A 904,289-nucleotide genomic window follows, 5' to 3' on the forward strand; every position below is an offset into this window, starting at 1 on the left:
GCCGGGATGGCGAGGCCGCGGACGCAGCGGCGGATCAGGGCGAGCGCCTCGGCGCGGCCCTCGGCGGCGGCGGGCAGCCCCCGGCTGTCGGCCTCGGCGGTGACGGCCGTGAGGACGAGCGGCCAGCCGTAGCGGTGGGTGCCGGGCGGGAAGCCGGCCTCCGCGATGGCGGCGAGCTGCTCGCGTACGTCCGCGAGGCGCCCCTCGGCGGCGGCGATGGCGATCTCGACCTGCGCCGAGGGCAGGGTGTACTGCGGGATCGGGTCGCGGGCGCCGTAGCGCGCGCGGGCCTCGGCGAGGTGCTCGGCGGCCCTGGCCGGCTCGCCGCGGAAGGTGGCGAGGTGGGCGAGCTGCAGCAGGGCGGTGCCGCCCGGCTTGGTGCTGCTCGCCCCGGAGCGGAGCAGCCGCTCGGCCTCCTCCTTGCTCTGGTCCCATTCGCCGAGCGCGAGGAGCGATTCGGCGAGGTTGGCGCGGATCCAGCCCGCGCTGTCGACGAGGCCGCGGGAGCGGGCCATTTCGATACCGGTGGTGGCGGTCTGCACGGCCTCACGGGAGCGGCCGAGCGACTCCATGGCGGAGGAGAGGTTCACATGGGCGCGGGCGGCCTCGTGGAACTGGCCGAGGGCGATGGTCCGTTCGCGGGCCTCGTGCATCGCGGCGAGCCCGCCCTCGGTGTCACCGGCGGACACCATGATGGTGCCGAGGGTGATGCGGGCGTTCAGCTCGATCGGCTCGGCCTTGACGAACCGGGCGTACTCGACGGCGCGTTCGGCGGCGGCGAGTGCCTCGGGGCCGGGGTTGCGGAGCATGCCCCAGCCGGCCGCGCCGACGAGGACGGTGGCGTGGACGGCGGACGGCGGGAGGCCCTTGACGAGTTCCTGGGCGCGGGCGATCTCCGGCCAGCCGTCGCCCTTGCCGAGGTTGGACTGGAGGCGGGCCATCTCCGTCCAGAACCAGGCGGCGCGCAGCGGGTCGTGCTCGTCGCTGTCGAGGAGCCGGAGCGCCATCCGGCAGATCTTCGCGGCGCGTTCCCGCTCGCCGCTCAGCCGGGCGGCGACGGCGGCCTCGGCGAGCAGGTCCAGGTAGCGCAGGGAGGTGGTCTCGGGGTCGCAGCCGCAGGCGGGGTAGGCGTCGGCGTAGTCGATGGGGCGCAGGGAGTCGCGCGTCTCGGCGGGCACCTTGTCCCACAGTTCCATGGCCCGTTCGAGGAGGCTGAGCTGCTCGGCGTAGGCGTGGCGCTTGCGGGTCTCCACGGCGGCCCGGAGGACGGTGGGGAGGGCCTTCTCGGGGTCGTGCGCGTGGTACCAGTACGTGGCGAGCCGGGTGGTCCGCTCGTGGGGGCGGACGAGTCCGGGGTCGGCCTCCAGGGCCTCGGCGTAGCGGCGGTTGAGGCGGGAGCGTTCGCCGGGCAGCAGGTCGTCGCTGACGGCCTCGCGGACGAGGGAGTGGCGGAAGCGGTAGCCGTCGCCGTCGGGGACGGCGAGCAGGATGTTGGCGCCGACGGCGGCCCGCAGCGCCTCGATGAGTTCGTCCTCGGAGAGCCGGGCGACGGCGGCGAGGAGCCCGTACTCGACGGTGGAGCCGCCCTCGGCGACGATCCTGGCGACGCGCTGGGCGCCCTCGGGGAGCGCCTCGACCCGGACCAGCAGGAGGTCGCGCAGGGAGTCGCTGAGCTGGCCGACGGCGCACCCGGCCTCGTGGGAGACGACGAGCTCCTCGACGAAGAAGGCGTTGCCGTCGGAGCGTTCGAAGACCTCTTCGACGAGAGCGGGGTCGGGTTCGGCGGCGAGGATGCCGGTGAGCTGGCGGTGCACCTCGGTACGGGTGAAGCGGGAGAGCTCGATGCGGCGGATGGTGCGGAGCCGGTCGAGTTCGGCGAGGAGGGGGCGCAGCGGGTGGCGGCGGTGGATGTCGTCGGCGCGGTAGCTGGCGACGACCACGATCCTGCCGCGGCGCAGGGTGCGCAGGAGGTAGGTGAGGAGGTGCCGGGTGGAGGCGTCGGCCCAGTGCAGGTCTTCCAGGACGAGCACGATCGTGCGGTCGGCGGCGAGCCGTTCCAGGAGCCGTACGGTCAGTTCGAAGAGGCGGGCGGTGGAGTCCTCGTCGGAGGGCTCGTGGCTGCCGGGGTCGCCCAGTTCGGGCAGCAGGCGGGCGAGTTCGCCCTCGTGGCCGTCGGCGGCGGCGGTGAGTTCGTCGGGGAGGCGGCGGCGGAGTGCGCGCAGGGCGGCGGCGAAGGGTGCGAAGGGCAGGCCGTCGGCGCCGAGTTCGACGCAGCCGCCGAGCGCCACGACGGCGTCGTGGTCGCAGGCCGTGTCGAGGAACTCCTCGATGAGCCGGGTCTTGCCGACTCCGGCCTCACCGCCGATGAGCAGAGCCTGGGGCTCTCCCGCGGTCGCGCGGGAGAGCGCCTCGGTGAGGGCGGTGAGTTCGCCGGCGCGGCCGACGAAGACGGGGCTGACTGACCTGGTCTCCACGGCGCCGAGCATCGCACAGACTTCCTTGCCGTCGCTCATAAGGGGGTCACGCGGCCCGGACGAAGCGACCGCGACCGCCGTCTGTCACCTGCCCCTCCGTGTCATGGCCTCCGATCCGGTGGCCGAAGAGGTGCAGGCCCTTGCGGGTCACCGCGGCCTCCTGGGCGAGGCGGTGGGCGGCGGCCTCGGCGATGAGCTCGGCGTGGTGCATGGTGTGGAGTTCGTACTCGAACATCGGGTGCTCCCTGGTTTCTCGGTTTCGGTATCGCTCTCTTGCGATGCCTCTACTTTCGTTTCCGAGGGGGTGCCGTCACATCGGGCGAGTGCCGCATGTTCGGGGTACGGGGGTCCTTAGGAGGGTCCTAGGGGGGCCTTAGGCGAGGCCCCCGGGGGTCTCAGGAGCCGGCGGTCGGGAGGCTCAGGAACAGATCGAAGTAGGTACCGACCGACAGCAGCAGCCCGAGGCCGCCCAGGACGGCGCCGGCGAGGGCGACCGCGCGGACCCACCCGGGGCGCCGGGGCAGGGTGAGCACGAGGACGGCGACGATCACGGCGAGGAGGGCGAAGACGCCGTTCACCAGGGCGGTGCTGTGCCAGGCGTCGCCGTAGATCTCGCTGATCTGCTGGGCCGGGGTGCCGCTGCCGGAGGTCTTGATCTGCCCGATGAGCGTCTCGCGCTCGGCGACGACCTTGCCGGTCCAGGTGCCGGTGAGGGCGACGGCGGAGAGGGCGGCGGAGACGACGGCCGCGGCGCCGGCGCCGATGCCGGTGGCCTCCGCGGAGGCTGGCTGCTCGGCGTCCTCGTCGTCCTCGTCGTCGGCCCGCTCGTCGAGCCGGTCGGCGTTGTCGTCGTCCGTCTCGTCGAGCAGGTCCGCGGCGTCGTCCACGGCGTCCACGGGAGCTCCACCGGCCTTCTCGGCGGCGGTGTCGAGCTCGGTCTTCTCGGTCTTCTCGGTCTTCTCGGTCGTCTCGGTGTCCATGCGGCGCACGCTAGGGCGCCCACATGAGAGGGGGCTTAAGACGCCTTCGCCGCGCGCCATTCCGGGGCGAGAACGGCCCAGATCTCGGTGTCGGCGCGGTTGCCGCGGTACAGGTAGTTCTCGCGCACGACGCCTTCCTTCGTCATACCAAGGCGGCGGGCGACGGCGATGCTCGGCTCGTTCTTCGTGGAGACGTACCACTCGACGCGGTGGATGCCGCGCTCCTCGATCGCCCAGTCGATGATGACCCGGCAGGCCCGGGTGATCAGGCCCTTGCCGGCGGCGGAGGGCTCCAGCCAGCAGCCCGCCTCGGCGGTCCCGTTCGCGGCGTCGAAGGTCCGGAAGAGGACGCCGCCGACGAGGGTGCCGTCGGACCAGATGCCGTAGATGCGGCCGCTGTCGCTCGCGGCCTTCTCGGCGTACGAGGTGAGGTAGGCGCGGGCGGAGTCGAGGTCGGCGACGACGTCGGGGAGGCCGATGTGCTGCCCGACGAACTCCCGGCCCCGGTCCATGTGGGTGAGGAATTCCTCGGCCTGCCAGGGCTTCAGGGGCCTGAGCTCGGCGCCGTCGTCACCCAGCGATATCGCGAACATCGTCGTTCTCCTCCGCAGTCGGAACCGTCACACGCTGTACCGGGATCTTCGCACGGGCGTCGGCGGCCTCGCGGGACTCGGGGGGCTCGATGCTGATCCGGGGCAGGAGCCGGTCGAGCCACTTCGGCAGCCACCAGTTCGCGCCGCCGAGCAGGTGCATGAGCGCGGGGACGAGGAGGGTGCGCAGGACGAAGGCGTCGAGGGCGACGGCGGCGGCGAGCGCGATGCCGAACATCGCGATGACCCGGTCCCCGCTGAGGACGAAGGCCAGGAAGACGGAGATCATGATGACCGCGGCGGAGTTGATCACACGGCTGGTCTCGGCGAGGCCGACCCGGACCGCCCGCCGGTTGTCGCCGGTCTCCAGCCACTCCTCGTACATCCGGCTGACCAGGAAGACCTGGTAGTCCATGGAGAGCCCGAAGAGGACCGAGACCATGATCACGGGGAGGAAGGGTTCGATCGGTCCGGCGCTGCCGAGGCCGAGGAGCTCGCTCCCCCAGCCCCACTGGAAGATCGCGACGACGATGCCGAAGGCTCCGGCGACGGCGGCGACGTTCATGGCGGCGGCCTTGAGCGGGATGCCGAGGGACCGGAAGGCGAGCAGGAGCAGCAGACAGCCGAGCGCGATGACGACGCCGACGAAGAGCGGCAGCTTGCCGACGATGATCTCGGCGAAGTCGTCGTACGAGGCGGTGACGCCGCCCACGTGCACGTCGAGGGAGGTGCCGGTCTCGGCCTTCGGCAGGACGTCCTGGCGGAGCCGGTCGACGAGGTCGCTGGTCGCCTTGGACTGCGGCGAGGAGTCGGGGACGACGGTGAGGACGGCGGTGTCGCCCGAGCTGTTGTACGTGACCGGGGAGACGGACGCGACGCCCTTGGTGGCGGTGAGCGCGGCCGGCAGCTGGTCGAGGGCGACGCGGTCGTCGGCGCCGTCGAGGCCGGCGACGAGGGTGAGGGGCCCGTTGACGCCCGGCCCGAAGCCGTCGGCGAGCAGGTCGTAGGCCTGGCGCGTGGTCGCGGTGGCCGGCCCGTTGCCTTGGTCGGAGGTGCCGAGGTGGAGCGAGAAGGTCGGCAGCGCCAGGACGCCCATGACGAGGACGGCGACCGCGCCGAGGATCTTGGGGTGCCGCTCGACGAAGGCGGACCAGCGGGCGGCGAAGCCGGTGGGCAGCTCGGGCTGCGGCCCGCGCTCGGCGAGCGTCCGGCGTTCGCGCCGGGACAGCGCCCGCATGCCGATGAAGGAGAGGAGCGCGGGCAGCAGCGTGACGGAGGCGCCGACCGTGAGGAGCACGGTGAGCGAGGCGGCGATGGCGACGCCGTTGAGGAAGCTGAGCTGCAGGATCAGCATGCCGAGGAGCGCGATGCAGACGGTGGCGCCGGCGAAGACGACGGCACGGCCGGTGGTCGCGACGGCGGTCTCGGCTGCCTCGGCGACGGAGAGGCCGCGTTTGAGGCCTCTGCGGTGCCTGGTGACGATGAAGAGGGCGTAGTCGATACCGACGCCGAGACCGACGAGCATGCCCAGCATGGGGGCGAAGTCGGCGACGGTCATCAGATGGCCGAGGAGCACGATCCCGGAGTACGCGATGCCGACGCTGACGAGCGCGGTCGCGATGGGGAGCACGGAGGCGGCGAGCGAGCCGAAGGCGAGGAAGAGGACGACGGCCGCGACGGCGACGCCGACGATCTCGGCGATGTGCCCGCCGGGGGCCTCGGTGAGGGCGACGGCGCTGCCGCCGAGCTCGACCTGGAGGTCGTCCGTGGCGGCGGCCTTGGCGGTGTCGACGAGGGCCTTGGCCTGGGCCTCGGGGATGTCGTCGGACTGCGCGTCGAAGGTGACGGTGGCGTAGGCGGTGTGCCCGTCCTCGCTGACCTGGCCCGGGGTGTCGCCGTACGGAGAGGTGACGGCGGCGATGCCGGGAAGGTCGGCGACCTTGTCGAGCACCGCCGTCATGCGGTCCTCGACGGCGTCGGCGCGGACGCTGCCCCGGTCGCTGTGCCAGACGATGGTGTCGCTGTCGCCGCCGAGGCCGTGGAAGCCCCGGTCGAGGAGGGCGGTGGCCCGGCCGGACTCGGTGCCGGGGACCTCGTAGTCGTTGGAGTACGCGCTGCCGGCGAGGGTCGCGCCGGCGGCGGTCCCGCCCAGGGCGAGGAGCCAGAGGAGAACCGCGACGAGACGGTTCCGGATGCACCACCGTGCGATTGCGGCCAAAGGACGAGCTCCTGACTGGATCTGTACTCGCGCTCCACTGTTACAGCCAAACGTGATCGTTTGCCCGTTTCGTGGCGATCCTCACAGGATGCGTCGAAAGCCGGGGACCAAGGACCCGTCGGACGGGCCCCGAGGTCCCCGGCCCCGGGGGACCTCAGCCGGAGACGCTCGGGCGGCCGTTCTCGATGTGGCCCATGAGCCGGCGGCGGAAGCCGTCGGGTGCGGTCACCTCGATGTCGTACCAGCCGTGGGCGTCGGCGGCGGAGTGGACGACGGTACGGGTCTTCCCGGGCTTCACGGTGACGGTGCGGGTCCAGTCGGCGAGGTCGTGCTCGTCCACGTACCCGAGCGGGCGGACGGTGAAGGCGAGCGGGGCGGAGCCGGTGTTCCGGACGGTGAGGTGCAGGTCACGGTCGTGGTGGTCGACCCGGCTGGCGAGCTCGGCGCCGCCCGCGGCGGGGCCCTCGAACTCGCGCCGGAAGCCGTTGGGGCCGGTGATCGTGAAGCGGTAGTGATCACCCGGAACGGGGACGGTCCACTCCCCCTCCCCCCTGACGTCCCGGTGCTGCGGGACGGCGAACTCGCCCGCATACGGGTAGAGCGCGAAGTGCGTGCTCGCCCCGCCCCGGTTGCTCAGCGCGACCGTGACGGCACCGGCACCGGTCGTGGCGGAGGCGTCCGGCTGGTACGGCAGCGGGCGCGCGGGCCGGACGCCCGGCTCCTGGACGGGCATCTGCTGCACGGCCGGGGGCTGGGGCCGCCAGCGGCCGGTGAAGGGCGGGATCGGTCCGGGCTGCTCGACGGGCGGCTGCCGCCGGGTCCGCCGGAAGTCGAAGGCGGAGGTCAGGTCGCCGGTGACGGCCCGCCGCCACGGCGTGATGTTGGGTTCCTCGATCCCGGTGAGCTGCTCCAGGAAGCGGATCACGGAGGTGTGGTCGAAGGTCTCGGAGCAGACGTAGCCGCCGACCGACCAGGGGGAGACGACGAGCAGCGGGACCCGGACGCCGAGGCCGGTGGGCAGGCCCTTCCACCGCTCGTCCGTGTTGTCGGCGGGCGGGACGGGCGGCGGGACGTGGTCGAAGAAGCCGTCGTTCTCGTCGTAGTTGATCAGGACGACGGTGTGGCGCCAGACGTCCGGGTGCGCGCCGAGGGCGTCGAGGACCTTGTAGACGAGGGTCGCGGAGGCGACCGGCGAGGACGAGCCGGGGTGCTCGGAGTCGATCGCGGAGGGCACGAGGTAGGAGACCTCGGGGAGGCTGCCGGCGGCGACGTCCGCCCGGAAGGCGTCGGCGAGGGTGCCGCTCTCCACACGGCGGAGGCCGCGCTCGAAGAGGGAGCGCTCGGCCGCGGTGAGCGTCGCCACGCCCTCCTCCAGGAGCCCGAGCAGCCTCGCCCGCTCGGCGAGGTCCTCGGTGTCGCGGACGGCGGCGTAGAAGGACTCCATGAAGGTGTGTCCGCCGGTCGGGACGAGGGCCTTGCGGGCGATCTTCTTGAAGGTGGTGAAGAACTCGATGTTGTTGTCGGTGAAGTTCTCCCACTCGGTGTACGTCTTCCAGCTCCGCCCGGCGGCTTCGAGCCGCTCGGCGTAGGTGGGCCAGCCGTAGCCGGGGTGGGTGTCCTCGGCGTAGGCGGCGTTGGTGACGGCCCGGCTGCCGTCGGCCTCGAAGCCGGTCCAGCCGGACCAGAGGTGGTTGCGGTTGGGGCTCGTCGAGGTGTGGATGGACGAGTGGTAGGCGTCGCAGATGGTGAAGGTGTCGGCGAGCTCGTAGTGGAGCGGGATGTCCTGCCGGTCGTAGTACGCCATGGTGGCGGCGGTCTTGGCCGAGACCCAGCCGTCCATCCAGCCGCTGTGCCAGGCCTTGGCGCCGCCGCTCCAGGAGTGGTCGAGGGCGCCGATGTACTGGAGGTCCTTCTGCTGGGTCTCGGCGGCGCCGCGGATCGGGAAGGGCAGCACGGTCCGGCCGAGCGCGGCGGGCTGCTCGAAGACGGGCTTGCCCGAGGGCAGTTCAATGGCATTGCGGTCGCCGAATCCGCGGACGCCGCGGAGGGTGCCGAAGTAGTGGTCGAAGGAGCGGTTCTCCTGCATGAGGATCACCACGTGCCGGATCGCCGCCATCCCCCCGGCCGGGGGCTCCGCGGCCATCGCCTCCTGCAACGACGGCGGCAGCAGCGAGCCTGCCGCGGCGACGCCGAGCGCGCCTCCGCCCAGCGCGAGGAGCCTTCTGCGGGACAGCTCGGGGGACTTCTCGGATGACAAGACCGACCTCCAGTCGACGGCCAATGGTTCGCCTTCGAGCCATTGGGTGGTACGCCGGGGACGGTAGTGAGAGGGGATGACGGCGAGAAGACCCGATGGGGGCGCGGTGGTGAACGTCCAACAGAACTCGACAGAAATCCAAGCGATTTCCAGCCATGAACAGCCACCGCACCCCCTGGTACGACGGTGGGTCAGGTACGGGTCGGAGTGACGCAGTGGCCGGGCCCGCTCGGAAGGACGCGCTTGTCGTCGTACATGTCGACACGCGCCCCCTTGGCCGCCTCCCCGGCCTTCCACCGCCCCTCGGCGAAGAGCGGGTGCAGATAGCCGTCCTTCGGCGCCGGGCAGTCGTGGTTGCCGACCTCGCTCGCGTACGCGCTCAGGACGAGCTTCCCGCCCCTCGACGTGAACGTCATCTGGCGCCGTACCGCGACCCGCGCCACCTCGGGGGCTCCCGGGACCACCTCGTGCCCTTGCCCGGAACTCACCAGCGGATAGACGAAGGTGTAGTCGGCGTGCACCACCAACTCCCCCGCCGCCGAGACCTCGTAGTCCATCGTGCCCCGCGTCCTGATGCCCCTCTCGTGCAGGTACACCTCTTCGGGGTCGAATCGGGTGACCATGTCCTTCCGTACGGCCTCGTCGACCCCGCTCGGATCGAGCAGGGCGAGCGCCGCCACGGGCTCGGTGCCGGCGAGGGTCCGGTCCGAGACGTTGGTCTCGACGAGCAGGGTCTTCACGTCCTCGAACACGGGGGTCATGTCCTTCACGGTGAGCCCACCGGCCGGCACGGCCACCGGGAGGTAGATCCCGTCGGCGCCGTGCGCCCAACCGACCGCGGGCGAGTTCCGGAACGGCATGTCGGCCGAGTACGGCCACTCCAGGGGCCAGATCTCCTCACGGATCGCCCCCGCGCCGAACGGTTCGTACGGCGGCCGCTCCCCCGTCACATCGGCCAGCCAGAACCCGAACCCGCCGAGGAGCAGCACACCGGCCCCGGCCGCGAGCGCGATCTTGCGGCGCCGTACCGCCCTGTCACGCCGCAGCGCCTCCTCGCGTCCGGGATCGCTCGCCTGCGCGCGCAGCCGGGCGACGTAATCCGTGGGTTCCACCGACATTTCCGTTCCCTCCCCTGCTCCATCAGGGCTCGACGGAGCGGAGCGGAGCCTCTCACATACGGCGCGGGCCGTCATCGCGGATTTCCCTTGTTTGGCGGGCGGGGTTCGCGAGCATCCTGAGCGCGACGCACGGCCACGGCGCTGCATGAGGGGAAGTCGTATGGCCAGACGCAAAGTCATCAGGGTCGAGGTCACCAAGCGGGTGCTGTGGATCGGGGCCGAGGCGTACCCCCTGCAGAACATCGCCCGGGCGACGACCGTCAGGTTCAAGCCTCAGCGGGCCCGGGCCGTGGGGCGCTTCGTGAAGTCCCTGCTGGTCACGGCCCTGCTGCTGGTCGCCGCGCTCGCCGTTGCCCAGTCCGGCGAGGTGTCGGGCAGCGACCGGGAGCTGATCACGCAGGGCGCGGAGATCACGGCAGCCGTCCTCGTGGCGGGCTTCCTCGTCCAGCTGGTCGTCGCCCTCTTCGAGAAGACGTACTACGCGCTGGTCATCGAGACCTCCGGCAACCCGCTCACACTGCTGGCCAGCGTGGACCGCGACGAGGTGCACCAGCTCGTGCACGAGATCATGCGGGCCATCGACGATCCCGGCTTCTCCGGCTTCACCAAGCAGATGAACACCTACAACATCGGCAGGATGCGGGACTTCTACAACGCGTCCGGTCCGGGCAGCGTGGGGAGGATGGGCAGTGACCGGTAACGGCGAATTCCACATCAGCAACATGCGCGACTTCTACAACGCGTCCGGAGACGGGGCCGTCGGCCGGATCGAGATCAACCAGCAGGGCGCGCAGGACCCCCAGGCCGTCTACGAGGCCGTGATCCGTGCGATCGAGACCCTCAGGACCCAGGTGTCCGCCGAGGACCGCGAGGTCCTCGACGCGTCCCTGGAGACCATCCGCCAGGGCGACGAGGCGCCGCCCGGCGCCTTCCGCCGGGCCCTCGGCACCGTCTCCGGAGTCGCCGCGCTCGTCGGCGAGGTCGGCGTCCCGGTGGCGGAGGCGGTCCGCCAGATGCTCGCGCTGCTCGCCGGCTAGAGAACACGGGGCGACGCACTCGCACCAGACGATCTTGCCGGGGTTGCGTGGGCCGACGCCCCGGTGGTCCGCGAGGGCGCCGGCGACCAGAAGCCCCCTCTCGGCGGGACCGGCCCCGTCTTCACCGCCTCCCCCGCCGCCTGGGACTCTTCGTCGGCGGGGCCGCCTCCTAAGCGCTCAGGCGGACGCTGCGGCCCTCAAGGAGCGCGAGGCCCAGCTCGGTGACCGTGTGCAGGGTCGCGTTGCGGTGGCGGTGGCGGTGGCTGGAGACCAGCGCCGCCTCCCGCAGGGCCGCGAGGTGACGGCTGGCGTTGGGCGGGGTGGTGCCCGCGCGACGGGCGAGCTCTCCCGTCGCCGCGGCGCCGTCCGCGAGGGCGGCCAGCAGGGCGGCCCGCGTCGGTCCGATCAGCGCCGCGAGCGCCAGTCCGTCCGGCGGGCCCACCTCCGGACCGGCCCAGTGGGTCTCATGCTCGATCGGGTGGACGAGCAGCGGGGGCAGGGCCGGGTCGGCGAACGTCGTCGGGGCGTGACGGCAGAAGAACGACGGTTGAAGCAGCAGGCCACGGCCGCCCAGGTGAAGGTCCTGCTCGACGGGGAAGGCGACCCTGAGCACCGGGTACTCCCAGCGGGCCGACGGATGGAGCGTACTGAGGACCGCGTCCCAGCCTCCCTCCGCGAGCACCGCCGAGCGGCGGGCCCTGTCCCGGCTGACCTGCGCCCAGATCCGCTCCCAGAACGGACCGAGCACGGTGTCGACGTACGCGTGCGCCGCGTCGGCCAGCCTGAGCACCGCCTCGGGCTCCCCCGCCACCAGCTCGCGGTGGCAGGCCGGCAACCGGCGCCTGGGGTTCTGGATGCCGAACTCCCGTAAATCGTTGGTCACCTGACGCAGCGGCGTGGACCGCAGCGCCTCCAGACGGTCGGCGAGTCCCCCGCCGACCGCCGGGGTCAGGAAGTCCGGCGAGTACCCGACGGGCGGCGCGAGCGCCGTCAACGCCCGGGTGGTCGCAGGCACCTTGGGCAGCGACTCGCGCAGCCACGGGCCAAGCAGCACACCCGAGTCCCGTCTTCGCAGCCGGTGCAGGCTCAACAGCATCTCCCACATCGGGTCGGGTCCGGTGGCGATCCTGATCCGCCCGAGGTCCTCGCCCGTGAAGTGAATACGGAGCATCTCAACCCTTCCGACCAGGGCAATTACGTTCCAGCGCACGGACGTTCACGAAATCCCCCCGGAGATCGCAGACTCTGAGCCGTCCGGTTAACGGATCAGCTCACTCACCAACAGAACGGGGGAACGCAAAATGCCCGAGACCCTGGCGAAGCTCGTCCGCGCCGTCGCCGCGGGAGTGGTTCTCGCCGCATGCGCCGCATGTTCGAGTACGAGCACGGGCACGGGTTCGACGGCGGGCCCGACGACAGCGACGGCCCCGGACCCCGCCGAGCTGACCGCGCTGCACCGGCTCCCGCCCGTCACCGGCCTGCTCTTCACCCCGCAGTTGCGGGCCACCGAGGCGCAGCAGAAGATCGCCATCGCCTGCATGGCCGAACGGGGCTACCGGTACGCCCCCGTGCCCCCGCCCAAGACCCCGGGCGCCGACGAGCGCCCGCAGCCCTTCGGCTTCGAGTCCACGGCTCCCCGGCGCGCGGCCACTCCTTCGGTGTCCCCCGAGGCGCCGCCCAAGCCCGGCAGCCCGGAGAGCACCGACGCGTACGCACGGGCGCTCTTCGGTGACGAGGCCAAGCGGGTCAAGGCCATGGGTGCGCAGTTGAGCGTGTCGCGGCCGGGCAACGGCTGCCTCGCCGAGGCGGAGACGCGTCTGCTCGGTGACGGCCGGATGCGCTGGCTCCAGGTGCGCATCCTGCTCTTCGAGGGGCAGGAGCAGGCACGCAAGGACGTGGAGAAGGACCCGGCGTTCCGCACGGCGACCGCGCGCTGGCGGGAGTGCATGGACCGGAACAAGGTCAAGGCCGAGGATCCCGTGAAGGTGCAGCTTTCGCTGCGCTCGGAGGCGGAGCGGCGGAACAGCCCCGTCGCCGCGGCGGACGTGCGCTGCAAGGCGGAGACCGGGTATCTGACCACGGCGTACGGCCGGCTCGCCGCCGTCCAGCGGCGCTGGCTGGACGAGCATCCCGACATCGGCCGGGACTTCACGAAGCTGTCGGCCCGCCAGGACAAGGCGGCCGGAGAGGCGCTGGGCGGCTGAACCCTCCCACCGCCGCCACCACAGTCTTCCGCCCCTGAGCCCAGGAGCGGATGTTCCCCGACATTCCCCGAACCGAAAGAGAGATTGGCATGTTCATGTCCATATCCAAGAAGTTCGCCGCCGTCGCCGGCGCCACCGCGCTCCTCGTGGGCGGCGGCATCGCGACCGCATCGACCGCGGCGGCCGGCCCCAGCTGTCCCTCGGGCTACCACTGCCTCTTCGAGGGCAGCATCGGGTCCTCGGTGCACAACTACTTCAACAGCGACAACGACTTCACCAACGACGTGTTCACCAGCGGGCACGGCGTGAACGACAACTCGTGGTCGGCCAGCAACTCCAGCACCGGCGGCTACGAGAGCCACTACTACTACGACACCGGATACAGGGGTGACCTCGTCTTCTGCGTCAACCCGGGCAGCTACGTGACCCACGACCGGCTGACGGACGACTTCGTGGACGGCAACCACAACGGCCAGCGTGACGAGGCCAGCTCCCTGCAGCTGCTGCCGACGACGTCGGTCTCCTGCTTCTGATCCTCGCGCCCGAACGAAAGCGGCCCCGCACCGGAACTCCGGTGCGGGGCCGCCCCCTTGAGCCGTACGAGAACGGGATCAGCCCTCGCTGACGCCCAGCTTCTCCAGGATCAGGTCCTTGACCTTCGCCGCGTCCGCCTGGCCACGGGTGGCCTTCATGACCGCGCCGACCAGGGCGCCGACCGCCGCGACCTTGCCGCCGCGGATCTTGTCGGCGATGGCCGCGTTGCCCGCGATGGCCTCGTCGACCGCAGTGCCGAGCGCGCTGTCGTCGGAGACGACCTTCAGACCGCGCTTCTCGACGACCTCGTCCGGGGTGCCCTCGCCGGCGAGGACGCCCTCGATGACCTGACGGGCCAGCTTGTCGTTGAGGTCGCCGCCGGCGACCAGCGCCGACACCCGGGCCACGTCCGCCGGCGTGATGGACAGCTCCTCCAGGGAGACGCCCTTCTCGTTGGCGTTGCGGGCCAGCTCGCCCATCCACCACTTGCGGGCCGAGGCCGCGTCAGCGCCCGCCTCGGTCGTGGCGACGATCGCGTCGACCGCGCCGGCGTTGAGGATGGCCTGCATCTCCAGCTCGGAGACGCCCCACTCCTCGCGCAGCCGGTTGCGGCGCACGCGGGGAAGCTCGGGCAGGCCCTTCCGCAGTTCCTCGACCCACTCGCGGGCCGGGGCGACGGGGACGAGGTCGGGCTCCGGGAAGTACCGGTAGTCCTCGGCGTTGTCCTTGATGCGGCCGGAGGTGGTGGAGCCGTCGTCCTCGTGGAAGTGACGGGTCTCCTGCACGATCGTCCCGCCGGAGGCGAGGACGGCCGCGTGCCGCTGGATCTCGAAGCGCGCCGCCCGCTCCACCGAACGGAGCGAGTTGACGTTCTTCGTCTCCGAGCGGGTGCCGAAGGTCTTGGTGCCGTTCGGACGCAGCGACAGGTTCACGTCGCAGCGCATCTGGCCCTTGTCCATGCGCGCCTCGGAGACACCGAGCGCGAGGATGAGCGCGCGCAGCTCGGCGACGTACGCCTTGGCGACCTCGGGGGCCCGCTCGCCCGCGCCCTCGATCGGCTTGGTGACGATCTCGATGAGCGGGATGCCGGCCCGGTTGTAGTCGAGCAGCGAGTGCGAGGCGCCGTGGATGCGGCCGGTCGCGCCACCGATGTGGGTGGACTTGCCGGTGTCCTCCTCCATGTGGGCGCGCTCGATCTCCACGCGGAAGACCTCGCCGTCCTCCAGCTGGACGTCCAGGTAGCCGTTGAAGGCGATCGGCTCGTCGTACTGGGAGGTCTGGAAGTTCTTCGGCATGTCCGGATAGAAGTAGTTCTTCCGGGCGAAGCGGCACCACTCGGCGATCTCGCAGTTCAGCGCGAGACCGATCTTGATCGCGGACTCGATGCCGATCGCGTTGACCACCGGCAGGGAGCCGGGCAGGCCGAGGCAGGTCGGGCAGGTCTGCGAGTTGGGCTCCGCGCCCAGCTCGGTCGAGCAGCCGCAGAACATCTTCGTCCTGGTGCCGAGCTCGACATGGACCTCGAGGCCCATGACGGGGTCGTACTCGGCGAGCGCCGCTTCGTACGACAGCAGTTCAGTGACAGTCACGGTGGAACTTCCCTCTCAGCCCAGCAGGACGTCGTCGTCGCCGAGCCGCTTCAGCTCGCGGTACAGGATGGCGAGGCCGGTGACGATGGCGGCGGCGGACACGACGGCGTCGACGAGCTTGAGCGTGTCGTGCTCGGCGCGGGCCTTCTTGATCTGCTTCGTCACGGCGATGGCGCCGAACGCGGTGGTACCCATCGACAGGTACGTGCCGGTCTTCGACTTCTTGAAGCCCTTGGCCTTCTGCAGTGCACTGGTACTCAAAGCGACGGAGCCTCCTCAAGCAGCGGGTGGCCCCACTTTTCCACGAAGGCGGCCTCGACGGCGGCGCCGACCTTGTACAGCCGGTCGTCCTTCATGGCGGGGGCGATGATCTGCAGGCCGACCGGGAGACCGTCCTCCGGCGCCAGGCCGCAGGGCAGCGACATGGCGGCGTTGCCGGCCAGGTTGGTCGGGATGGTGCACAGGTCCGCGAGGTACATCGCCATCGGGTCGTCGGCGCGCTCGCCGATCGCGAAGGCGGTGGTGGGGGTCGTCGGGGAGACGATGACGTCCACCTCCTCGAAGGCCTTCTCGAACTCGCGGGTGATGAGCGTGCGGACCTTCTGGGCCGAGCCGTAGTACGCGTCGTAGTAGCCGGAGCTCAGCGCGTACGTACCGAGGATGATGCGGCGCTTGACCTCGTCGCCGAAGCCGGCCTCACGGGTGAGGGCGGTGACGTCCTCGGCCGACCGGGTGCCGTCGTCGCCGATCCGCAGGCCGTAGCGCATGGCGTCGAAGCGGGCCAGGTTGGAGGAGCACTCCGACGGCGCGATCAGGTAGTACGCGGAGAGCGCGAGGTCGAAGGTCGGGCAGTCCAGCTCGACGATCTCGGCACCCAGCGACTTCAGCAGCTCGACGGACTCGTCGAAGCGCTGCACGACGCCGGCCTGGTAGCCCTCGCCGCGGAACTGCTTGACGACACCGACGCGCATGCCGGCCACCGAGCCGTTGCGCGCGGCCTCGACGACCGGCGGGACCGGGGCGTCGATGGAGGTCGAGTCGAGCGGGTCGTGCCCGGCGATCGCCTCGTGGAGGAGGGCCGCGTCCAGGACCGTACGGGCACAGGGGCCGCCCTGGTCGAGGGAGGAGGAGAAGGCCACCATGCCGAAGCGGGAGACGCCGCCGTAGGTCGGCTTGACGCCGACGGTGCCGGTGACGGCCGCGGGCTGGCGGATGGAACCGCCGGTGTCCGTGCCGATGGCGAGCGGGGCCTCGTACGCGGCGAGCGCGGCCGAGGAGCCGCCGCCGGAGCCGCCGGGGATCCGGGTCAGGTCCCAGGGGTTGCCGGTCGGGCCGTAGGCGCTGTTCTCCGTGGAGGAGCCCATCGCGAACTCGTCCATGTTGGTCTTGCCGAGGATGACGACGTCGGCGGCCTTCAGGTTCTTGACCAGGGTCGCGTCGTACGGCGGGATCCAGCCCTCGAGGATCTTCGAGCCCACGGTGGTCGGCATGCCGACGGTGGTGAAGATGTCCTTGAGCGCGAGCGGCACACCGGCGAGCGGGCCGAGCTTCTCGCCCCGGGCGCGCTTCTCGTCGACGGCACGGGCCTGGGCGAGGGCGCCCTCGCGGTCGACGTGCAGGAAGGCGTGGACCTTCTCGTCGACGGCCTCGATGCGGGCGAGGTGGGCCTCGGTGACCTCGACGGCGGTCAGCTCGCCGGCGGCGATCTTCCCGGCGATCTCGGCCGCGGTGAGCTTGATGATGGTGTTGTCCGTCATGACTTCTTAGTCCTCCCCCAGGATCTGCGGCACCTTGAAACGCTGCTGCTCCTGGGCCGGGGCGCCGGAGAGCGCCTGCTCGGGGGTGAGCGACGGACGGACCTCGTCCGCGCGCATGACATTGGTCAGCGGCAGCGGGTGGGAGGTCGGCGGAACGTCTTGGTCGGCGACCTCGGAGACGCGGGCGACCGCGCCGATGATGTCGTCGAGCTGGCCGGCGAAGTGATCGAGTTCTTCGCCCTTCAGCTCCAGACGCGCCAGCCGTGCGAGGTGGGCGACCTCCTCGCGCGTGATGCCAGGCATGCGGATCCTCACGGGGTGAGCTTGATGGTGTCCGCCCATCCTATGGCGCCGGTGCCGCTGCCCGTTAAACGGTTTGCCCCAGGAGGGGGTGGGTCACTGCACGACCTGACCCGAAGGGTGGTCCAGGTCGACCTGGGCGGCGATGTCGGCGGGGCGGCGCCAGCCGTGCTCGCCGCGGGCCAGGAGCCAGGCGGTGGCCTCGCCGGGCGGCATCGCGGCGGCGACCAGCCAGCCCTGGACGGCGTCGCAGCCCAGGTCACGCAGGCGCTCCCAGGTCTCGTCGTCCTCGACTCCCTCGGCGACGACGAGGAGGCCGAGCGAGTGGGCGAGGTCGACGGTGCAGCGGACGATCTCGGCGTCCTCGGTGTCGACGGCGAGCCGGGCCACGAACGAGCGGTCGATCTTCAGTTCGCTGACGGGCAGCCGGCGCAGATGGACGAGCGAGGAGTAGCCGGTGCCGAAGTCGTCGAGGGACATCTTGACGCCGTGGCCGGTGAGGCCGTTCAGCGTGTCGGCGGCCCGCTGGGGGTCCTCCAGGAGCACGTGCTCCGTTATCTCCAGCTGGAGCGCGCCGGCGGGGACGCCGTGGCGGGCGAGGCGGGCGGCGACGGCGCCGGCGAAGCCGGGCGTGTGGACGTCGCGCGGGGAGACGTTGACGGCGACCGGGACGTTGAGGCCCTGGGCGCGCCAGCGGGCGACCTGGGCGAGTGCGGTCTCCAGGACGTACTCGGTGAGGTGGGGCATCAGTCCCGAGGACTCGGCGATGGCGATGAACTCGTCCGGCGGGACCTTGCCGCGCTCGGGGTGGACCCAGCGGACGAGCGCCTCCAGGCCGGCGACCTGGCCGTCGAAGCGGACCTTGGGCTGGTAGTGGAGTTCGACCTCGCCGGCGTCGAGGGCGCGCCGGAGGTCGCCGAGGAGGCCGAGCCGGTCGGGGGTGTTGGAGTCGCGCTTGGACTCGTAGACCTCGACGCCGGTGCGGTCGCGCTTGGCCTGGTACATGGCGACGTCGGCGCGGCGCAGCAGGCCCTCGGCGTCGAGGGCGTGGTCGGGGAAGACGGCGACGCCGGCGCTGGCCTCCAGGACGAGGATGAGCCCGTCGAGGTCGAGCGGGGAGGAGAGCTCGGCGACCAGGTGGCGGGCGACCCGCTGGGCGCTGGTGGTGGAGTCGGCGGTGGGCAGCAGGACGGCGAACTCGTCGCCGCCGAGCCGGGCGGCCTCGGCGCCGCGGGGCAGGGCGAGGCGGAGCCGTTCGGCGATCTGGAGGAGCAGCCGGTCGCCGGCGAGGTGCCCGAGGGTGTCGTTGACCGAGCGGAAACGGTCGAGGTCGATCAGGACGAGGGCGGCGCGGGCTCCTTCGCCCTCGGCCTCCTCCAGGGCGGTCCAGGCCCGCTCCAGGAGCCACTGGCGGTTGGGGAGCCCGGTGAGCGGGTCGCGGAGCTGTTCCTCGGCGCGGGCGCGGGCGATCCACAGGGTGGAGTCGAGGGCGATGAGCGGGACGGCGAAGAGCGGCAGGAGGACCGGCCGGGTGGCGGCGACGACGCAGATGAGCGGGGCGATGCCGAGCAGGGCGACGGCGACGAGGCCCTGCCTCAGGAGGGCGGTGCGGGCCATGGTGGGCAGTCCGCGGCCCTGGGGGGCGAGCGTGTACCACAGGAGGAGGCGGGTGACCACGAGGTAGCCGCCGGCGGCGAGGACGATTTCCGGGAGGTCCCCGATCGTCCAGTCGAGGGGCTGCCAGGGATGTTCGACGGTCGGTACGTCTCCGAAGAGGGCGAGGAGGAGGGCGGCGGCGCCGACTCCGAGGATGTCGGCGGCGCCGTGCAGCAGGCTCTGTCGCCAGCGGTGCCGGCGGGCGGCGCCGACGAGGGCGACGACGGTCAGCGAGACGAGTCCGGCGGGCACCCAGCCGTACAGCAGGAGGACGGCGAGGGTGAGGGCGGCGCCGGAGCCGGTCCCGCCCCACCAGCGGTCCCGGCCGAGGGCGACCAGGTGGCCGACGATGAGGCCGGTGAGGACGGCGAGGGACCAGCCGGCGACACCGCCGGGGAAGAGTCCATGGCCGCCGCTCAGGGCTCGCTGGAGCCCGGCGGCGAGCACGACGGCGGCGATGCCCACCACGGCTGCGGGCAGCCGGGAGGAGAAGCCCAGGGGGACCACACGGCCGTGCGGCCGTGGGACCGGGGCGGCGCTCTCGGTCGGTTCCATTCCCGTCCCTCTCACAGGCGGCGGTGCCGTCGGTGTGCGATGGGCCGCGGTGGCCGCGGCCGAACGTCCTCCGGCCCCGTCCGTCGTCCGGCGTGCGGCCGCTGTCGGGCGGCCGTCCCGGTGTCACGGTGCCGTTGTCCTGACGCCATGACCGGCAGAGCCCTCGCGCGGGCGTGCAGGACTGGACGCACGGTCACCACACTAGGCCGCCGAGGGCTCCGACGGGCAGCGCTCTCCCTCTCTTGCCCGAATGCGACCAGCCCACCCCTAACGATCTGGTATGCGCCGAACGGGTGAGCTTCCGCGCCGTGCCGGGAGGCTACTCGGCGACGGGCACCGCGGCCTCCCGAGCTGCGTCGGGTCCTTGTTCGAGCAGGACGGAGAAGCCTTCCTCGTCCAGAACCGGAACCTTCAGCTGCATCGCCTTGTCGTACTTCGAACCAGGGTTTTCACCGACCACCACGAAGCTGGTCTTCTTCGAAACGGAACCGGTCACCTTCGCTCCGAGCGTCTGGAGCGATTCTTTTGCGCCATCCCTGGTGAACTTCTCCAGGGTGCCGGTCACCACGACCGTCAGACCTTCCAGCGGACGCGGTCCCTCGTCCTCTCCGGCGCCCTCGTCCTCCAGGGAAACCCCCGCGGCGCGCCACTTGCGCACGATCTCGCGGTGCCATTCCTCGGAGAACCACTGCTTCACGGCGGCGGCGATGATCCCGCCGACGCCGTCGACGGCCGCGAGCTCCTCCTCGCTCGCCTGCTCGATCCGCTCCAGGGAGCGGAACTCGCGGGCCAGCGCCTCGGCCGCGACCGGCCCCACGTGCCGGATGGAGAGCCCGTTGATGAAGCGGGCGAGCGGGCGGGTCTTGGCCGCCGCGATGTTCTCCAGCATGGCGAGCGCGTTCTTCTTCGGCTCGCCCTTCTGGTTGGCGAAGACCGTGACGATCTTCTCCTCGCCGGTCTTCGGGTCGCGCTTGGGCAGCCCGCTGTCCGAGTCGAGGACGTACGCCTTGATCGGGAGGAGCTGCTCGATGGTGAGGTCGAAGAGGTCGCCCTCGTCCACGAGCGGCGGCTCGGCCGGCTCCAGGGGGCGGGTCAGCGCCGCCGCCGCCACCGCGCCGAAGTTCTCGATGTCGAGGCACTGGCGCCCGGCGAGGAAGAAGAGCCGCTCGCGGAGCTGCGCCGGGCACGTCCGGGCGTTCGGGCAGCGGAGGTCGATGTCGCCCTCCTTCATCGCCTTCAGCGGCGTCCCGCACTCCGGGCACTCGGCGGGCATCACGAACTCCCACTCGGTGCCGTCCCGCAGGTCGGCGACCGGCCCGAGGATCTCCGGGATCACGTCGCCGGCCTTGCGCAGCACGACGGTGTCGCCGATCAGCACGCCCTTGGCCTTCACGACCTCCTGGTTGTGGAGGGTCGCGAACTCGACCTCGGAGCCGGCCACGGTCACCGGCTCGACCTGGGCGTACGGCGTGACGCGCCCGGTGCGGCCGACGCCGACCTTGATGTCGACCAGCTTGGTGTTGACCTCCTCCGGCGCGTACTTCCAGGCGATCGCCCAGCGCGGGGCGCGCGCGGTGGAGCCGAGCCGGCCCTGGAGCGGGATCTCGTCGAGCTTGACGACGACCCCGTCGATCTCGTGCTCGACGGAGTGACGGTTCTCCCCGAAGTACGCGATGAACTCCCGTACGCCGGCGAGCGAGTCGACGACCTTGTTGTGCCGCGCGGTCGGCAGGCCCCACTCGTGAAGGAGTTCGTACGTCTCCGAGAGCCGGGAGATCTCGAAGCCCTCGCGGGCGCCGATGCCGTGCACCACCATGTGCAGCGGGCGGGAGGCGGTGACCTTCGGGTCCTTCTGCCTCAGCGAACCGGCGGCCGCGTTGCGCGGGTTGGCGAAGGGCTTGTCGCCGGCCTCCACCAGGCGGGCGTTGAGCCCCTCGAAGGCCTCCATCGGGAAGTAGACCTCGCCGCGGATCTCCACGAGCTCCGGGATCCGGTCGCCGCGCAGTCGCTCCGGGATGTCGCCGATCGTCCGGACGTTGGGCGTGATGTCCTCGCCGGTGCGGCCGTCGCCGCGGGTGGCGGCGCGGGTCAGCCGCCCGTGCTCGTACGTGAGGTTGACCGCGAGGCCGTCGACCTTCAGCTCGCACAGGTAGTGGTAGTCGGGGGTGCCGACGTCCCGCGCGACGCGCTCGGCCCAGGTGGCCAGCTCCTCCTCGTCGAAGGCGTTGTCCAGGGAGAGCATGCGCTCCCGGTGCTCGACGGAGGTGAACTCGGTCTCGTACTGCCCGGCGACCTTCTGGGTCGGCGAGTCCGGCGTCCGCAGCTCCGGGTACTCCTCCTCCAGCGCCTCGAGCGCGCGCAGGAGCTTGTCGAAGTCGCCGTCGCTGATGACCGGCTGGTCCTTCACGTAGTACCGGAAGCGGTGCTCCTCGACCTGCTCGGCCAGCTCGGCGTGCTTCTCCCGTGCCTCGGCGGGCAGGGCCCCCTGTTCGACTGCCACCGTTTCGTCCTCCCGTTACTCAGGGTTGTCCGCGAGCGACCGTGCCGCTCTGACGCAGTGGGCGAGCGCCGCCCGGGCATAGGCGGGCGAAGCACCCGCGAGTCCGCACGAGGGCGTGACCACGACGGACTCGGCGAGAGTCCCCGGATTCAGCCCCAGCCTGCGCCACAGCGTCCTGACACCCATGACGCTACCGCCCGGGTCCGACAATGCCGTGTCGGTGGACGGCACCACACCGGCGAACAGCTTCGTCCCGGCCTCCACGGCCTCGCCGATCGGCTCCTCGTCACGTTCGGTGAGGAGCGAGAAATCGAACGAGATGCCCGCCGCTCCGGCCCTGCGCAGCAGGGCGAACGGCACGTCGGGCGCGCAGGAGTGGACGACCACCGGCCCGTCGTGGACGGCCATCACGTCCCGCAGGGAGCTCTCCACGACCTGCCGGTCGACGGCCCGGTGGGTGCGGTAGCCGCTGGCGGTACGGATCTGCCCGCGCAGTACGGCGATGAGCGAGGGCTCGTCGAGCTGGAGCACGATCCGCGCTCCCGGGATCCGCTTGGCGACCTCCGCGAGGTGCCCGCGCAGCCCCTCGGCGAGCGAGGCGGCCAGGTCGCGGCAGGCGCCGGCGTCACCGAGGGCGGCCTCGCCGCCGCGCAGCTCCAGGGCCGCGGCGAGCGTCCACGGGCCGACGGCCTGGACCTTGAGCGGGCCCTCGTACTCCTGGGTGAACTCCTCCAGGGCGTCGAGGTCCTCGCCGAGCCAGGATCGGGCCCGCTTGGTGTCGCGGCCCGGCCGGTCGCTGATCCGCCAGCCGCTCGGCTCCACGTGCGCGTACAGGTCGACGAGCATCCCGATCGTCCGGCCGATCATGTCGGCGCCGGGCCCGCGCGCGGGCAGCTCGGCGAGGAACGGGAAGTCCTCGAAGGACCCGGTGGCCGCCTTCGCCGCCTCGCGCGCGTCGCCGCCGGGCAGGGAGCCGACGCCGGTGGCGGGGCCCCAGAGCTTGATCTCGTCCATGCCCTATCGCCCCGGGCGCACGGTCAGGTCGTTGATCTCCGCGTCGCGCGGCAGGTCGATCGCGGTGAGGATCGCCGTCGCGACGGACTCGGGGTCGATCCACTTCGACGGGTCGTACTCCTTGCCCTCCTGCTGGTGGACCTTCGCCTGCATGGGGCTGGCGGTGCGGCCCGGGTAGACCGAGGTCACCCGCACGCCGTTGGCGTGCTCCTCCTGGCGCAGGGAGTCCGCGAGGGCCTTGAGGCCGTGCTTGGAGGCGGCGTACGCGCCCCACTCGGCGTGCGCGTTGAGCCCGGCGCCCGAGTTCACGAAGACGACGTGGCCCTGGGAGACCCGCAGCTGGGGCAGGAAGTGACGGGTCAGCTCGGCCGGGGCGACCAGGTTGACGTTCAGCTGGTGGTGCCAGGTCTTCGGGGTGAGCTCCCCGATCGGGCCGAGGTCGACGACGCCCGCGATGTGCAGCAGGCTGTCCACCCGGTCCGGGAGGCTCTGGTGCGAGAAGGCCCAGGACAGCCGGTCCGGGTCGGCGAGGTCCCCGACGAGCGTCCGCGCGCCGGGGAACTGCGCGGCGAGCTCCTTGGCGCGCCCCGCGTCGCGCGCGTGGAGCACGAGTTCGTCCCCGCGCGCGTGGAGGCGGCGCGCGACGGCCGCGCCGATGCCGGAACCCGCTCCGGTGATCACATGTGTAGCCATGCGCACCATGCTCGCATCAGCGGGCGGCGATCTCCGCCTCCAGGTGGGCGAGGGCCGTCGGGCCGTCGTCCGCGAAGAAGACGAGGTCGGTGAGGGGAAGCGGAAGGAAGCCCTCGGCCTCCATGCGGTGGAACTGGGCCTTGAGGCCGTCGTAGAAGCCCGCCGTGTTGAGCAGGACGACCGGCTTGGAGTGCTTGCCGTGCTTCTTCAGCTCCAGGATCTCGGTGGCCTCGTCGAGGGTGCCCGTGCCGCCGACCATGACCACGATCGCGTCGGACTTGGCGAGGAGCAGCGCCTTGCGCTCGGCCAGGTCCCCGGCGACGACCATCTCGTCGGCGTCCGGGCGGGCCTTGTGGGCGAGGAAGTCGACGGAGACGCCGACGAGCCGGCCGCCCGCGTCCTGGACCCCGTCCGCGACGACCTTCATGAGGCCGGTGTCGGAGCCGCCCCAGACGAGGGTGTGGCCCGCCTTGCCGAGACGGGTGGCGAAGTCGCGTGCGGCGGCCGTGTACCGCTCGTCGAGGTCGGCGGCGGAGAGGAAGACGCAGATGTTCATGGCCCCACGGTAGGGGGTCGCGGAGAAGGTCCGGAGGGCGGCGACAGAAGTCCGGCGGGCGCCGATGAGTTCCGGCGGCGGCCCCGGTCTGCCCTGCCATGGACGAGATGAGCAGGGGCCGGGTCGTGTCGCGGGACGGTACGGAGATCGCGTACGAGCGGTACGGCGACGGGCGCCCCGTCGTGGTGGTGGGCGGGACGCCGGGCGCGCGGCGGTCCACGCGCGCGTGCTCGTGGTCGACGGGGGCGCGAGCCCGGCGCCGACCCGGCACACGGCGCGTGCCCTGACGGCGGCCCTCCCCCGGGCCCGGCACCGCACCCTCACGGGCCAGACGCACGAGGTGGCCCCGCACGTCCTGGCGCCGGTCCTGGAGGAGTTCCTCGACGAGCCGGTCTAGGCGGGGGCCGCTTCGGCCGTGCGGCGGGTCGTCGCGGCGATCGTCGCCGAGCCCACCACGCGCGTGCCGTCGTACAGGACGATCGCCTGGCCGGGGGCCACGCCGCGGACGGGCTCGTCGAAGGCGACCTTCAGCTCGCCGTCCTCCATGACCGCGCCGACCGGGGTCTCGCCGCCGTGGGCGCGGAGCTGGGCGGTGTAGCGGCCGGGCCCTTCGGGGGCGGTGCCGCACCAGCGGGGCTTGATCGCGGTGAGGGCGGTGACGTCGAGGGCCTCGGCGGGGCCGACGGTGACCGTGTTGTTCACGGGCGAGATGTCGAGGACGTAGCGGGGCTTGCCGTCCGCGGCCGGGTGGCCGATCCGCAGGCCCTTGCGCTGGCCGATGGTGAAGCCGTACGCGCCCTCGTGGGTGCCGACCTTCGTACCGGCCTCGTCGACGATGTCGCCCTCCGCCTTGCCCAGGCGGGCGGCGAGGAAGCCCTGGGTGTCGCCGTCGGCGATGAAGCAGATGTCGTGGCTGTCGGGCTTCTTCGCGACCGCGAGCCCGCGCCGCTCGGCCTCCGCCCGGATCTCGTCCTTGGTGGTGAGGGTGTCGCCGAGCGGGAACATCGCGTGCGCGAGCTGCTTCTCGTCGAGCACGCCGAGCACGTACGACTGGTCCTTGGCCATGTCGGAGGCCCGGTGCAGCTCGCGGGTGCCGTCCTCGTTCAGGACGACGGTGGCGTAGTGGCCGGTGCAGACCGCGTCGAAGCCGAGGGCGAGCGCCTTGTCGAGGAGCGCCGCGAACTTGATCTTCTCGTTGCAGCGCAGGCAGGGGTTGGGGGTGCGGCCCGCCTCGTACTCCGCGACGAAGTCGTCGACGACGTCCTCGCGGAACCGCTCGGCGAGGTCCCACACGTAGAAGGGGATGCCGATGACGTCGGCCGCCCGGCGTGCGTCGCGCGAGTCCTCGATCGTGCAACAGCCGCGCGCTCCGGTACGGAAGGACTGCGGGTTCGCGGAGAGGGCCAGGTGCACGCCGGTGACGTCGTGACCGGCTTCGGCGGCGCGGGCGGCGGCGACGGCGGAGTCCACTCCGCCCGACATGGCGGCGAGAACACGGAGAGTCTTAGTCATAGCCCTCCCAGGGTACGGGGCTCCGGGAACCGCGGTCGCGGTGGTGAGCGTTCTCCCCGGCATGGGGAGCAAGTCGAAGGGCACGGGGAGCGGGGCGGACCGGCGGGTGGGGCGGCGGGCCGTCCTGATCGGCGGCGCGGCCGCCGCGGTGGGCACGGTCGCGCTGGCCAGGGACGAGCTGGGGCGCCTGTGGTGGCGACTGCCGGGAATGGAGAAGAAGCGGGTCGAGGGAGAGCTGGACCACAAGGGCGCCGAGTGGACGTCGGCGGCGCGGGCGAACTGGCGGCGGGCCGACCGGCCGGACGACTACACGATCGACCGGGTCGTGATCCATGTCGTCCAGGGCAGCTACGCCTCCGCCCTGAAGGTCTTCAAGGACCCGGCGCACGGGGCCGCCGCGCACTACGTGGTCCGCAAGGACGGCCATGTGGCGCAGATGATCCGGGAGCTCGACGTGGCCTTCCACGCCGGGAACCGCGACATGAACGAGCGGAGCATCGGCATCGAGCACGAGGGCTTCGTCGACCGGCCGCAGGACTTCACGGCGGCGATGTACGAGGGTTCGGCGCGGCTCACGGCCGACATATGCGCCCGGTACGGGATACCCGTGGACCGGGAGCACATCATCGGGCACGTCGAGGTCGAGGGCACCGACCACACCGATCCCGGTCCGCACTGGGACTGGGACCGGTACATGGGCCTGGTGCGGAAGGCCCGCGCGAGGCTCAGCTGAGGCCGGCGGTCCTGGCCCGCTCGACGGCCGGGCCGATCGCCCCGGCGACCGCCGCCACGTCCTCCTTGGTGGAGGTGTGGCCGAGCGAGAAGCGCAGGGTGCCGCGGGCCAGGTCCGGGTCGGTGCCGGTGGCGAGCAGGACGTGGCTGGGCTGGGCGATGCCGGCGGTGCACGCGGAGCCGGTGGAGCAGGCGATGCCGGCCGCGTCGAGCAGCAGGAGCAGGGAGTCGCCCTCGCAGCCGGGGAAGGTGAAGTGCGCGTTGGCGGGGAGCCGGTCGACGGGGTCGCCGCCGAGGATCGCGTCGGGCACGAGCGCCCGGACGGCGGTGACGAGTTCGTCGCGCAGGGCGCCGACCTCGCGGGCGAACTCCTCCTGCCGCTCGGCGGCGAGCCGGGCGGCGACGGCGAAGGCGGCGACGGCCGGCACGTCGAGGGTGCCGGAGCGGACGTGCCGCTCCTGCCCGCCGCCGTGCAGGACGGGTACGGGGGTGTGCTCGCGGCCCAGGAGGAGGGCGCCGATGCCGTAGGGGCCGCCGATCTTGTGGCCGGAGACGGTCATCGCGGCGAGGCCGGAGGCGGCGAAGTCGACCGGGACCTGACCCACGGCCTGGACGGCGTCGGCGTGCAGCGGGACGCCGAACTCGGTCGCGACGTCGGCGAGTTCACGGACCGGCATGATGGTGCCGATCTCGTTGTTCGCCCACATGACGGTGGCCAGGGCGACGGATTCGGGGTCACGGGCGATCGCCTCGCGCAGGGCGTCGGGGTGGACGCGGCCCTGGGCGTCGACGGGGAGGTACTCGACGGTGGCGCCCTCGTGCGTGGCGAGCCAGTCGACGGCGTCGAGGACGGCGTGGTGCTCGACCGGGCTGGCCAGGACGCGGGTGCGGCGGGGGTCGGCGTCGCGGCGGGCCCAGTACAGGCCCTTCACGGCGAGGTTGTCGGCCTCCGTGCCGCCGGAGGTGAAGACGACCTCGCTCGGCCGCGCGCCGAGCGCGGCGGCGAGCGTCTCGCGCCCCTCCTCGACGGTCCGCCGGGCGCGCCGTCCGGCGGCGTGCAGGGAGGAGGCGTTGCCCGTGACGGCGAGCTGGGCGGTCATCGCCTCGATCGCCTCGGGGAGCATGGGCGTGGTCGCGGCGTGGTCGAGGTAAGCCATGGTGGGTCGATTCTACGAGCCCGGGTACGCGGGGTAGGCGCCCGGCCTGTTCCGGCCGGGCGCCTACGACTGTTCTCAGCCGCGGGGAGGTTCAGCCGCGCGGTTCAGTCGGGCGGTTCAGCCGCGCGGTTCAGTCGCGCGGGGCGCGGGCCAGTTGGCGGGACTGGGCCACCAGGCGGTTCGCGCTGTCCCAGACCTCGGCGTCCTCCTCCAGGAAGCCGCCGGCCAGGTTCCGCGTGGTGATCGAGACCCTCAGCGGGCCGGGCGCCGGGCGGCAGCGGACGTGCGTGGTGAGCTCCACGGTCGGGGTCCAGCCCTTGAGGCCCAGCTCGAAGGAGGTCGGCGGCAGGGCGTCGACCGCGAGCAGGAGGGACAGCGCGTCGGGCTCGCGGCCGTCGGCCAGACCGAACCACGCGCGCATCTCACCCCTGCCCGAGGGCGCGCCGACCGCCCAGCCCACGCAGGCCGGGTCGAGGCGGAGGTCGAGGCGGTCCGCGATCGCGGAGGAGCCGGGGATCCTCGGGGCCGGGTTGTCCGCCGCGCTGAAGCAGTTCTCGATCGCCGCCATCGCCGGGGGCGTCGCCGCGGTGCGGACGTCGTCCGGGAGGGCGTCGAGGTCGCCGTAGGAGGCGAGCACCCGGATGCGCTCGACCTCGGTGCCGTCCTCGGCGTACTGGAAGAGCGAGGCCTGACCGGTGGAGAGGGTCCGGCCGGTGCGGACGGCCTCCGTCCGGATCACCGCGGGGCCCGGCACGGACGGCGTGAGGTAGTGCGCCGAGATCGTGAACGGGTCCGGGTGCGGAAGGTGGTCGCCGAGGGCGCGGCCGAGCAGCGCGAGGAGGTAGCCGCCGTTGACGGCGTGGATGATCGTCCAGCCGGCGGAGAGGTCGGCGTCGTAGACGCCGGGTTCCCGGAGGGTGACGGCGGTGTCGCGGTCGAACTCGTACGCCGCGGTGGCCGTCTCGGTGCTCGTGCTCATGGTTCCGACCGTACCGCAGGGTAGCTACTGAGCGGTAGCTTTTTCGGGCTCCTCGGTCGCGGACGAGCGGCGGTTCCAGGCGCGGGGCGCGCGCCAGTGGTAGCGCATGGCCAGCAGCCGGAGCACGAAGGCGGTGAGGGCGGCGGCACCGCTCGTGAACGCGTTGAGCACGTCGAACCGGATGCAGAGCACGACCATCGTCGCGCCCACGATCGCCGGGACGGCGTACAGGTCACGGTCCCAGCGCAGCAGCGACGGCACCTCGTTGGCCAGGACGTCGCGCAGCACACCGCCGCCCACGGCCGTGGCGAGGCCGAGCGCGGCGGAGGAGGTGAGGCCGAGCCCGTAGTCGTACGCCTTGGTCGTACCGGTCACGCAGAAGAGGCCCAGGCCGGCCGCGTCGAAGACGTTCACCGCGGTCTGGGTGCGCTCGACCTCCGGGTGGAGGAAGTAGACGAAGGCCGTCGCGATCAGCGGCATCAGGAAGTAGCCGAGATCGGTGAAGGCGGCGGGCGGTACGGCGCCGATGACCAGGTCGCGGAAGAGACCGCCGCCGAGGGCCGTGACCTCGGCGAGGACGGCGATGCCGAAGACGTCGAAGTTCTTGCGGACGGCGAGGAGGGCGCCGGAGATGGCGAAGACGAAGATGCCGACGAGGTCGAGGGCGTGTTGAACGGAGGGGGTGAACAGTTCGTGGAGCACGGGGCCATTGTCCCGGTTGTCCGCGGGTGCCCGGCGCGCGCCCGCGCCCGTGCGGGCCGCGCCCCGCCGCCCGTGTGGGCGGCGCCCACCGCCGTGTGGACAATCGTCCCGCAGGGCGATGGGGGGTCCCCCCTGCTCGAGCGAAGCCGAGAGCTTGGGGGAGGGTGGGCACACGGGCCGGCGCCTTCAGCGGCGCCTCCGCCTTATGCGCCTGAACCCGCACCACCAGTGCGCTGTGCACGGGGTGCGGGTTCAGGCGCGGAAGCCTCGGGCGCCGGCAGGGGCGCCGTCCGTTGTGCCCACCCGTTCCGCCCCAGCGGAACGACTGCCCACAACGGGAGGGTCACTCCTCGGACGCTGCGTCCTCCGGCTCCGGGGCCTCCGAAGCCGTCGGCTTCTCCGGTTCCGGCTTCTTCGTGATCGTGACGTCCACCGATTCGCGGGCCGCCGGGATCGTCACCGCCTCCGCGTTCTCCGGGTGGTGGCAGGCCACCCGCTGGCCCGGGCGGAGTTCCAGGAGCGGGGGCTCCTGGGTCTTGCACAGGTCCGTGGCCTTCCAGCAGCGGGTGTGGAAGCGGCAGCCCGCCGGCGGGGCGATCGGCGACGGGACGTCGCCCTTCAGCAGGATGCGGTCGCTCTTCGCGCCCTTGCGGCGCGGGTCCGGGACCGGCACCGCGGACATCAGGGCCCGGGTGTACGGGTGCATCGGTGCCTCGTACAGGGACTTGCGGTCCGCGAGCTCGACGATCTTGCCGAGGTACATCACCGCGATGCGGTCCGAGACGTGCCGGACGACCGAGAGGTCGTGCGCGATGAACACGTAGGTGAGGCCGAGCTCGTCCTGGAGGTCGTCCAGGAGGTTGACCACCTGCGCCTGGATGGAGACGTCCAGGGCCGAGACCGGCTCGTCCGCGACGACGAGCTTCGGCTTCAGGGCCAGCGCGCGGGCGATGCCGATGCGCTGGCGCTGGCCGCCGGAGAACTCGTGCGGGTAGCGGTTGTAGTGCTCGGGGTTGAGGCCGACCAGGCCGAGCAGGCGCTGGACCTCCTTCTTCACGCCGCCCTCGGGCTCGACGCCCTGGAGCCGGAAGGGAGCCGAGACGATCGAGCCGACCGTGTGGCGCGGGTTCAGCGAGCCGTACGGGTCCTGGAAGATCATCTGGACGTCCCGGCGCAGCGGACGCATGCCCGACACGCCGAGGTGCGAGATGTCCGTGCCCTGGAACTCGATCTTCCCGCCGGTCGGTTCGAGGAGCCGGGTGATGAGCCGGCCCATCGTGGACTTGCCGCAGCCGGACTCGCCGACGACGCCGAGGGTCTCACCGGGGTAGACCTCGAAGTCGAGGCCGTCGACCGCCTTGACCGCACCGGTCTGGCGCTGGAGCAGGCCCTTCCGGATGGGGAAGTGCTTCTGCAGGCCGGTGACCTTGAGCAGGGGCTCAGTGCTCTTGTTGTCGCTCACAGCTTCGGCGCAATCTCTTCGGTCCAGATGCGGGTGCGCTCCTCCTGCGGCATGTGACAGGCCGAGTAGTGGCGCTCGCCGGCCAGGGCCAGCTCGGGGCGCTGGGTGCGCGTGATGCCGCCCTTGGGGACGTCCGAGTACGGGCAGCGGGGATTGAAGGCGCAGCCGCTCGGGACGTTGATGAGGCTGGGCGGGTTGCCCTTGACCGGGATGAGCCGCTCGGTCTGCTCGCGGTCGATCCGCGGCATCGAGCCGAGCAGGCCCCAGGTGTAGGGGTGCTGCGGCTCGTAGAAGACGGACTCGGCGGGGCCGCGCTCGACGCACCGGCCGCCGTACATCACGAGGATGTCGTCGGCGAGCTCGGCGACGACGCCCAGGTCGTGCGTGATGATGACGACCGCGGAGCCGAACTCCTTCTGGAGGTCCCGCATGAGGTCCAGGATCTGGGCCTGCACGGTGACGTCGAGCGCCGTGGTGGGCTCGTCCGCGATGAGGAGCTCGGGGTTGTTGACGAGCGCCATGGCGATCATCGCGCGCTGGCGCATACCGCCGGAGAACTCGTGCGGGTAGTTGTCGAACCGCTTGGCGGGCTCGGGGATGCCGACCCGGTCGAGGAGTTCGACGGCCCGCTTCTTCGCCGTCTTCTTGTCGACGTCGTTGTGGATGCGGTACGCCTCCACGATCTGGTTGCCGACGGAGTAGTACGGGTGCATCGCGGACAGCGGGTCCTGGAAGATCATCGCCATCTCGCGGCCGCGCATCTTGCGGACCTCTTCGGGGTCCGCGGAGAGCAGCTCGCGCCCGTTCAGCCAGATCTCGCCGGAGATGCGGGCCTTCTGCCGGCCGTACTGGCCGACGGTGTGCAGGCCCATGATGCCGAGCGAGGTGACCGACTTGCCGGAGCCTGACTCGCCCACGATGCCGAGGGTCTTGCCCTTCTCCAGCTGGAAGCTGAGACCGTCGACCGACTTGACCAGACCGTCGTCGGTCGGGAAGTGGATCTTCAGGTCGCGTACGTCGAGGAAGGCCTCGGAGGGGGCGGACTTCCCGGTGTCGACGGGCTCTCCGACCGCCGCGCCCGTCTTCGTCAGCTTGTCCGTCATGCGAGCCTCACTCGGGGGTCGATCACCGCGTACAGAAGGTCCACCACGAGGTTGGCGATGACCACGCAGGTCGCCGTGATGAGCGTGACGGCCAGGATCAGCGGCAGGTCGCGCTCGCTGACTCCCTTGATGGCCATCCAGCCGAGGCCCTGCAGGTTGAACGTGGTCTCGGTCAGGATCGCGCCGCCGACGAGGGCGCCGAGGTCCATGCCGAAGATGGTCAGGATGGGGGTCATGGTGGAGCGCATGGCGTGCTTGCCGAGCACGACCGGCTCGGGCAGGCCCTTGGCCCGGGCGGTGCGGATGTAGTCCTCGCCCAGGACCTCCAGCATGGTGGCGCGGGTGAGCCGCGCGTACATCGCCGCGTACAGGAAGGCCAGCGTCACCCAGGGAAGCAGGAGACCGCCGAACCAGCCGCCGAAGGACTCGGTGATCGGCGTGTACGAGGCGTTGAGCCAGTGCAGCTGCGTGCGGAAGACGAGCAACGACAGCATGCCCGTGAAGAAGATGGGGAGCGAGACACCGGCGAGCGCGGTGATCATCGCGGTGCGGTCGACGACCGTGCCCCGCTTGAGCGCGGAGATGACACCGGTCGAGACGCCCAGGACCAGCCACAGCGCGGCGGCGCCGAGGACCATCGACAGGGTGATGGGGAAGGCGTCGACCAGCATCGTCGACACGTCCTGCTCGGTACGGAACGAGTAGCCGAAGCAGGGCGCGGCGCAGTGGATGGTGTCGCCGCCGCCGGTGTAGTCCCGGCCGACGAAGATGCCGGAGACGAAGTGCCAGAACTGCACCAGGATCGGCTCGTCCAGGCCCAGCTTCTGCCGGATGGCCTCGATGGAAGCCGGATCCGCCTGCTTGCCGACGAACATCGCGGCAGGGTCGCTGCCGGTCATCTTGGGGATGAGGAAGAAGATGCTGAGCGTCACGAGCGTGACGACGAGCAGCATCACGACGACTGCGAAGAGCCGTCGGATTATGTATGCAAGCATGCGGTCGGCCGGTCGGCGGCCGGGGAACCCGATCGGGTTCCCCGGCCGCCGCCCACGGCCATCACCTGCCCTTCGGACCTGGCGGCGGGTGGTGCGCCGGTGAAGCGGGTCGGATTACTTGACGACGCCGAGCGACGCGTAGTCGTAGCGGCCGTTGTAGGCGTCCGCCGTGTAGACGTTGGTCAGCCGGGAGCTGCGCCAGATGATGTTCTTCTCGTGGGTGAAGGGCAGGTAGACCGCGGCCTCCGACACCTTCGTGTTGATCTGCTTGTAGAGCTCGCCGGCCTTGGCCGGGTCGGTCTCCTTCAGCGCCTGGTCGAACAGGCCGTTGATGGCCTTGTCGTTCAGCTCGGAGAAGTTGTTGTTACCGCTCTGCAGGATGAAGCGGCCGTCGACCAGCGGCTGGAGGAAGCCCTGACCGGTCGGGAAGTCGGCGCCCCAGCCCATGATGATGATGCCGTAGCCCTTCTCCTTGACCACCTTCGGCGAACCGATGATGCCGGAGGTCTGGGCGCCGTCGAACTGGTCGATCTGGGCGTCGATGCCGACGGCCTTCAGCGACTGCTGGAGGGACTCGGCGGTCGCGATCTCGATCTTCTTGTTGTTGCGGACCGCGATCGTGGTCTTGAAGCCGTTCGGCTTGCCGCACTTCTTCAGCGCGTCCTTGGCCTTGGCCAGGTCCGCGGTGCCACCGAGCTTGCCGTACGGGTCGGCCTTCGGGTCGGCACCCTTGATCGCCGGCGGCAGCATGTTGGAGGCGATGTCGCCACCGGCCTGCGGGCCACCACGGGCGGTCTGGAGGGACTTGGAGTCGGCCGCGTAGATGATCGCCTTGCGGCACTCGACGTTGTCGATGACCGTCTGCGGGAAGACCGCGTAGCGGATGAAGCCCGTCTGCGGGTTGTCGACGTTCTCCTTGTGCTGCTGGAGCGCCTTCTGGCGGGCGGCGGCACCGATGCCCGTCGCGTTGATGTCGAGGTCGTACTCGCCCTCGATGAGACGGTTGTCCATGTCGTCGGCGTTCGTGGTGAACGTGACGCTGATGCTGTCCGGGAGCGCCTTGCGGATGGTGTCCGTCTTGGCGTCCCAGTTGGTGTTGCGCACCAGCTTCATGGACTTGTTCGGCGTGTACGACTGCCACTTGTACGGGCCGGAGGAGAACACGTTCAGGCCGTACTTGGCCTTGGTGTCCTTGTCCTGGCGGACCGGGGAGGCGGCGGGCATGGCCAGCATCTGCAGGAAGTCACCGTTGGCGACCGGCAGCTTGAAGATGATGGTCTTGTCGTCCGGGGTCTCGATCGCGCTCAGGCCGAGCTTGTCCGCGGTCGTGTCCTTGTACGGGCCCTTGTACGCGCCCTTGGGGTCGAGGACCTGCTGGAGGTAGATCGGGCCGCCGGAGATGACGTCCTGGGCCCAGATGCGCTCGATGCCGTACTTGATGTCCTTGGAGGTGATCGGCTTGCCGTCCTCCCACTTCACGCCGTCCTTCAGCGTGAACGTGTAGGTGAGGCCGTCGGCCGAGACCTTGCCGGAGTCGGTGGCGAGGTCCGGGACCAGCTCGGTGGAGGCGGCGCCCGGCTCGGACTTGAAGGAGACGAGCTGACGCGTGTAGTAGCGCTGGAAGTCCCACACGAAGCCGTAGTAACCGCGCTGCGGGTCCCACGAGTCGGCCTCCTGCGAGCCGATGAACTTCAGCTCGCCGCCCTTCTTGTCGGAGGCGTTGGCGACCTTGTTCACGGCGGCGTTGAAGCCGGCGGCGCCGGCCTTGCCGTTGCCGCCACCGTCGCCGTTGCCGCCGCCACAGGCGGTGGTGACGACCATCGTGGCCGCGGCAAGCAGCGCGCCCGCGGCGATTCTGCGCTGAGAGCTCTTCAGCATGGGTCCAGCAACCTCCGGGATAGTGGCGGCCGTTACGGCGGTCCGCCGATTGGGGATGGGCCTCCTGTCGCCTGCGGCAGGGGCGGGTCTTGCGTGTCGTCGGCGAACGGTCAGCGGGATCCCTTCGGGTCGAGCGCGTCACGCACGCCGTCGCCGAAGAGGTTGAACGCCAGGACGGTGATGAAGATCGCGAGGCCGGGGATCACCATGAACAGGGGGTCCGACTCGTAGGTGGTGATGGCCGTCGACAGCATCTGGCCCCAGGAAGCGGTGGGAGGCTTCACACCCGCGCCGAGGAAGCTGAGCGCCGCTTCGGTGAGGATGTTGGTGGGGATCATGAGGGTCGCGTAGACCATGATCGGGGCGATCAGGTTGGGCAGCAGCTCGCGCCGCAGGATGTAGAAGCGGCCGGCGCCCAGGCTCTGCGCGGCCTCGACGTACTCGCGGTTGCGCAGCGAGAGGGTCTGGCCTCGGACGATGCGGCCGACGTACGGCCAGCCGAAGAAGCCGATCACCAGGACGAGCGCGGCGATGCGCACGCCCGATCCGTCCAGGCCGAGGAACTGGTTGGGCAGCACCGAGACCAGGGCGATCGTGAAGAGCAGCTGCGGGAAGGCGAGCATGACGTCCATGACCCGGCTGAGGGCCGCGTCGATCCAGCCGCCGAAGTAGCCCGCGATGATGCCGAGGACGGTGCCGAGGAAGACCGCGAAGACCGCCGCCAGGAAGGCGACGAGCAGCGAGATCCGGGCGCCGTAGACGATCCGGCTGAAGACGTCGCGGCCGTTGACCGGCTCGACGCCGAACAGGAAGTCCTTGCTCGCGCCGCCCCAGGACCCGATCGGCGTGCCGAACAGCGGGTCGATCTGGTCCTCGTGGAACTCGTCCGGCGGGTGGCCCAGGAGGCCGACGATGACCGGCGCGAAGATCGCGACGAGGATCAGGAAGACGACGACGAAGGCGCCCGCGAGGGCCAGCTTGTCGCGCTTGAGGCGGGTCCAGGCGATCTTCCAGGGCGAGCGCCCCTCGATCGCCTTGCCGGTGGCGCCGGAGTTGTCCGGAGTGCCGGGAGCGTCGGGCGCGCCGTCGACGGTGGCGGTCGCCTCGCCCGCACTCGTCTCGTGCAGTGGTGCCGTCATCGTGGTGAGGACCCCTCTCGGCCGCCGGTAGCCGGCCCTTGCCCGCCGCGGGTAGCGGCTCGGTGGAACAACCTGCTGGACATCGGCTCGAAAGGAGTCGAACGTCCTGTGTTCCGGGGAGTCTTCAATGCGCTTGCGATCACCCGCCAGACCTGAAGGTGAATGTTTGCTCAAACGTGATGCGGTGCTGCAACTTCCGTTATCCGGACGTCGTGATCACGTGAGCGGACCAACCGGGTCCCTCTTGCCCGGAATCGGACATGTCACTCAACTAGTGTCGTGAGCTGTCGAATTGGGGTGAACGAAGGCCTCCGGAGCGGACTCCGGAGGCCTTTGCCGACAAGTGGGACACGAGGGACGTCTCAGTATCCGGACTGCGCCGGCGGCGGGTATCCGTACCCCGGTACGGCGGCGGAGCCGCGTCCGGCATGGGCTTCGCGGTCGTAGAAGGGGCGCGCGTTCGCCCGCAGCCAGAGGGCCACCGGGTCGTACGCGTCGGAGAGGGCGACCGTGGAGACGGGCAGTCCGTCGGGCACGGAGCCGATCGACTGGCGCATCATCGAGCGGACCGTGTCCACGGTCGCCGCGGACGTGTCGTACAGGTCGAGACCGATGGCGAGGTACGGGGAGCCGAGCGCGGGCTGCACCCAGCCGCGGCGCAGCGACCGGACGGCCGGGGTGCGGTGCGCGTTCTGCGTGAGCAGGGCGTAGAACTGCGGGATCTCCAGGGCGGGCTCGGTGACGCGCAGCGGCCCGGCGGGCATCCGGTCGAGACCGGTGGCGATCCGGCGCAGGTCGGCCCAGGGGATGCCGACGCCGCCGCCGGGGGCGTGCGGATTGAGCCAGACGCCCCAGCGGTCGGGGTAGAGGGCGCGGGCGATCTCTCGGCCGGTGACGAGCTCGTGGGCGCGGTTCCAGCCGGAGGCGGCGAGCTCCTGTGGGGAGGTCACGCAGGGCGCGTAGCCGAAGCCGTCGACCTCCATGTTCCCGTACTGGGCGTCGGGCGAGCCGGGGGCGCCCTGCCAGAGCAGCATCCAGAGCTCGCCGTCGGCGAGGGCGTGCAGCAACTGCTCGTACGCGTCGTAGCGTCCGGGTGCCACCTGGCGCAGCATGTGCTCGACCGTCCCGGCCGAAGCGGTGCCTGACGCGCTCACCCTGGGTCCCGCCCCTCTTCCGTCCACCACGTACGTCTGTCCAGCGATCGAGTCAGTTCAGCTTAAACAGGGGGCCGCTCACACGGCGGCGCGCTGGTAGAAGGGGCGAACCCGCTCCAGCATCCAGTCGCCGACCGGGTCCTGCGCCATGTCGAGCAGGATGAGGTTGACCGGCCAGGCGACCTCGACCCGGCCGAGGGCGCGGCCGAGGGCGTCCAGGGGGGCGTTGCGGTCGACGCCGTCCCAGCCGCCCAGCTGGACGCCGATGAAGAGGGCCGGTTCGGTGCCCTCGACGCTCGCGAGGGCGCGGCGGGCGGTGACGACGACTCCGGTGGCCTCGAACTCGGCGGAGGCGGCGGTGAGGAAGTCGACCGGGTCGTCCTGCCAGTCGGGCTCGAAGAGCCGGACGCGGCCGCCGGCGGCGGGGCCGTCCAGCGGGGTGCGGCCGGCGCGGCAGAGCTCGGCGACGGCGGGCGGGGGCAGCGGGACGCCGACGGTGCCGCCCGGGTTCACGGCGATGCCGAGCTGCGGGGGCAGTCCGCGGGCGAAGTCACGGGCGGGGGCGACGGTGAAGGACATGTGGTCGCCGACGCAGGCGAGGAACTGCTGCTCGGAGCTGAAGACGGGCACGAAGGCCGCGCCCTCGATCTCCATGGTGGCGAGGTCGAGGCTCTCGCTCTCGGGGCCGCCGCCGTTGGGCAGGGGCACCCAGACCGGGCTGCGGCCCAGTACCTCGACCAGTCGGGCTCCCGCCTCGGGGTTGCCGAGTGAGGCGGCAAGGACCTCTTCGAGCTCGTTGCCCGGCCACGTCACGTCCACGGTCGCGTTTCCCCTTCTCGCACGGCCTGCCGCACCGGCCGCCCGGCAGCACCCTAACGCCGCCCCGGCACCGCCGTGGCCAAAAGGGAAGGGTACGGGCGTCCCGCCCCGTCCCGGGACGGGGCGGGACGCCTCGGGCCGCCTGCCCCGGTGTGCGGCCTCCGTCAGGCCGCCCGGAAGCCGATCCTGCGGAGGGAGTCGGCGGCGTCCCGGTCGAGGAGGGTCGCCGAGGCGCAGCCGTGCGGGAGGCTGCCGGACTCGGCGGCCCGCAGGAGACGGCCGACGGCCCGCCGGTGCCGCGCGAAGGCGTACGTGGAGACGCCCCGGCCCCGGGCCTCCTGACCGGCCCGCGCGGTGTCCGGGGTGACGTCGAGGAGGACCAGGTGCAGGGCGCGGCCGCGCCGTCTCGCCTCGCGGGCGAGCCAGCCGCGCACCCAGGACTGGGTGCCGCAGTCGTGGACGATCAGGCTCGCGCCGGAGCGCAGGGCGCGGCGCAGTCCGGCGTAGTGCGCGATCCGGACCAGGGGTCGGTAGACGGCGTACGGGAGGAGGCGGGGCATGCGGGCCTCCCAGCGCTCGCGGGCGTCCTGGGAGTCGATGCCGCTGCCCTCGGCGGCGCGCTTCATCAGGGTGGACTTGCCGCTGCCGGGCAGCCCGGAGACGACGACGAGGTCGCCGGCGGCGTAGGTGAGGGCGCGGGGGCCGCGGCCGCCGCGCTCGCGCAGGTCCCGCAGGAGGCGGCCTCGGCCGCGGCTCCGGGCGCGGGCCCGCTGGGACGGTATGCCGGTGCTCGTCGCGTATGCACCGGTGTGCTGGATCCTCATCGCTCTCCCCCTGTCGGGTCTCAGGAGACCTTGGGAGACCCTTGCCCACGAAGTGTAAAGAATCGGTAATACGACACAAGCGATTTGCCCCGCCGAAACCGCGTGCGATGATGTGCGCGCCAGGCGCGCACAGTCGCCGCACAATCGCATACCGGCCGCTCGAATCCGCGCGGGAGAGTTCCGGACCGCCGAGCGCGTCCGGGCGCCGAAGGAGCAAGACCCTCCCTTGAATCTCTCAGGCCCCGTACCGCGTGGATGAGGCAGATCTGAAAAGCGGGACACCATGCGTGTCCCCACCCAAGGTGCAAGCCGATCTCTCGGTGCCGATCCCTCGGTGACGAGATGCCCTCGGTGAACCTCTCAGGTTCCATGACAGATGGGGAGGACGTCCTCGCCCGTCATGTGTTTTCGTCACCGATCACGCCCTTGGGACCCGGGAGCCACCCCATGAGCACTGCCCCCCGTCTGACCGCCCTCGATGCCCTGCATCGTTCGCTGGGCGCGACCATGACCGACTTCGCCGGCTGGGACATGCCGCTGCGGTACGGCAGCGAGCGCGACGAGCACAACGCCGTCCGCACCAAGGCCGGTCTCTTCGACCTCTCCCACATGGGCGAGATCACCGTCACGGGCCCGCAGGCCGTGGAGCTCCTCGACCACGCCCTCGTCGGCAACATCTCGACCGTGGGCAACGGCCGCGCCCGCTACACGATGATCTGCCAGGAGGACGGCGGCATCCTCGACGACCTGATCGTCTACCGCCTCGGCGAGACGGAGTACATGGTCGTCGCCAACGCCTCCAACGCCCAGATCGTCCTGGACGCCCTGGTCGCCCGCGCTGCAGCTCACGGGGGTTTTGACGCCGAGGTGCGCGACGACCGTGACGCGTACGCGCTGATCGCGGTCCAGGGCCCGGAGTCCCCCGGCATCCTGAAGTCGCTCACCGACGCCGACCTGGACGGTCTGAAGTACTACGCCGGCCTGCCCGGCACGGTCGCGGGCGTCCCCGCGCTGATCGCCCGCACCGGCTACACCGGCGAGGACGGCTTCGAGCTGTTCCTGAAGCCCGAGCACGCCGAGGGCGTGTGGAAGGCGCTGACCGAGGCGGGCGAGGGCGTCGGCCTCATCCCCTGCGGCCTGTCCTGCCGTGACACGCTCCGCCTGGAGGCGGGCATGCCGCTGTACGGCCACGAGCTGACGACCGCCCTCACCCCCTTCGACGCCGGCCTCGGCCGGGTCGTGAAGTTCGAGAAGACCACCAACGAGGGCCGCTTCGTCGGCCGCGAGGCGCTGGAGAAGGCCGCCGAGCGCGCCGAGACCGCCCCGCCGCGCAAGCTCGTCGGTCTGGTCGCCGAGGGCCGCCGGGTCCCGCGCGCCGGCTTCGAGGTCGTCAAGGACGGCGTGGTCATCGGCGAGGTCACCTCCGGTGCGCCGTCCCCGACCCTCGGAAAGCCGATCGCGATGGCGTACGTCGACGCGGCCCACGCCACGCCCGGCACGCCGGGCGTCGGTGTGGACATCCGCGGCACCCACGAGCCCTACGAGGTCGTGGCGCTGCCGTTCTACAAGCGCCAGAAGTGACGAAGTCGTCTCACTCTGCGTCTCACCCCGCAAGACCCGCGTACATCAGCACCCCCTCGATCCAGGAGAATCACGTCATGAGCAACCCCCAGCAGCTGAGCTACACCAAGGAGCACGAGTGGCTGTCGGAGGCCGTCGACGGTGTCGCGACGGTCGGCATCACGGAGTTCGCGGCCAACGCGCTCGGTGACGTCGTGTACGCCCAGCTCCCGGCGGTCGGTGACACCGTCACCGAGGGCGAGACCTGTGGCGAACTGGAGTCGACCAAGTCCGTCAGCGACCTGTACTCCCCCGTCACCGGTGAGATCGTCGAGGCCAACCAGGACGTCGTGGACGACCCGTCCCTGGTGAACACCGCTCCGTTCGAGGGTGGCTGGCTGTTCAAGGTCCGGATCACCGAGGAGCCCAAGGCCCTGCTCTCCACCGACCAGTACACCGAGCTCACCGCCGGGAACTGAGACCCCCTAGGGATCGATTCATGTCGCTTCTGAACACTCCCCTCCACGAGCTGGACCCCGACGTCGCCGCCGCCGTCGACGCCGAGCTCCTCCGTCAGCAGTCCACCCTCGAGATGATCGCCTCGGAGAACTTCGCTCCGGTCGCGGTCATGGAGGCCCAGGGCTCCGTCCTCACCAACAAGTACGCCGAGGGCTACCCGGGCCGCCGCTACTACGGCGGCTGCGAGCACGTCGACGTGGCCGAGCAGATCGCGATCGACCGGATCAAGGACCTGTTCGGCGCCGAGTACGCCAACGTCCAGCCGCACTCCGGCGCCTCCGCGAACCAGGCCGCCCTCTTCGCGATCGCCCAGCCCGGCGACACGATCCTGGGTCTGGACCTGGCCCACGGCGGCCACCTCACCCACGGCATGCGCCTGAACTTCTCCGGCAAGCAGTTCAACGTGGTCGCGTACCACGTGGACGAGGCCGGTCTGGTCGACATGGCCGAGGTCGAGCGCCTCGCCAAGGAGCACCGCCCGAAGGTGATCATCGCGGGCTGGTCCGCCTACCCGCGCCAGCTGGACTTCGCCGAGTTCCGCCGGATCGCCGACGAGGTCGAGGCCTACCTGTGGGTCGACATGGCCCACTTCGCGGGCCTGGTCGCCGCCGGTCTGCACCCGAACCCGGTCGAGTACGCGGACGTGGTGACCTCCACCACGCACAAGACGCTCGGCGGCCCGCGCGGCGGCATCATCCTGGCGAAGAAGGAGTTCGCGAAGAAGCTGAACTCCTCGGTCTTCCCCGGTTTCCAGGGCGGCCCGCTGGAGCACGTGATCGCGGCCAAGGCCGTCTCCTTCAAGGTCGCGGCCTCGGAGGAGTTCAAGGAGCGCCAGCAGCGCACGCTGGACGGCGCCCGCGCGCTGGCCGAGCGCCTGGTCCAGGACGACGTCACCGCCCACGGTGTCTCCGTCCTGTCCGGCGGTACGGACGTGCACCTGGTCCTGGTGGACCTGCGCAACTCCGAGCTCGACGGCCAGCAGGCGGAGGACCGTCTCCACGAGGTCGGCATCACGGTCAACCGGAACGCCGTTCCGAACGACCCGCGCCCGCCGATGGTCACCTCCGGTCTGCGCATCGGCACGCCGGCGCTCGCGACCCGCGGCTTCCAGGCCGAGGACTTCGCCGAGGTCGCCGACGTCATCGCGGAGACCCTGAAGCCGGGCTTCGACGCCGACAAGGCCGCCGCCCTCAAGGCCCGGGTGACCGCGCTGGCGGACAAGCACCCGCTGTACCCCGGCCTGAAGTAATTTCGTACCCTTTTGTTAGTACGAAGCTCCGGGGCACCACGCACACTGGACAGTGAGCGTGGTGCCCCGCCCCCTTGCTCAGCCTTTCTGCTCCACCCCGGCAGACAACGGCGTCTAGCCCCCCACAAGGAGTCCTCCCGTGGCCATCTCGGTCTTCGACCTGTTCTCGATCGGCATCGGTCCGTCGAGCTCCCACACGGTGGGCCCCATGAGGGCTGCCCGGATGTTCGCCCGCCGTCTGAAGAACGAGGGCCTGCTCGCCCACACGGCGAAGATACGAGCGGAGCTGTACGGATCCCTCGGCGCCACCGGCCACGGCCACGGCACCCCGAAGGCCGTGCTCCTGGGCCTGGAGGGCAACTCGCCGCGCACGGTGAACGTCGAGACCGCCGACGACGAGTTCGAGCGGATCAAGGCGAGCGGGAAGATCAACCTGCTCGGCGCGCACGAGATCCCCTTCGACTTCGACGCCGACCTGATCCTGCACCGGCGCAAGGCCCTCCCGTACCACGCCAACGGCATGACGGTCTTCGCGTACGACGCCGAGGGCGGGCTCGTCCTGGAGAAGACGTACTACTCCGTCGGCGGCGGCTTCGTCGTGGACGAGGACGCGGTCGCCGGCGAGAACCCGATCATCCCGGACGACACCGTCCTGAAGTACCCCTTCCGCACCGGCGACGAGCTGCTCCGCCTCACCAAGGAGACCGGCCTCTCGATCTCCTCCCTGATGCTGGAGAACGAGAAGGCCTGGCGCACCGAGGAGGAGATCCGCACGGGTCTCCTGGAGATCTGGCGGGTCATGCAGGCCTGCGTCTCGCGCGGCATGTCCCGCGAGGGCATCCTGCCCGGCGGCCTGAAGGTCCGCCGCCGTGCCGCGACCTCGGCCCGCAAGCTGCGCTCCGAGGGCGACCCGGCCGCGCACGCGATGGAGTGGATCACGCTCTACGCGATGGCCGTGAACGAGGAGAACGCGGCGGGCGGCCGGGTGGTCACCGCCCCGACGAACGGCGCAGCGGGCATCATCCCGGCGGTCCTGCACTACTACATGAACTTCGTGCCGGGTGCCGACGACGACGGCATCGTCCGCTTCATGCTCGCCGCGGGCGCGGTCGGCATGCTGTTCAAGGAGAACGCCTCGATCTCCGGCGCCGAGGTCGGCTGCCAGGGCGAGGTCGGCTCGGCCTGCTCGATGGCGGCCGGCGCGCTCGCCGAGGTCCTCGGCGGCTCCCCGGAGCAGGTGGAGAACGCGGCCGAGATCGGCATGGAGCACAACCTGGGCCTGACCTGCGACCCGGTCGGCGGTCTGGTGCAGATCCCGTGCATCGAGCGGAACGGCATGGCGGCGGTCAAGGCCGTCACGGCGGCGAAGATGTCGATGCGCGGCGACGGCAGCCACCTGGTCTCCCTCGACAAGGTCATCAAGACCATGAAGGAGACGGGCGCCGACATGAGCGTCAAGTACAAGGAGACCGCGCGCGGCGGTCTCGCGGTGAACATCATCGAGTGCTGAACCGTTCACGCACACGGCCGGCCGGCCCCGGGATCCCCGGGGCCGGCCGTTCGCGTCAGGCGCGGACCCAGAGGACGATGATGTCCTGGCGGTCGGCGCTGAAGGGCTCGCAGGAGTAGATCGGGCCCCAGATCCGGTAGCCGGCCTTCCCCGCGGCCTGGCAGTCGGCGTACGAGCCGTAGGAGCTGTTCGCGTAGTAGGCGGGGCCAGGGCCGGCCTGCTCGCTCTCGCCGCCGCCGGAGCCGCCCAGCGGGGCCGCACGCCCCTCACGCCGCCGCCGGCAGGTCCGCGGGAAACGCCACCGGGCCCCTGGCGGGCGGCAACACGGGGTTGCTGCGCCCACCGGGGCCCGGTGGATGAGGCCTCGCCTCAGGCCCTGGCTCAGGCCTTGCTGTAGTGCGCCCAGAACTCGTCCCAGGACAGCACGCCGTCGCCGTTGTCGTCGCGCTGCTTGATGAGCGCCTCGGCGACCGACTCGGTGACGTTGAAGTCGCCCAGCTGCGCCATGACGTGCTTGTACTCGACGGCGGTGATGAAGCCGTCGCCGTCCACGTCGAACTTGTTGAATGCCGTGCGTGCCGAGTCGATGTCCGCCACTGCGTCCGCCCCTTCTTGGTGCTTGTCTGACGGGGGCCAGATTAGCTGGCCGCCTCCTGCCGGATGATGGGGGCATGAACGACGAGGTGGCACGGATCCTGGCGGCGGCGGCACACGGGGAGTTCCCGCCCCCGGACGGTTCGACGACGGTGGTGCCGCAGCCGGGCACCCGGGACGCGGGGGTGCTCGCCTTTACGGCGCACTCGGTGGTCTTCACGGACGCCGACCCGGAGTGGGTACGGGCCGCACTGGCGGCCACGCCGGGCGACCCGCTCGCGGCGACCATGAACCCGGCCTTCCTGCTCGCGCTGATGGCCCGCACCGGCCGGCACATGAACACGATCGACCTGCTCACGGTCGCCGATGCGCTGCCGGGCCCGCCGCCCCTCGAACTCCGCGAGATCGACGACCCGACGCACCCCCGGGTGGCGCGGGCGCTGAAGTTCCGCGACGAGGTCCGGGTGTGGGCGGCCGACGGCGGCGTCCTCGTCCTGGGCCGGGGCGTCGCGGGCCGCTGGGAGGCGGCGATCGAGGTGGACGAGGAGGTCCGCCACCGGGGCCTGGGGCGGGCCCTGGCGACGGCGGCCCGCCACCTCACCCCGGGCGAGGTGGTGTGGGCCCAGCAGGCGCCGGGCAACGCCCGTAGCGTCCGCGTCTTCCAGGCGGCGGGCTACCGCCCGGTGGCCTCGGAGGCGCTCCTGATCGCCGGCTGAGCCGCTACCGGAAGATGCCGGTGTGGCCGAGGGAGTAGCGGCCCGGCTGCGGGTAGACCGCGAGTCCGTGCGGGCCGCTGCCGACGGGGATGCGGGCGAGCTGCTTGCCGGTGGTGGTGTCGAGCGCGTAGACCTCGGAGTCGTAGCGTCCGGAGAGCCACAGGACCTTGCCGTCGGCGGAGACGCCGCCCATGTCGGGGGAGCCGCCGTCGGGGAGCTTCCACTTCTTGGTGAGCCTGTTCTGCTCGAAGTCGAAGACGGAGACGGTGCCCTCGCCGCGGTTGGAGACGTACATCTCGCGCGAGTCCCGGCTGATGTAGAGGCCGTGGCAGCCCTTGCCGGTGGGGAGCAGGGTGGGGGTGGTGAACTTCTCGCCGTCCAGGACCCACATGCCGTGGGCCATCATGTCGGCGATGTAGAAGGTCTTGCCGTCGGGTGAGATCTTCACGTCCTGCGGCATGGCGCCGTCGAAGGGCAGTTTCTGCTGGCCGATCACCTCCATCTTCTCGGTGTCGACCTTGAGGAGTTCGCCGGAGAACTCGCAGGAGACGACGAAGTAGCGCCCGTCGGCGGAGAAGTCGGCGTGGTTGACGCCGTAGCAGCTGACCGGGACGGACTTCTTCCGCTCCATGGTGTGCGGGTCGCGGAAGACGAGTTCGCGGTCGAGGGAGGCCATCACGATGGCGTACTTGCCGTTGGGCGTGAAGTAGAGGTTGTACGGGTCGTGGACCTCGACGGGCTTGCCGGCGACGCCGGTTGCGGGGTCGATGGGGGTGAGGGTGTGGCCCCGGTTGTTGTTGACCCAGAGGGTCTTCAGGTCCCAGGAGGGGACGACGTGCTGGGGCTGGATGCCGACCGGGATGGTCTCGACGACCTGGTAGGTGGTGGGGTCGATGACGGAGACGGTGTTGGAGTTGGTGTTGGGGACGTAGACCCGGGAGGGGAAGTTCCGTACCACCGGGGAGAGCCGGTTGGGCCGGTCGGCGGCGTAGACGTCGTGCGCGTCGAGCAGGGGCGGCATGCCGGGGAGTCCGCTGGGGGCGGCGGCCGGCTTGGGTACGGCGGGGGCGGCGGCCTTCTTCACGGGGGCGGCGCCCTCGGGGTGGTTCGCGCTGCCGCAGCCGGCGAGGCCGGCGAGGAGGGCGGCGGCGAGGAGGACCCTGGTCCGTGTCGAGAGGGGTCTCGTCGTGAGGTGTGCCATCAGCTCAGCAGCTCCGTGGTGGTGACCGCGCTCAGGCCGCGGCGGTCGAGGTCGGCGAGGAGGACGGGCAGCGCGGCGGCGGTGTCCGGGTAGCCGAAGTGCAGGCTGACGACGGATCCGGCGCGGACGGCCCCGGTGACGTTGCGGACGACGGCCGCGGCGCCGGGCGAGGTGAAGTCGAGGGAGTCGACCTCGTACGAGAGGACGTGCGGGTATCCGGCGCGCCGGGCGGCGCGCAGGACGGCGGGGGCGGCGTTCCGGGTGCGGGAGGGGCGGAACCAGGTGCCGACGGAGCCGGTGAGCCGGCGCAGCCGTCCGGCGCAGGCCTCGATCTCGGCGAGGGCCTGGGCCTCGGTCATGGCGTTGATGTCGATGTGGCGCTGGGTGTGGTTGCCGAGGTCGTGGCCGCCGTCGAGGATGCGGCGGGCCAGGTCGGGGTGTTCGTCGAGCCAGCTGCCGACGGCGAGGACGGTGACGCGGGCGCCGGCCTGCTCGGCCTGGGTGAGGAGCTGCCGGGCGAGGGCGGGCTCGCCCTGGCCGTGGAAGGTGAGGGCGACGCGGGGGCGGTCGCGGGGGCCGTGGGCGATCTCGTCCGGCTGTCCGGGGAAGCGGCGGGGGGCCGGGGCGGCGACGGGCGCGGGGGCGGGGCGACGCGCGGCAGCGGGGGCGGGGCGGGGTTCCGTGCCGCAGGCGGTGGCGAGGGCTCCCGCGAGGGCGGCGGCCGCGCCTGTCCGGAGGGCTCCTCGGCGGTCGGTCGGCTTCACGCGACCATTCAAGAGGACTTTCGCCCGATTGGTCACGATTAGGCCAATTCAGGACGTTTGCGGAGGCATGCCGAGCGTCCAGCATGCGGACGACCCCGGGAAACAACCAATGAACCGCATAGCCATTCACTGTTTACAAGGTGAGTGCCGCATGTCACCAACGATTCACTATCGAACTGTCCGCTTTTGCCCCCTCTTGCCCCACTAGGGACTTTTGGCGGCAAGGCCCCCCGTCTGCCATAGTCGGAGACACGACCCCCATTGACCCGGGCCAGGTCGACATAGCGGCGCCGTGGATACACCCCCCCGTCCACGGCGCACCACACGGAAGCCCCCACGCACCCCACCACGGCGCACGGGGGCTTCCGTGCGTCCGGGATCGAACCATCGGACCGTCAGGGCCGGTCCGCGACCCTCATCTCGAACCAGGTCGTCTTGCCGCGCGGCGCCAGGTCCACGCCCCAGCGGTCGGCGAGCTTGTCGACGAGGAAGAGCCCACGGCCGCTGATGTCGAGCTCGTGCACCGGCATCAGACACGGCAGTCCGCGCGAGGGATCACGCACCTCGATCCGGATCCAGCCGCGCCGCCGCTGTAACCGCAGCGCGAAGACCCGGGCCCCGGTGTGCCGGACGGCGTTCCCGACGAGCTCCGAGACGAGCAGCACCGCGTGCTCGGCGATCGTCGGACCGAGCGCCCACTGGCGCAGCACGACATGCTGGGTGAGCCTGCGGGCCACCCACGCGGACTCGGGGCGGGACGGCAGCCGGACATCCTCCTCGGCCGGATTGCCGTACAACTCCACTGCCTCGGCGGCCTGTTCGTCGTCCGCGGCCGGTGACCACCGCGGTGCGGCGGCGCTCGCGCGCTGCCACGGTTGTTCCCTACCCTCCAGGCCCGCCATGCCCCCCATCATGGCCGTACGGAGCGCTCCGCGGGGGCCGTTCCGACGGAATCGGCCCCCACCCGTGAAGGATCGTCAGGCGAACTTCGCCTTACCGGGGCCCTCCTCGACGAAGGAGCGCATCCCGGTCTCGCGGTCCTCGGTCGCGAACAGGCCCGCGAACCAGTTCCGCTCGATGGCGAGACCGGTGTCGATGTCGGCCTCCAGACCCTGGTCGATCGCCTCCTTCGCGGCCCGCAGGGCGACGGCCGGGCCCTGCGCCAGCTTCGCGGCCCAGGCGTGCGCCTGCTCGTACACCTCGGCGGCCGGGACGACCCGGTCGACCAGACCGAGCGTCAGGGCCTCGTCGGCCTTCACCATCCGGCCGGTGAAGATGAGGTCCTTGGCCTTGGAGGGGCCGACGAGCCGCGACAGGCGCTGCGTCCCGCCCGCGCCGGGGATCAGGCCGAGCAGGATCTCCGGCTGGCCCAGCTTCGCGTTGTCGGCGGCGATCCGGTAGTCGGCGCAGAGCGCGAGCTCGCAGCCGCCGCCCAGGGCGTAACCGGTGATGGCGGCGACGACCGGCTTGGGGATGCGGGCGACGGCGGTGAAGGAGTCCTGGAGGGCGCGCGACCGCTTGACCATGGCCACGTGGTCCATGACCTGCATCTCCTTGATGTCCGCGCCGGCCGCGAACACCTTCTCGCCGCCGTAGAGGACCACGGACCGCACGTCGTCGCGGTCGGTCGCCTCCTGGGCCAGCTCGCGCAGCCGGTCCTGGGTGGCGATGTCCAGGGCGTTCATCGGGGGGCGGTCGAGGCGGATCGTGCCGACGCCTTCGGCGACTTCGAGGTTCACAGTCATGGGGAAAGGTTAGTGGCCGTTAACGCGAAGGGGCCCGGTGCTGTTGCTCACAGCACCGGGCCCCTGCTCAGTCGCGTACGACTAGGCGATCCACTCCGACCAGTCCATGTTCCAGCCGTTCAGGCCGTTCTCCGGGGTGATCTGCTTGTCCTTGGAGTTCTTCACGATCACGACGTCGCCGATGATCGAGCTGTCGTAGAACCAGGCCGCCGGCATCGAGCTGTCGCCCGCGCCCCGCTGGTCCTGCAGACCGACGCAGCCGTGGCTGACGTTCGACGAGCCGAAGGTGGAGGACGGCGCCCAGTAGTTGCCGTGGACGAAGGTGCCCGAGTTCGACAGACGCATCGCGTGCGGCACGTCCTTGATGTCGTACTCGCCACCGAAGCCGACCGTGGCCCCGTTCATGCGGGTCACCTTGAACTTCTCACTGATGACCATCTGACCGTTGTACGTGGTCGTGGACGGCGCGCCCGCGGTGATCGGCAGCGTCTTGATGATCGCGCCGTCCCGCTCGACCTTCATCGTCTTGGCGCTCGCGTCGACGGTGGAGACCTGACGGCGGCCGATGGTGAAGGAGATCGACTTCTTCTGCTTGCCGTAGACGCCCGGGCGGCCCTCGACGCCGTCCAGGTTCAGCGCGACCGTGACCTTGGTGCCGGCGGCCCAGTAGTCCTTGGGGCGGAAGTCGAGCCGGTCGTTGCCGAACCAGTGGCCCTCGATCTCGACGGCCGGCACGGCCGTCACCTTGATGGCCTTCTCGACGGCCTCGGGGTTGGTGATGCCCCGGGTGAAGTTGATGGAGACCGGCATGCCGACGCCGACGGTCGAACCGTCCTCCGGCGTGTAGTGGCCGATGAAGGTGTTCTTCGGGACCAGGGTGGTGAAGGTGGTGTCCTTCGCCGACTCGCGGCCGTCGGCGTCCTTCGCGATCGCGTGGACCTTGTACTGGGTGGCCGCGGCCAGGTGCGCGGTCGGCGACCAGCTGGAGCCGTCGGTGGCGATCTTGCCCTCGACCTCGGTGCCCTTGGAGTCGGCGACCGTGACCGTGGTCAGCTTGCCCTGCGTCGCGGTGACCTTGAGGGCCCCGCTGGTGGCGACCGAGTCGGCGCCGTCCTTCGGAAGGATCGTCACGACCGCCTGGGAGGCCGCGTTGTCCTGCTTGCCGCCGCCCTGGGCGGCCGGTCCCTGTCCTCCCGCACCGCCGCCGGTGGCGGTCTCACCACCGCCGCAGGCGGTCAGGACCAGGAGCAGCGCCCCCGCCGCCAGGGCCTGGAGCCTGACGCCCCCGCGCCGGCGTCCCCGCGCCCCTACCGATGCCCCCGATATCGGCTGACCGTTCACTGTGGTCGTCTCCCCTCACACGGCCTGGCACTGCCACGGCCCCACCCCCGGTGCGCATCCACTCGCGCACACAGCGCTAGATAATCACACCGCAGGACACGAAAGTTCCTCGCGAATGTCACCGTTCAGTCCCAGTCGGCGTGGTACGGGGGATCGGCGGTCACGACAGCGCCGAACCGGCCTTCCACTCGCCCCACTCCAGGTTCCATCCCCCGAGACCGTTGTCGGGGGCGACCTCCTTGTCCCGCGAGTTCACCACCTCCACCACGTCCCCGATGAGCGTCCGGTCGAAGAACCAGCCCGCGGGCGAGTCCGCGCTGCCGCCCTTCTCGTCCCGGAGGCCGACACAGCCGTGACTGACGTTGGCAGAGCCGAAGGTGGAGGGAGCGGCCCAGTAGTTGCCGTGCAGGAAGGTCCCCGAGTCGGTGAGACGCATGGCGTGCGGCACGTCCTTGATGTCGTACTCGCCGCCGAAGCCGACCGTCCTGCCGTCCATCCGGGTCACGTCGTACAGCTCGGTGACGACCATCTTCCCGTTGTACGTGGTGGTCTTCGGCGCGCCCGCGGTGACCGGCACGGTGGCGAGGACCTCGCCGTTCCGCCGCACCTCCATGGTGTGCTCCGCCGCGTCGACCAGGGAGACCTGGGAGCGGCCCACGGTGAAGCCGACCGTCTTGCGCTGGATGCCGTACACCCCGGGCGCACCCTCGACGTCCCGCAGCCCCAGCTCGACGGTGACCTTCGTCCCCGGCCGCCAGTACGCGGCGGGCCGGAAGTCCAGCCGCTCCTTGCCGAACCAGTGGCCGACGACCTCCACCGGCGGGTCCGAGGTGACCCGGATGGCCCGCTCGACCTCGGCCCGGTTCTCGATCGGCCTGTTGAAGCCGAAGGAGACGATCATGCCGGTGCCGACCGTCGAACGGTTCTCCGGCTTGAAGTAGCCGATGAAACGGGACTCGGGGACCACGGTGGTGAAGGTGGTGTGCCGGGCCGAGCGCCGCCCGTGCCCGTCGAGCGCGACCGCGTCCACGCTGTACTTGGCGGCCAGCGCGAGCCGGGTGTCCGGCCGGGGCCGCCAGCGCAGCCCGTCCGCCGAGATCTCCCCGGCGACCGCGGCCCGCCGGCCGTCCTCGACCTGGACGACCGTCACCCGTTCGAGCCGCCCGCTGTCCACCTTCACCTCCACGGGCCCGTCGGCCGGCACCGCCCGGCTGCCGTCCTCCGGACTCACCCGGATGACATCGCCCGGAGCCCGCGCCTTGCCCGGCAGGCTGATGTCGATGCCGCCCCCGCCGTCCGCTCCGGTGCAGCCCGCAAGCCCCGCCATCAGTCCCGCCACCACGAGGGCGTGCCTCGCCCGCTTCCATACGAATGTCACGCCCGGCCCAACGACGGCCACCCTCCAGGGGAAACGTGCGTGCGGGTCATGTTGGGAGCACGGCCGTGCGGGCAGAACAGGGGGAGAACCACGCGCGGGAGCGGCGGCCGGGACGCCGCCGCTCCCCCGGGTGCGGGCCCGACGAGCCGCGGGAGGCCGGGACGGTGTCGAGCGCAGCCGAGCAGGAGGCGGTGTCCGAGCATGCCCCGGAGCGGGCCGTGCCGCCGGTGTGGCCAGGGGCACCGACCCCCCTGGGAGCCCGCTGCCGGGTCGGCCCCGACGGGGCGACGGGCACCAACTTCGCCCTGTGGGCGGGCGGGGCGGAGGCGGTGGAGCTGTGCCTCTTCGACGCCGACGGGACCGAGACCCGGCTCCCGCTGACCGAGCTGACCCACGAGATCTGGCACGGCTTCGTGCCGGGCGTGGGCCCCGGACAGCGGTACGGCTACCGGGTGCACGGCCGCTGGGACCCGTGGACGGGCGCCCGCTGGAACCCGGCGAAGCTGCTCCTCGACCCGTACGCGCGAGCGGTCGACGGCGACTTCGCGCTCCCCGCCGAGGTGTACGGGCACGTCCGGGACTGGCCGCAGCAGCACGTGGCCGACACCGTCCGCGACGAGCGGGACTCCGCCCCGTACGTCCCGAAGGGCGTCGTCGTCCATGACGACGACGACTGGTCCGACGACCGCAGGCCCAAGACGCCCTGGCAGGACTCGGTCATCTACGAACTGCACGTCAAGGGCTTCACGAAACAGCACCCCGGCATCCCGGAGCACCTGCGGGGCACGTACGCCGGCCTCGCGCACCCGGCCGCGATCGACCACCTGGTCCGCCTGGGCGTGACGGCGGTCGAACTGCTCCCGGTGCACCAGTTCGCCCACGAGGACCACCTCCTGCGGCGCGGCCTGCGCAACTACTGGGGCTACAACTCCGTCGGCTACTTCGCCCCGCACGCCGGCTACTCCTCCTCGGGGACGGCCGGGCAGCAGGTCGGCGAGTTCAAGCGGATGGTGCGGGCGCTGCACGCGGCGGGGATCGAGGTCATCCTCGACGTCGTCTACAACCACACGGCGGAGGCGGGCGAACTGGGCCCCACCCTCTCCCTCAAGGGCATCGACAACCGCGGCTACTACCGGCTCCAGTCCGACGCCCGCAGGTACACCGACTACACGGGCTGCGGCAACACCCTGCACGTCGTCCAGCCGCAGGTCCTGCGCCTCATCACCGACTCCCTGCGCTACTGGGTCACGGAGATGGGCGTCGACGGCTTCCGCTTCGACCTGGCGGCGGCGCTGGCCCGCTCGATGCACGACGTCGACATGCTGTCCCCCTTCCTGGCGGTGATCGCCCAGGACCCGGTCCTGCGCCGGGTCAAGCTCATCGCCGAGCCCTGGGACGTGGGCAACGGCGGCTACCAGGTCGGCGCCTTCCCGCCCCTCTGGACCGAGTGGAACGACCGCTACCGGGACGCCGTACGGGACTTCTGGCGCGGGGCGCTGCCCGACGTACGGGACCTCGGCTACCGGCTCTCCGGCTCCAGCGACCTGTACGCCTGGGGCGGGCGGCGGCCGTACGCGTCGGTCAACTTCGTCACGGCACACGACGGCTTCACGCTGCGCGACCTGGTGACGTACGAACGCAAGCACAACGAGGCGAACGGAGAGGGCAACCGGGACGGCACCCACGACAACCGCTCGTGGAACTGCGGAACAGAAGGGGAGACGGACGACCGCTCGATCAACGCCCTGCGCCTGCGGCAACAACGCAACCTGCTCACCACCCTCCTCCTCTCCACCGGGGTCCCGATGCTGGTCGCCGGCGACGAGATGGGCCGCACCCAGGGCGGCAACAACAACGCGTACTGCCAGGACAACGAGCTCGGCTGGCTGGACTGGACGCTCCCGGAGGACCCGGGCCGGGAGGGCCTCCTCACCCTCACGCGCCGGCTCCTCGCCCTGCGCCACCGTCACCCGGTCCTCCGCCGCCGGGCCTTCTTCTCGGGCCGGCCGCAGGGCGCGGACGGGCTGCGGGACCTGGCCTGGTTCACCGCCGAGGGCACCGAGATGACGGAACGGGACTGGTACGCGCCGACGGCGACGCTCGGGCTCTTCCTGTCGGGCCGCGACATCCCCGGCCGGGACGCGCGGGGCGAGCAGATCACCGACGACAGCTTCCTCGCCGTCCTCCACGCCGGACCCCGCCCCCTGGAGTTCCGGCTGCCGGGCCCGCCGTGGGCGGCGACGTACGAACTGGTCGTGGACACGGCCGCGGAGGACCAGTCGACGGCCCCGGGCACGGTGCACCCGGGCGGCGGGACGATCGACGTCGCCGCCCGCTCGATGATCCTGCTCCGGGTGCGAGGGTGAGGGGGCGGGTCAGCGGAGGGTGACGTAGCAGGCGTAGTCGCCGCTGACGGTGGAGTCGGGACCGGTGTACTGGTAGCTGATGCTCGTACCGCCGTAGACCGTGTACGAGCCCGCGGGCCGGGCTCCCGAGGTCCACGCGGCGGGCGCCGAGCGGAACAGGGCACGGCACTTCTTCCCGGCCGCCGCCTCCCCCGCGCCCTGCGGGTCGCCCTGGACCGTCTTCTCGATCCTTGCGTGCCCGAAGAGGCGCAGGTCCGCGTCCTTGCCGCAGGGGACCGGCAGGACCCGGACCAGGGACCCGAGGCCGGTGTCCGTGGAGGCGCAGGCGCCGGGCTTCAGCTTCTCCAGGGTGGTGGTGGCCTGTTCGGCGTCCTGGGACCGCGCGCCGGCGGGCACGGGCGGCACCGTCGCCTTCCCGTGGTCGGCCAGGACGTACTGCGTGCGCAGCGAGGTGACTCCGACGAGGACGCCCTGGGCGTGCAGGACGCCGAGCGCCGGCCGGAAGTCGACCTCGGCCCGGACCAGGCGGCCGTCCTTGTCCAGGACCACGGTCAGCGGAACCTTGTCGGCGGCGCCGTGGTGCAGGTGGAACCCGATCTCCGGAGGCAGGGCCTCGGCCGCGGTCTCGGCGTAGATCCGCAGCTCGTAGCGGCGGCCGCCGTCGGCGGTCCTCGCGGGGTTCCGCTCCGGGTCCGCGTGGCGTACCACCTCGGCCAGGGTGTGACCCCAGGGGGCGGTCTCGCCCGCGTACTCCAGGAAACCGTCGACGTCGTCGACGAACTCCTTGGAGGCGGAGGCCGAGTAGCGGAGCCAGGTGCCGCGCGAGGTCCGGTAGCTGATGTCGTTCTCGTCGACGGCGTACTGCTCGCGCGCGGTGACGCCCGGGGCGCGGCCGAGGTCCTCGGTCGCCGCCTTCTCCGGGAAGCGGCGCGGGATGTCGACGGTCCGCTCGACACGGGCGGTGTCCTTCGCGTAGTCGAGGACTCCGGTGGTCCGCTCGACGGCGCTGCCCCGGGCCGAGCCGTAGGTGACGGTGGCGGTGAAGCGGGCCGAGCCGCTCGCGGTCGTCGCCCGGGACGCGGCGTTCAGCTGGTCCGTAAGCCGCTCCTCGAAGACGGGCCTGCCGGTCGGCGAGGCGGCCGTGGCGGCCGGTTCCTCCGCCGGGGCGGCCGTCTGGCAGCCGACGGCCGCGAGCAGCAGCGGCAGCGTGACGGCCGCCGTACGGAATCTTCTGGAGTGCCTCATGGTCGTTCTTCCCGCCCCTGGTGGATCTTCGGTGCGGGGATCCTACGGAGGGGTTCCCTCCGGTCAGCGGGCGGGCCGACGCCCCAGCGGGAAAACCGGATGAGACGTGTCAGTGGTGAACCGTATGGTCGGAACTGATGCCCGAGAAACCGAACCCCCCGCACCCCGACCGCTCGACGGTCCGCGTCCTGCTCCGCCTCTGGCCGTACGTGAGGCCCGTGCGGGGCCGGCTGTTCACGGCCGCGTTCGTCGCGATCGTCGCGTCCTGTCTGTCGCTCGTCATCCCGCTCGTCCTCAAGTGGCTGGTGGACGGCCCCATCACCGACCAGGACCCCGGGGGTGTCTGGCTGGGAGCGCTGTACCTGCTCCTCCTGGGCATCACCGAGGCCGTCCTGTTCGGCTTCCGCCGCTGGCTGGTGGCCCGCCCGCTGTCCCACGTCGAGGCACGCATGCGCGCCGACCTCTACGGCAGGCTCCAGCGCCTCCCGATCGCGTTCCACGACCGCTGGCCGTCGGGACAGCTCCTCTCGCGCGGGACGACGGACCTGATGCTGGTCCGGATGTTCCTGGCGTTCCCGCTGACCTTCCTCCTGGTCAACGGCGTGACGATCCTGGCCGGTTACGTGCTCCTCCTCACCCAGGACTGGTCCCTCGGCCTGGTGCTGCTGACGCCCGCACTCCCCCTCGTCCTGGTCTCCCAATTCTTCGAGCGCCGGTACGGAACGGTGGCGCGCAGGGCCCAGGACCAGGTCGGCGACCTGACGACGGTCGTGGAGGAGAGCGTCCTCGGCATCCGGATCGTGAAGGGCTTCGGCCGGCACCGCAGCCAGGCGAGGGCGTTCCGCGAGCTCGCCGAGCACCTCCGCGGCACGGAACTGGCCAAGGCGCGGCTGCTCGCCATGATCTGGGCGGTCATCACCGTCCTGCCGGAACTGGCCATCGGGACGGCGCTCGTCCTGGGCACGGTGCAGGTCGCGGACGACAAGCTCTCCGCCGGCACCCTGGTCGCGTTCCTGTCGACGGCCCTGGCGCTGCGCTGGCCGGTGGAGTCGATCGGCTTCCTGCTCGCGATGAGCAAGGAGGCGGCGACCGCGACGGAACGGTACTTCGAGGTGATGGACGCACCCGAGGAGCCGGAAACGGCCGAAGCCGTCACCACCGAGGGCACGCCGGACGGGGTCCGCTTCGAGAACGTCACCTTCCGCTACCCGGACGCCCCCGACGAGACGCCCCCCGTCCTGGACGGCATCGACCTCCACATCCGCCCGGGCGAGACCATGGCCCTGGTGGGCGGCACGGGCTCCGGCAAGACGACGCTCACCGCCCTCGTACCACGCCTGCACGAGGCGACGACGGGCCGCATCCTCCTCGACGGCGAGGACATCGCCCTCATGGAACGGCGCAGACTCCGCTCCCTCGTCTCGATGGCCTTCGAGGAGCCGACGCTGTTCTCGGCGAGCGTCGGCGAGAACGTCCTGATGGGCGCGGAGGAAGCGGGCGACCCGGAACTGCGCCGCGCGCTGGACATCGCCCAGGCGGACGGTTTCGTCGACCGGCTCCCGGAGGGCACGGCGACCCAGGTCGGCGAGCAGGGCCTCAGCCTGTCGGGCGGCCAGCGGCAACGCCTGGCCCTGGCCCGCGCGGTCGTGGGCAGGCCCCGGTTCCTGGTCCTGGACGACCCGCTGTCGGCGCTCGACGTCCACACGGAGGCCCGGGTCGAGGCGGCCCTGCGGGAGGTCCTCAGGGAGACGACGGCCCTGGTCGTGGCGCACCGCCCGTCGACGGTGATGCTCGCCGACCGGGTCGCACTGCTGTCACGCGGCAGGATCGCGGCCGTGGGCACCCATCAGGAGTTGCTGCGCAGCAGCGCCGAGTACGCCTGGCTGATGTCCGGAGAAGGGACCGAGAACCGATGACGACACCCCCGGACGACCCGTTCGACCAGGACGACCTCCCGGCCCCCGAAAAAGCGACCACGACCCTCCTCCGCTCCCTCCTGACCACCCACCGCGCCCGTCTCGTACTGCTGGCCCTGACCCTCCTCGTCAGGGAGGCGGCACTCCAGGCGGGCCCGCTGATCGTCGCGTACGCCATCGACCGTGGCGTCCCGGCCTTCCGCGCGGGGGACCACGGCCCGGTCATCGCCGTGGCCCTCGGCTACCTGCTCTGCGCGAGCCTCTCGGGCGTCCTCCAGTACACGTTCGTACGGGGCGCGGCGAGGATCAACCAGGACGTCCTGCTCGACCTGCGCGGCCGCATCTTCCGGCACGCACAGCAGCTGAGCGTCGACTTCCACGAGCGGTACACCTCGGGCCGCCTCATCTCCCGCTCGACGACGGACGTCGAATCACTGCGCGAACTCCTCTCGGAGGGCCTCCAGGAACTGATCGGCGTCGTGCTCTCCTTCGTCTCGATCTGCCTGATCCTCCTCTGGCTGGACTGGGGCATCGGAGCGGTGGCGGTGGCCTCCTTCGCACCGCTCTACCTCCTCGTCCGCCTCTACCGGGCGCGCGCGGGCAGGGTGTACGCGGAACGCTCCACGGCCATCGCGGGCGTGATCGTGAAGTTCGCGGAGACGATGAACGGCATCCGCCCGGTCCGCGCGTTCCGCCGCGAACGGGCGAACGACGCCGAGTTCAACACGCTCAACCACCGCCACGAACGCAGCAACGGCGACGCCCTCCTGGAGATGGCCCGCTACGTGGTCGGCTCGCGCCTGGTGGCGAACACGGCGGTGGCGGGCATGTGCCTCTGGGGCGCGTACAGAGTCGCCGCGGGAACACTCGAACTGGGCGTGCTGGCCGCAGCGGTGCTCTACATGCGCCGCCTGTACGACCCGATCGACCGCCTGGGCATGTTCCTGAACTCGTACGAGTCGGCGGCGGCGTCCCTCACCAAGATCGCCGGCCTCCTGGCCCAGGAACCGGGAGTCCCGGAGGCCACGACGCCCAAGGAGCTGCCGGCCGGATCGGGCGGCCGCGAGATCACCTTCGAACAGGTCACGTTCGCCTACCGAACGGGCGGCGAGGTCCTCCCCGCCTTCGACCTGACGATCCAGAAGGGCCAGACGGTGGCGGTGGTAGGCGCGACGGGCGCCGGCAAATCCACCCTCGCGAAACTCCTGGCCCGCTTCTACGACCCGACCGAAGGCCACGTGAGGCTGGACGGCGTGGACCTCCGTGACCTCACCACACCCGACCTGCGCCGCAACGTCGTGATGGTCACCCAGGAGGCCTTCCTCTTCTCGGGAACGGTCGCGGACAACATCGCGATCGGCCGCCCGGAGGCGACCCGCGCCGACATCGAGAACGCAGCGAAGGCCATCGGAGCACACGACTTCATCACCACGCTCCCGGACGGCTACGACACGGACGTCCGCAAGAGAGGCGGCCGTATCTCCGCGGGCCAACGCCAACTGGTGGCCTTCGCGAGAGCCCTCCTGGCGGACCCGGCGGTCCTGATCCTGGACGAGGCCACCAGCTCCCTGGACGTACCGGGCGAACGCGCGGTGCAACGGGCGATGGACACGGTCCTGGCCGGCCGCACAGCCGTAGTCATCGCCCACCGCCTCTCGACGGTCGAGGTGGCGGACCGCGTCCTGGTGATGGAGCAGGGCCGCATCATCGAGGACGGCCACCCATCGACCCTGGTGAAGGGCGACGGCCACTACGCGGGCCTGCACCAGGCATGGCGAGACAGCCTGGTGGGCTGAGGGACAGCGGCCGACGGACAGAGATGGGGGACGGGCAGGGGGTCGTGTCCGGGACGTAAAGCGTGAGGTGTGGCGCCCCCGGCGCCGTACATCACGCAGTCCCGAACACGCCCCCCTGCCCGGCCCCGACGACCGGACTCAGACCCGCCGCCGCAGGAGCACCAGCGACATCACAGCCGCCAGAAGCATCAACACCGAGGCCCCCACAGCGGCACCGGACATGGCCTCGACGAAGGCGCTCCGCGCGGCCTCGACCACACCCGGCGCACCGCCGAGCGCACCCCCGAGCGTCTCCCGGGCGGCGACAGGCGCCGAAGAAGGCATGGCCCCGCTGTACACCGCGGCACCGACCGCTCCCAGCACGGCCATCCCCAGCGCCCCGCCCAACTCGGACCCGGATTCGAGCACGGCGGCAGCGGCACCCGCGCGCTCGGGCGGCGCGGCGCCGAGGGCGAGTTCGTTGGCGAGGGTCATCGCGGAGACGAGCCCGGCGGCGTAGACGGCGCTGCCGACGAGGACGACCCAGAAGGGCGTGGCGCGGTCGACGAAGGCGAGCCACCCGAACCCGGCGGCGGACACGAGGAACCCGCCACCCATGACGTACGCGTGGTCGACCCGCTGAGCGAGCACCGCGGCGACGGGCGCGGCCACCATGACGCCCCCGGTGGGGACGAGGCTCCAGAGGGCCGCCTCCAGCGGGCTCTGCCCGAGAACCGACTGAAGGTACTGGGTGAGGAAGACGGCGAACCCCACCGTCGCGGCCATGGCGAGCAGGTTGACCAGCAGGGATCCGCCGTACGCGGGGGTCCGGACGAGCCGCAGGTCGATCATCGGCTCGGCGAGCCGCGTCTGACGGCGGACGAAGACGAGCCCGAGAAGTACCCCGAAGGTCACCCCGAGCGCGGGCAGGGGCGCCCACCCGTCCTTGGCGAGCTCCTTGATCCCGTAGATGACGGGCAGCAGAGCGGCGAGCGAGAGCCCGGCACTGACGAGGTCGAACCGCGCACCCTTCACCACCACCTTGGACTCGGAGACGAGCAGCGGCGCAAGCACCAACAACAGCGCCATCGCAGGCAGGTTGATGAGGAAGACGGACCCCCACCAGAAGTGTTCGAGGAGCGCGCCGCTGACGACGGGCCCGAGGGAGATGCCGCTGGCCATGACGGTGGTCCAGAGGGTGACGGCCTTGGTGCGCTGGGCCGGGTCCTGGAAGAGGGTGCGGATCAGGGCGAGGGTGGACGGCATGAGGCAGGCGCCGGCGACCCCGAGGAGGGCGCGGGCGCCGATGAGGGCGCCGGGGCTGTGGGCGTAGGCGGCGGCGACGGACGCGGCGCCGAAGAGGCCGGCGCCGAGGAGGAGGAGCTTGCGGCGGCCGACGCGGTCACCGAGGGCGCCCATGGTGACGAGGAGCCCGGCGAGCACGAAGCCGTACATGTCGAGGATCCACAGCTGCTGGGTGGCGCCGGGCCGGAGGTCGGCTGCGATGGAGGGGATGGCGAAGTAGAGGACGGAGACGTCCATGGAGACGAGGAGGAGCGGGAGCATGAGGACGCCGAGGGCGGTCCATTCACGCCGTCCGGCACGGGCGGGTTCTGCGGCCGTGGAGGGCCCTGCGGTGAGTGTCATGGGGGCAGCGAAGCAACACACGGCGTACAGGGCCACGCACGCCCTAGTGCACCTGTGACGTTTCCCGCGAAGCCCGAGGTCAGTCACGCGTACACCGCACAGGCGCACTAGTACAGTCCCCTCCATGACCACGGAACCGCCCTACCTGAGGATCGCCGCCGAGATCCGACGCCGCGTCCGCGCCGGGGAGTTGGCCCCGGGTGACCGGGTCCCGTCGACGCGGGCGATCACGCGCGAGTGGGGCGTGGCGATGGCGACGGCCACGAAGGCGCTGGCGGCGCTGCGTCAGGAGGGCCTGGTGCGGGTGGAGCCGGGAGTGGGCACGGTGGTCGTGGACGCGGCGCGGCGGACGTCGGGCGCGGCGACGCTCACGCGGGAGCGGATCGTCCGGGCGGCGCTCGAACTGGCGGACGCCGAGGGCCTGAACGCGCTGACGATGCGGCGGGTGGCGACCATGCTGAACACCTCGACGATGGCGCTGTACCGGCACGTCCCGGGCAAGGCGGAGCTGGTGCGGCTGATCGCGGACGCGGCCTGCGGCGAGGTGCCGCTGGGCCCGGTGCCGGCGGACTGGCGGACAGGCCTGGAGCGGGCGGCGCGCTGGCTGCGCGGGGTGTACACCCGGCACCGGTGGATGGCGCACGCGATGGCGTCGTTCACGCGGCCGGTGGCGACGCCGAACGCGATGGCGTACTTGGAGTGGGTGCTGCGAGCGCTGCGAGGGACATCGCTGACGCCCGTGGAAAAGCTCCACACGCACCTGGCGATCTTCGCCTACGTCCAGGGGCTGTCGATGGCGGACGATCTGGAGGAGCAGGCCCTCCAGGATTCGGGCATCTCCAACGGCGAGTGGATGGAACAGAACGAGCCACGCTACGACGCGATCCAGGCAGCCGGCTCGTACCCGGAACTGATGTCGCTGACCAGTGACGGGAGCTTCGGTCTGGACCTGGAGTCGCTCTTCGAATTCGGGCTCCGCCGAACGTTGGACGGCATCGCGGCCATGATCGACGAAACGTCCGGTTAACGAACACGGCCGTACGGGCAGCGGACGATTTCCGGCCAACTTCCTGACGCGGTCCTGACAGGTCCCCGTCATTCCTGCCACTCTCTCCCCGGTTGTTCGCACCAAAGTTCACCGCTTCACCCGAACAAGTGAAGCGTCACACGTACCTGCTCCACCCGCTCCACAGCTCTCCTTGCTCCGCCCGGACGGACTCACCCAAGCCCGCCGGTACCCCCCTCGCATAAGGAGTCTGCGTGAGATCCACGCCCAGCCGTCGCGCCACCGCGACCGGCGCTCTGATCGCCGCCGCCGCCATGCTCACCATCGGTGTGCAGGCCGGCACCGCCTCGGCCGGCACCTTCGGTGCCGCCCCCGCGGCGCAGTCCCTCGGCAAGGTCAACCCGGGCAAGCTCCCTGCCGACCTCTCCCCCGCCGAGCGCACCGCGCTCATCAAGGCGGCGGACGCCGACAAGGCCGCCACGGCCAAGTCCCTCGGCCTCGGCGCCCAGGAGAAGCTGGTCGTCAAGGACGTCGTCCAGGACCGCGACGGCACGACGCACACGCGGTACGAGCGCACGTACGCCGGACTCCCGGTCCTCGGCGGTGACCTGATCGTCGCCGAGACGAAGGCCGGCGCCACCACCGGCGTCATCAAGTCGAACCGCGCCGAGCTCAAGAACGTCGACCTCGCCGCCGACGTCGCCCCGGCCGCCGCCGAGAAGCAGGCCCTCGGCCGCGCCGCCGCGGAGGGCTCGAAGAAGGCCGCCGCCGACCGCGCCCCGCGCAAGGTCGTCTGGATGGCCCAGGGCGCGCCCGTCCTCGCGTACGAGACCGTCGTCGGCGGCCTCCAGCACGACGGCACCCCGAACGAGCTGCACGTCGTGACGGACGCGAACACCGGCGCGAAGCTCTACGAGTGGCAGGCCATCGAGACCGGCATCGGCAACACGCAGTACAGCGGCCAGGTGACCCTCGGCACCGCGCCCTCGTACACGCTGACCGACACCGGCCGCGGCAACCACAAGACGTACAACCTCAACGGCGGTACGTCGGGCACCGGGACGCTGTTCTCCAACACCACGGACACGTGGGGCAACGGCCTCCCGTCCAACAAGGAGACCGCGGGCGCGGACGCGCACTACGGTGCCGCCCTCACGTGGGACTACTACAAGAACGTGCACGGCCGCTCGGGCATCCGCGGTGACGGCGTCGGCGCGTACTCCCGCGTCCACTACGGCAACGCCTACGTGAACGCGTTCTGGTCCGACTCCTGCTTCTGCATGACCTACGGCGACGGCTCGGGCAACACCAAGCCGCTCACCTCCATCGACGTGGCCGCGCACGAGATGACGCACGGCGTCACCTCGAACACCGCCGGCCTGGTCTACAGCGGCGAGTCCGGCGGCCTCAACGAGGCCACCTCGGACATCTTCGCGGCGGCGGTCGAGTTCTACGCGAACAACGCCAACGACAAGGGCGACTACCTCGTCGGCGAGAAGATCGACATCCGCGGCGACGGCAGCCCGCTGCGCTACATGGACAAGCCGAGCAAGGACGGCTCGTCCAAGGACGCGTGGTACTCGGGCATCGGTTCGATCGACGTCCACTACTCCTCGGGCCCGGCGAACCACTTCTTCTACCTGCTCTCCGAGGGCAGCGGCGCCAAGACCGTCAACGGCGTGAGCTACAACTCGCCGACCTCCGACGGCCTGCCGGTCACCGGCATAGGCATCGACAAGGCCCGCCTGATCTGGTTCAAGGCGCTCACCACCAAGTTCAGCTCGAACACCAACTACGCCGGGGCCCGCACGGGCGCCGTCGCGGCGGCCACCGAGCTGTACGGCGCGGGCAGCCCCGAGGTCAAGGCCGTCGAGGACTCCTTCGCCGCCATCAACGTGGGTCCGCGCTCCGGCGGCGGCACCCCCGGCGGCACGGTCTTCACCAACGACACCGACGTCGCCATCCCGGACTCCCCCGGTGCCGCGGTCACCTCGACGGTCAACGTCACCGGCGTCACCGGCAACGCGCCGAGCAACCTGGCCGTGGGCGTGGACATCGTCCACACCTACATCGGTGACCTCGTCGTCGACCTCGTCGCCCCCGACGGCTCGGTCTACAACCTGAGCAACCGGGCCGGCGGCAGCGCCGACAACATCCAGCAGACCTACACCGTGAACGCCTCCTCCGAGGTCGCCAACGGTGCCTGGAAGCTCCGCGTCCAGGACAAGGCGGGGATCGACACCGGCTACATCAACAGCTTCAAGCTGACCTTCCCGTAAGCGGGAGGGCCGCACGGCCTGAAGTGACATGACGGACGCCCGGAGGGAACTTCCCTCCGGGCGTCCGCGCGTCCGCGTGCCGTGCATACCCTGGACCGCATGATCAGGGTCCTCCTTGCCGACGACGAGACGATGATCAGGGCCGGGGTGCGGGCCATCCTCACCACCGACCCCGGGATCGAGGTGGTGGCCGAGGCCGGCGACGGGCACGAGGCCGTCGAACTGGCCCGCGAGCACCGCCCCGACGTGATCCTCCTGGACATCCGGATGCCCCGGCTCGACGGGCTCGGCGCGGCGGAGGAGCTGCGTGCGACGGTGCCGGGCGCGGCCGTCGTCATGCTCACCACCTTCTCGGAGGACGCCTACATCGCGCGGGCGCTCGGCAGCGGTGTGAGCGGCTTCCTCCTGAAGTCCGGGGATCCGCGCGAGCTGATCGCCGGGGTCCGGGCCGTGGCCGGGGGCGGCGCCGCGCTCTCCCCCACGGTCGCCCGGCGGGTCATCGACACCCTCGGCGGGGAGCGGTTCACGCGCGCGGCCGAGGCGCGGACCCGCCTGGAGCCGCTCACGGGCCGGGAGCGGGAGGTCGTCGCGCTCCTCGGCGCCGGGCTCTCCAACCAGGAGATCGCGGACCGGATGTACGTGGTCGAGGGCACCGTCAAGGCGCATGTGAGCGCCGTCCTCGGCAGGCTCGGCCTGCGCAACCGGGTGCAGCTCGCGGTCCTGGCGTACGAGGCGGGCCTGGTCCCCGATGCGTGAGCGCCTGTTCGACCTGGGGCTCTGGCTGCTGCTCTGCGTGCCCGTCCTCCTCAGGTCGGACCCGAACGACGGCGGGAGCTGGACCGAGGTGGTCGTCGGCGTGGCGCTCCTCGGCGGCTGTGTGGCGGTCAGCCGGCGGTGGCCGGCGGTGCCGATCGCGGTCGTGGTCGCGGTGAGCCTGTTCTCCTCCCTGGAGCTGTTCACCGCCTCGTACAGCATGGCCCTGATCGCCTTCGGCTATCTCGCCGGGCGGCGGGAGCAGCAGACCCGGGCGGCGCTGTGGCTGTTCGGCGCGATCGCGGCTGCGGGGCTGCTCCTGACGACGGTCACGCACACCTCGCTGGGTCAGTGGTTCACGCTGCTGCTCACGCTCGCCCTGGCGGTCGTGGCGCCCTGGCTGATCGGCCGTTACGTGCGGCAGTACGACCGGCTCGTGCGCAGCGGCTGGGAGCTGGCCGACCGGATGGAGCGGGAGCAGGCGGCCGTCGCCGACCGGGAGCGGCTGCGGGAGCGGTCCAGGATCGCGGGCGACATGCACGACTCCCTGGGCCACGACCTGGCCCTGATCGCGGTCCGGGCGGGCGCCCTGGAGGTCGATCCGGGTCTGGGGGCGGCGCAGCAGCAGGCGGCCGGTGAGCTGCGGCGCGCGGCGGCGGACGCGACGGCCCGGCTGCGGGACATCATCGGGGTGCTGCGGGAGGACGACGCCGGGGCGCCGACGACGCCACCCGGGGAGACGGTGGAGGAGCTCACGGCCCGGGCCCGCGCGTCGGGCCTCGCGGTCACCCTCGCCACGACCCCGGTGCCGACGCTGCCGGGCATGTCGGGCCTCGCCCTGCACCGGGTCGTCCAGGAGGGCCTGACGAACGCGGCGAAGCACGCGCCGGGCGCGGAAGTCTCGGTCGCGGTCACCCCGGACCCGGCGCACGTGACGGTCCGCGTGGTCACCGGCCCCGGTGCGGCGGAGGCGACGCTCCCCTCCGGCGGGACCGGGCTCGTCGGGCTCGGGGAGCGGGTGCGTCTTGCGGGCGGATCGCTCGCGCACCGGGTCACCGGGGACGGCGGGTTCGTCCTGGAGGCCGTCCTGCCGCGGAACCCTCCGGCGCCGCTGCCGGCGGCGCCGACCTCGGCGAGGGAGCTGGACCGGGCCCGCCGCGAGGTCCGCAAGGGCCTCGCGCGGGCGATCTGGATCCCGCTCGCGCTCCTCGTCGCGCTCGGCATGCTGATGGCCGGGGTCGCGGTCTGGACGCAGTCCCAGTCGTACCTGGAGCCGGACGACTACGCCCGGCTGCGGATCGGGCAGTCGCTCACGGAGATCACGGAGCACACCGAGTGGCCCGACCGCCCGCTGGACGGCCCGCCGACGCGTGCCCCGGCGGAGCCGCGCGGCATGGACGAGTGCCGGTACTACCGGTCCACGATGCTGGCCGCGATCCCGGTGTACCGGCTCTGCTTCGTCGACGGGCACCTCGCCGACAAGGCACGGGTCCCGTAGCGCGACCTACCTCAGCAACACCCCCGCCCCCTCCCCCGTCGTCTCCTCCGGCAGGGCCGCGAGGCCGAGTTCGGCCGGGTGGGCGAGCAGCGGGTGGGCGGGCAGGACGCGGACGGTGCAGCCGAAGGAGCCGGTCCGGTCGAGCTCCAGGGTGCCCGCATAGGGCAGCCGTCCCTCCAGGTCGGGGCCGCCCGCCGGTTTGAGGGTGACGGTGCGGGTGGCGGTGAGGGTGTCGTCGGCGTCGACGCGGCCGGTGACGGCCTGCACCTCGACGTCGTCGGCCTCGAGCCCGCCGAGCGCGACCCGGACGCGGACGACGGGCGTCGCGCCGAGTTCGGCGTCCGCCTCGGCGAGGTCGTCGCCGATCTCCACGTGGTCCACGGCCACCGCCGGCCAGGCCTCCCGCACCCGGGCCTTCCAGGCGGCGAGGTCCCGCGCCCGGTCGGGGGTGAGGGCGCGGCGGGCGCCGGCGGCGGGCACGTACAGCTTCTCGACGTACTCGCGGACCATCCGGTCGGCGAGCACCTTCGGGCCGAGGTCGGCGAGGGTGCGCCGGACCATGGCGGTCCAGCCGGCCGGCACCCCGTCGGGGCCGTGGTCGTAGAAGCGGGGGGCGACCCGGCGCTCGATGAGCTCGTAGAGGGCGGCGGCCTCCAGGTCGTCGCGGCGGTCCTCGTCGGCGGCGGCCGCGCCGTCGGCGGTGGGGATGGCCCAGCCGAAGTCGGGCTCGAACCACTCGTCCCACCAGCCGTCGAGGACGGAGAGGTTGAGGCAGCCGTTGAGGGCGGCCTTCATGCCGCTGGTGCCGCAGGCCTCCAGGGGGCGCAGGGGGTTGTTGAGCCAGACGTCGCAGCCGGGGTAGAGGCCGCGGGCCATCTCCATGCCGTAGTCGGGCAGGAAGACGATGCGGTGCCGGACCCGGGGGTCGTCGGCGAACCGGACGAGTTCCTGCACGAGCCGCTTCCCGCCGTCGTCGGCGGGGTGGGCCTTGCCCGCGACGACGAGCTGCACGGGCCGCTCGGGGTGGAGCAGGAGCGACCGGAGCCGGTCCTTGTCACGGAGCATGAGGGTCAGCCGCTTGTACGAGGGGACGCGTCGGGCGAAGCCGATGGTGAGGACGTCGGGGTCGAGGACGGTCTCGGTCCAGCCGAGTTCGGCGTCGGCGGCGCCGCGCTGCCGCCAGGAGGCCCGGAGCCGGTCGCGTACGTCGGCGACGAGCCGTTCGCGGAGGGTGCGGCGCAGCTCCCACAGCTCCCGGTCGCTCGTGTCCGGCCCGAGCCGGGCGGCCTCGGGGGCGACCCAGGTGGGGGCGTGGACGCCGTTGGTGATGGAGGTGATCGGCACTTCGTCGGCGTCGAGGCCCGGCCAGAGTCCGGCGAACATGGAGCGGCTGACGGCGCCGTGGAGGGTGGAGACGCCGTTGGCGCGCTGGGCGAGGCGCAGGCCCATGGCGGCCATGTTGAAGACGCCGGGTTCGCCGCCGAGGGGGATCTCGTCGCCGAGGGCGAGGATCCGGCCGAGGTCGACGCCGGGGAGGGCGCCGTCCTCGCCGAGGTGGCGGGCGACGAGGGCCCGGTCGAAGCGGTCGATGCCGGCCGGGACGGGGGTGTGGGTGGTGAAGACGGTGCCGGCCCGGACGGTCTGCAGGGCGCTGTCGAAGTCGAGGCCCTCGCCCTGGAGTTCGCGGACGCGTTCGAGGCCGAGGAAGCCGGCGTGGCCTTCGTTGGTGTGGAAGACCTCGGGTGCGGGGTGGCCCGTGAGCCGGGTGTACGTGCGGACGGCGCGGACTCCGCCGATGCCGAGGAGCATCTCCTGGAGGAGCCGGTGCTCGCTGCCGCCGCCGTACAGCCGGTCGGTGACGCTCCGTTCGCCGGGGGCGTTCTCCTCGACGTCGGAGTCGAGCATGAGCAGCGGGACGCGGCCGACCTGGGCGATCCACAGGTGGGCGTGGAGGCTGCGGCCGCCGGGCAGGGCGAGGGTGATCCGGGCGGGGGTGCCGTCGGCCTCGCGGAGCAGGGTGACGGGCAGCTCGCCGGGGTCGAGGACGGGGTACTGCTCCTGCTGCCAGCCGTCGCGGCCGAGGGACTGCCGGAAGTAGCCGTGGCGGTAGAGGAGGCCGACGCCGATCAGGGGGACGCCGAGGTCGCTGGCGGACTTGAGGTGGTCGCCGGCGAGGATGCCGAGGCCGCCGGAGTACTGGGGCAGGGCGGCGGCGACGCCGAACTCGGGTGAGAAGTAGGCGACGGCGGCCGGGGCGTCGCCGGGGCGGGCCTGGTACCAGCGGGGGTCGTGCAGATAGCGGTCGAGGTCCTCGGCGGCGGCGCGCAGCCGGGCCAGGAACTCCTGGTCGGCGGCGAGCGCGGTGAGCCGGGGCGCTTCGAGGGCGCCGAGGACCCGGACGGGGTCGGCGCCGGTCAGGCTCTCGGGGGCCAGGGACGCGAAGAGCGCCCGGGTGGGCTCGTGCCAGGACCAGCGCAGGTTGTGCGCGAGGTCGGCGAGCGGTCGAAGGGTGTCGGGGAGGACGGGACGCACGGTGAATCGACGGATTGCCTTCACGTTGTCCACCTTCGCAGGCGAGTACGGAGCGGAGCGGGCGCACCACGCTGTGCGTCCGTCGTGCCGCTCCGACGGTAGGGCGTGTGTTCCCGTCACGCCACGGCGCACGGGGTCAGGGCCTGTCTTGCGGGCGAGCCCGGCCTGACCCGCAAGACGGGCCCTAGGGGGTGGGCACCGCCGGCTCGTACGGGGAGCCCTGGTTGACGGTGGCCGGGTCGAAGGCCCCGGTGGCGGCGTACCGGCCGGCGATGGCGGCGAGTTCCTCGGCCGGGATGACCTGGTGGATGTCGGTGAAGCCGTGCGGGGCGCGCGCGTGGGCGAGGTTGATGACGACCTCGGGGCCGAGTTCCCGGTTGGCGTGCTGGAGCGCGGTCATGGCGGGGCGGCGTTCGCGCTCGTAGGCGGCGAGGCCTTCGGCGGGGTCGGGGTGGAGGGCGAGGGCGTGGGCGAGGGCACGGGCGTCGACGATCGACTGGGTCGCCCCGTTGGAGCCGATGGGGTACATGGCGTGGGCGGCGTCGCCGATGAGGGTGGTGCGGCCGTGGGTCCACCGGTCGAGGGGGTCGCGGTCGACCATCGGGTACGCGTGGGCGGTGTCGGCGGCGCGCAGGACGGCGGGGACGCTGACGCCGTCGAACTCCCAGCCCTCGTAGTACGGGAGGAAGGTGTCGACGGGGGCGGGCCTGTTCCAGTCGCCGCGGAGGCGCTCCTCGCAGGCTTCGCCGGGGGTGTCGGCGGGCCGGGCGAGCGCCCAGTTCACGAGGACCTCCCGGCCGGGTCCGGTCGGCCGGCTCATCGGGTAGACGACGGCTTTCTGCCGGTCGTCGCCGGCGATGAACATGAAGGAGCCGACGGCCCGCGCGGGCATCCGGGACACCCCGCGCCAGACGAGCATCCCGTTCCACGGGGGCCCGCCCTCCGCCGGGTTGAGGGCCGCGCGGACGGCGGATCGGATGCCGTCGGCGCCGATGAGGACGTCCGGTTCGAGGGAGGCCCGGCCCTTGACGGGTCCGTCGCGGTGCTCCAGGCGGAGCCGGGGCCGGCCGCCCGGGAGGAGGTCGACGCCGGTGACCTTGACGCCCGTGACGAGGGCGGCGCTGCCGAGCCGGGCGCGGACGGCGCCGGCGAGGACCTGCTGGAGGTGGCCGCGGTGGACGGACAGCTGGGGCCAGCGGTAGCCGGCGTCGAGGCCGCGGGGTTCGCGGGATATGAGGCCGCCGGAGCGGTGGTAGTAGCGCAGTTCGCGGGTGCGCAGGGCGCCGGCGTCCAGGGCGTCGAGGAGGCCGAGCGCGTCGAGTTCGCGGACGGCGTTCGGCATCAGGTTGAGTCCGGCGCCGACGGGGCGGATGGCCGCCGAGGCCTCGACGACCGTCACCCGCTCGAAGCCGGCGCCGTGCAGGGCGAGGGCAGCGGTGAGTCCGGCGATGCCGCCGCCGGCGATCACGATGTGGGGGCTCTGACCGTACTGGGGCCCGTACGGGGTGTGGGGGGACATCTCGACTGCTCCTTCGCGCCGATGGGGCGTGTCCTACGCGGCCGGCGGGCCGACGGGGGCCCCGGCGGGACGGCGCTGCGCGGTCGCGCGGCGCACCATGGTCTCGTTCTCCCTGGTCAGGTCCAGGATCGAGCGCAGCAGCGCGACGGGGGCCCCGCCGCTGCCCTCCTCGTACAGGCGGAGGTCGTCGCTGTACGCCTTGCGGGCGATGCCGATGTGCCGGGCCCGGAAGGTCTTCAGGATCCGCAGGACGCGGCCGAGGGCCTCCGCGGAGGCGGTGAGCGCGGGCGGCAGCCGGTCGGCGCCCTCCCAGCTGACGGCCGCCGACAGTTTGCTGACGGCGGAGACGCCGCCCCGGTGGCGGGCGTGGAAGGCGCGCCAGGACGGCAGGGCGTACGGCAGGGACTCGGCGAGGAAGGCGTCGTAGGCGGCGTCGGAGCGGTCGCACTGCCACAGCGTCAGGTCGATCAGCCAGAGCGGGACCTGTGCGGCGGCCGGGCCGAGGTAGTCGCGGCCGGCGATCTCGATCTCCTCGAAGTACGGGCGGAGGGTGAGGGCGAAGTACGCGGGCGGGACCTGGGCGACGGTGAGGTCGATGGACTCCACCATGGCGCGTACGAGGTGGGCGATGCGGTCGAGGGCGGCCGGGAATCCGGGGTCGTACGGTTCGAGGCGGGCGAGCCGGGCGCAGTCGTCGAGGGCCGCAACGAGTCCGGGGAAGACCATCCGTACGGCGTCCTGGAGGCGGGCCTCGGTGGGGTCGCCGGTGTAGGTGCGGCGGCGGGCGCCCGTCGGGTTCCAGGTCGTGTAGTGGTGGACGGTGTCCCGGGGGATCATGTCGGTGCGGCGGCCGAGGAGTTCGAGGACGGCCAGCGCCTCGGGCACGGCGGCGAGCGGCTGTACGCCGTGCCGTTTGAGGGAGCCGAGGAGGATGCCGAGGTCCCGCATCGCGGCGAGCGCGCCGCCGGCGCTCCACTGCGCCGCCTCGTCGAGGTCGGGGACCAGAGCGCGGAGGGCGACGGTCAGGGCGGCCGTGTCGGCCCGTGCGTTCATCCCGGGCACCGCGGCGAGCAGGGCGTCGGCGCCCAGCGGGTCGGCGGCGCGTATGTCCTCGGTCGTGTGACGCGGGTCGCCGAGCAAAACGGGCTCCTTCTTCCAGGGGCGGGTCATGGGCGTCATGGGCGTCGCGGCCCGGTCAGTACGGGTCCGGCACCCGGTCCTCCGGTGCCGCGGCCCGCCGCGGGAGGTGGAGGCGTACGGAGAGCAGCGCGGCCAGGGCGGCGAAGGCGGCGCCGGTGAGCAGGGCGGCGCGGAAGCCGGCGGTCTCGGCGGCGGCCCGGGCGGTGTCGGCGGCCCCGGTGCGGGCGGTGTCCCCGGTGCGGCCGGTGTCTCCCGTACGGGTGGTGGCGACGGCGACCAGGACGGCGAGGCCGAGGACGGAGCCGAACTGCTGGCTGGTGTTGACGAGTCCGGAGGCGAGTCCGGTCTCCTCGGGCGTGGCCTCGGCGGTGGCGGCCACGTTGGTGGTGACCATGACGAGCGGCAGGGCGGCGCCGAGGAGGAGGCTGGGGGCGAGGACGGTGCTCGCGAAGGTGCCGTCGGCGGTGAGCGCGAGGGCCAGCCAGAGGGTTCCGGCGCACAGCAGGACGAAGCCGAGGGTCATGGTCCGGTGCAGGCCGAGGCGGAAGATGATCCGGCCGGTCTGCGGGGCGACCGCGACGACGACGAGGGAGAGCGGCAGAAGTCCGAGGCCGCCGCCGAGGGGCGCGTACCCGAGGACGCTCTGGAGGTAGAGGCTGACCAGGAAGAACATCGGGAACAGCGTGGTCTGGGCGAGCGCCGCGAGGACGTTGGCCGGACGGAGCGCGGGCCGGGCGAGGACGGCGGGCGGCACGAGCGGGGCGGCGGCCCGGGTCTCGACGGCGGCGAAGGCGAGCAGCAGCGCCAGGCCGGCTCCTCCGGCGCCGAGGGTGCGGGCGGAGAGCCATCCCGCTTCGGCGCCGCCGACGAGGGCGTAGGCGACGAGGCCGAGTCCGGCGGTGGCGGTGAGCGCCCCGGTGACGTCGAAGCCGCCGCGGAAGGCCGCTCCCGAGCGGGGAGCGAGGATCCGGACGGCGCCCGCGGCGAGTACGGCGGCGAGGAGGACGTTCAGCCAGAACGTGGCGCGCCAGCCGAGCAGATCGGTGAGGACACCGCCGAGGACCGTGCCGAGGACGCCGCCGAGACCGCCCATGGCGGCGAACACGCCGAGGGCCTTGTGCCGGGCGGGCCCGTCGGGGAAGAGCAGGAGCAGCAGGGCGAAGGCGGCGGCCGCGGCGAGGGCGGCGCCGACGCCCTGGGCGGCGCGGGCCGCGACGAGGGCGTCGGCACCGGGGGCGAGACCACCGGCGGCGGAGGCGACGGCGAGCAGGCCGAGGCCGCCGAGGAAGACCCGCCGGTGGCCGAGGAGGTCGGCGACGCGTCCGCCGAGGAGGAGCAGTCCGCCGAAGGTGATGAGGTAGGCGTTGGCGATCCAGGACAGGCCGGTGGAGCCGGAGCCGAGGTCCTCGCCGACGGAGGGCAGCGCGACGTTGACGATCGCGGTGTCCGTGATCAGCAGCAGCTGGGTGGAGGCGAGCAGGACGAGCGCCCCGCGCCGGGGGCCCGGTGGTGGTGCCGTCACCGGGTGGTCCCCAGACCGTAGCCGTCGAGGCAGGCCTGGGCGAGGCTCTCGCACTCCCCCGCCGCGCCGGCCCAGGTCTGCATCGTCAGGTAGACGTGCGGGGCGCCCTGGTAGAAGCGCTCGTACTGCTCGTGGCGGCCGGCGAACTCCGATCCGAGGGCGTCCCAGGCGAGTTTGAGGAGTTTCACGCGGTCCTCGGCGGGGTGGCCGGGCGTCGCGAAGTGGCGGCGGACCAGCGGACCGAGTTCGGGGTGGAGGAGGTCGCGGCCGCTCGCGGGGAGCTGGACGAGGGCGCCGCCGGCGAGGAGCTTGATGTCCTGGACGGCGCGCGGGTAGAGCTCGCCGGCCATGATCCGCTGGGCGAAGGAGATCTCCTGCCCGGGGCGGACGCCGCCGCGCCCGCCGTCGACCTCCTCGTACGAGGCCTCGGCGGCGAGGACGAAGGCCTTGGCCTGGGCGACCATGCCGAGGAGCCGACCGATCGCCTGGGTGACGGGCGGCAGTTTCTCGGTGCCGTTCGAGCGGGTGAGCAGGATCGCGAGGCCGGTGAGGAACTCCAGCTTGGTCCAGAAGCGGGTGGCGGACTGGTGGGCGAAGTTCAGGTAGGCGGGGGTCTGCCACCAGATCGCGCCGGTGGTGGCCGGGTCCCGGTAGGTGAGGACGCGGTCCCAGGGCACGAGGACGTCCTCGCAGACGAGCATCGCGTCGTTCTCGTCGTACCGGGAGGACAGCGGGTGGTCGAAGACGGACCGGGCGCGTTCCTCGTAGGAGGTGCGGGAGATCAGCTTGAGGCCGGGGGTGTCGAGCCGTACGGAGAAGGTGACGGCGTGCTCGGTGTCGTCGGCGGCGAGCGGCTCGATGGTGCCGACGAGGAGCTCGTCGGCGAAGACCGCGCCGGTGCCGATCGTCTTGGCGCCGCGGACGACGATCCCGCCGTCGCGTTCTCCGACGACCCGCAGCGTGAGGTCGTCCGCGCCGGGGCCCGAGGCCGGGTTGGTGAGGGTGAACGCGGTGTGCAGGTCGCCCTCGGCGAGCCGCCGGTGGAAGGCGAGGGCGTGCTCGGCGCCGTCGAAGGTCTCCCCGGTGAAGACGGCGGGTGCGGCGGCGAATCCGGCCGCGCCGGCGGCCATGTGGTCGGGGGTGCGGCCGAGGAAGCCGTAGCTCGCCTCGGCCGTGGTGCGGAAGGCACGGCGGCGGGCGACGAGGTCCTCGTACGAGCGGGGCACGGCGCAGGCGCGGCGGACGCCGCCCTGGACGAGGACGGGGTGGTGCACGGGGTCGTCGGCGAGGTCGTACAGGCCGGCGAAGGAGGCGGCGGTGGACCGGAAGGCGGGGTGGGCGGTGACGTCCTTGACCCGCTCGCCGTCGAGCCAGATCTCGCGCCCGTCGCGCAGTCCCTCCAGATACTCCTGCCCGGACCTCGTCACCGGTGTCTCGCCTCTCCTCGGGTGTCACGGCTCTGCCGGTCCCGAGCCTGTCCGGGGGCGCCCCGGACGGACAATGAACGTCCGTCCAGGGGTCCTTAAGAACCGTCCAGGGGCTCCCGAAGATGTCAGGTCGGAGGTCGCTACGCGGCCCGGTACTCGCCCGGGGTCACCCCGAACCACTTGCGGAAGGCGAGGTGGAAGCCGACGGCGCTGCGGTAGCCGACGCGGGCGGGCAGGGCCGACTGCGGCAGGGAGGTCTCGGTGAGGAGCCGGCCGGCCTCCTGCATCCGGCGGGCGGCGAGGTACCGGGCCGGGGAGTCGCCCACGAGGTCCCGGAAGGCGGCGGTGAACGAGGAGCGGGACATGCCGACCTCGCGGGCGAGGGAGTCGATGGTCCACGGTTCGGCGAACCGGGTCGCCATCGTGACGACGGCCCGGCTGATGCCGGGGTGGCCGAGCAGCGGCAGCGAGGCCGGGTTCCCGGCGAGCTCGCGGAGCAGCGGGCGGAGCGCGAGGACGAGCGCCATCTCGAAGGCGCGCAGGGTGATGAGCCGGTCGCCGGGGCCGACGGGCCGGTCGGGCGCGGCGAGCAGCCGGAGGGTGTCGCGGAGCAGGGGTTCGCGGTCCACCTGGCGGCCGTCGAGGACGAGGGCCCAGGGCAGGGAGGTGTAGAGGCCGGTGGCGGCGCTGGCGTCGTAGTGGAGTCCGGCGCACAGGAGGCGGCTCTCCGGACCGCTGCCCTCGATGACGATCTCGCCGGAGGTGCCCGGCTGCCGTTCCGGCAGGACCGCCTTGAGCGGGACGCCCTGGCGTTCGGGCCGGTCGGAGAGGCGGTGGGCGGCGCCGGTGGGGAAGACGACGAGGTCGCCGGCGTGGAGTTCGACGGGGGTCTCGTCGTCGGCGGTGATCCAGCAGCCGCCCTCGACGACGTAGTGGAGGACGGCGCAGCTGCGTTCGGCGTCGCCCTCGATGGCCCAGGGGGCGCGGACGTGCCAGCGGCTGTCGAAGACCCCGGTGAGCCGGAGGGGTTTGAGGAGTTCGCTCAGCAGGTCCTCGTGCTCGCCCTCACCGGGAGGATCGAGGGGGTCGCGCTGGTCGTGACGGTCGGTTCCCACGGTTTCCATGGACGATCCTTCAACTTCCGCCCCGGTTTGTTAATTGAACGGCCGAAGCCGCCGCGGGGAGCCTGGAGGGACGCCGACACGGCAGCGGTGACAGCCTATCGAAGGGCCTTGGACACACATGGACAGTGAGATTCCGATGCGGGTGGCGGTCGTGGGCGCGACCGGCTTCCAGGGCGGCGCGGTGGCCCGCCTCCTCGCCGAGCGCCACCACCGGGTGCGGACCCTGACCCGGCGCCCCGAGGCGGACCGGCCGCCGCTCCCCGGGGCCTTCTTCCTCTCCGGGGACCTGGGGGTCCCGGGCGATGTGCGGCGGCTCTTCGCGGGGACGACGCACGCGTTCGTGACGATGCCTCTGGTGTACGACGAGACGCGGGTGGAGGCGTACGCGCGGAACATCGCGGAGGCCGCCCTGGCGGCAGGCACGGAACGCCTGGTGTTCAACGCCAACACCCGGCTCCCGCTGGGCCCGACGGACGTCGCCGCCTTCGAGACGCGGCGGCTCGCGGAGCGGGTGCTGCGGGACAGCGGGGTACCGCTCGTGGTGGTCCGGCCGCCGGTGTACCTGGACAACCTGTTCTCGCCGTGGAACGGGCCGGCGCTGGTCGACGAGGGCGTCCTCGCCTACCCCCTGCCGGAGTCGGCGCGGACGGCGTGGCTGTCGCACCGGGGCCTGGCGGAGGCGGCGCTCGCGGCGCTCACCCGGGAGGGCCTGGAGGGCCGGACCTTCGACATCGGCGGCGAGCGCGCCCTGACGGGCCGCGAGCTGGCGGCGGCGTTCGGCCGGGGGCTCGGCCGGGCGGTGCGGTACGAGGAGCTGGATCCGGCCGTGTTCGAGCGGGGCCTGGCGCAGCTGCTCGGCCCGGAGACGGCGGCCGGGGTGGCGGGGATCTACCACTACATGGCGAGCGGCGCGGATCCGCTCCTGATGACGGACGACGACGGGGTGTCGTCGGAGGTCCTCGGTCTTGAACCGGCCCCGGTGGAGGAGTGGGTGGCCCGCCAGCCCTGGCAGGTGTGGGCGACGGACGCGGAGAGCCCGGACACCTCGCCGCGCCTCTGACGCCGGACCACGGATCGAGCCCCGCCCCACAAAGGCGGGGCTTCTTTCTTGTCCGGCTCGTGCGCTTGCCGATATGCCTACGCCCGAGTAGTTAACAAAGCGCCGGATTGCCCACCCGAGAACCGTGGGAAGGCTCCTGCGGTACACCCCCGAACCCGTCTCCTCCGACCCTCCCGTTCATCCCAGTTCATCCCTGTGGACCCGCCATTCGAGTGAACGCGGACAGGAGCCGTCATGCCCGCAACCCGCCGGCCGTCGACGGAGCTAGAAAGAGCGCACCACCACCCGCACCCCCGTAACCCGTCAGGTGATGCTGTGAATCCGCTCATGGGACGCATTCCCGTACTGGACGTCCGCCCGCTGGTCGAATGCGGCCGGCGCCCCGCGAAAGCGGTGGCCGGAGAGTCCTTCGAGGTGACGGCGACCGTCTTCCGCGAGGGCCACGACGCGGTCGCCGCCAATGTCGTGCTGCGCGGCCCTTCGGGCCGCCCCGGCCCCTGGACCCCGATGCGTGAACTGGCCCCGGGCACCGACCGTTGGGGTGCCGAGGTCACCCCGGACGCCGAGGGCCTCTGGACGTACACCGTGGAGGCCTGGAGCGACCCGGTGGCCACCTGGCGCCACACGGCGAGGATCAAGATCCCGGCCGGGATCGACTCCGAACTGGTCCTCGCCGAGGGCGCCGAGCTGCACGAGCGGGCCGCGAAGGGCGTCCCGAAGAAGGGCGGCGGCCGGGAGGCCGTGCTCGCGGCGGCGGACACGCTGCGGGACGGGTCCCGCCCGGCGGCCGTGCGGCTCGCGGCGGCGCTCGCCCCGCAGGTCGTCGACGCCCTGGACCGCCACCCGCTGCGCGAACTGCTCTCCGCCTCGGCCACGTTGCCGCTGCAGGTGGAGCGGGAGCGGGCCCTGTTCGGCTCCTGGTACGAGTTCTTCCCGCGCTCGGAGGGCGTGCGGAAGGTGAAGGGGCGTACGGTCCCGGGGAACTTCCGCACCGCGGCCGAACGGCTCCCGGCGGTCGCCGCGATGGGTTTCGACGTCGTCTACCTGCCGCCGGTGCACCCGATCGGCGAGACCCACCGCAAGGGCCCCAACAACTCCCTGTCGGCGTCGCCGAGCGACGTCGGGGTGCCGTGGGCGATCGGCTCGCCGGAGGGCGGGCACGACGCGCTCCACCCGGACCTCGGCACGTTCGAGGACTTCGACGCGTTCGTGGCGCGGGCCAGGGAGCTGCGTCTGGAGATCGCCCTGGACTTCGCGCTCCAGTGCTCCCCGGACCACCCGTGGGTGGAGAAGCACCCGGAGTGGTTCCACCACCGGCCGGACGGTTCGATCGCGTACGCGGAGAACCCGCCGAAGAAGTACCAGGACATCTATCCGATCGCGTTCGACAAGGACATGGACGGGATCGTCGCGGAGACCGTGCGGGTGCTGCGGTTCTGGATGGACCACGGCATCCGGATCTTCCGCGTCGACAACCCGCACACCAAGCCGGTGGTGTTCTGGGAGCGGGTGATCGGCGAGATCAACCGGGCCGACCCGGACGTGATCTTCCTGGCGGAGGCGTTCACCCGGCCGGCGATGATGCGGACGCTCGGCGCGATCGGCTTCCAGCAGTCGTACACGTACTTCACCTGGCGCAACACCAAGGAGGAGCTGACGGAGTACCTCACCGAGCTGTCCGGGGAGACGGCCGCGCAGATGCGGCCGAACTTCTTCGTGAACACCCCCGACATCCTGCACGCCTACCTCCAGGAGGGCGGCCGGCACGCGTTCGAGGCGCGGGCGGTGCTCGCGGCCACGCTCTCGCCGTCCTGGGGCATGTACGCCGGGTACGAGCTGTGCGAGAACACCCCGCTGCGGGACGGCAGCGAGGAGTACCTCGACTCGGAGAAGTACGAACTCAGGCCGCGGGACTGGGAGTCGGCGGAGCGGGCGGGGACGACGATCACCCCGCTCATCACCGCCCTGAACCGGATCAGGCGCCGCCACCCGGCCCTCCGCCGGCTGCGGAACCTGACCTTCCACGACACCGACAACGCGCAGGTGATCGCGTACTCGAAGCGCTCGGGTTCGAACATCGTTCTGGTGGTCGTCAACCTCGACCCGCACCACACCCAGGAGGCTTCACTCTCGTTGAACATGCCGGAACTCGGCCTCGACTGGCACGAGACCGTGCCGGTGCGCGACGAGCTCACCGGCGAGACCTATCACTGGGGCAGGGCCGCATACGTGCGCTTGGAACCGGGCGTCACGCCCGCGCACGTACTCGCCCTGCGACCGTCCCCGCAGACCGGAGGGTCACCCACATCATGACTGTCAACGAGCCCGTCCCCGACACCTTCGAGGACACCCCCGCCAAGGACCGCGATCCCGACTGGTTCAAGCGGGCGGTGTTCTACGAGGTCCTCGTCCGCTCCTTCCAGGACAGCAACGGCGACGGCGTCGGCGACCTGAAGGGCATCACGTCCAAGCTGGACTACCTCCAGTGGCTGGGCGTCGACTGCCTCTGGCTGCCACCGTTCTTCAAGTCCCCGCTGCGGGACGGGGGCTACGACGTCGCCGACTACACCTCGGTGCTCCCCGAGTTCGGCGACCTCGCCGACTTCGTCGAGTTCGTCGACGCCGCCCACCAGCGCGGCATGCGCGTGGTCATCGACTTCGTCATGAACCACACCAGCGACCAGCACCCGTGGTTCCAGGAGTCGCGGCGCGACCCGGACGGCCCCTACGGGGACTACTACGTCTGGGCGGACGACGACAAGCAGTACGCGGACGCCCGGATCATCTTCGTCGACACCGAGTCCTCGAACTGGACCTTCGACCCGGTCCGCAAGCAGTACTACTGGCACCGCTTCTTCTCGCACCAGCCGGACCTCAACTACGAGAACCCGGCGGTGCAGGAGGAGATCCTCTCCGCGCTGAAGTTCTGGCTGGACCTGGGGATCGACGGCTTCCGCCTCGACGCGGTGCCGTACCTGTACCAGCAGGAGGGCACCAACTGCGAGAACCTCCCCGCCACCCACGGCTTCCTCAAGCAGGTCCGCAAGGAGATCGACGACCACTACCCGGACACGGTGCTCCTCGCCGAGGCCAACCAGTGGCCGGAGGACGTCGTCGACTACTTCGGCGACTTCCGCTCGGGCGGCGACGAGTGCCACATGGCCTTCCACTTCCCGGTCATGCCGCGCATCTTCATGGCCGTGCGGCGCGAGTCCCGCTACCCGGTCTCGGAAATCCTGGCGAAGACCCCGGAGATCCCCTCCGGCTGCCAGTGGGGCATCTTCCTGCGCAACCACGACGAGCTCACCCTCGAGATGGTCACGGACGAAGAGCGCGACTACATGTACGCCGAGTACGCCAAGGACCCGCGCATGCGGGCCAACATCGGCATCCGGCGGCGGCTCGCCCCGCTCCTCGACAACGACCGCAAGCAGATGGAGCTGTTCACCGCCCTGCTCTTCTCGCTGCCCGGTTCGCCGGTGCTCTACTACGGCGACGAGATCGGCATGGGCGACAACATCTGGCTCGGTGACCGGGACGGGGTGCGGACCCCGATGCAGTGGACCCCCGACCGGAACGCCGGCTTCTCCTCCTGCGACCCGGGACGGCTCTACCTGCCGGCCATCATGGACCCGGTCCACGGCTACCAGGTGACCAACGTCGAGGCGGGCATGGCCTCGCCGTCCTCGCTCCTCCACTGGACGAAGCGGATGATCGAGATCCGAAAGCAGAACCGGGCCTTCGGGACGGGGACGTACACGGAACTCCCGGCGTCCAACCCGGCGGTGCTCGCCTTCCTGCGGGAGGACGGCGACGATCTGGTGCTCTGCGTGAACAACTTCTCGCGGCACGCCCAGCCCACCGAGCTCGACCTGCGGCGCTTCGACGGCACGCACCCCGTGGAGCTGATCGGCGGGGTGAAGTTCCCGGCGATCGGACAGCTGCCCTACCTCCTGACCCTTGCGGGACACGGCTTCTACTGGTTCCGTCTCAAGAAGGCCTGAGCAGCGGCCAGTTCCAGGTGGGACGGTTTCCCCCGTCCCACTCTGGGCACTGTGAACGACACACGATCCACGCCACGATTCAGGTCCATCCGGGCCTTCTTGCCGGGCCCATACGGATCTTCCCTTTCCGACACGTCCCGCACATCCGGACAGTCACAGCCGCCATCCGGGACACTCTGCGCATTTGAACGCATACGAAAGCCACTTGCGCGCCCCGGGGAAAGGACGCGATGCCATGCCGGAGACCGCATCCACCACCCGGGCCCCGGACGCCCTCCTTCCGTCCCTCGCGCCCCTGCTCCACGAATGGCTGCCACGGCAGCGCTGGTTCGCGGGCAAGGGCCGCCGGGTCACCGGATTCACGCTGGACGCGGCCACCGAGCTGCTGCCCCTGGACGGCGCGGGACCCGGCCTCCTCCATCTCCTCGTACGGGTCGAACAGCCGGGACGCCCGGCCGGAACACCCGCCGACTGCTACCAACTCCTCCTGGGCGTACGGACCCAGCTCCCGCCCCGCCTCGGCCCCGCCCTGATCGGCCGGATCCGGCAGGGCCCGCTCGCCGGACGGGCGGTGTACGAGGGCCTGCGCGACCCACGCCTGGCGGGGCTCCTGTACGAGCGGCTGCGCACCCCGGGCCGCACCGGCCCGCTGCGCTTCCACGCCACGACGGCCCTGCCCCCGGCCCTGGCCCCCCGCATGCTGGACGCGGAACAGTCCAACTCGTCCCTCGTCTACGGAGATTCGTTCATCCTGAAGATCTTCCGGAGGGTCAGCCCGGGCGCCAACCCGGACCTGGAGCTGCCGCTGGCCCTGAGCCGGGCCGGCTGCGCACGCGTCCCCGCCCCGGTCGCCTGGTTCGAATCGGGAGCCTCCACCCTCGGCGTCCTCCAGCCCTACCTGCGGGACTCCCGGGACGGCTGGCGGCTCGCCCTCGACGCCCTCGCCGACGGGCGGGAGTTCACGACGGAGGCGCGCGCTCTCGGCCGGGCCACGGCGGAGGTGCACCTGGCTCTCGCCGAGGCGCTCCCCACCCGTCGACTCGCCCGCGCGGAGACCGAACAGCTGGCCGCCGCGATGGACCGGCGGCTGCACGCGGCGGCGCAGGCCGTGCCGGCCCTGCTCCCGTACGTACCGGGCCTACGGGCCGTGTTCGCCGCGGCGAGCGGTGGGGCGGCGGTGCAGCGCATCCACGGCGACCTCCACCTCGGGCAGACCCTGCGGGGCTCCGACGGCGGCTGGGCCGTCATCGACTTCGAGGGCGAACCGGCGAAGCCGCTGGACGAACGGCGCAGCCCGCAGCCGGCCGTCCGCGACGTCGCCGGCATGCTCCGCTCCTTCGACTACGCGGCCCGCACGCACCGGCCCTGGAACGCGGACTGGGCGGCGCGGTGCCGGGCGGCGTACTGCACGGGCTACGCGGAGGCGGCGGGGGTGGACCCGCGGGCGGACCCGGCGCTGCTCCGGGCCTACGAGACGGACAAGGCGGTGTACGAGGTCGTGTACGAGGCCCGGCACCGACCGGACTGGCTCCCGGTCCCGATGTCCGCCATCGAACGCCTCGCAACCCCATGAGCCTCCGGCGCGTGCGGCGCCCCCGCCCGCCCCCCGTTGCGGGCCCGCGCCCCGCCGTTGTGGGCAGTCGTTCCGCTGGGGCGGAACGGGTGGGCACAACGGACCCGCGCCCTGCCGGCGCCAGAGGCTTCCGAGCCTGGACCCGCACCCCGTGTGCACCGTCGCTTGTGGTGCGGGTCCAGGCTCGGAACGCGGAGGCGCCCGCAGAAGGCGCCGTCCCGTGTGCCCACCCGTCCCGCCCCAGCGGGACGATTGCCCACACGGGGGTGGGCAGGGGCGCCGCCCACGCGGGCGCGGGCCCCGACCCGTTCGGCGCAGTCGGGGGACGGCCCGCACCGCGTCCCGCCTGCGGCAGCCCGACGCGCCCCGTTCGGCCGAGTGTCCCCCGTCACCGCACCACCGTTCCGTACCCGTACCCCCTTCCCCTGTCCTCAGGAGGCACCCCCGTGACCCCCCGTCCCGCAGGCAAGACGTCCCGCTCCGTGCGGAAGGCGCCGGCGCTCGATCCCGGCGACCGGGCCCGGCTGCTCGCCGGGGAGCACCATGACCCGCACGGCGTGCTCGGTGCGCATCCGGTCAAGGGCGGGGTCGTCATCAGGGCGCTCCGCCCCTGGGCCAAGGAGGTCGCCGTCCTGACGAAGGGCAAGCGGCTCCCGATGGACGACGAGGGAGACGGCCTCTTCTCGGTGTTCGTCCCGCTGCTGCGGAAGGTGCCGGCGTACGAGCTCCGGGTCCGGTACGACGGGGACGAGATGCCCGTCCACGACCCGTACCGCTTCCTCCCGTCCCTCGGCGAGCTCGACCTGCATCTCATCGGCGAGGGCCGGCACGAGGAGCTGTGGACGGCGCTCGGCTCCCACCCGATGACCCACGAGGGTGTCACCGGCACCCGTTTCGCCGTGTGGGCGCCGAACGCGCGCGGGGTGCGGGTCACGGGTGACTTCACGCACTGGGACGGCACGGCGCTGCCGATGCGGTCACTCGGTTCGACGGGCGTGTGGGAGCTGTTCGTGCCGGGGGTCGGCGAGGGCGCCGTCTACAAGTACGACATCACGCGGCCCGACGGTTCGCACACGGTCCGCGCGGACCCGATGGCCCGCCGTACGGAGTGCCCGCCGAACACGGCGTCGATCGTCACGGCCTCGCACTACACGTGGGACGACGCGGAGTGGATGGAGCGGCGCGGGTCCCGCCCGCCGCACGAGGCGCCGATCTCCGTCTACGAGGTGCATCTGCCGTCGTGGCGGCCGGGGCTGACCTACCGGCAGCTGGCCGAGCAGCTGCCCGCCTACGTCCGTGATCTCGGGTTCACGCACGTGGAGTTCATGCCGGTCACCGAGCACCCCTTCGGCGGCTCCTGGGGCTACCAGGTCACCGGGTTCTACGCGCCGACGGCCCGCATGGGCACCCCCGACGACTTCCGGTTCCTCGTCGACGCGCTGCACCGGGCCGGGATCGGCGTGCTGATGGACTGGGTGCCCGCGCACTTCCCGAAGGACGACTGGGCGCTCGCGGAGTTCGACGGGCGTCCGCTGTACGAGCACGAGGACCCGCGCCGTTCGCACCATCCCGACTGGGGAACCCTCGAGTTCGACTACGGCCGCAAGGAGGTGCGGAACTTCCTCGTCGCGAACGCCGTGTACTGGTGCCAGGAGTTCCACATCGACGGGCTGCGGGTCGACGCGGTGGCGTCGATGCTCTACCTGGACTACTCGCGGGAGCACGGCGAGTGGCTGCCGAACGAGTTCGGGGGCCGGGAGAACCTGGACGCGGTCCGCTTCCTGCAGGAGATGAACGCCACCGTCTACCGGCGCTGCCCCGGTGTCGTCACCTTCGCCGAGGAGTCCACCGCCTGGGACGGGGTGACGCGGGCGACGGACCAGGTGGGTCCGGGCGGCTTCGGCGGTCTGGGTTTCGGCATGAAGTGGAACATGGGCTGGATGCACGACTCGCTGGAGTACGTGCAGAAGGAGCCGGTGCACCGCAAGTACCACCACCACGAGATGACGTTCTCGATGGTGTACGCGTACAGCGAGAACTACATCCTGCCGATCTCGCACGACGAGGTGGTGCACGGGAAGCGGTCGCTGGTGTCGAAGATGCCGGGCGACTGGTGGCAGCAGCGGGCGAACCACCGCGCCTATCTGGGCTTCATGTGGGCGCACCCCGGCAAGCAGCTGCTCTACATGGGGCAGGAGTTCGCGCAGGGGGCGGAGTGGTCGGCGGACCACGGCCCGGACTGGTGGCTGCTCGATCCGGCGTACGGGGCGGAGGCGGACCACCGGGGGGTGCGGGATCTCGTCCGGGACCTGAACACGGTGTACACGGGGACGCCCTCGCTCTGGGAGCGGGACACCGCCCCCGAGGGGTTCCAGTGGGTGGTGGGGGACGCGGCCGAGGACAACGTCTTCGCGTTCCTGCGCTTCGACGGCTTCGGTGCGCCGCTGCTCGCGGTCTGCAACTTCTCGCCGGTGGTGCGGCACGACTACCGGCTCGGGGTGCCCGACGCGTTCGCGGCCTGGGCGGAGGTCCTGAACACGGACGCGGCCCGGTACGGGGGTTCGGACGTGGTCGGCACCGACCCGGTGAAGACCGAGTCGGTGCCGTGGCACGGCCGTGAGGCGAGCGTACGGATGACCCTGCCGCCGCTCGCGACGGTCTGGCTCAGGCCGGCCTGATGACGCCCATCCGCTGAGTGGCCCGGGTGAGCGCCACGTACAGGTCGTTGATCCCGTGCGTGGCGCCCTCCCGGATGCCGTCGGGGTCGACGACCAACACCGTGTCGAATTCGAGGCCCTTCGCCTGCCGGGGGTCGAGGAGGACGACCGGGCGGGTGAGGTCGGGCTTCGGGCCGTACGCGGCCTCGGGGAGCGCCGCGATCAGGCCGGGGTGGAACTCGGCCGGGGCGATGACGGCGATCCGGCCCTCCTCGCGGAGTTCGGCGGCGACCGCGTCGGCGGCCTCCTTGACCGGGTCGTCGACGGTCCGGTCCCAGGGTTCGACGCCGGTGGAGCGGACCGAGCGGGGCGGTTCGAAGCCGGGTTCGGCGGCCCGCCGGGTCTCGGCGGCGACGGCCATGATCTCGGCGGGGGTGCGGTAGTTGACGCCGAGGCGGACGTGGTCCCAGCGGTCCTCGACGTACGGGCCGAGGATGCTCTGCCAGGCGCCGACGCCGGCCGGGTCGCCGGTCTGGGCGGGGTCGCCGACGAGCGTCATGGAGCGGCTGGGGCTGCGACGCATGAGGAGCCGCCAGGCCATGGCGGAGAGCTCCTGGGCCTCGTCGACGATGATGTGGCCGAAGGCCCAGGTGCGGTCGGCGGCGGCCCGCTCGGCGGCGGTGCGGTGGTCGGCCTCCTCGTGGCGTTCGGCGAAGCGTTCGGCGTCGATGATGTCGTGGGCGGAGAGGACCTCGGAGGCGTCCTTGTCGAGCTCCTCCTTGTCCTCGAACTCGTAGGTGCGGGAGGCGAAGGAGACGTCGAGGACGCCCTGCGCGTACTGGATCTGCTTCTGGCGTTCGGCCTCCTCGGCGGCGCGGAGGGCGGAGTCGTCCTCGCCGAGGAGTTCGGCGGCCTCGTCGAGCAGCGGTACGTCGGCGGGGGTCCAGGGTCCCCCGTCGCGCCGGATCGCGGCGGCGTCGTCCTCCGTGAGGTGGGTGGGTTCGGCGAGGTAGTCCGCGAGGAAGGCCTGCGGGGTGAGTGCCGGCCAGAGGGTGTCGATCGCGGCGTGGACCTCGGGGTTGGCGGCGACGCCCTTGGCGAGCAGGGCGATGTCGTCGGGGCCGAGGAAGTTGGGGCCGCCGTAGGGGTCGGCGCCGATGCGGTCGGCGAGCTGTTCGGCGAGCGCGTCGAGGATCCGGAAGACGAAGTAGGGCCGGGCGAGGTTGTGCGGGAGGAAGGTCTCGCGGGCCTTGTGGCGGGCTTCGAGGGCCATGTCCCAGTCGATGACCAGGTCGCCGTCCTCGTGCGGGACGATCAGCGGCTCGCCTCGCTCGGGGACCTGCTGCCGGTCCCGTACGGCCGCGGAGAGGGCGTCGGCCATGGTGGCGGCGCCCTTCACGGCGGCGGCGCGCGGGCTGTCGGTGCCGGTGGCGCGGACGCCGGGGAAGAGCTCGGCGGGGGTGGCGAGGAGGACGCCGGTCTCGCCGAGGGAGGGCAGGACGTTGCCGATGTAGCCGAGGAAGGCGGGGTTGGGGCCGACGATGAGGACGGCCCGCTTGGCGAGCTGCTCGCGGTGCGCGTACAGGAGGTAGGCGGCCCGGTGCAGGGCGACGGCGGTCTTGCCGGTGCCGGGGCCGCCCTCGACGACGAGGACCCCGCGGTGCGGGGAGCGGATGATGGCGTCCTGCTCGGCCTGGATGGTCTGCACGATGTCGTGCATGCGGCCGGTGCGGGCGGCGTCGAGCGCGGCGAGCAGCACCTCGTCGGCGTTCCGGCTCTCGTGGCCGGTGCGGGTGGCGTCGGCGAGGTCGAGGACCTCGTCGTGGAGGGAGACGACCTCGCGGCCCTGGGTGGTGATGTGGCGGCGGCGGGAGAGGCCCATCGGCTCGTAGCCGGTGGCGAGGTAGAAGGGGCGGGCGATCTCGGCGCGCCAGTCGACGACGAGCGGCGTGCGGTTCGGGTCGTCCTCGCGGATGCCGAGCCGGCCGATGTGGTGGTCGCGGCCGTCCTTGAAGACGAGCCGGCCGAAGCAGAGCCCGCTCTCCCCGGCGTTGAGCGCGGCGAGCAGCCCCGACTGCTCGGCGACCATCACGTCCCGTTCGAGGCGGCCCTGGCTGCTGCCGACCCCGGGGGTGCGGAGCGCCTGCTCGACGGCGGCTTCGGCCTGGTCCCTGAGGTCGTCGAGTCGTGCGTAGAGATCGGTGATGAATTGCTGCTCATTCCGAAATTCCTCGGTTGACAATTCGACTCCCGGCGCGATACAGTGCGTTTATTGAACTTCTCCGCGTCTTCGGTATGCCTGGACACGGAATCCATCAATATACGCGAGGCAATACCCCGACTGTCAATTCTAGTCGGGGTATTTCTGTATGCCTCGGTATCGGCGGCGGGCCCCCGCTAGGCCAGTACGTCCTCCAGGTCGGCCAGGAGGCGGCGCTTCGGGCGGGCACCGACGATCGACTTCACCGGCTCGCCTCCCCGGAAGACCATGAGGGTCGGGGCCGCGAGGACTCCGTACCTCCGGGCGGTCTCCGGGTTGCGGTCCACGTCGATCTCCACGATCCGCAGCCGCTCCGCCTGCTCCACGGCGATCGCGCCGAGCACCGGCTTCAGCTGCCGGCACGGCCCGCACCACTCCGCCGTGAACTTCACCAGGACCGGCAGCCCTGCGCCCAGCACCTCCGTGCCGAAGTCCGCGTCCGTGACCTCGGCCACGCCCTCCGCGTACGTCGTCATCTCCGTCACCCCTCCGTCTCCGTCTCCGTCAACGCTCCGAGTTCGCACCGGGGCTCCGGGCCGTGCGGCAGCTCCGCCTCGGCCCGCAGCAGCTTGGGCGCCCACCTGGGCGCGTACCGCCTGGAGCTGTTCGATGAGCCCGTCCAGTTCGGCGAGCTTCCGCCGGTAGACGGCGATCGACGCGGGACAGGAGTCCCCCGCCGGATGCCCCGCGCGCAGGCAGTCGACGAACGGCCGCGTCTCCTCCAGCTCGAACCCGAAGTCCTGCAGGGTCCTGATCTGCCGGAGCAGCCGCAGGTCGTCCTCGTCGTACGTGCGGTACCCCTGCTCCGTACGCCCGGCGGTCAGCAGACCGCGGGACTCGTAGTACCGCAGGGTCCGCGTGGTCGTCCCGGCCCGCTCGGCCAGCTCTCCGATGCGCATGTCCCCGACGGTAGGCCTTGACGCCGACGTCAAGGCAAGGAGTCAGGGGGCGGCCGGCGGCAGGAGCGGCTTCCGGACCACCGGGGAGGACAGCACGATCGAGGTCGTGGTCCGGCCGAGGGCCGAGGTCTGCTCCAGGATCTCTTCCAGGTGGATGGTGTCGGTGACGGCGACCTTCAGGATCCAGCAGTCCTCGCCGACCACGTGGTGGACCTCAAGAACCTCGGGGCGCGCGGTCAGCTCCAGGGTGCGGGGGTGCTTCAGGTTGTAGCCGCCGTGCGGGTTCACGCGGATGAAGGCCTGGATGCCGTAGCCGAGCACGGCCGGCGCGACGTGCGCGCCGTAGCCGGTGACCGCCCCGCCCGCCTCCAGACGGCGGACGCGCTCGGTCACGGCCGCGGGGCTGAGCCGGACGCGGCGGCCGAGTTCGCTCAGTTTGATGCGGCCGTCGGTCTGGAGGAGGTCCAGGATCTGCCGGTCGATGGGGTCGAAAGCGGCCGCCGAGGTTTCGTCGGTGGCGGCGCGCGAATGCCGTGGTTCCTTCGGCGGGACGGCCTGCACTCCCATGTTTCCCCCTTCAATCGGCGAGCGCACAACGTAACACTTGTCCTCGAAAGCAAGAGGGAGTCGGGAAGTTGGGGAGTGGGGAGCCATGGACGTTCTGGTCATCGGCGGGAACCGCTATTTCGGAAAGCGGCTGATCGCGCTCCTCCGGGAATCCGGGCACCGGATCACGGTGCTCAACCGGGGTTCTTCCGCCGCCCCGGAGGGAATCGAGCAGCTGGTCGCCGACCGCGACGACGAGAACGCACTCGCATCCGTGCTCGCGGGCCGCTCCTTCGACGTCGTCGTGGACCAGGTCTGCTACACCCCGCGCCAGGCGGAGATCGCCCGGCGCGTGTTCGCGACGCGCACCCGGCGCTATGTCATGACGTCGACGGTGGAGGTGTACGAGTACGAGGACTCGGCCGTACCCGTCGCCGAGTCCGCCCTCGACCCGGCCACGGTGACCGTCGACACGGGCCTGCCCTGGGAGGACCCCGAGTTCCTCGGCGCGCACTACGGGGAGGGCAAGCGGCAGGCCGAGGCGGTCTTCGCGGCGGACGCGCCCTTCGCGTGGACCTCGGTGCGGGTGGGGCACGTCCTGGGCGGCGCGGACGACTTCACGGGTCGGCTCGATCACTACGCGCGGCGGATCCGCGCGGGCGAGCCGATCGCGGTGCCGGTGGTGAACCACCCGGCGACCTATGTGTACGTGGAGGAGATCGCCGCGTTCCTCGCCTGGGCGGTCGGGGCGGAGTTCACCGGACCGGTGAACGCGCACTCCCACGGTCCGCTCACCACGGCCGACATCTGCGCGGAGATCGAGAAGCTGGTGGGCGGCCGGACGGTGTTCCAGGAGGTGGAGGTCGGCGAGGTCTCGCCGTTCTCCTTCGCCCGCTCGTACGGGATGGACAACTCCCGCGCGGTTTCCCTGGGTTACTCGTTCAGGGATTCCGGCGAATGGCTGGCGAAGGCGGTAGCCGAGACGATGGGGGCGGAGCACTGATGCGGTACCGGATGCTGGGGGACGTACGGGTCGGGGCGATCGGGTTCGGCACGATGCCGCTCTCCATCGAGGGCCGGCCGGACGAGGCACGGGCCGTGGCCACCGTGCACGCGGCGCTGGAAGCGGGGGTGACGCTCCTCGACACCGCCGACTCCTACCACCCGCCGGGCGGCACACCGGGCGAGGGCGAACTCCTCGTGGCCCGGGCCCTCGCCTCGTACGGCGGCGGCACGGACGGTGTACTCGTGGCGACGAAGGGCGGCCGGGGGCGGACGGCCGACGGCGACTGGACCGTGGACGGCCGGCCCGAGCACCTGCGGCGGGCGGCGGAGGGCTCGGCGCGGCGGCTCGGCGGCGACGCGATCGGCCTGTACCAGCTGCACAAGCCGGACCCGGCGGTCCCGTACGCCGAATCGCTGGGAGCGGTACGGGAGTTGCTGGACGCGGGCACGGTGAGGCTGGCGGGCGTCTCGAACGTGGACGCCGGGCAGATCCGGCTGGCCCGCGAGATCCTCGGCGACCGTCTGGTCGCCGTGCAGAACCGCTACTCGCCGGCGGTCCGGGACAGCGAGGCGGAGCTGCGGCTCTGCGCGGAGCTGGGGCTCGCCTTCCTGCCGTGGAGCCCGCTGGGCGGGATCTCGCGCAGCTCCCTGGACGGGGCGTCGGCCCTGGAGGAGGACCCGGAGTTCGGCGCCTTCCACCGGGTGGCGCGGGCCCGGGGGGTCAGCCCGCAGCGGGTGGCCCTGGCCTGGCTCCTGACCCGCTCGGACACGGTCCTCCCGATCCCGGGCGCGAGCCGCCCGGAGACGGTCCGGGACTCGGCGGGGGCGGCGGATCTGCGGCTCTCGCGGGAGGAGCTGGCGGAGCTGGGGAACTGAGGGAGCTGGGGGAGCTGAGGGAGCTGGGGGAACTGAGGGAGCTGGGGGAGCTGAGGGAGCTGAGGGAGCTGGGGAACTGAGGGAGCTGGGGAGCGCGCGCCCTGGAGGTGGGCCGCGCCCTACGGGGGCCTGGGAGGTGCAGTCGCGTTCTCCCGGGGGCCTGGGGGCGCGTCACGCCCTAACCGGGCCTTGGGGGGGTTGTCGCGTCCTCCCGGGGCCTTGGGGGCGCGTCACGTCCTCCCGGGGCCTTGGGGGGGGTGAGTCGCGTCCTCCCGGGGCCTTGGGGGGGTGAGTCGCGTCCTCCCGGGGCCTTGGGGGGGGTGGGTCGCGTCCTCCGGGGCCTTGGGGGCGCGTCACGTCCCCCCGGGGCCTTGAGGGGGGTGGGTCGCGTCCTCCCGGGCCCGGATCCGGCTCAAGGCCCGGGAACCGGAAGGACGCGAGTCCCCCCGAGCGGTCAGACGCCCGCTCGGGCCTTTTCGTCGCCTTCCTCCGTGCGCTGGTCCGGGAGCACCGTCTCCGCGTGGTCGTCCACCAGGGTCTTCTCGTCGAACGGGACCCGGCCCGCGAGGACCTCCGCCGCCCGCGCCTTGTCGATCTCCTTCGTCCACGTGCCGACGAGCACCGTCGCCACCGCGTTCCCCGCGAAGTTCGTGAGGGCGCGCGCCTCGCTCATGAAGCGGTCGATGCCGACGATCAGACCCACGCCGTCGACCAGCTCGGGCCGGTGCGACTGGAGGCCGCCCGCGAGGGTGGCGAGGCCGGCGCCGGTGACGCCCGCCGCGCCCTTCGAGGCGATGATCATGAAGACGAGGAGCGAGATCTGCTCGCCGATCGAGAGCGGGTTCCCCATGGCCTCGGCGGTGAACAGCGAGGCCATCGTCAGGTAGATCGCGGTGCCGTCGAGGTTGAAGGAGTACCCGGTCGGCACGGTGATGCCGACGACCGGCTTGCTGACCCCCAGGTGCTCCATCTTCGCGATGAGCCGGGGCAGCGCGGACTCCGAGGAGGAGGTGGAGAGGATCAGCAGGAACTCGCGGCCCAGGTACTTCAGGAGCGACCAGATGTTGATCCCGGCGATCAGGCGGAGCAGCAGGCCGAGGACCACGAAGACGAAGAGTCCGCAGGTGACGTAGAAGCCGATCATGATGACGGCGAGCGACTTGAGCGCGGCGGCACCGGTCGCGCCGACGACGGCCGCGATCGCACCGAACGCGCCGACCGGAGCGGCCCACATGATCATGCCGAGGATGCGGAAGACGAGCTTCTGGATGTGTCCGATGCCCCGCAGGACCGGCTCCCCTGCCGCACCCATCGCCTGGAGCGCGAAGCCCGCGAGCAGCGCGACGAGCAGCGTCTGGAGGACCTCGCCCTCGGTGAAGGCGGAGACCAGCGTCTTCGGGATGATCCCCAGCAGGAAGTCCGGGGTCGACTCGCTCGCGCCCTCGGCCTGCTTGGCGCCCGCCTCGGCGATCTCCTTGGTGAGGTGGAGGCCGGAGCCGGGCTCCAGGAGGTTGCCGACGAGCAGGCCGATCGCGAGTGCGACGGTCGACATCACGAGGAAGTAGCCGAGGGCGAGGCCGCCGACGGCACCGACCTTCGCGGCCTTCCGGACGGATCCGACGCCGAGCACGATCGTGCAGAAGATGATCGGCGAGATCATCATCTTGATCAGGTTGACGAAGCCGGTGCCGAGCGGCTTGAGCTCGACGGCGACGCCCGGCGCCAGGAAACCGACCGCGATGCCGAGCAGTACGGCGCCGATGACGGCCAGATACAGATAGTGGGTGCGGTCCCGTCGTGCGGCCACGGGGTCCTCCTCGTGCTGATGGGTGTCCACGTCCCGGTGGACCTCCGCGACTATCCATCAGCCTGTGACCCGGGTCACGGTTGCGTACGTTTCGTTCACGACCGAAACGACGGACCCCCTCTCGGGAAGGGCACGATTCGGGAACGCCATACCCCCCGCGCACGTTCCCACGTGCACACTTACCCGCATGCGTTTCCCCCTCCCCCGCCCCCGCAGCCTCGCCGGCCAGCTCTTCGCGATGCAGGTCGTCCTCGTGGCCGTCGTCGTGGCGGGGTGTGCGGTCTTCGCGTACCTCACGGACCGGACGCAGGCCGAGGAGACCGCGCGGCGCCAGGCCACGGCGACCGCCGCCGCCGTCGCCGACTCCCCGTCCGTGGCCGCCGCCGCCCGCTCCGCCGACCCGTCGGCCGTCCTCCAGCCGTACGCCGAGTCGCTGCGCCGCCACGCGGGCGTCGCCTTCGTGGTGATCATGGCCCCGGACGGCACCCGCTGGACGCACCCGGAGCCGGCGCAGATCGGCCGCACGTACCTCGGCCACATAGCGGAGGCCCAGCAGGGCCGGTTCTACTCGGAGACGCACCTGGGCGTCCTCGGCCCCTCCGTGCGGACGGTGGCGCCCGTCTTCGACGGCGGCCGGGTCGTCGCCCTGGTCAGCGCGGGCATCACGATCGACAAGATCAGCGAGCAGGTACGGGAGCAGGTGACCGCCCTGCTCGGCATGGCGGGCGCGGCGCTCGCGCTCGGCGGCGCGGGGACGTTCGTCGTGAACGCGCGCCTGCGCCGCCACACGCACGGCATGAACGCCACCGAGCTGAGCCGGATGCACGACTACCACGAGGCCGCGCTGCACGCGGTGCGGGAGGGGCTCGTGATGCTCGACGGGCGACGGAGGATCGCCCTCATCAACGACGGCGCGCGGGAGCTCCTCGGCCTGGACGAGGGGGTCGTCGGCCGGCCGGCCGCGGACCTCGGCCTGCCGGCACCGCTGACCGGAGCGCTGCTCTCCTCGGAGCCGCGCGTCGACGAGACGCACCTGACGGCCGAGCGGGTGCTGGTCGTGAACACCCGCCCGGTGGTGGGCGGGGAGCGGCGCGGCACCGTCGTCACGCTCCGGGACCGCACCGAACTCCAGGCACTTTCCGGAGAGTTGGACTCCGAGCGGGGCTTCACGGAGGCGCTCCGCTCGCAGGCCCACGAGGCGGCGAACCGGCTGCACACGGTCGTGTCGCTCATCGAACTGGGCCGGGTGGCCGAGGCCGTGGAGTTCGCGACGGCGGAACTGGAACTGGCGCAGGCGCTGACGGACCGGGTGGTCGACGCCGTCGGCGAACCGGTCCTCGCGGCGCTGCTGCTCGGCAAGGCGGCGCAGGCCAACGAGCGGGGCGTGGAGCTGGTCCTCACCGAGGACAGCCGCATCGACGACGGCCGGGTACCGGCGGCGCTGCCCTCCCGGGACCTGGTGACGATCCTCGGCAACCTCATCGACAACGCGGTGGAGGCGGCCGGCGGGACCCCGCACGCGCGCGTGACGGTCACCGTCGCGGCCCGCGCGGGCGACGGGGAGCTGCTGCTCCGGGTCGGCGACAGCGGCCCGGGCGTCCGCCCCGCCGACCGGGAGGCGGTCCTCGGGCGCGGCTGGTCCACCCGGGGCCCCGGCCGCGGCCTCGGGCTCGCCCTGGTGGGCCAGGCGGTCACCCGCGCCTCGGGCACGCTGCAGCTGACGGACGCGGTGGAGGGCGGCGCGGAGTTCACCGTACGACTTCCGCTGCCGGCACCCCTGCCGCGGGAGCCCCGACAGCACGAACACGGGCTGGCCCCCACGGAGGGCCGGGGCGCCCACGGACCGGGCGCCACCGAAGGCCCGAACGACCACGGGCCGGGCGCCACCGAAGGCCCGAACGACCACGGGCCGGGCGCCACCGAAGGCCCGAACGACCACGGGCCGAACCACGCTGAAGGCCTGAACGGCCACGGACCGGACCACGCCGAAGGCCCGGGCGTCCCGGCACAAGGTCGCCCGCGCGTCTCCGGCCACGCCGGTGGCCTGGGCGGCCCCGGCGGTCCAGGTGCCGCCGCCGGCACCGGTGACCCCGGCGCTCCCGGCGCTTTCAGCCGTCCCGGCGGCCCCGCTCCGGGCGCACCCGGCGCTCCCGGCGCCTCCGGTCGGCCAGGAGTGCCCCACACCCCCCGTCCCTCCGAGCCGGAGGTGGACGCGTGAGTGCGATGCCCCTCCGCGTTCTCGTCGTCGAGGACGACCCCGTCGCGGCCGATGCCCACGCGCTCTACGCCGGGCGCGTCGAGGGCTTCCAGGTCGTCGGGGTCGCGCACTCGCGGGCCGCCGCCGTGCGGATCCTCGACCGGACGCCGGTCGACCTGATCCTGCTCGACCTCTATCTGCCCGACGGGCACGGCCTCCAGCTCCTCCGCTCCCTGCGGGCCGCCGGGCACTCCGCCGACGTCATCGCCGTGACCTCCGCCCGCGATCTGGCGATCGTCCGCGAGGGCGTGTCCCTCGGCGTCGTCCAGTACGTCCTGAAGCCCTTCGCCTTCGCGACACTCAGGGACCGGCTCGTGCGGTACGCCGAGTTCCGGGCGGCCGCCGGAGAGGCCTCCGGGCAGGACGAGGTGGACCGGGCCCTCGCCACGCTCCGGGCCCCGCACCCCGCCACGCTCCCGAAGGGGCTGAGCGCCCCGACGCTCGAAGCGGTCACCCGTACCCTCCGCGCCACCCCGGCGGGGCTCACGGCCACCGAGGCCGGTGCGGCCGTCGGGATCTCCCGGATCACCGCGCGCCGCTATCTGGAGCACCTGGTCACGGAGGGCCGGGCCGTGCGCGCCCCGCAGTACGGTCAGATCGGGCGGCCCGAGCTCCAGTACCGCTGGCTCGACGGCCGGGTGCGCTGAGCGACCCCGCGGTTACCGACCGGTTCCCATGTTCCTACGACGACGCACGTTGGGGGAACGCACCGTAGCCAGCCGTCACTTTTGGTATCTACCGTGACGGGGTGCACCAACCCTCCCCTCCCTTCGACTCCCGTGCCGCGCGCCGGCTCCGCGAGGCCCTCGGCATGACCCCCGGCCATGTCGCGTACGGCCTGCGGGCGCAGTACGGCCTCCTGGTCGACCCCGACGCCGTGGTCGCCTGGGAGCGCGGCCTGGCGGTCCCGGGCGAGCAGGAGCTCACGGCCCTCGCGGGCGTCCTGTGGTGCTCTCCCGCGGAGCTGATCGCCGCCCCCACCACCCTGCGCGAGCACCGGGTGGCGCGCGGACTCTCGGTCGAGGAGCTGGCCCGGCGGACGGGCGTGGCGCCCGCCGCGTACCAGCGGATGGAGGACGAGGGCCGCTGGCGCGGCAACGAACGCCAGACGGTCGCCCTCGCCGAGGCGCTCGGTCTCGGCCCGCGCTCCCTGATCACCGCGACCGGTGGCGACGAGTCCCTCGCCGAGCTGTTGCGCGACGCGGCGACGACCCGCTGGCAGGCGTATGTGAAGCCGACGGCGAAGCTGGTGCCGCTGCCCAGGCGGATCGTGGAGGCCGCACTCCGGGAGCTCCACACGGAGTACCACGCACGGATGGCGGCGACCAGCAGCTGGGGCGCCTCCGGGGCGACCGGCGACGAGGGGCGTGCCTACCTGGACGAGATCACCGGCCACTTCTGGGCGGCGGTCGGCCCGTAACCGGGGAACCGGCCCTTACATTGGCGCCGTGAGACGACACATATCCTTCGACCGACTCCACAACTTCCGTGATCTGGGCGGCTATCGGACCGCCGACGGCGGGACCGTGCGGTGGGAGACCCTCTACCGCTCCGACTCCCTCGGCAAGCTCGCGGACGCCGGCCCGGCCGACCTGGAGCGCTTCCGCGCGCTGGGCGTGGCCACGGTGATCGACCTGCGCTACCCGTGGGAGATCGCCGGCAAGGGCCGCCTTCCGGAGGCCGAGGAGGTCTCCTGGCACAACCTCTCCATCGAGCACCGCCCCTACGACCAGGAGGCGATCGACCCCGCCCTCGATCCCTGGCGCTATCTCGCCGACCGCTTCGCCGAGGTCGCCGAGGACGGGGCGGCGGAGCTCCGCACGGCCCTGGAGCTGATCGCCGCCGCCGAGGGGCCGCTCGTCTTCCACTGCGCGTCGGGGAAGGACCGTACGGGTCTGCTCGCGGCCGTCGTCCTCGGCCTCCTGGAGGTCCCCGACGAGGCGATCCTCGCGGACTTCGCGCTGACCGAGCTGGCGACGGAGCGGCTGATCGACGACTGGCGGGCGACGCATCCGGGCCGGGAACCGCGCTGGCCGGGCTACGGCCGGGCGCCCGCCGACATCATCCGGCTGTTCCTCGCGGACCTGCGGGAGCGGTACGGCTCGGTGTACGGGTACGTCACCGGCCATGTCGGTCTCGACCCGGCGGCGGTGACGGCGCTCAGGGCCCGTCTGGTGGAGATCCCGTAGCCGCCTCCCCCGGTCGTCGGGGTCAGTAGGATCACGGCGGGCAGAGGGCGCGACGGCGCCGTGGGGGGCTGTGATGGAACCGCTCGACGACTCCGAGCCGACCTCGGTCGGTCCGTACCGGCTGCTCGCCGCGCTCGGCAGCGGCGGCATGGGCCGTGTCCTGCTGGGCGCGGCCCACGACGGCCGGCTCACCGCCGTCAAGCAGGTGCACGGCCGGTTCGCCGCCGACGACGGCTTCCGGGCCCGGTTCCGGCGCGAGGTCGCCGCCTCCCGCAAGGTGTCCGGCGCGTACACGGCGGCCGTGATGGACGCCGACGCGGACGCCGAACTCCCCTGGCTCGCCTCGGTGTTCGTCACCGGGCCCTCGCTGGGGGCGGCGGTGCGGGAGGCCGGTCCGCTGCCCGAGGCGGCCGCGCGCAGGCTCGCGCTCGGCCTGGCGACGGCGCTGGTCGAGATCCATCGGGTGGGGCTGATCCACCGCGACCTCAAACCGGAGAACGTCCTGCTCGCGGAGGACGGGGTCCGCGTCATCGACTTCGGGATCGCGCGGGCGGCGGAGGCCTCGGACGCCGGGGATCCGACGCGGCTCACGCAGACCGGCTGGGTCATCGGCTCCCCTCCGTTCATGTCGCCCGAGCAGGCGGAGAGCCGGGAACTCACGCCCGCGAGCGATGTGTTCTCGCTCGGCACGATCCTGGTCCTCGCGCTGACGGGCGAGTCGCCGTTCGCCGGCGCCTCCACCTTCCGGACGCTCTCCAACGTCGTGCACGGCGTGCCCGATCTGAGCGGGCTGCCGGCGGGGCTGCGCGGGATCGTCGAGGAGTGCCTCGCCAAGGACCCGGCGGACCGGCCCACCCCGGCCCGGCTGATCGAACTCCTCGGCCCGGTCGCACCGGCCGCCCGCGTCTGGCCCCCGGCGGTCCACGCGATGATCGCCGAACAGCGGGCCCGTATCGGCGCGTTACTGGGCGAGGCCCCGGAGCCGACGGCGGTCGTGCCGCCGCGCGAGACGGTACCGGTCCCGGTGCCGGTCCCCGATCCGGCGCCGGACACGATCCCCGCCCCCGCGCCGGACACTGTTCCGGTCACGGCCCCGGCGCCTGCGCCCGTTTCGGGGGAGCCGGTACGCCGACGGGGGCGCGGGAGACTCGTCGCTCTGGTGACGGCGGGGGTGCTGGTCGTGGCGGGGGCGGGGGTCGGCGGGTACATCCTGCTGAGCGGGCCCCCCGCGGACACGTACCGGACGTTGCCCACCTGCGTGGACACGTCCGTCCAGCTTGCCTCGTACACGCGGGAGACCGAGCGGGACTTCTCCCTCACCCACGCCGACGGCCCCGAGACCCGCTGCTTCTGGAAGGGCATCGGCTCGAACGCGACCGCCGAGGTCTGGTGGAACCTCAAGCTCACCACGGCCACGCACGGCAACGCGACGGACCGTCAACGGGCCGAGTTCGCCCAGCAGTCGACCGGCGGCCGAACGGCTGACCTCGACTTCGGCGACGAGGCCTACTGGTCACCCCCGTCCTCCTACGAGAACTGCTCCCTGCGCGTGCGCGACGGGAACCTCGTCCTCCGCGTCGCCGTCGGCGGCGGGACGGACACCGGGAAGGCGTGCGAACCGGAGGCCGTGGACTTCGCCAGGTCCGCGCTCGCCGAGATGCGCTAGGGGGGTGTCCGGAAGGTCCCGTGGGGTGCTGTGCGGGACCTTCCGGACACCCCCTGGGGCCGAACCCGTCAGTCCGCCCGGTCGAAGTCGAAGAGCTGGCCCGCCGCGTCCGGTGCGCACGGCGCCTGGGCGAGCCGGGCCCAGGCCGCCGAGCGGTCGCCGACGACGGTGACGCAGCTGCCGGGGGTCGCCGAGTCCACCGGGACGATCCGGTAGCCCTCGACGGGGGTGCCGTACGCCTCCAGGGTGAAGGACTCGACCCGGGTCGGGTCGCCGCACTCGGAGTCCTCGTACGCAGCGTCGGGTATCCGGCCGCCGGAGGGTATGCCGGAGCATCCGGGGCCGAAGTCGGGGTGGTCCGAAACGATCCTCCAGCGGCCGCCGCCCAGCTCCGTCAGCGAGTAGCCCGGGAGGCCCGCGGCGGCGCACGGCAGCTGGTGGACCTGGCCGGTGCGGGTGCCGCGCCGCTCGCCGAGGCAGAACTCGGTGCCGGTCACCCGGATGCGGACGTCGCCGGCGGCGGGGGCGGTGGGGGTACGGGGCGGGTGCCCGGCGTGGCCGTCCTTCAGGAAGGCGACGACGCTGACGCCGGCGAGCACGAGCCCGGCGAGCGCGACCGCCGCGACGAGGACGCGTCGCATCCGGGACCGGGGCCCCGGCCGGTCCCCGCCCGCGTCGCCGTCGGGGCCCTCGGAGCCTTCGGCGGCGCCGGGCCAGGCGGGCGCGGCCGTTTCCCCGGCGTCGGGGCCCGGCTCGTACACCCCGCGGGCCGCGAGTGCGTTCCGTACCGTCCGCCAGTCCTTCGCCTCGGCCGGCGCGAGCCCGCAGGCGCGGACGAAGGCGGCGAGGAGCTCCTCGCGGGGCAGGGTCGGGCGGGACAACATGTTGGCCACCGTGGAGCGGGGCAGGACGTCGCCGTGTGCCTCCGCGCGCGCCGACAGCTCGCGGTAGGTCAGTCCCGACCAGTCCTTGAGGGCCTGGAGGCGCCCGAGGAACTCGGCGGGGCTCCGTGCCTCCCGTGGATCAGGAGCGTGCTCCCCGGGCGTCATCCGCGTCTCCCCCCCTCGGCCGGACAGGATTGGGACATGTCCGGGACAGGCCCAAGCCTTGTTGATCTCGCGCCGGGGCTCAAGAGTGGAATCCGGCATTTCCGGGGGAGATGCCGAGCACGGCGGAGTGGCCCCGACCGGCCTCGGGGGGACGGTCGGGGCCACTCGGGCCGTGCGGGGTTTGGGGCCGCGGGTCCGGGTCCGGGTCCGGGCGGTCCGGGTCGTTTTCACTAAGAGATGTTCCGTAGTTCAGGCGCAGTCGATCTTGAGGTTGTGGAGTACGGCGACGGCGTGGGGCGGTGGCGTTGGAGTGCTGCCGGCGCCCGCGGTGCCGGCGTAGGACCTGGAAGTCCTTGAGGCGGGCGATGGCGTGTTCGACCCTGGCCCGTCGTTTGGCGAACGCCTTGCTCTTGGTCTTGCTGGTGAGGACGTCGGGGGCGGCACGGTATGCGCCGTCGCCGATGAGGAGGCGGTGTCCGGCGAGCTGGTCGACCGCGACCACCGTGCGTACATCCGTGCGACATGTCGCGAGTATTGGTGAATGTGTGCGTAGTCCGCCTGTGCGTGCGAGGCGTTCCCTAGGTTGATCCGAAGCCGGGGTGCTGCGGAGAGGAGGTGACGGTCATGCGGGCTGCCCAGACGGCACGGAGGTTCCGGGGAAAGAACAAGGCCCCGAAGTGGACCAAGCCCGATGGCGGGACGGCGTCGGTGATGGTGCTGCCCCTCGCCGTCACCGACCCCGGTGGCCTCGCCCGGCTGGACAGGCTGTTCGGCACGATGTGGACCGTCAAGCGGGCCGTCCAGCGGGACGCCCGCGCCAAAGTGGACGCCTACTGGGCCGCGTCCCACGAGCGCGAACGCGGCGGGGCGAAGGCCGTACGGCAGCGCCTCGGCCTCTCCCGTGAGGCGCTGGAGCGCTGCGCGTACAAGCATCTGGAGGGCTCGGGGCACCTCAAGCACCACGCCTCCAAGGCCCTGGCGATGCACATGGCCGACGAGGTGTGGAACGGCGTGCAGCGGCACCTGTTCCCCGACGCCACCGGGAAGTATTTCGGACGGCCGAAGATCGGCCGGTGGCACGACTTCACCCGTATCCCGGGCCGCGCCCGCTCCCACACGACCGAGAAGAAGTGGGAGACCTTCCGCCTGGTCGGCTCCCTGCACGGCCACACCCTGGCCTATACGTCCGGGGGCCGGCAGGGGGTGCGGCAGCCGCGCCGGATGCCGACGCCTGCCGTCCCGGCCGGCACTGTGCCCACGGGGAAGACGACCGGCTCGGGCAAGCCCCTGATACGCAAGGCGACATGGTGGGACCACACCGGCCCGCTCGCCGTGGTGTTCGCGGGCGGCCCCGACAGCGCGGCCGGTGACCTCGTGCTCCCCGTCCGCGTACCGCAGGCGCCGGGGCAGTGGGCACGGGCGGAACACTTCCTTGCCGACCCCGGCCGCTGGCACAAAGTAGACCTTGTCCGCCGCTGCAAGGCGTCCGCTCCGGGCGGCTGGGTGTACGAGGCGCACCTGATGGTCCTCGGCCCCGGCCACACCGCCCCGGCCGTGCAGCGGATGCGGGAAGACGCTGCCGCCCTGAACCGGGTCGGCGGAGTGGACGGGAATGTCTCGAACCTCTCCGTCGTCTCCTTCCCCACCAGCCTGGACCCCGCCGAAGGCGGCCCGGCGTCCACGGAGATCACGCTCACCAGCGCCGAGCGCGCCCTGCTGGAGAAGCAGGCGAAGAAGCGACGGGGCCGGGCGCGGGCGCTGGAACGCTCCCGCCGGGCGACCAACACCGGCCAGTACGGGCTGTCGAAGAAGCAGACCCGCCGCGCCGACCAGCGGGTCTCCAAGGGCCTGCCGGAAAGGGCGGTCGCAGTCCCGGGCGGTGCCCGCGCCGCCCGTACGGACGGGGTGCCCAGGCAGGCGCACCGGCGCGACCGGCTGTCCGAGGGCTACCGGGAGCTGCGCTCCCGCCAGGCCGAAGCCGCCGCCAGCGCAGCCGAGCACCGCAGGTTCCGCGCCCGCCGGATCGCCCGGCAGATCATCGCCGCGCACGGCCCCGTGCTCGTGGTGGAGGACTGCGACATCCGCACCTGGTACCGGCTGTGGGGCAAGCGCCTGTCCCAGACCACGCCAGGCATGTTGATCTCCGCCCTCGATGTCGAGTGCCGGGCAGCGGGCGGCAGGCTCGTCCGGGCCTCCACCTGGTCCACCGCCCTGTCCCAGCACTGCCCGTGCGGCCAGCGCGTCTCCAAGACACTGCGGGACCGCGAGCACACGTGCACCGCCTGCGGCCTCGCCGGCAAGCGCGACCTCGTCACCGCCGCTCTCGCCGCGTTCGTCCGCCTCACCGACGTGGACGACCCCACCACCGCGTACCTGGACACCGCACTGTCCCGGCAGGCGCAGATCGTGTACGGACAAGGGCTGGAAGAAGCCCTGCGTGAGTCAACCACACCGTGCCAGAACACCCCTCGGGGTGCTGGTCGCGTGGCAGTCCCCCGCCAGCGGGAGACCTCTGCTCACCGAACCGCCGCAAGGCGGCCCCGAGCGACCCCGGATGAGACACGCCCCGTGCGTGACCACGCCGGAAAGCCCGGACGCCGCCCCGGCTGCCACCCGCAGCTCACCCTCTGGTGAATCGCGGAACAAGTCTTAGAAGACCGACTCCGCCTCGCGCATGCGGTCCTCCGGGACCGTCTTCAGCTGGGTCACGGCCTCGGCCAGCGGCACCATCTCGACGTTCGTGCCGCGCAGTGCCGTCATCCGGCCGAAGTCGCCGGTGTGCACGGCCTCCACCGCGTGCCAGCCGAAGCGGGTCGCGAGCACCCGGTCGTACGCGGTCGGCGTGCCGCCGCGCTGGACGTGGCCGAGGATGACCGGGCGGGCCTCCTTGCCGAGGCGGCGCTCCAGTTCGTACGCGAGGGCCGTGCCGATGCCCTGGAAGCGCTCGTGGCCGAACTGGTCGATCTCGCCCTTGCCGTAGTCCATCGTGCCCTCGGCGGGGTGCGCCCCCTCGGCGACGCAGATGACGGCGAACTTCTTGCCGCGGGAGAAGCGCTCCTCGACCATCTTGACCAGGTCGGCCGGGTCGAAGGGGCGCTCGGGCAGGCAGATGCCGTGGGCGCCGCCGGCCATGCCGGACTCCAGGGCGATCCAGCCGGCGTGCCGGCCCATCACCTCGACGACCATGACGCGCTGGTGGGACTCGGCGGTGGTCTTGAGCCGGTCCATGGCCTCGGTGGCGACGCCGACGGCGGTGTCGAAGCCGAAGGTGCGGTCGGTGGAGGAGATGTCGTTGTCGATGGTCTTGGGGACGCCGACGACGGGCACGCCGGCCTCGTGGAGCATCCGGGCCGCGGTGAGGGTGCCCTCGCCGCCGATCGGGACGAGCGCGTCGAAGCCGCTCTTCTCGATGAGCTCCTTGGCGTTGTCGCAGGCCGCGCGGAAGCGGTCGCGCTCCAGGCGGGAGGAGCCGAGGATGGTGCCGCCGCGGGCGAGGATGCCGCTGACGGCGTTGAGGTCGAGGGCGCGGTAGCGGCCGTCGAGCAGGCCCGCGTAGCCGTCCTCGAAGCCGATGACCTCGTCGCCGTAGTGGGTGACGGCCCGGTGCACGACCGACCGGATCACTGCGTTCAGGCCGGGGCAGTCGCCGCCTGCGGTGAGAACTCCGATGCGCATCGTGCTGTGTCTCCTGCTCGGTCGCGGTCCGTTATGAGCCACCGCAATTCTCACACGCTCCGCCTGACGGGCGCGCTCGTCGCCCGTCAGCGCGTCCCTGCCGGAGGCCCGGCGGAGGCCCGGCGGAGGCCCGGCGGAGGCCCGGCGGAGGCCCGGCGGAGGCCTTTCGTCCCGGCTCCCGGGGCCCTTCGTCCGGCGGGCGACCTAACCAGTGGCGGGGGTATTGTCAAGGGGGTAATGCCGCCCTATCGGGGCTTTCTGAGCACTGTCGATTGACGCACGGGCCGCGCAAAGGTGCCGCGAGGGCACCGCTCGGCCCCTTCCGCAGGACTGGACAGGAGACCACGGCGTGACGCGCAGCGTGTACGTGACCGGGATCGACCGCGGTGACGGCCGCCAGGTCGTCGAGCTGGGAGTCATGGAGCTCCTCACTCGCCAGGTGGACCGGGTGGGGGTGTTCCGGCCACTCGTGCATCACCGTCCCGACCGGCTCTTCGATCTGCTGCGCGCCCGCTACCGGCTCACCCAGGACCCGTCGACGGTCTACGGCATGGACTATCACGAGGCCTCCGCGCTCCAGGCCGAGCGGGGCACCGACGAGCTGGTGTCCCGGCTCGTCGACCGTTTCCACGCCGTGGCCCGCGACTACGAGGTCGTCCTGGTCCTCGGCACCGACTTCGCCGCCACCCAGCTCCCCGACGAGCTCGCGCTGAACGCGCGCCTCGCCAACGAGTTCGCCGCCTCCGTCATCCCGGTGGTCGGCGGCAAGGGCCAGCCCGCCGAGTCCGTACGGGCCGAAGCGCGCAACGCCTTCCGGGCGTACGACGGGCTCGGCTGCGACGTGCTCGCGATGGTCGTCAACCGGGTGGCCGGCGAGGACCGGGAGGCCATCGCCGAGCGGCTCGCGGCCCGGCTCCCCGTGCCCTGCTACGTCCTGCCCGACGAGCCGGCGCTGGCCGCGCCGACCGTCGCGCAGATCACCCACGCGCTCGGCGCCTCCGTCGTCCTCGGCGACGACGCGGGCCTCGCGCGGGACGCGCTGGACTTCGTCTTCGGCGGCGCGATGCTGCCGAACTTCCTGAACGCGCTGACCCCGGGCTGTCTGGTCGTCACCCCCGGGGACCGGGCCGATCTGGTCGTGGGCGCGCTCGCCGCCCACTCGGCCGGCACCCCGCCGATCGCGGGCGTGCTGCTCACCCTCGACGAGCGTCCGCCCGCGGCGATCCTGACCCTGGCGGCCCGCCTCGCACCGGGCACCCCGGTCATCTCCGTGCCCGGAAACAGCTTCCCGACCGCCGCCGAGCTGTTCGCGCTCGAAGGCAAGCTGAACGCCGCCACCCCGCGCAAGGCCGAGACCGCCCTCGGTCTCTTCGAGCGGCACGTGGACACCGCCGACCTGCTCAAGCGGGTCTCGGTCGCGCGCAGCGGCCGGGTCACCCCGATGATGTTCGAGCACGAGCTGCTCGAACAGGCCCGGGCCGACCGGCGCCGGGTGGTGCTCCCGGAGGGCACCGAGGAGCGGGTGCTGCGCGCCGCCGACGTGCTGATCCGCCGTGACGTCTGCGATCTGACGCTGCTCGGCGACGTCGAGGTCATCCGCAAGAAGGCCGCCGACCTGAGCGTGAACCTGGGCGACACGCAGCTGATCGACCCGCAGACCTCGGAGCTGCGCGACACGTTCGCCGAGCAGTACGCGGCGCTGCGGGCCCACAAGGGCGTCACCGTCGAGCTCGCGTACGACGTCGTCTCGGACGTGAACTACTTCGGCACCCTGATGGTCCAGGAGGGTCTGGCCGACGGCATGGTCTCGGGTTCCGTGCACTCCACGGCGGCGACCATCCGGCCCGCGTTCGAGATCATCAAGACGAAGCCGGACGCGTCGATCGTCTCGTCGGTCTTCTTCATGTGCCTGGCCGACAAGGTCCTCGTGTACGGCGACTGCGCGGTCAACCCGGACCCGAACGCCGAGCAGCTCGCGGACATCGCCGCCCAGTCGGCGGCGACCGCGGCCCGCTTCGGCGTGGAGCCGCGGATCGCGATGCTCTCGTACTCCACGGGCACCTCGGGCTCGGGCGCCGACGTCGACAAGGTGCGGGAGGCGACGAAGCTGGTCCGCGAGGCGCATCCGGAGCTGCGGATCGAGGGCCCGATCCAGTACGACGCGGCGGTCGAGCCCTCCGTCGCGGCGACGAAGCTGCCGGGTTCGGAGGTGGCGGGCCAGGCGACCGTGCTGATCTTCCCGGACCTCAACACCGGCAACAACACCTACAAGGCCGTGCAGCGTTCGGCCGGCGCCGTGGCCGTCGGCCCGGTGCTCCAGGGCCTGCGCAAGCCCGTGAACGACCTCTCGCGCGGCGCGCTCGTCAGCGACATCGTCAACACGGTCGCCATCACGGCGATCCAGTCCCAGGCCCAGGAGCTCCCGGCATGACCCTCCCCACCCGTGTTCTGGTCCTCAACTCCGGTTCCTCCTCGCTGAAGTACCAGCTGCTCGACATGAAGGACGACAGCCGGCTCGCGCAGGGTCTGGTCGAGCGGATCGGCGAGGAGACCTCCCGTGTCGTGCACACCCCGCTGCAGGGCGGGGAGAAGCGCGAGAAGAACGGGCCGATAGCCGACCACGCGGCCGCGTTGAAGGCGGTCGCCGAGGAGCTGGCGTCGGACGGTCTCGGCCTGGACTCCCCCGAACTCGCGGCGATCGGCCACCGGGTGGTGCACGGCGGGCTGCGGTTCACCCAGCCGACGGTCATCGACGAGGAGGTCCTCGCGGAGATCGAGCGGCTCGTGCCGGTGGCGCCGCTGCACAACCCGGCGAACCTCGTCGGCATCCGTACGGCGATGGCGCTGCGCCCCGACCTGCCGCAGGTGGCGGTCTTCGACACCGCCTTCCACACCACGATGCCGGAGTCGGCGGCGCGGTACGCGATCGACGTGGAGACCGCCGACGCGCACCGTATCCGCCGGTACGGCTTCCACGGCACCTCGCACGCCTATGTCTCGCGGGAGACGGCGCGGCTGCTCGGGAAGGAGCCGGAGGAGGTGAACGTGATCGTGCTGCACCTGGGGAACGGCGCCTCGGCCTCCGCGGTGCGGGGCGGCCGGTGCGTGGACACCTCGATGGGTCTGACGCCTCTGGAGGGCCTGGTCATGGGGACCCGCTCGGGCGACATCGACCCGGCGGTGACCTTCCACCTGATGCGGAACGCGGACATGTCGGCGGAGGAGGTCGACGCGCTGCTGAACAAGAAGTCCGGTCTGGTGGGGCTCTGCGGCGACAACGACATGCGGGAGATCCGCCGGCGGATCGACGAGGGCGACGAGCGGGCGGCGCTCGCCTTCGACATCTACGTCCACCGCCTGAAGAAGTACATCGGCGCGTACTACGCGGTGCTCGGCCGGGTGGACGCGGTGGCGTTCACGGCGGGGGTCGGCGAGAACGCGGCGCCGGTGCGGGAGGCTGCGATCGCGGGCCTTGAGGAGCTGGGGCTCGCTGTGGACGCGGACCTCAACGCGGTGCGTTCCGACGAGGCCCGGATCATCTCGCCGGTGTACGCGCGGGTGGCGGTCGCGGTGGTGCCGACGGACGAGGAGCTGGAGATCGCACGGCAGAGTTACGCGCTCGTTCTGGACGGGGCGAGCTCGAACGAGTGAACGCTTGAGCGGGCCCGCGCCCATTTGTACTTTCCGCCAGACGGAATATTCCGCAGTGAAACAAACCGATAGGATCCGCCTCATGCGCCGTTCCAAAATCGTCTGCACGCTGGGCCCCGCCGTCGACTCGTATGAGCAGCTGAAGGCTCTCATCGAGGCCGGTATGAACGTGGCCCGATTCAACTTCAGCCACGGGTCCCAGGCAGAGCACCAGGAGCGGTACGACCGCGTCCGGCAGGTCTCCGCGGACACCGGGCGCGCCGTCGGCGTCCTCGCCGACCTCCAGGGCCCGAAGATCCGTCTGGAGACCTTCGCCGAGGGACCGGTCGAGCTGGTGCGCGGTGACGAGTTCACCATCACCACCGAGGACGTCCCGGGCGACAAGTCGATCTGCGGTACCACGTACAAGGGTCTGCCCGGCGACGTCTCCAAGGGCGACCAGGTCCTGATCAACGACGGCAACGTCGAGCTGCGGGTCGTCGAGGTCGACGGTCCCCGGGTCAAGACCATCGTCGTCGAGGGCGGTGTCATCTCCGACCACAAGGGCATCAACCTGCCCGGCGCGGCGGTCAACGTCCCGGCCCTGTCGGAGAAGGACGTCGACGACCTCCGCTTCGCCCTGCGGATGGGCTGCGACATGGTCGCCCTGTCCTTCGTCCGCGACGCCAACGACGTCAAGGACGTGCACAAGGTGATGGACGAGGAGGGCCGCCGGGTCCCCGTCATCGCCAAGGTCGAGAAGCCGCAGGCCGTGGAGAACATGGCCGATGTCGTCGCCGCCTTCGACGCGGTCATGGTGGCCCGTGGCGACCTCGCCGTGGAGTATCCGCTGGAGAAGGTCCCGATGGTGCAGAAGCGCCTCGTGGAGATGTGCCGCCGCAACGCGAAGCCGGTCATCGTCGCCACCCAGATGATGGAGTCGATGATCACCAACTCGCGGCCGACCCGCGCCGAGGCGAGCGATGTCGCCAACGCGATCCTGGACGGTGCGGACGCGGTCATGCTGTCGGCCGAGTCCTCGGTCGGCGCCTACCCGATCGAGACCGTGAAGACGATGTCGAAGATCGTCGCCGCGGCCGAGGAGGAGCTGCTCTCCAAGGGCCTGCAGCCGCTGGTCCCGGGCAAGAAGCCGCGCACCCAGGGCGGCTCGGTCGCCCGCGCGGCCTGCGAGATCGCGGACTTCCTGGACGGCAAGGCGCTGATCGCCTTCACGCAGTCCGGCGACACGGCCCGCCGTCTCTCCCGCTACCGCACGCAGCAGCCGATCCTCGCCTTCACGACGGACGAGGGCACCCGCAACCAGCTCACCCTGAGCTGGGGCGTGGAGTCCTTCCTCGTCCCGTTCGTGGACAACACCGACGCGATGGTCGACCTCGTGGACGCCGAGCTCCTCAAGCTCCAGCGCTACAACGCGGGCGACACCATGGTGATCACCGCCGGCTCGCCCCCCGGCGTCCCGGGCACGACCAACATGGTCCGCGTCCACCACCTGGGCGGCGCCGAGAGCGCCTGACGCCGCGCCTGACGCCATGACGAGGGCCCCCGTCCGGATCGGACGGGGGCCCTCGTCGTGTGCGGCTCCCGGAGTGGTACGGGGGATCAGCTGGGCTCGATCGTGTTGCGGAGGCCCGGGACCTTGAGGGTGCCGCCGAACTGGCCCGCCTGCTTGAGCTTCACGCTGGTGAAGAAGGCGAACGGGACGTCCAGCGGGGGCGGGGACTCGGGGCCGAAGGTGATCGGGATGAGGCCGAAGAGGTTGCCCTTCAGCTCCTCCGTGTACATCGTCACCGTGCCGTTGCGGATGGTCGAGGTCGAGCCCTTGTCGGAGCGGACGTGGCCGGTGCGGCCCTCGGAGTGCTCCGTCAGCTGGTGCAGGTCCTTGATGTCCACCGAGGACGCGGTGAACTTCAGCACCTTCTTGATCTTGCCGCTGCCGGTCTTCACCTCGACGATGCCGTGGTACTTCAGGCCGTTCAGGGTGAGCAGCGAGCTCTCCAGGCGCCACGGCTCGTCCGGCAGGAGGGGGATGCCGGGCTCCAGCTCGGCGTCGGCGAGCGCCTGCGCGTCGAGTTCGGGGCACGGGAAGCGGGGCTTGGCCCCGTCGGGTATGTCCGTGTCCTTCTTGGCGTCGAGGCCCTTGGCGCTCTCCGGAAGCTCCTCGACCTTCACGCCCGCCTTCTCGGCGGCGGTCTCGATCGCGGTCTTCGTCTTCTGCGTGGCCGCGTCCGCCTGCTGCTTCGGGGCCGTGGTGGTGGTCGTCGAGGGCGCGTCGGTGACCGGCGCCTTGTCGACGGGGGCCTGCGTCTGCGTCGGCGCGGCCGTGGTCGGCGCCGTCGTGGGCGTGGCGCCGGCCGTCGGCTTGTCCGGGCCGTCGAAGAGGTCCTTCAGGGCGTCGCCCAGGCCCAGCGGGTCCAGCGGGTTCTTGGACGCCGTCGGCGTGGGGGTGGCCGTGGGCGCGGGGGCGCTCGTCGCCTGCGTCTGCGGCGCGGCCGTCTGTCCGGTCGCCGTCGCGGTGGGCGTCGGGGTCGCGGACGGCGTCGCGGTGGCGGACGGCGTGGCGGTGGCCGAGGGGGTGTCCGTCGGCCGGACCGTCGCGGTGGCGGTGGGCTTGGTGCTCTCGCCGGTCTTGGGCGTGTCCGTCGCGTCCGCGGCCGGCTCGTCGGAGCGCGTCACGCAGGGGCCGGGGGCGAAGGGGATCTCCTTGTCGTCCGCGAGGGCGAGTCTGGGCGTCAGGCCCATGCCCACGAAGACCGCGGTCGGCATGGCCGCGAGCGCCATCGCCTTCCCGGCGGGGCCCTGGATCCTGTTCAGCAGCGACTTGCGCGGGGCCGCGTGCCGCGGGCCCTCCTTCGCGAGCGCCGACTGATTCTCGTCACCCCGCACTGTTCCTCCCGCCGTTGGCGTCGATCGTCGTTTCGGTCGCCTGGTGCTCCGCCTCGCGCTGCTCCGGGACCGCGGCCGCCGGCACGACCTCCGTCGCGGGCTCCGCACCGGCCTCCTCCGAGGCCTCCGGCCGACCGTCGTGCTGTGCGTCCTCGTTCTCCTCGACCGGGGGCGCGGGCGCCCAGGCGGCGGAGAGGCCGCCTCCGATGAGGGCCAGGAGGAATCCGATGACGAGGCCGCCGAAGTTCGACACCGGGATGGAGACGAGGGCCAGGACGATCGCCGCGACGCCCGCGAAGACCCGGACGACGGGCTGGAACCACATCGTCAGACCGAGCGTGATGAGCAGGACGCCGATGATCAGCGCGCCGGCTCCGGCGGTCGTCTGCATGGCGAGCGTGACGTTGCCGAGCCGCATGTCCCCGTACGGGAGGTAGGCGATCGGTACGCCGCCGATCATGGTGAACAGTCCCGCCCAGAAGGGCCGGGTCTGCCGCCAGACCTTGAACCGGTTCTCCTTTTGGGGGACTTCGCGGGAGGCGGGGATCTCGGCGCTCATGGAACAGCTCCCTGGAAGCGGTGTTGCTGAGAAAGATGAAGAGAAGGAACCTGGCGGGTGGGACCGCACGTGACGGCCCCACCCTCCGGACGGATCGGTCCTCAGGGACCGGCCGGTCCTAGTAGCACTCGGCGTCCGTGCCCCGGCTCAGCGACAGGTGCAGGTCGGGGAGCTTGAAGGTGCCGGCCGTGGTGGCCCAGGCCTTCTGCTGCACGTTGTTCAGCGTGGCCTGCTCGGCGCGCTGACCGAAGCCGTACGGGTTGGCCTTGGTGTTGGGCTGGATGCCCGGCTTGCCCGGCGACTTCGGGAGGGCACCGGCGGCGACGCCGATGTCGATGTTGCTGAACTCGGCGTCGGCCTTGAGCTCGGAGACATCGAGGTAGATGCCCTTCGCGTAGACCTTGTCCTCGTCCTTGCCGGTCTTGACGGCGTCGGTGCCGGCCTCCAGGCGGAGGGTGACGTCACCGATGAACGGCACCTTCGGCGTGACGACCGACTGGCACATGTTGGTGATCCAGGCCTCGGAGAAGCCGGACACGGCCACCGGGGCGGCGAAGTCCTTGCCCTCGAGGTCCTTGCCCGCGTCGACGCTGCCGTACTGGACGAAGTCCGTACCGACGAGGCTGTTGGCCTTAACCTTGAATTCCTGGCCGGAGATGCTGAAGGACGCGGCGAGGGCGCCCTGGGCGAGGCCGACACCGATCGCGGCCGTCGCGGCCACGCTCGGGACCATGACGACGGCGAACCGCTTCCATCTGGTCCCGCCACGAACCTGGGACTTCATGAGAATTCCTCCTTCTCGGACGTACATCTCCGGAGGGACCCCGGGGGGCCACCCTGGGATGGGAGAAGAGCTACGTCCTCGGGAAGGAGAGCGCCGAGGCATCAGGCGGCGCGATGCGCGTCCGAATCACCGGCGATCACCCCCGAGCGACAACCATGGGCCGCACCATCGGGCACGGCCTGATTGGACAGGCCCCGTTCGGTGAGAGCGGGAACCCCCCTGTCCACGACCGGTGCCGGAACACCGGTCCACTCGGTGGGGACCCTCGCCGTGATCCCGGTTGGTTGCCGGGGTCGTGCGGTTCGGACCGAGCGTCGCCGATCGTGGTCCATTCCGGGCCCCCGCACAAGGGGGTTCGTTACTGGCTAGTAACGGGTGGATAACCACGCCATGGCGGGGCGGGACCGAACGGGCACGCTGGGTACGTTCGAGCGACAGGGAATGTCGGGAGATCATCGGATGAATACGGACAGAACGCCGGGTTCGATTTACTGCAAGTAACAGCGGCCGCGATTACCAAGTTTTGGTAAAGCGCGGCCGCGTTTTGTCACCCTGCTGCCAAATCGTCGGACGATCCGGCACACCCGAGGAGCTAGAACAGCACCCGGGCGAGAGCCTGCCGGGCCGCCGTCACACGCGGGTCGTCGGCGCCGATCACCTCGAACAGCTCCAGAAGCCGCAGCCGCGCCGCGTCCCGGTCCTCGCCCGCCGTGCGGCGCACGGTCTCCACGAGACGCCCGAAGGCGTCCTGCACATGACCGCCCACCAGATCGAGGTCGGCGGCGGCGATCTGCGCGGCGACGTCGGCCGGATTGTCCGCCGCGTTCTTACGGACGGCGCCGGGGTCCAGGTCCTGCACCCGCTGGAGGAGATCGGCCTGCGCCAGGCCGAGCTTCGCCTCCGGGTGGGCCGGGTCGTCGGCGAGCACGTTCTTGTACGCCTGGACGGCACCCGCCAGATCACCCGCGTCGAGCGCGGACATGGCCGCTTCGAGGAGGGCGTCGTACGGACCGGCCTGCCGCGCGGCGGGGGCCGAGGCGTCGGCGTCCGCGTCCACGGCGATGCCGGTGAGACCGAAGCGCTCCTCGCCGACCAGGATCAGCTGGTCGAGGGTCTCCCGGATCTGCGCCTCGGGCACCGCACCCTGGAACAGCGGCAGCGCCTGACCGGCGACCACCGCGAAAACGGCCGGAATTCCCTGGATGCCGAACTGCTGCATCAGCATCTGGTTGGCGTCGACGTCGATCTTCGCGAGCAGGAAGCGGCCGTTGTACTCGACGGCCAGCCGCTCCAGGAGGGGGCCGAGCTGCTTGCACGGCTCGCACCACTCGGCCCAGAAGTCGAGGACGACCGGGACCTCGGCCGAGCGCTGGAGCACATCGCGCTCGAAGCCGGCCTCGTCGACGTCGATCACCAGGGCCGAGGGGGGCACGGCGGCGGAACCACCCTGCCGGGCGGCTTCGGCGCGCGTCTGCTCCGCCTTCGCCTTGGCCTCTCCGGCCGCCTTCACCGCGGCGAGGTCGACGACGCCGCTCATGGACATGTTTCGGGGCTGCATGGATACATCCTCCCCCTTCCGCGCGCGTAACCGGTAAGCCATGGCTGAACCGTGCCGTCCACGCATCTCCCGCCGGTGTGCGAGACGCGAGGACGACACGGTTCCTCGTCTTCGTCGGCGCCGGGTCCCCACCCGGTGCCTACTTTCGCGCCGGGTCCCCACCCGGCACTCTGTGGTTGTCGCTCAGGCCGCTCAATGCCTTTCGCTACAGGTCGTAGCGTAACTCCGGGGAAGGATCCCGCGGGAGGGCGCGAGCGGGATCCGCACGGTGAACTGCCTCACATCACCGACCCCTGGCGGTATACCTACCGGCGGGTATGGTCGCTTTCCATGTGTAAGCGCACCAACCCCCGCAACGGCCGTACCGGGCGCCCCCGCTCCACCGAGGCCGACGCGGCCATCCTGGAGGCGACCCGCGCGGCCCTGGTCGAGCTGGGCTGGTCCAAGCTCACGATGGGGGACGTGGCCGGCCGCGCCGGGGTTGCGAAGACGACGCTCTACCGCCGCTGGGCCAACAAGAACGAACTCGTCGTGGACGCCGTCGCCGTCCTCTTCGACGAACTCGAACTGCCCGACCTCGGTTCCCTCCAGGCCGACATCGAGCATGTGGTGCTGCAGTTCGCGGCCCTCCTCGAACGGCCCGAGACGAAGACGGCCCTGATGGCCGTGGTGGCCGAGTCGACCCGGGACGAGCCGCTGCGCGAGCGCATCCGCGCCTCCATAGTCGACCGGCAGAAGCGGCTGGTCCTGGCGGGCCGCGAGCGGGCGCAGCAGCGCGGCGAACTGCCGCACCACCTCGACCCGGTCGCCCTGGACGCCACCGACGACCTGATCTTCGACGTCGTCGCGGGCGCGGTCGTGCACCGGGCCCTTGTCAGCGCCGAGCCGGTCGACGGCCCCTGGGCGGGCCGTCTCTCGGCGCTCCTGATGGGCGGCCTGGGCGCCGCGGCGGCGGCCGGCTGAGCCGGTGACGCGACAGGGGCGGTACGGGAGTTCCCGTACCGCCCCTGTCGTCTGCGGGGTCCTAGAAGCCCGGGGGCTCCGTGTAGACGCCCCACTCGTCGCGCAGGGCGTCGCAGATCTCGCCGAGGGTGGCCTCGGCGCGGACGGCCTCCAGCATCGGGGCGATCATGTTCGAGCCGTCGCGGGCGGCGGCCAGCATCGCGTCGATCGAGGCGCGGACCTTGGCGTCGTCACGGCGTCCCTTGCGCTCGCCGAGGACGCGGACCTGCTCCCACTCGACCTCGTGGCTGACGCGCAGGATCTCCAGGTCGCCGGTGACGGAGCCGTGGTGGACGTTGACGCCGACGACCCGCTTGTCGCCCTTCTCCAGGGACCGCTGGTACTGGAAGGCGGACTCGGCGATCTCGCCGGTGAACCAGCCGTCCTCGATGCCGCGCAGGATGCCCGAGGTGATCGGGCCGATGGGGTGCTGACCGTCCGGGTGGGCGCGGCGGCCGCGCTCCTTGATCTGGTCGAAGATCTTCTCGGCGTCGGCCTCGATGCGGTCGGTGAGCTGCTCGACGTACCAGGAACCGCCCAGCGGGTCCGCGACGTTGGCGACGCCGGTCTCCTCCATCAGCACCTGCTGGGTGCGGAGCGCGATCTCGGCGGCCTGCTCGCTGGGGAGTGCGAGGGTCTCGTCGAGGGCGTTGGTGTGGAGGGAGTTGGTGCCGCCGAGGACGGCGGAGAGGGCCTCGACCGCGGTCCGTACGACGTTGTTGTACGGCTGCTGGGCGGTGAGGGAGACACCGGCGGTCTGGGTGTGGAAGCGGAGCCACTGCGCCTTGTCGGTCTTGGCGCCGTAGACCTCCTTCATCCAGCGGGCCCAGATCCGGCGGGCGGCGCGGAACTTGGCGATCTCCTCGAAGAAGTCGAGGTGCGCGTCGAAGAAGAAGGAGAGGCCGGGGGCGAAGACGTCGACGTCGAGGCCGCGGGAGAGGCCGAGCTCCACGTAGCCGAAGCCGTCGGCGAGGGTGTACGCGAGCTCCTGCGCGGCCGTCGCGCCGGCCTCGCGGATGTGGTAGCCGGAGACGGAGAGCGGCTTGTACGCGGGGATGTTCGCCGCGCAGTGCTCCATCAGGTCGCCGATGAGGCGCAGATGGGGCTCGGGCTCGAAGAGCCACTCCTTCTGCGCGATGTACTCCTTGAAGATGTCGGTCTGGAGCGTGCCGTTGAGGACGCCCGGGTCGACGCCCTGGCGCTCGGCGGCGACCAGGTACATGCAGAAGGCGGGGACGGCGGGCCCCGAGATCGTCATGGAGGTGGTGACGTCGCCGAGCGGGATGTCCTTGAAGAGGACCTCCATGTCGGCGGCGGAGTCGATGGCGACACCGCAGTGGCCGACCTCGCCGAGGGCGCGGGGGTCGTCGGAGTCGCGGCCCATGAGGGTGGGCATGTCGAAGGCGACGGAGAGGCCGCCGCCGCCGGCGGCCAGGATCATCTTGTAGCGCTCGTTGGTCTGCTCGGCGTTGCCGAAGCCGGCGAACTGGCGGATGGTCCAGGTCCGGCCCCGGTAGCCGGTCGGGTGGAGTCCCCGGGTGAAGGGGTACTCGCCGGGCCAGCCGATGCGCTCGAACCCCTCGTAGGTGTCGCCGGGCCGGGGCCCGTAGACCGGCTCGACGGCGTCGCCGGAGAGCGTGGTGAAGTCGGCGTCCCGCTTGCGGGCCTTGTCGTAACGGGCCTGCCAGCGACGGCGGCCTTCCTCGATGGCGTCAGCGTCCATGCTTCAAATTTACTAGGACGTCCTAGTAAATGTCGATGGCAAACCTCCGCACATACGTGCGGAGGGGGGTGCCAGGCCTTGATCAGGCGTTCGCCGGAGCCGTCTGCGCGCCGCTGACCAGCGGAAGCGTCTCGGCGACGACCTTGCGCTCGACGAAGAACGCGGCGGTCGGGATGGTGCCGGAGACCAGCACCCACAGGAGCTTGCCGAACGGCCACTTCGCCTTGGAGCCCAGGTCGAAGGCGAAGATCAGGTAGATGATGTAGAGGACGCCGTGGAGCTGGGAGACCGCGAAGGTCAGGTCCTCGCCGACGCCGAAGCCGTACTTGGCGACCATGCACGCGCACAGGATGAGGAGCATGACCGCGGTCACGTACGCCATGACGCGGTAGCGGGTCAGCACGCTGGATTTCATGCCGTCGAGCGTAACGGCACGTTCCGGGCGATCTTCGCGGGGGGTCAGCCCTCGTCGAAGTCGTGCGCCGCGACCCGGAGGGGGCGGAGGAGCGCGAAGATCTCGGCGCACTCCTCGGCGTCGTACGCCCCGAGCCCGAAGTCCATCTCCATCAGGTCGCGGGTCGCCGCCTCGACGACCTCGCGGCCCTTCTCCGTGATGGAGGCGAGGGTCCCGCGCCCGTCGTTGGGGTTGGGGCGCTTGTCGACGAGGCCGGACTTCACGAGCCGGTCCACCGTGTTCGTCACGGACGTGGGGTGGACCATCAGCCGCTCGCCGATCTTGGACATCGGCAGCTCACCGGCCTTGGAGAAGGTGAGCAGCACCAGCGCCTCGTACCGCGCGAAGGTCAGCCCGTACGGCTTGACCACCGCGTCGACCTCCGCGAGGAGGATCTGGTGGGCGCGCATGATCGAGGTGATCGCGGCCATCGAGGGGACCGGGCCCCAGCGCTTCTGCCAGAGTTCGTCGGCTCGGGCGATGGGGTCGAACGGGAGACTGAGCGGCTTCGGCACGCATTGACCTTACCGACTGGTCATATGCCGGTCAGCCCCGTCTCGCCTTTCGGTCGCCCGCAGCTCGGCGGCGGCGGCGAGGAGGCAGAACGTGCCGAGGACGCCGGTCCCGGCCACGACCGTGTGCACAGGGGCGAACTCGGCCGCGAACCCGGCCCCGGCCATGCCGACGCCCTGGACGGTCATCATGCCCGCGGTCATCAGGGTCATCGCCCTCCCCCGCTGCTCCTCGGGGACGGCGGCGACGAACCAGGCGTCGAGACCGAGGGTGTACGCGCCGGTGGCACCGGCCAGGAAGAGGGCGACGGCCGCGAGGGCGACGCCCGGCCGGGGACCGTACAGGAGGTACGGCAGGACGCCGATGACGGCGAGCGGCAGCACGATCCGGGAGCGGGTCGCGGCGGAGAGGAACGATCCGGCGAAGAGCTCGCCCGCGATCGTGCCGACGGGCAGGGCGCACATGAGGAGGCCGAGGGCGGCGGTGGAGACGCCGATCTCGTCGGCGTAGGGCGCGGCGAGGGCCTCGGGGACGACGGCGAAGAGCGGCGGCACCCAGAACATCAGCATCAGGGCGCGCACGCGCCGGTTCCGCAGCACGGCCCAGGTCCCGGAGAGCCCGCTCGCCCCGCCGCCCGCCCGGGCGGGCCGGCGGACGGTGCCGAGCCGCAGCAGGAGCGCGGAGGCGAGGAAGGTGGCGGTGGTGACGACGAGGGCGCCGCGCGGGGGTACGACGGTGAGGAGGACGCCGCCGGCGGCGAAGCCGGTGAGCAGGGCGCTCTGCGACACGATCCGCAGGAGCGAGCGCCCGAGTACGAAGAGGTCGCCCTCGCCGAGGATGTCGGCGAGGGTCGCCATGCGGGTGCCGTTGAAGACGGGCGAGACGACGGCGATGGCGCAGCGCAGGGCGAGCAGCACGGCGACGGGGGTGGCGGGCGCGGCCATGAGCGCGACGCAGCCGGCGCAGACGAGGTCGCAGACGACGAGGATGCGCCGGGGCGGGAGCCGGTCGGTGAGCCCGGCGAGGAGGGTGCCGCCGAGGAGGTACGGCAGGAAACCGAGCGCGAAGGTGAGGGAGGAGAGCAGCGGCGACCGTGTCATGTCGTACACGAGCACGGTGAGCGCGAGCTCGCTGACGACGACCCCGAGCAGCGAGAACAGATGCGCCACGAACACGAACCGGAACTCCCGCACGGCGAAGACGGCACGGTATCCGGGGGACGCGGGTGCGGCCTCGGTCTCGGTGGTGGTGGGCCGGGCGGGCGGCTCGGGGGCAGGGGCGGGTACGGGCGCCCGGGAGGGCGCCCGGGTGTCGTTCTCGGGCATGGACGCAGCGTGCCCGGCGCGGGTGCCGCGCCCTAGACTTTCGGCTCCAGGCGAATGTTCCGGTCGTTCCAGGGGGCCCCGTGCCGTACCACCTGCATTTCGGCGAGGCCGACCCGCTGCGGATCCGGTTCGCGATCTCGCCGCTCTGGGAGACGCACTCCGCGGTGCGGGTGCTCGCACGGCCCGCCAAGCAGGGCTACCACCTGCCGTGGATGCGGCGGATCGCGGACGCCGCGCGGGAGCTCGACCTCGGGCCGCTGCATCTGCTGATGCCGCTGCGCGGGCACAGTCCGGACTTCCTCTACCCGCCGCCGCTGGGCCCCGCCGCCGCCTTCGAGGACGAGATCGCGGCCGTACGGGAGACGGATCCGGCGCTGGTCCTGGACGACTTCGCGCGGGCGCTCGCGGAGACCCCGGGGGCGGCGGAGACGGCGGAGGGGCGGCGGCTGCTCGCGGACCCCGCCGGTGCGGTGCTGCGGCTCGCGGAGCTGCTCCGGGCGGCGTGGGAGACGCTGATCGCCCCGGACTGGCCCCGGCTGCGCGCACTCCTGGAGGCGGACGTGGCGTACCACTCGCGGCGGCTCGCGGAGGGCGGGCTCGAACGCCTCCTGGACGAGCTGCACCCGGCCTTCTCGTGGGACGCGGGGACCGCGACGCTCACCGTCGCGTACGCCGGCCGGCACGTCCGGCCGCTGGAGGGGCAGGGGCTCGTCCTGATGCCGTCGGTGTTCACCTGGCCCGATGTGGTGAGCGGCTTCGATCCGCCCTGGCAGCCGACGGTGGTCTATCCGGCGCGCGGGATCGGCGGTCTGTGGTCGGAGGCCGGGGACCGCACCCCGGAGGCGCTGGCCCGGCTGCTCGGGCCGGTCCGCGCGGACGTGCTGTGCGCGCTCGACGAGCCGACGGGGACGACGGCGCTCGCGCACCGGCTGGGCAGGGCGGCCTCCTCGGTCTCCGCGCACCTGGCGGTGCTGCGGGACGCCGGGCTCCTGACCTCGCGGCGCTACGGCCATCAGGTGCTGTACGAGCGGACTCCGCTGGGCATCGCGCTGTCGCGGCCCGACGTGGGATGAGCCTCAGGGCTCAAGCCGGCGGCGCAGTGTGTACGTGACGGCCTTCCGTGCCACCGGGTTCAGCTCCTCGACCGCGGCCATCAGGGCGCCGAGCTGTTCGAGCGCGGCGAGCGCGGCCTCCGCGCCCGCCGGGTCGACCCCTTCGTAGAGCTCGAGTCCGACGAAGGAGGCGGCGACGGCGCGGGCGAGCCCGGCGGGGTCGGTGAACTCGGCGAGCGGGGTCCCGGCGAGGACACGGACGAGGACCTGCTCGATCTCGGCGATCCACAGGTCGAGCCCGGCGGCGGTGGCCGGGGCGAGCCGCGGGTGGGTCTGGGCGCCGGCGAGCAGCTGCCCGAGGACGGCGACATGGCCGGCGTCCCGCTCCTCGGTGTGCATCTCGCGCCCGAAGGCGAGCAGGTCGCCGAGGCTGGAGACGGCGCGCAGCCGCTCCCGGTGGCGGGCGACCCGCAGTTCGGCGCCGTGCCGGCAGGCGGCGGACAGCAGCTCGTCGACGGAGCCGAAGTGGTAGAAGACGAGGGCCTGGTTGACCCCGGCGGTGGTCGCGATCGCGCGCGCGGAGGCCTTGGCGATGCCCTGCTCGACGAGGGTGCGCAGGGCGCCGTCGAGCAGCTTCTCGCGGGTCTCCTGGCTCCTCGCGTCCTGCCCCGCGGCCTTCGTGGCCTTCACGCCCTCCGCGGTCCGCCCGCTCATGCCCGTACCTCCTCGCGCACCGGGCGCAGCCCCGCGCGCACCCCTCGGGAGCGTACGTCGGCGTAGGTGGCGGTGAAGGACCCCCGGTAGCCGAAGAGCGGCCCGAAGTGGCGGTTGACGACCCGGACGTCGATGCGGAAACGGCCGGTGCGCTCGTCGAAGGACTCGCACACCTCGGCCCGGCCGCCCACGAGGTCGGGGACGCGGACGTCGAGCGGGCCCTCGCGGAAGCGGTGTTCGCCGGAGGTGATGAGGAGCGAGCCGTCGGGCTGGGCGGTGGGGTGCAGGTCGCTGGCGAGGTGCTGGTGGGTGCCGAGGTAGTCGAGGACGCAGTCGCGCTCGGGGCTGTGGACCATGGTGGCGTCGAAGCGGCGGGGGCCGCCGGGCAGGGCGAAGGTGCGGACGAAGGTGACGGTCTCCCGCCCGTACGAGTCGGCGTAGGGGACGTTCTCGATGGTGAAGGGGATGTCGCGGCCGGTGCGCGGCAGCAGGATGTTCCGCAGCCCGCCGAGCGCGAGGAAGGGCTTCACGAAGGCCCGGCCGTGCCAGATGTGGTCCATGACGCCCCGTCCGACGCACAGCTCGCCGCTCGCGAGCCCGACCGAGAAGCGCCGTTGGAGCTCGGGGTGGAGCCGCTCGAACTGGGCGTCCCCCATGACGGTGCGGAAGATCGAGGTCACGGCTGCTCCAGGGTGGCGAGGAGCCGGGGCTCCCGGTGGCGGGCGGGCGGGGTGCGCAGACAGCGCCGGGCGGCGGGGGCGCGCGACGAGGGCGGTGCGAGGACGGCGACGGCGAGCCCGAGGACGGTGAGCGGGACGGCGGCGAGCGACAGCGGCGCGAGCGGCAGGAAGGCGATGGCCTGGGGCGCGACGACGAGCAGGACCCGGACGGCGGCCTCGATCAGCCACCGGTCGCGGGACCGCTCCGGGGTGATCCCCCGCTCGCACCAGAGGCGCAGCCGGTCGAAGGACCAGGCGGTGGCCCACCCCATGAGGGGCCGGAAGAGGGCCCGGTCGAGGAGGCGCCCGAGGAAGCCCCAGCGCGGCCGGTAGTCGTAGCCGGTGAGGAACCGGACGCCGTCCTCGGTGGGCACGTACCGCCAGTACCCACTGCCCTCGGCGAGCAGCGACAGCGGATGCGCCGAGGCGAACCGCAGCGCGGAGACCCGTTCGCCGCCGGCCCGGTGGCGCTCCCCCGCGGAGACACCGGTGCCGGCGACGGCCAGGAAGGGCAGGACGCGGGTCGCGTAGCGGAAGTGCTGGGGCTCGCCCTCGGCGCGCGGGAGATAGGAGATCTCCGTGAAGCGCAGGTCCCACCGCTGGTGGCGGTCGGGTTCCTGCGTGCGCTCCCAGAGCGTCTCCAGATCCACGCGCACGCGTGTCTCGATGTAGAGGCCCATGGGTGTCCCCCCAGCTCGTCCAGCATTTTGAGCGAGTGCTCAAAAACTGCCTCGGGAGGGAACGTAGCCGATTTTGAGCACTCGCTCAACCGCACAGAAGGCAGAAGCCCCCGGTCCTGGATCAGGACCGGGGGCTTCGTGCGCACGGGGTGTTGGCGTCAGGCGCCGAGGTGGCGCTCCACCGTCTCGACCTTCGCGGTCAGGCCGTCCGTCACGCCCGGACGGATGTCGACCTTCATCACCACGGAGACGCGCGGCGCGCGGGCCTCGACGGCGGCGACGGCGCGCTTGACGACGTCCATGACCTCGTCCCAGCTCTCGCCCTCGACGGAGGTGAACATGGCGTCGGTGCGGTTCGGCAGGCCGGACTCCCGGACGACCCGGACGGCGTCGGCGACGTACTCGCCGACCTCCTCGCCCACACCGAGCGGGGTCACGGAGAAGGCGACGATCATGCCTTCACCGCGCTCTCCGCGCGGGCGCGGGAGGCGATGACCGCGTCCTCGGCCTCGCGCTTCAGCTTCCGCTCGGCGTAGAAGCCGCCGAAGGGCAGCACCGAGAGGACGAAGTAGAGGGCGGCGGTCCCGAAGCTCCACTTGGTGCGGTTCCAGGCGTCCAGCCAGAAGAGGACGTACAGGATGAAGAGGATGCCGTGGATCGCGCCCATGACCGGCACCGCGTTGAAGTCCGTCGTCCGCTTCAGCACCGAGCAGACCAGCAGGAGCAGGAACGAGACGGCCTCCGGCGCGGAGACGAGCCGGAGTCGGTGGAGGGAGGAAGCGGTCTTGATGTCCACGGAGGGGGTCACCTTCGTTCGATCTTGTGAACGGATGCACAAGGGCCCGTCCATTGTGCACGGGGACTTTGCTGTCTCTTTAGCCGGGGGCCCAGTACCTTCCTCGGGTGGCAACGTTCCGACTCCAAGGCAGCAAAGTGCTCGCCGTCTCCATGACCGGCGACGCCGTCAAGGCGAAGAACGGCTCGATGGTCGCCTACGACGGCCAGATGGCGTTCAAGAAGATGAGTGGCGGCGGTGAGGGCCTGCGCGGCATGGTGACCCGCCGGCTCACGGGTGAGCAGATGGAGGTGATGGAGGTCCGCGGCCAGGGGACCTGCTGGTTCGCCGACCGGGCCTCCGAGATCAACCTCGTCTCCCTGCACGGCGACAAGCTCTGGGTGGAGGCGAGCAATCTGCTCTGCACCGACGCGGGGCTGCGCACCGGCACCACGTTCACGGGTCTGCGCGGCGGGGCCACCGGCAACGGTCTCTTCACCACGACCGTCGAGGGCACCGGCCAGGCGGCGATCATGTCGGACGGTCCGGCGGTGGTGCTGCGGGTGACCCCGCAGTACCCGCTCCAGGTCGACCCCGGCGCGTACATCGCCCACCAGGGCAACCTCCAGCAGCACTTTCAGTCCGGGGTGACCTTCCGCACCCTCATGGGCGAGGGCGGCGGCGAGGCCTTCCAGATCCGCTTCGAGGGCGACGGTCTCGTCTACGTGCAGCCGAGCGAGCGCAACACGATCGGGGGCGACGTCTGATGCCGTTCCGCGAGATCAACTCGAAGATGGTCGAGGCGACCGTCGTCCCCGGGCAGCGGATGTTCAGTCAGCGGGGCGCGATGCTCGCGTACCGCGGCGATGTCAGTTTCACGCCGAACATGGCGGGCGGCCAGGGCGGCCTGATGTCGATGATCGGCCGCCGGGTGGCCGGCGAGGCGACCCCGCTGATGACCGTCGAGGGCAACGGCACGGTGATGTTCGGGCACGGCGGCCACCACATCCAGGTGATCGCGCTGACGGGCGACACCCTGTACGTGGAGGCCGACCGGCTGCTCGCCTTCGACGGGACGCTGGAGCAGGGCACCATGTTCATGGGCTCGCAGGGCGGGGTCATGGGCATGGTCCGCGGCCAGGTGACCGGCCAGGGCCTCTTCACCACGACCCTGAAGGGTCACGGCTCGGTGGCCGTCATGGCGCACGGCGGTGTCATCCAGCTGCCGATCACCCCGGGCAACCCGGTCCACGTCGACCCGCAGGCGTACGTGGCGCACCACGGCGACGTGCGGAACAAGCTCTCCACGGCGCTCGGCTGGCGCGACATGGTGGGGCGCGGCTCGGGCGAGGCGTTCCAGCTGGAGCTGAGCGGCAGCGGCGCGGTGTACGTCCAGGCCTCGGAGGAGAAGCTGTGAGCACCCCTGTCATCCACGACCCGCACTCCCTGCCGTCGGACGACAACGTCAATCCGTACACCTTCTGCGTCGAGCTCAAGGGCTCGCAGTGGTTCCTGCAGAAGGGGAAGATGATCGCCTACTACGGGCGGATCGAGTTCAACGGCATCGGGCACGGGCGGCTCGACCGGCTGGTGCGGACGTCCTTCCACTCGCCGCTGCACGCGAGCGACTGGGTGGTGGCCGAGGGCAGCGGGAAGATGCTGCTCGCGGACCGCGCCTTCGACGTGAACTCGTACGACCTGGACGAGGGCAATCTGACGATCCGCTCGGGCAACCTGCTCGCGTACCAGCCGACGCTGGCGCTGAAGCAGTCGATCGTGCCGGGCTTCGTGACGCTGATCGGCACGGGCAAGTTCGTGGCCGCGTCGAACGGTCCGGTGGTCTTCATGGAGCCGCCGATGCGGGTGGACCCGCAGGCGCTCGTCGGCTGGGCGGACTGCCCCTCGCCCTGTCACCATTACGACCACGGTTACATGACGGGCGTGATGGGCGGTGTGCGCGCGCTGACGGGGATCGGCGGCACCTCGGGCGAGGAGCACCAGTTCGAGTTCGTCGGCGCGGGGACGGTACTGCTCCAGTCGACGGAGCTGCTGATGGCGGAGCGGGCGATCGGCGCGCCGCCGGCGCAGGCGGGTGTTCCGGGCGGGGTGCATGGTTCCGGCCAGGGGGCGCTCGGCTCGGTACCGCGCCTTCCCGGCCAGCTCGGTGACCTCCAGCGTCGCTTCGGCCTGTAGCCGGTAGTCTGCGGAGCGTGACGTCCTCGAACGCACGCTCCCAGACTTCGTCAAGTATTCAACTTCTTAGGTAGAATCCATATATGGAGACCGAGACCGCCACTCCGTGGCTCACCGACGGCGAGCAGTGCGCCTGGCGCACGTTCCTGGACGTCCAGAGAATGCTGACGTACCAGCTGGAGCGGGACCTCCAGCCCTTCGGCCTGACGATGAACGACTACGAGATCCTGGTCAACCTCTCGGAGTCGGCGGAGCGGCGGCTGCGCATGAGCGACCTCGCCGCGGCCACCCTCCAGTCGAAGAGCAGGCTCTCCCACCAGATCACCCGCATGGAGAACGCCGGTCTCGTACGCCGCGAGAACTGCGAGTCCGACCGGCGCGGGCTCTACGCCGTCCTGACCGACGACGGCATGGAGACCATGCGCAAGGTCGCCCCGCACCACGTCGAGTCGGTGCGCAAGCACTTCATCGACCAGCTCACCGGCGAGGCTCTCGGCGACCTCCACGAGTCCCTGAAGCCGGTCGCCGAACAGCTCCGCGGCCGTCGCGGCAAGCCGTGACCTGACAGAGAACGGAAGGGCCCCTCCGGCGACCGGAGGGGCCCTTCTCGTACATTCGGGGGATCAGTTTCCGGTCAGGCTCGCGACCAGCTCGTCCGAGGCCGCGTACGGGTCGAGGGCGCCCGCCACGATCCGCTCGGCGAGGGCGTCCAGGCGCCGGTCGCCGTGCAGATCGCCGATGCGCTCGCGCAGGGCGGTGACCGCGATGGTCTCCACCTCGCGCGCGGCACGGGCCCGGCGGCGCTCCGCCAGGACCCCGTGCTCCTCCATCCAGGCGCGGTGCTTCTCCAGCGCCTCCACGACCTCGTCGATGCCCTCGCCGCGCGCCGCGACCGTCTTGACGATCGGCGGCCGCCAGTCGCCCGCGGCCCGCGCCTCGCCCAGACCCAGCATGTGGTTGAGCTCCCGGGCGGTGGCGTCCGCGCCGTCCCGGTCGGCCTTGTTCACCACGTACAGGTCGCCGATCTCCAGGATGCCCGCCTTCGCGGCCTGGATACCGTCGCCCATGCCCGGCGCGAGGAGCACGACCGAGGTGTCGGCCTGGGAGGCGATCTCGACCTCCGACTGCCCGACGCCGACGGTCTCCACGAGGATCACCTCGCAGCCGGCCGCGTCCAGGACGCGGATGGCCTGCGGGGCGGACCAGGCGAGCCCGCCCAGGTGGCCGCGGGTGGCCATGGAACGGATGTAGACGCCCGGGTCGGAGGCGTGCTCCGACATCCGGACCCGGTCACCCAGGAGCGCTCCCCCGCTGAACGGCGAGGACGGGTCGACGGCGAGGACGCCGACCCGCTTGCCCGCCCGGCGGTACGCGGAGACCAGCGCGGACGTCGACGTGGACTTGCCCACGCCCGGCGAGCCGGTCAGGCCCACCACGTACGCGCCGCCGGTGAGCGGCGCGAGCGCCGCCATCACCTCGCGCAGCTGCGGGGACGCCCCCTCCACGAGCGAGATCAGCCGGGCCACGGCCCGCGGCCTGCCCTCCCGTGCCTGGGCGACGAGTTCGGGGACGTCCACCATCTGCGCTGCTCCTTAAAGGACGGGACTACTTGCCGTTGCCGGGAACGCGAACGATCAGCGCGTCGCCCTGACCGCCGCCGCCGCACAGGGCCGCCGCGCCGACGCCGCCGCCGCGCCGCTTGAGCTCCAGGGCCAGGTGCAGCACCAGACGGGCGCCGGACATGCCGATCGGGTGGCCGAGCGCGATGGCGCCACCGTTGACGTTCACCTTTTCGGGGGTGACGCCGAGGTCCTTCATGGACTGGTGCGAGACGGCGGCGAAGGCCTCGTTGATCTCGATCAGGTCGAGGTCGGAGACGTCCAGGCCGTCCTTCTTGAGGGCGTGCAGGATCGCGTTGGACGGCTGCGACTGGAGGGAGTTGTCCGGGCCGGCCACGTTGCCGTGGGCGCCGATCTCGGCGATCCACTCCAGGCCCAGCTCCTCCGCCTTGGCCTTGCTCATCACGACCACGGCGGCGGCGCCGTCGGAGATCTGCGAGGCGGTGCCGGCGGTGATGGTGCCGTCCTTGGCGAAGGCCGGGCGGAGCTTGCCGAGGGACTCGGCGGTGGTCTCCGCGCGGATGCCCTCGTCCTTGGAGAAGACGACCGGCTCGCCCTTGCGCTGCGGGATCTCGACCGGGGTGATCTCGGCCTCGAAGATGCCGTTCTTCTGGGCGGCGGCGGCGCGCTGGTGCGAGAGGGCGGCGAGCTCGTCCTGCACCTCGCGGCCGATGCCGAGGCGGGTGTTGTGCTTCTCCGTGGACTCGCCCATGGCGATGCCCTCGAAGGAGTCGGTGAGACCGTCGTACGCCATGGCGTCGAGCATCTCGATGGCGCCGTACTTGAAGCCCTCGCGGGACTTCGGCAGCAGGTGCGGGGCGTTGGTCATGGACTCCTGGCCACCGGCGACGACGATGTCGAACTCGCCGGCGCGGATCAGCTGGTCGGCGAGCGCGATGGCGTCGAGACCCGACAGACACACCTTGTTGATGGTGAGCGCGGGGACGTTCATCGGGATGCCGCCCTTGACCGCGGCCTGGCGGGCGGGGATCTGCCCGGCGCCCGCCTGGAGCACCTGGCCCATGATCACGTACTGCACCTGGTCGCCGCCGATGCCGGCCCGGTCCAGGGCCGCCTTGATGGCGAAGCCGCCGAGGTCGGCGCCCGAGAAGGACTTGAGCGAGCCGAGCAGGCGACCCATGGGCGTGCGGGCGCCCGCGACGATCACTGAGGTGGTACCGGTCGTTCCAGACATGAGGCACGGCCCCTTGGGATGAGGAGTGAACGAGGGTTTACCGCCAATGTACTGAGCGGTGCGGCGCCGGGTCACCGGCGCGATGGTGTGATCGCGCGCACGTTGCGTAACCACCTTTCCGGCGGTGCACTGGATCCATGCTGACGCGTATCGACCACATCGGGATCGCCTGTTTCGACCTGGACAAGACCGTCGAGTTCTACCGTGCCACGTACGGTTTCGAGGTCTTCCACTCCGAGGTCAACGAGGAGCAGGGCGTCCGCGAGGCCATGCTCAAGATCAACTCGACCGACGACGGCGGAGCCTCCTACCTCCAGCTCCTGGAGCCCACCCGGGAGGACTCGGCGGTGGGCAAGTGGCTCGCCAAGAACGGCGAGGGCGTGCACCACATCGCCTTCGGCACCGCCGACGTCGACGCCGACGCCGAGGCCATCCGCGGCAAGGGCGTCCGTGTCCTCTACGACGAGCCGCGGATCGGCTCCATGGGCTCCCGGATCACCTTCCTCCACCCCAAGGACTGCCACGGCGTCCTCACGGAACTGGTCACCTCGGCCAAGCCGTCCGCTGACCACTCCTCAGCGGAGCACTGACCTCCGGATTCCTGGCCCGGTAGAGTGGGCGACTCCGGGCCGGGGCCGGTCGGGGCCGTTTCGTGCGGCACCGAAGTCGGGATGTCGGGGTCGTCCGATCTGCCACGATTCCCCGGGGGTCCGTCCTCGGCCGTGAGGGCGTGCTCGCAGGAGTTGCGACCAGGGTTGGGGTATCCCCTGCTCGAAGAGCTCGGGGAAGGATGGGACCGCGCAGTGCGGGGCTACGAACGCCAGGAGAGCCACCGAGCTGAAGACGACCATCTCGCCAGGTTCGAAGCCGAGATGGACCGGCTGAAGACCGAACGCGAGAAGGCCGTCCAGCATGCCGAGGACCTCGGCTACCAGGTCGAGGTCTTGCGCGCCAAGCTCCACGAGGCGCGCCGCACCATCGCGTCCCGGCCGGCGTACGACAGCGCCGACATCGGCTACCAGGCCGAGCAGCTGCTGCGGAACGCCCAGGCGCAGGCCGAACAGCTCCGCCAGGACGCCGAGCGCGAGCTGCGCGAGGCCCGCGCCCAGACCCAGCGCATCCTCCAGGAGCACGCCGAGCACCAGGCCCGGCTCCAGGCCGAGCTGCACAACGAGGCCGTCCAGCGCCGCCAGCAGCTCGACCAGGAGCTCAACGAGCGCCGCCAGACCGTCGAGGCGCACGTCAACGAGAACGTCGCCTGGGCGGAACAGCTGCGCGCCCGCACGGAGTCCCAGGCCCGCCGCCTGATGGAGGAGTCCCGCGCGGAGGCCGAGCAGTCCCTCGCCACCGCCCGCGCCGAGGCCACCCGGGTCGCCGAGGAGACCAGCCGCCGCGTCGGCGCCGAGGCCGAGTCCGCCCGTGCCGAGGCCGAAGCCATTCTGCTGCGCGCCCGCAAGGACGCCGAGCGGCTCCTGACCGCCGCCTCCAGCCAGGCGCAGGAGGCCACCAGCCACGCCGAGCAGCTCCGCTCGAACACCGCCGCCGAGACCGACCAGGCCCGCCGCCAGGCCACCGAGCTCTCCCGCGCCGCCGAACAGCGCATGCAGGAGGCCGAGGAGAAGCTCCGGGTCGCCCGCGCCGAGGCCGAGAAGGCGCTCACCGAGGCCAAGGAGAGCGCCGCCAAGCAGCTGGCCTCCGCCGAGTCGGTCAACGAGCAGCGCACCCGCACCGCCAAGACGGAGATCGCCCGGCTCGTCGGCGAGGCCACCAAGGAGGCCGAGGCGCTCAAGGCCGAGGCCGAGGAGAAGCTCCGCGAGGCGACCGCCCAGGCGGAGAAGCTTGTCACCGAGGCCTCCGACAAGGCCGTCACGGCCGCCGCGGAGGACTCCGCCGCCGCCCTCGCCAAGGCCGCCCGCAACGCCGAGGAGATCCTCACCAAGGCCTCCGAGGACGCCCGGGAGACCACCCGCAAGGCCGCCGAGGAGGCCGAGCGGGTCCGCCGCGAGGCCGAGACCGAGGCGGACCGGCTGCGCGCCGAGGCCGGGGAGCAGGCCGACGAACTGCTCGGCTCGGCGAAGGACGACACCAAGGAGTACCGCGCCAAGACGGTCGAGCTCCAGGAGGAGGCCCGACGGCTCCGCGGCGAGGCCGAGCAGCTGCGCGCCGAGGCCGTCGACGAGGGCGAGCGGATCCGCTCCGAGGCCCGGCGCGAGGCCCTCCAGCAGATCGAGGAGGCGGCGAAGACCGCCGAGGAGCTCCTCACCAAGGCCCGCACGGACGCCGAGGAGCAGCGCACCAAGGCCGGTGCCGAGAGCGAGCGGGTCAAGTCGGAGGCGATGGAGCGCGCCCAGACGCTCCGCACCCAGGCCGAGGAGACCCTGGAGCGCACCCGCGCCGAGGCCGAGCGGCTGCGCGCCGAGGCCGAGGAGCAGGCCGATTCGGTGAAGGGCGCGGCCGAGGAGGCCGCCGCCGGGCTGCGCGCGGACGCCGAGCGGGCCGCCGAGGCGCGCCGCGTGGAGGCCGCGGAGGAGCTGACCCGGCTGCACACCGACGCCGAGGCGAAGGTCGCGGCCGCCGGCGAGGAGCTCACGGACGCGCGGGCCGAGGGCGAGCGGATCCGGCGCGAGGCCGCCGAGGAGACGGAGCGGCTGCGGACCGAGGCCGCCGAGCGGATCCGCACGCTCCAGGAGCAGGCGGAGCAGGAGGCCGAGCGGCTGCGCGCCGAGGCCGCGTCGGACGCGTCCACCACGCGTACCGAGGCCGAGTCCGCCTCCGTACGGCTGCGCAACGAGGCGTCCGAGGAGGCCGAGCGGCTGAGGTCGGAGGCCCAGGAGACCGCCGACCGGGTGCGGGCCGAGGCCGCGGCCGCGGCCGAGCGGGTCGCCGCCGAGGCCGCCGAGGCGCTGGCCGCCGCGCAGGAGGAGGCCGTCCGGCGCCGCCGGGAGGCCGAGGAGACCCTGGAGTCGGCCCGCTCCGAGGCCGGCCGGGAGCGCGAGCACGCCCGGGAGCAGTCCGAGGAGCTCCTCGCGGCCGCCCGCAAGCGGGTCGAGGACGCGCAGACCGAGGCGCAGCGCCTGGTCGAGGAGGCGGACGCGCGGGCGACCGAGATGGTCACCGCGGCCGAGCAGACCGCCCAGGAGGTGCGGGACTCGGTGGCGGGTCTGCGCGAGCAGGCCGAGGAGGAGATCACCGGGCTGCGCTCCGCCGCCGAGCACGCGGCCGAGCGGACGCGGACCGAGGCGCAGGAGGAGGCGGACCGGGTCCGCGCCGACGCGTACGAGGAGCGGGAGCGGGCGTCCGAGGACGCCGTCCGCACGCGGGCGCGTGCCCAGGAGGAGTCGGAGGCCGCGAAGGCGCTGGCGGAGCGGACGGTCACGGACGCGCTCGCCGAGGCGGAGAAGCTGCGGGCGGACACCGCCGAGTACGCGCAGCGGGTACGGACCGAGGCGACGGACTCGCTGGCCTCGGCCGAGCAGGACGCGGCCCGCACGCGGGCGGACGCCCGGGAGGACGCGAACCGGATCCGTTCGGAGGCCGCCGAGCGCGCCGAGTCGACGGTCGGCGAGGCCCGTGCCGAGGCGGAGCGGATCGGCGCCCAGGCGGAGCAGGTCCTGGACGAGGCCCGCAAGGCCGCCGACAAGCGCCGTACGGACGCGGCCGAGCAGGCCGACACCCTCATCGGCGAGGCGACCACCGAGGCCGAGCGGATCGGCGCCGAGGCGGCGCGCCTTCGGACCGAGGCCGAGCAGGCCAAGGCCGACGGCGAGGCGCAGGCGGAGGCGCTGCGGGCCGAGGCCCGTGCCGAGGGCGAGCAGGTCCTCGACGAGGCCCGCAAGGCCGCCGACAAGCGCCGCACGGACGCGGCCGAGCAGGCCGACACCCTCATCGGCGAGGCGACCACCGAGGCCGAGCGGCTCACCGCCGAGGCGGTCGAGCTCATGGAGACGACCGAGCAGGACGCCGCGCGCCTCCGGACCGAGGCCGAGCAGGTCAAGGCGGACGGCGAGGCGCAGGCGGAGGCGCTGCGTGCGGAGGCCCGTGCCGAGGGCGAGCAGGTCCTCGACGAGGCCCGCAAGGCCGCCGACAAGCGCCGCACGGACGCCGCCGAGCAGGCCGACACCCTCATCGGCGAGGCGACCACCGAGGCCGAGCGGATCGCGGCCGAGGCCGCCGAGCTGCGCGAGACGACCGAGCAGGACTCCCAGCGGCTGCGCGCGGAGGCCGAGCAGGTCAAGGCCGACGGCGAGGCGCACGCGCAGGCCCTGCGCAACGCCGCGCTCGCCGACGCCGACCAGATCCTGGACGAGGCCCGCAAGGCCGCCGACAAGCGCCGCACGGACGCGGCCGAGCAGGCCGACACCCTCGTCGGCGAGGCGACCGCCGAGGCCGAGCGGATCGTGAACGAGGCGGCCGAGCTGGCCGATTCGGTCGGCGCGGATGCCCGCGCCGAGGCCGGCCGCACCGTCGCCGCGGCCTCGGAGGAGGCCGAGCTGCTGCGGGCCGAGGGCGCCGAGGCGATCGCCGAGGCCCTGCGGGACGCCGAGCGGATCCGTACCGAGTCGGAGCGGGTGAAGGCGGACGCCGCGGCCGCGGCCGAGCAGATGCGCGCGGAGGCCCGCGAGGAGGCGGACCGGACCCTCGACGAGGCCCGCGAGGCCGGGGCCCGGAAGCGTTCGGACGCGGCCGAGCAGGCCGACCAGCTCGTCGCCAAGGCCCAGGAGGAGGCGCTGCGCGCCACCACGGAGGCCGAGTCGCAGGCGGACACGATGGTCGGCGCGGCCCGCAAGGAGGCCGAGCGGATCGTCGCCGAGGCGACCGTCGAGGGCAACTCGCTGGTGGAGAAGGCCCGCACGGACGCGGACGAGCTCCTGGTCGGGGCGCGCAGCGACGCGACGGCCATAAGGGAGCGGGCCGAGGAGCTGCGGGGCCGGGTCGAGGGCGAGATCGAGGAGCTGCACGAGCGGGCGCGGCGCGAGAACGCCGAGCAGATGAGGACGGCCGGCGAGCGCGTCGACAAGCTGGTGAAGGCGGCCGAGGAGCAGCGCGCCGAGGCCGAGGAGAAGGCGAAGGAGATGATCTCCGACGCGAGTTCGGAGGCCAGCAAGGTCCGCATCGCCGCGGTCCGCAAGGCGGACGGGCTCCTCAAGGAGGCCGGGCAGAAGAAGGCCTCGGTCATCGCCGAGGCCGAGGCCCTCAGGGCGGAGGCCGAGCGGATCCGCGACGAGGCCGCGGCCGAGGCGGAGAAGACGGTCCAGGAGGGCCAGCGCGAACTCGAGGTGCTGACGCGGCGTCGCAAGGACATCAATGCCGAGATCTCCCGTGTCCAGGACGTCCTGGAGGCGTTGGAGTCTTTCGAGACGCCGTCCGCCGGAAAGGACGGGGTCAAGGCGGGTGCGTCGGCAGGGTCCACTCGTACGAGTGGCAAGTCCCAGGACGGCTAGCCACTCAAAAGGCTGGACATTCTCCAGATCAAACGGGCATACGCTCGATGACACGCCGCTTCGGCCCCTAGGATTCCCTCTAACACCTCACCGGTCTCATTCGACAGGAAACCCATGAGCGACACATCCTCCCCCTTCGGCTTCGAGCTCGTGCGGCGCGGTTACGACCGCGGTCAGGTGGACGACCGCATTACCAAGCTCGTGTCCGACCGCGACAGTGCCCTGTCCCGTATCACCTCCCTGGAGAAGCGCATCGAGGAGCTCCACCTCGAGACGCAGAACGCCCAGGCGCAGGTCACCGACGCCGAGCCGTCGTACGCGGGGCTCGGCGCCCGGGTCGAGAAGATCCTCCGACTCGCCGAGGAGGAGGCGAAGGACCTGCGTGAGGAGGCCCGTCGCGCCGCCGAGCAGCACCGCGAGCTGGCCGAGTCGGCCGCCCAGCAGGTGCGCAACGACGCGGAGTCCTTCGCGGCCGAGCGCAAGTCCAAGGCCGAGGACGAGGGCGTCCGGATCGTCGAGAAGGCGCAGGGCGAGGCCAACTCGCTGCGTGCCGAGGCGCAGAAGGACGCGCAGTCGAAGCGCGAGGAGGCGGACGCCCTCTTCGAGGAGACCCGCGCCAAGGCCGCCCAGGCCGCCGCGGACTTCGAGACGAACCTGGCGAAGCGCCGCGAGCAGTCGGAGCGGGACCTGGCCTCGCGTCAGGCCAAGGCCGAGAAGCGCCTCGCGGAGATCGAGCACCGCGCCGAGCAGCTCCGCCTGGAGGCCGAGAAGCTGCGGACGGACGCGGAGCGCCGGGCCCGTCAGACGGTGGAGACCGCGCAGCGCCAGGCCGAGGACATCGTGGCCGACGCGAACGCCAAGGCCGACCGGATCCGTTCGGAATCGGAGCGCGAGCTCGCGGCGCTGACGAACCGCCGCGACTCCATCAACGCGCAGCTGACCAACGTCCGCGAGATGCTGGCGACGCTGACCGGTGCCGCGGTGGCGGCGGCCGGCTCCCCGATCGACGACGAGCGCACGGCCGGTGTCCCGGCCCAGCAGTCCCGGTAACAAGTACGACGCTCCCCCCGTCATTCCGGTGGCGGGGGGTTTTGCGTGCCCGTAGGTTGGTGCGCATGATCGAGCTTGAGGGCCTGACGAAGAGGTACGGGACGAAGACCGCGGTCGACCATCTCTCCTTCCAGGTCCGCCCCGGCGTGGTCACCGGCTTCCTCGGGCCGAACGGGGCGGGCAAGTCGACGACGATGCGGATGATGCTCGACCTGGACAACCCGACGAGCGGGACGGTCCGGATCGACGGCAAGCACTACCGGGACCTGGCCGAGCCGCTGAAGTACATCGGGGCGCTGCTCGACGCCAAGGCGATGCACGGCGGCCGCTCCGCGTACAACAACCTGCTGTGTCTGGCGCAGTCGAACCGCATCCCGGCGAGCCGGGTGGGCGAGGTGCTCGACCTGGTGGGTCTGACGCCGGTCGCGAAGAAGAAGTCGAAAGGTTTCTCCCTCGGCATGGGACAGCGCCTCGGGATCGCGTCCGCGCTGCTCGGTGATCCCGAGATCCTGATGTTCGACGAACCCGTCAATGGTCTGGACCCCGAGGGAATTCACTGGATCCGCAATCTGATGAAGGCGTTGGCGGCCGAGGGCCGGACGATCTTCGTTTCCAGCCATCTGATGAGTGAAATGGCGCTGACGGCCGATCATCTGATCGTGATCGGGCAGGGAAAGCTGCTGGCCGACACGTCGATGGCGGATTTCATCCAGCAGAATTCCCGGAGTTATGTGCGGATGCGCTCTCCGCAGCAGGAACGCCTGCGGGACGTGCTGCACGCCAACGGTCTTGTCGCGGTCGAGGCGAGCAACGGGACACTTGAGGTGGACGGGGCGACGACCGAGAAGCTGGGCGAACTGGCGGCGGAGAACGGGCTCGTGCTGCACGAGCTGAGCGCCCAGCGCGCCTCCCTCGAAGAAGCGTTCATGCAGATGACGGCCGGCGCGGTGGAGTACCACGCGCACGGCACCGACGTACACAGCGGCGCCTCGGCGCCCGGCCCCCAGTGGGGCACGACCTCCGAGGGAGCCTGAACGATGGCAGCGGCATCCGCGGTCCTGCAGTCCGAGTGGACCAAGATCCGGACGGTGTCGTCGACCGTCTGGACGCTGGCGAGCGCCTTCCTCGTCACGGTGGCGATGGGCGCGGGGCTGAGCGCCCTGGTGAACTCCACCTTCGACGATCTGAACGAGGCCGAGCGGATCACCTTCGACCCGACTTTGGTGAGCTTCTCCGGGATGGTCCTCGGCCAGTTGGCGATGGTGGTCTTCGGCGTCCTGGTGGTGGGGACCGAGTACTCCTCGGGCATGATCCGCACCTCGCTGGCGGCAGTGCCGCAGCGCGCGACCTTCCTCTTCTCGAAGGTCGCGGTGGCGGGCGGGCTCGCCCTCCTGGTGGGGCTCGCCACGAGCTTCATCACCTTCTTCCTGGCACAGGCACTACTCGGCGATCACCGCGCATCGATCGGTGACGACAACGTGCTGCGCGCCGTGATCGGCGCCGGGCTCTACATGGGTCTGATCGCCCTGTTCTCCATGGGTGTGGCAGCGATGCTGCGCTCGTCGATGCTCTCGCTCGGCATCCTGGTGCCGTTCCTCCTCCTGGTCTCGAACATCCTCTCGGCGGTGCCGAAGGCCAAGGAGGTGGCCCAGTACTTCCCGGACCAGGCCGGCTCGAAGATCATGCGGGTCATCCCCGACGCGATGAACTCGGAGAAGGCGCCGTACGGCCCCTGGGGCGGGCTGGGGATCATGCTGCTCTGGGTGGTGGCCTCGCTGCTCGGCGGCTACCTGGTGATCAAGAAGCGCGACGCCTGACCCCGCAACCTCGTACCGGAGGATCACGGTTCCGCTTCGGCGGAACCGTCAACGGCTGGATAAGCTCCTAGCTCATACGGGGGGCTCCGGCCGACGGCCGCCACGCCCCGACATGGATGCGACCGATCTGTCGATGGGGCTGGAGAATGATCGAGGCAGTCGGCCTGACGAAGCGCTACGGCGCCAAGACGGCCGTGTACAACCTTTCCTTCCAGGTGAGGCCCGGTGTCGTCACCGGGTTCCTGGGGCCCAACGGCTCCGGCAAGTCGACGACGATGCGCATGATCCTGGGCCTCGACCGGCCCACCGCGGGCCATGTCACGATCGGCGGCCACCCCTTCCGGCAGCTGCCGAACGCCCCGCGGCAGGTCGGCGCGCTCCTCGACGCCAAGGCCGTGCACGGCGGCCGGAGCGCGCGCAGCCATCTGCTGTCGCTCGCGCAGCTGGCCGGCATCCCGGCGCAGCGCGTCGACGAGGTCCTCGGCGTGGTCGGCCTCCAGGACGTCGCCAAGCGGCGCTCGAAGGGCTTCTCGCTCGGCATGGGCCAGCGGCTCGGCATCGCGGCGGCCCTCCTCGGCGACCCGCAGGTGCTGCTCTTCGACGAGCCCGTCAACGGCCTGGACCCCGAGGGCATCCTCTGGGTGCGGAACCTGATGAAGAAGCTGGCCGCCGAGGGCCGCACGGTCTTCGTCTCCAGCCACCTCATGAGCGAGATGGCGCTGACGGCCGACCACCTGATCGTGATCGGCCGGGGGCAGCTGCTCGCGGACATGAGCGTCACGGACTTCATCTCGGCGAACTCCGCCGACTTCGCCCGGGTGCGGACCCCGGGCACCGAGCCGGCCCAGCGGGAGAAGCTGAGCTCGGTGCTCATCGAGGCCGGCGGCCAGGTGCTGTCCGAGCCGGACGGCGCGCTGCGTGTCACGGGCCTGCCGCTGCCCCGGATCAGCGACCTGGCGCACGGAGCGGACGTACGGCTCTGGGAGCTGTCCCCGCACCAGGCCTCGCTGGAGGAGGCGTACATGCGGCTGACGCAGGGCGCCGTGGACTACCGCTCCACCGACGACCGTCTCGCCCACCTCCAGGCGCCCGTCCAGCCCGGACAGCCGGGGTACGGGCTGCCGCACCAGCCGCCGGTCCAGGACGTGCCGCAGCAGGGCTGGTACGCCCCGCCGCCGCCCGGACAGAACCCGTACGGCGCGGCCCCGCAGGGCGCCTACGCCCCCGCGCCGGGCCCGTACGCCGGAGCCCCGCAGGCATCCGGTCCGTACGCCGGAGCCCCGCAGGCCCCTGCCCCGCAGGCGCCCGGTCCGTACGCCCCTCCGGCCGCTCCGCAGCCGGGCGCCCCTCAGCCGAACAGTCTGCAGCCGAGCGACACCCCGAAGGACGCCCGATGACCGCCCCCGCCCCCCACCACGCCCCGGCGCCGCACGCCTACGTCTCCCCCATCCCGGTCCGTGCCGCGCACCTCGGTGACGCGCTCGCCTCCGAGTGGACGAAGATCCGCTCGGTGCGTTCGACGTTGTGGACGCTGGGGGTGATGATCCTGCTGATGCTCGCCATCGGTCTGGGCATCGCGGCCATCGCCGCGACCTCCCCCGCCCCGATCGGCGAGGAGTCCGCGCTCACCTTCGGCTTCTTCGGGATGCTGCCGGCGTCGATCTGCGTGATCACGCTCGGCGTCCTCACGATCGCCTCCGAGTACGGCACGGGCATGATCCGTACGACCCTGACGGCCTGCCCGAGCCGGGCCCGGGTACTGACGGCGAAGGCGATCGTCTTCTTCCTGCTGGTCTTCTCGGTCACCACGCTGATCGCGACCCTGGTGGCGGTGGCGCAGGTCGCCCTCGTGGACACGGCGGCGACACCGACGGGTGCCGAGTGGCTGCGGGCGACGGTCGGCGCGGGCGCCTACCTGGCCCTGCTCGGGCTGCTGTCGCTCGCGGTGGGGACGATCATCCGGCACTCGGCGGGCGCGATCACGGTGATGATCGGTCTGCTGCTGCTGCCGCTGGTGGCGGGCATGTTCATGTTCACCGAGGCGCTGCAGCCGGTGCGGGACTTCCTGTTCACCTACGCCATCCCCTCGCAGATGATCGCGCTCTACAGCGACGCCCCGTCGCTCGGCGACTCGGGCCCGGCGGGCTGGGAGGTGCTGCTGATCATGGCGGGGATCGCGGCGGCCGCACTCGGCGGCGCGTACGCCCTGCTGAACAGCCGGGACGTGTGACGGTTCGCTAGTACCTCGGCGCGTTGCGAGACCGCTGCACCCTGCTGGTGCGGCGGTCCTTCGCGTTCCAGCAGGCCTTGTGCCAGTGCCGGCGGTCGTCGACCCCGCCCCACTCCGGCCAGGCCACCACGTGCGGGGCGCCGGACGGGATCTCCTGGTCGCAGCCCGGGCAGCGGTAGCGCTTGCCGGGGGCGCTCGCCCCGGCGACGAGCCGGACGTACCACTCCTCGCCCTGCCAGGTCTCGGTACGCTGCGCACCGCCGTACCGGTCGCCGTGGTCGCCCTGCTGCTCGGGCTTACCGCCGCCTCGGGAGCGGTTGTGACGCGGGGACACGGGCACACCTCACGGGGTCTGGGATCACGGACCGTTCCGTCCAGCCTACGGGCCGCCACCCGGTGCCCCGGGCCCCGCCCGGGACGGCTTAGCCGAAAATCGCAAGAACTTCATGAACGGCCGTTGCCTTTGGCACGTGTCAGACGTTGGTGCCAGTGCGAGGGGAGATACGCGTCGGCCGCAAGGAGGCAGAAGGCGATGCGCGTGGGTACGTTCGTTCTGGCAGCCCAGTTCCCGGGCCAGGGCCAGGGGGAGGCACTGCACCGGGCGGTGCGGACCGCCGAGGTGGCGGAGGAGGCGGGGCTCGACTCCGTCTGGCTCGCCGAGCACCACTTCGTGCCGTACGGGGTCTGCCCCTCGGCCGTGACACTGGCCGCGCTGCTCCTCGGCCGCACCCGGCGGCTCCGGGTCGGCACGGCGGTGAGCGTGCTGCCGGCCGTCCACCCGGTCGCCCTGGGCGAACAGGCGGCGCTGCTGCACCTCACCTCGGGCGGCAGGTTCACCCTCGGGGTGGGCCGGGGCGGGCCCTGGGTCGACCTGGAGGTGTTCGGCGCGGGTCTGGAGGCGTACGAGAAGGGGTTCCCCGAATCGCTCGACCTGCTGCTGCGCTGGCTCAGCGAGCCGCGCGTCGGCGCCGAGGGGGAACGGTTCGCGTTCCGTGAGGTGCCCGTGGTGCCCCGCCCCGACGAACTGATCGGCGGCGCGCCCTCCCCCGAGGTGGTGGTGGCCTGCACCTCGCCGAAGAGCGTGAAGCTCGCGGCGGAGCGCGGGCTGCCGATGCTGCTCGGCATGCACTGCGGCGACGAGGACAAGGCCGAGATGGTCGCGGCCTGGGCGCGGTGCGCGCGGGAGGCCGGGCGGGACCCGGACGAGATCGCGCGGATCGGCGCCGGCCATGTCTCGGCGGGGGTGGCGCAGCTCGCGGACCGGGGGACGGACGCGGCGGAGGCGCTGGTGAAGGCGATGCCGGGCTGGCTGAAGCAGGGGCTCGACGCGCATGTGACGGTGGACGGCCGGCACCGGGCGATGCGGGACCCCGTCGCGTACACGGAGCTGCTGTGCGGGCTGCACCCGGTGGGCACGCCCCGGCACGCGGCGGACCGGCTCGCGGCGACCGCGGAGCGTACGGGCATCACGCGCTTCGCCCTGCTCGCGGAGGGCTCGGGCGACCTCGCGGCGACCGAGGAGAACGTCCGGCGCCTGGGCGCGGAGGTCCTGCCGCTCCTGGTGTGAGCACGGTCACGGGAATCCTGTCCGGGACTGTGCTGCCGCTCCTGCATCTGTCGGCGGCGACGCGCGTCGGCTCGCATCGATCGCCTTCTCCCGCGATGCGGAGCGGCAGCACCATGTCTCAGCAGTCGCGCAGTTCCGGCGACTGGTTCAGCAGCTGTCCCCGTACGGACGTGAAACGGGCGAGCCGCTCGTCCACCGACGGGTCCAGCGGGAAGACCGCCACGCGGTGGCAGTTCTGGAAGGCGAGACGCACCCCGAAATGCCGCTGCAGCGCGCCACGAATGGCATCGCTCGCGAGCGCGCGCAGCAGCTGACCACGTGCCTGCTCATTCGGCGGCGGCGTCTGGTTGTCGGCGAACTCTCCGCCGTCGACCTTCAGCTGTGCCACCAGAGAACTGATCATCTCCCATGCGTAGGGCAGGGAGGTCCGGACGCAGTCGACGAAGTCGGCTTCGTCGACCTCGCCTCGCTCGGCCTGTTCCAACAGCGCCGGTGAGACGTCGAGCGACATGGGTTCTCCTCTCGCGACCCCGCGGACGGGGTCTTGCGGGCAGGGACGAAGGCCGGGCCGTGCGCCACGCAGCGTGCACGGACGACGACCTCCAGCTTCCACGGTAAGCGCGCGGTCCGGGCGACACCAGAAGAATGGGCACACAACCGGCTGATAACCGACGGGTGTTCGGCCAACGACCACCCCCGTCGCCTGTCCGGGCGATGCCCGAATCGCGCGGAAGAGCGCCCGTCTTGTAGCGTTGGCGACCATGCGTCTCGTCATTGCCCGTTGCTCCGTGGACTACGCGGGTCGACTCACGGCCCACCTGCCCTCCGCGCCCCGTCTGATCCTGGTCAAGGCAGACGGCAGCGTCTCCATCCACGCGGACGACCGGGCGTACAAACCGCTCAACTGGATGTCCCCGCCGTGCACCCTGAAGGAGGGTATCGACGGTGAGGCGGGCATCTGGACCGTGATCAACAAAGCGGGCGAGAAACTGATCATCACGATGGAGGAGATCCTCCACGACTCCTCGCACGAGCTGGGTGTGGACCCGGGTCTCATCAAGGACGGCGTCGAGGCGCACCTCCAGGAGCTGCTCGCCGACCGCATCGAGACCCTCGGCGAGGGCTACACGCTGATCCGCCGCGAGTACCCGACCGCGATCGGCCCGGTGGACATCCTGTGCCGGGACGCCGACGGCGCGACGGTGGCGGTGGAGATCAAGCGGCGCGGCGAGATCGACGGCGTCGAGCAGCTGACCCGCTACCTGGAGCTGCTCAACCGCGACCCGCACCTGGCGCCGGTGAGGGGCGTCTTCGCGGCCCAGGAGATCAAGCCGCAGGCGCGGGTCCTCGCGACGGACCGCGGGATCGGCTGCGTGGTCCTCGACTACGACGCGCTGCGCGGCATCGAGGACGACAAGCTGCGGCTGTTCTGACGCCTGTCTTACGGGCGACGGCCCCGGGTGCGCCGAGCGCTCCCGGGGCCGTCGCCGTTCTCGTACGGGGTCAGGCGGGCGACTCCGAGGCGGTGGCGTCACCGGAGGCGGAGGGCGCGGAGAGGGTCGTGGTCTCGCCGGTCGCCGGAGGGGCGGTCGTCGTCGGCGGGGGCGTGGTGGTCGGCGGGGGCGTCGTGGTCGGCGGAGGTGTCGTCGGCGGCTTCGGCGTCGTGGTCGTCGGCCTCGGCGGCGCGGTGGTCGTGGCCGGCGGCCGGGTCGTCGTGGGGTGTCCGGTCGGCGGTGCCGTGGTCGCCGTCGGCGCTCCGGTGGTCGCCGAGGGGCTGTTCGAGGACGAGGGGGAACCGGACGCGGACGGGTCCGTCGAGGCGGACGGCGACGCGGTGCCGGAGCCGGAGGGGCTCGGGGAGTCCGAGTGCGTGGCCTCGCCGGTCTGGGCCGGGTCGGCCTCGCCGTCGGCCGGCTCCTCGCCGTCGAGTCCGTCGGAGCCGCCGCTCTCGTTCGCGGTGCTGTCGGAGGTGACACGGTCGTTTGCGGGGTTGTCGCCGTTGCCGGAGGTGGCGCCGAGGGTGACGACGGTGCCGAGGACGGCGACGAGGAGCGCGCCCGCGCCGACGGCGACGAGGTTGCGGCGGGCGCCGCCGAGGATGCCGGCCTTGAGGCCGGAGCGGCGGTCGCCGCTCTCGGCGGTGTCGGTGCGGGTGACGAGCGTGGGGCCCGCGTCGGCGAAGTCGGGGAACGCGGGGACCTGGGGCGCCGCGGGGGTCCGGACGGCTCCGCCGGGCAGCGGGGCCGTGACCGGCTCCGGTCTCGGGAGGGCGGGGCGGGCGGCCGGGCCGCGCAGGGCGGGGGTGCCGCGCGGCGGGGAGACGGGCTCCTCGGCGCGCGGTGCGGCGGCGTGCTCTCCGGAGAGGTCGGCGACGAGGGCGAGGGCCCGGCGGCCGGCGACGGTGCCGCGCTTGTCGGCGAGCACCCCGCGCATGCCGATGGAGGCCTCCAGCTCGGCGCGGGCGCGCTCCAGGTTTCCGGCGCAGATCGCGAGGACGCCGAGCTCGTGGTGGAAGTAGGCCTCCTCGGCGACCTCGCCGGCGAGCCGGGCGGCTTCCTGTCCGGCGCGCAGGGCGCGCTCCCAGGCGCCCCAGTGCAGTCCGGCGGCGAAGGCGGGCGCGGCGGCGCGGGCGAGGAGGACGGCGGTGGCCCGGTACTCGGCGGCGTCGTCCCCGGTGCCGGGGATCAGGGTGCTGAGCGCGGCGAGCAGGGCGTCCGCCTCGACGGCGGCGCGTTCGGGGGTGACGGAGGGGTGGGCGGCCCACCAGGCGTAGTGCTGGGCGACGGTGTGGGCGCGGTCGGCGGCCTCGTGCTCGTACCCGTGGGCGAGGAGCTGGGTGAGGACTCCGGTGGCGAGCCGGTAGCGGGGGCCGACCGGGGTGAGCAGCCCGCAGGCCATGAGCTCGCCGAGGGCGGCGTCGGCGTGGGTGTCGCCGACGAGGGCCGGGAGGTGGGCCTGATGCGGGACCTCGCCGCCGAGGGCGACGGCGAAGCGCAGGGCGGCCTGGGCGGAGCGGCTGAGACGGGAGGCCAGGAGGGCGGCGGGGGCGGCGCCTTCCCCGAGGCTCGGCAGCGGTATCTCGCGCAGTTCGACGTCGGGGTCGTCGATGCCGTCGAAGGCGGCGGCCGCGACGGTGGCCGCCGCGGCGGGGTCGGCGGGGCCGAAGGCCTCTTCGAGGGCGCCGAAGGCGTCGAACTCGGCGGGGGTGACGCGCAGCCGGTCGCGCTGGCGGAGGAGGGCGCCGGCCTGGACGAAGCGGAGCGGGAGTCCTTCGGACTCGAACCACAGGTCGCCGGCCCAGTTGGCCTCCTCCTCGGTGAGGGTGCGGCCGACGGCGCTCTCCAGGAGCTTCAGGGAGGCGGCGCGGCCGAGGCCGACGAGGAGGACCTCCTCGACGGGGGCGTCGGCGGAGGGGGCGGGGGTGTCGGGCCCGGCGGCGAGGAGGAAGGCGCACTCGGGGGCGGCGGCGAGGAGTTCGTCGAGGGCGGCGCCGCCGAATTCCAGGTCGTCGACGACGACCACGGCGCCGATGTCGCGGAGCCGGTCGAGGAGGCCGGCCCGGTCGGGGCGCTGTCCGGGGGCGTACCGGACGGCGGTGAACAGCTCGCGGAGGAGTTCGGTGGGGGTGCGGTGGTGGCCGGAGAGGCGGACGACGCCGTCGGGGGCGAGGTCGGCGCAGTCGGCGGCGACGGCGTCGAGGAGGGCGGTGCGGCCGGATCCGGGAGCACCGAGGACGCGGGCGCAGCGGCCCTGGCGGAGGATGCCGGTGAGCCGCTCGCGCTCCTCGTGGCGTTCGAGGAGGGGCAGCTCGGGTGCCGCGGGGCCCGGCGGGACGGGCGGGGCGACGGCGCGGGCGGCCTCGGCGCGCTCCTCGGGGGTGCGGGCGCGGGGGGCCTCCGGTTCCTGCCCGGGCGGGCAGGGTTCGATCTCACTGCCGTCGACGGGGTTGACGGTGAGGAGCAGTTCGCCGGAGACGAGCCGGACGACGCGGGCACGCGCGGGCGTCGGCGCGGGCACGCCACGGCCCTGGCGGGCCTCCTCGCCCTCGGTGTCGTGACCGTACTCCTCCGACCCAGGGTTGATCGGGTCCATGGTCCAAGCCCCCAAGAAGCGGTGTCCGGTGCCCGCCGGTGGGTCCGTCCCGTGTGCAGGCGGGTCCGTCATTGTGCGGGCGACCGAACCCTAGACCGTGCTCAGACGCTCGGGAACAGGCGGGGTGCCCCCGAGACCAAGACGTCACGGTCTTGTGAGGATTGGGTGTGACGCCTGTTTCTCACAGCTGCTTCACACGTGACGGGCACCCCCGGGGGTCACACGCGGGGCAGGGACTCCAGGGCGAGGCCGCCCTCGATGGCGAGGATGCGGTGCAGCCGGGTGGCGACGAGGAGCCGCTGCATCTGGGGCGGCACCCCGCGCAGGACGAGGCGCCGGCCGCAGCGGCCGGCCCTGCGGTGGGCGCCCATGATGACGCCGAGTCCTGTCGCGTCCCAGGAGTCGAGGCCGGTCAGGTCGAGCACCAGGTCGCCGACTCCGTCGTCGACGGCCGAGTGCAGGACCGTACGGGCGTCCGCCGCGCTGCGGACGTCGAGGCGGCCCCCGACGACCAGCTCGACATGGTCGCCCCTGATGTGCATATGCGCTCCCCGAGAGTGCTCCGTCTTCGCAACAACTGACTGCCGCACCGGCAGATACGTTGCGCCTTGTCAGCGAACCGATACCGAAATTCACCCCACGGAGTGAGGCGGGGTGGCGGGTGCGGCTCAGTACTTGTAGAAGCCCTGCCCGCTCTTGCGGCCGATGTCACCCGCGTCCACCATCCGGCGCATCAGCTCCGGCGGCGCGAACTTCTCGTCCTGGGACTCGGTGTAGATGTTGTTGGCGGCGTTCACCAGGATGTCGATGCCGGTGAGGTCGGCGGTGGCGAGCGGGCCCATGGCGTGGCCGAAGCCGAGCTTGCAGGCGATGTCGATGTCCTCGGCGGTGGCGACACCCGACTCGTGGAGCTTGGCGGCCTCGACGACGAGGGCCGAGATGAGGCGGGTGGTGACGAAGCCGGCGACGTCGCGGTTGACGACGATGCAGGTCTTGCCGACGGACTCGGCGAACGCGCGGGCGGTGGCGAGGGTCTCGTCGCTGGTCTTGTAGCCGCGGACGAGCTCGACGAGCTGCATCATCGGGACCGGCGAGAAGAAGTGGACGCCGACGACGGCCTCGGGGCGCCCGGTCACCGCGGCGATCTTGGTGATCGGGATCGCGGAGGTGTTGGAGGCGAGGACGGCACCGTCCTTGGCGATCTTGTCGAGCGAGCGGAAGATCTCGTGCTTGACGTCGAGGTTCTCGAAGACGGCCTCGACGACGACGTCCGCGTCGCCGACGGCGTCGAGATCGGTGGTGGCGGCGATCCGGCCGAGGCAGGCCTCGGCGTACTCCGCGGTGAGCCTGCCCTTGGCGACGAACCGGTCGTACGACGCCTTGATGCCGTCGGTGCCGCGGGTCAGGGCGGCGTCGGTGACGTCACGCAGGACGACGTCCCAGCCCGCCTGTGCCGAGACCTGTGCGATGCCGGATCCCATGAGTCCGGCCCCGATGACGGCGAGCTTCCTGGCCACGATCTTCCACCCCTCAACAGCTGTTCACTTCTGCTCTCCGGCGGAGATTAGCGGTCACGGGGCGCCATGTGACCCCGAAGTAATGCGCGTCACGCCCTCTTTGACGGACGTCACACTCACGACACCCCCTGAACGCCCTCCGGCGCCCTCCTACGGTCGCGACATACCCCTAGGGGGTATAGAGTCTTCGGCATCCGTCAGGCGGCCGACGCCCGGAGAGGAGGTGCCGTCATGCGCCCGTACGCCCTGGGAGCCACGCCCGCCCCGCTGCCGCTCCTCACCGGCATGGTCAGCCTGCAGTTCGGATCCGCCTTCGCCAAACGACTGTTCGAGGAGACCGGGCCGACCGGCGCGACCCTGCTCCGCCTGGTCATCGCCGCCGCCCTGCTCTGCCTGCTGTCCCGGCCCGCGCCACGGCTCCTGCGGGTCAGGAGCGCGGGCTGCGGGCGGGCACGGTGAACACGGCCGCCGTCATCGGTCTGGGCGCGGCCGTCGGCGTCCTCGCGGCGGGCCGGGAGGAGGAGTCGGTCCGGCTCGCCGGGCTGCGGGAGCGGTTCCTGGCGACGCTCGCGGAGCTCGTGCCGTACCGGCTGAACAGCGGTACGGGCCCGGGGTTCCTGCCGCACGCGGTGAACCTGTCCTTCGAGGGCACGGACGCCCAGCAGCTGCTCCTGGAGGTCACGGACATCGCCGTGTCGACGGGTTCGGCGTGCAACAGCTCGGCGCAGGAGCCCTCGCACGTCCTGACGGCGGCGGGTCTGGCTCCGGAGCGGATCCGGGGCAGCATCCGGGTGGGCTTCGGCCGCTTCACCACGGAGGAGGACGCCGAGCGCGCGGCCCGCGCGCTCGCGGCCGGGGTGTCGGGCGCGCCGGCCCGCGCGGCCGCCTGACACCCGACTCCTGACGTACGCGGCGCACCGGCGGCGGAGGTCTCAGTCCTCGCGCACCGCGTACGTCAGGACCTTCTCGCTCAGCAGTTCCTCGATCTCGTCGAGGAGGACGAGGGCCTCGCGGGAGACGGTCGTCGCCTTGCGTCCGGCGGTCATCTCACCGGTGATGTAGCCGACGACGGTGGCCTCGATCCAGGCGAGCTGGCCGCCGACGAGCAGCGGCAGCGGGTCGTCGGCGGCCGCGCCGGTCTCCTCGCGCAGGGTGGTCACGACGGCCTCCTGGACCTGGTCCCGCAGTCGGAAGAGGCGGGCCTTGAGGGTGGGCGCGTGCTCGATGACGTGCATGAAGCGGTCGAAGCCGTCCATGAGTCCGTACGCCGGGGAGACGGCCCCGATGTCCTGGCGGAGCTCCCGCAGGACCGCCTGGGCGGCGGACTCGCCGCGGTCGCGGCCGCGGATCATCCGGGCGAGGCGCTGGGTGACGCCGTCCATCCGGTCGAGGAAGAGGTCCTCCTTCGCCGGGAAGTAGTTGTACACGGTGTTGACGGAGACGTCCGCCGCCTCGGCGACGTCCGCGACGGTCACGGTGACGAAGCCGTGCTCCAGGAAGAGCCCGGTCGCGATGTCCGAGATCCGCTGCTTCGTCTCGCGCTTCTTGCGTTCCCTGAGTCCCTCGGCCATGACTCCATCGTAGGCAATCGTAGGCTCCCTGAAATTTCGGCGCCTCTGAATTTTTGGTGGCGTTGCAAAATTTCAGTGACTCTGTTTTTGTGGTCGCCATGCCCATCATCAGCACGTCCGGGCTCGCCCGGACCTTCTCGACCAAGAACGGCCCCGTGGAGGCCGTCCGGGGGATCGACCTCACCGTCCGGCCGGGCGAGATCCTCGGACTCCTCGGCCCCAACGGCGCCGGCAAGACCACCACCCTCCGGATGCTCACGACGCTCCTCCCGCCCACCGGCGGCGCCGCCACCGTCGCGGGCCACGACCTCGTCGGCGACCCCGCCGCCGTACGCCGGCGCATCGGGTACGTCGCCCAGTCCGGCGGCCTCGACCCCCAGGAGACCGTCCGCTCCGAGCTCGTCATGCAGGGCAGGCTCTACGGCCTGGACCGGACGACCGCGGCGGCCCGCGCCGAGGAGCTCGCCGCCGACCTCGGCCTCACCGAGCTCCTCGACCGCAGGACCCCGGCGCTCTCCGGCGGCCAGCGCCGCCGGCTCGACCTCGCGATGGGGCTCACCCACCGCCCGGAGGTCCTCTTCCTCGACGAGCCGACGACCGGCCTCGACCCCGGCAGCCGTGCCGACCTGTGGGCGCTGGTGCGGCGGCTGCGCGACGAGCACGGCACCACCGTCGTCCTCACCACCCACTACCTCGACGAGGCCGACGCGCTCGCCGAGCGGATCGTCGTCGTGGACAAGGGCACGGTCGTCGCCGAGGACAGCCCCGCGGGCCTCAAGGCCGCGCACGGCGCGACCACCCTCCAGGAGGCCTTCCTCGCCGTCACCGGCCGCGGCCCCGCCCCCGTCGACACCACGCCCGTAGCGGTCTAGGAGACCCGTGATGCTGTTCCGCGACACCGCGCTGCTCTTCGGGCGCTACGCCCGCCAGACCCTGCGCTCCCCGTTCCAGATCTTCTTCGGCACCCTGATGCCGCTGCTCTACCTGCTCTTCTTCGGACCGCTGCTCACCGGCCTCCCGCTGGGCCGCGAGGGCGACTCCTGGCAGATCCTCGTCCCCGGCCTGCTGCTCCAGCTCGGCCTCTTCGGCGCCTCGTTCGCCGGCTTCTCGATCATCATGGAGAAGAGCTGGGGCGTGTTCGACCGGATGCGGGTCACCCCGGTGAGCCGCCTCGCCCTGCTGCTCGGCCGGATCCTGCGGGACGCCGCGCTCTTCGTCTTCCAGGCGGTCCTGCTCGTCCTGGTGGCGATCCCCATGGGCCTGAGGGCGCCGCTCGCCGGGATCCTCCTCGGCTTCGGTTTCGTCGCCCTGCTCTCCGCCGCCCTCGCCTCGCTCTCGTACGCACTGGCCCTGAAGCTGCGCACCCCGCAGGAGTTCGGACCCGCGATCAACACGCTCGCGATGCCGGCGATGCTGCTCTCGGGCCTGATGCTGCCGATGGCCCTCGCCCCCGGCTGGCTCGACGTGGTCTCGCACTTCATGCCGTTCCGCTATCTGGTGGACGCGGTGCGGGAGGCGTACATCGGCCACTACACGACGCCGACCATGCTGTACGGGGTGCTCGTCGCCCTCGGACTGACGGCGCTGGCCGTGACGGTCGGCACACGCACCTTCCGGAGCGCCGGTGCGTAACTAGGCTGGACCCATGGTCAATCTGACGCGTATCTACACCCGTACCGGCGACAAGGGCACCACGGCGCTCGGTGACATGAGCCGGACCGCCAAGACGGATCTGCGGATCTCGGCCTACGCCGACGCCAACGAGGCCAACGCCGCCATCGGGACGGCCATCGCCCTCGGGCAGCTCGACGAGGAGCTCGTGAAGGTCCTCGTCCGGATCCAGAACGACCTCTTCGACGTGGGCGCGGACCTCTGCACGCCGGTGGTGGAGAACCCCGAGTACCCGCCGCTGCGCGTGGAGCAGAGCTACGTCGACAAGCTGGAGGCCGACTGCGACCGCTTCCTGGAGCAGCTGGACAAGCTGCGCTCCTTCATCCTGCCGGGCGGCACGCCCGGTGCGGCCCTGCTGCACCAGGCGTGCACGGTGGTCCGGCGGGCGGAGCGCTCCACCTGGGCGGCCCTGGAGGTGCACGGCGAGACGATGAACGCCCTGACCGCCACGTACCTCAACCGGCTATCGGACCTGCTCTTCATCCTTGCCCGGACGGCGAACAAGGAGGTCGGGGACGTGCTCTGGGTCCCGGGCGGGGACCGCTGACCCACCGGCCGGGTCCTTCTTCGGGCGGACGAAGTAGCTGAGCGCGATCAGGCCGTGGATGCCGACGGCCCGCCACGCGGCGAACATCCAGCTCCACAGGCCGTCGGTGTTCCCGTCGTCGCCGACGTACCACACGGCGAGCAGCAGGAGGACGGTGGCGACGGCGCCGCCGACCAGCGAGCCCAGCCAGATCCTGCCCTCGTGGCGGGCGCGTGCCATGCCGTACTTCGGGGGCTTCGGGGGCGGCGGCGCACCGCCGAGGCGGTGGGCGGCGTGGCGGTCGAGCCACGTCACGGTGCGGTGGCCGTGGCCGACGGTGTAGCCGATGTAGAGCGCGGCCAGGCCGTGCTCCCAGCCGGGGTCGGCACCGTTCTTCAGGTCGATCGCGGTGACGACGAGGAGCACGACCTCCAGGACCGGCTCGCACAGCAGCAGCGCCATACCCGTGCGGGGCATCTTCAGGAGGTAGCGGGTGGCGAGGCCGGCGGCCAGCAGGACCCAGAAGCCGACCTCGCAGAGCACGATCAGCGTGACGATCACGGCGGTTCCCCTTTCGGTGCCCCTTCAGCGTCCCGTGGGACCGGGCCCGGTTCGTCGTCGCCGGTGAGGAATCGCGTCTACATCCTTCGGCGGAGGGACGGATCGGCCCGGGCGAGGAGGTCCCGGCCCGGTGCGGCATGTTGGATGAGTACGTGACACTCCCCCGCCCGCACCGCGTCGACCTGCTCATCGCCGCCACCGGCCTCGTCGGCGGCCTGCTCCTCTGGTCGTTCGGTCTGCACACCCAGGTGGACCGGCTGTTCACCCAGCGCTGGGCGACCCTCGTGCCGCTCGTGGTGATGGCCGGGTGCGAGGCGATGCGCCGGACGGCGCCCAGGGCGGCGCTGACGGTCGGCACGCTCGCGATCGTCGCGGACCAGTTCACGTACGGAAGCCTGGCCACCGTCCTGATGTTCACGGACGTCGTCTACGCGGCCGTCGTGTACGGGCCGACCGCCCACGCCCGCCGTGTCCCGTACTCCACCGGTCTCGTCACCATCGGGGTGACGATCGGCTTCCTCGTCTGGTGGCAGAACGCGTACGCGCTGCTCATCGGGGTCATCACCGGCATGATCTCCTTCCTCCCCGCGATCACGGGCGCGATCGTCCGCAACCACCGCGAGGCGGCGGACGCCGCCCGGCTGAGGGCCGAACAGACCGCGCTGCTCGCCGAGATGGACCGGGCGCAGGCGGTGGTGGCCGAGCGGGCCCGGATGGCGCGCGAGCTGCACGACATGGTGGCGAACCACCTCTCGGCGATCGCGATCCACTCCACGGCCGCGCTCTCCCTCGACGAACCGGCCACCACCCGGCAGGCGCTGACGGTGATCCGGGAGAACAGCGTGGCGGGCCTCGCCGAGATGCGGCGGCTCATCGGGCTCCTGCGGGACAGCAGCGGGGACGCGGAACCGGGGGCGGTGCCGAGCCTCGACGCGCTGGACGGTCTGCTCGACCGCGCCCGCACGAACAGCTCGTCCGGCGCCCTGGAGTTCGTCCTCGAGGACACCCGGCCCGCGGACGGCGCCGCCCTGCCGGCGCCGGTGGAGCTGGCCGCGTACCGGATCGTGCAGGAGTCGCTGACCAACGCGGTGAAGCACGCCTCCCCCGGTACGGTCACCGTGCGGGTCGGCCGCGGCGACGGGGTCCTGACCGTGGCCGTCGACTCGCCGTACGGCAGGCGGCCGGGGCCGTCGGCGCCCGGGACGGGTTCGGGTCTGGTGGGGATGCGGGAGCGCGCGGAGCTGCTGGGCGGGGAGTTCCGGGCGGCGGCCGCGGGCGCGATCTGGCAGGTGCGGGCCGTACTGCCCGCGGACGAGAGGGCGGAGAACGCATGACGATCCGGGTGGTCGTGGCCGAGGACCAGTCGGCGGTACGGGCGGGGCTCGTGCTGATCCTGGGCAGCGCGCCCGACATCGAGGTGGTCGGCGAGGCCGCGGACGGCGAGCGGGCGGTGGAGCTGGCGCGCGAACTGCGCCCGGACCTGGTCCTGATGGATGTGCAGATGCCCCGGATGGACGGGGTGACGGCGACCCGTCTGGTCGTGTCGGAGGGTCTCGCCGACGTGCTCGTCCTGACGACCTTCGACCTGGACGAGTACGTCTTCGGGGCGCTGCGGGCCGGGGCCTCGGGCTTCCTGCTGAAGGACACGGACGCGAAGGACCTGATCACGGCGGTGCGGACGGTGGGGCGCGGTGAGGGGCTGATCGCCCCGGCGGTGACGCGGCGGCTGATCGCGGAGTTCGCGGCCCCGCGCCGTCCGGTGGCGGACTCCGCCGTACTGGACGTGCTGACGCCCCGGGAGCGGGAGGTGCTCTCGGCGCTCGGCCTGGGTTTGTCGAACGCGGAGATCGCGATCCGGCTGGACATGGCGGAGGCGACGGCGAAGACGCACGTCAGCAAGGTGCTCGGCAAGCTGGAGCTGCGGAGTCGGGTCCAAGCGGCCGTACTGGCACAGGAGTTGGGGGTTTAGAAGAACTTTGCCGACGCTGGTCTGGACCTCTTGACGATTGGTCCAGACCTTCCTACGCTCGCGGGGCGCGCGCATCTTCACGGACCACCCCCACCTTGTCCGTCCGCAACTTGAGGAGCACCGTTGAGCACTCAAGCACCGACGCGCAGAGCAGGGTTCAGACACCGGACCGCCGCCGGACTGACCGCCCTGATCCTGCCGCTGGCCGCCATGGTCGGCCTCGCCTCCCCCGCCGAAGCCGCCGCCTCGGCCACCGCGACCTACGCCAAGACCCAGGACTGGGGCACCGGCTTCGAGGGCAAATGGACGGTGAAGAACACCGGCACCACGACCCTCTCCTCCTGGACCGTCGAGTGGGACTACCCCTCCGGCACCTCCGTCACCTCCGCCTGGGACGCCACCGTCACCAGCTCCGGCACCCACTGGACCGCCAAGAACGTCGGCTGGAACGGCACCCTCGCCCCCGGCGCCTCCGTCTCCTTCGGCTACAACGGCGCAGGCCCGGGCGCACCCAGCGGCTGTAAGATCAACGGCGCTCCCTGCGACGGCACCACCCAGCCGGGCGACAATCCGCCCTCCGCACCCGGCACCCCGGTCGCCTCGAACATCACCGACACCTCGGCGAAGCTCACCTGGACCGCGGCCACCGACGACAAGGGCGTCAAGAACTACGACGTCCTGCGCGACGGCACCAAGGTGACCACCACCACCGGCCTCACCTTCACGGACAGCGGTCTCACCGCCGGCACCGACTACTCGTACACCGTCGTCGCCCGCGACACGATCGACCAGACCGGCCCCGCCGCCGGCCCGGTCGCCGTCCACACCACCGGCGGAGGCGGCGGCCAGCCCCTCCCGAACGCCGTGAAGATGGGCTACTTCACCAACTGGGGCGTCTACGGCCGCAACTACCACGTGAAGAACATCGTGACCTCGGGCTCCGCGTCCAAGATCACCCACATCAACTACGCCTTCGGCAACGTCACCGGCGGCAAGTGCACCATCGGCGACTCCTACGCCGACTACGACAAGGCCTACACCGCCGACCAGTCCGTGGACGGCGTCGCCGACACCTGGGACCAGCCGCTGCGCGGCAACTTCAACCAGCTCCGCAAGCTGAAGAAGGCCTACCCGAACATCAAGATCCTCTGGTCCTTCGGCGGCTGGACCTGGTCCGGCGGCTTCGGCCAGGCCGTGCAGAACCCGGCCGCCTTCGCCCAGTCCTGCTACGACCTGGTCGAGGACCCGCGCTGGGCCGACGTCTTCGACGGCATCGACCTGGACTGGGAGTACCCCAACGCCTGCGGTCTGTCCTGCGACACCAGCGGCGCGGCCTCCTTCAAGAACATGATGCAGGCCATGCGGGCCAAGTTCGGTGCGAACGCCCTGGTCACCGCGGCCGTCACGGCCGACGCCTCCGCCGGCGGCAAGATCGACGCCGCCGACTACGCGGGCGCGGCGCAGTACATGAACTGGTTCAACGTCATGACGTACGACTTCTTCGGCGCCTGGGCGGCGCAGGGCCCGACGGCCCCGCACTCCCCGCTCACCTCGTACGCCGGCATCCCGCAGGCGGGCTTCAACTCCGCCGAGGCGATCGCCAAGTTCAAGGCGAAGGGCGTCCCCGCCAACAAGCTGCTGCTCGGCATCGGCTTCTACGGACGCGGCTGGACCGGCGTCACCCAGTCCGCCCCGGGCGGCACGGCGACGGGCCCGGCGGCCGGCACGTACGAGCAGGGCATCGAGGACTACAAGGTCCTGAAGAACTCCTGCCCGGCCAACGGCACCGTCGCGGGCACGGCGTACGCCCACTGCGGCACCAACTGGTGGAGCTACGACACCCCCGCCACCGTGAACTCGAAGATGAGCTGGGCCAAGAACCAGGGCCTCGGCGGAGCGTTCTTCTGGGAGTTCAGCGGTGACACCAGCAACGGCGAACTGGTCGGCGCGATCAACACCGGCCTGAACTAGGGCCACAAAAAAGCGGGGACGGCGCAGCACGCCGTCCCCGCTTCCTCATGCCTCAGGCCACGTTCACTCTCTGCCCCGGAGGCGCCGCCTCCAGCCAGGCCATGAAACCCGTCCGGGCGTCCTCGCTCATCGCGAGCTCCAGGCGGACGCCCTCGTACATACAGGGCTGGATCACGGCGTCGGAGAGCAGCGCGAGCTCCTCCTCGCCCTCCGGCATCCGGCGCTCAAGGGCCACGATGGAGGAACGCTCCAGGACCCGGCGCGGGCGGGGCGCGTACGAGAAGACACGGAACCAGGCGATCTCGTCACCGCTGTAGCGGGCGACGCCGTACACCCAGCCCTTGCCGGTCGGATCCGGCTCGTCGGGGATGTTCCAGCGCAGCGAACAGTCGAAGGTGCCGCCGGCGCGCTGGATCAGTCTCCGGCGCAAGCCGAAGACGAAGAGCCCGATCACCACCAGTGCGACGACGATGCCGCACACGAGCAGAGCGAGGAACATCTTCACCGACCTCCTCGCTGCGTCCCGTAGCCGGCACCGCCGGCAGAACCGAATACAACCTGCATCTGCATCGCCTCAGCCGCGACACGGTCCGGAAAATTCCGGATCGTGCCGCGGCTGAGGGCACTCCTGCTCGGCGCGGTCCGCTAGCGGACCGCTACCGCGCGCAGCCGGACCTCGGCGCGCCGCTCGGCGGCGGCGTCGGAGTCCGTCTTCGCACGCTCCAGCGCGCGCTCGGCGCGCTGGGCGTCGATCTCGTCCGCCAGCTCGCAGATCTCCGCGAGCAGAGACAGCTTGTCGTCGGCGAACGAGATGAATCCGCCGTGGACGGCGGCGACGACGGTCGCGCCCTCGCTCGTACGGATGGTCACCGGGCCCGACTCCAGCACACCGAGCAGCGGCTGGTGGCCGGGCATGACGCCGATGTCGCCGGAGGTGGTACGCGCGATGACCAGGGTGGCCTCGCCGGACCAGACACTCCGGTCCGCGGCGACCAGCTCGACGTGCAGCTCAGCAGCCAAGGGTGGCTCCTCGGGTCACCACCCGGCGGTCGTGCCGGGTGTTGGGGTCAATTCTAGGGGGCGTGGAGAGGGGGACGAGACGGATCCCGTCCCCCTCGGGCGAGCACGAGGCTCAGGAGACGCCGAGCTCCTTGGCGTTGTTCTTGAGGTCCTCAAGGCCACCGCACATGAAGAACGCCTGCTCCGGGAAGTGGTCGAACTCACCGTCGCAGATCGCGTTGAACGCGGCGATCGACTCGTCGAGCGGAACGTCCGAACCGTCCACACCGGTGAACTGCTTCGCCGCGTGGGTGTTCTGGGACAGGAAGCGCTCGACACGGCGGGCGCGGTGGACAACGAGCTTGTCCTCCTCGCTCAGCTCGTCGATACCGAGGATCGCGATGATGTCCTGGAGGTCCTTGTACTTCTGCAGGATTCCCTTGACGCGCGTGGCGGCGTCGTAGTGGTCCTGCGCGATGTAGCGCGGGTCCAGGATCCGGGACGTGGAGTCCAGCGGGTCCACGGCCGGGTAGATGCCCTTCTCGGAGATCGGACGGGAGAGAACCGTCGTCGCGTCGAGGTGGGCGAAGGTGGTCGCCGGCGCCGGGTCCGTGAGGTCGTCGGCGGGGACGTAGATCGCCTGCATCGAGGTGATCGAGTGACCACGGGTCGAGGTGATGCGCTCCTGGAGGAGACCCATCTCGTCGGCCAGGTTCGGCTGGTAACCCACCGCGGAGGGCATACGGCCGAGCAGGGTCGAGACCTCGGAACCGGCCTGCGTGAAGCGGAAGATGTTGTCGATGAAGAACAGCACGTCCTGCTTCTGCACATCGCGGAAGTACTCCGCCATGGTCAGACCGGCGAGGGCCACACGGAGACGGGTGCCCGGGGGCTCGTCCATCTGGCCGAAGACAAGGGCGGTCTTGTCGAGGACGCCCGAGTCCTCCATCTCCGCGATGAGGTCGTTGCCCTCACGCGTACGCTCACCGACACCGGCGAACACGGAAACACCCTCGTGCAGCTTCGCCACACGCATGATCATTTCCTGGATCAGAACGGTCTTGCCGACACCGGCACCACCGAACAGACCGATCTTTCCACCCTTGACGTACGGGGTGAGAAGGTCGACGACCTTCAGGCCGGTCTCGAACATCTCGGTCTTCGACTCGAGCTGGTCGAACGCCGGGGCCTTGCGGTGGATGGACCAGCGCTCGCCGACCTCGGACTCGGCCTCGGGCTCGTTCAGGATCTGGCCCAGCGTGTTGAACACGCGACCCTTGGTGACGTCACCGACGGGCACCGTGATGCCGTTGCCGGTGTCGACCACGGGGGCCTGGCGGACCAGACCGTCGGTGGGCTGCATCGAGATGGTACGGACGATGCCGTCACCGAGGTGCTGCGCGACCTCGAGGGTCAGCGTCTTGAGCGCGCCCTCCTCGGCCGGGTCGGCGACCTGCACGTGCAGGGCGTTGTAGATCTCCGGCATCGCGTCGACGGGGAACTCCACGTCGACGACCGGGCCGATGACCCGGGCGACGCGGCCCGTGGCGGCGGCCGTCTCAACAGTGGTCGTCATTACTTGTCACTCCCCGCGGTCGCGTCGGCCAGGGCTGCGGTGCCACCGACGATCTCGCTGATTTCCTGGGTGATTTCGGCCTGGCGGGCCGCGTTGGCAAGTCGGGAGAGGTTGTTGATCAAGTCTCCCGCGTTGTCGGTCGCCGACTTCATCGCGCGGCGCGTGGCGGCGTGCTTGGAAGCAGCCGACTGGAGCAGCGCGTTGTAGATCCGGCTCTCGACGTAGCGCGGCAGAAGGGCGTCGAGGACGTCCTCCACCGACGGCTCGAAGTCGTACAGCGGACGGAGGGTGTCCGGCTCGCCGGCCTCCTTCGCCACCTCGTCGAGGCTGAGGGGCAGCAGCCGGGCCTCGATCGCCGTCTGGGTCATCATCGAGACGAACTCGGTGTAGACGATGTGGAGTTCGTCCACACCACCCTCGGCCGTGTCCTTCTCGATCGCCTCGATCAGCGGTGCCGCGATCTTCTTGGCGTCCGCGTACGTGGGCTCGTCCGTGAAGCCGGTCCACGTGTCGCTCAGCTTCCGCTCACGGAAGTTGAAGTGCGCGACACCGCGGCGGCCGACGACATAGATGTCGACCGCGCGGCCCTCGCCCTCCAGCTGCTTGATGAGCTTCTCCGCCGCCTTGATGGCGTTGGAGTTGAAGGCACCGGCCAGACCACGGTCGCTCGAGAGGAGCAGGACCGCGGCACGGCTCGGGTTCTCCGCCTCGGTGGTCAGCGGGTGCTTGTCGTTCGCACCCGTGGCCACCGCCGTGACCGCGCGCGTGAGCTCGGTCGCGTACGGAGTCGACGCCTGCACCTTGCGCTGCGCCTTGACGACACGCGAGGCGGCGATCATCTCCATCGCCTTGGTGATCTTCTTCGTCGCGGTGACGGATTTGATGCGACGCTTGTAGACCCGGAGCTGCGCTCCCATGAGTCAGGTCCCTTCCGTCGTCACTTCGAGACGTTGACGGCGGCAGGAGCGTCCGCGCCGAGCAGCTTGCCGTCAGAGGTCTCGAACTGCTGCTTGAACTCCGCGATGGCGTCGGCGACGGCCGTCAGGGTGTCGTCCGACATCTTCTTGCCCTCACGGATGGAGGTCATGAGACCGGAGTGGTTCTGGCGGAGGTACGCCAGGAGCTCGGCCTCGAAGCGACGGATGTCGACCACCGGGACGTCGTCCATCTTGCCCGTGGTGCCGGCCCAGACCGAGACGACCTGGTTCTCCGTGGGCATCGGCTGGTACTGAGCCTGCTTGAGCAGCTCGACCATGCGCTGGCCACGCTCCAGCTGCGCCTTCGAGGCCGAGTCCAGGTCGGAACCGAAGGCCGCGAAGGCCTCCAGCTCACGGAACTGGGCCAGGTCCACGCGGAGGCGGCCGGCGATCTGCTTCATGGCCGGGTGCTGGGCGGAGCCACCGACTCGGGAGACCGAGATACCGACGTTCAGGGCCGGACGCTGGCCGGCGTTGAACAGGTCGGACTCCAGGAAGCACTGGCCGTCGGTGATGGAGATGACGTTGGTCGGGATGAACGCGGAGACGTCGTTGGCCTTCGTCTCGACGATCGGCAGACCGGTCATCGAACCCGCGCCGAGCTCGTCCGAGAGCTTCGCGCAGCGCTCGAGGAGACGGGAGTGCAGGTAGAAGACGTCACCCGGGTAGGCCTCACGGCCCGGCGGGCGGCGCAGCAGCAGCGACACGGCGCGGTAGGCGTCGGCCTGCTTCGACAGGTCGTCGAAGACGATCAGGACGTGCTTGCCCTGGTACATCCAGTGCTGACCGATGGCGGAACCGGTGTACGGCGCCAGGTACTTGAAGCCGGCCGGGTCGGACGCCGGGGCGGCGACGATCGTCGTGTACTCGAGCGCGCCGGCCTCTTCCAGGGCGCCGCGAACGGACGCGATGGTCGAGCCCTTCTGGCCGACGGCGACGTAGATGCAGCGGACCTGCTTGTTCACGTCGCCCGAGCGCCAGTTGTCGCGCTGGTTGATGATCGTGTCGATGCACAGCGCGGTCTTGCCGGTCTGACGGTCACCGATGATCAGCTGACGCTGACCACGGCCGACCGGCGTCATGGCGTCGACGGCCTTGTAGCCGGTCTCCATCGGCTCGTGGACCGACTTACGGGCCATAACGCCCGGGGCCTGCAGCTCGAGGGCGCGGCGGCCCTCGGTCGCGATCTCGCCGAGACCGTCGATCGGGTTACCGAGCGGGTCGACGACGCGACCCAGGTAGCCCTCACCGACACCGACAGAGAGGACCTCGCCGGTGCGCTGCACCGACTGACCCTCCTCGATGCCGCTGAACTCGCCGAGGACGATCGCACCGATCTCGCGCTCTTCGAGGTTCAGCGCGAGACCGAGGGTCCCGTCCTCGAACTTCAGCAGCTCGTTCGCCATGGCCGAGGGAAGACCCTCGACCTTGGCAATGCCGTCGCCGGCCAGGCTGACCGTGCCGACCTCCTCGCGCGAGGCCGCGTCCGGCTGGTACGACTGGACGAAGTTCTCCAGTGCGTCCCGGATCTCCTCCGGCCGGATCGTGAGCTCCGCCATCTGGGTTCCCTGCTCTCCTTGTTGGGCCCGAAGTTTCTTAAGGGGTCTGGGGGCCGACCCCCAGGAATCTTCTGCAATCTCTGCACGGCCCAACCGGGCCGCTGGTGTTGCTGTGTTGCTGTGCTGCTGGTGCTGCTGTGGTCGCTGCCGTCAGCCGGCCAGTCGACGGGTCGCCTCGCCGAGGCGCTCCGCGATGGAACCGTCGATGACCTCGTCGCCGACCCGCACCGTGATCCCGCCGAGGACCGCGGGGTCCACGTCCAGGTTCAGGTGCATCTCGCGGCCGTACAGCTTCGCCAGTACGGCACCGAGGCGCTGCTTCTGCCGGTCCGACAGCGGCACCGCCGAGGTGACGACGGCGACCATCCGGTCCCGGCGCGCCGCGGCGAGCTTGGACAGGGACTCGAGTCCCGCTTCCAGGCTACGTCCCCGGGGCTGGGTCACCAGACGGACGACCAGACGCTCGGTGGTCGCGTGGGCCTTGCCGCCGAGCAGGTCACGCAGCAGCGCGCCCTTGGCGGTGGCCGTGGCGGCCTTGTCCGTCAGCGCCGAGCGGAGCTCGGTGCTGGAGGAGACGATCCGGCCGAACCGGAACAGCTCGTCCTCGACGTTGTCCAGCGCGCCCGCCTTCTGCGCCGCGGTGAGGTCGGCGGTGTTCGCCAGCTCCTCGGTCGCGTCGACGAGGTCACGCGAGCGCGACCAGCGGGAGCGGACCATGCCCGAGATCAGGTCGACGGTCTCGCCGCCCACCTGTCCACGCAGGAGTCGCTGCGCGAGCTCGGCCTTGGCCTCACCCGCCTGCGCGGGGTCGGTCAGGACCCGACGCAGCGACACCTCGCGGTCGAGCAGCACGGTGACGGCGGCCAGCTCGTCCGCGAGCTTCGTGGCGTCGACCGGCGTGTTGTCGGTCAGCGCGTCGAGGGACTCACGGGCGGCGGACAGTGCCTCGCGGCTCGCTCCGTTCATCGGACAGCCTCGGCCTTCTCCTCGAGCTCGTCGAGGAAGCGGTCGATGGTGCGGCTCTGGCGGGCGGTGTCCTCGAGGGACTCGCCGACCAGCTTGCCGGCCAGGTCGGTGGCGAGCTTGCCCACGTCCTGACGCAGCGACGCAGAGGCGGCCTTGCGGTCGGCCTCGATCTGCGCGTGGCCGGCCGTGATGATCTCCTCGCGCTGGCGCTGGCCTTCCGCCTTCATCTCCTGGATGATCGCGGTGCCCTGCTCCGTGGCCTCCTGGCGAAGACGCGCGGCCTCGTGGCGAGCCTCGGCGAGCTGGGCCTTGTACTGCTCCAGCACACTCTGAGCCTCGATCTGGGCCGACTCGGCCTTCTCGATGCCACCCTCGATGGCCTCGCGGCGCTCGTCCAGAACCTTGTTGATGTTCGGGAGGAGCTTCTTGGCGAGGAAGCCGAAGACGATGACGAAGGCGATCAGGCCGATGACGAGCTCGTCGAGATGCGGGATGAGAGGCGGCTGCGCCTCTTCACCCTGCGCAAGAAGCAGAGCGTTCACATCAGTGCCTTCCGTAAAAAGAATCGGGCAGTCGGTCCGGCTTACTGGTAGACGAAGCCCATGACGATGCCGATGAGGGCGAGCGCCTCACAGAAGGCGAAGCCCATGATCTGGTTGGTACGGATGAGACCGGCGGCCTCGGGCTGGCGGGCGAGCGCCTGCGTACCGTTACCGAAGATGATGCCGACGCCGACGCCGGGGCCGATCGCGGCGAGGCCGTAACCGATCGACGCGACGTTGCCGACGACGTTGGTCTTGGCGCTGCCACCTTCGGCGGCAAGGTTGATCATGTCGAGAGCAGCGGACATGCCGTTACTTCCTTCTCTGTTCAATGACCCGATGGGGGTTGGCCACCGGACGACTGATGGTTTCGGGGGTGGAGCTACGGGCCGGGGAGGCTCAGTGGTGCTCGGAGAGCGCGCCCTGGACGTAGCTGCAGGCCAGGAGGACGAAGACGTACGCCTGGACGGCCTGGATGAAGAGCTCGAAGGCGGTCATCACGAGGACCATCACGAACGAGGCGCCGGCGTAGACGAAGCCCAGGCCGTTCATGAGGTACCAGGTGGCCAGCGAGAACATCACGATCAGCAGGTGACCGGCGAACATGTTCGCGAACAGTCGCACCGCGTGCGTGAAGGGCCGGATGAGGAGGTTCGAGAAGAACTCGAGGACGACGACCATCGGGAGAATGGCACCGAGGGACTTGTCGTAGCCGACGATGTTCTTCCAGCCGCCCACGAAGCCGTGCTTCTTGAAGGTGAGCGAGATCCACATGAAGTACACGATCAGCGCGAGACCGGCCGGGAAGGCGATCAGCGAGGTGACCGGGAACTGGGCGAGCGGAATGATCGACCAGAGGTTCATGATCCAGACGAAGAAGAACAGCGACACCATGAAGGGGACGTACTTCTCGCCGTCCTTCTTGCCGATGATCTCGTAGACGATGCCGCGGCGCACGAAGTCGTAACCGGCCTCGCCGACCATCTGCATCTTGCCGGGGATCAGCTTGGGCTTGTTGAAGGCGGCCCAGAAGAACCCGACGACCACGATGGAGCCGAGAACGGCGAGCAGCATCGGCTTGGTGATCTCGATGCCGGCCACCGTGGCGATGGGCTCGTACATGAACGTGTGCAGGCCCGGCGCCGGGAAGCCACATCCAGAGAAGATGTGGCAATCCGGGTCGAAGGCAAGCGTCTGGTCAGCACTCACCGCGGGCTCCTTCAGCGTGGCGCATAGGTACGGCAACCTCGTTGTGTCGGCGCGGCGCGCAGCCGCGGGTCGGCACTGGACTGGTCTTACGAATAAGGGGGCGGCGGTTCGGCATCGAGCCTCTCGCTGGGACAGGCGCCGTTTCGGATGCCCGCGTCCGCAGTGCCGCAGTTGGCACCGGACGATAGCAGGAAGCCGAACGCGGCTTTATCCCGGCCCTACCCTTCACGACTTGGACCCCGTGTTTCCGGGGTCGATGTACGTGATCTTGGCCTTCATGTAGGCCCGAGCCTGTGCGGCGACCCACACCACGGTCGTCGCGAGCAGCGTGAAGGCGAAGGCCTTGAAGTCGAACAGCGTCGTGTTCTTCAGCAAGGCCAGGAAGATGAAGAGCACCAGCAGCTGGGCCGTGTAGAGCATGAGCCCCATGGCCTGGAAGAGGTGCGGAAGCGACTTCGCCGTCCGCTGGAGAACCAGTTGCCCGATTCCCATGAAGAGGATGACCACCAGGGTGCCGACGACGGCACCGAGCGCACCCTTGCCACCGGCGACCACCCCGCTGATGACCGTGGCGATGGCGCCGACGGCTGCGGAAGGTACGGCGGTGTGCAGAAGGATGCGTGCGTCGTTCGACGGCATGGCGGTGTCTCCGCTTGCTCTGGGAGGGGGCGATGGTGTCGTCAGGGACGAGCGTAAGCCCGGTCCGAGGTGGGTCTCGGGGCCAACAGACCGTCGCACTACGGTCTTTCGGCACTGTCGCCGGGTCTCGTGAACCGTATCACAAACTATTTGAATAGGTCTTTACCCATAAGGTGTGCCAACAGTCACACATGAGAGTGACCCCGCGCGTGTGTGCACGACAGCGGGGCACCTTGTCTGCTATTGGCCCTGGATGGGGCTTTCGTCAACCACGCGCTCCGGCCTTACTCCGGTCGGTGAAGCGCGAACGGTGACCGATGGCGGTCGCCCCGTTGACCCCGGCGGGCACGGGCTCCCGCTCTTCCTCGACGGTCTCCGCGGCCTCGGCGGCCTCGGCCGGCACGACGGCCGGCCTGCGGCGGCGGTAGCGGGGCGGCACGACGGACTGGGCCCAGCGGGGAGCGCGCGGCGTGAACCGCGGCAGCAGGAGCAGCACCAGGCCGATCGCGCTCAGCGCGACGACCCCGAGGACGATCCACATGGACGTCGAGTGGACCGAGTAGGCCAGCGTGCCGAAGGCGATGAGCGCCGACCAGAAGTACATGATCAGCACCGCGCGGCTGTGCGAGTGCCCGATCTCCAGGAGCCGGTGGTGCAGATGGCCGCGGTCGGCCGCGAACGGCGACTGGCCCTTCCACGTACGGCGCACGATCGCGAGCACCAGGTCGGCCATCGGGATCGCGATGATCGTCAGCGGCAGCACGAGCGGGATGAAGACGGGCAGGGCGGCGTGCGTGGCCTGCCGGGTCGAGCCCTCGAAGATCTTCAGCGCGTCCGGGTCGACCTGGCCGGTGATCGAGATGGCGGAGGCCGCGAGGATCAGGCCGATCAGCATCGAGCCGGAGTCGCCCATGAAGATCCGCGCCGGGTGCATGTTGTGCGGCAGGAAGCCCAGGCACATGCCCATGAGGATCGCGGCGAACAGGGTCGCGGGGGCGGCCGCCTCGATCGTGTAGCCGTACCAGAGGCGGTACGCGTACAGGAAGAAGGCCGCGGCGGCGATGCAGACCATGCCGGCGGCGAGACCGTCGAGGCCGTCGACGAAGTTCACGGCGTTGATGGTGAGGACCACCAGGGCGACCGTCAGGAGCGTGCCCTGCCAGGGGGTGAGGGCGACCGTGCCGACACCGGGGATCGGCAGCCACAGGATCGTCAGACCCTGCGCGACCATCACGCCCGCCGAGATCATCTGCGCGCCCAGCTTGATGAGCGCGTCCAGCTCGAACTTGTCGTCGAGGACACCGATCAGCCAGATCAGCGCGGCGCCGGAGAGCAGCGCGCGGGGCTCGTTGGACTGCTCGAAGACGCTGTTCAGGTTCTGCAGGTGGTCGGCGACGAGCAGTCCCGCGCACAGCCCGAAGAACATGGCGATGCCACCGAGCCGCGGAGTCGGTTCTCGGTGTACGTCGCGGGCGCGGATCTCCGGCATCGCGCCGGTCGCGATGGCGAACTTCCGCACCGGACCGGTGAGCAGATAGGTCACCGCGGCCGTGACACAGAGCGTCAGCAGGTAATCACGCACGGGCTGCCCCACAGGAATCGCTGGCCATCTCAGCCCCACACCCTAGCCGTGCCGTCCATGTGCTTGGAGACACACGTGCCTCCCGAACGGTTGCGCTCGGTCTCCCGTCAGGGCCCATACGGGGGAAATCGGGAGGTCATCTCCCGTACTTCCGCGCGTACCCGAGCCGTTTCCGCGGCGTCGTCGCGCAACGCGACGGTGAACAGTGCGGCAATTCTCGCCATCTCCGGGGCGCCCATGCCCTGCGTGGTGACGGCGGCGGTGCCGAGCCGGATCCCGCGCACCTCCCCGTGAGGCAGGGCACAGGTGTCGAGCACCATGCCGGCGGCGGCGAGCCGGGCGCGGGCGGTGCGGCCGTCGACACCGAGCGGGGCGGGATCGGCGGTGATGAGATGCGTGTCCGTGCCGCCGGTGGTCAGCGCGAAGCCCTCGGCGGCGAGCGCGGCGGCGAGGACCTTGGCGTGTTCGACCACCTGATGGGCGTACGTGGTGAACGCCGGGGTGGACGCCTCGCCGAAGGCCACCGCCTTCGCCGCGATCGTGTGCATCTGGGCGCCGCCCTGGGTGAACGGGAACACCGCCCGGTCGATCCGCCCCGCGAGCTCCTCGCCGCACAGGATCATTCCGCCGCGCGGCCCGCGCAGCACCTTGTGCGTCGTCGCGCAGACCACGTCGGCGTACGGGACGGGGCTGGGGGCCGCTCCCCCGGCGACGAGGCCGATGGGATGGGCGGCGTCGGCGATCAGATACGCCCCGACCTCGTCGGCGATCTCACGGAAGATCGCGTAGTCGAGGTGGCGGGGGTAGGAGATCGAGCCGCAGACGATCGCCTTGGGACGGTGATGGCGGGCGAGGGCGGCGACCTGCTCGTAGTCGACGAGCCCGGTCTCGGCGTCGACGCCGTACGGCACGAAGTCGAACCACCGTCCGGAGAAATTGGCGGGCGACCCGTGCGTGAGGTGCCCGCCGTGCCCAAGACCCATGGCCAGAACCGTGTCACCGGGCCTGAGAAGGGCCGCGTACGCCGCCAGGACGGCCGAGGAGCCGGAGTGGGCCTGTACGTTCGCGTGGTCGGCTCCGAAGAGCGCAGTGGCCCGTTCGACGGCGATCCGCTCGACGGCGTCGGCGTACTCGCAGCCGCCGTGGTGCCGGGCGCCCGGATAGCCCTCGGCGTACTTGTTGGCGAGCGGCGAGCCGAGCGCGGCGAGCACCGCCCGCGAGGTGAAGTTCTCGGCCGCGATCAGCTGCAGACTGTCGGCCTGCCGGCGCACCTCACCGAGCAGCACATCGGCGACCTCGGGGTCCTGCCGGCGCAGGACGTCGAGTTCCTCATCGGGGGGCGCGGTGACCGGCATGCCACCAATGTAGGCGGGCCCCCGCACGCCCGCCCGCTGAAAGAACCCAGCCGGAGACCACCCCACAGCGCCCGTCAGCGTCGAGCGCTCACACCCGTAAGCGCCGTGACCACCGGACCCGATCCCCGACGCGCCCTCGCGCCGCTCGGCCCCGAGGGGCCTCCCAGGCATCGGGACGCTGCGGCGGCCTCCGACCGCCGGGCGGGGGCCCGGGCCGTCAACGGCGGGCCGAGACGCCCGTCAGCGCCGTGACCACCGGGTCCAGGGCCTCGTTGATCTCGTCGCCGATCGAGCGGAAGAAGGTGATCGGTGCGCCGTACGGGTCGTTGACCTCGTCGGCGTCCAGCGAGGGGGCCAGGAGCCACCCGCGTAGAGCCGCTGCCGCGCGGACCAGGGCACGGGCGCGTTCCACCATGCCCTCGTCCCGCGCGTCCGGCAGGGTCGCCGGGTCGATCGCGCGGACCAGGCGGGTGAACTCCTTCAGGGTGAAGGTGCGCAGGCCCGCCGAGTGGCCCATCGAGATGACCTGCGCCCGGTGGTCGCGGGTCGCCGTCAGGACGAGGTCGGCGCGGATGACGTGCTCGTCGAGGAGCTCGCGGCCCACGAAGCCGCTGTAGTCCGCGCCGAAGTCGGCGAGGACCATTTCGGCGTTGGCCTCCATGGGGGCGCCCTCGTGGCCCCAGGTGCCCGCGCTCTCCACGATCAGGCCGCCGCCGAGGGGGTCGCCGAGGCGGACGCTCAGGGCATGGCGGGTCAGCCGCTCGGTGATCGGCGAGCGGCAGACGTTGCCGGTGCTGACGTGGAGGATGCGGAAGGTGCTGCTGTCGTCGAACCCCGCTATGCCACGCCCCTCAGGGGCGGTCAACTGGCCACCTCGAGGTCGGGTACGACCTTCCGGAGCTCCTCCGGGGAGAGCGAGCCCTCGCGCAGCAGCACCGGCACCTTGCCCGTGACGTCGACGATGGACGAGGGGACGATGCCGGGGGTCGGGCCGCCGTCCAGGTAGACGGAGACGGAGTCGCCGAGCATCTGCTGCGCCGCGTCGCAGTCCTCCGGCGCCGGGTGGCCGGTGACGTTGGCCGAGGAGACGGCCATCGGGCCGACCTCGGTGAGCAGTTCGATCGCGACCGGGTGCAGCGGCATCCGGATGGCGACGGTCCCCCGGCTGTCGCCGAGGTCCCACTGGAGGGACGGCTGGTGCTTGGCGACGAGGGTGAGCGCGCCGGGCCAGAAGGCGTCGACGAGCTCCCAGGCCTGCTCGGAGAAGTCGGTGACCAGGCCGTGGAGGGTGTTCGGGGAGCCGATGAGCACGGGCGTGGGCATGTTGCGGCCGCGGCCCTTGGCGGCGAGCAGGTCGCCGACGGCCTCGCTGCTGAAGGCGTCCGCCCCGATCCCGTACACGGTGTCGGTGGGCAGCACGACCAGCTCGCCCCGGCGGACGGCGGACGCGGCCTCGCGCAGACCGGTCACGCGGTCGGTCGCCTCGTTGCAGTCGTATCGCCGTGCCATCAGTTCCCGGCCTCCTCGTACGCGTCGTTCGTCATGGCGGTCATGGCATCGCCTTGCGGGCGGTCGCGAAACGCGGCCGGTTGTTCAGGTCCGGGTGGTCGGCGGCGTCGGCCCAGCCGGCCTCCTCGTTGAAGATCCACGGCACCTGCCCGCCCTGGGTGTCCGCGTGCTCGATGACGACGAGGCCGCCGGGGCGAAGGAGCCGGTGGGCGGTCCGCTCGATGCCGCGGATGGTGTCGAGGCCGTCCTCGCCGGAGAACAGGGCCATCTCCGGGTCGTGGTCGCGGGCCTCGGGCGCCACGTACTCCCACTCGGTGAGCGGGATGTACGGCGGGTTGGAGATGACCAGGTCGACCTGGCCGTCCAGCTCGGGGAGCGCGGTGAGCGCGTCGCCCTCGTGCAGCGCGACGCGGGAGCCCTCGACGTTCTTGCGGGTCCACGCGAGCGCGTCCTCGGACAGCTCCACGGCGTGCACCCGCGAGCGCGGCACCTCCTGGGCGAGCGCGAGGGCGATGGCCCCGGAGCCGGTGCACAGGTCGACGATGAGCGGTTCGACGACGTCCATGGCGCGTACGGCGTCTATGGCCCAGCCCACGACCGACTCGGTCTCCGGGCGGGGCACGAAGACGCCCGGCCCCACCTGGAGCTCCAGGTAGCGGAAGAACGCCCGGCCGGTGATGTGCTGGAGCGGCTCGCGGGCCTCCCGGCGGGCGACGGCCTCCCAGTAGCGGGCGTCGAAGTCCGCGTCCTTGACGTTGTGCAGCTCCCCCCGCTTGACGCCGTGCACGAACGCGGCGAGCTCCTCGGCGTCGAAACGCGGTGAGGGAACGCCGGCGTCGGCCAGCCGCTGGGTGGCCTGGGCCACCTCGGCAAGCAGCAGGTTCACGCTGGTCCTCCGTGGTGCGGGGTGGGGCTTGAGGGGGGCCTTGTGCTGCGGTCTTACGCCGCGGCGAGCTTCGCCGCCGAGTCGGCGTCGACGCAGGCCTGGATCATGGGGTCCAGGTCGCCGTCGAGGACCTGGTCCAGGTTGTACGCCTTGAAGCCGACGCGGTGGTCCGAGATCCGGTTCTCCGGGAAGTTGTACGTACGGATCTTCTCGGACCGGTCGACGGTGCGGACCTGGCTGCGGCGGGCGTCGGCGGCCTCGGCCTCGGCCTTCTCCTGGGCGGCGGCGAGGAGCCGGGACCGCAGGATGCGCATGGCCTGCTCCTTGTTCTGGAGCTGGCTCTTCTCGTTCTGGCAGGAGGCGACGATGCCGGTCGGCAGGTGCGTGATGCGGACGGCGGAGTCGGTGGTGTTGACCGACTGGCCGCCGGGGCCGGACGAGCGGTAGACGTCGATGCGCAGGTCGTTGGCGTGGATCTCGACGTCGACCTCCTCGGCCTCGGGCGTGACGAGCACGCCGGCGGCGGAGGTGTGGATGCGGCCGGCGGACTCGGTGGCGGGCACGCGCTGGACGCGGTGCACCCCGCCCTCGTACTTGAGCCGGGCCCAGACGCCCTGGCCGGGCTCGGTGGCACCGTTGCCGCCCTTGGTCTTCACGGCGACCTGGACGTCCTTGTAGCCGCCGAGCTCGGACTCGGTGGCGTCGATGATCTCGGTCTTCCAGCCGACGCGCTCGGCGTACCGCAGGTACATCCGGAGGAGGTCGCCGGCGAAGAGGGCGGACTCGTCGCCGCCGGCACCCGCCTTGATCTCCAGGATGACGTCCTTGTCGTCGCTCGGGTCGCGCGGGACGAGGAGCAGGCGGAGCTTGTCGGTGAGCTCCTCGCGCTGCTTCTCGAGCTCCTTGACCTCGGCGGCGAAGTCGGGGTCGTCGTGCATCAGCTCGCGCGCCGTCTCGATGTCGTCACCGGTCTGCTTCCAGGAGCGGAAGGTGGCGATGATCGGGGTGAGCTCGGCGTAGCGCTTGTTGAGCTTGCGCGCGTTCGCCTGATCGGCGTGGACCGAAGGGTCCGCGAGCTTCGTCTCAAGGTCGGCGTGCTCGCCGACCAGGTCCTCGACCGCCTCGAACATCGGGGGCTCCTGGGGTTTTCGTCAGTTGCTACGGGGACGGCAAAGCGCCGGTCCCGGCCACCCGCGCGGGGCGACCGTGGACCGGCGCAGGGGCTCGCTACTTGGCGGCGCCGGCCTTGCCGAAGCGGGCCTCGAAGCGGGCGACGCGGCCGCCGGTGTCGAGGATCTTCTGCTTGCCCGTGTAGAACGGGTGGCACTCGGAGCAGACCTCGGCACGGATGGTGCCCTCGGTCAGGGTGCTACGGGTGGTGAACGACGCGCCACAGGTGCAGCTGACCTGGGTCTCGACGTACTCGGGGTGGATCTCGCGCTTCAAGGTGTCTCCTAGTTTCGGGAGGGCTCCGGGTCGCCGACGCGGGTTGCGGACAGCGTGAACCGGGGCCGACGTACCAGTCTGCCAGGACCGGCCGCATCTCCCAAAACGGGGGTCGGTCCCGAGGTATTCCCGGGCTGCTCCCCCGGGCTCCCCCGTGCTACTTCACGACACCGTCGGCCTTGCCGGTGGCGGTGTCCTTCGTGGCCGACGCGGGGATCGGAAGGTCCCTCTTGAGGGCCTTCCAGACCTCTGCGGACTGGGCTTCGAGGGGGACGACGCGGTTGGGGTCCCGGGGGTCGTACTCCACGGGCAGGGTGACCATGTGGACGTTCTGGGCGCCGATGCCGGAGAGCCCCTTGGCGAAGCCCGTCAGTTCCTGGACCGAGTCGAGCTCGGAGTCGGGCGTGATCGCCTTGGTGGCGGCGTCGGCGAGCCCGTACAGCTTGGCCGGGTTCGAGAAGACGCCGACGTCCTTGACCTGGTTCATGAAGGCCTTCATGAAGGCCTGCTGGAGCTGGATGCGGCCGAGGTCGCTGCCGTCGCCGACGCTCTTGCGGGTGCGGACGAGGCCGAGGGACTGCTCGCCGTCGAGGGTGTGCGTGCCCGGGGCGAGGTCGAGGTGACTCTTGGAGTCCTTGATGGCCTGCGTGGTGGTGATCTCGACGCCGCCGAGTTCGTCGATGAGCTTCTTGAAGCCGGTGAAGTCGACCTCGATGTAGTGGTCCATGCGGATGCCGGACATCGACTCGACGGTCTTGACGGCGCAGGCGGGGCCGCCGACCTCGTACGCCGTGTTGAACATGGCCCGCCGCTCGCCGGGGACGGCGGCCCCCTGCGCGTCGGTGCAGGAGGGCCGGTCTATCAGGGTGTCGCGGGGTATGGAGACCACGCTCGCCTTCTTGTGGCCCTCGTAGACGTGCACGACCATCGCGGTGTCCGAGCGGGCGCCGCCCTCGTCCTTGCCGTACGCGCCGTTGTCGCCGGAGCGGGAGTCGGAGCCGAGGACGAGGATGTCGACGGAACCGTTGTCGACGTTCTTCGGGCGCTCGGTGCCGAGCTGGGCGTTGATGTCGACGCCCTTGAGGTTGCCGTCGAGCTTGAGGTAGACGTAGCCGAGTCCGGCGCCGCCGAGGACGAGGACCGCGGCGGCCCCCGATATCAGGATCGGCGCCTTGCGCCGCTTGGCGGGCTGCCTGCGGCGTCGGCCGCTGCCCGCGCCGCGTGCGCGGCCGGTCCTGCTCTGCTCGGTCATCGTCTTCCCTCGGCCTCGAATGCACCTTCTGTGACGCCCTCGGATTTCACCTTCTGTGACGGCGAAGCACCCGAAAGGGTTGCATACAGGCCTGTGAGGTTTGGGTGAGCGCTGCCCGGAAACGGCACTGCGCCCACCGTGCGGGGCACGGTGGGCGCAGTGGTTCACGCAGGTCACGACGGGGTTACGGGCGCGGGGCCCGGCTGTCGTCGTGTGACGCAGCTCTCGCGTCAGTCGTTGCTGCCGCCCGGCGTCGTCTTCTGGATCTGGAGCAGGAACTCGCCGTTCGACTTCGTCTGCTTCATCTTGTCGAGCAGAAGCTCGATCGCCTGCTGCTGGTCGAGCGCGTGGAGCACGCGACGCAGCTTCCAGGTGACGGCGAGCTCGTCGCTGCCGAGGAGGATCTCCTCCTTGCGCGTACCCGAGGCGTCGACGTCGACGGCCGGGAAGATGCGCTTGTCGGCGAGCTTCCGGTCGAGCTTGAGCTCCATGTTGCCGGTGCCCTTGAACTCCTCGAAGATCACCTCGTCCATCCGCGAGCCGGTGTCGACCAGCGCGGTGGCCAGGATGGTCAGCGAGCCGCCGTCCTCGATGTTGCGCGCGGCACCGAAGAAGCGCTTCGGCGGGTAGAGCGCGGTCGAGTCGACACCACCGGACAGGATGCGGCCGGAGGCCGGCGCCGCGAGGTTGTACGCGCGGCCCAGGCGGGTGATGGAGTCGAGCAGGACGACCACGTCGTGACCCAGCTCCACGAGGCGCTTGGCGCGCTCGATGGCCAGCTCGGCGACGGTGGTGTGGTCCTCGGCCGGACGGTCGAAGGTCGAGGAGATGACCTCGCCCTTGACCGACCGCTGCATGTCGGTGACCTCTTCCGGACGCTCGTCGACCAGGACGACCATCAGGTGGCACTCGGGGTTGTTGTGCGTGATCGCGTTGGCGATCGCCTGCATGATCATGGTCTTGCCGGTCTTCGGCGGGGCCACGATCAGACCGCGCTGGCCCTTACCGATGGGCGAGACCAGGTCGATGATGCGGGTGGTGAGCACGCCCGGGTCCGTCTCCAGGCGGAGGCGGTCCTGCGGGTAGAGCGGGGTCAGCTTGTTGAACTCCGGGCGGCCACGGCCGGAGTCGGCGGCCATGCCGTTCGCGGAGTCCAGGCGGACCAGCGCGTTGAACTTCTCGCGGCGCTCGCCCTCCTTCGGCTGACGCACGGCGCCGGTGACGTGGTCACCCTTGCGCAGGCCGTTCTTGCGGACCTGGGCGAGGGAGACGTACACGTCGTTCGGGCCGGGCAGGTAGCCGGAGGTCCGGATGAACGCGTAGTTGTCGAGGATGTCGAGGATGCCCGCGACGGGGATCAGGACGTCGTCGTCGGCGACCTGCGGCTCGCCGGCCTGGAAGTCGTCACGGCCACGACGGCCACGACGGTCGCGGTAGCGCCCGCGACGGCCACGACGGCCGCCCTCGAAGTCGTCGTCGTCCTGCGGACCGGCCTGCTGGCCACCCTGCTGCCCGCCCTGCTGGCCCTGGCCGCCCTGGCCCTGGCCCTGGCCACCCTGGCGCTGACGCTGGCCGCCCTGGCCACCGCCCTGCTGCTCGTCGCCCTTGCGGTCGCGCTGACGGTCACGGCGGTCACGGCGGTCGCCGCGCTCCCCGCGCTCGCCGCGGTCACGACGGCCGCGGCCCTCGGCGGTGTCGACGGCGGTCTCGGCCTTGGCGTCGGCCTGCGGCTCGGCCTTGACCTCGCGGGTCTCGGTACGGGCCTCGGTCTTGACGACCTGGGCGGCCTCCGCCTTGGCCTCGCCCTCCGGGGAACCGGCGGGGGCGGTGGCACGACGACGACGGCGCTCGCCGGCCGGGGCGTCGTCGGCGGCGGGCTGGCCCGGGATGTCGATCTGCTGCTGGGCGACGGCCTTCTCGGCCTTCTCCGCCTTGGGCGCGGCGGCCTCGGCGGACTCGCCCGTGGTGCGGGCCTTGGAGGTGGCGCGGCGCTTCGGCTTGGTCTCGGCGGCGTCGGCGGCCTTGGCGGGGGCGGCGGAGCCTCCGGCCTGCGCCTCCTTGATGACCTCGATCAGCTGGCTCTTGCGCATCCGCGCGGTGCCCCTGATGCCGAGGCCGGACGCGACCTGCTGCAGCTCGGCCAGGACCATGCCCTCGAGGCCGGTGCCGGAGCGGCGGCGCCGTGCGGTGCCGGTGGCACCTGCGGCGGGCGCGGCGGTGTCGACACTGTTGTCGGCAGTCACGCCCATCAGATCGGTGGTGTCGCTCACGAAGGGTCCTTCCCTGGAGCGGACGTCGGCCATCTGGCTCGGCGACCGGTTGTGCTGTCCGGCAGGGTCCTGGTTCGTGGACCGTGTCCGGGGCGGTGGTCCCGCCGGGTGCGGCGGAAGAGGAGAAACGTGCTGTGGGTCCGGCCCGAGCGCCCCCTGCTCGGCCCTCGGCTCGAAAGAAGAGCGAGGGGTGTCGTGCCGGTTCCGGAGCGTGCTCGAAACTGCTCAGGCAGGCTGCTCAGGCAGTTGGGGAGGCTCCCGGAAGAATGGTGGTCCCTGATGGGGACACTCCGCACCGCTCCACAAAGAGGTCGGGTGCAGACTTGAGGTTAACACTACCGGCTCCAACAAACATTCCCCCTCTCCCTCACCGGCAATCCCGTCCTGTCCGAGGCGCTGCCCGGCGCCCCGGCCGCCACACGCCTAGGGCGCCAGCGGCAGGACGCTCGCTCCGGACGCGTCGAGGTCGAGCCGGTTCGCGGCCCAGCCCTCGCCCGCGAGGCGGGCGACCTTGTCGGCCGTCCCGTGTTCGGCCAGCGCGAGGACCGTGGGTCCCGCGCCGGAGATGACCGCGGGGACGCCGTCCGCGCGCAGTCGGTTCACCAGAGCGATGCTCTCCGGCATCGCGGGGGCCCGGTACTCCTGGTGCAGCCGGTCCTCGGTGGCCGCGAGCAGCAGCTCGGGGCGGCGGGTCAGCGCCTCGACGAGGAGGGCGGCGCGGCCGGCGTTGGCGGCGGCGTCCACGTGCGGGACGGTGCGCGGCAGGAGTCCGCGGGCGGTCTCGGTCAGTACGGGCTTTCCGGGGACGAAAACCACCGGAACGATGGAATCCGAGGGATCCATCCTGATCGCCCGCGCGGCACCGGACTCGGTCCAGGCGAGTGTGAATCCGCCGAGCAGACAGGCGGCGACGTTGTCGGGGTGGCCCTCGATCTCGGTGGCCAGCTCCAGGAGGGCGGCCTCGTCGAGCCTGGCGTCCCCGCCTATGGTCACGGCGCGGGCGGCGACGATGCCGGCGCAGATGGCGGCGGAGGAGGAGCCGAGGCCGCGGCCGTGCGGGATGCGGTTGGCGCAGACGACCTCCAGGCCGCGCGGCTGCCCGCCGAGCAGGTCGAAGGCCGTGCGCAGGGAGCGTACGAGCAGGTGGCTCTCGTCGCGCGGGAGCGTCTCGGCTCCCTCGCCGGCGATGTCGACGTGCAGCCCGGAGTCGGCGACCCGGACGACGACGTCGTCGTAGAGCCCCAGCGACAGGCCGAAGGCATCGAAGCCCGGGCCGAGGTTGGCGCTGGTGGCGGGGACGCGCACCCGTACGGCGGCGGCGCGGAACGCTGGACCGGCCATCGCTCGTTGACTCTCCTTGATTGCGAAAACGGTGTTTCAGACAACGGGTAGTGCAAGAGAAGTACTCGGGGACCCGGGCCCGGGGGCCGTTTCGGCCGCGGAGGCGACAACGGCAACGACACCGCGCATATGCGTCGGGGCGGGTTCGGTACAGCCTATCGAAGGAAGGTTCTGTGGCGACATAGGGCGCACAGGAGGCGCACGATGCGTGTCGCGAGCCATCCTGTGCGCCTATGTAGGTTCCTGATCGGGTTTCACCCGATCAGGAACCGGCGGGCCTTGCTTGTTTCAGGCCAGACCGAGGCGCTCGGCCGGGCCCTGGGTGTTTCAGGCCAGGCCGAGGCGCTCGGCGGCGGTCGCGGCGTCGACCGGGACGGTGACGGGCTGCGGCGCGCCGGCGACGGCCCAGTCGGGGTCCTTGAGGCCGTTGCCGGTGACGGTGCAGACGATCGTCTGGCCGGGGTCGACCTTGCCCTGCGCGGCGGCCTTCAGCAGACCGGCGACCGAGGCGGCCGAGGCGGGCTCGACGAAGACGCCCTCCTGGGCGGCCAACAGGCGGTAGGCCTGCAGGATCTCACGGTCCGTCACCTCGTCGATGAGGCCGCCCGACTCGTCGCGCGCGGCGATCGCGTAGTCCCACGAGGCCGGGTTGCCGATGCGGATCGCGGTGGCGATCGTCGACGGGTCCTTGACGACCTCGCCGCGCACGAGCGGCGCGGAGCCGGAGGCCTGGAAGCCCCACATGCGCGGGCGGTGGGTGGCGAGACCGTCGGTGGCGTACTCGCGGTACCCCTTCCAGTACGCCGTGATGTTGCCGGCGTTGCCGACGGGCAGCACGTGGATGTCGGGGGCGTCGCCCAGCATGTCCACGATCTCGAACGCGGCGGTCTTCTGGCCCTCGATGCGGACCGGGTTGACCGAATTGACCAGCGCCACCGGGTAGTTCTCGGAGAGGCTGCGGGCCAGGGTCAGGCAGTCGTCGAAGTTTCCGTCGACCTGGAGGATCTTCGCGCCGTGCACGAGGGCCTGGCCCATCTTGCCGAGCGCGATCTTGCCCTGCGGCACGAGGACGGCGGAGACCATCCCGGCACGGACCGCGTACGCCGCCGCGGAAGCGGAGGTGTTGCCGGTGGACGCGCAGATGACGGCCTGCGCGCCCTCCTCCTTGGCCTTCGTGATGGCCATGGTCATGCCCCGGTCCTTGAAGGAACCGGTGGGGTTGGCGCCCTCGACCTTGAGGTGCACCTCGCAGCCCGTGCGCTCGGAGAGGACCTGAGCGGGGACGAGCGGCGTGCCGCCCTCACGGAGCGTGACGATGGGCGTCGTGTCCGTGACCGGAAGGCGGTCCCGGTACTCCTCGATGATGCCGCGCCACTGGTGGGTGCCCTTGTGGGTCATGGGTCCTTACTCCCCTTCAACACGCATGATGCTGGCGACACCGCGCACGGTGTCGAGCTTGCGCAGCGCCTCGACGGTCCCGGAGAGGGCGGCGTCGGGCGCGCGGTGGGTGACGACGACGAGGGAGGCCTCGCCGTCCTTGCCCTGCTGGCGCACCGTATCGATGGATACGCCGTGCTCGGCGAAGACCGTCGCGACCTGGGCGAGGACGCCCGGCTTGTCGGCCACGTCGAGGCTGATGTGGTACCGCGTGACGACCTCGCCCATGGAGCTCACGGGCAGCTGGGTGTACGCGGACTCGCCGGGGCCCGTCGCCTCGTTGAGACGGTTGCGGCAGACGGCGACGACGTCGCCGAGCACGGCCGAGGCGGTCGGCGAGCCGCCCGCCCCGGGGCCGTAGAACATGAGCTGCCCGGCGGCCTCCGCCTCGACGAAGACCGCGTTGTACGCCTCGCGGACGGAGGCGAGCGGGTGGCTGAGCGGGATCATCGCGGGGTGCACGCGCGCGGTGACGGACTCGCCGTCGGCGGCCCGCTCGCAGATCGCGAGCAGCTTGATGGTGCAGCCCATCTCCTTGGCGGAGGCGAAGTCGGCGGCGGTGACCTCGGTCATGCCCTCGCGGTAGACGTCGTCGAGGCGCACGCGCGTGTGGAAGGCGATCCCGGCGAGGATGGCGGCCTTGGCGGCGGCGTCGAAGGCCTCGACGTCGGCGGTCGGGTCGGCCTCGGCGTACCCGAGGGCGGTGGCCTCGTCCAGGGCCTCCTGGTAGCCGGCGCCGGTGGAGTCCATCTTGTCGAGGATGAAGTTCGTCGTGCCGTTGACGATGCCCATCACACGGTTGATCTTGTCGCCGGCGAGGGACTCGCGCAGCGGCCGGATGAGGGGGATGGCACCCGCGACGGCGGCCTCGTAGTAGAGGTCCTGCCCGTGCTGCTCGGCGGCGGCGTAGAGGCTCGCGCCGTCCTGGGCGAGCAGCGCCTTGTTCGCGGAGACGACGGAGGCGCCGTGCTCGAAGGCGGTGGTGATGAGGGTGCGGGCCGGCTCGATGCCGCCGATGACCTCGACGACGACGTCGATGTCCCCGCGTTTGACGAGGGCGGTCGCATCGGTGGTGATCAGCTCGGCGGGGACTCCCCCGCGGACCTTGTCGGGCCGGCGGACGGCCACGCCGGCGAGCTCGACCGGCGCGCCGATGCGCGCGGCGAGGTCGTCGGCGTGCGTCGTCATGATGCGCGCCACCTCTGAGCCGACCACTCCACAGCCCAGCAGCGCCACCTTCAGCGGACGCGTACGCATCATCCGACCTCGTTTCTCGTACGGCTTCGTATTTCTACGGTGGGAACCAGTCTCACTCACCGGACGAGGGATTCAGCCCCTCGTCCGGATCCTGAGACATCGATTTCGTCACGTGACTATTTCATCAGCCGACGTCGAGACGCAGGAGATCTTCCTCCGTCTCGCGCCGGACGATGACACGCGCCTCGCCGTCGCGGACGGCGACGACGGGCGGCCGGAGGGCGTGGTTGTAGTTGCTGGCCATGGAGCGGCAGTACGCACCGGTGGCCGGCACGGCGATGAGGTCGCCGGGCGCCAGGTCCGAGGGCAGGAAGGCGTCCCGTACGACGATGTCGCCGCTCTCGCAGTGCTTGCCGACGACGCGGGAGAGCATCGGCTCGGCCTCGCTGGTCCGCGAGACGAGGCTGACGCTGTACTCGGCGTCGTAGAGAGCGGTGCGGATGTTGTCCGACATGCCGCCGTCGACGCTCACGTACGTCCGCAGCCCTTCGAGGGGCTTGACGGTGCCGACCCGGTAGAGGGTGAACGCGGTGGGACCGACGATGGCCCGCCCGGGCTCGACGGAGATACGAGGAGTCCGCAGCCCCGCGGACTCGCACTCCCGCGTGACGATCTCGCTCAGCGCCTTGGCGATCTCGTGCGGCTCACGAGGATCGTCCTCGGACGTGTACGCGATACCGAGCCCACCCCCGAGATCGATCTCGGGCAGCTCGACCCCGTGCTCGTCGCGCACCTCGGCGAGCAGCTGGACGACGCGCCGCGCGGACACCTCGAACCCGGCCATGTCGAAGATCTGCGAGCCGATGTGGGAGTGGATGCCGATGAGCTCGAGCCCGTCGAGCTTGAGGGCCCGCCGCACGGCCTCGGCGGCCTGGCCGCCGGCGAGGGCGATGCCGAACTTCTGGTCCTCGTGGGCGGTGGCGATGAACTCGTGGGTGTGCGCCTCGACGCCGACGGTGACGCGGATCTGCACGCGCTGCCGCTTGCCGAGGGACTGGGCGATGTGGGCGACGCGGACGATCTCCTGGAAGGAGTCGAGCACGATCCGCCCGACGCCGACGGACACCGCCTTGTGGATCTCTTCCTCGGACTTGTTGTTCCCGTGGAAGGCGATCCGCTCGGCAGGCATTCCGGCGGACAGCGCAGTGCTCAGCTCCCCGCCGGAGCACACATCGAGATTGAGCCCCTCCTCCTTGAGCCACCGCACGATGGCGCGGGAGAGGAAGGCCTTCCCGGCGTAGAAGACGTCGGCGTCCTTACCGAAGGCCTCGGCCCAGGCGCGGCAGCGGGCGCGGAAGTCGGTCTCGTCGAGGAAGTACGCGGGCGTGCCGAACTCCTCGGCGAGGGCGTCGACGCCGATACCGCCGACGGTGACAACCCCCCGCTCGTCCCGCGTGACGGTCCGGGCCCAGACCTTGGGGTCGAGGTGGTTGAGGTCGGCGGGCGGAGCTGTGTAGTGCCCCTCGGGAAGGACATCGGCGTGGCGGGGCCCGGCGGGGTGGGCGGAACGGCTCATGGTCTGCGTCTTTCAGATCTGGTCGGGTGCGCTGATGCCGAGCAGGGCGAGGCCACCGGCGAGCACCGTCCCGGCGGCTTCGGCGAGCGCGAGCCGGGAACGGTGGGCGGCCGAGGGTTTCTCGTCGCCGAGCGGCAGAACGGTGTGCTGGAACGCGAGCAGCGCGTCGGCGGTGGCTTCGAGATGCCGGGCGACCCGGTCGGGGGCGCGGTGGCGGGCGGCGGCGAGGAGGACGAGGGGGTGGTCGCCGAGGACGCCGAGAAGCGGGGATGCGTGGATGTCGGTCTCGTACGACATCTCGTACGACGTCTCGTCGGGCGTCGTCTCGTATGACGACGTCTCGTACGAGGGGGTGAAGCCGAGCTGCAGCCCATTGACCAGCAGCCGCTGCACGCGCGCGTGGGCGTACCGGACACGGAAGAGGGAGTTGCGCTCGTGCTGGACGAGAAGGGGAGGCCCGTCGAGGGCGCGGTCCGAGGGCGCGGCGCGCAGCAGGGCCCAGCGTGCAGCGTCGACACCGAATTCCTGGGGCAGGTAAGCGGCGGGCCGCACATGGACCCGCTCGTCCCCGCCGAAAGCGGCATCGGCCCCTTGCGCGCACAGCAGCCGAACGACCACTTCGGTAACGACCTGCCCCCGGGACTCGGTCACCTCGGCGAACCGCACGGCGGTCCCGGCGAGGGCGGTGCCGTGCCCGTACCCGGCGCCCGCGTCCCGGATCGCCCGAACGAGGTCACCACCGGCATCGGGACGAAGGGTGAAGTTCAGAAACCCGGGCCCGGTGATGTCGACGGCGAGGATCCCGGGGGCTCCCTGGAGCCGCTCCTTCAGAACCCCGGCGACATCGAGAGGGGTGCGCCCGGCGGGCCGGGCAAGACTGAGCGCGACGCTGCTGGCGTACTCGCCGGTACCCCCGGGGCGGGCCCGTTCGACCTTGACACGCGGGGGAACGTCGACCCGCAGCGCACCGTCGTCGACCGCACGGCGCACGGCGTGCTGCACGGTGAGGGAGAGGTCCGCGGGGGTCACGGGACAAGCCTAGGGGAGGAGGGGGGTCGAAACGCGAACCGGTTTCGGCATGCGGTCACCTTGAGGGCGAACCCCTCAGACGACCCCGCGCGCACTTCCGGCACGACGGGGGTCGTGCGGCGGTCGGGAGTGGATGTCCTGCGGCCGGGAGTCCTGCTCCTGCGATGCGTCGACTGCGGCCGGCTCCTCTCCCCCGTCCGGCCCGTCGGCCCCGGGGGCCTCGGGACGCTCCCGCCGCTCGCGGTGCATCAACTGCCGCACCACGCGCACGAGCTCCGAGGGCTCGAAGGGCTTGGCGAGGAAGGCGTCGACACCGGAGGAGACCCCGCCGACCTCGTGCTCGCCGCAGGCACTGATGATCGCCACCGGCAGATGACTGGTCCGGGGATCGGCCCGGAGCCGCTCGGCGGTCTTGATCCCGTCCAAGCGGGGCATGACGACGTCCAGGGTGACGACATCAGGACAGACCTGATGTACGACATCCAGACACTCGGCACCATCGGCCGCGGTCACCACCTCGAACCCCTCGAGTTCGAGATTGACCCTGATCAACTGCCGGATCACCTTGTTGTCATCCACAACGAGCACCCGACCGGACACGCCTGACACACGAACGAGAGTAGGCCGCCCCTAACGGCTGCGTCCGGGTTTTACCCACTTCTGACCCGTGCGGGGGACCCGGCCCCCGGTGACGCCCCGGAAATACCTGTTCACAGGCACGCCCGGAGAACTGGTAGGGTTCTACCCGTCGCCGCCAAACACGGTGGACGCCCCCGTAGCTCAGGGGATAGAGCAACGGCCTCCGGAGCCGTGTGCGCAGGTTCGAATCCTGCCGGGGGCACTTCGCAGAAGTGCCACACAGACCCCGTGATCAGCGGAAACGCTGAACGCGGGGTCTTGTTGTATGCGCAGGTGTGTGCCGGGGTGAGCGGCCGTATGTCGGGGTCCGTGGACTGTTCGTGGACAGGTTCTCGGGGCATCGGCGCAGGGCAACCCGGGGAACGACGAAGACCCCCGGACAGGTCCAGGGGCCACGAAGCCTAGCGATCGACGCACCCACGATGCGGCCGAGACGGTACGCGGGGGCGGCTCAAGGCGATGCCTCCGGCGGGGGCGCTCAGGCTGCGGGATGGGAGGAGGCCGTACGCGGGTGGCCGGCCGGTGGGGTGTAGCGGTGGGGACTCCCGTCCCGTCTGCCGTCGAACCAGGCAGAGCCGAGCAGTTCAGCCGCGACTCGGACGGGTGAGCCCTTTGCGATGACCTCGCAGAGCCTCCAGAAGCGCTCCCAGAGCAAACGACTGGGCCAAGGCGCTGATGACGACCCCGCCGACCACATACCAGACGGGCGCATCCATGCCCCAAACCGCCTCTATGCCCCCGGCAACCAGCGGGGAGGTGGGGGCGGTGAGAAGGAGCGGCCAGATCCCGACGATTCCGGGATCCCCGAACAGCGCGGCAGCCACCTCGAACACAACGGACGCACCGACGAGTCCCAGATAGACGGCAGAAGCAGCATTGGCGAAGGTCAGACGAAGCAGGGTGCGAGCGTTCATCGATTTCCCCCCGGAGATGTGGTGCTCCCCATGCTCCTGGCGGACCAGAACTCCGGCGTGAGTATCCGTACTCAATCCGACCCGCCTCGACCCCAGGCGGCACTCACGCCACGAGCTCACGACGCGGGATCCGGGGTGGTGGCCGCGCCGTGGTCGTGGCGTCGCTAGTCGGCTGTCACTCCCCAGTAGCCGATCTGTGTGGGTTCGCCGTCGCGGTAGAGGATGGTGCAGTTGCCCTGGGCGCGGTCGGGGAAGTCCAGGCGGCCCGAGTGGAGGGCCTCGTCCCATTCTTCGTGGGTGGGTCGGCCGGTGGGGGACCAGGCGTGGATCTCGGCGGCGGTCAGGGGGCGCATGAACGGGCCGTCGTCCGTGTCCGTGGCCTCGATCATGCGGGGGAAGTCCAGCACGGTGCCCGTGCCTCCGGTGAAGATGTACTCGTGCCAGGCCGGGTCCCGCCACAGCTCCTCGATCGTCCGTCCCCCGAAGCCGTGGTCGTCCTGCGCGAGCGTCTCCGCTCGGGTCTGTCGGAACGCGGCCTCCAGGTCCTGCTGGTACGGGCCCGTCTGCGTCCACGCGTTGCCGCCCATGTTTCTTCGCTCCCCTGTGAGTTGTGCGGGTGAGAGTGGAGCGTAGGGGGCGGTACTGACAGAGACGGGGAAGACCCCGCCCCCCGTGCGAATACGGGAGGCGGGGTCTTCCTTCGGACCTGTGGTGTTACTTCACGTTGATCGCGGTCCACGCGGCCGCGACCGCGTTGTACTGGGTGCTGCCGGTGCCGTACAGGTCCGCGGCGGCCGAGAGGGTGGCCGTGCGGGCGCCCGCGTAGCTGGTGGAGGAGGTCATGTAGGTCGACAGGGCCTTGTACCAGATCTTGTACGCGGCCTGGCGGCCGATGCCCGTGACGGTGGAGCCGTCGTAGGTCGGCGAGTTGTAGGCGACGCCGTTGATGGTCTTCGAGCCGCTGCCCTCGGAGAGCAGGTAGAAGAAGTGGTTGGCCGGGCCCGAGGAGTAGTGGACGTTCAGGCGGCCGACCGACTTCGACCAGTAGTCGGCGGACTTGCCGTCCTTGCTGGGCTTGTCCATGTAACGGAGCGGCGTGCCGTTGCCGTTGATGTCGATCTTCTCGCCGATGAGGTAGTCACCCGCGTCGGCGGAGTTGTTGGCGTACCACTCGACCGAGGTGCCGAGGATGTCGGAGGTGGCCTCGTTCAGGCCGCCGGACTCGCCGCTGTAGCGGAGGTTGGCGGTGGACGCGGTCAGGCCGTGGGACATCTCGTGGCCGGCCACGTCGAGGGACGTGAGCGGGTGGGTGTTGCCGATGCCGTCGCCGTACGTCATGCAGAAGCAGGAGTCGTCCCAGAACGCGTTCACGTACGCGCTGCCGTAGTGGACGCGGGAGTAGGCGGCGACGCCGTCGCCGCGGATGCCCAGGCGGCCCAGCTCGTTCTTGTAGAAGTCCCACGTCACGGCCGCGCCGTAGTGGGCGTCCGCGGCCGCGGTCTCGCGGTTGCTCGCGAGGCCGTTGCCCCAGGTGTCCGTGGAGTTGGTGAAGAGGGTGCCCTGGCCGGAGGTGCCGCCGTTCAGGTCGTACGTCTTGTGGCCGCCGCGCGTGGCGTCGGTGAGGGTGTACGAGCCCGAGGTGCCGAGCGTGACCTGGCCGGCGTACATCGTGTTGCCGACGCCGGTCTCGATCGTCTCGGTGGAGAAGAGCTCCTTGCCGGTGGTGGCGTCGGTGACGACCTGGCGGCGGCTCGGGGTGCCGTCCTTCTGGACGCCGGTGACGTACGTCTCCCAGGCGAGGACCGGCTTGCCGGTGGCGGCCCAGATGACCTTGCGGGCGGAGGAGACGGCCTCGTCCGCGTTCGCGGCGGAGGCGAGGGCGGCCTTGCCGGCGGTGGCCGACGAGACGGCGGGGGTCGTGGTGGCCACGGATATCCGGGCCTCGGTCGCCTTGGTGGTGGAGCGGGCGCCCGACTTCTTCTGGTGGACGACCAGGTCGCCACCGAGGACCGGGAGGCCCTCGTAGGTGCGCTCGTAGCGCGTGTGCACGGTGCCGTCCGCGTCCTTGACGACGTCCCGGACGACCAGCTTCTCCTGGGCGGCCAGGCCGATGCCCTTGGCGGTGGCGGCGGCCTCGCCCTGCGCCTCGTGGATGGCGGCGGCGCGCTGGGTGCCGGTCAGCTGGATCGCCGTGGCACCGGCCTCGCGCTGGGCGTCGGCGTTGGCGGATCCGGTCTGGACGCCGACGACGACCATGGCGGCCGAGGCGATGAGGGCGGCGGCGCGGGCGGTGGTGCGGCGGTGCGAGGACTGCTGGCGGGTCACGCGGGCTCCTTCGCTGAAAAGCGTGGGGATTGTGGGGGTGGGTGTTGCGGGTGTGAGCGTGCCAGCGAAGTCGCCTGTTTGACAGGTCTGCAACAAGGATTTGACCATGTGTTGTCCGAAGGACAGATAACTCTGTTCGTTATGCGGGGAGTTAGGGTCGAGTCGCGACCCTCTCTGCCCAGATTCGGGCAGCAATAAGCCCCCCGGTGGGACCACCGGGGGGCTTGTGACGTTTGGGGCAGTTGGGGTAGTTGGGGTGGTTGGAGTAGTTGGGTGGTTGGGTGGTTGGGGTAGCTGGGTGGTTGGCTGATTCTTGCGGGAGCTGGGGGTCAGGCCGTGCGCTTGTGCGGACTCGCCTTCTTCGCCGGGGTCTTCTTGGCCACCGCCTTCTTGGCCGTCGTCTTCTTCGCCGCCGCCTTCTTCGCCGCCGCCTTCTTCGCCGGAGGCTTCGCTTCCGCCTTCGCCGCGCCCCTCGGCTTGAGTTCCGTCACCACCGCGTCCTCCCCGCGCGCCTCCCTCGCCGCCCGGACACTGTTCTCCAGCGCCGCCATCAGGTCGATGACCCGGCCGCCGCCCTCCTCCTCCCCCGGAGCCGGGGGCGCGACACCCTCGCCGCCCGCCGCCTTCACCGCGATCATCTCCTCGACCGCCGTCCGGTAGTCGTCGTGCAGGGTGCTGACATCGACCTCGCCCAGCGTGGCCATCAGGGCGTCCGCCAAGTCCAGTTCGGCCTCACGGACCGTGACCGCGGTCTCGGGGGCGACACCCTCGGGAGCGCGGATCTCGTCCGGCCAGAGCAGGCCGTGCATGGCGATCACGTCGTCCACGACCCGGAGCATGCCGAGCCGCTCCCGCCCCCGCAGGGCGTACTTCGCGAGCGCCACCTTGTCGCTGCGCTTGAGCGCCTCCCGGAGCAGGGTGTACGGCTTGGCCGCGGGCACGCCGTTCGCCGAGAGGTAGTACGCGGCGTCCATCTGGAGCGGATCGATCTCGCCCGCCGGCACGAAGGCGACGATCTCGATCGTCTTCGCGGTGGGCAGCGGCAGCGCGGCCAGGTCCTCGTCGGTGATCGGGATCATGGTCCCGTCGGCGTCCTCGTACGCCTTGCCGATCTCCGCCTGGGGCACCTCTTCCCCGTCGAGCTCACACACCTTCTTGTAGCGGACCCGGCCGCCGTCCTCGGTGTGGATCTGGCGGAAGGAGACGGACCGGCTCTCGGTGGCGTTCACCAGCTTGATCGGGATGCTGACCAGGCCGAAGGATATGGCTCCGTTCCAGATGGATCGCACGATTCCTACCTTTCGAGCCGCAGCGTTCGATACGTCCTGAAACATGGGATTCTCATCGTATGACGCCGATCACAGAGGTGGAGGGGCGGCGCCTGGCGCTCAGCAACCTGGACAAGGTCCTCCACCCGCTCACCGGCACCACCAAGGGCGAGGTCCTCCACTACTACGCGACCGTCGGGGCCGTGATCCTGCCGCATCTGCGCGACCGCCCGGTGTCCTTCCTGCGCTACCCGGACGGTCCCGACGGACAGCTCTTCTTCACCAAGAATCCGCCGCCCGGCACACCCTCCTGGGTGAGGACCACCCCCGTGCCCCGCTCCGAGGACCCCCGCGCCCGGCAGGTGGTGATCGAGGACCTGGCCTCGCTCATGTGGGCCGCGAACCTCGTCGTGGAGTTCCACACGCCCCAGTGGCGGGCCTCCTCCCCCGCCGTCGCCGACCGGCTCGTGTTCGACCTCGACCCCGGGCCGCCCGCGGGCGTCGCCGACTGCTGCCGGGTCGCCCTCCACCTGCGCGAGCGGCTCGCCGCCGACGGCCTGGAGGCCTACGCCAAGACCTCCGGGTCCAAGGGGCTGCATCTGCTGGTCCCCGTCGTGCCCACGCCGTCCCCGGACGTCTCGGCGTACGCGAAGCGGCTCGCCGTCGAGGCGGAGGCGGAGCTGCCGGGGCTCGTCACACACCGGATGGCGAAGGCCCTGCGGCCCGGGAAGGTCTTCGTCGACCACAGCCAGAACGCCGCCGCCAAGACCACCGCCACCCCCTACACCCTGCGGGCCCGCGCCCGGCCCACCGTCTCGGCACCCGTCACCTGGGAGGAGGTCGAGGACTGCGCCTCCCCCGCCGGAGGCCCTGCGGAGCTTGCCCTTCTCATGGGCGACATCGCGCCACGTCTGGAGCGGTACGGGGACCTCCTGGCACCCCTCTTCGCGCCCGAGCGGGCGGGAGCCGTGCCGTGAGCGGGGCCCGCGGCGGTCCGGAGCCCTGCCGTGAACCGGACCCTCACGGCGGTCCGGAGACTGCAGTGAACCCGCCCCCCGCAGCGGGCGGAAGCCGCGCCGTGAACCCGATCCGCGCAGCGGGCGGGAGCCGCGCGGTGAACCCGGCCCCCGCGGCGGGCCGAAGCCGCGCCCGTGAACCCGATCCCCGCGACCGGCAGGGGCGTGCCGTGAGCCCGGCCCCCGCCACCAACCGGAGCCTGCCGTGAACCCGGCCCCCGCGGCCGGAGCCGCCGTGCTGCTGCCGCCCGTCGACGTCATGCGGCCCCGGGCCGCCGACGAGATCCCCGCGCAGGCGGCGCCGCCCCGGCAGCTCCAGTACTCCCTCAAGCTCGACGGCTTCCGCGCCCTCGCCTTCGTCCTCGACGGCGGCAAGGTCGTCCTGCAGTCCCGCTCCCGCCGGGACCTCGCGCCGGAGTTCCCCGACATCGCCGCGCACCTGCGCGAGCAGCTGCCGCCCGGGATCGTTTTGGACGGCGAGCTGTGCGCCTACCGGGACGGCCGGCTGAGCTTCACCGACCTGCTCCGTACGCACGCCGACCGGGTACGGGCCGGGGTGCCCGTCTCGTACGTCGCCTTCGACCTGCTCGCCGTGCCCGGCCGCGACGTGCGGGCGCTGCCGCTCCGCGACCGGTGGGAGCTGCTCGGCGCGGCCCTGCAGGAGGCCGAGCCGCCGCTCCAGCGGGTCCTGGCCACCTCGGACGAGGCGACCGCGCGGGGCTGGTTCCGTGACCTGCGGGAGGCGGGCGTCGAGGGGGTCGTCGCGAAGCTGCTCGGCTCGCCCTACCGGTCCGGCTCCACCTGGGCCTGGCGCAAGATCCGGCACGCCGACACGAGCGACGCCCTGCTGCTCGGCCTCGTCGGCCCGCCGGAACGGCCCGGGGCCCTGGTCGTACGGCTCCCCGACGGCCGCACCCTGACCACCTCGCCCCGGCTGACCCCGGCCCAGTCGCGCCAGGTCGGCGAGCTGACGGGCGGGCTCGCGGGACCCCTCGCGGAGGACCCGGAGCACGGGCCGGTGCGGTGGGTCGACCCGCCGCTCCCGGTCGAGCTGCATCAGGTCGCGGGGCGGCACGAGACGGCGGCGTTCGTCCGCGTGCGGTCGGAGGGGTAGGGGTGGGACTGGGAGTGGGAGTGGGAGTGGGGGTGGGGGTGGGGACTGGGGTGGTACGGCCCCTGTCGGATTGGAGCCGGGCGAGGCCCGCGACCGCCCCCGTCGCGCCCCTCGGCGTGTCCCCCGTACGGACACCGTGCGCAACTGCCTTGCTCCGTACCGTACATGGCGCAAAGAGACCGCAACCGGCGCTTCGGGCGCGGCAGGTGTCGCCGGTTCGGCTTTGTTGTCCGTCCTGTGGTGCACACTTGCTGCCTGGCACAGCGCTCACGGGGAAGGCGGCCTGGCAATGCTGACGGGGATCGAGGAGGTCGACTGGGCCTCACTGGGGCACGCGTACGGCCCCGCGGACGACGTGCCGGAGCTGCTCCGCGGACTCGCCTCCGCCGACCCCGCCGAGCGGGAGACCGCACTCGACGGCATGTACGGCGCGGTGCACCACCAGGGCGACGTGTACGACTCGACGCTCGCCTGCATCCCCTTCCTCCTCGAACTCGTCGCCGACCCGGACGTCCAGGACCGGGGCTGCATCGTCGAGCTGCTCACCAGCATCGGCGGGATCGAGCTCGATGACGACGACGAGGAACTGGACGAATTCGCCTCCGACGACGAGGAGTTCATCCCCGCCGCCAACTACGCGATGGCCGCCGCCGCCATCGCCGCCGGTGCCGACGTCTTCCTCGGGCTCGTCTCCGATCCCGACCCCGAGGTGCGGCTCGCCGCGCCGTGCGCGCTCGCCTCGCTGCACCCCGAGCCCGCCCGGGTACTGACCCTGCTGCGGGAGCGCCTCACCGTCGAGCGGGACACCGAGGTGCGGCTCGCCCTGGTGGCCGCCGTCGGGCGGATCGCCCTGCGGCACGCGTCGCTGCGCACCGAGACCGTCGACTGGCTCGGCTGGCTCGCCCGCGCCGCCCACGACCCCGGGCTCCGGCTCGCGGCGCTCGCCCAGCGGGCGCGCTGCGCGCCCGCCGACATCCCGGCCGACGTGGTGCCGTGGGTGACGCGGCTCCTGGAGGAGATCAGGACCTCGGCCAACCGGCAGGCCGCCCCCGGCGCGGAGCGGGCCGCGACACCGACCCTCATCGGGCAGGTCCGCGAGCTCCTGGAGGAGCACGCCGCCGGCCGGCCCGCCCCGTGGACCGAGGAGCTGCTGCGGACCCTGCACGCCGCGCTCGATGACCGGGTCGACGACCGGATCGCGCTGATCCTCGCGCAGCTGCGCAGCCCGGACTGGGGGCAGCGTTCGGACGCGATCTGGCTGTGCGGCGGTTTGATACGGGTCTGGCGCGGGCGGTACGAGGAGGTCGTCCGGCTCATCGGCGCGCAGCTCCAGGACCCCGAGCCCCGGCTCCGCGAGGCGGCCACGTCCTTCCTGGAGCGGCTCTTCGAGCTGGGGGCGCCCGCTGCCGACGCGCTCGCGGCCCGTCTCGCCGGGGGGCCGGGCGCCACCCCCTCGAGCTCCGGCCAGGCCTTCGTCGGGCGGTCCGGGCGGGACGGGGCGCTGCTCGCGCTGGCCCGCGCCGGCGACACCCGCGCGGTGCCGCTGCTCGCCCGCGCCCTGGAGGAGGCGGAGGTGCGGCGCGAGCTGCTGTACGCCATGGACGGGCTCGGGCCCTCGGCGGCGATGCTCGCCCCGCTGCTCCGGCGCCGGCTCGCCGAGGTCGAGCTCGACGAGCGGCTGTACGACCGGGCGGCGCCGCTGCTGTACGCCCTGGCGGCCGTGCGGGGCGGTCAGGCCCTGCCGGAGGTGCTGCGGGTGCTGCGGGGCGCGCCGGCGAACCGGCGCGACTGGGTGCGGGAGGCCGCCCTGCGGACCCTGGCGGCCTTCGGGCCAGCCGCCGGGGAGGCCGTGCCGGACATGCGGGAACTCCTGGGCGCCGAGTCGGCCTCGGTGGCCACGGCGGCGGCCCGCGCCCTGTGGGCGGCCGAGGGGGACCGGGGCGACGTGCTCCCGGCCCTGGAGCGGTGGCTTCGGCCGGGCACACCGGGCGGGGACTGGTGCGCCGCCGCGCAGGTCCTCGGCGAGATCGGCCCGGCGGCGGCCGCGGCGGCCACCGCCCTCCGGTCGGGTCTGGTCGCGCGGGATCTGTGGGTGCGGGTCCGCAGCGCCGCGGCGCTGTGGCGGGTGTCCGGCGAGTCGTCGGCGTCGCTCCCGGTGCTGCTCGCGGCCTGGGAGGAGAACCGCCACGCGCGCGTGGACATCGCGGAGTGCCTGGCGGAGATGGGTCCGGCGGCCTCGGGCGCGCAGCTGGTGATCCTCACGGAGCTGACCCGCAGGCGCCGCCACAACGCCCGCGAGGACGGCTCCGGCAGCCATGACATCCATCTCGACGAGAAGCTGCTGACCCTGTGCCGGGCGGCGCTGGCCCGGATGGAGCGGGGGATGTTCTAGGACCTGCCAGCGGGGGATGCTCCAGGACTGTCAGCGAGGGATGTTCCAGGACTGTCAGCGGGGTATGTTGCAGGCCTGTCCGGCGGGCCTGGAGCATCCCCCGAGAGGTCCCGACGAACTGATGATGAGACAAAAAGGACTTCACTCCGCATAAGGTCTACGGAGAGTCGCTCCCTTGCCGGGGAGCCCGACCCCTGCCGACCGAGGAGCCCTGTGAGACCGCGCGGAGTGCGCAGCGCCGCCGTCGCCGCCCTGTGCGCCGCCGGTCTCGCGCTCGTGCTCACCGGCTGTGACGGCCGTGAGGGCGGGCTCAAGAGCGCCGGGCCCACGCCCACCGCCGTGGGGCCCGTCCGGCTCTGGCCCGATCTGCCGCCGGCCACGAACCCGCCGATCGACTACGGCGAGTCCGACACCCAGCGCGTCCCCGGCGTCAAGGTCACCGACAACGACGTCCACTCCCTCGACCCGGTGGCGGTGGTCCACGCCGAGGTGCGCGCCCACCCCGACACCTACACCGGCACGGACGGCGTGTACGCGGAGACCGCCCGCGCGATCGAGTCCTGCGGCACGGCGCCGGCCGCCTGCCCGATCCTGCGGCCGTACTACCGCGACCTCACCGGCAACGGCCGGGACGAGCTGATCGTCGGGATCCGGATGCCGGACCAGCAGGTCGGGGTGCGGGTCTACCTCGCCGAGAACGGCGGTCTGACCCGGATCATGTCCACCGTCGACCAGGTCATCAGCGTGGAGCTGGCGGGCCGGGACCTGATCCTGCGGGTCGGCTCGGCCGGCATCCCCGGGTACGAGTACCGGACCGCGTGGACCTGGGACGAAGAGCAGCGCAGCATGCTGCCCACCCGGGACGAGATCGTCCGGGTGAAGCCGCCCGGCACCGGCCCCTCGACGGTGCCCGCGCCCCACCTGGTGAGCCCGACGCCGACACCGACCGACACCCCCGCGCCCGTACCCCCGGAGGCCACGCCGTGAGGCCCCGTACCCCTCCCCGCGGAGGCCACGCCGTGAGGCCCCCTCGCCCCTCCCCCGGAGGTCACGCCGTGAGGCCCGCACCTCTCCCCTCGGAGGCGACACCGTGAGGGCGCCCCGGCTGCCCGCCTGGACCGCGACCCTCACCTGGAAGGCCGCGGTCTTCATCGCGGTGATGTGCTGCGCCCTCGCCGCACTGCTCGGCGTCCTCGTCCACGTCTCGGTGACGGGCCAGACCGTGAACGACTCCCGGAACAAGGCCCTGACGCGGCTCACCGAGGTCAGGGGGCTCTACGAGGCGGGCGAGCCGCTCCCCCGGTTCGCCGGCGTGGATCCGCCCGGACTGCCGGCCTCGCTGCGGGCGCTCGCCGTGCGCGGGGAGCGCGGCACGGTGGTCGCGGAGTACGAGGGCCGGCCGACGATGTGGGCGGCGGGCCCGGCGGACGGCCGCGCCCTCGCCGTACGCCTCGACTACACCCAGAGCGCCGAGACCATCGACGCGCTCGACCGCTCGATCCTCGGCTCCTCCGTCCTGGCGATCGGCGCGACCATGCTCGTCGGCGCCTTCGCCGTCACCCGGGTCACCCGGCGACTGCACCTGACGGCGCAGGTGGCCCGCCGGATCAGCGCCGGCGACCTCGACGCGCGCGTGGACGATCCCCGTACGAAGGACCCCTCGCGGCCGCAGGACGAGGTGGCCACGGTCTCCGGGGCGCTCGACACTATGGCCTCCTCGCTGCAGCGGAAGCTGCAGACCGAGCAGCGGTTCACCGCCGATGTGGCGCACGAGCTGCGGACCCCGCTGACGGGCCTTTCGGCCGCGGCCGAGCTGCTGCCGGAGGGGCGGCCCTCGGAGCTCGTACGGGACCGGGTACGGGCGATGCGCGGCCTCACCGAGGACCTCCTGGAGATCTCGCGGCTCGACGCCCGCACCGAGACCGTGGACCTGGCGGTGCACGAGCTCGGTCCGCTCGCCGAGCGGGTGGTGCGCGCCTCGGGCACGGACACGGAGGTGCGGATCCTCCGGGACGCCACGGTGGAGACGGACCGGCGGCGCGTGGAGCGGGTGCTCGGCAATCTGGTGACCAACGCGCACAAACACGGGGCGCCGCCGGTGGTGGTGACGGTGGACGGCCCGGTGGTGTCCGTGCGCGACCACGGGCCGGGGTATCCGGCGTACCTCCTGGAATCGGGGCCGCAGCGGTTCCGTACCGAGAGCGGGGGCAAGGGGCACGGTCTCGGGCTGACGATCGCGGTGGGGCAGGCGGAGGTGGTCGGCGCCGAGCTGGTCTTCGGCGCCGCCCCGGACGGGGGCGCCGAGGCCCGGCTGCGGCTGCCGGAGTACGTACGCTTCGCCGCGTCCGATACGGAGGGCTGACGGCACACCGTCACACAAAAGGGACATAGGGCATACCGCTTGCTACGTTGCGGCCATGACCGCACCACGGCGCCCGGACGCACCCCCGCCCGGCATCCGTGTCCCGAAGCGGCGCGGCGTGGAGCTGTCGCTCCTCATCGGCGCGGTCCTGATCTCCGTCCTCGGGTACGCGGAGGTCGGCCTCGCCCGCAGCGGCGCCGTGCCGCCCGACGCCGCCCGCTACGGGGCCGGGCTCGGACTGCTCGCGCTCGTCGCCCACCTCGCGGTCCGCTTCCGCGCCCCGTACGCCGATCCGCTGCTGCTGCCGATCGCGGTCCTGCTCAACGGCCTCGGCCTGGTGCTGATCTACCGCCTCGACCTGGAGACGCCGAAGGACCAGGCGGCGGCGACGCAGCTGGTCTGGTCGACGCTCGGGGTGGCGCTCTTCATCGTGGTCGTGCTGCTGCTCCGCGACCACCGGGCGCTCCAGGGGTACGCGTACGTGTCGGTGGCCGCGGCGCTCGCCCTGATGATCCTGCCGATCTTCTTCCCGGCGGTGAACGGCGCCAAGATCTGGATCAGGATCGGCGGACTTTCCTTCCAGCCCGGCGAGTTCGCCAAGATCCTGCTCGCGGTCTTCTTCGCCGCGTACCTCGCCGCCAACCGCAACGCGCTCGCGTACACCGGCCGCCGGATCTGGAAGTTCCAGTTCCCGACGGGCCGGGTCCTCGGGCCGATCGTGGCGATCTGGCTGCTGAGCGTCGGCGTCCTCGTCCTGGAACGGGACCTGGGCACCTCGCTGCTCTTCTTCGGCCTCTTCGTGATCATGCTGTACGTGGCGACCGGCCGGACCGGCTGGATCGCGGTCGGACTCGTGCTGGCCTCCGCCGGCGCCTTCCTCGTCGGCTCGCTCGAACCGCACGTCCACAGCCGGGTGCAGGACTGGCTCGACCCCTTCGCCTCGATCCGCGCGGGCGAGGGGCCGGGGCAGCTCGCCCAGTCGCTCTTCGCCTTCGCCGCCGGCGGGATGCTCGGCACCGGGCTCGGTCTCGGCCATTCCGTCCTCATCGGCTTCGCCACCAAGTCCGACTTCATCCTGGCGACGGCCGGCGAGGAGCTGGGGCTGGTCGGCCTCACCGCACTCTTCCTGCTGTACGCGCTGCTCGTCGCCCGCGGCTACCGCGCCGGCCTCTCGCTGCGCGACCCCTTCGGGCGGCTGCTCGCGATCGGCCTCGCCTCGATCGTGGCGCTCCAGGTCTTCGTGATCGCGGGCGGGGTGATGGGGCTGATCCCGCTGACCGGCATGGCGATGCCGTTCCTGGCGCAGGGAGGTTCGTCCGTGGTGACCAACTGGGTGATCGTCGCGCTGCTCATCCGGGTCAGCGACTCGGCCCGCGCGCCCCAGCCGGACGGCGCGGAGACCGGGGAGCTCGCGAAGGTGGACACACGATGATCCGGTACATCCGGAGGGCCGCCGCGCTCTGTCTGATCCTGCTCGTCGCGCTGCTCGTCAACGCCGCCCGCGTGATGGTCTTCGAGGCCGAGTCCCTCGACGACAACCCGGCCAACCGGCGGATCGCGATCGACCGGTACGCGCAGCCGCGCGGCGAGATCGTCGTCGACGGGAAGCCGGTGACCGGCTCCCGGGACAGCGGGCAGCAGCTGCGCTGGGAACGGACCTACAAGCAGGGTCCGTTGTACGCGCCGCTGACCGGCTACGCCTCCCAGACGTACGGCACGACGCTCGTCGAGCACGCCGAGGACGACATCCTCGCCGGCACCGACCCGATGCTGGCGCCGCTGCCCCTCTGGAACGACCTCACCCGGGGCCGGCAGCCCGGCGGCGACGTGGTGACCACGATCCGTGCCTCCATGCAGGAGGCGGCCTTCCGGGGGCTCGACGGGAAGCGGGGCGCGGTCGTGGCGGTCGAGCCGTCGAGCGGCCGGATCCTGGCGCTCGTCAGCTCGCCCTCGTACGACCCGGGCGTGCTCTCCGGGACGGGGCAGAAGGTCAAGGACGCCTGGCGGCGCCTGAACACCTCGCCGAACCAGCCGATGCTGAACCGGGCGCTGCGGCAGACGTACCCGCCGGGCTCCACCTTCAAGATCGTGACGGCGGCGGCGGCCCTGGACGCGGGGGTGGTGCGGGACGTGGAGGCGCCGACGGACACCCCGGACCCCTTCGTGCTGCCCGGCACCCGGCAAGTACTGCCGAACGAGGCGACGGGCTGCGGCGACGCCTCCCTCGCGTCCGCGATCCAGTGGTCCTGCAACACCGTGATGGCCGGACTCGGGGTGAAGGTGGGGCTGACGGGGATGGTCGACGCGGCGGAACGGTTCGGCTTCAACGACACGGGGCTGCGGGTGCCGTCCTGGGTGGCCAAGTCCAACTTCGACCGGGAGATGAGCCCGGACCAGCTGGCCCTCTCGTCGATCGGGCAGTTCGACACGACGGCGACCCCGCTGCAGATGGCGATGGTCGCCGCGGCCGTCGCCAACAACGGGGAGATCGCCCACCCGTACCTCGTCGACCGCACCACGACCTCCGGCGGCACGACCGTGGACCGTACGGCCCGCCGCAGCTACCGGCAGGCGATGAACCCCTCGACGGCGATGCAGCTCCAGCGGCTGATGCTGCGGGCCGTGGAGGAGGGCACGGGGACGAACGCGGCGATCCCCGGGGCCCGGGTCGGCGGCAAGACGGGCACCGCCCAGCACGGCTTCGGCAACACGGGCACCCCGTACGCCTGGTTCATCGCCTGGGCCCAGGCCGACGACGCCGCCCAGCCCGCGGTCGCGGTGGCGGTCGTCGTCGAGGACGCGGAGGCCTCCCGCACGGACATCAGCGGGGGCGGCAGCGCGGCGCCGATCGCGAAGGCGGTGATGGAGGAGGCGCTGAGGTTGGAGGCGGAGACGCGGAATCGGTAGCCAGGATGTTGGATCCTGGATCCTGGATCCTGGATCCTGGATCCTGGATCCTGGATCCGAGATGCAACATCCCGCAGCCGGGATCCGGATATTGGATCCCGGATTATGGATCCCCTACCTCCTCACGACGCCGCCCCGCCCTCCGCGATGGCCTGCGCCACCTCCGCGACCCGCTCCGCCTCCTCCGTCGCGAACCGTTCACGGTCCAGCGCCTCCGCGATCTCCTCGTCCTGGCTCATCAGGAGGTCCAGGTTGGAGTCGCCGAGGTCGAAGACGCCCATGTCCAGATAGGCCTTCTGGAGGCGTTCGCCCCACAGGCCGATGTCCTTGACGCAGGGGACGATCCGGCTGAAGAGCAGCTTGCGGAAGAGGTGCAGGAACTCGCTCTGCTCGCTGAGCTCCTCCGCCTCCTTCTTCGGGATCCCGAAGTTCTCCAGGACCTCGACCCCGCGCAGCCGGTCGCGCATCAGGTAGCAGCCCTCGATGACGAACTCCTCGCGCTCGCGGAGCTCCGCGTCCGTGAGCTGCTTGTAGTAGTCGCGCAGCGCCATCCGGCCGAAGGCGACGTGCCGGGCCTCGTCCTGCATCACGTACGCGAGGATCTGCTTGGGCAGCGGCTTGTCGGTGGTGTCGCGGATCATGCCGAAGGCGGCGAGGGCGAGCCCTTCGATGAGGACCTGCATGCCGAGATAGGGCATGTCCCAGCGGGAGTCGCGCAGGGTGTCGTCGAGGAGGCCCTTGAGGTTGTCGTTGACCGGGTAGAGCATCCCGATCTTCTCCTGGAGGAAGCGGCCGTAGATCTCGGCGTGCCGGGCCTCGTCCATCGTCTGGGTGGCCGAGTAGAACTTGGCGTCCAGGTCGGGGACGGACTCGACGATCCGGGCGGCGCAGATCATGGCGCCCTGCTCGCCGTGGAGGAACTGGCTGAACTGCCAGGAGGCGTAGTGCCGGCGCAGATCGCCCTTGTCCTTCTCGGTCATCCTCGCCCAGTGGCGGGTGCCGTGGAGGGTGAGGACCTCGTCGGGGGTGCCGAGGGGGTCGTACGGGTCGACCTCGATGCCCCAGTCGATCCGGGTGGCCCCGTCCCACTGCTTGTCCTTGCCCTTCTGGTAGAGGGCGAGGAGGCGTTCGCGGCCGTCGTCGTAGTCCCAGGAGAAGCGGGCGGCGCCGGTGGCGGGGACCTCCCAGACGGGTCCGGCGGGGGCGTTCACATAGAGGTCGCGCGTCGACACTGACGACTCCTTCCGTCCGTTTCCAGCAGGCTCACACGTTGGTAGACGGATCGTCAACAAGTCGGACGCGAGGGATTGTGGCGGGATCTGATGGCTGGTCATGCCGGTGGGGCCTGCCGCGCCCCGCGCCCCGTGTGGGCAATCGGCCCGCACCCCCACTCACCCGCCGTGTGGGCAATCGTCCCGCTGGGGCGGGACGGGTGGGCACACGGGACGGCGCGCTTGGCCGCGCCCCCGCCTTCCGTGCCTGGACCCGCACCCCAGCGGCGGCGCACAACGCGGTGCGGGTCAGGGCACGGAAGCCTCTGGCACCGGCAAGGGCGCCGTCCGTTGTGCCCACCCGTTCCGCCCCAGCGGAACGATTGCCCACAACGGCGGGGCGCAGGCCCACAACGGGGCGGGTGGGCACCGCCCCGGCGGAACGACTGCTCACAACGGGAGGGGCGCGGCGCCGCACCGTTACGCTGCCGTGCATGACGAGCGCCGCCACCCCCGCGTACCGCAGGCTCAGCGTCGAGGAGCGGCGCGGGCAGCTCCTGGAGACCGCCCAGGGGCTCTTCGCCCACCGGGCGCCCGAGGACGTCTCGCTCGACGACGTCGCCGAGGCGGCAGGCGTCTCGCGGCCCCTCGTCTACCGCTACTTCCCCGGCGGCAAGCAGCAGCTGTACGAGGCGGCCCTGCGCTCCTCCGCCGACGCCCTGGACCGCTGCTTCACCGAGCCCCCGGTCGGGCCGCCCACCGAGCGGCTCGGCCGGGTCCTCGACCGCTACCTGGCCTTCGTCGACGAGCACGACGCCGGGTTCAGCGCACTGCTGCGGGGCGGGAGCGTCGCCGAGACCTCCCGGACCTCCGCGATCGTGGACGAGGTGCGGCGGGCCGCCGCCGAGCAGATCCTCGTCCACCTCGGGGCGGAGCGGCCGGGCCCCCGGCTCGGCATGCTCGTCCGGACGTGGATCGCCGCCGTCGAGGCCGCCTCGCTCATCTGGCTCGACGAGGAGAAGCAGCCGCCGGCGCGGGAGCTGCGGGACTGGCTCGTCGACCATCTCGTCGCCCTGCTCGCGGCGACCACGGCGCGCGACGAGGAGACGGCGGAGGTCGTGAAGCGGCTGCTCGCGCAGGAGACCCCCGAGGGGCCGGTGGCGACACTGGCCCGACGGGTGATCCCGGTGGTGGGCGAGGCGGCCCACCTGCTGTGAGGCGGTGAGCCGGGAGAGACTGTGGGGGTGAGAAGCGAGAACACCCCCTTCCGCGGCGGCCCCCTCGACGGGCGGGCCCTGCCGATCCTGGTCGGCCCGACCGGCCACCCCCCGAAGTGGTACGAGATCCCGGTCCCGGCACACGACGGGCACCCGCCGACCCTGCACACGTACCGGCGCGAGCCCGCGGGCTACACGAAACGGCTCGGGCTCCAGCGCGGCTGGGTGTACGTGTACGCCCCCGAGGGGCGGGAGCGGCGGGAGCTGAAGTGGCCGTGGTCGAAGCCGACACAGAAGCCGGCACAGGAGTCGGCGCAGAAGCCGGCACAGAAGCCTTCACCGGGGCCGAACGAGTGACGCGGCTCGGCACGCCCCGATTCGTACGGTAATCGTATGAAGTGACCCGTCATCATCCCCGTGGAGGTGGTGACGTGTCGCGAAGGCTGCTGCGCACGGTCTGCACGGGGGCGCTCGCCGCGGTGACGGCGCTCACGGGGGCGCTCCCGTCGGCGGGCGCCGCCCCGGCCCCGCCCGCCGACCCGCCCACGGAGGCACCGATCGCCCGGGCGGATCCGGCGGCGGAACCGGTGGGCCCGGTGGACCCGGCGGCGGAGCCGGTGGGCCCGGTGGACCCGGGCGCACCGGCCGCGGATCCCGTCACCCCGGCCGCGACCACTCCCCCGACGAACGGCACCGTCGAGGACGACGACGCCTCCGCCCTCCCACCCCCCGGCGGTGACTCCGTCAGCGGGCTGCTCACCCGGCTGCGGACGCTCTACCGGCAGACCGAGGAGGCGACCGAGCGGTACAACGCCGCCGAGGAGAAGCTGAAGCTCCAGGCCGCCGACACCAGGAAGGTCACCGCCCGGCTCACCGCCGCCCGGACCGCCCTCGCGCAGGGCCGTGCCGCGGCCGGTCGGATCGCCCGGGACCAGTACCAGGGCAGGTCCGAGCTCTCCTCGTTCCCCTCCTATCTGCGGCTGCTCTTCGCCTCGGACCCCCAGTCGGCCCTGGACGAGGGGCATCTGATGGACCGCGCGGCCCGCGACCGGACCACCGCCCTCACCCGGCTCGCGAGCGCCGAGCGGCAGGCGGGCAGCCTCGCGAGCGCCTCCCGCAAGGCCCTGGACCACCAGCAGGGGCTCGCCACCGCGCAGCGCAAGCGGCGTGACGAGGTGCGGGCCAAGCTGGTCGAGGTGGAGAAACTGCTCGCCGGCCTGTCGCCGGACCAGCTGGCCCGGCTGACCGCGCTCGAACACGTCCAGACCGCCGGCGCGCAGCGCGAGCTCCTCGACTCCGGTGTCCTGGACGGCGTCCGCACCCCGTCCCGGGCGGGCGCGGAGGCGCTGCGCTTCGCGGTGGGTCAGATCGGCAAGCCGTACGAGTGGGGGGCGGAGGGCCCGGAGGCGTACGACTGCTCGGGGCTGACGCAGCAGGCCTGGGCGGCGGCTGGCCGGGAGCTGCCGAGGACCAGCCAGGAGCAGTGGGCGACGCTGCCCCGGGTGCCGCTCGCCGAGCTCCGCCCCGGCGACCTGGTGGTCTACTTCCCGGGCGCGACGCATGTGGCCCTCTATCTGGGCGAGGGCCTGGTGGTGCAGGCCCCGCGCCCGGGCGGGAAGGTGAAGGTCTCACCGCTCGCCGCGAACCCGCTGCTCGGGGCCGTACGACCCGATCCGGATGGGGTGGCCCTGAAGGCGTACACCCCGCCGCCGCTCCCGGCGGGCGCGAAGGACGGCGCGGACGAGGGATACGACAAGAGCTGAACTCCCGCCCTCCGCAAGCCTCTTGCTCTTGCGAGTAACATGCAACAAGCTTGACGGGTCCTTACCGATGACCGACGGCCGACGGCCGACGGCCGATCGCCTCCCCGGACACGGAGCCCCGTCATGCTCAGACTGTTGCCGGACACCCGGCCCCAGCGCGCGCTCGCCGCCTCCAACTTCGTCAACGCCGTCGGCAGCGGGCTCTTCCTCACCGCCGGCGTCCTGTACTTCACCCAGGCCGTGCGCCTCCCGGCCGCCACCGTGGGGCTCGGGCTCGGTATCGCCGGGCTCCTCTCGCTGGCCGTGGGGATCGCCGTCGGCCACCTCGCCGACCGGCGCGGGGCGCGCGGGGTCTACGTCACGACCCTGGCGGTACAGGCGCTCGCCACGGCGGGCTTCGTACTCGCCGACAGCTTCTGGCCGTTCGTCCTCGCCGTCTCCACGGCCACCGGCGCGAAGGCGGCCGGTCTCGCCGCCCGGGCCCCGCTCGTCCGGCACCACGGAGGGGACAGGCCGCAGGAGTTCCGCGCCTATCTGCGGGCCGTGACCAATGTCGGCATCTCGCTGGGCGCGCTCCTCGCGGGGTGGGCGGTGCAGGTCGGCACGCTCGGCGCCTACCAGGTCCTCGTCGCCGGGAACGCCTGCGCGTTCGCGGCCTCCGCCGCCGTCCTGTTCCTGCTGCCGCCCGTCGCGCCCGCACCGGCGGCCCGCGGCCCGCGGTGGATCGCGCTGCGGGACCGGCCGTACCTGGCGCTCACCGCGCTCGACGGCGTCATGGCGATCCAGTTCAAGGTGCTCACGGTCGCGATCCCGCTCTGGCTGGTGGGGTCCACCACCGCCCCGCACTGGCTCGTCTCCGGCACGATGCTCGCCAACACCGTTCTCGTCGTCGGCCTCCAGGTGCGGGCGAGCCGCGGCGTCGACTCGCCCCGGGCCGGCGGCCGCGCCTACCGGCGTGCCGGAGCGGCCTTCCTCGTCTCCTGCGCCCTCGTCTCGCTCTCCGCCGGGACGCCTGTCGCGGTGGCGGTCGTGCTGCTCCTGACCGCCGTGGTCGTCCACACGGTCGGCGAACTGTGGCACGCGGCGGGCGGCTTCGAGGTGTCGTACGCGCTCGCACCACACCAAGCCACCGGTCAGTACCTCGGCGTCTTCGGCCTGGGCGCGGGTCTCTCCGAGGCCTTCGGCCCCGGCCTCCTCATCGCCCTCTGCATCGGCTGGGGCCGCCCCGGCTGGTTCGCCGTGGGCGCCCTGTTCGCCCTGACGGGCCTCCTGACCCCGCTCGCGGTCCGGCGCGCGGAGGAGGGCCGTCAGTCGCTGAAGAGGGAGATGACCCCGAGCACCCAGACCCCTCCGAAGACGACCGTCCCCATCACACATCCGGCGCCCGCGACGAACCCGCTCAGCGACCACCCGCCGGTGTCCGGCGTGGGCTCCTCGTCCGCGTCCTCGTCGTAGGAGGCGGGGTCGTCCCAGTCGACCGGCCGCCCCAGCTCCTCGGCGCGGGCCGTCCGCGCCGCCGCCAGCTGCCTCTCGGCGAACGGGGTGGCGGCCAGCGCCTCGGGGCCGCGCCACGCGAGGGCCTTCATGCGCCACCCGGGAGACCCGTACCGCTCCTCGAAGGCCGCGGTCTCCTCCGTACGCCGGTCCTCTTCGAGGTACATCCAGCGCCCCGCCTCCGCCGCGTCCCCGTACAGCCGGTACACCTCGGCGAGGCGGCGGCGGAGGGTCAGGTCGTGCGGGAAGGAGGAGACGAGACCGCGCAGGCGCTGGCGTGCCATCGGCACGCGGCCGGCAGCCAGGTCCGCGTCCACGCGCGCGAGGGTCTGTGACAGGGGCATGCCCCCATGATCAGGCACAGGAACGCGCCACATCGACCGAATTTCGACGGCCGGCACCCGGGCACCGGCCGTCGAAGGCCCCCTAGCCGGCAGAGACCTCGGCCAGGTACGCCGACGTCTTCTCGGGGTCGAAGAAGAAGTTCTCGAAGTCGGCCGGGTCGTTGAAGCCGTTCGCGAAGCGGTCGGCGACGGGCTGGAGCTGGCCCGCCGCGCCGAGCAGGTTCAGGACGTGCTCCGGCGGGGGCGCCAGCATCGCGTTCGTCCACTTGGTGACGGGCTGCGCCGTCTGCCAGTAGCGATCGAAGGCACCCTGCATCCACTCCTCGTCGAAGGGCTTGTCGCCCTGCTCGACGATGGCGGCCAGGTACGCGGCGGCGCACTTGGACGCCGAGTTGGAGCCCTGGCCGGTGATCGGGTCGTTGGCGACGACGACGTCGGCGACGCCGAGGACCAGGCCACCGCCGGGGAGCCGGCCGATGGGGTTGCGGACGGTCGGCGCGTACCGGCCGGCGAGGGTGCCGCCCGCGTCGGTCAGCTCGACCTTCGTCGCCCGCGCGTACTCCCAGGGCAGGAACTTCTCCATGAGCTCCAGCGTCAGGGCGAGGTGCTCGGAGGGGTCCTTGACGCCCTGGAAGGCGTCGACGGGGCCGCCGGGGACGCCCTCCCAGAAGAGGATGTCGGCGCGTCCGCCGGTGGTGAGGGTCGGCATGACGAAGAGCTCGCCGACGCCCGGGACGATGTTGCAGCGGACCGCGTCGAAGTCCGGGTGCTCGGGGCGCGGGCCGAGCCCGTGGACGTACGCGACGGCCAGGGCGCGCTGCGGCTCGCTGTACGGCGAACGGGAGGCGTCCCGGCCGAACATGGAGACCAGCTCGCCCTTGCCGGCCGCGACGAGCACCAGGTCGTAGCTGCGGGAGAAGTAGTCCAGGTCGCCGACGGCCGCGCCGTGTATCACCAGCTGGCCGCCGCGCTGGGCGAAGGTGTCCATCCAGCCGGCCATCTTCACGCGCTGGTCGACGGACTGGGCGTACCCGTCGAGCCGGCCGACCCAGTCGATCAGGCGGGCGGAGTCGGGGCCGGCGACGGAGACGCCGAGGCCCTCGATACGGGGGGCCTGGGACTCCCAGAAGTTGAGCCCGAGGTCCCGCTCGTGCTGGAGGGCGGTGTCGAACATGCACTGGGTGGACATGACCCGGCCGTTGCGGATCTCGTCCGCGGTCCGGTTCGACATGAGGGTGACCTCGTACCCCTGCGACTGGAGGCCGAGGGCGAGCTGCAGGCCGGACTGGCCGGCGCCGACTATGAGTATCTTCCGCATGGGCGGGGCTCCTGGCGTGACGGTCGAACTGTTCGGGGGAGGGCGGGCTATTCGGGCGTGGCTTCGAGGGCGTGCGCGACCATCGCGAGCAGGCTCTCGACGACGCTGTACCGCTTGCGCGCGTCCATGATCACCACGGGTACGTGCGCGGGCACGGTCAGGGCCTCCCTGACGTCGTCCGCCTCGAACAGCTCCGTGCCCTCGAAGTGGTTGACGGCCACGATGTACGGCAGCCCGCAGCTCTCGAAGTAGTCGAGCGCCGGGAAGCAGTCGGTGAGCCGGCGGGTGTCGGCGAGGACGATCGCCCCGATCGCGCCGCGCACCAGGTCGTCCCACATGAACCAGAAGCGCTGCTGCCCCGGCGTGCCGAAGACGTACAGCACCAGGTCGTTGTCGAGGGTGATCCGGCCGAAGTCCATCGCCACCGTGGTGGTGAGCTTGTCCGGGGTGGCCGTGAGGTCGTCGGTGTCCTCGCTCGCCCGGGTCATCAGGGCCTCGGTCTGGAGCGGGGTGATCTCCGAGACGGCGCGGACGAAGGTGGTCTTGCCCACGCCGAAGCCGCCCGCGACGACGATCTTCGTCGCGATCGGGGCGCGGGAGTGGTCGAGCTGCCAGTCCTGCGCGCCCTCTTCGGTGTCGAGCACGGGATCTTTGGGCCCCGGCTGGGCGGGAATGCCGGCGACCGCCGGGGTTTCGGAGACGGCGGTGGCGTCAGAGACGACGGAGTCCACTCAGCACCCTTTCGAGGAGCGCGCGGTCGGGCTGGCCGGTGCCGTGACCGGTCCCGTACACACGGATCTTTCCCTGGTCGGCCAGGTCGCTGAGCAGCACCCGGACGACCCCCAACGGCATCTTCAGAAGCGCCGAGATCTCCGCGACCGTCCGCATCCGGCGGCAGATCTCGACGATGGCCCGCATCTCCGGCATCAGCCCGCGGGCGGCGGGGCCGCCGTCCGTGAGGACCTTGCGGGCGACGGGCGCTTCGAGCGCGGCCACGAAGGTCTCGACGAGCAGGATGTGCCCGAAGCGGGTGCGGCCGCCGGTCAGCGAGTACGGGCGCACGCGCGCGGGGCGGCGCCCCTCTCCCCGTACCGGCAGCTTGAAGGCGTGATGAGCCGACGACATCGACGTCACTGGGTGCTCTCCATCGATTTGCGCAGCTCACTGCGGACTTCGGGAGTGAGTACGTGACCGGCGCGGCCCACGAAGAGCGCCATGTGGTACGCCACGACGCTCATGTCGCAGTCGGGCGTGGCGTGCACGCCGAGCAGCGAGCCGTCGCTGATCGACATGACGAAGACGCTGCCCTCCTCCATGGCCACCATCGTCTGCTTGACCCCGCCGCCGTCCATCAGCCGGGCGGCGCCGACGGTCAGGCTGCCGATGCCGGAGACGATGGTCGCCAGATCGGCGCTGGAGCCGCGCGGCCCGCCGGGACGGCCGGCCTCAGGGGCGCTCGTCGCGGCCTGCTGGGTGGCAGGGTCCGACGAGAGCAGCATCAGGCCGTCGGAGGAGACGACGGCCACCGAGCGGACACCCGGGACCTCCTCCACCAGATTCCCCAGCAGCCATTGCAGGTTGCGGGCTTCCGTGCTCAGTCCGAACGTTCCCGTCGCAGTCAACTGCGTGCCTCCTCGACTGTGTCCCCCGTCATCTCCTCTGTACGTGCAGTCCTCGCGGCTTCTATGCGCGCCGTGTCCAGCTCCGCCTCCACGTCCCGGCGCCCGGCCTTGGCGCCCTGGTGGAAGCCGCCGAGCCGGCGGCGCAGGGCCTCCGCGTCCACGCCGCCCGGACGGGGCGTGGTGGCGGCGGAGGGCTGGCGGACCACCTGCGGGGTCCGCTTGGGCAGGCCCTTGTCGGTGACCCGCTCCCACTGCGCGGGGCGCGGTCCGGGGAGCGTCCCGTCGCCGGCGGGCGCCTCCGCGGGGAGCGTCTCCGCGTCGGCGGCGCGCTCGTGGGTGTCCGGCTCCGGCGGCGGGTCGGGCAGCCGGACCTGGAGCGTGGTCTCGGAGACGGACTCGTACGGGGCTGCTTCGAGCTCGGGCTCGGGCTCGGTCTCATACGGGGCCGCTTCGAGCTCGGGCTCGTACGGGGCCGCTTCGAGTACGGGCTCGGGCTCGGTCTCGTACGGGGCCGCTTCAGGTTCCAGCTCGTACGAAGCCGCTTCGAGCTCCGGCTCCCGCTCGGGGGCCTGCTCCTCCGCCGTTTCCCGCTCCGTCTCCGCCGCCAGGAACGCGGCCTCCGCCGCCTCCACGAGCGGGTCGCGGTGCCGGGACGGCAGGGTGTTGGAGTTGGCCTCGGCTGCCGAGCCGGGCAGCTGGAGCACGGGCGCGGCGCCCGCGACCCGTACGGGCTCCGACACGGCCGTCGGCGGAGTGGTGGGCAGCAGGGGCAGCGGCAGGACCACGACGGCCGCGGTGCCGCCCGGCTTCTGCTCGCGCAGTTCGACGCGGACGCCGTGGCGGGCGGCGAGCAGGGCGACGACCCGCATGCCGAGCCCCTCGCCCTCGAAGGCCTCCGGGTCGGCCTCGGCGAGGCGCGCGTTGAGCTCGGCGAACCGGGCCCGGGTCATGCCGATGCCCGCGTCCTGCACGGAGAGCATCACCTCGCCGCTCTCCAGGAGCCAGCCGGAGAGCTGGACCTCGGCGTCGGGCGGCGAGAAGGAGGTGGCGTTCTCCAGGAGTTCCGCGACCAGGTGGCTCAGGTCGTCCGCGGCGAAGCCGGCGACCTGGGCGTGCGGCGGCAGGGACTGGATGGTGACCCGCTCGTACCGCTCGATCTCGCTGACGGCGGCGCGCAGCACGTCGACGAGCGGGACGGGGCCGGCGTGGCCGTGGACGTGCTCGTGGCCGGCGAGGACGAGGAGGTTCTCGCTGTGGCGGCGCATCACGGTCGCCATGTGGTCGAGCTTGAAGAGGGTCGCGAGGCGGTCCGGGTCCTGCTCGCGCTCCTCCAGCTTCTCGATGACGCCGAGCTGCCGCTCGACGAGCCCGAGGCTGCGCAGCGACAGGTTCACGAAGGTGTGGTGGACGGAGTTCCTGAGCCGTTCGAGGTCGGCGGTCAGGAGGGCGACCCGGCCCTGGAGGTCGGCGCGCTGGGCGGCGAGCTCGGCGCCGACGGCCTCCTTCGCGGCGGCCAGGTCGGCCCGCTCGTCGGTGAGCCGCTCGGTCTGCGCGGCGAGGCCCGCGAGCTTGCCCTGCAGGGCGTTGAGGGAGCGGACGACCTGCGCGAACTCGTCGTTGCGGCCGGTGAAGCGGATCGCTTCCTCGGCGTGCGGCTCGGGCGCGGCGGCGAGCCGGGCGGCGCCGAGGCGGAGCACGGCGAGCGGCCGGGTGAGGGTGCGGGCGACGTAGGTGGAGATGCCGATGGCGACGAGGAGGCAGCCGCCGAGGAAGGCGATGCGCAGTTCGAGGGCTTCGACGTCGTCGTCGCGGAGCGCGGAGAGGCGTTCGACCCGCTCGGTGGCGAGGGCGGACTCGACGCCGCGCATCTGCTCGATACGGGCGGAGAGGGCGGCCTCCAGGCCGGCCGGGTCCGTGCCGCGCTCGGCCTCGGTCAGCTGGGGCTGGTCGGTGAGGGAGGCGAGGGCGAGCTCGGCCGTCTTGACGTCGGGGCCGGTGACGGTGGCCGCGAGGGAGTCGCGGGCGGTGGCGCCGGCGGCCTGGTCGAAGTCGCCGAGGGCGGCGAGCTCACGGACGCGGGCCTGCTGGGCGGCGGCGGTCAGGCCGTCGCGGGCCCGTTCGGCCTCGACGGCACCCTCGGGCTCGTCGGCGACGTAGGTGCCGGTCTGGGCGTCGTAGTGGACGTCCCCGGTGGGCTCGGGCTGCGGCACGGAGAGCGCGGCGAGCAGCAGGCCGCGGGTGGCGGAGGCCTGTTCGACGGCGCGGCCGAGGGCGGCGGGGGCACGGGTGGCCTCGGTCAGGGCGGCGTCGGAGGCGCGGGCCGGGGTCTTGTCGGCGAGTTCGTCGGCGAGGGCCTGGAGCTTGCCGATGATGTCCGAGTACGCCTTGTGGGCCTCCAGGGCCGTGCCCTTGCCGGTCAGGGCGGTGCGGCGGACGGAGGGGACCGTGGCGAGGTCGCGGCGGAGTTCGGTGGGGGCGGCGGGCCGGATCTCGTCGATCTGGCGGTCGACCCGGGTCGAGCGTGTGTCGGTGATCTGGCGCTTGTGCTTGGCGTCGCCGGTCTGCGCGTCGCGGCCCGCGGCGATGTAGGCGACGACTTCGTCGCGCTCGTCGGCGAGGGAGTGGGCGAGGGTGACGGCCTGCCGGTCGAGTTCGGCGAGCGTGACGAGGCGCTGGGACTCGGTGAGCTCGGTCGAGGCGGCGAGGATCGCGGGGGCTCCGGCGGCGAGGACCGTCACGCCCACGAGGGCGACGCCGGCGACCAGCCGGTTGCGGACGCGCTTGGGCCGGCCGGCGGGGGCCTGCGGCTCACCGGGGGTCTGGCTCTGCGTGCCGTTCTTGCTCCGAGGCCGCTTCTTCTGCACCGGTGCTCGCATTCTTGATTCGTCCGCCGATGAAGCAGAGGTGACGGCCGGTCACATGGAGCGCCCCCACCCCTGGTACGGCTTCCGACCATTCCAGCGCTTCCGGCAAGGGGACGGGCATCGGCCGCTCCGCCACCCGAACGAGTGAACAACACTCAGTAGTTGGCGAACAACTTCCGGCGGCGGCCACCGGGGGCCCGTGCGGGGCGCCGGTTGGATCTTCCGGGCGGGCTTTGGCAGGATGCCCGCCCGCAGCTCCCCGGAGGTGGCCGTTCCGCCTCTCGCGCCGCTTCTGCCGGGTTGGTACAGGCCATTTCCGGTCATTTGCAGGTCCAGTGAAGGAGTTCCCCGGGAAATGCGGCCCGACGGGCACACTGGAGGGCATGCGCAGCGAAGTCGCCTCTCTGCCCGGCAGCCCCGAACGCCCCAACGAGGACTGGGCGGCCGCCTCTCTGCCCGCGTCGGGGAGCGGGGGGACGGTCGTACTGCTCGACGGCGTCACACCTCCCGCCGGTGATGACGGTTGTGTGCACACGGTCCCGTGGTTCACCGCGCGACTGGGCGGAGCTTTGACCGAACTGTCCGGTTCCCGCCGGGACATGCCCTTGTCCGAGATCCTGTCGCTGGCAATCCGGCGCACCGCGGACGCCCATCGCGACACCTGTGACCTTTCTCACGTGCGAACGCCTCAGGCGACCGTGGTGCTCGCCCGCTGGGACGAGGAGTCGGCCGAGCATCTCGTCCTCTCCGACTCCGCCCTCCTCCTGGAGGCTCCGGACGGGGCGGTGCGGGCCGTGCTCGACGACCGGCTCGACCGGGTGCCGGCCGAGGTGCGGCGCTCCCTGGCGGCGACGGACCGGCTGCGGAACCGGGAGGGCGGCTTCTTCACGGCGGCGGCGGACCCGGCGGTCGCGGAGCGGGCGGTGACGGGAACGACCCCGCGGGCGGAGGTCCGTGCCCTGGCGGCGCTCACGGACGGGGCGAGCCGCTGGGTGGAGCTGTTCGGCGAGGGCGACTGGGCGGACTGCTTCGGCGTCCTGCGCAAGGAGGGCCCGGCGGGCCTGCTCCGCCGGGTGCGGGCCCTGGAAGCGGCCGACGCACGGGCCGGCGGGGCGCACCGCTGGAAGCTGCACGACGACGCGACGGCGGTGTACGCGCAGCTGTCGGACCGCTGACCCCTCGATGTACGGGGAGCTGTCGGACCGCCGACCCCTCGACGTACGGGGAGCCGTCGGACCGCTGGCCCCTCGACGTACGGGGAGCTGTCGGACCGCTGATCCCGTCGGCCCCCCGTCCGGAGCTCAGCCCTCCGAGCGGACGTTGAAGTGGTTGAGGAGGCGGGCGAGTTCGGCGACCTCGGCGCGGTCCCAGTCGGCGAGTTTGCGGACGTAGCGTTCGCGCCGGGCGTCGCGGACGCTGCGGAAGCGGCTGCGGCCCTCCTCGGTGAGACGGACGAGCGAGGCGCGGCCGTCGGCGGGGTCGGGGTCGCGGGCGACGAGCCCGAGGTCCTCCAGGGCGCGGAGCTGGCGGCTCATGGTGGCCTTGCCGACGCCGAAGTACCCGGCGAGCTCGGTGGCCCGCTGGGGTCCGGCGTCGTCGAGACGTACGAAGAGGCCGTAGGCGGCGGGCTCCAGTTCGGGGTGGACCTCGCGGGCCATCTCGCCGGACTGGGCGCGGGCGCGGCGGAGGAAGACCGCCAGCTCCCTTTCGAGGGCGAGGAATTCCTGGTCCACACCACCTCCGACGGTGGCCCGGCCTTCATGTCCCGTACCGCTTCCGTGCACGTCAGCACCTCCCGCGCGCTTTCCGGTCGCTGAAAGTTTCTTGCCGAGGCGTGCATCGCCGCAGCTCCTTCAGTATTTCGCAGGCGTAGACCAACGGCGGCAACCAGGCCCCCTTCCGCCGGGCGGGTCTACGTGCGTAGCGTCTTTCCCGGCAGCCCTGAATGACATGTCCATTCCAGGACTTGTAGCGATGCCTGCCGCCACCGCTCCCCCACCGAGCCTTTCGGAGGCACGCAATGCGTGTGCACAGATCCGGAACGACCCTCGCCGGCGCCGCCCTCGCGACCCTGGCCCTCCTCCTCCCCCTCGGCCTCTCCGGCACCGCCACGGCCGCCCAGGACCCCGGCGCCCGGCAGGCGGTCCCCGCGCGCGGCTCCGCCTACATGGGCATGGGTGTGATCGCGCACGACGGCCAGGGCGCCAAGCCCGGCGGCGTCTCGACCCTGGCCACGCAGACGGAAGGCGTGGACGTCTCCAGCCACAACGGCAACGTGGCCTGGTCCACGCTGTGGAACAGCGGGGTCAAGTGGGCCTACGTCAAGGCGACGGAAGGCACGTACTACAAGAACACGTACTTCACCCAGCAGTACAACGGCTCCTACAACGTCGGCATGATCCGCGGCACGTACCACTTCGCCACCCCGGACACCACGAGCGGAGCCACCCAGGCCGACTACTTCGTCAACAACGGCGGCGGCTGGTCGGGCGACGGCAGGACGCTGCCGGGCGTGCTGGACATCGAGTGGAACCCGTACGGCGCGACCTGCTACGGCAAGACGGCGTCCGGCATGGTCGCCTGGATCCAGGACTTCGTGAACCGGTACAAGTACCGCACGGGCCGCGACCCGGTGATCTACACGGCCACGAGCTGGTGGAAGCAGTGCACCGGAAACTCCGCGGCCTTCTCCTCCACCAACCCGCTGTGGATCGCGCGGTACGCCTCCGAGGTCGGCGAACTCCCGGCCGGCTGGCCGTACTACACGATCTGGCAGTACACCTCCTCCGGCCCGACGGTCGGCGACCACAACCACTTCAACGGGGACTACTCGCGCGTGCAGGCCCTCGCGAACGGCTGACCCGCGCTCTCTCTCACGGCGGCCTCCCGGGTGTGCGGCACCCCGGGGGGCCGCTTCGGGCTTTTTCCACCCACCCCCTTGCCCATTGGTATGGACCAATGCGACGCTCTACGGCGGTCGCCCGGGATTCAACTGCCGTGCGCCCGAAGCGCGTTGCTCGCCCCGTACTCCCCACGCACGAGAGAGAGCCCCCGCATGCCGTCCTCCCGCCGCACCGCCACCGGCGTCGCAGCCCTGTCCGCCGCCGCTGCCCTGGTCAGCCTCACCCCCGTCACCGCGAGCGCCCACGGAGCCGTCTTCAACCCCGTGAGCCGGGTGGCGGCCTGCTACGCCGAGGGTCCCGAGACGCCCAAGTCGCAGGTGTGCAAGGACCTCGTCGCCGACTCCGGCACCCAGCCGCTCTACGACTGGAACGAGGTCAACATCGCCAACGCCGCCGGGCAGCACCAGGCGCTCATCCCGGACGGCAAGCTCTGCTCGGCCAACCGCGAGAAGTACCGCGCCCTGGACTGGGCGCGCACCGACTGGCCCGCGACGGCCGTCGCCGCCGGCTCCTTCGACTTCAAGTTCCGCGTGACGGCCCCGCACTCGGGCACGATGACCGTCTACATCACCAAGGCGGGCTTCGACCCGACCCAGCCGCTGAAGTGGTCGGACCTGGACCCGACACCCGTCGCGGTCTACAACACCGCCCGCAGCGCGACCGACGGCTACTACAACTTCACGGGCACCTTCCCGGCCCGCACCGGCCGCCACATCGTCTACAAGATCTGGCAGCGCAACGACAGCCCCGAGGCCTTCTACAGCTGCTCGGACGTCACCTTCGGCGGTACGGCGACGGCGGCGACGACCACGCAGACGCAGCCCCAGGCCCCGACCGAGGCGAAGATCGCGGCGGGCACCGAGCTGTCCACCGTGAGCCACGCGGGCCACGGCGGCGACGAGCAGCCCCCGGCCCTCTCCGCCGAGACGGCCGAGGCCCCCTCCTCGCCGCTCCCGATGGCCCTCACGGGCGCGGGCGCCCTCGCCGTCTTCGCGGCGGGCAGCCTGCTGCTGGGCCGCCGCCGCAACTCCTCCGCCTCCTAGGCGTCAGCGCCCGGCCGTCACAGCTCCTCCGCCTCCCGGGCCTCAGCGCCTAGGAGCCGGAGACACCGGGCGGGAAGAGGGCGGTGAGCCGGGGCAGCGCCAACCCCTCCGGCCGAGGCCCCCGGGGCTCCTCGTCCTCTTCCCACTCCCCCGCCGCCTCCGCGGCGTCCTCCGCCTCCTCGACGGCGTCGAGGAACTCCTCGCCGTCGTCGCCCTCCTGGCCCGTCAGCTCGTCCCACACGTCCTGGGCGACGTAGTCGAGCTCCTCCCACTCGGGCCACTCGTCGTCGTCCCACTCGTCGTGGTGCCGGCCCACCAGGGCGCGTACCCCGGGCACGTCGGCCAGCGCGTCCGGGTCGGCGAGGACCGACTCGTACACCTTGCGTCCCTGGCCCACCAGCCAGAGCGTGAAGTAGTGGAAGCCGTCGTCCGTGCAGTCGCCGCCCTCGACGCGGTGGGCCGCCGTCCACACCGCGCGCGTGTCGGCGCGCTCGGTCGCCCTCTCCAGACGCACCTGGAACTCCACGCTCTCGGCCGCCGGACGCCGTATCAGCTCCGTCCGCAGCCATTCCAGTCGCTCGTCCCGGTCACCGGGGCGGCGGCTCAACTCGTCGATGAGAGCCCAGAAGGCGTCGTCGTTCATGCGTACGAGCATGCCAGCCCCGACCGACATCCGGGTAACGAGATCCGTACGCGCCGGAGCGGGGCGCCGACACGGCACCCCGCTCCGGATGGTGGGGAGTTACGCGGCCACGTCCACCGGCACCACCGCCGGGGCGAGGGCGATCTCCAGGACCTGCCGGACGTCCGTCACCGGGTGGACCTCCAGCTTCTCCAGGATCTCGGCCGGGACGTCGTCCAGGTCGGCCTCGTTCCGCTTGGGGATCACGACCGTCGTGATGCCCGCCCGGTGCGCGGCGAGGAGCTTCTGCTTCACGCCGCCGATCGGCAGCACCCGGCCGGTGAGGGAGACCTCGCCGGTCATGGCCACGTCCGTACGGACCAGCCGGCCGCTCAGCAGGGAGGCGAGGGCGGTCGTCATGGTGACGCCCGCGCTCGGCCCGTCCTTGGGCACCGCGCCCGCCGGGAAGTGGATGTGCACGCCGCGGTCCTTGAGGCCGGTGACGGGCAGTTCCAGCTCCGCGCCGTGCGAGCGGAGGAAGGAGAGCGCGATCTGCGCCGACTCCTTCATCACGTCGCCCAGCTGACCGGTGAGGGTCAGACCGGCGGCGCCCGTCTCCGGGTCGGCGAGGGAGGCCTCCACGAAGAGGACGTCACCGCCCGCGCCGGTCACGGCGAGTCCGGTGGCGACACCGGGCACGGCCGTCCGCCGCTCCGCCGGGTCCTGGGCCGACTCCGGCACGTGGTGCGGCCGTCCGATGAGCTCCCGCAGGTCCTCGGGGCCGACGGTGAACGGCAGCTCGCGGTCGCCCAGTTCGTGCTGGGCCGCGACCTTCCGGAGCAGCCGGGCGATCGACCGCTCCAGGTTGCGGACGCCTGCCTCGCGGGTGTACTCGCCGGCCAGCCTGCGCAGCGCCGACTCCTCCAGGACGACCTCGCCCGACTCCAGACCGGCCCGCTCCAGCTGGCGCGGGAGCAGGTGGTCACGGGCGATGACGACCTTCTCGTCCTCCGTGTAGCCGTCGAGACGCACCAGCTCCATGCGGTCGAGGAGCGCCTCCGGGATGGCTTCGAGGACGTTGGCCGTGGCCAGGAAGACGACGTCGGAGAGGTCGAGTTCGACCTCCAGGTAGTGGTCGCGGAAGGTGTGGTTCTGCGCGGGGTCGAGGACTTCGAGGAGGGCCGCCGCGGGGTCGCCGCGGAAGTCGGAGCCGACCTTGTCGATCTCGTCGAGCAGGACCACCGGGTTCATGGACCCGGCCTCCTTGATGGCGCGGACGATCCGGCCGGGCAGGGCGCCGACGTAGGTCCTCCGGTGGCCGCGGATCTCCGCCTCGTCCCGTACGCCGCCGAGGGCGACCCGGACGAACTCGCGGCCCATGGCGTGGGCGACGGACTCGCCGAGGGAGGTCTTGCCGACGCCGGGCGGGCCGACGAGGGCGAGGACGGCGCCGCCGCGGCGCCCGCCGACCACACCGAGGCCGCGGTCGGAGCGCCGCTTGCGCACCGCGAGGTACTCGGTGATCCGTTCCTTCACGTCGTCGAGGCCGGCGTGCTCGGCGTCCAGGACGGCGCGGGCGCCCCGGATGTCGTACCGGTCCTCGGTCCGCTCGTTCCAGGGCAGTTCGAGGATGGTGTCGAGCCAGGTGCGGATCCAGGAGCCCTCCGGGGACTGGTCGCTGGACCGCTCCAGCTTCTCGACCTCCTTGAGGGCGGCCTCCCGCACCTTCTCGGGCAGGTCGGCGGCCTCCACGCGGGCGCGGTAGTCGTCGGACTCGTCGCCCTCGGCCTCGCCGTTGAGGTCGCGGAGCTCCTTGCGGACGGCTTCGAGCTGGCGGCGGAGCAGGAACTCGCGCTGCTGCTTGTCGACGCCCTCCTGGACGTCCTTGGCGATGGTCTCGGCGACGTCCTGCTCGGCGAGGTGCTCGCGGAGCTGGGCGGTGGCGAGCTTGAGGCGGGCGACCGGGTCGGCGGTCTCCAGGAGTTCGACCTTCTGCTCGACGCTGAGGAAGGGCGAGTATCCGGAGTTGTCGGCGAGGGCGCCGACGCCGTCGATCTGCTGGACGCGGTCGACGACCTGCCAGGCGCCGCGCTTCTTGAGCCAGCTGGTGGCCAGCGCCTTGTACTCCTTGACCAGTTCGGTCACGGAGCCGGGCAGCGGTTCGGGCAGGGTCTCCTCGACGGTGCTGCCCTCGACCCACAGGGCGGCGCCGGGGCCGGTGGTGCCGGCGCCGATGCGGACGCGGCCGAGGCCGCGGATGAGCGCGCCGGGGTCGCCGTCGGACAGGCGCCCGACCTGCTCGACGATGCCCAGGACGCCGGTGCCGGCGTAGGTTCCGTCGACCCGCGGCACAAGCAGGACGCGGGGCTTGCCCGTTCCGGTGCGGGCGGCGGCCTGGGCGGCCTCGACGGCGGCCCGTACGTCGTTGTCGGACAGGTCCAGCGGCACCACCATTCCGGGCAGCACGACCTCGTCGTCGAGCGGCAGCACAGGCAGAGTGAGCGGCACGGACGCCATGGACTCAGAAGCCATGATCTCCCCTTCGGCAGTCAAGTTGAGCTATACGCACTCAATGCTTGTGAGCCCAGGGATGTTCCCGGACGTTCGTTCGCTCTGAGCGATCACCCTCGCACGCGCCCGCGTGGAGCCGATGTAATGCCTGCATGGACATAGGAGCTATTACCGATGCCTGGGTGGCGGGCTGGACCGTCTCCCGGGGCACCCCGGCCGCCGTCGTCGAGCCCTGGGGCTACCGGATCGAGGTCGGCCTGCCCCGGCACGTCGTACGGCACGTGCTGCCCGCCCCCGACGCGACCTCCGTCGGCGCGCTCTGCGCCCGGCTGACCGCGCCGTACAGCTGGCTCAAGGTGATGGCGGGCCCCGAGGAGGTGACGCCCTGGATCACCGAGGGATGGACGGTCCCCGACGACCCGGGCTTCATGATGGTCAAGCCGCTGGACCCCGGCGCCCGCCCCGCGCCGCCCGAGGGATACGCCAGGACCACCGAGGTCGAGGACGGTGTCATCCGGGTCCGGATCCTCGCCCCGGACGGCACCCTCGCCGCCCGCGGCCAGATCGCCCCCACCGGCTCCACCGCCGTCGCCGACCAGATCGAGACGGACCCCGCGCACCGGCGCCGGGGCCTCGGCTCCAACGTCATGCGCACCCTGGAGGCCGCCGCCGCCCAGGCGGGCGCCCAGACCGGGGTGCTCGCCGCGACCACGGACGGCCTCGCGCTGTACGACTCCCTGGACTGGCGCTACCGGGGGCCGCTCACCGGGATCGTCCGAACAGAACCCTGATGTTCCCAGCCGGGGCGGAATCCGGGCCGTCCGGCTGCGCGCGGGCCCCCGGACGGGGCATGCTCGATCCATGGCGCGAGGAGTACGGGGAAGGTGGACGTGGTGCGGGGCCCTGCTGCTCGCGGGGGCCCTGGCCGGCGGCGTGAGCGGCTGCGGCCCCGGGGTGCCGACCGCGCCCGGCGGGCCGTCGTCGAGCACGAGTGCTCCGGCCCCGCCGAGCCCCACCACGGCCCCTGGCACCCCGACGAAGAACCCCCAGCCGAGCGAGGTCCTCATCGAGGTGGTCGTCAACGGCGGCCTCGCCGGCGTCCGCAACCAGCTCGTCGTCCACTACGACGGCAGCTGGACCAGCCGCTCCGGCACCAAGCCGCCCCGGACCGGCAAGCAGACCCCCGCCGAGGTGGCCGAACTGCGGGCGGCCCTGGAGGACCCCGCGTTCGCCCTGGTCCCGGAGCGCCCGACGGGCAGCCCGATCCCGGACGGCTTCCAGTACTACGTGACGTACCACCACCGCCTGGTCGTCGCGGGCGACGGCGAGCGCGCGCCCGCCCTCCAGCGCGTCTTCGCCGCCCTCCCCGAGGGCGGGCCGCCGACGAGCCCGTGAACCGAGTGAGCGCCTCCCGGCGATAGAGAGGGCGTGAGACTGTTGCGCCCCGCAGGGGGAGGCCCCTCCGGGGGCGACGAGGACGACGACGCGGCACTGCTGCGCGCGGTCGCCCGGGGGGACACCGAGGCGCTGGCCGTGCTCTACGACCGGCACGCCGGCTGGCTGTACGCCCGGCTGGCCCGGCGCTGCCCGGACGAGGAGACCGTACGGGAGGTCCTCCAGGACACCTTCGTCACGGTCTGGCGCTCGGCCGGCGGCCACCGGGGCCGGGGCGAGGCGGGCGGCTGGCTCTGGGTGATCGCCGCCCGGCGCCTGGTGGACGCACGCCGGGCCGGCGCCCGGGCCGAACGCGCCGCCGCCGCCCGGCCCGCGGAACCGCCCGCCCCCGCGCCCTCCGCCGAGGACCGGGTACTCGCCGGCCTGGAGTACGGGGAGGTCGGCGCCGCCCTCGACCGGATCTCGCCCGAACTCGCCGAGGTCCTGCGGGCCACCGTCGTCGACGGCCTGACCACCCGCGAGACCGCCCGGCTGCTCGGCATACCCGAGGGCACCGTCAAGACCCGCGCCCTGCGCGCCCGCCGCGAACTCCGCGCCGCGCTCGGCCCGCACCCCCTCGGAGGCACCGCATGACGGCCCCCTGGCACGTCTCCGACACCCTGGCCCACCGGTACGCGGCGGGCGAGGCCCCCGAGACGGACGCCTGGTCCCTGGAGAAGCACGTCGAGTCCTGCGGCCCCTGCGCGTCACGCGTCTCGGCGGCCGTCCACGCGACGACGGCGGGCCCGGCCCTGGCGTCCGTACGCGCGGAACTCCTGACGTCCCTGGGCCACACCCCGGAAACGGCCACCACGCGCGTGCGTACGGAGCCGGCCGGGGCGGCCACGACCGGGACGGGCCCCGGCAGGCCCCCCGTCGCGCATCCCCTCGGGCGGTGGGCGCGGATCTGGTGGGCCGCCGGACCCGCGCTGCGGGGATCCTGGGTGGTAGCCGTGATGCTCGTGCTCGGCGGGGCGTTCGCGCTCGCCCACGGGGCCGGGTTCCGGGGCGCCCGGAGCTGGCTGCTTGCCGTCTCCCCCCTCCTGCCGCTCGCCGGGGTGGCCGTCTCGTACGGACGGCACGCCGACCCCCTGTACGAGATCACCGCCGCCTCCCCGGCGGGCGGTCTGCGGCTGCTGCTCACCCGTACCGCCGCCGTCCTCGGCGCCTGCGTACCCCTGCTGACCGCCGGCGGGGCGCTGCTGCCCCCGGTGGCCGGCTTTCCCGGGGCGGCCGCCTGGCTCCTCCCGGGCCTGGCGCTGACCCTGGCCGCGCTCGCGCTCGGCTCGTTCGTCGGCTGCCGGGCGGCGGCCGCGACGCTCGGCGGCGGGTGGCTGCTCGCCGTCGCGGGCCCCCTCCTCGGGCCCTCGGGGGCGGGCGGCATCGCCCGCTACTTCGCCGGCCCCGCCGTGCAGGGCGCCTGGGCGGCCGCCGCCCTCGCCTGCGCCGCCCTCCTCGCGCTGCGGCGCCGTTCCTTCGACCACCTGGAGACCCGGTGAACCCCTCGGCCACCGTCGCGGTGACCGGACTGACCGTCCGGCACCGCCGCACCGTCGCGCTCGACGCGCTCGACCTCTCCCTCGGGCCGGGCGTGCACGGCCTGCTCGGCCCGAACGGGGCCGGGAAGACCTCCCTCATCCGGGTCCTCGCCACCGTCGCCGCGCCCACCGCCGGCCGGGTGGAGCTGCTCGGCGCCGACTCCGCCGGCCACGGCGAGCGCACCGCGATCCGGCGCCGGCTCGGCTATCTGCCGCAGGAGTTCGGCTACTACCCGGCCTTCACGGTGCGGGAGTTCGTCGCGTACGTGGCCTGGCTCAAGGAGCTGCCGGCCGACCGCGTCCCGGCGGCCGTGGAGCGGGCGGTGCGGCGGGTCGGGCTCGGGGACCGGATCGACGCGCGCATGAAGACGCTGTCGGGCGGGATGGTGCGGCGGGCGGGGATCGCGCAGGCGATCGTCAACGAGCCGGAGCTGCTGCTGCTCGACGAGCCGACCGCCGGACTCGATCCGGAGCAGCGCGTCGACTTCCGTGAGCTGCTGCGGGAGCTCGGCACGCGCGCGACGGTGGTGGTCTCGACCCACCTGGTCGAGGACGTGGCGGCGGCCTGCACCGACGTCGCCCTCATCGAGGCGGGACGGCTCGCCTTCCAGGGCACGACGGCGGAACTCGCCGCGCTCGGCGGCGAGTCGGCAGGACCCGGCGACGCCACGACGAGCGCGGTGGAGCGCGGCTACACCGCCGCACTGCGCGCCCACCGGAGCCCTGAGGGCCGGGCGAAGGAGCCGCTGCGATGACCGGCACCCTCACCCCGTCCCGTACGGACGCACCCCCGCGCGTGCGGGCCGTTTCCCCGCTCCGGACCGAGCTGCGGCGCGGGCTCGGGCCCTGGGCCGGTGCCGCCGTGGCGCTCACCGTGCTGGTGGCGATGTACGGCAAGGCCCCCCAGTGGCAGACCCGTTGGACCGACGTGACGGGACTGCTGCACGTGGCCGTCGGACTGCTCGGCGGGCCTCTCGCGCTCGCGGCGGGCGGCTGGCAGGGCGGCCGGGACCGGCGGCGCGGCACGACGGAGCTGTGGGAGTCCGTCCCCCGCTCCCCGCTGCGCCGGCTCCTGGTCTCGATCGCCCCGTCCGCGCTGTGGCCCGTCGCCGGGGTGCTGCTCGCCGACGCCGTGTGCCTGTCGGTGACCTGGCCGTACGTCTCCGCCGGCCGCCCCTTCCTCGAACTGCTCGCCGCCGACGCGGTCGCCGTCGCCTGCCTCGGCGCGCTCGGTCATCTCGCCGGGCGGCTCGTCCCCTGGCGGCTGACGGCCCCGCTCCTGGGGATCGTCGGGTACGTGGGCCTCGCCATCGGTACGTACACGCAGGCGACGGCCCGCTGGCTGGGCCCGGCCGTCGAGTACCGGTCCCCCTGGGCCCGGACGGTCTGGTGGTTCGCACCGGTGTCGGTGGGGTGGACGGCGGGACTCGCCCTCGCCGCGCTCCTCGGGTACGGGGCACACACGGCCCGCCTGCGGGCGCTCGCGCTGATCCCGCTGTCCGTCGCGGTCGCCTCGGCGGGGCTGCTCCTGCGGCTGCCGCCGGACGAGGGCCCGTGGCGCCCCGATCCGGCCCTGACCCGCCCGGTCTGCGACGGCGGCACTCCACGCGTGTGCGTGACGGCCCTCGACCGGAAGCTGCTTCCGGCCGTGTCGGAGGCGCTCGCCCCGGTGAACGCACGCCTCAGGGGGCTGCCGGGTGCGCCGGCCCGCTGGGCCGCCGGCCCTCTCGATCCCCTCCCCGGCGACGTGGAACTGATGGATCCTGCGGCGGACTCGGCGCGGGGGCGGATCGGGCGCGCGGATCTGTACCGGAACTCCGCCGTGATGCAGCTCTTCTCGGACACCTGCCGCCCCGGCGACCTCACGGGCCCGGAGGCCGAGCGGGCGATGACCGTCAACGCCGCGGTCATCGAGTGGCTGGCCCCCACTCCGGACGACTTCGGACCCGACGTCCCCGGGACCCAGCCGAACATCGACCGGCTGAACGCCAAGTCCCCCGCCGCCCAGCGCGACTACCTGACCCGCTACCTGGCGGCGAACCCCTGCCACCCGGACGAGGTGCCGATCCCTTGAGCCCCACGAGTCCTATGAGGCCCGTGAGTCGCCTGAGGCTCATGAGTCCGACGAGTCCGATGAGTTTGTTCAGGCTCTATCTGCGCTCCCGTGCCCTGCCCGGCGCCCTCGCGGTCCTCGTGGGCTCGGCGGTGGCCGGCGGCTGGGCCGCCCGGTGGCTGGAGTCGCTGCCGGGGGCCGATCCCTCGGTCCGGCTGCCGGTCGTGGCCCTCGGCCCCCTGCTCGCGGCGGCCGTGATCGGCACCGGTCTGTACACGCCGAGCGACGAGCTGGACCGTACGGCGGTACGCGCGTGGTGGCCCCGCCGACTGGCCCATCTCCTGGCCGCGACGGCACTCGCCGGCGCCCTGCTCGCCCTCACGGTGCCGGGGCACCCGGAGGAGTTCGGCGCGCCCGCCGCCGTACGCAACACGCTGGGCCTGGTGGGCGTCGCGGCGGGCGGCGCCGCGCTGGTCGGTGCCCGTCTGAGCTGGCTCCCGCCCGCCGTCTACCTGTGCGCGGTCGGTCTGGCGGCCCCTGCCGAGCCGGGCGGTGCGGCCGCCTGGTGGGCGTGGGCCATGCAGCCGGGCCCGGAGCGCGAGGCGTGGACGGTCGCGGCGGCCGCCTTCACGGCCGGCACCGCGCTGTACGCGGTGCGCGGCTCGCGCCGTCCGAGGAACGACGGCTGAGGCCCGTCACTCCCGAGGCGCCGCGATCTCCGCGTACCGGCGCCGGAGGTACGCGCCCACCCGGGCCGGCATGTCCATCGAGGACGGGTCGAGGGCCCACTGGATCTGGAGGCCGTCCATGACGGCGAGGTGTTCCTGGGCGACGGCCGGGCAGTCGATGTCGGGGCGGAGTTCACCGCTCCGCACGGCCTTCTCCAGGAGTTCGACGGTGTGCCGGAGCACGCGCGCGTAGCGCTCCTTGAAGTACTCGTGGGCGGGGTGCCCGACGTTGCCGGACTCGCCCACCAGGACGTTGAACATCCTGACGATGCCGGGGCGCCGGGTGTTCTCCTCGATGAGGGCGACGAGGGTCTCCAGATAGGCGGCGTACGACTCGGGTTCGACGCCGAACAGGCGCTCCACGTCGTGCTGTTCGCTCTGCGCGAGGACGGAGAGGAGCAGGTCCTCCTTGCTGCGGAAGTGGTGGAGCAGGCCGCCCTGGGTGATCCCGCAGTCGTGGGCGATCCGGGCGAGGGAGGAGGCGTGGAAACCCCACTGTCCGAAGTGGTCGACGGCGGTGTCCAGGATCTTCCGGCGGCGCGCGTCACCGACCGCGTAGCTGCCCCTGCCCGCGCTTCCGCGGGTCGCCCGGCCCGTGTTCTCCGCCATGCGGCCACCTTAACCGGGCCGGAAAACACCACCTTCGCCCTGTGATCCAGGACACAAACACGAAACCTAGTGGGTACTCGGTTTTCACGCTTAGCCTGAGGGCGCCAGAGGTCGGCACCGCGGCCGGCCCGTGACCGGCGGAGCCTCCTCACGCCCTTCGGTCGAGTAGCCCCGGAGCCACCCATGCACCCGTACCAGGACCCCGCCCGCCCCGTGGACGAGCGCGTCGAGGACCTCCTCTCCCGCATGACGCTGGAGGAGAAGGCCGGACAGCTCTTCCACACGATGCTGACGATGAACGCCGACGGCACCCCGGTGACCGAGACCGACGGCGACCTCCTGGAGCTCACCACCCCGCAGCTCGTCCAGGACCGGCGGCTGACCCACTTCAACCTGCTCGGCAGCTACGGCGCCCGCGAGATGGCCCTCTGGCACAACGCGATCCAGGAGATGGCCGCGAGCACCCGGCTCGGCATCCCCGTCTCCCTGTCGACCGACCCCCGCCACGCCTTCACCGACAACATCGGCGCCTCCTTCAACGCCGGCGCCTTCTCCGCCTGGCCCGAGGCGCTCGGCCTCGCCGCGATCGGCGACCCGGAACTGGTCTTCGACTTCGCCGACACCGTCCGCCGCGAGTACCTCTCCGTCGGCTTCCGCACCGCGCTCCACCCGCAGATCGACCTCGCGACCGAACCCCGCTGGTCCCGCCAGTCCGGCACCTTCGGCTCCGACGCCCAGCTGACGGGCGAGCTGGTCCAGGCGTACGTGCGCGGGCTCCAGGGCCCCGAGCTCGGCCCGGACTCCGTCGCCGCGATGGTGAAGCACTTCCCCGGCGGCGGCCCGCAGAAGGACGGCGAGGACCCGCACTTCCCGCACGGCAAGGAGCAGATCTACCCGGGCGGGATGCGCGACCACCACCTGGAGCCGTTCAAGGCCGCGATCGCCGCCGGCTGCTCGCAGATGATGCCGTACTACGGCCAGCCGATCGGCACCGACTGGGAGGAGGTCGGCTTCGGCTTCAACAAGGGCGTCATCACGGGCCTGCTCCGCGAGGAACTCGGCTTCACCGGCATCGTCTGCACCGACTGGGGCCTCCTCCAGGACGCCCCGATCTTCGGCGAGATGCACGTGGCCCGCGCCTGGGGCGTCGAGCACCTGAGCGTGGCCGAGCGGGCCGCGAAGGCGCTGGACGCGGGCGCGGACCAGTTCGGCGGCGAGGAGTGCCCCGAGGTGATCGTGGAGCTCGTCACGACGGGCCGGATCCCCGAGGCACGGATCGACGCCTCCGTACGACGGCTGCTGCGGGAGAAGTTCCTCCTGGGGCTCTTCGACGAGCGCCGGTACGTCGACCCCGACGAGGCCGCCGAGACGGTCGGCCGCGCCGACTTCACGGCCGCGGGCGCCGCCGCCCAGCGCCGCTCGCTCACCGTGCTCACCGACGGCCCCCTCCCCCTGGCGGGGCGGCCGAGGCTGTACGTGGAGAACGTCGACCCGGCCGTCGCTGCGGCGTACGGCGAGGTCGTCGCCGACCCGGCCGACGCCGAGCTCGCGGTGCTCCGGCTCCGCACCCCGTACGAGGAGCGGCCGAACAGGTTCGAGTCCTTCTTCCACGCCGGCAGCCTCGCCTTCGGCCAGGAGGAGCTGGACGGGATCCTCGCCCTCCTCCGGGCCGTCCCCACGGTCGTCTGCGTGAACCTGGAGCGGCCGGCCGTCCTGCCGGAGATCGCCGAGCACGCGGCGGCACTGATCGCCGACTACGGCGCGAGCGACGAGGCCCTCCTCGACGTGGCCTTCGGCCGGGCGAAGGCGGAGGGGAAGCTGCCGTTCGAGCTGCCGCGCTCGATGGCGGCGGTGGAGGCCTCCCGGCCGGACGTCCCGAACGACACGGTGGATCCGGTGTTCCCGCACGGGCACGGCCTGGAGATCTGATCCCGGATCCCGAATCCAATATTCGGATCTTGGATCCAACATTCGGATCTTGGATCTCGGATCCAGCATCCCCCTCGCGGATGTCGGATCCGAAATCCACCCACAGACCGCGGGGCATCTGACGACCCCGCGCCCGATCCGGGGCCCGCCCGTGGGGGGCCGGGCCCCGGATCCTCTTCCTGCCCGCATGTCATGCTCATGAAGGGACCGTACGCATGCGCTCGTACCTCGCGCTGTCCGCGGCAGCCGCCGTACTCGCCGCCGCAGGCGCCACCGCCTACGCCACCACTCCCGACACCACCGAGAAGGCCCTCCCCCTCGCCGGGATGCGGATCCTGATCTCCAACGACGACTCGATGCAGGCGGCGAAGGCGAGCAACTCCGACGGTCTCGGCCTGTACGAGCTGCGCCGAGCGATGTGCGCCGCCGGGGCCGACGTCGTCGTCATGGCGCCCTGGCAGGTCCAGTCCGGCAAGGGCACCGCCGTCACCAACGGCGGCGTCCTCACCGCCCAGCACCGCACCGCCCTGCCCGCCGGCTACGAGAACGACTGCGCCCAGGCCCCCTCCCACGGAGCCGTCTACGGCGTCTGTCTCGCCGACGGCCCCTGCACCAAGGACTCCCCGTCCGCCACCCCCGCCGACACCGTCAAGCTCGCCCTCCGCGCCGGCCTCAAGGCCAAGGCCGGCTGGGACACCGCTCCCGACCTGGTCCTCACCGGCATCAACTCCGGCCCCAACGTCTCCGCGAGCGTCAACGACTCCGGCACCGTCGGCGCCGCCGTCGCCGCGATCGACCAGGACGTCCCCGCGATCGCCTTCTCCTCCTCCGGCGACGAGACGAACACGAGCTTCCCCCGGGTCAACTACCGCGCCAACGCCGAGTTCGGCGCCCGCTTCGTCGCCGGGCTCAGGCAACGCGACCTGCTCACCCCCGCGTTCGCCCTCAAGGTCGACTACCCCGACGTCAGCGCCGGACAGCGGGCCGGGGGCCCGGTCTGGACGAGCGTCGGAGACGGCGCCGTCGTCTACCACGCCTTCGAGCAGCGCGGGAGCGGCGACTCCTTCGACATCACCCTCGGCCTCTGCCCCGTGGACGGCACCGGCGAGGGCGAGTGCGCCGAGGGCCGGAAGGACGCCGACTCCACCTGGCTGCTCGACAAGGGCCACGTCACGGTCGCCCCGGTCACCTGGGACCGCACCTACGGCAGCCCGGTCGGCGCACGCCGTGAGCTGAAGGCGATCGAGCGGTACGTGGAGCGCGAAGCCCCGCGCCCGTAAGGCTCGTTATGTGTTTGTCCCGGCCGTCGGCGCCCCGCGAGGATGGCCGGGACGAACCGTACGCACACGAGCCACGGAGTGATCATGACCACCCCCGTCACCCTCGACCGCCGTGAAGGGCCGTACGGAGAAGTTGTCCTCCGCCGCCGTGCCGAGCACTACGAGATCATCGCCAACGGCACCTTCCTGATGGACACCTCCGACGGGCGCTCCGAGCGGCTCCTGATCGACGCGGCGATGGCCGCCCTCCCCGAGCGGATCCGTACCGGCGCCTCCGTCCTCGTCGGCGGCCTCGGCGTCGGCTTCTCGCTCGCCCACGCCGTCGCCGACCCCCGCTGGGGCCGCATCGCGGTCGCGGAGCGTGAGGAGGCGATCATCGACTGGCACCGGAAGGGGCCCCTCTCCGCGATCTCCGGGGCCGCGCTCGCCGATCCGCGGACCGTGATCCTGCACACGGACCTCGTCGCCCACCTCCGTACCACCACGGACACCTACGACGCCCTCTGTCTCGACATCGACAACGGGCCCGACTGGACGGTCACCGAGGACAACGAATCCCTTTACTCGGCCGACGGATTGGCGGCCTGCGCGGCCCGGCTGAACCCCGGCGGGATCCTTGCCGTGTGGTCCGCGCAGCCCTCCGCCGATTTCGAAGAGTCGTTGCGGAATGCCGGATTCAGCGGGGTACGGACGGAAGAGATCCCCGTTGCCCGGGGCGTCCCCGACGTGGTCCACCTCGCCGTCCGTCCCGGATAACTCCTGGATAGCCGGGACGCCGTCGGTACCTCTAGGCTGCTGCACCGACATCGGCGACGCGAGGCGGGGCAATGGAGCAGACACACACCACTCACCACGGTGCGGCGGCCACTCCGGGGGCCCAGCGGCGCGTCCTTGTGGTCGAGGACGACGCCACGATCGTGGAGGCGATCTCCGCGCGGCTGCGCGCCGAGGGCTTCCTCGTCCAGACCGCGACCGACGGTCCCGCGGCCGTGGACGCGGCCGAGGCCTGGCAGCCCGACCTGATGGTCCTGGACGTGATGCTGCCCGGTTTCGACGGCCTGGAGGTGTGCCGCAGGGTCCAGGCCCAGCGCCCCGTCCCGGTCCTCATGCTGACCGCCCGCGACGACGAGACCGACATGCTGGTCGGCCTCGGCGTCGGCGCGGACGACTACATGACCAAGCCGTTCTCGATGCGCGAGCTGGCCGCCCGGGTGCACGTGCTGCTGCGCCGGGTGGAGCGGGCCGCGCTCGCGGCGGTCACCCCGCGCAGCGGGATCCTGCGCCTGGGCGAGCTGGAGATCGACCACGCGCAGCGCCGGGTCCGGGTCCGCGCGGAGGACGTGCACCTGACCCCGACCGAGTTCGACCTGCTCGTCTGCCTGGCGAGCACCCCGCGGGCGGTCCTCTCCCGCGAGCAGCTGCTCGCCGAGGTGTGGGACTGGGCGGACGCCTCGGGCACCCGGACCGTGGACAGCCACATCAAGGCGCTGCGCCGGAAGATCGGGGCCGAGCGGATCCGTACGGTCCACGGCGTCGGTTACGCGCTGGAGACCCCGGCGCCGTGAACCGGCCGGGGCCCGGGAGGCCGCACGTGGGACGGGGACCGCGCGGGCCCCGTCGGATCGTGATCTCGATCAAGACCAAGCTGGGCGCCCTGGTCGTCGGGGCGGTCCTGCTGACCTCCTGCCTGGCCCTGGTCGCGATCCGTACGTCCACGGAGTTCCGCTACATCACGATCTTCGCGATGATCGCGACCCTGCTGATCACCCAGTTCGTGGCGCAGTCGCTGACGGCGCCGCTCGACGAGATGAACACGGTGGCCGGGTCGATCTCGCGCGGGGACTTCAGCCGACGGGTGCGGGGCGCGGACCGGCGGGACGAGCTGGGCGACCTCGCGTCGACGATCAACCGCATGGCGGACGACCTGGAGGCCGTCGACCGGCACCGCAAGGAGCTGGTGGCCAATGTCTCGCACGAGCTGCGCACGCCGATCGCGGCGCTGCGGGCCGTCCTGGAGAACGTCGTGGACGGGGTGTCCGAGGCCGATCCGGAGACGATGCGGTCGGCGCTGAAGCAGACGGAGCGGCTCGGCCGGCTGGTGGAGACCCTGCTCGACCTGTCACGTCTTGACAACGGTGTCGTCACGCTCCGGGCGAGCCGTTTCGAGGTCTGGCCGTATCTGTCGGGGGTGCTGCGGGAGGCGAACCTGGCCGCGTCCCAGCGCGGCCTCTCGTCCACGTCGGGCCTGCACCGGCGTACGGACGTACATCTGCATCTGGACGTGTCGCCGCCGGAGCTGGTCGCGCACGCGGACGCGGAGCGGCTGCACCAGGTGATGGCGAACCTGATCGACAACGCGGTGAAGCACTCCCCGCCGCACGGCCGGGTCACGGTCCGGGCCCGGCGCGGCCCGTATCCGGACTCGCTGGAGCTGGAGGTCGAGGACGAGGGTCCCGGCATCCCGGAGTCGGAGCGGCACAAGGTCTTCGAGCGGTTCAACCGGGGTTCGGCCCCGGACCGGCAGGGGCCGGGCAGCGACGGCGGCACGGGCCTCGGGCTCGCGATCGCCCGCTGGGCGGTGGATCTGCACGGCGGCGGGATCGGAGTGGCCGAATCGTCACGTGGATGCCGCATCAGAGTCACTCTTCCGGGCAGCCTTCCCCCGAGGGATTGACGTAGGGTTCGAACCGGAAGCGCACGTTCTGCGTGTACGTGAACAGGACGTGCGTCTCCATGAGCGGGACGTGATCAGGGGTGCGGCCGAACTGGGCCGTGCTCGTGCTTTTCCGTACCCTCACACATGCGGAACCACGCTTGTTTCCCGCCATTCATGGCATCGAAACACGCTGTCAAGTGTGACTTGCGCAACGTTGGAGTGCCTGGCCTGCACCTCTCGGCCGGACAGGCGTAGCCTTTATTTCCGCTGTCCATCACCTTGCGAAGCGGAAGAGGGCGGTTGCCGCCGTGTCGTCTCAGTCCCCCAGTACCCCGAGCTCCCCGGCCGACCAAGACGGGCAGGGCGTGAGCCCCGCAGCCGCCTTCGGTGCCAATGAGTGGCTCGTCGACGAGATCTACCAGCAGTACCTCCAGGACCCGAATTCGGTCGATCGTGCCTGGTGGGACTTCTTCGCCGACTACAAGCCCGGAGCGTCGGAGACCCCGGCCGCCCCGGCCGCCACCACCACGCAGAGCGCGCCCGTCGCGCCGCAGGCGCGCCCCGCACAGGCCGCGCCTTCGGCTCCGGCGGCCGTTCCGGCCCCCGCGCCCGCCCCGGTCGCGGCCCCGGCTCCCGTGAAGCCGGCCGCGGCCCCCGCGCCGGTCGCCGCGAAGCCCGCCGCCGCTCCGGCGGCCGTCAAGGCCGCCCCGGCCACCGAGGCCCCCGCCGGCCCGGAGCTGATCACGCTGCGCGGCCCCGCCGCCGCGGTCGCGAAGAACATGAACGCCTCCCTCGACGTCCCGACGGCCACGTCCGTCCGCGCCGTCCCGGTGAAGCTGCTCTTCGACAACCGGATCGTGATCAACAACCACCTGAAGCGCGCCCGGGGCGGGAAGATCTCCTTCACGCACCTCATCGGCTACGCGATGGTGCAGGCGATCAAGGCCATGCCGTCGATGAACTACTCCTTCGCGGAGAAGGACGGCAAGCCGACCCTGGTCAAGCCGGAGCACGTGAACTTCGGCCTCGCGATCGACCTGGTGAAGCCCAACGGCGACCGCCAGCTCGTCGTCGCGGGCATCAAGAAGGCCGAGACGCTCAACTTCTTCGAGTTCTGGCAGGCCTACGAGGACATCGTCAAGCGCGCCCGCGTGGGCAAGCTGACGATGGAGGACTTCACCGGCGTCACGGTCTCCCTGACCAACCCCGGCGGCCTCGGCACCGTCCACTCCGTGCCGCGTCTGATGCCCGGACAGTCCGTCATCATGGGCGTCGGCTCGATGGACTACCCGGCCGAGTTCCAGGGCACCTCCCAGGACACCCTGAACAAGCTGGGCATCTCCAAGGTCATGACCCTGACCTCGACGTACGACCACCGCGTCATCCAGGGCGCCGCCTCCGGCGAGTTCCTGCGGATCGTGGCGAACTTCCTCCTCGGCGAGGAGGGCTTCTACGACGAGATCTTCAAGGCCCTGCGCATCCCCTACGAGCCGGTCCGCTGGCTCAAGGACATCGACGCCTCGCACGACGACGACGTCACCAAGGCCGCGCGCGTCTTCGAGCTCATCCACTCCTACCGGGTCCGCGGCCACGTCATGGCCGACACCGACCCGCTGGAGTACAAGCAGCGCAAGCACCCCGACCTGGACATCACCGAGCACGGCCTCACCCTGTGGGACCTGGAGCGCGAGTTCGCGGTCGGCGGCTTCGCCGGCAAGTCGATGATGAAGCTCCGCGACATCCTCGGCGTGCTCCGCGACTCGTACTGCCGCACCACCGGCGTCGAGTTCATGCACATCCAGGACCCGAAGCAGCGCAAGTGGATCCAGGACCGCGTCGAGCGCCCGCACTCCCGCGTGGAGCGCGAGGAGCAGCTGCGGATCCTGCGCCGGCTGAACGCCGCGGAGGCCTTCGAGACCTTCCTGCAGACGAAGTACGTCGGTCAGAAGCGCTTCTCCCTGGAGGGCGGCGAGTCCGTCATCCCGCTGCTCGACGCGGTCATCGACTCGGCCGCCGAGTCGCGCCTCGACGAGGTCGTCATCGGCATGGCCCACCGCGGCCGCCTGAACGTCCTGGCGAACATCGTCGGCAAGTCGTACGCGCAGATCTTCCGCGAGTTCGAGGGCAACCTCGACCCGAAGTCGATGCACGGCTCCGGCGACGTGAAGTACCACCTGGGCGCCGCGGGCACCTTCACCGGCCTGGACGGCGAGCAGATCAAGGTCTCCCTGGCCGCCAACCCCTCGCACCTGGAGGCGGTCGACCCGGTCCTGGAAGGCATCGTCCGCGCCAAGCAGGACGTCATCAACAAGGGCGGCACGGACTTCACCGTCCTGCCCGTCGCCCTCCACGGCGACGCGGCCTTCGCCGGCCAGGGTGTCGTCGCCGAGACGCTGAACATGTCGCAGCTGCGGGGCTACCGCACCGGCGGCACGGTCCACATCGTCATCAACAACCAGGTCGGCTTCACCGCCGCCCCGGAGTCCTCGCGTTCCTCGATGTACGCGACCGACGTGGCCCGCATGATCGAGGCGCCGATCTTCCACGTGAACGGCGACGACCCGGAGGCCGTGGTCCGCGTCGCGCGGCTCGCCTTCGAGTTCCGCCAGACGTTCAACAAGGACGTCGTGATCGACCTCATCTGCTACCGCCGCCGCGGTCACAACGAGGGCGACAACCCGCAGTTCACCAACCCGCAGATGTACAACCTGATCGACAAGAAGCGTTCGGTGCGCAAGCTGTACACCGAGTCGCTCATCGGTCGCGGCGACATCACCCTCGAAGAGGCGGAGCAGGCGCTCCAGGACTTCCAGGGCCAGCTGGAGAAGGTGTTCGCGGAGGTCCGCGAGGCCACCGCCGCCCCGGCGGCGACGACCGTCCCGGACGCCCAGGCCGAGTTCCCGGTCGCCGTCACCACCGCGGTCTCCCAGGAGGTCGTGAAGCGGATCGCCGAGTCGCAGGTCAGCATCCCGGAGCGGGTCACGGTCCACCCGCGTCTGCTGCCGCAGATGCAGCGCCGTGCCGCCTCGATCGACGACGGCACCATCGACTGGGGCTTCGGCGAGACCCTCGCCATCGGCTCCCTGCTGATGGAGGGCACCCCGGTCCGCCTGTCGGGCCAGGACTCCCGCCGCGGCACCTTCGGCCAGCGCCACGCGGTCCTCGTCGACCAGGAGACCGGCGAGGACTACACCCCGCTGCTCTACCTGACCGAGGACCAGGCCCACTACAACGTCTACGACTCGCTGCTCAGCGAGTACGCGGCGATGGGCTTCGAGTACGGCTACTCGCTGGAGCGCCCGGACGCCCTGGTCATCTGGGAGGCCCAGTTCGGTGACTTCGTCAACGGCGCGCAGACCGTCGTCGACGAGTTCATCTCCTCGGCCGAGCAGAAGTGGGGCCAGACCTCCGGCGTCACGCTGCTCCTGCCGCACGGCTACGAGGGCCAGGGCCCGGACCACTCGTCCGCGCGCCCGGAGCGCTTCCTCCAGATGTGTGCCCAGGACAACATGACGGTCGCCATGCCGACGCTGCCGTCGAACTACTTCCACCTCCTGCGCTGGCAGGTGCACAACCCGCACCACAAGCCGCTCATCGTCTTCACCCCGAAGTCGATGCTGCGTCTGAAGGCCGCGGCGTCCAAGGCGGAGGAGTTCACCACCGGCGGCTTCCGCCCGGTGATCGGCGACACCACGGTCGACCCGGCGAACGTCCGCAAGGTCGTCTTCTGCGCCGGCAAGGTCTACTACGACCTGGAGGCCGAGCGTCAGAAGCGCGGTGACACGGAGACCGCGATCATCCGTCTGGAGCGCCTGTACCCGCTGCCGGGTGCCGAGCTGCAGGCCGAGATCGCCAAGTACCCGAACGCCGCGAAGTACATCTGGGCGCAGGAGGAGCCGGCGAACCAGGGTGCCTGGCCGTTCATCGCGCTCAACCTGATCGACCACCTGGACCTGGCGGTCGGCGCGGACATCCCGGCGGGCGAGCGCCTGCGCCGGATCTCGCGTCCGCACTCCTCCTCCCCGGCGGTCGGCTCGGCCAAGCGCCACCAGGCGGAGCAGCAGCAGCTGGTCAACGAGGTCTTCGACGCCTGATCTCGTACCGCGTGAGGAGGCCCGGCACCCCGAAAGGGGTGCCGGGCCTCCGGCGTTTCCGATGCCGTACGGGCTGTCAGCCCAGGTTGGCCTCGAAGTCCCAGTAGGGCCTGTTGCGCTGGCGCGCCGACAGGGTGTGCGGGTGCTGGGCGCCCAGGGTGCGGGTGAGGGTGAGCAGGGCGTCCTCCTCCAGCTTCCCGGCCTCCTCGGTCTCCCTGAGCCCGCGCAGATCGGTGGCGAGGGCCACCTGGCACGACAGGGTGAGCGGGTGCTCGTTGCCGAGGGTGTGCCGGGCCCGGCGCAGGGTGTCCCGGCTGAGCTCGGCGGCGTCCTGCACCCGGCCGTTGAAGTTGCGGGCGGCGCAGGTGTTGAGCGCGCAGCCGAGCACCCAGGGGTGGTCGGAGCCGAGCGAGGAGGTCAGTCCGGCGAGCGCGGCCTCCAGGATGGCCAGGGCGTCCGCGCGTTCGCCGGAGGCCTGGAGGACGAGGGCGGTGTTGGCGAGGACGCCGGTGGCGACGGGGTGTGCGGGGCCGAGGAGGGCGCGGTAGCCGGCCTCGGCCTCGTGGCTGAGTTCGCGGGCGTGGTCGAGGTCGCCGTGTTCGCGGAGGTAGTTGGCGTAGTTGTTGAGGGAGGAGAGCGTCACGTAGTGGGTGCGGCCGTGCACCTGCTCCAGCTGGTCGAGCAGGCTGGCCATGGTGGCTCCGAGGTCCTGCTGGAAGCCGCCCTCGCGGCGCCGGCACAGGGCCAGCTGGGTGCGGGCGTACAGCGTCTGCAGGTGCTGCGGGCCGAGCACCTGCACATGCCGCAGGACGTTGGCCTCCTGGCGGGCGAGGGCTTCGCGGTACTGGCCGAGCAGCCGCAGATCGTGCGCGAGGGCGTTGCTGGAGTTGAGGGTGTGGGAGTGACGTTTGCCGAGGACCCGCTCGCTGAGGGCGAGGGTCTCGGAGTCGGACTCGTACGCCTCCGAGAAGCGGCCGAGCTGGCGCAGGGTGACGCCGAGGTTGTGCCGGGCGACGAGGGTGGAGAACTCGCTGTCGCCGAGGAGGCGTTCGGCGTCGGCGAGGACCTGGCGCTGGAGCCGTTCCGACTCCTTGTACTGGCCGAGGAAGCGCAGGTCGCTGGAGATGGCGCTGCTGGAGAGCAGGGTGCCGAGCTCGTTGGGGGGCTGGGCGGCGGCGAGGCGTTCCCGCTGGGCGAGGTCGAGTTCGTAGGCCTCGCGGAAGCGGCCGAAGGAGCGCAGGATGTTGCTCTGCTGGGTGGTCAGGTCCAGCATGGGCTGGTCCAGCGGGCGCATGAAGGTGGACCAGTTGTCCCGGATCTTCTCGGCGAGCTGGATACCGGCCCTGAACTCGCCGCTGCGGAAGCAGTAGCGCAGACAGTTGAGCACGGCGGTCTGGGTGCGCGGGTTGTGGCTGAGGAGCGCGCCGGAGGGCTCCAGGTGGGGCAGGAGTTCGGCGTAGCGGGGCCAGTGCCGGCTGTCCATGGGGTTGCCGGGGTCGGCCTCGGCGAGCAGGGTGCGGACGGCCTGGCGGTGGGCGGCGCGGTGGTCGCCCTCGGTGAGCCGGGCGACGATGTCGTGGACGAGCCGGTGCATGTGCACGGACTCCTGGTGCGGCCCCACCTCGGCGTTGTTGACGGGGCCGCGGGTCTCGCGGGTGAGCACCGAGTAGTTGACCAGGGTGTCCAGGGCCCGGGACCAGGCGGCGAGGTCGGTGACCATCCACCGCAGGTCCTCGGGGAGGTCCGCCTGCGGGTAGGCGCGGATGAGACCGAGCGGGATGCGGCCGGGGGCGAAGGAGGCGCACAGGCTGAGCACGTCGATGGCCTGCGGCTGGGCGCGTCGGAGCCGGTTGATCAGTATCGACCAGGAGGTCAGGGACGCCTGCGGGAAGCCGTCTCCGGAGGGCTCGACGGCGGAGATCCGTCCTTCGCGGACCATGTGCAGGTATTCGGCGACCTCCATGCGGGACTCGCCGAGCCAGGCCGCGGCCTGGACCAGCGGCAGGGGTACGTCCCCGAACTCGGCGGCGACCTCGTCGGCCTCGGGCGCGGTGACGTGCGGGGCGCGCCGCATCAGATAGCCGGTGGACTCGGCGCGGTCGAAGCCGGGGACTTCGAGGATGTCGGTGTAGTCGCCCCAGCCGCGGTTGCGTGACGTGACGAGGACGTGGCCGGGGCCGTGCGGCAGCATGACGTTCGCGCCGTCCGTGTCGTCCCAGCCGTCGAAGACGATGAGCCAGCGGGAGTGCGGGTCGCCCCGGCGCAGGGCCTCGCGGACGGCGCGGATACGTTCGCCGGGTTCGTTGCCGGTGGCGAGGCCGAGTTCGGTGGCGAGCTCGCCGAAGCGGTCGCGCTGCACGTTGCGGTCGTCGGAGCTGACCCACCACACGACGTCGTAGTCGGAGCTGAAGCGGTGGGCGTATTCGGCGGCGATCTGGGTCTTGCCGATGCCGGACATGCCGAGCAGGGTGCACGCGGCGTTGCCGCGCTCGGCGTCCATGAGCCGTTCCTGGAGCTCGCTGAGCAGCTCGTCCCGGCCGGTGAAGCGCGGGTTGCGGCGCGGGATCTCGCCCCAGATCTCGGGCGGGGTGTCAGGGAAGCGGACGAGTGATCCGGCGGGCAGCCGACGGCCTGTGGCGCGGCGGGGTTCGACGCCGAGCCGGCTGAGCAGCCGGACTTCGGCCTCCTCCTCGCCGATGCCCCAGAGGCTGACGGGTTCGAGGACGGCGGTGGCCGGGAGCAGGGTCCGGTTGGTGAGGTTGACCGCGGCGAAGCGCTCGGCGTGCGCGGCGACGAAGCCGCGCAGGACGTCGTTCCACTCGCCGGCCGCACGCGGGCCGAGCTGGAAGAACCAGTCGTCCAGGACGAGCAGCACCTGGCCGCGGGCGAGCAGCAGGTCACCGAGGGAGTCCTCCAGGGGCACCTCACGCGGCGGGTCCCAGCGCTGAAGGCTCGCGCGCACCCCGTACGCGTCGAGCCGCTGGTTGATCCAGGTCGCCCACGGGCGGTGATAGCCGGGGAAGACCACGAGGACGTGTTCCGGCGCGCTTCTGGCTCCGTGGTCCGCCGCACCACCCGATCGCTGTTCCGCCATCTGTCGTGTCTCCCGTCCCGCTCCCGCGCAACGCGGTGTCATGTGCCGTGGGCACAGTGTTACCAAGTAGCCAGGGGGGCCGTGCCGAGGCTCGCGTGATGCAGCCTCATTTGATGCACGAACTCCCTTCCTTCCACAGTAAGTTCATCGGATTCAAGCAGGATCCGCAGGGCCGCACCCACCTGATCGTGGATGTCGTCGAACTGTTGCCCGGCAGCGTGCCGCCAGGCCGCCGGCGCCCCCTGGGCGGTGACCGCGCGCCACCACAGGTCGGTCAGGGCCATGTGCGCGTAGGCGCCGTGCAGCACACCGGCGATGGGCCGCGGGTCCGGCCGCCAGCCGACCCGGTGCACGGCGTCCCGCCCGGGGCCGTACAACGGCATGAGTTCATGGAGGGTCGCCAGCTTGCTGTGGTGCAGCTCGTGGACCACCGTCTCGACCATCCCCTGGCCGCCGTCGGGCAGCGAGGTCAGTACGGCTCCGGGGGCGGCGCTCAGCGTGGCCCCCAGGTGCCGGGGACCCCGCGGCAGGACGGGGACGACCGCACGGACGCCGCGGGACACCTCGGCGGCCCGGCCGGGGTCCGTGCGGGCCAGGAGGTCCTGGGCGGCGCGCCAGGTGGCGGACCAGGCCGCGTGGTCGGTGTCGCCGGGGTCGGCCGCGACGACCACCGTGCCGCCCGCTCCGGACGGCACGCGGTACGGGTCGAGATCGTCCAGGCGCGCGGCGCTGCCGTGCAGCGGGCGGACCGCGCGCCAGCCGGGTCCACGGCCGGTGAGGACACCGGGACGGCGACCGGTCAGGGTCAGGACGGCGGGTGCGGCCCGGTGGGCGCCGTCCGGATGGAACCGTACGGTCCGCTCGCCGGCGCTGATCCGGACGCGGTCCGCGGCCACGCTCAGCCGGCCCACGCCGGGCAGCGGGAGCAGGCCGTCCGGGGTCTCCACGGTCAGGTCGAGCGCGCCGCCGGCGCGCAGGGCAGCGGTGACCGCGAGGTGGTCGAGGTGGCCGAGCAGCCTGTCGAAGGCCGGCCCGGCGGGCTCGGCGAGCGCGCCGGCCAGCCAGGCCCCGGTCGTCGGGTAGTCGAGGACGTCACGGACCACGGCGGGATGGCGCCGCTCGATCCGTTCGAGCAGATCCCAGGCGCGCTCGAAGCGGGCGAGCGCGCCCGGCTCGACGGCCGCCCGGTGCCGGTGGACGCGCACCAGGAGCGCCTTGAGGAGCAGCAGCCGCCGGGTGTGCAGGGCGGACCGCAGCAGCGTGAGCCCGTCCGGCGCCGGGCTGAGCCGGGCCAGCCGGGCGACGACCGGCGCGGGCAGGGGCGCGACGCTCACTCCCTCCTCCAGGAAACGGCGGCGGGTGGTGTGCATCTGACCGAAAAGGGTCGGTCGGCGCGGCCACTCCACCGGGGGTCAACCGTCGACCTTGTCCCCGCCGCTCTCGACGAACCACGAGGGCTCCAGCTCCTGCGGATCCCAGAGGACCCGCTCGACGGCGGCCGCCAACTCGGGATCGTCCATGAAGCGCAAGGTCCGCAGGTCCACACCGGTGAGGTCGGGCAGGCCCCACGGCCGTTCGCCGCCCCGGTCGACGCCTGCGACCCGCTTCGTGTGCTCCAACACCCTCGGCTCCTCCTCACCGACCCTTGTCCCCCACAGTCGTAGCGGCGGAGCGGTTCTTCCCGACGCCCCAAAGGCAGAAACCCGTTCGACTCAACTGCGCCCATGCGCGCCCCCGTTATCCAGCCGTTCCGCGTCCTCTTCGCGCCACGCCCACCAGGGCGGCGCGATCCGGCGCCGTTCCTCCCGGGAGAGGCCGTCCGGCCGCGGGCGGGGGTCGGCGCCGACCTCGGCGAGCAGGGCCCGGGTCCGCTCCACGTCCGCCCAGTCCACCGTGACCAGCATCCCGTCGAGGCGCCGCCACTGCTCGGCGGCCTCCTCCAGGACGGTCGCGGCGTGGCCCACGCGGTCCATCAGGTAGAGCACCGTGCCCTGGGCGTGGAGCGCCCTCGCCAGGGTGACCGTGCCGGGGGTGTCGCCGCGGGCGGAGCGGCTGTCGTCGGCGGCGCGCCGGAAGGCGGTGAGGGCGTCGACGAGCTGCCCGTCCCTGGCCGCCTCGCTCAGCTGCAGTTGCACCCAGCCCAGTTGGAGCCAGACCTCGGCCCGGGTCGCCGGGTCGCGGGTGGTGCGGACGGCCTCGTCCAGGAGGTGGCGGCTCTCGTACAGGTCCGGCAGGAAGCCCGCGCGGTCGAAGCGGAGGGCGAGCACGCTGCCGATGAGGATCCGGGCACGCTCGCGGGCGGCAGCGCCGGAGGGGAGGCAGGTGAGGGCCTCGCGCAGCACGGACTCGGCGCGGTCGACCGGCCGGGTCCCGGTGCCGGCGGCGGCGCGGCGCAGCAGGGACTCGCCCCAGGTGAGCAGGAGGCGGCCGCGCTGTCCGCTCTCGGCGGGGGCGAGCAGGGTGGCCTCCTCGTACGCCTCGTCCGCCGCCGCGCCGTCGCCGGTGGTCTCGTGCAGGCGGGCCCGCGCGGCGGTGTGACGCAGCCTCAGGGCGCGGCCGTCGCCGAGGAGGGCCTCCGCGCGGTCGAGGACGGGGGCGACGCGGTCCGCTCCGGCCTCGGCGAGGTGCAGGGCGTCGGCGAGGTCGAGCAGGGCGGCGGCGCTCTCCCCGAGGGCGAGGGCGGCGGTGAGCTCCTCGGCGGCCGCGGCGCCGTCGCCGCGCGCGAGGAGCAGCCGTCCCCGGCGCAGGTGCAGGGTGGGCCGGGCGGCCGGGGGCCAGCGGTCCGCGTCCCCTGCGAGCACGGCGAGGGCGGCGTCGAGCTGCCCGGGGTCCTCGGTCTCCTGCCACAGGGCGTGGTGGACGGCGGCCCGTTCGAGGCGGGCCTCGGCCCAGTGGTCGTCTCCGGGCCGGGCCAGCTTCCCGGCGTGGACGAGGGTGTCGGCGGCCCGGGTGAGGAGCTCGCGGCGGCGGCCCGCACGCCGGGCGGCGCCGGTGCCCGCCTCCGCGTACAGGATGCGGCCGAGGAGGATCCGGGCCGCGACGGGCGCGGCGGGGAGTGCCTCCTCGGCCCGTTCGCGGGCGGCGGCGAGGAGGGCGGGGTCGGACTGGGCGCGTCCCTGTTCGAGGAGGCGGCGGGCTTCGGTGAGGGGGTCGGGGGTGACGAGGTCGGGGTGGTAGAAGCGGAGCACGCGCGCGGGGATGCGGGCGAACAGCTCCGCCTCGGCCCCCTCGGGCCCGGTGGGGTCGTCGGTCTCGTCGGGCGGGGTGACGAGACCGGGTCCGCCCTCGCCGTCGGCGCCGTGGCCGGCGAGGCGGGCGGCGGCGAGCGCCGGGAAGTTGCGCATGCCCTGGCCGAAGTTGCGCTCCACGTACTCCGAGCAGTGCTTGAGGACGAGGGCGGCGGCGCCGGGATCGAGCGAGCCGAGGAGGAACTGCTGGATGCCGGGCGGATAGCTGAAGCAGGGGTACGGGGCGGGGCCGGGCAGTCGGCGGAGGAGTCCGCTGAGCAGCACCTCGGCCAGCTCCATGGGCCCGGTGTCGGGCAGCATCGCGCGCTGGACGAGCTGCATGACGGGGAGGGTGAGCGGGGCCGCCGCGAGGTGGACGGCGAGCCGGAGGGCGCCCGGCGAGGCGCCGGCCCGGAAGGTGTGCAGGACCTCCTCGTCGCCGCGCGGTGCCCGGGGCGCCCGGGGCGCCTGCGGCCGCGCCTGCTCGGGGGCGAGCCAGGCGGCCCAGCCGCGGACGGTGTCGCCGCCGTGGCCGGTGTGGAGCCGGGCCCAGGAGGCGAAGGCCTCGGGGGTGGGGGTGAGCACGGGGACGGCGCGCCGCGCGGGGTCGAGGGCCGCCCAGGGTTCGTCGTCGGAGCGGAAGACGGCGGGACCCCTGGGGGCCGCGGAGCGCTGGAAGGTGCCGGGCTCGGCGGGGAGGGCGGTGCGCGGCCAGAGGCGCGGCGGCAGCGGCTGGACGAGGGCGAGCGGTGAGTGGCGGGGCCAGTCGCGCAGGAAGCGCTGGGCGGCGCCGCGCTGCCACAGGGGGCCGACGCAGTCGCTGACGACGAGGGTGAGGCGGCACCCGGTGGGGTCGTGGAGCTGGTCGACGGGGCGGAGCCGCGGTCTGCCGTCGGTTCCGCTGGTCGTGGTGACGAGCGGCGGTCCTTCGCCGGTGTCGTACAGGCGGTGCACCTGGACGTCGCGGAAGGCGCCGGACTGCTGGCAGGCCTGGCGGAGTTCCTCGACCATGCGGTCCCAGACGACCATGGCGGGGCCGGTGTCCATGAGGAGCTGGATGTCGGGGCGGCGGCCGGCGGCGGGGCGCAGGACGGGCGTCAGGATGCCCGCGGCGGCACTGCGCTCGGCGGTGGCCTCCTCGTCGAGGGGGCCCTCGCCGGGGCGCGGCGGGGCGGGCGCGTACCCCCGCAGCGGGCGCAGGGCCTTCTGGAGGCCGAGGAGTCCGGGCAGGGCGTTGGCCCCGGGCGCGCGTACGGGCAGGGCCGCGCCCCGCGTCGTACCCCCGCCCGCGCCGGAGCGCGCTCCGTCCGCCGGGGCGGCTCCGGCGCGCATGTGGAGGGCGACGGACTCGCGGCCTCCGGTCCGCGCGGGTTCACGCGGGGGCGTGGGCGGGGTCGCCTCCTCGTGATTGGCCGGATCTCGCCCTTCGTCGGCGGACCGGGCGGTCTCCGTACTCCCGTCGTCCGCGCGGGACGGCGGCTCCTCCGGATCGGGAGTCTCCGGTTCCGGCAGCCACTGGGACAGCCAGAGCGCGTCCGCGACCGCCTCGGCGGACGGGTCCACCCCGCCCGCCCGCAGTCTGCGGGTCAGCTCCTCCAGAGGCATCCGGCGGGTCCGGTGCATCCGGTCATCACCTCGGCTGATCGAGCGGCTGCATGAGCATGTCCGCGATGCGTTCCCTGGTCACCCGCTCGGCGCGGGAGGCGTGCTGGGTGAGGTAGAGCGCGTTGAGCAGCTGGTCGGTGGCGATGACCTCGCCGGGCTCGCGGTTCAGGAAGCGCTGGACGAGGCCCTGTTCGCCGTCGCCCGCGGCGGCGTCGGTGCCGAGGTGGGCCTCGATCATGGCGCCGAGCTGCTCCTCGCCGGGCGGTTCGAGCTCCAGGCGGATGCAGCGGCGCAACAGGGCGGCGGGGAAGTCCCGTTCGCCGTTGGAGGTGAGCACGATGAAGGGGAAGGTGGTGCAGCGGACCCGGCCGCCCTGCACCGGGACCTTGCGGCCGTCGTCGCTGAGCACCTCGACGACGGGTTCCCGGTCGGCGAGCCGCTCCAGCTCCGGGATGGCGAACTCGCCTTCCTCCAGGGCGTTCAGGAGGTCGTTGGGCAGGTCGAGGTCGCTCTTGTCGAGCTCGTCGATGAGCAGGACGCGGGGCTGCTCGGAGGGGAGCAGGGCGGTGCCGAGCGGTCCGAGCCGGATGTACGAGCCGATGCCGGCCGGGGCCGCGGCGGCGGAGCCGGGCGCACCGGTCTGGGCGCGTTCCAGCTGGACGTCCTGGAGGCGGCCGATGGCGTCGTACCGGTAGAGGCCGTCCTGGAGGGTGGAGCGGCTGACGATCGGCCAGCGCAGCACCCGGCCGAGGCGCAGTTCGTGGGCGACGGCGTGCGCGAGGGTGGACTTGCCGGTGCCGGGGTTGCCGGTGACGAGGAGTGGACGCCGCAGGTACAGCGCGGCGTTGACGGCGTCGGTCTCGGCGGGCCGGGGGTGGTGGTTCTGGACGAGTCTGCGTTTGACGCCGAGGCGCCGGTCGGAGCCGGCCAGGGTGTCGTCGGCGCCGCCCGTCGAGAAGTCGCGCCAGGGCGGCGGGGCGGGCAGGCGCCGTATCTCGTCGTGCGGATGCCCGGCCCCACGGTAGATCCGCCAATCGTTCACGATGGACTCCTCCTGGCTGTGGTGTGCTGGCCGGGCTTCCTGAACGTACCGCCCGGGGGCCGCCCCTGCCGACCCCCAAACCGGTCGTCCCGGACGGGACCGGAAGACACCCGACTCGCGGGCGACAGCGGGCCGGACGGGTCCGGGGGCGGGGCGGACAGGTCCGGGGACGGGGCGGCGCTCGCGGCGCGCGAGACTCGCGAGGCCGAGCCGGTCGGGCCCTGGGGCCGGGCCGGACGCGAGACGCGCGGGGCGCGCGGGGGCGGGCCGGACGGGCTCTGGGTCGGATCCGGGCTCGCGGCGCGCGGGACAGGGCCGGACGGGTCCCGGGTCGGATCCGGACGCGAGGCACGTGAGGCGCCCGAGGCCGGCCCGGACAGGCCCTGGCACCCGGCCCGGCGCGAGGCGCGCGGGGGCGCCGTCACGGGTCCTCCTCGCCGAGCAGCGGCGGAGCCTCCAGGCGGCCGCCGTGCGGCGGGCGGTCGGGCGGGTCGTACAGGACGGCGATGGTCTCGGCCCAGGCGAGGTCGGCCCGCTCCGGCGCCAGGGTGCGCAGCGAGCGGACGGGCTTGCCGAGCCCGTGGGCCGTGCGCGCCTCCGCGAGCAGCCCTTCCGCGCGCGCGTGGAAGTCCGCGCAGTCGGTGTGGTCGTGGGCGCCGGTCCGCCAGAGGGCCAGCGGGTGGCCGGCGGTGAGGGCCGCGTTCATCGCCATGAGCCCGTCGCCGCTGCCCACCGGGCCGCAGTAGACGGGAACGGTGCCGCCCTCGGCCTCGCGGAGCCGGTCGTACGTCTCCGCCCAGATCTCCCGGCGCACGCGCGGGGTGTGGGCGTCCGGGCCCGCGCCGGGCACCTCGGCGCGCAACGGGACGGCACGCAACGGCCCTCGCTCCCCCGCCTCCCAGCGCTCCCGCCACTCGGGCGACGCGTCCTTGCCGTGGCGCCGGGCGTCCCTGATGACCACGATGCGGCGCTGCCCCAGGGTGATGGACCCCCACGCCTCGTCGGGGCCCTGCGGGGGTTCGAGCCGCCAGGTGTCGAGCGGCTCGTCGAAGAGCTCGCGTGGCAGCACGGCCTCCACGGAGGCCAGGTGCGGCCCGTTGTCGCCGAGCCGGAGGGCCTCGGCGAGCGGGCCGCGCAGGGTCTCCTTGAGCTGGGCCCGCTCGACGCCGCGGTCGTCGCCGTGGAGCGGGGTGACCATGTGCCCGTCGCGGAGCAGCTTCACGCGCCACGGGTAACGCCGGCCCCAGCGGGGCGTGTCGATCTCCAGGAGCACGTCCGCGCGTGCCCGGCGCTCGCGGACGGAGGCGTTGGGCGCCGATCGGCCGACGCCGATCAGGTCGTCGATCTCGCGGCGGAGGAACGGGCCCGCGTCGGCGGCCCGGTCGATGATCCAGCCGCGGAAGGCGGCCTCGTCGCCCAGGCCGCCGGGGCGCCCGGAGACCCGCCGGACGACATGGGCCGCGTACAGGAGCACGGCGTCGAGGCCGGGGTCGCCCGGATCGCTGCGGTCGGGCGCGCGCAGCCCGTACAGCAGGGCGGCGCCCTCGCTCCACGTGCGCGGGTCGTCCTCGAACGCGTCCGGTGTCGTGGTGTTCCTGATCCAGGCCTTGACCTGGTCGACCAGGTCCATGATCTCGCCGGCGTTGATCGGCGGGGGTAACGCGGCGAGCTGTCCCCGCAGCCGGGTGCGCAGTCTCGGGCTCAACCGGTGCGGGCCGTCGAGCCGTTCCTGCGCGCGCGTCCAGTCGGATCCGTCGTCCAGCGACTGGAGGTAGTGGTCGAGGTGATGACGGTCGTGCTCACGCAGCGCCTCGGCCCAGAACTCGCCCCCGGGGGCGTCGTGCAGGCGGCGCAGCGCGGTGAGGGGGACGAGGGCGCCCTGGTCGGACCAGCGTCCCTTGTTGAAGCCGATCACGGCGCCCGTGGCGTCGTCGACGACGGGGCCGCCGGAGCAGCCCTCGACGGGCAGCACCCCCTCCGTCACGAGGGCCCGGGCGTCGACGCCGGTCAGCCTGCCGTGGACCTGGCGGATGCCCAGCTCCCCGGTCTCCCGGGACCAGCCGTGCAGGCCGACCTCGGTGGTCCGGGCCGGTGGCAGCTCGGCGAGCTGGACGCAGGAGGCCTTGCCGGTGCCGGGCACGCGCACGAGCGCGACGTCGGGGAAACCCCAGGGTTCGGGGCGCTCGTCGGGGTCCTCGGGCCGGGGCAGGGCGAGCACCACCGTGCCGATGGACCGGCGCGTGGTCCTGCCGTCCTGCCAGGTGATGCCGACGGCCGGCTCTTTCCTCCACACCTCGCCACCCCCCTCGGCCACGACATGGGCGCACGTCAGTACCCAGCCGGGGGCGATGAAGAAGCCGGTGCCCCAGAACTGGTCGCCGTGCGGGTCATACCCGCCGTCGGGAGCGCCGATGCGTACGAGTGCGGGGCGCACGAGAGCGTCGAAGGCGCTCATGCGGTGCCATCGGCCGCCGGGCGCCGCTGCGGGACGATGCCCGGCCGTTGTTCCGCGGCCTCCGGCGCGACGGATCCGGGTTCGGACACCGCTGCGGGCTCGGCGGATCCGGGCGCGGACACCGCCGTGGGCTCGGCGGATCCGGGCGCGGACACGGCCGCGGGCTCGGCGGATCCGGGTGAAGCCTCCGCGGGCGGCTCGGCCGCCGGACCCGGTTCGGTCCAGGTGAGGGAGACGTTCACGGAGGCCTTGCCGGCGCCGTCCGCGAGGACGCCGATCACCTTGCCGGACTGCGCCGACAGTTCGATGCCGAAGCTGACGGCGACCTCCACCGGCCCCTGCGGGTCGAGCCCCGCGCGCAGGGAGCCGACGACCCCGCGCACCACGTCCGTGAGCCCGCCGGCCATCGAGACCACCCGGTCCCTGACCCCGGTGTCCCGGAAGCCGCCGCCCTTGCCGAGCTCCTCCGCGTCGCTGACCCGCGCCCAGACGGGCGTGCCGTCGTCCAGTCGAATCCGAGCGATCCCGTGTGCCACAGCGGCCCCCGCTCCCCGAAGCGATGTTGGATCCAGAAGGCTAATCGGTGGGACTGACGGGCGACAGGGGACGTGAGGGGTACGGCCTATCCTGATCGCATGTACTTCACCGACCGTGGCATCGAGGAACTGGAGAAGCGGCGCGGCGAGGAGGAGGTCACCTTCGAGTGGCTCGCCGAGCAGCTGCGGACCTTCGTCGACCTCAACCCCGACTTCGAGGTGCCCGTCGAGCGCCTCGCGACCTGGCTGGCCCGTCTGGACGACGACGAGGACGACGACGAGTAGGAATCTCCTCCGGCTGCGGGGTCACCGCTCCCGCAGCCGGTCGTAGGCGAGCCCGAGCGCGCCGTGCGCGACGAGCAGCGCCCCGGCCGTCGCCCAGCCGCCACTGCGCCGCCCGACGCCCCAGATCAGCAGCGGCACCCCGGCGAGGAGCTGCGCCCCGCCCAGGACGCGCGCCTTGGGGCCGCGCAGGTACGGGCCGAGGGGGCCGCCCTCCACCACGTCCAGCTCCGCGCGCACGGCGTCCCTCCAGCCCGCCCCTTCGAGCTGCTCGGCGCCCTGGGCGAGGGCCACGGAGCGGAGCCGGTCGACGTTCTCGCCCGGGACGATCCCGGTGGGCAGGGTGAGTCCGGCGCGCGCGAGGACCGCGACGACGCCGAGGAGCCGGGTGTGGGCGTCGGCGTCCGGGTCGGGCTCGGTGAGCGGTTCGAGCGCCTGCACGTCCAGGACCGGATCGAGGGCGAGCCGGGCGGCGAAGGTGCGCATGGCCTCGCCCTCGCCGACGGGGGTGCCGTCCGCGAGCCAGGTGTAGCCGACCGTACGGCGGAAGCCGGCGGCGAGCGTGAGACCGGCCCGGTCGCGGTCCCACCAGAGCGCGACGACGGGCCAGGCGGCGGCCGAGACGGCGAGGGCGGTGGCCCAGCCGGTGACGACCTGTTCGACGGCCTCCCCGCCGTGCAGCCAGGGCTTCCCCTCCGGTACGAGCACGCTCCATTCGGCGCCCGCGGGGGCGAGGAGCAGCTGTTCCCGTAGGAGTTGGGCCGGCGGCCGGACCGCCGGGGGCTCGGCGCGGCAGAGCAGCAGGGCTCCGACGGGATGCGGTCCGGATGTCGCGTTCATGGGCCCTACGCTAGGCCAATTTGTCCGCGTACGAGGCGTATTGCCCCTCCCCTGTCAGGGATGAATCAGGGTTGACTTCACCTGACCGCGATATATCGTGTCTATCGAGATACGCGATATGTTGCGTTGCCGATACGGGAGGTCAGCACCATGACAGAGTGGTCCGTCACCGAGCCGACGAAGCTGGCTCCGGCCGACCCCGTGACGCTTCTGCAGGTCCGCATCGTCAACGGCGCGGTGAACGTGGTGGGGACGGACGAGAGTTCCGCCCGGGTGGAGATCTCCGAGATCGACGGTCCTCCGCTGATCGTGACGCAGGACGGCTCCACGCTGACCGTGACCTACGAGGACCTGCACTGGAAGAGCATCCTCAAGTGGTTCGAGCGCAGGGAGTACCGGCGCCGGGCCGTGGTCTCCGTCGCCGTCCCCGCGGGCGTCGACGTCGAGGTGGGCGTGGTCGGCGCCGAGGCGGTCGTCACGGGGATCAGAGGGCGTACGGAGGTGCGCGGCGTCACGGGCGACACCACCCTCCTCGGGCTCTCCGGCCCGGTGCGCGCCGAGAGCGTCTCGGGCAGTCTGGAGGCCCAGTCGGTCACCGGCGCGCTGCGCGTCAACTCCGTGACCGGCGACGTGACGGTGATCGAGGGCGCGGGCTCCTCCGTGAAGGCCGACACGGTCAGCGGCGACATGGTCATCGACCTCGACCCGGCCCGGCTCGACGGCCCGCCCGCCGACATCCGGCTCACCAGCGTCTCCGGCGAGGTCGCCATCCGGCTCCCGCACCCGGCCGACGCCCGGGTCGAGGCGAGCACCACGAGCGGCGCCGTGTCGAACGCCTTCGAGGACCTGCGGGTGGGAGGCCAGTGGGGCGCCAAGTCCATCACCGGCACGCTCGGTTCGGGCCGGGGCACGCTCAAGGCGACGACCGTCTCCGGCTCCATCGCCCTGCTCCGCCGCCCCGAGCCCCAGGACGACGGCGAAGCCACCCCCTCGTCCGCTCCCTCCTCGACCGGAAAGGTGCTCTGACATGCCGCCCGTCTTCGCCCACGGACGCCTCCGCCTGTACCTCCTCAAGCTGCTCGACGAGGCCCCGCGCCACGGGTACGAGGTGATCAGGCTCCTGGAGGAGCGCTTCCAGGGGCTGTACGCACCCTCGGCGGGCACGGTCTACCCGCGCCTCGCCAAGCTGGAGGCCGAGGGCCTCGTCACCCACGCCAGCGAGGGCGGCCGCAAGGTCTACTCGATCACCGACGCCGGCCGCGCCGAGCTGGCCGGGCGCGACGCCGAACTGGACGACCTGGAGCGGGAGATCCGCGAGTCGGTCTCGGAGCTGGCGGCGGAGATCCGCGACGACGTGCGCGGGGCGGCCGGCCGGGTCCGCAGCGAGATGCGCGCGGCCGCGGGAGAGAGCCGCACGGTGGAGCCTCCCTCGTTCGCCGAGGCCAAGGAGGAGATGCGCCGGTTCAAGCAGGAGTGGAAGCAGCAGGCCCGCGAGGCCCGCGAGGAGGCCAGGTCGGCGCGGCGCCAGGCGAAGGAGTTCCAGCGGATCGCCCAGCAGGTGCAGGAGGAGGTCCAGGACCGGTTCTCGCGGGGCGACTGGCCCAAGGGGGTCTGGGAGGGGATCTCGGGCATCACGGCCCAGCTCGGCGACCTGGTGGCGGGCACGACCCACCCGAAGGCCGCCTCGCAGGAGCCGCCGTTCGCGAAGGCCTCATCTGACGAGACCCCCGCCGAGGAGGCCCCCGCCGAGGAAGCGCCGGAGTGGGCGCGGGACACGGTGGGCACGGGAGACCCGGCCCGCGACCTCGACCGGCTCCTCGACCGCTTCCGCGACGAGATCCGCGACGCGGCCCGCGACCACGGGGTGACCCAGGACCAGCTGAAGGAGACCCGCAGCCACTTGTCGACGGCGGCCCTCCGCATCAAGACCCTGCTGAACCCGGAGAGAAAGCCCTGACGGACGGGGTCCGGGCCGGACTGAGCCGGACCGAGCCGGACCGAGCCGGGCCGAGCCGGGCCGAGCCGGGCCGAGCCGAGCCGAGCCGAGCCAGGCCAGGCCGGGCCCTGACCGAGCCGGCCCGGTCGCGCGTCACCACGTCACCGCGTCACCACGTCACCGCCTCACCGCCTCACCGCCTCACCGCCTCACCGCGTCACCAGTCGAGCGCCCAACCCCACACGGGGCCCGTCAGCCCCGTGTCGCCGTGACCGTCACCCGGGCGTTCGGGGTCGCGAGGATCCAGGCGCGGGTGCGGTCCTTTCGCAGGACCACTGCGCCGCCGCGGGCCGTCACCCGCCAGTCGCCGGGCGGCAGGGAGAGCTCGGTGAGGCGGGAGCCGCGCCGGCCGGCCGCGTCGTACGACAGGCGGTAGACCCCGGCCCCCGGGTCGTACGACGCGGAGCGGACCGTGCCGGCGACCGCCTCCGCGTACGGCTCGGCGGTCAGCTCCTTGTTCGTACGGAAGGCCCCGGCGGCGTCCACCGCGCAGTAGCCGCCGCCGTAGCACCACTCCCAGCCGGTCCAGCCGGAGCTGTAGCGGCCGAGGGAGGCCATGGCATCGCGGTAGAAGCGGTTCATGTTCGGAAGGGAGTTGTTGAGGGGTCCCCACTCCCCCACGACCACGGGCACCTTGTACTCCTTGGGGTACTGCGTGACCGCCGCCTCGTAGTTCTCGATCCAGCCGGTCGCCGGGTCGTAGTCGCCGCCCGCCTCCATGACGCCGTTGTAGAAGTGCGGGGCGTAGACGATCTTCGGGTCGTCGATCCGGCCGAGCCCCGTCGGCACGCCCTCGCCCACGATGGGGGTCGGTTCGACGAAGACCCAGTTGTCGTCGTCGACCGCGCGGATCGCGTCCGCGATCCGGTTGTACATGGGGGTGAGCTGCTCCCGTTCGATGCGGCGGGCCGCCGTCGCCAGGTCCTCGCCCTCGCGGAGCTCGCCCATCGGCTCGTTGATGGGGTCGTAGCCGAACACGGCCGGGTGGTCCTCGAAGCGGTCGGCGAGCACCCGCCACATGCGGGCCTGGGCGCGCTGCAGGTCCTCGTCCTCGTACAGGTGGGTGAAGGCGCGCTGGACGGCGGGCTCGAAGTACTCGGAGAACCAGTCGTCGGGGTGCGGGGTGAAGGGCAGCCCGTCGGTCCTGGTCGCCCACGCCGGGATGCCCCGGCTGCCGAACGCGGGCCCGAACACGTCCTGGTGGGCGTCGAGGAGGACCTTCACGTCGTACTTCCGGGCCCAGTCCAGGACCCGTTCGATCTTGCGGAGGTAGTCCTCGCTGTAATGGCCGGGCGTGGGCTCCAGGTCGTCCCAGAAGACAAGCAGCCGGGCGAAGTTGTAGCCCTTGGCGCGCATGTCGCGGAAGTGCTTCTCGGTGATCGCGGAGAGGGCCTGCTCGCCCCGGTGGGACTTGTCCGCGAGGTTCCAGCCGCGCAGCTGGAGGGTGCGCCCCTTCGCGTCAGTGAGGACCGGTATCGCATCACCCGTCTCGGCGTGGGCGGCGGTCGGGGCGAGGAGTGCGGCGACAACGGCGGTCGCGGCAAGGGTGGTGCGCAACAAGGGAGACCTCCGGCACGACAAGGTGAGAGATATTCATGTTTCGCGTGCCGGAGATCTCATCAGGTCAACCGACCTGGTTCAAGAGGTTGGTCAGGAGGTCTTCAGAACGATCTTTCCGAAGAGCTCGCCGGAGGCCATCTTCTGGAAGCCCTCCCGGGCCCGGTCCAGCGGCAGGACCTCGTCGATCACCGGCCGCAGGCCCGTCGCCGCGCAGAACGACAGCAGGTCCTCCAGCTCGTCCTTGGAGCCCATCGTGGAGCCGACGACCTTCAGCTCCAGGAAGAAGATCCGGGTCAGCTCCGCGTGCGAGGGCCGGTCGCCGCTCGTGGCGCCCGAGATGACGAGCGTGCCGCCGGGCCGCAGCGACTTGACCGAGTGCGACCAGGTGGCGGCGCCGACGGTCTCGATGACGGCGTCCACCCGCTGCGGGAGCCGCGCCCCCGGCTCGTACGCCTCGACGGCGCCGAGCTCGACGGCCCGCTTGCGCTTGGCCTCGTCGCGGCTGGTGGCGAAGACCCGCAGGCCGGCCGCCTTACCGAGGGCGATCGCGGCGGTGGCGACGCCGCCGCCCGCGCCCTGCACGAGTACGGAGTCCCCGGGCCGCACGCCGGCGTTGGTGAAGAGCATGCGGTACGCGGTGAGCCAGGCGGTGGGGAGGCAGGCGGCCTCCTCGAAGGACAGCTCCTTCGGCTTGGGCAGCACGTTCCAGGAGGGGACGCTCACGCGCTCGGCGAAGGTGCCCTGGTAGCGCTCGGTGAGGATGGAGCGGGGCTCGTTCGGCCCCACGCCATGACCCGTCTGGCCGATGACGGAGTGCAGGACGACCTCGTTGCCGTCCTCGTCGATGCCGGCGGCGTCGCAGCCGAGGATCATCGGCAGCTTCTCCTCGGGCAGACCGACCCCGCGCAGCGACCACAGGTCGTGGTGATTGAGCGAGGCGGCCTTGACGGTGACGGTGGTCCAGCCGGGACGCGCCTCGGGCTCGGGGCGTTCGCCCAATTCGAGGCCGTTCAGGGGCTGGTCGCGGTCGATTCGGGCAGCGTAGGCAGCGAACATGGCCCCGACCCTAGGGGCCCGCGGGTGCGTGACGGAACCGCACCTGGCTGTGACGCACACCCCACCCGTACAGCAGATCCGTCCGCCCCACCCGTACGCCCCACCCGTACGCCCCATGCCCCCTTACGCCGAAGGGCCCCGTCCGGTCCTTTCGGACAGGAGCAGGGCCCTTCGGCGTACCTGGAGCGCGTCAGCGGCGCGCGACGCCCTCGGCGCGGGCGGCGGCGGCGACCGCGGCCGCGACGGCCGGGGCGACCCGCTCGTCGAACGGCGACGGGATCACGCAGTCGGCGGCGAGCTGGTCACCGACGACGTCGGCGATGGCGTTGGCCGCGGCGATCTTCATGCCCTCGGTGATCCGGGAGGCCCGGACCTGGAGCGCGCCGGCGAAGATGCCGGGGAACGCGAGGACGTTGTTGATCTGGTTCGGGTAGTCCGAACGACCGGTCGCCACGACGGCCGCGTACTTGTGCGCGACGTCGGGGTGGACCTCGGGGTTCGGGTTGGCCATGGCGAACACGAAGGCGTTCGGGGCCATGGAGGCGACGGCCGCCTCGGGGACCGTACCGCCGGAGACGCCGATGAAGACGTCCGCGCCGGCCAGGGCGCTCTCCAGGGAGCCGCTGAGGCCCGCCTTGTTGGTGAGCTCGGCGATCTCGCGCTTGACGTCCGTGAGGTCCTCGCGGTCGCGGCTGACGATGCCCTTGCGGTCGGCGACGGCGACGTCGCCGAGGCCGGCCTCCAGGAGGAACTTGGCGATGGCCACACCGGCCGCGCCGGCGCCGGAGATGACACCGCGCAGGTCGCCGAGGGTCCGGCCGGTCAGCTTCGCCGCGTTGCGCAGGGCCGCGAGGGTGACGATGGCGGTGCCGTGCTGGTCGTCGTGGAAGACCGGGATGTCGAGGCGCTCCTGGAGCTTGCGCTCGATCTCGAAGCACCGCGGGGCCGAGATGTCCTCCAGGTTCACTCCGCCGAAGGACGGGGCGAGGCGGACGACGGTCTCGACGATCTCGTCGGTGTCGGTGGTGGCGAGGGCGATCGGGACCGCGTCCACGCCGCCGAACTGCTTGAAGAGGATCGCCTTCCCCTCCATGACCGGGAGGGAGGCCTCCGGGCCGATGTCACCGAGGCCGAGCACCGCGGTGCCGTCGGTCACGACGGCCACGACCTGGGACTTCCAGGTGTAGTCGTTGACCAGCTCGGGCTGCTCGGCGATCGCGGTGCACACCTTGGCGACGCCGGGCGTGTACGCGAGGGACAGGTCGTCCTTGTTCCGGACGGGGACGGTGGCCTGCACGGCCATCTTGCCGCCCCGGTGAAGGGCGAAGACAGGATCGAAGGGCTCCTCGGGAGCCCCTTCCGTACCACTGTCATTGCGAGGATTGACGATCTCCGCTGCCATTGGGATGACCCCTTAAGTCTGCTTCATTTGAGGGTTGGCCGCTCCTGGTGTGGAGCGGTGGGCGGGTCCCGCGGCCGCCGTGTCTGGCAGCCGCGCGGGCGCGCCGCACAACGCGCCCTGAGCCCCGGATGAGGGGTGTAAGGATCCTTCTTACCGGACGGACGGCACCGCAGACGAGTCCATATCCGCTCGGTGACGCGACTCATACCGAGCGCGTCCGGACGCGGACGGAGAACGACACGTCACTCAATGTCCCGATAGATGGTTTCCGCACCCGATTGGTGGCCTTCCACTCGTCCGAATGGCGAGATGAACAGCAGATTTTTCGGTGAGAGGGAAGGGATTCCGAAGAAGATCCGGCCTTGATGTACCGGCCTGTCGCGATTTCGGGGTCACCCGTTATCCGATTTTGACATCCGAGGCCGTCGGTTTGTGGCAGTCCGAATGGCAAGATGCCGTAATCACACGAGGTCGCGACACTCGAAGAGACGTACGCGACACCTGGCAGCTCCCTCACACGCCGGAGGAACCCGACCATGACCGCACGCTCCACGCGCTGTACGACCGCCAAGACCCGCACCTCCCGTCTTGCCGCGGTCGCCGCCATCGCGGTCGCCGGCTCGATGCTGCTGACCGCCTGCGGCGACCAGACCGAGAGCGGCGGCTCCACCAAGGAGACCGGCTCCGCGTCCGCGAGCAAGGCCCCGCTCTTCTCGAAGCTCCCGGCCGACATCCAGAAGGCGGGCGTCATCAAGGTCGGCACGGACGCCTCGTACGCCCCGATGGAGTTCACCGACGGCGGCAAGATCGTCGGCGTCGACCCGGACCTCGGGGAGGCCCTCAGCAAGCAGCTCGGCGTCAAGCTCGAGTTCGTCTCGGGCACCTTCGACGGCCTGATCACCTCGATCTACACCGGCCGTCAGCAGCTGATCATGTCCTCGATGACGGACAACAAGAAGCGCCAGGAGGGCCTGGACGACAACGGGAAGAAGATCGGCAAGGGCATCGACTTCGTCGACTACTTCAGCTCCGGCGTCTCCCTGCTGGTCAAGAAGGGCAACCCGCAGGGCGTCAACTCCCTCGACGACCTCTGCGGCAAGACCGTCGCCGTCCAGCGCGGCACGATCTACGAGGACACCTTCAAGGCGCAGGCCACGAAGTGCGGCGACAAGAAGCTGACCATCCAGGCCTTCGACACCGACGCCGAGGCCCAGACCCGCGTAAAGGCGGGCGGCGCGGTCGCCGACCTGAACGACTACCCGGTCGCCGCGTACATCGCGAAGACCTCGGGCGGCGGCAACGACTTCGAGGTCGTCGGCAGCCAGAGCGACGTCGGCCTCTTCGGCATCGGCGTCTCGAAGGACCAGACCCAGCTGCGCGACGCCGTCAAGGAGGCGCTCGACGCGATCATCAAGGACGGCTCCTACGCGGAGGTCCTGAAGAAGTGGGACGTCGAGGGCAGCGCGGTCAAGTCGGCCACGATCAACGCCGGCAAGTGACCTTTCCTCGTACCACTGAAGGGCAGTCGTCATGACTGACAAGATCAGCAAGGAACCGGCCGCCGCTCCGGCCGGTCCCACCCCCTCGGGCGTCCCGTACGAGGCGATCAAGGCCATCCCCGTGCGCCACTACGGCCGCTGGGTCTCCGGCGTCGTGGTCGTGGTCCTTCTCGGGTGGCTCGTCTACGCCTTCTCCCAGGGCGATGTCGTCTGGGACACGGTGTGGGACAAGGTGTTCGACCCCTCCGTCATCGACGGCATGTGGAACACCATCATCATCAGCATCTCGTCGATGGCCCTCGGCCTCGTCCTCGGCATCGTCTTCGCCGTGATGCGGCTCTCCAAGAACCCGGTGACCGGTGCCGTCGCCTGGCTCTACATCTGGTTCTTCCGCGGCACCCCGGTGTACGTGCAGCTGCTGGTGTGGTTCAACCTGTCGCTGATCTTCCACTACATCAACCTCGGGCCGATCTACAAGAACGAGACCGTGGACGTCATGACGCCGTTCATGGTGGCCCTGCTCGGCCTCGGCCTGAACGAGGGCGCCTACATGGCGGAGATCGTCCGCGCGGGCATCCAGTCGGTCGACGAGGGCCAGACCGAGGCGGCGCACGCGCTGGGCATGTCCCAGACGAAGACGATGGGCCGCATCGTGCTCCCGCAGGCCATGCGGGTGATCGTGCCGCCGACGGGCAACGAGTTCATCAACATGCTGAAGACCTCGTCCCTGGTCTCGGCCGTGCAGTACACCGAGCTCCTGCGCGCCTCGTCGAACATCGGCAACACGGCCGGTGCCGTGATGGAGATGCTGTTCGTCGCCTCCATCTGGTACCTGGCGCTGACCAGCGTGTTCAGCGTGGGCCAGTACTACCTGGAGCGGCGTTTCGCCCGCGGTTCGACGCGTAACCTGCCGCCCACGCCGTTCCAGCGGGTCAAGACCAACCTGACCACGTTCAAGCGTTCCCCGGAGGCATCGGCATGACCGGTCAGACCATGGTCAAGGCGGAGGGCGTCCACAAGTCCTACGGCGCGGCCCACATCCTCCGCGGCATCGACCTGGAGGTGCAGAACGGCGAGGTCTTCTGCCTCGTCGGCCCCTCCGGGTCCGGCAAGTCGACCTTCCTGCGGTGCATCAACCACCTGGAGCGCATCGACGGCGGCCGGCTGTCCGTCGACGGCGAGCTGGTGGGCTACAAGCAGAAGGGCGACAAGCTCTACGAGCTGAAGGACAGCGAGGTCGCGGTCCAGCGCCGTGACATCGGCATGGTCTTCCAGCGCTTCAACCTCTTCCCCCACATGACGGCCCTGGCCAACGTCATGGAGGCGCCCATCCAGGTGAAGGGCGAGTCCAAGGCGGTGGCGCGCGAGCGGGCCGAGCGCCTGCTCGACCGGGTCGGCCTCGGGGACAAGATGGGGAACTACCCGTCGCAGCTCTCCGGCGGCCAGCAGCAGCGCGTGGCCATCGCCCGCGCGCTGGCGATGGAGCCGAAGCTGATGCTCTTCGACGAGCCGACCTCGGCGCTCGACCCGGAGCTCGTGGGTGACGTCCTCGACGTCATGCGGGACCTGGCCGAGTCGGGCATGACGATGATCGTCGTCACGCACGAGATGGGCTTCGCCCGTGAGGTCGGCGACTCGCTGGTCTTCATGGACGGCGGCGTCGTGGTCGAGTCGGGCAACCCGCGGGACGTCCTGACGAACCCGCAGCAGGACCGGACGAAGGCGTTCCTTTCGAAGGTGCTGTAAGACGCGTGAAAAGGGGCGGTACGGGTTCTCCGTACCGCCCCTTTCACGCGTCCGGGCTACTTCACGGCGAGGACCAGGCTGTCGGAGGGCGAGCACCAGACCGGCCGGACCTCGGCGAAGCCGGCCCCGCGGAGGGTGTCGGCGTGCCAGCGGGCGGAGGGGGTGTCGCCGTCGGCGTGCTCGCCGTAGATCTCGAAGCGGCGGGCGGTGGGCTCGGCGAGGACGGGGTCCTTGGCGGCGAGGGCCCACCAGTCGGCCCAGTCGAGGACCCCGGCGGACTTCTCGCGGTCCATGCGGGCGTGCCGCTGGGCCCGCTCGGCGGCGTTGATACGGGGCGTGGTCTCGTCGATCATGTGGTCGGCGTTCATGAAGACCCCGCCGTCCCGGACGAGACCGGCGAGCTGCCCGTAGAGGGCCGTCAGGGGCCCGCTGTGGAGCCAGTGGAGGGCGGTGGCGGTGAGGACGGCGTCGTACGTCTCGTGGGGCAGGCTCGCGGCCCACGCGGGGTCCTTGAGGTCGGCGGTCACGAAGGTGACGCGCTCGTCGCCCGCGAAGGAGCCCTCGGCGATGGCGAGGAGGGCCGGGTCGAGGTCGACGCCGGTACTGGTCGCCCCGGGGAACCGCTCGAGGAGCCGGCTCGTGATACTTCCCGTACCGCACGCGAGGTCGAGGACGCGGGGCTCCGGCCCCACCAGCGCCTCGACCATGTCGAGCATCACGCGGAACCGCTCCTCGCGGTCCGGCATGTACCACTCCTGCTGACGGTCCCAGCTCTGCTGCCAGCCCGCCCAGTCGGTTTCGGTCATGGTCGTTCCTCCCCGCGTCGGCCCTACCATTCGTAATACCCTCGAAGGGGAAACAGCCGTTACCCCCTCCGACCGAGACATTAGCCCGCCGAAGTAAGGACTACAAGTGGAACTGGCCCATTACTCGGACTTCGCCGTGCGTCTGGTCAACACCGAGGAGCCGGCGCGCAGCAAGGACGCCCTGACCTCCGTCGAGGTGCTCCGGGACCTCTTCGGCCCCGCCACCCAGATGGCCCGGCGGGTCACCGAGGCGGACCTGCCGCGCTTCCGCGCGGTACGCGCGCGCCTGCGGGCGGTCTTCGCGGCGGCGGACGAGGGCGACCACACAGGGGCGGTCGACCTCCTCAACTCCCTCCTCCTGGAGTTCCCCGTCAGCCCGCAGATCTCCGGGCACGACACCCTCGACGAGGAGGGCCGGCCGCGCTGGCACATGCACCTCGCCGACCACTCCTCGAACGCGACCACGGGCTACGCGGCCATCTCGGCGATGGGCCTCGCCTTCCACCTGACGGAGTTCGGCGCCGACCGGCTCGGCCTCTGCCAGGCACCGCCCTGCCGCAACGCCTACCTCGACACCTCCACCAACCGCTCCCGCCGCTACTGCTCGGACCGCTGCGCGACCCGCGCCAACGTGGCCGCCTACCGGGCCCGCAAGCGCCTGGAGGCCGAACGGTCGGACCACACCGGCCTGACCGCGGACACGAGCCAGGAGAGCACCACGCCCGCCGAACGCTGACGCCCCGGCGTCACCGGCCGGTACCGCGCCCGCACCCGCCCGAGAACCAGCTCGGGCGGTACGGCCCCGAAGACGCGACTGTCCCCCTCGGCGTCCGGATTGTCACCCAGCACCCACCAGCCGCCGTCGCGTCGCTCGATCAGCCGCTTCACGATGAGCAGATCCTGCTGGAGCGGATGCCGCAGCACGGCCACACACCCGGCCCGCAGCCGCGCCCCGTACTGCACGAGCAACTGGTCACCGTGCAGCAGCGTGGGCACCATCGAGATCCCCGTCACCTCGGCGATCCCGAACGGAGCACCGGCCTCCCCCGCCTGCTCGCGCCCCGACCGCGCCATCCGGCACCTCCCGATCCGCTCGTGCGTCCGCTCGTCCACTCGTACACGAGTCCCATGGTGACCCTGGACTTTTGACCTAAGCCCCAGGGGGCGCCCGCGAAAACGCCCTTCTCACCGAGTAATGTCCCACCTGAGAAGACGATCACGAGGAAGGACGGCTCAATGCTCTCCCGCCTGTTTGCCCCCAAGGTGAAGGTCAGCGCCCACTGCGACCTCCCGTGCGGCGTGTACGACCCCGCCCAGGCCCGCATCGAGGCCGAGTCCGTCAAGGCTGTCCAGGAGAAGTACCTGGCCAACGAGGACCCGCACTTCCGTGCCCGCGCCACGGTCATCAAGGAGCAGCGCGCGGAGCTCGCCAAGCACCACGTCTCGGTGCTCTGGAGCGACTACTTCAAGGCCCCGCACTTCGAGAAGTACCCCGAGCTCAACCAGCTGGTCAACGACACCCTGAAGGCCCTCTCGGCCGCCAAGGCGTCGACCGACCCGAAGACGGGCGAGAAGGCGCTGGAGCTCATCGCCGAGATCGACCGCATCTTCTGGGAGACCAAGAAGGCCTGACCTTCACCCGGTCCCCGACCACACCCGGTCCGCCGGTCGCCGAACAACGGCGACCGTGGCGGGCCGGGTGCGGTGTTTTCCGGGGCCGGAGGTGCGCGTAGAGCCGCAGGGTGACGACGGCGGACGCGTACCCGAGGCCGAACTGCACCTGCTTGACGCTCGCCTCAGTAGGGCGGCGGCTGGTCGACCCGACCGCCTCTGTGAGCCGTGGGGATGTGGTCACGAGCACCGCCGGGCAGGGAGGCGACGCACTCCGGCGAGCAGGCGTTGACCAGGAGTGGCAGCACGTCTGTGGCCACGCGCAGGGAGATCCACACCTGCTGGAGCCCGCCTTGCTCGATCGGGCCGTCGCAGACACTGCAGCCTTGGAGGGCTGTGGGACCCCAACGCCCGGGATCCAGACGTTCCGGATCGAGGCCCGCGAGGGAGTCCGGGGACGACGTCAGCTTCGGGAAGGGCGGCCGGAGCCTGAAGTTGCCGAAGAGGGCTCGCGTGCTCACCGTGCTGCGGGCCAGCCGTCGGCAGCGGGTGATCTCGTAGGGGAACCAGTGCAACCGGTAGGAGGTGTACGGGGTGAACTCCTCCAGGCAGCTCATGGCCCCGATCTCGGGCGGGACCCGGACCAGGTTGCTGCCGTAGAGCACGAGGTGCTTGACCGCCGTCAGTTTGGCGATGCTCGGCGGCAGGGTGATGACCTGCCGGCGCTCCTCCGGGCTCAACTCGGTCAGCGGCTTGAACTCCTCGCGCCCGTCGGCCGCGGCCTCCTCGACCAGCTCCAGCAGGCGCCGCCAGCCCGGCGCGGTGGGGTCCTGCCGCTCGGCGTGAAACCCGACGCGGGCCCGCGGACGGGGACGGGACTGGTCGAAGCAGGAGCAGAAGTCCCGGAAGTTTCCACGCCCTCCCGGCACCGGATCCGCCACGTCGCCCCATCGGTTCGCAACGACCTGCGGCTCTCCCCCGTCCGTCATGGCGCCACGGTACCGAGGTCGTCGCAGTCCGTCGCAGCGAATACGCGGTGAGGTATCGGGCTGCCACAACCTCCTGGCCTGTGCGGCCGTACCGCTCACTACGCTGGCGTGCGTGAACACGCCGTCGACCCCACGACTGACCCTGGAAGCCGCACGTGCCCTTCAGGGCATGCTCCGAACCGAGATCGGACCGGGGCTCACCGAACAAGAGCTCGACGCGGTCGAGGCGCGGTTCGGCTTCACCTTCTCGGCGGATCACCGGGTCTTCCTCGCCGCCGGGCTCCCACGGGGCTCGTCGAGCTGGCCCGACTGGCGCGACGGCGACCCCGAGGACCTGGCCGGGCGGCTGGCGTGGCCGGTGGACGGGGTGCTCTTCGACGTGGAGCACAACGTGTTCTGGCATCCCGCCTGGCCGTCGAGGCCGGCGGAGAAATCCGAGGCACTGCGCGTCGCCAGGACCGAACTGGAGAGCGTGCCGCAGCTGGTTCCGGTCTACGGGCACCGCTACCTGCCCGGCACGGCCGGCGAGTACGGACACCCGGTCCTGTCCGTCTACCAGACCGACATCATCCTGTACGGGAACGACCTCACCGACTACATCCACCACGAATTCGTCGGCCGGTCGAGCGGCCTCCTCGCCCACGCGACCGTCGACTTCTGGTCGTACTTCGTGGAGGGCGGACCGGGTATCGACGTCACCGCGCCCACGCCGTTCACGCCGTACGCCATGACCGCGCAGGAAGCCGTCGACTGCATCCGGATGCTGGCCCTGGAACGCCTGATCGGCCGCCGACACCACCCGGAGCAGCTCATCGAAGCCGGCCTCACGGCCCTGGTCCTAGACGTCGAGACGGAGTCCCTTCCCCTCCTCGCCGGCCTGTCACGCTCCGGGCACGAGCAGGCCGACGCCCTTTTCGACCAGGTGCTGAGCGAACTCGGCCTGCTCCAGGACCTTCCGGCCGACACCACCGACCTCCCCTGGGAAGCGGCCCGCTGGGAACTCGTCCGCTGGTGGCTCCGGCTGATCGTGAACGGCAGCCTGGCCCCCGGCGCCGGCGGTGACCTGATCACGTACGAAGGGTGGGGCGCGCTGGCCCACCCGCAGCAGCTCAAGCCACTGGTCGAGAAGACCGACGCCTACAACGACTGGGCGGCGATCCGACAGGGAGACCGGGAACACCTGGCGGAACAGATCGTCGAGGAGGCGGGCCGCCTGCTGGACGGGCCCTGGCCGCCGCTGAACTGATCTCAGCGGCGGCAGACGAGGATCCCTCCAAGGCAGGTGATCTCGTACGCGCCGTAGCGGACGATGTGGTCGGCAACGAGTGTGCGGGCGCGGTCGATGGTCGCGTCGAAGGGCACGTCGTGCTGGTCCGCCCAGGCGCGGTACGAAGCCATGTGAGCGATGACAGGCTCGGGGTCGTGGACCGTGATGGTCCCCGGCAGTTCGAGGACCTCCACCCGGCTGAACTCCTCACCGAGGAACGCCAGGGCCTTCTCCAGGGAAAAGCGGGCACTGAGCGAGATCCGGGCCGGGCCTCGGTCGATGCCGAGGACGTCGCCGGCGGCCCGCTGCCAGAGGTCGTCGAGTTCGGCCTTGTCGCGGTCGCTGTTGGTGGAGGCGACCACCAGCCCGCTGCGGGCAACGACACGGGCCAGTTCCCTGACCGCCTGGGGAATGTCGGGAACGTGGTACAGCATGTGGAGCGCGAGAGCGGCGTCGACGCTGCCCGCCGCCAGCGGAAGCCGCGTGGCGTCCGCCACGGCGACCGGGCCAGGGACGCCGGCAAGGATGCCGGGAGCGATGTCGAGGCCGAGCAGGGACAGGTCCGGGCGGTCCTGGCGGAGCCGCTGGATGAACTTGCCGTTGCCGCAGCCGATGTCGACGACGCGCCCGCGTACGTCGCCCAGCCGCTCGGCCACGAGGCCGGGGAGGTCGTACCGGGGCGTCTGCCACTGGTAGAGCGACTGCCGGGCAGCCAGGTCCCGGTCTCCGTTGTAGGCGCTGCCCGCCAGGCGGACCCGGTCGGTGACGGCAGCGTCGTGGGCAGCGGACAGGTCGGTCACGTCGGCAACTCCGGATGGTGGGCGGCGGGCAGGGACGCACGGACGGCCGTGTGCTGGAGTCGTTCGCGCAGGTGCACCGCCTGCGTGGCTCCACCGTACTGCGGCCCTTCCAGCTCCCGCCCAAGAACGGTGAGCCGGCGCACGATGCTGGCCGACATGCGCTCCGGCGAGGACTGGAGAACGAAGCCAAGCATCTTCTCAGTACCGTCCAGGTCACCCAGGAGCATGTGCCCGCGGGCGAGATCGAGGTGCGCGGCGAACAGGTCACCGACCGACTGGTCATCTCCGTCCGCGCGGCGATAGAGGCGGATCGCCGTCTCTGCGCTGACGATGGCCCGGTGGACGTGTTCCTGCCCGCCCACGGCCAAGAGGGTCGTTCCGGCGTAAGCGAACTGCTTGGCCGCAGGGAAGTCGAAGACTCCCAGCAACTCGTCCCCACCCGAGAGCGCCTCGCGCGATCGTTCGGCATCCGACAGGGCAGCGAGCGCACCTGCCGAATCGCCGACTATCGCCAACGCCCGCGCCTCCAGACTCGCCAGCCGCGCGCCGATGCTGCCGCTCGCCCTGTGCCGCCGGCCGGCCTGCGCCAGCCGGGCCGCCTGCTCGTACCGCCCTGTCCAGTACGCGATCAACGACTCCACGGCCCGTACCCAGGCCAGCATCCCCTCGTGCCCCGCCGCCTCGGCACAGGCCCGTGCGGTGCGGGCGTGGGTGGCGGCGGAATCGTAGGCGCCAAGGTCAAGGCAGACGTGCGCGGACAGGCCACAGAGGCGAGCAGCGGAGAGGTAGAGGTCAGTGGTCTGCCGGGGATGCTGGCGCCCCGCGCAGCAGCTCGAAGGCCCCATCCCGTAACCGCCTGATCTCGACGTACTGCTCCATCAACGGGTGGCTGACGTACGTACGGGCGAGTCGGCCAACGTCTGCCTCCAGCTGCTCCACGACGAACTCGTCGGCGTTACGCTGCGCGATAAAGCGGGCGAAGTCCGCCGACCGCACCGCGTCCTCAGAGAGTGGGTTTCCACGGACGTGGGTGTCTTCGGGCAGCAGCACCGACGGCACAATCTCGACCTTGGCGGCATCGGACCCGTCCCGCTGCCCCTTGCTGACGGCAACAGCTTGGTCGAGCACGGCGACATCGACACTGAAGACCTGCGCCAGGTACTTCCGGGTGTAGGGAACAGGGATTCGGGCTTCACGCTCGTACCGCCCGATCTCCTTGCCGGTCTTCGCGGAACGCCCCTCCAGGGCGTTGTACTCGTCGGCAACCCTCTGCTGGCTCCAGCCGCGCTCGGTACGCAGCCGGACGAGCAAGGCGCCGATCCCGGTGTCGCCCATGCCGTCCCCCAGGAACACGTGACCTCTGGCCCCCATAGTGGCCCCCGTCTTGGCCCCCGTGCTGGCTCCCGACCCAAATGAGTTAAGTCGCTTTGCTGTTGACCATGGCAAGCAGACTCACCAACGAGGCGACCGACGCCGCCCCGGTCTTCCTTCCGGGCACGGGTCGGCACCGCACCATGCTCTTCCCCCGCCGCCGGACCACGCCGCGTACCGCTCGCGACTTCGTCGCCGCCACCCTGACCGAATGGGGTGAGACGAGCCGCCTCGACGACATGCGGCTGTGCACCTCGGAGCTCGTCACCAACGCCGTCCTTCACGGGGTGCCCGTGGGCCGGCTGGTCCTCGTACGCGTCGAGTCCCTCGACGAGGAGCTGCGGATCGAGGTCCACGACAGCGGCGAGAACAGGCCGACGAAGCGCGTTCCCGAGGAGTCTGCCGTCGACGGCCGCGGTCTGCTGATCGTCGCCGCCACCGCCGACAGCTGGGGCGCGAAGGAGCGGACCGGGCCCGGGAAGTGCGTCTGGGCCGCATTCGACCGTGCCAAGAACGGGGCCGCGCCCCTGCCGCCCCACACCACCGGCCCCCAGGGAGGCACCTCGTGACCACCCATCCCGTCTCGCCGAACACCGTTCTCGCCAATGCCCTCCACCACGCCGAGGACGTCCTGACCCCACGCATCCTGGCTTCCCCGCCCGAGCGGATCGTGCTGGTCGTCGGCACCCAGATCAACGGCGCCCCGCACATCGGCACCTCGCTCGTGCAGTCCCTGGCCTTCGCCATGGCCGCCCGACTGCGCGACCGCTTCGGTCTCCCCACCGAGGTGCTCTTCAGCGCCCTCGACAACGCCCCGTACGAGCTGGCCACCGACCCCGTCAGCGGCCACCGCTACCAGCGTGCCTACGCCCAGGCCCTCGGCGAGCAGGCCCTGCTCGACCTCGTCACCGCCCTCTACCAGCCCCTCTTCACCGCCCTGTCCAGGCGCCTGGGCATCCCGCACCGCATCGAGACGTACACCCAGCAGCAGGCCGGCGAGCACTACCGCCACACCTGGCTCCGGCTCCTCCCCCGCATCGACGCAGCCCGCTGGTGGCTCGCCCCCTCCACCGGCACCCCGCACCTCCGCATCCCCTGCCCGCACCCCGGATGCGGCTGGGCGGAGAAGCACGCCGAACGCACCCGGGTCCGCCTCACCGGGCCCGAGTCAGCGGTGGTCTCCGCCGTCTGCCTCCACCACGGCCCGTACGAGGCCACCATCACGCCCACCACCGGCGGCTACCTCGACCTGGCCACGCTCTACCGCAACCTGGTCAAGGAACTCGCCCTGACCAGCCCCCAGGGCACCCTGCGCGTCATGGTCAAGGGCGGCGACTGGGTCTTCGGCTCCCACCTCGTCGACGAGGCCCTCCAGGCCGTGGGCCTCATCCGCGCCCAGCTCCCGGCCCGACTGTTCTGCCCGCAGGTCGTCACCGACACCGGCGCCAAGCTGTCGAAATCCCTCATACGAGAAGGCCGTGCCCCCTTGCCCGACGGCGCCGCCCCTTGGATGCTCGACACCCGGCAGTGGCCCGGCACCGTCACCGAGTACGCCGACCAGCTGCTCGCCATGGCCGAGACCCTGCTCTCCGACCCCCGCCACTTCTTCCGCTCGTACTCGGCCGCCGAGACCGGCCGCCTGATCATCGCACCATCCACCAGGAGCGTTCCCTCCCGATGACCGACCGCACCGCCCGCGTCCGCGAGCTCAACCTCTACCGCCAGTACTTCGAGCTCGTCGCCGCGGGCACCAAGACCATCGAGGTGCGGGTCAAGTACCCGCACCTCGCGGACCTCGCCGCCGGCGACACCATCCGCTTCCGGATCAAGGACACCGACGAGACCTGCGACGTCCACGTTCTCCGCGTCACCGAGTACCCCGACTTCGAGGCCCTCCTCGACGGCGAAGGCCCGTCCAACGTCAACCCGACCGCCACCCGCGACCAGCAACTCGCCAACATCCGCACCATCTACGGGCCCGAGAAGGAAGCCCTCGGAGCCCTCGCCATCGAGATGAAGCGCATGGCCTGACCGATTCCAGCTCTTACAAGATCGGACACTCGCAGCCATCCTCGACCGAAACGGCAAGCCCCATCGAAGCCGCCCCGGCGGCACCACCCAGGAGGGGACGCGGTGACCAGTTCAGTTCCCTGGACGGATCGTCTGTCCACCGGTACAGAGGCGACTCAGGACGACGTGGTGCGCTGGTACCAGAGCACGCGCGAAGGCAAGGCGTACGTGCCCTCGATGATCTGGGGCACGCTCCAGACCGAGGCGTACGCCACCGTGATCCTCGGCCAGGTCGTCGACTTCCTCGGCGTCCCGAACGACGTGCCGACGGGCGTCGCCAAGCGCATGCAGCGACAGCAAGTGCTGTACGACGGCGAGCACCACTACGACGTCGTCCTCGGGGAACAGGCTCTCTACACGAACATCGGTGGACCCGAAGTCATGCGAGAACAGATCGAGCGCCTCCTGCGAGAGCTCGGCCTTGCCTCGCTCACACTCGGGATCCTTCCCTCCACCGCACGGGTGGACCTGTTCCCCGTCCACGCGTTCAACATCTATGGCGATGGCGACCGGGCCCACGTCGAACTCGTCTCCTCCTCCGTGGACATCACGGAACCGAGTGAACTCGACCTCTACAACAAAGCCTTCACCACGCTGAGCAGTGCGGCATCGTACGGCGACGCGGCCGAGGAGCTCCTGAAGAAGGCCCACTCCTTCTGGACCAACACCCCGCTCCGGCAGTAACCCCCCTGGCACTCCAGCGGCCGGAGCGCCGCAACAATCCGTAGCGCACACGATCAAGACCGCCGCGCCACTCACATGCCCGACAACCCGTCCGACGAAGGGAACCCGGTGCCCCAGCAGGCCGACGGCCAACCGAAAACTCTCAAGCCGACGCTCGAATCCATGACACTGCTGGTCGCTGCCGTCATCGTCCACGACAAGGCCACCAACCGTGTCGTCCTCCTCCAGCGCAGCGAGAACGCCAAGTTCGCCCAGGGTCTGTGGGACCTCCCCGTCGGCAAGAGCGAGCCGGGCGAACCCATCACGGAGACCGCCGTCCGCGAGCTCTACGAGGAGACGGGCATGACGGTGAAGCCCGAGTCCCTCAAGGTCGCCCACATCATCCACGGCGCCTGGGGTGTCGAGGCCCCCAACGGCTTCCTCACCGTCGTCTTCGCCGCCCACGAGTGGACCGGCAAACCCGAGAACCGCGAACCCCGCAAGCACTCCCAGGTCCGCTGGGTCGACGCCGACGCCATCCCGGAGGAATTCGTGGAGACCACCGCCAGCGCCCTTGACCGCTATCTCGGAGGCGGGCCGCAGGTCTCCCTCAGCGGCTGGAACTAGGCAACAACACAGCGTCCCGGCACACCCGCGAGGACCGGGACGCGGTCGCGTCCAAACTCGACGCCCGGCCACGCCAACGCTCGGATGGGAACCTCACGCAGACCTGCGGCTCAGTCCTAGCGTTGTCTTTCCGGCGAGAACTACAAGGCCGTTGTCAGTGCTTGCAGGCAGGATCACGGGCATGACGCCGTTGCTTCTTTCCGACATCGAACAAGCCGTCCGCAGCAGCTGGAGTGCCGAGACGTGCACGCCTGAGTTCCGATCGCGCTGGACCGAGGACAACCCGGCTCGGGACCAGTGCGGGGTGACCGCCATGGTGCTCAATGACCTGCTGGGAGGCGAGCTGGTCCGCGGGGAGGTCCACGTCAACGGAGAGCGTGTGGACTACCACTGGTGGAACCGCCTGGGCATGGGCATTGAGGTCGATCTCACCCGCGAGCAGTTCGGTCCGGAGGAGACTGTCACTGGCGGCATCGTCATTCCCCGCCCGCCCGTGACCGAGTGGCGCAGGCTCCGTGAGGAGTATGAGCTTCTCCGCGACCGAGTCATGGAGAAGCTCAATCGACAGCAGGCAGCAGCCTCTGTGGCCGTGCCTCGGCAGCCTTCTGTAGGGCTCGTGGACGAGATGGTCGAGCGTGTTGACGAGCAGGACCAGGTCTTGGCGGTGGTCGGCCGGGCCGAGGCTGTTCGCAATGGCTGGTTGCATCGGATCGCCGTGACGGTGTGCCGGGATCGGGAAGGCCGGATCCTCGTGCAACGTCGTTCCGAGCACCTTGCTCGGTTTCCCGGACACTACGAGGTAGCGTCCGGCGGTGCCGTTGCCGTGGGTGAGTCCTATAAGGAGGCCGCATCGCGCGAACTGGCCGAGGAACTGGGCGTTCGAGCACCGGTCCGCTTCCTCGTGAAGTTCCTGAACCGCAGTGGGCTCAGCCCCCATTGGCTTGCCGTGCACGAGGCTGTCCTGTTCGACAATCCGATTCCTGACCCGGACGAAGTGATGTGGCACGGCTGGCTGTCGGAGTCCGAGCTCCTCCGGTCGATGCGGGAGAACCTGTTCACTCCGGACAGCCATGACACTCTGAGTCACTACTTCGCCGCTGCGGAGCGCCCCGCTGGCCGGCCGTGAACACACCCCACCTCGTCGCCCTCTTCCGCGCCGGAGCCCGCTTCGAGCCCGGCCACGTCGTCGAGCGCCCCGAGGCGGTGGCCGCGTGAACCGGCCGACGCACGGGACGCTGCACCATGTCGAGATCTGGCTGCCCGATCTCGACCGCGCGCTCGCCTCGCTTGGCTGGCTGCTGGTGGAGCTGGGCTACACCATCTCCCAAAGCTGGGACACGGGCCGCAGCTGGGCGCTCGGGCCGACCTACCTCGTCCTCGAACAGTCTCCCGCTCTCACCGCCGACCGACACGACCGCCATCGCCCTGGTCTGAACCACCTCGCGTTCCACGTCGAGGACGCCACTGCCGTAGAGAAGCTGGCCGTCGACGCCGCACAGCACGGCTGGCGCCTGATGTTCCCCGAACTGCACCCTCACGCCGGCGGCTCACAGCACTACGCCGCCTACCTGGAGAACGACGACGGCTTCCAGGTCGAACTCGTCGCGATAAACCCATCCGAACAAACGTAAGACGCCGAGGCCAGCAGCAACGCGCTGCGGACCCCGCTCGCCTCGCCGTCCGGGTCTACAGACCGTGGCCATGGGTTCGGTACGGGACGCCCAGCCGGTCACCGACCTCGGCGAGGACATCCGGGCAGAAGTAGTACCAGCGCAGGCACGTGATCCCGCCGTCGGACGTCTCCGCCCGGAGGACGTCCTCGACCGCCTCGGGACCGTCGCCGTCGGTCGGGGCGGCCCACATCAGGACCAACGGATCGCCGTCCAGCTCCCGAACCTCGGCGCGCCACCGCACGGAGGACTCCAGACGCAGGGTGTGGTGCAGCGAGCCGGCGGCGATCTGGTCCCGCCCGACTTCGTGGGCCATCCCGATGACGTCACTGACCGCGTCCTCGACGAACAGCTTGGTCAGCCCGTCCAGGTCGTAGGCGGTGAACGCCGCCGCGAGGGCGTCGAGGGTGTCCCGGTCGGGGCCCGTGCGCCGGGTGAGCGCGGTGGGCCGATCGGGGTCGGCGAGCCGTCCGCGGCCACGGTGCAGTGCGGCCTTGACCGCACCCTCGGTGGTGCTCAGCATGGCGGCGATCTCCTTCAACGGCAGGTCGAACACGTCCTTGAGCACGACAGCCGCTCGCTCCTGCGGCGCCAGCAGGGTGGCCACCTCCGCGAGCGCGTCCCTCACCTCGGCGGAATCGGCGCCGGCAGGCGCCGCACGCTCGGAGGGCTCGACGAGAAGCGGGGCGGGACGGCGAACCTGGTCGAGGTAGGCGTTCGTCGCGATCCGCACCAGCCACGCCATCGGACGCTCGACCGGCTGGTGGGACTGCGCCGCACGCGTGAGGGCCCGGGCGAGCGTCTCCTGGGCCAGGTCCTCGGCGTCCCACACGCTGCCGGTCAGACGACGGCAGTACCGGAACAGCTCACCCCGCAACGGCTCCAGAGCGACCAGGAACTCACGACGCGCGGCCTGGGCCGCCGCAAGCAGAGGCTGCGGCAGCGCGTCGAGCGCGGAAGACAGGTCGGGGTCAGGCGTCATTTCACAGCTCCTTGGACGGCGAACGGCTGTACACACCAGTACGACGGGACAGCCTTCGAATCCGATACGTAGCCGCGAAAGTGAGCCCGCTCACCCCTCTCATGCTCACCGGCGGAAGGGAGCGCCTGACCAGACGGGTGCTGTTCTGACGAGCAGCGTATTGCGACGATCGCTGGACTCATCTCGGCGATCCCCCGGGCCCGGCTCACGTGGAGCAGTCCGCACACAGTCCGCAGGACACCCGATCAGGACCGTCGTACCCCATCGCCAGCCAACAGCAAAAGGCCAGGTCAGCGCCCCACAGGGAAGATCCCCGCAGGTCACCGACCCGGCCCATTACTAGGAGACCAAGAAGGCCTGATCTCAGCCTTGGCCGTCCGACGAACGCCTCCGGCGGCGGGCACCTGGTGTGGTGCCCGCCGCCGGGAGCCGGTCACGAGGCGAGGATCGTGCGCTTCTGTTGCTCGAACTCGGCCTCGGTGAGCACGCCCTGGTCCTTGAGTTCGCCGAGCTGCTTCAGCTGCTCGATCTTGCTGCTCATGTCCGGGGCGGCCGGGGGCGGGGGCGGGGGCGGTTCGGCCTGGTACGCCTGTTGCTGCGGGGGTGCCTGTTGTGCCGCCCATCGTCCCTGCTGACGGCGCGACACGCGGTTCGACACGGCGGTCGCCGTTCCGGCGACGACAGCGGTGCGCGCGACCCCGCGGAGGAGACCTGGCATGGCTGTGTCCCTTCTGCGCTGGTGAACGAATGTCTAGCGAGCGGCTTCGGTGTCGTCGAGGGCGGCGACGAGGTCGGTCACCGGGATCCGCCCCGAGGCGACCAGCCGGGCTCCGCCACGGCGCAGGGCCGCGGCGAACGGGGCGGCCCACAGGTTCTCGTAGACCAGGATGCCGGCGGAGCTGCCGGGCTCCAGCGCGGTGGCCGCCTCTTCGAGGTCGTCCTGGCCCAGGAGCCCTGACGACGCTCCCTCGAAGACGGCCAGGTCGAGCACGCCGTCGCCGGTGAGGTCGGCGATCTCCATGCCACTCACGGTTCCGTCGTCGTCCTTCTTGACGAACGTCAGGTCCAGGATCCGGATGAGGCCGCGGTCCACGAGATCGACGAGGAGAGGAAATCCCTCGCCGGTCATCCGGTTGCCGGGGAACTCGACGATCAGGTAGTCGATGGGGCCCACTTCGGCCGTTTCCTCGATTGCGTCACTCAAGGCGTCACCTCTGCTGCTCGTGGCTTTCCCCCGCTGACACCCCCACGTGGCACAGTCCCATTGCAGCATCGGGCCCCGCCCGTCGCATCTCGGTACGCCGGTCGACGACACGGTTCACAGGCGGATGATGACCAGGGCGGTGTCGTCGATGTTGCCCGTGGGCGGGAGGAGGTCGGCCAGGAGTGCGTCGGCCAGGCCTTCCGGGTCGGCCCGGCCGTGCCGGACGAGGGAGTCGGCGAGGCGGGCCAGGCCGACGTCGATGTCCTCGTCGCGGCGTTCGATCAGGCCGTCCGAGTAGAGGACCAGGGTGGCGCCCTCGGCGAAGGCCGTACTGGCCTCGGGCCGCGGAACGTGTTCCGGGCGCGCGCCGAGCGGCGGGTCGGTCGCCCGGTCCAGGAACGTCACCGTGCCGTCGGGGTGGAGCAGGGCGGGTGGTGGGTGGCCCGCGCTGCTGTACGTGAGGGTGTGGGTGTCCCAGTCGATGTACGTCTTCACCACCGTGGTCGACTCCGCACCCTGGACATGGCGGGCGTACAGCCCGAGGGCGTCCAGCGCCCGGGCCGGACCGTCGGCGACACGGGCGGCCGCACTCAGCGCGCTGCGCAGCTGGCCCATGACACCCGCGGCTTCCAGGCCGTGGCCGACGACGTCGCCGACGGCGACCGCGATGCGGTCCCCGGGCAGGTCGACGAGGTCGTACCAGTCACCGCACACGTTCAGGGCCCCGACGGCGGGCCGGTAGCGGACGGCTGCCCGGTGGTGCCCGACCGGCGTCGGGGCCGGCAGCATCGCCGCCTGCAGGGCCAGGGCGACCTCGCGCTCGCGCGCATGGGCCCGCCGCAGGCGCTCGTTGACCTGCTGCAGTTCGCGGGAGCGGGTGTAGAGCTCGGCCTCCAGCACCTGGGCCCGGCTGCTGTCGCTGCCCGTGCCGCCCCGGGCACGGATGAGCTCGGTCACCTCCTCCACCCGGTGCACGAGCAGCACCACGTGCCCGTCCGAGTCCAGCACCGGCGCGTTCACCGGGCTCCAGAAGTGCTCGACCCAGCGTCCGGGCCGCTCGACGTCCTCGATGTCGTAACGCAGCAGCGCCATGGTGTCCCGCTCGCCGGTCGCCACCACGCGCAGCATCGATGCCCGGGTCTCCCGCATGCCGGCTGCGGCCGGGTCGTTCGGGTTCTCGGGGAAGACGTCGAAGATGTAGCGGCCCAGCAGTTGCTCGCGCGTGCGCCCGGCCAGCCTGAGGAAGTCCTCGTTGGCATCGGCGTACACCAGCTCGGGGGTGAGCAGCGCCACCATGCCGGGCAGGGCGTGGAAGACCGTGGAGTAGTCGATCTGCGGTTCCCTCACGTGCTGCCCCCCTCGGCACCGACCGTCACTGTGTGGCGGTCCCACGATAGAAGCGGAAACGCCACGTCGCCGGTCCACCACTCCCTGCGAGTCTCCTGCCGCTCGCCCTCGGGGACCGCGGCCACACGTTCAGGGGGCGGAGGTCGGCTCCGTCGGGAGGGTGTAGCGGCGTTTCTCCTTGGAGGTGGCGCCCAGGCGGTCGTAGAAGCGGATCGCGTTCTCGTTCCAGACGGGGGTCTGCCACTGGAGTTCCGGGAGGCCGAGGGTGCGGGCCTCCGTGCGGAGGGCCGCCATCAGGAGGGGGCCCAGGCCGTGGCCGCGGGAGGACTCCGTGAGGTAGAGGCAGTCCATGTGGAGGTACTCCGTGCCGTCCCAGGTGGAGAGCTCCGGGGCGCAGGTGGCGTAGCCCGCGAGCGTGCCGTCGGGGAGCGCGGCGACGAAGCAGCGGAGGCGGGGCCGCTCGGGGCCGAAGAGGAGGCCTGCCAGGCGGTCCGTCAGGCCGGGCGCCGGGGGTGCCGCCTTCTCGTACGCGGCGTGTTCGGTGATCAGTTCGACGACGCGGGGCAGGTCCTCCGGGCGTGCGTGGCGCACCTCTGCCTGGGCGGGGTCTTCGCTCATACGGCCATCATGCACGGTCCCACCGACAGTGTGGCCGTCGTGCCCTGGCGGCGGAGCCACTCGCGGTACGGGGCCGCCCGCAGGGCCACCTCCCGGTAGGCCGCCGCGAGTTCGGCGTACAGGACGTCCAGGGGTGCCCCCGGGCGGGCGTAGAGGAGGAGGCGGACGCCGAGGGGGTCGCCGCGCAGGGGGCGGATGGCCATGTCCTCGCGCGGGACCGAGGTGGGCTGGCAGGGGGCGACGGCCTCGCCGAGGACGATGAGCGAGGCGGCGGTGTGGTAGTCGCCGTGCAGCAGCGGCGGGTCGATGCCGGCGGCGCCGAGGACCCGGCGGAGGCCGTCCCATTCGCCGTCGACGGTCGGGTCGACCATCCAGTGGTCGGCGGCGAGGTCGGCGAGGTCCACGACGGGGCGGGCGGCGGCGGGGTGGTCGCGGGCCATGGAGACGAACTGCGGTTCGCGGGCGACGAGGACGCGGCCCGTGAGGCCCTCGGGGACCCGCAGCGGGCAGCCCTCCACCTCGTGCACGAAGGCCACGTCGAGCTGCCCGGTGGCGACCGTGCGCAGCAGCGCGTTGGCGGAGACGTCCACCCGGAGGCCGACGTCGGTGCCGGGGAGCCGCTGCCGGAGCCGGCGCAGCCAGCCCGGCAGCGCCCGGCTGGCGGTGGAGCCGACGCGGAGTCCGGGGCCGTCGGCGCGGGCGGCCGCGGCCCGGGTCTCGGTGACGAGCGCGGCCATGTCGGCGACGAGGGGGCGGGCCCGGCTGAGCAGGGAGCGGCCGAGCGGGGTGGGGCGGCAGCCGGTGCGGCCGCGGGAGAAGAGCTCGGCGCCGAGGGAGTTCTCGATGCGGCGCAGCTGGGTGGTCAACGAGGGCTGGCTCATGCCCAGTTGCCTCGCAGCCTTGTGCAGGCTGCCCGTGTCCGCGATGGCGCAGAGCGCGCGCAGATGTCTCACCTCCAGCTCCATGCCCCGAGGGTAGGGCGGCTCCCGGAGTCGCACCAGACGCCCGCAACCCTTCAATTGCCTTTCATTCCAAGGGAGTTGACGCATTTCAGCTCGGTGATGCGTTGGGGTTATCGGGGGATGGCATCATCCGCTCGCGGGTCGGCTCCCCCGAGACTCTCTCCGAACCCAACAGGAGGAGCCCCCCATGACTCACCCCAAGGTCCTCACCTCCGTGCTGACCGCCGCTCTCGGCCTCGGTCTCGCCGCCTCTCTCGGTACGGCCCCGGCCGCGGCGGTCGGCACGGACACCACGGTCGCCGCCGGCAACGCCGCCGTGGCGTACGCCGGTTCGGCCGAGGAGGCCAAGGCCAACAAGGCCTTCTTCGACGCCGTCGTGAAGTCGGTGGCGAAGAAGCGGGCCGCGACCCCGGGCGCGACCGCCGTCACCGTCGTCTACAGCGCGGCGAACGCGCCGAGCTTCCGCACCCAGATCGCCCGCTCCGCGCAGATATGGAACAGCTCGGTGGTGAACGTCCGGCTCGTCGAGGGCGGCAACCCGGACTTCGCGTACTACGAGGGCAACGACTCCCGCGGCTCGTACGCCAGCACCGACGGCCACGGCAGCGGCTACATCTTCCTCGACTACCGGCAGAACCAGCAGTACAACTCGACCCGGGTCACCGCCCACGAGACCGGGCACGTCCTCGGGCTCCCGGACCACTACAGCGGCCCGTGCAGCGAGTTGATGTCGGGCGGCGGCCCCGGTACGTCCTGCCAGAACGCCCAGCCGAACGCGCAGGAGCGGTCCCGCGTCGACCAGCTGTGGCGTTACGGTCTCGCCTCCGCGTTCAAGGGCTGAGACCCGGCGGTGGCGCCCCCTCCCCGGGGCGCCACCCGTGCGTTCAGGCCGCCTGGAGGAGCCTGCGGCCGAAGTCCGCGCCGGGCGGCAGCTGGCGCCGTACCCGCTCAAGGGCGCCCTCGAAGTCGCCCCCCGCGACGCACGCCTCGAAGGCGGCGCCGCCGTAGTGCAGCGTCAGGCTGAGGTCGGGGCGCTCACCCAGCGTCAGCAGGCAGGCCAGCGTGGCCTGCTGGGCTGTGCCGTCCACGACGACGGGGAGCGGCAGGTCCCACTCCAGGACGCAGCCCGTGAGGGCCGCCCCGCTCCCCTCGGCGGCGACGAGCGCGGCGAAGCTCTCGCCCGCGTACTCGACGCCCCTGATCCGGGTGGCGACGTGCCGCCCGTCGGCCGTGATGACGATCGCTTCCGCGCCGCTGCGGTCCCGGTACCAACCGGTCCAGACTTCTGTCGACTCCGATGACATGCGCGGACTGTAGCGGTATGACCGGCTCCGCCGCGCGCCCGGTCACCCCGGGGCCGGACTTCTCCCGATCTCGCCGTTCTTGCCGGTCACGTGCGGGGTGGCGGCTTCCGCCCCCTCGTAGAGCGGGCACTCCGGATTGCGGCAGGGCTGCACCTCCCACTCCGGCACCCAGGCCCCGAGGACCTTGTGCCGGGTGGCCAGTACGGCGAGCGGTTCGCCGCAGGCCGGGCAGTGGCGCTCGGCCAGGGGGTCCCGCGTCGTGTGAGGCACCTCGTCACCCATGCATCCAGGGTAGGTCGCCCCGCACCCGAGCGCTTCCCGCCGCCGGGGGCACGTACCCGCTACCGCTTCCTGGTGTACGTGCGGACGAGCACGCCGTTCTCGAAGGCGCGGACGTCGGAGAGGTCGAAGTCCCGGGGCTCGAAGCCGGCGCCGAACATCGGCATGCCGGTGCCGTAGACCTGCGGGTACGTCTTGATGACCAGCTCGTCGATCTCCTCGATGAGCTCGCCCGCGAGGGTGGAGCCGCCGCAGAGCCAGATGCCCAGGGGGCCGTCCTCGGCCTTGAGCTCGCGGACGCGGCCGACGAGGTCGTCGGCGATCAGCTCGACGTTCGGGTGGGGTGCCTCCGCGAGCGAGCGGGTGGCGACGAACTCGCGCAGGTGGTTGTACGGGCTGGTGATGCCGATGTCCAGGGCGAGCTGGTAGGAGCCCAGCCCCTGGATGACGGTGTCGAAGTGCTTGTTCGCGCCGTCGACGCCGAGCATCTCCCGGCCCTGCGTCGGAATGGTCTCCGGGTACTCGGTGCCCATCCAGGCCATGTACGGCCCCTCCGAGTACTTGAACATGGAGGTGGCATCGCCCTCGGGGTCGCCGATGAAGCCGTCGATGGTGCAGGCGATGTAGTAGGTGAGCTTGCGCAAACCGGTCCTCTTCACTCTGGGGAAGCGGCTGCTCTCGCAACCACGACAGTTATAGTGCTTCACGTGTAGTGGTTGCGCAAGACTTTTTCAGAAGGAGTCCGACATGGCGAGAAACCCGGAACGCCGTACGGCACTGCTCGACGCCGCGATCGAGGTCCTGGCGGACGAAGGCGCCCGTGGGCTGACCTTCCGGGCGGTCGACGCCCGGGCGGGGGTCCCCACGGGCACCTCGTCCAACTACTTCAACGACCGGGACCAGCTGCTCTCCCAGGTCGCCGACCGGATCTTCGTACGGCTCACCCCGGAGCCCGGCGCCATCGACACCGCGCTGCTGCCGACGCCCAGCCGCGCGCTGGTCGTCGAGCTGATGCGCTGGCTCGCCCGGCGCATGACCGCCGAGCGCACCTGCTACCTCGGCCTCTTCGAGCTGCGCCTGGAGGCCGCGCGCCGCCCCGAGCTGCAGAAGCGGTTCACCGAGGTGCTCCGGGCCGACCTCGACCTGAACATCCGGCTCCACCTCGACTCCGGCATGCCGGGCGACGCGGACACCGTCCGGGTGCTCTACGTCGCCCTCACCGGACTGCTCCTCGACCACTTCACCGTCCCCGGGCTTCTCGGCGACCGGGACCTGGACGACATGATCGAGACCGTGGTGACCCGGATCGTCCCCGACATGTGAGGACCGGGCCGTCAGCGCGTACGCCGCGTCACGAACTCCGCGAGGGCCAGCAGGTCCTCCGCCGCCGCCAGGTCCGGCACCGCCTGGGCCAGGTGCTCGACGGCGCGGCCCATGCGCTCGGCCGCCTGGGCCTGTGCCCAGTCGCGGCCGCCGGCCCGCTCGACGGCGTCGGCCGCCGCCCGTACCGCCGCCGAGTCGAGGACCGGAAGCGCGTACAGCTCGGCCAGCTCCTCCCCCGCGCGGGTGCCGGAGGTGAGCGCCGCCACCACCGGAAGCGACTTCTTGTGGGCGACGAGATCGGCGCCGGCCGGCTTGCCCGTGCGGTCCGGGTCGCCCCAGATGCCGATGAGGTCGTCGATCAGCTGGAAGGCGAGCCCGGCCTCCCGGCCGAAGGCGTCCATCGCCGCGACCTCCTCCTCCCCCGCGCCCGCGTAGAGCGCGCCGAGGGCGCAGGAACAGCCGAGCAGGGCACCGGTCTTGGCGGTGGCCATCGCCAGGCACTCGTCGAGGGAGACCTCGCGCGGATCGCGCTGCTCGAAGGCGCAGTCGGCCTGCTGGCCGGCGCAGAGCTCGATGACGCAGGCGGCGAGGCGCGAGGCGGCCGCCGCGGAGGCGGGGTGGGGGTCCTCGGCGAGGAGCCGCAGGGCCAGCGCGCTCATCGCGTCCCCGGCCATGAGGGCGTCCGGGATACCGAAGACGGTCCAGGCGGTGGGCCGGTGCCGCCGGGTGGGGTCCTCGTCGACGATGTCGTCGTGGAGCAGGGTGAAGTTGTGCGCGAGCTCCACCGCCGCCGCGGCGTTCACGGCCCGCTCGTCGTCGGCGCCGAGGGCGCGGGCCGCCGCGAGGACCAGGGCGGGCCGGATCGCCTTGCCCGGCTGCCCGGCGTCCGGGCTGCCGTCGGCGCGCTCCCAGCCGAAGTGGTACATCGCCACCCGGCGTATGGAGGCCGGCAGGGAGTCGATGGTCGAGTGCAGTCGGGGATTGACGGCCGTACGCGTCCGGTCCAGGAGCGTCACGGCCCCCTGCCCGTCGGCGACGGCGTCCACGCTGGTCATGGTCACGGTCATTTCCTTCGCATCCTTCGCGGCGGTCCGCTCGGCGATCGGCCGGGAGGGCCCGGGGGCGGGCGGGTTCGGCCCCGCCCCCGGGCGCCGACGGCTCAGCGCCAGCGGCTGACCTCGACGTTCTCCAGGACGCCGAGGGCGTCCGGGACGAGGATCGCCGCCGAGTAGTACGCCGTGACCAGGTAGGAGATGATCGCCTGCTCGTCGATGCCCATGAAGCGGACGGAGAGGCTGGGCTCGATCTCATCGGGCAGGCCGGTCTGGTGCAGACCGATGACGCCCTGGTCGGCCTCGCCGGTACGCATGCAGATGATCGAGGTGGTCCGGGCGTCCGAGACCGGGATCTTGTTGCACGGGTAGATCGGCACACCGCGCCAGGTCGGGATGCGGTTGCCCGCGATCTCGATCGTCTCGGGCACCAGACCGCGCTTGTTGAGCTCGCGGCCGAAGGCGGCGATCGCGCGCGGGTGGGCGAGGAACATCTTGGAGCCCCGGCGGCGGGAGAGCAGCTCGTCCATGTCGTCCGGGCTGGGGGCGCCGTCGTGCGGCTGGAGCCGCTGCCCGTAGTCGCAGTTGGCGAGGAGGCCGAACTCCTTGTTGTTGATGAGCTCGTGCTCCTGGCGCTCGCGGAGCGCCTCGACCGTGAGCCGCAACTGCTGCTCGGTCTGGTTCATCGGCTGGTTGTAGAGGTCGGCGACGCGGCTGTGGACCTTCAGCACGGTCTGGGCGACGCTCAGCTCGTACTCGCGGGGCGAGGCGTCGTAGTCGACGTAGGTGTGCGGGACGACCGCCTCGCCGACGTGGCCGGCGGAGAGGTCGATGGCGGCCTCGCCGTACGTGTTGGTGCTCCGGTCGGGCGTCGCGGCCACGCCCGCGAGGTGGGCGGCGAGCGAGCCGGCCCGGTCCGCGAGGTTCCGTACGTCGTCCCGGGTGAGCTCCAGGACCGTACAGGCGGTGGCCGCCCGGGCGGTCCAGTCCCAGGTGGCGTCCGCGCTCACCAGCGCGACCTCGCCGAGGTAGGCGCCGTCGGCGAGGACGCCGAGCACGGCCTCGTCCCCGTAGGGCCCCTCGCCGATCTGCTCGATGCGCCCGTGCGCGAGGAGGTACACCCGGTCGGTGGGGGCGCCCGCCACGGCGATGATCTCGCCCGCCGCGTACTCCCGCTGGGTGCAGCGGGCCGCGAGCTCGGTCAGCGCGCTCTCGTCCTCGTATCCGCGCAGTGCCGGGAGTTCGCCGAGTTCGGCGGGGATCACCGCGACGCGCTCTCCGGTCTGGACGAAGGTGACGCGGCCGTCACCCACGGAGTAGCTGAGCCTCCGGTTCACCCGGTACGTGCCACCCTGCACCTGGACCCACGGCAGCGTCCGCAGGAGCCACCGGGAGGTGATCTCCTGCATCTGCGGGGCCGACTTGGTGGTCGTGGCGAGGTTCCGCGCGGCGGCGGTGCCGAGACTCTGCTGCGGGGCCTGCTGCTCCGCGCGGACCTCGCCGTCAACCGAACCAACGGACATGGAACTCCCTCTCGTATGACTGATGCCGCGAGAAGCCTTTCAGCACGGAGCGTGTCGCCGCCATTACACATTCGGGTGGGACTGTTCGACGATCTTCGGGGTATGTCATGCGATTTCCATCCGAACAGCGCAGCCCCACCCGTCTCCTGACGATCTGTCCGGATCGGCTCGCACACGGCCCGAACGCATGGCAGCGGAGTGGTGGACTCCGGTACTCCGGAAGCTCACCCCGTCCTCCGGAAGGAGTCGGTCATGGCCACACCCATGTCCGCGAACAGGTTTCTCCGCGTGCTGCGCGACGAGGGCCTCGCGGTCGTCCAGGTCGGCGACTGGTCCACCCACAACCGCAACCACAAGGGCCCCTGGGGCCCCGTGAACGGCGTGATGATCCACCACACCGTGACCCGCGGCACCGCCAACACCGTGCGGATCTGCCGGGACGGCTACGAGGCCCTGCCGGGGCCGCTCTGCCACGGCGTGATCGCCAAGGACGGCACGGTCCACCTCGTCGGCTACGGGCGCGCCAACCACGCGGGGCTCGGCGACGACGAGGTCCTCCGGGCGGTCATCGCCGAGCGGCGCCTGCCGCCGGACGACGAGGCCACCACGGACGGCAACCGGCACTTCTACGGCTTCGAGTGCGTGAACCTCGGCGACGGCGAGGACCCGTGGCCGAAGGTGCAGCTGGAGGCCATCGCGAAGGCGGCGGCCGCCGTCTGCCGGGCGCACGGCTGGACGCACCGTTCGGTCATCGGGCACCTGGAGTGGCAGCCGGGCAAGGTGGACCCGCGCGGGTTCACGATGGCGTCGATGCGGGAGCGGATCGCGGACCTGCTGCGCTGACCCCCGGGGGTGTCCCTCGATCGGGCCTGATCGGGGAGCGGCGAGAATGGCCGGGTGAACGCGTTCGACCTCTCCCGTCTGCGGCCCCGGCTCCCCTCGCCCCTGGAGCCGGTGGAGGACGAGCGCTTCGCCCGGCGCGGGCTGACGCTGCTGCTGAAGCGCGAGGACCTCATCCACCCCGACCTGCCCGGCAACAAGTGGCGCAAGCTCGCGCTCAACCTGCGCGAGGCGGCCGGCCGGCCCGTGCTCACCTTCGGCGGCGCCTACTCCAACCACCTGCGGGCGACGGCCGCCGCCGGCCGGCTGCTCGGCTTCCCGACGGTCGGGGTGGTCCGGGGCGACGAGCTGGCCGGGCGGCCGCTCAACCCCTCGCTCGCCGGGTGCGCGGCGGACGGGATGCGGCTTGAGTTCGTGGACCGGGCCACGTACCGCGCGAAGAACGACCCGGCCACGCGCGCGGCGCTCCTGGAGCGGGCCCCCGCGGGCGCGTACGTGGTCCCGGAGGGCGGCAGCAACGCGCTCGCCGTCCACGGCTGCGTGGAGCTGGGCCGGGAGCTCGCCGGTGCGGCGGACACGGTCGCGGTCGCCTGCGGCACGGGCGGCACCCTGGCGGGGCTCGCGGCCGGGTTCGAGGGCCGGACCCTCGGTGTCCCGGTCCTCAAGGGCGGCTTCCTCGGCGGGGAGGTCCGTGATCTGCAGGAGATGGCCTTCGGCGGACCGCGCGGCGACTGGGCCTTGGACGAGCGTTTCCACTGCGGTGGCTACGCGCGCGTGTCCCCGGCCCTGGAGGCGTTCGCACAGGACTTCGAGGCGCGGCACGGACTCGCCATCGAGCGACTGTATGTCGCCAAAATGCTGTACGGCCTGACGACCCTCGCGGAGGAGGGCGCCTTCCCGCCGGGCACCCGGCTCGCGGCGGTGATCACGGGAGCTCCCCAGGACACCTAGTCCGTCTCCCGGTACGCCGCCGCCTCCTCCAGGTCGAGGCGGCGGAGCAGGGTGCGCATCATCTCGTCGTCGATCCGGCGGGCGTCACGCAGCTGTACGAAGACGGCGCGCTCGGCGTCGATCATCTCGCGCGAGAGCCGCCGGTAGGTGTCGTCCGCGGTCTCCCCGGTGACCTCGTTGACCGCGCCGAGGCGCTCCCACACGGAGTTGCGGCGCCGCTCCATGACCGTGCGGAGCCGGTCGGCGAGAGGCTTCGGCAGGGCGTTGCGCTCGTCGGTGAGGAGCTCTTCGAGGCGTTCCTCGGCGGCCCGCGAGGCCTCGCTCTGGGCCTGCGCCTCGGCGAGGGTCTCGGCGTACCGGTCGCGCCCGGGGAGCTTCAGGAGCCGGATCAGGGGCGGCAGGGTGAGGCCCTGCACCACGAGGGTGCCGATCACGGTGGTGAAGGTGAGGAACAGGACGAGGTTGCGGGCCGGGAACTCCACCCCGTCGGTGACCACGGGGATGGAGAAGGCGATGGCCAGGGAGACCACGCCGCGCATGCCGGCCCAGCCGACGACGAGCGGCGCCCGCCAGTCCACCTCGGGCTCCCGCGCCCGGATGCCGGAGGACATCCAGCGGGGCAGGAAGGTCGCCGGGTAGACCCAGACGAACCGGACGACGACCACGGCGACGAAGACCCCGACCGCGTACCAGGCCGCCTCCCCCATGCCGTACCGGCCGAGTCCCTTGACGACGTACGGCAGCTGGAGGCCGATCAGGGCGAAGACGGCGGACTCCAGGACGAAGGCGACCATCTTCCAGACGGCCTCCTCCTGGAGCCGGGTGGCGAAGTCGACCTTCCAGTTCTTGTGCCCGAGGAAGAGGCCGACCACGACGACGGCGAGGACCCCGGAGGCGCCGACCTCCTCGGCGGCGGCGTACGCGATGAACGGGATGAGCAGGGAGAGGGTGTTCTGCAGCAGGGCCTCGGTCAGATGGGTGCGGAGCCAGTGGATCGGCACCATCAGGACCAGGCCGACGCCGATGCCGCCGACCGCGGCCAGGACGAACTCCCACAGGCCGCCGGCCCAGCTGATGCCCTCGCCGACGGCGGCCGCGAGGGCGACCTTGTACGCGGTGATCGCGGTGGCGTCGTTCACGAGGGACTCGCCCTGGAGGATCGTGGTGATCCGGTTCGGCAGGCCGAGCCTGCGGGCGATGGCGGTGGCGGCGACCGCGTCCGGCGGCGCGATCACGGCGCCGAGCACGAGCGCGGCGGTGAGCGGCAGGTCGGGCACGAGGACGTACGCGAGCCAGCCCACGGCCACGGTGGCGAAGAGGACGTACCCGACGGAGAGCAGCGCGACCGGCCTGATGTTGGCCCGCAGGTCGAGGTACGAGGAGTCGACGGCGGCCGTGTAGAGGAGCGGGGGCAGGATCAGCGGCAGCACGATGTGCGGGTCGAGGGTGTAGTCGGGGACCCCCGGGAGGTACGAGGCGGCGAGGCCGACGGCGACCAGGAGCAGCGGGGCGGGCACCGGGGTCCTGCGGGCGAACCCGGCCACGGCGGCGCTCGCCGCCACCAGTGCCACCAGCTGCAGTGCGTCCATGCTCCCGACCCCGTCCCGTGCCGCAACGTAACCTGGCCATCATGAGTGAGTGCCCGCACGTAGCCGAAATGCCGCGCCCCGAACCGGCGCCGCTGGCCGACACCTGTCCCGAGTGCCTGGCGGACGGCACGCACCCGGTCCAGCTGCGGCTCTGTCTGACCTGCGGGCACGTGGGCTGCTGCGACTCCTCGGCGGGGCGGCACGCGACGGGGCACTTCTCGGCGACCGGGCATCCGGTGATGCGGACCTTCGAGCCGGGCGAGGCCTGGCGCTGGTGCTTCGTCGACGGTTCGATCGTCTGACGGCCGGTCTGCCGCTCCGCGACCGGCGCGGTCACGGACGGTTCGATCGCCCGGACGCTGGGTACGTCACCCCTCCGCGGGTTCTCCGCGGCCGCCGGGGGGCGGGGGGCGAGGGACCACCTGGTCTCCGGGGCTCCCGGCGACACGGCAGGATGGATCGCGATAGCGTCACGGCGGACCGCGCAGGCTCCCTGCGTACCGCCCGGTCCGGGGGCCTCTCCCCCCGGACCCCGAATGAGCTTGTGCCACCTTGGAGGTGAGGGTGTCCCAGATCGCAGGCGAGCCCGGGACCCAGGACTTCGTGGAAGTCCGGCTGCCCGCTGCGGGTGCCTATCTGTCCGTGCTGCGTACGGCCACGGCCGGCCTCGCGGCGCGCTTGGACTTCACCCTCGACGAGATCGAGGACTTGCGGATCGCGGTCGACGAGGCCTGCGCCATCCTGCTCCAGCAGGCCGTGCCGGGGTCCGTCCTCAGCTGTGTCTTCCGGCTGGTCGACGACTCCCTCGACGTGACGGTCTCCGCCCCGACGACGGACGGCAGGGCGCCCGAGCGGGACACCTTCGCGTGGACCGTGCTGTCGGCCCTCGCCGGGAAGGTGGAGTCGTCGGTGGCCGATGACCGTACGGTCTCGATCAGCCTGTACAAACAGCGCGGCGCGGGGCCAGGCCCGGCGTGAGGAGCGGGGACGCGACGGCCGGCATCCCTGAGCAGCAGGCGCGGCCGAACAGGGTCGCTACGGAGCAGGCGGACCAGATGAGCGAGCACGAGCAGCACCACGAGGTTCCCGAGACACCGGGAGTCTCCGAGGCCCCCGCGAGTTCCGAGGGCTCCCCCGAGGCTCCCGAGGCGCTGACCCCCGACGACGCCGAGGCGGCCGAGGCGGCGGAGAAGGCCGACGACGCCGAGGAGGACGACGAGGGTCCCGACGCCCACGCCGTCCCGGACCCGCACGACCGGAGCGGCGCCCGCGCCCTCTTCGTCCAGCTGCGCGAGCTGCCCGAGGGCTCCCCGGAGAAGGCCGAGCTGCGCAACCGGCTGGTGCGCATGCACCTGCCGCTGGTGGAGCACCTGGCCCGGCGCTTCCGGAACCGCGGCGAGCCGCTGGACGACCTGACGCAGGTGGCGACGATCGGCCTGATCAAGTCGGTCGACCGGTTCGACCCGGAGCGCGGGGTGGAGTTCTCCACGTACGCGACGCCGACGGTCGTCGGCGAGATCAAGCGCCACTTCCGTGACAAGGGCTGGGCGGTCCGGGTGCCGCGCCGGCTCCAGGAGCTGCGGCTCTCGCTGACCACGGCGACGGCGGAGCTCTCGCAGCAGCACGGCCGCTCGCCGACGGTGCACGAGCTGGCGGAGCGGCTCGGGATCTCGGAGGAGGAGGTCCTGGAGGGTCTGGAGTCGGCCAACGCCTACTCGACGCTCTCCCTGGACGTCCCGGACACGGACGACGAGTCGCCGGCGGTGGCGGACACGCTGGGCGCGGAGGACGAGGCTCTGGAGGGGGTCGAGTACCGCGAGTCGCTCAAGCCGCTGCTCGAGGACCTGCCGCCCCGGGAGAAGCGGATCCTGCTGCTCCGCTTCTTCGGGAACATGACCCAGTCGCAGATCGCCCAGGAGGTCGGCATCTCCCAGATGCACGTTTCTCGGCTGCTGGCCCGGACGCTCGCCCAGCTGCGGGAGAAGCTCCTCGTCGAGGAGTGATCCCGTCAGGCTTCCTGACCGGGGCGCCGGATGCCGAGCGCCTCGGTCGTGGCCGGGTTCACCAGGAGGACGAGCCCGGTCACGGCGAGGGCGGCGACGGCGATCCCGTACGGGATCACGCCCTCGGTCTGGAGCATCTGCCAGGCGACCGGCAGGGCGAGGATCTGGGTGATCACGGCCGGGCCGCGGCTCCAGGAGCGCAGCCGCCACAGGCCGCGGGCGGCGGCGAGCGGGATCAGGCCGAGCGCGATCACGGTCGCACCGCCGGTCACCCCGCTGGTGAGGTCCCCGCCGCCGGAGCCCCCGTCGAGGAGGGCCCGCACCAGCATGTAGACGCCTCCGGCGAGGAGCCCGAGGGCCTCGACGAGGGCCACGCCCGCGGCGGCGGCCAGGCGGGCGGGGCGGGGGGTCTGCTCCGTACTGCTCATGGAAGGCAGCGTAACGGGGGCGGCCGGAGAGCCGGGTCCGAACCCCCGGCCGGGGGTTCCGGTGGAAGTGTCCGGGACCCCGGCCAGGGGTTCCGGTGGAAGTGTCCGGGACCCCGGCCAGGGGTTCCGGTGGAAGTGTCCGGGAACTGGGCTGGACTGGGCCCGGTACCGCCGGGTAGGTACGCTGGCGCTCATGCGCGCACTTCTCGTGGTCAACCCGGCAGCCACCACCACCAGTGCCCGCACCCGTGACGTGCTCATCCACGCACTGGCCAGCGAGATGAAGCTGGAGGCGGTCACCACCGAGTACCGCGGGCACGCGCGCGACCTGGGCCGGCGGGCCGCCGAGGCAGGGAACATCGACCTGGTCGTGGCCCTCGGCGGGGACGGCACGGTGAACGAGGTCGTCAACGGACTGCTGCACGAGGGGCCCGATCCGGACCGGCTGCCGAGCCTCGCGGTCGTCCCCGGCGGATCGACCAACGTCTTCGCCCGCGCCCTCGGACTGCCGAACGACGCCGTGGAGGCGACCGGCGCCCTGCTCGACGCGCTGCGTGAGCGGCGGACACGGACGGTGAGCCTCGGGCTCGCGTCCGGGACGCCGGGCACCGAGGACGAATCCGTACCCGAACGTTGGTTCACCTTCTGTGCCGGGCTCGGTTTCGACGCGAGCGTCATCGGCCGGGTCGAACAGCAGCGCGAGCGCGGCAAGAGATCGACGCACGCCCTCTATCTGCGCCAGGTGGTGCGCCAGTTCCTGGAGGAGCCGAACCGCCGGCACGGCACGATCACCCTGGAGCGCCCCGGCTCGGAGCCGGTCGAGGACCTGGTCCTCTCCATAATCTGCAACACCTCCCCCTGGACCTACCTGGGCAATCGCCCGGTGTACGCGTCCCCGGAGGCGTCCTTCGAGACCGCGCTCGACGTCCTCGGACTGCGCCGGCTCTCCACCCCGGCGGTGGCCCGTTATGCCACCCAGCTGCTCACCTCGACCCCGGAACGGGGTCCGCGCGGCAAGCATGCCGTAACTCTGCACGACCTGACCGACTTCACCTTGCATTCGAAGGTCCCCCTCCCCCTGCAGATGGACGGAGACCACCTCGGACTGCGCACGAGCGTGACGTTCACAGGCGTTCGCCGTGCACTGCGTGTGATTGTGTGAGTGGAAGGGCCCAAAGTCCTTTCACTCGAACGTTTAGGCGCGCATCCACCCCTACGAAGTACGGCTGTGACCTAGCCGACACCGAGGAATCAAAAAAAACTTTCCGGAAGGGGTTGTATCCGCCCCTGGGGTTTGGGAGTCTCTTCTTGGCGATCGGGACGGCCCGCAAGACCGGCCTCCACTGAGAGCCAGAACCCCTCCTCAGTAACGGACCACACCAGTTCACCTGGCAGTCGGCCCTTCCCTTGCGGGGGGATTCGTGAAAGCGTTCACATTCACAAGCAACTCGCACGTAACACTGAGAGAGGTAGCAGCCATGGACTGGCGTCACAACGCCGTTTGTCGTGAGGAAGACCCCGAGCTGTTCTTCCCCATCGGCAACACCGGTCCTGCGCTGCTGCAGATCGAGGAAGCCAAGGCCGTCTGCCGCCGCTGCCCCGTCATGGAGCAGTGCCTGCAGTGGGCGCTCGAGTCCGGCCAGGACTCCGGCGTCTGGGGTGGCCTCAGCGAGGACGAGCGCCGCGCGATGAAGCGCCGTGCCGCTCGCAACCGGGCGCGTAACGCCAGCGCCTGAGCCACCTGCACAGCCTGAGGCACGCGGCGCGTACACCGCGTACGCAATCACCGCCCCCGAGCCGCAGCGCGCAGCAGTAACCCACAGCATTCGAGCCCCGGACCGATTCCTTCGGTCCGGGGCTCGCTGCTGTGCACCTGCCCGTACGACTACTTCTGCGACCGTACGGGGATGTCGAGGACCACCTTCGTGCCGCGCTCGGCGCCCGGCAGCATGTCGAAGGAACCGCCCAACTCCCCTTCCACCAGGGTCCGTACGATCTGCAGGCCGAGGTTGCCGGCCCGCTGCGGGTCGAAGCCCTCGGGCAGACCGCGGCCGTCGTCCTGAACCGTGATCAGGAGCCGGGTGTCCGCCCGGGTCTCGCCGCGGACGGCGCTGACCTCGACCGTGCCCTGCTCCCCCTGGGCGAAGGCGTGTTCGAGGGCGTTCTGCAGGACCTCGGTGAGGACCATGGAGAGCGGGGTGGCGACCTCGGCGTCGAGGATGCCGAAGCGGCCGTTGCGCCGGCAGGTGACCTTGCCCGGGGAGATCTCGGCGACCATCGCGATGACGCGGTCGGCGATCTCGTCGAACTCCACCCGCTCGTCCAGGTTCTGGGACAGCGTCTCATGGACGATGGCGATCGAACCGACGCGCCGCACGGCCTCGTTGAGGGCTTCGCGGCCGCGGTCGGAGTCCATCCGGCGGGCCTGCAGCCGGAGCAGGGCGGCCACCGTCTGGAGGTTGTTCTTCACCCGGTGGTGGATCTCCCGGATGGTGGCGTCCTTGGTGATCAACTCCCGCTCGCGGCGGCGCAGTTCGGTGACGTCCCGGAGCAGGACGAGCGAACCGATCCTGGTGCCCTTGGGCTTGAGCGGGATCGCCCGCAGCTGGATCACCCCGCCGTTGCCCTCGACCTCGAACTCGCGGGGCGCATAGCCGGAGGCCAGCGTGACCAGGGCCTCGTCCACCGGGCCCCGGGAGGGGGCCAGTTCCGCGGTGATCTGGCCGAGGTGCTGGCCGACCAGGTCGGCGGCGAGGCCGAGCCGGTGGTACGCGGAGAGGGCGTTCGGCGAGGCGTACTGGACGACGCCCTCGGCGTCGAGGCGCACGAGGCCGTCGCCGGCGCGCGGCGAGGAGTCCATGTCGACCTGCTCGCCGGGGAACGGGAACGTTCCGGCAGCGATCATCTGGGCGAGGTCCGAGGCCGACTGGAGGTAGGTGAGCTCCAGGCGGGAGGGGGTGCGGACGGTCAGCAGATTGGTGTTGCGGGCGATGACGCCGAGGACCCGGCCCTCGCGGCGCACGGGGATCGACTCGACCCGCACCGGGACCTCCTCGCGCCACTCCGGGTCGCCCTCGCGGACGATCCGGCCCTCGTCGAGGGCGGCGTCGAGCAGCGGGCGGCGGCCCCGCGGGACCAGATGGCCGACCATGTCGTCCTGGTAGGAGGTCGGGCCGGTGTTGGGCCGCATCTGGGCGACCGAGACGTACCGCGTGCCGTCGAGGGTCGGGACCCAGAGCACGAGGTCGGCGAAGGAGAGGTCGGAGAGCAGCTGCCACTCCGACACCAGCAGATGGAGCCACTCGAGGTCGGAGTCGCTCAGGGCGGTGTGCTGGCGGACGAGGTCGTTCATGGAGGGCACAGTGCGAGCGTACCTGCGGAATTACAGGGGCCGTGAACCTGGATCTCCGGGGCTCCGTGTTGGAGGATGGGCCCGGAAAGACCGCGTTCCTGTGGATGGACAGACAAGAATGGTCTAGTCCACAATGAAAACTACAGAGCCTCCATCCTCCCCGCACAGGAGGATGGAACGAGGTACCCGGCGCTCTCTGCCCTGACTGCGCCGAGACCTCCCACGGCCGCGGGACCGCACACCCCCGGCCGGGCAACTCCGGGCTGCGGTGCCGGGCGGGCTGAGGGTCCCGCCGGGCGCCGCGGCCCGCGGGTGCCCCTCCTTCCCGCCACCCTCGTACCGCTCGGCCCCGAGGGGCCTCACAGGCTTCGGTCGGCCGGCCGGGCTCCGCCCGGCATCACCTCACCGCCGCCGGCCAAGCCCCCATGGCCGCCTCCGCCACCGCTGTCAGCTCCTCCGCCGTCGCCCCGTCGCGGGCCTGCAGGGACATGCCCTGGAGGACGGCGCCGGTCAGGCGGGCCAGAGCGCGCGGGTCGGCGTCCGGCGGAAGCTCGCCCGACTCGATGTCACGGCGGACGAGGTCCTCGAACGCGGTCAGATTGCCGTTCCGCCGGGTCCGCAGGGCCTCTTCGACCTCGGGGGTCGAGCAGTTCACGGCGGCGGAGATCATCAGGCAGCCGTGCGGATGCCCGGGCTCCGTGAAGAGGACGGCGGCCTCGCGCAGCATGCGCCCCAGGGCGGCGCGGGCGGTCGGCTCCTCGGCGAGGGCGCGGCTGCCGTAGGCCCCGTAGCTGAGCGCGTACGCCTCGACGACCTCCTCGAACAGCGTCTTCTTGTCACCGAAGGCCGCGTAGAGGCTGGGGGCGCTGATGCCCATGACACGGGTGAGGTCGGAGACGGAGGTCGTCTCGTAGCCGTGCTCCCAGAAGGCCATCGTCGCCTGCTCCAGGGCCGTGAGCCGGTCGAAGGAGCGGGGCCGGCCGCGCTGTCTCGTCACCATGGAGTGAATTCTATAGCGCTCACTACGGATCGTGGGGTACGGTCTTTTCGTAACGACCGCTACAGAAATAAGGGGGGCGTCGCCATGGGCGTGCTCGACGGAAAGCTGGCCGGGAAGACGGCACTGGTCACGGGCGGCAGCCGGGGCATCGGGCGGGGCATCGCCGAGCGGCTCGGCCGCGAGGGGGCGCGGGTCGCGGTGCACTACGGGAGGAACGAGGGGGCGGCGAAGGAGACGGTCGCCGCGATCGAGGCGGCCGGCGGTTCCGCCTTCGCACTGGGCCAGGAGCTGGGGGTGCCGGGGGACGCGGCGGCGCTGTGGCGGGCGTTCGACGCGCACGCCGACGGCCTGGACGTCCTGGTGAACAACGCGGGGATCGGGGCGTCGCAGCCGTTCGCGTCGATCGGTGACGAGGAGTACGACCGGATCTTCGCGGTCAACACGAAGGCGCCCTTCTTCCTGGCGCAGCTGGGCGCGGAGCGGCTGCGGGACGGCGGCCGGATCATCAACATCTCGACCGGCCTGAGCAGGGCGGCGGCCATGCCGGACCTCATCGCGTACGCGATGTCGAAGGGTGCCCTCGACGTCTTCACCCGCTATCTGTCGAAGGTGCTCGGCTCTCGCGGGATCACGGTCAACGCGGTGGCGCCGGGGATCGTGGACACGGACATCAACGCGGGGTGGCTGCGGGGGAACGAGGAGGCCTGGGCCGGGGCGGCGGCGATGGCGACGCTGGGCGCGGTCGGGACGCCGCCGGAGATAGCGGACGTGGTGGCCTTCCTGGCCTCCGACGACGCGCGCTGGGTGACGGGCGACTGGATCGACGTGACGGGAGGCTCGCTGGCCTGACGCGGGGTACCCCGGGACGGGGGCGGGTGACGCACGGGACGGGGGTCGGGCGCCGTCCGGGGATGGGGTTCGGCGGCGCCTGGGGATGGGGTTCGGCGGCACCCGGGGACGGGGGTTCGGTGGTGTCCGGGGTGGGGTTCGAGTGGCTGGTGGGGCAGGGGCGGCCGACGATGGAAACGGTGCTGTCCGCGGGGCGGAACAGCGCGAGGAGAAGGGCTGCCCTCTGCTAGATTTGGACTTAGATTGGTCTATACCACACGTCCTTTCAGCAGCCCCTCACCAGATCGGCAGGCACAGCGTGGAAGTTGTCATCGTCAAGGACGCCAAGGCCGGCGGCGAGCTCATCGCGGACGGCATCGCCGACCTCCTGCGCCGCAAGCCCGACGCGCTGCTCGGCGTGGCCACCGGCTCGACTCCGATCCCGATCTACGACGCCCTCGTCGCCCAGGTGTCCGTCGGCGCCGTGGACGCCTCCCGCGCTCGGATCGCCCAGCTGGACGAGTACGTGGGCCTGCCCGCGGGGCACCCGGAGTCGTACCGCTCCACCGTCCTGCGCCAGGTCGTCGAGCCGCTCGGGCTCTCCCCCGAGGCCTTCATGGGCCCCGACGGCTCCGCCGAGGACGTCCTGGCGGCCTGCGAGGCGTACGACAGGGCGCTGGCCGAGGCCGGCGGTGTGGACCTGCAGATCCTCGGCATCGGCACCGACGGGCACATCGGCTTCAACGAGCCGTGCTCCTCGCTCGCCTCCCGCACCCGGATCAAGACGCTCACCGAGCAGACCCGCGTGGACAACGCCCGCTTCTTCGACAACGACATCGAGCAGGTGCCGCACCACGTCATCACCCAGGGCATCGGCACCATCCTGGAGGCGCGTCACCTGGTGCTCCTCGCCACCGGCGAGGGCAAGGCCGAGGCCGTGGCGCAGACCGTCGAGGGCCCGGTGGCGGCGCTCGTGCCGGCCTCCGCGCTCCAGCTGCACCCGCACGCCACGGTCGTCGTGGACGAGGCGGCCGCCTCCAAGCTGAAGCTCGCGGACTACTTCCGCCACACCTTCGCGAACAAGCCGTCCTGGCAGGGCATCTAGGACCCTCACACACACGAGGGGCCCGGCACCTGATCCAGGTGCCGGGCCCCTCGTCGTCGCTCTCAGGCGCCGGTGCCGACCACGGCCTCCGCGGCGGCGCGGCCGCAGACCCGGGCCGCGCCGTGCGTGGCGATGTGCAGGGCCCCGCGGGGCTCCGCCTCGTTGAGGCCCATCTCGACCACGACGGTGTCGGGGCGGGCCGCGAGGAGGCCGTCCAGGGCCTCGGTCATCCACGGGTGCCGGTGGGCGTCCCGTACGACCGCCACGATCCGCCGCTCCCCCGCGGCGGCCAGGACGTCGGCCACGGACGACTCGTCGTACGAGCCGGTCTCCGTGCCGGGGAGCAGCCGCTCCAGCTCGGCGGCGATGCCCCAGGGCGTCTCGTCGCCGACCGCGAAGTTCGCGACGGGGGTGAAGGCGGCCACGTAGGGCGCGTCGGCCATCGGCGCGTGGGGGTGCTTCCCCCGGGTCACCTTCAGGGCCCGGCGGGCCGCCACGAGTCCGATGTCGGTGCCGGGCGCGGTCCCCTCCTGCACTGCCGCGCCCGGCACCGATCCAGCCCCCCTGGCCCGGTGCGCCTGGGTCCAGGCCGCCAGGGCGCGCACGCGCGCCGCGGCGTCGGCCAGCCGCTCCTCGGGCAGTTCACCGGTCCGTACCGCGTTGACGAGCGCGTCGCGCAGCCGCAGCACGGTGTCCTCGTCGCACAGCCCGCCGCCGACGCAGATGGCGTCGGCGCCCGCGGCGATCGCGAGGACGGATCCGCGCTCGATGCCGTACGTCGCCGCGACGGCCTGCATCTCCATGCCGTCGGTGACGATCAGCCCCTCGAAGCCCAGCTCCTGACGCAGCAGACCGGTGAGGATCTGCGGGCTCAGGGTGGCCGGACGGTGGGGGTCGAGCGCGGAGAGCAGAATATGCGCGCTCATGACCGCTTTGGTACCCGCGGCGACGGCCGCGCGGAAAGGTACCAGCTCACGGGCGTGCAGTGTGGCGAGGTCCACATCGATCCGGGGCAGCGCGTCGTGGGAATCCACGTTGGTGTCGCCGTGTCCGGGGAAGTGCTTCGTGCAGGCCGCGACCCCGACGCCCTGGAGCCCGTCGACGTACGCCACGGTGTGCCGGGCGACCAGGTCCGGGTCCGGTCCGAAGGAGCGGACGCCGATGACCGGGTTCTCGGCGTTGGAGTTGACGTCCGCCGAGGGCGCCCAGTTCAGGTCGACGCCGCACTGGACGAGCCGGCGGCCGAGCTCGCGGGCGACGGCCCGGGTGAGCTCGACGTCGTCGACGCTGCCGAGCGCGTAGTTGCCGGGGAAGGACGAGCCCTGCTTGACCTCGAGGCGGGTGACGTCCCCGCCCTCCTCGTCGATGGCGACGAGGACGTCGTCCCGCTCGGCGCGCAGCTGCGCGGTGAGCGCGGCGAGCTGCTGGGAGTCGACGATGTTCCGGCCGAAGAGGCCGACCGAGGACAGGCCCTCGCCGATGCGGCGGAGCAGCCAGTCGGGGGCGGTGGTGCCGACGAAGCCGGGCTGGAGGACCGTGAGCGCGTCACGGGTCAGGGTGTCCGAGCCGTGTACGAGTGTGGTCATGGGGGTCCGTTATCCCTTCACCGCGCCGGCGGTCATGCCGCCGACGGCCTTGCGCTGGAGGAAGAGGAAGACGACGAGCACGGGGAGGGCGAAGAGGGTGGAGGCGGCCATGGTGGCGCCCCAGTCGCTGCCGAACGCGGTCTGGAACTGGGTCAGCCAGAGCGTCAGGGTCTGCGACTCCTTCTCCTTGTTCAGCATGAGGATCATGGCGAACTCGTTCCAGGCGGTGATGAAGCCGAAGAGCGAGGTCGACATCAGGCCGGGGGCGAGCAGCGGGAAGATCACCTTGCGGAAGGCCTGGCCCCGGGTGCAGCCGTCGATCTGCGCGGCCTCCTCCAGCTCGACCGGGACGGCGGCGATGAAGCCGCGCAGGGTCCAGATCGTGAAGGGGAGGACCATGACGAAGTAGATCAGCGTGAGCATCGGGATGCTGTTCAGCAGGTCGTTCTCACGGGAGATCATGTACATCGCGATGACCATGACCTCCCAGGGGGCCATCTGCGCCATCATCACGACGAGGACGATGCCCTTGCGTCCCCTGAACCGGAGGCGGGCGATCGCGAAGCTCGCGGCCAGGGCGACGACCAGGGCGAGCAGCACGGCGCCGATGGTGACCGTGAGGCTGTTGGTGACGTACGTCCAGAACAGGTCGACGCCGGTCGCGGTCGTGTAGTTCTCGAAGGTCGGCGTGAAGACGAAGACCGGGTCCTTGGTCATGATCTCGTGCTGCGGCTTCAGCGAGGACGAGAACATCCAGTAGACCGGGAAGATGAACACGACGGCGAGCACGAGGGCGCCGAGGTTCTTGGCGACGGCGGCGACCGTGAGCGGCTTCCTGGTGCGCAGCTTCTGCGGAGTCGGGGTGGTGGTGGCGGCGCTCACAGCTCCTCCTCCTCCTTCAGGATCAGGCGGAAGTAGAAGGACATGACCGCGATGAGCATCACGATCGTCAGGATGGAGATGGCGGCGGCGACACCGTAGTGGAACTGGCCGACGCCCTCGATGTAGGCGAAGACCGGGAGGGTCTCGGAACCGCGGTCGGGGCCACCGAGGTTCATGGCGTAGACCTGGGCGAACGCCTTGAAGATCCAGATGATCTCCAGGAACGTCGTGATCATGAAGAAGGACTTCAGGTTCGGGAAGACCACGGCCCAGAAGGTGCGCCAGCCGCTGGCGCCGTCCATCTTGGCGGCCTCGTACAGCTCGGAGCCGATGGTGGTCAGGCCGGCGTACATGTTGAGGGCGACGAACGGGACGGAGCCCCAGACGAGCAGGATCAGGACGATGACGAGGGTGGAGAAGCCGGTCTCGAACCAGTTGTGCTGGTCGTAGCCGGAGAAGCCCAGCGTGCGCATCAGCCAGTTCACGACGCCGAACTGCTCGTCGAAGAGCCAGCGGAAGACGGTGACGGAGGCGACGATCGGCATGGCCCAGGCGAACATCAGGGCCAGCGAGAGGACCAGTCGCATCTTCTTGCCGAGGCGGTTGAGCAGCAGGCCGATGCCGGTGCCGATCGCCATGATGAGGGCGACGTTGACGGCGGTGAAGACGACGCTTCGGACGACGACGGTCCAGAAGTCCCCGTCGCCGAGGAGCTCGGTGTAGTTGTCGAAGCCGGTCCAGACCGTCTCGCGGGTGATGAACTCCTTCCGGTTGAGCTCCTGGAAGGAGAGGATCACATTGCGGATCAGCGGGTAGAGCAGCAGCACCGCCATGGACAGCAGGGCGGGCGCGACGAGCAGGTACGGCAGCACCCCGCCGGGCAGGGAGCGCCTGCCGCGTGGAGGCTGAAGGACTTCCTTCGGGCCCGAAGAGGGAGGCGGAGTCTGAGACTTCCCTGCCGCCCTTCCGGGCGCGTCCTGGGGACCGGCGGTCGCCGTCCCCTGGGAGTCCACGGTCATGGTCTTATTCCTCGCGGTTCTGGGGCTCCCGCGCCCACCGGGGCACGGCCCGGGGGAGCGGGCCGCTGATCACTGCATCGCTGCAACGCGCCGGTGGTGCGGCCGGTGCGACACCGGCCGCACCACCGGGGCTACGGATTACTGCTGGTTGATGCGCTCGTTGATGACCTTGTCGGCCGCCTCGCCGGCCTTCTTGGCGTCCTCACCCTTCAGGACCTTGGTCATGTAGTCCTTGATCGGGTTCGGGGCGGTCTCGACGTTCGCCCAGCCCGGGGTGACCGGGGTGACCTTGCCGGAGGCGGAGGAGGCCGCCATGGCCTCGGCGAAGGAGCCGGCGGCGGGCTTGAACTGCGCGGAGTCGGTGTTCGGAAGCAGCGCGCCCTCGGTGGCGGCGGCGTACTTCGTCATGAACTCCTTGCCGGCGGCGAGGGCCAGCCACTCCTTCGCGAGGTCCTTGTTCTGGGAGCGCTCGGCGATGGCGAGGTTGGAGCCGCCGAGGAAGACGGAGCCCGGCTTGTCGGCGGTCTTGCCCGGGATCGGGAAGTAGCCGAAGTCGGCGGTCTTGCCGGCCTTCTTCATGGCGTCGATGGCGCCGCCGGCCTCCCAGCCGAGACCGATCCAGGACGACACGCCACCCTTGGGGACGATGTCGGTGGACTGCTGCGGGGTCGCCTCGTCCTTGTCCTTCGGAGCGGTGGAGTAGGACGCCAGCTCCTTGTAGAAGTTCATGGCGCTGGCGGCCTCGGGGGAGGACAGGTTGCCCTTCCACTTGTCGCCGTCCTTGACCGCGAGGTCGCTGCCCTCGTCCCAGATGAGGCCGGCGAGGACGTACCAGGACTGGCCCGGCAGGTAGATCGCCTGCGACTTCGGGTCGGAGGCCTTGAGCTTCTTCAGGCCCTCGATCCACTCGGCGCGGGTCTTCGGCGGGGTGACACCGGCCTTCTTGAAGGCGGCCTTGTCGTAGACGACGACGCGGTTGGCGGCGTACCACGGGGCGGAGTAGAGCTTGCCGTCCAGCTCGTTGGAGGCGACCATGCCCTTGTTCCAGGCGTCGTAGCCGAGCTTGGCCTTGTCGCCCGACAGGTCGGCGAGACCGCCGGTGACCGCGTAGCCGGCGGTCTGGGTGTTGCCGAGCTCCAGGACGTCCGGCGGGGTGTCCTCGGAGAGGGCGGTGGTGACCTTCTCCTGGATGCCGTTCCAGATCTGCTTCTCGACCTTGACCTTGACGCCCGGGTGCTTGGCCTCGAAGGCCTTGTTCACCTCGGCCATCCAGGCGTCCGGCGCGGAACCGTCCATGACCCAGACGGTCAGGGTCTTGTCGCCCCCGGCCGTCGCCTTGTTGCCATCCTTGCCGTTGTCCGTGTCCGAACCACACGCAGCGATGGAGACCATCATGCCCGCGACGCCGATCGCCGCGATGAGCTTGCGCTTCACGCCACCCTCCTCAGGGATGCCTGCAACCCCTGCCCACCGCGCGAAGACATACGTCAGGTAATGCTCGTGGGGCTGGGACCTGGTCTTTAATGGTTTAGACCAGTACCCGGAGCTTGGCCTAGACCTTTAGGGGTGTCAAGGGTGTATAAGAAGGGCAGTCGCGTCCGTTATCGGACCGACACCTGAGGGAGGGCGACGACCCGTGACCGGTCCGTGCCACCATGTGAGCCGCGACAGACGGAGGAGCCGGTGACGGCAGCAGCACAGGAGTCGGGAAGGCAGGCCATGGCCACGGACGCGGGCAGTACGGAGACAGAGAGCGGGACACCCACCCGCACCGCGCGCGTGCCCAAGTACTACCGGCTCAAGCGACACTTGCTCGACATGACGGAGACCCTGCCGCCCGGCACCCCGGTCCCGCCGGAGCGCACGCTCGCCGCGGAGTTCGACACCTCGCGCACCACCGTGCGCCAGGCCCTCCAGGAGCTGGTCGTCGAGGGCCGCCTGGAGCGGATCCAGGGCAAGGGCACGTTCGTGGCCAAGCCCAAGGTCTCCCAGGCCCTCCAGCTCACCTCGTACACGGAGGACATGCGGGCCCAGGGCCTGGAGCCCACCTCGCAGCTCCTCGACATCGGGTACGTCACGGCCGACGACACCCTCGCCGGGCTGCTCGACATCTCGGCCGGCGGCCGGGTGCTCCGCATCGAGCGCCTGCGCCTCGCGAGCGGCGAGCCGATGGCGATCGAGACCACCCACCTGTCGGCGAAGCGCTTCCCCGCGCTGCGCCGCTCGCTCGTGAAGTACACCTCGCTGTACACGGCGCTCGCCGAGGTCTACGACGTGCACCTCGCCGAGGCCGAGGAGACCATCGAGACCTCCCTCGCCACCCCGCGCGAGGCCGGACTGCTCGGCACGGACGTGGGCCTGCCGATGCTGATGCTCTCCCGCCACTCCCTGGACGCCCAGGGCGAGCCGGTGGAGTGGGTACGGTCCGTCTACCGCGGCGACCGGTACAAGTTCGTGGCGCGCCTGAAGCGCCCCAACGGCTGAGCCCTCTCTCGTACGGCAGGAACGGCCGCACCCCGGCGGGGGGTGCGGCCGTTCCGCGTTTCCGGAGGCCGTGCGGCCTCCGTACGGAGTCCGTACGGAGGCCGCACGGCGGCCGCACGGAGTCCGTACGGCGGCCGCACGGAGGCCGCACGGAGGGCTCCCGGAGACGTGACGGGCACCCGGCACCTTCCGCCTGGCAGGAACGTGACGCCTCCCGGAAACCCCCTGGTGGGCGGCGCGCGAAGGTCCGCGGCACGCACTGGCCCCTAACGGCCACGCGGTTGGCGCCAGCCGTTCTCCGGTGACAGGGCACCCCCGGCAGGCCAGTCTTGGACATGTCGAAGCCGCCCGGCAGAGCCCGGGAGCGGCCCCGGGGAACCACCCCCGCGACCCCCACTCCGCACCATCCAGGAAGGCAGCCCCGCCATGCCCAGCAGCGCCCGTTTCGCCACTTTCGCCCGCGTTCAGCTCCGTGCCGTCGTCGCCCTGGCCGTCCCCGCCGCGGCCGCGCTGACGTTGGCCCTGGTGGCCCAGCCGGCGCCCGCCGGGACCCTCACCGCGCAGGACGTGACCGTCACGGCCCCGCAGCCCACCGACGGCAACGACGGCTTCTCCTGGGGCTGATCCCCATCTACCTCATCGGCGTCTCGATGAGGGCACCGGACGACGACCCCGCACCGGACACCGACCTCCCACCGGCCCCGTCCGCCGCACGACTCGTCGAGACGCTGCACCGCGTCGCCCGGCCGCAGGACCGCTTCGAGTCCGCCCGGGCACTGGTCCTCGACCGGACGGTCCGCCTGGCCCTGTACATCCGGGGCCCCGACGAGATCGAGGCCGTCGGCCACGCGCTGCTGCTCTGCCGGCTCCTCCTCGGCCACTCCCCCGAGCTCTCCCGCCACCGCATCGCGGACTTCCGGCTCCTCTGACGCCCCCACCGCGCAGGAGCCCCCCACCTCCGAAGCCCTTCAAGGAACCCCCATGCCCAGGGCCCGTCCCAGCGTGTCCGTCATCATCCCCAACTACAACTACGAGAAGACCCTGCGCGCCTGTCTCACCTCGGTCTTCGCCCAGACCCACGCCCCGCTCGACGTCATCGTCGTGGACGACGCCAGCACCGACCGGTCCCGCGACATCGCCCGCGAGTTCGACGTCGTCCTCATCGCCAACCCCCACAACCGCGGGGTGTCCGCCGCCCGGAACATGGGGGCCGCCGCCGCCCGCGGCGAGGTCCTCTTCTTCCTCGACTCCGACACCGCCCTGCACCCCGAGGCCCTCGCCCACGCCGCCGACCTGCTCCGGGACGACCCCGGCCTCGGCTGTGTCCACGGCGTCCTCGACCCCGAACCGCTCTTCGACGACGGGCCCGTGGAGCGCTACCACGCCCTGCACGCCCACTTCTGGCGCCGGCGCGCCGCCGGCGAGGTCCGCACCGCCTTCTTCGCCCTCGGCGCGATCCGCAAGCAGGTCTTCGAGGAGACCGGCCCCTTCGACGAGAACCTCCGGGACTCCGAGGACGTCGAGTACAGCGGCCGGCTCGTCCGGACGCACCGCATCCTGATGACCGAGGCGATCCGCGGCCGCCACGACGACGTGGACCGGCTTGGGGCGATGCTCTCGGAGCAGTACCGGCGCTCCCAGCTGCTGATCGCGGCGCTCGGGCAGATGCGCGAGGGCGGCCTCACCGCCAACCGGCCGCTCGGCGTCCTCGCCGCCGCGCTGACCCTCCCCACCCTGCCGCTCGGCCTGCTGTCCCCCTGGCTGCTGCTCGTCCCCGCCCTCTGCGCGCTGCTCTTCGCCTGCGCCGATCCGGGCCTGAGCCGCTTCGCGCTGCGGAGCCGGGGAACGGGGTTCCTCCTGTACTTCACCGCCGTCCACTTCGTGCTGCACCAGGCGATCGTCCTCGGCGCGGCCCGTGGCGCGATCCGCTGGCTCACCGAGCCGGACTTCGGCCCGAGCGTGCGCCGCCGGGCCGTCCCCGCCGCCCCCACCACCTCCGTATGACCACCCGTACGACCCTCCCCACAGGAGTCCGTCCATGGCCACGCCCACGCTCACCGGCCGAGAGGCGCCGGCGGTCCGTCCGCCGGCCTCCCGTCCCCCCGGTCGCCTCGCCGACCTCACCGCCCTCGTCCGGCCCGGACAGTGGACGAAGAACCTGGTCGTCGTCCCCCTCGGCCTGCTCGGCGCCCCCCACCTCGACGGCGGCGCGCTCGGCGGCACCCTCGCCGCGATCGCCGTCTTCACCCTCGCGTCCGCACTGATCTACCTGGTCAACGACATCGGCGACCGCGACCGCGACCGGCGCCATCCGGAGAAGCGGCACCGGCCGATCGCCGCCGGCCGGATCGGGGTCGGCACGGCCGTGGCGTTCGCCGCCGCCCTCGCGCTGCTCCTCGCGGCGACGGTCGGACTGACGGTCGCCACCGGCGCCACCGCGCCCGCCGCCTGGTGGCCGGTCGCCGCATACGTCGCGCTGAACGCCGCGTACAGCAGGGGACTCAAGCACGTGCCGCTGCTCGACGTGTTCATCGTCGCGCTCGGGTTCGTGCTGCGGCTCGCCCAGGGCTGTCTGGCCGCCGGGAACCCGGTGCCCAGCTGGCTCGCGCTGGGGGTGTTCACGCTCTGCCTGCTGCTGATCCTCGGGAAGCGGCGGCACGAGATGGCCGTCGGCGGGGTGCTGCACCGGCCCGCGCTGCGCGGCTACACGGTCGGCTTCCTCGACCAGCTGCTCGGCTTCACCGCGGTCCTCGCGGCGGTGAGTTACGTGCTGCACGTGCAGGCCAGTCCGGTCTTCGGCACGCACGGACCGCTCGTCGCCGTGCTCACCGCGCCCTTCGCGCTCTTCGGCCTCGCCCGCTATCTCCAGCTGATCGTGGTCGACTCGGGCGGCGGCAACCCCTCGCGGGCCCTGTTCGCCGACCGGATGACGGTGACCAACGCGCTGCTCTGGTCGGTGCTGCTTGCCGCCGCGTGGCTGCTCGACCGGCTCGGCCGATGACCACGGCCACCGCTCCCCGGCCCGGCGGCGCACGGTTCCCGCGGCTGCTGCGGATCCTGTTCCCGCTCGCCGTCGTCACGGGCATCGGCTTCGCCCTGTACGGCCGGGCCGGCGAGCTCGCCGCGCTCGTCCTGCGGCCCGGCTCCGTCCCGTACCTCCTCCTCGCCGTCGCCGCCAACGCCGTCGCCGTCCTGTTCACCATGGCCACCTGGCGCAGCCTCCTCACCGACCTCGGGCCGCGGCTGCCCGGCCGGACCACCACCCGGATCTACTTCACCTCCTACCTCGGCAAGTACGTGCCGGGCGCGGTCTGGGGCGTGCTCGCCCAGCTGCGGATGGCCGGCGCCGCCGGGGTGCCCGCACCGGTCGTGCTCGCCGTCTTCCTGCTCAACCTGATCGTCGCCGTCCTCACCGGCCTCGCCGTCGGACCGCTCGGCGCGCCCTGGACGCTCGGCGCCGGGGCCTGGTGGCTGGTGCTGCCCGGCGCGGTCACCCTGCTGCTCGTCGTGAGACCGCGACTGCTCAACCGCCTGGCCGCCGGCGCCGCCCGGCTGGCCCGGCGGCCGGCGCCGCAGGCCACGGCCAGCGCCCGGGGCGTGCGCCGGGCGCTCGCCGCCGCCACCGCCTCCTGGGCGGTGTCCGGACTGCATCTGTGGGCGCTCGCCGTGATGCTCGGCGCCCCGCCGTCGACCGCGCTGCCGGTCTGCGTCGGCGGATTCGCCCTCGCCACCGCCGCCGCGAGCCTCGTGGTCGTCCTGCCGGACGGCTGGGGCGCCCGCGAGGCCCTGCTGCTCCTCTCGCTGACCGCCGTGCTGCCCTGGCAGGAGGCCACCGCCGCCGCGGTCGCCAGCCGGGTGGTCTGCACGCTCAGCGAGGTCCTGGTCGGCGGCGCCGCCCTGCTCCTCACCCTGCCCCGCCGCTCCCCCCACGCCCCCCACTCACCCGAAGGAATCCCGTGTCCGGTCAGCTCTACACCGTCGACGACTGCGAGTCGCTGACGGCCAAGCAGGTCCACGGTCTGTACAAGGACCACGTCAACAAGAGCCAGGTCTCCCTGATGACCTCGTTCGGCTTCGGCCAGGAGCTCGTCGAGAGCGCCGAGGGCGTCTGGATCACCCAGCGCGACGGCCGCCGCGTCCTCGACTTCACCGGCGGCGTCGGCGTCCTCAACCACGGCCACAACCACCCCCGGATCCTCGCCGCCCGGCAGCGCTTCCAGGAACGCAGGAGCATGGAGGTCCACAAGACCTACTTCTCGCCGTACATCGCGGCCCTCGGCCACAACCTGGCGGAGCTGCTGCCCGGCGACCTGAACATGTCGTTCTTCCCCAACTCCGGTGCGGAGGCGGTCGAGGGCGCGGTCAAGCTGGCGTACAAGTACCACGGCGGCCGGCGCTCCCGGGTGCTGCGGGCCGACATCTCCTTCCACGGCAAGCTGCTCGGCTCGGGCAGCCTGACCGGCCAGAACGCGTCGACGTTCCAGTTCCCCGGCATCCCCGGCGTGGGGATCTTCCGGTACGGGGACCTGGACTCCGTACGGAAGCTGGTGGCCGAACTGCGCACCGCCAAGGGCGAGTCCGACGTGTACGCGATCCTCATCGAGCCGCTGTCGGCGTCCACGATGAACGAGTGCTCGGAGGAGTTCCTGCGCGGGCTCCGGGAGCTGTGCACGGCCGAGAACATCGTGCTGCTCTTCGACGAGATCTACACCGGCTGGGGCAAGACCGGCACCCTCTTCCACTTCATGCGGTACGAGGGTCTGGTCCCCGACATCCTCACCACCTCGAAGTCCTTCGGCGGCGGCAAGTCCTCCATCTCCGCCTTCGTCGCCCGCGAGCCGGTCTTCCGCAAGGCCTACGACAACCTCACGGACGCCCTCCTCCAGTCGACGTCGACGACCTACTACGGCTTCGGCGAGGAGGCGGTCACCGCCATCGAGGCGGTCAACGTGGCCGTCGAGGACGACTATCCGGCCCGCGCCCGGGCCATCGAGCGGATCCTCGCCCCGGGTCTGGAGCGGATCGCGAAGGAGTACCCGGACGTGGTGGCCGAGGTCCGCGGCCACGGCGCGCTGCACGGCGTCTTCCTGCACAAGGGCCCGAAGATCCTGGAGCTGGTCACGAAGCTGGTGCCGGGCGCGATGACGAAGGACCCGCGCTTCCGCACGAAGCTCATCACCTCGTCGGTGGTCAACGCCCTGTACCGGGACCACGGCATCTACACGTACTACACGCTCAACGGCGACAACCCGCTGATGGTCGCCCCCTCGCTGGTCGCCGAGGAGCACGAGGTCGAGTTCTTCCTGGACTCCCTCGACAAGACCCTGGCCCAGGGTCTGCCCCGTCTGCTCACCCGTTTCGTCAAGGAGAAGGTGTCGTCGCTGTGGTAGAGCGCATCGTGGTCACCGGCGGTGCCGGAATGCTCGGTTCGACCCTGATCGAGCGGCTGCTCGACGAGGGTCGGCAGGTGCACTGCGTGGACCTGCGGGCCCCGCGCACGGAGCACCCGAACCTCACGCACACGGTCTCGGACGTCCGGGACACCGTCGCGATGAAGCGGGTCACGGCGGACGCCGACGTGGTGGTGCACTGCGCCGCCGCCCTGCCCAGCTACCCGGCGGACACCATCCGCTCGGTGATCGTCGGCGGGACGGAGGCCGTCCTGACGGCCGCCGAGGCGAACGCGGTGCCCCGGGTCGTGCACATCTCCTCGACCGCCGTGTACGGACTGCCGAAGGTGGTGCCGACCCCGGAGGAGTACCCGCGCGAGCCGGTCGACACGTACAGCGCCGCGAAGGCGGAGGCCGAGGAGGTCGCGGAGCGCTTCCGGGGCCGGGAGATGTGCGTGCCGATCCTGCGGCCCAAGACCTTCCTCGGGCCCGGCCGGATGGGGCTCTTCGCGATGCTCTTCGAGTGGGCCGCGGAGGGCCGGAACTTCCCCGTCCTCGGCCGGGGCGACGTCCGCATCCAGATGTTCGACGTGGCGGACCTGGTCGACGCGGTCGTCACCGCGATGGAGGCGCCCGCCGAGCGGGCCGACGACACCTTCAACCTCGGCGCCACCGAGTTCGGCACGATACGCGAGGACTTCCAGGCCGTCCTGGACGCGGCCGGGCACGGCAAGCGGGTCCGCTCGCTGCCCGCGAAGCCCGCCCTCGCCGCGCTCAGCCTGCTCCAGCGCTCCGGGCTCTCCCCCGTCTACGGACGCCTGCTGCACAAGCTCCTCGACGACAGCTTCGTCTCCACCGACAAGGCGAGGGACGTCCTCGGCTTCCGGCCGAAGCACTCCAACCAGGACGCGATCCTGCGCACCTTCGCCTGGTGGCGCGAGCAGCAGCGCACCGCCGGCGCCCGCCCCGCGAAGAAGAGCGAGGGCGTCACCAGCGTCGAACCGTGGCGGCAGGGAGCCCTCTCCCTCGCCAAGGTCCTCTTCTAGGAGAACCCGACATGACCCTCCCCCTGGTCTCCGTCATCGTCCCCAACTACAACTACGGCCGCTCCATCGGCCTGTGCGTCGAGGCCGCCCTCGCCCAGACGTACCCGAACATCGAGGTCCTCGTCGTCGACGACTGCTCCACCGACGACTCCGCGGCGATCGCCGCCGCGGCCGGCGCCCGGGTGGTCTCCACCGGCGTCAACAGCGGGGTCGCGGTCGCCCGCAACCTCGGCGCGGAGCTCTCCTCCGGCGAGATCCTCGTCTTCCTCGACTCCGACGTGGCCATGCACCCCGACGCGGTCGCCAAGTCCGTCGAACTCCTCGGCTCCGGCCAGGGGTACGGCGCGATCTGCGGCACCTACGAGCCGGAGCCGCTCATCCGGGACAGCCTGATCGAGGAGTACCGCTCGCTCCAGCAGTACTACCTGCTGCTGAAGTCCGAGGGGGTCATCGACACCGTCCACACCGCGATCCTCGCCATGCCCCGGCGGGTCTTCGACGAGGTCGGGCCGTTCAACCCGATCCTGCGGCACACCGAGGACCAGGACTACGGCCGCCGGATCTCCGAGCGGTACACGGTCCTCAGCTCCCTGGAGGTGCGCGGCCGGCACGACCACGACGACACCGTGCGGATCGTCCTCGACAAGGTCTTCGCCCGCGCCCGGCTCGCCGTGCCCCTCATCCTCGGCCGGCGCCACCTCCAGGGCGGCTTCGTCACCGGCCCGCGCGCGGGCGCCAGCCTCGCCGCACCCCTGACGGTCGCCGCGCTGGCCGCGCCCCTGCTGTGGGGGGCCGCGTGGGCGCTGCTTCCGCTCGCCCTGTTCCTGCTCGGCGTCCGGGGCGACCTGGACATGTACCGGGAGGTGCGGCGGCACCGGGGGCGGCTGTTCCTCGGGTACTTCGTGGCCGTCAACTTCCTGGTGAACCTGACGGTGTTCGCGGCGATCGGGGTCGCGGGCGTGCAGTGGCTGTGCTCGAAGCGGTTCCGGCACCTGTACGACCCGCAGCCGCGGCCGGACCTGACCCGTACGCCGATGGGCGCGGGCCGGTGACGGACACGCTCGCCCCGGCGGAGGCCGTACGGGTCGCCCCGGCCGGGCGCCGCCGGAACGGGCTCGTACTCGGCATCGCCCTGGCCTGGTTGCTGCTGCTCCTCGTGGAGTGGGCCGCGGACGGCCGGATCTGGCTCGGCCACCTCGTCGGCATCGTCCCGCCGGCGGTCTTCGCCCTGGTGCCGCTCGGCCTCGCGGCCCTCGCGCCGCTCGCCCGGGGCGCCGCCCGGTGGCGGACCCTCGCCGCGGCCGCGCTGGCCCTGCTCCTGGGCTTCGGGCAGTCGGGCCTCGACCCGGCGGCGCTGTGGCGGGCGGAGCCCCGGCCCGGCCCGGACGCCGTACGGGTCTTCGCCTGGAACACCAACTCGTGGAACCAGCTCCTCGGCACCCAGGACCACTTCTACGCCTTCCTGAAGGCGAAGGACGCGGACGTCTACCTGCTGCACGAGTACCAGCACGTCACCGCCGACCGGAAGGACCGGCTGCCGATCGACGACCTGGCGCGGCTGCGCCGGGAGTTCCCCGGCTACCAGGTGGCCGTCCGGGGCGAGCTGGTGACGCTCTCCCGCTTCCCGATCCTGCGGCAGCCGGCCGTGGGCCCGGCGCGGGAGGTGCCGCCCGGCGCGGACTGGCCGACGGAGTACCGCGCGAACAAGGTGCTGCGGACGGACGTGCTGGTCAGAGGCCGCGCGGTGTCCTTCTACAACGTGCACATGCCGGTGTGGAACAGCATGCCGGACGGTCTCCTCTCCGCCGCCTTCTACCGCCACATGCGGGAGCGGTTCGCCCCGCGCCGGGCCCAGTACGAGGGCCTGGAGGCCGACCTCGCGGCCAACCGCAACCCGGTGGTGGTGGCCGGCGACTTCAACGCGACGGCCGCGATGTCGGACCTCGACCCGCTCCGGGAGCGCCTCGCCGACGCGGCGGAGGTGAGCACCGACCCGTACCCGACGAGCTGGGAGGAGGGCGGCTGGAAGCCCTTCTGGCGGACCGACTGGGCGTTCACCGGGAACGGGGCGCGGGCCGAGCGGTACGAGTTCGGCACTCCGGAGAAGCTGTCCGACCACGCCGTGCAGGACCTGTGGGTCGCGCTGCCGGGGAGCGGATGACGGCGATGGTCCTGTACTGCGCCCTCGGCTGGGCGGTGTTCCTCGCCCTGCACCTCGCGCTCAACGGCCGCTGGTGGCCGTGGCTCGCGGTCTCGCTCCTTCCGCCGGTCACGCTCGCCCTCGTCCCGCTCGCGCTGCTCGCCGCCGCCGTGGTCACCGGCGGCCGGCTCGCGGCGGCGCTCGCCACGGGCTGCCTGCTCGTGGCCTGGCCGCAGAACGGGATCAACCTGCGGGGACTGCTGTGGGGCGGCCGCGGGGACGAGGGCCTGCGGCTGGTCTCCTGGAACACCCAGCACTGGAACCAGGGCGGCGACCCCGACCGCTTCTACGCCTTCCTGCGCTCGCTCGACGCCGACGTGTACGTCCTCCAGGAGTACCTGAACGGCTTCGAGGGCGGCGAGGTCTGGGACATCGACGACGAGGAGCGGCTGCGGGCCGCGTTCCCGCGCCATCACCTGGCCGTCGACAACAACTCCGTGACGCTGTCCCGGTTCCCGCCCGCCGCGCCGCCCGTGCCGGTCGGCGCCTGCTCGCTCCGGGTGGACCTGCGGGTCGGGCACGACGTCCTGTCGACGTACAACGTGCACATCCCGGTCCAGCTCACGGTGATGAACCCGCTGCGGCCGGCCTTCCTCCGGGACATGCGGCGCCGGGCGGCGGCCCGCGACCGGGAGTACGCGGCGCTCGTCGCCGACCTGCGGTCCAACCCGCACCCGGTCCTGGTGACCGGGGACTTCAACACCAGCGCCGCCATCGGCGACATCCGCCGGATGCCCCGGGCGCTGCGCGACGCGATCGGCGCCTGCCGCTCGGTCCTGCCGGCCAGCTGGAACGCCCGCGCGCGGCTGCGGCTGTGGCGGATCGACTGGGCGTTCACCGGCGGCGGCGCCCGGGTCGGCTCGTACCGCTTCCGCGACGCGGAGGGCCTCTCGGACCACCTGGTCCAGGAACTGACCGTCACCGTTTGAGAGAGAGGGAACAACCCATGGAGTACACGAACCTGGGCGGCCCCGAGGGTCCCCGCGTGTCCACACTGTGCCTGGGCACCCTGCCGTTCGGCACCCGGATCGACGAGGCCGCCGCCTTCGCCGTCCTGGACCGCTTCCACGAGGCCGGCGGCACCTTCGTCGACACCGCGAACACGTACGCCTTCTGGGAGCCGGGCGCGACCGGCGCCGAGTCCGAGCTGCTCATCGGCCGCTGGCTGCGCAGCCGGGGCGTCCGGGACGAGATGGTGCTCGCCACCAAGGTCGGCGCCCTTCCGGACCCGCCGGGCTCGGCCTGGCCGGAGTGCGCGGAGGGTCTGTCGGCGCCGGTGATCCGCCGCCAGGTGGAGGAGAGCCTGCGGAACCTGGGCACGGACCGGATCGACCTGTACTACGCGCACATCGACGACCGGAAGACGCCGGTCGCGGAGACGATGGGCGCCTTCGGCGAGCTGGTGGACGTCGGGAAGATCGGCCGGGCCGGCTGCTCGAACCTCACGGCCTGGCGGATCGAGGAGTCGCGGGGCGCGGCGGCCGCCGCCGATGTGCCGGACTACGCGGCCGTGCAGCAGAGGTACACGTACCTCCGGCCGCGCCCCGGCGCGGAGTTCGGGGTGAACCCGCACGCCTCGGAGGAGCTGCTCGACTACCTGGGGACGCGGCCGGACCTGACGTTCACGGCGTACACGACCCAGCTGACGGGGGCGTACACGGATCCGGGCAAGGAGATCCCGGAGCAGTACCGGCACGCCGGTTCGGAGCGGCGTCTGAAGGTGCTCGCCGAGGTCGCGGCGGAGCTCGGGGTGACCGCGAACCAGGTGGTCCTGGCCTGGGCGCTGGGCGGCGGGCTGCCCGTCCTGCCGGTCATCGGGGCGAGTGCGCCGGAGCAGCTGGACGAGGCGCTCGGCGCGGTGGGGCTGCGTCTGGACGAGGAGCTCAGGAAGCGGCTCGACGATGTGGACTGAGCGCGTACGGACCGCGGTGCTGCGGCACCGGGTGGCGGTCGGAGCGGTGTGGCTGCTCGTGCTGCTGCTCGGCGGGGCGGTGGCGGTGCTGGGCCTCGGGCGGCTCGACCAGTCGTTCACCGCGTCCGGCGGGCGGGGTCACGCGGCGAACCGGGCGATCCAGGAGCGGTACGGGAACGGGGCCGCGGTCGCCCCGCTGGTGGCGGTCGTGACCTGGCCGGCCGAGAGGGACGCACAGGCCTTCGCGGATGCTCTGGAGCGGTCGGCGGGGCCGGGCGCGCGGACGGTCTCGTACGCGGCGACGGGCGACGAGGGGTTCCTCGGCGCGGATGGCCGGACCGAGTACGCGCTGGTGTACCCGGGGGCCGGGAAGCCGGACCTGGCGGGTCTGACGGCCGTCGAGGAGGCGGCGGTGCAGCTCCGCGCGGGGCTGCGCTCCGCACTCCCCGAGGCCCGGGTCGAGGTGACGGGTGTGCTGCCGCTCCAGCACGACAGCGCGCTGGCGGGGCCGGGCCCGGTGGCCCTCGGGGCGAAGGCGGCCTGCTCGCTCGGGCTGCTGCTGGCCCTCGTCCTGGCGTTCCGCTCGCCGCTCGGGGTCCTGGCGCCGCTGCTGCTCGCGGCCGTGACCTCGGTGGGGGCGCTGGTCCTGGTGGAGGCGGTGGCGGGGTTCACGGAGATCGGCTTCGTCGTGGTGTACCTGGTGCCCGTGACAGCGCTCGTGGTCGCGGTGCACCGCTGGGCGCAGCCGCCGGGGCCGGCCGCCGCCCGGTCGGCGGTGACGGGCGGGGTGGCGGGCGCGGCGGCCTGCGCGGTCCTGGCGCTGTTCCCGGCGGCGTTCCTGCGGTCGATCGGGGTGGCGGGGCTCGCGGTCTGCGCGGTGGGCACGGCGGCGGCACTGACGCTGGCGCCGGTACTGCGGTCGGTGGCGGCCGTACCGGTTCCCGTACGGAACACCCGTACGCTGCCGGCTCCCCTCACCGCCGTCGGTCTCGTCCTCCTCGTGCTCCTCACCGGCGCGGCCACACAGCTGCGGGTCGGCAATCCGGAGGCCCGTGCCCTGGTGGCGGGCGGTCCGGCCCGGGACGGTCTGGACCGGCTGACGGCGGCCGGGGTGCCGTCGGGGGTGCTGAACCCGCTGGAGGTCCTGGTCCCCGAGGGCGCGGACGCGACGGCGGTGGCCGCCCGGGCGGCGCGGGTCCCGGGGGTCCTGCTCGCGGCGGCGCCCGCCGCCTGGCACCGCTCCGGGTCCGCCCTGGTGGTGGTCGTCCCGGAGGAGGAGCCGATGACGGCGGCCGGGGCCGGGACGGTGACGGCGCTGCGGTCGGCGCTCGCGGACACGGGCGCCGAGGTGGGCGGTTCGGGTGTGGTGGACCGTGATCTGGTGGACGGGGTGTACGGGTTGCTGCCGTACGCGGTCCCGTCGGCGGCCCTGGCGGCTCTCGTCGTGCTGGCCCGGCGGCTGGGGCCGGGCCCGGCGGCGCGGGCGGTGCTGGGCGGGCTGCTCGCGGCGGGCGCGTCGGCGGGGGCGCTCGTGGTGCTGTGGCAGTGGGGTCCGGCGGGGACCGGCGCGGTGACGGGCTGGGTGCCGCTGGTGGTGGGCGCCTTCGCGTTCTGCGTGTCCCTGGAGCGGTCGGCGGCCTCGGCGGCGGGCGGGCCGGGGTGGGCCGGTCCGGTGGCGGCGGGCGCGGGCGCGCTCGCGGTGCTTGCGGTGGGGATCGGTCCGCAGGTCGAACTCGCGCTGCTGGTGACGGGGTTCGCGGCGGGTGCGGTGGTCGACGCGCTGGCCGGCACGCCTGCGGGATCGCACCCCGGAGTTCACCATGATTGGTCTAGACCTAGACCGCTCCTCCCCTCTAGCATCGTCGACCGCGATCACGAGTTCGACAGGTCGCACCACGGAAGGTGACGAGGGGGAGATACCTGATGCTGGAGGCGCTCGGCATAAAGGAGTCGACGGAGGCCGTCTACCGCCTGCTCCTGGAGCGGCCCGAATACGACGTGACGGACATGGCGGAACATCTGGGCCGCCCCGAGCCGGAGGTCCGCGAGGCGCTCGCCTGTCTCGCGGACCTCAAGCTCGTCCTCATGGACGACTCCTCGGGCGAGGTCGAACCCTTCAGCCCGGACGTCGGCTTCTCGTTCCTGCTGTCCCGCGCCGAGGCCGAACTGAGCAAGCGCAAGCGCCAGGTCGAGCAGGCGGGCCGGGCGGTGGCCGGCATCCTCGCCTCGTACGCGGACTGCCCCGAACCGGGCGTCCGGCACGACCTCGTGGACCGCATCACCGGACTCGACACCGTCCGCGAACGCCTGGAGGACCTCGCCGCGAACGCCCGCACCGAGTGCCTCTCACTGCTGCCCGGCGGCGCCCAGCTCCCCGACACGATGGACGCGAGCCAGCCGCTCGACCAACTCGCCCTGGAGCGCGGGGTGAAGATCCGCTCGATCTACCAGGAGAGCTTCCGCAACGACCCGCCGACCGTCGACTACGTGCGCTGGTACTGCGACCTCGGCGGCGAGGCGCGGACCGTGCCCGTCGTCCCGATGCTCATGGTGATCGTCGACCGCGAGGCCGCGCTCGTCCCCGTCGACCCGGAGGACGGGCGCGCCGGCGCCCTGGAAGTGCGCAGCCCCGGCCTCGTCCACGCGCTCGTGGTGCTCTTCGACCGGCTGTGGGACGCGGGCACGCCCTTCGGCGAGGCCCCGCGCCGCGACGCGCACGACCTCTCGCCGCAGGAACGGGAGTTGCTGATGCTCCTCGGCATCGGCTGCACGGACGACATCGCGGCCCGGCGGCTCGGGGTCTCGCTGCGGACGGTCCGCCGGATGAGCTCGGAGCTGATGAACCGGCTCGGCGCCCGCAGCCGTTTCGAGGCGGGCGTCCGCGCGGCCAAGGAGGGCTGGCTCTGAAGAATCACTTCCGTTATGCGGACAGGGGTTCCCAGCGACGGAGCCGTCCCCTAGATTTCCCCAGCATTACCGAGGTGATCAGTGAGGGGACGGAATTGCCATGCCAGAAGCGTCAGATGTGACACAAGGGAATCAACCGACCATCACCCCCCTGCGGGTGGTGATCGCGCTCTGTCTGTTCGCCCCGTTCGTGGCGATGCTCTGGGTGAGCTCCTACGCGAAGGCCGAACCGCTCTTCGCCGGCATCCCGTTCTTCTACTGGTACCAGATGCTCTGGGTACTGATCTCCACGGCTCTCACCATGATCGCGTACAAGCTGTGGCAGCGGGACCAGCGCGCCCGCAAGGGAGGTGACGCACGATGAAGGACGTGACCGGCGTGAACGGCGTGGCGCTCGGCGTCTTCGTCTTCTTCTTCCTGGCCGTCACGGCCATGGGCTTCCTGGCCGCGCGCTGGCGCAAGGCCGAGAACGAGCACAGCCTCGACGAGTGGGGTCTGGGCGGCCGGTCGTTCGGCACCTGGGTGACCTGGTTCCTGCTCGGCGGCGACCTCTACACGGCGTACACCTTCGTCGCCGTCCCCGCGGCCATCTACGCGGCGGGCGCGGCCGGCTTCTTCGCCGTCCCGTACACGATCCTCGTGTACCCGCTGATCTTCACCTTCCTGCCGCGCCTCTGGTCGGTCTCGCACAAGCACGGATACGTCACCACCTCCGACTTCGTGCGCGGCCGCTTCGGCTCCAAGGGCCTGTCGCTGGCGGTGGCGGTCACCGGCATCCTCGCCACCATGCCGTACATCGCGCTCCAGCTCGTCGGCATCCAGGCCGTCCTGGACGTGATGGGCGTCGGCGGCGGCGAGAACACCAACTGGTTCGTGAAGGACCTGCCGCTGCTCATCGCCTTCGGCGTCCTGGCCGCGTACACCTACTCGTCCGGCCTGCGCGCCCCCGCGCTCATCGCCTTCGTCAAGGACACCCTGATCTACATCGTCATCGCGGTGGCGATCATCTACATCCCGATCAAACTGGGCGGCTTCGACGAGATCTTCGGCAAGGCGGCCGAGGCGTACCAGACGATCAACCCGGCGACCGGCAAGCCGAAGGGCGCGCTCGTCCCCGGCGAGGCCGGCCAGTGGACGTACGCGACGCTCGCGCTCGGCTCGGCCCTCGCGCTCTTCATGTACCCGCACTCCATCACGGCGACCCTGTCGTCCCGGAGCCGGAACGTCATCCGCCGCAACACCACGATCCTGCCGCTGTACTCGCTGATGCTGGGCCTGCTCGCGCTGCTCGGCTTCATGGCGATCGCCGCCGGCATCAAGGTCAAGAACGGCCAGCTCGCCATCCCGCAGCTCTTCGAGACCATGTTCCCGGACTGGTTCGCGGGCGTCGCGTTCGCCGCGATCGGCATCGGCGCGCTCGTCCCGGCCGCGATCATGTCGATCGCCGCGGCCAACCTCTTCACCCGCAACATCTACAAGGACTTCATCAAGCCGGACGCCACCCCGGCCCAGGAGACCAAGGTCTCCAAGCTGGTCTCGCTCCTGGTGAAGGTCGGCGCGCTGGTCTTCGTCCTCACCATGGACAAGACGGTCGCGATCAACTTCCAGCTGCTCGGCGGCATCTGGATCCTGCAGACCTTCCCGGCGCTCGTCGGCGGTCTCTTCACCCGCTGGTTCCACCGCTGGGCGCTGCTCGCCGGCTGGGCCGTCGGCATGGTGTACGGCACGGCCGCCGCGTACGGCGTCGCCAGCCCGACCCAGAAGCACTTCGGCGGTTCGGCCGCCGAGATCCCGGGCATCGGCGAGATCGGCTACATCGGCCTCACCGCCTTCGTGCTCAACGTCGTCGTCACGGTCGTCCTGACCTTCGTCCTCAAGGCCGTCAAGGCCCCCGAGGGCGTCGACGAGACCTCGCCGGAGGACTACACGGCGGACGCGGGCGACGCCGGTGTCCGCGACCTCCCGAAGGTCGGGGCCGAAGCGCACTGACCCACGGACGCGTGACAGAGGGGCCCGGAAAACTCCGGGCCCCTTCGCGTGCGGCGGAGGCAGACTGAGGCACATGGACTTCACGATCAGGGCAGTACGGCCCGAGGAGTACGAGGAGCTCGGTGACCTCACCGGGTTCACCTATCTGAATGACGGGCTGCTGCTGCACGGCGAGGACGACTTCTATCTGGCGGTGCTCCGCGACACGGCCCGGCGGGCGCGCGAGAGCGAGGTCCTGGTCGCCGTCGACGCGGACGGCGGGATCATCGGCGGGGTGACCTTCGCGGAGGGCGGCACCACCTGGGCGGACATCGCCGTCCCCGGCGAGGCCGAATTCCGCATGCTCGTCGTCGCGCCGGCGGCCCGCGGCAGGGGCGTCGGAGAAGCCCTCGTACGCGCCTGCGTGGACCGCGCACGGGCCCTTCCCGGGTGCGCGCGCCTCGTGCTCTCCACGGCCGATCTGATGGTCTCGGCGCACCGGATCTACGAGCGTCTCGGCTTCGTCCGCACCCCCCAGCGGGACTGGGAACCGATCCCGGACCACTTGCTGCGGACGTACGCCCTGGAGCTGTAGCGCCGGGACCGACACAACATGTGGGGGGTGCCGCGAGCGGCGCCCCCCACATGTATGCTCATCCTCGCTGTCGACGCAGGGGAATCCGGCGCGAATCCGGAACTGTCCCGCAACGGTGTGCTTCGTGCGGTTTCGTACGCGGTGAGTCCGAGGACCTGCCGGCAGCGCGCCCGGTCCGTCCGTTCCGGGTGTCACAGACGTCCGGGCCTCGCGGAGTGGGCCGGTGGACGCGGCGCGCCCACGCGTACGGGTGCCCGCCTGCCCGCCTTCCCGCCCGAGGCCCCGAGCCGAGCGAGGGAGAGCCCCCACGTGACCATCGCGCCCGCCGATCCGGCCGCAGCGATCGAGACCGACGGCCCCGGGACCGTACTCCTGCGGACCCTGACCGATCTCACCGCCGACCTCCCGGACACCGACCCCGGCAAGGTCGCCGCCGCCGCCCTCCGCGGCCGCAGCGCCACGTCGGACGAGGCGGAGCTGCGCGAGCTGGCCACCGAGGCGGCCGCCGGCCTGATCGCCGAGGACCCCGCTTACTCCCGGCTCGCCGCCCGGCTCCTCACCATCACCATCGCCGACGAGGCGGCCGGCCAGGGCGCCGTGACCTTCTCGGCCTCCGTCGCCGTCGGTCACCGCGAGGGCCTCATCGCCGACCGCACCGCCGAGTTCGTCGCCCTCCACGCGGACCGCCTCGACGCCACGATCGACCCGGCCGGCGACGACCGCTTCGGCTACTTCGGTCTGCGCACCCTCTACTCGCGCTACCTGCTGCGCCACCCGATCACCCGCAAGGTCGTCGAGACCCCGCAGCACTTCATGCTGCGCGTCGCCGCCGGCCTCGCCGAGGACGCATCGGTCCGCGCCCTCGACGAAGTGACGGCGCTGTACGGCCTGATGAGCCGCCTGGACTACCTCCCGTCCTCCCCCACGCTCTTCAACTCCGGCACCCGCCACCCGCAGATGTCCTCCTGCTACCTCCTGGACTCCCCGCAGGACGAGCTGGACTCCATCTACGACCGCTACCACCAGGTCGCGCGCCTCTCGAAGCACGCGGGCGGCATCGGTCTCTCGTACTCCCGCATCCGCGCCCGCGGTTCGCTGATCCGCGGCACCAACGGGCACTCCAACGGCATCGTGCCGTTCCTGAAGACCCTCGACGCCTCCGTCGCCGCCGTGAACCAGGGCGGCCGCCGCAAGGGCGCCGCCGCGGTCTACCTGGAGACCTGGCACGCGGACATCGAGGAGTTCCTGGAGCTCCGCGACAACACGGGCGAGGACCAGCGCCGTACGCACAACCTGAACCTGGCGCACTGGATCCCGGACGAGTTCATGCGCCGGGTCAACGCCGACGCCGAGTGGTCGCTGTTCTCCCCGGCGGACGTGCCCGAGCTCGTCGACCTGTACGGCGCGGAGTTCGACGCCGCCTACCTCAAGGCCGAGGCGGCGGGCCTGGCCCGCAAGACGATGCCGGCCCGCGACCTGTACGGCCGGATGATGCGGACCCTCGCGCAGACCGGCAACGGCTGGATGACGTTCAAGGACGCCTCCAACCGCACCGCCAACCAGACGGCCGAGCCGGGCACGGTCGTCCACTCCTCCAACCTGTGCACCGAGATCATCGAGGTCACGAACGACGGCGAGACGGCCGTCTGCAACCTGGGCTCGGTCAACCTCGGCGCGTTCGTCGTCGGTTCGGACATCGACTGGGAGCGCCTGGACGAGACCGTCCGCACGGCCGTCACCTTCCTCGACCGGGTCGTCGACATCAACTTCTACCCGACCGAGCAGGCGGGCCGCTCCAACGCCAAGTGGCGCCCGGTCGGCCTGGGCGCGATGGGCCTCCAGGACGTCTTCTTCCAGCTGAAGCTGCCGTTCGACTCGGCCGAGGCGCGCGCCCTGTCGACGAGGATCGCCGAGCGGATCATGCTGGCGGCGTACGAGGCGTCTGCGGACCTCGCCGAGCGCAGCGGCCCGCTCCCCGCCTGGGACAAGACCCGCACCGCCCAGGGCGTCCTGCACCCGGACCACTACGACGTGGAGCTGAACTGGCCGGAGCGCTGGACGGCCCTGCGCGAGCGCATCGCCGCCGTCGGCATGCGCAACAGCCTCCTCCTCGCCATCGCCCCGACCGCGACGATCGCCTCGATCGCCGGCGTCTACGAGTGCATCGAGCCGCAGGTCTCCAACCTGTTCAAGCGCGAGACGCTGTCCGGCGAGTTCCTCCAGGTCAACTCGTACCTCGTCGACGAGCTGAAGAAGCTCGGCGTGTGGGACGCCCAGACCCGCGAGGCGCTGCGCGACTCCAACGGCTCGGTGGCCGGCTTCACCTGGGTCCCGGCCGAGGTCCGCGAGCTGTACCGCACGGCCTGGGAGATCCCGCAGCGCGGCCTGATCGACATGGCGGCGGCGCGGACCCCGTTCCTCGACCAGAGCCAGTCCCTGAACCTGTTCATGGAGACGCCGACGATCGGCAAGCTGTCGTCGATGTACGCGTACGCCTGGAAGCAGGGCCTGAAGACGACGTACTACCTGCGCTCCCGCCCGGCGACCCGGATCGCCCGCGCCGCCCAGGCCGCCGCGCCGATCCCCGTCCAGCAGGCGGCCCCCGACGCGGACGCGATCGCCTGCTCCCTTGAGAACCCCGAGTCCTGCGAGGCCTGCCAGTAATGAGTACCGAGAAGAAGAACCTCCTGGACCCGGGCTTCGAGCTCACGCTCCGCCCCATGCGCTACCCGGACTTCTACGAGCGCTACCGGGACGCGATCAAGAACACCTGGACCGTGGAGGAGGTCGACCTCCACTCGGACGTCGCCGACCTCGCCAAGCTCACCCCCGGTGAGCAGCACATGATCGGCCGTCTGGTCGCGTTCTTCGCGACGGGCGACTCGATCGTGGCGAACAACCTGGTCCTGACGCTGTACAAGCACATCAACTCCCCGGAAGCGCGCCTGTACCTCTCGCGCCAGCTCTTCGAGGAAGCGGTCCACGTCCAGTTCTACCTGACGCTCCTGGACACGTACCTGCCCGACCCGGACGACCGCGCGGCGGCCTTCGACGCGGTGGAGAACATCCCCTCCATCCGCGAGAAGGCGCAGTTCTGCTTCAAGTGGATGGACTCGGTCGAGAAGATCGAGAAGCTGGAGACGGCCGCCGACCGCCGCCGCTTCCTGCTGAACCTGATCTGCTTCGCGGCGTGCATCGAGGGCCTGTTCTTCTACGGCGCCTTCGCCTACGTCTACTGGTTCCGCTCCCGCGGCCTCCTCCACGGCCTGGCGACCGGCACCAACTGGGTGTTCCGGGACGAGAGCTGCCACATGGACGCCGCTTTCGCATTCGTCGACACCGTACGGGAGGAGGAGCCGGAGCTCTTCGACGACGAACTCGGCCGGCAGATCACCGACATGATCAAGGAAGCCGTCGAGGCGGAACTGCAGTTCGGCCGCGACCTGTGCGGCGACGGACTGCCGGGCATGAACACCGAGTCGATGCGCGAGTACCTCCAGTGCGTCGCCGACCAGCGTCTCGTGCGCCTGGGCCTCCCGCCCGTCTACGGCTCCGACAACCCCTTCTCCTTCATGGAGCTCCAGGGCGTCCAGGAACTGACCAACTTCTTCGAGCGCCGCCCGTCCGCCTACCAGGTGGCGGTCGAGGGCTCGGTGGACCTCGACGAGGACTTCTAAGCCGGTACGCGAAAGGGCCCCGCACTCCGAGGAGTGCGGGGCCCTTCTCCGTACCTGCGGGAACGTCACTCGTTCGGGACGACCGGGTAGCGCGGGGTGCCCTCTTCCATCTGGCGGAGGGCGTCCTTGCGGTCGCGCTTCGACAGCTTGTCGATGTAGAGGAAGCCGTACAGGTGGTCCGTCTCGTGCTGGAGGCAGCGGGCGAAGTAGCCGGTGCCGCGGACCTTGATCGGGTTGCCCTTCAGGTCCTGGCCGGTGACCTCGGCGTAGTCCGGGCGGGCCAGCTCGGCGTACGCGGTCGGGACCGACAGGCAGCCCTCGTTCGAGTCGTCGAGGTGTCGCTGGTCGGCCGGCAGGTCGACGAGGACCGGGTTGATCACGTGGCCGACGTGGCGCCTGCCCTCGTCGTCCATGCAGTCGTAGACGAAGACCTTGAGGTCGACGCCGATCTGGTTGGCGGCGAGGCCGACGCCCTCGGCGGTGCGCTGGCTGGCGAACATGTCGTCGATGAGCTGCGCCAGCTCGTCGTCGAACTCGGTGACGTCCTTGCACTCCCGGTGCAGGACGGGGTTGCCCACGACCGTGATGGGGCGGGAGGTGCCGCGCTCGCGGTGGGCGGTCTCGCGCTCCTCGGTGTCCTCGGTGTCGACGATGAAGCCCTCGTCGTCCACGGCGTACACGCCCGTCTGCTCCTGCTCAGTGCCCTGCTGCGACATGTCCGCCGTACGCCTTCTTCCTCGAACCGGTACACCCCGTGGTAGGTGCCGAGTACAGCCTACGGGCAGCGGTCAGCAGACTTCCTCAAGATCTCGCCACTCGCGGGAGTCCGGGCTGTCCGCCACCCAGCCGTCGAGGAGCCCGCGCACCAGGCCCGCCGGGGCCGCGATGCCGCACTCGCGCTCCGGCACCCACAGCTCGCCGGGCGAGCGGTGGCCGAGCGGGCCCGGGTGCCCCGGCTCACTGTGGTCGTGCGGGTCGGAGTGCTCGCCCTCGCCCTCGGCGCTCGGCATGGTCGACTCGGAGCAGGCGCGACAGAGCAGGCGTACGGAGGACGACCAGTCCTCGGCGGCGAATCCGGCCTCGGCGGCGAGCTGCTCCAGGGCGTCCCGGTCGGCCTCGGTGGCGGCCTCCAGGAGGACCACCCAGGTGGGGACGGGCGAGGGTGCCCACAGCTCGATCTCGTCGAAGACGGGGTAGGAGGGGCCGGCGGTGGTGGTCCGCTCGCCGTTCGGCACGCCGTCGTGGAGGACGACCTCGCCCCAGCGGCGGCCGGAGGACGGCAGCGGGATGGAGAGGACCTCGATCCGGGCCGGGTCGAGCCGGCGGCCCCACACGACCTCCGCCTCGCCCTCGGGCGAGAGCCGGACGGCGGCGCTGCCCAGCTCCATGCCGGCGGGCTCGCCGGTGCCGGCGGCGGCGCCGGGGACCTTGAGGCCGTAGGCCTGCCAGGCGCGGCGGGCCAGCGGCCAGTCCTGGAGGGCGGTGGCGGCGATGCCCACGTTCCACCAGTCGGGGGCGCCGGTCTCCTTGTCGAGCAGCGCGACGGCGCGCAGCCCGGCGGCCCGCGCCTGCTCCCAGTCGTGCCGGAACTTGTGCAGCAGCGCCAGGTTGAACCAGGACTCCGAGAGCCAGGGCTCCAGGTCCGCCGCGCGTGTGAGAAGTGCGCCCGCGTCCTCGTACCGGCCGTCGCCGATCAGCGTGAACGCGCGGTCGGTGGCCTGCCGCCACGAGGCGGAGGGCCGATGCCGTACCTTCCCGAAGATCTTCACGATTCCCGCCTGCCGGTCGCTTCACCCTCTTGTTCGCATCCAACCATGCCCGGTCGGACGCGCGCTCATTACCCATGGGTTACCCAAGGACTGCCGAGGTCACCCCAGTGGCTCCGCCCCGTGCCAGGACCCTGGCCAGGCCTTCGACGACATCCGGGTGATAGTCGCGGGCGGTGCCGAGCCTGAGCCGCTCCAGGGCGTCGAGGGCGGCGCCCGCCCCCGCGGCCGCCCCCTCGCCCGCGCCGGCTCCGGTGAGGTCGTCGTAGGCGTTCACGGCGCGGACGATCCGGGCGGCCGGCGGCTGCTCGCGGTACGGGTCGGCCTGCCGTTCCACGACGACGGCGACGGCCTCGGGGACGCCGGTCCTGCGGACGACCTCGCCGCCCAGGAGGGCGATCCTGCGCTGTTCCTCGGCCGGGAGGAGCGCGGTGGCGCCGCCCGCGACCGGGTCGACGAGGGAGAGCTGTCCGATGTCGTGCATGAGCGCCGCGTGCTCCAGGACGGTGAGTTCGGTCCCGGAGAGGCCCAGCTCGCGCCCGACGGCCGTGCTGAGGGCGGCGACCCGGCGGGTGTGCCCGGGCGGGGTGCAGCCGGCGATCTCGGTGGCGCGGGCGAGGGAGGCGATGGTCTGCCGGTTGACGGTCCGCACGGCCGCGTACCGCCGGAAGGAGACCTGGGTGAGGAGGAGGGGGACGGCGAGGACGGGCAGTGCCCAGAGTCCGGCGGCGGCGACGCCGAGCGCCATGACGGTGCCGGTGGCGCAGACGGCGGAGCCGATGCCGAGGAGGGCGCGGAGTTCGTCGCGGAGGAGGGGGCCGTACGGGAATCCGGTGCGGGCGCGCAGGACGAGGGCGGCGAGGACGGCGTCGCACAGGGCGGTCAGGACGAGCAGGAGGCCGAGGAAGAGGGCGTACGCGGGGCCCTGGCCGAGGTGCTCCGTGACGGCGCCCGAGTTGTAGAGGGGCTGGAAGCAGAGCGCGGCGAAGCCGACGGTGAGGACGCGGCGGGCGAGGTGGTCGAGGCCGGGGCCTCTGCCCCGGGCGATGTGGGGGACGATCCCGGCGAGGCCCGCGGCGACGGCGACGGCGACGGTCTGGAGGGCGCCGTGGGTGGTGGCGGTGCCGGCGCTGGTGCCGAGGAGGGCGTACGCGAGGGCTCCGGCGGCGGCGAGCGGCGCGGGTTCCCGTTCGCCGGGCGCGGCGCCCCAGCGGGCGAGCTCGCCGAGGGCGATGAGGGTGCCGAAGGCGAGGGCGTTGCCGGGTTCGTCGAGGCCGTGCCAGAGGGTGGTGCCGAAGGCGGCGAGGCCGAGGAGGAGGGCGGCGCCGTGCACGGTGGCGACGGTGAGCGCCCCGGGCCTCATGCGGGCTCCTTGGCGGGGGCGGCCGGTGCGGGGAGGGTTTCGCGGGGCGGGGGCACCGGGCCGGGCTGCGGTTCCGGCTGTGGGGTGGTCTCGTCCGCGGTGACGGCCGGCTGCCAGCCGTGCCGGTCCAGGGCCTGGGCGAGGGCGGTGACCATGCGGGGGTCGAACTGGGTGCCGGCGCAGCGCTCCAGTTCGGCGAGGGCGGTGGGCACCGGGCGGGCCCGGCTGTAGCAGCGGGTGGAGGTCATCGCGTCGAAGGCGTCGGCGACGGCCACGACCCGGGCGAATTCGGGGATCTGCTCGCCGTGGAGCCCGTACGGGTAGCCGCTGCCGTCCATACGTTCGTGGTGGTGGAGGATCGCGGCCCGTGCCTCGCCGAGGAAGCCGATGCCGCGGACCATCTCGTGGCCGTATTCGGGGTGCAGTTCGATGACCCGCCGTTCCTCGGGGGTGAGGGGGCCGTCCTTGGTGAGCACCCGGGTGGGCACGCCGAGCTTGCCCACGTCGTGCAGGATGCCGGCGAAGCGGACGACGTCGAGGCGGTCCTCGGCCATGCCGAGCTCACGGGCGATCAGGACGGAGGCGTGGCCGACGCGTTCGCTGTGGCCGCGGGTGTACCGGTCCTTGATGTCGACGGCCTGGACGAGGGCGCGGATGGTGGCCTGGTGGGCGGCGCGCTCCCGGTGGTACTGGGCGAAGACCCAGCAGGAGATGTACATGGGGAGGAGGACGAAGAGCGCCGCGACCGGGCCGTACGTGCTGCGCCAGAGGACGGCCATCATCAGTCCGGCGAGTCCGTGGACGGTGTGCGGGGCGAGCGCCCGGCCGAGGAGGCCGCGCCAGGCGGCCCGCAGGGGCAGTCCGTCGGCGGTGGCCCGGATGCCCCCGTCGAGCGCGGTGAGGACCAGGCAGAAGGCGAGGGCGGCGGCGCCGGCGGGCAGCAGCGCGTAGGGCAGGTCGGGGGCGTCGGGGCCGCGGCCGAGGGCGGTGGGGCCGCCGAGGGTGCCTGCGGTCAGGGCGGCGGCCCAGACGGCGAGGGCGGTTGCGGCGGCCCGCCAGGCGCGGCGGGTGGGGGCGGGGGGTTCCTCGACGCGGGCGAGGAGGCTGCCGGGGATCGCGGTGAGCGCGGCGGCGGCGGGCGGCAGGAGCAGCGCGGAGGCGAGGAGCACGGGGAAGAAGGAGCCGGTGCCCATGGGGACGGAGCCGCCGAGGGCGCGGCCGACGAGTCGGCAGCGGGCGGGCAGCTCGCAGAGCGCGTACAGGGCGGCGAGGAGTGCGACCGTGCCCCAGGGGACGGGCGCGCCGGGCCGCAGCGCGGGCAGGGCGCAGGCCCCGGCGCCGAGCAGGGCGCAGCCGATGTACACGCGGGCCGCTCGCGGAATGACGTTCACGCCCATCACGCTTGTCACGCTAGCGAGTTGGGCGGCCTGGGACGGCGCGGTCCGAGTGATTCGCACCATCGGGTGATACAAGCTGAATATATGCGCGAGGCCGCCGCGAGATCGTCGCGGCGGCCGTTCGCTTCCCTGATACGGCTTGTACGGGAGGGGTGCTACTCCTGCGGGGCGGGGGTCGTCGGCGCGGGCGCCGTGATGTCCTGCTCGGGCACCAGGTGTCCGGCGCGGATCAGGTCGATCCGTCCCATGACCTTGGCGCGCAGGTCGGTGGGGACGTCGTCACTGCCGCAGCAGCGCTTGACGAGCTTCTTCACCGCCTGCTCGAGGCCGTACTTCTCCAGGCACGGGGAGCACTCCTCGAAGTGCACCTCGAACTTGGTGCAGTCGCTGTCGGGCATCTCATGGTCGAGGAACTCGTAGAGATGATCCAGGACCTCTGAGCAATCCGTCTCGTGCGGCTCTCCGCAGCTCATGAGCCCGAGCCTTTCAGATCGTTCGACGACTCTCCGGCGCCCGCGGGTACCAGCCCGCGGTCGCGAGCGTAGTCCTCGAGCATGCCGCGCAGCTGGCGGCGGCCCCGGTGCAGTCGGGACATCACCGTACCGATGGGTGTCCCCATGATGTCCGCGATCTCCTTGTACGCAAAGCCCTCGACATCGGCGAGATAGACGGCGATGCGGAACTCCTCGGGAATCGCCTGGAGCGCTTCCTTCACGTCGGAGTCGGGAAGATGGTCGAGCGCCTGCGACTCGGCGGAGCGCAGACCGGTCGACATGTGCGACTCGGCGCGGGCGAGCTGCCAGTCCTCGATCTCCTCGGCGGCGCTGCGCTGGGGCTCACGCTGCTTCTTGCGGTACGAGTTGATGAAGGTGTTCGTGAGGATGCGGTAGAGCCAGGCCTTGAGGTTCGTACCCTCGCGGAACTGGTGGAAGGATCCGTACGCCTTGGCGTAGGTCTCCTGCACCAGGTCCTCCGCGTCCGCGGGGTTCCGCGTCATGCGGAGCGCGGCCGAGTACATCTGGTCGAGGTAGCCGAGGGCGTCCCGCTCGAAGCGCGCGTTGCGCTCCTCGGTCGTCTCCTCGGGGCCGTCGTCGGTCCCTGTGTCGGTCCCAGTGACCGGACCCACCTCCTCCAGCGCGGCGGCGAGCCCGAGGGCGGACCCGCTCGTTTCGGAGGATAGACGAGGAACCGCTCCGCCCGCCGCCCGAATAGGGGCGGCCTTGGGCGCGGGCAGCACTGTCCAGTCGAGGTCAGCGGCCTGCGCACGCTCCGGGCAGATGGTCATACCCATACGACGGACTCCCTCTTCCTTGCTCTCACACCGACCCTCTCCACAACAGTGGCCCTCCGCTCGGCATTCCCGGGAGCGGCGGGGAGATCAGCGGAGTGCGGAGATCCACTCGGCGACCCCGTCGACCAGGAGCCCGAGGGCATCCTCCTGGCCGAGCGGCGCGCGCTTGGGGAGGGCGAAGCCGTGGTCCCCGTACGGGATCTCCACGAGCTCGTACGGGCCTTCCGGGTACTCCTCGGGCCGCCCGAAGGGGTCGTTGCCGCCCTGGACGACGAGGGTGGGCAGGCCGGTGGAGAGGAGCTCCTCGGCGCGGGACCGCTCCGGCCTGCCCGGCGGGTGGAGCGGGAAGCTCAGGGCGAGGACGGCGAGCGCGCCGAGCTCCCGCCCGGTCCGGCAGGCGACGCGGGCGCCGGCGCTGCGGCCGCCCGCGACCACCGGGAGGCCGGGCTTCGCGAGGGCCGGCCAGAGGCCGCGCCAGCCGGTGTCGAGGGTCTTCGGCGCGGGGGCGACCTTCTTGCCGGCGACCCGCCAGGGCTGCTCGACGAGGGCGACGGTCACGCCACGGGCGGGCAGCGCCCCGGCGAGGGCCTGGAGGTCACGGGCCTCGACGCCGCCTCCGGCGCCGTGCCCGAGGGCGAGGACGGCCCACGGCTTCGTGCCGGCGTGCCAGGTGATGCGCGCCTCACCGGCGTCGGTGGAAACGGTCTCGTACTGTGTCACGTCCCCATCCTGCCGTCCGAAGCTCCCCACGGGTCAGAACAGCGTGCCGACTTCCGGTCCGGCGAGCTCGGCCAGGAGTTCGGGGCCGTTGTTGCGGACGTTGCTGACGGCGGTGGCGACCGGGTAGGCCCGCATCAGGCCGCCCGGCGGCGGGGCGAGCAGCCCGCGCAGCTCCTCGGGGTCGGTGCGCGCCGGGTCGAGCCAGGCGTCCCAGCGGTCATCGGTCAGCATCAGCGGCATCCGGGGGTGGATGTCGGCGAGGGAGCGCGGGCCCTCGGCGGGGGCGACGCCGAGCGGGCCGGTCTCGGCCTCGGTGGTGACGACCGAGCAGGTGACCCACCACGCGGCGGGGTGCTCGGGCGGCAGGGTGCCGTCCCGCCAGAACTCGTAGAGCCCGGCCATCGCGAAGACGGAGCCGTCCGCCGGGGTCACGAAGTACGGCTGCTTGCGGGCCCGCTTCTTCTTCCCCTCGACCTCCAGGTCGCGCTCGGCGGCCCCGGTCACCCACTCGTAGTAACCGTCGGCGGGAAGGATGCACCGGCGCGACTGGAAGGCGCGCTTGAAGGAGGGCTTCTCGTCGACGGTCTCCGCGCGCGCGTTGATCATCCGGGCGGCGCCCTCCGGCGACTTCGCCCAGGACGGGACGAGCCCCCATTTCAGTGCGCGCAGCTGGCGAACCGGCCGCCGGGATACGGCGTCTTTCAGAGGACGCTCCAGAACGGCCCAGACCTCCTTGGTGGGGGCCACGTTCCAGTCGGGAGCCAGGGTCTCGTCGGGCTCCCACTTCTCGATCCCGAAGGCGGCGACAAGGTCCTCGGGCCGCCGACTCGATGCATACCGTCCGCACATACGTGCCACACTGCCACGTTCCCGCACACGACCGAGGAGCCGTCCGCGAAATGACCGAGATCCTCGGTACCCAGCCCGCTCCGGACGAGTGGATCGTCTACTTCACCCTCGGCTGCGCGCTGGGCCTGGTCGTGGTCCGGCGCGCCTGGCTCCTCGCCCGCAACGCCATCACCATCGCCCACGAGGGCGGTCACGGACTCGTCGCCGTCGCCACCAACCGCCGCCTTGAGGCGATCCGGCTGCACTCGGACACCAGCGGGCTCACCGTGTCCCGGGGCCGCCCGACCGGCCTCGGCGTCGTCCTCACCCTCGCCGCCGGCTATCCGGCGGCCCCGCTGCTCGGCCTCGGGGGCGCCGCCCTGCTCGGCACCCGCCACATCACCCTGCTGCTGTGGATCGCGACCGCCCTGCTGCTCGCGCTGCTCGTGATGGTCCGCAACGCGTACGGGGTCCTCACCGTCGTCCTGACGGGCGCCTCCTTCCTCCTCGTCTCCCTGCTGGCCGGCTCCGAGGTCCAGTCGACCTTCGCCTGCGCGGCGGTGTGGTTCCTGCTCATCGGCGGTGTCCGGCCGGCCTTCGAGCTCCAGGCGAAACGGCGCCACGGCGGCGCCCCCGACTCGGACGCGGACCAGCTCTCGCGGCTCACCCAGGTGCCCGCCGGCGTGTGGCTCCTCTTCTTCCACACGGTGGCCATATCCGCCCTGATCGGCGGCGGTCGCTGGCTCCTGGGCTTCTGACTCCCCCGTACAGTGAGTCCATGACCGCAGCAGCTTCCGCGCACACCGACCCGCCCACCGACCTCTGGCCCGCCCCGTATGCGAGCGGCGCCGTCGACGCGACCGTCACCGTGCCCGGATCGAAGTCGGTCACCAACCGCGCCCTGGTCCTCGCCGCGCTCGCCGCCGAGCCGGGCTGGCTGCGCCGCCCGCTGCGCTCCCGCGACACCCTCCTGATGGCCGAGGCGCTCCGTACCCTCGGCGTGAAGATCGAGGAAGGGGTGGGCCCCGACGGCTCCGGCGAGGCCTGGCGGATCATCCCCTCCCCGCTGCGCGGCCCCGCGACCGTCGACGTCGGCAACGCGGGCACGGTCATGCGCTTCCTGCCCCCGGTCGCGGCCCTCGCCGACGGCCCGGTGCGCTTCGACGGCGACCCCCGCTCCCACGAGCGCCCGCTGCACGGCGTGATCGACGCGCTGCGCGCGCTCGGCGCCCGGATCGACGACGAGAGCCGGGGCGCGCTCCCGATGACCGTGCACGGCGCCGGGGGCCTGGACGGCGGCACCGTCGAGATCGACGCCTCCTCGTCCTCCCAGTTCGTCAGCGCCCTGCTGCTGTCCGCGCCCCGCTTCAACCAGGGCGTCGAGGTACGGCACGTGGGCAGCCGGCTCCCCTCGCTCCCCCACATCCGGATGACGGTCGACATGCTGCGCGCGGTCGGCGCCCGGGTCGACGAGCCGGAGCACGGCGGCGAGCCCAACGTGTGGCGGGTGGCGCCCTCCGCGCTGCGCGGCCGCGACCTGGTCGTCGAGCCCGATCTGTCGAACGCGCAGCCGTTCCTGGCGGCGGCCCTGGTGACCGGCGGCCGGGTGACGATCCCGGACTGGCCGGAGCGGACCACCCAGCCGGGCGACGAGCTGCGCCGGATCTTCACCGAGATGGGTGGCTCCTGCGAGCTCACCGACGCGGGCCTGACCTTCACCGGAACGGGCCGGATCCACGGCATCGACGTGGACCTGGGCGAGGTCGGCGAGCTGACCCCCGGCATCGCGGCGGTCGCGGCCCTCGCCGACTCCCCCTCGACCCTGCGCGGGGTGGCCCATCTGCGGCTGCACGAGACGGACCGGCTCGCGGCGCTCACCAAGGAGATCAACGAGCTCGGCGGCGACGTGACCGAGACCGAGGACGGTCTCCACATCCGCCCGCGCCCGCTGCACGGCGGCGTCTTCCACACGTACCACGACCACCGCATGGCGACGGCGGGCGCGATCATCGGCCTCGCCGTCGAGGGCGTGGAGATCGAGGACGTGGCGACGACGGCCAAGACCTTGCCGGACTTCCCGACGATGTGGACCGAAATGCTCGGGGTCTGAACCATGCGGCGCTACGGCAAGCACACCGACGAGGACGACATCCGCCAGCGGCCCAACCGCAAGGGCACCCGTCCCCGCACCACCATCCGCCCGAAGCACGAGGACGCCGTCGAGGGCATGGTCCTCACCGTCGACCGCGGCCGGCTGACCTGCCTGGTCGAGGACCGGACCGTGACGGCGATGAAGGCGCGCGAGCTGGGCCGCAAGGCCGCCGTCGTCGGCGACCGGGTCTCCCTCGTCGGCGACCTCTCCGGCGAGAAGGACACGCTGGCCCGGATCGTGCGGATCGGCGAGCGCAGCTCGGTGCTCCGGCGCACGGCCGACGACGACGACCCGTTCGAGCGGGTGGTCGTCGCCAACGCCGACCAGCTGGCGATCGTCACCGCGCTCGCCGACCCGGAGCCGCGCCCCCGGCTGATCGACCGCTGTCTGGTGGCGGCGTACGACGGCGGGCTCGAACCCTTCCTGGTGATGACGAAGTCGGACCTGGCGCCGCCGGAGAAGCTTCTGGAGCTGTACGGGGACCTGGACATCCCGCACGTGGTGGTGAACCGCGAGGAGCTGTACGACGGCGGGGCGGCCGACCGGGTGCGGCAGTATCTGGACGGGCGGGTCACGGCCTTCGTCGGGCACTCCGGCGTCGGGAAGACGACGCTGGTCAACGCCCTGGTGCCGGAGGAGAAGCGGCGGATCACCGGCCGTGTGAACGCGGTGACGGGCCGCGGCCGGCACACCACGACCTCGGCGCTCGCGCTGCCCCTCGACGCGGCCGACGGCTGGGTCATCGACACCCCGGGCGTGCGCTCCTTCGGTCTGCACCACGTCGACCCGTCCCGGGTCATCCACGCCTTCCCCGACCTGGAGCCGGGCACGGAGAACTGCCCGCGCGCCTGCAGCCACGACGAGCCGGACTGCGCGCTCGACGCGTTCGTGGCGGAGGGGCACGCCGATCCGGCGCGGCTGTTCTCGCTGCGGCGGCTGCTCGCGACCCGGGAGCGACGCGAGGGCGACTGAGCCGTCGGCGTTTACGCCTGCTCGCTGCCGGTAAGTGCATAATCGCACCAAGTGAGACGAAGCAGTCACCGACGGCGTGGGAGGCACTGACGATGGCGTGGCTGCTGGTGGTGATCGCGGGGATCCTGGAGACGGGCTTCGCGGTCTGCCTGAAGCTCTCGCACGGTTTCACCCGCCTCTGGCCGACCATCGCCTTCGCGGCGTTCGCCCTGGGCAGCTTCGGTCTCCTCACCCTCGCCCTGCGGAAGCTCGACGTGGGTCCGGCGTACGCGGTGTGGACGGGGATCGGCGCGGCCGGGACGGCGATCTACGGCATGGTCTTCCTCGGTGACGTGGTCTCCACGCTCAAGATCGTCTCCATCAGTCTGGTGATCGTGGGGGTCATCGGACTCCAGCTCTCCGGCTCGGCGCACTGAGGGGTCACCGGCAGCACCGGTGCGACGACGTGGCTCAGGGCGATCCGTACGGCGAGTTCGCAGCCGGCCGCCCATTGCTCCCCCGCCGAGGCCGCGGCCTCCGCCACGAGCTCGCCGGGTGCGGGCGGCCCGGCGTCGGCGCGCCGCTGGGCGGGGACGGGGGCGGGCCGGGCGCCGGGGCGTACGGGCCGGGGCTGGGGCAGCCGCTCGTTCCAGGCGCCGGTGAGCAGGGCCCGCAGTATCGGGCGGACGGCGGCGCGGGCGACGATCCACTCGGCGACGGCGACGAGGTTCCGCTCGGGCGGGGCGGGGGCGGCGAGCAGGTGCCGGACGCCCTGGAGGTAGGCGTCGGCCTCCCTCCGTACGAGGGCACGGGCGAGCCCCTCCTTGGAGCCGAACTCGTTGTAGAGGGTCTGCCGGGAGACCCGGGCGGAGGTGGCGAGGTCGGCCATCCGCACGGCGGACCAGGGGCGGTGCGCGAGCGCGGCGAACGCGGCGTCGAGCAGTGCCTCGCGGGCGTTCGCCATCCTCACCTCCGGGAGGGAACGGTTCTCCGCTCAGCGTCGACAGCAGCCCACACCCTGTCAAGGGGCTCGCAGGGACCGTCCGGGCCGCCGCGATGGACGGTTCCGCGCGGGTCTCCGGCTCGGGGATAGAGTGCCGAGCATGGCCGACTACCACGATGATCTGCGTCTCGCCCACGTCCTCGCGGATGCCGCCGACGCGGCCACCATGGACCGATTCCAGGCGCTCGACCTCAAGGTCGAGACGAAGCCGGACATGACTCCGGTGAGCGAGGCCGACAAGGCGGCGGAGGAGCTGATCCGCGGTCAGCTCCAGCGCGCCAGGCCGCGCGACGCGATCCTCGGCGAGGAGTACGGCGTGGAGGGCACGGGCCCGCGCCGCTGGGTGATCGACCCGATCGACGGCACGAAGAACTATGTGCGCGGGGTGCCGGTCTGGGCGACGCTGATCGCGCTGATGGAGGCCGGGGAGACCGGCTTCCAGCCGGTGGTGGGCGTGGTGTCCGCCCCGGCGCTCGGCCGGCGCTGGTGGGCGGCGAAGGGCCTCGGCGCGTACACGGGCCGCAGCCTGGCCTCGGCGACCCGGCTCGGCGTCTCGAAGGTGGCGTCCCTGTCGGACGCCTCCTTCGCGTACTCCTCGCTGAGCGGCTGGGAGGAGCGGGGCCGCCTCGACGGCTTCCTCGACCTCACGCGCGCGTGCTGGCGGACCCGGGCGTACGGCGACTTCTGGCCGTACATGATGGTCGCGGAGGGTTCCGTGGACATCTGCGCGGAGCCGGAGCTGTCCCTGTGGGACATGGCCGCGGTCGCGATCGTGGTCCAGGAGGCCGGTGGCACGTACACGGGCCTGGACGGCCGGCACGGCCCGCACAGCGGGAACGCGGCGGCGTCGAACGGCCTGCTCCACGGCGAGCTGCTCAGCTACCTGAACCAGGAGAGCTGAGCGCCCCCGGCGCTCCCCGGGGGCGCCTCGCGCGCCCCCTTGTCGACCCCTCGCCCCGGTGCCACTCTGAGAGTCCCCCCGATTGTGAACTTGTGAATTTCTTCTCTTGGAAGAATTCACCGAGGAGGTGGCTCCCTTCATGCTCGTCCGTGACGCCATGAGCACGGTGGTCCTCACCATCGGCCCCGCCCACACCCTCCGGCAGGCAGCCCGACTGATGGCGGCGCGCCGCGTCGGCGCGGCCGTCGTCCTCGACACCGATGCCGGCGGCCTCGGCATCCTCACCGAACGCGACATCCTCAACTCCCTCGCCCGGGACCAGGACCCCGACCGGGAGACCGCCGGCTCCCACACCACCCGTGACGTCGTCTTCGCGGCGCCCGGTTGGACCCTGGCGGAGGCGGCCGAGGCCATGACGCGCGGCGGCTTCCGTCACCTCGTCGTCCTCGACGACCGGGGCCCCGTCGGCATCGTCTCCGTACGCGACATCATCCGCTGCTGGATCCCGGTGCACAGCGTCGCCGGGTGAGCATGCGAGAGCGGGCCGGACTCCGTACGGAAGTCCGGCCCGCTCTCCACCTAAGGCAAGCGCCCTCAGCCGCGCAGGGCCTGGACCGCGGCCTCGAGCCGCTTGCCGAAGTCACCGTCCGCCTGGCGGAAGTTGCCGATCGCCCGCTCGGCGATGTCGTCGCGCGAGACCTTGGCGATGAAGCCGGCCAGGTTCGCGACGAGGCGGCTCTTCTCGTCCTCGGACATCAGGCGGTAGAGGTTGCCCGCCTGCACGAAGTCGTCGTCCTCGGCGTGCGAGGGGGCGGCGTGGTCGCCGGTCACGCCGGTGACCGCGGAGCCGGCCCAGAGCGGCTTGTCCGTCTGGTACGGGCCGCCGAAGCTGTTCGGCTCGTAGTTCTTGGCGCCCTTGTGGCGGCCGTCGTAGAGGAAGCCGTCACGCGCGTGCGTGCGCGCCTCGGTGGCGTGCGGGCGGTTCACCGGCAGGTGGTCGGCGTTGATGCCGACGCGGTAGCGGTGGGCGTCGCCGTACGCGAAGAGGCGGCCCTGGAGCATCTTGTCCGGGGAGGGACCGATGCCCGGCACGAAGTGCGCGGGGCTGAAGATCGACTGCTCGACCTCGGCGAAGATGTTCTCCGGGTTGCGGTTGAGCTCCAGCTTGCCGATCTCGATCGGCGGGTAGTCCTCGTGTGGCCACACCTTGGTGAGGTCGAAGGGGTTGAAGCGGTAGTTCGCCGCGTCGGCGGCGGGCATGATCTGGACCTGCACGGTCCAGCTCGGGAAGTCGCCGCGCTCGATGGCCTCGCGCAGGTCGCGCTGGTGGGAGTCCGGGTCCTCGCCGGCGAGGCGGTTGGCCTCGTCCTGGGTGAGGTTCTTGATGCCCTGGTCGGTCTTGAAGTGGTACTTGACCCAGAAGACCTCGCCGGCCTCGTTGTTCCACTGGAACGTGTGCGAGCCGTAGCCGTTCATGTGGCGGTACGAGGCGGGGATGCCGCGGTCGCCGAAGAGCCAGGTGACCTGGTGCGTCGACTCCGGGGAGAGGCCCCAGAAGTCCCAGACGTTGTCCGCCTCCTGCGAGCCCGTGTACGGGTCGCGCTTCTGGGTGTGGATGAAGTCGGGGAACTTGATGGCGTCCTTGATGAAGAACACCGGGGTGTTGTTGCCGACGAGGTCGTAGTTGCCCTCTTCGGTGTAGAACTTCAGCGCCCAGCCGCGGGGGTCGCGCACCGCGTCCGCCGCGCCGAGGTTGCCCGCGACGGTGGAGAAGCGCAGGAAGGTCTCGGTCTCCTTGCCGATCTCGGAGAGGAACGTGGCGCGCGTCCACCGCGTGACGTCACGGGTCACCGTGAAGGTGCCGTAGGCGCCCGCACCGCGCGCGTGGACCACGCGCTCCGGGATGCGCTCGCGGTTGAAGTGGGCGAGCTTCTCCAGGAGGAGCTGGTCCTGGACGAGGACCGGACCACCGACGCCCGCGGTCTCGCTGTTCTGGTTGTCCGCGACCGGAGCCCCGGCCTCCGTGGTGAGCGGTCCCTGCGTCACGTGCGCCTCCTGTGTGAAGTCCTGCGTGTCCTGTCCCTCGGCCGAGTTCCCGCATGGGATCTTGGCCAGTACCGGTTTCGATCCTACAATGGACAATGTCTAAGTCAAGTAGACATCCAAAGTCACACCCGTTCGGGACCCCGATCCCCCGGCTGTTAGGCTGGCCCTCATGAGTGACCTGTTGGAACGACTGCGCGGACGCGGCTGGCGGATGACCGCGCAGCGGCGTGTCGTGGCCGAGGTCCTCGACGGGGACCATGTGCACCTGACCGCCGACGAGGTCCACGCGCGCGCTGTGACGAGGCTGCCGGAGATCTCGCGCGCGACCGTGTACAACACGCTGGGCGAGATGGTGACGCTCGGCGAGGTCATCGAGGTCGCGACCGACGGACGCGCCAAGCGGTACGACCCCAACGCCCACCGGCCCCACCAGCACCTGGTCTGCGGCCGCTGCGGCGCGATCCGCGACGTGCACCCGGCCGGCGACCCGCTGGCGGACCTCCCGGACGCCGAGCGCTTCGGATTCACGATCTCGAACGTCGAGGTCACGTACCGGGGCATCTGCCCGAGCTGCGCCACGACGGCCTGACGACCTACGGAAAAGCCCCCGCTCCGGCGGGGGCTTCTTCGTACCCCGGAACACGGATACGACGAAGGCCCGGATCCAGTGACTGGATCCGGGCCTTCGTTGCTACTGAGTAGCGGGGACAGGATTTGAACCTGCGACCTCTGGGTTATGAGCCCAGCGAGCTACCGAGCTGCTCCACCCCGCGTCGGTGAACACCACCTTACGGGACCGTCCGGAGCAGGGCAAATTCGTTTACGCCGTGAGCTCCTGGTGCAGCGCCTCGCTCAGCCGGGCCGCCCGCTCGGCGACCTCCGCCGGGCCCAGCTCCACCGCGCGGTCGCACCAGCGACGCCCCTCGGTGAGCTCGCCCCGGCGCGCCGCGAGCAGCGCGAGCCGGAGCGCGGCACGGCCGTGGCCCGCCCGGGCCGCGCGGGTCCACCAGAGGGCGGCCTCCCGCTCGCTGCCCTCGCGGGCGAGGAGCAGCCCGAGGTTGAAGGCACCGTTGCGGCTGCCCGCCTCGGCGGCCTCGCGGTACCAGCGGTCGGCCTCGGCCAGGTCGCCGCGCCCGGCGGCGAGCATCCCGACCCGCACCTGGGCACGGCGGTGGCCCTGCTGGGCGGCCCGCTCGTACCACTCCTCGCACTCGGACTTCTCCTCGCGGGGCGCGCCGAGCACGGCGGGGCCGGGCTCGGGGCGACGCGCGTCGAGCACCGAGGCGAGCCGGAAGGCGGCCTCGGCGCTGCCGCCGCCGGCCGCGCACCGCAGGTGCCGCTCGGCGGTCTGCTCGTCGCCGTCGCGCAGGGCGGCGATGCCGACCTGGAGGGCGGCCTCGGTGTGTCCGGCGGCCGCGGCCCGCTCGTACCAGACGAGGGCCGTGCGGTCGTCGTCGCGGCCGGCGTGCAGGATGCCCAGGTTGAAGGCGGCGTCCACGCTGCCGGCCTCGGCGGCCTTGGAGAACCAGGGCTCCGCGCCGTTGGCGTCGCCGGCCTGGAGGAGCAACACGGCGAGCGCGTTGGCGGCCTCGCGGTGGCCCGCGTAGGCGGCGCGCCGGTACCACTGCTCGGCCTGCGGGATGCGGTCCTGGGCGGCGCAGAGCAGCCCGAGGTTGTAGGCGCCGTTGACGTCGCCGGCGTCCATGGCGGCCCGGTACCAGCGCTCGGCGGTCTGCTGCTCACCGCGGGCGGCGTGCAGGGCTCCGAGCGCGTTGGCGGCGTTGCCGTCGCCGTCCTGGGCGGCCCGCAGCCACCACACGGCGGCGCTCTCCTCGTCGCCCGCGTCGCGGAGCAGGAAGCCGAGTGCGCAGGCGGCCTTCGCCTCGCCCTCCTTGGCGGAGCTGAGGTACCAGCGGCCGGCCTCCTTGAGCTCGCCCCGGTGCTCCAGGATGGCGCCCAGGTGGAGCGCGGCCCGCCGGTGGCCGCGCGCGGCGGCCTGCCGGAACCACTGCTCGGCCTCGGCGGTCTCCCCGGCGCCCTCACCTGCGGGCTGCACGGGCACGGCGATGCCGGTCGCGGCCGTGCCGGACGGCACGATCGCCCTGGTGCCGGGGACCCGGAGGCGGGTGCCGGTCTCGTGCGGTCCGCGCGTGGTCTCGGTGGCGCGGCGCTCCAGGGCGAGCGCGAGGCGGAAGGCGGCCTCGCGGTGGCCCTGCTCCGCGGCGGCGCGCAGCCAGCGCTCGGCGCCGACGTCGCTGCGGTGCTCCAGGAGGTCGGCGAGGGCGTACGCGCCGAGGGCGTGGCCCTGCTCGGCGGCCTGGCGCAGCCAGTACTCGGCGGCCGGCTCGTCGCCGCGCTCGCGGTGGTGGCGGCCGAGGGCGTGGGCGGCGGGGGCGGAGCCGGCGACGGCGGCGACCCGCCACCAGCCGGCGGCCTCCTCGGCGTACCCGCGCTGGTGGAGCAGGACGCCCAGGTTGTTGGCGGCGGCCCGGTCCCCCTCGGCGGTGGCTCCGCGCAGATACGGCTCGGCGCCGTCGAGGTCACCGCGGCGCAGCAGCAGGGCGCCGAGGGCGCTCATCGAGGCGAGGTCGCCCCGCTCGGCGGCCCGCCGGTGCCGGGCCTCGGTCTCGGTCTCGGTCTCGTTCTCGGCGTCGGTCTCGGCGGTGGTGTCGACGGCCGCATCGACGGCCCCTACTGCCTCGATGATCTCGTCTGCGGCGTTTCTGGCGTGCCGCTGCACAAACCGCCCTGTCTCCAACAGAGTTGCCCTGTCCCCCATAAATACCATCGTCGCACCACCCGCAACCCGAGCACACCTGGTATACCGCAGCCAGTGAGGTCACTCAGCGTTTTGTCGACATGCCCACAGAGAGACAAGTCAAACACGACTCACGCCAACTCGCCCCTTCCCTACCGCTCTTCGGCACCCCCGGGCACGCCGACACACGACAAAGGCCCGGATCCTTATGGATCCGGGCCCTTGTCCTCTAGTAGCGGGGACAGGATTTGAACCTGCGACCTCTGGGTTATGAGCCCAGCGAGCTACCGAGCTGCTCCACCCCGCGTCGGTGAAACCACAGTATCACGACGCGGGGACGGAAAAGCTCAGGTCAGCCGCCTGACCCGGGGGTCTTGAGCTTCGCACCGGCGTCAGCGGCCCGCTGGAGCGCCGCCTGGAGGTCCTCCTGGGCCTTGCCGTACGCGGTCCAGTCACCCTTCTGCAGAGCGGCCTGGCCGGCGTCGTACGCCTTCTGGGCGTCGGCGATGGCCTGCTGGAGGGCCGCGTCGTTCGAGGCCGGCGGCTGGGTCGTGCCGGGCGGCTTCGTGGTGCCCGGCGGGGTCGTCGGCGCGGTGGGCGCCTCCACCCCGAAGACCGCGTTGAGCGCCTCGGTGAGGTTGTCCTCGAACACCGTGGTGTCCTTGGTCGTGTCACCGTTCGGCTGGTCCGCGTCCACGTACGACACCGCGACCTTCTTCAGGAGCGGATAGAGCGCGTTGCGCCCCTGGGCGTACACCGGCTCCACGTACAGGAACCCGCCGTCGAGGGGCACGGTCAGCAGGTTGCCGTACTGGATGTCCGAGTCGGCGCCCTTCATGTCCCGGACGAAGGTGGCCACGGAGGGCAGACTGTTGAGCTTGCTCTGCACCTGGGCCGGGCCCGGGACGTCCTCGGTGACCCGCAGCAGTCTCAGCCGGCCGTACTCCTTGCTGGTGGCGTCGGCGTCGACCGCCATGAAGGCGCCCAGGTTGGGCCGCCCGTTCGGCGTGAAGGTCGTCGTCAGCGAGAAGCGCTGCGCCGTGTCCGCGGGCATCTTCATGCTCAGGTAGTACGGCGGGACCGCGTTGCCGTCCTTGTTGGTCGGGTCGTCCGGCACCTGCCAGGCGTCCGAGCCGCTGTAGAACTGCGCGGGGTCGGTGACGTGGTAGCGGGTCAGCAGCTCGCGCTGGACCTTGAACATGTCCTGCGGGTAGCGCAGGTGCGCGAGCAGGTCGCCCTTGATCTCGGACTTCGGCCTGACCGTGTCCGGGAAGGCCTTCATCCAGGTCTTGAGGACCGGGTCCTGGGTGTCCCACTCGTAGAGCTTCACCGTGCCGTCGTAGGCGTCGACGGTGGCCTTGACCGAGTTACGGATGTAGTTGACCTGGTTCTGCTGGGCGACGACCGTGCGCTGCTGGTTGCCGACGGTCAGCGAGTCGGCCGTGGTGTCGCCGAGCGTGGTGCGCGAGGCGTACGGGTAGCCGTTGGTCGTCGTGTAGGCGTCGATGATCCACTGGATGCGGCCGTCGACGACCGCCGGGTAGGCGTCGCCGTCGATGGTCAGCCAGGGCGCGACGGCCTCGACGCGCTCCTTGGGCGTGCGGTTGTAGAGGATCCGCGAGCCGTCGCCGATGGCCCCCGAGTAGAGGATCTGCGGCTCACTGAAGGCCACCGCGTACGCGGCGCGGTTGAAGGTGTTGGAGAGGCTGACGCCGCTCTTCTCCTTGTAGCTGGTGGTCTTCTCGCCGTTCTCCTCGTAGTCCAGCTCCTTCTGCGGGCCGCCCACGATCGAGTACTGGTCGGTCTTCTCGCCGTAGTAGATCCGCTGCTGGTACGTGCCGAGGGAGCCCGTCGTCGGCAGTCCGGACTCGGTGAAGACCGGGGAGCCGTTGGCGTCCGTCTGCGTGCCCGAGGCGAGGATCGCGCCGTAGCCGTGGGTGTAGGTGAAGTGGTCGTTGATCCAGTTCCGCTTCGGGATGCCCCGGATGTTCAGCTCGCGCAGACCGACGACGGTGTCCTTGCCGGCGTAGCGGTCCACGTCCAGGGTGGTCGGGAACTGGTAGTACTTCCGCTTCTGCTCCAGCTGCTGGAACGTCGGCGACACGATGTTCGGGTCGAGGAGCCGGTAGCTGGCCGCCGTGTCGGCGTCCGCCCGCAGCTTGTCCTTGGCCTTGACCGTCGACTTGCCCGAGTAGTTCTCGGCCTTCGTCCCGTCGATCGCGTAGGCCTTGCGGGTCGCGTCGATGTTCTTCTGGATGTACGGCGCTTCCTTGGCCTGCTCGTTCGGCTGGACCTGGAACTTCTGCACGATCGCCGGGTACAGGCCGCCGATCAGGATCGCGGAGAGGACCATCAGACCGAAGCCGATCACCGGCAGCTGCCAGGTGCGGCGCCAGAGCGTCGCGAAGAACAGCAGCGCGCAGATGACGGCGATGCAGAACAGGATGGTCTTCGCCGGCAGGTAGGCGTTGGCGTCCACGTACCGCAGGCCCGTCCAGTTGCCGGTGGCCTTGAAGTCACTGGACTTCACCGCCAGGCCGTACCGGTCGAGCCAGTACGCGACGGCCTTGAGCGCGACGAAGAGGCCGAGCAGCACCGAGAGGTGGCCGGTGGCCGCGGCGGTGGCACGCGCGCCCGGGCTGGTGATCCTGAGCCCGCCGTACAGGTAGTGCGTGAGCGCGGCGGCGATCAGCGACAGGACGGCGGCGGCGAAGCCGAACGCGAGAAGGAAGCGGTACCAGGGCAGATCGAAGGCGTAGAACGACACATCGAGGTCGAACTGCGGGTCCTTCTGGCCGAACTTCACCCCGTTGACCCACATGAGCCAGGTGCGCCACTGGCCGGACGCGGAGGCGCCGGCGATCAGGGCCACCAGGGCGGTGACCGCGAGCAGCACCCACTTCTTGAACGGGGCCAGACCCATCCGGTACCGGTCCAGGCTCTGCTGCTCCAGCGACATGGCGCTGAGCGGCGGCCGCAGCCGGTAGGCCAGCCAGATGTTGAAGCCGACGGCGAGCCCCATCAGCAGGCCGAAGACCGCGAAGAGGCCGATCTTGGTCCACAGGGTGGTGGTGAACACGGACGAGTACTCGACGGAGCGGTACCAGAGCCAGTCCGTCCAGAACCCGGCGAACATCACGAACGCCATGGCGAGGACGGCCAGCACCCCGAGTGTCATGAGCAGGGTGCGGGCCCGCCGGGACGGCCGGCCGACTCTCACCCTCGGCCCGGACGGGCCTTGGCCACGGTCCGGCATCTGGAAAGCCAACGTGCGCCCCTCGATGTTGATGCGTCTGAAAGCAGGCCCAGCGATCGTAGAGCCCACTGATGCAACTTACTGAGGCTTTACCTAGTTCCCGTCTTCCGGGGAAGAGGAGGCAGGATATTGGTCATGTCCAACGTTTCCCCCTCCGGCCCGGCCATGGCCGCGAGCCCCCTCACCCGCGCAGTGCTCGAGATCGACGAGTACGCGTCGGGCCTCGGCTGGGACCAGCCCGCCCGCCTGTTCGCCCTGGTCGACACCGCACGACTGCGCGCCCAGGAGCCCAAGCTCGCCTCCCAGCTCGGCCTGGGCGACGACGCCACCGCCTACACCCCGATCGAGCAGGACAAGCTGCCGCGCGGCAAGGCCCTCGACGAGTTCCTCGGCACGATCGCCTGGCCCGACGGCGTGGCCGGCTGCGCCCTGACCGTCGAGCGGCTCATGCTGCCCCCGTCGGCCGAGGCCCAGGTCCCGCAGGGCCTGAACGAGAAGCAGCTCGCCAAATGGGTCGCCGGGCACCCGGACCGCCAGGAGGTCCGGATGACCGTGGCGGTGCTGCGGGACGGCGCCCGCGAGGCGGCGATCCGGCTGCGCGAGAAGGACTCCGCGACCGAGGTACTGACCGGCCCCGACCTGGTGCCGGGCCTCGCCGAGGCGCTGGCGGCGACCTTCGAGAGCTGAGACCCGGATGCGAGAAAGGGGCTCCCGGCCGGGAGCCCCTTTTCCGTGGGTACGCGCGTGCTCAGCGGGTACGCGCGTGTACTCAGCTCTTCGAGCAGCTCGGCAGGGTCTTCGTGTCGCCCTTGCGGAGCTTCTCCAGCGACTTCGTGGCGTCGTCGATGGTGTTCACCTTGATCAGGGTGAGCCCGTCGGGCGTGTCCGCGGCAGCCGCATCGCAGTTGTCGGCCGGGGTGAGGAAGTACTCGGCGCCCGCGTTGCGCGCACCGACCAGCTTCATCTCGATGCCGCCGATCGGGCCGACCTGGCCCTGGTCGTCGATGGTGCCGGTGCCGGCGATGAACCGGCCCTCGGTGAGGCTCTCCGGGGTGAGCTTGTCGACGATGCCGAGGGCGAACATCAGACCGGCGCTGGGGCCGCCGACGTCGGCCAGGTTGATGTCGATCGTGAACGGGAAGACGTGGTCGGTGCCGGCCTGGATGCCGACGACGGCCCGGTCGCCCTCCTCGGAGGTCGTGGTCCTGATGACCACCTTCCGGGTGACGGTGGGCTCCTTGTGGGCCTTCTCGGCAGCGGCCGCCTCCTTGGCGGGGACGATCGTGAACTCGACGTCCTGGCCGGGCTTCCGCTTCGTCACCTGCTTGGCGACGTCACCCTGCTCCTTGACCGGCACGCCGTCGACGGCCTTGATGACGTCCCCGGCATGCAGCTTGCCCTCCGCCGGGGCGCCCTTGACGACGGTGGCGACGACGACCCGGGCGACCACCGGGATGCCCAGCTCCCCGAGGGCCGCCACCTTGGCGCTCTCCTGGGACTGGCTGAACTCCTCGGCGTTCTCCTGGCTCGACTCCTCCTCGGTCTTGCCGTCCGGGTAGAGGGTGTCGTGCGGCACCACCACGTTGTCGTGGGCGAGCCATCCGTAGACGGCCTCGACGGCGTTCATCTTGTAGTCCGCGCTGGTGACGCGGACGGTCGTCATGTTGAGGTGACCGTCGGTCGGGTAGGTCTTGCGTCCCGAGATCTGGAGGACCGGTTCTCCCCTGGCCTCGCCGAGGGTGTTGACCGTGGGACCGGGGCTCATCTCCGCGTACGGCACCGGGATCAGGACGCCCGCGATGAGCAGACAGATCAGGACCAGGGTGGAGGCGAGCATCGTCGCGGTGCGGCGTGGCATGGAACGACAGTACGGGACTCGTCTGTGGGTGCACCCCTGGGGCGGTCCGTACGAGGCGGCCCGCGTCAGCCGGACGTGGAGGTGGTGACGGCGGAGGCCGTCGCGGCCGGTTCGCGCTCCGGACGAACGGAATCGGCGGTGGCGACGTGGGTCCGCTCCATGGCGTCCCGGAAGCGGGCGTACCCGGCGAGTTCCGCCACGTCACCTATGGTCTTGTTCCTCGAAGCCCAGCTTCCCCATATCGCCGCGCCGACGACTGCGAAAAGCGGAATCAGCAACCAGGCCAGCGCTGCCATCCCGACCTCCCATCCCCAGTGAGTTGATCAGCAGACTGTCTCATCTGTGAGGTCAACGCTGGCGCCTGGGGGGCGGTTACGCAAATCGGGCGTTCGGCTACACCCTGTCGGCGCGTCGCCTTGCCTGCTTCAGCAGGCCCCGACCCACTCCTCTGTGCCGTCCGAGAAGGTCTGGTGCTTCCAGATCGGGACCTCGTGCTTGAGGTCGTCGATGAGCTTGCGGCAGGCCTCGAAGGCCTCGCCGCGGTGCGGGCAGGAGACGGCCACGACCACCGCGAGGTCGCCGACGCGCAGGTCGCCGACGCGGTGCACGGCGGCCAGGGCGCGCACCGGATAGTTCGCCACGACCTTCTCGGCGACGCGGCGCAGCTCCGCCTCCGCGGTCGGATGGCAGGAGTAGCCCAGCGCGTCGACGTCCGCGCCGCCGTCGTGGTTGCGGACGGTGCCGACGAAGAGGGTGGTACCGCCGGCGGCGTCGTCTCCGACGGCCCGGAAGACCTCGTCGACCGAGAGCGGGGTGTCACGGATCGCGAGCAGCTTGATCGGGTCGTCCGCGACCTGCTCGCCGGGGTGGTCGTGCGTCTGCGCCATGCGCCCATGGTGCCGCACGGCTCCGACATCCGGTAAGGGACCTTTCGACCTGTGGACAGGACTTTCCGTAGGAGGGTCCTACAAGCCGCCTCTCCCCAGCCCGTCGCGCCGCCCGCTACAGCCCGCGCCGCTTCCGCATCTGCCGCACCAGGGCAGCCGTGCCGAGCAGCGCCACCGTGGCACCGGCCGCACCGGCCGCCGTGGCGTCCTTGCGGCCCAGGCGGCGGCCGGCGACCGTGTGACGGCCCTCGACCTCCTCCAGGAGCGCGGCGAGGACCTCCTCGTTCGTCCACTGGGGGCGCCAGCCGGCGTCGTGCAGCCGTCCGACGCTCACCACCCATGGGTGCATCGTGTAGGCGAGGTCGCCCGCCGGGGACGGGGTGAGCCCGATCCGGTGGAGGCGGGCCGCCGTGCCGAGGGCGACCGCGGAGGGCAGCTCCATGCGGCGGATGCCGGAGAGCTCCTCGACCTCCTCCTGTTCGAGCCAGCCCTCGCAGCCGACCGCGAACTCCCCGTCGACCTTCTCCAGGGCCGCGTACTCCAGGGCGCTCACCAGGTCCTCGACGTGGCAGAACTGCCAGGTGGGCCGGGATCCGGCGACGACGAGCAGCCGGGGCGACTCGAAGTAGCGGGTCAGCGCCGTGTCCGTACCGCCGACGAGGACGGCGGGGCGGACGACGGTGACGTGGAGGCCGGGGTGGGCGCGGGGGGCGCGGCGGCCGAGCCGCTCGATCTCCAGCATGTCGCCGACGCCGGTGGCCTCCGCAGTCGCCTTGAGCTCGGCGTCCTCGGAGAGCGGGATGTCGTTGTCGGGCAGGGCGCCGTAGACCATGGCGGAGGTGCAGAGCACCACCCGGTGGACCCCGGCCGCGGCGGCGGCGGTGAGGACGGTCTGGGTGCCGCGCACGTTGTAGGCCGTCCGGGCGGCGGGGTCGGTCTCCAGGTCGAGGTCGACGGCGAGGTGCACGACGACGTCCGCGCCGCGGAGCTTCTCGGCGATGGCCGGGTCGCGCACGTCGAGGATGTGCCACTGCGCCTCGGCGACCTCGCCCCGGCGCTCGTCGATGGCGATGACCCGCTTGATCTCCTCGGAGGCGGCGAGGCGCCTGGTCAGCAGGTCACCGACGCCGGAGGCGGCACCGGTGACCGCGACGACGGGGCCGCGCACGGCGGACCGGGTTGAGGGGTTTCGCGCTCCGCGAACCTGTGGATCTGGGGAACTCACCGGGCGTCTCCAGCGGTTGTCTTCAGTACGTACGCGCATGACGCGTACGGACCAGGTGGCGTCCATCCTGCCGCAGGGCACGGCCCGGCGGAGCACCGAGCCCATTTCCGGCCCGGATGTCTACGCTGGTGGTGTGCGGGGCCTGTCGGATCAGGCCCTGGTCGGGCAGTCGCCGTCGGCAGGAGGCCGGCGGCCCTACGAGCCGAGGAAACCTGTGAGTGACACCCCATTCGGATTCGGCCTTCCGCCGGAGGAGCCGGAGAACGGCGACGAGGGCAAGAAGAAGGACCCCGCCGGAGGTGGCCAGGGGTCCGGTGGCAACCCGTTCGGTGCGAACCCGTTCGGCTTCGGCGGGCTGCCCGGCATGGGCGGTCCCGGCGGCGCGGACAATCCGTTCGCCGCGATGTTCGGCTCCCTGAACCCCAACGATCTGGGTGCGGCCTTCCAGCAGCTCGGGCAGATGCTGAGCTACGAGGGCGGTCCCGTGAACTGGGACATGGCCAAGCAGATCGCCCGCCAGGTGGTGGCCCAGGGCACCCCCGACGGCGTCAAGGACGCGAGCGTGGGCCCGGCCGAGAAGTCCGCGGTCGAGGAGGCCGTGCGCCTGGCCGACCTGTGGCTGGACCAGGTCACCTCGCTGCCCTCCGGCGCGAACACCGCCGTGGCGTGGAGCCGCGCGGAGTGGGTCGAGGCGACGCTGCCGGCGTGGCAGCAGCTCGTGGACCCGGTCGCCGAGCGGGTCGGCTCGGCGATGGGCGACGTCCTGCCGCAGGAGATGCAGGCCATGGCCGGCCCGCTGATCGGCATGATGCGCTCCATGGGCGGCGCCATGTTCGGCCAGCAGATCGGGCAGGCCGTGGGCGCGCTCGCCGGCGAGGTCGTCGGATCGACGGACGTCGGTCTGCCGCTGGGCCCGGCCGGGCGTGCCGCGCTGCTGCCGCTGAACATCGAGGCCTTCGGCAAGGACCTGGGCGTGCCCTCGGACGAGGTGCGGCTCTACCTCGCCCTGCGCGAGGCCGCGCACCAGCGTCTCTTCGCGCACGTGCCGTGGCTGCGGGCGCACCTCTTCGGCGCGGTCGAGGGGTACGCGCGCGGGATCAAGGTCGACACCTCGAAGCTGGAGGAGGCGGTCGGTCAGCTCGACCCGACGCACCCGGAGCAGCTGCAGGAGGCCCTCCAGCAGGGCATGTTCCAGCCGCAGGACACCCCGGAGCAGAAGGCGGCCCTGGCCCGTCTGGAGACGGCGCTCGCGCTGGTCGAGGGCTGGGTGGACGCGGTGGTCCACGAGGCCGCCAAGTCGCGGCTGACCTCGGCGGACGCGCTGCGCGAGACGCTGCGCCGGCGCCGGGCCTCGGGCGGTCCCGCCGAGCAGACCTTCGCGACGCTGATCGGTCTGGAGCTGCGTCCGCGGCGGCTGCGGGACGCGGCGCGCCTGTGGGCCTCGCTCACCGACGCGCGCGGCGTCGACGGCCGGGACGGTCTGTGGGAGCACCCGGACATGCTGCCGACGGCGACCGATCTGGACGACCCCGACGGCTTCGTGCACCGCGAGCACCTGGACTTCTCCGAGCTGGACAAGATGCTCGGCGAGGCGGCCAAGGGTGAGAACCCCGAGGACGGGAACGACGAGAAGTGAGCCTGTACGACGACGCGGTCCTCGTCCTGAAGGGGTACGAGGACCAGCCGGAGCTGCGCGATGTCTATCTGGACCATCTCGCCGAGCACCCCGACGGCATGTACAAGCCCTGCGAGGCCGGGCATCTGACCTCCAGCGCGCTGGTGATCGACCCTTCACGCGGGCGCGTGCTGCTGACCCTGCACAAGAAGCTGGGCATGTGGCTGCAGATGGGTGGCCACTGCGAGGCGGGTGACACGACGGTGGAGGCGGCGGCGCTGCGCGAGGCGACCGAGGAGTCCGGCATCGCGGGTCTGACCCTGCTGCCGGGCGGCCCGGTGCGGCTCGACCGGCACCCGATCCCGGCGCCGTGTCACTGGCATCTCGACGTGCAGTACGCGGCGCTCGCCCCGGCGGACGCGGTGGCGGAGATCAGCGAGGAGTCGCTGGACCTGCGCTGGTTCGCGTACGAGGACGTGGCGGGTGTGGCCGACACGTCGGTGGTGGAGCTGCTGAAGGGCACGCTGGCGCGGCTGGCGTGACGGACAGCGGTGAGGGGCCGGTCGCGTCGGCGACCGGCCCCTCACGTGTGCTCAGTTCCAGGCGTTGTTCTGGTTCTGGGCGTGGGAGCCGTGCTGGCCGGCGCCGAACTGGGCGGCGATGCCCTGTCCGATGGCGGCGTTCTGCGGGGGCATGACCTCGCTCGGCTGGACGAGCGCGAAGCCCTGGCCGAGGAAGCTGAGTTCCCAGCCCTCGCCCGTGTTGCCACGGCGGCGGCGGACGCTGGAGTTGGTCGTCTGCGCCTGCATCTGGACGCGGAGCCCGGTGGACCAGGCGACGATGGCGTCCGCGTCGACGCTCACGTACTTCTCGGGCGTGACCTGCATCATCAGCGGCTGCCCGGAGGTCATCAGGGCGACCTTGCCGCGGCCGGAGATGTTGAGCTGGTACTTGCCGGTGCCGGAGACGCCGTACTGGCTGTCGACGGCGATGACCTCGGTGTGGAGGGTCGAGTCGAGCGCCAGGACGTAGGCGCTGTCGACGGTCAGGCCGTCCTGCTCGACCTCCACGATGTGGACGTACTGGGCGAGGTTGGCGAAGTAGACCGTGCCCTGGCCGGAGCAGCGCATCAGGTCCAGGCCCTCACCGGTGCGGGCCTGGGCCCGGCGCTGGTTCGGGGTCTTGTACTCGCCGTCGAAGTCGATGAGTCCCTGGTACGCGACCATGGCGCCCTTGCGGGCGAGGATGTCGTCCTGCCCGGTGAGGCTGACCCGCAGGAGCTGCGGGTTCTGGATGACGTACCGCTCCTGGCTCTGCTGCTCGGCGTGGTTGAAAAGCGGGCTCTGCATGGTGTGTTCTCGCTCCCCCTCAGCCCCGGACCCGCAGGCGGTCGGTGCTGTCCTCGCTCGGCTGTACGACGACGATGCCCTGGCCCGAGAAGGCCATCTGGTATGCCTCGCCGCTGCCCCGCCCGATGAGGGAGGACGCCTTGAAGCTGCGCTTGCCCTTGACCTTGAGCGCGGGAGACCAGGCGACGAGGGCGTCGGGGTCGACGTACGTCTCGTCCTCGCCGCGGCCGCAGTCGACGACGAGCGGCGTGCCGCGCGAGGTGAGCGCGACCCAGCCGGTGCCGGCGATCTCCACGTTGAACAGGCCCTGGCCGGCGAACTTGGCGAGCCCCTTGACCCGCTCGACGCCCCACTGGAGGTGGGCGTCGAAGGCGAGGACGTTGGTGCCGTTGACCGAGATCGAGTCGTTCTGGAGGTTGATGACGACGACGTCGGCGCCGTAGTCGGCGAGGTAGAGCAGCCCGTCGCCGGAGCACTTCATGATGGGCGCGCCCTCGCCGGTGGCCCACTGCTGGGCGACCTGGCGGACGGCGGGCGGGTTGGGCTCGTAGCTGATGAAGCCCTCGTAGGCGACCATCGAGCCGGTCCGGGCGTACAGGTCCTGGCCGGAGGCCATGGCGACCTTGAGCATGGTGCGGCCGTGGTTCTCCATGCGGGCCGCGACGGGGGTCGGGGCGTAGCCCGCGAGTTGCTGGTTCATGACGGGCTCCCTCAGACCTCGTAGGGCTGGACGACGATGAAGTTGCCGGGGGCGCCCCGGAACTGGAGGTTCACGGTCTCCCCGCTGTGGCCCGGGTAGGCGTTGCGGCGCAGCCTCACCTGGCTGGAGAGGATGACCTGGGACGCGGACGACCAGGCGACGACGGCGTTGCAGTCGGCGAAGGTCGTGGGCGTGACGGGCAGGACGACGGGGACGCCGTGGGTCTTCACGACGACGGTGCCGGTGCCCTGGAACTGCATGGTGAACAGGGCGCCGCCGGGGATGCCGTGGCCCTCGATGCGGCGGACCTCGTACTGCAGGGACTCGTCGAACGCGAGGACGTTCTCGGCGGAGACGCAGATGCCGTCGCCCTGGAGCTCGATCGGGTGCAGATGGGCGCCCTGTTCGGCGAGGAAGACCTGGCCGCGGCCGGTGCAGCGCATGAGCTGCATCTCCTGGCCGGTGGCGTTGCCGACGATCCGGCCGGCGAAGCCCGCGCCCTTGTAGCCGAAGTCGACCTTGCCCTGGTACATGACCATGGAGCCCTGCCGGGCGAGGACGGGGACGCCGCCCATGGCGAGGTCGACCCGCATGAGCTGCTGGTTCTGCGGGGTCCAGCGGGCGCCGGTGGCGGTCTCCTTGTACGGCGCGAGCGCGGCGGCGAGCCCCGCGCCGGTCGCCGGGGCGCCCTGCGGGACGCCGGGCTGCTGCCCGTACGCCGGCGGCTGCTGCCCGTACGGGGCGGGGGCGGGCTGACCGTAGGGGGCCTGCGGCGGCTGGCCCTGACCGGGGTACTGGCCGGGTGCCTGGCCCGGGATCTGCCCGGGGTACTGGCCGGGCGGCTGTCCCGGGACCTGGCCGTACTGCGGCGGCTGCTGCCCGTAGGGGGCGGGGGCCGGCGCGGGCGGCGGCACGGGGGCCGTCGGGGCCATGGGCGCGACCATCGTCGGCGCCGCGTGGACCGGCGGCGCGGGCGGGACCGGCGCCTGCGGGGCCTGCGGCGCGCCGAACGCGGGCGCGGGGGCCGGGGCGGGCGCGCCGAACGCCGGGGGCGCCGCCGCCTGCGGCGGCGGGGCGAAGCCTGGGGCCGCGCCCTGCTGCTGCGGGGCGGCGGGCTCCTCCTCGGCGACCTCGCCGCCGAAGTTCCGCAGGAGCGCCTCCAGGCCACCGTCGAAGCCCTGGCCGACGGCGGCGAACCGCCACACGTCCTTGAGGTAGAAGTCGCCGAGCATCACCGCGCGTTCGGTGGTGAACTCCGCGCCCGTGAACGCGTAGCGCGCGACCTCCTCGCCGCCCGCCACGATCCGCAGGTGGCCGGGGCCGACCTGGGACATCTGTCCGGCGCCGTCGATCGTCGCGGTGAACGACAGCTTGTGGATGTTCGCGGGGATGCGGTCGAGGGTGACGCGGAAGGACTCGGTGTCACCGGACTGCGCTCCGAGCAGCTGGATGGACTCCTCGGGCGACTTCGGCTGGTTGAAGAAGACGAAGTAGCGGTCGTCGGAGAGCCGCTCGTCCGCGTCGAGTCCGAAGCAGCTGATGTCGAAAGTCAGTCCGGGCGCCGCGATCTGCACACCCACGTACAGATCGGTCCCCGCGGTCAGATCACTGATCTTGGCCTTGTGGCCGCGTTGGAATTCCCTGGCCATGCGTAACGACCGTCCCCCATCCCGAATGGCGAATGCTCGCGCCAGGCTAACCGCTGCGCACGACATTGAGACAGGCCAGGTCGTTTTCGGTACGGAATCGGGAAACCCGCACGCACGCGCGTGCGGGCGCCGTCACTCCTCGCTGGCTGCCGGAAGGTGCGGCAGGCGTGCGGCGGCGACCACGCCCTCCAGGTAGCCGCGCGCCCGCTCGGTGCGCGGGTACGCCTCCAGGAGCCGCCAGAACCGCGGACCGTGCCCGGGGACCAGCAGATGGGCCAGCTCGTGCAGGAGGACGTAGTCGACGACGTACTCCGGCATGCCCTGGAGCCGGTGGGAGAGGCGGATGCTGCCCTCGGAGGGGGTACAGGAACCCCAGCGGGTGTTCTGGTTGGTGACCCAGCGGACCGAGCCGGGGCGGGCCCGGCCGCCGAAGTACTGCTCCGAGAGGCGCAGCGCCCGCTCGGTGAGCTCACGGTCGCCGAGGACGCTCCGGCTCTCCTGGGCGGCGAGCTTGTCGAGCATGACGCCCACCCAGCGGCGCTCCTCCGCCTCCGACATGCGGGCCGGGATGAGCACGATGGTCCGGTCGCCCTCGCGGTAGGCCGAGACGGTTCTGCTGCGCCGCGGGCTTCTGCGGACCTCGACCGCACTCGTCCCCGCCCCGCGGGGCGGTTCGCTGGTCACGCTGCGCTGTGGGTCGGCGGGCACGGCCCCGACGTTACCCGCTGCCGGCGGGGGAAGTCCCGCCTCGGGAGTGGTTTCGGGAACGATCCGACCCGACCGCGCACCATTTGAATGACTAATCCCCTGACCTGTGGACAACTTTCGGCGACCGTCACGGCGGCGGGGCATTCTCACCCGAGGGCGGCACGAAAAGCCGTTGTCGATCATGAAATGCGGGTCACGGGCGAGGACGGACGGGGGCGGGGAAATGCATCCGATGGTGAAACCGGCGCTGCGGCGGGCCTGGCGGAGTCTGCGATGCGTCCAGTTCGGCGTCGCCCCCGCGCACGCGGTGGTGCTCGGCCCGGTCGACCAGGAGACGGGGGCCGTGCTCGGGCTCCTCGACGGCACCCGCGGGACCGCGCTGCTGCGCGCCGAGGCACGGGCGCTCGGCCTCCCGGACGGACGTCTGGAGGCGCTCCTGGGCCGGCTGGAGTCGGCCGGGCTCCTCACGGACGCCGCGACCGGGCGACCCGGGAAGGCGGGGCCGGCCGCCGGCGCGGTGGACGTCGCGCTCGATCCGCTCCGCGCGGACCTGGCCTCCCTCTCCGTGGTCCACCCCGAACCGGAGCGGGCGGCGCGGACCCTGGCGGCCCGTCGGGCCCTGCGCGTCCAGGTACGGGGCGCGGGGCGGGTCGGGGCGACGGTGGCGGCGCTGCTCGCGGCGGCGGGCGTGGGCACGGTCGAGGTCCTCGACACGGGCCGGGTCGAGCCCTGGGAGACGGCCCCGGGCGGCCTCCCGGCGGAGGCGGCGGGCGAACGGCGGGCGACGGCGGCGAGCCGCCTGGTGAGCCGCTGGACCAGGGAGCCGGGAAGGGCAGGTGGCCCGCGCGGCCGGGGCGGGCGGAGCGGATCGGGTGAAGGGTCGGGTGAGCCCGGGCTGTCACTCGTCGTGGTGACACCGCGGGACGGTCTCGGTGCGTACGTCCCCGATCCGCTCCCCGCCGAGCCGTGGCTCTCCACCGGCACCCCTCATCTGTACGCGGGTGTCCTGGAGGCGACGGGGGTGGTCGGGCCGCTCGTGCTGCCCGGCGGCACGGCCTGCGCGCGGTGTCTCCAGGAGGAGCGGACGGACCGGGACCCGGTGACGCCCCGGCTGCTCGCCCAGTGGCGCTCGGGCGCCCCGCATCCGCTGCCCGCCTGCGACCTCGGCCTCGCCACGGCGGTGGCGGGCCTGGCCGCCGCGCACGCGCTGGCGTTTCTGGACGGGGACCTCCCGGCGAGCACGGGCACCCGCTGGGAGGTGTCGCTGCCGCTCCTGGAGTGGCGGGCGGAGCGGCTGAGACCGCACCCGGCCTGTCTCTGCGGGGCGGCGCGCGAAGGAGAAGGGGAGCGCGCCGCGGCAGCCGGGGAGGCACAGGACACAATGGCGGGGTAACGGCCCTGCGTGGCACGGCAGTCTGGGTTTTGGAGGGGCGTATGTCTGATCTTCCCCGGAAGGCGGTCACCCGGACCGCCAAGTTGGCCGCGTTGCCCCTGGGCTTCGCGGGTCGGGCCACCTGGGGTCTGGGCAAGCGGATCGGCGGCAGATCGGCGGAGCTCGTCGCCCGCGAGCTCCAGCAGCGCACGGCCGAGCAGCTGTTCAAGGTGCTCGGCGAGCTGAAGGGAGGGGCCATGAAGATGGGGCAGGCGCTGTCCGTCTTCGAGTCGGCCCTGCCGGAGGAGGTCGCCGGACCGTACCGGGCGGCGCTGACGAAGCTTCAGGACGCGGCCCCGCCGATGCCGACGCGTACGGTGCACGCGGTCCTGGAGGAGCGGCTCGGCGCCGAATGGCGGGAGCTGTTCCTGGAGTTCGAGGACAAGCCGGCGGCGGCCGCCTCGATCGGGCAGGTGCACCGGGCCGTGTGGCACGACGGGCGCGAGGTCGCGGTGAAGGTGCAGTACCCGGGCGCCGGGGAGGCACTGCTCTCGGACCTGACGCAGTTGAGCCGCTTCGCCCGGCTGCTCGGCCCGCTCGTCCCGGGCATGGACATCAAGCCGCTGATCGCCGAGATGCGGGACCGGGTCTCCGAGGAGCTGGACTACGCCCTGGAGGCGGAGGCCCAGCGGGTCCACGCGGAGGAGTTCGCGGACGATCCCGACGTGGTGGTACCCGCGGTGGTGCACCAGTCGGAGCAGATCCTCGTGACCGAGTGGATGGACGGGGTCCCGCTCTCCGAGGTGATCGCGGACGGCACGGAGGAGCAGCGGGACCGGGCGGGCCAGCTGCTCGCCCGGTTCCTCTTCTCGGGCCCGGCGCGCACGGGGCTGCTGCACGCCGATCCGCACCCGGGGAACTTCCGGCTGCTGCCCGGCGCCGGGGAGGACGAGGGGCCGGAGGGCTGGCGGCTCGGCGTCCTGGACTTCGGCACGGTGGACCGGCTGCCGGGCGGGCTGCCGGAGACGATCGGCACCTGTCTGCGGAGGGCGGTCGCCGGGGAGGCCGAGACGGTCTACGAACTGCTGTGCGGGGAGGGCTTCGTCAAGGAGTCCGTCGCGCTCGACCCGGAGGCGGTCCTGGAGTACCTGCTGCCGATCATCGAGCCGGCCGAGGTGGAGACCTTCGTCTTCACCCGCGGCTGGATCCGCACCCAGGCGGCCCGGATCGCGGACCCCCGGTCCCCGGCGCACCAGCTGGGCAAGCAGCTGAACCTGCCGCCGGCGTATCTGCTGATACACCGTGTGACCTTGAGCACCATCGGGGTGCTCTGCCAGCTGAACGCGACGGTACGCCTCCGGGACGAGCTGGCGGAGTGGCTCCCGGGCTTCGAGGTCCGGGACCCCGCGTAGAGGCCGGCGCCCCCGCCCCGTGTGGGCAATCGTCCCGCAGGGCGGGACGGGTGGGCACACGGGACGGCGCCCTCAGCGGCGCCTCCGCGTTCCGGGCCTGGACCCGCACCCGTAGCGGCGGTGCACCTCGTGGTGCGGGTCAGGGCGCGGAAGCCTCTGGCGCCGGCAGGGGCGCCGTCCGTTGTGCCCACCCGTTCCGCCCCTTGCGGAACGCCTGCCCACAACGGGGGTGGGTGGGCGCCGCCCCGGGGGAACGGCTGCCCACAACGGGGGCGCAGGTCACCACCAAGAAGAGTCGAGGCGGCCTTCGATCGAGCGGATGTTGGCTCGGGCGCAGTCCTCGCAGAAGTACTGCCGCCGGCCGTTCTCGACCGAGCAGGTCCAGGTCAGCGGCAGGGTCTCGGTGGTCTTGCCGCAGCGCGCGCAGGCGAAGGGTGCCTCGGGGGTACGGGCGTCGTTCACTCTTGTGACGATAGCCCGGCGGGGACGCCGCGGACCGGACAACGCACCGCGGGGGCCGGTCCGTTCGGACCGGCCCCCGCGGAGGCATCACGGCGATGCTCAGTGCATGACGGCCATGGCGAGCGCGCGGCGGGCGCGCAGCGAGACGCGCTCGGCGCGGCGCTGCATGCGCCGGGCGGCGACCAGGCGCACGGCCTGGCGTTCCGCTTCGGCCTCACGCTGTCGCTCGTGCATATGGGCACGGGCCAGGGCTTCAGGGGCGAGTTGCATTTCACGGGTCCTGTTCTGTCGCGCGGTGTGCGCGGCGGCGGGGGAGAAGACTGGAGTCACGGAGCCGGCGGGCTCGCTCGCGGAAGAGGTCATCGGGGCCAACTTCTGGGGATCGTGCGTGAGGGGGCGGTCGATGGTTCCGGTGGCGCTCATGCCGCGACCGGGTTCTTGCGCGGACGGCCACGGGGCCGCTTGCGGGCGACGACCACGCCCTGGACGAAGAGCTCGCCGCCCCAGACGCCCCAGGGCTCGCGGCGCTCCTTGGCACCGGCCAGGCAGGCCGCCACGAGCGGGCAGGTCTGGCAGAGGGACTTCGCGTACTCGACGTCGGCCGGGGACTCGGCGAAGAAGACCTCGGGGTCGTAGGCGCGACAGGGGACGGGTACGCCGAGGTTCTCGATGGCGTCGTCGAGCGCGGTGAGCGCGGTGAGGGGGGTCAAAGCGGGGTCCTCCGTGAGGCCGGGCAGGGGGATCGATTCGGAATGCGGTACGGACGGGGCGTGCGCTTCGAGTTGCACGGTGGTCTTTCCTCGTCTGGTCGTTCCGGCCTGTTGGCCGGGGTTTCGGCTGGTACCGGGCGGTGTCTTTCCCGAGGCCCCTTCGCGCCGTCGTCCCCGTTCGGGGACAAACAGAAGGGCCGCGGATCCCGGGTGGGGTTCCGCGGCCCTGAAGGCGCCGGTCTGATCATGGATCAGACTGGATCACTCCAGGGTTCGAGCCCACGGAAGGCCCACATCATGTGGTGGTGCGTCGTCGTCTGCTGCTGGGTTCCGGCACCGGTCGCCGCAAAGCCATAGGCCGTGGCCTTGCCTGCTACTCCTGCTTCCAGTGCCTTGGTCGGTCGCTCATTGCGCGGAGCCACGGCGGCCGCACCGAGACCGGAGAGACCGGTGACGGGCAGGCCGGCGACGGGCAGACCGGTGCCAATGAGAGCCGAGGCGGAGAGGCCGAGCGAGCAGGCGGAGACGACCGAGCGATCGGTCATTTTGGCCGTGCCGACGATGCTGACGGTGCTGATGGAGCTGGCGGTGCGGGTCTGAATGGTGGTGCTGATCACTGGAATCGCCTCCTCTCGGCGTCTCGGAGGGCTCGGGTGCGAGCCGGACCCTCATGTTTATTTGGACAAGTACAGCACGAAGACAGGGCTTCGAAGAAGCGCTGTTTCCGTGGTTAAGAACCTATGGGGCTTGACGGGGCGTGCGCAAACTATTTTTCCGACGAGTTTTCCTCAGACCTCGTCCTCGCCCGTCCCACCCTCCTCACCTGCGCAGATGGCCAGGACCTCGGCCCCGAAGCGGTCGAGCTTGCGGACACCGACGCCGGCGATCGAGGAGAGCTCTCCGTCGGTGGCGGGGACACGCTCCGCGATCGCCATGAGCGTCTTGTCGGTGAACACGCAATACGCAGGCTGGCCGAGCTCCCTGGCCTGTTCCGATCGCCAGTCCCGCAGCCGCTCGTACAGCGCCTCGTCCATGTCGGAGGGGCAGTCCTCGCAGCGCATCAGCTTCATCGCGCCCGCCTCGGTGAGCGTGGCGCCGCAGACCCGGCACGGGACGGGGCCGCGCGCCTTGCGCCGGACGGGGCCGCTCCCCCGTTCGACGGAGCCGGCGCCGCCGCCGGAGCCGACGGTGCCGAGGGAACCGGAGCCGGGCCGCAGCCCCTTGAGGAAGCGGCTGGGGCGCCGGTTGGCGCGGCCGCCCGGGGAGCGGGAGAGCGCCCAGGAGAGCGTGAGGTGGACCCGGGCCCGGGTGACGCCGACGTACAGCAGGCGCCGCTCCTCCTCGACCTGCTCGTCGGTCTTGGCGTACGTGATGGGCATCATGCCCTCGGTGAGGCCGACCAGGAAGACGGCGTCCCATTCGAGGCCCTTGGCGGCGTGCAGCGAGGCGAGGGTGACGCCCTGCACGGTCGGGGCGTGCTGGGCGGCGGCCCGCTCGTCGAGTTCGGCGACCAGGTCGGAGAGGGTGGCTCCGGGCTTGGCGCGGGCGAAGTCCTCGGCGAGCCGGACGAGGGCGGCGAGGGACTCCCAGCGGTCGCGGACGGAGCCGGAGCCGGCGGGCGGCTGCGGGGTCCAGCCGTTGCTGGAGAGCACGGCACGGACCTGGGCGGGCAGGTCCTCGGCGTCGTCGAGGAGGGAGTCGTTGCCGCCGGCGCGGGCGGCACCGCGCAGGGCGATGCCCGCCTTGCGCACCTCCTCCCGCTCGAAGAAGCGCTCGGCGCCGCGGAGCTGGTAGGGCACTCCGGCGTCGGCGAGGGCCTGCTCGTAGACCTCGGACTGGGCGTTGATCCGGTAGAGGACGGCGATCTCGCCGGCGGGGACGCCGGCGGCGATGAGGTCGCGGATGCGGCGGGCGGTGCCCTCGGCCTCGGCGGGTTCGTCGGCGTACTCCGTGTAGACCGGCTCGGGGCCCGGGTCGCGCTGGGAGATCAGCTCCAGGCGGTGCTCGGCGGCCCGGCCGCGGGCCTGGCTGAGCAGCCCGTTCGCCAGGTGGACGACCTGCGGGGTGGAGCGGTAGTCGCGGACCAGCTTGACGACGGTGGCGCTCGGGTGCCGGGTGCGGAAGTTCAGCAGGTGGTCGGGGGTGGCGCCGGTGAAGGAGTAGATCGTCTGGCTGGCGTCGCCGACGACGCAGAGGTTGTCGCGGTCGCCGAGCCACAGGTCGAGCAGCCGCTGCTGGAGCGGGGAGACGTCCTGGTACTCGTCCACGACGAAGTGCTGGTACTGGCGGCGGATCTGGTCGGCGATGTCGTGCCGGTCCTGGAGGATGCCGACGGTGAGCAGCAGCACGTCCTCGAAGTCGATCACCGAGCGGTCGCGCTTCAGCTGCTCGTACATGGCATAGATCTGGCCGATCTCGGCCGGGTCGCGGGGGGCGTCCCTGACGGACTTGGCGACGGCGGCCGGGTAGTCGGCGGGGACGGTCTGGGTGACCTTGGCCCACTCGATCTCGCCGGTCACGTCCCTGAGCTCGTTCCGGTCGAGGCGGATCCGGCAGCGGGCGGCGGCGTCGGCGACCAGCTGGATCTTCCGCTCCAGGAGCCGGGGCAGCTCACCACCGACTGCTTTCGGCCAGAAGAACTGGAGCTGGCGGAGGGCCGCGGAGTGGAACGTACGGGCCTGGACGCCGCCCGCGCCGAGCTGCCGGAGCCGGCCGCGCATCTCGCCGGCGGCCCGGTTGGTGAACGTGACGGCCAGCACGCTGGCGGGCTGCAGGATGCCCGCCCGCACCCCGTACGCGATCCGGTGGGTGAGGGCCCGCGTCTTGCCCGTGCCGGCTCCCGCGAGCACGCACACCGGCCCGTTCAGGGCAAGGGCGACCTCGCGCTGCTCGGGGTCGAGCCCGTCGAGCACCGCGTCGGCCGTCTCCGGGACCTGCGGGAAGAGAGTGGAGTGCGTTGCTGATGTCACCCCCCAATGCTGCCAGGTCGGGCGAGCGTGCCGTCGAAGCCTGTCCACAGGCACGTGCCGCCGGTCATACGAATTCCGGGAATGGCGCGGAGGGGGCGTACGTTCTCCTTCACGGACCCGTCCGCGAACAAGAGGAGCGCCTGGCCATGCAGGGCACTGTGACGATGTACAGCACCGAGTGGTGCGGCTACTGCCGTCGGCTGAAGAGCCAGATGGACCGCGAGGGCATCGCGTACACGGAGATCAACATCGAGCAGGACCCCGACTCGGCGGCGTTCGTCGAGAAGGCCAACGGCGGAAACCAGACGGTCCCGACCGTCCTCGTGGTTTCCCCCCAGGGGAACGAGTCGGTCATGACCAACCCTTCTCTCGCCCAGGTCAAGCAGGCCCTGGCGGTCTGAGGCCCGCGGAACACGACCCCCGCCCGGCCCGGAGCCGGTCGGGGGTTTCGTATGCCCCGAGATCCGCGGGGCGCGCGGTCGGCGTAGTCGTCATGGGGAAGCCCCCGGCCGAAGGGTCGGGGGCTTCGCTGTCCGGTGTGGGCGTCAGACCACGTCGCCCGGCTTCGGGAGGGGCTTGCCGTACCAGCGTTCGATCAGGCGCGAGGCGATCGAGATGCCGTACGGGGGCAGGACCTCGCCGGACTCGAAGGCCGCGGCCAGGTCCTCGCGGGAGAACCAGCGGGCCTCGTGGATCTCCTCGCCGTCCACGTTGATCTCCGAGGAGGTCGCCTTGGCGAAGAAGCCCAGCATCAGGCTGGACGGGAACGGCCAGGGCTGGCTGGCGATGTACTCGACCTCGCCGACCGTCACACCGGCCTCCTCGAAGACCTCACGGGCCACCGACGCCTCTATGGACTCCCCCGGCTCCACGAAACCGGCGAGGGTCGAGAAGCGGCCCTCCGGCCAGTGCACCTGGCGGCCGAGCAGCGCCCGGTCGTGCTCGTCCGTGACCAGCATGATCACCGCGGGGTCGGTGCGCGGGTAGTGCTCGGCGCCGCAGGCCTGGCAGCGGCGGACGTGACCGGCGGCCGCGATGACCGTCCGCTCGCCGCAGCGCGAGCAGAAGCGGTGGAGGCGCTGCCAGTTCTCCAGGGCCACCGCGTGCACCATCAGGCCCGCGTCGCGGTCGGAGAGCAGCAGTCCGGCCTCGCGCAGCCCGGCCGGGCGCGCCGACTGGTCCATGCGGCCGGGCAGGGAGTCCTTCTGGAGCGCGAAGTACGAGACGCCCTCGGCGTCCGTGCCCAGGAAGTAGCGGTGGGTCTCGGTGACCGGGGCCTCGAACGCCGGCGTCATCACGAGCTCGGTGGTGCCGTCGGGACGGTCGTCGATCAGCACCTGCCCCCCGGAGACCACGAAGACCCGGGTCGTGGGGTGGCTCCAGGCCGCCGCCAGCCACGCCTCGTCGAGACGGTGGTGGGCGGCGCGGTCGATGCCGCTCGGGGCGGTGAGCGAGATCGGGCGGTCCGCCGACACGTCCTTCGGGCTGCTCGGCGCGTTCTTCAAGGTGCTCACAGGTGCTTCCAACTCCCCCGGATCGGTGTGTGGGTTCAGCGCGCGGCGGCGTGAAGTGCGGCGGGCAGGTCGGTCCACAGGTGCGCGGTCGTCTCGACGCCCTTCATGAGGAGATCCAGTTCGATCTTCTCGTTGGGGGCGTGCCAGCCGTCGGACGGCACGGAGATGCCGAGGAACAGGACGGGCGCCTCCAGGACGTCCTGGAGGTCGGCGGCCGGTCCCGAGCCGCCCTCGCGGGTGTAGCGGACCTTGGCGCCGTCGAAGGCCCTGCTCATGGCACCGGCCACCGCCTTGAGGGCGGGGTGGTCGAGAGGGGTGAGGCAGGGGCGGGTCGGGGCGCCGAAGACGATCTCGTACCGGATGCCGGCGGGGACGAGTCCGGCCAGCCAGTCCCGTACCGCGAGCTCGATCTTGGCCGGGTCCTGGCCCGCGACCAGACGGAACGACAGCTTCAGCTGGGCCGAGGCGGGGACGATCGTCTTGCCGCCGGGGCCCTGGTAGCCGCCGCCGATGCCGTTGACCTCGGCGGTGGGCCGGGCCCACACCCGCTCCAGGGTCGAGAAGCCGGCCTCGCCGAGGGTGCCGCGGGACTTGGCCGTCCGCAGCCAGGCCGCCTCGTCGAAGGGCAGCTCGGCGACGAGGGCCCGCTCGGCCTCCGTCAGTTCCGTCACCCCGTCGTAGAAACCGGGGATCGCCACGTGCTCGTGCTCGTCGTGCAGGGCCGCGACGATCCGCCCCGCGACGGTCGCCGGGTTCGGCACGGCGCCGCCGAAGGAGCCGGAGTGGATGTCCTGGTCGGGGCCGTACAGCTCGATCTCGCAGTCGGCGACCCCGCGCATGCCGGTGCAGACGGTCGGGGTCGTCTCGGACCACATGCCGGTGTCGGAGACGATCACGGCATCGGCGGCGAGCCGCTCGGCGTGCTCCTCGACCAGCGCGCGGAAGTGCGGGGAGCCGGACTCCTCCTCGCCCTCGACGATCAGCTTGAGGTTGACGGCGGGCGCGGTGCGGCCGGTGGCCGCCAGGTGCGCGCGGACGCCGAGGGTGTGGAAGAACACCTGCCCCTTGTCGTCCGCCGCCCCGCGCGCGTACATCCGGCCGTCGATCACCGTCGGCTCGAACGGGTCCGTGTCCCAGCCGTCCTCACGGGCCGCGGGCTGCACGTCGTGGTGGCCGTAGACGAGGACGGTCGGGGCGTCCGGGTCCCCGGAGGGCCACTCGGCGAAGACGGCGGGAGCGCCGTCCGTCTCCCAGACCTCGACCGTGGGGAAGCCGGTCTCCGTGAGCTTGGCGGCGAGCCACTCGGCGCTGCGCCGTACGTCCCCGGCCCGGTCCGGCTGGGCCGACACGGAAGGGATGCGCAGCCACTCGGCCAGGTCGCCGAGGAAGGCGGCACGGTGCTGCTCGACGTACGTACGTACGGTGCGGACGGCGCTGTCCGGGGTCTCGCTCATGCCCCGAGCCTATCCGGCGTCCGGGGGTGCCCCTCCCAGCAGGATGGCCTCCAGCTCCGCCCGGCCGGGCAGGCGGGTGGGACGGGCGACCTCACCCGTTCGGACGTACACGAACGCGGCGGCCACCTCCTCGGGCGCGAGGCCGTGCTGCTCAGCCCAGGCGAGCCGGTAGATCGCGAGCTGGAGCGGGTCGGCCGAGCGGTCCCGGCTGGTCTTCCAGTCGACGATCTCGTACGCGCCGGAGTCCGGGTCCCGGTAGACGGCGTCGATCCTTCCCCGCACGACCCGGCCCGCGAGGGAGAGGTGCACGGGGACCTCGACGCGGTACGGGGTGCGGTGGGCGTACGGGGTGCGGGCGAAGGCCTCCTTGAGCTCGTCGAGGTCCCGCTCGTCGAGGATCTCGGGCTCGCCCGCGAAGTCCTCGCCGCCCGGCAGCTCCTCCGGGCCGAGGAGCGGCAGCGGGAGCTCCTCGAACCGGGACTCCACCCACGCGTGGAAGCGGGTGCCCCGGCGGGCCGCGGGCTGCGGCGCCTTGGGCATGGGCCGGGCCAGCTCCTGGGCGAAGCCGTCCGGGTCGGCGGCGAGGCGCAGCACCTGGGAGGCGGAGAGGTACGCGGGCAGGAGGACGTCACGGGTGGTCGCGCGGGCGCGGCGGAGCTCGGTGGTGAGGGCGGTGAGGTCCCGGTCCCAGGAGGCGATGGTCCTTGTGTCTTCGGGCGTGAGTGACCGGGCCTCCTCGCGGGGCGGCGGGACCGCGTCCTTGTGGAGGTCCTCCGGGAGGGTCTCCTCGTCCCAGACGGGCTCCTCCTCGTCGGGCCAGAGGTCCTCGGGGTGCGGGTCCCGGGAGTCGGGCGCCGTGCTCGGGGGGTTGTGCCCACCCTCCGCCGAGCTCTCGGCTTCGCTCGACCAGGGGGGACCCCCGTCGCCCTGCGGAACGTATGCCCACAACCGGGTCGTGACGGCCTTCGCCGCTTCCCTGCGCCTCTGCAGCGCCTCGTCGTCCAGTGGCAGTGGCCAGGCCTGGTCCTTCTCCTGGGCCGACAGCGACGGGTTCTCCTCGTCCTCCTCCGGTTCTTCCGCCCAGGTCTCGATCTCTCCGTGGCCCGCCGCGCAGTGGTCGTGCAGGGCCTGGAGGAAGTCCGAGGGGCCTCGGGGCTTCTTCTGGGCCGGGCCCCACCAGTGGGCGGAGCCGAGGAGCAGGGAGCGGGGGCGGGTGAAGGTGACGTAGCCGAGGCGGAGCTCCTCGGTGTGCTGGTGGTCCCGCATCGCGTTCTTGAAGGACGTGAGGGACTTGGCGTCCCAGGCGTCGATGCCCGGCAGGGTGGCCGCGTCGCCGCGCAGGGCGTGCGGGAGCACCTGGGGCTGCGAGGTCCACGACTCGCGGGCCCGGGCGCTCGGGAACTGGCCGGTGACCAGGCCGGGGACGGCGACGACGTCCCACTCCAGGCCCTTGGACTTGTGGGCGGTGAGGACCTTCACGGTGTTCTCGCCGCCCGGCAGCGCGTTGTCGAGGCCCTTCTCGAACTGGACGGCCGTGCGCAGGAAGCCGAGGAAGGCGAGGAGGCTGGCCTCGCCGTCGAGGGAGGCGAAGCCGGCGGCGATGTCGAGGAAGTGGCCGAGGGTCTCGCGGCGGCGGGCGGCCAACGCGTGCGGGGAGGCGGAGAGTTCGACCTCCAGGCCGGTCGCGGCGAGGACCCGGTGCAGGACGTCCATGAGGGGGTCGGCGAGCGAGGTGCGCAGGGCGCGCAGTTCGGTGGCGAGGCGCGCGAAGCGGACCCGGGCCTCGGCGGAGAAGGCCAGGCCGTCGTCGCCGGCGCCGCCGGAGTCGAGGAAGGTGTCGAGCGCGTCGGCGAGGGAGACGACCTCGGCCGGGTCGACGCCCTCGACGGCGGCGGCGAGCCGCTGCTCGGGGTCGGCCTCCTCGCCGCCCCGGTGGACCAGGAGGCGGGCGCGCCGGCCGAGGAGGGCGAGGTCGCGGGCGCCGATGCGCCAGCGGGGGCCGGTGAGGAGGCGGACCAGGGCGGCGTTGGCCCCCGGGTCCTGGAGGACCTCGCAGACGGCGACGAGGTCGGCGATCTCGGGCAGGTGGAGAAGGCCGGAGAGGCCGACGACCTCGACGGGCACGTCACGGGCGACGAGGGCCGCGTGGAGGGCGGGGAAGTCGGTGGCGGTGCGGCACAGGACGGCGATCTCGCCGGGCTCGCGGCCGGTCCGTACGAGGTGGGCGAGGGAGTCGGCGAGCCAGTCGATCTCCTCCGCGTGGGTGCGGAGGAGGGCGATGCGGACGGTGCCGTCCTGCTCGGCGCCGGGCGCGGGGCGCAGTGCCTCCACGCCCGCGTGCATGGCGCGCAGGGGGGCGGCGAGGCCGTTGGCGAGGTCCAGGAGGCGGCCGCCGCTGCGCCGGTTCTCGGAGAGGGAGTAGCGGCTCGCGGGGCTGCCGTCCGCGTGCGGGAAGTGCTCGGGGAAGTCGTCCAGGTTGGCGACGGAGGCGCCGCGCCAGCCGTAGATGGCCTGGCAGGGGTCGCCGACGGCGGTCACGGCGTGTCCGGTGCTCCGGCCGGCCGGGCCCTGGCCGAAGAGTCCGGAGAGCAGCAGCCGCTGGGCGACGGAGGTGTCCTGGTACTCGTCGAGCAGGACGACCCGGAACTCCTCGCGGAGGATCGCGCCGACCTCGGGGCGGGTGGTGGCGAGCTCGGCGGAGCGGGCGATCTGGTCGCCGAAGTCGAGCAGGTCGCGGGAGCGCTTGGCGGCGCGGTAGCGGACGACGAGGTCGAGGAGCTCGCGGCGGGCGGCGGAGGCCTCGGGGATCTTGCGCAGCTCGGCGTTGCTGAGCCGGGCGTCGGCGAGGGCGTCGAGGAGCTCGGAGTCGTACGCGAGGAGCCGCTCGGGCGGCACGAGGTGCTCGGCGAGCTCGGCGTCCAGGGCGAGCAGGTCGGTGATGAGGGTCGGGAAGGAGCGGGTGAGCGCCGGGTACGGGCCGGGGGCCTCGCGCAGCACGCGCGCGGCGAGCTGGTAGCGGGTGGCGTCGGCGAGGAGCCGGGAGGTGGGCTCCAGGCCGATGCGGAGGCCGTGGTCCGTCAGGAGCTGCCCGGCGAAGGCGTGGTACGTGGAGATGCGGGGCTCGCCCGGGGGGTTCTCCGGGTCGATGACGTCGGGGTCGGTGACGCCGGCGCGGACGAGGGCGGTGCGGACGCGCTCGGCGAGCTCGCCGGCCGCCTTGTTGGTGAAGGTGAGACCGAGAACCTGCTCGGGGGCGACCTGGCCCGTGCCGACCAGCCAGACCACGCGGGCCGCCATCACCGTCGTCTTGCCGGAGCCGGCTCCGGCGACGACGACCTGCGGGGCGAGCGGCGCGGTGATGCAGGCCGTCTGCTCCGGGGTGAACGGGATGCCGAGGAGCTCCTTGAGCTGCTCGGGGTCGGTGAGGTGTGCGGTCACCTCAAAGAGGCTAACGGGGCCGAGTGACACTCCGGTCCCGTACGCCTCTGACCTGGGGTGTCACGCGGACGTGCCGCTGTCCAGCTTGGAGAGGTCCACCGTCTCGTCGGCCGGCGGGGCCTTCACCACGACCGGCTTGTCGTAGTCGGAGAACACGATCGTGCCGGGCTCGTCGCCGCCCGTCCTGACCATCTTCAGGATGTACGGCTTGCCCTGCTGGGAGACGGACACGGTGGCCGTCTCGCCGGCCGCCTTCTTCTTCACCAGGGTCGCGACGGGCGTCCCGTCGACCGTGCCGTCCGGTCCCCGGGTCAGTCCCCGGCGCTGCTCCTTGTCCTTGTCCAGGTCGGCGAGGAGCGACTTCAGGTCGCAGACGCTGCCGAGGTCCTGGCTGCCCGGCTGCCCCGGGGCGATCTTCAGCCAGCGGCCCTTGATCAGTTCGAGGGTGACCGTGATCTGCGGCTCCGGCATGCCCTGGGAGGCCATGGAGGTCCGCCAGAACGCCTCGTCGCCCTTCATGTAGGTGACGTGGTCGAGCCGGCGCAGTTCGGCGGTGCCGTCCTTGATCTTGATCAGGCCGGTGCACTCGTCCTTGTCGTTGACGGCGAAGTCGATGCCGAGCGGCTGTCCTTCGCTGACGAGCTTGCCGGTCATGCGCAGGGAGGTCGCGGACTGGGTGGCGGTCACGGCCCGCTCGCCGATCTGGTCGGCGGTGAGGCCCTTGAACGGATCCGGGGAGGGGGCGACGGACACCCCGGGGTCCGCCGGGACCGCGGGGGCCGCCGCGAGGGCCGTCGCCGTCACGGGTCCCGCGACGACGACGGCGGCGCAGACGACGGCTGCGGCGCGGAGCTTTCGGTGGGAGTGGGACACCATGCGAGCCTCCTCGCGGTTCCCCGAGGCTCCCACCAGGGTCGCCCCACGCGCGCGTGGCCGCGACTTCTGGGCCTCACGGCCCGGGGTGCGTCAGGAAGCGCCCTTCATCAGCTCTTCCATGTCGACGACGTCGCCCTTCGGCGGAGCGGTGACGGTGACCGGCTTGCCGAACTCGCTCAGGGTGACCGTGCCCGGGTCGTCGCCACCGGTCGTCACGACACGGAGGATGTACGGCTTCGCGGAGTCCTTGGCCACGTAGAAGGTCGTGGTCCCGTCCTTGTCCTTCGTGGTGAGGACGGCGGCGGGCTGTCCGTCGACGTCGGCGTCGGCCTCGCGGGTCAGACCCTTGCGCGGCGTCTCCTCGTCCATGTCCTTGACGATCTGCTTCAGGTCGCAGAAGTTGTCCTCGTCCGAGCCGGACTCGGCGGGCATCTTCATCCAGCGGCCCTTGAGCAGCGCGGACATGGAGTCGGACTCCTCCGAGGAGGCGCCCTCGCCGCCGCCGGTGGACTTCCAGAAGGCGTCGTCGCCCTTCATGTACGAGCTGCCGCCGGTGGCGAGCATCTCGGCCTTGCCGCCCTTGGGGGCCTGCATGGTGCCCTTGCAGTTGCCCTTGTCGTCGACGGCGAAGTCGACGGTCATCTCCTCGCCGTCGGTCTTGCCGGCGCCGTTCATGTGGAAGGCGGTGGCCGCCTTCGTCGTCTCGACGGCCTTGTCGGCGATGGCGTCGGCCGTGAGTCCCGCGAAGGGGTCGGCGGCCTTGTCGTCGCCCTTGGAACAGCCCGTGACACCCGCGACCACGGCCACGCAGACCGTCGCCGCCGCCCAGAGCTTCCGGTTGGCCCTCATGCGCGTACTCCTCACAGCGTCTTTCACAGCTTCTCTTCACCGCGCCTTTGGACGGGCGCGCAAAGAGTGACCCGTGAGACGGGGTGAGGGATGTACGGAGGGCAACGTGACGCTCCGCACACGGCCCCGGGTCAGTCGACGACCTGGCGGCCCTCCGGCTGGGCGCTGCACGAGGCGCGGAAGGCGCAGGTCGTGCAGTGCTGGCCGGTGCTCGGGGTGAACCGCTCGTCGAGGACCCGGCCCGCCGCGTTGGCGAGCAGCTCGCCGACCCACTCCCCGGTCAGCGGCTCCTGCGCCTGGACCTTGGGCAGGGCGTCGCCGCCCTCCTTCTTCGGGGCGGCCTGCCGCAGCTGTACGAGCTCGGCGCCGCCCGGCTCCGGGCGGTCGCCGCCGAAGACCTCGTCGAGGGCGCCCTCGCGCACCGCGAGCTGGTAGACGGCGAGCTGCGGGTGGTGGGCGACCTCGTCCTTGGTGGGGGCGGACTTGCCGGTCTTGAAGTCGACGACGTACGCGCGCCCGTGCTCGTCGGTCTCGACGCGGTCCATGGAGCCGCGGATGCGGACCTCGTACTCCCCTGCTTCCAGGGTCACGTCGAAGCCGTGCTCGGAGGCGGCGGGGGTACGGCCGCCGCGGTCCATGACGTGCCAGCTCAGGAAGCGTTCGAGGGCCACGCGCGCGTGCTGCTTCTCCTGCGCCGACTTCCAGGGCGCGTCGAAGGCGAGGGCGTCCCAGACGGAGTCGAGCCGGGCCATGAGGACGTCGAGGTCGGCCGGGGTGCGCCCGGAGGCGACCTCGTCGGCGAGGACGTGGACGACGTTGCCGAAGCCCTGGGCGGCGGTGGCGGGGGCCGCCGCCTTGACCTCGCGGCCCAGGAACCACTGGAGGGAGCAGGTGCCGACGAGGTTCTCCAGGGAGCTCGGCGACAGCGCCACCGGCCGGTCGCGCTCGCGCAGCGGCTCGGGGCTCCGCGTCGTTTCGAACAGGCCCCACCAGCGGTCCGGGTGCGCGGCCGGGACCAGCGGCTGGCCGTCCTCGTCGGTGAGCGCGGCCAGCCGGGCGAGCCGGTCGGCGGCCGCCTCCCGGAGCTCGGGCGAGGCCTCCGGGTCGACGGTGGTGGCGCGCAGCTCGGCGACGAGCGCGGAGACGGCGAGCGGGCGGCGGGGGCGGCCGGGGACGTCCTTCGGCTCGGCGCCGAGCTCGGTGAGGAAGCGGGACGGCTGGTCCCCGTCCTCGGCGGCGGCCTTCACGGCGGTGACGACGAGCCGGTCACGCGCGCGGGTGGCGGCGACGTAGAAGAGGCGGCGCTCCTCGGCGAGGAGGGCGCCGGGGGTGAGGGGCTCGGCGAGCCCGTCGCGGCCGATACGGTCGGCTTCGAGGAGGGAGCCCCGGCGCCGGAGGTCCGGCCAGAGGCCCTCCTGCATGCCGGCGACGACGACGAAGCTCCACTCCAGGCCCTTGGAACGGTGGGCGGTCATCAGGCGCACGGCGTCCGGGCGGGTGTGCCGGCGGGTGAGGGTGTCGGCGGCGATGTCCTGGGCGTCGAGCTCTTCGAGGAAGTTGAGGACGCCTCGGCCGCCGACGCGCTCCTCGGCGCGGGCGGCGGTCTCGAAGAGCGCGCAGACGGCGTCGAGGTCACGGTCGGCATTGCGGCCCGCGGGGCCGCCGCGTAGGGCGGCGCGCTCCAGGCGGCCGGGCCAGGGGGTGCCCTTCCAGAGCACCCAGAGGGCCTCCTCGGCGGTGCCGCCGTCCCTGAGCAGGGTGCGGGTCTCGCGGAGGAGGTCGCCGAGGCGGTGGGCCCCGCGCGCGTAGGCGGGGTCGTGGGCGACGAGACGCTCCGGCTGCGCCAGCGCCTGGGCGAGGAGGACGTCGGAGGGGGGCGGGACCTTGTTGCCTGCGGCGCGTTCCTCGTCGCGGAGGGCTCGTCCCAGGCGGCGGAGGTCGGCGGGGTCCACTCCCGCGAGGGGGGAGGCGAGCAGTTCCAGTGCGGTCTCTACGGGGAGCCAGCTGGGCTCGCCGTCCGGCGCGGGTGTGGGTTCTGAAGAGGGGGTCGACGGTGCGGCGCCGTCGTCGGTTGTGCCCACCCGTTCCGCCTCCGCGGAACGCCTGCCCACAACCTGGGGCGGCGACGGCGCGGCCCCCGCCACCGCCCTCAGTGCCAGCAGCAGCGGCGTCACCGCCGGCTCGTGGCGGAGTGGCGTGTCCGCCGCGTCCGTCTCCACCGGGACTCCCGCCGAGGTGAGGGCTCGGCGGAGGGACGGGAGGGAGGAGGTGGCGCGGGTGAGGACGGCCATGTCCTGCCAGGGCACACCGTCCTCCAGGTGCGCGCGCCGCAGCAGGTCGGCGATGTTCTCGGCCTCCGCCGAGGCCGTCGGGTACGTGTACGCCTCCGCCCGGCCCCCGTCCCGCGTCGGGGCGAGTTCCCGGTGGGCGCGGACCTTGTCGGCGGGGAGCCGGGGCATCGGCATCCGCTGGGCGAGCAGCCGGGTCGCCCCGAGGAGCGCGGCGCCCGAGCGGCGGGAGGTGCCCAGGACCTTGACGGCCGCGCCGCCGAAGGTGGACGGGAAGTCGAGGATGCCGTTCACGTCGGCGCCGCGGAAGGCGTAGATGGACTGGTCCGGGTCGCCGAAGGCGACGACCGTGCTGCGGCCGCCGCCCGCGAGCGCGTGGAGGAGCCGGACCTGGGCCGGGTCGGTGTCCTGGTACTCGTCGACGTAGATCGCGTCGTACGCGGGCAGGCGGGTGTCCCGGGCGATCGGTACGGCCCGGTGGACGAGCTCCGCGTAGTCGAGGACGCCCTGGAGGTCGAGGACGTCGAGGTACTCGGCGAGGAAGCCGGCCGCCGCCTTCCAGTCCGGGCGGCCGACCCGGTCGGCGAAGCGGGCCAGGGCGTCCGGCCCGAGGCCCAGCTCGCGGGAGCGCGCGAGGACGGCCCGTACCTCGTCGGCGAAGCCACGGGTGGTGAGGCAGGCGCGGAGTTCGTCGGGCCAGCGGACGTGTCCGAGGCCCGTCTTCTCCAGGTCGATCTGGCCGGCGAGCAGTTCGCGGACGGCGAGGTCCTGCTCGGGTCCGGAGAGCAGCCGGAGCGGTTCGGCGAAGAGTTCGGCGTCCTGGTGGGCGCGGATCAGGGCGTAGCAGTACGAGTGGAAGGTCGTGGCCTGCGGCGGGCGGCGACCGCCGAGCCGGCCGGCCATGCGGTCGCGGAGTTCGACGGCGGCCTTGCGGCTGAAGGTGAGGACGAGGAGGCGTTCGGGGTCGGCGCCGTTCTCCATGCGGGCGGCGACGGCCTCGACCAGGGTGGTCGTCTTGCCGGTGCCGGGTCCGGCGAGGACGAGGAGAGGTCCGCCGCTGTGGTCAACCACTGCCCGCTGGACTGCGTCCAGCTGAGGGGGATCCAGCGGGGCCGGCGTGGTGCGCACCAGTCGGTACGCGCCCGGGGTCCGCTGCCGTCCCTGACCGGGGTACGGCTGTCCCTGGTGCGGCGGCGTACGCCGGGTGGTGGAGGAGGAGCTCACGTGGTTCGCCGGTCCTGGTGGGAGTGGTGGTGCGGGTGAGGCGGCCGTGTGCCGTGGCCGCCGCCTCGGGAGACGCGAACGTCGACGTTACGCGAAGCGGGCCGTCGACGAGCCGTACTCCGTACCGCGTCCACCCCCGTGGACCCGTCCCGGCCGTGCCCACCGGGGCGGCTCCCTCAGGTGTGAGTTCCGGCACCCGTGCCCGGGTCCGTACCGCCGTCCCAGCGGGCCCGCCGCATGTCGATCCTCGGCACGTGTCCTTCGGCCGCCCGGCCCGCCGCGCGCAGCGGGGTGCCCTCCTCGCGGTAGTGGCCGAGGGCGCGCAGCTCGTGGCCGGGCAGCAGCGTGCCGTCGGCGCGGACGACCCTCCACCACGGGGCCGATCCGCCGTACAGTGCCATGACACGGCCTACCTGGCGGGGTCCGCCCTCGCCCAGCCACTCGGCGACGTCGCCGTACGTCATCACGCGGCCGGGCGGGATCGCGTCGGCGACGTCGAGCACCCGCTCCGCGTATTCGGGCAGTTCTCCGGGCTCCCCCACGGGTTCCTCCATGCTCATCCGACTCATCCTGCCTCACCGCACCGACATGGCCCTGATGCCTCCGCGCGGCGGCTCTTCGTGCCACCATCGTCCGGGCGGTGACTGGTGATACGAGATCAAGAGCGACAAGTACAAGAACAAGAACGAGCACACAAGCAAGATCGACAAGACGCACATGCAGAGACGGACATGGTGATGGGCCAGGACACGAAGCCTCCTGAGGGGGCTCAGCCCGACGTGCCCGAAAAGGTCTCCGGCGACGAGCCGCTGCTCGCCGCCCGTGTCCACCGGCCCTCCGATCTGATGCGGCTGCTCGTCGGCCTGCTCGCCATCGGGCTCGTCATCGCCGTCGCCGCGTTCGCCCACGCCACGACCTCCGGTCTTGAGGAGGACATCAACAAGGGCGCGGTCGGCGCCCCGGACGTCTTCGTCAAGATCGCCGGCCTCGTCTCGTCCATCGCCGTCCTGCTCGTACCGGTCGCCTTCGCCATCGAGCGGCTGATCAAACGCGACGGGCTGCGCATCGCGGACGGCGTCCTCGCCGCCGTCCTGGCGCACGGCGTCACCCTCGCCACCGACCTCTGGGTCGCCCAGGCCGCGCCCGGCACGATCCAGGACGCGCTGACCCAGCCGCAGTCCGGCGGCGGTCTCACGGACCCGGTGCACAACTACCTCGCCCCGGTCATCGCGTACATGACCGCCGTCGGCATGGCCCGCAGGCCCCGCTGGCGGGTGTCGCTCTGGGCGGTGCTGCTGCTCGACGCGTTCACCATGCTGGTGGCCGGCTACACCACGGCCCTCTCGATCATCCTCACCGTACTGATCGGCTGGACGGTCGCGTACGGCACGCTGTACGCCGTCGGCTCCCCGAACGTCCGGCCCACCGGGCAGACCCTCCTCGCCGGCCTGCGCCGGGTCGGCTTCCGGCCCGTGACCGCGCTGCGCGCCGAGGGCGTGCCCGACTCGGCGGACAGCGGGGACCGGGGCCGCCGGTACATCGTGACCCTGGAGGACGGCCCGCCGCTCGACGTCACCGTCGTCGACCGGGAGCAGCAGGCACACGGCTTCTTCTACCGCGCATGGCGGCGGATCACCCTGCGGACGATCACCACCCGCCGCTCGATCGTCTCGCTGCGCCAGGCCCTGGAGCAGGAGGCGCTCCTCGCGTACGCGGCGATCGCCGCCGGGGCGAACGCGCCGAAGCTGATCGCCACCTCGGAGCTCGGCCCGGACGCCGTGATGCTCGTGTACGAGCACATCGGCGGCCGCAGCCTGGACTCGCTCGACGATGCCGAGATCACCGACGAGCTGGTCCTCAGCGCCTGGCGGCAGGTCCAGGCGCTGCAGTCGCGGCGGATCGCGCACCGCCGGCTCACGGGGGACGCGATCCTGGTGGATCGTTCCGGCAGGGTGATCCTCACCGATCTGCGGGGCGGCGAGATCGCGGCCGGCGACCTGGTCCTGCGGATGGACATCGCCCAGCTGCTCACCACCCTCGGTCTGCGGGTCGGGGCGGAGCGGGTGGTCGCCGCGGCCGTCGAGGTGCTCGGCCCGGACACCGTGGCCGACTGTCTGCCGCTGCTCCAGCCGATCGCGCTGAGCCGCTCCACGCGCGCGACGCTGCGGAAGCTGGCCCGGGAGCGGTCCGCGCGGGAGCGGGAGGCCGTGCTCGCGGCCTCGGAGGCGGCCAAGCACGAGCGGGAGCTCGCCAAGGCCGAGGCCGCGGCGGACAAGTCGGTCGTACGGGCGGAGACCAAGGCCGAGAAGAAGGCGGACAAGAAGGCCGAGAAGCGGGCCCTCGACACCGCCCTCGACGAGGCCCGCGAGGAGGACCTGCTCGCGCAGATCCGGCAGCAGGTGCTGCTGATCCGTCCGCAGGCCCCGGTGGAGCCGGTCCGCCTGGAGCGGATCAAGCCGCGGACCCTGGTCAGCATGATCGCGGGCGCGGTCGCCGCTTACTTCCTGCTCTCGCAGATCGCCCGTACGCCGCTGTCGACGGTCAGCGAGGCGGACTGGCGCTGGGTGGCGGCCGCCGTGCTGTTCTCGGCGCTCAGCTACGTGGCGGCGGCGATGAGCCTGCTCGGCTTCGTGCCCGAGCGGGTCGGGTTCTGGCGGACGGTGGTCGCGCAGGTCGCCGGCTCCTTCGTGAAGATCGTCGCCCCGGCGGCGGTCGGCGGTGTCGCCCTGAACACCCGCTTCCTCCAGCGCGCGGGCGTACGCCCGGGGCTCGCCGTGGCGAGCGTCGGCGCCTCGCAGCTCTTCGGGCTCGGGGCGCACATCCTGCTCCTGCTCTCCTTCGGCTATCTGACGGGCACGGAGAAGTCGCAGTCCTTCTCGCCGTCGAGGACGGTCATCGCCGGGCTCCTGACGGTCGCGGTGCTCGTCCTGGTGGTGACGGCGATCCCGTTCATGCGCAAGTTCGTGTCGACGCGGCTGCGCTCGCTCTTCGCCGGTGTGGTGCCGCGCATGCTGGACGTGCTCCAGCGGCCCATGAAGCTGGCGACGGGCATCGGCGGGATGCTGCTCCTCACCGGAGTGTTCGTGCTCTGCCTGGACGCCTCGATCCGAGCCTTCGGGCACGGCCACACGACGCTCAGCTACGCGAGCGTGGCGGTCGTCTTCCTCGCGGGCAACGCACTCGGTTCGGCGGCGCCGACACCGGGCGGCGTCGGCGCCGTCGAGGGCGCGCTCACCCTGGGTCTGGTGGCGGTGGGCCTGCCGATCGAGGTCGCGACCCCGGCGGTGCTCCTGTACCGCCTGCTGACGCTGTGGATCCCGGTGCTGCCGGGGTGGATCTGCTTCAACTGGCTGACCAAGCGGGAAGCCCTGTAGGCCGCCACCCGCTTGGACCCCCGTCCCGCGCGGGGGCCCGGGCGGCGGCCCACGATGGGCCTATGCCGATCTCCGCCGCCCAGCGCGCCGCTCTGCTGACCGCCACCACCGTGCTGCTCGCCGCCGGCTGCTCGGACGGGGGAGACGAAGCGGCGGGGCCGGTGAAGCCGACCGCCACGTCCGGGCTCTCGGCACTGACGGCGCAGAAACTGTCCTGGGCCCCGTGTCCGGCGCCGTCCGCCGCCGAGGGCGGCGGGGCCCCGCCCTCGCCGCTGCCCGGCGGCACCGCCTGGGAGTGCTCCTTCCTCCAGGCCCCGCTCGACTGGGCGGTGCCGGAGGGCGAGACCATCGAGCTGGCCCTCATCCGCGCCAAGGCCCGTGACAGCGCCCGGCGGATCGGTTCGCTCGTCTTCAACTTCGGCGGACCCGGCGGCTCCGGCATCACCGGCCTGCCCGGTTTCGCCGCCGACTACGAGACCCTGCGCGGCCGCTACGACCTGGTCTCCTTCGACCCGCGCGGGGTCGGCCGGAGCGACCCGGTCGAGTGCGCCACCGACAAGGAGCTCGACGCCTACTACGCCCTGGACTTCACGCCCGACGACACCGCCGAGGAGCGGACGCTGTCCGACGCGCAGAAGCGGTACGCGAAGGGCTGCGAGCGGGACGCGGGCGCGGCCCTGCCGCACGTCGGCACCGAGAACGCCGCCCGGGACATGGACCTGATGCGCCAGGTCCTCGGCGACGAGAAGCTGCACTACTTCGGCATCTCGTACGGCACCGAACTCGGCGGCGTCTACGCCCACATGTTCCCCGGGAACGTCGGCCGGGCCGTCTTCGACGCGGTCGTCGACCCGGACGCGGGCGTCGAGGACGGCGCCCTCGGCCAGGCGAAGGGCTTCCAGCTCGCCCTGGACAACTTCGCCCAGGACTGTGTGGACCGCGGCGACGAGTGCGCCCTGCCCGGCAGCAGCGTCTCCGAGATCGAGGCGGGGATCACCGACCTCCTCACAGCCCTCGACAAGGAGCCGATCCCCGGCATCGGCTCCCGCATGCTGACCCAGACGCAGGCCACCAACGGCATCGCGCAGGCCCTGTACTCGAAGGAGTTCTGGCCGTATCTGGAGCAGGGGCTCGACGCGGCCGACGGAGGCGACGGGGCGCTGCTCCTGTCCCTGTCCGACTCGATGAACGGGCGCGGCGAGAACGGCTCGTACAGCAACATCCAGGCCGCGAACGCCGCCATCAACTGCGTGGACTTCAAGGAGCGCTACACCCTCGGGCAGGCGAAGGAGCGGCTCGGCGAGTTCCGCGAGGCCTCCCCCGTCTTCGGCGACTTCATGGGCTGGGCGCTGGCGAGCTGCTCGCAGTGGCCGGTGCCCGGGCTCTGGGAGCACCCGGACGTCTCGGCACCGGGCTCGGCGCCGATCCTCGTCGTCGGGAACACCGGCGACCCGGCCACGCCGTACGAGGGCGCCCGGTCGATGGTGAACGCGCTCGGCAAGGGCGTCGGCGTGGAGCTGACGTACGAGGGAGAGGGCCACGGCGCCTACAACAGCGGCAACAAGTGCGTGAAGAAGGCCGTGGACCAGTACCTGCTCGAAGGCAAGGTCCCGGCCTCGGGCACGGTCTGCAAGTAGTCGGCCGTACGCACGCGAAAGGCCCCGGACGTGATGTCCGGGGCCTTCGGCGCAGGTACTAGTAGACCGGCTTCTCGGGCTCGATCTGGTGGACCCAGCCGATCACGCCGCCGCCGACGTGGACCGCGTCCGCGAAGCCCGCGGACTTGAGCACCGCGAGGACCTCCGCACTGCGGACACCCGTCTTGCAGTGCAGGACGATCCGCCTGTCCTGCGGGAGGTCCTGGAGGGCGTTGCCCATCAGGAACTCGTTCTTCGGGATCAGGCGCGCGCCCGGGATCGAGACGATCTCGTACTCGTTCGGCTCGCGGACGTCGATGATGTCGATCTTCTCGTCCGCGTCGATCCACTCCTTGAGCTGCTTGGGAGTGATCGTCGAGCCGAGCGCCGCCTCCTGGGCCTCCTCGGACACGACGCCGCAGAAGGCCTCGTAGTCGATGAGCTCGGTGACGGTCGGGTTCTCGCCGCAGACCGCGCAGTCGGGGTCCTTGCGGACCTTGACCTGGCGGTACTGCATCTCCAGGGCGTCGTAGATCATCAGGCGGCCGACCAGCGGGTCGCCCACGCCGGCCAGGACCTTGATGGCCTCGGTGACCTGGATGGAGCCGATGGACGCGCAGAGCACGCCCAGGACGCCGCCCTCGGCGCAGGACGGGACCATGCCCGGCGGCGGGGGCTCCGGGTAGAGGCAGCGGTAGCAGGGGCCGTACTCGGACCAGAACACCGAGGCCTGGCCGTCGAAGCGGTAGATCGAGCCCCAGACGTACGGCTTGTTGAGCAGCACGCAGGCGTCGTTCACCAGGTAGCGGGTGGCGAAGTTGTCCGTGCCGTCGACGATCAGGTCGTACTGGCCGAAGATCTCCATCACGTTGTCGGCTTCCAGCCGCTCCTCGTGAAGGATCACGTTCACGTACGGGTTGATGCCGAGGACCGAGTCCTTCGCGGACTCCGCCTTGGAGCGGCCGATGTCGGCCTGGCTGTGGATGATCTGGCGCTGGAGGTTCGACTCGTCGACCTCGTCGAACTCCACGATGCCGAGCGTGCCCACGCCGGCCGCCGCCAGGTACATCAGGGCCGGCGAGCCGAGACCGCCGGCGCCCACACAGAGCACCTTGGCGTTCTTCAGCCGCTTCTGCCCGTCCATCCCGACGTCCGGGATGATCAGGTGGCGGGAGTACCTGCGGACCTCGTCTACGGTGAGCTCGGAAGCCGGCTCGACCAGGGGTGGCAGCGACACGGAGTCTCCGATGGTCGGTATGTCAGTACGGTTGTTCTCCCCGTAACACTGCCACGCCCCTTCTCATTCCGAGACACCTGTTCCGATCCGCGAGACGATTTCGTCCCAGTAGCCGGGCAGGGTGTGGAATTGGTCGCTTTGTCCCGGGCGGCCGGCGCGGTCGGTGAAGAAGATCGTTCCCGCCCCCTGCCAGCGCGCGATCCGCAGCGCCTCGTCGAGGTGGGTGCGCGGGACGCCGTGGACGAGGTGCACGAACTTGGCCTCCGTGTACTCGGCGGTCCACTCCGCCACCTGCGACCAGCGGTAGTCCACCCAGGAGCCGGCGAAGGTCACCAGCTGGTCGGCGGCCTCGGCGTACCCCGGGTGGGGGTGGGTGCCGTGGCCGAGGACGAGGTGGGCCTCGCCGCCGAGCACGGCCTCCAGGGTCGCGGTGAGCCGCCGCGTCCCGGCCAGGTCGGCCCGGTCGGCGGGGGCGCGGTCCAGGTAGAAACCGCCGACCTTGTACCAGTCGAGGAAGCGGTGGGCGTCCGAGACGAGCTCCCCGAAGGGCCGGGAGCCGTACGCCAGGTCCAGGTGCCCCAGAACCCTGACCCCGGCGTTCCGCAGCTTCCCGGCCGCCTCCAGGCAGTGCGGGTCGGGCCGGGTCCCGGGGCCCTCCGCCACATTGAGCACCGCCCAGTGCAGCGGGGTCCCGGGGCGGGTCAGCTCGGCCCACTCGACGGGCGCGAGCAGCGGATGGGCGTAGCCGGGGACGCCGAAGCCGAGCGCCTGGACGGCCCCGGTGGCCGTGGTCGTCGTCAGATGCGACACGCCGCCTCCATCCAGATGTCGGCGAGGGACTCCTCCAGGTTGATCCGGGGCCGCCAGCCGAGCCGGTCGCGGGCGGTGCGGACGTCGGCCTGCTGCCAGGGCCCGCAGCCGTCGGGGTACGGGTACGGGGCGGCGCCCAGCTGGTCGGCGATGGTCCCCTCGGTGCGGGGGGCGCCGATCATCGGACGCTGCGGAATGCCGTGCGGTCCGTCCAGCTCGTGCAGGTTCCCGGCGTAGCCCGCGACCCGCGCGAGGACGGCGGCGGCGTCCCGGAGCCGGACGGCGCGCCCGGTGCCGATGTTGACGACGCCCTGAGCGGCGGAGAGGGAGGCGGCGTGCACGGCCCGCGCCACGTCCCGTACGTCGACGAAGTCCCGCTGCACGCCGAGACCGCTGAGCTTGAGCTCGCCGTCCCCCGCCTGCATCGCGCGGCGCATCGCCTCGGCGAGGCGGCCCAGCGGGGAGCCGGCCGGCGTGCCGGGGCCGACCGGGGAGAAGACCCGCAGGACGACGGCGTCGAGCCCGGAGCCGAGGACGAGTTCGGTCGCGGCGAGCTTGGACACCCCGTACGGGCCGCCGGGGCGCGGGATCGCGTCCTCCGCCGTGGAGGAGCCGGGCTGGCTGGGCCCGTACTCCGAGGCGCAGCCGACCTGGACGAGCCGGGCCCCGCAGCCGCTGCGGCGCAGGGCCTCGCAGACGGTGGCGACGGCGACGGTGTTGTGCCGGGTCAGCTCGCGGGCGCCGCCGCGGGTGGCTCCGGCGCAGTTGACGACGACCCCGGGGTGGACGGCGTCCAGGAAGCGGGTGAGCGCGCCGGGGCTGCCGGAGGCGAGGTCGAAGCGCACGTCGGCGTCGTCGCCCCGGCCGAGCGCGGTGAGGTGGACGGCCGGGTCGGCGAGCAGCCGGTCGGCGACGAAGCGGCCGATGAAGCCGTTGGCTCCGAGCAGTAGCACCCTCATCGTGCGGCCCCTGTGTGCCGACTGGCCGGTGCTTGGGGTTGAGGGGTCATGGTCTTCGGTCTCCTTGCGGGGTGATGAGAGAGGTGACGGGGCACGCCCGCGGCGTCGGCTCCGCGGGTGCGAAAGGGTTCTTGACGGGAGGCTCGGTGGGGTGGTGGTCGCTGTGGCCGCCAGGGCTGCGGCAGGATTCACAGCCGGTTTTCACGGGGTGGCGTGGGCCGATGCCCGGGTGAGGTCGGCGGTCGCGTGGGCCAGCAGGCCGAGCGCGGCGGCGCCGCAGACGAGGGTGGGTACGGCCCCGGGGCCCCAGGCCTCGACGAGGGCGCGCACCGGGGTGGCGAGCGCGTCGAAGCCGGGGACGGGGACGCGGGCGGCGAGGACGCTCGCGAGGGCGAGGACCTCGGCGGCGCAGGCGGCGGCGAGCGCGGCGGCGGCCGTCTCGGGGAAGCCGTGGACGGTGAGGAGCCGGGCGAGCAGCAGGAGCGCCCCGAGGGCGAGCGCTCCGGGGCTGAACCCGGTGAGGGCGAGCAGGGCGGTGAGGGCGAGGAGCTGGAGGGTCACGGTGCCGAGGAGCAGCGGCCGGGTGGCGGCGGCGAAGTCGGCGAGGCCGTGGCTGTCGGCGATCCGGCGGCGGGCCCGGCGGGCGAACAGGTGGGCGCCCCAGGCGGCGGGGGCGACGGCGAGGGCGAGGCCCAGGAGCGGCGCGGGGGCGAGCGCCCAGGGTCCGTCGGGGCCGCCGCTGAGGACCTCCTCCAGGAGTCCGTCGCCGCCGGCCGCGTACGCCAGGAGCCAGAGGGTCCAGAGCCGGGCGGCGGGCACGGTCCCTCCGTCGGGCGCACGGAAGGGGCCCCGGCGGACGGCGAGCAGCAGGGCCGCGCCGAGGGCGAGTGCCCCGGCGGCCCCGACGGCGAGCCGCACGGGCCCGTACGTGAGGGCGAGCCCGAGTCCGGTGAGCCCGGCGACCCCGCCGGGGGCGAGGGTGGCGAGCGCCCAGGGCGCCCGGGCCTGCTCCGGCTCGGCGAGGGGCGCGGGCCGCTCCTGTCCGCGGGGCACGCGCGCGTAGAGCTCTTCGGCGAGCGAGAACACGTCCCGGTGCCGGAAGCGCGCGGCGGTCCGGTCGGTGAACCCCTGCGCTTCCAGGCCCGCGGCGATCTCCAGGGGGTCGACGGCGCGCTCGCAGAGCTCCCGGTGCCGGTGCATAAGCACCTTCACGGGGTCGGCGTTCCCCCGCCGGGGGCGGGGGAGAGCGGCCCCGGCGTCCGTGCCGGGAGCGGCCGGCGCCGGGCGGTGCGCGGCGTCGGCTTCCGCCGGGTCGGCCGGAGCCGGCGCGGGGTGCGGCTCCGTCGGGGCCGGCGCCGGGTCCGAGGCGTCCGGGGCCGGGTCCGAGGCGTGCGGGGGCTCCGGCGTCGGGTACGGGGCCCAGGCCGTGCCCGGTCGTGGGGGCGTCACCGTGGCCTCCCCCGGGGCCGGGGCTATCCCGGAGGGTGCGGCATCGTCCTCGGGGGCGGGCGCGCGCAGGTCGAGGCTGCCGGCAGCCGTGAGGGCCGGGGTGCCGAGGAGGGCTTCGGAGCGGGCGTCCCAGGCTCCGGGGCTCGTCGGGGCGGCGGAGCCGCGCATGGGGGTGCCTCCTTCAGGCATCGGGGGCTCCTGTCCCCGCGGTCACGGCCTTGTGCGCCCAGCTGCCCGGCACATGGGCCTCGGCCGGGTGGGCGAAGGGGACGCCGTCCCCGGGGCGGTGGCGCACCGGCGCGTGGGAGAGGAGTTCGAGGTAGATGCCGCGGAACGCGGCGAGGTTCTGTTCGACCGTGAACAGTTCGAGCGCGCGGGCGCGGGCGGCCGCGCCGAGCCGGAAGCGGCGCTCGGGGTCGCGGAGCAGCGCGAGGCACGCGTCGGCGAGCGCCCGGGGGTTGCGCGGGGGGACGACGAGGCCGGTGCCGCCGATGATCTCGACGACGGCGCCGACGTCGGTGGAGACCGTGGCCCGTGCGCAGAACATCGCCTCGACGAGGCTCGCGGGGAAGCCCTCGACGAGGCTCGACATGACGACGAGCGCACCCGAGGCATAGGTGTCCTCCAGGGTGGGCGCCTCCGGGCCGCCGAGCTCCTCGAAGGTGACGGGGTTCTCGCCGACGGCGTGCGCGCCGGGGGCCTCGTCGGGGAAGAGCTGGGCCGCGAGCCCCTTGCAGTACGTGAGGTAGCCGGCGGCGCCGGGTTCACGGACGGGCACGGCGACGATCCGCAGCCGGGCGTCGGGCTGCCGGGCCCGGATCTCGGCGAAGGCGTGGAGGAGGCCGATGAGGTCCTTGGCGGGTTCGACGCGGCCGACCCAGACGAGGGTGGCGGGGTCGCCGCTCTCCTCGTCCTCGCCGACCTCGGCGAAGCGCTCGGCGGCCATGCCGGGGTGGACGGTGCGGATGCGGGCCCGGTCGGCGCCGCACTTCTCCTGCCAGCGGCGGGCGTGGGCGTTGCCGGGGGTGAGGAGGGCGGCCTGCCGGTAGACCTCGCCGGCGAGCCGGCCGTGCAGGGCGGCGAGCAGGGCGCGGAGCGGGGCGGAACGGTCGGCGCCGGCCGCCGCGAGGTAGTGGGCGCGCAGCGGTACGCCGTACTCGGTGACGAGCAGCGGGGTGCCGAAGAAGCGTTTGGCCAACAGCCCGGGGAGGGCTGTGGTGCCTCCGGCGGCGGCGTGGCAGAGGTCGGCCGCGCCGAGCGCGTCCTCCCCGTACCAGTCGAGGGAGAGGGGGCGCAGGGCCCGCTCAAGGTGCTCGGCGAAGGCGAGGTGGTCGCGGAGTCCGGCGGCGGCCGCACCCCGGCGTGCGCCGGGCGCGCGGCAGGCGGCCTCCAGGGCGCGGACGGCGTCGTCGGAGCGGAGCGCCCCGGGCAGTCCGCCGCGCTCGCGGGCGAGTTCGGCGAGGGCGTAGAGCCCGTCGGCGAAGGCGGTCGCGTCGTCCTCGGCGCAGAGTCCGGCGGCGAGCCGGTGGTAGGCCTCGGTGAAGCGGCGCCGCTCGTGCCGTCCGTAGGCCCGGCGGGAGGCGCGGTGCCCGCCGGCCGCCAGGGTGGAGTCGGGGCCGCCGAGGTCGGCGGTGCGGGCGACGCGGGCGTTCGGCGGCAGGGGCGGCGGGGTGCCGGTCCGGCCGAGGGCGTAGAGGTCGAAGCGGTGCTGTCCGAGCCCGCGTACGAGCCGCTCGCACCACTGTCCGGACTCACCGGTGGCGTACGGGTAGCCACCCTCCGTGAGCAGTCCGATGCGCACGCATGCACCCCCGATCTCCCTTGACGGCGGTCACCGTCGGCCCGGTGACTCACAGCGGGAAGAACGTAAGCGGAGACACCGGTGGCGCGACGGACGGTTGTCCGTCGCACCACCGGAAGGGGTGAATGCACGTAACTTTCCCACCCCGGTCGCGTTCTGTCGCGCTACGCAGTGGAAAGGTCACGGAGGGTCAGGCCACGGCCGGCTCCCGGCGCCTCTCCCGGCGCTCCGCCGCGAGGACCGGGTCGAGCGAGGGGACGGCGGCGAGCAGCTGCCGGGTGTACGGATCCTGCGGAGCGCCGTACACGTCAGCGACCGTGCCCTGTTCGACGATCCGGCCCCCGCGCATGACGGCGACCCGGTCGCTGACCTGCCGGACGACCGCGAGGTCGTGGGCGATGAAGACGAGCCCGAGGCCGAGTTCGGCCTGGAGCTCGGCGAGCAGCGCGGTCACCTGGGCCTGGGTGGTGACGTCGAGCGCGGAGACGGGTTCGTCGCAGACGATGAGGCGCGGTTCGGCGGCGAGGGCGCGGGCGATGCCGACGCGCTGCCGCTGACCGCCGCTGAACTCGTGCGGATACGCCTCGTACCGGTCGGGGTCGAGCCCCACCCGGTCGAGCAGCTCCCGCACCCGCCCGCGGATCCGGGTCTCGTCCCGCTCCCCCGCCACGCGCAGCGGGTCGGCGATCGACTCGCCGACGGAGCGGCGGGGGTTGAGGGAGGAGACCGGGTCCTGGAACACCATCTGTAGCTCGCGGCGGTACGGGATCAGCCGCTTGTCGGACAGCCCGCCTATCTCCTCGCCCCGGTAGCGGAGTGCGCCGCCGGTCGGGTCGAGGAGCCGGACGAGCATCCGGCCGAGGGTGGTCTTGCCGCTGCCGGACTCGCCTACGACGCCGAGGGTCTCGCCGGCGCGGACGGTGAGGGAGACCCCGTCGACGGCGGTCACGGCGGCCTTGCCCCGGCCGAACTCCCGCCGCAGGTCGACGGCTTCGAGCAGCGGCTCCCCCTCCCGGGCGGAGGCCCGGGCCGGGCCGTCGGGGCGGGCCGGGCCGTCGGGGCGGGCCGGGCCGTCGGGGCGGGCCGGGCCGTCGGGGCGGGCCGGGCCGTCAAGCCGGGGCACGGCGGAGAGCAGCGTCCGGGTGTACGGCGCCGAGGGCGCGCCGAGCACCCCGGCGACGGGTCCGCGCTCGACCTCGCGCCCGTCGCGCATGACGAGCACCTCGTCGACGCTCTCGGCGGCCACGCCCACGTCGTGGGTGACGAGGAGCAGCGCGGTGCCGGTCTCGCGCCGCAGCTCGTGCAGCAGGTCGAGGATCTGGGCCTGCACGGTGACGTCGAGGGCGGTGGTGGGTTCGTCGGCGACGATCAGCTGCGGCTCGCAGGCGAGGGCCATCGCGAGGAGGGCGCGCTGCCGCATGCCGCCGCTGAACTCGTGCGGGCGGGAGCGGGCACGGCGGGCCGCGTCGGGGATGCCGACCCGGTCGAGGACCTCGATGGCGCGGGCCCGGGCGGCCTTTCTGGATCCAGGACGATGGATCCAGGATCCAGGCTTCCGGATCGTGGATCCAGGCTGCCGGATCGTGGATCCAGTCTGCTGGATATCGGATCCAGACCGCTGGAGCGTGGATCCAGACCGCTGGATATCGGATCCAGGATGATGGATCCGATACACCTCCGCGATCTGATCACCCACGGAGTAGTACGGATCCAGCGCCGACAGCGGGTCCTGGAAGACCATGGCGGCCACCCCGCCGCGCAGCCTCCGCAGTTCGCCGGGCCCGGCGGCGCCGACGTCGATGCCGCCGACCCGCACGGTGCCGCCGACCTTCGCGCCCGTACCCCGGTGGAGGCCGAGGAGGGCGCCGGCGACGGTGGACTTGCCGCTGCCGGACTCGCCGACGAGGGCGAGCGCGCGGCCGGCCTCCAGGGTGAAGGAGAGGCCGTCGACGGCGCGTACGGCGCCGTCGAACTCCACGGTGAGGCGGTCGACTTCCACGAGCGGGGTGGGGGTGTGGAGCGTCATGTCAGGGCGACCCTTCGGTCGGCGAGGGCGTAGAGGAGGTCGGCGACGACGTTCGCGAGGACGACGGCGACCCCGGTGAGGAGCACGATGCCCACGACGATCGGCAGGTCGATGTTGCGGACGCCGTCGATGAGGGTCTTGCCGAGCCCGGGGATGCCGAAGAGCGACTCCGTCAGCACGGCCCCGCCGAACATCGTGCCGAGGTCGATGGCGCTGAGCGCGATGACCGGTGGCACGGCGCCGCGCAGCGCGTGGCGGGCGACGACGGACCCCTCCCCCACCCCGTACGCGCGGAAGGTGCGGATGTGGTCCTCGGCGAGCGTCTCCAGGGTGGAACTCCGGGTGAGCCGCGCGTACTTGGCGGATTCGAAGAAGCCGAGGGCGAGCCAGGGAAGCAGCATGTTCCACGCCCACTGCTCGGGGTCCTCGTCGAGCGGCACGTACGAGGGGAAGGGCAGCCACTGGAGGTAGGCGCAGACGGCCATGAGGAGCAGCAGCCCGAGGATGAAGACGGGCGTGCCGGTTCCGGCGAGGGTGAGCACGGTCAGGACGCGCTCGGTGACGCCGCCCCGGCGGAGCGCGGAGAGCAGCCCGGCGCCGATGCCGACGACGAGCCAGATCACCATGGCGCCGAGGGCGAGCGAGGCGGTGGCGGGCAGCCGGTCCAGGATGAGCACGGTGACCTGCTGGTCGGTCTGGTACGACAGGCCGAGGCAGGGCGCGTCGCAGTGCAGGACGCCGGTGCCGGTGGAGTAGTCGCGGCCGGCGAAGACCCCCTGGAGGAAGTGCAGGTACTGGGCGAACACGCTCTCGTTCAGCCCGAGTTGTTCGCGGACCTGGGCGATCTGCTGCGGGTTGCAGCGTTCCCCGCAGGCGAGCCGGGCGGGGTCGCCGGGCGCGACGTAGAACAGCGCGTAGACGAGGACGGACAGCGCGAGGAGGACGAGCGCGGCGCCCGCGAGCCGCTTGAGGACGTAGCGGGTCATCGCTAGGTCTCCTTTCGTGTGCCGACGCCGAGCCGGCCGGCCTCGCGCGGGTCGAGAGCGGTGCGGAGGGCGTCGCCGAGCACGGTGAAGGCGAGCACGGTCACGAAGAGCAGTCCGGCCGGGAGCAGCACGTACGTCGGGTCGGCCCGGAACCAGGTCTGCGCGGTGGACAGCATCTGCCCCCAGGACGGGGTGGGCGGGGTGACGCCCACGCCGAGGAAGGAGAGCGAGGCCTCGACGACGATGTTGGTGGGGACGAGGATCGCCGCGTACGTGATGACGGGCGCCGCGAGCGAGGGCAGCAGCTCGCGCCGGGCGGTCCGCCACCGCCCGGAGCCGGCGAGCCGTGAGGCGGCGACGAAGTCGAGGCCTTTGAGGGTGAGGGTCTGGGCGCGCACGATCCGGGAGGTGCCGGCCCAGCCGAGCAGTCCGATGACCAGGATGAGCAGCACCGGGCGCGGGAAGTCTCGGGGGACGACGGCGGTGAGCGCGATGGCGAGGACGAGGAACGGCAGGGCGAGGAAGACGTCGGTGATCCGGCCGAGCACGCCGTCGACCCAGCGGCTGCCGAGCCCGGCGGCGAGGCCCACGAGGACACCGATGAGGACCTGGACGGCGGTGGCGCCGAGGGCGACGAGGAGCGAGATCCGGGCGCCGTACAGGAGGCGGACGAACAGGTCGCGGCCCGTGCCGGGTTCCACGCCGAGCCAGTGGTCGGGGCTCGCCCCGCCGAAGGCGCCGTACGGGACGCCGCCGCGGGCCGAGTCGACGAGGTCGTCGTGGTACGTGTGCGGGTCCTGGCCCTCCAGCGCGGCGAGCAGCGGCGCGGCGACGGCGAGGAGGACGAGCAGGAGGAGGACGGCGGCGGAGGTGAGGGCGGCCGGGCGGGTGCGCAGCCGTCGCCACACCTGCCGGGCGGCGCCCGTGGCGGGAAGGCCCGCCACGGGCGCCGTCGTGTCGGTCAGGGTCGTCACTTGACCGCGACCTGCGAGATGTCGAGGACGCCGGTCCAGTCGCTGATGACGACGTTCTTGATGTCCTTGCCGACGAGCCGCTTGTAGACCGGGTGGAAGAGCGGCACGTCGAGCGCCTGCTCGCCGATCTTCTTGTCGAGGGCGCCCCAGCGTGCGGCGGCGGCCTTGAGGTCGGTCAGCTTGTTGATCTCGTCGATCTCCTTGTTGACCGCGGGGTCGTTCAGCTGGGCGTGGTTGTAGTTGGAGCCGTTGGCGACGATCTGGCGTCCGTCGAAGATCGGCGCGAGGAACGGGCCGCCGGCCGGCCAGTCGGCGCCCCAGCGGGAGAGGAAGAAGCCGGGGGCGTCCTTGACGCTCCAGCGCTTCTCGTTGAAGGAGTTGGGCTCCTGTCCGTCGAGCTTGACGGTGATGCCGGCCTTGCCGAGGGCCTCCTGGACGGCGGTGGCGATCTCGGGGCTCGTGGTGCGGTTCTGGGCGGTGGAGTGGAGCAGGGTGACGGTGAGGCCGTTCGGGTAGCCGGCCTCCTTGAGCAGCTGCCTGGCCTTCTCCGGGTCGCCGGTCTTCCCGGCCGGGAAGTGGTCGTACGGCGTGAAGCCGAAGGCCTTCTGCTCGGGAAGGAAGGTGGTGGCGGGCTCGGCGAGGGCGGAGCCGCCGGCGGCGTTGACGACGCTGGTGCGGTTGACGGCGTACGAGATCGCCTGGCGGACCTTCGGGTTGTCGAAGGGCTTCACCTTGGGGTTGAAGGCGATGTAGTTGGTGAAGCCGAAGTGGCCGGTGCCGACGCGGGCGGCGAGCGCCTTGTCGGAGCCCACCTGGGCCAGTTCGGCGGGGCCGAGGTTGGTGTCGGTGGTGACGGCGGCGGAGTCGGCGCCGGAGGAGGTGGCGAGGCGCTGGTTGATGACGGCCTCGTCGAGCCCGGACTTGACATCGATCCGGTCGGGGTAGGCCTTGCGCTCCTCGTCGGTCTTCGGGTCCCAGTGCGCGTTGCGCTCCAGGACGAGGTGCTCGCCGTCGTTCTCGTTCTCGACGACCTTGTACGGGCCGGAGGAGACCGGGTGCTCCTCGTACTTCGCGCCGGTGTCCTTGGCCTTGGGGACGGGGGCGAACTGGGTCTGGGTGGTGACGAAGGGGAACTCGCCCTCGGGCTTCTTCAGCTTGAAGACGATGGTCCGGGCGTCGGGGGTGACGATCGAGGCGAGGCCCTTGGGGTCCTTGTACGACCCCTGGTACGTGTCGCCGCCGACGAGCCAGTCCCGCAGGTAGGGGGCGCCGCCGGAGAGTTCGGCCGCGAAGGAGCGCTCGATGCCGTACTTGATGTCGGCGCTGGTGATGGCCGTGCCGTCCTCGAACTTCAGGCCCTCCTTCAGCGTGTACGTCCACTCGGTGGCGTCCTTGTTGGGGCGGCCGGTGTCGGTGGCGAGGTCGGGGACGACCTGGGTGCCGGCGGCGCCCGCCTCGCGGTTGCGGGTGGTGAGCGTGCGGAAGACGAGGGAGGGGACGTTGCCGCCGCCGGAGGTGTAGAGGCGGGCCGGGTCGAAGTCGCTCTGGGCCTCGTTGTTGAGGACGGTCAGCGTGCCGCCCTTCTGCGGAGCGCCCGCGGCCTTGCCGGAGGTACCGCCCTTGGCGCCGGCGTCCTCGGGACCGCAGGCGGCGGCGCCCGAGGCCAGGACGACACTGACGGCGGCCGCTGCCACGCGGCGCGAGATGACGGACGAATGACGCATCGGAAAGAGACCTCTCGGGGTGAACTGCGGGAACTGCGGGAAAGGGAAGGCGAATTCCGCAGGCACGGCGAGACAGCCCGAAAAAGGGGGTACGGCGCCTGCGGGAATGAAGAACCCGGGCGCGGCGAGAAAAACAGAAAGCCGACGAGCGCTCGGGCTGCGTCAGCTACAGAGAATGTCGGCGACCGTGTGTCCGGTCACGCCGAAGAGCGCCAGCTGAAGAGCGGCGCTGTCGGAAACGGCGTGACGGTGCGACATGCCGAGAAATATGGACGAACACGTGAGCGATGTCAACGCGCATCCCCGCGATCCCGAGACACTCGTCTCGGGATGCGGACACCGGCGGACCGGACGGAACGTCAACTCGTGGGATACACCCAGGGGTTGGGACGGCACTTGATCCCGTCGATGTCCAGGGACTTCGTCTGCTGCTGCATCACGGGAGCGAGCGCACCCGGCGTACGGCAGGAGACGTGACCGTGCCCCAGCCGGTGTCCGACCTCGTGGTTGATGAGCATCTGGCGATAGGCGTACATCGCCTTCGGGCCGAAGGTCACCGAGCCCTGCGCCCAGCGGAACGCATTGATCATCACGCGCTGGGTGGAGGCCGAGTCGCAGGAGACGTTGTCGACGGTGGTGTCGAGCCCGGACTTCTTGCACCACTCGCCGGTGGTGCCCGGGCTGGCGAGGGTGATCACGAACTCCGGATCGCCGCTGGAAATGCGCTCGAAGGTCATCTCGCCCTGGCCGGCCCAGCTGCGCTTGTCGTTGAGGGTCTTCTGCACGGCGTCGGCGAACAGCCTCGGATCGAGACCGATCCCCTTCTCGACGTCGACCCGGTAGCGGATCAGCCGCCCCTTGCCGGGCGCCTTCGCCAGGCCCGGCACGGCCTCGAACTCCCCGGAGCCCTTCAGCTTCGGCTCGATCGGGAACTGGCGGGTCATCAGCTGCTCGTACGTCGGAGGGGTGACGACGGGCGCCGGCTTCGACGGGACGGCCCGGTCGTCGGAGCGGGAGGCGGAGGTGTCGTCCGACGGCCGCTCGGCGGGCTCCCCGGCGGCGCGGGTGGCGGGCGGCTCCTCGTCCCGGTCGGCGACCTGCCCGGCGACGACGACGGCGAGCACGGTGGCGACGGCGGCGGCCGCGACCCCGGTGAGCGCACGCCCGAGCCCGCCCCGCCCGACGGCGGTCTCGGGCTCGTCGCTCTCGCTCGCGCTCTCACGGCGGGGCCCGGGGATGAACGGCGCCTGGGCATCGCCCTGTTCGGGCGCGACGGTCCGGGCGGCACCATGCCGGGGCCCGACCGGCACGGGCCGCGGCCCGAGAGCCTCGTCGTGCTGCGGGTGCCCACCGCGCACGGAGCCCCCGATGACGGGAACGCCGTGCGCGGGCGTACCGGGCGTGGCGTGCACGGGGGCACCGGAGCCCCCACCGAGGTAGGCGGGGGTGCCGTGCGCGGGGGTACCGGGGGCGGGATTTCGGTACTGCGGGGTCCCGTGCGCCGGGGTCCCGGGTGCAGGCGTCCGGTATTGGGGAGTGCCGTGCGCGGGAGTCCCAGGGGCGGGCGTCCGGTACTGCGGAGTGCCGTGCGCGGGAGTCCCGGGTGCAGGCGTCCGGTACTGCGGGGTCCCGTGCGCGGGAGTCCCTGGCGCGGGCGTCCGGAACTGCGGAGTCCCCTGCACGGGAGCCCCGGGGGCGGGCGTCCGGAACTGCGGGGTCCCGTGCGCCGGGGTCCCGGGGGCAGGCGTCCGGTACTGCGGAGCCCCCTGCCCCGGGGTCCCGTACGGCGTGGTCCCGCGCGCGGGGTTCCCGTATTGCGGAGTTCCGTGCGCCGGCGTCCCTTGACCGGGGGTCCCGTACTGGGGCGTCCCGTGCGCCGGGGTCCCGTACTGGGGCGTCCCGTGCGCCGGCGTTCCGTACATCGGGGTGCCGTGCGCCGGGGTGCCGTACCCCTGCGTCCCGTACCCCTGCGTCGTGGCGTCCTGGCCGGGACCGCCTGCGGTCCTGCGGCGGCGGCCCGTCCCGGCGGGCTGCCCCGCCGGGGCCGTCCCCGGCCCCGTCCCCGTCCCCGTCCCCGTCCCGGCTCCCGCCTGCGGCCCGGTCTCGGGCACCGAGGGCGCGGAGCCCTTGCGACTATGTCGTCCCACGCCCCGGATCAGCTCCCGCCGTCATCGGCGATCAGGTCCCGGACGGCCTGGGCGACCGTCTCCGGGTACTCCATCATCGCCACGTGCCCCGCCTCGGGGAGGGTCAGCAGGCGCGAGCCGCGGAAGGCGGCGGCCGCCCTCCGGGCCATCCGGTACGAGACGAGCCGGTCGCGCCCACCGTAGACGAGCAGCGTCGGGGCGAGGACCCGTTCGGCCTGCCGCCACAGTCCGTGCTGCCCGCCGAGGGTGTACGCGTCGACGATGCCGCGCGAGGAGCGGGCCATGGCGTCCCAGAAGTACGGGAGCTCCAGGCGCCGCTCCATCTCCTCGACGGCGTGCCGGAAGCCCTCCTCCGTGACCTGGCCGGGGTCCCCGTAACAGAGGGAGAGGACGCCCTTGACGCGCTGCTCGGCCGTCCAGTCCTTGGTGAGCTTCGCGAAGAACGAGGCGATGCCGGGCACCGCGAGCAGCGCGGTGGGCCAGGCGGTGCGCTGGGCGCGCAGCTCGGGCAGGGCCGGGGAGATCAGGGTGAGGGTGCGGACCAGGTCGGGCCGGACCGCGGCGACGCGAGTGGCGACGGCGCCGCCCATCGAGTTGCCGAGGAGGTGGACCGGTCCGCGTCCGGCGGCGTCGAGGAACCGGATGACGGCGCGGGCGTGTCCGGTGACCGAGTAGTTGCCGTCGTCGGGCGGCGGGGAGTCGCCGAAGCCGGGCAGGTCGACCGCCTCGCCGTCGAGGTGGTCCGCGAGCAGCGGCATCAGGGCGGACCAGTTCTGCGAGGAGCCGCCGAGGCCGTGGACGTACAGCGCGGGCGCCAGACCGGGCTGGTTCCCGGGCCGGGCGCGCACGGTGAGGGTGAGTCCGGGCAGCGCGACGGAGCGGAGCTCCTCGCCGTCGGCGACCCGTACGGCGCGGGTCCGCGACGCGGTCGGTGCGGCGGCGGTCCGGGTTTCCGGCAGCTCGGTCGAGGACATGGCCGCAATATTACGAGACGATCACGCGCCCACGTGTGTGGGTGGGGTCACAGGTGCGTGTGCGGCGGGGCGCGTTCGCTCCTAGGCTCGAAGAGAGGGCCATCGGGAGCACCGCGACCCGCACCCCCGGAAGGAACCGCATGACTGCCGATCCGAGCGAGCCGGACACATTCACCGAGGAAGAGGTCGACGTGCTGGACCAGGAAATCCCGGAGGCCGACGCTGCCGAGCAGCACACCGAACTCCAGCAGCGCGAGGACGAGCAGCCCACCCATCTCGAACGCGACTCGGCGAACGAGGCCGACGCGTCCGAACAGGCGCGTGTCGTCGCCCTGGACGAGGACGACTACCGCTGAGCGGACGACTCCCCGCTGATTTGTTCGGTTTAATCTTGAATCGGCTGTCGACCCGGGCGTCCGGTCCGTGAAATTCTGCGTTCGCACCGCGCACAGCCGGGTTACCCAAAAGTACGATGGCGGCGCGGCGCGACAGCGCGCATGGATCAATTTTTGGGAGGCCGCGTGAGCGCCATCGAGCAGACAGAGGCAGCACGCCCTCGGGGCACGCGCCTGCCGCGACGTGCCCGACGGAACCAGCTGCTCGGCGCGGCCCAGGAGGTCTTCGTCGCCCAGGGGTACCACTCCGCCGCCATGGACGACATCGCCGAGCGGGCCGGCGTCAGCAAGCCGGTGTTGTACCAGCACTTCCCCGGGAAGCTGGAGCTGTACCTCGCCCTGCTCGACCAGCACTGCGAGTCCCTCCTGCTCGCGGTGCGCACGGCGTTGGCCTCCACCACGGACAACAAGCTCCGGGTCGCGGCAACGATGGACGCGTACTTCGCGTACGTGGAGGACGAGGGCGGCGCGTTCCGTCTCGTCTTCGAGTCCGATCTGACGAACGAGCCCGCGGTACGCGAGCGCGTGGACCGGGTCAGCCTGCAGTGCGCCGAGGCCATCTCGGATGTGATCGCCGAGGACACCGGCCTGTCGAAGGACGAGTCGATGCTGCTCGCCGTCGGTCTCGGCGGGGTCTCCCAGGTCGTCGCCCGCTACTGGCTGTCCAGCGGGTCCGGCATTCCCCGGGACAAGGCGGTCGGGCTGCTCACCTCCCTCGCCTGGCGCGGCATCGCGGGCTTCCCGCTGCACCCGGTCGACGGCCAGCTCAGCGCCGAGGGTCACTGAACATTCCCGGACGCTGTTCGCTCCTGGCGTGCGGCGGCTGACCCGTGCGGGTCCCCTCTCCGGGCTAATGTGTGCAGCGTACGGCGCGGGTGTCCGCGCGAAGGCGACCGTTCGGAGGGACATAGCCGTGGAGGTCAAGATCGGCGTGCAGCACGCACCCCGGGAGATCGTTCTGGAGAGCGGGCAGTCCGCCGAGGAGGTCGAGCGCCTGGTGGCCGACGCGCTGGCCGGCAAGGCGCAGCTGCTCAGCCTCTCGGACGAGAAGGGCCGTAAGATCCTCGTTCCGGCCGAGAAGATCGCGTACGTGGAGCTCGGCGAGCCCGCCGTGCGCCGCGTGGGTTTCGGCGCGCTCTGAGCCCGGGATCGGACGGGAAAGGCCCGGTGGACCGCTTCGGTCCACCGGGCCTTTCGTATACCCGTTTGGCCACGTCAGGGGGTACGGGAGGATTGCGTTCCGAGCGTCGGGGGTAGGACGGCTGTGACCGCACCACCCGCCCCGCACCCCTCGCGAGGTGATCCGCCGTGTTCCTGGAAGTCCTCGGCTCCGCCCTGCTCGGTTTCGCCCTGGCCTGGGCCGCCGTCCAGCGACTGGCCGACCGCCTCCCCGTCCGGGGGAGAGTCCTCGCCACCGGTGCACTGGGCGGCGTCTTCGGTGCGCTCGTGACCCATGGAGCGCTCGGCCCCGGCCACTTCCTCGCCACGCTGATCGGCGCGGTGGCGGTGGCGGCGGTGCTGCTCTCGCTGCTGATCCGCCCGGCCTCGCGCAGACTGCGCCGATCAGCCGCTGTCTGACCGGCGCGTCTGTCCGAGACGTATCTGCCCGAGGCGTATCAACCCGAGGCGTATCTGCCCAAGGCGTATCTACCCGGGGCGTATCTGCCTGAGGCGCCTCAGGCCGCGAGGCCCAGTGCGGCCATGCGCTTGGTGTGCGCCTCGGTGATCCGGGAGAACATCCGGCCGACCTCCGCGAGGTCGAAGCCGTCCGCCACGCCGCCGACCAGCATGGTCGAGAGCGCGTCGCGCTCGGCGACCACGCGCTGGGCCTGGGAGAGCGCCTCGCCCATCAGACGGCGCGCCCAGAGCGCGAGCCGGCCGCCGACGCGCGGGTCGGCCTCGATGGCCGCGCGGACCTTCTCCACCGCGAAGTTGCCGTGGCCGGTGTCGTCGAGCACCGCGAGGACGAGCCCGCGCGTGTCGGTGTCGAGCCGGGCCGCGACCTCCCGGTAGAAGTCACTGGCGATCGAGTCGCCCACGTACGCCTTGACCAGGCCCTCCAGCCAGTCCGAGGGCGCCGTCAGGCGGTGGAAGTCGTCGAGCGCCTTCGCGAAGGGCTCCATGGCCGAGGTCGGCTCGGCGTCGACGGCCGCGAGGCGGTCCCGCAGCCGCTCGAAGTGGTGGAACTCGGCGGAGGCCATCTTCGCCAGCTCCGCCTTGTCCGCGAGGGTCGGCGCCAGCTTGGCGTCCTCGGCGAGCCGCTCGAAGGCCGCGAGCTCTCCGTAGGCCAGGGCGCCGAGGAGGTCGATCACGGCGGCGCGGTACTGCGGCTCGGCGGAAGCCTCCGCCCAGTCCTTGGCGGCGATCCCGGTGGGTGTGGCGTTGTCAGGCGTCTCCATGGAGCGCACAATAGCCCGCTCACGCGACCCGGGAAGGCCCTGGTCAGTCAGTGTGACCGTGCCCTCATCACGATTTCTCCCAACACACATGCGCGATTCCGGGGTACAGTGATAAGGCGCCTGCTGAGTATGCGGACATGCTTTCGCACGTTCGGACGTATTCGGTGGGCCGACTCATGAATGAGGATGCCCGGTCGGTGGCCCGATCGGCTCCGGCCCGACAGCCCTTCCGGCGGACCCGCGGAAGGGTCACCCTCAGCGGTACGACGCTCGAGCGACGGCAGTGGTCCCGTGCCACCCGGCGGTGATCTCCCCTGATCCCCCCGGAAGATCCCGGCACGGTACGACCCCCTTCGTTCGCCTCGCGCCGCGTCTCACAGAAGAGGCAGCACCCTGACTACGACTTTCCGTGAACTCGGAATCCTCCCTGAGACGGCCGAGGCCCTGGAGGCCGTCGGCATCGTCACCCCCTTCCCCATCCAGGAGATGACCCTTCCGGTCGCCCTCACCGGCACCGACGTCATCGGCCAGGCCAAGACCGGCACGGGCAAGACCCTCGGTTTCGGCCTCCCCATCCTGGAGCGCGTCACCGTCCCGACAGACGTCGAGGCCGGCCGGGCCAAGCCCGAGCAGCTGACCGACGCCCCGCAGGCGCTCGTCGTCGTCCCCACCCGCGAGCTGTGCCAGCAGGTCACCAACGACCTGCTGACCGCCGGCAAGGTGCGCAACGTCCGCGTGCTCGCCATCTACGGCGGCCGTGCGTACGAGCCGCAGGTCGAGGCGCTCCAGAAGGGCGTCGACGTCGTCGTCGGCACCCCCGGCCGTCTCCTCGACCTGGCCGGCCAGCGCAAGCTCGACCTCTCGCACGTGAAGGTCCTCGTCCTCGACGAGGCCGACGAGATGCTCGACCTGGGCTTCCTGCCCGACGTCGAGAAGATCATGAACATGCTTCCGGCGAAGCGCCAGACCATGCTGTTCTCGGCCACCATGCCGGGCGCGGTCATCGGTCTCGCCCGCCGCTACATGTCGCAGCCCACCCACATCCGGGCCACCTCGCCCGACGGTGAGGGCGCGACTGTCGCCAACATCAAGCAGCACGTCTACCGCGCGCACAACATGGACAAGCCGGAGATGGTCTCCCGCATCCTGCAGGCCGAAGGCCGCGGGCTCGCGATGATCTTCTGCCGCACCAAGCGCACGGCGGCCGACATCGCCGAGCAGCTGGAGCGCCGCGGCTTCGCCTCCGGCGCGGTCCACGGCGACCTCGGCCAGGGCGCCCGCGAGCAGGCGCTGCGCGCCTTCCGCAACGGCAAGGTCGACGTGCTCGTCTGCACCGACGTCGCCGCGCGCGGCATCGACGTCGAGGGCGTCACTCACGTCATCAACTACCAGTCGCCGGAGGACGAGAAGACCTTCCTCCACCGCGTCGGCCGCACCGGCCGCGCGGGTGCGAAGGGTACGGCGGTGACGCTGGTCGACTGGGACGACATCCCGCGCTGGCAGCTCATCAACAAGGCGCTCGGTCTCGACTTCCACGAGCCGGTCGAGACGTACTCCTCGTCGCCGCACCTCTACGAGGAGCTGGACATCCCGGCGGGCACCAAGGGCATCCTGCCCCGCTCCGAGCGGACCCGCGCGGGTCTGGGCGCGGAGGAGCTGGAGGACCTGGGCGAGCCCGGCGGCCGCCGTGGCCGTGCCCCGAAGGCCGCCGAGAAGACCGAGGAGCGCCCGGCCCGTACGCGGACCCCGCGCCAGCGTCGCCGTACCCGCAGCGGCAGCGAGTTCGGCGACGCCCCGGTGACGACGGCCCCGGCCGTCGAGACCCCGGCGGACGAGACCCCCGCGGAGCCGGGCCCGCGCACCCCGCGCCGCCGTCGTCGCACCCGTGTCACCGCGCAGGTCGTCGCGGCGCAGGCCGCCGAGGCTCCGGTAGAGGCACCTGTCGTCGAGGCCCCGGTCGCCGAGACGCGGGCCGCCGAGGCCCCGGTCAAGGCGCCCGTCTTCAAGGCTCCGGTCGCCGAGGCCCCCGTCGCCGCGGCCCCGGTCGTCGAGACGCCGGTCGTCGAGACGCCGGTCGTCGAGCAGCCGAAGGCGGAGGAGCCGAAGGCCCCCCGTCGCCGGACCCGTGCCGCCCGCCCGGCGGTCGCCGAGCCGGTCGCCGCTCCGGTAGCGCGGACCCCCGCGGCCCCGGAGCCGGCTCCGGCCCCGCGCCGCCGCCGTGCCCGGGTGGTGCGCCAGGTCGAGGAGACCGTGACGTTCCAGACGCCCGAGTCCGCAGCGGTCGCGCTGATGGCCAAGCGGTCCGTCGCGCAGCCGGTCGTCGAGGCCGCTCCGGTGGTCGTCGAGGAGCCGAAGGCGGCTCCGCGCCGCCGCACGGCCAGGAAGGCCGTCGCCGAGCCGGTGGTCGCGCCGGTCGTCGAGGCGCCCGTCGCCGCCCCGGTCGTCGAGCCCGTCGCCGCCCCGGTGGCCGAGCCCGTCGTCGCCGAGCCCGTCGCCGAGGCCCCGGTCGTCGCCGAGGTCCCCGCGCCGCGCCGTCGCCGCACCGCCCGTCGGCCCGCCGGTTCGCCGGTGACCGCCGAGGCGCCGGTGGCCGAGGCCCCGGTCGTCGAGCCGGTCGCCGAGCCGGTCGCGGAGGAGCCCGCGCCGCGCCGTCGCCGCGCGGCCCGCCGGCCCGCCGGGTCCCCGGTGGCCGCGGAGTCCGCCGGCGAGGTCATCATCGTGGCCGCGCCGGCCGCCGCTCCGGTCGCCGAGCCGGTCGTGGAGGAGGCCCCGAAGAAGGCCGCCCCGCGCCGTCGGGCGGCGAAGAAGGCCGTGGCCGAGCCGGTCGCCGAGACCGTCGAGGCACCGGCGGCCGAGGAGGCCCCCAAGGCTCCGCGCCGCCGCACGACGAAGAAGGCGGTCGCCGCCGAGGCCCCCGAGGCCTCCGCGCCGAAGACCGAGCCGAAGGCTCCGGCCCGCCGCCGTACGACCAAGAAGGCCGCGGCCGCCGAGGTCGAGGCACCGGTGACGGAGGAGGCCCCGAAGAAGGCCGCCCCGCGCCGCCGCACCACGAAGAAGGCGACGGCCCAGCCGGAAGGCTGACCCGCCCCGCGGCATCCGAGCGGCCCGGTTCCTCCCCAGGGACCGGGCCGCTCGGCCGTCTCCCCCGGGCGCCGTTACAGTCCCCTTATGAGCAAGCCCCGTTCCCTCGTTCTGCCGCCCCGCACCCGTGCCCGTCGGCTGGAGACCGCACGCGGGGGGTTCGCCGTGCTCGATGCGGAGGCCGCGGGGGCGCGGCGGGGCACGGTGCTGCTGCTGCCCGGGTACACCGGCAGCAAGGAGGACTTCATCGAGCTGCTCGGGCCGCTGAGCGAGGCCGGGTACCGGGCGGTGGCCGTGGACGGGCGCGGCCAGAACGAGACGCCGGGCCCCCGCGGCCGGGCCGCCTACCGTCGCAGGGCGCTCGCGCTCGACGCGGTGGCGCAGGCCGCGGCCCTCGGGGACGGCCCCGTGCACCTGGTGGGCCACTCGTTCGGCGGTCTGGTGGCCCGCGCGGCGGCCGCCCTCGCGCCGGGCGCCTTCCGCTCGCTCACCCTGCTGTCCTCGGGCCCCGGCCGCGTCGCCCGGCCGCAGCGGATCCGGGTGCGGGTGCTGCGCGCCTCGCTCGCGGTGCTGCCGAAGGAGCGGGTGTGGCAGGCCATGTGCTGGCTGGACAGCCGAGGCGAGGAGCCGGAGACGGGCGACACACCGGCGCTCGCGGGCTTCCTGCGGCGCCGCTGGATGCGTACCAGGATCGCCCAACTCGCGGGCGCCGGGCGGCTGCTGCTCGACCGTCAGGACGGTACGGAGGAGCTGGCCGCCCTGCGCGTGCCGCTGCACTTCGCGTACGGGACGGACGAGATGGTGTGGGCACCGGCGGACCTCGCGGCGGCCGCAGCCCGCACCGGCGCGCACCGCACGGTCGTGGCGGGCGCCGGCCACTCCCCCAACGTCTCGCACGCCCGGGAGCTGACGGACGGTCTCACCGGCTTCTGGGAGCGGGCGGACAGCAGAGTCAGTACTGCGCCTTGAGGTGCTGCCAGAAGCCGTCGCGCAGGGCCCGCCGCAGTGCGGCATGGCCGCGCAGTGAGCGGCTGAGCAGGCGCTCCGCCTCGACGAGCAGCTCCTGGTCGACCGGCCCGGGGAGGTAGGGCGCGCCGGGCAGGAGCTCGGCGAGCCGGTCCCGGCCCTGCTCGGCGATCCAGACCGCGGCGATCTGGGCGCCGACGAAGCGCACCTCCTCGCGGGAGGGCGGCGGCTCGCCCTCGTTCTCGTACGTGGTGACGGGGCGGCGCGTGACGTACGGCCGGCAGAAGTCGAGCTCGAAGGTGCGCAGGCTGTCGACCTCCCAGAGCAGCGCCTCGGCCTGGTTGCGTCCCTCGGCGGCCTCGATGCCCCAGAGGTGGACGCGGGCCCCGTAGCCCTGCGCGGCCTCGACGGCCGAGACGAGGTCCTCGTCGCCGCCGACGAGGGCGGCGTCGCTGATGGCGCGGTGGCGGGCGAGGGACTCCAGGTCGCTGCGGATGAGGGAGTCGACACCCTTCTGCTGGTTGTTGGCGTTGAGGTTGCCGAGGCGGACCTTGACGTCGGGGAGCTCGGCGATGGCCTGCTGCTCGGGGGTGTGGATCCGGCGGCGGGCGCCGTCGTACCAGTAGACGCGGAGGAGTCGGCTGTCCGCGAAGATCGTGCGGGCCTTGTCGATGAAGGCCTCGATCAGACCCTCGGCGTCGAGGTCGAAGGAGCGCCGGTCCTCGGTGCCCGCCACCAGCAACCCGGCCGCAGCATGGACGTAACCTGCGTCGACGAAGATGGCGTGGGTGGACGGGGTCTTGGCGACCTCGGCCAGCATCCGCTGCAGGAGCTCATTGGTGCGCTCCAGGCGGGCGTCCAAGGCATCCAGGCGGGCTGCGGTCGCGGTCTCGGTCACCTGGTCGGTGGTGTCTGCGTCGTTCATACGGGGCTCATTCTCCGCCGCTCCCGGCCCGGCCGCCACACCCTCCTCCCCACTGGTACTTAGGCATCCAAAAATTTTCCTTAGCGTAGGGAATGTTTGCAGGATGCATGTCGTTGGACCCCTACGTAACGCAGTTCTCCGCCCAGGAGGATCAACTCAGACGAAGGGAGAAGCCCATGCGCTTCGAAATCCTGCGACTCGACGACATCGACGGCACGCCTGTCGACTCGACCGTCGTGGACGCCGCCTCCGTCAATCGGATCGTGCAGCAGGCCGCCGCGATCGGCCAGCGCATCTGGATCCGCCCCGCCGAGACCTCGGCCTCGTAACAGGCCGGGTCCACACCACGCACCGCGCCCCCGCACGGACTCCGCAAGAGCGGAATCCGTACGGGGGCGCAGTGGTTCCCGGAGGGCCTCAGGCGTTCTGGATCACCTGGGTGATGCCGTTGATGATCTGCTGCACCGCGATGGCGGAGAGCATCATGCCGGCGAGCCGGGTCACCAGGACGACGCCGCCGTCCTTGATGACGCGGATGATCAGCAGCGAGTACCGCATGGTCAGCCAGAGCACCACGTGCATGGCCGCGATGGCGGTCCAGACGGAGACCTGCGAGGCGACGCTGTCGGCGTTCTGCACGGCGAGGATGACGGAGACGATCGCACCGGGACCGGCGAGCAGCGGCATGCCGAGCGGGACGAGGGCGACGTTGACGTCCTTGGTCTGCTTGGGCTCGTCGGTCTTGCCGGTGAGCAGGTCGAGCGCGATGAGCAGCAGCAGGAGGCCACCCGCGATCATCAGCGCGGGGACGGAGACGTGCAGGTAGTCCAGGATCTGCTGGCCCAGGAGACCGAAGACGGTGATGACGCCGAAGGCGACGGCGACGGCCTGCCAGGCCATCCGGCGCTGCACCTTGGCCGGACGGCCGGAGGTGAGGGCGAGGAAGATCGGGGTGATCCCGGGGGGATCCATGATCACGAAGAGGGTGAGGAACAGCGAGCCGAAGACGGCGACGTCGAACACGGTGGGGTGCCTTGCGGGAGAGGTGGAACGGTGGGGTGTACCCCGACGCGGCGGAATGTGGGATTCCGGCGACAGGGCAGGAGCAGCGCGACCCCGCGCACGACGCGGAGCCGTACGGGGGCGGGCCGGGAAGAGGAAGGGCCTGGGAGCGGAGCCGGGCCGGCGACGCACGCCACGTCGGCGAACCCGACGTGGCACGGACACGGACCGACCGGGGAGCGGGCCCCCCTGGCCGGCGGACAGGGCAGCGAATCCCTGTCGCCTACCGGCCCCTCGGTCCGGGGGCAGGGCCGCACGGCCCCGGCCCGCCGGAGTGGCCTCAGGCGGCGGGTCCGCCGGCGCCCGGGACCGGGAAGGCGCCCGCGGCACGGCGGGTGATCTCGCCGTAGATCTCGGGGTCGGTGGTGTACTCGCCGAGGCGACAGGTCTTGCGGCTGCCGTGGTAGTCGCTGGAGCCCGTGGTCAGCAGACCGAGCTCCTTCGCGAGTCCGCGCAGCCGGGCGCGGGTCGCCTCGTCGTGGTCCATGTGGTCGACCTCGATGCCGTCGAGTCCGGCCTCGGCGAGCCGGGCTATCGAGGCCTCCGGCAGCACCTGGCCGCGCTTGACGGCGAGCGGGTGCGCGAAGACGGTGACGCCGCCGGCCGCCTTGACGAGGCGGATCGCGTCGACCGGGTCCAGCTCGTGCTTCTCGACGTACGCCCGGCCGCCGTCGGCGAGCCACTCGGGCGTGAACGCCCCGGACACGTCCGGTACGACTCCGAGCTCGACGAGCGCCTCGGCGACGTGCGGGCGGCCGACGGAGCCGTCGCCGGCGATCCGGGCGACCTGCTCCCAGGTGACGGGGACGCCGAGCTCCTGGAGCTTGCCGACCATGCCGCGGGCGCGCGGCACCCGGTCGTCGCGGACGAGTTCGCGCTCGGCGAGGAGCGCCGGCTCCTCGGGGTCGAAGAGGTACGCGAGCATGTGCAGCCCGATGCCGTCCATCCGGCAGGAGAGCTCGGCCCCGGTGACGAGGGTCAGCCCCTCGGGCAGGGCGGCGATCGCCTCGGCGTGGCCGCGGGTGGTGTCGTGGTCCGTGAGCGCGACGACGTCGAGCCCGGCCGCGGCCGCGTTCCTGACGAGCTCGGCCGGGGAGTCCGTACCGTCGGAGGCCGTGGAGTGGGTGTGCAGATCGATGCGCACGACGCGGTACTCCAGGGCTCGGTACGGACGGAGGGACGCTCCAGCATAACGGGCGAATCGAACACGTCCGTACGGAACGTCACCGGACGAACGACCCGACGAACCCCCCGGGCACGCCCGGAAAGTCCCGCACGGCGCACGACGTGCACCGCCCGACGCCCGCAGCCCCCAGCGCGGCGCCCGGCACCCGGCACCCGGTCGGCACCCGGCACCCGGCACCCGGCACCCGGCGCGCTCTAGCCGAGCAGCCTCGGGGTGAGCGCGCCGCAGGGCAGCAGGTCGACCTCGGCGCCCGCTTCGCGCAGGTCCGTCAGGACCAGCTCGTCGTACATCAGGAGGCCGGACTGTTCGGGCCAGACGATCGCCCACAGCCACAGTCCGCGCGCCTCACCCGCGAAGACCGCACGGTCCTGCGGGGCGCCGGTGACGTGCCAGAGCGGGGTGGGCCGCCCGGCGGCGAGCACCTTCGCCTGGGGCGGTTTGTCGATGGCCATGCCGGAGCCGGGGTCGAGGCCGTCGATGCCGGCGTACCGCGCACCGAGTCCGACGCCGAGCTCCTCGGCGACCAGGAGCAGCTCGCCGATCCCGCCGAGCGGGCCGGGGCCCGAACAGGCGACGGCCGTGGCGCGTCCGCCGCTGCGGTCGTCACCGGCGTACGCGACTCCGGTGAAGAGCCAGCCGACGGGCAGGGGCCACGGCATCCACACCGGGACGTGGGATCTGTTCACCACGACCCCGAGGCCCTCGACGCTGGGCGGGATCACGGGCTGGAGCGGGTGCACCGAGCCGTGCACATCACACTGCCAGGAGTCGGCGAAGAGTCCGGGCGCCCTGACCCGGCCACCGCACTTCGGACAACTGGGTTCGCCCCTCATAGGGCTCAACGGTCCTAGCTCTTCCGCTCCGCGTCAAGGACGACCGCACACGATCACCCGTCCGGCCCGGAGCGATCACCCGGGGCACCCGACAGGCGACCGGCGGGGCGATCGACGGGACGTCCCGACATCCGCCCCAGATAGATGTAGGTTGCATCCATTAGTCCGTCTAACTTATTCTGTGTATATCGCAACCATCTCGACGCGAAGGAGCAGCACATGGAGGACGAACCCGGCGGCAGCATCCTGCGCCAGCCCCCGGCCGTCTGGGCCACCGCGGGCGCCTCGGTCGTGGCCTTCATGGGCATCGGCCTCGTCGACCCGATCCTGCCCTCGATCGCCCAGGGCCTGCACGCGACGCCCAGCCAGGTGTCGCTGCTCTTCACCTCGTACTTCCTCATCACCGCCGTCGCGATGCTGGTGACCGGCTTCGTCTCCAGCCGCATCGGCGGCCGCAGGACCCTGCTCGCCGGGCTCGCGCTCGTCGTCGTCTTCGCCGCCCTCGCCGGCACCTCCGACACGGTCGGTCAGCTCGTCGGCTTCCGGGCCGGCTGGGGCCTGGGCAACGCGCTCTTCGTCTCGACGTCGCTCGCCGTCATCGTCGGCGCCGCGGCCGGCGGCAGCGCGGCGGCGGTCCTGCTGTACGAGTCGGCGCTCGGCCTCGGCATGGCCTGCGGTCCGCTCCTCGGCGCCGTCCTCGGCAACGCGAGCTGGCGCTACCCCTTCTTCGGCACCGCCGCCCTGATGGCGATCGGCTTCCTCTGCATCACGGTCTTCCTCAAGGAGCAGCCGAAGCCGGCCCGCAAGGTCTCGCTGCTCGACCCGATCCGGGCGCTCGGCCACGGCGGCCTCGCCTCGGCCGCGGCCGCCGCCTTCATGTACAACTACGCCTTCTTCACGGTGCTCGCCTTCACCCCGTTCGTGCTGAACATGACGCCGTACAAGTCCGGCGCGGTGTTCTTCGCCTGGGGCGTGCTGCTCGCCGTCTTCTCGGTGCTCGTCGCCCCCCGCCTCCAGCGCCGCTTCGGCTCGCTCACGGTGCTCGGCGGCTCGCTGGTGCTGCTCGCCGCGGACGTGGTGGTGCTCGGCTACGGGAGCCACACCACGGCGATCGTCTGCACGGTCCTGTCGGGCGCGTTCATCGGCGTCAACAACACCGTCTTCACCGAGCTGGCCCTCGGCGTCTCGGACGCCCCGCGCCCGGTCGCGAGCGCGGGCTACAACTTCGTCCGCTGGTTCGCCGCGGCCGCCGCCCCCTACCTCGCCCCGAAGATCGAGGAGTGGAGCGACGTCCACATGCCCTTCGTGGTGGCCGGCGTGGCCGCCGTCCTCGGCGCCGTGATCGTGCGGGTCCGCCGCACCGCCCTCACACACGACACCGAGGCACTGGCCCCGAAGCACGCCACGGAGGACGGCGTCGGCGTGTTCGCGAGCTGAAGGCTCAGTCCAGGTTCACGGACCTGCGCAGCGGATCGCGCAGGTCCGTCCCCTGTGCCAGCCAGCGCTCCTCCAGGGCCTGCGCGCCGTGCACCCGCTTCCACGCGGCCTCGTTCGAGGTCATGGGGAGGAGGGGCAGGAAGCGGACCGGGTCCATCGGGTCGTCGAGCTCCAGGTCCTCCACCAGGCCGCCCGACTCGGCGACGAGCACCGAGCTGAAGGGGGCGCCGGGCCAGAGCGGGTCGCCGACGTCGAGCGAGGCGCCCGGGGCCACGACCACGCCCTCGACCTGCGGGGTGGCGGCGAGGACCGCGAGCGGGCGCAACACCTTGTCGGTCTCGGCGAGCCCGCCCCGTACCGTCAGGACGAGCTCCGCGCGCGGACCCTTCACCGGGTCGGCGAGCGCGGAGGTCGGATCGGCCATCGGCTGCGCGGACATCCCGAGGGTCGCGTACCGCACGAGGTCGCCGTCGACGAAACGCAGCACCTCGATCCGGTCCGTGCCGAGGAAGGTCACCGCGGCCCGCGCGTCCGGTTCGCCGAGCGCCGTCCGTAGCCGGGCCTCGACCAGTGCAAGAACTTCTCCCATGCGGGGAGCATAGATCGCGTATGGAACGGGCAAAGGAAGGGATTGACCCTCTGTCGGCTGATAGTGTTGGCCACTGGTCGGGATTCCCGACTGCTCGTCACACGTCATCCCCGACAGGGGACCGGCCGGAGGAGGTGGGACTGCGATGGACCGAAGTCGATCGGGCAGTACCAGCCGCTCTTCCGCCGCTCCGCACCCCAGCCCGGTGCGCTTCCACCGGTGACGTCCGGGTCCGGCACGGACCCGCCCCCTCCGGCATCTCGCACGACGGAAGAGCAATTTTCGCCTTTCCCTGTCTGTAGCGACCGCCGTCACCGCGCCTCTTCGGTGCCGCCCGCTTTGTGGACGACGTACCTCTCCGTCCCCATTCCGGGCTGTGCCATGCTCCGCGCCGACGGCCGATCCGTGAAGGAGCACGCCCATGTCGATGATCCGTGACCTCACCGCCGCCGTCCGCCCCAGCCTGCGGCAGAGCCTGCGCAAGACCCCCACCACGTACACCTCGTACGACCCCACCCGCGACCACTCGGCCTCCAGCGCCGTGGTCGACTGCGCCGTCTACCGCGACGGACGCCGGATCGACGACCGCGCCTGCCTCACCCCGCGCGGCGCCATGCGCCAGGTGCGGGAGAGCGGCGGCTTCGCCTGGATCGGTCTGCACGAGCCGACCGAGGCCGAATTCGCCGGTATCGCCGCCGAGTTCGGGCTGCACCCGCTCGCCGTCGAGGACGCCGTCCACGCCCACCAGCGGCCCAAGCTGGAGCGGTACGACGACACCCTCTTCACCGTCTTCAAGACGATCCACTACGTCGAGCACGCCGAACTCACCGCCACCAGCGAGGTCGTGGAGACCGGCGAGGTGATGGTCTTCACCGGCCCCGACTTCGTCATCACCGTCCGGCACGGCGGCCAGGGCTCCCTGCGCAACCTCCGCCACCGCCTCCAGGGCGAGCCGGAGCTCCTCGCCAAGGGCCCCTCGGCCGTGCTGCACGCCATCGCCGACCACGTCGTCGACGGCTACATCGCGGTCGCCGACGCCGTCGAGCTGGACATCGACCAGCTGGAGATCGACGTCTTCTCGCCGGCCGCGAAGGGCTCCACGCGCGGCACGGACACCGGCCGGATCTACCAGCTCAAGCGTGAGGTACTGGAGTTCAAGCGGGCCGTCACGCCGCTGCTCCGCCCGATGCAGCTGCTCTCCGAGCGGCCGATGCGGCTCGTCGACCCGGACATCCAGAAGTACTTCCGGGACGTCGCCGACCACTTGGCCCGCGTCCAGGAGCAGGTCGTCGGCTTCGACGAGCTCCTCAACTCGATCCTCCAGGCCAACCTGGCGCAGGCGACCGTCGCGCAGAACGAGGACATGCGCAAGATCACCTCGTGGGCGGCGATCGTCGCCGTCCCCACGGCGGTCTGCGGCGTGTACGGCATGAACTTCGAGTACATGCCGGAGCTGCACTGGAAGTACGGCTACCCGATGGTGCTCGTCGGCATCGCCGCCATCTGCTTCACCATCCACCGCACCCTCAAGCGCAACGGCTGGCTGTAGAAACCCGCCCGATAGGCTTCGTGCCATGACAGAAGAGCTGCTCGCGCCCGCCCTCGTCGAGGAGGCCACCAAGAAGTCCGGCCTCGTGTGGGTGCGCGGCACCGGACCCGCCCGCGCGCTCTGGCACGTCTGGCACGACGGCGCCGCGCACGTCGTCGGCGACGGCCCCGGCGAGCAGCCGCTGCCGGGCCTGGTCGACGGCGGTACGGCCGAGGTGACCGTCCGCAGCAAGGACAAGGGCGGCCGGCTCGTCGCCTGGACCGCCACCGTCCGCGAGCTCTCCCCCGGTACGGAGGAGTGGGAGGCGGCGGTCGCCGAGCTGAAGGGCAAGCGGCTCAACGCCCCCGACGGCGAGGCCATGCCGGGGCGCTGGGCGCGCGAGTGCCGGGTCGTACGGCTCGAGCCGCGCTCCTCGACCACGGAGTTCCCGGACGGCTCCCTGGCCGCCGTACCGCTGCCGACGGCGGCGAACACCCGCCGGCCGATCCCGGCGGGTCTGCCGAAGCTGCTGTTCCGGAAGAAGAAGCGCTGAGGCCTCAGGTCCGGGGCAGCTGCTTGCCGTAGTCGAGGGTCTCCTCCTTCGACGGCTCCGCGAGCGGGAAGTCCTTGTTCCACTCGGAGAGCACCACGACCCCCGCTCCCCCGCCGCGGGCGAACCGCACGGGGTACGGCAGGCCGTCCAGGGACACGTCGAGCGTGCCGCCCTCGCCGTCGGCCCCGCCCTTGACCTTGACCGTGCGGACCCCGCCGATCTGGTCCCGGTCGCCCTTGACCTTCTCGCCGTGCAGGCCGATGAGACCGTCGAGGAGCGGGCCCATCTCGGTGAAGCCGCGCAGCTGCTTGTACGAGGGGTCGCCCTGCGGGACCTTCACGTACTTGTCGTCGAGGGTGTCGGCGGCCTCCGAACCCGCCTCCGAGGTCCCGTGGGTCGCCTGGTCGTCGTGGTCCCAGAACCCCGCGTCGGCCTTCAGATAGATCGTGTCGCCGACCCGCAGCAGCTCGAAGGTGCTGTTCTTCGTCGTCACCGAGCCGGTCGCGCCGTTCTGCTTGAGGCGCATGTTCAGCTTGAAGGTGCCGCCCTTGCTGACCAGGGTGCCGGACAGCCGTACCGCCTTCGCCGAGTCCGCCGTCGACTGCGCCTTCTGCTCGATCTCGGGGGCGGAGAGTCTCCCCACCCCGTTCGTCCCCTCGTCCGGATCGGCGGCGCAGGCCGTGAGTCCCACCGTCAGTCCGGCGCAGAGCGCCAGGGGCGTGACGGCCCTGCGGATACGCGATGACGGGGTACGAACGGTCATCTGCGCTGCCTCTCGTGTCGTGTGGGGGGATGACGGGCACGGCCCGTACGGGTTGCCGAGGACCGCCGCGTTCCGGCGGGGCGGAAGAGCCGGGTCCGGTGGCGGGGCCGATGGGGGGAACGGCAGACCGCAGCGTACCCGGGACAGGTGAAGGGCCCCGCAGGCAGCCGTACGGAGTCTCTGCCGGGGCGGGGCGGAACGGCACGGGCTAGCCTGAACCCGGCAAAGCTCTGCAATCACCGGCAAAGCTCTACGACGCATCGCATCGACGACTCGAATCGTGCGGAACCGAGGAGGCGCGTGGCATGGCGGCAGGCGCCCCCCGGATCTTCGTCTCCCATCTCGCCGGAGTCCCCGTCTTCGACCCCGTCGGCGACCAGGTCGGCCGCGTCAGCGACCTCGTCGCCATGCTCCGCGTCGGCCGCCGGCCGCCCCGGCTCCTCGGCATGGTCGTGGAGGTGCTGAGCCGCCGCCGGGTCTTCGTCCCCATGACCCGGATCACCGGCCTCGCCTCCGGCCAGGTCATCACCACCGGCGTCGTCAACATGCGGCGCTTCGAGCGGCGCCCCACCGAGCGGCTCGTCCTCGGCGAGCTCCTCGACCGGCGGGTCACGCTGGTGGAGTCGCGCGAGGAGGTCACCGTCCTCGACGTCTCCATCCAGCAGCTGCCGGCCCGCCGCGACTGGGAGATCGACAGGGTCTTCGTCCGCAAGGGGAAGGGCGGGGTCCTGAGCCGCAAGGGCGAGACGCTGACCGTCGAGTGGTCGGCCGTCACCGGCTTCTCCCTGGAGGAGCACGGGCAGGGCGCCGAGAGCCTGCTCGCCACCTTCGAGAAGCTGCGCCCCGCCGACCTCGCCAACGCCCTGCACCACCTCTCCCCCAAGCGGCGCGCCGAGGTCGCAGCGGCCCTCGACGACGACCGGCTCGCCGACGTCCTGGAGGAGCTGCCGGAGGACGACCAGATCGAGATCCTCGGCAAGCTGAAGGAGGAGCGGGCCGCCGACGTCCTGGAGGCGATGGACCCGGACGACGCCGCCGACCTGCTGTCCGAGCTGCCCGAGGAGGACCAGGAGCGGCTCCTCACCCTGATGCAGCCGGACGACGCGGCCGACGTGCGCCGGCTCCTGGCGTACGAGGAGCGCACGGCGGGCGGTCTGATGACGACCGAGCCGATCGTGCTGCGCCCGGACGCCACCGTCGCGGACGCCCTGGCCCGGGTCCGCCAGCAGGACCTGTCGCCGGCGCTCGCCGCGCAGGTGTACGTGTGCCGGCCGCCGGACGAGACGCCGACCGGCAAGTACCTGGGCACGGTGCACTTCCAGCGGCTGCTTCGCGACCCGCCGTTCACGCTGGTCAGCTCGCTCGTGGACAGCGATCTGCCGCCGCTCGGCCCGGACACCCCGCTGCCGGCCGTGACCAGCTACCTCGCCGCGTACAACATGGTCGCCGCGCCCGTGGTCGACGAGAGCGGCTCGCTGCTCGGCGCGGTCACCGTCGACGACGTGCTCGACCACCTGCTGCCGGACGACTGGCGGGAGACCGAGTTCCACGAGGAGGGGGCCGGACATGGCGGCTGAGCGCACCCAGGACCGGGAGCGGGAGCGGGAGCGGTCCGTGCCCCGCATCCGGCTCGACCTGCCGCGCGAGCGGCGCTCCCGGCTGCTCCCGGAGTACGACCCCGAGGCCTTCGGGCGGCTCTCGGAGCGGATCGCCCGCTTCCTGGGCACGGGCAGGTTCCTGGTCTGGATGACCCTGACGGTCGTCGTCTGGATCGGGTGGAACATCTTCGCGCCGCCGTCCCTGAGGTTCGACGAGTACCCCTTCATCTTCCTGACGCTCGCGCTGTCCCTGCAGGCCTCGTACGCGGCTCCGCTGATCCTGCTCGCGCAGAACCGGCAGGACGACCGAGACCGGGTCAACCTCGAACAGGACCGGAAGCAGAACGAGCGGTCGATCGCGGACACCGAGTACCTGACCCGGGAGGTCGCGGCGCTGCGGATGGGCCTCGGCGAGGTCGCGACCCGCGACTGGATCCGCTCGGAGCTCCAGGACCTGATCAAGGAGCTGGAGGAGCACCGGGATCTATTCCCGTCCGGCGAGGACCGGGGAAGTGACGTACCCGACCGTTGACAGCCCTTTCACCGGTCCGTGGTCCGCGCCGTACCATCGTCGGTATGGCTACGGAAGACGCGGTGCTCGAAGCACTGGCGACGGTGAACGACCCTGAGATCAACAAGCCGATCACTGAGCTCGGCATGGTCAAGTCGGTGGAGATCGAACCGGACGGCAAGGTCGCCGTCACGGTCTACCTGACGGTCTCCGGCTGCCCGATGCGCGAGACCATCACGCAGCGCGTGACCGAGGCCGTCTCCCGGGTCGAGGGCGTCACCTCCGTCGACGTCTCGCTGGACGTGATGAGCGACGAGCAGCGCAAGGAGCTGGCTGCGGCGCTGCGCGGCACGAGCGCCGAGCGCGAGGTGCCCTTCGCGAAGCCCGGCTCGCTGACCCGGGTGTACGCGGTGGCGTCCGGCAAGGGCGGCGTCGGCAAGTCCTCCGTGACCGTGAACCTCGCGGCGGCGATGGCCGCCGACGGTCTGAAGGTCGGTGTCGTCGACGCCGACATCTACGGCCACAGCGTGCCGCGGATGCTGGGCGCGGACGGCCGTCCGACCCAGGTCGAGAACATGATCATGCCGCCGTCCGCGAACGGCGTGAAGGTCATCTCCATCGGCATGTTCACCCCGGGCAACGCCCCGGTCGTGTGGCGCGGCCCGATGCTGCACCGCGCGCTCCAGCAGTTCCTCGCGGACGTGTACTGGGGCGACCTGGACGTCCTCCTGCTCGACCTGCCCCCGGGCACCGGCGACATCGCGATCTCGGTCGCGCAGCTCGTCCCGAACGCGGAGATCCTCGTGGTCACCACCCCGCAGCAGGCGGCGGCCGAGGTCGCCGAGCGGGCCGGCTCCATCGCCGTCCAGACCCACCAGAAGATCGTCGGCGTCGTCGAGAACATGGCGGGCCTGCCGTGTCCGCACTGCGACGAGATGGTCGACGTGTTCGGCACGGGCGGCGGCCAGAAGGTCGCGGACGGCCTGACGCAGACCACGGGCACGACGGTCCCGGTCCTCGGCTCGATCCCGATCGACGTCCGGCTCCGCGAGGGCGGCGACGACGGCAAGCCGGTCGTCCTCTCCGACCCCGACTCCCCGGCGGGCGCCGCCCTCCGCGCCATCGCCGGCAAGCTCGGCGGCCGCCAGCGCGGCCTGTCCGGCATGAGCCTGGGCATCACGCCGCGCAACAAGTTCTGAGACATGACGAAGGGCGCCCCCACCAGGGGGCGCCCTTCGTCATGTCCGGGCGCCGTACGGCGTCTCTAGGCGCCGTACGCGGCCAGGTCCTTCACCTGTGAGAACCCCAAGCCGTACGCGCTCATCCCCCGCCCGTACGCCCCGATGTGCACGTCCCCCGTGGAGCCCGCGAGGACCCACCCGAACTCGGACTCCCGGTAGTGGAACGGCACGGGCACCCCGTCCACCGGCAGCGACAGCGTCGACCACGCCGGCCCGTCCAGGTCGTCGGCGAGCTCGAACGCCGTCTCCGTCTGCTGGTCCAGCCAGTGGTCCCGCAGCGCGTGGTCGAGCGAGGCGGGCCAGGTGTGGGCCAGGAGCCCGGAGCCGGCCAGCCAGGCGGCGGAGGAGACGGTGGTGGCGTCGAGGACGCCGGTGCCGTCCCCGGTGCGGCGCACGGGGTTCGCCGCGACCGTCACGACGACGGCGAAGCGCTCCTTCTCCGCGCTGCCGGCCTCGGACTTTATCGACGGCTCGTCACCGTGGCCCATCGAGCCGTGCTGGACGGTGCCGTCCGCCGCCGTGCCGATCTGCATCAGCCGGCGCGGGCCGGTGAACGCCTCGTCGAGCCCGTACCAGGCGAAGGGTGCGCGCAGAAAGCCATCGGCTTCCACCCGACTCGTCGTCTTCATTCCGGCCGCCTCCTCGTTGCGTCAACAGAGGGAGGATAGCCACCGGTGAGCAGTGGGTCGGTGACAGGCCGTCGTCAGGTGGCGTCGGAGTCGTACGGAGGACGCTCTTCCGTGTCCGGCTTGTCCTGCTTCTTCAGCAGGTCCGGGGAGCCGTTGACCGCCGCCGGGGCGGGCGCGGGCGTGGTCTCCCGGCCGTGGACGGCGTCGGCGACCTCGTTCATCTCCTTCTTGAGGTCGAACGTGCCGCGCAGCTCCTTGAGCTCCTTGAGGTCCTCGTTGCCCTCCAGCTGCTTGCGGAGGAACGTCTTGGGGTTGAGGTCCTCGAACTCGAAGTCCTTGAACCCCGGGCCCAGCTCGCTGCGGATGTCCTGCTTCGCGCTGTCGGAGAACTCGCGGACCTTGCGGATGAAGCGCGAGACGTCCTGGATCACCTTCGGGAGCTTGTCCGGCCCGAAGACGAGCACGGCGAGGACCACGAGCGTCACCAGCTCGAGTGCGCCTATGTCGCTGAACACCTAGTAGCTCCTTCACGCCGGTCCAGGGCCCGGTCCACGGTACCCGCCGAAACTGTCCGACGGGTACCTCGCGGCGTCCGCCACATGGCGCTCAGGTGCCCTGCGAGGATCCGAGCGTCAACGTCTTTGTCAGCTCTTTGCCGTTCCGGGTCAGGGTGAGCTCCAGCTTGTCGCCGGGGCGGTGGGCGCGGATCTTCACGATGAGCTCCTCGCCGTTGTGCACGCGCTGGCCGTCGACCTTGGTGATGACGTCCCCGGGCCGGAGCCCCGCCTTGGCGGCCGGGCCGCCGGCGGTGACGGAGGCGGAGCCGTCCTTGCCCTTCTCGCCGACGCGGGCGCCGTCGCCCTGGTACTGCATGTCGAGGCTCACACCGATGACGGGGTGGGTGGCCTTGCCGGTGTTGATGAGCTCCTCGGCGACGCGCTTGCCCTGGTTGATCGGTATGGCGAAGCCGAGACCGATGGAGCCGGGCTGGCTCGCGCCGCCCTCGCCCTCGCCGGAGCCGCCGGCGGCGCGGATCGCGCTGTTGATGCCGATGACCCGAGCCTTGGAGTCGAGCAGCGGGCCGCCGGAGTTGCCGGGGTTGATGGGGGCGTCGGTCTGGAGCGCGTCGACGTAGCTGATGTCGCTGCCGTCGCCCTTCTCGCCGCCGGCGGTGATCGGGCGCTCCTTGGCGCTGATGATGCCGGAGGTGACGGTGTTGGAGAGGTCGAAGGGGGCGCCGATGGCGACGACGGGGTCGCCGACGCGGACGTTGTCGGAGTTGCCGAGCGGCAGCGCCTTGAGGCCGGAGACGCCGGTGACCTGGACGACGGCCAGGTCGTAGCCGGTGTCCTTGCCGATGAGCTTGGCGCGGGCGGTCTCGCCGCTGGAGAACGTCACGGAGATGTCGCCGGAGGAACCGGCGCCGTCGACGACGTGGTTGTTGGTGAGGATGTGGCCCTTGGTGTCGAGGACGAATCCGGTGCCGGTGCCGGAGGATCCGCTGCCCGTGACGTGCAGGGTGACCACACCGGGCAGGGCGCTGGCGGCGATCCCGGCGACGCTGTCGGGGGCGCGGCCGGTGTCCCCGGCCTCGGCCTGCGGGAGTTCGACGGTGGTGAGCCCGCCGTTCCGCTCGACGTACGCGCCGATGCCGCCGCCGATGACGCCGGTGACGAGGGCGAAGACGAGCGCGCCGGCGACCGCGAGGCCCTTGCGGGACTTCTTGGCGGGCGGCGGCGGGGTGGCGGCCCCGGTGGCGCCCCAGGGGTCGTACTGCACCCAGGGAGTCGGCTGGGGCGGGGCCTGGTGATGCCCCTGCGGCGGTACGGGGGCGGGCGGGCGCTGCACGGGCGGCGCGGGCGCCCACGGCCCCGGCTCGCCGTAGGGCGGCGTGCGGTACTCGTCGGGCGTGTGCAGGGGCTGCCGCGCGGGGGCCGACTCCGCCGCGGGTACGGCGACCGGTGCGGCCACCGGCTCCGGCGCGGACTTCGTCATGTCGACGACCGGCTCGGAGGCGGCCGCGGACTGCGGCTCAGCCGCGCGCGCCTCGGCCCCGAGCTGCGCGGAAGCGGTCGCCTGCGCGGGCACGGCCGCGGTCGCGGGCTCCGGCGCGGCGGCAGGGGCCGTCTGGGCCGGGTCGGGCGAGGCGGCCGGGGCCGTCTGGGTCGGCTCCGGCGCGGGCTTCGTCAGTTCGACGGCCGGTGCCGCGGCCTCGACCGCCGCCGCCGCGGCCTGCTCCTGGCCCGGGGCGGGCTGGGGTGCGGGCAGGGGGAAGTCGCCGTCGCCTTCGTCCGTCGGAGGCGGCGTGGGTATCTGCGCCGCCTCCGGTGTGGTCGAAGGCCGGCTCCACCAGTTCGGCTTCCCGTTGTTCATGCTCTCCCCGCAACCGCTGACCCGTCCGCGCCCCTGGGTCGGGCGCCCTGCCCCCTGGATTCAACCAGGTCGCGGGTCAGCGGTGGGAGCCGAGCGGTCCCGTCGACGGGCTCGCCATCGGGCTGGGCCCGGGGGCGAAGGCCAGCTGGAGGGCCGGAGCCGTCGGTCGTATGAACGGCGACAGTGCGAGGAGCGACTGCGGGGCCGGGTTCCGGAGCCGTACGGCCACCAGCGGCGTGGCAGCCGAGCGCACCGCGTCCGGCGGGACCGCGCCCGACGGGACCGTGCCCTGGCCCGCGGCCACGACCGGCCCCCGCGGGACCGCGGCCGGGGTCACCGCGGCGAGCGGCTCGGCGGCGTCGACGGACTGGGCGCCGGCACGCTCACCGGCGCGCGTGCCCCGGCCGATCGCCGTGCCCGGGCCGCCGCCGGTCGCGGTGGCGCGCAGCGGGGTGACGGCGCTGCCGGTGCCCTGGCCGCCGCGCGCGCCGGCGCTCACCGAGGTTTCGAGCGGCAGGGTGCCGCCGAGGGCGATCGCCGCGAACGAGACGGCGCCGGCCGCCGCGAAGGCGAAGCGCCGGCCCCGCCCGGACGTACCGGAGCGGCGGTAACCGACCTCGTGGATGCGGAAACCGGCCCCGGGGGTGCCGGGGTGCGGGGTGACGACGGCGGCGGTGGCGAAGCCGTCGGACTTCACGCCGCCCGCGCCGAGGAGCTCTTCGAGGGGCCCCCGCGGTCCGCCGGGTCCTCCCGGCTCACCTGGTCCCCCGGGGAGGCCCTGGAGCCGCGCGAGGAAGCCCTCGGAGGGCGATGGCGGAGCCGCCGAGGCGAAGACGCTCTTCAGCGTGCGCTGGGCGTCGGCCTCGGCCTTGCAGCGGGCGCAGGTCGCGAGGTGGGCGAGGACCCGCTCGCGGGCGTCGTGGCCGAGCTCGCCGTCGACGAGCGCGGCCAGCCGGTCCCCGAGGTGGTGCTCCGCGGGGGTCGGCGACGTGGGACGTGTGCCGCTCACGCTGTCCCTGCCTCCCATCCGACGGAGGCGAGGGCACGCTCCGCCCGGGCCTCGGGCGAGCGGTGCTTGAGCGCCTTGCGCAGGTGGGAGCGGCCGCGGTGGATGCGGCTGCGGACGGTGCCGAGCTTCACTCCGAGGGTCGCGGCGATCTCCTCGTAGGAGAGGCCTTCGATGTCGCAGAGGACGACGGCCGCGCGGAACTCGGGCGCGAGGGTGTCGAGGGCCTGCTGCACGTCGGCGTCGAAGTGCGTGTCGTTGAACGCCTGCTGCGGCGAGGGCTCGCGGCTGGGGAGCCGCTCGGCCGCGTCGTCGGCGAGCGCGTCGAACCGGATGCGCTGCTTGCGGCGGACCATGTCGAGGAAGAGGTTGGTGGTGATGCGGTGCAGCCAGCCCTCGAAGGTGCCCGGGGTGTACGTCGACAGCGAGCGGAAGACGCGGACGAAGACCTCCTGGGTCAGGTCCTCGGCATCGTGCTGGTTGCCCGTCAGGCGGTAGGCGAGGCGGTAGACCCGGCCACTGTGCGTGCTGACGATCTCCTCCCAGGTGGGAGGGGTCCACGCCTGCGATTCCGCATCCGATGCGAAGGTCGCGGTGGTGGGAGCGGAGTCGGTGGTGCGGAAACGGTCAGCGGTGTCGGTCACGGATTTCGGCTCACCCGCCGACCTGAGAAGACGCCGAAGCACTCCTCCCCGATCCACAGGCGCAGCCGCACCTCCCCTGTCGGCTCTGGTGGTGTCCAGTGGAGCCCCTACCATAGCCACCTCGCCCGTTAGCTCCGGATAAGAATCTTTACGCGAATTTGGAACCGGCTCGCCCGGCTGCCTCCGTCGCGTCCTTCCCCTGGTGAACGCCCGGTCCCATCTGCGGGTTCCCACTGACAGCGGATACAGTCACCGTTGCGTCAACTACGGGGACAGGAGAGGGCCATTACCGCCAACCGGCAGACGGGCTGGTCGTTCGCCGACGCCTACGTCGCCGAGGACGAAGCTCTGCGCTGGGCCCGGGAGCGGGCCCGGGAGGCAGGGCTGCCCTCGGTGTCGCCGGGCACCGGTGGGGCGCTGCGCCTGCTCGCCGCGACGGCGGACGCCAAGGCGGTGGCGGAGATCGGCACCGGCACGGGCGTGTCGGGCATCTATCTGCTGCTCGGGATGCGGCCGGACGGCGTCCTGACGACGGTGGACCTGCAGCCGGAGCGGCAGCAGCTCGCCAAGACGGCGTTCCGGGCCGCGGGCTTCGCGGGCAACCGGGCCCGTTTCATCCCCGGCCGGGCCCTGGACGTGCTGCCCCGGCTCGCGGACGGCGGGTACGACCTCGTGTTCTGCGACGGCGACCGGCTGGAGTACCTGGACTACCTCGCTGAATCGTTGCGCCTGCTGCGACCGGGGGGTCTGGTCTGCTTCGAGGGGGTCTTCGCGGACGGCCGCACGGTCGATTCGGGGGCCCAGCCGGCGGAGGTCCAGCGGGTCCGCGAGCTGCTGCGCGCGGTGCGGGAGAGCCAGGAGCTCGTCCCCTCGCTGCTGCCGGTGGGCGACGGCCTGCTCTGCGCGGTACGGCGGGGCTGACCGCTCGCCCGACCGGCGCGTACCACCGACCGCTCGCCCGACCGGGGCGTACCAACGGCCGCTCGCTCGACCGCTACGTACCGCCGACCGCTCGCCCGACCGGCGCGTACCGACGACTTTTCCCGCCGACGGGGCCGTACCGCCTCCGGAGACACCGCTGCCCCGGGACGGCGGACCGTACCGGGGCAGCGGTGGGAAATCGTGGAGAAGAGGGTCAGCCGACGACCTTCTTGAGGGCATCGCCCAGCGCCTGGGCCTCGTCGGGGGTCAGCTCGACGACAAGCCGACCGCCGCCTTCGAGCGGAACGCGCATGACAATGCCCCGCCCCTCCTTGGTCACCTCGAGCGGGCCGTCACCCGTCCGCGGCTTCATGGCCGCCATGCTTGTTCCCCTTCCTGAAACCAGCTCATCGTCAGCCGGGCAGCTCCTTGATATGGAGCACGCGTCACCGGCTTCGAACACATTGCTTCCAGGTCATTATCCCGCATGGCAGGACCCGATGACCAACCTCGATCGGCATCGCTTGCGCAACGCGCTCCCGCAAAACCCCACATTTCGGCGATCGGCCTGCGATACTTCGCCGCTCGACGTCGGACGGACCGCCTCCAAATCTTTGACGCAGCTCACATGGGCGACACGGGTGATCTCCGCCATGCTGGGCTGGTCAACCACGCAAAGAGGCGAAGGGATCCTGATGGCCGACACGGTGCTGTACGAGGTGAGCGACGGGCTCGCCACCATCACGCTCAACCGGCCCGAGGCCATGAACGCGATGAACGTGGCGGCGAAGGTCGCCCTCCGGGACGCGGCGGAGACGGCCGCCGCCGACCCCGCCGTACGGGCGGTGCTGCTCACGGCGGCCGGCGACCGGGCGTTCTGCGTGGGCCAGGACCTGAAGGAGCACGTCGGGCTCCTCATGTCGGACCGGGAGTCCGGAACGAGCGAGACCATGAACACGGTCCGTGACCACTACAACCCGATCGTGCGCGCGCTCACCGGCATGCGCAAGCCGGTCGTCGCGGGCGTGAACGGCGTCGCCGCCGGGGCCGGCTTCGGCTTCGCGCTCGCGGCGGACTACCGGGTGGTCGCGGACACCGCCTCCTTCAACACCTCCTTCGCGGGGGTCGCGCTCACCGCCGACTCGGGCGTGTCGTGGACGCTGCCCCGGCTGATCGGCGCGAGCCGGGCCTCCGACCTGCTGCTCTTCCCGCGCTCGATCGGCGCCCAGGAGGCGTACGAGCTCGGCATCGTGAACCGCCTGGTCCCGGCCGCGGACCTGGCCGCCGAGGCGGAGAAGGTGGCCCGCAAGCTCGCGGCGGGCCCGACGGTGGCGTACGCGGCCCTGAAGGAGTCCCTCGCCTACGGCGCCGACCACTCCCTCAGCGAGGCCCTGGGCAAGGAGGAGGAGCTCCAGAACCTGGCGGGCGCCTCCGAGGACCACACGATCGCGGTCCGCGCCTTCATCGCGAAGGAGAAGCCGCAGTACCTGGGCCGCTGACGCCGCTGACGCCGCTGACGCCGCTGACCAGGAGCGGAACCCGCTCGTACGAGGGGTGGGCGGGTCTATAGGATCCGCTCATCACTTGTACGCACATACCTGGGGGGTTCCGTGCGTCCTTCTCCTTCGGCGCGCCTTCTTCGCGGCGCGCTCACGGCGGGTGTGGCCTTCGGCCTGTCCGCCACCGTCCTGTCCTCGCCGGCGCGTGCGTCGGACGGCTGGGACCGGTGTCCCGACAACGCCGTGTGCGGCTTCAGCCAGCCGCTGTACCAGGGCGACATGATCGTGATCCGGAAGCCGATGGCGTCCCTCGGCGCCTGGGACAACCGCATCCGGTCCTTCATCGTGCGGCTGCCCGGGTTCTCGGACGCGGTCTGCTTCTACCCGAAGCCGGGGCTCGACCCCGAGGGCTCCACGCACTTCTACACCTCGGAGTCCTTCGACGAGAGCGCCTTTCCCGGGCTCGACAAGGCGGTCAGCTCCGTGGACGTCGGCCCCGAGGCGGACGACTTCTGCGGCACCGAGAGCCGCTACCCGATGCTGTACGACAACGTGAAGCACCGGCCGTCGACGCTGCCCACGACCGGGGCCTTCGGCGACATCGACCGGGACGGGTACGCCGACGTCCTCGGCCGCAACATGGTCGGCCAGCTGTGGACGTCCCACGCCTACACCAGCGCCGGCAGGACGCTGCTGGTCGGCGGCGGCTGGGACGGCATGACCAAGCTGGTCCGGCACGGGGACTACGACGGCGACGGCTTCGAGGACGTCTACGCCCGCGACAAGGCCGGTGTCCTCTGGTTCTACCCCGGCAACGGCCGCGGCTGGTTCAAGCCCCGTCTGAAGGTCGGCGCCGGCTGGAACACCATGCGCGATCTGGCGGCCGCCGGGGACCTGACGGGTGACGGCAAGGGCGACCTCCTCGCCTCCGACAGCGACGGCGTCCTGTGGACGTACCCGGGCAACGGCCGCGGCTGGTTCGGCGCCCGCCAGAAGGTCGGCGGCGGCTGGAAGGTCATGAACGAACTCGTCGGCGCCGGCGACATGAACTCCGACAGGAAGGCCGACCTGGTCGCCCGCGACACCGCGGGCAAGCTCTGGCTCTACCCGGGCAACGGCCGCGGCTGGTTCACCACACGCAAGCTCATCGGCACCGGCGGCTGGAACAGCCACGCCGAGCTGGCCGGCCTCGGCGACGTCACCGGCGACGGCCGCCCCGATGTGGTGGCGCACGCGCCCGGCAGGGACTCCTACCAGGGCCGCGTCCGGCTCCTCGTCTACCCCGGAACCGGCAGCGGCGGCCTCCTCGCGCCCCGGGACCTCGGCGAGCTCCGGTCCACCAGCTTCGCCTTCTGACCTCTTCCCTCTTCGCGAACGGATTCCGATCCATGATCCGCACCGTCCGGGGCCGCCGCGCCCTGGCCGCCGCCGTCACCACGGCGGCCTCCCTGGCGACGCTGATGACGGCCGCCCCGCCCGCGGCGGCGGGCCCGGAGCGCTGCCCGGCGGGCCGGCTGTGCCTCTTCCAGTACCGCGAGTACCAGGGCGAGATGAAGATCATCACGTCCAGCCAGTCCACCCTGGGGACCTGGAACGACAAGACCTCGTCCATGGTCAACAACTCCGGCCTGTACGCGGTCCTCTGGACCGACCCGGGGTTCACCGGCGGCGATTCCCTGCACTCGGACCCGCACAACGGCCCCACCAGCTTCGACGGGGCCCTCGGGGACGCGCTCGACAACAGGATCAGCTCCATCCGCGTGGCCACCACCAGCTACGAGGCGACCCAGGGCGTTCCGTGGATGGACTGGTCGGCCGAGAAGCGTCCGAGCGGTCTGCCGGCCGCCGCGCGGTTCGGAGACCTGAACAACGACAACCTCCCCGACCTCCTGGAGCGGGCCGAGGACGGCCGTCTGTGGTTCCTCAACGGCGTACGGGACGCCAACTGGAACACCAAGGGCCTGCTGGTCGGCGGCGGCTGGAACGCCATGACCACGCTCGTCCGGCACGGCGACTACAACGGCGACAACAAGGAGGACGTCTTCGCCCGCGACCGGTCGGGCGTGCTCTGGTTCTACCCGGGCAACGGCTACGGCTGGTTCAAGCCCCGCCTGAAGGTCGGCGCCGGCTGGAACACCATGAAGGAGATCGAGGCGGTCGGCGACCTCACCGGCGACGGCCGCCGCGACCTGGTCGCCCGGGACACGGCGGGTGTGCTCTGGACCTACCCGGGCAACGGCCGCGGCTGGTTCGGCACCCGGAAGAAGGTCGGCGGCGGCTGGAACGTCATGAACCAGCTCGCCGCCCCCGGCGACATGACCGGCGACGGCAAGGCCGACCTCGTCGCGCGCGACGGCGGACGCGGGCTCTGGCTCTACCCGGGCAACGGCCGCGGCTGGTTCGGGACCCGCACCAAGCTCCCGTACGCCTGGCCGCTGAACGAACCGATCATGGCCGTCGGCGACGTGACCGGGGACGGCAAGTCCGATCTCATGCGGACGATCAACTTCTGGGACCTGCACGTCTACCCGGGCAACGGCCGCGGTGGCATCGGCGCCCCGCAGTCCATCGCGATGTACGACCCCGCCGACCACGTCCACGTCTTCTGACGGGCGCGCGGCCCGGGGTCAGTTCCCGCCCCGGGCCACGCACCCCGCCAGATGGTCGTCGACCAGGCCGCAGGCCTGCATCAGGGCGTAGGCCGTGGTGGGGCCGATGAAGCGCAGGCCGCGCTTCTTGAGGGCCTTGGAGAGCGCCGTCGACTCGTCGGTGACCGCCGGGACCTCGGCGAGCGTGCGCGGGGTCGGGCGGGTCGCCGGGTCCGGGGCGTGGGACCAGATCAGCGCGTCGAGCTCGCCCGGGGACCAGTCGGCGAGCAGTTTCGCGTTCGCCAGGGTCGCGTCCACCTTGGCGCGGTTGCGGATGATGCCCTCGTCGGCGAGGAGCCGCTCGCGGTCGGCGTCGGTGAAGCGGGCCACGTCGGCGATCCGGAAGCCGGAGAACGCCTTCCGGAAGCCCTCCCGGCGGCGCAGGATCGTGATCCACGACAGGCCCGACTGGAAGGCCTCCAGGCAGAGCCGCTCGAACAGCGCGTCGTCGCCGTGGACCGGGCGGCCCCACTCCTCGTCGTGGTACGCGACGTAGTCCTCGGTCGACAGGCCCCAGGGGCAGCGCAGCCGCCCGTCGGGCCCGGGGATCGCCTCGCCCGTCACTTCTCGCCGCCCTCCGTGCCGGCGTCGCCGCCGGGGGCCGCGCCCGCGAGCGCCTCCTCCAGCTCGGCGATCCGGGCGTCGCGCTCCGCGAGCTCGGCGCCGAGGCGGACGAGGACGTCGTCCACGTCGGCCATCCGGTAGCCGCGGGCGGCGACGGGGAGGCGGAGCGCCTCGACGTCGGCGCGGTCCACCGGCCGCGCGGCCGGAAGCGGGTCGACGAGCTGCTCGGGCGCCACCTCGGGCAGCACCTCGCTGTCGCCGCCGACCACGGCGAGGGTCACCGCGGCCACGACCACGACCATCGTGATGAGCAGAAACCAGAACACTGCGCGCCTCTCCCCGGAGTGGAAAACGTCCCGTGCCGATCGTGCCATGCGCCACCGACGGTTAGGGTCGCAGGCGAACGGACGCGAGGGAGGACAAAAGGGATGCTGCGCTTGGGACGGCGTGAATTCGGGCCGCACGAGCCGGTGATCATGGCGATCGTGAACCGGACCCCGGACTCCTTCTACGACCAGGGCGCGACCTTCCGGGACGAGCCCGCGCTCGCCCGGGTCGAGCAGGCCGTGGCGGAGGGGGCGGCGATCATCGACATCGGCGGGGTGAAGGCGGGCCCCGGCGAGGAGGTGACGGCCGAGGAGGAGGCGCGCCGCACGGTCGGATTCGTCGCCGAGGTCCGCAGGCGCCATCCCGACGTGGTGATCAGCGTCGACACCTGGCGGGCGGACGTCGGCGAGGCGGTCTGCGAGGCCGGGGCGGACGTCCTGAACGACGCGTGGGGCGGGGTCGACCCGGGGCTCGCGGAGGTCGCCGCGAAGTACGGCGCGGGGCTCGTCTGTACGCACGCGGGCGGCGCGGAGCCGCGGACGCGGCCGCACCGGGTGGAGTACGAGGACGTGATGGCCGACATCCTGCGGGTCACGGTGGGGCTCGCGGAGCGCGCGGTCTCGCTCGGCGTGCGGCGGGACGGGATCATGATCGACCCCGGTCACGACTTCGGGAAGAACACGCGGCACAGCCTGGAGGCGACGCGACGGCTCGGGGAGATGGCGGCGACGGGGTGGCCGGTGCTGGTGTCCCTGTCCAACAAGGACTTCGTGGGCGAGACGCTCGACCGGCCGGTCAAGGAGCGGGTCCTCGGGACCCTGGCCACGACGGCGGTGTCGGCGTGGCTGGGGGCGCAGGTGTACCGGGTGCACGAGGTCGCGGAGACCCGTCAGGTGCTGGACATGGTGGCGTCCATCGCGGGACACCGGGCGCCCGCCGTGGCCCGGCGCGGGCTGGCGTAGCCGGGCCACCACGCTGACGCGCGTCTAGGCCGTGTCCGGAAAGTAGCGCCGTCTGCCCGCAGGGCAGGGCCCGCGGCGTCTGGTGCGTGCGAGCGCAAGGCGCCGGGATGCCCTCGTAGCGGAGCTACTTGGGCATTTCGGCAACGCGGCGATCGTGCGTGCCAGACGCCGCGGGCCAGGCGGGACATTCCGGACACGACCTAGCGGCCGACCTCCTTGGTGACGAGCGCGACCGCTTCCTCCACGTCGTCCGTGACGTGGAAGAGGAGGAGGTCGCGTTCGCTCGCCTTGCCGCCGGCGACGACCGAGTCGCGGAGCCAGTCGACGAGGCCCTTCCAGTACTCGGTGCCGAAGAGGACGATCGGGAAGCGGGTGACCTTGCGGGTCTGGACCAGGGTCAGGGCCTCGAAGAGCTCGTCGAGGGTGCCGAGGCCGCCGGGCAGGACGACGAAGCCCTGGGCGTACTTCACGAACATCGTCTTGCGGACGAAGAAGTAGCGGAAGTTCACGCCGATGTCGACGTGCGGGTTGAGCCCCTGCTCGAAGGGGAGCTCGATGCCGAGGCCCACGGAGACGCCCTTGGCCTCCCTGGCCCCCTTGTTGGCCGCCTCCATGGCGCCCGGGCCGCCGCCCGTGATGACCGCGAAGCCGGCCTCGACGAGCGCCCGGCCGATCCGTACGCCCGCCTCGTACTCCGGCGAGTCCGGCCTCGTGCGGGCCGATCCGAAGACGCTGATGGCGCTCGGCAGTTCGGCGAGGGCGCCGAAGCCCTCGACGAACTCGGACTGGATGCGCATGACCCGCCAGGGGTCGGTGTGCACCCACTCCGAGTCGCCCTCGGTGTCGAGCAGCCGCTGGTCCGTGGTGCCCGGCTGGACCTGGTCCCTGCGCCTGAGCACCGGCCCCAGCCGCTGCTCCTCCGGCTTCGTCTCCCCTTCGGGGATACCCATGGCCTGCTCCCTCCGTCGAACCGACGATCTTCTGGTGGGGTCAGCGTAGGACCAGAGAGGTGACGAAATGCGAAATTACGGGAGACGGGCGGTCAGCCAGTCGCGGAGCCGGGCCTCGCAGTGGTGGATCCTGTCGACGTGGACGTGCTCGTCGCGCTTGTGCGCGTACAGAGGGTCACCGGGGCCGTAGTTGACGGCGGGCACGCCGAGGGCGCTGAAGCGGGCGACGTCGGTCCAGCCGAACTTGGGCTGCGCGCTGCCGCCGACCGCCTTCATGAAGGCCTCGGCCGCGGGGTGCGAGAGGCCGGGCAGGGCGCCGGGGCTCTCGTCGTCGACGACGAACTCGGCGATGTCGATGCCCTCGAAGAACTCGCGGACGTACGCCAGGGCCTCGGCCGGCGAGCGGTCGGGGGCGTACCGGTAGTTGACGGTGACGGCGCAGGCGTCGGGGATGACGTTGGTGGCGACGCCGCCCTCGATCCGTACGGCGTTGAGGCCCTCGTGGTACTGGAGGCCGTCGATGACCGGCTTGCGCGGCTCGTAGGCGGCGAGGCGGTCGAGGATCGGGGCGGCGGTGTGGATGGCGTTGGAGCCCATCCACGCGCGCGCGGAGTGGGCGCGCTCGCCCGCGGTGTGCAGGATGACGCGCAGGGTGCCCTGGCAGCCGCCCTCGACCTGGCCGTCGGAGGGCTCCAGGAGGACGGCGAAGTCGCCCTCCAGCCAGTCGGGGTGCGCGGCGGCGACCTTGCCGAGGCCGTTGAGGTCGGCGGCGACCTCCTCGTTGTCGTAGAAGACGAAGGTGAGGTCGCGGTTGGGCTCGGGGACGGTGGCGGCGATCCGCAGCTGGACGGCGACCCCGGACTTCATGTCGGAGGTGCCGCAGCCCCAGAGGATGCCGTCCTCGTCGAGGCGCGAGGGCACGTTGTCGGCGATCGGCACGGTGTCGATGTGGCCGGCGAGGACGACCCGCTCGTCGCGGCCGAGGTTCGTGCGGGCGACGACGTTGTTGCCGAAGCGGTCGACGGTGAGGTGCGGCAGGGCGCGCAGGGCCGCCTCGATCGCGTCGGCGAGCGGCTGCTCGGTCCCGCTGACGGACGGGAAGTCGACGAGCGCGGCGGTGAGCGCGGCCCCGTCCAGGGAGAGGTCGAGGGGGCCGTCGAGCGGGGTGATGTCTGCCATGTGCCGACCCTAACGCGGCCTCCAGTACGGTGGGCCCCGTGTCCGAGCCCACCCGCCCCCGCCGTCGCGGCCGCCTCGCCCGTTCCGCGGCCGCCTTCGCCGCGCTCCTCGGCCTCGCCTCGTACGTGGCCGTCCACCAGCTGACGGGGAGCACGGGCGCGCCCCGGTGCAGTGTGGGCAGTGGGGACAACCGCTACGAGTTCACTCCGGAGCAGGCGTCCAACGCGGCGACGATCTCGGCGGTGGGCACCACGCGGGGGCTGCCGGAGCGGGCGGTGACGATCGCGCTCGCGACCGCGCTGCAGGAGTCGGGGCTGCGGAACATCGAGCACGGCGACCGGGACTCGCTGGGCCTCTTCCAGCAGCGGCCCTCGCAGGGCTGGGGGACGGCGGCGCAGATCATGGACCCGGTGTACTCGTCGGGGCGGTTCTACGAGGGTCTGGAGAAGGTCCCGGGGTACTCGCGGCTGCCGCTGACGGTGGCGGCGCAGAAGGTGCAGCGGAGCGGTTTCCCGCAGGCCTACGCGAAGCACGAGCCGGACGCGACGCTGCTGTCGGCGGCGCTGACGGGCCGGTCGCCGGCGGCGCTGACCTGTACGACGAGCGAGGTGAAGGGCCCGCCGGGCGATCCGGAGCAGGTACGCCGGGAGCTGGTGCGGGCCTTCGGCGCGAAGGCGGCGCCCGAGGTGGTGACGGGCGGCCCGAGCGCGGGCCGTTCGGCTTCGGAGCCGCCGGTGCTCGTGGTGCCGGTGCGGGCGGCGACGGGCGCGGGGAGCGCGCCGGGGGCCGGTTCGGACGAGCGGCGCGGCTGGGAGCTGGCGCAGTGGGCGGTGGCGCGGGCGGACGAGTTGCGCATCACGGAGGTGTCGTTCGGCGGCCGGGTCTGGCGCGCGGGCGAGGCCGACGGGGGCTGGTCGAAGTCCTCGGGCGCGGCCGCGGTCGGCGCGGAATCCGTCCGGGTGCGCCTCGCCCCGTAGCCGTTCACCCGTGCGGTTGTTCACTCGGGCGTGGCATGGGCCGGGTCCGTGGCGGAGGAAATTCGCGCGACCCCGGCGCCGCTTTTCCCAGGAGTCACCCCTCCCCCTCGCTTCCCTTGCGGCACAAGGGAAGTGACGGTTCGGCAGGGCTTCTCGCAATGACACGTTCGTCCGTTTTCCTCCCCACCCGACAATACGACGCATTACCAACTCTTTACCTTCGGTCGCCGCAACCTCCCCCGCCCCAGGGCCGGTTGTCACTGCGTAATCGTCCTCTCCGCCGAAGGAGCACCATGTCCCTCTCCCTGACCCGCCGGATCGCCCGTGCCGCCCTCATCGTCGCGGCCGGAGCAGCCCCCGTGGTCGGTGCGGCCGGCTCGGCGAGCGCCCTGGACCAGGGCCTCGCGCCGACCGGGGCCCTCGGCGGCGTGACCGCCCTGGACGCCGCCGGCGCGGGGGGCGCCGTCGACGCCGCCTCGCAGACCGCGACCGGCGTGGTCGGCGAGACCGGCGGCAAGGCCGTCGGCACGGCCGTCCCGGCCGCCGGCAAGACCGTCGGCACCGCCGGCAAGACCGCCACCCCCGCCGCGCAGCAGGTCGTCGGCAAGACGGCCGGCAGCACGGGCGAGGTCGTCGGCCAGACCGCCGGCGCCGCCGCCGAGAGCACCGAGGCCCCCACCGGCGGGGCCCTGGGCGGCGGCCTGGGCGGCCTGCCGACCGGCCAGACCCTGGGCGGCCTGCCCCTCGGCGGCTGACCGCAAAACGACGCACGGAGGGCCCGGGGAGCGTGTGCTCCCCGGGCCCTCCGGCGTCACGGGCTCAGCCCAGGCGCTTGACCGCGGCCTCGACCCGCTCGTCCGTCGCCGTGAAGGCCACCCGCACGAACCGCTCCCCCGCCTCGCCGTAGAAGTCGCCGGGCGCCACCAGGATGCCCTTCTCCGCCAGGTAGGCCACCGTCTCCCAGCACGGCTCGTCCCGCGTCGCCCACAGGTACAGGCTCGCCTCGCTGTGCTCGATCCGGAAGCCGTGCGCCTCCAGGGCCGCCCGCAGCGCCGCCCGGCGGGCCGCGTACCGCTCCCGCTGCTCGGCCACGTGCGCGTCGTCGCCCAGCGCCGCGACCGTCGCCGCCTGCACCGGCGCCGCGGTCATCATGCCGCCGTGCTTGCGGATCTGGAGCAGCTCGCCCAGGACGGCCGCGTCGCCCGCGATGAACGCCGCGCGGTAGCCGGCCAGGTTGGAGCGCTTGGACAGCGAGTGGACCGCGACGATCCCCTCGTACGAGCCCCCGCAGACGTCCGGGTGCAGGACCGAGACCGGGTCGGCGTCCCAGCCCAGCTCCAGGTAGCACTCGTCGGAGAAGACGAGGATCCCGTGCTCGCGCGCCCAGGCCACGATCCGGGTCAGCTCGTCCTTCGCGAGGACCTTGCCGGTCGGGTTCGACGGGGAGTTGAGCCACAGCAGCCTGACCGCGGCGGGGTCGAGGTCGGCGACCGGGTCGTCGTAGACGACGGGCTCCGCGCCGCAGAGCCGCGCCCCCACCTCGTACGTCGGGTACGCGAGCCGCGGGTAGGCCACCGCGTCACCGGCGCCGAGCCCCAGCTGCGTCGGCAGCCAGGCCACCAGCTCCTTGGAGCCGACCACGGGCAGCACGTTCTCGTGGGCGAAGTCCACCGCGCCCAGGCGCCGCTCGCACCAGCGGGTGAGCGCGTCCCGCAGTTCCTTCGTCCCCCACACCGTGGGATAGCCCGGCGAGTCCGCGGCCGCGACCAGGGCCTCCTGGATCAGCGCGGGGACCGGGTCCACGGGCGTCCCGACGGAGAGGTCCACGATTCCGTCCGGGTGCGCCACGGCCGTCTTCTTGTACGGCTCCAGCTTGTCCCAGGGGAAGACGGGAAGGCGCGAAGAGACTGCGCTCACGGGTTGGCTCACTTCCTCGTACGTACGGAAAACGCTTCGGCCCCGTACAGCGGCGAGGCTGTACGGGACCGAGGGCGAATGAATCAGCCGTTCTGCGGCGGCAGGGCGGCGATGAAGGGGTGGTCGCGCTCGATCTCGCCGAGCTTGGAGGCACCACCGGGCGAGCCGAGCTCGTCGAAGAACTCGACGTTCGCCTTGTAGTAGTCCTTCCACTCCTCCGGGGTGTCGTCCTCGTAGAAGATCGCCTCGACCGGGCAGACCGGCTCACAGGCCCCACAGTCGACGCATTCGTCCGGGTGGATGTACAAGGACCGCTTGCCCTCGTAGATGCAGTCGACGGGGCACTCCTCGATGCACGCCTTGTCCTTGACGTCGACACAAGGCTGCGCGATGACGTAGGTCACGCTGTCGTTCCTCCTCGATAGGGCTGGTCTGCGCGGGAGCGCGGCGTCGTCGATGCCCGCACCTAGTATCTCCGTTCTTGAGGGCGATCCGAACAGGAGGGGCGGAGAAGCTGTGGAAATCACCGGCGGAGGGCGCCTTGAAGTGCGAATTACCAGCGCTGACGTGGGAAAACGTGTCTCCGTTCGGTACGTGACGGACTCGGCGGAACCGGGCGAGAGGTTCACCGACGCGGTCGGAGTTCTCACATCATGGGACGCCGGTGTGCTGCTGATCACACGAAAGAGCGGCGAGAGCGTCCGGATCCCGGAATCCGCGCTGGCCGCGGGGAAGGTCGTGCCGGCCGCCCCGGCCCGCCGCCGCGGCCCCTCGGCCACCTTCCCGGAGCTCGCCCGGGCCACCGCGCGCGCGTGGCAGCCGGTCGAGAGCGAGGCCCTCGGCGAGTGGACGCTGCGGGCCGCCGACGGATTCACCCGGCGCGCCAACTCCGCCCTGCCGCTCGGTGACCCCGGACTGCCGGTCGCCGAGGCCCTCACGCACGTGCGCGCGTGGTACGCGGCCCGGAAGCTGCCCGCGTACATCCAGACCGCCACCGGCGCCGAGGGCACCCAGGAGCTGCTGTGCGCCGCCCTCGACCGGCACGGCTGGCGGCGCGAGGTCTCCGCCGAGGTACGGATCGCGGCGCTCGCCCCCCTCGGCGACCAGGACGCCGACGTCTCCGCCGTACGCCTCTCCCGGACGGTCGACGAGCCGTGGCTGCGCCGCTACCAGCGCTTCTCCGGCGACGAGGAGGCGAGCCCGGCGGTCCGGTCCGTCCTCGCCTCCGGTCCGAGTGTGTGGTTCGCGTCCGTCGCGGGCACGGGAGAGGTACCGGCGGCGATCGGACGCTGTGTGGTCGACGGCCGCTGGGCCGGCTTCATGGCGGTCGAGGTCGACCCCGCACAGCGGCGCCGGGGCCTGGCGACGTCCGTCATGACGGCGCTCGCCCGGCAGGCGCTCGACGAGGGCGCGTCGGCGGCCTGGCTCCAGGTGGAGTCGGACAACGACGGCGCGCGGGCGCTGTACGACGGCATGGGCTTCGCGCCCCACCACCACTACCACCACTACCGATGGGCGGAGGCGTGAGCGAGGACGAACCACCGGTCGACGCCACCGACTGGCGCCGGGAGTTCGCCGAGGAGGCGCGCGCCGAGCGTCCCGACCTGGCCCGGCTCTGCCTGCTGATCGGCGCGGTGGCCGACCCGTCCGTCACCCGGCGCGACATCGACGAGGCCGAGATCGAACTCGACCGGCTCGCCGGGCTCGTCCCGTACGCGACCCGGATCACCGGCGACTGGGCCACGGAGCTCGCGGCGCTCCTCGGCGTCCACGAGGGCTTCGAGGGCGTGGCGTCCGACTACCAGCGCCTGGAGTCCTCGCTCCTGCACGAGGTGCTGCGGCGCCGCCGGGGCCTGCCCATCCTGCTCTCCGTCGTCTGGATGGAGGTCGCCCGCCGGGCCGGCGCCCCCGTGTACGGGCTCGGGCTGCCCGGCCACTTCGTCGTCGGCTTCGGCGACCCCGCCGACCTGAACCTCGCCGACCCGTTCGCGGGCGGGCGGGCGATGACGGGCACGGACGCCGAGCTCCTGGTGGCGAGCGCGACGGGCGAGGCGCTCGACCGCTCGATGCTCCGCCCCGCCGAGCCGGGCGCGATCGTCCTGCGGATCCTCAACAACATCCGCGCCTGGGCGGCCCCCCGCCCCGAGCGCTCCGACGTCGCCCTGTGGGCGGTGGAACTCGCCCTGCTGCTCCCCTCCCACCCGGCGAGACTCCGCTACGAGCGGGCCGAGCTGCTCGTCCAGCGCGGGGACTTCCTCACGGGCGCGGTGGAGATGGAGGCGTACGCCCAGGTGATGGACGCGGTGGACCCGGAGTCGGCGACGACGATCCGGCGCCGGGCCCAGGCGGCGAGGGCGCTGCTCAACTAGAGGGTGTCTTGTCGATCACGCCGCGAGCCCGGCCTGATCGACAAGACACCCCCCAGGTCTGTGCCCGGCGTACGCGTGAGCCCCCGCCTCTGGTGGGGCGGGGGCTCACGCGGCCGGTGCGGGGACTGTCAGCCCTCGCCCGTGAGGTTGATCGTCTTCGTGCGTTCCGCGAGGGTCTTGCCCTTCAGGGCGTCGCGCATCACGAAGGCCACGTCGTCGGACGAGACCTGGTGCTTGGTGCCGTCGCCCTTGGTGATCATGACGCCGTCGAAGGCGCCGTCGAGGAGCCGGTCGATCGCCTTCTTGTCGTAGACCTCGATCAGCCGGCCGTCGACCGCCTTCATCGAGAGGATCTGCGGCAGCGACCGCGCCGGACCGAAGTCGATGTGCTTGCCGCCCGCCTGGATCCTGATCAGGCCGGACATCGCGGGCGTCGCGAACTCCTTCATCGCCCGGTCCAGCTCGCCCTTCGTGATCGTCGGCCTGCGGGTGGTGACCGGCAGCTCGACCAGCGTGTTCCGGCCCGTCTCGACCTGGGCCCGGAAGGCGTCCCGTACCGAGATCATCGAGCGCTGGACGTCCAGGGCCTGGCCGGGCTTGCCCTCGATCGGGGTCACCTTGTTCGGGGCGAAGAGGATCGTGCCCTCCGTCGCCGACGCGGACGTGCCGGCCAGGTCGGTCAGCGCGACCGCGAGCTTCTCCTCGTCGACCGGGAAGACCGGCTTCGCGACCCGCTCGCCGCCGAAGAGGGAGCCGATCACCGAGACCGGGTTGTAGTCGCTGCCCGCCGCCGCACGGACCGTCTCCTGGCTGTCGAGCGCCAGGCCCGCCTTGTCCGGGGCCAGCTGGACCTTCTTGCCGCCGACGCTGAGCTGCAGCGGGGCCGTGGCCCGCTTGCCGAGCGCCGCGTCCAGCTTGTCGACGGCATCCTCCTTCGTGCCGCCGCCGATGTCCACGCCCAGCACCGTGGTGCCCTTCGGGACGTCGGAGTGGTTGAGGAGCAGCCCGGCGCCGTACGCGACACCCGCGATGCCGACGACTCCGACCGCGACGAGGACCAGCTTGGAGCGGCCCTTCTTCGCCGGGGCCCGGTTCGCCGCCGGTGCCTGGCGCGGCGCCGGCGCGGGCGCCGGGGTCGCGTGCTCCTCGATGCGCGGCGTCAGGTTCGGGCGCGCCGCCGTCGGCGGGACCACGGGGATGCCGCTGGTGAGCGTGTCCCCGGAGATGTGCGCGCCGTCGTCGGCCGCCGCGCCCGGGCCGGACGTCGGGGCCGGGGCAGGCTGCTGCGGCGTCAGGATCGCGGTGTCGTCCGACATGCGGGGCGCGCCGCCGGCGGCGAACGGGGAGCCCACCGCGCCCGGGCCGCCGCCGAAGGGGGGCCGGGGGGCGGTCTTGGCGCCGCCGAAGGTGGCGGTGCCGGTGACCGGGCCCGTGGTGGGGCCGGTCGGCGCCGCCGGGCCGCCCTGAGCGCCGGGGCCGCCCGGACCGCGGTACGCGGGCGTACCGGCCTCCGGGGTGCCGTCGTACATCGGGGTACCGGCGGCGGGCGTGCCGTCGTACATCGGGGTACCGGCCGCCGGGGTGCCGTCGTACATCGGCGTGCCGCCCGCGGGCGTCCCGTCGTACATCGGGGTACCGGCCGCCGGCGTCCCGCTCTCGTACAGCGGGTTGCCCGGCGGGGTCTGCGCGGTCGCCGTGACCGGGCGGCTCGACGGGGTGGTGCCGACCGTCGGGACGCCCGAGGTCGCCGAGCCCGCGAAGCCGGTGCCCTGGGCGTCCGGTCCGGTGGGCGCCGGGGCCGGCTTGGCGGCGGGCGCCGGTGTCGGGGCGGGTGCCGGAGCGGGCGCCGGGGCCGCGGCCTTGCGCGGGGCGAACCAGTCGCTCGTCTCCTTAGCCTTCGGCGCCTGCGGGGCCTCCTCGGCCGCCCGCGGCGGCTCCGGCGCGGCCTCGACCACCGGCTCGGGCTCCGGCTCCACGGCGGGAGCGGGCTCCGGCTCGGGGGCCGGGGCGGACGCCTCGTTGACCGTCTTGCGGACCACGACCGGCGGAATCGGACGCGAACCCGGGATGTTGATCCGGATCCGGGTCGTCAGCGTCGTCTCGGTCTTGGGCTCCTCCGGCGGCGCGGACGCGGCGGGGGTCTCCTCCTGCGCGTCCTGCGTGGGGTGGAGCGACGGATACTGGCGGGATCCGTACGGCGGGGTACCCGAGGGGTAGGCGGCTCCACCGCGCCCCTGGGCGCCGGAGGACGAACTGTCAGTCTCTCGACCAGTTTCACGACTCAAAGCAGGATCTCCCGGTTGGCTCCACCGCCCGCTCTTGCTGATGCTCGTGTTGACCCGGGCGGTTCGGCGGCGCGCACCACCATACTGAACCCCGCCGACTCATACCCGACCCCTGGGTGACGGACGACGGGCAATCCGGCCGAAGTCAGGACGTCCCCGGTCTCAAGTCGTCCTGTTCACGGGGTCGGTCGCGGCAGCCGGGGCAACGTGGCGCACATCACAGCGAGCGCCATGCCGCCGAAGAGAAAGAGCAGCTCGCCGCCGCCTCCACCGAACGCCCCGTCACCCTCGGGCCGTCCGAGGCTGAGCAGGATGACGGCGACGAGCCAGCCGCCGCCGGCCGAGGCGACGCCGACCTGGGTGCCGGTGGCGCGCAGCCCTCCGTAGAAGAGGGCGGCGGCGGCCAGGAGCGCGAGGAGCAAACCGGCCGGGAACCAGGCGGCTTGGACGAGGCTCCCGGCGATGCCGACGAGGGCGCCGAGGACGAGCAGGACGGCGTACGAGACGTACCGGACGCCCGGGGAGACCGGAGAGTCGCTCACGCCGTCACTCCCGCGAAGAGGTCCGTCTCGCGCATGCCCGCCGGGGCGCCGGAGGTGCCCTGGACGAGTTCGTAGTACTCGGTGGTGAAGATCGGCTGGCCGAGGTCGTTGGAGAGGGCGAAGAAGGGACCGTCGACGGCGACTTGGGTGGCGTGGGCGGCCATCGCGGCGCTCTTGCGGGCCGTGTACGCGGGGTCGGCGGCGATCTCGGCGGTGATCCGGTCCTCGTCGACGACGCCCGGGACGTCGTCGACGTCGGCGATCGCCGGGAAGACAGAGCCCTCGGCGCGGAGCCGGGCGAATCCGGCCTCGGCGACGGGGCGCGGGACGCGGTTCCAGTAGATCTTGGCGATCGGGTGGGCCGGTCCGAGGTCGGGGCGGTACGAGGCGTCCGCCGCGAGTTCGGCGGCGCGGGTGGCGACCCGGTGGGCCTGGATGTGGTCGGGGTGGCCGTAGCCGCCGTCGGGGTCGTAGGTGATCAGGACCTGCGGGCGGGTCTCGCGGATCACCTCGACGAGGTGCGGCGCGGCGGTGTCGACGTCGGTGTTCCAGAAGGCGTTCGCGCGCTTGTTCTGCTCGGCGCCCATCATTCCGGAGTCGCGGAAGCGCCCGGGGCCGCCGAGGAAGCGGTGGTCGGTGACGCCCAGCTCGGTCATCGCGGCGGCGAGCTCGCCGACGCGGTGCGGGCCGAGCCGGTCCTCCCGGTCGGGGGCCAGGTGGGCGAGGTCGGGCGGGATGACCTCGCCCTCCTCGCCGAGCGTGCAGGTGACCAGGGTGACGAGGGCGCCCTCGGCCGCGTACCTGGCCATGGTGGCGCCGTTGTTGATCGACTCGTCGTCCGGGTGCGCGTGCACGAGCAGCAGACGGCGGGCGGGGAGATCGGACATGCCCCCCACCCTACGAGGTCGGGCCGGTCAGAACTTGAGGCCGCCGATCATGCCCGCCACGTTCGTGGTGAGGGTGCTGATGGACGGGGCGATGGAGGAGCTCGCCAGGTAGAAGCCCAGGAGCGCGCAGACCGCCGCATGTCCAGCCTTCAGCCCGGATTTCCGGATCAGCAGGAAGACGACGATCGCCAGCAGCACCACCACGGAGATCGAGAGTGCCACGGCGGTTCACCTCCACCTTCGGTCGGATATTCGAGCGGTTCGGTCGATCAGCATGTGCCAGAGGGCATGCCAGTCCGATGCATACCCACCTAGCGCTACGGATCATAACTATCCGTGCGGCCGCATCGATCGGCGGACGGAGGCACGAGGGGGGCGCACGGCGCTAGTTTCAGCCGCATGACCTTGTCTTCGCAGCAGCCGGCCACCGCGTCGGCCGGGCTCTCCTTCCCCCGCCAGCACGCCCGGACCCAGCGGTTCACCCTGGGGGTCCCGCGTGGCTTCTCGGTCTCTCCGGACGGGGAGCGGGTCGTGTTCGTCAGATCAGGTTCCGGGACGGACCGTTCGCACCGGCTCTGGGTGCTCGACCTGCCCCGGGACGGCGAGCCCGCGGAGCGCGTGGCCGCGGACCCGGCGGCGCTGCTCGCGGGCGCGGAGGAGGAGTTGTCGCCGCAGGAGCGGGCGCGCCGGGAGCGGAGCCGGGAGGGCTCGGCGGGGATCGTGGCGTACGCGGTGGACGGGGCCGTGGAGTTGGCGGCGTTCGCGCTGTCGGGGCGGCTGTTCACGGCGGAGCTGCGGGCGGGGACGGCGCGGGAGCTTCCGGTGCCGGGGCCTGTGATCGACCCCCGTCCCTCGCCGGACGGGCGGTGCGTGGCGTACGTGGCGGAGGGCGCCCTGCGGGTGGTCGGCGCGGACGGTTCGGGCGACCGTGCGCTGGCCGTTCCGGAGGACGAGTACGTCTCCTACGGATTGGCTGAATTCATCGCCTCGGAGGAGATGGGCCGGGAGCGCGGCTACTGGTGGTCGCCCGACTCGGACCGGCTGCTCGTGGCGCGGGCGGACGACCGCGCGGTGCAGCGCTGGTGGATCGCGGACCCGGCTCACCCGGAGCGGGAGCCGCAGCGGGTGGGGTACCCGGCGGCGGGGACGGCCAACGCGGAGGTGCGGCTGTTCGTGATGGGCCTCGACGGGTCCCGTACCGAGGTGGTGTGGGACCGGGAGCGGTATCCGTACCTGGCTCGGGTGCACTGGTCGGCGGCCGGGGCGCCGCTGCTGCTCGTGCAGACGCGGGACCAGCGGGAGCAGCTGTTCCTGGCGGTGGACCCTGAGTCGGGGAAGACCGCGACCGTACGGACGGAGGCGGACCCGGCGTGGCTGGAGCTGCACCACGGGGTGCCGGCGTGGGGGCCGGGCGGTGGGCTCGTACGGGTCACGGACGAGGGCGGGGCGCGGGCCTTGGCCGTCGGGGAGCAGACGTGGACGGGTCCGGAGCTGCACGTCCGCGCGGTCCTGGACATCGGCGCGGACGACGTCCTGGTGTCGGCCTCGGCGGGTGAGGCGGCGGCGGACGGGGAGACCGGCGAGATCCATGTGTACCGGGTGACCGTGCGGGGCGTGGAGCGGCTGTCCGAGGGCGCCGGGGTGCACGGCGCGGTGCGCTCGGGCGCGGTGACGGTCCTGGTGTCGGCGCGGCCGGAGGCGCCGGGGAGCGTGGCGCGGGTGCTGCGGGACGGCGAGCAGGCCGCGGTGGTGGCCTCGTACGCCCAGCAGCCGGTGATCTCCGCGCGCGTGCGGCTCACGGAGGCGGGGGCGCGGCGGATCCCGTGCGCGGTGCTGCTGCCCTCGGGGTACGAGGAGGGGGACGGGCCGCTGCCGGTCCTGATGGACCCGTACGGCGGTCCGCACGGGCAGCGGGTGCTCGCCGCGCACAATCCGCACCTGACCTCGCAGTGGTTCGCCGACCAGGGCTTCGCGGTGGTCGTGGCGGACGGGCGGGGCATGCCGGGCCGCTCCCCCGCCTGGGAGAAGTCGATCCTGCGGGACCTCTCGCCGACCCTGGACGACCAGGTGGAGGCGCTGCGGGCGCTGGCCGAGCGCTTCCCGCTCGATCTGCAGCGGGTGGCGATCCGCGGCTGGTCGTACGGCGGCTATCTGGCGGCGCGTGCGGTGCTCCGGCGGCCCGACGTCTTCCACGCGGCGGTGGTCGGGGCGCCGGTGACGGACTGGCGGCTGTACGACACGCACTACACGGAGCGGTACCTCGGCACCCCGCAGGACGACCCGGAGGTGTACGCGGCGCAGTCGCTGCTGACCGACGACGGTCTGTCCGCGCCGGAGGAGCCGGCCCGGCCGATGATGGTCGTGCACGGTCTCGCGGACGACAACGTGGTGGTGGGGCACGCGCTGCGGCTCTCGTCGGCGCTGCTCGCGGCGGGCCGGCCGCACGAGGTGCTGCCGCTGTCCGGGGTGACGCACATGACGCCCCAGGAGCAGGTGGCGGAGAACCTGCTGCTGCTCCAGGTGGACTTCCTGAGGCGGTCGCTCGGCCTCGCGCGGTAGGGCCTGCCGTGCCAGGCGCCGCGAGCCCGGCATGACCCGAGAGACAGGCCCTGAGTCACCAGCCGGGCGGTGTCGGATGGGGCGGGGCCGGGGGCCGTGCCCCGGCCGCCGGGTACGGACCGGGTGCGGCGGCGGGGGCGCCGCGCCCGGCGAGGAGCACGAGCACCGCGAGGCCGGCGAGCAGCTCGAAGACGGAGGTGAGGACGTCCGTCGCGTCGAGGGTGGTGAGGTCGGCGAGGCGGGTGAGGGTCTCGTACCGGACGGCGCGGGCGACCCCGCCGAGCCCGCCCGCCGTGAGGAGGACGGCGGCGAGGAGCCCGAAGGCCCGGCTGTGGCGGGCCCGTGCGAGGCAGGAGACGGCGGCCGTGGCATACAGGCCGAGGGCGATCGCCGACAGCCAGCCGGGCGGGGGCGCGAGGGCGGGTTTCACGACGGAGCGGCCGCCGGTGAACCGGTCGACGGTGATCTCCAGGGGCAGTTCCCCGGCCCAGTACAGCTCCCACAGGGTCGTGAAGAGCGCGGCGAGCGCGAGGAGGATCCCGGCCGTGACGGCGGGGCCGGTACGGGGGCGGGTGGGTTCCTGCTCGTACGGGGCGTCCGCGGGGCGGCGGCCGACGGCGGCGGTGAGGACGAGTCCGGCGGCGAGGGCCAGTTCGAGGAGGGCGGTGACGAGGACGCCGCTGCCGGGCGCCCAGAGCCCGGGGAGGCGGAGGGCGAGGGTGACCGCGCCGGCGGCGGCGAGGGCGGAGGCCGCGTGCCGTGAGCGGAGCGCGGCGACGGCGCAGGCGGCGTAGGCGGCGAGGAGGACGGGGTCGATCAGGGAGGTGGTGGACCGCCCCCGGATCAGGAAGTGGTGGTCCCCGGCCCAGTACCAGGCCAGGTCGGCGGGCGACCCGAGCGCGGCGAGGTCCTTGAGGATCCACACGGCGGCGATGAGGGCGAGCGCGGCGCAGAGCGCGGCGCCGGTGAGACGTGCCGGTCGTGTCACAGTCACGGCCCCGATACTCACGGTCGCGACCGAGCGAAACAAGCGGTTCCGCATGAACGTCACATGGCAGCCGGCCGGGGCGACATGGCGCGCCCCGGCCGGCTCACGGCACCCGCACGGCCGTACGGAGCCACTATCCAATGTCCGTATATCGGATCCGATTCCGCCGGGTTGCCCGCACGTTAAAGGGACTTGGGCTCCTCCCCGCCGTTCTCCGGCGGGACGACCTGCTTCTCCTCCGCGAAGTGGCAGGCCGAGTCGTGTTTCGCGGGGCTGTCCGTGAGGCGGAAGACGGCCGGGACGGCGAGGAGCGGGACTTCGAGGGTGCAGCGCTCCTGGGCCTTCCAGCAGCGGGTGCGGAAGCGGCAGCCGGACGGGATGTTCGCCGGGGAGGGGACGTCGCCGGCGAGGAGGATCCGCTCGCGTTGGGCGCGCGCCTCGGGATCGGGCACGGGGACGGCGGAGAGCAGCGCCTGCGTGTAGGGGTGGGTGGGGTGGTCGTAGATCTGGGCGTCGGTGCCGATCTCGACGATCCGGCCGAGGTACATGACGCCGACGCGGTCGGAGATGTGCCGGACGATCGACAGGTCGTGGGCGATGAAGACGTACGACAGGGAGAACTCGGCCTGGAGGGCGTCGAGGAGGTTGATGACCTGGGCCTGGACGGAGACGTCGAGCGCGGAGACCGGTTCGTCGGCGACGATGATCTCGGGCTGGAGGGCGAGGCCGCGGGCGATGCCGATGCGCTGGCGCTGGCCGCCGGAGAACTGGTGGGGGTAGCGGTTGATGTACTCCGGGTTGAGGCCGACGACGTCCAGGAGGTCCTGGACCTTGCGGCGCCGGTCGCCCTTGGGCGCGACCTCGGGGTGGATCTCGTACGGCTCGCCGATGATGTCGCCGACGGTCATGCGCGGGTTGAGCGAGGTGTACGGGTCCTGGAAGACCATCTGGATGTTGCGGCGGACGGCCTTGAGGGCGCGGGGCGACATCTTGGTGATGTCCTCGCCCTTGTAGCGGATGGTGCCGGAGGTCGGCCGTTCCAGGTTGACCAGCATCTTCGCGACCGTGGACTTGCCGCAGCCGGATTCGCCGACGATGCCGAGGGTCTCGCCGGCGGCGAGGTCGAAGTCGACCCCGTCGACGGCCTTGACGGCGCCGACCTGCTTCTTGAAGAGGATCCCCTGGGTCAGCGGGTAGTGCTTGTGGAGGTCCCGGACTTCGAGAATCGCCTCAGCCATGGAGGCACTCCTTCCAGAAGTGGCAGGCGCTGGTGCGCGGCACCGGGGACTCGGTCACCTCGTAGAGCGGCGGCACGTCGGTGCGGCAGCGGTCCCTGGCGAGCGGGCAGCGCGGGTTGAAGGAGCAGCCGGACGGGATGGCGAGGAGGTTGGGCGGGAGGCCCTTGATGGCGTAGAGCTCCTGGCCCTTCTGGTCGAGGCGCGGGATCGAGTCGAGCAGGCCCCGGGTGTAGGGGTGGGCGGGGGCCTTGTAGATCTCGTGGACGGGCGCCTGCTCGACGATCTTCCCCGCGTACATGACGGCGATCTTGTCGGCGACGTCGGCGACGACGCCGAGGTCGTGGGTGATGAGGATGAGGCCCATGTTGAGCTCGCGCTGGAGCTCGGCGAGGAGGTCCATGACCTGGGCCTGGACGGTGACGTCGAGGGCGGTGGTGGGCTCGTCGGCGATGATCAGTTCGGGTTCGAGGGCGAGCGCCATCGCGATCATGATGCGCTGGCGCATGCCGCCGGAGAACTGGTGGGGGTACTGGCCGACGCGTTCCTTGGCGGCGGGGATGCGGACCCGGTCCATCAGTTCGATGGCCTTGGCCCTGGACTCCTTGCGCGACATCCCCTTGTGGACCTGGAACATCTCGCCGAGCTGGTCGCCGACGCTGATGACGGGGTTGAGGGAGGACAGCGCGTCCTGGAAGATCATCGCCATCTTGGCGCCGCGGACCTTGCGCCGCTCCTCCTCCTTGAGCTTCAGGAGGTCCTGGCCCTGGAAGAGGATCTCGCCGCTGCTGATCTTCCCCGGCGGGATGTCGAGGATGCCCATGACGGCCTGGGCGGTGACGGACTTGCCGGAGCCGGACTCGCCGAGGACGGCGAGGGTCTCCCCCGCGTCGACGGAGTAGTTGACGCCGTTGACCGCCTTGGCCACCCCGTCCCGGGTATGGAACTCCACGTGCAGGTCGCGCACTTCGAGCAGCATGGGTCCCTACCTCAGCTTCGGGTCGAGGGCGTCGCGCACCGCGTCGCCGAGCATGATGAAGGCGAGCACGGTGATCGCGAGCGCGCCTGCCGGCCAGAGCAGCATGTGGGGCGCGTTGCGGATGTACTGCGACGCCGAGGAGATGTCGATGCCCCAGGAGACGGTGGGGGGCTTCAGTCCGACGCCGAGGTACGACAGGGTCGCCTCCAGGCTGATGTACGTGCCGAGGGCGATGGTGGCGACGACGATCACGGGGGCGACGGCGTTCGGCGTGATGTGCCGGAGCATCATCCGCGAGTTGGAGGCGCCGAGCGCGCGGGCCGCCTGGACGTAGTCGTTCTGTTTGGCGGTGATGACCGAGCCGCGGGCGATACGGGAGATCTGTGGCCAGCCCAGGAGCACCATGAAGCCGATGACGGGCCAGACGGTGGCGCTGGTGACCACGGACAGGAGCACCAGGCCGCCGAGGACGACGGGGATGGCGAAGAAGACGTCGGTGAGGCGGGAGAGGATGCCGTCCCACGCGCCGCCGTAGAAGCCGGCGAAGCCGCCGAGGATGCTGCCGAGGACGGCGACGCCGAGGGTGGCGAGGACGCCGACGGTCACGGACGTGCGGGCGCCGTAGACGGTGCGGGTGTAGACGTCGCAGCCCTGGCCGTTGAAGCCGAAGGGGTGGCCGGGCTGGGAGCCCTCCTGGGCCTTGGACAGGTCGCAGTCGAGCGGGTCTCCGGAGGCGATCAGCGAGGGCCAGATGGAGATGACGACCAGGAAGAGGATGACGAGCGCGGAGATGATGAAGATCGGGTTGCGGCGCAGGTCGTGCCAGGCGTCGGACCAGAGGGAGCGGGGCTTCTTGTCGGAGCCGGCGTCGGGGCCGGCGTTGGGGCCGGTGTCGGGGCCGTTCTCGAGGTTCTTCTCCAGCGTCTCGGCGTCGGCGGTGCCGAAGTCGGCCGCGCCTCCGGCGCCGGTCGAGGCGATCGCTCGCCCTTCCTCACCGTACGACTCCAGCGGCTCATAGGGCTCAGGCATAGCGGATCCTCGGGTCAAGGACGGCGTACAGGAGGTCGACCAGGAGGTTGGCGAACAGGAACACCAGGACGAGGATGGTCACGAAGCCGACCACGGTCTGGGTGCTCTGGCGCACGATGCCGTTGTAGAGCTGGAAGCCGACTCCGTGGATGTTGAAGATCCGTTCGGTGACGATGGCTCCGCCCATGAGCGCCCCGATGTCGGCGCCGATGAAGGTGACCACCGGGATGAGGCTGTTGCGCAGCAGGTGACGGCTGATGACCCGGCGGCGGGGCAGACCCTTGGCGACGGCGGTACGGACGTAGTCGGCGCGCTTGTTCTCGGCGATCGAGGTCCGGGTGAGCCGTGTGACGTACGCGAGCGAGACCGAGGCGAGGACGAGGCCGGGGACGATCAGCTCGCTGAAGGGCGCCTCGGGCGAGACGGCCGGCTCGATCCAGCCCCATTCGACGCCCAGGAGGTACTGGATGAGCAGGCCGGTGACGAAGGTCGGGACGGAGAGGACGACCAGGGTCAGCAGCAGGACGCCGGTGTCGACGGGGCGGCCGCGCTTGAGGCCGGTGATGACGCCGAGGCTGATGCCGATGACGATCTCGAAGATGATCGCGACGATCGTGAGCCGGATGGTGACCGGGAAGGCGTCGGCCATCAGCTCGGTGACGGGCTGGCCGTTGAAGGCGGTGCCGAAGTCCCCGGTGAAGACGTTGCCCATGTAGGTCAGGTATTGCTGCCAGACCGGCTTGTCGAGGCCGTACTCCTTCTCCAGCTGGGCGGCGGTCGCCGGGTCGCAGGCGCGGTCGCCGCACAGACCGGCGATGGGGTCGCCCATCACGTTCACCATCAGGAAGATCAACAGCGTGGCGCCGAAGAAGACCGGGATCATCTGCAGCAGCCGCCGGATCACATATCGACCCACGGAGGCCTCCAGGAAGGGTGGGTTGCGGGACGGCGTACGGCCCGGCGCGGGGATCCGCGGCCCGGGCCGTACACCGCCGGACTGCTACGGCGTCACTTGACCTTGATCTGGTCGTAGACCGGGACGCTGAAGGGGTTCAGGGTCACGTTCTCGACCCGGTCCGAGTAGCCGGCGCTGCCGTTCTGGTACCAGAGCGGGATGGCGCCCATGTCGTCGCGGAGGACTCCCTCGGCCTGCTGGAAGAGCCCGACGGCCTTCGCGGTGTCGGACTCGGCGTTGGCCTCGTTGACCAGCTTGTCGAACTCGGGGTCGGAGTACTTGCCGTCGTTCGAGGAGGCGTTGGTGTAGTACAGCGGCTGGAGGAAGTTCTGGATGAGCGGGTAGTCCATCTGCCAGCCCGCGCGGAACGGGCCCTTCATCTTCTGCGTGCTGACCTGGCTGCGGAAGTCGGCGAAGGTGCCGATCGGGTTGCCGACGCAGGCCTTGTTGTTGCCGAGCGCGTTGTTGATGGAGTTGCAGACGGCGTCCACCCACTCCTTGTGGGAGCCCGTGTCGGCGTTGTACGAGATCGTCATCGTGCCGCCGGGAATGCCGCCGCCCTCGGCGACGAGCTTCTTGGCCTGCTCCGCGTTGTACGTGCAGAAGTCGCCGCAGATGTCCTTGAAGCCGCCCTCCTCGCCGAGCACCGGGGAGGTCCAGTCGACGGCGGGGGTGCGGGTCTTCTGGAAGATCGTCTCGGTGATCTGCTGGCGGTTGATCGCCATGGAGAGGCCCTGCCGGAGCTTCTCCTGGCCCGGCTTGTTCCACGCGGGGTCGTAGAACGGGAAGGAGAGGGTCTGGATGATGCCGGCGGGGACGTTGATGTACCGGCCGCCGAGGTCGGCCTGGACGTTCTTGAGCTGCGAGGCCGGCACGTCGTCGACGAGGTCGAGGTTGCCGGCCACCAGGTCCGTGTAGGCGGTGTTGTTGTCGGTGTAGACCTTGAGGGTGATGCCGCCGTTCTGCGCCTTGTCGGTGCCCGGGTAGGCGTCCCACTTCTTCAGGACCATCTGCGAGCCCTTGGAGTAGGAGTCGATGGTGTACGGACCGTTGCCGACGGGCTTGGAGAGCCAGGCGGCGTGGTCGTCGAAGAAGGACTGGGGCAGCGGGGAGAAGGCGGCATAGCCGAGGGTGTCCGGCCAGGTCGAGAACTTCTGGGTGAGCTTGACCGTGAAGGTCTGGTCACCGGTGACCTTGAGGCCGGACATCGTCTCGGCCGTGGCCTCGCCCTGCTCGGGGTGGACCTGGTCGTAGCCCGCGATCTGGCCGAAGAAGGAGGCGTTCTTCTGGTTGTTCTTCAGGCTGGCGGCGTAGTTCCAGGCGTCGACGAAGGACTTCGCGGTGACCTTCTCGCCGTTGGAGAAGGTCCAGCCGGACTTGACCGTGATGGTGAAGTTCTGCGAGTCGGTGGTCTCGATCTTCTCGGCGAGCAGGTCCTTGGCCGCGCCGGTCTTCGGGTCGTACTGCTTGAGTCCCCGGAAGATCATGGACAGCACCTTGCCGCCCTGGACCTCGTTGGTGTTGGCGGGCTCCAGCGGGTTCTGCGGGTCGCCCCACGAGGAACTCACGATGCCGTCGGCCCCTCCCCCGCCACCGCCGCTGTCGCCGCCACCACAGGCCGTCGCCGCGAGTGCGACGGCGGTGGCCAGTGCGGCCCACTTGGCGTGCGTGGCTCCGCGCATGGAGTGCCTCCCGATAGTCTTGCCGAGACTTAGGCCCCCATATCACCGCAACCCGGACAGGGTCGCATCTCGGCGACCGCTGTCCGGGTTGCGCCGGATCGGTTTCGGGTCAGTTCAGGAAGGTCACGTCCCAGTGGTTGCCCTCGTTGGCGTAGATGTTGCCCGAGGGAGCGGTGTAGAGGGCGGCGCCGTCACCCCGCTGGCCGGAGTACGCGAAGTTCCCGGTGATGTAGCCGGTCAGGCAGCTGGACATCGCGAAGTCCAGCTTGTAGCCGTTCCAGTGGCTGTACGTGCCGCCGGCGTGGCCCGTCTCCGTGCCGCCCGTGATGTTCATGGCGCAGCTGCTCGCCCGGCGCAGCGCGACGGCGCCGTCGGCGGAGGCCTGGCGCAGCCCGTCGAAGGAGGTGCAGCTGCTGCTGTTGCGGTCGGAGCAGTTGCCCGAGGAGCTCCAGGTGATGCCGGCAGCGGTGAAGATGGCGGCCGCCTGGGAGTGGGTCAGCAGGCCGCTGCTGCCGCCGCTGCCGCCGGCGGAGCCGGTGACCAGGGCGCGCCAGGTGTCCGGGCCGACGATGCCGTCCGCGTCGAGGCTGTGGGAGGACTGGAAGGAGCGGACCTTGGCGTCGGTGCCGTCGCCGAAGGCGCCGTCGACGACGAGCCCGGCGCCGTACCGGTTGAGCTGCGTCTGGGCGGCCTTCACCGCGGAGCCGTTGTCGCCCTTGCGGACGGTGACGATCAGCTTGGACCAGGTGTCGGCGCCGACGATGCCGTCCGCGGACAGGCTGTTGGCGCTCTGGAAGCTGCGGACCTTGGCCTCGGTGCCGGAGCCGAAGGCGCCGTCGGCGGCGGTGGCGTAGCCGCGGGCGGTCAGCAGGTGCTGGACGGTGGTCACCTGGACGCCGCTGCTGCCGTTCTTGACCAGCGGCCAGTCGGCCGCGAAGGCGGGGGCGGCCTGGAGGACGCCGGCCACCAGGGCGGTGACGAGGGCGGCGAGCAGCGCGGCCGCGAGGCCGGGCAGTCTTCTCACGTGCGTCATGGCGGGTTCCTCGAACTCTCGGGTCAGCACTGGTAGTTGGCGTCCGGGTGCACCGGCTCGCAGTAGCGGATGTGGAGGTGGTTGTCGTGGTTGGGGTACTGGACGGTCAGCCCCTCCGCGATCAGCTGCGGGTCGTTGAAGAAGACGAGCTTCACGTGCCCGGGCGCGGCCGCGCGCAGGGCCTTGACCAGCTCGCGGGTCGCACCCCGGTCGTAGGAGGCGGAGTCCCAGGTGATCCGGGAGCCGGTGCACTGCGCCGAGTCGGTGCGCACGGGCCAGAAGTCGACGTCCAGGCCGACCTGGTGGGTGGCGTGGCCGTAGATGGAGCCGCCGTGCTCGAAGGCGATGTCGCCGACGGGGACCTTGCCGCGGCCGAGGGCGGCGAAGGTGCGGGCGCCGGCCTCCAGCTGGCCGATGGCGGCGGCGGCGCCCCAGTCGGCGGAGGCGTTGCCGTCGGGGTTCTGGTTGCACAGGGTGCCGGCGTTGTAGTCGGCGTACTCGTAGTGCCAGAGCAGGTTGGTCCAGGTGTCCGGGCCGACGATGCCGTCCGCGCCGAGGCCGGCGTGGCTCTGGAAGGTGCGGACGGCCGAGGCGGTGCCGGGGCCGAAGGCGCCGTCGACGCTCAGGCCCGCGCCGCGCTTGGCGTTGAGCAGGTACTGGACGGCCTTGACGGCCTCGCCCTGGCTGCCCTCCCGGACGGTCGGGGTCAGCGCCCGCCAGGTGTTGGGGCCGACGATGCCGTCCGAGGTCAGGCCGTGGGAGGACTGGAAGGAGCGGACGGCGGTGTCGGTGCCGGAGCCGAAGACACCGTCGGCGCCGAGCTGCGCGCCCTGCCCGTTGAGCAGGTACTGGAGGGCGGTGACGTCCGAGCCCCGGTTGCCCTTGCTCTGGGTGGGGACGAACGCGCCGGAGAAGGCGTGCGCGGGTGTGCCCAGGCCGATGAGCACGAGCAGGGCGGCGAGGGCGGCGAGGGCCGCGAGCGGGACCGCTCCGCGCACGGGGCGGAACGGCCGGATGGTCGACGACATGGTGGTGGGCTTCTCCTTGCTCGGAGGGAGGGGACGTCAGGCGAGGAGGCGGCTGAAGGTGCGCGCGTCGGCGAGGCCGTCGGCGGGCAGCCCGGCGGCGTTCTGGAAGGTGGCGACGGAGGCCAGGGTGCCGGGGCCGAAGACGCCGTCGGCGTCGGTCGGGACGCCCTTGGCCGTGAGCAGGAGCTGGACGGCCTTGACGGCCTCGCCGGTGTCGCCCTGCCGTACGGGCACGACCAGCTGGTGCCAGGTCTGGTTGCCGGCGTAGCCGTCGGAGGTCGCGGTCACGAGGGTCTGGAAGTCCCGTACGGCCTGCTCGGTGGCCGGGCCGAAGCTGCCGTCCACGGTGATCGTGGCGCCGCGCCGGACGAGCAGGCGCTGGAGCGCGCGGACCCGGTCGCCGGTGTCGCCGTTGTGCAGCAGCGGCCACACGGGCGCGGTCGGGTCCCCGCCGATGCGGGCGGCGACGTCCCGCCGGAGCTGCGGGAGCATCGCGTACAGGCGGTCGCCGGGGCACTCGGTGGCGTTGAAGTCCCGGTGCCCGTAGATCTGGTAGGCGCGCAGCCCGTACTGGCGGCAGATGTACGCGCACAGCTCGACCAGCTTCGCGTACTGCTCGCTCCGCGGGTCGACCGTGATGTACGTGCCCTCGTTCTCGATGCCGATGGCGACGGTGTTCTGCCCGGTGCAGTGCGCCGACTCCACGGTCTGGGTGCCGCCCTGGAGCGCGGCCAGGCTGCTGTGCCGGCCCTCCAGGACGTACGCGCCGCGGGAGACGGTGAAGTGCTGGCCCGTGTCGATCCAGTGGCGCTCGTCCATCGCCCAGTTCTGCATGGAGCGGGCGAGCCCGAATGCCTGGGCCTGCGAGTAGTCGGTCGTGTTGGGCGTGTCCGTGTGGTGCACGATGATCTTCTGCGGCGGGGTCGACAGGACCCGCACCGGGCTGCTCGACGGGCGGGCGCCCCACGCGGTGGTGTCCGCGATGGAGGGCCCGGTCGCGGCCTGCGCCTGGCCGGTCGCCCACAGGGGCAGCACGGTCGCGGCGCCGAGCGCGAGCCCGCCGGTGAGCAGGGAACGGCGGCTGGGGATCGGTTGGTTGACCGAGGTCATGATGGGGGGTTCCTCAACTCGGCGACTCGGTGACTCAGTACGAGCCGGTGCAGTGGGTTTCGAGGGTCGCGAGGGTGGCGTAGATGTCCTTGTCGTCGACCATCGCGGTGTACGCCGTGCCGGAGCCGCCCACGACTAGTACCAGGACGTGCATTCGGCGGTGGACGGGGAGTTGTAGTCCACGTAGCCGCAGGCCCGGGACAGGAGGTCCTTGTCGTTCACCATCGAGGTCCAGACGGCGTAGCTGCCGCTGGTGTGCACCGAGTAGGTCCCGTTCCCGTCCTGGCGCTGCACGAAGATGATCAGCCGGTTCGGCGTGAACGTGGGGTAGCGCGCCCAGGCCGCACGGCAGGTGGGGCTGTAGCGCAGCTCCACACCGTAGAACGAGGTCGTGCCGACGGTGCGGGCGTCGTTCTGACAGATGGTCGTGCAGGCCGGACGCGGCGAGCGCGAGCGCCGAACCGGCGGTGGCGAGTCTGCGGGTGAGTGCGTTCACGATGACCCCTGATCCTCAAGTGGCGTGCAGCGGGCAGCAGTTGAGCTGCGCCGCGGCACACGCTGCCAGTCCCGCCCGCCGTCCGGGCTGTCCCGGCGGACCGGGTGCGTCCCGTGCACGGGCCCGGCGGGACGGTGCGCCGTCGACGGTCGAGGCAGGGGTACGGGCGGGAGGGGCCGTCCCGGCGGGGTCGCGGGACGGCCCGGGGGACGCGGGACGGGAACGGGACACCCGTACGCCCGTCCCGTGGGACGTCCCGCGGGAACGCGAAAGGCCCCCGGCACCCTTGCGGGTGTCCGGGGGCCTCTCGGCTCCGGCCTGATCAGAAGGATCGGATCAGGCAGATCCGATCAGACGGATCGGATCAGACGGAAAGGACCTGCTTCTCCTCGGCGAAGTGGCACGCCGAGAAGTGGGCGGCCGGGGTGTCCTCGCCCTGGAAGCGCGACGGGATCGCGAGGACCGGCACCTCCTGGGAGCACCTCTCCTGCGCCTTCCAGCAGCGGGTCCGGAAGCTGCAGCCCGACGGCGGGTTGGCCGGCGAGGGGACGTCACCGGTGAGGATGATCCGCTCGCGGTTGGCGCGGGCCTCCGGGTCCGGCACCGGCACCGCGGAGAGCAGCGCCTGGGTGTACGGGTGCGTCGGGTGCTCGTAGATCTGCTCGTCCGTACCGATCTCGGCCATCTTGCCGAGGTACATGACGCCGACGCGGTCCGAGATGTGCCGGACGATCGACAGGTCGTGCGCGATGAAGATGTAGGAGAGGTTGAACTCGTCCTGGAGCTTCCCCATCAGGTTGATGACCTGCGCCTGGACGGAGACGTCCAGGGCCGAGACCGGCTCGTCGCAGATGATGATCTCCGGGTTGAGCGCGAGGCCTCGGGCGATGCCGATGCGCTGGCGCTGACCGCCGGAGAACTGGTGCGGGTACCGGTTGATGTACTCCGGGTTCAGACCGACGACGTCGAGCAGCTCCTGCACCTTGCGGCGCCGGTCGCCCTTCGGGGCCACCTCGGGGTGGATGTCGAAGGGCTCGCCGATGATGTCGCCGACCGTCATACGCGGGTTCAGCGAGGTGTACGGGTCCTGGAACACCATCTGGATGTTGCGGCGGACGGCCTTCAGCGCGCGCCCGGACAGCTTGGTGATGTCCTGGCCCTTGTAGAAGACCTCGCCGGCGGTGGCCCGCTCCAGGTTCATCAGGAGCTTGGCGACCGTGGACTTGCCACAGCCGGACTCGCCCACGATGCCGAGGGTCTCGCCCTGGTAGAGGTCGAAGGAGACCCCGTCCACGGCCTTGACCGCGCCGACCTGCTTCTTGAAGAGGATGCCCTGCGTCAGCGGGAAGTGCTTCTTCAGGTTGCGCACCTGGAGGATCGGCTCGCCACGGCCCACAGGGGCGTCGAGGGCGGCGGCCACGGCCTCGTCGTTCGTGCTGAGGTCAGCCATGGATCGTCTCCTTCCAGAAGTGGCAGGCGCTCTTACGGCCCGGGAGGTCCGCGCCGTTCTGCTCGGTGACCGGCACCAGGGCCGGGATCTCCGTGCGGCAGATGTCGTCGGCCTTGGGGCAGCGCGGGTTGAAGGCGCAGCCGGTGGGCACCTTGAGCAGGTTGGGCGGCAGACCCTTGATCGCGTAGAGCTCCTGGCCCTTCTGGTCCAGGCGCGGGATCGAGTCGAGGAGGCCGCGGGTGTACGGGTGGGCCGGGCGCTTGTACAGCTCGTGCACCGGCGCCTGCTCGACGATCCGGCCGGCGTACATCACGGCGATCTTGTCCGCGACGTCGGCGACGACGCCGAGGTCGTGGGTGATCAGGATCAGACCCATGTTGTATTCCTGCTGGAGCTCCGCGAGGAGGTCCATGACCTGGGCCTGGACGGTCACGTCGAGAGCCGTGGTGGGCTCGTCGGCGATGATCAGGTCCGGCTCCAGGGCGAGCGCCATGGCGATCATGATGCGCTGGCGCATACCGCCGGAGAACTGGTGGGGGTAGTCGGAGACCCGCGCCTTGGCGGCGGGGATCTTGACCTTGTCCATCAGCTCGACGGCCTTGACCGTGGCGTCCTTCTTGGACATGCCGTGGTGCACCCGGAACATCTCGCCGAGCTGGTAGCCGACGGTGAGGACCGGGTTGAGGGAGGACAGCGCGTCCTGGAAGATCATCGCGATCTTCCGGCCGCGGATCTTCCGGCGGTCCTCCTCGGACATCTTCAGCATGTCCTCGCCGCGGAACAGGATCTCGCCCTGCGGGATCTTGCCGGGCGGCATGTCGAGGATGCCCATGATGGCCTGGGCGGTGACGGACTTGCCGGAGCCGGACTCGCCGAGGACGGCGAGGGTCTCGCCGGCGTTCACCGAGTAGTTGACGCCGTTGACCGCCTTGGCCACACCGTCACGGGTGTGGAACTCGACGTGCAGGTCCTTGACTTCGAGCAGCGGACCGGTGTGGTCGGAACCGCCGCGCGGCGCGGGGACGGCCGCGGTCTTGTCGATGATGCTCATCTGGTACGCCCTCCTCAGCGCAGCTTGGGGTCGAGGGCGTTGCGGACGGCTTCGCCGAGCATGATGAACGCCAGGACGGTGAGGCTCAGCATGATCGACGGCCACAGCAGGACGTGCGGAGCGATGCGGATCTGAGCGACACCGGCGGAGATGTCGACACCCCAGGAGACGGTCGGGGCGGCGAGGCCGAGTCCGAGGAAGGACAGGGTGGCCTCGGCCGAGATGTAGCCGCCGAGCGCGATGGTCGCGACGACGATCACGGGGGCCATGGCGTTCGGCAGGATGTGCCGGAAGAGAATCCGGGTCGTGCCGGCGCCGAGGGCCTTCGCCGCGTGGACGTAGTCGGCCTGCTTGACGGTGATCACGGCACCGCGCATGACGCGGGTGATCTGGGTCCAGCCGAGGAACGCGAGGGCGAAGACGACGACCCAGACGGTCCGCTCGACGAAGGACTGCAGGACGACCATGGCGCCGAGCAGGAAGGGGATGCCGAAGAAGATGTCGGTGAGCCGGGAGAGCACCGTGTCGACCCAGCCGCCGAAGTAGCCCGCGATCATGCCCATCACGCCACCGAGGACGGTGACGATCGCGGTGACCGCGATGCCGACGGTGACCGAGGCGCGGGTGCCGTGGATCAGTCGGGCGTAGACGGAGCGGCCCTGCTGGTCGTAGCCCAGCCACTCGGCCGAACCGACCTTGCCCAGCTCGGGCTTGCTCAGGAAGTGGTGGACCAGGTCACCGGCGGTCGGGGACGCGCTGGTGAAGAGGCCCGGCCACGCCGAGATCAGCAGCAGCAGTGCGATCAGGATCGACGAGACGATGAAGTACGGGTTGCGGCGCAGGTCGGCCCAGGCGTCGCCCCAGAGGCTGCGGCTCTTCTCCTGCTTCGCCGCCGGCGCGGAGGCGTCCACCGAGGGGGTGGCGACGGCGTCCTCGACGGCCGTGGCGGTCTTGGTCACGTCAGGCATACCGGATCCTCGGGTCCAGGACCGCGTACAGCAGGTCGATGAGCAGGCTGGTGACGAGGTAGACGACCACCAGGATGGTGACGAGGCCCACCAGGGTCGAACCTTCGCGCCGGGAGATCGACTCGGCGATGACGCCGCCGATTCCGTGGATGTTGAAGATCGCCTCGGTGACGACCGCGCCACCCATGAGGGCGCCGATGTCGGTGCCGAGGAAGGTGACCACGGGGATCATCGAGTTGCGCATCAGGTGGACGCCGATGACGCGGCGCCGCGGCAGGCCCTTGGCGACGGCCGTACGCATGTAGTCGGCGCGCAGGTTCTCCGCCATGGACGTACGGGTGAGCCGTGCCACATAGGCGAGGGAGAGACCGCCGAGCACAATGGCCGGAGCGATCATCTCGCTCAGGACCGGCTCGGTGCTGACGTTCGGCGCGATCCAGCCCAGGTTGAAGGCGAACACCATCTTGATGATGTAGCCGAGGACGAAGACCGGGATCGAGATGATCAGCAGGGTGAAGATCAGGATCAGGTTGTCGGCCAGGCGGCCGGCGCGCAGACCACCGATGATGCCCAGGCCGATGCCGAAGACGAGCTCGATGGCGAAGGCCAGGGCGGCAAGCTGGAGGGTGATGGGGAACGCGTCGCCCAGCACCTCGGTGACCGGCCGTCCGTTACGGATCTGGGTACCGAAGTCCAGGTGCAGGATCATGTCCCGCATGTAGTAGATGTACTGCAGCCATTCCGGCTTGTCGAGACCCAGCTCATGGCGCTTCGCGGCGAGCGTCGCCGGGTCGGCGCCCTTGTCACCGAACATCGCCAGCACGGGGTCACCGGGCAGGACGTGCACCATGGCGAAGATCAGCAGGGTTGTCCCGAGGAAAACCGGGATCATCTGGAGCAGTCGTCGTGCGACATAACGCCCCATCATGCCTCCGTTGAGATGTGTCAGCGCAACCGACGGGCCCTCCCCCGACAGCATGCCCGGATCCGGGCATGCTGATGTCGTGGAAGGGCCCCCCAGCCGCTGCGTAAGGCACCGAGACGGGACTGACGATCCGTCAGTCCCGTGACGGTGTGCGGACTACGCTCGGGTGATTACTTCTTGACCTCGACGCCGGTCAGGATCGGGTCGCCGTCCTGGCCGTAGGCGACACCCGAAACCTTCTCGGAGAAGCCGGCGTTGACCTTGTAGTACCAGAGCGGGATGGACGGCATGTAGTTCTTGAGGTCCTTCTCGATCGCCTGGTAGGCCTTGACGGACTCGTCAAGGGTGGCGGCCGAGTCGGCCTTCGCGATCTTGGCGTCCAGCTCCTTGTTGGAGAAGTCGCCCTGGTTGCCGCCCGCACCCGTGCGGAACAGGTCCGAGATGAAGTTGGCGTTCACCGGGTAGTCGAGCACCCAGCCGGAGCGGTAGAGCGACTTGACCTGCTTGGTCTTACGAGCGGTCAGGTCGGCCTGGAAGTCCGGCTTGCCGTCGCCGACGCACTGGACGTCGGTGGCCTGCTGGATGGAGTTGCAGACAGCGTCCACCCACTCCTTGTGGCCGCCGTCGGCGTTGTACTGGATGGAGATCTTGCCGCCGGGGACGCCGCCACCGGCCTTGATGAGCTCCTTGGCCTTGGCCGGGTCGTACGTGGTGACACCGGCACCACCGTCGGCCTGGAAGCCCAGAACGCCCTTCGCGACCCAGCCGGTCGCGGGCTCACGCGTGCCGTTCAGCACCGTCTTGGTGATGGTGGCACGGTCGATCGCCATGGACAGACCCTGGATGACGCGCGGGTCGACCAGCTTCGGCTTCTTCCACTGGTCGGAGTAGAAGGCGACGGCGATGGTCTGGATCGCGGAGTACGGCTGGTCCACGGCGCGGTCGCCGAGGTCCTGGCGGTAGACCGGGAGGTCCTTCGGCGCGATCTGACGCAGGACGTCGACGTTGCCGGACTTCAGGTCCTCGTACGCGGCCTCGAGGGTGGTGTAGTTCTTGAAGATCACACCACCGTTCTTCGCCTTGTTCGGGCCCTTGTAGCCGTCGAAGCGGGCGATCTCGATCTTCTTCTTGTGGTCCCAGCTCTTGAACTTGTAGGGACCGTTGCCGACCGGGGCCGCACCGCGGGCCTTCGCGTCGAGCTTGTAGAAGGACTCCGGCATCGGCGCGAAGACGATGTACGCGAGCTTGTGCGCGAAGTACGGGACCGGCTTGGTGAGCTCGATCTTGAAGGTGTTCTCGTCGACGACGGTCAGACCGTCCAGCTTGTCGGCGGTCTGCTTCGCACCCTCGGCGTCCGGGTGGACCTTGTCGTAGCCCTTGATGTCCGCGAACCAGGAAGCGAGGCCCTGGGCGTTCTTCAGGCTGGCGTTCCAGTTCCACGCGTCCACGAAGGACTTGGAGGTGACCGGGGTGCCGTCGTGGAAGGTCCAGCCCGGCTTGAGCTTGACGGTCCAGGTCTTCGAGTCCGTCGTGGTGACCGACTCGGCGTTGATCATCTCCAGGGAGCCGTCGGCCTTGTAGTCGACCAGGGTCGAGAACAGGCCGGCCATGACGGCGGAGCCGTTGGACTCCATCGTGTCACCGGTGAGCAGGGGCTTCTCCGGCTCGCCGAGCTCGATGGAGAAGACTCCGTTCGGGTCAACAGCGCCCTTGGCGTCGTTGCCGCCGTCGCTCTTACCTCCGCCACAGGCGGTCGCAGCAAGGGCAACGATGATCGCGCCCGTTACCCACTTGGCGCTCTTGGCACCGCGCATGGGTTCCTCCTCATGAGTCCACTTTGTCACTACAAGAGAGGCACTCCGAGTTTCGCCGACACCCCTGACGGCTTTGGACTCAAGTGCCCCGAGTGTGCTCGTGAGTCGGCACTCCCCACAGTGCGTGACCCATTGACCCGAGCTCAATGGAGCCAACTATTAAGTACGTCCGGGCTGTAAACCACACTTAAGCGGTCTCGTTTTGACAACATCACCGGGGCCTCGGATACCGAAATCCGGACAAAATGAGCACAGACAGACACGCCCGAAACGGACTGTTAACACACGTACCGGAGAGCGATCGCCGATATGCGGACACTCGGCCTCTGAAACCGAGTTGACGAGACTTGACGAAAAGCCCGGGCCCCCACAGTGCCTGTGGGGGCCCGGGCTCCGGTGCTGACGTCATGTCAGCCGAGAGCGGCGAAGATCACAGAACCGTGATCTACCCCGCCGTCCTCGGCCGTATGCGACCTTACTCAGCCGTTCTTGGCGCGGGAAGACGCGCGACCGCGGGCGTTCTGGTCGAGGATGACCTTGCGGATGCGCACGGCCTCCGGGGTGACCTCGACGCACTCGTCGTCGCGGCAGAACTCCAGGGACTGCTCCAGGGAGAGCTTCCGCGGCGGGACGATCGCCTCGAAGGAGTCGGCGGAGGCGGAGCGCATGTTGGTGAGCTTCTTCTCCTTGGTGATGTTCACGTCCATGTCGTCGGAGCGCGAGTTCTCGCCGACGATCATGCCCTCGTACACCTCGGTGCCGGGGTCGGTGAACAGGACGCCGCGCTCCTGGAGGTTGGTCATCGCGAAGGCGGTGACCGCACCGGCGCGGTCGGCGACCAGCGAGCCGTTGTTACGGGTCGTCAGCGTGCCGAACCACGGCTCGTGGCCCTCGTGGATCGAGTGGGCGATGCCCGTACCGCGGGTGTTGGTGAGGAACTCCGTACGGAAGCCGATGAGGCCACGGGACGGAACGACGAACTCCATGCGGACCCAGCCGGAGCCGTGGTTCGACATGTTGTCCATGCGGCCCTTGCGGACGCCCATGAGCTGCGTGACCGCGCCCATGTGCTCCTCGGGGACGTCGACCGTGAGGCGCTCGACGGGCTCGTGCGTCTTGCCGTCGACCTCCTTGGTGACGACCTGCGGCTTGCCGATGGTGAGCTCGAAGCCCTCGCGGCGCATCTGCTCGACCAGGATGGCGAGCGCGAGCTCACCGCGGCCCTGGACCTCCCAGGCGTCCGGGCGCTCGGTGTCGAGGACGCGGAGCGAGACGTTACCGATCAGCTCGCGGTCCAGACGGTCCTTGACCTGGCGGGCGGTGACCTTGCGCTGCTTGACCGCGGACTTGGCGTCCGCGCCCTTGCCCGTGCCACCGCGGCCGACGAGCGGCGAGGTGTTGGTGCCGATGGTCATGGAGATGGCCGGCTGGTCGACCGTGATCAGCGGGAGCGCGATCGGGTTCTCCGGGTCGGCCAGGGTCTCGCCGATCATGATGTCGGGGATACCGGCGACGGCGCAGATGTCACCGGGGCCGGCGACCTCGGCGGGCTTGCGGGTGAGCGCCTCGGTCATCATCAGCTCGGTGATGCGGACGTTGGAGATCGTGCCGTCCCGCTTGATCCACGCGACCGTCTGGCCCTTGCGCAGCTCGCCCTGCTCGACGCGGAGCAGCGCGATACGGCCGAGGAAGTTGTCGGCGTCCAGGTTGGTGACGTGCGCCTGGAGGGGGGCCTCCTCGTCGTACGACGGGGCCGGGACGTGCTCCAGGATGGTGGAGAAGAAGGGCTCCAGGTTGGTGGAGTCCGCCGGGACCGTGCCGTTCTCCGGCTTGGTCAGCGACGCGATGCCGTCACGGCCGCAGGCGTAGACGATCGGGAACTCGATCTGGTCCTCGTCGGCGTCCAGGTCCAGGAAGAGGTCGTAGGTCTCGTTGACGACCTCGTCGATCCGGGAGTCCGGGCGGTCCGTCTTGTTGATGCAGAGGATGACGGGCTTGCGCTGCTGGAGGGCCTTGCGCAGCACGAAGCGGGTCTGCGGGAGCGGACCCTCGGAGGCGTCCACGAGGAGGACGACCGCGTCCACCATCGACAGACCGCGCTCGACCTCGCCACCGAAGTCGGCGTGGCCGGGGGTGTCGATGATGTTGATCGTGATCGGGGCCCCGCCGTCCTTGGGGTGATACTTCACCGCCGTGTTCTTGGCGAGGATCGTGATGCCCTTCTCACGCTCCAGGTCGTTCGAGTCCATCATGCGGTCGTCGAGCTGCTGGTGGGCGGCGAAGGCACCGGCCTGCTTGAGCATGGCGTCGACGATGGTCGTCTTGCCATGGTCGACGTGGGCGACGATGGCGACGTTACGGATGTCGTGGCGCGTGGGCATGGGTGCTTGCGCTTCTCTCGGATCGTGGGATGCGGCGTCAGTTCCTCGTACGCCCGCCGGGCGGACGCGCCACGGCTATGTCCTATGGTACGGGGCTGCCGTGCAAGGGGCTTCCCCGGCTGGATCCGAGAGGGTCTACTGGGAGGTTTCAGGGTGTGGGGAAAGTCATGCGGGCCGGGTCAAGGGGCCGACGCGATCCTGCCCGCCGGGGTCTCCGGCGGGCAAGGAACTTGAGCTGCTTCTGAGGTTGTGACCTGCACTTTCAGTGGTTTCGCTGGGTACCCTTGGTCGTTTCGGGCTTCTTGAACCCGATGTCCTGGTAGCGGGGAGCGGCGAGACCCCAGGCGCCGGCGTTCAGGAGATCGGCGCGGGCGGCGACGAGCTGCGGGCGCTGGTAGAGGGGGATGGAGCCGGCCGCGGCCCAGATCCGGGCGTCGGCCTGGCGCACGAGATCGCGGGCCTCCTCCTCGTCGAGCGTCCCCGCCGCCTGGTCGAAGAGCTGGTCGATACGGTCGGTGCCGACCCGGGAGTAGTTCTGCTCGACCAGGAGCGAGCCGTCCGAGGCGGGCTCGGGCTTGGCGAAGATCGGCCGGGCGTCGGTCGCCGGGAAGGCGGAGGCCGGCCAGGAGTAGAGGGCCAGGTCGTAGTCGCCGGAGGCCACGTGGTCCTTGAAGAAGCTGTCGTCGGAGACCTTGACGACCTCGGTGCGGATCCCGACCGCGTCGAGCATCCGGACGATGCGGTCCCCGACCGCCCGCAGCGACTCGGAGCCCGGCCCGGACGGCAGGACGAAGCGGAGGCTGAGCGCCTTGCCGTCCTTGCCGAGGGCCTGGGCGGCGTCGGGAGCCGTCACGGGGGCGGCGGTGCCGCGCGGGGCGTAGGCCCCGGCCACCCCCTGGTCGGGCTTGGCGGCCTTCTGGGCGGCGCGGGCGGCGCCGGAGCCGGTGTCGAGGGCCTCGGCGCGGGCGAGGAGCGCGGCGCTCTGGCGGGCGGCGGCGGGGGCCGGCGCGAGGGTGTCGGTGCCGCTCTCGGGGCCGTTCGCGCCGATGGCGGGGGCGGGGACCGCGCGGCGGTCGCCGGGCTTGTCGTCGCCGACGATGTAGAGGCCCTCGTCGGAGGCGGTGTCGCTCGCCCGCTTCTTGGCGTCGGTGGAGCCCTCGCCCTTCTTGGCCTTCTCCGCGGCCTTCTTCTCCGCCTCCTTCTTCTCCGCTTCCTTCTTCTCCGCCTCGCTGCCCGCCTTGGTGCCGGCGGGCTTGTGGAGCGCGCCGCCGGGGACCCAGCCCGCGTCGGCGAGGAGCGCCTGCGCCTCCTCGGTGTCCTGGCCGCCGAGCGCGTCGCTGCTGTCCGCGTACGCCGCCTGGCCGGCGAGGGCGAGGTGGCTGCCGGGGGGCTTCGCGGGCAGGCCGAGCGGCTTGAGGACGGTTTCGGCGAGCTCCTGGCGGTCGATGGCGCGGGCCACCGCGCGCCGTACCCGCTCGTCGGCCAGCGGGCCGGACTCGCCGTTCAGCGAGAGCTGGGTGTAGGCGGGCTCCAGGGACTTGCGGACCACGTACGTCGCGAGGGTGTCCTGGGCGCTCGCGTACCGGGCGATCGCCTCCTGGTTCTCCTGGCGGGCGGCCTTGACCTCGGCCGCCTTCTCGTCGTCGGAGCCGTGGGCGAGGGCCCAGGACTTCAGGGCCTTGGAGGGGGTGATCGCGGAGCCGGGGCCGTGGGCGAGGGCGGCCTGGGCGCCGTTCCGGCCGGCGCGGGCGTCGCGGAGGGCGAGGGAGATCCGCTCGGCCACGGACCGGTCGATCTCGGCCAGGTCGAGGTCGCCGGCGGCGAGGGCGGCGGCCCGGTCGGCCCGGGGGACGGCCTTGAGGACGACGCTGTCGAGCTTGGCCTGCTGCCCCCACCAGCGGGGGTTGCGGGCGAGGGTGACGTCTCCGCCCTTCCGGTCGACCGCCTTCAGCAGGAACGGTCCTGCAGTGGCCTTGAGGGTGGTGCGCGCCCCGTCGTTGAAGGAGTTCGGGGAGCCCATCACCTGCTTGGGGTAGAGGGGCGTGAAGAGGGACTGCCAGTCGGCGTAGGGCTTGGCGAAGGTGACCCGGACCTCCAGGTCGTTCTTGCCCCGCTCGATCTTCTCGATCCGCTCGTAGCCGGAGTTGCGGGCGGTCCAGTACGCGGTGTCGCGGCCGCTCAGGGCGCGCCACTGGGCCACGAAGTCGGCCGCCCCGATCTCGCGCCCGTCGCTCCAGACCGCCTGCTGGTTGAGCTTGTAGAGGACGACCTGCTTGGGCTCGGTCTCGACGACCTGCGCGGACTCCAGGTAGTCGGGGTTCAGCCTGGGCCGGCCCCGCTCGTCGATCGTGTAGAGGGAGGGGAGCACGGCTCCGGCGATGCGCGCGGTGGTGCCGTCGGCGTCGGCCTGGAAGGCGTTGAGCGTGGTGGGCAGCGCGTCGACGGCCCAGCGGAGGGTGCCCCCGTCGGCGACCCGGTCGCGGGGCGCGGGCGCGTTGTCCTGGGCCGCCGCCGGGGTCTCGTCGGCGTCGTCGCCGGAGCTGCAGCCGGCGAGGACGGTGACGGCGAGGACCGCGCTGGTGAGGGTGGCGACGGAGCGGAGCGTGCGGGAGCGGGGGCTCCTGGAGCATGTCCTCCCGCGAGGGGCGCCGATCTGGGACATGACTTGTACCCCTTCGTCCAGATTTATGCCATTTGGAGATGATCAGACCTATTGCTCATACACTGAAAAGGACGGAGCGGATCCGGCCACGGCGACACGACGGCCCGACCGGCAAAGCCCACTCGTGCGGCCCAACCGCCCGTGCACACGACTTCCCAAGCGGGATGTGACGCGCGACACTCACGAAGGTGAGGGCAACCATGTCCGTTCAGGACGATCTGGCGGCCGTCAAGCGCCGCTTGCAGGACCTGGAACACACGGTCGAGGAACTGGAGCGCCGCGTCGGGACGGAGCGGGGCGCGCCTTCCGCACCGACCGCCGGCCGTGCGGAGAGCATGGTGACCATCCCCGACACCCCGTACGACGCCGGGAAGTGGACCGACGTCGACGACGAAGGCCTGGGAGCACGCGACCACCACGCGCCGTAGAGCCGAGGAGGCCCTGTTGGCCACAGGTACGGAACCCCCCGATGCGGCGACGGGGGTGCGCTCCCCGGGGCGCGCCGCCATCGCCGCCCGCCATCTGCGGACCGACCGCTGGTGGCTCTCCCCCGCCGCCACCGCGGCCGGACTGCTCGCCTTCGTCGCGTACTCGACCTGGCGGGCCTTCGCGAACGCCGACTACTACGCCGCCCCCTACGTCTCGCCCTTCTACTCGCCCTGCCTCGCGGAGAACTGCGTCCCCATGCGGGGCGGGCCGAACTGGGCGCTCTTCGGCAGCTGGTGGGGCCTCTCCCCCGCCCTCCTGATCCTGGTCTTCCCGCTGGGCTTCCGGCTGACCTGCTACTACTACCGCAAGGCGTACTACCGGGGGTTCTGGGCGGCTCCCCCGGCCTGCGCGGTGGCCGAACCCCATCGCACGTACACCGGCGAGACCCGCTTCCCGCTGCTCCTGCAGAACCTCCACCGGTACTTCTTCTACGCGGCGGTGCCGGTCGCCGGGATCCTCACGTACGACACCGCGCTGACCTTCCGGAACGCCGACTACGCGTGGGGCCACGCCGGGCTCGGGACGCTGATCTTCCTCGTCAACATCGTCCTCATCTGGGCGTACACCGTCTCCTGCCACTCCTGCCGGCACATCGTCGGCGGCCGCCTGAGGCACTTCTCGAAGCATCCCGTCCGCTACCGGCTGTGGACCTGGGTGGGGCGCCTGAACCGGCGTCATATGCAACTCGCCTGGGCGTCGCTGATCAGCGTCGCCGCCTGCGACCTGTACGTGTACCTGCTCGCCACCGGCGCCTTCGACGACCCGAGGTTCTTCTGACATGAGTCCTGTGAGCTCCATGGAACGGCAGCGGTGGGACGTGGTCGTGGTCGGCGCGGGCGGCGCCGGGCTGCGGGCCGCGATCGAGGCGCGCCGGGCCGGCGCGCGCACCGCCGTCATCTGCAAGTCCCTCTTCGGCAAGGCGCACACGGTGATGGCCGAGGGCGGGATCGCCGCCTCCATGGCGAACGCCAACGAGCACGACGACTGGAAGACGCACTTCCGGGACACCATGCGCGGCGGGAAGTTCCTCAACCAGTGGCGGATGGCCGAGCTGCACGCCCAGGAGGCGCCCGAGCGGGTCTGGGAGCTGGAGACCTGGGGCGCGCTCTTCGACCGCACGGCGGACGGCCGGATCTCCCAGCGCAACTTCGGCGGCCACGAGTACCCGCGGCTCGCGCACGTCGGCGACCGCACCGGGCTCGAACTCCTGCGGACCCTCCAGCAGAAGGTGGTCGGGCTCCAGCAGGAGGACCACCGCGAGACCGGCGACCACGAGGCGCGCCTGAAGGTCTTCCAGGAGTTCACCGTCACCCGCATCCTCAAGGACGCCGAGGGAAGGGTCGCCGGGGTCTTCTGTTACGAGCGGGAGAGCGGGCGCTTCCTCGTCCTGGAGGCGCCCGCGGTCGTCCTGGCGACCGGCGGCATCGGCAAGTCCTTCAAGGTGACCTCGAACTCCTGGGAGTACACGGGCGACGGCCACGCCCTCGCCCTGCTCGCCGGGGCGCCCCTGGTGAACATGGAGTTCGTGCAGTTCCACCCGACGGGCATGGTCTGGCCGCCGTCGGTGAAGGGGATCCTCGTCACCGAGTCCGTACGCGGCGACGGCGGGGTGCTGCGGAACTCCGAGGACCGGCGCTTCATGTTCGACTACGTCCCCGACGTCTTCAAGGAGAAGTACGCCGAGTCGGAGGAGGAGGGCGACCGCTGGTACGAGGACCCCGAGCACAACCGGCGCCCGCCCGAGCTGCTGCCGCGCGACGAGGTGGCCCGGGCCATCAACGCCGAGGTGAAGGCGGGGCGCGGCTCCCCGCACGGCGGGGTGTTCCTGGACGTGTCCACCCGGATGCCGGCGGAGACCATCAAGCGGCGGCTGCCCTCGATGTACCACCAGTTCAAGGAGCTGGCGGACGTCGACATCACGGCCGAGGCGATGGAGGTCGGGCCGACCTGCCACTACGTGATGGGCGGTGTCGCCGTCGACTCGGAGACGGCGTCCACCGTCGGGGTGCCCGGGCTCTTCGCGGCCGGCGAGGTCGCGGGCGGCATGCACGGATCCAACCGGCTCGGCGGGAACTCCCTCTCCGACCTGCTGGTCTTCGGGCGGCGGGCCGGTCTGCACGCGGCGGAGTACGCGGTGGGGGCCACGCCCTCCGAGGTCGGCGAGGAGGCGGTGGCGGCGGCCGGGACGGAGGCGCTGGCCCCGTTCCGGGACGGTGCCGCGGAGAACCCGTACACCCTCCACCAGGAGCTCCAGCAGACGATGAACGACCTCGTCGGGATCATCCGGCGGGAGGGCGAGATGGCCGAGGCCCTGGAGCGGATCGCCGCGCTGCGGGAGCGGGCCGGGCGGATCTCGGTCGAGGGGCACCGGCAGTTCAACCCCGGCTGGCACCTCGCCCTCGACCTGCGGAACATGCTCCTGGTCAGCGAGTGCGTGGCCCGGGCCGCCCTGGAGCGCACCGAGTCCCGGGGCGGGCACACCCGCGAGGACCGTCCGGCGATGGAGCGGTCGTGGCGCCCGGTGAACCTGCTGTGCCGGGCCTCCGGAGGGGGCGGGATCGAGCTGGAGCGGGTCCGGACCGAGCCCATCAGGCCCGATCTGCTCGCCCTCTTCGAGAAGGAGGAGCTGGCGAAGTACCTGGCGGAGGAGGAGCTGGACGCATGAGCACGTATCAGGCCCACTTCCGGATCTGGCGGGGCGACGCCGACGGCGGGGAGCTGACCGACTACACCGTCGAGGTCCACGACGGCGAGGTGGTCCTCGACATCGTCCACCGGCTCCAGGCCACCCAGACCCCCGACCTGGCGGTGCGCTGGAACTGCAAGGCGGGCAAGTGCGGGTCGTGCTCGGCCGAGATCAACGGCCGGCCCCGGCTGATGTGCATGACCCGGATGTCGGTCTTCGCGCGGGACGAGGTCGTCACGGTGACGCCCATGCGGGCCTTTCCCGTCGTCCGCGACCTGGTCACGGACGTCTCCTTCAACTACACGAAGGCCCGGGAGATCCCGGCGTTCGTCCCGCCCGCCGGGCTCGGCCCCGGCGAGTACCGGATGAAGCAGGAGGACGTGGACCGCTCGCAGGAGTTCAGGAAGTGCATCGAGTGCTTCCTGTGCCAGGACACCTGCCACGTGGTGCGCGACCACGAGGAGAACAAGGAGGCCTTCGCCGGGCCCCGCTTCCTCATGCGGGTCGCGGAGCTCGACATGCACCCCCTGGACGCGGCCGAGGAGGCCGGACTCGACCGGCGGCGGACGGCGCAGGAGGAGCACGGCCTCGGCTACTGCAACATCACCAAGTGCTGCACCGAGGTCTGCCCGGAGTCCATCCGGATCACCGACAACGCCCTGATCCCCCTGAAGGAGCGGGTCGTGGACCGGAAGTACGACCCGCTCGTCTGGCTCGGGAAGACGATCAGGCGGCGGAAGACCTGACGCCGGACGCCGCGCCCGCGCTCCAGCGGCCGAGGACCGGCTCGGCGAAGGTGCGGGCGGTGCGGCACATGGTCTGCCCGTGGAGGTCGAACAGCTCGTCGCGCGAGGAGAAGCGGCCGAGGTCCGTCCGGAGGTGGGCGGACAGGTCGCAGGGGGCCGAGCCGGCGCACGCGGCGGGCGCGTCCCAGTCGACGGTGGTCCGGGCGACGGCCTCGAAGAGCGTCTCCGCACCGGAGTTGGTGAACCCGCCGCCGTGCCCGGCGGGGTCGGCCGGGACGAGTCCGGTGAACAGCTCGGCGATCGGGACCCAGACATCGTCCAGCAGGAACTCCGGCCAGGCCAGCAGCACCTCCTGCGGGACGAACGCGCGCAGCTTCGGGAACCTCGGGTACCAGAAGGTGCCGTCGACGAGCAGCCCGCGCACCCGGGTCGCCACGCCGAGGGACCGGGCCACCGCCTCCAGGACCGCCATCCGCTGGCTGCACGAGCCGCGGCCGAGCCGCAGCGTGCGCGACACCCGGCGCCGGTCCTCGACGGAGTACACGGGCCGCACGGCGGTGACGAGGATGCCGTGCGCCACCTGGAGCCGAGCGCGGTCGGTGACCGCCCCGCGCGCCTCGGCCTCGCGCAGCACCCGGGCGGTGAGCGCGGACACGAGCGAATGCTCCAGGTCCAGGATCGCGGTGGCCCGGGTGGACCCGGGGACCTCCTGTGCGGGCGCTTCCAGATCACGCGTGCGGACCGGCATCAGCAGACGGCTGGTCATGTCGTCATCCCCCCCTTGGTCACGGCCCTGGTCCGGCCGTGCCCGGCCCATCCTGTACCACGTCAGAGCCAGCCCGCGCGGTAGGCCGCCCAGTCCCCCTCCTCCGCCGCGAAGTCGACGTACAGCGCGAGGCCGAACCGCTTGCGGCCGGGGTCGGTGCGGCCGAGGCCGAGTCGCGCGCCCTTGACCGCCGCGGCGACCGTCTCCGCGTCCTCGTGGTGGCCGAGGTCGTCCTCGTGGAAGAACGGCAGGCCTATGAGCAGGTCCGTGGTCTCGGGCGTCACTTCGAGGGCGAGGGCCGTCTGCTGGGCGACGTACCCGCCGTACAGGCTCTCCAGCGGCATCCAGGTGTCGTACGACATGACGGCGACCTGGTCGACGCGCCGGGCGACCTCGCCGAAGAACTCCTGCGACCACCACTTCTCGCTGCCGTCGGCGCTGAGCGCGCCGAGCGCCGTGTGGGCGCCCGGCAGCGGGTCGATCTGGTGGGCGGCGACCGAGAGCGGGACCTTGCGGGCCCGGGTCAGCTCCCCGAGGCCGTCGAGGAGGGAGAGGTAGTCCCGGTCGTCGGAGTGCAGCGGCTCCAGGTCGAAGTGGACCCCGTCGAATCCGGCGTCGAGGATCTGCCGGGCCGAACCGACCACGGCCCGGCGTGACCCGGCGTCCTCCAGGCGCAGTCCCACGGGCCCCTCGGTGGCGAGGACGTCCCCGAGCCAGGCCTGGACCCGTATCCCGGGCATCGTGCGGTGCACCCCGTCGATCAGCCACTCGGCGCGGGGGTATTTGGCGGCCGGCAGGGTGCCGTCGTGCTCCAGGGGCCCGGCGTGCACGTACAGGTCGCGTATGCCGCTGTCCTTCAGACGTGCGGCGAGGGCCGCGAGGTCGGCGTCCTTCTTCCGTCCGTCGACCCAGGCGTGCCCGATCCAGAAGGCGTCCTTGCCGCGGGTCCTCGCGTCGTCCCTGAGGTCCCCGGTGTAGCTGACGCGCAGGGCCAGGGCGCCGAAGAGCGGGGGCACCACCAGCAGCAGGACGAGGCCGAGGACCCACCAGCGCCCCCGCCGCCACACACGCCTCAGCCGTCCGTCCACCCGAGCCCCCCAAGAGCCGTCGCGTCACTGGAGACCACCGTAGCGGTGGCTACGGACAGTCACGCTCGGGCGAGGGGGACGGTTTCAGGCGGCACAGGTCCGGTCGCGGGCAGACATACGTGGACATAGCCTCCCCTTTGTGACGCGAATAGCCACCCGATCCCTTCTCGCGATGCTGGTGGCGGCGTGGTGGCTCCTCGTGCCCGCCGTACACGGTGCCCACGCCGACGACCCCGTCGTCCTGTCCCGGGACGGGCAGATCACCGACCGGGTGGACGCCCTCGGCGACCGCCGCGGCTCCGTGGTCCAGGCCCTCGACCGGCTCTACGACGACCGGCGCGTCCAGCTCTTCGTCGTCTACGTACGGGACTTCTCCGGGCGCTCGGGCCAGGACTGGGCCGACGCCACCGCGGAACGCAACGCGCTCGGCCTCGACGACGTGCTGCTCGCCGTCGCCACCCACGACCGGCAGTACGGCTACGCGGCCGACCCCGGCTCCCGCTTCACCCAGGCCCAGCTCGACGAGGTCGCCCGGACCGCGATCGAACCCGCCCTCCGGCAGAACGACTGGGCCGGCGCCGCCATCGGCGCGGCGAACGGCTACGACGCCGTCCTCGCGGGGCAGCCCGTCCCCGCTCCGGCGATCACCCCCGGCCCCGCCGATCCCGGCGCCCCGGCCGACGACGGCACCTCGGCCACCGACCTCGTCCTGCCCCTGGTGCTCGTCGGCGGCGCGGGGGCCGTGGCGGCCTACGCGTACACCAAACGGCGGCGCCGCACCGAGACCCGCACCACGCCGGGCGGCGGGCAGGGCTGGGGCCCTCCGAAGGAGACCGCGCCACCGTCCCTGGCCGAGCTCGACGGGGAGGCCCGCCGGACGTTGGTCGCCACCGACGACGCCGTCCGCACCAGCCAGGAGGAACTCGGCTTCGCGTCGGCCCAGTTCGGCGAGGAGGCGGTGCGCCCCTTCACCGAGGCGGTCGACTTCGCCGAGGAACAGCTGACGGCCTCCTTCCGGTTGCGGCAGAAGCTCGACGACTCCTTCCCCGAGGACGACTCGACCCGCCGGAGCATGCTGGAGGAGATCCTCCGCCGCTGCGCCGAGGCGAACGCGCGCCTCGACGCCGAGACGGAGGACTTCGACCGGCTCCGGGCCCTGGAGCGCACGGCCCCGGAGGCGCTGGCCGTCGTGGAGGCGGCCTTCCGGGAGCAGACCGGACGGATCGGGACCGCCGAGGCGGCGCTGACCGCGATGCGCGAGCGGTACGCCGAGTCGGCGGCCGCGCCGGTCGCCGGCGACGTCGAGCAGGCGAAGGACCGCCTCGTCTTCGCGACGACCCACGTCAACCAGGCCCGCCAGCAGATCGACGCCGGCGACAACGGCGGGGCCGCCCTGCACATCCGGGCCGCCGAGGGCGCGGTGGACCAGGCGGCCCGGCTGATCGAGGCGGTGGACCGGCGGGCGCAGGAGCTGGCCGAGGCCGTGGGGAAGCTGACGGGCGCGCTCGCGGAGACGGACGCGGACCTGGCGGAGGCCCGTGGGCTGTTGAAGGGGACGGCCGAGGGAGTGTCCACGGCCGACCTCCAGGGCCGGATCGCCCGCGCCGAGTCGGTGACCGCCGAGGTGCGGCGGCGCGTGGACGCCGGGCGGTACGACCCGATCGACGCCCTGCGCCGGGTCGAGGAGGCCGACGCGGCGCTCGACGAGACGCTGGAAGGCGCGCGGGAGCGCGAATCGGGTGCGCGCCGCGCCCGCGCGCTCCTCGACCAGGTGATGCTGACGGCCCGTTCGACGATCGGGGCGGCCTCCGACTACATCACCACGCACCGGGGCGCGGTCGGCAGTGAGGCCCGTACGCGCCTTGCCGAGGCCCAGCGCCGCTGGGAGAAGGCGAGGGCGCTCACGGCGGCGGACGACCCGCAGACGGCCCTGGTGGAGGCGCAGCAGGCGGACGCGCTGGCGCGGCGCGCCCAGGACCTCGCCGAGCAGGACGTCCGCACGTATGGGAACCCGAACGGCCTGGGCGGTGTAACAGGAGTGGGAGGAAGCGGTGGCGGCGGGCTCGGCGGCGCGGTGCTCGGCGGCATCATCCTCGGCGGACTGTTCGGCGGGGGGTCGGGCAGAGGAGGAGGGGGCGGCATCGGGGGCGGAGGTTTCGGCGGCGGGCCCGGCAGCTTCGGCGGCAGCGGCACGCGCGGCCGGCTGGGCGGCGGAGGCCGTTTCTGAGTTCCACCGGATCCCCAAGGAGCAGTGCCATGACCAAGCAGACCGTTCTCGGCCGCGTCACCCAGCTGGCGAAGGCGAACATCAACGCCCTCCTCGACCAGGCGGAGGATCCGCAGAAGATGCTGGACCAGCTGATCCGCGACTACGCGAACAACATCGCGGAGGCGGAGGAGGCGGTGGCGGCGACCATCGGCAACCTCCGGCTGATGGAGCAGGACCATCAGGAGGACGTGGACGCGGCGAAGGAGTGGGGCGAGAAGGCGCTGGCCGCCAGCCGTAAGGCGGACGAGCTGCGGCCGGGCGGGCAGACGGCGGAGGCGGACCGCTTCGACAACCTGGCGAAGGTGGCGCTGGGCCGCCAGCTGCAGTCGGAGAAGGAGGCGCGGACGGCGGAGCCGACGATCGCCGCGCAGACCGAGGTGGTGGCCAAGCTCAAAACCGGCCTCGACCAGATGAGGGCGAAGCTGGGCGAGCTGAAGGCCAGACGCGACGAGTTGGTGGCGCGGTCGAAGTCGGCCGACGCCCAGAACCGGATGATGGACGCCGTGCAGAGCATCGACGTGCTCGACCCGACGAGCGAGCTCAGCCGCTTCGAGGAGAAGGTGCGCCGGGAGGAGGCCCGGGCGCTGGGCAAGCAGGAGCTCGCCGCCTCCTCGCTCGACGCCCAGTTCGAGCAGCTGGACGCGCTCGGCGACAGCGCCGAGATCGAGGCCCGGCTGGCCGCGCTGAAGTCCTGAACTCGTACCCGGGACTCCCTCAGAACATGCTGAGGAGCTGTTCCACCGTGGGCTCCGCCGCTCCCTCGCCGTCCGGCAGGGCCAGTTCGAACCAGACGGTCTTGCCGCGCGGGGTGCGGCGGGAGCCCCAGGAGGAGGAGAGCAGTCCGACGAGCTGGAGGCCACGGCCGCCCTCGTCGGTGTCCCGGGCCCTGCGGCGGCGCGGCTGGACCAGGCCGGCGTCCCAGACCTCGCAGACGAGGGTGCGGTCGCGGAGCAGGCGGAGCCGTATCTCCCCCTCGCCGTAGCGCAGGGCGTTGGTGACGAGTTCGCTGACGAGGAGTTCGACGGTGTCGACGAGCGGTTCGAGGTCCCAGGCCGCGAGCTGGGCGCGCGCGAGTTCACGGGCACGGCCGACCGAGCGGGGTTCCCTGGGGAGCCGCCAGTCGCCGACCGCCTCGCTGGGCAGCCCCTGGATCCTGGCCATGAGGAGGGCGATGTCGTCCTCGCCGTGGCCGGTGTTCAGGCTGGTGAGGACCCGGTCGCAGACGTCCTCCAGAGGGCGGGCCGGGTCGGTGAGGGCGCGCCGGAAGGCCTGGAGGCCTTCGTCCAGCGGGTGGTCGCGGGATTCGACGAGCCCGTCGGTGTAGAGGGCGAGGAGGGCGCCCTCGGGCAGTTCGACCTCGACCTCCTCGAAGGGCTCCCCGCCGACGCCGAGCGGCATCCCGGGGGGTACGTCGAGGAGCAGGGCCTCCTCGCCGGGTTCGACGAGCACGGGCGGGAGGTGCCCGGCGTTGGCGAAGGTGCAGCGGCGGGTGACCGGGTCGTAGACGGCGTAGACGCAGGTGGCGAGGTAGACCTCGGAGAGTTCGGGGCCCCGGTTCTTGTGGGTGCGGGACTGCTGTGCGCCGATGGGGGCGCCCAGGCCGCGGGCGATCTCGTCGAGGTGGGAGAGGACCTCGGCCGGCTCCAGGTCGAGCTGGGCGAGGGTGCGGACGGCGGTGCGGAGTTCGCCCATGGCGACGGCGGCGCGCAGGCCGCGGCCCATGACGTCGCCGATGACGAGGGCGGTGCGGTGGCCGGGGAGTTCGATGACGTCGAACCAGTCGCCGCCGACCTCGGTGGCGGCGGTGCCGGGGAGGTAGCGGCAGGCGATGTCGAGTCCGGCGGCCTCGGGGTCGCCGGGCGGGAGCAGGCTGCGCTGCAGGATCAGGGCCCGCTCGTGCTCGCGGCGGTAGAGGCGCGCGTTGTCGATGCAGACGGCGGCGCGGGCGGCGAGTTCGACGGCGAGGGCCCGGTCGCGCTCCCCGAAGGGCTCGCTGCCCTTGGTGCGGGAGAACTGGACGAGGCCGACGACGGTGTCGTGGGCGGTCATCGGGACGACCAGGGTGGACTGGACGAGGTCTCCGTCGGAGCCGGGGACCGTGCGGATGCGTCCGGTGCGCAGGGCTCCGGCGCAGGGCGAGTTGAAGGGGTAGCGGTGGACGGCCCCGACCTCGATGGGGACGGGTCCGCAACAGCCGCTGCCCGGGCCGTGGCCCTCGTCGGATCTGAGGGGGGTGTCGGAGACGGCACTGGCGAAGGCGACCCTGCGGAGTTCGGCGCTGCCCGCCCCGTAGCCGACGTCGTGGGAGTTCCCCCAGCGGCCGGGCGGTGCCTCGTCGCCGGTGAGGAGGCCCTGGTAGAGGTCGACGGAGGCGAGGTCGCAGAAGCCGGGGACGGCGACGTCGAGGAGCTCGCGTGCGGTGGCCTCCAGGTCGAGGGAGTTGCCGATACGGGCGCCTGCCTCGTTGAGGAGGGCGAGGTTGCGGCGGGCGCTGGCGGCTTCCCTTGCGGCGTTGTGGCGGCGGGTGACGTCGATGCCGAGCCCGGCGACGCCGATCGGCCGGCCGGAGCCGCTGTGGACGCGGTAGAGGTTGATGGACCAGTGGCGCCGGTCGCGGGCGCCGGGGGCGGCGCCGACGATCTGGAAGTCGGTGACGGACTCGCCGGTCTCCAGGACCCGCCGGAGGGCGGTGGTCATCCGGTCGGCCTCGGCGGCGTTGAGGTAGTCGTGGACGGTCCGGCCCCGGTGGTCGTCTGCCTCGCCGCCGAAGACGGTGGCGAAGCGCCGGTTGGCCCGCTTCACGGTGAGGTCGGTGCCGAAGAGAAGGAAGCCGAAGGGGGATTGGCCGAATATCGCCTGGGAGGCGGCGAGGTCGGTCTCGATGCGGCGGAGGGCCCGCACGTCGACGACGATGCAGAGCGCGGCCCTCTCCCCGGCCTGGGTCTCGCTCGGCATGACGTACATCTCGGCGATGCCCCGGGGCCGGTCCTCGCCGGGCATGCGGAACGGGACGAGGCCCGTCCACTCCTTGCCGTCGAGGATCTCCTTGACCCGTCGGTGGCCGCGCTCGCGCAGGTCGGCGGGCATGAAGGCCTCGACGGGGTCCTTGCCCCTGGCCTCCTCGGCGGTCACCCCGAAGAGGTCCACGGCCCTTCGGCTCCACTGCTCGACGAGGCCGTCGGGCCCGATCGAGAAGGACGCCACCCGGATGTAGTCATAGATCGAGCCGGGCGGGCTGCTCTGCCACACGACGCCGCCGCTCGCCGTCTCAGGTATCTCGCTCACGCGACCGTCCCCTCCAGCTCACCGCACCGGACCGGCCATGCCCGCAGTATTCAATACGGCAGGCCCCGACGGCACGACGTTCCCGATCACAGGGTGGTCTCGTTCGTCCCTCGCCGAGTACCGGTGATCGTTGTCTCACCCTGTTTACTCACCAGGGAGAGCCAGCTCGAACCATACGGTTTTGCCGGTTCTTCCTCTACGGGTTCCCCAGCGGCGTGCGGAACAGGCCACGAGTCCGAGGCCGCGGCCCCCTTCGTCCTCGGGTCCCGGGACCCGCTCGGTGGGTGGATCCGGAAGCGGATCGGAGACCTCCACGAGGAGCGCCGGCGGATGCGCCGGGTCGGCGGCGTCGGAGCGGGGGCGGACGAGCCGGACCCCGATGGGGCCGGAGGCGTACCGCAGGGAGTTGGTCACCAGCTCGCTGACCAGCAGGACGGTCAGGTCACCGAGGGCCGTGTCGAGCTCCCAGGCACGCAGGGTCTCGCGCACCGCGTGGCGAGCCGTGCGCACGGCGTTCGCTTCCGCCGGGAAGTTCCACTCCGCGCGGTCGCCGTCGGTGTCGATCACACCCGATCACTTCCCCAGCCGTGCGTCAGCAGGAAGGCCCATGCCCCCTCCCAAGGGGTCATTCTGGACATACCCGCTATTTGGGACGGGATATCCCGACGGGGGCGTCAGCGGGCGCACGGTGGCACGAACGGCGTAGGGACTCAGCCGCGCGCTCCGTCGGCGGGCGCCGCCGGCAGTCTCAGCGCGGCCTCGGCGACGGCGGGGCGGTCCTGGTCGAGCCAGTCGACCGAGTCCAGCTCGTGCCGGGAGAGCCAGCGGAGCTCGTCGTGGTCCTCCAGGGGGCGCGGTTCGCCGGAGAGCAGTCGGGCGGTCCACACCCGCAGGACGTATCCGGGCTTCAGCGGCCACTCGCCGGGGATGCGCTCGCCCGGCTCGACCTCCACGCCGAGCTCCTCCCGGAGCTCGCGGACCAGGGCCTCTTCCGGGCTCTCGCCCGGTTCGAGCTTGCCGCCGGGCAGCTCCCAGCGGCCGGCGAGCTCGACGGGGGCGCTGCGGCGCGCGGCGAGCAGCCGCCCCCGGTCGTACAGGGCGCCCGCGACGACGACCACGACGCCGGCTCCCTGGCCGGGGCCGGCGTCGCGGTGGGGCTCGTGGGGCGCGGTGGGGTCGGTGGTGCGTTCCGTCATGGGCGCGAGCGTAGCCCGGCCCGGTCGGCGTCCGCCGGGGTCAGAGGGCGGGACTGCCGATGCGCTCGACCCAGTAGAGCTGCTTGTGGCCGCGGTCGTCGAGACTGTCCGCGATCTTCTGCGCTTCGTCCTTGGTCGCGTACCGCCCCACCCGGTAGCGGTTGCCGTTGTCGTCCTGCCGTATGACGAGCCAGGGAAGGACGGGGCCGCTGTCGGTCATCAGGCTTCTCCCTCCGCCGGTCCGGGCGCCGCTAAGGATCTCCGGGAAACCGCAATCCGCATATGCCGGAGCTTACGCCTGACCTTCACACAGCGGATACGGGTTTTCACAAAGAGGCACGGATCGGCCGGGAACCGACGGAGGGAGGCCGAAGGTCACACCCCGGGCGCCGCCGCGGGGACGGTCGGCACCGGCATGAGGACGGGGCCGCCCATGGCCTCGGGGGCCTTGCGGCAGACGTCCCCGCACGTGGCGTCGAGCGAGCAGCAGAGGGAGCAGACCGGGCCGGAGCGCACCGGGCAGTCGGCGATGTCCGGCAGTTCGTAGGCCGTCTCGCACTCCGCGCAGGTGTGGGTCGCGCGCTCGTCGGCGACCTCGGCGCCGGGGCCGTTCACGGTGTTGGGGCGGGCCAGGTAGTAGCGGCCCCTGGTCGCCCACGCGATGAGGGGGCAGAGGACGACGGCGAGCCCGGCGGCGATGAAGGTGGAGAACGCCTCGGCGTAGGTGCCGAAGAGACCGAAGAAGGCGAGGATCGAGACGACGGAGGCGATGACCATGGCGCCGAAGCCGGCCGGGTTCACGGCGTACAGGTAGGCGCGCTTGAACTCGATGTACGGAGGGCTCCAGCCGGCCCGCTTGTTGACGACGAGGTCGGCGGCGACGGCCGCGATCCAGGCGATGCCGACGTTGGAGTAGAACCCGAGCAGCTTGTTCAGGGCGGCGAACATGTTCATCTCCATCAGCGTCAGCGCGATGGCGAGGTTGAGGAAGATGTACCAGACGCGCCCGGGGTGCCGGTGGGTGACGCGGGAGAAGAAGTTCGACCAGGACAGCGAGCCGCTGTAGGCGTTGGTGACGTTGATCTTGATCTGGGAGACGATCACGAAGAGCGCGGCGGCGGGCAGCGCGAAGGTGCCGAGCCAGGGCCTGAGCGCCTCGATCTGCGGGGCGATCGGCTCCAGGGCGTGCGTCTTGCCGACGGCCTCCAGGGCGACGAAGGCGAGGAAGGCGCCGCCGAGCTGCTTGGCCGCGCCGATGACGACCCAGCCGGGGCCCGCGGCGAGCACGGCGAGGTTCCACCGGCGCTTGTTCGCCTCGGTCTTGGCGGGCATGAAGCGCAGGTAGTCGGCCTGTTCGCCGATCTGGGCGATCAGGGAGAGCGCCACGCCGGTGCCGAGACCGAAGCCGATCCACGAGAAGCCCGCGCCGGCACCCTCCGTACCGCCGAAGGAGGCGAAGGCGCCCCAGGCGTCGGGGGCTTCGAAGGCCAGGACGGCGAAGGGCAGCACCAGACCGGCGATCCAGATCGGCTGGGTCCAGGCCTGCACCTTGGCGAGCGCCCCCATGCCGCGGAAGACGATCGGGATGACGATCAGCGTCGTGACGAGGTAGCCGATCTCCACCGGCAGACCGACGGCCTGGTGCATGGCCTGGGCCATGATCGAGCCTTCGAGGGCGAAGAAGATGAAGGTGAAGGAGGCGTAGATGAGCGAGGTGAGCGTGGAGCCGAAGTAACCGAAGCCGGCGCCGCGGGTGATGAGGTCCATGTCCAGGCCGTACGTGGCGCAGGCCCGGGCGATGGGGATACCGGTGAGGAAGATGAGCACGGCGGCGGTGAGGATCGAGGCGAGTCCGCTGCCGAAGCCGTAGGTGAAGACGATCGAGGCGCCGATCGCGAAGTCGGCGAGGTAGGCGATGCCGCCGAGCGCGGTGCCGGCGACGGTCCCGGGCGACCAGCGCCGGAAGGAGTGCGGGGCGTACCGCAGGGAGTAGTCCTCGCGGCTCTCGTCCGCGGCCAGCCTGGCGTAGCTGCGGCGGGGTCCGGCGGGCGGCGGGGCGGCCTCCACCAGTGCCTGAACGGCCTGGGAGGTGCCCCCACCCGGCTCCGGGGTGGGTGTGGTGACCGTGTCCGTCATGAGGGTTCCTGTCGTCCGACCGGGTCGCGGGTACGGACGAGGAAGGTAGGAGCCGCGCGTGACGACGGCCGACGGCGCGCGGTTGCCGGGCGGTTACACGAACTGACGCCCCGTTAACTCCGGGTCACGCCCCCGGACGCCGGACCCCGCTGAACGGTCACCGGCCCGCCCCGGCGTCACCTCACCGGCAGGTGGTACGCGATGCGGTAGCGGTCGGCCGGGACGACGACGTCGGCCGTCTCCACGGCACGGCCCGAGGCGTAGTACGTGCGCTCCACGACCATGACCACGTGGCCCGGCACCCCACCGAGGGCCAGGAGTTCCTCGGCGAGGCCGGGCCGCGCCCCGACCTCCTCCACCACGTTGTCCACGACCACGTCGATGGCCGCCATGCGCTCGACGACGCCGCAGCCGCCCAGCGGGCCCTCCTCGGGCAGCATGACCGGCGTCCGGCCGGTGACGGCGAGGGGCTCCCAGGAGGTGGAGACCATCATGGGCTCGCCCCCGTCCCGGTACACGTACCGCGTGCGCATCACCCGCTCCCCCGGCTCGATGCCGAGCCGCTCCGCCACCTCGACGCTCGCCGGCTCCTGCTCGCTGCGCGACTCCCAGGTGCCGCGGGTCCCTTCGGCTGCCTGCTCCTGGCGGAAGGGGCTGGCGCCGGACGCAGGACGGTACCCGGAGCGGGCGATCCGCCGCGGGACGGGACGCTCGCGCACATAGGTCCCCGAACCCGAGCGCCCCTCCACGAGCCCCTCGGCCATGAGCACCTTGCGGGCCTCCAGCGCGACGGTGTCCGACACCCCGTACTCCTCGCGGATGCGTGCCTGCGAGGGGAGGCGGGTATGCGGCGGAAGCGAGCCGTTGGCGATCTTCTCCCGCAGATCGCTCGCCACGCGCAGATAGGCGGGCTGCTCACCGAACGTCACTGGACACTCCCCTCAGGTTGACTGACAGCTACAGCCTGACAACCGAACGTCGCGATCCGCAAGCATGGGCCAAAGTTTCACTCGAAGTGATGACGATCCCGGCTACCCGCGGTCACCCCGAAGCGCCGCCGCCGAGTCTCCACCGAGATCCCGTCGAACCCCTTGACCCCTATTGGTCCAGACCAATAAGTTCCTGCCCGCACGCTCCCTCCCGCCTCGCACAGGAACGAGCCCATGCGCCCCAGAGCCCTGACCAAGCTGACCCTCGGCACCGCCGCCGCGGCCGCCCTCGGCCTCCTCGCCACCCTGGCCCCGCCGCCGACGCCCACCCACAGCCCCCGCACGCGCCCGCGTCCGCGTCCGCGTCCGCGTCCACGCTCAAGCGGGTCGGCTACTTCACCCAATGGGGCATCTACGGCCGGAACTTCCAGGTCAAGGATCTGCAGACGAGCGGCACCGCCGCCAAGCTGAGCCACATCAACTACGCCTTCGGCGTGGTCGGTCCGGACGGGAAGTGCCTCATGGGCAACACCCCCGGCTCGGACCCCTGGGCCGACTACGTCCGCCCCGTCGACGCCGCGAACTCCGTGGACGGCGTCGGCGACACCGCCGACCAGCGGCTCGCCGGAAACTTCAACGAACTGCGCGAACTCAAGGCGAAGAACCCCGGCCTCAAGGTCATGATCTCGCTGGGCGGCTGGAGCGGCTCCGCGCACTTCTCCGACGCCGTCCGCACCGACGCCGGACGCAAGGCCCTCGTCGCCTCCTGCATCGACACCTACATCAAGGGCGACCTGCCCGTCGACGGCGCCCGCGGCGGCGCCGGGGCCGCCGTCGGACTCTTCGACGGCGTCGACCTGGACTGGGAGTGGCCGGGCTCGGACGGCGCCCCCGGGAACGTGATCCGCCCCGAGGACAAAGCCAACTTCACCAAGCTCGTACGGGAGTTCCGCACGCAGCTCGACGCGTACGGGCGCTCGCAGCCGCAGCGCAGGCACTACGACCTCAGCGCGTACGTGCCCACCGCCCCCGCCAAGATCGACGCGGGTTTCGAAGTCGCCGCGATCATACGGGACTTCGACTTCGTGAACCTCCAGGGCTACGACTTCCACGTCTCCGGCGAGAAGACCACCGCCCAGCAGTCCGCGCTCTTCGCGAAGGACGACTTCAGCGTCGACCAGACCGTCAGGGCCTGGCTTCGGCGCGGCGCCCCGGCCCACAAGCTCGTGGTCGGCATGCCCTTCTACGGCCAGGGCTGGACCGGTGTGACCGGTGGCGGCGACGGACTCGGGCAGCCGGCGGCCGGCCCCGCCCCGGCGACCTGGACGGCCGGCTCCGAGGACTACAAGCACCTGAAGAAGCTGGCCGATTCGGGGACGTACACCCTGTACCGCGGGCCGAGGAACGGCCACGCCTGGCTCTTCGACGGCACCAGCCTGTGGACGTACGACGACCCGACCGTCCTGCGCACCAAGGCGTCCTACGTCCGGCAGCGCGGGTTGGGCGGCGCGATGGTCTGGTCCCTCGACGGGGACACCGCGGACGGCGAGCTGATCACCGCCGTCGACCGGGGCCTGACCCGGCGCTGACGCCCCTCGCCCCCCATGAGCCGCGGACCGGTACCCCGCCGCTCACGGTGTTCCGGAACGGCGGTCGGTCACGGGCCGCCGTCCCCGGTCCGCCGTCCCCGGTCCGCACAGGACGGGGCCGGGCCTCCCGCGGAGGGAGACCCGGCCCCGTTCGTCGACCCCAAGACAGGCCCTAGGCCTGGGTGCCCTCGCCCGCCGGCGGCGTGCCCGTCAGGCCGAGCGCGGTCCGCGCCTCCGCGCCGAGGTCCTCGGGAAGGGCCTCCCAGGCGGCGTCGTACGCCTCCCAGTAGGCGTCCGCGTCGGGGGCGCCGGCGAGCTTGCTCCAGCGCTTCGAGGCCGTGTCGAGCTGCTTGCGGAGCGCCGCGACCGGGGCCGCGGAGTCGCCCGGCCAGGGGCGCTGCCCCAGGCCCGAACGGGCCGCGTCGATCGCCACCAGAAGCTCCCCGGCCCACTCCTTGTTCGACGCGAAGTCCTCGTCCGGGTCCTCCTCCGGCTCCTCGTAGACCGTCGTCTCGATCGGGTTCACGGTCATCAGGAAGAAGGTCTGGTCGAGGTTGAGCGTCGTCCTGTCGGAGCGCAACGAGCCCGAGAACGTCTTCTTCTCGTTGGCGAACACACAGGTCACGGCCCGGTCGCCGACCCGCCAGCTCTCCTTGCTCGGCTGGTAGTAATAGGTCCCGACGTCCTGCGGGATCGCCCAGGTGTCCATCGCGTACCCCGCGTTGATCGTCTCGCAGCGGTCCCCCGCGAGGTCGTCCAGCGCGTCGTCGCCGGGCCACTTGTCGAAGCCGGTCACCTTGAAGTCGCCCGTGACCTCGGCGTGGTGCGGGCGGGCGCAGTCGACGATCGTGATGTCCGTCGTGTAGTCCTCCAGCTTGCCGTCGCCGCTGAAGCACTGCCCGGTCCGCAGCGAGAACGGCGTCCGGGCGCGGGAGGCCTCGTCCACGCCCTCCTTGAAGCCGTTCCAGGCCGAGCCGATGCCGCCGGTCGCGAGGCCGACGACGAGCAGCAGGGAGCTGAGGGCGGAGAGCACGATGCCGGCGATCGCGAGCCCCTTGCCCGTCTGGTCCTTCTTCTTGATCTGCGGCAGCGCGACGAGGCCGAGGACCAGACCGAGGGGCGGCAGGCAGCACACGATGCCGGAGACGAGGGAGCCGACGGCCAGGCCGTTGGTGGAGCGGCGCGGCGGCTGCCCGTAGGGGACGGCGCCGGGCACGCCGGGCTGTCCGTACGGGGTGTACGGCATCCCCGGGGAGGTGTACGGCCCCGGGGCGGGCCATCCCCCGGGCTGCGGACCGCCCCCTGGCTGCGGGCCTCCTGCGGGCGGCGGGGTCGGCTGGCTCGGCTGGCTCGGCTCCACGGGTGCGTGCTCCTGTTGCGGACGGGCGATGCGAACAAACGCTCGGTCGCGCATCGTACGGAAGGGGCGGCCGCCCTCAGGCGACCGCCCCCCCTTTACGTCGGGCGTGGAACGTCAGGTGTGGAGCGTCAGGCGTGGAACGTCAGGTGCGGAACGTCAGGTGCGGATCAGAACTGCAGGGCCCAGGAGTCGATCTTCCCGGTGTCGTAGTCCGCGTTGTCCGTGACCCGCAGCTTCCACGTGCCGTTGGCGACCTCCGAGGAGGCGTTCACGGTGTACGTGGTGTTGATGTTGTCCGCGCTGCCGCCGGTGCCGAAGGCCTTCAGCGTGTACGCCGAGCCGTCGGGGGCGATCAGCTGGACCTGGAGGTCACCGATGTAGGTGTGGACGATGTTCACGGGCACCTGGAGGGCCGAGGGGGCGTTGCCCGAGACGCCACTGACGGTGACCGGCGACTCGACGGTCGCGTTGTCGTTGATCGCGAAGTCCGCGGTGTTCTCGAACTTCGGGCCGGTGGGCGGCGGGGTGGTGCCGCCGCCGACGTACAGCAGCTTGTTCGGGGAGCCCGTGCCGGGGCTGGTGACGACGTTCGGGGTGGCGGCGCTCACGAGGGCCGTGGAGACCTGCGCCGGGGTCGCCGTCGGGTTGTCCGCCAGGTAGAGGGCGGCGGCGCCGGCGACGTGCGGGGTCGCCATCGACGTACCGGAGATGGTGTTGGTGGCGGTGTCGCCGGTGCCCCAGGAGGAGGTGATGGAGGAGCCCGGGGCGAAGAGGTCGAGGCCGCTGCCGTAGTTGGAGTAGCTCGCCTTGGCGTCGCTCGACGTGGTGGCGCCGACCGTGATGGCCTCGGCCACGCGCGCGGGTGAGTGGTTGGCGGCGTTGTCGGTCTCGTTGCCGGCGGCGACCGCGTAGGTGACGCCGGAGGCGATCGAGTTGCGGACGGCGTCGTCGAGGACGGAGTCGACGCCGCCGCCGAGGCTCATGTTGGCGACGGCCGGCTTGACGGCGTGCTGCGTCACCCAGTCGATGCCCGCGACGACCTGCTCGGTGGTGCCGGAGCCGGAGTTGTCGAGCACGCGGACGCCGACGATCTTCGCCTTCTTGGCGACACCGTACGAGGAGCCCGCGACGGTGCCGGCGACATGGGTGCCGTGACCGTGGCCGTCCTGGGCGGTGTTGTCGTTGTCGATGGCGTCGTAGCCGTAGGAGGCGCGCCCGCCGAATTCGGTGTGGGTGATGCGGACGCCGGTGTCGATGATGTACGCGGTGACGCCCTGTCCCGCGGAGTCCGGGTAGGTGTAACTCTGGTTCAGCGGAAGGGCCTTCTGGTCGATCCGGTCCAGGCCCCAGGAGGGCGGGGAGGGCTGGGTGCCGTCGATGTGGAAGACACGGTTCTGGACGACGGACCGCACGGCCGGGTCGGCCGCGAGCTTCCGGGCCTGCGCCTCGGAGAGCTCGACGGAGTAGCCGTTGATCGCCGAGGTGTACGTCCGCTTGATCTTCGCGCCGAACTTGGCGGCGACGGCCCGGCCCTTGGCGGTCTCCGCCTGCGCGGACTCGTCCAGGGTGACGATGTAGCTGCCCGGGACGGTGCCCTCGGCCCCGGCGTTCTCGATGACGCCCTCGGGGGCGGCCGGTGCGGCGGCCGCCGGGAGGGCGCTGAGGGAGCCGAGGGCGAGGGCGGCCACGGCGATGGCCGCGGCGGTGGCCGTCCGGCGGCGCGGTGCGCGCATCACTGACATGTGGGGGGTCCTCCTCGTGGGGGTAAGGCAGGAGCACGACAGGGGTGTGACGTGGGTGCCGTGACGTGAGCCGTCACGTGAGCTGTGGCGCGAGTTGCGGCATGGACATGTCAATACGACACGGGAAGCCCGCGCCGTCTCGAACGTCCGGCTGCCGAGCGAAAGGTTGACTGATCCATAGGAATCGCACAAGGGCCCGCACAACTCCGCAACACCCGGGCCACACCGCTGACATGCTGGCCCTCATGACCGCCTACGAGTGCCCGCGCTGCCGGATCCAGTCCCCCGTCTCCGCCCTCACCTGGTGTTGTCCGAAGTGCCGCGGCCCCTGGGACCTCGCGTTCACGAGTGGACCGGTCTCCCTCCCGTCACTCGCGTCACGTGTGAATTCATTGTGGCGTTACGAGGAGGCGCTGCCTCCGCTCCCGTACGGGCCCGAGGTGAGCCTCGGCGAGGGCCGCACACCGCTCGTCCGTCTCACCGACTCGGTTTCGGCCAAACTCGACTTCCTCATGCCGACCCTGTCCTTCAAGGACCGGGGCGCCGCGCTGCTCGCCGCGCATGCCCGCCGCCTGGAGCCCCGCACGGTCCTCGCCGACAGCAGCGGCAACGCGGGAACGGCGATCGCCGCGTACGGCGCGCGGGCCGGGCTCGACTGCGTCGTGTACGTCCCCGAGGGCACGTCCCCGAAGAAGCTGGAGCAGATCCGGGCGCACGGGGCCCGGGTCGTCGAAGTGCCCGGCGACCGCGAGGCGACGGCCCGGGCGGCGCGCGAGGCGGCGGACGAACCGGGCGTCTTCTACGCCTCGCACGTGTACAACCCGTACTTCCTGCACGGCACCAAGACCTACGTCTACGAGCTGTGGGAGGAGCTCGGCGGACGCCTCCCGGACACGATCGTCGTCCCCGTCGGCAACGGCACCCTGCTCCTCGGCGCCGCCCTCGCCGTCGAGGAGCTGTACGGCCACGGGCTCGTCGAGCGCCGGCCCGCGCTCGTCGCCGTCCAGGCGGAGGCCGTGTCCCCACTGGCCGCCGCCTTCCACGCGGGCGCGGAGGACCTCACGGAGCCGGCCCCGGCTCGGGCCACCCTCGCCGAGGGCATCGCGATCCCGGCCCCGCCCCGCGCCCGGCAGATCCTGCGGGCGGTGCGCGCGACGGGCGGCACGTTCCTGACGGTGACGGAGGAACAGATCCGCGCCGCCCAGCGGGACCTGGCCCGCCGGGGCCTCTTCGTGGAGGCGACCGGCGTGGCCTGCTGGGCGGCGGTGAGCGCGACCCCGCCCCGCCCCGGGCTCACGGTGGTGCCGCTGTGCGGGGCGGGCGCGAAGACGGGTCTCGCGGCGTAACGGCTCAGAACTGGTCGGCGCCGTTGGGGAGTCGTACGGCTCAGAACTGGTCGGCCGTTGCGGAGTCGTACGGCTCAGAACTCGTCGGCGCCGTTGCGGAGTCGTACGGCTCAGAGCTCGTCGGCCGTTGCGGAGCTCGTACGGCTCAGAACTCGTCGGCGCCGTTGCGGAGCTCGTACGTCCAGTAGCCCGTCTTCGCGGCGGACTCGTCGACGGCGATGCCGCCGGCGGGGGCCTTCACGACGATGCTGCCCTCGGCCGGGCCCTCCGCGGCGAAGAGGTTCACGTTGAACTCGTTCACGACCTTGTTGTCCTCGTGGACACCGCCGAGCGCGATCCGCACGTTCGCGTAGGCGGGCTCGCCGGCCTTCAGGACGATCAGCGTGGCCGGCTTGCTCTTCGCGACGGCCGGGACGTCCTTGGCCGTCTGGATCGGGCCGAAGGCGATGAGCGGGTACTCGAGCAGGGTGCACGAGCGGCCGGAGGTGTTGGTGGCCGTGAGGACGATGTGCTCGGTCGGGACCTCGTCCGCCTTCGCCGCCGTGACCTTGATGTCGCCGTAGGCGCAGGCGGGGGCCTTCGCGGAGCTCTGGCCGCTCGTGGAGCCGGTCGTGGAGCCGGTCGTGGAGCCGGCCTTCGAGCCGCCGGTGGAGGCCGTGGAGCCCGTGGAGCCGCCCGTGGTCGAGCCGCCCGTGGAGCCCGAGCCGGTCTTCGTCGCGGCCTGGTCCGCCGTACCGCCACCGGCGGTGCCGGCGGCGGACGGGGCGGAGCTCGCGCTCCCCGCGTCCTTGACGCCGTCCCCGCCGCCGCAGGCGGTCAGGCCCAGCGAGAGGGCGGCGATGGCGGCGGCGGCCAGGACGGTGTTCTTGCGGTGGTTGCGCATGGTGGTACTCCCCCGTTGACGCGTTCGGTCGGCGCGTGCGGTCCACGCGCGCCGGTGCACCTCGCTCGGTGCTGTATCCAGCTTCCCGGCCCGCGCTGCCGTCCCGCTTGCGTACCGCTAACGTTCCGCTGACAGGCGCGAGAGGTGCGCCGCCGCCCGTGCCGAACCCTCGGCGTATCCGGCCGCTTCGGCGGCGACGATCGCACGTTCCAGCTGGTCGGCGGCCTCGTCGAGACGACCGATACCGGCCAGCGCCTCACCCCGGGTGATCTGCAGCGAGGCCTGGGTGACCACCGCGTCGGGCGCGACCAGTTCCCCGGCGCGAAGGGTGTGCGCGAGCGCCGCCTCGTACTCCTCCGCCTTCAGGCAGTGGCCCGCCAGGTGCTGGAGGGTCAGCACCTGGGTGGAGGGGTGGCCGGTGCGGTCGGCGAGGTCGACGGCGTGCAGCATCAGCAGCCCGGCCCGCTCGTGCTCCCCGCTCGCGTCCAGGACGGCGGCGTGGTTGACGTAGGCGATCGCCTCGCTGATCGCGTCTCCCGCACGGGCCGCAAGGCCGGGCGCCTTCTCCAGGTGGACGAGCGCCTCGGCGTCCCGGCCCTCCTCGTGCAGGATCCAGCCGAGCAGGGCACGCGTGCGCGACTGCGCGTCGAGGTCGCCGATCGCCTCGGCGGAGGCGAGCCCGGCCTCCAGGAGCGGGGTCCAGCCGTCCCCGATCCGCATGAGCATCAGCGGCCACTGCACGAGCGCGAGCCGCCAGGCCCGGTCGTGCATCCCGAGGGCGGCCGCGGCGGCGACCGCGCCCTCCAGGGCGGGGCGCTCGGCCGCGTACCAGTCGAGCGCCGCCGTACGGTCCTCGAACTCCCTGGTGGCGGCAGGACGTCGGGAGTCGGCGGGCAGCGAGTAGCAGGGCTGCGAGCCGGGTTCGGCGGCGGCGTCGGCCGCGAGGCCGGTGTACAGATAGTGGTCGAGGAGCCGGGGAAGGCCCTCGGGGTCGGCCTGCGGGGCGAGATGGCGGGCGTACAGCCTCACCAGGTCGTGCGGCGTCCAGCGGCCGGGGACGGCCTCGGTGAGCAGGTGGGCGGCGGCGAGCCGGTCCAGGTCGGCGGAGGCCTGACCTGGTGTCGTCCCGGCGAGCGCGGCCGCCGCGAACCGGTCCAGGTCGGAGCCGGTGTGCAGGCCCAGCGCGCGGAACATCCGGGCGGCCGACTCCGGCAGCTGCTGCACGGTGAGGTGGAGCGCGGCGGAGACGCCCCGGTCCTCCACGTCGAGGAGCGCCAACCGGCTCTGTTCGTCGGCGAGTTCGCCGACCATCGCGTCGAGCGTCCAGTGCGGCCGCTCGGCCAGGCGGGCGGCGGTCACCCGGAGGGCGAGCGGCAGGCCGTCGCAGAGCCGGGCGAGCCGGGTGGCGGCCGCCGGTTCGGCGGCGACCCGGTCCTTGCCGAGCACGGTGGTGAGCAGGGCCGCCGAGGCGGCGGGCTGAAGGTGTCCGAGCGGCACCGGGTGGGCGGCGTCGGAGGCGATGAGGCCGCCGAGCCGGTCGCGACTGGTGACGAGCGTCGTGCACGGGGCGCCGCCGGGCAGCAGCGGCCGGACCTGCTCGGAGGAGCGGGCGTTGTCGAGGACGACGAGCAGCCGCCGCCCACTGGTGAGGGAGCGGAACAGCGCACCGCGCGCGTCGACGGTCTCCGGGACCTTCTGCGGCGCGACACCGAGGGCGAGCAGGAACTCCCGCAGGACGGCGGCGGTCTCCGGCGCCGGGGTGTCGCTGAAGCCGCGCAGATCGGCGAAGAGCCGCCCGTCGGGGAAGTCGGCGCGCCGCTCGTAGGCCCAGTGGACGGCGAAGGCGGTCTTGCCGACGCCGGCGGGCCCGGTGACGAGACAGACGGGACCGTCCCCTGCACGCACGGCACGGTCGAGCGCGGCCAGCTCGCCCCCGCGGCCGGTGAAGCCGCGCGGGGCCCGCGGCAGGCCCTCGGGCGCCGGGGCCCTGACCTCGGTGGCGGGGCGGGGCACCGAGACGGGCTCGGCGGAGCGGAGCAGCGTCGCGTACGCCTCGCTGAGGGTCTCGCCGGGGTCGACGCCCAGTTCCTCGGCGAGCAGCCGGCGGGTCCGGTGGTACCAGTCGATCGCGTCCGACTGGCGGCCGGAGCGGGCGAGCGCCAGCATCAGCGCGGCGGCGAGGGACTCGCGCAGCGGGTGGGCGACGGCCTCGGTACGGAGGACGGCGGCGGCCCTGCCGTGCTCGCCGAGCTGTCCGTACGCCTCCGCCAGCGCCTCCACCGACGCGAGGCGCAGCTCCTCCAGGCCGCCGGCGGCGGCTTCGAGGGGCCTGCTGTGCACGGTCCCGGTGAGCGCGGGCCCCTGCCAGTACGACAGCGCCTCGCGCAGCATCCGTACGGCGTCGGCGGGCCTGCGCTGCACCCCGGCGAGCCCGACGAGCTCCTCGAAGCGGTGGGCGTCCACCAACGACTCGGGCATCCGCAGCACATACGCGGACCCCTGCGTGGCGAGCTCGACCCCGTACGCCTCGGCCCCGTGCTCGGCGAGCAGCGCCCGCAGCCGCGAGACGTGCCCCTGGAGCACGGTCTTGGCATGCGTGGGCGGCTCCTCCTCCCACAGGGCGTCGATCAACTGGCCGACGTTCACGGCACTGTTGGGCCGCAGCAGGAGCATGGCGAGCAGACTGGACCGCTTGGCGGGCCCCAAGGCTACGTCCCTGTCCTCCGTCACCAGCGCGACGGAGCCGAGCAGCCGGAACTCCACCTGTATACCTCCGCGATCCCTCTCCCCCATTTCCCGAGGAATCGAGGATACGTGGGCGGGAGGACGGCCTGTGCCGGGGCGGTCGGGCGGGCGGCGCACCACCGCCGGGTGTTCACCTGATTGCCCCCTGCCGCGTTGCCTCCCCTCGGCCCAGGTCATCGCATGGAGTGGGGGCGCGAGCCCGCAACGGGACCGCCGAAAGACGGGAAAGGGAGCCATGTACGTTCGCAGCATCTACGCAACGGGTGATCCGGCCAAGCTCGACGGGGTCGCCGAGGCGCTCCGGACCGAGGGGCGCGAGCTGCTGTCGTCGCAGCCGGGCTTTCGCGGGATGGGGCTGTTCGTCGACCGCGAGCTCGGCAAGCTCCTGGTGGGATCGTGGTGGGAGGACGAGGCCTCCCGGCAGGCCAGCTTCGAGAGCCTGAGCAAGCGGCGGGACGAGCTGCTCGCGCCCTTCGCGCGGACGATGATGATCGACAACTGGGAAGCGGCGGTCGCCCGGCGCGCAGAGGACGTCGGGCCCGGCGGAGGGTTCCGGCTGGTCCGCATGGACGTCGATCCGGCCGACATCGATCTGCTGGTGGACACGTTCCGCGACACCGCGCTGCCCAAGGTCCAGAAGATCCCCGGCCTCGACGGCATCTCCCTGCTCGTCGACCGCGACCGGGGCCGAGCCGCCGTCGGCGCGCTCTACGGCGAACGCGACGCCCTCGTGGCCTCACGCGGCGCCGTCGCGGCGGTCCGCGAGGAGGCCACGGCGAAGTCCCGCGCAACCACCAGCAGCCTGGAGGAGTTCGAGGTGGTCCTCGCCACGGCGGTCCCCCACACCTGAAACCGGCACGGACACACGAAAGGGGCCGAACTCGACGAGTCCGGCCCCTTCCACTGCGGCCTCACACGTTGAAGCGGAACTCCACGACGTCGCCGTCCTGCATGACGTACTCCTTGCCCTCCATGCGGGCCTTGCCGGCCGCGCGGGCGTCGGCGACCGAGCCCGTGTCGACGAGGTCGGCGAAGGAGATGACCTCGGCCTTGATGAAGCCCTTCTGGAAGTCGGTGTGGATGACACCGGCCGCCTCGGGGGCCGTCGCGCCCTGCTTGATCGTCCAGGCGCGGGATTCCTTCGGGCCGGCCGTCAGGTAGGTCTGGAGGCCGAGGGTGGCGAAGCCGACGCGGGCGAGGGTGGCGAGACCCGGCTCCTCGGCGCCGACCGACTGGAGGAGCTCCATGGCGTCCTCCTCGTCGAGCTCGGCCAGGTCCTGCTCCAGCTTGGCGTTGAGGAAGATCGCCTCGGCCGGGGCGACCAGGGCGCTCTGCTCGGCCTTGAAGGCCTCGTCCGTCAGCTCGTCCTCGTCCACGTTGAAGACGTACAGGAACGGCTTCGTGGTGAGGAGGTGGAGGTCGTGCAGGAGCTCCGCCTTCTCCGAGCCCTGGACGATGCCCTGCGAGAAGAGGGTGTCGCCCTTCTCCAGGATCGCCTGGGCGGCCTCGACGGCGGCGACCTTGGGCGCCGTGTCCTTCTTGATCCGCATCTCCTTCTGGAGGCGCGGCAGGACCTTCTCGATCGTCTGGAGGTCCGCGAGGATCAGCTCCGTGTTGATCGTCTCGATGTCGTCCTTCGGCGAGACCTTGCCGTCGACGTGGACGACGTTCTCGTCCTTGAAGGCGCGGATGACCTGGCAGATCGCGTCCGACTCGCGGATGTTCGCGAGGAACTTGTTGCCCAGGCCCTCGCCCTCGCTCGCGCCGCGCACGATGCCCGCGATGTCGACGAAGTCGACCGTCGCCGGGAGGATGCGCTGGGAGCCGAAGATCTCCGCGAGCTTGGTCAGGCGGGTGTCGGGGACACCGACGACACCGACGTTGGGCTCGATCGTGGCGAACGGGTAGTTGGCCGCCAGCACGTCGTTCTTGGTCAGGGCGTTGAACAGGGTCGACTTGCCGACATTCGGCAGACCGACGATTCCGATCGTGAGCGACACGGTGGCGACTTCCTGAAGGTGTGGATGGTGGGCCGATCCCCCAGTTTACGGGCGGGCCGAACCGGCCAGTGACGCCGACCTTCGGTCGTTCTCATGGGCAAGGTCACCCAAAGGGCGTGTCCCGGACCCGGTTACCGCCCCCTTCCGACCTACGTTGGTCGAGTGGAGCAGCACAGGACAAGTCAGCCGCAAGGCCGCCGAAGGCCGCAGACCCCCGCCACGCCGGTCGCACCGCCCGGCGCGCTCGTGGAGGGCGCGGCCGTCTACCGCGTGACCGGCAGGGCAGGGCGCGCCCGCGTGGAGCGGGCCGGAGCGGCGGCCGAGCCCGGCGCCCCCGCCGCGCGGCCCGCCGGACGGCGGCCCGTGCCGCCCCTCGTCCTCGCCCTGCGCCGGCTCCCCTCGCCCCGTCTCACCGGGCTCGGCGCCGGGCTCTTCGCCTCGGCCGTCATGCTGACCCTCGGCCTCCTCGACCAGCTGCTCCTCGACGGCTCCCCCGTCGTCTACGGGCTGCTGTTCCTGCCGGTCAGCGCCCTGACCGCGCTCTGGGTCCGGACCGCCGACCTCGTCACCGCCCCGATCGGCGTCCCGATCGCCTTCGCCGTCGGCGTCGTCCCCATCGCGGGCGGCACGGGCGGCTTCGGCGGCCAGGCCATGGCCGTCGTGACCGCCCTCGCCGTGCACGCCGGCTGGCTCTACGGCGGCACCCTCGTCGCCGGCGTCATCGCGAGCGTCCGCAAGATCCGGGACATGGGCCGCCGCCACCGGCGCACCACGCCCCGTGCGGGGTCGGGCGAGGGCCCGGGCGGGCGGGCACCGGCGGCGGGGCGCAGGCCGGTCGCGTAGTCGGATCCAAAATCCGGTATTCGGATGCCGGATGCCGGATGCCGGATATTGGATGCCGGATATTGGATACCGGAGGCTGGATCCAATGTTCGGTATCCGTCTGTTGGATATTGGATCCCGGATCCTCGGGTTGGGCAGTGGATCCTGGATCCCCGCCCAGCCCAGCCCCCTCAGGCCGCCCCCGCCGCCATCCCCGCCCCCACGATCCCGGCGTTGTTCTGGAGCTCCGCCGGGACGATCTCCGCGCGGATGCCCTCGATCAGCGGCAGGAACTTGTCGGCCTTGCGGCTCACGCCGCCGCCGATGATGAACAGTTCCGGCGAGAAGAGCATCTCCACGTGCGCGAGGTACTTGCGCAGCCGCCGGGTCGCCCAGTGCTCCCAGCTGAGGTCCTCGTCCTCCTTGGCCTTCGTCGAGGCCCGGGTCTCCGCGTCGTGGCCCTTGAGCTCCAGGTGGCCGAGCTCGGTGTTGGGGACGAGGCGGCCGTCGACGAAGAGGGCGGAGCCGATGCCCGTGCCGAGGGTCAGCAGGATCACGGTGCCCTTGCGGCCCCGGCCCGCGCCGAAGGTCATCTCCGCGATCCCGGCCGCGTCGGCGTCGTTCAGGACGGTCACGGGGAGGCCGCCGAGACGGTCGCTCAGGAGGGTGCCGGCGTCGACGCCGATCCAGGACTTGTCGACGTTCGCGGCCGTACGGATGGTGGAGCCGGTCACCACGCCGGGGAAGGTCACCCCCACGGGCCCGGTCCAGCCGAAGTGCTCCACGACCTCCGCGACGCAGCCCGCCACACCGTCGGGTGTGGCGGGCTGCGGGGTCAGTACCTTGTGGCGCTCCTCGGCGAGCGTGCCGCGTTCCAGGTCCACGGGGGCGCCCTTGATGCCCGAGCCGCCGATGTCCACTCCGAAGACGTTCATGGACCCCACGGTAAGGGCTGGCGCGCCGCGCTACTCCTTGACGGACGCGACGGGCGCGGCGGGCGCGGCGGGCGCGGCGGGCGCGGCGGCCGCCGCGAGCTTCTCCGCCTCGGCCCGCAGGTCCTTGTTGCGGAGCTCCTTGGGCAGCGAGAAGGTCAGCGACTCGTCGGCCGTCTTGACGATCTCCACGTCCGCGTAGCCGCGCTCGGCGAGCCACTCCAGGACCTCCTGCACCAGGACGTCCGGGACGGAGGCGCCGGAGGAGAGGCCGACGCTGGTCACGCCCTCCAGCCAGGCCTCGTCGATCTCGCTGGCGAAGTCGACGAGGTACGCGGCGGGGACTCCGGCCTGCTTGGCGACCTCGACCATGCGGATCGAGTTGGAGGAGTTCTTCGAGCCGACGACGATCACCAGCTCGGCCTGGCCGGCGAGCTCCTTGATGGCGGTCTGGCGGTTCTGCGTGGCGTAGCAGATGTCGTCGGACGGCGGGGAGATCAGCTGCGGGAACTTCTCCTTCAGCGCGTCGACCGTCTCCATCGTCTCGTCGACCGAGAGGGTGGTCTGGGAGAGCCAGACGACCCGGGAGGGGTCGCGGACCTCGACCTTGGCCACGTCCTCGGGGCCGTCGACCAGCTGGATGTGGTCGGGGGCCTCGCCGGAGGTGCCGATGACCTCCTCGTGGCCCTCGTGGCCGATGAGGAGGATGTCGAAGTCGTCCTTGGCGAAGCGGACGGCTTCCTTGTGGACCTTGGTGACCAGGGGGCAGGTGGCGTCGATGGTCGCGAGCCGGCCGACGCGGGCCTCCTCGTGGACGGTCGGGGCGACGCCGTGCGCGGAGAACATCACGATGTTGCCCGGCGGCACCTCGGTCGCCTGGTCGACGAAGATCGCGCCCTTCCGCTCCAGGGTCTGGACGACGTACTTGTTGTGGACGATCTCGTGCCGGACGTAGATCGGCGCCCCGTACTGCTCCAGGGCCTTCTCCACGGCGATCACGGCACGGTCCACGCCCGCGCAGTAGCCGCGGGGGGCGGCGAGCAGGACACGCTTCGGGCGGTTCGTCGCGGGCGTTGCAGTCATGGGTCCCATCGTAAGGCCGCGTCGGTGGGCGGATGGAGCGGCGCCGTGGCCGAAACTGGCGCCATGGCTCAGGAGACGCAGGTGGCGGACCACGAGGGGCTCCGACGGAACCTCGGATTCCGTGACCTCGTGGTGTACGGACTGCTGTTCATCGCCCCCATGGCGCCGGTCGGCATCTTCGGCACCCTCGACGCGAAGTCGCACGGGGCCGTCGCACTGGTGTACGTCGTGGCCACCGTCGCCATGGCGTTCACGGCGTTCAGCTACGCCCAGATGGTGCGGGTCGCGCCGCAGGCCGGTTCCGTCTTCACGTACGCGCGCAAGGGCCTCGGGGAGGGGCCGGGCTTCATCGCCGGGTGGATGGCGATGCTCGACTACCTGCTGATTCCGGCCGTCGCCTACCTCTTCGCGGGCATCGCGATGGAGGCGCTGGTCCCGGAGGTGGACCGGTGGGTGTGGACCGGGATCGCCGTGGTGGTCACCACCCTGCTGAACCTGTGGGGCGTGCGGGCGGCGGCCCGGGTCGGCTTCGCGGTGCTCGCGATGGAGATCGTGGTCCTCCTCGTCTTCGCCGGCTCGGCGGTGGTGATGCTCGTACGGGACGGGGCGCGGCGCGACTGGTGGTCGCCGCTCACCGGTGACGGCTCGTTCTCGCTCGCCGCGGTGATCGGCGCGGTGTCGGTGGCCGTCCTGTCGTACCTGGGCTTCGACGCGATCGCGTCCTTCGCCGAGGAGGTCACGGGAGGTTCGCGGAAGGTGGCGCGGGCGGTGCTGTTCTGCCTGGCGCTCGCGGGCGTCCTGTTCGTGGCCCAGACCTGGCTCGTGGCGCTCCTGGAGCCGGTCTCCTCGGCCGAACTCGCCGCCGACCCGGCCAAGCAGGGCTCGGCCTTCTACGACGCCGTGGACGCCTCGGTCGGCGGCTGGCTGCACGACCTCGTGGCCGTCTCCAAGGCGATCGGCGCGGCCTTCGCGGCGCTCGCGGGGCAGGCGGCGGGCGGCCGGCTGCTGTTCGCGATGGGCCGCGACCGGCGCCTGCCGCACCTGCTCGCCCGCACCGACGGCGGTGTCCCGCGCGTGGCGCTGCTCGTGGCGGCGACGGTGACGATGATCGCGGCGCTGTGGGCGGCGCGGCGCGACGACGGCCTCGACCATCTGGTCTCGGTGGTCGACGTCGGCGCGCTGACCGCCTTCGTCCTGCTGCACGCGAGCGTGGTGGGCTGGTTCGCCGTGCGGCGGGCGGAGGGGCCGCCGCACTGGTTCAAGCACGTCGTGATGCCGGTGGTCGGCGCGGCGATCCTGATCGCGGTGATCGTCGAGGCCTCGGCCGCCGCGCAGGTGGTGGGTGTGGTGTGGCTGGGCGTGGGCCTCGTCGTCCTGGCGGTCCAGGGCGCGACCCGGACGTCCGCGCGCGCGTGACGCGGCCCGGTGGGCCCCGACCGCCCCGGACCGCCCGCGCGCCCCTGACGTTGTCGTACCGCGCGGTTACGCTCGGTCCATGGGTCTGACTACGTCCGCAGAAGCACCGCTTCCCGTCGGTGAGGTCTCCCGGATGATCGGGGGGTGGATCGACCGGCTCGGGGCGATCTGGGTCGAGGGGCAGATCACGCAGCTGTCGCGGCGCCCCGGCGCCGGGGTCGTCTTCCTGACGCTGCGGGATCCCTCGTACGACATCTCCATCGCCGTCACCTGCTACCGCCAGGTCTTCGACGCGGTCGCGGACGTCGTCTCGGAGGGCGCCAGGGTCGTCGTGCACGCCAAGCCCGAGTGGTACGCGCCGCGCGGGCAGCTGTCGCTGCGGGCGGTGGAGATCAAGCCGGTCGGGATCGGCGAGCTGCTCGCGCGCCTGGAGCAGCTGAAGCGGAGCCTGGCCTCGGAGGGCCTTTTCGCGCTCGACCGGAAGAAGCCGCTGCCCTTCCTGCCGCACCTCGTCGGCCTGGTCTGCGGCCGCGCCTCGGCGGCCGAGCGGGACGTCCTGGAGAACGCGCGCCGGCGCTGGCCCGCCGTCCGCTTCGAGGTGCGGAACGTCGCGGTACAGGGCGTGAAGGCCGTCCCGCAGGTCGTCCAGGCGGTCAAGGAGCTGGACGCGCACGAGGACGTGGACGTGATCATCGTGGCCCGGGGCGGCGGCAGCGTCGAGGACCTGCTGCCGTTCTCGGACGAGCAGCTGGTCCGGGCGGTGGCCGAGTGCCGTACGCCGGTGGTGTCCGCGATCGGGCACGAGCCGGACTCCCCGCTGCTCGACCTGGTGGCCGATCTGCGCGCCTCGACGCCGACGGACGCGGCGAAGAAGGTCGTGCCGGACGTCGGCGAGGAGCTGGACCGGGTGCGCGGGCTGCGGGACCGGGCGCTGCGGACCGTGCGCGGCCTCCTGGAGCGCGAGGAGCGCGGTCTGGCGCACGCGCTGGCGCGGCCCGTCATGGAGCACCCGCAGCGCATGGTCGAGGTCCGCGAGGACGAGCTCGCGGCGCTCCTCGCGCGGAGCCGGCGGGTCCTCGGGCACCTCCTGGACCGGGCGGACTCGGAGCTCTCGCACACGCAGGCGCGTGTCCGGGCGCTGTCGCCCGCCGCGACGATGGAGCGGGGGTACGCGGTGCTCCAGCGGGCGGACGGGGCCGTGGTCCGCTCGCCCGGGGAGGTCGCGGAGGGCGAGGAGCTGCGGGCCAGGGTCGCCGAGGGCGAGTTCACGGTGCGGCGCGTGGCCGATCCGGCCTGAGCCAAGAGGTCCGGCCCGAGCCAGGAGGTCCGGCCTCAGCCAAGAGGTCCAGCCCGAGCGAAGAGGTCCGGCCTGAGCGAAGAGAACGGCCCGAGCGAAGAGATCCGGCCTGAGCGAAGAGAAACGGATACCAAGGATGGAGCGGCACATGGCAGCGGGAACGGACGCGGGTACGGACACCAGCGCGGAAGAGGCGGCCCTCGGCTACGAGCAGGCGCGGGACGAGCTGATCGAGGTCGTCCGGCGGCTCGAAGCGGGCGGGACGTCCCTGGAGGAGTCCCTCGCGCTCTGGGAGCGCGGCGAGGAGCTGGCGAAGGTGTGCCGGCGCCGCCTGGAGGGGGCGCGGGCCCGGCTCGACGCCTCACTGGCGGCGGAGCGCGCGGCCGAGGCGGAGGACGAGGACGAGTAGCCCCGGCCTCCGGCGCGGGCGGCGCCCCTCACGGCCGCGCCCCCGCATGTAGACTCCGAGTGAACCGGATCACTATCCGGATAGATTAGTTGAATTTTCACCAATCCTGGGCGTACTGTCGAGACATCGCTCGAACTTCGTACGGGCGAACCCCCTTTGCAGTCCGGAAGGTACGCAGCATGTCTCTCGCCCTTGACGCCGTCGCCCAGGACCTCCTCTTCCGCGAGGCCCGCACCGCCAACACGTTCACCGACGAGCCGGTGACCGACGAGCAGGTTCAGGCGATCTACGACCTGGTGAAGTACGGCCCGACCGCCTTCAACCAGACCCCGCTGCGCATCACCCTGGTCCGCTCCCCCGAGGCCCGCGAGCGCCTGGTGAAGCACATGGCCGAGGGCAACCAGGCCAAGACCTCCGCCGCCCCGCTGGTCGCGATCCTCTCCGCCGACAACGAGTTCCACGAGGACCTCCCGTCCCTGCTCCCGCACTTCCCGCAGGCCAAGGACATGTTCTTCTCGGAGCGCCCGGTCCGCGAGGGCTCCGCCCTCCTGAACGCCGCCCTCCAGGCCGCCTACTTCATCGTGGGCGTCCGCGCCGCCGGCCTGGCCGCCGGCCCGATGACCGGCCTGGACTTCGCCGGCGTCCAGAAGGAGTTCCTGGACGACGACCACACCCCGCTGATGGTCGTCAACATCGGCAAGCCGGGCGAGGACGCCTGGTTCCCGCGCTCCCCGCGCCTCTCCTACGACGAGGTCGTCACCACCGTCTGAGCCTGACGGCACACGGAAGGGCCCCGCACTCCACGAGTGCGGGGCCCTTCCCGTACGCATACGGATCAGAGGTACACGGATCAGACCTTCTGCGACCGGAGCGAGCCGGCCATCTCGGCCAGCCGCTCGAAGGAGGCCGTGCCGGTCACCACGGTCGTCGCGCCGTTCTCCGTGCGGACCAGCGCGTCGTACTTCGGACCCTCCCAGCGCTGCCAGACCTGGCCCGCGACCGTCTGGGTCTTCCCGGTGTTCTTCGCCTTCCGGGTCACCTCGGGCACGAACTTCCCCGGCTCGGCCGTCGACTGGTTCACGGCCACGTACTGGGTGTCCGGGGAGAGGAAACCGAGCTGCCAGGCGTCGGACTTCTCGCGCTTGTACGAGACGACCGTCGCCTTCCAGCCCTCGCCCAGGCCCTCGGGGGCCAGCACCGGATACGGCGCCGCCCGCTGGGCCGTGAGGAGCTCGACCCGGTAGTCCTTCGCCTTGACCGGGTCCGCGCTCTCGTCGTGCGGGATGAAGAGATACATCACGCCCGCGGCGACCATGATCACCCCGAGGGACTGGAACATCCCGCGTACCGTCTGCCTGCCTCGCATACCTGCCACGCCCACCATGGTCGCATCATGGTGTTGTGCTCATACGTGGGCCCCTCTGCTCATTTTGTCGACGTACCGATAGAGTCGCATCACCCTCTTTTTCCCGGCCGTCGCCGTACAGAAAGGTGCGCTCCGATGACCGAGCACCACCACCTTCCGCCCGAGCTTGTCGTTTCCCCCGAGGCACCGGACCGGAACCTCGCCCTGGAGCTGGTCCGTGTCACCGAGGCCGCCGCCATGGCCGCAGGCCGCTGGGTCGGTCGCGGCGACAAGATCGGCGCGGACGGGGCGGCGGTCAACGCCATGCGGACCCTGATCTCCACCGTCTCGATGAACGGCGTCGTCGTCATCGGCGAGGGCGAGAAGGACGAAGCCCCGATGCTCTTCAACGGCGAGCGGGTCGGCGACGGCACCGGCGCCGAGGTCGACATCGCCGTCGACCCGATCGACGGCACGACCCTGAACGCCAAGGGCATGCCGAACGCGATCGCCGTCCTGGCCGCCGCCGACCGCGGCACCATGTTCGACCCGTCCGCGGTCTTCTACATGGACAAGCTGGTCACCGGCCCCGAGGCCGCCGACTTCGTCGACATCAACGCCCCCGTCTCGGTCAACATCCGCCGGGTCGCCAAGGCCAAGAACTCCTCGCCCGAGGACATCACGGTCGTCATCCTGGACCGCCCCCGCCACGAGGGCATCGTCAAGGAGATCCGCGAGACCGGCGCCCGGATCAAGTTCATCTCGGACGGCGACGTCGCCGGTTCGATCATGGCCGTCCGCGAGGGCACCGGCGTCGACATGCTCATGGGCATCGGCGGCACCCCCGAGGGCATCATCTCCGCCTGCGCCATCAAGTGCCTCGGCGGCGTGATCCAGGGCAAGCTGTGGCCGAAGGACGACGCCGAGCGCCAGAAGGCGCTGGACGCGGGCCACGACCTGGACCGCGTGCTCTCCACGAACGACCTGGTCAGCGGCGACAACGTGTTCTTCGTCGCGACCGGCATCACCGACGGCGAGATCCTGCGCGGGGTGCGCTACCGCGCCGAGACGGCGACCACGCAGTCGCTGGTCATGCGCTCGAAGTCCGGCACGATCCGCCAGATCGACTCGACGCACCGCCTCTCGAAGCTGCGCGCGTACAGCAAGATCGACTTCGACCGCGCGAAGTAACGCTTCCGCGAAGTAACGCTTCGGTGCAGTAACGCTTCGGCGCGACGGTACGAAGAGGGGCGCCCCCATGTGCGGTGGGGGCGCCCCTTCTCGTACGGGCACGGGGAAGGTCTCCGCGGTCCCGTCAGCCCGCCTGGGCGATCCGCTCGGTCGCGGCGGCCTTCCGCAGCTCCACCTCACGGCGCCGGCGCCGGGCGAGGACGACGCGGCGCTCCGCCGCGGTGAGCCCGCCCCACACCCCGTATGGCTCGGGCTGCAGCAGTGCGTGCTCCCGGCACTCGACCATCACCGGACAGCGCGCGCAGACCCGCTTGGCCGCCTCCTCGCGGGCGAGCCGCGCGGCGGTCGGCTCCTTGGAGGGCGCGAAGAAGAGCCCGGCCTCGTCCCGGCGGCACACCGCCTCCGCGTGCCATGGACCGGCCTCGTCCTCCCGGGCAGGGGCGCGCTGAGGGGGTACGGCGGCGACCTGGAGGGGCTGATGCGGCAGTTGCAGCACGGTCTACTCCTGACGACGGCTTCGCGAGCGAGCGGCGATGCACCAGCCCTACCCGCTGTGCGCGCGCCTATGCACTGCGTGCCCCGCCGTTCCGCACTGCGGATACCCGAGGGCGAATTCCGGTCACCTCCCGGAACACCCCGCAGGTGTTGCCCGGGCCGCCCCGGGCGTCAGTGCCCGAGGTGCTTGCGGACCCTGCCCTGGAGGTCGGTGATCCACTTGCCGCGCTTGGGCCTGGCCTCGACGTTCCCGAAGACCGAGTAGCCGTTGATGACGACGACCGGGGCCTGCGGGTCGACCCCTTCCAGGGTCACGACCTCGAAGTTCCCGAAGATGCCGCTGCCGCTGCCGCGGAGGCTGATGTTCTCCGGGACCCGCACCTCGACGTTGCCGAAGATGGAGGTGGCGTTGATGGTGGTCAGCCGCTGGGCGAAGATCGCCTCGGTCAGGTCGATCTCGACGTTCCCGAAGAGCGCGAAGGCGTTCGTCCGGCGGCTCACCCGCCAGCGGCCCTTGCGGGTCGTGCTGGAGAAGATCGCGACGAGGTTCTCCGCGGGGCCCTCGGTGTCGTCGGAGCCCCAGGCCGAGGCCGGTTCGGACTCGTGGGCGGTCCGGGCGGCCGGCAGGTCGCGGACGATCGGCTCCAGTTCCCCGACGGTCTTGGCCCGGTAGACCGCGTCGATGCGGTCCGAGTGCTCCTCGGGGTCGAGCCGTCCCTCGGCCAGGGCGTCCCTGAGGATGTCCGCGATGCGGTCCCGGTCCGCGTCCGAGGCCCGCAGCGAGCCCTGCGGATCGGCGAAGGCGGGCCCGGCGAGAGCCGGCTCGGCGGGGGCGACCTGCGGCTGCGGCTGCGGCTGCGGCTGCTTCTCGGGTTCGGGCTGCTTTTCGAGATCCACGGAACCAGCCTAGCGAAACGCGATAGATCGCAACCAGAGGGAGAGACCCCGGTCCCGTCCCCTAGGGGACACCCCAGGGTTCGCCGACGCAGGCGTCCCGGACTCGCCAGCGCTGGCGTCCCGGATTCACCGACGCGGGCATCCCGGACTCGCCAACGCGGGCATCCCGGACTCGCCGACGCAGGCGTCCCGGACTCGCCGACGCGGGCATCCCGGACTCGCCGACGCGGGCATCCCGGATTCACCGACGCGGGGGGGCGCGGACATACCCCCGCCGGGGCACGGAAACACGCCATTCCGGTGCGGTCCCACCCCCTACTGAGCCTTACCTCACAGGATCGCCGCCGCCCCCGCGTCTTACGCTGGAGGGCGCGCCGCCAACGGAGGCGGCGCAGCTGTCTGCCGAGTGAGGAATGGCCGCCGTCATGCCTGAGTTTGCGTACTCCGATCTGCTCCCCCTGGGAGAGGACACCACGCCCTACCGCCTGGTGACCTCCGAAGGTGTCTCCACCTTCGAGGCCGACGGGCGTACGTTCCTCAAGGTCGAGCCGGAGGCGCTGCGGAAGCTGGCCGCCGAGGCCATCCACGACATCCAGCACTTCCTGCGCCCGGCCCACCTGGCCCAGCTGCGCCGGATCATCGACGACCCCGAGGCGTCGAGCAACGACAAGTTCGTCGCGCTCGACCTCCTCAAGAACGCGAACATCGCCGCCGCCGGCGTGCTGCCGATGTGCCAGGACACCGGCACCGCGATCGTCATGGGCAAGCGCGGCCAGAACGTGCTGACCTCGGGCCGTGACGAGGAGGCCCTGTCCAAGGGCATCTACGACGCGTACACCAAGCTGAACCTGCGCTACTCGCAGATGGCCCCGGTGACCATGTGGGAGGAGAAGAACACCGGCTCGAACCTGCCCGCGCAGATCGAGCTGTACGCGACCGACGGCGGCGCGTACAAGTTCCTCTTCATGGCCAAGGGCGGCGGCTCGGCCAACAAGTCCTTCCTCTACCAGGAGACGAAGGCGGTCCTGAACGAGGCCTCCATGATGAAGTTCCTGGAGGAGAAGATCCGTTCGCTCGGCACGGCCGCCTGCCCGCCGTACCACCTGGCGATCGTCGTCGGCGGCACGAGCGCCGAGTTCGCGCTGAAGACCGCGAAGTACGCCTCCGCGCACTACCTGGACGAGCTGCCCACCGAGGGCTCCGCCGAGACCGGCCACGGCTTCCGCGACAAGGAGCTGGAGGAGAAGGTCTTCGAGCTGACGCAGAAGATCGGCATCGGCGCGCAGTTCGGCGGCAAGTACTTCTGCCACGACGTCCGCGTCGTCCGTCTCCCCCGCCACGGCGCCTCGCTGCCCGTCGCGATCGCCGTGTCCTGCTCGGCCGACCGCCAGGCCGTCGCGAAGATCACCGCCGAGGGCGTCTTCCTGGAGCAGCTGGAGACCGACCCGGCGCGCTTCCTGCCGGAGACGACGGACGAGCACCTCTCCGAGGAGAGCGACGTCGTCACGATCGACCTGAACCAGCCGATGGACGAGATCCTCGCCGAGCTGACCAAGTACCCGGTGAAGACCCGCCTGTCCCTCAACGGCCCGCTGGTCGTGGCGCGCGACATCGCGCACGCCAAGATCAAGGAGCGCCTGGACGCGGGCGAGGAGATGCCGCAGTACCTGAAGGACCACCCGGTCTACTACGCGGGCCCCGCGAAGACCCCCGAGGGGTACGCCTCCGGCTCCTTCGGCCCGACGACGGCCGGCCGCATGGACTCGTACGTGGAGCAGTTCCAGGCGGCGGGCGGCTCGAAGGTCATGCTGGCCAAGGGCAACCGGAGCAAGCAGGTCACGGACGCGTGCGGCGCGCACGGCGGCTTCTACCTCGGCTCGATCGGCGGCCCGGCGGCGCGTCTCGCGCAGGACTGCATCAAGAAGGTCGAGGTCGTCGAGTACGAGGAGCTCGGCATGGAGGCGGTCTGGAAGATCGAGGTCGAGGACTTCCCGGCCTTCGTCGTCGTCGACGACAAGGGCAACGACTTCTTCCAGAACCCGGCGCCCGAGCCGACGTTCACGCACATCCCGGTGCGGGGTCCCGGCCTCGGCTGATCCCCAGGGCTCTCACGACGCCCCTCGGCCCTTCCGGGCCGGGGGGCGTCGTCGATCTCCGCTCAGAAAGTCGCTACCGACCGGTAGCCCTCCCGTTGCCTACTGGTCAGTATGGGTCGCGAGCATGTCAACCACTGAGCCGGTTCGACCCCTCGGGAGCCCCCCATGCCCTCCGCCAAGACCACCGCCGCGGCCCTCGGCCTGACCGCCGTCCTCGTCGTCGGCGCCGCGCCCGCCGCCTCCGCCGCCGACCCCGACACCCACGTCACCTCGGCCGCGGCCCTCGCGGACGTCGACTACACGACCTGGCGCCACGACGTCGCGGCCGTCGTCGCCGAGGCCCGCCCGTACATCGAGGCGCGCTCCGAGAACGCGGGCCGCGAGAAGCAGGCCATCGTCCTCGACATCGACAACAGCTCCCTGGAGACGGACTTCCACCCGTTCTGGGAGCTGCCGACCCCGGCCATCGCGGACGTGCGCGCGCTCGTCAACGACGCCCACGCGCGCGGGGTGGCCGTCTTCTTCGTCACCGCCCGCCCGGGCATCATCTACTCCCTGACGGACTGGAACCTGAAGAAGGCCGGCTACCCCGTCGACGGGCTGTACGTGCGCTCGCTCCCCGACCTGTTCGCCGAGGTCAGCGCGTACAAGACCGAGAAGCGCGCCGAGATCGAGGCCAAGGGCTACACGATCATCGCGAACATCGGCAACAACACGACCGACCTCGTCGGCGGACACGCCGAGCGCGCCTTCAAGCTCCCGGACTACGGCGGCAAGCTGTCGTAACGGCGGCCTCACCGCGTGGTGATGTGGAACTCCATCCGGTTGTAGTCCCCGTCGGGGGTCGTACTCACGTATCCACGCGCCTGCGTGAAGTCGCCGGTGCCTCCGGTGATGGCGACGTCGTAGGCGGCCGGCGCCTCGTTCGAGATGTCGAAGGTGACGAGGGCCTGGGCGGTGAGCTGTCCGCCCGGTCCGCCGTTCAGGACGAAGGTACCCACGCAGTTCACGTCGGCCTGGTCACCGGAGACACGCACCACGGCGCAGGTCACGCCGTCGCGGCCGACCTTGGTGCCGCCCTTGGTCTTGTACAGGTCGTCGGCGATCGTGAAGACGTCCCCGGCCTTGGGTGGCGGCCCGCTCTCGCTCGCCCCGGCGGCCGGGACCTCCTTGGCGTAGAGCGTGAACTCGAAGCCGTCTCCGTCGTCGGCGAAGGCGGAGACGGGGGCGGCGGCGAAGGAGACGGCCGCGATGGCCGCGACCGTGCAGACGCCGAGCACGCCGGTCCTCCTGAAGCTGCGGATCATGTCCTGCCTCCCGTGGGATGGGGGTCCCCCTCGGCATGCTTCACATTGTCCGGCGCTCACGCCGGATTCGCCCGTCCGGCGCAATCCCCGGCGGTCACGTCGGGGATCATGGCGCCATGCCAGAAAGAGCCCGCCCGATACGTACGTCCGCCGTCCCCGCCGTCCTGGTGGCGGCCGGGCTGCTGCTGACCGCCTGTGGAACGACCCCGAAGCCGGACGCCCCGGCGGCCGGCTCGCCCAAGGCCTCGCCGAAGGCCCCGACGAAGCCCGAGGCCGCCGCGACCCTCGGCGGTCCGGGTTCGGCCTGCGCGCTGCCCGTCTCCTTCGCGCTCGCGGAGGACTGGAAGCCGGAGGCCGTCGAGAACCCCGAGGACCCGGAGTTCGCGGCGCTCACCCGGCAGGGCCCGGCCACGGTCCGCTGCGAGGTCGACGCGAAGCCCTCCGGGAACATCGGCTACCTGCGGGTGTGGACGGCCCCGAAGGGCCCGGCGCGGACGGCTCTCGAAGGCTTCGTGAAGGCGGAGAAGGGCAGTTCGGCGGCCTCCTACCGGGAGACGAAGGCGGGCGCGCTGCCCGCGACCGAGGTGACCTACACGGTCCACAACAAGCTGATGGAGGAGTCCAAGGAGGAGCGGGCCTTCGCCGTCTCCACCCCGAAGGGGACGGTCATCGTCCATCTCGGCGGGCTCGACACCGACGAACACCGGGCGATGCTCCCGGCCTACGAGCTGGCGAAGAGCACGACGAAGGCGCTCTGAGCACGCCGAGCACTCCCCCAGGCTGAGAGCACGCCGAGCCCTCCCCCAAGCTGAGAGCGCGCCGACCGCTCCGCCGGGCCGAGAAGGCGCTCCGATCCTGCGACCGCTCCCCGGGCATGACCGTGGCCCCCCGTCCCGCACCGGACGAGAGGCCACGGCGTACTCGGGGCTCCTAGGCGAACTTCTGGTTCGCGGAGCCGTCGCAGTTCTGGAGCCGGATCGGCTCCTTCGCCGCGCCCTGGGCGAGGCAGAGTCCGGTCGCGGCGGCGGGCCGGATCGTGGCGCCGTCACGGACGAACCTCTGGTTGGCGGCGCCGCTGCAGTTCCAGACGATGAGGGCCTTGCCGGCCTGGTAGGCGGCTCCGGGCACGTCCAGGCAGCGGTCCTGGGTGAGCTGGGTGTGGACGGTCTTCCGGGCGGAGTCGTACCACCAGCCCTGGTTGCGGCCGCCGTGGCAGTCCCAGCCGAGGACGGCGGTGCCGTTGGCGGACTCGGAGGCGTTGACGTCCAGGCAGTTGCCGGTCGCCTGGTTCCTCAGCGGCTGGTACGCGTCGTCCCAGGCGAGCGGGAAGAGCGTCGGGGTGCCGGAGGAGTTGACGTCGGCGCAGCTCGCCTCGCGCAGGCCCGAGTTGTAGATCTGGGTCAGGCAGGACGCGAAGGCTCCGTGGCCGCTCTTGTTGGGGTGGAAGGACTGGCGTACGGAGTTCTCGTCGAGGCCGCCGGGCTTGGAGAGGTCGATGTAGAGGCCCCGGGCCCAGGTGTCCTCCATGCAGACCTCGTGGCCGTGGAAGAGGCGCGAGTTGTCGAGGTAGGTGGCCCCGGTGTCGGCCGCGATCCTGCGCATGCCGCGCTCGAAGGCGGGGACGGCGGAGTTGCGGCCCCACTTGGTGTCGGAGTCGTACCCCATGCCGCCGCAGGAGAGCTTGCCGGGGAAGTTCGGGTTGTCGTGGAAGTCGGGGCCGATCGGGCTGGGGTAGCCCATGACGACGAGCTTGTAGTCGCCGTCGGCGTATCCGGCGTCGCGCATGACGGTCCTCAGGTCGCGGACGGTCTGCTCGACCTTGGGGACGAGTCCGTCGACGCGGGCCTGCCAGCCGGGGGCGTACTTGGGCTCGCAGGTGCCCTGGCTGAGCACGTACCGCTGGACGCAGTCGGTCATGACGGGCCCGAACTGCAGGTCGTCGTTGGCGCCGGCGACGAGCAGGACCATCTTGATGCGGGTGTTGCGGGCCTTGACCGCGAGGTTGTCGCTCTGGACGAGCTCGTCGGCGTACTGCTTGGAGCCGCCGATCCGGATGTTCCCGGTGTAGGCGCCGGAGCAGGACACGTTGAAGGTGAGGTCCGCGGGGATCCCGGTGCGGTGGATCGCGGCGTCCGGGGAGCGGTGGCACCAGTTGGTGGGCCCGTTGGTGGGCGACTCGTACGTGCCCGTGCCCTCGCCGGAGATCTCGCTGTCGCCGAGCGAGATCAGGCCCGTCCTGCGTTCGGCGAGCGGGCGCTCCTCGGGGCTGCCGTAGATCTTGGTGGCCTCGGCAGCCCGGATCGCCTCCAGCTCGGGAGAGAGCGGTACGGAGGTGATTCCGGCCGCGGTGCTCGTGTCGACCGCGCCGGCGGGGGCGGCGGCGGTCATGCTGCCGAGGGCCGCCGCGGCGGCGGCGACGGCCGCGACGGGCCAGCGGAGTCTGTACCTGGTGCGCTTCACTGCGCCTCCTGGAAGTGGGGTTACCCACGGTTTTTACTGGCCGGTACGCACCTTGGGAATACATCGAACAAGACAAGTGCTCATCTTTTTCGGGGGGTTGGGGGGCGCCCCCCGAAGAACGCAGCTTGGAGGCTGAGAAACATGAACGACACGGACGGCTACCGCATCGAGCACGACTCCATGGGTGAGGTGCGGGTCCCCGCGCACGCCAAGTGGCGCGCCCAGACCCAGCGTGCGGTGGAGAACTTCCCGGTCTCCGGACAGCGCCTGGAGCGCGCCCACATCGAGGCCCTGGCCCGGATCAAGGCCGCGGCGGCCAAGGTCAACGCCGAGCTCGGGGTGATCGAGAAGGACCGCGCGGAGGCGATCGTCTCGGCGGCGGAGGAGGTCGCCGAGGGCCGCTGGGACGAGCACTTCCCCGTGGACGTCTTCCAGACCGGCTCGGGCACCTCGTCCAACATGAACACCAATGAGGTGATCGCCACCCTCGCCACCGAGCGGCTCCCCGAGGGCCGCGAGGTCCACCCCAACGACCACGTCAACGCCTCGCAGTCCTCGAACGACGTCTTCCCGTCCTCCATCCACATCGCGGCCACCGCCGCCGTCACCCGCGACCTGATCCCGGCCCTGGACCACCTGGCCGCCTCCCTGGAGCGAAAATCGGCCGAATTCGCGTCGGTCGTGAAGTCCGGACGTACGCATCTGATGGATGCCACCCCGGTCACCCTGGGCCAGGAGTTCGGCGGCTACGCGGCCCAGGTCAGGTACGGCGCCGAGCGGCTGCGCGCCTCGCTCCCCCGGCTCGCCGAACTCCCACTCGGCGGTACGGCGGTGGGCACCGGCATCAACACCCCGGCCGGCTTCTCCGCGGCCGTCATCGCCGAGGTCGCCCGCGCGACCGGGCTGCCGCTGACGGAGGCCCGCGACCACTTCGAGGCCCAGGGCGCCCGCGACGGTCTGGTGGAGACCTCCGGGCAGCTGAGGACCCTCGCCGTCTCCCTCACCAAGATCGCCAACGATCTGCGCTGGATGGCCAGCGGCCCGCGCACCGGCCTCGCCGAGATCAACCTCCCCGATCTCCAGCCGGGCTCCTCGATCATGCCGGGCAAGGTGAACCCGGTGATCCCCGAGGCGGTCCTGATGGTCGCCGCGCAGGTGACCGGAAACGACACCACCGTGGCGGTGGCGGGCGCGGCCGGGAACTTCGAGCTCAACGTGATGCTGCCGGTGATGGCCAAGAACCTGCTGGAATCCGTACGGCTTCTGGCCAACGCCTCCCGGCTGCTCGCCGACCGCACGGTCGACGGGATCACGGCGAACGTGGAGCGCGCCCGCGAGTACGCCGAGTCCTCCCCGTCCGTGGTCACCCCGCTGAACAAGTACATCGGCTACGAGGCGGCCGCGAAGGTCGCGAAGAAGTCCCTCGCCGAGCGGAAGACCATCCGCGAGGTGGTCCTGGAGTCCGGCTACGTCGAGCGGGGCGACCTCACCGTCGAGCAGCTCGACGAGGCGCTGGACGTGCTGCGCATGACACGCCCGTAGGCGCGGGACGTGCTGCGCATGACGCACCCGTAGGCGCGGGACGTGCCGCGCGGGACCCACCCCCAGGCGCGGGTGCCGCCGGCGGTGACCGGCCGGTAGCCGAATCGTCCATGTCCGGTAGCCGACTCCTCCGTGATCTGTGCCGCAGCGGTCGTGGGAGCGCGCCCCTAAGATCTGCGCATGACAGGATCGGGCGGCTCTCAGCACTGGGCGCCGGGGGATCACATCCTCTGGCGCTACCGCGGCAACGGCACCGGAGCGGTGCACATCTGCCGGCCGGTGACGGTCGTCCAGGACACGCCCGAGCTGCTCGCGGTCTGGATGGCGCCCGGCACCGAGTGCGTCCGGCCCGTGCTCGCCGACGGCACGGCCGTCCACGAGGAGCCGCTCGCCACCCGCTACACCGCCCCGCGCACCACCGAGCGCACCCGCTGGGCCGGCAGCGGGGTGCTCAAGCTGGCGCGGCCCGGCGAGCCGTGGTCGGTGTGGCTGTTCTGGGAGCGCGGCTGGCGCTTCCGCAGCTGGTACGTGAACCTGGAGGAGCCGCGGGTCCGGTGGTCCGGCGGCTTCGACTCCGAGGACCACTTCCTCGACATCTCCGTCTACCAGGACCGCAGCTGGCTGTGGCGGGACGAGGACGAGTTCGCGCAGGCCCAGCGGTCCGGCCTGATGAGCCCGGAGCAGGCCGCCCGGGTGCGGGCGGCCGGGGAGCGGGCGGTGGAGCGGATCAAGACGTGGGGGACGCCGTTCGCGGACGGCTGGGAGGACTGGCGGCCCGATCCGGGTTGGCGGGTTCCGCAGCTGCCGGCGGACTGGGATCGCACCCCGGCGCACACGGCGCCGTGAGACCCTTGATGCGCCCCAGGGGTTCAAACGTAGGATCGTCCTCCGCACGGCAGAGACGGACCGAACACCACGTCAGACCGACCGAACAGCACGTCAACGACTCAGCACAGCGCAGGACCTGACCAGAAGTCATCCACGAGGGGGAGAGCAGTGCCGGACGTGTGCCCGGGTGTTCCGACCCCTGCCGTTGCCGCAGCTCGCGAAACGTCCACATCCGCTGCATACGAAGGGTTTACCCCCGGCGAAGGCGCGGCATCGGCGAGAAGAGCGAGTGCATCGCACCACCGGCCCGGACGGACGGAATCCCACGCGTGACGGAGCATCCCACCTCCCACGAAGGCCGGCAGCCCCTGGCTGCCCGGTCGCAGGAACGCGCGCGCCCTCGCCAGGAGGCGGCGGCCGGCCTGCCCTCCGACGTGCCCGCCCAGGCGGGCGGCCCGGCGACCCCCGCGACCCCGGGCGCTGAGGCACCCGCACAGCCCACCGCACCGGAGACCCCGGTCGGCACGGGCCACCCGAGCGCCCCCGGCGGCACCGGCCACCCGACCGACCCGGGCGGTACGGGCCACCCCGGCGGCCCCGGTGCCGTCGCCGTCGCCGTCTCCCCGCAGCATCCCGGCGGGGCGCGCGGTGGGGACACCGCCGCGCGGCGGGAGGGCGACCGGCTGCGGTTCGTCGGGGCCGCGACCCGGCGCATCGCGCGCGGCATCGACCTGGACGAGATCGTCCTCGGCCTGTGCCGGGCCACCGTGCCGACCTTCTCCGACGAGATCCTGGTCTATCTCCGCGACCCGCTCCCGGTGGGCGACGAGCGGCCGGTGGCGCCGTTCGTGCTGCGCCTGCGCCGCACCGACCGACTCCGGTTAAGCGATCTGGAGGGCGAGGAGCTCGTCCTCGTACCCGATCCGGATCCGACCCCCGCGGCCGAACTCTGCGAGGTGCGGAACGGCGGGACGCTCGCCGAGGTGCTGCGCGGGGTGCGGCCGGTCTTCGGCGACTCCGCGGCCGCCAAGTCGGCCCTCACCGAACTGCTCGGCCCCGAGCACCCGTTGCCCGGCGGGCTGCGGGCGGTCCTCGCGCCGCTGCGCGGCCGGCGCCGGGTGATCGGCGCGGCCGTGTTCCTGCGCCGCCCGGAGCGGGCCGGCTTCGAGCCGAACGACCTGCTCGTCGCGGCGCAGCTGGCCACGCACACGGCGCTCGGCATCGACAAGGCCGTGCTGTACGGCCGTGAGGCGTACATCGCGGACGAGCTCCAGCGGACGATGCTGCCGGACTCGCTGCCGCAGCCGACCGGCGTCAAGCTGGCCTCGCGCTATCTGCCGGCGGCCGAGACGGCCCGGGTCGGCGGCGACTGGTACGACGCGATCCCGCTGCCCGGCAGCAGGGTCGCCCTGGTCGTCGGCGACGTCATGGGCCACTCCATGACCTCGGCGGCGATCATGGGCCAGCTGCGCACCACGGCGCAGACCCTGGCCGGTCTCGACCTGCCGCCGCAGGAGGTCCTGCACCACCTGGACGAGCAGGCGCAGCGGCTCGGCGAGAACCGCATGGCGACGTGCATGTACGCGGTGTACGACCCGGTCTCGCACCGGATCACCGTCGCCAACGCGGGCCATCCGCCACCGATACTGCTCCACCTGGGCGGCCGTGCCGAGGTGCTGCGGGTGCCGCCCGGCGCCCCGATCGGGGTCGGCGGGGTGGACTTCGAGGCGGTCGAGCTGGACGCCCCGGCGGGCGCCACGCTGTTGCTCTACACGGACGGTCTCGTCGAGTCCCGGCTGCGGGACGTGTGGACGGGGATCGAGCAGCTGCGGGAGCGCCTCGCGGCGACCGCGCAGCTGACCGGCCCGGACCACTCGCCGCCGCTCGAAGCGCTCTGCGACGACGTCCTGGACATGCTGGGTCCGGGCGACCGGGACGACGACATCGCGCTGCTCGCGGCCCGGTTCGACGGGATCGCGCCGAGCGATGTCGCGTACTGGTTCCTGGAGCCGGAGGACGCGGCCCCGGGGCGGGCCCGGCGGCTCGCCCGGCGGGCGCTCGCCCGCTGGGACCTGGAGGAGCTGACGGACTCGGTCGAGCTGCTGATCAGCGAGGTCGTGACGAACGCCGTGCGGTACGCGGAGCGTCCGGTGACCCTGCGGCTGCTGCGGACGGACGTGCTGCGCTGCGAGGTCGGCGACGACTCGCCGCAGCTGCCCCGGCAGCGGCGGGCGCGCGACACGGACGAGGGCGGCCGCGGGCTCTTCCTGGTGAACCGGCTGGCCCGGCGGTGGGGGGCGACCCGGCTGTCGGGCGGCAAGGTGGTCTGGTTCGAGCTGGCGACCCGTACCTGAGCCTCGTACCTCCGTGAAAGCACCGAAGGCCGGACCCCGTGCAAGGGGTCCGGCCTTCGGTCGTGTCGTCAGCGGGGCGGGCGCGCCGTGGTGTTGGTGACGGGGTCGCCGCCGTCCGGCGGCTGGATCGTCGTCGGCGCGGTCGTCGGCTCCTGGGTCGCCGTCGGCTCCTGGGTGGGCTCCGGCGGCGTGGTGACGGGGTCGCCCGTCGGCTGCGGCGGCGTGGTGGCCGTCGAGGTCGGCGGGGCCGTCGGGCCGGTGGTGGCCGTGGTCGGCTCCTCGGTCGGCTCGTCGGTCTGCGGGGCCTCGCTGGTCCGGGTGGGGTCCGGCAGGGTGCCGTCGGGGGCGGCGCCGTCGGTCTCCAGGTCGAAGGTGGCGTCCGAGCCGCCGTTCAGCGCGCGCTCGGTGTAGTCGCCCCAGATCAGGGCGGGCGTGCGGCCACCGTTGGCGCGGCCCTCGTTGATGGTGTTGGTGAGGGTGACCTGGTTGCCCTGGGCGTCCTCGCCGAAGAGGCCGACGGCGGTGACGAGTTCGGGTGTGTAGCCCACGAACCAGGCGGAGCGGTTGTTCTCCGAGGTGCCGGTCTTGCCGGCGGCCTCGTAGTTTCCGGCGGCGCGCGTGCCGGAGCCGCTCTGCACGACGCCCGTCATGGCCTGGGTGGCGGTGTCGGCGGCCTCGCGGCTGATGACCTGCTCGCCGATCGCCTTGGCGCCCTGGACCGTGCGGTCCTTGTGGGTGGCCGTCTTCACCAGGGTCGGGGTGACCTTCTTGCCGTGGTTGTCGAGCGTGGCGTAGGCGCCGGCCATGTCCATGGTCGAGGCGCCCATGGTGCCGAGGGAGATGGCGGGGGTCTCGGGGAAGTCCGCGCCGTCCTTCATGCCGAGGGCGAGGGCGGTCTTCTTGGCCTTGGCCGGGGTGACGTCGACGATCATCTGGGCGTAGACCGAGTTGATCGACTTGTTGGTGGCCTTCTGGACGGTGACGGGGCCGTAGCTGTAGTCGTCCTCGTTCTCCGGCGCGAAGTCGATGTCGCTGCCGACGACCGGGCGGCGGCTGTCGCCGTCGTAGATCGTGCCGAGGCCGATCTTCCGGCCGTCCTGGGTGACCGCCTGGTTGTCGACGGCGGAGGCGAGGACGAGCGGCTTGAAGGTGGAGGCGGGCTGGTAGTCGCGGCGGGTCGCGTTGGACATCCAGTGCTCGGTGGCGCCGACGCCGCCGTACATCGCGACGACCGCGCCGGTCTTCGGGTCGACGGAGGTGGCGCCGGCCTGGACGGTGGCCTGCTTCTTGTCGCCCTTGCGGTCGAGCTTGGACTCCAGTTGCTTGTCGACCGCCTTGACGAGGTCCTTCTGCTTCTTCTCGTCGATGTTGAGGGTGATCGTCCAGCCGCCGGCCTTGATGTCCTCCTCCTCGACGCCCTGGCGGATCAGCTCCTGGTTGGCGGCCTCGACGATGTAGCCGGTCTGGCCCTCCATGCCGGGGGCGGGCTTGGGCTTCTGCGGGACGGGGAACTTCATCCCGGTCCGCTCGGAGGAGCTGAGCCAGCCCTCGCCGACCATGTTGTCGAGGACGTAGTTCCAGCGCTCCTCGACGAGCTTGCGGCCGGTGGCGTTCGCGGAGGTCCAGTCGTACTGGTTGGGCGCCTGGAGCAGCGAGGCGAGGTAGGCGCCCTGCGCGGTGGTGAGCTGGGTGGCGTCGACGCCGTAGTACGAGCGGGCGGCGGCCTGGATGCCGTAGGCGCTGCGCCCGTAGTAGCTGGTGTTCATGTACCCGGCGAGGATGTCGCTCTTACTCATCTTCTGGTCCACCTTGATGGCGATGACCATTTCCTTGAGCTTGCGCGTGGCCGTCTGGTCCTGGCTCAGGTAGAAGTTCTTGACGTACTGCTGGGTGATGGTCGAACCACCCTGCTTGCCCTTGCCGGTGACGGTGTTCCAGGCGGCGCGGGTGGTGCCCTTGATGTCGACGCCGTTGTCCTTGTAGAAGGTCTTGTTCTCGGCGGCGACGAAGGCCTTCTGGACCTGCAGGGGGATCTTGTCGAGGCCGACGATCTCACGGTTGATCTTGCCGGTGCGGGCGAGGATCTTGCCGTTCGCGTACTTGTAGATGTTGCTCTGCATCGTCGCCTCGGCGTTGGCCGTCGGCACCGGGACCAGCAGGTAGACGACGTAGAGGGCGCCCATTCCGAGCAGGCAGAACACGAAGAAGGTGCCCAGGAGCTTCTTCCAGGTGAAGAGACGGCGTATGCCGCGCTTCTTCGCCTTGCTCTTGTCCGGTCGGCCCATGTGTCCAGTCGCTCCGCTCGTCGTGTGTCCGGCGCCTCGGTGCTGTGCCCGCCCACGCCGGGTCAGCTCGGCAAGCTAACACCGACGAGACGGACAAAGGACAACCGATCACGTCTTTTCCGGACGTGAGAATCAGCACCCACGTCCAGAGGAACCGACGCTCGAGCGGAGCGGATGGTTGCGTGAACGCTCGATTCCGTTTAGTGACGGACGCAGCGAGGCCTGGCTATACATCATGCGTATACACCCCGTGTAGAGTGGTTCACATGTCCATCGGTCACACCCTCCTCGGGCTCCTGGAGTCCGGCCCGCGCCACGGCTACGACCTCAAGCGCGCCTTCGACGAGAAGTTCGGCCAGGACCGGCCGCTCCACTACGGCCAGGTCTACTCGACGATGTCCCGGCTCCTGAAGAACGGCCTGGTCGTCGTCGACGGCATCGAGGCCGGCGGCGGCCCGGAGCGGAAGCGGTACGCGATCACCGAGGCCGGCATCACCGATGTCGCCCAGTGGCTCGCCACCCCCGAGAAGCCGGAGCCGTACCTCCAGTCCACGCTCTACACCAAGGTCGTCCTGGCCCTGCTCACCGGCCGCGGGGCCGCCGAGCTCCTCGACACCCAGCGCGCCGAGCACCTCCGCCTGATGCGCGAACTCACCCGGCGCAAGCGGGACGGCGACCTCGCCGACCAGCTCATCTGCGACCACGCCCTCTTCCACCTGGAAGCGGACCTGCGCTGGCTCGAACTGACCGCCGCCCGCCTCGACGCGCTCGCCGAGGAGATCCGCCGATGAGCTCCACCCCGCTCCTGCACGCCGCCGGCCTGGACAAGGCCTACGGCCCCACCCCCGCGCTCGCGGGCGCCGACTTCGCGCTCCGGGCCGGCGAGGTCGTCGCCGTCATGGGCCCCTCCGGCTCCGGCAAGTCGACCCTCCTGCACTGCCTGGCCGGCATCGTGCGCCCCGACGCAGGCACCATCACCTACGACGGACGCGAGCTCACCGCGCTCTCCGACGGTGCGCGCAGCTCCCTGCGCCGCACCGACTTCGGCTTCGTCTTCCAGTTCGGCCAGCTCGTCCCCGAGCTGACCTGCGTCGAGAACGTCGCCCTCCCGCTCCGCCTCAACGGCGAGAAGCGGAAGACGGCCGAGGCCAGGGCCGCCGAGTGGCTCGCCCGCCTGGAGGTCGACACCGTCGCCGGCAAGCGCCCCGGCGAGATATCCGGCGGCCAGGGCCAGCGCGTCGCCGTCGCCCGCGCCCTCGTCACCGCCCCGCGCGTGATCTTCGCCGACGAGCCGACCGGCGCGCTCGACTCCCTCAACGGCGAGCGGGTCATGCGACTCCTCACCGACGCCTCCCGGGACACCGCCGCCGCCGTCGTCCTCGTCACCCACGAGGCCCGGGTCGCCGCGTACTCCGACCGCGAGGTCGTCGTCCGGGACGGTTCGGTACGGGACTCGGAGTGGGCGGCATGAGCCTCGGCACCTGGGCCCGCGACCTGGGGCTCGGCGCCCGGTTCGCGGTCACCGGCGGCCGCTCCGGCCTGCTCCGCACCGTGCTGACCGCGACCGGCGTCGGCTTCGGCGTGGCCCTGCTGCTGCTCGCCGCCTCCTTCCCGAACATGCTCTTCCAGCGGGAGGTACGCGAGTCCGTCCGGGCCGTCGACGGCAGCGAGCAGGTCACCTCGCCCCGCCCCGACTCCTTCCTCCATCTCAGCCGGACCACCGTCTACCGGGACGACGTCATCAGCGGACTGCTGCTGCGCCCCGAGGGCGACGCACCCCCGCTCCCGCCCGGCGCCCCGGCCTTCCCCAGGACCGGCGAGATGCTGGTCTCCCCCGCGCTCGGCGAGCTGCTCGACTCCCCCGAGGGCGCCCTCCTCAAGGAGCGGCTCCCCTACAGGATCGCCGGAACGATCGGCCCGGCCGGACTCATCGGCCCCGCCGAGCTCCGGTACGTCGCCCACGTCGACTTCCTCGACCCCGAGAACCTCGACGGGCGCGGCACGCGCTACGGCTGGTCGGTGCCCGAGGAACCGATGAACGCGTTCCTGATCCTCCTCGTCGTCGTCGCCTGCGTCGTCCTGCTCCTCCCGGTGCTCGTCTTCGTCGCGACCGCCGTCCGCTTCGGCGGCGAGCAGCGCGACCGGCGGCTCGCGGCGCTGCGGCTGATCGGCGCGGACACCGCCATGACCCGCCGGATCGCGGCGGGCGAATCCCTCGCGAGCGCGCTGCTCGGCCTCCTCGTGGGCCTCGGACTCTTCGCGGTGGCCCGGCAGTTCGCGGGGATCTTCACCATCTGGGACGTCAACGCCTACCCCGGCGACGTCGTGCCGATGACCGCGCTCGCCGCGCTCGTCCTCGCCGTCGTCCCGGTCGCCTCGGTCGTCGTCACCCTCTTCGCACTGCGCGGCGTGGCCATCGAACCGCTCGGCGTCGTCCGCACCTCCACCCCGCGCCGCCGCCGGCTGTGGTGGCGGCTGCTGCTCCTCGCGGCCGGCGTGGCCTTCCTCGTTCCGCTCATCGGCGACATCCGCGCGAACCAGACGAGCATCGACAGCGTGAGCGTCGTGCTCGGCACCACGCTCGCCCTGGTCGGCCTCACCACTCTGCTGCCGTGGCTCGTGGAGGCGGGCGTGAAGCGGCTGCACGCCGGGCCGGTGGCCTGGCAGCTCGCCGTCCGCAGGCTCCAGTTGAGCAGCGGTACGGCGGCCCGCGCGGTCAGCGGCATCGTCGTCGCGGCGACCGGGGCGATCGCGCTCCAGATGCTCTTCCAGGCGATGGAGAGCGACTTCACGCAGTCCACCGGCCAGGACACCTCACGCGCCCAGATCGCGATCGGCGTCGACGCCGAGAACGCCGAAGAGGCCCGCGGGATGATCGACCGCCTCCGGCGGACCGAGGGCGTCAGCGGCGTGATCGGCATCATCGAGTCGAGCGTGTGGCGGCCCGGCCCCCTGAAGGGCGGCGAGGAGTTCTCCCCGAGGGCCTCCATCCGGGTCGGCGACTGCGCCTCCCTCCGGGAGTTCGCCACGCTTCCCTCCTGCACGGACGGGGACGTCTTCGTCTTCCTCGCCCACGGCGCGCAGGGCAATCCGGGCGACTCCTTCGTCACCAGGGCGGCGCGGCCCGGCGCCACGGTCGCCCTGCGCGACCCGCATCCGCACCCGAGCGAGCCGCGCCGCCCCCAGGGGGGCCCGCTGCCGCAGTGGCGGATCCCCACCACGGCCCGGATCGTGGACTCCCGCCCTGACCCGACGGGCATGTACGAGTACGGGGTCCTCGCCACCCCGTCGGCGATCGACACCGCGCTGCTCGACGAGCCCGACGCGCAGGCCATGGTCCGGCTCGACCCGGCCGTGCCCGACGCCGCCGACCACGTACGGAACACGGCGGACGCCATCGATCCGACCTCCTGGGTGCGCACCCTGAAGGACACCGAGCGCGACGAGGCGTTCTCCAGCGTCCGCACCGGCATCCTCGTCGGCTCCACCCTGACGATGCTCCTGGTGGCGGCCTCGCTCCTGGTCGCGACCCTGGAGCAGCTCAGGGACCGCAAGCGGCTGCTCTCCTCGCTCGTCGCCTTCGGCACCCGGCGCTCGATCCTGAGCTGGTCGGTGCTGTGGCAGACGGCGGTGCCGATTCTCCTCGGACTGGCCCTCGCCGTGGCGGGCGGTCTCGGGCTCGGGCTCGTCCTGCTGAGGATGGGCGGGCAGCCGGTGAATGACTGGTGGGTCTTCCTGCCCGTCGTCGGGATCGGCCTCGGCCTGATCGCGGTCGTGACGCTGCTGAGCATGCCGGTGCTGTGGCGGCTGATGCGGGCGGACGGGCTGCGGACGGAGTAACCCGCCGTTCGCATGTACGAGGGGGGCGCGGGCTCCTGGCGCCGGGGGGTGCCAGGAACCGGCGCCCCTCTCGTACGGGGTCAGCCCTTCTCGTACGGGGGGCAGGCCAGCACTCGTACCGGAAGCCCCTCTCGTATGGGCGGGGTCAGGCCAGCACCCGTACCGGAAGCCCCTCTCGTACGGGGGTCAGGCCAGCACCCTTACCGGAAGCCCCTCCATCGCCCCGCGCAGGGCCTGGGCCAGCTCCTCGAACTCGGCGTGCCGGGCCGCGCCCGTCCGCATCGCGAGGGCGATCCGCCGCGAGGGCGCCGGTTCGGCGAACCTCCCGGTCCACAGGGCGGTGTTACGGGCGGTCTCGACGGTCACGGCCGTGCGCGGCAGCAGGGTCACCCCGAGGCCGCCGGCGACGAGCTGGACCAGGGTGGCGAGCCCGGCGGCGGTGGTGGTGACCTCGGCGCCGTCGGTGCGCCCGGCCTCCCGGCAGATGTCGAGGGCCTGGTCGCGCAGGCAGTGCCCTTCGTCGAGGAGCAGCAGCCGGAGTTCCTTGAGGGCCTCGCGCGGGATGTCGTCCCGCCCGGCCAGCGGGTGCCCCTCGGGGGTGACCAGGACGAAGTCCTCGTCGAAGAGGGGGAGTTCGGCGATGCCGGGCACGCCGAGCGGCACGGCGAGGAGCAGCAGGTCGAGCCGCCCGGCGGTGAGCCCCTCCAGAAGCGAGGAGGTCTGCTCCTCGTGGACCTGGAGGTCGAGTTCGGGGTAGCGCCGGTGGACGAGCCGCAGGACGGTGGGCAGCAGATACGGCGCCACGGTCGGGATCACACCGAGCCGGAGGACGCCGGTGAAGGGGGCCTGGGCCGCCTCCGCCTCCTCCATCAGCTCCGCGACCGCGTCGAGGACCGTCCGCGCGCGGACGGCGAGCCGCTCCCCCGCGGGCGAGAGCAGTACCTTCCGCGTCGTACGCTCGAGGAGCTGGACACCGAGTGCCTCTTCGAGAGCCGAAACCGCGCCCGAGAGGGCGGGCTGGCTCATGCCGATGGCGGCTGCCGCATCGCGGAAGTGCAGATGCTCGGCGACCGCCGCGAAGGCTCTGAGCTGCGAGAGGCTCGGCTGCTTGCCTCGGTGCGGGCCGCGCGGGGGGCTGTACGGGGATGCCACTGATAACCACCTTCGATCAACACGAGCCACACTAGCTATTTCACTGATCAATGCACCCCGTGCCAGTATGTGAGACGTCCAACCCCCACGGAAGACCCCAAAAGGGACCCTTCCTGCCTGCAAGGAGAGCGCGTGCTCACTGTCGGTGACAAGTTCCCCACCTACGACCTGACCGCCTGCGTGTCGCTGGAGAGCGGCAAGGAGTTCGCGCAGATCGACCACAAGTCCTACGAGGGCAAGTGGCGTGTGGTGTTCTTCTGGCCGAAGGACTTCACCTTCGTCTGCCCGACCGAGATCGCCGCGTTCGGCAAGCTGAACGACGAGTTCGCCGACCGTGACGCCCAGATCCTCGGTGTCTCCGGCGACTCCGAGTTCGTCCATCACGCCTGGCGCAAGGACCACGCCGACCTGCGTGACCTGCCCTTCCCGATGCTGGCCGACTCGAAGCACGAGCTCATGAGCGACTGCGGCGTCCGCGGCGAGGACGGCTTCGCCCAGCGTGCCGTCTTCATCGTCGACCCGAACAACGAGATCCAGTTCACCATGGTGACCGCCGGCTCCGTCGGCCGTAACCCCAAGGAGGTCCTGCGGGTCCTCGACGCCCTGCAGACCGACGAGCTCTGCCCGTGCAACTGGAACAAGGGCGAGGGCACCCTCGACGCCGCCGCCCTCCTCGCCGGCGAGTAAGGGCGGACCTGACATGGCTCTCGACAAACTGAAGTCCGCCATACCGGACTTCGCCAAGGACCTGAAGCTGAACCTCGGTTCGGTCATCGGCAACAGCGACCTCCCGCAGCAGCAGCTGTGGGGCACCGTCCTGGCCTGCGCGATCGCCTCGCGCTCGCCGAAGGTGCTCAAGGAGCTGGAGCCCGAGGCCCAGGCCAACCTGAAGCCCGAGGCGTACCAGGCCGCCAAGTCCGCCGCCGCGATCATGGCGATGAACAACGTCTTCTACCGGACCCGGCACCTGCTGTCGGACCCCGAGTACGGGACGATGCGCGCCGGCCTGCGGATGAACGTCATCGGCAACCCGGGCGTCGAGAAGGTCGACTTCGAGCTGTGGTCGCTGGCCGTCTCCGCGATCAACGGCTGCGGCCAGTGCCTGGACTCGCACGAGCAGGTCCTGCGCCAGGCCGGGGTCGACCGCGCCACGATCCAGGAGGCCGTGAAGATCGCCGCGGTGATCCAGGCGGTCGGCGTCACGCTGGACGCGGAAGCGGTCCTCGCCGAGTAGGTCCGCGCTGTACGAGAAGGGCCCCGGGGCTTCGTGCCCGGGGCCCTTCTCGTCGTTCCGTCACTTCTTGAGCGCCGCCATGAGGGCCAGCATGTCCTCGGTCATCGGGACGTCGATCCCGGAGAGGTCGATCTCCTTGCCCTCCCCGAGCGGGTTCCCCTGCGCGTCCGTCGAGTACTGCCGGTAGATGTTCAATGCGATCTCGACCTGCCCGTCGAGGATCCTGAGGTCCCCGCCCTCGCCGCCGCGGTCGTCGAAGAAGGCCTGCTCCCCGAGACCACCGATCGGCGTTCTGAGGTCGTAGTACTTCGACCGCGCCGCGAACTCGGGCCCCGGGTCGATCACCTTGTGCAGGGTGTAGGTCAGGGAGGCGCTGTACCCGGCATCCGGATCTCCGTACGTCATCGAGCAGGACGCCTCGTACACGGTCGCCTCGTCCATCTCGGGCCCGAGGCCGTCCTCGCTGCGCTTGCCGAGGATCCCGCCGAGCGCCTTCAGCTTCGCCGCCCCGCAGATGTCCACCTTCGCCTTGTAGCCGCCGAGGTCGACGCCCGGTTCCTTCTTCTGCCCGTACGCGTAGAGCCCGCCGCCCCACACCGCCGAGGCGAGCACCGCGCCGCCCAGCGCCCACAGCCAGGGGCGGCGGGCCCGGGGCGGGCGCGGCGGCGGGGTCTCGCTGAGCACCTCCGGGGCGTCGAACTCCTCGCCGCCCACCAGCTCCGGCTCGGATATCACCCGGCGACCTCCTCGACGGCGCCCGGCGCCGGGACCGGGGCCACGGCGAAGGCGGTCGCGCCGCGCGGCTCCGGGGTGCTGCGGAGGGCCTGTTCGGTGGTGTACGCGCGCAGGTAGCCGACGACCGTGTTGAGGACGGCGACCAGCGGGACGGCGACGACGGCGCCGCCGATTCCGGCGGTGAGACCGCCGGCGGCGACGGCGAGGACGACGGCGAGGGGGTGGACGCGGACGGCCCGGCCGAGGATGAACGGCTGGAGGACGTGGCCCTCGATCTGCTGCACGGCGAGCACGACGACGAGCACCATGAGGGCGGTGAACACGCCGTTGGTGACGAGGGCGACGACGCAGGCGAGGGCTCCGGAGATGACCGCGCCGACCAGCGGGATGAAGGCGAAGAGGAAGATGAAGACGGCCAGCGGCACCGCCATCGGCACGTCGAGGAACCAGAGCCCGAGGCCGATGAAGACGGCGTCGATGAGGGCGACGAGGACGGTGCCGCGCACATAGGCGGTGAGGGTGCGCCAGGCGCGCGGTCCGGCGCCGGCGACGCCGGGCCGGGCCTGGGCGGGCACCAGCTTGAGCGTCCAGTCCCAGACCTTCTTCCCGTCGTAGAGCAGGAAGAGGGTGCAGAACATGGCCAGCAGTATGCCGGTCATGGCCTCCACGATGACGGTGACGCCCTGGAGTCCGGCGGAGGTGATCTGTTCGGCGTTGGCGCCGATGGCCTCGCTGAGGTTCTTGGCGATGTCGTTGATCTGCTGCTCGGTGACGTGGAACGGGCTGTCGAGGAGCCAGTGCTTGAGTTCCTCGATGCCGTCCTTGACGCGGTCGGACAGGTTGTCGACGTTGTCCATCACCTGCCAGACGACGAACCAGCCGACCAGGCCCATGACGACGAAGCCGGAGACGGCGGTGACGGCGGTGGCGAGTCCGCGGGGCAGGCCCTTGCGGCGCAGCATGGCCACGGTGGGCTGGAGCAGGGCGGTGACGAGGAGCGCGGCGACGAAGGCGAGGACGACCAGCTGCACGGAGCTGATCACCTTCATGAGCACCCAGACGGTGCCGGCGAGGACGAGCAGCCGCCAGCCGGCCTCGGCGGCCACGCGCATGCCCCAGGGGATGGCGGCGACGGGGTCGGGGCGGGCGGCGACGGCCGGTGCGTACGAGGGAGGTGCGGGCACGGAGCGGCCCGGCTCGGCGGGGGCGCCCTCCGTCGCCGCGGTCCCGGTGTCCGGGAGGGGTGCGGCGGTGTCCGGGTCGACGTCCGGCCGTGAGGGGGCGGCGGCGGGCGGTGCCTCGTACGGCGCGGCGAGCGGGTCTTCCCGCTCCGCCTCGGCCCGGCGCTCGTCGAGTCGTTCTCCCATGCGGCTCAGGCTCTCGCCCAGCCGGCCCAACCAGCCTGGCACTCCGGACATCTCTTTCCTCTTCCCCCCGCAGGTCCCGCCCGCTCATTCCTCCTCGCGAACCTACACGCAAGAAGCCCCTCACCGTAGGACGGCGAGGGGCTCTCGGAGGTTGAGCGCGGTACTAGTACCAGCGGTTGGCCTGCCAGAAGGACCAGGCACCGCACGGGCTGCCGTAGCGGCTGTCCATGTAGTTGAGGCCCCACTTGATCTGGGTGGCCGGGTTGGTCTGCCAGTCGGCGCCGGCGGAGGCCATCTTGTAGCCGGGCAGCGCCTGCACGAGACCGTAGGCACCCGAGGACGGGTTGGTCGCGCGGTAGTTCCAGCCGGACTCGTGGTCCACGATGTTGCTGAAGCACGAGAACTGGTCGGACGGCATCATCTGCCGGGCCATCGCCTTGACCTCGGCGATGCTGTAGGAGCCCTGCGCGGCGAAGGACGTCGCGCTGCGGATGGAGGAACGGTTGGCGCGCTCCTCGGCCTCCTTGCGCTCCTTCTTCGCCTTGGCCTCGGCGGCTGCCTTGTCGGCGGCCTCCTTCTTGGCCTCGGCGTCCTTGGCGGCGCGGAGGCGGGCGGACTCCTCCGCGGACTTCTTCGCGGCGGCGTCGGCGGCGGCGGCCTGGACGTCGGCCTGCTCCGAGAGGGACGAGACCTGTACCTGGGCCTGCTCGCCCGCGGGGATGTCCGCGAGCAGCGTGGTGCCGGCCGCGGTGGCCTCGAAGTTGTCGTCCGAAGGCTGCGCGGCGTTGCCCGTGGCAACACCGGCGATGGCGCCGACAGTGGTGACCGCAGTGGCCGAAGCCACCGCGAATCCCCGGACCGAGATCCGGCTCACACGGTTTCCTTCCAGCACGTCCGCACAGGTGACCACGCGGGCGAAATCTTGCCCCTGGCACTGGTCTCCGACGTACGGGGTCACAGAAGACACGGGCCCGTGGTGCTGTGGGCGGCATACGGCGACGGCTGTGGAGTTGTGTGGTGCGGTGCGCACCCCTGAGGGTGCACGTGTGCCGTATGCGGGGCCTGACGGAAGCAAGACTTTGCCGGACGGCGAGGCCGCAAGGCAATTCCGTGTTGCGTGTGAAAGCTCACACCTCAGTGGACGCAGGTGTTTTGACGGATCCACGGGACAGCAGGGCGCCGCCCGGCTAAGCTCCTGCGCTTTGCCGGGCGGCGCCAACTGCCTTACCCGTACAGACGGGTACGAATCGGTCAGAGCTGATTGTCCTCCAGCATCTCCGTCACGAGCGCGGCGATCTGGGAGCGCTCGGAGCGGGTGAGGGTGACGTGGGCGAAGAGCGGATGCCCCTTCAGTTTCTCGACGACGGCGACGACTCCGTCGTACCGGCCGACCCGGAGGTTGTCGCGCTGGGCGACGTCATGGGTCAGGACGACCCGCGAATTCGCCCCGATACGGGACAGAACGGTCAACAGGACGTTCCGCTCCAGGGACTGGGCCTCGTCCACGATGACGAAGGCGTCGTGGAGCGAGCGGCCCCGGATGTGGGTGAGCGGCAGGACCTCCAGCATCCCGCGGCCGAGCACCTCCTCGATGACCTCCCGGCCCGCGACCGAGGACAGCGTGTCGAAGACGGCCTGGGCCCACGGGCTCATCTTCTCGGACTCGCTGCCCGGCAGGTATCCGAGCTCCTGGCCGCCGACCGCGTACAGCGGACGGAAGACCATCACCTTCTGGTGCTGCCGGCGCTCCAGGACGGCCTCCAGGCCCGCGCAGAGCGCGAGCGCGGACTTGCCGGTGCCGGCCCGGCCGCCCATCGAGATGATGCCGACGTCCGGGTCGAGCAGCAGGTCGAGCGCGATCCGCTGCTCGGCGCTCCGGCCGTGCAGCCCGAAGGCCTCCCGGTCGCCGCGGACGAGCCGTACGTTCCCCTCGGCGGTGACCCGGCCGAGCGCCTTGCCGCGCTCGGACTGGAGCACCAGGCCCGTGTGGACCGGAAGCTCGGCGGCCTCCGGGACGTACAGCGTGTTCTGCTCGAAGAGCAGGTCGACCTGCTCCCCGGAGAGCGCCAGCTCGGACATCCCGGTCCAGCCGTTGGCGTCCGTGATGGCGAGCTCGGCGCGGTACTCCTCGGCGAGGAGCCCGACCGAGGAGGCCTTGATGCGCAGCGGCAGGTCCTTGGAGACGACCGTGACGTCGTACCCCTCCGCCTGGAGGTTGCGCGCGACCGCGAGGATCCGTGAGTCGTTGTCCCCCAACCTGTAGCCGGCGGGCAGGACGCCGGGGTCGGAATGGTTGAGTTCGACACGCAGGGTGCCGCCCAGGTCCCCGATGGGGAGCGGGGCGTCCAGGCGTCCGTACCGGACCCGGAAGTCGTCGAGCAGGCGCAGCGCCTGCCGGGCGAAGTAGCCGAGTTCGGGATGGTGCCGCTTGGCCTCCAGCTCCGTCACGACGACGATCGGGAGCACCACCTCGTGCTCCTCGAAGCGCGAGACGGCGTTGGGGTCGGCCAGCAGGACGCTGGTGTCGAGAACATAGGTGCGCCGGTCGGAAAGGCGGCGCTTCGTGCTGGTCACCACGGAAGGACAGACCCCCTCGGAAGACCCCTGTGAGGTCGGGGTGCGACGGAACCGGTGTCGCTGCGGAATGGGACCGGGCTCAGGCCGCCATGCGCGGGCCGAACCACGGCCCTCCGCTTCTCCCGTGCTTGTCCCGCACGGTCGTCCTGGTGCAAGGGGCCTCCCGGGTGGCGGTCTCCGTGCCGCTCACTTCACTGGGGATATGCCCTCGAACACCCCTTGCCATGCCATGGCATATGACGACGTGTTCATGAACACGAGGTGATCGGTTCCGACCGGGAATGTCCGGTTGAGTGTCCGAAGAGGGTCAGGTGCCGTAGCGCCGGTGCCGGGCCGCGTAGTCCCGCAGCGCCCGCAGGAAGTCGACCTTGCGGAAGGCCGGCCAGTGGACCTCGCAGAAGTAGTACTCGGAGTGGGCGCTCTGCCACAGCATGAACCCCGAGAGCCGCTGCTCGCCGCTGGTCCGGATCACCAGGTCCGGGTCGGGCTGGCCGCGCGTGTACAGGTGCTCCGAGATGTGCTCGACGTCGACGATCTCGGCGAGCTCCTCGAAGCTCGTCCCCCGCTCCGCGTGCTCCAGGAGCAGCGAGCGGACCGCGTCCGCGATCTCCTGCCGGCCGCCGTAGCCCACGGCGACGTTCACGAGTATCCCGGTGTTGGTACGGGTGGCCTCCTCGGCCTCCTTCAACACCGACTGCGTACGGGCGGGCAGCAGGTCCATCGTGCCGACGTGGTGGACCCGCCAGCGGCCGTCGGCGGCCAGCGCGCGCACCGCGTTCTCGATGATGCCGAGCAGCGGGACGAGCTGCTCCTCCGGGCGGTTCAGGTTGTCCGTGGAGAGCATCCAGAGCGTCACGACCTCGACGTCCGTCTCGGCACACCAGCCGAGCAGCTCCTGGATCTTGTCCGCGCCGGCCTTGTGTCCCTGCTCGGGGGTCCCGCCGGACGCCTTGGCCCAGCGACGGTTCCCGTCGAGGATGACCCCGATGTGCTTGGGCACCTGGGTGTGGTCGAGGCGGCCTTCCACCCGGCGTGCGTAGAGCCCGTACACCAGGTCGCGCAGGTTCACTGTTCTTTACCCCTCCATGCAGTGTCGGCCCCCGAAGCCGCCACACTACTGCGGACGGGCGACGGGCTCCCAGCCCGGGACTGTCACAAGTCCGTGATAAGCAGAGATACGTGACTGATTCCCCCCTGTACCGCGCCTCCGCGGACCGCTACGACGCCATGGAGTACCGCCGCACCGGCCGCAGCGGACTCAAGCTCCCGGCGATCTCGCTCGGCCTCTGGCACAACTTCGGCGACGACCGCGCGCTCGACACCCAGCGCGCGATCCTGCGCCGCGCCTTCGACCTCGGCGTCACCCACTTCGACCTGGCGAACAACTACGGGCCGCCGCCCGGCTCCGCCGAGCTGAACTTCGGCAAGCTCTTCGCGCAGGACTTCGCGCCGTACCGCGACGAGCTGATCATCTCCACCAAGGCCGGCTACGAGATGCACCCCGGCCCGTACGGCGAGTGGGGCTCCCGCAAGTACCTGCTGTCCTCGCTCGACGCCTCCCTGAACCGGATGGGCCTCGACTACGTCGACATCTTCTACTCGCACCGCTTCGACCCGCACACCCCGCTGGAGGAGACGATGGGGGCCCTGGCCTCCGCCGTCCAGCAGGGCAAGGCGCTGTACGTCGGCGTCTCCTCGTACAACAGCGAGCAGACCGCCGAGGCCGCCCGGATCCTCAAGGACATGGGCGTCCCGGCCCTGATCCACCAGCCCTCGTACTCCATGATCAACCGGTGGACCGAGGAGGACGCCCTCCTCGACACCCTGGAGGCGGCCGGCATGGGCTGCATCTCCTTCGTGCCGCTCGCGCAGGGGCTGCTCACCAACAAGTACCTGAAGGGCATCCCGGAGGGCTCGCGGGCCACCCAGGGCAAGTCCCTCGACCCGAACCTGCTCTCCGACGAGGTGCTGCGGCGGCTGCGCGGCCTCGCGGACATCGCCGAGCGGCGCGGGCAGTCCCTCGCCCAGCTGGCGCTGTCGTGGGTGCTGCGGGACGAGCGGATGACCTCGGCGCTGATCGGCGCGTCCAGCGTCGCCCAGCTGGAGGAGAACGTGGCGGCCCTGCACGGGGCGCCGCTGTCGGAGGAGGAGCTGAAGGAGATCGACTCCTTCGCCGTCGACACCGAGGGCACGAACATCTGGGCCGGCCGGGGCTGACGGCCCCGGCGGGGGACCGGAACACAAAAAACGGGCCGGTCCGTGGGGGGGATACGGACCGGCCCGAGGGGGGGTTTCCACCATAACCCTTCGTTAGTCGTGTTGCGCGCCACGTGCGCCGAACGAACCGCGCCGGATGGGCCGGATCCCAGGCGCCACAAGGGTTCCGGGGCCCCGTGGCGGGTTTGCGCCCCGGCGTGGCGGCGGGGTTCCGTCCCTCCGAAGAGGGACCGCCCCGCAAGGGCACGGCGTTGACGCGAGGGGGCCGCGGGGGACGGCCTTCCGGCAGGTCAGGCGTCCGGCCGCCGGTGCAGCAGGGTGATGCCGTCACGGCGGGCGACGACCTCGTAGCCGTACGTCCGGGTCGCGGCCTCCAGCTCGGCGCGCTGCCGCTCCAGGGGGTAGGGCCAGTGGCCCGAGGGGTACGGCCAGGCCTCGGGCGCCCGCTCGTCGTGGACGATCCACGCGGCGGTCGGCGCCGGGATGCGCGGGACGTCGTAGCGGTAGAGCTCGCCGCCCACCGGGAACGTCGGGAAGAGGGCGACCGTGCAGCGCGCGGTGAGCTGCGGCGCGAGCCGGTTCGAGGCCGCGACGGTGGCGCCGTCGGGGATGCGGGCGAGCAGCGCGCGGGCCGCCGCAATGTGCGGTGTGGTGTGCCAGGTGGCCCGCTGGGCGAGCTGGGCGAGGGGGAAGGACGGGAGCAGGACGACCGTCACGACGAGCACGGTCGCGAGGACGGCCCGCAGCTCACGCCGGTCGCTTCGGGAAAGCCGGTCGCTTCGGGAAAGCCGGTCGCTTCGGGACAGGACGTCGACGAGGCCGGCGAAGACGACGGGCATGAGGATCGCGCTGTAGTGGAAGGCCGTGCCCCAGTGGAAGCCGTTCTCGGAGAGCAGCCGCCAGCCGAGGGTGGGGACGGCGGTCAGCGCGAGCGGTGAGCGGAGCGCGAGCAGCGCGGACGGGGCGAAGACCAGGATCAGGGTGACCGCCTTGACCTCGGGGCGCAGCACGTCGAGCGGGGCGTGGGCGAGGGTGGAGAGCAGGGAGCCCTGCCCGTCGGCGAGGTTGCCGCCGTGGGCGTAGCCGCCGCCGGGGTTGAAGGCCGGCAGCAGGACCTCGACCTCCAGGAGCGAGCCGAGGACACCGGCGGCGACGGTGACGAGCCCGAGGCGGCGGGGCCCCTTGAGGGCGATGTACGCGCCGACGGCGGCGAGCGTGAACCCCAGGTCCTCCTTGACGAGCAGCAGCGGCGCCGCCCAGGCGACGGCCGGTCGCCAGCGGCGCCTCGCGAGCGCTTCGAGGGAGAAGGAGAGCAGCGGGACGGCGAGCGCGACCTCGTGGAAGTCGAAGGCGGCGGCGGAGGCGACGCCCCAGCTCAGCCCGTACCCGGCGGCGACGGTGTGCGCGGCCGCGGGCCCGAGGACGGCACCGGCGCGGCGGGCGAGGGGGACGACGGCGAGGGCGAGCAGCGCGGACTGGGCGAGGAGCAGACAGAGCGGGGAGGGCCAGAGCCGGTAGAGGGGGGCGAGGGCGGCGAGCAGGGGGTGGAAGTGGTCGCCGAGGAGGTCGAAGCCCTCGCCGCGCAAGGGGGCGACGGGCGCCCGGAGTTCGGCGTAGGCGCGGACGGCCTGCTCGAAGATGCCGAGGTCGTAGCCGGTGGTGCGCAGGAGCTGGTGGCGGCGCACGGCGACGGTCGAGTAGAGGAGGAAGAGCCCGGCGGCCCAGACCCAGGGGACGGGAGCGGGGCGGCGGTACCAGGGAACGGGACGCGCGGGCGCCCTGTCTCGTACGGGTGTTTCAGTCGCAATTGTCCGCATGTGCGGCGATGCTAGGGCCTGCCCTTCGGGTCTGGCCGGATTAGGGAGCGGTGTCCGGTGCGTGCGAGCGGCGATCGTGCGTGCCAGGCGTCGCGGGCCGGGCGGGACCTTCAGGACACGACCCGGGCGCGGACCTTCAGGGGATGGCGGTGAACGCGCCCAGGAGGAGGCCGAGCAGGCCGCCGCCCAGCATGAAGGGGCCGAAGGGGATCGCCGCGGAGCGGTCGGCGCGGCGCAGCAGGACCAGACCGAGGCCGTACACCGCGCCGAGGAGGAAGCCGGCGAAGGCCCCGGCGAACAGCACGCCCCAGCCGTACCAGCCGAGGGCGGCGCCCAGCGGGACCGCCAGCTTCACGTCGCCGAGGCCGAGCTGGCTCGGGTTGATCCGGAACAGCACCAGATAGGCCCCGCCGAGAACGAGCCCGCCGAGCAGCGTGTGGAGCCAGGATCCGGCGTCGTACGGGAGGAGTTCGGCGCCGCCGAGGAGCAGCGGGACGGCGACGGCGAGCGGCAGGGTCAGGGCGTCCGGAAGCCGGTACACGCGCGCGTCCACGCAGGCGAGGAGCACGGCGAAGGGCGCGCCGAGCAGCCAGACCGCGAGCTCGGGCCGGGGCCCGCCGGTGGCGGCGGCGAGCGCGGCGCAGGCGAGGGCGGTGAGCAGCGGCGCGAGGACCGGGCTCGCGGTGGTCGCGCAGGCCTGCCGCCCGGGCCCGCCGAGCCAGCCGCGCCCGGGCCCGACGAGGACGTGCCCGGCGGGGCAGCGGTCCCGCCACGGCTCCTCCGGCTCGACGGAGAGGCGGTACGCGGCCCGGGGCACGAGCAGCCCGACGGCGGCCCCCCACAGGGCGGCGACGGCGATCAGCGTGACGTACACGGAGGAGACCCTAGGGGCCCGGGCCGCTACGGTCTGCCGCATGGGGAAATGGGCGGACGGGACGGGGACGTTGGCGGTGGCCGCACGGGAGATCCCGCTGGCGGTGGCGGCCTCGTACCGGGCACGACGGCGGGGGCTGCTCGGCCGGGACGGGATCGCGGGGGCGCTGCTCATCGTGCGGACGAACAGCGTGCACACCTTCGGCATGCGGTTCCCGATCGACGTGGCCTATCTGGACGGCTCGTTCACGGTCCGGTCCGTGGTCACGATGCGACCGGGGCGGCTCGGGATGATCCGGCCGCGGGGCCGGCACGTCCTGGAGGCGGAGGCGGGGGCGATGGCGGGGTGGGGGGTGAAACCGGGGGTACGCGTGCGCGTGGACCTCACGGGGGCCCCGAGCCGAGAAGGGTGAACGCCCCGTACACGCCGGAGGCGAGCGCGAGCCCGGCGAGGACGGCCACGGCGGTACGGGTGCGCACGCGCGCGAGGGCCACGGCGGGCGGAAGCAGCAGCCCGAACGCCGGCATCATCAGGCGCGGCCGGGAACCGAAGTAGGCGGCGCCGACGAGGGAGACGAACACGACGCCGATCGTGTAGACGAGCAGCGGCAGCGGCTGCCGCTGCCGTACGCACAGGGCGATCAGCCAGCCGAGGAGCGCGAGCGCCGCGCACAGACCGAGGGCGCCGGGCCAGGGCAGCCCCGCGATGAACCTGGCGAGGGCGACACCGCCGTCGATGGAGTTGCCCCAGGCGGCCTGGACCTCGAAGTAGGCGGTGGGGCTCCCCTGGCGGACCCCCACGTAGGCGACGTACGCGAGCCAGCCCAGCGGGGCGATCAGCACCCCGACGACCGTCCGCGGGGGCAGCCGCCGTTCCCGTACGAGGGTGACGAGGGCCGTGATGCCGAGGGCGGCGATCAGCGCGGCGGCCGTCGGCCGGGTGAGCCCGGCGGCCGCGCACAGCACCCCGGCGAGGATCCAGCGCCCGCGCAGCACCGCGTACAGCGACCAGGCGGCCAGGGCGGTGAACAGCGTCTCCGTGTAGGCCATCGACTGGACGAACGCGGTGGGGTACACGCCCCAGAGGACGGCGAGGAGGACACCGGCGCGGGGCCCGGCGACGTGGGCGCCGCACTTCGCGATGCCCCAGGCGGCGGCGAGTCCTGCGGCCCAGGAGACGAGGAGCCCGGCGGTGGCGGCGTCGACGGGGAGGACGGCGGAGAGGCCGCGCTCCAGGGCGGGGAGGAGCGGGAAGAAGGCGAGGTCGGAGTGGACGTCGCCGTTGGGCAGGGTGACCTGGTACCCGTACCCGTGCTCGGCGATCCGCACGTACCAGACGGAGTCCCAACGCCCCTTGAGCCGGTGCAGCCCGTCCTTCCCGGTGCCGCCGGCCGCGACGGCGAGGACGACGAGCCCGACGAGTCGGGCGGCGGCGTACCCGCCGAGGGCGGCGAGGGTGGCGCGGTCGGGACGGACGGTGGGCCTGGTCAGCGGCATGCGCCCGATTATCCCGGGGTCTGCCGTGGACTCAGCCGAGGGGCCTTATGCGGACGAACTTCGCGGCCATGACGGGACCGAGCTGCTCGACGATGGCGTGCCCGGGCTCCTGAGGCGAAGGCAGGTCACCGAGGAAGGAGGTGACGATGACCTCGTCGATGCCGAGGACCCCGCGCGCGCTCTGCTCCTCCAGGAAGTCGAGCGTGCGGCGCCAGTCGGCGGCGCCGGGGGCCTCGCCGAGGAAGGAACGGACGGTGTCCTGGACGACGTCCCAGAAGAAGACGTGCGGCAGGACACCGCCCTGATGGAAGACATGGGTCTCGTACGTCCCTCGGAACTCGGGGATCCGGGTGACGAGATCACTGACCAACTGCACGCTCGGAGTCGCGTTCGGGTTCGCGCTCGGGGTCACCGTCATCTCCCCAGAATGCTCCTGCCCGAGGCATACGTCTCGCCGGATTTACGCTTTCCTGGCGACGTCTTTCGCCGGGTTTTCCACAGGGGGTGCGAAGTGTCCCTCTTCCGTGGATCGTTGGGCGTATGTACGAGTTGGCGATCCTCGCCAGGGGCGGGGTCCTCCTGACGGTCTGGGCGGTCGCGGCGGGCTGGCCGCCGGGCCGGCTGTCCGGACGGCTGCGCCGCGACGGCTGGCAGCGGATCTGCCGGGGCGCGTGGGCGGCCCCGGGGAGGGAGGTGGACTGGCGGCTGAGGGCGACGGCCGTCCAGCTGCTGCGCCCGGAGCTGGTGTGCAGCCACGCGACGGCGGCGCGACTGCACCGCATCGAGGTACTGGGCGGGGATCCTCCGTCGGAGCACCTCGACTTCACGGCACCACCGAGGACGGGATCGGCACGCGGCCACGGGATGAGGATCCACACCACGACCACCCTGACGGACGGGGACAGATCCGTCCGCCGCGGTCTGCGGACGACAACCCCCACACGAACGGTGGGCGACCTGATACGCGCCTCGGCGACCCGGGAGGAGGCCGTGGTCGTCGCGGACTCCGCGCTCGCCCGGCGGGTGGTCGAAGGGGTACGGCGCGAGGCCCTGGTCCGGTACGAGGAACTCACCGCGGAACTCGCCGCACCCCGCCGCGGAGCGGCCCGCGCCCGCGCCTGGCTGCGCCTCGCGGAACCGGCGTCGGGGTCCCCGGCGGAGACGGTGGCCCGGCTGAGGATGGGCGACACAGACCTGGTCCCTGAGTGCCAGCCGACCCTCCTCACGGCGGCCGGCCGGCCCCTGCGCCCCGACTTCCTCTTCCGCACGGCGGGCCTGGCGGTGGAGGTGGAGGGCTACGCCTTCCACGGCACCCGCCGGGCCCACGAACGGGACGTCGCCCGCTTCAACGCGCTCCAGTCCTGCCGGGAGGTCCGCCGGGTGCTGCGGTTCACGGCGAGGGAGGTGTTCCACCATCCGGAGCGGATGACGGCGACGATCAGGGCGGCGCTGAGTCTCTGACAGTGAACTCGCCGTACGGAAAGCCCCGTTACGAGGGCATACGACAGGAAATGAGGAGTTACTCAAAGGGACGGAGATGTCCCGTCCGACACGTTGGACGGCGGCCGTGGTGGTGGCGGCGGGGGCCGATGACGGGTCGACCCGACCCTGAGCACGTGACGGGCCCGCCGGGGGTGCAGTCAGGGTCGTCCGTGTCGTGAGGCTTGAGTCTCCGGTAGGGGGAGACGCGAAGGTGGGCACATGAACGGCGAGACGCTCTACTCGATCGGTGATCTGGCGCGGCGGACGGGTCTGACAGTGAAGGCCATCCGGTTCTACGCGGACACCGGGATCGTGCCACCAACCGACCGCACCCCTGCCGGATACCGCCGGTACGGCGCCGATGCCGTCGCGCGCCTCGAACTCGTGTGCACCCTGCGCGAGTTGGGGATCGATCTGGCCACGATCCGCAAGGTCATGGACCAGGAGGTCTCGCTGACGGACGTCGCGGCGACGCACGCCGAGGCACTGGACGTGCAGATCCGCGTCCTGCGGCAGCGCCGCGCTGTGCTGACGGCGGTGGTCCGACGCGGCTCGACTCCCCAGGAGATGGACCTCATGCACAGACTGGCGTGCCTGTCGGAAGCCGAAAGGAAAAGTCTGATCGACGGCTTCCTCGACGACGTGTTCGACGGACTGCGCGATCACCCCGTATTCGCTGCCGTCACCCGCTCATTGACACCCGAGCTGCCCGACGACCCCGAGCCCGAGCAGATCGAGGCGTGGGTGGAGCTCGCCGAGCTGTCCCAGGACCAGGATTTCCGCTCCACGATGCATGGCATGGCCCAGGACCTGGCGGCCGATCGGGCCTCTGGCGATGCCACGGGCCTGCCCCGGCTCCTCGCCGAAGCCGTCCGGGCCCAGGTGACACCGGCGCTCCAGGCCGGTATCGAGCCGGACTCGGCCGAAGCGGAACCGATCGTCACCGCACTCACGGCCCACTACGCCCGCACCCTCGACAGCCCGGTCCCACACGACACCCCCGCCCTCCATGAGCGCCTTGCTGCCCGGCTGGCGCATATGAACGACCCACGCCGCGACCGGTACCTGTCCTTGCTGGCGGTCATCAACGGCTGGCCGGCGCCCGAAAGCCTGGCGCCCGTGCTCACCTGGTGCGCCGAGGCACTCCGTGCCCGCACACCGCAGAGGTGAGCCGAACACGCATCACGCCCGACTGGCGGTGAGGTGGGCGGCGACGCCGACTCCGTCGACGGGCTGCGGCGAGGCCTCTGCCGAGGCGAAGGCCCCACGCTCCCCGGCCCGCGTACCCCGGGCCACTGGAAGCGCTACGCGGATGGCGGGACGCTCACGGCGTGGTGGGCGTGGTCCGGGGGAAGGAGATCTCGACGCGCCGGTTCTTCTTGCGGCCCTCCTCGGTGCGGTTGTCGGCAATGGGGTAGTCCTCGCTGTACCCGCGGATGTCGAAGCTCGTCCCCGGGTCGAGGGCCCGCGCGAGCACCTGCTGCACGGCGACGGCCCGCTCCTTGGAGAGCTTGAGCCCGTGCTCGTACGTGCCGAGGTTGTCGGTGAACCCGAAGACCCGGACGCGGCCGGAACCCATCTTGTTGATCTCGGCGGCGATGGCGGCGATACGGGAGGTGGCGTCGGGCGAGAGCTTGGCGCTGTTCTTGGGGAACAGCACCTCGGCCTGCAGCGCGAACGTCACGTCCACGTTGGTGTCCTGCCGTCGCTGCTGGCCGCCGTCCTCCTCGACGATCTGCTTGATGTCGAGGACCTTGGCGGGGGCGAGGGTGGCGCCGTCGGGGAGCATCAGGCCGGGCGAGGTCGGATCGATGACGGGAGCGGGCGAGGACGTGCCGGCGGGCCCGGGCCCGTCATCGGCGTACGCGACGGGCCCGGCGAGCGGCCCCAGGGCGACGCAGACGAGCACGAGAGCGGCGAGGCGGCGGTTTGTCGTCGTCATGGCGTCGCCTCAGGAGAGCTTGAGGGTGGCGGGTTCGAAGGTGGGGAGCTGGAACGAGACCTCGGTGGTGGTCGCGGGGGGTGCCGGGAATTGCAGGAAGACGTCCGTAGACTTGCCGGGCGCAAGGACGTCGAGCCCCGTGGTGGTCAGCGGCCGCCCGTCCGTGTCCCTCAGGACGTAGTACCTCTTCTTGCCAACAGAATCGACGAGGGTGGCGCCGCCGAGCGACTTACCGTGCTTGACAACCTCAGTCTCGTCACCCCTCATCCTGGCCGGGAGGACCGCCAGCGAGCCCGAGGTGTTCTTCAACTGGCCCTTGATCGTGAGAAAGCCGCCCTCATCACGTTCTGCAGAGTTGATCGCGAGTTCCAACCCTTTCTGCCCTTTGAGGACAGCAAGTGTCTCTGTCGGCTCCTCGGCCTCTTGCGAGCCATGGGTGGCTGGTGCTCCCTGCTGGGGCGCGGCACTCGTTGAGGCCGGCTTGTTCCCGCTGGGCTTATCCTCGGCGCCGCACCCGGCCGCGAAGAGTGCCACAGCCGCGATCGCGACGGCGACCACCCCTAGGCGGGTCTTCCTTACGTAGCGCGCGTTCATGAAGCGTGCTTCCTTTGCTCGTCGCGGGTCAGTCCGACAGCCGGACTCTGAAGAGATCTGCGGCACTGGGGAGGCGCGGGCTTTCAGGATCGATCACCCACGACTCGCCACCACACACGAGGTCAACCACGGGTTCCTCGTCGTCAGGCTCTCCGCCACCCTCATCGGGGCCTGTAGGCGTCGGATCTGGTGTGGTCTCCGAAGGATCTGGCGTGGGTTCCGGGGGCTCGAAGGTGCAACGCGGTTCGAGTACAGCTTCAGCAGACGCAGTCGCCTGATGCGCCTCTCGACCCGTCGTACGTACGGTCACCCTGAAGCCAAGCTCCTCGGTAGCAAGAGACACGCATCCGCCGCCTGTGACCACAGCCTCATTTCGCGCCGCAAACTCCTCCGCCTGCTGACACGGGGAGTCGCCGGTGTCCGCCCCGCCTTGAAGGAACCTGTTCCATTGCCCAGGGTCGAGGATCACTTCGATCCAGCCGTCCCGCAGCTGCTCTCGGGCGTCTTGCGCCGCCGCGAGAGCTGCTGCATCCGCAGCGGTCTGAGCGCTGTTGCGCGTCAAAGCAGCCTGGCCCACCAAGAAGTAGGCGAACGCCAGAAAGAGGAGCCCGGCAATGACCGCGATGTAGACGGGGAACGCCTGCCCTGCATCGGCGCTCGCGCCACCCAGCACTAGTTGCCTGTGAGCTCGCTGATCTTCTGCGTGATCGCATCCATGATCGAAGCCCCGATGTCCGTGCCGGTGATCGCCACCACGATCGCCACCACCACCACAATGATCCCCAGATACTCCACCGCCGTCTGCCCGCGGTCCCCCCGCGGCACTCGGCCGGTCGCTCCTACCTTCACCCTGGTCAAAAGCCTCAGCATCGCGTCGTTCATCGTGGTCCCCTCCGCGTTCAGACGCCTGCGCTTGGGTACCGTACGCCGACGGGCGGGTCGGCGGACAGGGCCCGTTCATCGGGTGGGGCCGAGGCAGCCGGTCGCGGCGATCCGGTCCATCAGCTCCACCCCCCTCACACTCTGTCCGCACTCTGGCACATCGGGTTGCGCCCGCGAAGTCGTTTGCCTCGAATATGTCAGCGCGTTCACGCTTCACTCGCCGCCCGTGACCGACCCGAAGTCTGTTCCCGTGCCCAGGAACAGGCCCGCTCCCAGAAGGATCATCGTCGCCGGGACCATGAGGGTCGTGATCACCATCGTGGCCTTCGGGACGGCCTTCGCCGCCTTCCTCCTCGCGTTCTGGGCGTCCGTGCGCCGCATGTCGTTCGCGATCTGGATCAGGGTGTCCACGATCGGGGCCCCCAGCTCCTCCCCCTGCTGCAGCGCCGTGACGAACTGCGCCACCTGCTCCGAGTCGTTGCGCCTCCGCAGTTCGTCGAACGCCTGCCGCCGGCTGACGCCCATGTCCATCTGGCGCAGCGTGATGCGGAGTTCGTCGGCCCACGGGCCCTCGTACTTCTCCGCCACCCTTTCCAGCGCCTGCCGGAAGCCCAGCCCCGCGCTGACCACGACCGCGAGGACGTCCAGGAAGTCCGGCAGTGTGCGTTCGATCTGGTCCTTGCGGATGCGGACCGCCGACCAGATCCCGACCTCCGTCCAGAACGCGCCGAACGCCAGCAGCAGCAGGGCCGTCACGTACGAGCCCTTGCTCAGCATCACCAGGCCGCCGAGCCCGCCCAGGAAGCCGTAGACCGCCCGCCTCGCCCCGTACCGGTCGATCGTCAGGCCCCCGGGGTTGCCCGCCAGGTCGATCCGGCGGCGCACCGCGTTGACGCGTTTCGGGCCCATCAGGCGGAGCACGGCCGGCGACCAGCGCATGCCCACGCGGTCCACCGCCGAGTCCACCGCTCCCGTGCGGGTCGCACCGACCTCCAGGGCCAGTTTGAGGTCGTCCGGGAGCTTCGCGTCCGCGCGGTACAGGCGGAGGCCGTAGGCGAAGCCCGCGACTGCCAGGCCGGCCAGGAGGGCTAGGAGGAGGTCCACTTCGGCTGTCCCTTGTCCCTACACGTCGATCTTCGAGAAGCGGCGGATGGCGGCGAAACCGATCACGTACAGAGCGAACGCCGCCACCACCGCGAACTGCCCCGTGCCCGAGGCCGTCATCCGGTCCAGCGCGCCCGGCTGCATGTTGTCGATCAGCAGGAGCGAGCCGACGCCGATCACCGGGACCGAGTACGCCGTCATGCTCACCTGCGAGAGCTGCGTGCGGACCTCGCGCCGGGTCTCCTTGCGTTCCTCCAGGGTCTCCGTGAGGTTCCGCAGCGAGGAGACGACCGTGCCGCCGGCCCGGTTGGCGAGGACCAGGGTGGTGACCAGCACGACGAGTTCACGGGAGGGGAGACGTTCGGCGAGTTCCCCCAACGCGTCGTCGAGCGACGTGCCGACCGCCAGCTGCTGCGCCACCTTCTCCAGTTCGTCTCCCGCAGGCGCCTCCAGCTCGTCGGCCGCCAGGCTCAGGGCCATCCGGAGGGCGAGGCCTGCCTGGGTGGCGTTGGCCAGGATCCGGGAGAGTTCCGGGAGTTGGTTGATGAACTTCTCGATCCGCTTCTGGCGCTGCCAGTTGAGGAATCCCATCGCCACCCAGATGCCGAGCAGTCCGCAGATCGGGCCGAAGAACGGCGACAGCGCCGCCTGCCCCACCACCCACAGCACCGCCACGGTCGCCGCCAGCGCCATCGTGAACTCGCCCGGCGTGATGTCGAGGCCGGTCGCCGCGATCCGCAGCTCCAGCTTCCGGCCGAGCGCCGTCTTCCGTACGCGCCGGTCCACGCCCCGGAACCGGCGTCTGCGGCGGCCGGTCACGGCCTCCGGTTCACCGCTCTCGTCCAGGCGGGCCACGAGGGCCGCGTGACGACGGGCCCCGCTCGCGTACAACTGGACGCCGACGACGCCCAGTACGCACGCGAGCAGCGCCACACCGGCCGTCAGCCAGAAGGGGTCGGTCAGCATCGCCGCGCCTCGCGTCGCCAGGTGGTGATCTCGTGAGTCGTCATCGACGCTCCCCCGGTCGCCACGTCGGGTCCTCGGCCGTCACGCCACCGCCCGGCCGCCACGTCGGGTCGCCCGTCGCCGCTCCGGTCCCCGGTCGCCACGTCGGGTCGTCGGTCATCGCTGCACCGGCTTCTGTCATCACTCCGCCTCTCGGGTCGCCAGGTGGGCATCGGTCGCGGCCACGCCGAAGGCCTGTGGGATGGGCTGGCCCGCCAGGTAGAGGCGTTCGGCGACGCGCCGGGGCAGGGGGTGGTACGTGAACCTCCCGTACACCCGCCCGTCCGCCGCCACCGGCTGGGCCTGGAAGCGGCACACCGTGGCGAGCAGGAACCTCTCCCGGCCGTGCGAGGCCAGGACCGCGATCTCGGTGATGCGGCGGGTGCCGTCCGGATGTCGGGTGAGCTGTACGAGGACGTCGACCGCGCTGTTGATCTGGTCCCGGAGCGCCTCGAACGGCACCTTCACCTCGGACATCGACGCGAGGGTCTGCAGCCGCATCAGCGCGTCCTCGGCCGAGTTCGCGTGGACGGTGGCGAGCGAGCCGTCGTGGCCGGTGGACATGGCCTGCAGCATGTCGAGGGTCTCGCCGCCGCGGACCTCACCGACGATGATGCGGTCGGGACGCATGCGCAGGGAGTTGCGGACGAGGTCGCGGATGGAGATGGCCCCGCGGCCCTCGATGTTCGGCGGGCGGGCCTCCAGGCGGATCACGTGGGACTGCTGGAGCTGGAGTTCTGCCGAGTCCTCGATGGTGATGATCCGCTCGCCGTCCGGAACGAGTCCGGACAGGGCGTTGAGCAGGGTCGTCTTCCCGGTGCCGGTCGCTCCGGAGACGATCAGGTTGAACTTGGCTTGAACCAGTCCCGAGAGCAGGAGCAGCATCTGCTCGTCGAGGGAGCCGAGGCCGATCATCTCGTGGAGCGTGTACGCCCGGGGGAAGCGACGGATGGTGAGGGTCGCTCCCGTGAGGGAGAGCGGCGGGATGATGACGTTCACGCGCTCGCCGGAGGGAAGCCGGGCGTCGACCATCGGGTTCGACTCGTCGACGCGCCGGTTGACGGTGGAGACGATCCGCTCGATGGTCTGCATCAGCTGCTCGTGGGAGGCGAAGCGGAGCGGGAGCAGTTCGACGCGGCCGCCGCGCTCGATGAAGATCTGGTCGGGGCCGTTGACCATGATCTCCGTGATGGAGGCGTCTTCGAGGAGCGGTTCCAGTACGCCGAGCCCGAGGGCCTCGTCGACGACCCGGCGGATCAGCTGGGCCCGCTCGGCGGTGGAGAGGACCGGACCCTCGCGGCTGATGATGTGGCCGAGGACGCGCTCCAGGCGGGCCCGCCGCTCGGCCGCCGCGAGCGCGGACATCTCGGTGAGGTCGATCTCCTCCAGGAGCTTGGCCCGGAAGGCGGCGACCAGGTGGCCGTCCTCCCGGCCTCCGCCCGCGGCCTTCTCCTCGGGGGCGTTGATACGGGCGCGCAGGCTCATGGACGGTCCTCCTCGGCGGGCATCGGCATGGTCGCGGTTCTCGTCACGGGGTCGAAGTCCCAGAAGGGGACGACCGAGGGGATGCGTACGGTGACGGTGGCGACGACCTCGTCCCCGCTGGGGAGGACGCTGACGTCGGTGGCCCAGTCGGCGGCCGCGTAGCCGGCCGCCTCACCGGTGGGCGCGTCCTCCGCGTCGCTACTGGCCGCCCGCGCGGCCGCCCGCGCAGCCGTACCCGCCTGCTGGGCCGCGTACGCCGCGACCCCGAGCTGCAGGCCCGCCAGCCCGACGAGGAGCAGGATGGGGAGGAAGCCGAGGTACTCGATGGCGGCCTGCCCCCGGTCGCGGCGCCCGTTGCGCGGATCGCTCCTCATGGTGTGAGGCCCCTCTCGTCCACAGCGCCCGCCTTGCCCTCCACCCGGAACAGGCCGCCCACGCCCGGGACCAGGACCGGGACCTGGAGCGTGACCACCGCGGTCACCATCCCGTCGCCCGACGGGCAGCTCACGTCGGCGCCGTCCAGCCAGGCCCCGTCCAGGTGCCGCCGCGCCGCCTCTCCACAGTCGTCGCCGACGGCACCGGCCCGCGCCGCCTCGTCCGCCGCGTTCCCCGCCAGCGTGTACGTATAGCCCACCAGGACGACCTGCCACAGCAGAACGAGCGTCAGCAGGATCAGCGGCACCATGCCCAGGAACTCCACCGCCACCTGCCCCCTGTCCCTGTCCTCGTCCCGGTGCGTCCGCATCAGTCAGCGGCCTCCGGTGCGGCGGCGCAGACCCAGGGAGCCGCGGTCGCCGGCGCGTGCGAGTTCCTTGCCGGGCTGTCCCGGCGCCTGCACCAGGCCCAGTTCCCCCGCCAGGCCCCACAGCGCCTGCTTGACCGTCGACTTCGCGTCGAGTTCGTGGAGGCGCCCGGCGTCGACCACCGCCGCGAGCTCCTTGAAGTTGGCCGGGACGGCGACGCCCGCGATCCGGGTGCCGGTGATCTTCTGGACGAGGGGCGGCTGGATCTCGGTGGAGCGGTGGTGGCGGTTGACGAGGGTGACGGTCTCCTCGGCCTTGCGGACCTGGAGCCGTTCCCACATCCGTACGGTCCGCTTGGCGGCGCGGACCGCCACCACGTCCGGGGTGGTGACGAGGAGCGCGGTGTCGGCCATCTCGATCGCGGCGGCATTGGCGCTGTCGAGCCGGGAGCCGCAGTCGAGGACGACGACCTCGTGCCGGCCGCGCAGGGCGCTGACGACCTGCCGGGCGGCGCGGTCGCTGACCTCCTCGCCACGCTCCCCCTCCGCCGGGGCGAGGAGCAGCGAGAGGCCCGTCTCGTGGACGTACACGGCGTCCTGGAGCACGCGCGGCGAGATGTCGGCGATCGACGCCAGGTCGGCGACGGAACGGCGGAACTGCACGTCCAGGTACGAGGCGATGTCGCCGCTCTGGAGGTCCATGTCGACGAGGGCGACGCTGCGCCCGGAGGCGCGGGCGGCGAGGGCGAGGTGGACGGCGGTGACGGTGGCGCCGACACCGCCCTTGGCGCCGCTGACGGTGACGACGGTGCCGCCGGGGCCGGTGATCCGCTCGGCGCCGCCGCCGAGGTGGCGGCGGACGCCCAGGGACCACTGGGCGGCGGCCTGGACGCGGCTGGCGAGTTCCTCGTAGCCGAGGGGCAGGGTGACGAGGCCGCGGGCGCCGGAGTCCATGGCGGCGGAGAAGAGGACGGGGCTGGCGTCGGCGGTGATGAGGACGACGCCGACGGCCGGGAAGCGGAGGGCGACCTCGCGGACGAGTTCGAGCGCGGGGACGGGCCCGATCCGCTCGTGGACGAGGACGACCTCGGGGAGTTCGTCGAGGGAGGCGGCGGCGAGCCGCGCGAGGGTGTCGACGAGCTGGGTGGAGTCGGTGACCGGCTGGGCGGGTTCGGCGTCGGGGAGCTGGCTGAGCAGCGTACTGACGGACCGGGCCGCGTCGGGGTCGCCGACGGCCGGCAGGATCCTGGTGGTCATCCGGCCTCACTTGTCCTTGTCGAGCGTGTAGGTGCGGTCGCCCTTGTCGACCGGGGATCCGGCCGTGGACGGTGCGACGAGGGCGAGGTGTACGTGCTCGGCGAAGGACTCGGCGTACGCGACGCGCTGGGTGTCGAGGGTGGAGAGCGCGAAGGTGATCGGGACCGTGGAGGTGGCCCGGCTGGAGCGGTCGTTGCTCTCTGCGGCCGGGGTGAGGCGGCCGACCTCGAGGACACGGGCGCCGGCGACGATCAACCGGGACTGGTCGGGGTCGCCCTTCTTCTTGCCGGCGAAGGTGGCGTAGATGTTGACCGTCGAGCCCGTGTAGATCTTGCCGGCGACTCCGGTGGCGGCGTCCACCATGATCGCGATCTCCTGCTCCCCCGGCTTGAGCTGGGGCCGTTCGACGATCATGTCGGTCTGGAGGAGCGAGCCGGCCTTGAGCCGGGTGACGGCGATCCTGCCCTCGATCTGTCGGAGATCGGTGACGGCGGTCGAGGAGAGCCAGCGCTTCGGCATGGAGATCTTCTCGAAGTCGCCCGCCTTCAAGGGCTCGTAGGGGGCCACGTCGTCCTTGAGCCGGTACGCCGTGGTCTCCGGGCCGACCTTCGAGTTCACGTCGCTGATGACGGCGAGGACACCTGCGAACGCGCCGAGGGCGCACAGGACGGAGAGCAGCAGCAGGATCACGCCGCGGCGCTGGCGGGAGTTCATGGCCGTACTTCCTCGATCGGAGACGTGGGGAGGTGGCGGGGGTGGCGGGGTGGGCGGGAGTGGCGGCTGGGGCGGGGGCCGGGGCTCACGGGCCGCTCACGGCAGCGCGGCGCGGGCGGAACGGTCGCCGGGCCCGAGCGCGCGGGCGTGCCCCCCGGCCTGCGGCCCCGGCCCGAGCGCGTGCGGACCCGGCTGCTGCCCGGGAGGTGGAACTTGCTGCCCGGGACCGAGCGCATGCTGCCCGGGAGGTGGAGCCTGCTGACCGGGACCCAGCGCATGCTGCCCGGGAGGTGGAGCCTGCTGACCGGGACCGAGGGGATACGCACCCGCCTGCTGCCCCGGACCGAGGGCGTAGGCACCCGGTTGCTGCCCCGTCCCCAGGGTCTGCGCTCCCCGCTCCGGCGGTGGGAGCGGCGCGGCCGGGGCCAGCGGCGCGGCGCAGAAGCCGCAGCGGTCGCCGATGAGTTCCATCCCGCACCAGTGGCATCTCTCGCGCCGTACGGAGGAGACCAGCTGGTGGAGAACGGGCAGGTCCGGCAGGTACGCGGCGAACTCGACGAGCTTGCCGGTGCCCCACCAGCCGGGCGAGGACGCGGGCAGGGCCACCTCGTGCACGGGGCCGGGGATCCGCCAGCGGGGTACGAGGGTGGTCGTCGGCCAGTCCGTCTGGAGCTGGCCGCGGGCGAGGAGGAGCTCGGTGGCGAACTCCGGCCCGGCGAGGGGCTCCTCGGCGGCGGCGCCGAGTCGCACGATCTGCGGGGTGGGTCCGGCGAGGACGGCGAAGTGGGCACCCGGGAGCCAGCTCTTGAGGTGGGAGCCGAGGCTGACGGGGACGCGGTCGAGCCGGGAGACGGAGCCGAGGACGGCGCCGGCGTAGATGTAGTGGGCGAGCAGCCGGGCGGCGGAGGCGAGGACTCCGGGGCTGAAGTCGCAGCCGGCGAGCTGCCGCAGCTGGCGGACGAGGACGGCCGCGCCGAGCGGCGGCAGATCGGTCCTGACCAGGGCGATGCGGTCGCTCTCCAGGAGGGCGCGGACGGCGTGCAGGCGGTGCTCGACGGCGGTCGGCGCGGACGTGGGGCAGACGACGACCACGTGTCCGTACCGGGCGAGGAGCTGCTGCATGTCCGCGAGGGAGGCGTCGAGCGGGCGGGTCTCGGGGGGCGGGAGCACGGCGGCCTGCGGGGTCCCGGGGTCGGCCGCCGGCAGCACCAGGTCGGCGCCGGTGACGGCGATCGCTGTCGGCACGTCGGACCCCCCGTCCCCTCCGGCCTCCGGTGCCCCGGGGGCCGCGGATCACTTACCGCGTTCGCGACGTCACCGCAGGGTGCCGCCGCCTCTGCACCTTATCCACGTCCCGCGGGGTGGTGAACACACAATCCGCCAAGCTGCCTGCATTTGTTGCGGCCTCCGCCGTCTCCTCGCGACCTCCGCGGTCGCGGCTCCCGTCATCCCCCTGCGGCCTCCGCGGTCGCCACCTCCGCGCCCCCCGCCGAACACCCTTCCCCGCCAGAGGTATTGACAACGCGATTGGTCTGGACCAACTTGTTGCGACAGCGGTGGCCACCGCCGGTACCCCCGTACCCCGCACCTCCCCTCCGTACGACGACGTACGGCACCTCCACATCCCCAACTCCCCCACCGGAGGATGCACGTGGACCGCACCACCACCCGCCCGCACGGACGGCGACGGATCGCCGGAGCCCTCGCGCTCGCCGTCGGCTCCGGGCTCGTCCTCGTCGGCGGAGCCGGCACCGCACAGGCGGCGGACGTCAACGTCGCCAAGAACGCCGGATTCGAGAACGGCCTCACCAACTGGTCCTGCTCCGCCGGGAGCGGCGCCGTCGTCTCCTCGCCGGTCCGCACCGGGACCGGCGCGCTCAAGGCCACCCCGGCCGGTCTCGACTACGCCCAGTGCGTGCAGACCGTGACCGTGAAGCCCAACTCGACGTACACCCTGAGCACCTGGGTCCAGGGCGGCTACGCCTACCTCGGCGCGAACAACACCGGGACCGGCACCGGCACCGTCTCCACCTGGACGCCCGACAGCCCCTCCTGGAAGCAGCTCACCACCACCTTCACCACCGGCGCGAGCACCACCTCCGTCGAGATCTGGACCCACGGCTGGTACGGCACCTCCCCCTACCTCGTCGACGACGTGAGCGTCTTCGGTCCCGACGGGGGCGGCGGCCAGGACCCCGACCCGGTCGTCCCGGCCACACCGGCCGGTCTCGCCGCCGGCACGGTCACCACCAGCTCCGTCGCCCTGAGCTGGGGCGCGGTCAACGGCGCCACGGGCTACAAGGTGTACCGCGACGGCGCCAACCCGCAGACGGTCACCGGCACGTCGACCACCGTCACCGGGCTCACCGCCGACACCGCGTACCAGTTCCAGGTCTCCGCGACGAACTCCGCGGGCGAGTCCGCGAAGTCCGCCGCCGTGACGGCGCGCACCGCCAAGCCCACCGACCCGGGCCCCGGCCCGGCCGTGCCCAAGCACGCCGTCACCGGCTACTGGCAGAACTTCGACAACGGCGCCGCGAAGCAGAAGCTGCGCGACGTCCAGGCCGCGTACGACATCATCGCGGTCTCGTTCGCCGACTCGACGGCCACGCCCGGCCAGATCACCTTCAACCTCGACCCGGCCGTCGGCTACACCTCGGTCGCCGACTTCAAGGCCGACGTCGCGGCCAAGAAGGCGGCCGGCAAGTCCGTGATCCTCTCGGTCGGCGGCGAGAAGGGCAACGTCACGATCAACAGTGACGCCACCGCCACCGCCTTCGCCGACAGCGCGTACGCCCTGATGCAGGAGTACGGCTTCAACGGGATCGACATCGACCTGGAGCACGGCGTCAACGCCACGTACCTCACCAAGGCGCTCCGTCAGCTCTCCGCCAAGGCGGGCTCCTCCATGGTCCTGACGATGGCCCCGCAGACCATCGACATGCAGAACACGAGCTCGGAGTACTTCAAGACCGCGCTCGCCGTGAAGGACATCCTCACGGTGATCAACACCCAGTACTACAACAGCGGTTCGATGCTCGGCTGCGACGGCAAGGTCTACAGCCAGGGCTCGGTGGACTTCCTCACCGCGCTCGCCTGCATCCAGCTCCAGGGCGGCCTCGACCCGTCCCAGGTCGGTCTGGGCGTCCCCGCCTCCACGCGGGGCGCGGGCAGCGGCTACGTCGACCCGCAGGTCGTGAACAACGCGCTCGACTGCCTGACCAAGGGCACCGGCTGCGGCACCTTCAAGCCGGCACAGACGTGGCCGTCGCTGCGCGGCGCCATGACCTGGTCGACCAACTGGGACGCGACGGCCGGCAACGCCTGGTCGAACGCGGTGGGCCCGAAGGTGCACAACCTGCCGTAGCGGACCCGGTTCCCAGGTGACAGCGCAGCGCCGCCGCTCCCCCGGCGGCGCTGTGCCGTCTCCTCACGCGGGCAGGTAGTGCATAGTCCGCCGGTATTCAATGACGAAGATCAAGCAAACATGCAGGTTGCGAACGGGTTGAAGCCAGATGCGTGCATCGGGATGACGATCCCGGCGATTAGCGCAAGCCGCTGCTAAGTTCGCGGCTGTGAGTCACGAAACCCTGGTCAAGCAGCAGTTCGGGCATCGCGCCCGGCTTGCACTGTCGCCTGTCGGGGTGGTGAAGGCCGATGCTCAGGCACATGCGGCTCGCACCTTGTGGAACCTGCTGCACGCCTGGTGGCGGATGATGCCGAAGGAGAAGCGGACTCTCGCGCATGCGGACGCTGCGATCCGGCAGGCTCGCGAGGACATCGACTTTCTCGCCATCCTTCCCGCGCAGGCTGCGCAAGCGGTGCTCAAGACGTACTTCCGGGCGTGGAAGAACTGCTGGGAGGGCCGGACCGATGCCCCGAACTTCAAGGGGCGCATGCGCACCCCTATGTCCGTGGACGTTCCGCAGGGCCGGGATCTGAACATCAACCGTGTGCACCGCCACTGGGGCATGGTCAACATTCCCAAGGTGGGCCGTGTCCGCTTCCGGTGGACCAAGGACCTGCCCGTGGGCAAGCGTGCCGATGCGGAGAACCGGATCACCGGGGCGCGGCTGGTCAAGGACGCGCTCGGCTGGCACATCACCTTCCGCGTCCAGGCCCTGGAGGTCAAGCCCGAGCCCCACCAGGGGCCGGAGGTCGGCATCGACGTGGGCGTCGCCGTACCCCTCGCCCTCTCGGACGGCGAGACGTACGAGCACGGCGAATGGCTGACCAGCCAGGAGAAGACCAGACTCCTGCACCTGGAGCAGCGCGCCGCACAGCGCAAGCGGCACCGCAAGCCCGGCGAGCACACCAGCCGCCGGCTGCACCACACCTACAACCGAATCGCAGGACTGCGCGCGAAAGCCAAGCGCCGGGCCCTGGACTGGCAGCACAAAACGACCACCCGCATCGCCCGCACCTACGGCACCGTCGTGGTCGAAGCGCTCACCATCACGAACATGGTCAAGTCCGCCAAGGGAACCGCCGAAGCACCGGGGAAGAATGTCGCCCAGAAGGCCGGTCTGAACCGCTCCATCAGCGGGGAGGCGTGGGGTCGAACGGTCACCCTGCTGGCGTACAAGACCGCCCGGCACGGCGGCATCCTGGTCAAGGTCCCCGCCCCCGGCACTTCCCAGCGCTGTTCGGCGTGCGGTGTCACGACGCCCGGCAGCCGGGAGTCGCAGGCCGTGTTCGTGTGCAAGAACCCGGACTGCGGGTGGTCGGGCAACGCCGACCACAACGGGGCCCTGAACGTCTTGCACCTGTACCGGATGGGCCTCGCGCTCGTCCCGGCTGCCGGGAGGGCAGTCGTCAGGCGCGCTCATCGCGTCAAGCCCGCTGCCGCGAGGTAAGCGGGAATCTCCCGGCATCAGCCGGGAGAGCACTTCAACGATGAGGGTCCTCACGCGCGACGCCGGACAGTATGGCCGAACTACCCACCTTGACCCGTTCATGACATAGCCGGACCATGTGCCTGGACACCCGCACGACTTGGTCGCACTCCCCCACACTCCCCACCCAGGAGACAGCATGCGACGTCCCACCCGCGGCAGAAGGACCGCCACCCTCGCGGCCCTCGTGGCGTTCGCCCTCGCGGCGCCCCTCTCCGCCCTCAGCACGCCCGCCGGGGCCGACCCGGCGCCGACCGCCGCCCGTATCGCGTCCGGCGCCGAGGAGGTGATCCGGCAGTACGAGATCGCCGGACCGTCCACCGTCGCCGCCCGCACCGCGCTGACCGCCACCGGCGTCTCGATCGACGAGGTCGACGCCCGCTCGGTCGTGGTCAGCGCCAACACCGAACAGCTCGCCCGCCTCAAGGCCCTCGGCTATCGGCCGGTCGCCCTCCCGGGCCCGCCGAACCGCAGCACCGCGGCCGACAAGACGGCCGGCCCGCTCGACTTCCCCTCCGCCGACGCGAAGTACCACAACTACGCTGAGATGAACGCGGAGATCGACCAGCGCCTCGCCGCCTACCCCTCGATCATGAGCAAGCGGGTCATCGGCAAGACGTACCAGGGCCGGGACATCGTCGCCATCAAGATCAGCGACAACGTCGCCACCGACGAGAACGAGCCCGAGGTCCTCTTCACCCACCACCAGCACGCCCGCGAGCACCTCACCGTCGAGATGGCGCTGTACCTGCTGCGCGAACTCGGCGCGGGCTACGGCACGGACTCCCGCATCACGAACATGGTGAACGGCCGGGAGATCTGGATCGTCCCGGACCTCAACCCGGACGGCGGCGAGTACGACATCGCGAGCGGCTCCTACCGCAGCTGGCGGAAGAACCGTCAGCCCAACGCCAACTCCTCCTACATCGGCACCGACCTCAACCGGAACTGGGACTACAAGTGGGGCTGCTGCGGCGGCTCCTCCGGTACGAAGAGCTCGGAGACCTACCGGGGCACGGCCCCCGAGTCGGCCCCCGAGGTGAAGGTCGTCGCCGACTTCGTCCGCTCCCGGGTCGTCGGCGGCAAGCAGCAGATCACGGCGGCCATCGACTTCCACACGTACAGCGAGCTGGTCCTCTGGCCCTTCGGCTGGACGACGGCCAACACCACCACCGGCATGACCCAGGACGACCGCGACGCCTTCGCGACCGTCGGCGGCAAGATGGCCGCGAGCAACGGCTACACGCCCGAGCAGTCCAGCGACCTGTACATCACGGACGGCTCGATCGACGACTACCTGTGGGGCGCGCAGAAGATCTTCGCGTACACCTTCGAGATGTACCCGTCGAACGGCGGCGGCGGCTTCTACCCGCCCGACGAGGTCATCGAACGCGAGACGAGCCGCAACCGCGACGCCGTCCTCCAGCTCCTGGAGAACTCGGACTGCATGTACCGCTCGATCGGCAAGCAGGCGCAGTACTGCGCGGCCTGACGGCCCGTGGGTGAGGAGGTGCCCCGGCCGCCCTGCGGCCGGGGCACTTCTCAGCCCAGTACCGCCAGCGCGTCGATCTCGATGAGGAGGCCGGCGGGGAGGCCGACGTAGACGGTGGTGCGGGCGGAGGCGGGGGCCTTGAGGTTCTGGTCCTCGAAGTACTGGTTGTAGATCTCGTTCATCTCGGCGAAGTGGTCCACGTCCGTGAGGTAGACGCGCATCATCATCACGTCGTCCCAGCTCGCGCCGCCCTCCTCCAGGATCGCCTTGACGTTGGCGAAGGTCTGCAGGGTCTGCTCGCGCAGCGTCGGGCCCGCGACCGTCGGGGCCCGGCCCTCGACGGCGGGCAGGAAGCCGACCTGGCCGGCGACCTGGAGGATGTTGCCCTTCCGGACGCCGTGCGAGAACTTCGCGGGCGGGGCGGTGTGGGTGGCGGGGGTGAGAGCGATCTTCTCGGTCATGCGGGCGGTTCCTCTGTTTCCTTCGTCGGGGCGGCGCCGGAGTACTCGCGGCTGATGGCGTCCGCGGTGCTGCGCACCTGCGGGAGGAGCGTGAGGAGTTCCTCGGCGGTGACGACCACGTTGGGCGCCGAGACCGACATCGCGGCGACGACCCGCCCGTCGGCCCCGCGGATGGGCGCGCCGACGCAGTTGATGGACTCCTCGTGGCCGCCGAGGTCGGTGGCCCAGCCCTGTTCGCGTACGGTCGCCAGCTCCTGCAGGAAGGCGGCGGCGTTCGGCGTCGAACGGGGCGTGTACGGGGGGTAGTCGAGCTTGGCGGCCACGGCGCGCCGCTCCGGCTCGGGCAGGTCGGCGAGGAGCAGCTTGGCGACGGCGGCGACGGTGATCGCGACGGGCTTGCCGATGCGGGAGTACATGCGGACCGGGTAGCGGGACTCGACCTTGTCGATGTAGACGACCTCGCCCTCCTCGTACACCGCGAGGTGGATCGTGTGCCCGATCCGCTCGTTGAGGGCGGTGAGGTAGGGGTGGGCGATCTCGCGGACGTCGAGGTTCTCGACGGCCTCCTGGGCGAGCGCGAAGAGCCGGGCGCCGAGGCGGTAGCGCTGGTCCTGCTGCCGGTGGACGAGCCCGTGCTCGTGGAGCGTGCGCAGCAGCCGCAGGGCCGTGGACTTGTGCACGCCGAGCCGCTCGGCGACCTGCCCGAGGTCGGCGGGTCCCTGGGCGAGCAGCGGCAGGATGCTGAGCGCCCGGTCGACGGTCTGGCTCATGGCGTACGTACCTCCTGGTCGTCCCCCGTCCAGCCGGGGCCGAGGTGAAGTGTGCCCCAGGCGGCGACGTCGAGCGCGACGAGGCGGTCGGCGTGGGCGCGGAGGGGAGGCGCGGCGAAGTCGCCGGGAACGGTGAGCGCCGCGGCGGCGGCGAGGTGCCCGTGCCGCAGCCGGGCGTCCATGCGGAGGCCGCGGAGGGTGGCGGAGAGAAACCCGGCGGCGAAGGCGTCCCCGGCACCGACGGGGGAGACGACGGTGACGCGGGGGGCGGGGGTGGAGGTGACGGTGTCGCGGGGGGCGGGGGTGGAGGTGACGGTGTCGCTGGGCGGACCGCTGGGTGCGGGTGCGCTCGGTGTGCCCTGCGCGGGGCCGCTGCGCGGGGCCTTTCCCCACCCCGCCCCTTCCCGAACTGGGGCTCCGCCCCAGACCCCGCGCCTCAAACGCCGGCGGGGCTGAAATTCAGCCCGCCCGGCGTTTGAGGGCACGGCCGCAGGCCGATCGGGGGTCTGGGGGCTTGCCCCCGGTTCGGGAAGTGGGGGTCCCCCCACGCCGCCAGGCGTAGGGGGAGGGGTGGGGAATGAAGCCGCGCAGCGCTCGAACGCCACCGCCCCCTCCCCGCCCCGCTTGACCACCAGCACCTCCGGTTCCGCCAGCACCGCCCGGACGGCCACCGGATCGGCCACCCCCCACAGCGCCGCCGCCTCGTCCTCGCCCACGAACACCACATCCGCCCGCCGCGCGAGTTCGCGGAGCACCTCGGGGGCGCTGTCGTCGCGCCACAGGCCCGCCCGGTGGTTCACGTCGAAGGAGACGAGCGGTCGCCCGGGTCGCGGCGCCGTGAGGTCCCGCATCAGGGACAGGCAGTCCGCCGAGAGCGCGGCGGTGATGCCGGTGACGTGGAGGATCCGGGCGTCGGCGACCGTGTCGTACGGGACGGTGGCCGGCGACATGGCCGAGGCGGCCGAGCCGGCCCGGTAGTAGACGACCTCGTGGGCGTCGGTGGCCCGGTCCTCGTCCGTACGGAAGTAGGCGCCCGTCGGCCGGTGCGGGTCGCGCCCGACCGCGCCGACGTCGACCCCGTGCGCCGCGAGCGTGTCGACGAGGTGCTCGCCGAAGCCGTCGCGGCCGACGCGCCCGACCCATCGCACGCGGTGCCCGGCGGCGGCCAGCGCGCAGGCCACGTTCGACTCGGCGCCGCCGATCGCGCGGGTGAAGGAGGGAACGTCGGCGAGGCGGCCCGGCCGCGTCGGCAGGAAGGCGACCATGGACTCGCCCAGGCAGACGACGTCCGGGGCCGCCGGCACGCGCGCGGGTCCGCTCACTCCCGGGCTCCTCAGACTCGTACGGGTCCATTGACCCGGCCTTGGCCCGGATGTTAGACAGCCATCAGCACCCTGCGCAATGAGCGTTGCACATCCCGCAACGATCCATTCCGTAAAGCCCACGACGAGGAGGCCTCATGCCCGACCTGGCGAACGAGCGCGTCGACCACCGCTTCAAGGCCCTGCCCCCGGACGCCGAGGGCCTGACCGTCGGCGAGCTCTCCGCCCAGCGGCGCAACCTCTTCACCGGCGGCTACACGACCCCGGTCCTCGCCCTGTCCGCCGAGTCCGTCGAGCACAACCTCCGCCTTCTGGAGACGTACGCCGAGCGCCACGGCCTGGCGTTCGCCCCGCACGGCAAGACCTCCATGGCCCCCCAGCTCTTCGACCGGCAGCTGGAGCACGGCGCCTGGGGCATCACGGCCGCCGTCCCGCACCAGGCCCGCGTCTACCGCGCCCACGGCATCGCCCGGATCTTCCTCGCCAACGAGCTCGTCGACGCCGTCGCCCTGCGCTGGCTCGCCGCCGAGCTCGACGCCGACCCGGACTTCCGCTTCGTCTGCTACGTCGACTCCGTGCGCGGCGTCGAGCTGATGGACGAGGCCCTGCGCACCGCGGGCGCCGGACGGCCCGTGGACGTCGTCGTCGAGCTGGCCGCCGGCGCGACCGGGCGGACGGGCGTACGGACCGAGGCGGAGTGCGCGGCCGTCGCCGACGCCGTCGCGGCCGCCCCCACCCTGCGTCTCGTCGGCGTCGCCGGGTACGAGGGCACGATGCCCGGCGCCGACGCCGACAGCGTCCGGGAGTGGCTGCACCGCCTCGTCGGGCTCGCGGCCGACTTCGACAAGGCCGGCCGCTTCGACCCCGCCGTCGGCGAGATCATCGTGAGCGCGGGCGGCAGCGAGTGGTTCGACACGGTCGCCGAGGTCTTCGCGGAGATCCCCGAGTTCTCCCTCCCGGTCCTCAAGCTGCTGCGCTCCGGCGCGTACGTCTCCCACGACGACGGCCAGTACCGCAACCGCACCCCCTTCAACCGGATCCCCGAGGAGGGCGCGCTCCAGCCCGCGTTCCGGCTCTGGTCGCAGGTCGTCTCCCGCCCGACGGCCGAGCAGGCCTTCACCAACGCCGGCAAGCGGGACGCCGCCCACGACCTGCACCTCCCCGAGGCGCACGTCGTCCGTGACGCCCGCACGGGTGAGATCCGGCCCGCGGAGGGCATCACCGTCACGGGCCTCTCCGACCAGCACGCCTGGCTCGCCACCGCACCGGGCGCGGATCTGGAGGTCGGCGACTGGGTGGGGATGGGCCTGTCTCACCCCTGCACGATCTTCGACAAGTGGCAGCTGATCCCCCTCGTGGAGGCGGACGGCACGGTGGTCGACCACATCCGCACGTTCTTCTAGAGAACAAAGGGCAGGGGCATGGATCTCGTCTTCCGTGACGCGGAGGTCGTCGACGGCAGCGGCGGCGACTCCTACCGGGCCGACGTCGGCCTCGAGGGCGGCCGGATCGTCTCGATCGTCAAGGAGGCCGCGGCGGCCGGGTGTCAGCGCCCGACCGCCCGCCGCGTCCTGGACGCCGAGGGCCTCGTCCTCTCCCCCGGTTTCATCGACATGCACGCCCACAGCGACCTCGCGCTGCTCCGGGACCCGGACCACAGCGCGAAGGCCGCGCAGGGCGTGACCCTGGAGGTGCTGGGCCAGGACGGCCTGTCGTACGCCCCCGTCGACGACCGCACGCTCGACGAGGTCCGCCGGGCGATCACCGGCTGGAACGGTGACGGCTCGGGCGTCGACTTCGACTGGCGCACGGTCGGCGAGTACCTGGACCGGCTCGACCGGGGCATCGCGGTGAACGCGGCGTACCTGATCCCCCAGGGCACGGTCCGCATGTACACGATGGGCTGGGAGGACCGTCCGGCGACGGAGCCCGAGCTCGACCGCATGCGCCGGCTCGTCGCCGAGGGCCTCGCACAGGGCGCGGTCGGCATGTCCTCGGGCCTCACCTACACCCCCGGCATGTACGCGCCGGACTCCGAGCTCACCGAGCTGTGCCGGGTCGTCGCGGAGTACGGCGGTTACTACTGCCCGCACCACCGCTCGTACGGGGCGGGGGCGCTGCGCGCGTACGAGGAGATGGTGGCGCTCACCCGGGAGGCGGGCTGCGCCCTCCACCTGGCCCACGCCACCATGAACTTCGGGGTGAACGAGGGCAGGGCCCCGGAGCTCCTGGCCCTCCTCGACGCGGCCCTCGACTCGGGCGCCGACATCAGCCTCGACACGTACCCGTACACCCCCGGCAGTACGACCCTGCTCGCGCTGCTCCCGAGCTGGGCGAGCGAGGGCGGCCCGGAAGCGGCCCTGGCCCGCCTCCGCGACGACGCGACGGCGGAACGGATCCGGCACCACCTGGAGGAGCTCGGCTCGGACGGCTGCCACGGGGTACGGGTCGACTGGGCGACCGTCGAGATCTCGGGCGTCACGGACCGGGCCCTGACCGGCCACGTGGGCCGTCGCGTCGACGGCTGGTCCACGGCCCGCCGGCTCCTCGTCGAGGACCGGCTGGGCACGACGATCCTCCAGCACGTCGGCCACGAGGAGAACGTCCGGACGATCATGCGCCACCGGGTGCACACGGGCGGCTCGGACGGCATCCTCCAGGGCCTCAAGCCGCACCCGCGCGCGTACGGCACGTTCCCCGAGTACCTGGGGCGGTACGTGCGCGAGCTCGGCGTCCTCTCCCTGGAGGAGTGCGTCGCCCACCTGACCTCCCGCCCCGCGGCCCGCCTGCGCCTCCCGGACCGGGGCCTGGTGCGGGAGGGGTACGTGGCGGACCTGGTCCTCTTCGACCCGGCGACCATCGCCTCGGGCGCAACGTACGAGAACCCGCGCACCCTCCCGGTGGGCATCCCGCACGTCCTGATCGACGGCAGGTTCGTCGTGGAGGACGGACGGCGGACGGACGTCCTGGCGGGTCGCTCAATCCGGAGAACGGAGCTCCGCTGAGTCGCGGGCCACCGCCGGTCGTGGACCGTGCGTGCGCTGGGGCGGAAGGGCACCTTGCCCGGCACCGCCGACTCCGAGGGCCCACGGCTCCCGCCGCATCCACACGAGCCCCACCAGCAGCACGAGCCCCGCCAGCACGAACCCGTACCAGGGCGTGTGCCCCGAGGGCTGCGTCTCGTACACGAGCGCCGCCGAGAGCACGGCCGGCACCTGCCCCGCCCGGCTCCGCCAGGCGACGCCCGCGACGACGACCGTCCCCCACAGGAGGTACCAGGGCTGCACCATCGGCGAGAGCGCCACGAGCGCGACCAGCGAGAGCCCAAGCCCGAGGACGGGGTCGAGACGGCCCCGGTAGGCCCGCCACGCGAGGGCCGCGATGATCGCGAGGGCCGCGAGCAGCCCCAGCTTCTGGACGACGCCCTTCACGGGCTCGGCCTCGCCGCCGAGGAGCAGGCCCAGCCCGAGCCCGAGGTCGCTCGTCAGCGACAGGGGCGTGTGGATGGCCGCGGCGACGCCCTGCGTCCGCAGCCACCCGAACCCGGTCCCGGCGAGGACCGACGCCCCCGCCGCCACCGCGCCCGCGACGGCCCCCGGCAGGACGAGACCCTTCACGAGGCCCCGTACGCCGCCACCGCGCGCGAGGAGGACGCCGATGAAGAGCAGGGCGACCGCCGCCGGTGACTTGATCATCATCGCGAGGCCGACGAGGACGCTGCCGAGCACCCACCGCCCGCGCGTGGCGAGCAGGACGCCGCCGAGCATGAGGCCGATCATCAGGCCGTCGTTGTGCATGCCGCCGACGACATGGAGGAGGAGCAGCGGGTTGAGGGCGGCGAGCCAGAGCGCTCCGTCCCGGCCGCCGGTCCCGCCGCCGAGCCCGCGGACGGCCCAGACGATCAGGGCGAGCGCGCCGAGCGCGACGAGCCGCAGACCGAGGACGGCGGGCACGATCGCCCCGCCGGTCACCTTCACGACCGCCGCGGCGAGGAGCAGGAAGGCGGGCCCGTACGGGGCGGGGGTGTGGGTCCAGTTCCCGCCGACGCTCGCCGCCGCGTCGGCCCCGAGGTCGCCGGGGCCCAGGACGGAGGGCCCGGCGCCGTACACGTCGTGGCCTTCGAGGACCATGGCGCCCTGCGCGATGTAGCTGTAGACGTCGGCGCTGTGCAGCGGCGGGGCCAGGAGCAGCGGCGCGGTCCAGCAGGCGAGGGTCGCGAGCACCCCGTCCCGCAGGCCGCGGGCGAGGAGGACGCCGTAACGCCACCAGGCGGCGACGAGCAGGGTCAGCCCGAGGTACGCGAGGACGGCGCCGGCGACGGTGAGGGCGGAGCCGCGCGGCTCCCACAGCGGCCCGCCGCCGAGGACCGGAAGGGTGCCTGCCGCGTACCCGCCGACGGCCACGGCGAGCGACCCGCCCGCGCCGAGCCACCGGCATCCGGAGGCACTGAAAACCCACATGACGTGCCAACCTACCCCGTCGTGGACTGCCCCACTGCGGCCGTACGGTCCAGGGTCTCGGTCGCGGTGCCCGTGCGCTGCATCCGGTGCCAGCGGAGCCGGCTGCCGAGGAGCGCGGTGACGACGGACTGCACGACGACCAGGTACATGAGCTGGCGGTAGACGACGATCTGCAGGGGCAGGGTCCAGATCGGCTCGAACCGCTCGCGGTCCAGGCGGAGCGCGTACACGGCCGTGCCGACCTGGACGGCGGTGAAGCCGAGCCATACGCCGAGGGCCTGCCCGGGGTCCTGGAAGAGCAGTCCGTAGACGGCGAAGACGTCGACCAGCGGAGCGATCAGCGGCAGCACGGTCTGGAAGAGCAGCAGGTAGAGGAGGCCGCGGCGGCCGAGCTTGCCGGACTGACCGCCCTCGACGACGGCCCTGCGGTGCTTCCACATGGCCTGGAGGGTGCCGTAGCACCACCGGTAGCGCTGCTTCCACAGCTGCCGGACGGTGGACGGGGCCTCCGTCCAGGCGATCGCGGACTCCTCGTACACGACGCGCCAGCCGGCCCGGCACAGCGCCATCGTGAGGTCGGTGTCCTCGGCGAGGGTGTCCTCGCTGACCCCGCCGACGCCGGCGAGGGCGTCCCGGCGGAAGGCGCCGATGGCGCCGGGGACGGTGGGCATGCACTCCAGGACGTCGTACATGCGCCGGTCGAGGTTGAAGCCGATCACGTATTCCAGGTGCTGCCACCGGCCGAGGACGCCCTGGCGGTTGCCGACCTTGGTGTTGCCGCTGACCGCGCCGACGCGGGGGTCCGCGAGCGGCTGGATCAGGCGGCGGACGGCGTCGGGCTCGAAGACGGTGTCGCCGTCGATCATCACGACGAGGTCGTGGTGGGCCCAGGCGAGGCCGGTGTTGAGGGCGGCGGCCTTGCCCGCGTTGGGCTGGCGCACCACCATCACCCGCGGATCGTCGATGGACTCGGCGATCTCGAAGGTGCGGTCGGAGGAGCCGTCGTCGATGACGACGACCTGGATCGCCTGGTGCGTGGAGGCGAGCAGGGAGCGGACGGTCGCCTCGATCCCGGCCTCCTCGTTGTAGGCGGGGACGAGGATGGAGACGGGCTCGGTGACGGGAGGGAGCCGGGGTGCGCCGCGGCGGCGCTTGGAGCGGGTGCGGCGGACGTGGACGCGGGCGACGCCGATCAGGAGGGCGAGCCGTACGGCGGTGATGACGCCGGCCGCGACGAGCAGCCAGGTCATGGCGTCGGCGAAATTCCGGGACGCGCTCTGCGCCTGGACGAAGGCGGCGCCCTTCCACTCGGCGAGCGTGGACACGTGGTACGTCGTGTCGGCGAGGCCGACGGCCTGGCCGACGGAGGTGTACCGGGTGGTGGTGCCGGGGCGGGCGAGGAGCTTCTCGGTCTCGTCGACGGCCTGGGGGGAGCCGGTGAGCTGGAGGACGGACTTCCCGTCGGCGGCGACCAGGACGTAGCCGGCCTGCGCGACCCGGCGTCCGGCCTCCCACTGGTCCTCGCAGAAGGTGGCGAGCCCGGTGGTGTGGGGCAGCCGCAGCAGGCGGGTGCCGAGGCCGGTGCTCGCGCCGAGCGCGTTCTGGGTGAAGGAGAGCTCCAGGTCGGCGCGGGTCTCCGAGACCTGGGCGAGGTCGACGTCGGTGTACGTGTGCGAGCCGAGCTCGTGGCCGTCGGCGACGATGCGGCGGACGAGGTCGGGGTGGGCGGCGGCCTCGGCACCGGTCAGGAAGAAGGTCGCCTTCGCGTGGTGTGCCGCGAGGACGTCGAGCAGCCGCGGGGTCCAGTCCGGGCCGGGCCCGCCGTCGTAGGTGAGGGCGACGGTGCCGTCGGGCGGGGTGGCGCTGCGGACGATGCCGTTCTGGTCCACCTGGACGACGGGGCCTTCGCCGCGGGTCATGGGGGTGGTCGGGCAGTGCGGCTGAGGCGCGCCGGTGGCGGCTATCTCGTGGCGGCCGTAACCGGCGAAGACGAGCGCGGTGGCGGCGACGAAGAGGATCAGGCAGAGCATGGCCCAGTGGGCCCGCGGATCACGCCGCAACGCGTGCCGCGTGCGGGGTCCGGCGGGCGGGGCGGGCGGCCTGGCGGGCGCGGGGTGCGGTGGGACGGGCGCGGCAGGAGGGTCGTACGAGGGGTACGGGGCCTGCTCTCCGTACGGGGCGTGCTCGGCGACCGGGGCCTGCTCTCCGTACGAGGCGTGCTCCGCGACCGGCGCCTGCTCCCCGTACGGGGCGTGCTCCGCGACCGGCGCCTGCTCCCCGTACGGGGCGTGCTCGGCCGCCGGGCCCTGCTCTCCGTACGAGGCGTGCTCCCCGTACGGGGCGTGCTCCGTGTGCGAGGGGTACGGGGCGTGCCCGGGCTGCGGTGCCTGTTCGGCGTACGGGGTCTGCTCCGGGTACGAGAGGTACGGAGCGTGCTCGGGGTACGGCTGCGGGTCCTGCCGCGGCGCCGCGAAGGCGTCGCCCGTCTCGTACGCGTACGGCTCCGGGGCCCCGGACACATACCCGTACCCCTGCCCCTCGGCGTACGGATCCGTGGGGCCGTACTCGTACCCGTGGCCCTGTCCCGCTCCACGCGGGTCGCTCGTCACTTCGGGCGCTTCGTCGAGCCCGGCGCCTGGCCGGCCTTGCCCGGCTTGACGCTCGTGGTGGCCGTCGGCGCCGGTCCCGTCGTGGCCGGGGCGGCGGTGCCGCTGGGCGACGGGCCCTCGCTCGTGGCGTCGGCGTCGGGGGTGGCCGGGCCCTTGGAGGCGGCCTCGCCGGTGGCGCGCGGCGTCGCCGGGCGCTTCGTGCTGCCGTCGGCGCCGGAGTCCCCGGACGCCTCGGGGTCGGACTGGATGAGCGCGGGCGCGTCCGGCTTCTCGTCGTCCGCCCAGGGCAGCGGGCCTCCGGCCGGTCCGGCACCGAAGGATCCGGCGACGACGACGGCGAGGAAGCCGAGGCACGCGACGCCGACCCCGGCCGTCGCCCACCGCACCCTGCGGCCGCGTCGCCCCGAGGCGTCGACGAAGACGCTGTTGTCCTGGTGGCTCATGTGCGCGCATTGTAGAGAGCACGTCACCGCTGTGCGAGTCCACACACATTCCGGACAGGAGTTCTGCCGGAACGGCGACGCGCGACACCACGCCCCGCTGTCCGACGTGTCCCAAAACACGCCGCATCGCGACCGCCTCCGCCGTAAGCTCTCGACATGCAGGTGATCCAGTCCACGAAGCTCGCCAACGTCTGTTACGAAATCCGGGGTCCGGTGCTCGAAGAGGCGATGCGGCTTGAGGCTGCGGGTCATCGCATCCTCAAGCTGAACACGGGCAATCCGGCCGCCTTCGGCTTCGAGTGTCCGCCCGCCATCCTGGAGGACGTGCTCCGCAACCTCTCCGAGGCGCACGGCTACGGCGACGCGAAGGGGCTGCTCTCGGCCCGCCGGGCGGTGATGAGCCACTACGAGACCAAGGGCATCCCGCTCTCCGTGGAGGACATCTACCTCGGCAACGGCGTCTCGGAGCTGATCCAGATGTCGATGCAGGCGCTGCTCGACGACGGCGACGAGGTCCTCGTCCCGGCCCCGGACTATCCGCTGTGGACGGCCTCGGTCTCGCTCGCGGGCGGTACGGCCGTGCACTACCGCTGCGACGAGCAGTCGGACTGGATGCCGGACCTCGCGGACATCGAGCGGAAGATCACCGACCGCACCAAGGCGATCGTGATCATCAACCCGAACAACCCGACGGGCGCCGTCTACGACGACGAGATGCTCCGCTCGCTGACGGAGATCGCCCGCCGGCACAACCTGGTCGTCTGCTCGGACGAGATCTACGACAAGATCCTCTACGACGGCACGACGCACACCCCGACCGCCGCGATCGCCCCCGACCTCCTCGTCCTCACCTTCAACGGGATGAGCAAGAACTACCGGGTGGCCGGCTTCCGCTCCGGCTGGCTCGCGGTCTGCGGTCCGAAGCACCACGCGACCTCGTACATCGAGGGCCTCACGATCCTCGCGAACATGCGCCTCTGCGCGAACATGCCGGCGCAGCACGCGGTGGCCGCCGCGCTCCAGGGCCGGCAGTCGATCGAGGACCTGGTGCTGCCGGGCGGGCGGCTCCTGGAGCAGCGGGACACGGCGTACGAGCTGCTGACGCAGATCCCGGGCGTGACGTGTGTGAAGCCGAAGGGCGCGCTCTACCTCTTCCCGCGTCTCGACCCGAACGTCTACAAGATCAAGGACGACCGGCAGATGGTCCTGGACCTGCTGCGGGCCGAGAAGATCATGGTCGTGCACGGGACGGGCTTCAACTGGCACGAGCCGGACCACTTCCGGATCGTCACACTGCCGGCGGCCGCGGACCTGGCGGACGCGGTGACCCGGATCGGCCGCTTCCTGGACGGCTACAGCCAGCCCTGACCCCGAACCGAGACGACGCTCAACTTTAGACCGAATCTAAGCTAGGATGGCCTGCAGAGCACCTCAGGAGGCCATCCCCATGTACGAACCGATCCGCACCAAGTCGGTCCACCGGATGGCCGACGACGCCCAGGACGCGTACCCGCACCGCTCCCGCGAGGAGGAGCTGGACATCCAGCTCGCAGGACACCTCGCCGCTCTGCTCGCCGTCACCGACGAGCTGGGCGACACGGAGGCCGGCGAGCTCATCGCCCGGCAGGTGGCGCGGCTGCGCGGCGCACCGCCCGCGCGGCACGCGGGTCTGAGCGGTTCGTCCGCGCAGGACCTGCACCGCAAGGCGCACGCCCTCGCGGGCCGCGCACTGGTCGTCGCCGCCTCCCGGGCCGACACGGCCGCCGCGATCCTCGCCGCAGGGCGCATGGACGCGCACACCGCGGCGCTGGCCGGGGACACCCTGGTCGCCGCCCCCTGACGGCCCCGGTCCGCGCGGCACGAACCGCGCGGACCGGGCGCCCACCAAGGGCCCGGAAGAACCCCGGACACCCGGGATGCGGCACCCACCGCTCCGGTTCGGTACCGGGATCGCTCCTTCACCCCCCGTACACCCAACTCCCCCTGGAATGTGGGTTTCCGCGAGCACGCTGCCCGCGTGAGACGCATCCTGGGAATCGTCCTGGCCGTCCTGCTCCTCGGCGGCGTGGCCGCCGTCCTCGTGACGGGCGGCGACAAGGACACAGGCACGGCAACGAAGACCGTGCGAGGAGTCATCGGATCGGAGAAGGCCGAGTTCTTCGCCGATCCACAGGTGGTGAAGGCCCTGGCCGCCAAGGGCTTCACCGTGGGCACCGAGACCTCCGGGTCCTGGGACATGGAGGAACTACCGCTCGACGGCTACGACTTCGCCTTCCCGTCCTCCAAGGGCCCGGCCGACGAGATCCGCGCCAAGGCGCAGCAGAAGACGAAGGACAAGGCGGCCTCCGCGCCGCTGCGCCCCTTCTACTCGCCGCTCGTCGTCGTCGCGCACAGCACCGCCGCCCGGGTCCTCGCCGGCAACGGCCTGGCGACCCTCGGCCCGCGCGGGACGAGCGGCACCCTGAAGATGGACGCCTATCTCGCGGCGGCCCGCGCCGACCGGACCTGGCAGCAGCTGAACGGCTCCGCCGGACACCCCGAACTGAGCGGCACCCTCTTCATCACCTCCACCGACCCGGTCGCCTCCAACTCCGGCGCCCTCTACCTCGCCGCCGCGAGCTACGTCGCCGACGGCGGGCGGGTCGCGGGGGACAAGGCCGCCGTCACCCGCACGGCCCCGCTCCTGCGCAAGCTGGTGCAGGTGCAGGGCGCCCAGCAGTCCGGCTCGGACGCGCCCTTCCGGGACTTCGTCAGCGGCGTCGGCAACCCGCTCGTCCTCGTGTACGAGTCGCAGGTCGCCGCCCAGCTGCTCGCCGGGCGGACCATGGGCGACCTCGTCGTCCTCTACCCGGACACCACGGTGAACAGCGACCACACCCTCGTACCGCTCACCGAGAACGGCCGGGCGCTCGGTGAACTGCTCTCCACCGACCCCGAGTTGCGCAAGCTCGCGGTCCGCCACGGCTTCCGGCCCCAGGGTGCGGCGAGCGAGTTCACCGCCGCGACCGACGGCCACACCGAGTACCTCAACCAGACGCTGACCGGAGTCCGCCAGGCGCCCGTGCCCACCAGCAAGGTGCTGCACGAGATGGCGCTGCGGGCCCGCGACCAGGGGGACACCGCATGACCACGCCCGAGGATCCGAGAAGAACGATGGCCCTGACCCCGCCCGGGCAGGACACCCCGCTCGTCCTGACCCCGCCCGAGCCCGTGCCCGCCGTCCGCGCCGAGCAGGCCTCCGGCCTGGTGCCGCTGGACGAGTCGGTCCGCACGGAGATGTCCCGCCGGGCCGACGAGTACGTCGGCTCGCTCTCCGGACTCGACCCGCGCTCCCCCGAGTTCGCCGGCCGCATCAACGAGATCGCGGCGCTCGGCGCGGGCGAGATGCGCTCCGCCGCGCAGCAGTCGAACCGCATGCTGGACCGCACGGTCCGCTCCCTCGCCGAGGGCGCGGGCGGCGGCGACGCGCAGTCCCGCGTCGGCTCCTCCCTCGTCGAACTCCGGCGCACGGTCGAGGACCTGGACCCCCGGGACACCCCCGCGAAGGGGTTCAAGGGCCTCCTCTCGAAGCTGCCCGGCGGCAACAAGCTGCGCGACCACGTCGCCAAGTACGCCTCCTCGCAGGCCACTCTGAACCGGATCGTCGGCTCGCTGCGCAGCGGCCAGGACGAACTGAGCCGCGACAACGCCGCGTTGCAGACCGAGCGGGCCCGGCTGTGGGAGACCATGGGCAAGCTCCAGGAGTACGCGGTGCTCACGGACGCCCTCGACGCGGCCGTGGAGGAGCGCATCGCGCTCACCCCGGACCCGGCGCAGGCGGACGCGCTCCGCGCCGACGTCCTCTTCCCGGTCCGGCAGAAGCACCAGGACCTGCTGACCCAGCTCGCCGTCTGCGCCCAGGGCTATCTGGCGATGGACGTGGTCCGCCGGAACAACGACGAGCTGATCAAGGGCGTGGACCGGGCGGCGACGACGACCCTGTCGGCGCTGCGGATCGCGGTGATGCTCGCCTCCGCGCTGGAGAACCAGCGGAAGGTCACCGAGCAGGTGAAGGCCCTGAGCTCGACGACCGAGAACATCATCCTGAACAACGCCAGGATGCTGGACGACCAGGCCGGCGAGATCCAGCGGATCGCGGCGGACCCGGCGGTCGGCGCGGAGACGCTCCGTACCGCCTTCCAGCAGATCTACCGGACGCTCGACGCCATCGACACGTACAAGGCCCGGGCGACCGAGTCGATGGCGGCGACCGTCGAGTCACTGACGGCCGAACTCCAGGAGGCGAGCGCCCACTTGGAGCGCAGCCGCCGCAACGGCGCGACCGAGGGCGGTCTCGGATGAGCGACCGAACCACCCACACCGACCGAACCACTCGCACCGCCCGCACCGCCATCGCCGCCCTCGCGCTCGCCCTCCTCGCCACCGCCTGCTCCGGCGGCGGGGACGACCGCCCCGAACCGCAGAGCACGGAGTACAAGACCGGCACCCTCCGGGTCCTCGCCTCCTCCGAGCTGGCCGACATGGGCCCGGTCCTCGACGAGGCCGGCAAGGCGACCGGGATCACCGTCCGCCCCACGTACGCCGGCACCCTGGACGCCGTCGAGCGCATCGCCTCCGGCGAGGCCGACAAGGCGTACGACGCGGTCTGGCTCTCCTCGAACGACTACCTCCGGCTCCGCCCGGACACCGCGAAGAAGATCACCAACGAGACGCCGATCATGACCTCGCCGGTGGCGCTCGGCGTGCGGCCGGCCGCCGTCGCCCGGCTCGGCTGGGACCCGGCGAAGGTGACCTGGTCGCAGCTGCACCGGGCGGTCGCCGACGGGAAGCTGACGTACGGCATGACGGACCCCAAGCGCTCCAACTCCGGTTTCTCCGCGCTCGTCTCGGTCGCCTCCGGGCTCTCCGGCGCGCAGTCGGCCCTCACCGGGCAGGACGTCACCCAGGCCACCCCGAAGCTCAAGGAGTTCTTCACGGGCCAGAAGCTGACATCAGGCTCCTCCGGCTGGCTCGCCACCGCCTACGTCCGGCGCACCGACGTCGACGCGCTCGTGAACTACGAGTCCGTGCTGCTGTCCGCGCCCGGGAAGCTGACCGTGATCCGGCCGTCCGACGGTGTCGTGACCGCCGACTACCCGCTGACCCTGCTCACCTCCGCCCGCCCCGAGGCGAAGGAGGCGGCGAACCGGCTCACCACCTGGCTGCGCACCCCGGACGCCCAGCGGCGGATCACCGAGACGACGCTGCGCCGCCCGGTGGTCGCCGGGGTCCGCCCGGCCTCGGCGCTCGCCCGCGACCCGCGCCGCGAGCTGCCGTTCCCGGGCAGCCGGGCCGTCGCCGACGGTCTGCTCGACGCGTACGACAACACCCTGCGCAGGCCGTCCCGCACGGTGTACGTGCTCGACACCTCGGGCTCCATGGGCGGCGAGCGGCTCGACCGGCTGAAGTCGGCGCTCATCGAGCTGACCGGCGACTTCCGCGACCGGGAGGAGGTCACCCTGATGCCCTTCGGCTCCTCGGTGAAGCAGGGCGAGGTCCGTACGCACACGGTCGACCCGGCCTCGCCGAAGGCGGCGCTCGACGCGATCCGCGCCGACGCCGGGAAGCTCTCGGCCTCCGGCGGTACGGCGATCTACTCCAGCGTCCAGGAGGCGTACAGGTACCTGGGGAAGACACCGGCCGACACCTTCACCTCGGTCGTCCTGATGACGGACGGGGAGAACACCGACGGCGACCCGGCGGCCGCCTTCGACACCTTCTACCGCTCCCTCCCCGCCGAGCAGCAGCGCACACCGGTCTTCCCGATCCTCTTCGGGGACTCCGACCGGGGCGAGCTCGACCACATCGCGAGCCTGACCGGCGGAAAGCTCTTCGACGCCACCCAGGGTTCGCTCGACGGCGCCTTCGAGGAGATCCGTGGGTACCAGTGACCGCCTGCTCGGGTACGTCGAGTCCCGCAAGAACCTGACCGGCAGCGTCTGCGGTCTGGCCGGTGTCGGGATCACCCTGACCGGCGCGGCGGGCGGTCTGTGGCCGCTGGTCGTCGGCGGTCTGTACGCGGCGGGGGCGCTGATCGCCCCGCCCGAGCGCCCCGACACCCCGCACTTCCCGGACGCCGGCGAGCAACTCGACGCCCTGCGGGCCGACTTCACGACCCTGCGCGACTACCTGGCCGAGGTGGAGCTGCCCTCCGCGACCCGGGACAGGCTGACCGAGCTCGCCACCCTCGTCGAGGCCCTGCTCGAACCGGGCTGGGTGAGCGACCCTGAGCACCTGCACGTGCTGGCCCGCGCGGTCCGCCAGGACATCCCGGAGGCCGTCGACACCTTCGTACGGACCCGGTGGTGGTCGCGGGTCACCCCGGGGACGGAACCGCCGGAGCGGCACCTGGAACGCCAGCTGGCCGCGCTCTACGAGGAGATGACGGCGATCGCGGCCGCTCTGCGGGACGCGGAGGCGATCCGCCAGGAGACCCACACGCGCTATGTGGAGGAGCGGGGAAACTGACCTGCCGAGTCAGGCGACGACGTATGTTCCGCGCATGACATCTTCACAGCACACCGCGTCCCGCCGTACCGTCCTCACCGCCCTGGCGGCAGCGGCCACGGCGGGCGCCCCGCTCCTCACTCAGCTCGCCACCGCCACTCCGGCGTTCGCCACCGGCGACAACGACACCTACAACTCCAACACGGACCTCTACAAGGGCATTCCGGAACCCACCAAGGAGGGCGAGGACTTCGGCCGCCGCTACCGGCGTCACGAGCAGTTCGACGGCTACCTCTCCAAGGTGGCCGTCTACGAGAAGAAGACGGCGATCCTGGCGATCCACGGCGGCCAGATCGAGCGGGGCACGTCCGAGCTCTGTCTGGCGATCGCCGGATACGACCCGGCGGACGTGACGGATCCGACCAAGGCGCCGCTGCTTCCCACGGTCCACGACTACTGGATGTTCGAGGGGACGCGCTCGTCGAACAACAGCCAGCTGCACGTCACTTCGGTGAACTGCGACGACCACGTCGCGAACGTGCTCGCCGCGAGCCACCTGAACGTACTGAGCCTGCACGGCTGCCAGTACAGCCAGCTCGGACTCCCCGACACCATGATCTGGCCCTCGCAGTCGGACCCGAAGCTGGTCGTCGTGGGCGGACTCAACAAGACCTTCCGGGAAGCGCTGGTGCACGAACTGCAGACGGCCGGATTCCCGGCGCTCGACGCCCTGTCCGACGAGTGGCGGGACCGTTACAACCTGGCGGACTTCGCCGGTGCGGCCACGAAGAACATCTGCAACCGGACGATGATCGGCGCGGGCGCGCAGCTGGAGATCACCGAGGACATGCGCCGGTACCTCTTCGGCACCTCGACCACGGACTTCGACGGGAGGACCGGCCGGCTCGCGTCCTGGAACAACCCCCGGTTCACCGGCTTCCGCGACGCCTGCCGTCGGGCCATCGCCACCGTCGAGGCCGGCCAGACCATCCTGTAGGCGGACATGCGCCGGCCCCCGGAGCCTGAGGGGGCTCCGGGGGCCGGTTGCGTCGTGATGGACCGTCGTGACCCCACTGGTCAGGGCGGTGTTTCGGGGCAGCCCACCACGAGTGTGAGGGGGACTAGCCGAGGCGCTCCACGAGCGCGTTGTACTCGTCCCACAGTTCCTTCGGCGTGTGGTCGCCGAAGGTGTTCAGGTGGTCGGGGACGAGGGCGGCCTCTTCGCGCCACACGTCACGGTCGACCTTGAGGAGGAACTCCAGGTCCTCGGCCGGCAGGTCCAGGCCGTCGGTGTCGAGGGACTCGGCGGTCGGCAGGATGCCGATCGGGGTCTCGACGCCCTCGGCCTTGCCGTCGAGGCGCTCGACGATCCACTTCAGGACGCGGCTGTTCTCGCCGAAGCCGGGCCAGACGAACTTGCCGGCGTCGTTCTTGCGGAACCAGTTCACGTAGTAGATCTTCGGCAGCTTCGCCTGGTCGGCATTGGCGCCCACCTTGACCCAGTGGGCCATGTAGTCGCCCATGTTGTAGCCGCAGAACGGCAGCATGGCGAAGGGGTCGCGGCGCAGCTCGCCGACCTTGCCCTCGGCGGCGGCGGTCTTCTCGGAGGCGACGTTCGCGCCGAGGAAGACACCGTGCTGCCAGTTGAAGGACTCGGTGACCAGCGGGACGGCGGAGGCGCGGCGGCCGCCGAAGAGGATCGCCGAGATCGGCACGCCCTTCGGGTCCTCCCACTCCGGCGCGATGATCGGGCACTGCCCGGCCGGGACGGTGAAGCGGGCGTTCGGGTGGGCGGCCGGCGTCTCGGACTCCGGCGTCCAGTCGTTGCCCTTCCAGTCGATGAGGTGCTTGGGCGCCTCTTCGGTCATGCCCTCCCACCACACGTCGCCGTCGTCGGTGAGCGCGACGTTCGTGAAGACGGAGTTGCCCCACATCGTCTTCATGGCGTTGGCGTTGGTGTGCTCGCCGGTGCCGGGCGCGACGCCGAAGAAGCCGGCCTCGGGGTTGATCGCGTAGAGGCGACCGTCCTCGCCGAAGCGCATCCAGGCGATGTCGTCGCCGATGGTCTCGACGGTCCAGCCGGAGATCGTGGGCTCCAGCATCGCGAGGTTGGTCTTGCCGCAGGCCGACGGGAAGGCGGCGGCGACGTACTTGGCCTCGCCCTGCGGCGGGGTGAGCTTGAGGATCAGCATGTGCTCGGCGAGCCAGCCCTCGTCGCGGGCCATGACGGAGGCGATGCGGAGCGCGTAGCACTTCTTGCCGAGCAGGGCGTTGCCGCCGTAGCCCGAGCCGTACGACCAGATCTCACGGGTCTCGGGGAAGTGCGAGATGTACTTGGTGGTGTTGCAGGGCCACGGCACGTCGGCCTCGCCCTCGGCGAGCGGTGCGCCGAGGGTGTGGACGGCCTTGACGAAGAAGCCGTCGGTGCCGAGCTCGTCGAGGACGGCCTGTCCCATGCGGGTCATGGTGCGCATGGAGACGGCGACGTACGCGGAGTCGGTGATCTCGACGCCGATGGCGGAGAGCTCCGAGCCGACCGGGCCCATGCAGAAGGGCACGACGTACATGGTGCGGCCGCGCATGGAGCCGCGGAAGATGCCCTTCTCGCCGGCGAAGATGTCCTTCATCTCCGCCGGGGCCTTCCAGTGGTTGGTCGGGCCCGCGTCCTCCTCCTTCTCGGAGCAGATGAAGGTCCGGTCCTCGACGCGCGCGACGTCGGACGGGTCGGAGGCGGCGTAGTACGAGTTCGGGCGCTTGACCGGGTCGAGCTTCTTGAAGGTCCCCTTGGCGACGAGCTCCTCGCACAGGCGCTCGTACTCGGCCTCGGAGCCGTCGCACCAGACGATGTTGTCCGGCTGGGTGATCTCGGCGATCTCGTTCACCCAGGAGACGAGCTCCTGGTGCTGGGTGGGAAGGGGAGCCGCGTTGTCGCGCGCCACGATTGCTCCTTGTTGAGGGGTGTATTCCGCTGTATGCCCCGTGGGGGCTGCGACCCGGATGCGTCGTAGCTGCTCATCCGGTGCCGACCGCACTCATTTGATCATCCGACGGATTCGCCCATATGTCCAGGGGGGTGCACACGTGAGCATCGCCACTCATATCCGGTACCTACGGAGCCGTAGCTAGGATTCCGTCTCATGACTGCAGCCACGCCGGAAGTGACCCCGATCGAGCGCACCGCGTCGCTCCCGACGAAGCCCCGGCTCAGAGGATGGCTGCATGCGGGCATGTTCCCCGCCGTGATCGTCGCGGGTCTCACCCTCGTCGCCCTCTCCGACTCGCCCCGCGCCCGCATCGCCTGCGGGATCTACGTCCTCACCGCCTGCCTGCTCTTCGGCATCAGCGCGCTCTACCACCGCGGCAACTGGGGCCCGCGCGGCGAGGCCGTGCTCCGGCGCCTCGACCACGCCAACATCTTCCTGATCATCGCGGGCACCTACACCCCGCTCACCCTGCTGCTCCTCCCCGACTCCACGGCGAAGCCGCTCATGTGGGCGGTCTGGGCGGCGGCCGCCGCCGGCATCGCCTTCCGCGTCTTCTGGGTCGGCGCCCCTCGCTGGCTGTACACGCCCTGCTACATCGCGATGGGCTGGGCCGCCGTCTTCTTCCTCCCCGACTTCATGCGCGCCGGCGGCATCGCCGTCCTCGTCCTCGTGATCGTCGGCGGACTGCTCTACAGCGCGGGCGGCGTCATCTACGGCATCAAGCGCCCGAACCCCTCCCCGCGCTGGTTCGGCTTCCACGAGGTCTTCCACTCGCTGACCCTCGCGGCCTTCATCGTCCACTACGTCGGCATCTCGCTGGTGGCCTACCAGCACGACTGACCGGTGCGCCCGGGCTGGGACAATGCAGGTCATGAACGACCGCCCCAGCCTCCGCGAACGCAAGAAGGCGAAGACCCGCGCGGCGATCCGGAAGGCCACCTACCGGCTCGCCGCCGAGCACGGCTGGGACGCGACCACCACCGACCGCATCGCCGCGGCCGCCGAGGTCTCCCCCTCCACCGTCGTGCGCTACTTCCCGGTCCGGGAGGACATCCTCCTCACCGACGAGAACGACGAGCTCCTCGAAGCCCGGCTGCGCGCCCGGCCCGCCGCCGAGGAACCGCTGGAGTCCCTGCGCGCCGTCCTCCTGGAGGCGGTCCGCACCTCCCTGGACGAGGAGCCGGACGAGACTCTGCTCCGCGCACGGCTCATGGTCGAGATCCCCGCGGTCCGCGCCCGGCTCGGCGAGACCACCGCCGAGACCGGCCGCCGGCTCGCCCGCGCCCTCGCCGACCGCACCGGCCGCAGCCCCGACGACCTGGAGGTACGGGTCTTCACCGCGGCCGTTCTCGGCGCCCTGCGCGAGGCGACCGTCCACTGGGCCGAGCACGGCAGGACCGACGACCTCGTCGCTCTCCTCGACCGCACGATCGACATCCTCAAGGGCGGCCCGGCGCTCCCAGCGCACCCCTGACGATCCGCGCCGACTCCGGATTGTCGGCGCACTCCCACACCCCGTGCGGGCAGTAGTCGGTGACGGTCTGGTAGGCGGGCCGGTGCGCCGCGAACCAGTCCAGCATCCCCCGTACGTACGCCGGGTTGTCCCCGTTCCTGAAGAGCCCCCACTCCGGGTACGAGACGGGCTTGCCGTGCGCCGCCGCGAAGCGCACATGGTGCGCGAGCCCGTACTGCTCGTCCACCTGCTCCTCGAAGGAGAGCCCGGCCGGCTGGTCGTAGGCGTCCATCCCGATGATGTCGACGACGTCGTCGCCCGGGTAGCAGTGCGGCCAGGGGATCGCGTCGAGACCCCGGCTCGGCGTGAAGTCGAAGCGGAACCGCTGCCCCGGCACCTCCCGCAGCACCCCCACCACCCGCCGCCAGTACGCCTTCCAGGCCGTCGGGTCCGGGCCGCAGCGATGGCTGTACGTGGTGCCGTTCATCTCCCAGCCGAGCACCAGCACCGCGTCACCGAGCCCGTGCGCGACGAGCCGCTCCCCCAGGGTCCGGAAGTGCCCGTCGTACGCGCCGCCGGCCCCCTGCCGCAGCCCCGCCCGCACCTCCGTGTCCGGCAGCCCGGCCTCGTTCCGGTCGAGCAGCGGCACGTTCAGCACGAAGAGACGTCCCGGCCGTTCGGCCTTCCAGCGCGCCCAGGGCCCGAAGAGCGCCGGATGCCCCTCGATGTTGGACCAGCGGTCGCCCGGCAGATAGGTGTGACCGACCGTCAGGGAGCCGCCGCCGAGCCACTCCTGCACCTGGGCGATCCGCCGCACCCCGGCCTCGTCGGAGCCGGTGAAGAACCCCGACGGCACGCCCGTCAGCGGCTCCGGCGCCGTCTCGGGCACGGTCCCCGTCCCGCTCCGGCCGGGCACCAGCACGAGCAGGAGGACGACAACGGCCGCGAGCAGCACGGTCAGTGCGGCCCGCGGCCAGGTGAACCACGCGAGGAGGCGACTCACGTCAGCTCGTCCAGAAGTCCCACCAGCGGGTCAGGATCAGCATCCCGATGATCCCGATGTGCAGGACGGGCAGGGCGAAGGTGAACTCGCCGAGGAAGGTCCGCAGCCCCGCCGGGGCGGGCAGCACGCGCTCCCGGACGTTGTGCGCGGTGACGTACCAGAACATGACGATGGTCGCGACCCAGGCCAGGCAGCACCACAGGCAGAGCGAGTTGATCTCGTACAGCGACTGGTACATCAGCCAGGTGCAGAAGCCGACCCCGAAGAGCATCCCGGCGTTGAGGCCGAGCCAGAACCAGCCCCGGTAGCGGGCCCCGGCGAGCAGCCCGGCGCCGACGGCGACGACGACGGCGTACGTGACGAGCCCGAGCATCGGGTTCGGGAAGCCGAACACCGCCGCCTGCTCGCTCTTCATGATGTTGCCGCAGGACACGACCGGGTTCAGGCTGCACCCGGGCTGGAAGCCGGGGTCCTCCAGGAGCAGGAACTTGTCGATCGTGATCACCCAGCCGGCGAGCACGCCCGCCGCACCGGTGACCAGCAGCAGCCAGGCCAGCGCCCGGCTCGCGCCGATCGGCCCGCCGGTCTCCCGCGCCGTCTCCTCCTGCCGCTGACCCGGCACCCCACCCCGTACGTTCGCCGTCGCCATGACGCGCCCCCTTCCCGGTCAGCCCTGGATGCGGCGGACCGGCAGCAGGACGTGGGCGCTGTCGGCGAGCATCTCCTCGTCCGAGACGAAGGCCCGCAGCCGCGCCTCGTCGACGGGCTGTCCGGGCACACCCTCGGACCAGGGCCGTACGGAGCAGATGAAGTAGACCTTGCCCTGCTCGCGGGCGGCCGCCTGCCACTCGTCCGGCACCGGGCACTGCACCTTCAGGAAGGGCAGCGTCAGCACGGCCGAACCGCCCTCGACGAGCAGCGAGGCGTTGATCCCGGCGTCCTTGTCCAGATCGAAGAGCCGGTCGCCGACCGAGAGGCCCATCGAGTCCAGGGCCTCGCGCATCGCCTGCTGACCGGCCTCCGGCCCGTCGCGGCCGTCGCCGAGCGAATACGCCATCAGGAAGGGCGTCCCGGCCGAATCGGCGGAGGGCTCGCTGGACCACGGAATCACCGTGAGAGTTCCCAGCGGAGAGGCGCTGCGCGCCGAGGAAACGACGTTGGAAGTGGTCATGAATCCGGATGCTAGTGCTCCAACCACCCTTTCCCCGTGCCGAATTCACTCGAACGGCCGACATTCACGCCCCTGGCATTTCCGCCGCAACGAACCCGGGTTTTCATCGTTGTGCCCTGAGGGCATAAGCCGACCACCAGGAGATCACTGATGATCGTCCCGCGCCGCGTCGCACTGCGGTCCTTGTTCGCCCTGGCCGTCACCGCCTTCACCGGCGGTGCGCTCGGCCGGGTCGCGAGCCGACCGGAATCGGCCCTACCGGAATCGGGGGGTACGCGCGATCCGCACGCCTTCGACGAGCTGTACCGGGGCCGTCGCCTCCTGGGCTTCTCCGGCCCCGGGGGTGAGCCGACCGCCCTCGTCGACGACCGTCCGCTGCATCTGATGCGCTGCGCCGACGGCGGCTACGTCACCCCGATCGACCACTACGAGTCCTGTCCGACGCCCCTGGCGGCCACCCGCGCGGCCGTGGACGAGCTGGGCACGGCCCGGCTCTCCCCCCTCGCGGGCGCCCACGGCGTCCCCACCGACCCGACGGGAGGGAGCCCGCGTGGTGTACACGCGTAAGAACCAGCGCGATCTGACCGGCGCCGAGCGCCGCAAGTTCGTCGCCGCCGTCCTGGAGCTCAAGCGCACCGGTGCGTACGACCGCTTCGTCCGCACCCACATCGACTACTACACGGCCGACGGGGGCGGCCGGCTCCGGATCGCCCACATGACGCCGAGCTTCCTGCCCTGGCACCGCAAGTTCCTGCTGGAGTTCGAGACGGCCCTGCGCCGGATCGACCCGACGGTCTCCGTGCCGTACTGGGACTGGACCCGGGACAACTCGCCGGCCTCCTCGATCTGGCGCGAGGACTTCCTGGGCGGCAACGGCCGCCGGGCCGACCTCCAGGTGATGACGGGCCCCTTCGCGGCCTCCTCCGGGCGGTGGACGATCAACCAGTCGATGACCGACGTCCGCTATCTGACCAGGGACTTCGGCCGTCCCCGCGACCCGATCACGCTCCCCACCCCGGCCCAGCTGGACGCGGCGATGCGCGAGCGGGTGTACGACGCGGCGCCGTGGAACTCGACGAGCGCCACCGGCTTCCGCAACGCCCTGGAGGGCTGGGCGCCCGGCCGGGGCAACGAGCGGTTCCGGCTCCACAACCGGGTGCACCGCTGGGTCGGCGGCCTGATGCTCGGCGGCGGCTCGGTGAACGACCCGGTCTTCTGGCTGCACCACTCCTTCGTCGACCTGGTCTGGTCGCGCTGGCAGCAGCGGAACCCCGGGGCCGGCTATCTGCCGGCGGAGCCGCCGCCCCTGGGGGACTCCCAGTACCGCAAGGTCGCCGCCCGGCACGAGCCGATGGCGCCCTGGGGCGTGACCCCGGCGTCGATGTTCGACCACAGCCGGATCTACCGGTACGCCTGACCCCCACACACGGATGTCCCCCCGGCCGTCGGCCGGGGGGACATCCGTGTGAAGCGGGGGATCAGCCGCCGTAGCCGCCGTCGTCGTCGTGGCCACCGTCGGCGTTGATGCAGGTGTTGCCGAACGCCGGGTTCAGCAGCCCGATGACGTTGACGGTGTTGCCGCAGAGGTTGACCGGCACGTGGACCGGGACCTGGACGACGTTGCCGGAGGCGACACCGGGAGAGTGGGCGGCGACGGCCTCGGCGCCCGAGTCGGCGACGGCCAGGCCGGCTCCGCTGAGGGCAACGGCACCCGTGCCGGCGAGAACAGCGGCAGCCTTCGCGATGCGAGACATCAAGAACTCCTTGGACGTGGAAAGCGACCGCAGGAATCACGGCCGTCACTTCCGTTCAACGCCTGTCCCCGTTCCGGGTCACGGCCATGGGTCCGACATTGGTCCGAACGGGAAGAAGGAAAACCGAAAAAATGGCCCGCGACCCGAAGGGCGTCCGCCGCCGGATACGACGGAACGCCTTCGGCCCGCGGGCCGCGGCCATGCGACAAGCCTTCTCTTGCAACGACCGACATCCCTTGGGGTGGCGGGGAAGAATCGTGTCTTCACCCGCCCGGTCAACGGTCGTACGAATGAACGGGGCCGTTCGCGTCAGCCCGCGTCCTGCGCCAGACCCAGCTGGGGGTCGAGGGCTCCGCTGAGCACCGGGGTGAGAAGACCGACCTGGGGCTTCGCCAGGTCCGGAAGCCCGGCGAGCCCGTTGCCTCGGGGGGCCTCCAGCGGATTGCCGACGACGGCGCCCGGGGTGGCCGCCTTCATCTCCGAGTGCGGGCTGCTGAGCAGGGCACGGCCGGGCTCGCTGCCCTTGAGGAGCTCGGGCAGCGGCGCGTCGACGACGGTCTCCGGCAGGGTGCCGGCGAGCGGGACGCTGGGCAGGGTGAGGTCCGGGAGCGCGCCGAGGCCCTTCTGGAAGCCGGTGGGCGCGCCGGGCATCGGGACGGGCACGCCGGTCGCCACGGTCGGCGCGTCCATCGGCAGGACCGGGTCGAGGCCCTGGAGCGGGACGATCACCGGGGCCTCGACGGCGGCGGCGGGGGAGGCCAGGGCGGCGGAGGCGATTGCGGTCATGAGGAGTCCCATGCCCGCGCGAGAACGCAGAGTCATACGAGGAGAACGAGCCCCTTCGCCGAAACGTCGCGGGACTAACCCATGTGCAGCAACGCGCAGGGCCCTCACCGGTGAAGGCGAGGGCCCTGGTTGACGCGCTGTCGACGTGCAGGGTCAGTGGCGGCGGGCGATGCGTCCGCCGCGGAGGTAGACGACGGTGCCGCCGATGATCAGGGCGGCGCTGACCGCTGCGGCGCCCATGAGCATGGGCTCGCTACCTGTGTCGGGCAGGTGCGGGTGCCCGGGGTGGCTGGGGTGCCCGGGCGACGAAGGATGGTCCGTGGGCCCCTCGCACCCGTAACCCGAGTCCTCGTCACAGTCACCGGGGCCCGGGTGGGTGGGCGGGGTGGTGTGGGTGGGAGGCGTGGTGTGGGTGGGAGGCGTGGTGTGCGTGGGGGGCGTCGAGCTCGGCGGGCTCGTGGGGCCCTCACACCCGTACCCGTAACCCGAGTCCTCGTCACAGTCACCGGGGCCCGGGTGGGTGGGCGGAGTGGTGTGCGTGGGAGGCGTGGTGTGGGTGGGCGGGGTGGTGTGCGTAGGGGGCGTGGTGTGCGTAGGGGGCGTGGTGTGCGTCGGAGGCGTCGTGTGCGTCGGAGGCGTCGTGTGCGTCGGCGGCGTGGTGTGGGTGGGGGGAGTGGTGTGCGTGGGGGGCGTGGTGTGGGTCGGCGGCGTCGTGTGGGTCGGCGGCGTCGTGTGCGTGGGAGGAGTGGTGTGCGTAGGGGGTGTGGTGTGCGTGGGCGGCGTCGTGTGCGTCGGCGGCGTGGTGTGGGGCGGATGCGTGGGACCCGGCTCCTCGCCGTAGCCGCCGGGTTCCTCCGCTTGGGCGCAGAGGTCGCCGACGGCTTCCGCGACGAAACCGCCGAGTTCCATGCTCTTGCCGCAGACGTCGGCGGGCAGGGGGGCCTGGACATGGCCGGCCGGGCCCGAGCCGGGGCCGTTGCCGGTACCGGCGTGGGCGTTCGCGGCCAGGGCGAATCCGCCGCTCAGCGACAGAATGCCGGTCGCTGCCGCCGCGGTGAGTACTTTCCTGCTGATGATGGACCGCATACCGCTCTTCCTCTGGAGAAAGGGAGAGACCGGCGAGGATCCCCCCTCGCTCCGACCGGCCTGATCCACACCGAAGTTCACGAGGGATCGGCCAGAGGGTATGGGTCGGCGCCCGGCGTGCCGCCGGGGCCACACGGCAGCTGATCAGAAAATCATTCGATCAGCCGACCGTGAGGAACAGCGGCACGAAGGGCCGCCGTAAGAGCCCGTGGGGACGGGGTTGCTGAGCTTGTGTCAGCCGGCCAGGCCGCCGGGGACCGGGAGGCCGCCGAGCAGCGGGGCGCCCTTGGTGGCGGTGTTCAGCTGGTCCGCCGCCTTCGTCACGGTCTGGACCGGGGAGCCGTCCGTGGTGCTGCTCAGCATGTCGCTCTTCAGTCCGTTGGCGGCGATCGCTTCGAGGCCACCGTTCAGGCTGGTGGGGGTCAGCGCCTCCGACGCCATGGCGGGCGCGGCGGCACCCAGGGCCATCAGCGAACCGGCGACGACCGCGGCAACCTTGGTGGGCTTCATGGAGTGAATCCTTCCTCTGGGCTTTCAAGTCACGTTCTGTACAGGGTTCTTGGCCGAATCCTGTACATCGTTCTGCTTCTGTAACGAGGAGTGAGCGCCCCGGAAACTCCGGGAGGAAGGATTTCTCGGTACTGCACCCGATCGATGCGGGCCGGTGTGATTTGCCGATCGCACACGTCTGTGCCGGTCCGGTGGAGGCCGGACCGGCACAGGGGCGCGGGGTACTACCGGACGGGCAGCGGGGGCTTGACCGGCAGTTCGGGCGCGGCGACCGGCGGGTCGACGGGCAGCTCGGGCGCGGTGACCGGGAGCGCCGGGAGCTGGGGCAGACCGGCCAGGTCCGGTGCGGGCAGCCCGCTGCCGAGCACGGTGGCGACGGCCAGGTTGACCAGCGAGGTCAGGGTCGAGGTGACCTGCGGTACGACTCCGCCGGCGTCGCCGGAGGTGACGGCGGCGAGCAGGCCGGCGACGGCCTTCTCGACGGTCGCGAGCGCGTCGGACACGATGTCGGCTGGGGCGGCCTTGCCGGCCGCGGCGGCCGCCGCACCGGCCGCGACGGGCAGGGTGGCGGGCGGCTTCACGGGCAGGTCCGCCGCGGGCGGTTTCACCGGAAGCCCGGCCGCGGGCGGGGTGGCCGGCAGCTCGGCCGCCGGCGGTTTCACCGGGAGGTCGGCGGCCGGGGGCGTGACCGGGAGGTCCGCCGCGGGCGGGGTCACGGGCAGCTCGGCCGCCGGAGGGGTCACCGGGGTCTCCGGCGCCGGGGTGTCCGGGAGCGGGGCCGGGACCGTGGCCTTCGCCTCGTCGACCGCCGCGGCGATCTTGGTCTTGAGGGCCTCGGCGTCGGCCGCGGGCAGCTGGCCGGAGTCGGCCTTGAGCGCGGCCGTGACGAGTTCGGTCACGGGGGTGGTCACCGAGCCGAGGTCGCCGAGCGCTTCGGCCTGGGCGAGGAGTGCGGCGGCGTCGGGGAGGGGCGCGTGGGCGGCCCGTTCGGCCGCGGTGGACGGGTGGTGTTCGCCGGCGAAGGCGGGTCCCGCCATGCCGAGGGTGAGGGCGGCGGATATCGCCAGGGCGGTGAGGCGGCGTGTAGCCAGGGGACGCATATGTGTTCCTTTTCCTTATGCGTCGGACAACTGCTCTCTCACGGTGCCTGCGGGTATAGCGCTCCGCAACCGCAGAACTACTGAGCGCCACGCCTCCGTTCGAGTGAATCCTCCCCCGCGGCCTGCCCCCCGGAGGGGCGTACGCCGTTGCACCGAACGGCGCACGAGGGTGCGTCCGAACGAGGACCGAACCAGTGCCGGCAAGGAAAAAGCCGGTGCGCCCACCCCGGCGGGGTGGGCGCACCGGCTTCGGAAGGACCGATCAGGCGTGCGAGATCAGGCGTTGATGCAGGTGTTGCCGAAGGCCGGGTTCAGCGCGCCGATGACGCTGACGGTGTTGCCGCAGAGGTTGACCGGGATGTGGACCGGGACCTGGACGACGTTGCCGGAGAGGACACCGGGGGACTTCACGGCCGCGGCCTCGGCGCCGGCGTCGGCGGAGGCGGCACCGGCGGTACCGGCGACGGCGGCGGCAGCACCGACGGTCAGGACAACGGCCTTGGCGATACGGGACATGGGGAGGGGCTCCTCGATCGAAATCATCGGACTCGGACTGCGCGGACTGTTCGGCCCGGCTCCCTCAACAACGCCCCGGGCTTTCATCGGTTGCTCTCCCGAACGGGTGACGTTCAACCGATCTTTGGGCCATAGGAGGGCCATTGGAGGGACTGGGCGTGGAATGGCGCAACACGCACAACGAGGAACCGGCCGCGCGGATACGGGAGTTAGCGTTTCCGGGCATCTAATGCTTACTATCGCCCCGCATCGGGGTTATAACGTTCCCGAACGTTGCTTCCGGGCCCGCCGCGCGTTCACCCATTTCGTGTGGACGACACCTTCTTCTCCCCCGGCCTACTCGGGTCTTCCCTCCCTTCTCTCATCAAAGCGGAGAACCTGTATGCGGAATTCAGCGCTTCTTGCTGTGCGTCGCAGCGTGTTGTGCGCCGTGTCGTGTGCGGCCCTGTCCGCCGCGCTGCCCGGGGCCTCCGCAGCTGCACCCCGGCCGCGGGAGGCGAGCCGCGTCCCCTTCGCCGCGCGCCACCAGGCCGTGCAGCACGGGGGGATCGTGCGCGCCGCCAACACCTCGGCGAAGGGCGCGAAGGGCACCGAGAGGGTCAACGACGGCGCCACCATCCGATACGTCGACGTGGACAAGGACCCGAACACGTACAACTCCAGCCGTGCCGAGCTGGCGGTGCCGGCGGGTGCGCGGGTGACCTGGGCCCGTCTCTACTGGGGCGGGAACCTGCGGGTGGGCGAGCAGAAGCCGCCGAAGGACAACGGCCGCGTCCTGATCGCCGAGCCGGGCGGGCGGTACAAGGCGCTGCTCGCCGACTCCCTGATCGGCCACCGGACGGCCGACGGCGCCGACGCCTTCCAGGCCTCCGCCGACGTCACCGATCTGGTCCGCCGCTCGCACCCGGGGCAGTGGACCGTCGCCCAGGTCAACGTGGCCATGGGCCGTTCCACGGTGGGTGGCTGGGGCGGCTGGACGCTGGTCGCCGCGTACGAGAAGGCCTCGGAACCGCTGCGCAGGATCAGCGTCTGGGACGGTTTCGAAACGGTCGGTCCGCGCGCCGGCGAGCTGCGCGTACCGATCGACGGAAACCGTTTTCCCAAGGGCGTCTCCGGGCGTCTCGGACTGATCGCCTATGACGGCGACCGCGGCACTTCCGGGGATTACCTGACGGTGGAAACGAGCCGTTCGAAGAGCACCCGCCTCTCCGATTCCGCCAATTCCGCGGACGACGTGCTGAACTCCAGCATCACGGAATTCGGCGCCGGTCGTACCGTACGGCGACCCGATCGTACGAACACCCTCGGGTACGACTCCGACGTGTTCGACCTGCGGGGGGCGCTGCGCGCGGGGGGCGACCGGGTCCACGTCCGCATCGGCAGCCGGAAGGACACCGTCTGGCTCGGCGCGGTCTTCCTCCAGGCGGACGTCCGGCGCTGACGTGCTGTCACCACTTGATACGGACCTCGGGTCCGTCACCGTCCTGCACGCGGTCCAGCCCGGCGACGGCGGGGTCGCCCGTGTCGTCGTCGACCTGGTCCGCGCCCAGCGCACCGCCGGCCTGCGGGTCGCGGTCGCCTGCCCGCCCGGCACCGGGCTCTCGGCCGCCGTCCGCGCCGAGGGCGCCGAGACCCACGACTGGCGGGCCGGCCGCGACCCCGGTCCCGCCGTCCTCCGCGAGACGAGGGAGCTGGCGCGGCTGATCCGCACGGTCCGGCCCGGGCTCGTCCACGCGCACAGCGCCAAGGCCGGGCTGTGCGCCCGACTCGCCCTGCGGGGGCGGATTCCGACGGTGTATCAGCCGCATGCCTGGTCCTTCGAGGCGGTCGAGGGAAGGACCGCCGCGCTCGCCCGGCGCTGGGAGCGGTTCGGCGCCCGGTGGGCGGACCGGATCCTGTGCGTGAGCGAGGCCGAGCGCCGTACCGGCGAGGAGGCCGGCGTCATGGCGGACTGGTCCGTCGTCCACAACGGTGTGGACACGGCCCGGTTCGCGACCGACGGCCCGCCCGACAACCCGGCGCCCACCGTCGTCTGCGTGGGCCGGCTCTGCCGTCAGAAGGGGCAGGACGTCCTGCTCGCCGCCTGGCCCGCCGTCCTCGCCGAGGTGCCCACGGCGCAACTCGTCCTGGTCGGCGACGGCCCGGACGAGGAGGCGCTGCGGGCCCTCGCGGGTGAATCGGTGCGGTTCACCGGGGCCGTCGAGGACACCGTGCCCTGGTACCGGGCCGCCGACGTGGCCGTCCTGCCGTCCCGCTGGGAGGGCATGGCGCTCGCGCCCCTGGAGGCCATGGCCGCCGGCCGGCCGGTCGTCGTCAGCGACGTCGACGGGGCGCGCGAGAGCCTGCCGCCCGCCCATGAACCCCTGTGCCTGGTCCCGCCCGAGGACCCGGCCGCGCTCGCCGCCGCTCTGAGCCGCCTCCTCGGCAGGCCGGAGCTGCGGCACCACCTGGGCCGCGAGGCCCATGAGCACGTCCTCAGCAGATTCGATGTCCGGCGCACGGGCGCGGCCGTCGCGGACGTCTACCGCGAGCTGGCCGGGGTGCGGGGGGCCGAGCACAGAGAGCCGATTGCGCAGTGACCACGGAAAGCACCAGCGTCCCCTCCTCGCCGGGCCCCTGGCCCACGGCGAGCCAGGCCTTCGGCCTCGTCTCCCTCGCGCCGCGCCGCGGGGCGCCCGGCCGGCTGGCGATGCCGCGCCACCGCCGTGTGCGGCAACGGTCCGGCGTGGCCTCGCTCGTGGCGGTCGACGCCCTGGCCGTCCTCGCCGCCGCCTCGATGCTGAGCGCGGCGCACCAGGACGTCCGGCTCCTGCTGCCGGTCGTGGCGGTCGTCCTCGTCCTCGACGGGCACGCGGGGCTCTACCGGCCGGCCGCGCACACCCGGGCCCTCGACGAGCTGCCCGCGCTGGGCTCCCGCGCCGGGTTCGCGTGGTGTCTGGCGGCGGCCGCGGTCGCCGCGTACTCCCCTGCCCTGGCGATCGGACCGCTGCGGCTCTGCGCCGCCTACGCCCTTCATGTCGCCCTGGTGTGCCTGGTCCGCGCGGTGCTGCTCGGGCGGCGGCGCCGGATCGCCCGGGAGCGGCCCCGGTCCGCGCTCGTCATCGGCGGGACCGGAGCGGCGCGCCGGTTCGCCGCGGCGGCCGCCCAGCACCCCGAGTACGGGGTGCGGCCGGTGGGGATCGTGGGCGTGCCGGAGCAGGGCGGTGCCCGGGGCGCCGGGGAGGCCGGGCTTCCGGTGCTCACCACGACCGAGGAGATCCACCGGGCCGTCATCCAGAACACCGTGCGCGACGCGGTGTTCCTCGACGACGACCCGGGTCTGGTGACGCTCTTCCAGCAGTACGGCTGCGCCACCTGGCGGGTCGGCGGCCGGCAGCAGGACGGGCCGATGGGCGCGCACATGTGGGGGTACGCCTGGCAGCGGATCGTCCCGCTGGGCGAGCGGCGCGGGCGGGCCGCGAAGCGGGCCCTCGACATCGCGCTCGCCGTGCCCGCGCTCGCCGTCGCACTGCCGGTGCTGCTGCTGTGCGCGCTCGCGGTGCGGCTCTCGGACGGTCCCGGGGTGCTCTTCCGGCAGGAGCGGGTGGGCCAGCACGGGCGGCACTTCACGCTGCTCAAGTTCCGTACGCTGCGCCCCTCCGACGACACCGAGTCGGCGACCCGCTGGAACGTGGCGGGCGACCGGCGGATGAGCGCGGCCGGCAGCTTCCTGCGGAAGTCCTCGCTGGACGAGCTTCCGCAGCTGTGGAACGTGCTGCGCGGGGACATGAGCCTGGTCGGTCCCCGTCCCGAACGCCCGTACTTCGTCGCACAGTTCAGCAAGGTCCACGCGGGGTACGCGGCCCGGCACCGGATGCCGGTGGGGCTCACGGGTCTGGCGCAGGTGCACGGGCTGCGCGGCGACACCTCGATCGAGGACCGCTGCCGCTTCGACAACCACTACATCGACCACTGGTCGCTCTGGCAGGACGTCTGCATCCTGCTGCGCACGGCGGCCGGGCTCGTCCGACCCACGGGGAGCTGAGGATGGCCACGGCCGTGACGGCGACGGGGACCGGCCCGGACGTACGGGACCGGCTGCGCCGGGCCGGGGCGCTGTCCCCGGTCCTCGCCGTGATCGCGCTGCTGCTCGTCCCGGGCGGCGGCGGCGCGCAGGGCGGCACCGGGGGCACGGGGACGGTCGCGGACGCGGCCTCCGGGCTCCTGGTCCTGATCTGTCTGGTGCGGGTGGTGCGCGGCGGGGCCCGGCCGCTGACCCGGGCGGCGGCCGTCGTCCTCGGTCTGCCGGTGTTCGGGATCTGTCTGGCCGCGATCACCTCGCACGACCCGGCGGCGAGCCTGCCGGGCGTCGCCCGTTACGTACAGGTCTTCGTGCTGGTGCCGGCGGCCGTGCTCCTGATGATCCGCGACCGGCGGGACTTCGCCGTGATCGCCTGGGGCCTGGTCTCGTTCGCGCTGCTCCAGGGCGCGGTCGGCGTCGCCCAGTACCTGACCGGCACGGGCGCCTCGTACCAGGGCGAGGACATCCGGGCCGTCGGCACCTTCGGCGCCACCGACGTGATGGGCATGGCGACGGTCGTGGCGTACGGGCTCGTCGTCTCCGTCGGGATCGCGCTCGGCAGCGGTCCCGGGCGCGTCCGCACGGCCGCGACGGTCTGCGCGGGGCTGCTCTTCCTGCCGCTGGTGCTGTCGTTCAGCCGGGGCGCGTGGATCGCGACCGTCCTCACCTGCGCGCTCCAGCTGCTGCTCGCGGGGGTACGGCGGGCGGCCCGGGTGGCGCTCGTGGCGGCCGCGCTCGGGGTGGTCCTCGTCGGCGGCCTCGGGATCGGTTCGGAGATGGTGAAGGAGCGGGTCGCCAGCATCACGCAGGTGACGGCCGCGCCGGACCAGTCGGTGACGGACCGGTACACGATGTGGGCGGCGGCCGGGCGGATGTGGCGCACGGAGCCGGTCACGGGCGTCGGCCTCAAGGGCTTCCCCCAGTACCGCGACTCGAACGCCTCGCTCGCCCTCTCCTCCGGCAGTGACACCGCCGGTGCGGGGGCGGGCTTCGCGCGCCAGCCGCTGCTGTCCCCGCACAACATGTACCTCCTCGTGCTGAGCGAGCAGGGCCTGGTGGGGCTGCTCGCCCTGGCGGGCAGCTGGGTGGCGCTGCTCGTCGGCGCGCTGCGGCGGCAGCGGCTCGGCGCGGACTGCGCGCTCGTCGCGACGGGCCTGCTGGCCTGGCAGCTCGTCGACTTCTTCTACGCGGACATCGGCGGCCCCTCGACGGTCCTGATGTCCGTCGTGTTCGGTCTGGCGGCCTGGTGGTCGCTGGCGGAGGTGAGGCGTGCGTGACCCGTGGGCCGGGGAACCGGAGCCCACGGACGCGCCGTGGGCCGACGGGCCACCCCCTTCGCCCCGGCCGCCCTGCGGCACCCCGCTGACCGACCCCTGGCCCACCACGCCTCCGGGCCCCACGGACTCCCCGTGGCCCCCGGGGGCCGTCGTGCTGCCGGGGGACGGTTCGGCGACGGGGGCGGGGGCCGGGGCCGTACGTGCCGCCCACGCCGCCGCCGGGGCCGGTGCGCGGCACGGCCGAGGCCCGGCTGCGGGCGAGCTGATCGCCGGGGCCCGGTGGGTCACGCGTCAACGCGCCTCGGCTCCGGTCGCCGCGCCGCCCGCTCCCGTCTCCGGGCGCCGGGCCCACGCGCGTGCCGCCGCCCCCGGTGGCGGCGGGTTCCTCGCGAAGGCGGCGGCCGTGACCGCCGGGCTCACCGCGGCCGGGGCGGTCCTCGGGCTCGTGCGGGACCAGATCATGGCCGGGTACTTCGGGGCCGGGACCGGGACCGACGCGTTCCTGGTGGCGTGGACGGTGCCCGAGTTCGCCTCGACGCTGCTCATCGAGGACGCGATGGCGCTGATCCTGGTGCCCGCCTTCTCCCGTGCCCTGGCCCGCCGTTCGGCCGGCCTGTCCGACGACCCGGTGCGCGCCCTGGTGCGCGGGACGCTCCCCCGGATCGTCCTCGCCCTCGGCGTCGCCGCCGTCGTCCTGATCGTCGCGGCGCCGCTGCTGGTGGCCGCGCTGGCCCCGGGGCTTCCCGACCCGGCGCTCGCCGTCGACTGCACCCGGCTCACCGGGACCTGTGTGCTGTCCTTCGCCCTGGTGGGGTACTGCTCGGCGGCGCTCCGCGCGCACGGCCGGTTCCTGCCGCCGGCGGCCATCTACGTCGCGTACAACACGGGGATCATCGGCACGATCCTGGTGCTGCGCGAGCCGTGGGGCGTGCGGTCCGCCGCCGCCGGGGTCGCCGTCGGCGGCGTCCTGATGGTCCTCGTCCAGGCGCCCACGCTCCTGCGGGAGCTCCGTGCACCCCGGCGCAGGGAGCCGTCTGCGCCCGCGCCCGCCACCACCGGCGAGGGGCGCATCCTGGTCCTCGGACTCATCGCGCCCGTCGTCGCGTTCTCGCTGTGCCGCCAGTCCCAGACCCTGATCGAACGGTTCCTCGCCTCGCCGCTCCCCGCCGGCGCCATCTCGCATCTGAACTACGCGCAGAAGGTCGCGCAGATGCCGATGATCCTCTCCCTGATGCTGTGCACGGTCAGCTTCCCGGTCGTCGCCCGCGCGCTCGCGGCGGGCGATCCCGAGGCGGCCCGCCGGCGGGTCGAGCGGGATCTGCTGCTCGCCGCCGTCGTCGTGCTCGTCGGCTCCTCGACGGTAATCGCCGCCGCCCCCCGCATCGTCGAACTGCTCTTCGAACGGGGTGAGTTCACGGGCGCCGACACCACCGCGACCGCCGCCGTCATGCGGGTGTACGCGCTCGGCCTGCTCGGCCAGACGATGGTCGGCGCGCTCGTCCGCTGCTACTTCTCCGCCGCCCGCCCGCTCTGGTACCCGGCGGCCGCCATGGCCGCGGGGCTCGTCACGACCGCCGCCGCCGGCGTCCCCGGCGCCCACTACTGGGGCGCGGTCGGCATCGCCGCCGCCAACGCCCTCGGCATCACCCTCAGCGCCGTCCTGCTGCTGCGGGGCGCGCACCGCCAGGCCGTCCCGATCCACGTCGGCCGGCTCGGCGAGGGGCTGCTCCGGCTCGCCACCGCGAGCGCCTGGGCCACCGGTGCCGGCTGGCTCTGCCAGCTGGCCGTCGGCTCCGCCCTCCTCGCCGTCGCCGTCGCAGGACTGGTCGTCGTCGGCGTCTTCCTGCTCTTCATCTCCTGCGCCGCCAAAGCGCCCGAGATCCCGCCCCTGCCCCGCTCCGCCTTCCGGAGGACCCCCCATGCCCGCCGCCACCGCGCTGCGCCGCTCGCTGCCGAAGCCGCCCCTGTGGAAGCCGCCCCTGTGGGTGGCGATGTACCACTCGATCACGGACACCGCTGACGATCCGTACCGGGTGACCGTCTCCCCCGTGCGCTTCGCCCGGCAGCTGCACTGGCTCGGCGACCGGGGGCTGCGCGGGGTGTCGGTGCGGGAGCTGCTCGCCGCCACCGCCGAGGGGCGCGCCAAGGGGCTCGTGGGCCTGACCTTCGACGACGGGTACGCGGACTTCCTCGACTCGGCGCTGCCGCTGCTGCGGCGGCACGGCTTCACGGCGACGGTGTACGTCCTGCCGGGCCGCCTCGGCGGCGAGAACGGCTGGGACACCGACGGGCCGCGCAAGCCGCTGCTCGACGAGCACGGCATCCGGCAGATCGCCGAGGCCGGCATGGAGATCGGCTCGCACGGCCTGCGGCACGTCCCGCTCACCGAGGCCGACGACGCGACGCTCGCCGCCGAGACCCTGCAGAGCCGTGAGCTCCTGGAGGAGATGACCGGCCGTCCGGTGGACGGCTTCTGCTACCCGTACGGGCAGGTCGACCCGCGCGCGATCCACGCCGTACGCAAGGCCGGCTACCGCTACGCCTGCGCGATCGACCCGGGCCCGCACACCGGCACGTACGCCCTGCCCCGCGTCCACATCGGCGAGAACGACACCCCGTTGCGGCTCACCGCCAAGCGCGTCCTGCACCCGCTGCGGCGCCGTCACCCCGGCGACCTGTTCCCCGCCCCGCAGGGCCCGGCCGCGGTCGGTGCGCCGTGAAGGTCCTGCACGTCATCACCGGCCTCGGCATCGGCGGCGCCGAGCAGCAGCTGCGGCTCCTGCTCCGCCACCTGCCGACGCGCAGCGAGGTGGTCACGCTCACCAACCCCGGCGCGGTCGCCGCCGGCATCCAGGCCGACGGCACGCCCGTCACCCACCTCGGGATGACCGGGAACCGGGACCTGGGGGCGCTGCCGCGGCTCGCCCGGATCGTCCGGCAGGGCCGTTACGACCTCGTCCACACGCACCTGTACCGGGCGTGCGTGTACGGCAGGACGGCGGCGCGGCTCGCCGGGGTCCGCCGGGTCATCGCCACCGAGCACTCCCTCGGCGAGACGCAGATCGAGGGCCGGCCGCTCTCCGCGGGCACCCGCGCGCTCTATCTGGCCTCCGAGCGGCTCGGCACGTCCACGGTCGCCGTCTCGCCCAGCGTCGCCCGCAGGCTCGCCGACTGGGGGGTGTCCCCGGACCGCATCCGGGTGGTGCCGAACGGCATCGAGACCGGCCGGTTCGCCTTCGACGCGCACGCCCGGCGCCGCACCCGGGGCATCCTCGGCATCCCCGAGGACGCGTACGTCGTCGGCGGCGTCGGACGGCTCACGCCCGGAAAGCGGTTCGACCGGCTCGTCCGGGCGGTGGCCTCGGTGCCGGAGGCCCGGCTGCTCCTCGTCGGCGAGGGCGAGCACCGCGAGGAGCTCCTGCGGATCGCCCGCGAGTGCGGGGCCGCCGGCCGGATCCTCCTCGCCGGGGCCTGCGAGGACCCGCCGGCCGTCGCCCCGCTCGGGCCGACGCTGCCCGAACTCCTCGCCACCATGGACGTGTTCGTGTCCACCTCCCCCGACGAGACCTTCGGGCTCGCGGTAGTCGAGGCGCTCGCAGCGGGCCTTCCCGTGCTGTACGTGGCCTGCCCGGCGATCGACGACCTGCCCCCGGACGCGGCACCGGGCGCGCGCCGGATCGGCGAGTCCGTACCCGAGCTGATCTCGGCGCTGCGCGGCATCCGGGACGCCCGGCTCGCCCGGCTCCCGCTGCCGGAAGCCGCCCGCCGCTACGACATCGCGCACAGCGCACGGCAGTTGATGCACCTCTACGACCAGGCCGTCCACGGCACCCCGTCCCCAGCGAAGTGAGAGAGCCCGACCATGAACACCACCCCACCCCGCGCCTTCCTCCCCGCCGGTCTGCGCTCCCCGGGCCGCTGGGCCGTCCTCCCGGCGGCCGTCCTCACCGGCGCGGCCCTCGGCGGCGGCTACGGCGCCCTGAAGACCCCGGAGTACGCGGCGACCAGCTACGTCATCGTCGTACCGGCGGAGAAGTCCGACCCGGCGGCGGTGCTCGGCTTCGCGCAGGCGTACGGGCGGGTCGCCACCGACATCGCGGTGACCGGCGACGCCCAGGTGTGGGCGGGGGTCACGGCCGACACCCTGCGGAAGAACGTGCAGGCCGCGACCTCCCCCGACGCGCCGATGATCTCGATCACCGCACGGTCGGCGAAGCCCGCCCAGGCGGTCTCGATGGCCGACGGGGTGGCCCGCGCGCTCGTCCTGAACAGCACGCACGTCGCCGGCAACACCGGGGTGAAGGTCGTCCAGTTCTCCCGCGCCACCAAGCCCGTCGCCCCCGTCTCCCCGTCCGCGCCGCTCTCCGCGCTCGTCGGCGGCTGCGCGGGCGGCCTCCTCGGCGGCCTGGTCCTCCTGGTCCGCCCGAAGCGCGCGGCCACGCGCGGCGAGGCCCGGCACTCCCGGCAGTCCACCGTCCCGGCCACGCACGCCACGTCCGCAGCGGTGCCCGCCCCGGCGGTCGCCACGCACCAGGCGGAGGCGGTGTGAGCCCGAGAACCCCCGTCACCCGGAGAGCCCTGCGGACCGAGATCTGCCGTGACGAAGCGGAGTTCGGGCGGCTTTCGGCCGAGTGGACGGCGCTGTACGGGCGCTGCTCCTCCGCCACCCCCTTCCAGTCCCACTCCTGGCTGCACTCCTGGTGGCTCTCGTATGGCAGGCCCGGCGCGCTGCGGGTGGTGCTCGTACGGCGCGAGGACGGCGCACTCGTCGCCGCCGCGCCCCTGATGCGGGCCCGCGGGCCGCTGCCCGTCCTCACCCAGCTCGGCGGCACCATCACCGACTTCACGGACGTCCTCCTCGACGACGACTGCCCGGAGGCGGCGCCCACCCTCGCCGGGGCCCTCGCCCGGGCCGCCCGGGGCGCGGTCCTGGACCTGCGGGAGGTCCGGCCCGGCGCCGCCAGCGAACGGGTCTTCGCCCACTGGCGCGGCCCGCGCCGCCGGCTGCCCGACTCGCTCTGCCTGGAGCTGCCCGCCGTCCCCATGGAGGGGCTCCTCGAACGGATCCCGTCCGGGAAGGCCCAGCGGGTCCGCGCCAAGCTCCGGAAGCTCGACGCCCTCGGCATCGACGCGCGCGTGGTGTCCGGCGAGGAGGTGCCGGCCGCCCTCGACCGGCTCCTGAAGCTCCATCAACTCCAGTGGCAGGGCCGGGGCGTGACCGCCGAGCACACCAGCGAGCGGTTCGCCCAGCACCTCACCCGGGCCGTACGGCCCATGGTCGAGCGGGGCGACGCGATGGTCACCGAGTTCCGGCTCGCCGGGGACGTGGTCGCCGCCGACCTGACCCTGATGTCCCCCCGGCTCGCGGGCGGGTATCTGTACGGCGCCGACCCTTCGCTGCGCGCCCGCAAGGTCGACGTGGCGACGATGCTCCTTCGCCACGGGGCGCGCGAGACCAGCGCGGGCGGGCGGGCCACGCTCAGCATGCTGCGGGGCAGCGAGTCGTACAAGCAGCACTGGCGGCCCGAACCGGTCCGCAACCGCCGGCTGCTCCTCACCGGGCGCGGTACGGCCCCGCTCCTCTGGCTGCGCGCGGGCGCGGCCGACGCCCGGCGCTGGGCGGCCCGGCAGGCGCGGGAACGGGCCTGGGTGGGGCGGCTGCTCCGCCGGGCCGGCGGTGGCGGATGAGCTCCGCCGCCGCCGGCGTGAGGGGCCTCAGAAGGGCCAGACCGCCGTCAGGGTGTCCTTCCAGCCGAGGTCGACGTCGTCCTTCCAGTTGTTCTCCGGAACGCAGACGGACCCGCCGAGCCAGTGATCCACCCACGAACCGAGGTCGAGCGTCCAACACTGGGGCTTGGGCTCCGGCTTGGGCTCAGGCTTCGGCTCGGGCTTCGGTTCCGGCTTCGGCTCGGGCTTCGGCTCCGGCTTCGGCTCCGGCTTCGGCTCGGGCTTGGGCTCCGGCTTCGGTTCCGGCTTTGGCTCCGGCTTGGGTTCGGGCTTGGGTTCGGGCTTCGGCTCGGGCTTGGGCTCCGGCTTCGGTTCCGGCTTTGGCTCCGGCTTGGGTTCGGGCTTGGGTTCGGGCTTGGGCTCCGGCTTGGGCTCCGGCTTCGGCTCGGGCTTGGGTTCCGGCTTCGGCTCGGGCTTGGGTTCCGGCTTCGGCTCGGGCTTGGGTTCCGGCTTCGGCTCCGGCTTGGGTTCCGGCTTCGGCTCCGGCTTGGGTTCCGGCTTCGGCTCCGGCTTCGGCTCGGGCTTCGGCTCCGGCTTCGGCTCGGGCTTCGGCTCGGGCTTCGGCTCCGGCTTGGGCACAGGGATCGTCGGATCGGTCGGATCGGTCGGGTCCGTCGGATCGGTCGGGTCCACCGGGTCCGTCGGGATCGGCGGGAGTTCCGGTTCCGTGCCGTACAGCGCCTGCCGGAACACCAGCGACGACTGCGGGTTGTCGTCGCACTGCCAGACGCCGTGCGGACAGTAGTCGGTGATGGTGTGGTACAGCGGCTTGTGCTGCTTCATCCAGTCGAGCATGCGCCGCATGTATTCCGGGTTGTCGCCGTTCCGGAAGAGCCCCCATTCGGGATAGGAGATCTGCTTTCCGTGCTCGGCGGCGAAATCGACCTGCTTCTGGAGCCCGTACGGTTCGCTGACGTGCCGGTCGAAACTGCTCCCCCTCGGCTGGTCGTACGAATCCATGCCGATGATGTCGACGACGTCGTCGCCCGGGTAGCACTCGGTCCACGGAATCGCGTCGAGGCCGCGGCTCGGGTTGAAGTCGAAACGGAACTTCTGGCCCGGGACGGACCGCATCGCGGTGACGATCCGGTTCCAGTACTTCTTCCACGCGGCGGGATCGGGGGCGCACCGGTGGGTGTAGGTGGTGCCGTTCATCTCCCAGCCGAGGACGATGACGGTGTCGAGGGCCCCCTGCTCGACGAGCCGTTCGGCGAGGGTCGTGAAGTGGTGGTCGAAGTAGCCGGCGGCGCCGAGCTGGAGCTGTCGGCGGACCTCGTGGTCGGAGACGCGGGCCTCGTTGCGCTCCAGCATGGGCACGTTGAGGACGAACATGCGGTCGGTGCGCTCGTTGCGCCAGTCGGCCCAGGCGTCGAGGAAGCCGTGGGGTCCCTCGATGTTCTTCCAGAGGTCGCCAGGCAGGTAGGTGTGGCCTACACGGAGTTCATGGCCGCCGAGCCACCGTTCGAGCTGCCCGATGCGGGCGACACCGCGATCGCCCGAGTCGAGGAAGGCTCCCATCGCGGTGGCGAGGGTGGGTCCGGGGTCTTTCGTCGTCACGGATTCGGCGGCGTGGGCGGGGGACGAGAGGACGACCGAGCCCGTGGCGAGGAGGCCGGCGGTGAACACCCCCAGCCATCTTCTCGATGTTCTCCGGTATGCAGCTGCCATGGCCACTCCTTCGCCTCTACGCCATTTGATGGTCCGTCAATCCGATGTTCAGAAAGTATTCCTAATAAGCCGACCGTGAACTCCGCTTCCATCTGATCAGTAGTCCATTAGAGGATTTCATCGCCCAGTTGGGGCACCGAGATGAAGGGCCTGCCGTGCCGCGCCAGCGTTTCGACACCAGCGTCCCCACCGTCCTTGTGCGGCTCGACCGGAACCCCTTCCATCACGGCACGCTCGGCGCCGCCCGTTCGCTGGGGCGGGCGGGAATTCCGGTCCACGCCGTCATCGAATCGCGCACCAGTCCGGTCGCCCGCTCCCGTTTTCTCCGCTCGGCCCGCGTGCGCCCCGGGACGAACTCCCCCGCCGAGCTCGCCACCCTCCTGAACCGCATCGCCGAGGAGATCACCGACGACCCGTCGCATCCCCTGCTCGCCGTGCCGCTGGACGACGTGAGCGCCCTCGCGCTCGCCCGCCGCCGCCCCGGACTCGTCCCCCGCTTCCTGCTGCCCGAGCAGACGGAGGAGCAGCTGCTGCGGGTCGCCGACAAGGCGGCGCTCGCCGAGACCTGCGCGGACCTGGGCCTGCCCCACCCCCGTACCGAACTCCCCGAGGGCGCCGACGAGGCCGCCGCCATGGCGTGGTCGCTCGGGCTTCCGGTGGTCGCCAAGTGGAGCCGGCCCTGGCTGCTCCCGGCCGGCCGCGGGCTGCGGAGCACCACGATCGTGCGCTCCCTGGCCGAGGTGCGGGAGCTGTACGCGCGGACCGCGGAGGCCGGCAGCCGGCTGCTGCTCCAGGAGCTGCTCCCGGCGGGCCGGGACCTCGACTGGTTCTTCCACGGGTACGTGGACTCCGCCGGCCGCTGTCCGACCGGGGCGACCGGGCGCAAGGAGCGTTCCTGGCCGGACGGGGCCGGACTCACCGCCTCCGGCCGCTGGACGGCGAACCCGGCCGTCGACCGGACGGCCCGCGACCTGCTCGACGCGCTGGGCTACCGGGGGGTGTGCGACCTGGACTTCCGGCTGAACCGGGCGACCGGCGCGTACCACCTGCTTGACTTCAACCCCCGGCCCGGCGCGCAGTTCCGGCTCTTCACCGACCCGGACGGCCTGGACGTGGTCCGGGCGCTGCACCTGGACCTCACCGGCCGCCCCGTCCCGCCGCACTCCCCCGTGTACGGCCGCCGGTTCCTGGTCGAGAACTACGCGGCGCTGTCGCTGCTCGCCTCCCCGCGCCGCCGGTACGCGCCCGAGCCCGGCGGCGCGCGGGGGCGGACCGAGTGCGCCTGGTTCGCGGCCGACGATCCCCTGCCCGCGCTCGCCATGGGCCGCGCCTGGCTCGCGCACCTGCTGCGCAAGGCCCTTTCCGCGCTGCGCCGGGCGCTCGTGTCGCGCCGGGCGGGCCCGGCCGTCAGGCCCGCGGCGCCGCCGGCCCGTACCCCCACCGATCAGCTCACCCCACGATGAACGCGGAAGGCACGATGTCGAAGTCGATGTACGACCTGGTGGTGGTCGGGGCCGGACCCTACGGTCTGTCCGTGGCGGCCCACGCCGCGGCCCAAGGGCTGAGCCTCCGCACCTTCGGCCGCTCGATGGAGGCCTGGCACGCCATGCCCTCCGGCATGTTCCTGAAGTCGGAGCCCTGGGCGTCCCACCTCTCCGACCCGGAGGGGGCGTACGGCCTGGACGCCTACGCGGCGGCCAGGGGCGTCCGGGCCGGGCACGGCGTGCCGCTCCCGGTCGGCTTCTTCGCCGCGTACGGCGACTGGTTCGCCCGGCAGACCGTGCCCGTGCTCGACGAGCGGCTCGTCGGCTCGGTCCTACCCGCCGCCGGGGGCTTCGAGCTGCGCACGGAGGACGGCGAGACGGTGCGCGCCCGGACGGTGGCCCTCGCCGTCGGCGTCCTGCCGTTCCTGGACGTCCCCGGGCCGCTGCGGGGACTGCCCCGGCGGTACGTCACCCACTCCAGCCACCACGGCGAGCTCGACGGCTTCGCCGGCCGGGACGTCACCGTCGTCGGGGCCGGGCAGGCGGCCCTGGAGACCGCCGCGCTCCTCGTCGAGCGGGGCGCCGGAGCCGTACGGATCGTCGCCCGGGCCGGCCGGCTGCGCTGGAACACGGTGCCGCCGGCGCTCGACCGCGGCCTCTGGCCCTCGCTGCGTGCCCCGCACACGGGTCTCGGCTGCGGCTGGCGGAACAGGCTGTACGCGGACACCCCGGGGATCTTCCGGCGCCTCCCGGCCGCCACCCGCGAGCGGATCTTCGACTCGGCGCTCGGCCCGGCGGGCGCCTGGTGGCTCCGCGAGCGGTTCGCGGCGGTCGGCGACGTCCGCCTGGGACAGCGGATCACCACGGCGAGGGTGACCGGGGACGAGCGGCTGCGGCTCGACGTGGCCGGGCCGGACGGGACGACGGTCCTGGAGACGGACCACGTGATCGCGGCCACCGGCTTCACCCCGAGCCTGGACCGGGCCGGGGTCCTCTCCCCCGCGCTGCGCGGGGCGCTGCGGCGGGTCGGCGCGGGCGGCGCCCCGGAGGTCGGCGGCCTCTTCGAGTCCTCCTGGCCGGGCCTCTTCCTGGCCGGTCTGCTCACGGCCCCTTCGTACGGGCCGTCGATGCGGTTCGTCTTCGGCGCCGAGTACACGGCGGGACGGCTGGTGAAGGGCGTCCGGCAGCGGCTGCGGGCGGGCGCCGGTTCCGGCACGCCCGGCCGGCCGCGTACGGGTGGGCGGGCGCCCGTCCCGGCGTGACGGAGGGCCGGTCCCGGGGAGCGGCTGCTTTCCGGGACCGGCCCTCCGTGCCTGCGGGCGCCGGGACTCAGGCGTTGATGCAGGTGTTGAAGGCGGCCGGGTTCAGCGCGCCGATGACGTTCACGCTGTTGCCGCAGACGTTGATCGGGATGTGGATCGGGGCCTGCACGACGTTCCCGGAGAGGACACCCGGCGAACCGATGGCCCAGCCCTCCGCCTCCGCGTCCGCGAAGGCGGGCGACGCCACACCCATGGCCATGATGATTCCGGCGACGACGGCTGCAGCCTTCTTACAGTTCATTTCGTCTGGATCCTTTCCTCGGCGGAATGCATTTCCGCGGCATACAACACAACGAACATCCCGCACAAAGGAAACCGGAATAACACGGGCACCTGCTGTTTCACTCCATTGCCCGCACGACCCCTCACACGGAACAGGGCCGGAGGGAACGTGCCGTTCCTTCCGGCCCTGTCGTCCGCGGAACGGATCAGCCGTTGTAGGCGCCGTTCCCGGAGAGGATCGGGATGTCCTCGACGAGGTGCGACAGCGGCTCGTCGCCCTTGGCCTGGGTGGAGTTCTCCGCGCACTGCTGGTTCTGCGGGGAGGACAGGACGTTGACGTCCTGGACGGCGACCGGGACCAGGATGCCCACGACGGAACCGACGTTGCCCTTGACCGGGGCACCGAGGCAGAGCTTGTTCAGCGAGCCCTGGACGGCCGAGAACTGCGGGCTCATGTCGCCCTTGGTCTCGGAGTTGCCGAACTCCGAGTGCGCGCCGTTGCCGCTGAGCGAGGTCGTGCCGCCGTCGTCGGCGATGGCGAGCGCCGGGGAGGCCGCCGCAGCAGAAGCGCCGACAACAGAGGCCGTCACAGCCGCAGCCGCCATAATCTTCTTGATCACGGTGATTCCGTTCCTGTTCCCACCAATCGACCTGATTGATGCGACGGGATCAACTGCGGTCGCGGGCTTTGGTTCCGGCACTTCACTCGTTCGACTGTGTCTGTGTTTCGCGCTGCCGCGCGCGCTCCGCCAAGGGGGTGACACAGCGGAACCCCGGCGTCCGAAGGCCTGTTGATCAGGTCGCTCCCTGCACGGAGCCGGTTCTAGAAGGGAACTCCCGTGATCAAGAAGGTTATGGCCACCGCGGCCGCAGCCGTCTCCATCGTCGGCGCCACCGCCGCCGTGGCCACCCCCGCCCTCGCCATCGCCAACGACGGCGGCACCACGTCGCTGTCCGGCAACGGCGCGCACCAGGAGTTCGGCAACTCCAAGACCTACGGCAACATGAGCCCGCAGTTCGCGCTCGTCCAGGGCTCCCTGAACAAGCCCTGCGTCGGCCTGCCGGCCAAGGTCAACGCCGGTTCGATCGTCGGCCTCATCCCGATCGCCGTCCAGGACATCAACGTTCTGTCGTCCCCGCAGAACCAGCAGTGCACCGAGAACTCCACCCAGGCCAAGGGTGACGAGGCTCTGTCGCACATCCTGGACGACATCCCGGTCCTGTCGGGCAACGGCGTCGGCAACAGCTGACGTTCCGCCTGAGCACGACGACGTTCACACGTCAGGGGCCGCCCTCCGGGGCGGCCCCTTTCGTCTCCCCCGTTCCCACCGCTACCAGTTGGGCCAGACCGGGGTCGCCATGAGGCGCTCCCACTCCCGGTCGGGCATCCCCGGCACCGCCCGGCCCGCCTGCACCCACTGGGTGACCAGTGCGGAATAGAGAGGGAACGGATTGCTGTCGGCCGGGGGCGGGTCGCTCACATATCGGCTCTTCGGAATGAAGGCCATCCGTTCCCATTTTCCGGGATCCGGCGCCATTTTCGCTCCTTCCGCTGCGATTCCCGCATCATTACACAGGCGGAGCAGGAGAGTGATTCGTCCTGTTCATGTCGCGTCGCGTACCTGTGTACGAGGGGGTCGAAAATACGGTGCGGACATGAAATTCCCGCGCCTGCGGTCCGCCCGCCGTCCGCTGCTCGCCGCGGCGGCTTTCGCCGCCCTCGCCGCCCTCGCCCCCGGCGCCCTCGCCGTCACCCCCACCGGTCTGCCCGCCCCGGAGAAGGGGCTGAACCTCCTGGTCGTCGGCGTCGACAGCCGCAAGGGGCTCACCGAGGAGGAGAAGGAACGTTTCCATCTCGGCGGGAAGGAGTGCGACTGCACGGACGTGATCATGCTCGTGCACGTCTCCGCGGCGAACGACCGGGTCGACGTCGTCAGCCTGCCGCGCGACTCCCTCGCCTCCTTCCCGGAGGGACACCGCGACCGGCGCACCGGCCAGGTGCACCCCGCCCACCCGGCGAAGATCAACAACGCCTGGGCGGAGGGCGGCTCCGCCTTCGCGGTGGAGACCGTCGAGTCGATGACCGGGCTGCCGGTCCACCGCTACCTGGAGATCGACTTCCGGCGCTTCATGGACACCGTGGACCGCGTCGACGGCGGGGTGCCCATCTGTACGGAGCAGCCGCTCAAGGACCCGTCCACCGGCATCGACCTCCAGCCCGGGACCAAGCGCGTCGCGGGCGGCGAGGCGCTCCAGTACGTGCGGTCCCGGAAGGCCGACGGGCAGATGGACTTCGGCCGCATCCGGAAGCAGCAGAAGTTCGTGGTGAACACCCTGCGCCGGCTCCACGACGGGATCCTCGACGACCCGGAGCAGCTCAAGGCCCTCGCGGCGACCCTGCGCGGGACGACGGCGGCCGAGCGGGGGATCTCCACGGCGGAACTCCTCACGCTCGCCGCACACCTGAAGGACCTGCCCCCGGAGCGTACGGAGTTCGCGACCGTGCCCATCCGGGGCTTCAACCCGGACATCGAGGGCGTCGGGTCCACGGTCGGCTGGGACGAGGAAGGGGCCGCGGAGGTCTTCGGGCGGCTGGCCGAGGACCGGCCGCTGCCCGCCGGCACGGCCGTCACGCCGAGCGAGATCCCGGCCGCCACGTACCGGCCGGACAAGGGGTCATCGCTCATCTGCCCGTAGCCCGTCCGGTGGACTTCCCGGAACCTCCCGGCCACCGGCCAGTTGATCAGCACGGCTCGCCACTCAGCGGCCCGTATCCGAAAGGCCTGAACCATGAAGAAGCTCCTCGCGACGGCTGCCGTGGCCGCGTCCGTCCTCGGCGCGACGGCTGCCGGTGCCGGTCAGGCGCTCGCGATCGCCGACGACGGTGGCACCACCTCGCTCAGCGGCAACGGCGCCCACCAGGAGTTCGGCAACTCCGAGACGCACGGCGACATGAGCCCGCAGTTCGCGCTCGTCCAGGGCTCCCTGAACAAGCCCTGCGTCGGCCTGCCGGCCAAGGTCAACGCCGGTTCGATCGTCGGCCTCATCCCGATCGCCGTCCAGGACATCAACGTCCTGTCCTCCCCGCAGAACCAGCAGTGCACCGAGAACTCCACCCAGGCCAAGGGTGACGAGCCGCTGTCGCACATCCTCAGCGACATCCCGGTGCTCTCCGGCAACGGCGCCGGCAACAGCTGAGCCTCGGCACCCGGCCACGGCGCGGCCCCGCCGCCCCTCCTCGGAGGGGTCGCGGGGCCGTCCCCGTTCCGGGGTCAGAGCTTCCGGCGCAGCTCGGCCGGGTCGGTGACCGGCGCGTCACAGGTGAAGTGACGGCACACGTACGCGGCGGGTGACCCGGCCACGAGCGGCCGGTCCTTCAGGAGCGGGAACTCCTCGCCGCCGGGGGCTCCGGTGGCGAGGACCGCTCCGGGCGTGGTCGCCGCCAGGGCCGTACGGCGCAGCTCCCGGAAGGCCGGGTCGGAGGGGTCGCCGACGACGGCGATCTCGCGGGGCCCGTCGAGGAGGGCCTCGGCGACGGCCAGGCCCCAGCCGATGAAGCGGGGCGCGCGCGGGCCGAGGGCCTTGACCACGCCGAGGGCGCCCTCGGCGGCGGCGCGGTGGGGTTCGGAGCCGGTGTGCGCCGCGTACGAGAGGAGCGCTCCGGCGGCGGCGGTCCAGCCGGACGGGGTGGCGTTGTCGGTGGGGTCCTGGGGGCGCCGGATGAGGGACTCGGCGTCGTGGGCCGTGTCGTAGAGCGCGCCGCCCTCCGCGGTGAAGCGGTCGAGGACGAGGTCCAGGAGGAAGCCCGCGAACTCCAGCCAGGCGCCCTCGCCGGTGACGGCGGCGAGGGCGAGGAAGCCCTCGGCGACGTCGGCGTAGTCCTCCAGGACGCCCGCGTTGGTGCCGGGCCTGCCGTCCTTGGACGTCCGGGTGAGGCGGGCCGACTCGTCCATGTGGACGCGGACGAGGAGGTCGGCGGCCTCGGTCGCGCGCTCGACCAGGTCGGGGCGGTCGAAGAGGGCGCCGGTCTCGGCGAGGGCGGCGATCGCGAGGCCGTTCCAGGCGGCGACGACCTTGTCGTCACGGCCCGGGCGCTCGCGCTCCTCGCGGGCGGCGAGGAGCCGTGCCGCGATCGAGGCGATCCGGCCGGCGTCCGCCGGGCCGGCCTCCGGCGGGAGCTGGAGGACGGAGCTGCCCTCCTCGAAGGTGCCGTCCTCAGTGACGCCGTAGTGGGCGGCGGCGAGGGCGGCGTCCTCCGCGCCGAGGACCTCCGTGAGCTGGGCGGGGGTCCACACGTAGTAGGCGCCCTCGACGTGCCTGCCGGTGCCGTCGTCGGAGTCGGCGTCGAGCGCGGAGGCGAAGCCGCCCTCGGGGGTACGGAGCTCACGGACCAGGAAGTCCGCGGTCTCCAGGGCGATCCGGCGGGCCAGGTCGCTGCCGGTGGCCTTCCACAGGTGCGCGTAGATTCGACACAAAAGGGCGTTATCATAGAGCATTTTCTCAAAGTGGGGCACAACCCACGCCCGGTCGACGGCGTAACGGGCGAAGCCGCCGCCCAGCTGGTCGTAGATGCCGCCGCGGGCCATCGCCTCGCAGGTGTCGGCGGCCATCTGGAGGGCGCCCTCGGAGCCCGTACGGGCGTGGTGGCGGAGCAGGAACTCCAGGGCCATCGACGGCGGGAACTTGGGGGCGCCGCCGAAGCCGCCGCGGGTCGCGTCGTACTCGCGGGTGAGGGCGAGGAGGGCCCCCGCGAGCTCCTCCTCGCCGGGGACGCCGTCGCCGCCGTAGGCGAGGGAGCGGCCCGCGAGGTCCTTCACGATCCGGTCTGCCACCTCGTCGACCTCGCCGCGGCGGTCGGCCCAGGCGGTCCTGACGCCCTCCAGGACCTCCGGGAAGGACGGCATGCCGTGGCGGGGCTCGGGCGGGAAGTACGTACCGAAGTAGAAGGGGGCGGCGTCCGGGGTGAGGAAGACGGTCATCGGCCAGCCGCCCTGGCCCGTCGCGGCCTGCACGGCCTCCATGTAGACGGCGTCGACGTCGGGGCGCTCCTCGCGGTCGACCTTGACGGCGACGAAGTGGTCGTTGACGAGGGCGGCGATGGTGTCGTCCTCGAAGGACTCGTGCGCCATGACGTGGCACCAGTGGCAGGAGCTGTACCCGACGCTGAGCAGCACGGGGACGTCGCGGCGCCGGGCCTCCTCGAAGGCCTCGGCCGACCACGGCCACCAGTCGACCGGGTTGTCGGCGTGCTGCAGGAGGTACGGGGAGGTCTCATGGGCCAGTCGGTTCGGCATGTCTCCATCCTGCCGCAGCGGTCTCCTCCTTTCTCCGCTCTCTCGCGCCGACGCGCGCGACGCAGGACACTGGGCCGGATTCGTCGGGCACGCGCGGAGGGGGAACGCACATGCGGGAGAGTCACCGGGACGTGGCCGAGCGGCTGTTGGAGCGCATCGTGCGGGAGGAGGTACGCGGTTCCGTCGGCCGCGCCGACGTGCCACCCGCCGAGGAGCTGCTCGCACGGGGCCGGGAGGCGCTGGACACCATCACGGCGAGCGCGGAAGGCGAGTACGCGGCCTTCCTGGAGGCTCTGGAGGCCTGGGAGGGCCGGGCGGAGACGCCGTTCGGGCGGGTGCGGTGGAAGGACCGTTTCACCGGGCCCGTGGTGGGCGCTCCTGCTCTGGTCGCCGGAGTCGCGACGGCCGTGGCCGTCGGCACGGACCTGGCCCTCGGCACGGGGGCGGGGACGGCTTTCGGTGCGGGCGCGGCGGTGGCGATCGCCGGGGCGGCGGCGACCGTGCTCAAGGTGACGGCGACGACCCGGCCGGTCGTCGACCGGTACGCACCGCCCCTCGACGGGCTGAGGCAGGCATGGCTGAAGGCCTTGGAGGCCCGTGGCGTACGGCCCTTCCTGGAACGGCAGCGTGCGGCCCTCGCGCCGGGCGTCTCACCGGGCGGCGCGCCAGGGGGCGCGTCGAGCGGCGTGTCGGGCGGCGTGTCGGGCGGGGTGTCGGGCGGCGCGCCAGGGGGCGCGTCGAGCTGGGTGTCCGGCGACGCGCCAGGGGGCGCGTCGAGCTGGGTGTCCGGCGACGCGCCAGGGGACGCGTCGAGCTGGGTGTCCGGCGACGCGCCAGGGGGCGCGTCGAGCGGCGGGTCGGGCGACGCGGGCGCCGTGCCGCGGCAGTCGCGGGGTGACCGGCTGCCGAGTGACCGGCTGCGGGGTGCCGACCGAAGCGCGGCGGCCCGGAGCCGTACCGTCCTCGCGCGGTCCTTCGGGCATCTGCCCGATCCCGGTGGGGTGTTCGCCGGGCGGCGGGAGGAGCTGGCGTCCCTCACCCGGTGGGTGCAGGCCGGGCGGGCCTCGGCGGTCACCCGGCCGACCGTGGTGCTGCTGCACGGCGCCCCGGGGTCCGGGCGCACCGCGCTCGCCGTGCGGGCCGCGCACACGCTGCGCGACCAGTTCCGCGGGGCCTGCGTCGTCGACCTGCGGGGCGCCGCCAGCGGCGAGCGGCCCGTCTCGACCCGGGAGGCGCTGCTGCACCTCCTCAACCGGCTCGGTGCCCCGCGCGACCGGCTGCTCTTCCGCGAGGGCGCCTCGGCCGAGCAACAGGTGCGGCGGCTCTCGGAGTTGTACCAGCGGCAGCTGAGCGGCGTGCCCGTCGTACTGATCCTCGACGACGCCGGCGACGCCGCCCAGGTGCGGGCCCTGCTGCCGGAGCGGTCCGACAGCCTCGTCCTCGTGACCTGCCGGGAGCCGCTGGACCTCGGCGAGGACGTCCCGGCGGAGGTGCACGCGCTGCCGGTGGCCGCGCTCGACGCGGCGGGCGCCGAGGAGCTGCTGCGGGCGACGGCCGGCGCGCCCGACCCCGGCCCGTACGACGCCGAGGCCTTCGAGCGGATACGGGAGCTGTGCGGCGGCCTGCCGCTGGCGCTGCGGGTCGTGGGCTCCCTGCTCGGGCACCGCTCCATGGACGAGGTGAGCCATGTCCTCGCCCGGCCCGGCTGGGGCACCGATCCCGTCGAACGTGCCCTGTCCGTACGGTACTTCCTCGACTTCGACGAGGACGCCCGGCAGCTGCTCCGGCGGCTCGCGCTGGCCGGGCGGGCCTCCCTCGGTGCCGCGGCGGCCGCGGCGCTGCTCGGCGGGGGCGGGCCGGAGGCGGCCCGGCGGCTGCGGGAGCTCTCCGTGGCCGGGCTGCTCGACCACGTGCGCGGCGAGCGGTACCGGCTGCACGACGCGGTGCGCGGCTTCGCGGCCGCACGGCTCCTGGACGAGGAGGACGCGGCCGAGATCGCGGCGGCGCAGGAGCGGCTCATCCGGAACCACGCGGAGCTCGCCGACGCGGTGATCCGGATGGTCGACGGCAAGATGTCGACCCGGGCCGACCGGTTCGACGGGCACGGCTTCGGCTCCCTGGAGGCGGCGCTCGGCTGGCTCGACGAGGAGTCCAGCTTCATCACGGCGGCCCTGCGGCACGCGGAGGGCGTCGACCAGGAGACCGTGCTCGGCCTGCTCAGCGCACTCTGCGACTACTGCCTGCTGCGCGGCGACCTCTACCGGCTCGGTGAGATCAACGAGCTGGCGGAGTCCGTCGGGCAGGGGCTGCTGACCCGTTCAGTGCGGTGGCGGACCGGTATCGCGGCCCGGCAGCTCGGCGAGCTCGACAAGGCCCACAAGACGCTGACCTCGGTCGTCTCCCTCTACCAGGAGGCCCACCAGGACGCGGGGGCCGCGCTCGCGCTCTGCTCGCTCGGGATCACGCTGCACCACCAGGGGCGGCTCACGGAGGCCGCGGCGCGGCTGCGGGAGGCGCTCGCGCTCCAGGAGCCGGAGTCCCTGGCCGCCGACCGGGGCTGGACGCTGCACGCGCTGGCGGCCGTGGAGCGGGACCGGGGCGATCTGGCCGAGGCGACGGCGCTCCTCGACCGGTCGCTCGCCCTGCACCGGGAGCACGAGTCGCTGCACGGCGAGGCGTGGGCGCACTTCCAGCGCGGGCAGGTGCTGCTGCTCCGGGGCGATGTGCCGGGCGCGGAGGGCGGGCTGCGGCGGGCCCTGGAGGCGTACGGGCGCGTCCACGACGGGCGCGGCGAGGCCTGGGCGCTGACCCAGCTGGCCCGGGCGCGGCTCGCCGGCGGGGAGGCGGAGGCGGCGGTGGAGGAGCTGCGCGGGGCGCTCGCGCGGCACCGGGAGCAGGAGGACGCGCGCGGCGAGGCGTGGACGCTGTACTACCTGGGGCAGGCCCTTGAGGAGCGGGGCGACCGGGACGAGGCGGTGCGGGAGCTGGGGCGGGCGCGGTCGATGTTCTCGCGGATGCGGGACCTGTACGGGCTCGCCTGCGCCCGGCACCAGCTGGGGCGGGTCACCCGGGACCAGCAGGGGGCGCGGGCGGGGAACCTGCGCAATTCGGGTTTCGCCCGGCAGCTGCTCGTGGACGCGCGGGCGGACTTCCGGCGGATCGGGGTCGCGCACGGGGAGGCGTGGGCCTGTCTGGAGCTCGCGATCGTCGACGCCGGCAACGGGCGGGTCCCGCAGGCGCTCGCGCTGTGCGAGGAGGCGCGCTCGCTCTTCGACGCGTACGGCGACCGGCGGGGCTCGGACTGGGCCCGGCTGCTGCGCTGCGGGCTGCTCCCGCACGCGGCGCCGGGCACGCCGGAGCCGGGGACGGCGTCGGCGCGCGAGGAGCTCGCGGCGCTGGCCGCGGACCGGCACCCGGCGCGCGACCCGAGGGTCGACGACTGCGCCGAGGCCCACGCCCTGCTCCTGGACCGGGGCATCGCCCCGACGACCCCCTGGCAGGCCTGGGACCTGGGCCTGGTCCCGTCCCGCCCGGCCCGGGAGGTCCTGGGGGTCCCGGAGGCGTCCTGAGCGGGGCCGGGGCCCCGAGGCCCCGGGCCGCCGCACGGCTCGGGACCGTACGTGCCCGTCCCGCGCATGGCCGGCCTACCCCAGGCACCCGGGGTCGCCCACGCAGGCACGGCGGGCCGGGCCCGGCAGGCCGGGCAGGCCTGGCAGGCACGGAACCGGGCCCGGATCGGCGGACGCGGATCGGCAGGCCCAGATAGGCGGACCCTGATCAGCGGACCCGAATCGGCAGGCCCAGACCGGCGGACCCGAATCGGCGAGCCCAGATCGGCGGACCCGGATCGGCAGGTCCAGATCGGCAGGCCCGGATCCCCAGGCCCGGGCATGCCGAGACGGCCCGGTCCCTGCAGGGGCCGGGCCGTCTCTCGGCTACTTGCCCGGGGTGGTCGCCGGGGTGTCCGAGGGCTTCGCCTTCGGGTCCGGGGCCTCCTCGAAGGTGACCTTGCCCATGTGGCGGTTCATCGACTTCATTAGCATCCAGACCGCGAGGGCCAGGGCCGCGAAGACGACGAAGCCGAGGACGCCGGGGGTCACCTTGTTCTTGTCCAGCTCTTCGGCGGCGAAGGGGACAAGCTGGGTCAGTGCCAGGTGTGCGCTCATGTCAGGCATTGTCGCGGATGCCCGCGAAGAGATCTTCCTCGGGGAGGGAGGTCGGGACCAGCGCCTTGCTGAGCTCGTACTCCTCCGTCGGCCAGACCTCCTTCTGGATCTCCATCGGGACCCGGAACCAGCCGCCGTCGGGGTCGATCTGGGTGGCGTGGGCGATCAGGGCCTTGTCACGGATCTCGAAGAACTCCGCGCAGGGGACGTGCGTGGTGAGGTTGCGCGCCTTGCCGCCGAACTCGTCCCAGCGCTTCAGCCAGTCCCCGTACGGCGACTCCAGGCCGCGCGCCAGGAGCGCCTCGTGCAGGGCCTCGGTGCGGGGACGGTTGAAGCCCTGGTTGTAGTAGAGCTTCAGCGGCTGCCAGACCGGGCCGAACTCGGCCTCCGGGTACTTCTCGGCGTCGGCCGCGCCGTCGAAGGCCACCATCGTGATCTTGTGGGTCATGATGTGGTCGGGGTGCGGGTACCCGCCGTTCTCGTCGTAGGTCGTGACGACCTGCGGACGGAAGGAGCGGATCTCGCGGACCAGCGCCCCGGACGCCGTGTCGACGTCCTCCAGGGCGAAGCAGCCCTCGGGCAGCGGGGGCAGCGGGTCGCCCTCGGGCAGGCCCGAGTCGACGAATCCCAGCCAGTGCTGGGAGACGCCGAGGATCTCGCGGGCCTCGTCCATCTCCTTGCGGCGCACCTCGTGGATGTTCGCCTCGATGTAGGGGTCACCCTGAAGCTTGGGGTTCAGGACCGAGCCGCGCTCGCCGCCCGTGCACGTCACCACCATGACGTCCACCCCCTCGGACACGTACTTGGCCATCGTGGCCGCACCCTTGCTCGACTCGTCGTCGGGGTGGGCGTGAACGGCCATCAGTCGCAGCTGCTCAGTCAAGACTCGATCCTCAGTGATTCGACGCGGAGGGTGGTCTCTATAGTGACGGAATCGGGGGTGTGAAAATTCCGCCACCCCCGGCTTCGAGAGGAACCCCCATGAGCGCGGTGCGAGAGCAGCTGCCCGAGGGGCGCTACGGGCGCTCCGCGGATGAGCGGGCCGACCGCAAGCTCAGGATCACCGGAGCGGTGCTCGGAGTCCTCTTTCTCGGGGTCGTGGGCTGGTTCGGCTGGCACTACGTCGTCGACAGCAAGATCAGCGCCGAGATGATCAAATTCGACGTGGTGAGCGCCGACGAGGTCCAGGTGCACCTGGAGATCCGCAAGGACGAGGGCGTCAAGGGCGTCTGCACGCTGCGCTCCCGCTCCGAGGACGGCGCCGAGGTGGCCCGCAAGGACGTCCGGATCGACGACGCCGCCACCCGGATCGACCGCGTCTTCTCGCTCCGTACCACCGCCCGCGCGACCAGCGCCGAACTCATCGGGTGTACGGCCCGGTAGCGGTGGGTAGGGACGGGGTGTCGAGTCCCGGCGAGTCACGACGGTGACCTGGGGTGACGCCATCTTTATGGTTTATGTCCTCCCGCTTTTCGCCACTCATTGTTAGGCTCGTGGTTTCGCCCACCCGGGACTGCACCGTTTTCCCGTGTAGGGCGATGCTTTGTATTCCCAGTACCTACGAGGAGCACCTGTGACCCAGACCAGCGACAACGTCACCTGGCTCACCCAGGAGGCGTACAACAAGCTCAAGGACGAGCTTGAGTACCTGTCTGGTCCCGCGCGTACCGAGATCGCGACGAAGATCGCCGCGGCGCGCGAAGAGGGGGACCTGCGCGAGAACGGCGGGTACCACGCGGCCAAGGAGGAGCAGGGCAAGCAGGAGCTCCGGGTCCGCCAGCTCACCCAGCTGCTCCAGCACGCCAAGGTCGGCGAGGCCCCGGCGGACGAGGGCGTCGTCGCACCCGGCATGGTCGTCACGATCGCGTTCGACGGCGACGAGAACGACACGATGACCTTCCTGCTCGCCTCCCGCGAGTACGCGAGCGGTGACATCGAGACCTACTCGCCGCAGTCGCCGCTCGGCGTCGGCGTCATGGGCAAGCAGGTCGGTGAGGACGCTCAGTACGAGCTGCCGAACGGCAAGAAGGCCACGGTGAAGATCCTCAGCGCGAAGCCGTACACCGGCTGAGCAGCGACTCCTTGAGTGAAGGGCCGGCCCGTGGGGGCCGGCCCTTCGTGTTGCATGCACATGCAATGATGCGGTCCTGACGTCGCGTCACCAGGGGGAGGACGAGGTGCTGGGACCGCTGCGCGAGGGCGCGCCACGCCGCATCGGACCGTACGAGGTGCTCGCCCGGCTCGGCGCCGGCGGCATGGGCGAGGTGTTCCTCGCACGGGACGCCGACGGTGCCGGGAACGGCAGCTTCGTCGCCCTCAAGACCGTGCGGCGGGATGTCGTCGGGGATCCGGCCTTCCGGGATCGTTTCCGGCGGGAGATCAAGGTCGCCTCGCTCGTCGACAGCGGCTACGCCGCCGCGCCCGTCGGCGGTGAAGCCGACGCCGAGGTGCCCTGGCTGGCCACCGCGTACGTCCCCGGGCCCAGCCTCTCGCAGGCCGTGCGGCGCGGCGGCCCGCTGCCCGTCGCCGCCACCCGGGCGCTCGGCGCGGACGTCGCCCGGGCCCTCGCCGACCTGCACCGGGCCGGGGTCCTGCACCGGGACCTCAAGCCCGGCAACGTCATGCTCTCCGTCGACGGCCCCCGGCTCATCGACTTCGGCATCGCCCGCAGCAGCACCGCCACCACCATGACCGCGACCGGCATGATGGTCGGCACGCCCTCCTTCATGTCCCCCGAGCACGTGGCCGGCGCCCGCCGCGTCACGGCCGCCTCCGACGTGTTCTGCCTCGGCTCGCTCCTCTGTTACGCGGCGACCGGCGAGGACCCCTTCGGCGACGGGCCCCTCGCCGCCGTCCTCTACCGCGTCTCCCAGGCCGAGGCCGATCTGTCCCGCGTCCCGGAGGAGCTGCGCGGGACGATCGCCGCCTGCCTGGCCGTGGACCCGGCGGACCGGCCGACACCGGAGGCGCTCGTCGGGCTGCTCGGCACCGGGGCCGCGAAGCTCTTCCCGTGGCCGGAGGGCGTACGGGACCACATCGGCGAGTACGGCAGGGAGCTCGCCCAGCTCGTCGCCTCGGGCGGACCGCTCCTGGAGGCCGCGCCCGGCCCGTTCGGGCCGGTGGTCACCCCGACGGTCCCCGGTCTGCACTCCGTGCCGACGCTCGCTCCCGTCTCGCCCCCCACCGTGCCCGCCGCCGAGGCGCCCCGGAAGCGGCGGAAGCGGCTGCTCGCCGCCGTCCTCACGCTCGCCGTCGCCGCCGGTGGGCTCGGCACGTACCTCCTGTGGCCCGAGCCGGCGCCGCCGCCGCAGGCCCCCGCGAAGGCCGCCGGGCCCCGCGTCCCCGGCGTGAGCGACCGCGGCCCCGCCGACGCCTCGGGCGTCGTCGCGCAGAACGCCGCCCAGCGCCCGGCCGGCTGGCGGCCCTGGAGGGCGAAGCTGACCGCCCCCGCGTTCGGCTGCTCGGCCGGGGAGCAGGCGCTGGTGTGCCGGACGACGGACGGGCGGTACGAGGCCCTCGACCCGGCGAACGGGAAGCGGCTGTGGACCGCGGACCTGGTGGCGGACCCCCGCGACGCCATGAGCTTCATCGGGCCCACCGGCGGGATCTTCGTCGCGGGCGGCACCGCCGTGCCCGCCGTCCACGACAGCTCCGTCGTCCTGCTCTCCGGTGAGCGCGTCCAGGTCCGGGACGCCCGCAGCGGCGCCGTGCGCTGGGAGAAGAAGAGCACCGCCGGAGCCCGGATGCGCACCCAGCCGGTCGTGGGCGACGGCACGGTCTTCGTCCCGACCGGTGACGAGACCAGCGGCCGGATGACGGCCTTCTCCCTGGCCGACGGCCGCGAGCTGTGGTCCAAGTCGCTCACCAACGCCGACCTCGCGCGCGGGGCGTTCCGCGACTTCGAGCCCGTCGCCTATGCGAAGGGGCTCGTGTACGCGATGAGCGACGGCGGTTTCGTCGCGTTCGACGCGAAGACCGGCCAGCAGCGCGGCCAGGTGCCGTCCGAGGCCAAGGGGTGCGACAGCCTCCAGGTCCAGGGCCGGTACGCGTACTGCGCTCCGACCGACGCGACGAACGCGGACAGGCTCGTGCTGTACCGCCTGGACGCGGCGACGCTCGCCCCGGTGGGCGGCGGCCCGCTCGCGGTGCCCGCCGACGTCGCCGAGTCCGGTGCCTGGCCCACCGCCGTGTCCGCCCGCGCCGCCGTCGTCCTCGACCGGGGCCCGATGAGCTGGTCCGACTGGGGAAACACGGGCGAGCCCGCCGGTGTCTACGTCCTGGACCCGGCCACCGGCAAGGCCTTCGGCCACTACCCGATTCCCCCGTCCACCTCGGCCGACGGGAAGAAGCAGCTCGTCTCCGACCCGCTGATCGCCGGCACCTCGGTCCTGTACGCCGACTTCTCGGCCCTGCACCTGGTGCCGCTCGGCAGCGGCGGCGCGCCCGGCAAGGAGCGCGTCGTGCCGGTGCCGGGCGCCCCCGGGCCGCGCGCCAAGGACTCGTACGACCGCGTGAACGGCACGTACCTGGACCGGGAGATCCGTCCGCCGGTGGTCCTGCCGCTCGGCGGTGTCGCCCACGTCGTGTACGACACCGGGGTCGTCGCCTCCGTCGCACTGCCCGGCGAGAAGGAGTAGTCCCGTGCTGGAAGCACTGCCGCCGGGCCGGCCCCCGCGGCTCCTCGGCCCCTACCGGCTGCTCGCCCGCCTCGGCGCCGGCGGCATGGGCGAGGTGCATCTCGCCTGCCGCGCGGACGCGCCGACGGCCGATCCGTACCGGATGGTCGCGGTGAAGACCGTACGGGAGGACCTGGAGGTCGACGGCGACTTCAGGACCCGCTTCCGGCGGGAGATCGCGGCGGCGCGCACCGTGGACGGGCCGGGGGTCGCGCGGCTCGTGGACGCGGACGCCGACGCGCCCTCGCCGTGGCTGGCGACCGAGTACGTGCCGGGGCCCTCGCTCGCGGAGGCCGTCGTACGGTCCGGGGCGCTGCCCGCCGCTGCCGTCCGGGCCCTCGGGGCCGCCCTCGCGCGCGCCCTCGTCGGCGTGCACGCGGTGGAGGTGCTGCACCGGGACCTCAAGCCGGCGAACGTGCTGCTCGCCGCGGCCGGGCCGAAGCTGATCGACTTCGGGATCGCGCAGGCCTTCGAGGCGACGGCGCTGACATCGACCGGTCTGGTGGTGGGCTCCCCCGGGTTCATGTCGCCGGAGCACCTGGTGGGGAGCCGGGCGGTGGTGCCCGCGTCGGACGTGTTCTGTCTGGGCGCGGTCCTCGCGTTCGCGGCGAGCGGCCGCGGGCCGTTCCACGACGACGAGATGGCGGCCGTGATCTACCGGATCTCCCGGGCCGAGGCCGAGCTCGACGGGGTTCCGGAGGAGCTGCGGCCGGTCGTGGAGCGGTGTCTGCGGCTCGACCCGGCGGAGCGGCCGTCGGCGGCGGAGCTCGCGGAGCTGCTCGGCGCCGGCGGCGCGCCCGAGGTGTTCCCGTGGCCGGGCACGGTGCTCTCGCTGCTCGCCGAGTACGGGGAGGCGGCCCGGAGCGCCGGGGAGGCGGCGGCCTCCGGCGCGGGTGTGGCCGAGCTGCCGACGCTCGGCCCGGTCGTGCCGTACTCCCCCACGGCGATGACGGACCGGCCGGTGATCCCGGCGGCCCCCGTGGAGCCGCGCCGCCGCCCGTGGGGCGCCATCGTCGCGGGCGCGGTGGCCGTGGCCCTGGTGGCGACGGGCGGCGTGGTGCTGCTGAACCGGACCGACGGGCAGGGCGGCGGGTCCACGGGCGGGGTCGCGGGGCCGTCGAGCAGCGCCGGCACCACGCCGCCGGTCGCCTCGCTGAGCCAGGTGGTCCTGCCGTACGGGGGCGAGGGCCACGGCCGTGACTTCGGCGCGGCCGCCACGGACCGCGCCTACCGTCCGGCGGGCTGGTCGCCCTGGGCCGCGCGGGTCGAGCAGGGCGTCGGCAGCTGCGCGCTCTCCCCGAAGGTCCTGGTCTGCCCGGGGAACGGCGGCGCGGTCACCGCGCTGAGCGCGGCGGACGGCAAGGAGCTGTGGAAGGTGCCGGGCCGGGGCGAGGGGCTGCTCAGTGGACCCCAGTACCCGGCGGTCGTCGGCGACACGGCGTATGTGACGGGGCCGGACGGGATCGTCGCGTACGGGGTCGGGGACGGGAAGGAGCGGGGACGTGTCCCGGTGCCCGGGGCCGACTTCGCCGTGAAGGGCACCGACCTGCGGGACGGCGTCCTCTACTCGACATACGTGAACATGCGCGACGAGCGGACCGGCCTGGTCACCGCCGTACGCCTCGCCGACCGCGAGGAGCTGTGGCGCAAGCGGCTCGACGCGCTGCCGGAGCAGCCGGTCGCGGCGGCGGGACGGGTCCTGGTGCCGCTCGGCACCGTGCCGGTCGCGCTCGACGCCCGTACCGGCGAGGAGGTGGCGCGGGGGGCGGAGGGCTGCCAGGCGTTCGTGGTGCACGGGAAGAGCGGCAGCGTGCTGTGCACGGGCTCCTCGGACGGGTCCGTGACGGTGCTCGACGCGGCGACGCTGCGGCGGAAGCGGTCCTTCGGCACCGCCGTGACCGGGGGTCCCGCGGTGAACGCGGACGGTCTCGTGGCGGTGGCGAGCGGCCAGGTCATCAGCGCGTACGACCTGGAGAGCGGCGAGCGGCGCTGGTCCATACTGCCGGTGGTGACCGAGGGCGTCCTGCGCGAGGTGTACTTCGCGGGGGACCGGGTCCTCGCCGTGGCCAAGGACGAGGCGATCTCCGTCCCGGCGTCGGGTCCCACCTCCGAAGGCGACTTCGAGACGTTCGAGGCGAACCTGCCGCGAGACTTCCAGGTGCAGGCCGCCGGGGAGTCGCTGGCCGCCGGAGGGGCGGCTTTCGTCGCCCTCCCCGACGGCATGGTCTTCTCCGGCTACCTGCCCTGATCCTCCCGGCGGGTCACGCCGTCGCCGAGCGGTACTTCCGTACCGACAGCGTCCGGAAGACGACGATGATCAGGATCGACCAGAGGAGCGACGCCCACACCGGGTGCTGCATCGGCCAGGCGTCGGAGGTGGACACGCCGGGGTTGCCGAAGAGCACGCGGCAGGCCTGGACGGTCGCGCTGAACGGGTTCCACTCGGCGATGGGCTGCAGCCAGGAGGGCAGATTGCTGGAGTCCACGAAGGCGTTCGAGATGAACGTGACCGGGAAGAGCCAGATCAGCCCGCCCGAGGTCGCCGCCTCGGGGGTGCGGACCGAGAGGCCGATCAGCGCCCCGATCCAGGAGAAGGCGTAGCCGAGGAGGAGCAGCAGGCCGAAGGCGGCGAGCGCCTTGGGGACGCCCTCGTGGATGCGCCAGCCGACGAGCAGGGCGACGATCGCCAGGACGACGAGGGTGAGCGTCGTCTGGACGAGGTCGGCGAGGGTGCGGCCGGTCAGGACCGCGCCGCGGGCCATCGGCAGCGAGCGGAAGCGGTCGATCAGGCCCTTGTGCATGTCGTCGGCGATGCCCGCGCCCGCTCCGGCCGTGGCGAAGGTGACGGTCTGGGCGAAGATGCCGGCCATCAGGAACTCGCGGTAGACGGTCGGCGAGGTGGAGTCCCCGATCTCCATCGAGCCGCCGAAGACATAACTGAAGAGCACCACGAACATGATCGGCTGGATGAGCCCGAAGACGATCATCTCGGGGATCCGGGACATCCTGATCAGGTTGCGGTGCGCGATCACGAGCGAGTCGCTGACGGACTGGACGATCCCCCCGCGCGGGCGCGGGGGGGTCAGCCTGTCCGCCGACCCCAGGGCGGTGGTCACTTCACGGCCTCCTTCCGGCCTTTCCTGCCCCCGGCCGCCGCCTCGCCCTCCTCCTCGCCCCGGTCGGCCACGTGGCCGGTGAGGGAGAGGAACACGTCGTCGAGGGTCGGGCGGCGCAGTCCGATGTCGTCGATCTCGACGTCGACGGCGTCCAGGTCGCGGATGACCTCGGCGAGCAGCTTGGCGCCGCCGGTGACGGGGACGGTGAGCATGCGGGTATGCTCCTCGACGGAGACCTCGCTGTGGCCGATCCCGGCGAGGCCGTAGCGGGCGAGGACGTCCCGGGCGTCGGCGATCATCTCCGGACCGTGCACGACGACCTCGACGCGCTCGCCGCCGGTCTGGGCCTTGAGCTGGTCGGAGGTGCCGCGGGCGATGACCCTGCCGTGGTCGACGACGCAGATGTCGTGGGCGAGGTGGTCGGCCTCCTCCAGGTACTGGGTGGTGAGGAGCAGGGTCGTACCGCCGGCGACGAGCTCCTTGATGACGTCCCACAGCTCCTGGCGGTTGCGCGGGTCGAGGCCGGTGGTCGGCTCGTCCATGAACATGACCGGCGGGGAGACGACGAGGGCGGCCGCGAGGTCGAGGCGGCGGCGCATGCCGCCGGAGTACGTCTTGGCGGGCCGGTCGGCGGCGTCGGCGAGGTGGAAGCGGTCGAGCAGCTCACCGGCCCGCACCTTCGCGGCCTTCGCCCTCATCTGGTAGAGCCGGCCGACCATCTGCAGGTTCTCGCGGCCGGTGAGGTACTCGTCGACCGCCGCGAACTGGCCGGAGAGACCGATCGAGCGGCGGACCTCGTTGGGATGTCTGAGGACGTCGATCCCGGCGACGACGGCCCGCCCGCTGTCGGGCTTGATCAGGGTCGTCAGGACCCGCACCGTGGTCGTCTTCCCCGCGCCGTTCGGACCCAGCAGACCCAGGACGGTGCCCTCCGGCACATCGAGGTCGACGCCGTCCAGAGCTCGTACGTCGCCGAAGGTCTTCACCAGACCCTCGGCGTAGATCGCGCCTGGCATGTGAACTCTCCCCGGGAGATTTCGGGCGTTTCCTCACGATCCTAGGATTTCGGAGCGGCTCCCGCCCAGTGAATCTCCACAAGCCGTCGGCGCAGCTCCACGGCCCTGCCCGCGTCGCCGACCCGCTCCATGCCGAGCAGCGCGCTCTCCCAGCAGGCGACGGCCTCGGCCGGTTCGCCGAGGTCGGCGAGGGCGTCCCCGAGACCGGACAGCGAGACCGCCTCGCCGTGCAGGTCCCCTCCCTGGCGCTGGAGGACGAGCGCGCTCCGGTACGCCTCGACCGCCTCCGCGGGGCGGCGGGCACCGCGCAGGACGTCGCCCCGGATCCGCAGGCCGATGGCGAGGCTCACCCGGTCGCAGGTCGCGCGCTGCGTCCGCTCCGCCTGGTCGAGCACGGCCAGGGCCTCGTCGTGGCGGCCCAGGTTGGCCAGCGCGTCCGCCATGTTGTTCCTGGTCGCGGCGCTGTCGGGCTCGTGGACGAGGGCCTGCCGGTAGCGGCGGAGCGCGGACCGGTGGTCGCCGAGGTCGGTCCAGCAGGTGCCGATGTTGCTGAGGACGGACCCGAGCTCACGGTCCCGGTCCGGCTTCCCCTCGTGGATGCGGAGCGCCTGACGGTAGTACTCGATCGCCTCGTCGGGGCGGCCCGCCTGGATCCGGCCGTTGCCCAGACCGTTCAGCATCCACGCCTCGGCCCGTTCGTCCCCGGCGGCCCTGGCCGCCGCGAGGCCGGTGGTGTGGGTGGACTGCCAGTCGTCGCTCCGGCCGAGCCTGACGTACGCCCAGAGGGAGGCCGCCACCTTCCACGCGAGGGCGTGGAGTCCGGCCCCGTGCGCCAGAGCCACTCCGGCGACCAGCAGCTCCCGCTCCCGCTCGCACCAGGCGTAGGCCTCGTCGTAGCCGGCGAAGGGGGCACGCCCCGCTTCCGGCCGCCGGCCTTCGGGCCCCTCGCCTTCCGGCCCCTCGCCGAGGGGTACGCGGCGGGCCGAGGGCGCGAGGCGGGCGGTGGCCGCGTCGGCGCCGCGCAGGCACCAGGTGACGAGGCGCTCGACGGCCCGCAGCCGCTCGCCCTCGGTGTCGGTCTCCTTCGCGAGCTCCCGCGCGAGCGCCTGGACCAGGCAGTGGAACTGGTAGCGGCCCGGCGCGGGGGACTCCAGGAGGTGGGCGTCCACGAGCGCCTCGAGCCAGTCCTCCACACCCAGCTCGTCGCAGCCGAGGAGGGCCGCGGCCGCCTCGACGCCGAACGCCACGCTGGGCATCAGCCCGAGCAGCCGGAACGCCCGCGCCGGACCGTCCGGACCCGCCGGCTCCTGGAGGAGGAGCTCGTAACTCATCTGGAGCGCCGTGCGGACGTGCAGGTCGTCGGCGTACAGCTCGCGCAGGACACGGCCGTGGTTGTTCAGCCGGTGGGCCAGGTCCTGGACCGACCAGGCGGGGCGGGCGGCGAGACGGGAGCCCGCGAGGCGCAGCGCCAGCGGCATCCCGCCGCACGCGCGCAGCACCTCCGCCGTCGCCTCCGGCTGCGCCGCGACCCGCTCCTCCCCGACGATCGAGGCGAGGAGCCGGTGGGCCGCGTCGTCCGGGAGGGCCCCGAGGTCGATCCGTACGCCCGGGAAGCTGACCAGCCGGCGGCGGCTGGTGACCAGGACGGCGCTGCCCGCCGCGCCCGGCAGCAGGGGCCGTATCTGGGCGGCGTCGCCCGCGTCGTCCAGGAGGATCAGCATCCGTCGGCCGGCGACGAGGCTGCGGAAGAGCGCGCTGCGGGCCTGCACCCCGTCCGGCACCTCCTCCGGGGCCACGCCGAGGGTCCGGAGGAGCAGCCCGAGGGCGTTCTCGGGGGTCATGGGCATGGTGGTCACCCCGCCCAGGTCGAGGAAGACCTGCCCGTCGGGGAACCGCTCGCGGATCCGGTGCGCCGCCTGCACCATCAGGGTCGTCTTGCCCATGCCGCCACCGCCGGAGACCCGGTGGACGAGGACCGTCGCGCCCTCGGGGCGGTCGGTCGCGGCGAGCTCGCCGACGATCCGGGCGAGCTCCTCCTCCCGGCCGGTGAAGTCGGCGATCGCCGACGGCAGCTGGTGCGGTACGCGCGCAGTGGCGGCGCTCGTGCCGGCGCCGGCGGCGGTCGGCGGCTCCTCGGGCTCCGACGCGGGCACGGCGAGCGAGGGGTCGAGCCGGAGGATGCGCCGGTGCAGCTCCACGAGCCCGGGCTCCGGGTCGACGCCCAGCTCGCTGCGGATCGTGCGGCGCGCGGTGTCGTACGCGAGGAGGGCGTCGGCCTGCCGTCCGCTGCGGTGGAGCGCCAGCATCAGCTGGCCGTGGAAGGTCTCCCGCAGCGGGTGGGCGGCGACGAGTTCGGCGAGTTCGGCGGCGATGCCCTGGTGGCGGCCCAGGTGGAGATCGGCCTCGTAGCGCCACTCCAGGACCTGCAGTCTGGCCTCTTCGAGGCGCCGGACGAACGGTCCGCGCTCGGTGTCGGGCAGGGCGATGCCGGAGAGCGGCTCGCCGCGCCACAGGGCGAGCGCCGAGCCGGTCAGGGCCTCGACGGCGGTCCAGTCCTTGGCGAGTCTCGCGGCGCGCGCCCGGCAGAGTAAGTCGTCGAAGAGGGTGACGTCCAGCTCGTCCTCGCCGACCCGCAGACGGAAGCCGAGGGGGGCGACCTGGATGCGGGACTCCGTCTCGCCGTCGGCGTCCAGGACGCGCCGGAGGCGGGCGACGTGGTTGTGGAGCGAGGCGCGGGCGGTGGCCGGAACCGACTCCCCCCACATCGCGGCCTTCACGGTGTCCCAGGACACCAGGGAGTTCGGCCGCATCAGGAGCACCGCGAGAAGGGCCCGCGCCTTCGGCGTCCCGACCGGCCGGGGTGCGCCCCCGGCGTCCTCCACGACGAACGAACCCAGCAGCCCGAATCGCACGGCGCCCCTCCCCCCGGGGCCTGTCCGACAGGCCCTTGCCGTTCACCGGCCGCCAGGCAGGTGATCCGACGGACGCATCGTAGGCCCGGGACGGCCGGAACGTGACGGGGTTTCGCATGGTGGGCGCGGCGGCCCCGTCCGGGCCGTCCCGGCGTCCCGGACGGGGGTCCGGGACACCCGTTGGCGTGCTGTTGGCGGGCCGTTGGTCCCGGGGGTGATGCTGGGGTCCTGGCACGGAGTACGACGACGACGGGGAGCTTGAGATGGCGGTCGGCGCACACGGCACGGGCAGGACCGGCGGGGCGAACGGGACGGGAGAGACGGGCGACCGGGAGTGCTCGGGGTGCGGCGGCGGTGACGCGACGACGCCCTGGGACGAGCTGGCCGCCGAGATGCGCCGCATCAAATGCGCCACCGAGCTGAGCTACGGCAAGCTCGCGCAGCGCACCCACTACAGCCGCTCCTCGTGGGAACGGTTCCTGAACCGGAAGCAGTTGCCGACCCGGGTCGCCGTCGAGGAGTTCGCCGCGGCCGCCGGGACGGACCCGCGCCCGCTGCTGCTCCGCCTGGAGCGCTCCCTCGCGCACGAGACGGCCGCCCGCGCGGCAGCCGCCGCCCACGCGCGCGTACGGGGCGGGGAGCCGGTGCTCGTCCCCGTGATCCCGGTCCCCCGGCGGGCGTCCGGGAGGCCGGACCTCGGCCGGCCGCTGGGCCTGATCGCGGCGGGGGCCCTGGTCGGCGGCGGCCTGGTGAGCGTCCTCAGCAGGGCGGCCCAGCTCCGTAAGGGCAGGTGAGACGGGGGAGGCGCGGACGCCGGCGCGGCTCAGCCGAGCACGGTGTACCCGGCGTCCCGCAGCGCCTCCTCCACCTCCCGGCAGTGCTCGGGGCCCTTCGTCTCCAGGTGCAGCTCGACCTCCGCCTCCGTCAGGCCGAGGCGCGGATCGGTCCGTACGTGGCTCACGTCCAGGACGTTCGCGTCGACGACCGTCAGGACCGCGAGCAGGGTCGCGAGCGCCCCCGGCCGGTCCGTGACACGCAGCCGCAGGCTCAGGTAGCGGCCCCCGGCGGCCATGCCGTGCCGGAGGATCCGCTGGAGCAGCAGCGGGTCGACGTTCCCGCCGGAGAGGACCGCCACGACCGGGCCCCGGAAGGACGTGGGGTCGGTGAGGAGGGCGGCCACGGGGCTCGCGCCCGCCGGTTCGACCACGAGCTTCGCCCGCTCCAGGCAGAGCAGCAGCGCCGAGGAGAGGGCGTCCTCGGAGACGGTACGGACCTCGTCGACGTACTCCTGGATCAGGGCGAACGGCACGTCGCCCGGGCGTCCGACCTTGATCCCGTCGGCCATCGTCACAGGCGACTCGATCACCACCGGGTGCCCGGCGGCCAGTGAGGGCGGGTACGCGGCCGCGCCCTCCGCCTGGACGCCGATCACCTTCACGTCCGGGCGCAGCGACTTCACCGCGAGCCCGATGCCGGCCGCGAGCCCGCCGCCGCCGATGCCGACGAGGACCGTCCGCACCTCGGGGCACTGCTCCAGGATCTCCAGGCCGACCGTGCCCTGACCGGCGATGATGTCGGGGTGGTCGAAGGGGTGGATGAAGACCGCGCCGGTCTCGCGGGCGTACTCCTCCGCCGCCGCGAGCGTCTCGTCGACGACGTGGCCGTGCATCCGGACGTCCGCGCCGTACTCCCGGGTCGCCGCGACCTTCGGCAGCGGGGCGCCGACCGGCATGAAGACGGTGGCGTGCACGCCGAGCAGCTTCGAGGCGAGCGCGACGCCCTGCGCGTGGTTGCCGGCGGAGGCCGCGACCACCCCGGCCGCCCGCTCCTCGGGCCGCAGCCCGGCGATCCGTACGTACGCCCCGCGGAGTTTGAACGAACCGGTCCGCTGGAGGTTCTCGCACTTGAGGTGGACCGGGGCTCCCACCAGCGAGGACAGATGGCGGCTGCCTTCCATCGCCGTCATCCTGGCCACCCCGGCCAGCATCTTCTGCGCCCCCCGCACGTCGTCGAGCATCAGCCGGTGCAAGGGGTGTGGCATACGGAAGCTCATGACACCAAGTCTCGCAGCTCACGGCCCCCGTGGCCGCCCGGCGGCCGGGTCCCCGAACGGGTTTGCGCAGCGCCGGTACGGACCCCGGCGGGGCCGCGTACTCTGTCCCCCACCGACCGACCACCCCCGCACGAGAGAGACCCACAGCCATGCCCACATCTCAGGACATGACGACTGAGCTCGACCCCGGTCTCCTCGATGCCCTCCAGCACCAGGTGGCCGTCTTCGCCCGCCGCGCCGAGCAGACCCGCCTGGGCGGCACCGGCCAGCTCCGCAACTCCATGGACCGCGCGGCCTACCTCCTCCTCAACCGCCTCGACCAGGAAGGGCCGATGGGCGTGAAGGCGCTCGCGGCGGGCATGGGGATCGACTCCTCCACGGTGACCCGTCAGGTCGCCCCGCTCGTCGACACCGGCCTGGTGAAGCGGACCTCGCACCCGGAGGACGGGCGGGCGGTCGTCCTCCAGCTGTCGCCGCGCGGTCTCGCGCGCCTGGAGGAGGTCCGCTCCTCGCGCCGCCAGCTGATGGCCGAGGTCACGGAGGGCTGGACGCCGGCCGAGCGCGAGTCCTTCTGCACGCTGCTCACCCGCTTCAACACCGCCCTGTCCGCACGGCAGTCGGCGCACACGGGCCACCCGCCGGCCGCGACGGAGTCCGGGACCACCGCCTGACGGACCGCCCGCGCGAGCGGGACCGAGTCCGCGCAGACCTCTTGACCCCGCACCCGCGCTGTCCTCAGATGAGGAGGTGCGAGAGCAGCAGCGCGGACGGGGCGCCGAACACGCCCGCCGCACCCGGGAGTTCGAGGCGTTCGTGGCCGGGGCCGCGGGCCGGCTGCTGCACTCCGCGACGCTGCTGACCGCCGAGACCCGCGCCCGCAACCCGTACGCCCAGGCCCTGCTGACCGACGCCCTCGCACACACGTACGCGGTGTGGGACCGGCGGCACGACGAGGACCCCTACGACCTCGCGCGGCGCGAGCTCGCCGCCCGCTTCGCCCGCACCGCCTGGCGGCACCACCGCGGCCAGGGCGGGGTGCTCGCCGTGCTCTCCCCGCAGGAGCGGCTCGTCGTCGTGCTGCGGCTGTACGAGGGGGTCGCGGAGGAGCAGGTCGCGGCGCTGCTCGGCCTGCCCGAGGCCCGGGTCCGCGCCGTGTGCGCCCGCTCGGTCGCCACGCTCAGGGCCGCCCGGCGGGGCGCCGCGGGGGCCGCCGCGTGAGCCGGTACGAGGACAAGGAGGAGGCGGTCCGGCGGCTGCTCGACACCCCGCACCCGCCGGTCCCCCGCGACCTGGCGCTGCGGGCGGCCGAGCGCGGGGCCCGGCGGCGCGAGCACGCCCGGCGGGTACGGCGCGTGCTGTGGGCCCTGGGAGCGGTCGCCGTGCTCGCCTTCGTGGTGTGGGCGTCGATGACCCACCCGTGGGAGGTCCCGCCGGCGGAGACGACCCCGCCGCTGGAAGGCTGGTGACGGCCGGGAGCCCCGACCGTCACCACAGGTGCCGCTAGCCCAGCGCCTGGCGCAGGTCGGCGAGCAGGTCCTCGACGTTCTCGATGCCCACCGAGATGCGGACCAGGTCGGCCGGGACCTCCAGGGCGGAGCCCGCGACGGACGCGTGGGTCATCCGGCCCGGGTGCTCGATGAGGGACTCGACGCCGCCCAGCGACTCACCGAGGGTGAAGAGCTTCGCCCGGTTGCAGACCTCGACGGCCGCGTCCTCGCCGCCCTGCACGCGGAAGGAGATCATGCCGCCGAAGGAACGCATCTGCTTGGCCGCGATCTCGTGCCCCGGGTGCTCCGGGAGACCCGGGTACAGGACCTGGGTGACCTTCGGGTGCTGGGTCAGCATCTCGGCGATCTTCTCGGCGTTCTCGCTGTGGCGGTCCATGCGCACGGCGAGGGTCTTGATGCCGCGCAGCACGATCCACGAGTCGAACGGACCGGCGACCGCGCCCATCGCGTTCTGGTGGTAGGCGAGTTCCTCGCCGAGCGCCTCGTCCGCGGTGACCAGGGCGCCGCCGACGACGTCGGAGTGGCCGCCCATGTACTTGGTGAGCGAGTGCACGACGACGTCCGCGCCGAGCGCCAGCGGCTGCTGGAGGTACGGCGAGGCGAAGGTGTTGTCGACGACGAGCTTCACGCCGGCCTGACGGGCGACGCCCGCGACGGCCTCGATGTCGGTGATGCCGAGGAGCGGGTTCGACGGGGTCTCGACCCAGATCAGCTTCGTACGGTCGTTGACGGCGGCGCGCACCGACTCGATGTCCGAGGTGTTCGCGACGGAGAAGTCCACGCCCCAGCGCTGCACGACCTTGGCGAAGAGCCGGAAGGTACCGCCGTAGGCGTCGTTCGGGATGACCACGTGGTCGCCGGGCACGAGGAGCGTGCGCAGCAGGCAGTCCTCGGCGGCGAGGCCCGAGGCGAAGGCGAGGCCGCGGCGGCCGCCCTCGAGGGCCGCGAGGTTCTCCTCCAGGGCGGTACGGGTCGGGTTGGCGCTGCGGCTGTACTCGTAACCGCCGCGCAGCCCGCCCACGCCGTCCTGCTTGTAGGTGGACACCTGGTAGATGGGCGGGACGACCGCGCCGGTCAGCGGGTCGGCGGTGTTGCCCGCGTGGATCGCGCGGGTCTCGAAGCTCTGATGGGAGTGCTGGTCGCTCATGGGTCAGGAGCGTAGTGCCGTACGCCGCCCACCGCTTCGTTCGTCTCACCGGGTGTCCTGGACAATGGACACATGGACATTCTCTGGCTCCTGATCGCGCTCGGCCTGCTCTTCGGCGTCCTCGGTCCCTTCGTGCTGCGCCGCCGCGGCGGAGGGATCCGTCAGGTCGAGCCGGGGTCGCCGGACGCGGCGGACCCGGAGGCGTACGGCTTCGTGCGGCAGGAGGACCAGGACGTGCGGCTGCCGGGCGCCGACGACGAGCTCCTCCACGTCCTCGACGTCGTCCAGGCCACCCAGGACTGGCGGCCGGCCTCGCGGCTGCTCGCCGCCACCGGCGCGGACGGCGAGGTGCGCTGGCAGCGCGTCCAGGCCTTCGCGGGCGCGGCCTCCCTGGAGCTCCAGGAGCGGCCGGGCGTCGGCGGGGCGTGGCTGCGGACCTGGCGGGCGGAGGCGCCGAAGGACGCGGGCGGCGCGGCGGTCCACGCCGAGTTCCTGGTGCAGCAGGCGTGGCGGTCGTCGTCGGCCGGCACGGACGACTTCCGGATCATCCTGGAGGAGGCGCTGAAGGTCACCGAGGAGGCGGCTCTCCTCGCCCCGGGTGACCCGGTCCCCTACATCACCCAGCTGGCCGTGGCGCGTGGACTGGGGTACGGCCACGAGCAGTTCGACCAGGTGTGGGCGAAGGTGATCGACCGCGCGCCGGAGCACATGGGGGCGCATCTGGCGGCGCTGCACTACTGGTGCGAGAAGTGGCACGGTTCGCGCGAGGAGGCCGACCACTTCGCGACGACGGCCGCGGCGCGCGCCCCGCGGGGTTCGCTGCTCGCCGCGCTGCCGCTGTTCGCGGTGTTCGAGAACCGGCCGGAGTTCGTGCTCGGCACGGACTTCTACCGGACGGCGGTGGTGTCGAAGGCGATGGACGGCGCCCTGTACGCGGTGCACTCGGCCCGCGCCGACGACCCGATGCTGGCGCACGTCCGTCACCTGCTGGTGTGGTTCCTGGTCCCCGCCGAACGCTTCGCGGAGGCGATGCACCAGCTGGTGCGCGTGGACGGACACGTGGGCGCGCTGCCGTGGACGCTGAGCGAGGACCCGGCGGCCGGGTACACGGTCTTCCGGAACATGGCGGTCGCGGGCTACGAGGCGAACGGCGGCAGCCCGGCGACACTGCCCCGCTGAGCCCCTCGGACAGCCCTCCACCTGCGTAAACCCCCCGGAATCCGGGTGGACGGTGTCCGCCCCCGTGGGCCATAATCCGGGCTCCCCCCACCTGCTCGTACGATGATCGTCACGCCTTTCCCGTGGGGGGAATCTGCCCGATGGGCGCCACTCTGCGCGCGCTGCGCGCCCTCGTCCTGCTCGCCGGCTTCCATCTGCTCGGCCTCGTCCTGCTCGCCCTGCTCGGCGCGCTGGACTGGGTGGCCTGGCGGTGGGCTCCGGCCGTGTGGGCGCTCAAGATGTACGCCGTCAGCTTCGTGCTCGCCGTCCCCGTCGTCCGCGGCATGCTCATGCTCCGCACCCCCCGCGACGAGGGCGTCGCCGGTGTCCCCGTCACCGAGGCCGAGGAGCCCCGGCTGTGGGCGGCCGTACGGGAACTCGCCGCGCTCGTCGGGACCCGGGCGCCCGACGAGATCCGGCTCACCGCCGACATGAACGCCGCCGTCACCGAGGACGCCCGCCTCCTCGGCCTCCTCGGCGGCACCCGCCGCCTCTACCTCGGACTCCCCCTGGTCGCCGGCCTCTCCGAGGCCCGGCTGCGCGCCGTACTCGCCCACGAGCTCGGCCACTACGCCCACTCCGACACCCGGCTCTCCGGCATCACCGAACGCAGCCGCCTCCACGTCGCCCGCACCGTCGGCCGGTTCGAGGAGAAGTCCGGCCTCAAGGTCGCCAAGGAACGCGCCCGGCAGGAACGGAAGTCCGCCCGGCGGGTCGCCAAGGGCAAGGCGGCCAAGGAGGTCGACACCACCGGCGTCGGCTTCACCTACCGCGTGATGGCCCGGATCTACACGGCGTACGGCCACTTCTCCATGCGCGCCACCCGGAGCGGCTCCCGCCGCCAGGAGATCGCCGCCGACCTGGCCGCCGCCCGCATCGCGGGCCGTGACGCCACCGCCTCGGCGCTGCGCGCGCTCCCGGCGCTCGACACGGCGCACGAGTTCTACCTGAGCTCGTACGCCACCCTCGGCGTCGAGTTCGGGATGCTGCCGCCGCACGGGGAGGTCTTCGGCGGGGTACGCCACCTGCTGGACGCCCGCGCGGAGGAACTGGCGGGGATGCGCGCCGACCTGCCCACCGAACCCGCCACGCCGTACGACTCGCACCCGCCGACCGCCGAGCGCGTCGCCACGATCGAGGCCCTGCCCGACGACGGCCGGGCGGCGGAGCGGGGCCGCCCCGCCTTCGCCCTGTTCACCTCGCCCGAGGAGGCCCTGCGCGCGGTCGAGGACGCCACCCTGACCCCGGAGGCCCTGCGGATGCGCCGCCTCGACTGGCCGGACCTGGTCCACGAGTCGATGACGGCGAGGTACGTACGGGACACGGAGGTGTTGCGGGAGGCGCTCGGGGAGACGGCGGGGACGGACGGAGTCGACGGGGCGGACGACTTCGGCGGGGCCGACGAGGCCGGCGTGTCCGGCCGGACCGAGGCGCCCGGCGGGCCCGGCCGGGCCGATCTGCTCCGGCAGGACATCGAGGCGTTCCTCGACGCCGTCGACGCCGGTACCGTCTGGGGCCTCGTCGACCGGCTGCCCCGATCCGAGGAGGCCGCCGCCGCGACCGGCCGGGCGGCCCGCGAGTTCGCCCGCTCCTCGCTGCGGCGCGAACTCGCCCGCCTCCTGACGACCGCGCTCGCCGTGGACGGCCGGGCCCGCTGGCAGCTCTCCTGGTCCGCCCCCGCCTCCCTGCTGCTGCCCGACGGGTACGCCGAGGAACTCCCGGCCGCCCTGGACGCGGCGATCGCGGACCGCCCGGACACCGAGCGGCTGCGCAAGCTGCTGGCCGCCGGCTGACCGCCCGTACCCCTCACCGAACCCCCGCTCCCACCCCCCGTACCGAGGAAGCACCCATGGCCCGTCTCATCCCCCTGATCGTGATCGCGGTCTCCGTCTACTTCTGGTGGAAGTCCCGCCGGGCCCGGACGCAGAACGCGCCGACCGCACCGCAGGAGCGCGTCTCCGCCCGCGCCCTCGAACTCGGCTTCCTGCCGGAGGACCGGCTCGACACCGAGCGCAGCCGCCCCCGCGAGCCCCACGTGGCGGCCGCTGTCGCCGCCGCCCGCGCCGGGGACTTCGCGCCCGCCGCCGCCCTGCTCGCCGACACCGTCGACGGCCCCGACTGGGAGCTCCGCACCGGACTGATCGGCGCCCTCGGCGATGTCGCCGTCGACGACGACGCCTGGCTGACGGCGTGGGAGCAGGCCGACCCGGAGAACCCGAGCGCCGCCGCCGTCCGCGCCTGGAGCACCGTCGGCCTCGCCGGGCAGCTGCGGGGCTCGGCGCGCGCGTCCGAGACGAGCCGCGAGCAGTTCGACAACTTCCACCGGATGATGGCCCGCGCCGACGAGGAGATCGCGCGCGCCGCCGAGCTGAACCCGGCCGACCCGACCCCGCTGATCAGCGGCATCTGGGTGGCGCTGTCCCTCGGCGCCCCGCACGAGGACATGCGGCAGCTGTGGAAGCGGATCGAGGCGCGGGCCCCGCACCACTACGACGCCCACTTCGCGGCGCTGCAGTACTGGTGCCAGAAGTGGCGCGGCTCCGTCGAACTGGCCACCGCGTTCGCGGAGGGCGCGGCGGCGGCCGCCCCGCGCGGCAGCCTGCTGACCGTGCTCCCGCTGATCAGCTGGTACGAGCACGAGTCCTTCGGTCACACGGACCGGGGCTTCACGGGACCGGAGGTGTCGGCCCTGGTCGACGCCCTCGCGGCGGACGTCGCGGCGGCGCCGGCCGGCCACCCGCACCTGCGGGAGGCGCGTCTGCTGCTCGCCTGGTACCTGGTGCGGCTCGACCGGCACACCGAGGCGCTGGAGCAGTTCCGGATCGTGGACGGCTTCATCGGCGCGTTCCCGTGGAACTACCAGGCCGACCCGGCGGGGGCGTACGTCCGGGCCCGCGAGAAGGCGATCGACGGCGCGTCGTGACCGTACTGCTCTGGGTCGTCCTGACCCCGCTCGCCCTCTGCGTGGCCGCCGTCGCCCTCGTGTTCCTGATCGCGATCGTCCGCGGCCTGGCCCGGGACGTGCGCACGGATCCGGGCGTCGGGGAAGCCGCCGCCCGTGTCGCCGCGCTCGGGCTGCTGCCCGCCGAGCGGCAGCACACCGAGCTCGCGGGCCCGCGGCCGCCGGCCCTCACCGTGGCACTCGCGGCCGCCCGGGCCGGCGACTGGACGCCGGCCGCCGAGCTCCTCGACGCGGCGGCGGAGGCCGGCGACTGGGAGGGCCGCACGGCGCTCTGCGAGCGGCTCGCGGACCTGGCCGCCGAGGAGGACGGGTGGCTGCGGGCCTGGGAGGAGGCGCGGCCCGCCGATCCCGGGGCGGCCCTGGTGCGGGCGCGCGGGACGGTGTTCCTGGCGTGGAACGTACGGGGCGGGCAGCCGGACGAGGACACCACGCCGGAGCAGGCCGAGGGGTTCCGCCGCGTCCTGGCCCGCTCCCGGGCGGAGCACACGCGCGCGGTGGCCCTGGCGCCGGCCGACGACCCCTCGCCGTACGTGGGCGAGATCTGGACGGCCCTCGGCCTCGGCCTGCCCCACGAGGAGCTGCGGCGGCTCTGGGGCGAGGTCGCCGACCGGGCGCCGCACCACTACGAGGCGCACTTCGCGGCGCTGCAGTACTGGTGCGGCAAGTGGTGCGGCTCGGCGGAGCTCGCGCAGGCCTTCGCGGTACGGGCGGCGGCGGAGGCCCCGCCGGGCAGCCTCCTGACGGCGCTCCCGCTGATCGCCCACTTCGAGCACGACACCTCGGACTCGGCGGACGTCGACCGGACCCCGGAGATGTACGCGGCCGTGGACGCGCTCCTCGCGGACGTGGCCGCCGCCGACCCGGCCCACCCGCGCCTCCCGGAGGCCCGGCACCTGCTGGCCTACTACCTGTGGCTCCAGGACCGGCACACGGCGGCGATGGAGCAGTTCCGGCTGGTGGACGGCTACGTCGGCGCCCTGCCCTGGCGGTACAAGTCGGACCCGGCGGAGGAGTTCTGCCGGGCCCGCGACGACTGCGCGGGGCACGTGCCGGACGGGGAATCCCACCCGCCCGCACGGCGTTGACAGGACTGCCGAACGTCGAGGAGAGATGCAGCATGTTCCTGTCCCGCACCCCCGTCCTCCCCACCCCCGAGCAGGCCCTGCCCGGCCGCGCGGAGCCGGATTTCTCCGTCCCCGAGCGCCACACCGTGCTCGGCAACCCGCTCCTCGGCCCCTACCCGGCGGGCCTTGAGGTCGCCGACTTCGCGCTGGGCTGTTTCTGGGGCGCCGAGCGCAAGTTCTGGCAGACCGAGGGCGTCTGGACGACCCTCGTCGGCTACCAGGGCGGCTTCACGCGGAACCCGGCGTACGAGGAGGTCTGCTCGGGCCTGACCGGGCACACCGAGGTCGTCCGCGTCGTCTTCGACCCGTCGAAGGTCTCGTACGAGTCGCTCCTGAAGCTGTTCTGGGAGTCCCACGACCCCACCCAGGGCTTCCGCCAGGGCAACGACGTGGGCACCCAGTACCGCTCGGCGGTCTACACCCACTCCCCCGAGCAGGCCGCCACGGCGGAGGCGTCCCGCGCCTCCTATCAGAAGGTCCTGACGGCCTCCGGCTACGGCGAGATCACCACGACGGTCCTCCCGGCCGACGAGACCCGCCCGTTCTTCCCGGCGGAGGCCTACCACCAGCAGTACCTGGACAAGAACCCGGCGGGCTACTGCGGCATCGGCGGCACGGGCGTCTCCTGCCCGATCGGCGTGGCGAAGGCGGAGTAGGGCCGTTCTCAGCGCTCGGAGCGGCCCGGCACCAGCAGGAACAGGGCCGCGCCGGCGCCGAGCGACCAGCTCGCCACCCACAGGAGCGCCCCGTTCCCGCCACCCCTGTTCCCCCCTTCGTCGCCGGTGACGGTAGGCCGCACCACGGGTCGGCGGCATGCCGGGCTCCGGCGGTGTTCGGGGCCTCCACACCGCGGACTCCGCGCTCACGCCCCGCAGGTCGCCAGTGAGCACCAGCGGCGGCGGCCGGTCGTGTCCAGGAAGAGCCAGCCGCAGTCGTCGCTCGGGCAGGCGCGGAGGGTGAGGCGGCGGGGGTCGGCGAGGAGGTCGGCGGCGGTGCGGGCGGTGGCGAGGACGGGGAGCCGCAGGCCCGTGGCGGGCGGGAGGCGCCAGTGCGCGAGGCCGTCCTCGTCGAGGTCGAGGACGGCGGCGCGGGCGGCCGCCTCGGCGAAACCGGCGACCGTACGGAAGGCGCGGAGGTCGGCGGGGTCCGTCAGGCAGGCGTAGAGGGCCGTGCGGAAGGTCTTGGCCTCCGCCAGGGCTTCGGCCGCCTCCGTCGGGTGGGCGGCCGCCGTGGTCAGGAGGCGGTCCACCGCGAGGTCGTCGGTCAGGGCCAGGTGACCGGCCCAGACGGCCAGGGTGCGGTAGGTGCGGAGCCAGTCGGAGCCGGGGACGGCGGGGGCGCGGTGCCAGCCCGCGTACGTGTTGCAGAACTCCAGGGCCGGGTGGCCGCCGGTGGACCAGGGCAGCCACTCCTCGCGGACCCGGACCGCGTAGAGCGGGGCCGGCGGGCGGTCGAGGCGGGGGTCGGCGTTCAGGATGCGTTCGTGGAGCGTGGTGAGGGCCGGTCCCGGTTCGATGCCGAGTTCGGTGACCAGGTGCTCGCGGGTGGCGCGGTGGAGTTCCAGCGCCTCCGTCTGCCGGCCGGCCCGGTAGAGCGCCGTCATGTGGGCGGCCACCAGCCTCTCCCTGCCGGGGTGTTCGCCGGCGAGCGGGGTGAGGTCGGCGAGGACCCGTTCGTGGAGGCCCATGGTGAGCTGGGCCTCGGCGCGCTGTTCAAGGGCGGTGAGGCGGAGTTCGGCGAGCCGGCCGCCGAGCCGGTCCCGCTGGGTGTCGTCGAGGGTGTCGGCGAGGAGCGGGCCGCGCCAGAGCGCGAGGGCCCTGTCGTGGCAGCGGACCTGCTCCCCGGGGTCGGCGGCGAGGGCGGCCCGGCCGGCGAGGTCGAGGAACTCCCGGACGTCCACGGTGTGTTCGGTCACGTCGACGGCGTAGCCGTCGTGGCGGGTCTCCACGGTCACGCCGTACGGCTTGAGCGCGGCCCGCAGCCGGCCGACGTACGTGTGGAGGGTGGCGCGGGCGCCGTCGGGCGGGGCGCCGTTCCACAGGAGGTCCGCGAGCCGGTCGGTGGTGACGGGGCGGCCCGCCTCCAGGAGGAGGACCGCGAGCAGGCACCGCTCCTGGCGGCGGCTGCCTAGCCGCACGAGCAGCCCTTCGTGGCGGGCCTCGAAGTGGCCGAGCAGGGTGAAGTCCATGGCCGGACACCCTAGGGCGCCGGCGGTCAGGATGTGGTCAGGATGTGGTCAGGGGGTGGGGAGAGGCTTGCGCCCGTTCCGCTCGATCTCACCGCTCGATCTCACCGAGGAGTTCCCGTGAAGCGACGTATTCTCGTTCCTCTGGCGGCCGTTGGCGCCCTGCTGACGGTCACCGCCCCCGCCGGCGCCTCCGAGTCCACCGGCGGCTGGGAGCCCGCTCCCTCTCCCTCCTGGTCCTATCCGGCCGGTGCCCGCTGCGACTTCGCCGTCCAGGGTTCGCCCGTGGTCGACGAGGTCGTGCGGCGCACCCTCGCCACGTACGAGGACGGTACGAAGCTCGTCGAGTACAAGGGCGAGCTCGTGGTCCGGGTCGTCAACTCCGCGACCGGCGCCTCGTACGACGCGGACGCGAGCGGCCGCGCGGTGGTCGAGATCCGTCCGGACCGCTCCCAGTCCTGGTACGTCGTCGGGCCGATCCTCGCGGGCTTCGGCGAGGGCGGCGGGAACGTTCCGCGCGGCCTCTACACGGTCGACGGGGCCTACACCCTGGAGGTCTCCCCCACCGGCTACAAGACGCTGACCCTCCTGCACGGCTCGACCGACTCCCTGTGCGCGAAGGTCAGTTGACGGCGGCACGGAGTTGGGCCACCCTCACGGCCGGCGTGTAGCCCTCGGGGACCCCGTCGATCAGGAGGAGGTCGCCGGGCATGTGGCGGGTGCGGAGGGGGATCAGGGCCTGGTAGGGCTCGGAGTCGTACCACGCGCGGGCGTCCTCGTACGTCGGGAAGGCGACGATGACGAGGCCGCCCGGCCAGCTGCCCTCGCGGACCTCGCGGGCGGGTGCGCCGTGGACGAGGAAACGGCCGCCGAAGGGGTCCAGGGTGGACTGGACCTGCTCCATGTAGGTCAGGACCTCGTCGTGGATGCCGGACGAGGGGTACAGGTTCGCTATCGCGTATGCGGTCATGGGAACAGCGTGCCGGGGCACGGCGTCCGGGTCGATTACCCCGGACGTCATGCCCCGGCCGCCGGCCCCGGCCGGCCGTACCGCGTGACGCGTGACGCGTCAGATCGTCGCCGTGTCGATCACGAAGCGGTAGCGCACGTCGCTCTTCACGACCCGCTCGTACGCCTCGTTGATCTGGTCCGCGCGGATCAGTTCGATCTCGGCGCCCAGGCCGTGCTCGGCGCAGAAGTCGAGCATCTCCTGGGTCTCGGCGATGCCGCCGATCATCGAGCCCGCGAGGGTCTTGCGGCCGCCGATGAGGGAGAAGAGGCCGACCTTGACGGGCTCCTCGGGGGCGCCGACGTTCACCAGGGCGCCGTCGGTCTTGACCAGACTCAGGTAGGCGTTGAAGTCGAGCGGCGCCGAGACGGTGGAGATCACCAGGTCGAAGGAGCCGGCGAGCTTCGCGAAGGTCTCCGGGTCGGAGGTCGCGTGGAAGTGGTCGGCGCCCAGCTTCAGGCCGTCCTCCTGCTTGCGCAGCGACTGGCTGAGGACGGTCACCTCGGCGCCGAGCGCGTGGGCGATCTTGACGCCCATGTGGCCGAGGCCGCCGAGACCGACGATCGCGACCTTCTTGCCGGGGCCCGCCTGCCAGTGGGCGAGCGGCGAGTACAGGGTGACGCCGGCGCAGAGCAGCGGGGCGGCCTCGTCGAGGCCGATGCCCTCGGGGATGCGGAGGGTGTAGTTCTCGTCGACGACGATGTGCGTGGAGTAGCCGCCGTAGGTCGGCTCGCCGTTCTTGTCGAGGGAGTTGTACGTGGCGGTGCCGCCCGTGACGCAGTACTGCTCCAGGCCGCGCAGGCAGTACTCGCACTCCCGGCAGGAGTCGACGAAGCAGCCGACGCCCACCCGGTCGCCGACCTGGAACTTCGTCACGCCGGGGCCGACCTCGGCGACGATTCCGGCGATCTCGTGGCCGGGGACCATCGGGAAGATGCCCTCGCCCCAGCCGTTGGTGGCCTGGTGGATGTCGGAGTGGCAGATTCCGGCGTACTTGATCTCGATGAGGACGTCGTGCTCGCCGACCGGCCGGCGCGGCACGGTGGTGCGCTCCAGCGGGGCGTTGGCGGCGGGTGCGGCGTACGCGGGGACGGTGGTCACGTTCGTGGTCATGCGTCCAGCGTGCCGAGGCGCGCGGACCGTACCCAGCCACCTGTTCTGCCTACGACCGGCATGCCTACCACTGGCAGGGTCAGGAACGTCCGTCCGTCCGCGCGGCCCGGCGGCGATAATGGGGCGGTATGGACCTCAGTGCAGAACTCAGCGAATTCCTGCGCTCCCGGAGGGCCCGGCTGAAGCCGCAGGACGTGGGTCTGCCCGAGTTCGGGCGGCACCGGCGGGTGCCGGGGCTGCGCCGTGAGGAGCTGGCGCAGCTGGCCGGGGTGTCCGTGGCGTACTACACCCGGCTCGAACAGGGCAACGGGCGGAACGTGTCCATGGAGGTGCTCGACTCGATCGCGCGGGCGCTGCGGCTGAGCGACACCGAGCGGGCACATCTGACGCATCTGGCGAAGCCGACGGTGAAGAAGCGGCAGCGGGCGGCGATCGCGCGCCCGCAGCGGGTGCGGCCGGGGCTCCAGCACCTCCTGGACGCGATGGACGGGCTGCCCGCCTTCGTCCTTGGCCGCCGGGGCGACATCCTGGCCTGGAACCGGATGGCGCGGGCCCTGATGGGCGATTTCGAGGCCTGGGAGCCGGGTGACCGGAACATGGCCCGGATGATCTTCCTTGATCCGAACGCGCGCGATCTCTACGTCGACTGGGAGTGCAAGGCGACCGAGGTCGTGAGCGTGCTGCGGCTGTACGCGGGCTGCTACCCGGACGACAAGGAGCTGCTCGCGCTGGTCGGCGAGCTGTCGGTGCGCAGCGAGGAGTTCCGCTCGCTGTGGGCGGCGCACACGGTGACCGACAAGGGGCACGGGCAGAAGCGGCTGCGGCATCCGCTGGTGGGCGAGATGACGCTGTCGTACGAGTCGCTGAAGGTGGCCGGGGACGATCCGGACCTGGTGCTCGTGACGTACCACGCGGAGCCGGGGACGCCCTCGGCGGACGCGCTGCGGCTGCTCGCGCAGTGGGGCGTGGACGAGCCCGTGGACGTAGGGAAATGACGTGAGGGCCGGAGATGACGTGAGGGGCCGGGACATGACGTGAGGGCCGGGACATGACGTGAAGGGCCCCCTCCCGGTGCGGGAGGGGGCCCTTCACGTCGGTGTGCGGATCAGACGGCCGAGCCGGCCTTCCACTCCGACCAGCTCATGTTCCAGCCGTTGAGGCCGTTGTCGGGCTTGATCGTCTTGTCGTTGGAGTTCTTGACGACGACGACGTCACCGATCATCGAGTTGTCGAAGAGCCAGGCGGCCGTCTGGTTCGGGTCGCCGGCGCCCTTGACGTCGGCGAGGCCGACGCAGCCGTGGCTGGTGTTCACGCTGCCGAAGATCGACCGCGCGCCCCAGTAGTTGCCGTGGATGAAGGTGCCGGAGGTGGACAGGCGCATGGCGTGCGGCACGTCCTTGATGTCGTACTCGCCCTTGCCGTCGTCGTCGGTGAAGCCGACAGTGGCGCCGTTCATCCGGGTCTCCTTGAACTTCTCGGAGATCACCATCTGACCGTTGTAGGTGGTGTTGTCCGGGGAGCCGGCGGAGATCGGGATGGTCTTGATCGTCTTGCCGTCCTGCTTGACCGTCATGGTCTTGGTGGCGACGTCGACGGTCGAGACCTGGTTGCGGCCGATCGTGAAGGTGACGGTCTTCTGCTGGACGCCGAAGACGCCGTCGGCGCCCTCGACGCCGTCGAGGTCCAGCTTCAGCGTGACGGTCGAGCCCTCGGTCCAGTACGCGTCGGGGCGGAAGTCCAGGCGCGTCGAGTTGAACCAGTGGCCCACGACCTCCTGGCCGGAGCTGGAGGAGACCGTGATGCCGCCCTGGACGGCCTTCTTGTCGGTGATCGCCTTGTTGAAGTTGATCGAGACCGGCATGCCGACGCCGACGGTCGAGCCGTCCTCGGGCGTGAAGTTGCCGATGAAGCTGTTGGCCTGCGAGACGGTGGTGAACGAGGAGTTCTCGTGGGCCTCCAGGCCCTCCGCGTCGGTGGCGGTGGCGGCGATCTTGTAGACCGTGGCGCGCTTGAGCGGCCCGCTCGGCTTCCAGCTGAGCCCGTCGGCCGCTATGTCGCCCTTGACCTCGACACCCTCGGCGGAGGTCATGGTGACCGCGGTGAGCTTGCCCTCGGCCACGGTGACCTTGGCGTCGTTGTTGATGGAGGCGTTCTGCGCGCCGTTCTTCGGCGAGATGGTGATCTGCGCCTTGGAGGTCTTCTGCGCGGCCGCCTCGTCGACCTGGGCCTGTGACTGCGGCGTCGCGGAACCGGAGGCGCTGCCGTCCTTGTCCCCGTCGTTGCACGCCGAGAGCACGAGTACGCCACCGAGCACCGCGGCCGCGGCCGCCAGGCTCCTGCGGCGCTTGCCGACCGTCATCACACGCTTCTCCATCGTCGCCGGTTCCCTGCCAACATCTTCTATGAACGCCCATGACACCCTGTCCGGTTCCGTGACCGGAGGGTTTGTGGGGAACACCACTGATCCACACGCGCGGGCGGAGCGTCCGGTTCCCGGTGCCACGGAAAGGCCCCGGGACGGCGTCCCGGGGCCCGTGAACCGGTCGGATACCGGCCCTACCGCTGGTCGTCGTCTTCCCCGGCACCATCTTCCTCGCCGAGGTCCCACTCCAGCGCATCGGGGTCGTAATCGATCTCCTCGCTGGACCAGGAGGCCTGGACCATCTCGATGCCGGGGACGTCGCGGATCAGGTCGAAGGGCTCGACGAGGTAGGCGAGCGCCTCGGCGCTGTCCTCGCGCGCGGCCTCGCGCGCCTGGACCCGCTCCTCCTCGGGCATGAACTCGTCGCCGTCGATCCGGGCCTCGGCGGCCTCGGTCAGTTCGGCGGGTCCGTCGATCTCCAGGACGACATCGACGCGAAGGCGGACATAGCGTGTGGTCTCAGATGTGCTCATGGGTCGGAGCGTAGGGGTCCGGGGGGTCTCGGCTTTCCCGCGACCCGCTGTGTTCCGTAGCATCGGCGCACCGCACAATTCGCGGTTTCCGCAAGGGGGATCGAAATTTCCGTGTCCGCCGCCCGACGCCCACTGCTGACCGCCACCGCCGCGGGGACGCTGCTGTGCGCCCTGTGGTTCGTGCCGTCCGCGAACGCCTCCGACGAGCAGGGCGGGGCACGCATCGGGGTGACCCAGGACGCCCCCCTCATGGAGGACGGACGCCTCGCCGAGACGGGGGGCCGGGACACCACGCCGTATCTGCTCGGCGGGACGGGTTTCCTGGGGGTCGGGGCGGGTTTCGTGGCGCTCGCGATGCGGCGCCGGGGCCGCGCGTTCTGACGGAGTACGCGTACGCGTGAAGGGCCGCCCCCCGGTGTCCGGGAGGCGGCCCTTTTCCAGCGAATCGTTACGCCGGCGAATCGCTACGTCGGCGAATCGTTACGCCAGCGGGCCGGTGACCGGCTCCACGGCCGCGACCAGCTTCCCCTCGCGTACGAAGGCGTCGGCGGCGGCCAGGTCGGGCGCGAGGAACCGGTCCGGGCCCGGGCCCTCGACGCCGGCCGCGCGCAGGGCCTCGATGGCGGCCTGCGAGGCGGGCGCGGGGGTCAGGCCCGCGCGGAGCTCGACGCCCCGGGTGGCGGCGTACAGCTCGACCGCGATGACACGGTTGAGGTTGCCGATCGCGGTGCGCAGCTTGCGGGCGGCGGACCAGCCCATGGAGACGTGGTCCTCCTGCATCGCGGAGGACGGGATGGAGTCGGCGGAGGCCGGGACGGCGAGCCGCTTCATCTCGCTGACCAGGGCGGCCTGCGTGTACTGGGCGATCATCAGGCCCGAGTCGACGCCGGCGTCGTCCGCGAGGAACGGCGGGAGGCCGTGCGAGCGGTTCTTGTCGAGGAGCCGGTCGGTGCGGCGCTCGGCGATGGAGCCGAGGTCGGCGGCGGCGATCGCGAGGAAGTCGAGGACGTACGCGACGGGGGCGCCGTGGAAGTTGCCGTTGGAGCGGACCTCTCCGCTGGAGAGGACCACCGGGTTGTCGACGGCGGCGGCGAGCTCGCGCTCGGCGATGAGCCGGGCGTGGGCCATGGTGTCGCGGCCCGCGCCGGCGACCTGCGGGGCGCAGCGCACCGAGTAGGCGTCCTGGACGCGGGGGGCCTCGCCCGCCTGGGCGTGGCCGGTGAGGCCGGAGCCCTTGAGGACGGCCAGCATGTTCGCGGCGGAGGCGGCCTGGCCGGGGTGCGGGCGGATGGCGTGCAGCTCGGGCTCGAGGACCTTCTCGGTGCCGAGGAGGGCTTCGAGGGAGAGCGCGGCGGTGATGTCGGCCGACTTGTAGAGCGTGTCGAGGTCGGCGAGCGCCATGATCAGCATGCCGAGCATGCCGTCGGTGCCGTTGAGGAGGGCGAGGCCCTCCTTCTCCTTGAGCTCGACGGGCGCGATGCCGGCGGCGGCGAGGAGCTCGCCGGCGGGCTTGAGGACGCCGTCGGGGCCTTCGGCGTCACCCTCGCCCATGAGCGCGAGGGCGCAGTGGGAGAGCGGGGCGAGGTCGCCGGAGCAGCCGAGGGAGCCGTACTCGTGGACGACCGGGGTGATCCCGGCGTTGAGGACGTCGGCCATGGTCTGGGCGACCTCGGGGCGGACGCCGGTGTGCCCGGAGGCGACGGTCTTCAGGCGGAGGAACATCAGGGCGCGCACGACCTCGCGCTCGACGCGCGGGCCCATGCCGGCGGCGTGCGAGCGGACGATGTTGCGCTGGAGCTGGGCGCGGAGCTCGTGGCTGATGTGGCGGGTGGCGAGCGCACCGAAGCCGGTGGAGACCCCGTAGACCGGCTCGGGCTTGGCGGCGAGCGCGTCGACGATGTCCCGGGCGGCGGCGAGGGCGCGTACGGCCTCGGTCGACAGCTCGACGCGGGCGCCGTGGCGGGCGACGTCGATGACGTCCTGCGGGGTCGTGCCGGACGTGCCGAGGACGACTGTCTGCATATCCATATTCAGCACCCTACGGATTGAAGACCGACATGTCACTAGGTGAATTCGTCACTGCCCCGACACGGGGTGGCCCCTTACCGCGTACGACCCCGCACCTCCGGGCTTCCAGTCTGCCGCGACGGAGCGCCGACGGCGCAGGAGAGGGCGCCGGACGGGGCGGGGAGGGACGTGGAGGACGGGGCCGCGGACGGGCGGGGAAGGGTGCGGAAGACGGCGCGCCGCGGACGGGGCCGGGAGGGGCGCGGAAGACGGCGCGCCTTGGACGGGCGGCGAGGGACCGCACGGGCGGCGCCACGGACGGGGCGGCGAGGAGCGCGGAAGACGGCGTCGCGAACGGGCGGCGCAACCCCTTCGGAGGGGGCGCCGCCCGGCCGGCCGCCGGTCACCACGGTTCGGGCAGGCCCTCCCCCGTGGCGATCAGGCTGCGCAGGCTGCCGTTGACGTAGTGCAGCCAGGCGGTGGAGCAGGCACCGAAGCACTCGACGTCCGGCACCAGGCCGACATGGGTGAACCGCAGCTCGGTGCCGCCGTCCACGGGCGCGATGTCGAACACGATCTCGCTGCCGGTCCACTCCTCCGGCTCCGAGACGAAGGACAGATGACTGTCGGTGACCCGCCAGACCATGCGGCGGCCCGGCTCGAACGCGACCACTCGCTGGACGCTGCGGTGCTGGGGCGGGTGCCGGTAGGTGAACTCGGCACCCAGCCCGTCGGCGCTCCCCTCGATCTGCCCCGTCCACCAGGCGGGAACGTCCTGAACGGCGGCGAAGACCTCGTCCGGCGACTGCGCGACGGTGTACGACGTCGTGTAGCCACGCCCGCCGGAAGTCTCCGCACCACGACCGCTCGTCGATTCCTGTGTGCTCATGACTGCTCGACCCCTTGCTTCTTCGCGTCGGAGGCCTGCTGGATGCGCTCGGAGATCCGCTTGATCCGCCGCAGGCGGGCGTCCCAGGCCGCGCCGACGGCGGACAGCTGGGCGACAGCGCGGGCGAACTGGGCCTCGTCCACCTCGTACCGCCGCTCGCGCCCGGCCGGTGACACGCGCACCAGGCCGACGCGGTCGAGCACGCCCAGATGCTTGGCGACCGCCTGCCGGGTGACGGGCAGCCGCTCGCTGAGCGTGGTCGAGGTGCCACCACCGTCGGCGAGGAGCAGGTCGAGTATCCGGCGGCGGGTCGGGTCGCCGACCGCGGACCAGAGGTCGTCGTCGATGACGGTGTTCATGGCCGCACACCCACCTTGGCGGCGTACGAGACGAGGCGCGGGAGGAAGTGGTCCCAGCCGCGCACATGATCGAGGTAGGCGTCCTCCAGCACGGCGGCCTCCCACCCGCGCTCACGGAACCCGGTCTCCTTGAAGCGCAGCAGGGTGCCGTCACCGGAGGGGGCGAGGTCGAAGGCCACCAGGTACGAGTTCGTGTCGGTGGCCGGGGCCTCGTCGTACGCCCAGCGGAACACGAACCGGCGGGGCGGGTCGGCCTCCACGACGGTGACCGGTGCGGTCCCCTTGCCGTCGAAGGTGATCACGCCGGTGCCACCGGGGACCGGGTCCAGCTCGGCGTCGTCGGGCCACCACTCCCGCAGGTGCTCGGGAGAGCTGATCACCTCGTAGACCACCTCGGGGGCGGCGTCGATGCGGAGCTCGCGCTCGATGCTTCCGTACTCCATGGGACTCCCCTAGCCTTACGCAACCAACGGTTGCATATCAACGTACTCGACACCCTACGATCGCGCAACCTTTAGTTGCGCAAACCGGGGCCTGGGGCGCGGCGAGGGGGCAGGGGTCGGCCCGCCGGGAGGGTCAGACCGCGTGCGTCCGCGCGTACGCAACATCTCTGTGTGCATGAGCTCTTGTCGCTGTGCGTCGACAGCCCACGCAAGGGCGGGGCCCGTGCTGAAGGCGGCGGTGGCATGATCCGGCCCATGGATCAGCTCCCGTACTCGATCGCATGGCTGTCGCAGTGGCATGGCGAGATCACGGACGCGGTGAGCTCCTTGCTCTCGACGTTCGAGGAGACCTACGGCTACGAGCCGGGCAGGAACGAAGTCCGGCTCGCCGGCCGGGAGGACTGTCTGGCTGCCCGTGACTACAGCCAGGAGGTCCTGGGATTCGAGGATCTGCTGACGTTCTACGAGCAGATCGGGGAAGTGGTGCTGCCCGACGTGGGCAACGGCTGTTTCGTCCACTCGGCGCGCGAGGTCCTGGACCGGCTCGCGCAGGAAGGGCCCGTCTCCCTTCCGGAAGCCGACGACCCCCAGGGGATGGTCATCGCTTCGAACGGTGGGGGCCTCCTGTACGTCGCCGACTGGGGCGGCGCGATCCACCGTTCGCGGGCCGCGTCCCTGGACGACGGGGAGTTCGACAAGGTCGCCGACACCCTGCCGGAGTTCCTCGATCACATCCGTCGCCACGTCGTCCGCTTCGTGGAGACGGGCACGACCGGCGACCTGTAGCGATGGCCTGCGGTGGTCGCCGGGCCCGTCCTGATCACCGGTAGGTTCGTACCGACGAGGTCTGATCCATCCGAGTGAGTGGCGGATGCCGCAGTGCTCACGCTGCCGGAGGTCGCCGACGATCCGTCGACCCTGACACGCCGCCTGGCGCCGGATGACGATGCGTACGTGGCGCGCGGTCGCTCGACATGATCCTGGACCTCGATGCGCCGCGCGGGCCGCGCTGACTACGGGGCGCCGGAGACGGAGATCGTGCCCTGGGCGATCGCGCAGAGCGTCTCGTCGCCGTCGGAGTCCAGCATGAACAGCTCGCAACGGCAGACGACCCGGCTGCGGCCGGGTCGTACGACCTCGGCGCGGGCCCGGAGCGTCTCGCCACGGGCCGGACGCAGGTAGTCGATGGTGAACCCGGCGGTGAGCAACCCGGCGCCGGCGACGGTTCCGGCGGCGAAGGTGAGCGCGTTGTCGGCGGCGTAACTGAGGACACCGCCGTGGAGGAAGCCGTTCTGCTGGCGCAGTTCGTCGCGGGCGTCGAGCTCCAAGACGGCGACCCCCTCCCCGAAGGCCGTCAGCCGGGCGCCCAGGTAGGTGCTGAAGGGCTGCGCGGCCAGCACCTTCTGGGCGAGTTCAAGATCAGGGGCGTTGGCGTTCATCCGACCTCACTTCACTAAGGGGTGTCCGGTAGATAATCAGCGACTTGGGGGCTTGGGACAGCCCCTCGAAAGGGAACCATCGTGGGCGTCGAAATAGAACTGCATGCCGGCCGGCCCGCCCTGGACTGGGATCGATCCAGGACGACTCTGATCCGTGGGTCGTACGAGCACGGCGACGCGCTCGCCGACGTGTTGCTCGGCATGGACGAAAACCATCGGGGCGGCCTCGGGCGCGTGGATCCGTACGGAGACACGCTGTTCAACGAACAACAGGCGCAAGCAGCGTTGCGGGAGGTGCCCGACCTGCTGCAGCAGTGTTCCGGACCAGCACAGACGGCGGCCGTCCTCGACCTTGAGGGGCTGCTGCGGTCCTGTTCGGAGACCCCCGGCGGCTACCTGTGGTTCGTCGGCGACTGATCATCCGGTGGTTTCGCGGAGCCGGAGGGTGAGCGACGCGAGGTAAGGCCTGATCGGGCCTGCCGTCACGCGAAGCCCCGCACGAGGAGCGTCCCGGTGCGCTTGCCGGCCGGGGGCGCGATGACTTCGGCCGTCACGTGCGTGAACCCGGCCCGTTCGAGAAGGTCCGCCCACGCCTCCGGCTCGTAGTCCCAGCGCTTCACGTACAGCGGCTCCGCGCCCTTCTCCGGCGGCTGCATCTGCGATGCCTGAGGCCCGTAACAACCGCTCAGGGCGGGAGGGTTGTGGGAGAACGCGTACACGCCACCGGGCTCCAGGCGGGCACGCACGAGCGGCAGCAGCACGGAGGGATCGGTGAACCACGCGGCACCGAAGACCGAGAAGACGGCCGCGTACCGATGACGGTCAGTCGAGAGGAAGCCCTCCGCGGCCCCCCGACGCACATCCAGGCCGGGCCAGCGCTCACGGGCCTTGGCGAGCTGCACAGGGGAGATGTCCACGCCGACCGCGTCGGCGCCGATGGCGGCCAGATGGGCAAGGTTGCTGCCACTCCCGCAACCGAGATCAAGCACGCGCGCGCCCGCGACAACACCGAGCGTCCTCTCGTCCGGTCCGTGATCCGGCCACTGCGTCCAGTTGAACCAGGTCTCCGCGCCGGCGGCGTTCCGATCCCTGCGGCCGCCCTTCGAGGCGCCCCACACATCCCACGCCCTGACGTCCTGCTCGCGCACGCCGTACCCCTTCTCCCCGCGCAGCCCCGCCCCCGGCCCGCCGGACGACCGGAGACGGGGAGGCTCGCGGAACTCTCCTACTTCTTGCCGCCGGCAGGGCTGTCGGTGCAGCCCTGGTGGCACTGACTGCACTCGGCCGCCTCGGGCCACAGCGCCCCGTCCACGGCGAATCCTGCCGCACGGATCGCCGTCAAGGTGCGGTTCCGGACGGCCTCCGGCCCACCGGTCTCCGCCGCGTCGGGCACGCCCGGGTGGTGATGCAGGAACCGGCCCGCGTGCCGGTCGCAGAACTCCTGGTACGCCTGCGTACGGAGCAGGAAGGCGTGCCAGCCCCGGTCCACCTGATCGGACGGCGACAGCGGCGCGTCCGTCGTCGTCCCCGCGATCAGGAATGCGACCGTCTGGCCGATGATCCTCTCGGCCATAACCCGGCTCGTACCGGGATGTGCCTTGATCACGTCAGCAGTCAGGGCCTTCCACACCTCACGGGGCAGGAACGCTCGGGGCTCGGTGTGGTGGATCGAGGGATGCTCAAGCGCGATGGTCACTGAATGTCCTTCGTCTCGGCGGAGCGCTGCGGGCCGCAGCGCGGGCACACGCAGACCGGCATCACGCTGGTCGTCAGGGGCGGACCGCCTTCGCCCTCGTAAAGGGTTCTGGGTTCTGTGCAGGTCCCGTCTGCTCTGACCATGTAGACAGTGATGCGGATCGGCATGACACCCATCGTCGGCAGCCAGCCCCGTCATTGCGGCGGCAGAACAGACGTCATCCAGGCGTCACCCATAGGCGTCAAATCGGTGTCATTCAAGCGTGGTTGGGTCTACTGTCGAACCCATGACGACTGCTACGACGAACGATGTCCTGCGGGCCGTACGAATCAGTCTGCGCATGAGCCAGGACGACTTGGCGAAGGCCCTGCGGCGGGCCGGCGAAGAACTGGGCGAACCCAACGAAGCCAGCAAGCGCCTCGTCCAGCGCTGGGAATCAGGCACCAGCCGCGCCCCGCGCCCCGTGTACGCCCGCGCCCTGGAGCACGTCACCGGCCGTCCCGTTGAAGCGTTGGGCTTCACCCTGCCGGTACCTCAGGCACGCGTCCATCCCGATCCCTCAGGAGGCCACGACATGGACCACGGCCCCGACGGCATCCAGGCGGCCACCGCGACACAGCCGCCACCGCCGGAGATGAACTACTCCGGCATCTGGCTGTCCCGGTACGAGTTCTTCAGCTCTTCCCGCAACGAGACGTTCGAAGGCAGGCACTACGTCGTACTGCTCCAGCACGGCAGCAGGCTGACCGGCCAGAGTCTGCCCGGGGCCTCCAGCAATCCGGACAGCCCTCTCAGCCTCGATCTGACCATCGACCGCAATGTCGTCACCGGGTCCTGGATCGAGCAGACCGCAACCGAGGGCTACTACCAGGGAGCCCGATACCACGGTGCGCTCCAGATGCTGGTGGAGCCGACCGGTCGCCGCATGGCGGGCAAGTGGGTCGGGTTCGGAAAGGACTTCGACGTCAACACCGGACCGTGGGAGCTGAGGCTCATGGACACCTCCACCTCGAAGGCGACGCTCCAGCAGTACAGCCGGGCACCGGAGTAGCAATCCCACTGGTGTCCGGCCGGACGCATGCAGAAGGGCGGCCTGGCGCATCACTCGTACGGGGGTACTTCTCCCGGTGTGTCCGGCTGGACATGGTTCGCGCGGTACGTTCACGCAAAACGGCCCCCGCCGATGGTTGGCCCCATCGGCGAGGACCTGAACCACTCGTGGAAGGCAACAACTCCCACCGTGATCTATCGGCACTTTAACGCGCCCCTGCGCGCCTTCACCCAGTTCTCGCACGAGATCATCCGGCACCCCCGGCTCAACTCCGACGCCGTCCGGCTGCTGACCTGGCAACTCTCCCTGCCCCAGGGTGCGCGCGAGTCGCTGTCCAAGTCAGCCGAACGAGCCGGGATCGGGGCATGCGCCTTCACCCGCGCCAAGCGGCAGCTGAAAGAGGAAGGCTTCGTGCACGAGCGGCGGGTCCAGGGGGCCGGTGGGCTCTGGGTGACCCAACAGCTCGTCACCAGTACGCCGTTGAGCAGCGAACAAGCCGCCAAGCTCCTCGCCGGAAACCCCGTCCCGACCAGCCCACACCCCACGTCTCCGCAGGCCGCACCGAGCCCCGGAAAACCGGCCGCCGGTGCTCCGGCGGCCCCGTCGACCGGCGGTCATCCAAAGAAAGACCTGCGGGAGAACACCTCCAACCTTCCGGCCGAGACAGCCGAGACAGCCGAGACGGCCGAGACGGCTGAGGCAGCGTCGACCGTCGCCGCGCCTCCTCGGCTCGAAGACGCCCGCGCCCTCATCGGCACCCTCCACCTCCTCTCCCCCGCCCTCCGCCGCATCCCGCCCGGCATGCGCGACGAACTCGCCCGCCTCGCCGCCCGCTGGCTCGATGCCGGGCACACCTCCACCGACGTACACGAACACATCCTGCGCGGACTGCCCGGCGACGGAACGCCCGTACACCGCCCCGGCGGGCTTGTGCGGTACCTGCTCCGCGACGTACCGCCCCGGGTCCTCCCCCAGCCCGCATCCGCCGCGAAACGGCTGTCGATGCGACTCGAAGGCACACGGGAGTGCGCGGGTGGCGGGCACAACCAGACCATGCCGTTCCGGCCCGTCGGCGACGAGACCCTGTGCGGCGCCTGCCGGACCTGACCGGGGCGGCCTCGGCGTGGGCGCCGGTTCGAGCGTCGGCCCAGTGACGCCAGGATTGAGGATCCTCCGCATGTGACCCACGTCACACGTGACCCCTGTCAGGAATCGGGGCGCTGTCCCGCTCAAGTCACCGGAAGCAAGCGAAACGACAGGAGCGAGACATGAAGCACCGCATCGTCGTCCTCGGCGCCGGCTACGCCGGGGCGTACGTGGCCGGGACGCTGGCCCGTCGGCTGTCCCCCGCGGACACCGAGATCACCGTGGTCAACGCCGAGCCGGACTTCGTCCAGCGGCTGCGGCTGCACCAGCTCGCGGCCGGCCAGGAGATCGAGGCCCCGCAGCTCGCCGAAGTCTTCGCGGGCACGGCGATCCGGCTGCGCCGGGCCCGTGTCACCGCCGTCGACCCCGAGCGCCAGGTGGTCGCCGTCGCCGATGCCGACGGCGGCGGCGAGCTCGGCTACGACACGCTTCTCTACACGCTCGGCAGCCACGGCGACAACCGCGGGGTCCCCGGCGTGGCCGAGTACGCCTTCGACGTCGCCGCCCGGCCCTCCGCGCTGCGCCTGCGCGAGCGCCTGGACAGCCTGGACGGGCGGGGCGAAGGCCGGAGTGTGCTGGTCGTCGGCGACGGGTTGACCGGCATCGAGACCGCCACCGAGATCGCCGAATCCCGGCCCGGCCTGTCGGTGACGCTGGTCGCCCGCGGAGAGCTGGGCGCCTCGCTCTCCGCCGGAGCCCGCACCCACCTGCGCCAGACCTGCGACCGGCTGGGCATCACCGTCCTGGAGCACACCACCGTCGACGCCGTCGAAGCGACGCGGGTGCTGTGCGCCGACGGCACCGTCCTGGCGTCCGACGCGACGGTGTGGACGGCCGGGTTCGCGGTCGGCCCCCTCGCCGCCGTGAGCGGGCTCGAGGTCTCCGAGGACGGCCGGATCGTCGTGGATCGCACCATGCGGTCGGTCTCGCACCCCGACGTCTACGCCGCCGGTGACAGCGCCTACGTCCTCGGCGACAACGGCCTGCCGCTGCCGATGTCCTGCGCTTCGGCCGGCTACACCGGAATGCAGGCCACGGCCGCGATCCTTGGACGCCTCACCGGCAGCAAGATCGCGAACACCAAGCTCGAGTACGTGGGCAACCACATCAGCCTCGGGCGACGGGACGGAATCCTGCAGATGGTCGACCACGAAGGACAGGCGAAGCCGAAGTACATGGGCGGCCGCAAGGCCGCGCGGATCAAGGCGGGCATCCTCAGGATGTCGCTCTGGACCACCTCGCACCCGACCTTCGGCCTGCCCAAGCGCAAGCACCGCCTGTCCCCTGCCGCCTCGGATGTGTCCCCCGCCGAGAAGGCGGTCGCGTAGCCGCGCCCGAGACCCCGCTCACCCGGCGACGAACCCCCTCCTCCGAAGGAGAACCATGTCCACTCAGGCCGCGGCCCCAGCCAACGCGTCGCCCTCACCCTGGCCAACCGTGGCCCGGGCAGTCGCCTTGCTCACGGTGGGCATCAGCCTGCTGCTCACCGCCTTCGCCTGGCCGTCAGTACGCTCATCGGTGCACGACGTGCCGATAGCCGTCGCCGGGCCGGCACCCGCCGTCAAGCAGGTCACGTCGTTGCTCGACCAACGGCTTCCCGACGGTTTCGAGGTCACCGAGGTCGCCGACACCGCCGCCGCCGAACAACTGATCCGCGACCGCGAGGTGTACGGAGCGATCGACCTGAACTCCGGTACCCCACAGGTCATCACCGCATCAGCCGGCAGCACCGCAGTCGCCCAGACCCTGAACAGCATCGCGGCCGGCCTCGGCCAGGCAAAGGGACCCAGCACCGCGGCAGCCGCCCGCGACCTCGTCCCGCTGCCGGCCGACGACCCGCGCGGCGCCGGACTGGCCGCCGGAGCCCTGCCGCTGGTCATGGGCGGCCTGCTCGCCGCCCTGCTCCTGACCAGGCTCGTCCGAGGGAGCGTCCGCCGCGTCACCGGAGCCTTGGCCTTCGCCGTCACCGGCGGACTTGCCGCGGCAGCGATCCTGCAGTTCTGGCTCGGCTCACTCGAAGGCTCCTACTGGGCCAACAGCGGCGCCGTCGCCCTGGCCATCGCGGCCATCTCCTTGAGCATCCTCGGTCTCGAGTCGCTGCTCGGGTACGTCGGCTTCGGCCTCGGCGCCGCCACCATGATGCTCATGGGCAACCCCCTGTCAGGCGCCGCGACAGCACCCGAGATGCTGCCCGGCTGGTCCGGCGCCCTCGGCCAACTGCTACCGCCCGGGGCCGGAGGCCAACTGCTGCGCTCCACCGCCTTCTTCGACGGCCACGGCGCCGGCCACTCCGTCATCGTCCTGACGACGTGGCTCACGCTCGGGACGGTGCTGTGCCTGGTCGGCAACCTGCGCCGCCGCCCTGCCGCCACCGTCGAAGACAGGGCCGCACGGCCGACGGTGCACGCGACGGTCTGACCCACGGCACCTACCGGCTCGGGAACTTCCCCCTCACCAGAGGAATCGGCGTCTTAGGGTGATCGTATGGACAGCACCACCACTGATCGCTTCGACACCAGCCGGTTCGAGGCCGGCCGCAACCGGCTGGCCTCGCTGGCGTACCGGCTCCTGGGCTCCGCCACCGACGCCGAAGACGCCGTGCAGGATGCCTTCCTGCACTGGCAGGCCGCCGACCGGCAGCGCATCAAGGTGCCGGAGGCGTGGCTGACCAAGGTCGTCACCAACCTGTGCCTCGACCGGCTCCGCTCGGCACAGGCCCGCCGCGAACGCACCGCCGGCGCCTGGCTGCCCGAACCACTTCTCGACGGCGACCCGATGCTCGGCCCGGCCGACACCTTCGCGCAGCGCGAATCGGTCTCCCTCGCCCTGCTGACGCTCATGGAGCGCCTGTCCCCCGTCGAACGGGCCGTCTACGTCCTGCGCGAAGCGTTCTCCTACGGCCACGCCGAGATCGCCGAGATCCTCGACATCACCGAGTCCGCGAGTCAGCAGCACCTCCACCGGGCCCGGCGCCGCGTCACCGCCGCCCGCAGCGGCGGCGCCGAGGTCGACCCCGCGTCGGCCCGCAGGATCGTCGAGGAATTCCTCGCCGCCGCCACCTCCGGCCGCACCGAAAGGCTGGTGGCGCTGCTCACCGACGACGCGACCGCGATCTCCGACTCCAACGTCGCCGGCCTGGCAACGACCCTGCTGCGGTACGACACTCCGCAGCGCATCGCCGCCGTCGTACGGGCCGGCTTCAAGCCCACCGACGCGAAGCGGCGCCTGACCGGCGGCACGCCCGTCATCCACTACGCGGTCGTCAACGGCGCCCCCGCCATCCTCTTCGTGCTCGGCGACCAGGTCGTCGGCTCCACGATGTTCGACATCAGCGACGGCAAGATCGCCACCATGCGCGGCATCGCCGCCCCGAAGCGCCTTGCCCGTCTCACCGAAGTCTGGCGGCAGCACGAACCGGAGGCGCCGCTCATCACCCAGTGGTGACTCCCGAACCGAAACGATCGGTCAGAGCCCCTTCGGCGGCTCCGTCGGCGGTGGGGCCACCGTCGGTGCGTCGCGGAAGCGGCGGCGGTCGCGGGCCCCGGGGGGTGCGTCTGCGAGGCGGATGACCGTGCCGTCGCGGCCCGCCACGACGGGCTTCGAGGAGCGGTCGGCCTTGGCCTGGTACTGGGCGGCGTCGGCGAGCCGGAAGAGGCGCCGGGCCGACTTCAGGGGCCCGATGGGGTCGCCGGTGGACGCGACCCCGCAGGCCACTCCCTCGCCGAGCTCCAGCTCCGCCGCCCGTACGCACAGCTCCTCGGCGACCGCGACGACCTCGTCCGCGGTCGGGCCGACGGTGAGCAGGCAGAACTCGTCGCCGCCGAGGCGGGCCGCGAGGGCGCCGGGGAGCATGGCGCCGCAGCGGGAGAGGACCGAGCCGAAGCGCTCCAGGAGGCGGTCGCCGACGGCGTGGCCATGGGTGTCGTTGACGCGCTTGAGGCCGTTCAGGTCGCAGACCATCAGGCTCACCACGGAGCCGTCCGCCCGGTAGCGCTCGATCGCCTCGTCCAGGCGGGTGTCGACGGCCCGCCGGTTGGCGAGGCCGGTGAGGGGGTCCGTGAAGGCGAGCTTTCTGACCTCCTCCAGGCGTTCGGCCTGTGCGATGCCCGCCGCGACGACCGCCGCGAGGACGGTCGCGAAGTCCGCGTCCGCACGAGTGAAAGGTTTCTGCTCCGGCGGGCGGGCCACGTACAGCTCCCCCCACGCGCGCCCGTGCAGCACGATCGGGGCGACCACGCAGCAGCCGCGCCCCCGCCGCCGCAGGCCCGTCACCCGGCCGGTCGGGAGGGGGTCGGCGGCGGTCTCGACCCAGGCGTCCGGCTCGCCGCCGCCCGCCCACTGCTCGTGCAGGAACTCGGTGATCTCGGGGAACTGGTGCACCGGGTACGTCTCCGAGTCCGGGAACTCCTCCTCGCCCACGGCCCGGTCCCCGGCGTTCACCAGGACCTTCAGCCGGCCGTGGTCCCGCTCCCAGACGGACAGGGCGGCGAAGCTCCCGTCGAGCCCTTCGCAGGCCCCGAGCGCCGCCGCCCGCCAGAACTCACGCGGAGTGTGCGCCGCCGCCATCCCCTGCGCCAGCGCCACTACGGCCCGCAGCCGCACATCCTCACCCATTCCTCCAGCTTAGGGAGGTTTGATCCATTTTCCCCACCGAGACGTCACCGTAAGTCACATATGGTGCAAAACGGTAGGAATCAGGGTCACTCGCCCGGCCAGTTCGGCTTCCGCTTCTCGTTGAAGGCCGCCACGCCCTCCGCCCGGTCGCCCGAGAAGGCCACCGAACGCCAGGCCGCGTCCTCGACCTCGAGGCCGGCCCGCAGGTCCAGGCCCTGACCGAGCCGCATCGCCTTCTTCGCGGCGCGCAGGCCGACCGGCGAGTTGGCCGCGATCCGCCCGGCGAGCTCCAGGGCCGCCGTCCGGGCGTCGTCCTCCAGGAGATCGACGAGGCCGAGCTCGCGGGCCTCGGCCGCCTCCACCCGGCGGGCCGTGAAGACCAGCTCGGCGGCGCGCGCCGCACCCACCCGGCGCGGGAGCAGCTGCGTACCGCCGCCGCCGGGGATGACACCCACGGAGACCTCGGGGAGGCCGACGACGGCGGTCGCGTCGGCGACGATGACGTCGCAGGCGAGCGCGAGCTCGAAGCCGCCGCCGAGGGCGAAGCCGTGCACGGCGGCGACGGTCGGCATCGGCAGCTCCAGGACGCCGGTGTAGCAGGCGCGGGCGGTGGGGCGCTGGCGGACGAGCTCGGCGTCGGTGAAGGAGTTGCGCTCCTTCAGGTCGGCGCCGACGCAGAAGGCGCGGTCGTTCGAGGAGGTCAGGACGGTGACGCGGACCTCGGGGTCGGCGGCGAGGGCGTCGCAGGCGGCGCCGATGGAGCGGGCCATCTCTGAGGAGACGGCGTTCATGGCCTTGGGCCGGTCGAGGACCAGCTCCGCGACGTGACCGTCCTTCCGGACCACCACGAACTCACCAAAGCGCTGCTCGGACATGACCGCACACCCTCCCGGTTCAGGCCTGTTAACGGCTGTTAACAGGCGTTCACCGGGAGATCCTAAGACGGGCGGCGGCTCAGGAGCCAGGGTTCGACGACGCCGAGGCCCCGGACCGGGCGCTGCCACATGGGCTGGAGCGCGAAACGGTACGAGGCGGCCCGGCGGCCCTCCTTCTCGGCGCGGGCCGCCTCCTCGGCCGCCTCCGCCTCCGAGGCGGGCGCCTCGCCGGTCCTGGTCAGCTCCTCCGCGAGGGCGCCGTCGACGAGGACGGCGTCCTTCGGGGCTATCGAGGTGAGACGGCTGGCCAGGTTCACCGTGGTGCCGAAGACATCGCCCATCCGGGTCGTCACGGTGCCGAAGGCGATGCCGACGCGCAGCGCGGGCATCGTCTCGTCGTGGCCGAGGGTCTCGATGAGCCGGAGCGCGATCTCGGCGGCCGTGCCGGGGTCGTCGGCGCAGTACAGCACCTCGTCGCCGAGGGTCTTGATCAGCCGGCCGCCGTGCGCGGCGACGAGGTCGGCGCAGGTCGTCTCGAAGGCCTCGACGAGCTCGCCGAGCTCCTCCTCCTCCAGGCGGCGGGTGAGCCGGGTGAAGCCGACGAGGTCCGCGAAGCCGACGGCGAGCCGCCGGTCGACCATCTCGGCGTCGTCGACGGCCTGGACGACCCGGCCGGTGGCGGCGGCGAGCTGCCGGCGCCACACGTAGATCAGGAACTCCTCCAGCTCGGGCAGGAGCAGCTCGACCAGCGGGTACGTGACCTCGGTACGGGTCATGCCGGGCTCGGGCGGCTCGGTGAGGCCCTCCAGGAAGGAGTCGATCTGCCATTCGGCGAGCCGGGCGGTGGTCTGTCCGGTGGACCGGGCGACCTGCACGGCCATCGGCTCGCTGAGCAGCCCCGCCTCGACGAGGCCGGCGAGCCGCCGCAGGGCGAGGACGTCGGCCTCGGTGAGCGCCTTGGCCTGGCCGATGTCGGCGAAGCCCATGGCGCGCCAGAAGCGGGAGGCGAGCTCCATGGAGACGCCGGCGGTGCGGGCGGCCTGGAAGGGGGTGTAGCGGCGGTCGGCGCCGAGGATGAGCTGTTCCAGGCGGATGGCGAGGGGGTCGTGGCTCGGTTCGGCCGTGTGGTCGACCTCGTGGTGGGGGGTGGGGTACGTCGGCGGTTCGGCTCCGCCGCCCGCGTTCGCGTCGTCGACGGTCACCGGCCGCCTCCTGCCCGTTCCCTGCCGCTGCCCACGTGTCCTGCCGATCTGTCGCTTGGATCGCGCTCCACGATACGGCAGGTGTGTGCTGGCTCACCCCCGAACGTTGCGCGGGCCCTCGGGGTGGACGGCCTGGAGGGCACCGCGCGCGGCGCACGCACCTAGGTCCGCAGGTGGACGATGTCGCCCGCTCCCACGGCCTCCGTGCCGCCGCCCTCCGTGGCGACGACCAGGCGGCCGTCTCCGTCGAGGGCGACGGCCTCTCCCTCCAGCATGCGCTCGCCGGGGAGCTCGGCGCGGACGCGGCGGCCGAGGGTGGCGCAGCCGGCCGCGTAGGCGGCCTGGAGGCCGGAGGCCTCGGGGTCGCCGTCGGCGCGTACCCAGTCGCCGTACCACTGGGCGAGGGAGCGCAGGACGGCCCGCAGGAGGGTGTCGCGGTCGGTGGAGACCGCACCGGCGAGGAGGAGGGAGCCGGCCGCCGGGACGGGCAGCTCCTCCTCACGGAGGGTGACGTTGATGCCGAGGCCGACGACGATGGCGTCGGCGCCGGCCCGCTCGGCGAGGATGCCGCCGGTCTTGCGTTCCTCGCCCTTGACGGAAACCAGTACGTCGTTGGGCCACTTGAGGGAGGTGTCGACGCCGGCGGCCTTCGCGAGGCCGGTGGCGGCGGCCACTCCGGTGAGCAGCGGGAGCCAGCCCCAGCGGTGGACGGGCACGTCCGGCTTGAGGAGGACGGAGAGGAAGAGCCCGGAGCGCGCGGGCGCGGTCCAGGTCCGGTCGAGCCGGCCGCGGCCCGAGGTCTGCTCCTCGGCGACGAGGACCGCGCCTTCGGGCAGTTCGTCGGCGCGGGCGGCGAGGTCGCTGTTGGTGGAGCCGGTGGTGGTGACCACGTCGAGCGAGGTCCACAGTCCGTCGGGGAGGACGAGCGCACGGCGCAGCGCGGGGGCGTTCAGCGGGGGCCGGTCGAGGTCGGACCAGGGTCCGCCGGAGCCTTGAGAGGACGTCATGCAAGCCAGACTATGAGTTGCTCCGCGGTTCCCGGCGTTCTCGGTTCCCATGTCGCGGACGGCCCCTGACCATGCCGCACACCCCCCATGCGTACAGGCATACGGCGTATCGCGGGTGCTGATGAATGTGTTCGCGGTTCGCCTGTTCGTACGGGGCGGTCTCTAGGTTGGGTGTGGAGCCAGGGTGATGCCGAGGGGCGGTGACGGTTGTGCGGGCTGCCCGGAAGACACGGACGTTCCGGGGCAGGAACAGGGCCCCGAGGTGGGAGAAGCCCGACGGCGGGCAGGTGTCGGTGATGATCCTGCCGCTGGCCGTCACCGACCCGGCCGACCTCACCCGGCTGGAGAAGCTGTTCGGTGCGATGTGGTCGGTCAAGCGGGCCGTCCAGCGTGACGCCCGTGCCAGGGTCGACGCCTACTGGGCTGCCAGGCACGAGCGCGAGCGGGACGGGGCGAAGGCCGTACGGCAGCGCCTCGGACTGTCCCGTGAGGCTCTGGAGCGTTGCGCCTACAAGCACCTCGAAGACGCCGGGCACCTCAGGCACCACGCGTCCAAGGCCCTGGCCATGCACATGGCCGACGAGGTGTGGAACGGTGTCCAGCGGCATCTCTTCCCCGACGCCACCGGCAGGCGATACGGCCGCCCGAAGACCGGCCGTCGGCACGGCTTCACCCGCATCCCCGGCCGGGCACGTTCACACACCGCCGACCGGAAGTGGGAGACCTTCCGCCTCGTAGGCTCGTTGCACGGCCACACGATGGCCTACACCGGCGGCGGTCGGCACCCCCTTCAACAGCCCCGCCGCATGCCCGTCCCAGCTGCCCCGAATGGCAGCGTGCCCACCGGCAGGACCACCGCGTCAGGCAAGCCCGGTCTTCGGAAGGCGACGTGGTGGGACCACATCGGCGCGCTCGCCGTCGTCTTCACGGGAGGCCCGGACTCCGGCCGGGGTGACCTCGTGCTCCCGGTGCGCGTCCCGCAACGGCCGGGCCAGTGGGCGCGGGTCGAGCATTTCCTCGGTGACCCCGGCCGCTGGCACAAGATCGACCTCGTACGGCGCCGGAGGGCCTCCGCGCGGGGCGGCTGGGTGTACGAGGCGCACCTGATGGTCCTCGGCCCCGGCTGCACCGCCCCCGCCGTACAGCGGATGCGCGAGCAGGCCGCCGCCCTGGACCGGATCGGCGGCGTGGACGGCAATGTCTCCAACCTCTCCGTCGTCTCCCTGCCTGCCGACCTCGACCCCGCCGACGGCGTCCCGGCCTCCACCGAGATCACCCTCACCGACGCCGAGCGCGCCCGGCTGGAACGGGAAGCGAAGAAGCAGCGCGGTCGGGCACGGGCACTGGAACGCTCCCGCCGGGCGACGAACACCGCCCAGTACGGACTGTCGAAGAAGCAGATCCGGCGCGCCGAGCACCGGGCGGCCAAGGGCCTGAGCCCCAGGACCGTCACGGTGCCCGGTGGTGCGCGCGATGCCCGCGTCGACGGGGTGCCGATGCAGGCGTACCGCCGCGACCGTCTCTCCACCGGATACCGACAACTTCGAGGCCGTCAGGCCGAAGCCGCCTCCTCGGCCGCCGAGCACCGCCGCCACCGCGCCCGCGCCCTGGCCCGGCAGATCATCGCCACCCATGGCCCCGCGCTCGTGATCGAGGACTGTGACATCCGCACGTGGTACCGCCTGTGGGGAAGGCGCCTCTCCCGGACCACTCCCGGTCTGTTCATCGCCGCCCTTGAGCGTGAGTGCCGGGCTGCGGGCGGCCATCTCCTACGGGCCTCCACCTGGTCGACGTCTCTGTCCCAGCACTGTCTGTGCGGCGAGCGCGTCGCCAAGACACTGCGGGACCGGGAACACACGTGCTTCGCCTGCGGCCTTGCCGGGAAGCGAGACCTCGTCTCCGCCGCCCTGGCCGCGTTCGTGTGCTTCCACGACATGGCCGACCCCACGACCGCGTACCTGGACACCGTCGCGTCCCGGCGTGCACTGATCACCTACGGAGAAGGGCTGCAAGAGGCCCTGCGGGAGTCAACCGCACCGAGCCGGACCACCCCACGCGGTGCCGGCCATGCGGCAGTCCCACGGCGGCGCCGTGAGACCTCTGCTCCCCGAACCGCCGGACGGCGGTCCCGAGCGACCCCGGATGAGCCACGCCCCGGCGTGCCCACGCCGGGAAGCCCGGACACCGCCCCGGCTGCGACCCGCAACGCACCGTTTGGTGATTTGGGAACCAGTCTTGGGTGTGGCAAAGACCGCAGTGCCGAACCGTATCGGCGTCGATACGCTACGGGTCAGTAGGCCAGCAGTAGCCCATTCGTAGTCAACGAACCCCCCGTGACCAGGCAGGGAGCCGCATCCCGATGTCCGAGCCGGCAGAGCAGTACGAGATCGACATTCACACGACCGCGGGCAAGATCGCGGACCTCAAGCGCCGTATCGACGAGGCCACGCACGCCGGCTCGGACCGGGCGGTGGAGAAGCAGCACGCCAAGGGCAAGCTGACCGCGCGCGAGCGGATCGCCCTCCTCCTGGACGAGGGTTCGTTCGTGGAGCTGGACGAGCTGGCCCGGCACCGCTCGACCAATTTCGGGCTGGAGAAGAACCGGCCGTACGGCGACGGTGTCGTCACCGGCTACGGCACGGTGGACGGCCGCCCGGTCGCCGTGTTCTCGCAGGACTTCACGGTCTTCGGCGGCGCGCTGGGCGAGACGTACGGCCAGAAGATCATCAAGGTGATGGACTTCGCGCTGAAGACGGGCTGCCCGGTCGTCGGCATCAACGACTCCGGCGGCGCCCGCATCCAGGAGGGTGTGAGCGCGCTCGGCATGTACGGCGAGATCTTCCGCCGCAACACCCACGCCTCCGGGGTGATCCCGCAGATCTCCCTGATCGTCGGCCCGTGCGCGGGCGGCGCGGTGTACTCCCCCGCGATCACCGACTTCACGGTGATGGTGGACCAGACCTCGCACATGTTCATCACCGGCCCGGACGTCATCAAGACGGTGACCGGCGAGGACGTGGGCTTCGAGGAGCTGGGCGGCGCGCGGACGCACAACTCGACCTCGGGCGTGGCGCACCACATGTCCGGTGACGAGAAGGACGCGATCGAGTACGTCAAGTCCCTGCTCTCGTACCTTCCGTCGAACAACCTCTCCGAGCCGCCGGCCTTCCCGGAGGTCGCGGAGACCGAGGTGACGGACGAGGACCGCGAGCTCGACACGCTGATCCCGGACTCGGCGAACCAGCCGTACGACATGCACAAGGTCATCGAGCACGTCCTCGACGACGGCGAGTTCCTGGAGACGCAGGCGCTGTTCGCGCCGAACATCGTGACCGGTTTCGGCCGTGTCGAGGGCTTCCCGGTGGGCGTGGTCGCCAACCAGCCGATGCAGTTCGCCGGCTGCCTCGACATCAACGCGAGCGAGAAGGCCGCGCGGTTCGTCCGTACGTGCGACGCCTTCAACATCCCGGTCCTGACCTTCGTGGACGTGCCGGGCTTCCTGCCGGGTGTGGACCAGGAGTACGGCGGCATCATCCGGCGCGGCGCGAAGCTGATCTACGCGTACGCGGAGGCGACGGTCCCGCTGATCACGGTCATCACCCGCAAGGCCTTCGGCGGCGCGTACGACGTCATGGGCTCCAAGCACCTGGGCGCCGACCTGAACCTGGCGTGGCCGACGGCGCAGATCGCGGTCATGGGCGCGCAGGGCGCGGTCAACATCCTGCACCGCAGGACGATCGCCGATGCGGAGGACCAGGAGGCCGAGCGGGCACGGCTCATGCAGGAGTACGAGGACGCCCTGCTCAACCCGTACATCGCGGCCGAGCGCGGTTACATCGACGGGGTGATCCTGCCGTCGGACACGCGCCCGCAGATCGTGAAGGGCCTGCGTCAGCTCCGTACGAAGCGGGAATCCCTGCCTCCGAAGAAGCACGGCAACATCCCGCTCTAGCCCCTCCGGACCCTCAAGGAGCCGACATGATCAAGGTCGTACGAGGCAACCCGACTCCGGAGGAGTTGGCCGCCGCACTGGCGGTGGTTCAAGCCCGGGCCGCGGCCACGGCGGCGGCGTCCGCCGGGGAGGGCGGCCCGGCGGTACCGGAGGGGTGGTCGGATCCCTCCCGTATCGCGCGGGCGGTACGGCCCCGGCCCGGCCCTCGGGCCTGGGCGCGGTCGTACTGGCCCGTGTAGTCGCTGTACGAGTGAAGGCCGGACCCCGTGTGCGGGGGGTCCGGCCTTTCGCATGCCCTTCGTCTCCGTGCGTGCTCACGTACGGCGGAGGAAGAGGCCCGAGAGTACGGCTCCGGCGGCGACGATCGCGGCGTTGACGAGGACCGCGCGGCCGATGCCGTCGAGGAGCACGGGCGCGGTGACGACGACGGCGCTCATGACCGGGGTGCCCATGGTGATGCCGATCTGCTGGGTCATGGTCGCGAGCCCGGTCGCCATGCCCTGCTCGGCGTCGGGCAGCCCCGAGGTGGCGGTGACCATGAAGCCGACGATCGCGAGCATGTTGCCGACGCCGCCGGCGAAGGTCGCGGCGAGCAGCAGCGCGAGGCCGGAGCGGTCGTCGCCGAGTCCGTACAGGGCGAGGGTGGCGAGGGCCTGGAGGAGTCCGCCGGAGACGAGGGCGGACCGGGCGCCGAAGCGGCCGATGAAGCGGGAGGCGGTGACCCCGCCGAGGATCGTGCCGACGCCGAGGACGCCGAAGGAGAGTCCGGCGGCGAGCGGGGAGAAGCCCAGGACGTCCTGGAGGTACAGGGTCATCAGGAAGACCAGCGAGGTCTCGGTGACGAAGGCGACGAGCCCGGCGAGGTTGCCCCAGACGACCGTGCGGCGCTTCAGGACGTGGACCGGGACGAGGGGCGAGGCGGCCCGCCGCTCGACGAGGACGAAGGCGGCGAGGAGCGCGGCGCCGGCGGCGAGGGCGGTGAGCGCGGCGGGGTGGGTCCAGCCGTGCTCGCCGGCGAGGGTCAGGCCGTAGACGAGGGCGAGGAGTCCGCCGGTGACGGTGATCGCGCCGGGCACGTCGAGGCGGGGGCGGACGGCCGGGCGGCTCTCGGTGAGGACGGCGGGGGCGACGAGGAGGACGGCGAGGGCCACCGGCACGTTGACGAGGAAGGCCCAGCGCCAGGAGAGCAGGTCGGTGAGGACGCCGCCGAGGATCGCGCCGGTGGTGAAGCCCGCGGACATGAGGGCGCCGTTCAGGCCGAGGGCCTTGGCGCGCAGCGGGCCCTCGGGGAAGGAGGCGGTGAGCAGGGAGAGCCCTGCGGGGGTGACGGCGGCGGTGGCGAGGCCCTGGGCGACGCGGGCGGCCATGAGGACCTCGGAGCCGGTGGCGAGTCCCCCGGCGAGGGAGGAGGCGCCGAGGAGGGCCATGCCGCCGAGGAAGAGGCGGCGGCGTCCGATCAGGTCGGCGACACGCCCGAAGAGGAGGGTGAATCCGGCGGCGGCAAGGGCGAAGGCGGTGGCGATCCACTGGAGGCCGCCGAGGGCGAAGCCGAGTCCCTGGCCGATGACGGGCAGTGCGACGTTCAGGATCGAGAAGTCGACGGCCAGCATGAACTGGGCGAGGAGGAGGACGACGAGGACGAGCCGCATCCGGCCGGTCATCCGGGTTCCGGCGCGGTCCGTGGTCGTGTCGGTGGACGTGTCCGTGGTGGTGCCCGTGGACGTGTCCGTGGACGTGGGGTGATCGAGGGCAACCATGCGAAGGACCCCTTAATGGGAAACTCGTTCCGTTAAGATGTCCCGTACCGTAGCAGAGTCGATGGCGTTAATGGAACAGGAGACCCGTTTGACTGAGAGCCGGCCGGCCTCGCCCGGCACCACGCGCCCCGGCGGCCGCACCGCGAAGGTCCGCAGGGCGGTCCTCGACGCCACCCTGGACGCCCTCGCCGACACCGGCTTCCACGCCCTGAACATGGACCGGATCGCCGCGAGCGCCGGCGTCGGGAAGACCACCGTGTACCGCCGCTGGAACTCCCCCGTCGGCCTGGTCACCGACCTCCTGCACGACATGGCCGAGCAGTCGCTGCCCGCCTCCGACACCGGCAGCCTCCCCGGTGACCTGCGGGCCAACGCCGAACTCGTCCGGGCCACCCTCGTGGACCCCCGGATGGGCGCCGTCTTCCGCGCGGTCATCGCCGCGGCGGCCTGCGACGAGGAGTGCGCGCGCGCCCTCGCCGACTTCTACCGGACCCGGCTCGCCGAATGGGCCCCGGTCGTCACGAAGGGCGCGGCGCGCGGCGAGATCCCGGCGGGGACGGACCCCGTCGAACTCCTCCGCGCCGTCTCCGCGCCGCTCTACTACCGCTTCGCGGTCACCCGCGAGGAGCTCGACGGGTCCGTCGCCGAACGAGCCGTGACGGCGGCACTCGCGGCGGCGCGGGACGGGGTGTTCGTACGGGCGTAGGGCCGGCGGACGTACCGGCGTGAACCCGCTGCGACGGGGCGCTCTCCGCGAATAGTCCTTCCGCACCGGGGCGCCTGAGTATCCGTACTCAGGCGTCCCGCCCGTCCCGCCCGCAGGATCGGAGGCATGCTGTGGTCCGACCCGAAGAACCAGCCGCCGAAGTTCCTGCGGGACATGCAGGCGATGCTGCGCCGCACCGGCGTGCTGCTGGCGGTCGCGATGGTGGTGGCGATGTTCGTGGCGAGCGCGCGCTGACCACACGCGCGTGCGACGGCTCACGGGCCGCACACAGGGGCCACGCGCGCGTGCGACGGCCCACCGGCCGCACACCGGGGCCACGCGCGCCTGCGACGGCCCACCCCCACGCACACGCCAAGCCACGCGCGCGTGCGACGGCCCGCCGCCACGCACACCAAGCCACACGCGCACGCGACGAGCCACCGCCCGCGCGCCAAAGCCACGCGCACATGCGACCAGCCACCGCCCGCGCACCAGGGCCACGCGCGCGCGTGCGTGTGCTCGCACTGGCTACGCTGCCCCCATGACTGCTGATCCGCGCCGTGTCGTGCTCGCCTCCGCCTCCCCCGCCCGGCTCTCTCTGCTCCGGCAGGCCGGACTCGCCCCCGAGGTGATCGTGAGCGGCGTCGACGAGGACAAGGTCCACGCCCCGACCCCGGCCGAACTCGCGCTCGCCCTCGCCGAGGCGAAGGCCGCCCATGTCGCCGCCAAGCCCGAGGCGTTCGGCGCGCTCGTCATCGGCTGCGACTCGGTCCTGGAGCTCGACAAGCAGGCCCTCGGCAAGCCGGCCGACGCCGAGGAGGCCACCGCCCGCTGGAAGTCGATGCGCGGCCGCGTCGGCATCCTCCAGACCGGCCACTGCGTGTACGACACGGCCGCCAAGCGCTACGAGTCGGCGACGGCCTCCACCGTGGTCCGGTTCGGCGAGCCGACGGACGAGGAGATCGCCGCGTACGTGGCGAGCGGCGAACCGCTCCACGTGGCGGGCGCGTTCACCCTGGACGGCCGCTCGGCTCCGTTCATCGACGGCATCGACGGCGACCCGGGCAATGTGATCGGCCTGTCCCTGCCGCTGCTGCGCCGGCTGCTGCGCAAGCTGGACGTCGAGATCACCGACCTCTGGGCCTGAGTCAGCCGGTGGCCGGCGCCCCTTCGGGGGCGTCGGTCTTCCGGGTGGGCTCCGTCCCGTACGCCACCAGGGTGAGGACGACGAGGCCGAGCACGGTCACCAGGAAGGCGAAGGCGGGCCAGCCGAGCAGGGCGACGGCGACCGCGCCGAGGATGCCGTGGACGACCGCGCAGCCGATGAGGAGCCCCCGGCCGAAGCGGCCCGGGCGGCGGTCGCGGATGCCGGCGACGAGGGCGACGAGGGCGCAGACGGCGAGGGCGATGCCGGAGGCGATGCCGAGCCCCCAGGTGCCGGCGACCATCGCGTCGGGGTCCATGCCGTCGAGGGACATCGACTGGGCCTCCAGGAAGCCCGCCATGACGGCGTTGATCGCGACGATGCCGGGCGCTTCGAGGAAGAGCACCGCGGCCGTCACGAGGGCTATCGGTCTGCGGGCCACCTCGGCCACCCCCTGGATTCGCCTGTTACCGGCAGTACGGTCGTCAGCGCGAAGGCTACTGGCCGGTAAACCCCCGGACAAGAGTTCGCACACGGCGGGCAACGGGGGACGGCGCGACGCCGGAGGGGCAAAGAATCGTTGAGCCATTCGTAGGGACTCCACAAAGAAACCCGAATGGCCCCTGGTCGCTTGAACAGAGACCTGCGCCACACCTCGGAGCTACTGTGCCGTAAAGGAACCCTGCGTACCGTGGTGCGACAAGGGAATTCACGACCCGAGCAGGCCCGGGGTCACGCTCCGTGTGGGCAAGCTCACCACTGGGGACGGGTCGAAAGGCCGTGTCGGCAGTCCCTAAACTCAGCTTGTTTCAAGGAGGGAGCCATCGTGCGCAAGGTGCTCATCGCCAACCGTGGCGAAATCGCTGTCCGTGTGGCCCGGGCGTGCCGGGACGCGGGTATCGGCAGCGTGGCCGTGTACGCCGATCCGGACCGGGATGCTCTGCATGTCCGGGCGGCTGACGAGGCGTTCGCTCTGGGCGGTGACACCCCGGCCACCAGCTACCTGGACATGGCCAAGGTGCTCCAGGCCGCCAAGGACTCCGGTGCGGACGCGGTCCACCCGGGTTACGGCTTCCTTTCCGAGAACGCGGAGTTCGCCCAGGCGGTCCTGGACGCGGGTCTGACGTGGATCGGTCCGCCGCCGCAGGCGATCCGCGACCTGGGTGACAAGGTCGCCGCCCGTCACATCGCGCAGCGCGCCGGTGCCCCGCTGGTCGCGGGCACGCCGGACCCGGTCTCGGGTGCGGAGGAGGTCGTGGCCTTCGCCGAGGAGCACGGGCTGCCGATCGCGATCAAGGCCGCGTTCGGTGGTGGCGGTCGTGGTCTGAAGGTCGCCCGCACCCTGGAAGAGGTCCCGGAGCTGTACGACTCCGCCGTCCGTGAGGCCGTCGCGGCCTTCGGCCGGGGCGAGTGCTTCGTCGAGCGCTACCTCGACAAGCCGCGTCACGTGGAGACCCAGTGCCTGGCCGACCAGCACGGCAACGTCGTCGTGGTCTCGACGCGTGACTGCTCGCTGCAGCGCCGCCACCAGAAGCTGGTCGAGGAGGCCCCGGCACCGTTCCTGAGCGAGGCGCAGAACGCGGAGCTGTACGCGGCGTCGAAGGCGATCCTGAAGGAGGCCGGCTACGTCGGCGCCGGCACGGTCGAGTTCCTCGTCGGCGTGGACGGCACGATCTCCTTCCTGGAGGTCAACACGCGTCTGCAGGTCGAGCACCCGGTGACCGAGGAGGTCACGGGCATCGACCTGGTCCGCGAGATGTTCCGGATCGCCGACGGCGAGGAGCTCGGCTACGGAGACCCGGAGATCCGCGGTCACTCCTTCGAGTTCCGTATCAACGGCGAGGACCCGGGCCGCAACTTCCTCCCGGCCCCCGGCACGGTCACGGTCTTCACCCCGCCGACCGGCCCCGGTGTCCGTCTGGACGCGGGCGTCGAGTCCGGCTCGGTCATCGGCCCGGCCTGGGACTCGCTCCTGGCCAAGCTGATCGTCACCGGCGCCACCCGCGAGCAGGCCCTGCAGCGCGCCGCGCGTGCGCTCGCGGAGTTCAAGGTCGAGGGCATGGCCACCGCCATCCCCTTCCACCAGGCCGTCGTCGTCGACCCCGCCTTCACCGCCGACCCGTTCGAGATCCACACCCGGTGGATCGAGACGGAGTTCGTCAACGAGATCAAGCCCTTCGCCCCGGCCGGTGCCGAGGCGGACGAGGACGAGGCGGGCCGCGAGACGATCGTCGTCGAGGTCGGCGGCAAGCGCCTCGAGGTCTCCCTGCCGTCCTCGCTCGGCATGACCCTGGCCCGCACGGGCCTGGCGGCCGGTGCGAAGCCGAAGCGGCGCGCGGCGAAGAAGTCCGGCCCGACCGCGTCGGGTGACACCCTCGCCTCGCCGATGCAGGGCACGATCGTGAAGGTCGCGGTCGAGGAGGGCCAGGAGGTCAAGGAAGGCGATCTCATCGTCGTCCTGGAGGCCATGAAGATGGAGCAGCCTCTCAACGCCCACCGCTCCGGCACCGTCAAGGGCCTGAGCGCCGAGGTCGGCGCCTCCGTCACCTCCGGTGCCACCATCTGCGACATCAAGGACTGACCGTCGCACCCAGTACCGTACGAAGGGCCCGCAGGCAGCCGCCTGCGGGCCCTTCGTCGAGGGGAGGGGTCGCGCTCATGCGCGCCGACGCACGCCGCAACCACGAGCGACTGCTCATCGAAGCCCGCGCCGCCTTCGCGGAACAGGGCGCGGACGCGCCCCTGGAGGAGGTCGCGCGCCGCGCGGGCGTGGGCATCGGCACCCTCTACCGTCATTTCCCCACCCGGGCCGACCTGTTGAACGCGGTCTTCCAGGAAGCCCTCGCCGAACTGCTCGACCGCTCGCGGGAGCTGGCGGAGGCCGAGGTGCCGTGTGCGGCCCTGGTGGAGTGGCTGCGGGCGCTGATCGCGCACGCGGGTGAGTACCGGGGGCTCGCGCATGCGCTGATGTCCGCCTCGTACGACCGGAGTTCGGCCCTGGCGCGGTGCAGCGACCCGCTGCGCGCGGCGGGCGAGCGACTGCTCGAACGGGCTCAGAAGGCGGGGCAGGTACGGGCCGATGTGTCGATCGGCGACCTGATGCAGCTGACCAACGCGATCGCGCTGGCGGCCGAACAGTGCCCGGAGGACGCGGAGCTGGCGGACCGCCTGCTCGCGTTGACGCTGCGGGGCTTGAAGGACTGAGGTGTGACGTCGCGGACCCGCCTCGCCGTCACCTGCCGGAGTCGGCGTGGGACCCCTGGGGGAGGGTCCCTCGGGTGACTTCAGCGGCGGCGCATGTCCGCGACCCGGGCCGTGCGTTCCAGCGTCTCCGCGGCCATTCCGCCACCCGGCCCCCGGAACTGACCGGCCGCCATCCGCCCGCGCTGGACGGGGAGCGGCACGTCACGGCGGGGCCGGGCGCCCGGGGGGACCTGGTCGCCGCCGGAGGGACCGGCGGCCGCGCCCGTACCGGCGACGGCGATCTGCACACCCTGGTCGGCGAGGGCCTGGAGCTCGGTGGCGGCCCGCTCGTCGTGGGCCGGGGGCTCGTCGGTCACCAGGCGGGTGATGACGTCGGTCGGCACCGTCTGGAACATGGTGTCGGAGCCGAGCTTGGTGTGGTCGGCGAGGACCACGACCTCGGCCGCCGCCTGCACGAGCGCCCGGTCCACGCTCGCGGAGAGCATGTTGGACGTCGACAGGCCGCGCTCGGCGGTCAGACCGCTCCCGGAGAGGAACGCCCGGGAGACCCGGAGTCCCTGGAGCGACTGCTCGGCCCCGCTGCCCACGAGCGCGTAGTTGGAGCCGCGCAGGGTGCCACCGGTCATGACGACCTCGACCCGGTTGGCGTGGGCGAGGGCCTGGGCGACGAGCAGGGAGTTGGTGACGACGGTCAGGCCGGGCACGCGGGCGAGCCGGCGGGCCAGCTCCTGCGTGGTCGTCCCGGCGCCGACGACGATGGCCTCGCCTTCTTCGACGAGGCTCGCGGCGACGTCGGCGATGGCCGTCTTCTCCGCTGTGGCGAGATGGGATTTCTGCGGGAAGCCGGATTCTCGCGTGAATCCGCCCGGCAACACCGCACCGCCGTGGCGGCGGTCGAGGAGTCCTTCTGCCTCAAGGGCCCGTACGTCTCTCCGTACGGTCACTTCAGAGGTCTGGACGACGCGGGCGAGCTCGCGGAGCGACACGGCCCCATTGGCTCGCACCATTTCGAGGATCAACTGGCGACGTTCTGCAGCGAACACGAAACTGACAGTAACGTGACCAGCCGATACTTTTCAGCACTATGCGCCGAATTGCAGAAGATGCGCACAGACGGGGCCTCCAAGTGGTATGGGAGGCCCCGCCGTTGATCGTTCTATGTCCCCCCTTGCCGGGGGTTGTCCGAGTCGGCGAACCGTTCCCGCAGGCGGGAGCCGGGCCGGAGCGGGCCGTTACGCCTCGCCCGTCGCCTTTCGGGTGTGCAACTGCCGTGCCACTTCGGCGATCGAGCCCGACAGGGAGGGGTACACGGTGAAAGCATTTGCGATCTGTTCGACCGTCAGATTGTTGTCGACCGCGATCGAGATCGGATGGATCAGCTCGCTCGCCTTCGGCGCGACGACACAGCCGCCGACCACGATGCCGGTGCCCGGACGGCAGAAGATCTTCACGAAGCCGTCCCGGATGCCCTGCATCTTCGCGCGGGGGTTGCGCAGCAGCGGCAGCTTGACGACCTTGGCGTCGATCTTGCCCGCGTCCACGTCGGCCTGGGTGTAGCCGACGGTGGCGATCTCCGGGTCGGTGAAGACGTTCGAGGAGACCGTCTTCAGGTTCAGCGGGGCCACCGCGTCGCCGAGGAAGTGGTACATCGCGATCCGGCCCTGCATGGCGGCGACCGAGGCGAGCGCGAAGACGCCGGTGACGTCACCGGCGGCGTAGACGCCGGGGGCGCTCGTACGGGAGACCTTGTCGGTCCAGATGTGGCCGGAGTCCTTCAGCTTGACCCCGGCCTCCTCCAGGCCCATGCCGGCCGAGTTCGGGATCGCGCCGACCGCCATCAGGCAGTGGGTGCCGGAGATGACCCGGCCGTCCGCGAGGGTGACCTCGACCCGGTCGCCGACCCGCTTGGCGGACTCGGCGCGGGAGCGGGCCATGACGTTCATGCCGCGGCGCCGGAAGACGTCCTCCAGGACGGCGGCCGCGTCCGGGTCCTCGCCCGGGAGCACGCGGTCGCGGCTGGAGACGAGCGTGACGCGGGAGCCGAGCGCCTGGTAGGCGCCGGCGAACTCGGCGCCGGTGACACCGGAACCGACCACGATGAGCTCCTCGGGGAGCTCCTTCAGGTCGTAGACCTGGGTCCAGTTCAAAATGCGCTCGCCGTCCGGCTTGGCGTCGGGCACCTCGCGCGGGTGGGCGCCTGTCGCGATCAGCACCGCGTCGGCGGTCAGCGTCTCCTCGGTGCCGTCGGCGGCGGTGACGACCACCTGGCGGGAGCCGTCCACGGCCTGCCGCCCGGAGAGCCGGCCGCGGCCGCGCAGGACGCGGGCGCCGGCCCGGGTCACGGAGGCGGTGATGTCGTGGGACTGGGCGAGCGCGAGGCGCTTCACCCGTCGGTTCACCTTGCCGAGGTCCACGCCGACGACCCGAGCGGCCTGCTCGACGTGCGGGGTGTCGTCCGCGACGATGATGCCCAGCTCCTCGTAGGAGGAGTCGAAGGTGGTCATCACCTCTGCGGTGGCGATCAGGGTCTTCGAGGGGACGCAGTCGGTCAGGACGGACGCGCCGCCGAGGCCGTCGCAGTCCACGACGGTCACCTCCGCGCCGAGTTGGGCGCCCACCAGGGCCGCCTCGTATCCGCCGGGTCCGCCGCCGATGATCACGATCCGGGTCACTGGGATCTACGCCTCGCGCTCTCGTTCTGCCGGGGGGTCCCCCCGCTGGGGTGCAGTGCGTACGCCATTGTCCCGCACGCTTCAAGTGCGTACCCCATTCTCCCGCACGCCGGGCACTGCCTCGCGCCGGGGCCTCCGGAGCCCCCCGTACGGCCTCCACCTCGGGGTTCTCCGGGCAGCCCGCCCCCTCCCGTACCCTCGGTCCCATGTCGCTCTACGCCGCTTTCGCCGGCAACCTCGACGCGCGGCTGATGAGCCGCCGCGCCCCGCACTCCCCGCTGCGCGGCACCGGCTGGCTGAACGGCTGGCGGCTGACCTTCGGCGGAGAGCAGATGGGCTGGGAGGGAGCGCTGGCCACCATCGTGGAGGCCCCCCGCTCCCAGGTCTTCGTGGCGCTGTACGACATCGCGCCGATGGACGAGGACTCCATGGACCGCTGGGAGGGCGTGGGGCTCGACATCTACCGGCGGATGCGGGTGCGGGTGCACACGCTGGACGGCGAGGAGCCGGCCTGGGTGTACGTCCTCAACGCGTACGAGGGCGGGCTGCCGTCCGCGCGGTACCTGGGCGAGGTCGCCGACGCGGCCGAGTCGGCGGGCGCGCCGCACGACTACGTGATGGAGTTGCGGAAGCGCCCCTGCTGATCGGGCCCTGCCGATCCGACCCCGCTCGTCCGACCTGACTGATCCGGCCTTGCGATCCGACTCCGCTCGTCCGACCTGACTGATCCGGCCTCGCCGATCCGACCCCGCCGATGCGGCCGGGTTGATCCGACCGGGTGACCGGAATCCCCCGTTCGTCGGAAACGACAAGACAACGATCGCATGTCCGTCAGCATCGTCATCTACGCGCGTAGGAATTCTCCGGCTACGCTGCTTCGCGTACCAAATCCGTCCGGGGTTCCCCTCGGACCCCCCTCCCCGAGGCGAGAGAGTCAGTGAACGCAACTGCCACCCCGTACGAGGCCGCCGAGGCCGCTGCCGCACGTCTTCGCGAGCTGACCGGTGTCGAGAACCACGACGTCGCCCTGGTCATGGGCTCCGGCTGGGCCCCCGCCGTCGACGCCCTCGGTGCCCCCGAGGCCGAGTTCCCGGTGACCGAGCTCCCCGGCTTCCCGCCGCCGGCCGTCGAGGGCCACGGCGGCAAGGTCCGCTCGTACAAGATCGGTGAGAAGCGCGCGCTGGTCTTCCTCGGCCGCACCCACTTCTACGAGGGCCGGGGCGTCGCCTCCGTCGCCCACGGCGTCCGTACCGCCGTCGCCGCCGGCTGCAAGACCGTCGTCCTCACCAACGGCTGCGGCGGCCTCCGCGAGGGCATGCGCCCCGGCCAGCCGGTCCTGATCAGCGACCACCTCAACCTGACGGCCGCCTCCCCGATCGTCGGCGCGAACTTCGTCGACCTGACGGACCTGTACTCGCCGCGCCTGCGCGCGCTGTGCAAGGAGGTGGACGAGACGCTGGAGGAGGGCGTGTACGTCCAGTTCCCCGGCCCGCACTACGAGACCCCGGCCGAGATCAACATGGTCCGCGTCATGGGCGGCGACCTCGTCGGCATGTCCACCGTCCTGGAGGCCATCGCGGCCCGCGAGGCCGGCGCCGAGGTCCTCGGCATCTCCCTCGTCACCAACCTGGCGGCGGGCCTCTCGGGCGAGCCGCTGAACCACGAGGAGGTCCTCCAGGCGGGCCGCGACTCGGCGGCGCGGATGGGCGAACTGCTGACGCGGGTCCTGGACCGGATCTGATCTCCTTCCGGGGCTCCGGCCCCGGACCCCGGTCCTCGGACGCCGGACGGGCTGAACGCAGCCCGTCCGGGGGTCTGGGGGCTTGCCCCCAGTTACGGGAAGGGGCGGGGTGGGGAAAGGCTCCGCGCAGCGGCCCCCGACCCGCACCCGCCCATCCACCGCCGCGCCCCCTCCCGACCCACCCCGAAAGGCACACCGTGACGCAGGACGATCTCCTCACCCGGGCCCAGGCCTGGCTCGCCGAGGATCCCGACAGCGAGACCCGCGAGGAGCTCGCGCGGCTCATCGAGGCCGGCGCGAGCGACGAGCTCGCCGCCCGTTTCAGCGGCACGCTGCAGTTCGGCACGGCCGGGCTCCGCGGTGAGCTCGGCGCCGGGCCCATGCGGATGAACCGCTCGGTCGTCATCCGGGCCGCCGCCGGCCTCGCCGCGTACCTGAAGGCGAAGGGCGAGACCGGCGGTCTCGTCGTCATCGGCTACGACGCCCGCTACAAGTCCGCCGACTTCGCCCGCGACACCGCCGCCGTGATGACCGGCGCCGGACTGCGCGCCGCGCTGCTCCCGCGCCCGCTGCCGACGCCCGTCCTCGCGTACGCCATAAGGCATCTGGGCGCCGTCGCCGGTGTCGAGGTGACCGCGAGCCACAATCCGCCGCGCGACAACGGCTACAAGGTCTACCTGGGCGACGGCTCGCAGATCGTGCCCCCGGCCGACGCCGAGATCGCCGCCGAGATCGACGCCATCCGCTCGCTCCACGACGTGCCCCGTCCGGCCGAGGGCTGGGAGACCCTGGGCGACGAGGTCCTCCAGGCCTACCTGGAGCGCACGGACGCCGTCCTGACCCCGGGCTCCCCCCGGACCGCGCGGACCGTCTACACGGCCATGCACGGCGTCGGCAAGGAGGTCCTGGCGGCCGCGTTCGGCCGGGCCGGCTTCCCGCCGCCCGCGCTCGTCGCCGAGCAGGCCGACCCGGACCCGGCCTTCCCGACGGTCGCCTTCCCGAACCCGGAGGAGCCGGGCGCCATGGACCTGGCCTTCGAGGCCGCCCGGGCCGTGGACCCCGACCTCGTCATCGCGAACGACCCGGACGCCGACCGCTGCGCCGTGGCCGTGCCCGACGCGGACGTCGAGGGCGGCTGGCGCATGCTCCGCGGCGACGAGGTCGGCGCGCTGCTCGCCGCGCACCTGGTGCACAAGGGCGCCACCGGCGTCTTCGCCGAGTCGATCGTGTCGTCGTCCCTCCTCGGCCGCATCGCCGAGGCCGCGGGCGTGGGCTACGAGGAGACGCTGACCGGCTTCAAGTGGATCGCCCGCGTCGACGGACTGCGGTACGGCTACGAGGAGGCGCTCGGCTACTGCGTCGACCCGGAGGGCGTCCGCGACAAGGACGGCATCACCGCCGCGCTGCTCGTCACGGAGCTGGCCTCGGTGCTCAAGGAGCAGGGCCGGACCCTCACCGACCTGCTCGACGACCTGGCGGTGGCGCACGGTCTGCATGCCACGGACCAGCTGTCGGTGCGCGTCGAGGACCTGGGGATCATCGCGAACGCGATGGCCACCCTGCGCGAGCGGCCCCCGGTCCGGCTCGCCGGTCTGACGGTCGTCTCGGCCGAGGACCTGACGAAGGGCACCGAGTCCCTGCCGCCGACGGACGGCCTCCGCTACCACCTGGAGGGCGCCTACAAGGCCCGGGTGATCGTCCGCCCCTCCGGCACCGAGCCGAAGCTCAAGTGCTACCTGGAGGTCGTCGTCCCGGTCGGTGACGGCAGCGAGCTGGCGACGGCCCGCGCGACGGGCGCCGAGATCCTCGCCGCGATCAAGCGGGATCTGTCCGAGGCCGCCGGGCTGTAGGACATCGGCGCGAGGGCCCGTACGGAATCGATTCCGTACGGGCCCTCGCCCGTCCGGGTGAACCCCGTACGGCACGTGACGTAAAGCGTGGACCGTGCGCCGGGGGCGCGCGCCAGGGTGACCCGGTGTCCGTCACCCCCGTGCCGTACGTCCCCGGCCCCCGTACCGCCGCGCCCGAGGCCGTGGCGGGCGGCGCGCTGCGGCGTGCGGCCCCGGCGCTGCTGGGCTTCCTGGCGGTACGGCTCCTGGGGCTCGCGGTGCTCGCCCGCTGGGCGCATCTGAAGGGGCACGGCCTGTGGCCGCTGCTCGCCCGTACGTGGGACTCGCTCTGGTACCTGGACATCGCGGGGCACGGGTACACGACCCAGCCGTCCTTCCCCCGGAACCTGGCCTTCTTCCCGCTCTTCCCCGGGCTCGTCCGGCTGCTGTCGGCGGTCTTCCCCGGCTCCCGCGCCTCGGTGGCCCTCGGGCTCGCGGTGGTGTGCTCGCTGCTCGCCGCCTGGGGGGTGTTCGCGGTCGGCGACCGGCTGCGCGGGCGCCGGACCGGCACGGTCCTCGCCGTCCTGTGGGGCGCCTCGCCGGTGGCCGCCGTGCAGTGGATGGGGTACACGGAGTCGCTGTTCACGGCGCTCGCCGCCTGGGCGCTGTACGCGGTGCTCGGCGGGCGCTGGGCGTGGGCCGCCGGGCTCGCGGTGGCCGCCGGGCTGACCCGGCCGACGGGGCTCGCGGTCGCGGCGGCGGTCGGCGCGGCGGGGCTTCTCGCGGCCCGGCGCGAGCGGCGGGCGGCGGGGCTCGTCGCCGCCCTGACGGCGCCGCTGGGCTGGCTCGGGTACGTGGGCTGGGTGGCGGTGGTCCGGGGGCGCTGGGACGGCTACTTCGAGGTGCAGCGGCGCTGGGGGAACGAGTGGGACGGCGGCGCGGTGACGCTGCGGGCGCTGCGCCGGTACCTCGTCCACAGCGCGTCCCCGCCGCTCTTCCTGACCGTGGTCTCGGTGGTGCTGCTGCTGTCCGCCGCGCTGTACGTGTGCTGTCTCGCGGACCGGCAGCCGCTGCCGCTGCTCGTGTTCACGGGGGTGCTGCTGCTCGTGGTCCTCGGCAGCGGCGGTGTCTGGTTCCCGCGCGCCCGCTTCCTGCTGCCGGGTTTCCCGCTGCTGCTGCCGCTCGCCGCGGGGATCGCCCGCGCGCGGTGGCACGTCGCCGCCCTCGTCCTCGCGGGGGCGGCGCTCTCCTCTGCGTGGCTGGGCGGCCAGATGCTCCTGGTGTGGGCCGGAGCGCCGTAGGGCGTCCGGTGTGGCTCAGCGGGTGGCGAGCAGGATCACGAGGAGCAGCAGTCCGGCCACCGCGGGCCCCACGATCTCGTACGCCCAGCGCACGTGCGGCTCGCCCTGCGCGCCCGGGTTCCCGGCGCGCAGCTCGGCGAGCTCGCGCAGTTCGGCGACGGTCTTGTCGCTGGGGGCGGTGCGGGAGGCGGTGTCGCGTACGTCGGCGGTGACGGAGGTACGGCCGTGGGGGTCGTCCTGGGAGGCGCGGGCGGCCTGGCGGGCGGCCTTCTTCCGCTGGCGCAGGGAGACGGGGATCGCCCAGAGCTGGTACTTGGCGCCGTCCTGCGTGAAGACCTCGCTGGAGTAGCCGGCGCGGATGTCGGCGACCGTGGCCCAGGGCAGCGTGATCGACCGGAACGGGTTGCGGATCCGGAGCCGGTCGTCGTTGGCGTACACGGCGGGCCTGATCGTGAAGGCGACGATCAGCGGGACGGCGAGGACGAGGACCGCGAGCGCGATCCAGGGCGTGCGGCCCTCGCCGCGGACGATCGCGTCCCCGGCGAAGAAGGCCGTGAGGAGCAGCAGGAACACCCCGCTCGCCACCCCGAGGGGCGACCGGAAGACCTTGTCGGCGGAGGTCTGTTCCGCGGGGGTCTTTCCTGCGGACGGCTGCTCGGGGCTCGGCTCGTGGCTGGGCTCGGGGGTCGTCATGCCGCCGATTGTGCCTCAGGGGGCGGGTGGGGACTCAGGCGGCCCGCGCGGCCACGAGGTCCGCGTACAGGATGATGTTGTCGGGGCGGTGGCCGCCGACCAGCTCGCCGCCGCAGGTGACGAGGCGCAGCTCGGGGCGGGTGGTGTCGCCGTACACCTTGGCCGTCGGGAAGGCGTGCTTGTCGACCTGCTCCAGCTCCCGGACCCGGAAGACGGCGGTCGTGCCGTCGGCGCGGGTCACGGTGATCTCGTCGCCGACGCGGACCTTGGAGACGTTCTTGAGGACGGCCGGGCCGCGGGCGGTGTCGAAGTGGCCGATGAGGACGGCGGGGCCGGTCTGCCCGGGGGTGACGCCCTTGTCGTACCAGCCGACGCGGTCGGCGTCCGCGACCGAGGGCACCTCGACGGTGCCGTCCTTGTTCAGGCCGAGGGAGAGGACGGGCCCGGTGTCGATCCCGGCGGCGGGCACCCGGACCCGGACGGGCAGGGACCGTGCCATCGGCTGCACGGGGGCCGCGCTCGCGGTCGGCGCGGGGGCGGCGGTGGCCGGCGAGATGTGGGCGGGCGGGGTGGCGGGCGCGGGCTCGCCGGCGGCGGAGCAGCCGGTGAGCGCGGCGAGCGCGGCCACGAGGACGAGGGAGGCGGTACGGGTACGAGCGGGTCGACGGCTCACGGGACGGCTCCGGACGGGCTGAAGGACGGGGTGTGGCCGGCCGCCGCGCGGGACGCGGCGACCGGCCTGGGGTGGTACCTGCTCGGGTCGGGGCAGGGGGTGGTGCGGGGTCAGGCGCGGGAGCCCGCCCGGCGGCGGAGGACGACGAAGCCGAGGCCCGCGGCGGCGAGGGAGGCCGCGCCCGCGCCGGCCGCGATCAGGGCGGTGGAGTCGCCCTCGGTGCCGAGCTCGGCTCCGGCCGCGACGCCGCCCTGCGGGACGACGGAGGTCTGCCCGGTGTTCGTGGTGGTGCCGCCGGAGGCCGGGGTGGTGGCGGACGGCGCCGGGGTGGCGGTGGCGTCCTTCTCGCAGCCCTCGGGGAGCTTCGGGAAGGCGGTCCAGAGGTACGGCGTGTCGCCGCCCTGGGTGCGCTGGCCGAGCTGCGGGGTGGTGGTGTTCGCGCCCTTGATCGTGAGGCCCTGGCCCAGGTCGGCCGCGTGGGCGCGGTCGAGGGTGACGATCGGCTTGCCGTCCTCGTCGTTGAGGACGGCCTTCGGGCCCTTCTCCAGGTCGTTGGTGAGCGTCACGGTCAGCTGCGCGAAGACCGAGGGGATGACCTGCTGGACGGTGCACTTGCCGAGGGTGACGACGGGGCCCGGCTTGGGGGCGGAGCCCTTCTGGACGAGCTCCGGGGCAGCCTGCTTCGAGGAGCCGGGGATGTAGGCGGCGAAGCCTCCGTCCTGCTCCAGGACGACGACGGCCTTGCCGTACGTCCAGACCTGGCGGATGCCGCTCAGGTAGGTGAAGCCGCGGCCCTTGCCGTTCTCGATCAGCTGGAGGCCGTAGCGGCCGTCCTTCTGGGCGAGCTCCAGGAGCGTGCCGTCGGCGAGCTTGTAGATGCCGGGCTCGGCGCCGGGGACGTAGTTGCGGTCCCAGTTGTAGGTGGTGCCGTCCGGGTTGAGGACGAAGAACTCGCCGTTGTCGTTGCCGGCGACGGAGCGGGTGATCGCCTCCAGGACGCCGACCGGGTTGCCCTGGTAGAAGAGCTCGGCGCGGTAGTTCTGGTCCTTGACCTTGTAGATCTTGGCGATCGTGCCGTTGAGGAGGGTCTCGGTCCGGACGAGGGTGCCCTTCGCGGGGTCGGCCTCCGCCTCCGTGCCGGTCTCGGCCGGCTTGGTGGCGTCCGCCGGCTTCGCGGCGTCGGCCGGCTTCGGCGTGCTCACCGGCTTCGCGGCATCGGCCTGCTTGGCGGTGTCGCCCGGCTTCACGGCGTCGGCCGGCTTGACGGCCACCGGGCCGTCGGCGGCGAACGCGGCACCGGCGAGGGCCGGGGTGGTGAGGGCGACACCGGCGACGAGGGCGGTGGCGATGGCGGTGCGAAGGGCGGTGCGCATAACGACTCCTGTGATTCATACAGGTGGCGGATGGGAGAGTCGCATGCCGCTTTTTCTCGGTCCGACTGTTTCCGGTGAGGTCCGGCTGGCTGCTGAGAGAAAATCTATTGATCTTCTATTCGGGAGCTGTCCGTTCCATGTCACGGCCGTGTGACAGGAGTCACCACGCCGTCGGACCCCCTGTGACCTCGGGCTCGATGAAGGGGCGCCCCTGTACAGGTCGCTACGCGCGTAGATATGCTCGACTGGTGACCATGCCCACCACTGCATCCGCAGCATCCGCTTTCGCCGACGTGACCACGTCCGACAGTGCGCTGCGCCGCTTCCTCCACGGGCTGCCCGGCGTCGACGCCGTCGGCCTGGAGGCGCGCGCCGCGTCCCTCGGCACCCGCTCGATCAAGACCACGGCCAAGGCGTACGCCATCGACCTGGCCATTTCCATGATCGACCTGACGACGCTCGAAGGCGCGGACACCCCGGGCAAGGTCCGGGCGCTCGCCGCCAAGGCCGTCAACCCCGATCCGACCGACCGCACGACCCCGAAGACCGCCGCCGTCTGCGTCTACCCCGACATGGTGGCCACCGCCAAGGCCGCCGTCGCGGGCTCGGGCGTCAAGGTCGCCTCGGTCGCCACCGCCTTCCCGGCGGGCCGCGCGGCCCTCCCCGTGAAGCTGGCCGACACCGCCGACGCCATCGCCGCCGGTGCCGACGAGATCGACATGGTCATCGACCGTGGCGCCTTCCTCGCCGGCCGGTACCTGGAGGTCTTCGAGCAGATCGCCGCGATCAAGGCGGAGTGCGGCGACCGCGCCCGCCTCAAGGTGATCTTCGAGACCGGCGAGCTGTCCACGTACGACAACATCCGCCGCGCCTCCTGGCTCGGCATGATGGCCGGCGCGGACTTCATCAAGACCTCGACCGGCAAGGTCGCGGTCAACGCCACCCCGGCGAACACCCTCCTCATGCTGGAGGCCGTGCGCGACTTCCGCGCACAGACCGGCGTGCAGATCGGCGTGAAGCCGGCCGGCGGCATCCGCAACACCAAGGAAGCGATCAAGTTCCTGGTTCTCGTCAACGAGACCGTGGGTGAGGACTGGCTGGACAACCACTGGTTCCGCTTCGGCGCTTCCAGCCTGCTCAACGACCTGCTGATGCAGCGCCAGAAGCTGGCGACCGGCCGTTACTCCGGCCCCGATTACGTGACGGTGGACTGATCAAGATGGCATCTGCATTCGAGTACGCACCGGCGCCGGAGTCGCGTTCCCTCGTCGACATCGCGCCGAGCTACGGCCTGTTCATCGACGGCGAGTTCGTCGACGCCGCCGACGGCAAGGTCTTCAAGACCGTCTCCCCCTCCTCCGAGGAGGTCCTCGCCGAGGTCGCCCAGGCGGGCTCCGAGGACGTCGACCGCGCGGTGAAGGCCGCCCGGAAGGCCTTCGAGAAGTGGTCGGCGCTGCCCGGCTCCGAGCGCGCCAAGTACCTCTTCCGCATCGCCCGGATCATCCAGGAGCGCAGCCGTGAGCTGGCCGTCCTGGAGACCCTGGACAACGGCAAGCCGATCAAGGAGACCCGCGACGCGGACCTCCCCCTGGTCGCGGCCCACTTCTTCTACTACGCGGGCTGGGCCGACAAGCTCGACCACGCGGGCTACGGGCCGAACCCGAAGCCGCTGGGCGTGGCCGGCCAGGTCATCCCGTGGAACTTCCCGCTGCTCATGCTGGCGTGGAAGATCGCCCCGGCGCTCGCGACCGGCAACACGGTCGTCCTGAAGCCGGCCGAGACGACCCCGCTCTCCGCCCTGTTCTTCGCGGACATCTGCCGCCAGGCCGGGCTGCCGAAGGGCGTCGTCAACATCCTTCCCGGGTACGGGGAGACGGGCGCCGCGCTGGTCGAGCACCCGGACGTCAACAAGGTCGCCTTCACCGGTTCGACCGCGGTCGGCAAGTCGATCGCGCGCTCCATCGCCGGTACGCACAAGAAGGTCACCCTCGAACTGGGCGGCAAGGGCGCCAACATCGTCTTCGACGACGCCCCGATCGACCAGGCCGTCGAGGGCATCGTCAACGGCATCTTCTTCAACCAGGGCCAGGTCTGCTGCGCGGGCTCGCGCCTCCTGGTCCAGGAGTCGATCCAGGACGAGCTCCTCGACAGCCTGAAGCGCCGTCTGTCGACGCTCCGCCTCGGCGACCCGCTCGACAAGAACACCGACATCGGCGCCATCAACTCCTCGGAGCAGCTGGCCCGCATCACCTCCCTCGTGGAGCAGGGCGAGGCGGAGGGCGCCGAGCGCTGGACCGCCGCGTGCGAGATCCCGTCGGCCGGTTACTGGTTCGCCCCGACGCTCTTCACGAACGTCACGCAGGCGCACCGCATCGCCCGCGACGAGATCTTCGGCCCGGTCCTGTCGGTGCTGTCCTTCCGTACGCCCGACGAGGCGGTCGCGAAGGCCAACAACAGCCAGTACGGCCTGTCGGCCGGCATCTGGACGGAGAAGGGCTCCCGCATCCTCGCGGTCGCCGGCAAGCTCCGGGCCGGTGTCGTCTGGGCCAACACGTTCAACAAGTTCGACCCGACCTCGCCCTTCGGCGGCTACAAGGAGTCGGGCTTCGGCCGCGAGGGCGGCCGCCACGGTCTGGAGGCCTACCTCGATGTCTGACACGACTCGCCTTGGCGTCTTCAAGACCTACAAGCTGTACGTCGGGGGCAAGTTCCCCCGCTCCGAGAGCGGCCGGGTGTACGAGGTGAGCGACTCGAAGGGCAAGTGGCTGGCGAACGCGCCGCTCTCCTCCCGCAAGGACGCCCGTGACGCGGTCGTCGCGGCGCGGAAGGCCTTCGGCGGCTGGTCGGGCGCGACGGCGTACAACCGCGGTCAGATCCTCTACCGCGTCGCCGAGATGCTGGAGGGCCGCCGGGACCAGTTCGTCCGCGAGGTCGCGGACGCGGAGGGCCTGTCGAAGTCGAAGGCCGCCGTGGTCGTCGACGCGGCGATCGACCGCTGGGTCTGGTACGCGGGCTGGACCGACAAGATCGCCCAGATCGTGGGCGGCGCGAACCCGGTCGCGGGCCCGTACTTCAACCTGTCGACCCCGGAGCCGACGGGCGTCGTCACGGTCGTGGCCCCGCAGGACTCGTCCTTCCTGGGCCTGGTCTCGGTGATCGCCCCGGTGATCGCGACGGGCAACACGGCGGTGGTCATCGCCTCCGAGAAGTCCCCCCTCCCCGCCCTCTCCCTGGGCGAGGTCCTGGCCACCTCCGACCTCCCCGGCGGCGTGGTCAACATCCTCTCCGGCAAGGCCTCGGAGATGGGCCCGCACCTCGCGGCCCACCAGGACGTCAACGCGATCGACCTGACGGGCGCGGGCACCGATCTGGCCCGTGACCTGGAGATCGCGGCGGCGGACAACCTGAAGCGCGTCCTGCGCCCCCGTACCGAGGACTTCGCCGAGTCCCCGGGCACGGACCGCATGACCGCGTTCCTGGAGACGAAGACGGTCTGGCACCCCACGGGTTCGCTGGGCGCGAGCGGCTCCTCCTACTAGGCGGTCACCGCACGGAAAGGCCCCCGGGCAGCAGCACTGCCCGGGGGCCTTTCCGTCATGCCCCGGCGCGCCCGATCAGGCCGGCCACCCCGTCGAGCACGCACTCGAGACCCGTCCCGAACTGCCAGGCCGCGTCGTCCTTGCGCGCCGCCCCCTGCACGTACCGCAGATAGGTGGGATAGCGCCCGGTCCCGAGCAGGTAGGTCATCTGGGGCGCGAGGGCCCGCCGGGTGTCGTCTCCGCTCTCCCAGCCCTGCTCCTTCATGTACTGGGCGAGGGCGACCTCCGACTGCACGGCTCCCTGCACGTACGAGGCCACCGCGCGGAACGCGGCCATCATCGTGTCGGCGTCGAGGCCGAGACCGTCGAGCGAGGCCAGCTGGCGTTCGACCGCCGCCATCCGGGCCGGGGTGAGGGCGAGGATCGGGACCGGCAGCTGGGTGAGCCAGGGGTGGCGCAGCATCCCGTCGCGGGTGCGGTGGGCGTATGCCCGCAGGGTCTCGCGCCAGCCGCCCACCGGGGCCGGGGGCTCCAGCTCGGCCGAGACCTCGTCGACCATGAGCGCCCACAGTTCGTCCTTGTCGGCGACGTGCCGGTACGCGGCCATGGGCGCGACGCCGAGCTCGGTGGCGATCCGGCGCATGGTGACGGCGCCGAAGCCCTCCCGGTCGGCGATCTCGATCGCGACGCCCGCGATCCGGCGCGGGGTGAGGGACGCGCGGGGTGCGCTCGCGGGCCGGTCGAGCCGCTCCCACAGCGAGATCCCGTCCGCCGTCTCGTTCTTCTTCGCCACTGCTCGGCCTCCCTTGGATTGCGTACATCGTATGCCGCGTGGACGTCGTACACATCGACGTGTACGTTGTACACCACTCGGTGTACGACGTACACACGCCACCGTTCCCCAGGGGGATCCATGTCCACTCCGCTGCGCATCGCCGTGATCCAGGGCTCCACCCGGGAGGGCCGCGTCGGCCCGACCGTCGCGAACTGGGTACGCGCCCACGTCGCCGACCGCCCCGACATGACCGTCGACCTGATCGACCTCGCCGAGACCCCGCTGCCCACGAGCTTCCCGCACCTCGGCCAGGCCCCCACCGACGAGGCCGACCGGGCCCTCCTGCGCGCCGTGTCCCCGCGCCTCGCCGACGCCGACGCCTTCGTCGTCATCGCCCCCGAGTACAACCACAGCTACCCGGCCTCCCTGAAGAACGCCATCGACTGGCACCACAGGGAATGGCACGCCAAGCCCGTCGCCTTCGTCTCCTACGGCGGCTTCTCCGGCGGCCTGCGGGCCGTCGAGCACCTGCGCGGCGTCTTCGCCGAACTGCACGCCGTCACCCTCCGCGACTCCGTCGGGCTCGCCGGCGTCTGGGGCCAGTTCGACGCCGAGGGCAAGGCCGTCGACCCCGCCGCCGACACCGCCGCCAAGACCATGCTCGACCGGCTCGCATGGTGGGGCGAAGCACTCCGCACGGCCCGCGCCACCACGCCGTACGCGGCCTGAGCGGGGCCCGGCCATGACGACGACCACCGCCACGCCGCCCGCCACGGCGCGCCTGCCCTACCCGGGCATCGCCGGCCTCATGCTCGGCATCGTCCTCGGCACCCTCGACGGCACCGTCGTCGGCACCGCGCTCCCCACCATCGTGGGCGAACTCGGCGGCCTCGACCGGCTCTCCTGGGTGGTCACCGCCTACCTCCTCACCGCGGCCGTCGCCACCCCCCTCTGGGGCAAGTACGGCGACCTGTACGGCCGCAAGGGCGCCTACCTCGCCGCCGTCGCCGTCTTCCTCGCCGGGTCGGTCCTCTCCGGCCTCGCGCAGACCATGGACCAGCTCATCGCCTTCCGCGCCCTCCAGGGCGTCGGCGCCGGCGGCCTGATGGTCGGCGCCTTCGCCCTCATCGGCACCCTGGTCTCCCCCGAGGACAGCCCCAAGGTCCAGGCGATCACCGGGGCCATGCTGCCTCTGGCCTTCGCCGGCGGCCCGCTCATCGGCGGCCTGCTCACCGACCACGCCGACTGGCGCTGGGCCTTCTACGTCAACGTGCCCGTCGGCCTCGCCGCCCTGCTGCTCGTCTCCCTCTGCCTGACGATCCGCACCCCGCGCGTCCGCGCCCGGATCGACTGGGCGGGCGCCCTCCTGCTCACCACCGGGATCCTCGCCCTCACCCTGCTCGCCACCTGGGGCGGGCGGACCCACGCCTGGACGTCACCGACCGTCCTCGCCCTCGGTGCGGTCGGCGCGGTCTCCCTCGCCGCCTTCGTCCGCGTCGAGCGGCGCGCCGAGGAGCCCGTCATCCCGCCGCGGCTCTTCCGCAGCCGCAACTTCACGCTCGCCCAGCTCCTCAGCTTCCTCGTCGGCGCGGGCATGCTCACCGCGATGAACTACCTGCCGCAGTACCTGCAGTTCGTCCGCGGCCGGTCGTCCACCGCCAGCGGCCTGCTGCTGCTCCCGCTGATGCTGGGAATGGTCGCGGTCCAGCTGGCCACCGGCCGGCTCATCGCCCGCACCGGCCGCCACCGGCGCTACCCGATCCTCGGCGGCGCGCTGATGACCGCGGGCGCGCTCCTCCTGCTGCTCCTCGACGTGGACACCCCCACGGCCCTCGCCTCCGCGCTCACCGTGGTCCTCGGCGCCGGCATGGGCTTCCTGATGCAGTCGACGATGCTGATCACCATGTACAGCGCGGAGCCGCGCGACATGGGAGCGGCGAGCGGCACGGTCACGCTCGTGCGCACCATCGGCGGCTCGCTCGGCGTGGCCGCGCTCGGCGCGGTGTTCACCTCGCGGCTGACGGGGACGGACCCCGGCCTGACACCGGCGCAGGCGGACACTCTTCCCGCGCCGGTACGGGAGGCCTTCCGGGCGGCGGTGACCAGCGGCGTCCACGGGGTGCTGCTCGGCACGGCCGCGCTCGCCGCCCTGGCGTTCGCCGTCGCCTGGTTCGTACGGGAGACCCCGCTGCGGACCGTCAGGGAAGCAGCCCCTGCGTCAGCGGACCCGCGACCGGCAGATCGGCGACGGCCCCTCCCTTCGTGACGTGGTCGGTGACCAGGTTCGTGCCGACCGGCTTGAAGTCGGCGACCTGGGTGCCGAGGCCGTTGTCGAGCGGGTCGACCCCCGTGTTGGCCAGCGGGTCGAGCTGGAGACGGGTCAGCGGGCCGATGCCCTGGGTGACGCCCTCCAGCGCACCCGCCCCGGCCGCGCCGGCGTCCGTGCGGCTCAGCGAGTCGACGGGCAGCGGCACGGGAGCGGCGGCCTGCGCCCCGGCACCCGCGCCGAGCATCGCGGCGCCCGCCGCCGTGACGGTGAGACCGGCCTTGAGCAGGGCACTGCGGCGGGGGGTCCGGTGGTCTGCGTGACGCGCCATGAGGGTCCTTCCAGGGGGTGAGCGGGCGGGCACCGACAGTAGTCGAGGTGTGATGCTCGATACCAACGGCCTTCCTCGGTGGTCCCCTGGACGGGGGAATGCCTCACACTGGTGTTCCGTGAGTTCCCAACCGATCCCGACCCGGGTCGTCCTGCTCGCGGGCCCCTCCGGCTCCGGCAAGTCGTCCCTCGCCGCCGTCACCGGCCTTCCGGTCCTACGCCTCGACGATTTCTACAAGGAGGCCGACGACCCGTCGCTTCCGCTCGTCGAAGGCTCCACGGACATCGACTGGGACTCCCCACGGTCCTGGGACGCGGACGCCGCCGTCGCCGCGATCGTCGAGCTGTGCCGTACGGGGCGGACCGACGTCCCGGTGTACGACATCGCCACCAGCTCCCGGGTGGACCGGGAGCGGCTCGACATCGCGCGCACACCGCTCTTCGTGGCGGAGGGCATCTTCGCGGCCGAGATCGTGAACCGCTGCCGCGACCTCGACGTCCTCGCGGACGCGCTGTGTCTGCGGGGCCGCCCCTCGACGACGTTCCGCCGCCGGCTCCTGCGCGACCTCCGCGAGGGCCGCAAGTCGGTCCTGTTCCTGCTGCGCCGCGGCTGGCGCCTGATGCGCGCCGAGCGCGCCATCGTCGCGCGCCAGGCCGCCCTGGGCGCCCACCCCTGCGCGAAGCCGGAAGCCCTGGGCCGCCTGGCGGCAGCGGCGGCGGGCCGCCACCGCACGCCGGCGGCGAGCTGACACTCCTCTGACCGCACAGCACGAAGCGGGTCGTACGAGACCCCCCGGACTCGTACGACCCGCTTCGCTTTTCCCCGTACCCCCGTACGGTCCCCCGTGTTTCCCCCGTACCCCCGAGAAGCCCCGTTTCCCCCGTGGCCCCGCAGGGTGTGTCCCCCCGACCTTCAGGCCACCAGCTCGCCGAAGGACTCCTCCTCGTCACGGCCGAAGCTCAGCACCTCGTCCTCGCGCAGTCGCCGCAGCGAGCGCCAGATGCTCGACTTCACCGTGCCGACACTGATGTCCAGGATCTCCGCGATCTCCGGATCCGTACGGCCCTCGTAGTAGCGCAGCACCAGCATCGTCCGCTGGAGCTCGGGCAGCCGGGCCAGCGCCTGCCACAGGACCGCGCGCAGCTCCGTACCCCGCATCGCGTCCGTCTCGCCGACCGTCTCCGGCAACTCCTCGGTCGGGTACTCGTTGAGCTTGCGCCGGCGCCAGGCGCTGATGTGCAGGTTCGTCATGGTGCGACGCAGGTAGCCGCCCACGGCCGCCTTGTCACTGATCCGGTCCCAGGCGCGGTACGTGGAGAACAGCGCGCTCTGGAGCAGGTCCTCGGCCTCGAAACGGTCACCGGTGAGGTGGTAGGCGGTGGCGTACAGGGAGGCACGACGCTCCTGGACGTAAGCCGTGAACTCGGCTTCCGAGCAGCTCGTGCGCTCCCCCGTGACCTCCCCGTACGCCGCTCCCCCGTCAGCAACGGCCACCATGTACGGCGCCTTGCGCTGACGCCCGACGGTCCGAACGCACCCCCGCCCGTTCATCCCGCCGGACTTCTCCGTGCTCCGCACGACGTCGTGGAGACGCGTGACAACTGCGCTAGAGGTGGTGCTGTGCAGTGCGTTCATCTCGCGCCCCCCGTCGGTTGGAGTGTGTTTCGGTCCGTGTGCCAAGAAGCTTGCCCCCCGGACTTCATGGCGCTGTCCGCCGACTGTCACAGGCGTGTCACAGGGACCGGAACAGAAGCGAGTCGAAGAGCGGTCGATCTCGGACGGCCCAATGGGCCAGAATGACGACGTGCCTTTTCTGCTGCTGATCGAGGACGACGACGCCATCCGCACGGCCCTCGAACTCTCCCTGTCCCGGCAGGGCCACCGGGTGGCCACCGCCGCGACCGGCGAGGACGGTCTCCAGCTGCTGCGTGAGCAGCGGCCCGACCTGGTCGTGCTCGACGTCATGCTGCCCGGCATCGACGGTTTCGAGGTCTGCCGGCGCATCCGCCGGACCGACCAGCTGCCGATCATCCTGCTGACCGCGCGCAGCGACGACATCGACGTGGTCGTCGGGTTGGAGTCCGGCGCCGACGACTACGTCGTGAAGCCGGTACAGGGGCGGGTGCTCGACGCCCGCATCCGGGCCGTGCTGCGGCGCGGCGAGCGCGAGTCCACGGACTCGGCGACGTACGGCTCCCTGGTGATCGACCGCTCGGCGATGACGGTCACCAAGAACGGCGAGGACCTCCAGCTCACCCCGACCGAGCTGCGGCTGCTCCTGGAGCTGAGCCGGCGGCCCGGACAGGCGCTGTCCCGGCAGCAGTTGCTGCGGCTCGTGTGGGAGCACGACTACCTGGGCGACTCCCGGCTCGTCGACGCCTGTGTGCAGCGGCTGCGCGCCAAGGTGGAGGACGTGCCGTCCTCGCCGACGCTGATCCGTACCGTCCGCGGGGTCGGCTACCGGCTGGACGTCCCTGCGTGAGCAAAGGGATCTACGCGCGGCTGCGGTTCTCCAGCCTGCGGCTCCGGCTCGTCGTCGTCTTCGCCCTCGTCGCGCTCACCGCGGCCGTCGCCGCCTCCGGCATCGCGTACTGGCTGAACCGCGAGGCGGTGCTGACCCGTACCCAGGACGGGGCGCTCAACGACTTCCGGCAGGAGATGCAGAACCGGGCGGCGACGCTGCCGCTCCGGCCCACCCAGGACGACCTGCGGCGGACCGCCGAGCAGATGGCGAGCGGAAGCGCCGCCCAGTACCAGGTGCTGCTGCTCGGCGAGCGGGCCGCGGGCAAGCCGATCGTCGGCGCCTCGGACCCGGACGACTTCACCCTGGCCGACGTGCCGCGCTCGCTGCGGGACGCCGTGGACACGAAGCGGCAGGTGACGGACGCCGATCCGTACGCGTACCACCTGTTCTGGCAGCGTACGGAGCGGAACGGGACGCCGTACCTGGTCGGCGGGACGCGGATCGACGGCGGCGGTCCCGCCGGGTACATGTTCAAGTCGCTGGCCGCGGAGAAGGCCGATCTGAACTCGCTCGCCTGGTCGTTGGGGATCGCCACCGCGCTCGCCGTGGCCGGCTCGGTGCTGCTCGCGCAGGTCGCGGCGACGACCGTGCTGCGCCCGGTGCACCGGCTCGGCGAGGCCGCCCGGCAACTCGGCGAGGGGAAGCTCGACACCCGCCTGCGGGTCTCCGGCGCGGACGAACTGGCCGATCTGTCCCGTACGTTCAACAGCGCGGCCGAGTCGCTGCAGAAGAAGGTCGCGGACATGAGCGCGCGGGAGGAGTCCTCCCGCCGGTTCGTCGCCGACATGTCGCACGAGCTGCGGACCCCGCTGACCGCCCTGACGGCCGTCACCGAGGTCCTGGAGGACGAGCAGGACTCCCTGGACCCCATGATCGCCCCGGCGGTCGCACTCGTCGTGAGCGAGACCCGGCGCCTCAACGACCTGGTGGAGAACCTGATGGAGGTGACCCGCTTCGACGCGGGCACCGCGCGGCTCGTCCTCGACGACGTGGACATCGCCGACCAGATCACCGCGTGCATCGACGCGCGGGCCTGGCTGGACGCGGTGGAGCTCGACGCGGAGCGCGGGATCGTCGCACCGCTCGACCCGCGCCGCCTCGACGTGATCCTGGCGAACCTGATCGGGAACGCGCTCAAGCACGGCGGCTCGCCGGTGCGGGTCTCGGTCCGCACGGAGGAGGACGAGCTGGTCATCGCCGTACGGGACCACGGCCCCGGCATCCCGGAAGAAGTACTGCCGCACGTCTTCGACCGCTTCTACAAGGCGAGCGCGTCCCGGCCTCGGTCCGAGGGCAGCGGGCTCGGCCTCTCGATCGCCATGGAGAACGCGCTGATCCACGGCGGCTCGATCACCGCGTCGAACTCGGTCGGCGAGGACGGGAACGTCGACGGCGCGGTGTTCGTGCTGCGGCTGCCGCTGGACGCCTCGGGGATCACGCGCGAGGTACAGACGCGCAGCAGCCAGGGCGAGGTGGAGGAAGCGTGAGGCGTCGCGTCTATGTCCTGGCGGCCGCGCTCACCGCGCTGGTCACCGGCTGCGGGATCCGGACCACATCGGTCCCCGTGGACGCGGGCGCGGCCCCGTCCCGGGTCCCGTGCAGCGTGACCGCCGACAGCACGTCGGAGGCGGCGGCACAGGGCGTGCCGGTCCGGGTCTTCCTGGTCTGCGGCTCGCAGCTGGAGGCGGTGGACCGCCGGTCGCCGCTGCCGGAGGAGAAGGCGGGCGGCGATCCGGTGCGGACCGCCGGGGGGCTGCTCGCCCAGCTGCTCGCCGAGCCGTCGGAGAGCGAGCGGCAGGCCGGTTTCACGACCGAGGTACGGGGGCCGCTGACGGTCGGCGGCGGGCACCGGGGCGACCCGGCGGGCACGCTGCGGCTGAGCCGGCAGCCGGAGGACCTGGCGCCGACGGCCCTGTCGCAGCTGGTCTGCACGTTCGCGGAGAGCTCGGCGGGGGCGGGCGGGCACTCGGTGCTGCTCGGGGGGCCGGGCAAGTACCCGCCGAAGCGGTACCGCTGCACGACGGAACTCCGCGAACGCCCGGACTCCACGCCACCGACAACCCCACCGACCACGACGGGCTGACCGGGCCCGCGACTGGGCGGCGCCCAACCCACCCCCCGTGTGGGCAATCGTCCCGCTGGGGCGGGACGGGTGGGCACACGGGACGGCGCCCTCTAGCGGCGCCTCCGCGTTCCGAGCCTGGACCCGCACCACCAGCGACGGTGCACACGGGGGGCGGGTCAGGGCGCGGAAGCCTCTGGCGCCGGCAGGGCGCGGGTCCGTTGTGCCCACCCGTTCCGCCCCAGCGGAACGATTGCCCACAACGGGGGCAGGTGGGCGCCGGCCCGGTGGAGCGCATGGCCGCAACAGGTGGGGAACCGATTCCGCTGTCCGGGGCGTCTTGGGGGGCGTGCAGCGTCAAGGTTCGGGCGGCCAGGCCGCCATGGTCGTCCGCGTGGCGGGGTTCGTCCTCCTCCTCGCGCATCTGCTGCTCGTCGCCTGGGTCAGCCTGCGCCCACGGGACGTGGCCTGGGTGACCGCGCCGAACACGATCCCGCTGCACGGCCTGCAGGCCGATCTCGCGCTCGGCGGGGCCGAGGCGGCCCGGCTGATCGGCGAGGGCCTGCTGCTCCTGGCCCCGCTCGGGGTGCTGCTGCCGATGGCCGACGGACGGCTGCACGTCTCCGGCTGGGCCTCCCTGACCCGTACGACCGCCGCGGGCGCGCTCGTGTCGCTGGCCGTGGAGCTGTTGCAGACCGCGGTGCCGGGGCAGGTCGTGGACGTGGACTCCGTGCTCCTGAACACGACGGGCGTCGCCCTCGCCCATCTCCTGATCGTCCCGGCCTGCCGGAGCCGGCTGCGCCGCAGAGGGGAGGCGGGCGCCCGGGACCGGGAGGCTTCTCAGGGTGCGACCCCGACGATTTCCAGGGTCCCGATCGCCCCGTAGACCGACGCTTCGTCCCCCTTCGCGGCGGCAGGATGGAGTCATCGGGAGCCCGGAGGAGCGGCTCCCGGACCGACTCCGAAGGAGCCCACCATGGCCGCACTGTCCCGCCCCCGTGAAGGACGCGTGCTCGGCGGAGTGTGCGCGGCGCTGGCCCGGCGCTTCGGCACGTCCGCGTGGACGATGCGTCTGATCTTCCTGGCCTCGTGCCTGCTGCCGGGACCGCAGTTCCTGATCTACCTGGGCCTGTGGATCTTCCTCCCGGCGGAGAAGACGGCGAGCACCGCCTGGTAGGCAGGCGTACGTACGCCGAAGGGGCGCGTACCCGGGTTCCGGGTGCGCGCCCCTTCGGCGTGTACGGCGGGGGTCAGCCGAGCGGCAGACCGCCGGCGAGGCCACCGATCGGCAGGCCGCCGAGGAGGCCGCCGAGCGGGGTGGCGCCGAGGCCGCCCGCGGCGGCGTCGAGCGGGAGGTTCTGGGTGGCCTGGCCGGCGGCGGCCGGGAGGGTCTTCACGCCCTGGTCGAGACCCTGACCGAGGGCGCCCTGTCCGGAACCGAGGGCCTCGGAAGCGCCGTCGGGGAGCGTGGTGAGGCCGTCACCGAGCGGGACGGCCTGGGTCACCGTGCCCAGCGCGTCGGCGTCGAGCGGCAGGGACGGCGCGGCGTTGGCCGCACCGGCACCGGCGGCGACGAAAGCGGCACCGAGAGCGGCGACACCGAGCTTCTTGGCGGCAGACTGCTTCATCAGAAAATCTTCCTTGGGGAATCCGGGGGCTTCGGGAAAGCCGGGCGGGGAAATCCTGGGAATTGAGAGCGGCTCTGCAACCTAACCAGCGAACGTCGCCTCCGCAAACACCGGAAAGCGGCCGGGTGTCGCGACGACCCGACCGCTCCCGTCCCCTTCGCGGGGCGCCTTTCAGCCTGCCGTGCGGGAAGACTCGCTGGTCGTGGCGGTCTGCTGGAACAGCCATTCGGACTTGAGCTCGGCGTATCCGGGCTTGATGACCTCATTGATCATGGCGAGTCGTTCATCGAAAGGAATGAACGCTGATTTCATCGCATTGACCGTGAACCACTGCATGTCGTCGAGCGTGTAATCGAATGCCTCGGTCAGCAGCTCGAATTCCCGGCTCATGCTCGTCCCGCTCATGAGCCGGTTGTCGGTGTTGACCGTGGCCCGGAAATGGAGCGTGCGGAGCAGCGCGATGGGGTGCTCGGCGATGGACGCGGCGGCGCCGGTCTGGAGGTTGGAGGAGGGGCACATCTCCAGCGGGATGCGCTTGTCGCGGACGTAGGCCGCGAGGCGGCCGAGGCGGACCGAGCCGTCGTCGGCGACCTCGATGTCGTCGATGATCCGGACGCCGTGGCCGAGCCGGTCGGCGCCGCACCACTGGAGCGCCTGCCAGATCGAGGGGAGTCCGAAGGCCTCGCCCGCGTGGATCGTGAAGTGGTTGTTCTCCCGCTTGAGGTACTCGAAGGCGTCGAGGTGGCGGGTGGGCGGGTAGCCGGCCTCGGCGCCCGCGATGTCGAAGCCGACGACGCCGGAGTCGCGGTAGCGGTTGGCGAGTTCGGCGATCTCCAGGGCGCGGGCGGCGTGCCGCATCGCGGTCAGCAGGGCGCCGACCCGGATGCGGTGGCCGTTGGCCCTGGCCTGCCGCTCGCCCTCGCGGAAGCCCTCGTTGACGGCCTCCACGACCTCTTCGAGGGTGAGACCGCCCTCCAGGTGCTGCTCGGGGGCGTACCGCACCTCGGCGTAGACGACGCCGTCCTCGGCGAGGTCGACGGCGCACTCGGCGGCGACGCGGACGAGGGCGTCCCGGGTCTGCATGACGGCGCAGGTGTGCGCGAAGGTCTCCAGATACCGCTCCAGGGAGCCGGAGTCGGCGGCTTCGCGGAACCAGATGCCGAGCTTGTCGGGCTCCGTCTCGGGGAGCTGCTCGTAGCCCTGCTCCCGGGCGAGTTCGATGATCGTGCCGGGGCGCAGTCCGCCGTCGAGGTGGTCGTGGAGCAGCACCTTCGGGGCACGGCGGATCTGGTCCGCGGTGGGGACGTTGGGGGTCTGGCTCGTCATTTCCGCACTCTAGCCCCTACGCGCGTAGAACACCCCGTGCGGCACCGTTTTTCTCGTGGCGGCGCGGGGACCGGCCCACCTAGCCTGCCTGTATGACCTCGACTGCACCCGAACTCCCGCGCATCCACCGCTTCCTGTCCGACTTCCACCGCCGGCAGGCGGCCCGTACCGTCGACTTCCCCGGGGCCTTCGCGGTGCTCGACGACGACTACAAGCACTCCCGGGGGAACAACCACGTGCTCGCCCACGGGGCCGTGGACCCGGAGGCGCTGCCCGGCTACACGGACGAGGCGCTCGCCCATCTCCCGTACCGCTTCGCGTACGTCCTGGACGAGAAGGTCGCCGCCGCCTGTGTGGCGCCGATGGAGCGGGCCGGTTTCCGGCACGCCACCACCCTGATCATGGCGCACACCGGCCCGGTGCCGGAGCACGGCGGGGCCCGCGAGGTGGACTTCGACGAACTGCGCGGCCCGGTCGCCGCCTCCTGGTCGCGGTTCGCTCCGGAGGCGCCGCAGGAGCACATCCGCGATCTGGTGGAGCGGCGGGTGGCGCGTCGCCGCGGTGCCGAGACCGTACGGTTCTTCGCCGCGCACACCCCGGAGGGCGAGGTGGCCGCCTGGGTCGACCTGTACATGGACCCGGGGACGGGGATCGCGCAGATCGAGGACCTGGTCACCGTGGAGGCCCATCTGAAGCAGGGTCACGCCGGCAGGCTCCTGGACACGGCCCTGCACGAGGCCGCCGCCGCGGGCTGTACGACCCGCTTCCTCACCGCCTTCGCGGGCGACTGGCCGCACACCTGGTACGGCCGGAGGGGCTTCACGGCCATCGGTTCGGTGGCCCGCTTCGAACGGGTATAGGACCAAGGGGCGTTCGCTCAGCGGACGATACGTAACAGTGACCGCGCGTACGGCTGGCGTACACCTCCGCTTCTGAGACTGTTCTGCCATGGCGCACTTTGCACTCGTGGGGCCGCCCGAAGCCCGGAGACCCCGGCTCGGGCGCCCCGTCGGTTCCCGGTCGATGGTGGCGGCGGTGGGCGGCGTGGTGCTGCTGCTGCCGGACGGTGAGCCGGTGTCGGCTCGGCGGGCCTCCGCGCGGGCGCATGCGGCGATGCTGCCGCCGGCGCGTGAACTGGTGCGGGCGGGCCGGTCCGAGGGGCTCGCGGCGCATGTGGTGCGCTACCGGGCGCGCGGCTGGAACGGCGCGGACGCGGATCTCGTGGCGGACGCCTCCTGGGCGGTCGAGGAGGCCGTACGGCGTTACGGCGACGTCCCGGTCTGCCTCCTGGGACACGGGATGGGGGCGCGGGCGGCGCTGCGGGCGGCCGGGCATCCGGGGGTCGGCGCGGTGGTCGCGCTCGCGCCGTGGCTGCCGGAGGACGACGTGGCGGCGGAGCCGGAGCCGGTGCGGCAGCTGGTGGGGCGCAGGGTGCTGCTCGTGCACGGCACGAACGACGCGCGGACGGACCCGGAGCTGTCGTTCCGGTTCGCCGAGCGGGCGAAGAAGGCGAACCGGGACACCTGCCGTTTCGAGGTCCACTCGGACGGTCACGCGCTGCGCCAGTACGCGGCCGAGGTGCGGGCCCTCGCCGTGGACTTCGTGCTCGGCGCCCTGTTCTCCCGGCCGGTCGCCCGCCCGGTGACCGACGCGATGGCCGCTCCCCCGCCGCTGGGCCTGCGGATGCCGCTCGCGGCGGGGTTCGGGAGCTCACGCCGGCGGTGAGGGCTCCTTCGGGAGCAGGTGGCCGCGGCGGCCGAGCAGGAACTTCTTGAAGGCGGCCACCGGGGCCGTGTCCGGGTGGCCGTCCAGCCAGGCGACGCCGATCTCGCGGACCGCGCGCGGCGCGGTGACGGTCAGTTCGACGACGCCGGGGCGGGGGACGGCGGGCGGGGGCAGCAGGGCGACGCCGAGGCCGGCGGCGACGAGGCCGCGCAGGGTCTCGGCCTCCTCGCCCTCGAAGGCGACCCGGGGCTTGAAGCCGGCCTCCGCGCACAGGTCGTCGGTGATGCGGCGGAGCCCGTACCCCGGCTCCAGGGTCACGAAGGTCTCCTCCGCGGCCTCGGCGAGCCGCACCCGCTTGCGTCCGGCGAGCCGGTGGTCGTCCGGGACGACGAGCCGCAGCCGCTGTTCGTCGAGGCGCCGGGCCACCAGGTCGGGGGCGTCCGGCACGGGCGAGGTCAGGCAGAGGTCGAGGTCCCCGGCCCGCAGCCGCTCGATCATGGCCTCGCCGTAGTTCTGGACGAGGGTGAAGCGGATCCTCGGGTGGTCGACGCGGAAGGCGCGGATGAGGCCCGGGACGGTCTCGGAGCCCATGGTGTGGAGGAAGCCGAAGGCGACCCGGCCCGCCGTCGGGTCGGCGTCGGCCCGTACGGTGTCGGCGGCCCGTTCCACCTCGGCGAGGGCCCGCTCGGCGGCGGTGAGGAAGCGGCGGCCCGCCGGGGTGAGGGAGACCGTGCGGCCGCGGCGGGCGAAGAGGGTGACGCCGAGGTCCTGTTCGAGGCGGACCATGGCCCGCGAGAGCGTCGACTGCGGCACGCCCATCTCGGCCGCGGCGCGGGTCACGTGCTCGTGCCGGGCGACGGCGGCGAAGTACGCGAGCCGCGGCGCGAGCAGCAGTCCCATGTCTTCTTCGTTACTGTTCGGTGACAGGCGAGGCTGTGACCTGTACTCATGCACCATGGGAACGATTACAGCAGTTCCGTGCATTGGACGCATGAAACGGACCGTCCTACGTTCGTGACATGCCTTCCGCCAGTACCAAGGCGGCCGCCACCACCGCGTCCGCCGACACCCGCCTCTCCCCCGGTGCCCCCGGCTACCGCCGGATGAGCCTCGCGCTCTTCGCCGCCGGACTGGCCACCTTCGCCCTCCTCTACTCCACGCAGGCCCTCCTCCCGGCCATCTCGGCCGAGTTCGGCGCCACCGCCTCCGCCGCCTCCTGGACGGTCTCCGCCGCGACCGGCGCCCTCGCCCTCTGCGTCCTGCCGCTCAGCGCCCTCTCGGAGCGCTTCGGGCGGCGCTCGATGATGACGGCCTCCCTCTCGGTCGCGGTCGCCGTGGCGCTCCTGGTGCCGCTCGCCCCGAACCTGGAGTCGCTGATCGCGCTCCGCGCGGTCCAGGGCGCCGCGCTCGCCGGCCTCCCGGCCTCGGCGATGGCATACCTCGCCGAGGAGGTGCGGCCGCGGGCGCTGATCGCCGCGATCGGTCTCTTCGTGGCGGGCAACTCGATCGGCGGCATGAGCGGCCGGCTCGTGACCGGCTGGGTCGCCCAGCTGTGGGGCTGGCGCGCGGGTCTGGCCGCCGTCGGCCTGACCTCCCTGATGTGCGCGCTCGCCTTCCGGGCGCTGCTCCCGAAGGCCCGGCACTTCACGCCCGGCACGCTGAACCCGAAGGCGCTCGCCCGGACCGTCCGGGGGCACCTCGCCGACCCGCTGCTGATGCGCCTGTACGTGATCGGCGCGCTGTTCATGACGGTCTTCGGCGCCGTGTACACGGTGATCGGCTACCGCCTAGTGGAGGCGCCGTTCTCGCTGCCGCAGGGCGTGATCGGCTCGATCTTCCTGGTCTACCTGGTCGGTACGGTCTCCTCCGCGGCGGCGGGCAAGCTGGTCGGGCGGATGGGCCGGCGCGGCGCGCTGTACCTGGCGGTCTCGACGACGGCGGCGGGTCTGCTGTTCTCGCTGTCGGACTCCCTGGCCCTGGTCCTCGCGGGCCTGGTCCTGATCACGGCCGGTTTCTTCGCGGGCCACGCGGTCGCCTCCTCCTCGGTGAGCCGGACGGCGAAGACGGGCCGCGCGCAGGCCTCGGCGCTGTACCAGTCGGCGTACTACCTGGGCAGCAGCGCGGGCGGCACGCTCGGCGCGATCGCCTTCCACGCGGGCGGCTGGGCGGGCACGGTCCTGATCGGCCTGGTCGCGGTCCTCGGGGTCGTCTCGGTCACCCTGTACGGCTCGCACAGCGCGCGCGTCGAGGCCCGGCGGCTGCACCCGGCGGCGGCGTAGGCACTCTTCCCGCTCCCGGCCTGCAACCGTCAAACTCCCCCTTACGTCCTCAAATACAGGGACTCTAGGGGGAGTTGACGATCATGAAACGAATCGCGAGGCACATAGGCAGAAGAACGGGCATCGCCGCCGGGATCACCTCACTGGTGGTGCCGATGACGATCGCTCTCGGTACGGCCCCGGCGCAGGCGGCGTCCTGCAACGTGACGACGGGGCCGTACCAGAAGCAGGTGGAGAAGTTCCTCGGGCGGACGGTCGACGGGCGCCAGTCGCTCGGCGACTGTCTGGCCATCCAGGCCTTCCAGGCCAAGCACGGCATCACCCCGACCATGGGGTACGCGGGGCCGATCACCTGGCGCACCATGAACACGATGATCCAGCAGAAGGCGGCGGGCACCAACCCCAACCGGGCGGGCACCTGTCCGACCAACCGCGGCCGGATCGCCTGCGTCGACCTGACCCGCCAGCTCAGCTGGATCCAGGACGGCTCGCGCCTCAAGTACGGGCCGGTGCCGGTCCGCACGGGCAAGGACGGCACCGAGACCCGTACCGGCTCCAAGAAGATCTACTGGCGGAACATCAACCACTGGTCGACGCTCTACCACGTCTCCATGCCGTACTCGCAGTTCTTCGACGGCGGCCAGGCCTTCCACTCGACCACCAAGTCCATGTGGAACCCGCCGGGCTCCGGCGGCTGCGTCAACATGCGGCCGGCGGACGCGAAGGCGTACTGGAACCTGCTCAGGAACGGCGACGACGTCTTCGTCTACGGGCGCAAGCCGGGAACCTGACCTCGGCTGTCAGTCCGCTGCGGTAGCTTCCCTCTCACCGGCATCGAACGGGTGCCGGTGAGGGGTGAGTGGGGTGTGGACCCGATGAGCGACGCCGCGACCGCGACGACCGACGAACTCGACAAGTACCGCAGGGAGCTGACCGGTTACTGCTACCGGATGCTCGGTTCCTCCTTCGAGGCGGAGGACGCGGTGCAGGACACGATGGTCCGCGCCTGGAAGGCCATCGACTCCTTCGAGGGCCGCTCCTCGCTGCGGTCCTGGCTGTACCGGATCGCCACCAATGTCTGCCTCGACGCGCTCAACGCGGGCAACAAGCGGGCCCGGCCGATGGACCTCACCTCACCGACGCCGGTGGCGCAGGCGCAGCTCGTGAAGCAGCCGGAGATCACCTGGCTGGAGCCGATCCCCGACGGACGGGTGCTGCCCACGGCGGGCGACCCGGCGGAGACGGCGCTGTCCCGGGAGTCCGTACGGCTCGCGTTCGTGGCCGCGCTCCAGCACCTGCCGCCCAAGCAGCGGGCCGTGCTCATCCTGCGCGAGGTCCTCGCCTGGAAGGCGAGCGAGGTCGCCGAGCTCCTCGACACCTCCGTCGCCTCGGTCAACAGCGCCCTCCAGCGGGCCCGCGCGACCCTCGCCGAGCAGGCGCCCACCGCCTCCGACCCGGCGAACCCGCTGGACGAGGAGCAGCAGGCGCTCCTGGAGCGCTACGTCGCCGCGTTCGAGGGCTACGACATGAAGGCGCTGACGGCGCTCCTCCACGAGGACGCGACGATGTCCATGCCGCCGTACGACCTGTGGCTCCAGGGCCACGACGACATCGTGGGCTGGATGCTGGGCGTCGGCGACGTGTGCCGGGGCTCGAAGCTGGTCGCCACCGTGGCGAACGGCTCCCCGGCCTTCGCCCACTACCACCCGGACCCGGCGGGCGGCTTCAGCCCGTGGGCGCTGATCGTCCTGGAGCTGCGGGACGGCAAGGTCGGCGGGATGGACTTCTTCCTGGACACCGAGCGCTGGTTCCCGCTCTTCGACCTGCCGGCACGGCTAGAGGCCTAGGGTCCCGTCGAGGCCGGTGAGGAGGAGCAGAGCCCGCAGCTCGGGCCCGACTCCCTCGAAGCGGATCCGATGCCCCCGGCGCCCGGCGGCGAGCTTCAGCCGGGCGAGGGCGTCGACGGCGGCGAGGTCGGCGCCCGCGAGCGCGCCGGCCTCGCAGACGACCTCGCCGGGCGGGGCGGCGGCGAGCCGCGCGCAGAGCCGGGCGACGTCCTCCCGGCCGGGGCGGGCGGGCAGGGTCATGACGAGGGGCTGACTGGTGTCCACGTTCCGTACGACCGTCCGGGCGCGCGGAACTCATCGCAGGAGCACCCTCTAGGCTCCCGATCATGACTCACGAGCCTGTCGAACTGGTGATCTTCGACTGTGACGGCGTTCTGGTGGACAGCGAGCGGATCTACTGCCGTGTGGACCGGGAGGTGTTCGCAGCCCTTGGGGCGGAGTTCACCGAGGCGGAGGTGGTCGAGTACTTCGTCGGCTCCTCGCACGACACGCTCACCGCGATCGTCGAGGAGCGCCGGGGCCGCCCGCTGGAGCCCGACTGGCACGCGCCCTTCAAGCAGCGGTACGAGGACGCGCTGGACGCCGAGCTGACGGCGGTGGAGGGCATCACCGGCGTACTGGACGGGCTGTCCGTCCCGTACTGCCTCGCCTCCAACGGCAGCCACGCGAGCATCCGCAAGAACCTGGGCCGCACCGGCCTCCTGGCCCGCTTCGAGGGCCGGATGTTCAGCGCCCGTGACGTCGCCCGGGGCAAGCCGGCCCCGGACCTCTTCCTCCACGCGGCGGCCACGATGGGCGTCCCGCCGGAGCGCTGCGCGGTGGTGGAGGACAGCCCGTACGGCGTCCAGGCCGCCCGCGCGGCCGGCATGCGCGCCTTCGGCTACTGCGGCGGCCTGACCCGCGCGGACCGCCTGATGGGCCCGCGGACGGTGGTCTTCGACGACATGCGGGAGCTGGCGGGGCTGCTCGGCTGACGGGGAACTCGCCGGTGTCGAGGGTGAGCGGGAGCATGCCGAACGGGACCGGTGGGGGTCCACCGGTCCCGTGCACCCGAAGGTGTCGTAGGCATACGCCTTAGGCGATGCGGTCCAGGACGATCGGGTTCGGGGTGAACTCCGTGCCCGGCTCCGCGATGTCCCACGTCCCCGACAGGGACTTCAGGGCGTAGTCGAACTTCTCCGGGGTGTCCGTGTGGAGGGTCAGCAGCGGCTGGCCCGCCGTCACCGTGTCGCCCGGCTTCGCGTGCAGCTCGACGCCCGCGCCCGCCTGCACCGGGTCCTCCTTGCGGGCACGGCCCGCGCCCAGGCGCCAGGCGGCGATGCCGATGTCGTACGCGTCGAGGCGGGTCAGGACGCCGGTCGACGGGGCCGTGACGACGTGCTGCTCCCGAGCGACCGGGAGGGTCGCGTCCGGGTCGCCGCCCTGGGCCGCGATCATCCGGCGCCAGTGGTCCATCGCCGAGCCGTCCTTGAGGGCCTTGGCGGGGTCCGCGTCCTTGATGCCGGCCGCTTCCAGCATCTCCTTCGCCAGCGCGACCGTCAGCTCGACGACGTCGGCCGGGCCGCCGCCCGCGAGGACCTCCACCGACTCGCGGACCTCCAGGGCGTTGCCCGCGGTGAGGCCCAGCGGGGTGGACATGTCGGTCAGGAGGGCGACCGTCTTGACGCCGCTGTCCGTGCCGAGGCCGACCATCGTCCGCGCCAGCTCGCGCGCGTCCTCGATGTTCTTCATGAAGGCGCCGGTGCCGACCTTGACGTCCAGGACCAGGGAGCCGGTGCCTTCGGCGATCTTCTTCGACATGATCGACGAGGCGATGAGCGGGATCGCCTCCACCGTGCCCGTCACGTCGCGGAGCGCGTACAGCTTCTTGTCCGCCGGCGCCAGGCCGTCGCCCGCCGCGCAGATGACCGCGCCCGTGGTGTCGAGGACGTGCAGCATCTCCTCGTTGGAGAGCAGCGCGCGCCAGCCCGGGATGGACTCCAGCTTGTCGAGGGTGCCGCCGGTGTGGCCGAGGCCGCGGCCGGAGAGCTGCGGCACGGCCGCGCCGCAGGCGGCGACGAGCGGGGCGAGCGGCAGGGTGATCTTGTCGCCGACGCCGCCGGTGGAGTGCTTGTCGGCGGTCGGCCGGGAGAGGGCGTCGAAGTTCATGCGCTCGCCGGACGCGATCATCGCGGCGGTCCAGCGGGCGATCTCGGCGCGGTTCATGCCGTTCAGCAGGATGGCCATGGCCAGGGCGGACATCTGCTCGTCGGCGACCACACCGCGGGTGTACGCGTCGATGACCCAGTCGATCTGCTCGGGGCTCAGCTCGCCCTTGTCCCGCTTGGTGCGGATGACGGAGATGACGTCCATGGTGGTGCCTCTTTCTACGCGCATAGAGGGGGAAAGGGGGAGCGACCCTTCCATCGTGCCGGAAGGGCCGCTCCGAGGTGCTACTTGACGAGGTGGTCGGGGCCGAAGGCCTGCGGGAGCATCTCGTCGAGGGTCAGGAACCCGGCCGGGGTCTCCAGGACGAGCTCGGGTCCACCGAACTCGTACAGGAGCTGCCGGCAGCGTCCGCACGGGACCAGGGACTCGCCCAGGCCGTCCACGCACACGAAGTGCGTGAGCCGGCCGCCACCGGTCGCCTGGAGCTGCGAGACGAGCCCGCACTCGGCGCACAGGCTGAGGCCGAAGGAGGCGTTCTCCACGTTGCAGCCGGAGATCACCCGCCCGTCGTCCACGAGGGCCGCCGCTCCGACCGCGAAGCCCGAGTACGGGGCGTAGGCGTGGGACATCGCCTCGCGGGCGGTCTCCCGGAGCAGGTCCCAGTCGGGCTCCGCAGCGGCGGGCGTCACTTGCCCTGGCCCTTCCGGTACGGCAGGCCGTCCGCCTTGGGCATCCGCAGGCGCTGCGCCGAGAGGGCGAGCACGAGCAGGGTGGTGATGTACGGGGCGGCGTCGACGAACTGGCTCGGGACCTCGTCGGTGAGGAAGTACCAGAGGAAGAAGCCGGCGGAGAAGATCCCGGCGACGACCGCGGACATGTACTTCTTCTTGTACAGCTGCCACGCGGCGGCGATCACCAGGAGCAGCGCGACGAGCAGCAGCAGCGCGTGGACGTTCTCGGCGCCGCCGCGGATCTTGAGGCTGTCGGTGAAGCCGAAGAGGCCCGCGCCGAGCGCCATGCCGCCGGGCATCCAGTTACCGAAGATCATCGCGGCGAGACCGATGTAACCGCGGCCGCCGGTCTGGCCCTCCTGGTAGATGCCGGTGGAGACGATCGCGAGGAACGCGCCGCCGAGGCCGGCCAGGCCGCCGGAGACGACGACGGCGATGTACTTGTACTTGTAGACGTTGACGCCGAGCGACTCGGCCGCGACCGGGTTCTCACCGCAGGAGCGCAGGCGCAGGCCGAAGGACGTACGCCAGAGGATCCACCAGGTGGCCGGGATCAGCAGGGCGGCCACGATCGTGAGCAGCGACAGGTGGGTGACCAGGCCGCCGAGGATGCCGGCGAGGTCCGAGATCAGGAACCAGTGCTTCTGCTGGAGGTCGATCAGCCAGTCCGAGAGCCCCGGGATGGTGATGTCGGTGATCTTGTCGATGCGGGGGGACTGCTTGGAGGAGCCGCCCTCGGCCTCGGCGAAGGTGAAGTTCGACAGGTACTGGGTGAAGCCGACCGCGAGGATGTTGATCGCCACACCGGAGACGATGTGGTTCACGTTGAACGTGACGGTGATGATCGCGTGCAGCAGGCCGCCGATCGCGCCGCCGAGGATGCCGACGACGACACCCGTCCAGGGACCCCACTGGTAGCCGGCCCAGGCGCCGAACCAGGTGCCGAGGATCATCATGCCTTCGAGGCCGATGTTCACGACGCCCGCGCGCTCGGCCCACAGACCGCCGAGACCGGCCATGGCGATCGGCACGGCGAGCTGGAGTGCGCCGGAGATCTGGCCGACGGAGGTGAGGTCGTCGGCTCCGGAGACGACGCGGACGAGCGAGAAGAGGACGAGGCCGGCCGCGACGATCAGCAGAATCCAGGGCCAGGTCAGCTTGCGGCGTCCGGCCTTCTTGGGCGCGGCGCTCGGCTTGGCAACGGTGCCGGTCGTCATGCCGCCACCTCCTTGTCGGTCTTGATGGCGCCGCCGGCGGCGAGCTCCTCGCCGACCTTCTGCTGCTGGCGGCGGAGGCCGTAACGGCGGACGAGCTCGTAGGAGACGACCACGGCGATCACGATGATGCCCTGCATGATCTGCGTGATCTCCTTCGGGTACCCCGCGATGTCCAGGCTGGAGGACGCCTTTTCGAGGAACGCGAAGAGGAGGGCGGCGAAGAGGATGCCGACCGGGTGGTTGCGGCCGAGCAGCGCGACGGTGATGGCGGTGAAGCCGACGCCGACCGGGAAGGCCAGGCTGTACGTGTGCGACTCGCCGAGCAGGATCGGCATGCCGGCCAGACCGGCGAGGCCACCCGAGATCAGCATCGCGGTGATGATCATCTTCTTGGCGTCGACGCCGCTGGCCTGGGCCGCGGACTCGCTCTCGCCGGTGGCGCGCAGGTCGAAGCCGAAGCGGGTCCGGTTGATGACGAACCAGTAGACGACGCCGAGCGCGAGCGCGACGAAGGTGAAGCCGTAGATCTCGCCGCCCTCGCCCATGTCGATGCCGGGGAACCAGCCGGACTCGGGGATCTGACCGGTGGTGAGGTCGTTGGAGCCCGCGGGCTGGACGCCGAAGTTCTTCGGCAGGATCAGCCAGGCCACCAGGGAGGTGGTGATGGCGTTGAGCATGATCGTGGAGACGACCTCGGAGACACCGCGGGTGGTCTTCAGGACGCCCGCGATACCGGCCCAGACGGCACCGGTCGCGATGGCGACGAGCACGATCAGCAGGATGTGCAGCGGACCGGGCAGGTCGACGGCCGCGCCGACCAGCGCCGACACCATCGCGGCGAGGCGGTACTGGCCCTCGACGCCGATGTTGAAGAGGTTCATCCGGAAGCCGATGGCCACGCCCAGGGCCGCCAGATAGAGGATTCCGGTGTAGTTGACGATCAGGACCTGGACGTCGGAGTACCCGGCGTTGTCGATCATCAGCCGGATCGGCTCGATCGGGTCGAGGCCCGTCGCGAGCAGCACCAGGACGGTGAGCACGAAGGACGAGACCAGCGCGAGCACAGGGCCTGCGGCCCCGATGATCAGCTTGTCCTTGTCGATCTTCTTCATCGGGCGTCACCGTCTTCGGACTGCTCGGTGCCTTCGAGCCGGCCGGTGGCCGCGCCGGTCATGGCGGATCCCAGCTGCTCGGGCGTGATGGTGGCGGGGTCGGCGTCGGCGACCAGCTTGCCGCGGTACATGACCCGGAGGGTGTCGGACAGGCCGATCAGCTCGTCGAGGTCGGCGGAGATCAGCAGCACCGCGAGGCCCGCGCGGCGGGCGTCCCGGATCGCGTCCCAGATCTGCGCCTGCGCGCCGACGTCCACACCGCGGGTGGGGTGGGCGGCGATCAGGAACTTGGGGTTGTGGCTCATCTCGCGGCCGACGATCAGCTTCTGCTGGTTGCCGCCGGAGAGGGAGGACGCGGTGACGTCGATGCCGGGCGTGCGGACGTCGTACTCGCGCACGATCCGCTCGGTGTCCTTGCGGGCGGCCTTCGGGTCGAGGATGCCGCGCCTGGAGTTGGGGGCCTCGGTGACGTGGCCGAGGATCCGGTTCTCCCAGAGGGGGGCCTCCAGGAGCAGGCCGTGGCGGTGGCGGTCCTCGGGGATGTAGCCGATGCCGCCCTCGCGGCGCTTGCGCACCGAGGCCTTGGAGATGTCCTCGCCGTCGAGGGTGATGACACCCGCGTCGGGGGTGGCCATGCCCATCAGCGCGTCGATGAGCTCGGTCTGGCCGTTGCCTTCGACGCCGGCGATGCCGAGGATCTCGCCCTTGTGGATGGTGAGCGAGATGTCGTCGAGGAGCTTGCGCCCGGTGGCGACCTCCTCGTGCACGGCGACCGTGGCGGAGGGGTCGGCCGGGGCGGCCGTGGTCAGCGGTGCGGAGGCGGCGCCGCTCTCGACCAGGCTCAGGTTCTCGACCTGGAGCATCGGGACGTCGGTGACCGTCGACTCGCGGGTCTCCGGCGAGGGCAGCTCGCTGCCGACCATCAGCTCGGCGAGCTGCTTGGTGGTGGCGGTCTTCGGGTCGGCGGTGCCGACCGTGGTGCCCCGGCGGATGACGGTGATGTCGTCGGCGACCTTCAGGACCTCGCCCAGCTTGTGCGAGATGAAGATGACCGTGAGGCCCTCGGACTTGAGCTCGCGCAGGTTGTCGAAGAGCGCGTCGACCTCCTGCGGGACGAGGACGGCGGTCGGCTCGTCGAGGATGAGGATCTTGGCGCCGCGGTAGAGGACCTTGAGGATCTCCACGCGCTGCCGGTCGGCGACGCCGAGGTCCTCGACGAGGACGTCGGGGCGGACCCCGAGGCCGTACGCGTCGGAGATCTCCTTGATCTTCTTCCGCGCCTTGGCGCCGATGCCGTAGAGCTTCTCGCCGCCGAGGACGACGTTCTCCAGGACGGTGAGGTTGTCGGCGAGCATGAAGTGCTGGTGCACCATGCCGATGCCGCGCGCGATGGCGTCACCGGGGCTGGAGAAGGTGACCTGCTGGCCGTCGACGGCGATGGTGCCCTCGTCCGGCTTCTGCATGCCGTAGAGGATCTTCATGAGGGTCGACTTGCCGGCACCGTTCTCGCCGATGAGGGCGTGCACGGTGCCCTTGCGGACCGTGATGGCGATGTCCTTGTTGGCGACGACGCCGGGGAATCGCTTGGTGATGCCGTGCAGTTCTACGGCAGGGGGGCTGGACGCGTTGATGACGCACTCTCCTTGGCCGGAAGGAGTGGGAGCGGGAGGGCAGGGCGGGGCGAAGTTATCGTGCCAGGGAGACATCTACGCGCGTAGCGCTGCCGAAAAACTAAAACCTGTACGGGAATGGGGCCGGGGCCTGCCGCCAAGGTGGCGTCGTCCGCCCGAAGGGCGGGCCGTGCGGCGTCTGGTGCGTGCAGCTGCAAGGCGGAGGAGGGAGCCCATGCGGAGCATAGGCGACCGACGACAACGCGGCAGATGTGCGTGCCAGGCGCCGCACGGCAGACGCCACCTTGGCGGCAGGTCCCGGAGGGCCCGGGTCCGGTGGGGGTGCCACCGGACGCCGGGCCCGGGCTCAGGTCGTGACCTGGGTGTCCTTACGGAGCGGTCTTGACCGTGATCTTGCCGTCGACGATGTCCTTCTTCGCCTTGTCCACCGCGGCGATGAGGTCCGTCATCTTCGCGTACGCCGGGTTGGAGTCGGCCAGGCCGACGCCGTTGGTGGCGAGGCCGTAGCGGATCTCACCGGTCTGCGGCTTGCCGTCCTTGACCGACTTGATCACGTTGTAGACCGAGCCGGAGACGTCCTTGGTGACCGAGGTCAGGATGTGGTCCTTGTACGAGGCCAGACCCGCCTGGTTGTACTGGTCGGAGTCGACGCCGATGGCCCACTTGCCCGCGGTGGCGGTGGCCTCGATGGCGCCGGCGCCGGCGAGACCGGCGGCGGCGTAGATCACGTCGGCGCCCTTGTCGAGCTGGCCCTGCGCAGCGGCCTTGCCGAGGTCGGGCTTCGAGAAGCCGTCGAAGTTCGGCGGCTGGGTCAGGTACTGGGTGAGCACCTTCGCCTTGGGGTTGGTGTCCTTGACGCCCTGGGTGAAGCCCGCCTCGAACTTCTTGATCAGCGGAACCTCGACACCGCCGATGAAGCCGACCGTGCCGGACTTGGACGCCTTGGCGGCGGCGACGCCGGCCAGGTAGGAGCCCTGCTCCTCGTTGAAGACCAGGTTGGCGATGTTCGGGGCGGTCACCGAGGTGTCGTCGATGAGACCGAACGTGGTCTTCGGGAAGGACTTGGCGACCTTCGCGATGGCCGGGGCGTAGGAGAAGCCGACGCCGATGACCGGGTTGTTGCCGGCGCGGGCGAGGGACGTGAGGCGCGCGACCTTGTCGGCGTCGCTCTCGCCCTGCGAGGGCTCGGCCTCGGTGCCCTTGACACCGAGCTCCTTCTCGGCCTGCTGCAGGCCGGCGAAGGCGGCGTCGTTGAACGACTGGTCGCCGCGGCCGCCGATGTCGTACGCGATGGCGGCCTTGCCGGCGCCCGCGGTCGAGGTGGAGCTGGAGCCCGAGTCGTTCGAAGACTTGCCACAGGCCGTGACGGAGAGCGCGAGCGCCGCGGAGGCGATGCCCACGGTCGTGATCCTGGTGATCCGGCGCAAGAGGAGGGTCCCTTCAAGACTGACCGAAAGCGCCTCTTCCGGCGCTGGTTTCGCGGCGATCGTAACGCGCGTAGATGTCAGTTAAAGACCCGTTCATGAGTCGTTATCGGATCGTCGCGAACCGGCCGACGGAGGCGACCGGGGGCGTTCGGCCCGGTACCGCCGGTTATACCGCCGGAAAGGGGTGGCCGGAAAGAGCCCGGGAGGCGACACGCCGGGCGCTGGGCCGGACGTGGGACAGGGGCAGGCCGAACGGATGAGCGGGCGTGTTCGAAACGGTTCCCGCCCTCCGTCCGGCCGGAAATCAGCGCTGGGGCGTGGGCGTGGCGTCGAGCAGGGCCGCGGCGGTGAAGAGCTCCACCCCGGCCTCGATGCACCGCTCGTCCACGTCGAAGTCGCCGGCGTGCAGGTCGCGGACCCGGGTGTCGCCGGGGGTGCGGACGCCGAGGCGGGCCATGGCGCCGGGGACGTGCTCCAGGTACCAGGAGAAGTCCTCGCCTCCGAGGCTCTGCTCGGTGTCCTCGATCGCCTGCGGTCCGCGGCGGGCCGTCATGGCGTCGCGGAGCAGTTCGGTGACGACCGGGTCGTTCACGACCGGCGGGACCCCGCGGACGTAGGTGACGGTCGACTTGGCCCGGTGCAGGGTCGCGATCTCGTCGATCGCCGCGTGGACCAGGTCCGGAGCGTCGCGCCAGGCGGGCAGGTCGAGGCAGCGGACGGTGCCGGAGAGCTCGGCGTGCTGCGGGATGACGTTCGGCGCGTGGCCGGCCTCGATGCGGCCCCAGGTGACCGAGAGGCCCGAGCGGGCGTCGACGCGGCGGGCGAGGACGGCGGGGACGTCGGTGGCGACCCGGGCGGCGGCGGTGACGAGGTCGGTGGTGAGGTGCGGGCGGGCGGTGTGGCCGCCGGGGCCGTCGAGGGTGATCTCCAGGCGGTCGCAGGCGGAGGTGATGGGGCCGACCCGGAGCCCGATCTTCCCGGCGTCGACCCGGGGGTCGCAGTGGACGGCGATGATCCGGCCGACGCCGTCCAGGACCCCGGCCTCGACGGCGTCTGCGGCGCCGCCGGGCAGGACCTCCTCGGCGGGCTGGAAGATCAGCCGCACGGCGTGCGGCAGCAGGCCCCGGCGGTCGAGCTCGGCGAGGACGAGGCCGGCGCCGAGGACGGTGGTGGTGTGGACGTCGTGCCCGCAGGCGTGGGCGCGGTTGGCCACGGTGGAGCGGTAGGCGACGGTCTTGACGTCGGGGATGGGCAGCGCGTCGAGGTCGGCGCGGATCGCCAGCATGCCCCGGCCCGGTTCCCTGGTGCCGATGTCACAGATGAGCCCGGTGCCCGCCGGCAGGACCTCCGGCGCGAGGCCGGCCGCCTCCAGGCGGGCCTTGAGCACGGCGGTCGTACGGAACTCCTGGTTCCCGAGCTCGGGGTGCATGTGCAAGTCCCTGCGGAAGGCGACGAGTTCGGCGCGCAGGGAGTCGGACAGCGTTCCGGGCAGGGTGACGGAGCCTGGCTCACGGGACTTCAACTGGTTCACCCTTTGAAGGGTAGGCCCGTGGAGAGGTCAACTGCCCGTTGATCACGAGAATTTCAGCCCCTTAGGGGAAAGAATCTCGGTTTCCCAGGCATGAAGGTCACTCCCAGTGGGTACGCTCAGCCGAATTCGAGCCGATCGGCCGAGTGTGCCGCCCGGGTGGTGAGCCGGTCGACCTCGTGGGCCGCGGTGCCCGCCACCCCGGACAGGAAGCCCTGCGCACGCGGTGAGGCGGTCGCCCGCAGCCACTCGGGGGCTATCTCGATGACGGCGACCTTCACCCCGGTGCCGGCGAGGGCCAGTGGCAGGGTGTGCACGACCGTGGACGGGAAGCTGACGACCGTGCGTCCGATGGGGCCGCGCCGGGCGATCAGCTCCAGGGGAAGGTCGGGCCGGACGACCTGGAGGCCCGTCTCGACCGCGATCCGGTGCAGCTTCTCGGCGCTCTCCCGGCGGTGCGCGAAGTAGCGGGTGGCGCCGTGGGCGCGGGCGAGCTCGCTCACCACGCGCGCGTAGTGGTCGGCGTCGACGACGCCCGTCTCGACGAGCGAGGTGCCGACCAGGTCCGCGCCGCCGGTGAGCAGCGGCGGGCCGAAGGTGTCCCGGGTCCAGGCGTACGTGTTCTCGGTGACCGTGACGCCGGGCGGGGCCTCCACGGGCAGCGAGGTGAAGATCTCGACGGTACGGCCCCGGGTGGGGGCGAGCTTCCGCCGGGCGAGCCTGGTCACGGGGGCGAGGACCAGCTCGCGCGGGCCGAGGTTGCCCTTGCGGTGCCAGCGCACCAGGCGCTCGCCGCGGCCGAGCTGGGCGGCGTACTCCATGGTCGCGGTGCCGTCGTCGACGACCGTGAGGTGCCGGGGGGCGAAGAGCGTCAGGAGGAGCTGGACGTACCGGGAGAACGGGTCCCCGATGATGACCCGATCCGCCGAGCGCAGCGGCCGGGCGAGCTCGCGCAGGGTGCGGACGAGCGCGCCGCGGCCGCCGCGGGCCTCCTGCCAGTGGACGGTGAGGCCCTGGTCGCGGGCCAGCTGGGCCATGCGGCGCAGCTGGCCCCGCGACATGGGGTCGGTCGGTGAGAGGACGACGACGGTGAGGGGCGGGGTGGCGTCCGCCTCCGTAGCGGGCACACCGGTGTTCCGCGTGTGTGCCCATTCCAGGACGTTGAGGAGCTGGACCGGGCTCTCGACGAACGCCAGCTGCCCGGTCATGCGGCGACGGCGCCCTGGACCCGGCGGAGCTTCTTCATCGGGCCGAGCTCCGACTCGTACACCTTCTTGACGCCGTCGCCGAGCGCGGTCTCGATGGTGCGGATGTCGCGGACCAGGCGCTGGAGGCCCTGCGGCTCGACGGAGGCGGCCTGGTCGGAGCCCCACATGGCGCGGTCGAGGGTGATGTGGCGCTCGACGAAGGTGGCGCCGAGGGCGACGGCGGCGAGCGTGGTCTGGAGGCCGGTCTCGTGGCCGGAGTAGCCGATCGGGACGTTCGGGTACTCCTCCTGGAGCGTCTGGATGACGCGCAGGTTGAGCTCCTCGGCCTTGGCCGGGTACGTGGAGGTGGCGTGGCAGAGCAGGATGTTGTCGCTGCCCAGGACCTCGACGGCGTGGCGGATCTGCTTGGGCGTCGACATGCCGGTGGAGAGGATCACCGTGCGGCCGGTGGCGCGCAGCTCGCGGAGCAGCTCGTCGTCGGTGAGGGAGGCGGAGGCGACCTTGTGGGCGGGAACGTCGAACTTCTCCAGGAAGGCGACGGCCTCGGTGTCCCACGGGGAGGCGAACCAGTCGATGCCGCGCTCCTTGCAGTGCTCGTCGATGGCGCGGTACTCGTCCTCGCCGAACTCCACGCGGTGGCGGTAGTCGATGTACGTCATCCGGCCCCAGGGGGTGTCGCGCTCGATGTCCCACTGGTCGCGCGGGGTGCAGATCTCCGGGGTGCGCTTCTGGAACTTGACGGCGTCGCAGCCGGCCTCGGCGGCCACGTCGATCAGCTTGAAGGCGTTGTCGAGGTCGCCGTTGTGGTTGATGCCGATCTCGCCGCAGACGTAGACGGACTGACCCGGGCCGGCGGTCTTGGTGCCGAGGGTGCGCAGACGGGTGCTCATGGTGCGGTTCCTTACGGGTTGGGGGTGTTCAGCTCGGGTCCGAGGAGCCAGGCGGCGATCTCGCGGATCGCTCCGGAGCCGCCCGGGGTGACGGTGACCGCCCGGGCGGCGGCCCGTACGGAGTCGTGGGCGCTGCTCACCGCGACGGGCCAGCCGACGAGGTGGAAGCAGGGCAGGTCGTTGACGTCGTTGCCGGCGTAGAGGACGCGCTGCGGGTCGATGCCCTCGGCCTCGCACCACTCCTTGAGGGCGCGGTCCTTGCGGTCGATGCCGTGCAGGACGGGGATCTTGAGCTTGCGGGCGCGGGCGGCGACGACGGCGTTCTGTTCGGTGGAGAGGATGAGGACGGGCAGTCCGGCGCGGCGCAGGGCCGCGATGCCGAGGCCGTCGCCGCGGTGCGCGGAGACGAACTCGCGCCCTTCGGCGTCGAGATGGACCCGGTCGTCGGTCTGGGTGCCGTCGAAGTCGAGGACGACGGCGTCGACGTCGGCGAAGCCGGGCGTGACGGGCTCGTCGAGGAGCGGCGCGAGGGCCTTGGCGCGGGCGAGGTCGTGCGGGTCGTCGATCTCCAGGACCCGGGCGGGGTCGGTGACGACGAGCGCGGTGCGGCCGAAGAAGCGGTGCCCGTGGGTACGGAAGCCGGCCGCGTCCATCGCGTAGACGGCGCCGGTCTCCAGGTACTCGGGCTCCCGGTCCTGGCGGCGCGGGCGGTACGCCTTGTCGTGGTTGACGCCCTCGGCGCCCGACTCGGTCGCGCGCCAGAGGAAGCCGTGGGACGGGGCGGCCGTGAAGGCGGTGTCGGCGGCGCCCGAGGTGATCCGCTCGGCGGTCTCGGCGACCTCGGCGGAGGTGAGGAAGGGGCTGGTGCACTGGACGAGGAGGACCACGTCGGCCGGGCGGCCGTGGGTGGCCTCGAAGGCGTCCATCGCGTGCAGGACGGCCGCCTCGCTGGTGGCGGTGTCGCCCGCGATCTCGGCGGGCCGCTGGACGGCCTCGGCTCCGGCGGTGCGGGCCACGGCCGCGATGGCGGGGTCGTCGGTGGAGACCACGACGTGGGTGACGGCGCGGGCGCCGAGGCAGGCGTGGACGGCGCGGGAGACGAGCGGGACACCGGCCACGGGGGCGAGGTTCTTGGCGGGCACGCCCTTCGAGCCGCCCCGGGCGGGGATGACGGCGAGGACGGTCGGCACGATCGGGGTCATCACAGTTCTCCCAGGCGGCGGATGACGGGGGCCACGCGCTGCACGCCGTGGCGGTACGCGCCCCGCGCGGCCTCCCGGACGACCCGGCGCAGGCCGCTCTCGCGGGGCTCGGGCGCGGTGACGTCCAGGCGGTGGCGGGCGAGGATCCCGGGCAGGTAGCCGGGCGCCGTCTCCGCGGTGTAGTAGGGGCTGATCGGGGGCAGCGCGGGGAGCGCGAGGAGTTCGGCGACCCGGTCGCGGGCCGCGTCGAAGGCGGCCTCGTACGGGCTGTCGGAGGCCACGCCCTGCCGGGCGAGCCAGGTCTCGTCGGGTGTCGGCGCGTGCCCCTTGTCGAGCCGGTCGAAGGAGGTCAGCAGGCCGGAGCCGACGAAGTGGTGGTTGCCGAGCGCCTCGCGGACCCCGAGGTCGGTGAGGATCGCGGTGGGGATCCGGCGGTGGAGCGCTTCGAGGGCGGCCGTCGAGGAGACGGTGACGAGGAGGTCCGTGCGGTCGAGGACCTCGCCCATGTGCCCGTACACGAGACGGAAGTTGTCCGGCGGGTCGAGCTCGCGCACCAGCTTCTGGAAGGGGAACTCCTCCAGGTGCGTGGTGTGTTCGCCCGGCTTGGAGCGGAGCTTGAGGAGGACCTCGCGGCCCGGGTGGAGGCGGGCGTGCCCGATCAACCGCCGTAGGACGTAGGCCCGTTCGGCGCGGGTGGCGGGCACGGAGGGCTGCGCCGCGAAGACCAGGGTGTCGCGGCCGGCCTCGGGGGTGTGCGGGGCGCCGCCGAGGAAGGGCAGCGCGGCCTCGACGACCGAGTCGGCGCCGGCGCCCACGCCCTCGTACACGGCGCGGAAACGCTCGGCGTCGTGGCGGGAGTTGGCGAGGACCACGTCGGCGCCGTGGCGCAGCAGGAGGCCGTCGGTCAGCTTCTCGTAGACGACGCCGACATAGCCGGTGACGATCACCGGGCGCCGCTCCAGGGCGAGGTCGGCCAGGCCCTGGAGGACGGCGCGGACGGTGCCGCCGACCAGGGCGAGCACGAGGACGTCGTATCCCTCGCCGCGCGTCTCCGCGTCCCGTACCGCGCGCAGGAAGTCCGCGCCCGTCACCTCGCGCGGGGCGGTCGTGGACACCCCGGTCTCGGCGAGCTGGCGCGCGGTGGGCGTGGCCCGTCCGCGCAGGACGAAGCCGGTGGGTTCGGCGGTCGCCGTGGTGATGCGGCGCGCGGTGAGGGCGCCCCATTTCCACCGGGTGTCGGAGTCGGCGAGTACGGCGACCCGCACCGCTTCTCTGGTACTTGCTGGCACGTCGAGGACGCTAGAAGGGCATTCCGCTTTCCGGCCCAACTGAGCCACAACAAACGGTGAACAGAGCCTCTCCGCCCGTTGAAGCGGGTCGTATTCCGGACGCGGGGCGGCCGATTTCCCCTGCGGGTAAAGGCGGTTAATCGGCCCGCCGCTTGGTGTTCACCGAAAAGCTGCCCGGCGGTCGGCGGTAATGCCGGGGCGGCGCCTAGCGTCGGCCGCGTGGTCAAGCTCTCCGTCGTCGTGCCGTTCTTCAACGTGCAGACATACGCCCCCGACACCCTCACGAGCCTGCGGGCCAACGCCCGCGAGGACTTCGAGTTCCTGCTTGTCGACGACTGCTCGTCGGACGGGACCCCGGAGCTCCTCGAACGGGCCGCGCACGAGATCCCGGGTGCCGTCCTGATCAGGCACGAGCACAACGAGGGCCTCGCCACGGCCCGGAACACCGGCCTGGACGCCGCCGGCGGCGAGTACATCGCCTTCCTCGACGGGGACGACTGGCTCGCGCCCGGCTACTACGAGCGGCTCGTCGCCGCCGCCGAGGAGCTGCGGTGCGACTTCCTGCGCACCGACCACGTCACGGTCACCGGCCGCAACCGCGCGGTGCGCCGGGTGCCGGTCCCCCGGCGCGGCGAGGTGCTGCGCACGCGGGACGCGATCCTGCCGGCGCACCGGACGACCTCGGTCGACTACCCGTACGCCTGGGCCGGGATCTACCACCGGCGGCTCCTGGACCGGGGTCTGCTGCACTTCCCGCACGGCCTCCGCACGGCCGAGGACCGGCCGTGGATCTGGAAACTCCACCGCGAGGCGGAATCGTTCGCCGCGATCGGAGAACTCGGTGTGTTCTACCGGCGCGGGGTGGCGACCTCGCTCACTCAGATCGGCGACGTCCGGCAATTGGATTTCATCCGCGCATTCGACCAGGTGATCGAGGAAACGGCGCAGGACACAGACGCGGAGCTTCTTCTTCCCAAGGCCGTCCGTACGTATTGCGCGGTGATTTCCCATCACATCGGTTCGATCGAGAGGTTCGAGCCCGAGGTGGCGCGGCTGCTGAAGTCGATGAGCGCGGGCGCGCTGCGGCGGATGCCGCAGGACGTCCTCGACGAGGCCCTGACCGCGATGGGCGGGGACCGCGCGACGATGCTGCGCCGGCTGCGCAGGCGCCGCCCCGCGCCGCCGCCGACGGCACCGGTGCGCGAGGCGGACACCGGTTCCTCGGAGGTGGCCGCGTGAGTGCCCGCCGGACCACCCAGATCTTCTGCGCCTCCACCCTCTACGGCGCGGTGACGCTCGCCGCCGCCCTCGACAGCGGCTGCTTCGGGCCCGCCGACCGGCGGATCCTCCTCGTCACGAACAACGCGGCGGTGCCGGAGACGACCCCGGCCCTGGACGAGGCCGAGGGCTTCGAGGCGCTGCGCGGCCGCTTCGACGCCGTGCTGTCCTGGAACGAGACGATCTCCCCGCTCCACCCGTCCGGCTGGACCCCGCGCCCGAGCGACCTTCCGATGCTCCAGCGCCATCTGCACAGGCTCTGGGACCTCGGCGACGACCGCGTCGAACTCGCCCTGGAATCGCTCCAGGTGACGCCCGCGCTGGCCATCGCCCAGCTGCTGCCCGACGCGCCGATCACGGTGTACGCGGACGGGCTGATGAGCTACGGGCCGACCCGCAACAAGATCGACCCGCTGATCGGCGGGCGCGTGGGCCGGCTGCTCCACCTGGACCTCGTCCCCGGCCTCTCGCCGCTGCTGCTCGCCGAGTTCGGGGCGGTGCCGGAGCGGGTGGCGACGGAGGCGTTCACCAAGGTCGTGGAGGAGCTGGCGGGGCCCGCCGCCGGGTCCGACGGTGCCGCCGGGGAGAGCCCCGCCCTGCTCCTCGGCCAGTACCTGGCCGCGCTGAACCTGCTGACCGTCGCCGAGGAGGAGGAGCTGCACCTGCGGATGGTCCGGGGCGCGATCGCCCGCGGCCACCGGCGGCTCGTCTTCAAGCCGCACCCGATGGCCCCGGACGCCTGGTCGCGGACCCTCGCGGAGGCGGCGGAGGAGCTCGGCGCCACCCTGACCGTCGAGGACCGGCCGGTCCTCGCCGAGGTGCTCTACCGCGAGCTGCGGCCTGCGCTCGTCGTCGGCTGCTTCTCCACGGCGCTGCTCACGGCGTCGACCTTCTACGGGGTGCCGGTCGCCCGGGTCGGGACGCGCACCCTCCTGGAGCGGCTCAGCCCGTTCCAGAACAGCAACCGGATCCCGCTCACGGTCGTCGACGCGGTCGTCCCTCCCCTGGAGGCCGTGGAAGGGGGCGGCGGCGAGGTCGGTACGGAGGAGCTGAACGACCTGGTCGCGGCGGTCGGCTTCGCGATGCAGCCGAAGCTGCGCCCGGAGCTGCGGGAGCAGGCGGTACGGCACCTCTCGGGGCCGCTCGCCGAGCGCACCCGGCATCACTTCACCCGCCGCCGTCTCACCGTCCTGAGCCTGCCGGGCGGCCTGCCGATCCCCCGCCACCCCAAGGTCCGCCGGCTCGCGCGCCGCGCGCTGCGGCTGCGCAAGGCGCTGCGGAAGTAGGAGCCCCACCGAAACGGCGGGCCCGGGAACCCGTGCGGGGGTTCCCGGGCCCGCAGGGCTGTCGCCCGGTCAGGCGCGGACGATCGCCTCCTGGATCTCCGTCACCCACTGGGACCGGTCCTCCGGGCACTCCAGGTACAGCTCGCGCGCGTAGTGCCGCGTCTTGTACCCGTGGGTCTCGATCCAGCGGGCCAGGGTCTGCGCCGTCGGCAGGACGGTGTCCATCGAACCCCGGTGGATGACGGTCGCCGCCTCCTCGATGCCGGGCAGGACGTGCACCAGGACGCCCTCCACGACCGTGCCCTCGGGGACGGTCGTCCCCGCGTGCACGAGGACCGAGCCGTCCCCCCTGCCCGCGTCCTCGTAGTACGCGATCCCCGGGCCGAAACCGGTGAGCCCGGCCGCTTCGAGGCGGCCGCACAGCTCCTCGTACAGCGGCCCGATGACCGGGCCGATGTCCTGCGGGCCGAAGCTGGCCGCGACCGCGCTCAGCTCGGCGATCCGGACGGCGGGAACCTTCTTGACGACGACGTCCTGCGTGGACATGTGTCCCTCGCTCTCGATGGCGTGGAGCCTCGCACCGACCTGGGCGAGCCGGGCCCGCGCCTCCTCCAGGGCCGCTTCCAGCTCGGCCCGGCGCAGCCGCAGCATCCCGCGCAGTTCCTCCGCTCCGATCTCGTCCCGGAGGATCGACCCCACCTGTTCCAGGGTGAAGCCGAGGTCCTTGAGCGCGATGACGCGGTTGAGCAGGGCGAGCTGGTCCGCCGAGTAGAAGCGGTAGCCGCTGTGCGGGTCGACGTGGGCCGGGCGCAGCAGTCCGATGGCGTCGTAGTGGCGCAGCATCCGGACCGACACGCGCCCATGCCGGGCGAAGTCTCCGATGGTGAACATGACGCCCCCTACGGAACGGCCTCACACGGTGTGAGGGTCAAGCAGTCCGGGTCAGGCGGCGCTGCTGAGCGAGAGCTTCGCGGCGAAGCCGAGGAAGAGGGCGCCGGCGGCGGAGGTGGCTCCGGCGGAGAGGCGCTTGCGGCGGCGGAAGGCGGCGGCGAGCCGCGTCCCGCCGAAGATGAGGGTCGTCAGGTAGAGGAAGCTGCCGAGCTGGAGCAGGGTGCCGAGGACCAGGAAGGAGAGCGCCGGGTAGGCGTAGGACGGGTCCACGAACTGCACGAAGAAGGAGATCAGGAAGAGGATCGCCTTCGGGTTGAAGAGGCTGATGATCAGCGCGCGGCGGTACGGGTGCTCGGACGGGCCGGCGTCCGCCTCGGTGTCCGGCGCCGCGGCGACCTCGTGCCGGGTGCGCCACATGGCCAGGGCGGCCCGCAGCATGCCGATCGCCATCCAGGTGAGATAGCCCGCGCCCGCGTACTTCACGATCATGAAGAGGAACGGGGTGGTCTGGAGCAGCGAGGCGGCGCCGAGCGCGGCGAGCGTCATCAGGACGGCGTCGCCGGTGAACACCCCGGCGGCGGCCTTGTATCCGGTGCGGGTGCCCTTGCGGGCGGCGACGGACAGCACGTACAGCGAGTTCGGCCCCGGGAGGAGGATGATGAGGACGAGCCCGGCGAGATAGGTCGGTAGATCGGTGACACCCAGCATGAAGCGGAGTGTCGCACACCGGTACGACACTCCGCTTTAGGTTTCAACAGCTGGAATCGGTCAGAACGCGTCAGTCGGGACGTACGTGCCCCAGACCCCGCGCAGCGCGTCGCAGACCTCGCCGACGGTGGCCCGGGCCTTGAGGGCGTCCTTCATCGGGTAGAGGACGTTGTCCGTGCCCTCGGCGGCCTTCCTGAGCTCGGCGAGCGCCGCGTCCACGGCCGCCTGGTCGCGCTCGGACCGCAGCCGGGCGAGGCGCGCGGCCTGCTGGGCCTCGATGGCGGGGTCGACGCGGAGCGGCTCGTAGGGCTCCTCGACGTCGATCGTGTAGCGGTTGACGCCGACGACGACCCGCTCGCCGCTGTCGGTCTCCTGCGCGATCCGGTAGGCCGAGCGCTCGATCTCGTTCTTCTGGAAGCCGCGCTCGATGGCGCTGACCGCGCCGCCCATCTCCTCGACCCGGCCCATCAGCTCCACGGCGGCGGCCTCGACGTCGTCCGTCATCCTCTCGACGACGTACGAGCCGGCGAAGGGGTCGACGGTGGCGGTGACGTCCGTCTCGTACGCCAGGACCTGCTGGGTGCGCAGGGCGAGGCGGGCGGACTTGTCCGTCGGCAGGGCGATGGCCTCGTCGAAGGAGTTGGTGTGCAGCGACTGCGTGCCGCCGAGGACGGCCGCGAGGCCCTGGACGGCGACGCGCACCAGATTGACCTCGGGCTGCTGGGCGGTGAGCTGCACGCCGGCGGTCTGGGTGTGGAAGCGGAGCATCAGCGACTTGGGGTTCTTCGCGCCGAACTCCTCCTTCATCACCCGCGCCCAGATCCGGCGGGCCGCCCGGAACTTGGCGACCTCCTCCAGGATCGTCGTACGGGCCACGAAGAAGAAGGAGAGCCGGGGCGCGAAGTCGTCGACGTCCATGCCGGCGGCGACGGCCGTGCGGACGTACTCGATGCCGTCCGCGAGGGTGAACGCGATCTCCTGCGCGGGCGAGGCACCGGCCTCGGCCATGTGGTAGCCGGAGATCGAGATCGTGTTCCACTTCGGGATCTCGGCCCTGCAGTACTTGAAGATGTCGGCGATCAGCCGCAGCGAGGGCTTCGGCGGGAAGATGTACGTGCCGCGGGCGATGTACTCCTTGAGCACGTCGTTCTGGATGGTGCCGGTCAGCTTGTCCGCCGGGACGCCCTGCTCCTCGCCGACGAGCTGGTAGAGCAGGAGGAGGAGCGCGCCGGGAGCGTTGATCGTCATCGACGTGGAGACCTTGTCCAGCGGGATCCCGTCGAACAGGACGCGCATGTCGTCGATCGAGTCGATGGCGACGCCGACCTTGCCGACCTCGCCGTGCGCGATCGGGGCGTCGGAGTCGTGGCCCATCTGGGTCGGCAGGTCGAAGGCGACCGACAGGCCCATGGTGCCGTTGGCGATGAGCTGCTTGTAGCGGGCGTTGGACTCGACGGCGGTGCCGAAGCCGGCGTACTGCCGCATGGTCCAGGGCCGGCCGGTGTACATCGAGGGGTACACACCGCGCGTGAAGGGGTACGAGCCCGGCTCACCCAGCTTCTCGGCGGGATCCCATCCGTCCAGGGCGTCCGGTCCGTAGACCGGCTCGATGGGCAGCCCCGACTCCGACTCGCGCGCCATCCGTTGTGCCTCCCGATAGACCTGATTACTCAGCGGTACCGACCCTCGCGACGGACTGTAGTGGGGCGATGGAGGGCAGCGCGCTGGGACCTTCCTCACAGGATGCGCACTCTGTTCCCCAGGTGCGCAACCGCAGGCGCGCGGGAAGCATCCCTACGTACACACGACACACCCCGGGGGGAAACGATGAAGCGGTCCACGTCCGTCATACGCAGAGTGGTCCTGGCGGCCGCGGCGGTGGCACTCGCCGCCGGCTGCACGCCGGACGCGGCGGGTACCGGACCCGGTACGGGTACGGCTCCCGCGCCGAGCTCGACCGCGCCCGGGACCTCGTCCCCGAGCGCGACGCCCACCACGGACGACAAGCCGCCGTCCCCCAGCGCCAAGCCCTCCACCGCGACGCCCGCGCCGAAGCGCCTCATGGGCGACGGCGACGAGAACGAGCAGGTGCGCGAGCTCCAGGCGCGGCTGCGGCAGCTCGACTTCTTCGACCGGGCGCCCACCGGTTTCTACGGGACGATGACCGCGGGCGCGGTCAAGAAGTTCCAGGCGCGCCGGGGGCTGCCGCAGACGGGCTCGGTGGACGAGAAGACCTGGCAGCAGCTGCTCTCCGTGACCCACAAGCCGACCGCCGACGAGCTGAAGCCGTCGACGACGAACAAGCTGGACACCCCGGACCCGCGGTGCATGACCGGCCGGGTGATGTGCATCAGCAAGGAGAGCCGGACGCTGGCCTGGATGATCGACGGCAAGGTCGTCTCGTCGATGGACGTCCGCTTCGGCTCGGAGAACACGCCGACCCGTGAGGGCCTCTTCAAGGTCGACTCCAAGAGCCGCGACCACGTCTCGACGATCTACCACACGCCCATGCCGTACGCGATGTTCTTCAGCCGCGGCCAGGCCGTGCACTTCTCGGCGGACTTCGCGGCCCGCGGCTACGCCGGGGCCTCGCACGGCTGCGTCAACGTCCGGGACCGGGTCAAGCTCTCCGCACTCTTCGACCAGGTGAAGGTCGGCGACAAGGTCGTCGTCCACTGGTAGGACGGCGGGCTGCCCGGGGAATCTCTGCGGGAGGAAGAAGGGGCGCGGGTGGGACCGGGGGAACGTGTCCCACCCGCGCCGGGTGCGCGGAGCCGTAGGTACGGGGGGAACCCCGGCTCTCTGCGCGGCCGATGACCAGTCGGCATTACGTACTGCGCCGACGGGCCGAGAAGTGTTACACCCCGAGCGGGACGCGTGCCTCGGCGGTTATTCCGGCGGACAGCGCGAGGGTGGCGCCGGCCTGGATCCGGGCGTCCGGGAGGACGCTTCCGGCCCGGTTCCCGGAGTCGGTGGAGCCGCTGACGGTGCCGTTGGAGGTGCCGTTGGACCCGCCCTGCGAGCCGCCGTTGCGGTCGCTGTCGGAGTCGGGGTCGCCCTTGTCCTCGTCGCCCTTGGTGTCGCCCTGGGAGCCGCTCTGGCCGCCTTCCTGGGGCGTACCGGTGTCGCCGGAGAGGATCCGGTCGCAGTAGACCCGCAGGGTCTCGCCCTTGCGCAGGGTGCTCGTGAGCCGCTGCCGGCCGGCGGCGTCGAGCTTCCCCGTGCGGTAGTCGCGGCAGGCGGTGAGGGCCTTCTCGCGGGAATCGGCCGAACCGGTGTCGACGCCGCCCGTGGGCGTCCTGCCGGGCCTCGGGGTACCCGTACCCGGGACGGCCGTGCCGCCCCCGTCCGGGACGCGGGGGGTCGGGGCGGTGGACCCGGAGTCGGCCGAGGGGGACGAGCCGGGCGTGGGGTCGCCGCCGCCCGGTTCCGTCGGGGGTGCCTCGGGGTCCTGGCGTATGCCGGGCTCCTTCGAAACGAGCGGGTCCGTGGTCTCCCCCGCCGAGACGGAGCTCGAGGGCGCCGGGCCGACCAGCGGCAGCACACCCGTGCCGGCGGCGACGGCGACGCCGCCGACCGTGACGGCGGCGACCGCGGCGGCCAGTCCGTACCGCACGGAACGTCCCCAGCGGCGCGCCGGGGCGGTGAGGGGGTCGAGCCGGACCCGGCCCAGATCGGACGCGGGCGCGCCGGCGGCCGCCTTGGCGGCCACCCGCTCGGCGGTGGCCCTGCGGAAGGCGGCGAGCGCCGCCGCCTCGCCCGGCAGTTCGGACTGCGCGGCCGGCGGGACGGCGGGGACACGGGCCGTTCCGAGGGCCTCGGCGAGGCGCTCGGCCTGGGCGCGCGCACGGTCGTCGACGGCCTCGACCGGCTCGCCGCGGAGCAGCCGCTCCGCGGCCTCCTGGTCGAGCCACTGGTACCGCTCGTCGGCCATCACATGTCCTTCTGCGTACGCGGACGTGATTGCGTCACACCGCCGGGGGCCACGGACCCCGGTGCGCGCCCGCGTTGCGGAGGGACGCCGTCCAGTGGGACGGCGGTTCCCGCACCGTCGTCCTGTCCGCCGTGCCCGCCGTCGGCTCCGAGGAGTTCGGCGAGCTTCTTGAGTCCCCGGTGCGCGGCGGTGCGCACGGCGCCGGGGCGCTTGCCCAGGGTGTCGGCGGCGCTCTTGGCGTCGAGTCCGACGACGACGCGCAGGACGACGGCCTCGGCCTGGTCCTGCGGGAGCTGGGCGATCAGGTGCATGGTGTCGCCGGTGGCGAGCGCCTCCAGGGCCTCGCCGGCCGTGTCGGACTCGGAGGGCTTGTCGGCGAGCTCGGTCTCGTCGCCGCCGACGGCGGGACGGCGGCCGCGCATCCGGATGTGGTCGAGGGCGCGGTTGCGGGCGATCCGGGCCGCCCAGCCGCGGAACCGGTCCGCGTCGCCGTCGAAGCGGTCGAGGTCGCGGGCTATCTGGAGCCAGGACTCGGAGGCGACGTCCTCGGCGTCCGCCTCGCCGACCAGTGTGCGTATGTAACCGAGCAGCCGGGGTTGCACGGCGCGGTACACAGTACGGAAGGCGTTCTCGTCCCCGTCCTGCGCAGCGAGCACCGCGGCCGTCAACTCCGCGTCGTCCCCCAGCACTCCCCAAACCCTGTTCGTCGGTGACGTGGTCGCGCCCCGCATCATCGCGGCTGGTCACCACCGCCACGCAGCCTCGCGCACCTGCACGCTACGTGGTGTCGTGGTGTCCCGTCCACGCGGTCCGGGGTCTTTGTACAACTTGGAACCTCCGGGCGGTCCGAGAGGGTGTGACAGAAACCGCACCGGCGGCGCAGAGAGGAGTACGGAGCCGTGCTGCGGCTCCGTGGACGACGACCGGGGCCTCTCCTGTGGGGGGTGGCGGCCCCGGTCGTCTCCCATTTCCCCCCATTTCCCCCTTCCTCTTTCCTTCTTTTCTCACTCTTTCTCGTGATGTCTCGCTTCCCGGGGCGCAGTACATCCTTCGAGTGTCAACCGACCGTTGACAGTGGAGGAGTGTCAACCTAAGGTTGCCTCATGACGAATCCAGTCGGCATGAATGTCCCTGTCCGTCTCGACGAACTCATCGAAGCCATCAAGAAGGTCCACCCGGACGCCCTCGAACAGCTCTCCGGCGCGGTCATCGCGGCGGACCACCTCGGCGACGTCGCCGACCACCTCATCGGCCACTTCGTGGACCAGGCCCGGCGCTCCGGCGCCTCCTGGACCGACATCGGCCGCAGCATGGGCGTCACCCGCCAGGCGGCCCAGAAGCGCTTCGTCCCCAAGGAGCCGGGCGCCGCCACGATGGACCCGAACTCCGGGTTCAGCCGCTTCACCCCGCGCGCCCGCAACGTGGTCGTGGCCTCGCAGGAGGAGGCCCGGGCGGCCTCCCACGCACAGATCCAGACCGGTCACCTCATCCTCGGCCTGCTCGCCGACCCCGAGTCGCTCGCCATGCGGTGGCTGACCGGGCACGACGTGACGGAGAAGGCGGTGCGGGACGCGGTGACCCCGACGCTGCCGCCGCGGACCGAGGACATCCCGGCCCTGATCCCGTTCGACGCGGACACGAAGAAGGTCCTGGAGCTGACGTTCCGCGAGGCCCTGCGCCTCGGGCACAACTACGTCGGCACCGAGCACATCCTGCTCGCCCTCATGGAGCACGAGGACGGGCAGGGCGTGCTGAGCGGGCTCGGCCTGGACAAGGCCACGGCCGAGCGGGAGATCGCGGAGACGATCGCCTCGATCGCGATCCAGGCCCCGGAGGCCTGACGGTCAGGCGGTGCGGGCCCGGCGGGAGACGACCGCGCGCAGCACCCGGCCGCCCTCGACCGAGAGTTCACGTGCCCGGCGCAGTCCGGTCGGGCCGTGGGCGACCGTCTCGAGGACGGCCTGCTGACGGCGGAGTTCCCCGGCGAGCAGCGGGCCCGCGCCGTCCGCGTCCCCGGCCCGGCAGCGCTCGACGAGGCCGTCGGGCACGCCGGCCGCGTCGAACCGCCCGTGCAGGGCGAGCGCCGCGGCGGAGCAGTCCCCGGCCCAGGCGCGCAGGGCCTCGGCGGTCCAGGCCGGCGGGGCTTCGGCGAGCATCGCGCGTACGGCCCCGGCCTCCTCCGTACCATCGACGTCCAGCTCGACGCGGGCCTTGGCGACGGCCTCGCCCCAGGCGCCGCCGTCGCCGCGCGCGACGGCCGCCCACACGGGGCGCAAGGCGTCGGCCTTGTCGGGGGCGAGCAGCGGCAGACAGCGGTCGAGGCAGGCGAGTCCGGCCGCGGCCAGTCCTCGCTCGTCAGCCCCGTCGATCAGTTCCAGCAGGCTCCGGCCGTTCACCGACGTCATGGACGCCTCCTCGCCACCCGATGCGGACGCAGTACTTCCACTACTGCGCCGGGGGGCGCTTTTTCGTCACTGCGCGGCCGGAATCATGCCAGTGGCCTTGGCGTGCTGCATAGAGGTCAGACGGCGGACGAACTGGATCGCGAGGACGGCGGCGACGATGTCGAGGCCGTAGCCCACGAGGGACCAGACGGTCGCGATGTCGTACGCCTCGGAGGTCTCGGCCGCGTCGTACATCTTGGTGGACACCCAGTTCACCATGTTGGCGCCGATCAGGAACGACCACCAGCTGTTGAGCAGCGTCAGCTCCCGCTTGCCGTCGGCGGCGTACGGCTGCCAGCGGCTGGCCCGCCAGATCTCGACGGCGACCGCCCGCGGGATCCAGAAGTTGCCGATCGGGATGAACCAGCTGCCGATGGCGTAGCCCGGCGTCCGGGTCTGCAGGTCGGAGGCCCAGACCTCGGCGTTGTTCCGCACGCGGTGGAACCAGATGATGAAGACGACCGCGGTCGCCACGTACACCGTGAACGCCATGCCGTAGGCCACGACCAGGTTCCCCGCCCCGAGGTCGGCCGGGTCGGCGGAGTCCCAGTCCCCGCCCGCGAGACTGCGGACGTCGACCAGGCCGAGAACGACGTCGAAGACGATGTTGCCCGCGAGCAGGGCGACGACGGCCTTCGAGAGGCCGTTCGGGTTCTTGAGCATGCGCATGTGGTGGGTTCCCCCCAAGGAACGAGCGGCGGCCACTCGGCCGCCGCCGGGGGAACGTACGCGATCCGGACCGATCGCGTCCACGACAAAAGTCAGGACACCTTCGCCGCCAGCGCCTTGAACTGCTCCCAGGTCAGCGTCGGTTTCGACGGGTCCCAGAGCTTCTGGGCGAGGGCCGTGAGCGGGAGGCGGATGCCGGCCGCCACCTGGGCCTGCGTCTGGGCCCTCGGCAGGTCGCCCCAGACCGCGAAACGCGCGCCGAGGATCTGGGAGTCGTACCGCGCCGGCACGGGGGTCCTGCCGCGCACGACGAGCGGCGTCCACTCCTCGTAGATCCGGCGGCCCGTGGGGTACGTGAACTTATTGGGCTGGCCGAGGACGTAGTACAGGTACAGGTCGTTGAGGTTGACCAGCTTGCGGCCCGCGCTCAGGTACGAGACGGGCTGCCGGGCGCCGATCTCCTTGCCCGTCCAGTACTCGACCTCGATGTCCTTCGCCGCGGTCGCCACGCCGCCCGTGAAGAAGCCGTCGTTCCAGGCCTTGGGGATCTTGCCGGCGGGCCGGACGACGGCCGCGCGGTCGTTGAGCCAGCCCGTGGCGAGGTCCTGCACGCGGCCGGAGGGCCCGTACTTCGCGCGCGCGGCCCGCGCCAGCTGCGGGTAGGTCACCTCGGGGTTCTTCGACATGAGGGCGACGTACTCGTCGGCGCCGATGTGGAACCAGGCCCCGGGGAACAGCTGGGAGTACTCGCGCAGCAGGTCGTCGACGATCCGGGCCGAGTCGGGGTCGGAGATGTCCACGGCCCCGCGCGGGGTCCGCCCGCTCGCGCTGACGAGCTGGAGGTCCGGGTGCGCGGCGATGACGGCGCCGAGGTGTCCCGGCGAGTCGATCTCGGGGACGACGGTGATGTGCCGGCTCGCCGCCAGAGCGAGGATCCGGCGGACCTCGGCCTTGGTGAGGTGCTGGGCCGAGACGACCTCGGGGTGGCTCTGGGACTCGATCCGGAAGCCCTGGTCGTCGGAGAAGTGCAGCCCCAGCTGGTTCAGCTTGAGGTCGCCCATCTCGCGGATGCGGTCCTCCAGCCAGGCGGCGGTGAAGGGCTTGCGGGCGATGTCGACGTTGAGTCCGCGCTGCGGCTTCGCGGGCCGGTCGGTGACGGTCCCCTCGGGTATCGCGCCGGTGGCCTTGACCGACTGCTTGAGGGTGCGGGTGCCGTAGAAGACCCCGGCCTCGTCGGGGCCCGCGATCCGGACGCGGCCGTCACGGACCGTCAGGGTGTACGACTCGGGGGCGCCCGTCCCGCCCACGGCCAGCTCCACGTCCCCGGGTCCGGCCGCGGCGGCGCCCCGGTACGGGATGCCGAGCTCCCCCGCGATCAGCCGGCCCTCGTCGGCGAGGGCCTCGCTGTTCGCGGCGAGGACGACCCCGCCCGTGGGCGCGGGCTTCCAGCCGGGACCGCGGGCGGCCTCGTGGGCGCGGACGGAGGGGATGGTGCGGGGCGCCGTGGAGAGGGGGTAGGTCTTCGTGGGCGTCGGTGTCGGTGTCGGGCTCGGCGGTACGGCGCTCGTGGGCGCGCTGCTCGCGGAGGTGCCGGTGCCGCCCGGACCTGACGGAGAACCGTTCGAGCAGGCCGCCACGGTGGCCAGCGCCACCGCGGTCGCCAGGAGGGCGGGGCCCCGGCGAGGCACCCGTGGGGAGTAACGCATCATGGAGAATCCTCCCGTACGGACGGCCGTCCGACCAATCGGGGGACCGCCGGGAAGGCCGGAACCCGATCGTCCATCACATGTTCCGAAACTCTCCCTTCCGGGTGAAATTCGCGCATCCGTCGGACACTTCCCTCATCCCGTCGATAACGTTGCGTCACGCCCACCCCACCCGTCCCGGAGCACCGGAGTCCACGCTGACCAGCGACACCCACGCCCCCTGCCGGAAGCCGGGCTCCACGGACACGCCTGCGATACCTGCCCAGCAGGGCGCGGCCCGGCACCTCTCCGGGCTCGTCCGCTTCAACGCCGCGCCGGCCGGGGCCGTGGAGGCGCTCCTGTTCGACTGCTGCGCGAGCCGACGCTGGGCCGAACGAGTGAGCGCGCACCGCCCCTACCCGACGCTCGACGCACTGCTCGCCGCCGCGGACGAGGCCTCCTACGACCTGTCACGGGCCGAGCTGGACGAGGCGCTCGCCGCCGAGTCCGCCGCCGCCCCGCACCCCGACGCCCCGCCGGCGGCCCTGATGGCGCTGGGCGCCGCGCACGCCGCGTACGAGAGCCGCTTCGGGCACGCCTTCGTGATCAGCCTGGACGGGGTGCGGCCCGACGAGCGGCTCGACCGGGTACTGGCCGGTATCCGGTCACGTCTCGGCAACGAACCGGAGGAGGAGCGGGTGGTGGCCGCCGACGAACTGCGCCGGCTCGCCCGCGCCCGCCTCACCTTCGGCCTCACCACACCGTGAATTCGTCCGGAATAGGGCGATTCAGGCCTGTGCGATAGGCCGTCCGTGCCTGTTTGATCACACCGATGGACCCCGCGCGAGCGAACCGACGAGTCGTCGCTACGATGACCGGGGCCGGTGGACCGTACCCGGCCGGGTCAGACCGACAGAGAAGCCGGCCGACCCCGATCCCCGCTCCCGGAGGGTTTTTCCGTGCCGGCTGGAACGCTGTACCGCGGCCGGGAAGGAATGTGGTCCTGGGTGGCTCATCGAGTCACCGGCGTCCTCATCTTCTTCTTCCTGTTCGTACACGTGCTGGACACCGCTCTCGTCCGCGTCTCCCCCGAGGCGTACGACGAGGTCGTCGCGACCTACAAGACGCCGATCGTCGCTCTTCTGGAGTACGGCCTGGTCGCCGCCATCCTCTTCCACGCGCTGAACGGCCTCCGGGTCATCGCCGTGGACTTCTGGTCCAAGGGCCCGCGCTACCAGAAGCAGATGCTCTGGACCGTCGTGGGTGTCTGGGTCGTGCTGATGGCGGGTGCCGTCTACCCCGTCCTCAACCACGCCGCACGTGAACTGTTCGGGAGCTGACGCCACTCATGTCTGCTGACACCTCCACCGCGATCGGCCCCGTCGAGGGCGGCGCGCACTACGACGTGGACAACCCCGCGCCGTACATCGAGGCCCCCCGCAAGCGCACGGGCAAGACCCCGCGAGCGACCCGCGGCAACTTCGAGATGGCCGCATGGCTCTTCATGCGCCTCTCCGGCGTGGTCCTCGTCGTCCTGGTCATCGGCCACCTGCTGATCCAGCTCGTGCTGGACGGCGGCGTCTCCAAGGTCGGCTTCGCCTTCGTGGCCGGCCGCTGGGCGTCCCCGTTCTGGCAGGTCTGGGACCTGCTGATGCTCTGGCTCGCCATGCTGCACGGCGCCAACGGCCTCCGCACGGTCATCAACGACTACGCGGAGCGGGCCAACACGCGCCTGTGGCTCAAGGGCCTGCTGTACACCGCCACGGTGTTCACCATCCTTCTGGGCACGCTGGTGATCTTCACCTTCGACCCGAACATCCGCTAGGCACGGGGCTGAGGTAATCCACGCCATGAAGATCCACAAGTACGACACCGTCATCGTCGGCGCCGGTGGCGCCGGCATGCGCGCCGCCATCGAGTCGACGAAGCGCAGCCGCACCGCCGTGCTGACGAAGCTCTACCCCACCCGCTCCCACACGGGCGCCGCGCAGGGCGGCATGGCCGCCGCGCTGGCGAACGTGGAGGAGGACAACTGGGAGTGGCACACCTTCGACACGGTCAAGGGCGGTGACTACCTGGTCGACCAGGACGCCGCCGAGATCCTGGCGAAGGAGGCCATCGACGCCGTCCTCGACCTGGAGAAGATGGGCCTGCCGTTCAACCGGACGCCCAACGGGACGATCGACCAGCGCCGCTTCGGCGGTCACTCCCGCAACCACGGCGAGGCCCCGGTCCGCCGGTCCTGCTACGCCGCGGACCGCACCGGCCACATGATCCTCCAGACGCTGTACCAGAACTGCGTCAAGGAGGGCGTGGAGTTCTTCAACGAGTTCTACGTCCTGGACCAGCTGATCACCGAGGTCGACGGGGTCAAGCACTCCGCCGGCGTCGTCGCCTACGAGCTGGCCACCGGCGAGATCCACATCTTCCAGGCGAAGGCCGTGATCTACGCCTCCGGCGGCACCGGCAAGTTCTTCAAGGTGACCTCCAACGCCCACACCCTGACCGGTGACGGCCAGGCCGCCTGCTACCGCCGCGGTCTGCCCCTGGAGGACATGGAGTTCTTCCAGTTCCACCCGACGGGCATCTGGCGCATGGGCATCCTGCTGACGGAGGGCGCCCGTGGTGAGGGCGGCATCCTCCGCAACAAGGACGGCGAGCGCTTCATGGAGAAGTACGCGCCGGTCATGAAGGACCTCGCGTCCCGTGACGTCGTCTCCCGCTCCATCTACACGGAGATCCGTGAGGGCCGCGGCTGCGGTCCCGAGGGCGACCACGTCTACCTGGACCTGACGCACCTTCCGCCGGAGCAGCTCGACGCCAAGCTCCCGGACATCACCGAGTTCGCCCGTACGTACCTCGGCATCGAGCCGTACACGGACCCGATCCCGATCCAGCCCACCGCGCACTACGCCATGGGCGGCATCCCGACGAACGTCGAGGGTGAGGTCCTGAGCGACAACACGACGGTCGTCCCCGGCCTGTACGCCGCCGGCGAGGTCGCCTGTGTCTCCGTGCACGGCGCCAACCGTCTCGGCACCAACTCGCTGCTCGACATCAACGTCTTCGGCAAGCGCTCCGGCATCGCCGCCGCCGAGTACTCCGCCAAGCACGACTTCGTCGAGCTGCCGGAGAACCCGGAGGCGCTCGTCGTCGCGACGATCGACAAGCTGCGCAACTCCACGGGTCACGAGCGGGTCGCGGACATCCGCCGCGAGCTCCAGGAGACGATGGACGCCAACGTGATGGTGTTCCGCACGGAGCAGACCATCAAGACGGCCGTCGAGAAGATCGCCGAACTGCGCGAGCGCTACGAGAACGTGTCCATCCAGGACAAGGGCAAGCGCTTCAACACCGACCTCCTGGAGGCCATCGAGCTGGGCAACCTGCTCGAACTGGCCGAGGTCATGGCCGTCTCGGCCCTGGCGCGCAAGGAGTCCCGCGGCGGTCACTACCGCGAGGACTACCCGAACCGCGACGACGTCAACTTCATGCGCCACACCATGGCGTACCGCGAGGTCGGCGAGGACGGCTCCGAGACCGTCCGTCTCGACTACAAGCCGGTCGTCCAGACCCGCTACCAGCCGATGGAGCGTAAGTACTGATGGCTACCCCCGTACTGGACAAGGTCGAGGCGGAGTCCGCCGCCTCCCCGTACATCACGGTCACGATGCGGATCCGCCGCTTCAACCCCGAGGTGTCGGACGCCGCGGTCTGGGAGGACTTCCAGATCGAGATCGACCCGAAGGAGCGTGTCCTCGACGCCCTTCACAAGATCAAGTGGGACGTCGACGGCACGCTGACGTTCCGCCGCTCCTGCGCGCACGGCATCTGCGGCTCCGACGCGATGCGGATCAACGGCAAGAACAGGCTCGCCTGCAAGACGCTGATCAAGGACATCAACCCGGAGAAGCCGATCACGGTCGAGGCCATCAAGGGCCTGACGGTCCTGAAGGACCTCGTGGTCGACATGGAGCCGTTCTTCCAGGCGTACCGGGACGTCATGCCGTTCCTGGTCACCAAGGGCAACGAGCCGACGCGCGAGCGTCTGCAGTCCGCCGAGGACCGCGAGCGCTTCGACGACACCACCAAGTGCATCCTGTGCGCCGCGTGCACCTCGTCCTGCCCGGTCTTCTGGAACGACGGCCAGTACTTCGGTCCGGCCGCGATCGTCAACGCGCACCGCTTCATCTTCGACTCGCGTGACGAGGCGGGCGAGCAGCGCCTGGAGATCCTGAACGACAAGGACGGCGTGTGGCGCTGCCGCACGACGTTCAACTGCACGGACGCGTGCCCGCGTGGCATCGAGGTCACCAAGGCCATCCAGGAAGTGAAGCGCGCGCTGATCACGCGTCGTTTCTGACCTCCGGCACTGCGGGAAAGCCCGCTTCTGTACGCTGCGGCGTGCAGGAGCGGGCTTTTTTTCTTTGTGGAGGACGGGGACAGATGAGCGAGCCGAACCCTTACGCGGACGGTGAGTACAAGTGGGGGCCCGGGCAGCAGGGCGGAACGCCCGGGGGCCCGGCGTACGGATACCCGCAGGACGCGACGCCCGGGGCGCCCGCGTACGGGTACCCGCAGACCCCGCCGCCCTACCAGCCGACCGTGGCGGCGGGCGTGCCGGTGCCGCCGCAGCACGCGCCGGCGGGCGGGGGTGCGCCGGTGCTGAGCCTCGGTGACATCACCGTGGTCGGCGACCAGATCATCACGCCGGCCGGGAACATGCCCCTCAAGGGCGCCGTGTGGAACGCGATGGACATGTCGCGGACCGAGGAGAAGCTGCCGACGGTCGCGATCGTCCTCGCGGTCATCTTCTTCCTCTTCTGCCTGCTCGGCCTGCTGTTCCTGCTGATGAAGGAGAAGACCACGACCGGCTTCATCCAGGTCACGGTGACCAGCGGCGGGCGCCACCACTCGACGATGATCCCGGCGACGGGCCCGGACACCTTCCACCACATCATGGGGCAGCTCAACTACGCGCGCTCGCTGTCCATGTGACGGGTGGTGTTCAGCCGCCGACGAGCGGGACGAGTCTGAGGAAGACGACCTCGGTCTCCGGACCCACCGTCACCGTCTCGTCGAGCTCCTCGACCTGACGGTCGCCCACCAGGACGAGGAAGCCGTTGCGCCCGAAGGCCTCGACTGCCCGGGCGAAGGCCGTGTCGTCGGTCGTCTCGTGCTCGACCCTGCGGCGGATCAACTCCCGCAGGGTGAGCCGCTCTTCCGCGACCGGCAGGCGGGGGCCGGCCGTGCGGGCCCCCGAGGTCGTCTCGTCGACGAAGGTCACCATTCCCATGCCCAGCAGGGTAGGGACGGCCACTGACAGCGCCCCCACCACGGCGTGGGCTCAGGCGTGCCAGGCCTGGGCGGGGCCGCCCGCCTCGGCCTCGACCATGATCCGGCGGAGCATGCCGTTGAGCAGGTCGCGCTCCTCGGGAGCGAGGACGCCGAGCAGTCGCTCCTCCTCGTGGCCGAGGACGTCCATCGCGCCGAGCCAGGTCTCGCGGCCGGAGGCGGTGAGTTCGACGACGACCCGGCGCCGGTCGGTGGTGGACTGGGTGCGGCGGACGAAGCCGCGCTTCTCCAGGGCGTCGAGGCGCCCGGAGACGGAGGCGGGGGCCAGGTCGAGGTCCTGGGCGAGTTCGGAGGGGGCGGCGCTGCCGCCGCGGCCCGCGAGCTTGTGGAGGGTGTCGAACTCGTGGCGTTCCAGGTCGAAGTCGACGAGGGACTGCTCCCTGACCCGGCGCAGATGGACCGAGAGCTTCTTCATCCGGGTGACCGCGCCCTCGACGACGGGGTCGAGGCCGGGCAGGACGGGCTGCCAGCGGGCGACGTGCTCGTCGGTCCAGTCGCGCGGTTCCTGCTGTTCCTCGGGGTGCGCCATGGGGTGATCGTACGTCGGCGGCGGCCTCCGCCCCCCTCGAAGTATTTCGTTGACGAATTATTCGGCACCGAAATACTCTGCGGTCCATGGCCACCGCCCCCGAACGCCTCGTCGCGTCCCCGACCGTCCCCCACCCCCTGCGCACCCGCTCCTTCCGCCTCCTCTTCACCGGCCGCGCCCTCTCCCTCCTCGGCGACGCCGCCATCCCCGCCGCCCTCGCCCTCGCCGTCCTGGAGGCCACCGGCTCCACCTCGGCGCTCGCCCTGGTCCTCGGCTGCGCGATGGTCCCCAAGCTGCTCCTGCTCCCGCTGGGAGGCGTCGTCGGCGACCGCTTCGACGCCCGTACGGTCGCGCTCACCACGGACCTCGTACGCTGCGCCACCCAGCTCCTCGTCGGCATCCAGCTGCTCGGCGGCGCCCCCAGCCTCGCCGTCCTCGCCGTCGCCGAGGCCCTCGGCGGCGCGGCCGGAGCCTTCGCCATGCCGACCGGCTCGCCCCTGATCAAGGGCACGGTGGAGGCGGAGTCGCTGCACCGGGCCAACGCGGCGATGGGCGTCGCCCAGAGCGCCACCCGCCTCGCCGGACCCGCGCTCGCCGGCACCCTCGTCCTGACCGTGGGTCCCGGCTGGGCCTTCGTCCTGGACGCGGCCACCTTCGCCGTCAGCGCACTGCTCCTGACGGCCGTACGGGTGAAGCGGGTCCCGATCCCGCGCCGTTCGCTCCGCGCCGACCTCGCCGAGGGCTGGCAGGAGGTCCGCTCCCGCGACTGGTACTGGACCAGCCTCATCGGCCACAGCGCCTGGAACGGCGCCGCCGCCGTCCTGATGACCCTCGGACCCGCGATCGCCGTGCAGCGACTCGGCGGCGGCACCACCTGGGTCGTCCTCCTCCAGGTCGGCGCCGTCGGCTTCCTCCTCGGGGCCCTGCTCGCCGACCGGATCCGACCCCGGCGCCCGATCCTCACCGCGAACCTCGGCCTCGCCACGTACGCGCTGCCGCTGGTGCTGCTCGCCCTCGCCGCACCCGCACCGCTGACGATCGCGGCGTACGGGCTCGCGCAGGCGGGGCTCGGCTTCCTCTCCCCCGTGTGGGAGACCGCCGTCCAGCGCGCCGTGCCCGCCCACGCGCTCGCCCGGGTCACCTCGTACGACTGGCTGCTCTCGCTGGCCGCGATGCCCCTGGGCTACGCCCTGGCCCCGCTCGCGGCCTCGGCGTGGGGCCCCGAAGTGCCGCTGCTGGCCGCCGCGGTGGTGGTCGGCGGGTGCTGCGTGGGCACGGCGCTGGTGCCGGGGGTGAGGCGGTTCACGTAGGAGTGTCAGTGGGGTCCTCTACCGTCGGGGGCATGGTGGGGATCACGAGCCCGCGCGACGGGCTGATGGAGGCGGTGCGCCTCGAGCGCGCCGAAGGGCCGGGTCCGGTCGAGCAGTTCATGGACGGGCTGGACGCGGCGGGGCTGCGGGCGTGCGCGCCCGTGCTCCAGCGCCTGGCATTTCGCCCGGCATACCTGGAGGTGGCCTCGGCGGCCCTCGCGGAGCTGGACGAGCAAAAGTTGGACTGGACGGAGGAGGAGTCCGATCTGCTCCTCGCCCAACTGGTCGGGAAGGACGCGGAGGGAGCCCCGCACGAGGTGCAGGAGGACTTCTTCGACGTCGTGCCGATCGCCCTGGCGGCGGCCGAGCGGGTGGCCTCGCAGGGTGGCGAGTACGACCGGGCGCGGCTGCGGGCGCTCCGGCTCCTGACGGACCGCGACACCGTCTACCACCGGGGCGCGGAGTACGAGGGGATACGGGGCCGGATCGACGCGCTCCTGGCCCGCGAGCCGGCGGTGGTGCCCGGCCGGCTCCCCCGGCAGCTGCTCGACGCGCTCGACGACTACGGGCCGGCGATGCGCGCCCTGCACGGGGAGCTGCTCGCGGGGGCGGGCGTGGCCGAGTTCCTCGGGCACTGCGCCCTCCTGGACAAGCCGCGCGCCACCCGGGTCTGGCGTCGCCGGTCCGCCGCGCTGCTCGCCGGGGCCGAGCAGGGTCCGGTGGTGGTGCGATGCCTCCTCGAGGGGTTCCTCGCGCAGGAGGAGCACCGGCTGAGCGATCTCGGTCCCTGGTCCATGAGTTCCTGGGGGCTCACCGGCGGGCCCAACACCGACCTGGTCCGCGGCCTGTTGTGGGCGGCGCTCGACATCGACGCCGAGTGGGTGGTGCCGGCGGTGGGGGCCGTCGCGCGCCACGCGGGGACGGGCACGGGCGGCTTCGGCGGCACCTGCCGCAGCCAGCCGCTGGCCACGACCGCCGTCGCCGTGCTCGGGGAGTGCGGGGGCGCCCGGGGCGAGGAGGCCGTGCAGTGGCTCGGACGGCTGCCGAGGTCGGTGAAGAACCGGACGGTGAACAAGGGCATCGCCAAGGCCCTGGAGGCGGTCGCCGCACGCGCCGGGCTCACCCCGTCGATGCTCCGCGAGCGGGGGGTCGCGACGCTCGGTCTGGACGGGCGCGGGGTCCGGGAGGTGCCGCTCGGGGCGTACACGGCGGAGCTGGCGGTACGGGAGCCGGGCACGGTCGCGCTGTCCTTCAGGGGCCCGGAGGGGAGGCTCCTGAAGACGGCGCCGAAGGAGGTCAGGGAGGCGCGCGCCGAGGACTTGAAGGAGGTCAGGGCCGGGGCCAAGGAGCTGAAGGCGCTGGTCGCCGCCGAGCGGTCCCGCCTTGAGGAGCACCTCGCGGCGGGGACGGTCTGGCCGGCGGAGGACTGGCAGCGGTACTACGTCGACCACCCGGTGACCGGGTCTCTGGCCCGTGCCCTGCTCTGGGAGGTCACGGAGGACGTCGAGGAGCCGTGGACGGCCGGCCTGCCGGAGCGCACCGGCGGCGGCTGGGCGCTCGCGGGCGAGGACGGGACGGCGCGTCCGGTGGGTCCGGGCGCCCGGCTGCGGCTGTGGCATCCGCTGCGGGCCGCGGGCGAGGAGGTCGCCGCGTGGCGGGCCTCGGTGACGGAGCGGGAGGAGCGCCAGCCGTTCAAGCAGGTGTTCCGCGAGGTGTACCCGCTGACTCCGGCGGAGCTCGTGACCGGCGCGTACTCCAACCGTTTCGCGGGGCACGTCCTGCGGTACGGGCAGGCGCGGGCGCTGATGACCGAGCGCGGCTGGGCGGGGAACCACCTGGGGTACTTCTCGGACGGCTGGTCCTCGGAGCTCGTGAAGGAGCTGCCCGTGCCGGGCGAGCTGCCGGCCGGCGAGGGGGTGCGCTGGCGGGCCCGGTTCTTCGTGGAGCTGGTCGACGAGGGCGCGAGCCGGGACGGGGTGGCGCGGCTCTGCTCCACGGACCAGGTGCGGTTCGAGAGGAGAACGGGCGCGCGGGGCGCCTGGGAGGCGGCCGCGCTCGCCGACGTACCGGCGCTGGTGCTTTCGGAGGCGCTGCGGGACGTCGACCTGTTCGTGGGGGTGGCGTCGATCGGGGCGGACCCGAACTGGCGGGACCGCGGGGAGGACCGGGCGTACGACGGGTACTGGGAGAGCTGGTCGTTCGGCGCGCTCACGGAGTCGGCGCTGATCCGGCGCGAGACGCTGGCCCGGCTGCTGCCCCGGACCCGGATCGCGGACCGGGTGGAGCTGACCGACCGCTTCCTGCGGGTGCGCGGCGAGCTGCGCGCGTACCGGATCCATCTGGGCTCGGGGAACGTGCTGATGGAGCCGGACGACAGCTATCTGTGCATCGTGGCCGACCGCGGGCGGGAGCGGGGGAAGGTGTTCCTGCCGTTCGAGGAGGACGGCGGGGTGTTGTCGGTGATCCTGTCGAAGGCGCTGCTGCTCGCCGCCGACGACCGGATCACCGACCCGACGATCACGGCGCAGATACGCCGGGGCTGAGCTCGGGGACCTGGGAGAGGAAGGCGAGGAGCAACCGGGCCGTCTCGTCCGGGCGTTCCAGGGCGGGGAGGTGGCCGGCCCAGTCGAGGTCGACGCGGCGCGCGGCGGGCAGGAGGTCTCCCAGCTCGTCGGCGACGGCCCGGAAGTCGGGCAGGTCGTGGGCGCCGACGGCCACGAGGGCGGGGGCCTCGATCCGGGCGAGGTCGTCGCGGGTGACCTCGGGGGCGACGGGGTGGTGCTCCTCGGGGGCGGCGAGCTGAAGGTCGAAGGCGCGCCGCTGTCCCTCCCGTACGAGGGCGCGGGCGGCCTCCGTGGCCTCGGGGCCGAGCCAGGTGTCGACGTTGAGCTCGACGGCGGCGTCGAGGTCGCCCGCCTCGATGAGCGCGTCCTCGCGGGCGCCCCAGGCGCGCAGTTCCGCGCTCGGCGCCATGCCGGGCATCGCGGGGCCGAGGAGCGCGAGGGCACGGACGCGTCCGGGGTGCAGGGCGGCGAGTTCGAGGGCGACCCGCCCGCCGAAGGAGGAGCCGACGACGGCGGCGTGCTCGGCGCCGAGGTGGTCGAGGAGTTCGCGCACGTCCTCGGCGTGGGTGTGCGGGGCGTCGATCGGGCTGTCGCCGAAGCCGCGGAGGTCGCAGCGGACGACACGGTGTCCCGCCCCGGCCAGCGCGTGGAACTGTCCGTCCCACATCCGGCGGTCGCAGACCCCGGAGTGCAGCAGGACGACGGTCGAGGGGCCGGTGCCGGCCAGGTCATGAGAGAGCGTCACCCGTCCGACCCTAAGCGCGGGGTCACCGCCGGGCCACCCCTTTACCCAAGTGACTTGAACACGTTCAAGAGGAGGTCTACAGTCATGCCTGCCAGCTTTTGAACGCGTTCAAGGGAGGGTGGGGCATGGACCTCACTGTCGTCGCGTACATCGTCTACCTGCTGATCAGCGTGGCCCTCACCATCTGGGTCGCCCGCACACTCAGCCGCAACGGAAGGATCTTCCTCTCCGACGTCCTGCACGGGAACGAGAAGCTCGCGGACGCCGTCAACCACCTCCTCGTGGTCGGCTTCTACCTCGTCAACTTCGGCTTCGTCGCCCTCTACCTGAGCCAGGACGCCGCCGTCCTCGACGCCCGGGCCCTCTTCGAGGCCCTCTCCGTCAAGCTCGGAGTCGTCCTGCTCGTCCTCGGCGTGATGCACCTGGGGAACGTGTACGTACTCAACAAGATCCGCCGCCGCGGAGTCATGGAGCGCGAGCAGGTGCCCCCCGTCGGCCCGCAGGGCTGGACCACGACCCCCAAGGGCGGCCCCTGGGCCCCGCCCGCGCCGCAGGCCTGACCATGGCGCCGGCCCCGGCGAACCCCACGACCCCCGTGGGACGTCTGACCGTGCTGTACGACGCCGACTGCCCGCTCTGCGTGCACCTCAGGCACTGGCTGCTGCGCCAGCGGCAGCTCGTCCCGCTCGACCTCGTACCCGCGGGATCGCAGCAGGCACGGCGCCTCTTCCCGGCCCTCGACCACACCGCGACGCTGCGGGAGATCACCGTGATCGGGGACCAGGGCCAGGTCTACCGGGAGACCGCCGCCTGGATCGTCTGCCTCTGGGCCCTGGCCGACCACCGGGCCAAGGCCCACTGGCTCTCCACCCCCGCGGGACAGCCCTTCGCCCGGGTGACCGTCCTGGCGGCCGCGAAATGGCGCGAGGCCCTCAAGGGGCCGGGAGCGGACGACCGGTCCTGCGGGGACGGGCACTGCGAGGTGCCCGGTCCGCCCGGTTAGGCTCGGCTCCGTGACGGAAGAGAAGAAGGCCCCCAAGAGCGAGCAGACCCGCACGCTCATCCTCGAAACCGCGCTCCGGCTGTTCAAGGAGCGCGGTTACGACAAGACGACGATGCGGGCCATCGCCCAGGAGGCCGGGGTCTCCGTCGGCAACGCGTACTACTACTTCTCCTCCAAGGAGCACCTCGTCCAGGGCTTCTACGACCGGATCGCCGAGGAACACCAGGCGGCCGTCGAGCCCATCCTGACCGGCCCCGAGAAGGACCTCACCGCCCGGATCCGCGGGGTCTACCTCGGCTGGCTCGACATCGCGGCGCCGTACCACGAGTTCGCGGCCCAGTTCTTCAAGAACGCCGCCGACCCGGACAGCCCGCTCAGCCCCTTCTCCCCCGAGTCGGAGGGCCCGCGCGAGGCCGCGATCGAGGTGCACCGGCGGGTCATCTCCGGAGCCTCGGTCAAGGTCGACCCGGAACTGAAGGAAGCACTCCCGCAGTTGCTGTGGCTCCAGCAGATGGGCCTCGTGCTGTTCTGGGTGTACGACCGCTCGGAGGACGCGGCGAACAGCCGGCGCCTGGTGGAGCGCCTCGCGCCGGTCACCGCCCGCGCGATCTCGCTCTCCCGCTTCCGGATCCTGCGCCCGCTGGTCAAGGAGACGCACGAGCTGCTCTCCGACTTCATGCCGACGGCGGCCGGAATGGCGGCCTCGGGCAAGCCCAAGAAGAAGGCGGGCCCGAAGCCGCAGGAGGAGGCCCCGTGAGGGTGCGGGCCTAGATCCAGCTGAGCTCCCACAGGCGCCAGATGCCGGTGCCGTCCGTCAGGTACTGGGAGCCGGAGACCGCCTCCGTGGAGAGGACGTAGTCCTTCTTCTGCCACAGCGGGACGAGCGGGACGTCGTTGGCGACCTCGTCCTGGATCTCCTTGAAGTCGCTCGTCGCGCGACCGCGGTCGCTGTACTGCTGCGTCGAGGAGATCAGGGTGTCGATCCGCTTGCTGGAGAAGCCGTTGTGCAGGGTGTTCTGGGTGCCGACGAGCGGCGCGGTGAAGCTGTCGGAGTCGGGGAAGTCGGGGAGCCAGCCCACGGGGTAGGCGTCGTAGCTGCCCTTCGCGTACCCCTTCTGGAAGCTCTGCCAGTCGGCCTCGACGACCTTGACCTCGAAGAGGCCGCTCTCCTCCAGCTGCCGCTTGATCTCGGTGGCCTCGGCGGCGTAGGTGGCGTCCTTGCGGAAGCCGTACGTGAACTTCACCGGCGTCTTGACGCCGGCCGCCCTCAGAAGGGACTTGGCCTTCTTCGCGCTCGGCTCCGGGTAGACGTCGAAGAAGGCGGTGCTGTGGCCGACGAAGCCCTGCGGGATGAGGGAGTACAGCGGCTCGACCGTGCCCTTGTAGGCGCCCGTGGTGATCGCCGGGCGGTCGAGGACGGCGGCGACGGCCTGCCGTACGGCCTTGTCCGCCATGGGCGAGCCGGGCCGGACGTTGAAGTTGAGGTTGCGGATCTCGGCGCTCTCCGCCTCGGTGACCCGGGTACCGTCCTTGGTGTCCAGGGTCGAGAGGAAGGCCGGCGGCAGCTGCCGGTGCGTGACCTGGACCTCCTTCGCCTTCCAGGCCGTGGCGAGGTCCTCGGACTGGCCGAAGTACTTCACGAGAACCGTGTGACCGGCCTTGCTGATGGCGCCCTTGTACCGCGGGTTGGGCTCCAGGCGGGCGGACTCGCCCTCCTTGTACTCCTTGAGGACGTACGGCCCCGAGCCGTCGACCGCGTTGCCCGTCCTCAGCCGGTCGGCCGGGTACTGGTCCTTGTCCACGATCGAGCCGGCGCCCGTGGCCACCTTCTGCGGGAACGTGGCGTCACGGCTGCTCAGATGGAAGGTGACCGTCCGGCCCTCGGCCGAGACGTTCTTCAGGGTCGGGAAGAGCGGCTGCGGACCGACGTCCGTCTTGATCCGCAGCATCCGCTCGAAGGAGTACTTGACGTCCTCGGCGGTGATCTTGCGGCCGTTGGAGAAGGAGAGGTCGTCGCGGAGCGTGCACTGGTACGTGGTGAGCCTGTTGCCCACGAACTTGCAGCTCTCGGCGGCGTCCGGAACCGGCTGGCTGAGGCCCGGCTTGAACGTCAGCAGCGACTGGAAGACGTTGCTGTACATGGCCCAGGAGCCGGCGTCGTAGGCGCCGGCCGGGTCGAGCGACGTCACCTCGTCGGTCGTGCCGACGGTGATCGGGTCGGTCCGCTCGCCGTCGGAGGGCAGGAGTTGCCAGCCCCCCACTCCGGCGGCCACCAGTACTCCACAAGTGATGAGGATCCGCAGACGGACCGTCGACCGCATTGCCGTGCTTCCTTTTTTTGATACCACCCCAGATGCGACGGCCCCCGGAAACGTCGCGCTGGCTGCATCCCATCACACGGGTTTCACAAGTGGAAGAGAAAACTTTCACACGACAGGTATATGTCCGGGATATGAGAATTTAAGTCGATGAGCAGCACGTATCGGTAACGGCGCGGGGAGTGACAAGTTCCGTTCAGGCCTGTTTCGAGGCGAGTTCGACGATCGTGATGTCGGAGGGCGCACCGACCCGGACCGGGGGTCCCCAGGCGCCCGCGCCCCGGGAGACGTACAGCTGGGTGTCCCCGTACCGTTCCAGCCCGGCGACGGTCGGGTTGGCCAGCTCGGCGAGGTAGTTCCCGGGCCACAGCTGGCCGCCGTGGGTGTGCCCGGACAGCTGCAGGTCCACACCGTGGCGTACGGCGTCGTGGACGACGATCGGCTGGTGCGCGAGGAGCACCGCCGCGCGGGCCCGGTCGCGGTCGCCGAGGGCCCGCGCGAAGTCGGGGCCCTGGCCCTCGCTCTCCCCCGCCACGTCGTCGACACCCGCGAGGTCGAAGCCGGCCGGGATCTCCACGCGCGCGTTGCGCAGCGGGTGCAGGCCGAGTTCACGGACGTGGTCGACCCAGGCGTCGGCACCCGAGAAGTACTCGTGGTTGCCGGTCACGAAGAAGGAGCCGTGGCGGGCGCGGAGCCGGGCGAGCGGCTCGGCGGCCGGGCCGAGGTTCTCGACGGTCCCGTCGACGAGATCACCGACGACGGCGATCAGATCGGGCTGGGCGTTGTTGATCGAATCGACGATCCGCTGGGTGTGGGCGCGCCCCAGGATCGGCCCGAGGTGGATGTCGGACACGACGGCGATCCGGTATCCGTGCGCGGCGCGCGGGATCTTGGCGAGCGGAACGGTGACCCGCTTGACCCGCGGCCCCCGCAGCACCCCGTACGTGCCGTACCCGACGGTCCCGACGGCGACGGCGGCCGCGGACCCGGCGACGACCCGGGAGACGAACAGCCGACGGGAGAGGTCGGCGGGCTCGGGCGCGGAGGCGGGCTCGGGCTCCGCGGGCGCCGTCACGACGGCGGGGGCGGGCTCGGGCTCCGCGGGCGCCGTCACGGCGGCGGGGGCGGGCTCAAGCTCCGCGGGCGGCGTCACGGACGCGGGGGCGGGCTCCGCGGGTACGGGGACGGGTACGGGCTCCACCGGGGCGGCGGCGGCCGCACGACGCCCCGTCCAGGCGCGCAGGAGCGGCCGGACGGCCTCGCCCACCAGCAGCGCCAGGACCAGGTACAGGAGCACGGCGAGCCAGAGGAAGCCGGGCCAGGCGACCGCCTGCTGGAGCGGGAAGGGCGCGCCCGCCCGCGCGGAGACGAGGGCGGCGATCGAGAGCAGCGGCAGGGCCACGACGGCGACCGTCCCGAGCCGGCGCGGCAGCCCGCCGGGCGCCGTGACGTCGCGCACCAGACGCCGCCACACGTACCAGTGGACCGCGCCGAGCAGCGCGAGCACCACGACCAGGACCAGCAGAAAGACGACCACGCCCCCGGAACCCCTCTTTCAGAGACCCTGCCGCAAGATCACGGCAGGCCCGTTCGATACTGACAGGGCACGGCCACCCCACCCAAAGGACACCCCATGAAGCTCAGCCGCCGCGTCTCCTGGTTCCTGCTCGCGTTCGGCGTCTGGTCTTGGGTGATCTGGGTGACCTTCGCGAAGAACCTCTGGAAGGACGGGAGCGGCCTCGCCTTCGACGACGCCGGAAACCCGACGGCTTACTTCTGGGTCCACCTCGCCCTCGCTGTCACGTCGTTCATCCTAGGGACGGCTGTCGGCGTGATCGGCTTCCGGGGCGTCCGGGCGAGCAAGAAGTAGGGCCCCGCCCCATGCGCCACGGGGCATGGTGGGCGCAGCGCTGGGCGGCGTGCCCGAACTCCGTTGAGGCCGTGGCGTGGTGGGTCTTGCAGCGGCCCCGATGGGTCATCGGCTCCGTGCACTCGATACAGCGCATGGCGCACCCTGGTGGTTGGACGACCGCATGGAGGGGACTACCGGGGCTTCCGCGGAGGAGCTAGAGGGCAGCCGGCGCGTCTTCGTCGTCTTCGACGTCCTCGCCCGTGGCGGGGCTCCTCCAGTGGAGCGTCACCCGGTCCTCGACCGCGATGTACTTCCGGGTCTCCGGGTCCCTTCCGGGGCCGACGGAGACGCCGGCGAGGAACAGGTCAAGGAACTCGCGGCGCTTGAAGACGTCCCACGCCGCCCAGGGGGAACCGGGACCCATAGGGTCCTCTCCCGACTCGAACCAGTCCGACGGAACCTGAATCGCTGCCGTGGTCTGCTCGTTCAGTGCGTCCACCGCGGCTGCGCACACTCAGCCCGCCGTGCCCCTTGGGGTTGGCGCACATGTAGTAGTCCTGGCCGCCGTTGTTCCTGGTCTGCCCCATCGATCCCGTGCAGATTCCGCACGTGGTGAAGCGCCACCCGCTGAGGAGCGTGGGCGTGGCCTCTCCGCCGGGCTGCCTGTTGGCCTTGGTGCGCCTGCTCCGCTTCTCCTGGAGCTCCAGCCACCTGGCCCCCGTGAGGACGCCCCGGTGGGGTGTCAGGGGTGTCCCGGCCTCGTTCCGGGCGATCACGTTCACGTACGCCTTGCCCCGCTTCACGCGTTCGCTTGCGAAGCCTCCGACGGCCGGGTGGGAGAGGATCCAGCGCACTGTCTGAGCGCGCCACCGGATGGCACTGTCCTCCTTCGACACACGTCGCTTCTTGATGGACTCCAGCCGCTTCTCGGTGGCGCGTCGCTCGGCCTCGCCCGGCGCCGGTACACCTTCTGAATCCAACGTCGTCGCAATCTTGTTGTCGGAGACCCCGGCGAGCGACATCTCCGCCATGCGCTCGACGATCGCCACGTGTTCCGGGTTGTCCTCGTCCGGCTCAAGGACGGACACGACAAGGTCGCCGATCCTCTCGCGCACGGCTCGCATGCCGTACGGGGCCGAGCTGGAGTGCCGGCCGCCGACCGCCTTGATCTCCTCCTTGGCTCCGCGCAAGCGCTCCGCCTTGATGTCGCTGTCCTGCTGCGCGAGTGCCGCGATCAGCGCGAAGACCGCGGTTCCGACCGGATTCGACGTGTCGAGGAACGGTTCGACCACGGAGACGAATCGCACACCGTACTTTCTGAACTCCTTGTCGATCTCCAGCGCGTCCTGAGCGCCCTTGCGCGTCAGGCGGGACAGCTCATGGGCCACGACGACGTCGACCTCACCCGCGCGCACCGCGGTCATGAGGCCTTCGAACTCCGGCCGGACCGCGTCCGGATGCCAAGGCTTCTCACCTGCAGTTTTGCATCAACGCGCGCATAACCGGTGAGTAGCTACGAAAGGTAGTGCAGATGAACCAGCTCCCTACCCCGAACACGGAAAGGAACCAGGAACGCCCCGCGTCCGGGTGGGTGACGGCACGACGAACCGCCAGCCGGGGTTCGGATCGGTCGTGCGTACCTGTACGTTCTCGACCGTGTCTGCTTCGAAGAAGACCGCTTGGGCGGTCGCCGCTGCCGTGTTCCTGCCGCTTGTCACCGCCGCGCCCGCGGCCCACGCGGACGGAAAGGACGGGAAGGACAAGCAGCCCAAGCCTCCCGCCGTGATGTCCGGTGTCGGCGGTGCGCTGCTCGGCAAGCCGGGGACGCAGGTGCAGCTGCTGCCCGGGGCCCCGGTGCTGCCGAAGGAGCTGTCCGGCCGTTCCTGGATCGTCGCCGATGCGGAGAGCGGCGAGATCCTCGCCGCGCACAACGCGCACTGGCGGCTCGCCCCGGCCTCCACGCTGAAGATGCTCTTCGCGGACACCCTGCTGCCGAAGTTCCCCAACAGGACGCAGAACCACCTGGTCACCAATCAGGACCTGGCCGGCATCGGGGCGGGCTCCAGCCTGGTCGGCATCAAGGAGAAGCAGACCTACAGCGTCCGCGATCTGTGGCTCGGGGTCTTCCTCCGCTCCGGCAACGACGCCGTCCACGTGCTGACCAGCATGAACGGCGGTGTCAGCCAGACCGTCGCGGACATGAACGACCACGCGGCCGATCTCCAGGCCCTCGACACCTACGTGGTCTCGCCGGACGGTTACGACGCCCCGCGCCAGGTCTCCTCCGCGTACGACCTGACGCTCATCGCCCGCAACGGCATGCGGAAGTCTGACTTCCGTGAGTACGCCGCCACGCCCCGCGCCGCCTTCCCCGGCGAGGCCAAGCCGGGCAAGAAGCGCGAGACCTTCGAGATCCAGAACACCAACCGGCTCCTCACGGGCGACATCGGCGTCGCCCCGTACCAGGGCATCGCCGGGGTCAAGAACGGCAACACGACGCACGCGGGCGCGACCTTCACGGGTGTCGCCGAGCGCAACGGCAGGGTCCTGCTCGTCACCGTCATGAACCCCTCCTCGAAGGAGCAGCACGCGGTCTACCTGGAGGCCGCCCGGCTGCTCGACTGGGGCTTCGCGGCCGCCGGGAAGGTGACGCCGGTCGGGGAGCTGGTTCCGCCGCGCTCGGAGCGCACGGCGACCGCCGCCCCCGACGACGGCACGGCTCCGGCGCCCGGCAAGAACGCCCCGAAGGATCCCGTCCACGCGGCGGCATCCGAGAGGTCCGGTGGCATCGGGATCGCGCTGGCCGTGGCGGGCGGCGTCCTCGTCCTCCTGGCCGCGGCCGCCTTCCTGGTCAACCGCCGCTGGCCGCTGGCCGCGTCGGCGGCGCGCCGCCGCCGTTCCGAGAGCCTTCCGGAGTCCCCGGACCCTCAGGACTCCCAGGACTCCCAGGAGTCCCAGGAGCCTCAGGAGTCCGAGGAGTCCGGGGAGCCTCAGGAGACTCCTGGCCCTCGGGGGTCGGCTCCGTCCTCTTCCGACGTGACTCCGTAGCCGTCCACGCCGCGCAGAACAGCAGCAGCTTCGCGGTGAAGTTGATCCAGAGGAGCAGGGCGACCGGAACGCCGAACGCCCCGTACATCGACTTCGCCGCGACCCCCTTCATATAGCCGCCGAGCAGCAGCTTCAGCAGCTCGAAGCCGACCGCGCCCATCAGCGCCGCCACCACCAGGTCGCGGCGCCGCGGTTCGACGCCCGGCAGCAGCGTCAGCACGTACAGCAGGATCAGGAAGTCGGCCACGACGGCGACGAGGACGGCGGCTCCCTGGAGCAGCACGCCGCCCGCCCCCTCGCCGGAGAGGCCGAGCCGGTCGGCGCTCCAGCCGACGGCGGTAGAGCCGAGCCAGGACGCGGCGAGCGAGGCGATCGCGACGCCGCCGAGGCCGAGGAGGATCAGCCCGTCCTTGCCCTTGAGCAGGAACGGGTTGCCCTCGATGTCGTCGAGTCCCCAGACCGCGCGCAGGCACTCCCGCATGGAGCCGATCCAGCTGATGCCGGTGACGAGCAGGACGGCGCCGGCGACGAGTCCGATGGTGCCGGCGTTGGCGACGAGCCCGCCGATGTCGAGTTGGTCGGAGATGCCGGGCACCTGGTCGCTGATCTTCTTCTCGATCTTGTCGAGCTGATCCGGCGTGAGGAGCGCGGCGCCGATCGCGGCGGCGACCGTGATCAGCGGGAAGAGGGCGATGAAGGAGACGAAGGTGATCGCGGCGGCGAGCCGGGTCCAGTGCGCCTCGTCGAGGGTCTCGTACGCGTGCCAGCCGTGGGTCCGCATGAGGCGGGTCACCCATGGGCCGATGACGGGCAGCCTGCTCAGCCAGTCCATGTCGTACGTCCACTCCTCGCGCCGTCGGTTCACCCGGGTGGTCGGATCGCCCGGTTACGAGAATCCCCTGCCGGGGCTCACAGACCCGCGACCGACATCCCGTACAGCGCGGCCCATGCGAGGCCGATGACGACGAGCGGCCGGTCGCGCAGCACGACGTCCTCGGGCGCGCCCGCCGCGCCGCGGTCGGCGAAGACGGCGTACCGCAGGACCCCGAGGACGAACGCGCCCACGGAGAGCTGACGCCACGGCAGGGACGTCTCCACCGGGCCCGCCTCCAGGGCCCACAGGCAGTAGCCGAGGACGGCGGTGCCGGCCGCCAGCTGCCAGACGAACCGGAGGTACCCCGTCGTGTACTGGGTGAGCAGCGCGCGCGTGGCGCCGTCCGCGCCCTCCATCTGGACGGCCTCGGAGTACCGCTTGGCGGCGACCATGAAGAGCGCGCCGAACCCGGTCGTGATGAGGAACCAGCGCGAGAGCGGGATGCCGAGCGCGACTCCGCCGATCATCGCCCGCATGAGGAAGCCGGTGGCGACGACGGCGAGGTCGACGACGAGGACGTGCTTGAGGCGGACGCAGTACGCGACCTGCATGCCGAGGTACGCGACGAGCAGGGCGGCGGTCAGCGGGCCGCACAGGAGCGCGGCGGCGACGGCGGAACCGAGGCCGAGGAGGGTCCCGGTGCCGGCGGCGAGGGCGACGGGCACCTGGCCCGAGGCCACGGGACGACGGCATTTGGCCGGGTGGGCGCGGTCGGCCTCGGCGTCACGGGCGTCGTTGAGGAGGTAGACGGCGGAGGCGGCGGCCGTGAACAGGGCGAAGACGAGGGCAAGCCGGGCTCCGGTCTGCCAGGAGCCAAGCCGCCCGGCGGCGGCGGGGGCGGCGAGGACGAGGACGTTCTTGACCCACTGCCGGGGCCGGGCGGTCCGGACCAGCCCGAGCACCCGTCCGCCGCGCGTCGGCGCGGGCGGGTGGTGGACGGCGGAGGGGGCGTCGAGAACGGCGGCCCCGGCCCGCTCGGTCACGAGAGACCCTCCCCACGCGCGCGTGTGCGTGTGGGGGTGGCGGGGGCCAGGAGACGGCGGCCCGCGGCGGCCGTGGCGGCGCCGAGCAGGGCGCCGACGGCGACGTCGCTCGGGTAGTGGACGCCGACGACCAGACGGGAGAGGCACATCGCGCCGGCCACGGGGGCGGCGAGCCGGCCGGCGGTCGGGTGGAGCACGCCGAAGGCGACGACCGCGGCGGCGGCGGAGGTGGCGTGGGAGCTGGGGAAGGAGTGCCGGCCGGCCGTACGCACCAGGGGTTCGTACGTGCCCGGGGCCGGCCGGGGCCGCCGTACGAGCCGCTTGACGCCCATGCTGGCCAGGTGCGCGGTGGCGATGAGGGCGGTACCGCGCAGCCAGTCGCGCCGGCGCGGGCGGTCGAGGGCGGCGGCGGCGAGTCCGGCGGCCAGCCAGAGGGCGCCGTGCTCGCCGCTGAGGGAGAGACCTCGGGCGGCGACGGCCACCCCGGGCCGATGCCCACACCCCCGCAGAGCGGCGAGCAGCCGCCGCTCGACGGCCACCCAGCCCGGCTCGCCCGGGGCCTCGGCCCGGATGCCGGGCGGCGCCGGCGCTTCGGCCTCGATGTCGGGCCCTGCCGGGGCCTCAGCCCCGTCGCCAGGCCTCTCCGTGGCCTCAGCCACGCCGTCAGGCCCGTCCCCGGTCTCGGCCCCGACGCCGGGCCTCTCCGCGGCCTCAGCCACGCCGTCAGGTCGTCCCTCGCACCCGACGCCAAGCCCCTCCGCGCCCTCAGCCTCGCCGTCAGGCCCCTCCGTGGCACGCGGCGGCACGTCCGGGGAGTCGGTCGTCGCCGGGCCGACCGGCCGTGAGGGGGCGGCCCCGCCCGGCCGCTCGGGTTCGGCACGTTGTGCGTCGCGCATCCGTGTTGCCCCCTGTCGGGCCTCGACGTTCGAGTCGGTCAACGAGACTTTCGCGCGGGCCGCGGCCGAGGGCGGGAGGTCTCTTTCCTGACACTCCTTTAATCACCCATTTCGACGAACCACCATGCAATACCGGCATAAGCCACAACCGCGGCTATACGGTCGCCCTCATGGCTGTCGAGACCCACGTCCTGGACGACGACTGCGAAGCGATCACCGGCTGGGGCCGCACCGCCCCCACCCTCGCGCGCGTGCAGCGGCCCCGCGGGCTCGCCGAGGTCGCCGAGGCGCTCCGGGCCTGCGGCCCCCGCGGGGCCGTCCCCCGCGGCCTCGGCCGCGCGTACGGCGACGCCGCGCAGAACGCCGGCGGCACCGTCCTCGACATGACCGGCCTCGACCGGATCCTGGCCGTCGACACCACCGCCGGGCTCGTCGTCTGCGAGGCCGGCGTCAGCCTGCACCGGCTGATGGAGGCGCTGCTGCCGCTCGGCTGGTTCGTCCCCGTGACCCCCGGCACCCGGTACGTGACCGTCGGCGGCGCGATCGGCGCCGACATCCACGGCAAGAACCACCACGTCTCGGGTTCCTTCGGCCGCCACGTGACGGCGCTCGAACTCCTCACCGCCGACGGCGAGATCAGGACCGTGCTGCCCGGGACCCCGCTCTTCGACGCCACCACCGGCGGCATGGGTCTGACCGGCGTGATCCTCTCCGCCACCCTGCGGCTGCTGCCGGTCGAGACCTCCCTCATGCGCGTCGACACCGAGCGCGTCCCCGACCTCGACGCGCTGATGGCCCGGCTCACGGCCACCGACCACGCGTACCGCTACTCCGTCGCCTGGATCGACCTGCTCGCCCGGGGCGCCGCCACCGGCCGCGCCGTCCTGACGCGCGGCGACCACGCCCCGTACGACGCACTCCCCCGCCGCCACCGGGCCCGCCGCGATCCGCTCGCCTTCCGGCCGGGCCGGCTGCCCGCACCGCCGCCGTACGTCCCCGGCGGACTCCTCGGCCGCACGTCCGTGGGGCTCTTCAACGAGTTCTGGTACCGCAAGGCGCCCCGCGTCGCGACCGGCCGTCTCCAGTCGCTTCCGGCCTTCTTCCACCCCCTCGACGGCGTCCCGCACTGGAACCGGATCTACGGGCCGGGTGGCTTCGTCCAGTACCAGTTCGTCGTCCCGTACGGGCAGGAGGACACCCTCCGGCGGATCGTGCGGCGCATCGCGGACCGGGGCTGCCCCTCCTTCCTCGCCGTCCTGAAACGGTTCGGCGCGGGCGACCCCGGCTGGCTCTCGTTCCCACTGCCCGGCTGGACCCTCGCCCTCGACCTCCCCACCGGCCTCCCCGGCCTCGGCCGCTTCCTCGACGCGCTCGACGAGGAGGTCGTGGGCGCCGGCGGCCGGGTCTACCTCGCCAAGGACTCCCGGGTCCGGCCGGAGATCCTCGCCGCGATGTACCCCCGGCTCGACGAGTTCCGGGCGCTGCGCGCCGCGCTCGACCCCCGGTCCGTCCTCACCTCGGACCTGGCCCGCCGTCTCCGTCTCCAGAAGCTCCAGGAGTTCCCGTGAAGGACGCCTTCGGTGCCCCGCAGTCCCTGCTCGTCCTCGGCGGCACCTCCGAGATCGGGCTCGCCACCGCCCGCCGGCTGATCGCGCGCCGCACCCGTACGGTCTGGCTGGCCGGACGCCCCTCCCCCGCGCTCACGGCCGCCGCCGACTCGCTGCGCGCGCTCGGGGCGGACGTGCACACCGTGCCGTTCGACGCGCTCGACACCGAGTCGCACGAGGAGCGGCTCGGGAAGATCTTCACCGAGGGCGACATCGACATGGTGCTGCTCGCCTTCGGGGTCCTCGGCGACCAGGCGCGCGACGAGTCCGACCCGCTCGCCGCCGTCCGCGTCGCGCAGACCAACTACACGGGCGCCGTCTCGGCCGGTCTGGTGTGCGCGGGCGCGCTCCAGGCGCAGGGGCACGGCTCCCTGGTGGTGCTCTCCTCGGTGGCGGGCGAGCGGGCCCGCCGCGCCAACTTCATCTACGGCTCCTCGAAGGCGGGGCTCGACGCCTTCGCCCAGGGCCTCGGGGACGCGCTGCACGGCACGGGCGTGCACGTCATGGTCGTACGGCCCGGGTTCGTGCGCTCGAAGATGACCGCCGGGCTCGCGGAGGCCCCGCTCGCGACGACCCCGGAGGCGGTCGCGGGCGCGATCGAGCTGGGGCTGCGGCGCCGCTCGGAGACGGTGTGGGTGCCGGGGGCGCTGCGGATGGTGATGGCGGCGGTACGGCACGTGCCGAGGCCGCTGTTCCGGCGCCTGCCGGTGTGACGGCCCTCTTCTAGGCGGTGGGCGCCGGTGTGTCGACCGGGCTGCCGCCCTGCGCCGGGACCGCCGCGATCGGGCGGCCGCTGCCGAACTCGTAGTCGTACAGCTTCCGCCAGACCCCGTCCGGGCCCTGCTCGTACAGCGCGAAGGAGCGGCAGGTCCAGGCCGCCTCGTACCCGGCGAGCTCCTCGAACGCCCGGTCCATCCCCTCCTCGGAGATGCCGTGCGCCACGGTGACGTGCGGGTGGTACGGGAACTGCAGCTCGCGCGCGAGGGGGCCGGCTTCGTCGCGGATCCGGTGCTGGAGGGCGTTGCAGAGGGGCACGCCCTCCGCCAGCTTCACGAAGACGACCGGGGAGAGCGGGCGGAAGGTCCCGGTGCCCGCGAGGCGCACGGGGAACGGCTGGTGGTCGGCGGCGACACCCGCGAGGTGCGCCTCGATCTCCGGCAGCCGCTCCTCGGGGACCTCGGTCGGCGGGACCAGGGTGACGTGCGTGGGGATGCCGTACGCGGCAGGGTCCCCGAAGCCGGCGCGCCGCTCCTGGAGCAGGCTGCCGTAGGGCTCCGGGACCGCGATCGAAACGCCGAGCGTTACGGTCCCCACGTCGTTCTCCTCCGTCGTCGGTCGTCGAGTCGTTGTGTGGTGGTGCAGCCGCCAGTGTGCGGCCTGCACCACCGTTTCGGCCAGGGTCCTTGGACTCAGTGCTTGGCGGGCAGGAAGCCGATGCGCTCGTACGTCTGAGCCAGCGTCTCCGCGGCGACCGCGCGGGCCTTCTCCGCTCCCTTGGCCAGGACCGAGTCCAGCGTCTCCGGGTCGTCCAGGTATTCCTGGGTGCGGTCCCGGAACGGCGTGACGAAGTCCACCATGACCTCGGCGAGATCCGTCTTCAGCGCGCCGTACATCTTGCCCTCGTAGCTCTTCTCCAGGTCCTCGACGGAGGTGTCGGTGAGCGTGGACATGATGCTGAGCAGGTTGGAGACGCCGGCCTTGTTCTCCGGGTCGAAGCGGATCACCGTGTCGGTGTCGGTGACGGCGCTCTTGACCTTCTTCGCGGTGACCTTCGGGTCGTCCAGGAGGTTGATGAGGCCCTTCGGCGTGGACGCCGACTTGCTCATCTTGATCGTCGGGTCCTGGAGGTCGTAGATCTTGCCCGTCTCCTTGAGGATGTACGGCTTGGGGATCGTGAACGTCTCGCCGAAGCGGCCGTTGAAGCGCTCCGCGAGGTCGCGGGTCAGCTCGATGTGCTGGCGCTGGTCCTCGCCGACCGGGACCTCGTGGGCCTGGTAGAGCAGGATGTCCGCGACCTGGAGGATCGGGTACGTGAAGAGGCCGACGGTGGCGCGGTCGGCGCCCTGCTTGGCGGACTTGTCCTTGAACTGGGTCATGCGGGAGGCCTCGCCGAAGCCGGTGAGGCAGTTCATGACCCAGCCGAGCTGTGCGTGCTCGGGGACGTGGCTCTGGACGAAGAGGGTGCAGCGCTCGGGGTCGAGACCGGCGGCGAGCAGCTGGGCGGCGGCGAGCCGGGTGTTGGCGCGCAGCTCGGCGGGGTCCTGCGGGACCGTGATCGCGTGCAGGTCGACAACCATGTAGAAGGCGTCGTGGGTCTCCTGCAGCGCGACCCACTGGCGGACGGCGCCGAGGTAGTTGCCGAGGTGGAACGAGCCTGCGGTGGGCTGGATTCCGGAGAGCACACGGGGACTGTCAGAGGCCATGCACATCATTCTCTCAGGTGTGGGAACCGATCCCCGACTGCCGGTGTATCAAGAGTGTGAGGACGCGGGAGGGGGGCCTGGTCGAGGACGAGGCCGCGGTGATCGCCCGTGTGCGCGCCGGGGAGCCGGAGGCGTACGCGGAGCTGGTCCGCGCGCATACGGCGGTGGCGCTGAGGGCGGCCGTGGCGTGCGGCGCGGGCGCGGAGGCCGAGGACGTGGTGCAGCAGGCCTTCTTCAAGGCGTACCGCTCGCTGGGGAGTTTCAAGGAGGGCGCGGCGTTCCGTCCCTGGCTGCTGCGGATCGTCGTCAATGAGACCAGGAACACATTGCGCTCGGCGGGTCGGCAGCGTGCCGTCGCGGGGCGGGAGGCGGATCTGCTGGGCGGCGAGCCGCAGATACCGGAGTCGGCGGACCCGGCGGTCGCGGCCGAGGAGCGGGAGCGGAGCCGGCGGCTGTGGGAGGCCCTGGACGGTCTCGCGGAGGAGCACCGGCAGGTGGTGATCCACCGGTATCTGCTGGAGCTGGACGAGACGGAGACGGCCCTGGCGCTGGGCTGGCCGAGGGGCACGGTGAAGTCCCGTCTGAGCCGCGCGCTGAGGAAGCTGGGCCGGGTGCTGGTGGCGGAGGAGTCGGAGGGAGGTGAGGGGCGTGGGTGAGGAGCGTGTGCCGGACGGGCGGCGGCCGGAGGGGTGGCTGGCGGACGGGCTGGAGGGCGTGGCGGACGGGCGGCTGCCGGACGAGCTGCGGGAGCTGGGGCGGCGGTTGCGGGTGCCGGACGTGGACGGCGAGACGATGGCCGAGCGGGTGCTCGCCCAGCTCCTCGCCGAGCGGGTGCCGACGCCGGTCCCGGTGCCCGTGTCCGTGCCCGCGCCGCTCCGGTTCCGGCGGTGGGTGCGGGAGCGGTGGCGGGCGCTGGTGGCGGGCCTGACCGGGGTGCTGATCGTGCTGGTGCTCACGCCTCCCGTGCGGGCGACGGTGGCGGACTGGTTCGGCTTCGGCGGGGTCGCCGTGCGGTACGACCCGGAGGGCGGCCAGGTGCCGCCGGGCGGGACGGTGCCGGGGTGCCCCGGCCCGGTGGCCCTGGCGGAGGCCGGGCGCAGGGCGGGCTTCGAGCCGCTGATACCCGGCGCCCTCGGAGCGCCGGACGCGGTCGCGGTGACGGGGGCGGCGGAGCGGGGCCGGGCGGTGATCAGCCTGTGCTGGCGCGACGGGGAGCGGACGGTGCGGCTCGACGAGTTCCCGGCCCGGCTCGAACTGGGCTTCGTCAAGCAGGTGCCGGTGCAGCCGGAGGGGGTGACGCTGCCGGACGGGACACCGGGGTACTGGTTCGCCCGTCCGCACCGGCTGACGTTCCCCCTGGAGTCGGGGGACGGCTCGGTGTGGACCCATGCGGTGCGGCCGGCGGGCCCCACGCTCCTGTGGACGAGGAGCGCGGGGGCCCTGACCCTCCGGCTGGAGGGCATACCGGACCGGGCGGAGGCCCTGCGCGTCGCAGGGACGGTGACGGGTCGGGCCGGTCAGTCCGGTCAGTCCGGTCAGTCCGGTCGCTAGACCGGGAGGCCCGGGGCCGGGTAGGCGGCCATGAGGGCGGCGACCTCGGCGCGGACGGTGCGGAGGGTCTCCTCGTCGCCCGTGCCGGCCGCGGTGACGGCGCGGTCGATCCACTCGGCGACCTGGTCCATGTGCTCCGTGGTGAGGCCGCGGGAGGTGAGGGAGGGGGTGCCGATGCGGATGCCGGAGGGGTCGAAGGGCTTCCGCGTGTCGTAGGGGACGGTGTTGTAGTTGACGACGATGCCGGCCCGGTCGAGGGCCTTCGCGGCGATCTTGCCCGGGACCTGCTTGGGGGTGAGGTCGATCAGGATCAGATGGTTGTCGGTGCCGCCGGAGACCAGGTCGAAGCCGCGGGCGAGGAGCGCCTCGGCGAGGGCCTTGGCGTTGGCGACGACGGCGTGGGCGTAGTCGCGGAAGGAGGGCTGGGAGGCCTCGCGGAGGGCGACGGCGATGGCGGCGGTGGTCTGGTTGTGCGGGCCGCCCTGGAGGCCGGGGAAGACGGCCTTGTCGAGGGCCTTGGCGTGCTCCTCGGTGGACATGAGCATGGCGCCGCGCGGGCCGCGGAGGGTCTTGTGGGTGGTGGTGGAGATGACGTCCACGTGGCCGACCGGGGACGGGTGGGCGCCGCCCGCGATGAGGCCGGCGATGTGGGCGACGTCGGCGACGAGGACGGCGCCGGACTCGCGGGCGATCTCGCCGAAGGCGGCGAAGTCGATGGTGCGGGGCAGTGCGGTGCCGCCGCAGAAGATGACCTTCGGCCGCTCCTTGAGGGCGAGGTCGCGGACCTGGTCGAAGTCGATCAGCCCGTCGTCCTTGTGGACGCCGTACTGGACGCCGCGGAACCAGGTGCCGGTGGCGGAGACGCCCCAGCCGTGGGTGAGGTGGCCGCCCATGGGCAGGGCCATGCCCATGACGGTGTCGCCGGGCTGCGCGAAGGCGAGGTAGACGGCGAGGTTGGCCGGGGAGCCGGAGTAGGGCTGGACGTTGGCGTGGTCGACGCCGAAGAGGGCCTTGGCGCGCTCGATGGCGAGGGTCTCGACCTGGTCGATGTTCTGCTGGCCCTCGTAGTAGCGGCGGCCGGGGTAGCCCTCGCTGTACTTGTTCTGGAGGACGGTGCCGGAGGCTTCGAGCACGGCGGCGGAGACGTAGTTCTCGCTGGGGATGAGCCGCAGGGTCTCGGCCTGGAGCTGCTCCTCGGCGCCGACGAGGGCGGCGAGCTCGGGGTCGGTGGCGGCGAGAGCGGGGTGCTGCTGCGGGGTGGTCATGATGCGTCCTCCGGGCGTTCGGCGGAACGGTCCCGGGGCGGAGGTGCGCACGGGACCGGGGGCCCGTGATGCCCAGGCGAGCGGCACCTCGTGTGATGGAGCGCGCGCGGCTCCCCCGGGGTCGCTTCCCCGTACGCCAGTCGCCGTGCGTGTTTCCAGGGTAGCGGGTGCCTGGTCGGCCAGGCTGGATCAGGGAGCGGCGTCTGGTGCGTGCGATCGCAAGGCGGAGGAGGGAGGCAACGCGGAGCGTTGTTGACCGACGACAACGCGGCGATCGTGCGTGCCAGACGCCGCGAGCCCAGCCTGGCCGACCAGGCACCCGCTCGGCTGGCGCGCCGTTGTCGAGGTTTCCCTGTCCGGCATCCGAGCGACGATAAGAAAGGGGCCACACGTACCCCCCGAGCCGCAGGACGAACGGAGATCCCGTGTCGAGGACAGAAGACGCGATCGCTTCCGCGGACGCGCACAGCGCTCACAACTACCACCCCCTTCCGGTCGTCGTCGCCTCGGCGGACGGCGCCTGGATGACCGATGTCGAGGGCCGTCGCTATCTCGACATGCTCGCCGGGTACTCGGCGCTCAACTTCGGGCACGGCAACCGGCGTCTGATCGACGCGGCGAAGGCGCAGCTGGAGCGGGTGACCCTGACCTCGCGCGCCTTCCACCACGACCGGTTCGCCGACTTCTGCACGCAGCTGGCGGAGCTGTGCGGCAAGGAGGCGGTGCTGCCGATGAACACGGGGGCGGAGGCGGTCGAGACGGCCGTGAAGACCGCCCGGAAGTGGGGGTACGAGGTGAAGGGCGTGCCGGACGGGCACGCGAAGATCGTGGTGGCGGCGAACAACTTCCACGGCCGGACGACGACGATCGTGAGCTTCTCGACGGACCACGAGGCGCGGGACCACTTCGGGCCGTACACGCCGGGGTTCGAGATCGTGCCGTACGGGGATCTGACGGCGATGGAGACGGCGGTCACCGAGAACACGGTGGCGGTGCTGCTCGAACCGATCCAGGGCGAGGCGGGGGTCCTGGTCCCGCCGGCCGGCTATCTGGCGGGGGTGCGGGAGCTGACCCGCCGGCGGAACGTGCTGTTCATGGCGGACGAGATCCAGTCGGGTCTGGGCCGGACGGGGCGGACGTTCGCGTGCGAGCACGAGGGGGTGGTGCCGGACGTGTACATCCTGGGGAAGGCGCTGGGCGGCGGGGTGGTGCCGGTGTCGGCGGTGGTGGCCGACCGTGACGTGCTCGGGGTGTTCCGGCCGGGTGAGCACGGTTCGACGTTCGGCGGGAACCCGCTGGCCTGCGCGGTGGCCCTGGAGGTGATCGCGATGCTGCGGACGGGCGAGTTCCAGGAGCGGGCGGCGGAGCTGGGCGAGCACCTCCATGCGGAGCTGGGGCTGCTCGTGGGCGGCGGCGCGGTGGAGGCGGTGCGCGGGCGCGGGCTGTGGGCGGGCGTCGACATCGTGCCCGCGAAGGGGACGGGCCGGGAGATCTCGGAGCGGCTGATGGAGCGCGGGGTCCTGGTGAAGGACACGCACGGTTCGACGATCCGGATCGCTCCGCCGCTGGTCATCTCGAAGGAGGATCTGGACTGGGGTCTGGAGCAGTTGAGGGGGGTCCTGTCGGACTGACAGGGTCCGTTTCGAGGGCGGCGGCAGAAGGGCGGTGAGCGGTCAACTCGACGCATTGACACCTGACTTGGTCTAGGCCAATGATGCCGCCATGCCGAGACTCCGTCTGCGTCACGCCGTGCGTGCCGCGCTCGCCGCCCTCGTCCCGCTCGCGCTCCTCGGCGCGGTCGCCGGACCCGCGCACGCCGCCCCGGAGGCGGCCTGGCCCGAGCCCGTCCCGGTGGTCTCCCACGTGGAGACCACCGACCCGGTCGTCTTCATCACCCTCGACGACGGCTGGTACCACGACCCCGCCGCCGCGCAGCTGCTGCTCGACCGGCGGGTGCCCGCCTCGCTGTTCCTGCTCCCCGGCGCCTACTCGTACGACTCCGGCTACTTCCACACCCTGCTCGACCAGGGCCGCTCCCGCGTCGAGAACCACACCGTCAACCACCCGGACCTGACCACCCTCGACGCCGCCGGCCAGAAGGCGGAGGTGTGCGGGGCCCGCGATCAGCATCTCGCGCAGTTCGGCGACGGGCCGCGGCTGCTGCGCCCGCCGTACGGCACGTACGACGCGACGACCCGGACCACGGCCCGCGCCTGCGGGGCGAAGGCCCTGGTGACCTGGACGTACGACCTCACGACCTGGGGCCGGTGGACCCCGCCGACCCCGTCGCTGAAGGCCGGCGACATCATCCTGCTGCACTTCAACGAGACGGTGACGCAGGACCTGAAGCGGGCCCTGGACGCGGCGGAGGCGGCCGGTCTGAAGCCGGCGCCGCTGCGGGACTACGTACCGGAAGAGACCGTCACAGGATCACGTGCGGGAGGAAGCGGGCGTACTCGTCGGTGACGAGCCCCGCCGACTCCCGGATGCCGAGCCCCGCCGCCTCGTCCTCGACGACCCACGCGCCGAGCACCACCCGGTTGCCGTCGAAGTCGGGCAGCGGGGCCAGCTCCTGGTAGCAGCAGGCCTCCCCGTCCCGTACGAAGGGCTCCGTACCGGCCTCGTGCAGGGTGACGCCCGCGCCCTCGCGGCCGAGCAGCGGCTTGGCGACCCAGCCGGCGGTGGCGGCGAGTTCGCGCGGCCCGTCGAGATAGGCGGGCAGCAGGTTGGGGTGCCCCGGGTTCAGCTCCCACAGGATCGCGAGGAGCGCCTTGTTGGAGAGCAGCATCTTCCAGGCGGGTTCGATCCAGCAGGTGGTGCCGGTGCCGCCGCCGTTGTCGAGGGTGTCCAGGACGTGCCGCCCGAAGCGGTCGGTGGTCAGCCACTCCCACGGGTAGAGCTTGAAGCAGCTGCGGATGAAGCGGAGCCGGTCGTCGACGAAGCGGCGCGAGAGCCGGTCCCAGCCGATCCGCTCGACGGACAGCGCCTCGGTGTCGAGCCCGGCCTGCTGGGCGGTCTCGCGCAGATACGCGACCGTCATCAGGTCCTCGCCGAGCTCGTCGCCGTCCGAGTGGGCGAAGTGGAGGGGGCCGGGGGGCAGCAGATGCGCCTGGCGCCTCCAGGCGTCGACGAGCCGCTCGTGGAGGGAGTTCCACTGGTCGGCGCCGGGGAACCGTTCCTCCATCCAGAACCACTGCGGGCTCGCGGCCTCCACCAGCGAGGTCGGGGTGTCGGCGTTGTACTCCAGCATCTTGGCCGGGCCCGTGCCGTCGTAGCGCAGGTCGAAGCGGCCGTACAGGGAGGGGAGTTCGGCGCGGCGCCGCCAGGACTCGGCGACCAGGCCCGCCAGCTTCGGGTCGGTGATCCCGAGCTCGGCGAACCGGTTCTCCTCGACGATGTGCGCGGCCGCCGCCAGGCACATGGCGTGCAGCTCCTCGACGACCTCCTCCAGGGCCTCGACCTCGGGCAGCGAGAAGGAGTAGTAGGCGCTCTCGTCCCAGTACGGGCGCAGCGAACCGTCCGGGTGGCGGGTCAGCGGATAGACGAGCCCCTGCTCCTCGACCGTCTCCTGCCAGCCGGGCCGGGGCTCGATGGTGTGGCGTTCCATGGTGCGTGCCTGCCCGCCTCAGCCGCCGCCGGTGCCGGAGCAGCCGAAGCCGCCGGTGTCGACGGCGGTCTTGTCGAAGCTGCCGCCGCTCACCCTGCGGTCGCGGACGGAACCGCCGTAGTAGTACGTGCCGCGGTGGGTGGAGCCGTTGTCGTCGTCGCTGCCGCCGCCGCTCTGGCACTCGTAGCTCGGCAGCTCCTCCCGGGTCAGCGGGTCCACGCACCGCTTGTCCGGCTCCGAACCGCACGCGGTGATCGTCGCCGCGAGCACACCCATACCGCCGAGCACCACCGTGCTCGACCTCAGCCTGCGCATCTCCGTCGCCTCCCCATCGCCCTCGCGGACGCGTCGCGCGCGCCTCGCGACCGCACAGTGTAGGCCGGTGTTTTCCGGCCTCACGCCCTAGAGTCGCTTTGTGCTTCTCGGGATGATTTGTGCGCTCGCCTCGTCCGTCTGCTTCGGCGCCGCCTCGGTCCTCCAGGCGATGGCGGCGCGGGCCGCCGAGCCGGGGACGGGCGGCGGCGTCGACATCGCGTTGATGTGGCGGGCCCTGCGGCAGTGGCGCTATCTCGCCGGCCTCGGGGCGGACGGTCTGGGCTTCGTCCTGCAGATCGTGGCGCTGCGGACCCTCCCCATCTACGTGGTGGGCGCGGCCCTCGCCGCGAGTCTCGCGGTCACGGCGGTCATCGCCTCCTGGCTGCTGCGGGTGCGGCTCAGCCGGGTGGAGTGGGCGGCCGTGGCCGTGGTCTGCGCGGGGCTCGCGATGCTGGCGCTCGCCTCGGGGAGGGAGGGTCACCGGGACGGCTCGGCGACGCTGGACTGGGTGCTCCTCGGGATCTCCTTCGGGGTCCTGCTGGTCGGCGTGGTGGCGGGCCGACTACCGGTGCGGTCCCGGGCGCTCGTCCTGGGTCTCGGGGCGGGTATCGGCTTCGGTGTGGTGGAGGTGGCGGTCCGGCTGATCGAGGGCATCGACTTCACGGATCCCGTCTGGTACGCGCTCCTCGTCGGCGGCGGGGCCGCGTTCCTGCTGCTGACCTCGGCCTTCCAGCGCGGCTCGGTGACCACGGCGACGGCGGGCGCGGTGCTGGGAGAAACGATCGGCCCGGCGATCGTCGGCGTGACCTGGCTCGGGGACAGCACCCGGGAAGGGCTCGAATGGCTGGCGATCACCGGCTTCGCGGTGGCGGTGGCGGGCTCCCTGACCCTGGCCCGCTTCGGCGAGGCCCCGGCCCCCGTCACGGAGCTGGAACCGACCCCGGAGCCGACGACCCCCTCCTGAGCCTCAGGGCAGTACCCCGCACAAGGCCTGCAGGGCGCCCTGCCAGCCGCTGTCCGGGGGTGTGGCGTAGCCGACGACCAGGCCGTCGAGGGTGGCCGGCACCGTGGGGCGGCGGAACTGGTTGACGCCCTGGACGTCGAGGCCGCGCCAGGCGGCGGCCCGCAGGGTGGCCTGCTCGGTGCCGGGCGGGAGGGCCAGGACGGCGTGCAGGCCGGCCGCGATGCCGCTGACCCGGGTCTCCGGCGAGTGCACGGCGACGGCCGCCACCAGTTGGTCGCGGCGCCGCCGGTAGCGCAGCCGCATCGCCCGTACGTGCCGGTCGTACGCCCCCGAGCGCAGGAACTCGGCGAACGCCAGCTGGTCCGGCGCGCTCGACGACCAGTCCACGGCCCCCTTCGCCGCCGCCACCTCCTCCACCAGGCCCTCCGGCAGGACCATCCAGGCGAGGCGGAGTCCGGGCGCGAGGGACTTGCTCGCGGTGCCGAAGTAGACGACGCGCTCGGGGTCGAGGCCCTGCAGGGCTCCGACCGGCTGCCGGTCGTAGCGGAACTCCCCGTCGTAGTCGTCCTCCAGGACGAGGCCGCCGGAGGCCCGCGCCCAGTCGACGACCGCCGCCCGCCGGTCCGGGGGCAGGGCGCCGCCCAGCGGGTACTGGTGCGCGGCCGTCATGAGAACCGCCCCGCAGCCGTCGAGCCCGGCCAACTCCTCGGTCCTCGTACCGCGTTCGTCGAAGGCCAGGGCGGGGGTGCCGAGGCCGGCCCTCCTCAGGAGCTCGTCGTGGAGCCCGAGCCCGTACGACTCGACGGCCACGTCCCGGACGCCGCGGGCCCGCAGCACCTGGCCGATCAGCATCAGGCCGTGCACGAAGCCCGCGCAGATCACGATCCGCTCCGGCCGGGCGTGCACGCCCCGGGCACGGGCGAGGTACTCGGCGAGCGCGGCGCGCAGTTCGATCCTGCCGCGCGGATCTCCGTACCCGAAGGCCTCGTTGGGGGCGTCGGTGAGCGCCCGGCGGTAGGCCTTCAGCCAATCGGCGCGCGGGAAGGAGGCGAGGTCGGGGGTGCCGGACTTCAGGTTGTGCGCGGGCGCGGCGGGCCGGCCCCGGCGCGGGCCGGCCGGCCGGGGCCGCGGGGACGGCGATTGGGGTCTCCCCTGCTCGAGCGAAGCCGAGAGCTTGGGGAAAGTCGGCGCCGGCGGGCGGGGGGCGGTCCGGCGGGCGACACGGGTCCCGGAGCCCTGCCGGGCGGTGAGCCAGCCCTCGGCGACCAGCTCGGCGTACGCGTCGGCGACGGTGTTGCGGGCCATGCCGAGGTCGGCGGCGAGCGAGCGGGAGGACGGCAGCCGGGTGCCGGCCTCCAGGCGGCCGCTGCGGACCGCCTCCCGCAGGGCGTCCATGAGGCCGGCGCGGAGCCGGGTGCCGCGGAGGTCCAGATGGAGGTCGGCCCCGAAAGTGGCCCAGTCGTTCGCCATGGAAATGGACCATACAGCTGAGCCATCGGCTTCGTACGGTGGTCGGCATGACGACGGTAGAGACCGAGCAGACCGTGTACGCCCACGAGCACCCGCCCCGGATGTCCCTCCCCGAGCACCTCCCCGAGTTCTACCGGGCGATGATCCGGCTGGAGACGGCGGCCGCCAAGGACATCGACCCGACCCTGTACCACCTGATCAAGCTCCGGGCCTCGCAGATCAACCGCTGCGCGTTCTGCGTCGACATGCACAGCAAGGACGCGCTGGCGGAGGGCGAGAGCATCGACCGCATCGTGCAGCTGGCCGCCTGGGAGGAGTCCCGGCACTTCTACACCGAACGGGAGCTCGCGGCGCTCGCGCTGACCGAGGCCGTCACCGTCCTCACCGACGGCTTCGTGCCCGACGAGGTGTACGCGCGGGCCGCCGCGCACTTCGACGAGACCGAGCTCGCCCGGGTCATCGCCGCGATCGTCACGATCAACGCCTGGAACCGGATCGGCGTCACCACCCGGATGACGCCCGGCCACTACACCCCGCGCCCCGCATGACCGCCGAGGCTCTGCGGGCCCTCCACCGGCGGCTGCCCTCGGACGGCCCGCTGGTGCTGCCGGGGCCGTGGGACGCGGCCAGCGCCCGCGCCTTCGAGGCGGCCGGGTATCCGGCGCTCGCCACGCCGAGCGCGGGGATCGCGGCGTCCCTCGGGTACGAGGACGGGGCGACCCCGGCGGCGGAGATGTTCGCCGCCGTGGCGCGGATCGTCCGCTCCGTGTCCGTGCCCATCACGGCGGATCTGGAGGGCGGATACGGCCTTCCGGCGGCGGAACTGGTCGAGCGGGTACGGGAGTCCGGTGCCGTCGGCGTCAACCTGGAGGACAGCGGTCCCGACCGGGCGCTGAAGGACCCGGAGGCGCAGGCGGAGTGGCTGGCGGAGGTACGGGCGGCGGCGGGGTCCTCACTCTTCGTCAACGCGCGGGTGGACGTGTACATCCGCCGGGCGTCCGACCCCCTGGCGGAGGCGGTCACCCGGGCGCGGCTCTACGCGTCGGCGGGCGCGGACTGCGTCTACCCGATCGCGGCGCCGCCGTCCGACCTGCCGGCGCTGCGGGCGGCCGTCGGCGACCTGCCCGTCAACGCGCTGGCCGTCCCGGGCGGGCCGACCTTCACGGAACTGGGGCGCCTGGGGGCGACGCGCGTCACGTTCGGCGACGGGCTGTTGGTGCGGGCGCTGGAGGGAGTGCGGTCCCTGGCGACGACCCTCCACGAAACGGAGACCCTCTGAACGGTCCGGCGCCGTGAGGGCCCGCGCCGTGAGGACCCGCGCCGTGAGGGCCCGCGCCCGCGTGGGCCCGCGCCCGCGTGGGCGGCGCCCCAACCCACCCCCCGTGTGGGCAATCGTCCCGCTGGGGCGGGACGGGTGGGCACACGGGACGGCGCGCTTGGCCGCGCCCCCGCCTTCCGCGCCTGGACCCGCACCCCAGCGGCGGCGCACAACGTGGTGCGGGTCAGGGCACCGAAGCCTCTGGCGCCGGCAGGGCGCGGGCCCGTTGTGCCCACCCGTTCCGCCCCGGCGGAACGCATGCCCACAACGGGGTGGGCGCCGCCCCAGCGGAACGATTGCCCACAACGGGGTAGGCGTGGGCGCCGCCCCGGCGGGGCGCAGGCACACAACGGGGCGCGGCGCCGGGTCTCAGTGCGCGCCCGGTTGGAAGAAGTCCAGCGCCACCTTCAGGACTTCGCGCTGCTTCGGCCAGTCCGTTTCCGGGCCCGCCGCCAGGATCGCGTACTCGTTGCCGTCCTCCGCAGTGAAGGCGCGGTCGACGACCTTGCGGCGGCCGCCCTCGCGGTCGTACGCGTACACCAGCTCGGCCGCGTCCGCCTCGCCGGTGACCCGTTCGAGGCCCAGCTCCTGGTAGCCCGGCTTGTTGGCCCTGCCGTCCTCGGAGGCCCCGCGCAGCGCCTCGTACGGCGTCGTCCCCGCCTCCTGGATGACGAAGACCTGGATCAGGCTCCGCCCGTCCGGCGCGTTGAAGAACACTCCCTGGTCGGACTCCGTGCGGTTCCAGCCCTCGGGCACGGCGATCGTGAAGCCCTTGAGATCCTCCTGGGCCCGGTAGCCGGGCGGGGGAACGTCGTCCGTGGGCGGTGTGGAGGACGCTTCGGAAGGCGACGGGGGCTCGGTCGTCGGGGGCTGCGTCTCCGGTGGGGACGAGACCGACGCCGGAGGGTTCGCCACCGTGCCGCCGTTCCCTCCGTCCCCGCCCCAGAGCAGCCACGCCCCCACGGAACCCGCCGCCACCACGGCGACCGCCACGCCCGCCGCCACCGCGGCCCGCGGGCGGGGCCGGGGTGCCGGGGCGGGCGGTGCCGGGTACGCCCAGCCGCCTGACTCGGGGACGTACTCCGGGGCGTAGTCCGGAGGAGGCGGAGGCGGTGCTGTCGGGCCCTCGGGCCGCGGGGGCAGCGGCACGGTGCCCGCTCCCCCGCTCTCCCAGCTCTGCGTCTCGTCGTTCCAGCGGGCCCCGCTCATCTCATCCTCCGAGCAGGGTGCCGACGGCCTGCCCCACGGCCACGCCCGAGGCGAGGATCCCGGTCACGGCGCCCGCGTCCCTGAGGGCGCGGCGCAGGGCCGTCAGCCGGCCGGTGCCCGCACGCCCGGTGCCCTCGATCTCGTCCTCGGCGTCGGAGAGTTCGGCGTCGAGCGCGGTCGTCTGCTCGGAGGGGACGACGCCCTCCAGGTCGGTGCGGAGCCGCCGGATGGCCTGGAGCAGGGCCTCCTGCTGCGGGTCGCGGGCCGGCTGGGTGCCGTTCACGGTGCTGGTGACGGTGTTGTTGTCGCCGATGGTGACGTTGCCACTGGTGTTGGTGACGTGAATGCCGTTCGTGTGGTCAGCCACGGTCGCCTCCGGTCGTCGAGGTGGTGAAGGTCTTGCTGGTGACGGTGTTGTGGGTGCCGACGGTGACGTTCCCCTTGGTGTTCTCGATGAACGTGCCGCCCTCGGCGACGTGCACGATCTTCTGCTCGAACTCGGCCGTCTCGTACCCGGCTTCGCGCAGGGCGAGCGTCACGCCGTTCGCGACCCGGTCCTGCACGCTCTTCAGGTAGCGGCTGACGTCCATCTCCTGGAAGAGGGAGGCCTCGTCGTCGGAGCCCAGCTCGCGGACCGAGACCCACGGGCCCTCGGGCAGCGCGTGGGCATGGCCGGCGGTGAGCACCCGCCACAGGTGGCCGAGCGCGCGCCCGAGCGTGACCAGGGCCTGTCCGGCCGAGCGCGGGGTCCGGCCGAGCGCCCAGACCGCCTTGCCGAAGGAGTGGTTGTGCCGGTAGCGGTGGGCGATCCGGTCGGCGTACCGGTAGAGCGGCTTCACCGGCCGCAGGACGTGCGGGGCGACCTCCAGCATCAGCATGCCGCCCTGGGTGTGGACGCGGACGAAGACCGTGGTGACGATCTCCTCGCCCCAGCCGCCGACCCGGACGCGGAGGAAGTGACGGCGGGTCTCGCCGCCCTCCTCGATGGCGCCCGAGCGGTGCGCCTCGAAGCCCTCGGGGGTGTACGGGGCGGCCGTGCGGGCCGGCAGCCCGTCGACGGGCAGGAAGACGACCTCGTCGATCTCCAGCTCGCGCAGCCGGTCCCGTACGGCGGCCCTGAGCTGCGGCGAGCCGTGCGGGGCGGGCACGCGCAGCGCCTCCAGGAGCGGGACCACGTGCCGGAGGACGGCGCTGTTGTCGAGCGGTTCGGGCGCCTTGCCGTCGAGGTTCTTGCGGGGGCGCAGTTCGATGGAGAGCGACCAGGGCTCGTACGGGGCGCCGGCGCCGCAGAACGGGTCCTCGGAGCCGTACATGATCAGCCGGGCGTGCTGCTCGACCCGGATCCGGTCGCGGAGCCGGCGGAAGCGGGCGCCCTCGGCGGCCTCGGCCGGGTCGGAGCGCTGGTCGGCGAAGCGCTCGCGGGACAGTTCCTCGGTGAGCGCGCGGGCGAACTGGCCGCGCTGGGTGGCCACCGCCCAGGCCACGAGGAACGGCACGGCGAGGGTGATCCACACCTCCAGCTTGCCGACGCCCCAGATCTCCTGGGCTGCGAGGCCCGCGGCGAGGCCGAGGAAGTCGCCCGTGTCCCCGAGGTCGCCGAGGAGGTCCCCGCCGAACTCGCCGGACTCCTCGTCGGCGAACGCGAGGACGAGGAGGAACAGCGCGGACTGGAGGAGCATCAGCCGCCCGTACCAGCGCAGCAGGAACGCGGGGACGACCCGGTACACGGGGGCGGCGGCGGACCGGCCGCGCACCCAGCGGGCGATGCCGAGGATCAGGAAGGGGGTGATGAGAAGCCCGATCAGGCCCTTGGTGAGGGGGATCGCGACGATCCAGAGGGCCAGGATGCCTGCGGCCCAGGCGAGTTCGACGCGGCGGGCGCGCAGTGCGTGGGCGAGGACGCGGCTCGCGTCGTAGCCGAGGGAGGGGGCGGCGAAGCGCTCCTCGTGGACGTACAGCTGGTCGATGACCGCGTCGCGGAATCCGTCGTCGAGGTACGTGCCGGCGCAGAGCAGCCGGGTGGCCTCGCTGGCGGCGGGTAAGCGGCGCGGGTCGACGGCGGCGGGTGGCGTACTGGGCGGTTGGCCTGGCTGGTGAGGTACGAACGATTGCGCCAAAACTCCCCCGATTGCGTGGAACTGTTCGCGTTTACGGCCGAGTTGGCCGGGAACCGGTGCGACAGCATAGGTGAGGCGGGAGTTCCGTGTCGGCACGAAAAACGGCGCCCCCGGGCCGTACGGTCGGTCGTACGGCCCGGGGGCGCCGGGAGTGTGGAGCCGGAATCAGCCCTGATCAGGCCGATCGGAGGCCCGGATCAGGTCGATCCGAGGCTCAGATCAGGCCGAGCTCGCGGACCGCGTCGCGCTCCTCGGAGAGCTCCTTGACGGAGGCGTCGATGCGGGCGCGGGAGAAGTCGTTGATCTCCAGGCCCTGGACGATCTCGTACTTGCCGTCCTTGCAGGTGACCGGGAAGGAGGAGATCAGGCCCTCCGGGACGCCGTACGAGCCGTCGGACGGGACGCCCATGGAGGTCCAGTCGCCCTCGGCGGTGCCGTTGACCCAGGTGTGGACGTGGTCGATGGCGGCGTTCGCGGCGGAGGCCGCGGAGGACGCGCCACGGGCGTCGATGATCGCGGCGCCGCGCTTGGCGACGGTCGGGATGAAGGTGTCGGCCAGCCACGCCTCGTCGCCCACGACCTCGGCGGCGTTCTTGCCGGCGATCTCCGCGTGGAAGATGTCCGGGTACTGCGTCGCGGAGTGGTTGCCCCAGATGGTGAGGCGCTTGATGTCCGTGACCGAGGAGTTGGTCTTCTGGGCCAGCTGCGTCAGGGCGCGGTTGTGGTCCAGGCGGGTCATCGCGGTGAAGCGCTCGGCCGGGACGCCCTTGGCGGCGGACTGGGCGATCAGGGCGTTGGTGTTGGCCGGGTTGCCGACGACCAGGATCTTGATGTCGTCCGCGGCGTGCGCGGCGATGGCCTCGCCCTGCGGCTTGAAGATGCCGCCGTTGGCGGCGAGCAGGTCGCCGCGCTCCATGCCCGGGCCGCGCGGGCGCGCGCCGACGAGCAGGCCGATGTTGGCGCCCTCGAAGCCCGCGTTCGGGTTGTCGAAGATGTCGATGCCCTTGAGCAGCGGGAACGCGCAGTCGTCGAGCTCCATGGCGGTGCCCTCGGCGGCCTTCACGCCCTGCGGGATCTCGAGGAGGCGCAGCTTGACCGGCACGTCCGCGCCGAGCAGGTGGCCGGAGGCGATGCGGAAGAGCAGCGCGTAGCCGATCTGGCCGGCCGCGCCGGTCACGGTGACATTCACGGGAGTGCGGGTCATGGCGATCTCCGTAAGACAGCTGGCGGTGGGGGTCCCTGCCCCTGGTGCGGGATAGCTCTCTTGATCGATCGGTGTCTCGACATGAAGAGATATCCAGCGGTCAGGCTATCCGACCCGGACCCCCTCGAATCCCCACCCCCTTGTGGTCCGGCTCACTGCCACCCGTCCGGAGAGCCCTCGGGGGCCGTGCGGCGGAGTCCGGCACGGGGCCGACGTGGGGTCCGGCACGGGGTCGACGCGAGTCCGGCACGGGGCCGACGTCAGTCCGTCACGGGGCCGACGTAGCGGAATGGTCACTTCCGTGCCACAGCGCACCGACGGAGCTTGAACCGACCTTGGCACGTACATGACCCTTGATCGTGACGGCGCCCGCCCTCCCACGGGGGAGAGGGCGGGCGCCGCTCTTCATGACCTGCCGACTACGTCACCGTGAGGTGGAGTACGTCCTCCAGGAACGGGATCCGCAGCCACGGCCCCGGCTGGACCATGAGCGCGAGCAGCACGATCAGGCCGCCCATCACCCCGTACGTGATCATGTCCGTGAAGCGGGAGCGGACGGCCAGCATGCCGACGGACGGCAGCACCCGGCGCATCGCCGCACCCGTGAGGAGCGCGACCCCGACCAGGATCGCCCCCACCCGGAAGGCCTGCGGGAACGGGTCCGTGCCCACCACGAGCAGGCCGAGCCCGGCGAGCACGAGGACGGTGAGCAGCGGCCACTGACGCGCGGGCGCCGGGGCGTCGCCGGGGGCCGCCCGGCCGCCGCCCTCGGGGCGCGCGGTGTCGGTGGTGAGCCGCCGGCGCGGACTGCCCGCCGCCGCGGCGTCCGCCGCACCCGACGCGCCGTCCGGGTTCCCGGGCGCCCCCGGGGTCCCGGAGCTCACGTCAGAGCGCCGCGGCCGCGCGCTCGGCGGCCTCGACGACGTTGACGAGCAGCTGGGCACGGGTCATCGGACCCACGCCGCCGGGGTTCGGGGAGATCCAGGCGGCCACCTCGGCGACACCCGGGTCCACGTCGCCGACGATCTTGCCCTCGCCGTTGCGGGAGACGCCGACGTCGAGGACGGCCGCGCCCGGCTTCACGTCCTCGGGCTTGATCAGATGCGGCACGCCGGCCGCCGCGACGATGATGTCGGCGTTGCGCAGGTGCGCCGAGAGGTCCCGGGTGCCGGTGTGGCACTGGGTCACGGTCGCGTTCTCGGAGCGGCGGGTCAGGATCAGCGGCATCGGGCGACCGATGGTGACACCGCGGCCGACGACGACGACCTCGGCGCCGTTGATCTCCACGCCGTGGGCGCGGAGCAGGGTGACGATGCCGTTCGGCGTGCAGGGCAGCGGGGCGGGCTCGTTGAGGACGAGCCGGCCGAGGTTGGTCGGGTGCAGGCCGTCCGCGTCCTTGGCCGGGTCCATCAGCTCCAGGATGCGGTTCTCGTCGATGCCCTTGGGGAGCGGCAGCTGGACGATGTAGCCGGTGCAGGCCGGGTCCTCGTTGAGCTCCCGTACGACCGCCTCGATCTCCTCCTGGGTGGCGGTGCCCGGCAGGGTGCGCTGGATGGAGGCGAGGCCGACCTCCGCGCAGTCGCGGTGCTTTCCGGCGACGTACTTCTGGCTGGCCGGGTCGTCCCCGACCAGGACGGTGCCCAGGCCGGGCGTGATGCCCTTCTCCTTGAGGGCCGCCACACGGACGGTCAGATCGGACTTGATCGCGGCTGCGGTGGCCTTGCCATCGAGAATCTGGGCGCTCATGGAGACATCCTCCCGGATGACCCCCGCCTTGTTCCAATTCGCTCCCCCGCAGCGGCCGGCGAAGCGGAACGACAGGTTGCATCTGCACAACTCCGTGACGTAGCGACTGGACAAAAAGTCGACGTTGCGACGACGATGATCCGCGTAGTACCGCGGAAAGTGCCGGGGGGAAATCCGCTCAAATGCCGTGAAGTCCTCCGCGCGGGCCGCGTCGTCCCCGCACAGAGATATTCACGGAGGAATCCCGCGATGAGCTTCGGCGAACCGAACAACCCCTACGGCCAGCCGCAGGGACAGGGACAGCAGCCCGGGTACGGCTACCCGCAGCAGGCCCCGCAGGGCGTGCCGCCGCAGGGCTACGGCTACCCGGCGGCCCCGCCGGTCTCGCCGTACGGCGGCGGGTACCCGGGCGCGGCCATGGAGATGCCCGGCGGTGTGAAGTCCGCGCGCGTGATGCTGTGGATCCTGAGCGGGCTCAACCTGCTCGGTGGCTTCGGAGCGATCGCCTTCTCCTTCACCCTCGCCAGCGAGCTGGAGAAGCAGCAGGGCTCCCTGTCCGGTGACGAGGAGACCTTCGCGAACCTGGGCCAGGGCATCATGATCGGCGCCGGCGTCATCTCGCTGATCTTCGCGATCCTCGGCATGGTGCTCGCCGCCAAGTTCAAGTCCGGCGGCAACGGCGTCCGGATCGGCGCGATCGTCTGGGCCTCGTTCGCGGTGCTGTTCAGCCTGTTCTCGCTGCCGCTCGGTGTCGTCAGCCTCGCCCTCGGCGTCATGATCATCGTCTTCACGGCGAAGTCGGAGGGCTCGGCCTGGTTCAACCGGAACAGGCAGCAGTACTGAGCCTGACCCATGCGTGAGGGGCGGGATCCGTTCGGATCCCGCCCCTCACGCATGTCACTGCCGCGCGACGACCGCTGTCACTGCCGCTTCAGGACCGCGAAGCCGTCCGAGCGGTAGGTGATCTCGTACCGCGCCTCCGGATGCAATTGCGAAGCCAGCTGCGCCGGATCCGACACCTGCTGACCCCAGCCCCGCAGGTCGAAGGCGAGATAGTCCGGGGTGACCCCCTTCGACGTGCCCACCCAGTAGACCCGGTGGTCCGCCGTGAGGTGGGCGAGGAGCGAGACGTCCGCCTCGACGCTCACCCCCTCCGGCACCGCGTCGACCGCCGCCCGCGCCTCCACGGTCCGGGTGTCCGTCCGGTACGTCTCCGACTTCAGCAGCTCCCGCAGCGGCAGGTTCGCGGCGAGGACGAGCGCGACCGCCGTCGCGACGGGGATCACGACCTTCCCGTACGAGACGAGCCAGGCGCGCGGCGAGGTGCGGACCGCGCGGACGCCGTCCACGAGGGCCAGGAAGACGACCGGCATCAGGATCGCGCTGTAGTGCCAGTGCATGCCCCAGTGGTTGGCGTCCTGGGAGAGGAAGCGCCAGCCGAGGGTCGGCAGGACGAGCAGGACCAGCGGGGACCGCAGGGCGAGGAAACCGGTGATCGCCAGCAGGTAGAAGACCATCTCCCACCGCTCGCCGGAGGCGAGGGCGTCGCCGATCACCTGCCCGAAGGAGGTGTCGGCGCCCGTGCCGGTCTTCTCGATCTTCGACCAGTAGTCGTACTGGCCGAGCTTGCTCGCCGCCGGGATCAGGACGAGGACCGTCAGCGCGAAGGCCGCCACGCCGAAGCCGGCCAGGGCCGCGCCCAGCCGCTTGCGCCCCTTCAGGAAGAGGACCGCGCCGACCATCGCGACGGTGAGGCCCATGTCCTCCTTGACCAGGACGAGCGGGGCGGACCAGGCGGCGGCCGCGGTCCAGCGCCCGAGGAGCAGGGCCCGGCAGGTCAGGGCGAGCAGCGGGACGGCGAAGGCGATCTCGTGGAAGTCGGACTTGACGGCCTCCTGGAGCCCCCAGGACAGGCCGTACGCGATCGTCAGGCCGATGCCGGCGGCCCGGCTGCCGAGGATCTGCTGGGTGGTGCGGCCGACGACGACGGCGGAGGCGGCGAAGAGCGCGGCCTGCCCGAAGAGCAGGGAGACGGGCGAGGGCCAGATCCAGTAGAGCGGCGCGAGCAGCGCGGTGACGGGGCTGAAGTGGTCGCCGAGTATGGGGAAGCCGGGGCCCTTGATGTCGACGACGGGGGCCCGGAACTCGGCGTACGCCCGGACCGACTGCCCGAAGATCCCGAGGTCCCAGGAGGGCGTGCGGAAGTGCGCGTACTGCACCCAGGAGTACAGGAAGTACAGGCCGCAGAGGACGCCCGCGAGGATCAGATACGGACGGATCGGGGCCGGGGAGAGGCCGTCGGACGGCTCCGCGTCGGTGGACTCCGCAGCGGGCCTGTTCAGTACGTCCAACACCACGTCCCCCACTACCGGCGGCCGACAAAAGAGCAACCCATTAGACCAGAGTCCACCCGTTCGGCGGATCTGTCGCAGCAGCCCCTTCACGACCCCGGCCCGCTCCGTACCCGGACGGTGACGTTCTGCATTCGTTTATCGGAGCTTCCTACCCTGACCCCGCAGACCTCGGGGAAAGGAAGCGTCATGTACAGCATCATCGTGGTGCCCGCACACGCCGCGGACCCCGGAAGCCAGGTCAGGCTGGCGCCCGGCGAAAGACTCCATTTCGGCCGCACCACCCCGTACGCCCCCGGCCGCACCACCCCTCACACGGCCGGCGAACCGCGTCGTCATCTGGACATCCCCCACCCCGGGGTGTCCCGCACCGCCGGAGAGATCGGCGCGACGGCGAGCTACTGGACCCTCAGCAACTTCAGCACGGCCTCGACCTATGTCGTCGAGAACCCGGAGGGCGCAGGCGAACACATCAAGATCGCACCCGGGCGGGTCGACGCCCCGGTGCCGTTCGAGTTCTCGCGGGTCGTCCTGCCCGCGGGCGGCGACCTGCTCGACTTCGGCGTCTGGGCACCCCGCCACGACTACGTGGAGTGCGCGCAGGCCGCCGGGGAGGGCGAGCCGACCGCGCTCGCCTTCCCCCTCGACCGCACCAAGCGCTACTTCCTCGTCCTCGCCGCGCTCTGCGAGTCCCGACTGCGCGGTGCCCCGCACGCGCCGCTGCCGACGGTCGAACAGATCGTGGGGCGGCTGCGCCCGCTGTGGCCGGCGGTCAACCGCGCCGCCGTGCAGTGGAACATCGACTACCTGGCCGTGAAGTTACGGCTCAAGCCGGGCCCCGAGGCGCCCGACGCGGGCCCGCGCCTCAACGGCAAGAAGGAGTCCCTGGTCTCCCTCGCCCTCCGCTTCGACCTGGTCCGCGAGGACGACCTGTCGACCCTGGCGGAGGTGGCGCGGTGACCGCCTTCCCCCTGACCGTCCCGGTCGGCTACGAGATCGGCGACTGGGTCGTGGAGCGCCCGCTGGGCGCGGGAGCCTTCGGCAGCGTCTACGCGGCACGCCACCGCGACGCCTCCGCCTCCCCCGCCCGCGCCGCCCTCAAGTTCCTCCCGACCGGCACCCGCACCCCGCGCCAGCTGCGCCACCTCCGCGACCTGGCCGAGCGCGAGGTCGAGCTGCTCAGCCGGCTCCGCTCGCCACGTCTGATCCGGCTGTACGAGACCCTCACCGTCGACGACCCGGCGCACCCGGAGCTGGACGGCGCCACCGTCCTCGTACTGGAGGAGGCGGAGCGCCCGCTCCAGTCGCTCCTCTCCAGAACCGCGGCGCCGCCCCCGTCCGGCCCCGCGCTGCTCGTCCAGATCTGCGAGGGCCTGCACCAGCTGCACGCGGCGGGCTGGGTGCACGGCGACCTCAAGCCGGCCAACGTCCTGCTGATGAAGGACGGCACCGTCCGGCTCGGCGACTTCAGCACGGCGAGCGAGCTGGAGGGCAGCCACGCCTACGCCTCCGGCTTCGCCACACCCGACTACACCCCGCCCGAGCTGCTCTGGTCGGAAGTCGGCGACCGGGGCGCCCGGATCCGCCCCAGCTCCGACGTCTGGGCCTTCGGTGTGCTCGCCCACCTCGTCCTGACCGGCTCCTCCCCGCTCTCCGGCGGCACGCCGACCGCACGCCGGGACGCCACCCTGCGCTACGCGCGCGGTGAGGAGGAACTCCGCCTCTCCCCCGAGCTCCCGGAACCCTGGCGGGAGATCGTCACGGACTGTCTGAGCCGCACCCACGAGGAGCGGGCCGCCCACGACGCGGCGTCCCTGCTCCGCCGGGTCCGGGAGGCGGCCGCGGGCCGGATGCCGCGCCGCCGCAGACGGCTCGTCCCACTCCTCGCCGTGTCCCTCGTTGTGCTGACGGCGGCGGGCTTCGGCCTGAACTCCCTGCGCGAGGAACCGACGGGGAACACCGGCGCGAAGAACACCGCGGCCGGGTACGAGCGCTGCGCGCCGGGCAACATCTGCTTCTTCTCGGAGGCGGGCGGCCAGGGCCAGATGTGCGACTGGCTGAACGACGATCCCGAGTGGTTCGACGGCGACACGGTCTGCAGCTGGGCGCGGACGCGCACGCCCCGCTCGGTGTTCAACAACGGCTCCGCCGACCCGAAGGGCTTCGTCCACGTCGCCTACTTCGCGGGGAAGAACCTGAAGGACGGACTGGGCTGCATCCGGCAGGGCGCGCGCCGCGACCTCACCCTCGACCGGCCGATCGCCTCGCACACCTGGGCCAAGACCTGCTGAGCCCTGACCTGGGGCGTCGCGTGCCCGAAGCGCTGCCCTAGGAGTTACGAGGTACCCCGCGGCCGGTGGCGGCCGCATGGTGTGACTGCGCCGCGGACGGGCGGCGCAGTCACCAGGGGGGCCGACGATGAAGCACCTGCTCGTGCGCGCGATCACGGTCGTCGCCGTCGTCGCGGCGGTGACGACCGGCTGCTCGCGACCGGACACCGCCGCCGCCCCTCCGGAGCGGGAGCTGACGCAGGCCGAGCAGCTGCGGATCTCGGACGCCGACGAGGTGCTGATCAAGCAGTGCATGAACCGGGCCGGATTCTCGTACTGGACGAGCCCCAGGTACAGCCTGGAGGAGAGCCGCGAGCCCGGCTACGTCAACGACGACGTCGCGTGGGCGCGGAAGCACGGTTACGGCAGCCGGATCGCGGCCGCGGCCGACCGGTACCGGCGGACGAACCCGAACGGCGCGTACCGCACGGGCCTCTCCGCCGAGCGCCGCAAGGCCTACGACGAGGCGCTGGACGGCGGCCGTCGGGCCAGGATCCTCACCGCGAAGCTCCCCGGCGGCACCGCGACCGTCCGCAAACGGCTCGGCGGCTGCTCCGAGGAGGCCGAGCGCAAGCTGTACGGGGACCCGGACGCCTGGTTCCGGGCCGACAAGGCCGTCACCAATCTGCAGCCCCTGTACGTCCCCGAGATCCTGCGGGACAAGCGGTTCAAAGCCGCCCTCGCGGGCTGGACGGCCTGCATGGGACGGGCCGGCTTCACCTACCCCGACCCGACGGCCGCACGGGACGCCGCGGCCCGCGCGCGGGACTTCGCGAGCGAGACCCGCACCGCGGTCGCCGAGGCCCGCTGCGCCCGCGAGACCTCGCTGGCCTCCGTGGCCCGCGAGCGCCAGACGCACTACCTGAACGCCCTGCGCGACACGTACGGCGAGGAGCTCGACACCCATCGCCGACTCCAGCGCGGGGCCTACGAGCGGGCTGCCGGGATCACCGGCGCCCGGGTCTGAACGACCCACCACCGGCACCACCCATCGCACCACCCACCGAAGGAGCGAACCATGCGCAAGATCGGTATGTCCGTCGCCGCTCTCGGCCTCGCGGTCGCAGGCCTCGTCGCCCCCGCCACGGCGGCCCAGGCATCGAGCTCGGGCACGGCGAGCAACCACTGCAACGACATCTGGCCGGGCCGGAACGGCAACGTGTACGCCTACGCCGACACGTACTGCTACGGCTACCTCGGCGCCGCCGCCGGCAACGACGCCGACTGGGGCGCGTCGGGCGGCGGCTTCTCCGGTGCGAGGGACACTGCCGAGTCCGTCATGAACGCCGGCTACACCGGCAGCTACTCCATCGTGAAGTTCTTCTACTGGGAGAACTACGGCGGCGGCTACAACTGCCTGAAGGCCGAGGAGTTCTTCGTCGACGACCTCTCACGGAACACCTTCAGCAACGGCGCCACCATGAAGGAGAACATCCGGTCCCACCAGTGGGTGAACTCCTGTGACCGCTGGATGAGCTGAGCCGAACGACGGAGGGCCCGCCGGTACGTGCGTACCGGCGGGCCCTCCGTCCTATGCCACCCGGATCAGTGGAAGAAGTGGCGCGTGCCCGTGAAGTACATCGTCACGCCCGCCTTCTGCGCGGCCTCGACGACGAGCTCGTCGCGCACCGAACCGCCCGGCTGGACGACCGCCTTCACGCCGGCGGCCGTGAGGATCTCCAGGCCGTCGGGGAAGGGGAAGAAGGCGTCCGAGGCGGCGTAGGAGCCGCGCGCCCGCTCCTCGCCCGCCCGCTCGACGGCCAGCTTCGCGGAGTCGACGCGGTTGACCTGGCCCATGCCGACGCCGACCGAGGCGCCGTCCTTGGCGAGCAGGATCGCGTTGGACTTGACCGCGCGGCAGGCCTTCCAGGCGAAGGCGAGCTCGGCGAGCTCCTCGGCGGAGAGCGCCTCGCCGGTCGCGAGGGTCCAGTTCGCCGGGTCGTCGCCCTCGGCCTGGAGGCGGTCGGTGACCTGGAGGAGGGCACCGCCGTCGATCGGCTTGACCTCGACCGGGTTGGCCGGGGCGCCCTCGGCCTTCAGGACGCGGATGTTCTTCTTCTTGGCGAGGATCTCGACCGCGCCGTCCTCGTAGCCGGGGGCCACGATGACCTCGGTGAAGATCTCGGCGACCTGCTCGGCCATCGCGACGGAGACCGGGCGGTTGACGGCGATGACGCCGCCGAACGCGGACAGCGGGTCGCAGGCGTGCGCCTTGCGGTGGGCCTCGGCGACGTCGGCGCCGACCGCGATGCCGCACGGGTTGGCGTGCTTGATGATCGCGACGCAGGGCTCGGTGTGGTCGTACGCGGCCCGACGCGCGGCGTCGGTGTCCGTGTAGTTGTTGTACGACATCTCCTTGCCGTGCAGCTGCTCGGCCTCGGCCAGGCCGCCCGTGCCGTCGACGTACAGCGCGGCGCCCTGGTGCGGGTTCTCGCCGTAGCGCAGGACGTTGTTGCGCTCGTACGTGGCGCCCAGGAAGTCCGGGAAGCCGCTGTCGTCCGCGGCGGCGTAGTCGTCGGCGAACCAGGAGGCCACGGCCACGTCGTACGCGGCGGTGTGCTGGAAGGCCTCGGCGGCGAGCCGCTTGCGGGTGGTCAGGTCGAAGCCGCCCGCCTTGACGGCGGCGAGGACGTCGGCGTACCGCTCCGGGCTGGTGACGATCGCGACCGACGGGTGGTTCTTGGCCGCGGCGCGGACCATCGACGGGCCGCCGATGTCGATCTGCTCGACGCACTCGTCCGGGGTGGCGCCGGAGGCGACCGTCTCGCGGAACGGGTAGAGGTTCACGACGACCAGGTCGAAGGGCTCCACGCCGAGCTCGGCGAGCTGCGCGCGGTGCGACTCCAGGCGCAGGTCGGCGAGGATGCCGGCGTGCACGCGCGGGTGGAGGGTCTTGACGCGCCCGTCGAGGCACTCGGGGAAGCCGGTCAGCTCCTCGACCTTGGTGACCGGGACCCCGGCGGCGGCGATCTTCCCGGCGGTGGAGCCGGTGGAGACGAGCTCGACACCGGCCTCGTGCAGACCGCGGGCCAGCTCCTCGAGCCCCGTCTTGTCGTAGACGCTGACCAGCGCGCGGCGGATGGGCTTAACGGTGTCCGTGTTCACCGACATGAACCTTTCGTCCCTCAATGCGGTAGCCGTGCCGGGCGAGACGCCCCACGACGTCGACGAGCAGCGAGCGCTCGACTTCCTTGATGCGCTCGTGCAGAGCGGCTTCATCGTCCTCGTCCCGCACCTCGACCACGCCCTGGGCGATGATCGGGCCGGTGTCGACACCGTCGTCGACGAAGTGGACGGTGCATCCGGTGACCTTCGCGCCGTAGGCGAGGGCGTCACGCACCCCGTGGGCACCGGGAAAACTGGGGAGGAGCGCCGGGTGGGTGTTGACGACCCGGCCGCCGAAGCGGGCGAGGAACTCCTTGCCGACGATCTTCATGAAACCCGCCGAGACGACGAGGTCCGGCTCGTACGCCGCGGTGGCCTCGGTCAGCGCGCGGTCCCACTCCTCGCGGGTCGCGTGGTCCTTCACCTTGCACACGAAGGTGGGGAGACCGGCCCGCTCCGCACGCTCCAGACCCACGATGTTCTCGCGGTCGGCGCCGACCGCGACGATCTCGGCGCCGTAGCCCTCGGGGTCGGCGGCGATCGCGTCGAGCAGGGCCTGGAGGTTCGTGCCGGAGCCGGAGACCAGGACGACGAGGCGGGCGGCAGCCACTGGGTCACTCTTTCCGTGGTGTTTGTGCGGTCGTACGAACGAATCGTGCCCCTCGATACGGGGAACCCTACGAATGGCTCGACCGTCAGCAACGATACCGGCACACGGGACGGCCCCCACGGGACGGGGGCCGAGCAGGGCGGTAGCGTCAGGGTCCGACGCCAGCAAGGGCCGTGGGTGCGGCCGCGGTCACGACGACAGAGGGAAGACGTTCAGCAGATGCCGGAACGCCAGTCCACGGACGACAACAACCCGTTCGCGCCGCCGCCCGAGGGCCGGCCGGATCAGCCGTGGCAGCCGCGGCGACCGGAGGGCTCGGACGACGACACGTCCGGCACCCCGGACTCGTCGGGGCCGTCCGACGGCCGCTGGAGCCCGCGCCAGCCGGGCCCCTCCCAGGACGGCTTCGGCCGGGGCCCGGAGCGCCGCGGAGGCGGGCCGGAGGGCGGCCCGGGACAGGGCGGACCCGGGAAGAGCCCGGGGATGCGCTGGGACCCGACGGACCCGGCACAGCGACGGGCGCGGTACGCGATCCTCTCGGGCATGTGGGCCTTCTTCTTCGCGATCTTCGAGATCCCGGAGCTGGCGCTGCTGCTCGGCGCCCTCGGTCTCTACTGGGGGATCAGCTCGCTGCGCAGCAAGCCGAAGCCGGCCGCGGAACTGTCGTCGACATCACAGCCGCCGTCGCAGTCCCCGACCCCGGCGGCTCCCGCCGAGGGGCAGCCGGCGGGGGCGTCCGCCGCGATCGCCCCGCTCCGCTCGATGCGGACGGCGGCGATCAGCGGTCTCGTCGCGGCGAGCGTGGCCCTGATGATCGTCGCGGTGGGCTTCACCATGCAGCTCGTCTACCGCGACTTCTACGAGTGCCGTGACGACGCCCTGACCCACGCGGGCCAGCTCGCCTGCAACGACCTCCTGCCGAAGCCGCTGCGCGCGGGCTTCGGGGTACGGGAGTAGGTCGGACAGGCCCTACCGGTCCGGGTCGGGGGCGAGCGGCGGGAGCGGCGGGGCCGGCAGGGACGGTTCCCAGGCCGCCGGGAGGTAGTCGTACGGCTCGAAGCCGGGGTCGCCGAAGGGGTCCGCGATCGAGCCGGCGATCGGATCGGCGTACGCGTCGGTGTACGAGGCTGTGTACGAGTCGGCTTCGGGGTCCTCGCCGGTTCCGTTCTCCGGCGCCGCCGGGGCCTCCGGGGCCTTGGGCGCGCCGGCCTCCGGCCGGGTCTCCGCGGTGCCGGCAGGGGCCCCGGCAGGCACGGCGACCGCCGCCAAGGGGACCGGCGCGGAGGCCGGCGCGGGCTTCGGCCTCAGGGCGCGCGGCACCCGGCGGCCCCAGGCCCGTACCCCCAGCGCCACCGGAACCCCCACGACGACCCCCCACAGCACCGCGGCCGCACCGGCCTGCCACCACACCGGGCCGAACGCCGAGAGCCGGCCGGTGCCGAGCGGGCCGCCCGCCGCGCCCGCCAGGACGGCGACGGCCGCCCCGCACCCCCAGGCCGCACCGAGCGCCGTCAGGGCCGCGTCCCGGGCCGCCCAACTCCGCGCCGAGCGGCCCGCACGCCCGCCCTGCACCACGGCGGCGGCCAGCGGGACCGCTGCGGTCGCCCAGTGGATCCAGGTGCCGCGCCCCTCGGCCGGCAGCGCGGCCAGGAGCGGGAAGGGCGGCACCGTCGGATCGCCGACGAGGCCCAGGGGCGTCGCGAGCGCGCCCGTACCGAGGGTGAAGCCCGGCCCGAGACCGTACGCCGCACCCCAGACGGCCATGTTCGGGAGCAGCGCGAGGACGAGCAGCAGGACCGTCACCCGACCGGACCACTCCCCCGCGAGACCCTCGAACGAGGCCTGCGCCCGGCTCGCGTGCCAGGCCAGCGAGACCGCCGCGGCCACCGCGCCGCCGCCGAGCAGCGTCAGGGTCCCGAGCCCCGCGGCGCGCAGGGCGGCGGCCGCCTGCCGCTGCCCCGGCAACGGGCGGCCGAGCGCCGTCCAGACGCCCGCGCCCGCCGCGCCGGTGACGACGGCGGGCAGCCAGAGTCCGGCCGTGAGCAGGTCGGCGGGGAGCGGGCCGCTCTCGCTGTAGACCACGACGGCGGCCGCGACCAGCAGGTATCCCCCGGCGACGGCGGCGACGGCGCCGCCCGGGGAGGGGCGCGGCCGAGCACCGTCGTCGCCCGGGTCGAGGGTGTCGCGGGCGGTCCGGTGGACGAGCCAGACGGGCAGGGCGACGAGGAGCAGCGGGACGATGCCGAGGGGCGCGGGCAGGCCGGAGAGCGTGTCCGTGCGGACCAGGTCCACGCCGTGCGCGAGCAGCCAGATCCCGGCGGCGACGTGCAGGGCGCCGACGGGACCGCTGTCGGGGTACGGGGAGCTGATCCAGGCCACGATCACCAGGACCGCGAGGGCGCCGAGACCGAGCCCGGCGGCGACCCCGCCCCGGACACAGGCGGTGGCGAGCGCGGCGGAACGGCCGCCCTGGACCAGGGGGTGCTCGGTCACATGGGTCACGGGGTCATGCTCCCAACGACACGCGCTTTTGCCGCGTAACAGGCAAACCTCCGTTGTGTCGCTCAAGATACGTTTATGTACTTTTCCGCCCATAGCAGCTCTGCGGGAGGTCGACGCCGATGAGCCGGAGCACCGCGGATTCCGCATCCTCCGTCACCCTGCCGCCCCCGAAGGAGCGGCGCAGGTTGCGTGAGGCCCTCGCCCTGAGCGAGGAGCAGGTCGCCGATGCCATGGGCGTCACGAAGTCCACGGTGAGGGCCTGGGAGACCGGGCGCTCGACACCCCGGGGCCGCAAGCGCGAGGCGTACGCGCGGCTGCTCGGCGCGCACGGGACGGATGGCCCGCTCCCGGCCGAGCCCGGGTCCGACGGGCTCGGGCCGACACGGCCGGAGGAGGCCGGGACCGAGGGCCGGACCGAGGGCAGGGCCGAGGGCCGGGAGGCCCAACCGCAGACCGGGGCCGGGAGCCGGGACGAGGGCCGGGCCGAGAGCCGGGAGGCCCAACCGCAGACCGGGGCCGGGAGCCGGGACGAGGGCCGGGCCGAGAGCCGCCAGGCCCAACCGCAGACCGGGGCCGGGAGCCAGGACGAGGGCCGCCGGGCCGAGGGCCGGGAGGCCCAACCGCAGGCCAAGGCGCAGGCCCAGCCGGCCGGGTCGCAGGCCCAGCCCGCCCCGTCGCAGCCGCAGGCGCCCGCCCCGGTCCAGCCCCCGGCGCAGCCCCTGCCCTCCGCTTCGGGGAACGTCCGGCCCAAGGCCGCCGCCAAGCGGGCCGCCAAGCCGCCGCGGGCCCCGTCCCCCGTCCCGGCCATCGCTCCCGGCCCCGCCCGCAAAGGCACCTCGAAGCCGGCGGAGCGGCTGAAACCGGCGGCTGCCGAGACCCCCGCCGAGCCGGCCGCACCGGGTCTCACCCCCGAGGAGGCCTTCGACGCGCTGTACGCCTATGCCGCGCCGGGCCTCGTCCACCAGACGTACCTGCTCACCGGGCGCCGCCGGCTCTCCCGCGAGGCCGTCGAGCACGCCTTCCACCACGCCTGGCAGCACTGGCCCGAGGTCGCCGTGGACGCGGACCCGGTCGGCTGGGTGCGGGCGACGGCCTACGAGTACGCCCTCTCCCCCTGGCACCGGCTGCGCCGCGCCCACAAGCACCCCGACGCCCCGCCGACCGAGGCGAACCGGCGGGCGCTGCTCGGCGCGCTCCTCGAACTGCCGCCCTCGTACCGCCGGACCGTCCTGCTCTACGACGGGCTCGGCCTGGACCTTCCGGAGACGGCGGCCGAGACGGAGGCAAGCACCCCGGCGGCCGCGAACCGGCTGCTGCACGCCCGTACGGTCATCGGGAAGCAGATCCCGGAGCTCGCCGCCCCCGAGGCCCTGCAGCAGCGGCTGAGCGCGCTGGTCGCGGAGGCGCCGACGGCGACCCTGCCGGCCGCCCGCGCGGTCCGGACGGGCAGCGAGCGCCGGACCCGGGCCTGGACGCGGGCGGTGCTCGGGGTGTCGGCGGTCCTCATCGGGGTCACCGGCTTCACGGCGGCGACCGCGCCGACCCGCTACATCCCGGTGAACGCCCCCGGCGAGACCGTCAACGGGGTGCCCGTGCGCGGCGGTCCGCAGAAGCTCCGCCCGGAGGATCTGGAGCTGCTCGAGAAGCTGCGCGCCGAGCCCAACCCGGGCCCGGAGCGGCTGGTCCCGGCGGCCGAGTGACCCGTCCGGACATGCGAGAGGGCCCCGCCCCCACCCGGTCTCCCGGGAGGGGCGGGGCCCTCTCACGTGCTGCCTCTCAGGCTGCTGTGCGTTTCAGCCCGTTCAGCCCGCGAGGATGGCGCGCGCCAGCTTGGCGGTCTCGGTCGGCGTCTTGCCGACCTTGACGCCGGCGGCCTCGAGGGCCTCCTTCTTCGCCTGCGCGGTGCCGGAGGAGCCGGAGACGATGGCGCCGGCGTGGCCCATGGTCTTGCCCTCGGGCGCGGTGAAGCCCGCGACGTAGCCGACGACCGGCTTGGTGACGTTGGCCTTGATGAAGTCGGCCGCACGCTCCTCGGCGTCGCCGCCGATCTCGCCGATCATGACGATCAGGTCGGTGTCGGGGTCCGCCTCGAACGCCGCGAGGGCGTCGATGTGCGTGGTGCCGATGACCGGGTCGCCACCGATGCCGACGGCGGAGGAGAAGCCGAGGTCACGGAGCTCGTACATCATCTGGTACGTCAGCGTGCCGGACTTCGAGACCAGGCCGATGCGGCCCGGCTTCGTGATGTCGCCCGGGATGATGCCGGCGTTGGACTGACCCGGGGTGATGAGACCGGGGCAGTTCGGGCCGATGAGGCGGGTCTTGTTGCCCTTGTCCACGGCGTACGCGTAGAACGCGGCCGAGTCGTGGACGGCGATGCCCTCGGTGATGACGACGGCGAGCGGGATCTCGGCGTCGATCGCCTCGACCACGGCGGCCTTGGCGAAGGCCGGCGGGACGAAGAGGACGGAGACGTTGGCGCCCGTCTTCTCCATCGCCTCGGCGACCGTGCCGAAGACCGGGATCTCGGTGCCGTCGAAGTCGACGGACGTGCCGGCCTTGCGCGGGTTCACGCCGCCGACGATGTTGGTGCCGTCACCCAGCATGAGCTTGGTGTGCTTCATGCCCGTGGCACCGGTCATGCCCTGGACGATGACCTTGCTGTCCTTGTTGAGGAAGATAGCCATGGCTCTGGTGTCCCTCGTCCCTTACTTCGCAGCCGCGAGCTCGGCGGCCTTGTCGGCCGCTCCGTCCATGGTGTCCACGCGCTGCACCAGCGGGTGGTTGGCGTCCGACAGGATCTTGCGACCCAGCTCCGCGTTGTTGCCGTCGAGGCGCACGACCAGCGGCTTGGTGACCTCTTCGCCCTTCGAGGCGAGGAGCTCCAGGGCCTGCACGATGCCGTTGGCGACCTCGTCACAGGCGGTGATGCCACCGAAGACGTTGACGAACACGGACTTGACGTCCGGGTCGCCCAGGATGATCTCCAGGCCGTTCGCCATGACCTCGGCGGAGGCGCCGCCGCCGATGTCGAGGAAGTTGGCCGGCTTCACGCCGCCGTGGTTCTCACCGGCGTACGCGACGACGTCCAGGGTCGACATGACCAGGCCCGCGCCGTTGCCGATGATGCCGACCTGGCCGTCGAGCTTGACGTAGTTGAGGCCCTTGGCCTTGGCGGCAGCCTCGAGCGGGTTGGCTGCGGCCTTGTCCTCGAGCGCCTCGTGCTCCGGCTGACGGAAGTCGGCGTTCTCGTCCAGGGACACCTTGCCGTCGAGGGCGAGGATGTCGCCGGAGGCGACCTTGGCCAGCGGGTTGACCTCGACGAGGAGCGCGTCCTCGGCGACGAAGGTCTTCCACAGGGTCACGAGGACCTCGGCGACCTGCTCGGCCACGTCGGCCGGGAACTTCGCCAGGGCCACGATCTCGCGGGCCTTCTCGATGTCGACGCCCTTGTTGGAGTCGACCGGCACCTTCGCCAGCTTCTCGGGGGTCGTCGCGGCGACCTCCTCGATGTCCATGCCACCGGCGACGGACGCCATGGCGAGGAAGGTGCGGTTGGTGCGGTCGAGGAGGTACGAGACGTAGTACTCCTCGAGGATCTCCGGAGCGGTCTCCGCGATCATCACCTTGTGGACCGTGTGGCCCTTGATGTCCATCCCGAGGATGTCCGTCGCGCGGGCGACGGCCTCGTCCGGGGTGGTGGCCAGCTTGACGCCGCCGGCCTTGCCGCGGCCGCCGACCTTCACCTGCGCCTTGACGACCGACTTGCCGCCAAGACGCTCGGTGGCCTCGCGCGCCGCCTCAGGCGTGTCGATGACTTCACCGGCCAGCACCGGTACACCGTGCTTGGCGAAGAGGTCCCTCGCCTGGTACTCGAACAGGTCCACGCGCGTCCGTCCCTTTTCTGATGATCGCGGTTCGTTGTCTGCGTGGGCGTGCCGCGAAGGGCAACGTGACTGCGCTGTCACAAGGGAGGCGTGCACGGAGTCCGTGGACGCGGCATGTCCGTCTCGCAGGTTATCCCCGAGGGCCGTGGGTCCCTAAATCGCAGATCACAACAGAGCGGTGATACGGGTCACAGACCGTACGGACCGGAGGGCTGTCCGTAGGGGTGACCTGGCGGTCCCGGGACCCCCTCGCGGCAGGCGGGGACTGGCCTTCGGGGCGCTCACGACGCGCCGTGCGCCGGGGTGAGGGGCGTTCCGGCGCGAATGTGATATGGGCCTCAGTCGGCTCGCGGGCACCCGTGTGGGTGGTCCGGGGACGACGGATTCCGCACCCGGCCCTCAGGCCTCGGGTATCGGAAGGGGGCGCTTCTCCAGAGCGGCCGCCATGATCTCCGGGAACAGGTCGGGGGTGCAGGCGAAGGCGGGTGCGCCGAGCGCGGCGAGGGCGGCGGCATGCTCCCGGTCGTAGGCCGGCGTGCCCTCGTCGGAGAGCGCGAGCAGGCTCACGAACTGCACTCCGGAGGCCTTCATCGCGGCGACCCGCTTCAGCATCTCGTCGCGGATGCCCCCCTCGTACAGGTCGCTGACGAGGACGACGACGGTGTCGGCGGGGCGGGTGATCCTCGACTGGCAGTAGGCGAGGGCGCGGTTGATGTCGGTGCCGCCGCCCAGCCGGGTGGAGAAGAGGACGTCGACGGGGTCGTCGAGCTGCTCGGTGAGGTCGACGACGGAGGTGTCGAAGACGACGAGGCGGGTGGCGAGCGTCCGCAGGGAGGCGAGCACCGCGCCGAAGACGGCGGCGTGGACGACGGAGGCGGCCATGGAGCCCGACTGGTCGATGCAGAGCACCACCTCCTTCCTGACCGCCCGGGAGGCGCGCCCGTGGCCGACGAGTCGCTCCGGGACGACCGTGCGGTGCTCGGGCAGGTAGTGCTTGAGGTTGGCGCGGATCGTGCGGTCCCAGTCGATGTCGCGGTGGCGGGGCCGGCTGATCCGGGCGGAGCGGTCGAGCGCGCCGGTGAGGGTGGCGCGGGTGCGGGCGGCGAGGCGCTTCTCCAGGTCGTCGACGACCTTGCGGACGACGGCCCGGGCGGTCTCCCTGGTCGTCTCGGGCATGGCCCTGCCGAGGGAGAGCAGCGTGCCGACGAGGTGCACGTCGGGCTCGACGGCCTCCAGCATCTCCGGCTCCAGGAGAAGGGTGGCGAGCCCGAGCCGGTCGATCGCGTCGCGCTGCATGACCTGGACGACGGAGCTGGGGAAGTACGTGCGGATGTCGCCGAGCCAGCGGGCGACGGAGGGCGCGGAGGCGCCGAGCCCGCCCGGACGGTCGCCCGTGCGGTCGTAGAGCGTGGTGAGGGCTCCGTCCATGACGGCGTCGGTGCCGGTGAGCGTCCGGCCGGTGCCGTCGGCCTCGCCGCCGCCCAGCACGAGCCGCCAGCGTCGCAGCCGCTCGTCGTCGCTGATGGTCGTGCTCATGCGAGGGCCTCCGTTCCGAGGATGAGGTGGAGCAGGGGGAGTACGGCGTCGGCCCGCGCGCGATCGGGACCGGCGCCGAAGCCGGGCGTGCCGGGCGCGGCGGGCCCGGGCCTGCCGGACCGGGGGCCCCGGGCGGCGAGCTCGCCGAGGGTGCGGCGGACGCCCGTGTCGTATGCGGAGAAGGTGCGGCGCAGCAGCGGCAGGACATCGGCGAAGGCCTCGTCCGGCACGCCGCTCAGCCAGGCGTCGACCAGTCCGAGGAGCCGCTCGTCGTGGACGAGGAGCAGCCCGCCGCCGGAGGCCCCGCCGACGAACCCGTCGACCCAGGCGGCGGCGTCGGCGGGCGGGGTGCCGGGCGAGAGGGCGCGGCTCATGAGCACCGCGGCCTCCCGGTCGGCGATCCGCCCCTCGTCGAGCAGCAGCCGAGCGGCCCGCCCCCGAAGAACACCCGGAATCCGATCCCGCTCGGCAAGCCGCCGCAGCACCCCGGCCCAGCGGTGGAGGAGGTCGGGGGCGGGCGGGCCGACGGGGCGGTCGGGCGCGGGCGGGCCAGCGGGCGCGGGCAGGCCGTCGGGCGCAGGAGGGCTGCCGGGCGCAGGCGGGCCGGCGGGCGCGACCGTCGGCGCGGCGGTGGCGCCGTCGTCGGGGTGCCCGGCGCCCCCGGCGCTCGACCCGGGCCCGGTCGGTGGGGTGGGCGCCTCGGGAGGGTCCTGGAGGAGGGCGATCGCTGTGTGGACCTCGTCTAGACGGTCCCGCATCCGGGTCGCGGCGTCCGCGTCGAGGCCGGCGCAGGCGGGCGGCAGGCCGACGCAGATCCGCTCGGCGAGCCCGGCGGCGACCTCGCCGAGCGCCGCCGTGCCGGTGCCGCGGACGTCGCCGTAGCGCAGGGAGCGGGCCAGCGCCGGCAGGGCCTCGGCGAGGTGGGCGACGTCGGTGTCGAGCGCGGCCCGGTCGGCGAGCGCCCGCATGACGACGGGCAGGGCGTCGGTGAGCCCGGCGAGGAGGCACTGCTCGGCTAAGGCGGTGATGTCGGTGAGCGCGGTCGCCGCGAGGGCGCGGGACTCGGCCTTGGCGGTGGCGGCGGCCTCGACGGTGGTGCCCCAGACCCCGGCCTCGGCGACCTGGACGTGCAGCTCGGGCTCCCAGCGCAGCCGCCAGGTCTCCCGGAAGGTGCCGGTGCCGGTCCGTCCGGTGGCCGGCCGGCCCCAGTGGACGCCGAGGAGCCGCAGCCGGTGCAGCAGGCGGCTGCGCCCGCCGTCGGTGTCCTTGCGGAGGTCGAGGGCGAGCTCGCGCTCCTGGGCCTCGGGCTTGAGGCGCAGGGTGCGCAGGCGGCGGGCCAGATCGCGCTGGAGGGGTACGGCGGGGGCGGCGGCGGGGACCTCGCCGAGGACGTCGCCGACGACGAGCCGGTCGCGGACGAGGTCGAGCGGCACGTCGGAGCCCTCGCAGAGGACGGCGCGGACGGCGTCGGTCGTCTCGTCGAGGCCGGGGAGCGGGCGGCCGCGCAGGGCGGCGAGGGTCTCGGCGAGCCGGACGGCCTCGATGACGTGGGCGGAGGAGACGGGGTGGTCCTCGGCCCTGAGGAGGCCGGCGACCTTGGTCATCCACCGTTCGACGGGCCGGTCGGGGGCGGCGAAGAGGTGCCCGTACCAGCCGGGCGCGTCGATCCCGGCGCCGTAGCCGGAGCGGCGGGCGAGCCTGCGGTGGGTCCAGGGCACCCAGGTCAGCTCGGTCTTCGCGCGGGGCAGGCCCTTGAGGAGGGCCTTGTCGGCGGCGACGGTGGTCCTGCGGCTGAGCGCGGGGACGTGCCAGGCGCCGCAGACGACGGCGACGGAGTTCCCGAACTCCTTGCGGGCGGCGCGCAGCCGGAGCCGCATGTGCGCCTCGCGGACGAGGTCGCGGGGGTGGCCGCCGTGTCCGTACGTCTCGCGGAGGGCGCCCATGGCCTCGGCGAGGGCCTCGAAGGGGGCGGTGGGGTCGCCGTCCCCGCGCAGCTCGACGACGTCCTCCCACCAGTGCTCGGCGTGCTCGTACCCCGCGGTCCCGGCGAGTTCGGCGACCGGGTCGATCCGCAGGCCGCTCCCGCTCACCTCGTCCTCCCCGTCGCTCCAGGTGGCGTCGGCGGCGGCGAGGGTGTGGGCGGCGGGCAGGTCGACGAAGCGGACGGCGGCGCCGTGGTCGAGGGCCCAGCGGATCGCGACCCACTCGGGCGAGAACTCGGCCATCGGCCAGAACGCGGCCCGCCCGGGGTCGTCCACGGCGTGGGCGAGCAGCGCGACGGGCGGCCGCATGCCGGGGTCGGCGGCGAGCGCCACGAGGGCGTCGGCCTCGGCGGGGCCCTCGACGAGCACCGCGGCGGGCCGCGCCGCCTCCAGGGCGGCCCGCACCGCGCGCGCGGACCCGGGCCCGTGATGCCGCACCCCGAGCAGGAGGGGCCCGGCCCTGTCGGGCGGAGTGGCCGTGCCCGTGGGGGTCACGTCGTCACCTCGCGGCAGGCGCGGTAGAAGTCCTTCCAGCCGTCTCTCTCCCGCACGACCGTCTCCAGGTACTCCTGCCAGACGACCCGGTCGGCCGCCGGGTCGCGGACGACCGCGCCGAGGATGCCGGCGGCGATGTCGGCGGGGCGCAGGACGCCGTCGCCGAAGTGGGCGGCGAGGGCGAGTCCGCCGGTGACGACGGAGATCGCCTCGGCCGTGGAGAGCGTCCCCGAGGGGGACTTGACCCGCGTCCGGCCGTCGGTGGTGACGCCGTCCCGCAGCTCGCGGAAGACGGTGACGACCCGGCGGATCTCGTCGACCCCGTCGGGCAGGGCGGGCAGTTCCAGGGAGCGTCCGAGCTGTTCGACGCGGCGGGCGACGATGTCGACCTCGGCCTCGGGGGTCGCGGGCAGCGGGAGGACGACGGTGTTGAAGCGGCGGCGCAGGGCGCTGGAGAGTTCGTTGACGCCACGGTCGCGGTCGTTGGCGGTGGCGATCAGGTTGAAGCCGGGGACGGCCTGCACCTCCTCCCCCAGTTCGGGGACGGGCAGGGTCTTCTCGGACAGGATCGTGATGAGGGTGTCCTGCACGTCGGCGGGGATGCGGGTGAGTTCTTCGACCCGGGCGATCCTGCCCTGGGACATCGCGCGCATCACGGGGCTGGGGACGAGGGCGTCCCCGCTGGGGCCGTGGGCGAGGAGCCGGGCGTAGTTCCAGCCGTAACGGATGGCTTCCTCGGGCGTGCCGGCGGTGCCCTGGACGAGGAGGGTGGAGTCGCCGCTGACGGCGGCGGCGAGGTGCTCGGAGACCCAGGTCTTCGCGGTGCCGGGGACGCCGAGCAGGAGCAGCGCCCGGTCGGTGGCGAGGGTGGTGACGGCGACTTCCACGATGCGGCGCGGTCCGACGTACTTGGGCGTGACGACGGTCCCGTCGGGGAGCGTGCCGCCGAGGAGGTAGGTGGCGACGGCCCAGGGCGAGAGGCGCCAGCGGGCGGGCCGTGGCCGGTCGTCGGCGGCGGCGAGGGCCGCGAGTTCATGGGCGAAGGCGTGCTCGGCGTGCGGCCGCAGGGCCTCGGCGGCGGTCTGCGGCCGTCCCGGTCCGGTGTCCGTCTCGACACCGGAACCGGGCGTGGCGATGGTTTCGGGCACGGGCATGGATCCCCCTCCAGCTCGTTCGACCTGCTGTGCGATCCACCGTGCACCATGCCACTGACAATGGGATGTCGCCGCTGGTCAGGGGCGGTTGCCGGGGCGTTGTCAGTGGCGGCCTCTACCGTCGACGACATGAATGGCATGGGGGTGCGCTGGACTGCGGAACAGGTGCTGGCACTGGCTCCTGACGAAGCGTCGCACAGTGCGGGGAGCAGGCTCGGCACGGCCGGGCCCTGGTCGGAGACGGGGTGCGGGGACGGCGCCGTCTGGGGCGTGTGCAAGGGCAGCGGGGACACGCCGTACCGGACGGTCGTCGACACCGAGGGACCGGCGTACTCCTGCGGTTGCCCCAGCCGGAAGTCCCCCTGCAAGCACGCGCTGGGCCTGCTGCTGCTCCGTGCGGCGGACGGGATCGCCGCCGAGGACGCCGCCGCGCCCGACTGGGCCGCGCAGTGGCTCACCGGGCGCCGCACCCGGACCCCGAGCGCCGGCCGGCGGGCCGGGGAGGCGGCCCCGGGGGCGCCGGCCGACCCGGAGGCGGCGCGGCGCAGGGCCGAGCGCAGGGCGGCCCGGATCACCTCGGGCGCGCAGGAGTTGGAGCAGCGCCTCGCCGATCTGCTGCGCGGCGGTCTGGCGGCGAGCGGGCAGGCGGGGTACGGGTGGTGGGAGGAGACGGCGGCCCGCATGGTCGACGCCCAGGCGCCCGGTCTCGCGGGGCGGGTCCGGGAGTTGGGGGCCATACCGGCGTCGGGGCCGGGCTGGCCCGTGCGGCTCCTGGAGGAGTGCGCGCTGACCCACCTCCTGGACCGGGCGTGGCTGGCGGCGGACCGGCTGCCCGCCCCGTTCGCGACGACGGTACGGACCCGGGTGGGCCTCACCGCCCCGGCCGGCGGCGTCCCCGTGCGCGACCACTGGCTGGTCCTCGCGCAGTACGACGCGGCGGACGCCCGGCTGACCACCCGTCGGATCTGGCTGCACGGCGCGACGACCGGCCGCACGGCGCTCCTGCTCTCCTTCGGCGCGGCGGGCAGGGCTCCCCTGCTCGCGCTTCCCGTGGGCGCGCTGCTCGACGGCGAGCTGACCCCGCACACCGGCTCCGGCCAGGTGCGGGCGGAGCCGGGCGGGCCGTTCGTCCCCGTCGCCGGCCCCGTCGCCCCGCCGGAGGGCGGACCGGTCGGCGTGGCGCTCGACGCGTACGGCCGTGCGCTGTCCGAGGACCCGTGGCTGGAGTCCTGGCCCGTGACACTGAGCGGGGTCGTCCCGGCCCGCGCGGAGTACGGCTGGCAGCTCGCCGACGCCGACGGCCGCGAGGCGCTGCCCCTGACGCCCGCCGCCCAGTCCCGGCCCGGCCTCTGGCGCCTGGTCGCCCTGTCCGGCGGCGCCCCGGTGACCGTCTTCGGGGAGTGCGGGCACCGGGGGTTCACCCCGCTCGCCGCCTGGTCGCCGGAGACCCCGGGCGAGACGGTCCCCCTCATATGACACCCACTCACATAAGGCCCGACCACCGCGCACCGGCCCACGGGAGGAGCCCGATGGACACCACCACGACCACCGCCACCACGCCCCCCGCCGATGACGCGGCGTGGGAGGAGCTCGTCAGCTCGGCGCTGCTCGGCACGGACCGACGGCCGCCCGCCGGGCTCGCGGGCCCGACGGCGGCCCGGGACATGCCGGGTGCACTGCTCGACGCGGCCGCGCTGCACACCGTACGGCGCAGGGCGGGGCTGCGGACCGGGCCCGCCGCGCCCCTGCCGGAGCCCGCGCCGGAGGACCCTCGCCCGCCGCTGCCCGAGGCCGCCCGGCTCCGCCTCGACCAGCTGCTCGCCGGCCGGGCCGCGCCCTCGCCCGCCGGGCGGCGCGGATCCGCCCCCGACCTTGCCGAGCTGCTCCCCCAGTGGCTGGTCCTCGCCAACCGGCAGGGCTACAAGGCCTCGCCCGCCGCCCTGCCGGCGCTGCTCGACGCGGCCAGGGCCCGCACCGATCTGCGGCCCCAGGCGCTGCGTCTGGCCGGGCCGCGCGGTCTGTGGCTGGCCCGGCTCAACCCCGAGTGGAGGTTCGCCCTCCGGGGCACGGGCGCGGGCGGCAACCTGCCGTCCCCGCAGGACTCGGAGGGCGTCCGTGCCCTGTGGGACGAGGGCCTGTTCGCCGAGCGGGTCGCCCTGCTCGCCGCCGTACGGACCGAGGACCCGGCCGCCGGCCGCGCGCTGCTCGCCTCCACCTGGTCCGCCGAGCGGGCGGAGGACCGGCTGATGTTCGTGGACTCGCTGCGGACCGGACTCTCCGCCGCCGACGAGGAGTTCCTGGAGGAGGCCCTCGGCGACCGGAGCCGCAATGTAAGGGCCACCGCCGCCGAGCTGCTCTCCGCCCTGCCGGCCTCCGCCCTCGCGGGCCGGATGGCGGTCCGGGCCGCCACCTGCGTGGGCCTGGACCGGACGGCCCCGGTCCCCACCATCGCGGTCGAGGCCCCGCACGAGTGCGACGCGGCGATGCAGCGGGACGGTCTGGTGGCGACGCCTCCGGCGGGCCGGGGCGAGCGCTCCTGGTGGCTGGGCCAGCTCGTCGAGGCGGCGCCGCTGCCCGCCTGGCCGGCCAGGTTCGGGGGCCGTACCCCGGAGGAGATCGTGGCGCTGCCGGTCGCCGACGACTGGCAGGGCGAGCTGCACGCGGCCTGGTGCCGGGCCGCCGTGCGCCAGCGGGACCCGGCCTGGTCGCGGGCGCTGCTCGGTTCCCCCGCGATCCCGCCCGCGACGGGGCCCGGCACCTCGTCCCTCGCCGAGCGGGCCCAGCTCCTGTCGACGCTGCCCGTGGAGGAACGGGCGCGCTGGGTCGCCTCGTTCGTCGCGGCCCATGGTCTCTCGGAGGCGTTCCAGCTGCTCGGCGTCTGCGCCGTCCCGTGGGCGGAGCCGCTCGGCGCGGCGGTGATCGACGCCCTCGACATCGCGCGGGAGGCGGGCAGTTACCCGTGGAGCTTCAGCGGGGTGATGGGCCTGGCGGAGCGCTGCCTCGCGCCGGAGGCGGCACGGCAGCTGGAGTCCCTGACGGCCCGCCCCGACGAGGCGGAGGACCACTCCCCCGGCGCGGGCGACTACTGGGCGGAGGCCTTCCAGCGCCTGGTCTCGACGCTCCGGCTCCGCGCGGCGATGCGCGACGAACTCACGCCGACGGGGCCCGGCCCCGTACAGCCGTCCACCCCCTGAGGAGCCGGCCCCGCCGGACCACGCCCGCCGGGACACGACCGCCGGACCACGCCCGCCGGGACGAACCTCGCCGGAACCGCGCCGGCCGGGACACGACCTCCGGGACGAACCTCGCCGGAAGCGCGCCACCAGGATCCGCGCCCGCCGGGACGAACCTCGCCGGAACCGCGCCAGCCGGGACACGACCTCCGGACGAACCTCGCCGGAAGCGCGCCCGCAGGATCCGCGCCCGCCAGGAAGAACCCCGCCGGGACGACGACAGGGCCCTCGCTCAGGAGGGCCCTGTCATCACCTACGCAGCACGCGGCAGGTCACGCGGCGACGCGGACGTTCGCGTTCACCCAGTCGACGATCGACGCGGTCGTCGCGCCCGGCGTGAAGATCTCCGCGACGCCCTTCTCCTTCAGCGGGGGGATGTCCGCGTCGGGGATGATGCCGCCGCCGAAGACCTTGATGTCCTCCGCGTCGCGGTCCTTGAGGAGCTCCAGGACCTTCACGAACAGCGTGTTGTGCGCTCCGGAGAGGATCGAGAGGCCGATCGCGTCGGCGTCCTCCTGGATCGCGGTGTCGACGATCTGCTCGGGCGTCTGGTGGAGCCCGGTGTAGATGACCTCCATGCCGGCGTCGCGGAGCGCCCGCGCGATCACCTTGGCCCCGCGATCGTGGCCGTCGAGACCCGGCTTGGCGACGACCACGCGGATCGGACCGCTCACACCCATCAATGCCTCCACATGCGACCCCCGCGCCTCTTTGCCGGGGAGGTGAACGAACGTTATCTCCAGCATCCCGCACCCGGCCGTTTCGCGGTGGCGACCGAGGGGGAAATCACACGTGGGACATGTTCGCTCTGCGCCGTCCCCGCTCACGGGCCCTCCTCCTGGGCCCACCAGCCGCGAGCGGGGCCGGTCGCGAAGGGAGCCGCGACGAGGTCGCCGCGCCCCCGTGCCGCCGTCCGTGCGGCGCGGGGGCGCGGCGGACCGGCGTACCGTTCGGCCCCGCGTGCCGTTCGGGAGGCCGGCCATGGAGCTCGCCAAGGTCACCGCCCTGATGAAGGCCGCCGCGCTGGAAGTCGCGATCCTCACCGGCCATCTCGTCCTCTACCCGTCCGGGATCGTCGCCGAGCGGCTCTCCCCCACCGAGCCGGCCACGACGATCACCCCGGGCAGCCGCCCCGTCGTCCTGCTGCACGGTTTCGTCGACAACCGTTCGGTGTTCGTCCTGCTGCGCCGTTCCCTCACCCGGCACGGACGTGACTGCGTCGAGTCGCTCAACTACTCCCCGCTCACCTGCGACCTGCGGGCCGCCGCCGAGCTGCTCGGCCGCCGGGTGGACGAGATCCGCGCCCGCACCGGACACGCCGAGGTCGACATCGTCGGGCACAGCCTGGGCGGGCTGATCGCCCGCTATTACGTGCAGTGTCTGGGCGGCGACTCCCGGGTGCGCACCCTGGTCACGCTCGGCACCCCGCACTCGGGCACCACGGTGGCCCCGCTCGCCGACGCGCATCCGCTGGTGCGGCAGATGCGGCCCGGTTCGGAGGTCCTGCGGGAGCTCGCCGGGCCCGCGCCCGGCTGCCGGACCCGGTTCGTGAGCTTCTGGAGCGATCTGGACCAGGTGATGGTGCCGGTGGAGACGGCCCGTCTCGACCATCCCGACCTGCTCGTGCACAACGTGCGGGTGAGCGGGATCGGTCATCTCGCGCTGCCGGTGCATCCGACGGTGGCCGCCGGGGTCCGGGAGGCCCTCGACGCCGGGGGTCCGGCCGCCTCCGGGACGCGCGAAGAGGGGCCGGAGGCCACCTCCGTCGCCTGACCGCACGACACCGTTCTTCGAACGTTCATCGAACACAAGGCCAAAGCTCTCCACCCGACCTGGCAAAAGACGGTCGATTGCCCGTTTCCTGCGGGCCCAAACCCCGCCGAAGATTGTCCGCCGCGCGTACCGCCGGGTACAGTCGCGCCACTGCTTACCCCCGGGACACCCCTCACGGGCCCGCCCCGGACTGGTCCTGCTGCCGAGGCGAGAGAGACGTTGGTGAACGACCAGCACCCCCACGCCGGGTACGTCGGAGACGGCGCCCACACCACCGGCAGCTACGCCATCGACCCGCTGTTCGGTGCCTACCCCGGCGGTCAGGCCGACCACAGCGGCCAGTGGGACCTCGGCCAGTACGCGGCCACCGGCACGTACGCGACGACGGGGCAGTACGACACCACCGGGCAGTACGACATGACCGGCCAGTACGACACGACCGGGCAGTACGACACCACCGGCCAGTGGGACACCACGGGCCAGTGGAACGCCGCCGCCACCGGCTACGACGCCACCGGCGCGTACCCGACCGCCGCCACGCAGTACGAGACCCCCACGCAGTACGACACCACCGGGCAGTGGGACGCCTCCGCCTGGACCGAGGCCCAGCACACCGGCCAGTACGAGACCGCCCACGCCGGCGCGTACGCCGCCCAGGGCACGTACGGCTACGAGGCCTACGACGCCACCGGCCAGTGGGCCGCCCCCGCCTTCGCGACCGAGACCGGCGCCTTCGACGCGACCGCGTGGAACCACGCGACCCCGGAGCCCGAGCCGGTCGTCCCCCAGCAGTACACCCCGCACACCCCGCAGGCCGAGCACACCGCCGAGTTCGCCTTCGAGTACGTCGCCGACGAGGCCGACGAGCCCTACGCCCAGGGCGACGACCTGGCCGATGCCGGGGAGCCGGAAGCCCTCGAAGGTCTCGAAGGCGGCGAGGACGACGCGTACGACTACGACGACTACGAGGGCTACGAAGCCGACGACATGACGGTCGACGCGCCGGCCGTCGAGGTCCGTACCGACGCGCCCCTCGCCGGCCGCCCCGTGCGCAGCTCCTCCGGCGGCGGCCGCGGCCGCCGCCGTACCCCCGCCAAACGGTCCGCGCTGCTGACCGTCGCCGTCCCCTCCGCCTGCGTCATGGGCGTCGCCGGCATCGCCGCCGCCTCCGTCGGCGGCCTCACCGGCCCCACCACGACCGGCGGGCAGAAGGACGACACGACCACGCTCGCCGCCGCCGACCCGGCCTCGGTCAAGCAGGTCGCCGCCAACAGCGCGCTCGACACCCAGCTCGCCGCGCTCAGCGCCGACGCCCGCGACTTCGGCGACCGCGCCAGCCGCACCCAGGAGCGCATCGACCTCCGCGCCCGCCAGGCCGCCGAGAAGAAGAAGCGCGAGGAGGAGGCGGCCCGCAAGGAGGCGCTGCGCCCCAAGTTCCTGCTGCCGGTGAAGCTGCACCAGCTCAGCGCCCGGTTCGGTCAGGCCGGCGTCAACTGGATGTCCCTGCACACCGGCATCGACTTCCCCGTGCAGTACGGCACCCCCGTGATGTCCGCGACCGACGGCACCGTCCGTACGCAGTGGAACAGCGCCTACGGCAACATGGCGATCGTGACCGCCCCCGACGGCACCGAGACCTGGTACTGCCACCTCAGCAGCACCAAGATCCGCTCGGGGTACGTCAAGGCCGGCGACGTCATCGCCTACTCCGGCAACTCCGGCAACTCCACCGGCCCGCACCTCCACTTCGAGGTCCGGCCCGGCGGCGGCTCCGCGATCGACCCGCTGCCCTGGCTCCGCAGCCACGGCCTCGACCCGACCAGCTGAGCCTTCCCCCGCAATCCGCACGAGAAAGGGCCCCGGCAGCCATTTCCGGGGCCCTTCTCCTGTCGTCCTGCCGTCTCGCTACAGCTTCTCGACCGGCGCGTACCGCAGCAGCAGCCGCTTCGGCTTGTCGTCGCCGAAGTCGATCGTCGCCTGCGCGTCCGAGCCCGCACCGGTCACCGACACGACCGTGCCGAGGCCGAACTGGTCGTGCGTGACGCGGTCGCCGACCTGCAGGGAGATCACCGGCTTCTCGCCGGCGCGCCGGGTCGCGAAGCCGGAGGGACCGGAGCGCGCACGCGAGGAGGAGAGCGAGGAGGTGATCCCCGAGATCGGCCCGGCGGGCTTCGCCATCGGACCGGTCCGCTTCCACTCCAGGTACGTGGGCGGGATCTCCTCCAGGAAGCGCGAGGCCGGGTTGTACGAGGGCTGGCCCCAGGCACTGCGCATCGACGAGCGGGTGAGGTAGAGCCGCTCACGCGCGCGCGTGATGCCGACGTACGCGAGGCGCCGCTCCTCCTCCAGCTCCTTCGTCTGCCCGAGAGCGCGCATGTGCGGGAAGACGCCGTCCTCCATGCCGGTGAGGAACACCACCGGGAACTCCAGGCCCTTGGCGGTGTGCAGGGTCATCAGGGTGATGACGCCCCGGCCCTCCTCGTCCTCGTCCGGGATCTGGTCGGAGTCGGCGACGAGGGCGACCTGCTCCAGGAACTCGGCGAGGGTCGCGGGCTCCTCGCCGCGCTCCTGCTCGAACTCGAGGGCGACGGCGGCGAGCTCCTGGAGGTTCTCGATCCGGGTCTCGTCCTGCGGGTCGGTCGAGGCCTGGAGCTCGGCCAGGTAGCCGGTCCGCTCCAGGACGGCCTCCAGGACGACGGCGGGGCCGGCACCGGACTCGACGACGGTGCGCAGCTCATCCATGAGCGCGTTGAACCGCTTCACCGCGTTCGCCGAGCGCGCGGCCATTCCGTACGCCTCGTCGACCCGCTTGAGGGCCTGCGGGAAGGTGATCTTCTCGCGCAGGGAGAGGGCGTCGATCATCGCCTCGGCGCGCTCGCCGATGCCCCGCTTGGGGACGTTGAGGATGCGGCGCAGCGGGACGTTGTCCTCGGGGTTGGCGAGGACCCGCAGGTACGCGAGGACGTCCCGGACCTCCTTGCGCTCGTAGAAGCGCACACCGCCGACGACCTTGTAGGGCAGTCCGACGCGGATGAAGATCTCTTCGAACACACGGGACTGGGCGTTGGTCCGGTAGAAGACGGCGACGTCCCCGGCCTTGGCCTCGCCCGCGTCGGTGAGCCGGTCGATCTCGTCGGCGACGAACTGGGCCTCGTCGTGCTCGGTGTCGGCGACGTAGCCGGTGATCTGCGATCCCGCGCCCGCGTTCGTCCACAGGTTCTTGGGGCGGCGGGACTCGTTGCGCTCGATGACGGCGTTGGCCGCGGAGAGGATCGTCTGGGTGGAGCGGTAGTTCTGCTCCAGGAGGATCGTCGTCGCGTCCGGGTAGTCCTCCTCGAACTGGAGGATGTTGCGGATGGTCGCGCCGCGGAAGGCGTAGATCGACTGGTCGGCGTCGCCGACCACGCACAGCTCGGCCGGGCCGAGGTCCTCGTAGCCGGTGCCGACGAGCTCCCGCACGAGGGTGTACTGGGCGTGGTTGGTGTCCTGGTACTCGTCGACGAGGACGTGGCGGAAGCGGCGGCGGTAGTGCTCGGCGACGTCGGGGAACGCCTGGAGCAGGTGGACCGTCGTCATGATGATGTCGTCGAAGTCCAGGGCGTTGGCCTCGCGCAGCCGCGCCTGGTACATCCGGTACGCCTCGGCGAGCGTCTTCTCGAAGCCGTCGGCGGCCCGGTCGGCGAAGGTCTCCTCGTCGATCAGCTCGTTCTTGAGGTTCGAGATCTTGGCGCTGAACGACTTCGGCGGGAACTTCTTCGGGTCGAGGTCCAGGTCCCGGCAGACCAGCGACATCAGCCGCTTGGAGTCGGCGGCGTCGTAGATCGAGAAGGAGGAGGTGAAGCCGAGCCTCTTCGACTCGCGGCGCAGGATGCGGACGCAGGCGCTGTGGAAGGTCATGACCCACATCGCGTTCGCACGCGGTCCGACGAGCTGCTCGACGCGCTCCTTCATCTCGCCGGCGGCCTTGTTCGTGAAGGTGATCGCCAGTATCTGGCCGGGGTGGACGTGCCGGGTGGCCAGGAGGTGGGCGATGCGGTGGGTGAGGACCCGGGTCTTGCCGGAGCCGGCACCGGCGACGATGAGCAGCGGGGTGTCGGTGTGGACGACGGCGGCGCGCTGCTGCTCGTTCAGCCCTTCCAGGAGCGCGGCGGCGTCCACGACGGGCCGGGCGTGGCCGTCGCGGTAGTGCGTGTCCCGGGCGGGCGGGGGCGCGTCGAAGTGCTCCCCGAAGAGGTCGTGCGGAACCTCCTCCGTGGCCGGGGAGCCGTGCTCGTCGTCCTCGGGGTGGGGCGGGGGCTCCTCCGAGGAGTGGTTCTGGAGGCCGGCCAGGAAGCTGTCGTCAAAGAGGCTGCTCATCGCCTCACGAGTCTAGGACGCCGCACCGACATCCGGGCCCGCCTTCGGGACGCGGGCTGTGGAAGGGCTCACACCCAGGGGGTCGTGATGCGCACCCAGAGAGTCGCGGCTCACACCCAGAGGGTCGCGGTTCACACCCAGAGGGTCGCGATGAAGATGTTCGCCGTGGTCAGGCCGCCGACGGCGGCGAAGAGGCCCTTGTCGACCTTCTCCTCGTCCCGCTTGACGTAGACGAGACCGAGGATCACGACGAGGATCGCCAGCTTGATGCCGACCTTGAGGTTGTTCACGGTCTGGTCGTCGGCCTGGTTGAGTCCGACGAGCGCGACGCCCGTGATCAGCATGGTCAGCGCGCCGTGCAGCATCGCGGGGCTGAAGCGGGCCGTACCGGCGCCCATCGCCTTCATCTGGGTGAGGAAGCCGCCGAGGAGGGAGGCGATACCGACGATGTGCAGGGCGACGAAGACATTGATGAGTACGTCCATGGGGCGGAGCCTAACCGGGGCCCTAGCACCGCTCTCCGGCCGGGTCCACTCCCCGCGCCGCTTCGGTCGGACGATCTCCGGAATGCCCCCGGTCCCTCACTCCAGATGAAAGAGATCGGCCCCCGACACGTCAACTGACGCCAATAACGGTCAACTCCCCGTCCGGCCGTGACCCCAGGTTTAGCGTCCTCCACCAGGTGACCGGCTCCCCACCACCGCCGGCGATCCGGCGGCTGTCGGTCACCCCCGCCGAGAAAACCCGGCGGCGGTCCGTCTCCCCTGTGCGGCCCGCCGTCGGCCCGGCGGGCACCGTCCCCCTCAGGGAAGAGGATGTGACCCGCCCTCGTGGCAGCGCACCGGAAGTCCAAACAGTCCCCCTTCGGCGGCTCGGCGGTCCGCACCGCCGCCACCCTCGCCCTCGCCTCGGCGGCGACGGCGACGCTCTTCGAAGGGTCCGGCCACGCGGACCCCCGGCCCACCACCGCCCAGGTCAAGGCGAAGGTCGACCGGCTCTACGAGGAGGCCGAGGTCGCGACGGAGCGGTACAACGGGGCGAAGGAGAAGGCCGACGAGGAGCGCGCCGCCTTAGACCGGCTGCGCGACGAGGCCGCCCGCAGGACCGAGCGGCTCAACACCGCCCGGGACGCGCTCGGGGCCATGGCCGCCGCCCAGTACCGCAGCGGAGGGCTCGACCCCGCGGTGCAGCTCGCCCTCACCTCCGACCCCGACCAGTACCTGGAACGGGCCGCGCTCGCCGAGAAGGCCGGGGACCGCCAGGCGGCCGCCGTCACGGCCGTACGGCGCGAGCTCGCCGCGATCCGGCAGCTGCGCGGCGAGTCGGCCGGGAAGCTGACCGCCCTGCGCGGGCACGAGGCGGAGCTGCGGCGGCAGAAGGCCACCGTGGTCGGCAAGCTGACGGAGGCCAGGACGCTGCTGGCCCGGCTGACCGAGGAGGAACGCGCGCGGTACGAGGCGGCCGCCACGGCCCGGGACGGCCACGGCACCAGCACGTGGGCCGACGGTTCGACCGGCGGCTCCCCGACGGTGCGGGCCGACCGCTCCTCGGGCGGCGAACGCGGGCCGGTGACCGCCCCGAACGCCCGGGCCGCCGCAGCCATCTCCTTCGCCCGCGCCCAGCTGGGCAAACCGTACGTGTGGGGGGCGACGGGCCCCTCCGCGTACGACTGCTCCGGCCTCACCCAGGCGGCCTGGCGCGCGGCCGGCGTCTCCCTGCCCCGCACGACGTACACCCAGATCAACGCCGGCACGCGGGTCTCCCGCTCCCAGCTCGCCCCCGGCGACCTGGTCTTCTTCTACTCCGGCATCAGCCACGTCGGGCTCTACATCGGCGGCGGCCAGATGATCCACGCCCCCCGGCCGGGCGCCCCGGTGCGGATCGCCCCCATCGACGAGATGCCCTTCGCCGGGGCGACCCGCGTCGGCTGATCCCCGGCTCGGGCCCGGTGGCGAGCCCTACTCGGGCCCGTCCGACCTACTCGGGCCCGTCCGACCTGCTCAAGGCCCGGTCCGACCTGCTCAAGGCCCGGTCCGACGTGCTCGGGCCCGGTGAGCCCGGCTCGGGCCGGCTCAGACCAGGCGGCGGGCGGTGGCCCAGCGGGTCAGCTCGTGGCGGTTGGAGAGCTGGAGCTTCCGCAGCACCGCCGAGACATGCGACTCGACCGTCTTCACCGAGATGTAGAGCTGCTTGGCGATCTCCTTGTACGCGTATCCCCGGGCGATCAGCCGCAGCACCTCCCGCTCCCGCTGGGTGAGCCGGTCCAGGTCCTCGTCCACCGGCGGCGCGTCCGTCGAGGCGAAGGCGTCCAGGACGAAACCGGCGAGGCGCGGCGAGAAGACGGCGTCGCCCTCCTGGACCCGGAAGATCGAGTCGACCAGATCGGTGCCCGTGATCGTCTTGGTGACATAGCCGCGGGCACCGCCCCGGATCACCCCGATGACGTCCTCGGCCGCGTCCGAGACCGACAGGGCCAGGAATCGGACGGGGTCCTCGGGCGCGCCCATCAGGCTCGCGCAGCGCCGCAGCACCTCGACCCCGCCGCCGCCCGGCAGGTGCACGTCGAGGAGGACGACCTCGGGGCGGGTCGTGGTGATGACCGTGACCGCCTGGTCGACGTCGGCGGCCTCGCCGATCACCTCGACGCCGGTGACCTCGGTCCGGCCGATCTCGGCCTGGACCCCGGTGCGGAACATCCGGTGGTCGTCGACGAGCACCACCCGCACCCGACGCTCCGTGCCCGGCGCCCCCGCTTCGGCTCCGGTCGCTGCTCCGGTCTCGTCGCTCATCCGTCCGCCCTCTCCATCTCGAGCTCCACTTCGGTGCCCCCGCCCTGCGCCGGCCGCAGCCGGGCCGTACCGCCGTTGCGCTGCATACGGCCGATGATCGATTCTCGTACGCCCATCCGGTCGTCCGGCACCGAATCCAGGTCGAATCCCGGTCCCCGGTCCCGCACCGACACGAAGACCGTGCGTCCCTCCACCTCGGCGTACACCTGCACGGCCCCGCCCTCGCCACCGTACTTGGCGGCGTTGACCATCGCCTCGCGCGCGGCCTGCATCTGCGCGGTCAGTTTCTCGTCGAGGGGGCAGTCGCCGACGACGACCACCTCCAACGGGACCCCGTGTTTGTCCTCGACCTCGGCCGCCGCCCGCTTCACCGCCTCCGCGAGGGTCTCCGGCTCCTCGTCCCGGCCGGTGCCCTCGGGCTTGTACAGCCAGTTCCGCAGCTCCCGCTCCTGCGCGCGGGCGAGACGGCGCACCTCGCCGGCGTCGTCGGCGTTGCGCTGGATCAGGGTCAGCGTGTGCAGCACGGAGTCGTGGACGTGGGCCGCGACCTCGGCGCGCTCCTGGGCGCGGATGCGCATGGTCCGCTCCTCCGTGAGGTCCTGCGACATCCGGACCAGCCAGGGGCCGGCGAGCAGGGCTATGCCGGTGAGGACCGCGACGGCGGCGGTGAGGGCCGTGCCGAGCTGGGCGACGGAACCGCGGACGACCACGAAGACCGCGAGGCCGGTGCCGACGAGCCCGACGCCGACGAGGCCGCGGACGATCTGGAGCGCCCGTCTGTGGCGCCCGGAGTCGGTCCAGCTGGCCCGCCGGGCGTTGTCCACCTGTCTCCAGACGAGGACGACGCCGACGGCGATGAGGAGGAGAGGCCATATGTAGCGCCCGGTCTCGTTGTCGACGCTGATGTTCCCGACGAGGGCCGCGATGCCGATGCCGAGCGCGATCAGGGCGACGACCTGCCCGCTGTCGGGCTTGCGCAGTCTGCGCCGCCCGTCCGGGGTGGTCTCGAAGAGGGAGCGCGGGGCGGACCGGCCGCCGACGCCGAGCGGGACGACGATCCAGAAGACCGCGTAGAGCACGATGCCGAGGCCGTTCGAGAACGACAGCACCACGAAGAGTGCGCGCACCCAGACGACCGGGAGGCCGAGGTGGCCCGCGAGGCCGCGCGCGACACCGCCGAGCCACCGCCCGTCGGCGCTCCGGTAGAGCCTGCGCACGGGCGGTTCGTCGGTCTCGGTGACACGAGCGGTTGCGGACATGCACCGATCGTCACACGTCCGGCCCTCCCCGGACATCAGGGTCCGCCCTGAGATCGTCCCTGGTACGGACTCGGGGGCGGCGGCCCCGCGAATATCAGGGTCGGGCCAGGGTCGGTCCCGGTGCCGCCGGGCGTCACGGGCCGTCACCATGGAGGCATGACGAGTTCGATGCCTTCGCAGCACGAGGCCCCGCCGCCGGCGGAGGCCGATCCCGCCCCGCCGCTCCGGCGCTCGCGCGGAAGCAACGTCGTGGGTGGCGTCTGCGGAGGTCTCGGGCGGCACTTCGACCTCGACCCGGTGATATTCCGGGTGGTGATCGGCGTGCTGGCGGTGACGGGTGGCCTGGGGCTCGTGTTCTACGGCTTCGCGTGGCTGCTGATCCCGCTCGCGGGCGAGGAGGAGAGCGAGGGGCGCAGGCTGCTGACGGGCCGCGTGTCCGGGGCCTCCCTCGCGGCCCTGCTGATGGCGCTGATCGGCTGCGGGATCTTCCTGTCGACGCTGCACAGCGGTCAGCTGCTCGGCTTCACGCTGACGCTGTCGCTGGCGGTGTGCGGGGCGGCGGTCTGGTCGCAGCGGCGGCGGGCCGCCGCCGAGACCGAGGGCAGAGCGGACTCCGCGACGGTCCTCACGGTCGCCGAGGCGCCGCCCGAGACCAAGGCCCCGCCGATCTACGAGTCCCCTTCCTGGTGGAGGGACCCGATCGTCAAGGACGGCTCGACGGGCAAGGTGGCCGTCGGCTACCTGTGGGGTCCGCACGGACTCCTGGACGAGGACGGCAAGGTGAACGGCGAGGTGCCGAGGCCGGGCAGTCAGTGGGGTCCCGGCCCGTCGGCGCCCGGGCGTCCGACGCCCTCCGTCCGCCGGAGCCCGCTCTCCATCGGGGGTCTCGTCTTCCTGCTCGCCCTGCTCGCGGGCGGTCTCGGCACGGGCCTGACGTGGGACACCCACCCGCTGGGCACCAGCCTGCAGATCGGCCTGGTGGCCGCTCTTGCGGTGTTCGGCCTGGGCCTCGTCGTCAGCAGCTTCCTCGGGCGGACCGGGTTCGGCACGGTCTTCCTGACCGTGGTCACGGCGGGCCTGCTCGCACTGGCCACGGCGTTGCCGGACCGGATCGCCACGGAATGGGTCCGTGAGTGGTGGCGGCCCACCTCGGTGGCCGCCGTGCAGCCGGACTACGGGCTGGGCACCGGGGTCGGCACGCTCGATCTGTCCCGGCTCCCGCTCCCGGCCGGCACGACGGTGGCGACGCGCGCCTCCGTGGGTGCCGGTCAGCTCAAGGTGATCGTCCCGAAGAGCGCGGTCGTGAAGCTGCACGCCCAGGTGGGTCTGGGCGATCTGCAGCTGCCGGGGGCGCCCGCCGGCGACATCGACATCGCGCCGGACCGGGATGTGACCCGGACGCTCACCCCGCCGGCCGGGACCACCCCGGCGGGCACCCTGGACCTCTCGCTGGAGGTCGGACTCGGACAGGTGGAGGTCACCCGTGCTGCTTCATGAGTTCCGCCCCGGCCGGCTGCTCGTCGGCCTGACCGCCCTCGCTCTGGCCGCCGTCTACGCGGGCGACGCCGCCGGCGCCTGGACGACCCCGTGGTACGCGGTGGTCCCGGTGCTCTGCGGCGGCCTGGGCACCGCCGCCGTCGCGACCTGGGTCGCCTATCGAATACGGCGCCGCTCGGCGAGGAGCCGGTCCAGTGAGAGCACCGGGGCGCCGGCCAGCAGCAGCGGGAGCCAGGACATCAGATAGGCCAGGTCGTTGCCGAGGTAGTACGGGTGCACCTGCCAGCTCACGGTCAGCCAGAGGCTCAGTGAGATCAGGGCGCCGCCGAGCGCCGCCAGTCGGGCGTAGAGGCCGAAGAGGGTCCCGAGCCCGACGGCGAGCTCTCCGAAGGCGATGGCGTATCCGAAGCCGGTCGGGTTGTTGAGGGCCAGGTCGACGAGGGCGGGGATCGCGGAGCTGTCGCGGACGCCGCGCATCATCTCGCCGATGGAGCCGCTGCCCGTGTCGGCGAAGAAGGCGGAGTCGGTGAGCTTGTCGAGTCCGGCGTAGACGAACGTGACCCCGAGGAAGATCCGCAGCGGAAGGAGGGCGTAGCGGGAGGCGATCTCCCGCCACTGGTCGAAGGTGGCCCTGCGCTCGACGAAGCGCCCACCGGCACCGTCACCGCCGGTACCGCCGACTTCCCGGGCCCCGCCCGGGTCGTCGCTCGGGTCGTGCGGTCGGTCCGTCTGTCCCGTCATCCTCGGTCACCTCTCCACGCCCCGTACGACTGTTCGCGGACGATTCTCCTCGCACCGGGTGCCCAGGACACGGGAAGGGGGCCGGATGATCAGTCCACGACGTCGATCGTGACCCGGTTGGTCTCCGCACCGGCCGCCGTGACGACCGAGACCTCCACCCGGCCCGGTTCCACGTCCGCCGGGAGGGGGACGGTCAGGGAGGCGTCGGTGGGGTTGGCGAAGCCGCCCGGGACCGGGACCAGCGGCACGTGGGCGTGGACGGGGCCGATGCGCACGACGAGACGGGTCAGCGGGTCGGGGGCACCGGCGCCGGGCGGGACGAAGCCGCAGCCGCGGATCTCGATGTCGTCGCCCGTACGGATCGGGGCGTCGAGGTCGCCCGCCTCCCGGGAGCGGACCACGGAGTGGATCGTGGGGCGGACGCCCTCGGTGCACTTCGCGGCCAGGTACCAGGCCGCCGAGACGCCGACGAGCAGCACGAGGGACCAGGGCACTTCGGGGAGCCGGTCGGGGTCGCGGGCCAGACCGACCGCGGTCAGGGTGAGGACGGCGCCGGAGACGAGGAGGTACTGGACGTCGGCGAGGGCGGCCCGGCCGCTGTCGTCGCAGACCAGGTCGGCGGCGCGCGGGCGGTCGGCGCGCACCTTCTGGAGACGGCCGGCCGCGATGCCCAGGGCGACGACGAGACGGGCGGTGACGGTGACGGAGGCGACGAGGGCGAGGACCGTCAGCAGGCCGGCGCCCCGGGCCAGACCGAAGGCGGTCGCGCCCGGGGAGCGGAAGGTGAGGAAGAGGAGGGTGTAACCGAGGAGGAGGAGCCAGCCGGCGGCGACGGCGCGGGTGGTGGAGAGCCGGTTGTCCTCACCGATCAGCGGGGCGAGGAGACCGCCGCGGGCCCGGTGGGCGTGGGCGGCGGCGCTCAGCAGGACGGCGAGGACCAGGGCCGTGCAGAGGCCGGCCGTGCGGGCGCCGGTCCAGCCGCCGTCGATGGCGGTGAGGGCCTGGCCGAGGAGGAGGGCCACGACGGCGCCCCAGACCGCGCCGAGACCCCCGCTCCGTACCCGGTCGAGCCAGGCGAGCCCCGCCTCCCGGCCGCGTACGGCCACGGCGCGCGCCGACTGGGCGAGCTCGTCGGAGACCCACTGGCGGGCGGCGACCGGGGAGTGGGCGACGGCCGCGGGGACGCCGTGGCCGGCGGCGAGTTCGTCGCGCCGGGCCAGGAAGGCGGCGACGGCGCGCCGGTGTCCTGCCTGCCCGCAGTGGGCGCATCCGGCGCAGGCCGTCGCGTGCTCGCCGTACTGTCTCGCCTCTTGAACCGCCACGGTGCTCACTCCCGAGCTCACTGCACGGCCCGCTTCGATCCGCCTCGATGCGTCCGGGCGCGGCCCGAAGGGCCAACCAGCCGTTGATTCCACGGAATTGTGCCGTACCGGCGGCTCCCGCGCCTGCCGCGTGCGCCCCGCCGGAGAGTGATTGCCGCGCCATCTCATTGACGTACAGAAGGGTGAGGCGATGGTGTTACGACAGGAGTTCGGGGTCCGTTCGGCTGATCCTGCGCCAGAGGGGCTGGTAGTTGATCCAGGCGACGAGGTCGCTGCCGAGCTGTTCCCGGGTGGCGACCGCCTCGCGGTGGTCGATGAGCACCGGTTTGCCGGCGGCCCGCGCGGCCAGCTGGACCTGGGCGCAGCGTTCGAGCGCGATGAACCACCAGGCGGCGGCGTCGACGGAGGTGCCGACGGTGAGCAGCCCGTGGTTGCGGAGCACGATCGCCTTGAAGGTGCCGAGGGCGACGGCGATCCGGCGGCCTTCCTCGGCGTCCACGGTGACGCCGGTGTAGGCGTCGTAGAGGGCGTGGTCCTGGTAGAAGGCGCAGGCCTCCTGGGTGATCGGGTCGAGGAGTTCGCCGAGCGCGGCGAGGGCCCGCCCGTGGACGGAGTGGGTGTGGGCGACGGCGACGGCGTCGGGCCGGGCGCGGTGGACCTGGGCATGGACGGTGAAGGCGGCCTGGTTGACGTGGTGGCCGCCGCGGAGGACCTGTCCGTCGCCGTTGACCAGGATGAGGTCGCTCGCGGTGAGGTCCTCGAACGGCGCCCCGAAGGGGTTCACCCAGAAGCAGTCGGCGTACTCCGGGTCGCGGGCGGTGATGTGGCCCGAGACGCCTTCCTCGTACCCGAGCCGTCCGAAGAGCCGGAGCGCGCCGGCGAGCCGCTGCTTGCGGTGGGTGCGTTCCTCCTCGGCCGTCGCGTGGACGGGCGGCAGGGCGAAGTGGAGCCGTTCGACGGGGACGGGGTCGGGTATCACGCTCATGCGCCGGAAGGTAACGCCCGGCCGGTCAAGTCACCAGAGTCCGGACGGACATCCGGGCCGGGAAGCGGCGAGGCCGCCGCCCCGGAGTGCGGGTACGGCGGCCTCGTGCGTCTGCGGGAGGGTCTACTCCCACTCGATGGTGCCCGGCGGCTTGCTCGTGACGTCGAGGACGACACGGTTCACGTCGGCGACCTCGTTGGTGATGCGGGTCGAGATCTTGGCGAGCACCTCGTAGGGCAGGCGCGACCAGTCGGCCGTCATGGCGTCCTCGGAGGAGACGGGGCGCAGCACGATCGGGTGACCGTAGGTGCGGCCGTCGCCCTGGACGCCCACGGAGCGGACGTCGGCGAGCAGGACGACCGGGCACTGCCAGATCTCGCGGTCGAGGCCGGCCGCGGTGAGCTCCTCGCGGGCGATGGCGTCGGCCTCGCGCAGCAGGTCCAGGCGCTCCTTGGTGACCTCGCCGACGATGCGGATGCCGAGGCCGGGGCCGGGGAACGGCTGGCGCTGGACGATCTCCTCCGGCAGGCCGAGCTCCTGGCCGACCATCCGGACCTCGTCCTTGAACAGCTGGCGCAGCGGCTCGACGAGCTCGAACTCGATGTCGTCGGGGAGACCGCCCACGTTGTGGTGGGACTTGATGTTGGCGGTGCCGGTGCCGCCGCCGGACTCGACGATGTCCGGGTAGAGCGTGCCCTGCACGAGGAAGGCGACCTCGGGGCCCTCCTCCTGGAGGATCTCCAGCTGCGCCTGCTCGAAGACGCGGATGAACTCGCGGCCGATGATCTTGCGCTTGGTCTCCGGGTCGGAGACGCCGGCGAGCGCGTCGAGGAAGCGCTCCTGCGCGTCGACGACCACCAGGTTGGCGCCGGTGGCGGCGACGAAGTCCTTCTCGACCTGCTCGGTCTCGCCCTTGCGCATCAGACCGTGGTCGACGTACACGCAGGTGAGCTGCGAGCCGATGGCCTTCTGCACGAGCGCGGCGGCCACGGCGGAGTCGACGCCGCCGGAGAGACCGCAGATGGCGCGCTTGGTGCCGACCTGGGCGCGGATGGCCGCGACCTGCTCCTCGATCACGTTGCCCGTGGTCCAGCTCGGCTCGATGCCGGCGCCGCGGTAGAGGAAGTGCTCGAGGACCTGCTGGCCGTGCGTGGAGTGCAGCACCTCGGGGTGGTACTGGACGCCGTACAGCTTCTTCTCGTCGTTCTCGAAGGCGGCGACCGGCACGACGTCCGTGGAGGCGGTGACGGTGAAGCCCTCGGGGGCGGCGGAGCAGGCGTCGCCGTGCGACATCCACACGGACTGCTCGACCGGGGTGCCCTCGAAGAGGGTGGAGCCGGCCTTGGAGACGTGCAGCGGGGTCCGGCCGTACTCGCGGGCGCCGGTGTTGTCGACGGTGCCGCCGAGGGTCGTCGCCATCAGCTGGAAGCCGTAGCACATGCCGAAGACGGGGACGCCCGCCTCGAAGAGCGCGCGGTCGAGACGCGGGGCGCCCTCGGCGTACACGGAGGACGGACCGCCGGAGAGGATGATCGCCTTCGGGTTCTTGGCCAGCATCTCGGCCACCGGCATGGTGGACGGGACGATCTCGCTGTAGACCCGCGCCTCACGGACGCGACGGGCGATGAGCTGGGCGTACTGGGCGCCGAAGTCGACAACGAGGACTACGTCCGGGTTGGAGACGTCGGGCGCGGCAGCGGGAGTCGCTGATGACACTACGGCGGCCTTCCGGCGGTAGGAGAGGTTCCCTCGGAGGTCCCCCGGGGGTTTCCTGGGGTTCCCTCGAAAGGGGGGCTATTTGTCGATTCTACCGGCGCGCCGGTGTCGCTTTTCGTCTCACCATCCGAACCCGGGTTGTCCCGGGGTGCGCGAAGGGGTCCATACTGTCGCCATGCGCAAGCACCCGACCTTCGTCTTTACCTATGGCAACCGGCCCACCGGCTGCCATGGTCGTGCTGCTTGAGCAACTGACAAGCGACTTCCCAGGCGCCCCGGGCCGACAAGGCCCGGGGCGTTCTGCTTGTCTCCGGGCGATGTCGCTCCAGGGCGTCCGACACCCCCGAGGAGCCCCACCATGACGACGAACACCGCCACCACCGAGAAGACCGGCGCCCGCACCGACGAGGCGGCGACGCTGATCGGCGACGCCCGTGAGCGCATCGACTCCCTCGACGACCGGATCATCGGCCTCATCCAGGAACGGATGGCCGTCTCGGCCGTCATCCAGGAGGCCCGGATCTCCTCCGGCGGCCGCCGGGTGAACCTGGCCCGCGAGATGGAGGTCCTCGGCCACTACAGGGACGCGCTGGGCAAGCCGGGCACGGCGCTCGCGATGACGATGCTGGAGCTGTGCCGGGGCCGCATCTGAGAGACGCGTGCGGGTGGGCTCCCGTACCCGAGTTCGGGAGCGCCCTCACCCGTACGGCGCGTGACCGGCTCCGGCCGGGCTTCGTTGGTCCGGTTGTCCGTGCCAGCCAGGGGCGGGCCCGTAGAAACCACGCGTGGCTTCGCTGGGGCGTGTGGCGTACCTCTCCGGTACGTCGTGGGACCTCGCACCAGCGCTCGTGACCGGACAGCAGGGGACAGCAGCCCGGTCACCCATCAAGGGCGGTCGGTCCCGGGGACGCCCGGGGCCGGCCGCAACCGGCCGATCTCCCGATCCTCCCGTCCCCCTGATCCCCCCGATCCCCTCCCCCTCGCGGCGCAACCCCCCGGCGCCGCCCCGCTCGGCACCGCAGCTGCCCTGACACCGGTGCCGACCTCAAGGGCCCCGTGCCGCGACCGGAATCGCGAGTGCGGGGCCCTTTTCACGTCCGCCGAACCTCCCCCCACAGGACGTGACGCGCGTCACACGAAGAACCTGTGCAACCGCTACAACCAATCGCGGGGACCGAAGGTCATCTATGCAGCAACACCAAAGCTGGAAGGGCGCTGCACTCGGAGGGGGGTGCAGCGCCCTTTCACGTGAACGGGCTCAGTCCTTCTTCGGCGGGACCGCCGGCATCCCCAGGAACGGCAGCCGCAGGGCGCCGAAGGCCTCGGACGGGACGGCGGGGGACTTCGGCTCGACCGCCGAGAGCCGTACGTACGCCTCCCCCTGCCGTGGGCGCGGGTCCTCCTCGCCCTTGTTCGGCCAGAAGGACATGGCGCGCTCCGCCTGGGCCGTGATCGTCAGGGACGGGTTGACGCCCAGGTTGGCGGAGACGGCCGCGCCGTCGACGACGGAGATCCCGGGGTGGCCGTGGAGCCGGTGGTACGGGTCGATGACGCCGGTCTCGGCGTCGGCGCCGATCGGGCAGCCGCCCAGGAAGTGCGCGGTCAGCGGGGTGCCCATCAGCTCGCCGACATTGGAGCCGGCGAAGCCGTTGATCTCCTCGGCGAGGAGGGTGGCGGCCTGGGTGGCCGCCTCGATCTGCGTCGGGTTGGGGGCACCGTGGCCCTGGCGGGCGGTGAGCAGGCCCTTCCCGATGCCGCCCGGCTTGCGGTAGGTGGTCAGCGAGTTGTCCAGGGACTGCATGACGAGCCCGATGATGGTCCGCTCCGACCAGCGCCGGTTGGACAGCGAGCGGGCCGCGAGCCCGGGGTGCTTGACCAGTTCGAGCAGCCACCTGCGCACCCGGTGGGCGCCGTACGGCACCTGGAGGACGGTCATGCCGCCCATGGAGTTGGAGCCCTTGCCGTAGCGGACCGGCTCGATGTGGGTGTTGTCGTCCGGGTGGATCGACGAGGTGATCGCGACGCCCTTGGTGAAGTCGACCCGGTCCTTGCCGTGCCGCTTGCGGTAGCGCCGGTCGGTGGTCTGCGAGCCGACCAGCGCCTCGGAGTTCGTACGGGTCAGCTCGCCGAGCCGGCCGGAGATGCGGGGCAGCAGCCCGGTGTCCTTCATCCGGTGGAGCAGGGTCTGCGTGCCGTACGTGCCGGCGGCGATGACGACCTTGCGGGCGGTGAAGGTCCGGCCCGCGCCCTTCTTCTTGTTGTCGGTCGGCAGGGTCCTGACCGCGTAGCCGCCTCGCGAGTCCTCGGTGACCGCGACGACCGAGGTCAGCGGGTGGACGACCGCGCCCGCCTTCTCGGCGAGGTAGAGGTAGTTCTCGTTGAGGGTGTTCTTGGCGCCGTGGCGGCAGCCGGTCATGCACTCGCCGCACTCGGTGCAGGCCTTGCGGGAGGGACCCGCGCCGCCGAAGAACGGGTCCGCGACCTCGCCGCCCGGCTTCGCCTTCGCCGTCCCGTCGCCGTCCTCCCCGTCCCCGAAGAACACGCCGACCGGCGCCATGTGGAAGGTGTCGCCGATCCCCATCGCCTGGGCCGTGGCCTTCAGGTGGACGTCGGAGGGCGTCATCGTCGGGTTGAGGCGCACGCCCAGCATCCGCTTGGCCTGGTCGTAGTAGGGCGCGAGCTCGGCACGCCAGTCGGTGATGTCCTTCCACTGCGGGTCGTCGAAGAACGGCGCGAGCGGCTCGTAGAGGGTGTTGGCGTAGTTCAGGGAACCGCCGCCGACGCCCGCGCCGGCGAGGACCATGACGTTGCCCAGCAGATGGATGCGCTGGATGCCGTACAGGCCGAGCGCCGGCGCCCACAGGAAGTTCTTCAGGTCCCAGGAGTTCTTCGGCAGCTCGTCGCGTGCGAAGCGGCGCCCGGCCTCCAGGACGCCGACCCGGTAGCCCTTCTCGGTGAGGCGGAGGGCGGTGACCGATCCGCCGAAGCCGGAGCCGACGACGAGGACGTCGTAGTCGTACGAACTGTCCTCGCCCTGATTCTGGGCAGGGGGTACCGCGGTCATGGCTCTCCTCGTACGAAAAAGGGGGCGGGTGGGACAGAGGGTCAGCGCAGGCGCAGGGCCTTCATCGCCTTCAGGGACACGCTCATGAACGCGGCGTACTTCTCGTCGTCCATCCCGAAGGACGGCGCGAGCGGGATCAGCCGCTGCTGGGCGACGGTCTGCGCCTCGGTGTACTTGAGGATGCCCTCGGAGCCGTGCCGGCGGCCGAGCCCCGAGTCCTTCATGCCGCCCATCGGGGACTGCACGCTGCCGTACGCGGGCGCGTACCCCTCGTTGATGTTGACGGTTCCGGTGCGCAGCCGGGCCGCGACGGCGTGGCCGCGGCGCGAGTCCTTCGTCCAGACGGAGGAGTTGAGGCCGTACGGGGTGGCGTTGGCGAGCTCGACGACCTCGTCCTCGTCCGTGAAGCGGTAGATCGAGACGACCGGGCCGAAGGTCTCCTCGCCGCAGACGGCCATCGGGGCCTCGACGCCGTCGAGGATGGTGGGCTCGTAGAAGAGGGGGCCGATGTCGGGGCGGGCGACGCCGCCGGCGACGAGCGTGGCGCCCTTGGCGACGGCCTCCTCGACGTGCTTGGTGACGGTCTCCAGCTGCCGCTCGCCGACGAGGGAGCCCATGTCCGCCCCGTACGCGAGGGAGCTGCCGAGGCGCATGGCCTTGGTGCGGGCGGCGAAGCGCTCCAGGAAGGCGTCGGCGATCGACTCGTGCACGTACAGCCGCTCGATGGAGATGCAGAGCTGTCCGGCGGAGGAGAAGCAGGCGCGGACGGCTCCGGCGGCGGCCTTCTCTATGTCGGCGTCCTTGAGGACGAGCATCGCGTTCTTGCCGCCGAGTTCGAGGGAGACGCCGACGAGCCGGGCGGCGGCGCCCCGGGCGACCTCGCGGCCGGTGCGGGTGGAGCCGGTGAAGGAGACGTAGTCGGCGTGGGCGACGACCTCGGGGCCGACGACCGGGCCCTCGCCGAGGACGACCTGGAAGACCTCGGCGGGGAGGCCGGCCTCGATGAGCAGGTCACGGGCCCAGAGCGCGGTGAGCGCGGTCTCGGTGTCGGGCTTCATGACGACGGCGTTGCCCGAGACGAAGGCGGGGAGCGCGTCGCCGACGGAGAGCTCGAGGGGGTAGTTCCAGGGGGCGATCTGGCCGACGACCCCGCGCGGCTGGCGCAGCTCGGTGACCTTGGTGAGGGTCGGCACGACGCCGGTGTGACGCTTGGCGCGCAGGTAGGAGGAGGCCTTGCGGCCGTAGTGGCGGGCGGCGACGGCCACCGCCTGGACCTCCTCGTGGGCGTGCAGGCGGGCCTTGCCCGTCTCCAGCTGGATGAGGTCGAGGACCTCGGCCTGCCGCTGGAGGACGAGGTCGTGGAAGCGCAGGAGGACGGCGGCGCGGGTCCGGACGGGGGTCGCGGCCCAGGCGGCCTGGGCGGTACGCGCGCGCGTGAAGGCCTCGGCGACGTCCTCGGGGGTGGACTCGGGCAGGTCCGCCAGCTTCTCCCCGGTGAAGGGGGTGTGGTTGGCGGTCCGGCCGGAGCCGACGACTCCGCGCGTGAGCCGGGCGACCAGCTCGGGCGTGACGACGTCGGCGGCGGTCCGCACGCCGGCGGGCGCGGGCGCGACCGGGTTGTTCGCGGCGGCGGGGGCGGCCGGACGGGCCGCCTCTGCGGCGGTGTCGGCGGGAACCGTGGGGGCGGCGGGGGCCTGCGAGTCCGTCATGAGGGCGAGCGTAGGCCGCGTGCCGACCTTTGGGTACCCGTCGGTAACGCGTTTTCACCCTCTCCGCACATCGCGCCAGCGATCACTGGCACATAAGCCCTGATCAGGGGCTTACGGCCAGTGGAGGCCGACCACGGAGATTTTCCCGCCCTCGAGTCCGTGCCCGAGCCCGTGCCCGAGTCCGTGCCCGAGTCCGCCCCCGAGTCCGCACGTGCGTCCGCACCCGAGTCCGTGCCCCGCTCCGCCGCTCACTTGTCCGGTGCGCGCCAGTGCTGGACGACGATGTCGAACTGCTCCCGGGTGGTCTCCCAGCTCGACTCCGGCGAGGACATGTAGATGGCGTACTCGGTGCCGTCGTCCTCGTAGTACATCTGGTCGATCGCGTGCCGCGGCCCGGGGAAGGTCTTCTTCTCGGTCCAGCTGAACTCCCACAGACAGGAACGGACCTGGTCGCGGTAGGGGGTCTGGAGCAGCTTGATCCGGTCGTAGTCCATGCGCTTCCCCAACTGGCGCTCCAGGTCGAGGGCGTGCATGTACGGGTTCTCGAAATCGGGGCTCTTGTCGATGCTGATCCGGATGCGGTGGCGGCCGTTGTCCGGGGTGTAGTCGATCTGGTCGCGCTCGGTCTGCCGCTTCCAGCCGTCCGGTACGAGGAGGCTGAAGCCCTCCGGGTCCTTGACGCGGTGCCAGCCGGCCGGGATGCCGTCCCCGGCGCCCTTGGTGGCGGGGGAGGCCGCCGGTGTGGTCCGGCCGCCGTCGCCGCCGGCGGCGCGGTCGCCGCCCGCGTAGTTCATGGCGGCGAAGACGGCACCGCCGGCGACGACCCCGGCGAGCAGCGCGGCGAGCACGGCAGAACGCCAGCGTCCCCGGCCGGAGGAGGACGGGGAGGAGGGCGCGAGGGTGGGGTGGGGCCCCTGAGGCTGGTGGGGTGCGGAGGACGGCTGGGGCTGCCGGCCCGACTGGGGCCACTGCGCCGTGGCCTTCCGGGTCCCGCCCGCCAGGATCTCCGTACCCGTACCGTCCGCCTCCTGGATCTCGCGCGCCGCCGCGTCCAGGTCCTCCCTGGCCACGCGCTGGGTCGGCACGTACGCCTGGGCCGCCGTCGGCTCGCGCCCCTCCATCGCGTCGAGCAGCATCCGCTCGGCCTCGTCCGCGCGCGGTCGCTGCGCCGGGTCCTTGCGCAGCAGGGCCACGATGACGGAGGCCAGCGGGCCCGCCTTCTCCGGGTACGGCGGCTCCTCGGTCACCACGGCCTGCATGGTGCTGATCGGGGACGTGCGGCGGAACGGCGAGGTGCCCTCCACCGCCGTGTAGAGCGTGGCGCCGAGGGACCACAGGTCGGAGGCGTGGCCCGGATCGCCGCCCTGCACCCGCTCGGGCGCCAGGTAGTCGATGGAGCCGACGATCTCGCCCGTCCGGGTGATCGTCGAGTCCCCCTCGATCGCCGCGATCCCGAAGTCGGTGATGAGGACGCGCCCGTCGCGCGCGAGCAGCACGTTGCCCGGCTTGACGTCCCGGTGCAGCACCCCGGCCGCGTGCGCGGCACGCAGCGCGCCGACGACGTGCAGCCCGATCCTGGCCGCCTCGCGGGGCTCGATCGTGCCGGCCTCCTTGGCGGCGTCGGCGAGCGAGGGCCCGTCGACGTACTGCATGACGATCCACGGCCGGTTGTCGTGCTCCAGGACGTCGTGGACGGTCACCACACCCGGGTGCGTGATCCGCGCGGCGGCCCGCGCCTCCTTCTGCGTACGGGCGTGCAGCACGAGCCGGTCGGCCTCGGCCACGAACCGGCCCGCCGTCAGCTCCTTGACCGCCACCACGCGGTGCAGCACCTCGTCGTGCGCGCGCCAGACCTTGCCCATGCCGCCGCGACCGATGGACTCGCCCAGCCGGTAGCGACCGGCGAGCAGCAGCCCCGATCCTGTGCTCTGAGAAGCGCTCTGAGAATGTTCCACTTGCCCCCGCCCGTTCCTTCTGATGCCAGGTTACGGAGGGGGGTACGGGCTGCGGAACCTCGGGGCGGTCATAGGAACAGCACTGTGACCGGGGGCCGGTGGGACATTCGTATCAGCCTCCCGGACGTCAACGCCCCGGACGGAACCCCTTCGTGGCCTGCTCGTAGATCTCCGACACCTTGTCACGCTCGCTCTCCGGCCCGATGACCTGCACGACGTGGTACCGACCGCCGTCGATCAGGGCGAGGTTGCGCACGAACACCTCGCGGCCCGTGCTGTCCAGCCAGGTGTAGGACCCCTCGGCCGTCGGCGTCCGGCCGATGTCCACCCGGCGCGCCCTCTCCACCCGCGACCAGCTGGACGAGCGGTACGGCGCCAGCTCGCGCTCCTTGGCGTTCTGGTACTCCAGCGGGTCCGAGCCGTTGTCCCGGACGCTGTCCCGGCCGGGCACGACGATCAGCGTGAAGTCGCCGCCGGTGTAGCGCACTTGCCCGGCGTCGTTGATCGGGCTGCGCCGCCACCCCTTCGGAACCCCGATCCGGAAGCCCTCCGAGTCCTGGCGCAGGTCGTACCCGGCGGCGAGCGCGGGGGCCGAAGTATCCGCGGGGGGTGCGGTGGTGGCCGGTCCGGTCGTCGGTGTGCCGGTCGGTTCCGTCGACGGCTTCGCGGTCGGTTCGACGGGCGGCTTCGAGGTCACGGCCGGGCCGGTCGTGGGCGCGGTCGGCGTACGCGGCTGCTCGCCCTCGCGGGGCATGAACAGGACGGCGTACGCGACGGCTCCCGCGAGCAGCAGGAAGATAAGGATCAGGAGCGTACGCCCCAGGGAGCGCGGGGAGCCCTGGGAACCCGGTGCCCGGGAGGACGACGGGCGCGCGGACCGGGGCGCGCGGGGGGCGCGCTGCGGGATCTCCTCGTCGAAGTCCTCGCGGAACATCTCCCGGAAGCCGTCCCGGGACTCGTCGCGGAACCCTTCGCGGTGATCCGGCTGTACGCGCGCGTGCCCGTACTCGTGGCCGAACTCCACGTCGTGTTCGAGGTCGTGGCCGAGTCCGGGTCCGCGCTCGGAGCCCCGCTCGGTGCCCCGCTCGGGGCCCCACGAAGCCTCGCGCCCGGTCGCCGGGCGCGGGTCCTTGCCGCGCTTGTGGCGGTGGCGGCCCGCCCCCGCTCCCCCGCGCCACCGGCGCACCAACTCGCCGCGCCGGCGCACGATCGGCAGCCGCGCCTCGTCGAAGGACGGCAGCGGTACGACTCCGAGCCCGGCCTCCGGCTCCGGCGCCGAGCGGACCAGGGAGCGCAGCCAGCCGCGCAGCTCCTCGAAGTCGGGGCGCTCGGTGGGGTCCTGGCGCAGCAGCGACTCCACGACCGGGCGCAGCGGCCCGCACTCCTCGGCGAAGGCCGGCGGCTCGGCGCAGACCAGCTGGACGAGCTCGGCCGCGCTGTCCTCGGGGTACGGGGCATGGCCCTGGACGGCCCGGTAGAGGAGCGCGCCGAGCGCCCACAGGTCGGTCGCGGGTGTGATCGGCGGCGCGAGGCGCCAGTTCTCGTGCACGGGTCCGGCCTGCTCGGGCGCCCAGCGCTCGGTCACGGCGCCGACGACCGCGATCCGGGTCTGGCGGGCCCGTTCGGCGGCGAGCCGCGTGGTGGGACCGCGGTGCGCCTGGGCCGGGATCGCGATCGGCGCCTTCTCGCGGGGCGCGGCCTGGGCCGGAAGCCGCGCGGGATCGGGGGTCGCCGCCGTGTACCCGGCGGGCAGCGCCGGGCGGCCCGAACCGGGCAGTACGGAGCCCCCGCCGGCCGGGATCGGCCCCGAGCCGTCCCGCGCGGCGTGCGGGCCGTCGCTCCAGCTGCCGGCCAGCATCACGCGCGGCGGCGGGCCGGCCTGCGGGCCGCCGCCGTACGGCTCGTCGCCGTCGTCCTCGTCGTCCTCCTCGTCGTCCGCCACCCGCGCCCACCACTGCGGTTCGGGCGCGCCGGACGCCTGCGCCGTGGGCGGCGGGGGCGGCTCGGGCCCTTCCGGCGGCGCGGGGCGCTGGACGGGGAGCGCCCCCGTCTCGCCGAGCCGGGCCGCGGCCCGCGCACCGGCCCGGTACGCGGCGATGGCCCCGGCCCGCGCGGCCCGCACGTCGGCGGTGGGCGGCGTGGCCAGGGGCTGCGTCTCGGCGGCGGCCGGCGCGGCCCGCCCGTAGGGGTCGGCACCGTAGGCCCCGTAGGGACCGGGACCGGTGCCGGTGTCGGTGTCGGTGCCGTCCGAATCGGGGGGCACCTGGCGGTCGGGGGCCGCACCGTACGGCTCGCCACCCGACCCGCCGTCCGGCTCCTCGCCGACCTCCTCGTACACCTCGACGTCGTACGCCTCGGGGTCGTACACCTCGGACTCGTACGCGTCGACGGGCTCGAACGCGTACGGCTCCCGCTCGTACGGCTCAAGCGCGTACGGCTCACGGGCGTACCCCTCGGAGCCGTACGCGTCTGCGGCCTCGTACTCCTCCGCCCCGTACTCCCCCGCTCCGTACTCCTCCGCCGCATACGCATCCGCCGCCTGAGCACCCGGTTCGGGCTCGTCCGGCTCGTGGAGCTCCGGCTCGTGGAGATCCGGCTCATGGAGCTCCGGCTCCGCGGCCGGGAGCGGTGCGAACTCGTCGGCCTGTTCCGGGACCGGGGCGTAGCCGCAGAGGGCCTCCTCGGCGGCGCCCACGGCGAGGCCGGTGAGGACCACGCGGCCGTCGTCGCAGACGAGCACGGTCCGGGCGGTGATGTTCCGGTGCACCCAGCCGTGCGCGTGGAGGGCGCGCAGGGCGGTGAGGACGTCGGCGCCTATCTCGGCCGCGCGGTACGGGTTGAGGGGCCGCTCGGCGAGGAGCGCGGCCAGCGGTCTGGCCGCCACGCGCTCGCTCACTATCCAGAGCGATCCGGCCTCCGCGAAGACGTCGAAGACCTGGTCGAGCAGGGGATGGTCGGGGATCTGCGCGGCCGCCTGGGCCGCCTCGATGGCGCGGCGCACGACGGGCTCGGCCGGCCTGCGGGTGGCCTGGCCCGTACCGCCGTGGGGCCCGGCGGGACCGCCCTGTCCGTCGAGGACCTCGGCGTCGACGAACTCCGGCAGCGGCACCTGGCGGACCAGGACCTCCTGCCCGCTGTAGGTGTCGAACGCGCGCGTCTCCACCGGTTCGTACGCGTCGGCGTCCGCCGGCGGCAACGGCAGGCGGTAGCGGTCGGCGAGCACCCTTCCCGCGTAGTCGTCCACGACGCCTCCCCCGCGCGCACGCTGTCCCCCGTGGCCCGCGGATCCCTCGGGATCGGGCGGGATCACGCGAGTTTCGTCAGTTCCGGTCCGGCCCCGAGCAGTTGACGACTCTGTTCGGCTGCGTTCGGTCCACGAACCTCACGATACGTGCCACCGGTCAGTCCTTGGGGCTGAACGTGGCGAACGCCGTCTCCCGCAGCGTCTTGCACTCGGCGCCGTTCCACTCGTCCGCCGCGCAGCTGACCATGATGGAGTAGCCGTGCGTGGCGTCCACCTTGAAGCCGCGGTTGAGCACGTGGACACGGATGCCCTTCTGGGTGCGCTCGAACTCCCAGTCGGCGACGGTCGGGTAGCCCTTGTACGAGACCGTCCTTATGCCGAGGTGCTTGTAGTCCTGGCTGGTGGCGGCCACGCCGTACCGGGCGAGCTCCCAGGCGCTCGCCGCGTCGTCCTTCGGGCTGCCGTTGTAGTCGACCTGGACGCGCGGGAAGCCGCCGCTCTCGCTGAAGATCGCGCCGAGCGAGTATCCCGGGATCGAGCGCTGCTTGAAGGACGCCGGCATCGCCATCGAGAAGTGCAGCGGGCCGTTGGTGACGAGGGTGTAGCCGGCGGGCAGCTGCTTGCCCGCGTCGCCGCCGGGCTTCCCGGAGGGCGTGGTGCCGTTCTGCCCGTCCGTGGACCCCGTGGACCCCGTGGACCCCGTGGTGCCATCGGTGCTGCCCGTCGATCCCGTGGCGCCGTTGTCGCCGGGCTGGGTGCCGCCCTGCTGGCCGGGGCCACCGCCCGAGGACTGGCCCTGGGCGCCGCCGGAGCCGCCGGCTCCACCGGTCGAGGCGCCGGCCGAGGCCGTGGTGCCCCCGTCGCCCTTGCCCTGATTGCCCTCGTCGCCTCCGCCGCCGAGGGAGACCGCGAGGATCGTCCCGAGCACGGCGAGGACGGCGACCGCGGCGATGATCACCAGGGTGCGGCGCGGCACGACGTCGGTCAGCGGCGCGCGGGTCGGGGCGGGCTTCCCGCCGCCCCGCAACGGCTCGGTCGCCGGTCGCGGCGCGGGCTTCGGCTCGGCCTTCACGGAGGCGGCCGCGTTCCGTACGGACTTCAGCGCGCCCCGCATCCGCTCGGCGGCCGCGTCGGGACCCCGGTCGGCCGCCGGGGCCACCGGGGCCTGCTCGGGGTGCGGCGGCAGCGGTATGACGGTGGTGGCCTCGGGCGAGACCGCGGGCGGCGCCTCGGGCGCGTCGAGCACGGCCCGCAGCAGGACCCGGGCGCGGGCGTCGTCGAGCCGCTGCGCCGGGTCCTTGGCGAGCAGGCCGTAGATGACCTGCTTCAGCTCGGGGCCGGCGTTCTTCGGCGGGTCGACCGGTTCGGTCATCACGGCCGTCAGGGTCGCGATGGCGGAGCCCTTGTCGTACGGCGGGCTGCCTTCGACCGCGGCGTAGATGAGGCCGCCCAGCGACCACATGTCGGCGGCGGGACCGGGCTTGTGGCCGCGGGCGCGCTCCGGGGAGATGTAGGAGGGGGCGCCGACGAGCATGCCGGTGGAGGTGATGGAGGGGTCGCCCTCCACCTGGGCGATGCCGAAGTCGGTGAGGACGACCCGGCCGTCCTCGGCGATGAGGACGTTGGACGGCTTCACGTCGCGGTGCAGGATGCCCTCGCGGTGGGCCGAACGCAGCACGTCGAGGATGGCGAGGCCGACCTCGGCGGCGCGCCGGGGAGTGAGCGTGCCGTCCTCACGGATGGCGTCGGCGAGGGACTTGCCCTCGATGAGCTCCATGACGATCCACGGACGGTCGTCCTCGTCGACGACGTCGTAGACGGTGACGGCGCCGTTGTTCCGGATCCGGGCGATGGCCTTCGCCTCGCGCAGGGTCCGGGTGATGAGGCGCCGCTTCTCCTCCTCGTCGATGCTGGTGGGGAAGCGGAGCTCCTTGACGGCGACGGTGCGGCCGAGGGTCTCGTCGACGGCGCGCCACACGGTGCCCATGCCGCCGCGGCCGAGGACCGCGCCGAGCCGGTAGCGGCCCGCGAGCAGCCGACCCTCGCCGGCCGGTTCCTTGCGGAACCTGTCGCCGCCGCGCGTGCCGCCGGCGGACGGCCTGCGGTCGCTCTCGCCGTCGCCGTCCCCGGCGCCGAAACCGGCCCGCCCGGTCGACGGCTCGGTACCGCGCAGCCGCCCGGACGCGACGGCGTCGTCAGCAGCGGTCCCGGTCCCGGACGCGACCGCGTCGCCACCGGCGGTCCCGGTCGCGACGGCGCCGTCACCCGCGGTCCCGGTCGCGACAGCGCCGTCACTGGCGCTCCCGCTCCCGGTCCCGGCCGTGCCCGAACCCGTCGCCCCTGCCGCCGGAGCGTGCTGAGGGCCCTTCACAACCTGAGCGTCCTTCACGTCCCCGGGGGCCTCCCCGGGCTTCGCGTCCTCGACGCCCCGCTCCGGTCCACGCGCGTCCTCCGGGGCTTGCGCACCCCGGCTGACCTGCGCGTCCTCGGTGTCCCGCGCCGCCTCACGCGCGGCCGGGACCGCTCCTCGGTCGCCGTCGGTCGCGGCCCCCGCGGCGGCGTCCCGCCTGGGGTCCCTCGCCTTGTCCCGCGACTGCTCCGCCTCCGACATGCGTCCCCTCTGCGATCCCTGATCTTCGCCGCGTCTGCCGCTTCCCGCGCGATGCGGTAACCCGCCCTGGAAGAGAGGCCATTGTCCCTCACCTCGGGGCGGGTGGCGCCCCCGGGTCCGCACTCCGGGATACGACGCCCCCGGGCGCCCCCGAGGTTCCCGCGGGACAGGGATCCGGACGTCCCGTCAGATCGGCACGATGTCAGGCGCCCCGAGCCGCGCGGCGTCCGCCGTCAGGTCGTCGGGCTGGCGCTGCGACTCGCGCTCGGCCTCCACCCGCTTCTCGTAGTGCTCGACCTCCTTCGCGACCTGGCTGTCGTCCCAGCCGAGGACCGGTGCCATCAGTTCGGCGCACTCGCGGGCGCTGAGCGTGCCCCGGTCGAAGGTCTCGATGGAGATCCTGGTCCGCCGGGTGAGGACGTCGTCGAGGTGGCGGGCGCCCTCGTGCGAGGCGGCGTAGACGATCTCGGCGCGCAGGTAGTCCTCGGCCGCCGCGAGCGGTTCGCGGAGACCGGGGTCCGCCGCGATCAGGTCGAGGATCTCCTCCGTCAGGGAGCCGTAGCGGTTGAGGAGATGCTCGACCCTGACGACGTGCAGCCCGGTTCTCGCGGCGATCCTGGCCCGGGCGTTCCACAGGGCGCGGTAGCCCTCGGCGCCGAGGAGCGGGGTGTCCTCGGTGACGCAGGGGGCGACGCGCTGGTCGAGCCCGTGCACCGCCTCGTCGACGGCGTCCTTCGCCATGACGCGGTACGTCGTGTACTTGCCGCCGGCCACGACGACGAGGCCGGGGACCGGGTGGGCGACGGTGTGCTCGCGGGACAGCTTGCTGGTGGCGTCCGACTCGCCGGCGAGGAGGGGGCGCAGGCCCGCGTAGACGCCCTGGACGTCGTCCCGGGTGAGCGGGGTGGCGAGCACGGTGTTCACATGCTCCAGGAGGTAGTCGATGTCGGCGCTGGAGGCGGCGGGGTGGGCCTTGTCGAGGTCCCAGTCGGTGTCGGTGGTGCCGACGATCCAGTGGCGTCCCCAGGGGATGACGAACAGCACGGACTTCTCGGTGCGCAGGATCAGTCCGGTCGTCGAGTGGATGCGGTCCTTGGGCACGACGAGGTGGATGCCCTTGGAGGCGCGGACGTGGAACTGGCCGCGCTCCCCGATGAGGGCCTGGGTGTCGTCCGTCCACACGCCGGTGGCGTTGACGATCTGCTTGGCCCTGATCTCGTACGCGACCCCCGCCTCGACGTCCTGGACGCGCGCGCCGACGACCCGCTCGCCCTCGCGGAGGAAGCCGATGACGCGGGCCCGGCTGGCGGCCTTGGCGCCGTAGGAGGCGGCGGTGCGGACGAGGGTGGTGACGAAGCGGGCGTCGTCCATCTGGGCGTCGTAGTACTGCAGGGCGCCGACCAGGGCGTCCTTCTTCAGGCAGGGCGCGACGCGCAGGGCGTTCCGCCGGGAGAGGTGCCGGTGGACGGGGAGGCCGCGGCCGTGGCCGGAGGAGAGCGACATCGCGTCGTACAGCGCGACGCCCGAGCCGGCGTAGAACCGCTCCCAGCCCTTGTGCTGGAGGGGGTAGAGGAAGGGGACCGGCTTCACCAGGTGGGGGGCGAGCCGCTCCAGGAGGAGTCCGCGCTCCTTGAGCGCCTCCCGTACGAGGGCGAAGTCGAGCATCTCCAGATAGCGCAGGCCGCCGTGGATGAGCTTGCTGGACCTGCTGGAGGTGCCGGAGGCCCAGTCGCGGGCCTCCACGATGCCGGTGGAGAGCCCTCTCGTGACGGCGTCGAGGGCGGTTCCGGCGCCGACGACTCCGGCGCCGACGACCAGCACGTCCAGCTCTCGCTCAGCCATGGCCGCGAGCGCCTCGGCGCGCTCGGCGGGTCCCAGTGTCGCTGTCCTCACGCTGCTGCCTCCCGTCGTCCCCCGTCTGTCCGGCGCGCGGCGCACACACGAGCCGTGCGGGCGCCGCAGGCCGCACCGGCCGTGCGTACACGAACCGTGAACCGGGCCCGTGTGGTCCGGCTCACAGCTCGATTCTGGCCCGGTCCCGCGACTTCAGCCACCGCCTCGCCGCCGACCTGTGGATAACACTCGGCGACCTTCGACCACACAATGCCGCATGTCGGTCATATTTACGCCTAGTCTGACAGTGCACTCGACCCGTTCCGGCCACCGGGCTTGCGCATCGCGTCCCCTCCGGCTACTGGAAAGGACGGCCCACCCCCCATGCCCGCTGATCTCGCCGTCATCGGCCTCGGCCACCACGGACTCCCCCTGGCCCAGGCCGCCACCGCCGCAGGCATCGACACCATCGGCTACGACACCGACCCCCGCCCCGTCGCCGAACTCGCCGCCGGCCGCTCCCCGGTCGACGGCTCGCTCACCGCCCCCGAGATCCGCCGGATGCTCGCGGGGGGCTTCCGGCCGACCACCAACACCGCCGAGCTCGGCCGGGTCCGCACCGCCGTCCTCTGCGCCCCGACCTCCCCCGGCCCCGACCGGACCCTCGACCTCACCGCCGTCACCGACGCCGCCCGCGCCCTCGCCGCCCGGCTGCGCCCCCACACCACCGTCCTCCTGGAGTCCCCGGTCCCGCCGGGCACCACCGAGGGCCTCCTCCGCGAGGTCCTGGAGACGGGCTCGGGCCTGCGCGCCGGGCGCGACTTCCACCTCGCGTACTCACCCGGCCGCCTCGACCCCGGCAGCCGCACCCACGGCTACGCCGGCACCCCCAAGGTCATCGGCGGCCTCACCCCGGCCTGCACCGAGTCCGCGGCCGCCTTCTACGGCCGGCTCACCGACAAGGTGGTACGCGCGCGTGGCCCCCGCGAGGCGGAGACGGTCAAGCTCCTGGAGACCAACTTCCGGCACGTCAACATCGCCCTCGTCAACGAGATGGCGGTCCTCTGCCACGAACTCGGCGTCGACCTGTGGGACGTCATCCGCTGCGCCGAGACCAAGCCCTTCGGTTTCCAGGCCTTCCGCCCCGGCCCCGGCGTCGGCGGCCACGGCGTCCCCGTCGACACCATCGGCGCGCACCGCCCGCTGCGGCTCGTCGAGCTCGCCGGCCAGGTCAACGAGCGCATGCCGCAGTACGTCGTCCGGCGCGCCGCCACCCTCCTCAACGAGCACGGCAAGTCGGCCCGCGGCGCCCGGATCCTGCTGCTCGGCATCACGTACAAGCCCGACCTCCCCGACCGGCAGGGCTCCCCCGCCGACGAGATCGCCCGCCACCTCATGGACCTGGGCGCGGCCGTCAGCTACCACGACCCCCACGTCCCCGACTGGCGCGTCCGCGAGCTCCCCGTCCCCCGCGCGGACTCCCTCTACGAGGCCGCCGCCCACGCCGACCTGACGATCCTCCTCCAGCACCACCGCACGTACGACCTGCAGGGCCTCTCGGTGAAGGCCCAACTCCTCCTCGACACCCGCGGCGCGACGCCCGCGGGGGCGGCCCACCGCCTGTGAGGACAGCGAAAAGGGCCCCGCACCACCGGTGCGGGGCCCTTTCTCGGAGCAGTACGGTCAGCGCTTGTGCTGCGCGTCCGCCACCGTGACCTCGACGCGCTGGAACTCCTTGAGCTCGCTGTAGCCCGTGGTGGCCATCGCGCGGCGCAGGGCGCCGAAGAAGTTCATCGAGCCGTCCGGGATGTGCGACGGGCCCGCGAGGATCTCCTCGGTGGTGCCGACGATGCCCAGGTCGACCAGCTTGCCGCGCGGCACGTCCTCGTGGACGGCCTCCATGCCCCAGTGGTGGCCCTTGCCGGGCGCGTCCGTGGCGCGGGCCAGCGGGGAGCCCATCATGACGGCGTCGGCGCCGCAGGCGATCGCCTTCGGCAGGTCGCCGGACCAGCCGACACCGCCGTCGGCGATGACGTGCACGTACCGGCCGCCGGACTCGTCCATGTAGTCGCGGCGGGCCGCGGCCACGTCGGCGACCGCGGTCGCCATCGGGACCTGGATGCCGAGGACGTTACGGGTGGTGTGCGCGGCGCCGCCGCCGAAGCCGACCAGGACACCCGCCGCGCCGGTGCGCATGAGGTGCAGGGCCGCGGTGTACGTGGCGCAGCCGCCGACGATGACCGGGACGTCCAGCTCGTAGATGAACTGCTTCAGGTTCAGCGGCTCGGCCGCGCCCGAGACGTGCTCGGCGGAGACCGTCGTGCCGCGGATGACGAAGATGTCCACGCCGGCGTCGACGACGGCCTTGGAGAACTGGGCGGTGCGCTGCGGGGAGAGCGCGGCGGCGGTGACGACACCGGAGTCGCGCACCTCCTTGATGCGCTGCCCGATCAGCTCCTCCTTGATCGGGGCGGCGTAGATCTCCTGCAGACGGCGGGTCGCGGTCGCCTCGTCCAGCTCGGCGATCTCGTCGAGGAGCGGCTGCGGGTCCTCGTACCGGGTCCAGAGACCCTCCAGGTTCAGGACGCCCAGGCCGCCCAGCTCGCCGATGCGGATGGCGGTCTGCGGCGACACGACCGAGTCCATCGGGGCGGCCAGGAACGGCAGCTCGAAGCGGTAGGCGTCGATCTGCCAGGCGATCGAGACCTCCTTCGGGTCCCGGGTGCGCCGGCTCGGGACGACGGCGATGTCGTCGAACGCGTACGCCCTGCGGCCGCGCTTGCCGCGCCCGATCTCGATCTCAGTCACGATGTGTGGCCTTTCCCTCTACGTCTGCGCCTACCAGTATCCCCGACACAAGCGTGAGGGGCGGCTCCGGCCACATGCCGGAACCGCCCCCACGCGTCGCGCTGTGTTACTTCCTGCTGTAGTTCGGCGCCTCGACCGTCATCTGGATGTCGTGCGGGTGGCTCTCCTTGAGGCCCGCCGAGGTGATCCGGACGAAGCGGCCGTTCGTCTGGAGCTCCGGCACCGTGCGCCCGCCGACGTAGAACATCGACTGGCGCAGACCGCCCACCAGCTGGTGGACGACGGCCGAGAGCGGGCCGCGGTAGGGCACCTGGCCCTCGATGCCCTCGGGGACGAGCTTCTCGTCGGAGGCGACGCCCTCCTGGAAGTAGCGGTCCTTGGAGAAGGAGCGCTGCTCGCCGCGGGACTGCATGGCGCCGAGCGAGCCCATGCCGCGGTACGACTTGAACTGCTTGCCGTTGATGAAGAGCAGCTCGCCCGGGGACTCCTCGCAGCCCGCGAGCAGCGAGCCGAGCATCACCGTGTCGGCGCCGGCGACGAGGGCCTTCGCGATGTCGCCGGAGTACTGCAGACCGCCGTCGCCGATGACCGGGACGCCGGCCGCCTTGGCGGCGAGGGAGGCCTCGTAGATCGCGGTGACCTGCGGGACGCCGATGCCGGCGACCACGCGGGTGGTGCAGATGGAGCCGGGGCCGACACCGACCTTGATGCCGTCGACACCGGCGTCGATCAGCGCCTGGGCGCCGTCGCGGGTGGCGATGTTGCCGCCGATGACGTCGACCGAGGAGTTCGACTTGATCTTGGCGACCATGTCGCCGACCAGGCGGGAGTGGCCGTGGGCGGTGTCGACGACGATGAAGTCGACGCCCGCCTCGATCAGGGCCTGGGCGCGCTCGTACGCGTCACCGGCGACACCGACGGCGGCGCCGACGAGCAGCCGGCCTTCCTTGTCCTTGGCGGCGTTCGGGTACTTCTCGGCCTTGACGAAGTCCTTGACCGTGATGAGGCCCTTGAGCAGGCCCGCCTCGTCGACCAGCGGAAGCTTCTCGATCTTGTGGCGGCGCAGCAGCTCCATGGCGTCCACGCCGGAGATGCCGACCTTGCCGGTGACCAGCGGCATCGGGGTCATGACCTCGCGCACCTGGCGGCTGCGGTCCGACTCGAAGGCCATGTCGCGGTTGGTGACGATGCCGAGCAGCTTGCCGGCCGGGTCGGTCACCGGGACGCCGCTGATGCGGAACTTGGCGCAGATCGCGTCGGCCTCGGCGAGCGTCGCGTCCGGGTGGACCGTGATCGGGTCCGAGACCATGCCGGACTCGGAGCGCTTCACGAGGTCGACCTGGTTCGCCTGGTCGGCGATGGAGAGGTTGCGGTGCAGCACACCGACACCACCCTGTCGCGCCATGGCGATCGCCATGCGGGACTCGGTGACCTTGTCCATCGCGGCGGAGAGCAGCGGGATGTTCACCCGCACGTTCTTCGAGATGTACGAGGCGGTGTCGATCTGGTCGGGCGCCATGTCGGACGCGCCCGGCAGCAGCAGCACGTCGTCGTAGGTCAGCCCGAGTGTCGCGAATTTCTCGGGCACTCCGTCGACGTTGGCAGTCATGACACCTTCCCAAATGGCCTTGATCGGTGCGGGATGTCCATGCTAACGGGCTTGAGCGGTGTCTCATTCCACGAGCAAGATCACCGGGAAGCTTTGGACGTTCGCACGTGTACGAAAGGGATGACGGCGCCTGGCAAGGCTTACTGCTCGGCCAGTGCGCGCCGTCGGGTTACTGCTCGGCCAGCGCCCGGAGCCGGCTGAGGGCGCGATGCTGGGCGACCCGGACGGCGCCCGGGGACATGCCGAGCATCTGGCCGGTCTCCTCCGCGGTCAGTCCGACCGCGACCCGCAGCACGAGCAGCTCGCGCTGGTTCTCCGGGAGGTTGGCGAGCAGCTTCTTGGCCCACTCGGCGTCGTCGCTGAGCAGGGCGCGCTCCTCGGGGCCGAGGGAGTCGTCGGGCCGCTCGGGCATCTCGTCGGAGGGGACGGCCGTGGACCCGGGGTGCCGCATGGCGGCCCGCTGGAGGTCGGCGACCTTGTGTCCGGCGATGGCGAAGACGAAGGCCTCGAAGGGCCTGCCCGTGTCCTTGTAGCGCGGCAGCGCCATCAGGACGGCGACGCAGACCTCCTGGGCCAGGTCCTCGACGAAGTGCCGGGCGTCGCCGGGCAGCCGGTTGAGGCGGGTGCGGCAGTACCGCAGGGCGAGCGGGTGGACGCGCGCGAGCAGGTCGTGTGTGGCCTGCGCGTCGCCGTCGACCGCGCGGTGCACGAGCGCGCCGATCTCCCCCTGCCCGGCAGGCATGGGGGTACCCACGGTCTCGTCGTCGCGCATCGCTCCATGGTGCCCCGACGCCTCCGCGTTCGTGGCACCGCGTCCGTAGTTGTGCACCGAAGCGTTATGAGCAGGTGCGCCGGCACTCATCTCCCGCGCCCTCCCGTCCCGCTCGATCGACTCGTCCCCGAGGAACTCCACATCTCAAGGATGCGGCATTCCGCGAGTAAGTGACACAAGCCCGCCCCGTCCACCCCACGACGGACGTGGGTGAGGACGGGGAGAGGGCCGGTGACCTGCGATTCAGCGGACCAGGCCCCAGCGGAATCCGAGCGCGACGGCATGCGCCCGGTCGGAGGCGCCGAGCTTCTTGAAGAGGCGCCGGGCGTGCGTCTTGACCGTGTCCTCGGAGAGGAAGAGCTCGCGCCCGATCTCCGCGTTGGACCGGCCGTGGCTCATGCCTTCGAGGACCTGGATCTCGCGCGCGGTGAGGGTGGGCGCGGCGCCCATCTCGGCCGAACGGAGGCGGCGCGGGGCGAGCCGCCAGGTCGGGTCGGCGAGCGCCTGGGTGACCGTGGCCCGCAGCTCGGCGCGCGAGGCGTCCTTGTGCAGGTAGCCACGGGCGCCCGCGGCGACCGCGAGGGCGACGCCGTCGAGGTCCTCGGCGACCGTGAGCATGATGATGCGGGCGCCGGGGTCCGCGGAGAGCAGCCGGCGGACGGTCTCCACGCCGCCCAGACCGGGCATGCGTACGTCCATCAGAATCAGGTCCGAGCGGTCCGCGCCCCAGCGGCGGAGGACTTCCTCGCCGTTGGCCGCGGTGGTCACGCGCTCGACGCCGGGCACGGTCGCGACCGCGCGGCGGAGCGCCTCTCGGGCAAGCGGGGAGTCATCGCAGACGAGGACGGATGTCATGCCTGACCTCCGCGGCTCTCGCAGCTGTTGCGCGTCACCTTGAGCCTCCAGGGCTGTACGTATCGTCACCTGTGCGGTTGACGCTCTCGGACATGTGCCCGATCGCTTGTTCCTCCAACCGCCTCCGCACTCTCAACGACGGTCACTCGAAAGAGTTACGGGTCGGACGGCAGGCTTCGGCACTCTACGTGAGAGGTCGTGCACGGGTCGCACATGGAGCGGAGTGTCGCAGGCCGTTCGCCCCAACATCAAAAGCTATGCCCCATTTAGCGGGTTTTCTTCCCTTTTCGCAGTGTCTGTGGCTAGATTCGCAATGAGTCATATTTACATCTACTTCGACAGTAGGTGTAGCTACCGGACCTGTCGGGACCCGAGGAGACCCGGCCATCAGCCATCCACCCGCCCACCTATCCGTTCGACACGGTTTCAAGGGGACAAGCGCAATGGCAGATTTCTCCCGCCTTCCCGGACCCAACGCCGATCTGTGGGACTGGCAACTCCTCGCGGCCTGCCGCGGGGTGGACAGCTCCCTGTTCTTCCACCCCGAGGGAGAGCGCGGCGCGGCACGGAGTGCGCGTGAGAACTCGGCGAAAGAGGTCTGCATGCGGTGCCCGGTGCGCGCGGAGTGCGCGGCACACGCACTCGCCGTGCGGGAGCCCTACGGCGTATGGGGCGGCCTCACCGAGGACGAACGCGAAGAACTCATGGGACGCGCGCGCAATCGTCTGATCACGACGGCGCCGGCCTCCCCGCCGGTCACGTCGGCCGCGTCCGTGACATCCATGACATCCATGACATCCATCGGGGAACGTATGTGAAGGAACGTTTCTCCACTGGGCTGAGCACCTGGGCTGAGCACCACCGGAACGGGCTGAGCACCACCTGAACGGACCTGCGCGCCCGCGCGCGTCGCTCTACGCGCGCGTGGCGGCGCGGATCAGCTCGTCGAGCGTGGCCGCCACGGCCGGGACGTGTGCGAGGTCGGGCAGCGTCAGGGCCACGATCTCCCGCTCCACGGCCGGTTCCACGGCCACGGTCCGCGCCCCCTTGGGCCGTACGGACTCGATGGCCAGCTCGGGCAGGACGGCGACGCCCAGACCGGCGCCGACCAGGCCCACCACGGCCGGGTAGTCGTCGGTGGCGAAGTCGATGCGGGGAGTGAAGCCCGCCTCCTCGCAGACGTCGACGAGCTGACGGCGGCAGCGCGGGCAGCCCGCGATCCAGGACTCGTCGGCGAGTTCCGCGATGCCGACCGAGCCGGCTCCGGCGAGCCGGTGCCCCTCGGGCACCAGGCCGACGAGCCGGTCGGCGAGGAGCGGGCGGACCACCAGGTCGTCCCACTCGGCCTGCCCCGCCCCGTACCGGAACGCGAGCGCGATGTCGCAGTCGCCCTCGCGGAGCATCTCGATCGAGCGCGGCGGCTCGGCCTCCACGAGGGAGACCCGGGTGCCGGGGTGCGCGGCCCGCAGCGCGGCGAGCGCGGTGGGCACGAGGGTCGAACTCCCGCTCGGGAAGGAAACCAGCCGGACGCGGCCCGCCCGGAGCCCGGCGATGGCGGCGACCTCCTCCTCGGCGGCGGTCAGCCCGGCGAGGATGCCGGAGGCGTGGCGCACCAGGACCTCGCCGGCCTGGGTGAGGCGCATCTCGCGTCCCGTACGGATCAGCAGCGGCGTGCCGGCCGAGGCTTCGAGCGCCTTCATCTGCTGGCTGACGGCGGGCTGGGTGCAGCCGAGTTCGCGCGCGGCGGCCGAGAAGGAGCCGGTGGCGGCGACGGCGCGCAGGACGCGGAGGTGGCGGGCCTCGATCATGCGTCCAGCATAAGCGACTCTTGGGTGAAGCCGCCCATTCTCGCGAGCGCCTTTGAGACGGCGGCCGTACAGTGCCCGCATGACCTTGCTCAGCGTGAATGTGGGCCGCGCCAGGCCCGTGGGGTACACCGACGCCGCCTCGGGGACGACGGGCATCGACAAGCGGCCCGTGGAGGGGCCCGTACGGATCGAGGCGCCGGGGGCGCCCGGTGTCGGGGCGAGCGGAGTCGCCGGCGACGCGGTCTGCGACCTGCGCTTCCACGGCGGCGACGACCGGGCGGCGTACGCCTTCGCCCGGGAGGACATGGACCTGTGGGAGCGGGAGCTCGGCCGCGAACTGGCCAACGGCTCCTTCGGCGAGAACCTCACCACCCGGGGCCTCGACGTGAACGGCGCCCTGATCGGCGAGCGGTGGCGGATCGGCGAGGAGGTGGTCCTCGAGGTGACCGGCGGCCGCATCCCGTGCCGTACCTTCGCGGGCTTCGTCGAGGAGAAGGGCTGGGTGAAGCGCTTCACGCAGTCCGAGGCCGGTCCCGGCGCGCTGCTGCGGGTGATCGTGCCGGGCGAGGTGCGGGCCGGCGATCCGATCACGGTGGTGCACCGGCCGGACCACGACATCACCGTGGCGCGCCTGCACCGCGCGGCGACCACCGAGCGCGCCCTGCTGCCCGACATGTTGGCCGCCGCCGAGTGGATGGAGTCCGGGCTCCTCGCGCTCGCCCGCCAGTACAAGGAGAAGTACGCCTCGTCGTAGGGGCGGCAGGGGGCACTAGGTTGCCCGTATGACGACTGCACTGATTACGGGCGCCACCGCGGGCATCGGGGCCGCCTTCGCACGGAGACTGGCGGCGGACGGCCACGACATCGTGCTCGTGGCCAGGGATGTGAAGCGGCTCCGGGAGCAGGCCACCGAGCTGCACGACCGGCACGGCGTCGAGGCCGAGGTGCTCGCGGCGGACCTCGCCGACGAGAAGGGCATCGCCGCCGTCGAGGCCCGGCTCTCGGACCCGAAGCAGCCGGTGGACATGCTGGTGAACAACGCCGGCTTCGGCAACAAGGGCCGTTTCCTCGAGGTCTCCATGGCCGACGAGCTGAAGATGCTGACGGTGCACTGCGAGGCGGTGCTGCGGCTGACCTCGGCGGCCGCCGCCTCGATGAAGGGCCGCCACCGGGGCGCCGTGGTGAACGTGGCGTCGGTGGCGGCCTTCGTGCCCCGCGGCACCTACGGCGCCTCGAAGGCCTGGGTCGTGCAGTTCACCCAGGGCGCGGCGCGGGACCTCGCGGGCAGCGGGGTGCGGCTGATGGCGCTCTGCCCCGGCTTCGTACGCACCGAGTTCCACGAGCGGGCCGGGATGGGTACGGACAACATCCCGGGCTGGATGTGGCTCGACGCGGACAAGCTGGTGACGGCGGCGCTCACCGACCTGGAGCGGGGGAAGACCCTGTCGATCCCGGACCCCCGCTACAAGGCCCTGATGGGTGTGGTGAAGCTGGCTCCGCGCGGCCTGCTCGGCGGGGTCTCCTCGAAGGCGGGCCGCAAGTACGGGCCGGAGTAGGCCCGTACGGGAGCTAGTCCAGCCCCGGCCCCTCGTACGCCCCGATGCTGGGAGCCGCCGTCGCCGACACGGCGTTTCCGAACCAGTCCCTGCCGCCGTTGTCCGCGATCAGCGTGCCGGCGGACAGGGCCGGGGAGCCGGCGGCGAGCCGCAGGTCGGGGCGGAGCAGCGGGTCGGCGTCGACGCCGCCGGGGTTGGGGCGGGTCATAGTGATGCCGTGGAAGAGGTTGTGCGAGAAGGAGAGCCCGGGGGTGGGGTTCTTGAAGGCGTAGCCGCCGCTCGCGCCCTCGTTGACGAAGATGTTGTTGCGGATCGACAGCTCGTGCTGGGTGGTGGCGGGGCTGCCTGCGTCGTCCTGGACGAGGTAGCCAGGACGCACGGTCCTGTTCACGAAGGTGTTGTTGTAGATCTGCGTGTTGAGGATCGGGCCCCAGCAGTTCTGGACGAGCCGGGCGCCGTCGTCGACGCTGAGGTTGTAACGGACCACCGTGTCGAGGGTCTTGGCGCCGCTGTAGGGGCAGATCAGCAGGAAGCCGCCGGTGTTGTCGTGACTGTGGTTGTACTGGAAGACCGTGCCCTTCGAGGCTCCGTCGGCGTCGAAGGACATGCCGTCCTTGGTGTTGCCGCCGCCTGAGACCTCGTTGTACTCGATGACGGTGTCGTCGGTGTTGAAGGTCCAGATGCCGGCGTTGGCGGCCTTGGAGCGGAGCTGGAAGCCGTCGAGGCGGTTGTGGTCGATCCGGGCGCCGGAGGTCGTGTCGATCTTGATGCCGTCGCCGGCGAGCGAGGTCAGGGTGTTGTGGTGGATCCGGACGTTCAGGCTCGGGGTCCAGGCTCCGGGGTAGACGTTCGGGTCCTGCTGGTTGCCGACCAGGTCGCGCTTGGAGAAGTGGGACTTGAAGTAGATGCCCTCGCGGTCGACGTCCCGGATGTCGTTGTGGTGGATCTCCAGGCCGTCGTACCAGCTGGGGACGGTCGTTCCCTCGACGGCGATGTGGATGGCGCTGGAGCCGGTGATGGTCTTGAAGTCGCCGCCGCGCACGTCGTGGATCGACAGGTGGTCGAGGGTGATGCCGTGGGCGGCGCCGAAGTCGGCGAGGCGGAGCCGGACGCCGTTGCGCTCGGTGCCGGGGGCGGCGGCGTTGGTGATCTCCAGGCGGGTGAGGCGCAGGTACTCGCTGTTCGCGAGGAGTACGGCGTCGTGGGCGCCGTTCCCGTCGATGACCGCGCGCCCGGCCGCGTCCCCGTAGTCGGCGACGGTGAAGGGGTACGCGGCGGAGCCGGAGCCCCGGGGGCTCAGGGTGCCGGTGCAGGTGGTGCCGCGCTTGAACAGGAGCAGGTCGCCGGGCCCGTAGGGGTGGGCGTTGGCCTCGGCGAGGGTGGTCCAGGGGTGCTGGACGGAGCCGTCGCCGGGGGTCTGCGCCTCGTCCTGCGCGGAGCAGTCGACGTAGTGGCGGTCGCCGGGCGGGGATGCGGCCTGGGCGGGGGCGGCCGCGAGCAGGGGGAGTACGAGGGCGGCGGCGAGGGCGTGGGTGCGGCGCTGGGTCACTGATCCTCCGAATCGAGCTCTTCGAGATCGAGGTGTGCGGTGGTGCCGTTCTGCCAGGTCACGGTGAGCGTGTGGGGGCCGGTGACCCGGACGTTCGCGAGGTCCGACACGGGGGCGGGGTCGGGTTCGGCGGTGAGGGAGGCGAGGGCCACGAAGAGCGTGGCGGGTCCGCGGGTGGTGCCGTGCAGGGCGAGGGTGCGGCTGCCGGGGCCCTGAAGGGTCTCCCCGGTGGGGAGTTCCGCGGCTTCGGGGCGGTATCCGTGGACGGGGTGGAGCTGGGCGTGGGGGCCGTCGGGGGTGACGGCCCAGCCGGTCTGCCGTACGGGGGTCCCTTCCGGGGCGCCGAGGACGAGGTGGGCGCGGAGTTCGGCGCGGCCGTGGACGAGGGTCGCGGAGAGGACGCGGACGCCCGGCAGCGGGTGGTGGCGGGAGGCGGCGCGGTCGGGGCCGGTGCCGAGCGGGGTGGCGGGGCCCCGCGCGGTGGCCCGTCCCTCGACGAGCAGGGCGAAGTGGTTGTCGGCGGTTCCCGTACCGGGTCCCGTACGGGTGGAGTAGGCGTGGCGGGCGTAGCCGGGGTCGTCCTGCTCGCCCGGCGCGCTGTGGACGTGGTTGCTGCCGTGGTTGTGGAGGCGTACGAGCCCGTCGGCGGCGGTGGTCTGGACGAGCAGTCCGGCGGGGGCGACGGGGAGGACGGTGTCGGCGCGTTCGGCGGGCAGGGGTTCCTCGGGGTCGGTCCAGGCGGGGTGGGACGCGGGCAGGAGGAGGCCGAGGAAGCCCTTGGACGCCCAGTAGGGGGAGCCGGGTCCCGAGTACTCCTGGACGAGCGGCGGGTACGGGCCGTGCCAGCCGAGGGTGAGGAGCCCGCGCTCGTCGGTGGCGCCGTGCCGGTGGAAGTACCGCAGGGTGCCGGAGGCGAGGCGGCGGGTGGCGCCGGGGGTGAGCGGGGTGTGGCCGGTGAGGGTGCCGAGCCAGGGGGCGGCGGCCGCGGCGAAGCGGTAGATCAGGGACCGCCCGTACGGGACGGGGGCGCCGTTCGCGTCGAAGAGGTGGACGTAGGTGTCGAGGTGGGCCCGCAGCCGTGGGCCGTACCGGTCGAGGAGGTCCCGGTCGTCGGCGAGGTGGGCGTGGAGGACGGGGTAGAAGTGCAGGGCCCAGGCGTTGTAGTGGTCGAAGGCGCGGTTGTCGCCGTCGCTGTACCAGCCCTCGCCGAGGTACCAGTCCTCGATCCGGGCGAGGGAGCGGTCGATCGTGGCGGCGGCGCGGTCGGTCTCGATCCCGGCGTCCTGGAGGAAGCCGGCGACGGTGAGGCCGAAGAGCCACCAGTTGTTGTCGACGGGGGAGGGTCCGAGGGCGGGGAGGAGCCAGTCGGCGACCCGCCGGCGGGTGCGGTCGTCGAGGCGGTCCCAGAGCCAGGGGCGGGTGAGGCGGAGGCCGAGGGCGATCGAGGCGGATTCGACGATCGCCTGGCGGGTGTCGGCCATCAGGGGCCAGGAGTCCTCGTCCTCGCGTCCCGGCTTCTCCGTCCCGGCCGCGAGGCCTTCGGCGTAGCGGTCGAGGTGGCCGCCCGGGTCCTCGCCGTGGGCGCCCGCGACGCGGAGGGCGGCGAGGAGGAAGGTGCGGGCCCAGCCCTCCAGGCCGTCGGAGCGGCGTCCCGACCAGCTGGGGCGTGGCCCGGGGAGGTCGATGAGGCCGCCGCCCGGCGAGGCGAAGGGGCGTACGTCCCGGAGGAGCCGGTCGGCCGCGGCCTCCCAGTGGGCACGGGTCCAGCCGGTGTACGGGCTGAGCTCACGGTTCTCGGGCGGCGTGGGCATGATGCTCCCTGGGGCTCCCTGCGACGTCTGCGTCGCTGTCTGCATCGCCGGGAATCCTGAACAGACTCCGATCGAACGTCAAGGGAATCGGAGCGAATGATCGAAACTTCTGTCGTTCGATCATTTCTGGAGCTAGGCTCGACGGACCACCACCACCGCGAGGGGGAACTGCGCCGTGCGCGAGAGTGCTGCCGAACGACACGACCGACTGCTGGCCCTGGTGCGCGAGCGCGGCACGGCCCGCGTCTCCGAACTGGCCGAACGCCTCGGGGTCTCCCCCGTCACCGCCCGCCGGGACGTCGAGGTCCTGGCCGGCCGGGGCCTGCTCGACCGGGTGCACGGCCAGGTCTCCTGGCCGCAGCGGGGGGCCGCCGGCGGCGGACGCTCCGGCGAGGGCCTGGTCCTCGGCCTGCTCGTCCCCTCCGCCACGTACTACTTCGCCGAGGTCATCCGGGGCGCGCACGAGGCGGCGGCCCGCGCCGGGGCGCGGCTCGTGCTGCGGATCTCCGACTACCGCCCCGAGGAGGACCGCGCCCGCACCGAGGGCCTCCTCGCGGCGGGCGCCGAGGGCGTCCTCGTCGCTCCCGGCTGGCGCGGACTGCCCGAGGACCGGCTCGCGTACGGGGACTGGCTGGCCGAGCTGCCCGTGCCGGCCGTCCTCCTGGAGCGCCGCGCCGAGCCCGGCAGCCCGCTCGACGGCCTGGACCGGGTCGCCTCCGACCACGCCCACGGCGTGCTGCTCGCCCTGCGCCATCTGCTCTCGCTCGGCCACGCGACGCCCCTGCTCGTGGCCCGCCGGGACTCCCCGACCGCGTTCGCGGTGCGCGCGGGCTACGCCGAGGCGCTGGGCACGCTGGGCCTGAAGGAGCCGCGCCCGGTCATCGCGTCCGTACCGGCGGAGGCGGACCCGGAGGGCTTCGAGCAGGCGGTGCGGGCGCTGCACGAGGCGGTGGGCTCGGGCCTGGCGAGCGCGGCGCTGGTCCACAACGACGTGGACGCGATCGAGATCGTGCAGCGCCTGGCCGAGCTGGGCGTGCGGGTGCCAGAGGACCTGGCCGTGATCGCGTACGACGACGAGGTCGCCGCCCTCGCCGACACCCCGCTGACGGCGGTCGCCCCGCCGAAGCGGCAGGTGGGCCGGCACGCCACGGAACTCCTGGTGGAGCGGCTCACGGAGGCCCCCGACGAGGACGCGGCGCGGCGCCATCTGAGCCTGCTGCCGTGGCTGCGGGTACGGGCCTCGTGCGGGGCGAGCACGACACCTTCAGTTTGATCTTTTTTCGATCAATCAATCTTTCGCTCTTGACTTCGGTCATGAACGGTCACAGGATCACGGCCACAACCACCCAGCCGCCCCGCCCTCAGGAGCCGTGCCGTGACCCGTACCTGGAGCAGAACGTCCCGCGTCATAGCCGGCACCGCCACCGCCCTGGCCGTCCTCACGGCCTGCGGCGGCGGCGGTGACGACACCGCAAACAAGCCGAACGGCCCCGTGACCATCACCTTCTGGGGCTGGGCCAAGGGCTCCAAGGACGTCGTGGACGCCTTCAACGCCTCCCACACCGACATCCAGGTGAAGTTCGAGGAGATCCCCTCCGGCACCGCCGGCGGCTACGCGAAGATCTCCAACGCCGTGAAGGCGGGCAACGCCCCCGACCTGGTCTCCATCGAGTACGCCTCGCTCCCCGAGTTCGTGAGCTCCGGCGCCCTCCAGGACATCGGCGACCAGTTCACCGAGGCCGACCGCGCCAAGCTCCTCCCGCAGACCGTCGAACTCACCACCCTCGGCGGGAAGTCCTGGGCCGTCCCCTTCGACGCCGCCCCGCAGGCCTTCTTCTACCGCAAGGACCTCTTCGCGAAGTACAAGGTCGAGGTCCCCACCACCTGGGACGCGTTCAAGAAGGCCGCCGAGCAGGTCAAGAAGGCCGACGCCAAGGCCCGTATCGCCACCTTCTTCCCCGACGACCCGACCACCTTCGAGGCCATGGCCTGGCAGGCCGGCGCCCAGTGGTTCAAGGCCGAGAACGACACCTGGAAGATCGACACCACGGACCCGGCCACCAGCAAGGTCGCCTCCTACTGGCAGGGCCTCCTCGACGCCGACCTCGTCCAGAAGGACGCCTCCTTCAGCCCCGAGTGGGTCGGCTCCCTCAAGAACGGCACCACCGTCGGCTACCTCGGCGCCTCCTGGGGCGCCGGCGTCCTCAAGGGCAACGTGCCCGAGATGACCGGCAAGTGGGCCGTCGCCCCCATCCCCACCTGGGACGGCAAGCCCGCCAGCGGCATGCTCGGCGGCACCTCCTTCGCCGTCACCAAGGACAGCAAGCAGAAGGCCGCGGCCGTCACCTTCGCCGAGTGGATGTCCACCACCGAGGCCGGCATCAAGGCCCGGATCGCCTCCGGCACCTCCAGCGCCTTCCCCGCCGCCGCCGAGCTGCGCCCCGTCGCCAAGAAGGCCTTCGACGCGAGCTTCTACGGCGGCCAGGACATCTACACCCTCTTCGAGGCCGCCGGCGCCTCCATCAACCCCAACTGGTCCTGGGGCCCGACCACCGGCACCACCAACACCGCGATCAAGGACCGCTTCGGCAAGATCGCCCAGGGCGGCCCCGGCATCGCCGACGCCGTCAAGGCCGGCCACGACGCCACCGTCGCCGAACTCACCAAGCGCGGCCTGAAGGTCGAGGGCTGACCCGGTGAAGGCCCGCACCCGCGCCGCCACACTTCTGCTGACCCCCTTCTTCGTCCTGTTCACCGCGGTGATGGTGGTGCCGATCGGATACGCGGTCTGGCTCAGCCTCTTCACCGAGAAGCAGTCCGGACTGGGCTTCGGCGGCACCGAGACCGTCTTCACCGGCCTCGACAACTACACCGCGGCGCTGGGTGACCGGGCCTTCCTGGAGGGCTTCGGCGTCCTGCTCGGGTACTGCCTGCTCTACATCCCGCTGCTGCTCGCCGGGGCCCTCGGCCTCGCCCTCCTGCTCGACTCGGCGCTCGCCCGCGCCCGCCGCTTCTTCCAGCTCGCGCTCTTCCTGCCGCACGCCGTCCCCGGCATCATCGCCGCCCTGATCTGGGTCTACCTCTACACACCCCAGCTCAGCCCGGTCGTGCAGGCCATGGAGGCCGGAGGCATCGGCTTCGACTTCTTCTCCCCCGAGGGCACCCTGCCGTCCGTCGTCAACATCGCCCTGTGGGAATGGCTCGGCTACAACATGGTCATCTTCTACGCCGCCCTCCAGGCCATCGACCGCTCCGTCATCGAAGCGGCCACCGTCGACGGCGCCGGCGCCTGGCGCATCGCCTTCGCCATCAAGATCCCCCTCGTCAAGGCCTCCCTCGCGATGGTCGGCCTCTTCACGATCATCGGCTCCCTCCAGCTCTTCACCGAGCCGCTCATCCTCAACAAGGGCACCGGCTCCGCCGTCACCTCCACCTGGACGCCGAACATGTACGCCTACACCGCCGCCTTCGACCGCAACGACTACGGACTCGCCGCGGCGGCCTCCGTACTCCTCGCCCTGACGGCGGCGCTGCTCTCCTTCGCGGTGACCAGACTGACCGGACGCCGGAAGGCGGGCACGGACCGCAAGGCGGGCACGGCGAGCGCGGCGAGCACGGCAGCCGAGGCGCGTACGGCCCGCAAGGCGGCCACGGCGGGCACGGCGGGCACGGCAAGCACAGCGGGCACGGCACGGAAGGAGAAGGCCGCATGAGCACCCGTACCCGTACCTCCAACCGGTGGCTGTCGAAGACGGCCGTCAACGGCGCCCTCGTCCTCGCCGTCGTCTACATGCTCTTCCCCCTGGTCTGGCTGGTCACCGCCGCCACCAAGGACGCCGGCGGCCTCCTCGCCGGAGACGCCTTCTCCTTCGAGGGCTTCGACCTCGGCGGCAACCTCTCCCGGCTCGCCGCCTACAACGACGGCGTCTACTTCCACTGGTACGCCAACAGCCTCCTCTACGCGGGACTCGGCGCCCTCGCCTGCTCCCTGATCAGCGTCGCCGCCGGATACGCCTTCCACGTCTACGACTTCCGGGGCAAGGAGAAGCTCTTCGGCCTCGTCCTTCTCGGCGTGCTCGTCCCCACCACCGCGCTCGCCCTGCCGATGTACCTCCTCGCCAGCGAGGTCGGCATCGTCAACACCTACTGGGCCGTCCTGATCCCCGTCCTGGTCAACCCCTTCGGCGTCTACCTCTCCAGGGTCTTCTGCGCCGGCTACATCCCCGACGAGGCCCTGGAGGCCGCCCGTATCGACGGGGCGGGCGAGATGCGCGTCTTCTGGTCGATCGGCCTGCGCATGGTCATGCCCGGCTTCGTGACCGTCTTCCTCTTCCAGTTCACCGCCGTCTGGAACAACTTCTTCCTCCCCCTGGTGATGCTCTCGGACCAGAAGCTCTTCCCCCTGAGCCTCGGCCTGTACGCGTGGAACAGCAACGCCCACGCCGAACCCGACTACTACCCCCTCGTCGTCACCGGATCCCTGCTCGCCGTCGTCCCCCTCGTCGTCGCCTTCGTCTCCCTCCAGCGCCACTGGAAGGCCGGTCTGACGGCCGGCAGCGTCAAGTGAGGAGCACAGGTACCACGATGCACCCGACCACTGACAACCGTCCGTCCCTCCTCCTCGCCATGGGCCCCGGGGTGGACCACCGCCTCCTCACGGAAGCCCACCGCACCCGCCTCGCCGGCCTCGCCCGGACCGACCCCCACCTGGTCGCCCACGACCTGACGGCCCCCGAGCCACGGGTCGCCGCCGCCCTCGCCGAGGCGGAGATCCTCCTGACCTGCTGGGGAGCACCCCCGCTGACGGCCGAGGTCCTGGCCCGCGCCCCGCGGCTCAAGGCGGTCGTCCACGCGGCGGGCTCCGTCAAGCACCACATCACCGAGGCCTGCTGGGAGCGGGGCCTGCGGGTCACCTCGGCCGCCGCGGCCAACGCGCTGCCGGTCGCCGAGTACACGCTCGCCGCGATCCTCCTCGCCGGGAAGCGGGTCCTGCGCTCGGCCCAGCGGTACGCGGAACTCCGCACCGACGACACCTGGCTCACGGAATCCGCCCCGTGGGGCAACTACCGCCGCACGATCGGCATCATCGGCGCCTCCCGCATCGGCCGCCGGGTCGTCGAACTCCTCCGCCCCTTCGACTTCGAGATCCTGCTGTACGACCCGTACGTGGACGTCCCGCCCCCCGGCGTGGAACTCGTGGACCTCGACGAACTCTGCGCCCGCAGCTCCGTCGTCTCCGTCCACGCCCCCCAACTCCCGTCCACCCACCACATGATCGGCGCCGCCCAGCTCGCCGCGATGCCGGACGGCACCACCCTGATCAACACCGCGCGCGGCTCCCTCGTCGACGAGACCGCGCTCCTCCCCCACCTCGCCTCGGGCCGCCTCCACGCGATCCTCGACGTGACGGACCCGGAACTCCCGCCGTCCGCATCACCGCTGTGGACCTTCCCGAACGTCCTCCTCACCCCCCACGTCGCCGGCTCCCTCGGCAACGAGATCCACCGCATGGCGGACCAGGCGATCGAGGAGGTGGCACGGTACGGGAGGGGCGAGCCGTTCCTGGAGGAGGTCCGGGTGTCAGACCTCCAGCGCTCGGCGTAGGAGACTTCCCGGGGCCGCCCTCAAGAGCACGGCCCCGGGTTCACGCCCGCTCCGCGGCCCCGAGCGCACCTGCACCAGGACGACGTCCACGCGCGCCGTCTTCCCGGCCCACGCGGCGGCCCGCCACCACAGGTAGCCGCGTCCCGTCGGACAGAAGGCGGCGAGTTCCGCCGATTCGACTTCCCTGCCGATGAGTTCGGACGGCGCGCTGCCGACGACCCGTTCCCGGTAGGCCGACCGGACCCTCGGCCACGCCCCGGCTCCGGTCCCCACCCGGTTGCCGTCGCCGATCACCACGATGCCCGCGCCGTTGTCGACGCTGATCCCCCGCTCCACGGCCCCATGCTGCCAGGGCATCCCGGCCGCCCGGACCTAGACTGGAAAGGTCCTACCTGGGTCGGGAGGCGTCATGACATTCGTACAGATCATCGACTGCAAGACCAGCCAGATCGACGAGCTGAATCGACTCATGGACCAGTGGGTCGAGCAGACCAAGGGCAAGCGCACCGCGACCCACAGCATCGTCGGCAAGGACCGTTCGGACGCCTCCCACGTCGTGGAGATCGTCGAGTTCCCCTCCTACGACGTCGCCATGCGGAACTCGCAGCTCCCCGAGACCGACCGGATCTTCCGGGAGATGGTCGCGCTCTGCGACGAGATGCCGACCTTCACCGACCTGGACGTCGTCCGGGACGAGCAGATGTACAAGGCGAACTCCCGGCGCTTCCTGGAGCTGGTCGGCAGCGCGGAGGAGCTCTCGTCCCTCGACCAGGTGCTCGCCGAGGGGTACCACGACCACGATCCGTCCAACCCGACGGACGTCATCGGCATGGACGCCGTCCGGCGCGAGGTGGAGATGTGGCGGGGCGGCTTCGACTTCTCCTTCACCGTCGACGACCAGATCGCCGAGGGTGACCGGGTGTGCACGCGCTGGACCTGGAACGCCACCCACACCGGCGACTTCATGGGGCTCCAGCCCACCGGCATCGCGGTGGAGATGACGGGCACGATGATCCAGCAGTTCCGGGAGGACGGGAAGGCCGTCCAGGGCTGGTGGCAGTACGACATGCTCGGGCTCATGGGGCAGCTGGGCGCCGTGGAGGCCTAGGCAGCAGTGAGGCCCGGTGCTCCCGCGACGGGAGCACCGGGCCTCAGCTGTCAGTCAGCTGCCTCAGTGGGAGTGGCCGTGACCGTGGCCGTGACCGTGGTCCGCCGGCTCCTCTTCCTTCTTCTCCACCACGAGGGTCTCGGTGGTGAGGAGGAGGGAGGCGATCGAGGCGGCGTTCTCCAGGGCGGAGCGCGTCACCTTCACCGGGTCGATGACGCCGGCCTTGACCAGGTCGCCGTACTCGCCGGTCGCGGCGTTGAAGCCCTGGCCCTTGTCGAGCTCCGCCACCTTCGAGGTGATGACGTAGCCCTCGAGGCCCGCGTTCTCGGCGATCCAGCGCAGCGGCTCGACGGCGGCGCGGCGGACGACCGCGACACCCGTGGCCTCGTCGCCGGTCTTGTCGAGGTTGCCCTCGAGGACCTTGACGGCGTGGACGAGCGCGGAGCCACCACCGGAGACGATGCCCTCCTCGACCGCGGCGCGGGTCGCGGAGATGGCGTCCTCCAGACGGTGCTTCTTCTCCTTGAGCTCGACCTCGGTCGCGGCGCCGACCTTGATCACGCAGACGCCACCGGCGAGCTTCGCGAGGCGCTCCTGGAGCTTCTCGCGGTCCCAGTCGGAGTCCGTGGACTCGATCTCGGCCTTGATCTGGCCGACGCGGCCCGCGATGTCCTCGGCGTTGCCGCCACCGTCGACGATGGTGGTGGAGTCCTTGGCGATGGTCACGCGGCGGGCGGTGCCCAGCACGTCCAGACCGGCCTGGTCGAGCTTGAGGCCGACCTCCTCGGCGATGACGGTGGCACCGGTGAGGGTGGCCATGTCGCCGAGCATCGCCTTGCGGCGGTCACCGAAGCCGGGGGCCTTGACGGCCACGGCGTTGAAGGTGCCACGGATCTTGTTGACGACGAGGGTGGAGAGCGCCTCACCCTCGACGTCCTCGGCGATGATCAGGAGCGGCTTGCTGCCACCGGCCTGGATGACCTTCTCCAGGATGGGGAGCAGGTCCTGGATCGAGGAGATCTTGCCCTGGTTGATCAGGATGTACGGGTCGTCGAGGACGGCCTCCATACGCTCCTGGTCGGTGACCATGTACGGGGACAGGTAGCCCTTGTCGAAGGCCATGCCCTCGGTGAAGTCGAGCTCCAGGCCGAAGGTGTTGGACTCCTCGACGGTGATGACACCGTCCTTGCCGACCTTGTCCATCGCCTCGGCGATGAGCTCGCCGACCTGCTGGTCCTGCGCGGAGAGCGCGGCGACGGCGGCGATGTCGGACTTGTCCTCGATCGGGCGCGCGGTGGCGAGGAGCTCGTCGGAGACGGCCTTGACGGCGGCGTCGATGCCCTTCTTGAGGGCGGCCGGGGAGGCGCCGGCGGCGACGTTGCGCAGACCCTCGCGGACCAGGGCCTGGGCGAGCACGGTGGCGGTGGTGGTGCCGTCACCCGCGATGTCGTTGGTCTTGGTCGCCACCTCCTTCACGAGCTGGGCGCCGAGGTTCTCGTACGGGTCCTCGATCTCGACCTCGCGGGCGATCGTGACACCGTCGTTGGTGATGGTGGGGGCGCCGAACTTCTTGTCGATGACGACGTTGCGGCCCTTGGGGCCGATCGTCACCTTCACCGTGTCGGCAAGCTTGTTGACGCCGCGCTCAAGGGCGCGACGGGCGTCCTCGTCGAACTTCAGGATCTTCGCCATGGGAGCGGTTCAGCCCTCTCGGAATGGGGTGGAACGAACCGCGCCCCCGGACGCCCGGTGCGGGGTCAAGGGGCGCAGCTCAAGCATCTGCTTCAGATACTTCGGTTACTTCGGTGAATTACTTCTCGACGATCGCGAGCACGTCGCGAGCCGAGAGGACGAGGTACTCCTCGCCGTTGTACTTCACCTCGGTGCCGCCGTACTTGCTGTACAGCACGATGTCGCCGGTCTTGACGTCGAGCGGCAGACGCTCGCCGTTCTCGAAGCGGCCCGGGCCCACGGCCAGGACGACGCCCTCCTGGGGCTTCTCCTTGGCGGTGTCCGGAATGACCAGGCCAGAGGCGGTGGTCTGCTCGGCGTCGAGCGGCTGGACCACAATGCGGTCCTCGAGCGGCTTGATGGCAACCTTGGAGCTGGTGGTCGTCACGATCCGACCTCCCCCTTCGGAGATCTCACGGGGTTAACTGTCTGAGGTGGCGACCAGGTGGATCCGTCGTCGCGGGTGCCGGACCTGCCCGTCGCTGTGTTGGCACTCTCCAGTGGGGAGTGCCAGAGCCGAGACTATGACCGCGATTAGCACTCGGTCAAGCGGAGTGCCAATTCATCGCTCCGTGGCGTGACCGGCGACGTGACCGATCCCGCGACCGTACGGGTCGCCGGAGCGTTCTCGCAGCTCTTCACGTCCGGCGCCGCCCGTACGGTCTCGACCGGGGTGGGCCGGGGGCTCACCCCTTCCGCCGCCTTCCGGCCGAGCCGCTCGATCGGGTCGACCGAGGAGGCGCAGGCGGGGAGGGCGAGGAGCGCCCCGGTCACGGCGAGGGTGGCGACCCGCCGGCGCGCGCTCGTGCTCACACGTAGTCCTCGAGCTTCGCCACCGCGTACCCCTTCGACGTGATCACGTTCATCACACGCCGGATCATGTCCGGCATGGTGCCCTTCCAGTCCTCCTTGCCCCGGAAATGGGTGAGCACGATGTCGCCGGGGTGCAGGTCCCGGTCCCACTCGCGCCACTCCATGTGGTCGGGGAAGGCCTCGGAGGCCCAGAGCGGGACCGCCTTGACGCCGCAGGACTTCGCGGCGCGCAGGGTGTCCTCGTTGTAGTTGCCGTAGGGCGGGCGGAAGAGCGGGGGCCGCTTGCCGAACTGCTTCTCGATGACGTCCTGCATGCCGCAGATCTCGCGCTTCTGCTCGCTGTACGAGAGTCCGGGCAGGTAGCGGTGGTTGAGGGTGTGGTTGTGCAGGGAGACGCCGGACTCCTGCGACTTCTGCATCTTCGCGAAGTAGCCGTAGTCGTCCTTGACGAGGTAGTTGCTGAGGAAGGCGCTGTAGGGGATCCGCAGCTCCTTCATCATCTTCAGCAGCTGGGGGTCCTTCTCCGCGCCGTCGTCGATCGTCAGGAAGACGACCTTCTGCTTGGTGGGCACGGTGGTGAAGACGGGCGGCAGGCCCTCGCCGTCCGTCTCGAAGCCCTTGCGGGTGGTGATCTTCGGCTTGACCTTGGGCGGGGCGGGCGCGTCGAGCGGGGGTTTGGCGAGGCCCCACTTCTTGGCGGCGAGCACGCGGGCGGCCCGCTGCGCGCGGACCTTCTCGATGTAGGCGTCGAGGGCGCCGGCCGCGGGGGCCTTTTTCTCGGCGGCGGGGGCGGGTGCGCCCCGCTCGGGTTCGGCGCTGCCGGAGCAGGCGGAGGCGGCGGAGGCGAGGGCGGCCACGGCGAGCGCCGCCCCGAGCGTCCGACGGGAGCGGTGCACACCTTTTGCCATCATCTGGTCCTTTTGTCGTACGAGCTGCATGGCGCCGCATCCTGTCAGCGCGGGAGCCCCTTCCGGGCCGCGACACCGCCGTACCGCCCCACCGTCCCCCGGCCGGCCCACACCCTTCCAGGCGCCAGAATGGGACGGTGACCGACCTCGCCTCCTTCGCCGCCCTGCTCAGCCCCGAGGGGCAGACGCTCCTCGCCGCCCTGCGCGACTACGACCCCGCCCAGGAGCTGGCGGTCGCCTCCCGGCTGCGCCGCGACCACCCCGCCGAGCTCGTCAGCGCGGCCCTCGGGCAGGCGCGGCTGCGGCAGCGGGCGGTGGCGAAGTTCGGCGCCGAGGACGCGTACCGGATGTACTTCACGCCCAACGGCGTCGAGCAGTCGACCCGCGCCTCGGTCGGCTCCTACCGGGCGGCCCGGCTGAAGGCGCTGGGCGTCGGCAGCGTCGCGGACCTCTGCTCCGGGATCGGCGGCGACGCGATCGCGCTGGCCCGCGCCGGGATCTCCGTCCTCGCCGTCGACCGGGACCCGCTGACCGCCGAGGCGGTCCGGGCCAACGCCGAGGCGCTGGGCCTCGCGGAGCTGATCGAGGTCCGGTGCGCGGACGTCACCGAGATCGACACGAGTCCGTACGACGCGGTCTTCGTCGACCCGGCGCGGCGCGGCGGCCGGGGCAGGATCTTCGACCCCGAGGCGTACTCCCCGCCCCTCTCCTGGGCGATCGAGGCGGCCCGCAAGGCCCCGCGCGCCGCGCTCAAGATCGCGCCGGGCGTCCCGCACGAGGCGGTGCCCGAGGAGGCCGAGGCCGAGTGGATCTCGGACGGCGGGGACGTGAAGGAGGCCGTGCTCTGGTTCGGCACGGAGCCGGGCGCCCGCCGGGCCACCCTGCTGCCCTCCGGGTCCACCCTGACGGGCCGGGGGCTGCCGGACCCGGCGGTCCGCCCGGTCGGCCGTTATCTGTACGAGCCGGACGGCGCCGTCATCCGCGCGCACCTGGTCGCCGAGGTGGCGGAGGAGCTGGGCGGCGGCCTGATCGACGAAACGATCGCGTACGTCACGGCGGACACCCTCACCCCGACCCCGTACGCCGCCGCCTACGAGATCACCGACGAACTCCCCTTCAACCTGAAGAAGTTGAAGGCCCTGCTGCGGGAGCGGGAGGTCGGCACCCTGACGGTGAAGAAGCGCGGCTCGGCGGTCGAACCGGAGGAGATCCGCCGCAAGGTGAAGCCCAAGGGCCCCAACGCGGCGACGGTCCTCCTCACTCGGGTCGCGGGAGCCCCGACGATGCTGATCGGCCGGCCCGCGGGCGGTGGCCGGTGAGCCGCACCGCGAAGCGGTAGTGGCCGACGGCCTTCGCCAGGCCGGTCAGCCCCGTGACCCAGAGGATGAGGGCGGCGCCCATGCCGTACGCGACCACGCCGTAACCGTCGTCGCGCGTGGCGGCCGCCGGGACCGCGAAGCCCAGCCAGAGGCCGACCCCGCACAGCGCGAAGGACAGCAGCAGCCAGCAGGCGCTGAGGACGGGGGCGCGCAGCCGGGCGTCCGTCGGCCCGTGCCGGTCGAGGGCCGCCCACAGGACGAGGCGCTCCCGGGCGGTCCGGTCGCGGCGGTGGCTGCGGACGGTCAGCCACACGGCCGGGACGAGGATCCCGATGCCGGGGACCGCCGCGAAGAGCCCGAGCATCGTCGTCATCGGGTCGGCGAGGGGCGCGCCGATCTCGATGAGCAGCACGCCGATGAGCGACCAGCCGAGTTCGAGCAGGAGGAACCAGAGCAGGAACAGCGCGAGCCGCCCGCCGCCGAGCAGCCTCCGCCCCAACTCGTCGAGCGCCAGCGCCCGGTCGGCGAGCCGCGCGTCCCGGTCGGGCCAGCTCTGGAGCTCGGCGGGCGGGGGCGGAGGGGGAAGCGGGGTACGCGGGGACATGCCCAGCACCCTAAGGTGCGCCTCGCCCGGACGACCGGACACCCTTGGGGGCCGGACGGCAGACGCTCCCTCCGAAAGGGGACATGGCGTAAACGCCCTCCTCCGCGCGGGCGCCCGTCACCGCCCCAACTACCCTTACGTCCCGCCCGACTTCCGGGCCCGCCCGAGCAGCAGTTCCCGCTCGCTCTCGTTCCGGGTGAGTTCGGCCGCCCGCTCGAACTCCGCCCGCGCCTCCGCCGTCCGGCCGAGCCGGGCGAGCAGGTCGCCCCGGACGCTCGGGAGCAAGTGGTAGCGGGCCAGGGCCGGTTCGGCGGCGAGGGCGTCGACGATCCGGAGGGCGGCCTCGGGGCCCTCGGTCATCGACACCGCGACCGCGCGGTTCAGTTCGACCACCGGGGACGGTGCCAGGGTGCCGAGCCGGGCGTACAGCGCGGCGATGGTCGGCCAGTCCGTGGCCTCGTACGAGGCGGCCCGCGCGTGGCAGGCGGCGATCGCGGCCTGGAGGGCGTACGGCCCGTAGGAGCGGCCGTCCCCGGCCCGTGCGAGGGCCGCGTATCCACGGCGCATCAACAGCCGGTTCCAGCGGCTGCGGTTCTGGTCGGCGAGGAGCACCGGCCGCCCGTCGGGGCCGGTGCGCGCGGCCGTCCGGGACGCCTGGAGTTCGAGGAGGGCGGCGAGGCCGTGCACCTCGCTCTCCTCCGGCATCAGGGCGGCCAGGCCCCGGGCGAGCCGCAGCGCGTCCTCGCACAGGCCGGGCCGCAGCAGGTCGTCGCCGGCGGTGGCCGCGTACCCCTCGTTGAAGATCAGGTAGACGACCTCCAGGACGGAGCCGAGCCGGCCGGCCCGGTCCTCCCCGTACGGCACCTCGAACTCCACGCCCGTCCTCGCGAGCGTCCGCTTGGCCCGGGTGATCCGCGCCGCGACCGTCGCCTCGGGCACGAGGAAGGCGCGGGCGATCTCGTCCGTCCGCAGCCCGCCGACGAGCCGCAGCGTGAGCGCCGCCCGCGCGTCGGCGGAGAGCACCGGGTGGCAGGTGGTGAAGACGAGCCGGAGGACGTCGTCGTCGATGTCGCCCGGGCCGGACGGCTCGGGGTCGTACGACTCCTCCGAGAGTGTCCGGCCCACCTCGGCGAGCTTCCGGGCGTACGTCTCGCGCCGCCGTACGAGGTCGACGGCGCGGTGCTTGGCGGTGGCCGTCAGCCAGGCTCCCGGCCGCTCCGGGACCCCTGACCGCGGCCACTGCTCAAGGGCGGAGACGAGCGCGTCCTGGGCGATCTCCTCGGCGATGCCGACGTCCCTGACGATCCGCGCCACCGTGGCGATGATCCGCGCCGACTCCATCCGGAAGACCGTCTCCAGCGTGCTCTCCACCGTCACATCTCGTATGACAGCACAGCGCGGGTCAGCCTTCCGGCATCTCCTCGACCTCGCGGACCTCCAGGCCGACCTTCCAGTGCGGCGGGTGGACGGCCAGGAAGCGCTTCCCCCACTCGACGGCCTCTGCCATGTCCTTGCACTGGAGCATCGCGTAGCCGCCGACGACCTCCTTGGTCTCGGTGAACGGGCCGTCGGTGAACGACAGCTTCCCGTCCGACCAGGTGATCCGGGTGGCCTCGGCGGTCGGCTTGAGCCCGGCCGTGTCCACCATGGCGCCGGCCTTGGTGATCTCCTCGAAGAGTGCGCCCATGCGCTGCTCGAAGCCGGGGTCGGCGCTCTCCATGTCGATGGTGTTCTCCTCGATGCGGACGAGGGACAGGAAGCGGGGCATGACGACTCCTCGATGGTGCGGTGGGCGGGGCCGTTCCCCGCCGTCCACACATACGTCGAACGGGATCCGTCCGCATCGACACCGCGCCCGGAGAATTTCTCAGACGTAGTCCTCCAGGCGCGCGACCGTGAAGCCCTGCTCCTGGATCTTCCGCAGCAGCGTCGCCGTCATCTCGGTCATCGTCCGGCCCTTGAGCTCGGACGGGCCCCGGAAGTGGGCCAGGATGATGTCGCCGGGGTGCAGCTTCCGGTCGCCGCGCTGGTACTGCATGTTCTTGATCTGCATGGACTCGCGCCACAGCACGATCGCGTCGACGCCGCACTCCCCCGCCGCCGCGCGCGTGGCCTCGTTCCAGTTGCCGTACGGCGGGCGGAAGAGACGCGGGGTGGTCCCGTACCGCTGCTTCAGCTTCGTCTGCTGGCCGCAGATCTCCCGGCGCTGCCCCTCCTGGGAGAGGGTGCGCAGGTTGGGGTGGGTGAGGGTGTGGTTGGCGAGGCCGTGGCCCTGGGCGACGAGGGGCGCGAAGTACGCGTAGTCGGTGCGGATGGCCGCGTCCGTGAGGAACATCGTGACCGGGACCTTGAGGTCCTTCATCATCCGGACGAACTCGGGGTCCTTCTCGGCCCCGTCGTCGATCGTGATGAAGACGATCTTCTCGTGGGTGGGTATCTCGCTGATGACGGGCACCGGCCCGCCGGCAGGGCGGACGACCGGCTTGACCGCGGGCGGGGCGGGCGGGGCGGCGAAGGGCTTCAGACCCCATCTGCGGTACGCGGCGGCCGCGGCGGCACCGGGGGCCTCGGGCGCCTTGCGCCCGGCTTCCCCGGTGGACGGGGAGGCCGTCGGGGCGGGAGCGGCGGCACCGCGCTCCTCGGCCGCCGAGGCCGTACAGCCGGTCACCAGGACGGCGGCGGTCAGGGCCGCCCACAGCGCGATCGTCTTCTTCACGCGCTGTGGGATGCCCGAAACGATCGAAAGGTTGCTCTATTTCCGGCCGGGAATCGCTTACTCGACCGATTCGAAGCGCCAGCGGTGGACCGGACGGGTGATCAGCTCCGCGTCCGGCTCCGGCAGCTCGGGCAGTTCGGCGTCGAAGGTCTCCGCCTCCCACCAGGTGAGGACCAGGACCCGGTCCTGCGGGGCCCGGAAGATCTCCCGGCGGACCGGCTCACGGGCGAGGACCCGGGCCCGCGCCCACTCCAGGAGCTCGGCGCCCCGGCCCTGGGCGGCCCTGGCCTCCCACATGAGCGTGAGCCTCACGAGTACAGGTTCTCCTTGCTGACCTCGTGCACGTGGTCGTGGTCGTGCGACGCACCGGGCACGTGCGGGTCCGTCACCGGCAGCGAGGAGTCCGCGGACAGCTCCAGGTCCGAGGCCGGCCGGTTGCGGGCGACCATCTCGGAGCCGAGGGCCGCGACCATCGCGCCGTTGTCCGTGCACAGGCCGGGACGCGGCACCCGCAGCCGGATACCGGCGCGCTCGCAGCGCTCCTGGGCGAGGGCCCGCAGCCGCGAGTTCGCGGCGACGCCACCGCCGATCATCAGGTGGTCGACGCCCTCGTCCTTGCAGGCCCGGACGGCCTTGCGGGTGAGCACGTCGACGACCGCCTCCTGGAAGGACGCGGCGACGTCCCGTACGGGCACGTCCTCGCCGGCCGCCCGCTTGGCCTCGATCCAGCGGGCCACGGCGGTCTTGAGGCCGGAGAAGGAGAAGTCGTACGCGGGATCCCGGGAGCCGCTGAGGCCGCGCGGGAAGGCGATCGCCGCCGGGTCGCCCTCCTTGGCGAGCCGGTCGATGACCGGTCCGCCGGGGAAGCCGAGGTCGAGGACGCGGGCGATCTTGTCGAAGGCCTCGCCGGCCGCGTCGTCGATGGTGGCGCCCATCGGCCGCACGTCGGAGGTGATGTCGGAGGACAGCAGCAGCGAGGAGTGCCCGCCGGAGACCAGCAGGGCCATCGTCGGCTCGGGCAGCTTGCCGTGCTCCAGCTGGTCGACGCAGATGTGCGAGGCGAGGTGGTTGACGCCGTAGAGCGGCTTGCCGAGGGCGTAGGCGTACGCCTTGGCGGCGGAGACGCCGACGAGCAGGGCGCCCGCGAGGCCGGGTCCGGCGGTGACGGCGATGCCGTCGAGGTCCTTCGCGGAGATCCCGGCCGTCTTCAGGGCGCGCTCGATCGTCGGGACCATGGCCTCCAGGTGGGCGCGGGAGGCGATCTCGGGGACGACGCCGCCGAAGCGGGCGTGGGTGTCGACGCTGGAGGCGACGGCGTCGGCGAGGAGGGTGGTCCCGTGGACGATGCCGACGCCGGTCTCGTCGCAGGAGGTCTCGATGCCGAGTACCAGCGGTTCGTCAGCAGCCATCAGATCTCAGTCCCAGTTCCTTGAACGATCAGTCGCATCACGAGCGCGTCGACATTGCCCGGCTGGTAGTAGCCGCGCCGGAACCCGATGGGCTCGAAGCCGAAGCGCTCGTAGAGCTTCTGGGCCCGGGTGTTGTCCACGCGCACTTCGAGGAGGACCTCCTCGCACTCGAAGGCGGTGGCTTCCTTCAGCAGGTCGGTGAGGAGCCGGGCGCCGAGGCCGGTGCCCCACTGGTCGGGGGAGACGGCGATCGTCTGTACGTCGCCGAGTCCGCCGGCGGCGGCGAGCCCGGCGTACCCGACGAGCCGGCCGTCGGCCGGGTCCTCCGCGACGACGTAGTGGCGGGTGGCGCGGGGCCCCCTGGCGTGCGCGAGCTCCGACCAGAACATCCCCGCCGACCAGGCGTCCTCGGGGAACAGCTCGGCTTCGAGCGCGAGCACCGGCTCGATGTCCCACCAGCGCATCTCGCGCAGTTCCACACCCGTCACTTGGGGGTGACCACCTTGTAGTTCTTCGGCACCTGCGCGTCGGGGCGGCGCAGGTACATCGGCAGCGGGTCGAGGAAGCCGCCCTCGCCCGCGGCCAGCTTCTCGGCCGCGAGCGCGGCGAGCGCGGCGGCCGACTGGTGCTCGGGCTCGCGGGCGTCCGGGAAGGCCTCGGGGTAGAGGAGGGCGCCCGCGCCGACGACGGGGAGCCCGGCGAGCGAGGCGGCGATCTCGGCGGGCCGGTCGACGGCCGCGTCGGTCACGCGGGTGCGGGAGTTCTCGTACCGCGCCCAGTAGACCTCCTTGCGGCGCGCGTCCGTCGCGACGGCGAAGGGCTCGTCGATCCCGGAGGCGTACGCGAGGCCGTCGAGGGTGCACAGGCCGTGCACCGGCACGCCGAGCGCGGACGAGAAGGCCGCGGCCGTGACGAGGCCGACGCGGAGTCCGGTGTACGGGCCGGGGCCGACGCCGACGACGATCCCGGTGACGGCGTCGAGCTTCAGCCCGGCCTCGGCGAGGACGCGGTCGACGGCGGGCAGCAGCAGCTCCCCGTGGCGGCGGGCGTCGACCTGACTCGACGCGGCGACGACGGCCTCGCCGTCGTGGAGGGCGACGGTGACGGCGGGGGTGGCGGTATCCATGGCGAGCAACAGCACGCGAACAGCCTACGGCTCCCGGGCACGCTGCCCCGAACCTCGGGCGGGCGGCTGCTACCGTCACCCTTCGATACGTACGTACGAGAGGTGGGCACGGTGGCACGGAGCAGCTCGGGATTCGTGGCCGGGCTCACGGCGGCGGCCATCGTCGCGGTCGGCGTCCTCGCCTACCAGGCCTCGGCGAACGCGCCCGCCGATCTGTCGGTGAAGCCGCGGACGTCGGGCACGGCCGTCCCCTCGGTCTCGCCGAGCGGCGGCCCGAAGCAGCCCGCCAAGGACCCCCTCGCCGTCCCCGCGAGCTCGGGCAGCGGCGAGCGGGTCGTGTACGCGCTCGCCGACCGCCGGGTGTGGCTGGTGGACGGGAAGGGCAAGGCGACCCGGACGTTCGCGGTGCGGCCGAGCACGGTCGACCCGGTGCCGGGGGCGTACACGGTGACCTCGCGCTCGGGTTCGGTGACCGGTTCGGACGGGGTGAAGATCGAGCACGTGGTGCGGTTCGCGACGGCCCAGGACGTGGCGATCGGCTTCAGCGCGGCGGTCGACGGCTCGACGCCGTCCCCGGACCCGACGCGGAAGACGGGCGGCATCCGGATGAAGCGGGCCGACGGGGACGCGATGTGGACGTTCGCGGTGATCGGCGCGAAGGTCGTCGTCGTCGCCTGAGTCCGTGGCGTGGCGAGCCCGGCCTGATCGGCAAGACACCCCCCTGGGCGGCCTCGCCCCGCACGACGGTCGCGTGGGCGCTGGGTGACCTCGCCCCGCACAACGGTCGCGTGGGCGCTAGGCGGCCTCGCGTCGCACGGCGGTCGCGTCCTCTTCTCTCTCCTCGGACGGCTCCGGCGGCGGGGTCGACAGGGCCCGTGCGGCCGCGCAGGACGCGAGCAGTTCACTCATCGAGACGTGGTCCCGGCCGGGTTCCGCGCGTTCGGGCGTCGCCATGCTTGCCTCCCGTAGGTTAGGTACACCTAACCAGCTCGTGCATCCATGTGACCACGGCTCGTGCGACCCACGCAACACCTTCCCGACACGTTGTCGGAACCTACGTACGCCCGCGTCAGAACAGATCGAGGTCCTCGTCGGCCCAGCGCGCGCCGATCCCGCGCAGCACGACCGTGCGCCGGTCGTCGTCGGTGTCGCCGGTCACCCGGTGGATCAGCAGGTGCAGCCGGTCGTCGGTCAGGTCCTCGACCTTTCCGTCGCCCCACTCGACGACGACCACGGACTCGGGCAGCGAGACGTCCAGGTCGAGGTCCTCCATCTCGTCGAGACCGCCGCCGAGCCGGTACGCGTCGACGTGGACCAGGGCCGGACCGCCGACGAGGGACGGGTGGACGCGGGCGATGACGAAGGTCGGGGAGGTGACTGCCCCCCGCACGCCGAGGCCCTCGCCGAGGCCGCGGGTCAGGGTGGTCTTCCCGGCGCCGAGCTCACCGGTGAGCATGACGAGGTCGCCGGGCCGGAGGATCTTCGCGAGCCGGCGGCCGAGCTCCTGCATCCGCTGCGGGGAGTCGACGGAGAGGGTGGCGCCGGAGACGGGCGGATGTGCTGCTTCCATACGAGCAAACCTAGCGCGTACGGAAGGTCTCCCCGGCCGGGACGGCTCCGGCCCGCACCAGCAGGTCCGCGAGCCGGTCGGTGACCGCCTCCGGATGCTCCAGCATCACCAGGTGGCCCGCGTCCGGGACGATGACCAGCTCCGCGTCCGGCAGCAGGGCGGCGATGGCCTCGGTGTGCGAGCTGGGGGTGACGAGGTCGTTGTCCCCGGCGAGCGCGAGCACCGGCAGCTCGCGGAAGGCGGCGAGGGCGGCGGCCTTGTCGTGCTCGGCGAAGGCCGGGTAGAAGGCGGCGACGACGTCGATCGGGGTCGACTCGATCATCCGCTCCGCGAAGCGGGCGACCGCCGGATCCACGTCCTTCGAGGCGAACGAGTACTTCTTGATCAGCCCGGCGAAGAGGTCGGCGGTCGCCCGGCGCCCGCGCTCGACCAGCTCCGCCTGGGAGCCGAGGGCCCGCAGGACGCCCGGCAGGACCCGCCGGACGGCGTTGACGCCGGCGAGCGGCAGCCCGTACGACACCTCCCCGAGCTTCCCCGCCGAGGTGCCGACGAGGGCGACGCCGACGACCCGGTCGCGGATCAGCTCCGGGTACTGCTCGGCGAGCGCCATCACCGTCATGCCGCCCATCGAGTGCCCGACGAGGACGAGCGGCCCCTCGGGCGCCGCCGCGTCGAGGACGGCCTTGAGGTCGCGGCCGAGCCGGTCGATGGAGACGGGCACCGCGTCGGGCTCCGCCTGGGAGGCCCCGGGGCCGGAGCGGCCGTGGCTGCGCTGGTCCCAGTGGACGGTACGGACGAGCCCGCGCAGGGCGGCCCGCTGGAAGTGCCAGGAGTCCTGGTTGAGGCAGTAGCCGTGGCTGAAGACGACGGTGACGGGAGCGGGCTCCCGGCGCCCGAAGAGCCTCCTCCGGCGCGCCGGCGGGGCATCCGCCTCGACCTCGTCCACCTCGTAGTGGAGGACGGTCCCGTCGTCGGCGAGGGCCCGGCCGGGAGTGCCGCGCAGACCGCCGTACGGCCCGGTGGCGTCCAGGGCGAGCCGCGCCTTCTGCCGTACGGAACGGCCGACGGTGAGCCGCTCGACGGCGACCCCGGCGGCCGCGCCGGCGGCGAGGACGCCTATCGCGGCACCGGCGATCCCGGCACGCCGCCAGCTGCTGCCACTCGACTCCGCCATGGCGGGCTACTCCCCCAGGTAGACCCGCGGGACACGCGCCCCGATCCGGGTGACGATCTCGTACGCGATGGTGTCGGCGGCCACCGCCCAGTCCTCGGCGGTCGGCTCGCCCCGGTCGCCGGGGCCGAAGAGCACGGCCTCGGTGCCGGGCTCGGGGGTGTCCCCGCCGAGGTCGACGACGAACTGGTCCATGGCGACCCGCCCGGCGACCGTACGGATGCGGTCGCCGACGAGGACGGGCCCGCGCCCGGAGGCGTGCCGGGGAACCCCGTCGGCGTATCCGAGCGGGACCAGCCCGAGGGTGGTCTCGCCCTCGGTGACGTAGTGGTGCCCGTAACTCACCCCGTGCCCGGCGGGGACGTGCTTCACGAGAGCGACGCTCGCCTTGAGCGACATGACGGGCCGCAGACCGAGGTCGGCGGAGGTGCCGAGCTCGGGGCTCGGCGAGACGCCGTACATCGCGATGCCGGGCCGGACCAGGTCGAAGTGGGCCTCGGGCAGGGTGAGGGTGGCCGGCGAGTTCGCGATGTGCCGGACCTCGGGGCGGACCCCCGCCTGCTCGGCGTGGTCCAGCATCGAGCGGAAGACGTCGAGCTGGGCGGCGATGGAGGGGTGGTGCGGCTCGTCGGCGCAGGCGAAGTGCGACCAGAGGCCGGTCACCTTGACGAGCCCGTCGACCTCCGCCTTGAGGGCGGCCTCGACGAGCTCGGGCCAGTCGGCGGGCTGGCAGCCGTTGCGCCCGAGCCCGGTGTCGGCCTTGAGCTGGATCCGGGCGGTCCTCCCGACCTTCCTGGCGGCCCGGACGACCTCCTCCAGGGCCCACATCCCGCTCACGGACATGTCGAGCCCGGCCTCGATGCCCTGGTCCCAGGGGTCGCCGGGGGTCCAGAGCCAGCACATGACGGGCACGTCCGTGATCCCGGCGGCGCGCAGCGCGAGCGCCTCGTGCGGGGTGGCGGTGCCGAGCCAGTCCGCGCCCGCGTCCAGGGCGGCGCGGGCGCAGCGCAGGGCGCCGTGTCCGTACGCGTCGGCCTTGACCACGGCCATGATCCGGACGTGGGGGGCGACACGGGCGCGCAGCGTGCGGACGTTCGCACGCAGCGCGCCGAGGTCGATCTCGGCGCGGGCCCTGGGGGGCGGAGGTGTCTCAGTCATCGCGCCCAGTGTCTCAGGTGTCAGCTGCCGGGCCGCTTTCCCCAGATGTAGACCCGGTCACCCTTACGGAGGACGTCCCAGAGTTTCCGCGCGTTCCCGTGGCTGAGATTGACGCAGCCACGGCTTCCGCCGGGCGTGGCGAGCTGCCCGTAGACGGCATGGAAGGCCTGGCCGCCGCTGAAGAACTGGGCGTACGGCATGGGGGTGTCGTAGATGGACGACCAGTGGTCCTTGTGGCGCCAGTAGACGGTGTGCCAGCCGGTACGGGTGGCGTAACCGGGCCGTCCGCTCCGCATGTTGACCACCCCGTACGTCACCTTCTTCCCCTTTCGTACCCACACGAGCTGACGGTCGAGGTCGACGCAGGCGACGGCGTACGTCTTCACGGGGCAGCGCCGGCCCGGGTCGAGGTTCTTCCGGGCGGCGAGCAGCTCGGCGCGGGCCCAGGTGACGGGCCCGGCGTAGCCGACGGCCGGCTTGATCTTCTCCTTCACCTGGAAGGCGCGGATGGCCCGGCAGTCGGCGGCGGACTGCTTCCCGTCGACCGGCAGCCCGAGGAGCCGCTCGACCCGCCGCTGGTGGATGCCGGCCCTGGCGGTGCAGGCGGCCCCGACGGCGCTCCGGGGCAGGTACTCGACGAGCTCGTCGACCTCCCCCTCGGGCTCGGGCACGGGGACGCCGTCCTCCTCCTCGTGCAGGGGCGGCAGCACCTGATCGGGCGTGTCCATCGGATACTCGGCCCGCCCGCCCCCGACGACTCCGGGCACGAGCGGATCGGGATCCCCGCCGGGCGGCGCGGCGAGGGCGACGGGCCCGAGAGCGAGGGAGGCGGCGAGGGCGAACAACAACGGCGCGGTACGACTTCTCCAACTGGTCACCCCACCCACCCAATCCGGCCCCCGCGCCACCAGCGCGCCGAAACCCACAGCTGGGCGAACGGGGTTGGCCCGTGTGGGGGTCGGCGCCGACCTAGGCGCCGCCCGCCGTCACGTCCCGCCACGCGCCCCGCAGCGAGTCCGCCACCTCCGTCGCGGTCACCGGTGCGCCGCCCTCGGACGCCCGCCGCGCGGCGAGCCCGTGGAGGTAGGCCGCGCAGGAGGCCGCGTCCAGGGCCGGGAGGCCGGCCGCGAGGAGGGAGCCGGCGAGGCCGGAGAGGACGTCACCGCTGCCGGCCGTGGCGAGCCAGGAGGTCCCGGTCGGGTTCACCCGTACGGGACCTGCCCCGCCCGCCCCGCACACGAGCGTCGTCGAGCCCTTCAGCAGCACGGTCGCCCCGAAGCGGCCCGCCAGTTCACGGACGGCGGCGAGCCGGCCGGCCTCGACCTCCTCGCGGGCGACGCCGAGGAGCGCCGCCGCCTCGCCGGCGTGCGGGGTGAGCAGGGTGGGGGCCGTACGGGCCCGGACGGCCTCCGGCGCGAGCCCGCGCAGGCCGTCCGCGTCGACGAGGACGGGGACGTCGGAGTCGAGGACCTCGCCGACCGCGACCCCGGCGCCCGGCCCCTCGCCGAGGCCCGGCCCGACGACCCAGGCCTGGACCCGGCCGGCCTTCTCGGGGCGCCCGGAGTGGACGAGGGTCTCGGGGTGGGCGGCGAGCACGGTGTCCCCGGCGGGCCCGACGTACCGGACGGCCCCCGCCCCGCCGCGCAGGGCGCCCGCGACGGCGAGGACGGCGGCACCGGGGTAGCGGGTGGAGCCGGCGACGATGCCGACGACGCCGCGCCGGTACTTGTCGCTCTCGGCGGCCGGCGCGGGCAGCAGCCACGCCAGGTCGCCGTGCTGGAGGGCCTCCAGGTCCGGCACGCCCGGGAGCAGGGGGCCGAGCCCGATGTCGACGAGCCGCAGCGCGCCCGCGTACTCACGCGCGGGGTCGACGAGCAGGCCCGGCTTGTACGCCCCGAAGGTGATCGTCGCGTCGGCGGGCAGCGCCTCCCCGTGGACCTCACCGGTGTCGGCGTCGACGCCGCTGGGCAGGTCGACGGCGACGACGACGGCGTCGGAGCCGCGCGCGGCACGGGCGACGGGGACGGCGTCGGGCCGGAGTCCGCCGCGACCTCCGATGCCGGTGATGCCGTCGAGGACGAGGTCGGCGCGGGCGAGGGGCTCGAACGGCTCGTCGGCGACGCGTCCGCCGGCGGCGCGCAGCGCGGCGAGCCCGCCCTCGTGCGCGCGCTCCCCGAGCAGTACGGCCGACACCCCCGCCCCGCGCCGGGCGAGCCGGGCGCCGGCGTAGAGGGCGTCGCCGCCGTTGTCGCCACTGCCGACGAGGAGGACGACCCGGGCGCCGTACACCCGCCCCTTCCCGAGCAGGGAGCAGCAGGCGGCGGCGAGGCCGGCGGCGGCGCGCTGCATGAGGGCGCCGTGCGGCAGACGAGCCATGAGTGCGGCCTCGGCGGCCCGGACGGTCTCCACGCGATAAGCGGTACGCATGCCAGCAGTCTCCCCCGCCCCCAAGCCCCCCGCCCCACGGTGCGGACAACCACGCGCCGTGCGGGCACCCACCCGCCCGGACGGCGCCCACCCCGTTGTGGGCAATCGTTCCGCTGGGGCGGAACGGGTGGGCACAACGGACGGCGCCCCTTGCCGGGCCCAGGCTTCCGCGCCTGAACCCGCACCCCGTGTGCGCCGCCGCTTGTGGCGCGGGTCGGGGCGCGGAACGCGGAGGCGCCGCTGGAGGGCGCCGTCCCGTGTGCCCACCCGTCCCGCCCTGCGGGACGATTGCCCACAAGGGCATGGGCACCGTCCGGGCGGGTGGGCACCGCCCCGGCGGGACGATTGCCCACAACGGCGGAAGCGCCGCCCGCAACCGGCGCCAGCCGCCTTAGCCCTCCGCGATGACCACCGCCGACGCCACCCCCGCGTCATGGCTCAGCGAGACGTGCCAGTGCCTGACCCCCAGTTCCGCCGCCCGCGCCGCCACCGTCCCGCGGACCCGGAGCCGCGGCTGCCCGCTGTCCTCGACGTACACCTCCGCGTCCGTCCAGTGCAGCCCGCCCGGCGCGCCGAGGGCCTTCGCGACGGCCTCCTTCGCGGCGAACCGCACGGCGAGCGAGGCGATCCCGCGTCGCTCGCCGCTCGAAAGGAGCAGCTCCCGTTCGACGAAGAGCCGCTGAAGCAGCCCCGGTGTGCGCTCGATCGACGCGGCGAACCGGTCGATCTCCGCCACGTCGATCCCCACCCCAATGATCATTTCCCACTCACTCCACGGTCACGGACTTGGCCAGGTTGCGCGGCTGGTCGACCTCGTTGCCCCGCGCGGTGGCGAGTTCGCAGGCGAAGACCTGGAGCGGCACGGTGGCGACCAGCGGCTGGAGCAGCGTAGGCGTGGCGGGGATGCGGACGAGGTGGTCGGCGTACGGGACGACGGCCTCGTCGCCCTCCTCGGCGATGACGATGGTCCTGGCACCCCGCGCCCGGATCTCCTGGATGTTGGAGACGATCTTGTCGTGGAGGACGGACCGCCCCCGCGGCGAGGGCACGACCACGACGACCGGCAGGTCCTCCTCGACGAGCGCGATGGGCCCGTGCTTGAGCTCGCCCGCCGCGAAGCCCTCGGCGTGCATGTACGCCAGTTCCTTCAGCTTCAGCGCGCCCTCCAGGGCCACGGGGTAGCCGACGTGACGTCCCAGGAAGAGCACGGTGTTCTTGTCGGCGAGGGACCGGGCCAGGGCCCGTACCGGCTCCATGGTCTCCAGGACGCGCTCGACCTCGTCGCCGATCCGGGCGAGCTCACGGACGACGGCGTGGATCTCGTCGCCCCACTTGGTGCCGCGCACCTGGCCGAGGTACAGCGCGAGCAGGTAGCAGGCCACCAGCTGCGTGAGGAAGGCCTTCGTCGAGGCGACGGCGACCTCGGGCCCGGCGTGGGTGTAGAGGACGGCGTCCGACTCCCTCGGGATCGTCGAGCCGTTCGTGTTGCACACGGCGAGGACCTTCGCGCCCTGCTCCCGCGCGTGCCGCAGCGCCATGAGGGTGTCCATGGTCTCGCCGGACTGGGAGATCGCGATGACCAGGGTGCGCCGGTCGAGGATGGGGTCGCGGTAGCGGAACTCGCTGGCGAGCTCGACCTCGCAGGGGATCCGGGTCCAGTGCTCGATGGCGTACTTGGCGATGAGCCCGGCGTGGAAGGCGGTGCCGCACGCGATGATGACGACCTTGTCGGCCTCGCGGAGCACGGTGTCGGGGATGCGGACCTCGTCGAGGGTGAGCCGGCCGGCCCCGTCGATCCGCCCGAGGAGGGTGTCGGCGACGGCCTTGGGCTGCTCGGCGATCTCCTTGAGCATGAAGGAGGCATAGCCGCCCTTCTCGGCGGCGGAGGCGTCCCAGTCGACGTGGTAGGCCCGTACGTCGGCGGGCACCCCGTCGAAGTCGGTGACGGTGACGCCGTCCCGGGTCAGCTCGACGACCTGGTCCTGCCCGAGCTCGATGGCGGACCGCGTGTGCGCGATGAACGCGGACACGTCGGAGGCGAGGAAGTTCTCCCCTTCCCCCACGCCGACGACGAGCGGCGAGTTCCGGCGGGCGCCGACGACGACGTCGGGCTGGTCGGCGTGGACGGCGACGAGGGTGAAGGCCCCGTCGAGCCGGCGGCAGACGAGCCGCATGGCCTCGGCGAGGTCCCCGGCGGAGGAGAACTTCTCGGCGAGGAGGTGGGCGACGACCTCGGTGTCGGTCTCGGAGTGCAGCGTGTGGCCGCGCTCGGCGAGCTCCTCCCGCAGGCAGGCGAAGTTCTCGATGATGCCGTTGTGTACGACGGCGACCCGCCCGGCGTTGTCGAGGTGCGGGTGCGCGTTGGCGTCCGTCGGCCCGCCGTGGGTGGCCCAGCGGGTGTGCCCGATGCCGACGGAACCGCCGGGCAGCGGCCGGTCGACGAGTTCCTTCTCCAGGTTGACGAGCTTGCCCGCCTTCTTGGCGGCGGCGAGCCCGCCGTCGGCGAGCACCGCGACACCGGCCGAGTCGTAGCCCCGGTATTCGAGCCGCTTGAGGCCCGCGACCACCACATCAAGCGCCGACTGCCCGCCGACGTATCCCACGATTCCGCACATGACGGCAGACTACGGCGGAACCCGCCGGAAGCACCGGAGCGCGCGAAAGGCCGCACCCCTGGGTGGGGTGCGGCCCTCTGCCGTGCGTCAGTGCGTCAGTGCGTCAGTGCGTCAGTGCGTCACCAGGTTCCGGCGGCGGCGTACCACTTGCGCGTCGGCAGGTCAACGCTTCCCGCCTCGTTGCCGTAGAAGACGAACACCCGTGTCGTCCCGTTGCCGTAGTTGTAGGACACGCTGATGTCGGGGCGTCCGTCGCCGTTCACGTCGCCGGACATCAGGTTCCCGGTGCTCGACGCGTACCAGTCGCCGGGGGGGCTGGAATACGGAGTGACGTACCCGTCGAAGCCGCCGTCGGCTCGGGCGTGGAAGATCCGGATATCGGTCCGCCCGTCGTCGTACCCGTACATCACCGCGAGGTCGTCGCGGCCGTCCTTGTTGTAGTCGGCCGTGGTCATCTTGACCCGCTCGCGCTCCCAGGTTCCGGCCGGCACGTACCAGGACCCCGTGTAGTGGGCGAGGGTGCCGTCGGCCTGCGCCGTGAAGGTGTAGAGCCGGGCGTCTCCCGTGGCGTAGCCGTAAAAGCCGATGAGGTCGTCACGGCCGTCGCCGTTCGTGTCCCCGACCGTGTAGCGGACGTTCGACGACCACCAGTTGCCCGCCCCCGACCGGAACGACAGGACCGGGTTGTCGAAGGTTCCGTCGGTACGGGCCAGGGACTTGAAGAAGCCCGTGTCGCCGTTGCCGTAGTCGTACACGAAGAGGAGGTCGTCACGGCCGTCGCCGTTGAGGTCGCCCGCCATCGGCGTGCTCCGGCTCCAGTCCCAACCTGAGGCGATGTTGACGCTGCTGCGCTGAACCGGCCGCCCGGCCGCCTGGGTCAGGAACGAGAAGGCGGTGACGTGGCCGTCCGAGTAGCCGTAGAAGCCCATGAGGTCGTCACGGCCGTCGCCGTCGAAGTCGCCGGCGGCCCACTTGCTGCGGCTGTTGTTCCAGTCGCCCGGGTCCTCGGTCGAGTACTCCTGCGGGGGGTTGTGCCCGCCCTCGGCGTTGCCCTTGGCCACGTACAGGCCGATGCTGTACTTCTCGTAGTCGTAGACGGTGAAGATGTCGGTCCTGCCGTCGCCGTCGTAGTCACCCCCGAGGTCCGTCCGCAGGTGCGTGGTGCGGTCCGTCCAAGCGTGCTCGGCGACCTGGCCGCTTTCCCGGTTCCAGCGGATGTATCCGGTCTGGAAGTCCTCGCGCTGGCCGCCGAAGACCGCCTTCTCGGGCGAGGTCGGGAATCCGAGGGCTCCGGTGTGGCCTCCAAGGCTCAGCCAGTGGCTACGGATGGCTCCGAGGACCGGCCAGGCGCCGGTCGCGCCGCTCCAGTAGAAGGAGATGTTGTCCGTGGTGGACGTCCCCTGACGGAAGTGCTGGACCGCCCCGGGCTTGGTCGCGGTCGTCGTCTCGTCACCCGTCGGGTAGCCGAACGCTGCGACGCCGCCGAGCTTCAGGTACTGGCTGTAGATGCCGCCGCGGATCATCTGCGATCCGATGCCGTCCCGCCAGTAGATCGCTCCGGCCTTGCCCGCCTTGCTGAAGGTGATGTACGAGCCGTCCTGCACGTGCGTCAGCCGCTCGTCGGAGGTCGGGTAGCCGAGGACGCCGGTCTCGCGGCCTGTGCTGTTCCACTTGCTGAAGACGCCGAGGGAGACGGCCCAGGCACCGGTCGACTTGCTCCAGGAGATGGTGCGGTTGGTCGTCGTCGTTCCGGCCGCGGCGAAGTTGACGAATCGGCCGCCGTCGCTGACGTTGGTGACGCCGGACGTCGGCTTGCCGTAGCCGGAAGGGCCACCGAGAGCCTTGTACTTGCCGAGGATCGGTCCGCAGACGGGGAAGGTTCCGGTGCCCGACGCGGCGGGGAAGTTCTCGCAGTCCACCCAGTCGTAGCCCGTGGTGGCGAGGTAGCGCTCCGCCCCGAAGACGGTGGGGTCGGTCTGGGTGGGCGCGCGGCCCGGGAACTCGACCGTGCGGCCGGCGCCGTTGCGCGACCACAGGTCGGCGTAGCCGTCGTTCTCGAAGTCGCCGGTGGTGGTCAGGTACGGGAAGGCGGCACCCGTGAAGCCGGTGTCGATGGACGTGGTCCGGACCGCGGGGTCGCCGTACACGCTGAGGTCGGCGAGGATGCCGCCGACATCGGGGGTCGCCGCCCTGCGGCTGGTGTACTGGTGGATGGTGCCCTTGACGGTGTCCCGGGCCCAGATCTCCGGGATTCCGTCCTTGTTGAGGTCACCTGGGGACATGATGGTCATGTCCTGCCAGTCGGCGTTGCCGAGCGCGATGGGGTCGGTGTAGTTGTCCAGGAGGTCGTCACCCCGGCTGCCCAGGTAGAGCCAGAGCGATGAGCCTTCCTTCACCAGAAGATCGGGATTGTCCGCGTCCGTGAGCGAGCCGTCCTGCTCGTCCTCGTTGGGGCCGCCACCGCGATCGTCGTTGAAGCTGGGGACGGAGAGGATCTCGGCCCCGTTCCGCCAGTGCGCGGTCGTGCCGCCGTCGTCCTCCCCGAGTACCTGGAGGCGGCGCTTCGCATTGTCGCCGTCCCGCACCTTGCCGGCGCCGTCGCCCCGGTAGGCCCACAGTTCGAACACGCCGGCCTCGTCGGAGGGCTGCAGGGCCAGGAAGTCCTCGTAGTAGTCGGCGTCGTCCCAGCTGCCGCCGTTCGTCACCGGGCCGGCCGCGAACGAGGTGTCGTCCGCCGCCACGCCCGGAGCGAACGTGCCGTCACCGCGACCCGGGTACGTCCAGAGGGTTCCCGTCCCGGGGTCCACGCTGACGAGGTCCACGACCTTGTCACCGTTCAGGTCGCCGCGCATGTCGCGCTCCCCGGAGCGCGTGGGGAGGAACAGGTACGACTTCACCGGGGAACGATTGTTGGCCGCGTCCTCGCCGCGTACATACAGATACTGGGGGCCGGCGTTCAGCGGCTTGACCTTGACGGTGACCGATCCGCCGGTCGTGGCGGGTTTGACCGACTTCTCCCTCGTGTCGAAGTCGGTCCACCAGACGTACTCGACGATGTCCTTGACGGGTTCCCGCGAATCCATTTCGAAGACGAAGTTCCCCTCGGTCCGGGCCGGCATCTGGCACTGTCCCGTGGGCACCTTGTCGACGCACGCCGTGGTCGTGTTCTCCGGGAACTCGTACGAGCTGACCTTCGGCTGGTACTTCGGCGGCTTCCAGTCGTAGGTGAAGTAGCAGCGGCCCGCCCAGGGGCTGCTGCCGGTGCCGTCCTTGACGACGGCGTCGTACCAGTACGTCCCGGAGGCAAGGGTCGTCCCCGCCGGGATGCGCAGCATGGCCGTCCCGCCACTGCTGGCGGAGACGGGCCTGGGTGTGGAGCTCTTGGCCCCGTTCAGCGCGTACCGGAACTCGACCGTGAGGTTCACGTCCTCGGCGTCCTTGAAGCCGGTGGCCTTCAGAACGATCTCGTCGGTCGTACCGATGACGCCGCCCGCGCACGGAAGCGACGGGTCGATCGTCGTTTTCGGCCTGGTCGGGAGGGTGTTGTACTTCGTGGAGACCCGCGCCGAGTTGGGGTCGAACTTGCGCCACGATGTGTCGATGGCGTTGGACTTCGAGGCCAGGACGAACGCCCAGCTGCCCCAGTCGGCCGCGGTGGCGTCGGCGATGGCGTCCGTGACGTCGAACTCCACGAGGCCCGCGGTGTCCGACGGACAGTTGCGGCCGCCGAAGGACTCGCCGGATGAGTCCACGACCGCCCCCCAGGCGGGCTGGTTGTTGTAGGTGATGTTCTTCGGCAGACTCTTGCCGATCGTCCGTACGAGCACATCACCGGAGTTGCATGACCAGGAGCCGGCGTGCGTCTGCTTGATGCGCAGCGTCGACTCGATGATCTGCTTGTTCCAAAGGTTCGCGACGGGGATGTTGAAGTACGTGTTGGCGCGGACCGTGCCGCCGATCGTCGTGTCGTTGGCGTAGCCGACGCGCGCGTAGTCCGAGATGGTGCCGCCGTTGTAGTAGACGGTGTTCTCGGAACCCGGGAACGCGGTGTGCTTGTACGCGATCGACCAGGCGTTCTTCCAGGCGTCGGGCGCCCACTTCGGGTCGATGACGACCGGGTACACGGTCGTCGGGTCGTCGAGGAGCGCGGCGTCGGGGGTGAGGGTGAGCCTGCCCGCTGCGAGCTTCACGCCCAGCTTCGCCCGCTTGCTGCCTTCGGTGGCGCCGTCGAGGGTGTCCTGGAGCGACCGTGCGGCCGTCCGGGCTCCCTTCGGGGTCCTGGTGTCCACCGGGGTCGCCGACTCGGAGCCGGCGGAGTCCCACATCTGCGGCTGTGGGGCGACGAAGAGGGAGTTGCGCGAGGGCGTCTCGGCGAGGATCTCACCCGCGGCACCCGTCGCCATCCGGAGTCCCCGCGTCTTCAGGCCGAAATCGACGGACCTGACGGCCGGATTCTTCGCGGCGGCGGGCGTCTTGACGACCAGGGCGTGCGAGAAGGAGACGTCGTCCGCGGTGGCGGTGAGGTCGACCCCGGGCAGCACGTTCGCGTACGTGGCGGTCCGACCGGTCACGGTGGGCTTGGGCAGCTTCCCATGCGGCCAGGTGAGAGTCACGGTCCGGCCCTCGCGGAACATGGTGGCGAAGACGTCGTCCCCGCCGCCCGAGAAGGTGACGGCCATACCCGAGGCCTTGGGAGCGATGCGGCCGTCGGACCGCGTCGCCAGGTCGGGGTCGATGTCGACCAGCTTGCCGTCCTGACGAACGCGGACCGGCAGGATCGACCGGTCGACGCGGGCGGTGCCGTCCGGGTTGATGTACACCTCGTCGGTCTCCGTGCGCCGGGACACGATCTCGACGGGCTTGCCGGTGCGCTTGGCCTCCTTGAGGGCCCGCGCCGTCTCACGACCGTCCTGCTCCGCCTGGGTGGCGGCGGGAGCATCGCTCACCAGTGTCTCCCTGGCGGCGTACCCGGGCGGGGCTACGGAGAGGAGCCCTGCGGACATCGTCGCAACGACGAGTGCCGAGATCCCCTGTCTCAAGCCCCCCCCGGGGTCGGACATTCTCGATCTGAACTGTGCCATGAGCGGGTTCCGTCCCCATTCCCGTGGTGAATTCAAGATGAATTCGCTTTGAATTCCGGGCGCCCGGGCCGCGCGGCCTCCGCCCGCACTCGGCGGAGCAGTCCCCCTTGCGCAAAGACCGGAAGTCGACCGGAATCTTCCAGGCTGCTTTGTAGCAGGCGACTCGGATTCAACGCGACGGAGTTCAGGCCGACTTGACGTACTAACGCTCACTTCACCGACGGCACGCCCCGGATTGGACATGACGCGCCCTTTTTGCCCGCACATTCCACGAAGACCGCAGAGGGGACGTTCTTGTTAGCCGCTCTCCGCCCCGCATAGCCTGCGCCCCGATCGTACGACCGACAAATAAGGGGTGGGGGTCTACGTGCCACTTCGGCATGCAAGAAAACATTTCAGACATACATCACGGACATGGCGCTCCGGAATCTCCGCGCTCGCCCTGGCCCTGTTGGCCTCCGGGGCGTCCCTCTCGCCCGTGGCCGCTCAGACCGTGGGAGGGAAGGGACTTCCCGAGCTCCAGAAGGTCACGGACGTCCCGGCGGCGCCCGAGACCTCCAAGCCGCCGGTCGCACCGCAGGAGCAGAGCAGTCGCGCGGCCCTCAAGGCGGCCCCGAGCGTCAAGTGGCCGGCTCCGGCGACGGCCGAGGCCACCGTGCCGAAGGCGGACAAGGCCGCCCGGTCCACCCTGCGCATGGCCACGGGCCAGCAGGACAAGGCCGCCCCCGTCGGCCCCTCGGCCCGGGCGGGATCACTGCCGGTCCGGCTCGCGACCGGTAACGCAGCCGTGGCCAAGGGCGCAGCCGCCCCCGCCGCCGACGCGCCCGCCATGACGGCGAAGGTGTCCGTACACAGCGAGGAAGCCGCCCTCAAGGCAGGCGTGCGCGGTCTCCTCCTTTCGGTCCAGCGCACCGACAAGGGCAAGGGCATCAGCCCGATCTCCGTCGAACTGGACTACCGCTCCTTCGCCCACGCCTTTGGCGGCGACTGGGGCTCACGCCTTCGCTTCAGCGCGATGCCCGCCTGTGCGCTGACGACGCCGCAGAAGCCCCAATGCCAGGCCTCGGTCCCCGTACCGAGCGTCAACGACACCGCGTCGGGCACGCTGACCGGCACCTACGCCGCACGCTCGGCCACGGCCGACTCCGGTGCCATGGTCCTGGCCGCCACCGCCGGCGCCTCCGGTTCCAAGGGCACCTACAAGGCGACCTCGCTCAGCCCCACCGGCACCTGGTCGGCCGGCGGCTCCACGGGCGACTTCTCCTGGACCTATCCGATGGAGATCCCGTCGTCCCTCGGCGGCCCGGGCCCTTCCCTCTCCATCGGCTACAACTCCGGCAGCGTGGACGGCCGCACCCTCGCGACCTCACAGCAGCCGTCCTGGGTCGGCGACGGCTGGGACACCGGCTCCAGCTTCATCGAGCGCACCTACGTGGCGTGCGCCGAGGACCGCGCGAAGGACAGTGGCTTCAACAACCCCACGACCCACCCGACGGGCGACCTCTGTCACGGCCCCCCGATGGTCACCCTCTCCCTGAACGGGTCCTCCACGGCGCTCGTCCTCAACGACGCCGACAAGAAGTGGTACGTCGCCAACCAGGACGGCTCCAAGGTCGAACTGGAGACCGGCGCCGACAACGGCGACAAGGAGGGCGAGTACTGGGTCGTCACCAACTCCGAGGGCGTCAAGTACTACTTCGGCCTCAACCACCTGCCCGGCTGGGCCGCCGGCAAGCCCGAGACCAACTCGGCCCTCAACGTGCCCGTCTACGGCAACCACGAGGGTGAGCCCTGCCACGCCGCCAGCTACGCGGCCTCGGTCTGCGACCAGACCTACCGCTGGAACCTCGACTACGTCGTCGACCCACGCGGCAACGCCCTCACCTACTGGTACGGCAAGGAGCGCAACTACTACGGCTCCAACGTCACCGACACCGGCACCTCCACCGCCCGCGGCTACGACCGCGGCAGCTGGCTGCAGCGCGCCGCGTACGGACTGCGCAAGGAGAACCTGTTCGCCCCCGCGCCCGCCGAGGTGACGTACCAGGCCCTGGAGCGCTGCATCGTCACCCCGACGTTCGACTGCGCGGAGGAGAAACTCGCCTCCAAGTCCTCGTACGAGATCGCCAAGAACTGGCCGGACGTACCCTCCGACCAGCTCTGCGCCTCCGGCGAGACCTGCACCGACAGATACTCGCCCGCCTTCTTCACCCGCAAGCTCCTGAAGAGCATCACCACAAGGGTCCTCAAGAACGGTGTCCCGACCCCGGTCGACACCTGGACCCTGGATCAGGACTTCCAGTCCACGGGTGACGGCGCCGTCAACGGCGAGTACCCGCTCTGGCTCAAGAGCATCCAGCGCACCGGGCAGAACGGCACTGCACTCACGCTGCCCGCCGTGACCTTCACGGGCATCCAGCTGCCCAACCGCGTCGACAACAACGAAGACGGCAACCCGCCGTACCTGCGCTGGCGCGTCCAGCAGATCCAGACCGAGACAGGCGCACGCACGATAGTCGGGTACGCGCCCACGGAGTGCTCCAGCGTCCCAGGCGCCGCCAAGCTTCCCTCCTCGCCGGACAGCAACACACTGCGCTGCTTCCCGGTCGTCGTAGAAACCAACGACCCCACCGACCCCACCGGGTTGAAGAAGAAGTACTCCACCGACTGGTTCCACAAGCACCGAGTCGACCAGGTCCGCGAGGAGGACAAGAACGGCACCTCGCCCACCCGCGAGGCCAACTACGAGTACATCGGCACGCCCGCCTGGGCGTACGACGACGCGAGCGAGCTGACCAACAAGCCCGCCCGTACCTGGTCGGTGTACCGCGGCTACTCCAAGGTCCGCGTCATCAACGGCGTCGAACCCGATGTGCGCACCCGCACGGAGACCCTCTTCTACCGCGGCCTCGACGGCGACCTCGAGGCCGACGGCACCCGCCGCTCGGTCCAGGTGACGGACTCCGAGAACAATTCCGTCGACGACCACCCGATGCTCGCCGGCCAGGTCAGGGAGACCCAGTACTTCGACGGCGTCACGGGCCCGCTGCACTCCGCGACCATCAACACCCCGTGGCTGCACGGCCCGGTCGCCACGCGGAACCGCTCCGCCACCGGCGCCGCGCCCCTGGAGGCCTGGGTCCAGGGCCTGAAGTCCACGTCCTCCCGCACGTTCCTGTCAGGCGGACGCGGCGAACGCCGCACCGCCGTCGAGCACTCCTACGACGACAGCGGCCGCACCGTCTGGACCTGGACCAAGGGCGACACCGCCGACGCGAACGACGACCAGTGCACTCGGTTCGAGTACCTCGACGACGCCGCCAGGTGGTTCAAGTCGCAGCAGACACGAGTGTGGACGCTCGCCAAGCCGTGTGACGTCCCCGCGATCCCCGGTCCCGCCGACACCGTCTCCGACGCAAAGGTTTCCTACGATGCTGTAGGAAACGTCATGAAGACCGAGTCGCTCTCCGGCTACGTGAACGGCCTGCCGCAGTACACCGAGTCGGGCACCGCGACCTTCGACGACTACGGCCGCATCACCTCCGCGACCGACGTCTACGGCAAGACCACGACGACGGCCTACACGCCGTCCTCCGGCTCGGTCGTGACCAAGACCGTCACGACGAACGCCCTCGGCCACACAGCTACCACCGAGGTCGACCCCGGACGTGGCCTCCCCCTCGTCCAGACGGACACCAACGGCCGCAAGACCGTCATGGAGTACGACGCCCTCGGGCGGACGAAGAAGGTCTGGTCGCCCGATCGCGACTCGACCACAACCACTCCGGACGCGGAGTTCGACTACACAGTCGGCCAGAACGCCCCGGTCGTCATCACCAACAAGCACCTCCTCGAGAACGGCACCTACCGGGTCAGCTACGACTTCTACGACGGCGCGCTGCGCCTGCGGCAGACCCAGAACGCGGCAATGAACAGCGGCCGGGTCGTCACGGACACCTTCTACGACAGCCTCGGCCGGGTGTGGAAGGAGAACGGCGGCTACTACAACAGCGACAGCGGCCCGACCGCGACAATGTTCCCGCCGACCGACAACACCGTCCCCTCATCCACGGTGACGAAGTACGACGGCGTCGGGCGTCCCACCGACACCATCGCCCGCTCCAAGGGCTTGGAGACCTGGCGGACGACCACCACGTACGGCGGTGACTGGACGGCGGTCGACCCTCCGGCGGGCGACACGCCGACGATGGCGATCCTCGACGCCTTCGGCCGGAAGACCGAACTGCGGCAGTACAAGGGCGACGGTCCCTCCGGCACATACGACAAGATCAGCTACACGTACACCCGCAAGGGGCAGCTGGACACGGTCACCGACCAGGCCGGCAACACGTGGTCGCAGACGTACGACATTCGCGGCCGCGTCAAGACGACCTCCGACCCCGACAAGGGCACGACCACCCTCGAGTACGACAAGGGCGACCGTGTCGTCTCCATGACGGACGGCCGGACGCCCGGCCGGACCATCGCGATGGCATACGACGCGCTCGGCCGCGTCACCGCGACGCATCAGGACTCGCTCACGGGGCCGATGCTGACGTCGCAGACCTACGACACGGTTCCGGGCGCGCTGGGCCTTCCGGCCTCATCGACCCGCTACGTCACCACGGACGCCGGCACGAACGCGTACACGCAGGCCGTCACCGCGTACGACACCGAGTACCGGCCCAAGACGACCACGGTGACGATCCCGCCCAGCGAGGGCAAACTCGCCGGCACGTACACGTACACCAACACCTACACCTCGCGCACCGGCCTGCCGCAGACCACCACGCACCCCGCGGTCGGAGGACTCCCCTCGGAGCGCGTGTCCATGGGCTACAACGCGCTGGACAGCATCAACACGATGGCGGTCGCGGGCGTCACCTTCGTCGCGGAGACCGAGTACACCTCGCTCGGTGACGTGGTGCGCACCCGGGTCGACTCGGCGGGCAAGGCTCTGATCACCAGCAACCTGTTCGACGAGCAGACGCGCCGGGTGACCCGCACGACGAACCACCAGGAAGTCGGCTCCGTCGACACCATCACGCTGAACGACGTCGTGACCGACTACGACGCCGTCGGCAACGTGAAGCGGATCACGGAGACGACGGGCGACAACCCGACGCCGGCCACCACCGACGTCCAGTGCTTCGCCTACGACCATCTGCGTCGCATGACGGACGCCTGGACGGCGAGCGACGCCTGTGCGCTCAAGCCCGGCGCGTCCGGACCCGGCTCGGCCCCGAAGGTGGGCGGCCCGGACTCGTACTGGCACTCGTACACCTTCGACGCCGTCGGCAACCGTCTCAGCGAGACGAAGCACGACCCGCTCGGCGACACCACGAAGGACGTCAAGCGCGCCTACACGTACGCGACCGGCCTGCCCACAAAGAGCCGGTTGGAGAAGGTCAACACGACGGGTCCGCAGGGCCAGCGTGAGGAGCTCTTCGGCTACGACGACGCCGGCAACACCACCTCCCGAACCGTCCAGGGCGACACGCAGAACCTCCTGTGGGACCTGGAGGGCCACCTGGAGAAGGTGACCGCGGGCACGAAGGAGACCTCCTTCGTCTACGACGCGGGCGGCAACCGGCTCATCAAGCGGGACCCGAGCGGCACGACCCTGTACCTGCCCGGCACCGAGCTCCAGCTCGACACCGCCGGCAACGTCGCCAAGACGACCCGGTACTACGGCCACCCGGCCGGCCCCGCCATGGTCAAGGTCGCGCAGAACGGCACGATCAAGAAGTCGTACCTGCTCGCCGACCGGAACGGCACCTCGACGACCTCGGTCGACGCGGCGACGAAGACGGTGACGCGCCGCAAGTACACCCCGTTCGGCGAGGAACGCGGCACGGCGCCGTCGGTCTGGCCCGACGACAAGGGCTACCTCGGCGGCACGAAGGACGCCTCGACGGGCTTGACTCACCTGGGCGCCCGCGAGTACGACCCGACCCTGGGCCGGTTCATCTCGGTCGACCCGAAGATGGACATCGCCGAGTCGCAGACGATGAACCCGTACGCGTACGGGAACAACAGCCCGGTGACGTTCGCGGATCCGTCCGGCGAGAAATTCTGCATCGACGAGGCGTGCACGAGAACGGTCCAGACGGAAGGCAAGTCGCCCGATCAGGTGGGCAGTGGCGGCGGACGCGACGGCAACGACGCCGCCGGCTACGTCCCCCCGGCGCCGACCAAGCCGACGACGACCCTCAGTGAGGACGACGTCAAGAAGGCGTGGACCATTCGGCAGAAGTCCAAGGCGGACGTGATCCTCGAGATCGCGTGGGAGGTCGCCAAGGGCATCAGCGGATTCGACGACATCCAGGCCTGCCTCGGCGGAGACGTCTGGGCATGCGGCTCACTGGCCCTGGACATAGCCGTGCCGTTCGCCGCCAAGTCCAAGAGACTTGCCAAAGCCCTTGAAAGGGCCTGGAAGCTGTACGACCGCTGGAGCGACGAGGTCCGCTGGGCGACGGGACTTCTGAAGCGGGCGGACGACGAAGCCGCGGCCATGGCGAAGTACGCCGAGGACATGGCGAACTGGAAGAAGGAGGCAAACGCCGCCAAGGCGGCAGCCAAAAAGGCGGAAGAGGCGGCGGCAGACGCGGCGAAGAGAGCCGACGGAGCCGGTGAAGTCGGCGAGACCTGCATCAAGAACAGCTTTACCCCCGAAACAAAGGTCCTGCTCGCCGACAGCACCACGAAGCCGATCAAGGATCTGAAGCCGGGCGACGAGGTCCTCGCGACGAACGAGAAGACCGGCGAAACCACCGGCAAGGACGTCGCCGCGACGATCATCGGCAACGGCGAGAAGCACCTCGTCCGCGTCACGATCGACACGGACGGCGCAAAGGGCACCAAGACGGCCCCGATCACGGCCACGGACGGCCACCCCTTCTGGGTCCCGTCCCTGCACAAGTGGCTCCCCGCCAAGGACCTGAAGCCGGGCCAATGGCTCCGCACAAGCGCCGGCACCAGCGTCCAGATCACCGCGGTCCAGGCCTGGACCCAGAAGGCTTCCGTCCGCAACCTGACGGTCGCCGACTTCCATACGTACTATGTGCTGGCGGGCGCCACGCCGGTCCTCGTCCATAACTGCGGGAAATGGACAGGACAGGGCGAGCACCCTCTCGAGGACACCGTGGCCAATGCCATCGAGGACGCTCACCCGGATCTCGTCAAGGGCATGGGGCGGAAAGTGCTCCGCGAGGATGGAACGACCTGGTCGGATCACGATGTTCATGGAGACGACTTCATCATCGAGGTGGCCAGTGGAAAGGGATCCGGCAAGACCACACAAATCCGGGATCGCGTCTTGCCTACAGCCGGCGGGGCCCGTGTCGCGGTATTCGGCCCAAATATGGGCGGCCATGTCGCGCGAGGAATTGAAGAGCTAGGCGTACCTGTCTTCAGAAGAATGGAAGACCTCGTGGCCTGGGCGGCCGGTAAATAACCACCGCTGTGCGCCGGTCGACGGACAGGAATCGTCCACCGGCGCACAGTCACCCAAAAGGGATTGCAGTCGATGGAGACGCTTGTAATTGTTGTCGCCACAGAAGGCTGGGGTTTTCATGCGATCGCGAATGCACTAGAGCCCTCCCATCGGGTGTCCTTGATAGATGACAGATACCTGGAGGTCTCACAGGCGAACTCGAGCGCCTATTTGTGTGTCATGGATCCACAGGAGGACGGCCTCTTTGAGGGTTGGCCGGAGGCATTGATTCCCGAAGGGCCGTTTGCGGCCTTCTCGGCCGACTATCGAGATCCTGCACTCATGGAGTCGATCGTCAGAGAGATTTCCACCAAGGTAACCACTATCATTGATACAAATTTTGGCGACGTGATATACGGTAGTGAATTCATCGCTCGGATTGATCGCGAGAATCCTCGATGGCAATGGTGGCACTGGCCACGCGATCTTGATGGCTATTCCAGGCAGGAACCCGGCTCTTAATTCACTTCGAGAAGCCCCACCGAAGCACATTCGGTGGGGCGTCTCGCCGCTTGACGGCAACGTCGGCGGACGCTTGCCGCCGCAGACGGGTGTTCCTTGAGCTCGGCGCCCTGGCCCCGTATGAACCGAAGGTCATCGTGGTCACGGGCCTTCCGGTGCGGTGGCCGCGTCCTTGCCGGGGATCTGGATGGTCGCGGTGTCGGCAGTACGCCCAACCGGGTGACGTGTATCCCCCGCCCCAGGTGCGTAAGTTCGTGCGAACTGTACGCCCCCGCTTCACCCCCATGTCGTCTTCCGGAGTCCCCGTCGTCCCTTCCGCCCCCGAGGCTCGGCTCTTCGCCGTACGCCAGGAACCCGGGGGTGGGACATCTCTACCGGCGCCGACACCGCCACGGTCACCGCACAGACCGCGCCGCGTCCCCTCGCGGCGCCGGCCGGCGGAGCGCGTATGGACTCGCTCACCGCGCTGCGCTGGTTCGCGGCCTTCGGGGTATTCCTCTTCCACGCGTACGGCTACGCCAAGGAGTCCCCCGCACTGATGCGGCTGATGATGACGGGCTACGAGGGCGTGGTGTTCTTCTTCGTCCTCTCCGGCTTCGTCATGGCCTGGGTGGCCAGGCCCGAGGACACCCCGGCGCGCTACTACTGGCGCCGGTTCGCCCGGATCTGGCCGCTGCTCGCCGTGACCACTCTGGTCTTCGCGGTCCTGGAGAAGGAGTGGCTGCGGCTGCCGGTCTCCACGGCGGACGTGCTGTGGACGCTCGCCCTGGCCCAGGCCTGGAGCACCGACCACTTCTACAGCCTGAACATCGTCACCTGGACCCTGTCCGTGGAGGCCTTCTTCTACCTGGCCTTCCCCCTACTCCTCCGGTTCCTGTCGCGCTGCCCGTCCCGACTCCTCATCACGGTCGCGGCGCTCACACCGGTGGCGACGGCGGCCACGCACGCGCTGACCGTCCTCCACCCGTTCCCGCCCGAGGTGGCCCGCCTGGTCACGTCCTCCCCGCTCTCCCTCACCCCCATGTTCGTCCTCGGCCTCTGCGCAGCGCTCCTGCTGCGCCGCGGCCACCGCCCGCCCTTCGGCGCCGGCACCGCCCTGGCCCTGACCACCGCCTCCCTCCTCACGGGCTGGCTGTGGCTGGGACACCCGGAGGCGATACCGGGGATCACCCCGGAGCCGGGCGTCCTCGACGCCCTGGTCATGCCGGCCTTCGCCCTGCTGATCACGACGACGGCCCTGCGCGACACGGACGGCCGCTCCTCCGTTCTGCGCGCCCGCCCCCTGGTGAAGCTCGGCGAGTGGTCCTTCGCCTTCTACATCTGCCACCTGGTGATGCTGCGGGTCCTGCGCCACCTGGGCCTGGGCCCCTCCCCGGGCCTCCGCGACGACGTCCTCCCGGTGACTCTGGCCCTCGTCGCGACCCTGGCCCTCGCGGCCCTCCTCCACGAGTGCCTGGAGAAGCCGGCGGAGCGCCGCCTGAGGTCCCTGCTGCGCTGGGCCCCCGTCAACCGTCGCGGCGCGTGACCGACCCCACGGCCCACGGAGCCCGTCGACCCCCGACAATGGCGGGGTGATCACTTCGCCGCCACGAAGCCCCGACGGACCCCCCGGCAACGGCGCCGGAACCGGAGTGGGCGCCGGACAGGGGACTCCCCGGAACGGGACCGGCCAGCGCCGGCCCTCCGAGGCGACCCCGTACGTCGACCTCACCCGGGCCGAGTGGAGCGCCCTGCGCGACAAGACGCCACTCCCGCTGACCGCCGACGAGGTCGAGCGGCTGCGCGGTCTCGGGGACGTCATCGACCTCGACGAGGTCCGGGACATCTACCTTCCGCTCTCCCGGCTGCTCAACCTGTACGTGCAGGCCACCAGCGGTCTCCGCGGCGCCCTGAACACCTTCCTCGGCGAGAGCGCCGAGCAGCGCGGCACCCCCTTCGTCATAGGGGTCGCCGGTTCGGTGGCCGTCGGCAAGTCGACCGTCTCGCGCCTCCTCCAGGCCCTGCTCGCCCGCTGGCCGGAGCACCCGCGCGTGGAGCTGGTGACCACGGACGCCTTCCTCTACCCGATGGAGGAGCTGAAGGCGCGCGGCCTGATGTCCCGGAAGGGTTTCCCCGAGTCGTACGACCGCCGGGCCCTGACCCGTTTCGTCGCGGACGTCAAGGCGGGCAAGGACGAGGTCACGGCCCCGGTCTACTCGCACCTGATCTACGACCGCGTGCCCGACGAGCGGCTCGTGGTGCGCCGCCCGGACATCCTCATCGTGGAGGGCCTGAACGTCCTCCAGCCGGCGCTTCCCGGCAAGGACGGCCGGACCCGGGTCGGTCTCGCCGACTACTTCGACTTCTCGGTGTACGTGGACGCGCGCCCCGAGGACATCGAGCGCTGGTACCTCAACCGCTTCCGCAAGCTGCGCGACACCGCGTTCCAGGACCCTTCCTCGTACTTCCGGCGCTGGACGCAGGTCTCCGAGGACGAGGCCTTCGACTACGCCCGCACGATGTGGCGCACCATCAACAAGGTGAACCTCCTGGAGAACGTGGCCCCGACCCGTGGCCGGGCGACCCTCGTCGTCCGCAAGGGCCCCGACCACAAGGTGCAGCGCCTGAGCCTCCGGAAGCTCTGACCTCCGTACTCTCTCCTCATGCTGCATCTGAGGCTGATCGTCCCGCCCGACCGCACCCCGGAAGCGGTGCGGCTGATCGAGTCGACGGTCGGCACCGCCCATGTGGTGGTGCTGACCGGCGCGGCCCGGGACCCCTCGGGTGACCTGGTGATGTGCGACGTGGCCCGTGAGGCGGGCGACGAACTCCTGCACGGGCTGCGCGAACTGAGGATCGACCAGGACGGCTCGATCGCCGTCGAGAACATCGACCTGTCGTTGTCGACGCGGGCGGACGCGGCCGAGCTGGAGGCCCCGGGCGAGCCCGCGGACGCGGTGATCTGGGAGCAGCTGGCGGGGGCCACGCACGAGGAGTCGACGCTCTCGATCACGTACAGCGCGTTCATGATCCTGGCGACGATGATCGCGGCCTGCGGTGTCGTCCTGGACAACGCGATCCTGATCGTGGGCGCGATGGCGGTCGGCCCGGAGTTCGGCCCGCTGGCCGGGGTCTGCACGGCGGTCGTGCAGCGTCATCCGAAGCTGGCGGCGCGCTCGCTGATGGCGCTGTTCGTCGGCTTCACGGCGGCGATGGTGGCGACGACGGTGTTCAGCCTGGGCATGGACGCACTCGGCCTGTTCAGCAAGGCGCAGCTGGACGCGGACCGCCCCAACACCAGCTTCATCTGGCAGCCGGACCCGTTCTCCTTCGTCGTGGCGCTGCTCGCGGGCATCGCCGGCACCCTGTCCCTGACCTCCTCCAAGTCCGGGGCCCTGGTGGGCGTGGCGATCTCCGTGACGACGGTCCCGGCGGCCGCGAACGCGGCGGTGGCGCTCAGCTATGGCGATGTGAGCCAGATGTGGGGCTCGATCGCACAGCTGACGCTCAACCTCTTCGGCATCATGCTGTCGGGGACGCTCACCCTGTACGGGCAGAAGATGCTGTGGCGCACCCAGCGCGGCCGTTGGCGCCGCGCACCGAAGGTCTGACCGTACGGAGGAGGGCCCCCGCCGGCCCCTGGAACTCGGGAACTCGGCGGGGGCCCTCGCCCCTTGCATGACGGTGCCTCAGAAAGGCTAGCCCAGCGCGGACTTCACGACATCTGCGAGGCGCTGCGCGACCGCGCGGGCCTGCTCGATGTCGGCGGCCTCGACCATGACACGGACCAGCGGCTCGGTGCCCGAGGAGCGGAGCAGGACCCGGCCCGTGGAGCCGAGCTCGCGCTCGGCGTCGGTGACGGCGGCGGCGAGCTCGCCGGAGGTGTTCACCCGGGACTTGTCGACGTCCTTGACGTTGATGAGGATCTGCGGCAGCCGCTCCATGACGCCGGCGAGGTCCGCGAGCGACTTGCCGGTGGCGGCGACGCGGGCGGCCAGCATCAGGCCGGTGAGGGTGCCGTCGCCGGTGGTGGCGTGGTCGAGCACGATGACGTGGCCCGACTGCTCGCCGCCGAGGGCGTAGTCGTTCTCCTTCATGGACTCCAGGACGTAGCGGTCGCCGACCGCGGTCTGGACGAGGTTCAGGCCCTCGCGCTCCATGGCGAGCTTGAAGCCCAGGTTGGACATGACGGTCGCGACGACGGTGTCGCCGCGCAGGGCGCCGGCCTCGCGCATGGCGAGGGCGAGCACGGCGAGGATCTGGTCGCCGTCGACCTCGTTGCCGGCGGCGTCCACGGCGAGGCAGCGGTCGGCGTCGCCGTCGTGGGCGATGCCGAGGTCGGCGCCGTGCTCGACGACGGCGGCCTTGAGCAGCTCCAGGTGGGTGGAGCCGCAGCCGTCGTTGATGTTGAGGCCGTCCGGCTCGGCGCCGATGGTGACGACCTGGGCACCGGCCCGGGTGAAGGCCTCGGGCGAGACACGGGCGGCGGCGCCGTGGGCCTCGTCGAGGACGATCTTCAGCCCGTCGAGCCGGTTGGGGAGGACGGTGAGGAGGTGGGAGACGTACGTCTCGAAGCCCTCGTCGTAGTCACGGACGCGGCCGACGCCGGCACCGGTCGGGCGCTCCCAGGGGGCGCCGGTGCGGTGCTCCTCGTACACGCCCTCGATCTTGTCCTCGAGGTCGTCGGCGAGCTTGTGGCCGCCGCGCGCGAAGAACTTGATGCCGTTGTCGGGCATGGCGTTGTGGCTGGCGGAGAGCATCACACCGAGGTCGGCGCCGAGGACGCCGGTGAGGTGGGCCACGGCCGGGGTGGGCAGGACGCCGACGCGCAGCACGTCGACGCCGGCGCTGGCGAGGCCGGCCACGACGGCCGCCTCGAGGAACTCTCCGGAGGCGCGCGGGTCCCGCCCGACCACGGCGGTCGGCCGGTGGCCCTCGAAGGTGCCCGCCTCGGCGAGCACGTGCGCGGCCGCGACCGAGAGGCCGAGCGCCAGCTCCGCCGTCAGGTCCGCGTTGGCGACGCCGCGTACGCCGTCCGTGCCGAAGAGTCGTCCCACAGCTGTCCTCCGAAAATACGTGCCCAGGTGAAAGAGAAAGAGGTTATGAAAAAACGTACGCCCCGACGGCACGGGCAGTGCCGCCGGGGCGTACGAAAGCAGCGAGCAGGCGTGATTAGCGCTTGCTGTACTGCGGAGCCTTGCGGGCCTTCTTGAGACCGGCCTTCTTCCGCTCGACCGCACGGTCGTCACGGGAGAGGAAGCCGGCCTTCTTCAGCGCCGGGCGGTTGTTCTCGACGTCGGCCTCGTTCAGCGCACGGGCCACGCCGAGGCGCAGGGCACCGGCCTGGCCGGAGACACCGCCACCCGCGATGCGGGCGATGACGTCGTAGCGGTTGTCGAGCTCGAGCACCTTGAAGGGCTCGTTGACTTCCTGCTGGTGGACCTTGTTCGGGAAGTAGTCCTCGAGCGTACGCCCGTTGATCTTCCACTTGCCGGTGCCCGGAACGATCCGGACGCGGGCGATGGCGTTCTTGCGACGGCCCAGGCCGGCGGCCGGCTGCGGGTCGCCGAAGCGGGACGCGAGCGACTCGGAGGTGTACTCACCCTCGACGAGCTCGGTCTCGGTGGTGTACTCCTCGACGCCCTCGAACTCGTCGACGGGGGTCTCGGGGGTGGTCTCGGCCACGATTCTCCTCAGATTTCTTTCGTTCTTAGGGGGTGTGGCCGGAACTACTGCGCGACCTGGGTGATCTCGAACGGAACCGGCTGCTGAGCAGCGTGCGGGTGGTTCTCGCCCGAGTAGACCTTCAGCTTCGAGAGCATCTGACGGCCCAGGGAGTTCTTGGGGATCATGCCCTTGATGGCCTTCTCGACGGCCTTCTCGGGGTTCTTGTCGAGCAGCTCGTCGTAACGGACGGAGCGCAGACCACCCGGGAAGCCAGAGTGGCGGTAGGCCATCTTCTGGGTCTTCTTGTTGCCGGACAGGTGAACCTTGTCGGCGTTGATGATGATGACGAAGTCGCCCATGTCCATGTGGGGGGCGTAGACCGGCTTGTGCTTGCCTCGCAGGAGGTTCGCAGCCGTGGTCGCCAGACGGCCCAGGACGATGTCCTGCGCGTCGATGATGTGCCACTGGCGAGTGACATCGCCGGGCTTAGGGCTGTACGTACGCACTTCGTAGCCTTCGCTTCTTCAGTGGATGGAGTCCAGACACACCTGAAGCGATCATGCAGCTGGGGCCTGCACTGCCGGGACACCGCCCGTATGCGAGCCACTGGTAACTGCTCCAGGGAACCTGCGTAAGGGCCCTTCGCGTGAGAACGACGAAGCCAATACGCATAACAAACCGCAACAGTACCCGCGCCACCCCGGGCGGGTCAAAACGCCGCGAGACACCAGGTCAGCGCACCCGCTCGACCCGCCGCTCGTCCCACACGGGCTCGCTGGTCTCCCGTACGACGCCGTCGGACCCGAAGACCAGGAAGCGGTCGAAGCTCTTCGCGAACCACCGGTCGTGCGTGACGGCCATCACCGTCCCCTCGTACGACTCCAGGCCGTCCTGGAGGGCCTCCGCCGACTCCAGGTCCAGGTTGTCCGTGGGCTCGTCCAGGAGCAGCGCGGTGGTGCCCGCCAGCTCCAGGAGCAGGATCTGGAACCGGGCCTGCTGCCCGCCGGAGAGCTTGTCGAAGGACTGGTCGCCCTGTCGCTCCAGCTCGTACCGCCGCAGCATCGACATCGCCGCGCCCCGGTCCTTGGCGTGCTCCGTCCACAGGATGTCGACGAGCGGCCGCCCGGCCAGCTCCGGGTGCGCGTGGGTCTGCGCGAAGTGCCCCGGCACGACCCGCGCGCCGAGCTTCCAGTCGCCCGTGTGGGCCACCGTGGAGTCCCCCGCGAGCAGCCGCAGGAAGTGCGACTTGCCGGAGCCGTTCGAGCCGAGGACGGCGACCCGCTCCCCGTAGAAGATCTCCAGGGAGAACGGCTTCATCAGACCGGTCAGCTCAAGGTTCTCGCAGGTCACGGCACGCACGCCGGTCCGGCCGCCGCGCAGTCGCATGCGGATGTCCTGCTCGCGCGGCGGCTCCGGCGGCGGGCCCGCCTCCTCGAACTTCCGCAGCCGGGTCTGGGCCGCCGCGTAGCGGGAGGCCATCTCGTGGCTGACCGCAGCCGCCTGCCGCAGGTTGATGACGAGCTTCTTCAGCTGCGCGTGCTTCTCGTCCCAGCGCCTCTTGAGCTCCTCGAAGCGGGCGAACCGCTCCCGCCGGGCCTCGTGGAAGGTGTCGAAGCCGCCGCCGTGCACCCAGACGTCCGAGCCGGCCGGGCCGGGCTCGACCGCGATGATCTTCTGCGCACCCCGGGAGAGCAGCTCCCGGTCGTGGGAGATGAAGAGCACGGTCTTACGGGTCTCCCGCAGCCGCTCCTCCAGCCACCGCTTGCCGGGCACGTCGAGGTAGTTGTCCGGCTCGTCGAGGAGCAGCACCTCGTCGGGGCCGCGCAGCAGCGATTCCAGGACGAGCCGCTTCTGCTCACCGCCGGAGAGCGTCCTGACCTGCCGGAACTGCGCCTTCTCGTACGGGACGCCCAGCGCGGCCATGGTGCAGATGTCCCAGAGCGTCTCGGCCTCGTAGCCCTGCACCTCGGCCCAGTCGCTGAGGGCCTGCGCGTACTTCATCTGCGCGGCCTCGTCGTCGACGGTCATGATCAGGTGCTCGGCCTCGTCGACGGCCTTGGCGGCATCCCTGATACGGGGCTGGGCGACCGATACCAGCAGGTCACGGACGGTGGACTCGTCCCGTACGGAGCCGACGAACTGCGGCATCACACCGAGGCCGCCACTGACGGTGACCGTGCCGCCGTGCGGCTGCAGCTCCCCGGCGATCATCCGGAGCAGTGTGGTCTTGCCGGCGCCGTTGGCCCCGACGAGGGCGACGACGGCCCCCTCCCCGACCCGGAAGGAGGCGTCCCCGAGCAGGACCCTCCCGTCGGGAAGGTAGTACTCCAGATGCGCGGCCTCGACATGTCCCATGGGATGCATTGTCACCGCCCGCGTAGGCCCGGCCCAACCGGTTTAGGATGCGCGGCATGAGCTTTGGGGGACCGCAGTGGCCGAACGAGCCGCAGCAGCAGGGGCAGCAGGGGTACGGACAGCAGCCCGGGTACGGCTACCCGCCGCAGCAAGGGCACGGGCAGCAGCAGCCGGGCTACGGCTACCCGCACCCCCAGCAGCCGGCGCAGCCGAACCCGTTCCCGGGCGCGGAGGGCAGCGGTGACACCCCCGACTGGGGCGCCCTCGCCGACGCCAGCGCCTCGCGCGGCCGCCGCAAGCGCCTCCTGCTGATCGCCGGCGGCGTCCTGGCCACGGTGGCGGTGGGCGCGATCGTCGCGACGGCCGTCGTGAGCACCAACAAGAAGAACGACGAGGCCAAGAACGGCCCGGTCCCCACCGGCACGGTCTCCGCCACCGGCACGCCGACCCCGGAGCCGACCTTCTCCTCGGTGGCGCCGGCGCCCCCGCCGAACCCGAAGGACTACATCTCGGACCCGAAGAAGGACAAGGCCCCGCTCACCGCCGAGGGCCTCTTCCCGGGCAAGAAGATGAGCATGAACGGCCGCGCCTACAAGAAGGGCGCGACCTCCGCGACGACCAACTGCGCGGCCGTCACCCAGGGCGGCCTCGGCACGGTCCTGAAGCGGAACGGCTGCCAGCGGGTGCTCCGCGCCACCTATGTGAAGGACGGCGTGGCGATCACCGTCGGCGTCGCCGTCTTCCCGTCCGAGGCGGCGGCCCAGAAGGCGAAGGACCAGGCCACCGGCGGCATCGCGCCCCTGACGGGCGCGGGCGTGGGTGATTTCTGCCACGCCACGGTCTGCCTGCGCCGCTCGAACGCGATCGGCCGGTACGCGTACTTCACCCAGGGCGGCTTCGCCAACGGCAAGAAGGTCACCACGGCCGACAAGCCCGTCTTCCAGGCCAGCGACGACCTCGGCACCTTCGCCTTCAACCAGATCTACGCCCGGGGCCGCGCCCAGGCCTCAGCAGCAGCCGGTGCTCCCGGGGAGTGACCGCTTGTTGCGGGCCTCCTTGCTGCGGGCGGCGAGCAGCGCGTCCTCGGGGTAGCCGACCTCTTCGAGGGTGAGGCCGTGCGGCCGCACGACGTGGACGGCCGAGTCGCGGACGCCGGCGGCGAGCACCCTGCCGGGCCAGTCGACCGGCCGGTGGCCGTCGCCGACGAAGAGCAGGGCGCCGACGAGCGAGCGGACCATGTTGTGGCAGAAGGCGTCCGCCTTCACGGTCGCCTCCAGGATCCCGTCGTCCCGCCGCTCCCAGCGCAGCACCTGCAGCGTGCGGATGGTGGTGGCACCTTCGCGCTTCTTGCAGTACGCGGCGAAGTCGTGCTCGCCGACGAGCGCGGTGGCGGCCTCGTTCATGGCGTCCATGTCGAGGGCCCAGTCGTGCCACAGCACGTGGCCGCGGAGCAGCGGGTCGACGCCGCCGGGGTTGTCGGTGACGCGGTAGGCGTAGCGGCGCCAGACGGCGGAGAACCGCGCGTTGAAGCCGGCGGGGGCCTCTTCCACGGACCAGACCCGCACGTCGTGCGAGAGCCGCCCGGCGAGCCGCCGGAGCAGCTTGTCCCGGTGCTCGGCCCACAGCTCCACGGGCAGGTCGACATGGGCGACCTGGCCGCGCGCGTGCACCCCGGCGTCGGTCCGGCCGGCGACGGTCAGCTCGTACGTCTCCTTGGACCGGGTCACGGTCCGCAGGGCGTCCTCGATCTCTCCCTGTACGGTCCGCTGCCCCTGGGCCTGCTTGGCCCACCCGGAGAAGTCCTTGCCGTCGTACGAAAGGTCAAGCCGAACCCGTACGAACCCGTCCTGCACGTCATCGCTCACGCGGAGATCCTCTCAAACACACGGGAACGGGCCCGCACCCCAGGGGGTACGGGCCCGCTCACGAGAAACGTACGAAAAACGCTTACGCGTCCTTCGCCTCGTCCTCGGTCGCCTCGACGGCGGCGGCCTCGTCGGCCTCCTTGACGGCGCGCTTGGTGGCGGCCTCGGCCTCGGCAACGGTCGCCTTCTTGGCGATCTCGCCCTCGACCAGCTCGATCACGGCCATCGGGGCGTTGTCGCCACGACGGTTGCCGATCTTGGTGATGCGGGTGTAGCCACCCGGACGCTCCGAGTAACGCGGGGCGATCTCGGTGAAGAGGGTGTGGACGACGCCCTTGTCGGTGATCGTCTGCAGCACCAGGCGACGGTTGTGGATGTCGCCCTTCTTCGCCTTGGTGATCAGGCGCTCGGCGACCGGACGCAGGCGACGGGCCTTGGCCTCGGTCGTGGTGATGCGGCCGTGCTCGAAGAGCGACTTCGCCAGGTTGGCGAGGAGCAGCTTCTCGTGCGCGGCGGAACCGCCGAGGCGGGCACCCTTCGCGGGACGCGGCATGGTGTTTCTCCTTGTGATCTGCACCGGCCGTATGAGGTACCGATGTCAGTGTCCGAGCGGGCGGTCACCCGTCGGAGACCCCGCGCCCCGGTCAGGGGCGCGGGGAACTGCGCGGCCGGCCGAAGCCGGCCCGCAGCCAAATCTGGACCGTCGGTCCCGAGCTCTTAGTACTGCTCGGTCTCGACGAAGCCGGCGTCCGCGTCGTCGTCGGCGCCGAAGGCGTCCGCGGCGGCCGTCGGGTCGAATCCGGGCGGCGAGTCCTTCAGCGCGAGGCCCATACCGGCCAGCTTCGCCTTGACCTCGTCGATCGACTTCGCACCGAAGTTGCGGATGTCGAGCAGGTCGGCCTCGGAACGGGCGACGAGCTCACCCACGGAGTGGATGCCCTCACGCTTGAGGCAGTTGTACGAACGAACGGTGAGCTCGAGCTCCTCGATCGGCAGCGCGAGGTCGGCGGCGAGGGCGGCGTCCGTCGGGGACGGGCCCATGTCGATGCCCTCGGCGTCGATGTTGAGCTCGCGCGCGAGACCGAACAGCTCGACGAGCGTCTTGCCGGCCGAAGCCATGGCGTCACGGGGACGCATGGCCTGCTTGGTCTCGACGTCGACGATGAGCTTGTCGAAGTCGGTGCGCTGCTCGACTCGGGTCGCCTCGACCTTGTAGGTGACCTTCAGCACGGGGCTGTAGATGGAGTCGACCGGGATACGGCCGATCTCCTGGCCGACCTGCTTGTTCTGGACGGCGGAGACGTAGCCGCGACCGCGCTCGACGGTCAGCTCCATCTCCAGCTTGCCCTTGGCGTTCAGGGTCGCCAGAACGAGGTCGGGGTTGTGCACCTCGACACCGGCCGGGGGCGCGATGTCGGCGGCGGTGACCAGACCCGGGCCCTGCTTGCGCAGGTACATCACGACCGGCTCGTCGTGCTCCGAGGAGACGACCAGCTGCTTGATGTTGAGGATGAGGTCGGTGACGTCCTCCTTGACGCCCGGCACGGTGGTGAACTCGTGCAGGACACCGTCGATGCGGATGCTGGTGACAGCGGCACCCGGGATCGAGGAGAGGAGGGTACGGCGGAGCGAGTTGCCGAGGGTGTAGCCGAAGCCCGGCTCCAGCGGCTCGATGACGAACCGGGAGCGGAACTCGTCGACGACCTCTTCGGTCAGCGACGGACGCTGAGCGATAAGCATGTCTGCGTTTCCTTCAGTCGTGGACGCCCACTATTTGACGTCCGACGGCCACCGGGCGGAGCCCGATGGTGTAACAGCTATAAGGGTACGGGCGGTACGGCCCCGGAAGGGGACGCACCGCCCGAAAGTCCTGCTCAAGCAGCCCGTGCGTCAGACGCGGCGGCGCTTGGGGGGACGGCAGCCGTTGTGCGGCGTGGGGGTGACGTCCTGGATCGAACCGACCTCGAGGCCCGTGGCCTGGAGGGAGCGGATCGCGGTCTCACGGCCGGAGCCGGGACCCTTGACGAAGACGTCGACCTTGCGCATGCCGTGCTCCTGCGCGCGGCGGGCGGCCGACTCGGCGGCCATCTGCGCGGCGAAGGGGGTGGACTTGCGCGAGCCCTTGAAGCCGACGTGGCCGGCGGAGGCCCAGGAGATCACGTTGCCCGAGGGGTCCGTGATCGAGACGATCGTGTTGTTGAACGTGCTCTTGATGTGCGCGTGGCCGTGAGCGACGTTCTTCTTTTCCTTGCGGCGCACCTTCTTGGCAGCGCCCTGACGACCCTTGGGGGGCATCTAAATCTCCTACGGGAGGTGGTCGGTCCTACAGCGAAGACCGTCTGGTCAAGCGTCCGCTGAGGACTACTTCTTGCCCGGCTTCTTCTTACCGGCGATGGCGCGACGCGGGCCCTTGCGGGTACGAGCGTTCGTGCTGGTGCGCTGGCCGCGGACGGGCAGGCCACGACGGTGGCGGAGGCCCTGGTAGCAGCCGATCTCGACCTTGCGGCGGATGTCGGCGGCGATCTCGCGGCGGAGGTCACCCTCGGTCTGGAGGTTGGCGTCCACGTACTCGCGGATCTTGACGAGGTCTTCCTCGGCAAGGTCGCGGACACGGGTGGACGGGTTCACGCCGGTCGCGGCGAGGATCTCCTCGGACCGGGTACGCCCGATGCCGAAGACGTAGGTGAGTGCGACCACCACACGCTTTTCGCGCGGGATGTCAACACCGGAAACGCGTGCCATTCAATGGCTCCTGTGTTCTCGGGGGTCTGCTGCAGAACCGTTCCCGGCTGCCGTATGAGGTACAGGTCGGGTCCCCGGCCCCCGCCGGAGGTGCCGTCAACCGTGGGACACGGTCGGACGGGCTCTGCGTATGTACGTATTGCTATGCGTCGCGCGAAGAACTGCGAAATGCAGGTCGGTCGGCGTGCGTCAGCCCTGGCGCTGCTTGTGGCGCAGGTTGTCGCAGATGACCATGACCCGGCCGTGACGGCGGATCACCTTGCACTTGTCGCAGATCTTCTTGACGCTCGGCTTGACCTTCATGGGATGTGAGGTTCTCCGGGTCAGTGCCACCACCCGCGCGGAGGCGGGTACGGCAAGATCTACTTGTACCGGTAGACGATCCGGCCACGCGTCAGGTCGTACGGAGAGAGCTCCACGACGACCCGGTCGTCCGGGAGGATTCGGATGTAGTGCATCCGCATCTTGCCGGAGATGTGCGCGAGGACCTTGTGACCGTTCTGGAGCTCCACCTTGAACATGGCGTTCGGGAGGGACTCGATCACGGTGCCCTCGATTTCGATGGCACCTTGCTTCTTGGCCACGCTTCGCCTTTCGAATCGGCTACCTTGATCGACTCTCGCCGCCGGGTGCGGACACACGGGTACACGAGAGCCGACGCATCAGTCTACGTCAGGCCCCAGGAAAAGACGAATCGGGAAGTCTGCCCACCGTAGAAGATCATTACGCGAGAACCGAATCCGCTACGCCGGCGGGACACCATCCCCGACGCAGCCCTCGCGGGCTCGGCGCCCGGGGGCGCCTCACAGGCTACGCCAGCGGGTCCGGCGCCGCCGTGACGCCCAGCTCCGCCAGCTTCGCCTTGCCGCCGTCGACCGCCGTCAGGACGAGGGGGCCCTCCTCGGTGAGGGCGATGGAGTGCTCCCAGTGGGAGGACCAGGTGCCGTCGGTCGTGATGACCGTCCAGTCGTCCTTCAGGACCTCCGTGTGCGGGGTGCCCAGGGAGACCATCGGCTCGATCGCCAGGCAGAGGCCGGGGACCAGCTTCGGGCCCTTGCCGCGCTTGCGGGAGACGTAGTTCAGCAGGTGCGGGTCCATGTGCATCTCGGTGCCGATGCCGTGGCCGCCGTAGTCCTCGATGATCCCGTACCGGCCCAGGCTGTGGTCGCCCACGGCCGGCCGCGGCTGCCGCTTGATGTACGTCTCGATCGCCTTCGAGATGTCCACCAGCCGGTTGCCGAGCTTCATGGCAGCGATGCCCGCCCACATCGACTCCTCGGTCACCCGGGAGAGCTCCACGAGCTCCGGCGCGTGCCCGGTGCCCACGAAGGCCGTGTAGGCCGCGTCACCGTGCCAGCCGTCCACGATCGCGCCGCAGTCGATGGAGATGATGTCGCCGTCCTTGAGGACGGTCTTCTCGTCGGGGATGCCGTGGACGACGACCTCGTTCACCGAGGTGCAGATCGTCGCGGGGAAGCCGCCGTAGCCGAGGAAGTTCGACTTCGCCCCGTGGTCGGCGATGACCTTCCGCGCGACCTCGTCGAGGTCCTTCGTCGTGGCGCCCGGCACGGCCGCCTCGCGAGTCGCCGCGTGGATGGCGGCGACGACCAGCCCCGCCTCGCGCATCTTCGCGATCTGCTCGGGGGTCTTGATCTGCACCATCGTGGCCGCGGCCTTTCCATCGAGTACGGGGAACAGAACAACGATACGGCCGCGACGCCCCCGAGGGGCACCGCGGCCGTATCGAACGAACCAGGGGTTACTTCTTGAGCGCGGCCATCGCCTTGGCGGTGACCTCGTCCACCTTGCCGAGCGCCGAGATCGTCTCGACCAGGTTCTGCGCCCGGTAGTAGTCGATGATCGGCTCGGTCTCCGTGTGGTAGACCGACAGGCGCTTGCGGACGGTCTCCTCCGTGTCGTCGTCGCGCTGGTACAGCTCGCCGCCGCAGACGTCGCAGACGCCCTGGGTCTTCGGAGCGTTGTACGTCACGTGGAAGACGTGCGCGGAGTCCTTGCGGCAGATGCGGCGACCCGCGATCCGCTTCACGACCTCGTCCTCGGGGACCTCAAGGTCCAGGACCGCGTCCAGCTCGATGCCGTCGGCCTTGAGGAAGGCGTCCAGAGCCTGGGCCTGGGCCACGTTCCGCGGGAACCCGTCGAGCAGGAAGCCGCCCTCGGCGTCCGCCTGGCGCATCCGGTCCTCGGCCATCCCGATCGTCACGGAGTCCGGCACGAGCTGGCCGGCCTTCATGTACGACTGCGCCTCTACGCCCAGCGGCGTGCCCTGCGAGATGTTGGCACGGAACAGGTCGCCCGTAGAGATGTGCGGGATGCCCAGGTTCTTGGCGAGGTACGCGGCCTGCGTGCCCTTGCCCGCACCGGGCGGTCCGACGAGGACGATTCGCATCAGCGGAGGAACCCTTCGTAATTGCGCTGCTGGAGCTGGCTCTCGATCTGCTTCACGGTCTCCAGCCCCACACCCACGATGATGAGGATGCTCGTCCCACCGAAGGGGAAGTTGGCATTGGCGCCACCGAAGCCTGCCAACGCCATCGTCGGCACAAGAGCGATCAGACCCAAGTACAGCGAGCCCGGCCAAGTGATCCGGTTGAGCACGTAGCTCAGATACTCGGCAGTAGGTCGACCAGCCCGGATACCCGGGATGAAGCCACCATACTTCTTCATGTTGTCCGCAACTTCCTCGGGGTTGAACGAGATCGCCACGTAGAAGAAGGCGAAGAACACGATCAGGAGGAAGTACGCGGCGATGTAATACGGGTGGTCACCCTTGACGAAGTGGGCTTCGATCCAGGTCTTCCACCCTGCGGTGGAGTTCGAGAACTGCGCGATCAAGGCCGGGATGTAGAGCAGCGACGACGCGAAGATGACAGGAATCACACCGGCCTGGTTCACCTTCAAAGGGATGTAAGTGGACGTACCGCCGTAGGAGCGCCGGCCGATCATGCGCTTCGCGTACTGCACCGGGATACGTCGCTGGGCCTGCTCGACGAAGACCACGAGGGCCACCATCACGAAGCCGATGAGGATGACGACACCGAACTCGATCCAGCCCTGGGCGAGCTTGCCGCTCTTCTTGATGGCCCACAGGGCGCCCGGGAAGCCGGCCGCGATCGAGATGAACATCAGGATCGACATGCCGTTGCCGATGCCACGGTCGGTGATGAGCTCACCGAGCCACATGACCACGCCCGTACCCGCGGTCATCGTGATGACCATCGTGGCGATGGTGAAGATCGACTGGTCCGGCACGACCTGGTCGGCGACGATGCAGCCGCTGAAGAGCGCACCGCTCTTGGCGGTCGCGACGAGACCGGTGCCCTGGAGGATGGCGAGTGCCACGGTCAGGTACCGGGTGTACTGCGTGATCTTGGCAGTACCGGCCTGACCCTCCTTCTTGAGGGCTTCGAGGCGCGGGATGACGACGGTCAGCAGCTGCAGGATGATGCTCGCCGTGATGTACGGCATGATGCCGAGCGCGAAGATGGTGATCTGCAGCAGCGCTCCGCCACTGAACATGTTGACCAGGCCGAACAGGCTGTTGTTGCCCTCGCTGGCCTGCTTGACACACTGCTGGACGGCCTCGTAGCTGACGCCGGGGACCGGGATGTGGGCCCCGAGGCGGTACAGCACGATGATGGCGAGCGTGAAGAGCAGCTTCTTGCGCAGGTCGGGCGTCTTGAACGCCCGGGCGAACGCGGTGAGCACGGTGCCTCCTGCGACCCCCGCGCTATGCGTCAAGGGTGACGGTCTTGAGGTTCGACGATTGGTTATCGGTCATCAATCCCGTGCGGGCATACCGCACGGAGTCTAGACAGTGCACGCCACCTTACCGGCGACCATGCCCCCCTAGGAACGACCAACCGGGGATGCCCCTTTTGAGAGGCGTCCCCGGCCGAGAACCGGCCTCCCGGACCCGGGCATCGGCCTTGCTCGAAGTCACCACTTCCGGGGGAACTCCCGTGAAGGCGTCACTCTCCGTCGCAGGCACCGCTTCGCGATGACGTTCGAAGGGCGGGAGTCCTGCGCGACCGGGGAGGGTGGGGTGCTTCGGCCCCCGTGAGGTGCCCCTGGACCGCCACGAAGGCCACCGGCGCGCGCCGCCGCCGAGAGCCGGCTCCCGGCCGGTCTCGAGGCCCGGGGCCCCGCCTCGCCTCGCCTCGCCTCGCCAGCAGCCTGATCCCCCGGCGCACGAAAAAGCCCGGCCGGCTCCCCCGTGGGGGAACCGGCCGGGCTTTTCAGCTGTCGACCGAAGCTCAGACGAGCTCGGTGACGGTGCCGCCGGCGGCGGCAATCTTCTCCTTGGCGGAGCCGGAGACGGCGTCGACCGTCACCTGCAGCGCCACGGAGACCTCGCCCTGGCCCAGGACCTTGACGAGCTGGTTCTTGCGAACGGCACCCTTGGCGACCAGGTCGGCCACCGTGACCTCGCCACCCTGCGGGTAGAGCGCGGTGAGCTTGTCCAGGTTCACGACCTGATACTCGGTGCGGAAGGGGTTCTTGAAGCCCTTCAGCTTCGGAAGACGCATGTGGAGGGGCATCTGGCCACCCTCGAAGCGCTCCGGAACCTGGTAACGGGCCTTCGTACCCTTCGTACCACGACCGGCCGTCTTACCCTTGGACGCCTCACCACGACCCACACGGGTCTTGGCGGTCTTCGCGCCCGGGGCGGGACGGAGGTTGTGGGCCTTCAGCGGGCTGTTCTCCGCCATGTCAGTCAACCTCCTCGACCGTCACGAGGTGGCGGACGGTGTGCACCATGCCGCGGAACTCGGGGCGGTCCTCCTTGACAACCACGTCGTTGACCTTCTTGAGGCCGAGCGAGCGCAGGGTGTCGCGGTGGTTCTGCTTGCTGCCGATGTACGACTTCGTCTGCGTGACCTTGAGGCGAGCCATTACGCACCCGCCCCAGCACGCGCACGGAGCAGAGCCGCGGGAGCGACGTCCTCGAGCGGCAGACCACGGCGAGCCGCGATCTCCTCGGGACGCTGCAGGCCCTTGAGGGCCTCCACGGTCGCGTGCACGATGTTGATCGCGTTGTCGGAGCCGAGCGACTTCGACAGGATGTCGTGAACGCCGGCGCACTCGAGCACGGCGCGCACCGGGCCACCGGCGATAACACCGGTACCGGGGGAAGCCGGCTTGAGCAGGACGACGCCCGCGGCCTTCTCGCCCTGGATCGGGTGAGGGATGGTGCCCTGGATGCGGGGAACCTTGAAGAAGTTCTTCTTGGCTTCCTCGACGCCCTTGGCGATGGCCGCGGGAACTTCCTTGGCCTTGCCGTAACCGACACCTACGGTGCCGTCACCGTCACCCACCACGACGAGCGCGGTGAAGCTGAAGCGACGACCACCCTTGACAACCTTGGCGACGCGGTTGATCGCGACAACGCGCTCAACGTACGCGGTCTTCTCGGCGGCAGCGCCACCGTCGCGACCCTTCCGGTCCCGCCGCTCGCCGCCACCGGCACCGCTGCCGCGGCGCTGGGGTCCAGCCATTGGATTACCTCTCTCTGTTACGTCCGTTAGTCCCGGAACCGGGGCTTAGAACTTCAGCCCGGCTTCGCGGGCGGCGTCAGCCAGAGCGGCAATGCGCCCGGCGTACCTGTTGCCACCACGGTCGAACACGACAGCCTCGACGCCAGCGGCCTTGGCGCGCTCGGCGACGAGAGCGCCGACCTGCTTGGCCTGCGCGGACTTGTCACCCTCGCCGCCGCGGATCGACGCGTCCAGGTTCGACGCGGACGCAAGGGTGTGACCCTTGAGGTCGTCGATGACCTGAGCGGTGATACCGCGGTTGGAACGCGTCACGACGAGGCGCGGACGCTCCGCCGTACCCGACACGTTCTTGCGGATGCGGATGTGGCGGCGGGCCTTGGCGGCACGCTTGTAAGCGTCGCCCTTGGCGATCTTCACACCGTATGCCATGGCTTACTTACCAGCCTTTCCGACCTTGCGGCGGATGACCTCGCCGGCGTACTTGACGCCCTTGGCCTTGTACGGGTCGGGCTTCCGCAGCTTGCGGATGTTCGCCGCGACCTCGCCGACCTTCTGCTTGTCGATGCCCTCGACCGAGAACTTGGTCGGCGACTCGACCTTGAACGAGATGCCCTCGGGCGCCTCGATCAGGATCGGGTGGCTGTAGCCGAGCTGGAACTCCAGAGCGGAGCCCTTCGCGGCCACGCGGTAACCGACACCGCTGATCTCGAGCGCCTTCACGTAACCCTGGGTCACACCGGTGATCATGTTGGCCACCAGCGTGCGGGACAGGCCGTGAAGGGCCTTGTTCTGACGCTCGTCGTTCGGACGGGTGACGTTGAGAACGCCGTCCTCGCCCTTAACGATCTCGATCGGCGCGGCGACGGTGTGGTTCAGGGTGCCCTTGGAACCCTTCACCGTGACCGTGCGGCCCTCGATGGTGACGTCCACGCCGGCGGGAACCTGGATAGGCAGCTTGCCAATACGCGACATTAGCTATTCCTCCGTTCCCGACTACCAGACGTAGGCGAGGACTTCCCCACCTACGCCCTTCTTGCCCGCCTGCTGGCCGGTCAGGAGGCCGTGGGACGTGGAGATGATCGCCACGCCCAGGCCGCCGAGAACCTTCGGCAGACTGGTGGACTTCGCGTAAACCCGGAGACCGGGCTTCGAGATCCGCTTGATGCCCGCGATGGAGCGCTCACGGTTCGGACCGAACTTGAGCTCGAGGACGAGGTTCTTGCCGACCTCGGCGTCCTCGACCTTCCAGCCCGTGATGAAGCCCTCCTGCTGGAGGATTTCCGCGATGTGAGACTTGATCTTGCTGTGCGGCATCGTCACGGAGTCGTGGTATGCCGAGTTCGCGTTACGCAGACGAGTCAGCATGTCCGCGATCGGATCAGTCATGGTCATGAATTGGCCTTCGGCCTCTCTCGCCGTGGTTTCCGGTGCGCCATCCCTCTCCCCACACTGGGGCGGGACGGGTGCGGCGCGGGGACCTACGGCGTAGTAAGTCGTAAGGGCGGCGAACGCCCAACCCTCCTAGCCTAAGCCATGGAGGGGTGGGCATCCGCCATACCCAATGCTTACCGAGAGACTCCGGTCATCCCAACTAAGGGATTACCAGGAGCTCTTGGTCACGCCCGGCAGCTCGCCACGGTGAGCCATCTCACGGAGGCACACGCGGCACAGGCCGAACTTGCGGTACACGGAGTGGGGACGACCACAACGCTGGCAGCGCGTGTAGCCACGCACGCCGAACTTGGGCTTGCGAGCAGCCTTCGCGATGAGAGCCTTCTTCGCCATCTCGCTTACGCCTCCTTGAAGGGGAAGCCGAGGTGACGCAGAAGGGCACGGCCCTCGTCGTCGTTGGTCGCCGTGGTCACCACGGTGATGTCCATACCCCGGACACGGTCGATCTTGTCCTGGTCGATCTCGTGGAACATGACCTGCTCCGTGAGACCGAAGGTGTAGTTGCCACGCCCGTCGAACTGCTTGGGGGACAGACCACGGAAGTCGCGGATGCGCGGAAGCGCGAGCGACAGGGTGCGGTCCAGGAACTCCCACATGCGGTCGCCACGGAGGGTGACGTGCGCACCGATCGGCTGGCCCTCACGCAGCTTGAACTGCGCGATGGACTTACGAGCCTTGGTGACGGCCGGCTTCTGGCCGGTGATCGTGGTGAGGTCACGGACGGCACCGTCCATGAGCTTCGAGTCACGGGCGGCGTCGCCGACACCCATGTTGACCACGATCTTCACGAGGCCGGGAACCTGCATGACGTTCTCGTACGAGAACTCCTCACGCAGCTTGCCCGCGATCTCCTCGCGGTACTTCGTCTTGAGACGCGGAGTGGTGGTAGCCATCAGATGTCCTCACCCGTCCGCTTGGCAACGCGGATCTTGTTGCCCTCGTCGTCGAAGCGGTAACCGACACGCGTGACGACCTTCTTGCCGTCCTTCTCCACGACCAGCTGGACGTTGGAGACGTGGACCGGAGCCTCGGTCGTGACGATGCCACCGGCCTGCGACGGGCCGGCCTTGGTGTGCTTCTTGACCCGGTTGACACCCTCGACGAGGACGCGGTTCTCGCGGGGGAAGGCCGTGATGACCTTGCCCTGCTTGCCCTTGTCCTTACCGGTGATGACCTGGACCAGGTCGCCCTTCTTGATCTTCATGCTTACAGCACCTCCGGCGCGAGCGAGATGATCTTCATGAACTTCTTCTCGCGCAGCTCACGGCCGACCGGGCCGAAGATACGGGTGCCACGAGGGTCGCCGTCGTTCTTGAGAATGACAGCGGCGTTCTCGTCGAAGCGGATGTACGAGCCGTCCTGGCGGCGGCGCTCCTTGACGGTGCGAACGATGACCGCCTTGACGACGTCACCCTTCTTCACGTTGCCACCGGGGATCGCGTCCTTGACGGTGGCGACGATGACGTCACCGATGCCCGCGTAGCGGCGACCGGAGCCACCGAGAACACGGATGCAAAGGATCTCCTTGGCACCAGTGTTGTCGGCGACACGCAGTCGCGACTCCTGCTGGATCACGTCTATCTCCTGATTTGTCTGCCGGTTCCCGGCGGGGTTGCGCCATAGGAATGGCGCAACCCCACCGAGCCTGGCGGAACTGACCTAAGGGAAACCCCTCAGGTAATTACTTGGCCTTCTCGAGGATCTCGACGACGCGCCAGTGCTTCGTCGACGACAGCTTCCGGGTCTCCATCAGGAGGACGCGGTCGCCGATGCCGGCAGCGTTCTGCTCGTCGTGAGCCTTGAGCTTGTTCGTACGGCGGATGACCTTGCCGTACAGCGCGTGCTTGACGCGGTCCTCGACAGCGACGACGACGGTCTTGTCCATCTTGTCGCTGACGACCAGGCCCTCGCGGACCTTGCGAGCGTTGCGCTCGGTCTTCTCAGTCACGTTGCTCTCGCTCATCAGACGTTCTCCACCGTCTCGATGCCCAGCTCACGCTCGCGCATCAGGGTGTAGATCCGGGCGATGTCCTTACGGACGGACTTGAGCCGACCGTGGTTCTCGAGCTGGCCCGTCGCCGCCTGGAAGCGGAGGTTGAACAGCTCTTCCTTGGCCTCGCGGAGCTTGTTGAGAAGCTCCTCGTTGCCCAGCTCGCGCAGCTCGGACGCCTTGGTACCGGCCGACATCACAGCTCACCTGCTTCGCGCTTCACGATCTTGCACTTCATCGGCAGCTTGTGGGCCGCACGGGTCAGGGCCTCGCGCGCGATCTTCTCGTTCGGGTAGGACAGTTCGAACATCACCCGACCCGGCTTGACGTTCGCGATCCACCACTCCGGAGAACCCTTACCGGAACCCATGCGGGTCTCGGCAGGCTTCTTCGTCAGCGGGCGGTCCGGGTAGATGTTGATCCAGACCTTGCCGCCACGCTTGATGTGGCGGGTCATCGCGATACGAGCCGCCTCGATCTGGCGGTTGGTCACGTAAGCCGGCGTGAGGGCCTGAATGCCGTACTCGCCGAACGCAACCTGCGTACCACCCTTGCTCGCGCCGGAGCGCTTCGGGTGGTGCTGCTTGCGGTGCTTGACCCTACGGGGGATCAGCATGTCGGTCAGGCCTCCGTTCCGGTGCTCTCAGCCGGAGCAGCGGCGGCGGCGTCGGCCTTGGGGGCCTCGGCGGCCGGAGCCGACTGCTGCGGCTTGCGGCCGCGGCCGCCACGCTCGCCACCACGGCCACCACGGCCGGCCGGGCGGTCGCCAGCGCCGGCACCACGGGCCGGGCGGTTGCCCGCACGGGCCGCAGCGTTCTCGGCGCGGACCTCGGCGATGTTCTTGACGTCGCCCTTGTAGATCCAGACCTTGACGCCAATGCGACCGAAGGTCGTCTTGGCCTCGAAGAAGCCGTAGTCCACGTTCGCGCGGAGCGTGTGCAGCGGCACACGACCCTCGCGGTAGAACTCCGAGCGGGACATCTCGGCGCCGCCGAGACGACCGCCACACTGGATCTTGATGCCCTTGGCGCCGGCCTTCATCGTGCCCTGCATGCTCTTACGCATGGCGCGACGGAAGGAGACGCGGGAGGAGAGCTGCTCGGCAACGGCCTGAGCGACCAGCTGAGCGTCCATCTCGGGGTTCTTGACCTCGAGGATGTTCAGCTGGACCTGCTTGCCCGTGAGCTTCTCGAGGTCACCGCGGATGCGGTCGGCCTCGGCGCCACGGCGGCCGATGACGATGCCGGGACGCGCGGTGTGGATGTCCACCCGCACGCGGTCACGGGTGCGCTCGATCTCAACCTTCGAGATGCCGGCGCGCTCCATGCCGGACGTCATCATCCGACGGATGGCGACGTCTTCCTTGACGTAGTCCTTGTACAGCTTGTCGGCGTACCACCGGGACTTGAAGTCCGTGGTGATGCCGAGCCGGAACCCATGCGGGTTAACCTTCTGGCCCATTACCGGGTTCCTTCCTTGCTGCTGACGACCACGGTGATGTGGCTGGTCCGCTTACGGATCCGGTAGGCACGGCCCTGGGCACGCGGACGGAACCGCTTCAGGGTCGGGCCCTCATCCACGTACGCCTCGCTGATGACCAGCGAAGAGGCGTCGGTGTGGTCGTAGTTGTGCGCGGCGTTGGCGATGGCGCTGTCAAGCACCTTGCCAACCGGCACGCTCGCGGCCTGCGGGGCGAAACGCAGGACCGCCTGAGCCTCCGTGGCATCCATGCCACGGATAAGGTCCACCACGCGGCGGGCCTTCATGGGCGTGACGCGGATGTACCGCGCCTGGGCCCTGGCTTCCATGGTTGTCCTTCCAGTGTCTGTCATGGTCATTCCACCCCGCTACTAGCGGCGCTTCGACTTCCGGTCGTCCTTCACGTGACCCCGGAAGGTGCGCGTCGGCGAGAACTCGCCGAGCTTGTGGCCGACCATCGACTCGGTGACAAACACCGGAATGTGGGTCTTGCCGTTGTGCACCGCGATCGTGTGGCCGAGCATGGCCGGGATGATCATCGAGCGACGGGACCAGGTCTTGATGACGTTCTTGGTACCGGCTTCGTTCTGGGCGTCCACCTTCTTGACGAGGTGGCCGTCGACGAAGGGTCCCTTCTTGAGACTGCGCGGCATCTAAACCCGCTCCTAGCGCTTCTTGTTCGTCTTGCGGCGGCGGACGATGTACTTGCTCGAAGCCTTCTTCGGCGAGCGAGTACGACCCTCCTTCTGACCCCACGGGGAGACCGGGTGGCGACCACCGGAGGTCTTGCCCTCACCACCACCGTGCGGGTGGTCGACCGGGTTCATCGCCACACCGCGGACGGTCGGGCGAACGCCAAGCCAGCGCTTACGGCCGGCCTTGCCCCAGTTGATGTTCGACTGCTCGGCGTTGCCGACCTCGCCGATGGTGGCGCGGCAGCGGGCGTCGACGAGACGGATCTCACCGGACGGCATACGAAGGTGGGCCATCGTGCCCTCCTTCGCCAGCAGCTGCACGGAGGCACCAGCGGAGCGCGCGAACTTGGCGCCGCCACCGGGACGGAGCTCGATCGCGTGGATCGTGGTACCGACCGGGATGTTGCGGAGCGCCAGGTTGTTGCCGGGCTTGATGTCCGCGCCCGGGCCGTTCTCGACGCGGTCGCCCTGGGTCAGACCCTTGGGGGCGATGATGTAGCGCTTCTCGCCGTCCAGGTAGTGGAGCAGCGCGATGCGCGCGGTGCGGTTGGGGTCGTACTCGATGTGAGCGACCTTGGCCGGCACGCCGTCCTTGTCGTGACGACGGAAGTCGATCACGCGGTAGGCGCGCTTGTGTCCGCCACCCTGGTGGCGAACGGTGATCCGACCGGTGTTGTTACGGCCGCCCTTGCTGTGCAGGGGGCGAACCAGCGACTTCTCCGGCGTGGACCGCGTGATCTCGACGAAGTCGGCTACGGAGGAGCCACGACGGCCCGGCGTAGTCGGCTTGTACTTGCGGATTCCCATTTCTCAGTCCTCGTCCGATTCCGGACGATCCAGACCGCCGTTAGGCGGTCGGACCGCCGAAGATGTCGATACGGTTGCCCTCAGCAAGGGTCACGATGGCGCGCTTGGTGTCCTTGCGCTTGCCGAAACCGGCCTTGGTGCGCTTGCGCTTACCCTGGCGGTTGATCGTGTTGACCCCGGTGACCTTGACCGAGAAGACCGCCTCGACGGCCTGCTTGATCTGGGTCTTGTTGGAGCCAGGCGCGACGATGAACGTGTACTTGTTCTCGTCCAGCAGGGCGTAGCTCTTCTCCGAGACGACCGGCTTGACGAGAATGTCGCGCGGGTCCGAGAAGGTCTTGCTGGTGACGACGGCCTCAGTCATCAGGCGTCGCTCCCTTCGGTCTCAGCGGTCTGGGGGCCAGACACGAAGGACTCGAGGGCGGCCTGGGTGAAGACCACGTCGTCGGAGACGATCACGTCGTACGTGTTGAGCTGGCCCGGCTCCAGGATGTGCACCTGGGGCAGGTTACGAGCGGACAGCCACGCGGCCTCGTCGGAGCGCTCGACGACCAGGAGCAGGTTCTTGCGCTCCGAGATCTTGCCGAACAGCGTCTTCGCGGCCTTGGTGGAGATGCCACCCTCGACCACGCCGGTGACGACGTGGATGCGGGAGTGGTTCGCGCGGTCCGAGAGGGCACCGCGGAGAGCGGCGGCCTTCATCTTCTTCGGCGTCCGCTGCGAGTAGTCACGCGGCTGCGGGCCGTGCACGACGCCACCACCGGCGAACTGCGGGGCGCGGGTCGAACCCTGACGGGCGCGGCCGGTGCCCTTCTGGCGGTAAGGCTTCTTGCCACCACCGCGGACTTCGCCACGGGTCTTGGTCTTGTGCGTGCCCTGACGGGCCGCGGCCAGCTGCGCGACGACGACCTGGTGGATCAGCGGGACGCTGACCTTGGCGCCGAAGATCTCCGCGGGGAGCTCGACGGTCCCGGCCTTGTCGCCAGACGGCGAAAGGATGTCAATGGTGCTCATCGGTTCCTCAAACCCCCTTGGCCGCGGTGCGGACCAGGACGAGGCCACCGTTGGGGCCGGGGACGGCGCCCTTGATGAGCAGCAGACCCTTCTCGGCGTCAACGGCGTGGACGGTCAGGTTCTGGGTGGTCACACGCTCGTTGCCCATGCGACCGGCCATGCGCATGCCCTTGAAGACACGGCCCGGGGTGGCGCAGCCACCGATCGAACCGGGCTTGCGGTGCACGCGGTGCGCACCGTGCGAGGCCTTGCCACCACGGAAGTTGTGGCGCTTCATCGCACCGGCGAAGCCCTTGCCCTTGCTCTTACCGGTGACGTCGACCTTCACGCCGGCCTCGAAGACCTCGGCGGTGATCTCCTGGCCGAGCGTGTACTCGGAGGCGTCAGCGGTGCGGAGCTCCACCAGGTGGCGGCGCGGGGTGACGTCGGCCTTGGCGAAGTGGCCCTTGAGGGGCTTGTTCACCTTGCGCGGGTCGATCTCGCCGAAGGCGATCTGGACCGACTCGTAGCCGTCGACGTCGTTCGTACGGACCTGGGTCACGACATTCGGGCCGGCCTTGACGACGGTCACCGGGACGACCCGGTTGTTCTCGTCCCAGACCTGCGTCATGCCGAGCTTCTCGCCCAGGATGCCCTTGATGTTCTTAGCCATCTCGCGCGCCCTCAGAGCTTGATCTCGATGTCGACACCGGCCGGCAGGTCGAGACGCATGAGCGAGTCAACCGTCTTCGGCGTGGGGTCGAGGATGTCGATGAGGCGCTTGTGCGTGCGCATCTCGAAGTGCTCGCGAGAGTCCTTGTACTTGTGCGGCGACTTGATGACGCAGTACACGTTCTTCTCAGTGGGCAGCGGCACCGGGCCCGCGACCGACGCACCAGTGCGGGTCACCGTCTCGACGATCTTCTTCGCCGAGGAGTCGATGACCTCGTGGTCGTAGGCCTTGAGCCGGATGCGGATCTTCTGTCCCGCCATGGCTACTAGTAGTCCTTTGTCTCGTAACGCTCTGGAACCCGGTGCGCTGTGCTTCCTGAGAAGCGCCGCCCTCCTCCGACCCACGCGGTCGGGCGTGTCGCGCTCCCTCTACGCAGAAATCCCTGAGGATTTCCCAACCAAGGGGGCACGGTCGCCATGACCGCAGTTCGGGGGTGAACACCCACCGGGTGCCTGGTCGGCACCCCGCTGACGCTTCCCAGAAGATTCCCGTACGTCCGCTCCTGAGAAGGAGCGACGAGTACTGTGGGACTCGCTTCCGGTCCTCCCGACGGGAGGCGCGCAGCATCGGCACTCAACCGAGCAACTTGGACAGTCTGCCATACGGGGCCTTCCGGCCGCCAATCGGGGGCGAAGACTGTACCCCACGTCACGTACACCCATGCGCCGGGGCGCATGCGCCTGACGCGCGCGCCCCCTCCCCCGCCCTCCAGGGCCGTCACCCCAAGCGCCGGGCCCGCTCCGTCAGATGGCGTCGCTCGGGCGCGCTGGTGGTGTGGCGGGCCGCCTCACGGTAGGCCGCGGCCGCCCCCTCCTTCTCGCCGAGGAGTTCGAGCAGATGGGCGCGGGTCGCGAGGAGGCGGTGGTTCCGGGCGAGCCGCCTGTCCGCCGCGAGCTCGTCGAGGAGCTCGAGACCGGCCCGCGGGCCGTGGACCATGGCGACGGCCACCGCGCGGTTGAGGGTGACCATCGGATTCGGCCCGGTGTGCTCCAGGAGCTCGTACAGGGCGAGGATCTGCAGCCAGTCCGTGGCCTCGGCGGAGCCGGCCTCGTCGTGCACGGCCGCGATCGCCGCCTGGAGCTGGTACGGGCCGACCCGGCCCTGCGGCAGGGTGCGGCTGATCAGCTCCACGCCCTCGGCGATCAGAGCGCCGTCCCAGCTCCCCCGGTCCTGCTCCGCGAGCGGTACGAGTTCCCCGTGCGGGCCCGTGCGGGCCGTGCGGCGGGCGTCGGTGAGGAGCATCAGCGCGAGCAGGCCCGCCGTCTCGGTGTCGTCGGGGACGAGCCGGTGCAGCATCCGGGCGAGCCGGATCGCCTCCGTGGACAGCTCGGGCGCGGTGAGCTCGTCGCCGCCGCTGGCCGTGTAGCCCTCGTTGAACACGAGGTACAACACGTGCCGCACCTCGGCGAGGCGGGCGGTGCGGTCCTCGCCCTCGGGCGGTGCGAGGGACAGCCCGCCTTCCCTGATCGCCTGCTTGGCCCGGCTGATCCGCTGCGCCATGGTCGGCTCGGGCACCAGGAAGGCGGCGGCGATCTGCGCCGTGGTGAGGCCGCCGACGGCGCGCAGGGTGAGCGCGATCCGGCTGGGCGGCGACAGGTCGGGGTGGCAGCAGAGGAACAGCAGGGACAGGGAGTCGTCCCGGTCGGTGTCCGGAGCATCGTCGGGGGCGTGCGCGAGGAGCGCGGAGTCCGGGGTCGCGAGCGCCACGGCGTCCTCGCGGCGCCGGCGCGCGGCCTCGCTGCGCACATGGTCGACGTACCTGCGCTGGGCGACGGTCAGCAGCCACGCGCGCGCGTGCTCGGGGACCCCCTCCTCCGGCCACTGCCGCGCCGCGGCGATCAGGGCCTCCTGGACGGCGTCCTCGCAGAGATCGAAGTCGCCGTACCGGCGCACGAGCGCGCCGAGGACCTGCGGCGCGCAGGCGCGCAGCAGGTCCTCGATCCCGTGCGCGCGGGTCACACGTCCGCCGCGGACTCGTGCAGGATCGGCCAGAGCTCGACGGGCTCGACGTCCGCGAAGGGCATGTCCGCGGCGATCTCCTGGGCCCGCTCCAGGCTGTCGCAGTCGAGCAGGTAGAAGCTGGCCAGGTACTCCTTGGTCTCCAGGTACGGGCCGTCGGTGACCGCGGGGGCCCCGCCCTCGCGCCGTACGAGCTGGGCGGCGGCCGCGTCGGCCAGGCCGTACGCGCCGATCAGCTCCCCGCTCTCCCGGTACCTGCGGTTGAAGGCCTCCTGCCGGGCGATCGCCTCGGGCCAGGCCTCGGCCGGGAAGGAGTCCCACTTGGCCTGGTTGCCGTAGATCATCGCGACGTACTTCATCTCGGGTGTCCTCCCCGTCCCGCCCGCCCCGGTGGCGCGCTGTCACCCTTCGGTCGGAACCAGGATCGTCCGCTCGACATCCGTCCGCACATTCCCGGAGATCCTTTTTCCGGAGATCCTCCCAGCGGCCCCGCCCGGCGCACAACCGGCTCACTCGCAAATCCGTCTTCCAGTCGACCGATTGAGCGAAAGGCCCTGTCGTGCACACTCCACCCCGTCGGCGGACGGTCCTCGCCGCCGCCCTCGCGGTCACCTCGGCCGTCGCCGGGTGTTCCGTACCGGAGCCACGCCGCACCGCGCCGACCGCCGATCCGGCGCCCGGCAAGCCGATCGACTCCGCGCGGACCCGGCGGGCGCTGCTCCTGCAGTTCTCCGCGCATCCGGACGACGACCTGTACTTCATGAACCCGGACACCCAGCGGCTGCTCGACGCGGGCGTCCCGCTCGTCTCCGTGTACGTGACGGCGGGCGAGCACACCGGCCGGAACCGGATCGCGGGGATGCCCGAGACTCCCCCGGACCGGGCGGCCTACTCCTCCGCCCGCCACCAGGGCCTGCGCCAGTCGTACGCGGTGGCGCTCGGCCTCCCGGCCTTCACCCCCTGGCGTCGGGAGGTCCTGACGCTCCCCGGCGGCCGGCGGGCCGAGGTCGACACCCTCGCGCACGGCACCCGCAGGATCGAACTGGTCTTCCTCAACCTGCCCATGCACGCCGGCCGCCGCTACATGGCCCTGCCCGCGCTCTGGCAGGACCGGGCCCTGGAGCTGCACACCCATCTGTCGGCCGGCTCCCCCGTCACCCGCGCCGACACCTACGACTACGACCGGCTGATCGACGTCCTCGTGGCGCTGCTCCGCCGCTACCGGCCGACGGTCGTGCACACCCTGGACCCGGACCCCGACATCCAGCTGAGCGAGGAGGCCACCCGGCAGCGGGACTCCGAGCAGCCGGGCTACTCGGACCACGGGGACCACACGGCGGTCGCCTCCTTCACCTGGTCCGCGCTGTGCCGCTGGGTCACCGACGCGGTACGGGACGGCGAGCCGATACCGGCCTTCACGACCACCGCCTTCCGCGGCTACTACAACCGGCACTGGCCGAAGAACCTCCCCCCGGCGGTGCTCAAGGAGAAGGCGGCCCGGCTCGTCCCGTACGGCGGGGACCCCTCCTGGCAGTGCGGGAACCCCTCGGGCTGCGGCGACTACGGCGTGAGCGGCGAGCGGCCGCTGACCAACCGCAAGGGCTGGGTGCGCTCCACGCACCACCGCTGGCCCGGCGCGGCCCCGGCGCTCGCCGAGGAGCCGGACGGCCGGCTCGCCGCGTACGGGGTGCTCGGGCTGCGCGCGGTCCGCTGGCGGGAGTCCGCGCCCGGTGTCTGGGGCGAGCCGGTGGACCTGGGCGGCGGCCCACTCACGCCGGCGCTCGGCTCGGCGGTCCTCTCCGACGGCCGGGTGCTGCTGCTCGGGGTGCGGTTCGCCGCGCTCGACGGGCACGGCGGGGCCAACCGGCGCGAGGTGGTGCTCCTGGAACAGCGCTCCCCCGGCGGCGGCTTCCTGGCCTGGCGGGGCCTGGGGAATCCGGAGCGCATCGACGACCGGGGCCGCCGGATCGGCGCCCCGGTGGCGGTGACGGCCCCCGACGGCCGGGTCCACCTCTTCGTACGGAACGCGGACAGGGGCGTCTCGACGCGGGTACGGGCGGCGGACGGCTCCTGGTCCCCGTGGCGGCCGCTCCCCGGCGACGCGGAGGTCCAGGACGGCCTGGCCGTCTCGACGGACCCGGCCGGCCGGGTGCATGTGTACGCGGCGGGGCGTGCGTCCGTACGGCACTGGGTGGACGGGGTCCCGCAGTCCGCTCCGCTGCCGCTCTCCGGGTCCACGGTGGCGAGCGCGGGCGGCGAGCTCTACTTCCGGGCGCCCGCGGCCGCGCGGCTGACCGGCCCGGCCGGCGACGCCGGTCTCAACGGGTACGGGGGCGTGGTCGCCGCCCGGTCCCCCGCGCTCGGCACCGTCCTGCTCGGCACGGACGAGAAGGGCCGCGTGGCCCTCAGGGCCGGCGGCAGACTCCGTACACAGAAGAAGGCGGCGGTCTCGACCGCGCTCCACGTGGACGCCCGGGGGGCGACCGTGGTCGGCCTCGGCGCGGACGGCCACCCGTGGAGCCGGCGACCGTAGGACATCCGAGAACGCGAGAAGGCCCCGCACCTTTCGGTGCGGGGCCTTCCCTTACTGCTCAGCAGCTCTTGCGAGCCACCAGGTCAGTTCAAGATCAGGCAGTGATCTTGACGACCTGGCCGGCGCCGACGGTCCGGCCACCCTCACGGATGGCGAACTTGAGGCCCTCCTCCATGGCGATGGGCTGGATCAGCTCAACGCTCATGGCGGTGTTGTCGCCCGGCATGACCATCTCGGTGCCCTCGGGGAGGGTCACGACGCCGGTCACGTCCGTGGTACGGAAGTAGAACTGCGGGCGGTAGTTGTTGAAGAACGGGGTGTGACGGCCACCCTCGTCCTTCGACAGGATGTAGGCCTGGGCCTCGAAGTTCGTGTGCGGCGTGACCGAACCCGGCTTGATGATGACCTGGCCGCGCTCGACGTCCTCGCGCTTGATGCCACGGAGGAGCAGACCGACGTTCTCACCGGCCTGGCCCTCGTCGAGCAGCTTGCGGAACATCTCGATGCCGGTGACCGTGGTGGTGGTCTTCTCCTGCTTGATGCCGATGATGTCAACGGTCTCGTTGACCTTCAGGACACCACGCTCGATACGACCGGTGACGACGGTGCCACGACCGGTGATCGTGAAGACGTCCTCGATCGGCATCAGGAACGGCTTGTCGACGTCACGCTCGGGCTGCGGGATCGACTCGTCGACGGCGTGCATGAGGCCGAGAAGCTTCTCGCCCCACTCCTTGTCGCCCTCGAGCGCCTTGAGCGCCGAGACGCGGACGACCGGCAGGTCGTCGCCCGGGAACTCGTACTCGGAGAGGAGCTCACGGACCTCGAGCTCGACGAGCTCCAGGATCTCCTCGTCGTCCACCATGTCGGCCTTGTTCAGGGCGACGACGATGTACGGAACGCCGACCTGGCGAGCAAGGAGGACGTGCTCCTTGGTCTGCGGCATCGGGCCGTCGGTGGCGGCGACCACGAGGATGGCGCCGTCCATCTGCGCGGCACCCGTGATCATGTTCTTGATGTAGTCAGCGTGACCGGGGCAGTCGACGTGCGCGTAGTGACGCGACTCCGTCTGGTACTCGACGTGCGCGATCGAGATGGTGATACCGCGCTGGCGCTCCTCGGGAGCCTTGTCGATCTGGTCGAAGGCCGAGGCCTCGTTCAGGTCCGGGTACGCGTCGTGCAGCACCTTGGTAATGGCGGCCGTGAGGGTCGTCTTACCGTGGTCGATGTGACCGATGGTACCGATGTTGACGTGCGGCTTAGTCCGCTCGAACTTTGCCTTCGCCACTGAATCCTCCTGCGGAGTGGTTCTGTACGCCTTGCTTCATCGGCGCCAGGTGATCTTTGCTGGGATGCCAGTAAACCGGGGCCCGATCCCTCGGGTTTCGGGGGGCTGAGCCCCGGCGACTGGTGTCAAGCCTAAAGCGTGAACTCGGGAGAGTTACTCGCCCTTGGCCTTCGCGATGATCTCCTCGGCGACGTTCCGCGGAACCTCGGCGTAGGAGTCGAACTGCATCGAGTAGCTTGCGCGACCCGAGGTCTTGCTGCGGAGGTCTCCGACGTAGCCGAACATCTCCGAGAGCGGCACGAGGCCCTTCACGACGCGGGCGCCGCTGCGCTCCTCCATGGCCTGGATCTGGCCACGGCGGGAGTTGATGTCACCGATGACCTCGCCCATGTAGTCCTCGGGCGTGACGACCTCGACGGCCATCATCGGCTCAAGGATGACGGGAGAAGCCTTGCGCGCGGCCTCCTTGAAGGCCTGCGAACCGGCGATCTTGAACGCGAGCTCGGAGGAGTCGACCTCGTGGTAGGCACCGTCGAGAAGGATGACGCGGACGCCAGTCATCTCGTAGCCGGCCAGGATGCCGAACTGCATGGCCTCCTGCGCACCCGCGTCGACCGAAGGGATGTACTCCTTCGGGATGCGGCCACCGGTGACCTTGTTCACGAACTCGTAGGAGGCGTCGCCACCCTCGATGGGCTCGATCGCGATCTGCACCTTGGCGAACTGACCGGTACCACCGGTCTGCTTCTTGTGGGTGAAGTCCACGCGCTCGACGGCCTTGCGGATCGTCTCGCGGTACGCGACCTGCGGCTTGCCGACGTTCGCCTCGACCTTGAACTCGCGACGCATACGGTCGACGAGGATGTCGAGGTGAAGCTCGCCCATACCACCGATGATGGTCTGGCCGGTCTCCTCGTCCGAGTGGACCTGGAAGGAGGGGTCCTCCTCCGCGAGACGCTGGATGGCGACACCCAGCTTCTCCTGGTCACCCTTGGACTTGGGCTCGATGGCGACCTGGATGACCGGCGCCGGGAAGTCCATGGACTCCAGGATGACCGGGTTCTTGTCGTCGCACAGCGTCTCACCGGTGGTGGTCTGCTTGAGGCCCATGACGGCGACGATGTCGCCGGCGCCCACCGAGTCGATCTCCTCACGCTTGTTCGCGTGCATGCGGTAGATCTTGCCGATGCGCTCCTTCTTGCCCTTGACGGAGTTCAGCACCGCGGTGCCGGCCTCCAGGCGACCGGAGTAGATCCGGACGAAGGTGAGCTTGCCGAGGTGCGGGTCGCTCGCGATCTTGAACGCGAGGGCCGACAGCGGCTCGTCGTCGGACGGCTTGCGCTTCACGACGACCTCGGCGTCCTTGACGTCGTGGCCCTCGATGGCCTCGACGTCCAGGGGCGAGGGGAGGTAACGGACGACAGCGTCGAGCAGGGGCTGAACGCCCTTGTTCTTGAACGCGGTGCCACAGAAGACGGGGGTGACCGTCTTCTCGCCGTTGCCCTTGCCGGACGCGATGGTGATACGACGGACAGCCGCGTACAGCTGCTCCTCGGTGGGCTCGACGCCCTCGAGGAAGAGCTCCATGAGCTCCTCGTCGTTCTCCGCGACAGTCTCGACGAGCTTGGCGCGGTACTCCTCGGCCTGCTCGAGCTTGTCCGCCGGGATGTCGACGACGTCGTACATCTCACCCTTGCTGGCCTCGGCGGACCAGACAAGCGCCTTCATGCGGACCAGGTCGATGACGCCCTGGAAGTCCATCTCGGCGCCGATCGGGAGCTGCATGACGATCGGGACGGCGCCGAGGCGGTCCACGATCATGTCGACGCAGCGGAGGAACTCGGCGCCCGTACGGTCGAGCTTGTTGACGAAGCAGATGCGCGGGACGCCGTAGCGGTCCGCCTGACGCCAGACAGTCTCGGACTGGGGCTCGACACCGGCCACACCGTCGAACACGGTGACAGCACCGTCGAGCACGCGCAGCGAACGCTCCACCTCGACGGTGAAGTCGACGTGGCCCGGCGTGTCGATGATGTTGATCGTGTGATCGACATTCTCGAGCGGCCAGTGGCAGGTCGTCGCGGCAGACGTGATCGTGATGCCGCGCTCCTGCTCCTGCTCCATCCAGTCCATCGTGGCAGCGCCGTCGTGGACTTCACCGATCTTGTACGAGACACCGGTGTAGAACAGGATCCGCTCGGTGGTGGTCGTCTTGCCCGCGTCGATGTGGGCCATGATGCCGATGTTGCGCACCTTGGCCAGGTCAAGCGAAGTGGTAGCCATATCGGCTCAGTCTTCTCTCGGTCTCGATGTGGGTTGCGACTACCAGCGGTAGTGCGCGAAGGCCTTGTTGGACTCGGCCATCTTGTGCGTGTCCTCGCGCTTCTTGACGGCAGCACCGAGGCCGTTGGAGGCGTCGAGGAGCTCGTTCATGAGGCGCTCGGTCATGGTCTTCTCGCGACGGGCGCGGGAGTAACCGACGAGCCAGCGGAGGGCCAGCGTGGACGCGCGGCCCGGCTTGACCTCGATCGGCACCTGGTAGGTGGCGCCACCGACACGGCGGGACTTGACCTCGAGGGCCGGCTTGACGTTCTCGAGAGCGCGCTTCAGCGTGATGACCGGGTCCTGGCCGGTCTTCTCACGAAGACCCTCCATGGCGCCGTACACGATGCGCTCGGCGGTGGAACGCTTGCCGTCCAGCAGGATCTTGTTGATCAGCGAGGTGACAAGAGGAGAGCTGTAGACCGGGTCGATGATGACCGGGCGCTTCGGGGCGGGGCCCTTACGAGGCATTCTTACTTCTCCTTCTTGGCGCCGTAGCGGCTGCGAGCCTGCTTACGGTTCTTGACGCCCTGCGTGTCGAGGGAACCGCGGATGATCTTGTAGCGAACACCCGGCAGGTCCTTCACACGGCCACCACGCACGAGCACGATGGAGTGCTCCTGCAGGTTGTGACCCTCACCCGGGATGTAGGCCGTGACCTCGATGCCCGAGGTCAGACGCACACGCGCGACCTTACGGAGGGCCGAGTTCGGCTTCTTCGGGGTGGTCGTGAACACACGCGTGCAGACGCCGCGACGCTGAGGGGAACCCTCGAGTGCGGGCGTCTTGTTCTTCTCGACCTTGTCCTGCCGGCCCTTACGGACCAGCTGCTGGATCGTAGGCACTACTTCTCCGGTTTCTGTGTGCCGTCGGTAAAACTAACCTGGAACATTCGCCGACCCACGCGGTCGGGTGTGTCGAATCTCGCGGACCTCCGCACGGGGCGGAAAAGGCGCGGATCACGGTGGCCGATATATGACTCGCCGTGCGGTTGAGGACACGCACGGGAGCCCAGGCACACCCCAGGCACAAGGCATGAGCGTACCTATCGCATGGACTCCGGTCAAAACAAATGCCCACGCGTAGGGGCCTCCGGCGGGAGCGGGCCCGGATCGTTCCTGCACGGCAGCCCCGACCGGGCCCGGATCGGCCCTCCGCGGCGGCCCGGAGCGGGCCCGGAGCGGTGCCGCGCAAGGCCCCCCGGCCTGGCCGTGCATCGCCCCGACCCCCGGGCCGGACCCTGCGCGAGGGCGGGGCGGACCGGGCCGACCGGCCCCGGGGGACGCCCCCCGGGCCGACCCCGGGGGCATCCCCCGGCGTCGGCTCGCAGGGCGCCGTCCGGCGTCAGTCGCGGGCCGTGCGGCGGGGCTCCGCGGCCTCGCCGGCGCCCGTCACATCGGCGTCGGGCTCCAGGAACTGGGTCACGACCTTGACGAAGACGCCCATGCGCTCGTCCGGCACGCCCAGCCAGCGGGCGAAGTCCTCCATCGAGGGCTGCCAGTCGCTCGGCGGCAGCAGATCCGCCGCCATCGGAAGCTCCTCGGGGGTCACGCGCCCGGACCGGATGAGCATGTCGCGGACGGAGACGCCGAGCAGCGGGGCGATCCGGCGCATGGTCTCCAGGTCGGGCATGCTCTGCCGCTGCAGCAGGCGCGTCACGGCCGCGCGGTGGACACCGGCCTCGTCCGCGATCCGGGACTTGCCGCCGCCGCGCGGGCTGTCGATGTCGTAGCCGCGCTGTCTCATCAGGCCTTCGACCCAGCCTGCGAACTCGTCGAGCCCTTGAGTGCTCATGTGTACCGCTCCTCTTTCCCCACCCTCCGGATCCCATACCTTAGCGTGCTTGCGCGCACGGAATTACGTGCTTTCGGGCACGCAATCGTGTCGAATCGGTGAAGGGAGATCCACAAGCCTCCCGATTTTTGTTGCGCGCTCGCACGCAACGTGTAAGTCTGGCTCGCCGCCGCACTCGTCGGCCCCCTGAGCCCCAGGCGCCCCACCGGCCCCGTGGTCGGCCCGGGCGGGCCCCGGACCGTGGAGAACCTCTTGTTCCATCCCGACCCGTCCCCCTGGCAGGCCTCCGCCGCGTGCGCCGGCCTCTCCCCGTCCGTCGTCTTCGCCCGCCGCGCCAAGGAGGCGGCCCCGGCCCTGCGGGCCTGCGCCTCCTGCCCCGTGCGGAGCGAGTGCGAGACGGCGGTGGCCCCGGCCGAGAGCTACTTCGACGGCGTCTGCGCGGGCCGCCTCTGGCGCAACGGCCGCCCGGCGGACGACCGCCGCGTGGCGAAGGCCCTCGCGAAGACGGGAAGCGCCCGCCGTGACTGACCGCACCGCCGCGTCCGACCCCGCCGTCGCGCTCGTCCTGCGGGACATCGCACTCTGGACCGCCTCCCTCGTACGGCAGTTCCCCGAGCTCGCCGAGGAGCTCGCGCCCGGGCGGCGCGGGCCCGCCGGGACCGCGCCCGCGCCCTCCCCCGCCGGCCGTGACGAACTGATCCGCGAGGAGCGCCGTGAGGCGCTGCTGCTCCAGCAGCGGCACGGGCTCGCCGTCCCGGGCCACGGGGCCGCCCCGATCCGGCTGCACGTCTCCGACGCCATCCGCGACATCACCGACGGGGTGGTGGAGCTGGAGGAGGCGGTGTGCGCCCGCCTCACGCTGCCCCGCCCGCCCCGCGCCGGCGTGACCGACCGGCTCCGGCGCCTCGTGGGACTGCTCGACCCGATCGCGGCCCACCCGGACCTGGCCCGGCACGTGCGGGACGAGATCCGCCGGATGGCCCGGCGCTGCGCGCGGACGCTCGGCGACTCGGAGACGATCGTGCGGGTCTCGGGCCGCTGCCCCTGGTGCGACTCGGTGTCGCTGCGGGCGTTCCCGGACCGGCGTGCGGTGCTGTGCGTGAACCCGGCCTGTGTCTGCACGGACGAGGTGTGCGGCTGCCAGGACGACCCCGCCTACCGGCACCTGTGGCCGGAGGAGCAGTGGGAGGAGCTGTCGGAGGCGTCGGGGACCCGTACCGAAGAGATCGAGGCGGCGATGGACGATCCGAAGGAGACCTCATGCTGAGCTCGCCCGCACTGCCCACCCTGGTCCCGGGCCCGCTGGCCGCCGAGGAGGCGGGGGTGGCGCCCGCGACGATCCGCAAGTGGGTCCAGCTGGGCCATCTGCGGGCCGCGGGCCGGGCGGGCCGGGCGCAGCTCTTCCGCCTGGAGGACGTCTTCGCGGCGGAGCGACTGGCCCGCCGCCGCCCCCGTACCGCCTGACCGCCGCCCCCCTCGTACGACAAGCGCCCCGCGTCCTTCCCGGACGCGGGGCGCTTCGTCATGCTGCGAGGAAGCGGCGGAGCGAGTCGGCGAAGGCGGTGGCGAAGCGCTCGCGGGTCTCCTCGGGGACGCGGTCGAGGGAGAGGTACGGGTTGAGGTCCTCCAGCTCGACGAGGAGCAGCTCGCCGTCGGGGGCGCGGCAGGCGTCGACGCGCTGGATGCCGTGGTCGAGGGTGTTCCAGTCGACGAAGCGGCGGGCGAAGGCGAGGTCGTCGGCGGTCGGTTCGTACGGCTCCAGGACCCAGCGGCGCTCGGGGTCGGGGGCGTACAGGGCGTACTGGAAGAGGTCGTCGACGAAGTAGAAGGAGACCTCGTACCGGAAGTCGACGCGCGGCTGGACGAGGACCTCGCCGTAGGTGAGCCCGGCGAGTTCCTCGTACGGGAGGAAGCGAAGCCCTATCGAGTCGGCGCCGGCCTTGGGCTTGACCGCGTACCGCTCGGCCTCGGGCAGGCGGGGGAGGTCCTCGGGCCGGTCGACGGTGGGGATGACGGGGAATCCGGCGGCGGTGAGGTCGAGGAGGTACTGCTTGCCGGCCATGTCGCCGCAGCCGTGGAGGGGGTTGTAGACGCGGGTGCCGCGGGCCAGGGCCTGCTCGCGGAAGGCCTCGTACTCCTGCTGGTAGCCGAGGACCGGGCCGCTGTTGCGGACGACGACGGCGTCGAAGCCGTCCATGAGGGCGGCGGCGTCGAGCGGGTGACAGAGCGCCAGGTCGAAGCTCTCGCGGAGCCGGGCGGTGAGGCGGACGTCCTCGTCGCCGTAGCGCCGGCCCCGGGCCGGGTAGGCGAGGTCGGTCACGTAGAGCAGGCGGGGGCGGGCGGACACGGGGCGGCTCCTGGGTCGGGGCCGTTCAACCTATCGGGCGGCCGGTGGTTCGAGCCTCGGACCCAGAACTAGTTGCGCGCGCGCACGCTCCCTGTCACAGTTGGTGCAGCGGCGGAGCTGTGCCCGCGAGACGGGCCGCAGTCTCCGCCGCACGCCGTCCGGGAGCGCTCCGCGCCCCCGCCCCTCCCCCGCGTCGAGCGCCCCGGACGGCCCCCGCACCGCCCGTCCCGCCTCCCCTTCTCCCGAGGAGAACCGTCATGACCACTCCCCCGAGTGCGTTCCCGGACGTCGAGAAGCTGGTCGTCGACGTCCTCAAGGCCGACCCGGCGATGGCCGGCATCACGGTCGCCGTCCAGGCGCCGGCCGGCTTCGACGGCACGCAGAACGCCGTCCTGGTGAACCGCCGCGGCGGCGCCTGGATCGGCGACCTGCACGTCGACAAGCCGCTGATCGAGTTCGAGGTGTACGGGCCGACCAAGAACGCGGCCCACGTCCTCGCCAACGCCGCCCGGCGGGCCCTGCTCGCCACCATCGGCAAGCAGCTCGGCGCCACCTTCGTCAGCGACGTCGAGGAGCAGGACGGGCCGCGCTGGATGCCCGACTACCTCTACCGGGGCGCCAACCGCTACCTCTGCGTCATCCAGCTCTCGCTGAACGTCTTCTAGACCCCCGCGTCCTCAAGACCCAGCGACCCACAGACCAGGCCTCGCCGTTCGGCGGGGCCTTTGCCGTACCCGGACCCGATGTCCGGGCACCGGCAGCCCTCACAAAACAAGGAGAAGAACCACCATGGCAGGAAACAACTCCGCCGAGATCCGCGTCGCAGGCATCGGCAAGCTCTACGTCGCCGACGCCGGCACCTCCCTCCCCGCCACCTTCGGCACGGACTCCGCCGCCGACTGGTCCGGCGCGGGCTGGAAGGACCTCGGCTTCACCTCCGGCGACGGCGTCACGTTCTCGAAGAAGGACAAGCTGGAGGCCATCGACTCGTGGCAGTCGGTCTCCCCGGTCCACTACATCTACTCGAGCCGTGACCTGTCGCTGAAGTTCTCGCTGCTCCAGTTCAACGAGGACACGCTGCCGTTCTTCATGGGCGGTGACGCGGTGAAGGCCGAGCCGACCCCGGCGGTCGACACCTACCGGTACGAGATCGCCGAGCGTCCGTTCTCGGACGTCCGCGCCCTCGGCCTGGAGTTCACCGACGTCAAGGCCGGTGGCACGACCGCGGTGAAGTACCGCTTCATCATCCCGCGCGGCCAGGTCACCGCCACGGACGACATCAAGCTGGCCCGCAAGGCGGCCTCCCAGCTGGGCGTCACCTTCACCGCCATGTCGAAGGGCGACGGCAAGCCGCTGGCGACCTTCCTCATGAAGGACAGCCAGTACTCCGCGACCGTCTGATCCTTCTCCACCCGGGGCGGGACGGCGCACCGCCGTCCCGCCCCACCCCTCTCCTCACTCACTCGAACAAGGAGTACGCATCACCATGGCCCGTTTCGACGTCAACGCCGCCCGCGCCCAGCGACAGGAGGCCCACGGTCGCAAGTGGTCCTTCGAGCTGGACGGCGAGGCCTACACCCTTCCGACCGAGCTGAGCCGCGCCTCCGCCAAGGCGCTGCGCAAGCTCGACGACAACGACGTGGACGGCCTGCTCGCACTCCTGATGGGTGAGGAGCAGTTCGCGCGCTTCGAGCAGCACGACGTGACCATGCAGGACATCGCCGCCATCCTGGAGGCCTACGGCAAGGAGACCGGGCTCGGCCTGGGGGAAGACTGAGCCTCGTCGAGTTCGTCGACGAACACGCCGAGGCCCTTGAGGCGGACCTGCTCCGCTACTACGCCACCGATCTCCTCGACTGGCACCGGGGCGAGCTGTCCAGCCGGCGCCTGATGGTGCTGATCAAGCACCTTCCGGCGGACGGCGCGGTACAGCGCGAGCTCCACGGGGAGTCGGCCGAGTGGTCGCTCTCCGACCATCTGCTCGCCGCGGCCGTGGACCATCTGGCCGCGGCCAACTGGATGTTCCAGTGCGTCAACACGGGTGAGGACGACGAGACTCCTGATCCGCCGAAGCCCGTTCCCCGTCCGGGCCTCACGGACGAGGACGACGAGGAGCAGGGCGGGGAGTCCGTGGAGGAGAGTGCCCGTGCGGCGGTCTCCCCCTCGGCCCTCGCCCGCTTCTTCGGCTGACACCCGCCAAGGCCCCCCGGCCCCCGGCGCCCGCTCCCTTCAGGAAGCGGGCTCCGGGGGCGCTTCCTGTGCTCGCTCGGCGGCCAGCTCCTCCTCCAGGCTCCTGGCCCGTTCGGAGAGCCGGCGGCCGCGCCGCTCGGGGGTGCCCCCGGCCTGGCCGGGTACGCCGCTGAGCGGGGGCACGATCGGGCGGCCGCCCTTGCCGCGGACGACCTTCCGCACCGGCTGGACGTTCCTGCGGGGGCGGCTCTCCTGGGCGGTCACCCGCACGTCCGCCTCGGACTCCGGCTCGGGTGCGGGTTCGGAGGCGGGCTCCGGCTCGGCTTCGAACAGCGGAGCGGGTGTCGGTACGGGCGCGGGCTCCGGCTCGTACTCCTCGTACTCCGGCTCGGGGCGCTGTTCGAACCGCTCGCGCTCCCGGCGCACGCGTTCCTCGGCCTTGACCACCGCGGCCGGGGGTTCCAGGAGCCGGGCGAAGGGCAGCTCGATCACCCGGGCGCCGTCCTGGTGGGCGGAGTCCGTGCGTCGCTGCGGGCGCCGTATTCCACGCGCGTCACCCTGACCCTGCGCGTAGGCGTCGGCGACGCGCCGCTCGTACTCCCTGCGGATGCGCGGGAGTTCGTCGGAGACGGCCTCGGCCCAGCCGGCGGTGAACGCGGCGGTCTCGCGGCGGTCCACCTCGGCGCGGGGCAGCACGACGAGGTCCTCCGGGGCGTACCCGGCGACGTGGACGAGTTCAGCGAGCCGAGCGAAGAGGTGAGGCAGATCAGGGTGGGATTCGAGCCAGTCGATGACCTGCTCGCGCCGGTTAGCGCCCGGCTCCGTGTCCATGCGTCAACACTGCCTTCCAACCCCCTGGGGTCCCCACGCGCCCCTCGCGCCCCCCGGCCCCCCGAATAAGTCAGGTCCAGGGAACGCGCCTTCCAGGGTACCCCGGTCGAGCAGAAGCTCTGTTCGAGGACCAAGTCCCCTGGGGAACCCGCAGGAAGACACGCCGTCAGGCGTTTCCCGCTCGACAAACATCGAACAGTTGTTCCACACTCTGTTCGCACAGTAGTTCGAACACGTGGTGCCCCCGCTCCTCACTCCGCGGCGCCGCCACACACGCACGGGCAAGCAACCGGAAGGCAGGCGTCCATGACTCAGCAGGCCGAGGCATCCCGACCGCACATCCCGCTCCAGGACCGCCTCCGCCAGCTCCTCGACGGACCCGTCGCCCTCGACAAGAGAGCGCTGCTCGGCACGCTGTACGCCGAGGTCAGCCGCTACGAGACCCTCGCGTACACGGCGGGCTGGAACGACGCCCTCGCGACGATGCGCCGCGGTGCCCGCCGGGACGAGGGCGCCGTGTAGCCGCGCCGGCTGCCCCCACACGAACGAGCCCCTGCCGGGACCGGCGGGGGCTTTTCGGCGCTTGGCCGTCACCGGCCGGAAGCGGAGCAAACCATGGCAGAGAAGACAACAGAGGAACTCTCGATCCAGATCGCCGGCCTCGGCCACAAACTCCGGATCGTGGACGGGGGCTGGCTGCCCTCCACCAACTGGCTCAGAGACAACCTGATCGTCCCGGACTTCAAGACGAAGTTCGAGGAGATGTACCAGGAGCTCCACAAGGAGAAGTCGTCCGAGCTCCTGGAGGCCGCCGGCCTGGACGGTCTCGGCGCCGCGGTCGAGAAGTTCCACGAGAACAACGAGAACGCGCCCCAGTACCTCGCGGCGGCCATCGGAGCCACGCTGATCCCGGTGATCGGCCTGATGCTCGTGGCCAACCTCACCAACGTGCAGCGGGCCATCCAGGGGGCCGTCCTCAACGGCATCTCGAGGATCACCGGCCTCTTCCCGCGAGGCCTCATCCTGGCCATGAACGAAGGCGGGACCCTCCCCACCTTCCAGGACCGCAATGTCGTCAACGCCCGGGAGCAGGCCCGCACCGCCGGCCTCGCCGGCCTGGGCAACGTCCCGGACCCGACGACGCTGGAACCCCTGCGCCTCAAGCTCGTCGAACTCAACGCGCAGATCGGGCCGTTCAACGCCGAGATACGCAAAATTCCGAGCGCCCGCTCCATCACCAAGACCGCCGGCGCCATAGACAAGATCAACGCGGCCGTCACAGCCTCCAACATCACCAAGATGGGGCAACTCACGGACGCGCTGGAGAAGTTCGACCCCGCGAAGACACCGGACCACCGCGAGCTCGACAAGATCAACAAGACCGTCGGCAAGTCCAACCCCACCAAGATGACGGAGCTCGCCAAGGCGGTCGGCAAGCTCTCCGGCGCCCAGCGGCACTTCCAGCCGCGGAACCTCCCGGACGCCACGACCCTGCGGACCACCGCCGGCGCCGCCAGCGCCCTCGCCGACGCGGGCAGGAACGTCGCCCAGGCGTTCAACGACCTCAAGCTGGCCGCTCACCGCGCCGCCCAGGAAATCGCCCCCACCACCTGATCCCCACCCCCCTCGGAAGGAGGTAACCCATGTCTCTCTTCAGTGCCTCGAAGAAGGCCGCCGACACCCTGCGCAACCTCAAGACGCAGGCCTCCGGCGCCGCCGGCGACATCAAGAAGGTCGGGGACGCCGGCAACGGCGCGTCCGGCCAGCTGAAGAACCTCAAGGCGGGCGCCGACGGCGCCGGCGGTCAGCTCAAGAACCTCAAGACCGCCTCGGACAACGCCGAGAAGGCCATGACGAAGGCCGGCAAGACCGGTGAGACCGCCGGGACCAAGCTCGGCAAGTACGAGTCCGGCGCGGGCAAGGCGTCCAAGGGCCAGGACAAGCTCAACAAGTCGATGAAGGGCAATCTCCTCGCCCGCCTCGTCGAGCTCTTCATGCCTCTCATCGAGAAGGTCGTCGAGATGGCGATGCAATCGAAGACGATGCAGAAGATCATCAAGAAGGCCTTCGACGCCATCAAGGTCGTGATCAGCGCCGTCATGAAGGCGATCGGCCCGATCATGAAGCAGGCCGGACAGCTGATCAAGAAGGTCTGGGACGGCATCAAGAAGGCCATCTCCCTCGTGGTCAAGGCCGTCGCCACCGTCATCAAGACCTACGTGAACATCTGGAAGACGGTCATCACCACGGTGATGAAGGCGATCAAGACGGTCATCAGCGCCGTCTGGAACGGCATCAAGTCCGTCATCACCCCGGTGGTCAACTGGATCAAGACCGCGATCCCCAACGCCTTCACCGCCGTCAAGGACAAGATGTCCTCCATCTGGAACGGCCTCAAGGACATCGCGTCCCGGGCGTTCGAGGGCATCAAGAGCGGTGTGTCCGGCCCGGTCAACGCCGTCATCGGCCTGATCAACCGCATGATCAACGCGGTCAACGGCGTCAAGGTCAGCGTCCCCGGCTGGGTCCCGATCGTCGGCGGCAAGACCTTCGGCGTGCACATCCCGACCATCCCGATGCTCGCTACCGGTGGTGTCGTCATGCCCCGCAGCGGCGGTGTCCCGGCGATCCTCGCCGAGGCCGGCGAGGCCGAGGCCGTCCTGCCGCTCTCCAAGCTGGACCGCCTGCTCGCCATGACCGCCCGCCGCGCCCGGATGACGGCGCAGCTCCAGACGGGCAACGGCGGCGGCGGTGCCGGGCTGCACATCGAGCACTACCACGCGGCCCGTAACAGCGACCCGCAGTCCACGGCCGACGCGCTGATGTACCTGGCGAAGGCACGCGGATGAGTGCCGTCGCGGCCTTCCCGAACCCGTTCCGCCGCGCCCTGCCGGCGGTGACCTCCCTCAGGCGGGGCCTCGGCCAGGCGAGCGACGGACTGAAGCGGCTCCGGCAGGACGCGCAACGGGCGTCCGGCGGCCTCGACAGGTTCGCCGACGGGCTCCGTACGGCAGGCACCCCCGTACGCACCATCGGCAGGAACGCGTCCGGCGCCGTCGGCTCCGTACGCCGCATCCAGCGATCCCGGGCCGCGAACGGATTCCGGCGCATCGGCGTCGCGGCGGGCAAGGCGGGGACCGTGGCCGGGCTCTTCGCCGGCCCCGCCGTCGGCATGCTCCTGGAGATGATCCTCCCGCTGCTGCCCTTCGTCGACACGCTCACCAAGCTGATGGACACCTACGGCACGGTGATGGAGATCGCCTCCGTCGCCATGACCGGCGTCAACCTCGCCATGCGCGGCAACCCGCTCGGCTTCCTCGCCGGCATCCTCGTCCCGGTCGCCGCGTGGCTCATCGAGTACGCGATGCAGACCGAGACCGGGCAGCGGATCATGAAGCAGGTCTTCCAGGCGGCCCTCAAGGGCTTCCAGGCGGTCTGGAAGTTCCTGCAGCCGGTCCTGAAGGCGATCGGCCAGGCGGTCTCGATCTACTTCAAGGCCTACCTGACCGTCTTCACCACCTTCCTGAAGATCATCGGGGACGCCGTCAACGGCTTCTCCCACGTCCGCTCCTCCGTCACCTCCGCCACCAACGCCCTGCGCGGCATCGCCTCGAGCACCATCGGCGGCATCAAGGGCGCGATCCACCCGTTCCTGTCCTTCTTCACCGACAAGATCCCGGGCTTCTTCCGGCACGCCAAGGACGCCGTCGGCAAGGCCCTGCACGGCATGGGCGAGCTGATCAAGGGCGCCCTGACCGCCGTGCTCGGCGTCGTCAAGGGCCCGATCAACGGGCTCATCGCCTTCGCCAACTGGATCATCGACGGGCTCAACAAGCTGAGCTTCGACTTCCTCGGCAAGCACTTCGGCGTCGACATCGACAAGATCCCGATGCTCGCCGAGGGCGGTGTCGTCTTCCCCGGCGCCGACAGCGCGCCGCGCATCGACCCGCTCACCGTCCTCGAACAGCGGCGCGTCCCGGCCCTCACCGAGGCTCCCCGGCAGCCCCACCGCATCACGGAGTTCCACGAGGATCCGGGCGCCGGCCCGCGGTCGACCGCCGAGGACCTGCTCTTCCTCCTCGCCGCCCATGCGTGAAGCCCCTCTCGCCCGAAAGCCCAAAAGCTCGACGGCTCGACAGCCCGTCAGAAGCCCGTCCGCCCCGCCCGACAGCCCCTCAGAAGTGAGGTGACGGCCCCATGGCCGAGACCACAACCACATACGCCGGAAGCACCCTCACCGCCGACCTCGCGCCCGGCTCACTGATCACCCAGGACGGGCAGATCCAGTGGGCCGGGCTTCTCATCGGCCCCGGTACGCCGTTCAACGTCGACCGCTCCGGTCTCCAGGGCTGGGAGGACCTGCCCGAGTACGACTCCTCCGACGCCGACCGGCCCACCTCGCACGGCGCCTGGCCCGGCTCCCGCTACGCCAAGCCGCGCAAGATCACCGGCACGATCGTGCTGATGCCGGAGTACTCCGGCACGGCCGAGGCCATCCGCGCCCTGCGCCAGTCGCTCGCCCTGCTAGACGAGGAGCGCTGGCTCACCGTCCGGCTGCACGGCGAACTCCTCGCCGTACGCGCCCGGATCGCCCAGCGCGTGGTCCCCGCCGACCAGGGCTTCGCCACCCAGGGCAGCTCCAAGATGTCGATCCAGTGGCTGGCCTCCGACCCGCGCCGCTACAGCGTCAACGAGCAGGCCGCCTCCACCACTCCCCCGCAGCCGGAGTCCGGCCTGACCTGGCCGCTGACCTGGCCGCTCAGCTGGGGCCAGGCCAAGTCCACCGGTGACGCCGTCGCCGAGAACACCGGCTCCGCCGCCACCCACCCGGTGATCGTCTTCCGCGGCCCCTGCTCCATGCCGACCGTCACCGAGCGGGTCTCCAAACGCCGGCTGCGGTACGCGATCGACCTCGCCGCCGGCGACGAGCTGGTCGTCGACACCGCCAACGGCACGGTGATGCTCAACAACACCGCCTCCCGCCGCCACACCGCGATGGCCGACTCCAGCCCCGAGGAGCTGTTCCTCCTCGAACCGGGCCGTACGGAGCTGTCGTTCCGTCCGGACGCGTCCACCTCCGACGCGCTGATGACGGTCCGCTGGCGCAGCGCCGAGTGGTGACCGAAGCCCCCGACCGCCCCTCCCGGAAGAGGTGAACACCCCATGACCGTACGAGCCGCCTGGCTCCAGTCCACGGGCCAGACCCGAGAGGACACCCGGATCGCGCTGTCCGCGCTGCTCACCCCCAGCAGCGCGAACGCCACCGCGCCCGCCCTGCGTTCGCGGCCCGGCATCGTGCCGGGCGGCTTCGTGCTGACCGGCAGCTCCGCGATGCAGTGCACCATCGGCACGGGCCGGGCCGTCGTCCAGGGCAACGACACCGCCCAGGGCGCGTACATGATCGCGGTGACCGCGCCCGAGACGCTCACCATCGCCGACGGCGACCCGCAGTACGGCCGGATCGACATGATCGAACTGGCCGTGCTCGACGACGCCTACGACAATTCGGGCTCCACCGACGCCGTGATCCGGCTGATCAAGGGCGCGCCCGCGGCCACCCCGGTGGTCCCGTCCTCCGGCCCCGGCAGCTCCTTCCCGCTCTACACGATCTCCGTGCCGGCCGGCACATCGGCCGGCACCGGCGGCATCGGCTGGACCTCCGGCGCCGTCACCACCAAGCACTATCCGATGACGGCGCTCGGCGGCATCATGCCGACCAGCGGTTTCAACGGCGTGTACGCCGGCCAGTACCGCGACGTCGCGGGCCAGCTCCAGCGCTGGGACGGCAGCCTCTGGGCCGGGTACCCGAAGGCGATCGGCGGCATCGCGCCCAACGGCACGATGACGACCGGCGGCTACACCGGCCAGTACCGCGACAACGCCGGCATCCTGCAGCGCTGGGACGGCGCGGCCTGGCAGTACGCCGAGGGCAAGGCGGCCGTCCTGTTCAGCGTCTCGCAGACGTCGATGCAGAGCGTGCCGGCCGGCACCTGGACGCCGATCACCCTGAACAACGTCGACATCGACGACTTCACCGGCTGGAACGGCACCGACAGCTTCGTCGTCCCGCGCACCGGCTGGTGGCGGGTCTCCGGCCACATCGCCTGGAACGGCGACTCCACCACCGGCGTGCGCGGCGCCCGCATCCACCTCGGCGGCGTCGGCGTCCCCCGGATGACGTGGCTGACCCAGGCGTCCACCGGCGCCGTCACCGTCGGCGGCGAGGGCCTCATCAAGCTCACCGCGGGCAACGTCCTGCAGCTCGCCGGCTACCACAACCACACCGCCGCCGTCCGCACCCTCGGCGGCTCGGGCTACTACAGCGCCCTGACCGCCCAGTGGATCAGGTCCTGACCGCCCCCTCCCACCGCACCTCCCCGATTGGAGAACCCCCATGGCACTGCGCAGCAGCTGGGTCGCCGAGACCGGCCAGACCCGCGAGGACACCCGCCTCAACCAGGTCGGCGCGACCACCATGGTCAACCCCGTCCAGGTCCGCTCCGGCATCCTGCCGGGCTCCTACGACGGCAAGTGGCGGCTGTCCGGCTTCTGGATGGACAAGGCCTCCGCGATGACGGCGACCGTCGCCGAGGGCCGGGCCGTCATCCAGGGCGACATCTCCCAGGGCGTCTACCCGGTGGCCCTGCCGGCCGCCGAGCAGGTCACGTTCGCCGCGGGCGACGCCCAGTACGGCCGGATCGACCTGGTCGTCCTGAAGGTCTACGACAACCTCTACGACGGCAGCAGCCGCAACGAGGCGAAGGTCGAGATCATCCAGGGCGTGCCCGGCCAGGCCCCCCAGGCGCCGGTGGCCCCGCCGCGCAGCCTCCCGCTGTACGAGGTGACGGTCCCGGCCGGTGCCAGCGCGGGCAACGGCGGCATCCCGTGGGCCACCTCCCTGAAGGACCTGCGCACGCCGGTCGTCTCCCTCGGCGGCATCCTCCCGGTCGAGGGCCCGGTCCTGCCGGGCGCCCACCCGGGCCAGTACCAGGACACCGCCAACAACCAGTTCCAGCGCTGGGACGGCGGCAAGTGGGTCGCCTACCCGGAGGCGGTCGGCGGCATCGTCCCGAGCTCCGCCTCCACCCTCCAGGGCAGCTACACCGGCCAGTACCGGGACGGCGCGGGCGGCCGGATCGAGCGCTGGAACGGTTCGGCGTGGGCGCCCGCCGTCCCGGGGCCGTACTTCACCGACTCGCTGGACTCCAGCTACACCACCTCGACGACCTGGGTGAACACGCTGACCAACCGGGGCGTGGTGTCCCTCAGCTTCGTCGCCCCCGCCTCGCGGCAGGCCATCCTCACCTTCGGCTCGCGGATCCAGCTGGTCGGCACGGGGGCCGGCGTCGGCTTCATGGGCGTGAAGGTCACCCAGGGCGCGACCGTCCACTCGGACGTGAACGACTCGAACGCGGTGGTCGCCGCCGCCCCCGGAAACCTCTCCGTGGCCACCACCCAGCGCCTCCAGAACCTCACGGCGGGCGCCACGTACACGGTCACCGCCTACTACCGGGGGACGAACACCGCTCTGCAGACCTGGTTCAACAACACCTTCCTCCAGGTCACCCCGCAGCACTGAGCCCAGACCCCCGCCCGCCGCCCCACCACAGGAGTCCACCATGCCCGTACGTTCCGGATGGCTGATGCCCACCGGGCAGACCCGCCAGAACACCCGCATCACCAACCTCGGCGCCACCACCCCCGTCAACCCGCTCGGCGTCCGCTCCGGCATCCTGCCCGGCACGTACGACGGCAAGTACCGGGTCGGCGGCCTGTGGTTGAGCTCCACCGGCCCGATGACGGCCACCGTCTACCACGGCAAGGCCGTCATCCAGGGCGCCACCACCGACGGCGCCTACCCGGTCGCCCTCGACGAGGACATCACCATCACCTTCGCCGACGGCGACCCGCTCAACGACCGCATCGACCTCGTCGTGATCCGCGTCTACGACAACGACGTGGACGCCCTCGGCAAGTTCGAGGCGGGCATCGAGATCATCAAGGGCACCCCGGCGGCCGCCCCGGTCGCCCCGGCCGCGCCCGCCCGCTCCCTCACCCTGTTCTCGGTGAAGGTGAAGAAGGGCGCCTCCGCCGGCACCGGCGGCATCGACTGGGCGGGCGGCGCCTCCACCGACCTGCGCACCACGACCGTCTCCGCCGGCGGCATCCTGCCCGTCTACAACAACGCGGGCGTGGCCGGCGCCTACCCGGGCCAGTACCAGGACAACGACAACGCCCACTTCCTCCAGCGCTGGGACGGCACCGCCTGGGTCGCCTACCCCAAGGAGATCGGCGGCATCGCGCCCAGCGGCACGATCACCACCGGCAGCTACCCCGGCCAGTACCGCGACTACAACGGCGGCCAGCTCCAGCGCTGGAACGGCACCGCCTGGGCGGCCTACCAGCCGCCGGTCGAGGTCGAGACCGTCAGCACGTCGGCGGCGACCCCGGCCGCCGGCTGGACGCTGAACGGCTTCGCGGGCCGCAGGACCCGCGGCGTGGCCACCGTCTCCGTGACGGTGACCCGCAGCGGCGCCGACCTCACCGCCACCTCCGCGGGCAACCTGAGCCCCGACGAGCTGGTGGCCACCATCCCGGTGGGCTGGCGCCCCTCGTTCGCCTACGAGGCCACCGGCACCGACTTCTACGGCCAGGGCTCCTTCACCTTCTCGACGGACGGCAGCGTCCATGTGCGCACCTGGTCCGCCAACGGCATCCTGACCGCCGGCCGGAACGTCCGCATCACCGCCACCTACGTCCTGTAAGGGGGCCCTCGATGGCAATCGACACGCCCTACCGGGCGATCTTCTGCGACCTGCTCACCGACCAGACGCTGGACATCCTCCCCCTGCGGGACGTCTCCTTCGACGACTACATCGGCAAGGCGGGCTCGCTCTCCGGCACGATCCCCATCCCCGACAAGGCCATCGCCGACCGCGTCAAGAAGGTCCGCGAGGGCCGCACCGCGGTCTACCTGGAGCGCGGCGGCGACCTGTGGTGGGGCGGCATCGTCTGGACCAGCACCCTGCAGTCCAGCGGCCGCGGGGTGCTGACCCTCGGCATCCAGGCCGCCACCTTCGACTCGTACGCCGGACGCCGCCGCATCCGTACCGACATCACGTACGACACCCCCACCGACCAGGTGGAGATCGTGCGCCGGCTGTGGCGCGAGCTCGACGTCCAGAGCTACCCCGACGCCCCCGAGGGCGAGGACCCCCGCCGCCTCGGGATCACCTTCGGCGACGAGATCCCCAAGTTCCAGAAGACGGCCTCGTGGCGCAAGGGCGACGAGACCGTCTACCTGGAGGCCCTCGACCAGCTCGCCGCCACCGAGAACGGCTTCGAGTACCAGATCCTCGTCTACCGCGACCCGGTCACCGGCTCGCGGATCCGGCAGCTCCGCATCGGCGAGCCCAAGATCGTCACCGGTGCGACCGACCTGATCTTCGACCGGCCCGGCGTCATCCTGTCGTACTCCTTCCCGTACGACGCGACCCGCGGCGGCACCACCGCCCTGGCCCGCGGCGCCTCCACCAACGCCAACGCCGCCGCCGAATCCCGGCCGATCTACTCCACCCAGCAGTACGCCAGCGACCTGCTCGTCGACGGCTGGCCGCTGATCGACCTGTCCTCGGACCACAACGAGATCACCGACCCGCTCGCCCTCGACTCGGTGGCCGCCACCGAGCTCAAGCAGGCCCGCGGCGCCGTCGTGATCCCCTCGGTCTCCATCCACCTCGGCGGGATCGTCCCGCCGCAGCTCCTCGGCCGCGTCGCCCGCATCCGGATCACCGACGAGTGGTACTCCCAGGGCCTCGACGCCCGCTACCGCATCATCGGCGCCAAGGTCACCCCGCCGGAACGCGGCCGCCCCGACACCGCCGAGCTCTACCTCGAGGAGGCCTGATGCCCCAGCTGCCCGAGGACATCATCGACCGGCTCAACCAGATGGAACGCCGGCTCAAGGCCCTGTCCACGGCCGTGAACACCCGTCCCGCCGTCAACGAGTTCCGCCCCCCGCAGACGACCGGCAGCGTCACCATCACCCGGCCGCTGTTCCGGATCTTCGACGGCTACAACCACGAGATCTTCGCCGACGACATCATGACCGGCGGTCTCGCCCGGCCCTGGCTGCAGCTCATGCCGCCGCTGGCCAGCGACACGGCCAAATGGCCCTCCACGAACGCCGCCGCGTTCACCACGATCGCCCGCTGCCTCAACCCCATCTGGCAGCCGAAGATGCGCCTCTCCATCGGCACGGCGGCCTCCACCGGCGGCACCGGCCAGGTGCGGGTCCTCGTCGACGGCACCCCCTTCGGCCCCACCGTCACCGCCGGCACCACCTACGACTACCTCGGCCTGCTGCCCGGAGACATGAAGACCCGCTTCGGCCAGACGATGACCGTCGAGATCCAGGCCCTGGCCACCGCCGGCACGGTCTACGCCCAGCCCCTGCTCATCCACGGCGCCCAGACCTGAACCGCCCGCGGAACACCCCAAGGAGCACCTCATGAACATCGACCCCACCCAGCCCTGGGGCGTCGCCATCGACTACGCGGGCCGCGCCACCGTCACCGAGGACGGCCACACCCTCACCGTCCGCGTCTACGACAACACCATGGGCTACACCCTCCAGCGCGACCCGGTCACCGGCCAGTACCCCTCGGTGTACGTCACCGCCGAGGTCACCGAGAAGGGCACCGGCGACGCCGTCCTGCGCGGCTCCGGCCTGGTCGTCGTCGACGCCGAGGACGGCGTCCCGGCCGTCCCCGACCAGACCGCCGCCCAGCGGGCCGTGACGGCCGCGCTCGCCGACTTCGAGACCCGCCGGGCCGCGAGCGCCGCACTCTGCGCGGCCTGGGCCCCGACGGCCCCGGCCCCCACCCCGTAACCCGGGCCCTCACCCGTACGCACGCCCGGCCGGCTTCCCCGGTGCGGGCCTTTTTCATGTCCGGAGGACACCAGATGGCCACTCCCCTCACCGCGGACCGGTTCGTCGCCGCGCTCCGCGCCGAAGGCGTCACCGTCGTCGAACACCCCGGCTGGCGCACCCACAACCGCAACCACGTCGGCGCCTGGGGCCCCGTCACCGGCGTGATCATCCACCACACCGTCTCCGCCGGCACCGCCAACACGGTCGAGATGTGCTTCAACGGATACGAAGGGCTGCCGGGCCCGCTCTGCCACGGCGTCATCGCCAAGGACGGCAGCGTCCACCTCGTCGGCAACGGCCGCGCCAACCACGCCGGCGGCGGCGACCCGTCCGTCCTCCAGGCCGTGAGCAGCGAGACGTACGGCGACCGCCCGCCCGCCCCGCGCGAGCACCAGGGCAGCGCCGGCGCCGTCGACGGCAACTCCCGCTTCTACGGCTTCGAGTGCGTCAACCTCGGCAACGGCACCGACCCCTGGCCGCCCGCCCAGCTCGACGCCATCGAACGGGTCTCCGCCGCCCTGTGCCGGGCCCACGGCTGGGGCGCCCGCTCCGTCATCGGCCACAAGGAGTGGTCGGACTGGAAGGACGACCCCCGCGGCTTCGCCATGCCGACGATGCGCGACCGGGTCCAGGCCCGCCTCAACAAGGCCCCCGCCAGGCCCGCCCCCGACGCCGGCACGCCGGCCGTTCCCCGCCTCCAGCCCTTCCCGGGCACCTCGTTCTTCCGCAGGGAGACGAGCTCCCCGATCATCACCGCCATGGGCCGCCGCCTCGTCGCCGAGGGCTGCTCCGCCTACACCGTCGGCCCCAGCCCCCGCTGGGGCGAGGCCGACCGGCTCAGCTACGCGAAGTGGCAGCACAAGCTCGGCTTCCGCGGCTCCGACGCCGACGGCGTCCCGGGCGCCGCCTCATGGAACGCGCTCAAAGTCCCGTACCCGAAGTGACCCGAGGAGCAGACCGATGTCCGATGCCGCCAAGCGCACGGCCCGTACCGTCCTCCAGTCCGCCGTGGGCATCGCCGTCGTGCTCCCCGCGATCGTCGACGCCTCCGGCATCCCCGCGACCCTCCCCTGGGTCGCCGGGGCCCTCGCCGTCGCCGGCGGACTGGCCCGGGTGATGGCGCTCGACCTGGTGCAGAACCTGCTGCCGTCCTGGCTGCGCCCCACCCCGGGCGGTGGCGATGACCGAGTCTGACCCGAACGACCCCGTCGCCGTCGCCCTCGAACTGGAGCGGCTCCGCGGCACCCTGGAGGCCGGCTTCGCCCGCGTCGACGGCTCGCTCGCGCTGCTCGTGCAGCGCAGCGACCAGACCGACAAGCAGCTCGCCGACCACGAGGCCCGCCTGGACGCCCTGGAGCGGGCCCGCTGGCCGCTGGCCAGCATCGGCGCCCTCGCCGCGGTGGCGACGGTCGCCGTCACGGCCTGGGAGCTGGCGGCCCGCTGAGGCACCCGACCGGGGAGACGGGGCCACCCGGACCCAGCGCCGGGTGGCCCCGCCCCCCACCCCTTGCCGGGCCCCGGCAGGAAGCACCTCCCCAGACGACCGGCCCGTGGCCCTGTCCCCCGGGGCCGTACGGGCGGACACTGCACAGAGGCTCGACCAGCCGACGAAGGGGGACCGTCATGGCGACGGACGACCACGATCCGCCCGTATCCCCGCACGCCCCGTCCATCGGTCACGACGCCGGCGTCCACACCGACGTCCACCTCACCCTCATCGAGTACGGCGCGGTGGCCGCCGAGTACGCCGCCGCCGCGACCCATCCCGAAGCGCCCCGGGCGATCGTGGACGACTACGCCATCGTGGTCGACGCCCTCGCGCTCGCCCGCCGGGTCCCCACCGAAGACGTCCCCGCCGTCCTCGCCGTCGGCACCCGGGCACTCCTGCGCGTGCACCGCGCGCTCCTCGGCTAGCCGAAGGCCGCGCATACGCCGAAGGGCGGCCACCCCACACGGGGTGACCGCCCTTCGGTTTCGCACTACTTACTGGTTGTACGGACCGTAGTCGTAGTCCTCCAGCGGAACGGCCTGGCCGGAGCCCGAGCCGAACGGCGAGTAGTCGATGTCGTCGTAGCCGACGGCCGAGTACATCGCGGCCTTGGCCTCCTCGGTCGGCTCGACCCGGATGTTGCGGTAGCGGGACAGACCCGTACCGGCCGGGATGAGCTTACCGATGATGACGTTCTCCTTGAGGCCGATGAGGCTGTCGGACTTGGCGTTGATCGCCGCATCCGTCAGGACTCGGGTCGTCTCCTGGAAGGAGGCGGCCGACAGCCAGGACTCCGTCGCCAGCGAGGCCTTGGTGATACCCATCAGCTGCGGACGGCCGGAGGCGGGGTGACCGCCCTCGGTGACCACACGACGGTTCTCGGTCTCGAACTTCGACCGCTCGACCAGCTCGCCCGGCAGGAGCTCCGCGTCGCCGGACTCGATGATCGTCACGCGGCGCAGCATCTGCCGGATGATGATCTCGATGTGCTTGTCGTGGATCGACACGCCCTGCGAGTTGTAGACCTTCTGGACTTCGCCGACCAGGTGGACCTGGACCGCGCGCTGACCGAGGATCCGGAGCACGTCGTGCGGGTTGGTGGCACCCACGGTGAGCTTCTGGCCCACCTCGACGTGGTCGCCCTCGCCCACGAGCAGACGGGCACGCTTCGAGATCGGGAACGCCGTCTCGTCGGTGCCGTCGTCCGGGGTGACGACGATCTTCTTGGTCTTCTCGGTCTCCTCGATGCGGACGCGACCGGCCGCCTCGGAGATCGGGGCGACACCCTTCGGCTGCCGCGCCTCGAAGAGCTCGACGACACGGGGCAGACCCTGGGTGATGTCGTCACCGGCCACACCACCGGTGTGGAAGGTACGCATCGTCAGCTGGGTACCGGGCTCACCGATGGACTGGGCGGCGATGATGCCGACCGCCTCACCGATGTCGACCAGCTTGCCGGTGGCGAGCGAACGGCCGTAGCAGAACGCACAGGTACCGACGGCGGACTCACAGGTCAGGACCGAACGGGTCTTGACCTCCTCGACGCCCGCGTTGACCAGGGCGTCGATGAGCACGTCACCCAGGTCGACGTTGGCCGGCGCGATGACCTTGCCGTCGACGACGACGTCCTCGGCGAGCATCCGCGCGTACACGGAGGTCTCGACGTCGTCCGTCTTCCGCAGGACACCGGCCTCGTCCTTGGCCGCGATCCGCAGCTTCAGACCGCGCTCGGTGCCACAGTCCTCCTCGCGGATGATCACGTCCTGCGAGACGTCCACCAGACGACGGGTCAGGTAACCCGAGTCGGCGGTACGCAGGGCGGTGTCGGCGAGACCCTTACGGGCACCGTGCGTGGAGATGAAGTACTCGAGGACGGTGAGGCCCTCACGGAACGACGCCTTGATGGGACGCGGGATCGTCTCGTTCTTGGCGTTGGACACCAGACCACGCATACCGGCGATCTGACGCATCTGCATCATGTTTCCTCGGGCACCCGAGTCAACCATCATGAAGATGGGGTTCGTCCGCGGGAAGTTCGCGTTCATCGCCTCGGCGACCTCGTTGGTCGCCTTGGTCCAGATCGCGATGAGCTCCTGCGTGCGCTCTTCCTTGGTGATCAGACCGCGCTCGTACTGCTTCTGGACCTTCTCGTCCTGCGCCTCGTAGCCCTTGACGATCTCCTTCTTCGCCTCGGGAACGACGACGTCGGAGATGGCCACGGTGACGCCGGAACGGGTCGCCCAGTAGAAGCCGGCCGCCTTCAGGTTGTCGAGCGTCGCCGCCACGATGACCTTGGGGTAGCGCTCGGCGAGGTCGTTGACGATCTCGGAGAGCTGCTTCTTGCCGACGGAGTAGTCGACGAACGGGTAGTCCTCGGGCAGCAGCTCGTTGAAGAGCGCGCGGCCCAGGGTCGTCCGCAGACGGAAGGTGTCACCCTGCTGCCACTCCGGCTCGCCCTCCTCGGCGACCGGGGGAACCCAGCCACGCGGAGCGACGGTGCCGACGGGGAAGCGGATCTCGATCTCCGACTGGAGCGCGAGCTCGCCGGCGTCGAACGCCATGATCGCCTCGGCCGTGGAGCCGAACGCGCGGCCCTCGCCCTTGGTGTCACGGAGCTCACCGTCGGTGGTGAGGAAGAACAGACCGAGGACCATGTCCTGGGTCGGCATCGTCACCGGACGGCCGTCGGCGGGCTTCAGGATGTTGTTCGAGGACAGCATCAGGATGCGGGCCTCGGCCTGCGCCTCCGCGGAGAGCGGCAGGTGGACGGCCATCTGGTCACCGTCGAAGTCCGCGTTGAACGCGGTGCAGACGAGCGGGTGGATCTGGATGGCCTTGCCCTCGACCAGCTGCGGCTCGAAGGCCTGGATGCCGAGGCGGTGCAGCGTGGGCGCACGGTTCAGCAGAACCGGGTGCTCGGCGATGACCTCTTCGAGGACGTCGTACACGACCGTGCGGCCGCGCTCGACCATCCGCTTGGCCGACTTGATGTTCTGCGCGTGGTTCAGGTCGACCAGGCGCTTCATCACGAACGGCTTGAAGAGCTCGAGGGCCATGGCCTTCGGCAGACCGCACTGGTGCAGCTTGAGCTGCGGGCCGACGACGATGACGGAACGCGCCGAGTAGTCGACACGCTTGCCGAGCAGGTTCTGACGGAATCGACCCTGCTTACCCTTCAGCATGTCGCTGAGGGACTTCAGCGGACGGTTGCCGGGGCCCGTGACCGGGCGACCACGACGGCCGTTGTCGAAGAGGGCGTCGACCGCCTCCTGGAGCATGCGCTTCTCGTTGTTCACGATGATCTCGGGGGCACCGAGGTCGAGAAGCCGCTTCAGGCGGTTGTTGCGGTTGATCACACGGCGGTACAGGTCGTTCAGGTCGGAGGTCGCGAAGCGGCCACCGTCCAGCTGCACCATCGGACGCAGGTCCGGCGGGATGACCGGCACGCAGTCGAGAACCATGCCCTTGGGGCTGTTCGCGGTCTGCAGGAACGCGGAGACGACCTTGAGGCGCTTGAGCGCACGGGTCTTCTTCTGGCCCTTGCCGGTACGGATGATCTCGCGGAGACGCTCGGCCTCCTCGTCCAGGTCGAAGGACTCCAGGCGCTTC

At 71.9% G+C, this 904,289-nt stretch carries 831 protein-coding genes, 3 tRNA genes, 8 pseudogenes and 3 riboswitches (2 of these 845 only partly in view); of the genes and pseudogenes, 364 read left to right on the forward strand and 478 right to left on the reverse strand.

What is annotated here, in order from left to right:
* The 7 genes from AC07AW_RS01040 to AC07AW_RS01070 form a co-directional block, all read right to left on the reverse strand.
* Positions 1–2,513, reverse strand: partial view of a helix-turn-helix transcriptional regulator gene (locus AC07AW_RS01040; protein ID WP_478813424.1) — the 5' portion only. 544 nt of this gene lie to the left of the window's left edge; the window shows 2,513 of its 3,057 coding nt (coding positions 1–2,513); the start codon lies at positions 2,511–2,513; the stop codon falls past the left edge of the window.
* 7 nt (positions 2,514–2,520) lie between these two features.
* Positions 2,521–2,709 (reverse strand): hypothetical protein, encoded by a 189-nt coding sequence (locus AC07AW_RS01045; protein ID WP_478813425.1) that lies wholly within the window; start codon positions 2,707–2,709, stop codon positions 2,521–2,523.
* A 160-nt stretch (positions 2,710–2,869) separates the two neighbouring features.
* Complete coding sequence (locus tag AC07AW_RS01050) at positions 2,870–3,454, reverse strand: hypothetical protein (RefSeq protein WP_478813426.1); 585 nt, start codon at positions 3,452–3,454, stop codon at positions 2,870–2,872.
* A 35-nt stretch (positions 3,455–3,489) separates the two neighbouring features.
* A complete protein-coding gene (locus AC07AW_RS01055; protein WP_478813427.1) occupies positions 3,490–4,047 on the reverse strand; it encodes a GNAT family N-acetyltransferase in 558 nt (185 codons plus the stop codon).
* Complete coding sequence (locus AC07AW_RS01060) at positions 4,025–6,262, reverse strand: MMPL family transporter (RefSeq protein WP_478813428.1); 2,238 nt, start codon at positions 6,260–6,262, stop codon at positions 4,025–4,027. The genes AC07AW_RS01055 and AC07AW_RS01060 overlap by 23 nt, the downstream gene beginning before the upstream one ends.
* Before the next feature lie 154 nt (positions 6,263–6,416).
* On the reverse strand, positions 6,417–8,519 hold the full coding sequence (locus AC07AW_RS01065) for a phosphocholine-specific phospholipase C (RefSeq protein WP_478813429.1): 2,103 nt from the start codon (positions 8,517–8,519) through the stop codon (positions 6,417–6,419).
* Between the two features lie 191 nt (positions 8,520–8,710).
* Positions 8,711–9,631 (reverse strand): hypothetical protein, encoded by a 921-nt coding sequence (locus tag AC07AW_RS01070; RefSeq protein ID WP_478813430.1) that lies wholly within the window; start codon positions 9,629–9,631, stop codon positions 8,711–8,713.
* Positions 9,632–9,797: 166 nt separating this feature from the next.
* On the opposite strand from AC07AW_RS01070, the gene AC07AW_RS01075 reads away from it, so the two are divergent.
* Entirely contained in the window at positions 9,798–10,337 is a 540-nt protein-coding gene (locus AC07AW_RS01075; protein WP_478813431.1) for a DUF6232 family protein, read from the forward strand.
* The gene (locus tag AC07AW_RS01080; RefSeq protein ID WP_478813432.1) at positions 10,327–10,674 is read left to right on the forward strand and encodes a hypothetical protein; all 348 of its coding nucleotides are present in this window, start codon (positions 10,327–10,329) and stop codon (positions 10,672–10,674) included. Before AC07AW_RS01075 ends, AC07AW_RS01080 begins: the two co-directional genes overlap by 11 nt.
* A gap of 169 nt (positions 10,675–10,843) precedes the next feature.
* Here the strand turns inward: AC07AW_RS01080 and AC07AW_RS01085 are convergent, their stop codons facing one another.
* Positions 10,844–11,845 carry an ArsR/SmtB family transcription factor gene (locus tag AC07AW_RS01085; protein WP_478813433.1) on the reverse strand — a complete coding sequence of 334 codons (1,002 nt, stop codon included), beginning with the start codon at positions 11,843–11,845 and terminating at the stop codon, positions 10,844–10,846.
* Positions 11,846–11,975: 130 nt separating this feature from the next.
* Between AC07AW_RS01085 and AC07AW_RS01090 the strand changes: the two genes are divergently transcribed.
* Both AC07AW_RS01090 and AC07AW_RS01095 read left to right on the forward strand, forming a co-directional pair.
* Positions 11,976–12,878 (forward strand): hypothetical protein, encoded by a 903-nt coding sequence (locus AC07AW_RS01090; RefSeq protein WP_478813434.1) that lies wholly within the window; start codon positions 11,976–11,978, stop codon positions 12,876–12,878.
* An 89-nt stretch (positions 12,879–12,967) separates the two neighbouring features.
* Entirely contained in the window at positions 12,968–13,411 is a 444-nt protein-coding gene (locus AC07AW_RS01095; protein ID WP_478813435.1) for a peptidase inhibitor family I36 protein, read from the forward strand.
* 78 nt (positions 13,412–13,489) lie between these two features.
* Here the strand turns inward: AC07AW_RS01095 and gatB are convergent, their stop codons facing one another.
* From gatB to AC07AW_RS01140, 9 genes are all read right to left on the reverse strand, one after another.
* On the reverse strand, positions 13,490–15,001 hold the full coding sequence (gatB, locus tag AC07AW_RS01100) for an Asp-tRNA(Asn)/Glu-tRNA(Gln) amidotransferase subunit GatB (protein ID WP_478813436.1): 1,512 nt from the start codon (positions 14,999–15,001) through the stop codon (positions 13,490–13,492).
* Between the two features lie 15 nt (positions 15,002–15,016).
* Positions 15,017–15,196, reverse strand: coding sequence for a hypothetical protein (locus AC07AW_RS01105; protein ID WP_352027755.1), 180 nt, complete (start codon positions 15,194–15,196; stop codon positions 15,017–15,019).
* A 62-nt stretch (positions 15,197–15,258) separates the two neighbouring features.
* The gene (gene gatA / locus AC07AW_RS01110; protein WP_478813437.1) at positions 15,259–16,758 is read right to left on the reverse strand and encodes an Asp-tRNA(Asn)/Glu-tRNA(Gln) amidotransferase subunit GatA; all 1,500 of its coding nucleotides are present in this window, start codon (positions 16,756–16,758) and stop codon (positions 15,259–15,261) included.
* Positions 16,759–16,764: 6 nt separating this feature from the next.
* Entirely contained in the window at positions 16,765–17,061 is a 297-nt protein-coding gene (gatC, locus tag AC07AW_RS01115) for an Asp-tRNA(Asn)/Glu-tRNA(Gln) amidotransferase subunit GatC (protein ID WP_015036350.1), read from the reverse strand.
* A 93-nt stretch (positions 17,062–17,154) separates the two neighbouring features.
* The gene (locus AC07AW_RS01120; protein WP_478813438.1) at positions 17,155–19,269 is read right to left on the reverse strand and encodes a putative bifunctional diguanylate cyclase/phosphodiesterase; all 2,115 of its coding nucleotides are present in this window, start codon (positions 19,267–19,269) and stop codon (positions 17,155–17,157) included.
* A 319-nt stretch (positions 19,270–19,588) separates the two neighbouring features.
* Complete coding sequence (gene ligA / locus AC07AW_RS01125; RefSeq protein WP_478813439.1) at positions 19,589–21,769, reverse strand: NAD-dependent DNA ligase LigA; 2,181 nt, start codon at positions 21,767–21,769, stop codon at positions 19,589–19,591.
* 15 nt (positions 21,770–21,784) lie between these two features.
* Positions 21,785–22,783, reverse strand: coding sequence for a methionine synthase (locus AC07AW_RS01130; RefSeq protein WP_478813440.1), 999 nt, complete (start codon positions 22,781–22,783; stop codon positions 21,785–21,787).
* A gap of 3 nt (positions 22,784–22,786) precedes the next feature.
* Positions 22,787–23,485, reverse strand: coding sequence for an SDR family oxidoreductase (locus tag AC07AW_RS01135; protein ID WP_478813441.1), 699 nt, complete (start codon positions 23,483–23,485; stop codon positions 22,787–22,789).
* Between the two features lie 7 nt (positions 23,486–23,492).
* On the reverse strand, positions 23,493–24,032 hold the full coding sequence (locus AC07AW_RS01140) for an LOG family protein (RefSeq protein WP_478813442.1): 540 nt from the start codon (positions 24,030–24,032) through the stop codon (positions 23,493–23,495).
* Positions 24,033–24,240: 208 nt separating this feature from the next.
* On the opposite strand from AC07AW_RS01140, the pseudogene AC07AW_RS01145 reads away from it, so the two are divergent.
* Positions 24,241–24,429, forward strand: a pseudogene (locus tag AC07AW_RS01145) (alpha/beta fold hydrolase); the annotation flags it as partial.
* On the opposite strand, the gene mnmA reads toward AC07AW_RS01145, so the two are convergent.
* Complete coding sequence (mnmA, locus tag AC07AW_RS01150) at positions 24,426–25,544, reverse strand: tRNA 2-thiouridine(34) synthase MnmA (protein ID WP_478813443.1); 1,119 nt, start codon at positions 25,542–25,544, stop codon at positions 24,426–24,428. The pseudogene AC07AW_RS01145 and the gene mnmA sit on opposite strands and share 4 nt — an antisense overlap.
* A 61-nt stretch (positions 25,545–25,605) precedes the next feature.
* Here mnmA and AC07AW_RS01155 point away from each other — a divergent pair, with 61 nt between their 5' ends.
* Positions 25,606–26,277: an N-acetylmuramoyl-L-alanine amidase gene (locus AC07AW_RS01155; RefSeq protein WP_478814363.1), complete on the forward strand. Its 672-nt coding sequence runs from the start codon at positions 25,606–25,608 to the stop codon at positions 26,275–26,277.
* Here AC07AW_RS01155 and AC07AW_RS01160 read toward each other — a convergent pair.
* The 11 genes from AC07AW_RS01160 to AC07AW_RS01210 form a co-directional block, all read right to left on the reverse strand.
* Positions 26,270–27,433 carry a cysteine desulfurase family protein gene (locus AC07AW_RS01160; RefSeq protein WP_478813444.1) on the reverse strand — a complete coding sequence of 388 codons (1,164 nt, stop codon included), beginning with the start codon at positions 27,431–27,433 and terminating at the stop codon, positions 26,270–26,272. The genes AC07AW_RS01155 and AC07AW_RS01160 overlap by 8 nt on opposite strands.
* 130 nt (positions 27,434–27,563) lie before the next feature.
* Positions 27,564–28,412 (reverse strand): thioesterase family protein, encoded by an 849-nt coding sequence (locus tag AC07AW_RS01165; RefSeq protein WP_478813445.1) that lies wholly within the window; start codon positions 28,410–28,412, stop codon positions 27,564–27,566.
* Positions 28,413–28,436: 24 nt separating this feature from the next.
* Positions 28,437–29,114, reverse strand: coding sequence for a trimeric intracellular cation channel family protein (locus AC07AW_RS01170; RefSeq protein WP_478813446.1), 678 nt, complete (start codon positions 29,112–29,114; stop codon positions 28,437–28,439).
* A gap of 343 nt (positions 29,115–29,457) precedes the next feature.
* Positions 29,458–30,576 carry an ABC transporter ATP-binding protein gene (locus tag AC07AW_RS01175; RefSeq protein WP_478813447.1) on the reverse strand — a complete coding sequence of 373 codons (1,119 nt, stop codon included), beginning with the start codon at positions 30,574–30,576 and terminating at the stop codon, positions 29,458–29,460.
* Positions 30,573–31,679 carry an ABC transporter ATP-binding protein gene (locus tag AC07AW_RS01180; RefSeq protein WP_478813448.1) on the reverse strand — a complete coding sequence of 369 codons (1,107 nt, stop codon included), beginning with the start codon at positions 31,677–31,679 and terminating at the stop codon, positions 30,573–30,575. Before AC07AW_RS01180 ends, AC07AW_RS01175 begins: the two co-directional genes overlap by 4 nt.
* Positions 31,676–32,674, reverse strand: coding sequence for an ABC transporter permease (locus tag AC07AW_RS01185; protein WP_478813449.1), 999 nt, complete (start codon positions 32,672–32,674; stop codon positions 31,676–31,678). The genes AC07AW_RS01180 and AC07AW_RS01185 overlap by 4 nt, the downstream gene beginning before the upstream one ends.
* Before the next feature lie 114 nt (positions 32,675–32,788).
* On the reverse strand, positions 32,789–34,552 hold the full coding sequence (locus tag AC07AW_RS01190) for an ABC transporter substrate-binding protein (protein WP_478813450.1): 1,764 nt from the start codon (positions 34,550–34,552) through the stop codon (positions 32,789–32,791).
* 110 nt (positions 34,553–34,662) lie between these two features.
* Positions 34,663–35,691 (reverse strand): ABC transporter permease, encoded by a 1,029-nt coding sequence (locus AC07AW_RS01195; RefSeq protein ID WP_478813451.1) that lies wholly within the window; start codon positions 35,689–35,691, stop codon positions 34,663–34,665.
* A gap of 362 nt (positions 35,692–36,053) precedes the next feature.
* Complete coding sequence (locus tag AC07AW_RS01200) at positions 36,054–36,845, reverse strand: enhanced serine sensitivity protein SseB C-terminal domain-containing protein (RefSeq protein WP_478813452.1); 792 nt, start codon at positions 36,843–36,845, stop codon at positions 36,054–36,056.
* A gap of 78 nt (positions 36,846–36,923) precedes the next feature.
* Complete coding sequence (locus AC07AW_RS01205) at positions 36,924–37,664, reverse strand: enhanced serine sensitivity protein SseB (protein WP_478813453.1); 741 nt, start codon at positions 37,662–37,664, stop codon at positions 36,924–36,926.
* Between the two features lie 164 nt (positions 37,665–37,828).
* Positions 37,829–38,488: an AAA family ATPase gene (locus AC07AW_RS01210; protein ID WP_478813454.1), complete on the reverse strand. Its 660-nt coding sequence runs from the start codon at positions 38,486–38,488 to the stop codon at positions 37,829–37,831.
* Between the two features lie 160 nt (positions 38,489–38,648).
* A riboswitch (glycine riboswitch) is annotated at positions 38,649–38,748 on the forward strand.
* 187 nt (positions 38,749–38,935) lie between these two features.
* Here AC07AW_RS01210 and gcvT point away from each other — a divergent pair.
* The 4 genes from gcvT to AC07AW_RS01230 all read left to right on the forward strand — a co-directional run bounded on the left by gcvT (position 38,936) and on the right by AC07AW_RS01230 (position 43,326).
* Positions 38,936–40,069 (forward strand): glycine cleavage system aminomethyltransferase GcvT, encoded by a 1,134-nt coding sequence (gene gcvT / locus AC07AW_RS01215; RefSeq protein WP_478813455.1) that lies wholly within the window; start codon positions 38,936–38,938, stop codon positions 40,067–40,069.
* 77 nt (positions 40,070–40,146) lie between these two features.
* Positions 40,147–40,527 (forward strand): glycine cleavage system protein GcvH, encoded by a 381-nt coding sequence (gene gcvH / locus AC07AW_RS01220; RefSeq protein WP_478813456.1) that lies wholly within the window; start codon positions 40,147–40,149, stop codon positions 40,525–40,527.
* Positions 40,528–40,547: 20 nt separating this feature from the next.
* On the forward strand, positions 40,548–41,816 hold the full coding sequence (gene glyA, locus AC07AW_RS01225; protein ID WP_086826357.1) for a serine hydroxymethyltransferase: 1,269 nt from the start codon (positions 40,548–40,550) through the stop codon (positions 41,814–41,816).
* A 139-nt stretch (positions 41,817–41,955) separates the two neighbouring features.
* A complete protein-coding gene (locus AC07AW_RS01230; protein WP_478813457.1) occupies positions 41,956–43,326 on the forward strand; it encodes an L-serine ammonia-lyase in 1,371 nt (456 codons plus the stop codon).
* Between the two features lie 55 nt (positions 43,327–43,381).
* Here the strand turns inward: AC07AW_RS01230 and AC07AW_RS01235 are convergent, their stop codons facing one another.
* Positions 43,382–43,669, reverse strand: a complete 288-nt coding sequence (locus AC07AW_RS01235) for a hypothetical protein (protein WP_478813458.1) — start codon at positions 43,667–43,669, stop codon at positions 43,382–43,384.
* A 38-nt stretch (positions 43,670–43,707) separates the two neighbouring features.
* Positions 43,708–43,923: an EF-hand domain-containing protein gene (locus tag AC07AW_RS01240; protein ID WP_478813459.1), complete on the reverse strand. Its 216-nt coding sequence runs from the start codon at positions 43,921–43,923 to the stop codon at positions 43,708–43,710.
* Positions 43,924–43,997: 74 nt separating this feature from the next.
* On the opposite strand from AC07AW_RS01240, the gene AC07AW_RS01245 reads away from it, so the two are divergent.
* Positions 43,998–44,636 (forward strand): GNAT family N-acetyltransferase, encoded by a 639-nt coding sequence (locus AC07AW_RS01245; protein WP_478813460.1) that lies wholly within the window; start codon positions 43,998–44,000, stop codon positions 44,634–44,636.
* A 4-nt stretch (positions 44,637–44,640) separates the two neighbouring features.
* Here AC07AW_RS01245 and AC07AW_RS01250 read toward each other — a convergent pair whose 3' ends face one another.
* From AC07AW_RS01250 to AC07AW_RS01275, 6 genes are all read right to left on the reverse strand, one after another.
* On the reverse strand, positions 44,641–45,837 hold the full coding sequence (locus tag AC07AW_RS01250; RefSeq protein ID WP_478813461.1) for a YVTN family beta-propeller repeat protein: 1,197 nt from the start codon (positions 45,835–45,837) through the stop codon (positions 44,641–44,643).
* Positions 45,837–46,601: a polysaccharide deacetylase family protein gene (locus AC07AW_RS01255; RefSeq protein WP_478813462.1), complete on the reverse strand. Its 765-nt coding sequence runs from the start codon at positions 46,599–46,601 to the stop codon at positions 45,837–45,839. The genes AC07AW_RS01250 and AC07AW_RS01255 overlap by 1 nt, the downstream gene beginning before the upstream one ends.
* A gap of 395 nt (positions 46,602–46,996) precedes the next feature.
* A complete protein-coding gene (locus AC07AW_RS01260; RefSeq protein WP_478813463.1) occupies positions 46,997–47,503 on the reverse strand; it encodes an ATP-binding protein in 507 nt (168 codons plus the stop codon).
* A gap of 75 nt (positions 47,504–47,578) precedes the next feature.
* Positions 47,579–48,346 carry an enoyl-CoA hydratase/isomerase family protein gene (locus AC07AW_RS01265; protein ID WP_478813464.1) on the reverse strand — a complete coding sequence of 256 codons (768 nt, stop codon included), beginning with the start codon at positions 48,344–48,346 and terminating at the stop codon, positions 47,579–47,581.
* Between the two features lie 81 nt (positions 48,347–48,427).
* Complete coding sequence (locus tag AC07AW_RS01270) at positions 48,428–49,687, reverse strand: L,D-transpeptidase (protein WP_478813465.1); 1,260 nt, start codon at positions 49,685–49,687, stop codon at positions 48,428–48,430.
* A 160-nt stretch (positions 49,688–49,847) separates the two neighbouring features.
* Positions 49,848–51,014: a L,D-transpeptidase gene (locus tag AC07AW_RS01275; protein ID WP_478814364.1), complete on the reverse strand. Its 1,167-nt coding sequence runs from the start codon at positions 51,012–51,014 to the stop codon at positions 49,848–49,850.
* A gap of 215 nt (positions 51,015–51,229) precedes the next feature.
* Here AC07AW_RS01275 and glgX point away from each other — a divergent pair, with 215 nt between their 5' ends.
* On the forward strand, positions 51,230–53,431 hold the full coding sequence (gene glgX, locus AC07AW_RS01280) for a glycogen debranching protein GlgX (RefSeq protein ID WP_478813466.1): 2,202 nt from the start codon (positions 51,230–51,232) through the stop codon (positions 53,429–53,431).
* Between the two features lie 9 nt (positions 53,432–53,440).
* Here glgX and AC07AW_RS01285 read toward each other — a convergent pair whose 3' ends face one another.
* Positions 53,441–54,676, reverse strand: a complete 1,236-nt coding sequence (locus AC07AW_RS01285) for a hypothetical protein (protein WP_478813467.1) — start codon at positions 54,674–54,676, stop codon at positions 53,441–53,443.
* A 137-nt stretch (positions 54,677–54,813) separates the two neighbouring features.
* On the opposite strand from AC07AW_RS01285, the gene AC07AW_RS01290 reads away from it, so the two are divergent.
* Both AC07AW_RS01290 and AC07AW_RS01295 read left to right on the forward strand, forming a co-directional pair.
* Positions 54,814–56,592: an ABC transporter ATP-binding protein gene (locus AC07AW_RS01290; protein WP_478813468.1), complete on the forward strand. Its 1,779-nt coding sequence runs from the start codon at positions 54,814–54,816 to the stop codon at positions 56,590–56,592.
* Complete coding sequence (locus AC07AW_RS01295) at positions 56,589–58,388, forward strand: ABC transporter ATP-binding protein (protein ID WP_478813469.1); 1,800 nt, start codon at positions 56,589–56,591, stop codon at positions 58,386–58,388. The genes AC07AW_RS01290 and AC07AW_RS01295 overlap by 4 nt, the downstream gene beginning before the upstream one ends.
* A 138-nt stretch (positions 58,389–58,526) precedes the next feature.
* Here AC07AW_RS01295 and AC07AW_RS01300 read toward each other — a convergent pair whose 3' ends face one another.
* Positions 58,527–60,014: an MFS transporter gene (locus tag AC07AW_RS01300; protein ID WP_478813470.1), complete on the reverse strand. Its 1,488-nt coding sequence runs from the start codon at positions 60,012–60,014 to the stop codon at positions 58,527–58,529.
* A gap of 124 nt (positions 60,015–60,138) precedes the next feature.
* On the opposite strand from AC07AW_RS01300, the gene AC07AW_RS01305 reads away from it, so the two are divergent.
* The 4 genes from AC07AW_RS01305 (at position 60,139) to AC07AW_RS01320 (ending at position 65,550) form a co-directional block, all read left to right on the forward strand.
* Positions 60,139–61,041, forward strand: coding sequence for a TetR/AcrR family transcriptional regulator C-terminal domain-containing protein (locus tag AC07AW_RS01305; protein ID WP_478813471.1), 903 nt, complete (start codon positions 60,139–60,141; stop codon positions 61,039–61,041).
* Between the two features lie 233 nt (positions 61,042–61,274).
* Positions 61,275–63,299 (forward strand): M4 family metallopeptidase, encoded by a 2,025-nt coding sequence (locus tag AC07AW_RS01310; RefSeq protein WP_478813472.1) that lies wholly within the window; start codon positions 61,275–61,277, stop codon positions 63,297–63,299.
* Between the two features lie 99 nt (positions 63,300–63,398).
* On the forward strand, positions 63,399–64,055 hold the full coding sequence (locus AC07AW_RS01315) for a response regulator (protein WP_478813473.1): 657 nt from the start codon (positions 63,399–63,401) through the stop codon (positions 64,053–64,055).
* Complete coding sequence (locus AC07AW_RS01320; RefSeq protein ID WP_478813474.1) at positions 64,048–65,550, forward strand: sensor histidine kinase; 1,503 nt, start codon at positions 64,048–64,050, stop codon at positions 65,548–65,550. The genes AC07AW_RS01315 and AC07AW_RS01320 overlap by 8 nt, the downstream gene beginning before the upstream one ends.
* Positions 65,551–65,556: 6 nt before the next feature.
* On the opposite strand, the gene glgP is transcribed toward AC07AW_RS01320, so the two are convergent.
* The 6 genes from glgP to AC07AW_RS01350 form a co-directional block, all read right to left on the reverse strand.
* Positions 65,557–68,106 (reverse strand): alpha-glucan family phosphorylase, encoded by a 2,550-nt coding sequence (gene glgP, locus AC07AW_RS01325; RefSeq protein ID WP_478813475.1) that lies wholly within the window; start codon positions 68,104–68,106, stop codon positions 65,557–65,559.
* A 160-nt stretch (positions 68,107–68,266) separates the two neighbouring features.
* Entirely contained in the window at positions 68,267–69,601 is a 1,335-nt protein-coding gene (locus AC07AW_RS01330) for an FAD-dependent monooxygenase (RefSeq protein ID WP_478813476.1), read from the reverse strand.
* Between the two features lie 33 nt (positions 69,602–69,634).
* Positions 69,635–70,771, reverse strand: coding sequence for a monodechloroaminopyrrolnitrin synthase PrnB family protein (locus AC07AW_RS01335; protein WP_478813477.1), 1,137 nt, complete (start codon positions 70,769–70,771; stop codon positions 69,635–69,637).
* Between the two features lie 25 nt (positions 70,772–70,796).
* The gene (locus AC07AW_RS01340) at positions 70,797–72,263 is read right to left on the reverse strand and encodes an MFS transporter (RefSeq protein WP_478813478.1); all 1,467 of its coding nucleotides are present in this window, start codon (positions 72,261–72,263) and stop codon (positions 70,797–70,799) included.
* The gene (locus AC07AW_RS01345) at positions 72,260–73,690 is read right to left on the reverse strand and encodes a 4-hydroxyphenylacetate 3-hydroxylase family protein (protein WP_478813479.1); all 1,431 of its coding nucleotides are present in this window, start codon (positions 73,688–73,690) and stop codon (positions 72,260–72,262) included. The genes AC07AW_RS01340 and AC07AW_RS01345 overlap by 4 nt, the downstream gene beginning before the upstream one ends.
* Before the next feature lie 140 nt (positions 73,691–73,830).
* Positions 73,831–74,814, reverse strand: a complete 984-nt coding sequence (locus AC07AW_RS01350) for an AraC family transcriptional regulator (protein WP_478813480.1) — start codon at positions 74,812–74,814, stop codon at positions 73,831–73,833.
* Positions 74,815–74,932: 118 nt separating this feature from the next.
* Between AC07AW_RS01350 and AC07AW_RS01355 the strand changes: the two genes are divergently transcribed.
* The 5 genes from AC07AW_RS01355 to glgB all read left to right on the forward strand — a co-directional run bounded on the left by AC07AW_RS01355 (position 74,933) and on the right by glgB (position 84,129).
* Positions 74,933–75,874: an SDR family oxidoreductase gene (locus tag AC07AW_RS01355; protein WP_478813481.1), complete on the forward strand. Its 942-nt coding sequence runs from the start codon at positions 74,933–74,935 to the stop codon at positions 75,872–75,874.
* 327 nt (positions 75,875–76,201) lie between these two features.
* Positions 76,202–78,187 carry an alpha-1,4-glucan--maltose-1-phosphate maltosyltransferase gene (locus AC07AW_RS01360; protein ID WP_478813482.1) on the forward strand — a complete coding sequence of 662 codons (1,986 nt, stop codon included), beginning with the start codon at positions 76,202–76,204 and terminating at the stop codon, positions 78,185–78,187.
* On the forward strand, positions 78,184–79,878 hold the full coding sequence (gene treS / locus AC07AW_RS01365; RefSeq protein ID WP_478813483.1) for a maltose alpha-D-glucosyltransferase: 1,695 nt from the start codon (positions 78,184–78,186) through the stop codon (positions 79,876–79,878). Before AC07AW_RS01360 ends, treS begins: the two co-directional genes overlap by 4 nt.
* Positions 79,879–80,113: 235 nt before the next feature.
* Positions 80,114–81,451 (forward strand): maltokinase N-terminal cap-like domain-containing protein, encoded by a 1,338-nt coding sequence (locus AC07AW_RS01370; RefSeq protein ID WP_478813484.1) that lies wholly within the window; start codon positions 80,114–80,116, stop codon positions 81,449–81,451.
* A gap of 446 nt (positions 81,452–81,897) precedes the next feature.
* Complete coding sequence (gene glgB, locus AC07AW_RS01375) at positions 81,898–84,129, forward strand: 1,4-alpha-glucan branching enzyme (protein WP_478813485.1); 2,232 nt, start codon at positions 81,898–81,900, stop codon at positions 84,127–84,129.
* Here glgB and AC07AW_RS01380 read toward each other — a convergent pair.
* From AC07AW_RS01380 to AC07AW_RS01395, 4 genes and pseudogenes are all read right to left on the reverse strand, one after another.
* Complete coding sequence (locus tag AC07AW_RS01380; RefSeq protein WP_478813486.1) at positions 84,116–86,350, reverse strand: HelD family protein; 2,235 nt, start codon at positions 86,348–86,350, stop codon at positions 84,116–84,118. The genes glgB and AC07AW_RS01380 overlap by 14 nt on opposite strands.
* A 155-nt stretch (positions 86,351–86,505) precedes the next feature.
* On the reverse strand, positions 86,506–86,844 hold the full coding sequence (locus AC07AW_RS01385) for a thioredoxin family protein (RefSeq protein ID WP_478814365.1): 339 nt from the start codon (positions 86,842–86,844) through the stop codon (positions 86,506–86,508).
* Between the two features lie 5 nt (positions 86,845–86,849).
* A pseudogene (locus tag AC07AW_RS01390) lies at positions 86,850–87,267 on the reverse strand (MerR family transcriptional regulator).
* 42 nt (positions 87,268–87,309) lie between these two features.
* Positions 87,310–87,834: an Lrp/AsnC family transcriptional regulator gene (locus tag AC07AW_RS01395; protein WP_478813487.1), complete on the reverse strand. Its 525-nt coding sequence runs from the start codon at positions 87,832–87,834 to the stop codon at positions 87,310–87,312.
* Positions 87,835–87,919: 85 nt separating this feature from the next.
* On the opposite strand from AC07AW_RS01395, the gene AC07AW_RS01400 reads away from it, so the two are divergent.
* Both AC07AW_RS01400 and AC07AW_RS01405 read left to right on the forward strand, forming a co-directional pair.
* Complete coding sequence (locus tag AC07AW_RS01400; RefSeq protein WP_478813488.1) at positions 87,920–88,816, forward strand: NAD-dependent epimerase/dehydratase family protein; 897 nt, start codon at positions 87,920–87,922, stop codon at positions 88,814–88,816.
* Complete coding sequence (locus tag AC07AW_RS01405) at positions 88,816–89,694, forward strand: aldo/keto reductase (RefSeq protein WP_478813489.1); 879 nt, start codon at positions 88,816–88,818, stop codon at positions 89,692–89,694. Before AC07AW_RS01400 ends, AC07AW_RS01405 begins: the two co-directional genes overlap by 1 nt.
* Before the next feature lie 454 nt (positions 89,695–90,148).
* Here AC07AW_RS01405 and AC07AW_RS01410 read toward each other — a convergent pair whose 3' ends face one another.
* Positions 90,149–91,501 carry a cation:dicarboxylate symporter family transporter gene (locus AC07AW_RS01410; RefSeq protein WP_478813490.1) on the reverse strand — a complete coding sequence of 451 codons (1,353 nt, stop codon included), beginning with the start codon at positions 91,499–91,501 and terminating at the stop codon, positions 90,149–90,151.
* A 187-nt stretch (positions 91,502–91,688) separates the two neighbouring features.
* On the opposite strand from AC07AW_RS01410, the pseudogene AC07AW_RS01415 reads away from it, so the two are divergent.
* The 5 genes and pseudogenes from AC07AW_RS01415 to AC07AW_RS01435 all read left to right on the forward strand — a co-directional run.
* Positions 91,689–93,272: pseudogene (locus tag AC07AW_RS01415) on the forward strand (sensor histidine kinase); the annotation flags it as partial.
* A gap of 452 nt (positions 93,273–93,724) precedes the next feature.
* Positions 93,725–94,405, forward strand: coding sequence for a response regulator (locus AC07AW_RS01420; RefSeq protein WP_478814366.1), 681 nt, complete (start codon positions 93,725–93,727; stop codon positions 94,403–94,405).
* A gap of 164 nt (positions 94,406–94,569) precedes the next feature.
* Positions 94,570–95,178, forward strand: coding sequence for a helix-turn-helix domain-containing protein (locus AC07AW_RS01425; protein ID WP_478814367.1), 609 nt, complete (start codon positions 94,570–94,572; stop codon positions 95,176–95,178).
* Between the two features lie 28 nt (positions 95,179–95,206).
* Complete coding sequence (locus tag AC07AW_RS01430; RefSeq protein WP_478813491.1) at positions 95,207–95,947, forward strand: tyrosine-protein phosphatase; 741 nt, start codon at positions 95,207–95,209, stop codon at positions 95,945–95,947.
* 73 nt (positions 95,948–96,020) lie between these two features.
* Entirely contained in the window at positions 96,021–97,613 is a 1,593-nt protein-coding gene (locus AC07AW_RS01435) for a serine/threonine-protein kinase (protein ID WP_478813492.1), read from the forward strand.
* A gap of 68 nt (positions 97,614–97,681) precedes the next feature.
* Here the strand turns inward: AC07AW_RS01435 and AC07AW_RS01440 are convergent, their stop codons facing one another.
* Entirely contained in the window at positions 97,682–98,662 is a 981-nt protein-coding gene (locus AC07AW_RS01440; protein ID WP_478813493.1) for an RICIN domain-containing protein, read from the reverse strand.
* A 624-nt stretch (positions 98,663–99,286) separates the two neighbouring features.
* Between AC07AW_RS01440 and AC07AW_RS01445 the strand changes: the two genes are divergently transcribed.
* Positions 99,287–101,296, forward strand: a complete 2,010-nt coding sequence (locus AC07AW_RS01445) for a zinc ribbon domain-containing protein (protein WP_478813494.1) — start codon at positions 99,287–99,289, stop codon at positions 101,294–101,296.
* A gap of 15 nt (positions 101,297–101,311) precedes the next feature.
* On the opposite strand, the gene AC07AW_RS01450 is transcribed toward AC07AW_RS01445, so the two are convergent.
* Complete coding sequence (locus AC07AW_RS01450; protein WP_478813495.1) at positions 101,312–102,337, reverse strand: ATP-dependent 6-phosphofructokinase; 1,026 nt, start codon at positions 102,335–102,337, stop codon at positions 101,312–101,314.
* A gap of 349 nt (positions 102,338–102,686) precedes the next feature.
* Between AC07AW_RS01450 and pta the strand changes: the two genes are divergently transcribed.
* The 3 genes from pta to pyk all read left to right on the forward strand — a co-directional run bounded on the left by pta (position 102,687) and on the right by pyk (position 107,501).
* Complete coding sequence (gene pta, locus AC07AW_RS01455; RefSeq protein WP_478813496.1) at positions 102,687–104,768, forward strand: phosphate acetyltransferase; 2,082 nt, start codon at positions 102,687–102,689, stop codon at positions 104,766–104,768.
* The gene (locus AC07AW_RS01460) at positions 104,765–105,988 is read left to right on the forward strand and encodes an acetate kinase (protein WP_478813497.1); all 1,224 of its coding nucleotides are present in this window, start codon (positions 104,765–104,767) and stop codon (positions 105,986–105,988) included. Before pta ends, AC07AW_RS01460 begins: the two co-directional genes overlap by 4 nt.
* An 82-nt stretch (positions 105,989–106,070) precedes the next feature.
* The gene (gene pyk / locus AC07AW_RS01465) at positions 106,071–107,501 is read left to right on the forward strand and encodes a pyruvate kinase (RefSeq protein WP_478813498.1); all 1,431 of its coding nucleotides are present in this window, start codon (positions 106,071–106,073) and stop codon (positions 107,499–107,501) included.
* Between the two features lie 86 nt (positions 107,502–107,587).
* Here the strand turns inward: pyk and AC07AW_RS01470 are convergent, their stop codons facing one another.
* From AC07AW_RS01470 to AC07AW_RS01485, 4 genes are all read right to left on the reverse strand, one after another.
* Positions 107,588–108,871, reverse strand: coding sequence for a hypothetical protein (locus AC07AW_RS01470; RefSeq protein WP_478813499.1), 1,284 nt, complete (start codon positions 108,869–108,871; stop codon positions 107,588–107,590).
* Positions 108,861–109,430, reverse strand: a complete 570-nt coding sequence (locus AC07AW_RS01475) for a DUF6114 domain-containing protein (protein ID WP_478813500.1) — start codon at positions 109,428–109,430, stop codon at positions 108,861–108,863. The genes AC07AW_RS01470 and AC07AW_RS01475 overlap by 11 nt, the downstream gene beginning before the upstream one ends.
* A 118-nt stretch (positions 109,431–109,548) precedes the next feature.
* Entirely contained in the window at positions 109,549–110,214 is a 666-nt protein-coding gene (locus AC07AW_RS01480) for a DUF6230 family protein (RefSeq protein ID WP_478813501.1), read from the reverse strand.
* Between the two features lie 592 nt (positions 110,215–110,806).
* On the reverse strand, positions 110,807–111,772 hold the full coding sequence (locus tag AC07AW_RS01485) for a tetratricopeptide repeat protein (RefSeq protein ID WP_478813502.1): 966 nt from the start codon (positions 111,770–111,772) through the stop codon (positions 110,807–110,809).
* A gap of 330 nt (positions 111,773–112,102) precedes the next feature.
* Between AC07AW_RS01485 and AC07AW_RS01490 the strand changes: the two genes are divergently transcribed.
* A complete protein-coding gene (locus AC07AW_RS01490) occupies positions 112,103–112,735 on the forward strand; it encodes a TetR/AcrR family transcriptional regulator (protein WP_478813503.1) in 633 nt (210 codons plus the stop codon).
* 61 nt (positions 112,736–112,796) lie between these two features.
* Here AC07AW_RS01490 and AC07AW_RS01495 read toward each other — a convergent pair whose 3' ends face one another.
* From AC07AW_RS01495 to AC07AW_RS01510, 4 genes are all read right to left on the reverse strand, one after another.
* Positions 112,797–114,497 carry a coenzyme B12-dependent isobutyryl-CoA mutase large subunit gene (locus AC07AW_RS01495; protein WP_382868109.1) on the reverse strand — a complete coding sequence of 567 codons (1,701 nt, stop codon included), beginning with the start codon at positions 114,495–114,497 and terminating at the stop codon, positions 112,797–112,799.
* An 82-nt stretch (positions 114,498–114,579) separates the two neighbouring features.
* Positions 114,580–114,912 carry a DUF3817 domain-containing protein gene (locus tag AC07AW_RS01500; protein WP_351183775.1) on the reverse strand — a complete coding sequence of 111 codons (333 nt, stop codon included), beginning with the start codon at positions 114,910–114,912 and terminating at the stop codon, positions 114,580–114,582.
* A gap of 44 nt (positions 114,913–114,956) precedes the next feature.
* On the reverse strand, positions 114,957–115,466 hold the full coding sequence (locus tag AC07AW_RS01505) for a MarR family winged helix-turn-helix transcriptional regulator (protein WP_392156656.1): 510 nt from the start codon (positions 115,464–115,466) through the stop codon (positions 114,957–114,959).
* 9 nt (positions 115,467–115,475) lie between these two features.
* Complete coding sequence (locus AC07AW_RS01510; protein WP_478813504.1) at positions 115,476–116,789, reverse strand: MFS transporter; 1,314 nt, start codon at positions 116,787–116,789, stop codon at positions 115,476–115,478.
* An 80-nt stretch (positions 116,790–116,869) separates the two neighbouring features.
* Between AC07AW_RS01510 and AC07AW_RS01515 the strand changes: the two genes are divergently transcribed.
* Positions 116,870–117,862 (forward strand): ArsR/SmtB family transcription factor, encoded by a 993-nt coding sequence (locus AC07AW_RS01515; protein WP_478813505.1) that lies wholly within the window; start codon positions 116,870–116,872, stop codon positions 117,860–117,862.
* 3 nt (positions 117,863–117,865) lie between these two features.
* Here AC07AW_RS01515 and AC07AW_RS01520 read toward each other — a convergent pair whose 3' ends face one another.
* The 5 genes from AC07AW_RS01520 to AC07AW_RS01540 form a co-directional block, all read right to left on the reverse strand.
* Entirely contained in the window at positions 117,866–118,555 is a 690-nt protein-coding gene (locus tag AC07AW_RS01520; RefSeq protein WP_478813506.1) for a TetR/AcrR family transcriptional regulator, read from the reverse strand.
* The gene (locus AC07AW_RS01525) at positions 118,552–119,235 is read right to left on the reverse strand and encodes a DUF4166 domain-containing protein (RefSeq protein ID WP_478813507.1); all 684 of its coding nucleotides are present in this window, start codon (positions 119,233–119,235) and stop codon (positions 118,552–118,554) included. Before AC07AW_RS01525 ends, AC07AW_RS01520 begins: the two co-directional genes overlap by 4 nt.
* Positions 119,232–119,954: a hypothetical protein gene (locus AC07AW_RS01530; protein WP_478813508.1), complete on the reverse strand. Its 723-nt coding sequence runs from the start codon at positions 119,952–119,954 to the stop codon at positions 119,232–119,234. Before AC07AW_RS01530 ends, AC07AW_RS01525 begins: the two co-directional genes overlap by 4 nt.
* 158 nt (positions 119,955–120,112) lie before the next feature.
* Positions 120,113–120,409, reverse strand: coding sequence for an MTH1187 family thiamine-binding protein (locus AC07AW_RS01535; protein ID WP_093874043.1), 297 nt, complete (start codon positions 120,407–120,409; stop codon positions 120,113–120,115).
* Positions 120,406–120,750 (reverse strand): DUF3817 domain-containing protein, encoded by a 345-nt coding sequence (locus tag AC07AW_RS01540; RefSeq protein WP_478813509.1) that lies wholly within the window; start codon positions 120,748–120,750, stop codon positions 120,406–120,408. The genes AC07AW_RS01535 and AC07AW_RS01540 overlap by 4 nt, the downstream gene beginning before the upstream one ends.
* A gap of 107 nt (positions 120,751–120,857) precedes the next feature.
* Here AC07AW_RS01540 and AC07AW_RS01545 point away from each other — a divergent pair, with 107 nt between their 5' ends.
* The 4 genes from AC07AW_RS01545 to AC07AW_RS01560 all read left to right on the forward strand — a co-directional run bounded on the left by AC07AW_RS01545 (position 120,858) and on the right by AC07AW_RS01560 (position 123,482).
* A complete protein-coding gene (locus AC07AW_RS01545; protein WP_041662875.1) occupies positions 120,858–121,496 on the forward strand; it encodes an AIM24 family protein in 639 nt (212 codons plus the stop codon).
* Positions 121,496–122,146 carry an AIM24 family protein gene (locus AC07AW_RS01550; RefSeq protein WP_478813510.1) on the forward strand — a complete coding sequence of 217 codons (651 nt, stop codon included), beginning with the start codon at positions 121,496–121,498 and terminating at the stop codon, positions 122,144–122,146. The genes AC07AW_RS01545 and AC07AW_RS01550 overlap by 1 nt, the downstream gene beginning before the upstream one ends.
* On the forward strand, positions 122,143–122,922 hold the full coding sequence (locus AC07AW_RS01555; protein ID WP_478813511.1) for an AIM24 family protein: 780 nt from the start codon (positions 122,143–122,145) through the stop codon (positions 122,920–122,922). Before AC07AW_RS01550 ends, AC07AW_RS01555 begins: the two co-directional genes overlap by 4 nt.
* A gap of 83 nt (positions 122,923–123,005) precedes the next feature.
* Positions 123,006–123,482: a MarR family winged helix-turn-helix transcriptional regulator gene (locus AC07AW_RS01560; RefSeq protein ID WP_376588855.1), complete on the forward strand. Its 477-nt coding sequence runs from the start codon at positions 123,006–123,008 to the stop codon at positions 123,480–123,482.
* A gap of 63 nt (positions 123,483–123,545) precedes the next feature.
* Here the strand turns inward: AC07AW_RS01560 and meaB are convergent, their stop codons facing one another.
* Both meaB and AC07AW_RS01570 read right to left on the reverse strand, forming a co-directional pair.
* Positions 123,546–124,502 carry a methylmalonyl Co-A mutase-associated GTPase MeaB gene (gene meaB / locus AC07AW_RS01565; protein ID WP_190107174.1) on the reverse strand — a complete coding sequence of 319 codons (957 nt, stop codon included), beginning with the start codon at positions 124,500–124,502 and terminating at the stop codon, positions 123,546–123,548.
* A 25-nt stretch (positions 124,503–124,527) separates the two neighbouring features.
* Complete coding sequence (locus AC07AW_RS01570; protein ID WP_478813512.1) at positions 124,528–125,736, reverse strand: acetyl-CoA C-acetyltransferase; 1,209 nt, start codon at positions 125,734–125,736, stop codon at positions 124,528–124,530.
* A gap of 137 nt (positions 125,737–125,873) precedes the next feature.
* Here AC07AW_RS01570 and mce point away from each other — a divergent pair, with 137 nt between their 5' ends.
* The 7 genes from mce to AC07AW_RS01605 all read left to right on the forward strand — a co-directional run bounded on the left by mce (position 125,874) and on the right by AC07AW_RS01605 (position 136,274).
* Positions 125,874–126,326 carry a methylmalonyl-CoA epimerase gene (gene mce / locus AC07AW_RS01575; RefSeq protein WP_478813513.1) on the forward strand — a complete coding sequence of 151 codons (453 nt, stop codon included), beginning with the start codon at positions 125,874–125,876 and terminating at the stop codon, positions 126,324–126,326.
* Positions 126,327–126,539: 213 nt separating this feature from the next.
* Positions 126,540–131,177 (forward strand): polarized growth protein Scy, encoded by a 4,638-nt coding sequence (gene scy, locus AC07AW_RS01580; RefSeq protein WP_478813514.1) that lies wholly within the window; start codon positions 126,540–126,542, stop codon positions 131,175–131,177.
* Positions 131,178–131,291: 114 nt separating this feature from the next.
* Entirely contained in the window at positions 131,292–132,227 is a 936-nt protein-coding gene (locus tag AC07AW_RS01585) for a cellulose-binding protein (RefSeq protein ID WP_478813515.1), read from the forward strand.
* Positions 132,228–132,292: 65 nt separating this feature from the next.
* Positions 132,293–133,261, forward strand: coding sequence for an ABC transporter ATP-binding protein (locus AC07AW_RS01590; RefSeq protein WP_478813516.1), 969 nt, complete (start codon positions 132,293–132,295; stop codon positions 133,259–133,261).
* A gap of 3 nt (positions 133,262–133,264) precedes the next feature.
* Positions 133,265–134,044 (forward strand): ABC transporter permease, encoded by a 780-nt coding sequence (locus tag AC07AW_RS01595; protein ID WP_478813517.1) that lies wholly within the window; start codon positions 133,265–133,267, stop codon positions 134,042–134,044.
* 146 nt (positions 134,045–134,190) lie between these two features.
* Positions 134,191–135,441, forward strand: coding sequence for an ABC transporter ATP-binding protein (locus tag AC07AW_RS01600; protein WP_478813518.1), 1,251 nt, complete (start codon positions 134,191–134,193; stop codon positions 135,439–135,441).
* Entirely contained in the window at positions 135,438–136,274 is an 837-nt protein-coding gene (locus AC07AW_RS01605; protein ID WP_478813519.1) for an ABC transporter permease, read from the forward strand. The genes AC07AW_RS01600 and AC07AW_RS01605 overlap by 4 nt, the downstream gene beginning before the upstream one ends.
* A 7-nt stretch (positions 136,275–136,281) precedes the next feature.
* Here the strand turns inward: AC07AW_RS01605 and AC07AW_RS01610 are convergent, their stop codons facing one another.
* Complete coding sequence (locus AC07AW_RS01610; protein ID WP_392156628.1) at positions 136,282–136,608, reverse strand: ATP/GTP-binding protein; 327 nt, start codon at positions 136,606–136,608, stop codon at positions 136,282–136,284.
* 198 nt (positions 136,609–136,806) lie between these two features.
* On the opposite strand from AC07AW_RS01610, the gene AC07AW_RS01615 reads away from it, so the two are divergent.
* Complete coding sequence (locus AC07AW_RS01615; protein WP_478813520.1) at positions 136,807–137,841, forward strand: LLM class flavin-dependent oxidoreductase; 1,035 nt, start codon at positions 136,807–136,809, stop codon at positions 137,839–137,841.
* 118 nt (positions 137,842–137,959) lie between these two features.
* Here AC07AW_RS01615 and AC07AW_RS01620 read toward each other — a convergent pair whose 3' ends face one another.
* A complete protein-coding gene (locus AC07AW_RS01620; protein ID WP_015036224.1) occupies positions 137,960–138,352 on the reverse strand; it encodes an SCO5389 family protein in 393 nt (130 codons plus the stop codon).
* A 250-nt stretch (positions 138,353–138,602) separates the two neighbouring features.
* Here AC07AW_RS01620 and nucS point away from each other — a divergent pair, with 250 nt between their 5' ends.
* Entirely contained in the window at positions 138,603–139,274 is a 672-nt protein-coding gene (nucS, locus tag AC07AW_RS01625; RefSeq protein ID WP_478813521.1) for an endonuclease NucS, read from the forward strand.
* 70 nt (positions 139,275–139,344) lie between these two features.
* Here the strand turns inward: nucS and AC07AW_RS01630 are convergent, their stop codons facing one another.
* The 3 genes from AC07AW_RS01630 to AC07AW_RS01640 all read right to left on the reverse strand — a co-directional run bounded on the left by AC07AW_RS01630 (position 139,345) and on the right by AC07AW_RS01640 (position 143,450).
* The gene (locus AC07AW_RS01630) at positions 139,345–141,933 is read right to left on the reverse strand and encodes an ATP-binding protein (protein WP_478813522.1); all 2,589 of its coding nucleotides are present in this window, start codon (positions 141,931–141,933) and stop codon (positions 139,345–139,347) included.
* A 218-nt stretch (positions 141,934–142,151) separates the two neighbouring features.
* On the reverse strand, positions 142,152–142,475 hold the full coding sequence (locus AC07AW_RS01635) for an STAS domain-containing protein (RefSeq protein ID WP_030210572.1): 324 nt from the start codon (positions 142,473–142,475) through the stop codon (positions 142,152–142,154).
* Positions 142,476–142,601: 126 nt separating this feature from the next.
* Entirely contained in the window at positions 142,602–143,450 is an 849-nt protein-coding gene (locus AC07AW_RS01640) for a 3-hydroxyacyl-CoA dehydrogenase family protein (RefSeq protein ID WP_478813523.1), read from the reverse strand.
* Between the two features lie 231 nt (positions 143,451–143,681).
* Here AC07AW_RS01640 and AC07AW_RS01645 point away from each other — a divergent pair, with 231 nt between their 5' ends.
* Together AC07AW_RS01645 and AC07AW_RS01650 are read left to right on the forward strand one after the other, a co-directional pair.
* A complete protein-coding gene (locus tag AC07AW_RS01645; RefSeq protein ID WP_478813524.1) occupies positions 143,682–143,909 on the forward strand; it encodes a hypothetical protein in 228 nt (75 codons plus the stop codon).
* Entirely contained in the window at positions 143,906–144,340 is a 435-nt protein-coding gene (locus AC07AW_RS01650; protein WP_478813525.1) for an aminotransferase class V-fold PLP-dependent enzyme, read from the forward strand. Before AC07AW_RS01645 ends, AC07AW_RS01650 begins: the two co-directional genes overlap by 4 nt.
* Before the next feature lie 42 nt (positions 144,341–144,382).
* Here AC07AW_RS01650 and AC07AW_RS01655 read toward each other — a convergent pair whose 3' ends face one another.
* Entirely contained in the window at positions 144,383–145,021 is a 639-nt protein-coding gene (locus AC07AW_RS01655; RefSeq protein WP_478813526.1) for a TetR/AcrR family transcriptional regulator, read from the reverse strand.
* Between the two features lie 98 nt (positions 145,022–145,119).
* Here AC07AW_RS01655 and AC07AW_RS01660 point away from each other — a divergent pair, with 98 nt between their 5' ends.
* From AC07AW_RS01660 to AC07AW_RS01670, 3 genes are read left to right on the forward strand one after another with little or no spacing between them, the layout of a single operon-like run.
* The gene (locus tag AC07AW_RS01660) at positions 145,120–145,893 is read left to right on the forward strand and encodes an ABC transporter ATP-binding protein (protein WP_478813527.1); all 774 of its coding nucleotides are present in this window, start codon (positions 145,120–145,122) and stop codon (positions 145,891–145,893) included.
* Between the two features lie 10 nt (positions 145,894–145,903).
* Positions 145,904–146,653 (forward strand): ABC transporter permease, encoded by a 750-nt coding sequence (locus AC07AW_RS01665; RefSeq protein ID WP_478813528.1) that lies wholly within the window; start codon positions 145,904–145,906, stop codon positions 146,651–146,653.
* Between the two features lie 13 nt (positions 146,654–146,666).
* Entirely contained in the window at positions 146,667–147,239 is a 573-nt protein-coding gene (locus AC07AW_RS01670) for a cob(I)yrinic acid a,c-diamide adenosyltransferase (protein ID WP_041131262.1), read from the forward strand.
* On the opposite strand, the gene AC07AW_RS01675 is transcribed toward AC07AW_RS01670, so the two are convergent.
* A complete protein-coding gene (locus tag AC07AW_RS01675) occupies positions 147,156–147,779 on the reverse strand; it encodes a hypothetical protein (protein ID WP_478813529.1) in 624 nt (207 codons plus the stop codon). The two genes, AC07AW_RS01670 and AC07AW_RS01675, sit on opposite strands and share 84 nt — an antisense overlap.
* Positions 147,780–147,916: 137 nt before the next feature.
* Here AC07AW_RS01675 and AC07AW_RS01680 point away from each other — a divergent pair, with 137 nt between their 5' ends.
* The 3 genes from AC07AW_RS01680 (at position 147,917) to AC07AW_RS01690 (ending at position 151,719) form a co-directional block, all read left to right on the forward strand.
* Positions 147,917–149,113 carry a sensor histidine kinase gene (locus tag AC07AW_RS01680; protein ID WP_478813530.1) on the forward strand — a complete coding sequence of 399 codons (1,197 nt, stop codon included), beginning with the start codon at positions 147,917–147,919 and terminating at the stop codon, positions 149,111–149,113.
* On the forward strand, positions 149,110–149,748 hold the full coding sequence (locus tag AC07AW_RS01685; RefSeq protein WP_478813531.1) for a response regulator: 639 nt from the start codon (positions 149,110–149,112) through the stop codon (positions 149,746–149,748). Before AC07AW_RS01680 ends, AC07AW_RS01685 begins: the two co-directional genes overlap by 4 nt.
* 123 nt (positions 149,749–149,871) lie before the next feature.
* The gene (locus AC07AW_RS01690; protein WP_478813532.1) at positions 149,872–151,719 is read left to right on the forward strand and encodes a glycosyl hydrolase family 18 protein; all 1,848 of its coding nucleotides are present in this window, start codon (positions 149,872–149,874) and stop codon (positions 151,717–151,719) included.
* 52 nt (positions 151,720–151,771) lie between these two features.
* On the opposite strand, the gene AC07AW_RS01695 is transcribed toward AC07AW_RS01690, so the two are convergent.
* From AC07AW_RS01695 to AC07AW_RS01815, 25 genes are all read right to left on the reverse strand, one after another.
* The gene (locus AC07AW_RS01695; protein WP_478814368.1) at positions 151,772–152,218 is read right to left on the reverse strand and encodes a DUF2550 domain-containing protein; all 447 of its coding nucleotides are present in this window, start codon (positions 152,216–152,218) and stop codon (positions 151,772–151,774) included.
* Between the two features lie 146 nt (positions 152,219–152,364).
* Positions 152,365–152,739, reverse strand: a complete 375-nt coding sequence (locus AC07AW_RS01700) for a F0F1 ATP synthase subunit epsilon (RefSeq protein WP_478813533.1) — start codon at positions 152,737–152,739, stop codon at positions 152,365–152,367.
* A gap of 112 nt (positions 152,740–152,851) precedes the next feature.
* Positions 152,852–154,294: a F0F1 ATP synthase subunit beta gene (gene atpD, locus AC07AW_RS01705; protein ID WP_478813534.1), complete on the reverse strand. Its 1,443-nt coding sequence runs from the start codon at positions 154,292–154,294 to the stop codon at positions 152,852–152,854.
* Positions 154,294–155,211, reverse strand: coding sequence for a F0F1 ATP synthase subunit gamma (locus tag AC07AW_RS01710; RefSeq protein WP_478813535.1), 918 nt, complete (start codon positions 155,209–155,211; stop codon positions 154,294–154,296). Before AC07AW_RS01710 ends, atpD begins: the two co-directional genes overlap by 1 nt.
* Positions 155,212–155,231: 20 nt before the next feature.
* Positions 155,232–156,830: a F0F1 ATP synthase subunit alpha gene (gene atpA, locus AC07AW_RS01715; protein ID WP_478813536.1), complete on the reverse strand. Its 1,599-nt coding sequence runs from the start codon at positions 156,828–156,830 to the stop codon at positions 155,232–155,234.
* Positions 156,831–156,980: 150 nt separating this feature from the next.
* Positions 156,981–157,796, reverse strand: a complete 816-nt coding sequence (locus AC07AW_RS01720; RefSeq protein WP_478813537.1) for a F0F1 ATP synthase subunit delta — start codon at positions 157,794–157,796, stop codon at positions 156,981–156,983.
* On the reverse strand, positions 157,793–158,338 hold the full coding sequence (locus AC07AW_RS01725) for a F0F1 ATP synthase subunit B (RefSeq protein ID WP_478813538.1): 546 nt from the start codon (positions 158,336–158,338) through the stop codon (positions 157,793–157,795). Before AC07AW_RS01725 ends, AC07AW_RS01720 begins: the two co-directional genes overlap by 4 nt.
* Before the next feature lie 41 nt (positions 158,339–158,379).
* Positions 158,380–158,646 (reverse strand): ATP synthase F0 subunit C, encoded by a 267-nt coding sequence (atpE, locus tag AC07AW_RS01730; protein WP_024761915.1) that lies wholly within the window; start codon positions 158,644–158,646, stop codon positions 158,380–158,382.
* Between the two features lie 91 nt (positions 158,647–158,737).
* The gene (atpB, locus tag AC07AW_RS01735) at positions 158,738–159,547 is read right to left on the reverse strand and encodes a F0F1 ATP synthase subunit A (RefSeq protein ID WP_392156599.1); all 810 of its coding nucleotides are present in this window, start codon (positions 159,545–159,547) and stop codon (positions 158,738–158,740) included.
* A gap of 225 nt (positions 159,548–159,772) precedes the next feature.
* Entirely contained in the window at positions 159,773–160,186 is a 414-nt protein-coding gene (locus tag AC07AW_RS01740; protein WP_478813539.1) for a hypothetical protein, read from the reverse strand.
* A gap of 265 nt (positions 160,187–160,451) precedes the next feature.
* On the reverse strand, positions 160,452–161,768 hold the full coding sequence (locus AC07AW_RS01745) for an MraY family glycosyltransferase (RefSeq protein WP_478813540.1): 1,317 nt from the start codon (positions 161,766–161,768) through the stop codon (positions 160,452–160,454).
* A gap of 107 nt (positions 161,769–161,875) precedes the next feature.
* Entirely contained in the window at positions 161,876–163,123 is a 1,248-nt protein-coding gene (locus tag AC07AW_RS01750; RefSeq protein ID WP_478813541.1) for a serine hydroxymethyltransferase, read from the reverse strand.
* Positions 163,124–163,340: 217 nt separating this feature from the next.
* Positions 163,341–163,988, reverse strand: coding sequence for an arsenate reductase/protein-tyrosine-phosphatase family protein (locus AC07AW_RS01755; protein ID WP_478813542.1), 648 nt, complete (start codon positions 163,986–163,988; stop codon positions 163,341–163,343).
* Complete coding sequence (locus AC07AW_RS01760; RefSeq protein ID WP_478813543.1) at positions 163,985–164,632, reverse strand: L-threonylcarbamoyladenylate synthase; 648 nt, start codon at positions 164,630–164,632, stop codon at positions 163,985–163,987. The genes AC07AW_RS01755 and AC07AW_RS01760 overlap by 4 nt, the downstream gene beginning before the upstream one ends.
* Before the next feature lie 40 nt (positions 164,633–164,672).
* Positions 164,673–165,518, reverse strand: a complete 846-nt coding sequence (gene prmC / locus AC07AW_RS01765; protein ID WP_478813544.1) for a peptide chain release factor N(5)-glutamine methyltransferase — start codon at positions 165,516–165,518, stop codon at positions 164,673–164,675.
* Between the two features lie 53 nt (positions 165,519–165,571).
* Positions 165,572–166,648 carry a peptide chain release factor 1 gene (prfA, locus tag AC07AW_RS01770; protein ID WP_478813545.1) on the reverse strand — a complete coding sequence of 359 codons (1,077 nt, stop codon included), beginning with the start codon at positions 166,646–166,648 and terminating at the stop codon, positions 165,572–165,574.
* Positions 166,649–166,745: 97 nt separating this feature from the next.
* Positions 166,746–166,964: a 50S ribosomal protein L31 gene (gene rpmE, locus AC07AW_RS01775; RefSeq protein WP_478813546.1), complete on the reverse strand. Its 219-nt coding sequence runs from the start codon at positions 166,962–166,964 to the stop codon at positions 166,746–166,748.
* 157 nt (positions 166,965–167,121) lie between these two features.
* Positions 167,122–168,216 carry an LCP family protein gene (locus AC07AW_RS01780; protein WP_478813547.1) on the reverse strand — a complete coding sequence of 365 codons (1,095 nt, stop codon included), beginning with the start codon at positions 168,214–168,216 and terminating at the stop codon, positions 167,122–167,124.
* Positions 168,217–168,446: 230 nt separating this feature from the next.
* A complete protein-coding gene (gene rho, locus AC07AW_RS01785) occupies positions 168,447–170,486 on the reverse strand; it encodes a transcription termination factor Rho (protein ID WP_478813548.1) in 2,040 nt (679 codons plus the stop codon).
* 423 nt (positions 170,487–170,909) lie between these two features.
* Positions 170,910–171,827: a homoserine kinase gene (gene thrB, locus AC07AW_RS01790; RefSeq protein ID WP_015036193.1), complete on the reverse strand. Its 918-nt coding sequence runs from the start codon at positions 171,825–171,827 to the stop codon at positions 170,910–170,912.
* Between the two features lie 327 nt (positions 171,828–172,154).
* Positions 172,155–173,225: a threonine synthase gene (thrC, locus tag AC07AW_RS01795; protein WP_478813549.1), complete on the reverse strand. Its 1,071-nt coding sequence runs from the start codon at positions 173,223–173,225 to the stop codon at positions 172,155–172,157.
* 6 nt (positions 173,226–173,231) lie between these two features.
* Positions 173,232–174,524, reverse strand: coding sequence for a homoserine dehydrogenase (locus AC07AW_RS01800; protein WP_369146526.1), 1,293 nt, complete (start codon positions 174,522–174,524; stop codon positions 173,232–173,234).
* A gap of 121 nt (positions 174,525–174,645) precedes the next feature.
* Positions 174,646–176,037, reverse strand: coding sequence for a diaminopimelate decarboxylase (gene lysA, locus AC07AW_RS01805; RefSeq protein WP_478813550.1), 1,392 nt, complete (start codon positions 176,035–176,037; stop codon positions 174,646–174,648).
* A 12-nt stretch (positions 176,038–176,049) separates the two neighbouring features.
* A complete protein-coding gene (nrtL, locus tag AC07AW_RS01810) occupies positions 176,050–177,066 on the reverse strand; it encodes an ArgS-related anticodon-binding protein NrtL (protein WP_478813551.1) in 1,017 nt (338 codons plus the stop codon).
* A 75-nt stretch (positions 177,067–177,141) separates the two neighbouring features.
* The gene (locus tag AC07AW_RS01815) at positions 177,142–177,675 is read right to left on the reverse strand and encodes a response regulator (protein WP_478813552.1); all 534 of its coding nucleotides are present in this window, start codon (positions 177,673–177,675) and stop codon (positions 177,142–177,144) included.
* A gap of 160 nt (positions 177,676–177,835) precedes the next feature.
* Here AC07AW_RS01815 and AC07AW_RS01820 point away from each other — a divergent pair.
* A tRNA-Arg gene (locus tag AC07AW_RS01820) sits at positions 177,836–177,907 on the forward strand.
* Between the two features lie 382 nt (positions 177,908–178,289).
* On the opposite strand, the gene AC07AW_RS01825 is transcribed toward AC07AW_RS01820, so the two are convergent.
* The 4 genes from AC07AW_RS01825 to ku form a co-directional block, all read right to left on the reverse strand.
* Positions 178,290–178,619, reverse strand: coding sequence for an SCO4225 family membrane protein (locus AC07AW_RS01825; protein WP_478813553.1), 330 nt, complete (start codon positions 178,617–178,619; stop codon positions 178,290–178,292).
* Positions 178,620–178,783: 164 nt separating this feature from the next.
* Positions 178,784–179,206 carry a hypothetical protein gene (locus tag AC07AW_RS01830; protein WP_478813554.1) on the reverse strand — a complete coding sequence of 141 codons (423 nt, stop codon included), beginning with the start codon at positions 179,204–179,206 and terminating at the stop codon, positions 178,784–178,786.
* Positions 179,207–179,333: 127 nt separating this feature from the next.
* Positions 179,334–180,875 carry a M4 family metallopeptidase gene (locus AC07AW_RS01835; protein ID WP_478814369.1) on the reverse strand — a complete coding sequence of 514 codons (1,542 nt, stop codon included), beginning with the start codon at positions 180,873–180,875 and terminating at the stop codon, positions 179,334–179,336.
* A gap of 398 nt (positions 180,876–181,273) precedes the next feature.
* Complete coding sequence (ku, locus tag AC07AW_RS01840; protein ID WP_478813555.1) at positions 181,274–182,233, reverse strand: non-homologous end joining protein Ku; 960 nt, start codon at positions 182,231–182,233, stop codon at positions 181,274–181,276.
* A 59-nt stretch (positions 182,234–182,292) separates the two neighbouring features.
* On the opposite strand from ku, the gene ligD reads away from it, so the two are divergent.
* The 7 genes from ligD (at position 182,293) to AC07AW_RS01875 (ending at position 192,003) form a co-directional block, all read left to right on the forward strand.
* Positions 182,293–183,189: a non-homologous end-joining DNA ligase gene (gene ligD / locus AC07AW_RS01845; protein WP_478813556.1), complete on the forward strand. Its 897-nt coding sequence runs from the start codon at positions 182,293–182,295 to the stop codon at positions 183,187–183,189.
* Positions 183,190–183,433: 244 nt separating this feature from the next.
* The gene (locus AC07AW_RS01850) at positions 183,434–184,342 is read left to right on the forward strand and encodes an ATP-dependent DNA ligase (protein WP_478813557.1); all 909 of its coding nucleotides are present in this window, start codon (positions 183,434–183,436) and stop codon (positions 184,340–184,342) included.
* A gap of 289 nt (positions 184,343–184,631) precedes the next feature.
* Positions 184,632–186,734: a PBS lyase gene (locus AC07AW_RS01855; protein WP_478813558.1), complete on the forward strand. Its 2,103-nt coding sequence runs from the start codon at positions 184,632–184,634 to the stop codon at positions 186,732–186,734.
* Positions 186,735–186,947: 213 nt separating this feature from the next.
* Positions 186,948–187,721, forward strand: a complete 774-nt coding sequence (locus AC07AW_RS01860; RefSeq protein WP_478813559.1) for a hypothetical protein — start codon at positions 186,948–186,950, stop codon at positions 187,719–187,721.
* A gap of 103 nt (positions 187,722–187,824) precedes the next feature.
* A complete protein-coding gene (locus AC07AW_RS01865; RefSeq protein ID WP_478813560.1) occupies positions 187,825–189,096 on the forward strand; it encodes an ATP-binding protein in 1,272 nt (423 codons plus the stop codon).
* A 55-nt stretch (positions 189,097–189,151) separates the two neighbouring features.
* Positions 189,152–190,528 carry an FtsW/RodA/SpoVE family cell cycle protein gene (locus AC07AW_RS01870; protein WP_478813561.1) on the forward strand — a complete coding sequence of 459 codons (1,377 nt, stop codon included), beginning with the start codon at positions 189,152–189,154 and terminating at the stop codon, positions 190,526–190,528.
* The gene (locus AC07AW_RS01875) at positions 190,525–192,003 is read left to right on the forward strand and encodes a penicillin-binding transpeptidase domain-containing protein (protein ID WP_478813562.1); all 1,479 of its coding nucleotides are present in this window, start codon (positions 190,525–190,527) and stop codon (positions 192,001–192,003) included. Before AC07AW_RS01870 ends, AC07AW_RS01875 begins: the two co-directional genes overlap by 4 nt.
* Before the next feature lie 122 nt (positions 192,004–192,125).
* Here AC07AW_RS01875 and AC07AW_RS01880 read toward each other — a convergent pair whose 3' ends face one another.
* On the reverse strand, positions 192,126–193,235 hold the full coding sequence (locus AC07AW_RS01880) for a ferritin-like domain-containing protein (protein ID WP_478813563.1): 1,110 nt from the start codon (positions 193,233–193,235) through the stop codon (positions 192,126–192,128).
* 473 nt (positions 193,236–193,708) lie between these two features.
* On the opposite strand from AC07AW_RS01880, the gene AC07AW_RS01885 reads away from it, so the two are divergent.
* From AC07AW_RS01885 to AC07AW_RS01900, 4 genes and pseudogenes are all read left to right on the forward strand, one after another.
* A complete protein-coding gene (locus AC07AW_RS01885) occupies positions 193,709–194,431 on the forward strand; it encodes a TetR/AcrR family transcriptional regulator (protein WP_478813564.1) in 723 nt (240 codons plus the stop codon).
* Positions 194,432–194,458: 27 nt separating this feature from the next.
* A complete protein-coding gene (locus tag AC07AW_RS01890; RefSeq protein ID WP_478813565.1) occupies positions 194,459–194,788 on the forward strand; it encodes a hypothetical protein in 330 nt (109 codons plus the stop codon).
* A 74-nt stretch (positions 194,789–194,862) separates the two neighbouring features.
* Positions 194,863–196,194, forward strand: coding sequence for a C40 family peptidase (locus AC07AW_RS01895; protein WP_478813566.1), 1,332 nt, complete (start codon positions 194,863–194,865; stop codon positions 196,192–196,194).
* 123 nt (positions 196,195–196,317) lie between these two features.
* Positions 196,318–197,178 (forward strand): annotated as a pseudogene (locus tag AC07AW_RS01900) (MFS transporter); the annotation flags it as partial.
* A gap of 323 nt (positions 197,179–197,501) precedes the next feature.
* On the opposite strand, the gene AC07AW_RS01905 reads toward AC07AW_RS01900, so the two are convergent.
* The 6 genes from AC07AW_RS01905 to AC07AW_RS01930 all read right to left on the reverse strand — a co-directional run bounded on the left by AC07AW_RS01905 (position 197,502) and on the right by AC07AW_RS01930 (position 203,848).
* Entirely contained in the window at positions 197,502–198,032 is a 531-nt protein-coding gene (locus AC07AW_RS01905) for a DUF6584 family protein (protein WP_478813567.1), read from the reverse strand.
* 82 nt (positions 198,033–198,114) lie between these two features.
* Positions 198,115–199,350 carry a styrene monooxygenase/indole monooxygenase family protein gene (locus AC07AW_RS01910; protein ID WP_478813568.1) on the reverse strand — a complete coding sequence of 412 codons (1,236 nt, stop codon included), beginning with the start codon at positions 199,348–199,350 and terminating at the stop codon, positions 198,115–198,117.
* Positions 199,351–199,397: 47 nt separating this feature from the next.
* Positions 199,398–200,081 carry a GTP-binding protein gene (locus tag AC07AW_RS01915; RefSeq protein WP_478813569.1) on the reverse strand — a complete coding sequence of 228 codons (684 nt, stop codon included), beginning with the start codon at positions 200,079–200,081 and terminating at the stop codon, positions 199,398–199,400.
* The gene (locus AC07AW_RS01920) at positions 200,062–200,475 is read right to left on the reverse strand and encodes a DUF742 domain-containing protein (protein WP_478813570.1); all 414 of its coding nucleotides are present in this window, start codon (positions 200,473–200,475) and stop codon (positions 200,062–200,064) included. The genes AC07AW_RS01915 and AC07AW_RS01920 overlap by 20 nt, the downstream gene beginning before the upstream one ends.
* 5 nt (positions 200,476–200,480) lie before the next feature.
* Complete coding sequence (locus AC07AW_RS01925) at positions 200,481–200,972, reverse strand: roadblock/LC7 domain-containing protein (protein WP_478813571.1); 492 nt, start codon at positions 200,970–200,972, stop codon at positions 200,481–200,483.
* Positions 200,969–203,848 carry a nitrate- and nitrite sensing domain-containing protein gene (locus AC07AW_RS01930; protein ID WP_478813572.1) on the reverse strand — a complete coding sequence of 960 codons (2,880 nt, stop codon included), beginning with the start codon at positions 203,846–203,848 and terminating at the stop codon, positions 200,969–200,971. The genes AC07AW_RS01925 and AC07AW_RS01930 overlap by 4 nt, the downstream gene beginning before the upstream one ends.
* A 371-nt stretch (positions 203,849–204,219) precedes the next feature.
* Here AC07AW_RS01930 and AC07AW_RS01935 point away from each other — a divergent pair, with 371 nt between their 5' ends.
* Entirely contained in the window at positions 204,220–205,011 is a 792-nt protein-coding gene (locus tag AC07AW_RS01935; protein WP_478813573.1) for a hypothetical protein, read from the forward strand.
* A gap of 126 nt (positions 205,012–205,137) precedes the next feature.
* On the opposite strand, the gene AC07AW_RS01940 is transcribed toward AC07AW_RS01935, so the two are convergent.
* Positions 205,138–205,620, reverse strand: a complete 483-nt coding sequence (locus AC07AW_RS01940; RefSeq protein WP_478813574.1) for a MarR family winged helix-turn-helix transcriptional regulator — start codon at positions 205,618–205,620, stop codon at positions 205,138–205,140.
* 236 nt (positions 205,621–205,856) lie between these two features.
* On the opposite strand from AC07AW_RS01940, the gene AC07AW_RS01945 reads away from it, so the two are divergent.
* Both AC07AW_RS01945 and AC07AW_RS01950 read left to right on the forward strand, forming a co-directional pair.
* Positions 205,857–206,696, forward strand: coding sequence for a lysozyme (locus AC07AW_RS01945; protein WP_478813575.1), 840 nt, complete (start codon positions 205,857–205,859; stop codon positions 206,694–206,696).
* A 195-nt stretch (positions 206,697–206,891) separates the two neighbouring features.
* Positions 206,892–207,782 (forward strand): lytic polysaccharide monooxygenase auxiliary activity family 9 protein, encoded by an 891-nt coding sequence (locus AC07AW_RS01950; RefSeq protein WP_478813576.1) that lies wholly within the window; start codon positions 206,892–206,894, stop codon positions 207,780–207,782.
* A gap of 49 nt (positions 207,783–207,831) precedes the next feature.
* Here AC07AW_RS01950 and AC07AW_RS01955 read toward each other — a convergent pair whose 3' ends face one another.
* Together AC07AW_RS01955 and lon are read right to left on the reverse strand one after the other, a co-directional pair.
* The gene (locus AC07AW_RS01955; RefSeq protein ID WP_478813577.1) at positions 207,832–208,425 is read right to left on the reverse strand and encodes a DUF4240 domain-containing protein; all 594 of its coding nucleotides are present in this window, start codon (positions 208,423–208,425) and stop codon (positions 207,832–207,834) included.
* A 99-nt stretch (positions 208,426–208,524) separates the two neighbouring features.
* Positions 208,525–210,936 carry an endopeptidase La gene (lon, locus tag AC07AW_RS01960; RefSeq protein ID WP_478813578.1) on the reverse strand — a complete coding sequence of 804 codons (2,412 nt, stop codon included), beginning with the start codon at positions 210,934–210,936 and terminating at the stop codon, positions 208,525–208,527.
* A 131-nt stretch (positions 210,937–211,067) separates the two neighbouring features.
* Between lon and AC07AW_RS01965 the strand changes: the two genes are divergently transcribed.
* From AC07AW_RS01965 to AC07AW_RS01995, 7 genes are all read left to right on the forward strand, one after another.
* Positions 211,068–211,706 carry a GNAT family N-acetyltransferase gene (locus AC07AW_RS01965; RefSeq protein WP_478813579.1) on the forward strand — a complete coding sequence of 213 codons (639 nt, stop codon included), beginning with the start codon at positions 211,068–211,070 and terminating at the stop codon, positions 211,704–211,706.
* A gap of 70 nt (positions 211,707–211,776) precedes the next feature.
* Complete coding sequence (locus tag AC07AW_RS01970; protein ID WP_478813580.1) at positions 211,777–212,310, forward strand: hypothetical protein; 534 nt, start codon at positions 211,777–211,779, stop codon at positions 212,308–212,310.
* 33 nt (positions 212,311–212,343) lie between these two features.
* Positions 212,344–212,943 (forward strand): RNA polymerase sigma factor, encoded by a 600-nt coding sequence (locus tag AC07AW_RS01975; protein WP_478813581.1) that lies wholly within the window; start codon positions 212,344–212,346, stop codon positions 212,941–212,943.
* Positions 212,940–213,848 carry a zf-HC2 domain-containing protein gene (locus AC07AW_RS01980; protein ID WP_478813582.1) on the forward strand — a complete coding sequence of 303 codons (909 nt, stop codon included), beginning with the start codon at positions 212,940–212,942 and terminating at the stop codon, positions 213,846–213,848. The genes AC07AW_RS01975 and AC07AW_RS01980 overlap by 4 nt, the downstream gene beginning before the upstream one ends.
* Complete coding sequence (locus AC07AW_RS01985; RefSeq protein WP_478813583.1) at positions 213,845–214,642, forward strand: ABC transporter ATP-binding protein; 798 nt, start codon at positions 213,845–213,847, stop codon at positions 214,640–214,642. Before AC07AW_RS01980 ends, AC07AW_RS01985 begins: the two co-directional genes overlap by 4 nt.
* Complete coding sequence (locus tag AC07AW_RS01990) at positions 214,639–215,961, forward strand: hypothetical protein (protein ID WP_478813584.1); 1,323 nt, start codon at positions 214,639–214,641, stop codon at positions 215,959–215,961. Before AC07AW_RS01985 ends, AC07AW_RS01990 begins: the two co-directional genes overlap by 4 nt.
* Positions 215,962–216,020: 59 nt before the next feature.
* Entirely contained in the window at positions 216,021–216,629 is a 609-nt protein-coding gene (locus AC07AW_RS01995; protein WP_478813585.1) for a hypothetical protein, read from the forward strand.
* Between the two features lie 6 nt (positions 216,630–216,635).
* Here AC07AW_RS01995 and AC07AW_RS02000 read toward each other — a convergent pair whose 3' ends face one another.
* The gene (locus AC07AW_RS02000) at positions 216,636–217,277 is read right to left on the reverse strand and encodes a TetR/AcrR family transcriptional regulator (protein WP_478813586.1); all 642 of its coding nucleotides are present in this window, start codon (positions 217,275–217,277) and stop codon (positions 216,636–216,638) included.
* 183 nt (positions 217,278–217,460) lie between these two features.
* Between AC07AW_RS02000 and AC07AW_RS02005 the strand changes: the two genes are divergently transcribed.
* From AC07AW_RS02005 to AC07AW_RS02030, 6 genes are all read left to right on the forward strand, one after another.
* Complete coding sequence (locus AC07AW_RS02005) at positions 217,461–219,206, forward strand: glycoside hydrolase family 3 protein (RefSeq protein ID WP_478813587.1); 1,746 nt, start codon at positions 217,461–217,463, stop codon at positions 219,204–219,206.
* 215 nt (positions 219,207–219,421) lie between these two features.
* Positions 219,422–220,486 carry a 5'/3'-nucleotidase SurE gene (gene surE, locus AC07AW_RS02010; RefSeq protein WP_478813588.1) on the forward strand — a complete coding sequence of 355 codons (1,065 nt, stop codon included), beginning with the start codon at positions 219,422–219,424 and terminating at the stop codon, positions 220,484–220,486.
* An 84-nt stretch (positions 220,487–220,570) separates the two neighbouring features.
* Positions 220,571–221,242 (forward strand): spermidine synthase family protein, encoded by a 672-nt coding sequence (locus AC07AW_RS02015; protein ID WP_478813589.1) that lies wholly within the window; start codon positions 220,571–220,573, stop codon positions 221,240–221,242.
* 71 nt (positions 221,243–221,313) lie between these two features.
* The gene (locus AC07AW_RS02020) at positions 221,314–222,051 is read left to right on the forward strand and encodes a response regulator transcription factor (protein ID WP_030688813.1); all 738 of its coding nucleotides are present in this window, start codon (positions 221,314–221,316) and stop codon (positions 222,049–222,051) included.
* Positions 222,052–222,077: 26 nt separating this feature from the next.
* The gene (locus AC07AW_RS02025) at positions 222,078–223,160 is read left to right on the forward strand and encodes a HAMP domain-containing sensor histidine kinase (protein WP_478813590.1); all 1,083 of its coding nucleotides are present in this window, start codon (positions 222,078–222,080) and stop codon (positions 223,158–223,160) included.
* Positions 223,161–223,450: 290 nt separating this feature from the next.
* Positions 223,451–227,236, forward strand: coding sequence for a multifunctional oxoglutarate decarboxylase/oxoglutarate dehydrogenase thiamine pyrophosphate-binding subunit/dihydrolipoyllysine-residue succinyltransferase subunit (locus AC07AW_RS02030; protein ID WP_478813591.1), 3,786 nt, complete (start codon positions 223,451–223,453; stop codon positions 227,234–227,236).
* Positions 227,237–227,312: 76 nt separating this feature from the next.
* Here the strand turns inward: AC07AW_RS02030 and fxsT are convergent, their stop codons facing one another.
* The 7 genes from fxsT to AC07AW_RS02065 form a co-directional block, all read right to left on the reverse strand.
* Complete coding sequence (gene fxsT, locus AC07AW_RS02035) at positions 227,313–230,330, reverse strand: FxSxx-COOH system tetratricopeptide repeat protein (protein WP_478813592.1); 3,018 nt, start codon at positions 230,328–230,330, stop codon at positions 227,313–227,315.
* A 59-nt stretch (positions 230,331–230,389) separates the two neighbouring features.
* The gene (locus AC07AW_RS02040; protein WP_478813593.1) at positions 230,390–231,700 is read right to left on the reverse strand and encodes an aKG-HExxH-type peptide beta-hydroxylase; all 1,311 of its coding nucleotides are present in this window, start codon (positions 231,698–231,700) and stop codon (positions 230,390–230,392) included.
* Between the two features lie 42 nt (positions 231,701–231,742).
* A complete protein-coding gene (locus AC07AW_RS02045; protein ID WP_478813594.1) occupies positions 231,743–231,952 on the reverse strand; it encodes a hypothetical protein in 210 nt (69 codons plus the stop codon).
* Positions 231,953–232,042: 90 nt separating this feature from the next.
* The gene (locus AC07AW_RS02050; protein ID WP_478813595.1) at positions 232,043–235,180 is read right to left on the reverse strand and encodes an SAV_2336 N-terminal domain-related protein; all 3,138 of its coding nucleotides are present in this window, start codon (positions 235,178–235,180) and stop codon (positions 232,043–232,045) included.
* Positions 235,181–235,187: 7 nt separating this feature from the next.
* Entirely contained in the window at positions 235,188–236,204 is a 1,017-nt protein-coding gene (locus AC07AW_RS02055) for an AAA family ATPase (RefSeq protein WP_478813596.1), read from the reverse strand.
* Between the two features lie 421 nt (positions 236,205–236,625).
* Positions 236,626–238,659 (reverse strand): VMAP-C domain-containing protein, encoded by a 2,034-nt coding sequence (locus AC07AW_RS02060; RefSeq protein WP_478813597.1) that lies wholly within the window; start codon positions 238,657–238,659, stop codon positions 236,626–236,628.
* On the reverse strand, positions 238,656–239,195 hold the full coding sequence (locus AC07AW_RS02065) for a CU044_2847 family protein (RefSeq protein WP_478813598.1): 540 nt from the start codon (positions 239,193–239,195) through the stop codon (positions 238,656–238,658). Before AC07AW_RS02065 ends, AC07AW_RS02060 begins: the two co-directional genes overlap by 4 nt.
* A gap of 99 nt (positions 239,196–239,294) precedes the next feature.
* Here AC07AW_RS02065 and AC07AW_RS02070 point away from each other — a divergent pair, with 99 nt between their 5' ends.
* Positions 239,295–239,480: a DUF6104 family protein gene (locus AC07AW_RS02070; protein WP_024761804.1), complete on the forward strand. Its 186-nt coding sequence runs from the start codon at positions 239,295–239,297 to the stop codon at positions 239,478–239,480.
* A 21-nt stretch (positions 239,481–239,501) separates the two neighbouring features.
* Here AC07AW_RS02070 and AC07AW_RS02075 read toward each other — a convergent pair whose 3' ends face one another.
* Entirely contained in the window at positions 239,502–240,317 is an 816-nt protein-coding gene (locus AC07AW_RS02075) for a hypothetical protein (protein WP_478813599.1), read from the reverse strand.
* A 150-nt stretch (positions 240,318–240,467) separates the two neighbouring features.
* Between AC07AW_RS02075 and AC07AW_RS02080 the strand changes: the two genes are divergently transcribed.
* Positions 240,468–241,343, forward strand: a complete 876-nt coding sequence (locus AC07AW_RS02080; RefSeq protein WP_478813600.1) for a DUF4097 family beta strand repeat-containing protein — start codon at positions 240,468–240,470, stop codon at positions 241,341–241,343.
* 1 nt (position 241,344) lies between these two features.
* On the forward strand, positions 241,345–242,274 hold the full coding sequence (locus tag AC07AW_RS02085) for a PadR family transcriptional regulator (protein ID WP_478813601.1): 930 nt from the start codon (positions 241,345–241,347) through the stop codon (positions 242,272–242,274).
* 231 nt (positions 242,275–242,505) lie between these two features.
* Here AC07AW_RS02085 and AC07AW_RS02090 read toward each other — a convergent pair whose 3' ends face one another.
* The 3 genes from AC07AW_RS02090 to AC07AW_RS02100 all read right to left on the reverse strand — a co-directional run bounded on the left by AC07AW_RS02090 (position 242,506) and on the right by AC07AW_RS02100 (position 246,331).
* Positions 242,506–243,870, reverse strand: coding sequence for a cellulase family glycosylhydrolase (locus tag AC07AW_RS02090; RefSeq protein ID WP_478813602.1), 1,365 nt, complete (start codon positions 243,868–243,870; stop codon positions 242,506–242,508).
* Positions 243,871–243,963: 93 nt separating this feature from the next.
* Positions 243,964–244,929, reverse strand: coding sequence for a zinc-binding dehydrogenase (locus AC07AW_RS02095; RefSeq protein ID WP_351183971.1), 966 nt, complete (start codon positions 244,927–244,929; stop codon positions 243,964–243,966).
* A gap of 190 nt (positions 244,930–245,119) precedes the next feature.
* Complete coding sequence (locus AC07AW_RS02100; protein ID WP_478813603.1) at positions 245,120–246,331, reverse strand: NAD(P)-dependent malic enzyme; 1,212 nt, start codon at positions 246,329–246,331, stop codon at positions 245,120–245,122.
* Between the two features lie 536 nt (positions 246,332–246,867).
* Here AC07AW_RS02100 and AC07AW_RS02105 point away from each other — a divergent pair.
* Genes AC07AW_RS02105 through AC07AW_RS02115 form a run of 3 tightly spaced genes read left to right on the forward strand, consistent with a single transcriptional unit; the run spans position 246,868 to position 249,576 of the window.
* Entirely contained in the window at positions 246,868–247,830 is a 963-nt protein-coding gene (locus tag AC07AW_RS02105; RefSeq protein ID WP_478813604.1) for an ABC transporter substrate-binding protein, read from the forward strand.
* A 31-nt stretch (positions 247,831–247,861) separates the two neighbouring features.
* Positions 247,862–248,812: an amino acid ABC transporter permease gene (locus AC07AW_RS02110; protein ID WP_478813605.1), complete on the forward strand. Its 951-nt coding sequence runs from the start codon at positions 247,862–247,864 to the stop codon at positions 248,810–248,812.
* A complete protein-coding gene (locus AC07AW_RS02115) occupies positions 248,809–249,576 on the forward strand; it encodes an amino acid ABC transporter ATP-binding protein (RefSeq protein ID WP_478813606.1) in 768 nt (255 codons plus the stop codon). The genes AC07AW_RS02110 and AC07AW_RS02115 overlap by 4 nt, the downstream gene beginning before the upstream one ends.
* A gap of 56 nt (positions 249,577–249,632) precedes the next feature.
* Here AC07AW_RS02115 and AC07AW_RS02120 read toward each other — a convergent pair whose 3' ends face one another.
* Positions 249,633–250,382, reverse strand: a complete 750-nt coding sequence (locus AC07AW_RS02120) for a class I SAM-dependent methyltransferase (protein WP_478813607.1) — start codon at positions 250,380–250,382, stop codon at positions 249,633–249,635.
* A gap of 106 nt (positions 250,383–250,488) precedes the next feature.
* Here AC07AW_RS02120 and AC07AW_RS02125 point away from each other — a divergent pair, with 106 nt between their 5' ends.
* Positions 250,489–251,118, forward strand: a complete 630-nt coding sequence (locus tag AC07AW_RS02125) for a CGNR zinc finger domain-containing protein (RefSeq protein WP_478813608.1) — start codon at positions 250,489–250,491, stop codon at positions 251,116–251,118.
* Here the strand turns inward: AC07AW_RS02125 and sodX are convergent.
* The gene (gene sodX / locus AC07AW_RS02130) at positions 251,022–251,456 is read right to left on the reverse strand and encodes a nickel-type superoxide dismutase maturation protease (protein ID WP_392156484.1); all 435 of its coding nucleotides are present in this window, start codon (positions 251,454–251,456) and stop codon (positions 251,022–251,024) included. The genes AC07AW_RS02125 and sodX overlap by 97 nt on opposite strands.
* Positions 251,457–251,618: 162 nt before the next feature.
* On the opposite strand from sodX, the gene sodN reads away from it, so the two are divergent.
* Entirely contained in the window at positions 251,619–252,014 is a 396-nt protein-coding gene (sodN, locus tag AC07AW_RS02135) for a superoxide dismutase, Ni (protein ID WP_041131199.1), read from the forward strand.
* A gap of 164 nt (positions 252,015–252,178) precedes the next feature.
* On the opposite strand, the gene AC07AW_RS02140 is transcribed toward sodN, so the two are convergent.
* On the reverse strand, positions 252,179–252,982 hold the full coding sequence (locus AC07AW_RS02140; protein WP_478813609.1) for a leucine-rich repeat domain-containing protein: 804 nt from the start codon (positions 252,980–252,982) through the stop codon (positions 252,179–252,181).
* Between the two features lie 169 nt (positions 252,983–253,151).
* On the opposite strand from AC07AW_RS02140, the gene AC07AW_RS02145 reads away from it, so the two are divergent.
* Positions 253,152–254,228: an SMI1/KNR4 family protein gene (locus tag AC07AW_RS02145; protein ID WP_478813610.1), complete on the forward strand. Its 1,077-nt coding sequence runs from the start codon at positions 253,152–253,154 to the stop codon at positions 254,226–254,228.
* A gap of 2 nt (positions 254,229–254,230) precedes the next feature.
* On the opposite strand, the gene AC07AW_RS02150 is transcribed toward AC07AW_RS02145, so the two are convergent.
* From AC07AW_RS02150 to AC07AW_RS02160, 3 genes are all read right to left on the reverse strand, one after another.
* Positions 254,231–255,049: a class I SAM-dependent methyltransferase gene (locus tag AC07AW_RS02150; RefSeq protein WP_478813611.1), complete on the reverse strand. Its 819-nt coding sequence runs from the start codon at positions 255,047–255,049 to the stop codon at positions 254,231–254,233.
* On the reverse strand, positions 255,046–255,690 hold the full coding sequence (locus AC07AW_RS02155) for a hypothetical protein (protein ID WP_478813612.1): 645 nt from the start codon (positions 255,688–255,690) through the stop codon (positions 255,046–255,048). Before AC07AW_RS02155 ends, AC07AW_RS02150 begins: the two co-directional genes overlap by 4 nt.
* A gap of 151 nt (positions 255,691–255,841) precedes the next feature.
* Complete coding sequence (locus tag AC07AW_RS02160) at positions 255,842–256,402, reverse strand: helix-turn-helix domain-containing protein (RefSeq protein WP_478813613.1); 561 nt, start codon at positions 256,400–256,402, stop codon at positions 255,842–255,844.
* 86 nt (positions 256,403–256,488) lie between these two features.
* Between AC07AW_RS02160 and AC07AW_RS02165 the strand changes: the two genes are divergently transcribed.
* The 8 genes and pseudogenes from AC07AW_RS02165 to AC07AW_RS02200 all read left to right on the forward strand — a co-directional run bounded on the left by AC07AW_RS02165 (position 256,489) and on the right by AC07AW_RS02200 (position 261,411).
* Positions 256,489–256,989, forward strand: a complete 501-nt coding sequence (locus tag AC07AW_RS02165) for an ATP-binding protein (RefSeq protein WP_478813614.1) — start codon at positions 256,489–256,491, stop codon at positions 256,987–256,989.
* Positions 256,986–258,101: a hypothetical protein gene (locus AC07AW_RS02170; RefSeq protein ID WP_478813615.1), complete on the forward strand. Its 1,116-nt coding sequence runs from the start codon at positions 256,986–256,988 to the stop codon at positions 258,099–258,101. The genes AC07AW_RS02165 and AC07AW_RS02170 overlap by 4 nt, the downstream gene beginning before the upstream one ends.
* On the forward strand, positions 258,098–258,451 hold the full coding sequence (locus AC07AW_RS02175) for an ASCH domain-containing protein (protein ID WP_478813616.1): 354 nt from the start codon (positions 258,098–258,100) through the stop codon (positions 258,449–258,451). The genes AC07AW_RS02170 and AC07AW_RS02175 overlap by 4 nt, the downstream gene beginning before the upstream one ends.
* Before the next feature lie 102 nt (positions 258,452–258,553).
* Positions 258,554–259,174: a DUF5753 domain-containing protein gene (locus tag AC07AW_RS02180; RefSeq protein WP_478813617.1), complete on the forward strand. Its 621-nt coding sequence runs from the start codon at positions 258,554–258,556 to the stop codon at positions 259,172–259,174.
* Between the two features lie 75 nt (positions 259,175–259,249).
* Positions 259,250–259,780: an NUDIX domain-containing protein gene (locus tag AC07AW_RS02185; protein ID WP_478813618.1), complete on the forward strand. Its 531-nt coding sequence runs from the start codon at positions 259,250–259,252 to the stop codon at positions 259,778–259,780.
* A 181-nt stretch (positions 259,781–259,961) separates the two neighbouring features.
* Positions 259,962–260,345, forward strand: a pseudogene (locus AC07AW_RS02190) (YunG family protein); the annotation flags it as partial.
* A gap of 60 nt (positions 260,346–260,405) precedes the next feature.
* Complete coding sequence (locus AC07AW_RS02195) at positions 260,406–260,906, forward strand: NUDIX hydrolase (RefSeq protein WP_478814370.1); 501 nt, start codon at positions 260,406–260,408, stop codon at positions 260,904–260,906.
* 85 nt (positions 260,907–260,991) lie between these two features.
* Positions 260,992–261,411: a VOC family protein gene (locus tag AC07AW_RS02200; RefSeq protein ID WP_478813619.1), complete on the forward strand. Its 420-nt coding sequence runs from the start codon at positions 260,992–260,994 to the stop codon at positions 261,409–261,411.
* 55 nt (positions 261,412–261,466) lie between these two features.
* Here the strand turns inward: AC07AW_RS02200 and AC07AW_RS02205 are convergent, their stop codons facing one another.
* The 6 genes from AC07AW_RS02205 to AC07AW_RS02230 all read right to left on the reverse strand — a co-directional run bounded on the left by AC07AW_RS02205 (position 261,467) and on the right by AC07AW_RS02230 (position 266,566).
* On the reverse strand, positions 261,467–262,432 hold the full coding sequence (locus AC07AW_RS02205; protein WP_478813620.1) for a sigma-70 family RNA polymerase sigma factor: 966 nt from the start codon (positions 262,430–262,432) through the stop codon (positions 261,467–261,469).
* A gap of 433 nt (positions 262,433–262,865) precedes the next feature.
* Positions 262,866–263,150, reverse strand: coding sequence for an SHOCT domain-containing protein (locus tag AC07AW_RS02210; RefSeq protein WP_478813621.1), 285 nt, complete (start codon positions 263,148–263,150; stop codon positions 262,866–262,868).
* 33 nt (positions 263,151–263,183) lie between these two features.
* Entirely contained in the window at positions 263,184–263,636 is a 453-nt protein-coding gene (locus tag AC07AW_RS02215; RefSeq protein WP_478813622.1) for a DUF6325 family protein, read from the reverse strand.
* 114 nt (positions 263,637–263,750) lie between these two features.
* Entirely contained in the window at positions 263,751–264,983 is a 1,233-nt protein-coding gene (locus tag AC07AW_RS02220) for a PP2C family protein-serine/threonine phosphatase (RefSeq protein ID WP_478813623.1), read from the reverse strand.
* Between the two features lie 129 nt (positions 264,984–265,112).
* Positions 265,113–265,601 (reverse strand): N-acetyltransferase family protein, encoded by a 489-nt coding sequence (locus tag AC07AW_RS02225; protein ID WP_478813624.1) that lies wholly within the window; start codon positions 265,599–265,601, stop codon positions 265,113–265,115.
* Positions 265,598–266,566: a LysR family transcriptional regulator gene (locus AC07AW_RS02230; protein ID WP_478813625.1), complete on the reverse strand. Its 969-nt coding sequence runs from the start codon at positions 266,564–266,566 to the stop codon at positions 265,598–265,600. The genes AC07AW_RS02225 and AC07AW_RS02230 overlap by 4 nt, the downstream gene beginning before the upstream one ends.
* A 184-nt stretch (positions 266,567–266,750) precedes the next feature.
* On the opposite strand from AC07AW_RS02230, the gene snpA reads away from it, so the two are divergent.
* Positions 266,751–267,404 (forward strand): snapalysin, encoded by a 654-nt coding sequence (snpA, locus tag AC07AW_RS02235; protein WP_478813626.1) that lies wholly within the window; start codon positions 266,751–266,753, stop codon positions 267,402–267,404.
* A gap of 43 nt (positions 267,405–267,447) precedes the next feature.
* Here snpA and AC07AW_RS02240 read toward each other — a convergent pair whose 3' ends face one another.
* From AC07AW_RS02240 to AC07AW_RS02250, 3 genes are read right to left on the reverse strand one after another with little or no spacing between them, the layout of a single operon-like run.
* Positions 267,448–267,867, reverse strand: coding sequence for a DUF6304 family protein (locus AC07AW_RS02240; RefSeq protein ID WP_478813627.1), 420 nt, complete (start codon positions 267,865–267,867; stop codon positions 267,448–267,450).
* A gap of 42 nt (positions 267,868–267,909) precedes the next feature.
* The gene (locus tag AC07AW_RS02245; protein ID WP_478813628.1) at positions 267,910–268,149 is read right to left on the reverse strand and encodes a hypothetical protein; all 240 of its coding nucleotides are present in this window, start codon (positions 268,147–268,149) and stop codon (positions 267,910–267,912) included.
* Positions 268,150–268,208: 59 nt separating this feature from the next.
* Positions 268,209–268,790 carry a dihydrofolate reductase family protein gene (locus tag AC07AW_RS02250; RefSeq protein WP_478813629.1) on the reverse strand — a complete coding sequence of 194 codons (582 nt, stop codon included), beginning with the start codon at positions 268,788–268,790 and terminating at the stop codon, positions 268,209–268,211.
* A gap of 103 nt (positions 268,791–268,893) precedes the next feature.
* Between AC07AW_RS02250 and AC07AW_RS02255 the strand changes: the two genes are divergently transcribed.
* Complete coding sequence (locus tag AC07AW_RS02255; RefSeq protein ID WP_478813630.1) at positions 268,894–269,469, forward strand: TetR/AcrR family transcriptional regulator; 576 nt, start codon at positions 268,894–268,896, stop codon at positions 269,467–269,469.
* An 11-nt stretch (positions 269,470–269,480) separates the two neighbouring features.
* Here AC07AW_RS02255 and AC07AW_RS02260 read toward each other — a convergent pair whose 3' ends face one another.
* Together AC07AW_RS02260 and AC07AW_RS02265 are read right to left on the reverse strand one after the other, a co-directional pair.
* Entirely contained in the window at positions 269,481–270,524 is a 1,044-nt protein-coding gene (locus AC07AW_RS02260; RefSeq protein WP_478814371.1) for a family 2 encapsulin nanocompartment cargo protein polyprenyl transferase, read from the reverse strand.
* A 104-nt stretch (positions 270,525–270,628) separates the two neighbouring features.
* Positions 270,629–272,044: a family 2B encapsulin nanocompartment shell protein gene (locus AC07AW_RS02265; RefSeq protein WP_478813631.1), complete on the reverse strand. Its 1,416-nt coding sequence runs from the start codon at positions 272,042–272,044 to the stop codon at positions 270,629–270,631.
* A gap of 252 nt (positions 272,045–272,296) precedes the next feature.
* Between AC07AW_RS02265 and AC07AW_RS02270 the strand changes: the two genes are divergently transcribed.
* Positions 272,297–272,887, forward strand: coding sequence for an N-acetylmuramoyl-L-alanine amidase (locus tag AC07AW_RS02270; RefSeq protein ID WP_478813632.1), 591 nt, complete (start codon positions 272,297–272,299; stop codon positions 272,885–272,887).
* Positions 272,888–272,941: 54 nt separating this feature from the next.
* A complete protein-coding gene (locus AC07AW_RS02275; RefSeq protein WP_478813633.1) occupies positions 272,942–273,835 on the forward strand; it encodes a 1-aminocyclopropane-1-carboxylate deaminase/D-cysteine desulfhydrase in 894 nt (297 codons plus the stop codon).
* On the opposite strand, the gene AC07AW_RS02280 is transcribed toward AC07AW_RS02275, so the two are convergent.
* Complete coding sequence (locus AC07AW_RS02280; protein WP_478813634.1) at positions 273,832–275,424, reverse strand: Na+/H+ antiporter; 1,593 nt, start codon at positions 275,422–275,424, stop codon at positions 273,832–273,834. The two genes, AC07AW_RS02275 and AC07AW_RS02280, sit on opposite strands and share 4 nt — an antisense overlap.
* A 41-nt stretch (positions 275,425–275,465) precedes the next feature.
* Here AC07AW_RS02280 and AC07AW_RS02285 point away from each other — a divergent pair, with 41 nt between their 5' ends.
* From AC07AW_RS02285 to AC07AW_RS02295, 3 genes are all read left to right on the forward strand, one after another.
* Positions 275,466–275,726, forward strand: a complete 261-nt coding sequence (locus tag AC07AW_RS02285; protein ID WP_478813635.1) for a UBP-type zinc finger domain-containing protein — start codon at positions 275,466–275,468, stop codon at positions 275,724–275,726.
* Positions 275,727–275,988: 262 nt separating this feature from the next.
* Entirely contained in the window at positions 275,989–276,402 is a 414-nt protein-coding gene (locus AC07AW_RS02290) for an ATP-binding protein (RefSeq protein ID WP_019889334.1), read from the forward strand.
* Entirely contained in the window at positions 276,399–277,427 is a 1,029-nt protein-coding gene (locus tag AC07AW_RS02295) for an RNA polymerase sigma factor SigF (protein WP_478813636.1), read from the forward strand. The genes AC07AW_RS02290 and AC07AW_RS02295 overlap by 4 nt, the downstream gene beginning before the upstream one ends.
* Positions 277,428–277,432: 5 nt before the next feature.
* On the opposite strand, the gene AC07AW_RS02300 is transcribed toward AC07AW_RS02295, so the two are convergent.
* On the reverse strand, positions 277,433–277,855 hold the full coding sequence (locus tag AC07AW_RS02300; protein ID WP_478813637.1) for a hypothetical protein: 423 nt from the start codon (positions 277,853–277,855) through the stop codon (positions 277,433–277,435).
* A gap of 193 nt (positions 277,856–278,048) precedes the next feature.
* Here AC07AW_RS02300 and AC07AW_RS02305 point away from each other — a divergent pair, with 193 nt between their 5' ends.
* Both AC07AW_RS02305 and AC07AW_RS02310 read left to right on the forward strand, forming a co-directional pair.
* On the forward strand, positions 278,049–279,017 hold the full coding sequence (locus tag AC07AW_RS02305) for a diacylglycerol/lipid kinase family protein (RefSeq protein WP_478813638.1): 969 nt from the start codon (positions 278,049–278,051) through the stop codon (positions 279,015–279,017).
* A 316-nt stretch (positions 279,018–279,333) separates the two neighbouring features.
* On the forward strand, positions 279,334–279,591 hold the full coding sequence (locus AC07AW_RS02310) for a WhiB family transcriptional regulator (RefSeq protein WP_003953983.1): 258 nt from the start codon (positions 279,334–279,336) through the stop codon (positions 279,589–279,591).
* Positions 279,592–279,740: 149 nt separating this feature from the next.
* On the opposite strand, the gene AC07AW_RS02315 is transcribed toward AC07AW_RS02310, so the two are convergent.
* Positions 279,741–281,207 (reverse strand): sensor histidine kinase, encoded by a 1,467-nt coding sequence (locus tag AC07AW_RS02315; protein WP_478813639.1) that lies wholly within the window; start codon positions 281,205–281,207, stop codon positions 279,741–279,743.
* Between the two features lie 397 nt (positions 281,208–281,604).
* Positions 281,605–282,207 carry a TetR/AcrR family transcriptional regulator gene (locus AC07AW_RS02320; protein ID WP_478813640.1) on the reverse strand — a complete coding sequence of 201 codons (603 nt, stop codon included), beginning with the start codon at positions 282,205–282,207 and terminating at the stop codon, positions 281,605–281,607.
* Between the two features lie 84 nt (positions 282,208–282,291).
* Between AC07AW_RS02320 and AC07AW_RS02325 the strand changes: the two genes are divergently transcribed.
* Positions 282,292–283,056, forward strand: a complete 765-nt coding sequence (locus AC07AW_RS02325) for an SDR family oxidoreductase (protein WP_478813641.1) — start codon at positions 282,292–282,294, stop codon at positions 283,054–283,056.
* A gap of 298 nt (positions 283,057–283,354) precedes the next feature.
* Complete coding sequence (gene nagB / locus AC07AW_RS02330) at positions 283,355–284,140, forward strand: glucosamine-6-phosphate deaminase (protein WP_478813642.1); 786 nt, start codon at positions 283,355–283,357, stop codon at positions 284,138–284,140.
* A gap of 62 nt (positions 284,141–284,202) precedes the next feature.
* Here the strand turns inward: nagB and AC07AW_RS02335 are convergent, their stop codons facing one another.
* From AC07AW_RS02335 to AC07AW_RS02350, 4 genes are all read right to left on the reverse strand, one after another.
* Positions 284,203–285,726 carry a glycoside hydrolase family 3 protein gene (locus AC07AW_RS02335; protein WP_478813643.1) on the reverse strand — a complete coding sequence of 508 codons (1,524 nt, stop codon included), beginning with the start codon at positions 285,724–285,726 and terminating at the stop codon, positions 284,203–284,205.
* 9 nt (positions 285,727–285,735) lie between these two features.
* A complete protein-coding gene (locus AC07AW_RS02340) occupies positions 285,736–286,572 on the reverse strand; it encodes a carbohydrate ABC transporter permease (protein ID WP_478814372.1) in 837 nt (278 codons plus the stop codon).
* A 32-nt stretch (positions 286,573–286,604) separates the two neighbouring features.
* Complete coding sequence (locus AC07AW_RS02345) at positions 286,605–287,627, reverse strand: carbohydrate ABC transporter permease (protein WP_478813644.1); 1,023 nt, start codon at positions 287,625–287,627, stop codon at positions 286,605–286,607.
* 138 nt (positions 287,628–287,765) lie between these two features.
* Entirely contained in the window at positions 287,766–289,061 is a 1,296-nt protein-coding gene (locus tag AC07AW_RS02350) for an extracellular solute-binding protein (RefSeq protein ID WP_478813645.1), read from the reverse strand.
* A gap of 285 nt (positions 289,062–289,346) precedes the next feature.
* Here AC07AW_RS02350 and AC07AW_RS02355 point away from each other — a divergent pair, with 285 nt between their 5' ends.
* The 19 genes from AC07AW_RS02355 to AC07AW_RS02445 all read left to right on the forward strand — a co-directional run bounded on the left by AC07AW_RS02355 (position 289,347) and on the right by AC07AW_RS02445 (position 309,806).
* A complete protein-coding gene (locus AC07AW_RS02355; protein WP_053649500.1) occupies positions 289,347–290,111 on the forward strand; it encodes a GntR family transcriptional regulator in 765 nt (254 codons plus the stop codon).
* Positions 290,112–290,537: 426 nt separating this feature from the next.
* Positions 290,538–290,735, forward strand: coding sequence for a hypothetical protein (locus AC07AW_RS02360; protein ID WP_478813646.1), 198 nt, complete (start codon positions 290,538–290,540; stop codon positions 290,733–290,735).
* A 26-nt stretch (positions 290,736–290,761) separates the two neighbouring features.
* On the forward strand, positions 290,762–291,040 hold the full coding sequence (locus tag AC07AW_RS02365) for a hypothetical protein (RefSeq protein ID WP_478813647.1): 279 nt from the start codon (positions 290,762–290,764) through the stop codon (positions 291,038–291,040).
* A gap of 52 nt (positions 291,041–291,092) precedes the next feature.
* Positions 291,093–292,115: a glycosyltransferase family 2 protein gene (locus AC07AW_RS02370; RefSeq protein WP_478813648.1), complete on the forward strand. Its 1,023-nt coding sequence runs from the start codon at positions 291,093–291,095 to the stop codon at positions 292,113–292,115.
* Positions 292,116–292,149: 34 nt separating this feature from the next.
* Positions 292,150–293,112: a UbiA prenyltransferase family protein gene (locus tag AC07AW_RS02375; RefSeq protein WP_478813649.1), complete on the forward strand. Its 963-nt coding sequence runs from the start codon at positions 292,150–292,152 to the stop codon at positions 293,110–293,112.
* A complete protein-coding gene (locus AC07AW_RS02380; RefSeq protein ID WP_478813650.1) occupies positions 293,109–294,110 on the forward strand; it encodes a lysylphosphatidylglycerol synthase domain-containing protein in 1,002 nt (333 codons plus the stop codon). Before AC07AW_RS02375 ends, AC07AW_RS02380 begins: the two co-directional genes overlap by 4 nt.
* Positions 294,068–295,501: an aspartate aminotransferase family protein gene (locus AC07AW_RS02385; protein WP_478813651.1), complete on the forward strand. Its 1,434-nt coding sequence runs from the start codon at positions 294,068–294,070 to the stop codon at positions 295,499–295,501. Before AC07AW_RS02380 ends, AC07AW_RS02385 begins: the two co-directional genes overlap by 43 nt.
* Complete coding sequence (locus AC07AW_RS02390; RefSeq protein ID WP_478813652.1) at positions 295,495–296,547, forward strand: NAD-dependent epimerase/dehydratase family protein; 1,053 nt, start codon at positions 295,495–295,497, stop codon at positions 296,545–296,547. Before AC07AW_RS02385 ends, AC07AW_RS02390 begins: the two co-directional genes overlap by 7 nt.
* A gap of 11 nt (positions 296,548–296,558) precedes the next feature.
* Entirely contained in the window at positions 296,559–297,599 is a 1,041-nt protein-coding gene (locus AC07AW_RS02395; protein ID WP_478813653.1) for a glycosyltransferase family 2 protein, read from the forward strand.
* Positions 297,596–298,708: an endonuclease/exonuclease/phosphatase family protein gene (locus tag AC07AW_RS02400; RefSeq protein ID WP_478813654.1), complete on the forward strand. Its 1,113-nt coding sequence runs from the start codon at positions 297,596–297,598 to the stop codon at positions 298,706–298,708. The genes AC07AW_RS02395 and AC07AW_RS02400 overlap by 4 nt, the downstream gene beginning before the upstream one ends.
* Positions 298,705–299,676 (forward strand): endonuclease/exonuclease/phosphatase family protein, encoded by a 972-nt coding sequence (locus tag AC07AW_RS02405; protein ID WP_478813655.1) that lies wholly within the window; start codon positions 298,705–298,707, stop codon positions 299,674–299,676. Before AC07AW_RS02400 ends, AC07AW_RS02405 begins: the two co-directional genes overlap by 4 nt.
* A 17-nt stretch (positions 299,677–299,693) precedes the next feature.
* Positions 299,694–300,659, forward strand: coding sequence for an aldo/keto reductase (locus AC07AW_RS02410; RefSeq protein ID WP_478813656.1), 966 nt, complete (start codon positions 299,694–299,696; stop codon positions 300,657–300,659).
* Positions 300,649–302,565: an MMPL family transporter gene (locus AC07AW_RS02415; RefSeq protein ID WP_478813657.1), complete on the forward strand. Its 1,917-nt coding sequence runs from the start codon at positions 300,649–300,651 to the stop codon at positions 302,563–302,565. The genes AC07AW_RS02410 and AC07AW_RS02415 overlap by 11 nt, the downstream gene beginning before the upstream one ends.
* 17 nt (positions 302,566–302,582) lie before the next feature.
* A complete protein-coding gene (locus tag AC07AW_RS02420) occupies positions 302,583–303,566 on the forward strand; it encodes a LuxR C-terminal-related transcriptional regulator (protein ID WP_392150623.1) in 984 nt (327 codons plus the stop codon).
* A 100-nt stretch (positions 303,567–303,666) separates the two neighbouring features.
* Positions 303,667–303,930 (forward strand): DUF3311 domain-containing protein, encoded by a 264-nt coding sequence (locus AC07AW_RS02425; protein WP_478813658.1) that lies wholly within the window; start codon positions 303,667–303,669, stop codon positions 303,928–303,930.
* Complete coding sequence (gene mctP / locus AC07AW_RS02430; RefSeq protein ID WP_478813659.1) at positions 303,927–305,555, forward strand: monocarboxylate uptake permease MctP; 1,629 nt, start codon at positions 303,927–303,929, stop codon at positions 305,553–305,555. The genes AC07AW_RS02425 and mctP overlap by 4 nt, the downstream gene beginning before the upstream one ends.
* 73 nt (positions 305,556–305,628) lie before the next feature.
* Positions 305,629–306,129 carry a GNAT family N-acetyltransferase gene (locus tag AC07AW_RS02435; RefSeq protein ID WP_478813660.1) on the forward strand — a complete coding sequence of 167 codons (501 nt, stop codon included), beginning with the start codon at positions 305,629–305,631 and terminating at the stop codon, positions 306,127–306,129.
* 54 nt (positions 306,130–306,183) lie between these two features.
* A riboswitch (cobalamin riboswitch) is annotated at positions 306,184–306,306 on the forward strand.
* A 132-nt stretch (positions 306,307–306,438) separates the two neighbouring features.
* The gene (locus AC07AW_RS02440) at positions 306,439–308,793 is read left to right on the forward strand and encodes a ribonucleoside-diphosphate reductase subunit alpha (protein ID WP_478813661.1); all 2,355 of its coding nucleotides are present in this window, start codon (positions 306,439–306,441) and stop codon (positions 308,791–308,793) included.
* A complete protein-coding gene (locus AC07AW_RS02445; RefSeq protein ID WP_478813662.1) occupies positions 308,793–309,806 on the forward strand; it encodes a ribonucleotide-diphosphate reductase subunit beta in 1,014 nt (337 codons plus the stop codon). The genes AC07AW_RS02440 and AC07AW_RS02445 overlap by 1 nt, the downstream gene beginning before the upstream one ends.
* 65 nt (positions 309,807–309,871) lie before the next feature.
* Here the strand turns inward: AC07AW_RS02445 and def are convergent, their stop codons facing one another.
* The 8 genes from def to AC07AW_RS02485 form a co-directional block, all read right to left on the reverse strand.
* Complete coding sequence (gene def / locus AC07AW_RS02450) at positions 309,872–310,522, reverse strand: peptide deformylase (RefSeq protein ID WP_478813663.1); 651 nt, start codon at positions 310,520–310,522, stop codon at positions 309,872–309,874.
* A gap of 72 nt (positions 310,523–310,594) precedes the next feature.
* Complete coding sequence (locus AC07AW_RS02455; protein ID WP_017236276.1) at positions 310,595–311,575, reverse strand: tetratricopeptide repeat protein; 981 nt, start codon at positions 311,573–311,575, stop codon at positions 310,595–310,597.
* A 79-nt stretch (positions 311,576–311,654) separates the two neighbouring features.
* A complete protein-coding gene (locus tag AC07AW_RS02460; RefSeq protein WP_478813664.1) occupies positions 311,655–312,935 on the reverse strand; it encodes an HD-GYP domain-containing protein in 1,281 nt (426 codons plus the stop codon).
* Positions 312,932–314,326 (reverse strand): HD-GYP domain-containing protein, encoded by a 1,395-nt coding sequence (locus AC07AW_RS02465; protein ID WP_478813665.1) that lies wholly within the window; start codon positions 314,324–314,326, stop codon positions 312,932–312,934. Before AC07AW_RS02465 ends, AC07AW_RS02460 begins: the two co-directional genes overlap by 4 nt.
* A 161-nt stretch (positions 314,327–314,487) precedes the next feature.
* Complete coding sequence (gene rsrA, locus AC07AW_RS02470; protein WP_478813666.1) at positions 314,488–314,805, reverse strand: mycothiol system anti-sigma-R factor; 318 nt, start codon at positions 314,803–314,805, stop codon at positions 314,488–314,490.
* Positions 314,802–315,458, reverse strand: coding sequence for a sigma-70 family RNA polymerase sigma factor (locus AC07AW_RS02475; protein ID WP_030207302.1), 657 nt, complete (start codon positions 315,456–315,458; stop codon positions 314,802–314,804). Before AC07AW_RS02475 ends, rsrA begins: the two co-directional genes overlap by 4 nt.
* 252 nt (positions 315,459–315,710) lie before the next feature.
* Positions 315,711–316,343, reverse strand: coding sequence for an alpha/beta hydrolase family protein (locus AC07AW_RS02480; RefSeq protein WP_478813667.1), 633 nt, complete (start codon positions 316,341–316,343; stop codon positions 315,711–315,713).
* Between the two features lie 33 nt (positions 316,344–316,376).
* Entirely contained in the window at positions 316,377–317,192 is an 816-nt protein-coding gene (locus AC07AW_RS02485) for an SOS response-associated peptidase (RefSeq protein ID WP_478813668.1), read from the reverse strand.
* 50 nt (positions 317,193–317,242) lie between these two features.
* On the opposite strand from AC07AW_RS02485, the gene AC07AW_RS02490 reads away from it, so the two are divergent.
* The 4 genes from AC07AW_RS02490 (at position 317,243) to AC07AW_RS02505 (ending at position 320,711) form a co-directional block, all read left to right on the forward strand.
* The gene (locus AC07AW_RS02490; protein WP_478813669.1) at positions 317,243–317,929 is read left to right on the forward strand and encodes a M50 family metallopeptidase; all 687 of its coding nucleotides are present in this window, start codon (positions 317,243–317,245) and stop codon (positions 317,927–317,929) included.
* A 20-nt stretch (positions 317,930–317,949) separates the two neighbouring features.
* Positions 317,950–319,281 (forward strand): 3-phosphoshikimate 1-carboxyvinyltransferase, encoded by a 1,332-nt coding sequence (gene aroA, locus AC07AW_RS02495; RefSeq protein ID WP_351184082.1) that lies wholly within the window; start codon positions 317,950–317,952, stop codon positions 319,279–319,281.
* A gap of 3 nt (positions 319,282–319,284) precedes the next feature.
* Positions 319,285–320,295 (forward strand): ribosome small subunit-dependent GTPase A, encoded by a 1,011-nt coding sequence (rsgA, locus tag AC07AW_RS02500; protein ID WP_478813670.1) that lies wholly within the window; start codon positions 319,285–319,287, stop codon positions 320,293–320,295.
* A gap of 92 nt (positions 320,296–320,387) precedes the next feature.
* Positions 320,388–320,711: a DMT family transporter gene (locus tag AC07AW_RS02505; protein WP_392150638.1), complete on the forward strand. Its 324-nt coding sequence runs from the start codon at positions 320,388–320,390 to the stop codon at positions 320,709–320,711.
* Here the strand turns inward: AC07AW_RS02505 and AC07AW_RS02510 are convergent.
* Positions 320,603–321,238 carry a TetR/AcrR family transcriptional regulator gene (locus tag AC07AW_RS02510; protein ID WP_478813671.1) on the reverse strand — a complete coding sequence of 212 codons (636 nt, stop codon included), beginning with the start codon at positions 321,236–321,238 and terminating at the stop codon, positions 320,603–320,605. The genes AC07AW_RS02505 and AC07AW_RS02510 overlap by 109 nt on opposite strands.
* Positions 321,239–321,377: 139 nt before the next feature.
* On the opposite strand from AC07AW_RS02510, the gene hisN reads away from it, so the two are divergent.
* Together hisN and AC07AW_RS02520 are read left to right on the forward strand one after the other, a co-directional pair.
* Positions 321,378–322,178 carry a histidinol-phosphatase gene (gene hisN / locus AC07AW_RS02515; RefSeq protein WP_478813672.1) on the forward strand — a complete coding sequence of 267 codons (801 nt, stop codon included), beginning with the start codon at positions 321,378–321,380 and terminating at the stop codon, positions 322,176–322,178.
* 139 nt (positions 322,179–322,317) lie between these two features.
* The gene (locus tag AC07AW_RS02520) at positions 322,318–322,707 is read left to right on the forward strand and encodes a CBS domain-containing protein (RefSeq protein ID WP_478813673.1); all 390 of its coding nucleotides are present in this window, start codon (positions 322,318–322,320) and stop codon (positions 322,705–322,707) included.
* Between the two features lie 65 nt (positions 322,708–322,772).
* Here the strand turns inward: AC07AW_RS02520 and AC07AW_RS02525 are convergent, their stop codons facing one another.
* Positions 322,773–324,224 (reverse strand): catalase, encoded by a 1,452-nt coding sequence (locus AC07AW_RS02525; protein WP_478813674.1) that lies wholly within the window; start codon positions 324,222–324,224, stop codon positions 322,773–322,775.
* A 169-nt stretch (positions 324,225–324,393) separates the two neighbouring features.
* Between AC07AW_RS02525 and AC07AW_RS02530 the strand changes: the two genes are divergently transcribed.
* Positions 324,394–324,813: a Fur family transcriptional regulator gene (locus tag AC07AW_RS02530; protein ID WP_382867180.1), complete on the forward strand. Its 420-nt coding sequence runs from the start codon at positions 324,394–324,396 to the stop codon at positions 324,811–324,813.
* A gap of 110 nt (positions 324,814–324,923) precedes the next feature.
* On the opposite strand, the gene AC07AW_RS02535 is transcribed toward AC07AW_RS02530, so the two are convergent.
* The 4 genes from AC07AW_RS02535 to AC07AW_RS02550 form a co-directional block, all read right to left on the reverse strand.
* Positions 324,924–324,997: transfer RNA gene (locus AC07AW_RS02535), tRNA-Met, on the reverse strand.
* Positions 324,998–325,044: 47 nt separating this feature from the next.
* Entirely contained in the window at positions 325,045–327,012 is a 1,968-nt protein-coding gene (locus AC07AW_RS02540; protein WP_478813675.1) for an SEL1-like repeat protein, read from the reverse strand.
* Between the two features lie 203 nt (positions 327,013–327,215).
* Positions 327,216–327,289 (reverse strand) — tRNA-Met (locus AC07AW_RS02545).
* A 45-nt stretch (positions 327,290–327,334) separates the two neighbouring features.
* The gene (locus AC07AW_RS02550) at positions 327,335–330,238 is read right to left on the reverse strand and encodes a UPF0182 family membrane protein (RefSeq protein ID WP_478813676.1); all 2,904 of its coding nucleotides are present in this window, start codon (positions 330,236–330,238) and stop codon (positions 327,335–327,337) included.
* 135 nt (positions 330,239–330,373) lie between these two features.
* On the opposite strand from AC07AW_RS02550, the gene AC07AW_RS02555 reads away from it, so the two are divergent.
* Positions 330,374–330,925 (forward strand): PPA1309 family protein, encoded by a 552-nt coding sequence (locus tag AC07AW_RS02555; protein WP_478813677.1) that lies wholly within the window; start codon positions 330,374–330,376, stop codon positions 330,923–330,925.
* Between the two features lie 82 nt (positions 330,926–331,007).
* On the opposite strand, the gene AC07AW_RS02560 is transcribed toward AC07AW_RS02555, so the two are convergent.
* From AC07AW_RS02560 to AC07AW_RS02575, 4 genes are all read right to left on the reverse strand, one after another.
* Positions 331,008–332,096 (reverse strand): YlbL family protein, encoded by a 1,089-nt coding sequence (locus AC07AW_RS02560; protein ID WP_478813678.1) that lies wholly within the window; start codon positions 332,094–332,096, stop codon positions 331,008–331,010.
* 65 nt (positions 332,097–332,161) lie between these two features.
* The gene (locus tag AC07AW_RS02565) at positions 332,162–332,296 is read right to left on the reverse strand and encodes a hypothetical protein (protein WP_478814402.1); all 135 of its coding nucleotides are present in this window, start codon (positions 332,294–332,296) and stop codon (positions 332,162–332,164) included.
* Between the two features lie 225 nt (positions 332,297–332,521).
* Positions 332,522–332,983 carry a molybdenum cofactor biosynthesis protein MoaE gene (locus tag AC07AW_RS02570; RefSeq protein ID WP_478813679.1) on the reverse strand — a complete coding sequence of 154 codons (462 nt, stop codon included), beginning with the start codon at positions 332,981–332,983 and terminating at the stop codon, positions 332,522–332,524.
* Between the two features lie 115 nt (positions 332,984–333,098).
* A complete protein-coding gene (locus AC07AW_RS02575; RefSeq protein WP_478813680.1) occupies positions 333,099–334,208 on the reverse strand; it encodes an SDR family oxidoreductase in 1,110 nt (369 codons plus the stop codon).
* A 214-nt stretch (positions 334,209–334,422) separates the two neighbouring features.
* On the opposite strand from AC07AW_RS02575, the gene AC07AW_RS02580 reads away from it, so the two are divergent.
* The gene (locus AC07AW_RS02580; RefSeq protein WP_478813681.1) at positions 334,423–335,844 is read left to right on the forward strand and encodes a zinc-dependent metalloprotease; all 1,422 of its coding nucleotides are present in this window, start codon (positions 334,423–334,425) and stop codon (positions 335,842–335,844) included.
* Positions 335,841–336,365: an NUDIX hydrolase gene (locus AC07AW_RS02585; protein WP_478813682.1), complete on the forward strand. Its 525-nt coding sequence runs from the start codon at positions 335,841–335,843 to the stop codon at positions 336,363–336,365. Before AC07AW_RS02580 ends, AC07AW_RS02585 begins: the two co-directional genes overlap by 4 nt.
* A gap of 51 nt (positions 336,366–336,416) precedes the next feature.
* On the opposite strand, the gene AC07AW_RS02590 is transcribed toward AC07AW_RS02585, so the two are convergent.
* From AC07AW_RS02590 to AC07AW_RS02605, 4 genes are all read right to left on the reverse strand, one after another.
* On the reverse strand, positions 336,417–337,172 hold the full coding sequence (locus tag AC07AW_RS02590) for an AIM24 family protein (protein ID WP_478813683.1): 756 nt from the start codon (positions 337,170–337,172) through the stop codon (positions 336,417–336,419).
* Positions 337,173–337,191: 19 nt separating this feature from the next.
* A complete protein-coding gene (locus tag AC07AW_RS02595; RefSeq protein ID WP_478813684.1) occupies positions 337,192–337,872 on the reverse strand; it encodes an AIM24 family protein in 681 nt (226 codons plus the stop codon).
* An 11-nt stretch (positions 337,873–337,883) separates the two neighbouring features.
* Positions 337,884–339,521 (reverse strand): TerD family protein, encoded by a 1,638-nt coding sequence (locus tag AC07AW_RS02600; protein WP_478813685.1) that lies wholly within the window; start codon positions 339,519–339,521, stop codon positions 337,884–337,886.
* A 132-nt stretch (positions 339,522–339,653) separates the two neighbouring features.
* Positions 339,654–340,229, reverse strand: a complete 576-nt coding sequence (locus AC07AW_RS02605; protein ID WP_478813686.1) for a M48 metallopeptidase family protein — start codon at positions 340,227–340,229, stop codon at positions 339,654–339,656.
* Positions 340,230–340,452: 223 nt separating this feature from the next.
* Between AC07AW_RS02605 and AC07AW_RS02610 the strand changes: the two genes are divergently transcribed.
* Positions 340,453–341,622, forward strand: a complete 1,170-nt coding sequence (locus AC07AW_RS02610; RefSeq protein WP_478813687.1) for a TOMM precursor leader peptide-binding protein — start codon at positions 340,453–340,455, stop codon at positions 341,620–341,622.
* 41 nt (positions 341,623–341,663) lie between these two features.
* Complete coding sequence (locus AC07AW_RS02615; protein ID WP_478813688.1) at positions 341,664–343,013, forward strand: ABC1 kinase family protein; 1,350 nt, start codon at positions 341,664–341,666, stop codon at positions 343,011–343,013.
* Positions 343,014–343,292: 279 nt separating this feature from the next.
* On the opposite strand, the gene AC07AW_RS02620 is transcribed toward AC07AW_RS02615, so the two are convergent.
* The 5 genes from AC07AW_RS02620 to AC07AW_RS02640 all read right to left on the reverse strand — a co-directional run bounded on the left by AC07AW_RS02620 (position 343,293) and on the right by AC07AW_RS02640 (position 347,154).
* Positions 343,293–343,475, reverse strand: a complete 183-nt coding sequence (locus tag AC07AW_RS02620; RefSeq protein ID WP_468876065.1) for a hypothetical protein — start codon at positions 343,473–343,475, stop codon at positions 343,293–343,295.
* Between the two features lie 99 nt (positions 343,476–343,574).
* The gene (locus AC07AW_RS02625) at positions 343,575–343,898 is read right to left on the reverse strand and encodes a hypothetical protein (RefSeq protein WP_478813689.1); all 324 of its coding nucleotides are present in this window, start codon (positions 343,896–343,898) and stop codon (positions 343,575–343,577) included.
* On the reverse strand, positions 343,895–344,263 hold the full coding sequence (locus AC07AW_RS02630; RefSeq protein ID WP_351192658.1) for a WhiB family transcriptional regulator: 369 nt from the start codon (positions 344,261–344,263) through the stop codon (positions 343,895–343,897). The genes AC07AW_RS02625 and AC07AW_RS02630 overlap by 4 nt, the downstream gene beginning before the upstream one ends.
* 173 nt (positions 344,264–344,436) lie before the next feature.
* Positions 344,437–344,802 carry a hypothetical protein gene (locus AC07AW_RS02635; protein ID WP_369146394.1) on the reverse strand — a complete coding sequence of 122 codons (366 nt, stop codon included), beginning with the start codon at positions 344,800–344,802 and terminating at the stop codon, positions 344,437–344,439.
* A gap of 171 nt (positions 344,803–344,973) precedes the next feature.
* Entirely contained in the window at positions 344,974–347,154 is a 2,181-nt protein-coding gene (locus tag AC07AW_RS02640; RefSeq protein WP_478813690.1) for an ATP-dependent DNA helicase UvrD2, read from the reverse strand.
* A gap of 146 nt (positions 347,155–347,300) precedes the next feature.
* Between AC07AW_RS02640 and AC07AW_RS02645 the strand changes: the two genes are divergently transcribed.
* Positions 347,301–347,555, forward strand: a complete 255-nt coding sequence (locus tag AC07AW_RS02645) for a mycoredoxin (RefSeq protein WP_478813691.1) — start codon at positions 347,301–347,303, stop codon at positions 347,553–347,555.
* Positions 347,556–347,699: 144 nt separating this feature from the next.
* Here the strand turns inward: AC07AW_RS02645 and nudC are convergent, their stop codons facing one another.
* From nudC to AC07AW_RS02680, 7 genes are all read right to left on the reverse strand, one after another.
* Positions 347,700–348,668 carry an NAD(+) diphosphatase gene (gene nudC / locus AC07AW_RS02650; protein ID WP_478813692.1) on the reverse strand — a complete coding sequence of 323 codons (969 nt, stop codon included), beginning with the start codon at positions 348,666–348,668 and terminating at the stop codon, positions 347,700–347,702.
* 35 nt (positions 348,669–348,703) lie between these two features.
* Positions 348,704–350,122, reverse strand: a complete 1,419-nt coding sequence (locus AC07AW_RS02655; RefSeq protein ID WP_478813693.1) for a dipeptidase — start codon at positions 350,120–350,122, stop codon at positions 348,704–348,706.
* 9 nt (positions 350,123–350,131) lie between these two features.
* Positions 350,132–353,560, reverse strand: a complete 3,429-nt coding sequence (locus AC07AW_RS02660) for an ATP-dependent helicase (protein WP_478813694.1) — start codon at positions 353,558–353,560, stop codon at positions 350,132–350,134.
* A gap of 60 nt (positions 353,561–353,620) precedes the next feature.
* A complete protein-coding gene (locus tag AC07AW_RS02665) occupies positions 353,621–354,436 on the reverse strand; it encodes a hypothetical protein (protein ID WP_478813695.1) in 816 nt (271 codons plus the stop codon).
* A 90-nt stretch (positions 354,437–354,526) separates the two neighbouring features.
* Entirely contained in the window at positions 354,527–355,285 is a 759-nt protein-coding gene (locus tag AC07AW_RS02670) for a hypothetical protein (protein ID WP_478813696.1), read from the reverse strand.
* A gap of 131 nt (positions 355,286–355,416) precedes the next feature.
* Positions 355,417–358,797 (reverse strand): ATP-dependent helicase, encoded by a 3,381-nt coding sequence (locus AC07AW_RS02675; RefSeq protein WP_478813697.1) that lies wholly within the window; start codon positions 358,795–358,797, stop codon positions 355,417–355,419.
* Between the two features lie 176 nt (positions 358,798–358,973).
* On the reverse strand, positions 358,974–359,366 hold the full coding sequence (locus tag AC07AW_RS02680; RefSeq protein ID WP_478813698.1) for an MGMT family protein: 393 nt from the start codon (positions 359,364–359,366) through the stop codon (positions 358,974–358,976).
* A 162-nt stretch (positions 359,367–359,528) separates the two neighbouring features.
* Between AC07AW_RS02680 and AC07AW_RS02685 the strand changes: the two genes are divergently transcribed.
* Positions 359,529–362,171, forward strand: a complete 2,643-nt coding sequence (locus AC07AW_RS02685; RefSeq protein ID WP_478813699.1) for a lysylphosphatidylglycerol synthase domain-containing protein — start codon at positions 359,529–359,531, stop codon at positions 362,169–362,171.
* A gap of 62 nt (positions 362,172–362,233) precedes the next feature.
* Positions 362,234–363,808 carry an alpha/beta hydrolase gene (locus AC07AW_RS02690; protein ID WP_478813700.1) on the forward strand — a complete coding sequence of 525 codons (1,575 nt, stop codon included), beginning with the start codon at positions 362,234–362,236 and terminating at the stop codon, positions 363,806–363,808.
* Between the two features lie 58 nt (positions 363,809–363,866).
* Here AC07AW_RS02690 and moeZ read toward each other — a convergent pair whose 3' ends face one another.
* From moeZ to AC07AW_RS02750, 12 genes are all read right to left on the reverse strand, one after another.
* Entirely contained in the window at positions 363,867–365,045 is a 1,179-nt protein-coding gene (gene moeZ, locus AC07AW_RS02695; RefSeq protein WP_478813701.1) for an adenylyltransferase/sulfurtransferase MoeZ, read from the reverse strand.
* Between the two features lie 63 nt (positions 365,046–365,108).
* Complete coding sequence (locus tag AC07AW_RS02700; protein ID WP_478813702.1) at positions 365,109–365,855, reverse strand: spherulation-specific family 4 protein; 747 nt, start codon at positions 365,853–365,855, stop codon at positions 365,109–365,111.
* Positions 365,843–366,814, reverse strand: coding sequence for an NAD-dependent epimerase/dehydratase family protein (locus AC07AW_RS02705; RefSeq protein WP_392150673.1), 972 nt, complete (start codon positions 366,812–366,814; stop codon positions 365,843–365,845). The genes AC07AW_RS02700 and AC07AW_RS02705 overlap by 13 nt, the downstream gene beginning before the upstream one ends.
* 201 nt (positions 366,815–367,015) lie before the next feature.
* Positions 367,016–368,452: a hypothetical protein gene (locus tag AC07AW_RS02710; protein ID WP_478813703.1), complete on the reverse strand. Its 1,437-nt coding sequence runs from the start codon at positions 368,450–368,452 to the stop codon at positions 367,016–367,018.
* Positions 368,445–370,064, reverse strand: coding sequence for a DUF3492 domain-containing protein (locus AC07AW_RS02715; protein ID WP_478813704.1), 1,620 nt, complete (start codon positions 370,062–370,064; stop codon positions 368,445–368,447). Before AC07AW_RS02715 ends, AC07AW_RS02710 begins: the two co-directional genes overlap by 8 nt.
* Positions 370,065–370,254: 190 nt before the next feature.
* Positions 370,255–372,090, reverse strand: coding sequence for a dipeptide ABC transporter ATP-binding protein (locus AC07AW_RS02720; RefSeq protein ID WP_478813705.1), 1,836 nt, complete (start codon positions 372,088–372,090; stop codon positions 370,255–370,257).
* The gene (locus AC07AW_RS02725) at positions 372,087–373,076 is read right to left on the reverse strand and encodes an ABC transporter permease (RefSeq protein ID WP_478813706.1); all 990 of its coding nucleotides are present in this window, start codon (positions 373,074–373,076) and stop codon (positions 372,087–372,089) included. The genes AC07AW_RS02720 and AC07AW_RS02725 overlap by 4 nt, the downstream gene beginning before the upstream one ends.
* A gap of 2 nt (positions 373,077–373,078) precedes the next feature.
* Positions 373,079–374,050: an ABC transporter permease gene (locus AC07AW_RS02730; protein WP_478813707.1), complete on the reverse strand. Its 972-nt coding sequence runs from the start codon at positions 374,048–374,050 to the stop codon at positions 373,079–373,081.
* The gene (locus AC07AW_RS02735) at positions 374,047–375,774 is read right to left on the reverse strand and encodes an ABC transporter substrate-binding protein (protein ID WP_478813708.1); all 1,728 of its coding nucleotides are present in this window, start codon (positions 375,772–375,774) and stop codon (positions 374,047–374,049) included. The genes AC07AW_RS02730 and AC07AW_RS02735 overlap by 4 nt, the downstream gene beginning before the upstream one ends.
* Before the next feature lie 162 nt (positions 375,775–375,936).
* The gene (locus AC07AW_RS02740; protein ID WP_478813709.1) at positions 375,937–376,032 is read right to left on the reverse strand and encodes an Ms4533A family Cys-rich leader peptide; all 96 of its coding nucleotides are present in this window, start codon (positions 376,030–376,032) and stop codon (positions 375,937–375,939) included.
* 101 nt (positions 376,033–376,133) lie between these two features.
* Positions 376,134–377,456, reverse strand: a complete 1,323-nt coding sequence (locus tag AC07AW_RS02745) for a DUF3152 domain-containing protein (RefSeq protein ID WP_478813710.1) — start codon at positions 377,454–377,456, stop codon at positions 376,134–376,136.
* A 473-nt stretch (positions 377,457–377,929) separates the two neighbouring features.
* Complete coding sequence (locus AC07AW_RS02750; RefSeq protein WP_478813711.1) at positions 377,930–378,895, reverse strand: alpha/beta fold hydrolase; 966 nt, start codon at positions 378,893–378,895, stop codon at positions 377,930–377,932.
* Between the two features lie 140 nt (positions 378,896–379,035).
* Here AC07AW_RS02750 and AC07AW_RS02755 point away from each other — a divergent pair, with 140 nt between their 5' ends.
* From AC07AW_RS02755 to AC07AW_RS02770, 4 genes are all read left to right on the forward strand, one after another.
* Complete coding sequence (locus tag AC07AW_RS02755) at positions 379,036–379,251, forward strand: hypothetical protein (RefSeq protein ID WP_351192590.1); 216 nt, start codon at positions 379,036–379,038, stop codon at positions 379,249–379,251.
* A 165-nt stretch (positions 379,252–379,416) separates the two neighbouring features.
* Positions 379,417–380,076, forward strand: a complete 660-nt coding sequence (locus tag AC07AW_RS02760) for a TetR/AcrR family transcriptional regulator (protein ID WP_041131117.1) — start codon at positions 379,417–379,419, stop codon at positions 380,074–380,076.
* 127 nt (positions 380,077–380,203) lie between these two features.
* Positions 380,204–380,431 (forward strand): DUF3107 domain-containing protein, encoded by a 228-nt coding sequence (locus AC07AW_RS02765; RefSeq protein ID WP_478813712.1) that lies wholly within the window; start codon positions 380,204–380,206, stop codon positions 380,429–380,431.
* Positions 380,432–380,598: 167 nt separating this feature from the next.
* Positions 380,599–380,868: a hypothetical protein gene (locus tag AC07AW_RS02770; protein ID WP_478813713.1), complete on the forward strand. Its 270-nt coding sequence runs from the start codon at positions 380,599–380,601 to the stop codon at positions 380,866–380,868.
* A 98-nt stretch (positions 380,869–380,966) separates the two neighbouring features.
* Here AC07AW_RS02770 and AC07AW_RS02775 read toward each other — a convergent pair whose 3' ends face one another.
* A complete protein-coding gene (locus AC07AW_RS02775) occupies positions 380,967–381,689 on the reverse strand; it encodes a ferritin-like fold-containing protein (RefSeq protein ID WP_478813714.1) in 723 nt (240 codons plus the stop codon).
* Positions 381,690–382,175: 486 nt separating this feature from the next.
* Between AC07AW_RS02775 and AC07AW_RS02780 the strand changes: the two genes are divergently transcribed.
* Positions 382,176–384,770 (forward strand): DEAD/DEAH box helicase, encoded by a 2,595-nt coding sequence (locus AC07AW_RS02780; protein ID WP_478813715.1) that lies wholly within the window; start codon positions 382,176–382,178, stop codon positions 384,768–384,770.
* An 87-nt stretch (positions 384,771–384,857) separates the two neighbouring features.
* A complete protein-coding gene (locus tag AC07AW_RS02785) occupies positions 384,858–385,739 on the forward strand; it encodes an alpha/beta fold hydrolase (protein WP_478813716.1) in 882 nt (293 codons plus the stop codon).
* Here AC07AW_RS02785 and AC07AW_RS02790 read toward each other — a convergent pair.
* Positions 385,723–386,661, reverse strand: coding sequence for an NYN domain-containing protein (locus AC07AW_RS02790; RefSeq protein WP_478813717.1), 939 nt, complete (start codon positions 386,659–386,661; stop codon positions 385,723–385,725). The genes AC07AW_RS02785 and AC07AW_RS02790 overlap by 17 nt on opposite strands.
* A 176-nt stretch (positions 386,662–386,837) precedes the next feature.
* On the opposite strand from AC07AW_RS02790, the gene AC07AW_RS02795 reads away from it, so the two are divergent.
* Positions 386,838–386,990 carry a hypothetical protein gene (locus AC07AW_RS02795; protein WP_099054331.1) on the forward strand — a complete coding sequence of 51 codons (153 nt, stop codon included), beginning with the start codon at positions 386,838–386,840 and terminating at the stop codon, positions 386,988–386,990.
* Between the two features lie 88 nt (positions 386,991–387,078).
* Here AC07AW_RS02795 and AC07AW_RS02800 read toward each other — a convergent pair whose 3' ends face one another.
* The 3 genes from AC07AW_RS02800 to AC07AW_RS02810 all read right to left on the reverse strand — a co-directional run bounded on the left by AC07AW_RS02800 (position 387,079) and on the right by AC07AW_RS02810 (position 389,742).
* On the reverse strand, positions 387,079–387,684 hold the full coding sequence (locus AC07AW_RS02800; protein ID WP_351192827.1) for a MarC family protein: 606 nt from the start codon (positions 387,682–387,684) through the stop codon (positions 387,079–387,081).
* 319 nt (positions 387,685–388,003) lie between these two features.
* Positions 388,004–388,867: a PHP domain-containing protein gene (locus AC07AW_RS02805; protein ID WP_478813718.1), complete on the reverse strand. Its 864-nt coding sequence runs from the start codon at positions 388,865–388,867 to the stop codon at positions 388,004–388,006.
* Positions 388,868–389,103: 236 nt separating this feature from the next.
* Entirely contained in the window at positions 389,104–389,742 is a 639-nt protein-coding gene (locus AC07AW_RS02810) for a DUF6758 family protein (RefSeq protein WP_478813719.1), read from the reverse strand.
* Positions 389,743–389,961: 219 nt separating this feature from the next.
* Between AC07AW_RS02810 and AC07AW_RS02815 the strand changes: the two genes are divergently transcribed.
* The gene (locus AC07AW_RS02815; protein ID WP_478813720.1) at positions 389,962–391,179 is read left to right on the forward strand and encodes an MFS transporter; all 1,218 of its coding nucleotides are present in this window, start codon (positions 389,962–389,964) and stop codon (positions 391,177–391,179) included.
* 4 nt (positions 391,180–391,183) lie between these two features.
* On the opposite strand, the gene AC07AW_RS02820 is transcribed toward AC07AW_RS02815, so the two are convergent.
* Entirely contained in the window at positions 391,184–391,768 is a 585-nt protein-coding gene (locus AC07AW_RS02820) for a suppressor of fused domain protein (protein ID WP_478813721.1), read from the reverse strand.
* Between the two features lie 421 nt (positions 391,769–392,189).
* Here AC07AW_RS02820 and AC07AW_RS02825 point away from each other — a divergent pair, with 421 nt between their 5' ends.
* Entirely contained in the window at positions 392,190–393,317 is a 1,128-nt protein-coding gene (locus AC07AW_RS02825; RefSeq protein WP_478813722.1) for a magnesium and cobalt transport protein CorA, read from the forward strand.
* A 25-nt stretch (positions 393,318–393,342) separates the two neighbouring features.
* Complete coding sequence (locus AC07AW_RS02830) at positions 393,343–393,849, forward strand: hypothetical protein (RefSeq protein WP_478813723.1); 507 nt, start codon at positions 393,343–393,345, stop codon at positions 393,847–393,849.
* Between the two features lie 4 nt (positions 393,850–393,853).
* Here AC07AW_RS02830 and AC07AW_RS02835 read toward each other — a convergent pair whose 3' ends face one another.
* A complete protein-coding gene (locus AC07AW_RS02835) occupies positions 393,854–394,612 on the reverse strand; it encodes a hypothetical protein (RefSeq protein ID WP_478813724.1) in 759 nt (252 codons plus the stop codon).
* Positions 394,613–394,917: 305 nt separating this feature from the next.
* Here AC07AW_RS02835 and AC07AW_RS02840 point away from each other — a divergent pair, with 305 nt between their 5' ends.
* Genes AC07AW_RS02840 through AC07AW_RS02850 form a run of 3 tightly spaced genes read left to right on the forward strand, consistent with a single transcriptional unit; the run spans position 394,918 to position 397,920 of the window.
* Positions 394,918–396,189, forward strand: a complete 1,272-nt coding sequence (locus AC07AW_RS02840) for a magnesium transporter MgtE N-terminal domain-containing protein (RefSeq protein WP_478813725.1) — start codon at positions 394,918–394,920, stop codon at positions 396,187–396,189.
* Positions 396,179–396,742, forward strand: coding sequence for a DUF1003 domain-containing protein (locus AC07AW_RS02845; protein WP_478813726.1), 564 nt, complete (start codon positions 396,179–396,181; stop codon positions 396,740–396,742). Before AC07AW_RS02840 ends, AC07AW_RS02845 begins: the two co-directional genes overlap by 11 nt.
* Positions 396,743–396,786: 44 nt before the next feature.
* Positions 396,787–397,920, forward strand: a complete 1,134-nt coding sequence (locus AC07AW_RS02850; protein WP_478813727.1) for an Mrp/NBP35 family ATP-binding protein — start codon at positions 396,787–396,789, stop codon at positions 397,918–397,920.
* Positions 397,921–397,985: 65 nt separating this feature from the next.
* Here the strand turns inward: AC07AW_RS02850 and AC07AW_RS02855 are convergent, their stop codons facing one another.
* From AC07AW_RS02855 to sigE, 5 genes are all read right to left on the reverse strand, one after another.
* On the reverse strand, positions 397,986–398,591 hold the full coding sequence (locus tag AC07AW_RS02855; RefSeq protein WP_478813728.1) for a hypothetical protein: 606 nt from the start codon (positions 398,589–398,591) through the stop codon (positions 397,986–397,988).
* A 74-nt stretch (positions 398,592–398,665) separates the two neighbouring features.
* A complete protein-coding gene (locus tag AC07AW_RS02860; RefSeq protein WP_478813729.1) occupies positions 398,666–399,106 on the reverse strand; it encodes a sec-independent translocase in 441 nt (146 codons plus the stop codon).
* Between the two features lie 91 nt (positions 399,107–399,197).
* Positions 399,198–400,964 (reverse strand): S1C family serine protease, encoded by a 1,767-nt coding sequence (locus AC07AW_RS02865; RefSeq protein ID WP_478813730.1) that lies wholly within the window; start codon positions 400,962–400,964, stop codon positions 399,198–399,200.
* Between the two features lie 76 nt (positions 400,965–401,040).
* On the reverse strand, positions 401,041–401,973 hold the full coding sequence (locus AC07AW_RS02870; protein ID WP_478813731.1) for an anti-sigma factor family protein: 933 nt from the start codon (positions 401,971–401,973) through the stop codon (positions 401,041–401,043).
* Entirely contained in the window at positions 401,970–402,728 is a 759-nt protein-coding gene (gene sigE, locus AC07AW_RS02875) for an RNA polymerase sigma factor SigE (RefSeq protein WP_078908486.1), read from the reverse strand. The genes AC07AW_RS02870 and sigE overlap by 4 nt, the downstream gene beginning before the upstream one ends.
* A gap of 141 nt (positions 402,729–402,869) precedes the next feature.
* Between sigE and AC07AW_RS02880 the strand changes: the two genes are divergently transcribed.
* Positions 402,870–403,535, forward strand: coding sequence for an O-methyltransferase (locus AC07AW_RS02880; protein ID WP_392150700.1), 666 nt, complete (start codon positions 402,870–402,872; stop codon positions 403,533–403,535).
* 214 nt (positions 403,536–403,749) lie between these two features.
* Here AC07AW_RS02880 and AC07AW_RS02885 read toward each other — a convergent pair whose 3' ends face one another.
* On the reverse strand, positions 403,750–403,917 hold the full coding sequence (locus tag AC07AW_RS02885; protein ID WP_235484109.1) for a DUF3117 domain-containing protein: 168 nt from the start codon (positions 403,915–403,917) through the stop codon (positions 403,750–403,752).
* 313 nt (positions 403,918–404,230) lie between these two features.
* Between AC07AW_RS02885 and chcB the strand changes: the two genes are divergently transcribed.
* The 3 genes from chcB (at position 404,231) to AC07AW_RS02900 (ending at position 407,643) form a co-directional block, all read left to right on the forward strand.
* Positions 404,231–405,034 (forward strand): 2-cyclohexenylcarbonyl CoA isomerase, encoded by an 804-nt coding sequence (gene chcB, locus AC07AW_RS02890; protein WP_478813732.1) that lies wholly within the window; start codon positions 404,231–404,233, stop codon positions 405,032–405,034.
* Positions 405,035–405,145: 111 nt separating this feature from the next.
* On the forward strand, positions 405,146–406,390 hold the full coding sequence (locus tag AC07AW_RS02895) for an FG-GAP-like repeat-containing protein (RefSeq protein WP_478813733.1): 1,245 nt from the start codon (positions 405,146–405,148) through the stop codon (positions 406,388–406,390).
* Between the two features lie 32 nt (positions 406,391–406,422).
* Complete coding sequence (locus AC07AW_RS02900; protein ID WP_478813734.1) at positions 406,423–407,643, forward strand: FG-GAP-like repeat-containing protein; 1,221 nt, start codon at positions 406,423–406,425, stop codon at positions 407,641–407,643.
* Between the two features lie 18 nt (positions 407,644–407,661).
* Here AC07AW_RS02900 and AC07AW_RS02905 read toward each other — a convergent pair whose 3' ends face one another.
* The gene (locus AC07AW_RS02905) at positions 407,662–408,246 is read right to left on the reverse strand and encodes a DNA-3-methyladenine glycosylase I (RefSeq protein ID WP_478813735.1); all 585 of its coding nucleotides are present in this window, start codon (positions 408,244–408,246) and stop codon (positions 407,662–407,664) included.
* Positions 408,243–408,572, reverse strand: coding sequence for a hypothetical protein (locus AC07AW_RS02910; RefSeq protein ID WP_478813736.1), 330 nt, complete (start codon positions 408,570–408,572; stop codon positions 408,243–408,245). The genes AC07AW_RS02905 and AC07AW_RS02910 overlap by 4 nt, the downstream gene beginning before the upstream one ends.
* Positions 408,573–408,674: 102 nt before the next feature.
* Between AC07AW_RS02910 and folP the strand changes: the two genes are divergently transcribed.
* Complete coding sequence (gene folP, locus AC07AW_RS02915) at positions 408,675–409,535, forward strand: dihydropteroate synthase (RefSeq protein WP_478813737.1); 861 nt, start codon at positions 408,675–408,677, stop codon at positions 409,533–409,535.
* A 200-nt stretch (positions 409,536–409,735) separates the two neighbouring features.
* On the opposite strand, the gene AC07AW_RS02920 is transcribed toward folP, so the two are convergent.
* Both AC07AW_RS02920 and dapE read right to left on the reverse strand, forming a co-directional pair.
* Positions 409,736–410,485 (reverse strand): LOG family protein, encoded by a 750-nt coding sequence (locus AC07AW_RS02920; protein WP_478813738.1) that lies wholly within the window; start codon positions 410,483–410,485, stop codon positions 409,736–409,738.
* A 75-nt stretch (positions 410,486–410,560) separates the two neighbouring features.
* The gene (dapE, locus tag AC07AW_RS02925; protein ID WP_478813739.1) at positions 410,561–411,664 is read right to left on the reverse strand and encodes a succinyl-diaminopimelate desuccinylase; all 1,104 of its coding nucleotides are present in this window, start codon (positions 411,662–411,664) and stop codon (positions 410,561–410,563) included.
* A gap of 29 nt (positions 411,665–411,693) precedes the next feature.
* Between dapE and AC07AW_RS02930 the strand changes: the two genes are divergently transcribed.
* Both AC07AW_RS02930 and AC07AW_RS02935 read left to right on the forward strand, forming a co-directional pair.
* On the forward strand, positions 411,694–412,641 hold the full coding sequence (locus AC07AW_RS02930) for a VldE C-terminal domain-containing protein (protein WP_478813740.1): 948 nt from the start codon (positions 411,694–411,696) through the stop codon (positions 412,639–412,641).
* Positions 412,642–412,934: 293 nt separating this feature from the next.
* Complete coding sequence (locus tag AC07AW_RS02935; protein WP_478813741.1) at positions 412,935–413,396, forward strand: ATP-binding protein; 462 nt, start codon at positions 412,935–412,937, stop codon at positions 413,394–413,396.
* A 64-nt stretch (positions 413,397–413,460) separates the two neighbouring features.
* On the opposite strand, the gene dapC is transcribed toward AC07AW_RS02935, so the two are convergent.
* Positions 413,461–414,558: a succinyldiaminopimelate transaminase gene (gene dapC / locus AC07AW_RS02940; RefSeq protein WP_478813742.1), complete on the reverse strand. Its 1,098-nt coding sequence runs from the start codon at positions 414,556–414,558 to the stop codon at positions 413,461–413,463.
* A gap of 83 nt (positions 414,559–414,641) precedes the next feature.
* Positions 414,642–414,962 (reverse strand): ferredoxin, encoded by a 321-nt coding sequence (gene fdxA, locus AC07AW_RS02945; protein WP_015035968.1) that lies wholly within the window; start codon positions 414,960–414,962, stop codon positions 414,642–414,644.
* Positions 414,963–415,074: 112 nt separating this feature from the next.
* On the opposite strand from fdxA, the gene AC07AW_RS02950 reads away from it, so the two are divergent.
* A complete protein-coding gene (locus AC07AW_RS02950; protein ID WP_478813743.1) occupies positions 415,075–416,085 on the forward strand; it encodes a GNAT family N-acetyltransferase in 1,011 nt (336 codons plus the stop codon).
* Positions 416,070–416,927: a transglutaminase family protein gene (locus tag AC07AW_RS02955; RefSeq protein WP_478813744.1), complete on the forward strand. Its 858-nt coding sequence runs from the start codon at positions 416,070–416,072 to the stop codon at positions 416,925–416,927. Before AC07AW_RS02950 ends, AC07AW_RS02955 begins: the two co-directional genes overlap by 16 nt.
* Positions 416,928–417,055: 128 nt before the next feature.
* Here the strand turns inward: AC07AW_RS02955 and AC07AW_RS02960 are convergent, their stop codons facing one another.
* The 4 genes from AC07AW_RS02960 to AC07AW_RS02975 form a co-directional block, all read right to left on the reverse strand.
* Positions 417,056–419,212, reverse strand: coding sequence for a peptidoglycan binding domain-containing protein (locus tag AC07AW_RS02960; RefSeq protein ID WP_478813745.1), 2,157 nt, complete (start codon positions 419,210–419,212; stop codon positions 417,056–417,058).
* A gap of 176 nt (positions 419,213–419,388) precedes the next feature.
* On the reverse strand, positions 419,389–419,754 hold the full coding sequence (locus AC07AW_RS02965) for a DUF6113 family protein (protein WP_478813746.1): 366 nt from the start codon (positions 419,752–419,754) through the stop codon (positions 419,389–419,391).
* Positions 419,751–420,641 (reverse strand): N-acetyl-1-D-myo-inositol-2-amino-2-deoxy-alpha-D-glucopyranoside deacetylase, encoded by an 891-nt coding sequence (mshB, locus tag AC07AW_RS02970; RefSeq protein ID WP_478813747.1) that lies wholly within the window; start codon positions 420,639–420,641, stop codon positions 419,751–419,753. The genes AC07AW_RS02965 and mshB overlap by 4 nt, the downstream gene beginning before the upstream one ends.
* Positions 420,642–420,668: 27 nt before the next feature.
* The gene (locus AC07AW_RS02975) at positions 420,669–420,863 is read right to left on the reverse strand and encodes a hypothetical protein (protein ID WP_015035959.1); all 195 of its coding nucleotides are present in this window, start codon (positions 420,861–420,863) and stop codon (positions 420,669–420,671) included.
* A gap of 177 nt (positions 420,864–421,040) precedes the next feature.
* Here AC07AW_RS02975 and AC07AW_RS02980 point away from each other — a divergent pair, with 177 nt between their 5' ends.
* Positions 421,041–423,200, forward strand: a complete 2,160-nt coding sequence (locus AC07AW_RS02980) for a S9 family peptidase (protein ID WP_478813748.1) — start codon at positions 421,041–421,043, stop codon at positions 423,198–423,200.
* Between the two features lie 55 nt (positions 423,201–423,255).
* Here AC07AW_RS02980 and AC07AW_RS02985 read toward each other — a convergent pair whose 3' ends face one another.
* From AC07AW_RS02985 to AC07AW_RS03070, 18 genes and pseudogenes are all read right to left on the reverse strand, one after another.
* A complete protein-coding gene (locus tag AC07AW_RS02985; protein ID WP_478813749.1) occupies positions 423,256–424,194 on the reverse strand; it encodes a hypothetical protein in 939 nt (312 codons plus the stop codon).
* 176 nt (positions 424,195–424,370) lie between these two features.
* On the reverse strand, positions 424,371–425,426 hold the full coding sequence (locus tag AC07AW_RS02990; RefSeq protein WP_478813750.1) for an ABC transporter ATP-binding protein: 1,056 nt from the start codon (positions 425,424–425,426) through the stop codon (positions 424,371–424,373).
* Complete coding sequence (locus tag AC07AW_RS02995) at positions 425,419–426,402, reverse strand: ABC transporter ATP-binding protein (protein WP_478813751.1); 984 nt, start codon at positions 426,400–426,402, stop codon at positions 425,419–425,421. Before AC07AW_RS02995 ends, AC07AW_RS02990 begins: the two co-directional genes overlap by 8 nt.
* A 6-nt stretch (positions 426,403–426,408) precedes the next feature.
* Positions 426,409–427,431 (reverse strand): ABC transporter permease, encoded by a 1,023-nt coding sequence (locus AC07AW_RS03000; protein ID WP_478813752.1) that lies wholly within the window; start codon positions 427,429–427,431, stop codon positions 426,409–426,411.
* Positions 427,424–428,347 carry an ABC transporter permease gene (locus AC07AW_RS03005; protein ID WP_478813753.1) on the reverse strand — a complete coding sequence of 308 codons (924 nt, stop codon included), beginning with the start codon at positions 428,345–428,347 and terminating at the stop codon, positions 427,424–427,426. Before AC07AW_RS03005 ends, AC07AW_RS03000 begins: the two co-directional genes overlap by 8 nt.
* A 92-nt stretch (positions 428,348–428,439) precedes the next feature.
* The gene (locus AC07AW_RS03010; protein WP_478813754.1) at positions 428,440–430,068 is read right to left on the reverse strand and encodes a peptide ABC transporter substrate-binding protein; all 1,629 of its coding nucleotides are present in this window, start codon (positions 430,066–430,068) and stop codon (positions 428,440–428,442) included.
* A 109-nt stretch (positions 430,069–430,177) separates the two neighbouring features.
* Positions 430,178–430,765 (reverse strand): peptidoglycan-binding domain-containing protein, encoded by a 588-nt coding sequence (locus AC07AW_RS03015; RefSeq protein ID WP_478814373.1) that lies wholly within the window; start codon positions 430,763–430,765, stop codon positions 430,178–430,180.
* A 48-nt stretch (positions 430,766–430,813) separates the two neighbouring features.
* Positions 430,814–431,101 (reverse strand): annotated as a pseudogene (locus AC07AW_RS03020) (peptidoglycan-binding domain-containing protein); the annotation flags it as partial.
* A 23-nt stretch (positions 431,102–431,124) separates the two neighbouring features.
* A complete protein-coding gene (locus tag AC07AW_RS03025) occupies positions 431,125–432,129 on the reverse strand; it encodes a peptidoglycan-binding domain-containing protein (RefSeq protein WP_478813755.1) in 1,005 nt (334 codons plus the stop codon).
* Positions 432,130–432,165: 36 nt separating this feature from the next.
* A complete protein-coding gene (locus AC07AW_RS03030; RefSeq protein ID WP_478813756.1) occupies positions 432,166–433,239 on the reverse strand; it encodes a peptidoglycan recognition protein family protein in 1,074 nt (357 codons plus the stop codon).
* Between the two features lie 135 nt (positions 433,240–433,374).
* Positions 433,375–433,662, reverse strand: coding sequence for a DUF2690 domain-containing protein (locus AC07AW_RS03035; protein WP_478814374.1), 288 nt, complete (start codon positions 433,660–433,662; stop codon positions 433,375–433,377).
* Positions 433,663–434,099: 437 nt separating this feature from the next.
* Positions 434,100–435,185: an ABC transporter ATP-binding protein gene (locus AC07AW_RS03040; protein WP_478813757.1), complete on the reverse strand. Its 1,086-nt coding sequence runs from the start codon at positions 435,183–435,185 to the stop codon at positions 434,100–434,102.
* On the reverse strand, positions 435,178–436,236 hold the full coding sequence (locus tag AC07AW_RS03045; protein ID WP_392150731.1) for an ABC transporter ATP-binding protein: 1,059 nt from the start codon (positions 436,234–436,236) through the stop codon (positions 435,178–435,180). Before AC07AW_RS03045 ends, AC07AW_RS03040 begins: the two co-directional genes overlap by 8 nt.
* Positions 436,237–436,250: 14 nt before the next feature.
* Entirely contained in the window at positions 436,251–437,204 is a 954-nt protein-coding gene (locus tag AC07AW_RS03050) for an ABC transporter permease (RefSeq protein WP_478813758.1), read from the reverse strand.
* Complete coding sequence (locus tag AC07AW_RS03055) at positions 437,197–438,129, reverse strand: ABC transporter permease (RefSeq protein ID WP_478814375.1); 933 nt, start codon at positions 438,127–438,129, stop codon at positions 437,197–437,199. Before AC07AW_RS03055 ends, AC07AW_RS03050 begins: the two co-directional genes overlap by 8 nt.
* 170 nt (positions 438,130–438,299) lie before the next feature.
* Positions 438,300–439,943: a peptide ABC transporter substrate-binding protein gene (locus AC07AW_RS03060; RefSeq protein ID WP_478813759.1), complete on the reverse strand. Its 1,644-nt coding sequence runs from the start codon at positions 439,941–439,943 to the stop codon at positions 438,300–438,302.
* Positions 439,944–440,422: 479 nt separating this feature from the next.
* Positions 440,423–442,324, reverse strand: coding sequence for a translational GTPase TypA (gene typA, locus AC07AW_RS03065; protein WP_478813760.1), 1,902 nt, complete (start codon positions 442,322–442,324; stop codon positions 440,423–440,425).
* A gap of 262 nt (positions 442,325–442,586) precedes the next feature.
* Positions 442,587–444,986, reverse strand: coding sequence for an ABC transporter family substrate-binding protein (locus AC07AW_RS03070; protein WP_478813761.1), 2,400 nt, complete (start codon positions 444,984–444,986; stop codon positions 442,587–442,589).
* 200 nt (positions 444,987–445,186) lie between these two features.
* Between AC07AW_RS03070 and AC07AW_RS03075 the strand changes: the two genes are divergently transcribed.
* The 4 genes from AC07AW_RS03075 to AC07AW_RS03090 are packed head-to-tail and all read left to right on the forward strand — an operon-like array spanning position 445,187 to position 448,907.
* The gene (locus tag AC07AW_RS03075; RefSeq protein ID WP_478813762.1) at positions 445,187–445,414 is read left to right on the forward strand and encodes a hypothetical protein; all 228 of its coding nucleotides are present in this window, start codon (positions 445,187–445,189) and stop codon (positions 445,412–445,414) included.
* Positions 445,415–445,430: 16 nt separating this feature from the next.
* Positions 445,431–446,252 (forward strand): hypothetical protein, encoded by an 822-nt coding sequence (locus AC07AW_RS03080; RefSeq protein ID WP_478813763.1) that lies wholly within the window; start codon positions 445,431–445,433, stop codon positions 446,250–446,252.
* Between the two features lie 10 nt (positions 446,253–446,262).
* On the forward strand, positions 446,263–448,140 hold the full coding sequence (locus AC07AW_RS03085; protein WP_478814376.1) for a fumarate reductase/succinate dehydrogenase flavoprotein subunit: 1,878 nt from the start codon (positions 446,263–446,265) through the stop codon (positions 448,138–448,140).
* Positions 448,137–448,907: a succinate dehydrogenase/fumarate reductase iron-sulfur subunit gene (locus tag AC07AW_RS03090; protein ID WP_478813764.1), complete on the forward strand. Its 771-nt coding sequence runs from the start codon at positions 448,137–448,139 to the stop codon at positions 448,905–448,907. The genes AC07AW_RS03085 and AC07AW_RS03090 overlap by 4 nt, the downstream gene beginning before the upstream one ends.
* Here the strand turns inward: AC07AW_RS03090 and AC07AW_RS03095 are convergent.
* Both AC07AW_RS03095 and AC07AW_RS03100 read right to left on the reverse strand, forming a co-directional pair.
* Positions 448,888–449,673, reverse strand: a complete 786-nt coding sequence (locus tag AC07AW_RS03095; protein ID WP_478813765.1) for a transglutaminase domain-containing protein — start codon at positions 449,671–449,673, stop codon at positions 448,888–448,890. The two genes, AC07AW_RS03090 and AC07AW_RS03095, sit on opposite strands and share 20 nt — an antisense overlap.
* Positions 449,674–449,735: 62 nt before the next feature.
* On the reverse strand, positions 449,736–450,761 hold the full coding sequence (locus tag AC07AW_RS03100) for a glycoside hydrolase family 18 protein (RefSeq protein ID WP_478813766.1): 1,026 nt from the start codon (positions 450,759–450,761) through the stop codon (positions 449,736–449,738).
* 172 nt (positions 450,762–450,933) lie between these two features.
* Between AC07AW_RS03100 and AC07AW_RS03105 the strand changes: the two genes are divergently transcribed.
* Both AC07AW_RS03105 and AC07AW_RS03110 read left to right on the forward strand, forming a co-directional pair.
* Entirely contained in the window at positions 450,934–452,988 is a 2,055-nt protein-coding gene (locus AC07AW_RS03105) for a TPM domain-containing protein (RefSeq protein ID WP_478814377.1), read from the forward strand.
* Between the two features lie 29 nt (positions 452,989–453,017).
* Positions 453,018–453,725, forward strand: coding sequence for a PspA/IM30 family protein (locus AC07AW_RS03110; RefSeq protein WP_478813767.1), 708 nt, complete (start codon positions 453,018–453,020; stop codon positions 453,723–453,725).
* Positions 453,726–453,744: 19 nt separating this feature from the next.
* Here AC07AW_RS03110 and AC07AW_RS03115 read toward each other — a convergent pair whose 3' ends face one another.
* The 6 genes from AC07AW_RS03115 to AC07AW_RS03140 all read right to left on the reverse strand — a co-directional run bounded on the left by AC07AW_RS03115 (position 453,745) and on the right by AC07AW_RS03140 (position 460,576).
* Positions 453,745–456,315: a SpoIIE family protein phosphatase gene (locus AC07AW_RS03115; protein WP_478813768.1), complete on the reverse strand. Its 2,571-nt coding sequence runs from the start codon at positions 456,313–456,315 to the stop codon at positions 453,745–453,747.
* Between the two features lie 144 nt (positions 456,316–456,459).
* On the reverse strand, positions 456,460–456,882 hold the full coding sequence (locus AC07AW_RS03120) for an ATP-binding protein (RefSeq protein ID WP_478813769.1): 423 nt from the start codon (positions 456,880–456,882) through the stop codon (positions 456,460–456,462).
* A 143-nt stretch (positions 456,883–457,025) separates the two neighbouring features.
* Positions 457,026–457,511, reverse strand: a complete 486-nt coding sequence (locus AC07AW_RS03125) for a (deoxy)nucleoside triphosphate pyrophosphohydrolase (protein WP_478813770.1) — start codon at positions 457,509–457,511, stop codon at positions 457,026–457,028.
* A 40-nt stretch (positions 457,512–457,551) separates the two neighbouring features.
* Positions 457,552–457,731: an SPOR domain-containing protein gene (locus AC07AW_RS03130; protein ID WP_093874257.1), complete on the reverse strand. Its 180-nt coding sequence runs from the start codon at positions 457,729–457,731 to the stop codon at positions 457,552–457,554.
* Between the two features lie 155 nt (positions 457,732–457,886).
* Entirely contained in the window at positions 457,887–459,647 is a 1,761-nt protein-coding gene (locus AC07AW_RS03135) for a purine-cytosine permease family protein (RefSeq protein WP_478813771.1), read from the reverse strand.
* Between the two features lie 176 nt (positions 459,648–459,823).
* Positions 459,824–460,576 carry a GntR family transcriptional regulator gene (locus AC07AW_RS03140; protein ID WP_478813772.1) on the reverse strand — a complete coding sequence of 251 codons (753 nt, stop codon included), beginning with the start codon at positions 460,574–460,576 and terminating at the stop codon, positions 459,824–459,826.
* Between the two features lie 89 nt (positions 460,577–460,665).
* On the opposite strand from AC07AW_RS03140, the gene AC07AW_RS03145 reads away from it, so the two are divergent.
* Positions 460,666–462,165: a glycoside hydrolase family 18 protein gene (locus AC07AW_RS03145; protein ID WP_478814378.1), complete on the forward strand. Its 1,500-nt coding sequence runs from the start codon at positions 460,666–460,668 to the stop codon at positions 462,163–462,165.
* A 172-nt stretch (positions 462,166–462,337) separates the two neighbouring features.
* On the opposite strand, the gene AC07AW_RS03150 is transcribed toward AC07AW_RS03145, so the two are convergent.
* Positions 462,338–463,411: a DUF4190 domain-containing protein gene (locus tag AC07AW_RS03150; RefSeq protein WP_478813773.1), complete on the reverse strand. Its 1,074-nt coding sequence runs from the start codon at positions 463,409–463,411 to the stop codon at positions 462,338–462,340.
* Positions 463,412–463,692: 281 nt separating this feature from the next.
* Positions 463,693–465,267, reverse strand: a complete 1,575-nt coding sequence (locus tag AC07AW_RS03155; RefSeq protein ID WP_478813774.1) for a S8 family peptidase — start codon at positions 465,265–465,267, stop codon at positions 463,693–463,695.
* A gap of 233 nt (positions 465,268–465,500) precedes the next feature.
* Between AC07AW_RS03155 and AC07AW_RS03160 the strand changes: the two genes are divergently transcribed.
* A complete protein-coding gene (locus AC07AW_RS03160) occupies positions 465,501–466,613 on the forward strand; it encodes a threonine synthase (RefSeq protein ID WP_478813775.1) in 1,113 nt (370 codons plus the stop codon).
* A 145-nt stretch (positions 466,614–466,758) separates the two neighbouring features.
* On the opposite strand, the gene AC07AW_RS03165 is transcribed toward AC07AW_RS03160, so the two are convergent.
* Positions 466,759–467,496 (reverse strand): DUF4232 domain-containing protein, encoded by a 738-nt coding sequence (locus tag AC07AW_RS03165; protein ID WP_478813776.1) that lies wholly within the window; start codon positions 467,494–467,496, stop codon positions 466,759–466,761.
* 117 nt (positions 467,497–467,613) lie between these two features.
* Entirely contained in the window at positions 467,614–470,259 is a 2,646-nt protein-coding gene (locus AC07AW_RS03170) for an AfsR/SARP family transcriptional regulator (protein ID WP_478813777.1), read from the reverse strand.
* A gap of 217 nt (positions 470,260–470,476) precedes the next feature.
* Between AC07AW_RS03170 and AC07AW_RS03175 the strand changes: the two genes are divergently transcribed.
* Complete coding sequence (locus AC07AW_RS03175) at positions 470,477–471,091, forward strand: antibiotic biosynthesis monooxygenase (protein WP_478813778.1); 615 nt, start codon at positions 470,477–470,479, stop codon at positions 471,089–471,091.
* A 61-nt stretch (positions 471,092–471,152) separates the two neighbouring features.
* Here AC07AW_RS03175 and ychF read toward each other — a convergent pair whose 3' ends face one another.
* The gene (gene ychF / locus AC07AW_RS03180; protein WP_478813779.1) at positions 471,153–472,241 is read right to left on the reverse strand and encodes a redox-regulated ATPase YchF; all 1,089 of its coding nucleotides are present in this window, start codon (positions 472,239–472,241) and stop codon (positions 471,153–471,155) included.
* Between the two features lie 162 nt (positions 472,242–472,403).
* Between ychF and AC07AW_RS03185 the strand changes: the two genes are divergently transcribed.
* On the forward strand, positions 472,404–473,084 hold the full coding sequence (locus tag AC07AW_RS03185) for a DUF6542 domain-containing protein (RefSeq protein WP_478813780.1): 681 nt from the start codon (positions 472,404–472,406) through the stop codon (positions 473,082–473,084).
* 170 nt (positions 473,085–473,254) lie between these two features.
* Here the strand turns inward: AC07AW_RS03185 and ppgK are convergent, their stop codons facing one another.
* Positions 473,255–473,998: a polyphosphate--glucose phosphotransferase gene (ppgK, locus tag AC07AW_RS03190; protein WP_478813781.1), complete on the reverse strand. Its 744-nt coding sequence runs from the start codon at positions 473,996–473,998 to the stop codon at positions 473,255–473,257.
* Positions 473,999–474,028: 30 nt separating this feature from the next.
* Entirely contained in the window at positions 474,029–475,087 is a 1,059-nt protein-coding gene (locus AC07AW_RS03195; protein WP_478813782.1) for a 4-hydroxy-3-methylbut-2-enyl diphosphate reductase, read from the reverse strand.
* A gap of 54 nt (positions 475,088–475,141) precedes the next feature.
* Between AC07AW_RS03195 and AC07AW_RS03200 the strand changes: the two genes are divergently transcribed.
* The 4 genes from AC07AW_RS03200 to AC07AW_RS03215 all read left to right on the forward strand — a co-directional run bounded on the left by AC07AW_RS03200 (position 475,142) and on the right by AC07AW_RS03215 (position 478,970).
* Positions 475,142–476,494, forward strand: coding sequence for an APC family permease (locus AC07AW_RS03200; protein ID WP_478813783.1), 1,353 nt, complete (start codon positions 475,142–475,144; stop codon positions 476,492–476,494).
* Positions 476,495–476,573: 79 nt separating this feature from the next.
* Entirely contained in the window at positions 476,574–477,791 is a 1,218-nt protein-coding gene (xseA, locus tag AC07AW_RS03205; protein ID WP_478813784.1) for an exodeoxyribonuclease VII large subunit, read from the forward strand.
* Positions 477,792–477,939: 148 nt separating this feature from the next.
* A complete protein-coding gene (locus AC07AW_RS03210; protein WP_478813785.1) occupies positions 477,940–478,200 on the forward strand; it encodes an exodeoxyribonuclease VII small subunit in 261 nt (86 codons plus the stop codon).
* 179 nt (positions 478,201–478,379) lie between these two features.
* On the forward strand, positions 478,380–478,970 hold the full coding sequence (locus AC07AW_RS03215; protein WP_478813786.1) for a malonic semialdehyde reductase: 591 nt from the start codon (positions 478,380–478,382) through the stop codon (positions 478,968–478,970).
* An 80-nt stretch (positions 478,971–479,050) separates the two neighbouring features.
* Here the strand turns inward: AC07AW_RS03215 and AC07AW_RS03220 are convergent, their stop codons facing one another.
* Positions 479,051–479,584: a DUF4245 domain-containing protein gene (locus tag AC07AW_RS03220; RefSeq protein ID WP_478813787.1), complete on the reverse strand. Its 534-nt coding sequence runs from the start codon at positions 479,582–479,584 to the stop codon at positions 479,051–479,053.
* A 117-nt stretch (positions 479,585–479,701) separates the two neighbouring features.
* Between AC07AW_RS03220 and glpX the strand changes: the two genes are divergently transcribed.
* Positions 479,702–480,736 carry a class II fructose-bisphosphatase gene (glpX, locus tag AC07AW_RS03225; protein ID WP_329854066.1) on the forward strand — a complete coding sequence of 345 codons (1,035 nt, stop codon included), beginning with the start codon at positions 479,702–479,704 and terminating at the stop codon, positions 480,734–480,736.
* A 124-nt stretch (positions 480,737–480,860) separates the two neighbouring features.
* Here the strand turns inward: glpX and AC07AW_RS03230 are convergent, their stop codons facing one another.
* Both AC07AW_RS03230 and AC07AW_RS03235 read right to left on the reverse strand, forming a co-directional pair.
* A complete protein-coding gene (locus AC07AW_RS03230) occupies positions 480,861–481,232 on the reverse strand; it encodes a WhiB family transcriptional regulator (protein ID WP_030692804.1) in 372 nt (123 codons plus the stop codon).
* Positions 481,233–481,402: 170 nt separating this feature from the next.
* The gene (locus tag AC07AW_RS03235) at positions 481,403–482,128 is read right to left on the reverse strand and encodes a DUF1707 SHOCT-like domain-containing protein (RefSeq protein ID WP_478813788.1); all 726 of its coding nucleotides are present in this window, start codon (positions 482,126–482,128) and stop codon (positions 481,403–481,405) included.
* A 425-nt stretch (positions 482,129–482,553) separates the two neighbouring features.
* On the opposite strand from AC07AW_RS03235, the gene AC07AW_RS03240 reads away from it, so the two are divergent.
* Both AC07AW_RS03240 and AC07AW_RS03245 read left to right on the forward strand, forming a co-directional pair.
* Entirely contained in the window at positions 482,554–484,224 is a 1,671-nt protein-coding gene (locus AC07AW_RS03240) for a fumarate hydratase (RefSeq protein WP_478813789.1), read from the forward strand.
* Between the two features lie 165 nt (positions 484,225–484,389).
* The gene (locus AC07AW_RS03245; RefSeq protein ID WP_453511266.1) at positions 484,390–485,010 is read left to right on the forward strand and encodes an HAD family acid phosphatase; all 621 of its coding nucleotides are present in this window, start codon (positions 484,390–484,392) and stop codon (positions 485,008–485,010) included.
* Positions 485,011–485,018: 8 nt separating this feature from the next.
* Here the strand turns inward: AC07AW_RS03245 and AC07AW_RS03250 are convergent, their stop codons facing one another.
* Positions 485,019–485,531 carry a dirigent protein gene (locus AC07AW_RS03250; protein WP_478813790.1) on the reverse strand — a complete coding sequence of 171 codons (513 nt, stop codon included), beginning with the start codon at positions 485,529–485,531 and terminating at the stop codon, positions 485,019–485,021.
* Between the two features lie 116 nt (positions 485,532–485,647).
* Between AC07AW_RS03250 and AC07AW_RS03255 the strand changes: the two genes are divergently transcribed.
* A complete protein-coding gene (locus tag AC07AW_RS03255; RefSeq protein ID WP_478813791.1) occupies positions 485,648–486,289 on the forward strand; it encodes a lipoprotein in 642 nt (213 codons plus the stop codon).
* Between the two features lie 172 nt (positions 486,290–486,461).
* On the opposite strand, the gene AC07AW_RS03260 is transcribed toward AC07AW_RS03255, so the two are convergent.
* Positions 486,462–487,991: a ricin-type beta-trefoil lectin domain protein gene (locus tag AC07AW_RS03260; RefSeq protein ID WP_478813792.1), complete on the reverse strand. Its 1,530-nt coding sequence runs from the start codon at positions 487,989–487,991 to the stop codon at positions 486,462–486,464.
* 141 nt (positions 487,992–488,132) lie between these two features.
* On the opposite strand from AC07AW_RS03260, the gene AC07AW_RS03265 reads away from it, so the two are divergent.
* The 3 genes from AC07AW_RS03265 (at position 488,133) to AC07AW_RS03275 (ending at position 492,715) form a co-directional block, all read left to right on the forward strand.
* Positions 488,133–489,533, forward strand: coding sequence for a class II fumarate hydratase (locus AC07AW_RS03265; RefSeq protein ID WP_478813793.1), 1,401 nt, complete (start codon positions 488,133–488,135; stop codon positions 489,531–489,533).
* 180 nt (positions 489,534–489,713) lie between these two features.
* Positions 489,714–490,379 (forward strand): cytidylyl-2-hydroxypropylphosphonate hydrolase, encoded by a 666-nt coding sequence (gene fomD, locus AC07AW_RS03270; protein ID WP_478813794.1) that lies wholly within the window; start codon positions 489,714–489,716, stop codon positions 490,377–490,379.
* Positions 490,380–490,690: 311 nt separating this feature from the next.
* Positions 490,691–492,715 (forward strand): SpoIIE family protein phosphatase, encoded by a 2,025-nt coding sequence (locus AC07AW_RS03275; RefSeq protein WP_478813795.1) that lies wholly within the window; start codon positions 490,691–490,693, stop codon positions 492,713–492,715.
* Positions 492,716–492,783: 68 nt separating this feature from the next.
* Here AC07AW_RS03275 and AC07AW_RS03280 read toward each other — a convergent pair whose 3' ends face one another.
* On the reverse strand, positions 492,784–495,000 hold the full coding sequence (locus AC07AW_RS03280; RefSeq protein ID WP_478813796.1) for a transglycosylase domain-containing protein: 2,217 nt from the start codon (positions 494,998–495,000) through the stop codon (positions 492,784–492,786).
* A 266-nt stretch (positions 495,001–495,266) separates the two neighbouring features.
* Here AC07AW_RS03280 and AC07AW_RS03285 point away from each other — a divergent pair, with 266 nt between their 5' ends.
* From AC07AW_RS03285 to AC07AW_RS03295, 3 genes are read left to right on the forward strand one after another with little or no spacing between them, the layout of a single operon-like run.
* Positions 495,267–495,791 carry a PadR family transcriptional regulator gene (locus AC07AW_RS03285; RefSeq protein WP_225799388.1) on the forward strand — a complete coding sequence of 175 codons (525 nt, stop codon included), beginning with the start codon at positions 495,267–495,269 and terminating at the stop codon, positions 495,789–495,791.
* On the forward strand, positions 495,788–496,471 hold the full coding sequence (locus AC07AW_RS03290; RefSeq protein WP_478813797.1) for an ABC transporter ATP-binding protein: 684 nt from the start codon (positions 495,788–495,790) through the stop codon (positions 496,469–496,471). Before AC07AW_RS03285 ends, AC07AW_RS03290 begins: the two co-directional genes overlap by 4 nt.
* Positions 496,468–498,840 (forward strand): FtsX-like permease family protein, encoded by a 2,373-nt coding sequence (locus tag AC07AW_RS03295; RefSeq protein WP_478813798.1) that lies wholly within the window; start codon positions 496,468–496,470, stop codon positions 498,838–498,840. The genes AC07AW_RS03290 and AC07AW_RS03295 overlap by 4 nt, the downstream gene beginning before the upstream one ends.
* A gap of 186 nt (positions 498,841–499,026) precedes the next feature.
* On the opposite strand, the gene AC07AW_RS03300 is transcribed toward AC07AW_RS03295, so the two are convergent.
* The gene (locus AC07AW_RS03300) at positions 499,027–499,992 is read right to left on the reverse strand and encodes a hydrogen peroxide-inducible genes activator (protein ID WP_478813799.1); all 966 of its coding nucleotides are present in this window, start codon (positions 499,990–499,992) and stop codon (positions 499,027–499,029) included.
* A gap of 132 nt (positions 499,993–500,124) precedes the next feature.
* Here AC07AW_RS03300 and AC07AW_RS03305 point away from each other — a divergent pair, with 132 nt between their 5' ends.
* Both AC07AW_RS03305 and AC07AW_RS03310 read left to right on the forward strand, forming a co-directional pair.
* Positions 500,125–500,679, forward strand: a complete 555-nt coding sequence (locus tag AC07AW_RS03305) for a peroxiredoxin (protein WP_369146240.1) — start codon at positions 500,125–500,127, stop codon at positions 500,677–500,679.
* A 13-nt stretch (positions 500,680–500,692) separates the two neighbouring features.
* Positions 500,693–501,226 (forward strand): alkyl hydroperoxide reductase, encoded by a 534-nt coding sequence (locus tag AC07AW_RS03310; protein ID WP_478813800.1) that lies wholly within the window; start codon positions 500,693–500,695, stop codon positions 501,224–501,226.
* Between the two features lie 60 nt (positions 501,227–501,286).
* Here AC07AW_RS03310 and AC07AW_RS03315 read toward each other — a convergent pair whose 3' ends face one another.
* From AC07AW_RS03315 to AC07AW_RS03335, 5 genes are all read right to left on the reverse strand, one after another.
* Positions 501,287–501,961 carry a hypothetical protein gene (locus tag AC07AW_RS03315; protein ID WP_478813801.1) on the reverse strand — a complete coding sequence of 225 codons (675 nt, stop codon included), beginning with the start codon at positions 501,959–501,961 and terminating at the stop codon, positions 501,287–501,289.
* Positions 501,958–503,379 carry an AI-2E family transporter gene (locus AC07AW_RS03320; RefSeq protein ID WP_478813802.1) on the reverse strand — a complete coding sequence of 474 codons (1,422 nt, stop codon included), beginning with the start codon at positions 503,377–503,379 and terminating at the stop codon, positions 501,958–501,960. The genes AC07AW_RS03315 and AC07AW_RS03320 overlap by 4 nt, the downstream gene beginning before the upstream one ends.
* Positions 503,380–503,491: 112 nt before the next feature.
* Complete coding sequence (locus tag AC07AW_RS03325; RefSeq protein ID WP_478813803.1) at positions 503,492–504,202, reverse strand: aggregation-promoting factor C-terminal-like domain-containing protein; 711 nt, start codon at positions 504,200–504,202, stop codon at positions 503,492–503,494.
* 377 nt (positions 504,203–504,579) lie between these two features.
* Positions 504,580–505,905 carry a PhoH family protein gene (locus AC07AW_RS03330; RefSeq protein WP_453511243.1) on the reverse strand — a complete coding sequence of 442 codons (1,326 nt, stop codon included), beginning with the start codon at positions 505,903–505,905 and terminating at the stop codon, positions 504,580–504,582.
* A gap of 307 nt (positions 505,906–506,212) precedes the next feature.
* Positions 506,213–506,974, reverse strand: coding sequence for an isoprenyl transferase (locus AC07AW_RS03335; protein ID WP_478813804.1), 762 nt, complete (start codon positions 506,972–506,974; stop codon positions 506,213–506,215).
* 110 nt (positions 506,975–507,084) lie between these two features.
* Here AC07AW_RS03335 and mgrA point away from each other — a divergent pair, with 110 nt between their 5' ends.
* The gene (gene mgrA / locus AC07AW_RS03340; protein ID WP_478813805.1) at positions 507,085–508,122 is read left to right on the forward strand and encodes an L-glyceraldehyde 3-phosphate reductase; all 1,038 of its coding nucleotides are present in this window, start codon (positions 507,085–507,087) and stop codon (positions 508,120–508,122) included.
* Positions 508,123–508,412: 290 nt separating this feature from the next.
* Here mgrA and AC07AW_RS03345 read toward each other — a convergent pair whose 3' ends face one another.
* Together AC07AW_RS03345 and AC07AW_RS03350 are read right to left on the reverse strand one after the other, a co-directional pair.
* Entirely contained in the window at positions 508,413–509,939 is a 1,527-nt protein-coding gene (locus AC07AW_RS03345; protein ID WP_478813806.1) for a DUF2079 domain-containing protein, read from the reverse strand.
* A gap of 136 nt (positions 509,940–510,075) precedes the next feature.
* Positions 510,076–510,813 (reverse strand): prepilin peptidase, encoded by a 738-nt coding sequence (locus AC07AW_RS03350; RefSeq protein WP_478813807.1) that lies wholly within the window; start codon positions 510,811–510,813, stop codon positions 510,076–510,078.
* A 40-nt stretch (positions 510,814–510,853) separates the two neighbouring features.
* Between AC07AW_RS03350 and AC07AW_RS03355 the strand changes: the two genes are divergently transcribed.
* On the forward strand, positions 510,854–511,225 hold the full coding sequence (locus AC07AW_RS03355; RefSeq protein ID WP_478813808.1) for a DUF192 domain-containing protein: 372 nt from the start codon (positions 510,854–510,856) through the stop codon (positions 511,223–511,225).
* On the opposite strand, the gene AC07AW_RS03360 is transcribed toward AC07AW_RS03355, so the two are convergent.
* Complete coding sequence (locus AC07AW_RS03360) at positions 511,197–512,309, reverse strand: hypothetical protein (RefSeq protein WP_478813809.1); 1,113 nt, start codon at positions 512,307–512,309, stop codon at positions 511,197–511,199. The genes AC07AW_RS03355 and AC07AW_RS03360 overlap by 29 nt on opposite strands.
* Before the next feature lie 31 nt (positions 512,310–512,340).
* Positions 512,341–512,727 (reverse strand): hypothetical protein, encoded by a 387-nt coding sequence (locus tag AC07AW_RS03365; protein WP_478813810.1) that lies wholly within the window; start codon positions 512,725–512,727, stop codon positions 512,341–512,343.
* A gap of 122 nt (positions 512,728–512,849) precedes the next feature.
* On the opposite strand from AC07AW_RS03365, the gene AC07AW_RS03370 reads away from it, so the two are divergent.
* Positions 512,850–513,770 carry a hypothetical protein gene (locus AC07AW_RS03370; protein ID WP_478813811.1) on the forward strand — a complete coding sequence of 307 codons (921 nt, stop codon included), beginning with the start codon at positions 512,850–512,852 and terminating at the stop codon, positions 513,768–513,770.
* A 240-nt stretch (positions 513,771–514,010) separates the two neighbouring features.
* The gene (locus AC07AW_RS03375) at positions 514,011–514,961 is read left to right on the forward strand and encodes a MerR family transcriptional regulator (RefSeq protein ID WP_478813812.1); all 951 of its coding nucleotides are present in this window, start codon (positions 514,011–514,013) and stop codon (positions 514,959–514,961) included.
* 154 nt (positions 514,962–515,115) lie between these two features.
* Here the strand turns inward: AC07AW_RS03375 and AC07AW_RS03380 are convergent, their stop codons facing one another.
* The 12 genes and pseudogenes from AC07AW_RS03380 to AC07AW_RS03435 all read right to left on the reverse strand — a co-directional run.
* Positions 515,116–515,733, reverse strand: coding sequence for an OmpA family protein (locus tag AC07AW_RS03380; RefSeq protein ID WP_478813813.1), 618 nt, complete (start codon positions 515,731–515,733; stop codon positions 515,116–515,118).
* A gap of 9 nt (positions 515,734–515,742) precedes the next feature.
* Positions 515,743–516,327: a hypothetical protein gene (locus tag AC07AW_RS03385; RefSeq protein WP_478813814.1), complete on the reverse strand. Its 585-nt coding sequence runs from the start codon at positions 516,325–516,327 to the stop codon at positions 515,743–515,745.
* A 28-nt stretch (positions 516,328–516,355) separates the two neighbouring features.
* Complete coding sequence (locus tag AC07AW_RS03390) at positions 516,356–517,000, reverse strand: pilus assembly protein TadG-related protein (RefSeq protein ID WP_478813815.1); 645 nt, start codon at positions 516,998–517,000, stop codon at positions 516,356–516,358.
* Positions 517,000–517,209, reverse strand: coding sequence for a Flp family type IVb pilin (locus AC07AW_RS03395; protein ID WP_478813816.1), 210 nt, complete (start codon positions 517,207–517,209; stop codon positions 517,000–517,002). The genes AC07AW_RS03390 and AC07AW_RS03395 overlap by 1 nt, the downstream gene beginning before the upstream one ends.
* Positions 517,210–517,422: 213 nt before the next feature.
* Positions 517,423–518,313, reverse strand: a complete 891-nt coding sequence (locus AC07AW_RS03400; protein ID WP_478813817.1) for a DUF5936 domain-containing protein — start codon at positions 518,311–518,313, stop codon at positions 517,423–517,425.
* Between the two features lie 18 nt (positions 518,314–518,331).
* Positions 518,332–519,279, reverse strand: coding sequence for a type II secretion system F family protein (locus AC07AW_RS03405; RefSeq protein WP_478813818.1), 948 nt, complete (start codon positions 519,277–519,279; stop codon positions 518,332–518,334).
* A gap of 180 nt (positions 519,280–519,459) precedes the next feature.
* Positions 519,460–520,803, reverse strand: a complete 1,344-nt coding sequence (locus AC07AW_RS03410; protein ID WP_392150797.1) for a TadA family conjugal transfer-associated ATPase — start codon at positions 520,801–520,803, stop codon at positions 519,460–519,462.
* Positions 520,800–521,177, reverse strand: a complete 378-nt coding sequence (locus AC07AW_RS03415) for a TadE/TadG family type IV pilus assembly protein (protein ID WP_478813819.1) — start codon at positions 521,175–521,177, stop codon at positions 520,800–520,802. Before AC07AW_RS03415 ends, AC07AW_RS03410 begins: the two co-directional genes overlap by 4 nt.
* Positions 521,174–521,548, reverse strand: coding sequence for a TadE/TadG family type IV pilus assembly protein (locus AC07AW_RS03420; protein ID WP_478813820.1), 375 nt, complete (start codon positions 521,546–521,548; stop codon positions 521,174–521,176). The genes AC07AW_RS03415 and AC07AW_RS03420 overlap by 4 nt, the downstream gene beginning before the upstream one ends.
* A gap of 3 nt (positions 521,549–521,551) precedes the next feature.
* The gene (locus AC07AW_RS03425) at positions 521,552–522,802 is read right to left on the reverse strand and encodes a CpaE/TadZ family protein (protein ID WP_478813821.1); all 1,251 of its coding nucleotides are present in this window, start codon (positions 522,800–522,802) and stop codon (positions 521,552–521,554) included.
* Between the two features lie 6 nt (positions 522,803–522,808).
* Positions 522,809–523,516, reverse strand: coding sequence for a Flp pilus assembly protein CpaB (gene cpaB, locus AC07AW_RS03430; protein WP_478813822.1), 708 nt, complete (start codon positions 523,514–523,516; stop codon positions 522,809–522,811).
* Between the two features lie 372 nt (positions 523,517–523,888).
* A pseudogene (locus AC07AW_RS03435) lies at positions 523,889–524,761 on the reverse strand (hypothetical protein); the annotation flags it as partial.
* Between the two features lie 406 nt (positions 524,762–525,167).
* On the opposite strand from AC07AW_RS03435, the gene AC07AW_RS03440 reads away from it, so the two are divergent.
* From AC07AW_RS03440 to AC07AW_RS03450, 3 genes are all read left to right on the forward strand, one after another.
* Positions 525,168–526,883 carry a chitinase gene (locus tag AC07AW_RS03440; protein WP_478813823.1) on the forward strand — a complete coding sequence of 572 codons (1,716 nt, stop codon included), beginning with the start codon at positions 525,168–525,170 and terminating at the stop codon, positions 526,881–526,883.
* Positions 526,884–527,091: 208 nt separating this feature from the next.
* The gene (locus tag AC07AW_RS03445; protein WP_478813824.1) at positions 527,092–528,372 is read left to right on the forward strand and encodes an RNA-guided endonuclease InsQ/TnpB family protein; all 1,281 of its coding nucleotides are present in this window, start codon (positions 527,092–527,094) and stop codon (positions 528,370–528,372) included.
* A 178-nt stretch (positions 528,373–528,550) separates the two neighbouring features.
* On the forward strand, positions 528,551–529,903 hold the full coding sequence (locus tag AC07AW_RS03450; protein WP_478813825.1) for a M14 family metallopeptidase: 1,353 nt from the start codon (positions 528,551–528,553) through the stop codon (positions 529,901–529,903).
* Positions 529,904–529,953: 50 nt separating this feature from the next.
* Here the strand turns inward: AC07AW_RS03450 and AC07AW_RS03455 are convergent, their stop codons facing one another.
* Genes AC07AW_RS03455 through AC07AW_RS03465 form a run of 3 tightly spaced genes read right to left on the reverse strand, consistent with a single transcriptional unit; the run spans position 529,954 to position 532,456 of the window.
* A complete protein-coding gene (locus AC07AW_RS03455; protein ID WP_478813826.1) occupies positions 529,954–530,364 on the reverse strand; it encodes a RidA family protein in 411 nt (136 codons plus the stop codon).
* Positions 530,361–531,134 (reverse strand): IclR family transcriptional regulator, encoded by a 774-nt coding sequence (locus tag AC07AW_RS03460; RefSeq protein WP_478813827.1) that lies wholly within the window; start codon positions 531,132–531,134, stop codon positions 530,361–530,363. Before AC07AW_RS03460 ends, AC07AW_RS03455 begins: the two co-directional genes overlap by 4 nt.
* On the reverse strand, positions 531,131–532,456 hold the full coding sequence (locus tag AC07AW_RS03465; protein ID WP_478813828.1) for a sugar kinase: 1,326 nt from the start codon (positions 532,454–532,456) through the stop codon (positions 531,131–531,133). Before AC07AW_RS03465 ends, AC07AW_RS03460 begins: the two co-directional genes overlap by 4 nt.
* A 137-nt stretch (positions 532,457–532,593) precedes the next feature.
* Here AC07AW_RS03465 and AC07AW_RS03470 point away from each other — a divergent pair, with 137 nt between their 5' ends.
* Positions 532,594–533,859, forward strand: coding sequence for an alanine racemase (locus AC07AW_RS03470; RefSeq protein ID WP_478813829.1), 1,266 nt, complete (start codon positions 532,594–532,596; stop codon positions 533,857–533,859).
* Between the two features lie 18 nt (positions 533,860–533,877).
* Positions 533,878–535,461 (forward strand): N-acyl-D-amino-acid deacylase family protein, encoded by a 1,584-nt coding sequence (locus tag AC07AW_RS03475; protein WP_478813830.1) that lies wholly within the window; start codon positions 533,878–533,880, stop codon positions 535,459–535,461.
* Here AC07AW_RS03475 and mptB read toward each other — a convergent pair.
* The 3 genes from mptB to AC07AW_RS03490 form a co-directional block, all read right to left on the reverse strand.
* Positions 535,435–536,916 (reverse strand): polyprenol phosphomannose-dependent alpha 1,6 mannosyltransferase MptB, encoded by a 1,482-nt coding sequence (gene mptB, locus AC07AW_RS03480; RefSeq protein WP_478813831.1) that lies wholly within the window; start codon positions 536,914–536,916, stop codon positions 535,435–535,437. The genes AC07AW_RS03475 and mptB overlap by 27 nt on opposite strands.
* An 11-nt stretch (positions 536,917–536,927) precedes the next feature.
* Positions 536,928–538,946 (reverse strand): bifunctional polysaccharide deacetylase/glycosyltransferase family 2 protein, encoded by a 2,019-nt coding sequence (locus AC07AW_RS03485; protein ID WP_478814379.1) that lies wholly within the window; start codon positions 538,944–538,946, stop codon positions 536,928–536,930.
* A 575-nt stretch (positions 538,947–539,521) separates the two neighbouring features.
* Positions 539,522–539,968, reverse strand: a complete 447-nt coding sequence (locus AC07AW_RS03490; protein ID WP_478813832.1) for a hypothetical protein — start codon at positions 539,966–539,968, stop codon at positions 539,522–539,524.
* Positions 539,969–540,124: 156 nt separating this feature from the next.
* Between AC07AW_RS03490 and AC07AW_RS03495 the strand changes: the two genes are divergently transcribed.
* The 7 genes from AC07AW_RS03495 (at position 540,125) to AC07AW_RS03525 (ending at position 547,451) form a co-directional block, all read left to right on the forward strand.
* Complete coding sequence (locus AC07AW_RS03495; protein ID WP_478813833.1) at positions 540,125–541,336, forward strand: pyridoxal phosphate-dependent aminotransferase; 1,212 nt, start codon at positions 540,125–540,127, stop codon at positions 541,334–541,336.
* Between the two features lie 79 nt (positions 541,337–541,415).
* A complete protein-coding gene (locus tag AC07AW_RS03500) occupies positions 541,416–541,808 on the forward strand; it encodes an SCO4983 family protein (protein ID WP_478813834.1) in 393 nt (130 codons plus the stop codon).
* A gap of 150 nt (positions 541,809–541,958) precedes the next feature.
* Positions 541,959–543,095, forward strand: a complete 1,137-nt coding sequence (locus AC07AW_RS03505; protein ID WP_478813835.1) for a hypothetical protein — start codon at positions 541,959–541,961, stop codon at positions 543,093–543,095.
* Positions 543,092–544,309, forward strand: a complete 1,218-nt coding sequence (locus tag AC07AW_RS03510) for a toxic anion resistance protein (RefSeq protein WP_478813836.1) — start codon at positions 543,092–543,094, stop codon at positions 544,307–544,309. Before AC07AW_RS03505 ends, AC07AW_RS03510 begins: the two co-directional genes overlap by 4 nt.
* The gene (locus tag AC07AW_RS03515) at positions 544,306–545,898 is read left to right on the forward strand and encodes a substrate-binding and vWA domain-containing protein (RefSeq protein ID WP_478813837.1); all 1,593 of its coding nucleotides are present in this window, start codon (positions 544,306–544,308) and stop codon (positions 545,896–545,898) included. The genes AC07AW_RS03510 and AC07AW_RS03515 overlap by 4 nt, the downstream gene beginning before the upstream one ends.
* Complete coding sequence (locus AC07AW_RS03520) at positions 545,885–546,475, forward strand: hypothetical protein (protein WP_478813838.1); 591 nt, start codon at positions 545,885–545,887, stop codon at positions 546,473–546,475. Before AC07AW_RS03515 ends, AC07AW_RS03520 begins: the two co-directional genes overlap by 14 nt.
* Positions 546,476–546,509: 34 nt before the next feature.
* Entirely contained in the window at positions 546,510–547,451 is a 942-nt protein-coding gene (locus tag AC07AW_RS03525; protein WP_478813839.1) for a poly-gamma-glutamate hydrolase family protein, read from the forward strand.
* A gap of 124 nt (positions 547,452–547,575) precedes the next feature.
* Here AC07AW_RS03525 and AC07AW_RS03530 read toward each other — a convergent pair whose 3' ends face one another.
* Entirely contained in the window at positions 547,576–549,393 is a 1,818-nt protein-coding gene (locus tag AC07AW_RS03530) for a phosphoenolpyruvate carboxykinase (GTP) (RefSeq protein ID WP_478813840.1), read from the reverse strand.
* A gap of 198 nt (positions 549,394–549,591) precedes the next feature.
* On the opposite strand from AC07AW_RS03530, the gene trhA reads away from it, so the two are divergent.
* Positions 549,592–550,278 (forward strand): PAQR family membrane homeostasis protein TrhA, encoded by a 687-nt coding sequence (trhA, locus tag AC07AW_RS03535; protein ID WP_392150820.1) that lies wholly within the window; start codon positions 549,592–549,594, stop codon positions 550,276–550,278.
* Positions 550,279–550,309: 31 nt separating this feature from the next.
* The gene (locus AC07AW_RS03540) at positions 550,310–550,912 is read left to right on the forward strand and encodes a TetR/AcrR family transcriptional regulator (RefSeq protein ID WP_478813841.1); all 603 of its coding nucleotides are present in this window, start codon (positions 550,310–550,312) and stop codon (positions 550,910–550,912) included.
* On the opposite strand, the gene AC07AW_RS03545 is transcribed toward AC07AW_RS03540, so the two are convergent.
* The 3 genes from AC07AW_RS03545 to AC07AW_RS03555 are packed head-to-tail and all read right to left on the reverse strand — an operon-like array spanning position 550,878 to position 553,065.
* Positions 550,878–551,894 (reverse strand): glycoside hydrolase family 26 protein, encoded by a 1,017-nt coding sequence (locus AC07AW_RS03545; RefSeq protein WP_478813842.1) that lies wholly within the window; start codon positions 551,892–551,894, stop codon positions 550,878–550,880. The genes AC07AW_RS03540 and AC07AW_RS03545 overlap by 35 nt on opposite strands.
* Position 551,895: 1 nt before the next feature.
* A complete protein-coding gene (locus tag AC07AW_RS03550) occupies positions 551,896–552,543 on the reverse strand; it encodes a vitamin K epoxide reductase family protein (RefSeq protein ID WP_478813843.1) in 648 nt (215 codons plus the stop codon).
* Positions 552,544–552,561: 18 nt separating this feature from the next.
* The gene (locus AC07AW_RS03555; protein ID WP_478813844.1) at positions 552,562–553,065 is read right to left on the reverse strand and encodes a DUF5949 family protein; all 504 of its coding nucleotides are present in this window, start codon (positions 553,063–553,065) and stop codon (positions 552,562–552,564) included.
* A 150-nt stretch (positions 553,066–553,215) separates the two neighbouring features.
* Here AC07AW_RS03555 and AC07AW_RS03560 point away from each other — a divergent pair, with 150 nt between their 5' ends.
* Together AC07AW_RS03560 and AC07AW_RS03565 are read left to right on the forward strand one after the other, a co-directional pair.
* Positions 553,216–553,632, forward strand: a complete 417-nt coding sequence (locus tag AC07AW_RS03560) for a tyrosinase family oxidase copper chaperone (protein WP_478813845.1) — start codon at positions 553,216–553,218, stop codon at positions 553,630–553,632.
* Positions 553,616–554,482: a tyrosinase family protein gene (locus AC07AW_RS03565; RefSeq protein ID WP_478813846.1), complete on the forward strand. Its 867-nt coding sequence runs from the start codon at positions 553,616–553,618 to the stop codon at positions 554,480–554,482. The genes AC07AW_RS03560 and AC07AW_RS03565 overlap by 17 nt, the downstream gene beginning before the upstream one ends.
* Before the next feature lie 61 nt (positions 554,483–554,543).
* On the opposite strand, the gene AC07AW_RS03570 is transcribed toward AC07AW_RS03565, so the two are convergent.
* From AC07AW_RS03570 to AC07AW_RS03595, 6 genes are all read right to left on the reverse strand, one after another.
* The gene (locus AC07AW_RS03570; protein WP_478813847.1) at positions 554,544–554,819 is read right to left on the reverse strand and encodes a chaplin; all 276 of its coding nucleotides are present in this window, start codon (positions 554,817–554,819) and stop codon (positions 554,544–554,546) included.
* Positions 554,820–555,128: 309 nt separating this feature from the next.
* Positions 555,129–555,605 (reverse strand): hypothetical protein, encoded by a 477-nt coding sequence (locus AC07AW_RS03575; protein WP_478813848.1) that lies wholly within the window; start codon positions 555,603–555,605, stop codon positions 555,129–555,131.
* Positions 555,606–555,758: 153 nt separating this feature from the next.
* Positions 555,759–556,691, reverse strand: a complete 933-nt coding sequence (locus tag AC07AW_RS03580) for a hypothetical protein (protein ID WP_478813849.1) — start codon at positions 556,689–556,691, stop codon at positions 555,759–555,761.
* A 234-nt stretch (positions 556,692–556,925) separates the two neighbouring features.
* Complete coding sequence (locus AC07AW_RS03585) at positions 556,926–557,201, reverse strand: hypothetical protein (RefSeq protein WP_392150829.1); 276 nt, start codon at positions 557,199–557,201, stop codon at positions 556,926–556,928.
* 224 nt (positions 557,202–557,425) lie between these two features.
* The gene (locus AC07AW_RS03590) at positions 557,426–558,301 is read right to left on the reverse strand and encodes a hypothetical protein (protein WP_478813850.1); all 876 of its coding nucleotides are present in this window, start codon (positions 558,299–558,301) and stop codon (positions 557,426–557,428) included.
* 276 nt (positions 558,302–558,577) lie between these two features.
* Positions 558,578–558,817: a chaplin gene (locus AC07AW_RS03595; protein WP_478813851.1), complete on the reverse strand. Its 240-nt coding sequence runs from the start codon at positions 558,815–558,817 to the stop codon at positions 558,578–558,580.
* A 382-nt stretch (positions 558,818–559,199) separates the two neighbouring features.
* On the opposite strand from AC07AW_RS03595, the gene AC07AW_RS03600 reads away from it, so the two are divergent.
* The 9 genes from AC07AW_RS03600 to AC07AW_RS03640 are packed head-to-tail and all read left to right on the forward strand — an operon-like array spanning position 559,200 to position 569,842.
* The gene (locus AC07AW_RS03600; RefSeq protein ID WP_478813852.1) at positions 559,200–560,258 is read left to right on the forward strand and encodes a DUF3344 domain-containing protein; all 1,059 of its coding nucleotides are present in this window, start codon (positions 559,200–559,202) and stop codon (positions 560,256–560,258) included.
* Between the two features lies 1 nt (position 560,259).
* Entirely contained in the window at positions 560,260–561,396 is a 1,137-nt protein-coding gene (locus tag AC07AW_RS03605) for a glycosyltransferase (RefSeq protein WP_478813853.1), read from the forward strand.
* Complete coding sequence (locus tag AC07AW_RS03610; protein WP_478813854.1) at positions 561,393–562,841, forward strand: sugar transferase; 1,449 nt, start codon at positions 561,393–561,395, stop codon at positions 562,839–562,841. The genes AC07AW_RS03605 and AC07AW_RS03610 overlap by 4 nt, the downstream gene beginning before the upstream one ends.
* 2 nt (positions 562,842–562,843) lie before the next feature.
* Positions 562,844–564,154: an O-antigen ligase family protein gene (locus AC07AW_RS03615; RefSeq protein ID WP_478813855.1), complete on the forward strand. Its 1,311-nt coding sequence runs from the start codon at positions 562,844–562,846 to the stop codon at positions 564,152–564,154.
* A complete protein-coding gene (gene murJ / locus AC07AW_RS03620) occupies positions 564,147–566,174 on the forward strand; it encodes a murein biosynthesis integral membrane protein MurJ (RefSeq protein WP_478813856.1) in 2,028 nt (675 codons plus the stop codon). Before AC07AW_RS03615 ends, murJ begins: the two co-directional genes overlap by 8 nt.
* Positions 566,074–566,874, forward strand: a complete 801-nt coding sequence (locus tag AC07AW_RS03625) for a polysaccharide deacetylase family protein (RefSeq protein ID WP_478813857.1) — start codon at positions 566,074–566,076, stop codon at positions 566,872–566,874. The genes murJ and AC07AW_RS03625 overlap by 101 nt, the downstream gene beginning before the upstream one ends.
* Positions 566,871–568,004 carry a glycosyltransferase gene (locus AC07AW_RS03630; protein ID WP_478813858.1) on the forward strand — a complete coding sequence of 378 codons (1,134 nt, stop codon included), beginning with the start codon at positions 566,871–566,873 and terminating at the stop codon, positions 568,002–568,004. Before AC07AW_RS03625 ends, AC07AW_RS03630 begins: the two co-directional genes overlap by 4 nt.
* Positions 568,005–568,016: 12 nt before the next feature.
* The gene (locus AC07AW_RS03635) at positions 568,017–568,703 is read left to right on the forward strand and encodes a YveK family protein (RefSeq protein WP_478813859.1); all 687 of its coding nucleotides are present in this window, start codon (positions 568,017–568,019) and stop codon (positions 568,701–568,703) included.
* A complete protein-coding gene (locus AC07AW_RS03640) occupies positions 568,700–569,842 on the forward strand; it encodes a GNAT family N-acetyltransferase (RefSeq protein WP_478813860.1) in 1,143 nt (380 codons plus the stop codon). Before AC07AW_RS03635 ends, AC07AW_RS03640 begins: the two co-directional genes overlap by 4 nt.
* Positions 569,843–569,869: 27 nt before the next feature.
* Here the strand turns inward: AC07AW_RS03640 and AC07AW_RS03645 are convergent, their stop codons facing one another.
* Positions 569,870–571,549, reverse strand: a complete 1,680-nt coding sequence (locus AC07AW_RS03645) for a glycoside hydrolase family 26 protein (RefSeq protein WP_478813861.1) — start codon at positions 571,547–571,549, stop codon at positions 569,870–569,872.
* A 155-nt stretch (positions 571,550–571,704) separates the two neighbouring features.
* Here AC07AW_RS03645 and AC07AW_RS03650 point away from each other — a divergent pair, with 155 nt between their 5' ends.
* Both AC07AW_RS03650 and AC07AW_RS03655 read left to right on the forward strand, forming a co-directional pair.
* Entirely contained in the window at positions 571,705–573,012 is a 1,308-nt protein-coding gene (locus AC07AW_RS03650) for a carboxylate--amine ligase (protein WP_478813862.1), read from the forward strand.
* A gap of 26 nt (positions 573,013–573,038) precedes the next feature.
* Complete coding sequence (locus AC07AW_RS03655) at positions 573,039–574,295, forward strand: FAD-dependent oxidoreductase (protein WP_478814380.1); 1,257 nt, start codon at positions 573,039–573,041, stop codon at positions 574,293–574,295.
* A 67-nt stretch (positions 574,296–574,362) separates the two neighbouring features.
* Here AC07AW_RS03655 and AC07AW_RS03660 read toward each other — a convergent pair whose 3' ends face one another.
* Positions 574,363–574,596 carry a chaplin gene (locus AC07AW_RS03660; RefSeq protein WP_478813863.1) on the reverse strand — a complete coding sequence of 78 codons (234 nt, stop codon included), beginning with the start codon at positions 574,594–574,596 and terminating at the stop codon, positions 574,363–574,365.
* Between the two features lie 187 nt (positions 574,597–574,783).
* Positions 574,784–575,194 (reverse strand): rodlin, encoded by a 411-nt coding sequence (locus AC07AW_RS03665; protein WP_478814381.1) that lies wholly within the window; start codon positions 575,192–575,194, stop codon positions 574,784–574,786.
* 222 nt (positions 575,195–575,416) lie between these two features.
* Here AC07AW_RS03665 and AC07AW_RS03670 point away from each other — a divergent pair, with 222 nt between their 5' ends.
* Complete coding sequence (locus tag AC07AW_RS03670) at positions 575,417–575,827, forward strand: rodlin (protein WP_392150842.1); 411 nt, start codon at positions 575,417–575,419, stop codon at positions 575,825–575,827.
* A gap of 81 nt (positions 575,828–575,908) precedes the next feature.
* Here the strand turns inward: AC07AW_RS03670 and AC07AW_RS03675 are convergent, their stop codons facing one another.
* Positions 575,909–576,085 (reverse strand): hypothetical protein, encoded by a 177-nt coding sequence (locus tag AC07AW_RS03675; RefSeq protein WP_478813864.1) that lies wholly within the window; start codon positions 576,083–576,085, stop codon positions 575,909–575,911.
* A gap of 148 nt (positions 576,086–576,233) precedes the next feature.
* On the opposite strand from AC07AW_RS03675, the gene AC07AW_RS03680 reads away from it, so the two are divergent.
* The gene (locus tag AC07AW_RS03680; RefSeq protein ID WP_478813865.1) at positions 576,234–577,274 is read left to right on the forward strand and encodes an LCP family protein; all 1,041 of its coding nucleotides are present in this window, start codon (positions 576,234–576,236) and stop codon (positions 577,272–577,274) included.
* A 93-nt stretch (positions 577,275–577,367) separates the two neighbouring features.
* Entirely contained in the window at positions 577,368–577,775 is a 408-nt protein-coding gene (locus tag AC07AW_RS03685) for a rodlin (RefSeq protein ID WP_478813866.1), read from the forward strand.
* 74 nt (positions 577,776–577,849) lie between these two features.
* On the opposite strand, the gene AC07AW_RS03690 is transcribed toward AC07AW_RS03685, so the two are convergent.
* Positions 577,850–579,871, reverse strand: coding sequence for a thioredoxin domain-containing protein (locus tag AC07AW_RS03690; protein ID WP_478813867.1), 2,022 nt, complete (start codon positions 579,869–579,871; stop codon positions 577,850–577,852).
* A gap of 110 nt (positions 579,872–579,981) precedes the next feature.
* Between AC07AW_RS03690 and AC07AW_RS03695 the strand changes: the two genes are divergently transcribed.
* A complete protein-coding gene (locus AC07AW_RS03695; RefSeq protein WP_478813868.1) occupies positions 579,982–583,440 on the forward strand; it encodes a tetratricopeptide repeat protein in 3,459 nt (1,152 codons plus the stop codon).
* A gap of 366 nt (positions 583,441–583,806) precedes the next feature.
* Here the strand turns inward: AC07AW_RS03695 and AC07AW_RS03700 are convergent, their stop codons facing one another.
* Positions 583,807–584,046 (reverse strand): hypothetical protein, encoded by a 240-nt coding sequence (locus AC07AW_RS03700; RefSeq protein WP_478813869.1) that lies wholly within the window; start codon positions 584,044–584,046, stop codon positions 583,807–583,809.
* Positions 584,039–584,920, reverse strand: coding sequence for a mycothiol conjugate amidase Mca (gene mca, locus AC07AW_RS03705; protein WP_392150857.1), 882 nt, complete (start codon positions 584,918–584,920; stop codon positions 584,039–584,041). The genes AC07AW_RS03700 and mca overlap by 8 nt, the downstream gene beginning before the upstream one ends.
* Positions 584,921–585,018: 98 nt before the next feature.
* Between mca and AC07AW_RS03710 the strand changes: the two genes are divergently transcribed.
* The 4 genes from AC07AW_RS03710 to AC07AW_RS03725 all read left to right on the forward strand — a co-directional run bounded on the left by AC07AW_RS03710 (position 585,019) and on the right by AC07AW_RS03725 (position 590,961).
* On the forward strand, positions 585,019–585,420 hold the full coding sequence (locus AC07AW_RS03710; RefSeq protein ID WP_478813870.1) for a DUF4307 domain-containing protein: 402 nt from the start codon (positions 585,019–585,021) through the stop codon (positions 585,418–585,420).
* Positions 585,421–585,610: 190 nt separating this feature from the next.
* Positions 585,611–586,108, forward strand: a complete 498-nt coding sequence (greA, locus tag AC07AW_RS03715; protein WP_478813871.1) for a transcription elongation factor GreA — start codon at positions 585,611–585,613, stop codon at positions 586,106–586,108.
* A gap of 106 nt (positions 586,109–586,214) precedes the next feature.
* Entirely contained in the window at positions 586,215–588,674 is a 2,460-nt protein-coding gene (locus AC07AW_RS03720; protein WP_478813872.1) for a protein kinase domain-containing protein, read from the forward strand.
* A 4-nt stretch (positions 588,675–588,678) separates the two neighbouring features.
* The gene (locus tag AC07AW_RS03725; protein WP_478813873.1) at positions 588,679–590,961 is read left to right on the forward strand and encodes a protein kinase domain-containing protein; all 2,283 of its coding nucleotides are present in this window, start codon (positions 588,679–588,681) and stop codon (positions 590,959–590,961) included.
* Positions 590,962–590,974: 13 nt separating this feature from the next.
* Here the strand turns inward: AC07AW_RS03725 and AC07AW_RS03730 are convergent, their stop codons facing one another.
* From AC07AW_RS03730 to AC07AW_RS03740, 3 genes are read right to left on the reverse strand one after another with little or no spacing between them, the layout of a single operon-like run.
* A complete protein-coding gene (locus AC07AW_RS03730) occupies positions 590,975–591,829 on the reverse strand; it encodes an ABC transporter permease (RefSeq protein WP_478813874.1) in 855 nt (284 codons plus the stop codon).
* Complete coding sequence (locus AC07AW_RS03735; protein ID WP_478813875.1) at positions 591,826–592,845, reverse strand: ATP-binding cassette domain-containing protein; 1,020 nt, start codon at positions 592,843–592,845, stop codon at positions 591,826–591,828. The genes AC07AW_RS03730 and AC07AW_RS03735 overlap by 4 nt, the downstream gene beginning before the upstream one ends.
* A 41-nt stretch (positions 592,846–592,886) precedes the next feature.
* Complete coding sequence (locus AC07AW_RS03740; protein ID WP_478813876.1) at positions 592,887–595,757, reverse strand: AfsR/SARP family transcriptional regulator; 2,871 nt, start codon at positions 595,755–595,757, stop codon at positions 592,887–592,889.
* A 263-nt stretch (positions 595,758–596,020) separates the two neighbouring features.
* Between AC07AW_RS03740 and AC07AW_RS03745 the strand changes: the two genes are divergently transcribed.
* Positions 596,021–596,551, forward strand: a complete 531-nt coding sequence (locus AC07AW_RS03745; RefSeq protein WP_478813877.1) for a helix-turn-helix domain-containing protein — start codon at positions 596,021–596,023, stop codon at positions 596,549–596,551.
* Positions 596,552–596,580: 29 nt separating this feature from the next.
* Here the strand turns inward: AC07AW_RS03745 and ilvA are convergent, their stop codons facing one another.
* Positions 596,581–597,810 carry a threonine ammonia-lyase gene (gene ilvA, locus AC07AW_RS03750; protein ID WP_478813878.1) on the reverse strand — a complete coding sequence of 410 codons (1,230 nt, stop codon included), beginning with the start codon at positions 597,808–597,810 and terminating at the stop codon, positions 596,581–596,583.
* Between the two features lie 149 nt (positions 597,811–597,959).
* Here ilvA and AC07AW_RS03755 point away from each other — a divergent pair, with 149 nt between their 5' ends.
* The 3 genes from AC07AW_RS03755 to AC07AW_RS03765 all read left to right on the forward strand — a co-directional run bounded on the left by AC07AW_RS03755 (position 597,960) and on the right by AC07AW_RS03765 (position 599,276).
* Entirely contained in the window at positions 597,960–598,481 is a 522-nt protein-coding gene (locus AC07AW_RS03755) for a MarR family winged helix-turn-helix transcriptional regulator (protein WP_478813879.1), read from the forward strand.
* A gap of 76 nt (positions 598,482–598,557) precedes the next feature.
* Positions 598,558–599,028: a sigma factor-like helix-turn-helix DNA-binding protein gene (locus AC07AW_RS03760; protein WP_478813880.1), complete on the forward strand. Its 471-nt coding sequence runs from the start codon at positions 598,558–598,560 to the stop codon at positions 599,026–599,028.
* Positions 599,025–599,276, forward strand: coding sequence for a hypothetical protein (locus tag AC07AW_RS03765; protein ID WP_478813881.1), 252 nt, complete (start codon positions 599,025–599,027; stop codon positions 599,274–599,276). The genes AC07AW_RS03760 and AC07AW_RS03765 overlap by 4 nt, the downstream gene beginning before the upstream one ends.
* A gap of 34 nt (positions 599,277–599,310) precedes the next feature.
* Here the strand turns inward: AC07AW_RS03765 and AC07AW_RS03770 are convergent, their stop codons facing one another.
* Complete coding sequence (locus AC07AW_RS03770) at positions 599,311–600,465, reverse strand: cystathionine gamma-synthase (RefSeq protein WP_478813882.1); 1,155 nt, start codon at positions 600,463–600,465, stop codon at positions 599,311–599,313.
* 72 nt (positions 600,466–600,537) lie between these two features.
* On the opposite strand from AC07AW_RS03770, the gene AC07AW_RS03775 reads away from it, so the two are divergent.
* The 5 genes from AC07AW_RS03775 (at position 600,538) to msrA (ending at position 606,425) form a co-directional block, all read left to right on the forward strand.
* On the forward strand, positions 600,538–601,644 hold the full coding sequence (locus tag AC07AW_RS03775) for a hypothetical protein (protein ID WP_478813883.1): 1,107 nt from the start codon (positions 600,538–600,540) through the stop codon (positions 601,642–601,644).
* Positions 601,645–601,784: 140 nt separating this feature from the next.
* Positions 601,785–603,476 (forward strand): M48 family metallopeptidase, encoded by a 1,692-nt coding sequence (locus AC07AW_RS03780; RefSeq protein ID WP_478813884.1) that lies wholly within the window; start codon positions 601,785–601,787, stop codon positions 603,474–603,476.
* A gap of 56 nt (positions 603,477–603,532) precedes the next feature.
* Positions 603,533–604,606: a hypothetical protein gene (locus tag AC07AW_RS03785; RefSeq protein WP_478813885.1), complete on the forward strand. Its 1,074-nt coding sequence runs from the start codon at positions 603,533–603,535 to the stop codon at positions 604,604–604,606.
* Complete coding sequence (locus AC07AW_RS03790; RefSeq protein ID WP_478813886.1) at positions 604,603–605,730, forward strand: hypothetical protein; 1,128 nt, start codon at positions 604,603–604,605, stop codon at positions 605,728–605,730. Before AC07AW_RS03785 ends, AC07AW_RS03790 begins: the two co-directional genes overlap by 4 nt.
* 32 nt (positions 605,731–605,762) lie before the next feature.
* Positions 605,763–606,425, forward strand: coding sequence for a peptide-methionine (S)-S-oxide reductase MsrA (msrA, locus tag AC07AW_RS03795; RefSeq protein WP_478813887.1), 663 nt, complete (start codon positions 605,763–605,765; stop codon positions 606,423–606,425).
* An 8-nt stretch (positions 606,426–606,433) separates the two neighbouring features.
* Here the strand turns inward: msrA and AC07AW_RS03800 are convergent, their stop codons facing one another.
* Both AC07AW_RS03800 and AC07AW_RS03805 read right to left on the reverse strand, forming a co-directional pair.
* Entirely contained in the window at positions 606,434–606,571 is a 138-nt protein-coding gene (locus AC07AW_RS03800; RefSeq protein WP_478813888.1) for a hypothetical protein, read from the reverse strand.
* 60 nt (positions 606,572–606,631) lie between these two features.
* Entirely contained in the window at positions 606,632–607,957 is a 1,326-nt protein-coding gene (locus AC07AW_RS03805) for an AfsR/SARP family transcriptional regulator (protein ID WP_478813889.1), read from the reverse strand.
* A 117-nt stretch (positions 607,958–608,074) separates the two neighbouring features.
* On the opposite strand from AC07AW_RS03805, the gene AC07AW_RS03810 reads away from it, so the two are divergent.
* On the forward strand, positions 608,075–608,584 hold the full coding sequence (locus AC07AW_RS03810) for a hypothetical protein (RefSeq protein ID WP_478813890.1): 510 nt from the start codon (positions 608,075–608,077) through the stop codon (positions 608,582–608,584).
* On the opposite strand, the gene AC07AW_RS03815 is transcribed toward AC07AW_RS03810, so the two are convergent.
* Both AC07AW_RS03815 and AC07AW_RS03820 read right to left on the reverse strand, forming a co-directional pair.
* Positions 608,577–608,924, reverse strand: a complete 348-nt coding sequence (locus AC07AW_RS03815; protein WP_478813891.1) for a DUF1330 domain-containing protein — start codon at positions 608,922–608,924, stop codon at positions 608,577–608,579. The genes AC07AW_RS03810 and AC07AW_RS03815 overlap by 8 nt on opposite strands.
* A gap of 99 nt (positions 608,925–609,023) precedes the next feature.
* Positions 609,024–610,076 carry an NAD(P)-dependent alcohol dehydrogenase gene (locus tag AC07AW_RS03820; protein WP_478813892.1) on the reverse strand — a complete coding sequence of 351 codons (1,053 nt, stop codon included), beginning with the start codon at positions 610,074–610,076 and terminating at the stop codon, positions 609,024–609,026.
* A gap of 128 nt (positions 610,077–610,204) precedes the next feature.
* Between AC07AW_RS03820 and AC07AW_RS03825 the strand changes: the two genes are divergently transcribed.
* A complete protein-coding gene (locus tag AC07AW_RS03825; RefSeq protein WP_478813893.1) occupies positions 610,205–611,071 on the forward strand; it encodes a helix-turn-helix domain-containing protein in 867 nt (288 codons plus the stop codon).
* Between the two features lie 110 nt (positions 611,072–611,181).
* On the opposite strand, the gene AC07AW_RS03830 is transcribed toward AC07AW_RS03825, so the two are convergent.
* Together AC07AW_RS03830 and AC07AW_RS03835 are read right to left on the reverse strand one after the other, a co-directional pair.
* Complete coding sequence (locus AC07AW_RS03830; protein WP_478813894.1) at positions 611,182–612,450, reverse strand: L,D-transpeptidase; 1,269 nt, start codon at positions 612,448–612,450, stop codon at positions 611,182–611,184.
* A 182-nt stretch (positions 612,451–612,632) separates the two neighbouring features.
* Positions 612,633–612,971, reverse strand: a complete 339-nt coding sequence (locus AC07AW_RS03835) for a hypothetical protein (RefSeq protein WP_478813895.1) — start codon at positions 612,969–612,971, stop codon at positions 612,633–612,635.
* 111 nt (positions 612,972–613,082) lie between these two features.
* On the opposite strand from AC07AW_RS03835, the gene AC07AW_RS03840 reads away from it, so the two are divergent.
* Positions 613,083–613,352 (forward strand): hypothetical protein, encoded by a 270-nt coding sequence (locus AC07AW_RS03840; protein ID WP_478813896.1) that lies wholly within the window; start codon positions 613,083–613,085, stop codon positions 613,350–613,352.
* A 99-nt stretch (positions 613,353–613,451) separates the two neighbouring features.
* Here AC07AW_RS03840 and hutH read toward each other — a convergent pair whose 3' ends face one another.
* The 4 genes from hutH to AC07AW_RS03860 form a co-directional block, all read right to left on the reverse strand.
* Positions 613,452–614,993 carry a histidine ammonia-lyase gene (gene hutH, locus AC07AW_RS03845; RefSeq protein ID WP_478814382.1) on the reverse strand — a complete coding sequence of 514 codons (1,542 nt, stop codon included), beginning with the start codon at positions 614,991–614,993 and terminating at the stop codon, positions 613,452–613,454.
* A gap of 388 nt (positions 614,994–615,381) precedes the next feature.
* On the reverse strand, positions 615,382–615,867 hold the full coding sequence (locus AC07AW_RS03850; protein ID WP_478813897.1) for an SRPBCC family protein: 486 nt from the start codon (positions 615,865–615,867) through the stop codon (positions 615,382–615,384).
* Positions 615,864–616,226 carry an ArsR/SmtB family transcription factor gene (locus tag AC07AW_RS03855; RefSeq protein WP_478813898.1) on the reverse strand — a complete coding sequence of 121 codons (363 nt, stop codon included), beginning with the start codon at positions 616,224–616,226 and terminating at the stop codon, positions 615,864–615,866. Before AC07AW_RS03855 ends, AC07AW_RS03850 begins: the two co-directional genes overlap by 4 nt.
* On the reverse strand, positions 616,223–616,669 hold the full coding sequence (locus tag AC07AW_RS03860) for an SRPBCC domain-containing protein (protein ID WP_478813899.1): 447 nt from the start codon (positions 616,667–616,669) through the stop codon (positions 616,223–616,225). The genes AC07AW_RS03855 and AC07AW_RS03860 overlap by 4 nt, the downstream gene beginning before the upstream one ends.
* Positions 616,670–616,924: 255 nt before the next feature.
* Here AC07AW_RS03860 and AC07AW_RS03865 point away from each other — a divergent pair, with 255 nt between their 5' ends.
* Positions 616,925–617,455: a hypothetical protein gene (locus AC07AW_RS03865; RefSeq protein ID WP_478813900.1), complete on the forward strand. Its 531-nt coding sequence runs from the start codon at positions 616,925–616,927 to the stop codon at positions 617,453–617,455.
* A gap of 227 nt (positions 617,456–617,682) precedes the next feature.
* On the opposite strand, the gene AC07AW_RS03870 is transcribed toward AC07AW_RS03865, so the two are convergent.
* Positions 617,683–618,108 (reverse strand): PaaI family thioesterase, encoded by a 426-nt coding sequence (locus AC07AW_RS03870; RefSeq protein ID WP_478813901.1) that lies wholly within the window; start codon positions 618,106–618,108, stop codon positions 617,683–617,685.
* A gap of 81 nt (positions 618,109–618,189) precedes the next feature.
* On the opposite strand from AC07AW_RS03870, the gene AC07AW_RS03875 reads away from it, so the two are divergent.
* Positions 618,190–618,525 carry a hypothetical protein gene (locus AC07AW_RS03875; protein WP_478813902.1) on the forward strand — a complete coding sequence of 112 codons (336 nt, stop codon included), beginning with the start codon at positions 618,190–618,192 and terminating at the stop codon, positions 618,523–618,525.
* Positions 618,526–618,590: 65 nt separating this feature from the next.
* Here the strand turns inward: AC07AW_RS03875 and AC07AW_RS03880 are convergent, their stop codons facing one another.
* Together AC07AW_RS03880 and AC07AW_RS03885 are read right to left on the reverse strand one after the other, a co-directional pair.
* On the reverse strand, positions 618,591–619,256 hold the full coding sequence (locus AC07AW_RS03880) for a class I SAM-dependent methyltransferase (protein WP_478813903.1): 666 nt from the start codon (positions 619,254–619,256) through the stop codon (positions 618,591–618,593).
* A gap of 77 nt (positions 619,257–619,333) precedes the next feature.
* Positions 619,334–619,804: a glycine-rich domain-containing protein gene (locus AC07AW_RS03885; protein WP_478813904.1), complete on the reverse strand. Its 471-nt coding sequence runs from the start codon at positions 619,802–619,804 to the stop codon at positions 619,334–619,336.
* A 286-nt stretch (positions 619,805–620,090) separates the two neighbouring features.
* On the opposite strand from AC07AW_RS03885, the gene AC07AW_RS03890 reads away from it, so the two are divergent.
* From AC07AW_RS03890 to AC07AW_RS03910, 5 genes are all read left to right on the forward strand, one after another.
* The gene (locus tag AC07AW_RS03890) at positions 620,091–620,855 is read left to right on the forward strand and encodes a helix-turn-helix domain-containing protein (RefSeq protein WP_478813905.1); all 765 of its coding nucleotides are present in this window, start codon (positions 620,091–620,093) and stop codon (positions 620,853–620,855) included.
* Positions 620,856–621,044: 189 nt separating this feature from the next.
* Positions 621,045–621,962, forward strand: a complete 918-nt coding sequence (locus tag AC07AW_RS03895) for a hypothetical protein (protein WP_478813906.1) — start codon at positions 621,045–621,047, stop codon at positions 621,960–621,962.
* A 161-nt stretch (positions 621,963–622,123) separates the two neighbouring features.
* Positions 622,124–623,329 (forward strand): NAD(P)/FAD-dependent oxidoreductase, encoded by a 1,206-nt coding sequence (locus AC07AW_RS03900; protein WP_478813907.1) that lies wholly within the window; start codon positions 622,124–622,126, stop codon positions 623,327–623,329.
* 109 nt (positions 623,330–623,438) lie between these two features.
* On the forward strand, positions 623,439–624,419 hold the full coding sequence (locus tag AC07AW_RS03905; protein WP_478813908.1) for an ABC transporter permease: 981 nt from the start codon (positions 623,439–623,441) through the stop codon (positions 624,417–624,419).
* 66 nt (positions 624,420–624,485) lie between these two features.
* Complete coding sequence (locus AC07AW_RS03910; protein WP_478813909.1) at positions 624,486–625,445, forward strand: sigma-70 family RNA polymerase sigma factor; 960 nt, start codon at positions 624,486–624,488, stop codon at positions 625,443–625,445.
* A gap of 21 nt (positions 625,446–625,466) precedes the next feature.
* On the opposite strand, the gene AC07AW_RS03915 is transcribed toward AC07AW_RS03910, so the two are convergent.
* From AC07AW_RS03915 to AC07AW_RS03930, 4 genes are all read right to left on the reverse strand, one after another.
* Positions 625,467–626,615, reverse strand: a complete 1,149-nt coding sequence (locus AC07AW_RS03915; RefSeq protein WP_478813910.1) for a GGDEF domain-containing protein — start codon at positions 626,613–626,615, stop codon at positions 625,467–625,469.
* An 86-nt stretch (positions 626,616–626,701) separates the two neighbouring features.
* Complete coding sequence (locus AC07AW_RS03920) at positions 626,702–627,490, reverse strand: enoyl-CoA hydratase/isomerase family protein (protein ID WP_351184460.1); 789 nt, start codon at positions 627,488–627,490, stop codon at positions 626,702–626,704.
* A 62-nt stretch (positions 627,491–627,552) separates the two neighbouring features.
* Positions 627,553–628,692: an adenylate/guanylate cyclase domain-containing protein gene (locus AC07AW_RS03925; RefSeq protein ID WP_478813911.1), complete on the reverse strand. Its 1,140-nt coding sequence runs from the start codon at positions 628,690–628,692 to the stop codon at positions 627,553–627,555.
* Between the two features lie 161 nt (positions 628,693–628,853).
* Positions 628,854–629,699 (reverse strand): biotin--[acetyl-CoA-carboxylase] ligase, encoded by an 846-nt coding sequence (locus AC07AW_RS03930; protein ID WP_478813912.1) that lies wholly within the window; start codon positions 629,697–629,699, stop codon positions 628,854–628,856.
* Positions 629,700–629,995: 296 nt separating this feature from the next.
* Between AC07AW_RS03930 and AC07AW_RS03935 the strand changes: the two genes are divergently transcribed.
* The 3 genes from AC07AW_RS03935 to AC07AW_RS03945 all read left to right on the forward strand — a co-directional run bounded on the left by AC07AW_RS03935 (position 629,996) and on the right by AC07AW_RS03945 (position 633,890).
* The gene (locus tag AC07AW_RS03935) at positions 629,996–631,996 is read left to right on the forward strand and encodes a zinc ribbon domain-containing protein (RefSeq protein WP_478813913.1); all 2,001 of its coding nucleotides are present in this window, start codon (positions 629,996–629,998) and stop codon (positions 631,994–631,996) included.
* A 62-nt stretch (positions 631,997–632,058) separates the two neighbouring features.
* Positions 632,059–633,651 carry an acyl-CoA carboxylase subunit beta gene (locus AC07AW_RS03940; protein WP_478813914.1) on the forward strand — a complete coding sequence of 531 codons (1,593 nt, stop codon included), beginning with the start codon at positions 632,059–632,061 and terminating at the stop codon, positions 633,649–633,651.
* A 26-nt stretch (positions 633,652–633,677) separates the two neighbouring features.
* On the forward strand, positions 633,678–633,890 hold the full coding sequence (locus AC07AW_RS03945) for an acyl-CoA carboxylase subunit epsilon (RefSeq protein WP_478813915.1): 213 nt from the start codon (positions 633,678–633,680) through the stop codon (positions 633,888–633,890).
* Positions 633,891–633,965: 75 nt separating this feature from the next.
* Here AC07AW_RS03945 and AC07AW_RS03950 read toward each other — a convergent pair whose 3' ends face one another.
* The gene (locus AC07AW_RS03950; RefSeq protein WP_478813916.1) at positions 633,966–635,408 is read right to left on the reverse strand and encodes an MFS transporter; all 1,443 of its coding nucleotides are present in this window, start codon (positions 635,406–635,408) and stop codon (positions 633,966–633,968) included.
* Between the two features lie 70 nt (positions 635,409–635,478).
* On the opposite strand from AC07AW_RS03950, the gene AC07AW_RS03955 reads away from it, so the two are divergent.
* From AC07AW_RS03955 to AC07AW_RS03965, 3 genes are all read left to right on the forward strand, one after another.
* Positions 635,479–636,114, forward strand: a complete 636-nt coding sequence (locus tag AC07AW_RS03955; RefSeq protein WP_478813917.1) for a TetR/AcrR family transcriptional regulator — start codon at positions 635,479–635,481, stop codon at positions 636,112–636,114.
* Between the two features lie 126 nt (positions 636,115–636,240).
* Complete coding sequence (gene mmpB, locus AC07AW_RS03960; protein WP_478813918.1) at positions 636,241–636,369, forward strand: morphogenic membrane protein MmpB; 129 nt, start codon at positions 636,241–636,243, stop codon at positions 636,367–636,369.
* A 286-nt stretch (positions 636,370–636,655) separates the two neighbouring features.
* Positions 636,656–637,261 (forward strand): Maf family protein, encoded by a 606-nt coding sequence (locus AC07AW_RS03965; protein WP_478813919.1) that lies wholly within the window; start codon positions 636,656–636,658, stop codon positions 637,259–637,261.
* A 1-nt stretch (position 637,262) separates the two neighbouring features.
* Here the strand turns inward: AC07AW_RS03965 and AC07AW_RS03970 are convergent, their stop codons facing one another.
* Positions 637,263–637,700, reverse strand: a complete 438-nt coding sequence (locus tag AC07AW_RS03970) for a hypothetical protein (protein WP_478813920.1) — start codon at positions 637,698–637,700, stop codon at positions 637,263–637,265.
* Between the two features lie 384 nt (positions 637,701–638,084).
* Here AC07AW_RS03970 and AC07AW_RS03975 point away from each other — a divergent pair, with 384 nt between their 5' ends.
* Together AC07AW_RS03975 and AC07AW_RS03980 are read left to right on the forward strand one after the other, a co-directional pair.
* On the forward strand, positions 638,085–639,839 hold the full coding sequence (locus tag AC07AW_RS03975; protein WP_478813921.1) for an acetyl/propionyl/methylcrotonyl-CoA carboxylase subunit alpha: 1,755 nt from the start codon (positions 638,085–638,087) through the stop codon (positions 639,837–639,839).
* Between the two features lie 77 nt (positions 639,840–639,916).
* Positions 639,917–640,462, forward strand: coding sequence for a TetR/AcrR family transcriptional regulator (locus AC07AW_RS03980; RefSeq protein ID WP_478813922.1), 546 nt, complete (start codon positions 639,917–639,919; stop codon positions 640,460–640,462).
* 80 nt (positions 640,463–640,542) lie between these two features.
* Here AC07AW_RS03980 and AC07AW_RS03985 read toward each other — a convergent pair whose 3' ends face one another.
* Both AC07AW_RS03985 and AC07AW_RS03990 read right to left on the reverse strand, forming a co-directional pair.
* Positions 640,543–641,469 carry a DeoR/GlpR family DNA-binding transcription regulator gene (locus tag AC07AW_RS03985; RefSeq protein ID WP_478813923.1) on the reverse strand — a complete coding sequence of 309 codons (927 nt, stop codon included), beginning with the start codon at positions 641,467–641,469 and terminating at the stop codon, positions 640,543–640,545.
* Between the two features lie 225 nt (positions 641,470–641,694).
* Entirely contained in the window at positions 641,695–643,134 is a 1,440-nt protein-coding gene (locus AC07AW_RS03990; protein ID WP_478813924.1) for an NAD(P)H-quinone dehydrogenase, read from the reverse strand.
* 206 nt (positions 643,135–643,340) lie between these two features.
* On the opposite strand from AC07AW_RS03990, the gene AC07AW_RS03995 reads away from it, so the two are divergent.
* The 4 genes from AC07AW_RS03995 (at position 643,341) to AC07AW_RS04010 (ending at position 648,005) form a co-directional block, all read left to right on the forward strand.
* Positions 643,341–643,778, forward strand: coding sequence for a gamma-glutamylcyclotransferase family protein (locus AC07AW_RS03995; RefSeq protein WP_017239758.1), 438 nt, complete (start codon positions 643,341–643,343; stop codon positions 643,776–643,778).
* Positions 643,779–644,071: 293 nt separating this feature from the next.
* A complete protein-coding gene (locus tag AC07AW_RS04000; RefSeq protein ID WP_478813925.1) occupies positions 644,072–644,875 on the forward strand; it encodes a purine-nucleoside phosphorylase in 804 nt (267 codons plus the stop codon).
* 197 nt (positions 644,876–645,072) lie between these two features.
* Entirely contained in the window at positions 645,073–646,725 is a 1,653-nt protein-coding gene (locus AC07AW_RS04005) for a phospho-sugar mutase (RefSeq protein WP_478813926.1), read from the forward strand.
* Between the two features lie 125 nt (positions 646,726–646,850).
* Positions 646,851–648,005: a mannosyltransferase family protein gene (locus tag AC07AW_RS04010; RefSeq protein WP_478813927.1), complete on the forward strand. Its 1,155-nt coding sequence runs from the start codon at positions 646,851–646,853 to the stop codon at positions 648,003–648,005.
* Between the two features lie 15 nt (positions 648,006–648,020).
* On the opposite strand, the gene AC07AW_RS04015 is transcribed toward AC07AW_RS04010, so the two are convergent.
* The 3 genes from AC07AW_RS04015 to AC07AW_RS04025 form a co-directional block, all read right to left on the reverse strand.
* Positions 648,021–648,698 carry a PH domain-containing protein gene (locus tag AC07AW_RS04015; protein WP_478813928.1) on the reverse strand — a complete coding sequence of 226 codons (678 nt, stop codon included), beginning with the start codon at positions 648,696–648,698 and terminating at the stop codon, positions 648,021–648,023.
* A gap of 34 nt (positions 648,699–648,732) precedes the next feature.
* Positions 648,733–649,371, reverse strand: coding sequence for a class F sortase (locus tag AC07AW_RS04020; protein WP_478813929.1), 639 nt, complete (start codon positions 649,369–649,371; stop codon positions 648,733–648,735).
* A 110-nt stretch (positions 649,372–649,481) separates the two neighbouring features.
* The gene (locus AC07AW_RS04025) at positions 649,482–650,744 is read right to left on the reverse strand and encodes a hypothetical protein (protein WP_478813930.1); all 1,263 of its coding nucleotides are present in this window, start codon (positions 650,742–650,744) and stop codon (positions 649,482–649,484) included.
* A 254-nt stretch (positions 650,745–650,998) separates the two neighbouring features.
* Between AC07AW_RS04025 and deoC the strand changes: the two genes are divergently transcribed.
* From deoC to AC07AW_RS04040, 3 genes are read left to right on the forward strand one after another with little or no spacing between them, the layout of a single operon-like run.
* Positions 650,999–651,958, forward strand: coding sequence for a deoxyribose-phosphate aldolase (deoC, locus tag AC07AW_RS04030; RefSeq protein ID WP_352016886.1), 960 nt, complete (start codon positions 650,999–651,001; stop codon positions 651,956–651,958).
* A 5-nt stretch (positions 651,959–651,963) separates the two neighbouring features.
* Positions 651,964–653,400, forward strand: coding sequence for an aldehyde dehydrogenase family protein (locus AC07AW_RS04035; protein ID WP_478813931.1), 1,437 nt, complete (start codon positions 651,964–651,966; stop codon positions 653,398–653,400).
* A complete protein-coding gene (locus AC07AW_RS04040) occupies positions 653,393–654,283 on the forward strand; it encodes an aldehyde dehydrogenase family protein (protein WP_478813932.1) in 891 nt (296 codons plus the stop codon). Before AC07AW_RS04035 ends, AC07AW_RS04040 begins: the two co-directional genes overlap by 8 nt.
* Positions 654,284–654,338: 55 nt before the next feature.
* Here the strand turns inward: AC07AW_RS04040 and AC07AW_RS04045 are convergent, their stop codons facing one another.
* Positions 654,339–655,076, reverse strand: coding sequence for a TetR/AcrR family transcriptional regulator (locus AC07AW_RS04045; protein ID WP_478813933.1), 738 nt, complete (start codon positions 655,074–655,076; stop codon positions 654,339–654,341).
* A gap of 120 nt (positions 655,077–655,196) precedes the next feature.
* Here AC07AW_RS04045 and AC07AW_RS04050 point away from each other — a divergent pair, with 120 nt between their 5' ends.
* Both AC07AW_RS04050 and AC07AW_RS04055 read left to right on the forward strand, forming a co-directional pair.
* Positions 655,197–655,787, forward strand: a complete 591-nt coding sequence (locus tag AC07AW_RS04050) for an NADPH-dependent FMN reductase (protein ID WP_478813934.1) — start codon at positions 655,197–655,199, stop codon at positions 655,785–655,787.
* A gap of 13 nt (positions 655,788–655,800) precedes the next feature.
* Entirely contained in the window at positions 655,801–657,324 is a 1,524-nt protein-coding gene (locus AC07AW_RS04055; protein WP_478813935.1) for an MDR family MFS transporter, read from the forward strand.
* Here AC07AW_RS04055 and AC07AW_RS04060 read toward each other — a convergent pair.
* Positions 657,257–657,655, reverse strand: a complete 399-nt coding sequence (locus tag AC07AW_RS04060; RefSeq protein ID WP_478813936.1) for a hypothetical protein — start codon at positions 657,653–657,655, stop codon at positions 657,257–657,259. The genes AC07AW_RS04055 and AC07AW_RS04060 overlap by 68 nt on opposite strands.
* A 52-nt stretch (positions 657,656–657,707) precedes the next feature.
* On the opposite strand from AC07AW_RS04060, the gene AC07AW_RS04065 reads away from it, so the two are divergent.
* The gene (locus AC07AW_RS04065) at positions 657,708–658,403 is read left to right on the forward strand and encodes an ATP-binding protein (RefSeq protein ID WP_478813937.1); all 696 of its coding nucleotides are present in this window, start codon (positions 657,708–657,710) and stop codon (positions 658,401–658,403) included.
* 164 nt (positions 658,404–658,567) lie between these two features.
* Here AC07AW_RS04065 and AC07AW_RS04070 read toward each other — a convergent pair whose 3' ends face one another.
* Positions 658,568–659,290 carry a SigE family RNA polymerase sigma factor gene (locus tag AC07AW_RS04070; protein ID WP_392150915.1) on the reverse strand — a complete coding sequence of 241 codons (723 nt, stop codon included), beginning with the start codon at positions 659,288–659,290 and terminating at the stop codon, positions 658,568–658,570.
* A 169-nt stretch (positions 659,291–659,459) separates the two neighbouring features.
* Here AC07AW_RS04070 and afsQ1 point away from each other — a divergent pair, with 169 nt between their 5' ends.
* From afsQ1 to AC07AW_RS04095, 5 genes are all read left to right on the forward strand, one after another.
* Positions 659,460–660,137, forward strand: coding sequence for a two-component system response regulator AfsQ1 (gene afsQ1 / locus AC07AW_RS04075; RefSeq protein WP_017239746.1), 678 nt, complete (start codon positions 659,460–659,462; stop codon positions 660,135–660,137).
* On the forward strand, positions 660,134–661,666 hold the full coding sequence (locus tag AC07AW_RS04080; RefSeq protein WP_478813938.1) for an ATP-binding protein: 1,533 nt from the start codon (positions 660,134–660,136) through the stop codon (positions 661,664–661,666). The genes afsQ1 and AC07AW_RS04080 overlap by 4 nt, the downstream gene beginning before the upstream one ends.
* Positions 661,663–662,262: a hypothetical protein gene (locus AC07AW_RS04085; protein WP_478813939.1), complete on the forward strand. Its 600-nt coding sequence runs from the start codon at positions 661,663–661,665 to the stop codon at positions 662,260–662,262. Before AC07AW_RS04080 ends, AC07AW_RS04085 begins: the two co-directional genes overlap by 4 nt.
* Before the next feature lie 361 nt (positions 662,263–662,623).
* Positions 662,624–663,127, forward strand: coding sequence for a VanZ family protein (locus tag AC07AW_RS04090; protein ID WP_478814383.1), 504 nt, complete (start codon positions 662,624–662,626; stop codon positions 663,125–663,127).
* A gap of 90 nt (positions 663,128–663,217) precedes the next feature.
* Positions 663,218–663,418: a PspC domain-containing protein gene (locus AC07AW_RS04095; RefSeq protein ID WP_478813940.1), complete on the forward strand. Its 201-nt coding sequence runs from the start codon at positions 663,218–663,220 to the stop codon at positions 663,416–663,418.
* Between the two features lie 73 nt (positions 663,419–663,491).
* Here the strand turns inward: AC07AW_RS04095 and AC07AW_RS04100 are convergent, their stop codons facing one another.
* Positions 663,492–663,869, reverse strand: a complete 378-nt coding sequence (locus AC07AW_RS04100; RefSeq protein WP_478813941.1) for a hypothetical protein — start codon at positions 663,867–663,869, stop codon at positions 663,492–663,494.
* Between the two features lie 171 nt (positions 663,870–664,040).
* Positions 664,041–665,195 (reverse strand): adenosine deaminase, encoded by a 1,155-nt coding sequence (locus tag AC07AW_RS04105; protein ID WP_478813942.1) that lies wholly within the window; start codon positions 665,193–665,195, stop codon positions 664,041–664,043.
* A gap of 92 nt (positions 665,196–665,287) precedes the next feature.
* Here AC07AW_RS04105 and AC07AW_RS04110 point away from each other — a divergent pair, with 92 nt between their 5' ends.
* Positions 665,288–666,055, forward strand: coding sequence for a GNAT family N-acetyltransferase (locus AC07AW_RS04110; protein ID WP_478813943.1), 768 nt, complete (start codon positions 665,288–665,290; stop codon positions 666,053–666,055).
* 88 nt (positions 666,056–666,143) lie between these two features.
* Positions 666,144–666,920 (forward strand): alpha/beta hydrolase, encoded by a 777-nt coding sequence (locus AC07AW_RS04115; protein ID WP_478813944.1) that lies wholly within the window; start codon positions 666,144–666,146, stop codon positions 666,918–666,920.
* Here the strand turns inward: AC07AW_RS04115 and AC07AW_RS04120 are convergent.
* On the reverse strand, positions 666,906–667,877 hold the full coding sequence (locus tag AC07AW_RS04120) for a LysR family transcriptional regulator (protein ID WP_388844348.1): 972 nt from the start codon (positions 667,875–667,877) through the stop codon (positions 666,906–666,908). The genes AC07AW_RS04115 and AC07AW_RS04120 overlap by 15 nt on opposite strands.
* A gap of 62 nt (positions 667,878–667,939) precedes the next feature.
* On the opposite strand from AC07AW_RS04120, the gene AC07AW_RS04125 reads away from it, so the two are divergent.
* The 3 genes from AC07AW_RS04125 to AC07AW_RS04135 all read left to right on the forward strand — a co-directional run bounded on the left by AC07AW_RS04125 (position 667,940) and on the right by AC07AW_RS04135 (position 671,046).
* The gene (locus tag AC07AW_RS04125) at positions 667,940–669,199 is read left to right on the forward strand and encodes an MFS transporter (RefSeq protein ID WP_478813945.1); all 1,260 of its coding nucleotides are present in this window, start codon (positions 667,940–667,942) and stop codon (positions 669,197–669,199) included.
* An 83-nt stretch (positions 669,200–669,282) separates the two neighbouring features.
* Entirely contained in the window at positions 669,283–669,990 is a 708-nt protein-coding gene (locus tag AC07AW_RS04130) for a L,D-transpeptidase family protein (RefSeq protein WP_478813946.1), read from the forward strand.
* Between the two features lie 84 nt (positions 669,991–670,074).
* A complete protein-coding gene (locus tag AC07AW_RS04135; RefSeq protein ID WP_478813947.1) occupies positions 670,075–671,046 on the forward strand; it encodes a sigma-70 family RNA polymerase sigma factor in 972 nt (323 codons plus the stop codon).
* Here AC07AW_RS04135 and AC07AW_RS04140 read toward each other — a convergent pair.
* The gene (locus tag AC07AW_RS04140; RefSeq protein WP_478813948.1) at positions 671,035–671,310 is read right to left on the reverse strand and encodes an STAS domain-containing protein; all 276 of its coding nucleotides are present in this window, start codon (positions 671,308–671,310) and stop codon (positions 671,035–671,037) included. The genes AC07AW_RS04135 and AC07AW_RS04140 overlap by 12 nt on opposite strands.
* 62 nt (positions 671,311–671,372) lie before the next feature.
* Here AC07AW_RS04140 and AC07AW_RS04145 point away from each other — a divergent pair, with 62 nt between their 5' ends.
* Entirely contained in the window at positions 671,373–672,020 is a 648-nt protein-coding gene (locus AC07AW_RS04145) for an HAD family hydrolase (RefSeq protein WP_478813949.1), read from the forward strand.
* A 100-nt stretch (positions 672,021–672,120) separates the two neighbouring features.
* Here the strand turns inward: AC07AW_RS04145 and AC07AW_RS04150 are convergent, their stop codons facing one another.
* From AC07AW_RS04150 to AC07AW_RS04200, 11 genes are all read right to left on the reverse strand, one after another.
* Positions 672,121–673,398, reverse strand: a complete 1,278-nt coding sequence (locus AC07AW_RS04150) for a thymidine phosphorylase (protein WP_478813950.1) — start codon at positions 673,396–673,398, stop codon at positions 672,121–672,123.
* 80 nt (positions 673,399–673,478) lie between these two features.
* Entirely contained in the window at positions 673,479–673,883 is a 405-nt protein-coding gene (locus AC07AW_RS04155; RefSeq protein ID WP_478813951.1) for a cytidine deaminase, read from the reverse strand.
* Positions 673,880–675,142, reverse strand: a complete 1,263-nt coding sequence (locus AC07AW_RS04160) for an ABC transporter permease (protein ID WP_478813952.1) — start codon at positions 675,140–675,142, stop codon at positions 673,880–673,882. Before AC07AW_RS04160 ends, AC07AW_RS04155 begins: the two co-directional genes overlap by 4 nt.
* Positions 675,139–676,254 carry an ABC transporter permease gene (locus AC07AW_RS04165; RefSeq protein ID WP_478813953.1) on the reverse strand — a complete coding sequence of 372 codons (1,116 nt, stop codon included), beginning with the start codon at positions 676,252–676,254 and terminating at the stop codon, positions 675,139–675,141. Before AC07AW_RS04165 ends, AC07AW_RS04160 begins: the two co-directional genes overlap by 4 nt.
* On the reverse strand, positions 676,251–677,960 hold the full coding sequence (locus AC07AW_RS04170) for an ABC transporter ATP-binding protein (RefSeq protein WP_478813954.1): 1,710 nt from the start codon (positions 677,958–677,960) through the stop codon (positions 676,251–676,253). Before AC07AW_RS04170 ends, AC07AW_RS04165 begins: the two co-directional genes overlap by 4 nt.
* A gap of 293 nt (positions 677,961–678,253) precedes the next feature.
* A complete protein-coding gene (locus AC07AW_RS04175; RefSeq protein WP_478813955.1) occupies positions 678,254–679,312 on the reverse strand; it encodes a BMP family lipoprotein in 1,059 nt (352 codons plus the stop codon).
* 304 nt (positions 679,313–679,616) lie between these two features.
* Entirely contained in the window at positions 679,617–680,843 is a 1,227-nt protein-coding gene (locus tag AC07AW_RS04180; RefSeq protein ID WP_478813956.1) for an amidohydrolase, read from the reverse strand.
* A gap of 116 nt (positions 680,844–680,959) precedes the next feature.
* On the reverse strand, positions 680,960–682,048 hold the full coding sequence (locus tag AC07AW_RS04185; RefSeq protein ID WP_478813957.1) for a hypothetical protein: 1,089 nt from the start codon (positions 682,046–682,048) through the stop codon (positions 680,960–680,962).
* Positions 682,045–682,938, reverse strand: coding sequence for an N-acetylneuraminate synthase family protein (locus AC07AW_RS04190; protein WP_478813958.1), 894 nt, complete (start codon positions 682,936–682,938; stop codon positions 682,045–682,047). Before AC07AW_RS04190 ends, AC07AW_RS04185 begins: the two co-directional genes overlap by 4 nt.
* An 11-nt stretch (positions 682,939–682,949) precedes the next feature.
* Entirely contained in the window at positions 682,950–684,140 is a 1,191-nt protein-coding gene (locus AC07AW_RS04195) for a cytidylyltransferase domain-containing protein (protein WP_478813959.1), read from the reverse strand.
* Positions 684,140–685,429: a DUF6716 putative glycosyltransferase gene (locus AC07AW_RS04200; RefSeq protein WP_478813960.1), complete on the reverse strand. Its 1,290-nt coding sequence runs from the start codon at positions 685,427–685,429 to the stop codon at positions 684,140–684,142. The genes AC07AW_RS04195 and AC07AW_RS04200 overlap by 1 nt, the downstream gene beginning before the upstream one ends.
* 219 nt (positions 685,430–685,648) lie before the next feature.
* On the opposite strand from AC07AW_RS04200, the gene AC07AW_RS04205 reads away from it, so the two are divergent.
* Positions 685,649–686,668 (forward strand): glycosyltransferase family 2 protein, encoded by a 1,020-nt coding sequence (locus tag AC07AW_RS04205; protein ID WP_478813961.1) that lies wholly within the window; start codon positions 685,649–685,651, stop codon positions 686,666–686,668.
* Positions 686,665–687,993 carry an alpha-2,8-polysialyltransferase family protein gene (locus AC07AW_RS04210; protein WP_478813962.1) on the forward strand — a complete coding sequence of 443 codons (1,329 nt, stop codon included), beginning with the start codon at positions 686,665–686,667 and terminating at the stop codon, positions 687,991–687,993. The genes AC07AW_RS04205 and AC07AW_RS04210 overlap by 4 nt, the downstream gene beginning before the upstream one ends.
* Before the next feature lie 69 nt (positions 687,994–688,062).
* Here the strand turns inward: AC07AW_RS04210 and AC07AW_RS04215 are convergent, their stop codons facing one another.
* The 3 genes from AC07AW_RS04215 to AC07AW_RS04225 are packed head-to-tail and all read right to left on the reverse strand — an operon-like array spanning position 688,063 to position 691,233.
* A complete protein-coding gene (locus AC07AW_RS04215; RefSeq protein ID WP_478813963.1) occupies positions 688,063–688,884 on the reverse strand; it encodes a MerR family transcriptional regulator in 822 nt (273 codons plus the stop codon).
* Positions 688,885–688,935: 51 nt separating this feature from the next.
* A complete protein-coding gene (gene leuE, locus AC07AW_RS04220; RefSeq protein ID WP_478813964.1) occupies positions 688,936–689,592 on the reverse strand; it encodes a leucine efflux protein LeuE in 657 nt (218 codons plus the stop codon).
* A 60-nt stretch (positions 689,593–689,652) separates the two neighbouring features.
* Complete coding sequence (locus AC07AW_RS04225) at positions 689,653–691,233, reverse strand: acyl-CoA mutase large subunit family protein (RefSeq protein ID WP_478813965.1); 1,581 nt, start codon at positions 691,231–691,233, stop codon at positions 689,653–689,655.
* 186 nt (positions 691,234–691,419) lie between these two features.
* On the opposite strand from AC07AW_RS04225, the gene AC07AW_RS04230 reads away from it, so the two are divergent.
* Positions 691,420–692,274, forward strand: a complete 855-nt coding sequence (locus tag AC07AW_RS04230) for a L,D-transpeptidase family protein (protein ID WP_478813966.1) — start codon at positions 691,420–691,422, stop codon at positions 692,272–692,274.
* A gap of 175 nt (positions 692,275–692,449) precedes the next feature.
* On the opposite strand, the gene AC07AW_RS04235 is transcribed toward AC07AW_RS04230, so the two are convergent.
* A complete protein-coding gene (locus AC07AW_RS04235; RefSeq protein ID WP_478813967.1) occupies positions 692,450–693,526 on the reverse strand; it encodes a hypothetical protein in 1,077 nt (358 codons plus the stop codon).
* On the reverse strand, positions 693,526–694,215 hold the full coding sequence (locus tag AC07AW_RS04240; RefSeq protein ID WP_478813968.1) for an RNA polymerase sigma factor: 690 nt from the start codon (positions 694,213–694,215) through the stop codon (positions 693,526–693,528). The genes AC07AW_RS04235 and AC07AW_RS04240 overlap by 1 nt, the downstream gene beginning before the upstream one ends.
* Positions 694,216–694,629: 414 nt before the next feature.
* On the opposite strand from AC07AW_RS04240, the gene AC07AW_RS04245 reads away from it, so the two are divergent.
* The gene (locus AC07AW_RS04245; protein WP_478813969.1) at positions 694,630–695,367 is read left to right on the forward strand and encodes a Clp protease N-terminal domain-containing protein; all 738 of its coding nucleotides are present in this window, start codon (positions 694,630–694,632) and stop codon (positions 695,365–695,367) included.
* Positions 695,368–695,370: 3 nt separating this feature from the next.
* Here the strand turns inward: AC07AW_RS04245 and AC07AW_RS04250 are convergent, their stop codons facing one another.
* From AC07AW_RS04250 to AC07AW_RS04260, 3 genes are all read right to left on the reverse strand, one after another.
* Positions 695,371–695,931, reverse strand: a complete 561-nt coding sequence (locus AC07AW_RS04250; protein WP_478813970.1) for a hypothetical protein — start codon at positions 695,929–695,931, stop codon at positions 695,371–695,373.
* Positions 695,932–695,997: 66 nt separating this feature from the next.
* Positions 695,998–696,639: a DUF4328 domain-containing protein gene (locus tag AC07AW_RS04255; RefSeq protein WP_478813971.1), complete on the reverse strand. Its 642-nt coding sequence runs from the start codon at positions 696,637–696,639 to the stop codon at positions 695,998–696,000.
* A gap of 92 nt (positions 696,640–696,731) precedes the next feature.
* On the reverse strand, positions 696,732–698,348 hold the full coding sequence (locus AC07AW_RS04260) for a beta-N-acetylhexosaminidase (protein WP_478813972.1): 1,617 nt from the start codon (positions 698,346–698,348) through the stop codon (positions 696,732–696,734).
* Between the two features lie 149 nt (positions 698,349–698,497).
* On the opposite strand from AC07AW_RS04260, the gene AC07AW_RS04265 reads away from it, so the two are divergent.
* The 6 genes from AC07AW_RS04265 (at position 698,498) to AC07AW_RS04290 (ending at position 703,322) form a co-directional block, all read left to right on the forward strand.
* A complete protein-coding gene (locus tag AC07AW_RS04265; protein WP_478813973.1) occupies positions 698,498–699,091 on the forward strand; it encodes a 2-oxo-4-hydroxy-4-carboxy-5-ureidoimidazoline decarboxylase in 594 nt (197 codons plus the stop codon).
* Positions 699,092–699,283: 192 nt separating this feature from the next.
* Complete coding sequence (gene sdhC / locus AC07AW_RS04270) at positions 699,284–699,664, forward strand: succinate dehydrogenase, cytochrome b556 subunit (protein WP_041130883.1); 381 nt, start codon at positions 699,284–699,286, stop codon at positions 699,662–699,664.
* A gap of 8 nt (positions 699,665–699,672) precedes the next feature.
* On the forward strand, positions 699,673–700,149 hold the full coding sequence (locus AC07AW_RS04275) for a succinate dehydrogenase hydrophobic membrane anchor subunit (protein WP_478813974.1): 477 nt from the start codon (positions 699,673–699,675) through the stop codon (positions 700,147–700,149).
* Between the two features lie 25 nt (positions 700,150–700,174).
* Positions 700,175–701,929: a succinate dehydrogenase flavoprotein subunit gene (gene sdhA, locus AC07AW_RS04280; RefSeq protein WP_478813975.1), complete on the forward strand. Its 1,755-nt coding sequence runs from the start codon at positions 700,175–700,177 to the stop codon at positions 701,927–701,929.
* Positions 701,929–702,687: a succinate dehydrogenase iron-sulfur subunit gene (locus AC07AW_RS04285; RefSeq protein WP_041130880.1), complete on the forward strand. Its 759-nt coding sequence runs from the start codon at positions 701,929–701,931 to the stop codon at positions 702,685–702,687. Before sdhA ends, AC07AW_RS04285 begins: the two co-directional genes overlap by 1 nt.
* 83 nt (positions 702,688–702,770) lie before the next feature.
* Positions 702,771–703,322 (forward strand): hypothetical protein, encoded by a 552-nt coding sequence (locus AC07AW_RS04290; protein WP_478813976.1) that lies wholly within the window; start codon positions 702,771–702,773, stop codon positions 703,320–703,322.
* Between the two features lie 10 nt (positions 703,323–703,332).
* Here AC07AW_RS04290 and AC07AW_RS04295 read toward each other — a convergent pair whose 3' ends face one another.
* Both AC07AW_RS04295 and AC07AW_RS04300 read right to left on the reverse strand, forming a co-directional pair.
* Positions 703,333–703,620 (reverse strand): hypothetical protein, encoded by a 288-nt coding sequence (locus AC07AW_RS04295; protein WP_478813977.1) that lies wholly within the window; start codon positions 703,618–703,620, stop codon positions 703,333–703,335.
* Positions 703,621–703,671: 51 nt separating this feature from the next.
* Positions 703,672–704,208, reverse strand: coding sequence for a MarR family winged helix-turn-helix transcriptional regulator (locus AC07AW_RS04300; protein ID WP_478813978.1), 537 nt, complete (start codon positions 704,206–704,208; stop codon positions 703,672–703,674).
* Positions 704,209–704,294: 86 nt separating this feature from the next.
* On the opposite strand from AC07AW_RS04300, the gene AC07AW_RS04305 reads away from it, so the two are divergent.
* Both AC07AW_RS04305 and AC07AW_RS04310 read left to right on the forward strand, forming a co-directional pair.
* Positions 704,295–705,518 (forward strand): MFS transporter, encoded by a 1,224-nt coding sequence (locus tag AC07AW_RS04305; RefSeq protein ID WP_478813979.1) that lies wholly within the window; start codon positions 704,295–704,297, stop codon positions 705,516–705,518.
* 32 nt (positions 705,519–705,550) lie between these two features.
* Positions 705,551–708,061: a DUF4132 domain-containing protein gene (locus tag AC07AW_RS04310; protein WP_478813980.1), complete on the forward strand. Its 2,511-nt coding sequence runs from the start codon at positions 705,551–705,553 to the stop codon at positions 708,059–708,061.
* Here the strand turns inward: AC07AW_RS04310 and AC07AW_RS04315 are convergent.
* Positions 708,036–708,827, reverse strand: coding sequence for an alpha/beta fold hydrolase (locus AC07AW_RS04315; protein WP_478813981.1), 792 nt, complete (start codon positions 708,825–708,827; stop codon positions 708,036–708,038). The genes AC07AW_RS04310 and AC07AW_RS04315 overlap by 26 nt on opposite strands.
* Positions 708,828–708,952: 125 nt before the next feature.
* On the opposite strand from AC07AW_RS04315, the gene AC07AW_RS04320 reads away from it, so the two are divergent.
* From AC07AW_RS04320 to AC07AW_RS04330, 3 genes are read left to right on the forward strand one after another with little or no spacing between them, the layout of a single operon-like run.
* Positions 708,953–709,387 (forward strand): hypothetical protein, encoded by a 435-nt coding sequence (locus AC07AW_RS04320; RefSeq protein ID WP_478813982.1) that lies wholly within the window; start codon positions 708,953–708,955, stop codon positions 709,385–709,387.
* 2 nt (positions 709,388–709,389) lie between these two features.
* Complete coding sequence (locus AC07AW_RS04325) at positions 709,390–709,830, forward strand: thiol-disulfide oxidoreductase DCC family protein (RefSeq protein WP_478813983.1); 441 nt, start codon at positions 709,390–709,392, stop codon at positions 709,828–709,830.
* A 10-nt stretch (positions 709,831–709,840) separates the two neighbouring features.
* Positions 709,841–710,587 carry a TetR/AcrR family transcriptional regulator gene (locus AC07AW_RS04330; RefSeq protein ID WP_478813984.1) on the forward strand — a complete coding sequence of 249 codons (747 nt, stop codon included), beginning with the start codon at positions 709,841–709,843 and terminating at the stop codon, positions 710,585–710,587.
* Positions 710,588–710,597: 10 nt separating this feature from the next.
* Here AC07AW_RS04330 and AC07AW_RS04335 read toward each other — a convergent pair whose 3' ends face one another.
* Entirely contained in the window at positions 710,598–712,151 is a 1,554-nt protein-coding gene (locus tag AC07AW_RS04335; protein ID WP_478813985.1) for an ABC transporter substrate-binding protein, read from the reverse strand.
* 193 nt (positions 712,152–712,344) lie between these two features.
* Entirely contained in the window at positions 712,345–713,685 is a 1,341-nt protein-coding gene (locus AC07AW_RS04340; protein ID WP_478813986.1) for a metallophosphoesterase, read from the reverse strand.
* A 96-nt stretch (positions 713,686–713,781) separates the two neighbouring features.
* Here AC07AW_RS04340 and AC07AW_RS04345 point away from each other — a divergent pair, with 96 nt between their 5' ends.
* Positions 713,782–714,018, forward strand: coding sequence for an SCO4848 family membrane protein (locus AC07AW_RS04345; protein WP_359675957.1), 237 nt, complete (start codon positions 713,782–713,784; stop codon positions 714,016–714,018).
* A 196-nt stretch (positions 714,019–714,214) separates the two neighbouring features.
* Here AC07AW_RS04345 and AC07AW_RS04350 read toward each other — a convergent pair whose 3' ends face one another.
* A complete protein-coding gene (locus AC07AW_RS04350) occupies positions 714,215–714,424 on the reverse strand; it encodes a hypothetical protein (RefSeq protein ID WP_478813987.1) in 210 nt (69 codons plus the stop codon).
* Positions 714,366–715,424: a recombinase family protein gene (locus AC07AW_RS04355; protein ID WP_478813988.1), complete on the reverse strand. Its 1,059-nt coding sequence runs from the start codon at positions 715,422–715,424 to the stop codon at positions 714,366–714,368. The genes AC07AW_RS04350 and AC07AW_RS04355 overlap by 59 nt, the downstream gene beginning before the upstream one ends.
* A gap of 361 nt (positions 715,425–715,785) precedes the next feature.
* Between AC07AW_RS04355 and AC07AW_RS04360 the strand changes: the two are divergent.
* A pseudogene (locus AC07AW_RS04360) lies at positions 715,786–716,559 on the forward strand (D-alanyl-D-alanine carboxypeptidase family protein); the annotation flags it as partial.
* A 292-nt stretch (positions 716,560–716,851) separates the two neighbouring features.
* On the opposite strand, the gene AC07AW_RS04365 reads toward AC07AW_RS04360, so the two are convergent.
* The 3 genes from AC07AW_RS04365 to AC07AW_RS04375 all read right to left on the reverse strand — a co-directional run bounded on the left by AC07AW_RS04365 (position 716,852) and on the right by AC07AW_RS04375 (position 719,477).
* Positions 716,852–717,880 carry a YihY/virulence factor BrkB family protein gene (locus AC07AW_RS04365; protein WP_478814384.1) on the reverse strand — a complete coding sequence of 343 codons (1,029 nt, stop codon included), beginning with the start codon at positions 717,878–717,880 and terminating at the stop codon, positions 716,852–716,854.
* A gap of 77 nt (positions 717,881–717,957) precedes the next feature.
* Entirely contained in the window at positions 717,958–718,824 is an 867-nt protein-coding gene (locus tag AC07AW_RS04370) for a decaprenyl-phosphate phosphoribosyltransferase (RefSeq protein ID WP_478814385.1), read from the reverse strand.
* Between the two features lie 77 nt (positions 718,825–718,901).
* Complete coding sequence (locus tag AC07AW_RS04375; RefSeq protein WP_478814386.1) at positions 718,902–719,477, reverse strand: phosphatase PAP2 family protein; 576 nt, start codon at positions 719,475–719,477, stop codon at positions 718,902–718,904.
* Positions 719,478–719,971: 494 nt separating this feature from the next.
* On the opposite strand from AC07AW_RS04375, the gene AC07AW_RS04380 reads away from it, so the two are divergent.
* On the forward strand, positions 719,972–721,369 hold the full coding sequence (locus AC07AW_RS04380) for an FAD-binding protein (protein WP_478813989.1): 1,398 nt from the start codon (positions 719,972–719,974) through the stop codon (positions 721,367–721,369).
* The gene (locus AC07AW_RS04385; protein WP_478813990.1) at positions 721,366–722,121 is read left to right on the forward strand and encodes a decaprenylphospho-beta-D-erythro-pentofuranosid-2-ulose 2-reductase; all 756 of its coding nucleotides are present in this window, start codon (positions 721,366–721,368) and stop codon (positions 722,119–722,121) included. The genes AC07AW_RS04380 and AC07AW_RS04385 overlap by 4 nt, the downstream gene beginning before the upstream one ends.
* 10 nt (positions 722,122–722,131) lie before the next feature.
* On the opposite strand, the gene AC07AW_RS04390 is transcribed toward AC07AW_RS04385, so the two are convergent.
* Positions 722,132–722,722, reverse strand: coding sequence for a 2'-5' RNA ligase family protein (locus AC07AW_RS04390; protein WP_478813991.1), 591 nt, complete (start codon positions 722,720–722,722; stop codon positions 722,132–722,134).
* Positions 722,723–722,817: 95 nt separating this feature from the next.
* Positions 722,818–723,831, reverse strand: a complete 1,014-nt coding sequence (trpS, locus tag AC07AW_RS04395) for a tryptophan--tRNA ligase (protein WP_478813992.1) — start codon at positions 723,829–723,831, stop codon at positions 722,818–722,820.
* Positions 723,832–723,887: 56 nt separating this feature from the next.
* On the opposite strand from trpS, the gene AC07AW_RS04400 reads away from it, so the two are divergent.
* Both AC07AW_RS04400 and AC07AW_RS04405 read left to right on the forward strand, forming a co-directional pair.
* Positions 723,888–724,487, forward strand: a complete 600-nt coding sequence (locus AC07AW_RS04400; protein WP_478813993.1) for an RNA polymerase sigma factor — start codon at positions 723,888–723,890, stop codon at positions 724,485–724,487.
* Between the two features lie 58 nt (positions 724,488–724,545).
* Entirely contained in the window at positions 724,546–725,382 is an 837-nt protein-coding gene (locus tag AC07AW_RS04405) for a hypothetical protein (protein WP_478814387.1), read from the forward strand.
* Here AC07AW_RS04405 and AC07AW_RS04410 read toward each other — a convergent pair.
* Positions 725,379–726,647, reverse strand: a complete 1,269-nt coding sequence (locus AC07AW_RS04410; RefSeq protein WP_478813994.1) for a serine hydroxymethyltransferase — start codon at positions 726,645–726,647, stop codon at positions 725,379–725,381. The two genes, AC07AW_RS04405 and AC07AW_RS04410, sit on opposite strands and share 4 nt — an antisense overlap.
* Before the next feature lie 63 nt (positions 726,648–726,710).
* A riboswitch (ZMP/ZTP riboswitch) is annotated at positions 726,711–726,801 on the reverse strand.
* A 271-nt stretch (positions 726,802–727,072) separates the two neighbouring features.
* On the opposite strand from AC07AW_RS04410, the gene rocD reads away from it, so the two are divergent.
* Both rocD and AC07AW_RS04420 read left to right on the forward strand, forming a co-directional pair.
* Positions 727,073–728,278, forward strand: a complete 1,206-nt coding sequence (gene rocD, locus AC07AW_RS04415; protein WP_478813995.1) for an ornithine--oxo-acid transaminase — start codon at positions 727,073–727,075, stop codon at positions 728,276–728,278.
* Positions 728,279–728,369: 91 nt separating this feature from the next.
* Positions 728,370–729,113 carry a polysaccharide deacetylase family protein gene (locus tag AC07AW_RS04420; RefSeq protein WP_478813996.1) on the forward strand — a complete coding sequence of 248 codons (744 nt, stop codon included), beginning with the start codon at positions 728,370–728,372 and terminating at the stop codon, positions 729,111–729,113.
* Here AC07AW_RS04420 and AC07AW_RS04425 read toward each other — a convergent pair.
* Together AC07AW_RS04425 and AC07AW_RS04430 are read right to left on the reverse strand one after the other, a co-directional pair.
* Positions 729,070–730,254, reverse strand: a complete 1,185-nt coding sequence (locus AC07AW_RS04425; protein ID WP_478813997.1) for a glutathionylspermidine synthase family protein — start codon at positions 730,252–730,254, stop codon at positions 729,070–729,072. The two genes, AC07AW_RS04420 and AC07AW_RS04425, sit on opposite strands and share 44 nt — an antisense overlap.
* Before the next feature lie 18 nt (positions 730,255–730,272).
* Positions 730,273–730,569, reverse strand: a complete 297-nt coding sequence (locus AC07AW_RS04430; protein WP_478813998.1) for a hypothetical protein — start codon at positions 730,567–730,569, stop codon at positions 730,273–730,275.
* A gap of 112 nt (positions 730,570–730,681) precedes the next feature.
* On the opposite strand from AC07AW_RS04430, the gene AC07AW_RS04435 reads away from it, so the two are divergent.
* A complete protein-coding gene (locus tag AC07AW_RS04435) occupies positions 730,682–731,533 on the forward strand; it encodes a DMT family protein (protein WP_478814388.1) in 852 nt (283 codons plus the stop codon).
* A 3-nt stretch (positions 731,534–731,536) separates the two neighbouring features.
* On the opposite strand, the gene pdxR is transcribed toward AC07AW_RS04435, so the two are convergent.
* Positions 731,537–733,003 carry a MocR-like pyridoxine biosynthesis transcription factor PdxR gene (gene pdxR / locus AC07AW_RS04440; protein ID WP_478813999.1) on the reverse strand — a complete coding sequence of 489 codons (1,467 nt, stop codon included), beginning with the start codon at positions 733,001–733,003 and terminating at the stop codon, positions 731,537–731,539.
* 47 nt (positions 733,004–733,050) lie between these two features.
* On the opposite strand from pdxR, the gene AC07AW_RS04445 reads away from it, so the two are divergent.
* Both AC07AW_RS04445 and AC07AW_RS04450 read left to right on the forward strand, forming a co-directional pair.
* Positions 733,051–733,551 carry a carboxymuconolactone decarboxylase family protein gene (locus AC07AW_RS04445; protein WP_478814000.1) on the forward strand — a complete coding sequence of 167 codons (501 nt, stop codon included), beginning with the start codon at positions 733,051–733,053 and terminating at the stop codon, positions 733,549–733,551.
* Entirely contained in the window at positions 733,548–734,282 is a 735-nt protein-coding gene (locus tag AC07AW_RS04450; RefSeq protein ID WP_478814001.1) for an isocitrate lyase/PEP mutase family protein, read from the forward strand. Before AC07AW_RS04445 ends, AC07AW_RS04450 begins: the two co-directional genes overlap by 4 nt.
* 408 nt (positions 734,283–734,690) lie before the next feature.
* Here the strand turns inward: AC07AW_RS04450 and AC07AW_RS04455 are convergent, their stop codons facing one another.
* From AC07AW_RS04455 to AC07AW_RS04480, 6 genes are all read right to left on the reverse strand, one after another.
* Entirely contained in the window at positions 734,691–735,530 is an 840-nt protein-coding gene (locus AC07AW_RS04455) for a serine/arginine repetitive matrix protein 2 (RefSeq protein WP_478814002.1), read from the reverse strand.
* Position 735,531: 1 nt separating this feature from the next.
* Positions 735,532–735,897, reverse strand: a complete 366-nt coding sequence (locus AC07AW_RS04460; RefSeq protein WP_478814003.1) for a hypothetical protein — start codon at positions 735,895–735,897, stop codon at positions 735,532–735,534.
* Positions 735,890–737,647 (reverse strand): hypothetical protein, encoded by a 1,758-nt coding sequence (locus tag AC07AW_RS04465; protein ID WP_478814004.1) that lies wholly within the window; start codon positions 737,645–737,647, stop codon positions 735,890–735,892. The genes AC07AW_RS04460 and AC07AW_RS04465 overlap by 8 nt, the downstream gene beginning before the upstream one ends.
* Before the next feature lie 214 nt (positions 737,648–737,861).
* Positions 737,862–738,851 carry a malate dehydrogenase gene (locus tag AC07AW_RS04470; protein WP_478814005.1) on the reverse strand — a complete coding sequence of 330 codons (990 nt, stop codon included), beginning with the start codon at positions 738,849–738,851 and terminating at the stop codon, positions 737,862–737,864.
* 419 nt (positions 738,852–739,270) lie between these two features.
* Complete coding sequence (locus tag AC07AW_RS04475) at positions 739,271–739,795, reverse strand: DUF3017 domain-containing protein (RefSeq protein WP_478814006.1); 525 nt, start codon at positions 739,793–739,795, stop codon at positions 739,271–739,273.
* Positions 739,737–740,597, reverse strand: coding sequence for a bifunctional methylenetetrahydrofolate dehydrogenase/methenyltetrahydrofolate cyclohydrolase (locus AC07AW_RS04480; RefSeq protein ID WP_362653660.1), 861 nt, complete (start codon positions 740,595–740,597; stop codon positions 739,737–739,739). The genes AC07AW_RS04475 and AC07AW_RS04480 overlap by 59 nt, the downstream gene beginning before the upstream one ends.
* Before the next feature lie 249 nt (positions 740,598–740,846).
* Here AC07AW_RS04480 and AC07AW_RS04485 point away from each other — a divergent pair, with 249 nt between their 5' ends.
* The gene (locus AC07AW_RS04485) at positions 740,847–741,440 is read left to right on the forward strand and encodes a hypothetical protein (protein WP_478814007.1); all 594 of its coding nucleotides are present in this window, start codon (positions 740,847–740,849) and stop codon (positions 741,438–741,440) included.
* 77 nt (positions 741,441–741,517) lie between these two features.
* Here the strand turns inward: AC07AW_RS04485 and AC07AW_RS04490 are convergent, their stop codons facing one another.
* Positions 741,518–742,951: a DUF2079 domain-containing protein gene (locus AC07AW_RS04490; protein WP_478814008.1), complete on the reverse strand. Its 1,434-nt coding sequence runs from the start codon at positions 742,949–742,951 to the stop codon at positions 741,518–741,520.
* A gap of 186 nt (positions 742,952–743,137) precedes the next feature.
* Between AC07AW_RS04490 and AC07AW_RS04495 the strand changes: the two genes are divergently transcribed.
* The 4 genes from AC07AW_RS04495 (at position 743,138) to AC07AW_RS04510 (ending at position 746,758) form a co-directional block, all read left to right on the forward strand.
* Positions 743,138–743,908 (forward strand): FHA domain-containing protein, encoded by a 771-nt coding sequence (locus AC07AW_RS04495; protein ID WP_478814009.1) that lies wholly within the window; start codon positions 743,138–743,140, stop codon positions 743,906–743,908.
* A complete protein-coding gene (locus AC07AW_RS04500) occupies positions 743,905–745,239 on the forward strand; it encodes a protein kinase domain-containing protein (RefSeq protein ID WP_478814010.1) in 1,335 nt (444 codons plus the stop codon). Before AC07AW_RS04495 ends, AC07AW_RS04500 begins: the two co-directional genes overlap by 4 nt.
* 127 nt (positions 745,240–745,366) lie before the next feature.
* The gene (locus tag AC07AW_RS04505; RefSeq protein WP_478814011.1) at positions 745,367–746,245 is read left to right on the forward strand and encodes a hypothetical protein; all 879 of its coding nucleotides are present in this window, start codon (positions 745,367–745,369) and stop codon (positions 746,243–746,245) included.
* A 51-nt stretch (positions 746,246–746,296) separates the two neighbouring features.
* Positions 746,297–746,758, forward strand: coding sequence for a hypothetical protein (locus tag AC07AW_RS04510; protein WP_478814012.1), 462 nt, complete (start codon positions 746,297–746,299; stop codon positions 746,756–746,758).
* Between the two features lie 65 nt (positions 746,759–746,823).
* Here the strand turns inward: AC07AW_RS04510 and purH are convergent, their stop codons facing one another.
* Entirely contained in the window at positions 746,824–748,389 is a 1,566-nt protein-coding gene (gene purH, locus AC07AW_RS04515; RefSeq protein WP_478814013.1) for a bifunctional phosphoribosylaminoimidazolecarboxamide formyltransferase/IMP cyclohydrolase, read from the reverse strand.
* Complete coding sequence (gene purN, locus AC07AW_RS04520; protein WP_392150990.1) at positions 748,364–748,993, reverse strand: phosphoribosylglycinamide formyltransferase; 630 nt, start codon at positions 748,991–748,993, stop codon at positions 748,364–748,366. Before purN ends, purH begins: the two co-directional genes overlap by 26 nt.
* A gap of 219 nt (positions 748,994–749,212) precedes the next feature.
* On the opposite strand from purN, the gene AC07AW_RS04525 reads away from it, so the two are divergent.
* On the forward strand, positions 749,213–749,950 hold the full coding sequence (locus AC07AW_RS04525; RefSeq protein WP_478814014.1) for a hypothetical protein: 738 nt from the start codon (positions 749,213–749,215) through the stop codon (positions 749,948–749,950).
* Between the two features lie 12 nt (positions 749,951–749,962).
* Here the strand turns inward: AC07AW_RS04525 and AC07AW_RS04530 are convergent, their stop codons facing one another.
* Positions 749,963–751,495: a cell division protein PerM gene (locus AC07AW_RS04530; protein WP_478814015.1), complete on the reverse strand. Its 1,533-nt coding sequence runs from the start codon at positions 751,493–751,495 to the stop codon at positions 749,963–749,965.
* Positions 751,496–751,614: 119 nt separating this feature from the next.
* Between AC07AW_RS04530 and AC07AW_RS04535 the strand changes: the two genes are divergently transcribed.
* A complete protein-coding gene (locus AC07AW_RS04535; protein ID WP_478814016.1) occupies positions 751,615–753,195 on the forward strand; it encodes a sigma factor-like helix-turn-helix DNA-binding protein in 1,581 nt (526 codons plus the stop codon).
* Between the two features lie 102 nt (positions 753,196–753,297).
* Here AC07AW_RS04535 and sucD read toward each other — a convergent pair whose 3' ends face one another.
* The 5 genes from sucD to AC07AW_RS04560 form a co-directional block, all read right to left on the reverse strand.
* Positions 753,298–754,182 (reverse strand): succinate--CoA ligase subunit alpha, encoded by an 885-nt coding sequence (gene sucD / locus AC07AW_RS04540; RefSeq protein WP_478814017.1) that lies wholly within the window; start codon positions 754,180–754,182, stop codon positions 753,298–753,300.
* A 21-nt stretch (positions 754,183–754,203) separates the two neighbouring features.
* The gene (gene sucC, locus AC07AW_RS04545) at positions 754,204–755,382 is read right to left on the reverse strand and encodes an ADP-forming succinate--CoA ligase subunit beta (RefSeq protein WP_478814018.1); all 1,179 of its coding nucleotides are present in this window, start codon (positions 755,380–755,382) and stop codon (positions 754,204–754,206) included.
* 399 nt (positions 755,383–755,781) lie between these two features.
* Entirely contained in the window at positions 755,782–756,918 is a 1,137-nt protein-coding gene (locus AC07AW_RS04550; protein WP_478814019.1) for a VWA domain-containing protein, read from the reverse strand.
* The gene (locus AC07AW_RS04555; protein WP_478814020.1) at positions 756,915–759,395 is read right to left on the reverse strand and encodes a DUF5682 family protein; all 2,481 of its coding nucleotides are present in this window, start codon (positions 759,393–759,395) and stop codon (positions 756,915–756,917) included. Before AC07AW_RS04555 ends, AC07AW_RS04550 begins: the two co-directional genes overlap by 4 nt.
* Positions 759,392–760,549 (reverse strand): ATP-binding protein, encoded by a 1,158-nt coding sequence (locus AC07AW_RS04560; RefSeq protein WP_478814021.1) that lies wholly within the window; start codon positions 760,547–760,549, stop codon positions 759,392–759,394. The genes AC07AW_RS04555 and AC07AW_RS04560 overlap by 4 nt, the downstream gene beginning before the upstream one ends.
* Before the next feature lie 129 nt (positions 760,550–760,678).
* Here AC07AW_RS04560 and AC07AW_RS04565 point away from each other — a divergent pair, with 129 nt between their 5' ends.
* Positions 760,679–762,025, forward strand: coding sequence for an SWIM zinc finger family protein (locus AC07AW_RS04565; protein ID WP_478814022.1), 1,347 nt, complete (start codon positions 760,679–760,681; stop codon positions 762,023–762,025).
* Between the two features lie 53 nt (positions 762,026–762,078).
* The gene (locus AC07AW_RS04570; RefSeq protein WP_478814023.1) at positions 762,079–763,743 is read left to right on the forward strand and encodes a DUF5691 domain-containing protein; all 1,665 of its coding nucleotides are present in this window, start codon (positions 762,079–762,081) and stop codon (positions 763,741–763,743) included.
* A 311-nt stretch (positions 763,744–764,054) separates the two neighbouring features.
* Here the strand turns inward: AC07AW_RS04570 and AC07AW_RS04575 are convergent, their stop codons facing one another.
* Positions 764,055–764,462, reverse strand: a complete 408-nt coding sequence (locus AC07AW_RS04575) for a coenzyme B12-dependent isobutyryl CoA mutase small subunit (protein WP_041130843.1) — start codon at positions 764,460–764,462, stop codon at positions 764,055–764,057.
* Positions 764,463–764,763: 301 nt separating this feature from the next.
* Here AC07AW_RS04575 and AC07AW_RS04580 point away from each other — a divergent pair, with 301 nt between their 5' ends.
* Positions 764,764–765,555: a lipase family alpha/beta hydrolase gene (locus tag AC07AW_RS04580; protein WP_478814024.1), complete on the forward strand. Its 792-nt coding sequence runs from the start codon at positions 764,764–764,766 to the stop codon at positions 765,553–765,555.
* Between the two features lie 222 nt (positions 765,556–765,777).
* Positions 765,778–767,382 carry a M23 family metallopeptidase gene (locus AC07AW_RS04585; RefSeq protein WP_478814025.1) on the forward strand — a complete coding sequence of 535 codons (1,605 nt, stop codon included), beginning with the start codon at positions 765,778–765,780 and terminating at the stop codon, positions 767,380–767,382.
* A gap of 78 nt (positions 767,383–767,460) precedes the next feature.
* Here AC07AW_RS04585 and pcrA read toward each other — a convergent pair whose 3' ends face one another.
* Together pcrA and AC07AW_RS04595 are read right to left on the reverse strand one after the other, a co-directional pair.
* A complete protein-coding gene (gene pcrA, locus AC07AW_RS04590) occupies positions 767,461–769,911 on the reverse strand; it encodes a DNA helicase PcrA (protein WP_478814026.1) in 2,451 nt (816 codons plus the stop codon).
* Positions 769,912–770,042: 131 nt separating this feature from the next.
* Entirely contained in the window at positions 770,043–770,396 is a 354-nt protein-coding gene (locus tag AC07AW_RS04595) for a hypothetical protein (RefSeq protein WP_392151003.1), read from the reverse strand.
* 345 nt (positions 770,397–770,741) lie between these two features.
* On the opposite strand from AC07AW_RS04595, the gene AC07AW_RS04600 reads away from it, so the two are divergent.
* Positions 770,742–771,842 carry a C40 family peptidase gene (locus tag AC07AW_RS04600; RefSeq protein ID WP_478814027.1) on the forward strand — a complete coding sequence of 367 codons (1,101 nt, stop codon included), beginning with the start codon at positions 770,742–770,744 and terminating at the stop codon, positions 771,840–771,842.
* Between the two features lie 141 nt (positions 771,843–771,983).
* Here AC07AW_RS04600 and AC07AW_RS04605 read toward each other — a convergent pair whose 3' ends face one another.
* Both AC07AW_RS04605 and AC07AW_RS04610 read right to left on the reverse strand, forming a co-directional pair.
* Positions 771,984–772,700 (reverse strand): LuxR C-terminal-related transcriptional regulator, encoded by a 717-nt coding sequence (locus AC07AW_RS04605; protein WP_478814028.1) that lies wholly within the window; start codon positions 772,698–772,700, stop codon positions 771,984–771,986.
* Positions 772,697–773,959 (reverse strand): PspC domain-containing protein, encoded by a 1,263-nt coding sequence (locus AC07AW_RS04610; protein ID WP_478814029.1) that lies wholly within the window; start codon positions 773,957–773,959, stop codon positions 772,697–772,699. Before AC07AW_RS04610 ends, AC07AW_RS04605 begins: the two co-directional genes overlap by 4 nt.
* A gap of 156 nt (positions 773,960–774,115) precedes the next feature.
* On the opposite strand from AC07AW_RS04610, the gene AC07AW_RS04615 reads away from it, so the two are divergent.
* On the forward strand, positions 774,116–775,456 hold the full coding sequence (locus tag AC07AW_RS04615; RefSeq protein ID WP_478814030.1) for a PspC domain-containing protein: 1,341 nt from the start codon (positions 774,116–774,118) through the stop codon (positions 775,454–775,456).
* A 156-nt stretch (positions 775,457–775,612) separates the two neighbouring features.
* Here the strand turns inward: AC07AW_RS04615 and AC07AW_RS04620 are convergent, their stop codons facing one another.
* The 4 genes from AC07AW_RS04620 to guaA all read right to left on the reverse strand — a co-directional run bounded on the left by AC07AW_RS04620 (position 775,613) and on the right by guaA (position 780,220).
* Complete coding sequence (locus AC07AW_RS04620; RefSeq protein ID WP_478814031.1) at positions 775,613–776,197, reverse strand: DoxX family protein; 585 nt, start codon at positions 776,195–776,197, stop codon at positions 775,613–775,615.
* Between the two features lie 89 nt (positions 776,198–776,286).
* The gene (locus AC07AW_RS04625; protein ID WP_478814032.1) at positions 776,287–777,519 is read right to left on the reverse strand and encodes a hypothetical protein; all 1,233 of its coding nucleotides are present in this window, start codon (positions 777,517–777,519) and stop codon (positions 776,287–776,289) included.
* A gap of 196 nt (positions 777,520–777,715) precedes the next feature.
* Positions 777,716–778,504, reverse strand: a complete 789-nt coding sequence (locus tag AC07AW_RS04630; RefSeq protein ID WP_478814033.1) for a class II aldolase/adducin family protein — start codon at positions 778,502–778,504, stop codon at positions 777,716–777,718.
* Between the two features lie 123 nt (positions 778,505–778,627).
* On the reverse strand, positions 778,628–780,220 hold the full coding sequence (gene guaA / locus AC07AW_RS04635) for a glutamine-hydrolyzing GMP synthase (protein ID WP_478814034.1): 1,593 nt from the start codon (positions 780,218–780,220) through the stop codon (positions 778,628–778,630).
* Positions 780,221–780,578: 358 nt separating this feature from the next.
* On the opposite strand from guaA, the gene AC07AW_RS04640 reads away from it, so the two are divergent.
* Entirely contained in the window at positions 780,579–780,872 is a 294-nt protein-coding gene (locus AC07AW_RS04640) for a chorismate mutase (RefSeq protein ID WP_478814035.1), read from the forward strand.
* 606 nt (positions 780,873–781,478) lie between these two features.
* Here AC07AW_RS04640 and AC07AW_RS04645 read toward each other — a convergent pair.
* The 6 genes from AC07AW_RS04645 to AC07AW_RS04670 all read right to left on the reverse strand — a co-directional run bounded on the left by AC07AW_RS04645 (position 781,479) and on the right by AC07AW_RS04670 (position 794,696).
* Positions 781,479–783,284 (reverse strand): GMC oxidoreductase, encoded by a 1,806-nt coding sequence (locus AC07AW_RS04645; RefSeq protein ID WP_478814036.1) that lies wholly within the window; start codon positions 783,282–783,284, stop codon positions 781,479–781,481.
* A gap of 41 nt (positions 783,285–783,325) precedes the next feature.
* Positions 783,326–784,993, reverse strand: coding sequence for a succinic semialdehyde dehydrogenase (locus AC07AW_RS04650; RefSeq protein ID WP_478814037.1), 1,668 nt, complete (start codon positions 784,991–784,993; stop codon positions 783,326–783,328).
* A 248-nt stretch (positions 784,994–785,241) separates the two neighbouring features.
* Positions 785,242–786,855 carry a serine/threonine-protein kinase gene (locus tag AC07AW_RS04655; RefSeq protein ID WP_478814389.1) on the reverse strand — a complete coding sequence of 538 codons (1,614 nt, stop codon included), beginning with the start codon at positions 786,853–786,855 and terminating at the stop codon, positions 785,242–785,244.
* 220 nt (positions 786,856–787,075) lie between these two features.
* Positions 787,076–790,192 (reverse strand): protein kinase, encoded by a 3,117-nt coding sequence (locus AC07AW_RS04660; protein ID WP_478814038.1) that lies wholly within the window; start codon positions 790,190–790,192, stop codon positions 787,076–787,078.
* A gap of 157 nt (positions 790,193–790,349) precedes the next feature.
* Entirely contained in the window at positions 790,350–792,803 is a 2,454-nt protein-coding gene (locus AC07AW_RS04665; RefSeq protein WP_478814039.1) for a serine/threonine-protein kinase, read from the reverse strand.
* A 186-nt stretch (positions 792,804–792,989) separates the two neighbouring features.
* The gene (locus tag AC07AW_RS04670) at positions 792,990–794,696 is read right to left on the reverse strand and encodes a glycerol-3-phosphate dehydrogenase/oxidase (protein WP_478814040.1); all 1,707 of its coding nucleotides are present in this window, start codon (positions 794,694–794,696) and stop codon (positions 792,990–792,992) included.
* Between the two features lie 324 nt (positions 794,697–795,020).
* On the opposite strand from AC07AW_RS04670, the gene AC07AW_RS04675 reads away from it, so the two are divergent.
* On the forward strand, positions 795,021–796,262 hold the full coding sequence (locus AC07AW_RS04675) for a nucleotide sugar dehydrogenase (RefSeq protein ID WP_478814041.1): 1,242 nt from the start codon (positions 795,021–795,023) through the stop codon (positions 796,260–796,262).
* A 57-nt stretch (positions 796,263–796,319) separates the two neighbouring features.
* Here AC07AW_RS04675 and AC07AW_RS04680 read toward each other — a convergent pair whose 3' ends face one another.
* The 4 genes from AC07AW_RS04680 to AC07AW_RS04695 all read right to left on the reverse strand — a co-directional run bounded on the left by AC07AW_RS04680 (position 796,320) and on the right by AC07AW_RS04695 (position 800,680).
* The gene (locus AC07AW_RS04680) at positions 796,320–797,444 is read right to left on the reverse strand and encodes a GuaB3 family IMP dehydrogenase-related protein (protein ID WP_086828596.1); all 1,125 of its coding nucleotides are present in this window, start codon (positions 797,442–797,444) and stop codon (positions 796,320–796,322) included.
* A gap of 106 nt (positions 797,445–797,550) precedes the next feature.
* On the reverse strand, positions 797,551–799,053 hold the full coding sequence (gene guaB / locus AC07AW_RS04685; RefSeq protein WP_478814042.1) for an IMP dehydrogenase: 1,503 nt from the start codon (positions 799,051–799,053) through the stop codon (positions 797,551–797,553).
* 169 nt (positions 799,054–799,222) lie between these two features.
* On the reverse strand, positions 799,223–799,825 hold the full coding sequence (locus AC07AW_RS04690; RefSeq protein ID WP_308433031.1) for a sigma-70 family RNA polymerase sigma factor: 603 nt from the start codon (positions 799,823–799,825) through the stop codon (positions 799,223–799,225).
* A gap of 243 nt (positions 799,826–800,068) precedes the next feature.
* A complete protein-coding gene (locus AC07AW_RS04695; protein WP_003948568.1) occupies positions 800,069–800,680 on the reverse strand; it encodes a response regulator transcription factor in 612 nt (203 codons plus the stop codon).
* Positions 800,681–801,123: 443 nt separating this feature from the next.
* Here AC07AW_RS04695 and AC07AW_RS04700 point away from each other — a divergent pair, with 443 nt between their 5' ends.
* Positions 801,124–801,498: a WhiB family transcriptional regulator gene (locus tag AC07AW_RS04700; RefSeq protein WP_478814043.1), complete on the forward strand. Its 375-nt coding sequence runs from the start codon at positions 801,124–801,126 to the stop codon at positions 801,496–801,498.
* 96 nt (positions 801,499–801,594) lie between these two features.
* Here the strand turns inward: AC07AW_RS04700 and AC07AW_RS04705 are convergent, their stop codons facing one another.
* Positions 801,595–802,488 carry a LysR family transcriptional regulator gene (locus AC07AW_RS04705; RefSeq protein ID WP_478814044.1) on the reverse strand — a complete coding sequence of 298 codons (894 nt, stop codon included), beginning with the start codon at positions 802,486–802,488 and terminating at the stop codon, positions 801,595–801,597.
* Between the two features lie 79 nt (positions 802,489–802,567).
* On the opposite strand from AC07AW_RS04705, the gene AC07AW_RS04710 reads away from it, so the two are divergent.
* On the forward strand, positions 802,568–803,242 hold the full coding sequence (locus AC07AW_RS04710; protein WP_478814045.1) for an MOSC domain-containing protein: 675 nt from the start codon (positions 802,568–802,570) through the stop codon (positions 803,240–803,242).
* A 28-nt stretch (positions 803,243–803,270) separates the two neighbouring features.
* The gene (locus tag AC07AW_RS04715; RefSeq protein ID WP_478814046.1) at positions 803,271–804,044 is read left to right on the forward strand and encodes an SDR family NAD(P)-dependent oxidoreductase; all 774 of its coding nucleotides are present in this window, start codon (positions 803,271–803,273) and stop codon (positions 804,042–804,044) included.
* Positions 804,045–804,057: 13 nt separating this feature from the next.
* Here the strand turns inward: AC07AW_RS04715 and AC07AW_RS04720 are convergent, their stop codons facing one another.
* Both AC07AW_RS04720 and AC07AW_RS04725 read right to left on the reverse strand, forming a co-directional pair.
* Entirely contained in the window at positions 804,058–805,593 is a 1,536-nt protein-coding gene (locus AC07AW_RS04720) for a right-handed parallel beta-helix repeat-containing protein (protein WP_478814047.1), read from the reverse strand.
* Positions 805,590–807,404 (reverse strand): DUF2264 domain-containing protein, encoded by a 1,815-nt coding sequence (locus AC07AW_RS04725; RefSeq protein ID WP_478814048.1) that lies wholly within the window; start codon positions 807,402–807,404, stop codon positions 805,590–805,592. Before AC07AW_RS04725 ends, AC07AW_RS04720 begins: the two co-directional genes overlap by 4 nt.
* Positions 807,405–807,579: 175 nt before the next feature.
* Here AC07AW_RS04725 and AC07AW_RS04730 point away from each other — a divergent pair, with 175 nt between their 5' ends.
* The 5 genes from AC07AW_RS04730 (at position 807,580) to AC07AW_RS04750 (ending at position 813,008) form a co-directional block, all read left to right on the forward strand.
* Entirely contained in the window at positions 807,580–808,677 is a 1,098-nt protein-coding gene (locus AC07AW_RS04730) for a substrate-binding domain-containing protein (RefSeq protein ID WP_478814049.1), read from the forward strand.
* Positions 808,678–808,779: 102 nt separating this feature from the next.
* Complete coding sequence (locus tag AC07AW_RS04735) at positions 808,780–810,096, forward strand: ABC transporter substrate-binding protein (protein ID WP_478814050.1); 1,317 nt, start codon at positions 808,780–808,782, stop codon at positions 810,094–810,096.
* Between the two features lie 4 nt (positions 810,097–810,100).
* On the forward strand, positions 810,101–811,117 hold the full coding sequence (locus tag AC07AW_RS04740) for a carbohydrate ABC transporter permease (protein ID WP_478814051.1): 1,017 nt from the start codon (positions 810,101–810,103) through the stop codon (positions 811,115–811,117).
* Positions 811,114–811,971 carry a carbohydrate ABC transporter permease gene (locus AC07AW_RS04745; protein WP_478814052.1) on the forward strand — a complete coding sequence of 286 codons (858 nt, stop codon included), beginning with the start codon at positions 811,114–811,116 and terminating at the stop codon, positions 811,969–811,971. Before AC07AW_RS04740 ends, AC07AW_RS04745 begins: the two co-directional genes overlap by 4 nt.
* A 17-nt stretch (positions 811,972–811,988) precedes the next feature.
* Entirely contained in the window at positions 811,989–813,008 is a 1,020-nt protein-coding gene (locus AC07AW_RS04750; protein WP_478814053.1) for a hydroxyacid dehydrogenase, read from the forward strand.
* On the opposite strand, the gene AC07AW_RS04755 is transcribed toward AC07AW_RS04750, so the two are convergent.
* On the reverse strand, positions 812,985–813,344 hold the full coding sequence (locus tag AC07AW_RS04755) for a hypothetical protein (protein ID WP_478814054.1): 360 nt from the start codon (positions 813,342–813,344) through the stop codon (positions 812,985–812,987). The two genes, AC07AW_RS04750 and AC07AW_RS04755, sit on opposite strands and share 24 nt — an antisense overlap.
* Before the next feature lie 73 nt (positions 813,345–813,417).
* Between AC07AW_RS04755 and AC07AW_RS04760 the strand changes: the two genes are divergently transcribed.
* Positions 813,418–814,116, forward strand: a complete 699-nt coding sequence (locus AC07AW_RS04760; RefSeq protein ID WP_478814055.1) for an ester cyclase — start codon at positions 813,418–813,420, stop codon at positions 814,114–814,116.
* Between the two features lie 63 nt (positions 814,117–814,179).
* On the opposite strand, the gene groL is transcribed toward AC07AW_RS04760, so the two are convergent.
* The 4 genes from groL to AC07AW_RS04780 form a co-directional block, all read right to left on the reverse strand.
* Complete coding sequence (gene groL, locus AC07AW_RS04765; RefSeq protein WP_478814056.1) at positions 814,180–815,808, reverse strand: chaperonin GroEL; 1,629 nt, start codon at positions 815,806–815,808, stop codon at positions 814,180–814,182.
* Between the two features lie 118 nt (positions 815,809–815,926).
* Positions 815,927–816,235: a co-chaperone GroES gene (groES, locus tag AC07AW_RS04770; protein WP_017239619.1), complete on the reverse strand. Its 309-nt coding sequence runs from the start codon at positions 816,233–816,235 to the stop codon at positions 815,927–815,929.
* 146 nt (positions 816,236–816,381) lie between these two features.
* Positions 816,382–816,660, reverse strand: a complete 279-nt coding sequence (locus AC07AW_RS04775; RefSeq protein ID WP_478814057.1) for a hypothetical protein — start codon at positions 816,658–816,660, stop codon at positions 816,382–816,384.
* On the reverse strand, positions 816,657–817,598 hold the full coding sequence (locus AC07AW_RS04780) for a polysaccharide deacetylase family protein (protein WP_478814058.1): 942 nt from the start codon (positions 817,596–817,598) through the stop codon (positions 816,657–816,659). Before AC07AW_RS04780 ends, AC07AW_RS04775 begins: the two co-directional genes overlap by 4 nt.
* A gap of 107 nt (positions 817,599–817,705) precedes the next feature.
* Between AC07AW_RS04780 and AC07AW_RS04785 the strand changes: the two genes are divergently transcribed.
* Positions 817,706–818,887 carry a THUMP-like domain-containing protein gene (locus AC07AW_RS04785; protein WP_478814059.1) on the forward strand — a complete coding sequence of 394 codons (1,182 nt, stop codon included), beginning with the start codon at positions 817,706–817,708 and terminating at the stop codon, positions 818,885–818,887.
* Here AC07AW_RS04785 and AC07AW_RS04790 read toward each other — a convergent pair.
* From AC07AW_RS04790 to tsaB, 8 genes are all read right to left on the reverse strand, one after another.
* A complete protein-coding gene (locus AC07AW_RS04790; protein WP_478814060.1) occupies positions 818,826–819,491 on the reverse strand; it encodes a hypothetical protein in 666 nt (221 codons plus the stop codon). The two genes, AC07AW_RS04785 and AC07AW_RS04790, sit on opposite strands and share 62 nt — an antisense overlap.
* A 135-nt stretch (positions 819,492–819,626) precedes the next feature.
* Positions 819,627–820,832 carry an RNA polymerase sigma factor gene (locus AC07AW_RS04795; protein WP_478814390.1) on the reverse strand — a complete coding sequence of 402 codons (1,206 nt, stop codon included), beginning with the start codon at positions 820,830–820,832 and terminating at the stop codon, positions 819,627–819,629.
* A 61-nt stretch (positions 820,833–820,893) separates the two neighbouring features.
* On the reverse strand, positions 820,894–821,259 hold the full coding sequence (locus AC07AW_RS04800; RefSeq protein ID WP_383452095.1) for a YciI family protein: 366 nt from the start codon (positions 821,257–821,259) through the stop codon (positions 820,894–820,896).
* Between the two features lie 99 nt (positions 821,260–821,358).
* On the reverse strand, positions 821,359–822,207 hold the full coding sequence (locus AC07AW_RS04805) for a polysaccharide deacetylase family protein (protein WP_478814061.1): 849 nt from the start codon (positions 822,205–822,207) through the stop codon (positions 821,359–821,361).
* A gap of 57 nt (positions 822,208–822,264) precedes the next feature.
* The gene (locus tag AC07AW_RS04810; protein ID WP_189800680.1) at positions 822,265–822,504 is read right to left on the reverse strand and encodes a hypothetical protein; all 240 of its coding nucleotides are present in this window, start codon (positions 822,502–822,504) and stop codon (positions 822,265–822,267) included.
* A gap of 11 nt (positions 822,505–822,515) precedes the next feature.
* Positions 822,516–823,616, reverse strand: coding sequence for a tRNA (adenosine(37)-N6)-threonylcarbamoyltransferase complex transferase subunit TsaD (gene tsaD, locus AC07AW_RS04815; RefSeq protein ID WP_392151038.1), 1,101 nt, complete (start codon positions 823,614–823,616; stop codon positions 822,516–822,518).
* Positions 823,616–824,080 (reverse strand): ribosomal protein S18-alanine N-acetyltransferase, encoded by a 465-nt coding sequence (gene rimI, locus AC07AW_RS04820; RefSeq protein WP_478814391.1) that lies wholly within the window; start codon positions 824,078–824,080, stop codon positions 823,616–823,618. The genes tsaD and rimI overlap by 1 nt, the downstream gene beginning before the upstream one ends.
* A gap of 20 nt (positions 824,081–824,100) precedes the next feature.
* A complete protein-coding gene (tsaB, locus tag AC07AW_RS04825; RefSeq protein WP_478814062.1) occupies positions 824,101–824,757 on the reverse strand; it encodes a tRNA (adenosine(37)-N6)-threonylcarbamoyltransferase complex dimerization subunit type 1 TsaB in 657 nt (218 codons plus the stop codon).
* Positions 824,758–824,877: 120 nt separating this feature from the next.
* Here tsaB and AC07AW_RS04830 point away from each other — a divergent pair, with 120 nt between their 5' ends.
* Positions 824,878–825,420: a L,D-transpeptidase gene (locus tag AC07AW_RS04830; RefSeq protein WP_478814392.1), complete on the forward strand. Its 543-nt coding sequence runs from the start codon at positions 824,878–824,880 to the stop codon at positions 825,418–825,420.
* Positions 825,421–825,537: 117 nt separating this feature from the next.
* Here AC07AW_RS04830 and AC07AW_RS04835 read toward each other — a convergent pair whose 3' ends face one another.
* The 9 genes from AC07AW_RS04835 to AC07AW_RS04875 all read right to left on the reverse strand — a co-directional run bounded on the left by AC07AW_RS04835 (position 825,538) and on the right by AC07AW_RS04875 (position 838,629).
* On the reverse strand, positions 825,538–825,696 hold the full coding sequence (locus AC07AW_RS04835; RefSeq protein ID WP_478814063.1) for a hypothetical protein: 159 nt from the start codon (positions 825,694–825,696) through the stop codon (positions 825,538–825,540).
* A 115-nt stretch (positions 825,697–825,811) separates the two neighbouring features.
* The gene (gene tsaE, locus AC07AW_RS04840; protein ID WP_392151042.1) at positions 825,812–826,312 is read right to left on the reverse strand and encodes a tRNA (adenosine(37)-N6)-threonylcarbamoyltransferase complex ATPase subunit type 1 TsaE; all 501 of its coding nucleotides are present in this window, start codon (positions 826,310–826,312) and stop codon (positions 825,812–825,814) included.
* Between the two features lie 10 nt (positions 826,313–826,322).
* Entirely contained in the window at positions 826,323–827,486 is a 1,164-nt protein-coding gene (locus AC07AW_RS04845) for an alpha/beta fold hydrolase (protein WP_478814064.1), read from the reverse strand.
* A 6-nt stretch (positions 827,487–827,492) separates the two neighbouring features.
* Positions 827,493–828,641 (reverse strand): alanine racemase, encoded by a 1,149-nt coding sequence (gene alr, locus AC07AW_RS04850; protein WP_478814065.1) that lies wholly within the window; start codon positions 828,639–828,641, stop codon positions 827,493–827,495.
* 20 nt (positions 828,642–828,661) lie between these two features.
* Entirely contained in the window at positions 828,662–829,519 is an 858-nt protein-coding gene (locus tag AC07AW_RS04855) for a L,D-transpeptidase (RefSeq protein WP_478814066.1), read from the reverse strand.
* Between the two features lie 91 nt (positions 829,520–829,610).
* Complete coding sequence (locus AC07AW_RS04860; RefSeq protein ID WP_478814067.1) at positions 829,611–831,068, reverse strand: NAD(P)H-hydrate dehydratase; 1,458 nt, start codon at positions 831,066–831,068, stop codon at positions 829,611–829,613.
* Between the two features lie 391 nt (positions 831,069–831,459).
* A complete protein-coding gene (locus AC07AW_RS04865; RefSeq protein WP_478814068.1) occupies positions 831,460–831,828 on the reverse strand; it encodes a holo-ACP synthase in 369 nt (122 codons plus the stop codon).
* Between the two features lie 7 nt (positions 831,829–831,835).
* On the reverse strand, positions 831,836–833,683 hold the full coding sequence (gene glmS / locus AC07AW_RS04870) for a glutamine--fructose-6-phosphate transaminase (isomerizing) (protein ID WP_478814069.1): 1,848 nt from the start codon (positions 833,681–833,683) through the stop codon (positions 831,836–831,838).
* A gap of 119 nt (positions 833,684–833,802) precedes the next feature.
* Positions 833,803–838,629 carry an FG-GAP-like repeat-containing protein gene (locus tag AC07AW_RS04875; protein WP_478814070.1) on the reverse strand — a complete coding sequence of 1,609 codons (4,827 nt, stop codon included), beginning with the start codon at positions 838,627–838,629 and terminating at the stop codon, positions 833,803–833,805.
* 613 nt (positions 838,630–839,242) lie between these two features.
* Here AC07AW_RS04875 and AC07AW_RS04880 point away from each other — a divergent pair.
* The 5 genes from AC07AW_RS04880 (at position 839,243) to AC07AW_RS04900 (ending at position 850,311) form a co-directional block, all read left to right on the forward strand.
* On the forward strand, positions 839,243–846,220 hold the full coding sequence (locus AC07AW_RS04880; RefSeq protein ID WP_478814071.1) for a polymorphic toxin-type HINT domain-containing protein: 6,978 nt from the start codon (positions 839,243–839,245) through the stop codon (positions 846,218–846,220).
* 72 nt (positions 846,221–846,292) lie between these two features.
* Positions 846,293–846,721 (forward strand): hypothetical protein, encoded by a 429-nt coding sequence (locus tag AC07AW_RS04885; RefSeq protein ID WP_478814072.1) that lies wholly within the window; start codon positions 846,293–846,295, stop codon positions 846,719–846,721.
* A gap of 448 nt (positions 846,722–847,169) precedes the next feature.
* Positions 847,170–848,246, forward strand: coding sequence for an acyltransferase family protein (locus tag AC07AW_RS04890; protein ID WP_478814073.1), 1,077 nt, complete (start codon positions 847,170–847,172; stop codon positions 848,244–848,246).
* A gap of 106 nt (positions 848,247–848,352) precedes the next feature.
* Entirely contained in the window at positions 848,353–849,345 is a 993-nt protein-coding gene (coaA, locus tag AC07AW_RS04895) for a type I pantothenate kinase (RefSeq protein WP_478814393.1), read from the forward strand.
* An 18-nt stretch (positions 849,346–849,363) separates the two neighbouring features.
* Complete coding sequence (locus AC07AW_RS04900) at positions 849,364–850,311, forward strand: DUF389 domain-containing protein (protein WP_478814074.1); 948 nt, start codon at positions 849,364–849,366, stop codon at positions 850,309–850,311.
* Positions 850,312–850,398: 87 nt separating this feature from the next.
* Here the strand turns inward: AC07AW_RS04900 and glmM are convergent, their stop codons facing one another.
* The 4 genes from glmM to AC07AW_RS04920 all read right to left on the reverse strand — a co-directional run bounded on the left by glmM (position 850,399) and on the right by AC07AW_RS04920 (position 854,722).
* Entirely contained in the window at positions 850,399–851,757 is a 1,359-nt protein-coding gene (gene glmM / locus AC07AW_RS04905; protein WP_478814075.1) for a phosphoglucosamine mutase, read from the reverse strand.
* A 115-nt stretch (positions 851,758–851,872) separates the two neighbouring features.
* Positions 851,873–852,385, reverse strand: a complete 513-nt coding sequence (gene rpsI / locus AC07AW_RS04910) for a 30S ribosomal protein S9 (RefSeq protein ID WP_015035601.1) — start codon at positions 852,383–852,385, stop codon at positions 851,873–851,875.
* A gap of 44 nt (positions 852,386–852,429) precedes the next feature.
* The gene (gene rplM, locus AC07AW_RS04915) at positions 852,430–852,873 is read right to left on the reverse strand and encodes a 50S ribosomal protein L13 (RefSeq protein ID WP_388844090.1); all 444 of its coding nucleotides are present in this window, start codon (positions 852,871–852,873) and stop codon (positions 852,430–852,432) included.
* Positions 852,874–853,099: 226 nt separating this feature from the next.
* Entirely contained in the window at positions 853,100–854,722 is a 1,623-nt protein-coding gene (locus tag AC07AW_RS04920) for an ABC-F family ATP-binding cassette domain-containing protein (protein WP_478814076.1), read from the reverse strand.
* A gap of 56 nt (positions 854,723–854,778) precedes the next feature.
* Here AC07AW_RS04920 and AC07AW_RS04925 point away from each other — a divergent pair, with 56 nt between their 5' ends.
* Complete coding sequence (locus AC07AW_RS04925; RefSeq protein ID WP_478814077.1) at positions 854,779–855,759, forward strand: hypothetical protein; 981 nt, start codon at positions 854,779–854,781, stop codon at positions 855,757–855,759.
* On the opposite strand, the gene truA is transcribed toward AC07AW_RS04925, so the two are convergent.
* The 33 genes from truA to AC07AW_RS05090 form a co-directional block, all read right to left on the reverse strand.
* Positions 855,730–856,587, reverse strand: coding sequence for a tRNA pseudouridine(38-40) synthase TruA (truA, locus tag AC07AW_RS04930; RefSeq protein ID WP_478814078.1), 858 nt, complete (start codon positions 856,585–856,587; stop codon positions 855,730–855,732). The genes AC07AW_RS04925 and truA overlap by 30 nt on opposite strands.
* Positions 856,588–856,669: 82 nt before the next feature.
* Positions 856,670–857,140, reverse strand: a complete 471-nt coding sequence (rplQ, locus tag AC07AW_RS04935) for a 50S ribosomal protein L17 (RefSeq protein ID WP_189847048.1) — start codon at positions 857,138–857,140, stop codon at positions 856,670–856,672.
* A 164-nt stretch (positions 857,141–857,304) separates the two neighbouring features.
* A complete protein-coding gene (locus AC07AW_RS04940) occupies positions 857,305–858,327 on the reverse strand; it encodes a DNA-directed RNA polymerase subunit alpha (protein ID WP_004946635.1) in 1,023 nt (340 codons plus the stop codon).
* A gap of 150 nt (positions 858,328–858,477) precedes the next feature.
* Complete coding sequence (rpsK, locus tag AC07AW_RS04945; protein WP_003956432.1) at positions 858,478–858,882, reverse strand: 30S ribosomal protein S11; 405 nt, start codon at positions 858,880–858,882, stop codon at positions 858,478–858,480.
* Positions 858,883–858,948: 66 nt separating this feature from the next.
* Positions 858,949–859,329, reverse strand: coding sequence for a 30S ribosomal protein S13 (rpsM, locus tag AC07AW_RS04950; RefSeq protein WP_015035595.1), 381 nt, complete (start codon positions 859,327–859,329; stop codon positions 858,949–858,951).
* Between the two features lie 189 nt (positions 859,330–859,518).
* Positions 859,519–859,632, reverse strand: a complete 114-nt coding sequence (rpmJ, locus tag AC07AW_RS04955) for a 50S ribosomal protein L36 (protein ID WP_003956441.1) — start codon at positions 859,630–859,632, stop codon at positions 859,519–859,521.
* Between the two features lie 59 nt (positions 859,633–859,691).
* The gene (gene infA / locus AC07AW_RS04960; RefSeq protein WP_003956442.1) at positions 859,692–859,913 is read right to left on the reverse strand and encodes a translation initiation factor IF-1; all 222 of its coding nucleotides are present in this window, start codon (positions 859,911–859,913) and stop codon (positions 859,692–859,694) included.
* 226 nt (positions 859,914–860,139) lie between these two features.
* Positions 860,140–860,991, reverse strand: coding sequence for a type I methionyl aminopeptidase (map, locus tag AC07AW_RS04965; RefSeq protein ID WP_478814079.1), 852 nt, complete (start codon positions 860,989–860,991; stop codon positions 860,140–860,142).
* A gap of 97 nt (positions 860,992–861,088) precedes the next feature.
* Positions 861,089–861,736 (reverse strand): adenylate kinase, encoded by a 648-nt coding sequence (locus AC07AW_RS04970; protein WP_478814080.1) that lies wholly within the window; start codon positions 861,734–861,736, stop codon positions 861,089–861,091.
* Positions 861,736–863,055, reverse strand: a complete 1,320-nt coding sequence (gene secY / locus AC07AW_RS04975) for a preprotein translocase subunit SecY (RefSeq protein ID WP_392151057.1) — start codon at positions 863,053–863,055, stop codon at positions 861,736–861,738. Before secY ends, AC07AW_RS04970 begins: the two co-directional genes overlap by 1 nt.
* Before the next feature lie 548 nt (positions 863,056–863,603).
* On the reverse strand, positions 863,604–864,059 hold the full coding sequence (rplO, locus tag AC07AW_RS04980; RefSeq protein WP_471173632.1) for a 50S ribosomal protein L15: 456 nt from the start codon (positions 864,057–864,059) through the stop codon (positions 863,604–863,606).
* A 1-nt stretch (position 864,060) separates the two neighbouring features.
* Positions 864,061–864,243, reverse strand: a complete 183-nt coding sequence (rpmD, locus tag AC07AW_RS04985) for a 50S ribosomal protein L30 (protein ID WP_015035589.1) — start codon at positions 864,241–864,243, stop codon at positions 864,061–864,063.
* The gene (gene rpsE, locus AC07AW_RS04990) at positions 864,243–864,845 is read right to left on the reverse strand and encodes a 30S ribosomal protein S5 (RefSeq protein WP_015035588.1); all 603 of its coding nucleotides are present in this window, start codon (positions 864,843–864,845) and stop codon (positions 864,243–864,245) included. The genes rpmD and rpsE overlap by 1 nt, the downstream gene beginning before the upstream one ends.
* Before the next feature lie 45 nt (positions 864,846–864,890).
* A complete protein-coding gene (gene rplR, locus AC07AW_RS04995) occupies positions 864,891–865,274 on the reverse strand; it encodes a 50S ribosomal protein L18 (protein WP_015035587.1) in 384 nt (127 codons plus the stop codon).
* Positions 865,275–865,277: 3 nt separating this feature from the next.
* Entirely contained in the window at positions 865,278–865,817 is a 540-nt protein-coding gene (gene rplF / locus AC07AW_RS05000) for a 50S ribosomal protein L6 (protein ID WP_478814081.1), read from the reverse strand.
* Positions 865,818–865,838: 21 nt separating this feature from the next.
* On the reverse strand, positions 865,839–866,237 hold the full coding sequence (gene rpsH / locus AC07AW_RS05005) for a 30S ribosomal protein S8 (RefSeq protein ID WP_478814082.1): 399 nt from the start codon (positions 866,235–866,237) through the stop codon (positions 865,839–865,841).
* Positions 866,238–866,444: 207 nt separating this feature from the next.
* A complete protein-coding gene (locus tag AC07AW_RS05010) occupies positions 866,445–866,630 on the reverse strand; it encodes a type Z 30S ribosomal protein S14 (protein ID WP_003948630.1) in 186 nt (61 codons plus the stop codon).
* A 5-nt stretch (positions 866,631–866,635) separates the two neighbouring features.
* Positions 866,636–867,193 (reverse strand): 50S ribosomal protein L5, encoded by a 558-nt coding sequence (rplE, locus tag AC07AW_RS05015; protein ID WP_106975815.1) that lies wholly within the window; start codon positions 867,191–867,193, stop codon positions 866,636–866,638.
* Positions 867,190–867,501, reverse strand: coding sequence for a 50S ribosomal protein L24 (gene rplX / locus AC07AW_RS05020; RefSeq protein ID WP_015035583.1), 312 nt, complete (start codon positions 867,499–867,501; stop codon positions 867,190–867,192). Before rplX ends, rplE begins: the two co-directional genes overlap by 4 nt.
* Before the next feature lie 2 nt (positions 867,502–867,503).
* Complete coding sequence (gene rplN, locus AC07AW_RS05025; RefSeq protein ID WP_003956455.1) at positions 867,504–867,872, reverse strand: 50S ribosomal protein L14; 369 nt, start codon at positions 867,870–867,872, stop codon at positions 867,504–867,506.
* Between the two features lie 106 nt (positions 867,873–867,978).
* Positions 867,979–868,260 carry a 30S ribosomal protein S17 gene (gene rpsQ / locus AC07AW_RS05030; RefSeq protein WP_024755411.1) on the reverse strand — a complete coding sequence of 94 codons (282 nt, stop codon included), beginning with the start codon at positions 868,258–868,260 and terminating at the stop codon, positions 867,979–867,981.
* On the reverse strand, positions 868,260–868,484 hold the full coding sequence (gene rpmC / locus AC07AW_RS05035; RefSeq protein ID WP_056552388.1) for a 50S ribosomal protein L29: 225 nt from the start codon (positions 868,482–868,484) through the stop codon (positions 868,260–868,262). The genes rpsQ and rpmC overlap by 1 nt, the downstream gene beginning before the upstream one ends.
* On the reverse strand, positions 868,484–868,903 hold the full coding sequence (gene rplP / locus AC07AW_RS05040; RefSeq protein WP_017239579.1) for a 50S ribosomal protein L16: 420 nt from the start codon (positions 868,901–868,903) through the stop codon (positions 868,484–868,486). The genes rpmC and rplP overlap by 1 nt, the downstream gene beginning before the upstream one ends.
* Positions 868,904–868,908: 5 nt before the next feature.
* Positions 868,909–869,748 (reverse strand): 30S ribosomal protein S3, encoded by an 840-nt coding sequence (gene rpsC / locus AC07AW_RS05045; RefSeq protein ID WP_041130776.1) that lies wholly within the window; start codon positions 869,746–869,748, stop codon positions 868,909–868,911.
* Positions 869,748–870,095, reverse strand: a complete 348-nt coding sequence (gene rplV / locus AC07AW_RS05050; RefSeq protein WP_004571827.1) for a 50S ribosomal protein L22 — start codon at positions 870,093–870,095, stop codon at positions 869,748–869,750. The genes rpsC and rplV overlap by 1 nt, the downstream gene beginning before the upstream one ends.
* A gap of 42 nt (positions 870,096–870,137) precedes the next feature.
* Positions 870,138–870,419, reverse strand: a complete 282-nt coding sequence (gene rpsS / locus AC07AW_RS05055; protein ID WP_015035577.1) for a 30S ribosomal protein S19 — start codon at positions 870,417–870,419, stop codon at positions 870,138–870,140.
* Positions 870,420–870,431: 12 nt separating this feature from the next.
* The gene (gene rplB, locus AC07AW_RS05060) at positions 870,432–871,268 is read right to left on the reverse strand and encodes a 50S ribosomal protein L2 (RefSeq protein WP_017239576.1); all 837 of its coding nucleotides are present in this window, start codon (positions 871,266–871,268) and stop codon (positions 870,432–870,434) included.
* A 40-nt stretch (positions 871,269–871,308) separates the two neighbouring features.
* Positions 871,309–871,632, reverse strand: a complete 324-nt coding sequence (rplW, locus tag AC07AW_RS05065; RefSeq protein ID WP_024755407.1) for a 50S ribosomal protein L23 — start codon at positions 871,630–871,632, stop codon at positions 871,309–871,311.
* Positions 871,632–872,282 carry a 50S ribosomal protein L4 gene (gene rplD, locus AC07AW_RS05070; protein ID WP_369145966.1) on the reverse strand — a complete coding sequence of 217 codons (651 nt, stop codon included), beginning with the start codon at positions 872,280–872,282 and terminating at the stop codon, positions 871,632–871,634. Before rplD ends, rplW begins: the two co-directional genes overlap by 1 nt.
* 7 nt (positions 872,283–872,289) lie before the next feature.
* Positions 872,290–872,934 (reverse strand): 50S ribosomal protein L3, encoded by a 645-nt coding sequence (gene rplC / locus AC07AW_RS05075; protein ID WP_030687820.1) that lies wholly within the window; start codon positions 872,932–872,934, stop codon positions 872,290–872,292.
* 11 nt (positions 872,935–872,945) lie between these two features.
* Positions 872,946–873,254 carry a 30S ribosomal protein S10 gene (gene rpsJ, locus AC07AW_RS05080; RefSeq protein WP_003948644.1) on the reverse strand — a complete coding sequence of 103 codons (309 nt, stop codon included), beginning with the start codon at positions 873,252–873,254 and terminating at the stop codon, positions 872,946–872,948.
* 457 nt (positions 873,255–873,711) lie between these two features.
* A complete protein-coding gene (locus AC07AW_RS05085) occupies positions 873,712–874,953 on the reverse strand; it encodes an RNA polymerase sigma factor (RefSeq protein ID WP_478814083.1) in 1,242 nt (413 codons plus the stop codon).
* A complete protein-coding gene (locus AC07AW_RS05090) occupies positions 874,950–875,312 on the reverse strand; it encodes a YciI family protein (RefSeq protein ID WP_478814084.1) in 363 nt (120 codons plus the stop codon). Before AC07AW_RS05090 ends, AC07AW_RS05085 begins: the two co-directional genes overlap by 4 nt.
* 200 nt (positions 875,313–875,512) lie before the next feature.
* Between AC07AW_RS05090 and AC07AW_RS05095 the strand changes: the two genes are divergently transcribed.
* Positions 875,513–877,486 (forward strand): PIG-L family deacetylase, encoded by a 1,974-nt coding sequence (locus AC07AW_RS05095; RefSeq protein WP_478814085.1) that lies wholly within the window; start codon positions 875,513–875,515, stop codon positions 877,484–877,486.
* 94 nt (positions 877,487–877,580) lie between these two features.
* Here AC07AW_RS05095 and tuf read toward each other — a convergent pair whose 3' ends face one another.
* From tuf to AC07AW_RS05120, 5 genes are all read right to left on the reverse strand, one after another.
* Positions 877,581–878,774, reverse strand: coding sequence for an elongation factor Tu (tuf, locus tag AC07AW_RS05100; protein WP_329854418.1), 1,194 nt, complete (start codon positions 878,772–878,774; stop codon positions 877,581–877,583).
* Between the two features lie 153 nt (positions 878,775–878,927).
* Entirely contained in the window at positions 878,928–881,057 is a 2,130-nt protein-coding gene (gene fusA, locus AC07AW_RS05105; RefSeq protein WP_190101712.1) for an elongation factor G, read from the reverse strand.
* Positions 881,058–881,096: 39 nt separating this feature from the next.
* Positions 881,097–881,567 (reverse strand): 30S ribosomal protein S7, encoded by a 471-nt coding sequence (gene rpsG, locus AC07AW_RS05110; RefSeq protein WP_015035567.1) that lies wholly within the window; start codon positions 881,565–881,567, stop codon positions 881,097–881,099.
* Between the two features lie 2 nt (positions 881,568–881,569).
* The gene (gene rpsL, locus AC07AW_RS05115) at positions 881,570–881,941 is read right to left on the reverse strand and encodes a 30S ribosomal protein S12 (RefSeq protein ID WP_003948652.1); all 372 of its coding nucleotides are present in this window, start codon (positions 881,939–881,941) and stop codon (positions 881,570–881,572) included.
* Between the two features lie 499 nt (positions 881,942–882,440).
* Positions 882,441–882,890 carry a helix-turn-helix domain-containing protein gene (locus tag AC07AW_RS05120; RefSeq protein ID WP_478814086.1) on the reverse strand — a complete coding sequence of 150 codons (450 nt, stop codon included), beginning with the start codon at positions 882,888–882,890 and terminating at the stop codon, positions 882,441–882,443.
* A 252-nt stretch (positions 882,891–883,142) separates the two neighbouring features.
* On the opposite strand from AC07AW_RS05120, the gene AC07AW_RS05125 reads away from it, so the two are divergent.
* Genes AC07AW_RS05125 through AC07AW_RS05135 form a run of 3 tightly spaced genes read left to right on the forward strand, consistent with a single transcriptional unit; the run spans position 883,143 to position 884,354 of the window.
* Positions 883,143–883,418 (forward strand): WhiB family transcriptional regulator, encoded by a 276-nt coding sequence (locus AC07AW_RS05125; protein WP_478814087.1) that lies wholly within the window; start codon positions 883,143–883,145, stop codon positions 883,416–883,418.
* Positions 883,411–884,157, forward strand: coding sequence for a hypothetical protein (locus AC07AW_RS05130; RefSeq protein WP_478814088.1), 747 nt, complete (start codon positions 883,411–883,413; stop codon positions 884,155–884,157). The genes AC07AW_RS05125 and AC07AW_RS05130 overlap by 8 nt, the downstream gene beginning before the upstream one ends.
* Positions 884,151–884,354, forward strand: coding sequence for a MerR family transcriptional regulator (locus AC07AW_RS05135; RefSeq protein WP_030687838.1), 204 nt, complete (start codon positions 884,151–884,153; stop codon positions 884,352–884,354). The genes AC07AW_RS05130 and AC07AW_RS05135 overlap by 7 nt, the downstream gene beginning before the upstream one ends.
* A 58-nt stretch (positions 884,355–884,412) precedes the next feature.
* On the opposite strand, the gene AC07AW_RS05140 is transcribed toward AC07AW_RS05135, so the two are convergent.
* Positions 884,413–885,237: an ATP-grasp domain-containing protein gene (locus tag AC07AW_RS05140; protein WP_478814089.1), complete on the reverse strand. Its 825-nt coding sequence runs from the start codon at positions 885,235–885,237 to the stop codon at positions 884,413–884,415.
* Between the two features lie 257 nt (positions 885,238–885,494).
* Between AC07AW_RS05140 and AC07AW_RS05145 the strand changes: the two genes are divergently transcribed.
* From AC07AW_RS05145 to AC07AW_RS05160, 4 genes are all read left to right on the forward strand, one after another.
* Positions 885,495–885,902, forward strand: a complete 408-nt coding sequence (locus AC07AW_RS05145) for a hypothetical protein (protein WP_478814090.1) — start codon at positions 885,495–885,497, stop codon at positions 885,900–885,902.
* Between the two features lie 124 nt (positions 885,903–886,026).
* Positions 886,027–886,638: a phage tail tube protein gene (locus AC07AW_RS05150; protein ID WP_392151068.1), complete on the forward strand. Its 612-nt coding sequence runs from the start codon at positions 886,027–886,029 to the stop codon at positions 886,636–886,638.
* Between the two features lie 85 nt (positions 886,639–886,723).
* Positions 886,724–887,014 carry a hypothetical protein gene (locus tag AC07AW_RS05155; protein ID WP_478814091.1) on the forward strand — a complete coding sequence of 97 codons (291 nt, stop codon included), beginning with the start codon at positions 886,724–886,726 and terminating at the stop codon, positions 887,012–887,014.
* Between the two features lie 113 nt (positions 887,015–887,127).
* On the forward strand, positions 887,128–887,427 hold the full coding sequence (locus tag AC07AW_RS05160) for a hypothetical protein (protein ID WP_478814092.1): 300 nt from the start codon (positions 887,128–887,130) through the stop codon (positions 887,425–887,427).
* A gap of 39 nt (positions 887,428–887,466) precedes the next feature.
* Here the strand turns inward: AC07AW_RS05160 and AC07AW_RS05165 are convergent, their stop codons facing one another.
* Entirely contained in the window at positions 887,467–888,258 is a 792-nt protein-coding gene (locus AC07AW_RS05165) for a hypothetical protein (protein ID WP_478814093.1), read from the reverse strand.
* Between the two features lie 306 nt (positions 888,259–888,564).
* On the opposite strand from AC07AW_RS05165, the gene AC07AW_RS05170 reads away from it, so the two are divergent.
* The 15 genes from AC07AW_RS05170 (at position 888,565) to AC07AW_RS05240 (ending at position 901,105) form a co-directional block, all read left to right on the forward strand.
* Positions 888,565–888,780, forward strand: a complete 216-nt coding sequence (locus AC07AW_RS05170; protein WP_478814094.1) for a hypothetical protein — start codon at positions 888,565–888,567, stop codon at positions 888,778–888,780.
* Between the two features lie 93 nt (positions 888,781–888,873).
* Positions 888,874–889,872 carry a hypothetical protein gene (locus AC07AW_RS05175; protein ID WP_478814095.1) on the forward strand — a complete coding sequence of 333 codons (999 nt, stop codon included), beginning with the start codon at positions 888,874–888,876 and terminating at the stop codon, positions 889,870–889,872.
* 29 nt (positions 889,873–889,901) lie between these two features.
* Positions 889,902–891,107: a phage tail protein gene (locus AC07AW_RS05180; protein WP_478814096.1), complete on the forward strand. Its 1,206-nt coding sequence runs from the start codon at positions 889,902–889,904 to the stop codon at positions 891,105–891,107.
* Positions 891,104–892,354: a tape-measure protein gene (locus AC07AW_RS05185; protein ID WP_478814097.1), complete on the forward strand. Its 1,251-nt coding sequence runs from the start codon at positions 891,104–891,106 to the stop codon at positions 892,352–892,354. Before AC07AW_RS05180 ends, AC07AW_RS05185 begins: the two co-directional genes overlap by 4 nt.
* A 101-nt stretch (positions 892,355–892,455) precedes the next feature.
* The gene (locus AC07AW_RS05190; RefSeq protein ID WP_478814098.1) at positions 892,456–893,379 is read left to right on the forward strand and encodes a phage distal tail protein; all 924 of its coding nucleotides are present in this window, start codon (positions 892,456–892,458) and stop codon (positions 893,377–893,379) included.
* Between the two features lie 42 nt (positions 893,380–893,421).
* The gene (locus AC07AW_RS05195) at positions 893,422–894,612 is read left to right on the forward strand and encodes a hypothetical protein (protein ID WP_478814099.1); all 1,191 of its coding nucleotides are present in this window, start codon (positions 893,422–893,424) and stop codon (positions 894,610–894,612) included.
* Positions 894,613–894,652: 40 nt separating this feature from the next.
* Positions 894,653–895,837 (forward strand): hypothetical protein, encoded by a 1,185-nt coding sequence (locus AC07AW_RS05200; protein WP_478814100.1) that lies wholly within the window; start codon positions 894,653–894,655, stop codon positions 895,835–895,837.
* A gap of 40 nt (positions 895,838–895,877) precedes the next feature.
* Complete coding sequence (locus AC07AW_RS05205; RefSeq protein ID WP_478814101.1) at positions 895,878–897,023, forward strand: hypothetical protein; 1,146 nt, start codon at positions 895,878–895,880, stop codon at positions 897,021–897,023.
* A gap of 11 nt (positions 897,024–897,034) precedes the next feature.
* Positions 897,035–898,165 carry a hypothetical protein gene (locus AC07AW_RS05210; RefSeq protein ID WP_478814102.1) on the forward strand — a complete coding sequence of 377 codons (1,131 nt, stop codon included), beginning with the start codon at positions 897,035–897,037 and terminating at the stop codon, positions 898,163–898,165.
* Entirely contained in the window at positions 898,165–898,737 is a 573-nt protein-coding gene (locus tag AC07AW_RS05215; protein ID WP_478814103.1) for a hypothetical protein, read from the forward strand. The genes AC07AW_RS05210 and AC07AW_RS05215 overlap by 1 nt, the downstream gene beginning before the upstream one ends.
* A 31-nt stretch (positions 898,738–898,768) precedes the next feature.
* Entirely contained in the window at positions 898,769–899,149 is a 381-nt protein-coding gene (locus AC07AW_RS05220) for an ATP-binding protein (RefSeq protein ID WP_478814104.1), read from the forward strand.
* A 74-nt stretch (positions 899,150–899,223) separates the two neighbouring features.
* The gene (locus AC07AW_RS05225) at positions 899,224–900,135 is read left to right on the forward strand and encodes a peptidoglycan-binding protein (protein WP_478814105.1); all 912 of its coding nucleotides are present in this window, start codon (positions 899,224–899,226) and stop codon (positions 900,133–900,135) included.
* A 16-nt stretch (positions 900,136–900,151) separates the two neighbouring features.
* Complete coding sequence (locus tag AC07AW_RS05230) at positions 900,152–900,385, forward strand: hypothetical protein (protein ID WP_478814106.1); 234 nt, start codon at positions 900,152–900,154, stop codon at positions 900,383–900,385.
* Positions 900,372–900,635, forward strand: coding sequence for a hypothetical protein (locus tag AC07AW_RS05235; RefSeq protein WP_478814107.1), 264 nt, complete (start codon positions 900,372–900,374; stop codon positions 900,633–900,635). Before AC07AW_RS05230 ends, AC07AW_RS05235 begins: the two co-directional genes overlap by 14 nt.
* A gap of 179 nt (positions 900,636–900,814) precedes the next feature.
* On the forward strand, positions 900,815–901,105 hold the full coding sequence (locus AC07AW_RS05240) for a hypothetical protein (protein ID WP_392151085.1): 291 nt from the start codon (positions 900,815–900,817) through the stop codon (positions 901,103–901,105).
* 69 nt (positions 901,106–901,174) lie between these two features.
* On the opposite strand, the gene AC07AW_RS05245 is transcribed toward AC07AW_RS05240, so the two are convergent.
* Positions 901,175–904,289, reverse strand: the 3' portion of a protein-coding gene (locus AC07AW_RS05245) for a DNA-directed RNA polymerase subunit beta' (RefSeq protein ID WP_189800405.1). 785 nt of this gene lie beyond the right edge of the window; the window shows 3,115 of its 3,900 coding nt (coding positions 786–3,900); its start codon lies off the right edge, out of view; it ends in the stop codon at positions 901,175–901,177.

This window comes from Streptomyces sp. NPDC044003, from assembly GCF_056435185.1.

Bases quoted from the DNA above. Each gene is read 5' to 3' on its own strand.
- glyA (WP_086826357.1), top strand. From the start codon at position 40,548: ATGTCGCTTCTGAACACTCCCCTCCACGAGCTGGACCCCGACGTCGCC.
- AC07AW_RS01870 (WP_478813561.1), top strand. From the start codon at position 189,152: ATGACCGCACCACGGCGCCCGGACGCACCCCCGCCCGGCATCCGTGTC.
- AC07AW_RS02690 (WP_478813700.1), top strand. From the start codon at position 362,234: ATGCCGATCTCCGCCGCCCAGCGCGCCGCTCTGCTGACCGCCACCACC.
- AC07AW_RS04455 (WP_478814002.1), bottom strand. From the start codon at position 735,530: ATGAGCGGGGCCCGCTGGAACGACGAGACGCAGAGCTGGGAGAGCGGG.
- AC07AW_RS05240 (WP_392151085.1), top strand. From the start codon at position 900,815: ATGGCGACGGACGACCACGATCCGCCCGTATCCCCGCACGCCCCGTCC.
- mmpB (WP_478813918.1), top strand. From the start codon at position 636,241: ATGCTGTGGTCCGACCCGAAGAACCAGCCGCCGAAGTTCCTGCGGGAC.
- AC07AW_RS03655 (WP_478814380.1), top strand. From the start codon at position 573,039: ATGTACGACCTGGTGGTGGTCGGGGCCGGACCCTACGGTCTGTCCGTG.
- AC07AW_RS04025 (WP_478813930.1), bottom strand. From the start codon at position 650,744: ATGCGCACCGCCCTTCGCACCGCCATCGCCACCGCCCTCGTCGCCGGT.
- rpsG (WP_015035567.1), bottom strand. From the start codon at position 881,567: ATGCCTCGTAAGGGCCCCGCCCCGAAGCGCCCGGTCATCATCGACCCG.
- AC07AW_RS01655 (WP_478813526.1), bottom strand. From the start codon at position 145,021: ATGGCCGAGGGACTCAGGGAACGCAAGAAGCGCGAGACGAAGCAGCGG.
- AC07AW_RS04575 (WP_041130843.1), bottom strand. From the start codon at position 764,462: ATGGGTGTGAGCGGTCCGATCCGCGTGGTCGTCGCCAAGCCGGGTCTC.
- AC07AW_RS02100 (WP_478813603.1), bottom strand. From the start codon at position 246,331: ATGGCAGCGGAGATCGTCAATCCTCGCAATGACAGTGGTACGGAAGGG.
- AC07AW_RS04890 (WP_478814073.1), top strand. From the start codon at position 847,170: ATGGACTCGCTCACCGCGCTGCGCTGGTTCGCGGCCTTCGGGGTATTC.
- AC07AW_RS02795 (WP_099054331.1), top strand. From the start codon at position 386,838: ATGCGCTTCGAAATCCTGCGACTCGACGACATCGACGGCACGCCTGTC.
- AC07AW_RS04365 (WP_478814384.1), bottom strand. From the start codon at position 717,880: ATGGACTGGCTGAGCAGGCTGCCCGTCATCGGCCCATGGGTGACCCGC.
- map (WP_478814079.1), bottom strand. From the start codon at position 860,991: ATGGTGCAGATCAAGACCCCCGAGCAGATCGCGAAGATGCGCGAGGCG.
- tsaE (WP_392151042.1), bottom strand. From the start codon at position 826,312: ATGGAAGCAGCACATCCGCCCGTCTCCGGCGCCACCCTCTCCGTCGAC.
- AC07AW_RS03150 (WP_478813773.1), bottom strand. From the start codon at position 463,411: ATGCCGTACACCCCGTACGGACAGCCCGGCGTGCCCGGCGCCGTCCCC.
- AC07AW_RS01350 (WP_478813480.1), bottom strand. From the start codon at position 74,814: ATGGAAACCGTGGGAACCGACCGTCACGACCAGCGCGACCCCCTCGAT.
- gatA (WP_478813437.1), bottom strand. From the start codon at position 16,758: ATGACGGACAACACCATCATCAAGCTCACCGCGGCCGAGATCGCCGGG.
- AC07AW_RS02005 (WP_478813587.1), top strand. From the start codon at position 217,461: ATGCACCCGTACCAGGACCCCGCCCGCCCCGTGGACGAGCGCGTCGAG.
- pdxR (WP_478813999.1), bottom strand. From the start codon at position 733,003: ATGGCGAACGACTGGGCCACTTTCGGGGCCGACCTCCATCTGGACCTC.
- AC07AW_RS03955 (WP_478813917.1), top strand. From the start codon at position 635,479: ATGGAACAGGAGACCCGTTTGACTGAGAGCCGGCCGGCCTCGCCCGGC.
- AC07AW_RS04800 (WP_383452095.1), bottom strand. From the start codon at position 821,259: ATGCCCCGCTTCCTGTCCCTCGTCCGCATCGAGGAGAACACCATCGAC.
- AC07AW_RS01520 (WP_478813506.1), bottom strand. From the start codon at position 118,555: ATGAGCGGGCGGACCGCGGAGGGCGTGAAGGCCACGAAGGCCGCGGGG.
- AC07AW_RS02110 (WP_478813605.1), top strand. From the start codon at position 247,862: ATGACTGACAAGATCAGCAAGGAACCGGCCGCCGCTCCGGCCGGTCCC.
- AC07AW_RS03265 (WP_478813793.1), top strand. From the start codon at position 488,133: ATGAACGACACGGACGGCTACCGCATCGAGCACGACTCCATGGGTGAG.
- AC07AW_RS04940 (WP_004946635.1), bottom strand. From the start codon at position 858,327: ATGCTTATCGCTCAGCGTCCGTCGCTGACCGAAGAGGTCGTCGACGAG.
- AC07AW_RS01260 (WP_478813463.1), bottom strand. From the start codon at position 47,503: ATGGCGGGCCTGGAGGGTAGGGAACAACCGTGGCAGCGCGCGAGCGCC.
- AC07AW_RS01885 (WP_478813564.1), top strand. From the start codon at position 193,709: ATGACGAGCGCCGCCACCCCCGCGTACCGCAGGCTCAGCGTCGAGGAG.
- AC07AW_RS04170 (WP_478813954.1), bottom strand. From the start codon at position 677,960: ATGTCTCCCTGGCACGATAACTTCGCCCCGCCCTGCCCTCCCGCTCCC.
- AC07AW_RS01355 (WP_478813481.1), top strand. From the start codon at position 74,933: ATGGACAGTGAGATTCCGATGCGGGTGGCGGTCGTGGGCGCGACCGGC.
- AC07AW_RS04150 (WP_478813950.1), bottom strand. From the start codon at position 673,398: ATGGACGTCATCTCCGTCATCCGCACCAAGCGGGACAAGGGCGAGCTG.
- AC07AW_RS01435 (WP_478813492.1), top strand. From the start codon at position 96,021: ATGGAACCGCTCGACGACTCCGAGCCGACCTCGGTCGGTCCGTACCGG.
- hutH (WP_478814382.1), bottom strand. From the start codon at position 614,993: ATGCAGACAGTCGTCCTCGGCACGTCCGGCACGACCCCGCAGGACGTC.
- AC07AW_RS02210 (WP_478813621.1), bottom strand. From the start codon at position 263,150: ATGCCAGGTCTCCTCCGCGGGGTCGCGCGCACCGCTGTCGTCGCCGGA.
- AC07AW_RS04105 (WP_478813942.1), bottom strand. From the start codon at position 665,195: ATGACGAGCCAGACCCCCAACGTCCCCACCGCGGACCAGATCCGCCGT.
- AC07AW_RS03220 (WP_478813787.1), bottom strand. From the start codon at position 479,584: ATGGTGGGCGTGGCAGGTATGCGAGGCAGGCAGACGGTACGCGGGATG.
- AC07AW_RS04190 (WP_478813958.1), bottom strand. From the start codon at position 682,938: ATGAGCACCCGTCTGCGCACCCTCGGCACCAAGACCGCCGGCCCGGGT.
- mctP (WP_478813659.1), top strand. From the start codon at position 303,927: ATGAAGGACGTGACCGGCGTGAACGGCGTGGCGCTCGGCGTCTTCGTC.
- AC07AW_RS02305 (WP_478813638.1), top strand. From the start codon at position 278,049: ATGCGCGCACTTCTCGTGGTCAACCCGGCAGCCACCACCACCAGTGCC.
- AC07AW_RS04510 (WP_478814012.1), top strand. From the start codon at position 746,297: ATGCGCAAGATCGGTATGTCCGTCGCCGCTCTCGGCCTCGCGGTCGCA.
- AC07AW_RS01550 (WP_478813510.1), top strand. From the start codon at position 121,496: ATGCCGTTCCGCGAGATCAACTCGAAGATGGTCGAGGCGACCGTCGTC.
- AC07AW_RS03485 (WP_478814379.1), bottom strand. From the start codon at position 538,946: ATGCTCTGCCTGATCCTCTTCGTCGCCGCCACCGCGCTCGTCTTCGCC.
- AC07AW_RS03160 (WP_478813775.1), top strand. From the start codon at position 465,501: ATGCTGGCCCTCATGACCGCCTACGAGTGCCCGCGCTGCCGGATCCAG.
- AC07AW_RS01370 (WP_478813484.1), top strand. From the start codon at position 80,114: ATGCCGGAGACCGCATCCACCACCCGGGCCCCGGACGCCCTCCTTCCG.
- AC07AW_RS03635 (WP_478813859.1), top strand. From the start codon at position 568,017: ATGAACACCACCCCACCCCGCGCCTTCCTCCCCGCCGGTCTGCGCTCC.
- AC07AW_RS02685 (WP_478813699.1), top strand. From the start codon at position 359,529: ATGGTGATGGGCCAGGACACGAAGCCTCCTGAGGGGGCTCAGCCCGAC.
- AC07AW_RS01300 (WP_478813470.1), bottom strand. From the start codon at position 60,014: ATGACACTCACCGCAGGGCCCTCCACGGCCGCAGAACCCGCCCGTGCC.
- AC07AW_RS05210 (WP_478814102.1), top strand. From the start codon at position 897,035: ATGGCAATCGACACGCCCTACCGGGCGATCTTCTGCGACCTGCTCACC.
- prfA (WP_478813545.1), bottom strand. From the start codon at position 166,648: ATGTTCGAGGCGGTCGAGGACCTGGTCGGCGAGCACGCCGACCTTGAG.
- AC07AW_RS02445 (WP_478813662.1), top strand. From the start codon at position 308,793: ATGAGTACCGAGAAGAAGAACCTCCTGGACCCGGGCTTCGAGCTCACG.
- AC07AW_RS03540 (WP_478813841.1), top strand. From the start codon at position 550,310: ATGAACGACCGCCCCAGCCTCCGCGAACGCAAGAAGGCGAAGACCCGC.
- AC07AW_RS01305 (WP_478813471.1), top strand. From the start codon at position 60,139: ATGACCACGGAACCGCCCTACCTGAGGATCGCCGCCGAGATCCGACGC.
- AC07AW_RS02510 (WP_478813671.1), bottom strand. From the start codon at position 321,238: ATGGCGAACGCCCGCGAGGCACTGCTCGACGCCGCGTTCGCCGCGCTC.
- AC07AW_RS05190 (WP_478814098.1), top strand. From the start codon at position 892,456: ATGGCCGAGACCACAACCACATACGCCGGAAGCACCCTCACCGCCGAC.
- AC07AW_RS03375 (WP_478813812.1), top strand. From the start codon at position 514,011: ATGAACGGCGAGACGCTCTACTCGATCGGTGATCTGGCGCGGCGGACG.
- AC07AW_RS04495 (WP_478814009.1), top strand. From the start codon at position 743,138: ATGTACAGCATCATCGTGGTGCCCGCACACGCCGCGGACCCCGGAAGC.
- AC07AW_RS02315 (WP_478813639.1), bottom strand. From the start codon at position 281,207: ATGAACGACCTCGTCCGCCAGCACACCGCCCTGAGCGACTCCGACCTC.
- AC07AW_RS01450 (WP_478813495.1), bottom strand. From the start codon at position 102,337: ATGCGCATCGGAGTTCTCACCGCAGGCGGCGACTGCCCCGGCCTGAAC.
- gatC (WP_015036350.1), bottom strand. From the start codon at position 17,061: ATGCCTGGCATCACGCGCGAGGAGGTCGCCCACCTCGCACGGCTGGCG.
- AC07AW_RS03050 (WP_478813758.1), bottom strand. From the start codon at position 437,204: ATGCCTGACGTGACCAAGACCGCCACGGCCGTCGAGGACGCCGTCGCC.
- mptB (WP_478813831.1), bottom strand. From the start codon at position 536,916: ATGTGGGTTTTCAGTGCCTCCGGATGCCGGTGGCTCGGCGCGGGCGGG.
- snpA (WP_478813626.1), top strand. From the start codon at position 266,751: ATGACTCACCCCAAGGTCCTCACCTCCGTGCTGACCGCCGCTCTCGGC.
- AC07AW_RS01980 (WP_478813582.1), top strand. From the start codon at position 212,940: ATGACGGCCCCCTGGCACGTCTCCGACACCCTGGCCCACCGGTACGCG.
- AC07AW_RS04565 (WP_478814022.1), top strand. From the start codon at position 760,679: ATGAATGGCATGGGGGTGCGCTGGACTGCGGAACAGGTGCTGGCACTG.
- AC07AW_RS04350 (WP_478813987.1), bottom strand. From the start codon at position 714,424: ATGGGTCCCGGTTCCCCCTGGGCGGCGTGGGACGTCTTCAAGCGCCGC.
- AC07AW_RS02115 (WP_478813606.1), top strand. From the start codon at position 248,809: ATGACCGGTCAGACCATGGTCAAGGCGGAGGGCGTCCACAAGTCCTAC.
- AC07AW_RS02395 (WP_478813653.1), top strand. From the start codon at position 296,559: ATGACCCTCCCCCTGGTCTCCGTCATCGTCCCCAACTACAACTACGGC.
- AC07AW_RS04250 (WP_478813970.1), bottom strand. From the start codon at position 695,931: ATGACGTCGGTGAACGGCCGGAGCCTGCTGGAACTGATCGACGGGGCT.
- AC07AW_RS05185 (WP_478814097.1), top strand. From the start codon at position 891,104: ATGAGTGCCGTCGCGGCCTTCCCGAACCCGTTCCGCCGCGCCCTGCCG.
- AC07AW_RS04110 (WP_478813943.1), top strand. From the start codon at position 665,288: ATGACCTCGACTGCACCCGAACTCCCGCGCATCCACCGCTTCCTGTCC.
- AC07AW_RS03830 (WP_478813894.1), bottom strand. From the start codon at position 612,450: ATGGAGAAGCGTGTGATGACGGTCGGCAAGCGCCGCAGGAGCCTGGCG.
- AC07AW_RS01075 (WP_478813431.1), top strand. From the start codon at position 9,798: ATGGCCAGACGCAAAGTCATCAGGGTCGAGGTCACCAAGCGGGTGCTG.
- rplP (WP_017239579.1), bottom strand. From the start codon at position 868,903: ATGCTGATCCCCCGTAGGGTCAAGCACCGCAAGCAGCACCACCCGAAG.
- def (WP_478813663.1), bottom strand. From the start codon at position 310,522: ATGTCGCAGCAGGGCACTGAGCAGGAGCAGACGGGCGTGTACGCCGTG.
- gcvT (WP_478813455.1), top strand. From the start codon at position 38,936: ATGAGCACTGCCCCCCGTCTGACCGCCCTCGATGCCCTGCATCGTTCG.
- glmS (WP_478814069.1), bottom strand. From the start codon at position 833,683: ATGTGCGGAATCGTGGGATACGTCGGCGGGCAGTCGGCGCTTGATGTG.
- AC07AW_RS02280 (WP_478813634.1), bottom strand. From the start codon at position 275,424: ATGGACGCACTGCAGCTGGTGGCACTGGTGGCGGCGAGCGCCGCCGTG.
- AC07AW_RS01275 (WP_478814364.1), bottom strand. From the start codon at position 51,014: ATGGCGGGGCTTGCGGGCTGCACCGGAGCGGACGGCGGGGGCGGCATC.
- AC07AW_RS02095 (WP_351183971.1), bottom strand. From the start codon at position 244,929: ATGTTCGCTGCCTACGCTGCCCGAATCGACCGCGACCAGCCCCTGAAC.
- AC07AW_RS01120 (WP_478813438.1), bottom strand. From the start codon at position 19,269: ATGGAACCGACCGAGAGCGCCGCCCCGGTCCCACGGCCGCACGGCCGT.
- AC07AW_RS04860 (WP_478814067.1), bottom strand. From the start codon at position 831,068: ATGCGTACCGCTTATCGCGTGGAGACCGTCCGGGCCGCCGAGGCCGCA.
- AC07AW_RS04705 (WP_478814044.1), bottom strand. From the start codon at position 802,488: ATGATCGAGGCCCGCCACCTCCGCGTCCTGCGCGCCGTCGCCGCCACC.
- AC07AW_RS03510 (WP_478813836.1), top strand. From the start codon at position 543,092: ATGACCACGCCCGAGGATCCGAGAAGAACGATGGCCCTGACCCCGCCC.
- AC07AW_RS01620 (WP_015036224.1), bottom strand. From the start codon at position 138,352: ATGTCGCTCGACGTCTCACCGGCGCTGTTGGAACAGGCCGAGCGAGGC.
- cpaB (WP_478813822.1), bottom strand. From the start codon at position 523,516: ATGAACTCCCGCCAGCGCCGCGGCGTGATCCTGCTGCTGCTCTCCGTC.
- AC07AW_RS03285 (WP_225799388.1), top strand. From the start codon at position 495,267: ATGTCCATCGGTCACACCCTCCTCGGGCTCCTGGAGTCCGGCCCGCGC.
- AC07AW_RS04675 (WP_478814041.1), top strand. From the start codon at position 795,021: ATGCCCGCTGATCTCGCCGTCATCGGCCTCGGCCACCACGGACTCCCC.
- AC07AW_RS02780 (WP_478813715.1), top strand. From the start codon at position 382,176: ATGACCCTTCCGGTCGCCCTCACCGGCACCGACGTCATCGGCCAGGCC.
- rpsS (WP_015035577.1), bottom strand. From the start codon at position 870,419: ATGCCGCGCAGTCTCAAGAAGGGACCCTTCGTCGACGGCCACCTCGTC.
- AC07AW_RS01460 (WP_478813497.1), top strand. From the start codon at position 104,765: ATGACCCTCCCCACCCGTGTTCTGGTCCTCAACTCCGGTTCCTCCTCG.
- AC07AW_RS04970 (WP_478814080.1), bottom strand. From the start codon at position 861,736: ATGCGAATCGTCCTCGTCGGACCGCCCGGTGCGGGCAAGGGCACGCAG.
- AC07AW_RS03125 (WP_478813770.1), bottom strand. From the start codon at position 457,511: ATGACGGAACGCACCACCGACCCCACCGCGCCCCACGAGCCCCACCGC.
- AC07AW_RS01480 (WP_478813501.1), bottom strand. From the start codon at position 110,214: ATGAAGTCCCAGGTTCGTGGCGGGACCAGATGGAAGCGGTTCGCCGTC.
- AC07AW_RS03855 (WP_478813898.1), bottom strand. From the start codon at position 616,226: ATGAACACCGTCATCGACGACGACCTCTGGTCCGCGGTCGGCGACCCG.
- AC07AW_RS02670 (WP_478813696.1), bottom strand. From the start codon at position 355,285: ATGAGGGCCAACCGGAAGCTCTGGGCGGCGGCGACGGTCTGCGTGGCC.
- AC07AW_RS02345 (WP_478813644.1), bottom strand. From the start codon at position 287,627: ATGACCGTGGACTCCCAGGGGACGGCGACCGCCGGTCCCCAGGACGCG.
- AC07AW_RS02655 (WP_478813693.1), bottom strand. From the start codon at position 350,122: ATGAGCGAGACCCCGGACAGCGCCGTCCGCACCGTACGTACGTACGTC.
- AC07AW_RS04790 (WP_478814060.1), bottom strand. From the start codon at position 819,491: ATGTCCCCGCGTACCCCGCTTCCCCCTCCGCCCCCGCCCGCCGAGCTC.
- AC07AW_RS03280 (WP_478813796.1), bottom strand. From the start codon at position 495,000: ATGGGCCGACCGGACAAGAGCAAGGCGAAGAAGCGCGGCATACGCCGT.
- AC07AW_RS03450 (WP_478813825.1), top strand. From the start codon at position 528,551: ATGCGACGTCCCACCCGCGGCAGAAGGACCGCCACCCTCGCGGCCCTC.
- AC07AW_RS01210 (WP_478813454.1), bottom strand. From the start codon at position 38,488: ATGAGGATCCAGCACACCGGTGCATACGCGACGAGCACCGGCATACCG.
- AC07AW_RS04225 (WP_478813965.1), bottom strand. From the start codon at position 691,233: ATGGCGCGCGAGTCGGAGTCGGGGCTGCCCATCGAGCCGGTCTACGGA.
- AC07AW_RS04275 (WP_478813974.1), top strand. From the start codon at position 699,673: ATGTCTGCTGACACCTCCACCGCGATCGGCCCCGTCGAGGGCGGCGCG.
- AC07AW_RS02225 (WP_478813624.1), bottom strand. From the start codon at position 265,601: ATGAGCGAAGACCCCGCCCAGGCAGAGGTGCGCCACGCACGCCCGGAG.
- trpS (WP_478813992.1), bottom strand. From the start codon at position 723,831: ATGGCCTCTGACAGTCCCCGTGTGCTCTCCGGAATCCAGCCCACCGCA.
- mshB (WP_478813747.1), bottom strand. From the start codon at position 420,641: ATGTCCGATCTCCCCGCCCGCCGTCTGCTGCTCGTGCACGCGCACCCG.
- AC07AW_RS02040 (WP_478813593.1), bottom strand. From the start codon at position 231,700: ATGCACACCACCCGCCGCCGTTTCCTGGAGGAGGGAGTGAGCGTCGCG.
- leuE (WP_478813964.1), bottom strand. From the start codon at position 689,592: ATGCTGGGTGTCACCGATCTACCGACCTATCTCGCCGGGCTCGTCCTC.
- AC07AW_RS02590 (WP_478813683.1), bottom strand. From the start codon at position 337,172: ATGCAGAGCCCGCTTTTCAACCACGCCGAGCAGCAGAGCCAGGAGCGG.
- rpsJ (WP_003948644.1), bottom strand. From the start codon at position 873,254: ATGGCGGGACAGAAGATCCGCATCCGGCTCAAGGCCTACGACCACGAG.
- AC07AW_RS03820 (WP_478813892.1), bottom strand. From the start codon at position 610,076: ATGACCACGAACGTGACCACCGTCCCCGCGTACGCCGCACCCGCCGCC.
- AC07AW_RS03685 (WP_478813866.1), top strand. From the start codon at position 577,368: ATGAAGAAGCTCCTCGCGACGGCTGCCGTGGCCGCGTCCGTCCTCGGC.
- AC07AW_RS03365 (WP_478813810.1), bottom strand. From the start codon at position 512,727: ATGACGGTGACCCCGAGCGCGAACCCGAACGCGACTCCGAGCGTGCAG.
- AC07AW_RS04160 (WP_478813952.1), bottom strand. From the start codon at position 675,142: ATGACGACCGGCACCGTTGCCAAGCCGAGCGCCGCGCCCAAGAAGGCC.
- AC07AW_RS01875 (WP_478813562.1), top strand. From the start codon at position 190,525: ATGATCCGGTACATCCGGAGGGCCGCCGCGCTCTGTCTGATCCTGCTC.
- AC07AW_RS04445 (WP_478814000.1), top strand. From the start codon at position 733,051: ATGACGACGGTAGAGACCGAGCAGACCGTGTACGCCCACGAGCACCCG.
- AC07AW_RS01835 (WP_478814369.1), bottom strand. From the start codon at position 180,875: ATGGTCGTCGTCGGCGTCCAGACCGGATCCGCCAACGCCGACGCCCAG.
- ilvA (WP_478813878.1), bottom strand. From the start codon at position 597,810: ATGAGCTTCCGTATGCCACACCCCTTGCACCGGCTGATGCTCGACGAC.
- AC07AW_RS02075 (WP_478813599.1), bottom strand. From the start codon at position 240,317: ATGAACGCGACATCCGGACCGCATCCCGTCGGAGCCCTGCTGCTCTGC.
- AC07AW_RS04695 (WP_003948568.1), bottom strand. From the start codon at position 800,680: ATGACATCCGTCCTCGTCTGCGATGACTCCCCGCTTGCCCGAGAGGCG.
- AC07AW_RS03785 (WP_478813885.1), top strand. From the start codon at position 603,533: ATGGCCCGTCTCATCCCCCTGATCGTGATCGCGGTCTCCGTCTACTTC.
- AC07AW_RS02855 (WP_478813728.1), bottom strand. From the start codon at position 398,591: ATGAAGACGACGAGTCGGGTGGAAGCCGATGGCTTTCTGCGCGCACCC.
- AC07AW_RS01420 (WP_478814366.1), top strand. From the start codon at position 93,725: ATGCCCCTCCGCGTTCTCGTCGTCGAGGACGACCCCGTCGCGGCCGAT.
- AC07AW_RS04215 (WP_478813963.1), bottom strand. From the start codon at position 688,884: ATGTTCACCATCGGAGACTTCGCCCGGCATGGGCGCGTGTCGGTCCGG.
- AC07AW_RS05180 (WP_478814096.1), top strand. From the start codon at position 889,902: ATGTCTCTCTTCAGTGCCTCGAAGAAGGCCGCCGACACCCTGCGCAAC.
- rplR (WP_015035587.1), bottom strand. From the start codon at position 865,274: ATGGCATACGGTGTGAAGATCGCCAAGGGCGACGCTTACAAGCGTGCC.
- AC07AW_RS04665 (WP_478814039.1), bottom strand. From the start codon at position 792,803: ATGTCGGAGGCGGAGCAGTCGCGGGACAAGGCGAGGGACCCCAGGCGG.
- AC07AW_RS02550 (WP_478813676.1), bottom strand. From the start codon at position 330,238: ATGCCGGACCGTGGCCAAGGCCCGTCCGGGCCGAGGGTGAGAGTCGGC.
- AC07AW_RS03590 (WP_478813850.1), bottom strand. From the start codon at position 558,301: ATGCGTCCCCTGGCTACACGCCGCCTCACCGCCCTGGCGATATCCGCC.
- AC07AW_RS04560 (WP_478814021.1), bottom strand. From the start codon at position 760,549: ATGCCCGTGCCCGAAACCATCGCCACGCCCGGTTCCGGTGTCGAGACG.
- AC07AW_RS03320 (WP_478813802.1), bottom strand. From the start codon at position 503,379: ATGTCCGGAGTGCCAGGCTGGTTGGGCCGGCTGGGCGAGAGCCTGAGC.
- AC07AW_RS01485 (WP_478813502.1), bottom strand. From the start codon at position 111,772: ATGCAGCCCCGAAACATGTCCATGAGCGGCGTCGTCGACCTCGCCGCG.
- trhA (WP_392150820.1), top strand. From the start codon at position 549,592: ATGACTGCAGCCACGCCGGAAGTGACCCCGATCGAGCGCACCGCGTCG.
- AC07AW_RS04835 (WP_478814063.1), bottom strand. From the start codon at position 825,696: ATGGCGACGCCCGAACGCGCGGAACCCGGCCGGGACCACGTCTCGATG.
- AC07AW_RS02205 (WP_478813620.1), bottom strand. From the start codon at position 262,432: ATGACGCCTGACCCCGACCTGTCTTCCGCGCTCGACGCGCTGCCGCAG.
- AC07AW_RS01530 (WP_478813508.1), bottom strand. From the start codon at position 119,954: ATGGGCCTCTACATCGAGACACGCGTGCGCGTGGATCTGGAGACGCTC.
- AC07AW_RS02265 (WP_478813631.1), bottom strand. From the start codon at position 272,044: ATGTCCGTTGGTTCGGTTGACGGCGAGGTCCGCGCGGAGCAGCAGGCC.
- AC07AW_RS02825 (WP_478813722.1), top strand. From the start codon at position 392,190: ATGTCGATGATCCGTGACCTCACCGCCGCCGTCCGCCCCAGCCTGCGG.
- AC07AW_RS02665 (WP_478813695.1), bottom strand. From the start codon at position 354,436: ATGGTGTCCCACTCCCACCGAAAGCTCCGCGCCGCAGCCGTCGTCTGC.
- AC07AW_RS02595 (WP_478813684.1), bottom strand. From the start codon at position 337,872: ATGAACCAGCAACTCGCGGGCTACGCCCCGACCCCCGTCGCGGCCCGC.
- AC07AW_RS05200 (WP_478814100.1), top strand. From the start codon at position 894,653: ATGGCACTGCGCAGCAGCTGGGTCGCCGAGACCGGCCAGACCCGCGAG.
- AC07AW_RS02750 (WP_478813711.1), bottom strand. From the start codon at position 378,895: ATGTCCTCGACCGAGCTGCCGGAAACCCGGACCGCCGCCGCACCGACC.
- AC07AW_RS01970 (WP_478813580.1), top strand. From the start codon at position 211,777: ATGGCGCGAGGAGTACGGGGAAGGTGGACGTGGTGCGGGGCCCTGCTG.
- AC07AW_RS04290 (WP_478813976.1), top strand. From the start codon at position 702,771: ATGAGCGAGCCGAACCCTTACGCGGACGGTGAGTACAAGTGGGGGCCC.
- AC07AW_RS04355 (WP_478813988.1), bottom strand. From the start codon at position 715,424: ATGACCGCGGTGCGCGCGGGTGAGGTCGACGTCGTCGTGGCCCATGAG.
- AC07AW_RS03770 (WP_478813882.1), bottom strand. From the start codon at position 600,465: ATGAGCGACCAGCACTCCCATCAGAGCTTCGAGACCCGCGCGATCCAC.
- AC07AW_RS03860 (WP_478813899.1), bottom strand. From the start codon at position 616,669: ATGGAGTACGGAAGCATCGAGCGCGAGCTCCGCATCGACGCCGCCCCC.
- AC07AW_RS01570 (WP_478813512.1), bottom strand. From the start codon at position 125,736: ATGTCTGGAACGACCGGTACCACCTCAGTGATCGTCGCGGGCGCCCGC.
- AC07AW_RS04505 (WP_478814011.1), top strand. From the start codon at position 745,367: ATGAAGCACCTGCTCGTGCGCGCGATCACGGTCGTCGCCGTCGTCGCG.
- AC07AW_RS02015 (WP_478813589.1), top strand. From the start codon at position 220,571: ATGACCACCCCCGTCACCCTCGACCGCCGTGAAGGGCCGTACGGAGAA.
- AC07AW_RS02710 (WP_478813703.1), bottom strand. From the start codon at position 368,452: ATGCCTGAAGGAGGCACCCCCATGCGCGGCTCCGCCGCCCCGACGAGC.
- AC07AW_RS02320 (WP_478813640.1), bottom strand. From the start codon at position 282,207: ATGGTGACGAGACAGCGCGGCCGGCCCCGCTCCTTCGACCGGCTCACG.
- AC07AW_RS04305 (WP_478813979.1), top strand. From the start codon at position 704,295: ATGGCCACCGCCCCCGAACGCCTCGTCGCGTCCCCGACCGTCCCCCAC.
- AC07AW_RS01185 (WP_478813449.1), bottom strand. From the start codon at position 32,674: ATGCTTGCATACATAATCCGACGGCTCTTCGCAGTCGTCGTGATGCTG.
- AC07AW_RS03360 (WP_478813809.1), bottom strand. From the start codon at position 512,309: ATGCCGCTGACCAGGCCCACCGTCCGTCCCGACCGCGCCACCCTCGCC.
- AC07AW_RS03560 (WP_478813845.1), top strand. From the start codon at position 553,216: ATGATCGTCCCGCGCCGCGTCGCACTGCGGTCCTTGTTCGCCCTGGCC.
- AC07AW_RS03210 (WP_478813785.1), top strand. From the start codon at position 477,940: ATGGCAGCGGGAACGGACGCGGGTACGGACACCAGCGCGGAAGAGGCG.
- AC07AW_RS01855 (WP_478813558.1), top strand. From the start codon at position 184,632: ATGCTGACGGGGATCGAGGAGGTCGACTGGGCCTCACTGGGGCACGCG.
- AC07AW_RS02370 (WP_478813648.1), top strand. From the start codon at position 291,093: ATGCCCAGGGCCCGTCCCAGCGTGTCCGTCATCATCCCCAACTACAAC.
- AC07AW_RS02920 (WP_478813738.1), bottom strand. From the start codon at position 410,485: ATGGGTATCCCCGAAGGGGAGACGAAGCCGGAGGAGCAGCGGCTGGGG.
- AC07AW_RS01160 (WP_478813444.1), bottom strand. From the start codon at position 27,433: ATGGCTTACCTCGACCACGCCGCGACCACGCCCATGCTCCCCGAGGCG.
- AC07AW_RS02335 (WP_478813643.1), bottom strand. From the start codon at position 285,726: ATGACCACACTCGTACACGGCTCGGACACCCTGACCCGTGACGCGCTC.
- AC07AW_RS01590 (WP_478813516.1), top strand. From the start codon at position 132,293: ATGATCGAGCTTGAGGGCCTGACGAAGAGGTACGGGACGAAGACCGCG.
- AC07AW_RS03950 (WP_478813916.1), bottom strand. From the start codon at position 635,408: ATGGTTGCCCTCGATCACCCCACGTCCACGGACACGTCCACGGGCACC.
- AC07AW_RS02600 (WP_478813685.1), bottom strand. From the start codon at position 339,521: ATGGCCAGGGAATTCCAACGCGGCCACAAGGCCAAGATCAGTGATCTG.
- AC07AW_RS03675 (WP_478813864.1), bottom strand. From the start codon at position 576,085: ATGGCCTTCATTCCGAAGAGCCGATATGTGAGCGACCCGCCCCCGGCC.
- AC07AW_RS02425 (WP_478813658.1), top strand. From the start codon at position 303,667: ATGCCAGAAGCGTCAGATGTGACACAAGGGAATCAACCGACCATCACC.
- AC07AW_RS04645 (WP_478814036.1), bottom strand. From the start codon at position 783,284: ATGACCGCGGTACCCCCTGCCCAGAATCAGGGCGAGGACAGTTCGTAC.
- AC07AW_RS01135 (WP_478813441.1), bottom strand. From the start codon at position 23,485: ATGGTGCGCATGGCTACACATGTGATCACCGGAGCGGGTTCCGGCATC.
- AC07AW_RS01760 (WP_478813543.1), bottom strand. From the start codon at position 164,632: ATGGCACGGCGATACGACTGCAACGAGGCGACCGACCGCGTGACCGGT.
- AC07AW_RS04035 (WP_478813931.1), top strand. From the start codon at position 651,964: ATGGCATCTGCATTCGAGTACGCACCGGCGCCGGAGTCGCGTTCCCTC.
- AC07AW_RS04115 (WP_478813944.1), top strand. From the start codon at position 666,144: ATGGCGCACTTTGCACTCGTGGGGCCGCCCGAAGCCCGGAGACCCCGG.
- AC07AW_RS02840 (WP_478813725.1), top strand. From the start codon at position 394,918: ATGGCGGCAGGCGCCCCCCGGATCTTCGTCTCCCATCTCGCCGGAGTC.
- AC07AW_RS01685 (WP_478813531.1), top strand. From the start codon at position 149,110: ATGACGATCCGGGTGGTCGTGGCCGAGGACCAGTCGGCGGTACGGGCG.
- AC07AW_RS01780 (WP_478813547.1), bottom strand. From the start codon at position 168,216: ATGACCGAGCAGAGCAGGACCGGCCGCGCACGCGGCGCGGGCAGCGGC.
- deoC (WP_352016886.1), top strand. From the start codon at position 650,999: ATGCCCACCACTGCATCCGCAGCATCCGCTTTCGCCGACGTGACCACG.
- rplF (WP_478814081.1), bottom strand. From the start codon at position 865,817: ATGTCGCGTATTGGCAAGCTGCCTATCCAGGTTCCCGCCGGCGTGGAC.
- AC07AW_RS02270 (WP_478813632.1), top strand. From the start codon at position 272,297: ATGGCCACACCCATGTCCGCGAACAGGTTTCTCCGCGTGCTGCGCGAC.
- AC07AW_RS03625 (WP_478813857.1), top strand. From the start codon at position 566,074: ATGCCCGCCGCCACCGCGCTGCGCCGCTCGCTGCCGAAGCCGCCCCTG.
- AC07AW_RS01250 (WP_478813461.1), bottom strand. From the start codon at position 45,837: ATGGCACACCTCACGACGAGACCCCTCTCGACACGGACCAGGGTCCTC.
- AC07AW_RS05090 (WP_478814084.1), bottom strand. From the start codon at position 875,312: ATGAAGTACGTCGCGATGATCTACGGCAACCAGGCCAAGTGGGACTCC.
- rplB (WP_017239576.1), bottom strand. From the start codon at position 871,268: ATGGGAATCCGCAAGTACAAGCCGACTACGCCGGGCCGTCGTGGCTCC.
- AC07AW_RS04745 (WP_478814052.1), top strand. From the start codon at position 811,114: ATGAGCACCCGTACCCGTACCTCCAACCGGTGGCTGTCGAAGACGGCC.
- lysA (WP_478813550.1), bottom strand. From the start codon at position 176,037: ATGAGCCGTTCCGCCCACCCCGCCGGGCCCCGCCACGCCGATGTCCTT.
- AC07AW_RS04100 (WP_478813941.1), bottom strand. From the start codon at position 663,869: ATGAAGCAGTCTGCCGCCAAGAAGCTCGGTGTCGCCGCTCTCGGTGCC.
- AC07AW_RS02360 (WP_478813646.1), top strand. From the start codon at position 290,538: ATGCCCAGCAGCGCCCGTTTCGCCACTTTCGCCCGCGTTCAGCTCCGT.
- AC07AW_RS04760 (WP_478814055.1), top strand. From the start codon at position 813,418: ATGACATTCGTACAGATCATCGACTGCAAGACCAGCCAGATCGACGAG.
- AC07AW_RS03515 (WP_478813837.1), top strand. From the start codon at position 544,306: ATGAGCGACCGAACCACCCACACCGACCGAACCACTCGCACCGCCCGC.
- AC07AW_RS04295 (WP_478813977.1), bottom strand. From the start codon at position 703,620: ATGGGAATGGTGACCTTCGTCGACGAGACGACCTCGGGGGCCCGCACG.
- AC07AW_RS02885 (WP_235484109.1), bottom strand. From the start codon at position 403,917: ATGGCGGCCATGAAGCCGCGGACGGGTGACGGCCCGCTCGAGGTGACC.
- AC07AW_RS05010 (WP_003948630.1), bottom strand. From the start codon at position 866,630: ATGGCGAAGAAGGCTCTCATCGCGAAGGCTGCTCGCAAGCCCAAGTTC.
- AC07AW_RS04630 (WP_478814033.1), bottom strand. From the start codon at position 778,504: ATGAGCGTGATACCCGACCCCGTCCCCGTCGAACGGCTCCACTTCGCC.
- AC07AW_RS05225 (WP_478814105.1), top strand. From the start codon at position 899,224: ATGGCCACTCCCCTCACCGCGGACCGGTTCGTCGCCGCGCTCCGCGCC.
- AC07AW_RS03735 (WP_478813875.1), bottom strand. From the start codon at position 592,845: ATGCCAGGCGCGATCTACGCCGAGGGTCTGGTGAAGACCTTCGGCGAC.
- AC07AW_RS05205 (WP_478814101.1), top strand. From the start codon at position 895,878: ATGCCCGTACGTTCCGGATGGCTGATGCCCACCGGGCAGACCCGCCAG.
- AC07AW_RS04550 (WP_478814019.1), bottom strand. From the start codon at position 756,918: ATGAGCACGACCATCAGCGACGACGAGCGGCTGCGACGCTGGCGGCTC.
- AC07AW_RS05145 (WP_478814090.1), top strand. From the start codon at position 885,495: ATGACCACTCCCCCGAGTGCGTTCCCGGACGTCGAGAAGCTGGTCGTC.
- AC07AW_RS02240 (WP_478813627.1), bottom strand. From the start codon at position 267,867: ATGTCATCGGAGTCGACAGAAGTCTGGACCGGTTGGTACCGGGACCGC.
- AC07AW_RS03395 (WP_478813816.1), bottom strand. From the start codon at position 517,209: ATGAACGACGCGATGCTGAGGCTTTTGACCAGGGTGAAGGTAGGAGCG.
- AC07AW_RS01615 (WP_478813520.1), top strand. From the start codon at position 136,807: ATGCGCGTGGGTACGTTCGTTCTGGCAGCCCAGTTCCCGGGCCAGGGC.
- AC07AW_RS03965 (WP_478813919.1), top strand. From the start codon at position 636,656: ATGACTGCTGATCCGCGCCGTGTCGTGCTCGCCTCCGCCTCCCCCGCC.
- AC07AW_RS03930 (WP_478813912.1), bottom strand. From the start codon at position 629,699: ATGACGTCCTCTCAAGGCTCCGGCGGACCCTGGTCCGACCTCGACCGG.
- AC07AW_RS04380 (WP_478813989.1), top strand. From the start codon at position 719,972: ATGGCTGTCGAGACCCACGTCCTGGACGACGACTGCGAAGCGATCACC.
- fomD (WP_478813794.1), top strand. From the start codon at position 489,714: ATGACAGGATCGGGCGGCTCTCAGCACTGGGCGCCGGGGGATCACATC.
- AC07AW_RS03405 (WP_478813818.1), bottom strand. From the start codon at position 519,279: ATGCTGACCGACCCCTTCTGGCTGACGGCCGGTGTGGCGCTGCTCGCG.
- AC07AW_RS01400 (WP_478813488.1), top strand. From the start codon at position 87,920: ATGGACGTTCTGGTCATCGGCGGGAACCGCTATTTCGGAAAGCGGCTG.
- AC07AW_RS01605 (WP_478813519.1), top strand. From the start codon at position 135,438: ATGACCGCCCCCGCCCCCCACCACGCCCCGGCGCCGCACGCCTACGTC.
- AC07AW_RS01245 (WP_478813460.1), top strand. From the start codon at position 43,998: ATGAACGACGAGGTGGCACGGATCCTGGCGGCGGCGGCACACGGGGAG.
- surE (WP_478813588.1), top strand. From the start codon at position 219,422: ATGCGCTCGTACCTCGCGCTGTCCGCGGCAGCCGCCGTACTCGCCGCC.
- AC07AW_RS01560 (WP_376588855.1), top strand. From the start codon at position 123,006: ATGGAGACCGAGACCGCCACTCCGTGGCTCACCGACGGCGAGCAGTGC.
- mnmA (WP_478813443.1), bottom strand. From the start codon at position 25,544: ATGACTAAGACTCTCCGTGTTCTCGCCGCCATGTCGGGCGGAGTGGAC.
- AC07AW_RS01905 (WP_478813567.1), bottom strand. From the start codon at position 198,032: ATGCCCCTGTCACAGACCCTCGCGCGCGTGGACGCGGACCTGGCTGCC.
- AC07AW_RS02850 (WP_478813727.1), top strand. From the start codon at position 396,787: ATGGCTACGGAAGACGCGGTGCTCGAAGCACTGGCGACGGTGAACGAC.
- AC07AW_RS01955 (WP_478813577.1), bottom strand. From the start codon at position 208,425: ATGAACGACGACGCCTTCTGGGCTCTCATCGACGAGTTGAGCCGCCGC.
- AC07AW_RS03775 (WP_478813883.1), top strand. From the start codon at position 600,538: ATGGACATTCTCTGGCTCCTGATCGCGCTCGGCCTGCTCTTCGGCGTC.
- AC07AW_RS01910 (WP_478813568.1), bottom strand. From the start codon at position 199,350: ATGCGGAAGATACTCATAGTCGGCGCCGGCCAGTCCGGCCTGCAGCTC.
- AC07AW_RS04185 (WP_478813957.1), bottom strand. From the start codon at position 682,048: ATGACCGGGCAGCTGGCGTTCGTCGAGAGCCCGGTCCAGCTCCTCAAC.
- rplD (WP_369145966.1), bottom strand. From the start codon at position 872,282: ATGAGCACCATTGACATCCTTTCGCCGTCTGGCGACAAGGCCGGGACC.
- xseA (WP_478813784.1), top strand. From the start codon at position 476,574: ATGGGTCTGACTACGTCCGCAGAAGCACCGCTTCCCGTCGGTGAGGTC.
- AC07AW_RS04885 (WP_478814072.1), top strand. From the start codon at position 846,293: ATGGAGACGCTTGTAATTGTTGTCGCCACAGAAGGCTGGGGTTTTCAT.
- AC07AW_RS03915 (WP_478813910.1), bottom strand. From the start codon at position 626,615: ATGGGTGAGGATGTGCGGCTGCGGGCCGTAGTGGCGCTGGCGCAGGGG.
- AC07AW_RS04260 (WP_478813972.1), bottom strand. From the start codon at position 698,348: ATGATGCGTTACTCCCCACGGGTGCCTCGCCGGGGCCCCGCCCTCCTG.
- AC07AW_RS02530 (WP_382867180.1), top strand. From the start codon at position 324,394: ATGAGTGACCTGTTGGAACGACTGCGCGGACGCGGCTGGCGGATGACC.
- AC07AW_RS01045 (WP_478813425.1), bottom strand. From the start codon at position 2,709: ATGTTCGAGTACGAACTCCACACCATGCACCACGCCGAGCTCATCGCC.
- AC07AW_RS03570 (WP_478813847.1), bottom strand. From the start codon at position 554,819: ATGTCTCGCATCGCGAAGGCTGCCGCTGTTCTCGCCGGCACGGGTGCC.
- AC07AW_RS03215 (WP_478813786.1), top strand. From the start codon at position 478,380: ATGTCTCTCGCCCTTGACGCCGTCGCCCAGGACCTCCTCTTCCGCGAG.
- AC07AW_RS04605 (WP_478814028.1), bottom strand. From the start codon at position 772,700: ATGAGCGACGAGACCGGAGCAGCGACCGGAGCCGAAGCGGGGGCGCCG.
- AC07AW_RS03470 (WP_478813829.1), top strand. From the start codon at position 532,594: ATGCCCGACCTGGCGAACGAGCGCGTCGACCACCGCTTCAAGGCCCTG.
- AC07AW_RS02790 (WP_478813717.1), bottom strand. From the start codon at position 386,661: ATGAACGACGCAGACACCACCGACCAGGTGACCGAGACCGCGACCGCA.
- AC07AW_RS03890 (WP_478813905.1), top strand. From the start codon at position 620,091: ATGACGACTGCTACGACGAACGATGTCCTGCGGGCCGTACGAATCAGT.
- AC07AW_RS03045 (WP_392150731.1), bottom strand. From the start codon at position 436,236: ATGAGCATCATCGACAAGACCGCGGCCGTCCCCGCGCCGCGCGGCGGT.
- rplQ (WP_189847048.1), bottom strand. From the start codon at position 857,140: ATGCCGCGTCCCGCGAAGGGTGCCCGCCTCGGCGGTTCCGCCGCGCAC.
- AC07AW_RS01495 (WP_382868109.1), bottom strand. From the start codon at position 114,497: ATGGACGCTGACGCCATCGAGGAAGGCCGCCGTCGCTGGCAGGCCCGT.
- AC07AW_RS02815 (WP_478813720.1), top strand. From the start codon at position 389,962: ATGGAGGACGAACCCGGCGGCAGCATCCTGCGCCAGCCCCCGGCCGTC.
- AC07AW_RS04310 (WP_478813980.1), top strand. From the start codon at position 705,551: ATGGTGGGGATCACGAGCCCGCGCGACGGGCTGATGGAGGCGGTGCGC.
- sigE (WP_078908486.1), bottom strand. From the start codon at position 402,728: ATGGTAGGGGCTCCACTGGACACCACCAGAGCCGACAGGGGAGGTGCG.
- AC07AW_RS01920 (WP_478813570.1), bottom strand. From the start codon at position 200,475: ATGTCGTCGGCTCATCACGCCTTCAAGCTGCCGGTACGGGGAGAGGGG.
- AC07AW_RS03490 (WP_478813832.1), bottom strand. From the start codon at position 539,968: ATGAGCCACCAGGACAACAGCGTCTTCGTCGACGCCTCGGGGCGACGC.
- AC07AW_RS04615 (WP_478814030.1), top strand. From the start codon at position 774,116: ATGACGAGTTCGATGCCTTCGCAGCACGAGGCCCCGCCGCCGGCGGAG.
- folP (WP_478813737.1), top strand. From the start codon at position 408,675: ATGCTGCGCTTGGGACGGCGTGAATTCGGGCCGCACGAGCCGGTGATC.
- AC07AW_RS05235 (WP_478814107.1), top strand. From the start codon at position 900,372: ATGACCGAGTCTGACCCGAACGACCCCGTCGCCGTCGCCCTCGAACTG.
- AC07AW_RS03425 (WP_478813821.1), bottom strand. From the start codon at position 522,802: ATGACCACCAGGATCCTGCCGGCCGTCGGCGACCCCGACGCGGCCCGG.
- AC07AW_RS01830 (WP_478813554.1), bottom strand. From the start codon at position 179,206: ATGGGCGGCAACGCGTGGACGCAGACGGGCCCGTACCAGCAGGACCTG.
- AC07AW_RS04055 (WP_478813935.1), top strand. From the start codon at position 655,801: ATGACGACGACCACCGCCACGCCGCCCGCCACGGCGCGCCTGCCCTAC.
- AC07AW_RS03055 (WP_478814375.1), bottom strand. From the start codon at position 438,129: ATGGGGCGTTATGTCGCACGACGACTGCTCCAGATGATCCCGGTTTTC.
- AC07AW_RS03835 (WP_478813895.1), bottom strand. From the start codon at position 612,971: ATGAGCACATCTGAGACCACACGCTATGTCCGCCTTCGCGTCGATGTC.
- AC07AW_RS03980 (WP_478813922.1), top strand. From the start codon at position 639,917: ATGCGCGCCGACGCACGCCGCAACCACGAGCGACTGCTCATCGAAGCC.
- AC07AW_RS02610 (WP_478813687.1), top strand. From the start codon at position 340,453: ATGCATCCGATGGTGAAACCGGCGCTGCGGCGGGCCTGGCGGAGTCTG.
- tsaD (WP_392151038.1), bottom strand. From the start codon at position 823,616: ATGGCTGCTGACGAACCGCTGGTACTCGGCATCGAGACCTCCTGCGAC.
- rpmJ (WP_003956441.1), bottom strand. From the start codon at position 859,632: ATGAAGGTCAAGCCGAGCGTCAAGAAGATCTGCGACAAGTGCAAGGTG.
- AC07AW_RS01800 (WP_369146526.1), bottom strand. From the start codon at position 174,524: ATGATGCGTACGCGTCCGCTGAAGGTGGCGCTGCTGGGCTGTGGAGTG.
- nucS (WP_478813521.1), top strand. From the start codon at position 138,603: ATGCGTCTCGTCATTGCCCGTTGCTCCGTGGACTACGCGGGTCGACTC.
- AC07AW_RS03745 (WP_478813877.1), top strand. From the start codon at position 596,021: ATGGCGGTCGGCGCACACGGCACGGGCAGGACCGGCGGGGCGAACGGG.
- AC07AW_RS02105 (WP_478813604.1), top strand. From the start codon at position 246,868: ATGACCGCACGCTCCACGCGCTGTACGACCGCCAAGACCCGCACCTCC.
- AC07AW_RS03135 (WP_478813771.1), bottom strand. From the start codon at position 459,647: ATGACGGACACGGTCACCACACCCACCCCGGAGCCGGGTGGGGGCACC.
- AC07AW_RS04715 (WP_478814046.1), top strand. From the start codon at position 803,271: ATGACGACTGCACTGATTACGGGCGCCACCGCGGGCATCGGGGCCGCC.
- AC07AW_RS02145 (WP_478813610.1), top strand. From the start codon at position 253,152: ATGCTCCGAACCGAGATCGGACCGGGGCTCACCGAACAAGAGCTCGAC.
- AC07AW_RS04920 (WP_478814076.1), bottom strand. From the start codon at position 854,722: ATGGGACATGTCGAGGCCGCGCATCTGGAGTACTACCTTCCCGACGGG.
- AC07AW_RS02245 (WP_478813628.1), bottom strand. From the start codon at position 268,149: ATGGGTGACGAGGTGCCTCACACGACGCGGGACCCCCTGGCCGAGCGC.
- AC07AW_RS02380 (WP_478813650.1), top strand. From the start codon at position 293,109: ATGACCACGGCCACCGCTCCCCGGCCCGGCGGCGCACGGTTCCCGCGG.
- AC07AW_RS02980 (WP_478813748.1), top strand. From the start codon at position 421,041: ATGACCTTGTCTTCGCAGCAGCCGGCCACCGCGTCGGCCGGGCTCTCC.
- AC07AW_RS01935 (WP_478813573.1), top strand. From the start codon at position 204,220: ATGCGCAGCGAAGTCGCCTCTCTGCCCGGCAGCCCCGAACGCCCCAAC.
- AC07AW_RS04130 (WP_478813946.1), top strand. From the start codon at position 669,283: ATGAAACGAATCGCGAGGCACATAGGCAGAAGAACGGGCATCGCCGCC.
- thrC (WP_478813549.1), bottom strand. From the start codon at position 173,225: ATGACCCACAAGGGCACCCACCAGTGGCGCGGCATCATCGAGGAGTAC.
- AC07AW_RS03145 (WP_478814378.1), top strand. From the start codon at position 460,666: ATGACGATCCCGGCTACCCGCGGTCACCCCGAAGCGCCGCCGCCGAGT.
- AC07AW_RS03175 (WP_478813778.1), top strand. From the start codon at position 470,477: ATGTACGTTCGCAGCATCTACGCAACGGGTGATCCGGCCAAGCTCGAC.
- AC07AW_RS01265 (WP_478813464.1), bottom strand. From the start codon at position 48,346: ATGACTGTGAACCTCGAAGTCGCCGAAGGCGTCGGCACGATCCGCCTC.
- AC07AW_RS03070 (WP_478813761.1), bottom strand. From the start codon at position 444,986: ATGTCCCAGATCGGCGCCCCTCGCGGGAGGACATGCTCCAGGAGCCCC.
- AC07AW_RS04090 (WP_478814383.1), top strand. From the start codon at position 662,624: ATGGTCGTCCGCGTGGCGGGGTTCGTCCTCCTCCTCGCGCATCTGCTG.
- AC07AW_RS03995 (WP_017239758.1), top strand. From the start codon at position 643,341: ATGTCGCTCTACGCCGCTTTCGCCGGCAACCTCGACGCGCGGCTGATG.
- AC07AW_RS04900 (WP_478814074.1), top strand. From the start codon at position 849,364: ATGCTGCATCTGAGGCTGATCGTCCCGCCCGACCGCACCCCGGAAGCG.
- AC07AW_RS03595 (WP_478813851.1), bottom strand. From the start codon at position 558,817: ATGTCCCGTATCGCCAAGGCCGTTGTCCTGACCGTCGGTGCTGCCGCC.
- AC07AW_RS01635 (WP_030210572.1), bottom strand. From the start codon at position 142,475: ATGCACATCAGGGGCGACCATGTCGAGCTGGTCGTCGGGGGCCGCCTC.
- rpsQ (WP_024755411.1), bottom strand. From the start codon at position 868,260: ATGAGCGAGAGCAACGTGACTGAGAAGACCGAGCGCAACGCTCGCAAG.
- AC07AW_RS04245 (WP_478813969.1), top strand. From the start codon at position 694,630: ATGACGAATCCAGTCGGCATGAATGTCCCTGTCCGTCTCGACGAACTC.
- AC07AW_RS03850 (WP_478813897.1), bottom strand. From the start codon at position 615,867: ATGAGCACACAGGAATCGACGAGCGGTCGTGGTGCGGAGACTTCCGGC.
- AC07AW_RS04640 (WP_478814035.1), top strand. From the start codon at position 780,579: ATGACGACGAACACCGCCACCACCGAGAAGACCGGCGCCCGCACCGAC.
- AC07AW_RS04120 (WP_388844348.1), bottom strand. From the start codon at position 667,877: ATGGTGCATGAGTACAGGTCACAGCCTCGCCTGTCACCGAACAGTAAC.
- AC07AW_RS03495 (WP_478813833.1), top strand. From the start codon at position 540,125: ATGCAGGTGATCCAGTCCACGAAGCTCGCCAACGTCTGTTACGAAATC.
- AC07AW_RS02080 (WP_478813600.1), top strand. From the start codon at position 240,468: ATGACAGAGTGGTCCGTCACCGAGCCGACGAAGCTGGCTCCGGCCGAC.
- rpmD (WP_015035589.1), bottom strand. From the start codon at position 864,243: ATGGCTCGCCTCAAGGTCACGCAGACGAAGTCGTACATCGGCAGCAAG.
- AC07AW_RS04580 (WP_478814024.1), top strand. From the start codon at position 764,764: ATGGAGCTCGCCAAGGTCACCGCCCTGATGAAGGCCGCCGCGCTGGAA.
- AC07AW_RS02020 (WP_030688813.1), top strand. From the start codon at position 221,314: ATGGAGCAGACACACACCACTCACCACGGTGCGGCGGCCACTCCGGGG.
- AC07AW_RS01130 (WP_478813440.1), bottom strand. From the start codon at position 22,783: ATGGACGAGATCAAGCTCTGGGGCCCCGCCACCGGCGTCGGCTCCCTG.
- AC07AW_RS02415 (WP_478813657.1), top strand. From the start codon at position 300,649: ATGTGGACTGAGCGCGTACGGACCGCGGTGCTGCGGCACCGGGTGGCG.
- AC07AW_RS01315 (WP_478813473.1), top strand. From the start codon at position 63,399: ATGATCAGGGTCCTCCTTGCCGACGACGAGACGATGATCAGGGCCGGG.
- AC07AW_RS02310 (WP_003953983.1), top strand. From the start codon at position 279,334: ATGGACTGGCGTCACAACGCCGTTTGTCGTGAGGAAGACCCCGAGCTG.
- guaB (WP_478814042.1), bottom strand. From the start codon at position 799,053: ATGACTGCCAACGTCGACGGAGTGCCCGAGAAATTCGCGACACTCGGG.
- AC07AW_RS03985 (WP_478813923.1), bottom strand. From the start codon at position 641,469: ATGGTGCGAGCCAATGGGGCCGTGTCGCTCCGCGAGCTCGCCCGCGTC.
- AC07AW_RS01500 (WP_351183775.1), bottom strand. From the start codon at position 114,912: ATGAAATCCAGCGTGCTGACCCGCTACCGCGTCATGGCGTACGTGACC.
- atpE (WP_024761915.1), bottom strand. From the start codon at position 158,646: ATGTCCGCTGCTCTCGACATGATCAACCTTGCCGCCGAAGGTGGCAGC.
- rsgA (WP_478813670.1), top strand. From the start codon at position 319,285: ATGCGGCGCTACGGCAAGCACACCGACGAGGACGACATCCGCCAGCGG.
- AC07AW_RS02405 (WP_478813655.1), top strand. From the start codon at position 298,705: ATGACGGCGATGGTCCTGTACTGCGCCCTCGGCTGGGCGGTGTTCCTC.
- AC07AW_RS04235 (WP_478813967.1), bottom strand. From the start codon at position 693,526: ATGGCCGACGAGCGGTACCAGTGGCTCGACCAGGAGGCCGCGGAGCGG.
- AC07AW_RS04165 (WP_478813953.1), bottom strand. From the start codon at position 676,254: ATGAAGAAGATCGACAAGGACAAGCTGATCATCGGGGCCGCAGGCCCT.
- AC07AW_RS02255 (WP_478813630.1), top strand. From the start codon at position 268,894: ATGGCGAGAAACCCGGAACGCCGTACGGCACTGCTCGACGCCGCGATC.
- AC07AW_RS04450 (WP_478814001.1), top strand. From the start codon at position 733,548: ATGACCGCCGAGGCTCTGCGGGCCCTCCACCGGCGGCTGCCCTCGGAC.
- AC07AW_RS01680 (WP_478813530.1), top strand. From the start codon at position 147,917: ATGTTGGATGAGTACGTGACACTCCCCCGCCCGCACCGCGTCGACCTG.
- AC07AW_RS04845 (WP_478814064.1), bottom strand. From the start codon at position 827,486: ATGGCGGAGTCGAGTGGCAGCAGCTGGCGGCGTGCCGGGATCGCCGGT.
- AC07AW_RS03900 (WP_478813907.1), top strand. From the start codon at position 622,124: ATGAAGCACCGCATCGTCGTCCTCGGCGCCGGCTACGCCGGGGCGTAC.
- AC07AW_RS02540 (WP_478813675.1), bottom strand. From the start codon at position 327,012: ATGGTATTTATGGGGGACAGGGCAACTCTGTTGGAGACAGGGCGGTTT.
- AC07AW_RS03615 (WP_478813855.1), top strand. From the start codon at position 562,844: ATGGCCACGGCCGTGACGGCGACGGGGACCGGCCCGGACGTACGGGAC.
- AC07AW_RS02140 (WP_478813609.1), bottom strand. From the start codon at position 252,982: ATGACGGACGGGGGAGAGCCGCAGGTCGTTGCGAACCGATGGGGCGAC.
- AC07AW_RS01990 (WP_478813584.1), top strand. From the start codon at position 214,639: ATGACCGGCACCCTCACCCCGTCCCGTACGGACGCACCCCCGCGCGTG.
- AC07AW_RS02865 (WP_478813730.1), bottom strand. From the start codon at position 400,964: ATGAACAACGGGAAGCCGAACTGGTGGAGCCGGCCTTCGACCACACCG.
- AC07AW_RS05120 (WP_478814086.1), bottom strand. From the start codon at position 882,890: ATGAGCACTCAAGGGCTCGACGAGTTCGCAGGCTGGGTCGAAGGCCTG.
- AC07AW_RS04095 (WP_478813940.1), top strand. From the start codon at position 663,218: ATGGCCGCACTGTCCCGCCCCCGTGAAGGACGCGTGCTCGGCGGAGTG.
- AC07AW_RS02375 (WP_478813649.1), top strand. From the start codon at position 292,150: ATGGCCACGCCCACGCTCACCGGCCGAGAGGCGCCGGCGGTCCGTCCG.
- AC07AW_RS01330 (WP_478813476.1), bottom strand. From the start codon at position 69,601: ATGTCCCCCCACACCCCGTACGGGCCCCAGTACGGTCAGAGCCCCCAC.
- AC07AW_RS05195 (WP_478814099.1), top strand. From the start codon at position 893,422: ATGACCGTACGAGCCGCCTGGCTCCAGTCCACGGGCCAGACCCGAGAG.
- AC07AW_RS01335 (WP_478813477.1), bottom strand. From the start codon at position 70,771: ATGACCCGCCCCTGGAAGAAGGAGCCCGTTTTGCTCGGCGACCCGCGT.
- gcvH (WP_478813456.1), top strand. From the start codon at position 40,147: ATGAGCAACCCCCAGCAGCTGAGCTACACCAAGGAGCACGAGTGGCTG.
- rplO (WP_471173632.1), bottom strand. From the start codon at position 864,059: ATGGCGGAGAACAGCCCGCTGAAGGCCCACAACCTCCGTCCCGCCCCG.
- AC07AW_RS04780 (WP_478814058.1), bottom strand. From the start codon at position 817,598: ATGCAGCTCGTACGACAAAAGGACCAGATGATGGCAAAAGGTGTGCAC.
- AC07AW_RS02955 (WP_478813744.1), top strand. From the start codon at position 416,070: ATGGGCGGAGGCGTGAGCGAGGACGAACCACCGGTCGACGCCACCGAC.
- AC07AW_RS04195 (WP_478813959.1), bottom strand. From the start codon at position 684,140: ATGACCCCGATCGTGCCGACCGTCCTCGCCGTCATCCCCGCCCGGGGC.
- AC07AW_RS02410 (WP_478813656.1), top strand. From the start codon at position 299,694: ATGGAGTACACGAACCTGGGCGGCCCCGAGGGTCCCCGCGTGTCCACA.
- AC07AW_RS04620 (WP_478814031.1), bottom strand. From the start codon at position 776,197: ATGACGGGACAGACGGACCGACCGCACGACCCGAGCGACGACCCGGGC.
- AC07AW_RS04425 (WP_478813997.1), bottom strand. From the start codon at position 730,254: ATGGAACGCCACACCATCGAGCCCCGGCCCGGCTGGCAGGAGACGGTC.
- AC07AW_RS01395 (WP_478813487.1), bottom strand. From the start codon at position 87,834: ATGGGAGTGCAGGCCGTCCCGCCGAAGGAACCACGGCATTCGCGCGCC.
- fusA (WP_190101712.1), bottom strand. From the start codon at position 881,057: ATGGCTACCACTTCGCTTGACCTGGCCAAGGTGCGCAACATCGGCATC.
- AC07AW_RS01660 (WP_478813527.1), top strand. From the start codon at position 145,120: ATGCCCATCATCAGCACGTCCGGGCTCGCCCGGACCTTCTCGACCAAG.
- atpA (WP_478813536.1), bottom strand. From the start codon at position 156,830: ATGGCGGAGCTCACGATCCGGCCGGAGGAGATCCGGGACGCACTGGAG.
- AC07AW_RS03815 (WP_478813891.1), bottom strand. From the start codon at position 608,924: ATGACCGCATACGCGATAGCGAACCTGTACCCCTCGTCCGGCATCCAC.
- AC07AW_RS03600 (WP_478813852.1), top strand. From the start codon at position 559,200: ATGCGGAATTCAGCGCTTCTTGCTGTGCGTCGCAGCGTGTTGTGCGCC.
- AC07AW_RS04285 (WP_041130880.1), top strand. From the start codon at position 701,929: ATGGCTACCCCCGTACTGGACAAGGTCGAGGCGGAGTCCGCCGCCTCC.
- AC07AW_RS01930 (WP_478813572.1), bottom strand. From the start codon at position 203,848: ATGCGAGCACCGGTGCAGAAGAAGCGGCCTCGGAGCAAGAACGGCACG.
- AC07AW_RS02000 (WP_478813586.1), bottom strand. From the start codon at position 217,277: ATGGCGGAGAACACGGGCCGGGCGACCCGCGGAAGCGCGGGCAGGGGC.
- AC07AW_RS04065 (WP_478813937.1), top strand. From the start codon at position 657,708: ATGCTCGATACCAACGGCCTTCCTCGGTGGTCCCCTGGACGGGGGAAT.
- AC07AW_RS03310 (WP_478813800.1), top strand. From the start codon at position 500,693: ATGGCTCTCGACAAACTGAAGTCCGCCATACCGGACTTCGCCAAGGAC.
- alr (WP_478814065.1), bottom strand. From the start codon at position 828,641: ATGACTGAGACACCTCCGCCCCCCAGGGCCCGCGCCGAGATCGACCTC.
- sdhA (WP_478813975.1), top strand. From the start codon at position 700,175: ATGAAGATCCACAAGTACGACACCGTCATCGTCGGCGCCGGTGGCGCC.
- AC07AW_RS02735 (WP_478813708.1), bottom strand. From the start codon at position 375,774: ATGCGTCATTCGTCCGTCATCTCGCGCCGCGTGGCAGCGGCCGCCGTC.
- AC07AW_RS02555 (WP_478813677.1), top strand. From the start codon at position 330,374: ATGTCCAACGTTTCCCCCTCCGGCCCGGCCATGGCCGCGAGCCCCCTC.
- AC07AW_RS02775 (WP_478813714.1), bottom strand. From the start codon at position 381,689: ATGGAGACGCCTGACAACGCCACACCCACCGGGATCGCCGCCAAGGAC.
- AC07AW_RS04750 (WP_478814053.1), top strand. From the start codon at position 811,989: ATGCACCCGACCACTGACAACCGTCCGTCCCTCCTCCTCGCCATGGGC.
- AC07AW_RS03645 (WP_478813861.1), bottom strand. From the start codon at position 571,549: ATGGCAGCTGCATACCGGAGAACATCGAGAAGATGGCTGGGGGTGTTC.
- AC07AW_RS01445 (WP_478813494.1), top strand. From the start codon at position 99,287: ATGCGGGCTGCCCAGACGGCACGGAGGTTCCGGGGAAAGAACAAGGCC.
- AC07AW_RS02175 (WP_478813616.1), top strand. From the start codon at position 258,098: ATGACCGACCGCACCGCCCGCGTCCGCGAGCTCAACCTCTACCGCCAG.
- fxsT (WP_478813592.1), bottom strand. From the start codon at position 230,330: ATGGCGGAACAGCGATCGGGTGGTGCGGCGGACCACGGAGCCAGAAGC.
- AC07AW_RS04795 (WP_478814390.1), bottom strand. From the start codon at position 820,832: ATGGAGTCGGCGCGGATCATCGCCACGGTGGCGCGGATCGTCAGGGAC.
- AC07AW_RS03585 (WP_392150829.1), bottom strand. From the start codon at position 557,201: ATGAAGCCCACCAAGGTTGCCGCGGTCGTCGCCGGTTCGCTGATGGCC.
- AC07AW_RS04570 (WP_478814023.1), top strand. From the start codon at position 762,079: ATGGACACCACCACGACCACCGCCACCACGCCCCCCGCCGATGACGCG.
- mce (WP_478813513.1), top strand. From the start codon at position 125,874: ATGCTGACGCGTATCGACCACATCGGGATCGCCTGTTTCGACCTGGAC.
- AC07AW_RS03460 (WP_478813827.1), bottom strand. From the start codon at position 531,134: ATGAGCCAGACCGTCGACCGGGCGCTCAGCATCCTGCCGCTGCTCGCC.
- AC07AW_RS02845 (WP_478813726.1), top strand. From the start codon at position 396,179: ATGGCGGCTGAGCGCACCCAGGACCGGGAGCGGGAGCGGGAGCGGTCC.
- AC07AW_RS04650 (WP_478814037.1), bottom strand. From the start codon at position 784,993: ATGACGGACTCGCAGGCCCCCGCCGCCCCCACGGTTCCCGCCGACACC.
- msrA (WP_478813887.1), top strand. From the start codon at position 605,763: ATGTTCCTGTCCCGCACCCCCGTCCTCCCCACCCCCGAGCAGGCCCTG.
- AC07AW_RS04725 (WP_478814048.1), bottom strand. From the start codon at position 807,404: ATGCCCACGCCGCCCGAGAACCGTGAGCTCAGCCCGTACACCGGCTGG.
- AC07AW_RS03250 (WP_478813790.1), bottom strand. From the start codon at position 485,531: ATGATCCGCAGCTTCAGGAGGACCGGCGTGCTCGGCGTCTGCACGGTC.
- AC07AW_RS01425 (WP_478814367.1), top strand. From the start codon at position 94,570: ATGACCCCCGGCCATGTCGCGTACGGCCTGCGGGCGCAGTACGGCCTC.
- AC07AW_RS03030 (WP_478813756.1), bottom strand. From the start codon at position 433,239: ATGACCTCGGTCAACCAACCGATCCCCAGCCGCCGTTCCCTGCTCACC.
- AC07AW_RS01320 (WP_478813474.1), top strand. From the start codon at position 64,048: ATGCGTGAGCGCCTGTTCGACCTGGGGCTCTGGCTGCTGCTCTGCGTG.
- AC07AW_RS03240 (WP_478813789.1), top strand. From the start codon at position 482,554: ATGCCTGAGTTTGCGTACTCCGATCTGCTCCCCCTGGGAGAGGACACC.
- pcrA (WP_478814026.1), bottom strand. From the start codon at position 769,911: ATGAGCAGCCTCTTTGACGACAGCTTCCTGGCCGGCCTCCAGAACCAC.
- AC07AW_RS02230 (WP_478813625.1), bottom strand. From the start codon at position 266,566: ATGGAGCTGGAGGTGAGACATCTGCGCGCGCTCTGCGCCATCGCGGAC.
- dapE (WP_478813739.1), bottom strand. From the start codon at position 411,664: ATGGCAGACATCACCCCGCTCGACGGCCCCCTCGACCTCTCCCTGGAC.
- hisN (WP_478813672.1), top strand. From the start codon at position 321,378: ATGGCCGACTACCACGATGATCTGCGTCTCGCCCACGTCCTCGCGGAT.
- rimI (WP_478814391.1), bottom strand. From the start codon at position 824,080: ATGCGCTGGTGGGACATCGAGCCGGTGCTCGCGCTCGAAGCCGAGCTG.
- treS (WP_478813483.1), top strand. From the start codon at position 78,184: ATGACTGTCAACGAGCCCGTCCCCGACACCTTCGAGGACACCCCCGCC.
- aroA (WP_351184082.1), top strand. From the start codon at position 317,950: ATGACCGCAGCAGCTTCCGCGCACACCGACCCGCCCACCGACCTCTGG.
- AC07AW_RS02615 (WP_478813688.1), top strand. From the start codon at position 341,664: ATGTCTGATCTTCCCCGGAAGGCGGTCACCCGGACCGCCAAGTTGGCC.
- rsrA (WP_478813666.1), bottom strand. From the start codon at position 314,805: ATGAGCTGCGGAGAGCCGCACGAGACGGATTGCTCAGAGGTCCTGGAT.
- AC07AW_RS03865 (WP_478813900.1), top strand. From the start codon at position 616,925: ATGGATCAGCTCCCGTACTCGATCGCATGGCTGTCGCAGTGGCATGGC.
- AC07AW_RS01290 (WP_478813468.1), top strand. From the start codon at position 54,814: ATGCCCGAGAAACCGAACCCCCCGCACCCCGACCGCTCGACGGTCCGC.
- rplX (WP_015035583.1), bottom strand. From the start codon at position 867,501: ATGAAGATCAAGAAGGGCGACCTGGTCCAGGTCATCACCGGTAAGGAC.
- AC07AW_RS02435 (WP_478813660.1), top strand. From the start codon at position 305,629: ATGGACTTCACGATCAGGGCAGTACGGCCCGAGGAGTACGAGGAGCTC.
- AC07AW_RS03010 (WP_478813754.1), bottom strand. From the start codon at position 430,068: ATGCGCGGAGCCACGCACGCCAAGTGGGCCGCACTGGCCACCGCCGTC.
- AC07AW_RS01585 (WP_478813515.1), top strand. From the start codon at position 131,292: ATGAGCGACACATCCTCCCCCTTCGGCTTCGAGCTCGTGCGGCGCGGT.
- AC07AW_RS02365 (WP_478813647.1), top strand. From the start codon at position 290,762: ATGAGGGCACCGGACGACGACCCCGCACCGGACACCGACCTCCCACCG.
- AC07AW_RS04230 (WP_478813966.1), top strand. From the start codon at position 691,420: ATGAAGCGGTCCACGTCCGTCATACGCAGAGTGGTCCTGGCGGCCGCG.
- AC07AW_RS05165 (WP_478814093.1), bottom strand. From the start codon at position 888,258: ATGGACACGGAGCCGGGCGCTAACCGGCGCGAGCAGGTCATCGACTGG.
- AC07AW_RS03110 (WP_478813767.1), top strand. From the start codon at position 453,018: ATGACCAAGCAGACCGTTCTCGGCCGCGTCACCCAGCTGGCGAAGGCG.
- AC07AW_RS01490 (WP_478813503.1), top strand. From the start codon at position 112,103: ATGTGTAAGCGCACCAACCCCCGCAACGGCCGTACCGGGCGCCCCCGC.
- AC07AW_RS04480 (WP_362653660.1), bottom strand. From the start codon at position 740,597: ATGAGCGCCCAGATTCTCGATGGCAAGGCCACCGCAGCCGCGATCAAG.
- AC07AW_RS03410 (WP_392150797.1), bottom strand. From the start codon at position 520,803: ATGAGCCTGCGCGCCCGTATCAACGCCCCCGAGGAGAAGGCCGCGGGC.
- pyk (WP_478813498.1), top strand. From the start codon at position 106,071: ATGCGCCGTTCCAAAATCGTCTGCACGCTGGGCCCCGCCGTCGACTCG.
- AC07AW_RS01665 (WP_478813528.1), top strand. From the start codon at position 145,904: ATGCTGTTCCGCGACACCGCGCTGCTCTTCGGGCGCTACGCCCGCCAG.
- AC07AW_RS03420 (WP_478813820.1), bottom strand. From the start codon at position 521,548: ATGCGGACGCACCGGGACGAGGACAGGGACAGGGGGCAGGTGGCGGTG.
- AC07AW_RS01085 (WP_478813433.1), bottom strand. From the start codon at position 11,845: ATGCTCCGTATTCACTTCACGGGCGAGGACCTCGGGCGGATCAGGATC.
- AC07AW_RS01165 (WP_478813445.1), bottom strand. From the start codon at position 28,412: ATGAGCACGAGCACCGAGACGGCCACCGCGGCGTACGAGTTCGACCGC.
- AC07AW_RS03555 (WP_478813844.1), bottom strand. From the start codon at position 553,065: ATGACCACTTCCAACGTCGTTTCCTCGGCGCGCAGCGCCTCTCCGCTG.
- rpsK (WP_003956432.1), bottom strand. From the start codon at position 858,882: ATGCCCCCCAAGGGTCGTCAGGGCGCTGCCAAGAAGGTGCGCCGCAAG.
- AC07AW_RS04040 (WP_478813932.1), top strand. From the start codon at position 653,393: ATGTCTGACACGACTCGCCTTGGCGTCTTCAAGACCTACAAGCTGTAC.
- AC07AW_RS03695 (WP_478813868.1), top strand. From the start codon at position 579,982: ATGCGGGAGAGTCACCGGGACGTGGCCGAGCGGCTGTTGGAGCGCATC.
- AC07AW_RS03940 (WP_478813914.1), top strand. From the start codon at position 632,059: ATGTCCGAGCCGGCAGAGCAGTACGAGATCGACATTCACACGACCGCG.
- ligD (WP_478813556.1), top strand. From the start codon at position 182,293: ATGACGCCGATCACAGAGGTGGAGGGGCGGCGCCTGGCGCTCAGCAAC.
- AC07AW_RS02300 (WP_478813637.1), bottom strand. From the start codon at position 277,855: ATGAGCAGTACGGAGCAGACCCCCCGCCCCGCCCGCCTGGCCGCCGCC.
- AC07AW_RS03290 (WP_478813797.1), top strand. From the start codon at position 495,788: ATGAGCTCCACCCCGCTCCTGCACGCCGCCGGCCTGGACAAGGCCTAC.
- AC07AW_RS01475 (WP_478813500.1), bottom strand. From the start codon at position 109,430: ATGAGCGCCGAGATCCCCGCCTCCCGCGAAGTCCCCCAAAAGGAGAAC.
- AC07AW_RS03345 (WP_478813806.1), bottom strand. From the start codon at position 509,939: ATGCGGACAATTGCGACTGAAACACCCGTACGAGACAGGGCGCCCGCG.
- AC07AW_RS01695 (WP_478814368.1), bottom strand. From the start codon at position 152,218: ATGTTCCTCGCTCTGCTCGTGTGCGGCATCGTCGTCGCACTGGTGGTG.
- AC07AW_RS03155 (WP_478813774.1), bottom strand. From the start codon at position 465,267: ATGTCAGTGATGCGCGCACCGCGCCGCCGGACGGCCACCGCCGCGGCC.
- AC07AW_RS02505 (WP_392150638.1), top strand. From the start codon at position 320,388: ATGGCGTGGCTGCTGGTGGTGATCGCGGGGATCCTGGAGACGGGCTTC.
- AC07AW_RS03245 (WP_453511266.1), top strand. From the start codon at position 484,390: ATGCCCTCCGCCAAGACCACCGCCGCGGCCCTCGGCCTGACCGCCGTC.
- glpX (WP_329854066.1), top strand. From the start codon at position 479,702: ATGACCGAGCACCACCACCTTCCGCCCGAGCTTGTCGTTTCCCCCGAG.
- AC07AW_RS03780 (WP_478813884.1), top strand. From the start codon at position 601,785: ATGGGCGCCACTCTGCGCGCGCTGCGCGCCCTCGTCCTGCTCGCCGGC.
- AC07AW_RS02420 (WP_392150623.1), top strand. From the start codon at position 302,583: ATGCTGGAGGCGCTCGGCATAAAGGAGTCGACGGAGGCCGTCTACCGC.
- AC07AW_RS01535 (WP_093874043.1), bottom strand. From the start codon at position 120,409: ATGATCGTCGCCTTCTCCGTGACCCCGCTCGGTGTGGGCGAGGAGGTC.
- AC07AW_RS01710 (WP_478813535.1), bottom strand. From the start codon at position 155,211: ATGGGAGCGCAGCTCCGGGTCTACAAGCGTCGCATCAAATCCGTCACC.
- AC07AW_RS01295 (WP_478813469.1), top strand. From the start codon at position 56,589: ATGACGACACCCCCGGACGACCCGTTCGACCAGGACGACCTCCCGGCC.
- AC07AW_RS02785 (WP_478813716.1), top strand. From the start codon at position 384,858: ATGAGCAAGCCCCGTTCCCTCGTTCTGCCGCCCCGCACCCGTGCCCGT.
- AC07AW_RS02485 (WP_478813668.1), bottom strand. From the start codon at position 317,192: ATGTGCGGACGGTATGCATCGAGTCGGCGGCCCGAGGACCTTGTCGCC.
- AC07AW_RS03920 (WP_351184460.1), bottom strand. From the start codon at position 627,490: ATGTCCGAGCAGCGCTTTGGTGAGTTCGTGGTGGTCCGGAAGGACGGT.
- AC07AW_RS05215 (WP_478814103.1), top strand. From the start codon at position 898,165: ATGCCCCAGCTGCCCGAGGACATCATCGACCGGCTCAACCAGATGGAA.
- AC07AW_RS04135 (WP_478813947.1), top strand. From the start codon at position 670,075: ATGAGCGACGCCGCGACCGCGACGACCGACGAACTCGACAAGTACCGC.
- AC07AW_RS04595 (WP_392151003.1), bottom strand. From the start codon at position 770,396: ATGGACGTACTCATCAATGTCTTCGTCGCCCTGCACATCGTCGGTATC.
- AC07AW_RS04420 (WP_478813996.1), top strand. From the start codon at position 728,370: ATGCCGAGACTCCGTCTGCGTCACGCCGTGCGTGCCGCGCTCGCCGCC.
- AC07AW_RS01645 (WP_478813524.1), top strand. From the start codon at position 143,682: ATGCGCCCGTACGCCCTGGGAGCCACGCCCGCCCCGCTGCCGCTCCTC.
- AC07AW_RS01055 (WP_478813427.1), bottom strand. From the start codon at position 4,047: ATGTTCGCGATATCGCTGGGTGACGACGGCGCCGAGCTCAGGCCCCTG.
- AC07AW_RS03825 (WP_478813893.1), top strand. From the start codon at position 610,205: ATGGACCTCAGTGCAGAACTCAGCGAATTCCTGCGCTCCCGGAGGGCC.
- AC07AW_RS04335 (WP_478813985.1), bottom strand. From the start codon at position 712,151: ATGCGGTCGACGGTCCGTCTGCGGATCCTCATCACTTGTGGAGTACTG.
- AC07AW_RS03575 (WP_478813848.1), bottom strand. From the start codon at position 555,605: ATGACCGCAATCGCCTCCGCCGCCCTGGCCTCCCCCGCCGCCGCCGTC.
- AC07AW_RS01740 (WP_478813539.1), bottom strand. From the start codon at position 160,186: ATGCCGTCGAACGACGCACGCATCCTTCTGCACACCGCCGTACCTTCC.
- AC07AW_RS01950 (WP_478813576.1), top strand. From the start codon at position 206,892: ATGCCGTCCTCCCGCCGCACCGCCACCGGCGTCGCAGCCCTGTCCGCC.
- AC07AW_RS03075 (WP_478813762.1), top strand. From the start codon at position 445,187: ATGTCCGTTCAGGACGATCTGGCGGCCGTCAAGCGCCGCTTGCAGGAC.
- rpsC (WP_041130776.1), bottom strand. From the start codon at position 869,748: ATGGGCCAGAAGGTTAACCCGCATGGGTTCCGGCTCGGCATCACCACG.
- AC07AW_RS04430 (WP_478813998.1), bottom strand. From the start codon at position 730,569: ATGCGCAGGCTGAGGTCGAGCACGGTGGTGCTCGGCGGTATGGGTGTG.
- AC07AW_RS02260 (WP_478814371.1), bottom strand. From the start codon at position 270,524: ATGACCAGCGTGGACGCCGTCGCCGACGGGCAGGGGGCCGTGACGCTC.
- AC07AW_RS05230 (WP_478814106.1), top strand. From the start codon at position 900,152: ATGTCCGATGCCGCCAAGCGCACGGCCCGTACCGTCCTCCAGTCCGCC.
- sucD (WP_478814017.1), bottom strand. From the start codon at position 754,182: ATGGCTATCTTCCTCAACAAGGACAGCAAGGTCATCGTCCAGGGCATG.
- AC07AW_RS03870 (WP_478813901.1), bottom strand. From the start codon at position 618,108: ATGAACGCCAACGCCCCTGATCTTGAACTCGCCCAGAAGGTGCTGGCC.
- AC07AW_RS01945 (WP_478813575.1), top strand. From the start codon at position 205,857: ATGCGTGTGCACAGATCCGGAACGACCCTCGCCGGCGCCGCCCTCGCG.
- AC07AW_RS05160 (WP_478814092.1), top strand. From the start codon at position 887,128: ATGGTGCTGATCAAGCACCTTCCGGCGGACGGCGCGGTACAGCGCGAG.
- AC07AW_RS04145 (WP_478813949.1), top strand. From the start codon at position 671,373: ATGACTCACGAGCCTGTCGAACTGGTGATCTTCGACTGTGACGGCGTT.
- AC07AW_RS04060 (WP_478813936.1), bottom strand. From the start codon at position 657,655: ATGGCGCGTCACGCAGACCACCGGACCCCCCGCCGCAGTGCCCTGCTC.
- AC07AW_RS02835 (WP_478813724.1), bottom strand. From the start codon at position 394,612: ATGACCGTTCGTACCCCGTCATCGCGTATCCGCAGGGCCGTCACGCCC.
- AC07AW_RS02725 (WP_478813706.1), bottom strand. From the start codon at position 373,076: ATGACCCGCTACGTCCTCAAGCGGCTCGCGGGCGCCGCGCTCGTCCTC.
- ppgK (WP_478813781.1), bottom strand. From the start codon at position 473,998: ATGAACGTCTTCGGAGTGGACATCGGCGGCTCGGGCATCAAGGGCGCC.
- AC07AW_RS03195 (WP_478813782.1), bottom strand. From the start codon at position 475,087: ATGGGACCCATGACTGCAACGCCCGCGACGAACCGCCCGAAGCGTGTC.
- AC07AW_RS05135 (WP_030687838.1), top strand. From the start codon at position 884,151: ATGCTGAGCTCGCCCGCACTGCCCACCCTGGTCCCGGGCCCGCTGGCC.
- AC07AW_RS03710 (WP_478813870.1), top strand. From the start codon at position 585,019: ATGAGCGCGGTGCGAGAGCAGCTGCCCGAGGGGCGCTACGGGCGCTCC.
- AC07AW_RS02070 (WP_024761804.1), top strand. From the start codon at position 239,295: ATGTACTTCACCGACCGTGGCATCGAGGAACTGGAGAAGCGGCGCGGC.
- AC07AW_RS04690 (WP_308433031.1), bottom strand. From the start codon at position 799,825: ATGCGCGACGACGAGACCGTGGGTACCCCCATGCCTGCCGGGCAGGGG.
- AC07AW_RS03165 (WP_478813776.1), bottom strand. From the start codon at position 467,496: ATGCGCAACCACCGCAAGAACACCGTCCTGGCCGCCGCCGCCATCGCC.
- sodN (WP_041131199.1), top strand. From the start codon at position 251,619: ATGCTCTCCCGCCTGTTTGCCCCCAAGGTGAAGGTCAGCGCCCACTGC.
- AC07AW_RS05220 (WP_478814104.1), top strand. From the start codon at position 898,769: ATGAACATCGACCCCACCCAGCCCTGGGGCGTCGCCATCGACTACGCG.
- AC07AW_RS03200 (WP_478813783.1), top strand. From the start codon at position 475,142: ATGGCTCAGGAGACGCAGGTGGCGGACCACGAGGGGCTCCGACGGAAC.
- AC07AW_RS01105 (WP_352027755.1), bottom strand. From the start codon at position 15,196: ATGGGTACCACCGCGTTCGGCGCCATCGCCGTGACGAAGCAGATCAAG.
- AC07AW_RS01670 (WP_041131262.1), top strand. From the start codon at position 146,667: ATGGTCAATCTGACGCGTATCTACACCCGTACCGGCGACAAGGGCACC.
- AC07AW_RS05150 (WP_392151068.1), top strand. From the start codon at position 886,027: ATGGCAGGAAACAACTCCGCCGAGATCCGCGTCGCAGGCATCGGCAAG.
- AC07AW_RS03255 (WP_478813791.1), top strand. From the start codon at position 485,648: ATGCCAGAAAGAGCCCGCCCGATACGTACGTCCGCCGTCCCCGCCGTC.
- AC07AW_RS04925 (WP_478814077.1), top strand. From the start codon at position 854,779: ATGAGCTTTGGGGGACCGCAGTGGCCGAACGAGCCGCAGCAGCAGGGG.
- AC07AW_RS01360 (WP_478813482.1), top strand. From the start codon at position 76,202: ATGGGACGCATTCCCGTACTGGACGTCCGCCCGCTGGTCGAATGCGGC.
- groL (WP_478814056.1), bottom strand. From the start codon at position 815,808: ATGGCGAAGATCCTGAAGTTCGACGAGGACGCCCGTCGCGCCCTTGAG.
- AC07AW_RS02460 (WP_478813664.1), bottom strand. From the start codon at position 312,935: ATGAGGCCCGGGGCGCTCACCGTCGCCACCGTGCACGGCGCCGCCCTC.
- rplV (WP_004571827.1), bottom strand. From the start codon at position 870,095: ATGGAAGCCAGGGCCCAGGCGCGGTACATCCGCGTCACGCCCATGAAG.
- AC07AW_RS03380 (WP_478813813.1), bottom strand. From the start codon at position 515,733: ATGACGACGACAAACCGCCGCCTCGCCGCTCTCGTGCTCGTCTGCGTC.
- lon (WP_478813578.1), bottom strand. From the start codon at position 210,936: ATGGCTTCTGAGTCCATGGCGTCCGTGCCGCTCACTCTGCCTGTGCTG.
- AC07AW_RS02050 (WP_478813595.1), bottom strand. From the start codon at position 235,180: ATGCACCGGACCCGCCGGATGCCTCTGGAGGAGCTGACCCGCAGACTG.
- AC07AW_RS03475 (WP_478813830.1), top strand. From the start codon at position 533,878: ATGGATCTCGTCTTCCGTGACGCGGAGGTCGTCGACGGCAGCGGCGGC.
- sodX (WP_392156484.1), bottom strand. From the start codon at position 251,456: ATGGCGCGGTCGGGGCGCGAGCAGGCGGGGGAGGCCGGTGCTCCGTTC.
- AC07AW_RS03295 (WP_478813798.1), top strand. From the start codon at position 496,468: ATGAGCCTCGGCACCTGGGCCCGCGACCTGGGGCTCGGCGCCCGGTTC.
- AC07AW_RS01155 (WP_478814363.1), top strand. From the start codon at position 25,606: ATGGGGAGCAAGTCGAAGGGCACGGGGAGCGGGGCGGACCGGCGGGTG.
- atpD (WP_478813534.1), bottom strand. From the start codon at position 154,294: ATGACGACCACTGTTGAGACGGCCGCCGCCACGGGCCGCGTCGCCCGG.
- AC07AW_RS01720 (WP_478813537.1), bottom strand. From the start codon at position 157,796: ATGAACGGAGCGAGCCGCGAGGCACTGTCCGCCGCCCGTGAGTCCCTC.
- AC07AW_RS03500 (WP_478813834.1), top strand. From the start codon at position 541,416: ATGTACGAACCGATCCGCACCAAGTCGGTCCACCGGATGGCCGACGAC.
- AC07AW_RS01630 (WP_478813522.1), bottom strand. From the start codon at position 141,933: ATGGACCCGATCAACCCTGGGTCGGAGGAGTACGGTCACGACACCGAG.
- AC07AW_RS05170 (WP_478814094.1), top strand. From the start codon at position 888,565: ATGACTCAGCAGGCCGAGGCATCCCGACCGCACATCCCGCTCCAGGAC.
- AC07AW_RS03095 (WP_478813765.1), bottom strand. From the start codon at position 449,673: ATGACCAGCCGTCTGCTGATGCCGGTCCGCACGCGTGATCTGGAAGCG.
- rplC (WP_030687820.1), bottom strand. From the start codon at position 872,934: ATGGCTAAGAACATCAAGGGCATCCTGGGCGAGAAGCTCGGCATGACG.
- AC07AW_RS02935 (WP_478813741.1), top strand. From the start codon at position 412,935: ATGTCCCTCTCCCTGACCCGCCGGATCGCCCGTGCCGCCCTCATCGTC.
- AC07AW_RS02705 (WP_392150673.1), bottom strand. From the start codon at position 366,814: ATGAGGGTGCTACTGCTCGGAGCCAACGGCTTCATCGGCCGCTTCGTC.
- rpsH (WP_478814082.1), bottom strand. From the start codon at position 866,237: ATGACCATGACTGATCCGATCGCGGACATGCTGACTCGTCTGCGTAAC.
- AC07AW_RS03550 (WP_478813843.1), bottom strand. From the start codon at position 552,543: ATGGCGACGGCGAACGTACGGGGTGGGGTGCCGGGTCAGCGGCAGGAG.
- AC07AW_RS01595 (WP_478813517.1), top strand. From the start codon at position 133,265: ATGGCAGCGGCATCCGCGGTCCTGCAGTCCGAGTGGACCAAGATCCGG.
- AC07AW_RS01600 (WP_478813518.1), top strand. From the start codon at position 134,191: ATGATCGAGGCAGTCGGCCTGACGAAGCGCTACGGCGCCAAGACGGCC.
- AC07AW_RS02165 (WP_478813614.1), top strand. From the start codon at position 256,489: ATGGCAAGCAGACTCACCAACGAGGCGACCGACGCCGCCCCGGTCTTC.
- AC07AW_RS03025 (WP_478813755.1), bottom strand. From the start codon at position 432,129: ATGTCGTCGACCATCCGGCCGTTCCGCCCCGTGCGCGGAGCGGTCCCG.
- AC07AW_RS03370 (WP_478813811.1), top strand. From the start codon at position 512,850: ATGTACGAGTTGGCGATCCTCGCCAGGGGCGGGGTCCTCCTGACGGTC.
- AC07AW_RS02285 (WP_478813635.1), top strand. From the start codon at position 275,466: ATGAGTGAGTGCCCGCACGTAGCCGAAATGCCGCGCCCCGAACCGGCG.
- AC07AW_RS01090 (WP_478813434.1), top strand. From the start codon at position 11,976: ATGCCCGAGACCCTGGCGAAGCTCGTCCGCGCCGTCGCCGCGGGAGTG.
- AC07AW_RS01440 (WP_478813493.1), bottom strand. From the start codon at position 98,662: ATGACGCCCGGGGAGCACGCTCCTGATCCACGGGAGGCACGGAGCCCC.
- AC07AW_RS02900 (WP_478813734.1), top strand. From the start codon at position 406,423: ATGATCCGCACCGTCCGGGGCCGCCGCGCCCTGGCCGCCGCCGTCACC.
- AC07AW_RS02355 (WP_053649500.1), top strand. From the start codon at position 289,347: ATGGCCACGGACGCGGGCAGTACGGAGACAGAGAGCGGGACACCCACC.
- AC07AW_RS02830 (WP_478813723.1), top strand. From the start codon at position 393,343: ATGACAGAAGAGCTGCTCGCGCCCGCCCTCGTCGAGGAGGCCACCAAG.
- AC07AW_RS04255 (WP_478813971.1), bottom strand. From the start codon at position 696,639: ATGCGCATGCTCAAGAACCCGAACGGCCTCTCGAAGGCCGTCGTCGCC.
- typA (WP_478813760.1), bottom strand. From the start codon at position 442,324: ATGCCCACGCGCCACGACATCCGTAACGTCGCCATCGTCGCCCACGTC.
- AC07AW_RS03415 (WP_478813819.1), bottom strand. From the start codon at position 521,177: ATGAGGAGCGATCCGCGCAACGGGCGCCGCGACCGGGGGCAGGCCGCC.
- AC07AW_RS03700 (WP_478813869.1), bottom strand. From the start codon at position 584,046: ATGCCTGACATGAGCGCACACCTGGCACTGACCCAGCTTGTCCCCTTC.
- AC07AW_RS04320 (WP_478813982.1), top strand. From the start codon at position 708,953: ATGGACCTCACTGTCGTCGCGTACATCGTCTACCTGCTGATCAGCGTG.
- AC07AW_RS01095 (WP_478813435.1), top strand. From the start codon at position 12,968: ATGTTCATGTCCATATCCAAGAAGTTCGCCGCCGTCGCCGGCGCCACC.
- AC07AW_RS04655 (WP_478814389.1), bottom strand. From the start codon at position 786,855: ATGGGCAAGGTCTGGCGCGCGCACGACGAGGTGCTGCACCGCGTGGTG.
- AC07AW_RS04710 (WP_478814045.1), top strand. From the start codon at position 802,568: ATGACCTTGCTCAGCGTGAATGTGGGCCGCGCCAGGCCCGTGGGGTAC.
- AC07AW_RS02995 (WP_478813751.1), bottom strand. From the start codon at position 426,402: ATGCTGCTCGAAGTGCGCGACCTGCACGTGGAGTTCCATACCCGGGAC.
- AC07AW_RS03690 (WP_478813867.1), bottom strand. From the start codon at position 579,871: ATGCCGAACCGACTGGCCCATGAGACCTCCCCGTACCTCCTGCAGCAC.
- rpsE (WP_015035588.1), bottom strand. From the start codon at position 864,845: ATGGCTGGACCCCAGCGCCGCGGCAGCGGTGCCGGTGGCGGCGAGCGG.
- AC07AW_RS01050 (WP_478813426.1), bottom strand. From the start codon at position 3,454: ATGGACACCGAGACGACCGAGAAGACCGAGAAGACCGAGAAGACCGAG.
- AC07AW_RS04345 (WP_359675957.1), top strand. From the start codon at position 713,782: ATGAAGCTCAGCCGCCGCGTCTCCTGGTTCCTGCTCGCGTTCGGCGTC.
- AC07AW_RS03000 (WP_478813752.1), bottom strand. From the start codon at position 427,431: ATGCCTGAGCCCTATGAGCCGCTGGAGTCGTACGGTGAGGAAGGGCGA.
- AC07AW_RS04410 (WP_478813994.1), bottom strand. From the start codon at position 726,647: ATGACCACCCCGCAGCAGCACCCCGCTCTCGCCGCCACCGACCCCGAG.
- AC07AW_RS02085 (WP_478813601.1), top strand. From the start codon at position 241,345: ATGCCGCCCGTCTTCGCCCACGGACGCCTCCGCCTGTACCTCCTCAAG.
- AC07AW_RS02625 (WP_478813689.1), bottom strand. From the start codon at position 343,898: ATGAGCGCCACCGGAACCATCGACCGCCCCCTCACGCACGATCCCCAG.
- AC07AW_RS01995 (WP_478813585.1), top strand. From the start codon at position 216,021: ATGAGTTTGTTCAGGCTCTATCTGCGCTCCCGTGCCCTGCCCGGCGCC.
- meaB (WP_190107174.1), bottom strand. From the start codon at position 124,502: ATGGTGGACGTCCCCGAACTCGTCGCCCAGGCACGGGAGGGCAGGCCG.
- AC07AW_RS02990 (WP_478813750.1), bottom strand. From the start codon at position 425,426: ATGGCTGAGGCGATTCTCGAAGTCCGGGACCTCCACAAGCACTACCCG.
- AC07AW_RS04610 (WP_478814029.1), bottom strand. From the start codon at position 773,959: ATGTCCGCAACCGCTCGTGTCACCGAGACCGACGAACCGCCCGTGCGC.
- rplW (WP_024755407.1), bottom strand. From the start codon at position 871,632: ATGACTGAGGCCGTCGTCACCAGCAAGACCTTCTCGGACCCGCGCGAC.
- AC07AW_RS03805 (WP_478813889.1), bottom strand. From the start codon at position 607,957: ATGGACTTCACCCTGCTCGGCCACTTCGAGGCCCGCCACGAAGGGCTG.
- AC07AW_RS04325 (WP_478813983.1), top strand. From the start codon at position 709,390: ATGGCGCCGGCCCCGGCGAACCCCACGACCCCCGTGGGACGTCTGACC.
- AC07AW_RS03660 (WP_478813863.1), bottom strand. From the start codon at position 574,596: ATGAACTGTAAGAAGGCTGCAGCCGTCGTCGCCGGAATCATCATGGCC.
- AC07AW_RS02645 (WP_478813691.1), top strand. From the start codon at position 347,301: ATGCAGGGCACTGTGACGATGTACAGCACCGAGTGGTGCGGCTACTGC.
- AC07AW_RS04435 (WP_478814388.1), top strand. From the start codon at position 730,682: ATGATTTGTGCGCTCGCCTCGTCCGTCTGCTTCGGCGCCGCCTCGGTC.
- AC07AW_RS02560 (WP_478813678.1), bottom strand. From the start codon at position 332,096: ATGCCACGCCGCACCGCGACGATGCTCGCCTCCACCCTGGTCCTGATC.
- AC07AW_RS03130 (WP_093874257.1), bottom strand. From the start codon at position 457,731: ATGACCGACAGCGGCCCCGTCCTTCCCTGGCTCGTCATACGGCAGGAC.
- AC07AW_RS03755 (WP_478813879.1), top strand. From the start codon at position 597,960: ATGCCCACATCTCAGGACATGACGACTGAGCTCGACCCCGGTCTCCTC.
- AC07AW_RS03385 (WP_478813814.1), bottom strand. From the start codon at position 516,327: ATGAACGCGCGCTACGTAAGGAAGACCCGCCTAGGGGTGGTCGCCGTC.
- AC07AW_RS03355 (WP_478813808.1), top strand. From the start codon at position 510,854: ATGGGGAAATGGGCGGACGGGACGGGGACGTTGGCGGTGGCCGCACGG.
- thrB (WP_015036193.1), bottom strand. From the start codon at position 171,827: ATGGCCGGTCCAGCGTTCCGCGCCGCCGCCGTACGGGTGCGCGTCCCC.
- AC07AW_RS03910 (WP_478813909.1), top strand. From the start codon at position 624,486: ATGGACAGCACCACCACTGATCGCTTCGACACCAGCCGGTTCGAGGCC.
- AC07AW_RS04125 (WP_478813945.1), top strand. From the start codon at position 667,940: ATGCCTTCCGCCAGTACCAAGGCGGCCGCCACCACCGCGTCCGCCGAC.
- AC07AW_RS01195 (WP_478813451.1), bottom strand. From the start codon at position 35,691: ATGACGGCACCACTGCACGAGACGAGTGCGGGCGAGGCGACCGCCACC.
- AC07AW_RS01140 (WP_478813442.1), bottom strand. From the start codon at position 24,032: ATGAACATCTGCGTCTTCCTCTCCGCCGCCGACCTCGACGAGCGGTAC.
- purH (WP_478814013.1), bottom strand. From the start codon at position 748,389: ATGTCGGTGAACACGGACACCGTTAAGCCCATCCGCCGCGCGCTGGTC.
- AC07AW_RS02060 (WP_478813597.1), bottom strand. From the start codon at position 238,659: ATGAGCGCCTTCGACGCTCTCGTGCGCCCCGCACTCGTACGCATCGGC.
- AC07AW_RS01965 (WP_478813579.1), top strand. From the start codon at position 211,068: ATGGACATAGGAGCTATTACCGATGCCTGGGTGGCGGGCTGGACCGTC.
- AC07AW_RS02490 (WP_478813669.1), top strand. From the start codon at position 317,243: ATGACCGAGATCCTCGGTACCCAGCCCGCTCCGGACGAGTGGATCGTC.
- AC07AW_RS04535 (WP_478814016.1), top strand. From the start codon at position 751,615: ATGAGCCGGAGCACCGCGGATTCCGCATCCTCCGTCACCCTGCCGCCC.
- AC07AW_RS01510 (WP_478813504.1), bottom strand. From the start codon at position 116,789: ATGCCCGAGAACGACACCCGGGCGCCCTCCCGGGCGCCCGTACCCGCC.
- AC07AW_RS02820 (WP_478813721.1), bottom strand. From the start codon at position 391,768: ATGGGAGAAGTTCTTGCACTGGTCGAGGCCCGGCTACGGACGGCGCTC.
- AC07AW_RS01825 (WP_478813553.1), bottom strand. From the start codon at position 178,619: ATGAACGCTCGCACCCTGCTTCGTCTGACCTTCGCCAATGCTGCTTCT.
- AC07AW_RS04810 (WP_189800680.1), bottom strand. From the start codon at position 822,504: ATGTGGGAGGCCAGGGCCGCCCAGGGCCGGGGCGCCGAGCTCCTGGAG.
- AC07AW_RS04865 (WP_478814068.1), bottom strand. From the start codon at position 831,828: ATGATCATTGGGGTGGGGATCGACGTGGCGGAGATCGACCGGTTCGCC.
- AC07AW_RS04485 (WP_478814007.1), top strand. From the start codon at position 740,847: ATGAGCTTCGGCGAACCGAACAACCCCTACGGCCAGCCGCAGGGACAG.
- AC07AW_RS03040 (WP_478813757.1), bottom strand. From the start codon at position 435,185: ATGGCTGACCTCAGCACGAACGACGAGGCCGTGGCCGCCGCCCTCGAC.
- AC07AW_RS02755 (WP_351192590.1), top strand. From the start codon at position 379,036: ATGACTGCCGATCCGAGCGAGCCGGACACATTCACCGAGGAAGAGGTC.
- AC07AW_RS02185 (WP_478813618.1), top strand. From the start codon at position 259,250: ATGCCCGACAACCCGTCCGACGAAGGGAACCCGGTGCCCCAGCAGGCC.
- AC07AW_RS04700 (WP_478814043.1), top strand. From the start codon at position 801,124: ATGGCAGATTTCTCCCGCCTTCCCGGACCCAACGCCGATCTGTGGGAC.
- AC07AW_RS02570 (WP_478813679.1), bottom strand. From the start codon at position 332,983: ATGGCGCAGACGCACGACCACCCCGGCGAGCAGGTCGCGGACGACCCG.
- AC07AW_RS02720 (WP_478813705.1), bottom strand. From the start codon at position 372,090: ATGACGCTCCACACCCCCACCCCGCTCGTGGAAGTCGACCGCCTCACC.
- AC07AW_RS03680 (WP_478813865.1), top strand. From the start codon at position 576,234: ATGAAATTCCCGCGCCTGCGGTCCGCCCGCCGTCCGCTGCTCGCCGCG.
- AC07AW_RS01180 (WP_478813448.1), bottom strand. From the start codon at position 31,679: ATGACGGACAAGCTGACGAAGACGGGCGCGGCGGTCGGAGAGCCCGTC.
- AC07AW_RS03935 (WP_478813913.1), top strand. From the start codon at position 629,996: ATGATCCTGCCGCTGGCCGTCACCGACCCGGCCGACCTCACCCGGCTG.
- AC07AW_RS04070 (WP_392150915.1), bottom strand. From the start codon at position 659,290: ATGAACGCACTGCACAGCACCACCTCTAGCGCAGTTGTCACGCGTCTC.
- AC07AW_RS04300 (WP_478813978.1), bottom strand. From the start codon at position 704,208: ATGGCGCACCCCGAGGAACAGCAGGAACCGCGCGACTGGACCGACGAG.
- AC07AW_RS03455 (WP_478813826.1), bottom strand. From the start codon at position 530,364: ATGACCGAGAAGATCGCTCTCACCCCCGCCACCCACACCGCCCCGCCC.
- AC07AW_RS03090 (WP_478813764.1), top strand. From the start codon at position 448,137: ATGAGCACGTATCAGGCCCACTTCCGGATCTGGCGGGGCGACGCCGAC.
- AC07AW_RS01385 (WP_478814365.1), bottom strand. From the start codon at position 86,844: ATGACGACGTACGCGGAGGGCGTGGCCGAGGTCACGGACGCGGACTTC.
- AC07AW_RS01190 (WP_478813450.1), bottom strand. From the start codon at position 34,552: ATGCTGAAGAGCTCTCAGCGCAGAATCGCCGCGGGCGCGCTGCTTGCC.
- AC07AW_RS02520 (WP_478813673.1), top strand. From the start codon at position 322,318: ATGCTCGTCCGTGACGCCATGAGCACGGTGGTCCTCACCATCGGCCCC.
- rpmC (WP_056552388.1), bottom strand. From the start codon at position 868,484: ATGTCGGCCGGTACCAAGGCGTCCGAGCTGCGCGAGCTGGGCAACGAG.
- AC07AW_RS01750 (WP_478813541.1), bottom strand. From the start codon at position 163,123: ATGCCGGTCACCGCGCCCCCCGATGAGGAACTCGACGTCCTGCGCCGG.
- AC07AW_RS03105 (WP_478814377.1), top strand. From the start codon at position 450,934: ATGCTGGTGGCGGCGTGGTGGCTCCTCGTGCCCGCCGTACACGGTGCC.
- AC07AW_RS02810 (WP_478813719.1), bottom strand. From the start codon at position 389,742: ATGAGGGGCGAACCCAGTTGTCCGAAGTGCGGTGGCCGGGTCAGGGCG.
- AC07AW_RS01285 (WP_478813467.1), bottom strand. From the start codon at position 54,676: ATGAGGCACTCCAGAAGATTCCGTACGGCGGCCGTCACGCTGCCGCTG.
- AC07AW_RS05175 (WP_478814095.1), top strand. From the start codon at position 888,874: ATGGCAGAGAAGACAACAGAGGAACTCTCGATCCAGATCGCCGGCCTC.
- AC07AW_RS03525 (WP_478813839.1), top strand. From the start codon at position 546,510: ATGACATCTTCACAGCACACCGCGTCCCGCCGTACCGTCCTCACCGCC.
- AC07AW_RS02120 (WP_478813607.1), bottom strand. From the start codon at position 250,382: ATGACCGAAACCGACTGGGCGGGCTGGCAGCAGAGCTGGGACCGTCAG.
- chcB (WP_478813732.1), top strand. From the start codon at position 404,231: ATGGCCGACACGGTGCTGTACGAGGTGAGCGACGGGCTCGCCACCATC.
- AC07AW_RS02740 (WP_478813709.1), bottom strand. From the start codon at position 376,032: ATGTCGCACCGTCACGCCGTTTCCGACAGCGCCGCTCTTCAGCTGGCG.
- AC07AW_RS02195 (WP_478814370.1), top strand. From the start codon at position 260,406: ATGGTCGAGCGTGTTGACGAGCAGGACCAGGTCTTGGCGGTGGTCGGC.
- AC07AW_RS04525 (WP_478814014.1), top strand. From the start codon at position 749,213: ATGCCGGAACGCCAGTCCACGGACGACAACAACCCGTTCGCGCCGCCG.
- AC07AW_RS02680 (WP_478813698.1), bottom strand. From the start codon at position 359,366: ATGAGTCGGATGAGCATGGAGGAACCCGTGGGGGAGCCCGGAGAACTG.
- AC07AW_RS04050 (WP_478813934.1), top strand. From the start codon at position 655,197: ATGTCCACTCCGCTGCGCATCGCCGTGATCCAGGGCTCCACCCGGGAG.
- AC07AW_RS01405 (WP_478813489.1), top strand. From the start codon at position 88,816: ATGCGGTACCGGATGCTGGGGGACGTACGGGTCGGGGCGATCGGGTTC.
- rpsM (WP_015035595.1), bottom strand. From the start codon at position 859,329: ATGGCACGCGTTTCCGGTGTTGACATCCCGCGCGAAAAGCGTGTGGTG.
- AC07AW_RS05155 (WP_478814091.1), top strand. From the start codon at position 886,724: ATGGCCCGTTTCGACGTCAACGCCGCCCGCGCCCAGCGACAGGAGGCC.
- AC07AW_RS03580 (WP_478813849.1), bottom strand. From the start codon at position 556,691: ATGCGGTCCATCATCAGCAGGAAAGTACTCACCGCGGCGGCAGCGACC.
- AC07AW_RS03060 (WP_478813759.1), bottom strand. From the start codon at position 439,943: ATGCGCGGTGCCAAGAGCGCCAAGTGGGTAACGGGCGCGATCATCGTT.
- AC07AW_RS04015 (WP_478813928.1), bottom strand. From the start codon at position 648,698: ATGACGACCCCCGAGCCCAGCCACGAGCCGAGCCCCGAGCAGCCGTCC.
- AC07AW_RS04470 (WP_478814005.1), bottom strand. From the start codon at position 738,851: ATGACCCGCACTCCCGTGAATGTCACCGTGACCGGCGCGGCCGGCCAG.
- AC07AW_RS02325 (WP_478813641.1), top strand. From the start codon at position 282,292: ATGGGCGTGCTCGACGGAAAGCTGGCCGGGAAGACGGCACTGGTCACG.
- AC07AW_RS03945 (WP_478813915.1), top strand. From the start codon at position 633,678: ATGATCAAGGTCGTACGAGGCAACCCGACTCCGGAGGAGTTGGCCGCC.